Origin of the sequence: Pseudomonas sp. SC3(2021) (assembly GCF_019856535.1) — a bacterium.
In the GTDB taxonomy this organism is placed as follows: Bacteria; Pseudomonadota; Gammaproteobacteria; order Pseudomonadales; family Pseudomonadaceae; genus Aquipseudomonas; species Aquipseudomonas monsensis.
On sequence record NZ_CP082236.1, the window covers coordinates 4,794,086 to 5,716,831 of the forward strand.

783 protein-coding genes, 6 tRNA genes, 27 pseudogenes and 3 riboswitches (2 of these 819 only partly in view) are annotated in these 922,746 nt (G+C 59.6%); of the genes and pseudogenes, 392 read left to right on the plus strand and 424 right to left on the minus strand.

Annotated features, from left to right (window positions below; genetic code table 11):
• The 3 genes from K5Y35_RS21420 to K5Y35_RS21430 form a co-directional block, all read left to right on the plus strand.
• Positions 1-777, plus strand: partial view of an acetyl-CoA C-acyltransferase gene (locus K5Y35_RS21420; protein ID WP_123468894.1) — the 3' portion only. The gene continues 417 nt to the left of window position 1, outside the view; 777 of the gene's 1,194 nt are visible here — the last part of the coding sequence; the start codon falls outside the window, past its left edge; it ends in the stop codon at positions 775-777.
• Between the two features lie 141 nt (positions 778-918).
• Positions 919-2,046, plus strand: coding sequence for an acyl-CoA dehydrogenase (locus K5Y35_RS21425; RefSeq protein WP_222832861.1), 1,128 nt, complete (start codon positions 919-921; stop codon positions 2,044-2,046).
• Positions 2,047-2,108: 62 nt separating this feature from the next.
• Positions 2,109-2,882 carry an enoyl-CoA hydratase gene (locus K5Y35_RS21430; RefSeq protein WP_123468890.1) on the plus strand — a complete coding sequence of 258 codons (774 nt, stop codon included), beginning with the start codon at positions 2,109-2,111 and terminating at the stop codon, positions 2,880-2,882.
• A gap of 117 nt (positions 2,883-2,999) precedes the next feature.
• Here K5Y35_RS21430 and K5Y35_RS21435 read toward each other — a convergent pair whose 3' ends face one another.
• The 11 genes from K5Y35_RS21435 to argH all read right to left on the minus strand — a co-directional run bounded on the left by K5Y35_RS21435 (position 3,000) and on the right by argH (position 14,949).
• Positions 3,000-4,151: an acyl-CoA dehydrogenase family protein gene (locus K5Y35_RS21435; protein WP_123468888.1), complete on the minus strand. Its 1,152-nt coding sequence runs from the start codon at positions 4,149-4,151 to the stop codon at positions 3,000-3,002.
• A gap of 3 nt (positions 4,152-4,154) precedes the next feature.
• Positions 4,155-5,261: an enoyl-CoA hydratase/isomerase family protein gene (locus K5Y35_RS21440; RefSeq protein WP_222832862.1), complete on the minus strand. Its 1,107-nt coding sequence runs from the start codon at positions 5,259-5,261 to the stop codon at positions 4,155-4,157.
• 260 nt (positions 5,262-5,521) lie between these two features.
• A complete protein-coding gene (locus K5Y35_RS21445; protein WP_222832863.1) occupies positions 5,522-6,211 on the minus strand; it encodes an HPP family protein in 690 nt (229 codons plus the stop codon).
• 156 nt (positions 6,212-6,367) lie between these two features.
• A complete protein-coding gene (locus tag K5Y35_RS21450) occupies positions 6,368-7,546 on the minus strand; it encodes an MFS transporter (RefSeq protein ID WP_222832864.1) in 1,179 nt (392 codons plus the stop codon).
• A gap of 81 nt (positions 7,547-7,627) precedes the next feature.
• Positions 7,628-8,977, minus strand: coding sequence for an MmgE/PrpD family protein (locus tag K5Y35_RS21455; protein ID WP_222832865.1), 1,350 nt, complete (start codon positions 8,975-8,977; stop codon positions 7,628-7,630).
• Positions 8,974-9,876 carry a polysaccharide deacetylase family protein gene (locus K5Y35_RS21460; RefSeq protein WP_222832866.1) on the minus strand — a complete coding sequence of 301 codons (903 nt, stop codon included), beginning with the start codon at positions 9,874-9,876 and terminating at the stop codon, positions 8,974-8,976. The genes K5Y35_RS21455 and K5Y35_RS21460 overlap by 4 nt, the downstream gene beginning before the upstream one ends.
• A complete protein-coding gene (locus K5Y35_RS21465) occupies positions 9,869-10,717 on the minus strand; it encodes a polysaccharide deacetylase family protein (protein WP_123468876.1) in 849 nt (282 codons plus the stop codon). Before K5Y35_RS21465 ends, K5Y35_RS21460 begins: the two co-directional genes overlap by 8 nt.
• Positions 10,718-10,854: 137 nt before the next feature.
• Entirely contained in the window at positions 10,855-11,679 is an 825-nt protein-coding gene (locus K5Y35_RS21470; protein ID WP_123468874.1) for an ABC transporter substrate-binding protein, read from the minus strand.
• A gap of 38 nt (positions 11,680-11,717) precedes the next feature.
• Positions 11,718-12,482, minus strand: coding sequence for an amino acid ABC transporter ATP-binding protein (locus K5Y35_RS21475; RefSeq protein ID WP_123468872.1), 765 nt, complete (start codon positions 12,480-12,482; stop codon positions 11,718-11,720).
• Positions 12,483-12,492: 10 nt separating this feature from the next.
• Positions 12,493-13,371, minus strand: coding sequence for an amino acid ABC transporter permease (locus tag K5Y35_RS21480; protein WP_123468870.1), 879 nt, complete (start codon positions 13,369-13,371; stop codon positions 12,493-12,495).
• Between the two features lie 150 nt (positions 13,372-13,521).
• Complete coding sequence (gene argH, locus K5Y35_RS21485) at positions 13,522-14,949, minus strand: argininosuccinate lyase (protein ID WP_222832867.1); 1,428 nt, start codon at positions 14,947-14,949, stop codon at positions 13,522-13,524.
• Between the two features lie 298 nt (positions 14,950-15,247).
• Between argH and K5Y35_RS21490 the strand changes: the two genes are divergently transcribed.
• Positions 15,248-16,213, plus strand: coding sequence for a LysR family transcriptional regulator (locus K5Y35_RS21490; protein WP_123468866.1), 966 nt, complete (start codon positions 15,248-15,250; stop codon positions 16,211-16,213).
• Here K5Y35_RS21490 and K5Y35_RS21495 read toward each other — a convergent pair.
• The 10 genes from K5Y35_RS21495 to arnB form a co-directional block, all read right to left on the minus strand.
• Positions 16,197-16,724, minus strand: coding sequence for a GNAT family N-acetyltransferase (locus K5Y35_RS21495; protein WP_222832868.1), 528 nt, complete (start codon positions 16,722-16,724; stop codon positions 16,197-16,199). The two genes, K5Y35_RS21490 and K5Y35_RS21495, sit on opposite strands and share 17 nt — an antisense overlap.
• 89 nt (positions 16,725-16,813) lie before the next feature.
• On the minus strand, positions 16,814-18,412 hold the full coding sequence (locus K5Y35_RS21500) for an ArnT family glycosyltransferase (protein ID WP_222832869.1): 1,599 nt from the start codon (positions 18,410-18,412) through the stop codon (positions 16,814-16,816).
• Positions 18,409-19,788, minus strand: a complete 1,380-nt coding sequence (locus K5Y35_RS21505) for a UDP-glucose dehydrogenase family protein (RefSeq protein WP_123468860.1) — start codon at positions 19,786-19,788, stop codon at positions 18,409-18,411. Before K5Y35_RS21505 ends, K5Y35_RS21500 begins: the two co-directional genes overlap by 4 nt.
• On the minus strand, positions 19,785-20,198 hold the full coding sequence (arnF, locus tag K5Y35_RS21510; RefSeq protein WP_222832870.1) for a 4-amino-4-deoxy-L-arabinose-phosphoundecaprenol flippase subunit ArnF: 414 nt from the start codon (positions 20,196-20,198) through the stop codon (positions 19,785-19,787). Before arnF ends, K5Y35_RS21505 begins: the two co-directional genes overlap by 4 nt.
• Positions 20,195-20,539, minus strand: coding sequence for a 4-amino-4-deoxy-L-arabinose-phosphoundecaprenol flippase subunit ArnE (gene arnE, locus K5Y35_RS21515; protein WP_186745412.1), 345 nt, complete (start codon positions 20,537-20,539; stop codon positions 20,195-20,197). The genes arnF and arnE overlap by 4 nt, the downstream gene beginning before the upstream one ends.
• Positions 20,536-22,185 carry a lipid IV(A) 4-amino-4-deoxy-L-arabinosyltransferase gene (gene arnT, locus K5Y35_RS21520; RefSeq protein ID WP_222832871.1) on the minus strand — a complete coding sequence of 550 codons (1,650 nt, stop codon included), beginning with the start codon at positions 22,183-22,185 and terminating at the stop codon, positions 20,536-20,538. Before arnT (K5Y35_RS21520) ends, arnE begins: the two co-directional genes overlap by 4 nt.
• Positions 22,182-23,066: a 4-deoxy-4-formamido-L-arabinose-phosphoundecaprenol deformylase gene (gene arnD, locus K5Y35_RS21525; protein WP_123468852.1), complete on the minus strand. Its 885-nt coding sequence runs from the start codon at positions 23,064-23,066 to the stop codon at positions 22,182-22,184. The genes arnT (K5Y35_RS21520) and arnD overlap by 4 nt, the downstream gene beginning before the upstream one ends.
• The gene (arnA, locus tag K5Y35_RS21530) at positions 23,066-25,057 is read right to left on the minus strand and encodes a bifunctional UDP-4-amino-4-deoxy-L-arabinose formyltransferase/UDP-glucuronic acid oxidase ArnA (RefSeq protein ID WP_222832872.1); all 1,992 of its coding nucleotides are present in this window, start codon (positions 25,055-25,057) and stop codon (positions 23,066-23,068) included. Before arnA ends, arnD begins: the two co-directional genes overlap by 1 nt.
• Complete coding sequence (gene arnC, locus K5Y35_RS21535; RefSeq protein ID WP_222832873.1) at positions 25,054-26,079, minus strand: undecaprenyl-phosphate 4-deoxy-4-formamido-L-arabinose transferase; 1,026 nt, start codon at positions 26,077-26,079, stop codon at positions 25,054-25,056. Before arnC ends, arnA begins: the two co-directional genes overlap by 4 nt.
• Positions 26,076-27,224, minus strand: coding sequence for a UDP-4-amino-4-deoxy-L-arabinose aminotransferase (gene arnB / locus K5Y35_RS21540; protein WP_222832874.1), 1,149 nt, complete (start codon positions 27,222-27,224; stop codon positions 26,076-26,078). The genes arnC and arnB overlap by 4 nt, the downstream gene beginning before the upstream one ends.
• A gap of 435 nt (positions 27,225-27,659) precedes the next feature.
• Between arnB and xerC the strand changes: the two genes are divergently transcribed.
• Positions 27,660-28,550: a tyrosine recombinase XerC gene (xerC, locus tag K5Y35_RS21545; RefSeq protein ID WP_222834486.1), complete on the plus strand. Its 891-nt coding sequence runs from the start codon at positions 27,660-27,662 to the stop codon at positions 28,548-28,550.
• Here the strand turns inward: xerC and K5Y35_RS21550 are convergent.
• The 3 genes and pseudogenes from K5Y35_RS21550 to K5Y35_RS21560 all read right to left on the minus strand — a co-directional run.
• A pseudogene (locus K5Y35_RS21550) lies at positions 28,551-29,144 on the minus strand (TOBE domain-containing protein); the annotation flags it as partial.
• Between the two features lie 56 nt (positions 29,145-29,200).
• Positions 29,201-30,922 (minus strand): lipid IV(A) 4-amino-4-deoxy-L-arabinosyltransferase, encoded by a 1,722-nt coding sequence (gene arnT / locus K5Y35_RS21555; RefSeq protein WP_222832875.1) that lies wholly within the window; start codon positions 30,920-30,922, stop codon positions 29,201-29,203.
• A gap of 300 nt (positions 30,923-31,222) precedes the next feature.
• Positions 31,223-31,765 carry a histidine phosphatase family protein gene (locus K5Y35_RS21560; protein ID WP_315985702.1) on the minus strand — a complete coding sequence of 181 codons (543 nt, stop codon included), beginning with the start codon at positions 31,763-31,765 and terminating at the stop codon, positions 31,223-31,225.
• 526 nt (positions 31,766-32,291) lie between these two features.
• Here K5Y35_RS21560 and K5Y35_RS28315 point away from each other — a divergent pair.
• Positions 32,292-32,474 (plus strand): annotated as a pseudogene (locus K5Y35_RS28315) (two-component sensor histidine kinase); the annotation flags it as partial.
• Here the strand turns inward: K5Y35_RS28315 and K5Y35_RS21565 are convergent.
• The 5 genes from K5Y35_RS21565 to K5Y35_RS21585 all read right to left on the minus strand — a co-directional run bounded on the left by K5Y35_RS21565 (position 32,435) and on the right by K5Y35_RS21585 (position 38,739).
• Positions 32,435-32,986 carry a membrane integrity-associated transporter subunit PqiC gene (locus tag K5Y35_RS21565; RefSeq protein WP_222832877.1) on the minus strand — a complete coding sequence of 184 codons (552 nt, stop codon included), beginning with the start codon at positions 32,984-32,986 and terminating at the stop codon, positions 32,435-32,437. The pseudogene K5Y35_RS28315 and the gene K5Y35_RS21565 sit on opposite strands and share 40 nt — an antisense overlap.
• 16 nt (positions 32,987-33,002) lie before the next feature.
• The gene (locus K5Y35_RS21570; RefSeq protein WP_222832879.1) at positions 33,003-34,658 is read right to left on the minus strand and encodes an intermembrane transport protein PqiB; all 1,656 of its coding nucleotides are present in this window, start codon (positions 34,656-34,658) and stop codon (positions 33,003-33,005) included.
• Between the two features lie 178 nt (positions 34,659-34,836).
• Entirely contained in the window at positions 34,837-36,138 is a 1,302-nt protein-coding gene (locus K5Y35_RS21575) for an NAD(P)/FAD-dependent oxidoreductase (protein ID WP_222832880.1), read from the minus strand.
• Complete coding sequence (locus K5Y35_RS21580) at positions 36,135-37,223, minus strand: polyamine ABC transporter substrate-binding protein (protein ID WP_128615389.1); 1,089 nt, start codon at positions 37,221-37,223, stop codon at positions 36,135-36,137. The genes K5Y35_RS21575 and K5Y35_RS21580 overlap by 4 nt, the downstream gene beginning before the upstream one ends.
• 157 nt (positions 37,224-37,380) lie before the next feature.
• Positions 37,381-38,739, minus strand: coding sequence for a glutamine synthetase family protein (locus K5Y35_RS21585; protein WP_123468828.1), 1,359 nt, complete (start codon positions 38,737-38,739; stop codon positions 37,381-37,383).
• 162 nt (positions 38,740-38,901) lie between these two features.
• On the opposite strand from K5Y35_RS21585, the gene K5Y35_RS21590 reads away from it, so the two are divergent.
• The 7 genes from K5Y35_RS21590 (at position 38,902) to K5Y35_RS21620 (ending at position 45,431) form a co-directional block, all read left to right on the plus strand.
• Positions 38,902-39,807, plus strand: a complete 906-nt coding sequence (locus tag K5Y35_RS21590) for a helix-turn-helix domain-containing protein (RefSeq protein ID WP_222832881.1) — start codon at positions 38,902-38,904, stop codon at positions 39,805-39,807.
• Between the two features lie 389 nt (positions 39,808-40,196).
• Positions 40,197-41,228 (plus strand): phosphate ABC transporter substrate-binding protein PstS, encoded by a 1,032-nt coding sequence (gene pstS, locus K5Y35_RS21595; RefSeq protein ID WP_123468824.1) that lies wholly within the window; start codon positions 40,197-40,199, stop codon positions 41,226-41,228.
• A 74-nt stretch (positions 41,229-41,302) separates the two neighbouring features.
• Positions 41,303-42,268: a phosphate ABC transporter permease subunit PstC gene (pstC, locus tag K5Y35_RS21600; protein WP_123468822.1), complete on the plus strand. Its 966-nt coding sequence runs from the start codon at positions 41,303-41,305 to the stop codon at positions 42,266-42,268.
• Entirely contained in the window at positions 42,268-43,161 is an 894-nt protein-coding gene (pstA, locus tag K5Y35_RS21605; RefSeq protein WP_123468820.1) for a phosphate ABC transporter permease PstA, read from the plus strand. The genes pstC and pstA overlap by 1 nt, the downstream gene beginning before the upstream one ends.
• A gap of 75 nt (positions 43,162-43,236) precedes the next feature.
• Positions 43,237-43,998, plus strand: coding sequence for a phosphate ABC transporter ATP-binding protein PstB (pstB, locus tag K5Y35_RS21610; protein ID WP_217890363.1), 762 nt, complete (start codon positions 43,237-43,239; stop codon positions 43,996-43,998).
• A gap of 102 nt (positions 43,999-44,100) precedes the next feature.
• Positions 44,101-44,799: a hypothetical protein gene (locus tag K5Y35_RS21615; protein ID WP_222832883.1), complete on the plus strand. Its 699-nt coding sequence runs from the start codon at positions 44,101-44,103 to the stop codon at positions 44,797-44,799.
• Between the two features lie 71 nt (positions 44,800-44,870).
• Complete coding sequence (locus K5Y35_RS21620; protein WP_186745457.1) at positions 44,871-45,431, plus strand: hypothetical protein; 561 nt, start codon at positions 44,871-44,873, stop codon at positions 45,429-45,431.
• Between the two features lie 82 nt (positions 45,432-45,513).
• Here the strand turns inward: K5Y35_RS21620 and K5Y35_RS21625 are convergent, their stop codons facing one another.
• Entirely contained in the window at positions 45,514-46,758 is a 1,245-nt protein-coding gene (locus tag K5Y35_RS21625; protein ID WP_123468813.1) for a saccharopine dehydrogenase family protein, read from the minus strand.
• A gap of 29 nt (positions 46,759-46,787) precedes the next feature.
• Positions 46,788-47,885, minus strand: a complete 1,098-nt coding sequence (locus tag K5Y35_RS21630; protein ID WP_123468812.1) for a carboxynorspermidine decarboxylase — start codon at positions 47,883-47,885, stop codon at positions 46,788-46,790.
• Positions 47,886-48,114: 229 nt separating this feature from the next.
• Between K5Y35_RS21630 and K5Y35_RS21635 the strand changes: the two genes are divergently transcribed.
• On the plus strand, positions 48,115-49,032 hold the full coding sequence (locus tag K5Y35_RS21635; RefSeq protein ID WP_222832884.1) for a LysR family transcriptional regulator: 918 nt from the start codon (positions 48,115-48,117) through the stop codon (positions 49,030-49,032).
• Positions 49,033-49,101: 69 nt separating this feature from the next.
• On the opposite strand, the gene K5Y35_RS21640 is transcribed toward K5Y35_RS21635, so the two are convergent.
• The 3 genes from K5Y35_RS21640 to K5Y35_RS21650 are packed head-to-tail and all read right to left on the minus strand — an operon-like array spanning position 49,102 to position 53,089.
• The gene (locus tag K5Y35_RS21640) at positions 49,102-51,357 is read right to left on the minus strand and encodes a xanthine dehydrogenase family protein molybdopterin-binding subunit (RefSeq protein ID WP_222832885.1); all 2,256 of its coding nucleotides are present in this window, start codon (positions 51,355-51,357) and stop codon (positions 49,102-49,104) included.
• Positions 51,354-51,764: a (2Fe-2S)-binding protein gene (locus K5Y35_RS21645; RefSeq protein WP_189655811.1), complete on the minus strand. Its 411-nt coding sequence runs from the start codon at positions 51,762-51,764 to the stop codon at positions 51,354-51,356. The genes K5Y35_RS21640 and K5Y35_RS21645 overlap by 4 nt, the downstream gene beginning before the upstream one ends.
• Before the next feature lie 50 nt (positions 51,765-51,814).
• A complete protein-coding gene (locus K5Y35_RS21650) occupies positions 51,815-53,089 on the minus strand; it encodes a c-type cytochrome (protein ID WP_222832886.1) in 1,275 nt (424 codons plus the stop codon).
• Positions 53,090-53,375: 286 nt separating this feature from the next.
• Here K5Y35_RS21650 and K5Y35_RS21655 point away from each other — a divergent pair, with 286 nt between their 5' ends.
• From K5Y35_RS21655 to K5Y35_RS21675, 5 genes are all read left to right on the plus strand, one after another.
• Complete coding sequence (locus K5Y35_RS21655) at positions 53,376-54,020, plus strand: DsbA family oxidoreductase (RefSeq protein WP_123468802.1); 645 nt, start codon at positions 53,376-53,378, stop codon at positions 54,018-54,020.
• Between the two features lie 39 nt (positions 54,021-54,059).
• Positions 54,060-55,172 (plus strand): alkene reductase, encoded by a 1,113-nt coding sequence (locus K5Y35_RS21660; RefSeq protein ID WP_222832887.1) that lies wholly within the window; start codon positions 54,060-54,062, stop codon positions 55,170-55,172.
• A gap of 50 nt (positions 55,173-55,222) precedes the next feature.
• Positions 55,223-56,365 carry an FAD binding domain-containing protein gene (locus K5Y35_RS21665; RefSeq protein ID WP_222832888.1) on the plus strand — a complete coding sequence of 381 codons (1,143 nt, stop codon included), beginning with the start codon at positions 55,223-55,225 and terminating at the stop codon, positions 56,363-56,365.
• Positions 56,366-56,471: 106 nt separating this feature from the next.
• Complete coding sequence (locus K5Y35_RS21670; RefSeq protein ID WP_123468797.1) at positions 56,472-57,371, plus strand: LysR family transcriptional regulator; 900 nt, start codon at positions 56,472-56,474, stop codon at positions 57,369-57,371.
• 117 nt (positions 57,372-57,488) lie between these two features.
• Positions 57,489-58,616, plus strand: coding sequence for a GGDEF domain-containing protein (locus K5Y35_RS21675; protein ID WP_222832889.1), 1,128 nt, complete (start codon positions 57,489-57,491; stop codon positions 58,614-58,616).
• Between the two features lie 94 nt (positions 58,617-58,710).
• On the opposite strand, the gene K5Y35_RS21680 is transcribed toward K5Y35_RS21675, so the two are convergent.
• The 4 genes and pseudogenes from K5Y35_RS21680 to K5Y35_RS21695 form a co-directional block, all read right to left on the minus strand.
• The gene (locus K5Y35_RS21680) at positions 58,711-59,778 is read right to left on the minus strand and encodes an ArsO family NAD(P)H-dependent flavin-containing monooxygenase (RefSeq protein ID WP_222832890.1); all 1,068 of its coding nucleotides are present in this window, start codon (positions 59,776-59,778) and stop codon (positions 58,711-58,713) included.
• A 210-nt stretch (positions 59,779-59,988) separates the two neighbouring features.
• On the minus strand, positions 59,989-60,444 hold the full coding sequence (locus K5Y35_RS21685; RefSeq protein ID WP_222832891.1) for a YeeE/YedE family protein: 456 nt from the start codon (positions 60,442-60,444) through the stop codon (positions 59,989-59,991).
• A 2-nt stretch (positions 60,445-60,446) separates the two neighbouring features.
• Positions 60,447-60,881, minus strand: a complete 435-nt coding sequence (locus K5Y35_RS21690; RefSeq protein WP_222832892.1) for a YeeE/YedE family protein — start codon at positions 60,879-60,881, stop codon at positions 60,447-60,449.
• 79 nt (positions 60,882-60,960) lie between these two features.
• Positions 60,961-61,279: pseudogene (locus K5Y35_RS21695) on the minus strand (aldehyde dehydrogenase family protein); the annotation flags it as partial.
• A 5-nt stretch (positions 61,280-61,284) separates the two neighbouring features.
• On the opposite strand from K5Y35_RS21695, the gene K5Y35_RS21700 reads away from it, so the two are divergent.
• Positions 61,285-61,575 (plus strand): hypothetical protein, encoded by a 291-nt coding sequence (locus K5Y35_RS21700; protein WP_222832893.1) that lies wholly within the window; start codon positions 61,285-61,287, stop codon positions 61,573-61,575.
• A gap of 125 nt (positions 61,576-61,700) precedes the next feature.
• Here K5Y35_RS21700 and K5Y35_RS21705 read toward each other — a convergent pair whose 3' ends face one another.
• Entirely contained in the window at positions 61,701-61,913 is a 213-nt protein-coding gene (locus tag K5Y35_RS21705) for a solute carrier family 23 protein (RefSeq protein ID WP_222832895.1), read from the minus strand.
• Between the two features lie 48 nt (positions 61,914-61,961).
• Here K5Y35_RS21705 and K5Y35_RS21710 point away from each other — a divergent pair.
• Positions 61,962-62,267, plus strand: a pseudogene (locus K5Y35_RS21710) (LysR substrate-binding domain-containing protein); the annotation flags it as partial.
• Here K5Y35_RS21710 and K5Y35_RS21715 read toward each other — a convergent pair.
• Complete coding sequence (locus K5Y35_RS21715; RefSeq protein WP_128614720.1) at positions 62,266-62,670, minus strand: acyl-CoA thioesterase; 405 nt, start codon at positions 62,668-62,670, stop codon at positions 62,266-62,268. The pseudogene K5Y35_RS21710 and the gene K5Y35_RS21715 sit on opposite strands and share 2 nt — an antisense overlap.
• Before the next feature lie 123 nt (positions 62,671-62,793).
• Complete coding sequence (locus K5Y35_RS21720) at positions 62,794-64,359, minus strand: carbohydrate porin (protein ID WP_186745351.1); 1,566 nt, start codon at positions 64,357-64,359, stop codon at positions 62,794-62,796.
• Between the two features lie 167 nt (positions 64,360-64,526).
• On the opposite strand from K5Y35_RS21720, the gene K5Y35_RS21725 reads away from it, so the two are divergent.
• The 10 genes from K5Y35_RS21725 (at position 64,527) to K5Y35_RS21770 (ending at position 73,846) form a co-directional block, all read left to right on the plus strand.
• Positions 64,527-65,801, plus strand: a complete 1,275-nt coding sequence (locus K5Y35_RS21725; RefSeq protein ID WP_222832896.1) for an ABC transporter substrate-binding protein — start codon at positions 64,527-64,529, stop codon at positions 65,799-65,801.
• Positions 65,802-65,822: 21 nt separating this feature from the next.
• Positions 65,823-66,785, plus strand: coding sequence for a carbohydrate ABC transporter permease (locus K5Y35_RS21730; protein ID WP_222832897.1), 963 nt, complete (start codon positions 65,823-65,825; stop codon positions 66,783-66,785).
• Positions 66,782-67,624 carry a carbohydrate ABC transporter permease gene (locus K5Y35_RS21735; RefSeq protein ID WP_222832898.1) on the plus strand — a complete coding sequence of 281 codons (843 nt, stop codon included), beginning with the start codon at positions 66,782-66,784 and terminating at the stop codon, positions 67,622-67,624. The genes K5Y35_RS21730 and K5Y35_RS21735 overlap by 4 nt, the downstream gene beginning before the upstream one ends.
• Positions 67,625-67,651: 27 nt before the next feature.
• Positions 67,652-68,797 carry an ABC transporter ATP-binding protein gene (locus K5Y35_RS21740; protein ID WP_222832899.1) on the plus strand — a complete coding sequence of 382 codons (1,146 nt, stop codon included), beginning with the start codon at positions 67,652-67,654 and terminating at the stop codon, positions 68,795-68,797.
• Positions 68,794-70,296 (plus strand): glycoside hydrolase family 32 protein, encoded by a 1,503-nt coding sequence (locus K5Y35_RS21745; RefSeq protein WP_222832900.1) that lies wholly within the window; start codon positions 68,794-68,796, stop codon positions 70,294-70,296. Before K5Y35_RS21740 ends, K5Y35_RS21745 begins: the two co-directional genes overlap by 4 nt.
• 75 nt (positions 70,297-70,371) lie before the next feature.
• Positions 70,372-71,364 carry a LacI family DNA-binding transcriptional regulator gene (locus K5Y35_RS21750; protein WP_222832901.1) on the plus strand — a complete coding sequence of 331 codons (993 nt, stop codon included), beginning with the start codon at positions 70,372-70,374 and terminating at the stop codon, positions 71,362-71,364.
• A gap of 272 nt (positions 71,365-71,636) precedes the next feature.
• Complete coding sequence (gene folE / locus K5Y35_RS21755) at positions 71,637-72,194, plus strand: GTP cyclohydrolase I FolE (protein ID WP_123468712.1); 558 nt, start codon at positions 71,637-71,639, stop codon at positions 72,192-72,194.
• 82 nt (positions 72,195-72,276) lie between these two features.
• Positions 72,277-72,819 carry a DUF3833 domain-containing protein gene (locus K5Y35_RS21760; protein ID WP_222832902.1) on the plus strand — a complete coding sequence of 181 codons (543 nt, stop codon included), beginning with the start codon at positions 72,277-72,279 and terminating at the stop codon, positions 72,817-72,819.
• The gene (locus K5Y35_RS21765) at positions 72,816-73,526 is read left to right on the plus strand and encodes an SDR family NAD(P)-dependent oxidoreductase (protein WP_222832903.1); all 711 of its coding nucleotides are present in this window, start codon (positions 72,816-72,818) and stop codon (positions 73,524-73,526) included. The genes K5Y35_RS21760 and K5Y35_RS21765 overlap by 4 nt, the downstream gene beginning before the upstream one ends.
• A 14-nt stretch (positions 73,527-73,540) precedes the next feature.
• Positions 73,541-73,846: a DUF6482 family protein gene (locus K5Y35_RS21770; RefSeq protein ID WP_064587549.1), complete on the plus strand. Its 306-nt coding sequence runs from the start codon at positions 73,541-73,543 to the stop codon at positions 73,844-73,846.
• A 210-nt stretch (positions 73,847-74,056) separates the two neighbouring features.
• Here the strand turns inward: K5Y35_RS21770 and K5Y35_RS21775 are convergent, their stop codons facing one another.
• From K5Y35_RS21775 to K5Y35_RS21790, 4 genes are read right to left on the minus strand one after another with little or no spacing between them, the layout of a single operon-like run.
• Positions 74,057-75,667 carry an AAA family ATPase gene (locus K5Y35_RS21775; protein ID WP_222832904.1) on the minus strand — a complete coding sequence of 537 codons (1,611 nt, stop codon included), beginning with the start codon at positions 75,665-75,667 and terminating at the stop codon, positions 74,057-74,059.
• A gap of 27 nt (positions 75,668-75,694) precedes the next feature.
• Positions 75,695-76,216 (minus strand): 4Fe-4S single cluster domain-containing protein, encoded by a 522-nt coding sequence (locus K5Y35_RS21780; RefSeq protein ID WP_222832905.1) that lies wholly within the window; start codon positions 76,214-76,216, stop codon positions 75,695-75,697.
• Positions 76,217-76,849, minus strand: coding sequence for a DUF2997 domain-containing protein (locus K5Y35_RS21785; protein ID WP_123468702.1), 633 nt, complete (start codon positions 76,847-76,849; stop codon positions 76,217-76,219).
• A gap of 2 nt (positions 76,850-76,851) precedes the next feature.
• On the minus strand, positions 76,852-77,844 hold the full coding sequence (locus K5Y35_RS21790; protein WP_222832906.1) for a hypothetical protein: 993 nt from the start codon (positions 77,842-77,844) through the stop codon (positions 76,852-76,854).
• Between the two features lie 474 nt (positions 77,845-78,318).
• Between K5Y35_RS21790 and K5Y35_RS21795 the strand changes: the two genes are divergently transcribed.
• From K5Y35_RS21795 to K5Y35_RS21825, 7 genes are all read left to right on the plus strand, one after another.
• Positions 78,319-79,065 carry a DJ-1/PfpI family protein gene (locus tag K5Y35_RS21795; protein WP_222832907.1) on the plus strand — a complete coding sequence of 249 codons (747 nt, stop codon included), beginning with the start codon at positions 78,319-78,321 and terminating at the stop codon, positions 79,063-79,065.
• A 102-nt stretch (positions 79,066-79,167) separates the two neighbouring features.
• Entirely contained in the window at positions 79,168-81,345 is a 2,178-nt protein-coding gene (locus K5Y35_RS21800) for a multicopper oxidase family protein (protein ID WP_222832908.1), read from the plus strand.
• A gap of 16 nt (positions 81,346-81,361) precedes the next feature.
• Positions 81,362-81,787 carry a hypothetical protein gene (locus K5Y35_RS21805; RefSeq protein WP_123468693.1) on the plus strand — a complete coding sequence of 142 codons (426 nt, stop codon included), beginning with the start codon at positions 81,362-81,364 and terminating at the stop codon, positions 81,785-81,787.
• 102 nt (positions 81,788-81,889) lie between these two features.
• Positions 81,890-83,413, plus strand: coding sequence for a tyrosinase family protein (locus K5Y35_RS21810; protein ID WP_222832909.1), 1,524 nt, complete (start codon positions 81,890-81,892; stop codon positions 83,411-83,413).
• Positions 83,414-83,507: 94 nt separating this feature from the next.
• Positions 83,508-84,965 carry a tyrosinase family protein gene (locus K5Y35_RS21815; protein WP_222832910.1) on the plus strand — a complete coding sequence of 486 codons (1,458 nt, stop codon included), beginning with the start codon at positions 83,508-83,510 and terminating at the stop codon, positions 84,963-84,965.
• Positions 84,966-84,975: 10 nt separating this feature from the next.
• Positions 84,976-85,746: a DUF2182 domain-containing protein gene (locus K5Y35_RS21820; protein ID WP_222832911.1), complete on the plus strand. Its 771-nt coding sequence runs from the start codon at positions 84,976-84,978 to the stop codon at positions 85,744-85,746.
• Between the two features lie 4 nt (positions 85,747-85,750).
• Positions 85,751-87,724 (plus strand): hypothetical protein, encoded by a 1,974-nt coding sequence (locus tag K5Y35_RS21825; RefSeq protein ID WP_261991210.1) that lies wholly within the window; start codon positions 85,751-85,753, stop codon positions 87,722-87,724.
• Between the two features lie 61 nt (positions 87,725-87,785).
• On the opposite strand, the gene K5Y35_RS21830 is transcribed toward K5Y35_RS21825, so the two are convergent.
• The gene (locus K5Y35_RS21830) at positions 87,786-88,805 is read right to left on the minus strand and encodes an NAD-dependent epimerase/dehydratase family protein (protein WP_222832914.1); all 1,020 of its coding nucleotides are present in this window, start codon (positions 88,803-88,805) and stop codon (positions 87,786-87,788) included.
• A 93-nt stretch (positions 88,806-88,898) separates the two neighbouring features.
• Between K5Y35_RS21830 and K5Y35_RS21835 the strand changes: the two genes are divergently transcribed.
• The 3 genes from K5Y35_RS21835 to K5Y35_RS21845 all read left to right on the plus strand — a co-directional run bounded on the left by K5Y35_RS21835 (position 88,899) and on the right by K5Y35_RS21845 (position 93,848).
• Positions 88,899-89,786, plus strand: a complete 888-nt coding sequence (locus tag K5Y35_RS21835) for a LysR family transcriptional regulator (RefSeq protein ID WP_123468679.1) — start codon at positions 88,899-88,901, stop codon at positions 89,784-89,786.
• 262 nt (positions 89,787-90,048) lie between these two features.
• A complete protein-coding gene (locus K5Y35_RS21840) occupies positions 90,049-92,454 on the plus strand; it encodes a glucose/quinate/shikimate family membrane-bound PQQ-dependent dehydrogenase (RefSeq protein ID WP_222832916.1) in 2,406 nt (801 codons plus the stop codon).
• Positions 92,455-92,558: 104 nt separating this feature from the next.
• Positions 92,559-93,848 (plus strand): carbohydrate porin, encoded by a 1,290-nt coding sequence (locus K5Y35_RS21845; RefSeq protein WP_222832917.1) that lies wholly within the window; start codon positions 92,559-92,561, stop codon positions 93,846-93,848.
• A 75-nt stretch (positions 93,849-93,923) separates the two neighbouring features.
• Here K5Y35_RS21845 and K5Y35_RS21850 read toward each other — a convergent pair whose 3' ends face one another.
• From K5Y35_RS21850 to K5Y35_RS21865, 4 genes are all read right to left on the minus strand, one after another.
• A complete protein-coding gene (locus K5Y35_RS21850; RefSeq protein WP_222832919.1) occupies positions 93,924-95,444 on the minus strand; it encodes a sensor domain-containing diguanylate cyclase in 1,521 nt (506 codons plus the stop codon).
• A 174-nt stretch (positions 95,445-95,618) separates the two neighbouring features.
• Positions 95,619-97,478: an ABC transporter ATP-binding protein gene (locus K5Y35_RS21855; RefSeq protein WP_123468671.1), complete on the minus strand. Its 1,860-nt coding sequence runs from the start codon at positions 97,476-97,478 to the stop codon at positions 95,619-95,621.
• A 169-nt stretch (positions 97,479-97,647) separates the two neighbouring features.
• A complete protein-coding gene (locus K5Y35_RS21860; protein ID WP_222832920.1) occupies positions 97,648-97,896 on the minus strand; it encodes a hypothetical protein in 249 nt (82 codons plus the stop codon).
• Between the two features lie 95 nt (positions 97,897-97,991).
• Positions 97,992-98,579: a TetR/AcrR family transcriptional regulator gene (locus tag K5Y35_RS21865; RefSeq protein ID WP_185015825.1), complete on the minus strand. Its 588-nt coding sequence runs from the start codon at positions 98,577-98,579 to the stop codon at positions 97,992-97,994.
• 148 nt (positions 98,580-98,727) lie between these two features.
• Here K5Y35_RS21865 and K5Y35_RS21870 point away from each other — a divergent pair.
• The 5 genes and pseudogenes from K5Y35_RS21870 to K5Y35_RS21885 all read left to right on the plus strand — a co-directional run.
• A pseudogene (locus tag K5Y35_RS21870) lies at positions 98,728-98,853 on the plus strand (alkene reductase); the annotation flags it as partial.
• 175 nt (positions 98,854-99,028) lie between these two features.
• Positions 99,029-99,817, plus strand: coding sequence for an SDR family NAD(P)-dependent oxidoreductase (locus K5Y35_RS21875; protein WP_222832921.1), 789 nt, complete (start codon positions 99,029-99,031; stop codon positions 99,815-99,817).
• Between the two features lie 40 nt (positions 99,818-99,857).
• Positions 99,858-99,956, plus strand: a pseudogene (locus tag K5Y35_RS27960) (alpha/beta hydrolase); the annotation flags it as partial.
• Between the two features lie 59 nt (positions 99,957-100,015).
• Complete coding sequence (locus K5Y35_RS21880; RefSeq protein WP_222832922.1) at positions 100,016-101,014, plus strand: NADP-dependent oxidoreductase; 999 nt, start codon at positions 100,016-100,018, stop codon at positions 101,012-101,014.
• 388 nt (positions 101,015-101,402) lie between these two features.
• On the plus strand, positions 101,403-101,939 hold the full coding sequence (locus tag K5Y35_RS21885) for a DinB family protein (protein WP_222832923.1): 537 nt from the start codon (positions 101,403-101,405) through the stop codon (positions 101,937-101,939).
• A 317-nt stretch (positions 101,940-102,256) separates the two neighbouring features.
• Here the strand turns inward: K5Y35_RS21885 and K5Y35_RS21890 are convergent, their stop codons facing one another.
• Together K5Y35_RS21890 and K5Y35_RS21895 are read right to left on the minus strand one after the other, a co-directional pair.
• Positions 102,257-104,503 (minus strand): hypothetical protein, encoded by a 2,247-nt coding sequence (locus tag K5Y35_RS21890; RefSeq protein WP_222832924.1) that lies wholly within the window; start codon positions 104,501-104,503, stop codon positions 102,257-102,259.
• Between the two features lie 351 nt (positions 104,504-104,854).
• Positions 104,855-105,157, minus strand: coding sequence for a hypothetical protein (locus K5Y35_RS21895; RefSeq protein WP_222832925.1), 303 nt, complete (start codon positions 105,155-105,157; stop codon positions 104,855-104,857).
• 249 nt (positions 105,158-105,406) lie between these two features.
• On the opposite strand from K5Y35_RS21895, the gene K5Y35_RS21900 reads away from it, so the two are divergent.
• Both K5Y35_RS21900 and K5Y35_RS21905 read left to right on the plus strand, forming a co-directional pair.
• Entirely contained in the window at positions 105,407-106,045 is a 639-nt protein-coding gene (locus tag K5Y35_RS21900; protein WP_222832926.1) for a hypothetical protein, read from the plus strand.
• A gap of 622 nt (positions 106,046-106,667) precedes the next feature.
• Positions 106,668-107,654 carry a HEPN domain-containing protein gene (locus K5Y35_RS21905; RefSeq protein ID WP_222832927.1) on the plus strand — a complete coding sequence of 329 codons (987 nt, stop codon included), beginning with the start codon at positions 106,668-106,670 and terminating at the stop codon, positions 107,652-107,654.
• 139 nt (positions 107,655-107,793) lie between these two features.
• On the opposite strand, the pseudogene K5Y35_RS28320 reads toward K5Y35_RS21905, so the two are convergent.
• The 3 genes and pseudogenes from K5Y35_RS28320 to K5Y35_RS21915 all read right to left on the minus strand — a co-directional run.
• A pseudogene (locus K5Y35_RS28320) lies at positions 107,794-107,916 on the minus strand (hypothetical protein); the annotation flags it as partial.
• A gap of 52 nt (positions 107,917-107,968) precedes the next feature.
• Entirely contained in the window at positions 107,969-108,712 is a 744-nt protein-coding gene (locus tag K5Y35_RS21910; RefSeq protein ID WP_222832928.1) for an SDR family NAD(P)-dependent oxidoreductase, read from the minus strand.
• 11 nt (positions 108,713-108,723) lie between these two features.
• Positions 108,724-109,134, minus strand: a complete 411-nt coding sequence (locus K5Y35_RS21915; protein ID WP_186745302.1) for a DoxX family protein — start codon at positions 109,132-109,134, stop codon at positions 108,724-108,726.
• A 95-nt stretch (positions 109,135-109,229) separates the two neighbouring features.
• On the opposite strand from K5Y35_RS21915, the gene K5Y35_RS21920 reads away from it, so the two are divergent.
• A complete protein-coding gene (locus K5Y35_RS21920) occupies positions 109,230-109,610 on the plus strand; it encodes a winged helix-turn-helix transcriptional regulator (RefSeq protein WP_128614456.1) in 381 nt (126 codons plus the stop codon).
• A 237-nt stretch (positions 109,611-109,847) separates the two neighbouring features.
• Here K5Y35_RS21920 and K5Y35_RS21925 read toward each other — a convergent pair whose 3' ends face one another.
• From K5Y35_RS21925 to K5Y35_RS21950, 6 genes are all read right to left on the minus strand, one after another.
• The gene (locus K5Y35_RS21925) at positions 109,848-110,708 is read right to left on the minus strand and encodes a hypothetical protein (protein ID WP_222832929.1); all 861 of its coding nucleotides are present in this window, start codon (positions 110,706-110,708) and stop codon (positions 109,848-109,850) included.
• 185 nt (positions 110,709-110,893) lie between these two features.
• A complete protein-coding gene (locus K5Y35_RS21930; protein ID WP_222832930.1) occupies positions 110,894-112,240 on the minus strand; it encodes a glutamine synthetase family protein in 1,347 nt (448 codons plus the stop codon).
• Between the two features lie 21 nt (positions 112,241-112,261).
• Positions 112,262-112,819: a helix-turn-helix domain-containing protein gene (locus K5Y35_RS21935; protein ID WP_123468651.1), complete on the minus strand. Its 558-nt coding sequence runs from the start codon at positions 112,817-112,819 to the stop codon at positions 112,262-112,264.
• Positions 112,820-112,834: 15 nt separating this feature from the next.
• Positions 112,835-114,124, minus strand: a complete 1,290-nt coding sequence (locus K5Y35_RS21940; protein ID WP_222832931.1) for an NAD(P)/FAD-dependent oxidoreductase — start codon at positions 114,122-114,124, stop codon at positions 112,835-112,837.
• Between the two features lie 228 nt (positions 114,125-114,352).
• Positions 114,353-115,681 (minus strand): ATP-binding protein, encoded by a 1,329-nt coding sequence (locus K5Y35_RS21945; protein WP_222832932.1) that lies wholly within the window; start codon positions 115,679-115,681, stop codon positions 114,353-114,355.
• Complete coding sequence (locus K5Y35_RS21950) at positions 115,678-116,385, minus strand: response regulator (protein WP_123469184.1); 708 nt, start codon at positions 116,383-116,385, stop codon at positions 115,678-115,680. Before K5Y35_RS21950 ends, K5Y35_RS21945 begins: the two co-directional genes overlap by 4 nt.
• Before the next feature lie 167 nt (positions 116,386-116,552).
• Here K5Y35_RS21950 and K5Y35_RS21955 point away from each other — a divergent pair, with 167 nt between their 5' ends.
• The 3 genes from K5Y35_RS21955 to proP all read left to right on the plus strand — a co-directional run bounded on the left by K5Y35_RS21955 (position 116,553) and on the right by proP (position 119,278).
• Entirely contained in the window at positions 116,553-116,876 is a 324-nt protein-coding gene (locus tag K5Y35_RS21955) for a hypothetical protein (protein ID WP_123468646.1), read from the plus strand.
• A gap of 34 nt (positions 116,877-116,910) precedes the next feature.
• A complete protein-coding gene (locus K5Y35_RS21960) occupies positions 116,911-117,582 on the plus strand; it encodes a DUF3313 domain-containing protein (protein WP_123468645.1) in 672 nt (223 codons plus the stop codon).
• A gap of 190 nt (positions 117,583-117,772) precedes the next feature.
• Positions 117,773-119,278, plus strand: a complete 1,506-nt coding sequence (gene proP / locus K5Y35_RS21965) for a glycine betaine/L-proline transporter ProP (protein ID WP_123468643.1) — start codon at positions 117,773-117,775, stop codon at positions 119,276-119,278.
• 144 nt (positions 119,279-119,422) lie between these two features.
• Here proP and K5Y35_RS21970 read toward each other — a convergent pair whose 3' ends face one another.
• Positions 119,423-120,028, minus strand: coding sequence for a TetR/AcrR family transcriptional regulator (locus tag K5Y35_RS21970; protein WP_222832933.1), 606 nt, complete (start codon positions 120,026-120,028; stop codon positions 119,423-119,425).
• A 158-nt stretch (positions 120,029-120,186) separates the two neighbouring features.
• Between K5Y35_RS21970 and K5Y35_RS21975 the strand changes: the two genes are divergently transcribed.
• From K5Y35_RS21975 to K5Y35_RS21985, 3 genes are all read left to right on the plus strand, one after another.
• A complete protein-coding gene (locus tag K5Y35_RS21975; RefSeq protein WP_222832934.1) occupies positions 120,187-121,569 on the plus strand; it encodes an aspartate aminotransferase family protein in 1,383 nt (460 codons plus the stop codon).
• 244 nt (positions 121,570-121,813) lie between these two features.
• Positions 121,814-123,517: an amidase gene (locus K5Y35_RS21980; RefSeq protein ID WP_186745280.1), complete on the plus strand. Its 1,704-nt coding sequence runs from the start codon at positions 121,814-121,816 to the stop codon at positions 123,515-123,517.
• Positions 123,518-124,058: 541 nt separating this feature from the next.
• The gene (locus K5Y35_RS21985; protein ID WP_222832935.1) at positions 124,059-125,354 is read left to right on the plus strand and encodes an OprD family porin; all 1,296 of its coding nucleotides are present in this window, start codon (positions 124,059-124,061) and stop codon (positions 125,352-125,354) included.
• 197 nt (positions 125,355-125,551) lie between these two features.
• Here the strand turns inward: K5Y35_RS21985 and K5Y35_RS21990 are convergent.
• The 7 genes from K5Y35_RS21990 to fdnG all read right to left on the minus strand — a co-directional run bounded on the left by K5Y35_RS21990 (position 125,552) and on the right by fdnG (position 134,623).
• Positions 125,552-125,647 (minus strand) — tRNA-Sec (locus tag K5Y35_RS21990).
• Positions 125,648-125,653: 6 nt separating this feature from the next.
• A complete protein-coding gene (gene selB / locus K5Y35_RS21995) occupies positions 125,654-127,570 on the minus strand; it encodes a selenocysteine-specific translation elongation factor (protein ID WP_222834487.1) in 1,917 nt (638 codons plus the stop codon).
• Positions 127,567-128,970, minus strand: coding sequence for an L-seryl-tRNA(Sec) selenium transferase (gene selA, locus K5Y35_RS22000; RefSeq protein ID WP_185015834.1), 1,404 nt, complete (start codon positions 128,968-128,970; stop codon positions 127,567-127,569). The genes selB and selA overlap by 4 nt, the downstream gene beginning before the upstream one ends.
• Before the next feature lie 45 nt (positions 128,971-129,015).
• The gene (gene fdhE / locus K5Y35_RS22005; RefSeq protein ID WP_222832936.1) at positions 129,016-129,942 is read right to left on the minus strand and encodes a formate dehydrogenase accessory protein FdhE; all 927 of its coding nucleotides are present in this window, start codon (positions 129,940-129,942) and stop codon (positions 129,016-129,018) included.
• 3 nt (positions 129,943-129,945) lie between these two features.
• Complete coding sequence (locus K5Y35_RS22010) at positions 129,946-130,611, minus strand: formate dehydrogenase subunit gamma (protein WP_222832937.1); 666 nt, start codon at positions 130,609-130,611, stop codon at positions 129,946-129,948.
• Complete coding sequence (fdxH, locus tag K5Y35_RS22015) at positions 130,608-131,543, minus strand: formate dehydrogenase subunit beta (protein WP_222832938.1); 936 nt, start codon at positions 131,541-131,543, stop codon at positions 130,608-130,610. Before fdxH ends, K5Y35_RS22010 begins: the two co-directional genes overlap by 4 nt.
• Positions 131,544-131,557: 14 nt before the next feature.
• Entirely contained in the window at positions 131,558-134,623 is a 3,066-nt protein-coding gene (gene fdnG, locus K5Y35_RS22020; RefSeq protein ID WP_222832939.1) for a formate dehydrogenase-N subunit alpha, read from the minus strand.
• 357 nt (positions 134,624-134,980) lie between these two features.
• Here fdnG and K5Y35_RS22025 point away from each other — a divergent pair, with 357 nt between their 5' ends.
• From K5Y35_RS22025 to K5Y35_RS22040, 4 genes are all read left to right on the plus strand, one after another.
• Positions 134,981-136,135 carry a MalY/PatB family protein gene (locus tag K5Y35_RS22025; RefSeq protein WP_222832940.1) on the plus strand — a complete coding sequence of 385 codons (1,155 nt, stop codon included), beginning with the start codon at positions 134,981-134,983 and terminating at the stop codon, positions 136,133-136,135.
• 113 nt (positions 136,136-136,248) lie between these two features.
• Positions 136,249-137,106 carry a glucose 1-dehydrogenase gene (locus K5Y35_RS22030; protein WP_222832941.1) on the plus strand — a complete coding sequence of 286 codons (858 nt, stop codon included), beginning with the start codon at positions 136,249-136,251 and terminating at the stop codon, positions 137,104-137,106.
• Between the two features lie 97 nt (positions 137,107-137,203).
• Positions 137,204-138,547, plus strand: coding sequence for a cation:proton antiporter (locus tag K5Y35_RS22035; RefSeq protein WP_222832942.1), 1,344 nt, complete (start codon positions 137,204-137,206; stop codon positions 138,545-138,547).
• Positions 138,548-138,738: 191 nt separating this feature from the next.
• Positions 138,739-139,035, plus strand: coding sequence for a hypothetical protein (locus K5Y35_RS22040; RefSeq protein ID WP_123468620.1), 297 nt, complete (start codon positions 138,739-138,741; stop codon positions 139,033-139,035).
• Positions 139,036-139,092: 57 nt separating this feature from the next.
• On the opposite strand, the gene K5Y35_RS22045 is transcribed toward K5Y35_RS22040, so the two are convergent.
• From K5Y35_RS22045 to K5Y35_RS22060, 4 genes are all read right to left on the minus strand, one after another.
• Entirely contained in the window at positions 139,093-139,629 is a 537-nt protein-coding gene (locus K5Y35_RS22045; RefSeq protein WP_064118033.1) for a hypothetical protein, read from the minus strand.
• Between the two features lie 77 nt (positions 139,630-139,706).
• Positions 139,707-141,626 (minus strand): PAS domain-containing sensor histidine kinase, encoded by a 1,920-nt coding sequence (locus K5Y35_RS22050; protein ID WP_222832943.1) that lies wholly within the window; start codon positions 141,624-141,626, stop codon positions 139,707-139,709.
• A gap of 5 nt (positions 141,627-141,631) precedes the next feature.
• On the minus strand, positions 141,632-143,950 hold the full coding sequence (locus tag K5Y35_RS22055; RefSeq protein ID WP_186745262.1) for an ATP-dependent DNA helicase: 2,319 nt from the start codon (positions 143,948-143,950) through the stop codon (positions 141,632-141,634).
• Positions 143,947-145,599, minus strand: a complete 1,653-nt coding sequence (locus K5Y35_RS22060; RefSeq protein ID WP_222832944.1) for a VRR-NUC domain-containing protein — start codon at positions 145,597-145,599, stop codon at positions 143,947-143,949. The genes K5Y35_RS22055 and K5Y35_RS22060 overlap by 4 nt, the downstream gene beginning before the upstream one ends.
• A 194-nt stretch (positions 145,600-145,793) precedes the next feature.
• Between K5Y35_RS22060 and K5Y35_RS22065 the strand changes: the two genes are divergently transcribed.
• Positions 145,794-146,018, plus strand: a complete 225-nt coding sequence (locus K5Y35_RS22065; RefSeq protein ID WP_222832945.1) for a YgdI/YgdR family lipoprotein — start codon at positions 145,794-145,796, stop codon at positions 146,016-146,018.
• Between the two features lie 83 nt (positions 146,019-146,101).
• On the opposite strand, the gene K5Y35_RS22070 is transcribed toward K5Y35_RS22065, so the two are convergent.
• From K5Y35_RS22070 to K5Y35_RS22135, 14 genes are all read right to left on the minus strand, one after another.
• Positions 146,102-146,479: a hypothetical protein gene (locus tag K5Y35_RS22070; RefSeq protein WP_222832946.1), complete on the minus strand. Its 378-nt coding sequence runs from the start codon at positions 146,477-146,479 to the stop codon at positions 146,102-146,104.
• A 182-nt stretch (positions 146,480-146,661) separates the two neighbouring features.
• Positions 146,662-148,515 carry a polyurethanase gene (locus K5Y35_RS22075; protein WP_222832947.1) on the minus strand — a complete coding sequence of 618 codons (1,854 nt, stop codon included), beginning with the start codon at positions 148,513-148,515 and terminating at the stop codon, positions 146,662-146,664.
• 200 nt (positions 148,516-148,715) lie between these two features.
• Complete coding sequence (locus K5Y35_RS22080) at positions 148,716-150,404, minus strand: polyurethanase (RefSeq protein WP_222832948.1); 1,689 nt, start codon at positions 150,402-150,404, stop codon at positions 148,716-148,718.
• Positions 150,405-150,460: 56 nt separating this feature from the next.
• Entirely contained in the window at positions 150,461-153,547 is a 3,087-nt protein-coding gene (locus K5Y35_RS22085) for an autotransporter serine protease (protein WP_222832949.1), read from the minus strand.
• A 224-nt stretch (positions 153,548-153,771) separates the two neighbouring features.
• Positions 153,772-156,723, minus strand: coding sequence for an autotransporter serine protease (locus tag K5Y35_RS22090; protein ID WP_222832950.1), 2,952 nt, complete (start codon positions 156,721-156,723; stop codon positions 153,772-153,774).
• Positions 156,724-156,942: 219 nt separating this feature from the next.
• Positions 156,943-158,313: a TolC family outer membrane protein gene (locus K5Y35_RS22095; protein WP_222832951.1), complete on the minus strand. Its 1,371-nt coding sequence runs from the start codon at positions 158,311-158,313 to the stop codon at positions 156,943-156,945.
• A gap of 2 nt (positions 158,314-158,315) precedes the next feature.
• Positions 158,316-159,665, minus strand: coding sequence for an HlyD family type I secretion periplasmic adaptor subunit (locus tag K5Y35_RS22100; RefSeq protein WP_186745231.1), 1,350 nt, complete (start codon positions 159,663-159,665; stop codon positions 158,316-158,318).
• On the minus strand, positions 159,662-161,437 hold the full coding sequence (locus K5Y35_RS22105; protein ID WP_123468597.1) for a type I secretion system permease/ATPase: 1,776 nt from the start codon (positions 161,435-161,437) through the stop codon (positions 159,662-159,664). The genes K5Y35_RS22100 and K5Y35_RS22105 overlap by 4 nt, the downstream gene beginning before the upstream one ends.
• Before the next feature lie 211 nt (positions 161,438-161,648).
• Positions 161,649-162,071, minus strand: a complete 423-nt coding sequence (locus K5Y35_RS22110) for an AprI/Inh family metalloprotease inhibitor (protein WP_158277043.1) — start codon at positions 162,069-162,071, stop codon at positions 161,649-161,651.
• 92 nt (positions 162,072-162,163) lie between these two features.
• Positions 162,164-163,627, minus strand: a complete 1,464-nt coding sequence (locus K5Y35_RS22115; protein ID WP_222832952.1) for a serralysin family metalloprotease — start codon at positions 163,625-163,627, stop codon at positions 162,164-162,166.
• A gap of 465 nt (positions 163,628-164,092) precedes the next feature.
• Positions 164,093-165,178 carry a polyamine ABC transporter substrate-binding protein gene (locus K5Y35_RS22120; protein WP_186745220.1) on the minus strand — a complete coding sequence of 362 codons (1,086 nt, stop codon included), beginning with the start codon at positions 165,176-165,178 and terminating at the stop codon, positions 164,093-164,095.
• A 55-nt stretch (positions 165,179-165,233) separates the two neighbouring features.
• Positions 165,234-165,578, minus strand: coding sequence for a cupin domain-containing protein (locus K5Y35_RS22125; RefSeq protein ID WP_123468586.1), 345 nt, complete (start codon positions 165,576-165,578; stop codon positions 165,234-165,236).
• Positions 165,579-165,607: 29 nt separating this feature from the next.
• The gene (locus K5Y35_RS22130; protein ID WP_222832953.1) at positions 165,608-167,014 is read right to left on the minus strand and encodes an NAD(P)/FAD-dependent oxidoreductase; all 1,407 of its coding nucleotides are present in this window, start codon (positions 167,012-167,014) and stop codon (positions 165,608-165,610) included.
• Between the two features lie 52 nt (positions 167,015-167,066).
• Positions 167,067-167,882: an AraC family transcriptional regulator gene (locus K5Y35_RS22135; protein ID WP_222832954.1), complete on the minus strand. Its 816-nt coding sequence runs from the start codon at positions 167,880-167,882 to the stop codon at positions 167,067-167,069.
• Positions 167,883-168,145: 263 nt separating this feature from the next.
• Here K5Y35_RS22135 and K5Y35_RS22140 point away from each other — a divergent pair, with 263 nt between their 5' ends.
• On the plus strand, positions 168,146-168,418 hold the full coding sequence (locus K5Y35_RS22140) for a DUF1652 domain-containing protein (RefSeq protein ID WP_123468581.1): 273 nt from the start codon (positions 168,146-168,148) through the stop codon (positions 168,416-168,418).
• A 50-nt stretch (positions 168,419-168,468) separates the two neighbouring features.
• Here the strand turns inward: K5Y35_RS22140 and K5Y35_RS22145 are convergent, their stop codons facing one another.
• On the minus strand, positions 168,469-170,943 hold the full coding sequence (locus K5Y35_RS22145; protein ID WP_222832955.1) for a UvrD-helicase domain-containing protein: 2,475 nt from the start codon (positions 170,941-170,943) through the stop codon (positions 168,469-168,471).
• Between the two features lie 262 nt (positions 170,944-171,205).
• Between K5Y35_RS22145 and K5Y35_RS22150 the strand changes: the two genes are divergently transcribed.
• Positions 171,206-171,901, plus strand: coding sequence for a pirin family protein (locus K5Y35_RS22150; RefSeq protein WP_128616375.1), 696 nt, complete (start codon positions 171,206-171,208; stop codon positions 171,899-171,901).
• A 218-nt stretch (positions 171,902-172,119) separates the two neighbouring features.
• On the opposite strand, the gene pgm is transcribed toward K5Y35_RS22150, so the two are convergent.
• From pgm to K5Y35_RS22170, 4 genes are all read right to left on the minus strand, one after another.
• Positions 172,120-173,766: a phosphoglucomutase (alpha-D-glucose-1,6-bisphosphate-dependent) gene (gene pgm / locus K5Y35_RS22155; protein ID WP_222832956.1), complete on the minus strand. Its 1,647-nt coding sequence runs from the start codon at positions 173,764-173,766 to the stop codon at positions 172,120-172,122.
• A 105-nt stretch (positions 173,767-173,871) separates the two neighbouring features.
• Positions 173,872-175,269, minus strand: coding sequence for a PLP-dependent aminotransferase family protein (locus K5Y35_RS22160; RefSeq protein ID WP_222832957.1), 1,398 nt, complete (start codon positions 175,267-175,269; stop codon positions 173,872-173,874).
• A 49-nt stretch (positions 175,270-175,318) separates the two neighbouring features.
• A complete protein-coding gene (locus K5Y35_RS22165; RefSeq protein ID WP_222832958.1) occupies positions 175,319-176,785 on the minus strand; it encodes a hypothetical protein in 1,467 nt (488 codons plus the stop codon).
• Positions 176,786-177,335: 550 nt separating this feature from the next.
• Positions 177,336-178,358, minus strand: a complete 1,023-nt coding sequence (locus K5Y35_RS22170) for a zinc-dependent alcohol dehydrogenase family protein (protein WP_007914918.1) — start codon at positions 178,356-178,358, stop codon at positions 177,336-177,338.
• 270 nt (positions 178,359-178,628) lie between these two features.
• Here K5Y35_RS22170 and K5Y35_RS22175 point away from each other — a divergent pair, with 270 nt between their 5' ends.
• Together K5Y35_RS22175 and K5Y35_RS22180 are read left to right on the plus strand one after the other, a co-directional pair.
• Positions 178,629-179,543, plus strand: coding sequence for a LysR family transcriptional regulator (locus K5Y35_RS22175; protein WP_123468563.1), 915 nt, complete (start codon positions 178,629-178,631; stop codon positions 179,541-179,543).
• A 407-nt stretch (positions 179,544-179,950) separates the two neighbouring features.
• Complete coding sequence (locus K5Y35_RS22180; RefSeq protein ID WP_186746032.1) at positions 179,951-180,184, plus strand: hypothetical protein; 234 nt, start codon at positions 179,951-179,953, stop codon at positions 180,182-180,184.
• A 158-nt stretch (positions 180,185-180,342) separates the two neighbouring features.
• On the opposite strand, the gene K5Y35_RS22185 is transcribed toward K5Y35_RS22180, so the two are convergent.
• Both K5Y35_RS22185 and K5Y35_RS22190 read right to left on the minus strand, forming a co-directional pair.
• On the minus strand, positions 180,343-181,251 hold the full coding sequence (locus K5Y35_RS22185; RefSeq protein WP_128614515.1) for a universal stress protein: 909 nt from the start codon (positions 181,249-181,251) through the stop codon (positions 180,343-180,345).
• A 77-nt stretch (positions 181,252-181,328) separates the two neighbouring features.
• Positions 181,329-181,562, minus strand: a complete 234-nt coding sequence (locus tag K5Y35_RS22190; RefSeq protein WP_123468558.1) for an Lpp/OprI family alanine-zipper lipoprotein — start codon at positions 181,560-181,562, stop codon at positions 181,329-181,331.
• Between the two features lie 315 nt (positions 181,563-181,877).
• Here K5Y35_RS22190 and K5Y35_RS22195 point away from each other — a divergent pair, with 315 nt between their 5' ends.
• The 4 genes from K5Y35_RS22195 (at position 181,878) to K5Y35_RS22210 (ending at position 184,419) form a co-directional block, all read left to right on the plus strand.
• Positions 181,878-182,030 (plus strand): BON domain-containing protein, encoded by a 153-nt coding sequence (locus tag K5Y35_RS22195; RefSeq protein WP_261991853.1) that lies wholly within the window; start codon positions 181,878-181,880, stop codon positions 182,028-182,030.
• Positions 182,031-182,045: 15 nt separating this feature from the next.
• Positions 182,046-182,471, plus strand: coding sequence for a potassium channel family protein (locus K5Y35_RS22200; RefSeq protein ID WP_123468554.1), 426 nt, complete (start codon positions 182,046-182,048; stop codon positions 182,469-182,471).
• Positions 182,472-182,667: 196 nt separating this feature from the next.
• Positions 182,668-183,411, plus strand: coding sequence for a fumarate/nitrate reduction transcriptional regulator Fnr (gene fnr / locus K5Y35_RS22205; protein WP_222832959.1), 744 nt, complete (start codon positions 182,668-182,670; stop codon positions 183,409-183,411).
• A gap of 24 nt (positions 183,412-183,435) precedes the next feature.
• Complete coding sequence (locus tag K5Y35_RS22210) at positions 183,436-184,419, plus strand: zinc-dependent alcohol dehydrogenase family protein (protein WP_222832960.1); 984 nt, start codon at positions 183,436-183,438, stop codon at positions 184,417-184,419.
• On the opposite strand, the gene K5Y35_RS22215 is transcribed toward K5Y35_RS22210, so the two are convergent.
• The 4 genes from K5Y35_RS22215 to K5Y35_RS22230 form a co-directional block, all read right to left on the minus strand.
• On the minus strand, positions 184,409-185,320 hold the full coding sequence (locus K5Y35_RS22215; protein ID WP_123468548.1) for a universal stress protein: 912 nt from the start codon (positions 185,318-185,320) through the stop codon (positions 184,409-184,411). The genes K5Y35_RS22210 and K5Y35_RS22215 overlap by 11 nt on opposite strands.
• 298 nt (positions 185,321-185,618) lie before the next feature.
• A complete protein-coding gene (locus K5Y35_RS22220; RefSeq protein ID WP_222832961.1) occupies positions 185,619-186,542 on the minus strand; it encodes a universal stress protein in 924 nt (307 codons plus the stop codon).
• Positions 186,543-186,677: 135 nt separating this feature from the next.
• A complete protein-coding gene (locus K5Y35_RS22225; RefSeq protein WP_222832962.1) occupies positions 186,678-187,919 on the minus strand; it encodes an MgtC/SapB family protein in 1,242 nt (413 codons plus the stop codon).
• A 56-nt stretch (positions 187,920-187,975) separates the two neighbouring features.
• Positions 187,976-188,191, minus strand: coding sequence for a hypothetical protein (locus K5Y35_RS22230; protein ID WP_128614522.1), 216 nt, complete (start codon positions 188,189-188,191; stop codon positions 187,976-187,978).
• Between the two features lie 263 nt (positions 188,192-188,454).
• Between K5Y35_RS22230 and K5Y35_RS22235 the strand changes: the two genes are divergently transcribed.
• From K5Y35_RS22235 to K5Y35_RS22250, 4 genes are all read left to right on the plus strand, one after another.
• A complete protein-coding gene (locus K5Y35_RS22235; RefSeq protein ID WP_222832963.1) occupies positions 188,455-190,194 on the plus strand; it encodes a dipeptidase in 1,740 nt (579 codons plus the stop codon).
• 261 nt (positions 190,195-190,455) lie between these two features.
• A complete protein-coding gene (gene mexE / locus K5Y35_RS22240) occupies positions 190,456-191,709 on the plus strand; it encodes a multidrug efflux RND transporter periplasmic adaptor subunit MexE (RefSeq protein ID WP_128616485.1) in 1,254 nt (417 codons plus the stop codon).
• A 15-nt stretch (positions 191,710-191,724) separates the two neighbouring features.
• On the plus strand, positions 191,725-194,904 hold the full coding sequence (locus tag K5Y35_RS22245) for an efflux RND transporter permease subunit (protein ID WP_222832964.1): 3,180 nt from the start codon (positions 191,725-191,727) through the stop codon (positions 194,902-194,904).
• On the plus strand, positions 194,901-196,322 hold the full coding sequence (locus K5Y35_RS22250; RefSeq protein ID WP_222832965.1) for an efflux transporter outer membrane subunit: 1,422 nt from the start codon (positions 194,901-194,903) through the stop codon (positions 196,320-196,322). The genes K5Y35_RS22245 and K5Y35_RS22250 overlap by 4 nt, the downstream gene beginning before the upstream one ends.
• Before the next feature lie 140 nt (positions 196,323-196,462).
• On the opposite strand, the gene K5Y35_RS22255 is transcribed toward K5Y35_RS22250, so the two are convergent.
• From K5Y35_RS22255 to K5Y35_RS22265, 3 genes are read right to left on the minus strand one after another with little or no spacing between them, the layout of a single operon-like run.
• Positions 196,463-197,404 carry a biotin/lipoyl-binding protein gene (locus K5Y35_RS22255; RefSeq protein ID WP_371921382.1) on the minus strand — a complete coding sequence of 314 codons (942 nt, stop codon included), beginning with the start codon at positions 197,402-197,404 and terminating at the stop codon, positions 196,463-196,465.
• A 28-nt stretch (positions 197,405-197,432) separates the two neighbouring features.
• Positions 197,433-197,633, minus strand: a complete 201-nt coding sequence (locus K5Y35_RS22260) for a DUF1656 domain-containing protein (protein ID WP_123468531.1) — start codon at positions 197,631-197,633, stop codon at positions 197,433-197,435.
• Entirely contained in the window at positions 197,623-199,755 is a 2,133-nt protein-coding gene (locus tag K5Y35_RS22265; RefSeq protein ID WP_123468529.1) for an FUSC family protein, read from the minus strand. Before K5Y35_RS22265 ends, K5Y35_RS22260 begins: the two co-directional genes overlap by 11 nt.
• Before the next feature lie 170 nt (positions 199,756-199,925).
• Here K5Y35_RS22265 and K5Y35_RS22270 point away from each other — a divergent pair, with 170 nt between their 5' ends.
• The 3 genes from K5Y35_RS22270 (at position 199,926) to K5Y35_RS22280 (ending at position 204,308) form a co-directional block, all read left to right on the plus strand.
• Positions 199,926-200,981: a tetratricopeptide repeat protein gene (locus K5Y35_RS22270; protein ID WP_123468527.1), complete on the plus strand. Its 1,056-nt coding sequence runs from the start codon at positions 199,926-199,928 to the stop codon at positions 200,979-200,981.
• A 157-nt stretch (positions 200,982-201,138) separates the two neighbouring features.
• Positions 201,139-202,641 (plus strand): ATPase domain-containing protein, encoded by a 1,503-nt coding sequence (locus K5Y35_RS22275; RefSeq protein ID WP_222832966.1) that lies wholly within the window; start codon positions 201,139-201,141, stop codon positions 202,639-202,641.
• Positions 202,638-204,308, plus strand: a complete 1,671-nt coding sequence (locus tag K5Y35_RS22280) for a response regulator (protein WP_222832967.1) — start codon at positions 202,638-202,640, stop codon at positions 204,306-204,308. Before K5Y35_RS22275 ends, K5Y35_RS22280 begins: the two co-directional genes overlap by 4 nt.
• 29 nt (positions 204,309-204,337) lie before the next feature.
• Here K5Y35_RS22280 and K5Y35_RS22285 read toward each other — a convergent pair whose 3' ends face one another.
• The 5 genes from K5Y35_RS22285 to K5Y35_RS22305 are packed head-to-tail and all read right to left on the minus strand — an operon-like array spanning position 204,338 to position 210,891.
• Entirely contained in the window at positions 204,338-204,715 is a 378-nt protein-coding gene (locus K5Y35_RS22285; protein ID WP_103304982.1) for a response regulator, read from the minus strand.
• Between the two features lie 44 nt (positions 204,716-204,759).
• Positions 204,760-205,974: a hybrid sensor histidine kinase/response regulator gene (locus tag K5Y35_RS22290; protein WP_222832968.1), complete on the minus strand. Its 1,215-nt coding sequence runs from the start codon at positions 205,972-205,974 to the stop codon at positions 204,760-204,762.
• Entirely contained in the window at positions 205,968-206,561 is a 594-nt protein-coding gene (locus K5Y35_RS22295; protein WP_222832969.1) for a chemotaxis protein CheB, read from the minus strand. Before K5Y35_RS22295 ends, K5Y35_RS22290 begins: the two co-directional genes overlap by 7 nt.
• Positions 206,558-207,391: a CheR family methyltransferase gene (locus tag K5Y35_RS22300; protein ID WP_123468515.1), complete on the minus strand. Its 834-nt coding sequence runs from the start codon at positions 207,389-207,391 to the stop codon at positions 206,558-206,560. Before K5Y35_RS22300 ends, K5Y35_RS22295 begins: the two co-directional genes overlap by 4 nt.
• A complete protein-coding gene (locus tag K5Y35_RS22305; protein ID WP_222832970.1) occupies positions 207,391-210,891 on the minus strand; it encodes a response regulator in 3,501 nt (1,166 codons plus the stop codon). The genes K5Y35_RS22300 and K5Y35_RS22305 overlap by 1 nt, the downstream gene beginning before the upstream one ends.
• A gap of 264 nt (positions 210,892-211,155) precedes the next feature.
• Here K5Y35_RS22305 and K5Y35_RS22310 point away from each other — a divergent pair, with 264 nt between their 5' ends.
• Entirely contained in the window at positions 211,156-211,518 is a 363-nt protein-coding gene (locus K5Y35_RS22310) for a response regulator (protein WP_222832971.1), read from the plus strand.
• Between the two features lie 77 nt (positions 211,519-211,595).
• On the opposite strand, the gene K5Y35_RS22315 is transcribed toward K5Y35_RS22310, so the two are convergent.
• Positions 211,596-213,929, minus strand: coding sequence for a hypothetical protein (locus tag K5Y35_RS22315; RefSeq protein ID WP_222832972.1), 2,334 nt, complete (start codon positions 213,927-213,929; stop codon positions 211,596-211,598).
• 249 nt (positions 213,930-214,178) lie between these two features.
• On the opposite strand from K5Y35_RS22315, the gene K5Y35_RS22320 reads away from it, so the two are divergent.
• The 11 genes from K5Y35_RS22320 to K5Y35_RS22370 all read left to right on the plus strand — a co-directional run bounded on the left by K5Y35_RS22320 (position 214,179) and on the right by K5Y35_RS22370 (position 227,230).
• Entirely contained in the window at positions 214,179-215,471 is a 1,293-nt protein-coding gene (locus K5Y35_RS22320; RefSeq protein WP_222832973.1) for a glycosyltransferase, read from the plus strand.
• Between the two features lie 170 nt (positions 215,472-215,641).
• Positions 215,642-216,493: a phospholipase gene (locus tag K5Y35_RS22325; protein WP_336346922.1), complete on the plus strand. Its 852-nt coding sequence runs from the start codon at positions 215,642-215,644 to the stop codon at positions 216,491-216,493.
• A gap of 88 nt (positions 216,494-216,581) precedes the next feature.
• On the plus strand, positions 216,582-217,487 hold the full coding sequence (locus tag K5Y35_RS22330) for an AraC family transcriptional regulator (RefSeq protein ID WP_222832974.1): 906 nt from the start codon (positions 216,582-216,584) through the stop codon (positions 217,485-217,487).
• A 242-nt stretch (positions 217,488-217,729) separates the two neighbouring features.
• Positions 217,730-219,040 carry an ABC transporter substrate-binding protein gene (locus K5Y35_RS22335; protein WP_222832975.1) on the plus strand — a complete coding sequence of 437 codons (1,311 nt, stop codon included), beginning with the start codon at positions 217,730-217,732 and terminating at the stop codon, positions 219,038-219,040.
• Between the two features lie 173 nt (positions 219,041-219,213).
• A complete protein-coding gene (locus K5Y35_RS22340; protein ID WP_123468499.1) occupies positions 219,214-220,140 on the plus strand; it encodes a carbohydrate ABC transporter permease in 927 nt (308 codons plus the stop codon).
• An 8-nt stretch (positions 220,141-220,148) separates the two neighbouring features.
• On the plus strand, positions 220,149-220,979 hold the full coding sequence (locus K5Y35_RS22345; protein ID WP_034154211.1) for a carbohydrate ABC transporter permease: 831 nt from the start codon (positions 220,149-220,151) through the stop codon (positions 220,977-220,979).
• A 166-nt stretch (positions 220,980-221,145) separates the two neighbouring features.
• Positions 221,146-222,249 carry an ABC transporter ATP-binding protein gene (locus K5Y35_RS22350; RefSeq protein WP_123468495.1) on the plus strand — a complete coding sequence of 368 codons (1,104 nt, stop codon included), beginning with the start codon at positions 221,146-221,148 and terminating at the stop codon, positions 222,247-222,249.
• A gap of 16 nt (positions 222,250-222,265) precedes the next feature.
• Positions 222,266-223,738: a mannitol dehydrogenase family protein gene (locus tag K5Y35_RS22355; protein ID WP_222832976.1), complete on the plus strand. Its 1,473-nt coding sequence runs from the start codon at positions 222,266-222,268 to the stop codon at positions 223,736-223,738.
• A 375-nt stretch (positions 223,739-224,113) separates the two neighbouring features.
• Positions 224,114-225,610 (plus strand): xylulokinase, encoded by a 1,497-nt coding sequence (gene xylB, locus K5Y35_RS22360; RefSeq protein ID WP_222832977.1) that lies wholly within the window; start codon positions 224,114-224,116, stop codon positions 225,608-225,610.
• A gap of 12 nt (positions 225,611-225,622) precedes the next feature.
• On the plus strand, positions 225,623-226,561 hold the full coding sequence (locus K5Y35_RS22365) for a carbohydrate kinase family protein (protein ID WP_222832978.1): 939 nt from the start codon (positions 225,623-225,625) through the stop codon (positions 226,559-226,561).
• Positions 226,562-226,609: 48 nt separating this feature from the next.
• Positions 226,610-227,230: a hypothetical protein gene (locus tag K5Y35_RS22370; RefSeq protein WP_222832979.1), complete on the plus strand. Its 621-nt coding sequence runs from the start codon at positions 226,610-226,612 to the stop codon at positions 227,228-227,230.
• Between the two features lie 142 nt (positions 227,231-227,372).
• Here the strand turns inward: K5Y35_RS22370 and K5Y35_RS22375 are convergent, their stop codons facing one another.
• Entirely contained in the window at positions 227,373-228,674 is a 1,302-nt protein-coding gene (locus K5Y35_RS22375) for an OprD family porin (RefSeq protein WP_222832980.1), read from the minus strand.
• Positions 228,675-229,048: 374 nt separating this feature from the next.
• Between K5Y35_RS22375 and K5Y35_RS22380 the strand changes: the two genes are divergently transcribed.
• From K5Y35_RS22380 to K5Y35_RS27975, 9 genes are all read left to right on the plus strand, one after another.
• Positions 229,049-231,103 carry a type VI secretion system tip protein VgrG gene (locus K5Y35_RS22380; protein WP_222832981.1) on the plus strand — a complete coding sequence of 685 codons (2,055 nt, stop codon included), beginning with the start codon at positions 229,049-229,051 and terminating at the stop codon, positions 231,101-231,103.
• The gene (locus K5Y35_RS22385; protein WP_222832982.1) at positions 231,094-231,957 is read left to right on the plus strand and encodes a DUF4123 domain-containing protein; all 864 of its coding nucleotides are present in this window, start codon (positions 231,094-231,096) and stop codon (positions 231,955-231,957) included. Before K5Y35_RS22380 ends, K5Y35_RS22385 begins: the two co-directional genes overlap by 10 nt.
• A 33-nt stretch (positions 231,958-231,990) precedes the next feature.
• A complete protein-coding gene (locus K5Y35_RS22390) occupies positions 231,991-235,257 on the plus strand; it encodes a hypothetical protein (RefSeq protein WP_222832983.1) in 3,267 nt (1,088 codons plus the stop codon).
• 12 nt (positions 235,258-235,269) lie between these two features.
• Positions 235,270-236,244, plus strand: coding sequence for a tetratricopeptide repeat protein (locus K5Y35_RS22395; protein ID WP_123468477.1), 975 nt, complete (start codon positions 235,270-235,272; stop codon positions 236,242-236,244).
• Positions 236,245-236,249: 5 nt separating this feature from the next.
• Positions 236,250-236,549 (plus strand): hypothetical protein, encoded by a 300-nt coding sequence (locus K5Y35_RS22400; protein ID WP_222832984.1) that lies wholly within the window; start codon positions 236,250-236,252, stop codon positions 236,547-236,549.
• Positions 236,534-237,151: a hypothetical protein gene (locus tag K5Y35_RS22405; RefSeq protein WP_222832985.1), complete on the plus strand. Its 618-nt coding sequence runs from the start codon at positions 236,534-236,536 to the stop codon at positions 237,149-237,151. The genes K5Y35_RS22400 and K5Y35_RS22405 overlap by 16 nt, the downstream gene beginning before the upstream one ends.
• Entirely contained in the window at positions 237,142-238,098 is a 957-nt protein-coding gene (locus tag K5Y35_RS22410) for a hypothetical protein (RefSeq protein WP_222832986.1), read from the plus strand. Before K5Y35_RS22405 ends, K5Y35_RS22410 begins: the two co-directional genes overlap by 10 nt.
• A gap of 104 nt (positions 238,099-238,202) precedes the next feature.
• On the plus strand, positions 238,203-239,141 hold the full coding sequence (locus tag K5Y35_RS27970) for a hypothetical protein (protein ID WP_261991211.1): 939 nt from the start codon (positions 238,203-238,205) through the stop codon (positions 239,139-239,141).
• Positions 239,142-239,598: 457 nt separating this feature from the next.
• Positions 239,599-239,787 carry a hypothetical protein gene (locus K5Y35_RS27975; protein WP_261991212.1) on the plus strand — a complete coding sequence of 63 codons (189 nt, stop codon included), beginning with the start codon at positions 239,599-239,601 and terminating at the stop codon, positions 239,785-239,787.
• A gap of 49 nt (positions 239,788-239,836) precedes the next feature.
• Here the strand turns inward: K5Y35_RS27975 and K5Y35_RS22425 are convergent, their stop codons facing one another.
• Entirely contained in the window at positions 239,837-240,136 is a 300-nt protein-coding gene (locus K5Y35_RS22425; protein ID WP_222832987.1) for a hypothetical protein, read from the minus strand.
• 485 nt (positions 240,137-240,621) lie between these two features.
• Here K5Y35_RS22425 and K5Y35_RS22430 point away from each other — a divergent pair, with 485 nt between their 5' ends.
• Positions 240,622-240,891 (plus strand): DUF2790 domain-containing protein, encoded by a 270-nt coding sequence (locus K5Y35_RS22430; RefSeq protein ID WP_222832988.1) that lies wholly within the window; start codon positions 240,622-240,624, stop codon positions 240,889-240,891.
• 88 nt (positions 240,892-240,979) lie between these two features.
• Positions 240,980-241,378, plus strand: a complete 399-nt coding sequence (locus K5Y35_RS22435) for a hypothetical protein (RefSeq protein ID WP_123468471.1) — start codon at positions 240,980-240,982, stop codon at positions 241,376-241,378.
• On the opposite strand, the gene K5Y35_RS22440 is transcribed toward K5Y35_RS22435, so the two are convergent.
• On the minus strand, positions 241,375-241,644 hold the full coding sequence (locus K5Y35_RS22440; protein WP_123468469.1) for a DUF1652 domain-containing protein: 270 nt from the start codon (positions 241,642-241,644) through the stop codon (positions 241,375-241,377). The genes K5Y35_RS22435 and K5Y35_RS22440 overlap by 4 nt on opposite strands.
• A 368-nt stretch (positions 241,645-242,012) precedes the next feature.
• On the opposite strand from K5Y35_RS22440, the gene eco reads away from it, so the two are divergent.
• Together eco and K5Y35_RS22450 are read left to right on the plus strand one after the other, a co-directional pair.
• The gene (eco, locus tag K5Y35_RS22445) at positions 242,013-242,498 is read left to right on the plus strand and encodes a serine protease inhibitor ecotin (RefSeq protein ID WP_222832989.1); all 486 of its coding nucleotides are present in this window, start codon (positions 242,013-242,015) and stop codon (positions 242,496-242,498) included.
• 21 nt (positions 242,499-242,519) lie between these two features.
• Entirely contained in the window at positions 242,520-242,825 is a 306-nt protein-coding gene (locus K5Y35_RS22450) for an NIPSNAP family protein (protein ID WP_222832990.1), read from the plus strand.
• Positions 242,826-242,855: 30 nt separating this feature from the next.
• Here K5Y35_RS22450 and ilvA read toward each other — a convergent pair.
• Positions 242,856-243,836: pseudogene (ilvA, locus tag K5Y35_RS22455) on the minus strand (threonine ammonia-lyase, biosynthetic); the annotation flags it as partial.
• A 295-nt stretch (positions 243,837-244,131) separates the two neighbouring features.
• Here ilvA and K5Y35_RS22460 point away from each other — a divergent pair.
• Both K5Y35_RS22460 and K5Y35_RS22465 read left to right on the plus strand, forming a co-directional pair.
• Positions 244,132-244,467, plus strand: a complete 336-nt coding sequence (locus K5Y35_RS22460; protein WP_123469180.1) for a DUF2834 domain-containing protein — start codon at positions 244,132-244,134, stop codon at positions 244,465-244,467.
• 202 nt (positions 244,468-244,669) lie between these two features.
• Positions 244,670-245,107, plus strand: coding sequence for a hypothetical protein (locus K5Y35_RS22465; RefSeq protein ID WP_222832991.1), 438 nt, complete (start codon positions 244,670-244,672; stop codon positions 245,105-245,107).
• A 186-nt stretch (positions 245,108-245,293) separates the two neighbouring features.
• On the opposite strand, the gene K5Y35_RS22470 is transcribed toward K5Y35_RS22465, so the two are convergent.
• Positions 245,294-246,067 carry a class I SAM-dependent methyltransferase gene (locus K5Y35_RS22470; protein ID WP_123468458.1) on the minus strand — a complete coding sequence of 258 codons (774 nt, stop codon included), beginning with the start codon at positions 246,065-246,067 and terminating at the stop codon, positions 245,294-245,296.
• Between the two features lie 159 nt (positions 246,068-246,226).
• On the opposite strand from K5Y35_RS22470, the gene K5Y35_RS22475 reads away from it, so the two are divergent.
• The 3 genes from K5Y35_RS22475 to K5Y35_RS22485 all read left to right on the plus strand — a co-directional run bounded on the left by K5Y35_RS22475 (position 246,227) and on the right by K5Y35_RS22485 (position 248,067).
• Positions 246,227-246,760, plus strand: coding sequence for a tetratricopeptide repeat protein (locus K5Y35_RS22475; protein WP_123468456.1), 534 nt, complete (start codon positions 246,227-246,229; stop codon positions 246,758-246,760).
• Positions 246,761-246,823: 63 nt separating this feature from the next.
• On the plus strand, positions 246,824-247,306 hold the full coding sequence (locus tag K5Y35_RS22480; protein ID WP_409202023.1) for a sigma-70 family RNA polymerase sigma factor: 483 nt from the start codon (positions 246,824-246,826) through the stop codon (positions 247,304-247,306).
• The gene (locus K5Y35_RS22485; RefSeq protein WP_128615259.1) at positions 247,306-248,067 is read left to right on the plus strand and encodes an anti-sigma factor family protein; all 762 of its coding nucleotides are present in this window, start codon (positions 247,306-247,308) and stop codon (positions 248,065-248,067) included. Before K5Y35_RS22480 ends, K5Y35_RS22485 begins: the two co-directional genes overlap by 1 nt.
• A 93-nt stretch (positions 248,068-248,160) precedes the next feature.
• Here K5Y35_RS22485 and K5Y35_RS22490 read toward each other — a convergent pair whose 3' ends face one another.
• Positions 248,161-249,462 carry an ATP-binding protein gene (locus tag K5Y35_RS22490; RefSeq protein WP_123468450.1) on the minus strand — a complete coding sequence of 434 codons (1,302 nt, stop codon included), beginning with the start codon at positions 249,460-249,462 and terminating at the stop codon, positions 248,161-248,163.
• 4 nt (positions 249,463-249,466) lie between these two features.
• A complete protein-coding gene (locus K5Y35_RS22495) occupies positions 249,467-250,168 on the minus strand; it encodes a response regulator transcription factor (RefSeq protein ID WP_007912171.1) in 702 nt (233 codons plus the stop codon).
• 294 nt (positions 250,169-250,462) lie between these two features.
• Here K5Y35_RS22495 and K5Y35_RS22500 point away from each other — a divergent pair, with 294 nt between their 5' ends.
• From K5Y35_RS22500 to K5Y35_RS22520, 5 genes and pseudogenes are all read left to right on the plus strand, one after another.
• Positions 250,463-251,620 (plus strand): efflux RND transporter periplasmic adaptor subunit, encoded by a 1,158-nt coding sequence (locus K5Y35_RS22500; RefSeq protein WP_222832992.1) that lies wholly within the window; start codon positions 250,463-250,465, stop codon positions 251,618-251,620.
• Between the two features lie 15 nt (positions 251,621-251,635).
• Entirely contained in the window at positions 251,636-254,734 is a 3,099-nt protein-coding gene (locus K5Y35_RS22505; protein WP_222832993.1) for an efflux RND transporter permease subunit, read from the plus strand.
• A gap of 181 nt (positions 254,735-254,915) precedes the next feature.
• A complete protein-coding gene (locus tag K5Y35_RS22510; RefSeq protein WP_222832994.1) occupies positions 254,916-255,557 on the plus strand; it encodes a DUF1345 domain-containing protein in 642 nt (213 codons plus the stop codon).
• Between the two features lie 168 nt (positions 255,558-255,725).
• Positions 255,726-256,232: a hypothetical protein gene (locus K5Y35_RS22515; RefSeq protein ID WP_123468441.1), complete on the plus strand. Its 507-nt coding sequence runs from the start codon at positions 255,726-255,728 to the stop codon at positions 256,230-256,232.
• Between the two features lie 191 nt (positions 256,233-256,423).
• A pseudogene (locus K5Y35_RS22520) lies at positions 256,424-257,252 on the plus strand (IS3 family transposase); the annotation flags it as partial.
• Positions 257,253-257,263: 11 nt separating this feature from the next.
• Here the strand turns inward: K5Y35_RS22520 and K5Y35_RS22525 are convergent.
• From K5Y35_RS22525 to K5Y35_RS22535, 3 genes are all read right to left on the minus strand, one after another.
• The gene (locus tag K5Y35_RS22525) at positions 257,264-259,705 is read right to left on the minus strand and encodes an autotransporter outer membrane beta-barrel domain-containing protein (RefSeq protein ID WP_222832995.1); all 2,442 of its coding nucleotides are present in this window, start codon (positions 259,703-259,705) and stop codon (positions 257,264-257,266) included.
• A gap of 249 nt (positions 259,706-259,954) precedes the next feature.
• Positions 259,955-262,039, minus strand: a complete 2,085-nt coding sequence (locus K5Y35_RS22530; RefSeq protein ID WP_222832996.1) for a hypothetical protein — start codon at positions 262,037-262,039, stop codon at positions 259,955-259,957.
• Positions 262,040-262,143: 104 nt separating this feature from the next.
• Entirely contained in the window at positions 262,144-263,034 is an 891-nt protein-coding gene (locus tag K5Y35_RS22535) for a hypothetical protein (RefSeq protein WP_222832997.1), read from the minus strand.
• 234 nt (positions 263,035-263,268) lie between these two features.
• On the opposite strand from K5Y35_RS22535, the gene K5Y35_RS22540 reads away from it, so the two are divergent.
• The 5 genes from K5Y35_RS22540 to K5Y35_RS22560 all read left to right on the plus strand — a co-directional run bounded on the left by K5Y35_RS22540 (position 263,269) and on the right by K5Y35_RS22560 (position 268,639).
• The gene (locus K5Y35_RS22540; RefSeq protein ID WP_315985703.1) at positions 263,269-264,297 is read left to right on the plus strand and encodes a LacI family DNA-binding transcriptional regulator; all 1,029 of its coding nucleotides are present in this window, start codon (positions 263,269-263,271) and stop codon (positions 264,295-264,297) included.
• Between the two features lie 175 nt (positions 264,298-264,472).
• A complete protein-coding gene (locus tag K5Y35_RS22545; protein WP_222832998.1) occupies positions 264,473-265,255 on the plus strand; it encodes a sugar phosphate isomerase/epimerase family protein in 783 nt (260 codons plus the stop codon).
• Entirely contained in the window at positions 265,248-266,291 is a 1,044-nt protein-coding gene (locus tag K5Y35_RS22550) for a sugar kinase (RefSeq protein ID WP_222832999.1), read from the plus strand. The genes K5Y35_RS22545 and K5Y35_RS22550 overlap by 8 nt, the downstream gene beginning before the upstream one ends.
• 58 nt (positions 266,292-266,349) lie before the next feature.
• Positions 266,350-267,648 (plus strand): MFS transporter, encoded by a 1,299-nt coding sequence (locus tag K5Y35_RS22555; protein ID WP_123468427.1) that lies wholly within the window; start codon positions 266,350-266,352, stop codon positions 267,646-267,648.
• Between the two features lie 13 nt (positions 267,649-267,661).
• The gene (locus tag K5Y35_RS22560; RefSeq protein ID WP_222833000.1) at positions 267,662-268,639 is read left to right on the plus strand and encodes a 2-hydroxyacid dehydrogenase; all 978 of its coding nucleotides are present in this window, start codon (positions 267,662-267,664) and stop codon (positions 268,637-268,639) included.
• 117 nt (positions 268,640-268,756) lie between these two features.
• On the opposite strand, the gene K5Y35_RS22565 is transcribed toward K5Y35_RS22560, so the two are convergent.
• From K5Y35_RS22565 to K5Y35_RS22580, 4 genes are all read right to left on the minus strand, one after another.
• Positions 268,757-269,944 (minus strand): pyridoxal phosphate-dependent aminotransferase, encoded by a 1,188-nt coding sequence (locus K5Y35_RS22565; RefSeq protein ID WP_123468424.1) that lies wholly within the window; start codon positions 269,942-269,944, stop codon positions 268,757-268,759.
• Between the two features lie 41 nt (positions 269,945-269,985).
• Complete coding sequence (locus tag K5Y35_RS22570) at positions 269,986-271,611, minus strand: methyl-accepting chemotaxis protein (RefSeq protein WP_222833001.1); 1,626 nt, start codon at positions 271,609-271,611, stop codon at positions 269,986-269,988.
• 345 nt (positions 271,612-271,956) lie between these two features.
• Positions 271,957-273,108: a glycerate kinase gene (locus K5Y35_RS22575; RefSeq protein WP_222833002.1), complete on the minus strand. Its 1,152-nt coding sequence runs from the start codon at positions 273,106-273,108 to the stop codon at positions 271,957-271,959.
• A gap of 245 nt (positions 273,109-273,353) precedes the next feature.
• Positions 273,354-274,475, minus strand: a complete 1,122-nt coding sequence (locus K5Y35_RS22580) for a sugar diacid recognition domain-containing protein (protein WP_186745942.1) — start codon at positions 274,473-274,475, stop codon at positions 273,354-273,356.
• Between the two features lie 172 nt (positions 274,476-274,647).
• Here K5Y35_RS22580 and K5Y35_RS22585 point away from each other — a divergent pair, with 172 nt between their 5' ends.
• Positions 274,648-275,958, plus strand: coding sequence for an MFS transporter (locus K5Y35_RS22585; protein ID WP_222833003.1), 1,311 nt, complete (start codon positions 274,648-274,650; stop codon positions 275,956-275,958).
• A gap of 45 nt (positions 275,959-276,003) precedes the next feature.
• Here K5Y35_RS22585 and K5Y35_RS22590 read toward each other — a convergent pair whose 3' ends face one another.
• Positions 276,004-276,360: a hypothetical protein gene (locus K5Y35_RS22590; RefSeq protein ID WP_123468414.1), complete on the minus strand. Its 357-nt coding sequence runs from the start codon at positions 276,358-276,360 to the stop codon at positions 276,004-276,006.
• Between the two features lie 98 nt (positions 276,361-276,458).
• On the opposite strand from K5Y35_RS22590, the gene K5Y35_RS22595 reads away from it, so the two are divergent.
• From K5Y35_RS22595 to rarD, 3 genes are all read left to right on the plus strand, one after another.
• Positions 276,459-277,358: a LysR family transcriptional regulator gene (locus K5Y35_RS22595; protein WP_222833004.1), complete on the plus strand. Its 900-nt coding sequence runs from the start codon at positions 276,459-276,461 to the stop codon at positions 277,356-277,358.
• A 69-nt stretch (positions 277,359-277,427) separates the two neighbouring features.
• Entirely contained in the window at positions 277,428-278,441 is a 1,014-nt protein-coding gene (locus tag K5Y35_RS22600) for an aldo/keto reductase (protein WP_222833005.1), read from the plus strand.
• 285 nt (positions 278,442-278,726) lie between these two features.
• Positions 278,727-279,608, plus strand: coding sequence for an EamA family transporter RarD (gene rarD / locus K5Y35_RS22605; RefSeq protein WP_123468408.1), 882 nt, complete (start codon positions 278,727-278,729; stop codon positions 279,606-279,608).
• Between the two features lie 127 nt (positions 279,609-279,735).
• Here the strand turns inward: rarD and hppD are convergent, their stop codons facing one another.
• Together hppD and K5Y35_RS22615 are read right to left on the minus strand one after the other, a co-directional pair.
• Complete coding sequence (hppD, locus tag K5Y35_RS22610) at positions 279,736-280,812, minus strand: 4-hydroxyphenylpyruvate dioxygenase (protein ID WP_123468406.1); 1,077 nt, start codon at positions 280,810-280,812, stop codon at positions 279,736-279,738.
• 245 nt (positions 280,813-281,057) lie between these two features.
• Positions 281,058-282,005: a DMT family transporter gene (locus tag K5Y35_RS22615; RefSeq protein WP_222833006.1), complete on the minus strand. Its 948-nt coding sequence runs from the start codon at positions 282,003-282,005 to the stop codon at positions 281,058-281,060.
• A 76-nt stretch (positions 282,006-282,081) separates the two neighbouring features.
• Here K5Y35_RS22615 and K5Y35_RS22620 point away from each other — a divergent pair, with 76 nt between their 5' ends.
• The 3 genes from K5Y35_RS22620 (at position 282,082) to K5Y35_RS22630 (ending at position 285,206) form a co-directional block, all read left to right on the plus strand.
• A complete protein-coding gene (locus K5Y35_RS22620) occupies positions 282,082-282,954 on the plus strand; it encodes a LysR family transcriptional regulator (RefSeq protein ID WP_222833007.1) in 873 nt (290 codons plus the stop codon).
• A gap of 115 nt (positions 282,955-283,069) precedes the next feature.
• Positions 283,070-284,605 (plus strand): EAL domain-containing protein, encoded by a 1,536-nt coding sequence (locus K5Y35_RS22625; RefSeq protein ID WP_222833008.1) that lies wholly within the window; start codon positions 283,070-283,072, stop codon positions 284,603-284,605.
• Positions 284,606-284,840: 235 nt separating this feature from the next.
• Complete coding sequence (locus K5Y35_RS22630; RefSeq protein ID WP_123468398.1) at positions 284,841-285,206, plus strand: histone-like nucleoid-structuring protein, MvaT/MvaU family; 366 nt, start codon at positions 284,841-284,843, stop codon at positions 285,204-285,206.
• Positions 285,207-285,425: 219 nt separating this feature from the next.
• Here K5Y35_RS22630 and K5Y35_RS22635 read toward each other — a convergent pair whose 3' ends face one another.
• Entirely contained in the window at positions 285,426-285,944 is a 519-nt protein-coding gene (locus K5Y35_RS22635) for a DUF4946 domain-containing protein (RefSeq protein WP_222833009.1), read from the minus strand.
• 138 nt (positions 285,945-286,082) lie between these two features.
• On the opposite strand from K5Y35_RS22635, the gene gloA reads away from it, so the two are divergent.
• On the plus strand, positions 286,083-286,604 hold the full coding sequence (gene gloA / locus K5Y35_RS22640; RefSeq protein ID WP_007963339.1) for a lactoylglutathione lyase: 522 nt from the start codon (positions 286,083-286,085) through the stop codon (positions 286,602-286,604).
• A 383-nt stretch (positions 286,605-286,987) separates the two neighbouring features.
• Here the strand turns inward: gloA and ahpF are convergent, their stop codons facing one another.
• The 3 genes from ahpF to K5Y35_RS22655 all read right to left on the minus strand — a co-directional run bounded on the left by ahpF (position 286,988) and on the right by K5Y35_RS22655 (position 290,322).
• Positions 286,988-288,550: an alkyl hydroperoxide reductase subunit F gene (gene ahpF, locus K5Y35_RS22645; protein WP_123468394.1), complete on the minus strand. Its 1,563-nt coding sequence runs from the start codon at positions 288,548-288,550 to the stop codon at positions 286,988-286,990.
• Positions 288,551-288,682: 132 nt separating this feature from the next.
• A complete protein-coding gene (gene ahpC / locus K5Y35_RS22650; protein WP_034154256.1) occupies positions 288,683-289,246 on the minus strand; it encodes an alkyl hydroperoxide reductase subunit C in 564 nt (187 codons plus the stop codon).
• Between the two features lie 137 nt (positions 289,247-289,383).
• Positions 289,384-290,322, minus strand: coding sequence for a site-specific integrase (locus K5Y35_RS22655; protein ID WP_222833010.1), 939 nt, complete (start codon positions 290,320-290,322; stop codon positions 289,384-289,386).
• Positions 290,323-290,499: 177 nt separating this feature from the next.
• On the opposite strand from K5Y35_RS22655, the gene K5Y35_RS22660 reads away from it, so the two are divergent.
• Positions 290,500-291,516, plus strand: a complete 1,017-nt coding sequence (locus K5Y35_RS22660; protein ID WP_123468390.1) for a DNA-binding protein — start codon at positions 290,500-290,502, stop codon at positions 291,514-291,516.
• On the opposite strand, the gene gorA is transcribed toward K5Y35_RS22660, so the two are convergent.
• Both gorA and galU read right to left on the minus strand, forming a co-directional pair.
• Complete coding sequence (gene gorA, locus K5Y35_RS22665) at positions 291,513-292,871, minus strand: glutathione-disulfide reductase (protein WP_222833011.1); 1,359 nt, start codon at positions 292,869-292,871, stop codon at positions 291,513-291,515. The genes K5Y35_RS22660 and gorA overlap by 4 nt on opposite strands.
• 131 nt (positions 292,872-293,002) lie before the next feature.
• Positions 293,003-293,842 carry a UTP--glucose-1-phosphate uridylyltransferase GalU gene (galU, locus tag K5Y35_RS22670; RefSeq protein WP_007912230.1) on the minus strand — a complete coding sequence of 280 codons (840 nt, stop codon included), beginning with the start codon at positions 293,840-293,842 and terminating at the stop codon, positions 293,003-293,005.
• A gap of 258 nt (positions 293,843-294,100) precedes the next feature.
• Here galU and K5Y35_RS22675 point away from each other — a divergent pair, with 258 nt between their 5' ends.
• The gene (locus tag K5Y35_RS22675; protein ID WP_123468383.1) at positions 294,101-294,289 is read left to right on the plus strand and encodes a hypothetical protein; all 189 of its coding nucleotides are present in this window, start codon (positions 294,101-294,103) and stop codon (positions 294,287-294,289) included.
• A 144-nt stretch (positions 294,290-294,433) separates the two neighbouring features.
• The gene (locus tag K5Y35_RS22680; RefSeq protein WP_177490493.1) at positions 294,434-294,715 is read left to right on the plus strand and encodes a hypothetical protein; all 282 of its coding nucleotides are present in this window, start codon (positions 294,434-294,436) and stop codon (positions 294,713-294,715) included.
• A gap of 3 nt (positions 294,716-294,718) precedes the next feature.
• On the opposite strand, the gene K5Y35_RS22685 is transcribed toward K5Y35_RS22680, so the two are convergent.
• Entirely contained in the window at positions 294,719-294,949 is a 231-nt protein-coding gene (locus K5Y35_RS22685) for a hypothetical protein (protein WP_095187256.1), read from the minus strand.
• A 71-nt stretch (positions 294,950-295,020) separates the two neighbouring features.
• Complete coding sequence (locus K5Y35_RS22690) at positions 295,021-295,377, minus strand: hypothetical protein (RefSeq protein ID WP_222833012.1); 357 nt, start codon at positions 295,375-295,377, stop codon at positions 295,021-295,023.
• Between the two features lie 210 nt (positions 295,378-295,587).
• Here K5Y35_RS22690 and K5Y35_RS22695 point away from each other — a divergent pair, with 210 nt between their 5' ends.
• The 5 genes from K5Y35_RS22695 to ada all read left to right on the plus strand — a co-directional run bounded on the left by K5Y35_RS22695 (position 295,588) and on the right by ada (position 298,723).
• On the plus strand, positions 295,588-295,890 hold the full coding sequence (locus K5Y35_RS22695; RefSeq protein ID WP_057400164.1) for a DUF1883 domain-containing protein: 303 nt from the start codon (positions 295,588-295,590) through the stop codon (positions 295,888-295,890).
• 28 nt (positions 295,891-295,918) lie between these two features.
• On the plus strand, positions 295,919-296,095 hold the full coding sequence (locus K5Y35_RS22700; protein WP_177490491.1) for a hypothetical protein: 177 nt from the start codon (positions 295,919-295,921) through the stop codon (positions 296,093-296,095).
• A 93-nt stretch (positions 296,096-296,188) separates the two neighbouring features.
• Positions 296,189-296,899: a 2OG-Fe(II) oxygenase gene (locus tag K5Y35_RS22705; RefSeq protein WP_222833013.1), complete on the plus strand. Its 711-nt coding sequence runs from the start codon at positions 296,189-296,191 to the stop codon at positions 296,897-296,899.
• 5 nt (positions 296,900-296,904) lie between these two features.
• The gene (gene alkB / locus K5Y35_RS22710) at positions 296,905-297,570 is read left to right on the plus strand and encodes a DNA oxidative demethylase AlkB (protein WP_222833014.1); all 666 of its coding nucleotides are present in this window, start codon (positions 296,905-296,907) and stop codon (positions 297,568-297,570) included.
• Between the two features lie 85 nt (positions 297,571-297,655).
• Positions 297,656-298,723, plus strand: coding sequence for a bifunctional DNA-binding transcriptional regulator/O6-methylguanine-DNA methyltransferase Ada (gene ada / locus K5Y35_RS22715; protein WP_222833015.1), 1,068 nt, complete (start codon positions 297,656-297,658; stop codon positions 298,721-298,723).
• Here ada and K5Y35_RS22720 read toward each other — a convergent pair.
• Both K5Y35_RS22720 and K5Y35_RS22725 read right to left on the minus strand, forming a co-directional pair.
• Positions 298,720-299,174 (minus strand): annotated as a pseudogene (locus K5Y35_RS22720) (GyrI-like domain-containing protein). The gene ada and the pseudogene K5Y35_RS22720 overlap by 4 nt on opposite strands.
• Before the next feature lie 64 nt (positions 299,175-299,238).
• The gene (locus tag K5Y35_RS22725) at positions 299,239-300,222 is read right to left on the minus strand and encodes an MDR family oxidoreductase (protein WP_222833016.1); all 984 of its coding nucleotides are present in this window, start codon (positions 300,220-300,222) and stop codon (positions 299,239-299,241) included.
• 188 nt (positions 300,223-300,410) lie between these two features.
• On the opposite strand from K5Y35_RS22725, the gene K5Y35_RS22730 reads away from it, so the two are divergent.
• From K5Y35_RS22730 to K5Y35_RS22770, 9 genes are all read left to right on the plus strand, one after another.
• Positions 300,411-302,849, plus strand: coding sequence for an autotransporter (locus K5Y35_RS22730; protein WP_222833017.1), 2,439 nt, complete (start codon positions 300,411-300,413; stop codon positions 302,847-302,849).
• Positions 302,850-302,957: 108 nt separating this feature from the next.
• The gene (locus tag K5Y35_RS22735) at positions 302,958-304,022 is read left to right on the plus strand and encodes an NAD(P)H-dependent flavin oxidoreductase (RefSeq protein WP_123468365.1); all 1,065 of its coding nucleotides are present in this window, start codon (positions 302,958-302,960) and stop codon (positions 304,020-304,022) included.
• A gap of 169 nt (positions 304,023-304,191) precedes the next feature.
• Entirely contained in the window at positions 304,192-304,959 is a 768-nt protein-coding gene (gene modA, locus K5Y35_RS22740) for a molybdate ABC transporter substrate-binding protein (protein ID WP_222833018.1), read from the plus strand.
• Entirely contained in the window at positions 304,960-305,640 is a 681-nt protein-coding gene (gene modB, locus K5Y35_RS22745; protein ID WP_186745899.1) for a molybdate ABC transporter permease subunit, read from the plus strand.
• Between the two features lie 3 nt (positions 305,641-305,643).
• Complete coding sequence (modC, locus tag K5Y35_RS22750) at positions 305,644-306,723, plus strand: molybdenum ABC transporter ATP-binding protein (protein ID WP_128615966.1); 1,080 nt, start codon at positions 305,644-305,646, stop codon at positions 306,721-306,723.
• A 71-nt stretch (positions 306,724-306,794) separates the two neighbouring features.
• Positions 306,795-307,832, plus strand: coding sequence for a DNA topoisomerase IB (locus tag K5Y35_RS22755; protein WP_222833019.1), 1,038 nt, complete (start codon positions 306,795-306,797; stop codon positions 307,830-307,832).
• A gap of 103 nt (positions 307,833-307,935) precedes the next feature.
• Positions 307,936-308,166 (plus strand): hypothetical protein, encoded by a 231-nt coding sequence (locus K5Y35_RS22760; RefSeq protein WP_123468355.1) that lies wholly within the window; start codon positions 307,936-307,938, stop codon positions 308,164-308,166.
• A 121-nt stretch (positions 308,167-308,287) separates the two neighbouring features.
• Positions 308,288-308,518 (plus strand): hypothetical protein, encoded by a 231-nt coding sequence (locus K5Y35_RS22765; protein WP_008082703.1) that lies wholly within the window; start codon positions 308,288-308,290, stop codon positions 308,516-308,518.
• 250 nt (positions 308,519-308,768) lie between these two features.
• Positions 308,769-309,053: a hypothetical protein gene (locus tag K5Y35_RS22770; protein ID WP_128615308.1), complete on the plus strand. Its 285-nt coding sequence runs from the start codon at positions 308,769-308,771 to the stop codon at positions 309,051-309,053.
• A 588-nt stretch (positions 309,054-309,641) separates the two neighbouring features.
• On the opposite strand, the gene K5Y35_RS22775 is transcribed toward K5Y35_RS22770, so the two are convergent.
• The 9 genes and pseudogenes from K5Y35_RS22775 to K5Y35_RS22815 all read right to left on the minus strand — a co-directional run.
• The gene (locus K5Y35_RS22775) at positions 309,642-309,890 is read right to left on the minus strand and encodes a hypothetical protein (protein WP_222833020.1); all 249 of its coding nucleotides are present in this window, start codon (positions 309,888-309,890) and stop codon (positions 309,642-309,644) included.
• Positions 309,887-310,132 (minus strand): hypothetical protein, encoded by a 246-nt coding sequence (locus K5Y35_RS22780; RefSeq protein WP_222833021.1) that lies wholly within the window; start codon positions 310,130-310,132, stop codon positions 309,887-309,889. Before K5Y35_RS22780 ends, K5Y35_RS22775 begins: the two co-directional genes overlap by 4 nt.
• Positions 310,133-311,794: 1,662 nt before the next feature.
• Positions 311,795-312,058 carry a PAAR domain-containing protein gene (locus K5Y35_RS22785; protein ID WP_222833022.1) on the minus strand — a complete coding sequence of 88 codons (264 nt, stop codon included), beginning with the start codon at positions 312,056-312,058 and terminating at the stop codon, positions 311,795-311,797.
• 79 nt (positions 312,059-312,137) lie between these two features.
• Positions 312,138-312,506: a hypothetical protein gene (locus K5Y35_RS22790; protein WP_222833023.1), complete on the minus strand. Its 369-nt coding sequence runs from the start codon at positions 312,504-312,506 to the stop codon at positions 312,138-312,140.
• The gene (locus K5Y35_RS22795) at positions 312,507-317,255 is read right to left on the minus strand and encodes an RHS repeat-associated core domain-containing protein (protein WP_261991213.1); all 4,749 of its coding nucleotides are present in this window, start codon (positions 317,253-317,255) and stop codon (positions 312,507-312,509) included.
• On the minus strand, positions 317,252-320,158 hold the full coding sequence (locus K5Y35_RS22800; protein WP_222833024.1) for a type VI secretion system tip protein VgrG: 2,907 nt from the start codon (positions 320,156-320,158) through the stop codon (positions 317,252-317,254). Before K5Y35_RS22800 ends, K5Y35_RS22795 begins: the two co-directional genes overlap by 4 nt.
• Positions 320,159-320,284: 126 nt before the next feature.
• Complete coding sequence (locus tag K5Y35_RS22805; protein WP_007949952.1) at positions 320,285-320,800, minus strand: Hcp family type VI secretion system effector; 516 nt, start codon at positions 320,798-320,800, stop codon at positions 320,285-320,287.
• A 425-nt stretch (positions 320,801-321,225) separates the two neighbouring features.
• Positions 321,226-321,828, minus strand: coding sequence for a terminase small subunit (locus tag K5Y35_RS22810; protein WP_222833025.1), 603 nt, complete (start codon positions 321,826-321,828; stop codon positions 321,226-321,228).
• Positions 321,829-322,157: 329 nt separating this feature from the next.
• Positions 322,158-322,361: pseudogene (locus tag K5Y35_RS22815) on the minus strand (phage holin family protein); the annotation flags it as partial.
• A gap of 14 nt (positions 322,362-322,375) precedes the next feature.
• Here K5Y35_RS22815 and K5Y35_RS22820 point away from each other — a divergent pair.
• Positions 322,376-322,855: pseudogene (locus K5Y35_RS22820) on the plus strand (tyrosine-type recombinase/integrase); the annotation flags it as partial.
• Positions 322,856-322,947: 92 nt separating this feature from the next.
• Here K5Y35_RS22820 and K5Y35_RS22825 read toward each other — a convergent pair.
• The 8 genes from K5Y35_RS22825 to K5Y35_RS22860 all read right to left on the minus strand — a co-directional run bounded on the left by K5Y35_RS22825 (position 322,948) and on the right by K5Y35_RS22860 (position 327,874).
• A tRNA-Leu gene (locus tag K5Y35_RS22825) sits at positions 322,948-323,034 on the minus strand.
• A gap of 195 nt (positions 323,035-323,229) precedes the next feature.
• Positions 323,230-323,303 (minus strand) — tRNA-Cys (locus tag K5Y35_RS22830).
• A gap of 45 nt (positions 323,304-323,348) precedes the next feature.
• Positions 323,349-323,424, minus strand: a tRNA-Gly gene (locus tag K5Y35_RS22835).
• A 60-nt stretch (positions 323,425-323,484) separates the two neighbouring features.
• The gene (gene pgsA, locus K5Y35_RS22840) at positions 323,485-324,045 is read right to left on the minus strand and encodes a CDP-diacylglycerol--glycerol-3-phosphate 3-phosphatidyltransferase (RefSeq protein WP_123468275.1); all 561 of its coding nucleotides are present in this window, start codon (positions 324,043-324,045) and stop codon (positions 323,485-323,487) included.
• A 32-nt stretch (positions 324,046-324,077) separates the two neighbouring features.
• Complete coding sequence (gene uvrC, locus K5Y35_RS22845; protein WP_160058208.1) at positions 324,078-325,901, minus strand: excinuclease ABC subunit UvrC; 1,824 nt, start codon at positions 325,899-325,901, stop codon at positions 324,078-324,080.
• 2 nt (positions 325,902-325,903) lie between these two features.
• Positions 325,904-326,545, minus strand: coding sequence for a UvrY/SirA/GacA family response regulator transcription factor (gene uvrY / locus K5Y35_RS22850; RefSeq protein ID WP_024012761.1), 642 nt, complete (start codon positions 326,543-326,545; stop codon positions 325,904-325,906).
• A gap of 127 nt (positions 326,546-326,672) precedes the next feature.
• A complete protein-coding gene (locus tag K5Y35_RS22855) occupies positions 326,673-327,116 on the minus strand; it encodes a GNAT family N-acetyltransferase (protein WP_128613942.1) in 444 nt (147 codons plus the stop codon).
• Positions 327,113-327,874, minus strand: coding sequence for a carbon-nitrogen hydrolase family protein (locus K5Y35_RS22860; RefSeq protein ID WP_222833027.1), 762 nt, complete (start codon positions 327,872-327,874; stop codon positions 327,113-327,115). The genes K5Y35_RS22855 and K5Y35_RS22860 overlap by 4 nt, the downstream gene beginning before the upstream one ends.
• 619 nt (positions 327,875-328,493) lie before the next feature.
• On the opposite strand from K5Y35_RS22860, the gene K5Y35_RS22865 reads away from it, so the two are divergent.
• A complete protein-coding gene (locus tag K5Y35_RS22865; RefSeq protein WP_222833028.1) occupies positions 328,494-329,570 on the plus strand; it encodes a 3-deoxy-7-phosphoheptulonate synthase in 1,077 nt (358 codons plus the stop codon).
• Between the two features lie 55 nt (positions 329,571-329,625).
• Here K5Y35_RS22865 and K5Y35_RS22870 read toward each other — a convergent pair whose 3' ends face one another.
• Positions 329,626-330,705, minus strand: coding sequence for a hypothetical protein (locus K5Y35_RS22870; protein ID WP_222833029.1), 1,080 nt, complete (start codon positions 330,703-330,705; stop codon positions 329,626-329,628).
• A gap of 336 nt (positions 330,706-331,041) precedes the next feature.
• Here K5Y35_RS22870 and K5Y35_RS22875 point away from each other — a divergent pair, with 336 nt between their 5' ends.
• The 10 genes from K5Y35_RS22875 to K5Y35_RS22920 all read left to right on the plus strand — a co-directional run bounded on the left by K5Y35_RS22875 (position 331,042) and on the right by K5Y35_RS22920 (position 343,982).
• Positions 331,042-331,911 carry a lipase family alpha/beta hydrolase gene (locus K5Y35_RS22875; protein ID WP_186745873.1) on the plus strand — a complete coding sequence of 290 codons (870 nt, stop codon included), beginning with the start codon at positions 331,042-331,044 and terminating at the stop codon, positions 331,909-331,911.
• A 97-nt stretch (positions 331,912-332,008) separates the two neighbouring features.
• On the plus strand, positions 332,009-332,290 hold the full coding sequence (locus K5Y35_RS22880) for a peptidylprolyl isomerase (protein ID WP_222833030.1): 282 nt from the start codon (positions 332,009-332,011) through the stop codon (positions 332,288-332,290).
• A 133-nt stretch (positions 332,291-332,423) separates the two neighbouring features.
• Positions 332,424-334,292, plus strand: a complete 1,869-nt coding sequence (locus K5Y35_RS22885) for an extracellular solute-binding protein (RefSeq protein ID WP_222833031.1) — start codon at positions 332,424-332,426, stop codon at positions 334,290-334,292.
• A complete protein-coding gene (locus K5Y35_RS22890; protein ID WP_222833032.1) occupies positions 334,292-335,356 on the plus strand; it encodes a microcin C ABC transporter permease YejB in 1,065 nt (354 codons plus the stop codon). The genes K5Y35_RS22885 and K5Y35_RS22890 overlap by 1 nt, the downstream gene beginning before the upstream one ends.
• Positions 335,356-336,378, plus strand: coding sequence for an ABC transporter permease (locus K5Y35_RS22895; protein WP_123468257.1), 1,023 nt, complete (start codon positions 335,356-335,358; stop codon positions 336,376-336,378). The genes K5Y35_RS22890 and K5Y35_RS22895 overlap by 1 nt, the downstream gene beginning before the upstream one ends.
• A 9-nt stretch (positions 336,379-336,387) precedes the next feature.
• Complete coding sequence (locus K5Y35_RS22900; RefSeq protein WP_222833033.1) at positions 336,388-337,962, plus strand: ABC transporter ATP-binding protein; 1,575 nt, start codon at positions 336,388-336,390, stop codon at positions 337,960-337,962.
• A gap of 102 nt (positions 337,963-338,064) precedes the next feature.
• Positions 338,065-339,480 carry a sigma-54 interaction domain-containing protein gene (locus tag K5Y35_RS22905; protein WP_222833034.1) on the plus strand — a complete coding sequence of 472 codons (1,416 nt, stop codon included), beginning with the start codon at positions 338,065-338,067 and terminating at the stop codon, positions 339,478-339,480.
• A gap of 277 nt (positions 339,481-339,757) precedes the next feature.
• Positions 339,758-341,149, plus strand: coding sequence for a GntP family permease (locus K5Y35_RS22910; RefSeq protein ID WP_222833035.1), 1,392 nt, complete (start codon positions 339,758-339,760; stop codon positions 341,147-341,149).
• A gap of 7 nt (positions 341,150-341,156) precedes the next feature.
• The gene (hbdH, locus tag K5Y35_RS22915) at positions 341,157-341,930 is read left to right on the plus strand and encodes a 3-hydroxybutyrate dehydrogenase (protein WP_222833036.1); all 774 of its coding nucleotides are present in this window, start codon (positions 341,157-341,159) and stop codon (positions 341,928-341,930) included.
• Positions 341,931-342,026: 96 nt separating this feature from the next.
• A complete protein-coding gene (locus K5Y35_RS22920; RefSeq protein ID WP_222833037.1) occupies positions 342,027-343,982 on the plus strand; it encodes an acetoacetate--CoA ligase in 1,956 nt (651 codons plus the stop codon).
• A gap of 18 nt (positions 343,983-344,000) precedes the next feature.
• On the opposite strand, the gene K5Y35_RS22925 is transcribed toward K5Y35_RS22920, so the two are convergent.
• Positions 344,001-345,107 (minus strand): PilT/PilU family type 4a pilus ATPase, encoded by a 1,107-nt coding sequence (locus K5Y35_RS22925; protein ID WP_128614074.1) that lies wholly within the window; start codon positions 345,105-345,107, stop codon positions 344,001-344,003.
• Between the two features lie 131 nt (positions 345,108-345,238).
• On the opposite strand from K5Y35_RS22925, the gene K5Y35_RS22930 reads away from it, so the two are divergent.
• Together K5Y35_RS22930 and K5Y35_RS22935 are read left to right on the plus strand one after the other, a co-directional pair.
• Positions 345,239-347,776: a PAS domain-containing sensor histidine kinase gene (locus K5Y35_RS22930; RefSeq protein WP_222833038.1), complete on the plus strand. Its 2,538-nt coding sequence runs from the start codon at positions 345,239-345,241 to the stop codon at positions 347,774-347,776.
• Between the two features lie 51 nt (positions 347,777-347,827).
• Positions 347,828-348,103, plus strand: coding sequence for a peptidylprolyl isomerase (locus K5Y35_RS22935; protein ID WP_007912322.1), 276 nt, complete (start codon positions 347,828-347,830; stop codon positions 348,101-348,103).
• A 114-nt stretch (positions 348,104-348,217) separates the two neighbouring features.
• On the opposite strand, the gene K5Y35_RS22940 is transcribed toward K5Y35_RS22935, so the two are convergent.
• From K5Y35_RS22940 to K5Y35_RS22975, 8 genes are all read right to left on the minus strand, one after another.
• A complete protein-coding gene (locus tag K5Y35_RS22940) occupies positions 348,218-349,150 on the minus strand; it encodes a sugar kinase (RefSeq protein ID WP_222833039.1) in 933 nt (310 codons plus the stop codon).
• A gap of 138 nt (positions 349,151-349,288) precedes the next feature.
• Positions 349,289-350,503, minus strand: a complete 1,215-nt coding sequence (locus tag K5Y35_RS22945; RefSeq protein WP_222833040.1) for an amino acid deaminase — start codon at positions 350,501-350,503, stop codon at positions 349,289-349,291.
• Positions 350,504-350,542: 39 nt separating this feature from the next.
• On the minus strand, positions 350,543-351,307 hold the full coding sequence (locus K5Y35_RS22950; protein ID WP_123468235.1) for an IclR family transcriptional regulator: 765 nt from the start codon (positions 351,305-351,307) through the stop codon (positions 350,543-350,545).
• A 144-nt stretch (positions 351,308-351,451) separates the two neighbouring features.
• The gene (locus K5Y35_RS22955; RefSeq protein ID WP_007912330.1) at positions 351,452-351,841 is read right to left on the minus strand and encodes a RidA family protein; all 390 of its coding nucleotides are present in this window, start codon (positions 351,839-351,841) and stop codon (positions 351,452-351,454) included.
• A 30-nt stretch (positions 351,842-351,871) separates the two neighbouring features.
• Positions 351,872-352,663, minus strand: a complete 792-nt coding sequence (locus K5Y35_RS22960) for an amino acid ABC transporter ATP-binding protein (protein ID WP_123468231.1) — start codon at positions 352,661-352,663, stop codon at positions 351,872-351,874.
• Positions 352,660-353,322: an amino acid ABC transporter permease gene (locus tag K5Y35_RS22965; RefSeq protein ID WP_123468229.1), complete on the minus strand. Its 663-nt coding sequence runs from the start codon at positions 353,320-353,322 to the stop codon at positions 352,660-352,662. Before K5Y35_RS22965 ends, K5Y35_RS22960 begins: the two co-directional genes overlap by 4 nt.
• 9 nt (positions 353,323-353,331) lie before the next feature.
• Positions 353,332-353,994: an amino acid ABC transporter permease gene (locus K5Y35_RS22970; RefSeq protein WP_003225455.1), complete on the minus strand. Its 663-nt coding sequence runs from the start codon at positions 353,992-353,994 to the stop codon at positions 353,332-353,334.
• Between the two features lie 50 nt (positions 353,995-354,044).
• Positions 354,045-354,893, minus strand: coding sequence for a transporter substrate-binding domain-containing protein (locus K5Y35_RS22975; RefSeq protein WP_123468226.1), 849 nt, complete (start codon positions 354,891-354,893; stop codon positions 354,045-354,047).
• Positions 354,894-355,229: 336 nt separating this feature from the next.
• On the opposite strand from K5Y35_RS22975, the gene K5Y35_RS22980 reads away from it, so the two are divergent.
• The gene (locus K5Y35_RS22980) at positions 355,230-355,661 is read left to right on the plus strand and encodes a thioredoxin family protein (protein WP_123468224.1); all 432 of its coding nucleotides are present in this window, start codon (positions 355,230-355,232) and stop codon (positions 355,659-355,661) included.
• Positions 355,662-355,857: 196 nt separating this feature from the next.
• Here K5Y35_RS22980 and K5Y35_RS22985 read toward each other — a convergent pair whose 3' ends face one another.
• The 6 genes from K5Y35_RS22985 to cobW all read right to left on the minus strand — a co-directional run bounded on the left by K5Y35_RS22985 (position 355,858) and on the right by cobW (position 366,434).
• Entirely contained in the window at positions 355,858-357,417 is a 1,560-nt protein-coding gene (locus tag K5Y35_RS22985) for a TerC family protein (protein ID WP_222833041.1), read from the minus strand.
• A 397-nt stretch (positions 357,418-357,814) separates the two neighbouring features.
• On the minus strand, positions 357,815-359,461 hold the full coding sequence (locus K5Y35_RS22990; RefSeq protein WP_222833042.1) for a phospholipase D-like domain-containing protein: 1,647 nt from the start codon (positions 359,459-359,461) through the stop codon (positions 357,815-357,817).
• A gap of 176 nt (positions 359,462-359,637) precedes the next feature.
• Positions 359,638-360,312 (minus strand): VWA domain-containing protein, encoded by a 675-nt coding sequence (locus K5Y35_RS22995; RefSeq protein ID WP_222834490.1) that lies wholly within the window; start codon positions 360,310-360,312, stop codon positions 359,638-359,640.
• Positions 360,297-361,295 carry an ATP-binding protein gene (locus tag K5Y35_RS23000; protein WP_222833043.1) on the minus strand — a complete coding sequence of 333 codons (999 nt, stop codon included), beginning with the start codon at positions 361,293-361,295 and terminating at the stop codon, positions 360,297-360,299. Before K5Y35_RS23000 ends, K5Y35_RS22995 begins: the two co-directional genes overlap by 16 nt.
• Before the next feature lie 213 nt (positions 361,296-361,508).
• Positions 361,509-365,357, minus strand: coding sequence for a cobaltochelatase subunit CobN (gene cobN / locus K5Y35_RS23005; RefSeq protein WP_222833044.1), 3,849 nt, complete (start codon positions 365,355-365,357; stop codon positions 361,509-361,511).
• A gap of 3 nt (positions 365,358-365,360) precedes the next feature.
• The gene (gene cobW / locus K5Y35_RS23010) at positions 365,361-366,434 is read right to left on the minus strand and encodes a cobalamin biosynthesis protein CobW (RefSeq protein ID WP_034154301.1); all 1,074 of its coding nucleotides are present in this window, start codon (positions 366,432-366,434) and stop codon (positions 365,361-365,363) included.
• 99 nt (positions 366,435-366,533) lie between these two features.
• A riboswitch (cobalamin riboswitch) is annotated at positions 366,534-366,744 on the minus strand.
• A gap of 742 nt (positions 366,745-367,486) precedes the next feature.
• A riboswitch (cobalamin riboswitch) is annotated at positions 367,487-367,709 on the plus strand.
• A 119-nt stretch (positions 367,710-367,828) separates the two neighbouring features.
• Between cobW and K5Y35_RS23015 the strand changes: the two genes are divergently transcribed.
• The 4 genes from K5Y35_RS23015 to cobM all read left to right on the plus strand — a co-directional run bounded on the left by K5Y35_RS23015 (position 367,829) and on the right by cobM (position 369,975).
• Complete coding sequence (locus K5Y35_RS23015) at positions 367,829-368,026, plus strand: CbtB domain-containing protein (RefSeq protein ID WP_123468212.1); 198 nt, start codon at positions 367,829-367,831, stop codon at positions 368,024-368,026.
• An 11-nt stretch (positions 368,027-368,037) separates the two neighbouring features.
• On the plus strand, positions 368,038-368,739 hold the full coding sequence (locus tag K5Y35_RS23020) for a CbtA family protein (RefSeq protein WP_222833045.1): 702 nt from the start codon (positions 368,038-368,040) through the stop codon (positions 368,737-368,739).
• On the plus strand, positions 368,736-369,149 hold the full coding sequence (locus K5Y35_RS23025; RefSeq protein ID WP_123468208.1) for a cobalamin biosynthesis protein: 414 nt from the start codon (positions 368,736-368,738) through the stop codon (positions 369,147-369,149). The genes K5Y35_RS23020 and K5Y35_RS23025 overlap by 4 nt, the downstream gene beginning before the upstream one ends.
• A 79-nt stretch (positions 369,150-369,228) precedes the next feature.
• The gene (cobM, locus tag K5Y35_RS23030; RefSeq protein WP_128614877.1) at positions 369,229-369,975 is read left to right on the plus strand and encodes a precorrin-4 C(11)-methyltransferase; all 747 of its coding nucleotides are present in this window, start codon (positions 369,229-369,231) and stop codon (positions 369,973-369,975) included.
• A gap of 200 nt (positions 369,976-370,175) precedes the next feature.
• On the opposite strand, the gene nfuA is transcribed toward cobM, so the two are convergent.
• From nfuA to K5Y35_RS23045, 3 genes are all read right to left on the minus strand, one after another.
• On the minus strand, positions 370,176-370,760 hold the full coding sequence (gene nfuA / locus K5Y35_RS23035; protein ID WP_003225494.1) for a Fe-S biogenesis protein NfuA: 585 nt from the start codon (positions 370,758-370,760) through the stop codon (positions 370,176-370,178).
• Positions 370,761-370,817: 57 nt separating this feature from the next.
• Positions 370,818-371,840, minus strand: coding sequence for an acyltransferase family protein (locus K5Y35_RS23040; protein ID WP_186745805.1), 1,023 nt, complete (start codon positions 371,838-371,840; stop codon positions 370,818-370,820).
• 184 nt (positions 371,841-372,024) lie between these two features.
• Positions 372,025-374,307 (minus strand): fatty acid cis/trans isomerase, encoded by a 2,283-nt coding sequence (locus tag K5Y35_RS23045; protein ID WP_123468202.1) that lies wholly within the window; start codon positions 374,305-374,307, stop codon positions 372,025-372,027.
• Positions 374,308-374,462: 155 nt separating this feature from the next.
• Here K5Y35_RS23045 and metH point away from each other — a divergent pair, with 155 nt between their 5' ends.
• On the plus strand, positions 374,463-378,173 hold the full coding sequence (metH, locus tag K5Y35_RS23050) for a methionine synthase (protein ID WP_222833046.1): 3,711 nt from the start codon (positions 374,463-374,465) through the stop codon (positions 378,171-378,173).
• Positions 378,174-378,227: 54 nt separating this feature from the next.
• Here metH and K5Y35_RS23055 read toward each other — a convergent pair whose 3' ends face one another.
• Positions 378,228-385,481, minus strand: coding sequence for an NEL-type E3 ubiquitin ligase domain-containing protein (locus tag K5Y35_RS23055; protein WP_222833047.1), 7,254 nt, complete (start codon positions 385,479-385,481; stop codon positions 378,228-378,230).
• Positions 385,482-385,641: 160 nt separating this feature from the next.
• Between K5Y35_RS23055 and K5Y35_RS23060 the strand changes: the two genes are divergently transcribed.
• Positions 385,642-385,860, plus strand: a complete 219-nt coding sequence (locus K5Y35_RS23060) for a DUF2970 domain-containing protein (RefSeq protein WP_123468196.1) — start codon at positions 385,642-385,644, stop codon at positions 385,858-385,860.
• A 6-nt stretch (positions 385,861-385,866) separates the two neighbouring features.
• On the opposite strand, the gene K5Y35_RS23065 is transcribed toward K5Y35_RS23060, so the two are convergent.
• Entirely contained in the window at positions 385,867-386,940 is a 1,074-nt protein-coding gene (locus K5Y35_RS23065; protein ID WP_222833048.1) for an ABC transporter substrate-binding protein, read from the minus strand.
• A gap of 523 nt (positions 386,941-387,463) precedes the next feature.
• Between K5Y35_RS23065 and K5Y35_RS23070 the strand changes: the two genes are divergently transcribed.
• Entirely contained in the window at positions 387,464-389,122 is a 1,659-nt protein-coding gene (locus K5Y35_RS23070) for a nitrite/sulfite reductase (RefSeq protein ID WP_123468194.1), read from the plus strand.
• Entirely contained in the window at positions 389,106-389,600 is a 495-nt protein-coding gene (locus tag K5Y35_RS23075) for a DUF934 domain-containing protein (RefSeq protein ID WP_123468192.1), read from the plus strand. Before K5Y35_RS23070 ends, K5Y35_RS23075 begins: the two co-directional genes overlap by 17 nt.
• Before the next feature lie 70 nt (positions 389,601-389,670).
• Here the strand turns inward: K5Y35_RS23075 and sohB are convergent, their stop codons facing one another.
• Entirely contained in the window at positions 389,671-390,702 is a 1,032-nt protein-coding gene (gene sohB, locus K5Y35_RS23080; protein WP_123468188.1) for a protease SohB, read from the minus strand.
• Positions 390,703-390,908: 206 nt separating this feature from the next.
• Between sohB and K5Y35_RS23085 the strand changes: the two genes are divergently transcribed.
• The 6 genes from K5Y35_RS23085 to K5Y35_RS23110 all read left to right on the plus strand — a co-directional run bounded on the left by K5Y35_RS23085 (position 390,909) and on the right by K5Y35_RS23110 (position 397,266).
• The gene (locus tag K5Y35_RS23085) at positions 390,909-391,619 is read left to right on the plus strand and encodes a histidine phosphatase family protein (RefSeq protein WP_222833049.1); all 711 of its coding nucleotides are present in this window, start codon (positions 390,909-390,911) and stop codon (positions 391,617-391,619) included.
• Between the two features lie 65 nt (positions 391,620-391,684).
• The gene (locus tag K5Y35_RS23090; protein WP_123468184.1) at positions 391,685-392,002 is read left to right on the plus strand and encodes an SCP2 sterol-binding domain-containing protein; all 318 of its coding nucleotides are present in this window, start codon (positions 391,685-391,687) and stop codon (positions 392,000-392,002) included.
• 213 nt (positions 392,003-392,215) lie between these two features.
• On the plus strand, positions 392,216-393,934 hold the full coding sequence (locus K5Y35_RS23095) for a hydrogenase maturation protein (protein ID WP_186745814.1): 1,719 nt from the start codon (positions 392,216-392,218) through the stop codon (positions 393,932-393,934).
• 136 nt (positions 393,935-394,070) lie between these two features.
• Positions 394,071-394,934: a LysR family transcriptional regulator gene (locus K5Y35_RS23100; RefSeq protein ID WP_123469167.1), complete on the plus strand. Its 864-nt coding sequence runs from the start codon at positions 394,071-394,073 to the stop codon at positions 394,932-394,934.
• 113 nt (positions 394,935-395,047) lie between these two features.
• Entirely contained in the window at positions 395,048-396,193 is a 1,146-nt protein-coding gene (locus tag K5Y35_RS23105) for a sterol desaturase/SRPBCC family protein (RefSeq protein ID WP_222833050.1), read from the plus strand.
• On the plus strand, positions 396,190-397,266 hold the full coding sequence (locus K5Y35_RS23110; protein WP_128613597.1) for an SMP-30/gluconolactonase/LRE family protein: 1,077 nt from the start codon (positions 396,190-396,192) through the stop codon (positions 397,264-397,266). Before K5Y35_RS23105 ends, K5Y35_RS23110 begins: the two co-directional genes overlap by 4 nt.
• A 118-nt stretch (positions 397,267-397,384) precedes the next feature.
• Here K5Y35_RS23110 and K5Y35_RS23115 read toward each other — a convergent pair whose 3' ends face one another.
• Together K5Y35_RS23115 and K5Y35_RS23120 are read right to left on the minus strand one after the other, a co-directional pair.
• On the minus strand, positions 397,385-397,549 hold the full coding sequence (locus K5Y35_RS23115) for a hypothetical protein (protein ID WP_177490381.1): 165 nt from the start codon (positions 397,547-397,549) through the stop codon (positions 397,385-397,387).
• A 109-nt stretch (positions 397,550-397,658) separates the two neighbouring features.
• The gene (locus tag K5Y35_RS23120; RefSeq protein WP_123468176.1) at positions 397,659-397,901 is read right to left on the minus strand and encodes a YdcH family protein; all 243 of its coding nucleotides are present in this window, start codon (positions 397,899-397,901) and stop codon (positions 397,659-397,661) included.
• A 205-nt stretch (positions 397,902-398,106) separates the two neighbouring features.
• Here K5Y35_RS23120 and K5Y35_RS23125 point away from each other — a divergent pair, with 205 nt between their 5' ends.
• Positions 398,107-398,628 carry a DUF4142 domain-containing protein gene (locus K5Y35_RS23125; RefSeq protein ID WP_222833051.1) on the plus strand — a complete coding sequence of 174 codons (522 nt, stop codon included), beginning with the start codon at positions 398,107-398,109 and terminating at the stop codon, positions 398,626-398,628.
• Positions 398,629-398,683: 55 nt separating this feature from the next.
• Here the strand turns inward: K5Y35_RS23125 and K5Y35_RS23130 are convergent, their stop codons facing one another.
• The 11 genes from K5Y35_RS23130 to lexA form a co-directional block, all read right to left on the minus strand.
• Positions 398,684-398,953 carry a hypothetical protein gene (locus K5Y35_RS23130; RefSeq protein WP_123469165.1) on the minus strand — a complete coding sequence of 90 codons (270 nt, stop codon included), beginning with the start codon at positions 398,951-398,953 and terminating at the stop codon, positions 398,684-398,686.
• A 127-nt stretch (positions 398,954-399,080) separates the two neighbouring features.
• Positions 399,081-401,711: an excinuclease ABC subunit UvrA gene (locus tag K5Y35_RS23135; RefSeq protein ID WP_222833052.1), complete on the minus strand. Its 2,631-nt coding sequence runs from the start codon at positions 401,709-401,711 to the stop codon at positions 399,081-399,083.
• Positions 401,712-401,937: 226 nt separating this feature from the next.
• The gene (locus K5Y35_RS23140) at positions 401,938-404,049 is read right to left on the minus strand and encodes a PAS domain-containing sensor histidine kinase (protein WP_222833053.1); all 2,112 of its coding nucleotides are present in this window, start codon (positions 404,047-404,049) and stop codon (positions 401,938-401,940) included.
• A 134-nt stretch (positions 404,050-404,183) separates the two neighbouring features.
• Positions 404,184-404,873 carry a GntR family transcriptional regulator gene (locus K5Y35_RS23145; RefSeq protein WP_123468168.1) on the minus strand — a complete coding sequence of 230 codons (690 nt, stop codon included), beginning with the start codon at positions 404,871-404,873 and terminating at the stop codon, positions 404,184-404,186.
• Between the two features lie 388 nt (positions 404,874-405,261).
• Complete coding sequence (locus K5Y35_RS23150) at positions 405,262-405,921, minus strand: DUF799 domain-containing protein (RefSeq protein WP_128613592.1); 660 nt, start codon at positions 405,919-405,921, stop codon at positions 405,262-405,264.
• A complete protein-coding gene (locus K5Y35_RS23155; protein WP_123468164.1) occupies positions 405,918-406,286 on the minus strand; it encodes a DUF4810 domain-containing protein in 369 nt (122 codons plus the stop codon). The genes K5Y35_RS23150 and K5Y35_RS23155 overlap by 4 nt, the downstream gene beginning before the upstream one ends.
• Before the next feature lie 28 nt (positions 406,287-406,314).
• The gene (locus K5Y35_RS23160; protein WP_177490383.1) at positions 406,315-407,001 is read right to left on the minus strand and encodes a CsgG/HfaB family protein; all 687 of its coding nucleotides are present in this window, start codon (positions 406,999-407,001) and stop codon (positions 406,315-406,317) included.
• A 139-nt stretch (positions 407,002-407,140) separates the two neighbouring features.
• A complete protein-coding gene (locus tag K5Y35_RS23165) occupies positions 407,141-410,239 on the minus strand; it encodes an error-prone DNA polymerase (RefSeq protein WP_222833054.1) in 3,099 nt (1,032 codons plus the stop codon).
• On the minus strand, positions 410,215-411,630 hold the full coding sequence (locus K5Y35_RS23170; protein ID WP_222833055.1) for a Y-family DNA polymerase: 1,416 nt from the start codon (positions 411,628-411,630) through the stop codon (positions 410,215-410,217). The genes K5Y35_RS23165 and K5Y35_RS23170 overlap by 25 nt, the downstream gene beginning before the upstream one ends.
• A 7-nt stretch (positions 411,631-411,637) precedes the next feature.
• A complete protein-coding gene (gene imuA, locus K5Y35_RS23175; protein ID WP_123468156.1) occupies positions 411,638-412,255 on the minus strand; it encodes a translesion DNA synthesis-associated protein ImuA in 618 nt (205 codons plus the stop codon).
• Positions 412,255-412,872 carry a transcriptional repressor LexA gene (gene lexA, locus K5Y35_RS23180; protein ID WP_123468154.1) on the minus strand — a complete coding sequence of 206 codons (618 nt, stop codon included), beginning with the start codon at positions 412,870-412,872 and terminating at the stop codon, positions 412,255-412,257. The genes imuA and lexA overlap by 1 nt, the downstream gene beginning before the upstream one ends.
• Before the next feature lie 246 nt (positions 412,873-413,118).
• On the opposite strand from lexA, the gene K5Y35_RS23185 reads away from it, so the two are divergent.
• Complete coding sequence (locus K5Y35_RS23185; protein WP_222833056.1) at positions 413,119-414,777, plus strand: phosphoethanolamine transferase; 1,659 nt, start codon at positions 413,119-413,121, stop codon at positions 414,775-414,777.
• Positions 414,778-414,900: 123 nt separating this feature from the next.
• Here K5Y35_RS23185 and K5Y35_RS23190 read toward each other — a convergent pair whose 3' ends face one another.
• From K5Y35_RS23190 to K5Y35_RS23200, 3 genes are all read right to left on the minus strand, one after another.
• Complete coding sequence (locus K5Y35_RS23190) at positions 414,901-415,869, minus strand: Gfo/Idh/MocA family protein (RefSeq protein WP_222833057.1); 969 nt, start codon at positions 415,867-415,869, stop codon at positions 414,901-414,903.
• Between the two features lie 25 nt (positions 415,870-415,894).
• Positions 415,895-416,782 carry a Dyp-type peroxidase gene (locus K5Y35_RS23195; RefSeq protein WP_222833058.1) on the minus strand — a complete coding sequence of 296 codons (888 nt, stop codon included), beginning with the start codon at positions 416,780-416,782 and terminating at the stop codon, positions 415,895-415,897.
• A gap of 905 nt (positions 416,783-417,687) precedes the next feature.
• Entirely contained in the window at positions 417,688-418,785 is a 1,098-nt protein-coding gene (locus tag K5Y35_RS23200) for an AraC family transcriptional regulator (RefSeq protein ID WP_222833059.1), read from the minus strand.
• A gap of 211 nt (positions 418,786-418,996) precedes the next feature.
• On the opposite strand from K5Y35_RS23200, the gene K5Y35_RS23205 reads away from it, so the two are divergent.
• The gene (locus tag K5Y35_RS23205) at positions 418,997-419,944 is read left to right on the plus strand and encodes a transporter (RefSeq protein ID WP_222833060.1); all 948 of its coding nucleotides are present in this window, start codon (positions 418,997-418,999) and stop codon (positions 419,942-419,944) included.
• A gap of 128 nt (positions 419,945-420,072) precedes the next feature.
• On the opposite strand, the gene K5Y35_RS23210 is transcribed toward K5Y35_RS23205, so the two are convergent.
• The 10 genes from K5Y35_RS23210 to gspG (K5Y35_RS23255) all read right to left on the minus strand — a co-directional run bounded on the left by K5Y35_RS23210 (position 420,073) and on the right by gspG (K5Y35_RS23255) (position 444,524).
• Entirely contained in the window at positions 420,073-432,576 is a 12,504-nt protein-coding gene (locus K5Y35_RS23210) for a filamentous haemagglutinin family protein (protein WP_222833061.1), read from the minus strand.
• A 209-nt stretch (positions 432,577-432,785) separates the two neighbouring features.
• Positions 432,786-433,886, minus strand: coding sequence for a substrate-binding domain-containing protein (locus K5Y35_RS23215; RefSeq protein WP_123468120.1), 1,101 nt, complete (start codon positions 433,884-433,886; stop codon positions 432,786-432,788).
• 93 nt (positions 433,887-433,979) lie between these two features.
• On the minus strand, positions 433,980-435,089 hold the full coding sequence (locus K5Y35_RS23220; RefSeq protein WP_123468118.1) for a substrate-binding domain-containing protein: 1,110 nt from the start codon (positions 435,087-435,089) through the stop codon (positions 433,980-433,982).
• 498 nt (positions 435,090-435,587) lie between these two features.
• Positions 435,588-436,799: a type II secretion system inner membrane protein GspF gene (gene gspF, locus K5Y35_RS23225; protein ID WP_123468116.1), complete on the minus strand. Its 1,212-nt coding sequence runs from the start codon at positions 436,797-436,799 to the stop codon at positions 435,588-435,590.
• Positions 436,799-438,205, minus strand: a complete 1,407-nt coding sequence (gspE, locus tag K5Y35_RS23230) for a type II secretion system ATPase GspE (protein ID WP_123468114.1) — start codon at positions 438,203-438,205, stop codon at positions 436,799-436,801. Before gspE ends, gspF begins: the two co-directional genes overlap by 1 nt.
• A 798-nt stretch (positions 438,206-439,003) precedes the next feature.
• Positions 439,004-441,391 carry a type II secretion system secretin GspD gene (gene gspD, locus K5Y35_RS23235; protein WP_222833062.1) on the minus strand — a complete coding sequence of 796 codons (2,388 nt, stop codon included), beginning with the start codon at positions 441,389-441,391 and terminating at the stop codon, positions 439,004-439,006.
• Complete coding sequence (gene gspM / locus K5Y35_RS23240; RefSeq protein WP_123468110.1) at positions 441,388-441,936, minus strand: type II secretion system protein GspM; 549 nt, start codon at positions 441,934-441,936, stop codon at positions 441,388-441,390. The genes gspD and gspM overlap by 4 nt, the downstream gene beginning before the upstream one ends.
• Complete coding sequence (gene gspL / locus K5Y35_RS23245; protein WP_222833063.1) at positions 441,929-443,101, minus strand: type II secretion system protein GspL; 1,173 nt, start codon at positions 443,099-443,101, stop codon at positions 441,929-441,931. The genes gspM and gspL overlap by 8 nt, the downstream gene beginning before the upstream one ends.
• Positions 443,098-444,057: a type II secretion system minor pseudopilin GspK gene (gene gspK / locus K5Y35_RS23250; protein ID WP_222833064.1), complete on the minus strand. Its 960-nt coding sequence runs from the start codon at positions 444,055-444,057 to the stop codon at positions 443,098-443,100. Before gspK ends, gspL begins: the two co-directional genes overlap by 4 nt.
• A gap of 8 nt (positions 444,058-444,065) precedes the next feature.
• Positions 444,066-444,524: a type II secretion system major pseudopilin GspG gene (gene gspG, locus K5Y35_RS23255; RefSeq protein ID WP_038368790.1), complete on the minus strand. Its 459-nt coding sequence runs from the start codon at positions 444,522-444,524 to the stop codon at positions 444,066-444,068.
• A gap of 147 nt (positions 444,525-444,671) precedes the next feature.
• Here gspG (K5Y35_RS23255) and gspI point away from each other — a divergent pair, with 147 nt between their 5' ends.
• Complete coding sequence (gene gspI / locus K5Y35_RS23260) at positions 444,672-445,058, plus strand: type II secretion system minor pseudopilin GspI (protein ID WP_186748732.1); 387 nt, start codon at positions 444,672-444,674, stop codon at positions 445,056-445,058.
• An 851-nt stretch (positions 445,059-445,909) separates the two neighbouring features.
• On the opposite strand, the gene K5Y35_RS23265 is transcribed toward gspI, so the two are convergent.
• From K5Y35_RS23265 to K5Y35_RS23275, 3 genes are read right to left on the minus strand one after another with little or no spacing between them, the layout of a single operon-like run.
• Positions 445,910-447,124 (minus strand): MFS transporter, encoded by a 1,215-nt coding sequence (locus K5Y35_RS23265; RefSeq protein WP_222833065.1) that lies wholly within the window; start codon positions 447,122-447,124, stop codon positions 445,910-445,912.
• Between the two features lie 19 nt (positions 447,125-447,143).
• Entirely contained in the window at positions 447,144-448,103 is a 960-nt protein-coding gene (locus K5Y35_RS23270; protein WP_261991214.1) for a diiron oxygenase, read from the minus strand.
• Positions 448,096-449,193 (minus strand): SagB/ThcOx family dehydrogenase, encoded by a 1,098-nt coding sequence (locus K5Y35_RS23275; protein ID WP_222833067.1) that lies wholly within the window; start codon positions 449,191-449,193, stop codon positions 448,096-448,098. Before K5Y35_RS23275 ends, K5Y35_RS23270 begins: the two co-directional genes overlap by 8 nt.
• A 758-nt stretch (positions 449,194-449,951) precedes the next feature.
• Here K5Y35_RS23275 and K5Y35_RS23280 point away from each other — a divergent pair.
• Together K5Y35_RS23280 and K5Y35_RS23285 are read left to right on the plus strand one after the other, a co-directional pair.
• A complete protein-coding gene (locus tag K5Y35_RS23280; RefSeq protein ID WP_128615181.1) occupies positions 449,952-451,061 on the plus strand; it encodes a hypothetical protein in 1,110 nt (369 codons plus the stop codon).
• Positions 451,062-451,064: 3 nt separating this feature from the next.
• Complete coding sequence (locus K5Y35_RS23285; RefSeq protein WP_123468093.1) at positions 451,065-451,634, plus strand: LemA family protein; 570 nt, start codon at positions 451,065-451,067, stop codon at positions 451,632-451,634.
• Between the two features lie 271 nt (positions 451,635-451,905).
• Here K5Y35_RS23285 and K5Y35_RS23290 read toward each other — a convergent pair whose 3' ends face one another.
• The 5 genes from K5Y35_RS23290 to K5Y35_RS23310 all read right to left on the minus strand — a co-directional run bounded on the left by K5Y35_RS23290 (position 451,906) and on the right by K5Y35_RS23310 (position 455,521).
• Entirely contained in the window at positions 451,906-452,265 is a 360-nt protein-coding gene (locus K5Y35_RS23290) for a DUF6124 family protein (protein ID WP_222833068.1), read from the minus strand.
• A gap of 442 nt (positions 452,266-452,707) precedes the next feature.
• The gene (locus K5Y35_RS23295) at positions 452,708-453,097 is read right to left on the minus strand and encodes a hypothetical protein (RefSeq protein WP_222833069.1); all 390 of its coding nucleotides are present in this window, start codon (positions 453,095-453,097) and stop codon (positions 452,708-452,710) included.
• A gap of 52 nt (positions 453,098-453,149) precedes the next feature.
• Positions 453,150-453,530, minus strand: a complete 381-nt coding sequence (locus K5Y35_RS23300; RefSeq protein ID WP_128615179.1) for a hypothetical protein — start codon at positions 453,528-453,530, stop codon at positions 453,150-453,152.
• Positions 453,530-454,855, minus strand: coding sequence for a hypothetical protein (locus K5Y35_RS23305; protein ID WP_222833070.1), 1,326 nt, complete (start codon positions 454,853-454,855; stop codon positions 453,530-453,532). The genes K5Y35_RS23300 and K5Y35_RS23305 overlap by 1 nt, the downstream gene beginning before the upstream one ends.
• 306 nt (positions 454,856-455,161) lie before the next feature.
• On the minus strand, positions 455,162-455,521 hold the full coding sequence (locus K5Y35_RS23310) for a DUF6124 family protein (RefSeq protein ID WP_222833071.1): 360 nt from the start codon (positions 455,519-455,521) through the stop codon (positions 455,162-455,164).
• A gap of 675 nt (positions 455,522-456,196) precedes the next feature.
• Here K5Y35_RS23310 and K5Y35_RS23315 point away from each other — a divergent pair.
• Genes K5Y35_RS23315 through K5Y35_RS23325 form a run of 3 tightly spaced genes read left to right on the plus strand, consistent with a single transcriptional unit; the run spans position 456,197 to position 457,689 of the window.
• On the plus strand, positions 456,197-456,694 hold the full coding sequence (locus K5Y35_RS23315) for a PAAR domain-containing protein (RefSeq protein ID WP_128613628.1): 498 nt from the start codon (positions 456,197-456,199) through the stop codon (positions 456,692-456,694).
• Between the two features lie 3 nt (positions 456,695-456,697).
• Positions 456,698-457,303, plus strand: a complete 606-nt coding sequence (locus K5Y35_RS23320) for a hypothetical protein (RefSeq protein WP_218278114.1) — start codon at positions 456,698-456,700, stop codon at positions 457,301-457,303.
• The gene (locus K5Y35_RS23325; protein WP_102359173.1) at positions 457,300-457,689 is read left to right on the plus strand and encodes a hypothetical protein; all 390 of its coding nucleotides are present in this window, start codon (positions 457,300-457,302) and stop codon (positions 457,687-457,689) included. Before K5Y35_RS23320 ends, K5Y35_RS23325 begins: the two co-directional genes overlap by 4 nt.
• Before the next feature lie 129 nt (positions 457,690-457,818).
• Here the strand turns inward: K5Y35_RS23325 and K5Y35_RS23330 are convergent, their stop codons facing one another.
• From K5Y35_RS23330 to K5Y35_RS23345, 4 genes are all read right to left on the minus strand, one after another.
• On the minus strand, positions 457,819-458,178 hold the full coding sequence (locus tag K5Y35_RS23330) for a DUF6124 family protein (protein ID WP_222833072.1): 360 nt from the start codon (positions 458,176-458,178) through the stop codon (positions 457,819-457,821).
• Between the two features lie 610 nt (positions 458,179-458,788).
• The gene (locus K5Y35_RS23335) at positions 458,789-459,649 is read right to left on the minus strand and encodes a restriction endonuclease (protein WP_222833073.1); all 861 of its coding nucleotides are present in this window, start codon (positions 459,647-459,649) and stop codon (positions 458,789-458,791) included.
• Positions 459,650-459,735: 86 nt separating this feature from the next.
• Positions 459,736-462,348 carry an AAA family ATPase gene (locus tag K5Y35_RS23340; protein WP_222833074.1) on the minus strand — a complete coding sequence of 871 codons (2,613 nt, stop codon included), beginning with the start codon at positions 462,346-462,348 and terminating at the stop codon, positions 459,736-459,738.
• A gap of 274 nt (positions 462,349-462,622) precedes the next feature.
• Positions 462,623-463,054, minus strand: coding sequence for a type II secretion system protein N (locus tag K5Y35_RS23345; protein WP_222833075.1), 432 nt, complete (start codon positions 463,052-463,054; stop codon positions 462,623-462,625).
• 120 nt (positions 463,055-463,174) lie between these two features.
• Here K5Y35_RS23345 and gspH point away from each other — a divergent pair, with 120 nt between their 5' ends.
• Positions 463,175-463,627: a type II secretion system minor pseudopilin GspH gene (gspH, locus tag K5Y35_RS23350; protein ID WP_186748785.1), complete on the plus strand. Its 453-nt coding sequence runs from the start codon at positions 463,175-463,177 to the stop codon at positions 463,625-463,627.
• Positions 463,624-464,232 (plus strand): prepilin-type N-terminal cleavage/methylation domain-containing protein, encoded by a 609-nt coding sequence (locus K5Y35_RS23355; protein WP_128614890.1) that lies wholly within the window; start codon positions 463,624-463,626, stop codon positions 464,230-464,232. Before gspH ends, K5Y35_RS23355 begins: the two co-directional genes overlap by 4 nt.
• A gap of 900 nt (positions 464,233-465,132) precedes the next feature.
• On the opposite strand, the gene K5Y35_RS23360 is transcribed toward K5Y35_RS23355, so the two are convergent.
• From K5Y35_RS23360 to K5Y35_RS23370, 3 genes are read right to left on the minus strand one after another with little or no spacing between them, the layout of a single operon-like run.
• Positions 465,133-466,071, minus strand: a complete 939-nt coding sequence (locus K5Y35_RS23360; protein WP_222833076.1) for a FecR family protein — start codon at positions 466,069-466,071, stop codon at positions 465,133-465,135.
• A gap of 31 nt (positions 466,072-466,102) precedes the next feature.
• Entirely contained in the window at positions 466,103-466,654 is a 552-nt protein-coding gene (locus K5Y35_RS23365) for an RNA polymerase sigma factor (protein WP_222833077.1), read from the minus strand.
• Positions 466,651-467,316 carry a secretin and TonB N-terminal domain-containing protein gene (locus K5Y35_RS23370; protein ID WP_186748482.1) on the minus strand — a complete coding sequence of 222 codons (666 nt, stop codon included), beginning with the start codon at positions 467,314-467,316 and terminating at the stop codon, positions 466,651-466,653. Before K5Y35_RS23370 ends, K5Y35_RS23365 begins: the two co-directional genes overlap by 4 nt.
• A 207-nt stretch (positions 467,317-467,523) precedes the next feature.
• Here K5Y35_RS23370 and K5Y35_RS23375 point away from each other — a divergent pair, with 207 nt between their 5' ends.
• Positions 467,524-467,868, plus strand: coding sequence for a hypothetical protein (locus K5Y35_RS23375; RefSeq protein ID WP_123468045.1), 345 nt, complete (start codon positions 467,524-467,526; stop codon positions 467,866-467,868).
• Between the two features lie 242 nt (positions 467,869-468,110).
• On the opposite strand, the gene K5Y35_RS23380 is transcribed toward K5Y35_RS23375, so the two are convergent.
• Positions 468,111-468,551, minus strand: a complete 441-nt coding sequence (locus K5Y35_RS23380; protein ID WP_222833078.1) for a carboxymuconolactone decarboxylase family protein — start codon at positions 468,549-468,551, stop codon at positions 468,111-468,113.
• Positions 468,552-468,878: 327 nt separating this feature from the next.
• On the opposite strand from K5Y35_RS23380, the gene K5Y35_RS23385 reads away from it, so the two are divergent.
• The 4 genes from K5Y35_RS23385 to K5Y35_RS23400 all read left to right on the plus strand — a co-directional run bounded on the left by K5Y35_RS23385 (position 468,879) and on the right by K5Y35_RS23400 (position 472,294).
• Entirely contained in the window at positions 468,879-470,312 is a 1,434-nt protein-coding gene (locus K5Y35_RS23385; protein WP_222833079.1) for a PLP-dependent aminotransferase family protein, read from the plus strand.
• Between the two features lie 123 nt (positions 470,313-470,435).
• Positions 470,436-470,729 (plus strand): putative quinol monooxygenase, encoded by a 294-nt coding sequence (locus K5Y35_RS23390; protein WP_123468040.1) that lies wholly within the window; start codon positions 470,436-470,438, stop codon positions 470,727-470,729.
• A 230-nt stretch (positions 470,730-470,959) separates the two neighbouring features.
• Positions 470,960-471,364, plus strand: coding sequence for a cupin domain-containing protein (locus K5Y35_RS23395; protein ID WP_222833080.1), 405 nt, complete (start codon positions 470,960-470,962; stop codon positions 471,362-471,364).
• Between the two features lie 216 nt (positions 471,365-471,580).
• On the plus strand, positions 471,581-472,294 hold the full coding sequence (locus K5Y35_RS23400) for an ATPase (RefSeq protein WP_222833081.1): 714 nt from the start codon (positions 471,581-471,583) through the stop codon (positions 472,292-472,294).
• A 165-nt stretch (positions 472,295-472,459) separates the two neighbouring features.
• Here K5Y35_RS23400 and K5Y35_RS23405 read toward each other — a convergent pair whose 3' ends face one another.
• Positions 472,460-477,355, minus strand: coding sequence for an NAD-glutamate dehydrogenase (locus K5Y35_RS23405; protein WP_222833082.1), 4,896 nt, complete (start codon positions 477,353-477,355; stop codon positions 472,460-472,462).
• Positions 477,356-477,859: 504 nt separating this feature from the next.
• Here K5Y35_RS23405 and K5Y35_RS23410 point away from each other — a divergent pair.
• From K5Y35_RS23410 to K5Y35_RS23455, 10 genes are all read left to right on the plus strand, one after another.
• Complete coding sequence (locus K5Y35_RS23410; protein ID WP_186748466.1) at positions 477,860-478,213, plus strand: hypothetical protein; 354 nt, start codon at positions 477,860-477,862, stop codon at positions 478,211-478,213.
• A gap of 271 nt (positions 478,214-478,484) precedes the next feature.
• On the plus strand, positions 478,485-479,444 hold the full coding sequence (locus K5Y35_RS23415; protein WP_007913915.1) for an AAA family ATPase: 960 nt from the start codon (positions 478,485-478,487) through the stop codon (positions 479,442-479,444).
• Between the two features lie 5 nt (positions 479,445-479,449).
• Entirely contained in the window at positions 479,450-480,394 is a 945-nt protein-coding gene (locus tag K5Y35_RS23420; RefSeq protein WP_222833083.1) for a DUF58 domain-containing protein, read from the plus strand.
• Positions 480,391-480,888, plus strand: coding sequence for a DUF4381 domain-containing protein (locus K5Y35_RS23425; RefSeq protein WP_222833084.1), 498 nt, complete (start codon positions 480,391-480,393; stop codon positions 480,886-480,888). The genes K5Y35_RS23420 and K5Y35_RS23425 overlap by 4 nt, the downstream gene beginning before the upstream one ends.
• A complete protein-coding gene (locus tag K5Y35_RS23430) occupies positions 480,881-481,960 on the plus strand; it encodes a vWA domain-containing protein (protein ID WP_222833085.1) in 1,080 nt (359 codons plus the stop codon). Before K5Y35_RS23425 ends, K5Y35_RS23430 begins: the two co-directional genes overlap by 8 nt.
• Positions 481,957-483,693: a vWA domain-containing protein gene (locus K5Y35_RS23435; protein ID WP_222833086.1), complete on the plus strand. Its 1,737-nt coding sequence runs from the start codon at positions 481,957-481,959 to the stop codon at positions 483,691-483,693. The genes K5Y35_RS23430 and K5Y35_RS23435 overlap by 4 nt, the downstream gene beginning before the upstream one ends.
• Entirely contained in the window at positions 483,690-485,327 is a 1,638-nt protein-coding gene (locus K5Y35_RS23440) for a BatD family protein (RefSeq protein ID WP_222833087.1), read from the plus strand. The genes K5Y35_RS23435 and K5Y35_RS23440 overlap by 4 nt, the downstream gene beginning before the upstream one ends.
• Before the next feature lie 182 nt (positions 485,328-485,509).
• Positions 485,510-486,754: an exonuclease SbcCD subunit D C-terminal domain-containing protein gene (locus K5Y35_RS23445; RefSeq protein WP_222833088.1), complete on the plus strand. Its 1,245-nt coding sequence runs from the start codon at positions 485,510-485,512 to the stop codon at positions 486,752-486,754.
• On the plus strand, positions 486,751-490,392 hold the full coding sequence (locus K5Y35_RS23450) for an AAA family ATPase (RefSeq protein WP_222833089.1): 3,642 nt from the start codon (positions 486,751-486,753) through the stop codon (positions 490,390-490,392). Before K5Y35_RS23445 ends, K5Y35_RS23450 begins: the two co-directional genes overlap by 4 nt.
• Positions 490,389-490,973 (plus strand): glutathione S-transferase, encoded by a 585-nt coding sequence (locus K5Y35_RS23455; RefSeq protein ID WP_222833090.1) that lies wholly within the window; start codon positions 490,389-490,391, stop codon positions 490,971-490,973. Before K5Y35_RS23450 ends, K5Y35_RS23455 begins: the two co-directional genes overlap by 4 nt.
• 173 nt (positions 490,974-491,146) lie before the next feature.
• On the opposite strand, the gene K5Y35_RS23460 is transcribed toward K5Y35_RS23455, so the two are convergent.
• The 8 genes from K5Y35_RS23460 to K5Y35_RS23495 form a co-directional block, all read right to left on the minus strand.
• A complete protein-coding gene (locus K5Y35_RS23460; RefSeq protein WP_123468014.1) occupies positions 491,147-491,404 on the minus strand; it encodes a hypothetical protein in 258 nt (85 codons plus the stop codon).
• The gene (locus tag K5Y35_RS23465) at positions 491,401-491,613 is read right to left on the minus strand and encodes a hypothetical protein (RefSeq protein ID WP_222833091.1); all 213 of its coding nucleotides are present in this window, start codon (positions 491,611-491,613) and stop codon (positions 491,401-491,403) included. Before K5Y35_RS23465 ends, K5Y35_RS23460 begins: the two co-directional genes overlap by 4 nt.
• Before the next feature lie 262 nt (positions 491,614-491,875).
• Positions 491,876-492,055, minus strand: coding sequence for a hypothetical protein (locus K5Y35_RS23470; RefSeq protein ID WP_041062495.1), 180 nt, complete (start codon positions 492,053-492,055; stop codon positions 491,876-491,878).
• A gap of 156 nt (positions 492,056-492,211) precedes the next feature.
• Positions 492,212-493,387: a lactonase family protein gene (locus K5Y35_RS23475; RefSeq protein WP_222833092.1), complete on the minus strand. Its 1,176-nt coding sequence runs from the start codon at positions 493,385-493,387 to the stop codon at positions 492,212-492,214.
• Positions 493,387-493,686 (minus strand): DUF5629 family protein, encoded by a 300-nt coding sequence (locus tag K5Y35_RS23480; protein ID WP_123469157.1) that lies wholly within the window; start codon positions 493,684-493,686, stop codon positions 493,387-493,389. Before K5Y35_RS23480 ends, K5Y35_RS23475 begins: the two co-directional genes overlap by 1 nt.
• Positions 493,687-493,852: 166 nt before the next feature.
• Entirely contained in the window at positions 493,853-495,433 is a 1,581-nt protein-coding gene (locus K5Y35_RS23485) for an aldehyde dehydrogenase (NADP(+)) (protein ID WP_222833093.1), read from the minus strand.
• A gap of 9 nt (positions 495,434-495,442) precedes the next feature.
• The gene (gene araD1 / locus K5Y35_RS23490) at positions 495,443-496,435 is read right to left on the minus strand and encodes an AraD1 family protein (RefSeq protein ID WP_128613763.1); all 993 of its coding nucleotides are present in this window, start codon (positions 496,433-496,435) and stop codon (positions 495,443-495,445) included.
• A gap of 154 nt (positions 496,436-496,589) precedes the next feature.
• Positions 496,590-497,912 carry an MFS transporter gene (locus tag K5Y35_RS23495; protein ID WP_128613765.1) on the minus strand — a complete coding sequence of 441 codons (1,323 nt, stop codon included), beginning with the start codon at positions 497,910-497,912 and terminating at the stop codon, positions 496,590-496,592.
• Positions 497,913-498,105: 193 nt separating this feature from the next.
• On the opposite strand from K5Y35_RS23495, the gene K5Y35_RS23500 reads away from it, so the two are divergent.
• Complete coding sequence (locus K5Y35_RS23500) at positions 498,106-499,842, plus strand: IlvD/Edd family dehydratase (RefSeq protein ID WP_222833094.1); 1,737 nt, start codon at positions 498,106-498,108, stop codon at positions 499,840-499,842.
• A gap of 185 nt (positions 499,843-500,027) precedes the next feature.
• Complete coding sequence (locus tag K5Y35_RS23505) at positions 500,028-500,747, plus strand: FadR/GntR family transcriptional regulator (protein ID WP_123467997.1); 720 nt, start codon at positions 500,028-500,030, stop codon at positions 500,745-500,747.
• A gap of 350 nt (positions 500,748-501,097) precedes the next feature.
• On the opposite strand, the gene K5Y35_RS23510 is transcribed toward K5Y35_RS23505, so the two are convergent.
• The gene (locus K5Y35_RS23510; RefSeq protein ID WP_123467995.1) at positions 501,098-503,482 is read right to left on the minus strand and encodes an efflux RND transporter permease subunit; all 2,385 of its coding nucleotides are present in this window, start codon (positions 503,480-503,482) and stop codon (positions 501,098-501,100) included.
• Positions 503,479-504,522 (minus strand): WD40/YVTN/BNR-like repeat-containing protein, encoded by a 1,044-nt coding sequence (locus K5Y35_RS23515; RefSeq protein WP_222833095.1) that lies wholly within the window; start codon positions 504,520-504,522, stop codon positions 503,479-503,481. The genes K5Y35_RS23510 and K5Y35_RS23515 overlap by 4 nt, the downstream gene beginning before the upstream one ends.
• A 449-nt stretch (positions 504,523-504,971) precedes the next feature.
• Between K5Y35_RS23515 and K5Y35_RS23520 the strand changes: the two genes are divergently transcribed.
• The 7 genes from K5Y35_RS23520 (at position 504,972) to K5Y35_RS23550 (ending at position 510,300) form a co-directional block, all read left to right on the plus strand.
• Entirely contained in the window at positions 504,972-505,562 is a 591-nt protein-coding gene (locus K5Y35_RS23520) for an amino acid synthesis family protein (protein ID WP_128613767.1), read from the plus strand.
• A gap of 31 nt (positions 505,563-505,593) precedes the next feature.
• Positions 505,594-506,427, plus strand: a complete 834-nt coding sequence (locus K5Y35_RS23525) for an alpha/beta fold hydrolase (protein WP_123467987.1) — start codon at positions 505,594-505,596, stop codon at positions 506,425-506,427.
• Positions 506,424-507,905: an aldehyde dehydrogenase gene (locus K5Y35_RS23530; protein WP_222833096.1), complete on the plus strand. Its 1,482-nt coding sequence runs from the start codon at positions 506,424-506,426 to the stop codon at positions 507,903-507,905. The genes K5Y35_RS23525 and K5Y35_RS23530 overlap by 4 nt, the downstream gene beginning before the upstream one ends.
• Positions 507,906-507,917: 12 nt before the next feature.
• Positions 507,918-508,403, plus strand: coding sequence for a flavin reductase family protein (locus K5Y35_RS23535; protein ID WP_222833097.1), 486 nt, complete (start codon positions 507,918-507,920; stop codon positions 508,401-508,403).
• 131 nt (positions 508,404-508,534) lie between these two features.
• Positions 508,535-508,924: a carboxymuconolactone decarboxylase family protein gene (locus K5Y35_RS23540; protein WP_222833098.1), complete on the plus strand. Its 390-nt coding sequence runs from the start codon at positions 508,535-508,537 to the stop codon at positions 508,922-508,924.
• Between the two features lie 58 nt (positions 508,925-508,982).
• A complete protein-coding gene (locus tag K5Y35_RS23545) occupies positions 508,983-509,735 on the plus strand; it encodes a GntR family transcriptional regulator (RefSeq protein ID WP_116256671.1) in 753 nt (250 codons plus the stop codon).
• Between the two features lies 1 nt (position 509,736).
• Positions 509,737-510,300, plus strand: a complete 564-nt coding sequence (locus tag K5Y35_RS23550) for an NUDIX hydrolase (protein ID WP_123467979.1) — start codon at positions 509,737-509,739, stop codon at positions 510,298-510,300.
• Between the two features lie 80 nt (positions 510,301-510,380).
• Here the strand turns inward: K5Y35_RS23550 and K5Y35_RS23555 are convergent, their stop codons facing one another.
• Positions 510,381-510,677: a DUF1330 domain-containing protein gene (locus K5Y35_RS23555; protein WP_222833099.1), complete on the minus strand. Its 297-nt coding sequence runs from the start codon at positions 510,675-510,677 to the stop codon at positions 510,381-510,383.
• A gap of 68 nt (positions 510,678-510,745) precedes the next feature.
• On the opposite strand from K5Y35_RS23555, the gene ribBA reads away from it, so the two are divergent.
• The 5 genes from ribBA to K5Y35_RS23580 all read left to right on the plus strand — a co-directional run bounded on the left by ribBA (position 510,746) and on the right by K5Y35_RS23580 (position 516,186).
• Positions 510,746-511,855, plus strand: coding sequence for a bifunctional 3,4-dihydroxy-2-butanone-4-phosphate synthase/GTP cyclohydrolase II (gene ribBA / locus K5Y35_RS23560; protein ID WP_123467975.1), 1,110 nt, complete (start codon positions 510,746-510,748; stop codon positions 511,853-511,855).
• A 376-nt stretch (positions 511,856-512,231) separates the two neighbouring features.
• Entirely contained in the window at positions 512,232-513,257 is a 1,026-nt protein-coding gene (locus K5Y35_RS23565) for an ABC transporter substrate-binding protein (protein WP_123467973.1), read from the plus strand.
• Positions 513,254-514,198: an ABC transporter permease gene (locus K5Y35_RS23570; RefSeq protein WP_177490400.1), complete on the plus strand. Its 945-nt coding sequence runs from the start codon at positions 513,254-513,256 to the stop codon at positions 514,196-514,198. The genes K5Y35_RS23565 and K5Y35_RS23570 overlap by 4 nt, the downstream gene beginning before the upstream one ends.
• A 6-nt stretch (positions 514,199-514,204) precedes the next feature.
• Positions 514,205-515,014 carry an ABC transporter permease gene (locus tag K5Y35_RS23575; RefSeq protein ID WP_025111627.1) on the plus strand — a complete coding sequence of 270 codons (810 nt, stop codon included), beginning with the start codon at positions 514,205-514,207 and terminating at the stop codon, positions 515,012-515,014.
• A gap of 17 nt (positions 515,015-515,031) precedes the next feature.
• Positions 515,032-516,186, plus strand: a complete 1,155-nt coding sequence (locus K5Y35_RS23580) for an ABC transporter ATP-binding protein (protein ID WP_222833100.1) — start codon at positions 515,032-515,034, stop codon at positions 516,184-516,186.
• A gap of 202 nt (positions 516,187-516,388) precedes the next feature.
• On the opposite strand, the gene map is transcribed toward K5Y35_RS23580, so the two are convergent.
• Both map and K5Y35_RS23590 read right to left on the minus strand, forming a co-directional pair.
• Positions 516,389-517,180, minus strand: a complete 792-nt coding sequence (map, locus tag K5Y35_RS23585; protein ID WP_222833101.1) for a type I methionyl aminopeptidase — start codon at positions 517,178-517,180, stop codon at positions 516,389-516,391.
• A complete protein-coding gene (locus K5Y35_RS23590; RefSeq protein WP_007918027.1) occupies positions 517,177-517,404 on the minus strand; it encodes a ParD-like family protein in 228 nt (75 codons plus the stop codon). The genes map and K5Y35_RS23590 overlap by 4 nt, the downstream gene beginning before the upstream one ends.
• A gap of 309 nt (positions 517,405-517,713) precedes the next feature.
• Between K5Y35_RS23590 and K5Y35_RS23595 the strand changes: the two genes are divergently transcribed.
• The 4 genes and pseudogenes from K5Y35_RS23595 to K5Y35_RS23610 form a co-directional block, all read left to right on the plus strand.
• Positions 517,714-518,649: a Ppx/GppA family phosphatase gene (locus tag K5Y35_RS23595; RefSeq protein WP_186748652.1), complete on the plus strand. Its 936-nt coding sequence runs from the start codon at positions 517,714-517,716 to the stop codon at positions 518,647-518,649.
• 41 nt (positions 518,650-518,690) lie between these two features.
• A riboswitch (cobalamin riboswitch) is annotated at positions 518,691-518,884 on the plus strand.
• Positions 518,885-519,027: 143 nt separating this feature from the next.
• Positions 519,028-520,041, plus strand: coding sequence for an ABC transporter substrate-binding protein (locus tag K5Y35_RS23600; RefSeq protein WP_222833102.1), 1,014 nt, complete (start codon positions 519,028-519,030; stop codon positions 520,039-520,041).
• A gap of 8 nt (positions 520,042-520,049) precedes the next feature.
• Positions 520,050-521,054, plus strand: a complete 1,005-nt coding sequence (locus K5Y35_RS23605) for a FecCD family ABC transporter permease (RefSeq protein ID WP_222834491.1) — start codon at positions 520,050-520,052, stop codon at positions 521,052-521,054.
• Positions 521,055-521,146: 92 nt separating this feature from the next.
• Positions 521,147-521,815 (plus strand): annotated as a pseudogene (locus tag K5Y35_RS23610) (ABC transporter ATP-binding protein); the annotation flags it as partial.
• A 45-nt stretch (positions 521,816-521,860) separates the two neighbouring features.
• Here K5Y35_RS23610 and metE read toward each other — a convergent pair.
• Positions 521,861-524,149 (minus strand): 5-methyltetrahydropteroyltriglutamate--homocysteine S-methyltransferase, encoded by a 2,289-nt coding sequence (metE, locus tag K5Y35_RS23615; protein ID WP_222833104.1) that lies wholly within the window; start codon positions 524,147-524,149, stop codon positions 521,861-521,863.
• 244 nt (positions 524,150-524,393) lie between these two features.
• Between metE and K5Y35_RS23620 the strand changes: the two genes are divergently transcribed.
• Together K5Y35_RS23620 and K5Y35_RS23625 are read left to right on the plus strand one after the other, a co-directional pair.
• Positions 524,394-525,770: a pyridoxal-phosphate dependent enzyme gene (locus tag K5Y35_RS23620; protein WP_222833105.1), complete on the plus strand. Its 1,377-nt coding sequence runs from the start codon at positions 524,394-524,396 to the stop codon at positions 525,768-525,770.
• The gene (locus K5Y35_RS23625; protein WP_128614939.1) at positions 525,767-526,939 is read left to right on the plus strand and encodes a cystathionine gamma-synthase; all 1,173 of its coding nucleotides are present in this window, start codon (positions 525,767-525,769) and stop codon (positions 526,937-526,939) included. Before K5Y35_RS23620 ends, K5Y35_RS23625 begins: the two co-directional genes overlap by 4 nt.
• A gap of 538 nt (positions 526,940-527,477) precedes the next feature.
• On the opposite strand, the gene K5Y35_RS23630 is transcribed toward K5Y35_RS23625, so the two are convergent.
• The 6 genes from K5Y35_RS23630 to K5Y35_RS23655 all read right to left on the minus strand — a co-directional run bounded on the left by K5Y35_RS23630 (position 527,478) and on the right by K5Y35_RS23655 (position 532,300).
• Entirely contained in the window at positions 527,478-527,642 is a 165-nt protein-coding gene (locus K5Y35_RS23630) for a rubredoxin (protein ID WP_222833106.1), read from the minus strand.
• 17 nt (positions 527,643-527,659) lie between these two features.
• Complete coding sequence (locus tag K5Y35_RS23635) at positions 527,660-527,998, minus strand: hypothetical protein (protein ID WP_123469155.1); 339 nt, start codon at positions 527,996-527,998, stop codon at positions 527,660-527,662.
• A gap of 14 nt (positions 527,999-528,012) precedes the next feature.
• A complete protein-coding gene (locus K5Y35_RS23640) occupies positions 528,013-528,726 on the minus strand; it encodes a ferritin-like domain-containing protein (protein ID WP_259741337.1) in 714 nt (237 codons plus the stop codon).
• A 27-nt stretch (positions 528,727-528,753) separates the two neighbouring features.
• A complete protein-coding gene (locus K5Y35_RS23645) occupies positions 528,754-529,476 on the minus strand; it encodes a hypothetical protein (RefSeq protein ID WP_123467947.1) in 723 nt (240 codons plus the stop codon).
• Positions 529,477-529,516: 40 nt separating this feature from the next.
• Positions 529,517-530,854 (minus strand): saccharopine dehydrogenase C-terminal domain-containing protein, encoded by a 1,338-nt coding sequence (locus K5Y35_RS23650; RefSeq protein WP_222833107.1) that lies wholly within the window; start codon positions 530,852-530,854, stop codon positions 529,517-529,519.
• 447 nt (positions 530,855-531,301) lie between these two features.
• On the minus strand, positions 531,302-532,300 hold the full coding sequence (locus K5Y35_RS23655; RefSeq protein WP_222833108.1) for a bile acid:sodium symporter family protein: 999 nt from the start codon (positions 532,298-532,300) through the stop codon (positions 531,302-531,304).
• Between the two features lie 84 nt (positions 532,301-532,384).
• Between K5Y35_RS23655 and K5Y35_RS23660 the strand changes: the two genes are divergently transcribed.
• Entirely contained in the window at positions 532,385-533,173 is a 789-nt protein-coding gene (locus K5Y35_RS23660; RefSeq protein WP_123467941.1) for an AraC family transcriptional regulator, read from the plus strand.
• Here K5Y35_RS23660 and K5Y35_RS23665 read toward each other — a convergent pair.
• A pseudogene (locus K5Y35_RS23665) lies at positions 533,174-533,599 on the minus strand (Dyp-type peroxidase); the annotation flags it as partial.
• A gap of 120 nt (positions 533,600-533,719) precedes the next feature.
• On the opposite strand from K5Y35_RS23665, the gene K5Y35_RS23670 reads away from it, so the two are divergent.
• The gene (locus tag K5Y35_RS23670; protein WP_222833109.1) at positions 533,720-534,694 is read left to right on the plus strand and encodes a TerC family protein; all 975 of its coding nucleotides are present in this window, start codon (positions 533,720-533,722) and stop codon (positions 534,692-534,694) included.
• Positions 534,695-534,820: 126 nt separating this feature from the next.
• Here K5Y35_RS23670 and K5Y35_RS23675 read toward each other — a convergent pair whose 3' ends face one another.
• Positions 534,821-535,921, minus strand: coding sequence for a polyamine ABC transporter substrate-binding protein (locus K5Y35_RS23675; protein WP_222833110.1), 1,101 nt, complete (start codon positions 535,919-535,921; stop codon positions 534,821-534,823).
• A gap of 247 nt (positions 535,922-536,168) precedes the next feature.
• A complete protein-coding gene (locus K5Y35_RS23680; RefSeq protein WP_222833111.1) occupies positions 536,169-537,575 on the minus strand; it encodes a purine-cytosine permease family protein in 1,407 nt (468 codons plus the stop codon).
• A gap of 324 nt (positions 537,576-537,899) precedes the next feature.
• On the opposite strand from K5Y35_RS23680, the gene K5Y35_RS23685 reads away from it, so the two are divergent.
• Positions 537,900-538,385, plus strand: coding sequence for a flavin reductase family protein (locus K5Y35_RS23685; protein ID WP_222833112.1), 486 nt, complete (start codon positions 537,900-537,902; stop codon positions 538,383-538,385).
• Positions 538,386-538,532: 147 nt separating this feature from the next.
• Entirely contained in the window at positions 538,533-539,576 is a 1,044-nt protein-coding gene (locus K5Y35_RS23690) for an LLM class flavin-dependent oxidoreductase (protein WP_186748748.1), read from the plus strand.
• Between the two features lie 672 nt (positions 539,577-540,248).
• Here K5Y35_RS23690 and K5Y35_RS23695 read toward each other — a convergent pair.
• The 6 genes from K5Y35_RS23695 to K5Y35_RS23725 all read right to left on the minus strand — a co-directional run bounded on the left by K5Y35_RS23695 (position 540,249) and on the right by K5Y35_RS23725 (position 555,060).
• Complete coding sequence (locus K5Y35_RS23695) at positions 540,249-540,662, minus strand: hypothetical protein (RefSeq protein WP_180988163.1); 414 nt, start codon at positions 540,660-540,662, stop codon at positions 540,249-540,251.
• Positions 540,663-540,948: 286 nt separating this feature from the next.
• The gene (locus K5Y35_RS23700) at positions 540,949-541,476 is read right to left on the minus strand and encodes a hypothetical protein (protein ID WP_222833113.1); all 528 of its coding nucleotides are present in this window, start codon (positions 541,474-541,476) and stop codon (positions 540,949-540,951) included.
• Between the two features lie 522 nt (positions 541,477-541,998).
• Complete coding sequence (locus tag K5Y35_RS23705) at positions 541,999-542,271, minus strand: hypothetical protein (RefSeq protein ID WP_222833114.1); 273 nt, start codon at positions 542,269-542,271, stop codon at positions 541,999-542,001.
• 145 nt (positions 542,272-542,416) lie between these two features.
• Complete coding sequence (locus K5Y35_RS23710; RefSeq protein ID WP_222833115.1) at positions 542,417-542,626, minus strand: hypothetical protein; 210 nt, start codon at positions 542,624-542,626, stop codon at positions 542,417-542,419.
• A gap of 429 nt (positions 542,627-543,055) precedes the next feature.
• The gene (locus tag K5Y35_RS23715) at positions 543,056-543,310 is read right to left on the minus strand and encodes a MafI family immunity protein (RefSeq protein ID WP_222833116.1); all 255 of its coding nucleotides are present in this window, start codon (positions 543,308-543,310) and stop codon (positions 543,056-543,058) included.
• 5 nt (positions 543,311-543,315) lie between these two features.
• Positions 543,316-555,060, minus strand: coding sequence for a filamentous hemagglutinin N-terminal domain-containing protein (locus K5Y35_RS23725; protein ID WP_261991215.1), 11,745 nt, complete (start codon positions 555,058-555,060; stop codon positions 543,316-543,318).
• 327 nt (positions 555,061-555,387) lie between these two features.
• Between K5Y35_RS23725 and K5Y35_RS28325 the strand changes: the two are divergent.
• A pseudogene (locus K5Y35_RS28325) lies at positions 555,388-555,513 on the plus strand (IS4 family transposase); the annotation flags it as partial.
• A gap of 45 nt (positions 555,514-555,558) precedes the next feature.
• Here the strand turns inward: K5Y35_RS28325 and K5Y35_RS23730 are convergent.
• From K5Y35_RS23730 to K5Y35_RS23760, 7 genes and pseudogenes are all read right to left on the minus strand, one after another.
• Entirely contained in the window at positions 555,559-555,837 is a 279-nt protein-coding gene (locus tag K5Y35_RS23730; protein ID WP_222833117.1) for a hypothetical protein, read from the minus strand.
• A gap of 3 nt (positions 555,838-555,840) precedes the next feature.
• Complete coding sequence (locus tag K5Y35_RS23735; protein ID WP_222833118.1) at positions 555,841-556,296, minus strand: hypothetical protein; 456 nt, start codon at positions 556,294-556,296, stop codon at positions 555,841-555,843.
• Positions 556,297-556,459: 163 nt separating this feature from the next.
• Positions 556,460-559,086: pseudogene (locus K5Y35_RS23740) on the minus strand (DUF637 domain-containing protein); the annotation flags it as partial.
• Position 559,087: 1 nt separating this feature from the next.
• Positions 559,088-559,639, minus strand: coding sequence for a hypothetical protein (locus K5Y35_RS23745; protein ID WP_222833119.1), 552 nt, complete (start codon positions 559,637-559,639; stop codon positions 559,088-559,090).
• Between the two features lie 79 nt (positions 559,640-559,718).
• The gene (locus K5Y35_RS23750; RefSeq protein ID WP_222833120.1) at positions 559,719-560,174 is read right to left on the minus strand and encodes an Imm42 family immunity protein; all 456 of its coding nucleotides are present in this window, start codon (positions 560,172-560,174) and stop codon (positions 559,719-559,721) included.
• Positions 560,171-572,809: a hemagglutinin repeat-containing protein gene (locus K5Y35_RS23755; RefSeq protein WP_222833121.1), complete on the minus strand. Its 12,639-nt coding sequence runs from the start codon at positions 572,807-572,809 to the stop codon at positions 560,171-560,173. Before K5Y35_RS23755 ends, K5Y35_RS23750 begins: the two co-directional genes overlap by 4 nt.
• Before the next feature lie 24 nt (positions 572,810-572,833).
• The gene (locus K5Y35_RS23760) at positions 572,834-574,540 is read right to left on the minus strand and encodes a ShlB/FhaC/HecB family hemolysin secretion/activation protein (RefSeq protein ID WP_222833122.1); all 1,707 of its coding nucleotides are present in this window, start codon (positions 574,538-574,540) and stop codon (positions 572,834-572,836) included.
• A gap of 523 nt (positions 574,541-575,063) precedes the next feature.
• Between K5Y35_RS23760 and K5Y35_RS23765 the strand changes: the two genes are divergently transcribed.
• From K5Y35_RS23765 to argE, 6 genes and pseudogenes are all read left to right on the plus strand, one after another.
• Positions 575,064-575,882: an alpha/beta fold hydrolase gene (locus tag K5Y35_RS23765; RefSeq protein ID WP_123467908.1), complete on the plus strand. Its 819-nt coding sequence runs from the start codon at positions 575,064-575,066 to the stop codon at positions 575,880-575,882.
• A 168-nt stretch (positions 575,883-576,050) separates the two neighbouring features.
• A pseudogene (locus K5Y35_RS23770) lies at positions 576,051-576,365 on the plus strand (TolC family protein); the annotation flags it as partial.
• 186 nt (positions 576,366-576,551) lie between these two features.
• Positions 576,552-577,871 carry a flavin-containing monooxygenase gene (locus K5Y35_RS23775; RefSeq protein ID WP_123467904.1) on the plus strand — a complete coding sequence of 440 codons (1,320 nt, stop codon included), beginning with the start codon at positions 576,552-576,554 and terminating at the stop codon, positions 577,869-577,871.
• Between the two features lie 55 nt (positions 577,872-577,926).
• Positions 577,927-578,343: a RidA family protein gene (locus tag K5Y35_RS23780; RefSeq protein WP_123467902.1), complete on the plus strand. Its 417-nt coding sequence runs from the start codon at positions 577,927-577,929 to the stop codon at positions 578,341-578,343.
• Positions 578,344-578,497: 154 nt separating this feature from the next.
• The gene (locus K5Y35_RS23785) at positions 578,498-579,175 is read left to right on the plus strand and encodes a DUF1028 domain-containing protein (RefSeq protein ID WP_222833124.1); all 678 of its coding nucleotides are present in this window, start codon (positions 578,498-578,500) and stop codon (positions 579,173-579,175) included.
• Positions 579,172-580,320: an acetylornithine deacetylase gene (gene argE, locus K5Y35_RS23790; RefSeq protein ID WP_222833125.1), complete on the plus strand. Its 1,149-nt coding sequence runs from the start codon at positions 579,172-579,174 to the stop codon at positions 580,318-580,320. The genes K5Y35_RS23785 and argE overlap by 4 nt, the downstream gene beginning before the upstream one ends.
• An 18-nt stretch (positions 580,321-580,338) precedes the next feature.
• Here the strand turns inward: argE and K5Y35_RS23795 are convergent, their stop codons facing one another.
• The gene (locus tag K5Y35_RS23795) at positions 580,339-581,250 is read right to left on the minus strand and encodes a LysR family transcriptional regulator (RefSeq protein WP_222833126.1); all 912 of its coding nucleotides are present in this window, start codon (positions 581,248-581,250) and stop codon (positions 580,339-580,341) included.
• 351 nt (positions 581,251-581,601) lie between these two features.
• On the opposite strand from K5Y35_RS23795, the gene K5Y35_RS23800 reads away from it, so the two are divergent.
• Both K5Y35_RS23800 and K5Y35_RS23805 read left to right on the plus strand, forming a co-directional pair.
• The gene (locus tag K5Y35_RS23800) at positions 581,602-583,017 is read left to right on the plus strand and encodes a purine-cytosine permease family protein (protein ID WP_123467893.1); all 1,416 of its coding nucleotides are present in this window, start codon (positions 581,602-581,604) and stop codon (positions 583,015-583,017) included.
• A gap of 101 nt (positions 583,018-583,118) precedes the next feature.
• Positions 583,119-583,742 (plus strand): glutathione S-transferase family protein, encoded by a 624-nt coding sequence (locus tag K5Y35_RS23805; RefSeq protein ID WP_222833127.1) that lies wholly within the window; start codon positions 583,119-583,121, stop codon positions 583,740-583,742.
• A gap of 21 nt (positions 583,743-583,763) precedes the next feature.
• On the opposite strand, the gene ptrR is transcribed toward K5Y35_RS23805, so the two are convergent.
• On the minus strand, positions 583,764-584,642 hold the full coding sequence (gene ptrR / locus K5Y35_RS23810) for a putrescine utilization regulator PtrR (protein ID WP_222834493.1): 879 nt from the start codon (positions 584,640-584,642) through the stop codon (positions 583,764-583,766).
• A 103-nt stretch (positions 584,643-584,745) separates the two neighbouring features.
• Between ptrR and K5Y35_RS23815 the strand changes: the two genes are divergently transcribed.
• The 3 genes from K5Y35_RS23815 (at position 584,746) to K5Y35_RS23825 (ending at position 587,830) form a co-directional block, all read left to right on the plus strand.
• Complete coding sequence (locus K5Y35_RS23815) at positions 584,746-586,137, plus strand: aldehyde dehydrogenase family protein (RefSeq protein WP_186747193.1); 1,392 nt, start codon at positions 584,746-584,748, stop codon at positions 586,135-586,137.
• Positions 586,138-586,547: 410 nt separating this feature from the next.
• Complete coding sequence (locus K5Y35_RS23820) at positions 586,548-587,144, plus strand: paraquat-inducible protein A (RefSeq protein ID WP_123467881.1); 597 nt, start codon at positions 586,548-586,550, stop codon at positions 587,142-587,144.
• Entirely contained in the window at positions 587,141-587,830 is a 690-nt protein-coding gene (locus tag K5Y35_RS23825; protein WP_222833128.1) for a paraquat-inducible protein A, read from the plus strand. The genes K5Y35_RS23820 and K5Y35_RS23825 overlap by 4 nt, the downstream gene beginning before the upstream one ends.
• Here the strand turns inward: K5Y35_RS23825 and K5Y35_RS23830 are convergent.
• Positions 587,763-590,789, minus strand: coding sequence for an FAD-binding and (Fe-S)-binding domain-containing protein (locus K5Y35_RS23830; RefSeq protein WP_222833129.1), 3,027 nt, complete (start codon positions 590,787-590,789; stop codon positions 587,763-587,765). The two genes, K5Y35_RS23825 and K5Y35_RS23830, sit on opposite strands and share 68 nt — an antisense overlap.
• Positions 590,790-590,947: 158 nt before the next feature.
• Here K5Y35_RS23830 and K5Y35_RS23835 point away from each other — a divergent pair, with 158 nt between their 5' ends.
• Complete coding sequence (locus K5Y35_RS23835) at positions 590,948-591,832, plus strand: LysR substrate-binding domain-containing protein (protein WP_123467875.1); 885 nt, start codon at positions 590,948-590,950, stop codon at positions 591,830-591,832.
• Positions 591,833-591,973: 141 nt separating this feature from the next.
• Here K5Y35_RS23835 and K5Y35_RS23840 read toward each other — a convergent pair whose 3' ends face one another.
• The 6 genes from K5Y35_RS23840 to K5Y35_RS23865 all read right to left on the minus strand — a co-directional run bounded on the left by K5Y35_RS23840 (position 591,974) and on the right by K5Y35_RS23865 (position 599,752).
• The gene (locus tag K5Y35_RS23840) at positions 591,974-592,579 is read right to left on the minus strand and encodes a DUF6338 family protein (protein ID WP_222833130.1); all 606 of its coding nucleotides are present in this window, start codon (positions 592,577-592,579) and stop codon (positions 591,974-591,976) included.
• Between the two features lie 113 nt (positions 592,580-592,692).
• Positions 592,693-594,312, minus strand: a complete 1,620-nt coding sequence (locus K5Y35_RS23845; protein WP_222833131.1) for a GMC family oxidoreductase — start codon at positions 594,310-594,312, stop codon at positions 592,693-592,695.
• A gap of 154 nt (positions 594,313-594,466) precedes the next feature.
• Complete coding sequence (locus K5Y35_RS23850; RefSeq protein ID WP_222833132.1) at positions 594,467-595,684, minus strand: mandelate racemase/muconate lactonizing enzyme family protein; 1,218 nt, start codon at positions 595,682-595,684, stop codon at positions 594,467-594,469.
• A gap of 1 nt (position 595,685) precedes the next feature.
• Entirely contained in the window at positions 595,686-597,005 is a 1,320-nt protein-coding gene (locus K5Y35_RS23855) for an MFS transporter (RefSeq protein ID WP_222833133.1), read from the minus strand.
• 156 nt (positions 597,006-597,161) lie between these two features.
• Positions 597,162-598,586 (minus strand): aldehyde dehydrogenase, encoded by a 1,425-nt coding sequence (aldA, locus tag K5Y35_RS23860; protein WP_222834494.1) that lies wholly within the window; start codon positions 598,584-598,586, stop codon positions 597,162-597,164.
• Positions 598,587-598,819: 233 nt separating this feature from the next.
• Positions 598,820-599,752, minus strand: coding sequence for a LysR substrate-binding domain-containing protein (locus K5Y35_RS23865; RefSeq protein WP_123467863.1), 933 nt, complete (start codon positions 599,750-599,752; stop codon positions 598,820-598,822).
• A 186-nt stretch (positions 599,753-599,938) separates the two neighbouring features.
• On the opposite strand from K5Y35_RS23865, the gene K5Y35_RS23870 reads away from it, so the two are divergent.
• Both K5Y35_RS23870 and K5Y35_RS23875 read left to right on the plus strand, forming a co-directional pair.
• Positions 599,939-601,117, plus strand: a complete 1,179-nt coding sequence (locus K5Y35_RS23870) for a hypothetical protein (RefSeq protein WP_222833134.1) — start codon at positions 599,939-599,941, stop codon at positions 601,115-601,117.
• A 213-nt stretch (positions 601,118-601,330) separates the two neighbouring features.
• Positions 601,331-602,206, plus strand: coding sequence for a LysR substrate-binding domain-containing protein (locus tag K5Y35_RS23875; RefSeq protein WP_222833135.1), 876 nt, complete (start codon positions 601,331-601,333; stop codon positions 602,204-602,206).
• 124 nt (positions 602,207-602,330) lie between these two features.
• Here the strand turns inward: K5Y35_RS23875 and K5Y35_RS23880 are convergent, their stop codons facing one another.
• From K5Y35_RS23880 to K5Y35_RS23900, 5 genes are all read right to left on the minus strand, one after another.
• Entirely contained in the window at positions 602,331-603,695 is a 1,365-nt protein-coding gene (locus tag K5Y35_RS23880; RefSeq protein ID WP_222833136.1) for an MFS transporter, read from the minus strand.
• Between the two features lie 161 nt (positions 603,696-603,856).
• A complete protein-coding gene (locus K5Y35_RS23885; protein WP_222833137.1) occupies positions 603,857-605,290 on the minus strand; it encodes an NAD-dependent succinate-semialdehyde dehydrogenase in 1,434 nt (477 codons plus the stop codon).
• A complete protein-coding gene (locus K5Y35_RS23890) occupies positions 605,287-606,321 on the minus strand; it encodes an aldo/keto reductase (protein WP_128615807.1) in 1,035 nt (344 codons plus the stop codon). The genes K5Y35_RS23885 and K5Y35_RS23890 overlap by 4 nt, the downstream gene beginning before the upstream one ends.
• A 10-nt stretch (positions 606,322-606,331) precedes the next feature.
• The gene (gene fae / locus K5Y35_RS23895) at positions 606,332-606,844 is read right to left on the minus strand and encodes a formaldehyde-activating enzyme (RefSeq protein WP_008043405.1); all 513 of its coding nucleotides are present in this window, start codon (positions 606,842-606,844) and stop codon (positions 606,332-606,334) included.
• A gap of 304 nt (positions 606,845-607,148) precedes the next feature.
• The gene (locus tag K5Y35_RS23900; protein ID WP_128615806.1) at positions 607,149-607,484 is read right to left on the minus strand and encodes a hypothetical protein; all 336 of its coding nucleotides are present in this window, start codon (positions 607,482-607,484) and stop codon (positions 607,149-607,151) included.
• 184 nt (positions 607,485-607,668) lie between these two features.
• On the opposite strand from K5Y35_RS23900, the gene K5Y35_RS23905 reads away from it, so the two are divergent.
• Positions 607,669-607,908, plus strand: a complete 240-nt coding sequence (locus K5Y35_RS23905) for a hypothetical protein (RefSeq protein ID WP_123467847.1) — start codon at positions 607,669-607,671, stop codon at positions 607,906-607,908.
• Positions 607,909-607,972: 64 nt separating this feature from the next.
• On the opposite strand, the gene K5Y35_RS23910 is transcribed toward K5Y35_RS23905, so the two are convergent.
• On the minus strand, positions 607,973-608,170 hold the full coding sequence (locus tag K5Y35_RS23910) for a DUF2188 domain-containing protein (protein ID WP_222833138.1): 198 nt from the start codon (positions 608,168-608,170) through the stop codon (positions 607,973-607,975).
• Between the two features lie 224 nt (positions 608,171-608,394).
• Here K5Y35_RS23910 and K5Y35_RS23915 point away from each other — a divergent pair, with 224 nt between their 5' ends.
• Complete coding sequence (locus tag K5Y35_RS23915) at positions 608,395-608,757, plus strand: NUDIX hydrolase (RefSeq protein ID WP_222833139.1); 363 nt, start codon at positions 608,395-608,397, stop codon at positions 608,755-608,757.
• A gap of 4 nt (positions 608,758-608,761) precedes the next feature.
• Here the strand turns inward: K5Y35_RS23915 and K5Y35_RS23920 are convergent, their stop codons facing one another.
• Both K5Y35_RS23920 and K5Y35_RS23925 read right to left on the minus strand, forming a co-directional pair.
• Positions 608,762-609,004, minus strand: coding sequence for a DUF1652 domain-containing protein (locus K5Y35_RS23920; RefSeq protein WP_123467841.1), 243 nt, complete (start codon positions 609,002-609,004; stop codon positions 608,762-608,764).
• A 185-nt stretch (positions 609,005-609,189) separates the two neighbouring features.
• Positions 609,190-610,137 carry an ABC transporter substrate-binding protein gene (locus K5Y35_RS23925; RefSeq protein ID WP_222833140.1) on the minus strand — a complete coding sequence of 316 codons (948 nt, stop codon included), beginning with the start codon at positions 610,135-610,137 and terminating at the stop codon, positions 609,190-609,192.
• Between the two features lie 295 nt (positions 610,138-610,432).
• Here K5Y35_RS23925 and K5Y35_RS23930 point away from each other — a divergent pair, with 295 nt between their 5' ends.
• The 4 genes from K5Y35_RS23930 to K5Y35_RS23945 all read left to right on the plus strand — a co-directional run bounded on the left by K5Y35_RS23930 (position 610,433) and on the right by K5Y35_RS23945 (position 613,596).
• A complete protein-coding gene (locus tag K5Y35_RS23930; RefSeq protein ID WP_222833141.1) occupies positions 610,433-611,416 on the plus strand; it encodes an aliphatic sulfonate ABC transporter substrate-binding protein in 984 nt (327 codons plus the stop codon).
• Positions 611,417-611,476: 60 nt separating this feature from the next.
• The gene (locus tag K5Y35_RS23935) at positions 611,477-612,319 is read left to right on the plus strand and encodes an ABC transporter permease (protein WP_222833142.1); all 843 of its coding nucleotides are present in this window, start codon (positions 611,477-611,479) and stop codon (positions 612,317-612,319) included.
• Positions 612,320-612,366: 47 nt separating this feature from the next.
• On the plus strand, positions 612,367-613,047 hold the full coding sequence (locus K5Y35_RS23940) for an SOS response-associated peptidase family protein (RefSeq protein ID WP_222833143.1): 681 nt from the start codon (positions 612,367-612,369) through the stop codon (positions 613,045-613,047).
• Positions 613,048-613,323: 276 nt separating this feature from the next.
• Positions 613,324-613,596, plus strand: coding sequence for a hypothetical protein (locus tag K5Y35_RS23945; protein ID WP_123467831.1), 273 nt, complete (start codon positions 613,324-613,326; stop codon positions 613,594-613,596).
• Positions 613,597-613,651: 55 nt separating this feature from the next.
• On the opposite strand, the gene K5Y35_RS23950 is transcribed toward K5Y35_RS23945, so the two are convergent.
• From K5Y35_RS23950 to K5Y35_RS23960, 3 genes are all read right to left on the minus strand, one after another.
• The gene (locus K5Y35_RS23950; protein ID WP_222833144.1) at positions 613,652-613,798 is read right to left on the minus strand and encodes a hypothetical protein; all 147 of its coding nucleotides are present in this window, start codon (positions 613,796-613,798) and stop codon (positions 613,652-613,654) included.
• A gap of 63 nt (positions 613,799-613,861) precedes the next feature.
• Positions 613,862-614,173, minus strand: coding sequence for an AzlD domain-containing protein (locus K5Y35_RS23955; protein ID WP_177490661.1), 312 nt, complete (start codon positions 614,171-614,173; stop codon positions 613,862-613,864).
• Positions 614,173-614,871, minus strand: a complete 699-nt coding sequence (locus tag K5Y35_RS23960) for an AzlC family ABC transporter permease (RefSeq protein ID WP_128615799.1) — start codon at positions 614,869-614,871, stop codon at positions 614,173-614,175. Before K5Y35_RS23960 ends, K5Y35_RS23955 begins: the two co-directional genes overlap by 1 nt.
• A gap of 141 nt (positions 614,872-615,012) precedes the next feature.
• On the opposite strand from K5Y35_RS23960, the gene K5Y35_RS23965 reads away from it, so the two are divergent.
• Positions 615,013-615,399 carry a DUF2784 domain-containing protein gene (locus K5Y35_RS23965; RefSeq protein WP_123467825.1) on the plus strand — a complete coding sequence of 129 codons (387 nt, stop codon included), beginning with the start codon at positions 615,013-615,015 and terminating at the stop codon, positions 615,397-615,399.
• On the opposite strand, the gene K5Y35_RS23970 is transcribed toward K5Y35_RS23965, so the two are convergent.
• Positions 615,396-615,923 (minus strand): DUF3087 domain-containing protein, encoded by a 528-nt coding sequence (locus tag K5Y35_RS23970; protein WP_123467823.1) that lies wholly within the window; start codon positions 615,921-615,923, stop codon positions 615,396-615,398. The two genes, K5Y35_RS23965 and K5Y35_RS23970, sit on opposite strands and share 4 nt — an antisense overlap.
• Before the next feature lie 222 nt (positions 615,924-616,145).
• On the opposite strand from K5Y35_RS23970, the gene ppnN reads away from it, so the two are divergent.
• Both ppnN and K5Y35_RS23980 read left to right on the plus strand, forming a co-directional pair.
• On the plus strand, positions 616,146-617,519 hold the full coding sequence (ppnN, locus tag K5Y35_RS23975; RefSeq protein WP_123467821.1) for a nucleotide 5'-monophosphate nucleosidase PpnN: 1,374 nt from the start codon (positions 616,146-616,148) through the stop codon (positions 617,517-617,519).
• 240 nt (positions 617,520-617,759) lie between these two features.
• Entirely contained in the window at positions 617,760-618,494 is a 735-nt protein-coding gene (locus K5Y35_RS23980; protein ID WP_222833145.1) for a substrate-binding periplasmic protein, read from the plus strand.
• Between the two features lie 131 nt (positions 618,495-618,625).
• Here K5Y35_RS23980 and K5Y35_RS23985 read toward each other — a convergent pair whose 3' ends face one another.
• Entirely contained in the window at positions 618,626-620,020 is a 1,395-nt protein-coding gene (locus K5Y35_RS23985) for an FAD/NAD(P)-binding protein (protein ID WP_222833146.1), read from the minus strand.
• Positions 620,021-620,584: a helix-turn-helix domain-containing protein gene (locus K5Y35_RS23990; RefSeq protein ID WP_222833147.1), complete on the minus strand. Its 564-nt coding sequence runs from the start codon at positions 620,582-620,584 to the stop codon at positions 620,021-620,023.
• 85 nt (positions 620,585-620,669) lie between these two features.
• Between K5Y35_RS23990 and K5Y35_RS23995 the strand changes: the two genes are divergently transcribed.
• The 7 genes from K5Y35_RS23995 to K5Y35_RS24025 all read left to right on the plus strand — a co-directional run bounded on the left by K5Y35_RS23995 (position 620,670) and on the right by K5Y35_RS24025 (position 627,909).
• A complete protein-coding gene (locus K5Y35_RS23995) occupies positions 620,670-621,605 on the plus strand; it encodes a DMT family transporter (RefSeq protein WP_123467813.1) in 936 nt (311 codons plus the stop codon).
• Between the two features lie 246 nt (positions 621,606-621,851).
• Positions 621,852-624,770, plus strand: a complete 2,919-nt coding sequence (locus K5Y35_RS24000) for a monovalent cation/H+ antiporter subunit A (protein WP_222833148.1) — start codon at positions 621,852-621,854, stop codon at positions 624,768-624,770.
• The gene (locus tag K5Y35_RS24005) at positions 624,770-625,114 is read left to right on the plus strand and encodes a Na+/H+ antiporter subunit C (RefSeq protein ID WP_008085854.1); all 345 of its coding nucleotides are present in this window, start codon (positions 624,770-624,772) and stop codon (positions 625,112-625,114) included. The genes K5Y35_RS24000 and K5Y35_RS24005 overlap by 1 nt, the downstream gene beginning before the upstream one ends.
• Positions 625,111-626,790, plus strand: coding sequence for a monovalent cation/H+ antiporter subunit D (locus K5Y35_RS24010; RefSeq protein ID WP_128615796.1), 1,680 nt, complete (start codon positions 625,111-625,113; stop codon positions 626,788-626,790). Before K5Y35_RS24005 ends, K5Y35_RS24010 begins: the two co-directional genes overlap by 4 nt.
• Positions 626,787-627,275, plus strand: a complete 489-nt coding sequence (locus tag K5Y35_RS24015; RefSeq protein WP_123467807.1) for a Na+/H+ antiporter subunit E — start codon at positions 626,787-626,789, stop codon at positions 627,273-627,275. The genes K5Y35_RS24010 and K5Y35_RS24015 overlap by 4 nt, the downstream gene beginning before the upstream one ends.
• Entirely contained in the window at positions 627,272-627,550 is a 279-nt protein-coding gene (locus tag K5Y35_RS24020) for a K+/H+ antiporter subunit F (protein ID WP_123467805.1), read from the plus strand. The genes K5Y35_RS24015 and K5Y35_RS24020 overlap by 4 nt, the downstream gene beginning before the upstream one ends.
• Positions 627,547-627,909, plus strand: a complete 363-nt coding sequence (locus K5Y35_RS24025) for a Na+/H+ antiporter subunit G (RefSeq protein ID WP_222833149.1) — start codon at positions 627,547-627,549, stop codon at positions 627,907-627,909. The genes K5Y35_RS24020 and K5Y35_RS24025 overlap by 4 nt, the downstream gene beginning before the upstream one ends.
• Positions 627,910-628,025: 116 nt before the next feature.
• On the opposite strand, the gene K5Y35_RS24030 is transcribed toward K5Y35_RS24025, so the two are convergent.
• The gene (locus tag K5Y35_RS24030) at positions 628,026-628,466 is read right to left on the minus strand and encodes a DUF3995 domain-containing protein (protein ID WP_123467801.1); all 441 of its coding nucleotides are present in this window, start codon (positions 628,464-628,466) and stop codon (positions 628,026-628,028) included.
• A gap of 94 nt (positions 628,467-628,560) precedes the next feature.
• Here K5Y35_RS24030 and K5Y35_RS24035 point away from each other — a divergent pair, with 94 nt between their 5' ends.
• Positions 628,561-628,950 carry a DUF2946 domain-containing protein gene (locus K5Y35_RS24035; RefSeq protein WP_123467799.1) on the plus strand — a complete coding sequence of 130 codons (390 nt, stop codon included), beginning with the start codon at positions 628,561-628,563 and terminating at the stop codon, positions 628,948-628,950.
• A 92-nt stretch (positions 628,951-629,042) separates the two neighbouring features.
• The gene (locus tag K5Y35_RS24040; protein WP_222833150.1) at positions 629,043-631,175 is read left to right on the plus strand and encodes a TonB-dependent receptor; all 2,133 of its coding nucleotides are present in this window, start codon (positions 629,043-629,045) and stop codon (positions 631,173-631,175) included.
• A 96-nt stretch (positions 631,176-631,271) separates the two neighbouring features.
• On the opposite strand, the gene K5Y35_RS24045 is transcribed toward K5Y35_RS24040, so the two are convergent.
• From K5Y35_RS24045 to K5Y35_RS24055, 3 genes are all read right to left on the minus strand, one after another.
• Positions 631,272-632,288: an ABC transporter substrate-binding protein gene (locus K5Y35_RS24045; RefSeq protein WP_123467795.1), complete on the minus strand. Its 1,017-nt coding sequence runs from the start codon at positions 632,286-632,288 to the stop codon at positions 631,272-631,274.
• 129 nt (positions 632,289-632,417) lie between these two features.
• Positions 632,418-632,615, minus strand: a complete 198-nt coding sequence (locus K5Y35_RS24050) for a hypothetical protein (protein WP_123469150.1) — start codon at positions 632,613-632,615, stop codon at positions 632,418-632,420.
• Positions 632,616-632,620: 5 nt separating this feature from the next.
• The gene (locus K5Y35_RS24055; protein ID WP_163005233.1) at positions 632,621-633,070 is read right to left on the minus strand and encodes a hypothetical protein; all 450 of its coding nucleotides are present in this window, start codon (positions 633,068-633,070) and stop codon (positions 632,621-632,623) included.
• Between the two features lie 421 nt (positions 633,071-633,491).
• Between K5Y35_RS24055 and K5Y35_RS24060 the strand changes: the two genes are divergently transcribed.
• Positions 633,492-633,743, plus strand: coding sequence for a hypothetical protein (locus tag K5Y35_RS24060; RefSeq protein WP_123467793.1), 252 nt, complete (start codon positions 633,492-633,494; stop codon positions 633,741-633,743).
• A 48-nt stretch (positions 633,744-633,791) separates the two neighbouring features.
• Positions 633,792-634,028 carry a DUF2789 family protein gene (locus K5Y35_RS24065; protein WP_123467791.1) on the plus strand — a complete coding sequence of 79 codons (237 nt, stop codon included), beginning with the start codon at positions 633,792-633,794 and terminating at the stop codon, positions 634,026-634,028.
• A gap of 6 nt (positions 634,029-634,034) precedes the next feature.
• Here K5Y35_RS24065 and K5Y35_RS24070 read toward each other — a convergent pair whose 3' ends face one another.
• The 3 genes from K5Y35_RS24070 to K5Y35_RS24080 form a co-directional block, all read right to left on the minus strand.
• Entirely contained in the window at positions 634,035-634,238 is a 204-nt protein-coding gene (locus tag K5Y35_RS24070; protein ID WP_123467789.1) for a hypothetical protein, read from the minus strand.
• A gap of 109 nt (positions 634,239-634,347) precedes the next feature.
• The gene (locus tag K5Y35_RS24075) at positions 634,348-635,952 is read right to left on the minus strand and encodes a methyl-accepting chemotaxis protein (RefSeq protein ID WP_222833151.1); all 1,605 of its coding nucleotides are present in this window, start codon (positions 635,950-635,952) and stop codon (positions 634,348-634,350) included.
• 223 nt (positions 635,953-636,175) lie between these two features.
• Complete coding sequence (locus K5Y35_RS24080; protein WP_003225981.1) at positions 636,176-636,580, minus strand: TraR/DksA family transcriptional regulator; 405 nt, start codon at positions 636,578-636,580, stop codon at positions 636,176-636,178.
• A 444-nt stretch (positions 636,581-637,024) separates the two neighbouring features.
• On the opposite strand from K5Y35_RS24080, the gene K5Y35_RS24085 reads away from it, so the two are divergent.
• From K5Y35_RS24085 to K5Y35_RS24100, 4 genes are all read left to right on the plus strand, one after another.
• A complete protein-coding gene (locus K5Y35_RS24085; RefSeq protein WP_123467785.1) occupies positions 637,025-637,933 on the plus strand; it encodes a MurR/RpiR family transcriptional regulator in 909 nt (302 codons plus the stop codon).
• A 62-nt stretch (positions 637,934-637,995) separates the two neighbouring features.
• Positions 637,996-638,601 (plus strand): glutathione S-transferase, encoded by a 606-nt coding sequence (locus K5Y35_RS24090; RefSeq protein WP_123467783.1) that lies wholly within the window; start codon positions 637,996-637,998, stop codon positions 638,599-638,601.
• 2 nt (positions 638,602-638,603) lie between these two features.
• The gene (locus tag K5Y35_RS24095; protein WP_222833152.1) at positions 638,604-639,722 is read left to right on the plus strand and encodes a DNA alkylation repair protein; all 1,119 of its coding nucleotides are present in this window, start codon (positions 638,604-638,606) and stop codon (positions 639,720-639,722) included.
• A 335-nt stretch (positions 639,723-640,057) separates the two neighbouring features.
• Positions 640,058-640,921, plus strand: a complete 864-nt coding sequence (locus K5Y35_RS24100) for a hypothetical protein (protein WP_222833153.1) — start codon at positions 640,058-640,060, stop codon at positions 640,919-640,921.
• 212 nt (positions 640,922-641,133) lie between these two features.
• Here K5Y35_RS24100 and K5Y35_RS24105 read toward each other — a convergent pair whose 3' ends face one another.
• The 5 genes and pseudogenes from K5Y35_RS24105 to K5Y35_RS24125 all read right to left on the minus strand — a co-directional run bounded on the left by K5Y35_RS24105 (position 641,134) and on the right by K5Y35_RS24125 (position 645,178).
• Entirely contained in the window at positions 641,134-641,940 is an 807-nt protein-coding gene (locus K5Y35_RS24105) for a hypothetical protein (RefSeq protein WP_222833154.1), read from the minus strand.
• Positions 641,937-642,326 carry a hypothetical protein gene (locus K5Y35_RS24110; protein WP_222833155.1) on the minus strand — a complete coding sequence of 130 codons (390 nt, stop codon included), beginning with the start codon at positions 642,324-642,326 and terminating at the stop codon, positions 641,937-641,939. The genes K5Y35_RS24105 and K5Y35_RS24110 overlap by 4 nt, the downstream gene beginning before the upstream one ends.
• Before the next feature lie 478 nt (positions 642,327-642,804).
• Positions 642,805-644,103: a hypothetical protein gene (locus tag K5Y35_RS24115; protein ID WP_261991216.1), complete on the minus strand. Its 1,299-nt coding sequence runs from the start codon at positions 644,101-644,103 to the stop codon at positions 642,805-642,807.
• A 340-nt stretch (positions 644,104-644,443) separates the two neighbouring features.
• Positions 644,444-644,677: pseudogene (locus K5Y35_RS24120) on the minus strand (DUF2235 domain-containing protein); the annotation flags it as partial.
• A gap of 138 nt (positions 644,678-644,815) precedes the next feature.
• Positions 644,816-645,178, minus strand: coding sequence for a DUF6124 family protein (locus tag K5Y35_RS24125; RefSeq protein WP_222833157.1), 363 nt, complete (start codon positions 645,176-645,178; stop codon positions 644,816-644,818).
• Positions 645,179-645,684: 506 nt separating this feature from the next.
• On the opposite strand from K5Y35_RS24125, the gene K5Y35_RS24130 reads away from it, so the two are divergent.
• On the plus strand, positions 645,685-646,224 hold the full coding sequence (locus K5Y35_RS24130; RefSeq protein ID WP_222833158.1) for a thioesterase family protein: 540 nt from the start codon (positions 645,685-645,687) through the stop codon (positions 646,222-646,224).
• Between the two features lie 237 nt (positions 646,225-646,461).
• Here K5Y35_RS24130 and K5Y35_RS24135 read toward each other — a convergent pair whose 3' ends face one another.
• The 3 genes from K5Y35_RS24135 to K5Y35_RS24145 form a co-directional block, all read right to left on the minus strand.
• The gene (locus K5Y35_RS24135; RefSeq protein WP_123467769.1) at positions 646,462-646,941 is read right to left on the minus strand and encodes a GNAT family N-acetyltransferase; all 480 of its coding nucleotides are present in this window, start codon (positions 646,939-646,941) and stop codon (positions 646,462-646,464) included.
• A gap of 13 nt (positions 646,942-646,954) precedes the next feature.
• A complete protein-coding gene (locus tag K5Y35_RS24140) occupies positions 646,955-647,167 on the minus strand; it encodes a DUF4287 domain-containing protein (RefSeq protein ID WP_123467767.1) in 213 nt (70 codons plus the stop codon).
• Positions 647,168-647,397: 230 nt separating this feature from the next.
• On the minus strand, positions 647,398-647,946 hold the full coding sequence (locus tag K5Y35_RS24145; RefSeq protein WP_186747732.1) for a cytochrome b: 549 nt from the start codon (positions 647,944-647,946) through the stop codon (positions 647,398-647,400).
• A 209-nt stretch (positions 647,947-648,155) separates the two neighbouring features.
• On the opposite strand from K5Y35_RS24145, the gene K5Y35_RS24150 reads away from it, so the two are divergent.
• From K5Y35_RS24150 to K5Y35_RS24185, 8 genes are all read left to right on the plus strand, one after another.
• Positions 648,156-648,833 carry a thermostable hemolysin gene (locus tag K5Y35_RS24150; protein ID WP_222833159.1) on the plus strand — a complete coding sequence of 226 codons (678 nt, stop codon included), beginning with the start codon at positions 648,156-648,158 and terminating at the stop codon, positions 648,831-648,833.
• Entirely contained in the window at positions 648,823-650,304 is a 1,482-nt protein-coding gene (locus K5Y35_RS24155) for an AMP-binding protein (protein ID WP_222833160.1), read from the plus strand. The genes K5Y35_RS24150 and K5Y35_RS24155 overlap by 11 nt, the downstream gene beginning before the upstream one ends.
• Positions 650,301-650,975, plus strand: a complete 675-nt coding sequence (locus tag K5Y35_RS24160; protein ID WP_123467759.1) for a TenA family transcriptional regulator — start codon at positions 650,301-650,303, stop codon at positions 650,973-650,975. Before K5Y35_RS24155 ends, K5Y35_RS24160 begins: the two co-directional genes overlap by 4 nt.
• Positions 650,962-651,771, plus strand: a complete 810-nt coding sequence (locus K5Y35_RS24165) for an SDR family oxidoreductase (protein WP_222833161.1) — start codon at positions 650,962-650,964, stop codon at positions 651,769-651,771. The genes K5Y35_RS24160 and K5Y35_RS24165 overlap by 14 nt, the downstream gene beginning before the upstream one ends.
• Positions 651,768-652,412 (plus strand): tetratricopeptide repeat protein, encoded by a 645-nt coding sequence (locus tag K5Y35_RS24170; RefSeq protein WP_123467755.1) that lies wholly within the window; start codon positions 651,768-651,770, stop codon positions 652,410-652,412. The genes K5Y35_RS24165 and K5Y35_RS24170 overlap by 4 nt, the downstream gene beginning before the upstream one ends.
• Before the next feature lie 11 nt (positions 652,413-652,423).
• Positions 652,424-653,086 carry a response regulator gene (locus K5Y35_RS24175; protein WP_123467753.1) on the plus strand — a complete coding sequence of 221 codons (663 nt, stop codon included), beginning with the start codon at positions 652,424-652,426 and terminating at the stop codon, positions 653,084-653,086.
• Positions 653,083-654,501: an ATP-binding protein gene (locus K5Y35_RS24180; RefSeq protein WP_222833162.1), complete on the plus strand. Its 1,419-nt coding sequence runs from the start codon at positions 653,083-653,085 to the stop codon at positions 654,499-654,501. The genes K5Y35_RS24175 and K5Y35_RS24180 overlap by 4 nt, the downstream gene beginning before the upstream one ends.
• Positions 654,502-654,649: 148 nt before the next feature.
• A complete protein-coding gene (locus tag K5Y35_RS24185; protein ID WP_123467749.1) occupies positions 654,650-655,213 on the plus strand; it encodes a GNAT family N-acetyltransferase in 564 nt (187 codons plus the stop codon).
• Positions 655,214-655,260: 47 nt separating this feature from the next.
• On the opposite strand, the gene K5Y35_RS24190 is transcribed toward K5Y35_RS24185, so the two are convergent.
• The gene (locus K5Y35_RS24190) at positions 655,261-656,334 is read right to left on the minus strand and encodes an NAD(P)-dependent alcohol dehydrogenase (protein WP_222833163.1); all 1,074 of its coding nucleotides are present in this window, start codon (positions 656,332-656,334) and stop codon (positions 655,261-655,263) included.
• Between the two features lie 255 nt (positions 656,335-656,589).
• On the opposite strand from K5Y35_RS24190, the gene K5Y35_RS24195 reads away from it, so the two are divergent.
• A complete protein-coding gene (locus tag K5Y35_RS24195) occupies positions 656,590-657,522 on the plus strand; it encodes a universal stress protein (RefSeq protein ID WP_222833164.1) in 933 nt (310 codons plus the stop codon).
• Between the two features lie 97 nt (positions 657,523-657,619).
• Here the strand turns inward: K5Y35_RS24195 and K5Y35_RS24200 are convergent, their stop codons facing one another.
• Positions 657,620-658,513 carry a LysR family transcriptional regulator gene (locus K5Y35_RS24200; RefSeq protein ID WP_128615598.1) on the minus strand — a complete coding sequence of 298 codons (894 nt, stop codon included), beginning with the start codon at positions 658,511-658,513 and terminating at the stop codon, positions 657,620-657,622.
• Between the two features lie 133 nt (positions 658,514-658,646).
• Here K5Y35_RS24200 and K5Y35_RS24205 point away from each other — a divergent pair, with 133 nt between their 5' ends.
• A complete protein-coding gene (locus K5Y35_RS24205; RefSeq protein WP_261991217.1) occupies positions 658,647-660,338 on the plus strand; it encodes a GMC family oxidoreductase in 1,692 nt (563 codons plus the stop codon).
• 11 nt (positions 660,339-660,349) lie between these two features.
• A complete protein-coding gene (locus tag K5Y35_RS24210; protein WP_123467741.1) occupies positions 660,350-661,972 on the plus strand; it encodes an MFS transporter in 1,623 nt (540 codons plus the stop codon).
• 54 nt (positions 661,973-662,026) lie between these two features.
• On the opposite strand, the gene K5Y35_RS24215 is transcribed toward K5Y35_RS24210, so the two are convergent.
• Both K5Y35_RS24215 and K5Y35_RS24220 read right to left on the minus strand, forming a co-directional pair.
• A complete protein-coding gene (locus K5Y35_RS24215) occupies positions 662,027-662,395 on the minus strand; it encodes a DUF427 domain-containing protein (RefSeq protein ID WP_123467739.1) in 369 nt (122 codons plus the stop codon).
• A 320-nt stretch (positions 662,396-662,715) separates the two neighbouring features.
• On the minus strand, positions 662,716-664,122 hold the full coding sequence (locus K5Y35_RS24220; protein WP_222833165.1) for a serralysin family metalloprotease: 1,407 nt from the start codon (positions 664,120-664,122) through the stop codon (positions 662,716-662,718).
• Between the two features lie 279 nt (positions 664,123-664,401).
• On the opposite strand from K5Y35_RS24220, the gene K5Y35_RS24225 reads away from it, so the two are divergent.
• From K5Y35_RS24225 to K5Y35_RS24235, 3 genes are all read left to right on the plus strand, one after another.
• Positions 664,402-666,330, plus strand: coding sequence for a DNA topoisomerase III (locus K5Y35_RS24225; RefSeq protein ID WP_222833166.1), 1,929 nt, complete (start codon positions 664,402-664,404; stop codon positions 666,328-666,330).
• A gap of 202 nt (positions 666,331-666,532) precedes the next feature.
• A complete protein-coding gene (locus K5Y35_RS24230; RefSeq protein WP_222833167.1) occupies positions 666,533-667,036 on the plus strand; it encodes a GNAT family N-acetyltransferase in 504 nt (167 codons plus the stop codon).
• A 512-nt stretch (positions 667,037-667,548) separates the two neighbouring features.
• The gene (locus K5Y35_RS24235) at positions 667,549-667,878 is read left to right on the plus strand and encodes a hypothetical protein (RefSeq protein WP_123467733.1); all 330 of its coding nucleotides are present in this window, start codon (positions 667,549-667,551) and stop codon (positions 667,876-667,878) included.
• 539 nt (positions 667,879-668,417) lie between these two features.
• On the opposite strand, the gene cynR is transcribed toward K5Y35_RS24235, so the two are convergent.
• A complete protein-coding gene (gene cynR, locus K5Y35_RS24240; protein ID WP_222833168.1) occupies positions 668,418-669,305 on the minus strand; it encodes a transcriptional regulator CynR in 888 nt (295 codons plus the stop codon).
• A gap of 122 nt (positions 669,306-669,427) precedes the next feature.
• On the opposite strand from cynR, the gene cynS reads away from it, so the two are divergent.
• The 3 genes from cynS (at position 669,428) to K5Y35_RS24255 (ending at position 670,884) form a co-directional block, all read left to right on the plus strand.
• Positions 669,428-669,895, plus strand: coding sequence for a cyanase (gene cynS / locus K5Y35_RS24245; protein WP_222833169.1), 468 nt, complete (start codon positions 669,428-669,430; stop codon positions 669,893-669,895).
• 80 nt (positions 669,896-669,975) lie between these two features.
• On the plus strand, positions 669,976-670,212 hold the full coding sequence (locus K5Y35_RS24250; RefSeq protein ID WP_123467727.1) for a DUF2790 domain-containing protein: 237 nt from the start codon (positions 669,976-669,978) through the stop codon (positions 670,210-670,212).
• A 12-nt stretch (positions 670,213-670,224) separates the two neighbouring features.
• A complete protein-coding gene (locus tag K5Y35_RS24255; RefSeq protein WP_123467725.1) occupies positions 670,225-670,884 on the plus strand; it encodes a carbonic anhydrase in 660 nt (219 codons plus the stop codon).
• Positions 670,885-670,928: 44 nt separating this feature from the next.
• On the opposite strand, the gene K5Y35_RS24260 is transcribed toward K5Y35_RS24255, so the two are convergent.
• Complete coding sequence (locus K5Y35_RS24260) at positions 670,929-672,431, minus strand: aldehyde dehydrogenase family protein (protein ID WP_222833170.1); 1,503 nt, start codon at positions 672,429-672,431, stop codon at positions 670,929-670,931.
• Positions 672,432-672,645: 214 nt separating this feature from the next.
• Positions 672,646-673,554: a glutaminase B gene (glsB, locus tag K5Y35_RS24265; protein WP_123467721.1), complete on the minus strand. Its 909-nt coding sequence runs from the start codon at positions 673,552-673,554 to the stop codon at positions 672,646-672,648.
• Between the two features lie 138 nt (positions 673,555-673,692).
• On the opposite strand from glsB, the gene K5Y35_RS24270 reads away from it, so the two are divergent.
• A complete protein-coding gene (locus K5Y35_RS24270) occupies positions 673,693-674,181 on the plus strand; it encodes a GFA family protein (RefSeq protein WP_222833171.1) in 489 nt (162 codons plus the stop codon).
• 185 nt (positions 674,182-674,366) lie between these two features.
• Here K5Y35_RS24270 and K5Y35_RS24275 read toward each other — a convergent pair whose 3' ends face one another.
• From K5Y35_RS24275 to K5Y35_RS24285, 3 genes are all read right to left on the minus strand, one after another.
• Positions 674,367-675,653: an ATP-binding protein gene (locus tag K5Y35_RS24275; protein WP_222833172.1), complete on the minus strand. Its 1,287-nt coding sequence runs from the start codon at positions 675,651-675,653 to the stop codon at positions 674,367-674,369.
• On the minus strand, positions 675,654-676,361 hold the full coding sequence (locus tag K5Y35_RS24280; RefSeq protein WP_128615313.1) for a response regulator: 708 nt from the start codon (positions 676,359-676,361) through the stop codon (positions 675,654-675,656). It abuts the gene before it with no gap.
• A gap of 227 nt (positions 676,362-676,588) precedes the next feature.
• Positions 676,589-677,197, minus strand: a complete 609-nt coding sequence (locus K5Y35_RS24285; RefSeq protein ID WP_025111469.1) for a tRNA-(ms[2]io[6]A)-hydroxylase — start codon at positions 677,195-677,197, stop codon at positions 676,589-676,591.
• A gap of 159 nt (positions 677,198-677,356) precedes the next feature.
• On the opposite strand from K5Y35_RS24285, the gene K5Y35_RS24290 reads away from it, so the two are divergent.
• Complete coding sequence (locus tag K5Y35_RS24290) at positions 677,357-678,220, plus strand: universal stress protein (RefSeq protein ID WP_222833173.1); 864 nt, start codon at positions 677,357-677,359, stop codon at positions 678,218-678,220.
• A gap of 104 nt (positions 678,221-678,324) precedes the next feature.
• On the opposite strand, the gene K5Y35_RS24295 is transcribed toward K5Y35_RS24290, so the two are convergent.
• Positions 678,325-678,795, minus strand: a complete 471-nt coding sequence (locus K5Y35_RS24295; RefSeq protein WP_108590615.1) for a DUF1289 domain-containing protein — start codon at positions 678,793-678,795, stop codon at positions 678,325-678,327.
• Positions 678,796-679,262: 467 nt separating this feature from the next.
• Between K5Y35_RS24295 and acnB the strand changes: the two genes are divergently transcribed.
• Positions 679,263-681,872, plus strand: a complete 2,610-nt coding sequence (gene acnB, locus K5Y35_RS24300; RefSeq protein WP_123467711.1) for a bifunctional aconitate hydratase 2/2-methylisocitrate dehydratase — start codon at positions 679,263-679,265, stop codon at positions 681,870-681,872.
• Positions 681,873-681,947: 75 nt separating this feature from the next.
• Here the strand turns inward: acnB and K5Y35_RS24305 are convergent, their stop codons facing one another.
• Positions 681,948-683,603 (minus strand): SulP family inorganic anion transporter, encoded by a 1,656-nt coding sequence (locus tag K5Y35_RS24305; protein WP_222833174.1) that lies wholly within the window; start codon positions 683,601-683,603, stop codon positions 681,948-681,950.
• Positions 683,604-683,747: 144 nt separating this feature from the next.
• On the minus strand, positions 683,748-685,028 hold the full coding sequence (locus K5Y35_RS24310) for an HAAAP family serine/threonine permease (RefSeq protein WP_128614397.1): 1,281 nt from the start codon (positions 685,026-685,028) through the stop codon (positions 683,748-683,750).
• 417 nt (positions 685,029-685,445) lie between these two features.
• Between K5Y35_RS24310 and K5Y35_RS24315 the strand changes: the two genes are divergently transcribed.
• The 3 genes from K5Y35_RS24315 to K5Y35_RS24325 all read left to right on the plus strand — a co-directional run bounded on the left by K5Y35_RS24315 (position 685,446) and on the right by K5Y35_RS24325 (position 687,818).
• Positions 685,446-685,829, plus strand: coding sequence for a tautomerase family protein (locus tag K5Y35_RS24315; protein WP_222833175.1), 384 nt, complete (start codon positions 685,446-685,448; stop codon positions 685,827-685,829).
• A 426-nt stretch (positions 685,830-686,255) separates the two neighbouring features.
• Positions 686,256-686,681, plus strand: coding sequence for a hypothetical protein (locus K5Y35_RS24320; RefSeq protein WP_123467703.1), 426 nt, complete (start codon positions 686,256-686,258; stop codon positions 686,679-686,681).
• A 168-nt stretch (positions 686,682-686,849) separates the two neighbouring features.
• Entirely contained in the window at positions 686,850-687,818 is a 969-nt protein-coding gene (locus K5Y35_RS24325) for a 2-hydroxyacid dehydrogenase (protein ID WP_128614400.1), read from the plus strand.
• Here the strand turns inward: K5Y35_RS24325 and tssA are convergent.
• The 5 genes from tssA to K5Y35_RS24350 are packed head-to-tail and all read right to left on the minus strand — an operon-like array spanning position 687,815 to position 695,298.
• Positions 687,815-688,897 (minus strand): type VI secretion system protein TssA, encoded by a 1,083-nt coding sequence (gene tssA / locus K5Y35_RS24330; RefSeq protein WP_222833176.1) that lies wholly within the window; start codon positions 688,895-688,897, stop codon positions 687,815-687,817. The two genes, K5Y35_RS24325 and tssA, sit on opposite strands and share 4 nt — an antisense overlap.
• Positions 688,894-692,715, minus strand: coding sequence for a type VI secretion system protein (locus tag K5Y35_RS24335; RefSeq protein WP_222833177.1), 3,822 nt, complete (start codon positions 692,713-692,715; stop codon positions 688,894-688,896). Before K5Y35_RS24335 ends, tssA begins: the two co-directional genes overlap by 4 nt.
• The gene (locus K5Y35_RS24340) at positions 692,712-693,476 is read right to left on the minus strand and encodes a DotU/TssL family secretion system protein (protein WP_123467691.1); all 765 of its coding nucleotides are present in this window, start codon (positions 693,474-693,476) and stop codon (positions 692,712-692,714) included. The genes K5Y35_RS24335 and K5Y35_RS24340 overlap by 4 nt, the downstream gene beginning before the upstream one ends.
• Before the next feature lie 18 nt (positions 693,477-693,494).
• Entirely contained in the window at positions 693,495-694,826 is a 1,332-nt protein-coding gene (tssK, locus tag K5Y35_RS24345) for a type VI secretion system baseplate subunit TssK (RefSeq protein WP_222833178.1), read from the minus strand.
• Positions 694,827-694,872: 46 nt separating this feature from the next.
• Complete coding sequence (locus tag K5Y35_RS24350) at positions 694,873-695,298, minus strand: type VI secretion protein (RefSeq protein WP_128614472.1); 426 nt, start codon at positions 695,296-695,298, stop codon at positions 694,873-694,875.
• Positions 695,299-695,548: 250 nt separating this feature from the next.
• Here K5Y35_RS24350 and tssB point away from each other — a divergent pair, with 250 nt between their 5' ends.
• The 10 genes from tssB (at position 695,549) to K5Y35_RS24400 (ending at position 707,883) form a co-directional block, all read left to right on the plus strand.
• Complete coding sequence (gene tssB, locus K5Y35_RS24355) at positions 695,549-696,091, plus strand: type VI secretion system contractile sheath small subunit (protein WP_123467685.1); 543 nt, start codon at positions 695,549-695,551, stop codon at positions 696,089-696,091.
• A gap of 29 nt (positions 696,092-696,120) precedes the next feature.
• On the plus strand, positions 696,121-697,605 hold the full coding sequence (gene tssC / locus K5Y35_RS24360) for a type VI secretion system contractile sheath large subunit (RefSeq protein ID WP_123467683.1): 1,485 nt from the start codon (positions 696,121-696,123) through the stop codon (positions 697,603-697,605).
• Between the two features lie 74 nt (positions 697,606-697,679).
• Positions 697,680-698,177 (plus strand): Hcp family type VI secretion system effector, encoded by a 498-nt coding sequence (locus K5Y35_RS24365; RefSeq protein WP_123467681.1) that lies wholly within the window; start codon positions 697,680-697,682, stop codon positions 698,175-698,177.
• 15 nt (positions 698,178-698,192) lie between these two features.
• Positions 698,193-698,636, plus strand: coding sequence for a type VI secretion system baseplate subunit TssE (gene tssE, locus K5Y35_RS24370; protein ID WP_123467679.1), 444 nt, complete (start codon positions 698,193-698,195; stop codon positions 698,634-698,636).
• Complete coding sequence (tssF, locus tag K5Y35_RS24375) at positions 698,620-700,413, plus strand: type VI secretion system baseplate subunit TssF (RefSeq protein ID WP_222833179.1); 1,794 nt, start codon at positions 698,620-698,622, stop codon at positions 700,411-700,413. The genes tssE and tssF overlap by 17 nt, the downstream gene beginning before the upstream one ends.
• The gene (tssG, locus tag K5Y35_RS24380) at positions 700,377-701,402 is read left to right on the plus strand and encodes a type VI secretion system baseplate subunit TssG (protein ID WP_222833180.1); all 1,026 of its coding nucleotides are present in this window, start codon (positions 700,377-700,379) and stop codon (positions 701,400-701,402) included. Before tssF ends, tssG begins: the two co-directional genes overlap by 37 nt.
• A gap of 2 nt (positions 701,403-701,404) precedes the next feature.
• Positions 701,405-703,948: a type VI secretion system ATPase TssH gene (tssH, locus tag K5Y35_RS24385; RefSeq protein WP_123467673.1), complete on the plus strand. Its 2,544-nt coding sequence runs from the start codon at positions 701,405-701,407 to the stop codon at positions 703,946-703,948.
• Positions 703,949-704,014: 66 nt separating this feature from the next.
• A complete protein-coding gene (locus K5Y35_RS24390) occupies positions 704,015-705,295 on the plus strand; it encodes an endonuclease/exonuclease/phosphatase family protein (RefSeq protein ID WP_186747647.1) in 1,281 nt (426 codons plus the stop codon).
• A gap of 23 nt (positions 705,296-705,318) precedes the next feature.
• Positions 705,319-707,328 (plus strand): type VI secretion system tip protein VgrG, encoded by a 2,010-nt coding sequence (tssI, locus tag K5Y35_RS24395; RefSeq protein ID WP_222833181.1) that lies wholly within the window; start codon positions 705,319-705,321, stop codon positions 707,326-707,328.
• 12 nt (positions 707,329-707,340) lie between these two features.
• Positions 707,341-707,883, plus strand: a complete 543-nt coding sequence (locus tag K5Y35_RS24400; RefSeq protein WP_222833182.1) for a toxin-antitoxin system YwqK family antitoxin — start codon at positions 707,341-707,343, stop codon at positions 707,881-707,883.
• Between the two features lie 466 nt (positions 707,884-708,349).
• Here the strand turns inward: K5Y35_RS24400 and K5Y35_RS24405 are convergent, their stop codons facing one another.
• Entirely contained in the window at positions 708,350-708,745 is a 396-nt protein-coding gene (locus K5Y35_RS24405; RefSeq protein WP_008083980.1) for a DUF4280 domain-containing protein, read from the minus strand.
• 190 nt (positions 708,746-708,935) lie between these two features.
• On the opposite strand from K5Y35_RS24405, the gene K5Y35_RS24410 reads away from it, so the two are divergent.
• Positions 708,936-710,003, plus strand: coding sequence for a phosphotransferase family protein (locus K5Y35_RS24410; RefSeq protein ID WP_222833183.1), 1,068 nt, complete (start codon positions 708,936-708,938; stop codon positions 710,001-710,003).
• 22 nt (positions 710,004-710,025) lie between these two features.
• Complete coding sequence (locus K5Y35_RS24415) at positions 710,026-710,793, plus strand: SDR family oxidoreductase (protein WP_085687598.1); 768 nt, start codon at positions 710,026-710,028, stop codon at positions 710,791-710,793.
• Between the two features lie 126 nt (positions 710,794-710,919).
• Here K5Y35_RS24415 and K5Y35_RS24420 read toward each other — a convergent pair whose 3' ends face one another.
• The 4 genes from K5Y35_RS24420 to K5Y35_RS24435 form a co-directional block, all read right to left on the minus strand.
• Positions 710,920-711,516, minus strand: coding sequence for a trimeric intracellular cation channel family protein (locus K5Y35_RS24420; protein ID WP_261991218.1), 597 nt, complete (start codon positions 711,514-711,516; stop codon positions 710,920-710,922).
• Positions 711,517-711,557: 41 nt separating this feature from the next.
• A complete protein-coding gene (locus K5Y35_RS24425) occupies positions 711,558-711,779 on the minus strand; it encodes a hypothetical protein (protein WP_148050922.1) in 222 nt (73 codons plus the stop codon).
• Positions 711,780-713,379: 1,600 nt separating this feature from the next.
• A complete protein-coding gene (locus K5Y35_RS24430) occupies positions 713,380-713,637 on the minus strand; it encodes a DUF1652 domain-containing protein (protein WP_123467658.1) in 258 nt (85 codons plus the stop codon).
• 134 nt (positions 713,638-713,771) lie between these two features.
• On the minus strand, positions 713,772-715,268 hold the full coding sequence (locus tag K5Y35_RS24435; protein ID WP_123467656.1) for a helix-turn-helix transcriptional regulator: 1,497 nt from the start codon (positions 715,266-715,268) through the stop codon (positions 713,772-713,774).
• Between the two features lie 195 nt (positions 715,269-715,463).
• Here K5Y35_RS24435 and K5Y35_RS24440 point away from each other — a divergent pair, with 195 nt between their 5' ends.
• Positions 715,464-715,655: a hypothetical protein gene (locus tag K5Y35_RS24440; protein ID WP_128615405.1), complete on the plus strand. Its 192-nt coding sequence runs from the start codon at positions 715,464-715,466 to the stop codon at positions 715,653-715,655.
• Between the two features lie 50 nt (positions 715,656-715,705).
• On the opposite strand, the gene K5Y35_RS24445 is transcribed toward K5Y35_RS24440, so the two are convergent.
• Positions 715,706-716,152, minus strand: coding sequence for an NUDIX hydrolase (locus K5Y35_RS24445; RefSeq protein ID WP_222833184.1), 447 nt, complete (start codon positions 716,150-716,152; stop codon positions 715,706-715,708).
• 438 nt (positions 716,153-716,590) lie between these two features.
• Between K5Y35_RS24445 and K5Y35_RS24450 the strand changes: the two genes are divergently transcribed.
• Positions 716,591-717,019, plus strand: coding sequence for a nuclear transport factor 2 family protein (locus tag K5Y35_RS24450; RefSeq protein ID WP_222833185.1), 429 nt, complete (start codon positions 716,591-716,593; stop codon positions 717,017-717,019).
• A 121-nt stretch (positions 717,020-717,140) separates the two neighbouring features.
• Here K5Y35_RS24450 and mqo read toward each other — a convergent pair whose 3' ends face one another.
• The 3 genes and pseudogenes from mqo to K5Y35_RS28335 form a co-directional block, all read right to left on the minus strand.
• Positions 717,141-718,790 (minus strand): malate dehydrogenase (quinone), encoded by a 1,650-nt coding sequence (gene mqo, locus K5Y35_RS24455; protein ID WP_128615404.1) that lies wholly within the window; start codon positions 718,788-718,790, stop codon positions 717,141-717,143.
• A 497-nt stretch (positions 718,791-719,287) separates the two neighbouring features.
• On the minus strand, positions 719,288-720,151 hold the full coding sequence (locus tag K5Y35_RS28330) for a methyl-accepting chemotaxis protein (protein ID WP_410055934.1): 864 nt from the start codon (positions 720,149-720,151) through the stop codon (positions 719,288-719,290).
• Positions 720,152-720,193: 42 nt separating this feature from the next.
• Positions 720,194-720,925: pseudogene (locus tag K5Y35_RS28335) on the minus strand (MCP four helix bundle domain-containing protein); the annotation flags it as partial.
• Positions 720,926-721,136: 211 nt separating this feature from the next.
• On the opposite strand from K5Y35_RS28335, the gene sodC reads away from it, so the two are divergent.
• The 3 genes from sodC (at position 721,137) to K5Y35_RS24475 (ending at position 722,608) form a co-directional block, all read left to right on the plus strand.
• Entirely contained in the window at positions 721,137-721,658 is a 522-nt protein-coding gene (gene sodC, locus K5Y35_RS24465) for a superoxide dismutase family protein (protein WP_222833187.1), read from the plus strand.
• Positions 721,659-721,811: 153 nt separating this feature from the next.
• Entirely contained in the window at positions 721,812-722,126 is a 315-nt protein-coding gene (locus tag K5Y35_RS24470) for a DUF2388 domain-containing protein (protein ID WP_025111286.1), read from the plus strand.
• A gap of 80 nt (positions 722,127-722,206) precedes the next feature.
• Positions 722,207-722,608 carry a hypothetical protein gene (locus K5Y35_RS24475; protein ID WP_185015820.1) on the plus strand — a complete coding sequence of 134 codons (402 nt, stop codon included), beginning with the start codon at positions 722,207-722,209 and terminating at the stop codon, positions 722,606-722,608.
• On the opposite strand, the gene ligD is transcribed toward K5Y35_RS24475, so the two are convergent.
• The 4 genes from ligD to K5Y35_RS24495 all read right to left on the minus strand — a co-directional run bounded on the left by ligD (position 722,609) and on the right by K5Y35_RS24495 (position 728,553).
• Positions 722,609-725,260, minus strand: coding sequence for a DNA ligase D (ligD, locus tag K5Y35_RS24480; protein ID WP_222833188.1), 2,652 nt, complete (start codon positions 725,258-725,260; stop codon positions 722,609-722,611).
• A 17-nt stretch (positions 725,261-725,277) separates the two neighbouring features.
• On the minus strand, positions 725,278-726,231 hold the full coding sequence (locus K5Y35_RS24485) for a methyltransferase (protein WP_222833189.1): 954 nt from the start codon (positions 726,229-726,231) through the stop codon (positions 725,278-725,280).
• An 11-nt stretch (positions 726,232-726,242) separates the two neighbouring features.
• Entirely contained in the window at positions 726,243-727,619 is a 1,377-nt protein-coding gene (locus K5Y35_RS24490) for an iron-containing redox enzyme family protein (RefSeq protein WP_222833190.1), read from the minus strand.
• Positions 727,620-727,803: 184 nt separating this feature from the next.
• Positions 727,804-728,553, minus strand: coding sequence for a tellurite resistance TerB family protein (locus K5Y35_RS24495; RefSeq protein ID WP_222834495.1), 750 nt, complete (start codon positions 728,551-728,553; stop codon positions 727,804-727,806).
• Between the two features lie 259 nt (positions 728,554-728,812).
• Here K5Y35_RS24495 and pcsA point away from each other — a divergent pair, with 259 nt between their 5' ends.
• Positions 728,813-729,535, plus strand: a complete 723-nt coding sequence (pcsA, locus tag K5Y35_RS24500; RefSeq protein ID WP_123467635.1) for a phosphatidylcholine synthase — start codon at positions 728,813-728,815, stop codon at positions 729,533-729,535.
• Between the two features lie 65 nt (positions 729,536-729,600).
• On the opposite strand, the gene K5Y35_RS24505 is transcribed toward pcsA, so the two are convergent.
• From K5Y35_RS24505 to K5Y35_RS24525, 5 genes are all read right to left on the minus strand, one after another.
• Positions 729,601-730,413, minus strand: a complete 813-nt coding sequence (locus tag K5Y35_RS24505) for a class I SAM-dependent methyltransferase (RefSeq protein WP_123467633.1) — start codon at positions 730,411-730,413, stop codon at positions 729,601-729,603.
• A gap of 33 nt (positions 730,414-730,446) precedes the next feature.
• Complete coding sequence (locus K5Y35_RS24510; RefSeq protein ID WP_123467631.1) at positions 730,447-730,719, minus strand: DUF4242 domain-containing protein; 273 nt, start codon at positions 730,717-730,719, stop codon at positions 730,447-730,449.
• Between the two features lie 166 nt (positions 730,720-730,885).
• Positions 730,886-732,097, minus strand: a complete 1,212-nt coding sequence (locus K5Y35_RS24515; RefSeq protein WP_222833191.1) for a cytochrome c biogenesis protein DipZ — start codon at positions 732,095-732,097, stop codon at positions 730,886-730,888.
• Between the two features lie 39 nt (positions 732,098-732,136).
• Positions 732,137-732,391: a hypothetical protein gene (locus tag K5Y35_RS24520; RefSeq protein ID WP_222833192.1), complete on the minus strand. Its 255-nt coding sequence runs from the start codon at positions 732,389-732,391 to the stop codon at positions 732,137-732,139.
• Between the two features lie 27 nt (positions 732,392-732,418).
• Positions 732,419-732,682, minus strand: coding sequence for a DUF2790 domain-containing protein (locus K5Y35_RS24525; RefSeq protein WP_123467625.1), 264 nt, complete (start codon positions 732,680-732,682; stop codon positions 732,419-732,421).
• 296 nt (positions 732,683-732,978) lie between these two features.
• Here K5Y35_RS24525 and K5Y35_RS24530 point away from each other — a divergent pair, with 296 nt between their 5' ends.
• Together K5Y35_RS24530 and K5Y35_RS24535 are read left to right on the plus strand one after the other, a co-directional pair.
• Positions 732,979-733,719, plus strand: coding sequence for a response regulator (locus K5Y35_RS24530; RefSeq protein WP_123467623.1), 741 nt, complete (start codon positions 732,979-732,981; stop codon positions 733,717-733,719).
• Positions 733,716-735,017: a sensor histidine kinase gene (locus K5Y35_RS24535; protein WP_222833193.1), complete on the plus strand. Its 1,302-nt coding sequence runs from the start codon at positions 733,716-733,718 to the stop codon at positions 735,015-735,017. Before K5Y35_RS24530 ends, K5Y35_RS24535 begins: the two co-directional genes overlap by 4 nt.
• 34 nt (positions 735,018-735,051) lie before the next feature.
• On the opposite strand, the gene K5Y35_RS24540 is transcribed toward K5Y35_RS24535, so the two are convergent.
• Positions 735,052-735,822 (minus strand): DUF2063 domain-containing protein, encoded by a 771-nt coding sequence (locus K5Y35_RS24540; protein WP_222833194.1) that lies wholly within the window; start codon positions 735,820-735,822, stop codon positions 735,052-735,054.
• On the minus strand, positions 735,815-736,654 hold the full coding sequence (locus tag K5Y35_RS24545) for a DUF692 domain-containing protein (RefSeq protein WP_222833195.1): 840 nt from the start codon (positions 736,652-736,654) through the stop codon (positions 735,815-735,817). The genes K5Y35_RS24540 and K5Y35_RS24545 overlap by 8 nt, the downstream gene beginning before the upstream one ends.
• 301 nt (positions 736,655-736,955) lie before the next feature.
• Between K5Y35_RS24545 and K5Y35_RS24550 the strand changes: the two genes are divergently transcribed.
• The 3 genes from K5Y35_RS24550 (at position 736,956) to K5Y35_RS24560 (ending at position 740,122) form a co-directional block, all read left to right on the plus strand.
• Positions 736,956-737,834: a hypothetical protein gene (locus K5Y35_RS24550; RefSeq protein WP_222833196.1), complete on the plus strand. Its 879-nt coding sequence runs from the start codon at positions 736,956-736,958 to the stop codon at positions 737,832-737,834.
• Between the two features lie 185 nt (positions 737,835-738,019).
• Entirely contained in the window at positions 738,020-739,066 is a 1,047-nt protein-coding gene (locus tag K5Y35_RS24555; RefSeq protein ID WP_123467613.1) for a class I SAM-dependent methyltransferase, read from the plus strand.
• Positions 739,067-739,279: 213 nt separating this feature from the next.
• Positions 739,280-740,122 carry an NAD-dependent protein deacetylase gene (locus K5Y35_RS24560; protein ID WP_222833197.1) on the plus strand — a complete coding sequence of 281 codons (843 nt, stop codon included), beginning with the start codon at positions 739,280-739,282 and terminating at the stop codon, positions 740,120-740,122.
• 19 nt (positions 740,123-740,141) lie between these two features.
• Here K5Y35_RS24560 and K5Y35_RS24565 read toward each other — a convergent pair whose 3' ends face one another.
• On the minus strand, positions 740,142-741,017 hold the full coding sequence (locus tag K5Y35_RS24565; protein ID WP_123467609.1) for a LysR family transcriptional regulator: 876 nt from the start codon (positions 741,015-741,017) through the stop codon (positions 740,142-740,144).
• Positions 741,018-741,191: 174 nt separating this feature from the next.
• Between K5Y35_RS24565 and K5Y35_RS24570 the strand changes: the two genes are divergently transcribed.
• Genes K5Y35_RS24570 through K5Y35_RS24580 form a run of 3 tightly spaced genes read left to right on the plus strand, consistent with a single transcriptional unit; the run spans position 741,192 to position 743,775 of the window.
• On the plus strand, positions 741,192-741,890 hold the full coding sequence (locus K5Y35_RS24570; protein WP_103306907.1) for a CoA transferase subunit A: 699 nt from the start codon (positions 741,192-741,194) through the stop codon (positions 741,888-741,890).
• A gap of 26 nt (positions 741,891-741,916) precedes the next feature.
• The gene (locus tag K5Y35_RS24575) at positions 741,917-742,582 is read left to right on the plus strand and encodes a CoA transferase subunit B (RefSeq protein WP_025111273.1); all 666 of its coding nucleotides are present in this window, start codon (positions 741,917-741,919) and stop codon (positions 742,580-742,582) included.
• Between the two features lie 11 nt (positions 742,583-742,593).
• Complete coding sequence (locus tag K5Y35_RS24580) at positions 742,594-743,775, plus strand: acetyl-CoA C-acetyltransferase (protein ID WP_222833198.1); 1,182 nt, start codon at positions 742,594-742,596, stop codon at positions 743,773-743,775.
• 249 nt (positions 743,776-744,024) lie between these two features.
• Here K5Y35_RS24580 and K5Y35_RS24585 read toward each other — a convergent pair whose 3' ends face one another.
• Together K5Y35_RS24585 and K5Y35_RS24590 are read right to left on the minus strand one after the other, a co-directional pair.
• Entirely contained in the window at positions 744,025-745,281 is a 1,257-nt protein-coding gene (locus tag K5Y35_RS24585; protein ID WP_410055935.1) for an Nramp family divalent metal transporter, read from the minus strand.
• 142 nt (positions 745,282-745,423) lie between these two features.
• Complete coding sequence (locus K5Y35_RS24590; RefSeq protein WP_222833199.1) at positions 745,424-745,960, minus strand: chalcone isomerase family protein; 537 nt, start codon at positions 745,958-745,960, stop codon at positions 745,424-745,426.
• Positions 745,961-746,107: 147 nt separating this feature from the next.
• Between K5Y35_RS24590 and K5Y35_RS24595 the strand changes: the two genes are divergently transcribed.
• Both K5Y35_RS24595 and K5Y35_RS24600 read left to right on the plus strand, forming a co-directional pair.
• On the plus strand, positions 746,108-746,890 hold the full coding sequence (locus tag K5Y35_RS24595; protein WP_222833200.1) for a hypothetical protein: 783 nt from the start codon (positions 746,108-746,110) through the stop codon (positions 746,888-746,890).
• Positions 746,891-746,999: 109 nt separating this feature from the next.
• Positions 747,000-747,563, plus strand: coding sequence for a hypothetical protein (locus tag K5Y35_RS24600; RefSeq protein WP_186747375.1), 564 nt, complete (start codon positions 747,000-747,002; stop codon positions 747,561-747,563).
• Here K5Y35_RS24600 and K5Y35_RS24605 read toward each other — a convergent pair.
• The 3 genes from K5Y35_RS24605 to K5Y35_RS24615 all read right to left on the minus strand — a co-directional run bounded on the left by K5Y35_RS24605 (position 747,553) and on the right by K5Y35_RS24615 (position 750,529).
• Positions 747,553-748,269, minus strand: coding sequence for an alpha/beta hydrolase (locus tag K5Y35_RS24605; RefSeq protein WP_222833201.1), 717 nt, complete (start codon positions 748,267-748,269; stop codon positions 747,553-747,555). The genes K5Y35_RS24600 and K5Y35_RS24605 overlap by 11 nt on opposite strands.
• Positions 748,270-748,438: 169 nt before the next feature.
• Positions 748,439-749,551 carry a succinylglutamate desuccinylase/aspartoacylase family protein gene (locus K5Y35_RS24610; RefSeq protein WP_222833202.1) on the minus strand — a complete coding sequence of 371 codons (1,113 nt, stop codon included), beginning with the start codon at positions 749,549-749,551 and terminating at the stop codon, positions 748,439-748,441.
• Positions 749,552-749,749: 198 nt separating this feature from the next.
• A complete protein-coding gene (locus tag K5Y35_RS24615; protein WP_123467594.1) occupies positions 749,750-750,529 on the minus strand; it encodes an ABC transporter substrate-binding protein in 780 nt (259 codons plus the stop codon).
• A gap of 63 nt (positions 750,530-750,592) precedes the next feature.
• Here K5Y35_RS24615 and K5Y35_RS24620 point away from each other — a divergent pair, with 63 nt between their 5' ends.
• A complete protein-coding gene (locus K5Y35_RS24620) occupies positions 750,593-750,796 on the plus strand; it encodes a hypothetical protein (protein ID WP_222833203.1) in 204 nt (67 codons plus the stop codon).
• Positions 750,797-750,902: 106 nt separating this feature from the next.
• Here K5Y35_RS24620 and K5Y35_RS24625 read toward each other — a convergent pair whose 3' ends face one another.
• Entirely contained in the window at positions 750,903-751,331 is a 429-nt protein-coding gene (locus K5Y35_RS24625; RefSeq protein ID WP_123467592.1) for a rhodanese-like domain-containing protein, read from the minus strand.
• A gap of 101 nt (positions 751,332-751,432) precedes the next feature.
• Between K5Y35_RS24625 and ftrA the strand changes: the two genes are divergently transcribed.
• The gene (gene ftrA / locus K5Y35_RS24630; RefSeq protein ID WP_222833204.1) at positions 751,433-752,407 is read left to right on the plus strand and encodes a transcriptional regulator FtrA; all 975 of its coding nucleotides are present in this window, start codon (positions 751,433-751,435) and stop codon (positions 752,405-752,407) included.
• 112 nt (positions 752,408-752,519) lie between these two features.
• On the opposite strand, the gene cobF is transcribed toward ftrA, so the two are convergent.
• A complete protein-coding gene (gene cobF / locus K5Y35_RS24635; protein WP_222833205.1) occupies positions 752,520-753,275 on the minus strand; it encodes a precorrin-6A synthase (deacetylating) in 756 nt (251 codons plus the stop codon).
• Positions 753,275-754,027: a histidine phosphatase family protein gene (locus tag K5Y35_RS24640; RefSeq protein ID WP_315985704.1), complete on the minus strand. Its 753-nt coding sequence runs from the start codon at positions 754,025-754,027 to the stop codon at positions 753,275-753,277. Before K5Y35_RS24640 ends, cobF begins: the two co-directional genes overlap by 1 nt.
• 148 nt (positions 754,028-754,175) lie before the next feature.
• Between K5Y35_RS24640 and K5Y35_RS24645 the strand changes: the two genes are divergently transcribed.
• From K5Y35_RS24645 to K5Y35_RS24680, 8 genes are all read left to right on the plus strand, one after another.
• Positions 754,176-755,030, plus strand: a complete 855-nt coding sequence (locus K5Y35_RS24645) for a MurR/RpiR family transcriptional regulator (protein WP_123467584.1) — start codon at positions 754,176-754,178, stop codon at positions 755,028-755,030.
• Positions 755,031-755,032: 2 nt separating this feature from the next.
• Positions 755,033-755,677 carry an isochorismatase family cysteine hydrolase gene (locus K5Y35_RS24650; RefSeq protein ID WP_123467582.1) on the plus strand — a complete coding sequence of 215 codons (645 nt, stop codon included), beginning with the start codon at positions 755,033-755,035 and terminating at the stop codon, positions 755,675-755,677.
• Positions 755,674-757,005 (plus strand): glutamine synthetase family protein, encoded by a 1,332-nt coding sequence (locus tag K5Y35_RS24655; RefSeq protein ID WP_222833206.1) that lies wholly within the window; start codon positions 755,674-755,676, stop codon positions 757,003-757,005. Before K5Y35_RS24650 ends, K5Y35_RS24655 begins: the two co-directional genes overlap by 4 nt.
• A complete protein-coding gene (locus K5Y35_RS24660) occupies positions 756,989-757,741 on the plus strand; it encodes an N-formylglutamate amidohydrolase (RefSeq protein ID WP_222833207.1) in 753 nt (250 codons plus the stop codon). Before K5Y35_RS24655 ends, K5Y35_RS24660 begins: the two co-directional genes overlap by 17 nt.
• Before the next feature lie 88 nt (positions 757,742-757,829).
• On the plus strand, positions 757,830-759,179 hold the full coding sequence (locus K5Y35_RS24665) for an APC family permease (RefSeq protein WP_222833208.1): 1,350 nt from the start codon (positions 757,830-757,832) through the stop codon (positions 759,177-759,179).
• 118 nt (positions 759,180-759,297) lie between these two features.
• Entirely contained in the window at positions 759,298-760,314 is a 1,017-nt protein-coding gene (locus K5Y35_RS24670; protein ID WP_123467574.1) for an arginine N-succinyltransferase, read from the plus strand.
• Positions 760,315-760,375: 61 nt separating this feature from the next.
• Complete coding sequence (gene astA, locus K5Y35_RS24675; protein ID WP_222833209.1) at positions 760,376-761,410, plus strand: arginine N-succinyltransferase; 1,035 nt, start codon at positions 760,376-760,378, stop codon at positions 761,408-761,410.
• 355 nt (positions 761,411-761,765) lie between these two features.
• Positions 761,766-762,635 (plus strand): oxaloacetate decarboxylase, encoded by an 870-nt coding sequence (locus K5Y35_RS24680; protein ID WP_123467570.1) that lies wholly within the window; start codon positions 761,766-761,768, stop codon positions 762,633-762,635.
• 133 nt (positions 762,636-762,768) lie between these two features.
• Here K5Y35_RS24680 and K5Y35_RS24685 read toward each other — a convergent pair whose 3' ends face one another.
• The 3 genes from K5Y35_RS24685 to K5Y35_RS24695 all read right to left on the minus strand — a co-directional run bounded on the left by K5Y35_RS24685 (position 762,769) and on the right by K5Y35_RS24695 (position 766,482).
• Positions 762,769-763,071: a hypothetical protein gene (locus K5Y35_RS24685; RefSeq protein WP_123467568.1), complete on the minus strand. Its 303-nt coding sequence runs from the start codon at positions 763,069-763,071 to the stop codon at positions 762,769-762,771.
• Positions 763,072-764,013: 942 nt separating this feature from the next.
• Positions 764,014-765,252, minus strand: coding sequence for a M20/M25/M40 family metallo-hydrolase (locus K5Y35_RS24690; RefSeq protein WP_222833210.1), 1,239 nt, complete (start codon positions 765,250-765,252; stop codon positions 764,014-764,016).
• 156 nt (positions 765,253-765,408) lie between these two features.
• Complete coding sequence (locus K5Y35_RS24695) at positions 765,409-766,482, minus strand: diguanylate cyclase (RefSeq protein WP_123467564.1); 1,074 nt, start codon at positions 766,480-766,482, stop codon at positions 765,409-765,411.
• Between the two features lie 189 nt (positions 766,483-766,671).
• Here K5Y35_RS24695 and K5Y35_RS24700 point away from each other — a divergent pair, with 189 nt between their 5' ends.
• The 14 genes from K5Y35_RS24700 (at position 766,672) to K5Y35_RS24765 (ending at position 785,665) form a co-directional block, all read left to right on the plus strand.
• Positions 766,672-768,126, plus strand: a complete 1,455-nt coding sequence (locus tag K5Y35_RS24700; protein ID WP_222833211.1) for a flavin-containing monooxygenase — start codon at positions 766,672-766,674, stop codon at positions 768,124-768,126.
• 21 nt (positions 768,127-768,147) lie between these two features.
• A complete protein-coding gene (locus K5Y35_RS24705; RefSeq protein ID WP_222833212.1) occupies positions 768,148-769,074 on the plus strand; it encodes an alpha/beta fold hydrolase in 927 nt (308 codons plus the stop codon).
• 189 nt (positions 769,075-769,263) lie between these two features.
• Positions 769,264-770,763 carry a glycolate oxidase subunit GlcD gene (glcD, locus tag K5Y35_RS24710; protein WP_123467558.1) on the plus strand — a complete coding sequence of 500 codons (1,500 nt, stop codon included), beginning with the start codon at positions 769,264-769,266 and terminating at the stop codon, positions 770,761-770,763.
• The gene (gene glcE, locus K5Y35_RS24715) at positions 770,763-771,812 is read left to right on the plus strand and encodes a glycolate oxidase subunit GlcE (RefSeq protein ID WP_222833213.1); all 1,050 of its coding nucleotides are present in this window, start codon (positions 770,763-770,765) and stop codon (positions 771,810-771,812) included. The genes glcD and glcE overlap by 1 nt, the downstream gene beginning before the upstream one ends.
• A 2-nt stretch (positions 771,813-771,814) precedes the next feature.
• The gene (glcF, locus tag K5Y35_RS24720; RefSeq protein WP_222833214.1) at positions 771,815-773,035 is read left to right on the plus strand and encodes a glycolate oxidase subunit GlcF; all 1,221 of its coding nucleotides are present in this window, start codon (positions 771,815-771,817) and stop codon (positions 773,033-773,035) included.
• 88 nt (positions 773,036-773,123) lie between these two features.
• Complete coding sequence (locus K5Y35_RS24725) at positions 773,124-774,512, plus strand: VOC family protein (protein WP_222833215.1); 1,389 nt, start codon at positions 773,124-773,126, stop codon at positions 774,510-774,512.
• A gap of 363 nt (positions 774,513-774,875) precedes the next feature.
• Positions 774,876-775,391: an Hcp family type VI secretion system effector gene (locus K5Y35_RS24730; RefSeq protein ID WP_007949952.1), complete on the plus strand. Its 516-nt coding sequence runs from the start codon at positions 774,876-774,878 to the stop codon at positions 775,389-775,391.
• A 131-nt stretch (positions 775,392-775,522) separates the two neighbouring features.
• Positions 775,523-777,565: a type VI secretion system tip protein TssI/VgrG gene (tssI, locus tag K5Y35_RS24735; protein WP_222833216.1), complete on the plus strand. Its 2,043-nt coding sequence runs from the start codon at positions 775,523-775,525 to the stop codon at positions 777,563-777,565.
• Entirely contained in the window at positions 777,555-778,295 is a 741-nt protein-coding gene (locus tag K5Y35_RS24740) for a DUF4123 domain-containing protein (RefSeq protein ID WP_222833217.1), read from the plus strand. Before tssI (K5Y35_RS24735) ends, K5Y35_RS24740 begins: the two co-directional genes overlap by 11 nt.
• On the plus strand, positions 778,292-783,322 hold the full coding sequence (locus tag K5Y35_RS24745; RefSeq protein ID WP_222833218.1) for an RHS repeat-associated core domain-containing protein: 5,031 nt from the start codon (positions 778,292-778,294) through the stop codon (positions 783,320-783,322). The genes K5Y35_RS24740 and K5Y35_RS24745 overlap by 4 nt, the downstream gene beginning before the upstream one ends.
• Positions 783,319-783,789 carry a hypothetical protein gene (locus K5Y35_RS24750; protein WP_222833219.1) on the plus strand — a complete coding sequence of 157 codons (471 nt, stop codon included), beginning with the start codon at positions 783,319-783,321 and terminating at the stop codon, positions 783,787-783,789. The genes K5Y35_RS24745 and K5Y35_RS24750 overlap by 4 nt, the downstream gene beginning before the upstream one ends.
• 104 nt (positions 783,790-783,893) lie before the next feature.
• Positions 783,894-784,322 carry an SMI1/KNR4 family protein gene (locus tag K5Y35_RS24755; protein ID WP_222833220.1) on the plus strand — a complete coding sequence of 143 codons (429 nt, stop codon included), beginning with the start codon at positions 783,894-783,896 and terminating at the stop codon, positions 784,320-784,322.
• 315 nt (positions 784,323-784,637) lie between these two features.
• Positions 784,638-785,057: a hypothetical protein gene (locus K5Y35_RS24760; RefSeq protein WP_222833221.1), complete on the plus strand. Its 420-nt coding sequence runs from the start codon at positions 784,638-784,640 to the stop codon at positions 785,055-785,057.
• A gap of 110 nt (positions 785,058-785,167) precedes the next feature.
• On the plus strand, positions 785,168-785,665 hold the full coding sequence (locus K5Y35_RS24765) for a hypothetical protein (RefSeq protein ID WP_222833222.1): 498 nt from the start codon (positions 785,168-785,170) through the stop codon (positions 785,663-785,665).
• Positions 785,666-785,703: 38 nt separating this feature from the next.
• On the opposite strand, the gene K5Y35_RS24770 is transcribed toward K5Y35_RS24765, so the two are convergent.
• Complete coding sequence (locus tag K5Y35_RS24770; protein ID WP_186747319.1) at positions 785,704-786,516, minus strand: VanW family protein; 813 nt, start codon at positions 786,514-786,516, stop codon at positions 785,704-785,706.
• A gap of 224 nt (positions 786,517-786,740) precedes the next feature.
• Here K5Y35_RS24770 and K5Y35_RS24775 point away from each other — a divergent pair, with 224 nt between their 5' ends.
• Positions 786,741-787,538, plus strand: coding sequence for a glycosyltransferase family 2 protein (locus K5Y35_RS24775; protein ID WP_222834496.1), 798 nt, complete (start codon positions 786,741-786,743; stop codon positions 787,536-787,538).
• Between the two features lie 359 nt (positions 787,539-787,897).
• On the opposite strand, the gene K5Y35_RS24780 is transcribed toward K5Y35_RS24775, so the two are convergent.
• The 8 genes and pseudogenes from K5Y35_RS24780 to K5Y35_RS24810 form a co-directional block, all read right to left on the minus strand.
• Complete coding sequence (locus tag K5Y35_RS24780; protein ID WP_123467530.1) at positions 787,898-788,482, minus strand: hypothetical protein; 585 nt, start codon at positions 788,480-788,482, stop codon at positions 787,898-787,900.
• A gap of 85 nt (positions 788,483-788,567) precedes the next feature.
• A complete protein-coding gene (locus K5Y35_RS24785) occupies positions 788,568-788,750 on the minus strand; it encodes a hypothetical protein (RefSeq protein ID WP_123467528.1) in 183 nt (60 codons plus the stop codon).
• 11 nt (positions 788,751-788,761) lie between these two features.
• Positions 788,762-789,004, minus strand: a complete 243-nt coding sequence (locus K5Y35_RS24790) for a hypothetical protein (RefSeq protein ID WP_128614898.1) — start codon at positions 789,002-789,004, stop codon at positions 788,762-788,764.
• A 75-nt stretch (positions 789,005-789,079) separates the two neighbouring features.
• A complete protein-coding gene (locus tag K5Y35_RS24795; protein ID WP_222833223.1) occupies positions 789,080-790,150 on the minus strand; it encodes a lipocalin-like domain-containing protein in 1,071 nt (356 codons plus the stop codon).
• Complete coding sequence (locus K5Y35_RS28340) at positions 790,140-790,574, minus strand: FtsX-like permease family protein (protein WP_410055936.1); 435 nt, start codon at positions 790,572-790,574, stop codon at positions 790,140-790,142. The genes K5Y35_RS24795 and K5Y35_RS28340 overlap by 11 nt, the downstream gene beginning before the upstream one ends.
• A gap of 243 nt (positions 790,575-790,817) precedes the next feature.
• Positions 790,818-792,446 (minus strand): annotated as a pseudogene (locus K5Y35_RS24800) (ABC transporter permease); the annotation flags it as partial.
• Positions 792,447-792,607: 161 nt separating this feature from the next.
• Complete coding sequence (locus K5Y35_RS24805; protein WP_186747305.1) at positions 792,608-793,261, minus strand: ABC transporter ATP-binding protein; 654 nt, start codon at positions 793,259-793,261, stop codon at positions 792,608-792,610.
• Positions 793,262-793,565: 304 nt separating this feature from the next.
• On the minus strand, positions 793,566-795,263 hold the full coding sequence (locus tag K5Y35_RS24810) for a sulfatase-like hydrolase/transferase (RefSeq protein WP_222833225.1): 1,698 nt from the start codon (positions 795,261-795,263) through the stop codon (positions 793,566-793,568).
• 389 nt (positions 795,264-795,652) lie between these two features.
• Between K5Y35_RS24810 and K5Y35_RS24815 the strand changes: the two genes are divergently transcribed.
• From K5Y35_RS24815 to K5Y35_RS24895, 17 genes are all read left to right on the plus strand, one after another.
• Positions 795,653-797,005, plus strand: coding sequence for a UDP-glucose dehydrogenase family protein (locus tag K5Y35_RS24815; protein ID WP_222833226.1), 1,353 nt, complete (start codon positions 795,653-795,655; stop codon positions 797,003-797,005).
• Entirely contained in the window at positions 797,002-798,039 is a 1,038-nt protein-coding gene (locus K5Y35_RS24820; protein WP_123467514.1) for an NAD-dependent epimerase, read from the plus strand. Before K5Y35_RS24815 ends, K5Y35_RS24820 begins: the two co-directional genes overlap by 4 nt.
• An 18-nt stretch (positions 798,040-798,057) precedes the next feature.
• Positions 798,058-798,804 carry a sugar transferase gene (locus K5Y35_RS24825; RefSeq protein ID WP_123467512.1) on the plus strand — a complete coding sequence of 249 codons (747 nt, stop codon included), beginning with the start codon at positions 798,058-798,060 and terminating at the stop codon, positions 798,802-798,804.
• Positions 798,804-799,451 carry a CpsD/CapB family tyrosine-protein kinase gene (locus tag K5Y35_RS24830; RefSeq protein ID WP_186747301.1) on the plus strand — a complete coding sequence of 216 codons (648 nt, stop codon included), beginning with the start codon at positions 798,804-798,806 and terminating at the stop codon, positions 799,449-799,451. Before K5Y35_RS24825 ends, K5Y35_RS24830 begins: the two co-directional genes overlap by 1 nt.
• Positions 799,452-799,472: 21 nt before the next feature.
• Complete coding sequence (locus K5Y35_RS24835; protein WP_123467508.1) at positions 799,473-800,498, plus strand: polysaccharide biosynthesis/export family protein; 1,026 nt, start codon at positions 799,473-799,475, stop codon at positions 800,496-800,498.
• Positions 800,499-800,515: 17 nt separating this feature from the next.
• A complete protein-coding gene (locus K5Y35_RS24840; protein WP_123467506.1) occupies positions 800,516-802,108 on the plus strand; it encodes a GumC family protein in 1,593 nt (530 codons plus the stop codon).
• A complete protein-coding gene (locus K5Y35_RS24845; RefSeq protein ID WP_123467504.1) occupies positions 802,105-803,196 on the plus strand; it encodes a glycosyltransferase family 4 protein in 1,092 nt (363 codons plus the stop codon). Before K5Y35_RS24840 ends, K5Y35_RS24845 begins: the two co-directional genes overlap by 4 nt.
• Positions 803,193-804,560, plus strand: a complete 1,368-nt coding sequence (locus tag K5Y35_RS24850; RefSeq protein ID WP_222833227.1) for an O-antigen ligase family protein — start codon at positions 803,193-803,195, stop codon at positions 804,558-804,560. Before K5Y35_RS24845 ends, K5Y35_RS24850 begins: the two co-directional genes overlap by 4 nt.
• The gene (locus tag K5Y35_RS24855; RefSeq protein WP_123467500.1) at positions 804,557-805,525 is read left to right on the plus strand and encodes a glycosyltransferase; all 969 of its coding nucleotides are present in this window, start codon (positions 804,557-804,559) and stop codon (positions 805,523-805,525) included. The genes K5Y35_RS24850 and K5Y35_RS24855 overlap by 4 nt, the downstream gene beginning before the upstream one ends.
• A complete protein-coding gene (locus tag K5Y35_RS24860; protein ID WP_123467498.1) occupies positions 805,518-806,654 on the plus strand; it encodes a glycosyltransferase in 1,137 nt (378 codons plus the stop codon). Before K5Y35_RS24855 ends, K5Y35_RS24860 begins: the two co-directional genes overlap by 8 nt.
• 13 nt (positions 806,655-806,667) lie before the next feature.
• Positions 806,668-807,669 carry a polysaccharide deacetylase family protein gene (locus K5Y35_RS24865; RefSeq protein ID WP_123467496.1) on the plus strand — a complete coding sequence of 334 codons (1,002 nt, stop codon included), beginning with the start codon at positions 806,668-806,670 and terminating at the stop codon, positions 807,667-807,669.
• The gene (locus tag K5Y35_RS24870; RefSeq protein WP_123467494.1) at positions 807,666-808,973 is read left to right on the plus strand and encodes a lipopolysaccharide biosynthesis protein; all 1,308 of its coding nucleotides are present in this window, start codon (positions 807,666-807,668) and stop codon (positions 808,971-808,973) included. The genes K5Y35_RS24865 and K5Y35_RS24870 overlap by 4 nt, the downstream gene beginning before the upstream one ends.
• Positions 808,970-810,892, plus strand: a complete 1,923-nt coding sequence (locus K5Y35_RS24875) for a hypothetical protein (protein WP_222833228.1) — start codon at positions 808,970-808,972, stop codon at positions 810,890-810,892. Before K5Y35_RS24870 ends, K5Y35_RS24875 begins: the two co-directional genes overlap by 4 nt.
• 68 nt (positions 810,893-810,960) lie before the next feature.
• Entirely contained in the window at positions 810,961-811,650 is a 690-nt protein-coding gene (locus K5Y35_RS24880; RefSeq protein WP_123469143.1) for an N-acetyltransferase, read from the plus strand.
• Between the two features lie 4 nt (positions 811,651-811,654).
• A complete protein-coding gene (locus K5Y35_RS24885; RefSeq protein ID WP_123467490.1) occupies positions 811,655-812,839 on the plus strand; it encodes a GNAT family N-acetyltransferase in 1,185 nt (394 codons plus the stop codon).
• Positions 812,811-813,602: a ChbG/HpnK family deacetylase gene (locus K5Y35_RS24890; RefSeq protein ID WP_222833229.1), complete on the plus strand. Its 792-nt coding sequence runs from the start codon at positions 812,811-812,813 to the stop codon at positions 813,600-813,602. Before K5Y35_RS24885 ends, K5Y35_RS24890 begins: the two co-directional genes overlap by 29 nt.
• Positions 813,603-813,716: 114 nt before the next feature.
• Positions 813,717-814,409, plus strand: a complete 693-nt coding sequence (locus tag K5Y35_RS24895; protein ID WP_123467486.1) for a GNAT family N-acetyltransferase — start codon at positions 813,717-813,719, stop codon at positions 814,407-814,409.
• A gap of 152 nt (positions 814,410-814,561) precedes the next feature.
• On the opposite strand, the gene K5Y35_RS24900 is transcribed toward K5Y35_RS24895, so the two are convergent.
• Complete coding sequence (locus K5Y35_RS24900) at positions 814,562-815,359, minus strand: class I SAM-dependent methyltransferase (protein ID WP_186747284.1); 798 nt, start codon at positions 815,357-815,359, stop codon at positions 814,562-814,564.
• Between the two features lie 199 nt (positions 815,360-815,558).
• On the opposite strand from K5Y35_RS24900, the gene K5Y35_RS24905 reads away from it, so the two are divergent.
• Positions 815,559-815,906: a hypothetical protein gene (locus tag K5Y35_RS24905; protein WP_123467482.1), complete on the plus strand. Its 348-nt coding sequence runs from the start codon at positions 815,559-815,561 to the stop codon at positions 815,904-815,906.
• A gap of 159 nt (positions 815,907-816,065) precedes the next feature.
• Here K5Y35_RS24905 and K5Y35_RS24910 read toward each other — a convergent pair whose 3' ends face one another.
• The 5 genes from K5Y35_RS24910 to K5Y35_RS24930 form a co-directional block, all read right to left on the minus strand.
• The gene (locus K5Y35_RS24910) at positions 816,066-817,496 is read right to left on the minus strand and encodes a sigma-54-dependent transcriptional regulator (RefSeq protein WP_123467480.1); all 1,431 of its coding nucleotides are present in this window, start codon (positions 817,494-817,496) and stop codon (positions 816,066-816,068) included.
• A complete protein-coding gene (locus K5Y35_RS24915; RefSeq protein ID WP_222833230.1) occupies positions 817,465-818,955 on the minus strand; it encodes a sensor histidine kinase in 1,491 nt (496 codons plus the stop codon). The genes K5Y35_RS24910 and K5Y35_RS24915 overlap by 32 nt, the downstream gene beginning before the upstream one ends.
• 94 nt (positions 818,956-819,049) lie before the next feature.
• Positions 819,050-820,153, minus strand: coding sequence for an SCO family protein (locus K5Y35_RS24920; RefSeq protein ID WP_222833231.1), 1,104 nt, complete (start codon positions 820,151-820,153; stop codon positions 819,050-819,052).
• Complete coding sequence (locus K5Y35_RS24925) at positions 820,150-822,957, minus strand: multicopper oxidase domain-containing protein (RefSeq protein WP_222833232.1); 2,808 nt, start codon at positions 822,955-822,957, stop codon at positions 820,150-820,152. The genes K5Y35_RS24920 and K5Y35_RS24925 overlap by 4 nt, the downstream gene beginning before the upstream one ends.
• Before the next feature lie 217 nt (positions 822,958-823,174).
• Positions 823,175-824,623 (minus strand): ATP-binding protein, encoded by a 1,449-nt coding sequence (locus tag K5Y35_RS24930; RefSeq protein ID WP_222833233.1) that lies wholly within the window; start codon positions 824,621-824,623, stop codon positions 823,175-823,177.
• Between the two features lie 121 nt (positions 824,624-824,744).
• Here K5Y35_RS24930 and K5Y35_RS24935 point away from each other — a divergent pair, with 121 nt between their 5' ends.
• From K5Y35_RS24935 to K5Y35_RS24970, 8 genes are all read left to right on the plus strand, one after another.
• Positions 824,745-825,347 (plus strand): hypothetical protein, encoded by a 603-nt coding sequence (locus K5Y35_RS24935; RefSeq protein WP_222833234.1) that lies wholly within the window; start codon positions 824,745-824,747, stop codon positions 825,345-825,347.
• 206 nt (positions 825,348-825,553) lie between these two features.
• On the plus strand, positions 825,554-826,900 hold the full coding sequence (locus tag K5Y35_RS24940; protein WP_222833235.1) for a hypothetical protein: 1,347 nt from the start codon (positions 825,554-825,556) through the stop codon (positions 826,898-826,900).
• Positions 826,901-826,935: 35 nt separating this feature from the next.
• On the plus strand, positions 826,936-829,164 hold the full coding sequence (locus tag K5Y35_RS24945) for an Ig-like domain-containing protein (RefSeq protein ID WP_222833236.1): 2,229 nt from the start codon (positions 826,936-826,938) through the stop codon (positions 829,162-829,164).
• 72 nt (positions 829,165-829,236) lie between these two features.
• Entirely contained in the window at positions 829,237-829,701 is a 465-nt protein-coding gene (locus tag K5Y35_RS24950; RefSeq protein WP_222833237.1) for a curlin, read from the plus strand.
• Positions 829,702-829,729: 28 nt separating this feature from the next.
• Positions 829,730-831,181: a curlin gene (locus K5Y35_RS24955; protein WP_222833238.1), complete on the plus strand. Its 1,452-nt coding sequence runs from the start codon at positions 829,730-829,732 to the stop codon at positions 831,179-831,181.
• A gap of 310 nt (positions 831,182-831,491) precedes the next feature.
• Complete coding sequence (locus K5Y35_RS24960) at positions 831,492-831,698, plus strand: antitoxin (RefSeq protein ID WP_159815041.1); 207 nt, start codon at positions 831,492-831,494, stop codon at positions 831,696-831,698.
• Positions 831,679-831,972, plus strand: a complete 294-nt coding sequence (locus tag K5Y35_RS24965; RefSeq protein ID WP_222833239.1) for a type II toxin-antitoxin system RelE/ParE family toxin — start codon at positions 831,679-831,681, stop codon at positions 831,970-831,972. The genes K5Y35_RS24960 and K5Y35_RS24965 overlap by 20 nt, the downstream gene beginning before the upstream one ends.
• A 144-nt stretch (positions 831,973-832,116) precedes the next feature.
• Complete coding sequence (locus K5Y35_RS24970) at positions 832,117-832,545, plus strand: hypothetical protein (protein ID WP_222833240.1); 429 nt, start codon at positions 832,117-832,119, stop codon at positions 832,543-832,545.
• 49 nt (positions 832,546-832,594) lie between these two features.
• On the opposite strand, the gene K5Y35_RS24975 is transcribed toward K5Y35_RS24970, so the two are convergent.
• The 22 genes from K5Y35_RS24975 to K5Y35_RS25080 all read right to left on the minus strand — a co-directional run bounded on the left by K5Y35_RS24975 (position 832,595) and on the right by K5Y35_RS25080 (position 856,988).
• Complete coding sequence (locus K5Y35_RS24975; RefSeq protein ID WP_222833241.1) at positions 832,595-832,843, minus strand: antitoxin; 249 nt, start codon at positions 832,841-832,843, stop codon at positions 832,595-832,597.
• Positions 832,844-832,994: 151 nt separating this feature from the next.
• Positions 832,995-833,366, minus strand: a complete 372-nt coding sequence (locus K5Y35_RS24980) for a DUF6124 family protein (protein WP_186747846.1) — start codon at positions 833,364-833,366, stop codon at positions 832,995-832,997.
• A gap of 1,286 nt (positions 833,367-834,652) precedes the next feature.
• Positions 834,653-835,513 carry a CsgG/HfaB family protein gene (locus tag K5Y35_RS24985; RefSeq protein ID WP_222833242.1) on the minus strand — a complete coding sequence of 287 codons (861 nt, stop codon included), beginning with the start codon at positions 835,511-835,513 and terminating at the stop codon, positions 834,653-834,655.
• A gap of 29 nt (positions 835,514-835,542) precedes the next feature.
• Positions 835,543-835,974 (minus strand): curli assembly protein CsgF, encoded by a 432-nt coding sequence (locus K5Y35_RS24990; RefSeq protein ID WP_128615748.1) that lies wholly within the window; start codon positions 835,972-835,974, stop codon positions 835,543-835,545.
• Positions 835,971-836,363, minus strand: coding sequence for a curli production assembly/transport protein CsgE (gene csgE / locus K5Y35_RS24995; RefSeq protein ID WP_093439237.1), 393 nt, complete (start codon positions 836,361-836,363; stop codon positions 835,971-835,973). The genes K5Y35_RS24990 and csgE overlap by 4 nt, the downstream gene beginning before the upstream one ends.
• Positions 836,360-836,899, minus strand: a complete 540-nt coding sequence (locus K5Y35_RS25000) for a type II secretion system GspH family protein (RefSeq protein ID WP_222833243.1) — start codon at positions 836,897-836,899, stop codon at positions 836,360-836,362. Before K5Y35_RS25000 ends, csgE begins: the two co-directional genes overlap by 4 nt.
• Positions 836,874-837,248, minus strand: a complete 375-nt coding sequence (locus K5Y35_RS25005; protein ID WP_064588154.1) for a type II secretion system protein — start codon at positions 837,246-837,248, stop codon at positions 836,874-836,876. The genes K5Y35_RS25000 and K5Y35_RS25005 overlap by 26 nt, the downstream gene beginning before the upstream one ends.
• 5 nt (positions 837,249-837,253) lie before the next feature.
• Positions 837,254-837,727 (minus strand): type II secretion system protein, encoded by a 474-nt coding sequence (locus K5Y35_RS25010; protein ID WP_123463232.1) that lies wholly within the window; start codon positions 837,725-837,727, stop codon positions 837,254-837,256.
• Positions 837,728-837,729: 2 nt separating this feature from the next.
• Complete coding sequence (locus K5Y35_RS25015) at positions 837,730-839,577, minus strand: secretin N-terminal domain-containing protein (RefSeq protein WP_222833244.1); 1,848 nt, start codon at positions 839,575-839,577, stop codon at positions 837,730-837,732.
• Positions 839,574-840,086, minus strand: a complete 513-nt coding sequence (locus tag K5Y35_RS25020) for a hypothetical protein (RefSeq protein ID WP_222833245.1) — start codon at positions 840,084-840,086, stop codon at positions 839,574-839,576. Before K5Y35_RS25020 ends, K5Y35_RS25015 begins: the two co-directional genes overlap by 4 nt.
• Positions 840,086-840,634 carry a GspMb/PilO family protein gene (locus K5Y35_RS25025; protein ID WP_222833246.1) on the minus strand — a complete coding sequence of 183 codons (549 nt, stop codon included), beginning with the start codon at positions 840,632-840,634 and terminating at the stop codon, positions 840,086-840,088. Before K5Y35_RS25025 ends, K5Y35_RS25020 begins: the two co-directional genes overlap by 1 nt.
• Positions 840,621-841,166, minus strand: coding sequence for a PilN domain-containing protein (locus K5Y35_RS25030; protein ID WP_123463240.1), 546 nt, complete (start codon positions 841,164-841,166; stop codon positions 840,621-840,623). Before K5Y35_RS25030 ends, K5Y35_RS25025 begins: the two co-directional genes overlap by 14 nt.
• A 1-nt stretch (position 841,167) precedes the next feature.
• Complete coding sequence (locus tag K5Y35_RS25035; protein WP_123463242.1) at positions 841,168-841,971, minus strand: hypothetical protein; 804 nt, start codon at positions 841,969-841,971, stop codon at positions 841,168-841,170.
• Positions 841,952-843,658, minus strand: coding sequence for a GspE/PulE family protein (locus K5Y35_RS25040; protein ID WP_123463244.1), 1,707 nt, complete (start codon positions 843,656-843,658; stop codon positions 841,952-841,954). The genes K5Y35_RS25035 and K5Y35_RS25040 overlap by 20 nt, the downstream gene beginning before the upstream one ends.
• A gap of 81 nt (positions 843,659-843,739) precedes the next feature.
• Positions 843,740-844,270, minus strand: coding sequence for a response regulator (locus K5Y35_RS25045; protein WP_128616012.1), 531 nt, complete (start codon positions 844,268-844,270; stop codon positions 843,740-843,742).
• A gap of 219 nt (positions 844,271-844,489) precedes the next feature.
• The gene (locus K5Y35_RS25050) at positions 844,490-845,251 is read right to left on the minus strand and encodes a SurA N-terminal domain-containing protein (protein WP_128616011.1); all 762 of its coding nucleotides are present in this window, start codon (positions 845,249-845,251) and stop codon (positions 844,490-844,492) included.
• Between the two features lie 15 nt (positions 845,252-845,266).
• Complete coding sequence (locus K5Y35_RS25055) at positions 845,267-846,817, minus strand: ABC transporter substrate-binding protein (protein WP_222833247.1); 1,551 nt, start codon at positions 846,815-846,817, stop codon at positions 845,267-845,269.
• Positions 846,818-846,826: 9 nt separating this feature from the next.
• Entirely contained in the window at positions 846,827-847,447 is a 621-nt protein-coding gene (locus tag K5Y35_RS25060; protein WP_123463253.1) for an SCO family protein, read from the minus strand.
• The gene (locus K5Y35_RS25065; RefSeq protein WP_222833248.1) at positions 847,444-848,094 is read right to left on the minus strand and encodes an SCO family protein; all 651 of its coding nucleotides are present in this window, start codon (positions 848,092-848,094) and stop codon (positions 847,444-847,446) included. Before K5Y35_RS25065 ends, K5Y35_RS25060 begins: the two co-directional genes overlap by 4 nt.
• Before the next feature lie 14 nt (positions 848,095-848,108).
• On the minus strand, positions 848,109-850,031 hold the full coding sequence (locus K5Y35_RS25070; protein ID WP_222833249.1) for a YncE family protein: 1,923 nt from the start codon (positions 850,029-850,031) through the stop codon (positions 848,109-848,111).
• Between the two features lie 313 nt (positions 850,032-850,344).
• Positions 850,345-856,179 carry a manganese-oxidizing multicopper oxidase MnxG gene (gene mnxG, locus K5Y35_RS25075; RefSeq protein ID WP_222833250.1) on the minus strand — a complete coding sequence of 1,945 codons (5,835 nt, stop codon included), beginning with the start codon at positions 856,177-856,179 and terminating at the stop codon, positions 850,345-850,347.
• 200 nt (positions 856,180-856,379) lie between these two features.
• Positions 856,380-856,988 (minus strand): lytic transglycosylase domain-containing protein, encoded by a 609-nt coding sequence (locus tag K5Y35_RS25080; RefSeq protein WP_222833251.1) that lies wholly within the window; start codon positions 856,986-856,988, stop codon positions 856,380-856,382.
• A gap of 206 nt (positions 856,989-857,194) precedes the next feature.
• On the opposite strand from K5Y35_RS25080, the gene gspG (K5Y35_RS25085) reads away from it, so the two are divergent.
• The 3 genes from gspG (K5Y35_RS25085) to K5Y35_RS25095 all read left to right on the plus strand — a co-directional run bounded on the left by gspG (K5Y35_RS25085) (position 857,195) and on the right by K5Y35_RS25095 (position 859,392).
• Positions 857,195-857,623, plus strand: coding sequence for a type II secretion system major pseudopilin GspG (gene gspG, locus K5Y35_RS25085; protein WP_123463262.1), 429 nt, complete (start codon positions 857,195-857,197; stop codon positions 857,621-857,623).
• Between the two features lie 14 nt (positions 857,624-857,637).
• Positions 857,638-858,825: a type II secretion system F family protein gene (locus tag K5Y35_RS25090; RefSeq protein ID WP_083368624.1), complete on the plus strand. Its 1,188-nt coding sequence runs from the start codon at positions 857,638-857,640 to the stop codon at positions 858,823-858,825.
• 75 nt (positions 858,826-858,900) lie between these two features.
• A complete protein-coding gene (locus K5Y35_RS25095; protein ID WP_261991219.1) occupies positions 858,901-859,392 on the plus strand; it encodes a hypothetical protein in 492 nt (163 codons plus the stop codon).
• 146 nt (positions 859,393-859,538) lie between these two features.
• Here the strand turns inward: K5Y35_RS25095 and K5Y35_RS25100 are convergent, their stop codons facing one another.
• Positions 859,539-860,438: a LysR family transcriptional regulator gene (locus K5Y35_RS25100; protein WP_222833252.1), complete on the minus strand. Its 900-nt coding sequence runs from the start codon at positions 860,436-860,438 to the stop codon at positions 859,539-859,541.
• A 161-nt stretch (positions 860,439-860,599) separates the two neighbouring features.
• On the opposite strand from K5Y35_RS25100, the gene K5Y35_RS25105 reads away from it, so the two are divergent.
• Together K5Y35_RS25105 and K5Y35_RS25110 are read left to right on the plus strand one after the other, a co-directional pair.
• Positions 860,600-861,619 carry an alpha/beta hydrolase gene (locus K5Y35_RS25105; protein ID WP_222833253.1) on the plus strand — a complete coding sequence of 340 codons (1,020 nt, stop codon included), beginning with the start codon at positions 860,600-860,602 and terminating at the stop codon, positions 861,617-861,619.
• 191 nt (positions 861,620-861,810) lie between these two features.
• Positions 861,811-863,238 (plus strand): mechanosensitive ion channel family protein, encoded by a 1,428-nt coding sequence (locus K5Y35_RS25110; RefSeq protein WP_222833254.1) that lies wholly within the window; start codon positions 861,811-861,813, stop codon positions 863,236-863,238.
• Positions 863,239-863,423: 185 nt separating this feature from the next.
• On the opposite strand, the gene ycaC is transcribed toward K5Y35_RS25110, so the two are convergent.
• The 5 genes from ycaC to K5Y35_RS25135 all read right to left on the minus strand — a co-directional run bounded on the left by ycaC (position 863,424) and on the right by K5Y35_RS25135 (position 868,201).
• Positions 863,424-864,047 carry an isochorismate family cysteine hydrolase YcaC gene (gene ycaC / locus K5Y35_RS25115; protein WP_123463276.1) on the minus strand — a complete coding sequence of 208 codons (624 nt, stop codon included), beginning with the start codon at positions 864,045-864,047 and terminating at the stop codon, positions 863,424-863,426.
• A gap of 71 nt (positions 864,048-864,118) precedes the next feature.
• Entirely contained in the window at positions 864,119-865,957 is a 1,839-nt protein-coding gene (locus K5Y35_RS25120) for an amidohydrolase (RefSeq protein WP_222833255.1), read from the minus strand.
• A 44-nt stretch (positions 865,958-866,001) separates the two neighbouring features.
• Positions 866,002-866,628, minus strand: coding sequence for an antibiotic biosynthesis monooxygenase (locus tag K5Y35_RS25125; RefSeq protein WP_123463280.1), 627 nt, complete (start codon positions 866,626-866,628; stop codon positions 866,002-866,004).
• Entirely contained in the window at positions 866,621-867,037 is a 417-nt protein-coding gene (locus K5Y35_RS25130) for a DoxX family protein (protein WP_123463282.1), read from the minus strand. Before K5Y35_RS25130 ends, K5Y35_RS25125 begins: the two co-directional genes overlap by 8 nt.
• Positions 867,038-867,277: 240 nt before the next feature.
• Complete coding sequence (locus tag K5Y35_RS25135) at positions 867,278-868,201, minus strand: LysR family transcriptional regulator (RefSeq protein WP_222833256.1); 924 nt, start codon at positions 868,199-868,201, stop codon at positions 867,278-867,280.
• Positions 868,202-868,409: 208 nt separating this feature from the next.
• Here K5Y35_RS25135 and K5Y35_RS25140 point away from each other — a divergent pair, with 208 nt between their 5' ends.
• Complete coding sequence (locus K5Y35_RS25140) at positions 868,410-868,841, plus strand: helix-turn-helix domain-containing protein (protein ID WP_123463286.1); 432 nt, start codon at positions 868,410-868,412, stop codon at positions 868,839-868,841.
• A gap of 121 nt (positions 868,842-868,962) precedes the next feature.
• The gene (locus tag K5Y35_RS25145) at positions 868,963-871,803 is read left to right on the plus strand and encodes an ATP-binding protein (protein ID WP_222833257.1); all 2,841 of its coding nucleotides are present in this window, start codon (positions 868,963-868,965) and stop codon (positions 871,801-871,803) included.
• Here K5Y35_RS25145 and K5Y35_RS25150 read toward each other — a convergent pair.
• Both K5Y35_RS25150 and K5Y35_RS25155 read right to left on the minus strand, forming a co-directional pair.
• A complete protein-coding gene (locus tag K5Y35_RS25150) occupies positions 871,768-873,237 on the minus strand; it encodes an ATP-binding protein (RefSeq protein ID WP_222833258.1) in 1,470 nt (489 codons plus the stop codon). The two genes, K5Y35_RS25145 and K5Y35_RS25150, sit on opposite strands and share 36 nt — an antisense overlap.
• Before the next feature lie 90 nt (positions 873,238-873,327).
• Complete coding sequence (locus tag K5Y35_RS25155; protein WP_123463291.1) at positions 873,328-874,278, minus strand: GlxA family transcriptional regulator; 951 nt, start codon at positions 874,276-874,278, stop codon at positions 873,328-873,330.
• 224 nt (positions 874,279-874,502) lie between these two features.
• Here K5Y35_RS25155 and K5Y35_RS25160 point away from each other — a divergent pair, with 224 nt between their 5' ends.
• Positions 874,503-875,225 (plus strand): pirin family protein, encoded by a 723-nt coding sequence (locus tag K5Y35_RS25160; protein WP_123463293.1) that lies wholly within the window; start codon positions 874,503-874,505, stop codon positions 875,223-875,225.
• Between the two features lie 48 nt (positions 875,226-875,273).
• On the opposite strand, the gene K5Y35_RS25165 is transcribed toward K5Y35_RS25160, so the two are convergent.
• Together K5Y35_RS25165 and K5Y35_RS25170 are read right to left on the minus strand one after the other, a co-directional pair.
• Positions 875,274-875,843: a hypothetical protein gene (locus K5Y35_RS25165; protein WP_225931069.1), complete on the minus strand. Its 570-nt coding sequence runs from the start codon at positions 875,841-875,843 to the stop codon at positions 875,274-875,276.
• A gap of 183 nt (positions 875,844-876,026) precedes the next feature.
• Positions 876,027-876,902, minus strand: a complete 876-nt coding sequence (locus K5Y35_RS25170) for a LysR family transcriptional regulator (protein WP_222833259.1) — start codon at positions 876,900-876,902, stop codon at positions 876,027-876,029.
• A 112-nt stretch (positions 876,903-877,014) separates the two neighbouring features.
• On the opposite strand from K5Y35_RS25170, the gene K5Y35_RS25175 reads away from it, so the two are divergent.
• The 4 genes from K5Y35_RS25175 to K5Y35_RS25190 all read left to right on the plus strand — a co-directional run bounded on the left by K5Y35_RS25175 (position 877,015) and on the right by K5Y35_RS25190 (position 880,894).
• The gene (locus K5Y35_RS25175) at positions 877,015-878,217 is read left to right on the plus strand and encodes a YbfB/YjiJ family MFS transporter (RefSeq protein WP_222833260.1); all 1,203 of its coding nucleotides are present in this window, start codon (positions 877,015-877,017) and stop codon (positions 878,215-878,217) included.
• Between the two features lie 60 nt (positions 878,218-878,277).
• Positions 878,278-879,276, plus strand: coding sequence for an NAD(P)H-quinone oxidoreductase (locus K5Y35_RS25180; protein WP_222833261.1), 999 nt, complete (start codon positions 878,278-878,280; stop codon positions 879,274-879,276).
• Between the two features lie 113 nt (positions 879,277-879,389).
• The gene (locus tag K5Y35_RS25185; RefSeq protein WP_222833262.1) at positions 879,390-880,334 is read left to right on the plus strand and encodes an alpha/beta hydrolase; all 945 of its coding nucleotides are present in this window, start codon (positions 879,390-879,392) and stop codon (positions 880,332-880,334) included.
• A gap of 146 nt (positions 880,335-880,480) precedes the next feature.
• Positions 880,481-880,894 carry a VOC family protein gene (locus K5Y35_RS25190; RefSeq protein WP_186747794.1) on the plus strand — a complete coding sequence of 138 codons (414 nt, stop codon included), beginning with the start codon at positions 880,481-880,483 and terminating at the stop codon, positions 880,892-880,894.
• Between the two features lie 57 nt (positions 880,895-880,951).
• Here K5Y35_RS25190 and K5Y35_RS25195 read toward each other — a convergent pair whose 3' ends face one another.
• Both K5Y35_RS25195 and K5Y35_RS25200 read right to left on the minus strand, forming a co-directional pair.
• The gene (locus K5Y35_RS25195; protein WP_123463306.1) at positions 880,952-881,281 is read right to left on the minus strand and encodes a hypothetical protein; all 330 of its coding nucleotides are present in this window, start codon (positions 881,279-881,281) and stop codon (positions 880,952-880,954) included.
• 148 nt (positions 881,282-881,429) lie between these two features.
• Entirely contained in the window at positions 881,430-884,576 is a 3,147-nt protein-coding gene (locus tag K5Y35_RS25200) for a DEAD/DEAH box helicase (RefSeq protein ID WP_222833263.1), read from the minus strand.
• A 288-nt stretch (positions 884,577-884,864) separates the two neighbouring features.
• On the opposite strand from K5Y35_RS25200, the gene K5Y35_RS25205 reads away from it, so the two are divergent.
• From K5Y35_RS25205 to K5Y35_RS25215, 3 genes are all read left to right on the plus strand, one after another.
• The gene (locus K5Y35_RS25205; protein ID WP_222833264.1) at positions 884,865-885,137 is read left to right on the plus strand and encodes a hypothetical protein; all 273 of its coding nucleotides are present in this window, start codon (positions 884,865-884,867) and stop codon (positions 885,135-885,137) included.
• Between the two features lie 283 nt (positions 885,138-885,420).
• Positions 885,421-885,690: a hypothetical protein gene (locus tag K5Y35_RS25210; RefSeq protein ID WP_128613883.1), complete on the plus strand. Its 270-nt coding sequence runs from the start codon at positions 885,421-885,423 to the stop codon at positions 885,688-885,690.
• 850 nt (positions 885,691-886,540) lie between these two features.
• Positions 886,541-886,798, plus strand: a complete 258-nt coding sequence (locus K5Y35_RS25215) for a hypothetical protein (RefSeq protein WP_222833265.1) — start codon at positions 886,541-886,543, stop codon at positions 886,796-886,798.
• Between the two features lie 536 nt (positions 886,799-887,334).
• Here K5Y35_RS25215 and K5Y35_RS25220 read toward each other — a convergent pair.
• Positions 887,335-887,631 (minus strand): hypothetical protein, encoded by a 297-nt coding sequence (locus K5Y35_RS25220; protein ID WP_222833266.1) that lies wholly within the window; start codon positions 887,629-887,631, stop codon positions 887,335-887,337.
• A gap of 837 nt (positions 887,632-888,468) precedes the next feature.
• Between K5Y35_RS25220 and K5Y35_RS27980 the strand changes: the two genes are divergently transcribed.
• Entirely contained in the window at positions 888,469-888,738 is a 270-nt protein-coding gene (locus K5Y35_RS27980; protein WP_259741293.1) for a hypothetical protein, read from the plus strand.
• On the opposite strand, the gene K5Y35_RS25230 is transcribed toward K5Y35_RS27980, so the two are convergent.
• Positions 888,728-888,988, minus strand: a complete 261-nt coding sequence (locus K5Y35_RS25230) for a hypothetical protein (RefSeq protein ID WP_261991220.1) — start codon at positions 888,986-888,988, stop codon at positions 888,728-888,730. The genes K5Y35_RS27980 and K5Y35_RS25230 overlap by 11 nt on opposite strands.
• 57 nt (positions 888,989-889,045) lie before the next feature.
• Between K5Y35_RS25230 and K5Y35_RS25235 the strand changes: the two genes are divergently transcribed.
• Complete coding sequence (locus tag K5Y35_RS25235; RefSeq protein ID WP_123463317.1) at positions 889,046-889,447, plus strand: hypothetical protein; 402 nt, start codon at positions 889,046-889,048, stop codon at positions 889,445-889,447.
• Between the two features lie 73 nt (positions 889,448-889,520).
• Here K5Y35_RS25235 and K5Y35_RS25240 read toward each other — a convergent pair.
• The 5 genes and pseudogenes from K5Y35_RS25240 to K5Y35_RS25255 all read right to left on the minus strand — a co-directional run bounded on the left by K5Y35_RS25240 (position 889,521) and on the right by K5Y35_RS25255 (position 891,290).
• A pseudogene (locus K5Y35_RS25240) lies at positions 889,521-889,879 on the minus strand (hypothetical protein).
• Positions 889,876-889,995: pseudogene (locus K5Y35_RS27985) on the minus strand (MFS transporter); the annotation flags it as partial. The pseudogenes K5Y35_RS25240 and K5Y35_RS27985, both read right to left, overlap by 4 nt.
• Positions 889,988-890,430 (minus strand): annotated as a pseudogene (locus K5Y35_RS25245) (transposase); the annotation flags it as partial. The pseudogenes K5Y35_RS25245 and K5Y35_RS27985, both read right to left, overlap by 8 nt.
• On the minus strand, positions 890,430-890,798 hold the full coding sequence (locus K5Y35_RS25250) for a hypothetical protein (protein WP_261991221.1): 369 nt from the start codon (positions 890,796-890,798) through the stop codon (positions 890,430-890,432). The gene K5Y35_RS25250 and the pseudogene K5Y35_RS25245, both read right to left, overlap by 1 nt.
• A 180-nt stretch (positions 890,799-890,978) precedes the next feature.
• Positions 890,979-891,290, minus strand: a complete 312-nt coding sequence (locus K5Y35_RS25255) for a hypothetical protein (protein WP_222833267.1) — start codon at positions 891,288-891,290, stop codon at positions 890,979-890,981.
• A 142-nt stretch (positions 891,291-891,432) separates the two neighbouring features.
• Between K5Y35_RS25255 and K5Y35_RS25260 the strand changes: the two genes are divergently transcribed.
• Both K5Y35_RS25260 and K5Y35_RS25265 read left to right on the plus strand, forming a co-directional pair.
• Positions 891,433-891,735 (plus strand): hypothetical protein, encoded by a 303-nt coding sequence (locus K5Y35_RS25260; RefSeq protein ID WP_222833268.1) that lies wholly within the window; start codon positions 891,433-891,435, stop codon positions 891,733-891,735.
• Between the two features lie 103 nt (positions 891,736-891,838).
• On the plus strand, positions 891,839-892,117 hold the full coding sequence (locus K5Y35_RS25265) for a hypothetical protein (RefSeq protein ID WP_222833269.1): 279 nt from the start codon (positions 891,839-891,841) through the stop codon (positions 892,115-892,117).
• Between the two features lie 109 nt (positions 892,118-892,226).
• Here K5Y35_RS25265 and K5Y35_RS27990 read toward each other — a convergent pair.
• A pseudogene (locus K5Y35_RS27990) lies at positions 892,227-892,436 on the minus strand (phage tail protein); the annotation flags it as partial.
• Between K5Y35_RS27990 and K5Y35_RS25270 the strand changes: the two are divergent.
• Positions 892,437-893,150: pseudogene (locus tag K5Y35_RS25270) on the plus strand (tyrosine-type recombinase/integrase); the annotation flags it as partial.
• A 69-nt stretch (positions 893,151-893,219) separates the two neighbouring features.
• Here the strand turns inward: K5Y35_RS25270 and K5Y35_RS25275 are convergent.
• The 9 genes from K5Y35_RS25275 to thrS form a co-directional block, all read right to left on the minus strand.
• Positions 893,220-893,296, minus strand: a tRNA-Pro gene (locus tag K5Y35_RS25275).
• A gap of 88 nt (positions 893,297-893,384) precedes the next feature.
• Positions 893,385-893,741 carry a MerR family transcriptional regulator gene (locus K5Y35_RS25280; protein ID WP_003179985.1) on the minus strand — a complete coding sequence of 119 codons (357 nt, stop codon included), beginning with the start codon at positions 893,739-893,741 and terminating at the stop codon, positions 893,385-893,387.
• Complete coding sequence (gene ihfA, locus K5Y35_RS25285) at positions 893,722-894,024, minus strand: integration host factor subunit alpha (RefSeq protein WP_002553164.1); 303 nt, start codon at positions 894,022-894,024, stop codon at positions 893,722-893,724. Before ihfA ends, K5Y35_RS25280 begins: the two co-directional genes overlap by 20 nt.
• 3 nt (positions 894,025-894,027) lie before the next feature.
• The gene (gene pheT / locus K5Y35_RS25290; RefSeq protein WP_123463344.1) at positions 894,028-896,406 is read right to left on the minus strand and encodes a phenylalanine--tRNA ligase subunit beta; all 2,379 of its coding nucleotides are present in this window, start codon (positions 896,404-896,406) and stop codon (positions 894,028-894,030) included.
• Between the two features lie 26 nt (positions 896,407-896,432).
• Positions 896,433-897,449: a phenylalanine--tRNA ligase subunit alpha gene (pheS, locus tag K5Y35_RS25295; protein ID WP_003226365.1), complete on the minus strand. Its 1,017-nt coding sequence runs from the start codon at positions 897,447-897,449 to the stop codon at positions 896,433-896,435.
• A 109-nt stretch (positions 897,450-897,558) separates the two neighbouring features.
• Positions 897,559-897,915 (minus strand): 50S ribosomal protein L20, encoded by a 357-nt coding sequence (gene rplT, locus K5Y35_RS25300; RefSeq protein WP_002553161.1) that lies wholly within the window; start codon positions 897,913-897,915, stop codon positions 897,559-897,561.
• Between the two features lie 28 nt (positions 897,916-897,943).
• On the minus strand, positions 897,944-898,138 hold the full coding sequence (rpmI, locus tag K5Y35_RS25305; protein ID WP_002553160.1) for a 50S ribosomal protein L35: 195 nt from the start codon (positions 898,136-898,138) through the stop codon (positions 897,944-897,946).
• A 60-nt stretch (positions 898,139-898,198) separates the two neighbouring features.
• Positions 898,199-898,750, minus strand: coding sequence for a translation initiation factor IF-3 (gene infC / locus K5Y35_RS25310; RefSeq protein WP_123463346.1), 552 nt, complete (start codon positions 898,748-898,750; stop codon positions 898,199-898,201).
• Entirely contained in the window at positions 898,750-900,672 is a 1,923-nt protein-coding gene (thrS, locus tag K5Y35_RS25315) for a threonine--tRNA ligase (RefSeq protein WP_123463348.1), read from the minus strand. Before thrS ends, infC begins: the two co-directional genes overlap by 1 nt.
• Before the next feature lie 371 nt (positions 900,673-901,043).
• On the opposite strand from thrS, the gene K5Y35_RS25320 reads away from it, so the two are divergent.
• Together K5Y35_RS25320 and K5Y35_RS25325 are read left to right on the plus strand one after the other, a co-directional pair.
• Complete coding sequence (locus tag K5Y35_RS25320; protein ID WP_222833270.1) at positions 901,044-901,346, plus strand: hypothetical protein; 303 nt, start codon at positions 901,044-901,046, stop codon at positions 901,344-901,346.
• A gap of 290 nt (positions 901,347-901,636) precedes the next feature.
• Positions 901,637-901,849, plus strand: a complete 213-nt coding sequence (locus K5Y35_RS25325) for a cold-shock protein (protein ID WP_003179963.1) — start codon at positions 901,637-901,639, stop codon at positions 901,847-901,849.
• Positions 901,850-901,921: 72 nt separating this feature from the next.
• Here K5Y35_RS25325 and K5Y35_RS25330 read toward each other — a convergent pair whose 3' ends face one another.
• Positions 901,922-902,239 carry an I78 family peptidase inhibitor gene (locus K5Y35_RS25330; protein WP_123463352.1) on the minus strand — a complete coding sequence of 106 codons (318 nt, stop codon included), beginning with the start codon at positions 902,237-902,239 and terminating at the stop codon, positions 901,922-901,924.
• 166 nt (positions 902,240-902,405) lie between these two features.
• On the minus strand, positions 902,406-902,711 hold the full coding sequence (locus K5Y35_RS25335; RefSeq protein ID WP_128614032.1) for a hypothetical protein: 306 nt from the start codon (positions 902,709-902,711) through the stop codon (positions 902,406-902,408).
• 131 nt (positions 902,712-902,842) lie between these two features.
• Here K5Y35_RS25335 and K5Y35_RS25340 point away from each other — a divergent pair, with 131 nt between their 5' ends.
• Positions 902,843-903,055, plus strand: a complete 213-nt coding sequence (locus K5Y35_RS25340) for a hypothetical protein (RefSeq protein WP_123463356.1) — start codon at positions 902,843-902,845, stop codon at positions 903,053-903,055.
• Between the two features lie 33 nt (positions 903,056-903,088).
• Here K5Y35_RS25340 and K5Y35_RS25345 read toward each other — a convergent pair whose 3' ends face one another.
• The 8 genes from K5Y35_RS25345 to K5Y35_RS25380 all read right to left on the minus strand — a co-directional run bounded on the left by K5Y35_RS25345 (position 903,089) and on the right by K5Y35_RS25380 (position 910,700).
• Complete coding sequence (locus K5Y35_RS25345) at positions 903,089-904,117, minus strand: nucleoside hydrolase (RefSeq protein WP_123463358.1); 1,029 nt, start codon at positions 904,115-904,117, stop codon at positions 903,089-903,091.
• 31 nt (positions 904,118-904,148) lie between these two features.
• Complete coding sequence (rbsD, locus tag K5Y35_RS25350; RefSeq protein WP_123463360.1) at positions 904,149-904,553, minus strand: D-ribose pyranase; 405 nt, start codon at positions 904,551-904,553, stop codon at positions 904,149-904,151.
• The gene (gene rbsK / locus K5Y35_RS25355; RefSeq protein WP_123463362.1) at positions 904,550-905,467 is read right to left on the minus strand and encodes a ribokinase; all 918 of its coding nucleotides are present in this window, start codon (positions 905,465-905,467) and stop codon (positions 904,550-904,552) included. The genes rbsD and rbsK overlap by 4 nt, the downstream gene beginning before the upstream one ends.
• Positions 905,468-905,492: 25 nt before the next feature.
• Positions 905,493-906,512, minus strand: a complete 1,020-nt coding sequence (locus K5Y35_RS25360; RefSeq protein ID WP_222833271.1) for a LacI family DNA-binding transcriptional regulator — start codon at positions 906,510-906,512, stop codon at positions 905,493-905,495.
• Between the two features lie 3 nt (positions 906,513-906,515).
• A complete protein-coding gene (locus K5Y35_RS25365) occupies positions 906,516-907,493 on the minus strand; it encodes an ABC transporter permease (protein WP_123463366.1) in 978 nt (325 codons plus the stop codon).
• Positions 907,490-909,043 carry a sugar ABC transporter ATP-binding protein gene (locus K5Y35_RS25370; RefSeq protein WP_123463368.1) on the minus strand — a complete coding sequence of 518 codons (1,554 nt, stop codon included), beginning with the start codon at positions 909,041-909,043 and terminating at the stop codon, positions 907,490-907,492. The genes K5Y35_RS25365 and K5Y35_RS25370 overlap by 4 nt, the downstream gene beginning before the upstream one ends.
• Positions 909,044-909,099: 56 nt before the next feature.
• On the minus strand, positions 909,100-910,056 hold the full coding sequence (locus K5Y35_RS25375; RefSeq protein WP_123463370.1) for a sugar ABC transporter substrate-binding protein: 957 nt from the start codon (positions 910,054-910,056) through the stop codon (positions 909,100-909,102).
• 197 nt (positions 910,057-910,253) lie between these two features.
• A complete protein-coding gene (locus K5Y35_RS25380; RefSeq protein ID WP_222833272.1) occupies positions 910,254-910,700 on the minus strand; it encodes a hypothetical protein in 447 nt (148 codons plus the stop codon).
• Positions 910,701-911,048: 348 nt separating this feature from the next.
• On the opposite strand from K5Y35_RS25380, the gene K5Y35_RS25385 reads away from it, so the two are divergent.
• From K5Y35_RS25385 to K5Y35_RS25395, 3 genes are all read left to right on the plus strand, one after another.
• Positions 911,049-912,137, plus strand: a complete 1,089-nt coding sequence (locus tag K5Y35_RS25385) for an asparaginase (protein WP_123463374.1) — start codon at positions 911,049-911,051, stop codon at positions 912,135-912,137.
• 199 nt (positions 912,138-912,336) lie between these two features.
• Positions 912,337-912,606: a DUF1654 domain-containing protein gene (locus tag K5Y35_RS25390; protein ID WP_123463376.1), complete on the plus strand. Its 270-nt coding sequence runs from the start codon at positions 912,337-912,339 to the stop codon at positions 912,604-912,606.
• A gap of 4 nt (positions 912,607-912,610) precedes the next feature.
• A complete protein-coding gene (locus K5Y35_RS25395) occupies positions 912,611-913,300 on the plus strand; it encodes an endonuclease (protein ID WP_186747752.1) in 690 nt (229 codons plus the stop codon).
• Between the two features lie 59 nt (positions 913,301-913,359).
• Here the strand turns inward: K5Y35_RS25395 and K5Y35_RS25400 are convergent, their stop codons facing one another.
• Positions 913,360-913,728 carry an SPOR domain-containing protein gene (locus K5Y35_RS25400; RefSeq protein WP_123463380.1) on the minus strand — a complete coding sequence of 123 codons (369 nt, stop codon included), beginning with the start codon at positions 913,726-913,728 and terminating at the stop codon, positions 913,360-913,362.
• A gap of 250 nt (positions 913,729-913,978) precedes the next feature.
• Here K5Y35_RS25400 and csrA point away from each other — a divergent pair, with 250 nt between their 5' ends.
• Entirely contained in the window at positions 913,979-914,173 is a 195-nt protein-coding gene (gene csrA / locus K5Y35_RS25405; protein WP_003179932.1) for a carbon storage regulator CsrA, read from the plus strand.
• 234 nt (positions 914,174-914,407) lie between these two features.
• Here the strand turns inward: csrA and K5Y35_RS25410 are convergent, their stop codons facing one another.
• Positions 914,408-914,863, minus strand: a complete 456-nt coding sequence (locus K5Y35_RS25410) for a DUF2214 family protein (protein WP_222833273.1) — start codon at positions 914,861-914,863, stop codon at positions 914,408-914,410.
• A 535-nt stretch (positions 914,864-915,398) separates the two neighbouring features.
• On the opposite strand from K5Y35_RS25410, the gene K5Y35_RS25415 reads away from it, so the two are divergent.
• Positions 915,399-915,551 (plus strand): hypothetical protein, encoded by a 153-nt coding sequence (locus K5Y35_RS25415; protein ID WP_185015775.1) that lies wholly within the window; start codon positions 915,399-915,401, stop codon positions 915,549-915,551.
• A gap of 13 nt (positions 915,552-915,564) precedes the next feature.
• Here K5Y35_RS25415 and K5Y35_RS25420 read toward each other — a convergent pair.
• Positions 915,565-916,011 (minus strand): annotated as a pseudogene (locus tag K5Y35_RS25420) (lysis protein).
• A pseudogene (locus K5Y35_RS25425) lies at positions 916,008-916,536 on the minus strand (glycoside hydrolase family 19 protein). Before K5Y35_RS25425 ends, K5Y35_RS25420 begins: the two co-directional pseudogenes overlap by 4 nt.
• Positions 916,537-916,610: 74 nt before the next feature.
• On the opposite strand from K5Y35_RS25425, the gene K5Y35_RS25430 reads away from it, so the two are divergent.
• On the plus strand, positions 916,611-917,759 hold the full coding sequence (locus K5Y35_RS25430) for an acyltransferase family protein (protein WP_222833274.1): 1,149 nt from the start codon (positions 916,611-916,613) through the stop codon (positions 917,757-917,759).
• A gap of 246 nt (positions 917,760-918,005) precedes the next feature.
• Here the strand turns inward: K5Y35_RS25430 and K5Y35_RS25435 are convergent, their stop codons facing one another.
• Complete coding sequence (locus tag K5Y35_RS25435) at positions 918,006-918,218, minus strand: hypothetical protein (protein ID WP_123463387.1); 213 nt, start codon at positions 918,216-918,218, stop codon at positions 918,006-918,008.
• Between the two features lie 641 nt (positions 918,219-918,859).
• Between K5Y35_RS25435 and K5Y35_RS25440 the strand changes: the two genes are divergently transcribed.
• Positions 918,860-919,198 (plus strand): tyrosine-type recombinase/integrase, encoded by a 339-nt coding sequence (locus K5Y35_RS25440; RefSeq protein ID WP_261991222.1) that lies wholly within the window; start codon positions 918,860-918,862, stop codon positions 919,196-919,198.
• 100 nt (positions 919,199-919,298) lie between these two features.
• On the opposite strand, the gene K5Y35_RS25445 is transcribed toward K5Y35_RS25440, so the two are convergent.
• Positions 919,299-919,375: transfer RNA gene (locus K5Y35_RS25445), tRNA-Val, on the minus strand.
• A 184-nt stretch (positions 919,376-919,559) separates the two neighbouring features.
• On the opposite strand from K5Y35_RS25445, the gene K5Y35_RS25450 reads away from it, so the two are divergent.
• Positions 919,560-920,843, plus strand: a complete 1,284-nt coding sequence (locus K5Y35_RS25450) for an NAD(P)/FAD-dependent oxidoreductase (protein WP_123463391.1) — start codon at positions 919,560-919,562, stop codon at positions 920,841-920,843.
• 148 nt (positions 920,844-920,991) lie between these two features.
• Here the strand turns inward: K5Y35_RS25450 and K5Y35_RS25455 are convergent, their stop codons facing one another.
• Together K5Y35_RS25455 and K5Y35_RS25460 are read right to left on the minus strand one after the other, a co-directional pair.
• Positions 920,992-921,963 (minus strand): XdhC family protein, encoded by a 972-nt coding sequence (locus tag K5Y35_RS25455; protein ID WP_222833275.1) that lies wholly within the window; start codon positions 921,961-921,963, stop codon positions 920,992-920,994.
• Position 921,964: 1 nt separating this feature from the next.
• Positions 921,965-922,746, minus strand: partial view of a c-type cytochrome gene (locus K5Y35_RS25460; RefSeq protein WP_222833276.1) — the 3' portion only. 454 nt of this gene lie beyond the right edge of the window; the window shows 782 of its 1,236 coding nt (coding positions 455-1,236); its start codon lies off the right edge, out of view — the gene reads right to left on this strand; the stop codon is at positions 921,965-921,967.

Here is a 922,746-nt window from a genome sequence, read left to right on the forward strand (position 1 = left end):
CATGGCCGGGTGCTGGATTCGATGTTCCTCGACGGCCTCGAAGACGCCTACGACAAGGGCCGTCTGATGGGCACCTTCGCCGAAGATTGCGCCGAAACCAACGACTTCAGCCGTGAAGCGCAGGACGCCTTTGCCATTGCCTCGACTACTCGCGCCCAGCAGGCGATCAAGGACGGCAGCTTCAAGGCCGAGATCGTGCCGCTGACGGTGACTGTCGGTAAAGAGCAGGTGCTGATCAGCAACGACGAGCAGCCGCCGAAAGCCAAACTGGACAAGGTTGCCTCGCTGAAACCGGCGTTCCGCGAAGGCGGCACGGTGACGGCAGCGAACTCCAGCTCGATCTCTGACGGCGCGGCGGCTCTGGTGCTGATGCGCCAGTCGCAAGCGCAGAAGCTTGGCCTCAAGCCGCTGGCGGTAATTCACGGTCATGCGGCGTTTGCCGACACCCCGGGCCTGTTCCCGGTGGCGCCGATCGGTGCGATCAAGAAGCTGGTGAAGAAGACCGGCTGGGCGCTGGATCAGGTCGATCTGTTTGAAATCAACGAAGCGTTCGCCGTGGTGGCGATGGCGGCGATGACCCATCTGGAAATCCCCCACGACAAACTCAACGTGCATGGCGGCGCCTGCGCGCTGGGCCACCCGATTGGCGCCTCGGGCGCGCGGATTCTGGTGACCTTGCTCTCGGCCCTGCGCCAGAAAGGCCTGAAACGCGGGATTGCGGCGATCTGCATCGGTGGTGGTGAAGCCACGGCCATGGCGCTGGAATGCGTCTATTGAAGTTGACACTCGTCCCTGTGGGAGCGGGCTTGCCCGCGATGGGGCCGTGTCAGTGAACGTATCGGCCACATGACACTCCGTCATCGCGGGCAAGCCCGCTCCCACAGGGTTCTGTGTTGCAACCCTGATTAAGGATTCACCATGATTCCCAACGAAGACCAAACCCAGATCCGCGACATGGCCCGGCAGTTTGCCGAGGAACGCCTGAAACCGTTCGCCGCCGAGTGGGATCGCGAGCACCGTTTCCCCAAGGAAGCCATCGGCGAAATGGCCGGACTGGGCTTTTTCGGCATGCTCGTGCCGGAGCAGTGGGGCGGCTGTGACACCGGTTACCTGGCTTACGCCATGGCCCTGGAAGAAATCGCTGCCGGCGACGGCGCCTGCTCGACCATCATGAGCGTGCACAACTCGGTGGGTTGCGTGCCGATCCTCAAGTTCGGCAACGATGACCAGCGTGAACGTTTCCTCAAACCTCTGGCCAGCGGCGCCATGCTCGGCGCTTTCGCCTTGACCGAGCCGCAGGCCGGCTCCGACGCCAGCAGCCTGAAAACCCGCGCACGGCTGGAGGGCGATCACTATGTGCTCAACGGCTGCAAACAGTTCATCACCTCCGGGCAGAACGCCGGGATCGTGATCGTGTTTGCGGTGACCGACCCGAGCGCCGGCAAACGCGGAATCAGCGCGTTTATCGTGCCTACCGATTCGCCGGGCTATAAAGTCGCCCGGGTCGAAGACAAGCTCGGCCAACACGCGTCCGACACCTGCCAGATTCTTTTCGAAGACGTGAAGGTGCCGGTGACCAACCGTTTGGGCGAGGAGGGAGAGGGCTACAAGATTGCCCTGGCCAACCTTGAAGGCGGGCGCGTTGGCATCGCTTCGCAAGCGGTGGGCATGGCCCGTGCCGCGTTCGAAGCGGCGCACGATTACGCCCGTGAACGCGACACCTTTGGCAAGCCGATCATCGAACACCAGGCCGTTGCCTTCCGCTTGGCCGACATGGCCACGCAGATCGCCGTCGCCCGGCAAATGGTGCATTACGCCGCCGCCCTGCGTGACAGCGGCCAGCCAGCACTGGTCGAAGCCTCGATGGCGAAACTGTTCGCCTCGGAAATGGCCGAGAAGGTCTGCTCAATGGCGTTGCAGACGCTGGGCGGTTACGGTTACCTCAACGACTTCCCGCTGGAGCGCATTTACCGCGACGTGCGCGTCTGCCAGATCTACGAAGGCACCAGCGACATTCAGCGCATGGTCATCTCTCGAAACCTTTAAATCTACCCTCTGCAGGAGCTGCCGCGGGCAGTTCCTGCAGTGCAAGCATTCAGGAGTTTTATATGAGCTACGAAACGATTCTGCTGGAAGTCCACGACCGTGTCGGCCTGATCACCCTGAACCGCCCCCAGGCGCTGAATGCCCTGAATGCGCAACTGGTCAGTGAAGTGAATCACGCCCTCGATGGCCTGGAAGCGGATGCGAACATCGGCTGCATCGTTATCACCGGTTCGAAAAAAGCCTTCGCCGCCGGTGCCGATATCAAGGAAATGGCCGAGCTGACTTACCCGCAGATCTACATGGATGATCTGTTCAGCGACAGCGATCGCGTCGCCAACCGTCGCAAGCCGATCATTGCGGCAGTCAACGGCTTCGCCCTCGGTGGCGGCTGCGAATTGGCGCTGATGTGCGACTTCATCCTGGCCGGTGACAACGCCAGATTCGGTCAGCCGGAAATCAACCTCGGCGTGCTTCCGGGCATGGGCGGCACCCAGCGCCTGACCCGTGCCGTGGGCAAGGCCAAGGCCATGGAAATGTGCTTGAGCGGGCGCATGATCGACGCGGTGGAAGCCGAGCGTTGCGGCATCGTCGCACGGATCGTGCCGAGTGATGAGTTGCTCGACGAAGCGCTGAAGGTCGCCGCGGTGATTGCCGGCAAGTCGCTGCCGATTGCGATGATGGTCAAGGAAAGCGTCAACCGTGCCTTTGAGGTCAACCTCACCGAAGGCGTGCGCTTCGAGCGCCGAGTGTTCCATGCGGCGTTTGCCACGCAGGATCAGAAGGAAGGGATGGCGGCGTTTGTGGCCAAGCGGGCGCCGGAGTTTCAGGGCAAATAATGCAACCTTTGAGCTGACCTCATCGCGAGCAGGCTCACTCCTACAGTGGAATTGCGGTTGACACAGGTTCTGTGTACATCCGAAGACCCTGTAGGAGTGAGCCTGCTCGTGATGCTTTTAGAGCTGGTAGTTCTTCAGCTCCCGCGCAATCACCATCCGCTGAATCTCGCTTGAGCCTTCATAAATCTGGGTAATCCGTGCATCGCGGTAGTACTTCTCCACCGGATAGTCCTCCAGATACCCATACCCGCCATGAATCTGAATCGCCGAGGAGCAGACCTTCTCGGCCATCTCCGACGCGAACAGCTTGGCCTGCGATGCCTCCGACAAGCACGGCTTGCCCGCCGTACGCAGTCGCGCCGCATGCAAAATCATCAAGCGCGCGGCGTTGATTTGCATCTGCATGTCGGCCAGCAGGTTGGCAATGCTCTGGTGTTCGTTGATCGGTTTGCCGAACTGGATGCGATCGCGGGAATACACCAGCGCCGCTTCGAACGCGGCGCGAGCAATGCCGAGCGCCTGAGCCGCGATGCCAATGCGGCCGCCCTCAAGGTTGGACAAGGCAATCGCCAGGCCCTTGCCGCGCTCGCCGAGCAGATTGGCCTCGGGAATGCTGCAGCTGTTGAGCGTCACCGCACAGGTGTCGGAGGCACGGATGCCCATTTTGTGTTCGGTGCGATCAACAATGAAACCGGGGGTATCGGTGGGTACGAGGAACGCCGAAATGCCTTTCTTGCCCAAGTCCGGATCGGTCACCGCAAACACGATCGCCAGTTTCGCCCGTTTGCCGTTGCTGACAAATTGCTTGGCGCCGTTGATCACCCACTGGCCGTCGCGCAGTTCGGCGCGGGTGCGCAGGTTGTGCGCTTCAGAGCCGGCCTGTGGTTCGGTCAGGCAGAAACAGCCAATCACCTGACCGCTGGCGAGGTCGGCCAGCCAGGTGTTTTTCTGCGCTTCGCTGCCGTAATTCATGACCGGCCCACAACCTACCGAGTTGTGGATGCTCATGAAGGCGCCGGTCGCGCCGTCGCCTGCGGAAATCTCTTCCACCGCCAAGGCGTAGGCCACGTAGTCGACGTAAGTGCCGCCCCATTCCTCAGGTACGACCATGCCGAGCAAACCCAGCTCACCCATCTTCGCCACCAGCGCGTCATCAATCCAGCCAGCCTTTTCCCAGGCCTGCGCGTGAGGCGCGATCTCGCCACGGGCAAAGTCCCGGGCCATGTCGCGGATCATTACTTGTTCTTCAGTCAGTTCGAGATCGTGCATGGCTCAGCTCCCGCTCTCAGCAAACCCGTGGAAGAAACTCGCGACATGCGCAGCGTCCAGCGCAGCAAGGGTCGGCGGGTTCCAGCGTGGTGTCTTGTCTTTGTCGATCAGCAGGGCGCGCACGCCTTCGATCAGGTCGCCGCGCTCGAACCACTGGCGATCCAGATGCAGTTCGAGGTCGAAGCAGTGTTCCAGGCTCAAGTGCCGGCCACGACGGAGCATCTCCAGCGTCACGGCCATGGCCAGCGGCGAACGGGTTTCCAGGAGGTCAGCGGTGGCGGTTGCCCATTCGTGGCTGTCGGCAACCGTGACTGCACGCAGTTGCTCGACCATGCTCGGCACATCGGGCAAGGCGAAGAAGTGGTCGATGACCGGACGCAGTTTTTGCAGCGGTGCATCGGCCAGGGTCTGCACGCCGTTTTTTGCGAGCAGGCTTTGCAGGTCCTTGAGCGGCGTGTCATGCCATTCCAGGTGATCGAGCTGTTCATCGAGGCTCGCCAGTTTACGGCTGTCGACATACCAGTCGGCCAGCCCGCAATACAGCGCATCGGCCGCGCGGATCTGCACGCCGCTGACACCCAGATAAATTCCCAGCTCACCGGGGATGCGCGGCAGGAAGTAACTGCCGCCGACATCCGGGAAATAACCGATCGCCACTTCCGGCATCGCCAGACGGCTCTTCTCGGTGACCACGCGCAGATCCGCGCCTTGCACCAGGCCCATGCCGCCGCCGAGGACGAAACCGTCCATCAAGGCCAGCACCGGTTTGCGGTAGTGATGAATCGTCAGGTCGAGGGCGTATTCCTCGACGAAGAACTCTTCGTGCAGCGTATCGCCGCTTTTGAAACTGTCGTAAAGGGAACGAATGTCACCGCCAGCGCAGAAGGCTTTTTCACCGGCGCCGCGTAGCACCACGGCGCGGACATCGCTGTCGGTTGCCCAGGTGTCGAGCTGCCGTTGCAGTTGGCGAACCATGTCGAGGGTGATGGCGTTGAGGCCGGCGGGGCGGTTGAGGGTCAGGTGACCGATGTGGTTGCGAACCTCGGCCAGCACTTCGTTTTGCGTGGCATCCATGGACGGTGTCCGCGGGGATGAAGCCTGAGCAGTCATCACTAACTCCCTGCTTTTATTGTCTTTATTCGAGAAGCTCGCGCGCGAGCGTTAGCGGATCGTAACAGTGCAAATTTGCCGTGTACAACGGGGATATGTGCAGGGGGAGTTTGCGTTTTTGCAGCAGGCGCAAGATTGTCTTTGTGGCGGGAGCTTGCTCGCGGCGGGCTGCGAAGCGGCCCCATTATTCAACACCATGGGGCTGCCTCTGCTGAGCAGCCGAGCTGGAGCAAGCTCCCTCACCACAAGGATTCAGGTCGTTATCGAGTGAAGACTTCGCCGATGCTACGACGCTTGGCGTGCAGTTCGCTGGCATGAATCAGTTGTTCGAGATCTTCAGGTGTAACGTCGATAAACGCTTCCATATCCGCCAATGCCAGTTTCAAGTCAGCGGCGGTGATGGCCTGGCTATCGACCGGCGTCAGTGCCGGTGCTGGTTCGGCCGGGCGTTTCGGGTAGCGGATGCGCGTCAGGTTGTTGTAGGTCAGAGCGCTGAGCAGCATGCACGCGGCGGCGAGCATCACCGGTTCCATGGCCTTCCAGTCCATTGCGATGGTGGCTGGATCGGCCAGCACCAGCGTCAGCGCGAGCGCACCAGCCGGTGGGTGCAGGCAACGCAGCCAGCACATCAGGATCAACGCCATGCCCGCCGCCAGGCAAGCGCTGCCGAGGGTTCGGCCGAGGACGTGGGCCACCAGCAGCGCGACAACGCTGGCGCACAAGTAGCCGCCGATGATCGACCATGGCTGTGCGAGGGCGCCGGAAGACACGGCAAATAGCAACACGGCTGAAGCGCCCAGCGGCCCGATCAGGTGATACGCGACCTCGATGCCGAACACCTGACTGCACGCCCACACACTGAACAAGGTGCCCAGCGCCATGCCGATGGCGGCGCGGCTCCATTCGGTGGGACGGGTGTTGATGGCAGCGGGCAACCAGCGAGCGAGCATTTAAATCGGGTCCTTGCAGCAAATTCGAGGCAAAAAAAAGGACTGTCCGGCAATCCGGAAAGTCCTCGAAGCGTTCCAACTATTGGGGGAGGAACGCGCACAGTGTGCCGTGCAAACTCGATGCTGACAAATTCATATAAATGCTGCTTCAGTGCATTATTTTTGAGTTAAAGCGACGCGTCTCCCGCTCATGAAGCACAGCAGTCCACCCATTGCGGTCAACGCGCTCAGCGCATAGAACATCGTTGGCGCCGGAGTGTGCATCAGCAGGAATCCGCAGATCACCGGACTCAACGCGCCGCCCAGAGCCGCCAGATTCTGTGCGCCGTAGTAGCTGCCACGCAATTCTTCCGGAGCCAGGGTGTCGACGAACAGGAACTCCGACGGGTAAATGATCATTTCACCCAGAGTGAAGATGAACATCGCGATGCACCAGGTGAGCAGGCTGTTGGCCAGACTGAAACCGATCAACCCAAGAATGAACAGGCTGGTGCCAGCAGCAATCCAGTAGCGCAACTTTTCGCGACTGAGGAAGCGACCGATCTGGTATTGCAGCAGGATCACCGTGATGGCATTGCAGGCGAGCAGGGCGGCCATGGTCTGCAGGGCGCTTTTCGAGTCTTCGACCACCAGCAGGTATTGCGACAGGTACAGGGTGAAGCGCCCGTGCACCACGGTGCTGAGCAGGCAACCGCAGGTGAACATGATCAGCGTGCGGTCGTTTTTCAGGGTGAGCAGGGTTTTCAGAAAGCTTTGCGGTTGGCCGATGGCGGTAACCGGGCCGGAATCCCTGGGAATCCCGCTCATCAGAAACACACTGGCGAAGGCAATCGCGGCGGCGATCAGGAACGGCGCAACAGGGTAGACCCCGGCAATCACCACGCCGAGCATCGGCCCGGTGGCGTAACCGATGTTGGTCAGCGTATAGCGCAGGGAGAACGCCTTGGCCCGTTGGCTCATAGGCAGGTTTTCACTGAGGATTGCCTTGGAGCCGATCAGGAACAACGCCGAGGCGGTTTCGGTGATGATCAGGGTAACGGTGGTCAGATAAAGGTTTTGGGCGAACGTCAGCAGGACAAAGCCCACGGCGCTGGAAAGCATGGCGAGAATCAGCAACCGGCGCTTTTCCAGGCGGTCGATGATGTAGCCGCCATACAGTGCGAGCAGGGTCGCGATGAACACCGCGATACCCAGGAGCAGACCGACGTCCTGCTGGTTTAGCCCGAGCTTGTTGCTCAGGAACAGTGTGAGCAGCGGACTGGTGATGGCGCGGCTGACCACGATGGTCAGCGAGACGATCATCAGGCGACGGATAACGAGCGAGTAGGTGGCCACGGTGGGGCGAATGTCCTTATTTCAGTTGTTTTTGTGATCGGCTGGGCACCGAGTCGGCTGCATCGCGAGGCGACACACTCATCACATCAGCCACCGATCCAGATCGCCCACAGATTCGAGGCTCTCCAGTCGCCGCACAGCGTCCAGCAACCCGTCAGCCTGCCCGCGCGGTAACACCCGCAACGCCAGGCTGAAAAACTTCTCCTCCAGTGCCGCATCACTCAGCGGATTGCCCGGTGCGCCCAGCGGCACCTCGACACACAGGCTGGCCATGCGTCCATCGACGGTGCGAAGTGTCAACCACGGCTCGCCATCCTCGGACAGCTGCGGATCAACTTCAAGGTGAATGCGCGTCAGCCACCAGGCGATATGTGGGGCATGGCGTGGCCCTTCGTCGTAAGCCTCCAGCCGACAGTGGCCATGCACCAGCCGCGACGCAAGTGCATACGGCAGGCTCATTTGCGCGGCAGCCAGACTGCCGACATCGCGCCCGCCACACATGTCTTGCAGGAACGGGCACAAACGCACCTGTACATCCTCGACCTGATCAGCGCCGACCTGCAGTTGCGCCAGCAACAACCCAAGCGCGTCGATGGCCGAATGCGTTCCGCGACAGGCCGCGTAGGGTTTGATCGAACAACGCGCGAGCTTCCACACCGCGCCCAGATCGGCGTCCAGCGCGTCAGGGCGCGCGTTGTCACCTGCGAAGGTCTTGAGAAAACCACCCCAGACTTCATCGAACAGTAGCGTGGGGCCGCTGATCCCCTCGCGGGCAAACCGCGCCGCCAGCAATCCGCCTTCGGCGGCGCGACCGCTGTGCAGTTTTTTACTCTGTGAGCCGTCGTGGATGAACGCCCACAGACCGCCACTGAAGCTGCCGGCGATGCCCAGCGCGGCCACTGTCTGCTGCACATCCAGGCGCAGAATCCGCGAGCACGCCGCCGCAGCGCCGAACACTCCGCAGGTGGCGGTCGAATGCCAGCCTGCGCCGTTATGCGCCGAATAGCTGCCACAGGCTTCCAGTACACGCCGGCCGATTTCATAGCCGATCACCACTGCCGTGATCAACTCGCGACCACTGATGGTCCTGTCGCTCAACGAAAGCGCAGCCATGATTGCCGGCAACACCACCGCACCGGAGTGATCGCAACCACCAGTGTCGTCCAGCTCCAGCGCATGGGCGGCGATACCATTGAGCAGCGCTGCCTGACCCGCGCCGACCCGAAACGAAGTGCCCCAGACGGGCACCGGACCGGACTCGCTTGCCAGCACGCGCCGCGACTGAAACGCCACGGCGCTGTCCGCCCCGGCCAGCGCTGCGCCAAAGGTGTCGAGGATGTGCCGCTTGGCTTGCTCGACGAGTGCCGGTGGCACATCGTCGAAGTGTGTCGCGACGCAAAACTGCGCCAGACGCTGCATGCGCTGGGTCATACGAGGTAGTCCCGATAGTGCCGCTCATAGACCGATGCCGGATGATCGGCGCTCACCTGTTGCGCCGATTGCGCCCACCACTGCGCGACCTCGGCGCCGCTGGCGATCCACACGTCGTCATGCTTTTGAATGCCTTGCAGCAATTCGCGCAGCACGCCGATCCGTCCTGGCGTGGCAATGATTTCCGGGTGCAGGCGCAGCACATAGCACAGACCGAACCGGTGGAACCCGGCGAAGTCCATCTGCAGGTTGTCCAGCGTGTGGCTGTAGGAGGCGATACGCGATTGTGCCGGCGGCACCGCCGGGCTCAGGTTGAAGGCGAAGTACGGCTCGTCTTCCAGTTCGTAATGCAGCGGTAGTTCGATGACATCGGGGGCCGTTGGATGAGCAAACGGCAAGTCGTCGCCACGCCACGATGAGCACCAGCGTATGCCATGACCCTTGAGCGCTTCGATAAACCCTGGCGCGCCGTTGCCGGCGGGAATGCGGAAGCCGCTCGGCCGTTCGCCGGTCAATGCGTGGAGCGCGGCACAACCCTTGGCGACCTCGGCACTTTGCGTCGCAAGGTCGAGAAGGTCGTAGTCCAGATGGCGATAGCCGGCGCAGGCAATCTCATGGCCGCCAGCCTTGATCGCCGCAATGTGCTGCGGGTTTTCCTCGGCGACGATACCAGGGACGAACCAACTGCTGGTCACCCCGAGTTCCTCGAACAACCGGAGCAGACGATCGACGCCGCGTTGCGTGCCATAGCGCCACACCGACAGGGTCTTGTCGCGTCCGGCCACTTCCGGGGCCTGAGTCAAAATGCCGTGGATGTCGTTGTAATCGACGGTCAGGACCACGGCGCAGCGCTTGCCTTCGGGCCAGACCTGGTTGGGCAAAACAGCGAAGTCAGCCATGGTGATGCTCCTTCAGCCACCAGCGGGCGACGTCGCGGCAAGTGGCGAACCACACGTCATCGCGTTGGCGCATGTGTTCGAAAAGTTGCTCCAGCAACAGGATGCGTCCCGGTTTACCGGTGATTTTCGGGTGAAACAGGGTGGTCAGGCACAGGCCTTCATCCATGGCGCCGTCGTACTCACGCTTCCAGTTATCGAGGGTCAGTGCGTAGCTGGCGGTGCGATCCAGCCCCGACGGGAAATTCGGCGCGCGGGTGTAGGCGAGAGAGGCGTAATCGTCCATCTCCCAACGACCGGGGATTTCCACCAGCGGTGTGCTGTGACCGGGGACGTTGACCAGATACGGACGATCATCGCCGCGCATGCTGCTGGAATAGATGACGCCGGCGTCAGCGAGCATCGCCGGGGTTTGTGCGCGCCAGTCGCCGGATGGTGTGCGAAAGCCTTCGGCGCGGATGTGCAGGTGTTGCCAGAACACGTCCCTTGATTTCGCCATCACGGCTTGCTGTTGTTCCAGCGTCAGGGCGTAGAAGGATTCGTGTTTGTAACCGTGGTAGGCCACTTCATGGCCACGTTCGACGATGGCCTGGCACTGCGTTGGCCAGTTCTCCACGACCCAGGCCGGGACGAAGAACGTGGTCGGAATATTAAAGGCGTCGAGCAGATCGAGGAGCCGGGGCAGGGCGCGGTAAGGGCCATAACCACCGAAACCGAAGTATTCGGGCTTGTGCCAGATCGAGCCGTTGAGCATCGCATCGCCGGTCGGGCCGTCGAGGTCGAAGGCCAGGGCGAGGCAGGCTTTGTGCTGCTCGGGCCAGGCCGGTTGAGGCAAGGAGGACATCACAGCGCTCCGTTATTCATGGGTGAACGCCAAATCCTGCAGGAGCTACCGCAGGCTGCGATCTTGAACGTGTTTTCAAGATCAAGATCAAAAGATCGCAGTCCGCGGCAGCTCCTGCAGGGAGCTGCGGCGAAGTGTTACTGACCGGCGTTGATCGTCACTTCCTTGATCGCGCCCAGCTCCAGGTCCCACTTCTTCAGAATTGCGTTGTAGCTGCCGTCATCGACCATGCTCTGCAACGCGACTTTTACCGCTGCGCTCAGCTCGGGTTTTTTCTTGCTCACGCCAAGGCCAGTGAACTGCACCGAGATCGGCTGGCCGACGGTCTTGTACATGTCCTTTTCCTGGGTCTTGAGGTACGACAGCGTTTCGCTGCCCTGCATCGCCGCATCGATCCGGCTCTGGCGCAGTTGCGCACGGGCGTCGGCCGAGCCTTCGGTGCCGATCACGTTGATCGCCGGTTTGCCGGCCGCCTCACAGTTGGCCTTGCTCCACGCGGCGATTTCCGCCGGGAATGTGGTGCGACGGCTGGTGCCGACTTTCTTGCCGCACAGGTCGATGATCTCGTTGGTCGCGGTGTTCTTCTGCAAGGTGTAGAACTGCGGGCCGCTGGTGAAGTAGTCGACGAAGGTCACACTGGCCTGGCGCTCGGCGGTGTCGGTCATGCCCGACAACACCATGTCGACGCGGTCGGTGGTCAGTGCATTGATCATTTGCTCGAAGCCGGTTTCCTGCCATTTGATCTTCACCCCCAGACGTTCGGCCAGCGCGTTGCCCAGGTCATAGTCCAGGCCTGTGAGGGTGTTGGTGGCCGGGTCCTTGAAGTCCATCGGCGGATAGTTCGGCATGATTGCCACGACGATCTCGCCTTTTTCCTTGATGCCGGCCGGCAGATCGGCGGCCACGGCAAAACCGCAAGACATGACAGAAGCGAGTGCAGCGGGGATTACGAAATTCTTCATGGTCGTTCTCTTATGAGTGTTGTGGCACCAATCGGTGCTTAGGTTCGAACGGCAGAAATGAAGCTTTGGGTGCGCGGGTTTTGCGGACTTATTAGTATTTCTTCGGGGCTTCCAGCCTCCACGATCTGCCCGCCGTCCATGAACACCATGCGATTGGAAACTTCGCGGGCGAAGCCCAGTTCATGGGTGACGACGATCATGGTCATGCCGGTCTGCGCCAGATCGCGCATGACCGACAGCACCTCACCGACCAGTTCCGGGTCGAGTGCCGAAGTGGGTTCATCGAACAGCATCAGTTTCGGGCGCATGGCCAGGGCCCTGGCGATGGCGACTCGTTGCTGCTGACCACCCGAAAGTTCGATCGGGTAGCTGTTGCGTTTGTCGGCCAGGCCGACGCGGGCCAGCAGTTCCAAGGCTTCTTCGTGGGCTTCCTTGGGCGAGCGCTTGAGCACCTGGCACGGGCCTTCGATGATGTTTTGCAGCACAGTCATGTGCGGAAACAGGTTGAAGCGCTGGAACACCATGCCGGTCGCCAGGCGCTGGCGGGCAATCTGCGACTCATTGAGTTCGTGCAGTTTGTTGCCTGCGACCCGATAGCCGACCAGTTCGCCGTCGACCCACAAGCCGCCCTTGTCGATCTTTTCCAACTGGTTGACGCAGCGCAGCAGGGTGCTCTTGCCCGAGCCGGACGGGCCGATGATGCACAGCACTTCGCCTTGCTCGACTTCGATGTTGATGTCCTTGAGCGCGTGGTACTGGTCGTAATACTTGTTCAGGCTGACGGCCTTGACGATGCTTCTCATGTTCGATTCCTCAAGAACGCTTGCCGGCGCCGCGAGCAAAGCGACGCTCCAGGCGGCTTTGACCAAAGGACAGCACGGTGACAGTGGCCAGGTACCAGATACCGGCAACGATCAGCAGCTCCATCACTCGGGCGTTGGCGTAGTAAATGTTCTGGGCGTTGTAGAGCAGTTCCGAGTACTGGATCACGCTCGCCAGTGAGGTCATCTTGACCATGCCGATGAATTCGTTGCCGACCGGCGGAATAATGATGCGCATGGCCTGCGGCAGGATGATCCGGCGCAGCGCCTGCAGACGCGGCATGCCGATCGACTTGGCTGCTTCGTACTGCCCGGTGTCCACTGACAGCAGGCCGGCGCGCACCACTTCAGCGGTGTAGGCGCCCTGGTTGATGCTCAAACCGAGCAGCGCTGCCACGAACGGGGTCATCAGGCTCACGGTGTCGAGTTCGAACAGCCCGGGAATGCCGATGGTGGGGAAAATCAGCGCCAGGTTGAACCACAGCAGCAGTTGCAGAATCAGCGGCGTACCGCGAAACAGCCAGGTGTAGGTCAGCGCCACGTAGCGCAGGATCGGGTTGGCCGACATGCGCATGATCGCCGTGATCACCCCGAACACGATGCCCAGCGCCATCGCCAGGACGGCCATGATGATGGTGTTGAACAGGCCCCACATGATCGCCTGGGAGGTCAGGAACTGGCCGATGTACGACCATTCGATCTTGCCTTCGGCGAAGGCGCGCACCAGGCCGATGATCGCGATGACGATCAGCGTGGCGAAAAAAATCCGCCCGTAGTAGCGCCGTGGCACATGCTGGTACTGGGTGATATCGAACTGGTTTTCCGCCAGTTTGCGCTCCGCCTGGAGTCGTTCTGCCTGAGTCTGGCTCATGGTGTTTCTCCGAACTGTACTTTCAAATCCAACACGATCACTGTGGGAGCGAGCTTGCTCGCGAATAGGCCGTGTCAGGCGACATCGAGGTTGAATGACACACCGCATTCGCGAGCAAGCTCGCTCCCACAAGGTTATGTGCCATGGCCGTTAGAGGCGGAAGCCCTGGTAGTTTTCCGTCCACTGCTGTTGCGCGGCGAGGGCGGTTTTCAAGCGGCCGATCTGCTCGCGCACCTGTTGCGGCGCGGTACCGCCCCAACCGCTACGGGCAGCGATGGCGGCCTCCAGCGTCAGGCTGTCGCGTACATCAGCGGTCAGGCGCGGATCGATCTCGGTCAGCAGCGCCGGCGAGGCTTCCCATAATTCGATGCCATGTTTCTCGCAGGCCTGCACCAGCGCGCCGGTGATTTCGTGCGCTTCCTTGAAAGGCACGCCGCGCATCGCCAACCAGTCGGCGACTTCGGTGGCGAGTGTGAAACCGAGAGGTGCCTGACGCCGCAGTTCTGCCACGTTGACGGTCATGGTCGCGACCATCCCGGCCATCGCCGGGAGCACCAGCAACAAGGTGTCGACACTGTCGAGCACGCCGTTCTTGTCTTCGCTCAGATCGCGGTTGTACGACAGTGGCAGGGATTTGAGCGTCGAGAGCAAACCGGTGAGATTGCCGATCAAGCGCCCGGCCTTGCCCCGCGCCAGTTCGGCGATGTCCGGGTTTTTCTTCTGCGGCATGATCGAACTGCCGGTGGCGTAGGCATCGTCCAGATCAACCCAGCGGAACTGGCGCGACGACCACAGGCAAAACTCTTCGGCCAGACGTGAAATGTTGATCCCCAGCATGCTGGCGATGAACAGGAATTCGGCCACGTGATCGCGGCTGGCGACGGCGTCGATGGAGTTCTCGCAGACGCCGGCATAGCCCATTTCCTTTGCCGATTGCTGCGGCTGGCGAGCAATGGCAGAACCGGCCATGGCGGCAGCACCGAGTGGCGACAACGAGGTGCGGGCGTCCCAGTCCACCAACCGTTGCACATCACGCAGCATCGACTGCGCGTGAGCCAGCAAATGGTGGGCGAAGACGATCGGCTGCGCCTGCTGCAAGTGCGTAAAACCGGGACAGATGCTTTCGACATGCTGTTCGGCCTGGTCGACCAGCGCCTGTTGCAGAGTGAGGACTTCCACGGCCAGGGTGCGCACATGGTCACGCAGGAACAGACGCAGATCGTTGGCGGTCTGGTCGTTGCGCGAACGCCCGGCGCGCAGCTTGCCGCCCAAGGCGCCGAGGCGCTCGGTCAGCAGGCGTTCGATGAAGGTGTGAACGTCTTCGTCGTCCAGCGTCGGGGCGATGCTGCCAGCGCGGAAGTCTGCACCGATGGCGTCCAGCGCGGCGAGCATGGTCCGGGTTTCCTGCTCGGTGAGCAGACCGGCACGCTGCAGTTCACCGGCATGCGCCTTGGAACCGGCCAAGTCGTACGGGGTGAGACGGAAATAGCGCTCAGGGCAACGGGACAACGCCGCCAGGGCAGCGGACGGGCCGCTTTTGAATCGGGCGCCCCAGAGACGGTCGGTGGTTTGAGACATTGGTTGTTTTCCTCGTCGGTAACGCGAACTGAAATCGGTGTGCATGACCTGCAAATTCCGGCTGAACAATCAGCGGACGGATTCAGGCCAAAGCAGTTTTCAAGAGGGCAGTTGCAATGTCGCGAGAGCTGATCGAAGTGTCAGCTTTTAATGTTTGGCGATCAGTCAGTTGGCACTGATGTTCGGGATTTTCTGGCAGTTGCCAAGCCGTGTTTTCTGTGATCATTATTATTAGTCGGCGATGTTTTTGTTGTTGGACACAGATTGTTGAACATTGCGCCAGAGGTAAATCAGCATTATGGAAACCCCACTTTCCAATTCCGGAAACCCGCCGGTCAAAACGGCTCACCGAGCACCGCTGGCCCTCAGCGGACTGGACTTCAAACTGCTCAAGGTGTTCAAGGCCGTGGTCGAAGCTGGAGGCTTCAGCGCCGCGCAGAACGAGCTGAATGTGGGCCTGGCGGCCATCAGCAAGCAGATCTCCGATCTGGAAATCCGTATCGGCATGCGTTTGTGTACCCGTGGGCGCGAGGGGTTTCACCTCACCGAAGAAGGGCGCCTGGTGTATCAGGCGTCAATTGATCTATTTGCCTCTGTCGACAACTTCCGTGACCGGCTTAGTTCTGCACAAAACGAACTTATTGGTGATCTGGGTGTGGGCGTTATCGACAATACGATCAGCGATCCTGGTTCGCCGTTAGTTGCAGCGCTGAAGAAAATCAATGAAGAGTCGCCAAAAGTAAGATTTCAACTTCAGGCGTCGCAGCTGGATGAGATTGAAAGAGGTGTCGTAGAAGGTCGATTAGTTGCTGGAATTGTTCCGGTTTATCAACGCCGTGAAGAGTTTGATTATTACTCGCTGTATGAGGAGCGCTCGCAAGTTTACTGTGCGCTCGGTCATCCGCTGTTCGATATGCCCGAGACGCAAATGAGCGGCAATGTGCTGCAGGATTACGAGTGCATCAACCACCGCTATGCGATCCACCGCGATAAGCTCAACTATGCGCGCTATGACAGTTTTTCCGCCTCTGCCACTCAGGTCGAGGCCGTGGCATTGCTGATCAAGACCGGCCGTTTCGTGGGTTTTCTGCCCGAGCATTACGCTGCAACACTGGTCGCGGCCGGGGAGTTTCGTGCGGTGCTGCCGCAGCGGATTCACATCGTTACGCCGTTCAATCTGATCCTGCGTCACAACACGGTGCGCAGTCCGTTGGTCAAGGCGTTTGCCCAAGCGTTGGGGGTCGATCTCAAGGCTGCGGTTTGAGTTCAAGATGCATGGCGCAACGCCGTTCAATCGGCAATCCGTGGGCTGCTTCGCTGTTTAACGCATCGAGTAGATGCGCCGGTGTTTCTTGCGGGGTTAACAGGCTAAAGCCGATTTTTTGATAAAACGGTGCGTTCCACGGCAGATCGGAAAATGTTGTCAGGGTGACGGCGCGAAGTTGCTGCTCAGCGGCGTACTCAATGGCCATCAACAGCAACTTGCGACCCATTCCCTGACCCTGAAAATGTTGGCTGACGGACAGTTCCTCAACGTGCAGTTGGTTGTCGACTTCCACCGCCCGCAGAAAACCGCCAAGTTGCTGATCAGTGTGTTCGGCCACCCACACCAAAACGCTGCGGATTGCCTGTAAGCGCTGTTCGGCATCGGGCACGGGGGCATCGGCCAGCCAGGCGAGGGTAGGGTCTACGCGAAACAATTCGGCGGCCGAACGTTCGATGGCGGGGAGGGCGGCGGCATCACGCTGCTGCGCCCGACGTACAACAAAATGCATGGTCACTAAATCCCTTCAGGTGCTGCCACTGGCTGCGATCTTTTGCTGTTGATGCTTAAACAGCAAAAGATCGCAGCCTTCGGCAACGCCTACAAGGGCTTGAGGTACAACAGGACGTAGTCGTTTTTGTCGAAGCTGCCAGTCAGTACCGGTTTTAATTCACCGATTGGCGTGCCTTGCAGGGCCTGGAAATCGCTGCGATCCATCATCAGCCACGCCGGGCCGTGTACCGCCTCGAGTTGCTGGATGCTGTCGCTGAACTGCGGTTGCAGGTCCTGCTCGAGGTTGACCATGAACTTGATCGCCTTCGCATCCTTGCCCATGCCGTGCAGCACCACCGGCGCGGGATTGCGCTGAATCTGCGCGAAGGCGTCCCGGCTGAAGGTTTGCGTGTCGTACAGACGCCGCTCGGCCGGTTCAAATACCGCGACATAAACCGTCCACAATGCCAGGACCGCCGTCAGTGCCAGGACTTCCGGGCGCCAACGCGGCATCAACAGCCGTGACAGCGCCACCAGTTGCAGTGCACCGAGGCCGATCAAAACAAAGGTGACGTCTTGCAATTGCTCGGGAAAGCGCCGGCGCGCCACGAACAACAGCACCATCAGGACACCCGGCGTCAGCAGCCACAGGCCAAGCATCAACCCGCGCAACCCGCGAAACACCCAGCCATGTGCCACTTGGAACGGATACGCCGCGATGATCGCCGCCATCGGCAACATCGGCAGCAGATACCGCGCTTTCTTCGCTTGCGGGATCGACAAGCCGACCATCACGATCAACCCGGCCGCCGCGCAATACTGCACCAGACGCAACGCGGGGCCGCGCTGCTGCGGTTTGCCCAGCCATGACGCCGCCAATGCCAATAACGCCAACGGGTAGGCCAGCGCATAGTTGCCGAAGGAACTGGTGAAGTAATACAGCGATCCGCTGACCCCTTCGCTACCGTCCATGCGCCCCATGAACTGCATGCGGATCACGTCCTGCATGAATCCCGGACCGCCGCTGACCCGGGCCAGCCACAACAGCAGACCGACGCACGCCACCAGCAACACCGCTGCCAGCACACCAAACACCAGCAGACGCGACCACTGTCGATTGAGCAGGTAATAACTGCAGAGCATGCCGGTCGGCACCACCAAGCCGATGGGACCGCGAATGCCGAAACCGAGCAACAGCAAAGCGAAAATCAGCGGCCAACGGCGCCCACCCGCGAAATGGTCGTGGGCATAACCGAGGTAAAACAGCGCAAATGCCACCGCCGCCAGCAGCAGATCCTGCGACACCGCGCGCACTTCGGTCACGAAGCCACTGGTCAACATCAGCAACGCGATACTGATCAACGCCCAGCGCCGCGAGTACGGCGCCAGCAAGCGATACATCAACGTGACGATCACGGCGCCGGCCATCGCGCTCGGTGCCCACGCGGTCAAGGCATTCACCGTCCCGAACGGTAGCGACAGCAGCCAGACAAACAGCGTCGACACCGCCGAATAATCCGCGTACGGCTGGCCATACGTCGTGGGAAAGACCGTCGGCCCGTGGCGCAGCATTTCCTGTGCGAACAACACAAACCGCGAATCGAAACCGATAGGGGCCTGCCCGTAGACCCCGGCCATGCACAATAAAAACGCCAACAGCCCTGCGAGCAGGGACTGTCGGCGAATCTCGGGCGACAACGTGATCAAGCGACGTACGCAGTGGCGGACCACTGCTGCAGCGGGATCGGCAGTTTGCGCGAATCGCCTCGGCCGATCGGGAAGTACTTGAAGCCATTGCGAGCCAGGCGGTCGGTATCGTACAGGTTGCGGCCGTCGAAGATCACCGGGGCTTTCAGGCGTTGCTCGATCAGGTCGAAATCCGGCGCCTTGAACTGTTGCCATTCGGTGCAGATGATTAGCGCATCGGAACCCGCCAGCACTGATTCCGGGGTGCCCATCAGCATCAGTTTTTCTTCGTTCGGGTACAGGTGCTGGGTTTCCTGCATCGCTTCCGGGTCAAACGCGCGAACACTGGCGCCGGCGGCAAACAGTGAGTCGAGCAGCACGCGGCTCGGTGCGTCGCGCATGTCGTCGGTGTTCGGTTTGAACGCCAAGCCCCACAGGGCGAAGGTCTTGCCGCGCAGGTCGCCTTTGTAGAACGCATTGATGCGGTCGAACAGCTTGTGCTTCTGCCGCTCGTTGATCGCCTCGACCGCTTGTAGCAGGTCGCTGGAGCAGTGCGCCTGTTCGGCGCTGTGGATCAGCGCGCGCATGTCTTTGGGGAAGCACGAACCGCCGTAGCCGCAGCCCGGGTAGATGAAGTGATAACCGATGCGGCTATCGGCACCGATGCCCTGGCGTACCGACTCGATGTCGGCGCCCAGGTGTTCGGCCAGTTCGGCGATCTGGTTGATGAAGCTGATCTTGGTTGCCAGCATGCAGTTGGCGGCGTACTTGGTCAGCTCGGCGCTGCGCAGGTCCATGAACATGATGCGGTCGTGGTTGCGGTTGAACGGCGAGTACAGGTCGCGCATCACATCGCGCACCTCGTCACCTTCACAGCCGATGACGATGCGGTCGGGACGACGGCAGTCGGACACCGCCGAGCCTTCCTTGAGGAATTCCGGGTTGGAGACGATATCGAACTGCAGTTCACGGCCGGCGGCGTCCAGCGCGGCCTCGATGTGCGCACGCAGGGTGTCGCCAGTGCCGACCGGTACGGTGGATTTTTCCACCAGAATCAGCGGCTGCTCACGGTGGCGTACCACGGCGTTACCCACCGACAGCACGTATTTCAGATCGGCCGAGCCATCTTCGCTGGACGGTGTGCCCACGGCGATGAACGCAACGCGACCGTGTTGCACGGCGAGTTTTTCATCGGCGGTGAACGTCAGACGACCGGAGTCCAGACCTTCACGCACCAGGCTCGACAGACCCGGTTCGAAAATGCTGACGTGGCCTTGGCGCAGCAGTTCGACTTTCTTCTCGTCGATATCCATGCACACAACGTCATGGCCGACTTCGGCCAACACGGTGGCCTGCACCAGACCCACATAACCGCTACCAAATACTGTGATTTTCATGGAGCACTCCTGAGTTCGGGCGCACGAGACGGACGAGAGTTGATAGTGATGACCCCGAGCATGACCAGTGCCACGCCCAGCGATTTAGTGAAACTGAACGATTCGTTGAACAGCGGCAGACTGGCCGCCAGCAGGTACACCAGCGCGTAGCTGATGCTTAACAGCGAATAGGCCCGCCCCAACGGCAGGTCGCGCAGCGTCGCGAGCCAGCAGAGCATCGACAGGGCGTAGGCGAAAATCGCCGCGATCACCACGGCTAATGCGCTCAGATCTACACTGCCGGCGCTCAGCGCCGTCAGCCATTGTTCCGGTTGCGGCAGGCGCGTCATGCTCCAGCGCATGCCCAACTGGGCACTGCTGACCAAGCCCACACTGGCCAGGGCAAAGCCGATACCGCGTGCCTTGTTCATGACTGTTGCCCCAGCAGCACCACGCCGCCGATCACCAGCGCCACGCCCAGCCAATGCCGGCGGTCGATGGGCTCGCGAAAGACGAAGCGGGCGATCAGGGTGATCAGGACAAAGTTGAGGCTGAGCATCGGGTAAGCGATGCCCACTTCGAGGCGCTGCAACACCAGCAGCCAGACCAGCAGCCCGCTACCGAGGGCCAACAGCGCCAGCCACAACCATGGCGAACGCAGTTTGTCGGCCCAGGACGACTCGACGCCACGCCAGCTTTCCACGGCGAATTTCTGCGCCACTTGCCCCAGGCACGTCAGTAGGCACGCCGTCAGTAACAGTAGCCAGCTCATGACGCGACCTTGGGCAGAACCATAATCACCAGATTGCCCGATTCGTAACGGGTACCGTCCTTGGGCAGCAGGTCGAGCTCTTCCAGCTCGCTCTGACCCTTGACGCGCATCAGTACGCCGACCGATCCGGTACGGCGGGCTTCGCGGACCCATTGTTGAACGGTTTCTTTGGTGAGCCGGCGTTCAGCGCCTTCAGGATAGGAAAGTCCGTACTTGAGTTCGCCAACCGTGTTGTACAGCGCGACCTGCGGCGTTTTCAGACGCCAGGCCAAGGCTGCTGCGGCGCCCAGGTCGTTGCTCAGCAAATGCGTGGTGCCGGACAGTTCAGTGACGTGATGCCGGATGAACTGATCCGGGGTTTTGTTGGCCACCACCGACTTGGGCAACGCCGCCGGCAGCACCCCCGCCAGCAACAGGCTGCCCAGTGCCGGTGCCGCCCAGCATTGCAGCGGCAGGAACGCTTGCGCCAGGTTGGCGATGATCCAGCCGATCAGGGCGATGAACACCAGCACCATGCTGTGCAGTTCGTGGTCGTACACCGGTTTTGTCAATTGCAGGTAAACCAGTGCGATCAGCAGGACCACGCCCAGCAGCAGATTCAGCAGGCCATTGATCCCCAGTGCCCGGCCTTGCTCCAGCCGCAAGCGATCAGCCAGCGCATTGCCCAGCAGCAGCGCCATCGGCAACAGGCACGGCAGGATGTAGGTCGGCAGCTTGCCGTTGCTCAGGCTGAAAAAGCCCAGTGGCAGCAACAGCCACAACAGCAGGAAGACCATCTTCGACTGGGTCCGGGTTTGCCAGGCTTGCCGGAAAGCGCTTGGCAACAGGCCGACCCACGGCAGACTGAAGGGCACCAGCAGCGGCAAGTAGAACCACCACGGCGCATCGTGCTGCGCATCGTCGCCGGCAAAGCGGCGAATGTGTTCGTGCCAAAAGAAGAACCGCCAGTAATCCGGTTCCTGCGCATGCACCGCCAGTGCCCACGGCAAGCTGACGACGATCGCGATGGCGATGGCCACCGGACCGAACACCAGCAGTTCGCGCCAGCGTTTCTGCCAGAGCATCCACGGCAACGCGATCAGCACCGGTAACAACCAGGCGAGAAAACCCTTGGTCATGAACCCCATGCCGCAGGCCAGTCCCAGCACTGCCCAGGCCCCCAGACGTTGGCCGGTGCTTTTGCTGTCGAGCGCAAACCACAGCGCCACCAGACTCAGGTTGACCCAGAAGGTGAACTGCGGATCGAGGTTGGCGTACCCGGCCTGACCGGCAACGACGGTGAAGCTCATGTAGAGCAGGGCGCAGACGAAACTCTTGCGCGGATCGTTCCACAGCCGGCGCGCGATCAGGTAGGCCAGCAGCACGCTCAAGGCAGTGCTCAGGGCCGACACGAAACGCACGCCGAACAGATTCTGCCCGAACAATTCCTGGCCGATGGCGATCATCCAGTAACCGGCAATCGGTTTCTCGAAATAACGCAGCCCCATGAAATGCGGCGAGACCCAGTTGCCGCTCAGCAGGATGTTCTGGCTGATCTGTGCGTAACGGGTTTCGTCGGGGATCCACAGGCCATGTGTGCTCAACGGCAACAGATAGGCCAGCAGACAGAGCCCGATCAACAGCGGCAGTGCCCAGCGTCTGGTCATGCGCCTTGCACTCCCAGCCAGCCTTCACGGCCTTCGAGCGCACCGCGTTGCACGCGACCCACGGGCAAGGAGTTGAAATACTCGGGCAACAGGTTGCCCAAGGGTTGGAAGTCAATACTGCGCTGGCGAGCATTGACCAGCAATTGACGAAAGTCCTGAGCCATCAGAATCCCTTCGACTTCGGCATGAATGGTATAGACGTTGAGTGCCTGCGGCCGGAACCGGTCGAGGATGAAGGCGTTGAAGTCCTTCGCCGCCACGTGCGGGCCGACCACTTCATCGAAGGTCGGCAAGTCCACCGGAACCTGCGGCGTGCCCGGTGTGCCGTCCGCCAGCAGCGGACGGAACAGGCTTTGCCCGCGGCAGTCGCTGTTGTAGCGAAAGCCGAAGGCCTGCTTGGCCTCGATCACCCGTTCGTCCGCACGCCAGCCGGCGGAGGCCGAACACTCGATCTTCGCACCGAGGATATCGCTCAACGTATCGACGCCCTGACGAATCTGCTCGATCAGTTGCGCCTGGCTCCAGCGCCCGGCATTGGCTTGCCAGCCGTGGTGATCCCAGGCGTGCAGGCCGACCTCATGACCGGCGTCCCGGGCCTGACGCATCAGGTGCCCGAGATCCCGGCCAATCGGTTTGCCCGGCCAGGCAGTGCCGGCCAGCAGAATGTCCCAGCCGTACAGGCCGGCGGCGTTGGAACGCAGCATTTTCCAGAGGAACTGCGGGCGGATCAGGCGCCACAGATGCCGGCCCATGTTGTCCGGGCCGACACTGAAGAAAAACGTCGCCTTGACCTGAGCCTCGTCGAGCATTTCCAACAGTCGCGGCACACCTTCACGGGTGCCGCGGTAGGTGTCGACATCTATACGAAGTCCTGCCTGCATTACTTCTTGTCCGCGATTTCGAGCATGGCTTCACGCAGGAAGAAGTCCAGGGTGTTGCCGATGGTTTCGCTCATCTCCACGGTCGGTTCCCAGTTCAGCAGGCGCTTGGCGTTGGCGATGCTTGGCTTGCGGTGTTCCACGTCCTGGTAGCCGGCACCGTAGAACGCCTTGCTTTCCACGTCGCGGAAACCGGCGAACGGAGGGAAGTTGTGGCGCAGCGGGTGCGCTTCGAACTGACGCAGCAGCTCTTCGCCCAACTGACGGATGCTGGCTTCGTTGTCCGGGTTGCCGATGTTGATGATCTGGCCGTTGCAGGCATCGTTTTCGTTATCGACGATGCGGGCCAGAGCTTCGATGCCGTCAGCGATGTCGGTGAAGCAGCGCTTCTGCTCGCCACCGTCGAACAGACGGATCGGCGTGCCTTCCACCAGGTTGAGGATCAGTTGGGTGATGGCGCGGGAGCTGCCGATACGGGCCGAATCCAGGCGGTCCAGACGCGGGCCCATCCAGTTGAACGGCCGGAACAGGGTGAAGTTCAGGCCTTTGGCGCCGTAAGCCCAGATCACGCGGTCCAGCAGTTGCTTGGATACGGAGTAGATCCAGCGCTGCTTGTTGATCGGGCCAACGATCAGGTTCGAGGTGTCTTCGTTGAAGTTCTTGTCCTGGCACATGCCATAGACTTCGGAGGTCGACGGGAAGATCACGCGCTTGTTGTACTTGACGCAGTAGCGAACCAGCTTCAGGTTCTCTTCGAAGTCCAGTTCGAATACGCGCAGCGGGTTGCGGGTGTATTCGATCGGAGTGGCGATGGCCACCAGCGGCAGAACCACGTCGCACTTCTTGATGTGGTATTCGATCCACTCGGAGTGAATGCTGATGTCGCCTTCGACGAAGTGGAAGTTCGGGTGGCTGCGCAGACGCTCGATGGCGTCGGAGCCGATGTCCAGACCGTAGACATCGTAACGGTCGTCACGCAGCAGGCGCTCGGACAGGTGGTTACCGATGAAACCGTTGACGCCGAGGATCAGTACGCGGGTACGACGTGGCGCACGACCGGACTCGGCACCGCGCAACAGCGAGCCGTCAACCAGACCCAGTTCGTTGGCCAGTTGCGGGCCACTCAGGTACAGACCGTTGTCGTTGCGCTGACCGGCAGTGATTGCCAGCGAGTCTTCACCGCAGGCAATGCGCAGGGGATCGACGCTGATCACACGGCCAGGGGCCTGACCTTCGTTGCCCTTGACGACTTCGGCACTCCAGACGATCAGCTTGTGCTCGCCCACGGCGCAGAAGGCGCCCGGGTAAGGACGGGTCACGGCACGCACCAGGTTGAACAGTTCTTCAGCCGGTTTGGCCCAGATCAGCTTGCCATCCGCCGGAGTGCGACGGCCGAACACGGTGGCTTTGGACTCGTCCTGCGGAGTTTCGGTGATCCTGCCTTGCAACATGTTCGGCAGGGTGTCGCGCAGCAGATTGCTGGCGGCAGTGCGCAGTTTGGCGTGCAGGGTCAGACCGGTGTCGCTGCGCTCGATGGCCACGCGTTGCTGGGCCACAATGGCGCCGGCATCAGCGCGTTTGACCATGCGGTGCAGGGTAACGCCGGTTTCGGTTTCACCGTTGACCAGCACCCAGTTCGCCGGTGCGCGACCGCGGTAGCGTGGCAGCAGCGAGCCGTGCAGGTTGAACGCGCCTTTTTTGGCGGTGGTCAGCAGTGCTTCGCTCAGCAGGTTGCGATAGTAGAAGGAGAAAATGTAATCCGGGTTCAGCTTGGCAATACGTTCGATCCACAGTGGGTGGTTGGCGTCTTCCGGGGCGTGCACCGGGATGCCTTTGTTGGCGCACAGTTGCGCCACCGACGCGTAGAACGCGTTTTCTTTCGGGTCATCGGCGTGAGTGAACACTGCTGCAATGTCATAGCCGCTGTCGAGCAGGGCTTCAATGCCGGCACAGCCAATATCGTGGTAGGCGAAGACAACAGTTTTTGCACTCATGAGAGAACCTGATCGGAAGAAGTAGGAGAAGAAGAGAGACCATCAACGGTGACCGCAGGGGCCGGAACGGCCGGCTGACTGCGCAGCACCTTTTCAATGAAGAAGCGTGGGCGGGCGCGCACGTCGCTGTACATGCGACCCAGGTATTCACCCAGCAGGCCCATGCCGATGAACTGGCCACCGGTAAACACGAACAGTACGGCGAACAGGACGAACATGCCGTCACCCGCCCAGTCGGCGCCGAACGCCAGGCGCAGCACGATCAGCGCAATGGCGAACAACACGCCCAACCCGGCCATCGCGAAGCCGACGATGCTCAGCAGACGCAGCGGTGTGGTGGTCATGCATGTCACCAGATCGAACATCAGGTTGATCAGGCGCATCGGGCTGTATTTCGAATCGCCGTGTTCACGCTCGGCGTGGGCGACAACGATTTCGGTGGTGTGGCGGGCGAAGCTGTTGGCGAGGATCGGGATGAACGTGCTGCGTTCACGGCAGGCGAGCATCGCGTCGATGATCGTGCGACGATAGGCGCGCAGCATGCAGCCGTAGTCGCTCATGGCGACGCCGGTGGAGCGTTGCACGGCGAGGTTGATCAGCTTCGACGGGTAGCGGCGCAGCGCCGAGTCCTGGCGATCGCCACGCACGGTGCCGACCACGTCGTAGCCTTTTTCCGCCTCGGCGACCAGGCGCGGGATTTCTTCCGGCGGGTTCTGCAGGTCAGCGTCGATCGTGATCACGACATCGCCCTTGCACTGCTCGAAGCCGGCCATGATCGCCGCGTGCTGGCCATAATTGCGGTTGAGAATGACCGCCACGAACGGGCTGTCTACGCGGCTCGCCGCTTCTTCAAGCATCTGGGCGGAGTCGTCGCGACTGCCGTCGTCCACCAGGACGATTTCAAATTCATGATGCAGCATCCGGCACGCCGCTTCGGTGCGGCGCAGCAGTTCCGGCAGGCTGTCCTGTTCGTTGTAGACCGGGATAACGATCGACACACATCGGATTGGATAGGGTTTCACGGGCGTTTGTCCAAAAGGGTGGCGATGGCACCGACGACACGATCAAGGTCTTGATCGGTCATGTCGGGGAACAACGGAATCGAGCAGAGTCGCGCCGAGTTCCATTCGGTGTTGGGCAGATACAGGTCGGGGTCACGCTGGCGATACCAGGTGTGCAGGTGGGTGGCAATGAAGTGGATACCGGTGCCGATGCCCTGATCCTGCAAGCCTTTCATGAAGGTTTCGCGGTCCATGCCGCAGCGCTCGCTGTCGATGCGCAGGATGAACAGGTGCCAGGCGTGTTGCTGGGCATAGCCGGGCAGAGCCAGCGGCTGTACCGGCAGGCCTTCGAATCTTTGCAGATAGGCGCTGGCCAGTTCGGTACGGCGGGCGTTGATTTCGTCCAGACGTTGCAATTGCACCAAGGCAATCGCGGCATTGATGTCGGCCAGGTTGTACTTGAAGCCCGGCTCCATCACTTGTGCCTGCGGCTTGCGGCCACCGGTCAGGCGGTCATAGGCATCAACGCCCAGGCCGTGGAATTTGAGCATACGCACGCGGCTGGCCAGGGCTTCGTCGTCGGTGACGAACATTGCGCCTTCGGCGCAGGTCATGTTCTTGATCGCGTGGAAGGAGAAAATCGCCGTGCCTTGCGAACCGACGTGACGCCCCTTGTAGCGGGTGCCGGCGGCATGCGCAGCGTCTTCGATGACCGTGATGCCGTGCTTGTCGGCCAGGGCATACAGCGGATCCAGATCGAACGCGGCGCCGGCGTAATGCACCGGGATGATTGCCTTGGTCCGCGGGGTGATGGCCGCTTCGATGCGCGCAGTGTCGGTCATCAGCGTGTCGCGGTCGACATCGACGAACACCGGTTTGGCGCCGAGCAGGGAAATCATGTTGGCGGTCGAGACCCAGGTCTGCGACGGGGTGATGACTTCGTCGCCCGGACCAATGCCCAGGGCCAGCAGGGCAATGTGCATCCCGCCAGTTGCCGAAGACAGGGCCACCGCATGGCGGCAACCGACATACTGCGCAAATTGCTCTTCGAGTGCCTGGTTTTTCGGCCCTGTCGTGATCCAGCCCGAGCGCAACACCTGCTCTACAGCGGCTATTTCCTCATCGCCGATACTCGGGCGAGAGAAGGGGAGAAACGCCTGACTCATGGGCACCTCATTGATAACAAATAAAGGATGGATTCACAGATACATCGTGATCCAGCCTCGGCGTAGACACAGAAAACTGTTCCTGCATCAATGACTTGGCAAAAAAGCATGACGTCGGGGATAGATTGACTTTTCACCATTTGCCCGGCAGGTTGGGCAAGGCCGCCACTGAACCGATGGGAATTAAGGTTATGCCGGTTTTTGTGAAAGGAATATGAAAAACCGGTTGGCGAATTGTTTATCTGTCACTTATACAGCCGCTGTTCAGGCTTCTGCCGTCCATCGCAGTTTTTGTCCGGCAGTGCGGGCAAGTGCCTTCTTTACTTCAAGTACATTGCATTTGTTAGTTGTTGTTGTGTCGTACACTTTTTACTCAAGGTTTAACGTTTGATTGATTTAGTTGCTGCAACCCCGGTCGCTTCGAAACCCAACCCGATGAGCCTGTACCTCGCGCGTTTGGCGCCTTCCAGCCAACTCACCATGCGCTACGTACTACAAGACGCGGCTGATCGCCTGGGTTTTGAAGACATGAATGTCGAAGAGATTCCCTGGCACGCCCTGCAGCCCGAAGATGTTGTAGCGCTGGTGGCGGCATTGCGCGCAGACAACTACGCGCCGAACACTTCTTCGCTGTATGTCAATGCCGTGCGCGGGGTCATGAATGAGGCCTGGCGTATGAGTCTGATTAGTCAGGAACATCTTTTAAAGATGCGCTCGGTCAAGGGCATCGCCGGTACGCGACTGTCCCAGGGGCGTAATCTCAAGCGCACGCTGATTCACGAATTGATGGAAGTCTGTGCCGCCGACCCGCGCCCGCAAGGCCTGCGCGACGCTGCAATCATTGCGTTGCTGTACGGCACCGGCATGCGCAAATCGGAATCGGTGGATCTGGATCTGAATCAGGTCGACTTCGCTGAACGCAGCCTGACGGTCACCGGCAAGGGCAACAAACAACTGATCAAGTACGCCCCGGCGTGGGCGTTCGCCAAACTCGATGCGTGGCTCGAATTGCGCCGTTCACACCTCAAGGAGGGCGAGAGCGACGATGGCTTCCTGTTCAACCGCATTCGCCGTGGCAGCCACATCACCCGCGAGCGCATTACCAAGCACGCGATCTATTACATCGCCCGGCAGCGGGGCACCCAGGTCGGGGTGAAGATCATGCCCCACGATTTCCGTCGTTCATTCATCACCCGGGTGATCGAGGAACACGACCTGTCGATCGCACAGAAACTGGCGCATCACAGCAACATCCAGACCACCGCCAACTACGATGTGCGCGATGACAACGAGCGGCGGCGGGCGGTGGATCGCTTCGATCTCTGATCAGCCCAGGCCAAACACATGCGCCGCACCGAGCACTGACAGGTACACCGAACTGCCGGCGGACGGGGCGTGCATGCCGGTGCTGCGCACCAGGATCGAGCGGGCTGATGCTTGCGTGGTAGAGGCGCTCAGCTCGACCGTCAAGGTACAGGTGTTGCCGGCAAAGTCGCGCTCAGTGACCGTCGCATGACATCCCTGACGGTCACTCGCCACTTCGGCGATCTGCAATTGTTCGGGGCGAAGCATGATGTGCGCGGCGCCGGTAAAGCCGTTGCTGTTGACCGGCACCTGACCCAGATCGCAGTGCGCCCAACCGGCCTCGATCCGTGCGGGCAAGACCACGGCTTCACCGAGGAAGTGCGCAGTCTGTTCATCGTCCGGATAACGGTAAAGGTCCATCGGATGCCCGGATTGCACCAGCCGCCCGGCGCGCATGACCGCCAATTGATCGGCGAATGACAACGCTTCGCTCTGGTCGTGGGTCACCAGAATGGTGGTGACTCCGGCGTCTTCGAGCAGGCGCGCGACCATTTTGCGCATGGCACTGCGCAACCCGGTGTCGAGTGCGGAGAACGGTTCGTCGAGCAGCAACAGCAGGGCAGTCGCCGCCAGCAGGAGCAGCAACGGTCCCCGTTCAGACTTGGTCTGGATCATGGCTGGCTCTGGTTGAAAATAAGGATTTCCAGTTGGCCACGACGATAATGCTTGCCGTCGATGGGCAGCAGTTCGAGTTGCTGAGCGTCCGAAGTGCTGTTGACCCGCATCACCACGCCGACCGAGCCTTTTTTACGGGCGTCGGCCATCCACTGCGCAACACCGTCCAGACTGACCTTGCGCGAGGCCATGGCCGGATCATCGAGGCCGTACTTGAGCTCGCCAACGGTGTTGAACAGATCCACCTGCGGGCGTCCCAGGCGCCACGACAAGGCCGACGCAGCACCCAGATCGTTACTCAGCAACGAGGTGGTTGCGCTCAGTTCCTGCTGGTGTTCGGCAATGAACTGATCCGGCATCTTGCTGTTGACGACGGTCGCCGGCATGGCGGCCGGCAACAGCGCGACGAGCAGGCCGATGCCCAGCGCCGGCATGGCCCACAGCGCCAGTGGCCGCAAGGTTTGCAGCGAGCCGGCAATCAGCCAGCCGAGCAGCACGATGTAAGCCAGCGACAGGCTGAACATTTCGGTGTGTTCGTATACTTCGCGGGTTGCTTGCAAATAGATCAGCGCAATCAGTGCAGCAACAGCTAGCACCACGTTGACCGCGCCGTTGATACGCAAGACGCGAGCGTCCTGGCGATCGAGCCAGCCCATCAGTGTGTGACCCATCAACAACGCCAATGGCAGCAGACACGGCATGATGTAGGTCGGCAGTTTGCCGCTGCTGGCGCTGAAAAATGCCAGCGGCAGCACGAACCACAAGGCCAGGAAGCCGATTTTCGGATCGCGCTTTTCGCGCCAGGTGCGCAGCAGTGTCGACGGCAACAGCAGTGCCCACGGCAAGGTGGAGGCAAACAGCAGCGGCAGGTAGAACCACCATGGGCGTGCATGCTGGGCGTCTTCACCGGCGGCAAAACGGCGGATGTGTTCGTGCCAGAAGAAGAAACGCCAGAAATCCGGTTCACGGGCATGCACGGCCAGAGCCCAGGGGACGCTGACCAGAGCGGCCACCACAACAGCGACCAGGCCATAACGCACCAACTCGCCGAAACGCCGTTGCCAGATCATGTAGGGCAGGGCGATCAGCACCGGCAGCATCAGGGCGAGGAAGCCTTTGGTCATCAAGCCCATGCCACAAGCCAATCCCAACAATACCCAGCCGCCAAGGCGCGCGCGCGGAGTGTTGCTGTCGATGGCAAACCAGATCGCCACCAGACTGAGGTTGACCCACAAGGTGAACTGCGGATCGAGGTTGGCATAGCCGGCTTGCCCTGCGATCAGGCCAAAGCTCATATAAAGGAGGGCGCAGGCGGCGCTGAGACGCGGGTTGTTCCACAGGCGTCGGGCCAGCAGATAGGCCAGCCACACGCTCACGCCAGTGCTGAGCGCCGAGGCGATGCGCACGCCGAACAGGTTTTCACCGAAGATGGCTTGGCCGATGGCGATCATCCAGTAGCCGGCAATCGGTTTTTCAAAGTAGCGAATGCCCATGAAGTGCGGCGCCACCCAGTTGCCGCTCTGCAGCATTTCCTGGCTGATCTGGCCATAACGGGTTTCATCGGGAATCCACAAGCCGTGGGTCATCAATGGCAGCAGATAAAACACCACGAAGGCCAGCACCAGCCCGGGGATCGCAAAACGCTCGATCAGGGTGCTCTGGTGGAGGCGCGGCAAATTCAACGCTGCATGGTGCAGCGGCTTGTTAATAGACGTCATGACTGGACCTTGGTGCAGTACAAAGTGTGCGTTTCAGTGACGGCCTGGCGATGTCCGTTGCAGGTGCGGCACTGGGTTGAATGAATGCAGAGGCGAGCACGTCCGGTGGGCGTGTCCTGTATTCAGAGAACGGGTCTGCTTCCAGCTTTAAGTTCTCCTCGCGAAGACAAGCTCGAAAATGAAATATTTCGAGTTTTTTAAACTAACAAAAATTTCTTATTACAAATGAGCGAGTGCCAAAGCTCCAAATAGAGCCTTGCTTACGAAATACCGGAAAGTTACACAAAAAATGTCCGCTTATTATTTGTTCAATTGTGGCCAGCCGTCCGGGTTCATGATGCCAATGACGTTGAGTTGACCCTTGGGATCAATTCGCACCAGCACTGCGCTGCCATATTCCGCAGCGACGGCACGGGGATAGCCGGTCTGTTTTTCAAAGTCGCTGATGCAACCGCTGTGGGTCACCAGGATCATGTTCTGCCCGGGCGTCTTGTGCGCCACGACGTCATTGCGCAAGGTCGGACCGCACACTTCCAGCCATTCCTGGGCCACGGCGTCGTGGTCGAACATGTAATGGGCGGTCTGCAGGGTGCGCGTCAGCGGGCTGCTGAAGACCTGGGTGTTCTGCAGCCCCAGTTGCGTGAAGGCCCGGCCGATGCCGGTTGCAGCAGTGCTGCCGACCTGGGTGATACCGTCTGCCGGCCCTTGGCACGTATTGGTCGAGCGGTCGCAACGTTCGGTATGGCGCACCAGCGCGACCACCTCGCCGGCCTGCCAGGTTTTCACCCATTCCTGAGTGGCCGAGGCGCTGGCATAACGCAGGTTGGCGGGCGAGCGTTGCATCCAGGCGAAGCCGCAAATCAGTGCACTCAGCAGCAAGCCGACAGCGATCACCGCCCAGGTGCGCGGGCGAGTCAGATCCCATCGTTTGGATGCTGATTGTATTTGTACTAATTCAACCACGACGTTGCCTCTTGTCATTCCCGAGTTCCATTCAGTTCACACGTAAAGTGCAACGTAAGCCCCAAGAGGAAGTTACTCTACGGCGATTTACTTGAATGGCTGCTGAACACTACGTCCACAGTCGTGGCGGAGCAGTGAAGAACATGTGAAAAATTTGCGAGGTCCACGGTGTTTTAACTAAAACGGCTATTTGATAAATAAACTCAAATACTCGTTTTGTTTATCGGCGCTACTTAACAACAGCGACAGTGGAGGCGAAGCTGCGCCCTTTGAGCAACGGCATCGTGCGCAAGCTTGCGGGGTGATCTGATAGCGGTACTGGAGTCATTGAAGCGGATGGACCTCAAGCAAAGCCACGCCATCCGGATTGTGATCGTGTTCGCCTTGATGAGCGCTCTGGTTGCCGGTGGGCCGGTTGAGAGCCACCCTGAATCGGGAAAAGCTCTTCACCTGTGACGTAAGCCGTGAATTGCGCACGCCGTTGATGGTGCTGGCCAGCTCCTGCGAGCCTAATGGCTACCGCTTCACGGTCACGCTATCGCCGGCGATTCAAGAGACTGGCGGGCAGGTGCGGGAGTTGCCCGCCGCCTGACTGATCAAGGCCGCCAGGCGTCTGACATTGTTCTGCTGCGCGATCACCAGATCGTCAATCCCCGGACCTGACGGCGTTTGCAACGTGGAGCGACACGTCAGCAGGCTGTTGTCCGCCGCACCGCTGGGGCGCAGGCGCCATTTGACGTCGATCAGCCCGTACTGGCCAGGGATTGAATCGAACCGCTGCACGTCGATGCGCACCGAGACATTGCCGTGACTGCCGGTATTGCTCAGTTGATCGCTCAGCGCGCTGCGCAACTCATCCGCCAGACTCGCGCCCCACCATTGGGTTTCCAGAATCGCCAGGCCGCTGTTGCCCTGGCGGATGACGATTTGCGGCCGGTCGACCTGCGGCGGCACCGTGATTCCCTCGATAGGGATCTGCGCGCCGGCCCGGGTGTTGGGCAATTGCACCGGGGTCAGGGTGTGAAAACTGATGGGGTCGCTGCGACACGCGCCGAGTAACAGGCACGCGGCGAGCACGGTGATCTTCAACGGTGCAGCCATGGTCTGACTCCTGTGCTCAATTGCGCGGTGGCCCTTTCAGATCCAGCGGCGCGGCGTTGTCGGGGCGGCCACGGATCAACGATTCCGGATGCCGGCCGAGATAGTCCGACAGCTCCCGCAGCGAGCGCGACATGCGCCCGAGTTCATCGAGGGTTTCGGTGAGTTTTTCACGCTGTGGCGAATCTTCGGCGAGGGTCGAACTGGCGGACTGCAAGGTTTTGCTCACGTCGGCCAGGGTGTTCTGCACGCCTGGCAGGGTTTTTGCGTTGAACTGCGTCAGGCTTTTGCGCAGCTCGACCAGATTGCTGTCGAGGTTACCGGCAATGCGTTCAACCGGCAGTTTGTTGAGCTTGTCGACCATCGCTTCGAGCTTTTCCTGCAGTTGTTCGAGACTTCCGGGAACGGTCGGCAAAACGACCGGGCGAGCGCTCGGATCGAACGCGACTTTCTCCGCTTTCGGGAAGAAGTCCAGCGCGATGTACAACTGGCCGGTCAGCAGGTTGCCACTGCGGGCCTGGGCGCGCAGGCCATTATCGACGAAGGTGCCCAGCAGACGGATGCCGGCGGCTTCGTCGTTGGGGTCATGCTTGAATTCGCTGAGCATCTTTTTATAGGCCTGACCGAGACGCTGCGGATAAATGACGATGCCGACGTTGAGGGGGAACGTGCGTTTTTTCGCATCGAAATCCAGGTTGATGCCCACGACCCGGCCGATTTCCATACCGAGGAACTCAACCGGCGCATCGACCTTGAGTCCGCGCAACGACTGGTCGAAACGCAACACCATGTATTGCGCCTTGCCGTTCGGCGGGGCGAGGGCGGTCTGCTGGTCGGCGAACAGTTCGAAATCCCTGTGGTCGGAGGCGGCTACATCGTTGGGGCTGTAATCCGGGGCACGGAAGGCAATACCGCCCACCAGCAGGGTCGACAGCGATTCGGTCTTCACGGCGAAGCCGTTGGCACCGACATTGATGTCGATGCCACTGGCATTCCAGAAACGCGTGTTTTCGGTGACGAACGCGTCGTTCGGCGAGTGAATGAACACCTCGATATCGACCCCTTTGCCTTCGGGGTTGAGGGCGTAGGTGACCACTTGGCCGACCGGAATCTTGCGGTAGTAAACGGGAGAGCCAATGTCCAGCGAACCGAGGTCCGGTGCATGCAGCATGAAGCGCTTGCCGGGTTCGCCATAGGTGATCGGCGGCGGATTCTCCAGACCTTTGAAGTGCTTTGAATGGCTATTGGACTGGCCGATGTCAGCACCGATGTAGTCACCGGAAAGCAGGGTGTCGATGCCTGAAACACCGCCGGCGCCAATGCGTGGGCGCACCACCCAGAACTGTGAATCTTCGCGAGTGAAAGTTTGCGCCTGTTTGGCCAGTTTGATGGTGGCGTCGACGCTTTTCTGGTCGCCACTCAACTCGACGCCCGTCACCTGACCGATGACCACGTTGCGGTATTTGACCTCGGTCTTGTTGGCCGTCAGGCCGCTGCCGGTCTTGAAGTTGACGATGATCGTCGGGCCTTCCTGCATCAGGTTGTGCACCACCAACGAAATGCCCACCAACACTGCTACGATCGGGACGATCCACACCAGCGAGATGCTGAAGCGTCGGGTTTTGATCGGGGCCTGGCCCGGTGCTCGCGGCTCATCGACGGCTGACGACTTCATCCAGGTCCTCCTTGGTTTATTGGGCACACTGAGCGTCAGGAACGCAAAAGCACTTCATCAATATAGAAGTGCTTGGCGATAGAGCAAATGTGTATAGCTCGCGAGCTAAGGAACAGCGTGAGGGGGCCGTGATTTGTGGCGAGGGAGCAAGCACCCTCGCCACCAGGACGATATTGCGTCAGCCGAGGATTTCCCGCAGGCGATACCAGAACATACCCAGTGCCAGCAGCGGCGAACGCAGGGCCGGGCCGCCGGGGAACGTCATATGTGGCACGCCGCTGAACACATCCATGCCCTGGCTGTGCCCGGCATGAATGGCTTCGCCGAGCAGCTTCGCGCACCAGTGCGTCACGTTCAGGCCATGCCCGGAATAACCTTGGGCATAGAACACGTTCGGATGCTGTTTGAGTCGGCCGACCTGCGGGAAGCGGTTGGCGGTGATGCCGATCTTGCCGCCCCACTGGTAGTCGATGCGCACGTCCGCCAGTTGCGGGAAGACCTTGAGCATTTTCGGTCGCATATACGCGGCGATGTCCGCCGGATCGCGTCCGGAATAATGACAGGCGCCGCCGAACAGCAAGCGCCGATCAGCCGAGAGCCGATAGTAATCAAGACCGACTTTCTGGTCGCACAGCGCGAGGTTATGCGGAATCAGTTGCCGCGCACGTGCTTCGGACAGCGGTTCGGTGGCGATGATGTAGCTGCCTGCGGGCAGCACTTTACCGCTGAGTTGCTGTTCGAGGTCGTCCAGGTGCGCATTGCAACCGAGCACCAGACTGCCGGCGCGCACGCTGCCGCCCGTGCAGCGCACTTGCACGGTCTCGCCGTGGATGATTTCCAGCACCGGGCTCTGCTCGAAGATGCGTACGCCGAGTGAAGCCGCCAGGCGGGCCTCGCCCTGGACCAGATCCAGCGGATGCAAGTGACCCGAGCCCATGTCGACCAGACCACCGGCATACCCATCGGCATTGACCACCTGCTGACGGATTTGCTCGGGGCCGACCAGGCGGGTTTCATGGGCATAGCCAAGTTCGGCCAGATCGACTTGCTCTTGCTGGAAGGCTGCGAACTGCGCGGGCGTGTTGGCCAGCTCGCAGAAGCCCCAACGCAGGTCGCATTCGATAACGTTATCGGCGATGCGCTGGCGCACCAACTCCACCGAGTCGATCCCGGCACGGTGCAAATAGCGCACGCCCTCCTGACCGACATATTTTGCGAAGCCGTCCACTGCATGGCCGATGCCACGGATCAACTGGCCGCCATTGCGCCCGCTGGCCCCCCAACCGATCCGCCGGGCTTCGATCAACACCACCGACAGCCCGCGCTGAGCCAGTTCAATGGCGGTGTTGACCCCGGTGAAGCCGCCGCCGATCACGCAGACATCGGCACTCACATCGCCGTCCAGCCTGAGGTAAGGCGTGCTCGCCCGAGCCGATGCAGCGTAATAGGAGCGCGCGTGTTCTTCGGTGTACTGATTCATTTGTTCGACTTCACTTTGCTCCAGGAGCGGGTCATCAAACGCATGATGGCCTGGGGCGGGGTAGAGGAGATATAGAGCTTGTCGAGCACCGCTTGCGACGGATAAACCTCAGGGTTATTGACCAGCTCCTGATCCATGTACTGCTTGGCGGCCGGGTTCGGGTTGGCGTAACCGACCGAGGCGCTGACCTTGGCGATCACTTGTGGATCGAGCAGGTAATTAATGAAGGCGTGGGCCTCTTTGGCATTGCTCGCGTCGGAGGGAATGGCCAGCAAGTCGAACCAGAGGTTGGCACCTTCTTTCGGGATCGCGTAGGCGATATTCACGCCGTTCCTGGCTTCCTTGGCGCGGTTGGCGGCCTGGAACACGTCGCCGGAATAACCGAACGCCACACAGATATCGCCGTTGGCCAGGTCGGACACGTATTTGGAGGAGTGGAAATAGGTGATGTACGGGCGAATGCTCAGCAGTTTGGCTTCGGCCTTTTTATAGTCTTCCGGGTTTTCGCTGCGCGGGTCCAGGCCCATGTAGTTAAGGATCGCCGGGAACACTTCATCGGCGGAATCCATCATCGACACGCCACACTGGGTCAGTTTTTTCAGGTTTTCCGGCTCGAACAGCACGGCCCAGGAATCAATGTGGTCGATGCCCAGCACCTCCTTGACCTTGTCGACGTTGTAGCCGATGCCATTGGTGCCCCACAGGTACGGCACCGAGTGCGCGTTACCCGGATCGTTTTTTTCCAGCAGTGCCAGCAGTTTCGGGTCGAGGTTCTTCCAGTTCGGCAACTGCGAGCGATCCAGTTTGAGGAAGGCGCCGGCCTTCACCTGACGCGCGAGGAAGTGATTGGACGGCACCACCACGTCGTAGCCGGTACGGCCGGCGAGGAGCTTGCCTTCGAGGGTTTCGTTGGAGTCGAAAACGTCGTAGATCACCTTGATGCCGGTCTTGGCCTGGAAGTCGGCGAGGGTGGTTTCACCGATGTAATCGGTCCAGTTGTAGACGCTGACCTGGGGCTGCGCCAGTGCGGCGGCGCTGCACAACAACGCCAGTGCAGCGGGGACCATGGATTTCAACAGACGCATATCGACACCTCTTTGAATTATTGGATTTTTCAGGCGTTTCACTCTTCCTGTGGGAGCGGGTGTGTCCGCGATGAGAACGGCAGCCTCGACCTCATTTTTGAATGTGCCGCCGCCATCGCGGGCAGCCAGCTCCCACAAGGATTTGTGCAGATCTGGTTTAAACGCTCAGCATCAGGAACTCACGCTCCCACGAGCTGATCACGCGCTTGAAGTTTTCATGCTCGGCGCGCTTCACCGCGACGTAGCCGCGCACGAATTTGTCGCCCAGGTATTGCGCAACGGTTTCGCACTCTTCCATTTGCGTCAGCGCGTCTTCGATGGTGATTGGCAGGCGCAGGTTGCGGCGTTCGTAAGCGCGCCCTTGTACCGCAGCGCTCGGCTCGATGCCTTCGACCATGCCGATGTAACCGCAGAGCAGGCTCGCGGCAATCGCCAGATACGGGTTGGCATCAGCGCCCGGCAAGCGGTTTTCCACGCGCATCGCTTCAGGGCTGGAGGTCGGCACACGCAGGCCGACGGTACGGTTTTCTTCACCCCATTCAACGTTGACCGGCGCCGAGGTGTCCGGCAGGAAGCGCCGGAACGAATTGACGTTTGGCGCGAACATCGGCAGCACTTTCGGGATGTACTTCTGCAGACCACCGATGTAGTGCAGGAACAGCTCGCTCATCTGCCCGTCGGCGTTGGCGAACACCGGTTTGCCGGTGGCGATGTCCACCACGCTCTGGTGAATGTGCATGGCGCTGCCCGGCTCGTCGCCGATCGGTTTGGCCATGAATGTGGCGGCGACGTTGTGCTTGAGCGCGGCCTCACGCATGGTGCGTTTGAACACGGTGATCTGGTCGGCCAGGTCCAGGGCGTCGCCATGACGGAAGTTGATTTCCATCTGCGCCGGGCCGTCTTCGTGGATCAGCGTGTCGAGGTCCAGGCCTTGCAGTTCGCACCAGTCGTAGACGTCTTCGAACAACGGGTCGAATTCGTTGGCGGCGTCGATCGAGAACGACTGCCGGCCACTTTCCGCACGGCCCGAGCGCCCCAGCGGCGCCTTGAGTGGCAAGTCCGGGTCTTCGCAACGCTGGGTCAGGTAGAACTCCATTTCCGGGGCAACAATCGGCTTCCAGCCTTTGTCGGTGTAGAGCTGCAGAACTTTCTTCAAGACGTTGCGCGGCGACAGTTCGATCGGGTTGCCGAACTTGTCGAAGGTGTCATGGATGACGATTGCGGTCGGCTCGATCGCCCATGGAATCACGTAGACCGCGTCGGCGACGGGCTTGCAGACCATGTCGATATCGGCCGGGTCGAGCAGGTCGTAGTAGATGTCGTCGTCGACAAAATCCCCGGTTACCGTTTGCAGCAGCACACTTTCCGGCAGGCGCATGCCTCGCTCATGCAGGAACTTGTTGGTCGGTGCGATCTTGCCGCGGGCAATGCCGGTCAGGTCGCTGACCACACATTCGACTTCGGTAATCTTGTGATCTTTCAGCCACGTGAACAGCTGATCGAAAGGGGCATTCATAAAGACCTCGTTATTGGTTTTATAGACGCCGGGGAGGGCGGGTTTCATCTTCCGCCCCTTCCCCTGTGGCGCGTTGACGACTATCTTGGGCGAGCCTTGCAGTTCCATCTATCCACTTTAAGCAGCACCAAAGCGCACCAAAAGAGTGCGCAAGGTCACCTCATGACAACGTGTAATCCGCTCCAGGTTCAAGCGTTCAACACCGCCGATGTAGCCGAACAAATCCGTGCCACACCGGGCTGGGTTCAGCATTACCAACAGATGTCGCCAGGCCATTTCGCCGGGCAGATCCGCTATCTGGATCTGCAAGGGGTGGAGGTCTACGAAGAACAGATGAACACCCGCGTCGAGCAGAACTTCAGTGCGCCGTCGGGGGCCCTGGCGTTCTGTTTCGATCGCAGCGACAACGCGCTGTATCTGCTCAATGAAGAGAGCCGCAACATCTGGATCACCCCGGAGAACTACCAGGAAATCGCGGTGGTGTTCGGCCCGGAATTCGTCCGCCAGCACGGCCTGGACGTGACGAAACTCGAAGGTTTGTTCATGGCGCCGCTCAACTATGGGCAGAACGCTTTGTTCAGTCGCTGGTTAAGCTCGATTCTCACGAAGTTGACGCAAGTTATTGATTTGCCTAGCAAAGAGTCGCTGACTCAGCAGTTGCTCGAGGATTGCCTGTTTATTCTCGACAACGCTCAGGTGTGCCTGGATCGCGGAGGATTGCAGCGGCGTACCGAAGAGCGAACCATCATGAAACGCGTTGGCGACTGGGCCGCCGATTCACCGGAAGAGACGGTGAATCTACTGGAGCTGGCAAACGTTGCGGGCGTTTCACTGCGCCAGTTGCAGCAAGCATTCAAGGCTTACACCGGGATGACGCCGAGCCATTGGCTGCGCCTGCGCCGGCTGAACAGTGCGCGCCGCGAACTGCTCAAGCGCCGGCCAACGGAAACCACGGTGGCCGAGGTGGCGATGCAGTGGTCGTTCTGGCATTTGGGGCGGTTTTCCAGCAGCTATCGCGCTCTGTTCAACGAACTTCCCAGCGAAACCCTCAAGCGTGCCCAGCGATAAACAGCCTGTTCATTTCGCCGGAAGTTGGGGTGGGAACAGGGTGTGCAGGACCTCGCCGTGCGCTGGGTCCCATACCCGTGGGGTGATACTTCAGAAATCACTTTAAGTGCTGTTAAATTCCTTTTATATCAATGAGTTATCTGATTTTTATGATGTGAATTAAAGCTTTTGAGCCGCAGCGGCGGGGAACCCAGCGTTCTGCTGGCCGATGCAATGGTGTGTCGGCTTCAAGCATTGAGGCTGTCGAGATCGAGCCTCGGTAAACGCCCACTGTCCGCCAGCAGACCAGCGCTGCGAGCAAAGCCCACTCGAGATCCTGCCATCCAACATTCATAAAAGTTTAACGAAATTGCTGCAGTCTTACGGGGCCCCTATAAGGAGTTTCCTTGATGAAACGTTTGATCAAGTCTGCTGCGTTCGTTGTGACTGCATCTCTGTTGGCTACCTCGATGTCCTTCGCGGCGGAAAACGTCCGTCTGACAGGCTCCGGAGCCAGTTTTCCGGCTCCGATCTACCTCACCTGGTTCAAGGATTTCAGCAAGAAGTCCGAAGGTGTCACTGTGGATTACCAATCCAAGGGCAGTGGCGCCGGCGTACAGGACTTCTTGAACAAGACCGTGGATTTCGCCGCCAGCGACTCGGCTATGAAAGATGAAGACATTGCCAAGGTGGCCGAAGGCGTGCAGTTGCTGCCGATGACCGCGGGTGAAATCGTGCTGGCGTATAACCTGCCGGGCAATCCCAAGGGGCTGAAACTGCCACGCGACGTCTACTCCAATATCTTTTTGGGCAAGATCACGCGCTGGAACGATCCGCAGATCGTTGCAGCCAACCCGGGCCTGAAACTGGCCGATACGCCGATCACGGTTGTGGTGCGCGCTGATTCCAGCGGTACGACTGCGGTGTTCACCAAACACTTGGCGGCGATCAATCCCGAGTTCAAGCAGGCGCTGGGTGAGGGCAACACGGTCAACTGGCCGGCCAGCGACAAATTCATCAAATCGCCGAAGAATGACGGTGTGACCGCGACCGTGCGCCAGACCCCGGGGGCCATTGGCTACATCGAATACGGCTTCGCCAAACTCGCCAAGGTTGATTTTGCGCAGTTGCAGAACAAGGCCGGTCAGTACGTCGTACCGAACGCGGAAAGCGGTGCCGAGGCACTGGCTGCGGTGAAAATGCCCGAAAGCCTGGTGGCCTGGCTGCCTGATCCTGACGGCGCCAAATCCTACCCGATCACGTCCTACACCTGGATGATCTTCCGCAAGGACAACGGCAATCCGGCCAAGGCCAAAGCCATGCGCGAGATGGTCGAGTACAGCTTGACCGAAGGGCAGAAGATCGCCGACTCGATGGGGTATATCCCTTTGCCGCAATCGGTCGTCGATCAGGTTCGTAAAGCGTCTGCCAACATCCAGTAAGCGCTCGTGAGGTCTCTCTCGGCGTGGGCTTTGCGCCTGGCCGGGAGAGTTTTCCCCCATTGCGGAATCAGCCAATGAACCCACCTTTTGTCGTACCGGTCAATCCGGCTTCCGCGTGCCAACCACCGTCCGCCAAGGACTTTCTGGTCGACCGCATCTTCCGTGCGCTTGCGCAAATAGGCGTGGTGCTGATTCTGGCGTTGGTCTTTGCGCTTATCTTTGAAGTAGGGCGCAAGGCCATTCCCGGCATGGAGAAGCACGGTCTGGATGTGTTGTTGGGGTCCGTCTGGGATGTCAATCAAGGCAAGTACGGCATTCTGCCGGCGATTTGGGGCACGCTCTACAGTGCTTTCATCGCGCTGCTGATCGCCGGTTTTTTCGGCGTCAGCATGGCGATTTTTCTGACCCAGGATTTCCTTCCCGCGCAACTCGCCGCGGTGTTTCGCACCATCGTTGAATTACTCGCTGCCATCCCGAGTGTGGTGTATGGCCTGTGGGGGATCTACGTGGTAATTCCGGCGATTCGGCCGCTGGCGGAGTCGCTGAACAGCGAACTCAGCTGGATACCCTTTTTTGGCACATCGTTGAGCGGGCCCGGGCTGCTGCCGGCGGCGCTGGTGCTGGCGATCATGATTCTGCCGACCATTGCTGCCGTCTCGCAGGACGCCCTCACCGGCGTCCCGATGAAAACCAAGCAGGCCGCCTATGGCATGGGAACCACCCACTGGGAAGCGATTCTCAAGGTCATGGTGCCCTCGGCCGCCACCGGTATCTTCGGTTCCCTGGTGTTGGGGCTGGGCCGCGCGCTCGGTGAAACCATGGCGCTGGCCATGCTGGTGGGCAACGCGAACAACATCTCGCTTTCGCTCTTTGCCCCGGCCAATACCCTGGCCGCCTTGCTGGCATTGAACTTCCCCGAGGCAGGGCCGAACGAGATCGAAGTATTGATGTACGCCGCTCTGGTCCTGATGTTTATCACGCTGCTGGTGAACATCATTGGTTCCATGATCATGGTCTATGCCCAACGGGGTACTAAATAATGACGGACATCACGCCCTCAGCCACTGCATTTCCAAGTCTGCAGCGCAAGTTCGAAGGTCGCGCGCTGCGCAGCCTGGTGTTGACCACACTGGTCTGGGCTGGCGCTCTGTTAGCCAGCGTGCCGTTGATTTCCGTGCTCTACATGCTGATCACACGTGGAGGCGCACGCCTGAACCTGGAAGTGTTCACCGAGTTGCCGCCAACTGGTTTCGAAACCGGTGGTGGCTTCGGCAACGCGATGGCGGGCACGTTCCTTATGGTCGGTATCGCCGCGGCGATCGCAGTGCCGGTCGGTATCATGGCGGCCATCTTTCTGGCTGAACTGGGCCCTGACAGCAAGCTGGCAAACGCCGCACGCTTTGCCGCCAAGATGCTCACGGGGCTGCCCTCCATTCTGGCCGGGGTGTTCGCCTACGCCCTGGTCGTGATGACCACCGGCACCTACTCGGCACCTGCCGGGGGCGTGGCACTGGCGGTGCTGATGTTGCCCATCGTCGTGCTGACGGCTGAAGAGTCGATGCGCATGGTGCCCAAAATCATGAAGGATGCCGCCTACGGCATGGGCTGCACCCGCTCGCAGGTCATCTGGAAAATCGTCTTGCCCACCGGCATGCCGGCGATCCTCACCGGGGTCATGCTGGCCGTGGCCCGTGCGGCGGGCGAAACCGCGCCCTTGTTGTTCACGGCGCTGTTCAGCAACTACTGGATCTACCACGACGGCAGCCTGGCGGTCATGAATCCGACGGCCTCGCTCGCCGTGCTGATTTACAACTTCTCCGGCATGCCCTTCGACAACCAGCTCGAACTGGCATGGGCGGCCTCGCTGGTGCTGGTGATGATCGTGCTGGTCGTCAATATCGTCAGCCGTATTTTCGGCAAGCCCAAGTACTGAGAACGGAGCATCTGAATCTTGAACGCATCAAATCTGCAAATCGCGGCTCCGTTTGTCACTCAGGCGCCAGTGGTCATGGACTGTAAGCTGGACAAGATTTTCTACGGTAACTTCCTGGCCGTGCGTGACAGCCATGTCCCGATCGAAAAAAACAAGATCACCGGTTTCATCGGGCCGTCGGGTTGCGGCAAAAGTACGGTGCTGCGCAGCCTCAATCGGATGAACGATCTGGTCAAAGGTTTTCGCTTTGAAGGGCACGTGCATTTCCTCGGGCAAGACGTTTATGGAAAGGGCGTCGATCCAGTGGTCGTGCGTCGTTATATCGGCATGGTGTTTCAACAGCCGAACCCGTTCTCGATGAGCATTTTCGACAACGTTGCATTCGGCCTGCGCCTCAATCGCTACAAGGGCGACCTGGGCGACCGCGTGAAACACGCCTTGCAGGGCGCCGCGCTGTGGGATGAGGTCAAGGACAAGCTCAAGGTCAGCGGCCTGTCGCTGTCCGGCGGCCAGCAGCAACGGCTGTGCATCGCCCGCGCCATCGCCACCGAACCGGAAGTGTTGTTGCTCGACGAACCGTGCTCGGCGCTTGACCCGATCGCGACCCGACGGGTCGAGGAATTGATGATCGAGTTGAAGAAGGACTACACCATCGCCCTGGTGACCCACAACATGCAGCAGGCCATCCGCGTCGCCGACACCACCGCCTTTTTCTCGGTGGATATTTCCCAGGGGACGCGCACCGGCTATCTGGTCGAGATGGGCCCGACCACGCAAATTTTCGATAGCCCGCGGGAGAAAATGACCGAGGACTACATCAGCGGCAAGTTCAGCTAGACCAACGATCTCCCTGCACAGACCGCATCCGCCGGCAGGCAGAGTGTCCGCGCGGTGGTTCGGTCGTTTGACCTTTTTGTTCAGCGTTTCTCAGGATTGCCAATGTCTGCAACGCCTCGTCTTGATTTGCCAGCGATTGAACGGGTACTGCGAGAGGTGCAGGGCCGTTTTGCCGAGCTCAGCAGGCACTTTACCGAGTCGCGCGATCCCTTCACCGACGAAGTGCTACACAATGTGCTTGAAGGCTATGCGCTGATTGACGACTATGTGGCTCGCGGTGTCGACCTGTTCGACCTTCAGCAACTGAACCTGATGCTGGAGATCAATGCCACCGTCCTTTGTGGCCGGGACCCGGTACGCCGACTGGAGTACGCCCAACATCTGGCGGCTACCGAAGCGCACTTCTTCAACAATGTTGAGGGCGGCATCAAGGACTTGTTCAATTGGTACTGCGCCTATCGCAGTGAATCCGTCTGGAAGCGTGCGGCCGGTGTCTATGTGCGCATCCTCAGCAAGCCGCAGTTGTTTATCGAGGGCAATAACCGTAGTGGTTCGCTCATCGTCAGCTATTTGCTCATGCGGGCGGGGTTACCCCCGTTCGTGCTGACGCTGGAAAACGCCGAGGGTTACTTCAATCCGTCCTCGGTCATCCGCAACTCCGCCAAGCATGGGATCAAGGCGTTGTATGAATTGCCGAAAATCAAGAAAAAGTATGCAGCCTTCCTCGAAGGTCAGGCGCCTGAGTCGATGAACTTTCTACTCAAGAACAAGGCCTTGCCCGTCTTTCAGGGTGGGCAGTGATGAACGGTCAGCCACTCTCCGCCAGATACCGGGCTTCCGCCAGCCGGGTCTGGCAGGCCATCGCCGGCGCGATGCCGATGCACCTGTTCAGCCGCCCGCGCATCCGGGTTTCGTTCGATATCGACGACACGCTGGCCTGCCAGCTCCATCACTGCGCAGTCGAGCACAGCTGGTTGCCGGCCTGTGTGCACCGTTGGCTGGGCGAACCGCTGCGAACCGGCACGCGCTCATTGACCCGCGAGTTGCGCCGCCAGGGCTGCAGTATCTGGGTTTATACGTCGTCCGGGCGGACACCGGCCTATATCAGGCGTTGGCTGTTGCTGTATGGCATCCGCGTCGACGGGGTCGTCAACAGTGTGCTGCATAACCAGGCGTTGACGACCAAGGGGCTGTCAAACGGCCCGTCGAAATTCCCCCCGGCCTTCGATATCGACTTGCACGTCGATGACTCCGAGGGCGTGCGCACGGAAGGCCATGCTCACGGTTTTCGCGTGGTTGTCGTGCACCCGGAGGATGAGCACTGGGCACAGCGAGTGCTGGAGGCCGTCGCTGATGTGCAGGCACTGCTCACCCGGCAACAACAGGTCAGGCGCAAGAGCCCCGTGCGGCAATGTTCAGAGGCCGTGTCCTGATTTTTCAGTGCCTGCAAAAACGCCGCTCAATGAGCGGCGTTTTTTGTAGCGGACCTTAAAGCGTCGCTGGACGTTGCGAGCCTCAGGCTACGCCATTCCAGGGACGATCTCCGTGCTCATCCTTGATGCGGGTCGGCAGGCCCATGACATCCAGCGCGTTGAGGAACGGTTCAGCCGGCAGTTCCTCGACGTTGACCATGCGCTGCACATCCCACTCGCCGCGAGCGACCAGCAGGGCGGCGGCAACCGGCGGTACGCCAGCGGTGTAGGAAATGCCCTGGCTGTCGGTTTCGGCAAAGGCTTCCTCGTGGTCGGCCACGTTGTAGATGAACACTTCGCGCGACTGACCATCCTTGGTGCCTTTGACCAGATCACCGATGCAGGTCTTGCCGGTGTAGCCGGGCGCCAGCGAACTCGGGTCAGGCAGCACGGCCTTGACCACTTTCAGCGGCACGACTTCCAGGCCTTCGGCGGTCTTGACCGGTTGTTCGGACAGCAGGCCGAGGTTCTTGAGGACCGTGAACACGTTGATGTAGTGCTCGCCGAAGCTCATCCAGAAACGCACGTTGGGCACGTTCAGATTCTTCGACAGCGAGTGCACTTCGTCGTGACCGGTCAGGTACAGGTTCTGCGACCCTACGACCGGCAGGTCGTCGGTACGTTTGACTTCGAACATGGTGTTGCTGGTCCACTGGCTGTTCTGCCAGCTCCACACCTGCCCGGTGAATTCACGGAAATTGATTTCCGGATCGAAATTGGTGGCGAAATATTTGCCATGGGAACCGGCATTGACGTCGAGAATGTCGATCGAATCAATGCGGTCGAAATACTGTTGTTGCGCCAGTGCTGCATAGGCATTGACCACACCCGGGTCAAAGCCCACACCGAGAATGGCGGTGATGTTCTTCTCTTGGCACTCTGCGAGGTGGTTCCACTCATAGTTGCCATACCAAGGCGGGGTTTCGCAGATTTTGCCCGGCTCTTCATGAATGGCAGTGTCGAGATAAGCGACGCCGGTATCGATGCAGGCACGCAGCACCGACATGTTGAGGAACGCGGAGCCGACGTTGATGACGATCTGGGATCCGGTTTCGCGGATCAGCGCCTTGGTCGCCTCGACATCCAGGGCATTGAGCGAGAAAGCTTTGATGTCGGCGGGTTGTTTGAGGCTACCCTTGGCCTTGACGCTGTCGATGATGGCCTGGCATTTGGAGATGTTGCGCGACGCGATAGCGATACGACCGAGTTCATCGTTATGCTGCGCGCACTTGTGGGCCACCACCTTAGCGACACCTCCTGCACCAATGATAAGAACGTTCTTTTTCAATTGCTTTTTCTCTCCTTTATCTGTCCGTTTCAAGAAAGGCTGGACAGGTAGTCTTCGTAACCGAATTGGCGAACCACTTCGACGGTACCATCGAGTTGTTTCACAACGATGGATGGCATTTTCAGGCCGTTGAACCAGTTCTTTTTGACCATGGTGTAGCCGGCGGTATCAATAAATGACAGTCGATCGCCAATGGCCAGCGGACGGTCAAATTGGTACTCGCCGAAGATGTCTCCGGCCAGGCACGATTTGCCGCACACCATGTAGGTATGTTCACCCTCGCTCGGTGCCAGCTTGGCGTTGAGGCGATAGATCAACAGGTCGAGCAAGTGGGCTTCAATGGAGCTGTCCACCACCGCCAGGTGCTTGCCGTTGTAGAGGGTGTCGAGCACGGTGACTTCGAGCGAGGCACTGTTAGTGATCGCCGCTTCGCCAGGTTCGAGGTAGACCTGCACGCCGTACTTTTGCGAGAACGCCTTGAGACGTGCGCAGAACGCGTCCAGCGCATAGCCTTCACCGGTGAAGTGAATGCCGCCGCCCAGGCTGACCCAGCTGACTTTGTGCAGCAGCTCACCGAAGCGCTCTTCGATGGTGCAGAGCATTTGGTCGAACAGGCCAAAGTCGCCGTTCTCGCAGTTGTTGTGAAACATGAAACCGGAGATCTGGTCGATGACGCCTTCGATCTTCTGCGGGTCCCACTCGCCCAGACGGCTGAACGGACGCGCCGGGTCGGCCAGCAGATAATCGGAGCTGCTGACTTGAGGGTTGACCCGCAGGCCGCGGACTTTGCCTTCGGAGCGCTCGGCGAAGCGTTGCAGCTGGCTGATGGAATTGAAGATGATCTTGTCGCAGTTGGCGAGCATCTCCTCGATCTCATCGTCGGCCCATGCCACGCTGTAAGCATGGGTTTCGCCTTCAAACTTCTGGCGGCCGAGCTTGAGTTCGTACAGCGACGACGACGTGGTGCCGTCCATGTATTGCTGCATCAGGTCGAACACCGACCAGGTTGCGAAGCACTTGAGCGCGAGCAGGGCTTTGGCCCCGGACTGTTCGCGCACGTACGCAATCTTCTGCATGTTGGTCAGCAGTTTCTGTTTGTCGATGAGGTAGTACGGCGTTTTGATCATTTCGAGGCCTCCGGCAAGGCCAGCCAAAAAAGGATGCGCATTGTGCCCGGACTGACCACATATCGAAAGAGCAGAGCGCATGGTGCACTGATTTAATCCGCCCGATTTTGCTCGGCACGCGCCGGGAAGTGCAATGCCACGGGTCGCTTTGGTCGTCTGGTCGTGGTATCTCGTCGGGCGAGCATGGGCGCAATGTTCAACATGAATCACGGGTGAAGCAGGGAGTGTCATGGACAAGTTGCTCGCATTGAAGATGTTCGTCCAGGCGGTGGACTCAAAGGGCTTTTCGTCTGCCGCTCGACAACTGGGGCTGGCGACATCGTCGGTGACGCGGATGATCGATGCACTTGAGGCGGAACTGGGTGCGGTCCTGCTGAATCGGTCCACGCGGCAAATCTCGTTATCCGATGCCGGCGCCGCCTACTACTTGAAAGCGCGGGAGGTGCTCAACGCTGTCGCCGATGCGGATGCGTCGGTCACTGATCGCGGGGAGCTGCCGGCAGGGCATCTGCGTATTTCCGTGCCCGTCGCGCTGGGCCGCCGTCTGATTGCGCCTCATATCGCTTCGCTGTTGAAGCGTTACCCGCAACTCGTGCTGGACATGACGCTCTCTGATGACATCGTTGAATTGCTGGGGGAGCGCGTCGATCTGGCGATCCGGTTGGGATCGGCAGCCGCCATGGACGGTGTTGTCAGTCGTCCCGTCGGTCATTTTCGACGCCGGGTGGTGGCCAGCGCCGAGTACCTGAATACGCGGGGTTTTCCGAAGCATCCCATGGACCTCGTGCAGCACGAGTGCCTGCGCTTCAGTTATGGCCCAAAGCAACAGGTCTGGACGTTCTTGAAGGACGGTGAGGCGATGCGGGTGCTGATTGACGGTCACTTCAAAAGCAACAATGCCGAGGTGTTGCGCGAGGTGGCGCTGGCAGGCGGCGGGGTGGCATTGTTACCTGACTGGCTGGTCGACGACGATATCGGTCGCGGTGATCTGACGTCGTTGTTCGAGTCATTTGTGATCAATCCGAACGATGCCAGTTCAGCGATTTCCGCCCTGTACCTTCCCAATCACCGAGGTTCCAAACGCGTTAATGCATTTATTGATTTCGTCAGCGAGTTGCTCGGGCCTGAAGGCCTGGTCGTGCGCTGATCGTCTCGTGGTCGCCGGGCGGTGCAAGTGATCCTTCACCGCCCGTTTTCCATTCGGATGGCCCATCGGTCATGATCCCAGTGCATCCTGCCAGCCACGCCGCGCCAGTGGCAGGTCCAGCAAGCGTTTGCCGGTTGCATCACTGATGGCGTTGCCCAGTGCTGCGGCCATGGGACCCTGGACGATTTCCGCCGCCCCGAGAAAGGGTTGCCCCGGCTGATCAAGCATGTGCACCTCGACCTGTTGCGGCAAATCCGGAAAGCGCATGATCGGGTAGCCGCTCCAGTCGAAGCTGTGCAGGCCGCTGGCGTCATAGAGGATTCGTTCATAGAGCGTCCAGCTGGCGGATTGCACGATGCCGCCCTGGATCTGGTTGAGCAGTCCGTCCGGGCTGACAATTTGCCCCACGTCGACGGCGGCGACTACGCGATCAATCGTCACCTGTCCAGTCTGGCGCTGTATGTGCAACTGCACAGCGATCGCGCAATAGCCCATGATGTTTTTGTAACGGGCAAAGGCGAAGCCGATGCCGCTGCCCGGTCCCGTGGCTTTTTGCGGCCAGCGGAACTCAGCGGCCACACGCTCCACCACCGCCCGCGCGCGCGAATCGCTCAAGTGGTTCAGGCGAAACTGCACCGGGTCCACACTGGCCCGCGCCGCCAGTTCGTCGACAGTACTTTCGATCGCGAACACGTTGATATGGGCACCGAGCGAACGCATGGCCGAGGTCCTGAATGGCATGCTCAGCACAAAGTTCAGATCAACCTTGAGGTTGGGGATCTCATACAACGGAACGGCATTACGGTCGCCGTCCCCCTCGGGCTGGGCGATCGGCACGGAAGGTGCCGGCGTGAAGGGCTTGGCCAACAGCCACGCCGGCAGCAGGCGCCCGGCATTGACGATACGTTCGTTGTGCGGGGTACTCCAGAGTTCGTATTTCCAGTCACGCAGCTGCTTGCCCTCATCCAGTTCCGCCTGCACCTCGACCAGCATGGCGGAGCTGTAGGGTTCCCAGAGGTTTTCCTGCTCGCGCATCCATTGCAGCCGAATCGGTTTGCCCGGCAGCGCCATGGCGATCAGTGCCGCGTCGGCGGCGGCGTCATCGGCGCCATTGTGGCCATAGCAACCGGAACCTTCGGCGTGGATACAGCGGACTTGTGTCACCGGCAGTCCCAGCATTTCGGCGATACCCGCACGCAACGGGTAGACACCTTGAGAGTGGGTCCACACGGTCAGTGTGCCGTCCCTGAACCAGGCCACTGCGCAGGATGGCCCGATGGAACCGTGCATCAGGTATTGCTTGGTGACCCGCGCTTTGTAGGCGTGCGGCCCCGGTTGCGCGAGGCTGCCCTTGGCACTCACCGGGTAGCGACGGGCAGGCAATTGGGTGAGCAGTTGATGAATGTGCGCCGAGTCGGGCAGGGGATTACCCTCAGTCCAGCGGGCGGCGGCATAGCCTTCGCGCATCGCTTTGATCGCCAGCCACTCATCGCTGGCGACCACGGCGAGGTAGCTGCCGTTGCGGATCAGTTTCACCACGCCGGGAAGCTTCGTGAGGGCAGCTTCGTCAATGTCCAGCAACTGACTGCCGCGCCGGGGCGCTCGTATCACCCGCGCGTGCAACATGTCGGGCAGGCGCATGTCCTGCACATAGGCCGCGCCGCCGCTGACCTTGGCTGGAATGTCCAGGCGCGGCAACGACTGGCCGATCAGAGTGAAGCGGTCGGCGGGCTTGAGCGGGGAACTGGCTGAAGCGAAACGATGCAGTTGTACCCCGGCCACTGCCTGCGCGTAAGTCATGCTGCGACCTTGCGCACCGTGGATCACCGCATCCCGCGTGGTCAGGCTGTCGACGCTGATCTGCCATTGCCGTGCTGCGGATTCGAGTAACAACTGCCGAACCTGAGCCGCGGCGTTGAACAGTGCAGTGCCACTGTCGACGATCGTATGGCTGCCGGCGGTGTAGCCTTCGTTGGGCGTCAACGCGGTGTCGGCCGTGAGAAAACGGATGAGTGTCGGCGGCACTTCCAGGCGTTCGGCGGCGATCTGCAGGAGCGCCGTTTTAACACCGGTGCCCAGCTCCACTTTGCCGGTGTAGACGGTGATGCCATTTTTTTCGTCGATGCGGATCCAGGCGTCCAGATAGGGCGTGGCGCGCAGGCTGCCGGGCAGATCCGGCGCCAGGATTGCCGTGCCCAAAGTGTCCACTTCGGTGTCAGCGAAGGCGCGGGGAATGCCCGGAAGTATCGCGAACCCCATCATCAGTGTGCCGTTTATCACAAAGGCGCGGCGGCTCAGATTGACGTTTTGTGCGCGCTGTTTCATACCTTGCCTCCCTGCGCGACGACCGCCTTGATCGCGGCGAAGATCCGCACATGCGTGCCGCAGCGGCACAAGTTGGGCGCCATGTGGCGGCGGATCGTGTCATCGTCTGGATGAGGGTTGCTTTCCAATAGCGCCTGCGCCCGAACGATCATTCCGGCGATGCAATAACCACACTGGGCGGCTTGTTCATTGATAAAGGCTTTCTGCAGTGGCCCCGGCTGGTCGATGCTGCCCAGGCTCTCGACGGTGCGTACCGATTTGCCCGCCAGCGCACCGCAAGGCGTCAGGCAGGAAAACACCGGTTTGTCGTTGACCAGCACGGTGCAGGCGCCGCACTGACCCAGACCACAGCCGTATTTCGCACCGTTGAGCCCTACCTGGTTGCGCAAGGCATAGAGGAGGGGCATGTCGTCTGCGATATCCAGTTGGTGCGTCTTGCCGTTGATGTCGAGTGTGATCACGGTTGCTGCTCCTGAGCCCGAATGCTTTTGAGGGTCTTGTCGAGATCCGTCCAGGGGCGGTTGGCACAACTTTCGTTGCGCAAGTACTCGGCAAGTGCAGCCACATGGCTGTCGTCCAGGCTATGGGCGAAGGCAGGCATGTAGTGGCTGGAAGCGGCGCTGGACATCGGGATGCCCTGCAGGATGGTCTGAATCAAATTGCGTGGTGAATCAGCCAGCACCGCCGAGGTGGTCGCCAGTGCCGGCCGCGATTCGATGACGCGCATCGGCGCGGCGCGGCCGTGGCAACCGGCGCAGGCGCCGTCGAACAACGCTGCGCCCGCAAGCGCCTTGGCGTTCGGTTTGACAGCAGAAGTGCAGGGCGCTGACGGGGCATCCGCTGAGGTCTTCTTCAGATCAAGAATGTACTGCGCGATGGCATGGGCATCTTCCGCCGGCAAACGGGCGATGCTCAGGCTGACCGGCAACATCGGACCCGCTGCGGCGCCGTGCCCCTCAGCGACTTCCCCCGTGAGATAGGCGACCAGCTGTGCTTCATTCCAGGGGGGCTGCGCCTCGCTCATGCCGCGCAAGGCCGGGGCTGTCCAGCCGTCGACGACACCGCCGTTGAACAATTCGCTGCCTTTCTCCCCGCCAATCAGATTCAGGGGCGAATGGCAGGATGAACAATGCCCCGGCCCCTCGACCAGATAGCGTCCGCGGTTCCATTGTTCCGAACGGTCGGGAACCGGCACCAGCGGTTGGCCATGCAGGAACAGCAAGTTCCAGAAAGACACCAGCGGCCGGAAGTTCATGGGGAACACCATGTGATTGTCCGGTGCGGTGTATTTGATCGGGTCCACGCTCATCAGGTAGGCATAGGCGTCGGCGATATCGGCATCGCTCATTTTCCGGTAGTGCACGTAGGGGAAGGCCGGATAGAGAAAGTGGCCGTCACGCGCGATGCCTTCGCGCATGGCCCGCTCGAAGGCGTCCAGTGACCATTGGCCGATACCGGATTGCGGGTCCGGGGTAATGTTGGTGGTGAAGAGGGTTCCGAAGGGCGTGACCAGCGGCAAACCGCCAGCCATGTAGGCGCCACCAGGCCGTGTGTGACAGACCGCACAGTCGCCCGCTTCGACGACTCGGCGGCCTCTGTCGAGCGTCTCGCGATCGGCCTTCAGGATTTGGCTGACAGGGGCAATTTCCGGCCTCCACATCATCCACAACGCAAATCCCGCCCCCGCAACGGCGATTGCCAGAACGGCCCCGATGATCGTCTTGCGCTTCATCGCCTTACCTCTCGAGCTGAATAAACGACAGTGGTTTCAATCCGCGACGTGCCCTTGGTGTACGGCGGTTTTCATCGACTGAGCTTAGAGAGGACGGTTGTGACGGAGTACCCCAGCCAGGCGCAACGCTACATTGCGCCAGACGCAACGGGCGCAATGTCAGCATCAGGCGTGATCGGCTCAGCGTTGCGTTTGGCGAAAAACAACGTTGTGCAACAGGTGGATTCTCGGGCGGCGCCCGGACACCTACCTTGGGGGGGTGCAACATTCAACCACGGAGCCCCTCATGAGCATGCACTCATCCACGATTCAGGTGACTTACGACTTCATCTGCCCATGGTGCTGGATCGGTGAGGAAAATCTCGAACGCGCACTGGCCGCCACGGGCTTTTCAACCAGCCACTCCATCCGTTTCCTGCCTTATCAGTTGAACCCGGACATGCCTGTTCAAGGCATGGATCGCAAAGCCTATCGCTCTGGCAAGTTCGGCAGCTGGGCACGTAGCCAGGCGCTGGACGCCCAGGTCACCCACGCCGGAAAGGCTGTCGGCCTTGAGTTCGATTATGAACGCGTCGAAAAAACGCCCAACACTCTCGCCGCGCATCGCTTGGTATGGCGCGAGCAACAGGCGGGCAGGGACGCGTCCCCGCTGGTCAGGGCCATTTTCAAGGCGTATTTCGGCGCAGGGCGGGATATCGGCGACCTTACGGTACTGGCTGACATCTGTGCCGAAACCGGGCAGGACCGAGGCGCCATTGTCGATTTCCTCAAGGCCGATGAGGGCACGGCGCAAGTCTTGGCACTCGAAGCCCGATCCAAGGCGTCCGGTCTGCGCTCGGTGCCGACTGTGCAGATCGCCGATGACGTCATCAACGGCGCCCAACCCATCGAAATAATGATCCAGATACTGGAACGCAACCAGGCCGCCTGAGGCGTCTGTTCAGCCCCTCCCCATATAGGAAAAATCATCATGACTCAGCACTTGTTCAGCCCGATCAAGCTCGGCCAACTCAGCTTGAAGCACCGCGTCGCCATGGCACCACTGACTCGCTCGCGGGCGGGCCAACCGGGCAACGTCCCCACATCAATGAACGTCGAGTATTACCGTCAGCGTGCCAGTGCCGCCTTGATCATTACCGAGGCGACCCAGATTTCGCAGCAGGGCCAGGGTTACGCCTGGACGCCCGGCATCCATAGCGACGAGCAGATTGAAGGCTGGAAGGCTGTCAGCGAGGCCGTACACGCAGAAGGCGGGCGCATTTTCCTGCAACTGTGGCATGTGGGCCGAGTGTCGCACCCGGTGTTCCAGCCCAACGGCGGCTTGCCGGTGGCGCCGACCGCGCAGCCGGTGCCCGGCAAGACTTTCATCTTGAACGAACAGGGCGAGGGCGTCTGGGGCGATGTGCCTGTCCCGCAAGCGCTGGACATTCCAGGCATCGAAGCAATCATCGCCGACTTCCGCGCCGCCGCCCGTAACGCGATGCTCGCCGGTATGGATGGCGTGGAAATTCACGCGGGCAATGGCTACCTGCTCGACCAGTTCATTAACAGTGCCAGCAATCAGCGCAGTGACCGCTACGGTGGAAGCATCGAAAACCGTGCACGCTTGCTGCTTGAAGTCGTCGATGCCGTGACTGCACAAATCGGTGCCGAGCGGGTTGCCGTTCGCCTGACACCGATGGGACGTTTCATGGGAATGGGCGATGACACCCCGGAGCAAACCTTCGGCTACATCGCATCCCGGCTCAATCACTGGGATCTGGCTTACCTGCACCTGGTTGAACCGATGATGGTCGGCACCGTGCTCGATGAAAGTAACGATCCACGCTGGGATGCGATCATCAAGCAACTGCGTGCGCAGTTTCACGGCGTTCTGATGTTGGCCGGAGGCTACAGCGGCGAAACGGCCGAGCAGGCCATTGCGCAGGGCCGTGCGGACATCATCGCGTTTGGTCGTCCGTTTATTGCCAACCCTGACTTGCCCACGCGCTTGCGCGGTCGCAAGCCACTCAACGTTGCCGACGGCAACAGCTTTTTTGGCGGCGACGCCAAGGGCTACATCGACTATCCGGTGTTGGCATGAGCCATCGCTCAACGGAGTCTGGGGAATCACCCGGCAACGAGGAGAAAGCTATGAAGAGTTCAGGCGTTTCGAAGGCCTTGGTCATTGGTGGTTCTCTGGGAGGGCTGTTCGCCGCCACGGCATTGCGCGCGATCGGTTGGCAGGTCGATATTTACGAGCGATCTCCCGCCGCGCTGGATAGCCGCGGCGGAGGCATCGTTCTGCAAGCGGATGTCTTGCACCATTTTCGTTATGCGGGCATTCATCCTGCCGGGGCGCTCGGGGTCCGCTCCCATGATCGGCTTTATCTGGATCGGACAGGCAGCGTCGTGCATAAAGAGCCGATGCCGCAAACCCAGACGTCCTGGAACGCCCTGTACAGCTCATTATTGTCTGCATTTCCTGCCGAGCACTATCACCGTGGCAAGACGTTGGTCGATCTGACGCAGAATGAGCACCGCGTCACGGCGATGTTTGCCGATGGCAGCGCTGCCGAGGGCGACTTGCTGATTGGCGCTGATGGCGCGGGGTCGAGCGTGCGCAGCGTGGTGCTGCCCGGCGCGGCGCCTGCCTACTCGGGGTATGTGGTGTGGCGTGGGCTGGTCGATGAACAGCAGCTGCCAGACTTCGCCAAGACACAGCTTTATGAGGACTTTGTTTTTCAGCAAGACCCTGAATCGCTGATGCTCGAATACATGGTGCCGGGTGTGAGTGGTTCCGTTAAGCCTGGCGAGCGTCGGTTCAACTGGCTGTGGTATTTGAAAGCGGCACCAGGGCCGGAACTGGATGCCGTGCTCACTGACAACAACGGCCGTCGGCGCAGCCACTCGATTCCACCCGGGACCTTGGCCGCTGGACAGGAGGCTTACATCCGGGAAATGGCTGAGCGGCTGGTGAACCCGGCTTTCCGCGAGCTGATTCGCCAGACCCGGGACATTTTTGTGCAAGCGATCCTTGATTTCCAAGTCCCGCAAATGGTGTTCGGTCGCGTGCTGTTGACGGGCGACGCCGCGTTTGTGCCGCGTCCTCATACCGCCGGCAGCACGGCCAAGGCTGCCCGCAATGCACTGTCCCTGGCGCAAACCATCGACGACTCCGGCGACCTCGATCATGCCCTGTTGGCCTGGCAGCAACAGCAACTTGCAGAAGGCCGGCGCATGGGGGATTGGGGCGTGAGCATGGGCAATCGGATCATGGGAATTGCCCAGGCCTGACAGCGCGGGCTGTGGGCGGTGATCCAACAGAGCACAGCCATGCAAGACTCGCGCTGCCGGGTCGTGCACAGTCGCTGTGTTTACCTTTCGATTCCGGAATCAGGACATGGATAAGTTGCTGGCGCTGAAGATGTTTGTCGAAACGGTGCGCTGTGGCGGTTACTCATCTGCAGCGCGCAAGCTCGGCATCTCGACTTCATCGGTGACGCGACAAGTTGCGGGGCTGGAGAGTGAGCTGGGCGCCAGCCTGCTCAACCGCACGACACGCAACACCAGCGTCACGGTGGCGGGGCAGCACTATTTCGATAAAGCTGTGGCGATTCTCGCGGCCATCGACGCCGCCGATGCCACCGTTGCCGACCGTGGCAGCGAAGCTCAAGGACGTTTACGGGTCAGCGTGCCGGTGGAGTTTGGCCGGCGAATCATCGCTCCGCACCTGGGGCGCTTGCTTGAGCGTCATCCGGGCCTGGAAATCAGTCTGTCGCTGAGCGACGAGGTCAGTGACCTGCTGAGCGAGCAAATCGATGTGTCAGTGCGCCTCGGTTCATCGGTCGTCAGCGATGACATCGTCAGCAAGCGGCTGGGTGGTTTCCAGCGCTGGATTGTGGCCAGTCCCGACTATCTGAGGCGAACCGGCCTGCCGCGACATCCACGTGATTTGCTTGAGCATCAGTGCCTGCGTTTCGATTACCGCAAGGGCGACAACAACTGGACATTCAAGGGCGCAGGGGATGTCACCCACGTGGATGTGCAAGGACGGCTGCAAAGCAACAATGCCGATATTCTGCGCGAGGCGGCCTTGGCCGGTGGCGGGATGACGCTATTGGCCGATTGGCTGGTGCACGAGGATGTCAGTGCAGGCCGGTTGACGCGGGTGCTGGAGCACTATGAGATCAACCCCGGTAGCGCAAGCACCTGCATCAACGCGCTGTATTTGCCCAACCACCGGGGTTCGAGTCGCATCAATGTGTTCATCGCGTTTCTTCAGGAAATACTCGCTGCCTGAGCACGGCCTGCGCCAGCCGTTGGTAAAGATTGTGCGTATTGTTAATTCTCTGTTGTTTGCGTTGCTGGCGAGGTGCCACAATTTAGCCTGTCGATTCATCATGTTCAGGCGGATTAAATGGATGATCTTGAGCTAGGAAGTGATCAGGGCTCACACATAGCCGAACAGGTTCGAACAGATCGCTTGCAGCAGTTATTTCGACAATCAGGTGCTGCCGTTTTCGGCAGTTATATGGCAGCCGTCATGCTTTGTTGGCTGTGTTGGGATCGGTTCGATCACACGGTGGTTGTTGGATGGATAGCGTTATTGACGGTGTCGACGTTACTGCGTATCTGGATGTTCATTGGCTATTTTCGTAGCCCCGTCACTGAACGCACGCCCAAGCGTTGGGAGCGAAAATACTGGAGCACACTTGTGTTGTCCGCCGGTATATGGGGCGCCGGGGCACTCGCGGTCATACCGGCCCATGACCTGTTGGCCCAGGCGATGGTCATGCTTTTTACAGTCGGGATGTCTGTCAGCGCGGTATCGTGTTATTCGGCCTATCGGAACATGACGATGTTATCCATCGGCCTGGTTCTATTGCCTTGTTCAACGTGGCTGTTGTTTCAACCCTCAACCTTGCAAAAAGGCATGGCGCTCGCCGTGTTCGTGTTTGCCTCATTTGTGGCCAGCGCTACGCGCAGAATGTCTGACGCCCTTGAAACCGCGTTTCGTCTGACCCGTGAAATGGAGCGGGAAAACAGGCTTTCCATCAGAGCCGCTCGAACCGATGAACTGACTGGCCTGAAGAATCGCCGCGCTTTTTTCGATGACGCCCACCAGCTCTACAGTGAATGCAAAAGCAACGGTTCGGTACTTTGCGCCGTGATGCTCGATATGGATCACTTCAAGCACATCAACGATTCTTACGGTCACCAGGTAGGGGATCAGGTTCTGCGTCAGGTGGGTGCGGTCATCAGTGCGTCGATCCGTAAAAACGATGTACATGGCAGGCTAGGGGGCGAGGAGTTCGCTATTTTGCTTCCCGATACCAGCATTGAAGTGGCGACGAGTATCGCGCAGGAGCTGATGCAGGCTATCGCCGGACTGAAGGCAGAGCCTGCTGACCGCATAACGGCCAGCCTTGGCGTGGCGTCATCGGATTTCACCGACGATAGTCTCTACAGTTTGATGAACAATGCCGACAGAGCGCTATACAAAGCCAAGTCATATGGTCGTAATCAAGTGGCTGTTGCTCAATAGTGCTTTTCGCTCAGTTGGGCATCACGGCAGCTGCTGCTGATGACTTCGGCTGGAAGGTCGTCGCCATTGTTTCGCAGTCCTGGAGCTCGCCGACTCACTGCGTCTTTAAAAACCGCTCAATCTCCTCAACGGTGCTGCGCGCTGTGCGGGTGACGCCAATCAGTGTCGCTGAAGCGGCGCCGGTCCAGTCTCCATAACCGACCAACCACAAGCGCGGCTCCTTGATCGAATGCGTGCCTTCAACGGCGACACGTCCGTCGGCGGTGCACACACCCAGTGATTGCAGATAGCCGAGGGCAGGGCGGAAGCCGGTGCACCAGATGACAACATCGACCGGCGTCTGCAAGCCATCGGCCCATGTCACGCCGGTTTCGGTGAAGCGCAGGAATGGCCGAACCGCGTGCAGTACGCCGCGTTCCCGGGCCTCGAGGACCGGCGGCACCATCACGATGTCACCCAAGCCACCGACCGGTTGCTCCACGACTTTGCCGGCGAGCTGGGCTTTCCAGCGTTCGGTGGCGCGTTCGAACAGTACCCGGCCATCTACGTCATCGGCGAGAAATTGCGGCGGTTGCGGAGTGACCCAAGTGACGTCGGCCACCTTTGAGACTTCCGCGAGGATCTGTGCACCGGAGTTGCCACCGCCCACCACCAGGACTTTTTTCCCGGCAAACGGCTTGGCGTCGACGTAGTGGGCCGAATGCAACTGTTGGCCATTAAAGGTTTCGCTGTCGGGGTAATGCGGCAGGTAGGGATGGCGCCAGGTGCCGGTCGCGCTGACCACTGCGCGGGCTAGCCAGCTGCGGTCTTGGGCCTTTACATGAAGGCGATTACCCCGGCGCTCGATGGCATTCACCCAATAGGGACGTTCGATCGGGAATTGGTAGCGTTGCTCGTACTGACGCAGATAATCCAGCACGTTGTCGCGGCTGGGGTAGCCGTCTGTGACCGGTGGCATCATCCAGCCGGCGATGGAACTCCACGTCGCGGGTGAAAACAGTCGTAGAGAATTCCAGCCATGTCGCCAGGCACCACCCGGTGCGTCTTCAGCGTCGATGATTACGAAGGAGCGCCCGGTTCGGCGCAGGAAGTAAGCCACCGCGAGTGCGGACTGGCCACCGCCAATAATCGCAACATCCACGTCAGTGCAGTTGGCAGGCATCGGGAATCCTCAGGTCAGCGAGCGTCAGGCTACGTTAACCCATCCAAACCGAGTGTTTTCTGACGTTCCTCAAGCAGCTGCGATTTAAACCACTGCCCGAACAACGCCCCCACTAGCGCCGTGATAACCATGGCCAACACACTGTTGCGCAACCTGATTGGTGTCACCGGCGCCAGGTTCGTTCGCTGACGCACGTTGAAGGGACAGGAATCAGGTCGGTTTATTCACGGAGGAGGGGGCTGACGGAGCACGTTGTTTTTTTCGCTCCAGCCATTCAAACAGCCCCATGCCAACCAGCATGGCGATGACAAAAACGGCGCCTTTGCCGATGCCTGAACCTAGCAGGACCAAGGCCGGGCCCGGACAGACGCCTGCAAGGCCCCAGCCGATCCCGAACAGGAGGCTGCCAACGACCAGTCGCCGGTCGATGTGTCGAGCGGTGGGCAGGTTCATGGGCAGGCCGAGCAGTGACCGGGTTCGGGTTCTGGCGAATTTGAAGCCTACCGCCGCCACCGCAATGGCACCGGCCATGACGAAGGCCAGCGATGGATCCCAGTGCCCGGCCAAATCGAGGAAGCCGATGACTTTGGCGGGATTGGTCATGCCGGAAATCAGCAGACCGATACCGAAAATCAGCCCGGCAAGCCACGCGTAGAAGAGCGCCATGGTCAAAGACCTCCCAGAAGGTGCTTAACGACAAAAACGGTAACGAAACCCGCCCCCATGAACACCAGTGTCGCTATCACAGAGCGCGTCGATAAGCGCGACAGTCCACACACTCCGTGGCCGCTGGTGCAGCCAGCGCCATAACGGGTGCCGATGCCGACCAGCAGGCCCGCGACAATCAATAACGGATATCCGGCATCAATCTGTATTGCGGGTAAAGAGGCGAACAGGCGAAAAGCCAATGGCGCCATTAGCAGGCCCAAAATGAAAGCCGCGCGCCACGCGACATCCCCGGTTATCGGGCGCAGCAGACCGCCGACAATGCCGCTAATGCCTGCGATGCGCCCGTTGAACAGTATCAACAGCACAGCCCCCGTGCCGATCAGCAAGCCTCCGATCAAAGCGCTAAACGGCGTGAAGTGGTTCATGTCGATCATGACGTTCTCCTTACTGGGGCGTGTGTAGTGAAGCTTGATCGCGATGCAACCTTGATCATCTGATGGACGTCGCATTGACCGCAAGAGCGGTCAGCTGCATTGCTCGGGCGAAACCGATGGCATCGCCCATTCCCAGAGAAAGCTCCTGCGCAAGTGGCTCTTTTCGCTCAAGGATCAGGTCGTAAATCTTTCCAAGGAAACCCGCACGCGCTCGCAGACCAACAAGGAAACGCCGCACGCGCTGCCGCGACTGCCCGATCAACGTCTTCAGCCGATCCACTGGCGACCTCTGCAACTACGCTTTCAGTCGCCGGATTGACCACGGGCAAACTGGCAGGCGTTGCCGGCGAAGACCAGCCACCATTGATATAAAACTGTTGAGACGGATGACCCGGAATGGTTTTTGACTAGTGCTTCCAAAGGACACAATCTCGTTGCTCTTTATAAAGCGATTCCTCCTGAATACGCTGATGCAATACGCCAGATATCAGAACGTATTTCACCTGGTTTTGAGTTGGAGCGCCGCCTTGATGATTGCTCAAAGCTTTTTGTTGGGACTCGCTACACCTATGAACATGGTTCCATTCAAGGCTTAGATACGGACGTGTTTGAACTGGCTCCGCACCTGGAGCGGATCATCGCGGAAATGACGCAGACATCAAACGGCGGCAGTGTTGCTACTAGCAACACCTGATCACTTGGTGAAAAGCATCGAGCAGAGCCCAACGAGGAAAATCCTTCATGTCGCATAATGTATATTATGTTAAATGATATATTGCGCTAGGCACCCTCACGCTAAACATGTCTCCACTTCGACAATCAACCCAGCACCTTGTAGATCTGAGTAACCACCTGCCTCGTAGCATCTTCAAGCGCAATCAAACCGATGTTCTGGGTGAAGACGTTGTAGGGAAAGCTGTTGAGCAAGCCGCCGAGCATGGTCGAGAAACCGTGAGCGCGAAACGCGTTATCGAGAGTCCGTTGCGTGGTCGGTTTGCCGATCGTCTGGCAGTTGTCGGTGGTCCCGGCCATGATCACTAATGTCACACTGACCGTGGCCAAACCCGGCAACAGATTGGCGGGTTACCCAAGGAACTTGCGTTCCAGCAACTGGGCAAATTGATCATGCTGCATGTCTGCCAACCCGGCCATCCATTGGCGCAACTCGATACCGTCACGTTCGGCGACCAGCGCGCCCATCGCCGCCTGGCCTTCAGCGCCCACGCGAGTAAATTGCCGAGCAGCGAATACCTGCGCTCGACCCAGTTGTGGCAACCGGAAAGCTATCTGGCGTTATTCGAAATGGTTCGTGCCGTGCTCGACTGGACCACCCTGCCCCGGCAACTGATCAAGCGTGAATTGGCCAAGGGTGAACTGGTGGAGCTTATGAAAGAAGTGCTCTTAACTGAGCTGGAATGGGTATAACTTCCTTGCTTTCTGGTGAGACGCATACGTGGGTGATATTCGCCGTAAAAGCCAATAAGTCCTTACCTAAAAATCCCTCAACCAAAAAGGTAAAAGAGTGCGCCCCCAGCTTGGCCACACCAACTTTTATAATCATTTCATCATCCCACGTTACCGGGCTCAGCAACTCTATCGACATCGCGCGCACCGGCGGCAGAATATTAAAACCCATTAAAGTTCTAAGCCCTGGAGCGCCCAGCCACCGGTCAAGCGCTACATAAATAGCTTCTACAGCAAAATATGAGAACCGCGGAGTGTAAACCACTCCTGCCGGGTCACAATCTCCGAACAAAATGGTTCGACTTACAAAAACTGCATCCGGCATTAAATCATCCCTGTCGTTATTGGTTAGCCACGCCGCCGGCGTCTTGCCTATTAACGCACTTGCATGTAGCACTGCTGGCTTGGTGCAGTGCGACCAAGCCGCACTGCACTTGTCTCTCGGCCTTTAAAACCAGGTCTCCATCTGAATGCCGTACTGCCAGACACCTCCCGCATGGAAGTCGGTCATGCCAAAGGCATCTGTGGTGCTGAATCTGTCAAGATCCGAAGACCAGTTCATGAAGCTTGCGAACACTCGCAGTTCAGGACGCGTAAGAAGATCTGCAACGTCAAGTTTGAATGTCGGGGCGACCGTGAATTTCCAGAAGTTACCGTCGACCGCATTACGTTGCAGATAGCCCTTGGGGTCGAGGTTCATGGTTTGCCAGCTCAGTTCGTAGGCCATCTCGAAGTTACTGTTGATTTTGTTAGCCAGTCGCACGTTCAGAGTCAGCCAGCGGTAGTCGTCACCCTTGACGTATCGGTCCTTGCTTTGCTCGGCCAGCAAGCTGGGCCCGATACGCCAGTCAGGCGCAAGCGGGGTCTCCCCGTAAAGTGCCAGACGCAGCGCGCGGGCCTCGTCGATCAACTCCCCGTCTGAGCCAACGTTCTTGACCTCTGCACCCAGGCCTTGCCCATAGAGCAGCGCCGTTTTGAAGAAGCCTTCTCTGCCGAAAAAAGTTTTCTGGTGATTGGCCAGCATGCTGTGCAAGCCGGAATCCGCAGGCGTCAAACCGGCTTTATTGGTGCGGGTCGAGAAATCGTTTTTCTTCGCACCGATGGCGTTGTACATCCATTGCCACTGGCCATCCGCGAAAAACTGGTTGGAGGTCAGAATGTAGCTTTCCACATCGGCATTGATACCGCCTTGACTGAAATCCCCGTAGCTACGCCCAATCAGGGAGTAATTCGAGCGCCAGTTCTTGTTCATCTGCACATCGTAAATGCCACCGCCGGTGCCAGCCAGGTAGACGACGTCCGAGTCCAGCCAGTGGATATCGAAGTTGTCTCTGTCGAAGCGTTTGCCTGCCCACAGCGTGGCGTTCTCGAACACTGAATTGCCTTTGAACGCGGCGACATGGTCGAGCGTGGCGAATACCTGGCGTACGTTGAGTTTGCTTTCGTCGGCCGTCCAGTCGTTGGAGCTTTCCACCCCGTCGGCGATGGAAACCGTGAACTTGGAGCGGGTGCCGTTTTGCGCATGGATCTCTTTCGACAGGTCGATACGCATGTAGGTGTCGTCTTCGTTGCCGAGTCGCCCCACTGCACCGCCCACCGAGCCGGCCGGCGTTGTATAAGGGCCGCCACGGCCACCACCGAGTCCCTCGTCGACCAACAATCCGGAGCGCGCATAGCCGTTGAAGCTGAACCCATCAGTGAGGTGTCCGGTACTGCCCTCTTTCTCCGGGCTTTGCTGACGGGCTTCGAGTTTTGCCAGTCGGGTATCCAGGTCAGGCGCCGAAATGGCTGTTGCGTTAGACGCGGCGGGCTGCAAGGGAGGGGACGCAAGTTTGATCTGCTGCAATTCGCGGGCAAGTATTTGGGTCTGCTGTTCGGCCGTAGCTGCGCGCTTTTCGGCTGCGCTGGCACGGGCTTCAAGTGCGGCCATGCGCTGTTCCAGTGTCGCTGCCTGAGAGGTCGCCGCGGATGTGCCGAGCACACCTGCCAGGAGCCAGCCTGTTGCTTTCTGCATGTGAAATCCCTGTTTGTTTTTATTGTTGGTTGACGCTATTGACGTTTTTTTGCCGGAGCAGCGCGTTGTCGCAATCGACGAAAAAAAGGGTGCCTCATCGCAAATACGCTGCTACATTTGGTGATGTTAACGTTAACTTTTCTAAAAACAAAAATAAAGGATGCTCGATGAAACACCTGAAATCGCTCCTGCCCGCCACATTGATCACCCTGTTTGCCGCACTTCCATCCGTCTCGAGCGCAGCCGATCTGACGATCTCGTGCGGTGCTGTGGGTGCGGAGTTGCAGCTGTGCAAGGAGGCCGTCGAGAGATGGTCGAAACAGACTGGCAACAACGTCGAGGTGGTCTCCACGCCTAACTCGGCGACCGAGAGGTTGTCGTTCTATCAACAGATTCTCAGTGCGCAGTCCGCCGACATCGACATCATTCAAATCGACATGGTCTGGCCGGGGATGCTGGCCAAACACCTGATGGATCTGCGTGAAGTGCTTCCAGCCAACGCGACCCAAGGCTACTTCCAGGCACAGGTCGATAACGCCACCGTAAACGGACGTTTGGTGACGATGCCCTGGTTCACCGACTCGGGCCTGCTGTATTACCGCAAAGACTTGCTTGAGAAATACAACCGGCAGGTCCCCCAGACCTGGGAAGAAATGACTGCTACCGCGAGGGATGTTCAACAGGCCGAGCGCACCGCCGGGAACGCCAATGTCTGGGGTTACATCTTTCAGGGCCGCGCCTACGAGGGGCTGACGTGTAATGCGCTGGAGTGGATCAGCAGCCAGCCGCAAGGCGGGCTGATCAATCAACGCGGCGACATCGTGGTCAACAGTCAGGCTTCAAGAGCAGCTTTGACGTTGGCGAAAAGCTGGGTCGGCGACATCTCCCCGCGTGGCGTGCTCAATTACACCGAGGAAGAAGGCCGTGGCGTTTTCCAGTCGGGCAATGCGCTGTTCATGCGTAACTGGCCCTATGTCTGGGCCCTGGTGCAAAGCCAGGACAGTGCCGTAAAAGACAAAGTCGGGGTCGCTCCCCTGCCCCGCGCCGGCGAGACCGGCGACCATGCCTCCACCCTCGGTGGCTGGGGCCTGGCGATATCGCGCTACAGCGCCCATCCCGAACTTGCCGCCGAGCTGGTGAGCTACCTGACCAGCGCCCAGGAGCAAAAACGTCGAGCCCTGGCAGGCGCCTATAACCCGGTGATCGAGTCGCTGTATCAAGATCCCGAGTTACTCGCGGCCATGCCTTATTACGCTCAGTTGCACAGCATTCTCAACGATGGGGTCATGCGCCCCGCATCAATCACCGCCGATCGCTATCCGCGGGTCTCCAATGCGTTCTTTGATCGCGTGCATGGCGTGCTCGCGGGCGAGTTGCCCGTCGATCAGGCGCTGGCCGAACTGGAAAGCGAACTCACGCGCATCAAACGCCAGAACTGGTAAGCCACAAGGAAGGAAATCACCATGTCTGTCTCTACTGCCCATGCCCCCTTCGACGAGCTGCTGCTCACGAGGGAAACGCCCGTACAACGCCGTCGGGTACGCGCCGCCTGGCTGTTCCTGACACCGATGCTGTTGTGTCTGGCCCTGGTCGCTGCCTGGCCGCTGCTGCGCACATTCTGGTTCAGCCTGACCGACGCCAGCCTGGCGGACAGCGGTGGCGCAACCTTCATCGGCTTGAGCAATTATCTGGTCCGCAACGGTTCCGCCTGGTCGGGCATCCTCGTCGATCCACAATGGTGGAATGCGGTGCGCAACACGTTGTATTTCACTGTGGTGTCAGTGGGCCTGGAAGTCGTACTGGGGCTGTTGGTGGCGTTGCTGTTGAACATCAAGTTCACCGGCCGTTCTCTGGTGCGTGCGCTGATTCTGATTCCGTGGGCGATTCCGACCATTGTCTCGGCTAAGATCTGGGCATGGATGCTGAACGACCAGTTCGGCATCATCAATCACTTGATGCTGAGCCTCGGCCTGATTGACGCGCCCCTGGCCTGGACGGCAGATGCAGACCTGTCGATGTGGGCGGTGATCATCGTCGACGTCTGGAAGACCGTGCCTTTTGTCACGCTGCTGATGCTGGCGGCCTTGCAGATGTTGCCAAGCAATTGCTACGAAGCGGCCCGGGTCGATGGCATCCACCCGCTGAAAGTGTTCTGGCGTGTCACCCTTCCCCTGTTGATGCCTGCACTGCTGGTGGCAGCGATCTTTCGCATTCTCGACTCGCTGCGGGTATTCGACGTGATCTATGTGCTGACCTCGAACTCGTCGAGCACCATGAGCATGTCGGTGTATGCCCGTCAGCACCTGGTGGAGTTCCAGGACGTCGGTTACGGCAGCGCGGCTTCGACCCTGTTGTTTCTGGTGGTGGCGGTCATCGCCATGCTTTATCTCTACCTCGGCCGCCGTCAACTGGAGGTCCGTTCATGAGCCCGCGCCTGCTGAAAAAAGCGTTGTTGCGCCTCGGCTTCTGGTGCCTGATCGGGGTGTTGCTGCTGTATGCGGTTTTCCCCTTCTACTACGCCATCCTCACGTCGCTGAAGCCGTCCAGCGCCTTGTTCGAGGTCAGCTACTGGATCGCAAACCCGGACTTCTCCAATTACGCGGCGATCCTCCATCAAGCCTCATTCCTGCGGGCGATCGGTAATTCGCTGGTGGTTGCGCTGTGCGTGGTGACACTGGCGCTGTTCCTCAGCCTGACCGCCGCCTATGCCTTGGGCCGGGTGAAATTCCGCGGGCGTGGCACGGTGTTGATGATGGTGCTTGGCGTGTCGATGTTTCCCCAGATTGCGGTGCTGTCGGGGCTGTTCGAAGTGATCCGTGCCTTGGGGCTGTACAACACGTCCTGGGCGTTGATCCTGAGCTACACGATTTTCACCCTGCCCTTCACCGTCTGGGTGCTGACCACATTCATGGGGCAATTGCCCCATGAATTGGAGGAAGCGGCAATCATGGATGGCGCCTCGCCCTGGGTCACGCTGACCCGAGTGCTGTTGCCGTTGCTATGGCCCGCGCTGGTGACCACTGGTTTATTGGCCTTCATCGCCGCGTGGAACGAGTTCCTGTTTGCCCTGACCTTCACCCTCACTGACACCCAACGCACGGTGCCGGTCGCCATCGCCTTGATTTCCGGCGGCAGCCCCCATGAGTTGCCTTGGGGCTTGTTGATGGCGGCGTCGGTGCTGGTCACCGTCCCACTGGTGATTCTGGTGCTGATCTTCCAGCGCCGAATCGTATCCGGACTTACTGCCGGCGCGTTAAAGGGTTGATGCCCAACAAAGACAAGGAACAGCATCGTGATCAAATTAAAACTGGACAACGTGAACAAACAATTGGGCGGCGTGCGGATTCTTCGCGACATCAACCTGGAGATCGCGGCGGGTGAATTCGTGGTGTTCGTCGGCCCTTCGGGCTGCGGAAAGTCGACCCTGCTGCGGCTGATCGCCGGACTGGATTCGATCTGCGCCGGCGACCTGCTGATCGACGGGCGACGGGTCAACGACCTGGAGCCGCGCGAGCGTGGCGTCGGCATGGTGTTTCAGTCTTATGCGCTATACCCGCACATGAGCGTCTACGACAACATCAGTTTTGGTCTCAAGCTTGCGAAGACGGAAAAGAGCAGCCTGCGCGAGCGGGTGCTGAAAACTGCGCAAATCCTGCAATTGGACAAGCTGCTGCAACGCAAGCCAAAAGAGCTGTCCGGTGGGCAGCGTCAGCGTGTGGCCATGGGCAGAGCCATGGCGCGAGAACCGGACATTTTGTTGTTCGATGAGCCGCTTTCCAACCTGGACGCGTCCTTGCGGGTGCAGATGCGCAACGAAATCGCCCGGCTGCATGCCCGACTGCGCTCGACCATGATCTACGTTACCCACGATCAGGTAGAAGCGATGACCCTGGCCGACAAAATTGTCGTGCTCAATGGCGGCCATGTAGAACAGGTCGGCGCACCGCGCGAACTCTATGAGCGCCCGGCCAGCCGCTTTGTCGCCGGTTTTCTCGGCTCGCCCAGAATGAATTTTCTGCCGGTGCGCCTGCAGACGCCAGGTGAAACCAGCCTGGTCGATACCCTTGTATGGGGAATCATGCCCCTGCCCTTCGACAGCTCGAACCTGGCGACGGGCACGCAGCTGAGCCTGGGGATTCGTCCGGAGCATGTGTCGCTGAAGGCGGCGGATAAAGCCGCTGGCGTCATCGTTACTGCGGTCGAATACCTGGGCAGCGAAACCTATGTGCACCTCGAGACAGGTCAAGACGATCCACTCATCTGTCGTTGCGAAGTCAGCGCCGGATGGCAAGCCGGCGATCGGGTTGAGCTGCAACTGGACATCGACAATCTGCACCTGTTCGACGTCGACGGCGCGGCCTTGAAGCGCTACCCGCAAGCCATTGAAACCCTTCCGGATGGCGTCTGTCTGCGCTCGGCACGAGCAAGCGCCCTATGACTGAGTATTTGAATTCTATGAACGACCCAATGTCTTGCGCCCTTGACCTTGCGCAGCATGCGCTGAGTGATGGTCTGACTCGCGTCATCCAGGATTATCGTCCCGGTTATCATCTTGCCCCGCCGGCAGGCTGGATGAACGACCCTAACGGCGTCGTGTACTTTCGTGGCGAATATCACGTTTTCTATCAGCATCACCCCTTCGATGCGCAGTGGGGACGGATCTATTGGGGCCACGCCAAGAGTGCCGATCTGGTTCATTGGCAGCACCTGCCCATTGCGCTGGCTCCCGGCGATGACGTCGACCGTGACGGTTGTTTTTCCGGTAGCGCCGTGGTGTGTGGCGATACCTTGGCCCTGATCTACACCGGGCACACTTGGCTGGGTGATGTGGGAGACGAGCGTTTCATCCGTCAAGTGCAGTGCCTGGCAACCAGTACCGATGGCATCCACTTCGTCAAACATGGCGCCGTGATCGACCGCGCGCCGCAAGACACCATCATGCACTTCCGTGACCCCAAGGTCTGGCAGGAGGATGACTGTTGGTACCTGATTGCCGGCGCGCGTCTGGGCGACAGGCCGCTGCTGCCGTTGTACCGTTCCACGGATCTGCACACCTGGGAATTCCTCGACTATGTGTCCGCCGGCAGCGAGGGCGATGGCTATATGTGGGAGTGCCCGGACCTGTTTCGCCTGAATGGACGCGACGTGCTGCTGTACTCGCCCCAAGGCATGCAAGCCGACGGTTACGACCGGCTCAACAAATACCAGACGGGTTACCGAGTGGGCCAACTCGATAGCGCATGGCATTTCACCGGTGGGCCTTTTATCGAGCTGGATAACGGCCACGATTTCTATGCAGCGCAAACGCTACTGGCCGCCGATGGTCGGCGCCTGGTGTGGGCGTGGCTCGACATGTGGGAAAGCCCGATGCCGAGCCAGGCCCATCACTGGTGCGGCATGCTCGGCTTGCCGCGTGAACTGGAACTGCGCGGCGATCGCCTTTGCGTGTATCCGGCACGGGAGCTCAGCGCTCTGCGCCTGGCGCCATTGCCGGATACGCCCGGCTGGGAAGATACGGGATCGCGGTGGGTGCCGGAAGTGCGCGGCGATATGCTCGAAATCCATGTGCAACTGGATCTGCTCGACTGCACCGACGGCCACTTGGGGATCGCCTTGCGTTGCAGCGACGATGGCCGTGAAGAAACCCTGCTCTACTACGATGCAGCACTGCAGCGCCTGGTGCTCGACCGCAGTCGCTCGGGTGCGCAAGTCACAGGCCAGCGCAGCGTATGGATAGACCCGACACAACAGCGACTCGAACTGCGCGTGTTCCTCGATCGTTCGTCCGTCGAGGTGTTCGACGAAAACGGGCACTTCAGCCTCAGCAGTCGCGTCTATCCGCAGCCCGACAGCCTGGGCGTGAAGCTTCTGGCAAGCGGGACCGGCGGACGTGTGTCGATTTGCAGGGCATGGCCTCTTGGTTCTGGATGGCTATGAACGGCGTCATTCGGGTCGCGAGAAGCGCGGGCCCTGTGTCATGATCCGGCGTCAACCTGACCGATTTTGCCTCACATGACTTCAGTGAAAGACGTTGCACAGCTGGCCGGCGTGTCCTTGATGACGGTTTCTCGTGCGCTCAACAGTCCGGAAAAACTGAGCGCCGAAACCCTTCAGCGGGTGCGTCGGGCCATTGATGAATTGCAGTTCGTACCGAGCCTGTCAGCGCGCAAGATGCGCGGCGATAACCTGCAGTCGCGGACCATCGGTGTGTTCGCGCTGGACACGGCAACCACGCCGTTCGCGGTCGAGTTGCTGCTGTCCATTGAGCAGACCGCGCAGCAGGCAGGCTGGAATGTCTTTATCCTCAACCTGCTCAGCAACCCGCCCACCGACCAGAACATCGACCTGATGCTGTCGCACCGTCCGGACGGCTTGATCTTCAGCGCCATGGGATTTCGCCAGGTTTGCATTCCCGAACGATTGAAGAGCAAACCGTTGGTCCTCGCCAATTGCCTGGCCGATGACCGCCGTCTCGTCAGCTATGTACCCGACGATGAAGCGGGCCAATACCGGGCCGTACACCATGCGTTGAACCTCGGCTACAAGCGCCCGTTGTGTATCAATCTGCCTAAACAGAGTCTGGCCTGGGGGCTGCGCCAAAAAGGCCTGCAACGTGCCTGTCAGGCATTCGGACTGGCGCCGGAGGCACTCCTGCAATACGACCTTTCCGACCATGATGCCTATAGCGAAACGGCCGCTATCCTCGACCGGCACATCAACGATGGTCGCCCCCAATTCGATATCCTGATCTGTGGCAACGACCGCATTGCCTTTTGTGCCTATCAGCTGCTATTGGGCCGAGGCCTGAAAATTCCCGAAGATGTCGCGGTGCTTGGCTATGACAACATGGTCGGTATTGCAGAGCTGTTCATCCCCCCGCTGACCACGGTGCAACTACCGTACTACGAGATCGGGCGCAAGGCTGTCCGGCACCTGATCGAGACCCTCGACTTATCGGGCGCCCAGCCGGTTGATTGTCCATTGGTGGTCAGAACATCGCTATGAGCCTGGAAGGGCCCGCGCAGGGCCCTTTTCGGACTTCAAGCAAAATGGTCCGGCCATTGAGCCAATCCTTCACCGTCTGATCGAAACCTGTCCCGACAACCTCACACACTGCGATGTGAGGTTTTCGCATCTGCACAAAAAAGATTGCCGATTCATTGTCAGGTGATTTTTTTCAGCCTATCTTGAATAAAACCTATACAGAACGCTTTGTCGCGTACAACTCTTTCGCTATGGATCGGCCTTAACGTACAGCACCGCCGCGAGAACCTTGAATGAACCCACTACTAGCCAGCCATTACCGTGAAATCCTCGTCGGCGTCGGTGAAAACCCCGAACGCGAGGGATTATTGGACACGCCCAAGCGTGCCGCCAAAGCGATGCAGTATCTGTGCAATGGCTACACGATGAGCCTGGAAGACGTCACCAACGGCGCGCTGTTCGAATCGCAGAGCGATGAAATGGTGATCGTCAGCGACATCGAGCTTTATTCCTTGTGCGAGCACCACATGCTGCCCTTTATTGGCAAGGCGCACGTGGCCTATATCCCCACCGGCAGAGTCCTCGGGCTGTCGAAGGTCGCGCGCGTGGTGGACATGTTCGCGCGTCGCCTGCAGATCCAGGAAAACCTCACCCGGCAGATTGCTGAAGCCATCCAGCAGATCACCGACGCTGCCGGTGTGGCAGTGGTCATTGAAGCCCGGCACATGTGCATGATGATGCGCGGCGTGGAGAAGCAGAATTCGGTCATGACTTCCTCCGTGATGCTCGGCGCGTTCCGTGACAGTTCAACGACGCGCCAGGAATTCCTGCAACTGATCGGACGGCGATAAACCTATACAGGTCAAAGGTACTGTACAAGCCGATCGTTCGACACTTCACCCTCTTCGCTCGAGTACTTCAGGGAGTAAGGCAATGACCCGATTTCTGCTGTTACTGACATTGGTCCTCAGCGTCGCGAGCTGCGGCAGTGTGGATGTCACCCGCTATGCGGATCAGCAACCGGCGTTGGATCTGGAGCAGTTTTTCAGTCAGCCCGTCAAAGCCTGGGGGATGTTTCAGAAGCGCAGCGGTGAGGTGGCCAAGCGGTTCGAGGTCAACATCGTCAGCCGTCGTGAGGGCAACAACCTGATTCTCGACGAGCATTTCCTGTACAGCGACGGCACCCGCCAACGCCGTGTCTGGACCCTCACACCCGAGGGCCAAGGGCGCTGGAGCGGGCGCGCGGATGACGTGGTGGGCGTCGCCAAGGGCCAGGTCGCTGGCAATACCTTGCACTGGCGCTATCGCCTGAGCCTGCCGGTCGACGACTCGACGTACGAAATGAGCATGGACGACTGGATGTACCTGATGGACGAGGACACGCTGATCAACCGCACCGCCATGTCCAAGTTCGGGGTAGAGGTCGGCCAGGTGACGTTGTTCTTCCGTCGCCAGGGTGCCGGAGCAAGCCAATGAACCGCGCACTGACCATGGCCTCGCTCGGCGACGGTTACCGTGCGCTGGTGATCGGCGCCAGTGGAGCCCTCGGCACAGCTTTTTGCGAACAACTTGAACAGGATCCGCGCTGTGCCGGGGTTCGTGCGCTGGGGCGCCGGACCGTTCCCGCACTGGACCTGGAACGCCCCGAAACGATTGCCGGCGCTGCCACAGAGCTGGCAGCCGAAGCACCGTATCAGTTGATCATCCACGCGGCCGGCCTGCTCCATCGCGACGCGATCAAGCCGGAAAAAAGCTTCAGCGCGATCGAGCCGGAGGCGCTGCAAGCCGTGTTTCAAGTGAACACGCTGGGACCGGCATTGGTGCTGCGCCACTTTCTGCCGTTGCTCGATCCTCAGGGAGCGATGGCGATGCTTTCGGCCAAGGTCGGGAGCATTGGCGACAACCGTCTGGGCGGCTGGTACGCCTATCGTGCATCCAAGGCTGCACTGAACATGCTGATCAAGAGCGCAGCCATCGAACTGGCGCGCACTCGCCCGCAGAGCCGCTTGCTCAGCCTGCATCCGGGCACTGTCGTATCGGCGCTGTCGCAACCTTTTCGCGGGGCGTCCAGCGCCCGGCCGGCAGACGTCGCCGCTGACCAGCTACTGACCTTGATTGACCAGTTGACGCCGGCCGATAGCGGCCATTTCTTTGCCTACGATGGAGAACGCCTACCCTGGTAGGCAAGGAGTGAAGCATGAACCTGCAAACCCTCACCGAACGTGCGGCCAACAGCGAAATCCGCGAGCTGGAACTGCTGTCACTCGAAGGTGGTTTTTACCTGGCACGGATCCGCCTTGATCACGGCCAGTTCACCCTGCTTGATGATGCAGCCAAGCCGATGCACCTGCGTTCGATCACTCACCTGCGGGACCTGCTGCAAACCGTGCCGGCCTTTCCGTGCGTGCTGGTGCAGCAATGCGTACATGACGAAATGTGTGGCCGGGATACGGGACCTGTCGAAGAGCTGCGTATTCCGTTTTCGCTCACCACGCCGTTATGAGGTGGACAATCACGCGTCATCCAGATGATGCGTGTGAGCCAGCAACGAATCGGGTATCCCGTCACGGATCAAACCACCCTCGCCTATCCAGGCCTGGGTGGATTGATATGCGCGTTGCAGCAGTTGATCGGGTTGGGCCCACCCGGCTCTGTCGAGCCGCATGGGCTTATCGCTTGGCTTTCAGCGGTCAGGGCGTCCGATCACCGAAGATTAAAAATCAATTTGCCTGCCGCCGATTTGAGTTTCCGTATCATTCTGGCCGGCAACCACAGCTGAAGCGCTAATTGCATTTTGATTAGCCCAATCACGAAGTTTTGTGAACTCGTCTTTACGCATTTTGCTCATGGGTACTAAACGCGAAATAGTCGTTTCAAAATCAGCCATCGTCAGGTCGCTTACATCATCAGAGCCATTCATCCGTCGTGAAAACGCTTCAATCAGCGAGTCCCCGACCCAGGCTTCAATTTCAGCACCAGAAAGCACAATGTCTTCACCGAAATTCGACTCGCCCCCTAGAGCCGCCAATCTATCCAGATCAAATTTTTCCGGGTCACGCTTCAATTTCTTCAGATGTATTTCAAGAATCTTCTTTCTTTCTAATGTCGACGGAAAGTCAACGAAGAATATTTCGTCGAATCGCCCCTTCCTCAACAACTCCGGAGGTAAGTTATTGATGTTGTTAGCGGTAGCAAACACAAAAACAGGCTCTGTTTTTTCTTGCATCCAGGTCAAAAGTGTGCCGAATACGCGTGTAGCCGTGCCACCGTCAGAAGCGCCACTGGAAGAGCCGGAAAGTCCTTTTTCAATCTCATCGATCCACAGGATGCACGGCGAAATCGCTTCGGCTGTACGTAGTGCGGAACGAATGTTGGACTCTGAAGAGCCAACCACCCCCTGAAAGATTTTCCCCATGTCCAAACGCAATAACGGCATGTTCCATGACGACGATACGCATTTCGCCGTCAGAGACTTACCGCAACCAGGAACTCCAGTTAAGAGCAACCCTTTAGGGGTTCCGACACCGAACTCCCGAGCCATCTGGCCAAAACACTGGCTACGCAAATGGAGCCACTTCTTAAGCGTTGCCAGTCCGCCAACATCCTCAAGGCTGACCTTTGAGTCGATGTATTCCAGGATCCCTGTCTTGCGTATAATCTGTTTCTTTTCGGAAAGCAGATCCTTTACGGTATTTTCATTAAGACTCAGGCTGGATACCAGTGAACGCGACAAGCTATTGTCAATTTCCAGCCCCGTGAGTCCTAAAGCGGCATCAATAAGTTTATCGTTGGTTTCGCTGGAAATATCAATCTTGACGCTGCTGTTGTCCTGCCAAGAATTAACAAAGTTACTGATCTGAGTCTTGACTTCATCCCTTGATGGCAAAGGAAAATCAATCAGCGTGATTTCCTTTTGAAGGTCATTGGCAATTTCAAAGCTGGGTGCCACGACAATGCAATTGCTGCGATATCCGCGCGAGCGGATATTTATGGCTAAATCTCGAAGTCGACGACGGTAGACAGGATTTGAGTTTGAAGCCAGGTAGTTATGAGCATCACAAAAAACAAAAATGTTTTTGCTGCCCTCCTCCTTCGCTTTTTCTTCGCAAAAGTCCAAGGCCATTTTCAAGTCAAAGGTTTTATCGCCAGCCACGACACCATTTATCTGGATTCCTGACGTCGAGTTCCAAACGAACAAACGATGGCTAAGGGCCTTGGCGATTTCAGAAATTTCATTGAGTGCACGTTCTTCCTCGAACGTTTCAATGACCAAAATCGCATAGCGCGCCTTGAGGTAATCTGTAATCTGTTTTGTACGGTTCATGCCTGTTATCCCTGCGCTTGGCCTGATTTATACGTGCATCGGAAGACCGGTTTTTGTCACACCAGAACTTGAAACAACAAACTCGACGACTCTTCTGGTACGGAAAAAATCAATATCGACTCTATCGCTGGTTTTGATAATTTGTTTGTGCTGATAGGGATGGATCGCGTTATGCCGATACCGACCAGCCAGCGTCAGATCTACGGCCTTGACAACTCGAATCATGGCCTCATTCTGGAATATCTCTTTTGGCGTATAGCCTGTATAGAGTATCCAGTTTTTCTCGCCATTAACGGCATGTATCAACTGCGCCAACGCTGGCGCCTGGTCGAGCGGCTCCCCACCGGAGAGGGTAACCCCGGCGATATCCAGTGCATTTATCTTCTGTGCCAATTCATCAACAGTCATCAGCGTGCTAGCTTCGCGAGCATGTGTGGCCTGGTTGAAGCACCCCTTGCAATTAAGCGCACAGCCCTGCACCCACAACGTCAAGCGTAATCCAGGGCCGTTAACGCTGCTCAACTCCATGTGGTGTACATTGATTTTCATTTAGAGATTTACACTGAGTATTTGAAGGGTTTGCTCTTCATGGACTACGGTATATTCCGGCTTCCACTCAGTCACAAGCTGCGCAGTAGGGCTGGAAAGCAGAGATTCAAGTTCTTCAGTCAGTTTTGTACAAATGTCGCCTTTCACGCCATGCACTTCCTCGGTAATTTCATCGCCGGTAAAAGTGACATGAATGCTGTATTCGTAGTTAGAGCCAAATTCAATTTCGAACCCTTGAAGCGATTCTTTCACTCTTGCCGGAACGCCTGATGCGTCTATGCGCTTGATGGTTTCATCGATCGCTACGCTGACGTAGGCTTTTTGAAAGCTTGATGCCAGATCAGCCATTATCGTTTCATCGCTGGCTGAAACATTTTCCCGTTCGATGAGCAGTTTGTATGAGCCATCCTCAATCTGACAAACAAACAGATTGAATTCATCAGCGGTCTGGCCGCAAATAGCTCTGAATTGCTGCGAGCCCATATAGCCTATTTTGCTCAAGACTTTTTTACTGAAGTCACTGGAAAACATGGCAACCAGCGCCGTCGTTGGGCTGAGGCCCATTTTGCCGAAAGCTTTGACAATGGCTTCTTCATTGACATAAGAAAATTCAAACTTTGTACAATGCGACATTGTTAAAGCTCCAGCCTGCGACCGGGAGCAACTTCTTCGGCGGCCCGGATAGCAATTAATACATCCGGAGCAACCTCAATGTTACGCATAGGTGCCACGGATGCAAGTGCAGCCTCAGGCGCAACATTTTTTTGAAACGATGCTGGAACTGTAGAGTTGACAACCACGCGACGTCTTTGCGCTGCCTGTGGTGCACCATTAGCACCAAGGAGACTTGCATCAATCGCTTCCAACAGTTTTCTTATCACCAGGATGGGGTTTGACGTAAGCTTTTCATATAGTCCAACGCGCAACAAAGCATCGGTTCCATCATTGAACTGCAATTTAACAAAATAATTATGGCTTTGATCGCCCATGATGCCAATGCCCGAAATCTGATTCAGATCCCGAGACAGCTTTATCCAAGCATCGCCATCAAACGACGCTACAATTAATTTTGTCGCTGTTGCAGCAAAAGCACTACTACCCGCCTTAACTTCTTCAGCATCAAAATTCTGGTAGCTGACCAGGATTTTTTCTCCTGCAGGAAACCCAAGAGCGGTTGCCAGATATTCATTTGTCGAATAATCTACATCAGCGTGAAATTTCAAGCTTTTTGAATAAGCATAAAAGCTGAAAATCGCCACCAATCCATACACCAGTGTATTAAAAGCATGATCCGGAACAACAATCACAAACAATACGATAATAGCAATCGTGACTGCATATGAGTAATTCAAGGCTTTCTGCGTATGAAGCTTTTTATTTCTATAGAGTAGAAATGTTTTGCCGGGAATATATTTTTTTGAAATTGTAATCAGTAAGGCACCTCCCCCAAAAAAAATCAGGGAAAGAAGTCCTCCTATAGCCACGCGCACGTCTCCATTTTGTACCCCATCACGAAGCATCCACGCACCACCAATGATAAAAAAAGGTAAGGACACCATGATAAAAAGGCTCACTATTATGCCTTTAGTGTCCAGCATTATTTTCCACATCGGGATAGTTTTTATCATTCACAAACCTTCCATAGTTGGGGCAAAGCGTGTAGTGAGAGGATGACGGCAGAACTGCTCATTGGTCTATGCTACATGACGATTTTTGATTTATCACGCGCTAGGCGTTTGCAGTGTGCGACGACGGATGAATGTGCTGTAAGCCTTATCCGCCCTCTCCAGTGGCTGCACAAAAAATACGAAGTAGAAGTCATTTCCAGGCCAACATTTTGCTTTGATAGGTGTGACTGTTTCAGGCTTCTTACAAGTCATGGTGCGAAAACCACCAGGCCCAATACCATTGGGCGGTTGCGCATAAAATCTTCTTGCACGCATGACAACCCCGACTATGCTGGCAAAACCCTCTCTACTGGCCATTGGCCTTGGGTGGACAACCTCCGGTTTCGCTGTCCGGGCATCGCATTGCTGATTGGCGCAACGCTATACACCTGACGACGCCAGTGCGTTCGCCGCGGTGTTCCCAAGGAGGGAGTCATGCCTGCACCAGGACACTACCTGATCGCAATTGCCATCTACGATGGTGTGGACTTGCTCGACATCAGCGCCCCTTACGAACTGTTCAACTGGATGAAGCTGGTTGAACCGCAGACGAACACCAGCGCCCCTCGCCGCTCCGTCCGGCTGATTTCCCTTGATGGGCCATCCATCACCACGCGTGATGGCATGACCATCGGTGGCGATCTACCGGTGTTCGATCAACATTCCGATGACATCGACTTGCTGTGGATTCCCGGCGGTGAACCCTCCGACTTGCAACGTCTGATGAAAGATCCCCGGCGTATGACCTGGCTGTTTCAGCAAGGCGGAGCTGCGCAATACTGCGCCTCGGTCTGCGAAGGTGCCTTGCTCGCGGCCGCAGCAGGTTTGCTGGACGGTTATAACGCCACCACGCATTGGGCCTTTATCGCCTGCCTGAAACTGTTCACTCGGGTCAATGTGGTAGACGGTTATCCCCGTTACATCGTCGACAGACAACGTATCACCGGCGGTGGCATTTCATCGGGGCTCGACGAAGCCTTGGCAATCATCGCCTTGATTGCCGGTGAGCTGGTCGCCCAAAAGGTGCAGTTGAACATCCAGTACAACCCCCGTCCTCCCTTCACCAGCGGTGACCCTTCCGTCGCCAAACCACCGGTCTACACCCCGGGCGCCGGGTGCACCTGCGATTCGGCTCTCGCTGAAACCATCGCCCTTGTGCTCAAGCGCACCGGTGCTTCCTAGGAGGCGCACAGCCACCGGCGTTCACTGCCCGGTCGAACTATCTCAACGGACACCCGGCTGTCATGGCTGTGGGACATTTGCGCAATGCGCAGGGAGCAGGAAATGAATTCGCGTTACAGGATCTTCGCAGGGCTGATCGTGTGTGCAACCACCTCCACGGCGCTCGCCGAACTCACGGCTCAACCGTTCCTTTCACCGCCCAGGCTCCTTGAAAAAAGCCAGACAGGCACGCTGAAGGCCATTGAACTGGCCCAACCATCAACAGGGTGCGATCCGGCAGGTGACATCACGCGTGACGGGCAAACGGTCGAACTCAACCTGCAAGTGCAGAAACGCGAAAACTACATCTACAACCCGGGGAGTCCCGACGGTGCCAAAGACAAGGTCATGTTGCGCTCATACGGCGGCTGTCTGACGGGGCCGCTCATTGATGTGCAACCGGGCAACACCCTGCGGGTGCATCTGGACAATCAACTGGAGAAAAACGATCCCAGTTGTCCGGGGGGGCTTGATCCGGCGAATGGCGATCCCGGCTGTTTCAACACGATCAATCTGCACTACCACGGAATGCACGTCTCACCGTCCGGCAACAGCGATAACGTGCTGCTGAACATCGCGCCGCAAACAAAGTTTGAGTACGAGGTCAATATTCCCACCGATCACCCTTCAGGTACGTTCTGGTATCACGCACACCGACATGGTTCCACGGCGCTTCAGGTCGCCAGCGGCGCAGCGGGCGCGCTGATCGTGCGCGGCAATCGCGCCTATACCGGTGACAAGCCGGGAGACATCGACACCATCCTCAAGGACGCGGCGGGCAAGCCCCTCACCGAGCAAGTCTTTCTGTTCCAGCAAATTCCTTATGCGTGTTTCGACGACAAGGGCAACATCATCACGCAGAAGGACGGCACCTGGTCGTGCCCCGGCGATAAAACCGGTGTGGTGGAGAACTTCGACGCGCAACTCTCCTCCCCCACAGTCTGGGACAACAGCGGCCGGTTCACCAGTATCAACGGTGCGGTCCAGCCGACTTTGCGCGGCATAGCCGCAGGAGAAATTCAACGCTGGCGCTTCATTCACGGCGGCATCCATGACACCGTGAATTTGCAAATCGTGCCCATGAACACCAGTGGTGCCAAAGCCAGTCTTGCGCTGCAGGGCATACTCGGCGGCACGCCAAAGGAACAAGCAGCGCTGATCGCCGACCTGTGCCCGGTGACAGTGCCTGACTCCAGCAAACCGGTCGAACTTGTTCCGCAATTCGAGATCGCCGCCGACGGCCTGACGCGCACTGCCATCCGCCCGATCGGGGTGAACAAGAAAAGTGTCAGTGGTGGCATCGGCAGTAACTTTCTGCAACCAGGCTATCGCAGTGATGTGTTGCTGATGTTCCCCCGTGATGGCACCTATTGCGTGCTGAACCAGGCGGCAACGCCGGCAGAGCGTGCGAATGCCGGACCCAATGGCGGCCCCGGCGGACAAGGTCCGAATGAAACCCAATTGCTGGCAACGGTCATCGTCTCCGGCGGTAAAGTGGTGACCGACGATCCGCAAAGCTATATCCAACAGGCGCTCTATGACGCCAACAAAGGCTCATCGTTGCCGGTGGCAGCCCTCGAAGGACTGCGTAGCGGCAACCTGAAGCCGTGGCGCGCAATGCCCGACCTCAAGGATGCAACCGTCAACGACGACATCCAGAAAGCTGACTTTTTCATCGGATATCCACCATTTCCGCCGGCAGCTCCGGCCACGGCGCCGAAAAAACCGGGGGATCCTTGGTCTGGCGCCTTCGGCTTTTTCATCAACTACAAATCCTATGACCCGGACCGTATCGACTTCACCCGTCAGGTCAACACCACCGATGACTGGGTGCTGACGTCGCAGGGCGAACCTCACATCTTTCACATCCACGTCAACCCGTTTCAGGTGATGGACGTGCTCTACGCCAAACCCGGCGAAAAGCCCAAAAGCATCTTCGGCCCCAATGGCGAATGCCTGGTTCCGGCCGACGAGCTGGGATTGCAAAACCAGTACTGCGGCATGTGGCACGAGTTCAAAGACACGATCTTTGTCCAGAACGACTATCAGGTATTGGTGCGCACGCACTACGACCGCTACATCGGTGAATTCGTCATTCACTGCCACATCCTCGATCACGAAGACGGCGGGATGATGACCAATATCCAGATCGTGCCAGACCTCAATGCCGTCGGCGGCGGCATTGGCATGGCAGGGATGAAGCACACGTCGCATCAACATTCGGACGTCAAGAAACAGTGATGAGGAGATGTCAGTCATGAGCAATCCCTTTGCAGGAAAATGGACGTATAGAAGTTTCCTCAATAACCCCGCATTAACTGGAGGCGCGCCGGACAAACTCGCGGCACTGTTATTCGCCGAAGGCGTGTGGACCGTGGAGGACACTGCCGACGGGACATTTGCAGGTGAACTCGGTTTCGGCTCGAACGCGGTCATGGACTTGAAGGGCGTCATCACGCGCGCCCATGACGGACTACCCGACCACGTACACATCGTGGGCAGCGGGCGGCCCGGGACCTCCACTCAAGACTACTTCTACGACTATGACGGGGTGCTGACGGAGCACTGGCCAAACGGCGTGAATCAGGTGCCGGCCATCACTGGATCAGTCATCCGTGTGAAGCCTCACGACGGCGCGTCTGCCGGACTGGTCGCTTCGTTCATCGCCGTCAAGGCCAGTTAGCTATCGCTTGCAGGACGCTCGCGGGTCGTCTGGGTAGTTCCGCCGGCGAGCCACACTCGATCCACTGAAACTTCGATTGTTACCGACGACAAGGAGTCAGACATGACCGCAACCCCCGTCACCAACCCCACCTGGTATGCGCAGATTCGCGACATGTTCACGGCCGTGGACCGCGCGCACATGGCCAGACAAGGTCTCGACCTGGCCAGCTACGACGCGGTGATGAACCACGCCGGCGACATCTATCAACAAGTCGCAGCAGGCAACATGCCGCCGGGTAATCCCTGGCCTGCCGACTGGGTGGGTACCTTCCTCAACTGGATGAACAATGGCTACCCCAAAGGCGTGCCCGTGACCCAAGCGAGCCAGGCCGACTTCGCAGCGCGCTCATTGTTCAGCACCGCGGCCCCGGCCGGCAGGATGCGCAAGGACATCACCACCTTGTCGAGCAACGAACTCGACCAGCTCAAAAAAGCTTTTTCCGCCATTAAGGCCCTCGATCCCGCTGACCCGAACAGCTATTTCGTCCAGGCGGGCTATCACTGGTTTCCGGCGCCCAATACCTATTGCATGCACCACGTACCGGGCTACAACCCCTGGCACCGGGCCTATCTGGTCAGCTTCGAAAATGCCCTGAGATCGGTGCCTGGTTGCGAGAACGTGACCCTGCCTTATTGGGATATCACCACGCCCTTCCCCGACGTGCTTAAAAGCCCGCCCTTCGACCAATACGTGCTACCGAAAACCATTGGCGCGGATTTCCCCGAAGGGTACGTCACCACACGTTTTGACTACGACACGATTGCCCAGAACCTGATTGATAACGGCGTGACCGATGACGTCAACCGGGCAATGAGCAAAACCGACTGGGAAGACTTTCATGGCTACTGGTCCGGTGCCAGTCACAACACCATCATTGCCGCCCACGACAGTGGCCATGACTCCATTGGTCCGACGATGCAACAACAGGAAGTTGCGGCGTTCGACCCGGTGTTCTGGTTTTTCCACTGCAATTGGGACCGACTGTTCTGGGAATGGCAGAAGAAAATGCTGGCCACCGACCTGCAAGGGCTGTTGACCACTATCAACGAGGCTACCGACCCGATCAGTTTTCAGATATTCAGCGATCCAGCGCTCGAGGTTCTGAATCCATTCACCCACAGCGCACTGGAACTTAACACACTGGCAATCATCGACTCGGCAGGTCAGCTTGATATTGATTACGAACCGCCGGCCGAAGCCTCGAACGTCGATTTTCTGCCCAAGACCCAGCGTACGCTCGCCGCGAACAAACAATTCACGGTCGAGACCGATCGAGTCAACGTACGCGTCAGCGGCATCAATCGTCTGAAAATCCCCGGCAGCTTCCGGGTGCACCTGCAAAAGGACGGAAGGACGATCGCCTCCAGAGCGCTGTTCCAGCCGGTTGAGGTGCAAAGCTGTGCCAATTGCGTGAGCAACGCGATGGCGCAGTTCGATTTCGAACTGCCAATGGCGGATATAGCGGGCGGCAAACTGAGTGTCTGGGTAGAACCGGTCGACAAGACCTTCGTAGGGGATCGCTTCCCGCAGAAGCTGATGGGCAACCCGGTCATCGATGTCCATCTATTGCTGCAGACAGAGTAGCGCTGTGGCTGCTTGAAAAGTGCCGGATCTGACGTGATGAAGACCGGCACTGAAGTTGGGGGAGACATCACCTAACCGCAACGGAGCACCTATCATGACCGCTTTTCGCCAGGATGTTGCAACACTGGGTTCAGGATGGAACAAGACATTGCTGAACTACGCCAAGGCAATGCAGGCGCTGGACGCGCAACCGATACAGGACCGCACGAGCTGGAAATTCCTCGGCGCCATGCATGGATTCCATCCTCAGTTGTGGCTCAACGAAAATCTGATCAAGGCGAATACCCCGATTCCAGCAGACTTGACCAACAAGACGTACGGCAATCAGTGTCAGCACGGCAGTTGGTATTTCCTCTCCTGGCACCGGGCGTACCTGTTTTCGTTCGAAGCAATCGTCGCCGCGAAAGTGAAAGAGTTGACGGGGGACGACTGGACCCTTCCCTACTGGAACTACCTCAACAGCAGCGATCCGAAAGCCCTGTATCTGCCTGAGGCCTTTGTAGAAAAAACCTTACCCGACGGCAGCCCGAACCCGCTGTGCAAATACCCTCGGCGCCCCGGAATCAAGGCGATCAAGCCCGGGGGCGGGTTCAGCCTTGAAGCGATGGAAGAGAATGATTTTATCGTCGGTAACGGAAACCTGGGATTCGGTGGCGGAATCACTGGCGATTTCGTCCAGTTCGCGGACATCACCGGAGAACTGGAGAGCAACCCGCACAACACGGTTCACGGTCTCGTCGGTGGTTACATGGGCAATGCCTATCTGGCAGGTCTTGACCCTATATTCTGGCTGCACCATTGCAACATTGATCGCCTCTGGGAAGCCTGGATGAACACGCCGGGCAAGACCATGGTCCACGACCCACTCTGGCTCAATGGTCCGGCCAACCGCAGCTTTATCATGCCGGTCCCCGGCGACAACGCACCTGGCGTAACGTTTACTAGCAAAGACACGTTGAAGGGCGGCAAATTTTATCGGCCCTATGATGATTTGAGCATCGGTACGGGTGTAAAGCCGGGAGTGAATGCAGTGGCACGGGTCAATATGGGTTCGCCCAGCAAGCAAACGGTACAGCCCATCGGCGCCAATGCCGCTGCCGTCACGATCGGCAGTGCGCCGGTAGACAGTCATATCGACCTCGAACCCACGGCGGCCTCCAGTAGCATCGCGACCATGGGCGCGACATCGCCGGGTAAGGCGGTGGCCCGACTCTACCTGGCCCTGGAATCCGTGCGTGGCTCCGCACCGTCACCGCTGCTGGATGTGTACGTCAATCTGCCTGACGGCGCCAACCCGGCGCTCGACCCTGACCGGTACGCCGGCAGCCTGACGCTTTTCGGTCTCAACGTTGCTTCGGAAAAAGACGGCGAACACAACGGGTTGGGTTATACGATTGATATTACTGACCTGGCTCAACGGCTCACGGCCGCCGGGGACTTCGATCCGAATCATCTGCGCGTGACGCTTGTACCTGTCGAGCAGATTTCCGATGAAGCACCGATAACGGTTGAGCGCATCAGCGTTCTCAAGCGCAGTGGCGTCGTGACTTGAGGGCAGACTCATGCGGCCAGGTCTGGTTCTACGCAGTTTTACTTACGCACCGTGGCCAATTCTGCTGGCCACGGCAGGCGTGGGCCTGGCCCTTTCCCTCTACAACGATGTGAGCAGTGAAGGTCCCGCATTTTGCGTAGCGGTGAACGGGCTGTCGATCGTCACTCGCTGGCCGGCGGCGTTACAGGCGGAGCTCGCACTGAACCCGCTGCACCGCATCCTCGCCGGCTGGTTCCTGATGCTTTTGGCCATGATGCCGCCCCTGTTGGCAATGCCGCTCATGCACGTCTGGCACTCCAGCCTGGCACGTCGGCGAATGCGTGCATCCGCGCTGTTTCTGTTCGGCTATTGTGCGTTGTGGATGGCCGCCGGCCCTGTTCTATGGGTCTTGGCGTTGTTGCTCCAGTTCACGCTGGGCCAAAACGTGTTCATCGTGACATTGCTGATCGCGCTGGTCTGGAGCGCAAGCCCGTGGCATCGCGCAGCACTCAATCGAGGGCATCAACCACAGCGGATCGGCTTGTTTGGCTGGCCAGCCGACAAGGACTGCCTGACCTTCGGCATGCGCCATGGCCTGTTTTGTATTGTTTCGTGCTGGGCGTGGATGCTGGTGCCGCTGGTGAGCGGAACCTGGCATATCCCGGTGATGCTATTGGCAGGTCTCATCGTGCTGGCCGAACGGCTCACGCCTCCTCGTCCTCCAGGCTGGCACTGGCTTGTGTCACCCATGCACTTTTATACGTTCGTCACCAAACATCTTTCGGAGCGTCCCCATGGTTAGGCGAGTGTGTCTGGCAATCGGCGTAAGCACCGTGACACCTGTTGCTAAAGAGGTCCTGGATTTCGCCTATCTGGATGGCGCCGTTTTAGCCGCGCGCTCCATGGGGGAATGGGCACTGCGCTCTGGTTTCGGCGTCGACAACGTCAAAGTCGTCGACGACGGCTGGGTCAATAACAAGCCAAACCCGGTCACACGGGTGCGCGTACAACAAGCCGTCGACGAACTGTTTCCAGCGGGGGCCGACGTCGTTGAGCAATTGATCCTGTCATTTTGCGGACACGGGCTGACGGGGTCGAATTTTGGCGAGATCTTCTGGCTGTTCAGCGACTCGCTGCAGATGAAGTACCGCATTGTGGTCGACAGGTTTTACGAGGAAATGTTTCTGCTCGGCGTCAAACGCATAACGCTGATCACCGACGCGTGCCGCGAAGCCCCCCAAAACCTGGAGCTAATGCGCCTCGATGGTTCGCGCGGGATCCTTGTGCAAGGCACCCGGGCCGACGAAACAAATTTCGATAGCCTCGCTTGCTGCCATGACGGCCAACTGGGCTACATGGTTCGAGACCCTGCTGGCGCCGCACCGGGCAAATGCATCTTCTCGGGTGTCATCGCGGATATTCTCTGGGGACTGGAGCCCACTGCCATTGAAAATGGGCTCATAACCACGAATGCGTTGGGTAAATTCGCTCGCTCGCGCACGGCCGAACGCGCTCGCGAGTACCACCTCAAGCTCGACCCTCACTGCCAGGTCGATCCCGACGCCGTGGTGCTTTACGACACTGCGACCCCACTCAAGCCCCCTGACGACATGCAACCGTGGCCATCCGGAAACACGGTAGCGGTGCTGGGCGCTGAAAAAAACGACGAGGCTCTGGATTCTGCAGGGTTCACTGCCGAGGAAACAACAACCCAGCGTTCAGTTCAGCAGCGCACCTTGCGCTATCGCCTTATCAACAAACTCCCATGGTTCAGGCGATCTAAATCAAAAGATCCAGACAGACGCGAAGTGGTCGCCGGAATCACACATCTGCGAGAGGACATGGATGAACTGCACAACATCGACATGGATATGCCTCGCCATAGGCAAATGATAAAGGAGTTGTCCGAACAGCTCAGAGCAGAGTCGATGACCTGGGTGGTTCAACGTCGATTCCTGGAGATCGACCGTGCCGGTGACGCAAATCTCATTGTCTGGGGTGAGCAGGCGACACTGCTGTCCAACCGCGCGACTCACTCCCTCAGATCCGAGCCCCCCGTCAACGAGTTTTACGTTGAACCCCGCACTAAAGGGGCGCCTGTTCTGGTGCACATGGGCAAGGAGCAAGTTACGCCTGTCGTACCTTACGCAGGTCTGTATACCGCCGTCGTCCCCAGCCCCAACGGAGATGTTTTCCAGGTGTACGGAGCGCACAGTTCGCCGCAAAGGTATCTGGCGGGCATGCGGACCCTTCGTGAATTCTCTGACGGGCACTTGCGAGCTGATAGCGTTGATCGACTGGCTGCAGACCTGCGGCATGAAAAGCATGCCGACCCGATGTTGGGCGTCATCTGCGCCTACCTTTACCGGGCGCTCGCCGACTACGACAACATCCGGCGCATGGCCTATTTTTATGCGACCCGTGATCAGGCTGTGCCCTTCGACATCGCGCTGCTCGGAGGTATGGAGGTAACACGCAACACGCATGGCGCCCTGCAACTGCATGTGCCAGCAGTGAAGGCCCGGGAATCGCGACCAAACGCGCCAGCACTCCCCGGCTATGCCACCCAAGCAACCCCTGCCATCTTCGCCAGCGTCGGCGGACGATGCCCATGGCTCGGACTTGGCTGGGACTATGTCGTTGAGCCTCGATTGGAGTCGGCTCTGCTTGTCGAAGGTCTTGGCGAGCATGCGTCACTGATTCGGCGCAGCGGTTCGACCGTGTTGCCTGCGGCCTCAGCAAGGCAACTTGCAGAGGCCTGGGGTCTGCCGCCAGGTTAATTCGTTTTTTCTGCGTTGGCCGAGGTGTTCTCAGGGAGGAAAAGATGCTTGCAGAGTCGTTCTACGAACGCATTCTCGCTGCGGGCCGACGGCGAGAGAGCGCATCATAAGACTGATCAACACACCCCAACCCCACCAGCGTCGCCTCTACAGCTTCATCCAGCGGCGTATGCGGCTCGCGACCCAAGGTCGATTGCAACTGCGCGCCGTTCAGCCTTACCGGTTGTTGCCACAGGTAACGCATCTCCTGCATTTCGCGAAACGTTTCGACAAAGGGCGACAACACGTTGATCAACCACCAGGGAAACGCTTTGATCCTTGGCGTTTTACCGCCATGTCTTGCCACAACGCGGCGTATGGCTTCGGCCATTTGCCTGCCATCCGCATCCCAATGACCGTCCATATGAAACGCGGCGAACGGTGCAAGCGTTTCTCTGCGCTCCAGCAGTTGCGTCATGGTGTTGGCGACATCCGGCAAATAGGCCCATTGATTGCCGATGCCCTTGGCACTGGGTACCAGTACACGGGTGACTGCCCGCCCCGGTTTGACCAGCCCTTGGGAAAACCAGTTGTTGCCCGGCACCGGCCCGAAGAAGTTGCCGGCACGCACGATAATTACCCGGCATCCCTGAGTGCTGGCTTCGCGCAGATGTCGTTCAAGCTCGACCCGCAGCGCACCTTTGCGGGTCATGGGGTGTTGTGGTGAGTCTTCGTGCAGCAACGGGAATGCGTCTGGCCCGTAGTTATAAACAGTGCCCGGCAGGACGATGGTCGCCCCTTGTGCAATAGCGGCCGCAATGGTGTTGTCGATCATGGGCAAGACCCGCTTGTCCCAGTCACGATAACCGGGTGGATTGACCGCATGGACAATGACCGAGCAGCCCTGTGCCGCCGCCATGACCTGTTGGCGATTCATCGCATCCCCGTCAAACCAGATAAAGCCTTCAGCCCCTTCGTGAGGTGGACGACCACCGCGTCGCAGCGCACACACCTGCCAGCCGGATTCGCGCAGCTTGCGCGCCACTTCACCGCCGATACCTCCCGTTGCACCCAGTACCAAAACGCGTCGACTCAAGATCATGTTGATCGTCCTCTCGATGGAATGAGAAGAGTCTGAATGCGCCGTCGACTCAATGAAATTGCTTAAAACCGGCTACCAGCTATACATTTATGCATGGACAACAACATCAGCTGGGAACTGTACCGCTCGTACCTGAGCGTGCTGCAGGAAGGATCATTGTCGGGTGCCGCTCGAGCACTGGGGGTTGCGCAACCTACGGTCGGGCGCCATATCGACACGCTCGAGCAGCAACTGGGCGTGAGTTTGTTCACTCGCTCCCAACAAGGGTTGCTGGCGACCGAAGCCGCGCAGGCCCTCAAGCCCTTCGCGCAATCCATGCAGGCCAATGCTGCCGCACTGCTGCGCGCAGCCGAGGCGCAAGGAAGCGGCGTCAGAGGCACGGTGCGCATCAGTGCCAGCGAAGTCGTGGGCGCCGAAGTGCTGCCTCCGGTTATTGCCGGCTTACAAGGACAGTACCCGGAACTGAACGTTGAGCTGGTCCTGACCAATCGCGTTCAGGACCTGTTGCACCGCGAGGCTGATATCGCCGTGCGCATGGTTGCGCCCGAGCAAGGTTCGCTGATTGCCCGGCGCATCGGCGATATCGAACTGGGCCTGCATGCTCACCGCCGCTACCTCGATGCGCGAGGCACACCGCAGACACTGGAACAGCTCACTGAACACGCGCTGATCGGCTTTGACCAGGAGACGCCCTTTCTGCGCAGCGCCAGGCACTGGTTGCCGCAATGGCGTCGTGAACACTTCACCTTGCGTACCGACAGCGATCTGGCGCAACTGGCAATGATTCGTGCCGGCGTGGGCATCGGCGTGTGCCAGGTGCGAGTGGCGCAACGTGACCCTGCGCTGGTGCGCGTACTCGCACACCCCTTCAAACCCAGACTCACCAGTTGGCTGACCATGCATGAAGATTTACGCAACAGTCCGCGCTGCAAAGTGACCTTCGAGGCGCTGCTGTCAGGGCTCGAGCAATACGTGGGCTAAGCTGTTTTTATCGCCGTGCGTCGGCTGAGCACTGTCGGTGGTTGAGTGCGGCATAACGGCAACACTGTCATAACCCGCATTTTTCCTGACAGAAAAACCACTTTTTCAGTCATTCACAACCGCTCTTCAACCCTCTGAGAACGGCCGTTTCGGCTCAGGCGCGTTATTCGATAACCGACAACGCTTTATTACTGAATTTATGATTTAACTAGGTAGTTACCTAACTATATAATCCCCTTCTCATTTCAACGGGACATTCAACGTGAAGCAGAGTCAAGGCCTCTCTGGCCTTTCTAAATTCATTCTGGTCGGGCTGGGCGTGATCATCGCCCTGCTCGGCTTGGCGCTCGCTGCTGGCGGCGTGAAGTTGGTCAGCCTGGGAGGGTCGTGGTACTTCCTGATGGGCGGTCTGGTGATGGCGGTTTCCGGATGGCTGATCGCACGCTTCAAACCGGCGGGTGCGTGGTTGTTCGCAGCGTTCCTGCTCGGGACCGCGATCTGGGCCGTGAGCGATGCCGGGCTGGTGTTCTGGCCGGTGTTCTCGCGCCTGTTCATGTTCAGTGCGGTGGGTCTGGCGGTCGCGCTGGTTTATCCAATGCTCAAGCGTGCCAGCGGTGGCGTTCCTGGGCGCGGTGCTTATGCGCTGGCCGCTGTACTCGCGGTCGGCCTGGCCGTTGCGGCCGCTAACATGTTTGTCGCGCACCCAACGGTTGCAGCCACCGGCACGGGCCCGGGGCTCACGCCAGTGGAGCCAGACAAGGCGCAGAAAGACTGGGCGCACTACGGCAACACCGAAGGTGGCAGCCGTTTCGCCGCGCTGGATCAGATCAACCGCACCAACGTCGACAAACTGAAAGTCGCGTGGACCTACCACACCGGTGACATCGCCGAGAGCGATGGCAACGGCGCCGAAGATCAGCTCACCCCGCTGCAGATCGGCAACAAGGTGTTCATCTGCACTCCGCACAACAACCTGATCGCGCTGGATGCCGACACCGGCAAGGAACTGTGGAAAAACGCGATCAACGCCAAGTCGAAAGTCTGGCAGCGTTGCCGTGGCATGGCCTATTTCGATGCCACCAAGGCCATCGCTCAGCCGGGCAATTCGAGCATCGTCGAAGCCAAACCTGCGCCGGCCGCCAACTGCCAGCGTCGCCTGCTGACCAACACCATCGACGCACGTCTGATCGCGGTCGATGCCGACACCGGCGAGTTCTGCCAGGGTTTCGGCAACAACGGCCAGGTTGATCTGAAGGCCGGTCTGGGTGATGTGCCGGACAGCTACTATCAGCTCTCCTCCGCGCCATTGATGGCCGGCACCACAGTCGTGGTCGGTGGGCGCGTGGCCGACAACGTGCAAACCGACATGCCGGGCGGCGTGATCCGTGGTTTTGACGTGATCACCGGTGCCATGCGTTGGGCCTTCGACCCGGGCAACCCACAGGATAAAAAGGCACCGGCCGACGGCAGCACCTATGTGCGCAGCACGCCGAACAGCTGGGCGCCGATGTCCTACGACCCGGCGACCAACACCGTGTTCCTGCCGATGGGCAGTTCGTCCACCGACATCTACGGTGTCGAGCGTAGCAAACTCGATCACACCTACGGCGCCTCGATCCTCGCGCTGGACGCCAGCACTGGCGATGAGCGCTGGGTGTTCCAGACCGTGCACAACGACCTCTGGGACTTCGATCTGCCGATGCAGCCGAGCCTGATCGACTTCGACAAGGACGGCAAAACCGTGCCGGCGCTGGTCATCGGCACCAAGGCCGGGCAGATTTATGTCCTGGATCGTGCCACCGGCAAGCCGCTGACCGATGTCAAGGAAGTCCCGGTCAAAGCCGCGAACATCCCGAACGAACCGTACTCGCCAACCCAGCCGAAATCGGTGGGCATGCCGCAAATCGGCGCGCAGCACCTGACCGAATCCGACATGTGGGGTGCCACGCCGTACGATCAGCTGTTGTGCCGGATCGACTTCAAGTCGATGCGTTATGACGGCCTGTACACCGCGCCGGGTACTGACAAATCCCTGAGCTTCCCGGGTTCGCTGGGTGGCATGAACTGGGGCAGCATCTCCACTGACCCGGTGCACGGTTTCATCTTCGTCAACGACATGCGCCTGGGTCTGTGGATTCAGATGATCCCGTCGCAGAACAAGGCGCAGGCCTCGTCCGGTGGCGAAGCGCTGAACACCGGCATGGGCGCCGTACCGCTCAAGGGCACGCCGTATGCGGTGAACAAGAACCGCTTCCTGTCGGTGGCCGGCATCCCTTGCCAGGCTCCGCCGTTCGGTACGCTGACGGCGATCGACATGAAGACGCAGAAAGTCGCCTGGCAGGTTCCGGTCGGCACCGTTGAAGACACCGGTCCCCTGGGCATCCGTATGCACCTGCCGATCAAGATCGGTCTGCCAACCCTCGGCGGCACCCTGTCGACCCAAGGTGGCTTGATCTTCATCGCCGGCACCCAGGACTTCTACCTGCGCGCCTTCAACAGCGGCAATGGTGAAGAAATCTGGAAAGCGCGTCTGCCCGTCGGCAGTCAGGGCGGCCCGATGACCTACGTTTCGCCGAAGACCGGCAAGCAGTACATCGTCGTCACCGCCGGCGGTGCACGCCAGTCGACCGATCGCGGCGACTACGTGATGGCCTACGCCTTGCCGTAAGCCGAAGTGCCCGTGTTGACCACGGGCACTTTCTTTTGCGCGCGGCACCTGAGGGTGCCGCGCCGCTTTGCGCTATCGCCCTCGTTTTGAGCAGGAAGATCTCCATGTTTCGTTTTTCTCATACCGGCTGGCTCAACGGCGTGCTGTTGGGCCTGACCTGCAGCGCCACCCTGCCCGCCTTTGCCGACACCGATGCCAACCTCCTCAGCCGCAATACCCTGACCGGCGACTGGGGTGGCCTGCGCCACCAGATGGACGAAGACGGCATCAAATTCACCGGTGACTACACCGGTGAAATGGCTTACAACGCCGACGGCGGCCTGCATCGCTCGGGCCGTTACTCGCAGAACATCAAGCTCGGCGCACAGTTCGACCTGAGCAAGCTGTATAGCGTGGAGAACGCCGGCAAGGTCCAATTGACCATCAACGACCGGCGCGGCAACAGCGCCTCGGAAGACCTGGTCGGCAACCGTCTGCCGATTCAGGAAAACTACGGCGGCCTCTACACCCGCCTGACCGAGCTCAGCTACGAGCGCAGCCTGTTCACCCCGGCGCTCAACGTGAAGCTGGGTTACATGGCCATGGGCAACGACCTTGGTGGCCTCGACAGCGGCATTCTCTGCAACTTCATGAACGCCGGCTTCTGCGGCCATCCGTTGAACATGTCCGGTGGCAGCGGCTGGACCAACTACCCCAATGCCCATCTGGGCGTGCGGGTGAAGTACGACCTGTCGTCGGCGTGGCAGTTGCGCGTCGCCGCGTTCAATGTCGATCCGCAAAGCAACGGCAATTCCAGTCGTGCCTGGCACCTGGGACCGAAACACACCACGGGCACTGTGGTGCCGATCGAACTGGTCTACAAGCGCGCGGGGCAGTTGCCCGGCGAATACAAGCTTGGCTACTACTACGACAGCTCCAACGTGAAACGCATCGGCAGCGATAAAGAGGTGTCAGGCCGCGGCGGTCATTACCTGCTGATCGACCAGGCCGTGTGGCGTTCGGCATCGTCCGAGGGCCGCAGTCTGCACGCCTTCGGTCAATACTCGGCCGCCAGCGAAGCGGCTTCGCCGTTCAGCAAGTGGTACGGCACTGGCGTGGTGCTATACAAACCGTTCGAAGGGCGCCCGCGTGACACCCTCGCGCTCGGTTATGGCCGGGCCGTGCCGAACCCGCGCAGTCGTGACGTGCAGCAAGAGGCGGCGCTGGCCAACGGCGCGGCATTCCCGAACCTGGACAGCGCCGAACAGTTGCTCGAACTCGGTTACGGTTACCAGGCCACCCCGTGGCTGACCTTGCGCCCCAATGTGCAATACATCATCGAGCCGGGCGCGTTTTCCGGGCAGGACATCGACAATGCACTGGTGTTTGGCTTGCAGGTAAAAGCGGCGCTCTAAGGCATTCGCAGCATAAAAAAAACCGGCGCAAAGCCGGTTTTTTTATGCTCGACGATAAACCGAGGTCTGACGACGTTACTCGGATGCGCTCTCACTGCTACCCCGCACGAAACGGTTACGACCCTGCGCCTTCGCGCTGTACAACGCCTGATCTGCCATCTCGATCAACCCCTGCACATTGTCCAGTCGAGAACCGCTAGCGGTCGCCATGCCGATGCTCACACTGAGCCGGCCGAACGGACTGGTGTCGTGCGCAATATGCTCTTGCTGCAAACGGTCGAGGATCAGTTGCGCCACCACGGCGGCACCGTCACTGTCGGTGTCAGGCATGATGATGCCCATCTCTTCGCCGCCATAGCGCGCCACCAGATCCGACGGCCTCCTGACACACGCTTCGAGAATGCGGCCCACCCTCTGCAGGCAGGCGTCGCCAGCCACATGCCCGAAGGCATCGTTAAAGCGCTTGAAGTAGTCGATATCAATCATCAGTAAGGCCAGCGTCGTGCCGTCACGCTGTGCTCGTCGGGCTTCCATCGCCAGGCTCTCATCAAACCAGCGCCGGTTGGCCAGACCGGTCAGGGCGTCTTTCATCGCCAGCAACTCAAGTTGCCGGTTTGACGACAGCAACTGCTGCTGAGCCCCGCGCAATTGATCCTCGGCCGCCGTGCGCCGGCGGATATCGAGGATCAGAAACCAGCCGATCAGCCCCGTCAGGCCGAGCAATCCGGTGACCACCACCGCCGACAGCAACGCCTCCATTCGCCACGCAGCAAGGGCTTCGCGCTTGCCGAGGGCGACGGTCGTGATCAGCGGCAGCCGGTCGCTCTTGCGAAAAGCGTAGAGCCTTTCCACGCCGTCCAGGCTGGAGGTGAACGACGCAGTGCCGACGGAACGATCAACCAGGTACTTGGCGTAGATGGGCGATTTGGAAAAGTTGCGGCCCATGTCCTGTTCGCGGAAAGGATAGCGAACCAGCAACGTGCCATCGGTATAGGACAAACCGATCGCGCCCTCCTGCCCCACATCGATTTTTCCAAACAGTCGCAGGAAGTTTTCCACCCCAAGGGTCACCGCTACCACACCGGCGAACTCGCCATCGGGACCATTGAAGCGACGGCTGACGGTGATCACCCATTCCTGATTGGAGCGGCTCTGGATCGGCGGACCGATAAAGGTCTCGCGGGACGGATCGTCACGGTGATGGATGAAATAGACCCGATCACTGCTATTGGCGCCGGCTGGAATCTGCCGGCTGGAGGACATCAGCCAGCGGCCCTGAGTGTCGTAGATCGTGATGCCACTGAGCTGTGGCATCAACGATTCCTGGCGCTCGACCAATGCGGCCAGTCGCTGAATCTGCGCAGGGCCGCTGCCTTCGGTCTCCAGACGCTCGACCAGCCCGAGCAAAAGCAGCGAACTCTGGCGGACAATGCCCTCGGAGTAAGTCGCCAGCGCCTGGGTCAGGTTCAAGCCATGGACATTCACCTCCTCCAGTGCCCGCTCACGGGAGGCCAATACCTTCCACACCGTCAATGACGCGAGAGAGCAGCCAATGACCAACAGCAAAAGCACCACCAGGTGGGAATCACGCTTCACGTTACTACCTTAAGGAAAGTCCGGTTTTCCATTCCAGCAACATTGGGTCAGGGCAATAGCGGCAGCCATCCATCCTTCTTCTGGCCAAGAATACAAGCAGCGCTGAAACGATGCAGTAACTGAAAGGTACATTTTGCAAAGTAATCAGCTGACTTCACCCGCCGCGCTCCGCATTCACGCCGGGTCCACCGCCTCGATCACGCCCTTGTCCTCGCCCAGGAAGCCACCGCTTTGATGCGCCCACAGCCGCGCATATACGCCGTTTTTCTCGAGCAGTTCGCTGTGCGTGCCCTGTTCGATGATGCGCCCGTCGTCCATGACGATCAGCCGATCCATCGCTGCAATCGTCGACAGTCGGTGGGCAATCGCGATCACGGTCTTGCCTTGCATCATCTCATCGAGGCTTTCCTGAATCGCCACTTCGACTTCCGAGTCCAGCGCGCTGGTGGCTTCGTCAAGCAACAGGATCGGCGCGTTTTTCAGCATGACCCGGGCAATCGCAACGCGTTGCCGCTGACCACCGGAGAGCTTGATACCCCGCTCGCCCACTAGGGTGTCGTAACCGGTATGCCCCTGACGATCGCTCAACTGGCTGATGAACTCATCGGCCTGCGCATTGGCCGCAGCGCGGCGCACTTGTGCGTCGGTCGCATCCGGTCGGCCGTAGGCAATGTTGTCGCGAATGGAGCGGTGCAGCAGCGAAGTGTCCTGGGTCACCATGCCGATGGCACTGCGCAGACTGTCCTGAGTCACGTGCGCGATGTTCTGGCCGTCGATGCGAATTTCCCCGCTGTCGACATCGTAGAAACGCAGCAGCAGGTTGATCAGCGTGGATTTGCCGGCGCCGGAGCGGCCGACCAGACCGATTTTTTCCCCGGGCCGGATGCTCAGGCTGAGGCCGTCGAACACCTGACGCTCGCCGTTGTAGTTGAACCGCACCTTATCGAACGTGACCGCGCCGCCAGTGGTCACCAGCACACCGGCATCCGGTGCGTCCTGGACTTTGGCGCCTTGGGTCAGCGTCGCCATGCCATCCTGAACAGTGCCGATGCTTTCGAACAACGAAGTCATTTGCCACATGATCCAGTTCGACATGCCATTGATGCGCAACGCCATCGCGGTGATTGCCGCCACGGCACCTGCGCCGACGTCACCCTGGTGCCACAGCCACAACGCGTAACCGCCGGCGGACATGATCAACGCCACCACCAGAGCCTGGTTGACGATCTCGAACAGACTCACCAGACGCATCTGGCGAAAGCCGGTCAGCTTGAAATCTTCCATCGCCGCCCGGGCGAAGTGCGCCTCACGGTTGGAGTGCGAGAACAGTTTCACCGTGGTGATGTTGGTGTAGGCGTCGGAGATCCGCCCGGTCATCATCGACCGCGCATTGGCTTGCTCCTGCCCCACTTTGCCCAGACGCGGCACGAAGTACCACATGGCCAGCCCGAAAAACACGACCCACGCCAGGAACGGCAGCATCAGTTTCAGTGCAAAGCCGCCGGCCAGCGCGATGATCGCAATGAAATACACACCGATGCCGGGCAGGATCTCGATCAGGGTAAACAGCACATCACGCACCGCCAGCGCGGTCTGCATCACCTTGGTGGTAACCCGGCCGGAAAACTCATCGGAAAAAAACGAAAGGCTCTGTCGCAGCATCAGCCGATGGAAGTCCCAGCGCAGGCGCAACGGCAGGTTAATCGCCAGAATCTGGTGCTGCACCATTGTGCGCAACGCCACCAGCCCGACACTGAACACCATGACGATGCCCATGCCCCACAACACTCGACTCTCCTGCGCAGCGGCTTCACCGCCGGCCTGCCAGGTCGACAACAGATCTACGACCTGTCCGAGGAAGGAAAACAGCCACGCTTCATAAATCGACACGGCCGCACTGAGCAATGCCAGCGCCAGGACATAACCGCGCGCGCCGCGCGTGCAGGCCCAGAGAAAGCGGGCCAGTCCGTTGGGGGGTGGTGGGACCTCGTCAGGAGGAAAAGGGTCGAGTCTTCGTTCGAACACACGAAGCATGGTGGTCTCCAAAACTTTCAAGTTAAGGGGATTCTGCCATCGAATGGTTGCCGGGAGGTCTTTGTGAAAAAGTGTGAGTTTGCGAAGGGCCGGTGTCGGCGCACAGATCAATAGTCGTAGGCCACGGCCTGAGCAAGCCAGGGCGCAATGCCCTGGCAGATCGCAATGGTCACTTTTTCTTTTTCGCGGTCTTTTCGGCCTTCTTCGGTTCCTTGGCCTTATCGGGTTTGCTATCGGCTTTTTTGGCAGATTTTTTCGGTTCGACGTCTTTTTTCTTGTCTTTCTTTTCGGATGATTTTGAAAGCGCCGCAGCCGCCGCAGATTTCTTCGCCGGTGAGGCCTTTTTGTCTTTCAAGTCCTTGCCGGCTTTCGAAGCTTGACCTTTGCTTTTCTTTTCGTCTTTAGCCACGTTGACCACCTCTCGGAGTGTGCCGGTATTGGCACTGTGCCTGCGCGATTGACCACAAGCTGATCATTAGGCGAGCACGCCGCTGAAGCGGTTCAAATTATTTTCTACACCGCCGTCTCGTCATCCACGGGCAATGAAGCCAGCATCTCGGCGCGGCACACCTGAAGAATCTCATCCGCCAGCGCGGAATCATCCGGACAGGCGCGCGACAGGATAATCGCACCGGCAGCACGCGAAAGCAGGTCGATCATTTTCCGCCGCCCCTCACCCGGCGCGGCATCCGGGCCTGTCGGGTATTTGTCACCGAGGGTTTGCAGGGTGCGTTCGATGCCTTCGGCAAACGTCGCTTTCACAGCGTCCGGTTGCCGCGCCGCGTCGCCACACAACGCGGCCATGGTGCAGCCGCTGCTGCGTCCATCCCGATGTGCGCGGGTCACATAAACATCAATGAAGCCCGCGACATCGAGCGCTTCCGCGCCGGCCAGCGATTTGGCCAGACCGCAGGCCGAGGCTTCGGCCATCAGATCGGCCTTCGATCCGAAATGTTTGTAGAAGCCTCCGTGGGTGAAACCGGCCGCCGCCATGAGATCGGCCACACCGACACCGTCAAAACCGCGCTCGCGGAACAGTTCTGAAGCCGTTTCAACGATGTGCTCTCGATTGGCTTGCGCCTGGGCCTTGGTCACTCTCACGTGCAATACCTCGTGTCCGCTGGGAAATCCTGCGCCGATGATACATAGATGCTGGTCATAATCAAAACCGTTGACAGTTTAGATTTCGATCATCATCCTAATTGCACGCACCACCGATCTTCATTAACGGACACGGAAGAAACACCAGATGACCGAGCCGAAACTGTTCACCCCTTACACCCTCGGCGCGCTCACGCTGTCGAACTGCGTCGTGCTTGCGCCGCTGACACGCAACCGCGCCGGCCACGGCTTTGTACCCAGCGAGTTCGCGGCCCTGCGCCAGCGCTTCAAAAACACCTACATCGCCAACAACGGCTCCGACCTCGACCTGGCGACAGCGCGGCGGGGTACATCGACTACCCGACGCAGGCTGAATCGAGCACTGCCGCACGCTGAGCAATCCCTGATCGCGTTTTCTGTTTTTCCCATCCTGAAAGAGAGATGAACCCATGAACACTCGCCCTACTGTTTTGATCACTGGCGCCTCCACCGGCATTGGTGCCGTCTACGCCGATCGCTTCGCGCAACGCGGCCACGATCTGGTCCTGGTCGCCCGTGATCAGGCGCGCCTGGAGGCCCTTGCCACCCGGTTGCGCCGCGAGCACGACGTCGCCGTCGATGTGATTGCGGCTGACCTGACCCAAGCCAGCGATCTGACCACGATTGAGTCCCGTCTGCGTGATGACGCCCGGATCGGCATCCTCGTCAATAACGCCGGCGCCGCGCTGTCCGGTCAGTTCATTGACCAAAGCACCGACAAGGTTGCGCAATTGGTCGCCCTCAACACCACTGCGCTGGTGCGACTGGCCAGCGCCATCGCTCCACGCCTGGTCAAAGCCGGCGACGGCGCGATTATCAACATCGGTTCGGTGGTGGGTCTGGCGCCGGAGTTCGGTATGACGGTCTACGGTGCGACCAAGGCCTTTGTGCTGTTCCTTTCCCAAGGCCTGAGCCTGGAACTCTCGCCACAGGGCGTCTACGTGCAGGCCGTGCTGCCGGCCGCCACCCGCACGGAAATCTGGGATCGCTCCGGCGTCGACATCAACACCTTGACCGAAATCATGGAAGTGGGCGACCTGGTGGATGCCGCGCTGACCGGTTTCGATCGTCGCGAACCGGTGACCATTCCGCCCCTGCACGAAGCAGAACGCTGGGATGACCTGCAGACCGCACGGCAGGCCCTGCTGGGGCAGATCCGCCAGTCTGCAGTTGCCCAGCGCTACCAGACGCCAGAGTGATCCCCCGGTAGCGAACACCCGTACCGGATTCGATGCAGCCAACGCACAACTGGTGATTTATGAGGATGCCGGCCACGGCGGGATTTTCCAGCAGCACCTTGATTTTGTGACCAAGGCGTCGGCGTTCCTCGATGCCTGACAACGCGGCGCCGCGACCCCGCAACTACGCTCCCTGCAACCGACAAGAGCCACACCGCAATGAAAGCATTTCTGATTGATCGCTATGGCCAGAACGGCGGGCGCATTGGCGAAGCACCGGCCCCTGTGGTGGGCGCCCACGACGTCCTGATCGAGGTGCATGCCAGCAGCATCAACGTGCTGGATTCGAAGATCCGCAAAGGCGAATTCAAGCTGATCCTGCCCTACTCGTTTCCGTTGATACTGGGCAACGATCTGGCCGGCATTATCGTTGACGTGGGTTCAGCGGTGACCCGCTTCAAACCGGGAGACGAAGTTTATGCTCGCCCACCAGAAACACGGATCGGCACGTTCGCCGAATTAGTCGCCGTGAACGAAGAAGCGATTGCACTGAAACCTGCCAATACTCACATGGCACAAGCCGCGTCCATCCCTTTGGTGGCACTGACCGCCTGGCAAGTGCTGGTTGAAACCGCCCGACTGAAAAATGGCCAGAAAGTGCTCATCCATGCCGGATCCGGCGGCGTCGGCACCGTGGCCATCCAGCTCGCCAAACACCTCGGGGCCTTTGTCGCCACCACCACCAGCACCGCGAATGTCGCATGGGTAAAAGCGCTGGGGGCCGATCAGGTGATCGACTACACACAGCAGAACTTCGAAAGCGTCCTGCACGACTTCGACGTGGTATTGAACAGCCTTGGTGCCGATGTATTGGAGAAATCCCTCAAGGTGCTCAAACCCGGAGGCCAGCTAATTTCCATCTCCGGGCCACCCACTGCGCAGTTCGCCCGGGAGCAAGGGTTGTCCTGGCCTTTGCAACAAGTCATGCGCCTGCTGAGTTTCAGTATCCGGCGCAAGGCGCGCCAGCGCGACGTCAGTTACGCATTCGTCTTCATGCGGGCCAATGGCGCGCAATTGCAGCACATCACCGCGCTCATTGAGGCCGGCATCATCAAACCGGTGATTGACCGCACCTTCCCCTTCGAATCGACAGCTGAGGCGTTGCAATACGTCGAGCAGGGCCGCGCCCAGGGCAAGGTGGTGGTGACGATGAAATGACCAGACCGTGTGTTGATGAGTCAAGCGCAGAGGCCGCGCAACGATTGCCACTTCAGCCTTCGTCATCCGAAGCTACTTTGCCAGCGTTGAGTAAAAAGGATGAGCAGCTACCGGAGACGGTAGCGGTTGAAGCACCGGTGATTCTCTGGCGCAGTCTGATGCTTGAACAATAGGTTCTGACCGTTCCCGAGTCGCTGTGAGACCTACACGTCGCGGCATCAAGCAGCATGAGGAAATCTGCCGTGCCTTCGCATGAGTGGTCTGCGGGGCTGGATTCGCTCTGACGCATCATTGACTATAGCCATCGCTGGCGCTGCCGTACCGACCGTTTAGAAGGGCTCGGTTTCACCCTGTACCTGGGCGCGTAAACGAACCAAGGGCGAAAACAATGAATCGTACCGACCATGTCTGCCTGATGGCGACTTATAACGAATGGATGAACGCAAATATTTATGAAGCGGCCAAGCGCTTGTCAGATGAAGAGCTTTCACTGAATAGAAACGCATACTTTGGTTCTATTATCGGGACGCTGAACCACTTGGTGGCGGGAGACGTTATCTGGCTGCAGCGATTCGCCGGGCACCCAGCGAACTACTCGGCTCTGAAGCCGGTTCAGCAACTTCCTGCCCCGAAAAGTCTCAACCAGCTGACGTTCTCAAACATCCGCGATTTGTCGGCTCATCGGATATGGCTCGATAGAGTAATTGTGGAGTGGTCTCGCTCCATTACAGAGGCACATTTAGATGGCACCCTGAGTTACACAAGCATGGCAGGGACGCCCGCAGACAAAAGTTTCTTTGGTTTGCTCATGCATTTCTTCAACCACCAGACTCATCATCGCGGGCAAGTCTCTACCTTGCTTTCACAAGCGGGTGTCGACATCGGCAATACAGATCTGGTTCTCCTCATTCCATCCAAACCCTGAATACAGTAGAGAGTCCAGGTGCTGGATCGGGTTTCGTCGCATTGGATCGGAACTGCCAAGCAGTGCGGCCATGCAGGATGGTGTCGAGTGCCGAGTGACGGCAATCGGCCAAAAGCGGCCCTTCGCGGCCGGTTACCGTTTCGCTCCACACTCCAATATCACTCATTTAGAGAGGAAGCTTCCGCGCTGAGTCAACTGTGCCCCGCGGAAGGCGGAGATCGTCCCATTGCGGCCCTTCTAGCGCTCTACAAATCAAGGCTAATTCATTGGAGAGCGTGATTTTAGCCGGGTAGGACACTTTCCGAGTTTATAGACAATTATTCTTGTTCGGCACCATCCAGCAAAGCAGCTACGTCTAACATGAGTGTTCTAAGGGCTGCTTGGTCAACGCGCTCTAATACCTGGTCTAGTTTTGAAAAATTCATCTCGCGTCCGCGATGCCGCCCCGCCTCTCGCCTTAAATCTTGCGCCGCTGACTGACGTAGTTCTAATGAAGGACCACCTACCTTTGCCAGGGCTATTTTTAGCTTGTGCACAAAACTACCTACATCAACTTCTGGCTCACTCAAAGTTAAGCCAGCCAGACCTTGCACTCCACGCGTTAGAATTCCCCACCCAGTTTGGTGTTTCCCTCCCTTCATCGTCCACTGAAAAAGGAGGTCTTTTGCAGAATTGTAGTAATCTTCACAATCCCATTTTTTGCTATCTACGGCAGCATCAAAAAGCAACTCGGTTACAGAAAACATTGCAACAAAACGAACTGAGTCAGCGTCATCAGGAAGGAAAGAAATAGTTGAAAGTAACCAAATTGCATGTTTTTGAAGGGATTCTTTTTCATTATCATCACAGGCTGGGGCGCTGGAGACGGCTAAAAACATTTCCGACATTCCGACGGCCCATTGCAGGAGATCAGACGTGAATCCTAGCCTTTTATTAACCGCAGCGAGCAACAAATCTTTTTGCGGCGAGTAAATTTGATCCGCCCAAACCTCTATATTTCCGATAATCCTGATCGCATTTTTATCATTGATTGGCGCATTTAAGATTTCATTAACCAAAGGGAGTAATTTAGATCTAAGCGAACTCATGCTGGCGCTTGAATAGTAAGGCGCTAGGTTGCTACTGTGGATAGACGTGAGTGACGTACTTGGAACTTCGAAAAATACCAGCGCGGCGCTTTTTATCGCAGACCTTAGCTCGCTAACGGGGTAACTTATGTCGTCCTTTGCGCCAACAATCAGCTCAAAAGTTATTAATGATAGCTGATCAAAAGCGACCAGAGTAGCTGGCCTATAATCGGATTTCACCATGCCGGCGTATGAAACAAAAGCGATTTTATTTGTCAGGGATATTATTTCAGTTGAGTTTGAAAGCCTCAACATCGATCGTGCGGCTTTCCCCATAAGGCGCAACCCCTCCATAATTACGTCTGGCATATTGTGTGGAAGGACAGACTCGACAGCAGCCTCAAGGTACCCCGATGCCAAGCCTGCATGCTTCTTTGAGGTATTCCTTCCAGGGTACTTGATAACTGCATAAACTGAAATTAAAGAAGCTATTCCTTTAAGCGTATGCTCTGCCAATTGCTCATCCCCTCTCGAGAGAGCAACACGCATCATCTGCCGAAAACTTTCTAACGTAGAATTTATCAGTCCATCGGTTGATCCGGAAGTTTCGAAAAGCAAATCACTCCCAACAAAAGTCCCGCTTTTAACTGTACAGTACGCTGTATTTATCTGAATTACTCCGCGAATCGCGCTTTCTGCAACCTCATGATCGCCAACTTCAGAATAGCGTTGAGCGTAAGACATTGAGTATTGAATAGCCTGTCGTGCATGGTGATCCCAATTAAAATTTACTCGAAAATATTCAGCCTTTACGGCGTCAAACTGCACTTGACTCTCATCTAAAACCAGTTCGCGGCTCTTCTGAATATCTTGAATTATGGGGCCTAGCCTTACAAACCCTTGCTCCCACGCACGAAATTCATTGTGAACTTGCTTGGCCATTATCGAAAGCTGAGCTGTTGGACTGATCAGCAGCAGCGCACGTCGATAAGCTATAACAAAAAGGCTGAGCATTAACACTATCGCCCAAATAGCTACCACTATTGCAAAAGCGGCTCGACTAGCCGTGGGGGTTAGGGACATAGCGCCAACTGTGAGTGCGCTAATAAACGAAATTAAGAAGGCTGCAAGAAGTTTCCAATCTGAGCTAAGGCGCTTGAATAGACCGTGGGGCATGCGTTCCACATTAACCTGCATTGCAAACAAAATTAATGAAAAAGCAATGGCAGTGGCACCTAGCAAAGCACTACTTGTGCCTCCCAATAATGTTTTCAGCGATACAAAATTGTCCGGAACGGTAAAAAACCAATTAAATGTATTTTGTATAACTGGTATTGCTAGCATGCTTGCGCAAAAAGCTATAACTGCTATCAAGGTAAGTGCTTTGACGCCGTGTTGCTTTCGCCATCTAACTAAGGTGGCTTGGAAATGAAGCAGTCTAAGTGACGCTCGAGCATAAGTCAGTTTCCATCGACCAATTTTTTTCGACTTCGCCATGGTGTCTCTACGTCCTGTTCAAATTGATTAGTCTCGGCACCGATTTATCGATTCCTTTTTCCAGCAATCGTCCACAATTTCATAAGGAGACGATGGCCCCTTTTTCGAAGAGATGAATGGCCGTCCACCTGATCGATATCTGCCGCTCAAAAGCACCGCAAACTTAGGTTAAATCTGAAGCCAATACGCAGTACAGGAATTAGGCTTACATTGACAAAGATAACTCACCAAACGAAGCATTCGCTGAGGATACCGATGAGTCGATCTCTGCCCGTCCCGACAGACAGCAATCGGCCACAATAGCTGCCGCTTAGTCTACTATTCACGAAAATAAGGTCGAGTCCGGTGAGCTTACTTATGAATAAACGTATAGCTGAAGATGTAGCCACCCCATTTTGTTTGTACGGGCATTCGAACATTGCGACTCGTCCTGCCGGCGTGCGGTAGCAGTCTCCTCAAAGGCGCCATACAAGCCCTCGATACTCGTCGCATTAGGGCCTCGATCGTCTCTAGGCCCAGAACGAACCCGGCGGCGCGATCACTAACGCGCCAAAGATCGTCGGCATTGGCCGCCTGGCTGATGCGCGCCAGCAGCTTGAGTGTTTGGATCTTGAACGTCGGCGACCAGTCCAGGGCCGTTAATGTGTCATTCATGCTCACCTCCAGTTGCAGCCGTTGGGGTTCGCTGCGGTTAAACCAGAAAACAGCGTAGCGGTAGAGCAGTCCTGGCGCCAGTGGTTTCCAGGTGGGCAAAAAAAGGCCCCACACCTGGACCAGGTATGGGGGCTGTTGAATATAAATGGCGTTATTCGCAGTCCAGTCAGGTATGAACAAAAAATAAGGAGGGTTCAGAACAACTATGGCAGAATCCGCGATGTCATTTTGTAATCATGGAGTTTAGGGATGAACCGTTTTGCGCAATTTTTCGGAGTTCTGGCGACAATCGTAAGCTTTGCTGCCTCTGCCACCTCGTCCTTTCAAGTTGTTAACTATTCGGTTGTCAGTGATAAGTCTAAGCGCGATATCAAGCGAGCGGTCGAGGTTGTTCTAGACGAACGTGTGGATCAACCCACACTTGAAGCATTGGCAAATCAAATCAAAAATTCGAACCCAATGAGCTTTCAACGAACCTTCATCAGCTGGCGGATCAAAGGTGAGGATGGTGGTGGATACTGGGCCAAGACAGATTTTGACCCCACATTAAACGTTCGTTTTTTGGGAGCCACAGTCGCTGAATACAATAAACTCATGACCAGCAGCACACCATCCGAAGGAGAGGTATTTGGTAGTTGGCTGAGTAATTGGGGAACCGATTACAAAATGGTGGGTTACCGAAAAGACGGGAAAATATTTGTCCAATCCACGTTTAAAGATGGCTCGTCGGGAACCAAGGAATTTGTTTCGAAGAAGATTTCCGGACGATCTGTTCTAGTCGATGTTGAAGGAAGCGATTTCGGTGAGTTCTACCTCGTAAACGCACAGGGCGATCTTGAGTTCTGGGGTGAAAACGGAAGTTTCTATACAGCTAAAAAAAGTGATTGAAGCGCTGACGCGTTTTGTAGAACCGATGCAGGCGCAGCAGGCCAGCAGTGTGCAATCGTAAGATTAGTGATATGTAGAGAAAGGAGCCCGTTTTGCAAGATGCTGAAAAGATTTATAGGGCAACAGCCACGACTAGTCGGAAATACCCAAAACGGCTTACAGACTATATTGACACGTTAGTTAAGCGTGGCAGGCTTCTGGAGGCCAAGCACTTCTTTTTAGACCTGTGCAAATTAGGCCCGAACCATGAAAGAACAATACGACTAGGTTATACGATAGCAATCGCCACCTTTGACAATGATTGGGTTTATAAATACGACAAACTTTTAACGGACTCTGCAAAAGACAGCAACGAAGTGCACTGGTATCGTTTACGATATTATCAATCACAGAACAATATCGCAGCTTGCGAGAGTACATGTTGCGAGCTTCTTCAGAAGCAATTGAATGCCGACCAACTATCAACAATCATTGAAGTCTGCATTGGACGAAATAGTTATATAATAGCTGAGCCGCTAGCAAAATACTTATCAATGAACCACATAGCACTAACACCCCAATACAATAACTGGCTCAAGCAAGTAGTCATAACAAGACTTACACACTCTCTTCAGAGGTGCAAATGACCAGCTTTTTGATTGTGAAAATTCTGGACGATAGAAGCATTACTCTTCCTTCCACCTTTAACTATGGCAGTGTTGAGCTTCGATCTTATTCAGCTGACACTCAACTAGAAGTCAGTGCATTTGAAAAGTCCGCATCTGAAAACGGGTTGGATTTCAACAAACATAAAATATGTGCAAGGATTGCTACAATCATTGACTGTGAGACTCATAACGAAGCCATACATGCTGCTGACACCAAATTCCTTGAAGTTCTTGATTTCAAGTCTACTGAATTTTCGATATCCGCGATAAAGACTTCTCGAATCGGACTGATAAAAGACTTATCATCGGGCGAAATCACACCTATTATAAGAACCGGCTTTCAGCAGTCTCTTTCTTTTGTAATGCGTCATGAAAGCATACAAAATGTTGACACCACAGTTTATTTGCTCTCACTCAAAAACGAGCTATGCGACCGATACAGACGGTCTCTCCACTGGGCAAGAAATAGCAAAAACGAGACAAATCCTCAGCTGAAAATAATCTTTTTGTGGTTCGCCCTAGAGGCATTATTAAAAGCGGACGAAAACGATAACTGTGTAGAGAGCTACATCAGATTATTTCTAGGTTTTCCAAACGGACAACAGCAATGGATAGTAACACTCGAAACTAAAGCAAAACTAGAAAAACATACCAGATACAATCACTGGAAAAAACAACTTATTGAAGTGGTCAAAGAGATTCGAGATTTTCGGAACGACTCTGTCCATTCAGGATTCCGAAGTGTAGACTTTACAAAAGAAAAACTCGAATTGTTTAGCACGATTATGATTTATGCCGTAGGTAGGTGCCAAGCTGGCGTAATGCAAGGATTACTCAATAATTTAGAAACGCTACTCGAATTTAAAGAATACGCAGTACCGCTGTTTGAGAACAACAAAAACCTCATCAACGACATTCACAATAATGTCATTTACTCTCTAGATCACCCCATGATTTACTAAAAAAATCGCCCTTCAGTTAAATTGCGCTCTGATATGACAGGCCGTTTTTGGCCGAAAACAGTCTGTCGTGACCGGCAGAGATCGGCCCAGAGTGTGTAAAAACACTTTCGTATCTGGGATGCCTAAACCCAGCGCTCTCGGGCGAGGCGGTTTCGGCTGGAATGACGCCATCAAAACCCAGCTTTGCCAGGTTGAGTTCATCGACGAAAACGTCAACCACGCGCAGCGGATCGGTGCCGCTTGAACAACTACCACAAGACACGCCAAGGCATGTCTTGTGATTTCCGTTGGGTCGTGGGGTTTGGACAGGACCGTTAGCGGGCGCTGTCGATGATTTGGCCTCCGTCCGGCGTGAGACTGTATCCCGTCAAGAACTGCGCATCCTTGCTAGCGAGAAACAACACCACCGGCGCAATATCCTCTTCCGGTGATCCATAACGGCCAAGTACGTTAGTGGGTGCAGGCACATCGACCGCTGCTTCCCAAGTGTCAGCGACCGGCATGACATTGTTGACAGTGATCTTGTCAGCGCCCCACTCCCTGGCCGCCGAGCGAGTCAAGGCACGTACCGCCTCCTTTGCCATGTTGTAAGGCGCGTAGCCCTGCATGCCAACGACACCAGCCAGAGAAGCGAAATTGATAACCCTGCCCTCACCACTGGCTTTGAGATGGGGATAGCACGCCTGCATCGTTCGCAGATAAGCAATGGGGCCCATTTCGAAATTGCGCTGCAACTGCTCGGCTGACAGCTCGACCACCGATGAAAACACCACCGAGGGATCGAAAGCATTATTCACCAGTATGTCGATCCGCCCATAGGCAGTCATCACCTTGTCGACAGCGGCAGTAATTTGATCAGGGTCAGCGATATCGCAAACGATTCCGAGGGCGGCGCCGCCAGCGGCCTGGATATCGGCAACCACCTGATCGACATTTTCAGCCGTGCGCGAAACGACCGCGACTTTCGCACCCTGCATCGCGAAAAGTCTGGCGGTAGCTCGGCCGATACCACGACCGGCGCCGACGATAATCGCAACTTTTCCACTGAGTCGAGTCATGGCGATCTCCATTATTTGAGAGTCGTCTGGACGACCGCTGACGGCGGTGCGTACGGCGACGGATATTCGCGAACAGCGTTTTGTGTCACGAAGGAGGTGGCCAGGAGAATGAGTCCCAAGGCTGCCGGGATAGAACCTTTGGGCTTGTGAACACCCAGGTGCGCTGAAGCTGAAAGCAGCAGGTGATAAAACATGCCGGCATAAGCGAGATCACTGAGTGCTGCATTGAAGCGCCACAAAATCGCGGCGGGCCCCAGTATCTTGACCACGATCATCAAAGGCACAAGGTGGGAGGCTGAATAGCCCAACTCCGCTTGTGCGCTTCGCACATAGTCTCCTTTGGCGATGTACATCAAGGCCGAGGCCAGATAGAGCAGCGAAAGCAGGACCGTGCTAATCCAGTAAATATAATGTTCGATCATGAGGTTTTCCCAAGCAGGTATTGTTACGTCGACTTAGGGCAAATATCTCGTCTAACATGAAAACCCACAAGTAGGATGAAAAACCGGTACTTAGTATGGAAAACCAGACTAATGATGAAGAACAGATCAATATGCACGAGGAAATGCGGCGTGCATTTTCGCTACTTTCAGGCAAGTGGAAGCTAGAAATAATGTGGCTGCTAAACCAGCGGATTTATCGTTTTGGGGAACTGCGAAAGGCGATTAACGGCGTCACGCAACACATGCTGACAGCACAACTTCGGGAGCTTGAGAACGATGGCCTGATCTCGCGAACAGTCTTCGCAGAAGTGCCCCCGCGTGTTGAATATGAAATGACAGCAAAAGCACGTGCACTCGGGCCAACAATGGAGGCGCTCGCTAAATGGTGGAGCGAGTACGGCAAAAGCGTGCCGGTGAAGCCTGCCTCACGCGGCCGCAAAGTAAAAAAAACCTAGGCGGGTCAGAGACGTATTTGAGTCGAACTTTGCTCAGCCTGAAAGGCTGCAATGGGTCCAGGCTGAGCATCTCTTCGGGACGCTCAAGCAATGGATGGGGTGGGCGCCGACGCATGGGCGGTGACGAATTTATCGTTCTACTGCCGGACCAGTTGCGTGACGAGGACGCTGTACCGGTGGCCGAACGCTTGATGGCCAGCATTACCGGCCCCAACTGCCTCGTTCGATGGCGGAGCTCTACAAATTTCCGTTGTTTGAGTTGCATCGCCCTCGGCATGTCAATTCGTGCGCAGGGTTTACCGTCGGAGCAAAGGCAGGATATTGGTTGCGATAGGTATATTTTCTGTTTCCATACATTCTCGACAGAATATTAAAACCTTCGCTACCGGTATCCACTCTTACGGAATTTCTCAGTAAATGCCTGATCGTCGCGTCATAGGCACTCGCGTGCCACTCGGCAAGCCAGGCGGCGCGATGAGTGGCGCTGCAGCCAAGATCGTCGAATAACAACTGCGCCATTTCACCCGCCGGTTGTGTTTGTTCCACACCATGTCGCGCTTCAATCAAAGAAGGCAGGCTCCAATACCTCACTGCTGTCACCTGGTCGCTGCCCGCGACATCCCATGAGTAATAGAACGTTGAGAGTTGCGACTTCAGTCTGACGATGTAGTACTGGCCATCTTGCGCCGCAACCGTTGTAGCCAGGGGCTGGATGCTCAGAATGTCGATCGGTTGCATGAGTTCTTCCCGGGCCTCTCGCTCGATGACTTGTTGATCCGTCTCCCGGACATAACCCAAGGCCGTTATTCGCAGATCTCTTGCTCCGCCGACGCAGATAGGAACAGGCAGTATATAAGCGCCGGCGTTGTACTGACGCCCGACAGGAACATAGATCCCGCATCCGTTGTTGGCTTCTATCACCCCGTATACCCGGGGTGAGTTGCCCCCTTCGTAGGCCGCATCGAAGACAATTTCGCCGTTGACGTCATGGGCCTTGAACAGGCCCCATTTATTTCGGGAAAAGACGTTGGTGGGAACAGCGACCAGTGGGCACAGTCGTTGTTTCAATGCGCTGACATTGCAGAAATTCATGAGCATTTCCCGTCCTCCCTGACATGGCCGGTACAAACAGGGTAGTCAGCTTTTTCTCTATTTCAACTCCAGGTCAAGGGGCGAACAGGCTGCACTGCCATGTAAAGTCTGCTCCCGAAATCCAGTCAGGCTGTGGGAATGTGCGGTCTTGAAGCTATGACCGCAGACTCCCCCTGCATCGGCGCCACAACTTACAGATACCAGCGATACTCCCGCGCACTGATCTCTTGCATAAATGCCAGATGATCCTGCCGTTTGTTCTCGCAATACACATCGACAAACTCAGCGCCCAGCCCTCCGCGCAACTGCGCCTGAGACTGCATCGCCCTCACCGCTTCAAACATTTCTGTTGGAAAGCCGATCCCGCTGTTGCGATCTTCATTCAACGGTGCAATCGGCTCCTTGCCCGACTCCAGCCCATGCTCCAGTCCCACCAGAATCGCCGCCAACACCAGATACGGATTGGCATCTGCTCCCGCCAGTCGATACTCGATGCGCAGGTTCTTCTCGTCCGACTCGGGAATGCGCAAGCACGCATCACGGTCCTCGAACCCCCAGCTCGCTTTGGTCGCCGTGTTCACCGTACCGCCCAGACGCCGCATCGCATTCTGGTTCGGCGCGAAGATCGGCATGCTGTGCGGCAACAGTTCCAGGCATCCGGCCACCGCATGGCGTAGCGGTTGTTGTTGATTGGCCGCCAACAGATTGTTGCCCTCGGCGTCGTACAGGCTGACATGCACATGCATGCCACTGCCCGGATGCTGCAAGTACGGCTTGGCCATGAAACTGGCGCGGTAGCCGTGTTTGAGCGCGACGCCACGGGTGCTGCGGCAGAACAACGCGGCCCAGTCGGCGGCACGCAAGCCATCGTCGAGGTGGCCGAAGTTGATTTCGAACTGACCAGGGCCGAGTTCCGCGGTGATGACCGTGGCGTCGATACCTTGGGCACGCGTCGCTTCGACCATTTCATCGAGCACCGGGGCGAAGCGTGACAGGCGTTCGATGTGCATGTTCGGCTGGTCATCGGCGTCGTCGGTCAGGTCGTCGCGGGGGAATTGCGGCAGGCCGTTGCGCAAGGTCTTGTCGAACAGGTAGAACTCCAGTTCGAACGCCACCACCGGATGAATGCCTTTACGCGCCAGGCGATTGAGCACTTGCGCGAGGACTTCGCGGGGTTCGAATTCGATTGGCTTTTCGGTGCCGTCTGAGGTGATCAGCATCTGCCCCAGCGGCTGCGCTTCCCAGGTCACCGGTTTCAGTGTGCCCGGCACCAGGCGGCGCACGGCGTCCGGGTCGCCGTCGTTGAAGCAGTAGTCGCCAATCTTGAACAGGCCGCCCTGGACGCCGAGCAAAACGCAATTTTGTGGCAGTTTGAGGGCACTGCCCGCGGCAACCTTTTCGAGCATGTCCACGGGGTAACGCTTGCCGTAAAAATGCCCGGGAATGTCCAGCGAGATCAAGTCGACATAACGGACCTCGGGGTAGCGTTGGCGAAACGCCCGAACTTCGGCGAGCAGGTCAGCGCAGACAGCGTCCATCGTGTTCATCCTTTGTGGTTATCAGGTGTAGACCCAGAGCACGCGGGTCAGGTGCTCGGTGAGGTTGCCGTAACGGCAACGGGTGTGACTGTCGAATTGAAAGCTGTCGCCGGCCTTGAGCGTGACCGGGTCTTGATCGTCGCCCAGCCACAACGTCAGTTCGCCTTCGAGGACGTAACCGCCCTGCTCCGAGCTGTCGGTCAGATGGCGGTCGCCGCTGCTGGCGCCGGCCTCAAGGTGACTTTCGAGCATGGAGAATGATGCGCGGATCTGCGGCGACACCAGAATGTCGGTGATGCCGTTGGCGAAATACAACGTACGACGCTCGTCCGGCCGGGTGACCCACGGCAGTTCCTTGGGTTTGGGCAGACTGTAGAAATAGGTGGTCGGCACGCCGAAGGTTTCGCTGATCGCCGTCAGGTCCGCCACCGTCGGCCGTGACAGGCCGCGCTCGACTTGCGAAAGGAAACCCACGGAGCGGCCGATCTTGTCGGCCAGCTCCTTGAGGGTCCATTTCTTGTGCTTGCGCAGGTCGTGAATCAGGATCGCCAGCGCCGCGATTTCTTCTTGCTTGTCCATCACAGGGATTCCAGGTCAGAGGCTGTCGCGCAGTCGGTACCAGGCCTTGCCGATCGCTTCGAGCGGCGCCGCGAGGTATTTGCCGCCGGGAAAGCTGCCATTACTCAAGCCTTGATACAACGCCAATTCATCCGCGTTGCCGAGGATCGCGTCGGACACTGCACGTGCGGCAGCCAGTGTCGGCAGCACGCCGTGGCCTGAATAGCCTTGCAGCCAGTAACGATTGCGCTCGCCGCCGACATCCGGTGTGCGGTTGATCGTCAAGTCGATATGGCCGCCCCAGGCGAACTCGATATCGACACCCGTGAGTTGCGGGAACACCCGTTGCAGGAACGGCCGGGTGGCTGCCGCGATGTCTTTGGGCATGCCGCCGAGATAGGTGCAGCCGCCACCGAACAGCAAACGGTTATCCGGGGTGCGGCGGAAGTAGTCGAGGACGAACTGGTTGTCGGTCACGCAGACATTGCCTGGCAACAGCGCCGTCGCTTGCTCCGGCGTGAGCGGTGCGGTGGCGACTTGATAGGTGCCCACCGGCAGGATGCAGCTCGACAGTTGTGGATCGAGTTGATCAAGGTAGGCGTTACACGCGAGGACCAGCACATCGGCGCGAACCGATCCGTGCTCGGTGTTGACCCGCCAGCCTGTGCCCTCCTCCTGATAACTCAAGGCTTTGCTTTGCTCGTAGAGGCGGCCACCGGCGCGCTCGATCGCCATCGCCAGACCCGACGCGAGTTTCAGAGGATTGAGGTGCGCGCCTTCAGGGTCGTACAGCCCCGCCTGATAACGCTCACTGGCCACCCATTCCGGCAACTGTTCACGCGGGATGAACTGCAGCGCATCGTGGCCCCACTTTTGGCTGGCCTCCTCCTGCCATTCAGTGAGCAGACTGACCCGACGCGGCATCACCGACGTCCACAAATGCCCGGGTCGATAATCGCAGTCGAAACCATGCCGCCCAGGCAACTCGCGTAATTCCCGAGCCGCCCAGCGCATGCCGTCCCACAGCCGTCTGGCCCGCTCACGCCCCAGCGCGGCTTCCAGCGGCGGCATGTCGCACGACCAGCCAAGAATCGCCTGTCCGCCGTTACGCCCCGAGGCCGCCCACGCGACGCGACTGGCTTCCAGCAGTGTCACGCGCTTACCGGCCAGCGCCAGACGCAATGCGGTGTGCAGGCCGCTGAAACCAGCGCCGACGATCACGATGTCGGTGTCTTGATCGCCCTGCAGCATCGGCCGATCGCGCAGGAGATCGGCGCAACTGTGGGCGTAATAGCTGTCGACGTGCTGGCTGGATTGCAGAAACATGCGCGGCCTCATGAAATTTATTTCTTATAATTTCATGAAAATCTACAGAATAAATTTCACGCCAGCAACTCAAAAAGTGCAGCGGCAGATCCGAGATCGAGCCATTTTCAGGTTGCTAAGTTGCGAGAGCGGACCAAGGCGTGCGGATGGCCGAGGTGTTTTCAGGGACGCTTCTTATCGGGACAGGAGACCTGTTAACCGCCCGCAACGCGCAAATGCTTCAAGGCATTACAAAGGCAGTTCGACCCGCGCGATCAAACCGCCGCCGCTGCGGTTGCGCAACGTCAACGTCCCCCCCTGCTCCCACACGATCGCCCGCGCAGCGGACAGCCCCAGCCCGACGCCGCCGGTGTTACGGTTGCGCGAGGTTTCGAGGCGAAAAAACGGATCGAAGACCTTTTCCAACGACTCTTCAGCAATGCCAGGCCCCGTGTCACTGACTTCGATACTGACCAGGCGCTCGTTCGCGCGAAGTTCGATGCGCGGCTGTTGCGCATATTTTTCGGCGTTTTCCAGAAGATTGACAATCACTCGCTTGATACCCAGCGGCCGCCCCTCATAAACCAGATGCGCGGGCCCCTCAAAGTCAACGCTGATGTGTTGATCGCGGTAGTCATCGACGATCGTTTGCAAGAGCTCCGACAGATCGAATGCAGTGGCCTCCTCGCGGTGCGTGTCTTCACGGAAGAACGCCAGCGCCGCGTTGATCATCGACTGCATTTCTTCGATATCGCGGATCAGCTTGCCCTGGTGATCGAGGTCTTCCATGAATTCGCTGCGCAGGCGCATACGGGTCAGCGGTGCGCGCAAGTCATGGGAAATCGACGCCAGCATGTGCGTGCGTTCGCTGATGTAGTGCTGAATCTGCGCCTGCATGGTGTTGAAGGCGATGATCACCTGGCGGATTTCGTTCGGGCCTTCGATCTTGATCGGCGGCGCGCGCAGATCACCGCCGAAGCGGCGCGCGGCGCTGGCGAAACGCTGCAGCGGTTGGGCCAGTTGGCGGGTGGCAAGCCAGGCCACGAATACCGTGGCAATCAGGCCCAGGGCGATGATGATCGCGATGCGTGTGCCGATGTCCAGTCCCCAGGAGCGCTCGCGTGAAGCGAACAGCAACCAACTGGCATCCGGCAGTTGAATCAGCGCCGCGTAGCGGGCCTGCGGACTGCTGCTCGGCCAGTCCGCGGGATTGAACACCTGAATGTGTCGATCATCGCCCAACAACTGATGCAGCACCGACGCCTTGTTCGCGATGAGTGGCGTACCACCTGCAGGCAATCCGAGTTCGGCGCGTTGCGCACTCCACGTCACTTCCTGGGTCGGGCCACTTGCCGCTTGGGCCAGTTGCCGGCGTAACGGTGCCGGTGCGGCTTCGATCACTTTGACGGTGGCGGCAATCTGCTCCAGCAACCCGGTGCGTTCAATGGGCGGTCGCGCCCAGGTCCCCGCCACCTCGACGAACAGGAAATTCAGCGCCAGCGAAGCGAGCATGGCCGCGACAATGGTCAGGGCAATCCGCCGACTCAGCGGGTCGCGCTGCAGCCACCGGCGGATCATGAGCGGGTGACCTTGGCGGTGAACATATAACCGCCGTTGCGCACCGTGCGGATCAGGTCCGGGCGTTTGCTGTCCGGCTCGATCTTGCGCCGCAAACGGCTGACCTGCACGTCGATGCTGCGATCGAACGCGTCATGGCCCTGGCCACGGGACAGGTCGATCAATTGCTCTCGGGTGAGGATGCGCTGCGGGTGATCGAGAAACACCACCAGCAGATCGAACTCGCCACCGGATAGCGGAATCATCACGTTTTCCGGCGAGCGCAGCTCGCGGCAAGTGATGTCCAGATGCCAACCGGCGAAGGCGATAACCGGGCGTGAAGGTTCCAGCGCCGTCCGCTGTTCTCCGGCCCGACGCTGCAAGGCGCGTACGCGGGCCAGCAGTTCTTGCGGGGCAAAGGGCTTGGTCAGGTAATCGTCGGCGCCGAGTTCCAGCCCGACAATGCGGTCGCTCAACTCGGCCATCGCCGTGAGCATGATGATTGGAATGCCCATCTGCGCGCGTATTTTCTGGCACAGACTCAAACCACCTTCGCCGGGCAGCATCAGGTCGAGAATGATCGTGTCCGGCCGCTGCTGCGCAATCGCCGCCCACATCGCGACGCCGTCGGCGGCGACATCGACTTCGTAGGCGTGCTGGACGAAGAACTTCTTCAGCAAGGCGAGAATTTCCACGTCATCGTCGACGATCAGCAGTCTGCTCACGTTCACAGGATCCTCAGGCCAGAAAAAGAACGCATCTAAAACTATTCCGGCGCCCGGGTCATTTATTTCAATCGGGCAACATTCCTTCGCCCCCGGACATCAAGCGGACATCCTGCGGCAAAACCCCTCGGGCACCCTGCAGGCCATCGAAAACAGGGGGGCATTTCATGAAGGCTTTGCACAGCAGGTATACCGCCGAGGGACACGACGCCCGCTATCCGTTGATCCTCAGCCAGCGCACCACCGCACCCGAACCCGATCAGCCGCTGCTGTTTCAGGAGTTCTGCCTGGGCCTGGCGAATGATCAGAGCCGGATTGTCCTGCGCCGCTATTTCGAGCAGTTCGGCCCCACCAGCGCCCAATGGGTCGAGTACGTCCACTCGATTCCGGCCGCCGATCTCATCCACTGGATCATGACCCACGGAACGCTGCACATCGAGTGTTCGGACAACACCGCGCCACTCGCCTCCTCGACCACCGCCCACGATTGAACCTGCGGGCAATAGACGTATAACAAGGAACTCCATGATCAGAAGCCATTGCTTGATGACGCTGCTGTGTACCGCGTCCCTGAGCCTGTCGGCCTGCAGCAGCAAAACCGTCGAGCCTGAAAAATACAGCGGCTTTCTCCACGATTACAGCGTACTGCGCGAGCACCAGTCGCCATCGGGCCTGCCGGTTCTGGGTTGGGTCAGTCCGGCCCTGGCCCGTGGCCGTTATACGCAGGCCTATCTGGCGCCGAGTCAGTTCTACCCGAGCGCCGAGCCGACTGAACGCATCCCGCTGAGCACGCTCGCCGGCGTAACCGATTACTACGACGCGGCCCTGCGGCTCGAACTGGGCAAGGTACTGAAACTGGTCCCGCACCCCGGCCCGGACACGCTGACGGTCAGACCGGCGATCACCCGTGTGGCCGCCAGCACCCAGGGTTTGCGGTTTTATGAGTGGCTGCCGGTCACCTTGATCGCCGCCGGTGTGAGCAGCGCCACCGGCATCCGCGATCAGGACAGCGAAATCGCCACCGAAGTGTCGTTCGAGGACGGTTCTACCGGCGAAGTGGTCGCCGAAGTCGTACGCAAGGGCACTGGCGTGGCGCTGGAAAACGACCGGCAAGTGCTGACCGCCGATGACGTCAAAGGCGTGCTCGACGGTTGGGCCAATGACCTGGGTAAATCGTACGCGGCGATTCGCAAATAGTGGCGACGGGACTTATCCCGTTCGGCTGCGCCCTCATCACGCTCTGCACTCACAGGGCAGTTAATTCGGTGACACCCGGAAAAAATTCAGCGAGCGCTGAATTTTTTCGTGTCTTCTTGTATCAGAGCCAATAAGTCCATGCCATCAAACAGATAGCACCGATACAGCTCAGGTACAGGGAATACGCCACATGACATCCAGCAAACCCGCGGTCAGTCCGATCAGACTGAAAGACATCACCATTGTCGACGACGCCAAGATGCGCAAGGCCATCACCGCCGCCGCGCTCGGCAATGCGATGGAATGGTTCGACTTTGGCGTCTATGGCTTTGTCGCCTACGTGCTCGGCAAAGTGTTCTTTCCGGGCGCCGACCCGGGCATTCAAATGATCGCCGCATTGGCGACCTTCTCCGTGCCGTTTCTCATTCGGCCACTGGGTGGCCTGTTTTTCGGCGCCCTGGGCGACAAATACGGACGCCAGAAAGTCCTCGCGGCCACCATCGTGATCATGTCGCTCAGCACCTTTGCCATCGGCCTGATCCCGTCCTATGCCTCGATCGGCATCTGGGCGCCGATCCTGCTGTTACTGGCGAAAATGGCTCAGGGTTTCTCGGTCGGTGGCGAATACACCGGCGCCTCAATCTTCGTCGCCGAATATGCACCGGACCGCAAACGCGGGTTTCTCGGCAGTTGGCTGGACTTTGGCTCGATTGCCGGTTTCGTCCTCGGCGCCGGCGTGGTGGTACTGATTTCCACCACGCTCGGCGAAGCGAAGTTCGAGGAATGGGGCTGGCGTCTGCCGTTCTTCCTCGCGTTGCCGCTGGGCATGATCGGCCTCTATCTGCGTCACGCCCTGGAAGAAACCCCGGCCTTCCAGCAGCACGTCGAAAAGCTTGAGCAAGGTGACCGCGAAGGCCTCGCCGGCGGCCCGAAAGTCTCGTTCAAGGAAGTGGCGACCAAGCACTGGCGCAGCCTGATGACCTGCATCGGCGTAGTGGCAGTGACCAACGTCACCTACTACATGCTGTTGACGTACATGCCGAGCTACCTGTCGCACAACCTGCACTACAGCGAAAACCGTGGCGTGCTGATCATCATCGCGATCATGGTCGGCATGCTGTTCGTGCAGCCGGCGATTGGCTTCATCAGCGACAAGATCGGCCGCAAGCCTTTCATCGTCGTCGGCAGCATCGGTCTGTTCATCCTGGCAATTCCGGCGTTCATGCTGATCAATAGCGGCAAGATCGGCCTGATCTTCGCCGGCCTGCTGATGCTGGCCGTGTTGCTGAACTTCTTCATCGGCGTCATGGCCTCGACCCTGCCGGCGATGTTCCCCACGCATATTCGCTATAGCGCCCTGGCCAGTGCATTCAACGTCTCGGTGCTGATCGCCGGTCTGACCCCGACCGCTGTCGCCTGGCTGGTAGAAAGCACCAATAACCTGTACATGCCAGCGTATTACCTGATGGTCATTGCCGTGATCGGCCTGATCACTGGCGTCACCATGAAGGAAACCGCCAACCAGCCGTTGCGTGGCGCTGCGCCGGCGGCTTCCGATCTTGAGGAAGCCAAAGAGCTGCTGCAGGAGCATCACGATAATATCGAGCAGAAAATTGAAGATATCGACGCGCAAATTGCGGAGCTGGAGGACAAGCGCAAGTTGCTGGTGCAGCAGCATCCGCGTATCAACGAATGAGTTGAATTAATTCCCCTTGTGGCGAGGGAGCTTGTCGAATTGTCGTATCGTCCCGCTGGGGGGCGGAGCGGCGTTTCTTTCAAAAGCATGGGTTCGCTGCGCAGTGCAGCGGACGTAAGCGCCCTCGCCACAGGGTTGAGCTATTCAGTTCACTAACATACCGTGACACATCAAACTCAAAACGCTGCGCATATGCCGCGCATGCGCCTCTCTGTCCGGCGTCGCCTCGGTCGCCAGGCGAATAAACGCGACATTCGCATACTGGTTAAACAGCGTCGCCGCGACATTTATGTCGATGGATTCGCGGATTTTACCGACGCGCTGAAAATGCATCAGCAATGCCTTGGTCTCTTCGATCACCGCGGCGTTCCATGGGTCCAGCGCGCGGGCCAGTTCGCCGGTGTACAGGAACGGCGCCAGTTCTCGCCATAGCGAAGCCGGCATCGCTTGCAGCTGGTAGTGAGTCATCAGGCCCTCGAACTCGCACAGCGCCTCCAGTGGATCACTGTCGTCATCCAGATTGGCCCGCGCCTCGCGCATGGCCTGCTCGTCCGGTTGCTTGAGCAGCGCCAGCAGAATCTCCTGCTTACCGCCGAAATAGTTGACCACGGTCGGCGCGGACACGCCGGCCTGCACGGCGATCTGGTCGAGGGTGGTGGCGGCGAAACCATTGCTTTTGAACAGTTCCAGCGCCGCCGTTGCGATGACTTCCCTGCGCTGTTCCTTTTGCCGCTCTCTGAGTCCGCTCATGTTGCCTCTGTTGATCCTTGCCAATGGCCCTCAGCCTACGGATATCTTTTTTCACCGACAAATATTTTCTTTACAAAAATATTTTTAAGTGACAAAACTTTACCCGTGCACCGCTGGAATGAACGCACCCACTCGTCCCGTTTATCTGGAGATCCGCCATGTCCGCCGAATTCGATCCTGCCCGCAGCACCCGCGATTACCAGGCCGCCGACGCCGCTCACCACATTCACGCGTTCGTCGATCAGAAAGCCCTCAACGAAGAAGGTCCGCGGGTGATGGTCAGCGGTGATCGCCTGGCGTTGTGGGACAACGACGGCAAGCGTTATCTGGACGGCATGTCCGGCCTGTGGTGCACCAACCTCGGTTACGGACGCAAGGATCTGGCCGCCGCCGCGACCGCGCAGCTGGAGCAACTGCCCTACTACAACATGTTCTTCCACACGACCCACCCGAAGGTGATCGAGCTGTCCGAGCTGTTGTTCAGCCTATTGCCGAAACACTACAGCCACGCGATCTACACCAACTCCGGCTCCGAGGCCAACGAAGTGCTGATCCGCACCGTGCGCAAGTTCTGGCAGGTGCTGGGCAAGCCCGAGAAGAAAGTCATGATCGGCCGCTGGAACGGCTATCACGGCTCGACCCTGGCCGCGACGGCGCTGGGCGGCATGAAGTTCATGCACGAAATGGGCGGCACCATCCCCGATGTTGCGCACATTGATGAGCCTTACTGGTTCGCCCATGAAGGCGACCTCAGCCCGGAGGAGTTCGGCCTGCAAGCGGCGCGGCAACTGGAAGACAAGATTCTCGAGCTGGGCGCCGACAAGGTTGCCGCGTTCGTCGCCGAACCGTTCCAGGGCGCGGGGGGCATGATCATTCCGCCGGCCACTTATTGGCCGGAAATTCAGCGCATCTGCCGTAAATACGATGTTTTGTTGTGTGCTGACGAAGTGATTGGTGGTTTTGGTCGCACGGGCGAATGGTTCGCCCATCAGACATTCGGTTTTGAACCCGACACGCTGTCGATCGCCAAAGGCCTGACCTCGGGTTACATCCCCATGGGCGGTTTGATTCTGTCGCGGCGCATGGCCGAGGCGCTGGTGGAAAAAGGTGGCGTGTTCGCTCACGGCCTGACCTATTCCGGGCACCCAGTGGCGGCCGCCGTGGCGATTGCCAACCTCAAGGCATTGCGTGATGAAGGCGTGGTCGCGCAGGTCAAATCCGACACCGGGCCGTATCTGCAGAACTGCCTGCGCGAGGTGTTCGGCAATCACCCGTTGGTGGGTGAGATTCAGGGCGTGGGCCTGGTCGCGGCGTTGCAATTCGCTGAAGACAAGGCCAGTCGCAAGCGCTTTGCCAATGAAAACGACATCGCCTGGCGCTGCCGCACGATTGGCTTTGAAGAGGGGTTGATCATTCGTTCGACACTGGGACGGATGATCATGGCCCCAGCGTTGATCGCCACGCGCACGGAGCTGGATGAGCTGATCGACAAGACGCGGATTGCGCTGGATCGTACGGCGCGTGAGTACGGCGTGCTGTGATCGGCTGAGGGCATATCTGTCTTCTGTGGGCGCAACAAACTCCTGTGGCAAGCCAGCTCCCGCAGGGAATGATGAGCGCCTGAAAGGATTAAATCGGTGGGAGCACCATCCCGCCGATTACTCCGCGCGCCGCTTGGTGTTAAATAGGCGCCAGTCTTAACCTTGTCGCTTATAGCTGTGCCACGAGAGCCGATATGAACACCCATTCCAGGAAAAGAACCCCAATTCAAACGGCGGTGACCGCATGATCGAAGTCACCGAAGTTTCCATTGCCCAACTGCGCGCCGCGCTGGAATCCGGTCAGACCACTTCGGTGGAGCTGGTACAAGCCTATCTGGCGCGCATTGATGCCTACGACGGCGCCGACACCCCGACAGCGCTGAATGCCGTGGTGGTGCGCAACCCGGAAGCGCTCAACGAAGCGCGAGCGTCCGATGCCCGTCGCGCCAAAGGTGAAATCCTTGGCCCACTCGACGGCATTCCCTACACCGCCAAAGACAGTTACCTGGTCAAGGGCCTGACCGCTGCGTCCGGCAGCCCGGCCTTCGCCGACCTGATCGCCTACCGCGATGCGTTCACCATCGAACGCCTGCGTGCCGCCGGGGCGATCTGCCTGGGCAAGACCAATATGCCGCCGATGGCCAATGGCGGCATGCAGCGCGGTGTCTACGGTCGCGCCGAAAGTCCTTACAACGCCAATTACCTGACCGCGCCATTTGCTTCAGGCTCGTCGAACGGTGCCGGCACTGCCACTGCCGCGAGTTTCGCCGCGTTCGGTCTGGCAGAAGAAACCTGGTCGAGCGGGCGCGGCCCGGCTTCGAACAACGGTTTGTGCGCCTACACCCCGTCACGCGGGGTGATCTCGGTGCGCGGCAACTGGCCGTTGACGCCGACTATGGACGTCGTCGTACCTTACGCGCGCACCATGGCCGACCTGCTCGAAGTCCTCGACATCGTTGTCGCTGAAGACCCGGACACCCGTGGCGACCTCTGGCGTCTGCAACCGTGGGTGCCGATCCCGAGCGTCAACGAAGTGCGCCCCGCCGCTTACGCCGAGCTCGCCGTCGATGCCAAGGCGCTGGCGGGCAAGCGTTTCGCCGTGCCGCGCATGTTCATCAATGCCGATCCTGAAGCCGGCACCAGCGAAGCCCCGGGCATCGGTGGCCCGACCGGCCAGCGCATCAACACCCGCGCCTCGGTGATCGACTTGTGGAAGCAGGCACGTCAGGCCCTCGAAGCCGCAGGTGCCGAAGTCATCGAAACCGACTTCCCACTGGTCTCCAACTGCGAAGGCGACCGTCCCGGCGCACCGACGGTGTTCACCCGCGGGCTGGTCTCGAAAGAATTCCTCCACCATGAGCTGTGGGACCTGACCGCGTGGGCGTTCGACGATTTCCTGCAAGCCAACGGTGACCCGAAACTCAATCGACTGGTCGACGTCGACGGGCCGAAGATCTTCCCGCACGATCCGGGCACCCTGCCCAACCGTGAAGGCGATCTGGCCGCCGGCATGGATGAATACGTGCGCATGGCCGAACGCGGCATCACGCCGTGGAACGAGATCTCCACCGTGCCTGATGGCCTGCGAGGTCTGGAACAAACCCGGCGGATCGACCTGGAAGACTGGATGGACACACTCGGCCTCGACGCCGTGCTGTTCCCGACCGTCGCCGACGTTGGGCCGGCAGACGCGGACGTCAACCCGGAATCGGCGGACATCGCCTGGAGCAACGGCATCTGGGTGGCCAACGGCAACCTCGCGATCCGCCACCTCGGCGTACCGACCGTCACCGTGCCGATGGGCGTGATGGCCGACATCGGCATGCCGGTGGGGCTGACCTTCGCTGGCCGGGCGTATGACGATTCGAACCTGCTGCGATTCGCGGCGGCCTATGAATCGACCGGCAGCAAACGCCAGATCCCGCCGCGCACGCCGCCACTGTCTTAAATGCTGAGAGTGCGGTGTGTCTGTCAGCAGAAATGTTGCCTGACACACCGCCATCGCTGGCAAGCCAGCTCCCACAGAATTCTGCTGCAGTCACAAAACCCGTGTTGAACGCAAAACCTGTAGGAGTGTGTGTGGTCATCATCGGTGAGCGCACCCTGAACCCCTGTGGGAGCTGGCTTGCCAGCTCCCACAGGTTTCTGCTGCAGTCACAAAACCCGTGTTGAACGCAAAACCTGTAGGAGTGTGTGTGGTCATCATCGGTGAGCACACCCTGAATCCCTGTGGGAGCTGGCAAGCCAGCTCCCACAGGTTTCTGCTCCAGTCACAAAACCCGTGTTGAACGCAAAACCTGTAGGAGTGTGTGTGGTCATCACGGTGAGCGCACCCTGAATCCCTGTGGGAGCTGGCTTGCCAGCGATGGCGTCAGCGCCTTCACCACCTCATGACCTGACAGCCACAGCAATTCAGCACACCCGCTCAATCGCCCTTCCTGCATTCACGCGATCATCCCGGTCACCTTAATTGCCGCTGGCCACTGACCATGATCGACTGCGTCCCCTCGCGCCTCACCCTGCTCGCGCTGCTCTGCGGTCTCACTACAACCGCCCACGCCAGCGGTTTTTTCGACGATGCCAAAACCGAAGTGCTCAGCCGCAATTTCTTCCTGAGCAACGATTACCGCTCGCCCTCGCCGTCCGGTAAAAACTACAAACAGGAGTGGGCTCAAGGGTTTATCGGCACCTTCTCATCCGGTTTCACCCCCGGCACAGTCGGTTTCGGCATCGACGCCCACGCCTTCGCCGGGCTGAAACTGGATGGCGGCAAGGGCCATTCCGGCACAGGGTTGCTGCCGGTCGACAGCGATGGCCGCAGTGAAAACGACTACTCCAGCGCGGGCGGTGCGCTCAAGTTGAAAGCGTCGCGCAGCACCCTCGCCTTCGGTGAAATGACCGTGGAAACACCGGTTTTCGACACCTCCGACAAACGCCTGCAACCGGAATACGCCACCGGTTTCCTGCTCAACAGCGCCGAGTTCGACCACGTCAATCTGGTGGCCGGGCATTTCACCGCGTTCAAGAATCAGGACAGCTCATCGGGCAAGGGCGATTTCTACGGCTATGGCGCCAATACCGAGGCCGGCGGGATCAGTTTTCTCGGCGCCGATCTGTTCAGCGACAGCCCGATAGGCGGCGCGTTGTATGCCTCGGACCTGAGCGACACCTGGCATCAGTACTACGGCAACCTGCACCTCAAGCAGTCCGGCGTGTTGCTCGACGCCAACCTTTATCACACCCGCGACAGCGGCCGGGCACTGGCCGGCGCCATCGACAACACCGCGTTCAGCCTTTCCGGCAAATACACCTTCGGCCCGCACGCGGTGATGCTCGGCTGGCAAAAGATCAATGGCAACACACCGTTCGACTTCGTCGGCGGCGACTCGATCTACCTCGCCAACTCGATCAAATACGCCGATTTCAACGGCGCCAACGAACGCTCATGGCAGGCGCGCTATGACCTCGACCTGGGCGCCTTCGGCATCCCCGGCCTGAAGTTCATGACCCGCTACGTCAGCGGTAGCCACATCGACGGCACTCACGCGCCGAAGGGCGGCGCCTACAACCCATTCGATCCTGACAGCGGCAGTTACCAGCCGCAGCAGGGTGACGGCGGCAAACACTGGGAGCGGGATATTGATTTGAAGTACATCGTTCAGTCGGGCGCGGCGAAGGATCTGTCGGTGCAGGTCTCACATGTATCGCACCGGGCCAATGAGGCGCAGGCTGGCGATGACATTGACCGGATCTATGTGGTGATCCAGTACCCACTTGGTTTCTAACCCACCGCCCATCCCGATTTGAAACGCTATCCGCTGTCGGAGTGAGCCTGCTCGCGATAGCGTCTTTCAGCAACATTCATGCTCACTGATACACCGTTATCGCGAGCAGCCTCACTCCCCAGGTTTGGGTTTCAGCCAAATATCCGTGTACGCAACACACCTTTCACGGCCAGCCATGTAGGTGCTGTTGATTGAAATGGCGGAAGGCAGCCGGAGTCGAACCTGCCCGGGAACGGATGCCGTCCCCAACCGGGTTTGAAGCCCGGCCGCGCCACCGGGCGCGATTGCCTTCCTTGAACTCATTGGGCGTCGGCGTCGGCCAGCGCGTTGTCGGGGCGGATCTGGCGGGATTCGCCGAGGCGTCGGGTCAGGCCGACGCGGTCGAAATATTCGAGGTACTGAATACAGCGTTTGCGTCCCAAGCCTAGCGCATCGCGGAAGGTTGTCACCTGGATCTGCGGATTTTCCCTGGCCAGTTTGAGCAACACTTCCGCCATTTGGCGCAGTTGCACGTCGCTCAAAAACAGGTCGCGCACTATTTGATGCATCAAACCCAAACGCGCCAGTTTACGCAGCAACAAGCGCACGACCGCGTCGTCCTGCCCCAGCACTGTCGCCACGTCACGCACCCACGGCGGATCGAAACCGGCCAGTTCGAACAATGGCTGCAACCCTAGCCAGAGGCTTTCGTCCTCGGCATTCAGGCGCACCTGATGATCCGGCAGGTGCAGCCACGGACCGCTCGCCTGGATCGATCCGGCCGTCAGCAATTCATCGAGCAAGCTCGCGAATGTCGAACGTTCGAGTGCCAGCCCGCTGAAGCGACGCAAGCGATCGCGATCCGGGCCCATCTGGTCAGGTTCCCGTTCATGGAACTGCGCGAGGTGCTCCAGCAGCGTGAACTTCAGTTGCGCCCAACGCTGCACATTGAACAGCACCGGGCCTTGGCGGGTGTCGATCAGGCGCACGTTGTCGGCTAACGACCAGGTTGAGCGCGGGCGATTGAATTGACGCTCCAGTCGTTGCGGGTCGAGGCCCCCAGCGCTGTGATTGAGCAGCACCGGCAAGGCTCGTTCAAGGCTATCGCTGGCAGCCAGGGCTTGCAGTTGCGCCAGACGTTCGGGGCTGCGCCGTTGTCGTGCCGGTGCAAACGGGTCGAGGACCTGACCGCCACCCAAGGTCCGTTGCGCGCTCTGGTCACGCAGGATCAGCCGATCGCCCTTCAACGCCTGCACCGGCACATTGATCAGCAATTGCGCGAACATGCGTTCGCCGGGACTCAAGCGGGGCCCTTCGAGCAAGGCCACCCGGGCGATGACATCCTGCGTGCCGAGGTGCACATGCACAGGGTGAAAGTGTTCGAAGGTGCGTTCGCCGGGCAATAGGTGAAAGTCGATGTCGACCCGTTGTGTCGGGGCGTGCAACCACTCGCTCAGCAGCCACTGGCCGCGATGGATCTGCGCCAGTTCAAGGCGTTCAGCGCTCAGATTCAACGCCACCCGTTGCCCGGCGAAGGCCTGTTCGGCGGCTTGGTTCTGCGCGTGCAAGCCGCGCACCCGCACGGTTTTCCCGGATGGCCCGAGGGTCAGTTTGTCGCCGACCGTAACTGCGCCCGACAACGCCGTGCCGGTCACCACAATCCCCGCGCCCGCCACGCTGAACGCGCGGTCGATGGCCAGGCGAAATCCCCCTTCACGACTACGCTCATGTACCTCGCTTTGCGTCTGCACCAGCAGCTCGCGCAGTGCTTCAATGCCCTGCCCGCTCAAGCTCGACACAGTCATTATCGGCGCCTCGGCAAACGGCCCCGGCGCGAGTAGATCCAGCACTTGACGTTGTACTTCTTCCACCCTGCCCGCCTCGGCTCGATCGCACTTGGTGATCGCCACCACGGCCCGTGAAATGCCGAGCAATTCAACAATCGCCGAGTGTTCGCGGGTTTGCGGCATCACACCGTCATCCGCCGCCACCACCAGCAACACCAGATCAATGCCTTGCGCACCGGCGAGCATGTTATGGGTGAATTTTTCGTGGCCAGGGACGTCGATAAACCCGGTCAGCCCCGTGCCGGGTTCAAGTTCGGCGTAGAGATAACCCAGGTCGATGGTCATGCCGCGCTCGCGTTCCTGCGGGCGGCGGTCGCCGGTTTGCCCGGTCAAGGCTTGCAGCAGCGACGTCTTGCCGTGGTCGATGTGCCCCGCCGTGCCGACGATCACGAATCGACCTGCAAGTGCGGCAATTGCGCGAGCCACGCCGGTTCATCGTCGAGCTGACGCAAATCCAGCCACAGCGCATCATCGTCAATGCGTCCAAGCACCGGGATCGGCAAGGCGCGCAGCGCCGCTTCCAGAGTCAGCAGGCAACGCCCGCGCAAGCGCTTGGACACTTGCGGGCGCAGGCACAACGCCGCGCTCGGCAAGCGCGCCACCGGTTGGCTGCCGCTGCCGATCATGCCCAAGGCGTGGACTGCGCTGACATTCCAGGTCTCGCCCAATACGTCAGCCAGCGCCGGCTGCAGCCGTGATGCCTGGGCGAAGATGTCGGCTTGCGGGCGCGTCAACAGGCGCAGGCTCGGCAGACGTTCAGCGAGGCGGTCCGGGTCGCGGTACAACCCCAGCACCGCCTCCAGCGCGGCCAAGGTCAGTTTGTCCACCCGCAACGCGCGTTTCAGCGGGTTCTTCTTGATCTTCGCGATCAGTTCTTTGCGGCCGACAATCAACCCGGCCTGCGGCCCTCCCAGTAATTTGTCGCCACTGAAGGTGACGATATCTGCACCGTCGAGCAACGCCTGACGCACCGTCGGTTCCGCCGGCAAGCCCCAGCGCGTCAAGTCCAACAAACTGCCGCTACCGAGATCTTCCAGCAACGGCAGGCCATGTCGGTGGGCCAGCTCGGCCAGTTCCGCTGTCGGCACGCGGGCGGTAAAACCTTCGATGCTGTAATTGCTGGCATGCACGCGCATGATCAAGCCGCTGCGCGGGCTGATCGCCGCCTCATAGTCGCGGGCATGGGTGCGATTGGTCGTGCCGACTTCGTGCAGACGCACGCCGGCGCGGGCCATGATGTCGGGGATGCGGAACGCGCCGCCGATTTCGATCAGCTCGCCACGGGAAATGATGCCTTCCTTGCGTGCGCCGAGACTGTTCAGGGTCAAGAGCACGGCGGCGGCATTGTTGTTGACCACGGTAACGGCTTCGGCGCCGGTCAGTTCGCGGATCAGGCCTTCGATCAAATCATCGCGATCACCGCGCTTGCCGCTGGCCAGATCGAACTCCAGGTTGAGCGGATAACGCGCGGCCATGTGCACGGCCTCAATGGCTTCGTCCGGGAGCAAGGCGCGGCCGAGGTTGGTGTGCAACACCGTGCCGGTCAGGTTGAACACCCGCCGCACGTTGCTGCGCTGTTGCCGGGCCAGGCGTTCACCGACGCGGCCGGCGAGCACTTCGGGGCTGATTTCGACGGCGGACAATTGCCCGCTCAAGACAGCGGAACGCAACTCATCGAGCAACTGGCGTAAACCCGCCAGCAGCGACTCACGTCCATGACGCTCGGCCAACGGCAGGCAGGCCGGGTGACGCAACAACCCATCAATGGAAGGTAACCGCAGGGACATCAGCCACTCCTGGAGACAGATCTCTGGGCCAGAGTGTAGACCCTGCGTTCACTCATCTCCCGGAGCCAGCAAGAGATTCGGTGCCAGCCGCTGATAACCGTCCTGAGCCAGACGCATATCCAGCAGCAAACTGCCGAGATCTGCCGACAACGCCTCGGCATCGGCATCGTTCTCCAGATAAACCAGTTTCAGGTAGCTATTGCAGCCCGGACAGACCTCCGCCCTTAACGGCGCCTGATTGGCCGCATGCCGATCATCCTCAAAGCTCAAATAGTCGAGCCCTTTGCTCGACTCGCAATACACGCACTTGACCCGCACCACATGCCATTCGCAGGCACACAGCGAACACACCAGATAACGCAGACCGTTGTGTTTGCCACGATGGCGGATCACCCCGGCCATCGCCGGTGACCCGCAGGCCGGGCATTGGCTGAGGCTGTCGCCGGGTTTCAGTTGCAGGTCGTGCACGCTGAGCAGCCAGTGGCTCCACGCCACTTGCAGTGCGGCGCCGAGAAACGGCACCAGTTGCGCCGGCACCAGCGAATACTGGCCACTGACCAGAGCCACGGCCCACGCACGCAACTGACCGGGACTGGCGGCGCGCAGCGTGTCCAGCGCATCCACAACCGCAGGTTGATGCGCCGGCTCATAACGCTGCAGCAACGCGTCAAGCCAAGCCTGCCAGCCCTCTTCGCGCACCAACGTGTCGGCGGCGAACGGCGGTAAACCATGTTGCTGACAGGCAGCAATCCTTTGCTGATCGATCCGCGCCGTCTGCGGTGGGTCGTCGAACACCTGTTGCTGAACACGGCACAACCCGGCAATCAACCGCAGGTACTCAGCCAGTGGATGCCCCTCGGCCAGTTTTTCCAGTCGATCGGCGCGGAGCGCAAACAGGTCAGGCGGCGGCAGATGCAGAAACGGCGGCGAACTGGCCGCCGCCTCGATGTCCCCGGGTTCAAGAATGGTTGCCAAAGGTCAGCCCTTTTTGGTGATCGGTCGTTCCGGCACGTCCGGACGGCGTTCGTCGCGGGTGATTTCGCGATACCAGAGTTCATGGTGTTTCTTCGCCCAGGCGCGACTGACCCAGCCGTGCAGCATCGCGTCCACCGAGCCCTTGATCCACAGCCCGGCGTAAATGTGAATGATGATGCTCAGGATCAGCACAAACCCGGCCAGTGCATGCAGGAGCATCGCCCAGCGGATCACGGTGATGCCGAAATACGCACTGAACCAGGCCCGCCAGATCACCAGCCCGGTGAACAGCAACGCGAACATGCACAGGAGTAAAGTCCAGAACAGCAGCTTCTGCCCGGCGTTGTACTTGCCCACCGGCGGCACGCTTTCTTCGTCGTTGACCATCACCCGATTGATCCGCCGCAGCCACCGCCGGTCATTGGCGATGAAGAAATTGCTGCGCCAGAAGCTGAACACCAGGCCAAGGAACAACACGCACATGGCGATGCCCATGTACGGATGCAGAATCCGTGTCCATGGCCCGCCGCCGAACAGATTGGTCAGCCAGAACATCGACGGATGAAACAACGCCAGCCCCGACAGCCCGGCCATGAAAAACAGAATCGCCACCAGCCAGTGATTGGTGCGCTGGTTGGCGGTGTAACGCAGGATCGTCTTGTTGCTCATGGCCGGTCCTCCCCACGTGGATCGAAGGTGTGCACCGCCGGATCGACGGTATGCACCGAGGTGTCGGGTGGCGTTGGATGGTCATCCTCCTCGACCCGGTTCGGCCCGATGCGCACATAGTGGAAGAGCCCGGCCAGCACCGCCGCGCCCATTGCCAGCAGGCCCAGGGGCTTGCTGATGCCTTTCCACAGGCCCACCAACGGACTGATGGCCGGCGCATCCGGCAACCCGGCGTAGATCTTCGGTGTGTCGGCATGGTGCAGCACATACATCACATGGGTGCCGCCGACGCCTTCCGGGTCGTACAGGCCGGCATTGTCGAAGCCACGGCTTTTCAGGTCGACGATGCGTTCGGCTGCGTGCTCCTTCATGTCGTCCTTGCTGCCGAAGACAATCGCGCCGGTCGGGCAGGTTTTCACGCAGGCCGGTTCCAGCCCCACCGCCACCCGGTCCGAACACAACGTGCATTTGTAGGCCTTGTGATCCTTCTGCGAAATCCGCGGAATGTTGAACGGGCAACCGGTGATGCAATAGCCGCAGCCGATGCAGTGGTCCTGATCGAAATCGACGATGCCGTTGGCGTGTTTGATAATCGCCCCCGGACTTGGGCAGGCCGCCAGGCAACCGGGCTCGGCACAGTGCATGCAGCCGTCCTTGCGGATCAACCATTCGAGGTTGCCGGCGTCGGTTTCGTGCTCGGTGAAGCGCATCAACGTCCAGGTTTCTGCGCTCAGATCCTGCGGGTTGTCGTAGGTGCCGTGGTTGTGGCCGACCTCGTCGCGCAGCTCGTTCCATTCCGAGCAGGCGACCTGACAGGCCTTGCAGCCGATGCATTTGGTAGTGTCGATCAGCTTGGCCACCGCCTCCTGATTCCTCACCGAGGGTGGCACCGTAGTGGTTGCCGAGCGGGCAATGATGTCTTGGCTGGCCATTTAAAGATTCTCCATCAGAGCTTCTCCACGTTGACCAGGAATGACTTGGATTCCGGGGTCTGAGTGTTGCCATCGCCGAGGAACGGCACCAGGGTGTTGGTCAGGTAGCCGTGACGCGTCAGGCCGGTGAACCCCCAGTGCAGCGGGATGCCGATCTGATGCACGACCTGGCCGTTGACCTGCAACGGCCGGATCCTTTTGGTCACCACCGCCACCGCTTCGATGAACCCGCGTTTACAGCTGACGCGCACGCGATCACCGGCGGCAATGCCCTTCTCTTTCGCCAGCACTTCGCCGATCTCGACGAACTGCTCGGGCTGGGCAATCGCATTCAATTTGCAATGCTTGCTCCAGAAGTGGAAATGCTCGGTGAGCCGGTAACTGGTGCCGGCGTACGGGAAGTCCTTGGCTTCACCGAGGCTTTCCCAGACCGAATCGAAGATCCGCGCCGCCGGGTTACTGGTGGCCTTTTTGTTTTGCGGGTGCAGCGGGTTGATGCCGATCGGCGTTTCGAACGGCTCGTAGTGCTCGGGGAATGGCCCCTCGTTCATCTTGTCGACGGCGAAGAACCGCGCCACGCCTTCGGGGTTCATGATGAACGGGTTCATCCCGGCTTCCGGCGGCACATCGGCCTTGTAGTCCGGCACATCGGTACCGCCCCAGGCCTTGCCGTTCCACCACACCAGACGCTTTTTCGGGTCCCACGGTTTGCCGGCGACATCCGCCGAAGCACGGTTGTAGAGAATCCGCCGGTTGGCCGGCCAGGCCCATGCCCAACCCAGATGCTGATGCATGCCATAGGGATCGGCGTTGTCGCGCCGGGCCATCTGATTACCGGCCTCCGTCCAGCTGCCGGCGAAAATCCAGCAGCCGGATGCGGTACTGCCGTCATCCTTGAGCAAGCCGAAACCCGCCAGTTGCGTGCCGGCCTTGACCGCGACGCCGGTGGCATCGGTGAAGTCGGCGACGGCGCTGCCGTTGATCTCCTTGGCCAGTTCTTCCGGCGAAGGCTCGTCGGGGATCTTGTACGGCCACGACAGCTTCAGCAGTGGATCGGGGAACTTGCCGCCCTCGGCCTGATAGCGCTTGCGCAGGCGCAGGAACAGCTCGCTCATGATGCGAATGTCGGTCTGCGCTTCGCCTGGGCCATCGGCACCCTTCCAGTGCCATTGCAGCCAGCGGCTGCTGTTGACCAGCGAACCGTCCTCTTCGGCAAAACAGGTGGTGGGCAGGCGAATGACTTCGGTCTGGATCTCGGCGCTTTTCACGTCGTTGTACGGCCCGACGTTGTGCCAGAACTCCGAGGTTTCGGTGGCCAGCGGGTCCATCACCACCAGCCATTTCAGTTTGGCCAGTGCGCCCATCACCCGATTCTTGTCCGGCAGCGCAGCGATCGGGTTGAAACCCTGGCAGAAGTAGCCGTTGACCTTGCCCTGGCTCATCAGGTCGAACATCTTCAGGACGTCGTAGTTGGGGATGTCCAGTTTCGGCAGATGGTCGTAGCACCAATTGTTCTCGACGGTGGCATTGGCGCCGTACCACGCCTTCATCAGGCTGACGTGGAATTTGCTGTAGTTCTGCCAGTACGACAATTGCCCCGGACGCAGCGGCACTTGCGTGCGTTTGTGGATGAAGGCGTTGTAATCCTGCTCGGTGTCGGTGCCCAGCGTCAGGTAGCCCGGCAGCGCATTGGAAAGCAAGCCAAGGTCAGTCAGGCCCTGAATGTTCGAGTGCCCGCGCAACGCGTTGACTCCGCCGCCCGGCATGCCGACGTTGCCCAGCAACAGCTGGACCATCGCCGCACTGCGAATGATCTGCGCGCCGATCGAGTGTTGCGTCCAGCCGAGCGCATAGAGAATGGTCATGGTCTTGCCGGGCGTGGCGCACGTGGCAATCTCATCCCAGATTTTCTGCATGGCATCGACCGGCATCCCGCAGATCTGGCTGGCAAGGTCGATGTTGTAGCGGCTGTAATGCTGTTTCATCAGTTGATAGACACAGCGCGGGTCCTGCAGGGTCGGGTCGACTTTGACAAAGCCGTCCTCGCCCAGCTCGTAGCCCCAGCCGGATTTGTCGGTATAGCTGCGCTTGGCCACGTCGTAGCCGCTGAAGATGCCATCTTCAAAGCCATAGCCGGCCCTGACGATGAACGACATGTCGGTGTAGTTGCGCACGTATTCGTGCTGGATCTTGTCCGTGGTCAGCAGGTAATTGATCAGGCCGCCCATGAAGGCGATGTCGGTGCCGGTACGGATCGGCGCGTAATAGTCGGCCACGGACGCGGTCCGGGTAAAACGCGGATCGACCACGATCAGCCGCGCGGCGTTATGCGCCTTGGCCTCGGTCACCCATTTGAAGCCGCACGGATGCGCTTCTGCTGCGTTGCCACCCATCACCAGGATCAGATTCGCGTTGGCGATATCGGTCCAGGTGTTGGTCATGGCTCCACGGCCGTACGTCGGGGCAAGACTTGCCACCGTCGGGCCGTGTCAGACACGCGCCTGGTTATCGAACCCCAGCATGCCGAGACTGCGAATCACCTTCTGGGTGATGTAGCCGGCTTCGTTGGACGCCGCCGATGCCGCGAGAAACCCGGTGCTCAGCCAGCGATTCACTGTTTGCCCGTTGGCATTTTTCTCGATGAAGTTGGCGTCGCGGTCGGCTTTCATCAGGTCGACGATGCGGTCGAGCGCTTCGTCCCAACTGATTCGCGTCCATTCGCTGCTGCCCGGCTTGCGTGTTTGCGGGTAGAGCAAACGGCCGGGGCTGTGAATGAAGTCGAGAAGACCTGCGCCTTTCGGGCAGAGGGTACCGCGGTTTACCGGGTGGTCGGCGTCGCCCTCGATGTGAATGATGTTTTGCGCGACGTTCTTCGCGGCATCGCCCTGGCTGTACATGATCAAGCCGCAACCGACCGAGCAATACGGGCAGGTGTTGCGGGTTTCATGGGTGTGGGCAAGCTTGAAGTGGCGCACCTGCTCGGCGAAGGCTGGCGTCGGGGCCATGCCCAACGCGCCCAGGCTAGAGCCTGCAAGGCCGATACCGGCGACCTTGAAGAACTGACGACGGCTGAGATCCATCGTGCACTCCTGATCAGGTGGAACCCGGTACTGATGCCGGGCTTTTTCTGGACAAACACGGTTACGGCAAACGTGTGCCGACTTTTTCACTGTAGACAATGACCATACGGTCTGTGTGAAAACCGACCGTCGGCCGTTTGTCGGGTCTTTAACTGAAGACCACCAAACCCTGTGGGAGTGAGCTTACTCGCGAAAGCGGTGTGTCATTCGACATCGATGCTGACTGACACGACGCCTTCGCGAGCAAGCTCGCTCCCACAGGTATTGTGTGACCCTTATAAGCAGCAAACTCGCCCCCACAGGGGATGGAGGCTTAGAATGGCCGGCAGGACCATTCCCGCCTTCACGAGACCGCGCATGACTTTCGATTTTGATCAGGTATTCGACCGCCACAACACCGGCAGCACCAAGTGGAGCCGCTACCCGGCCGACGTGTTGCCGATGTGGGTCGCTGATATGGATTTCGCCGCACCGCCGGTGGTGATCGAGGCACTGCAGCAGCGTCTCCTGCACCCGCTGTTGGGTTACAGCGTGGCGCAGGACAACCTGCGCGAGGCCATCGTTGCCGACCTCTGGAACAAGTTCGCGTGGCAGGTCAAACCTCAGGAGCTGATCTTTCTGCCGGGCGTTGAGTCCGGTTTCAACATGGCCTTGAAAGCGCTGGTGCAGCCGCAACAGAACGTCGTGGTGCAAGTGCCCAACTACCCGCCGCTGCGCCATGCGCCGGGCCACTGGGGATTGAACAAGGTCGAGCTAAAATTCGTCGCACAGGCTGACGGCACTTACTTGACGCCCTTGGAGGGCTTGCGTGAATCACTGATCGGTGGCGGCGCGCTGCTGCTGAGCAACCCGCACAACCCGATCGGCAAGGTGTTCGGCCGTGAAGAACTGCAAGCGGTGGCGGATATCTGTGTTGCCCGGGACGCGTGGATCATCTCCGACGAAATCCACGCCGAGCTGTGCTTCGACGGTCGCGTGCACATCCCGACCGCTTCCCTGAGTCCGGAAATCGCCCGCCGCACCATCACCCTGATGTCGGCGAGCAAGGCCTACAACATCGCCGGTCTCAAGACCTCGTTCATGATCATCCAGGACGCCGCCCTGCGCGAACGCGTCAACCACGCCCGCTGCGGCATGGTCGACAGTGTCAACCCGCTGGGCATGGAAGCCACCCGCGTCGCCTACAGCGAAGCCGGGCCGTGGCTGGCCGAGTTGAAAACCTATCTGCAGGCCAACCGTGACTGGCTGGTGGACGCCGTGCGCCGCCGGTTGCCCGGCGTGACCCTCAACGTGCCGCAGGGCACGTATCTGGCGTGGCTCGATTGCTCGGCGCTGGACCTGGCCAATCCTCAGCAGTTCTTTCTGGAACAGGCCAAAGTCGGCTTGAGCGCCGGTCTGGACTTCGGCGACCAGCACCAACAGTTCGTGCGCCTGAACTTCGGCTGCCCGCGTTCAATGCTCGAAGACGGTATTGCCCGGATGGAGCGAGCCCTGGCTGACCGCAATACCTGAAAACACTTTGATTGATGTGGGAGCTGGCTTGCCAGCTCCCCAAATCTGATCGAACTCACGGCAAACCGCCCGGGTCAACCTCTCATACCTGCCATGAGACCCGGAGATTTGCGATGACCGACTATCCAACCCCCCCCTTCCCCAAACAGGCCCAGGCGGTGCCCGGCGAGCAAGGCAAAATGCAGCCTTATCCCGACTGCGGCGAACAAAGCTATGTCGGTTCCGGCCGGCTGGCCGGCAAGATTGCGCTGATCACCGGCGCCGACAGCGGTATAGGTCGCGCCGTGGCGATTGCCTTTGCCCGTGAAGGCGCAGACGTCGTCGTGGCTTATCTCGATGAGCATGACGACGCCAAAGAGACCGCACGCTGGGTCGAGCAGGCCGGTCGCCAGTGTCTGTTGTTGCCCGGTGACCTCGCGCAAAAGGCCCACTGCCAGGCGCTGGTCGACCAGACCATCGAACGCTTTGGCCGCATCGACGTGCTGGTCAACAACGCCGCGTTCCAGATGACCCACGAAACCTTTGAAGAAATCCCCGACGAAGAATGGGTGATGACCTTTGACGTCAACATCACCGCGATTTTCCGCTTGTGTCAGGCGGCGATCAAACACATGCGCCCCGGCGCGTCGATCATCAACACCAGTTCGATCAACTCCGACTTGCCCAAGCCGACCCTGCTCGCCTACGCCACCACTAAAGGCGCGATCGCCAACTTCACCGGTGGCCTGGCCCAGATGCTCGGGCCGAAAGAGATCCGCGTGAACTGCGTGGCACCGGGGCCGATCTGGACCCCGCTGATCGTCTCGACCATGCCGGATGAAGAAGTCCAGAATTTCGGCAGCGAAACCCCGCTCGGGCGCCCCGGGCAACCAGTGGAAGTGGCGCCGATCTATGTGCTGCTGGCGTCGGACGAAGCCAGCTACATCACCGGCCAGCGCTACGGCGTGACGGGTGGCAAACCGATGCTCTGATTCCGCGCTATCCACACAGCAACACGACCCGCAGGCGTTGCCGAAGGCTGCGCCTGCTCACAACGGCAGTCACACCCAATATCCAAGGCGGCATCTTATGAGCTTTACCGTGTGGGTCGCCGTGCTGGGCGCTGTGCTGTTGACCCTGGCGCTGACCTCGTCGTACCTGCGCTGGATGCCGGTGACCACATCGGCGGTCTGCCTGCTGCTGGGGATCGGCATCGGTCCCAGCGGCCTTGATCTGTTGAAACTGTCGCTGGACGACGCCTCGTTATGGATGGAGCACCTGACGGAAGTCGCGGTGCTGTTTTCGCTGTTCGTCTGCGGCCTCAAGTTGCGCTTGCCGCTGCGCGACAAACGCTGGCGGATAGCCTTCGGCCTCGCGGGCCCGGTGATGGTGCTGACCATCGCCGGGGTATGCCTGCTGTTGCATTGGGGCTTGCAGCTACCGTGGGGGCCGTCGCTGCTGATCGGTGCGATTCTGGCGCCAACCGACCCAGTGCTCGCCGCCCTGGTGCAGGTCAATGATGCGCGGGACGTCGACAGTGTGCGGTTTGGCCTGTCCGGTGAGGCCGGGCTCAATGACGGGATCGCCTTCCCTTTTGTGATTCTCGGGCTGTTGCTGATTCACGCTGACGGCACGGCTGGCGACTGGCAGGGTTGGGTCTTGCGCAATCTGCTGTGGGCCGTGCCCGCCGGCCTGTTGACCGGTTACTGGATGGGCCGCGGCATCGGCCGTGTGACCCTGTTGCTGCGCATCCACAATGACGACAGCACCCTGAGCCCCAACGACTACCTGGCGTTGTCGCTGATTGCCCTGGCTTACGTCGTTGCCGAAGCCATCGGCGGCTACGGCTTTCTGTCGGTCTTTGCGGCCGGCCTGGGCTTGCGTCAGGTTGAAGTGAAATCCACCGGCGCCAGCCAGCCGCCGGCCGAACACCTGGTGCAACCGGTGGTCGGCCACCAGAACGTCGAGCCGCAACACGCGATGCACGGCGATACCGAACGGCTGGAAAGCAGTCAGGTCGCAGCCGGCATCATGATGGGCGATATGCTGTCGTTCGGCAGTCTGGTGGAACGGGCCATGGAAGTGTTTCTGGTCACCCTGCTGGGCGTGGTGCTGATCGCGCACTGGGATTGGCGCGCGTTGCTGGTCGGCGGTGTGTTGTTCTGCCTGATCCGTCCGGTCTGCGTAGCACTGATGCCGTGGGGTGGCCTGTTGCTGGGGCGGCAACGGCTGTTGATTGGCTGGTTCGGCATCCGCGGTATCGGCAGCCTGTTCTACCTGTTTTATGCGTTGAATCATGGCCTGACCGACGCTGTCGCCACGCTGTGTACCGACCTGACGCTGTCTGTGGTGGCCCTGAGCATTTTGCTGCACGGGGTCAGCACCCAGCCGATTCTTGCCCGCTACGAACGACGCCAGAAAGCTCTTTTATAGGAGCAGCCTGCGGTAGCTCCTCCCGCGGAATGACAAGGTTAAAAATCCTGTGAAAAAAAATGGATCGCTGCGCGACGCTTGGCGGTCACAACGTTAACCCCTCGCCGAGCCCCTCGGCGGGGCCTGGCAGGTTCGGTTCCCCTGCGGCGAAACGCCTATGAAAAGGAATCCCGAAAAATAAGGTTACGGTCATGAAAGAATGCTCGACTCCTGCGCAAATCAAGGCTTGCAGAGCGCTGGCTCTGGAACGCAATCGCCAATTGTTCGAAGAGGCGCAGGCGCTGAACCTCGCGGCTCACGAACTGCTGGAAAGCCGAGAGATGGATATGGAACAGTTTGAACACTATCGCGCGTTACGGCGTAAAGCCGACCTGAAGTTTGCCGATGCGATCGAGCATTTGTGCGTGCTCAACGAAGACTTCCCGCCGATCCCGATGTCGCCGCACAACTCGCAGGGATTGCGTCGCCAGCTTGAAATTGCCGAGTGACCCCTCGCCCCAAAAAGCAGCCCGGCAATCAGTGCCGGACTGCTTTTTGCCTGCTGATCAACCGCCCGGATTGGTCACCTGAATAAACACCGCATAACTGCCCAGCAATACCCAGAACGTGGCAAAGATCCACGGGGTGCGCACCGAGAACAGCAGCGACTTGCGGTACCCCTTGTGGCTCGACTCCATTTCGCTGAACAGCGGCGACTCGTCATATGCCAGTCCCATCAAGGGCTCGCTGTGCAACAGATGGCTCTGTTTGAAGTGCCAGTGATCAATGATGTCGTACGCGGCGCGAATGCCCGGCCAGGCATTGAGCGAACTGAGCAGCCCGAGCAGCGCCAGAAACGGCGGCACCACCAGGGTGAACAACTTGCCCCATTCCGGGTTGAGGTTGGCCATGCACGAGGCAAAGGCAATCACCAGAAACGACTGCGCCGCCAGGTAGGCGTCGGTGCGATTGGCGAGGATGCTGGTTTCGTACTGGATCTCCCGGCGATAGAAATCCAGCCGCTCCTTGGGCGAACCGAACATCTTGGCATTATGTTCGGTCAGGGTTTCTTCAGCGGTCGGCTGGGTCAATATGCGAGGCAAGAGACGCACGCTCCGGGGTAGGGAAAACGCTTAGAAGCGCGCGTTTGCAGACAAGTTCAGCCGGATTGCCCGCCGGGTCATTTCATTGCCTGGGCAATCACTTCCACCAGATTCAACTGGGTAAACGGCTTGGGCAGACGCGGCAGTTGCGCGGCGAAGCCTTCGAGCCGTTCGGCGTAACCGGTGGCGAGGATGATCGGCAGGTCGGGTTTGAGCAGGCGCACGGCGTGGGCCAGTTGTGCGCCGCTCATGGTCGGCATGGCCATGTCGGTGATCATCAGGTCGATGACTTCGCCCTCATCGAACAGCGCCAGCGCCCTGGCGGCGGACGTGGCATTGATCACCCGGTGCCCCAGGTCCTCGAGTAACAGGCTGGTGCTGGTCAAAACCAGCGAATCGTCGTCCACCACCAGTACGCTGAGCCGTGGTACTGCAATCGGTTCGACCGGCAGCCGCGAGGGTTTGGCCGTCACGCCCTCGCCGATCACCGGCAACCAGAGTTCGGCCGCCGTGCCGTGGCCTTTTTCGCTCTTGAGGACAAAGCGCCCACCGAGTTGCTCGATGAAGCCGTGCACCATCGACAGGCCCAGGCCGGTGCCCTTGCCCAGGCCCTTGGTGGTGAAAAACGGATCCCTGGCCTGGGCCAGGGTTTCTGTGTCCATGCCCTCGCCGCTGTCGATCAGGCTCAGGCACACATAATGCCCCGGTGTCAGCGCCGAATAACTCTGTTCAAGCACAACTTCCGGCTGCGCACTGATCACCACTGTGCCACCGTCGGGCATGGCGTCGCGGGCGTTGGTCGCCAGGTTGAGCACGGCCAGTTCCAGCTGGTTGCTGTCTGCCAGCACCGGCGAAAGGTCCGGCGCAAAGCGTGTCTCGATGTGAATTCCTGGCCCCAGCGAACTGCGTAACAGCCCGGTGATGCCTTGCACCAGTTGCGGAATATCGACCGGTTCGGTCTTGAGTTCCTGCCGGCGTGCGAACGCCAGCATGCGCTGGGTCAGCGACACACCGCGCAAGGCGCCCTGGGTGGCGTTCTCCAGCAAGCGGCTGATTTTCGGTTCGTCACCGATGCGTTTCTGCAGAATTTCCAGATTGCCCAGGATCACCGTCAGCAGGTTGTTGAAGTCATGGGCGATGCCGCCGCTGAGCTGACCGATGGCCTGCATCTTCTGCGCCTGGAACAACGCCTCGCGGGTCTTTTCCAGGGCCAGTTGCGCCTCATGGGCTTGCGTCACGTCACGCGTGATCTTGGCAAACCCCAGCAGCGTCCCGGTTTCCCCGCGAATCGCATCGACTACCACGTGCGCGAGAAAACGCGTGCCATCCTTGCGTACGCGCCAGCTCCTGTTCTCGAAGCGGCCTTCGCGGGTGGCGATTTCCAGGGCCCGCGCCGGCTCGCCGAGTTCACGGTCTTCGGGGGTGTAGAAAACCGAAAAATGCTCACCGATGATTTCTTCCGGCGTATAGCCCTTGATGCGTTGTGCACCCTGATTCCAGTTACTGACGCGGCCTTCCGGGCTGAGCATATAAATCGCGTAGTCGGTAACGCCTTGCACCAGCAGGCGGAACTGCTGCTCACTTCGCTTGAGGGTTTCCTCGGCCATTTTGCGATCGGTCAGGTCGCGGGTGATCTTGGCGAAACCGAGCAAGCGGCCATCCGGCGCGATGATCGGGTCGATCACCACGTGGCACCAGAAATTCGTGCCGTCCTTGCGCACCCGCCAGCCTTCGCCTTCATGCCGTCCTTCGCGGACCGCCGTATCCAGCGCCCGCTGCGGCAATCCGGCAGCGCGATCGTCCGGGGTGTAGAACCTTGAAAAGTGCTCGCCGAGAATTTCCGCCTCTTCATAGCCCTTGAAGCGTTTCGCGCCGGAGTTCCAGCTGGTGATGATGCCGTCGGGGTCGATCATGTAGATCGCGTAATCGACCACCGCATCGATCAGGAGCCGAAATCGCATCTCCTCCATCGCCCCGGTCTTGCTGTTATCGCTCATTCCACTCACCGCACACTGATATGAGCAGGAGTATGCGTGAATCCGTCGATTTGGGAAGCGGCGGGCTCGTTATCGATCGCCCACCAGCGCGGCAGCAGTTGCTGAATGCGATGCTCGGCAAAGCGATCGTCGATCAGCATCACCACGCCGCGATCCTCGCGGGTACGGATCACGCGACCGGCGGCCTGCACCACTTTCTGTACCCCGGGAAACAGGTAGGTGTAGTCGTAGCCGGCGCCGAAAATCGCCGCCATGCGCTGCTTCATCTGTTCATTGACCGGGTTGAGCTGCGCCAGCCCAAGGGTGGCGATGAACGCACCGATCAGGCGGGCGCCAGGCAAGTCGATGCCTTCCCCGAAGGCGCCGCCCAGCACCGCAAACCCGACGCCCTGGCTGTCGGCGGTGAACTGATCGAGGAACGCCTGACGCTGACCTTCGGCCATGCCCCGTGATTGCTGCCACAAGGTGATGTGGGGGTGCCGTTCGGCCAGCAACTGCGCGACCTGTTGCAAGTAGTCAAAGCTGCTGAAGAACGCCAGATAGTTGCCCGGCCGTTCGCTGAACTGGCGAGCGATCAGCTCGACGATGGGCGCCAGCGAAGCCTGGCGATGGTTGAAGCGCGTCGAGATGCGGCTGACGATGTGCACCTGCAACTGCTCGGCGCTGAACGGCGACTCTACGTCGATGCACACGGTATCGGCGGGTGTCCCGAGCAGGTCGGCGTAATAGCGGCGCGGGCTGAGGGTGGCGGAAAACAATACGCTGCTGCGCGCCGCTTTCAGGCGCGGGCCGATGAACGCGGCCGGCACCACATTGCGCAGGCACAGTTGCGACAGCGGTCGCTTGCGATCGAGGTCGCGCTTGCTGATGTCGAACAGATAATGCTCGTCGTACAGCTCCGCGACCCGGCCAAATTGCAGCAGGTCGAAGTAGACATTCTGCAAACCGCTGTCGAGCCCTTGCGGGTGATCGTTGAGGTAATCGCCGATGGCCGCGCAGCACAGCGAGATCGCTTGCAGCAGTTTTTCCGGCGCCTTGTCGTAGGCCTGATACGGCGCCAGTTGCGGCGCATGCAACGCGTTCCACTCGCGGTTGACCCGTTGCAGGACGTTTTTCAGCGCCTGCGGGGCGGTTTTGCGCACGCTGCCGAAGGTGCCCTGATCCAGACTGGCGCTGTACATCTGCCGGCCGCGCTCCACCAGGTTGTGCGCCTCGTCTGCCAGGACGGCGACTTTCCACTGATTGAGCTGGGCCAGCCCGAACAGCAAAGCACTGAAGTCGAAATAATAGTTGTAGTCGGCTACCACCACGTCGGCCCAGCGGGCCATTTCCTGGCTCAGGTAATACGGGCAGACCGAGTGTTGCGCGGCGACGTCGCGCATGGCCGCCTGATCAAGCAGGTTGATGCGACTGGCCGCTTCGCGGGCGGCGGGCAAACGATCGTAGAAGCCTTGCGCCAGGGGACAGGACTCACCGTGACAGGCCTTGTCCGGGTGTTCGCAGGCCTTGTCCCGGGCGACCATTTCCAGGACCCGCAAGGGCAATGTCGGCGTCTGATCGAACAACACCTGACTGGCGTCCAGCGCCAGTTTGCGCCCGGGGGTCTTGGCGGTCAGGAAGAACACCTTGTCCAGTTGCTGCGGCGCCAGCGCCTTGAGCATCGGGAACAGGGTGCCGAGGGTCTTGCCGATCCCGGTCGGCGCCTGGGCCATCAGACAACGACCGGTGCTGACGGCCTTGAACACCGATTCGGCCAGGTGCCGCTGGCCGGGGCGAAAACCGGCATGGGGAAAGCTAAGGTGCTGCGCCGCTCGATTACGCGCATCACGGTGCGCCATTTCCTGTTCGGCCCAATGCAGAAACAAGCGGCATTGGTGCTCGAAGAAGTCCTGCAGGGTCTTGGCGTCGAAGGCTTCGACCAGGCAGGTTTCCTTCTCGCTGACGATGTCGAAATACACCAGCGCCAGGTTGATCTGCTGCACATCGAGCTTGCGGCACATCAACCAGCCGTAAACCTTGGCCTGCGCCCAGTGCAATTGCCGATGATTGGCCGGTTGCTTGCTCAGGTCGCCACGGTAGGTTTTGACCTCTTCGAGGCAGTTTTGCGCCGGGTCGTAGCCATCCGCCCTGCCCTTGACCTTCAGTTGCAGGTACTCGCCTTCCAGCGCGACTTCACTTTGATACTGCTCGCTACGCCGCGAAGCCACGGTGCGATGCCCGGCAATGCCTTCCAGCGCGGTGGGGGACGGTGTGAAACGCAGGTCGAGGTCGCCGCATTTCGCGGTGAACTCGCACAGTGCGCGCACGGCAATGCTGTAGCTCAAGCGCTCTGCTCCGCCCATTGCACGTAACACACGGCAACCGGCATCTGGTGTTGATGGCAGAACTCCAGCCAGCGCAGCTGGTTATCCTGCAAGCGGTCGCCGGGGCCTTTGACTTCGATCATCCGGTAAGTTTTGTGCTGCGGCCAGAACTGGATCAGGTCGGGCATGCCAGCACGATTGGCCTTGATGTCGAGCAGCAGCCGGTTGAACCAGTGTTTCAGGTGTTCGGCCGGCAGACAGGCCAGTGCCTGCTCCAGCAAGGCTTCATTCAAGGCGCCCCAAAACACGAATGGCGACTGGATGCCCCACTTGGCGACAAATCGTTCGCGAATGGTCTGCGCATAGCGACCATCGTCGAGTTCAGCCAGACAGGCCTGGAACAGTTCGGCGCGGCGTTGCTGAAAGTCTTCATTCAGCAGATCCACAGGCCCGCGCTGGAACGGGTGAAAGAATGCGCCCGGCAGCGGCGCAAAAATCGCCGGCCAGCACAACAGGCCGAACAGCGAATTGATCAGACTGTTTTCCACGTAATGCACCGGGCCATCGTCGTCGTGCAGATGGGCCTGCACGTAGTACTCGACCGACAACCCCGGATCGCTACGCAGCAGCTGCAGATCCAGGCGCTCCACCGGTCTGGCCGCCACCCGTTTCAATGGCGGACCACCGAGTTTGCGCCGCAGCCGTGGCACGATGCGTTGCAGGCCTTGTTGTTCGGCAGCACTCTCCACGGCCTGCTCCGCCACAGTGGCGAGTTCCAGGGCCAAGGCGTATTCACCGCAGCGCTCCAGCACCCGAATCATGCGCAATCGCGCGCCCGGGTAGGCACAGTCGCGGTAGATGTTCAGGGCCAGGGCAAACTCGGTGGTGCGCTCGCAATACTGGGCGATCTGGAACAGCACCTTGCCACGCCGCCGTTGCAGCCACGGGTTATCGAAATGCATGGCGCTGACCTGCTCGACAATGATCGCCAACGGTTCTCCGGCCTCGAAGCGCAGCTGGCAGGTGTGCAGAAACAGGCAGGCGTCAACGTCCTCGCGGCTGCGCAGACCACGGGAATCGGCGCAGAACTCGACTTTTTCGTAGGTGAAGATCCCGAGGTCGGCGAGGACGAACTCCGACCAGTCCTGGTACAGGTTGCCGAAGAACATCAGGCGCAAGCGGTCGCACAGGTCCATGATGGTCAGGCTGAACAGACGCTCGGCGAGCAACGGTGCCCAGTCGCACAGGCGGCGGGTTTCCGGGAACAGCCCGGCGAGTGCGGGCAGCCAGTCGTCCTTGCGGCCCTTGGGTTGCTCGATGAACGCGGCGAACGCTTGCAGGATTTCGGCCTTGAGCAACACCTCGAACACCTCGGCCAGCGCCAAGGGGGCGTGTTCATCCAGCCAGCCATGCTCCAGCAACGGTTGCGCAGCCTCGGCGATGTCACCGATCTCGGCATAAGCGAGTTTGCCGGCACGAAAATGCACGCCCTTGCGCATCACCATGCGCACCAGCAAACCTTGCGACGGTTTGGGCAATGCCTTGAAGTCGCGAATGAAGGCGTGCTCGGTTGCGCTCATCACATCGGCATAGCGCAGCTCAAGCCAGTCAAGCACTTGCCGGAAGTTGTTGAGGTAATAGAACGGATCGTCGAGGGGATTGGCAGTCACGGAAATTCAGGGCCATGGCGAGCGAGTACTGGTTATGCGTACAGATACCAGCTCTGCCCCGTCCGGTGCAAACGGAAAAGGATCAGTGGCATTTTTTGACCGGCGCATCGAACTTTTTCCCGCGTGATGGCACCAACCGCGTTAGAAGACCGACATTGCTCGGTATCACATGGAACGAGGATCTAGAAGTGGGTATGAAAATCAAGACGCTGGGCATTCCTCTGGCAGTTGCGGCTTTGCTGACTTTGGGCGGTTGCTCGACCCAGACCGTGGTCACCCTGCAGAACGGCACTCAGTATTTGACCAAGGACATGCCGAAGACCAAAACCAAGGACGGTTTCTATGAATTCGAGGATATTTCCGGGGCCAAGGTGAAAGTGCGCGCCGATGAAGTCGCCACTGTTCGCGAAGAAGACTGACACCCTGCTGCCGTTCGTTCCCACGCTGTGCGTGGGAACGATCAAGATCGCCGCCTCGGCAGCTCCTGCACAGGCGTCTCGGGTTATTCGAACGCGGGCATGCCCGGGATGCTGTTGTCGCAACTGAAGTAGCTGCCGCCACGTCGTACCAATTCGCCTTGCAGGCGCTGGCAACGCTCCAGGTCCTGCTGGGCCATGCGGTCAATGCTCGGATTGCCGGTGGTTTGCGGCGGTGGTTTGCCGTCACCCAGGCGAATGGTCACGAAGGGCTGTTCGGGCTGGATCTGAAAACGGCTTTTCTCCTCGACCGGCTCGACCGCTTTGGTCTTGGCCGGGCTCGGCAGTTGCTCGCTGCTGATGCCGTAACGGCTCAGAATCGAGGTTTGAGGCAGATCGGCCCAGACATTGGCGGAACACAGCGCCAGTCCGACGAAACCGATAGACCCCTTGAAACTTCTCACGTGTGAATCTCCTGTACTCAATGGCGGCTAGCTATAGAACGTGTGTGCACGTGCTGGCTTTAGGCCGCTTTTCCTGTTTGCACAGGGTTTGAGTCAGAGAATGGCCATCGAGTCACTTCCAGCACCCGATTGTGGCGAGGGAGACAGCGCCCTCGCCACAGGTTGTGGGTTGCCAATCAATATCAGGCGATCACGATACCGTCGGCACTCAAGCTATTGAGCGCAACCCCGACCAGCGTCACCGAATCATTGCCAAACGTCAGCACCGTGTCCTGCCCCACTGTCGCGGCATGGGCACGCAAGTCGTCGGTCGGCAACACCCCCTGCACGCCCAGGAACACCAGTTTGTCGTTGGACGTAAACCCGACCACCCGGTCCTGGCCGAACGCCCCGTTGAACAGGAACGTGTCCGCCCCGCCACCCGACTCCATCAGGTCGTTGCCGGCGCCACCGACGAAGACGTCATTACCGGCGCCACCCACCAGATGATCGTTGCCATCGAGCCCGAACAGCCAGTCACCGCCAGCATGCGCCTTGAGCGTGTCCGCACCGCTGGTACCTTTGACGCTCGACTCATACCCGGTGAGGTTGTTGCCGACCTTCAAGCCGCTGCTGGTGACGCTGTGGGTCACGTCGTCCTTGAACAGCCCCCAGAGGAAGCCCGGCTCCTTGGTGACGATGCTGCCGATATCGCGGGTGATGCTGATCCCGCCTTTGGCATCGCGGATGTACAGGTTGCCGGCGCCGTCGTTGGCAAAGTCGAAGGTGTTCACCGATTTCTGCAAGTCGAGGGTGTTGTTGCCGGCGCCGCCGAGGATGACGTTGTAGCCGCCACTGTCGCGGAAGGTGTCGTTGCCGGCGCGGCCCTCCAGATAGTCGTTGCCACTGCCGCCCTGGATCAGGTCGTTGGCGTCGCTGCCGATGATAAAGGTGCTGCCCTTGTGGGTTTCGGCATTGCGATTGAGGTCCTGCACCCAGGTATTGGCGCGCGCCGGGTCCGACAGGTTGGCGACGATGATCGTCGAGTCCTTGCTGGTCAGGTCGTAGAACTTCGACTCGATGATCCGGTTCATGCCGTCGCCGTAAGCAGTCGGCAGGTGTGAGATCCAGGTCGGGATGTTGAGGATCGAGAACGGCAGCAGATTCCACGCGGTCGAGGCGTAGTGATCGTTGAAGCTGACGATGTTGTCGGTGGCCGATTCCTTCGGCGCGTCGTGCACGCCGATCGAGGCGCCGGTGAAATTCGAGCCGTCGAGGGCGCGGAATACCGGATCGTTTTCGTAACCGACGTTGAGCACCTTGTCGGTGCTGCTCTGGGTCGGCGAGGCGTAGGCGATGTAGTTGGAATCGGCGAAAAACCCGCCCCATTTGCCGCCGCTCAGGTCGGCCATGCTGTTGACTGCCAGCCCGCCGAGGCTGTGGCCGCTGACCAGCACGTCCTTGCCGGTCAGGCCGTTGGCCTTGGCGAACGCCACGACATCACTGAGCAGGTTGCCGAAGGCTTCACCGACGTAGTTCCTGGCGTAGTCCTTGGGACCGAACGCCGCCAGCAGGTCGTTGATCACATCGCCGATGGAGTCGAGGATCAGGTTTTCCCGCGGGCCGCTGGTCCCGCGAAAGGCGATGCCGATTTCGGTCAGATGGCCCTGGGCGTCGTACTTGCCGAGGATTTCAACCTGCGCGGTAGCGTAACCGGCCTTCTCGCCGAAGAAGGTGCCGCGTGCGTCGGTCTTGCCTTCATACCCCAGTTGCGACGCGGTGATCGGCGTCCAGCCGGCCTTCTTCACGGCGTCGAGGGCGAGTTTTTCCGAATCGGGGTTCCACGGAATGCCGGGGATAACCCCCTGGGAATCCGTGCCGCCCAGCAACGCCGTGACCAGCGTGGCCGGCAGGCCAAGGCCGAAGCCGTTGTGCTGATAACCCGTGGCAAAGCCGTTATCGAGGTTGTGGTAGGAATACAGCGTGATCGCCATGGCGTCGCTGAACAGCGCCTTGGAATCGGCTGTGCCGAAGTTTTTGTAGTCAAACACACCCATTGCTATTGCCTCTCTTTTGTTGGAATTGTCAGAGATAGCTCACAGCCAGGGCGCCCCTTGGGGGACGCCCCGGAGCATTTCGGAAACTACGTTTAGCGTTTAACTGCAGGAGTGAGGCTGCTGGCGATAGCGATGTGTCTGATTAATAAGTGCAAACTGACACACCGCTATCGCGAGCAGGCTCGCCCCTGCAGGGAGTACTAGGCAAAAACGAATGCCGAGTCCGACAGGTTAGCCACTCCCACCCCGATCAGGGTCACGGCATAGTCGCCAATCTTCAGCACGGTGTCGGCCCCGGACTGCGAGGCGTGCTGCTTGTAGTCGTAGCCCTGCCCCGCGCCTTCGACGCCCATGAACACCAATTTGTCGCTGCCCTGGTAGCCATTGATGGCATCGAAGCCGAACGCGCCGCTGAACAGGAAGGTGTTGTTGCCACCCACCGCCGTCATCACGTCGTTTCCGGCGCCGCCGACGAAGGTCACGTGGCCCTTGTCGCTGACCAGTTTATCGTCGCCACCGAGGCCGAACAGCCAGTCACCGTCGGCGGTCGCGTGCAACGCATTGCCGTACGCATCGCCGTTGAGCGAATGGGTGTACTGGGTCAGTTGGTTGCCATTGCTCAAGCCCTTGGCCGTGACGCCCCAGGTGATGTCCTTGCTGCCCCACCACGACCCCGCCTCCTTGCTCACCAGCGCACCGATGTCGCGAGTCATGCTGATGCCACCGTAGGCGTCGCGCACGTACAGCGTGCCGTCTCCGTCGTTGGCGAAGCTGAAGTTCTGCAACGGTTTCTGCAATTCGAAGGTGTTGTGGCCCTGGCCACCGAGCAGGATGTTGAAGCCACCGTCGTCACGGAACCGGTCATCGCCGGCACGGCCTTCAAGGAAGTCGTTGCCCGCCCCGCCCTTGAGCCAGTCGTTGCTGTCGGTGCCGATGATGAAGGTGCTGCCGGTGTGCGGCTCGCCGCTGCGCCCGAGGTCCTCGACCCAGGTTTTGCCCCGGGATGCTTGCTCCAGGTTGGAGACGAGGATCGTCGAGTCTTTATCGGTGAGGTTGTAGAACTTCGAGTCGATCACCCGATTCAAGCCATCGGCATACCCCAGCGAACTGTGCGCCGACCAGCTCAGCGGATTGATGATGCTGAACGGCACCAGGTTCTGTGCGGTGGACGCATAGTGGTCGTTGAAGTTGACGATGTTATCGGTGGTCGAATCATGCGGCTTGTCGTGCTTGCCCATCGAGGCGCTGCTGAACGTGGTGCCATCAAGCACGCGGAACACCGGGTCGTTCTCATAGCCGATGTTCAATACATTGTTGCCGGTGCTGCTCTGGGTCGGCGAGGCAAATGCGATGTAGTTGGCGTCCTTGAAGAACCCGCCCCAATTGTTCGCACTCAACTCGGCCACGCTGTTGACCCCGAGCCCGCCGAGGCTGTGGCCGCTGATCAAGACGTCCTTGGCAGCGATGCCATTGGCGATGGCAAACGCAGCGACGGCCTTGAGCAGGTTGTCGAAGGCGTTTTTCGCGTAGTTGCTCGCATAATCCGCAGGCCCGAACGCCGCCAACAGGTTGTTTTTCATGTCGCCGAAGGTGTCGCTGTAGTCGAGCCCGCCGGTACCACGGAAGGCCACACCGATACCGATCAGTTTGCCGGAGGCGTCGTATTTGCCGAGCACTTCGGCTTCGGCGCTGGTAAAGCCGTCCTTCTCGCCGAAGAACGTGCCTTTGTCGCCAACCTTGCCCTGATAGCCCAGCGCCGTCGCGGTCACCGGGGCCCAGGCCGTCGCGGGCAACGGTTTGCCGGTCGGTGTGTAGGCGTACAACGTCAGCGCGATGGCGTCGCTGTACAACGCTTTGCCATCGGCATTCTTGTAATCGAACAGTCCCATGCTGTGCCCTCTCTTCCTTCAAGACCGGCAGTTCTCGCAAGAACTGCCGGCATGCCTTAGAACTGCCAGTCGAGGGTCAGACCCACGCCGTGGTTCTTCTCGTTGTTACCGATCAGCCCGTTGTAATCCAGGTTCACCCGCACATCGCGATTAAGCGCCAGACCGGCGCGTACGCCCACCACCGCCGCATCACGATCCATCGACACGCTCTGCACGGTGAACGCGCTGTTGCCATTGGCGAAGGCCAGGTGGCTGTCCGCATCGACGCTGCTCAGGTTGTGCTGCCAGCCAAGGCTCGCCCCCAGTTCCAGCTGATGCTGGTCCGACACGGCAAACGTGCGCTTGGCACGCACACCCAGGGTCGAGAGCACCACGTCGCGGTTGTCTTCGCCGCCTTTGAGCGCCGCCGCGTCACCCTTTTCGGTGAAGCTTTCGGTGTTCAGGTGCACGTACGACAGATTGGCGAACGGCTCCAGGTTCATCGGTTGCAGGCCCAGGTCGTAAGCCGCTTCAGTGAACACCTGAGTCGTGGCGGCGTCGTGCTTGGTTTTCTGTCTGCCGCTGACACCACCGAACTGCAGCTCACGCTTCACGTCCACGCGATGCCAGCTGTAGGCCGCACCGGCGGTCAGGCGCAGTGCGTCGATCTGATGCCCCAGGTACGCACCCAAGTGGTAGCTGTCGACCGACGCCGACGAATGCGTGCCACTGCCCATGTTCAACGAGCTGTCGCTGTAACCGGTAACGAAACCCAAGCGAGTATCTTCAGCAATCAAGCCGTCGACACCGGCCAGCAAGCCACTGATCGAGCTGTTGGAGTCGGCATTGTCATGCCCGCCATCGCTCTTGCCCCACGAACCCAGGACCTTGACCCAGGCGTTGCTGCGGTCATCGGTCGGTGCACCAGCGTTGAACAGGTCACGTTCTCGCAGACGCTCGCCCACTGCCTCACGCAGGTAACGGCTGTCGTTGATCAGCAGCGTGCCGATAGCCGGGTGGATTTCGCCGGACAGTTGCTGGAAGGCCTGTTGCGCCGAGGCCGCGTTCGGCGACAACAGCAGGGTTTCGAACAGCGCATTGCCCGCGCCCAGCCGTTCGGCAGCAGCACCGACCGCACGCTGGTTCGGCGTCAGGCCGACGCTGGCGAAGGAGGCTTCGTTGCGCCCGACCGCCAGCTGGATACCGCCCGCCGAGTAATCGAGGATGCCACCGAGGAACGCGTAATCCGGCAATACCTGACCGAAGCGGCCTTCGATCCCGCCCGCTGCTTGCAGGATGTTGTAGCGGGTGCCGAGCAGGCTTTGCACTTCGCTGGTGGTCAGCAAGGTCGGGCTATTTTCCAGGGACATGCTCACCGTCGCGCCTTCAATCACCGCTTTGCCGGTGGCGATGATCTGGTCGCTGCTGGTCGGCGACAGTTCAACGGCATAGGTCGAGCCCGGGGCGAAGGTCACGTCGCCGGCCACGTTCAAGGTGCCGATAGAGTTGCCCGGTGCCACGGTACCGCCGCTTTTCACCGACAGCGCGCCAATATGGCCGTTACCGCCGAGGACGCCGCCGTCATTCACGGTCACTGCCGATTGCAGCGAACCGTTGATCGCCAGTCGTCCCTGATTGACCAGGGTCGGGCCGCTGTAGGTGTTGTTGCCGGTCAACACCAGAGTGCCGAGGCCCTGCTTGGTCAAACCGCCATGACCGGAAATATCGTTGCGCCAGGTGTCGAGGCCGCAGGTGATGTCGGTGCAGACACGCTCGGTGGGCTTGCCCTTGTCGATGATCGCGCCGATACCCGGCAAATCAGCGACGAACTGACCGGAGCCGTAAGCCCCCTGAATGCGGAACTCTTCGGGGATGTCCTGCTCGGTGACGAACATCGCCGGGCCGTCGATGCCCTTGCGCAGGTTGATCATGCCCCAGCCGTACAGGGCGTCGATGCCCGGTGCGCCGAGGTCGGTGGCGGTGGTGCGCAGCACCGTGGCGACCTGGTTGCCGGACATGTACGGGAAGCGCTCCATCAGCACCGCCATCGAGCCGGCCACGTGTGGCGCGGCCATCGAGGTGCCATTGTAATTTTTGTAACCGGTGGTCAGGTTGTCGGCGTTAGTGCCTTCGATGATCGCGCTGTAGATTTTCGTGCCCGGCGCCGAGACGCAGAAACTCGCGGTGTAGCCGCAACGCGAAGAGAACGTGCTCATGATGTACGGGTTGGCGCTGGCCAGGTCCGGGTTCTTCTGCAACGCAGCGACGGTGATCCAGTTGGGCGCGATGTCCGGGACGAAATAGCCGAGGCCGGCGATGGCGTCCGGGTTGTTGAGGTTGTAGTCGTTACCGGCGGCAAAGATCGTCACGATACCGCTGCGGGCCGCCGCAATTGCACCGTCGTAGGCGCCACCGGGTTTGGTGCCGAGCAGTGTGCGGATTTCGTTGAACTGCAATTGCGCGTCGTTGACGGTGAAGTGCGGGTACGCCGGATCGCGGCCACCGAGGTCGAAACGGTCGGTGATGCCGATGCCCCAGCTGTTGTTGATGATCCGTGCGCCGCTGGCGATCAGCGCATCCCAACCGGCCTTGTACACCGCGCCGTCGTTACCGCGGACGATACCGTCTTCCGGGCCGGGATCGCCGTTGTCGGCGCTGATGATCTGTGCGCCGAACGCTACGCCGTGCATCGGCCCGCCGTCACGACTGCCAGCGGCGATACCGCCGACGTGGGTGCCGTGGGCACCGAGCTTGCCGTCGGAACCGACCGAGGGCGAGCCGTCGTACAGGAACGCATCACCCGCCTTCACCGGAATGTACGGGTCGTTGTATTCGCGGATCCCGCGCGTGACCAGGGTGATCACCTTGTTGCTGCCGGAGAACTCCGGATGCGCGGCGTACACCGGCTGGTCGAAAATGCCCAGCTTCACGCCTTTGCCGGTATAGCCGGCGGCATAGGCGTAATCGGCACCGATCGCACCCAGGCCCCAGTCGGCCTGGAACTCGGCGCTGCGCCAACTCGAGGGATCACCCTTGCGACCGTTTTCCACGTAGGGCGCCGCGTGCGCGGTGCCCCAACTGGTCAGTGCGCACAACACGGCGCACGTGAGGGTTTTCAGGGCAAAGCGGCCACCCGTTTGCGCGGGGGTATTGTTGTTATTCATCCAGCGACCTTCCTTAGTGATGTTGCGAAAAATCCGTTTATCTCGAATGCATGCACTGCCTTGTGGCGAGGGGATTTAAGCGGCCCCCTGCAACCTTTCAGGCAAACCGAGTCGTATGGGTCTGCGACTGCTGCGCAGCCGAACGGGGATAAATCCCCTCGCCACAGGTCTGTGTTTGCGCAGCCTGCGGCAGCTCTCGCAGGGATTGGCGTCCCTCCCCTCGGTCAGAACTGCCAGTTCAAACTCAAGCCAACGCCATGACTCTTCTCGCGGCTGGCCAGTTGTCCGGTGTAATCGAGGTTCACCCGCACGTCCTTGCTCAACGCCAGGCTGGCCTGCACGCCCACCAATGCGGCATCGCGCAGCAGTGCCGAGCTCTCCACCGAATACGGCGTGCCGCCGCTGGCAAAACGCAGGTGCTGCCCGGAGTCGATAGCGCTCAGGCTGTGCTGCCAGCCGAGGTGGCCGCTGACGTCCAGCGATTGCTGCGCCGACAGGTTGAAGGTCTTCAGCACGCGCACACCTAGGGTGCTCAGTACCGCATCACGCTGGTCGCCGGTGCTTTTCAGTGCCGCCGCATTGCCCTTTTCCCTGAAGCCTTCGGTGTCCAGGTGCACATACGCGAGGTTGGCGAACGGCTCCAGTGCCAACGGTTGCAGGTGCAGTCGATACGCCGCTTCACCGAACACTTGCGTGGTGCTCGCATCGACCTTGGCCTTCTGTTTGCCGCTGACGTTGCCGTACTGCAAGTCGCGCTTCACATCCGCACGGTGCCAGCTGTACGCCGCTCCGGTGCTCAAGCGCCAGGCGCCGGTTTCATGGCCGGCGTACGCGCCGAGGTGATAGCTGTCGACCTTGGCCGATGAATGCGTGCCCGAGCCCATGCTCAATGAGCTGTCGCTGTAGCCGGTGACCAGACCGATGCGGGTCTGCTCGTCGAGGGCGCCGTCGATACCGGCCAGCAGGCCGCCAATCGAGGTGCTGTAACCCGCCGTGTCATGGCTCGAATCGGTGGTGCCCCAGGCGCCGAGGGCCTTGATCCAGCCGTTGCTGTGCGCCGCCGAGGCATCGTGCAGACGTTCACCCAACGCGTCGCGCAACTGACGGCTGTCATTGATCAGCATCGAGCCGAGCGCCGGATAGATCTCGCCGCTCAACTGCTGGAAGGCGTGTTGCGCGGCCGGCGCGTCGGCCGCCAGCAACAGGCTTTCGTACACCGAATTGCCAGCGCCGAGACCTTCCACCGCCGCCGCCACCGCACGTTGGTTCGGGGTCTGGCCGACGCTGGCGAACGCGGTTGCATTTCGTTCTATGTCGAGCTGAATGCCGTTGCCGGAATAGTCGAGGCTGCCACCGATAAACAGGTAATTCGGCAGCACCGCACCGAACCGGCCCTGTATGCCGCCCGCCGCTTGCAGGATGTCGTACTGGCGCCCGAGCAGGCTTTGCGTCTCGGCGCTGCTGAGCAGTGTCGGGCTGTTTTCCAGCGACAGGCTGACCGTGGCGCCGCTAACGGTTGCCGTGCCGCCGGCAACGATCCGATCGCTGCTGGTCGGCGAGAGTTCTACCGCGTAAGTCGAACCCGGCGCGAAGGTCACGTCACCGGCCACGTTCAAGGTGCCGATGGAATTGCCCGGCGCCACGCGGCTGCCGCTGTTGGCGGTCAACGCGCCGATGCGCCCGGAACCGCCGAGCGTAGCGTTGTCGTTCACGGTCACGGCAGACGTCAGCGCACCGTTCACCGTCAACAAGCCGCCATTGACCGTGGTCGGGCCGCGATACGTATTGTTGCCGGTGAGAATCAGCTGCCCGGCGCCGGACTTGATCAGGCTGCCCTGATAAATCCGCTGCGTCGCCGCTGCGTCGCGGGCGCTGCCGATGGCATAGTCGGTCTGATCCTGCTGACTGGCACCGCCCGGGACGCCGTTCTGCCAGCCCTTGTCCTGCAGGGTTTGCTGCCAGGCATTGTGTTCGGCGAGGTCTTCGCTCTGACGCTGGATCAGTGCCTTGTCGGAGATGTCATTGCTCCAGATATCGCGCTGCCCCGCCCCCAGACTGGCATCGAACGCGCCGAGCAACTGGCCCGGCCCGCGCATGGCCCGGTTCAGGTTGGCCACGCCCCAGCCGACCTGAGCGGTCGGTGCGTCGGTAGCCGAGCCATCGAGCTGCGTGGCGGTGGTCAGCAGTACTTCGAGCGCCTGCTGATTGTTCATGTACGGGTAACGTTCCATCACCAGCGCCAGGGCGCCGGTGGCGTGCGGCGCCGCCATTGAGGTGCCGGACTTGATCGCGTAACCGCCACCGGGGATGGTGCTGTCGATCTTCGCCCCCGGCGTGGTGATGCACCAGTACTTGGCGAGGCCGCATTGGTTGTACTTCTGCTGATTGCCCTGGTCGAGCCCGGAGACGGCCAGCCAGTGACCTTCAAGGTCCGGCTGAAAGTACGGCAGCGCGGAACGCACGCTGGCATTCGGGTAACCGCTGTTGCCGGCACTGAACACGTTGATCACACCACGGCGCGACACGTCGCCTGCGGCGTCGAGCCAGGTGCCTTGGTTGTAGTGTTGGGCGTAGGCGGCGTGCAGATCGGCCAGGGTGCGATAGCTGACATCCGGCGGCTGACTGCCCCAGCTGTTGTTGATCGCGCGCACGCCGGCATCGGCCAGGGCGTCATACACCGCTTTGAAATAACGCGGGTCGGGGTTGGGGCCGAACAGGAAGCTGTCGTTCTTGTTGGTGTTGCCGACGTAGAGCTGCGCGTTATACGCCACCCCGTGCATGCCGCTGCCGTCGCGGGACGCCCCCATGGTGCCAACCACGTGGGTGCCGTGGGAGTCGTTGTTGGAGTTGAGGGTGCCGTCGACGTTGAACAGCGAGCCGTCAACATAGCTGCCGCTGGCCAGTACCGGGTGATAGCGGTCGCTGGCGAACTCGGGATGGGCGGCATCGAAACCGGAATCGAGCGCGCCGATTTTCACCCCTTTGCCGGTGATGCCGGCGGCATAGGCTTGGTCGGCCTGCATGCGTTGCAGGCCCCAGTCGCGCAGAAACTCGGTGCTGCGCCAACTGGCGGGATCGCCGGGTTTGCCGGTTTCCAGGTACTGCGCCTGGGCCTGCGCAACAGAAACTGCAAGCAACAGGGTGCCGACCGATGCCGGCTTGAAGCGTACGTCCATGTTCACCACTCACTTTTATTGTTTTATGCAGGTTTTTCTGCGGTGCTGCCTGTTCCCCTCACCCCAGCCCACTCCCCGAGGGAGAGGGAGCAGACCGGGCTGTCTTGCGTCATTCACCGACCTGAAGAACCGGATCGAATGTGGATTCAGCGCCGCTCGATCAGGTCGGTGTACCTCTGAAATATCCCCCAATCGGTCCCCTCTCCCTCTGGGAGAGGGTTAGGGTGAGGGCTGTTGAGCTACCACAAAAGCTTCATCCACCCGCGCCAGATCCTGTTCGTTCAAGGTCCCGGCGTAGTAATGCAATTTGGTCCAGGCCATCAAATAGTCGTACCGCGCCTGCGCCAGATCGCGGCGGGTGGTGAACAGTTGCTGTTCGGCATTCAAGGCGTCGAGGTTGGTCCGTTCGCCGCCGAGAATGCTCTGTTTGGTCGACACCACTAGCGCTTCCGCCGAGGTCAGCGCTTTCTGGTAAGCACGCAATTTGCTCACACCGGACAGGCACGCACTGAACTGACGCCGCAGCTCGATCAGTGTCTCGCGCGTCTTGCCATCCAGTTCGTACTCCGCCTGTTCCATGGTGCGGCTGGCCTGGCGCGTCGATGCCGACACCCCGCCACCGGCATACAACGGCACGCTGACTTCAAAACCGATGGTGTTGGTCTCGTACCGCTGGTTGTAGGTATTGCCGCTTTCCGACTCGTTCTGGCGCATCGACGCGTAGGCGCTGACTTTCGGCAAGTGCCCGGCGCGGTTGCGCTCCACTTCGTAGCGTGCCACTTCCACCGCCTGGCGTTGCGACGCCAGGTTGGGGTTATTGCTGATCGCCATTTCGTGCCAGGTGTCGTAGTTGGCCGGCATCAGCGCGAAGGTTTGGAAGTTCTGATTCAGCGGCACCAGATCACCGATATCCACCGCCGGCACACCGACCAGAGCGCCCAGTTCACGCAGCGCGGCATCCTGCTCGTTGCGCGCCTCGATCTCTTCGGCGGTCGCCAGTTCGTAACGCGACTCGGCTTCGAGAATGTCGGTGCGGGTGCCCTCGCCCTGTTTGAACATGTGCTCGTTTTGCTGGAACTGCTGCTCGTAGGCCTTCTTCTTCGCCTGGGCGATATCAATCTGATCCTGGGCAAACAAGGCCTTGGTGTAGTTGTCCAGCACCCGCACCAGCAGTTCCTGACTCTTGCCACGGAAGTTCTCGTCGGCGAACAGCGACTGCGCCACGCCTTTGCGATACGCGGCATAAGCCTCGTAGTCGAGCAACGGTTGTTGCAGGGTCAGGGCCGAGCCGTAACTGCTGTAGTTGCGGTCATCGGTACGATTGCGCGCACGTTCGTCGAGCGAGGTCGCCTTCGACGAGTTACGGCCCTTGTTGTAGGTGTAACCGATTTTCGGCAACAGCCCGGCGCGGCCAATGGCGCGGTTCTCCAGGCCGGCATCACGCTCCTTGATCGCGCCGAGGAACACCGGGTCGTTGCGCAACGCTTGTTCGTAAATCTCGAACGGCCCCATCGCCGCCACTGCCGTGTGACTCGCCAGCAGCATCATTGCCGCCGCGAGCATGGAAAGCTTATTCATACAGCCGAACATCCTTATTCCTCGGTCAACGCGGAGCCTGCCCGGTCGAGCAGCGGTTTGAACAGATAGTTGAGGAGTGAACGTTCACCGGTACGCACGAACATCTCTGCCGGCATGCCGGGCTTGATCACCAGACCGTTGAGTTTTTCCATGGCCTGATCGCTGACACTGCTGCGCAACACGTAGTACGGCACGCCGGTTTTCTCGTCGATCATCTGGTCGGCAGAAATCAGGCTGACTTCACCCGGTACCCGCGGGGTTTTGCTCTGGTTGAACGCGGTGAACAGGATGTCCACCGGCAAATGCGTGCCGACCTTGTCGATCAGGTTGATCGGCAAGTGCCCTTCCACTTCCAGGCTGGTGCCTTGGGGTACGATCTCCAGCAGGGTTTCGCCCTGCCGGACCACGGCGCCTTCGGTGTGCACGCCGAGGTTGACCGCCACGCCATCGGCGGTGGCGACAATCTCGCTGTGTTGCAGGTCGAAACCGGCGGAGGTCAGTTGCTCGGACAGCGTGACGCTTTTCAACTGGGCATCGGCCAGTTGCGTGCGTACTTCCTTCTGATATTCCTCGCCGTGCTGTTGCAGTTTCAGCCGCGATTCGAGGATGCCCTGCTCCACACGGCCGCTTTCCCCGGTGTTCTCTGCCAGTTGCTGCTGCACTTGCGACAATTGACGCTGATATTCCATCAAACGGTTGCGCGGGATGTAGCCGTTGTCTGCCAGCGGCTGCAGGTTGCTCAGTTGTTGCTGCAGCGAATCGGCCTGAGCATTGAGATCAGTGCGTGCACGGCGCATGCCGGCCAGTTGCGCGGTGGCGCCTTCGATGCTGGCGCGCAATCCGGCCTGCTCGCGGTAGAACGCTTCGCGGCGGCTGCTGAACAGTTGACGCTGGCCTTCGAGCACCAGGGCCAGACGCGGATCCGGATCACTGCTCAGTTCGGCCGGAAAGGTCACCTGCTTGAGGTTGTCACGCTCAGCCTGCCAACGCGCCAGGCTGGCCCAGGCCATGCGGTATTGCGCTTGCAGCGATTGCACGTCAGCCGCAACCTGGGTCTGGTCGAGACGAAACAGCGGTTGCCCCTGTTTCACGATCTCGCCTTCGCGCACCAGAATGCGGCTGACCACACCGCTGCTCATTGACTGCACGGCTTTGCGTTTGCCTGTCACCACCACGGTACCCTGCACCGGAATCCCCTGATCCAGCGGCGCCAATGCCGCCCAGGTGAAGAAGCTGCCGGCGCCGACGATGGCCAGAATCCAGCCCATGCGGGCGAAGAACTTCGCGTCGCGCTCCGGGCGCTCAGTGATGTAGGCGTGTTCCATGTTCGCTTCGTTTTCAGTGTTCATGCTGGCGCTGCTCATACACCCGAATTCCTTGTCGAGGGCTGGTACTGCCGGCTCATGCTGAGCCCGCCCGGTGCTTGTGCAGCTTTCTCACGTTGTTGCTCCTGCTGGCCGGACAGCGCCTTGAGCACTTCCTGACTCTGACCGAAGGCCTGCAAACGACCCTCGTTGAGTACCAGCAACTTGTCGGCCTGGGCCAGCACCGAAGAACGGTGCGTCACCAGCACCACCGTGGTGCCCTGGGCCTTGAGCTGGGCGATGGCGCTGGCCAGGGCGGCTTCGCCGACGGTGTCGAGGTTGGAGTTCGGCTCGTCCAGCACCACCAGGCTCGGCGTGCCGTACATCGCGCGGGCCAGGGCCACGCGCTGCTTCTGGCCGCCGGACAGACCGCTGCCGTCCTCGCCCAGTTGTGTGTCGTAGCCCTGCGGCAGACGCAGGATCATCTCGTGGACGCCGGCCTGTTGTGCGGCCGCCACCACTTTCTGCGGGTCGGCCTCGCTGAACCGCGCAATGTTCTCGGCGATGCTGCCGCTGAACAGTTCGATGTCCTGCGGCAGGTAGCCGATGTACGGGCCGAGCTGGTCGCGGTTCCAGCGGTGGATGTCGGCGCCGTCCAGGCGCACGATACCGCCGAGGGTCGGCCACACGCCGACGAGGACTCGGGCCAGCGTCGACTTGCCGGAGCCGGAAGCCCCAAGCACACCCAGCACTTCACCGGCACCCAGATGAAAATTGACCATGTGCAAGGTCGCTGCACGTTGCCCCGGTGGGCCCGCGCTGACTTGCTCGAAGGTGATCTGCCCTTTCGGCGCCGGCAACGCCATCGCTTCGTCGCTCGGTGGAAACGCTTGCAGCAAGGCATCGAGGCGGCGATACGCCAGCTTCGCCCCGCTCCACTGTTTCCACACGGCGATCAACTGGTCGATCGGGCTCAGAACGCGGCCCATCAGAATGGAACCGGCGATCATCATCCCGGCGGTCATGTCGCCCTTGATCACCAGCAACGCACCCAGCCCCAGCACCAGCGATTGCAGGCACAGGCGCAGGGTTTTACTCATCGAGCTGATCACTGCCCCGGTGTCACTGGCCTGATTCTGCAGGCCGAGGAAACGCGAGTGCACCTGGAACCAGCGCTTGCGCAGCGAACCAAGCATGCCCATTGCCTGAATGGTTTCGGCGTTATGCAAATGACTGGTCGCCAGTTGACTGGATTTCTGCGAAAAACCGGCGGCATCGCCCAACGGCTTTTTGGTCATGTATTCGTTGAGGCACGCCAGCGCGATCAGCAGCAGCGCGCCCGCCGTGGCGAGGACGCCGAGCCAGACGTTGAACAGGTAAATCACGAACAGATAGACCGGGAACCACGGCGCGTCGAAAAACGCAAACAGCGCCGGCCCGGTGACGAACTGGCGGATGTGGGTCAGGTCGCCCAGCGACTGCCCGGCATTGCCCTCGCCCTTGAACAGGTTGCGCTCGAACGCGGCCTGATAGACCCGCAGGTTGAAACGGCGCTCCAGTTGGCTACCGATGCGGATGACGATGAAGCTGCGGATTACCTCGAGCAGGCCGATGAAGGCAAAAAAACCAACGACCATCAGCGACAGCATCGCCAGGGTGGTTTCGTTCTGCGATGACAGTACCCGGTCATACACCTGAAGCATATAAATGGAGGGCACCAGCATCAGCACGTTTATCAGTGCGGTAAAGCAACCGACGCTGATCAGAATGCTTTTATAGTCACCCAATGCCTTGATGAGGGGAGCGGTGGCTGGGGCCTTCGCCATCTTCATTGATTATTCCTGAGAGATATCTCTCGCCAGTCTTTGACGAGACTTCAAATTAATTAACCGCACACAGTCGGCGCTTTCTTTGCCGGTGGCCGCTTACACTTTCATAACAACTAGCGCTATTTAATGCGGCGCAGTTGCCATGAACATCGCGGCTTATAACCTTTCATTGACGCTTTATATTAAAACCCTTTCATGCGCTGCCTGATCAAGACTATTGCGCCGAGCGCTCAAGTGTAATCACCAAGCCTGATTTCAAAGTCGTCAGATAAAGCCCATCACGTTGTCGGCTGAAAAACTGGATTCTTGAGCCTTCCTTACCGGTGACCGACAGGCCATCGGGCTCGGGAAACCAGCCGATGGGTGTTTGCTCAAGCCATGCGCCCAGGCAGTCGGCACCTTTGCCCAGGGTCTGATTGGCCTCCAGCTCGATGACGCACGTGTTCGAGGGTTTGTCCTGCAGGGTCTGCGCCTGCGGCGCATCTTCGCGCGCCGTCAGCGTCGCCTGCCATTGCCCGGCAAATACCGAGGGATCTTCGAGTCTGAGGCTGCTTGCCATACTTGTTTCTCCAGAAATCATGATGAACGCCGCGGAAAGCCACGCCACTGCCTTGTAGGTAAAAGCTTTACTGATCATGGGAATATTCGCTCCGGCGCGTAGCCTTGCCTACAGATCCAACCGATGCAAGTAAAGAAAGCGGCGCATGACGCGCCGCTTTCCCTGTTACATCACGCCACGATGTCGCTGGTCGCTGCCTGGCCCACGGTGCTCACCTGGAAGTCGGCCACGCCGTGCCCGGAGAAGTCCACCGACAGCAGGCTGTTGCCGCCCGACGAGGTCAACACGGCATCGCCTGCCGCACCGGTGAAGGCGCTGACGAAGTGCAGGCCGGCACCTTTGGTGATGCCGGTCAGGTCGATTTTGTCCAGACCGCTGACGAAGTCGAGGATCTGATCAATCGCACCCGGCTTGGAGTCGGAGCTGGCCGCGAACACGAAGGTGTCCGAACCCGCGCCGCCCCACAGCTTGTCGGCACCGCCAGCCCCGTAGAGGATGTCGTTGCCGGCACCGCCCTTGAGCTCGTTGGCCACGCTGTTGCCGATCAGCAGGTCGTTGCCCGAACCGCCGATGGCGTTCTCGATGATCGCGCCCTTGGCGATGGACACGTTACCCACCATGCCGCCAACGTCGGAGAAAGAGGCATCATTGAGGTTGATCTTCTGGTTCTGGGTGAACCCGGAGAAGTCCAGGGTGTCCTTGCCGCCCGCGTCCCATACCGAGAACACGAGTTTGTCGCTCGACGACGAAGCACTGAGGAAGTCGCGACCGGTGTTGGAGTTGAAACCGTAGGTGGTGTCACCGGTACGGGTGGTGGTGTTGGCACCGTAGAGCTTCTGAATCGCCGCGATGTCGTCCATCAACGGGCCGGACGCGTAGGCTTCTACCCCGCCCTTGCTGAAGTTCTGATTGGTGTTGCTTTCACTCCAGTAACTCATAAGGCTGTAACCGCGGGTGTCTTGCCCGTAGGAAGCATCCTTGTAAGTCGGGTTGCCTTCGCCGGCGTTGTAGTCGCCAGGGTGAGACAGGCCCAGGGCGTGGCCGATTTCGTGCGTCAGGGTCTGACGCCCGTAATTGTTCAGGCCCGGTGTCTTGTTAACGTCGTAGCCACTGCCGGTCAGGTACCAGGACTGACCGTCATAGCCTGGCTCGGTGCCTGGCAGGAAGGCAAACGCTGCTGCACCGTCCAGGCCGCCGCTGTAGTTACCGAAGGTCATGTGACCGTCGCCACCACGGGCAGCTTCGGTGAATGTCACGTTGGCAACATCCGCCCAGGATTGCATGGCGAGCACGGCCTGGGCTTTCTGCAGGGCGCTGAACTGACTGAAACCGGTGACGCCCAGACCGCTGAAGTTGGCGGTTTTGGCCGTCAGAAAGGTGTAGGTCAGTTCGATCTTGCCGCTGTTGTTGAGGTCGTGCCAGGAAGCACCGTCCCGCAACAGTTGGGTAGCGGCTTGATCCACCGAGAAGGAGGGTTTGCCATTGACCGTGAGATTACCGCCACGGTCGTACTGATGGCTGAAGCTATTGATCTGGTTCCAGGCGGAGCTGGTGGCAGCCAGAGACTGCACGGCGCCGACAGGCACAAATGTGTCTGCGGTGGTATCAATAGCGTTAGCTTTTACTTTCGACATAAACACACTTCCTTGTTTAGCAATGGAACAGTTTTTGTCCGATAGCGACAATCTCTGGCGAGATCGTCCTATCACTCGCCCAATGAAGGCGTAAGAAACCTGACACAATTTGAAATCTGTCGTAAAGCATTTTTTTGAGATCAAATTAAGCTGTTTCGAAAAACTGCCGTAAACAAAGCGTGCGAGGTCGAAAGAATGTTTTAAGCGATGTGCTTTCGCCTAATTGTCAGACGATTTTCTATTTAAATATTAAATATCGGTAAGTTGTTTTTTGTTAGCCGCGTCTCACTTTTCTGCACTTTATTAGTGCGTGCCAGCGCATTGATATCAATCGTTCAAATACTGGAAATCCCTGTGGAAGCGGGCTTGCTCGCGAAGGCATCGGATCAGTCAACATTGCCGTCGAATGACACACCGCTTTCGCGAGCAAGCCCGCCCCCACAGGGATTTGTAGACGCAAGAATATCAGCTGCCGGTGCGGATCTTGTTCCAGACACGGGTGCGGATTCGGTCGATGTTGAGCGGCATCGCTTCGAGTGCGAACAGCTTGCCCATCATCTCCGGGCTCGGATAGACCTTGGTGTCATTTTTGATCGCCGGGTCGATCAGGCTGTCGGCCTGTTCGTTGCCGTTGGCGTAATGCACGTAATTGCTGATGCCGGCCATGACGTCCGGGCGCAGCAGGTAGTTCATGAACGCGTAGCCGGCCTTCTCGTCCGGCGCGTCGGCAGGCATGGCAACCATGTCGAACCAGATTGCCGCGCCTTCCTTGGGAATCGCGTAGCCGATCTCGATGCCGTTTTTCGCTTCCCTGGCGCGGTTTTCCGCTTGCAGGATGTCGCCGGAGAAACCCACCGCGACACAAATGTCGCCGTTGGCCAGGTCGCTGGTGTACTTCGAGGAATGGAAGTAACTGACATACGGTCGCACTTTCATCAGCAGCGCTTCCGCCTTTTTGTAGTCTTCCGGGTTCTTGCTGTGTGGCGGCAACCCGAGGTAATTGAGCGCCGCCGGCAGTAGTTCCGGGCCGTTGTCGAGGATGGCTACCCCGCATTTCTGCAGTTTTTCCATGTATTCGGGTTTGAAAATCAGATCCCAGGAATCCACCGGCGCGTTGTCGCCCAGTACCGCTTTGACCTTGGCGATGTTGTAACCGATGCCGGTGCTGCCCCACAGATACGGGAAGCCGTGCTCATTGTTCGGGTCGTTGGTCTGCAACGCTTTGAGCAGCACCGGATTGAGGTTCTTCCAGTTCGGCAACTGGCTCTTGTCGAGCTTTTTCAGCGCCCCGCCCTGAATCTGCCGCGCCATGAAGTGGTTGGAGGGAAACACCACGTCGTAACCGGATTTACCGGTCATCAGTTTGCCGTCGAGGGTTTCGTTGCTGTCGTAGACGTCGTAGGTGACGCCGACACCGGTTTCCTTCTCGAAATGCTTGGTGGTGTCCGGCGCGATGTAGTCGGACCAGTTGTACACCTTGACCGTTTCGGCCGCGTGACTGATGGAGGCGGCCAGCAACAGCGGCGCCAGTGCGAGGGTTTTCTGGATCATGGGTCGATTCCTGTAGGGGCTTTTTTTGTTGGCAGGCAATCAAAGGATCAAACAATCAGAAAATCAGGACATAGGTCTTGCGCACGGTCTCCTGGATATCCCAGACACCGAGCGTGTTGGCCGGCAACATCAGTGCGTCGCCACCTTGTATGTGCAGGGTTTCGCCGCCGCCGTCCGGGGTGAACGTGCAACGGCCGGAAATGAAATGGCAAAACTCCTGAGCGGTGATCTGCCGGCGCCAGCGCCCGGGGGTGCACGCCCAGACGCCGGTTTCGACGCCATCGTCGCGCTCGACACTGGTGGTCGACGCAATGGCGACCGGCTCGCCCAGCGGCACGGCCACCGGGTTGGATTCGTCCAGCTGCAATGTGGCGGTGTTCTTGAACTGCGTAATGCTCATGGTCTGACCTGCTGTTGATAGAACGGCGTTTAGTGCATGAAACCTTCCATGAAGCCAGCCACCCGACTGGCGAGTTTGCGCCGCCAGGGCGCGGTCGCCGGGTTGGCCAGGGTCTGGTCCTCATGGACAAAGCTTTTGATGATGGCGTTGTAACCGAGCCAGCGGCACGGCTCCGGTTCCCAGGCGCGCAGGGCGTGAATGCCGCCGTCCGGCAACACCCAGGGTTGCTGCGTCAATTCGGTGTCGCGCTCAAGAATCAGGTCCGCCAGCGTACGGCCGCCGAGGTTGCTGGCGCCGACGCCCTCGCCGCCGTAACCGCCCGACAGCGCGATCCCGTTGGCGCGATCGCAGAGCATGTGCGGCTTGAAATGCCGGGACATGCCGAGATTGCCGCCCCAGGCGTGAGTGATCTGCACGTTTTTCAACTGCGGGAACAGTTCACCGAACAGATAGCGGCGCAGTTCGACTTCATCGCGGGTCAGATCGAAGTTGTGGCGCAACTTGCCGGCGAACTGATAGCCGCCGCGGGCGCCGAAGATCAGGCGATTGTCGGCACTGCGCTGGCCGTAGGTGACCTGACGGCTGAATTCACTGAAGGCCTGGCCGCGATTGAGCCCGATCTCGTCCCAGGTGGCCGCAGACAATGGTTCGGTGGCGACGATCAGGCTTTGCACCGGTAACTGGTAGCGCCCCAAGGGTGGCAAGGTCACCGAATACCCCTCCACCGCCGGCACAATCCAGCGACTGCGCACACTGGCCTTGGCCGTGCGCAAGCTGCCCGACTGCCAATGGGTGACCGGACTGTTTTCGTAGATCTTCACGCCCATGCCCTGAACCGTCCGCGCCAGGCCACGCACCAGCTTCGCCGGGTGGATGGTCGCTACGTGCGGCGCAAAGATGCCGCCGTACGGTTTGGCCACGCGAATCTGTTGTGCCAGTTGTTCAGGGCTGAGCCAGCGGTAGTCGTCGTCTGTCAGGCCCTGGCTGTGCAGCTTGGCCAGGTAGTCGCGCAGAGTGGCTTCCTGCTCGGGATAGCGTGCCGCGCAATACAACACGCCGCCCTTGCGATAATCGCAGTGAATACCTTCGCGTTCGAGGACGATCTCCACTTCATCGGGGATGCAGTGCAGCAGATCGAACGAGGCGCGACGCTGTTGCGGCGACAAACCGGCAAGCAAGCGATCCTCGCCCAGCATATTGCCCATCAGCCAGCCGCCATTGCGCCCGGACGCGCCGAAACCGGCGGTTTGTGCCTCGATAATGGCGATGTCCAGGCCGGGAGCGAGTTTCTTCAGGTAGTACGCCGTCCATAACCCGGTGTACCCGGCGCCAATGATCGCCACGTCGACATCCAGATCCTGCTCCAGCGCTGGCCGCGCCATGAGCGGCTCGTCGAGTTGATCCATCCACAAACTGATAGTGCGCCACGCCGGCATGCAAGACTCCGCCACTGAAAACCTTCGATGGCGTCGATCCTAGTGCGTGGGCTCAGGAGAAGTCTTGCGCGCGTGTCCGCAAAGAAATTTGTTTGGCGTACGCCTTCGGCGACTGGCCGGTGTGCTGGCGAAAACAGCTGTAGAACGCCGACAACGAGTTGAAGCCGGCGGCGAACGCCAGTTCATCAATACGCAACGGGGGCGCGGCAGTGTCCAGCGAGCGCAGCAGATGCTGCAGGCGCGCCTGATTGACGTAGCGATAGAAGCTCTGCCCCAGCACCTGATTCAACAGGTAGGAGATCTGATTGCGACTGTAGCCACACTCCTTCGCCACCCGTTGCAGGTCCAGTTCGGGATCGAGATAGGGTTGCTGGCGCTCGAAGTACTGCTGCAGATCGTCAGCCATAAAACTCAGCTGGCGCGGCGACAGGCCGAGGCGACTGACCGCTGGACGCTTGCTCGGTGCCTTGCTGCTTTGATTCTGCGTGCGCACCAGCGAGGCGTATTCGTTGACGCGCCAGATCAAGCCGTCTTTGACCGTGAGCGCCTCACTGGAACGGAACGACACCAGCCCTTCACCACCGCGCAATGTCACTTCGTACTGGATGAAGGCGGTATTGCCGTCGACACGGATGCGATCGCAATGCTCGAGCAATTCGTCGGATTCTCGCGGCATGCTGACGCGCACGTACTCGCGCAATTCGTCGAGGCCGAGCACGCGGTTCTGGAAGAAATCGTTGTACTGAATGTCCGGGTGATACAACGCCATGACGCTGTCCAGATCGCGATGCTTCCAGCTCAAGTGATAGCGCATGACCGTGGCGGCCGTGGCCTGGGTCTGTTCCGGGCCGTCATTATCGGCGTGCATAAGGGGCTCGGCGAAAAAGAACCGAGCTTGCCCAAGTTCGGCATCTGCATCAATGCCTAATCGCTAGTGGCCTTTTGGCGATGATTGTGTAGGCCGTGACTTACATCAAAAAATGCGAAGCAATCGCAAAATGAACTGAAAAATCTCACAGGAATTTCACATCCGGATGCTACTTTTAATGTCAGTCACCGGTTGAGCCAATGAAGGCTCTTCCCTCCTAACATGGGCAAAAGGAAGCGCTCGATGAAGAAGGCGGGCAACACATGAATAAAGGGTCAAGCAAAGTTACGTTCCCCAATGCCTGCCAACTGATGCGCTGGCATTTTCATCCCATGGGTTTCGAAGCCACGATGGATGCGCCGGGCAGCATGATTGCCCGCCTGTTTGATCGCGCCAGCGGTGAAACCATGATCGCCATCGCCGGCATCCCTTGCGCCACCGTGATGAATGCGGCCGATGTCGAGCGCATCATTGAGGCGGTGGAAGATGAGCTGGAATCCTTCGTACCTCCAGAATCCATTAAAAATTACGCCTAAGCTTTTGATAGAAAACAAAAAAGCCCGCACTGATGCGGGCTTTTTCATGGTCAGGCACTTTGTTTGTCGGGGCGATGGTCGACAAAGAACGGTTTGCCCTTGGCGACGCGGTCGGATGCTCGGGGCATGTTCACCGCCTGCGCGTCCTGCGGTTCGACGTACCAGTAGCAATGGCTGACCGCGCGGGTGATACCGACGTAAGCCAGGCGCAGGATCTCGTCCTTTTGCGCCGTGTCGTAGGGTTCACTGTCGCCGCTTTTGCCCAATCCGGCCATGCGATACACCTGATTCTTGTAAGGCGAACTGGTCAGGTGCTGGCAATCGCCGAGCAAAAACACCGCATCGGCCTGCAAGCCTTTGGCACTGTGATACGTCAGCTGCTTCAGGCGCCGGGCTTCGTAGGGCAAGCTCGAATCCACATTAACTACAGACTGAATATGCTCTTCAATCAATAACTTATCGCTGCTTTTTCGATAAAGCATCAAGATCGAATGACCCTGGCGATAGTGTTCGGCAAGCCGTTGCCCCAATCCCTGATCATCACGTTCCAGTACATTGACCGGTTGCACCGGCTTGGGCTCGCCACTGGCCCTGGCTTTCTTGCCGGGAATCGCCGGCGCTGCGCGGACGATGTGTTCAGCCGCATCAATGATGTGTTGGTGACTGCGGTAGTTGTCGCTCAGCATCACCCGCGTGGTACTCGGTGACGGGAATTCCTTGTTGAATTCCATGAAGTAACTCGGCGAACTGCCACGCCAGCCGTAAATCGACTGCCAGTCATCCCCGACACACAGCAACGATGAGCGTTGCGCGCCTCGCCCGACATGCATGGCCGGGCCCCGGCTGCGGATCTCCGTGAGACTGGCGCGAATCCAGGAGACGATTTGCGGCGACACGTCCTGGAATTCATCGATCATCAGGTGCGCCATCGGCCGGAGCAATTCGTCACCGAGCAGTTTCAGATTTTCCGGCGAGTGTTCACTGAACAGCGCAAACATTCGGTTGTAGGTCATCACCGGCGGTTTCTGATCGAGCAAGTGATCTTCGAAAGCGCGCCAGAACAGACTCAGCGCCTCGAAGAAGAACCGGTCCAGGTCATCCTTGGCGAAACTCATGCGGCCCACCGCGTCGGGCACGTCCAGACCCAGGTTTTCGATGAAACCGGCGGCGGCGACAAAACAGTCGAGCAACGGCGCCGATGCCAACTCGCCCTTGACCTTGTAATCGAAGCCCGGACCGGCCGTCGCGTCGCCTGCCAACGTGGCCAGAACGCGCTTTGATGATTCGTAACTGTCCAGCCAGATCAATGGCTTACGACAGAAAGCTTGAAACAGGGTGCGTTTTACCGCCCATTCCGCACGTACCGTCAGCTTGGCATTGGGCCGGCAGACTTGCGGATTTTCCCTTGGATCGAAGCCGAGCACGACCCAGGCGTCCAGACTCGGAATGTAGCCATGGCAGTGGAATGTCGAGCCGTTGATGTCGAACGTCTGGCGATTGGGCTCAATGCCCTTGATCGGCCAGGCACCCGCACGAAACCACAGATCCTCGACGACATCGCACAGCTCTTCATCGCGTCGGGACGCAAGCTCGGTCACCGCCATGCGCTTTTGCACATCCGGGTGATCGCGCTCCAGCTCCTTGAGCTGCAAGCCCGCCCGGGACAGCGGCTGGATCAGTTGCCGAAAACGCTCGTCTTCGTTGAACAAGCGGTGATAGCAGGCATTGAGTTGCTGGCGCTGGGCGTCGTTGATCCGCAGGTCGAACGGATTGCTGTCCACCTCGTCTTCAGCGCCCTGAACCCGGTGACTGAGGTTCTCGAACGCCTGCAAGCGCTCGAAACCCGGCAAGCTGCGCACCATCGGCAGAATGCGCGAATGGAAGGTGCGCACCAGCTCCCGCGCCTGCTTCAGGTTCAGCGGCTGGCCCCAAAGGGCGAACAGTTCGAGCAGTTTGTTGATGAAATCCTTGCGCGATTCACGGGTGAAGGTCACCACGGTCATTGAGTCGAGCTCAAAGCCCAGATAATGCGTGAGCAACAGAATGCGCAGCACCAGCGTGGTGGATTTGCCGGCGCCGGCGCCCGCGACAACGGATGTCGACGGTGTATCGCTGAAAATCATCTTCCACTGTGCGGCGCTCGGTTGCGCGGACTCGGGCAGTAACCGCGCAACATCAGCCTTCATACGCTTCTTCAGCTCGGCGGTGAGCGGCAGGCGCCAGTCATCGAATAAATGGTTGTCGACATTCGGCGGACGATGTTCAGTGCTGCGACTGTCACGGATCAGCAGCACCTGGCGCCCTTCTTCCAACCCTTCGAGCTTGCCCTCTTTGAAGCCGTATTCGACACCGGCGGTATGACCGCTGCGGAAACCATCAGCCTGGCCGTGCAACCACGACGCTCGGTGTTGCGCGCGCAAGCGGGTCAAGCCATGACCAAAGAAACGCGCGGCCAGACGCTTGAACCAGGGCATCTCGGCCAAAGGACGAAGTTCAGGGGGAAGATCGGGGGTGTGTTGCGCCACGCTGACGGACTCCGGGGTGAGGCTGTTACGGCTATGGTGTCTGTATTCGCCGCCGAGTTCTAGCGAAATGCTTGCAGGTCATCGGCTTAGCGGATGAACTGAAGGTACGATGCGACGATTTTTCAGCCATTCCCATCGACTTATTCGATACTCATGCCGCACTTTTTACGCTTTTTATCGATGCTTTCCTGATAGATGATCGCCGTCATATACCACTGGGTGCAGTCTGCACGCCCGTGGCGAACCTTCAAAGGAGACGATCATGCTTGAACTCAGACCCTTCAGCTCGCTGGGCGGCGCCCATCACGGCTGGCTGGATGCCCATCATCACTTCTCGTTCGCCGAATACTATGACCCTCAGCGCATGAGCTGGGGCAACTTGCGCGTATGGAACGACGACGTGATTGCCGCGGGTACCGGTTTCCCGCAACACCCGCATCGCGACATGGAAATCATTACCTATGTGCGTGAAGGCGCGATCACCCACCAGGACAACCTCGGCAACAAGGGCCGTACCGAAGCGGGCGACGTGCAAGTCATGAGCGCCGGCACCGGCATCGCGCACAGCGAGTACAACCTGGAAGCGAAAGACACCAAGATCTTTCAGATCTGGATTCTGCCGACCGAAACCGGTGCACCACCGTCGTGGGGCGCGAAACCGTTCCCCAAAGGTCAACGCGAAGGCTTTGTGACCCTGGCCAGCGGCAAGGCTGGCGACGACCAGAGCTTGCGGATCCGCGCCGATGCGCGCCTGGTGGCCGCCAACATCAAGGCCGGGGAAACGGCGGAATATCGCCTCGATGAAGGGCGCCGGGCCTATCTGGTGCCGGCGACCGGCGTGATTGAGGTCAACGGTTTGCGCGCTCAGGCGCGGGACGGCGTGGCCGTGGCGCATGAACGGGTGCTGACCGTGACCGCGATTGAAGACAGTGAAATCGTGCTGGTGGATCTGGCGTAAATGGCAGGCAAAAAAAAGGGGCGACCATGACGGTCGCCCCTTTTTTCTATCTACCGCCAACACGGCTCTTATGGCGAGAGATTATCCCCACCGGGTCGCGAAACGGCCCTGCTTTTCCATTGAAGGGGACTGCTGCGCAGTCCGACGGGGATAAATCCCCTCGCCACAGATAGCCCCCTCCAAAAGCAGATAAGTCCTCACAACGCATACGCGTGGTGTTATTTGGCGGAAATGGCGCCATCCACCAAGGTCTGCGCTTCAGCCACCAGTTGCTTGAGGTGGTCGTCGCTGATGAAGCTTTCGGCGTAGATTTTGTAGATGTCTTCGGTGCCCGAAGGACGCGCCGCGAACCAGCCGTTTTCAGTCATTACCTTCAGACCGCCAATGGCCTGGTCGTTGCCCGGTGCATGACTGAGGATGCTCTGGATCTTTTCGCCGGCCAGTTCGGTCGAGGTCACTTGCGCTGGCGACAGCTTGCTCAGCAGCGCTTTCTGCTCCGGATTGGCCTTGGCATCGACACGTACCGCGAACGGCTCGCCCAGCTCATCGGTCAACGCGCGATAGGCCTGGCTCGGGTCGCGACCGGTTCGGGCGGTCATTTCAGCGGCCAGCAGCGCTGGAATCAGACCGTCCTTGTCGGTACTCCACACGCCACCGTCCTTGCGCAGGAACGACGCACCGGCGCTCTCCTCCCCGCCAAACCCCAGAGAACCGTCGAACAGACCGTCGGCAAACCATTTGAACCCGACCGGCACTTCGTACAAACGACGACCCAGACGCTTGGCCACGCGATCAATCAAACCGCTGCTGACCACAGTTTTACCCACGGCGGCATCCGCGCGCCACTGCGGACGGTTCTGGAATAGATAGTCGATGGACACCGCCAGATAGTTGTTCGGAGCGAGCAAGCCACCGGACGGCGTAACGATGCCGTGACGATCGTGATCCGGATCGCAGGCGAAGGCGACGTCGAAACGCTCCTTGAGGCCGATCAAGCCCTGCATGGCATGGCTGGACGACGGGTCCATACGAATCTGGCCGTCCCAGTCGACGGTCATGAAACGGAACGTCGCATCGACTTCCTTGTTGACCACCTCGAGATCCAGACGGTAATGCTCGGCGATGGCCGACCAGTAGCGCACTCCGGCGCCGCCCAGCGGATCAACGCCCAGACGTAGCTTGGCGTCACGCATGGCATCGAAGTCGATCACGTTGATCAGGTCGGCCACGTAGGTGTTCACGTAGTCGTGACGGTGAGTTGTGGCAGCCTTGAGCGCTTGCTCGTAGCTGATGCGCTTCACACCAACGAGTTTGTTGGCCAGCAACTCGTTGGCCTTGGCCTCGATCCACTTGGTGATATGGGTATCGGCCGGGCCACCATTGGTCGGGTTGTATTTGTAACCGCCGCTTTGTGGCGGGTTGTGCGAAGGCGTAATGACCACACCGTCAGCCAGACCCGACGTGCGCCCGCGGTTGTAGCAGAGAATGGCGTGGGAAATGGCAGGCGTCGGCGTGTACTCATCGCCCTCGGCGATCATGACCGTCACGCCGTTGGCTGCCAGGACTTCCAGCGCGCTCGCGCCGGCCGGGGTCGACAGTGCGTGCGTGTCGATACCAACAAACAGCGGGCCAGTGATCCCTTGCGCTTCACGGTACAGGCAGATTGCCTGGCTGATGGCCAGAACGTGCCATTCGTTGAAACTCAAATCAAAGGAGCTGCCCCGGTGTCCGGATGTTCCGAACGCCACACGCTGCGTGGAAATCGAAGCGTCCGGTTGGCCGGTGTAATAAGCCGTTACCAGTCGCGGGATGTCGACCAACAATTCTGCCGGTGCCGGTTTGCCCGCAAAAGGACTGAGAGTCATGCAAAACCTCTGAAATAGAGTGGTTCAGGAATACAGCGCAGTTTACTGGCAGTTTGACCGCAGTGCGATCAGATGTATCCGGAACGCTCCCGATGTTTTTTAACGTTATTCGCCGGGCGCCAGTCGCAAGGCGTCGCTCAAAAGTCCGACGACACTGGTCAGGTCGGGGTCGCCATGGCTCAGCGGACTCAGACGCAGATGGTGCGCATGCAAGCCCCGCAGGCTGAACAGCTCGCCCGGGGCGATGATGATCTGCTGCTTGAGCAGCCGTTGAAACACATCCCCCATGTCGACCGGCCTTAGCGAGCGGACCCACACCGTCGCCCCGCCTTGCGGCTCGACGATCTGCAACACATCGCTGCGCTCGCGCAATAACTGGATCAAGTGGGTTCGACGTTCCTTGAGCAGTCGCCGCAGTACGGTCAAATGCTGATCCAGTCGCCCTCCACTCAAGAGCCGGGCAATCGCCTTCTGGCGGATCGGCGACAGGCGGAACGCACGCAACAGGAAATGGCGCTGTAGCTCGCTACGCCAGTGTCGTGACAGGACAAACCCGTATGGCGCCTCCGCGCCGATGAACTTCTCGAACGAGGAAAACACCAGCAGGCGATCGGGATCCAGATAATCACGCAAGCGAGGGGTGTCGCCGTTGTCATCGAGTTCGCTATAGCAGTCGTTTTCCAGAACCCAGCTGCCGTGTTCGCCCAGCAAGCGGGCAATGGCCTGTCGATGAACGTCCGGCATCAGGCTGCCCCGGGGCATGCTCAACACCGACGACAAAATCACCAGGCGCACCGGTTCGCTGTTGAGCAACGACTCCAGTTGTTGCAGGTCAATCACGCCTTCGGCCAGCATCGGCAGCTCGATAACGTGAACTTCAGCAGCTTCCAGCAGGCGCAGGATCACCCAGTCGCACGGCGACTCAATCACCACGGTAGTTCGTCGCAACCCGAGCACCGCGATCAGAATTTCCAGCACACCGCGTAAATCAGCGCCGATATAGACGTCATCCGCCTGCCAGCAATGCACCGTTGACGAGGTGTAGCGTGCGGCCAGGACGGTACGCAGCTCCAGTTCGCCACAGGGTTGAACCTGCCATTGCGGCTGGCGCGGATACTGTCGCAACAGCTCCCGCTCCAGCATCAGCAGTGGGCTGTCCAGTGGCTGCAACGATGCCGGATCGTCGGCACTCAACACGCACATCCCCGGACGCCGGGCGTTGACGTAGACGGTCTCGAGCAAATCGCTGCCGCTGCCCGGTGACTCAGGTGTGATCGACGCCTGTGCGTAATACCCGGACTTGGCGATCGAATAGACTCGACCCTCCTTCTCCAGCAGCGAATAGGCGTACTGAACGGTGGAGATCGAAACATTCAGGCGGTCCGCCAGTTGCCGCAAGGAAGGCAAGCGCAACGTCGCACTCCTGCCCGCTTCGCTGATCAGCAATGTCAGGTAGCGATACACCGCCTGATAAACGAAGTGATCTTTTCCCGTCGTTTTCACGACCCCGTATCCGAGGGCAACGATTGATAACCTGACAAATGGCTCACGTTCAGCCTTCCGCTTTCCGATCGACAATTGTCACAGCGTCGTTCACGCCCGCACCCTCTTCGCGGCTTGCCGCCTCACTGGGCGCTGGCAGACTGATCGCCCCCATGGCGTAGAGCCGGATGATCAGCCTGACCGGCAAGCCGCTGACATCGGTCATCCACTTCAGCACCTGCTCCGGCGCATGCAGGCCCTGCATGGCCCGATGCAAATCCGGCAACGCCACCAGCATGCCGGGATGGCAATGGCGCAAGAACCGCTCGAGTCCGGCCCCGCTATCAATGAAAGGCGCAAACATCAGGCACGTCAGTTGGATCTGATTCAGATCGAAATTCGTCGACAGCCACGCTTGCGCCTGCATGCGCAGGTGTTCGGACTCCTGCAAACTGTCGAACATCGAGAGCCATTGCTCGCAGACCGGTTCGGGGACCTGCTTGCGACGCATCTCCATCAGCCTGTTCTGCAGGTGCTCGCTGATTCCGGCTTCATAGGTTCGCGCCTCAATGAATTGCGCCTGCAGACCGCGCAAATGAGCCGCCACCACTGGCTCGGCGTATTCGTCGTCCCCGTGATACAGCGCCAGGTCATCAGCCTGGTAGCCCAGAAACTCACTGAGCAACGGCCAACGCTCTTCGAGCTTGCTGACGAACATGTCGTTGATATTGACGAAACTGGTGCGTCGACAGGCTTCGAACTGACCTTCAGGACACCAGGCCGTTCGCTCCTCTTCGGTGTAGAACTCCCGGTAATAATCGCCGCCCAACCCGTCGAGCAACGGAAACAGCGTCTCGAATCCGGCGGTATTCACCAAAGGCCCGGCGATCGCGGCCTTTTGCACCGCACGACTCAATCCGTCGAGGAAGTATTGCTGTCGGCGTGGCGATTCCCCACCGATCATCGCGTCGACGCCGTTGTTCCAGCGGGCGATCTGGCCGTAGTACTCGGCGGTGGCCAGGTAGGCGTCATCCCACATTTCGAGTTCTTCACTGAAACTTCGACGATGGCCGATCAGCAGCAGGTTGAGACGGTGGGCTTCACGTCCACCGTCGCTGACCGATGCCTGATGATCGAACGGCAGGACCTCGCGGTGATCCACCATCAACAGTTCAACCCTGGGATCGTCGTAGAGGAACAGCGCGCCGTAGCTGCGGTGCATGTTTTGCAGGGCCGTGGGGCCGAAGCCATTCCAGCGCAAAGTCGCGACCCGCAACTGGAAGGTCGCGGGCGCTCGGCCGGCGATACTCAACTGCGCCGCCCGCAGAAGCGCCAGTGTGTAGCAGCAATCACGGGAACCGGACTGGTTCACCAGCACCTTGAAATGACCGATGTTATCCATGCCGCCGGCGGCCACCACCAGGCGCTGAATCAGCAGTTGCAATGCTGTGCGCTCTGCGCGGGAGAAAAAGCTCAGCAAACGTTGCAATACTTGCTGGTAGACATAATTCATTGCCTGATCATGGATCGTGCTCATCGGTATTTACCCGGTATCAAAAAGATTCCTGTCGCAACGACTGAAACATCAGTCTCGCGACAATTCATCAATAAGTAATAGACGTTCAGATGCTAACACTTACAAATTCGTAGTTATTTGAAACACTTGAACAGCGAAATGCCCAAGGCAAATTTTTGACACTCATTAACTACCTGTATTTAAAGAGTTTTTATCAGAGTCAAACATTCCTAGGAAACTTCCCACAAGGTCCCACGGAAAATGAGTACAAGAAAATACGAAGCAGTTTCCGAATAGGCCTACAGCACTTAAACAGAAATCGGCGCAAGCACAATCACTTGCTGATTGATGTTGCACAGGACAAATTGAATGCACAGACATGACTCATTCCTTGAGATGAAAGTAATCATTCAATTATCAGGGCTTATATCGGGATTAGAAGATACAGATGGCGGACAAAAACCGGTTCAGATGCCGATCCATCCCCGATACGCTACCGGGGATATCTGTTCTTTTCAGGGGGAAGTACACGCAGAAGAGTCCGTGGGGCCACGGACTCTGAGGGTTGGCTTTACGCCGGTTCGACTTGCAGTGCGACGCGCTCGCGGCATGGGCATTCGTCCATGTAGCGGTGTGCTTCTACGAACTCATTGAACGGGAATACACGGGTCTTGAGCGGCAACAACACGCGATCAGCGGTCAATTGGTTGATGTCACGCAAGGCACGCTGCAAGGCGACGTGATCCTGGGTGATACCCAATTCCGGCTTGCCGGTGAAATTGCCGATGCAGTGCACGAAGAACTGGATGTTCTTCTGGAACGCCGCACACGCCGGAAACGGTGTCTGGTTACCACCCTGCAGGCCGTACAACACCAGGCTGCCACGCGGTGCCAGCACATCGCCAAGCAGCGACATCTGTGGCCCGCCCAGGCCATCGAAAACCACATCGACGCCACGGTTGTCAGTGATTTTGTTGATGCGCATCAACAGATCTTCTTCCTCGGTCACGATCACCTTCTCCGCACCAAGGGACAGCAGATACTCGCGCTCTTCCGCCTCTTTGGTGGCGGCAATGACCCGCACCCCCATCGCCTTGCCCAACTGGACAAAGGACGGTCCCGCACAATGGCTGGCGTCAGTCACCAAGGCAAACTGCCCGGGTTTGACCCGTGCCAGATCGGCGTAGGCAAAATAAGCGATCAACAGCGGCGTGTAATGCACACTGGCTTCGATCGGGCTGAGCACATCGGGATAACGGGTCAGCGCGGTGCGCGGCAGCACGATCGACTCGCCGTAGACCGGATAATCGTTCGGGCTTTCGGCCGGGAAGCTGGCTACCTTGTCGCCGACGGACAGGTCTTCGACATCGGCGCCGACGGCCGTCACCACGCCGGCCATTTCATGGCCAAGGCCTGAGGGCAGGCGTGCCTGGGACGAGGCCAGATTCTGACGCCAGAGTGTGTCGTACCAGCTGATGCCGATCGCCTCGACACGCACCTGCACTTCGCCAGGACCTGGCTGAGCGGCCGCATGCTCTTCGCATTTGAGCACCTCGGCCGGACCAAACTTGTGAAAACGGATCGTGCGGGACATCGCAAACCTCGTCAAATTAACCTCTAATGCCACGAACTCTATCTGGGCTTTCGACCCAAGACTATCAGTGGCTATTAATAGTCGACATGCCTGTCATTGATTCCGCAGTATGGACGGCATCGGCGAAATCCATGAAAAAACTGCTGCCATCGCCTGAGTAAAGCTGAATTTTCCGGTGCAGAGTACCAGCCTTTCCCCGTAAGATTCATGCCGGCCATTGTTCTCATATGGCTGCCCTCGTCAAGCTTGATGACTCTGCCAGGACTCCAGATGAATCGTAATGACCTGCGTCGTGTCGACCTGAACCTGTTGATCGTATTCGAAACATTGATGCACGAACGCAGTGTGACCCGTGCTGCCGAGAAATTGTTCCTCGGCCAGCCGGCGATCAGTGCGGCGCTTTCGCGCCTGCGCAGCCTGTTCGATGATCCATTGTTCGTGCGCACCGGCCGAAGCATGGAACCGTCCGCCCGTGCGGTGGAAATCTTCGCCCTGCTCTCGCCCGCCCTCGACTCGATTTCGACTGCCGTCAGCCGCGCGGCGGAATTCGACCCGGCCACCAGTACCTCGGTGTTTCGCATCGGTTTGTCCGACGATGTCGAGTTCGCCCTGCTGCCGATGCTGCTCAAGCGCCTGCGCGCCGAAGCACCCGGCATCGTGCTGGTGGTGCGTCGGGTCAACTACATCCTGATGCCCGGCCTGCTGGCCTCCGGCGAAATCTCCATCGGCGTCAGCTACACCACCGACCTGCCGGCCAACGCCAAGCGCAAGGTCCTGCGTCGCAGCCAGCCGAAGCTGTTGCGTGCCGACACCGTACCGGGCCCGTTAAGCCTCGACGACTACTGCGCGCGGCCCCATGCGCTGGTGTCGTTCGCCGGTGACCTCAGTGGCTTTATTGATGAAGAACTGGAGAAGCTCGGTCGCAAACGCCATGTGGTACTGGCTGTGCCGCAGTTCAACGGGCTAAGTACGTTGCTGGCGGGAACCGACATCGTCGCCACCGTACCGGACTACACCGCTGAAGCGCTGACGGCGGCGGGTGGCGTGCGAGCGGAAGATCCGCCGTTGCCGACGCGCACGTTCGAGCTGCACATGGCGTGGCGCGGGTCGCAGGATAATGATCCGGGTGAGCGTTGGCTGCGGTCGCGGATTCAGATGTTCTTTGGCGATCCGGATAGTCTTTGATGCAAGGCCCTGTACCTCGGAAACGCTTCCAGCGGGCCACTGAGTTATCCATGAGTCTTACACCCGCTCCCTCGAAGTGAGCGGGACGCGGTGAACCGTCGGCCAACCGGAAGACGGCCGCTAATTTCTACAACTGTTGTTCTCCTCTGAACTGGCATACATCAAACACATTCGTCTGAACGGTCACGGATTGCTACGCCGAATTGATCTGGGTCAATCCGCAGAGCCGCAAATCAGATCGAAATAGCCTTGTGCATTGCACCCTGTGTCGAGCCTTTTTTATCTCATGTGAGGAGCATCCCGACATGCCCGACTCATCGGTAAATCAGTGGGACGCATGCAGACCGGCGACGCGATCCATCCGCCAACCATCATTCGTGTTTTTTGCTTTGTGAAGGCTAACGACCATGGTCACCAATGACTCAATCAAATCGAGTGTCACTGGCACGAACGCAATCAGCCACAGTTGCGCACTGTTTGAAGAAGCCGATCGACTCAACGATCAGGCCTATGCCGTACTTGAGGAACCGTTTTCCACGCAGACCATGCACAAGTTCTCAGAAGCCAGAAAACGTGCCGACGAAGTGTACCGTCAGGCCTGGCAGGAATGGCAGTACTCCCACGGAGGGACCGGTCACTGAGCCGTTCCGGGACCGAGTTCGACTCGATCGCGATGATTTGATCCGCATCGGCGCGAATCGGTACGTCTTGCCCGTCAATCCGCACGGACGGCGCGCCAGTGATCACTCTTTTGGGGCTCGGGCCAGTTGATTTTTATCAACGGCGGATGCCAGCACGGTCACACCGGCTTGACCATCATCAAGCTGCAAGGCGCTCGGTTGACCAGGCTTTCCGCCGTGCCGCCAATAAAGCCGTCGAGCCCGTGATGGTAAGACGTGCCCAGCACCACCAGGTCGAATGCATTTTGCCGGGCGAATAACTCGATCACCCGATACGGGACACCGGTCAGCAGATGTCGGTGACTTTCATCAAGACCATAACGCTCGGCCAGCGCTTCGAAGGCTTCTTCCTGAGTGTCGTTGATCGCCTCGCGCAAACTGTGATCCAGACTCAGGTTCGGCACACTCATTGCGGCATCGCCCACCACCGACCAGTTACTCACGTTCAATAGGTGCAGCGAGGCACCGCAGGCTCTGGCCAATCTCGAGGCCAGACCGAGAATCCGGTCGTTCAGGCCTTGAGTCAGGTCCTCGAGGTGGGACAGGTCCACCGCCGCCAGGATCTTCAACGGTTTCGGGTTTACGGCGTCGGTCACCAGGTGCAAACAGGCGGGGCAATCTCGCAGCAACAACCAGTCCAGTGGTTGATGAAACGCCCGATCAAGCGCCGGGACATGGTGGGCATCCTTGATCACCAGATCGGCGTGGAAGTCATTGACGTACTCAAGCACATGCGCCGGTGTCGACTTTGCCCAAACCACTTCGGTCGTCACTTGCACGCCGCTGCCACGCTCAAACCGGGCTTGCTGCTCCAGCCACTGCCGATGCACCTGCAAGTAACCCTCACGCGCCTGCGCCATGGCTTTGTGGTCGAACAAACCGGCCACCGCCAGAGCCTGGACGTAATCGAACGCAACAATGTGCAACAACGCTCCGCTGGCCTGGGCCAATGCCTGGGCTCGATCAAACGCCGGGGTGCGGGTCATCTCGGTGGGGGCAATCAACAGAATCCGCTTCAGTTTGAACATCACGTACCTCTGCTGGCAGTGCTGTGCCGGCCTGGTTGCCAGCCCGACGTCCGTGTCCGGTTTGATGCAATCGCCAACTATTTACGCGCTGCCTTTTCAGCCATCCGCTTGGCGCGCTCATTGGCGTCATCGGCTGTACGCTGTGCCTGTTCAGCCTTCAATATCGCTTCATCGGCCCGCAAACGTGCCGTTGCCGCATTGTCTTCGGCAGACTCAAGTCGTGCATCGATTTCCTGAGCATGGCGGTTACTGCATCCGGTGGTTGTAGCCAACAGGATACTCAGCACGATGATGGACAAGCGCATGTTCATGGTTTCCCCTTGATTGATTGCGACATTGCTAAGTCGATGGTCTGAGTATCTGGCGATGTCCGCTACCGACTCTGATTTTTGTCAACTAATGACGGCATCGGTGGATGGCCGTGCAAACGGGCGTTGTTGATCTATCTCAATGAAGCTCCGCCGCTCAGGCGTAGAAAAAGACTGACCGGCATTCGCCGAACATGAACAACCTTTCAGAAGAGAGAACGCCGTCATGAGCGATTTGAATCTGCGCAAAAGCATTTTGGAAGAGCTCGGATTCAGCCAGACATCAACGCCGCCGACATCGGAGTCAGTGTGGAGAACGTGGTCACGCTCGAAGGCCGGGGCCACCTGTGGCGTGAGCGCCAGAACGCTGAACCAGCGGCTTGGTCAGTGCGAGGCGTGACGAGAGTCGAAGATCATTTGTGCTGGCGTGAATTCAATTCTCCGACCACCCCGGCTTCGATTACCACTTGATGCTGGAGAGTCACGATGCTGGTCGTCACTTTGATCAACACCCTGGTGGTAATCGCTGCCGTGTTGATTCATTACGAGTGTTTGTTACGCCTGAACGACTGGCTGCCGAAACTGAAAAACTGGAGCCGTTTTCGCATCGTTGCCGGGGTGTTTGGCGGGCTGCTGGCCCATGCCATCGAGGTCTGGTGCTTCGCCGTGGTTTACTTTCTGATGTCGCGCTCCGGTGAATGGGGGCGCCTGACGGGCAGTTTCGACGGTTCTTACATGGATTGCGTGTATTTCTCCTTCACTACCTACACCACCATTGGTTTCGGTGACATCTCCCCGGTCGGCAATCTCAAGTATCTCACTGGCCTGGAGGCCTTGACGGGACTGGTGCTGATCACCTGGACCGCGTCATTCCTGTTCCTCGAAATGCAAAAATACTGGAAGAGCAAATAGCCGTTCAATACGCACAAGACCTGATCTACATCAAACCTTGCGACCAGTCCTCAAGCTCAATAGAGACGAAGTTGCCAACGCCCCCCCTGAAACCGGGTGGCCCCGTTCGTCCGTAATCACGGTGGAAGGCCAAATGAAAAGCACGTGCGAAGCAAAGAGACCTATGCTTACCACACCCCCTCGTGGCGTCTTCCTCATGCACGAAACATCTCCCCCGTCGGCGTTATGTCTCAAGGCAGCGTGCTCCAACTGCAGCGTACTTGAGTTGTGTCTGCCGATTGGCCTGGACGGGGCGGAGGTCGAGCGGCTCGACACCCTGATTGTCCAACGTTTAAAGGTCAGGAAAGGCGCCGCCCTGTACCGTGCCGGGGACCCGTTGCGCTCTCTGTACGCCGTGCGCGTAGGCTCCTTCAAGACCAGCGTGTTGTCCGTCGATGGCCGCGAGCAAGTGACCGGTTTTCACATCCCTGGCGAAATGCTCGGTCTGGACGCCATCAGTGCCGATGAGCATGCATGCACTGCATACGCCCTGGAAGACAGCGAAGTCTGCCCGATCCACTTCGCGCAGCTGGAAAAACTGGCGCAGAGCCTCCCTTCCCTGCAACACAACCTCAATAAACTGCTGAGCCGGGAAATCGTCCGCGACCACAGCATGTTGATGCTGATGGGTAACATGAACTCCGATGAGCGCCTGGCGGCATTCCTGCTCAACCTCTCGCAACGCCTGAGCTCTCGTGGCTATTCCTCCAAAGACTTCGTGCTGAAAATGCGCCGCGAAGAAATCGGCTCCTACCTTGGGCTGCGTCTGGAGACGATCTGTCGTGGCATCGCCCACTTGCGCGACCAGGGGCTGGTGGAGATCGCCGGGCGCAACGTAAAAATCCAAAACCTGGACGGCCTCAAGCAGATGGTGTCCGGCTGTAATCGCCAGACTCACTGACCCCGTCTGCAACGGAGGTTGATCATGCGCGCCATGGTGCTGCACGCCCCCGGCCAACCCTTGCAATGCGAAGAGCGCCCTGTCCCGATACCCGCCTCAGATCAGATCCTGCTCAAAGTGCTGGCCTGCGGCGTCTGTCGCACCGACCTGCACTTGCTCGACGGTGAGTTACCGCAAGCCGTATTCCCACGGGTGCCGGGCCACGAAATAGTCGGTGAGGTCACAGCGGTGGGCCAGGATGTCAGGCCTGACTGGATCGGCCGACGGGTCGGTGTGCCCTGGCTGGGCTGGACATGCGGCGAGTGCGGGTTCTGTCGTTCGGGTCGGGAGAACCTGTGCGATCAGGCGCGGTTCACCGGTTGTCAGCTGGACGGCGGCTACGCGGAATATACGGTTGCCGATCCGCGCTTCTGCTTTGCCCTTCCCGAGACGCTTTCAGACCAGCAAGCTGCGCCCCTGCTGTGTGCCGGACTGATCGGCTTTCGTGCGCTGCAAATGGCTCGTGGCGCGAAGCATCTGGGACTTTACGGGTTCGGCGCTGCAGCACACCTGGCGATTCAGGTGGCGCTCGGACGCGGCCAGAAGGTCTACGCGTTTACCCGTCCCGAGGACGACATCGGACAAGCCTATGCCCGCTCCCTGGGCGCAGAATGGGCCGGACCTTCCGATCAGCCGCCACCACACCTGCTCGATGCCAGCCTGATCTTTGCGCCGGTGGGCGCACTGGTGCCGGCGGCGCTGGCGGTGACGGACAAGGGCGGCTGCGTGGTGTGTGCCGGGATTCACATGAGCGACATCCCGACGTTCCCGTATCGTTTGTTATGGGGTGAGCGCAGTGTCCGCTCGGTGGCCAACCTGACCCGCGAAGACGGTATTGCGTTTTTCCAGGAGCTTCAACACACGCCCGTGCACTGTGACGTCACCCGGTTTGCTTTGGAGGACGCCAACCAGGCCTTGGCATTTTTACGAGCGGGGCAATTCAACGGGGCGATTGTGCTCACACCGTGACCACGTGCCTGACTGCCAGAATGCTCCCTGGCACCGAATACAAGGCGCGTTCGGTGGTGCTGCCGATCAAGCGATCGACGCCCACCCGATGCACCGTCCCCATGACCACCACGTCGGCCAGATACTCTTCGACAAACTCACTGATCACCTGCACCGGATGGCCCATGACGAAGTGCCGGCGCTCTGGCGGCACGCCATACCGCTCTGCCAGCGTGACGAAGGCAAGATGCAGGGATTCGCGTAACTCGCTGGCAAAATCGCCACTCCAGCCGCCAGTGACCATCGGCGCATCGCCATTGAACGCCGCTGACAAGTCGTAGGCATATAACAGGTGCAGCGGGACGTCGCATTGCAATGCCAGCGCATTCGCGGTCTGGATGATCGTGTCGTTCAAACCGCTGATTTGTGTCGCTGGATCAAACGGATCCACCGCGGCTACCACGCGATGCGGCAATGCGTACCGGATGTGATTGACCAAGTGCAAAGGAACCGGGCACTCACGCAGCAAATGACAATCGAGCGGCGTGATGAAGACGCGTTTGAGCGCCGGTTCCAGCGTCACATCCTTGATCACCAGTTCGGACTTCAGTGCCTTGACGGCTTTCAGGATTTCCAGCAGCGGATGGCTGGTGAAGATCACGTCCACCGTCACATTCAGTCCATGGGCGTTGAGTTGCTCGAGCTCCTCGGCTACCCAGCGACGATAGCGGTGCTGATAGCGCTGTGCATCCACCCCATCGATTTTGTCCTCCCATAAGTGCGTAAACGGTACCGGCTCGACGAAGGCCCGCACATCCAGCGCCGCTCCGTTCGCCTTGGCCAGCGCGATAGCACGCAGCATCGCCGGAGATTGATGCAGCGTCTGGTCAGCGACCAGCAACAGACGTTGATATTGACCCATTACACACCTCGGCTCGGCACCGGCGCTTTGGGCCGGTAGGTTCAAGACTGCGCCTGCCTCCCTGCCTGACGTTGATTTACATCAAACCGATGCCAATGAAGAACACCACGGAAAAGGACGACCGCCAATTGATGCGCCCTCTCACAGAAAAGGATCTGTCAGCGCGAATACAACTTCATCAACCGCCTGCCCCGCGAACCAGGCACATGCGCGTGCTCGCCCTGCCCGACCAGTTGATGGCCACTGACAATAAACAGCGCACGGCATTCATCGCCGTAATACTTGGGGCGATCTCTTTTCAGGACTGTAGGGTTTGCTGCGGCTTGATGGCCAACACACTGCACGGTGCTCGATGCAGCAACTGTTCGGCGGTGGTGCCGAGCAATTTGCTCAAACCGTGGTGCTGCACCGTTCCCATGACAATCACGTCAACCTGATGCTCGAGGGCGAACCCGCAGATACTCGGCACCGGCGCACCCTCGATGAAATGCCGGCACGCGTCCGGTACGCCGTGACGTTCGGCCAAGGCCGCAAACGCTTCATGCTGCGCACTGCCCAGCGTCTCATAGATCCCGGTAGCCAACGGCAAGGCGCCGAACCCGATGTCCGTGGCGTAAACCGCCGCCCAGTCATACACATGCAACAGTTCAAGGCTGGCATCACATTGCTCAGCCAGCCGGGTGGCTGCATCAATGATCTGATCATTGAACAGGCAATCCTGTTCTTCGCTACGCAAGACATCGACGATGGCCAGTACATTGCGCGGGCGTGGATGGGTGTCACTGGTCACCAGGTGCACCGGCACGGGGCAATCGCGCAACAATTGCCAATCCAGCGGTGTGTAGAACACCCGCTCCAGCGCGGATTCGTGCCGGGCATCCTTGATGATCAATATCACCGGCATCTCGTTGATGAACTGCAGGATCTCGGCAAAGGGATCCTGAACCCAGACCACTTCGGTGGTGACCGTGATGTGATGCCTTGCCAGCAACGACGCCTGTTCTATGAGCCACTGCCGATGAGTGCGCAGATAACCATCGCGGGCCAGGCGGATTTGCTCAGGAGCAAACAGCCCGGCCACTGCCAGCGCCTGCACATAATCGAAGGCCACGATGTGCAGCGGCACTTGCATGGCCAGCGCCAGCGCGGCGGCACGCTCGAACGCCGGCGTGCGTTCCATGGCGGGCGGAGCAATCAACAGTAAACGCTGAGTTTGCGACATGGGATACCTCGGCACGTGGCCAGCCAGAAGGAAACAGACCTTCAGCGTGAACGCTACGGCCGCTGGCAAATTGATCTTTGTCAGCAACTGCACGGATCGGTGGGCATCACCCGAGCAAAAGACCACTTCGATCAATTAGAGCAACAAGGTGCCTGCCCACATCGCCAGCGTCAGCAATAGCTGGCCGGGGATCACATAAGCGGCAAAGCGTTTGCCGCCGCTGACCCAGGCCACTACGCATTTGCTCACCGAGTTACTGCTGACGGCGATCAGCGCAGGCGCAGCGATCGCGTCGTAAGGCAACAGCCCGGCCTTGGCCAGGCTGGCAACCGAGGCCGTGGCGGAATGCGCGTCGGCGAAGCCGGTCAATGTCGCCGTGAGCATCACGCCCACCTGGCCAAAGTGGCTGAGCATCGCCGACGACACCAGCGTGATGCCGGTCATGGTCAGTGTCACGACCAAGGCGAGTTTGAGATTGAAAGCCCCTGCGGACTTGATCGGCTCGCTGCTCGCCCCCCTCCCTGGGTCGGGAAACATCAGGCAGACGCCGTATAACGCCGTGGCGACCAAGCCGAAACACAACGGCGCCCACATGCTGCGCAGTAGAGCGGGATCAACGGTGGCGAGGATCAGCCCGGCCTGAATCACCGTGGCAAGATTAGAGAAGATTGCGGCCGCGCCGAGGGTCCTGATGTTGGCCGACTCAAGGCTTGCCCGTTGGCCCATGGTGGCAATCGTCACCGTACTGGAGGCGAATCCGGAGGCAATTGCGCTGACCACATAACCATAGCGAGTGCCCAAGGTGCGCACGGCGACATGGCCGATCGCTCCCACCAGCATCAGCAAAACCGTCAGGGTACAAATCGTGCGCAGATTGATCGCCGCGTAAGGGCCGATGTAACGGTCTGGTGCCAATGGCAGCACTACCAGCGCCGCGATCAGCAAAACCAGGCCGTCGCGCATCTCGACTTCGCTCAACTGGCTGTTGGCAAAGTGATGCAGCTTGTCGCGATAGGCCAGCAACCCCGCGATGACCACACCAATAGCAATTGCCAGCGCGGGTGCGGTGCCACACAACGCGCCGAGCACCAACACCGTAAGCAAGGCTATTTCGCTGGTCACCCCCGGGTCGTCGCTCAGGCTGCGCCAATAGGCGACGGTGATCAGCAAGGTCACGCAGGTCGCCATGATCCCCAGCAGCAGAGCCGCGCCGACCTGCAGCGAGACATATCCCAGCAACGCGGTAATGGCGAACGTGCGCAATCCGGCGCTGTCACGTGTAGCGCCGGTGCCTTTGTGCCGCTCACGCTCAAGACCGATGAGCAGGCCGATCCCCAGCGCTGCCGCTGCACCAGAGAGATCGAAGAGTTCATTCATGGTCTGTAGCACCCGGCAGAGGTTTTAAGCGCAGCCCTGCGGTCACCTCAGCGCGATCATTCAACGCACTCGCCCAAGCGCTGAGTGACAACCGGCTCTGCGGGCAACGTCTGACCGAAGGCGTTGGGCCAGACGTGGGGCGCGTCGATGCGTGCCTGGAGCAGGCCTGCGAAGTCTTGCGCCGCGTCCAGATGCTTGAAGTTTACGTCCCAGTCATCCAGATGCACGACCCAGCCATGGGGTGCTTGTCTTTCTGTGATCTTGATGTTCATGGAAACCTCGATCAAACGGCAGGTCGACCGCATTCTCGGCACTGGGCAGAGCTTGCGCCGGGACTGCAGACCGGAAGTTGATAATGGTCAACAATCCGTGGAAGCGTTGGGCTTTTTCATTTGTGCGTCCCTTTTGCATTTCTGTGCGACAGATCCCGTTTCAGGGCTCCCGCAAGGCTCTGGCACGGTGTTAGTTTGTAAGTGTATGTGTCTCAGCGTTGAGACACTCTCCCTTTACTGCCCTGCAAAGGAATGCCCTTCGTATGAATTTCCCTTTCAAACAACTGGCTGCCACCACCTTGATGCTGGCCGGGCTTGCGGCTTTCACTGCACCGGCCCAGGCCAACATTACTCCGCAGCAAAGTGCTGAAATCCTCAAGGCCTACAGCGCCGAAACGACTACAGATTTCCGCCAGTTCCTGAACAGCCTGGCCAAGAGCGATCTGGCCAGGACTGCCGCCATTGGCCCGGCCATTGGCGCCTTTCTGGATAACAAAACGCTGACGGCTGAGCAGCAGAACGAAATCTATCGCCTGCTCGGCCTCTATGCCCGCGTGAAATACAGCGCAGCCGCCACCGAGACGCTGCGTGAGCTGGTGGAGATCCCGACCTATCGCAAGGACGGCGTTGCCCAGCACGACAACCCGGAATTCATCAAGATCGGCGAGAAGATCAAGAGCCTGGCAGAGTCCTTCCATCTGAATTTCCGCAACATCGACAACCGCGTGTATGAGATCTCGCTCAACGGCGCTGGCGATGAAGTCGTCGGCATTCACGCGCACGCCGACGTGGTGCCGGTAACGCCGGAAAACTGGGTGCTCAAGGATGGCACCCGCCTCGATCCGTTCAAGATCACGCTGATCGGCGACCGCATGTATGGTCGCGGCACCGAGGATGACAAGAACGGTATCGTGGTCACGCTCTACGCGATGAAAGTCATCAAGGACGAGAAACTGCCGCTGGCCCGCAACTTCAAGTTGCTGGTGGACACCACCGAAGAAACCACCGGCGACGCGATCCCGTACTATTTCGAGCGCAACCCGACGCCCAACTACAACCTGGCGCTGGATGGCGGATACCCGGTGGTGATTGCCGAGAAAGGCTACGGCACGGTGATGGCCGAATTTGCCAAGCGCAAAGGTGAAGGCAAAGGTGCGGAAATCATCTCGATGACCGGCGGTCTGGCGACTAACCAGATCCCTTCCGCGTCCGTCGCCACGATTATCAGCGATAAACCGGCCGCACTGGCCGCCAGCCTGCAAAAGGCCGGTACCGAGTTCGCCAAACGCAACGGCGGCAATTTCCAGGTGAGCGCCAAGGTTGACGGCAACAATGTCTTGCTGACGGTGACCGGGGTGTCGGCCCACTCCTCCGAGCCGGAATCCGGGGTCAATCCGGTGGCGCGGATGCTGGTCTTCATCAACAGCCTTGATGGCAAAGTCGCGCTCAAGCACAACCACATCACCGATGCCGCGCGGTACGCCGCCGACAACTGGGGCCTGGATTACCTCGGCAACACACTGGGCGTCGGTTTCTCCGATTCCTTCATGGGGCCGCTGACCACTTCGCTGACTTACGTCGCAATGGACGACAACGCCTTCAAACTCGCGGTCAACCTGCGCGTTCCGAAGGGCAAATCGCCGGAGAAGCTCAAGGCTGAAATCGCCGACAAACTGGCAGCGTGGAGCAAGAAGAATCACGTTGCCGTCGCCTTCGACTATTCGATTGCCGAACCGATGTATCGCAACCCTGAGGGCGAATGGGTCAAGGCGCTGCTGGCGGTCTCGACGGAAAACCTCGGTATGAAACACGAGTTCGGTACGTCCGCTGGGGCGACGTCAGTGCATGAGTTGCCAAATGGCGTGCAATTCGGTCTGGCGCGCCCGGAGGTCAAGTACACCGGCCACACCGACGGTGAATTCAAGACCGTCGATCAATTCCAGCTCGATCTGCAGATCGTCACGGAAATGATGGGCCGGATCGGCCAGTTACCGAAGCTTTAACAGCATTTGTGGCGAGGAAGCTGGCTCCCTCGCCACAGTTTTTTAATCGTCGGGTAATCCTCGCCGCTCATCGTTGCGCAGCAGGCAACACAGAATGATCATCAAACCGATTGATAGCCACCTAACGAAAGGTGCATGCTAGAGGGCTCGCTCGAGCCTTATATCATTCCGAATGATAGTTACCTTTGCTTCATTCGATTCGTGCCATCACACCTCGCCGAGCATCATCCGCCCATCTTCAATACATTGGCGGATGCATCCATGGAACAGTCACTCAAACATTTGCGCTTCCCGTTGGCCCTGTTGGCCGTGCTGGTGATGAGCGCTTGCGGCAAGACTCCGGAGACTGCCGCCACCATGCCCGCAGCGAAAGTCAGCGTGGCCAAGGTGCTGGAACAACCGGTCAACGAGTGGGACGAATTCACCGGGCGCCTCGAGGCGCCGGAAACCGTTGAAATCCGTCCACGGGTCTCCGGCCAGATCGACGACGTCGCCTTCACCGAAGGTGCGCTGGTCAAGAAAGGCGATTTGCTGTTCCAGATCGACCCACGTCCGTTCCAGGCCGAGGTCCGCCGCCTCGAAGCCCTGGTCGCCCAGGCCCGCGCCAACGCCACCCGCAGTGAAAACGAAGCCGGCCGCGGTGAACGCCTGCGTGCCAGCAACGCCATCTCTGCCGAACTGGCCGACTCGCGCACCAGCGCTGCGCAAGAGGCCCGCGCCGCCGTCGGCGCCCTGCAAGCGCAACTGGACCTGGCCAAACTGAACCTGAGCTTTACCCGCGTAACTGCGCCAATCAGCGGCCGCGTCAGCCGTGCCGAGATCACCGCCGGCAACCTGGTGACCGCCGACACCACAGCGCTGACCAGCGTCGTGTCCACCGACAAGGTCTACGCCTACTTCGACGCCGACGAGCGCGTGTTCCTCAAATACACCCAGCTCGCCCGTAACGGTCAACGCGGCGCTACCACCCCGGTGTACATGGGCTTGTCCAATGAAGACGGCAACCCGCACCTCGGCCAGATGAACTTCGTCGACAACCAGGTCAACCCGAAAACCGGCACCATCCGTGGTCGTGCGGTGTTCGACAACAGCGACGGCACCTACACCCCGGGCCTGTACGCACGCTTGAAACTGGTCGGCAGCGGCACCTACAACGCCATGCTGATCAATGACGAAGCGGTCGGTACTGACCTGGGCAAGAAGTTCGTGCTGGTGATGGATGCGGACAACAAGACCGCCTACCGCGCTGTTGAACTGGGTCCGAAGATCGAAGGCCTGCGCATCGTCCGTACTGGCCTGAACAAGGACGACACGATCATCGTCAAGGGTCTGCAGCGAGTACGTCCGGGTTCTCCGGTCACCCCTGAAGTAATCCCGATGGCCAGCGAGCAAACCATTGCCGCCCTGGCTCAACAACGTCAAGCGCTGGAAGCCAGCAACCTGCCCAAAGTCGCCCCTGCCAAAGGCGCGTCCGGTTCGGTTGTGAAGCTGGCTGCTACGACCCCACGCGGTTAAGGGACGACAACTCCGATGAATTTTTCCCAATTCTTCATTTCACGGCCGATCTTCGCAGCGGTGCTGTCGCTGCTGATCCTGATCGCCGGTGCGATCTCGCTGTTCCAGCTACCGATCAGCGAATACCCGGAAGTCGTGCCGCCAACCGTGGTGGTACGTGCCAACTTCCCGGGCGCCAACCCTAAAGTCATCGGTGAAACCGTGGCCGCTCCGCTGGAGCAGGCCATCACCGGCGTCGAGAACATGCTGTACATGTCCTCGCAGTCGACCGCCGACGGCAAGATCACCCTGACCATCACCTTCGCCCTGGGCACTGATCTGGACAACGCGCAGGTTCAGGTACAAAACCGGGTGACCCGGACCGAGCCGAAGCTTCCCGAGGAAGTGACGCGCATCGGTATCACCGTCGACAAGGCATCGCCCGACCTGACCATGGTTGTGCACTTGACCTCCCCGGACAAGCGCTACGACATGCTTTACCTGTCCAACTACGCGATCCTCAACATCAAGGATGAGCTCGCTCGCCTGGGTGGTGTCGGTGACGTGCAACTGTTCGGCATGGGCGACTACTCGCTGCGCGTCTGGCTCGATCCGAACAAGACTGCTTCGCGCAATCTGACTGCGACCGATGTGGTCACGGCGATCCGTGAACAGAACCGCCAGGTCGCGGCCGGTCAATTGGGTGCGCCCCCTGCCCCGAGTGCCCAAAGCTTCCAGCTGTCGGTCAACACTCAGGGCCGTCTGGTCTCCGAGGAAGAGTTCGAGAACATCATCATTCGCGCAGGCGACAATGGTGAAATCACCCGCCTCAAGGACATCGCTCGCGTTGAACTGGGCTCCAGCCAATACGCCCTGCGTTCGTTGCTGAACAACCAGCCGGCGGTCGCAATCCCGATCTTCCAGCGCCCTGGCTCCAACGCCATCGACATCTCGAACGAAGTTCGCGGCAAGATGGAAGAGCTGAAGAAAGGCTTCCCGCAAGGCATGGACTACAGCATCGTCTATGACCCGACGATCTTCGTGCGCGGCTCGATCGAGGCGGTGGTTCACACCCTCTTCGAAGCACTGATCCTCGTGGTACTGGTGGTGATCCTGTTCCTGCAGACCTGGCGCGCCTCGATCATTCCATTGGTGGCGGTGCCGGTATCGTTGATCGGTACGTTTGCGGTCATGCACCTGTTCGGTTTCTCGCTCAACGCGCTGTCACTGTTCGGCCTGGTACTGGCGATCGGTATCGTGGTGGACGACGCCATCGTGGTGGTGGAAAACGTCGAGCGGAACATCGAACTCGGACTGACACCCGTCGAGGCCACCAAACGCGCCATGCGTGAAGTGACCGGCCCGATCATCGCGACGGCGCTGGTGCTGTGTGCGGTGTTTGTGCCGGCAGCATTCATCTCCGGTCTCACCGGGCAGTTCTATAAGCAGTTCGCACTGACCATTGCCATCTCGACCGTGATCTCGGCGTTCAACTCGCTGACCCTGTCGCCGGCATTGGCCGCTGTGTTGCTGAAAAGCCATGACGCACCGAAAGACCGCTTCTCCAAGGTGCTCGACAAGATCTTCGGTGGCTGGCTGTTCCGTCCGTTCAACCGTTTCTTCGACCGTGCCAGCCATGGCTACGTCGGCACCGTGCGCCGGGTTATCCGTGGCAGCGGCATCGCTCTGCTGCTGTACGCTGGCCTGATGGTGCTGACCTTCTTCGGTTTCTCCAGCACGCCGACCGGTTTCGTACCCGGCCAGGACAAGCAATACCTGGTGGCCTTCGCGCAACTGCCGGACGCCGCGAGCCTGGATCGCACCGAAGACGTGATCAAGCGCATGTCCGACCTGGCCCTGAAACAACCAGGCGTGGAAAGTGCCGTAGCGTTCCCCGGCCTGTCGATCAACGGCTTCACCAACAGCCCGAATGCCGGCATCGTGTTCGTGACCCTGAAACCGTTCGACGAACGTAAAGACCCGAGCATGTCCGCCGGTGCCATCGCCGGCGCCCTGAACGGTCAATATGCGAACATTCAAGAAGCGTACATGGCGATCTTCCCGCCACCGCCGGTACAAGGTCTGGGCACCATTGGTGGTTTCCGCCTGCAAATCGAAGACCGGGGCAACCTGGGCTACGACGAGCTGTACAAAGAAACCATGAACATCATCACCAAGAGCCACAGCGTGCCGGAACTGGCCGGCTTGTTCACCAGTTACACCGTGAACGTGCCGCAGGTCGATGCCGCCATCGACCGCGAGAAAGCCAAGACCCACGGCGTGGCCGTCAGCGACATCTTCGACACCCTGCAGATCTACCTGGGTTCGCTGTATGCCAACGACTTCAACCGCTTCGGGCGCACTTATCAGGTCAACGTTCAGGCCGAGCAACAGTTCCGCCTCGAATCCGACCAGATCGGCCAGCTGAAAGTGCGTAACAACAAGGGCGAAATGATCCCGCTGGCGACCTTCATCAAGGTCAGCGACACCTCGGGCCCGGATCGCGTGATGCACTACAACGGCTTCATCACCGCTGAAATCAACGGTGCGGCAGCCCCCGGCTACAGCTCTGGCCAGGCCGAAAAAGCCATCGAGAAACTGCTCAAGGATGAACTTCCGAACGGCATGACCTACGAGTGGACCGACCTGACCTACCAGCAGATTCTGTCCGGCAACACCGCGCTGTTCGTGTTCCCGCTCTGCGTACTGCTGGCGTTCCTGGTGCTCGCCGCACAATACGAAAGCTGGAGCCTGCCACTGGCGGTGATCCTGATCGTACCGATGACCCTGCTGTCGGCCATCACCGGCGTGATCATCTCCGGCGGCGACAACAACATCTTCACTCAGATCGGCTTGATCGTACTGGTGGGACTTGCCTGTAAGAACGCGATTCTGATCGTCGAGTTCGCCAAGGATAAACAGCTGGAAGGTCTCGACCCGCTGGCTGCGGTTCTGGAAGCCTGCCGTCTGCGTCTGCGGCCGATCCTGATGACCTCCTTCGCGTTCATCATGGGTGTGGTGCCACTGGTGTTCTCCAGCGGTGCCGGTGCCGAGATGCGTCATGCCATGGGTGTGGCGGTGTTCTCCGGGATGCTCGGGGTGACCTTCTTCGGTCTGTTGCTGACGCCAGTGTTCTACGTACTGATCCGTAACTTCGTCGAACGCGGCGAAGCCCGCAAAGCGGCCAAGGCCATGAAACTGGAGGCGCAACAATGAGTCTGAAAGTCTTCCTGCCGAGTCTGCTGGTGCTGGCCCTCAGTGCCTGCGCCGTCGGCCCCGACTACAAGACCCCAGCCACGGAGGCGGCCAACATCACGGCCGTCACCGATGGCGCCGCCGGGCAAAAGAACTTCGACCGTTCTAAATTCGAAGGCATCTGGTGGCAGCAATTCGACGATCCGACCCTCAACCAGTTGGTGACTCAATCGCTGCAAGGCAACCGTCAACTGCGCGTGGCGTTCGCTCGCTGGAAAGCCGCTCGGGCGATTCGCGACGACGTCAGCAACGATGCGATGCCGACCATCACCAGCCGCGCCAGCAGTGATCTGGCCAAGGGGCAAATCCCCGGCCAGACCACTAAACGGGTCAACAGTGAACGCTACGACCTGGGCCTGGACATGGCCTGGGAACTGGACCTGTTCGGACGCATCCAGCGCAACCTGGAGGCCAGCGACGCTGACCAGCAAGCGGCTGAAGCCGATCTGTATCAGCTGCAAGTCACCATGATTGCCGAACTGGTGGACGCTTACGGTCAACTGCGCGGTGCGCAACTGCGCGAAAAGATCGCCGTGGCCAACCTGGAAAACCAGCAAGAGTCGCGCAAGATCACTATCAGCCTGCGTGACGCCGGTGTGGGCGATCAACTCGACGTCGAACGTGCCGATGCGCGTCTGGCCTCGGTCGAAGCCAGCGTGCCGCAATTGCAGGCCGAACAGGTTCGACAGAAGAACCGTATCGCCACCCTGCTGGGTGAGCGCCCGGACAAACTGACCGTCGACCTGAACCCGAAAGAGCTGCCTGCCATTGCCAAGGCGCTGCCGATCGGTGACCCGGGTGAGCTGCTGCAACGGCGTCCGGACATCCTCAGTGCCGAACGCAAACTGGCGTCGACGACTGCCCGGATTGGCGTGGCAAAAGCGGACCTGTTCCCACGGGTGAGCCTCAGCGGTTTCCTCGGCTGGACGGCCGGGCGCGGTTCGCAAATCGGCTCCTCGGCGGCCAACGCCTGGGCGCTCGGCCCGAGCATCACCTGGGCGGCGTTCGACCTTGGCAGCGTGCGTGCCCGTTTGCGCGGCGCCGATGCCGATGCCGAAGGCGCGCTGGCGACCTACGAGCAACAAGTGTTGCTGGCCCTGGAAGAGTCGGAAAACGCTTTCAGCGATTACGGCAAACGTCAGCAACGCCTGATTTCGCTGATCCGCCAGAGTGAATCGAGCCGCAAGGCAGCCGATCTGGCCGAGATTCGTTACCGCGAAGGCACCACGGACTTCCTCGTCCTGCTCGATGCACAGCGTGAGCGTCTGAACGCCGAAGACAGCCAGGCCCAGGCCGAAGTCGATCTGTATCGCGGCATCGTCGCGATCTACAAGGCCCTCGGTGGCGGCTGGCAACCGGAGACGGTAGCCAGCAAGTAAACGATTGTTAAAGAGCTCCTTTGGTTGGCCGCAACCAACCAATTTTTTGCCCCGCGTATCATTCGGTCGCGGGGCTTTTTTGTGCCTGTCTTTCAGTCAGTGAAACTTTGTGGGAGCAAGCCTGCTCGTTCCCACAAGGGTCAGTGGTTTTCTTGAGGCTTTGGGTTTTCCAGGACGGTAACGGTGGCCGTAGTGCCCGCGCGAAGCCGGTTCTTGCCGGCATAGTCGCCGTCAATGTCGATCCGTACCGGTACTCGTTGCGCCAGTTTCACCCAAGTGTAGCTCGGGTTGATGTTGGCCAGCAGCCGACTGCCCGGGGCGTTCTCCCGGTCGGCAATGGCGAAGGCGATGCTTTGCACCGTGCCACCGAAGGTTTCTCCGCTCATCAACTGAATGCGCACCCGGTCACCTTCGCCGATACGCGGCAGCTTGGTTTCTTCGAAGTAACCGCTGACATAGAAGCTATCGCTGTCAACCAGGGCCAACAGCGCTCCGCCGGCCACCGCGTAGTCGCCTTGTCGGGTCAGCAGATTGGTGACATAGCCGCTGACCGGAGACTCGACGCGAGTGCGCTGCAAGTCCAGCTCCGCCTGGGTCTGTGCAGCAATCGCCAACTGCACATTGGCTTGCGCCAGCCCGAGGTTGGCCTGGTTACGCAACAGGTCGGCCTGCGCCACCGCCACATCAGTGCTGGATTTCTCCCACTCCTCACCAGAGATCGCAAACCCCTGTTTCAGCATACGCCGCCGACGTTCTTCGCTCTGGCGCTGCTTGAGCAGCGCTTCACTGGCGACGATCGTGGCCTGGGATTGCCCCAGCGTTGCCTTCGCCACTTCAACGGAGCGCCGCGCATGCTCGACTGCCAGGCGGTAACGCGCGGGGTCGATTTCCATCAGCAACTGGCCTTTGTCGACATGCTGATTGTCCTGCACCGCCAGACTGACGATGCGCCCCGATACATCCGCCGACAAGGTCACCACATCCGCCCTCACCCGGGCGTCCCGGGTCCACGGCGCACGGGTGTAATGCTCCCAGGCAAACCAGCCGAGCACAATCGCCAGCATGACGACCGCCAAGGTCATCAATCGCGTCACTAACACTTTCAAAGCATCAGGCTCCCATCAACAGAATCAGCGTGGCACAGACGCAGGCATACAAAGCGCCTTCGAACAGCGCCTCATGCCAGACCAGTCGCAAAACCCCCAGCCGTCGCAGGCCCCAGTCCAGCACCATGAAGACCGGAATGGCCAGCAACAGGGCCTGGGCAATGGGCGGCAGGTAAACGCCGCCAATTTCGAAATCAATGGGCAAGGGCCGGCTCTCCTTCCGGGACGGTGCGCTGCAGCTGATCGCCGTGGCGCTTGAGGAATGACACAACAATCAACAGGGCCACGCGCATGCGAAACACCGACCACAGGTGTTCATGACTGGCAATGTGCAGATCATCCAGCTCATCGCCCAGCGCATGCAATTCGGTGAGCGGCGCTTGCCGGACATCCGGGCGACCGGCAACAAAGCGCCCGGTATGGCGCAACGCCGAGGACAGGCGCTGATTGAACGCATCGGACAGCAACCCATTGTTCTGCGCTTGCTGGCGCAGTTGATGCATCGCCACTCCCAGCGCAATGCACGCCAGGCTGATTTCATACCGTTGCTGCATGTCACGGTCGTTCACGGCCGGCAACAGGCCCAGCATGCTGGTCAAACGGTCGACCATGCGACTTTCGAAAGCAAACTGCTCCGCATCCGTGGGGGGCACTTTCGTCAACTGGTACACCTGCTCACGCGCTTCGTTGTACAAACGGCGAAGACGCCAGGCCGGACGGAACGGAAAAATCCACGCGTAGACGAGCAGCGCAAGCATGGCCGCGCTGACATAGGCGCCCGCGAATTCGAACCATTGAATCGCCGTATTCTGCCCGGTGCCGACATTCTGCGGGCCAAGCATCAGAAAACTCGACAGCCCCAGCCCCATGCCGATCCCCGCCGTCGCCGGGCTCGAGAGGCCGACCGCGATTACATACAGCAGCGGTGCCAGCAACAACGCCAACAGTTCGAAATCACTGATCGCCGGTACCAGCATGAATTGATAGAGCGCGGAAACCAGCAGCGCCAGGCCCAGGCCACGGGCATAGCTTTGCGCCGCCATCAGCGGGCGTGGAAACGTGGCCATCAGCGAACACAGGATGCCCACCAGAATCATTCCGCCCCGCGCACCATCCCAGGCGGTTTCGATCCAGATCAGCCCGGCGACCAGCAACGCGGTAAAGGCGCGGACAGCGTTCATCGTCGCCAGGGTGAAATCCAGATGCAGCGGGCTGGCCTGACCGCGATGAAGGCAACTGGCCTCGCGCCCGTCCTGAATCGCATCGCTCAACTCAAGTATCTGCTCCAGTTGCTGCAACAGCCGCGCCTGTTCCCAGCGCAAGGCCCATGCCAGGGAACGCAGGGTCGCGCTCATGTCTTCGGTGAGTTGTTCGGCCTCGTAGGCCAGCGCTTCGAACTGTTGCTGTAGCGTCACGAAGGCATGCCGCCGTTCAGCGGGCAGCGATCGGCCCTGCTCCGCCAACTGATCGAACAGCGCCAGTTCTTCACCACGCAGGCGCTGGACCTCAAGCGGCAACTCACCCTCCCAGCGCTCGGTCAGCAGTTCTCGCTGATGGCGCAACGCGGTCAACCGGGATGTCAGCAACATCAGCTGATTGCCCAACAGCAGCACCAGATTGTTGGCACTGCGCAACCGTGGCGCGTCGAAATACAGGTGCCGACGCAAGCCCTCGAGGGCGCTGATTTCACCAAGCAACTGCATTTGTCGGCGCTGGAATTCGGCGTCGCTTTCTTCGGTACGCAACACGGCAGCGGCGTGGCTGGCAGCGAGCTTGATGACCTGATCGACTTTGGCAAAATACCCCTTGGCCACCGCCTCCGGCCGCGCGGTCAACAAACTCACCACGCACACACACGCCACAGCCAGCAGGGTTTCGGTGACACGTGTGACGGCCAGCAAGAAGGTGCCGTCCTGATCCGGAATCGCCAGCAATGCCACCACCACAGCGGTGTAGCCACTGAGTACAAACGCCTGAGAGCTGGTGTAACGCAACAGCGTACCGCCCGCCGTGCACAGCGCCAGCCATAGTGCCAGTGTGGCAATGAACGGCAATGGCGCCTGCGGAAAAATCGCCATGATCAGCACCGCCACCGCAGCGCCCAGCGTTGTCCCGATCACTTGGCCAAAGCTGCGCGCCAGCGCCATTCCGGCCAGGGGCTGACTGACGATCACTACCGCCATGATCGACCACTTCGGTTGGTCCAGATCAAACAGAAACGCCAGATAAAGCGTCAGCAGGCCGGCGGCGATGGTGCGCAACGCGAACAGCAGAACTGCCTGGCTGGGGTGAATGACCGCTTTGAAGTAAGTGAACAGCGCTTGCATGGGCACACTCGTAAAATAACTCCTGCTAGCGTAGACACTGCCATGAAAGCGTGACGGTTCACAGAGTCGACGCAACCTGTAGGGCGATTCGCAGGTATGGGTTTGACTCATGACGCTCGCTGACCGAAGCTTGCCGTTCTGCCAAAAAACGCCAGTTCACGGAAACCTGCATGTCTTCATCGCGCCGCTATCTGTTAATCAGCCTTGCCCTTGTGCTTGTTGTCGTCGTGGCGTGGCTGTCTTTGCGCAGCACGGCCCCGGTCGTTCCGGAAGCCATCCGGCGTGGCTACAGCGAAGCGCTGAGCGCTGCCCGCACCGGTCAGCCGGGGGCTGCACGCCAGCTGTATCAGCAATTGGGTCGACCGGATCTGTCGATCAAACGCCGCGTCTGGCTGCACGCCGAATTGCCTAACTATCCGAGCCCGCAGGCCTTGAAACTGGCTGACGCCGACTTGCAAAACGAAGCCCCGGAGGTGCGGCTGGCGGCGATCCACAGCGTGGTCGGTCTGGTGCCTGGCGGGCAGCGCAGCCTGTTGCTGGGGCCGATGCTCGACGATCAAGACCAGACCGTTCGCTTTGCCGCCATCAATGCCCTGCTCGGCCTGACGCCGGATGAACTGGGGTTGTATTTCGCGCCGTTGCAGCAGGCGATTGACGGTTGGGAGCAGGCGCTCAAGGCGCAACCGGAAAGCGCCGCCACCTACGCTCAACTGGCGCGCCTCTACCTGCATAACGCTGAACTCAAAGAAGCCCAGGTCGCGCTGGACAATACTCTGCGTCTGGAGCCCGGCAACCTGCAGGCTCTGGTCATGCAGATCGACGTGCTCGACCGCCAGGGTCAGAGCGACGCCGCCCGGCAACTGCTCGCGCAGCAACTGAAAGCCCAGCCCGACTCCGCGTATCTGCAACATGCCCTCGGGCTGTGGCTGTTGCACCACGGCCAACGCGAATATGCCCTGCTCGGCCTGTCCAAAGCGGTCGAGCTCGAACCCGACAACAAGGATTATCGCTATGACCTCGCTACCACGCTGCACAGCGCGGAGGAGCTGGAAGCGGCGCAGAAGCAGTTGCAGGAAATCGTCCAGCGGCACCCGGCCGATCGCAAAGCGCGAGTGCTGCTGATCAGTTACTGGAAAGAAAGCGGGCAACTGCAGAATGTGCAGATTCTGCAGGCGCAGCTGGAACAGTTGAATCCGGATGATCCGGCGTTGCAACAAGGGCTCTGAACACGATCGACAGATCGCGGCCTGCGGGGATTTCAGCACACATCCTCAAGGCTCTCGAAATAAAAATCGGAACTGCCATCCCTGACGAGGGTCAAGTATTTCAGGCGACCGCTTTCAAGAAAGCGCCTCGCCTCCCCTAGTCATGAGAGGGCATTTTTTGTCTACATCTAACGCGTTGATCAGTGCAAAAGCCGCTACCGGCATCGAGGGTCTGGATGACATCCTGGCCGGTGGCCTGTCTCGCGGACATGTGTTTTTGCTCGAAGGTGAACCCGGAACCGGCAAAACCACCGTCGCTTTGCATTTTCTCCTGGCCGGCGCCAGCGCTGGCGAACGCTGTTTGTACATCACGCTGTCGGAAACCGAGCGTGAGCTGCGCCAGGGTGCGCTGTCCCACGGCTGGGAGCTCAATGAGAACATCGAAATCTTCGAGCTGACGCCGCCGGAAAGCCTGCTCAATGCCGAGCATCAACAGAGTCTGCTGTACTCCTCCGACCTGGAACTGGGCGAAGCGACCAAGCAGATTTTCGAAGTGGTCGAGCGTTTCAAACCGACTCGCGTGGTGCTCGACAGTCTGTCGGAAATACGCCTGCTGGCGCAAAGCTCCTTGCGCTACCGCCGACAGATTCTGGCGATCAAGCACTACTTCGTGCGCTACGACGCCACCGTTCTGCTGCTCGACGACCTGACCACCGAATCCCTCGACAAAACCGTGCACAGCGTGGCCCACGGTGTGATTCGCCTTGAAGAACTGACACCCAACTACGGCGCCGAACGTCGACGCATCCGGGTGATCAAGTATCGCGGGCAAAAATACCGTGGGGGCTTCCATGACTTCACCATCATGGGCGACGGCGTGCATGTCTTCCCGCGCCTGGTGGCCGCTGAACATCGAAGTGATTACCCGCGCCTGCAATTGACCAGCAGCATCAAGGAGATGGATTCCTTGCTCGGTGGTGGTGTCGAAGCCGGCTCCAGCACCTTGATCCTCGGCCCGGCCGGTACCGGTAAATCGCTGATCTCGATGATCTTCGCCGCAGCGGCCGTGGGCCGGGGCGAGAAAGCAGCCCTGTTCATTTTTGATGAAGAGCTGGGCCTGCTGTTCGAGCGCATGCGCAATATCGGCATCGACCTCAAGGCGCTGCAGGCCACCGGTAATCTGCTGATCGAGCAAGTCGATGCCGCCGAGCTGTCGCCGGGCGAGTTTTCGCACCGGGTGCGGCGTTGCGTCGATGAGCGCGACATCAAAACCGTGGTGATCGACAGTATCAACGGCTATCAGGCCGCCATGCCCGAAGAGAACGCGCTGGTGCTGCACATGCACGAGTTGTTGCTGTACCTGAACCGCAAGGGTGCAGCGACCTTCATGACTGTTGCCCAGCATGGCCTGGTGGGCGACATGCAGGCCCCGGTCGACATCACTTACCTGGCCGACACGGTGATCCTGCTGCGCTACTTCGAAGCCATCGGCAAAGTCCGCCGGGCGATTTCCATCATCAAGAAACGTACCGGCAGCCATGAGTCGACCATTCGCGAATACCGGATTTCCTCTCAGGGCATGACCATCGGCGAACCGCTTGATGCCTTCCAGGGCGTGCTGCGCGGAGTGCCCACCTATCTTGGCGCGAGCAACCCGCTGCTGCAGGAAGAAATATTGTGACGGTGTCGGTACCGCTGGCCGAACGCGCGCTAATCCTGGCGCCCATGGGTCGCGACAGCCAGGTTGCCCTGATGATCCTCAACGAAGCGGGCTTCGGCGGCCATATCACACCGGATCTGGGCGCGTTATGCGAGCAACTGGAGCCCGGCGCCGGGCTGCTGTTGATCGCCGCCGAAGCGTTGCGTGGTCCGGATCTTGAGGCGTTATTTGATTACCTTGAACAGCAACCGGCATGGTCGGACATGCCGATCGTGCTGCTGACCCATCATGGCGGCCAGGAACAGGGCCCGTCTTCGCGCCTGAGTGATCAACTGGGTAACGTCACGTTCCTTGAACGGCCGTTTCATCCGGCGACGCTGGTCAGTATGGTCTCGGCCGCCCTGCGCGGACGCCGACGACAGTACGAGGCACGTGACCGACTGATCGACCTGAGTGAAAGTGAACGGCGCCTGCAATCGACGCTGGAGACTCTCGAACAACAAGTCGAGGAACGCACCGCGCAACTGCGGCACAACGAAGAAGCCTTGCGGCAGTCGCAGAAAATGGAAGCGGTCGGCCAGCTCACCGGCGGTATCGCCCACGACTTCAACAATATGCTCACCGGGATCATCGGCAGTCTCGAACTGCTGCGTCGGCGTCTGGCCCGTGGGCGTACGGATGACCTCGACAGCCTGATCGACCTGGGCGTCACCTCGGCCAACCGCGCGGCGGGCCTGACCCACCGTCTGTTGGCATTTTCCCGCCGGCAATCGCTCGACTCCAAAGCCGTGCAAATGAACGCACTGGTGGAGTCGATGGGCGAACTGCTGCAACGCAGCCTCAACGAAAGCATCCAGCTGGACATGCGTCTGAATGACCGGCTGTGGGTAGCCGAGGCGGATCCGAATCAACTGGAAAGCGCTCTGCTCAACCTTGTGCTCAATGCCCGCGACGCGATGCCCGAGGGCGGCAAACTGGTGGTCGAGACCAGCAATCAGGTCCTGGACCGCGAACTCACCGAGGCCTACGACAACCTGGAGCCCGGTGATTATGTGATGCTCAGCGTTACCGACAATGGCAGCGGCATGCCACAGAGTGTGATCAGTCGGGCGTTCGACCCGTTTTTCACCACCAAGCCCATCGGTCAGGGCACCGGCCTGGGTCTGTCGATGATCTACGGTTTCAGCAAGCAATCGCGTGGTCACGTCTCGATCGACAGCGAAATTGATCAGGGCACCACCGTCAAACTCTATCTGCCGCGCTTTCGCGGTGAAGAACTCTCGCGCTCCGAAGACATCGCTCATCAGGCGCCCGAGGCACTGCATGGTGAAACCGTGCTGATCGTCGAAGACGACCCGGCCGTGCGCTTGCTGGTCAGCGCGGTGCTCAGTGAACTGGGTTATGCCTTCGTCGAGGCCGGCGATGCCGATGGCGCGGTACCGATCCTCAACTCAACCCAGCGCATCGACCTGCTGATCAGTGATGTCGGCCTGCCGGGCATGAATGGCCGGCAACTGGCAGAGGTCGGACGGCAGTACCGTCCGGGCCTCAAGGTCTTGTTCATTACCGGGTATGCCGAGCATGCGGCCGTGCGCGGCGGGTTCCTCGACTCCGGGATGCAGATGATCACCAAGCCTTTCACCTTCGATCTGCTCACCGCCAAGGTGCGCGAGATGATCAATACCTGAACAGCGCCTGTAGAGGGGCGCTGATGAGGTCAGGCGAGCAGTTCCTGGATCTTTTCCTGTAATACGTCCAGATCGAAGGGCTTTTCCAGAATCGGCGCCTTGCGCGTGATCGGGCTGCCGGTCTCGCGGATTTCCTGCGGGTAACCGCTGATAAAGATCACTTTGAGATCGGGTCGCAGCTTCACGGCGGGTTCGGCGATCTGCACGCCGGAAATGCCGCCAGGCAGGCGAAAATCGGTGATCAACATGTCCAGATGCGGTTTGCTCGCAAGAATTTCGAACGCCTGCTCGCCGTTTTCGGCCTGCAATACGCGATACCCCTGCCCCGACAAGTAATCCGTCAGGATCATCAAGATAACCGGTTCGTCCTCGACGACGAGTACTACATCTTGTGCATCTACGCTCATGGGAAGCCTTTGTTCGGTCAATAGCTGCTGATACGACCGTGCGGTCACTCAGAGGTTGCGTCGGATTTGCCGTTTTCCTGGATTGGCAGACAAACGCGAAACAGGGCGCCTTCGTTGATTTCACTCTCGACGACGATGGAACCGCCATGGGCGGCGACGATCTGCTCGGAAATGAACAGACCCAGCCCGAGCCCGGCCACTACCGTCTTGGCGGAGACCCGTTCGAACTGTTGGAAAATACGTTTCTGATTCTCGGCACTGATGCCGATGCCGCGATCCTGAACCTCGACCCGCGCCTCATCGCCTTCACGGTAAACGCGCACCTGGATCGGGCTTCGGCCGCCGTAACGCAGGGCATTGGTCAGCAGGTTGGACACCACCTGCTCGATACGGAACTCGTCCCAGTGACCTTCCACCGGCGCCGGCGCGGTGAAAATCACTTCGGTTTCCGCCGCCTCCATTTGTTGGGCAAAGTTCTGCAGCAGGTTGGCCACCAACTGCGACAGATCGAAATGGTTCGGCCGGATCGACAGTTTGCCGGTACGGATGCGCGAGACATCGAGCATGTCTTCGATCAGGCGAATCAGGCTTTTGATCTGGCGCTCGTCGCGGTCGACCATCGCGTGCATCTTGTCGAGGGTGAACGCGGCGGCGTTGTCCCGCGCCAGATGCATCTTGCGCAACTGGGTTTCCAGGATCAGGCCGTTGAGTGGCGTGCGTACTTCGTGGGCGACGATGGACATGAAGTCGTCGCGCATGCGCACCGCCTGCTCCAGTTCCAGCTGAGTGCTCTGCAGTTGTTGCAGCAGCGCCTCCTGCTCACGGCGCGCCTGCTCCAAGGCTTCGACCTGTTGCTTCATGGCCTTGCTCTGGCGGTAGAGGTCGACGAAGACGTTGACCTTGCTCTTTACCGCGTGGATATCCAGCGGTTTGTGCAAGAAGTCCACCGCCCCGCTCTCGTAGCCCTTGAACGCGTAGTTCAGTTCACGGCCGGCGGCGCTGACGAAGATGATCGGAATGTTTTTGGTTTTCTCGGTGCCGCGCATCAACTCGGCGAGTTCAAAGCCGTTCATGCCCGGCATTTGCACGTCGAGGATGGCCATGGCGAATTCGTGCTGCAACAACAGCGACAGTGCCTCGTCCGCTGACAGCGCCTTGTACACGCTGCGGTCTTCGCGCTTGATCAGCGCTTCGAGCGCCAGAAGGTTTTCCGGCAGATCATCGACGATCAGCAGTTTGGCTTGGATATTACTCAGCATGCGATTCGTTCCAGCTCGACAAGCAGACGGCCGATGCCGTGAATGGGTAGGACATGGTCCGGCTGCTGCAGTTTCAGCGCAGCCCGGGGCATGGTGGCGACTTGCGCCTCTTCGGGATCCTGGACAATGGTCAGACCGCCACGGTGTTTGACTTGCGCCAGGCCGCGCGCGCCATCGTGATTGGCGCCGGTCAGCAGAACGGCGGCCAGCGCGGGACCGTAGACGTCGGCGGCCGATTCGAACAGGTAGTCAATCGACGGCCGCGAATGATGCACGCGATCTTCAAGGCTCAACGACAGGCTGCGATCTTCCTCCACCGACAGGTGATAGCCCGGCGTCGCGAAATAAACGGTGCCGGCGGCAATGTCCTGTTTGTCGACGGCCTCGTGCACCGGCATCTCCAACCGCCGGGAGAAAACTTCGGCCAACAGGCTGCGACGTTCTTCCGGCAAGTGCAGGACGACAATGATCGGCAGCGCGTAGCCCCGGCGCAGCGGCCCGAGCAGCGACAGCAACGCTTCGACGCCACCGGCGGAAGCCCCGACCACAATCGCCTCGACGCGAGGCAAATCCACGGTCTCGTTCATGATTTGCGGTAGATCCGTTCTTGCTTCACCAGTGGCTCGAACTGATTGGCATAGCTGGAAAAATCCAGCGTCTCCTTGCTGCCCAGCACCAGGAAACCGCGATGGCAAAGCGATTCATGGAACAGCCCGAAAGCGCGGTCCTGCAGTTTCTTGTTGAAATAGATCAGCACGTTACGGCAGGAAATCAATTGGGTTTCCGAGAACACGCTGTCGGTCGCCAGACTGTGGTCGGCAAACGTCACGTTTTCGCACAGGCTCTTGTCGAAAATCGCATAGCCATAAGCAGCCGTGTAGTAGTCGGAAAACGAGCTCTGGCCGCCGGCCTGCTGATAGTTGGCGGTGTACGCCCGGACGTTCTCCATCGAGAAAATCCCCTGCTTGGCCTTTTCCAGCGAGCGCGGATTGATGTCGGTGGCATAAATGATCGTGCGATCAAGCAAGCCTTCCTCGCGCAGCAGGATCGCCATCGAATAGACCTCCTCGCCCGTGCTGCACCCGGCGATCCAGATCTTGATCGACGGATAGGTGCGCAGCAACGGCACCACTTCCTTGCGAATGGCGAGGAAGTGCGACGGATCGCGGAACATCTCGCTGACCGGAATCGTCAGCAACTGCAACAACTGCATGAACGCGGTCGGATCGTGCAGGACCTTTTCCTGCAACGCCGAAATGGTTGCGCATTCGAACTGGGTCAACGCGTGTTGTACCCGGCGCTTGATCGAGGCGCCGGAGTAATCGCGAAAATCGTAGCTGTACTTGAGGTAGATAGCCTCGATCAGCAAGCGCAATTCAATTTCGCTGTTTCGTTCAACGGAGCTACTGCGTTCCACTAAATGCGTTCCATTTTCGGTAACCACACGCGAATCAGCGAGAACAGGCGATCCAGGTCGATGGGCTTGGCCAGGTAATCATTGGCGCCCGCCTGCAGGCAGCGCTCCTGATCATCCTTCATGGCCTTGGCCGTTACCGCGATGATCGGCAGTTTGCGCCAGCGCGGATCCTTGCGGATTTCCGTGGTGGCTTCAAAACCATCCATTTCCGGCATCATCACGTCCATCAGCACCAGGTCGATGTCCTCGACTTCATTGAGTTTTTCAATCGCCTCACGGCCGTTACGACCGATCACCACGACTGCGCCCTTGTGTTCCAGCGCACTGGTCAGGGCGAAAATGTTGCGCACATCGTCGTCCACCAGCAGAACCTTGCGACCTTCGAAGACCTTGTCGCGGCTGCGCGCAGTCTTGAGCATCTTCTGCCTTTCATGGGACAACTGCGATTCGACTTTGTGCAGAAAGAGTGTGACCTCATCCAGCAAACGCTCAGGCGAGCGTGCGCCCTTGATGATGATCGAGCGCGAATACTTGCGCAGATCGGCTTCTTCATCGCGCGTCAGGTTGCGCCCGGTGTAGACAATCACCGGCGGGAACGAGCAGATATCTTCGGTGGACATACGCTTGAGCAACTCGTTGCCGAGCATGTCCGGCAGCTTCAGGTCGATGACCATGCAGTCGTAGATCGTTGTGCGCAACAGCTCGAGAGCGTCCTGGGCCAGGCCCACGGCGGTGATTTCGATGTCTTCATCGCCGATCAGGCGCGCAATGCTTTCGCGCTGCAGGTCGTCATCCTCGACCAGCAGCACGCGTTTGACCTTCTGCGTCAGCTTGGCTTCGAGACGGGCAAATACGTCCTTGAGTTCTTCGCGAGTGGTCGGTTTGACCGCATAACCGATGGCGCCCATGTGCATCGCCGCTTCGACGCGGTCCTCGACCGAGATCACGTGCACCGGAATATGCCGGGTGCCGGGATGCTCTTTCAGGCGCTGCAACACGGTCAGGCCGGAATGGTCGGGCAGACGCATGTCGAGCAGGATTGCGTCCGGGACGAACTCGCTCGCCAGGTTATAACCCTCGTCCGCACCGTGGGCGACCAGGCACTGATAACCCAGCTCATGGGCCAGGTCGTAGAGGATATGGGCGAAATTCGGCTCGTCCTCCACCACCAGAATGCAGCGGGTGGTGAACGGCGCCTTGTCGCGATCATCGGCAAACCGTGGAATGTGCACCGGAGCCATCGGCGATGCCGCAGGTACGACCGGCGCGCTGACCACCGGGGTCGGCAACGGCGGCGGTGTATAGGCCATCGGTGTGCTCGGGATTCTGGCTGACTCGCTGTACTGCTGCGGCAGCACCAGGGTGAACACACTGCCCTGCCCCGGGGCACTGCTGACACTGATTGAGCCGCCCAGCAGCGTGGCCAGATCCCGCGAGATCGAAAGCCCCAGGCCAGTGCCGCCGTATTTGCGGTTGGTCGTGCCATCGGCCTGCCGGAACGCTTCGAAAATGCTTTCCTGCTGATCGGCGGCAATGCCGATACCCGAATCGCGCACGATGAATGCGACACGATTATCGGGCTGGCCAGTGATGGTCAGGCTGACCGCGCCCGCTTCGGTGAACTTCACGGCGTTGGACAGCAGATTTTTGATCACTTGCTCCAGACGCTGGCGATCAGTGAACAGGGTCACCGGCGCGTCCGGTTGCAAGTCAACGCTGAAGGTCAGGCGCTTGTCCGCCGCCAGCGGTTCGAACACGTTGCGCAGGCTGTCTGCCAGACGCGCGACACTGGTGTTTTCCGGAATCACCTCCAGTTTCCCCGCCTCGACCTTGGAAATGTCGAGAATGTCGTTGATCAGGTTCAGCAGATCGTTACCGGCCGAGTAAATCGATTCGGCAAATTTCACCTGCTCGGCAGTGAGGTTGTCCTGCGGGTTTTCCGCCAGCAGCTTGGCCAGAATCAGCGAACTGTTCAGCGGTGTGCGCAGTTCGTGGGACATGTTGGCGAGGAACTCGGACTTGTACTTGCTCGAGCGCTGCAGTTCTTCGGCGCGCTCTTCGAGCTGCACCTGGGCCTGATTGAGTTCGGTGTTCTTCAGATCCATCGCGTCGCGCTGTTCGGCCAGGGTTTGCGCCTGCTCGGCCAGCTGTTCGTTGGTCTGCTCCAGCTCGATCTGCTGGGTTTCCAGATGCGCCTGGGATTCCTTGAGAATCCGCGACTGTTCTTCCAGCTCTTCGTTGGCGGTTTTCAGTTCTTCCTGCTGCACCTGCAACTCTTCGTTGAGCTGCTGGGTTTCGGCGAGGACTTCCTGCAAGCGCTGGCGATAGCGTGCCGCTTCGATGGACGTGCCAATGTTGCCGGCGATCAGTTCCAGCAGTTCGATATCGCGATCGTTCAACGGGCGCAAGAAACCCAGTTCGATCACGCCGTTGACCCGGTCATCATCGCTGGTCGGCACGACCAGCACGCTGTGCGGCAGGCCTTCACCCAGACCGGAGCTGACCTTGAAGTAATCGGACGGCACCGAATCAAGGCGAATCAACCGCGCATGGCGGGCCACCTGACCAACGATGCCTTCGTCATTGTTGATCGACTGGTCCTTCTCCTCTTGCTCGCGGGAGAAACCGTAAGTCGCCACGCGCTTGAGACCGCCGTGTTCTTCACGCACATACAGCGCGGCCACGGCCGTACCGAGGTATTGCGCGCAGAATTGCAGAATATTGCGGCCCAACAGATTGAGCGTGAGTTGGCCCAGCACTTGCTCGGCGAGTTCAGTCTGACCGTTACGCAGCCAGGCCTGTTGCTCCAAACGTGCGGCACTGGCTTGCTGGGCGGCCAGGTTGGCGCTGTAGTTGGTCGACAGATTGACCAGATCGCGGCGGCCGATGTAGGCCAGCAAGCCACTGATACCGGCGATAAACAACAGGTACAGGCTGATGCTCCAGATCGTGGTCCGGCGCACGTCCTCATTGCGCGTGGTGCGCAGCGTCTGTTCGGTGTCAATCACGTCTTCGAATTGCTTGCGAATCTCGTCCGTCAGCCGCTTGCCCCGCCCCGCCTTGACCGCGCCGCGGTAATCGCCGCTGGAACGCTGCAGATCGATCATCGTTTGCGCGTAGTTGGCCCACTCGACCTGCAACGCCTGCAGACGGCGCAGACGATCGGTTTGCACCGGATTATCGGCGGTCAGCTCAAGCAAGGTGTTGAGCGCCACATTGATTCGTGGCTTGGCGGTCTCGTACGGGTCGAGGAAATGCTCGTCGCCGCTGAGCAGGAATCCGCGCATGCCGGTTTCCAGATCCACGGTAAGTTTCACCGCTTCGTTGGCGTTATTGATCACCCGATCGGTGTGCTCGACCCACTGGATGACCGACAGCAGATAAGTGATCAGCGAGACGAAGAACACGGCACTGACCAGGCCGACGCCCAAGGGCAGGCTGATGTTGCGACTCAGGAGTTTACGAAACCGTTGTTCATCAACCGAAGACGGAGAGGACATGGGGCAGCCTTGTCGAACTGTTGAAAACCAGAGAGTTTGCCCCAAAACGGCACAGTGGTTCCATGTTTCTCACCGTTTTAGCAGTGATTTCCCGCTTTTGCCCGCGCTGACCCGGCGGTCAACGGTTATCCTTGCCGTCAGGTGTCTCGCGATTCTTTTTTGTATCCGTGCGGGAACTTGTGGCCATGCGCCACTTACTCATGCAAGAGCCCGGCACTTTTGATCGACCGGCGCCCCTGAATTTTACCTTTGAGAGCCCTGATTATGTCCGACACCCCGCCCATCATCCTTGTTGTAGAAGATGACAACATCGTGCGCATGTTGATCGTTGATGTGCTGGAGGAGCTGGGATTCAGAGTACTTGAGGCCGATGGCAGCGAGCAGGCCCTCGAGACGCTCAAGGATCCGGCCCTGCGCATTGATCTGATGATGACGGATGTCGGCCTGCCGGTGATGGATGGCCGCGAACTGGCGACTCACGCCCGTCTCCTGCGCCCTGACCTGCCTATTCTGTTTGCCAGCGGCTACGCCGAAAGCATCGACGTGCCCGCCGACATGCACGTGATTGGCAAGCCCTTTTCGATTGACCAGTTGCGGGACAAGGTCACCAGCATTCTGGAAAACTGAAACCCCGCCGGCCATTGCAGTCATGCACAGCGTCCCGGAACAACCAGAGGGAACCCGCCCTCCGGTTATTTCAGCCTTTATTGATTCGCTCGATCGCGCTTCGCTTTTTGCCGCTCTCTGAACGCAGTGATGTCATCGCTGGTGACTTTGCCTGCTTCAGGTCGAGCTGGTGCGGAATCAGGCTGCACCGCCGGCACAATGGCCTCCTCAGCGCTGACCGCTTCGTTGCCAAAGTCGAGATCGGAGAACAGGTCATCTGCCCCCAGCGGCTGGCGGAGCTTGTTACCGACCTCGCGCCCGCCCCCCTTCAACGGATTGATATCACTTGCCGCGATGGCACGATTGATCGCTTTCGGGTTGGGTATGAACCTTCCGCGTGAGTCGTAGGCTCCCAGAATCAAGGCGGGAGGCAGATCGACGCCATAATTGATCTCCAGCGGTGGCAGGGTCTTCAAGCCGGAATCGGGACGAAAGGCCAATTCGGTATTGGCATACAGATGAAAACCTTCCAGCTGCCGTGCATCAATGAAATAGGTATGGCCGCCCTTTTGCCCGCCATAAACGAAGGCGCCAGCCCCATCCTTCTTATAAAAGGCGGAGGTGGAGATACCTGCGCCATCGGGACTGAGCGCGTCATGTGCACCACCGTAACCGCCCTTTAAACCGTTGATTTCATCGAGGTGCCTGATCGGCGCGCGCTGAGTGAAACCCTTCTCGAAAATGATCGCCGGGTCGCGCATGTCTCCCCGGAACACGAAGCCCTGATAGACATAGCCTTTTTCCGGGCCGGAAAGACGCACAAGTTGGGTATTCGTCGCTAGTGTCTGTGCCACGTTCGGCCCGCCGGCCAGCTCCTGCAAATACCCGGCAACCAGCAAACCTTTGCCTGCCTCGGGTATTTGCTTGCCGGTGGTGCTCGCCAGTTGCTGACGAAGCCGGGTTGCCGATCGGCGCAACACTGAAGGTCGATTACTGTTCTTGAGCGCCTGAAGCACCCGCCGGCTGATGTCTTTTTTGGCCAGGGCTGACAGGGCTTTGCCAAGTATTTTCTCAGCGATGGGGCCGGCCAGTTCAGCCAGCACGCCAATGGCTGCGTTGATTCTCAAACGCTCGGCTTCGGACGGATCATCCGATATCCCGGCACGCACCAGATCCGTTGCAGAGGCCCCAAGCCCCAACAGAAAGGGAATCAGCATACGAATCGGCGCGGAAGCCAGCGCGCCTGTTCCGCCGTACGGCAAAGAGGCCGCAAACGCGATGCACTGCAGAAGATACCCTGCGGCTTCCAGGGCGATATCGGTGAGACGCTCAGCCTGAGTTGAAATCAGCGTGTCGATGTCTGCCAGCGCCCTGTCGACCTGACGATCAAACAACGCCTGGCCGATATCCGGGCGGGATTGAAAGACCAGTTCCCGATAATTGGGTCGGGTGACAAAAACAGGAAACTCCAGGCCTCGATATTTGAAATCACGTACATGGGGCTTTTGCTGATCGCGCAAGGGAATCCGTTTCAACAGGTGTTTCTGAAAGTCGCTGTTGTTTTCTACAAACGCTCCGCGGGCGTCGTGGCCGGCGGGAAATTCGTAGGCAGCACTGTCTTCGCCAAGGAAGAACACCACACCGCGCCCAAGATTGCTGTGGCCAATAAATACGGCATTGTCGACCTTCAGATCAGGATCGCTGTGCAGATTGATGACGCGTGGCGCAATCAAGCCTTTGAGGTAATGGAAAGCAATAAGTTGATCGTCAGCAGAGCGCTTGTCGCTTTTGATGAACTCCACGACCAACTTGTTCAACTCGGCTTTTTTCAGCAGGCGAGCGAAGGCCGCCACTGCAGGGTTACTCAGGTTATCGCTGACGTAGTGTTTGAAGTCAGTCTGGTAGTCCGCGTCTGTGAAACTGTCAACCAGCGCTTGCGGATACTCGGCGGGCCATTGAACCTCGACCCCGTAAAAGGGTTTCAACTGACGCAAGTGATAGTCCGTGCAGATTTCTGCCAGGGTAAACGTCTTCTCTTTCCAGACAACCGGTTTTTTCTCCCCTTTGAGCGAATCACTGCGTTGGGGCGCGTCAAGATCGTAATATTTAACCGCTAACTCGGAGTCAAACTGAATTGTTTCGCGCAGCTTCTCGTCTTGCACAATCTTCAGCACTGTTTCATCAATGCAATCCCGAATAAAGCTGGCCGGATCAAAACCCACGGGATCCGTGATGATCGCGCAGCCTTTCCAGACACTTTCCGCCAATTCCCTGGTATTTACACCGTCAAAAACATCATCTTGAGGCGCCGTCAGGCGGGCTGTTCGGGGATTCAGGGATAGTGCAACTTCTTCCAGTTCCGCCAATGGGTCCAGCAGCCACGACAACGAATCTTCGAAATCCTCATGAATTCCTGGCAAATACTTACTCATCATTAATCTCATGCGCACAGTATTAAAATGCAGGATGCATTTTTTTCACTACTGTCGGCAAACACAAAACTAACAACCGTTCTTCGCTTTCATAAAGACAATAGTTATTAGCATTCTTTACTTCAGCCACAACCCATCAACTATGGACTTTTATTAATCCGCTTGGCGAATCGCTGCATCCAGCCTTCGCGCCTGTGGTTTAATTGCGCCCGTTTATATGCCCCCTACTGCTGCGAAGGAACATGTTTCATGACTCACCCCACTGCCACCAAAGTCCTGGTCATCGGTTACGTCTGGCCGGAACCGCGCTCTTCGGCGGCCAGCGGGCACGTCATGCAGATCCTCGAAACGTTCTTGCAACAAGGCTGGGAAGTCACCTTCAGCAGTCCGGCAACCCCCGGCGAGCACATGGCGGATCTGGCAGCGCTGGGCATTCGCGAAGTGCCGATCGAGCTCAACAACAGCAGCTTCGATACCTTCATCAGCGAACTGGCGCCGGATATCGTGTTGTTCGACCAGTTCATGATGGAGGAACAGTTCGGCTGGCGTGTTGAACAACATTGCCCGAACGCCCTGCGCGTGCTGGAGACGTCCGATCTGCAAAGCCTGCGTCATGCTCGCCATCAGCGTCTCAAGGATCGTCTGAAAAACAACAGTGATCAGGATGACTTCAGCGACCTGTTTACACCGGCACTGCACGAAGAGTTCCTGTCCATGGCCGACAGCGATCTGGCCAAACGCGAAATCGCCGCGCTGTACCGCTGCGACCTGAACCTGATGATCTCCGCCGTGGAAATCGCCTTGCTGGTCGAGCAATTCGGCTTGCCACGGCATTTGCTGCATGAGTGCCCGCTGATGGTTGATTCGCCGAGCGCCCCGCCGCGGACATTTGCCGATCGCGCGCACTTTCTGAGCATTGGCAACTTCCGGCACGCACCCAACTGGGACGCAGTGCTCTGGATGAAATCCACAGTCTGGCCGCTGATTCGTCAGCAATTGCCGGATGCGCAGTTACACATTTACGGTGCTTACACGCCGCCCAAAGCCACAGCCCTGCATAACGCCGCGCAGGGTTTTCATGTGCTGAACCGGGCCGAAGATGCGTTGCAGGTGATGGCAGCGGCGCGGGTGTGCCTGGCCCCTCTGCGTTTTGGCGCGGGTATCAAAGGCAAATTGCTCGACGCCATGATGTGCGGTACGCCCAGCGTGACCACGCCGATTGGCGCTGAAGGCATGCACGGCGATGCGCCCTGGCCCGGTGCGATCACACACAGTGCCCGCGAGTTCGCCACCCGGGCTGTTGCGCTGTATACCGACGAGTCGCTTTGGCAGGCAGCCCAACAGACAGGCACCACCTTGCTCGGTGAGCGCTACCAACGCGCCATCCATGGTCCGGCGCTGATTGAAAAACTGCGTTATTGCCAACAGAACCTGCAAACTCTGCGAGCACAGAACTTCATCGGCAGTATGCTGCGGCATCACTCGCACAAAAGCACACAATATATGTCGCAATGGATTGAAGCGAAGAACAAAAATAAATAAAGCGCAAAAAACATACTTGGCATCAAACACAATATAGCCAAGCTGCAAACTTTACTTTAGAACTTCCTGCCTGCGCCATGCACAACTTCAGCATTGGCGCAAAATCACTAAAACATGCAGGAAGCAAACAATTGAACAATCAAGTATTCAACTTTTCGCCGAATAACTGGATGGCGGCGACACCGCAGATCGACTCTTTATCGCTGCTGGAACTAACACTCCCCGGCACTCACAATGCCGGGAGTGACTGGCAGGCCTCGTACCCTTTTTTCGGACCACCCCGCCACTGGCTGGCGTGTCAGCACGATTCTTTTTATGCCCAGTTGCATAACGGTGCGCGTGCGCTTGATATCCGCTTGAGTTGGGATCCCAAGGGTGTGGGGCTTGGGAAGTTCCGAGCCCAACACAACGGTTTTCTCAATTCAAGAACATTGGGCGACCTGCTGACCGACACCAGAAATTTCCTCGATCGCAACCCGGACGAGTTCATTCTCATCGACTTTCACCAACTGGAAGGCGAAGGGTTCAACTTAGTCTACTTTCACGACATGGTCATTCACCTACTGGGCGATCGCATTATTCCTGCGCATAACCAACACCTCAGTCTGGGGCAACTTAAACGCATCAGTACGCAGCAACGGGTACTGGTCGCAGCGCCGCTGCCCAGAGAAGTGAATCGAAGCGTGTTTCTCGAACAGGTCATGCACAAGTGGAGCGGCAATGGCATCACCCATAGCGATGAGTTGCAGCACTACATCAGCGAAGTGATGAAAAGCCCGCCCGGGACTTGGAGACCGTGGTCGCTGTCCGCCACCAGTTACAGTGCTCTGGGTGGGCCGGTGGACATTCACCGTGAACTCGACCGCTGGTTTGATCCGCAAACCAGCGATTGGGCCATTAATTGCAACATCATCAATGTCGACTTCATCGAGGAAAGCCGGATTGTCGCGTACTGCCGGGCAGTGAACCTGAAAAAGGCCTTGGGCAGGCCCGCGTCCTATATGAGTCTGATGGCGGGGTAAGGCAACCGGACCAGCGCGTCTCAACGCTGGCAACCCACACGCCAAACGAGGCATGATCAAGGGGCGATAACAAAAAAAGTGCCTTGTCATGACCCGAACCGCCCGCGTGACCGACCCCTCCTACGAGTTGATGGATGACCACAACGGGTTGTCCATCATCTACCGTCAGCATGGTTTTCCTTGCCCGTTAGTGCGCTGGCACTTTCACAAGGAGTATGAACTTCACTTGATCGTCGCCAGTTCCGGCAAGGTGTTCATCGGCGACTACATCGGCAACTTTTTTCCTGAAACGCTGTTTCTCACCGGCCCCAACCTGCCGCACAACTGGATCAGCCAGGTGGAGGAAGGCGAAGTGGTCGAGAAACGCGACATGCTGGTCAACTTCACCGATGAGCTGTTCGACAGCGGACACCACGTGTTCGCCGAGCTCAAGACACTGGCTCCGCTACTGGAGCGCGCGCAGTACGGCATCGAATTTCGCAACAAACGCACAATTCGCCAGGCCATGACGTTGATGCAACGGATCGCCGACTCTAGGGGCATCACCCGTCTTGGGCACTTCTTCATCCTGATGGAATTGCTGGCGGCCAGTGACGACTATCAACTGCTGTCCGGCGCCACCACTCCGCAACTGGCCGACGAACACAATATCGACCGCACCAACCGCGCGGTGGATTACATCTTCGCCCACTACGCCCGGGAACTGCCGCTGGAAGAAGTGGCCGAGCACCTGGGCATGAAACCCACTTACTTCAGCCGCGTGTTCAAACAAGCCACCGGCCGCAACTTCATCGAGTTCGTCAATCGCCTGCGCATCAGCAAGTCCTGCGAATTACTGGCCGACGGCGACAAACCGGTGACCGAAGTGTGTTTCGAGTCGGGGTTCAACAACATCTCCAACTTCAACCGGCGTTTTCAGCAGCTCAAGGGCATGACGCCCTCGCATTATCGGCGCCTCGCGGTGCAGCGTCTGACTGAACAAAACCACGGCTGACAACACAATTCTCCCGCAGGTCTTGATCTGTTCAGAGTCGAAGACCTGTACTGACTGGATAACCCTTCCCTGGGTTCTCGCTCGCAATCGCGAGTGCAAAAAAGTATCGGTTCAAGTGCTACGGATGATTTGTCAGCCCGACGAATGAACGCTGTAATCAGTGCACATTCTTCCTGCATTCGGAAGACACAAAAACAATAACTGTCCTTCTGCCGTCTCCGGGCGCAGAAAAGGAGTGCACGATGCAACCCACTGCAAAAGCTCTGCTTGCCCTCACCTGCATGACCCTAAGCAGCGTCAGCCTTGGCGCCCAGACCCTGACCATCGCCACCGTCAACAACAGCGACATGATTCGCATGCAGAAGCTCTCGAAAAACTTCGAGACCGAGCATCCGGACATCAAGCTCAATTGGGTGGTGCTGGAAGAAAACGTCCTGCGCCAACGCCTGACCACCGACATCGCTACCCAGGGCGGACAGTTCGATGTATTGACCATCGGCATGTACGAAGCTGCACTGTGGGGCGCCAAAGGCTGGCTGGAACCGATGAAAGATCTGCCGGCCAGTTATGCCCTCGACGATGTGTTCCCGTCGGTGCGTGAAGGCCTCTCGGTCAAAGGCTCGCTGTACGCCCTGCCGTTCTACGCCGAAAGCTCGATCACCTATTACCGTACCGACCTGTTCAAGGAGGCCGGCCTGACCATGCCCGAGCGTCCGACCTGGGAACAGATCGCCGGCTTCGCCGAAAAACTCACCCGCAAGGATAAAGAGCAGTACGGCATCTGCCTGCGCGGCAAGGCCGGCTGGGGCGAGAACATGGCGTTGATCACCACGGTGGCCAACGCCTATGGCGCGCGCTGGTTCGATGAGAAATGGCAACCCGAATTCAACGGTCCGGAATGGAAAAACGCGCTGAACTTCTACGTGGACACCATGAAGAAATCCGGCCCGCCGGGCGCTTCCAGCAACGGTTTCAACGAAAACCTGGCGCTGTTCAACAGCGGTAAATGCGCGATCTGGGTCGACGCCAGCGTCGCCGGCTCGTTCGTCACCGACAAGACCCAGAGCAAGGTCGCCGACCACGTCGGCTTCACCTTTGCCCCCCATCAAGTCACCGACAAAGGTTCGGCGTGGCTGTACTCGTGGGCGCTGGCGATTCCGACCAGCTCCAAGGCCAAGGACGCCGCGAAAGCGTTCAGCGCCTGGGCCACATCCAAAGAGTACGGTGAGCTGGTGGCCAAGACCGACGGCATCGCCAACGTACCGCCGGGCACCCGGGCCTCGACGTACAGCGACGCCTACATGAGCGCGGCGCCGTTCGCCAAGGTCACGCTGGAATCGCTGAAAGCGGCGGATCCGAGCAAACCGACGCTGAAACCGGTGCCTTACATCGGCATTCAACTGGTGACCATTCCTGAATTCCAGGGCGTGGGCACTCAAGTCGGCAAGCTGTTCTCGGCGGCGCTGATCGGCCAGACCACGGTGGACCAGGCCCTGGCCGCCGCACAGCAAACCACCGAACGTGAGATGAAGCGCGCCGGTTATCCCAAGTAACCGTCACTTAACCTGTGGGAGCTGGCTTGCCAGCGATGGGGCCGGCACCTTCAACATTGATGTCGACTGCTCAATCGCCATCGCGGGCAAGCCCGCTCCCACAGGGTTCGCGTCGATGTCAGGAAGGTTGTCTTTCCTGAACATGTATCTGCACCCAAACGGTTGTGATCACCATGAATACTTCAACTGCCAAAGCCCACCTCGACCTGTCGCAACCCCAGCGTAAAAACCGTGTGGCCAATCCCGGCTGGTTTCTGGTCAGCCCGTCGGTGGCCCTATTGCTGCTGTGGATGATCGTGCCGCTGGGCATGACCCTTTACTTCTCGGTGATTCGCTACAACCTGCTCGATCCGGGGGTGAACGAATTCATCGGGCTGGAAAACTTCAGCTACTTCCTCACCGACTCGGGCTTCCTGCCCGGCGCCACCAACACCCTGTTGCTGGTCGGCAGCGTGCTGCTGATCAGCGTGGTGTTCGGTGTATTGATCAGTGCCCTGCTGGAGGCCAGCGAATTTCTCGGCCGCGGCATCGTGCGGGTCATGCTGATCTCACCGTTCTTCATCATGCCCACCGTAGGCGCGCTGATCTGGAAGAACCTGATTTTCCATCCGGTCTCGGGAATCCTCGCGTACGTCTGGCGGCTGTTCGGCGCCGAGCCGGTGGACTGGCTGGCGCACTATCCGCTGCTGTCGATCATCATCATTGTCTCGTGGCAATGGCTGCCCTTCGCGATCCTGATCCTGATGACCGCCATGCAGTCCCTCGACCAGGAACAGAAGGAAGCCGCACGCCTCGACGGCGCCGGCCCTGTCGCGATCTTCTGGCACCTGACTCTGCCGCACCTGGCGCGGCCGATTGCCGTGGTGGTGATGATCGAAACGATCTTCCTGCTGTCGGTGTTCGCCGAGATTTTCACCACCACCAACGGCGGCCCCGGCTACGCCTCGACCAACCTCGCCTACCTGATCTACAACCAGGCGCTGGTGCAGTTCGACGTCGGCATGGCGTCGGCGGGCGGTTTGATTGCCGTGGTCATCGCCAACATCGCCGCGATCATTCTGGTGCGGATGATCGGCAAAAACCTGACTGACAAAGCCTGAGGCCCGCCATGACTCTTCAACAATCCCGCCGGCTGCAAAGCCTGCTGCTCGGCACCCTGGCCTGGGCCATCGCGATCGTGATCTTCTTCCCGATCTTCTGGATGGTGATGACCAGTTTCAAGACCGAAATCGACGCGTTCGCCACGCCACCGCAGTTCATCTTCACGCCGACGCTGGAAAACTACCTGCACATCAATGAGCGCAGCGATTACTTCAGTTTCGCCTGGAACTCGGTGGTGATCTCCTTCAGCGCCACGGCCCTGTGCCTGCTGATCGCGGTGCCGGCGGCGTACTCGATGGCGTTCTACGAAACCCAGCGCACCAAAGGCACGCTGCTGTGGATGCTCTCAACGAAAATGCTGCCGCCGGTGGGCGTGCTGATGCCGATCTATCTGCTGGCCAAGAGTTTCGGCCTGCTCGACACGCGTATCGCGCTGATCGTGATCTACACCCTGATCAACCTGCCGATCGTGGTCTGGATGGTTTACACCTACTTCAAAGACATCCCCAAGGACATCCTCGAAGCCGCGCGCCTTGACGGCGCCACGCTGTGGCAGGAGATGGTCCGCGTGCTGCTGCCGATCGCCAAGGGCGGCCTCGCCTCGACCGTGCTGCTGTCACTGATCCTGTGCTGGAACGAGGCCTTCTGGTCGCTGAACCTGACCTCGTCGAAAGCCGCGCCACTGACCGCGCTGATCGCCTCGTACTCAAGTCCTGAAGGCTTGTTCTGGGCCAAGTTGTCGGCGGTGTCGACTCTGGCGTGTGCGCCGATCCTGATCTTCGGCTGGATCAGCCAGAAACAACTGGTGCGCGGCCTGTCGTTCGGCGCCGTGAAATGAATCTCACCAACTCAACACAATCCCCTGTAGGCATTCGCCAGCTCGCGATAGTGGAGTGTCATTCAGCGGCGCTGTCGGCTGACATGGCCCTATCGCGAGCAGGCGAAGGCCTACAAAAAAGCCTGCAAGGCTCATACGAATAACAACATTGCGGAGGCCCACCATCATGGCCAACCTGAAAATCAAGAATCTGCAAAAAGGCTTCGAAGGTTTCTCCATCATCAAGGGCATCGACCTGGAAGTGAACGACAAGGAATTCGTGGTCTTCGTCGGCCCGTCCGGTTGCGGTAAATCCACCTTGCTGCGGCTGATCGCCGGCCTTGAAGAGGTCAGCGGCGGCACCATCGAACTCGATGGCCGCGACATCACCGAAGTCAGCCCGGCCAAGCGCGACCTGGCGATGGTGTTCCAGACCTACGCGCTCTACCCGCACATGACCGTGAAGAAAAACATGTCGTTCGCCCTCGATCTGGCCGGTGTGCCGAAGGCCGAAGTCGAGAAGAAAGTCGGCGAGGCAGCGCGGATTCTCGAACTCGGGCCGATGCTGGAACGCAAGCCGAAACAGCTCTCGGGCGGCCAGCGGCAACGTGTCGCGATTGGCCGCGCCATCGTGCGCAATCCGAAAATCTTCCTGTTCGACGAACCGCTGTCCAACCTCGACGCCGCCCTGCGGGTGCAGATGCGTCTGGAGCTGCTGCGCCTCCACAAGGACCTGCAGGCGACCATGATCTACGTGACCCACGACCAGGTCGAAGCGATGACCATGGCCGACAAAGTCGTGGTGCTCAATGGCGGCAGGATCGAACAGGTCGGCTCGCCGCTGGATCTCTATCACAACCCGGCCAACCTGTTCGTCGCCGGTTTTCTCGGCACGCCGAAAATGGGCTTCCTCAAGGGCAAGATCGCCCGCGTCGACAGCCAGACCTGCGAGGTCTCACTGGATGCCGGTACGCGCATCACCTTGCCATTCAACGCCGCCAGCCTGAGCGTCGGCAGCGCGGTGACCCTGGGCATTCGCCCGGAACATCTGGAGCCCGCACAACCGGGCGACTGCACCTTGCAAGTCACCGCCGACGTCAGCGAACGCCTGGGCAGCGACACCTTCTGCCACGTCACCACACAGGCCGGCGAAGCGCTGACCATGCGGGTACGCGGGGATCTGGCCAGCCGCTACGGCGAACAACTGAGCCTGCACCTGGACCCGGCCCACTGCCATTTATTCGATGCCGAAGGCGTGGCGTTGACCCGTCCGCTGCGCGCTGCAGCCTGATTTCGAGACTTGCCCGATGAAACTGAATAAACACAACCTGCACCGCCTCGCGGCCGAAGTGAAGCTGCCCGCCTACCGCCTCAGCGACACTCGCCAGGGCATCGCGCACATTGGCGTCGGCGGCTTCCACCGCGCGCATCAGGCGTATTACACCGATGCACTGATGAACACTGGCGAAGCGCTGGACTGGGCCATTTGCGGAGTCGGCCTGCGCGCCGACGACCGCCGCGCCCGCGACGATCTCAAGGAGCAGGACTACCTGTTCACCCTGTTCGAACTCGGCGACAGCGACGATACCGAAGTGCGAGTGATCGGCGCGATCCGCGACATGCTGCTGGCCGAAGACGGAGCCCAGGCGCTGATCGACAAACTCGCCGACCCGCAGATTCGCATCGTCTCGCTGACCATCACCGAGGGCGGCTACTGCATCGACGACAGCAACGGCGAATTCATGGCGCACCTGCCGCAGATTCAGCACGATCTGGCGCACCCGAGCGCACCGACCACCGTGTTCGGCTTCCTCTGCGCAGCGCTGGAAAAACGCCGTGGCGCAGGCACGCCGGCGTTCACGATCATGTCCTGCGATAACCTGCCGCACAACGGCGCGGTGACCCGTAAGGCGCTACTGGCTTTCGCCAGCCTGCGTGACACAGGGCTGCGTGACTGGATCGAACAGAACGTCAGTTTCCCCAACGCCATGGTCGACCGCATCACGCCGATGACCAGCACCGCGCACCGCCTGCAACTGGCCGACAGACACGGGGTGGATGATGCCTGGCCGGTGGTCTGCGAGCCGTTTGTGCAGTGGGTGCTGGAGGATAAATTCGTCAACGGTCGCCCGGCGTGGGAAAAGGTCGGTGTGCAGTTCACCGACGATGTTTCGCCTTACGAAGAGATGAAAATCAAGTTGCTCAACGGCAGCCACTTGGCGCTGACGTATCTGGGCTTTTTGAAGGGTTATCGGTTTGTGCACGAGACCATGAACGACCCGCTGTTCGTGCGTTACATGCGCGCCTATATGGACCTGGACGTGACCCCGCAACTGGCGCCGGTGCCGGGCATTGACCTGACGGATTACAAGCACACGCTGGTGGCGCGGTTCTCCAATCAGGCGATTGCCGATCAGTTGGAACGAGTCTGCTCGGACGGCTCGTCGAAGTTTCCCAAGTTCACCATTCCGACAATCAACCGGTTGATTGCCGATGGGCAGGAGACTAAGCGTGCGGCGTTGGTGGTGGCGGCGTGGGCGTTGTATTTGAAGGGTGTGGATGAGAATGGTGATACCTATTCGATCCCGGATCCGCGCGCGGCGTTCTGTCAGGCGTTGGTGGCGGACGATGCTTTAATGACTCAGCGGTTGTTGGCGGTTGAGGAAATTTTCGGTACGGCGATACCGCGTTCGGCGGAGTTTGTCGCGGCGTTTGAGTGGTGCTGCAACAGTTTGCGCGAGGACGGTGTGACGCGGACGCTGGAACGGATACTCGCCTGAAAAGCCCCTCACCCTAGCCCTCTCCCGGAGGGAGAGGGAACTGACCGAGTGGTTTGTGCAAGTTACATCGACCTGAACGTCCGGAGTCGAACTCAGGTTCTGAACAGCACCTGATTGAGAGGTCGGCCGTCGAACTCAGGTTTTGAACAGCCACTGATTGACAGAACCGGAGTCGAACTCAGGTTCTGAGCAGCACCTGATTGAGAGGTCGGCAGTCGAACTCAGGTTTTGAGCAGCCACTGATTTACAGAACCGGAGTCGAACTCAGGTTTTGAACGGCCCCCGATCGGCTCCCTTCCCCCTCGCCCCCTTGGGGGAGAGGGTTGGGGTGAGGGGGTAAGCTCTTGATCTTCACCACACCCGAGTGGTTCACACATGACAACACAACAACTGTTCCTGGGCATCGACTGCGGCACCCAAGGCACCAAAGCCATCATTCTCGACGCCATCAGCGGTCAAGTCCTCGGCCAGGGCGCCGCCGCCCACACGATGATCAGCGGCGCCAACGGCCGCCGCGAGCAAGACACCCAGCAATGGCTGGAAGCCTTCACCCTCGCCACCCGCCAGGCCTTGTTGGCAGCAAATGTCGACGGCCAGTCGATCCTCGGCATCGGCGTCTCCGGCCAGCAACACGGCCTGGTCTTGCTCGACGATCAGGGCCAGGTACTGCGCCCGGCCAAGCTTTGGTGCGATACCGAAACCAGCGCCGAAAACGACCGCTTGCTCAAGCACCTGGGCGGCGAAAAGGGATCGCTGGAACGCCTCGGCGTGGTCATCGCGCCGGGCTACACCGTGTCGAAACTGCTCTGGACCCAGGAACAGCATCCGGCGGTTTTCTCGCGCATCGCCCACATCCTGCTGCCCCATGACTACCTCAACTTCTGGCTCACCGGCCGCGCCTGCAGCGAATACGGCGATGCCTCGGGCACCGGTTACTTCAATGTGCGCAGCCGTCAGTGGGACTTGCAATTACTGCGCGACATCGACGCCAGCGGTCGCCTGCAAGCCGCCCTTCCGGAACTGATCGACGCCCACCAGCCGGTCGGCACGATCCTGCCGAGCATTGCCGAACAGCTCGGCCTCAACCCCGCCGCACGGGTATCCAGTGGCGGCGGCGACAACATGATGGGCGCCATTGGCACCGGCAACATTCAGCCCGGTGCAATCACCATGAGCCTTGGCTCGTCAGGCACGGTGTACGCCTATGCCGACGCGCCCACCGTCAGCCCGGATGCCTCGGTCGCGACGTTTTGTTCTTCCAGCGGCGGCTGGTTGCCGCTGATCTGCACCATGAACCTGACCAATGCCACCGGCGCGATTCGCCAGTTGTTCGACCTCGACCTGGAACAGTTCAACACGCAGGTGGCCCAGGCGCCGATCGGTGCCGAGGGCGTGACGCTACTGCCGTTTTTCAATGGCGAACGCGTCCCCGCCCTGCCCCACGCCAGCGGCAGCCTGCACGGGCTGACGCTGGACAACCTGACCCAGGCCAATCTGTGTCGCGCCGCCGTCGAAGGCACCACCTTCGGTCTGCGCTACGGGCTGGATTTACTGCGCCACAATGGTTTACAAAGCCGCAGCATTTGCCTGATCGGCGGAGGTTCGAAAAGCGCGGTGTGGCGGCAGATCGTCGCCGACATCATGAACACCCCGGTCATCTGCACCGAACAAAGCGAAGCCGCCGCCCTTGGCGCGGCGATACAAGCGGCGTGGTGCGAATCCTGGTCGAACGGCCACGAAGACACGCTCGCCGCCCTGTGCGAACGCTGCGTGAAGCTTGACCTGAACAGTGAAACCCTGCCGGTCGCCGCGAATGTCGCGGCGTTCCAGCAGGTCTATGAACGCTATCAACAGCATGTCGCAACCCTATAAGAGCGAACAATTATGTATCTGGTGTGTGGCGAAGCCCTGTTTGATTTCTTCAGCGAAGACGATGCCAGCGGGCAGGCGTCGAAAGTCAATTTCAAGGCGATTGCCGGCGGCTCGCCGTTCAACGTCGCCGTGGGTCTGCGCCGTCTCGGCGTGGACTCGGCGCTGTTTGCCGGGCTGTCTACGGACTACCTCGGCCGGCGCTTGCAACAGGTGTTGCAGGAGGAAGGCGTGCGCCCGGACTATCTGGTGGATTTCGCCGCGCCGACCACCCTGGCAATGGTCGCCGTGGGTGCCAACGGGTCGCCGCATTACAGCTTTCGCGGTGAAGGTTGTGCGGATCGGCAGTTGAGCCTCGCGCACCTGCCGTCGCTGGATTCGCAGGTACGTGGTTTGCACATCGGCTCGTTTTCGCTGGTGGTGCAGCCCGTCGCCGATACCCTGCTCGCTCTCGTCCAGCGCGAAAGCGGCAAACGCCTGATCACCCTCGACCCGAACGTGCGCCTCAATCCGCAGCCGGACATCGCGCTGTGGCGCGAGCGCGTGGCGACGCTGGTGCAACTGGCCGACATGATCAAAGTCAGCGACGAAGACCTGAGCCTGCTCTACCCCGAGCAGGATCCGCAGCGCGTGATCGAAAGCTGGCTCGAACATCGCTGCCAACTGGTGTTCCTCACCCGTGGCGGCGAAGGCGCGAGCGTGTTCAGTCGCGCGCACGGCTCGTGGTCGGTGCCAGCCTGCTCGGTGAAGATCGCCGATACCGTCGGCGCCGGCGACACCTTCCAGGCAGCGCTCATCACCTGGCTGACCGAGCACCGGCTGGATTCGGTTGAAGGCGTACAACAACTGAGCCGCGAACAGATCGACGCCATGCTCGGCTTTGCCGTGCAGGCGGCCGCCCTGACCTGCAGCAAGACCGGTCCGGATCTCCCCTATCGTCACCAATTGGCCTGAGCGCGTAGACTGTCGCCCTTTTTCACGCGCATGACGGGATGACGGCTTTTGAATTCAGGGCAGACGGTTGGACTTCTGGTACTCGCGACACTGTTGACCGGGTGCGGCACCTCGCCGCCCCGTTCCCCTGAAAACATCTGCGAGATCTTTCGCGAAAAGAGCGAGTGGTACGACGCCGCACAAGTCACGCAACGGCGCTGGGGCGTGCCGATCCAGGTGCCTTTCGCGATCATGTATCAGGAGTCCGGTTACCGCTACGACGCCAAGACCCCGCGCAAATACCTGCTCTGGGTGATCCCGTGGGGCCGCGTATCGACCGCCGCCGGTTATGCGCAGGCCAAGGACGAAGTGTGGTCCGACTATCAGAAAAGCACCGGGCGCAATTGGGCCGACCGCGAAGACTTCGACGACGCAATCGACTTTGTCGGCTGGTACATGGACAAGACCACCTCGATCAACGGCGTGTACAAATACGACGCCTATAACCAGTACCTCAACTACCACGAAGGCTGGGGCGGATTCCGCAACAAGACCTACGCCAGCAAAGCCTGGCTGATGCCGACGGCGCGCAAGGTGCAGAGCCGCTCAGACCTGTATGCGCAGCAATATGCCGGATGCAAGGAGGACCTGAATCGCGGCTTCTGGAGCCGGTTCTGGCATTGGTTGTAACAGCCATTTCAAAGACTCCATCACGAGCAGGCTCACGCCCACAGGGGATCTGCGCTGAACACTAATCTCGTGAACACCAAAGAAACCTGTGGGAGCGGGCTTGCCCGCGATAGCGCTCGATCAGACGCTATAGATAGAAGCCTTACAACAGCGAAAAGTTATAACTCACAATCAACCGGGTCTCATCCACATCCCGGGCGAACTGCTCGTAGTTGGTGCGGTAAGTCGCATTACGCAGGCGCAGGCTTACATCCTTGAACGTGCCGGTCTGAATCACGTACTTCAATTCGCTGTCACGTTCCCACTCTTTGCCTTCCTGATCACTGCCCGGCACCTTGACATGGTCACCGTTCACATAACGGGTGAGGAAACTCAGGCCATTGATGCCGATTGCCTTGAAGTCATAGTCATAACGCAACTGCCAGGAACGCTCCTGCGCGGCGGCGAAGTCGTTGACCTGGACGTAGTTGACCAGATACGGATTGCTGCCATCGAGGTACGGCATCGAGTTGTCGCCGTTCATGCGCTGCCAGCCGGCGCTGAAAGTGTGGCCGCTCAACGCGTAAGACAGCATGCCGCTCAACGCTCGGTTGTCGATGGACCCGGCCTTGGCATCGCCGCTGTCAGCGCTCTTCAGCAAACGCAGATCCGCCTTTAACACTCCATCGCCCAGCGGCTGATTGCCCAACAGCCCGACGAAGTGCTGGCGATAGATATCTTCCAGTTCCGCGTAGTGATACTGCGCGGTCAGGCGATCATTGATCTTGTAGTCGACGCCGTACATGTCGAAATGATCGGCGGTGGTGTTGCACGCGTAGCGCTTGTTCTTGCAATGCACGCGGATGTCTTGCGAATCGCTGGAATCGCGCGCGGTGTACTTGTCCAGACGCGCAGCCATGAAGGTCAGATCCTGCACTTCCCTGGAAGTGAGCATCGCACCGTTGAACATCGTCGGCAGCAGTCGACCGTCGTTGTACTTGAGCAACGGCAGATCGGGCAGCAGCGCGCCGTATTTCAGCACCGTGTCCGAGACCTTGACCTTGGCGGTCAGGCCCATTTTTGCGTACTGACCTTTCGAGCCGCGCGGGTTGTCACCGCTCGAGGGCAACAAGCCGCTGTTGCTGCGGTCAGGGCTGGAATCGAGTTGCAAACCGAGCATGCCCAGCGCATCGAGACCGAAGCCGACCGTGCCGTCGGTGTACCCCGATTGCAGATTGAGAATGAAACCCTGAGCCGACTCTTCACGCTTGGAGGCGCCCTGATCGTTCGAGGTGTGCCCATCACGGAAATCGCGGTTGAAGTACACCGTGCGCGATTCGATTTTCGCCGTGGCGTCTTCAAAAAATCCGCTGGCCTGAGCCTGCGCGGCAAAACCGGCGCACAGCACAACAGCTCCGAAGCCAAACGACTGGCGCGGGGTGATCAGGGGGAATGGGGGACGCATGAAAAACTCCAACAATGCAGCGTTTGCGCAGAGGCGCAATAAGCCAGAAAAATAGCTCCCGTCCCGGGTCAGGCTGAGCCGGGAGGAAGTGAACACGCAGGGGTGAGTCGCAATGATGGCAGATGGCTTTGACGTGCCACAGGCGACTTTAGTCTGAAACTGACTGGTGATTCTTCAGCGCCGGTTCGGACAGAACCGTGTTAATTGCGCACGCACGCTCGCCTGAAGCACGTGTATTCATTAGGCCAAAGGCTTTATGTAAGGGTTTTCCCTATGCCATGAACACCCCGCCCCTACGGCATTTGCGCCTTGAATGAGGCGATTTAATCCTGCACCATCTGTCCCCTGCTTATTCAACGGACGGAATTCAAGGCATGCTGGACGCCAACGCAACCCACATTACCCTCACGCTTGAAGGCGCCAACACCGACCTGCAAGTCCTCAGCTTCACCGGTCGCGAAGCCCTCAACGAACCGTTCCGTTTCGACCTCGAACTCGTCAGCGCCCGCCCCGACCTCAAACTCGAAGAACTGCTGCACAAGCCCGGCATCCTGACCTTCGGCCCTACCGGCGAAGGCAAGATCCACGGTCTGGTCTATCGCATCGAGCAAGGCGACTCCGGCAAGACCCTGACCCGCTACAGCATCAGCCTGGTGCCGCAACTGGCCTACCTGCAGCACAACCATGATCAACAGATTTTCCAGAACCTCACCGTTCCGAAGATCATCGGCCAGGTGCTGGAAGATCGCGGCATTCTCGCCGACGCCTACAGCTTCCAGCTCGGCGCCGAGTACCCGGAACGCGAGTACTGCGTGCAGTACGACGAATCCGACCTGCATTTCATCCAGCGTTTGTGTGAAGAGGAAGGCATTCACTTCCACTTCCAGCACAGCAGCAGCGGGCACAAACTGGTGTTCGGCGACGATCAGACCGTGTTCCGCAAACTCAAACCGGTGAGCTACCAGCAAGACTCCGGCATGGCTGCCGACAAACCCGTGATCAAGCGCTTCAACCTGCGCCTGGAAACCCGCACCACCCGCGTCAGCCGCCGCGATTACGACTTTGAAAAACCGAAGATCCTGCCCGAAGGCGCGGTCAAGTCCGAGTTCGCCCCGGACTTGGAGGACTACGACTACCCCGGCCGCTTCACCACCCGCGAGCGCGGCAAGTTCCTTTCCACCCGTGCACTGGAACGCCATCGCAGCGACTACAAACTCGCCGAAGGCAAAGGTGACGAACCGACCCTGACCAGCGGCCATTTCCTCACCCTCGCCGAACACCCGCGCGCCGAATGGAACGACCTGTGGCTGCTGCTGGAAGTCTTCCATGAAGGCAAACAGCCGCAGGTGCTTGGCGAAAACGTCACCAGCGACGTCACCGACAACAAAAGCGATTTCCATCAGGGCTACCGCAACAGCTTCGTCGCCACCCCGTGGGATGCGCACTACCGCCCTGCCCTTGAACACCCCAAACCAAAAGTCCTCGGCAGCCAGACCGCCGTCGTCACCGGCCCGGCAGGCGAAGAGATTCACTGCGACCAATACGGCCGCATCAAGGTGCAATTCCACTGGGACCGCGACGGCCAGGCCAACGACAAAACCACCTGCTGGATGCGCGTCGCCAGCGGCTGGGCCGGCGCAGCCTATGGCGGCATCGCCATTCCGCGTATCGGCATGGAAGTCCTCGTCACCTTCCTCGAGGGCGACCCCGATCAACCGCTGGTGACCGGCTGCCTGTACCACAAGGAAAACGTCGTCCCCTACGACCTGCCGGCAAACAAGACCCGCAGCACCTTCAAGACCCTGAGTTCACCGGGCGGCAAGGGCTACAACGAGTTCCGCATCGAAGACAAAAAAGGCGTCGAGCAGATCTACATCCACGCCCAGCGCGATTGGGACGAGAACATCGAGCACGACCAGAAGATCCGGGTGGGCAACGAACGGCATGACACCGTTGAAGCCAACACGCTGAGCGAGTTCAAGGTTGAAGAGCACCGGATTACCCATCTGGATCGAATCAGCGAAATGCGTGCGGATGATCACCTGACGGTTGCGGTGACTCAGCATGTGAAGGTGGGGACTGCGCAGTTTGTTGAGGCTGGGACGGAAATCCATTACTACGCCGGCCAGAAGGTTGTGGTCGAAGGCGCGATGGAACTAACGGCCAAGGCTGGCGGGAGTTTCGTTAAGGTCGACGCGGGTGGCGTGACCATCAGCGGCGCGGAAGTGAAGATCAATACCGGCGGCTCGCCTGGGGTTGGGACGCCTGCGGCACCATTGCTGCCGGGGCCGATGAAAGTGGCGGATGCCGATAAGGCTGGTACGGTTCTTATCCCGCTTCCCAAACGCCTGAACGAGTCGGGTATCACGCCGTTATGCGGAAAACAAAGCAACGGCGCCTGCAGCCGTAAGGATTGCACATGCATGTAAAAGCGCTGAGCGCCCTCCTCGAAGCGCCACGCCATGGGTTCGAGGAACTGCCGAGAGAAAGCTCCGACCTGACCCTGTGTTTCATCATCGATCGCGTCCGCCAGCCGGAAGCCATGAGCCGCTTCTACCGTGTCGGTGAGCCCGTAGACACCCAAGGTCTGTTTCTCAACACCGACTTCGCTGAAATCGCCGCTGAAGGCCCTCTCTGGCTGGTCGCCCCTTGGGGCAGTCGACTCGCAGCCGAAGCGGCAAAGCTCTGCGAAGAAAATTTTTCCGGCATTGCCCTCTCCACAGCAGACCCAGCCAAGGCACTGGCACATGCCCGCTGGCTCCTGCGTGCCAACGATGGCTCAGGCGGCCAAAGCCTGTTGAGTTATCACAAGCCAAGCCTGTGGGCCGCGCTGGCCTACACCGCCGGTGAAAGTTCGCATCAGCTTTTCGGTCCTTGGCAACACGTATACAGCCCGGCACCGGTCTACTTCGGGCGCAATCGCGGTCGCTGGCTCAGCTGGCGTCCCGTTTCGGAACTTGAATGGCTGGGCGACGTCTCAGCGTTCAACCTGCCGCCAACAGCGCCAAAGGTTCAGGAGCATCTGGGTTGGGTTTACTGGGCAGACGAGCAATACGCTGCCTACGGTCAACCCACCGACGAACAACTGCCCAACCTCGTGGAAAACCTCAACGTGCTGGTTGCCCACAACATTTACGAAGGTCGTCATTTACTGAAACTGGGCCAAATCACCAATGGCCCGCTGCTCGAAACGCAACCTCAGGCAATGGCCATCCTGCAATCCAGGGAAGAGTCGTTCATCAAAGTGCAGCAGTTGCAGCAACTGTTTACCAGCGCTTCTTGATGAACCCGTCCGTAAAGAATGAATGGAAGCGAAATGGAACAGAACACCAGCGCAGCACCTAACACCGAATCGGCACCTGCAACATCAATAGTTGCCGATGAAACTTGTGCAAAACCACCTCGGGATATCGGTGAACAACCCGAAGCGCCGGAAGACACGCCTGGCGATCACGACAAAGTGAAAACGCCCTGTTCCACCGTTTATGGCAGCGCCATTTACGACACTGAGAATGAATCATTCTGGCTGCTGCCGGAGCGGACGAGCTCGGCACTGAAAGAAGCTTCCAGCGATCTGGAACAAAAAGTCAGCTCAAGTAAATCACCCGAAGAACGCAAAAAAGGGCTCTACGAATCCGGTCTTCTCGAGTATTTCCTCGAACCCAAGCTGGCAAACTTTCTTGAGGGTGAAGAAAAATCCCGGATGCTGGAGATCGAAGCTCAACATCCCAACATAAGCAATCTGGACGCGGCCCTGCTTGAAGCGCAACAGAGCAGGAAAACCGCAGCACCAGAAGCAGAAGCACCTGCAACGCCTCTCACGCGCCTCGAACAGGATCAGATCAAAAGAAACGAATTGATGTCCGCCCGTGACGACGCTACTCGCGTGCACGGCATGCACAGTGAATGGAAAAAGCTCAAGCGCACCGCCATTGCCGCCGCAAAGGAAAAAGGCTACGCGTACGAAAGCGGCAACCTTTATGCGCCGAAAGCCATCGCCGCTCGTGAAGCCGTTCAAAAATATCTGAAAGCACGAGAAGCGCTGTTAGAAGACAAGGATCTCACCACGTTAACATCCGCAGAAATCGCCCCGATGCTCGCTCAGGACAAAAAGCGGATAGACGAGATTGCGATGTGCGGCACCAATAATCAGTTGATGCTGTGCACATATGTGCGTGATCAGGAAATCAAACGCAAGGAAAGGAAAGCGACTTATAACGCTTATCTTGATGCCATCACCGATGTTGCTCAGTACGGAATAGCCTTGCCTGAGTTCGCACTTATTCCCGAGGGTGGAGCGGTCGAAGGTGGCGTCGACTTGTTCAAGCAGTATCTGGCGCTTGAGAAAGAGCAAAAAGAGGTCAATGAACGCCTCAGCACCAAATACAAAAGCTGGATTGAGGCAAGTGGACGACAAGCCAAGGCGCCCACCAACCTTGTCACCAATGAGCGTGCCGCCTGGGATCGCCTGCAAGCATCAAAGGAAACTCTACGTCTCCAGGCTGAAAGCAATGTGGAAACGGCGACTGTTCGCCGTCATCTGTTGTGGGAGCCAGAACAATTTCAGGCAAGACCTGAAGAGCGCTTGATCAAGAACGGTTTCCCGCTGGCCGAGATGAGCATGGCGGACAGCCTGAAAAAACCACTGACCTATCTCAGCATGTATTCGCTGCCACGAATCAAACAGACCGTTAAAGATGACTGGAAGAAAGTTGGCGCCAAGGTCAAAGATCTGGCGAAGCGTCCGGGCAATAGCGATGGAAAAGCAACGACCGACACCGAGCTGAGCTTGTTCGGACAGTGGCTGAAAGACGAAGGCGCTTTAAGAATCAAGGATCAGGAAAGCGATTGGTTCTCCTCCGAAGGCTGGTTCGAAATCGAAAAATTCAATGCCTATCTTGAAAGCAAAAAGTACAAGGTCACTGCGCTGGAGAACGCTGGTACGCGTAAAGAATGGGGAGACCGATTGCAACAGGTGTTGTTCAAGGACAACGTCCGCAAGACCTTCCGCATTTTCGACATCACACCGCAGGCCCAGTTGGTTCGTTGCCTGATGCCCTCCACCACGGAGACCATCCATTCGTCGACGAAAGTAGAGGGGCCTGACTGGACACTGGCCGAAGGATTCCAAGCCTCGGCTAAGGCTACGTTTGCCGTTGATCTTGCCAGAGGTGAGGTCGAACTCTTTAAAGTCGACTTACCAGACCGTGCCAGCGCTAAAGATATCGTCATCACCTACCGAAATGCCGAAGACATACAGCAAAAGATGAACCTCGGACGTTTTTCGCTCTATCTAGGCGCGAAGGCTTGGGGCTACGCCGGAGCATCGTTGCTGCTTTCCTCGGAAATTGCATTGGATGTCAGCAACGCTGGCTTCCATTTAGCGCCTCCGGAACCGGTTGTGCGCAACCCCGATAAGCGCAGCTACGCGAGAACTGAAAAAAGTGGCCAAATTAAAAGAGCCCCTGAAACGCTACAGATACAGGATGGCGCAAAAGCCGCATTCAATCTGTTCGCAGGCCTGCAAACCGGGATCATGGTCACCGGAGCGCTAAACTGGGCTCCACCCTCCGAAGTAGCCTTGCTAACCAAAGCGCCTGTTGCTGGAAAAGCTGCCGGAATGAAATCCAGCGAATGGTTCAGCCTTGCGCGCTTGACTGTGGAGCTCAATGCCGCAGCCGGTCTCGGTGCGAGGGCTGAAGCCAGTATTTCCTTGCACGAGGGCCGTCTGATTCTGGTGCTCAAAGCCGCATTGATAGCCGGCCCCGGCGTAGGAGGCTCCTTCAAGTTCGAAGTGGGCTACGACGCCGTAACTGAATTGCTTAACATGTTCCGTAGAGAACTGTACAAAAACAATCAGAACCCGATTTTTATCATTGAAGATGAGACGTACGCTTACTTATCAAAGATGAATTCGCTTGCTATCTCCGGCTTCGATGTCGGGATGATTTATCTCATGGGGGTAGATGCAGTGATGAGCCTTTATGAAAGCTTGACCTCCACTGGAAAAGGAGGACTGATCGCAGACACGATTATGTTTTATGACCAACAAGCAGAAATCGAGGAATGGTGTGTCAACGCGATCCCAGGAGCCCTTGGCCCTCTGCTCATGACGTTAATTAGTCCGCCAGAAGGATTCACTATCAACGCGTCATCCCCTTCGAACCCATCAAATAAAGAAGAACGAAAATACAGCGCCGATGAGGCTCATCTAATCCAACAAAGAGCGATCGAAAGAATATTAGCGTGGATAGTAAATAACGCTCAAAAGCAAAACTGTCTGGACAAAGCGCAGAGCCAATTCGTAGAGATCTGCATGAGCATGAACAAGTTCGGCTTGAAACCGAAGAACGCAGATCAAAAATACTGTGAAAGTCGCTTGGATCTTGACAATTTCATGAATGAAGCAGTGTTGCGCCTCGTAGAAATTGATGGTGACCGAATGCGCGAACGATACTCATCCCACGTCAAGTTACTAGGTGCAAAACGAGACAGCTTCTGTCAGCGAACTCAGTATTACGGGCGTACCTATATCCCCTCCGGCAAAGCCACCTATGTTGGCGTTCCAAAAACAACCATTTAGCTCGGAACCCTCATGTTAATCAAAACAGCACTTTCGCTATTGATGTTTTTCACGCTCAACTGCTATGCAAATACAGAATTGACAAAAGAGCAGAGCTCGGCGAAAAACACAGGGATTATTCTATATAACCAATACAAAGCCACTTCTGCGATCCCTTTTTTAACAACAGCAGCAGAAGCGGGCGACTCCGAAGCACAATATTATTTAGGAGAGTCTCTTCGAAAGAAAAATCATTACATGAACAATGAGGCCAGAAAATGGTATGAAGCATCGGCAGGTCAGAACAATCTTTATGCCATGATCCAATTGGGCCGCATTGAGCACGATATGTGCGAAATATCCAACGACTGCCCTACTTCGCAGAAGCAAGCAATTGATTGGTTGAATCAGGCAAAAAATATAGCTCAAGAAAAAGCCGAAGCTGGCGACGCGGAGGCGATGCGCATAATGTATGAAATCACGCTAGATGATACTTGGCTTGAAAGATCCGCCGTTGCGGGAGATGCATTTGCACAGTACTGGATGGCGGTTTCCGTCAAGCAAGGCGATGGCTTTTTCCTGCCTTGGAAACGAAGAGAAGCAGTTGAAAAATGGTTTAAGCTTTCGGCTGAAGGCGGCTACCCCAAGTCAATGATGAATTATGCCGCCATTTTATATGAACGAGGTGATGTAGAAGGCTATCGCCATTGGGTCGAAAAGACAGCGCTAACAGGGTATGCAACTACTGTTTTCGGCTACGGCTCGGATTTGGCACATGAGCCTGACAGATTTGGATTTCCGCTAGATTTAATTAAGGGGTACGCGCTTTTATACTGGCTGTCCGAGCTGGACGGGGGTGGTGGCATGAAGGAAAATGTTGAGTACACGCTACCTAGAATCGCCGCTAAAATGACTGCTGAACAGATTGAAGCAGCAAAAAAGTTTTCTCAAGAATGGGCTGCGTCGCACCCTCCTCTCTCTTTCTTTCCTGACAAACTTAGCCGTTGATCTTCATGAAACTTCATATCGCAGGTTTTTTGCTAGTCGCTTTTACCCCCGCCGCACTGGCACTAAGTGACTCCGAACTTGCAATGAAATCTCGCGGCATAATTCTTTACAATCAATTCAAAGCCGTTTCTGCAACCCCGCTACTGAGAATAGCGGCAGAGGCTGGAGATCATGAGGCACAATATTATTTAGCTGAGTCATTACGACAAAAAAATAGCTATATGAATCCTGAAGCTAAAAAGTGGTATGAAATGGCAGCTACCCAAGGGGATCTTTATGCAATGATCCATTGCTTGGACGAGTAAAAAATGATTTGTGTAAATTATCAGAAGACTGCCCCGTCACAGAAAAGAAACCATCAGACTGGTTGAATCAAGCATCAATCACACGCTACAAAGAACTGAAAACAGCCTGGAAAGAGCTGGATACTAAAGAGGTTCGTTACAATGATGATCGCCGCCGTCTTTCTATTTTATGGAATGACTGGTTAAAAACATTTGAGGCGAAAGGCCCTTCGACCTTAGACACGGCAGCTGGTCACTTCGACATCACCACTCCAGACTCGCGAACAACTCTTGAGATAAATTTCGCTTCTGCATGCCTTGGCCCCTCTAGTTGCAGTCTTAGCGCAAAAGCGTTGAGTGAAGCGATTGATCCTGATAAACAAGGGACAGGGAAGCCTTGTCTTGGTGGAAAGCGTGAAAAAGTTATCTGGACGAGTAGTGATTTTGACGTTCACTCGGGCACACGAATTTCAAAAGAATCCGAAACGGCAGTCTATAGACGCGTATATCACGTAGATCGCGAAGGTCGGGCATTGAACAGCATATCCGGAAAACTGACTTATTCACCTCTAGAGGGTTTGAGCCTGCCCCCTATTGACATCAAGGAAATAGCATGGATCTAAAAAACCTTATCGCCCAAGCAGCATCGAAATACGGCAACACGTCGAACGTCGTATTGAAAGCCAGCGAGAGCACTGGACAACCTCCATGCGAACTATTTATCACCGATGAACATACAGAGAATTACTTAACGTTACAGATGGCAGGAGATGCAGATAGAGGAGGTATAACAGGTATAGCGGCAGGCGTAGGATCTCTCGCAAGTATTGCATTGGCATTTATGATGATCATAAAAGGCCGCTGGGATCTTGTAGGCCTCTGTATTTTCCTTGCCGCAGCCATGTTCCTTATTCCGTTTTATTTTGAAACGCGAAAACCACTGCCTTTACCTGTATTATTTAATCGTAGAACAAAAGAAGTTTATTTTGATCAAAACGGTGATTTGTATCATACGCCATGGGACAACATTCAAGCTATCGCGTGTGAATTTCAAATGACAAGCATTTATACGGGCGGTATAAATAACGCTTCTCTCGAAATACTAGTAAAACGTCTAGGTGACCCTGACAATGCTCTTATGGTTAGTTTGGGCTCCCCAATGGGCAAGACACTTGATATGCAAAAAGGGTTTTGGGAATACATTCGCAGCTACATGAATAATGGCCCATGGTTTGATGAAAATGGCAACCACGCAGAATCCGATGAATTCATAAAGAAAACGCTTTCGAGCAATATTAGACCGTCAGATTTTTTGGGATACTGGAAAAAAACGATCACAGATAAAAAAGTCAAGTCCGGACACTCTAACTACTTAACTGCATCTGACGCTTTTATGTTTATTGGACACTTAATTTTTTTCCCAACCAATGCTATACAAGACTTCACATACAATTATGTGCAGAGAAAAACACGAAACTTATGGCCAGAAATAGTTACAGAACGCTTACATCAAGACGGCCCCGCACTTAGACTTATAGACTTAGAACGCGAGCGCGGTTTTTCTGTTTGATTTATGATCACGAAACCAAAAGATAATAGCTTTACTACTTTTTACTTGAAGGCACGCACTACCGCCCATCGAGCTCAAGAAACTGACATGATTTAAGAACAGCAATGAAAAAAATCATGACAAAATATGGCGATGCTCCTACCGCAGCTCTTAGTGACGACGAGTCTACGGGAGAGCAACCACTTGAGCTTTTTATAACTGATGAACACACAGAACACTATCTTTCACTAAAAGTTGGCAATGATCGAAACCGCGGCTTGCTTAGCGGGCTTCTCGGGGGAGTTTCAGCTCTGATCGCACTCATCATTGGCGTTTGGATGGCTTTACTGGGCAAGTGGGACGGAGTGGGCTGGATGTTACTTTTCGGGATTCCGTTGCTCATTTTTCCAATTATCATAGAAACAAGACGTGCTTTACCACTTCCCATAATTTTCAACCGACGAACACAGGAAGTTTATTTCGACAACGAAGGAGAGCTCTATCACACTCCTTGGAAGGGAATAGAGGCTGTAGCTTGCGAGTTCGACATAGTTGGCTTTTATTCTGGGAGCGTCCGAAACGCCTCGCTTGAAGTGTTAATGAAGCGATTGGGAGAGCCTGAAAACGAAATCATGGTCAGCATTGGTACGCCGGCGGGAACGTCCTTAGAAATGCAGAAAGGATTTTGGGAATACATTCGCTCTTATATGAACAACGGCCCATGGTTCGACCACACTGGAGCTCATAGCGAATCGAATGACTTTGTAAAAAGCCAGTTAGATCTAAACTTAAAACAATCTGAATACTTAGGCGCATGGAGAAAAATCATTCGTGAAAAAAAAGAAGCTGGAGATGGAAGCAATTACTTAACTGGCACTGATTTTTTAATGCTACTAAACAATATAGTCTTCTATCCATCAAACAACATTCAAGACTTTGTTTATGAAAGAGCAAAGCGTCGCTCGCGCAACCGTTGGCCCACTGTCGTGACTGAACGACTGGAAGCGGATGGTCCAACGACAAGATTGATTGATTTGGAACGCGAGCGTGGTCTCACTGTTTGATTAAATGTTTGAGATCCTCAGCTTGGTAGCGGCATGTGCAGCCTCCTCATAAGCTTACTGAATCCAAGTTAAAGCAACCCTCTTGATTCTAATCCAGGAAAAATTGAAGTGTGACTCATCGGTTCGCGAGCAGTGAAGTCCTCTCCAGGCATAAAGCAGGAATGTAACCTCTTACCTTGGATTTAGTCATTTGATAGATATTGCCGCGAACACACGTCGAAAACGAACATGGCGACGAAGACGATTAGCCCTAGCTGTACTGGCATTGCTGCTTAGCTACGCCACCCCAAAAATCATTGATCTATTTCGTACGCCCAGCGCCATGCTGACGTCAGAAAATTACACAGACCGTCCAATTTTCAGCTTTTGGATAAATGATCACTGGGGCGGTAACGGAGGCGTGACCTGCTGTTGAAGCATCGCTGGCAACACCGCTAAAGTTGCGTGGATTCTGAGCATGTCTAAAGCTCAAGAGGATCAGGGGATGAAGATCGAAAGACACGAAGTGCAAATGCACTTGCCTTCACGCAACCGTGGCGATGACACGTTGCATGTCTATTTTCTGCCGAGCACTCGTATCGAGTTGCTGTGGGCATCGACGGTGCTGGATCCGCGTCATCACTCAACGGAATCCTTGCCACGCTGAAACACGGGTAGTTTCTCACGCCGTCCCGTGGCTGAGCCCTATCAATTTTTCATGAAACCGGCGCCTTCCAACTCAACATCTGCTGCTGCGCCACCTGCAGTAAATCATTGCCATCCTGCGTCAGCAGGTAAAGCGCATGAGTAATGTGTGGAATGTCCTGCACGTCAGCATGCTTGAAGCACAGGCAATGCAGGGTTTCGAGCAGGTCGGCGGAAGCGCGGATGCGCTGGACGGCGGCTTCGAGGATGTCTTTCGGGTTGGCTTGGGTGTCGATGAGGATTGGCGCACTTTCGGTGACGCTGCTGTTGAGGGGGGAATAGCGATTGGGAAGCGGATTAATTATTGGCATTTTGATTACTCGATCGGGTTCGGTAACCCGCCGCCACCGTGACCAACAGTGGGGAGGCGGACTGTATGCAAGCTTGGTCAACTGAAAACCCGATCAGCTCGCTCGAAAGCGATCCTGCACACAGCCGCCACAGCAATGCACTACGAAGACATAGATGTCCGCGGTGCGAATGATGGCACACAAGTTTCGAGTTATCAGGTGACCAAACCTGAATCGCTGATTTTGCAGCGACGCCAAACCATAACCGCCCCGCTCCCACCGCCGAAAGCAGACAAGGCAACCACCGCTGTAGGAATCCGCCCTGCGTCCCGCAGAAAACCACCTCACTCCCTGACAGCCGGCGTTCAGCCCGGTTAACCATCCCTTAACGCCGAGGTCAAAAACTCTACTGAACCGCACGCCTTCAGCCGTTTTGGCTGTTGCCCGGTGCGGCAGGTTCGGATGAATCGCGCCGAACGCTAGAACCGCCACTCGGGAGTCCTTTCATGAACATTCGTCCTTTATTGCTCACCGCCGCCCTCGCCTGCACCGCGTTTGCCGGGCTGGCCCAGGCCAATGACACCTCTGCCACTTCCAAAGCCGTGCCGTATCAGTACGGCATGCCGCTGCAGGTGGCCAAAGTGGTGTCCTTGACCGAGCCGCCAACACAAACGTGCAAGGTGATCACGGCCGATATGAAGTACATAGACAACGCCGGTAAGCCCGAGGAGATCAGCTACCGGAAATTATCCGACGCGTGCAACTTCCAGAACTGACAGAAACGTCTGATTTGCCGGTTTGCGGTAGGCGTGGGGTGTTTCGAGGGTTATGCTCGGGGCCTCCTCACTGCCGCAAGGATTGGCCATGCAGTTGTCGTTTCGCACGTTGTCGAGCATCACCTCCTCTTTGTGTTTTCTGCTGGCGCTGGTCTGGGGCTTTTTCCCGGATATCCTGCTGGCGACCTGGAGTATTGAATATTCCGAAGGCGCCGGGTTTGTCGCGCGACGCGGTGCGGTGCTGTTTGCGGCGCTGGGAGTGATGTTTTATCTGGTGCGCACGGCACCGCCGTCGTTGGGGCGCAATGCGCTGAGCAACGGGTTCATCGTTGGGTGTTTGGGTTTGGCGGTGCTGGGGTTTACTGAATGGCTCAACGGCCATGCCGGCCCCGGGATTCTGCTCGCGGTGCTGGTCGAGTTCGCGCTGGGCCTTGGTTTCGTGCAGGCCCGGCGCGTGACGGTCGAACTGGGTGAAACGGTGCGTTAGATGGCTCTGGATCGTGGACTGTAGTGATGTGGTGCAATTTGCTTGCTCAGATCCGAACGCAGCCCGGCGATCAGTTCGTTGATTTCGCGACAGCCATTGAGGTGGCTGGCATCAATGCCGCTCACCAGCAAATCGACCTGATCGGTCTGGTGATCGCCGAACACCTTGACGGTCATCGACAAGTCCGGCGACAGCGTGCACTGGCAGCGTTTCGGCAGAAAACTGCTTTCAATGATGTTGCGTAGTTCCAAGGCAGACAGAAACATGGCGAAACCCTCTCCTTACTGTGAGATGCCAATCAAGTATTCACGCTGACCGTTGCTGAACCTGCACGAGTGTGTCCCCGCTGTTTCCCTGGGTGTGGCACGCGGCGGTACTGCGAAATGCCCATTGGAGTGTAGGCGCCCAAATCCGGTGCGCCGCACTGTAAAGACGCATATAACGTGCCTTCCATCGGATCGTTTCGACCCTTTTAGAATCAAGCACTTGGCGACGTGGCCAGTATTTTGCCAATTGCAAAATGCAAGAAATGCCTCTACGGGTACCGCAATTTGCACGTCGACGCCGGTTTGCATTCATCGCCGATGACAGTGAGAATGCCCGCTATCTACCCTACACCCGCATGGAGGCTTCTATGGGTTCTTTACGCACTTACGCGACCGCCGGCCTGATCATCGCCAGCCTTTCCACCTCCGCCCAAGCAGCGAAACTCGAAGACGTCGCGCCGTACCCCAAGGCCGAGGCCGGGTTCACCCGTCAGGTCATTTACCTGCCGAAGCAGGATCAGGAAGAAAACTTCCAGGTCGAGATCCTTGCCGGCAAAACCCTGGAAGTCGACTGCAACCGTCAGCGCCTGGGCGGGGTACTGGATGAGAAGAATCTTGAAGGCTGGGGTTATCCCTTCTATCGTCTGGAAAAAGTCATCGGTCCGATGAGCACGATGATGGCCTGCCCGCCCGGCAACCAGAAGAAACGTGCGTTCGTGCCGGTCGTCGGCGATGGTTTCATGCTGCGCTACAACAGCAAACTGCCCGTGGTGGTTTACGCGCCGGCGGACGTCGAAGTGAGTTATCGCGTCTGGTCGGCGTCGGATAAAGTCGGCACAGCTCTTCGGGAATAACCGGAACAAGGAGCGTCCTGCGTGATTACCTGCCATGTCAGATATGTCATCGATCCTTACCAGTTGGCCGAGTTCGAAGCGTACGCAAAAACCTGGCTCGGCATTGTCGAGCGATTGGGCGGCACGCACCACGGCTACTTCCTGCCCTCCGAGGGCGCGAGCAATATCGCCTATTGCCTGTTCAGTTTTCCGTCGCTGGCGGATTACGAAAGCTATCGGCATATCGCATTGACCGACGCGGAAAGCACCGCGCTGGTGGCCAATCTGGTCGAGAAAAAATTCATCGTCAGTTACGAGCGCAGCTTTCTGCGCCCGTTGCTACCGTAACCCCCCTTATGCCGGGACGCTGCATGCAGCAGCGCGCTCGGCGACGTGGCGCAGGCTGTCGAAATTGATATTGGCCCCCGAGTCGATCGCAACGAAGGTCTGATCACGAGCGCCGGTGCGCGCCACGTAGCGCTTGATCCCGGCAACCGCCAACGCGCCGGAAGGTTCGGTGATCGAGCGGGTATCGTCGTAGATATTCTTGATTGCGGCACACAGGTCGTCGTTGCTGACAGTGATCACCTCGTCCACGCAGAAACGGCACAGTTCAAAACCGTATTCGCCAATCTGCGCCACGGCCACGCCATCGGCGAAGGTTCCGACGCTGGGCAGCACCACACGGTGATCGGCTTCCAGCGCAGCCTTGAGACATGCTGAGTGTTCAGATTCGACGCCGATGATGCGCACTGACGGACGCAGGTATTTGACGTATGCCGCGATCCCGGCGATCAAACCGCCGCCGCCGACCGGCACGAAGATCGCGTCCAGCTCGCCTTGATGCTGACGAAGGATTTCCATTGCCACGGTGCCTTGTCCGGCGATCACGTCCGGATCATCGAACGGCGAAACGAAGGTACGCCCGGTCTGCTCGGCCAGTTGCAACGCGTGGGCCAGGGCAAAGGGGAAACTCTCGCCGTGCAGCAGCGCTTCGGCACCGCGACTGCGCACGCCCAGCACCTTGAGTTCAGGTGTTGTCGAGGGCATGACGATGGTGGCGGCGATACCCAGCTCACGCGCCGCCAGCGCCACGCCTTGGGCGTGATTGCCCGCCGACGCGGTGATCACCCCGCGCGCCTTCTGCTCATCACTTAACTGCACCAGTTTGTTGTAGGCGCCGCGGATCTTGAAAGAGAACGTCGGTTGCAGGTCTTCACGCTTGAGCAGGATGCGGTTGCCCAGCGCTTCGGACAAAGCCGGCGCCGCCTGCAAAGGTGTGCGCACGGCAATGTCGTACACCGGTGCGGCGAGGATCTTTTTCACGTAGTGCTCTAGCAGGGCTTGCTGGTCGCTCATTATCGTCTCCTGACTCATCCGGCTCATGCAGGAGCTACCGCCGGCAGCTCCTGCATGAGCCTTGTTGAAACCCTGGAGACAGAAAGTAAAAACCCGCCTCTAGGGCGGGTTGGGTGCTGCAGCCGTGCGCTAGCCCGCCAAATAAGGAATGGCGGTAATAATGCTTGGCTGGCAGCGCAGTACGGTCGAAGTCATGGGCTGGAAATTAGCCCGGGCGCTGCTGGCAAGTCAATGGCCATTTTTGCGCAGCGGCGATAGTCTGGCGATTGAGCTCATCACTTCAAGGAACGAATACATGCTGTCTATCGCCCTGCCCCTCACGGCATTGCTCGCATTTGCCGGTTACACCGTTTCGGTGATGCTCCAGGCTGAACAATCGCTGATCGATTTCGGCATCAGCCTGATGTCACGGCCTGACACCGCTCAGGTGGTGATTGATTTGTATCTGCTGGCGACATTGGCCGGGATCTGGATGGTCAAGGATGCGCGTACTCGCGGACAGTCTGCCTGGTCAGTGCTGCCGTACTTGCTGTTGACGGCGATTTTTGTGTCGGTCGGGCCGTTGTTGTATCTGGTAGTGCGTGGGATTAGGGAGCGCAGACAATCGGTTGGGCAAGCCCGAGCAAGTTGATCTGGACTTCTCAGCGCTGATTCGATGGCCTTCGCGAGCAGGCTCGCTCTTACAAAGAGCGATGCCTTTTCTCTAGTACAGTTTCTTGTCAACCGTTTTGTACCTGTCAACTCTGACAGTTATGTACTACGTCTTGATGCAGTAGTTTGACCACTCACCGGGAATTCATTCCCACAGTGTTCATGCATCAGGAGCAATTACGATGACCAGTCAAAAATCCGAGAATAAGTTTTCTGCGGATGTGAGCGGCGGTGCGCGCCCTCTGTACAACGCGGATACCGATACCATGGACCTCGTCGAACGAGGTGACGAGTCGAGGTATTATTGGCAAGGTTTTAGTACCCAGCTCGTCAAATCAGATGTGGACCCGCAATTAAAAAGCATAAATCTGAGTGTGTTCGTCGATAAGGGCGTGGAAGCCGGAACTCATCAGATGATCGAAGATGGCAAGGTTCGAGCAGTTTATAGCCTCGTTCGTGAGGGCAACCAGGTTGAGGCTTATGTATCTGTTTCAGGCCAGATGACGCTGACAGTTGTGCCATCGACTGGCGATAAACGATTGGAAGGAACCGTTTTGTTCGAGGGCAAACGTAACGCTAAGTCAGTCAATATCACCAATGGCGTCTTCAGTTTTAACTGACTCAGTCTTCACCGCTGTAAAGAGACTCTGTAGCGGTCCCCGCTTGAGGCCAGGAGACGACAATTGTCTCCTGGCGTGTCAGGGGCCAATCAAGGGCTTCGATTATTTGCAGTCTTGATTAAAGTGTTAATCCTGCGGATGCCCCCACCTTCCCGAGCAATTGCCAGTGCAGGAGATCGGGCGCACTTATTTTTGTTTTACCGCCACGAACGCCGCGGTTTCGTAGGGCACCGTCACCACATCCTTGTTGCGCAGTTGCGGTTCCGAAGCGATCAACGCGCGGACCTGCTCATCGACTTTTGCCCGCTGGGCATCCGGCAGCGCAGCAATGAAACTGGTCGAGCGCACGCGATTGACAATCACGTCTTCCGGCGATCCGGTATGACCATGATGAAACTGCTGCAGTTGCAGCGCCCCGAACACCGGATGTGGAAACGCCTTGCGCCAGGCGCCGGTGTAATAGCGTGGTGTATCGCCTTCGAGGGCGTTGACGATCGCATCAAGCTTGGGCACCCAACTGACTTGCGTGTCGCGCAAATTCCAGATCAGCCCTAACTTGCCGCCAGGTTTGAGAACCCGGGCGATTTCCGTCAGCGCCTCGGCACTGGCGAACCAGTGAAACGCCTGCGCGCAGACCACCACATCGACGCAAGCGTCTGGCAACGGCAAATCGGTCGCTGTGCCACTCACCGCCAATACCTGTGGCCAGGCTTCCGAGAGTTTTTCCAGCATCTGCGCCACCGGTTCTACCGCAATCACTTGCGCGCCCGTCGCCACCAACCGACCGGTAAACTTGCCGGTGCCAGCGCCCAGGTCGATCACCGTTTGGTACCGGTCCAGGCCCAGCGTCTCGCTCAACCATTGACTGACTTGCGGCGGATAATCCGGCCGTCCTTTGACATAGGTCTCGGCAGCGGTTTTATAGCCGGCAGCGGCTGAGTGATGGACCTGATCGTTCATGGCAATTCTCCTGACGGTCAAACTTCGGATCGACGGCAGACGCCGACGAGCATAGCGCTTGAATTTGTGCCTGCCTTGAACAGTCACTGACAAAGCAATGAATAAAAATTCACCCTGTGGTGTTCATAGTGAAACATAACCCTCTGTGGAGCCTTGCCCATGACTATCCGTTCCGTTATGTTCGCCGCCCCGTTGCTGCTGGTCGCCGCGATGTCGAGCCAGTTGACCTTCGCCAGCGGTGATGAAGCAGCGCCGGTGAAGAAACCCGAATGCCCCAAAGGCCAGGTCCTGGACAGCAAATCGCAGAAGTGCGTGCTGCAAACCAGCAGCCTGTTGCCGGACGCCGACCGCACCGATTATGCCTACCGCCTGGCCAAGGCCGGTCGCTACGAAGAAGCGCTGGCGCTGCTCGACACGCTGAAACAGCCGAACACGGCCAAGGCGCTGAACTACCGCGGTTATGCCACGCGCAAACTGGGACGCACCGACGAAGGCATCGGTTATTACCTGCAATCGGTAAAACTCGATCCGCAGTATGCGCAAGTGCGCGAATACCTCGGCGAGGCCTATGTGATCAAAGGCCGCGTCGACCTGGCGCAAGAGCAGTTGCAGCAGATCAAGTCGATTTGCGGCACCGCCTGCGAGGAATACCAGGACCTGGCTGAGGCCATCAACGATTCATCGAAAACCTGAGCATCTATAAGGACCGCCATCATCGTCAGCGATCAGGCCTTCAGAGCAGAACTCGGACAGCACCTGGCGCGCCTGTGGCGCTACGGTTTGCTGCTGTCGCGCAATCGGCATGTGGCCGAGGATCTGGTGCAGGCGACGTGCGTGCGGGCACTGGAGCGCTCGGCTCAGTACGTGGCCGGCACGCGCATGGATCGCTGGCTGCTGAGCATTCTGCATTCGATCTGGCTCAATGAAGTGCGCGCCCGTCGCGTGCGTCAAGGCGCGGGCCAGGTCGATGCCGACGGTCAACTGGCATTCGACGGTGAGTACGCCGCGCAGACCCACGTGATGGCGGCGCAAGTGATTCGTCGTGTCGACGCGTTGCCCGAAACCCAGCGCGAGACGGTGTACCTGGCCTATGTCGAAGGCCTGTCCTACCGCGAAGTCGCCGAAATTCTGCAGGTGCCGATCGGCACGGTGATGAGCCGACTGGCCACCGCCCGCCTGAAACTCGCCGAATACCCGCCCTTGCAAGCGGTGCCGAAATCCACCGAAGGAGACCGCTGATGAACACACCTTCGGATGAGCAACTGGTCGCTTACCTGGACGACGAACTCGACCGCGACCATCGCCAGCAACTCGACAACGCCATCGCCGAAGACCCATTGCTCAGTCTGCGTGTGCAGTGGCTCCAGCGCAGTAACCTGCCCTACAAAAAAGCCTATGACGAACTGGCGCAACAAGCGCCGCTGGATCGTCTGCAAGCCCGACTGGATGCCATTCCTGCGCCGGAGCGTCCGGGCTTGAGCCGGCGTTGGTTTATCGGTGGCGCCGCGGCGGCGCTGGTGGCCGGCGGCGTGCTGGCTGACCGGTTGTTTCTCGGTTGGCATGCCGCGCAATCAAACAACTGGCGCGCGTTGGTGGGCGATTACATGGCGCTGTATGTGCCGCAGACGCTCGATCATCTAGCGACGGATGACGCCACTCAAAGGGCGCAATTGCGCGAGGTCGATGCGCGTCTTGGCCTGAACCTGTCACCCGCTGCGTTAAAGCTGCCGGCGGCCGAATTCAAACGGGCGCAAATGCTTGAGTATGACGGCGTGCCCATCGCGCAGATCGTTTACCTCGACGCGAAACATGGCCCGCTGGCCCTGTGTGTGACCCGTTCGAACAGCGGCAGTCAGCCGTTGGCGCATGAGCGTCGGCATGAAATGAATGTGGTGTATTGGACCGAGCGTGAGCATGCGTGGATGTTGATCGGGCGTAATCCAGCTGACGAGTTGGAACAACGCGCCATGTTGTTACGCTCGCACGCCTTGCAGGCATAAATCTTTTGTGGGAGCGGGCTTGCCCGCGAAGGCGGCAGGTCAGTCGATAAAGATGTCGACCTTGCCGGCCGCTGCGCGGGCAATCGCGTGGCCTCAGGCGGCGGTGGGCAGCCACAGTCTGAAGCGCGCACCGCCCAGTGGCGAACCTTCAACCGTCAAGGTACCGCCCTGCGCTTCCAGCGCCCGGCGGCTGATCGCCAGGCCCAGGCCAAACCCGCCGGTAGCCCGATCACGGCTGCGATCCAGGCGATAGAACGGCTCGAAAATTCTTTCGCGCTCATCGTCGGGAATGCCGATGCCGTCGTCATCCACCCAGATCTCACACCCTTCGGCATTGACCTGCACGCCAACCTGAATGCGCTTCTCGCAATACCGCATGGCATTGCGCAGCAGGTTCTGAATGGCCCGGGCAGTCAGGCGCGGATCCAGCGCGAAACGTTCCAGTTGCCCGTGCAACAACACGTCGATGACGATTTCCGGCGACTCCAGTTCTTCGTCGACACTGCCCAGAATGCTGTCGATGAACTCGTCCAGCGACACGTCGACCTGCTCCGGCAACTGCGCCGGGTTCTGCAAGCGGCTGTAGGAGAGCAATTCGAGCACCAGCTCATCGAGCTCGCGAATGTGCGCAACCAGGCCCTGCAAGCGCTCGCGACTGGTCGCCGGCAAGTCATCCGACAGCGCCAGCGCCAGGCCAAAATCCAGACGGGTCAGCGGCGTGCGCAGTTCGTGGGACACCGCATTGAGCAAGTCGCGCTGCTGATTGAGCAGGTTTTCGATGTCGCCGGCCATGGTGTCGAACACATTGGCGAGGCTGCCGATGTTGGAGCTCGGAGCGATTTTCGTGCGCTCGCTCAGATGGCCCTTACCGAAGCGTTCGGCGGTGCCTTTGAGACGTTCCAGATCACGCCAGTGCGGGCGCAGCCACATCAACAGGCAAGCCAGCAAGGTCGCGCCAATCAAGACGTTGATGCTCCAGTACAACAGATTGACGTCCATCGGGTCGGGCGGCACGACCATTTGCACGGCGGTGGTGTCATCCAGCGGCGCGACGGCCAGCGTGCGCCAGCCCCAATCGCCAATGCGCACCACGTTTTCGCCGCGACGCAGGCGCTGCTGTTCGATGGCCGTAAACCCGGCGTCGTCGATCCGGGCCAGGACGATGTGCAACGGCTGGAAGTCCTTGTCCATCGACGCCGCCAGCGCCGACCACTGATCGTGTGGCACCGCGTGAAACTGTCGGGTGATCAGCGATTGCAGGCCGCGCGAATAGTCGAGGTTGTAGGTGACGAAGCGCTCGCGGAAGGCCATGACCACCAGATCCGGCACCAGATAGATCGCGGCGCTGTAGGAGACGATTGTCACCAGATACAGGCGAAACAGGATGCGAAACATCAGCTCAGCATTCCCATTCGGAACGGCTGAACAGGTAGCCCTTGCCCCACACAGTCTTGATCTTGCGCGCTTCGCCGGCGTGATCGTCGAACTTGCGTCGCAGTTTGGAAATCGCCACGTCGACCGAACGGTCAGTGCCGTTGAATTCGATCCCGCGCAGGCGTTGCAGGATCTGGTCGCGACTCAGCACCTCACCGGCATGCCGCGCCAGTACCACCAGCAAATTGTATTCGCCACTCGACAGCTCGACCGGCTGATCGCGCCAGGTCACGGTGCGCTCGGACAGGTCGATGCACAGATTGCCCATCAGAATGCGGTCGTTGGCAGTCAGCGGTTCGCCAAGGCTGCTGCGGCGCAGCAGGGTGCGCACCCGCGCCAGCAACACCCGGGGTTCGCATGGCTTGGTGACGTAATCGTCGGCACCCATTTCCAGGCCCAGCACTTGATCGTGACTGTCATCGCGGGCGGTGAGCATGAGGATCGGCAGCGTCGCCGAATCGGCACGCAACAGGCGGCAGACTTGCAGGCCGTCGAGGCCCGGCAGCATCAGGTCGAGAATCACCAGATCCGGCGGGTTGACCCGCGCCCGCTCGCGCACATGGTCGCCACGGCCGATCACGCTGACGGAGTAGCCGTTGCGCTCCAGGTAGCTGGAAATCAGTTCGGCGAGGGCGGTGTCGTCTTCGACCAGGAGGATGTTGGGCATGGGGTGTTCCAGAAAAGTGCTGTGGCGACCGGAAGGGCCACTTCACGGGCAATCCCGCTCCCACAGTGTTATCGGGGTGCTCACAAAATCTGTGTCCACAACCAATCCCTGTGGGAACGCGCTTGTCCGCGATGGCGATTCAACTGTCGCAATAAATTTCAAGGCGTAAAGGATATACGCCCTCACCCGTCCCTGAGCAAAACCCTTACACAATTTCACACAGCGCCTACAAAGCTTCACCGCTAACCTCGGCGTCTGCCCGTAGGATGCGGACTTCAATATTGGGGGTTGTACATGTCGAAAAATCTGCTGGCCGGGCTCGGCCTGATCGCAATGGCGCTGACGCTGAGCGCCTGTGATTCATCCTCGAACGCCGAAGAACAGGCGCCGCCAGCGACCGTGCGCATCGAAACCATTGCAGCGCATCCCCTGGCGATCAGCAGCGAACTCAGCGGGCGGATTGCCGCGCCACGGATTGCCGAAGTGCGCGCCCGGGTCCCCGGTGTGGTGCTGCAACGCACATTCCGCGAAGGCACCGACGTGAAAAAGGGCGATGTGCTGTTCCGCATCGACCCGGCCCCCTTCAAGGCTGACCTCGACAGCGCCGAAGCCGCACTGCGCAAGGCTGAGGCCAATGCATTCCAGGCGAAATTGCAGGAGCAGCGTTACGCCCAGTTGATCGACGACAAGGCCATCAGCGGTCAGGACTACGACAATGCCCGCGCCAATGCCCGGCAAACTGCCGCCGATGTTGCGGCCAACAAGGCCGCAGTGGAACGCGCGAAGCTGAACCTCGGTTATGCCACCGTCACCGCGCCGATTTCCGGGCGGGTCGGTCGGGCGCTAGTTACCGAAGGCGCGCTGGTCGGGCAGAACGAAACAACGCCCCTGGCGCTGATTCAGCAACTGAACCCGATTCATGCCGACGTTACCCAGTCGACTCGCGAGCTCAATGAACTGCGCCGTGCCTTCCGCTCCGGTCAGTTGCAGCAGGTCGGTCAGGACCAAGTCAAAGCCACATTGATTCAGGACGACGGCAGCCTGTATCCGTTGCCCGGCAAACTGTTGTTCGCCGACATCACGGTCGACCCGGGCACCGGTCAGATCATCCTGCGCAGCGAGTTCCCCAATCCGGACCTTGATCTGCTGCCCGGCAGTTTCGTCCGTGTGCGCCTGGAACAGGCAACGATCCAGCAGGGCATCACCGTGCCGCAACGTGCGGTGCAGCGTGACAGCGCCGGGATCGCGCAAGTGCTGACCGTCGACGAGCAAATGCGCGTGGCCCAGCAACCGGTGCAACTGGGTGCTGTGCAGAACGATCGCTGGATCGTCACCGGCGGCCTGAAGCCCGGTGACCGCATTGTCATCGAAGGCCTGCAGCACGCCCGCCCCGGCGAAAAAGTGCAGATCGACGACACCCCTCTTCCACTTGCCCAGACCTCTGGTCAGTAAGCAGGACGCTTTTATATGCCGCAGTTCTTTATCGACCGCCCGGTATTCGCCTGGGTGGTCGCCCTGTTCATCCTCTTGGCCGGTGCGCTGGCCATTCCGCAATTGCCGGTGGCGCAATACCCCGACGTCGCGCCGCCACAGATCGAAATCTACGCCGTGTACCCGGGCGCTTCGGCGCAGACCGTCGACGAGAGCGTGGTCAGCCTGATCGAAGAGGAACTCAACGGTGCCGATCACCTGTTGTATTTCGAATCGCAGAGCAGCCTCGGCAGCGCGACGATCAAAGCCACCTTCCAGCCGGGCACCAACCCTGAACTGGCGCAGGTCGATGTGCAGAACCGCCTCAAGGTGGTGGAGTCGCGCCTGCCGCAAGCGGTGAACCAGCAGGGCTTGCAGGTGGAAAAAGTTTCCGCCGGTTTTCTCCTGCTAATCACCCTGACCTCCAGCGACGGCAAACTCGATGACGTGGCGCTCAGTGATTACCTGGCGCGTAACGTGATGAACGAGATCAAGCGTCTGGACGGCGTCGGCAAGGCCCAGTTGTATGGCGCCGAGCGGGCGATGCGTATCTGGATCGATCCGCAGAAACTCATCGGTTTCAACCTGACCCCGGCTGACGTCAACGCCGCCATCGTCGCGCAGAACGCACAGGTCTCGGCGGGCAGCATCGGCGACTTGCCCAATCCGTCCACTCAGGAAATCACCGCCACTATCCTGGTCAAGGGCCAGCTGTCGACACCGGAAGAATTTGCCGACATCGTGCTCAAGGCCAACCCGGACGGCTCTACGGTGCGAGTCGGTGACGTCGCGCGAGTCGAGATCGGCAGTCAGGAATACCAGTTCGGTACGCGCCTCAATGGCAAGCCGTCCACGGCGGTGGGCGTGCAGCTGTCGCCGGGGGCCAACGCACTGAACACCGCGACGCTGGTGCGGGCGAAGATGGACGAGCTGTCGCGCTACTTCCCGGCCGGGGTCGAATACAAGATCCCGTACGACACCTCGCCGTTCGTCAAAGTCTCGATCACCAAAGTGGTTTACACCCTCGGCGAAGCGATGCTGCTGGTGTTTGCGGTGATGTTCCTGTTCCTGCAGAACATTCGCTACACGCTGATCCCGACGCTGGTGGTACCGGTTGCGCTGATGGGCACGTTCGCGACCATGCTGGCGCTGGGCTTCTCGATCAACGTTTTGACCATGTTCGGCATGGTGCTGGCCATCGGCATTCTCGTCGACGATGCCATCGTTGTGGTGGAGAACGTCGAACGGATCATGGCCACCGAAGGCCTGTCGCCCAAGGAAGCCACGCGCAAGGCGATGACACAGATTACCGGCGCGATCATCGGCATCACCCTGGTGCTGGTGGCCGTGTTTATTCCGATGGCGTTCATGCAGGGCTCGGTCGGGGTCATTTACCAGCAGTTCTCGCTGTCGATGGCGACCTCGATCCTGTTCTCGGCGTTCCTCGCCCTGACCCTGACACCGGCACTGTGCGCGACACTGCTCAAACCGGTTGCCAAGGGCGAGCATCACGAGAAATCCGGATTCTTCGGCTGGTTCAACCGTCGCTTCGAACGCCTGACCGATCGTTATCAGGGCTGGGTTGGTTATGCGTTGAAGCGCAGCGGGCGCTTTCTGCTGATCTATGTCGTGCTGCTGGTAGGACTGGGCCTGTGCTTTATGCGTCTACCCTCCTCGTTCCTGCCGGTGGAAGACCAGGGTTACACCATCACCGACATTCAACTGCCACCGGGTGCGAGCAAGAACCGCACGGTGCAGGTGGTCGAACAGATCGAGGCGCACAACGCCGGGGAACCGGGCGTAGGTGACAGCACGGTGATTCTCGGCTTCAGCTTCTCCGGTAGCGGGCAGAACGCCGCACTGGCGTTCACCACCCTCAAGGACTGGTCGGAGCGTGGCCACGATGATTCGGCGGCCTCGATTGCCGATCGCGCCAACATCGCGCTGAGCCAGATCAAGGACGCCGTCGCGTTCGCTGTTCTTCCGCCACCGGTGGATGGTCTGGGTACATCGAGCGGTTTCGAGTTCCGCCTGCAGGATCGCGCCGGCCTTGGCCACGCAACGTTGATGCAGGCGCGCACTGAATTGCTCGCGGCCGCCGAGAAAAGTCCGGTGCTGATGAACGTGCGCGAGAGCGCACTGGCCGAAGCGCCGCAAGTCCAGCTGGAAGTGGATCGCCGCCAGGCCAATGCGTTGGGTGTGTCGTTCGCCGACATCGGCAACGTACTGTCGACGGCGGTGGGTTCCTCCTACGTCAATGACTTCCCCAACCAGGGCAGGATGCAACGGGTTGTGGTGCAGGCTGAAGGTGACCGCCGCAGCCAGGTCGACGACTTGCTGAAAATGCACGTGCGCAACAACGACGGCAAGATGGTGCCGCTGTCGGCGTTCGTGCAGGCGAAATGGACCCAGGGGCCGGCGCAGTTGACCCGTTACAACGGCTATCCGGCGATTGCGATTTCCGGCGAACCGGCCCCGGGGCACAGCACCGGTGAAGCCATGGCGGAAATCGAACGGCTGGTGGCCCAAGGGCCGAAAGGTCTGGGGCAGGAATGGACGGGATTGTCGTTGCAGGAGCGGTTATCCGGCAGTCAGGCGCCGATCCTGTTGGGGCTGTCGTTGCTGATCGTGTTCCTGTGCCTGGCGGCGTTGTATGAGAGCTGGTCGATCCCGACCTCGGTGTTGCTGGTGGTGCCGCTGGGCGTGCTCGGTGCGGTATTGGCGGTGACGTTGCGCGGGATGCCCAACGACGTGTTCTTCAAGGTCGGGCTGATCACCATCATCGGTCTGTCGGCGAAAAACGCGATCCTGATCATTGAGTTCGCCAAGAGCCTGTATGACGAAGGTCACGACCTGATCGACGCGACATTGCAGGCCGCGCGTCTGCGCCTGCGGCCGATCGTGATGACCTCGCTGGCATTCATCCTCGGCGTGGTGCCGCTGGCCATCGCCACCGGCGCCAGCTCGGCGAGCCAGCAAGCGATCGGCACCGGAGTGATCGGCGGGATGATCACCGCGACGCTGGCGGTGATCTTTGTGCCGGTGTTCTTCGTCGTTGTCATGAAGCTCGTGCAACGCTTTACCAAGCCCCACTGATCTTAATTGTGGGAGCGAGCTTGCTCGCGAAAGCGTCGTTACATTCAACGTTGATGTTGGATGACCGGACGCCTTCGCGAGCAAGCTCGCTCCCACAGGGATCTTCATAAACTCGAGCCGGTGGTCATATCCTCCATCGCTGGGCTAAGGTGTCTGAACCACCCTGGCCCATCGAGTCCCCATGCGCTTCCTCGCCCGCACCCACCCTCGCCTGTCTGCCGCCGCCCTGTTCGGCCTCGCCACCGGTCTGCTGGCCCCCGCCGACTCCATCGTCAGCAAAATCCTCATTGGCTGGAACGCCGGCGTCTGGACTTACCTGATCCTGATGCTGTGGCTCACCGCGCGCGCCAAGGCACCGGACGTCAAACGCATCGCCGACATCGAAGACGAAAACGCCGGACTGGTACTGTTGGTGGTGTGCATCGCCGCACTGGCGAGCCTTGCCACCATCACGTTCGAACTGGCGGGCAGCAAGGATCTGGAAACCAACCGCAAGCTCCTGCATTACGCCTTCACCGCCGTGACGGTGATCGGCTCATGGCTGCTGATCGGCGTGATCTTCTGCGTGCATTACGCGCGGTTGTATTACACCTGGGACGGCAAGGAGCCCGCCCTGCGTTTCGCCGAAGGGCTGACCACGCCCAACTATTGGGACTTCCTGTACTTCTCGTTCACCATTGGCGTGGCCGTGCAGACTGCGGATGTCGGGGTGGCATCGCGGGAGATGCGCAAAATCGTGCTGGCACAATCGCTGATCGGGTTTGTGTTCAATACGGCGATACTGGGATTTTCGATCAATATTGCGGCGGGGTTGTTTGGCTGAAAAAACACGGCATGTTCTTGCCGTTCAAAGAACACAAAAAAGTACGCCTGTAAACTGTCAACACTGACAGTTTACAGGCGTACTGTATTCAGGCTTCCATACAACATCCAGAAGTAGGACGGGTCAGTCTTTGGATGTCCCCCACAATATTGTATGGAGATAAAACTCATGAGCTATGCAGCCCGTGCCTACGCGACGACCTTTCCGGCTTCAGCGCATACCTATTTGTCAGCCACTATCAACGGCGATGCTAATCCACGCTACAGGTTTGTCAAAGTCCCTCAATTCATGGAGTTTCGATCTACCTCTGCGCCTTCCTTCGGGCCGAGGCCCTACCCGGAAGGCACTCGTTACGTCCTGACCGCTGGATACACGTTGAATGGTGTGACGCGAACGATTGATTTTGTGTTCCCTTCCAAACCCCAAACGATGACATATGACCTATCCAAAGATAGCGATGATGTCAGAAGCACCTACTATTCCAATCCCGCGACGGGTGACCTGCACGTCTCTGTGAGCGGGAGCCTGACAGTGAGATATGACGACATTGAAAAAACACTGAGTGGCACCTGGTCCGGCACCTTTGACCATGGTGGAGAGAACGGCAACGAAGAATTCCCGATCACTGGGGAGTTTGTCGCTGACGCCGACCTGAGCAAAAGAAAAAACGCTTAATGATTACGGAAAAAGGAAGCTGCGAAGCTTCCTTTTTTTAATGCTGATGTCCCGTCCTGAATAAGGTTTACACCTTCTGATTTATTTTCAGGAAGACGTAATGGAAGCGGCTAAAAGGCGTAGTCAGCGTGATTACACGCTGACTTTTAAATTGTCGGTCGTGGATCAGATCGAAAGAGGCGAGCTGACTCATGGGGATAAGCCGACAGGCTTACTACAAGCGCAATCGCGCCGATGCTGCTCGGTTCATTCTGGATCAGCAAATTGCCGACTTCGTTCAGCAAAAGCGTCAGCGACAACCACGCTTGGGCATCCGAAAGTTGCGTTATTTGCTGCATTGCCAACCTCAACTTCAGCTGCAAGTGGGGCGAGGTCGGTTGTTTTCAATTCTGCGCGAAAGGCGTTTGCTGGTGGCCCGCAATCGCGCTTACCACAAGACGACTGACAGCCATCATCGCTTTCGGCGCCATCCAAACTTACTCAAAGCAGGCCCTGATCAAGTTGTTCCAAGCGGCCCTGAGCAAGTCTGGGTAGCTGACATCACCTATCTACCCACTCAGGAAGGTGTGGCTTATCTGAGCCTGGTGACGGATGCTTTTTCGCGAAAGATCGTCGGCTATCACGCTCATGAAAGCCTGCACACCGAATCAGTAGCGCAGGCACTACGCCGAGCGGTAAAGCAGCGTCGAATGGAACAACCACTGGTTCATCACTCGGACAGAGGCAGCCTGTATTGCTCGGGAATGTACCAGGACCTGCATGCGAAACACGGCATCAGGTGTTCGATGACGGACGGCTATGACTGCTACCAAAACGCCTTGGCAGGGCGGGTCAACGGGATACTGAAGACGGAGCTTTTGCTCCAACGACCACAGGACTTGATGCAGGCGAGAAAGATGGTGAGTGAGTCGGTCTCGATCCACAATTGCGAGCGTCCGAACCTGTCTTTGAAATACAAAACGCCCGATGCGATGCATCGGGCGTTGGGGTGAAACAGGTGTAAACCTATTTCAGGACTAGACATGATGCGATCAGAAATTGAAGCTCAACCCGACACTCCCTCCTAGCTCCTGGTCAGCTTTGCTGCCCCTGCTAGTCCCTATCTCACCATATACCTGCCATTTGTTATTGGCTGGCACCCAGTTCAGACCACCGGTCAGCTCAAGACTGGTGCTGGACAAATCGTTGTTGAAGTCAGTGTCATTCACGCTGACACGATTGTTGTTGACGAATTCATGACTTACCGCCGCGCGCAGCCTGGGTTGCAGTTTGCCGCCATTGTTCAGCACCACCTCGCGGCCAACTGTCATTCCGACCTTGCCGAGCAATGAGCGGGTCTCGTTGCTGTCTACCTGCAGTCCATTGTCCAACTTATAGTCTTTGCCTTTCACAGCCGCTACACCAAACTGAGCAGAGGGCTCGATGAAGTAACCTCGGTTCAAGACGATATGCTTACCCACTTCGACGGTTCCACTGATGCCGAGATTATCGAAGTCTCCCTTTGTTCGAGTGTCATCGCTCAAGGTGACTTTGACGTCATTACTAAAACGGTTGATTTTGCCAACGGTATCCACGTAGTAGCCGGTCATTTCGTCATACCACGACAGATACATCCCGCCATAGGTGCTGTCGATCGTGCCGGCGCTGCCACGGGCAAGGTTAAGGCGAGTGGTGCTGTATCCACCAAAAACTCCGATCAACCATTGGCCATCACCTATCGGTAGTGGCGTATCCACCCCCAACGAGACGCCAGTCTGATTTTGTTTATAACCATCACCGTAGGCATTCTTGACGTTGTACTGATTGGCGTGAGTCCGTATCCACAGGCCGGATGTCGCGTTCTGATTATTTGAGTCCAGTGCGGCAACCGATCGCGACCGGGGCTGAGTGCCGGCCATGCGACGGTCGCCGAGGCGGGTATTGAGAGTGGTCATTTCCGAATAGATAACCGTAGGTGCGGTACCGGCGATAGCCAATGCTGTTTGTGAACCTGTGCTCGGCGTTGACCCATCAGTTCGCAGGAAAATACCTTCGCCCTCTCGCACCAGTTTGTACGCCAAAGCACCAAGATCAACCTGACCGTTTCTCAGATCAAACTGAGCATCCCCGCCAGCGATGTTAGCCACTTGAACGGGTGCACCAGTGACAGGTTCGCGGGCGCTTGCACCGACCACCAGCTCGTGACGGCCACTGGCTGATTCCGTGACACTGAGAAAGTCGGTTTCACCGGTGGACACGTCAGCATCCAAAAAAAACCGGCCGTTGCCTGACAAGTTGGCAACGGTCAGGCGGACGAACTCGGCGGGCGTGCCGAATCTCACGTTCCCGCCCTGCATTTCGACATTTGATAACGAATTGTTGCCAACCAGGTTCCATTCAGCACCACGCCCGATGGACATAGTACTGACGCCGGTAACCGAACCGTGCAGGATCGAGTCGTTGTCCAGCGTCACGACGCCAGTCCCCGATCCCTGAATGTTACCGGTGAGTATGCTTCGGGTATCGAGAGAAACAGAGGCAACGTTGAGCAAATTGCCGTCAAGGCTGGCATTGTTTTGCAAGAAAACGGTGGCGGTTCCACCGTCAGCAACCTCTACATTGCCCGTCAACTGGCTGTTGTCGACCTGAAATCGCGCCGCTGCGCCATCGATGACTTCGAGGATATTGCCGTTGCCGCCGATCAGGTTCGAACGGTTAGCTATTTCGATCAATACCGGTTGATCGTCCGGCGTCGCAAAATCTACTTTGATCGCTGCGCCGGTGCGGCCCTGCACGGTTGACCCATCAACCTTCAATACGCTCTGTGCGGTGACATCGCTCGGGTTCAAAACGGTGTCCTCGCCGAAGATGATACCGTTCAGTTCTCCAATGACCCGGCTGTCTGCACTGATGTTGGCGTTGCCGCCATAAAGTTCGAGGCCAACCCCATCTGCGTTGGTTCCTTCAACCCGGCTGTCCACCAGATTCAACGTACTGAGGGATGTCACCGCTGCACCCGAGAAACCTCCTGTCAGCGTACTGCCAGTGACGGTCGCTGTTGAGCCAACGGGTATGTTCAAGTCGCGCGCAAGCGACATTGCTCTGCCATCGCTGGACAGCGTACTGCCGGACACCACTGCCGTGCTGTCAGTCAAGTTCAGCGCCGTGTCAAAATTGCTACCTGTCACCCTTGCCCCATCCAGAGTCACGAGGGCATCTGCGGAGGCTTCAATCTGTGAAGTGTTGGCGGAAATCGCATTTAATGTTCCACCGCCGACAACGATGTTAAGCGCATCACCACCATTGAGGTTGAGCGTGGCAGTGGCAGGGATGAACCAGGCCTCTGGCGTAGCACCGACGGATACTGTTTCGACCTCGCCAGGATTGAGATTTCGCGAAAAAGAAACCTCCGAGAACGCAACTAGCACTGCCGCGTACGAGAGCGTGCCAGTAACTTTTAAAACTGTCGGTCCCAGTCTTTTTTCAATCGTCATATTAACTTCTCATTGAGTTTAATCAGGACGGAAAAACGACGGCTCAGATAATCAAGCCCAATCAGTCACCCGTGGTTGAGGGGGGCAGAGAATACCCGCAAGCCAGAACCATTTCTGTAGGAATAATCCTCTTTGTTAGTGGGTTTAATCGTCCAGAATCGAGATGCGCCGTACGTTTTTAGTCGTCAACGAGGTTGCATTACCGGGAGAATTTTGCTCTCCCGGCAATGCAATAACACCGATTGCCGATTAAGGAGCAGGCTCAGGATCCCAGCCTGGTTCCGTCTCGCAGTACTTGAGGTCACCGTTGAGCAAGTAAACCACCATTTCTTCAACTTCCGATGTAGGCACAATCGGCGTGGAGTACCAGATTTTCACATAGCCCGCATAAAAATCGGTTGGATCAGATGGTGTAGCAGGAGGACGAGGAAGATTGCGAATAAAAGGTGTATACGGCACTTCCCAAATCATGCCAGCCTTTAGTTCTGCATCAGTGATAGCACGAGTCTTACTAAACACAGTATCGGCCGGCGCATCTACCGTATAAGCCTTGTCATGCCAGCCTTGCCAATTGAATGTGATGTCCATCCCATCGGTGAAATGATCATTGGGGTTGATCTTGAACGTCGCAACGTGATCATCCCCCGTCAAACTCAAGCAAATGATGTTCGGGTATTCGGTGGCATCGGTGGGTGGACGTTGGAATTCCGGTTTATCGAGGACGATGACTACAGTATTGACAGTTACCGTCTCTTTTTCCGACTTTTGAGTATTATTTCGAGCCGGATTTTCATATACCCACCAAGCGTCTTTAGGTCCAATACCACCCGGGCCGACAACGCTATATGGCAAATCTAGCTCAATAATTGTATTGATATTCGATACAGTCATTGGCATGGAATTAACGATAATTTCGCCTTGATTCCCGAGATACATCAGAGTGACCAGATCGCCCGCTTCGGGATCGGGAAATGTCGTCCCGACTGTGACAGGCGATACATCGATGTAAGCCTTGGCTGTTTGATTGACGTCATGAGGGCCGAGCACGTTGTCCGTAACAGGGGCCTGTCCGCGGACAATAAGTTTCTTGAACTCGGGATTAACCTCAGGGGGTGGGTTCGTCGGGTCGACGGTATAAGGCGGATGCGTCGAGAAATCTGTTTTTACAGTTATTGTTCCACTGTCGGCCGATAAACCGCTACGCATCAAGTCTGCTTTGACGACCACGTCCAGCTCAAAATTCGTACCCGTCTGGTTATCAAAGTACTGTTTGCTCAGACTCGCCCAAGGAATGGTGAACTCCAGTTCCTGGAGTGCATTGAATTGGAGATCCTGGGCAGGTTGAGTGCCGTACGTCAGGCTCACTCCATCGGTGTCGAGCGTATCTACCAACCGGCTGACTTTTACCTTCACACCTGCACGCGCATCTTGTAAATCGATCAGACCATCTTCGTTTGCCGGGACGGTAATTACGCCCAATTTAGGAAGTGGCAGAAAACGTACGTTTCTGTAATACACGCCCCATGCGCTCTGGTTGCCGGCAGCGTCAGTAATGATGAACCAGATGAACGCCCGGCCGCTCGTTACCTTGCGTAGATCTGCGGTCGGGATGGACAGCTTGCCATCGGTGGGCATTGGCCCGTTAAAAAAAGGTAACACTTCCGGAGGGTTGGTACGTTTACCTGCCATGTACAGGGTCAACGTGTCATCCGGCTGAGCGTTGGGGTAGGACGTATCAATTACTACCTGCAATCCCCCTGAGTTACCTGGCAGGTTCGCCCATGTGTCATCGAGATCGCCAGGGGCATTTGGAAACGTGGCTGGCGGAATTGTTCTGGCGCCAGGGATTTGTCCGGGATTTGTACCTGTTTGTGCAGGTTTCGCCTGCCAGGCACCGGTACGGTCGATAAAAAACTGCATTACAGCACCGGTCAGCGGGTTGAGCCCACGCTCATACAGAACGCTACGAACCCAGATCGGCGTCGGTCCGACCGGGGTTGCATTCTCACCCAGATATTCGGTAGGCACTGTGATCGGAAAATCTACAGGGCGGTTGGCCAGGTCACCGAGGCTTACCCGGGGCAGCCGCGTGAAGTCCGCCGGCAACGGATCGGCCGGTGGTTGAGTTCGCGTGACATCAAGGGCGATCCGATCCGCGTCGTTAGGGTTCAACCATACATTAGTCTTGACCATAAGTGTCAGCGGGCCGCCCACAGGAATCGCGGCTATCGGAATAATGTTCCTGGTTGGACCGCGTCCATCCGGTAACTCCGGGGTAGGCGCAGCCAAAATGCCCACTGGTGAATCTGACGCTGCTGTTTGAATACTTGTCATGTACTTTCTCCATTGCGTAGAAAATGTCTTCAACCCATGCATCTTCGACAATGGCGAACGCCGCCAACTGCAGTCGTGATATCGCTGCCACTATTACGCTCTGATCAAGTCATCCAACTTGAGTCAGCGCAATATTCGATTTTTCGCGGAATTACCCTGCCTCCCCGAATTACCCTTCCTTGCGGAATTACCCTGTCTACTTTCACCAGCCCGGTAAAAGAACGAAATATTGGGATTCCATTTCGCAACAACTGGTAATTGACGGTCGCTGAAGCGTTGTTTCGCATCGGCTCTATATGTGAGGCAAATGGTTTTATCACCAACTTTACCGCTTGTTTGTTTACAACATCAGTTACAACCTCATTGAATTCGAACTCTGGCGTTAATGGTTTTGCATGTTGTCCTGGTCCGTATAGAGAGTCCCATGCTTGCCAATAAACTCTGAGGACATCGTTGAGATTAAATAAATCATCAAAAGGAATCTCGACGCGCACCCCTTCCCAGATAAACAAGGACTCCGGATCGTCGGGATAATTTTTATCACAACCGATATACCCCCAAAAGTCTGCGTCGGGAAAATCCGCCTCTTTCAAACGTTGCGGTGGCGCAACGATTGCGTATGTCAGGCGTCGTTTATCCGACGTCGTAGGGTTGATCGAAAGGACCTTATAAAACAACTCAAACGTCGCCACATCCGGTAGTTTCTCGGGAGCCACTGAAATACGAAACTCCACAGCGTCGTCCGCGACCCCATATTCGGCCCGGGCGACAACATCGGGGTTACCGACAATGAAGATCTCGACACGGTCTTTGCGCTCGCCAGAAACAGGAAAACTCAGCCAGCGGTCAATCACGCAGACGATGCCGACTTGTTTTGCGTCCGCCGGCAATGTTCCGGCCGGATCTTGGGGGTCAACTCCGTCCACTCGCGGAAGGCTCAGGAGCACAGCGGAATTCAATGTGCTGCTGGCAGTAATTGGCACTTTGGTCGGCATGGAATTTCTCACTGGCTGGTCATTTTGGCCTGAAGAAATTAAGCGCTGCTAATCGGAAACTGCCTACTGTCAGATCTGACAGGTCAAGTAACCGCCTGTCGGAAATTCAGCTTGCCATGAATGCTTTTGACGTACTTGAAGGTTGACGAGCCAGGGTTTGATAGTGTCTTCTGAAACCGGTTTCAGCGGTATTTCATATTGAAACGCTACCCTCCAAAAATAAGGTCTACCGAATTGAACGTCCTTTCCGCCGCTCAGCGCAGCCGCGTCACCATGCTTGATGTTGCCAGACGCGCAGGCGTGTCCAAGGCCAGCGTCTCGCGCTTCATCGGCGATGATCGCGCCCTGCTCTCCGATGCCATTGCCCTGCGCATCGAGCAGGCCATCAGCGAACTCGGCTACCGCCCCAACCAAATGGCTCGCGGCCTGAAACGTGGGCGCACGCGCCTGATCGGCATGCTGGTCGCCGATATCCGTAACCCTTATTCGATTGCCGTGATGCACGGGGTGGAAACCGCTTGCCGGGCGCACGGCTATAGCCTGGTGGTGTGCAACACCGACCGCGATGACGAACAGGAACGCCAGCACCTGGCGCTGTTGCGCTCGTACAACATCGAAGGGCTGATCGTGAACACCCTTGGCCATCACCGTGACGAACTGCATGAACTGCGCCGCGAGATGCCGCTGGTGCTGGTGGATCGCAAGGTCGACGGGCTGGACAGCGACATGGTCGGGCTGAATAACCCGCAAGCCGTGGAGATGGCGATCAGGCATTTGGAGCAGCGTGGATATCGGAATCTGGTACTGGTGACTGAACCGTATGACGGCACCAGTTCGCGGATCGAGCGGGTCAGCAGTTTTCAGGCGCAGATTGCCCAGCGCTCGGCGCTGACCGGGGCGGTGCTGGAAACCGGCGATGATCTGAGCGCACAACTTCAAACCTTCTTGAATACCCCCGGCAATGGCCCGAAAGCGCTGTTTTGCGCCAATGGCGTGGCGGCGTTGGCGACCACGACGGCGTTGCGGGCGATGGGGGCGCGGTTGTTCGAGGATGTCGGGCTGATCGCCCTCGATGACCTTGATTGGTATCCATTGGTGGGCAGCGGGATTACTGCGCTGGCTCAGCCGACGGCAGAGATTGGCGCGCGGGCGTTTGAGTGTTTGCTCAAGCGCTTGCGTGGGGATGATGAGGTGGCGCGGGTGGTGGATTTTGCGCCGGTGCTGGTGGAGCGTGGGTCGACCCGTGAGGTTGCTGGTGTTTGATCTGACGCTATCGCTGGCAAGCCAGCTCCCACAGTGTTCGAGTCGTACACAAAGGCTTGGTACACCTCTAAACCTGTGGGAGCTGGCTTGCCAGCGATGAGGCCCAGAAGGACATCACAGAAATACCTGATATTTTTTTGAACAAAAATGAAACCGGTTTCAGAGGTCAATAACAATGAATAAACCCGCCGTTTCCATCAGTCTGTCCAGCTACGGTGCCGAGCTCGTGCGCCAGCGCGGGCAGGATTTTTTCATCGACGTGCTCGCCGCCGCCGGTGCCGATCGCATCGAATGGCGCGAAGAATTACTGACCCGCGAAGTGCCCGCGCAACTGAGCGCCGCCACTCAAGCGCAGGGCCTGCAAAGTATTTATTCCTCGCCCACTGAGCTGTGGCTCGCCGGCCAGTCGCGGCCCAATCCTGAGCTGATCAACGCGCTGCAAAACGCCGAAGCGTTCGGCTCGAAATGGCTGAAGGTTTCTCTCGGCTACTTCACCGATAACAATGATCTGCAAGCCCTGGCCGAACGCTTGAAGCACAGCCCGGTGCAGTTGCTGGTCGAGAACGACCAGACCTTGCACGGCGGGCGCATCGAACCGTTTCAGCGTTTCTTCGCCGCCGTCGAGCAGCACAACTTGCCGATCAAAATGACCTTCGACATCGGCAACTGGCAGTGGCAGGACCAGTCCGCCGCGAATGCTGCGCGCCTGTTGGGCCGGCACGTCGGTTACGTGCATTGCAAAGCCGTTGCCCGCCGCCCGGACGGCAAACTGGTGGCGGTGCCGCCGGCCGTCAGTGACCTGCATCTGTGGGAACAACTGTTGCGGCACATGGCCCAAGGCGTTATGCGCGCCGCCGAATATCCGTTGCAGGGCGAGGATCTGGTGCAACTGACCACCGAGCACGTCGCCGCCCTCGCCCGCCTCGGCCAATCGCGTCTGGAGCCTGCTCATGTCTGAGATCGATATTCTGTCGTTCGGCGAAACCATGGCGATGCTGGTCGCCGAGCAAACCGGTGATCTGGCGGCGGTCGAGCACTTTCACAAGCGTATCGCCGGGGCCGACAGCAATGTCGCGATCGGGCTGTCGCGCCTGGGTTTCAACGTCGCGTGGCTGAGCCGGGTCGGCAATGATTCGCTCGGGCGCTTTGTGGTCGAGACCTTGATCAAGGAGGGTCTGGACTGCAGTCACGTCGACGTCGACAAACAGCACCCGACCGGTTTCCAGTTCAAATCGCGCAATGACGATGGCAGCGACCCGCAGGTCGAGTATTTCCGGCGCGGTTCGGCGGCCAGTCATCTGTCCCCCCAGTCGATCACGGCCAGCCTGTTGAGCGCCCGCCATCTGCATGCGACTGGCATCCCGCCGGCGCTATCGGCCTCGACGCGGGAGATGTCCTTTGAACTGATGACACGCATGCGCAATGCCGGGCGCAGCGTGTCGTTCGATCCCAATCTGCGTCCGAGCCTGTGGGCCAGCGAGCGCGAGATGATCGGCGAGATCAACCGCCTCGCCGCCCTCGCCCATTGGGTGCTGCCGGGTTTGAGTGAAGGCCGTTTGCTCACCGGTTTCGAAGACCCGGCGGACATTGCTGCGTTTTATCTCGATCAAGGTGCCGAAGCGGTGGCGATCAAGCTTGGGCCGCAAGGCGCTTATTACCGCACGCATCTGGCATCGGGGTTTGTCGCCGGTGTGCCGGTGGCGCATGTCGTCGACACGGTCGGTGCCGGTGATGGTTTTGCGGTGGGGATGATCAGTGCCCTGCTTGAGCACCAGAGTTTTGCCGAGGCGGTGCAGCGTGCGAACTGGATTGGCAGTCGGGCGGTGCAGAGTCGCGGGGATATGGAGGGCCTTCCAACCCGGGCTGAACTCTTCAGCGAATTTGAGGCCGCCATCGCTGGCAAGCCAGCTCCCACAAGGGTTGGTGGTGGCAATGCAATCTTTGACATACCCGAGATCCCTGAGGGAGCTGGCTTGCCAGCGATGAGGCCCTGACAGGCAACCGATTCATTGAACCTGCTGCGACAAAAACAACAAGCTCAGGAGCAAGACCATGAAAACCGCAACCCTCGCCGCCCGCCGCTGGTGGTACATCATGCCGATTGTGTTCATCACCTACAGCCTGGCGTATCTGGATCGCGCCAACTACGGCTTCGCCGCCGCATCGGGCATGGCCGAAGACCTGATGATCACACCGGGCCTGTCATCGCTGCTCGGGGCGCTGTTCTTCCTCGGTTACTTTTTCTTCCAGGTGCCCGGTGCAATCTATGCGCAAAAACACAGCGTGAAGAAACTGATTTTCGTCAGCCTGATCCTTTGGGGCGGCCTCGCCACCCTGACCGGCGTGGTCTCCAACGCCTATTGGCTGATCGTCATCCGCTTCATGCTCGGTGTGGTCGAAGCGGCCGTGATGCCGGCGATGCTGGTGTACCTGTGCCATTGGTTTACCCGTGCCGAACGCTCACGGGCCAACACCTTCCTGATCCTCGGCAACCCGGTGACGATGCTGTGGATGTCGGTGGTTTCAGGCTATCTGGTGCAGCATTTCAGCTGGCGCTGGATGTTCATCATCGAAGGTTTGCCGGCGGTGCTGTGGGCGTTTATCTGGTGGCGTCTGGCCGATGATCGGCCGGCGCAGGCCAAGTGGCTCAACGACCAAGAAAAGCACGATCTGGAAAGTGCTCTGGCAGCCGAACAGGTCGGGATCAAAGCGGTAAAGAACTACGCCGAGGCGTTCCGCTCGCCGAAGGTGATCGTCCTTGCGCTGCAGTTTTTCTGCTGGAGCATCGGCGTTTACGGCTTTGTGCTGTGGCTGCCGTCGATCCTCAAGGCTGGCGCACAAATGGACATGATCGAGGCCGGCTGGCTGTCGGCGCTGCCGTACCTGGCGGCAGTGATCGGCATGCTCGCGGTGTCGTGGGGCTCGGACAAACTGCAAAAACGCAAACGCTTTGTCTGGCCGCCGCTGCTGATCGCGTCCATCGCTTTCTACGGCTCTTACGCCTTGGGCACCGAGCATTTCTGGTGGTCGTACACGCTGCTAGTGATTGCCGGTGCCTGCATGTACGCGCCGTACGGACCGTTTTTCGCCATCGTTCCGGAGATTCTGCCGGCCAACGTGGCGGGCGGCGCGATGGCGTTGATCAACAGCATGGGCGCCCTCGGTTCGTTCGGCGGTTCGTATCTGGTCGGCTACCTCAATAGCTCAACTGGTTCGCCCGGTGCGTCGTACCTGCTGATGAGCGGCGCGCTGATGTTATCGGTGGTGCTGACGATTTTTCTCAAGCCCGGCGCAAGCGATCGCGTCGTGGCCAAAGCCGCTGCCACGCGTCCCGTGCCGGCTCATTCCTGAAGAGATGCTTGCCATGAAAAAACACGTTGTGTTGTACAAGAAACTCTCGCCAGTGCTGATGGCGCGACTGCACGAACGGTTCGACCTGACGCTGATCGACAGCCTCGACAGCGACGGCCTGATGAAACTGCGCGACGCCCTGCCCGGCGCCCACGGTTTGCTTGGCGCCAGTCTGAAACTGGATGCGGCACTACTCGATCTGGCACCGAAGCTGGAGGCGATTGCCAGCGTCTCGGTGGGCGTCGACAACTACGACATCGACTACCTGACGCGGCGCAAGATCCTGCTCAGCAACACGCCTGATGTGCTCACCGAAACCACCGCCGACACCGGTTTCGCGCTGATCCTCGCCACCGCCCGGCGCGTGGTGGAACTGGCGAACATGGTGCGCAGCGGCCAGTGGCATCGCAATATCGGCCCGGCGCATTTCGGCACCGATGTGCATGGCAAAACCCTGGGCATCATCGGCATGGGCCGCATCGGTGAAGCGTTGGCCCAGCGTGGGCATTTCGGGTTTGGCATGTCGGTGATTTACACCAGTCAGTCGCGTAAACCGGCGGTCGAGGCGCGGTTTGATGCGCAATATCGCAGCCTTGAAGAGCTGCTCCAGCAGGCCGATTTCATTTGCCTGACCTTGCCGCTGACCGCGCAGACCGAAGGCTTGATTGGAGCTGAGGAGTTTGCGCTGATGCGTCCGCAAAGCATCTTCATCAACATTTCGCGGGGCAAAGTGGTGGATGAGGCGGCGATGATTGAAGCGCTGCGTCATCAGCGCATTCGTGCGGCGGGATTGGATGTGTTCGAGCGTGAGCCGTTGCAGCATGACTCGCCGTTGTTGCAACTGAATAATGTGGTGGCGACGCCGCACATGGGCTCGGCAACGCATGAGACACGCGAAGCGATGGCGCGCTGTGCGGTGGAGAATCTGTTGGCGGCGCTGGCTGGGGAAAAACCTGCGAATCTGGTGAATCCATCGGCTTGGCAGGGCTGAATTAATCGGTGGCTGTCATGCCGCCTTCGCGAGCAAGCTCGCTCCCACATTTGAAACGCATTCCCCTGTGGGAGCGAGCTTGCTCGCGAAGAGGCCGGTACAGGCAACACAAAACCATCAGGCACTGCGCGCCTGTAACAGCTGCGCCGCACACAGTGTAATCCGCGAGCAGGCGTCCGCCAGTTTGACCCGATCGACCACCAGCCCGATGCGAATATGCCCCGCTGCACTGGGCCCAAACGCCTCACCAGCCAGCACCGACACGCCGTAATTTTCCAGCAAGCGCTCGGCAAACGCTTGAGCGCCTAACCCGGTCTGGCGCACATCGACCATCACGAACATGCCGCCATCCGGGCGGATCGGTTGCAAACCCGGGCAGCCCTGCAGCCGCTCGCAGACCAGATCCCGGCGCAAGCGATACTCCTCGCGCATCTGCGCCACTTCCGGCAGGTCCGTTTCCAGCGCAACCTGCGCGGCTTTCTGCACGAATTCCGGCAAACCGAACAGCATGCTCAACGACAGATTCACCAAGTGTTCGGCCAACGCTTTTGGCCCGATCGACCAACCGATCCGCCAGCCGGTCATGGCGTGGGATTTCGACAGGCTGTTGATGGTCGCCGTGCGCTCCGCCATGCCCGGCAGACTCGCCGGGCTGATGTGCTCGCCTTCGTAGAGCAAATCGCTGTAGACCTCATCGCTGATCAGCCATAAGTCATGACGAATGCACAGCGCCGCCAGTTCCTGCCAGATCAGCAGTGACAGGCTCGCGCCGCAGGGGTTGTTGGGACTGTTGAGCAGCATCGCCCGGGTCTTGCCGGTGATGCGTGCAGCGACATCGGCGGGGTCAACGCGAAAGCCGTTTTCCGGACGCACCGGCACCGGCACCACGGTCGCCCCGCAGGCGCCGAACACGCCTTCGTAGGTGACGTACATCGGCTCGGCGACAATCACCTCGTCCCCCGGATCCAGCAGGCATTGCGCCACTGAATACACCGCGCATTGCGCCCCCGGCAGCACGATCACGTGGTCGGCATCGACCGCCTGACCGCAGCGTCGCTGATGCCGCCGGGCAATCAGTTTGCGCAAGGCCAAGCGGCCGCGCACTTCCGCATAATGCGTATCGCCGGCCAGCAGACTGTCGATGGCACCGTGGACGATCGGCAGCGGTGTATCGAAATCCGGATCGCCCACACTCAGCAGCAGGACATCGACGCCCTCAGCGCGCAACTCCAGCGCTCGGTCGTGAATCTGCCAGGCCGCTGCGCCCTCCCCGGCGATTCGTTGAGTCAAGGCTGAATAGCGCATGCACGTCTCCTGTTTGCGCAATCTCCAGCCTTCACCCTATCTCAAATCACAAAACGCGCCACCATGGCGTTCAAATCCACCGCCAGACGCGACAGCTCATGGGTGGCGGCGCTGGTCTGGTTGGCCCCGGCAGCCGATTGCGTAGCCAGATCGCGGATATTGACCAGATTACGGTCAACTTCGCGGGACACTTGCGCCTGTTCTTCGGAGGCGCTGGCGATCACCAGGTTGCGCTCGTTGATCTGATGAATCGACTGGGTGATCTGCTCAAGGGCGACGCCGGCGGCGCGGGCCATTTCCAGGGTGGTCTGGGTGCGCTGGTTGCTCTGCTGCATCGACGAAACCGCTTCACCGGTGCCGTTCTGGATGCCGGCGACCATTTTTTCGATTTCCTGAGTCGATTGCGCGGTGCGATGGGCCAGTGCGCGCACTTCGTCTGCCACCACCGCAAAGCCACGACCCGCCTCACCGGCACGCGCCGCTTCGATGGCTGCGTTGAGCGCCAGCAGGTTGGTCTGTTCGGCGATGGCGCGGATCACGTCGAGCACTTTGCCGATGTCCCGACCCTGCGCCGCCAGGCCTTCGATCATTTGCGCGGTGCTCTGCACGTCGTGGGTCATGGTCTGAATCGCGTCGACGGTTTTCACCACTTGATCGCGGCCTTCACGGGCGGCCTGGGTCGACTGGTTCGAGGCCTCGGAGGTTGAGACGGCGTTACGTGCAACCTCTTCCACGGCGACGGTCATCTCGTTGACGGCAGTGGCGGCCTGTTCGATTTCGTTGTTCTGCTGTTGCAGGCCACGGGAGGCTTCTTCGGTGACCGCGCTGAGCTCTTCGGCTGCGGCGCCCAGTTGGGTGGCGGAGCCGGCAATCTGTTCGATGGTCTTGCGCAGGTTGGTCTGCATCGTGGCCAGGGCCTGCAGCAGTTGCGTGGCTTCGTCCTTGCCGTCGATTTCGATGGCTTTGCTCAAATTGCCATCGGCAATGGTTTGCGCTACCAGCACCGCCCGGTTCAACGGCGTAACGATGCTGCGCGTCAGCAGCAATGCCAGCAATATCGTCGCCAACGCAGCAATCACCGCGACAATGATGATGCCGGTAATGGCGCTGTCGTAATACTCACCCGCCTGAGTGGAGGCGACTTTGGCACCCGCTGCGTTGATCGCGATCAGCTTGTTGAGCTGCTCGCCCATCTGGTCGGTGCCTTCCTTGATCTTTGTGTTAATCAGGGTACGCATTTCCTCGACCTTGCCCTGACGCGACAAGTCCATCATCTGGTTTTGTGCTTGCAGGTAATTGTCGAGCGTCGTCGCGAATGCCTGGTACAGGGCACGCTCCTCGGCTTCCGCAGGCAATGCCGCGTAGCTGGCCTGAGCACTGCGTACCTTGTCCACCAACACGCCAATCCGCGTCTGCGCCTCTTGCAGGCCGGCCGGCTCGCGGTTGACCAGAATGCGGAACGACAGAATCCGCAGGCGCAACACGTTTTCCGTCACCACGCCAAGGTAGGTGACGCTGGGCAGTTGATTGGTATCCATGTCGATGGAGGCCTGGCGAATGATCGACATGCGATTGACGGCGAACACGCCAAGGACAATCACCAGCAAGGCGATAAAGGCAAAACCGAGGAAGGCACGGGGCGCGATTTTCAGATTACGCAAAGACATGGTTGGACTCTCGGATAGAGGTAGCTGCGAGCGTCCTTGCCGTCATCACCAGTCCTTGGAGCGGGACCGGTCTGGCGTCACGGTTCAAGGGAATCTGTGTGCGCCTGATCTCTGTATCGGCCAGGCTTTAGGAAGGTTTCATGTAAAACGGAACTATTTTTCAAGGTGTTACAGCGATGAAACACCGTGAGCGTTTGAGCAAAGTCGGTGGTGAGGGAGCTTGCTCCGGCTCGGCTGTGCAGCAGTCGCAAGACCATTGAACACGGTGGATCTGAAGGATTGACACCAAGAGGGTTGGGGCTGCTTCGCAGCCCGGCGCGAGCAAGCTCCCTCGCCACAGGTTAATCAATGCTGATCAGGCTGATTCTTGGCCATCTGCCAGACACGGGCGATGTCGGCCGCACGTTCACGCAGCAATCGCGGCGCTTCGGCGCAGGCCTGCTCAAGGGGCATCGGCCCGCTGGTAACGGCGAATGCGGCATCAATGCCGTGGCCGTAGAGTTCCTGATAGCCCTCGCCAAGAGTGCCGGCAATGACGATCACCGGAACCTGCTGCTGTTTGGCAATCCGCGCCACGCCAAACGGGGTTTTGCCGCGCAGGGTCTGCGCATCGAAACGGCCTTCGCCGGTGATCACCAGATCCGCGCCTTTCACCGCTTCGGCGAGGCCCACCAGTTCGGCGACCACTTCCACGCCGGCCCGAAATTGCGCGCCCAAAAACGCCTTGGCAGCAAATCCCAGACCACCGGCTGCACCGCTGCCCGGTTCATCACGCACGTCTTTGCCCAAGGCGTGTGCACAGTGTTCGGCAAAAAGGCCCAGCGCCTGATCCAGTTGCTGCACTTGGGCGGGCGATGCACCTTTTTGCGGGCCGAAAATCGCTGAAGCACCGTGCGGACCGCAGAGTGGATTGTTGACGTCTGCGGCGATGTCGAAGCGCACGTGGGCCAGACGCGGGTCCAGGTCGCTCAGTTCCAGACGCGCCAATTGCGCCAGTGCCAGACCGCCCGGCACCAGCGACTGACCTTGCGCATCCAGCAGTTTCACCCCCAGCGCCTGCATCGCGCCGGCGCCGCCGTCGTTGGTCGCGCTGCCGCCAATCGCCAGAATCACTCGTTGCGCGCCAGCATCCAGCGCCGCACGGATCAACTCACCAGTGCCGAAGGTGCTGCTGATGCAGGCGTCACGTTGCCCCGGCGGCACCAATTGCAAACCGCTGGCCTCGGCCATCTCGATGATCGCGGTGTGATTGTGCGGCAACCAGCCCCACGCCGCGTCCACCGGCACGCCCAGCGGGCCACGCACGCGACTGCGGCGCCGTTCGCCTTCGCACGCGGCGAGAATCGAGTCGACCGTGCCTTCACCGCCATCGGCCATCGGGCATTTGACCAGCGTGGCTTGTGGCCAGACTTGCGCCAGGCCCAAAGCAATGGCCTCGGCGACGCCCTGGGCACTCAGGCTGTCCTTGAACGAATCGGGGGCGATGACGATCTTCATGCGAATTCTCCAGTTCCAATGCTCCTCATGCTGCCAGTCAGCCCGCGCATTGACGCCTGTCCGCTGCACAAGCGCTGTGGGCGTTTATTGTTCATTTTCACAAAGGCCCTAAAATCGAGGGTGAATGTTCCGGCCCTATCGCTGGCAAGCCAGCTCCCACAGGGAACTTCAGTGACCATGAATTTTGTTACCACTGCAGAGACTGTGGGAGCTGGCTTGCCAACGATGGCGGCAGCAAGAACAACTCATGCCGCAGGATCAGTCTGGGGCAGGAGTTGCACGCCGAGATACAACGCCAGCATCCCGTCCAGCCTTAACGGATCAACCCCACTCAACTCGGCAATCCGCTCCATCCGGTAACGCAAACTGTTGCGATGAATCCCCAGCGCATCCGCACACGCCTGGCTTTGCCCGTCGTGCTCGCACCAACTGCGCAACGTCGCCAACAACTGGCCGTTGCCGTCCTTGGCGATGACCTTGCGCAACGGCTTGAGCAATTCATCCAGCGCATCGTCATTGCGATGCCGCCACAGCATCACCGGCAGCCGATAACGATTGAGCGTCAGCAAACGCGAGTGCGGCAGCACCTCTCGTCCATACGCCAGAAGATCGCCGACCCGCCGATAGCAACGGCGCAACCCGACCAGCCCATCCGCCTGCCCGCCCACGGCGATGCGCAAAATATTCCAGCCCAGGCCGTCGAGCTTTTCCAGCAAGCGGTCAGATTCGACGTTGTGGCTCGCCGATCGACACCACAACAGCGACGACTTTGCCGAACTCACGCACCAGCTATCGGGATAACGTGAGGTCAGCCAGGCACTCAGGGCCTCGACGGTCTGCCCCGGGCCGTGCTCCAGACCCAATTCGAACAGATACGGCACCCGGGTCAATTGCGGTTTGAGACCGAGTTGCTGCGCCTCGTCGATCAGGCGTGGCGAATCCCCCGCCTCGCTGAGCAACAGCGCCAGCAAGTCATCGCAACGCTGACGGCGCCATTGCTGTTCGGCCTGTTGATTGCGCTGGCCAACGAGCATTTCCGCGGTCATGCGCACCAGTTCGGCGTAAGTGCGCAACTGCTCCGGCTCGCCGGTGATGCCGAGCACGCCGATCAAGCGCTGATCGAGCAACAGCGGCAAATTGATGCCCGGCTGCACGCCTTTCAAATGCACGGCGGTCTGCGCGTCAATCTCCACCACCCGACCGTTGGCCAGCACCAGTTGTGCGCCTTCGTGGCGGGTGTTGATCCGCTCCGGCTCGCCACTGCCGAGGATCAAGCCCTGGCTGTCCATGACATTGACGTTGTAGGGCAAAATGGCCATGGCACGGTCGACGATGTCCTGGGCGAGGTCGTGATCGAGTTCGAACATAAGCGCTGGAATCCTTGAAAACAGGCACGGACAGGTTGTTCACCCGCACAGGGTCTGGCGGCAAACCCTGTGCTCAGGCACAAAGACAATCCGGCCACCGGTGGCCGAGACTCTCAGGGCGATCAACGTTACCCTTTGCATCGCCAAAAATCATAATAAAGAGAGAGCCGCTATGTCGCACAGCGCCGCAGCTACCCAGACCATCGCAGACGATAAAAACGCCGTCTACAAACGCATCACCCTGCGTTTGATCCCCTTCATCTTCATCTGCTACCTGTTCAACTACCTCGACCGGGTCAACGTTGGATTTGCCAAACTGCAGATGCTCGACGCCCTGAAATTCAGTGAAACCGTCTACGGCCTCGGTGCCGGGATTTTCTTCATCGGCTACGTGCTGTGCGGCGTGCCAAGCAACCTGGCCCTGACCCGATTCGGTCCGCGGCGCTGGATTGCCTTGATGATGATTACCTGGGGCACGTTGTCGACCTGCCTGCTGTTCGTCACCACGCCGACCCAGTTTTACACCCTGCGCCTGTTCACCGGTGCGGCCGAAGCCGGGTTCTTCCCAGGCGTCGTGCTGTACCTCTCGCAGTGGTTCCCGACCTTCCGCCGGGGGCGGATCATGGCGCTGTTCATGTCGGCAATTCCAGTGTCCGGCCTGCTCGGCAGCCCGTTCTCTGGCTGGATTCTCAATCACTTCGCGGCGGGTCAGGGCGGTCTGGCCGGCTGGCAGTGGATGTTCCTGCTGCAAGGCATCCCGACGGTGATCCTCGGTGCCCTCGCCTATTTCCTGTTGAGCGACAGCTTCGCCAACGCCAAATGGCTGAGCCCGCACGAGCGTGCAGTGCTGGAGGCCGATCAGGCCGAAGACCTCGCGAACAAACCGAAAACCACCTCCGATTCGTTGATCGCGGTGTTCAAGAACCCGGCGATCTGGGCCTTCGGCCTGATCTATTTCTGCATCCAGAGTGGCGTGTACGCGATCAACTTCTGGCTGCCGTCGATCATCAAGAACCTCGGCTTCAGCGACAACCTGGTGATCGGCTGGCTGAGCGCGATTCCGTACCTGCTGGCAGCGGTGTTCATGCTGGCGGTCGGGCGATCGGCGGACTTGCGCAAAGAGCGTCGCTGGCATTTGGTGGTGCCGATGCTGATGGGCGCGATCGGTCTGGTGATCGCGGTTAATTTCGCCGCCAACCCGGCGATTGCGATTCTCGGCCTGACCATTGCGACCATGGGCGCGCTGACCGGCCTGCCGATGTTCTGGCCAGTGCCGACGGCGATGTTGAGTGCCGGTGCTGCCGCCGGTGGCCTGGCGTTGATCAACTCCATGGGACAAATGGCCGGATTTCTCAGCCCTTATCTGGTGGGTTGGGTCAAGGACACCACCGGCTCCACCGATGCGGCGTTGTACCTGCTGGCGGCGGTGATTGTTGGCGGCAGTCTGCTGGCGTTGCGCATGACCCGCACATTGCGCGCCTGATCACGTTGTAAAACGCAAAAGATCGCAGCCTGCGATCTTTTGCATTCAAGCCAACGCATCCAATTCGATCACCACGCCACCCGGCATCTGCACAAAAATCTGCCAGATCCCGTCCTCCGGCACCTGCGCCACCTGATACGGCAAACCGCTGTCGCGCACCCGTTGCAGCACGGCTTCTGCCGGCTCATCCGTGCGAAAGGCAATGTGGCTCAACGCCGTATCGTCGAACGTCGGCTGCTCGATCACGTGCACCACGGCGTGCGCATCCTGATACAGCCATCGCCCGGGAAACGGAAACGGTGGTCGGCGCCCCGGTGTAAGGCCGAGCAAGCTGGCGAAACTGTCCTGCAAGCTCTGGCCATCGGCGGTGTTGAAGGCCAGGTGATCGAATGTCCAGGTCATGCTCATCTCCTGCGGTTGTTGATTGATTGCAGTATCACGGCTTGCCAATCACGGAAAAATCCCGTTAAAACGCAAAGATCTTTAAAGGATTTTTAGCAATGAGCTCGATTCTCGATCTGGAGATTTTCGTCCGCGTGGCCGATTCCGGCAGTATTTCTGCCGCTGCACGGGCGCTGGAACTGACCCCGGCCGCCGCCAGCATTGCCCTGAAACGCCTGGAAACCCGGCTCGGTATCCGTTTGCTCGCACGCTCCACCCGCAGCATGCGCCTGACCGAGGAAGGCCGGCGTTATCTGGACAGTGTGCGCCTGGCCCTGGCGACACTGGCCGACGGCGAACAAGCGCTGAAACAACCAGGTGAAGGCCTGAGCGGCGTGTTGCAACTGGCGGCACCCTCGGACTTCGGCCGCAACGTGTTACTGCCGTGGCTGGACGATTTCAAGCGCGCACACCCGAATATCCGCCTGCAATTGCTGCTCAACGACCGCCACGCCGATCTGTTTCGCGAAACCGTGGACATCGCGCTGCGCTTCGGCGTGCCGAGCGACTCGACGCTGGTGGCGTTGCCGATTTTGCCGACGCATCGCCGCGTTGCCTGCGCCAGCCCCGATTATCTGGCCCGTCATGGCACGCCACAGCACCCGACGGAACTGGGCGATCACAGTGCCCTGCTCTACCTGCGCAACGGCCGCCCCTACAACAGTTGGCGTTTCAACCGTGACGATGAAGCCGTCGAAGTCGAAGTCCACGGCGACTACCTCAGCGACGACGGTGAAGTCGCCCGGCGCTGGGCACTGGCCGGGCATGGCATCGCCTACAAGGCCTGGCTGGATGTCGCCGAAGACGTGCGCGCCGGACGCCTGCGCACGTTATTCGACGACTGGCACGGCGAAAGCGTGCCATTCAATCTGCTCTGTCCACACCGGGTTCAGGTGTCCGAGCGGGTCAAGGTCTTGCAGGCATTTTTGCGCGAGCGATGTGCGGCATTGAGTCGATAATTCACTTTGCCCCGTCGCACGCATCTGGTATTTGATGAACGCTTTCCCACCGACAGAAAGGATTTCGGCATGAGCTATCGCACACTGGGTCACTCGGGCTTGCAGGTGTCTACCCTCACCCTCGGCACGATGATGTTCGGCGAGCAGACCAGCCACGAAGAGTCGTTGCGCATCATCGACAAGGCCTGGGATCAGGGCATCAATTTCATCGACACCGCTGACGTCTACACCCATGGCCGTTCGGAAGAGATCGTCGGCGAAGCGATTGCCGGCAACCGGCATGAGTGGGTGTTGGCGACCAAAGTCGGCTTTGGTCCGGTGGACGGCGTGCCGAACCGCAGCGGCCTGAGCCGCAAACATATCTTCAATGGTCTGGATGCCAGCCTGACACGACTGGGCACCGACTACCTCGACATCTATTACCTGCACCGCGAAGACCACAACACGCCGCTGGACGTGACGATCTCGGCCATCGGCGACCTGATCCGTCAGGGCAAGATCCGTTACTGGGGGCTGTCCAACTATCGCGGCTGGCGGATTGCCGAAGTGATTCGCGTCGCCGACCAACTGGGTGTCGACCGCCCGGTCATCAGCCAGCCGCTTTACAACATCGTCAACCGCCAGGCCGAAACCGAGCAGATCACCGCCGCGCAAACCTATGGCCTCGGTGTGGTGCCTTATAGCCCGCTGGCCCGTGGCGTGCTCAGCGGCAAGTACGCACCCGATGCAGCCCCGGATATCAACAGCCGCGCCGGGCGTCAGGACAAACGCATTCTGGAAACCGAATGGCGGGTCGAGTCGCTGCGCATTGCCCAGCAGATTCAGCAATACACCGAGGGGCGCGGGGTCGGCATCGTCGAATTCGCCATTGCCTGGGTGCTCAATAACAGCGCGGTGGCCTCAGCGATTGTCGGCCCGCGCACAGAGGCCCAGTGGGACGCCTACACCAAGGCGCAAGCGGTGAGGATCACGGCGGAAGATGAGGCGTTTATCGACTCGCTGGTGACGCCGGGGCATGCCTCGACACCAGGGTTCAATGATGTGAGCCATTTCGTGTCGGGCCGTAAACCGCATTCGGCTTGAGATCCTCGCCCTCTGTAGCCCTCTCCCTCTGGGAGAGGGAACCGATTGGCAGATATTGAGGCTACGCTTTGGCGTGGGACCTGCGTGGTGAATCCATGATCGACTCGGTCTTTCGCGTCGCGCACTATCGCAAGACATCCCGATTCAGTCCCCTCTCCCTCTGGGAGAGGGTCACGGTGAGGGGCTTCTGAGGTCGTGTGTGAAATATTGATCGCTCGGCCAATATTCAGCACGAAAACCACGTATCCTTCGCGCCCCGTTTGATCACCCACCCGCGAGGACAGTTTGTCTAAAGGTATCGCTCTATCGGTTTCAGCCTCGGTGCTGTTTGCCGTCATGTATTACTACACCTCGCTGCTCACCCCATTGAGCGGCGTAGAAATCTTTGGCTGGCGGATGCTGCTGACCGTGCCGTGCATGACCGTGTTCATGCTGGTCTCCGGCGAATGGCGACGAGTACTGGAACTGATCCGCCTGATGGTCGCGAAGCCGAAACTGATCGGCGGGCTGATTGTTTCGGCCGCCCTGCTGGGCGTGCAACTGTGGCTGTTCATGTGGGCGCCGCTCAATGGTTACAGCCTGGATGTGTCGCTGGGCTACTTCCTGCTGCCACTGGCGATGGTGCTGACCGGGCGCATTGCCTACGGCGAAAGCCTGTCGTACCTGCAGAAAATTGCGGTGTTTTTCGCCAGCCTCGGCGTGTTGAACGAGTTGTATCAGGTCGGCGGTTTTTCCTGGGCGACTCTAGTGGTCGTGGTCGGCTATCCGCTGTATTTCGTGCTACGCAAATACCTGAAAACCGACAACCTTGGCGGACTGTGGGTCGACATGACGCTGATGCTGCCCGTGGCGTGGTGGTTTGTGCAGGGTGGCGAGCAAGGTTTGGGCGTGTTCGATCAATACCCGGGGCTGATGTGGCTGATTCCGCTGCTCGGCCTGATCAGTGCGTCAGCGCTGGTGGTGTACATCATCGCCAGTCGCTTGTTGCCGTTCAGCCTGTTCGGTTTGCTCAGTTATGTCGAACCGGTGCTGTTGCTCGGTGTCGCGCTGTTGTTGGGTGAAAGCATCAAGGCCGGTGAATGGCTGACCTACATTCCGATCTGGCTCGCCGTTGTGGTGCTAGTGTTTGAAGGCTTCAAGCACCTGATGCGGCAGCGCCGTCCTTAATCGCACAACAAAACAAATGTGGGAGCCAGCCTGCTGGCGATTGCAATCTGTCAGTCAACATCAACGTTGAATCTGAAGACGCTATCGCCAGCAGTCGGGCTCCCACAGTTTTTAGCGGTGTTACGAATTACTCGGTAGCGAGCACACCGCGACGCACCTGATCCCGCTCGATCGACTCGAACAGCGCCTTGAAGTTGCCCTCACCGAAACCATCGTCGCCTTTACGCTGGATGAATTCGAAGAACACCGGGCCCATCAGGGTTTCCGAGAAGATCTGCAGCAGCAAGCGCTTGTCGCCCTGCTCAGAAGCACCATCGAGCAGAATACCGCGCGATTGCAGTTGATCGACCGGCTCGCCGTGGTTCGGCAGACGGCCTTCGAGCATTTCGTAGTAGGTGTCCGGCGGCGCGGTCATGAAGCGCATGCCGATCTTCTTCAGCGCGTCCCAGGTCTTGATCAGGTCGTCAGTGAGGAACGCGACGTGCTGGATGCCCTCGCCATTGAACTGCATCAGGAACTCTTCGATCTGCCCGGCACCCTTGGACGATTCCTCGTTGAGCGGGATACGGATCATGCCGTCCGGTGCGGTCATCGCTTTCGAAGTCAGACCGGTGTATTCGCCCTTGATGTCGAAGTAGCGGATCTCGCGGAAGTTGAACAGCTTCTCGTAGAAGTTGGCCCAGTAAGCCATGCGGCCGCGATACACGTTGTGGGTCAGGTGGTCGATGATTTTCAGGCCGGCGCCGACCGGGTTGCGGTCCACACCTTCGATGAACACGAAGTCGATGTCATAGATCGAGCTGCCCTCGCCGAAACGGTCGATCAGGTACAGCGGCGCGCCGCCAATGCCTTTGATCGCCGGCAGGTTCAGTTCCATCGGACCGGTTTCGATGTGGATCGGCTGGGCGCCGAGTTCCAGTGCGCGGCTATAGGCTTTCTGCGAATCCTTGACGCGGAACGCCATGCCGCAAACGGACGGGCCGTGTTCGGCGGCGAAGTAGGAAGCGACGCTGTGCGGTTCGTTATTGAGGATCAGGTTGATCGCGCCCTGACGGTACAGGTGCACGTTCTTGGAACGGTGGGTCGCGACTTTGGTGAAGCCCATGATCTCGAAGATCGGCTCCAGGGTGCCAGGGGTCGGCGATGCGAACTCGATGAACTCAAAGCCCATCAGGCCCATTGGGTTTTCGTATAAATCGGTCATGGTGACGCCTCATCATTCTTATCAATTAACCAGGGTTATTTGTCAGTAATGCTGAGACCGGCGGGAGGTGCACAGGAGATGCCTCGCACGCTGCGGGCGAGGAAGTCACCGTAGATCAGTTGAAACCCGAATATCTTCATTGTCGACCCAAGGCTCTTGCGGGCGAGGCTTCTGCTGCCAGAAGACGATTATTATTGTATGCGTAAACCGATTCTACACAGCGTAAATAGGGTTGTCTGCCCTCCCTATAAAATCCGCCTTTTTGCGCCCGGTGCAAGCGGTTTGTTGCAAAGGTAAATGCCCGCCAGAATCAGCACTGCGCCCACGTACATTGGCGGCGTCAGTTGCTCGCCGAGCAGCAGCGCCCCCAGTATTACCGCCGTCAGCGGGTTCAGAGCGATGAACACGCCGGAGCGAGTCGCGCCGATCTTGCGGATGCCGTCGTAATAACCGATGTAGGCCAGCGCCGAACCAAACACCCCCAGATAGATCAGGCTAAGCCACTGTGGCGTACCGAGATCGCTCAACGCCGTCCAGCTCAACTCTCCACGCACGGCAGCCAACGCCCACAACATGAACGTGCCGATCAGGATCGAATACGTCACAGTCTGCAGCGGTCCGAGGCTTTGATTGAGGCGGCGCGAGAACAGCGAATACACGCCCCAGCCCACGACACAGCCGAAAATCAGCAGATCGCCCTTCCACGCATCGGGGGTCGCCATCAGTAACGCCGGGTTACGGCTGACGATCACCACGGCGGCACCGGCAATGCAGATCGAGATACCCAACACCTTCGATCGCCCCAGCCGCTCCTTGAACAAGAGCCAGGAAGCGACGCCGATGACCGCCGGATTCAACGCAACGATCAATGACGCCCGCGACGCGTTGATGTACTGCAGGCCATAAAAGAAGCACAGGTTGTAAAAGAAAATCCCGAACAACCCCAGGAGCATCAGTTGCAACCATTGCGCAGGAGTCGGCCGTGCCAGAGGAACACGCGCCAGGCAGAGGAATCCCAGCAGTGCAGCGCTGGCCAACAGGAACCGCAGACTTGCGGCGAATATCGGGCTGAGCCCGCCCGCCAGAAAACGCCCGGCGACAAACGTGCCGCCCCAAACCATCGTGACCGCCGCCAACGTCAGGTAGACCGGTATTTCAGAAGATTGCGAATGAGTCTGCGCGAGATTGGCCATGACACTTCCAAAGCAAAACCAGGAGATGGCGTATCATTCACCTCATTCCTGATCATCGTAAAATGAGTAATCACTCATGACCCTCACACAACTGGAGATTTTCTCGCTGGTGGCCGAGCTGCGCGGTTTCACCCTCGCCGCGCATCGTCTGGGGATTTCCCAGTCTGCGGTGTCCCACGCGATCAAATCCCTGGAGCAGGAACTCGGTGTTGAGCTGCTGCGCCGGCATCAATCGCAGGTGGAACTCAGCGACATCGGCGAGCATCTGTTGCTGCGGGCACGGGCGATGCTCGGGCTGGCCAATACGCTGCGTCAGGAGGCCGCCGATGCCCGCGGCATGAAGCGCGGCACATTGCGCATCGGCTCATTCGGGCCGACGTCTTCGATCAAGTTGCTGCCGGAAATCCTCCGCCACTATCGACAGGCGCATCCGGGTATAGAGGTGCACATTGATGAAGGGCCCGACCGGCAAGTGATTCAATGGCTCGAAGAGCGGCGCATCGACCTCGGCTTTGTGGTGCTGCCGCAAGAGCGCTTCGATACCTTCGCCTTGATCGAAGATCAAATGGTCGCCCTGCTGCCTGGTGATCATCCGTTGGGCAAGCGCTCGGCGCTGAGCCTGAAAGCGCTGTGTGACGATCCGTTTGTGCTGACGGAGGCCGGTTCTTCGGAACTGGTTTCGCGGCTGTTCAACGCTGCGCGACTGCAGCCGAATATTCGTTACCGTTGCTCGCAGTTGCTCAGCACCCTCGACACGGTCAGCCGTGGTGACGCGATCACCGTCGTCGCCGAAAGCTCCTTGCCGGATACGCCTGAGCCTGGCTACGTGAAGATCGCGCTGACGCCCAGGGTTCAGCGCCAGGTGGGGCTCGCCGTACTTGACCAACGCCAGGCTTCACCGGCAGCGCTGGCGTTTATCGAACTGGCCACGCATCTACATTCTCGATGAGCGGCACAAGCGCCACCGGCCATCTATCATCCCTTCTGGCTGACGTGTTTTTCAGCGTCGCGCCCCTGCCCGGCCAGCGTTCGAGAGCCCTACTTTTTCGCGACAGGATGCGCCCATGCCGTTAACCGTCAGACCCCGCCGCAAGCGCAGCAGCCGTATTATCGTGACGCTGCTCAGCGGTTTGCTCCCCGTCGTGCTGGGCAGTGCGATTCTTTACATCCAGGCTGAACGCACCTTGCAGCAGAGCGCCCTGCAAACGGCCGAGGAAGCACTGCGCCAGTTCGAACTGATGCTCGACAACACCGCGCAAGCTGCCCGGGAATTACTGCCACTGGCCGGCAAAACCTGCGAAGAGGTCAAGCTCGCCCTGCGCGAACAGGTCACCCGCCGCCCGTTCGTACGCTCGACCAACCTGGTGTGGGACGACAATCTCTATTGCAGCTCGTTGTTCGGCGATTTCAAGGAAGCCGTCAATGCCGGTGATTACACTCAGGGCAAGCTGTGGTTGATGAACGGCAATCCGGTAACGCCCAACACCGCGTTGCTGGTGTATCGCCTCAGTGACGGACGCGGCGGCGCGCTGACGACACTGGATGGTTATCACCTGAGCAACATCCTGCGCCTGATTGGCCGGGACACACTGTTGCTCCTGCAAGTGGGCAACAACTGGCTGTCCGCCGACGGCACCGTGCATCAAGGCCGGTTGCCGACGCTCCCGGTGGCGCAAAGCAAGCTGGACTCTTCGCATTATGCGTTCAGTGTCGCTGCCGGTTTTGCCCAAGGCGAAACCTGGCGGTACATGGCCGATGAATACCCGCCATTGTTCAGTCTGTTGATGTTTTTTGGTGTGGTGTCGGCGGCGATCGGGCATGTCCTGCAAAAACGCTCGACGTCGCCGAGCCATGAAATGCTCCGCGCGCTGGAGGCTGGCGAATTCATTCCCTATTTTCAGCCCGTGGTGCATGGCGACAGCAAAAGGTGGTCAGGCGCTGAGGTGCTGATGCGCTGGAACCACCCGAAAGAGGGGCTGGTCCGTCCGGACCTGTTCATTCCGTTCGCCGAGCACTCCGGCCTGATCGTGCCAATGACCCGCGCCCTGATGCAGCAAACCGCCACCCTCCTCGGGCCTCTGTCGGCGACGTTCGTCACCCCCTTCCACCTCGGCATCAACATCACCGCCAGCCACTGTCAGGATCTTGCACTGGTGGACGATTGCCGCAAACTGCTGGCGGCATTCACGCCGGGCAGTATCAATCTGGTGCTGGAGTTGACCGAGCGCCAGCTGATCGAGCCGACCGACATCACCCGACAGTTGTTCGCGCAACTGCATGAGCTGGGCGTGATGATTGCCATCGACGATTTCGGCACCGGGCATTCCAGCCTCGGTTACCTGCGCAAGTTCAATGTCGATTTCCTGAAGATCGACCAGAGTTTCGTCGCCATGATCGGTGTTGACGCACTGTCCCGGCACATTCTGGACACCATTATCGAACTCTCGGCCAAGCTGGACTTGGGTATTGTTGCCGAAGGTGTCGAAACCCAGGCACAGGCCGATTATCTGACCGCCCATAACGTCAACTTCCTGCAAGGTTATCTGTTCGGCAAGCCGATGGCTGCGGCAGACTTCATCAGTGCATTAAGTCACCATTAACTAAATGAAATCTTGCAGAGCGCATCACCACGACGCACCAAATTGATACAAAAGACTGTGATTGTTACATGAGGAAAAAGTCAGGATTTACTCTTGGCTCATTAACTACTACAATTTTTCATGCCTGTTGCAAGACTGGCAGGTGAGCCAATTATCACCGAGTCGCTTCAAGGCTCTTGGCTTATAGCTTTGTTTGCGGTTGGTATCAGCCAAACACACTATTGGAGTAAAGATATTGTCCAGACTCGCTGAATTTCGTGCAGCTGAAAAGGCCCTTCAGGAACAGCTCAAGCAGCTGGAATCGCTGAAGAACGATGCCGGGCTCAAGAAAGAAATCGAATTCGAAGAAAAGCTCCAGGGGCTGATGAAAACCTATGGCAAAGGCCTGAAAGACATCATCGCCATCCTCGATCCGAATCCGGCAAAATCCGGTCTGCAAGTGTCTGCGGCCCCTAAAACCCGCCGCGCTCGTGTGGTCAAGGTTTATCAGAACCCGCACACTGGTGAACTGATCGAAACCAAAGGTGGCAACCACCGTGGCCTGAAAGCCTGGAAGGAACAATACGGTGCAGCTACCGTTGATTCCTGGTTGCGCGGTTAATCGCGCTTCAACAAAAAGCCCCGCATCGTGCGGGGCTTTTTTATTGACAATATCTAACAAATGAAATGAATTTCATCGAGCAAGTTGTGATTTTCGTGTAACACCCGTGAGCCAGAACGCAAAAAAATTTGCTGCGCAATGTTGCTACCGAGACTGGCGTACAAACTTTGTGCTTAATCCGTTCGGGTATCTAATCGAGCCCGCCACTAGAACAGACGCTTAAAGTTTCAAGCTGTTTCGCACCGCGACTATTTCGTCTGCGCTGTCCTTATAAACCTGCGCCTGCCCCGCGTAGGAAAGAACATAAGCCTTATCAGCATCGAGCGCCGCCACCAGCGTTTGCGACAACACATGCCGACCGTTTTCGGTGACCGTGCAAGTCGTTTCCAGCGCCGATAAAGAGCCAAGCATCGCGGCGTGCACCTTGTTGCAGACACTTTGGTAGCCGCTTTGGAAAAAGTCCTTTTGAATCGACTTGCGCATCTCCAGCAATACCCCCTGCAGATTCACCTGATGCCCCGCTTCCACCTGCGTCATGGTCAACTCCATCACCATCACCTGATTGCCATCGGCATCATTTTTCACCGCCCGCTGACGAGAAACCTGAGGGGCGCTGTCCGGTAGCGCTTCGACTTCCCAGCCTGCTGGCCAGGTGACACTCGGCTCGTCCGCCAACGCGCAAACCGCCGGCAGCGAGAACACAAAAAAAACAAACAGGGTTTTGAACAGTCGGATCATTGCCGGGCGCACTCGCAGATTGAGCGGCAAAGTCTGAGCCCCGCCCGCGCGCAGGGCAAGCCTGCCCTTTCATTTGGCGATGCCGCAAGGCATGCGTATCATTGCGCCCATCACTCGCCCATAGTTATTGGAGGGCCCATGAGCCTGCACGAACTGAACACTTTCCCCGGCGTTACCGCCACGCCAGACAGCGCAACCCGTAACTTCGTATTCAACCACACCATGCTGCGTGTGAAAGACATCACGAAGTCCCTGGATTTTTACACCCGCGTGCTGGGTTTCTCGCTGGTCGAAAAGCGTGACTTCCCGGAAGCCGAGTTCAGCCTGTACTTCCTCGCACTGGTCGACAAGGCGCAGATCCCGGCCGACGCTGCTGCGCGCACCGAGTGGATGAAGTCGATTCCGGGGATTCTGGAACTGACCCACAACCACGGCACCGAAAACGATGCTGACTTCGCCTATCACAACGGCAATACCGACCCGCGCGGTTTTGGCCACATCTGCATCTCGGTGCCGGACATCGTAGCCGCGTGCGCGCGCTTCGAAGAACTGGGCTGCGACTTCCAGAAGCGCCTGACCGATGGCCGCATGAAGAGCCTGGCGTTCATCAAGGACCCGGACGGCTACTGGGTTGAGATCATTCAGCCTGCGCCGCTGTAAAAGCTGAAAAGCCCCTCACCCTAACCCTCTCCCGGAGGGAGAGGGAACTGATTGGGGGATATTGGAGAGTTACGCCGACTTGAAAGATTGGCGCTGAATCCATAATCGACTGGATCTTTCAGGTCGATGGACAATCTCAGATACCTCGGTCGGCTCCCTCTCCTGGAGGGAGAGGGAACTGATTGGGGGATATTGGAGAGTTACGCCGACTTGAAAGACTGGCGTGAATCCATAATCGACTGGATCGTTCAGGTCGACGGACAACGCCAGACACCTCGGTCAGCTCCCTCTCCTTCGGGAGAGGGCTGGGGTGAGGGGCAAGATTTCAAGCCCAATAAAAAACCCGTGATCTCTCACGGGTTTTTTCATTTATGGCCTGGCAGTTACGCCGGAGCCGAAGTGCGGATCAAGTGATCGAAAGCACTCAACGAAGCCTTCGCGCCCTCGCCCACCGCAATCACGATCTGCTTGTACGGCACAGTCGTTACGTCGCCGGCAGCGAAGATGCCCGGGATCGACGTCTCACCACGGTTGTCGACAATAATCTCGCCACGTGGCGACAGCTCGATGGTGCCTTTGAGCCAGTCAGTATTGGGCAACAGACCGATCTGGACAAAGATCCCTTCCAGCTCGACGGTACGCAGTTCATCGCTGTTGCGATCCTTGTAACGCAGACCGTTGACCTTCTCGCCATTACCGGTGACTTCAGTGGTTTGTGCGCTGGTGATCACGGTGACGTTCGGCAGACTGTGCAGCTTGCGTTGCAGCACAGCGTCGGCCCGCAGTTTTACATCAAACTCCAGCAAGGTGACGTGGGCCACGATACCGGCCAGGTCGATCGCCGCTTCGACGCCGGAGTTACCGCCACCAATCACCGCAACACGCTTGCCTTTGAACAGCGGGCCATCGCAGTGCGGGCAGTACGCCACGCCTTTGTTGCGGTATTCCTGCTCACCCGGCACGTTCATTTCGCGCCAGCGTGCACCGGTCGCCAGAATCACACTCTTGGCTTTGAGGGTCGCGCCACTGGCGAAGTGAACTTCATGCAGCTCGCCGTTCTTGCCGGGAATCAGCTTGTCGGCGCGTTGCAGGTTCATGATGTCGACGTCGTATTGCTTGACGTGTTCTTCCAGCGCAGTCGCCAGTTTCGGGCCTTCGGTTTCCTGTACGGAAATGAAGTTCTCGATGGCCATCGTGTCCAGCACCTGGCCGCCAAAGCGCTCGGCCGCGACACCGGTGCGGATGCCTTTGCGCGCAGCGTAGATCGCCGCCGAAGCACCGGCCGGGCCACCGCCGACCACCAGCACGTCAAAGGCTTCCTTGGCGCTGATTTTCTCGGCCTGACGCTCGATGGCGCCGGTGTCGAGCTTGGCGAGGATCTCTTCCAGGCCCATGCGGCCCTGACCGAAGTTCTCACCATTGAGGTAGATGCTCGGCACCGCCATGATCTTGCGATCATTGACTTCGTCCTGGAACAGCGCGCCGTCGATGGCGACGTGGCGAATGTTCGGGTTGAGCACGGCCATCAGGTTCAGTGCCTGGACCACGTCCGGGCAGTTCTGGCAGGACAGCGAGAAATACGTCTCGAAGCTGAACTCGCCTTTGAGCGAGCGGATCTGCTCGATCACTTCAACGCTGGCTTTCGATGGGTGACCACCGACTTGCAGCAGGGCCAGCACCAGGGAAGTAAATTCGTGGCCCATCGGGATACCGGCGAACCGCAGACTGATGTCGGCGCCCGGACGGTTGATCGAGAACGATGGCTTGCGGGCATCATCACCGTTGTCGATCAGGGTAATCTGGCTCGACAGACTGACAACGTCTTTGAGCAGGTCATGCATTTCCCGGGATTTCGCACCGTCGTCGAGGGAAGCAACGATCTCGATCGGCTGGGTGACCCGTTCCAGGTACGATTTCAACTGGGCTTTAAGATTGGCGTCCAACATACGGGCGATCTCCTGTGTCTTTATTCGAGGCGAAAAAAAGCCCGAGCGAATCTCGCCCGGGCTTTTTTATTGGGCGGTGCAGCTTACTGAAGTAGGTGCGGAGTTCCGCCCTGTGTTGCGTGTCTCACAGACTTAGATCTTGCCGACCAGGTCCAGGGACGGAGCCAGAGTGGCCTCGCCTTCTTTCCACTTGGCTGGGCAAACTTCGCCTGGGTGAGCAGCAACGTATTGAGCAGCCTTGATCTTGCGCAGCAGCTCGGAAGCGTCACGGCCAACGCCGCCATCGTTCAGTTCAACGATTTTGATCTGGCCTTCAGGGTTGATCACGAAGGTGCCACGGTCAGCCAGGCCAGCTTCTTCGATCAGCACGTCGAAGTTGCGGGAGATGGCGTGAGTCGGGTCGCCGATCATGGTGTATTCGATTTTGCCGATGGCTGGCGAAGTGTTGTGCCAGGCAGCGTGGGCAAAGTGGGTGTCGGTGGAAACGCTGTAGATCTCTACGCCCAGTTTCTGGAAGGCAGCGTAGTTGTCAGCCAGGTCTTCCAGCTCGGTAGGGCAAACGAAGGTGAAGTCGGCTGGGTAGAAGAATACGACCGACCACTTGCCTTTCAGGTCAGCGTCCGAGACTTGAACGAAGTCGCCGTTTTTGAACGCGGTAGCTTTGAACGGTTTTACTTGGCTGTTGATGATAGGCATTGATGACTCTCCGTCAGGGTTGTGAAGTTGATGGGGTGAATCCTACCCACTCACTCGACGGATGGCTCATTGGCAAACCTGATGCTGCTGATTTGTTTTCGCTATTAGCTGACTGTATTAATAGAAGAAAACGATATCTACGACGAAGCCGGCTTTTCCGTAATCCGAGCCATCCCCTGGAATGGGCTTGCTTCAACATAGCGCATCGCGGACTTCATATCCTTCCAGCCGACGTAACTCATCAACGACTTCAAGTCCCAGCCGCTTTGATGGGCCCACGTGGCAAAGCCTCGACGCAGCGAATGGCTGGTGTAGTTTTCTGCCGCAATACCGGCACGCTCCAGCGCCTGACGCAGCAGCGGAATGATGCTGTTGGCGTGCAAGCCCTCCTCGCTCAGGTTGCCCCAGCGATCAATGCTGCGGAAAACCGGGCCACGTACCAGAGCGGCTTCGGTCAGCCAGTCGATATAGGCCTGAACCGGACACAGTTTCAGCAGTGCCGGCGCTTGATACGTCTGTCCAAGGTTTTCCCGATCACCCTTGCTGCGCGGCAGATACAAGGTGATGCCAGTGCCGGCGTTGGCCTGCACATGCTCGATCTGCAAGCGGCATAGCTCATCACTGCGAAAGCCGCGCCAGAAGCCGAGCAGAATCAGCGCCCGATCGCGGTAGGCCTTGAGCAGCGCTGGACGATCCTGTTGCTGCTTCGCCGTCAGCGCCTCTTGCTCCAGCCAGGCGACGACGCGTTCCAGATCGCGCAATTGCAAGGGTTCGGCTTGCTTTTCCTGCGCCGGATGCAATGCCCGAATACCCTTGAACACCTTGCGCACCACCGGCGCTTTGGTCGGATCGGCAAACCCCTGACTGTTGTGCCACTGCGCCAGCGCCGACAGACGCAGCTTGAGCGTGTTGATCGACAGCACGCCTGCATGTTCGACGAGATAACGCGCCACGCTGTCTGCCGTGGCCGGCAGGAAACCTCCCCACGTCACTTCGAAATGCTCGATGGCCGCGCGATAGCTGCGTCGGGTGTTGTCGCGGGTAGCGGCTTGCAGATAGCGATCCATATCGCTCATGGGCAGTTTTCTCGCAGGCGTACTGATTCAAGGATCAAAAAGCGGATTTAATCACCTGACAGTGGGTAATACCAGTATATCCCGCGTCTTTGATATCAAAGGTTTAACTTTATTTTTTGAATGGTACACTGCGTACTTTAGTGGCATGTACCACAGTACGTAACCGTAGGAGTTCTCATGGCCCGTGGCGGCATTACCAAAGCGCTGGTTCAGATTGCGCGCACCGCGATACTGGCCCGCGGCGAACACCCGAGCATTGATGCAGTACGCATCGAAATGGGTAACACCGGCTCGAAAACCACGATCCATCGCTACTTGAAGGAACTGGATGACGGCGCCCAGCCAATCGAAGCCTCGGCCGAACCGATTGATGACGAGCTGACTGCACTGGTCTCGCGCCTCGCTCAACGCCTGAAAGAACAGGCGCAAGAGCCGATCGAGCAGGCACGCGAGCAGTTCGAAGCGCAACGCGAAGCCCTGGAGTCGGAACTGAAGCAAACCCGCCAGGCCCTGGAAAAGCTCGAGCACGAGCACGACATTCAAGGCGCCGCGCTGGAGCGTGAGTCCGAAGCACTGAGCAACACCCGCTCCATGTTGCAAACCGAACAAACCCGTAATGCCGGTCTGAATCAGGCACTGGCCGATTTCGAATTGCGCCTGCAGGACAAGGACGAGCAGATCCGCTCACTGGAAGAAAAGCACCTGCACGCCCGTGACGCACTGGAGCACTACCGCAACGCCACCAAAGAGCAGCGCGAGCAGGAACAAAGTCGCCACGAAGCGCAAGTGCAGCAGATTCAGGCCGAACTACGTCAGGCACAGCAAAGTGCGCTGGTCCGCCAGGATGAAATCACTCAACTGCATCGCGACAACGAACGCCTGCTCACGGAAAATCGTGGCACTCAACGCGAATTGAATTTGTTGCAGGATCAGCTCAAGCAGAGCAATCAGCGCCAGGATCAATTGCTTGAGCAAGCGACCCGCGTCGACAGCGAGCGCACCCTCCTCCAGGAACGTTTGCGCGTAGCGACGCTGGAAAGCCAGACACTCAAACAGAGCGTCGAGGAGCAGGCACTGCTCAACCAGTCACTGGAAAAGGAATTGAGTAAAGTGCAGGCAAGCCTGGAAGAAAGCCAACGTCTGGCAGCCACCGTTGCGGCAGCGCCAGACCCGGCCAAACCGAAAAACGCTTAAGCGCCGACCGGCGTACGCATTGTGACGAACTCTTCGGCGGCCGTCGGGTGAACCCCGATCGTGTCGTCGAAGTCGCGCTTGGTGGCACCAGCCTTCAATGCAATCGCCAGCCCCTGCACGATCTCTCCGGCGTCAGGGCCGACCATATGGCAACCGAGGACTTTATCGGTTTTGCCGTCGACCACCAGCTTCATCAGCGTCCTCTCCTGACACTCGGTCAGCGTCAGCTTCATCGGACGGAAACGGCTTTCGTAAATGACCACGTCGTGACCCGCCTCGCGCGCCTCTTCTTCGGTCAAGCCGACTGTGCCGATGTTCGGCAGGCTGAACACGGCCGTCGGGATCATCTTGTAATCGACCGGACGGTATTGCTCAGGCTTGAACAGACGTCGCGCCACCGCCATGCCCTCAGCCAATGCCACCGGGGTCAACTGTACACGACCGATCACATCGCCCAGCGCCAGGATTGACGGCTCGCTGGTCTGGTATTGCTCGTCGACCTCAATGAAGCCTTTGTCGTTGAGCTGCACATCGGTGTTTTCCAGGCCCAGGTTATCCAGCATCGGACGCCGGCCAGTGGCGTAGAACACGCAGTCCGCCTCCAGCACTCGACCATCCTTGAGGGTAGCTTTCAAGCTGCCATCGGCCTGCTTGTCAATGCGCGCGATGTCGGCATTGAACTGCAGATCCATGCCGCGCTTGGTCAGCTCTTCCTGCAGATGCTTGCGCACCGAACCGTCGAAACCGCGCAGGAACAGATCACCGCGATACAGCAAGGTGGTGTTCGCCCCAAGTCCGTGGAAGATCCCGGCAAACTCGACCGCGATGTAACCGCCACCGACCACCAGCACGCGTTTCGGAAGCTCCTTGAGGAAGAATGCCTGGTTGGAGCTGATGGCGTGCTCATGCCCCGGAATCTGTGGAATCTGCGGCCAGCCGCCGGTGGCGATCAAAATGTTTTTCGCGGTGAAGCGCTCACCGTTGACCTCGACCTCATGCGGGCCGACGATCTTCGCGTGCGCTTCATGCAGGGTCACGCCACTGTTCACCAGCAGATTGCGGTAAATGCCGTTGAGGCGGTTGATCTCGCGATCCTTGTTGGCAATCAGCGTCGCCCAATCGAAATTCGCTTCGCCCAGGCTCCAGCCGAACCCGGACGACTGCTCGAAGTCTTCGGCGAAATGCGCGCCGTACACCAAGAGTTTTTTCGGCACGCAGCCGACGTTGACGCAGGTGCCGCCCAGATAACGGCTCTCGGCCACCGCCACTTTTGCACCGAAACCGGCAGCAAAACGGGCAGCCCGCACACCGCCGGAACCGGCACCAATCACATAAAGGTCAAAATCGTAGGCCATTTCTATCTCCTCGGCAGGCGATCAGCATACCCGCAGCCACCCGTTGGGCAAGTCCTGGCAAGTAAATGGGGGCGGAAAATGAAAAAAGCCACTCGAAGGTGGCTTTTTTCTTACAAACGAAGCAGGCGTACTCAGTAAGCCTTGCCAGTCTTGTAGAAGTTCTCGAAGCAGAAGTTGGTCGCCTCGATGTAGCCTTCAGCGCCACCGCAGTCGAAACGCTTGCCTTTGAACTTATAGGCCATCACGCAACCGTTCTGGGCCTGCTTCATCAGGGCGTCGGTGATCTGGATTTCGCCACCCTTGCCTGGCTCGGTCTGCTCGATCAGGTCAAAGATGTCCGGCGTCAGGATGTAACGACCGATGATTGCCAGGTTCGACGGTGCGTCTTCCGGCTTTGGCTTCTCGACCATGCTGTGAACGCGGTAGATGTCGTCGCGGATCATCTCGCCGGCGATCACGCCGTACTTGCTGGTTTCCTGCGGATCGACTTCCTGAATGGCGATGATCGAGCAGCGGAACTGCTTGTACAGCTTGACCATCTGGGTCAGCACGCCGTCGCCTTCGAGGTTGACGCACAGGTCGTCCGCCAGCACCACAGCGAACGGTTCGTCACCGATCAGCGGGCGACCGGTCAGGATCGCGTGGCCCAGACCTTTCATTTCGGTCTGACGGGTGTAGGAGAACGAGCACTCATCCAGCAGTTTGCGGATGCCGACCAGGTATTTCTCTTTGTCGGTGCCTTTGATCTGGTTTTCCAACTCGTAGCTGATGTCGAAGTGGTCTTCCAGAGCGCGTTTGCCACGACCCGTAACAATGGAGATTTCCGTCAGGCCAGCGTCCAGAGCTTCTTCAACGCCGTACTGGATCAGTGGCTTGTTTACCACCGGCAGCATTTCTTTAGGCATGGCTTTAGTCGCTGGCAGGAAGCGAGTACCGTAACCGGCTGCTGGGAACAAGCATTTCTTGATCATATAAGTCCTTGAAAGGGCTGTGTGTACGAGTTTCGGCGCAGTCTAATCAGGCGGCGTGCACCTTACAATGCCCCGCACTGGCTAACCGATGCCAACATAGAGAAATATTCTCGCCGATAGTTCCATCGGCAACTTCGGACCGCGAAATCAGCGTAGCTCAAAGTCACCGATAAACCGCTTCACCATACGCTCATCGTCACCCAATGCGAGCATTTGCCGGTATCATGGCGGCTTTGAACCAGCGAACGAGACAGATAGATGGCCGCAGCAAAAATCATCAATGGGTATACGGTCGACAAGGGCAAAGATGGCCAATGGCACATCACTGCCGCCAATGGCGAAGATGTGTCCGGGCCGTTACCTACTGAAGCCATGGCGATCGAAGTCGCGTCGGTACTCGATTACACGCCGCCCGCGCCGAAGCGACGCGGCAAGAACGAGGACTGAGCCCTCGCAGCGAATGCCGAGCCCTGCCATTACGCAGGGCTTTTTTCTGTTCGAACGCAAACAAGTGGCCAATCGCTATAACCTTTTCACACCGGCGCTGTCAGAGCGTCTAGTCCTCCCTCGCTGAAGATCACACTCATGAATATGAACAAATGGCTGCCCCTCGTTGCGGTATTGGCATTAAGCGGCTGCGCCACCTCTGAAACCACATACCTGAACAATGGCGAACAGGGCCTGAGCATCGATTGCTCCGGCGAAGCCAACTCCTGGGCCACCTGCTACGAAAAGGCTGACGCGTCCTGCGCCGGGACCGGTTACCGCATCGTCGGTACCGACGGCACGCCAGCGTCGAAGGAAAGCGACAAGACGCTCGGCGTCGATGTCGGCAACTACAAGAACCGCAGCGTGGTGGTGGTCTGCAAATAAACCCTACATGTGTATTTCAGCGAACTTGATCCCGAGTCCGCGCACGACTTCGATCAGGTCGTCGAGTCGGCTGAACGACTCGACCTCATCGTTCTCGTCCACCAGAAAGTAACTGCGCCCGGCGCTCTTCTTGAAAAACACGATCCACTCCCCCGGATTCGCCGGGTTCTGAATCACATGGGTGGCAGAGATAAGGCCCTCTACGTGGCGCTCCCGTACTTGCTCTCGCTTCATCGCGACTCCAGAAATGAAAATGCCGTCACAGCATGACTGTGACGGCATCGATGCTGATGACAGACAGTCTATCAGCCGGAAATGCACGCATTGGCAGCGTTGCGCACATCCCGAGGGCGAATGGGAACGTTGGACATACGCTCATGCAGCTTGATACTGCTGCCGCCGGAGCGGTCTTCGATATCAAACACAGCGGCCGGACCCGAGGACAATTTGCCCGGAACGATCACCCGAACCCCGTCCTTGTGCGGTTGCGTTTGCAGCGCGCCGCGGCTGTCAGCCAGCTTGTCGGACAGGCACTGCGCATATTCCTGGGGTTTCTTGCCAGAGATCACGCTCATGGTCGGCAGTGTTTCGTTTATTTCAGAAACGCTCGCACAACCACTCACCAACAGAACCAATGGCAGACACACCACACCCCACTTCATATAAAACCTCCATTAAAGACCGTCCGACAGCACAAATGCCGTTTTTATCCGAGGCCTTCTGCATTTAACCCGCATCCAATCGCGAATATCTGTTCAAAATTGTCAAAGCGACGCCCGACGGCCGGATAATAACCCGTGCGGGCTGATAAACTGCGCTCATCGACAAGCTATCGTTTTGATTTAGTAGAAAAAGCCCTTCTGGAGGCGCCCATGAAATTTATTCACCAGCGCGAGCACCTCAACGAAGACGACATCGTCGTCATCCAATGCTCGCAAATGTGCAACATCCGTCTGATGAACGACGCCAACTTCCGCAGCTTCAAGAACGGCGGCCGCCACACCTATCACGGTGGCGCTTTCGACACATTCCCGGCCCGTATCACCGCGCCGAGCACCGGTTTCTGGAACATCACCATCGACACCGTCAACCGCCGGGCGATCAGCGTGACTCGCAAACCGACGCTGACCCATTCGATCAAAATCATTCGCCGCTCCAGCTCCAAACTCAGCTGAGACGCTCCGCCCATTCAGAAAGGTAGGCATGACCGTGGCTCAAACGACCAAATACGTCATCAAGTACAAACTCAACGGCGAACGCCGCTTCGAGTTCGCACAACTGCAGAACGGCACAGCGGAAGAGGCCAAGGCAGCCCTGGACGCTATCCACGGCCAGAGCGACGATGTGATCACTGACATCGCCGTGAGCAAAGCGCTGTAATACGGCGCCGGGAATTCGACCGCAAGCGGCGGAGTGCTCTGCCGCCCGCACCTGACCAGACTGACGGCTTCGACCTTGGGTCAAGGAGTCAGTATGTCGATGTCACCCACCCGTTTAGCCGAACTCGACTGGGCCGGTCTTGAACAGCAACTGGACCGCGACGGATGCGCCATCATCCGCTCACTGCTGTCGGCCGCAAGCTGTGAGCACCTGAGCGCGCTCTATCCGCAGACCGGGCCGTTCCGCTCCCAGGTCATCATGGCTCGCCATGGTTTCGGTCGCGGCGAATACAAGTACTTCCGTTATCCGCTGCCCGCGCCCATACAACGCCTGCGCACGGCGCTGTATCCGTGCCTGGTGCCGTTGGCGAATCGCTGGTACGCGCGAATGAACCTGCCGGAACGTTTTCCGCCAGGCCACGACGAATTTCTTCAGCACTGCCATGCCGCCGGCCAGTTGCGCCCTACTCCGCTCTTATTGCAGTACGGTGCGCAGGACTACAACTGTCTGCACCAGGATGTGTACGGTGAGTGGGTGTTTCCGTTGCAAGTGGCGATTCTGCTGTCAGAACCCGGCGAGGATTTTACCGGTGGCGAATTCGTCCTCACCGAACAACGCCCGCGCATGCAGTCGCGTCCGCTGGTGCTGGATCTGAAAAAAGGCGATGCCGTAATCTTTGCCGTCAATCAACGCCCGGTCAAAGGCGTGCGCGGCGATTACCGGGTGACCCTGCGCCATGGCGTGAGTCGCCTGCACAGTGGAAAAAGGCATACCCTAGGCATCATCTTTCACGACGCCACGTGACGACCATGTCATCCCGTACATTCGATCTGTTCGCAGACCACGAACCCGAACAACAGCCACGAGCCGAGCAGATCGGCGAACAATCATGGGTGTTGCGCGGTTTCGCCTTGCCGGTGGTCGACCACCTGCTGCCGGCGCTGGACGCCATTCTCGTCGCCGCTCCCTTGCGTCACATGGTCACGCCGGGCGGCTTCAGCATGTCAGTCGGCACCAGCAGTTGCGGTGCGTGGGGCTGGATCACCGATCGCAGCGGCTATCGTTACTCGCCCGTCGACCCGCTCAGCGGTTTACCCTGGCCGCCGATGCCGAAATCGTTCGCCATGCTGGCGCACTCGGCCGCCGAACGCGGCGGATTCTCTGGCTTCAACGCCGATTCCTGCCTGATCAACCGCTATATCCCCGGTGCCAAGATGTCGTTACATCAGGATAAAGACGAAAAGGACTACGCCGCACCGATCGTTTCCCTGTCCCTCGGGTTGCCGGCGATGTTTCTGTTCGGCGGTTTTTCCCGCAGCGACAAAACTCAGCGCATTCCTCTGCTGCACGGTGACATGGTGGTCTGGGGTGGCGTCGACCGCTTGCGGTATCACGGCGTATTGCCGATCAGGCACGGTCAGCATCCGCGCCTTGGCGAACAGCGGATCAACCTGACATTCCGGGTCGCCCGATAAGCAGAAAATTCGACCGCAAGGCCCGGAGTGTCGTGCGCGCCGAGGCTGGTTAACCTGAGTCAAACAGGTCAACGGATTACTCATCATGAAAACGCTTTCGAACCCGCTCAACATCCAGGACGATCCACGCTGGGCCGCTGTGGTCGCTCGCGATCCACGAGCGGACGGGCAGTTTGTCTATGCGGTAAAAACCACCGGCATCTACTGCCGTCCCAGCAGCCTGGCACGGTTGCCGAAACCGCAGAACGTCGAGTTCTTCGACAATGCGCAACAGGCTGAAGCGGCAGGCTACCGGCCGAGCAAACGGGCCAGCAAGGATCACAGCGATGTCGCGGCGCAACACGCGGTGACCGTGGCGAAAGCCTGTCGACAGATCGAAACGGCAGAAAACCCGCCGCGGCTCAATGAGCTCGCGCAGACGGCAGGCTTGAGCCCGTTTCATTTTCATCGGGTGTTCAAGGCTGCCACCGGCCTGACGCCCAAAGGTTACGCCGCCGCCCACCGTTCGCGCAGGGTCCGCGAACGGCTGGCAGACGGCGACTCCGTGACGGACGCGCTCTATGACGCCGGTTTCAACTCCAACAGCCGCTTCTACGAAGCCGCCGATCATCTGTTAGGCATGAAACCCGGCGACTACCGTGCAGCCGGCCAGAACAACGACATTCGTTTCGCGGTGGGCCAATGCTCGCTCGGCGCGATCCTGGTCGCGCAAAGCGAACGTGGGGTTTGCGCGATTCTGCTGGGCGACGACCCGCATCAACTGGTGTGCGATCTGCAGGATCAATTCAAGAAAGCCAACCTGATCGGCGCCGACCGTGGATTTGAACAACTGATCGCCAAGGTCGTGGGCTTTATCGAAGCGCCGGCCATTGGCCTAGATTTGCCGCTGGACGTGCGCGGGACGGCGTTTCAAGAGCGCGTCTGGCAAGCGTTGCGCGAGATTCCGCCCGGCAGCACGGCCAGCTACGCCGACATTGCCCAGCGCATCGGCGCGCCGACATCCATGCGCGCCGTGGCCCAGGCCTGCGGGGCCAACCGTCTGGCGGTAGCGATCCCCTGCCACCGCGTGGTGCGCAGCGATGGCAATCTGTCAGGTTATCGCTGGGGCGTGGAGCGCAAGCGCCAGTTGCTGGAGCGTGAGACGCAGTCTTAGCGAACGCCGATATGGATCGACACGGATTCGGGGCCGGTATAGGCCTCGAAGTCCGTGGCGTAGCGACGCTGGATCTGCGGATTGTCACTAAAGAACGTCCACACTTTGCCCCAGGTAGAGATCACCGCGTCGGGCATTTGACCGTGCGCCTCGAAGACCAGATATTCGCCCGCTTCGATCTCGACCGATTCGTACCCGCCCGCAGGCTTGTCGACAGCCACGCCCGCGGTCACGTCGAACGCCCCGGAGGCGTCCGATTCGTAGGCCGAATATACGCCATACACGGGCGATCCGGCTGGTCGGGAATGCTTTCAGCCAGTGCGCTGGCGAAAAACTGCCGCCACATCGGGCCGATCTTCGCCGACTCGGTGCTGTGCTCTGCTGCATTGTCCGTGCGTACACGCAAGCCCGAAACCGTGAAGGCGTCGATCTGCTGCCGTTTCAAGTCCATCGAAAACCTCACTCCCTGATTGGTTGAAGCACGGTCCGCAAGCGCCGCGATGGCGTTAACTCTGTCAGCGATTGACGTCAACGACAACCCTGCCGCGCAACTGTCCGGCGAGCAATGTCGGCGCCGCATCGACCGCTTCGCTCAGGCTGATTTCATGGCTGATCAGCGACAGCAACGCGAAGTCCAGATCCTTCGCCAAACGATCCCAGGCTTCCAGGCGGCGCGCCTTGGGCTGAGTCACGCTATTGATGCCGGCCAGCGTCACGCCGCGCAGGATGAAAGGCGCTACCGACGCCGGAAAATCCATACCTTGCGCCAAGCCGCAGGCAGCGACCGTTCCTTCGGCACGGGTGCTGGCGCAGGCGTTGGCCAGGGTGTGGCTGCCAACCGAATCAATGACGCCCGCCCAACGCTCCTTGGCCAGCGGTTTGCCGGGCTCGGACAAGGTTGCGCGCTCAATGATCTCGCTAGCGCCCAGCTGTTTCAGGTACTCATGCTCGGAGACCCGACCGGTGGATGCCACCACCCGGTAGCCGAGTTTGCTGAGCAGAGCGATGGCAAAACTGCCCACACCGCCATTGGCGCCCGTCACCAGAATCTCGCCCTGATCGGGCGTGACGCCATTGCGCTCCAGCGCGAGGATGCACAGCATCGCCGTGTAGCCAGCGGTGCCAATGGCCATCGCCTGTGCCGGGGTAAAAGCCTTGGGCAACGGAATCAGCCAGTCACCCTGCAACCGGGCTTTTTGCGCAAGACCGCCCCAATGACTTTCACCGACGCCCCAGCCGTTGAGCAACACTGCATCGCCGACCTTGTAATCGGCGTGAGCACTGGCCTCAACCGTACCGGCCAGATCGATCCCCGGCACCATCGGAAATTTGCGCACCACCGGACTGCTGCCGGTAATCGCCAGGCCATCCTTGAAGTTGAGTGTGCTGTAGGCGACACGTACGGTGACATCGCCTTCGGGTAACTGGTCCTCGTTGATCGCTTGCACGCTGGCGCGATAACCGCGGTCGTCTTTGTCGATCAGAATGGCGTTGAACATGGCGACCTCTCGCGAACAGGGTTAAGGATTGCGTGCCTTGAAATACCACATCGCAATACATTGCCACACTCGACTTTCTGCTTGTCCGCAAATCGACCGGGTATTTGCATCGCGGGCGACTATGCTTTTTCGACGGTTGTGCTTTCGCGATGATTCCTTTGGAAATCGCCCTGTCGATGGAGCTGACAATGCCTTATCCGCGCTCGTTTCTTGTGATGCTGATGCTGTGGCTGCTGACCTTCGGCAATGCTTTGGCAGCCCCCGCGACAACAACCGCTGACGCAGCGCCGGACGCGCCGACATGGCCGCAAGTCATCACCAGCGGCAAGGCGAAACTGACCGTGTACCAGCCGCAACTCGACAGCTGGGATGGCTATACCCTCAATGCCCGCGCGGCGGTCGAAGCCACAGGTGGCGACGGCAAGTCCACCTACGGCATCGTCCAGTTCAGCGCGCATACACTGGTCGACAAAGCGACCCGCTGGGTGGCGCTCGATCAGTACAAGCTGATCAAGGCCGACTTCCCGGCCGATGCCAGCCAGGCCGACATCTGGGTCGCGGCATTGCAAAAGGACGCCGAAAACCGCAAGAAGACCATTTCGCTGGATCAGCTCGAAGCCGCCGTAGGCGTGCTGTCGGCCGAGCAGAAAGCCGACAGCGCACCTCTGGAAAATACGCCGCCAGCCATCGTCACGTCCGACGTCCCCGCCCTGCTTGTCTATATTGATGGCGAGGCCGCCTATCGAGCGGTGGACGGCATTGCGCTGCAACGGGTGATCAACACTCGGCCGCTGCTGCTGAAAGATGCCCAGGGCAAACATTACCTGCATGTGTTCGATGGCTGGATGGTTGCCGACCAGTTGAGCGGCGAGTACACGCGCCTGGCCGCGCCACCTGCCGATCTGGAAAAAGCCCGACTGGCGGCGATCAAGAGCCAGCAGGTCGATCTGTTGACGGGACAAAGTGATCCCAAAGACAAGGTGCCGAGTCTGGCCAAACCGCCGCAGCCGAAGATCTTCATCGCCACCACGCCCACCGAACTGCTGGTGACCGACGGCGCGCCACAATGGCTACCCATCCAAGGCACAAGCCTGCTTTATGTGAGCAACACCACCGGGCATATCTTCAAGGAAATCGGTGACCAGAACAGTTACGTGCTGATCTCCGGGCGCTGGTTTCGCGCCAGCGACATGAAGGGGCCGTGGACATTTACCCCGGCCGACAAATTGCCCGCCGACTTCGCCAGCATCCCCGACGACAGCCCGAAAGAGAACGTCAAGGCCTCCGTCGCCGGCACGCCACAGGCCAAGGAAGCGGCGATTGCCGCGACCATTCCCCAGACCTCGGCGATCAAGAAAAACGCGGTGCACATGACAGCGCCGCAGTTCGATGGCGAGCCGCAACTCAAAGCCATCAACAGCACACCGCTACAGTATGTGGTCAACAGTGCGACACCGATCATTCGCGTCGACAACGACAGCTGGTTTGCGGTGGAGAACGGAATCTGGTTCACCTCGACGTCCTTGAACGGGCCGTGGACCGTGGCCAGCTCGGTACCGGCGGTGATCTATTCGATCCCGCCGAGTTCGCCCATGCACTACCTCACCTACGTCAAGGTCTATGAGTCCAGCGGCGATACCGTGGTGGTCGGTTACACGCCGGGGTATCAGGGATCGAATCTGGACCCGGCGACCGGCGTCGTGGTTTATGGCACCGGTTATCCGTACACGCCGTGGGTCGGCAGTGTCTGGTACGGACCGCCGGTGACTTACGGTTTCGGCGTCGCCATTCGCTACACACCCTGGACCGGCTGGACGTTCGGCTTCGGTTTCGGCTGGAGCTGGGGCGGCAGCACCGTGGCAATGGGCTGGGGCTGGGGCGCCTATCCATGGTGGGGCAATTACGGCTGGGGTTACGCCTGGGGCCCGCACCTGTATCCAGCGCCGCTGGCCTGGGGTGGCGCCGCCTACGGTTATCGTGGCGGCGCGGTAGCCTGGGGGCCCGGAGGCTGGGCCGGAACCACAGGCAACATTTACCGTCAGTGGGGCGATCGAGCGACAGTCAGCCGCTACGGTGCGGGCTACAACGCCTGGACCGGCAATCGCTGGGCGGGTCAGGTAGGTGCTTCGTATAACTCACGCACCGGCGTCGCAGCGGCGGGGCAACGGGGCGCCGTGCATAACGTGTATAACGGCAACTATGCAGCCGGACGCAGCGGCGTGGCGACCGGGCCGAACGGCGGCGCCATTGCCGGCGAACGGGTCACTGTCGGCAATGCGCGCAACGGCACGCAAGTCACCGCCAACCGTGGTGCGGTGTACAACCCCAACTCCGGCAACACCACTCAATATGGCGCGGTTCGCGGACGCAACAGTGGTGTGGCCCATGTCGGCGACAACGTTTATGCGGGGCATGACGGTAACGTCTACAAGAAAACCGATAATGGCTGGCAGTCGATGGTGGGCGGCGGTACACGGCCGGCGCCGGTAAACAACAATGCACAACTGCAGAACCTCAATCGCGAATCCGCTGCGCGCAATGTCGGCAACCAGCGCACCAACAACTTTCATAACTCCTCGCAAAACATGAATCGTTCGTTTGGCGGCGGCGGATTACACCGACGCTGAAAAACTGCACGGCATATTCAGTATTTCGAACTGGCTGTGTAGACGGCTTTGCTGTTAAAAAACGACCCTGCCGTCCCTGCCCGTTTTGTCGTTCGGAGAACCGCTGTCATGAGCCAATGGCCAGATAACCGCCTGCTTGACCTTCTCGGTATTGAAGTACCGATCATTCAGGGACCGATGGCCGGTGCCACGAATTCGTCCATGGTGATCGCCGTGTGTAATGCCGGGGGGCTGGGTTCGATGCCGGCGGCGATGCTCAGCATCGAGCAGTTGCGTGACGAGCTGAAAACCATTCGTGCAAACACTGACAAACCTTTCAACGTGAACTTCTTCTGCCATCAGCCACCGGCGCCGGATGAACAACGCGCCCGCGACTGGAAGAACCTGCTGGAACCTTACTACCGCGAACTGGGCGTGGATTTCGACGCACCGACGCCGGTGTCCAATCGCGCGCCCTTCGATGCCGCAGCCTGCGAAGTACTGGAGGAGTTTCGACCGTCGGTGGTGAGCTTCCACTTTGGCCTGCCGGAAAAATCCCTGCTGGATCGGGTCAAGGCCACCGGAGCGAAAATTCTCTCCTCGGCCACCACCGTTGAGGAAGCCGTGTGGCTGGAGCAGAACGGTTGCGATGCGATCATTGCCATGGGTTACGAAGCTGGCGGCCATCGCGGGATGTTTCTGAGTGAGGACTTGAGCAGTCAGGTTGGCACATTTGCCCTGGTACCGCAGGTGGTCGATGCAGTGAACATTCCAGTGATCGCCGCGGGTGCCATTGCCGACGCTCGTGGTGTCGCGGCAGCGCTCATGCTCGGCGCGTCGGCGGCGCAGGTGGGTACTGCGTACCTGTTCACCCCGGAAGCGAAAGTCAGCGCTGCTCATCACCAGGCGCTGCGCACGGCCAAGGAAAGCGAAACCGCGATCACCAATATTTTCACCGGCCGTCCGGCCCGGGGCATTCTGAACCGTGCCATGCGCGAGCTGGGCCCGATGTCGCCGATGGCTCCCGCATTTCCGCTGGCGGGGGGTGCGTTGATGCCGTTGCGAGCGAAACATGAGGCTGAGTTCGCCAACCTCTGGGCGGGTCAGGCCTTTACGTTGGGCAGAGACGTCAGCAGTGCCGAATTGACGCGACAGTTGGCCGACGGTGCTTTGGCAAAACTGCAACGGCGTTGAGTCCGGACCGCGTGAGGAATCGAAGCCCTCACACTGGTTTCAAGCAACACTTTCCGTTTGCCGGCGTTTCGCTATATATTTCGCTATATAGCGTTCTCACCCCTCGCATCGGCGCAGTCCACTTCCAACAATAGCTGCCCTGCGCCCACGCCGACCACGGAGCTGTTACATGACCATTTGTGCCTCCCGTTTTGCCCCTTCCTGCCTGGTTTCCCTGCTCGCGGTGTTCGCCATTGGCACTGTCCAGGCTGATGAAGTGCAAGTGGCTGTAGCTGCCAACTTCACCGCGCCGATCCAGGCGCTTGCCGCCGATTTCGAAAAAGACACCGGGCACAAACTGGTCGCCGCTTACGGCGCCACTGGCCAGTTCTATACCCAGATCAAAAACGGCGCGCCGTTCGAAGTGTTCCTCTCGGCGGACGACACCACTGCGGAAAAACTCGAAAAAGAAGGCGATAGTGTCAAGGGCTCGCGATTCACCTACGCCATCGGCACCCTGGCGCTGTGGTCGGCCAAAGAAGGCTACGTCGATGCCAAAGGCGATGTGCTGAAGAAAAACGAGTATCAGCATCTGTCCATCGCCAACCCGAAAGCCGCACCTTACGGGCTCGCCGCCACGCAGGTGCTGGAGAAGCTGAAACTGACCGAAGCCACCAAAGCCAAGATCGTTGAAGGCCAGAACATCACCCAGGCGTATCAATTCGTCTCCACCGGCAACGCCGAAGTGGGCTTCGTTGCTCTCTCGCAGATCTACAAGGACGGTAAAGTCAGCAGCGGCTCGGCCTGGATCGTTCCGGCCAGCCTGCACGACCCGATCAAACAGGACGCGGTCATCCTCAATAAAGGCAAGGACAGCGCCGCCGCCAAAGCCTTGGTTGAATACCTCAAGGGCCCAAAAGCCGCTGCGGTGATCAAGTCTTACGGTTATCAACTCTAAATGGCACTGACGAGTGCCGATTTTGCGGCGATCTGGCTGACCCTGAAACTGGCGTCCCTGACCACCGTGATTCTATTGCTGGTCGGCACACCAATCGCCCTGTGGCTGTCGCGTACCCGTTCGTGGTTGCGCGGCCCGATCGGGGCGATTGTCGCCCTGCCCCTCGTGCTGCCGCCGACCGTCATCGGTTTCTATCTGTTGCTGATGATGGGGCCGCACGGTTTTCTCGGCCAATTCACCCAATGGCTGGGGCTCGGCACGCTGACCTTCAGTTTTACCGGGCTGGTGATCGGCTCGGTGATCTACTCCATGCCGTTTGTGGTGCAACCGCTACAGAACGCCTTTTCGGCGATCGGCACCCGTCCTCTGGAAGTGGCCGCGACTTTGCGCGCCAATCCTTGGGACACTTTTTTCAGCGTGATGCTGCCCCTGGCGCGCCCGGGTTTTATCACGGCAGCGATCCTCGGATTCGCCCATACCGTCGGTGAATTCGGTGTGGTGCTGATGATTGGCGGCAACATTCCCGACAAGACCCGCGTGGTGTCCGTGCAGATTTACGACCACGTCGAAGCCATGGAATACGCCCAGGCTCACTGGTTGGCCGGGGCGATGCTGGTGTTTTCCTTTCTGGTGTTGCTGGCGCTGTACACCAGCCGCAAAACCCGTGCGGGCTGGAGCTGACCGATGATTGATGCACGTTTGAAAATCGGCTATTCCGGCTTCAGCCTGGACGTTGACCTGCACTTGCCGGGCCGTGGCGTCACCGCGTTGTACGGTCATTCCGGCTCCGGCAAAACCACCTGCCTGCGCTGCATTGCCGGGCTGGAACGTGCCGAACAGGCATTTATCCGCATCAACGGTGAAGTCTGGCAGGACAGCGACCATGGCACTTTCGTCCCGCCACACAAACGCGCAGTCGGCTACGTGTTTCAAGAGGCCAGCCTGTTCGCGCACCTGTCGGTGCTGGGCAATCTGCAATTCGGCCTCAAGCGCATCGCCAAGGCCCAGCGTCGGGTCGATCTCGCGCAGGCCACTGAACTCCTGGGTATCGGTCATCTGCTCGAGCGCCATCCGCAGCACCTCTCTGGTGGCGAACGTCAACGAGTGGGCATTGCCCGAGCCCTGCTGACCAGCCCGAAGTTGTTGTTGATGGACGAGCCCCTGGCCGCTCTCGACAGCCAGCGCAAACGCGAAATTCTGCCTTACCTGCAGCGTCTGCATGACGAGCTGGACATTCCACTGCTGTACGTCAGCCACGCGCAAGACGAAGTGGCGCGACTGGCCGATCACCTCGTGCTGCTCAGCGACGGCAAGGCCCTGGCCAGCGGCCCGATCGGCGAAACCCTCGCCCGTCTGGATTTGCCGATGGCAATGGGCGACGACGCCGGAGTGATCATCGAGGGTCAGGTCAGTGCCTACGACGCCGATTATCAGTTGCTGAGCCTGCAGTTGCCGGCCACCCATTTGCACATTCGCGTCACCCACGCGCCGATGGCATTGGGTCAGGCCTTACGGTGCAAGGTACACGCGCGCGACATCAGTCTCACCCTGCAGAACACCGAGTTCAGCAGCATCCTCAATCGTCTGCCGGTCACCGTGGTCAGTGAACTGGCAGCGGACAACGCTGCCCATGTCCTGATTCGTCTCGATGCCGGCGGCACGCCCTTGGTGGCGCGTATCACGCGCTTCTCGCGGGATCAACTCGGCGTGCATCCGGGCCAGCATCTCTGGGCACAGATCAAGGCGGTCGCAGTGCTGGCGTAAATCATTCGGCACGACGGCTACAGCGTGCGGTCAATCGTTTACAGACCACGACGCCCCCCAAGGAAGCCGCCATGCCCGACACCGTGCTGACCGACGCACTGCCCCCAGACCTGCACTATGTCGATGACACCCAGCCCGGTATCACGCGCAAGAAACTGCGCGGCAAGTTCAGCTACTTCGAACCCTCGGGCCAGCGCATCACTGACCCGGACGAAATCAAACGCATCAACGCCCTCGCGGTGCCGCCGGCCTATATCGACGTGTGGATCTGCGTCGACCCGCGTGGCCACCTGCAAGCCACTGGGCGCGATGCCCGTGGCCGCAAACAATACCGCTATCACGCGCGCTGGCGCGAAGTGCGCGATGCCGACAAGTATTCACGCCTGCGCGAATTTGGCCTGGCGCTGCCGAAATTGCGTAAACAGCTGGAAGTGCTGCTGGCCGCGCCCGGTTTCAGTCGCGACAAAGTCATGGCCACGGTGATCACCCTGCTCGATGCCACGCTGATTCGTGTCGGCAACACGCAGTATGCGCGGGATAACCGTTCCTACGGCCTGACGACCTTGCGCAGCCGACATGTCGAGGTCAACGGCAGTGCGATCCTGTTCCAGTTTCGCGGCAAGAGCGGGATCGAACATCAAATCACCGTCAAGGATCGCCGTCTGGCGCGAATCATCAAGCGCTGCCTGGAAATCCCCGGGCAGAACCTGTTTCAGTATCTGGATGAAAACGGTGACCGCCACACGGTCAGCTCTTCCGACGTCAATGCGTATCTGCAAACCCTGACCGGCGCCGACTTTACCGCCAAGGACTACCGCACCTGGGCCGGCAGCGCCCTGGCATTGGCGGTGTTGCGTGAGCTGACTCACGAATCGGAGACCGAAGCCAAACGCCACGTCGTCGAGATGGTCAAGGGCGTCGCCAAACAGCTGGGCAATACGCCAGCGGTGTGCCGCAAGTGCTATATCCATCCCGCGGTGGTGGAAAAATTCATGCTCGGCGCACTGGCGCAACTCCCCCGTCCGCGAGTGCGCAAAGGGCTGCGCGCCGAAGAAGTGGCGCTGGCAATGTTTCTCGAGCAGATGAGCGAAATGACCGACGCGCCTTGATCCCCGCCCGGCAGTGCCAGCCGACGAGTTGATCTGCCTATTTTTTGCACGATCGCCGCAGCCTTCTATAGTTGATCTGACACGAATCAGCTGCGGTGACGCCATGGAAGACATTTTCGTCGTGAAGCGCTGCAACAAGATCATCATTCACGGTCGACGCGCCGGAGAAAGCCAGCATGATCCCGCCGAAGCCATTGGCTGGTTTCGTATCTGCGACACGCGCACGGGTGGCTTCATCGGCGATGGCTATGACAGGGAGCAAGACGCCAGGGTCGAATGCGAGCGCCTTAACGCAGCGAGTTCTCCACTACCGGTCCGCCAGTCTTCCGGCTGATGCCGATCACCGGCGGGTCTATACTGAAACCAGCTGAAGGAGCAGCACCCCAACGGCAGAAGGCTCGCGACTTGCGGGCTTTTTGCTGCCGCTCAGCGGTTTCATTGAACGGAGGTGTTCCATGTCCGAAAAAGAGTCCATCACCACCCTCCTCACCCTGCTCGACGCCCGGCAGGCCCGCCTCGCGGCCGCTTGCAAGGAGATCGCCGACTGGGTCGATCATCAAGGCGGACACCCCACCGCCCTGCGTATCCGCGATCGGCTGAACGACATCGAAAAGGATGCGCCGCTGATTCGCAATACACTGTCGGCCCTGAAGCCGGTTGATCGGCCGCTGCCACGGTTCAGATAACGACAAATCAGGTCATCGCGAGGGATGGTCATTATTGCCGGGCGGCCTTCTGCCCGGCAGTTGCTTGTGTGAGCCGAAAAGTTTCTTTTCACGAAGCCATCACATCGACCCGCTTACAGTGAAATCACTCCTTTAGAGATCACTTTCAACGCCCGCCCGCATGCGGGTGTTTTTTTGTCTGCGATTTGTCTCGCCGAACGCGCATGGCTGCCAGTTGTCAAACCATTACACGTCACTCAGGAGACGGTTCATGGTCATTCATTTCAGCGTCGACGGTCATCTGGCCTGCGGTCACAAAGGTCAGCAACTCTCAGCGAGCAAAGAACTCAATCGCGTGAAGTGCCGTAGCTGCCGCAATACCGATGCGTTCAAGCAGGCAAGAAAAGACCAACGCAATGCAGCACGACGCACTGCCCGACAGGCAAAGAACACTCATGGCGCGGTTGATTGGCGCACACAATGGATTGAGCGGCTGACCGCAATGGCCGGACTTCAGCGCCTGCCGCGAGGTTTCAGTGGGCAGGCATTTGTTTAAAGCTACAAAAAAGCCCAGCTGAATAGCTGGGCTTTCGCTGCAAAAAACTGGCGGCTGTCAGGCCAGTGAACGTACGCAACGCCAATAGGCACAATGAAAATTGCGAATGATCAGAAGTATCCATTAGCGGTAATCCATGGGCATCCGATCAAAATACCGCCCCGGAAACAAACAAGGGCTTGCATCAGCTTTCGCCCGCAAACCCTTGATTAGAGATGGTGCCCGAAGCCGGAATCGAACCGGCACGCCCTTACGAGCGGGGGATTTTAAATCCATAATTTTTTACTTATAAATCATAAGTTTAGTATCCGTATTTTTCCGCATCGCGCAAATTTTTTCTCCGATTTCAGATAGTAAAACCAGTGTCTCAAAATAAATTGCGGAAAGAAATCGGCTGCAGGATCTCACGTCTAAAACAAGACGAACGACCGTGCGTAGAAAGGTTGTACGCATCACTGGGCGCCAATTGACTGTATCGCCAATCAGTTTACCTACGGCAAGATGATTCTTTAACAGAACGAACATGGCTCAACCAAGATGGCGCGTAAGCGGCGGGTATCCTTTAAATAGAATTGAAGCTGTCACCGGTTACAACTCGACACTGAATCCTCTGATCACCACGCCTTCGGCAAAACGCACCACGGTGGTCAAACTGGCCCAGGTGCGCAGCGGCTCACGTCGCGAGCGCACCGGCACCCAGCGTGCGCCGCTGCCGCCCAGACGGATCGACAGGCCCCAGTCGGGGCCACCGTCGATCCTGGCCACCAGGCATTCGCGCACCGCGTGTTGTTCGACCTGGGCGCGCAACACCTCTTCGTGAATGCCGTCGCCGATCATGCCTGCAACACCTCTCGTTGCGCCTGAACGGCGTCCTTAAGCAACACATGCAAGCCTTCGATGGTGCCGTAATTCTCGGCCCGCACGGTTTCAATGCCGAGCACAAAACCGTCGGAGCGATCCGCCACACGCTGCAGTTCCACGAGGGTCAGGCAGGTCTCCATGCGCGCCAAAAAATTCGCGGTTTGCATGTAGACGGGTGCCGGCAGGTTCAGCGCGTTCAACGCCTCGAACTGGCTCATTCCCATTCCAACCACTGGCGTTCGCTGGCGGCGCAGGTGTCAGTTCGAACTGCCGGCCCCTGATCAGAAGCCAGCCGCCAGGCTCATTGCGGCCGTCGATCAATTGCCCTTGCAGCATGCGCCCGCCAGGCAGAATTACCCGCAGCAGGTTGGCGATCTTAGGGCCTTGCAGATACTGCTGCAGTTCAATGCGGGCGCGTCCCGCGCCGGCATCGCTCAAGCGCACCGGACATTCGAGCGTCGTCAGCTCGATCGGTGCCTGCGCCAGGTAGCGGGCGATCATCACAACGGTGGCCACGCCCTCATAAACGTACGACATGTGGAGCGTTCCTGTTCGTGTCAGTGGCGGTGTAGGCGCCGGCAAGAATGTCAGGAAATGGTAGACCAACCTGGGGGGGACTGGTTGCCGTGGCCGCAACAAAGGCCCCCACGCCTGGTCCAGGTGTGGGGGCCGAGTGAACATAAGCTGGAATTCAATGAACCGGTCATGGATGGCCGCTATCGGCCAGAAGAGGACGTTTAGAGCAAGGAGAATAAATCCGTCGCATTTCTTCCAGGCTTTGCAATTTGCGGACGCGCTTTTACACACTCTGGGCTGGTAAGTTTAGAGTCGGAAAATCAACTAGTCCCTTTTTCTAAAGTAGGTGCCAATGGTTACTTCTATCGTTCTTCAGGACGTTGACGTTGGATGGATCGCTACTGACGCCATCGGGCAGGTTGCGCTCTTCACTACGGCTGGTCCGGGGCCGATTCCTTGCTCCGCACTTCCCTCCGTCGAGAACTCCGAAGAGGCGGTCCTTTCATTGCCGGAGGTGTCCGATGTAGATCTGGTTACTTCGATGTCTGGCGCAAACGCTTTCGCTGCCTTTGCCAAGCGTGGGTTCTTTGCATATGACTGGTCGGACGTCCATCGCACTACGCGCCTAGCCTTGAATGGATATGAGCTGCAATACCGTCCACTGAATCCATTGACACTTTTCGACTTACCGGCCCCTTTACGGGCATTGGCTGAGGTTACCCGGCTATCTGGCGTAACGTTCGGAGTACCTATCGTAGTGATAGGTAATCAGATTTCTTAGCCGTCATTCAGCGGTTGGGGAGCGTTTTGGCCGTTTGCTCCCTTTCACTACCGGCAGCTAATGGCCCAGAGTGTGTAAAAACGCTTCGCCAAAATTGGAGTGTGCGCGTTTACGTCGAATCTGAAATTTATCGGCACGTCAGCAGGTGCGGATTTTACGTAGAAGCGCGATTCTCAGTCCGGGCTTGAGTACCTGTCGCGCTGAAAAACGTTTTTACACAGCCTGGGCCGTTTCCTGCCATTCCAGAACGACTGCTTGCCGTTAGCGGTCGGTTGCGAACGTCAGCTTCTGGCCAATAGCTGTCCCTGAGGAACCCCTGCAAATGACCGAAGCTGTATAAAATTTTTTTGAGCGCGACAGGTACTCAAAACCGAACTAAATTCTCGCTTCTACGCGAAATCCACATCTTCTGACGTACCGTTAAATATCAGATTTAACGTAGATGCCCATACTTCAGTTTTGGCAAAGCGTTTTTACACACTCTGGGTCGTAAGCAGCCTTGATTGAAGTATCGGCTAAATGCGGCCGATCAGAGACTTCGAAATCAGTGCGATTCAAAATGGATAGTTCACACCCACAAGACTCAGCCGACAACCGCCCCTATAGGACCACTAGCAATCAATGCGGCCCCACAAACGATTTTCATGCCGTGCAAGGCGATTGGCGTGCCATCGACTGTATAGGTGCTGCTGCCCTCGGCGATTGGAAAAATCCCTTTACACAGAGGGCAACTCACCTTGTGACCCACCCCAGCTATAGGTTTGCCGTTGAGGTCGGTTTGGGAGAATGCTTCAAGAACTTTGCCACCGTGAGTTGTGGAGTCGCCCAGTCGGATAACGTCTTTCATAGAGCAACTCTCCTAAACCGGTGTCTTAGTAATCAATTGCATTCAATGACCACGATAACTTTAGTATTTCTGCGAGCCATTAGGAACCAATGTACTTGTAATAAACCCCCAGCCCCCCATTAACTCCGGAAATCTCGAGGTGAAGGATCGCTTCACCGGGTGCACCATCAGCAAAAAGAACACATTCTAACCCGAGCGTTTTTTCATTAGTTTCATATACATCAATGTAAGGCCGGCCTTGCTTGCTTGAATCAAAAGCCTTTTCTTCAGGCGCGATGGATATCTTGGTGCCTTTAGCGAAATAATCATCAATACACTCATAAATCTCATCAGCAACCGCGCTGGATATTCCAAAATCTTGCTCAAGTGTAGACGTGTCACGTCGATCGATGGCCTCTACGAGCAATTGGGTCTTGGCATAAGCTTCGTGATTGGTGGGTGTACTCATTTATCGACTCCGTCTCTTGGAAGGTGTTGCGGTGCTGGTACCCGCGTTGGCTTTAATACCGGTGAAGTAGCCACGAGCCTGGAGTGTCGCGCACTTCGCTGCCTTCGGACTCAGTCCCGCAGCACGTAGCGACTTGAAGGCTACGACAGTCTCACTTCCTAGCAGGCCGGCAGTTGATGCCTTATCTTGGGCTCGATTAGCATTATAGTGCGGAGTTCCTCGTGTGGTTCCGTCTGGGTTTCTTCCTTGAAGGCTTATCGCTGGCGCATCATTGTATTTATAACCTGAAATTCCATTCATCGACGCATCCTGATAGATGTGGTGGGAGTCTTGGAGCCCCCCTATTTTTCGAAGGTCGCCATGGCGACCTGTCACTACACCTTCAGCTTCAAGTACTTTATTACATTCACATGGGCATGTTGCACTCAAACCAAGGCTATCGACCCAGCCTGTCGGATTTGGTGCATATGCATAAAGATTTAGCCCTCCCATGTAACCGATCGGGTCTTTGCTAATGAAACGGCCAACACTTGGGTCATAGTACCGGTGTCGATTGTAGTGCAGCCCTGTCTCATGATCGTGATACTGCCCCTGGAACCGTATCGGGTTCATCACGCCATGCTGCCGCGCCCATTCCGAGCGCAGTTCCGTCACCTGTCCCCACGCCTTGTACTGCGCGGTCCAGGCCAAGTTGCCTTGGGAATCGGTCAGCTCTTGCGGCGTGCCGAGGTGATCACACTGGTACCAGGCCAACGCATCAAACGGTAATGCCGTCGCCTTGTGATTCCACACCGGATCTTCATCAAGGCTGTATTCACCCCTGTAATCCGGCAAACCGATCAGCTCGATCGGCGCATGCCGTACAGCCTGCGCTACAGGCACAAAAGTGCCCGGTTCGAAGACGTAGTGCACTGTGCGCCCCGGTTCGCCATCGCTCTGCGCCGGGCTGCTTTCCCACGCAAGGTTGTCGCCATCCCAGCCGTACAAAGTGAAGCCGCAGCCGAGTTCGCGTTGTTTGCGCGCGTGTTCATTTCTGTTCCAGAGGGAACCGGCTTCCGGGCGCTGTTTGCAGTGGGCGCGGGAGTTTTTGTGCAGGCGGCGTCCCAGTGCGTCGTAAGCGAAATCCACGCTCAGGCGCGGGTCTTCGAAATGCACCAGTCGATCAAAAAGGTCCCAACGCAGATCACCGCGTTGGCCGTTGTGCCAGCGCTGGATCTGATTACCGCGTTCGTCGTAGTCGTAGTGAGTGCCGGCGTATTCGCGCAACAGATTGTCGACCAGTTTGCTGCGCGGTGGGGTCAGGTCCAGTGGGCGGCGAACTTCTGTCGCCTTGTCGTCGAGCAGGTTGCCGGCCGGGTCGAAGGCGAAGGTTTCCATGCCTTGACGTGTGGTGGCGCTGAGCAGACGACCGACCGGATCGTAGCGATAGGCGAGCGGCCCGCGACGGCTGTCGTTGATGTCGGTCAGTTGGCCGGCGGCGTCGTAGCTGTACTCGCGTTTGAGCAGCGTGGATTTGTCGTCGCTGCGTCCCAGCAACTGTTCCTGCAAACGGCCGGCCGGGTCCCAGCTCTGGGTTTGCAGCAGGTGGTTGCCTTGATGGCGGGCGACTTCGCGGTGCAGGTCGTCGCGTTCGTAGCCGATCAGTTCGTGTTCATCGAGGCGCAGGCCGAGCAGGTGGCCGCTGCCGTACGTCAGCCAACTGACACGGTGGCCGTCGGGGCGCACGGTGGCGACTCGTTGGTTGAGCACGTCGTACTCGTGCTGCCAGATCGCGACGGTGGGCTTTTCCAGGCCGAGGTAGTGCTGGTGTTCGCGCAGCAGATTGCCGGCCAGGTCGTGGAACCATTGCAAGCGGCTGTCGGCGTTGTCGGCCAGCACCAGGTTACCGTTGCCATCGTAGGCAAAGGTTTCGCTTTGCGACTGGTCGCCCAAGGTGGCGCGACGTTCAGTCAAACGTCCCATCGGGTCGAAACTCAGCGAGATGACGCGTTGGCCATTGATCGATTGCGCGAGGCGTCCAGTGAGTGGGTCGTACTGATAGCGCGTGCTGCGTCCGTCGAAACCGCGTTCTTCCAGCAGGCGTCCGACCGGGTCGTAGTGGAAGTGCGCACGTTGTTCGTTTTCGTTTTCCAGGGCCGTTAGCCGTCCGAGACGGTCCCAGCGGTAGCGCAGGGTTTGCTCGGCGGCATCGACACGTTCGGCGATCAAACCGGCCGCGCTGTAGCTCCAGGTGGTGCAGCGATCGAGAGCGTCGACATGCGCCAGCAGCCGACCTTCGGCGTCGCGCTCAAAACGCTCTTCGGTCTTGTCCGGGTGCTTGATCAGCACCAGTTGGCCGGCCTTGTATTCGTATTCGGTGGCGTTGCCGGCAGCGTCGGTGAAGCAGGTCATCTGACCAAGTTCGTTGTACTCCCAGGCGCTGGTTTTGCCCGAGCAGTCGACGTACTCGACCATCTGCCCGGCGTCGTTATAGTCCAGGGTCTTTTCGTTGCCGTTGGCGTCCTTGATCGCGGTGGGCTGGCCGGATTTGTTGTAGGCGTATTCGGTTTTGTTGCCCAGCGGATCCAGCGCTTCAACCAGATTGCCTTGGTCGTCATAGGCGCGTTGCCACTGACCACCCTCGGCGTCGCTGATCTTGATCAGCAGGTCCTGATCGTCGTAGGCGTAGTGCATCACCGTGTGATCGGCGCGGATGTGTTCGAGCAGGTTGCTGCGTTCATCGTAGCTGTAGCGATCGGTGCTGCCGTCGGCGTTGACGCGGCGCACGATGTTCTTGGCCTCGTCGCGGAAGAACCATTCCGAACGCTCATCGGCGTAGCGAATGCGATAGGTGTAGCCAAGGATGTCGTAGTAGTGCCAGGTCTCATTGCCGAGCGCATCTGTGACGTAAGTCAGACGAATGTTTTCGTCCCACTCCAGACGCGTGTCGAAGCTGCCGTCGTCCGCCCATTCGCGCACGGCTTTGGCCTTGGCGCTTGAACCGTCCCACTGCAGGTTCATGCCGCGCCCGGTGCGGTCGGTGTAGCGGGTGATCAGGTGATGCTGGAACTGATACGACCAGACTGCGCCGTTCTCGTCCTGCGCCTGAACCAGGTCGCCATAGGCGTCGTATTGGTACGCACAAAGTTGTCGCAACGGCTCGCCGTCAACGATCTGCCAGAGGCCGATAAACCGGCCGTGATCGTCAATCATCGTACCGAGGTGCAGATGGACTTTAGTGAAGTCGTTTTCTTGATAGGTGATCAGGTCGGAGAGCAGCGAGTGTTCGCCGTGACGATGCTCGTAATGCAGCATGACTCCGGCGCCGTTGCGCAGCGAAATGTTGCTCAGCACAAAACGCTGGCCACGGCGGACGTAGGTCTCCTTGCGCTCGAAACCACGGCACAACAACAGTTGATCTTCGCTGTTGCGGACCAGAGTGATGTTTTCGATCGCGTCGTAGTGGAACAAGCCGACTTTGGGCAGTGGGTAGCTGTGATCGCGGCCGTCAGCGCCGTAGAACGTCAGCCCATCGTCCACGTAGTCAAAACGCGTGGTGAACTCGCTGATCCAGCGGGCGCCGAGTTCGCTCTGATCGTAGGCATCGAGGCGGGAGTTGTACGTGCGCGTCCATTCGATCAGAAAGGGGCCAGGCAGGCTGAAATCGGTATGGCTGAGTCTTTCAGAACCCAAAGAAAAACTGATGCTGTGGCACGTGCCAGTGCAGGGTCCATCTTTCTTCGGATCTGGCTCACGAATCGCCGGAGCCTGTTGGCCGTGGGCGGCCAACTGCCCCTCCGACGCCGTACGCTTGGCCTGACCGGTCTTGTCCGGGTGGACCGCGGCGTTCTGCCCATGGGCATTGCGCTTGCGCCACAATGTCACGGCACTGGAGAGGATCAGTAGCAACCAGCCGATGGAGTTCTGAACGGACTCGTCGTCCAGCTTGCTCAATTGTGTGCGTAGTTCCGGGCCCATCGCCCGCAGTTTTGCGGTTTCCGTGGCAACCCGCTTCTTCACCTCATCGGGTAGCAGGTGATCGGCCGCACTGTTGGCCAAGCCTTTGCCTGCGGCCTTATAAGCGCTGCACGCGGCGCCGAAGATGTTGCCGAACGATGCAAGGGGATCATTCTTGAATTGATCGACCGCTGCACTCGCTTGTGCGCTGGCCGCATTGAGATCGCCCTTGGCATCAAGCTTGCCATTAGCCACACTCTCAAGGCCTTTGGCAATCTCGTTGATAACGTCTTCGCCTAGCTTGCCAGCGTCCGCCAAAATACCGGGCAACTTGCCTTTGGCCTGTTCAACAAAATCATCCAGTGTGCCGATAATCGAGGCGTTCAGGTGACCAACCAGCACCTCGATCACGGAAGTGCTGAGCAACAACTTGCTGCTGGCCCTCATCTCCTGACGCACCAGAAACAGTGTCGGGCGCAGTGTCATGCGCGCCGCTGCCATTGCCGGTGGTAAAGGCAATACGCCGATCAGGTTGATGCCAAGGCTGGCCCACGCGAGCAAGTCGCGCTGCTTGGCGTTCGACAGGGTGACGATGTCACCCAGCGCATCGACCAGCGCCATGATGTTGCCCACCACGGGTAAGGCGCCGGCGACGTTCTTGATCCGATCAAGAGTGACCACACCGCCACTGGCGGATTGAAGCCAGGCGTCGAAGGTTGCCGCACCGCTGGCAACATCCTGAATGTCGATGGCGTTCAGTGGAACGATGGCAACTTGAGGTTCACGTTTTACAACAGCATTTTCAGTGGTCATGACAGCATCTCACCCGCCAGCAGGCCCGGGGTTTTCAAGGAAGGTTTTGGAAGCTCCGGCGCCGGCAGACTCGGCAATTTGCCTGCCTTGCTCGCCGCCCCGAGGATCCCCGACGCACTCGGCATGGCGGCACTCGCCAGTTTCGGCAACCCGGCCACCCCGCCCTGCACCACACCTTTCACCTGCTGCGCCGTTTGCATCGCACCTTGCGCCGTCTGCATCGCACTCATCCCTGTTTGCGCCATGTCCTTGCCCTTCTCCAACATGTCCCAACTCTTGCTAGGCAAGACCTGCGCGACCATGGCTTGCACCTGACTCGGCACATCCTCGGCCCCCGGCGGATTCAATGGCCACTCCGGCTTGCCGATGTAACTGCCATCGCTCCAGGTGTCCGCCGGATCCTTGCCGAACAGCACTCGCGCCGGCCCCGGCGCGGCGCCGGCGACGCTGGCGAAACCTTTGGCGTCGAGCTTGCCCTTGATGCTTTTGCCCAAGGCGTCGATGACTTCGTAATCGCCTTCCTTGATGCCCTGACGCCCGGCGTACTGGTTGAACAGTTCCAGCGCGCCTTTGCCCGGTTTCGGCGGTTCCGGGAACACCCCGGCCAGACTTTTCGCCCCGGTGTAGGCGAAGTTCGCCGCGTGCGCGGTGTACGGGCCGCTGGTGGCGTGGGTGATGCCGCCGGCGTTGTAGGTCGTGGCGCTGCCGCCGCCCTGGATCACCAGTTCGGTTTTGGCGGTGATGGTGATGCGGTCGGCGTTGGCGGTGATGTTGAGTTTGGCCAGCAGGTTGATGCTGTCCTTCAGCGCTCGTACGTCGATGTCGCCGGACGCTGCGACCAGACGCCACCCCATGCTCTGCACAAACAGGCGCATGCCACGACTGGCACTGGCCAGCAGGCGTTTGCCGATCGACAGGCTGGTGTGCCCAGTGCTGCTCAGCGCCAGGTGTTCGCCGGTGGCGATGTGGCTGGAACGAGGCGTGGTCAGGGCGATCCCGGCCGGGCTGGCGAGGACCAGATGCGGCTCGGTGAATTCCGGGAACTCATTGGCGGTCATGTTCGCCGGACCACTGCCGAGCACGCCTTGATGCTGGGCGTGCAACGCTTTGGCGACGTCGTCCTGATCACCGGCCTCTTGGGCTTGAAGCTCTTTGGCCTGAACCGCGAAACCATCCTGCTGATCGCTGGCAGTGGCGAGGCGTTCGGCGGTTTCCGGCAGATCCTTGTGGTGCTTGGATTCGTTCGGGCGCGGCTCTGTGGTGATCAGCAGACCGGCGCCGGCACGCACCGCACCGTGGCGGTCTGTTCTTAACTCAAAACCCTCTCCTCGCGGCTGCCCACCTGAAGGGCGCGGATGGGTCAGGTAGCCAAGGTTGATCGCACTCGCACCATGATCACTGCGCAGCGCGATGCTGATCTCGCTGGTGGTGTCGTCGATGCGCAGTTCGTTGGCGCGGCTGCCCTTGTATTCCTTGCTCTTGACCGTGGCCAGGGTTTTGAAATCCGGCAGCTTGTACGGCGGCAGATTGGCGCCGTGGTACAGGCAACCGGTGATCAGCGGCTGATCGGGATCGCCTTCGAGGAAGGTGATCAACACCTCCATGCCGACCCGTGGAATATTGATCGAACCAAAGGTTTCCGCTGCCCAGCTCGATGCAACGCGCATCCAGCAACTGGTCATGTCGTCGTGCTTGCCTTCGCGGTCCCAGAAGAACTGCACCTTCACCCGGCCATACTGGTCGCAGTAGATCTCTTCGCCTTCAGGGCCGCAGACCACGGCACTCTGGGTGCCGAGGACTTTCGGTTTCGGGTGATCGAGCGGCGGACGGTACGGCACGTCCCACGGAATCGCGCTAAAGCGGTTGCGGTAGCCCTGGTGGAAATCGTCTTTGTTGTCGGTGGTGTCGCTGGTGACCGACTCTTCCAGCACCTGCGGTTGTTTACCTTCGTGCAGAATTTCGGTGAGCAGCCACAAGTCATTCCACGTCGGGTTGGCGTGGTCGGTCAGGGCCAGAAAATGCCCAGTGACGAGGATCGGCTGATCGCTGTTGCCCTCGGCCAGACGATAGTCGCTGCGATGGCGTTCCAGCGCGCGGTTGGCCAAGTGTTTGCCACGCTCGCGGTCAACGAAACGGCCGGGGTAATCGTAGTCTTCGAGGTCCGGTTGGGCGCTGCTTTTGGCATCACTTTCCAGCTCGATCTTCGGTTTGACGAAGTCGTAATCACGCCGCGTGGTGCGACTGGTGCGGGTGGCCAGACGCAGGCCGAAGCGCTTGACCACCGGTTTGTCGGCGACCAGTCCGGAGTCCTGCTGATAGGCCACGGGCGCCAGTTTCGGGAACACCGTCTGGTCATCGCCGAAGGTCAGTTTGTGGCCGCTGGCGGTGTGCTGGAAGTGGTAGTGAATCCCCTCTTCTTCACACAGACGCTGGATGAAATCCAGGTCCGATTCGTCGTACTGCACGCAGTAGATGCGCTCGGGGTAAATCGCGCTGAGCTGGAAGTGGTAATCGCTGGCGAGGATGCCGTGTTCTTCCAGGACTTTGCTGATGATCTGCTGCACGGTCATCTGCTGGAAGATGCGCTGGTTGACCCGATGCGCAAGGTACGCCAGTTGCGGGCGCAGGGAAATCTTGTAGCGGGTCAGGCGCTTGCCCGCCTCGCCCTGGGCGATGCTGTAGACCAGCCCGTGGATGCCGGTGCCGCTCGGCGACAGCTGCAGAAACGCCAGTTTGTGCAGCACGCTTTCGAGGTTGATCGAGGCCTTTTCACTGACCAGTTCCAGCTCGAATTCGAACGGCGTGTTGAGGGCCTCACGACCGGTGAACGACAGCACCTGGAAGTCGCTGTCGATGCCATCGACGGTCAGATTGAAATGAGGCTGGTTGGCCGGTGAGAACATTCCCTTGTCCCTCGCGCAGTGCTGCGACGCGCAACAGCCCTCAAGGGGCTATTGGCAAAAATTCTTTAGAAGTGAGTGCGCCCCGACCAGCGATGCCGGCCGGGGCGGTACAACCATCAGCCGTAATTAAACGACTGGAGCACGCCAGTCATCGGAACCCGAAGTACCGGATACTTCGTGGGTCCAGGTGATTTTGCGGTAGGTGAACTGCACTTCTTCCAGGTGGGTGAAGTGCGCGTTGCCTGGATCCTGGCAGTTGTGCATTTTGTTGTTGATGGCGACGATGATCGCGTCTTCCAGTTTGGTGGTGTAGTAGTGCTCTTGGGTGCCTTGCGCCGAAGTGCGGTACCACTGGATAACGATTTCGCTCATGCGCTCGCCGGAGGTCAGAGCGGCTTGCAGCAGAGGCGAAGCCTTGTCGTAGACCTTGGTGATCACAACTGGCTTGTGAACGCGCTGACCGGTTGGCTGACCGGATTGTGGGTCACGCGGGATGATCACGTCGTGGGTGAAAGCCTGAACCATAACCTGGTCTTCGTGGCCTTCCTGGTAGGTGTTGCCAACGGAGTCGGCGGTGAAAGCGCCGGCAGTGATCAGGCCTTGTTTTTCGCCGGTAACCGACATGTACGCTGGTGTTGCCATGGGGTGTGCTCCTTGCTCAAAAAGACATACCCAACAGGCACGATTGCCTGAAAGGATGGCTATGCGCCATCAAAATACGTGCCAGCTTTTATGCAACCCATACGGATCAAGGCTCAGAGCTGGTCAACTGGTCCTTTCTTGTCGCTAAACCGATGAAAAAAAAGAAAAGTGCGCAACTTCTTGCGCAGTGGTGTGCAAGAAGTTGCGCACCTGGCTGCAGGCCACGATCTGCTTGGGCTGCAGCGATTTATCGAGCCAAATATGCGGAACCCGTGCGCAAGAAGTTGCGCACTTTCAAAAAAGCTCCCCAACTCATCAACGGCTGAAATTTTGATGGTGCCAGGTCATGACTGCATTTCAAGTTGGCCAAACATCAGAAGCACTCCTTTCCACAAACCATAACTAAACCTAAGCTAGGGATACCCTCAGCACTCGCTCAATAAGACGCCAAAATCGTCGCAGGACACTTGAGCCGCCTCGTTGAGCCGTTGACGTAGCGCAGCAGTCAGCTGTCGTTCCACTTCCCACGAGTCCGATAGCGCGGCGAGTTGTGGCGCCAACTGCGGCGAGAGGCTCATCAACGAGTGATTGAGCGAACGTGCTGTTTCAAAAGCAGCTTTCTGCACAAAGCTGATTTCCACCAGTTCGCCTTGTGCCTTACGGAACTCCATCTCCGCCATCCGCGCCAGGTAATGCTCGCGATGCACTCTTGCTTTCTGAAAGTCAGGAGTCTGTCCTTGAGCAGGATCAGCGGGTGGCGGCGCAGCCATGTTAGTCGACTCGGATTTGGCTGCGACGTGCCTGTATACATCACGCTGAAGCCGATCCTGTTGGTGGCGAGCAGCGACGGCAGCCTTGCTCGGGTCGGCGGTTTCGCGGATCAATGCTTCGGTGACCAGCACGTCGACTTGCTTGCCATTGGGCGACAGCACCAGTCGACCGTTCTCCTTGAGCCAGGAGATATAACTCGGTGACCGGCCGATGTGCGCGGCGCAGGCGCTCTTGGACAGGTACGTGACTGCGGTCATAAGCCCTCCTTTTCAGCGGCTTTTCAATGAATCCTTTCAAGATTTCAGTGGATTGAAATTTCAGTAAGCTGGCGGGTCTCCCACTAACGCGATCCCGCGGGTTTCCGACCCCGTGCCCTTTGAAAGCCCCCAGGGTCCCCGGCGGTTTTCTGCCCGGTCCGGCTGTCGAGCCGGCATCCGAGTGCCATGCCCTGCCGCCATTACCTTGGAAAGACGGACATCCCTGCAAAGGTTTCAGCTAGAAAGATTCCGCGAGTTCGATAACCCGTGTAGGGGGCGGGCCTCGGGGAGGACCCGTAAAAATCGGCGCCCTACCCGGTCTGCCCGGCTCATGCCTTCGGCTCGGCTTCGCTCAGGTCCAGCCGCTTGGCGACCCAGCGTTCGTACAAGCCGATGGCGACATCCGCGCCGGCCATCGCGGTCAGGCAACCCAGAGCGCCCGCTGTCCAAATCGACAGGCCCGCGCCGAACAGCAACATCATCGCTGACACGCCGCACACGATACAGGCACCGGAGCGAAGTGCGAGGCGGCGCCTCCGTCCTTGAGCATGACGATCAGCCCTTGAGAGACGCTTTAGACCTGTTCTATCTAACAGATCAGAGAGTTGCAGACACATTGAAGATGGATGAGCGAGACATAAAAGAAGGAAAGCTCTCCGTCCAGCAAGGCAAAACTGGGGCTAAACGAAGGATCGAAATCATTGGTGAGCTCAAAGTCGTAATCGATCGAATCATGGCGCGAAAGGCTGGACAGAAAATCAGATCAACACGCCTGGTAGTAATCGACTCTGGGCAGCCGATGACGACCAGCATGCTCAGAAAAAGGTTCGATGACGCCAGGGAAGCAGCCGGGATTCCAAAAGCAGAATTTCAGATGCGCGACCTACGGGCAAAAGCGGCCACGGATAAAGAGGAGTCAACAGGGAGCATCAGAGAAGCTCGGGACCAACTTGGACACACCACCGTAGGGATGACAGAACAGTACATCCGTATGCGAAAGGGTATGAAGGTCACCCCTACGAGGTGACTAACGGTCACGAATTGCGGAAAAGATTTTTGATTGCGGAAAAAAGAACTAAGGGCTTGCATGAGGTATGTCATGCAAGCCCTTGATATTCATGGTGCCCGAAGCCGGAATCGAACCGGCACGCCCTTACGAGCGGGGGATTTTAAGTCCCATGCGTCTACCAGTTTCGCCATTCGGGCGGTAGCGCGGTGTTGCTCTCTCCTACTTCGCAGTGGCAATCCTGACAGAGTGCACATGCAAGCAGCAGAGCGGGAAATATATACATCACTTCCCGGTGAAGCAAGTTCGCAATGGCCGTTTTCAAGACTAAATCTTGCTGCGCACTGCAAATAAAAAAGCTCCGTAAATCATGGATCTACGGAGCTTGTTTATAGTGGAGGCCGAGGTCGGAATCGAACCGGCGTAGGTGGATTTGCAATCCACTGCATAACCATTTTGCTACTCGGCCTCAAAGCATTTGCTGTCAGTAGCACAACAACAAACACGTACAAATTGGAGCGGGAAACGAGACTCGAACTCGCGACCCCGACCTTGGCAAGGTCGTGCTCTACCAACTGAGCTATTCCCGCTTGGTGATGCGCATTCTATAGAATTAAGAAGCTCCGTCAACCCCTTGATTCAAAAAACTTTTATTTCTTTTCGACGTCGGTCTTCAGATGCGGCCAGGCGGCGCGAAGGTATTGAACCATCGACCACAACGTCAGGCCCGCCGATACCATCAGCAAGGCGTAACCCAGAACAACCCAGAAGCTGAAGTCCTTTGGGTTGGCCAGCAGGATGACCAGCGCAAGCATCTGTGCTGCGGTTTTCCATTTACCGAGATTGGAGACTGCAACGTGGGCACGAGCGCCGAGTTCCGCCATCCATTCGCGCAATGCCGAAACGACGATTTCGCGACCGATGATGACGGCAGCCGGCAGTGTAAGCCAGAAGTTACCGTGTTCTTGCACTAACAACACCAGCGCCACGGCAACCATGAGCTTGTCGGCCACCGGATCCAGGAACGCGCCAAACGGCGTGCTTTGTTCCAGTCGACGAGCCAGGTAACCATCCAGCCAATCCGTTGCAGCGGCAAAGGCGAACACCGAAGCGGAGGCCATATAGCTCCACTGGTAAGGCAAATAGAACAGCAATATGAAGATCGGGATGAGCAGGACGCGTAGAACGGTAATCAGATTAGGGATATTCATCGGCACAACTGGCTACGAGGTGAGGGGGCATTCTACTCGCTATGCAGGTTTGCATAAATCGACTCTGCGAGCTTTTTACTGATCCCCGGGGCTTTGGCGATCTCTTCGATGCTTGCACGAGACAGCTCCTGCAATCCACCAAAATGTTTCAACAAGTCGCGACGACGGGTTGGCCCGACGCCCGCAACGCCTTCCAGCGTTGACGTTCGGCGGGTTTTGCCACGACGTGCACGGTGGCCGGTAATCGCGAAACGGTGAGCTTCGTCGCGAATCTGCTGGATCAGATGCAGCGCCGGCGAGTCGCCACGCAACGTGAACTCGTGCGCCGCATCATTCAGATACAACGTTTCGAAACCAGCCTTGCGCGTGGCGCCCTTGGCGACCCCGAGAAGGATGAGATCCGGCACTGCCAGTTCGTTGAGCACATCGCGGGCCATCGACAGCTGCCCCTTGCCACCGTCCACCAACAGGATGTCCGGCAACTTACCCTCGCCTTCCTTCAGCTTGCTGAACCGGCGCGTCAGTGCCTGGTGCATGGCGGCGTAGTCGTCCCCCGCCGTGACACCTTCGATGTTGTAGCGGCGGTAATCCGACTTGATCGCGCCTTCCGGGCCGAAGACTACGCAAGAAGCGACCGTCGCCTCACCGCTGGAATGGCTGATGTCATAGCATTCCAGCCGCTGCGGCGGCTCATCCAGATTCAACACTTCAGCCAGGGCTTCGAAGCGCGCAGCAGTGTGCTGACGATTCGCCAGTCGCGCACCCAGCGCCTGCTCGGCATTGGTGACGGCCAGTTGCTGCCAACGCGCTCGCGTACCGCGAACCCGATGACTGATGGCCAACTCCCGGCCACGCAACTCATGAATGGCTTCGATCAATGTCGGAAAGTCTTCGTGCACGACGTTGACGATCAGTTCGCTGGGCAAGTCGCGTTCGGGACTGCTGATGAAATACTGCCCCAGGAACGCCGCCATGACTTCGGAAACGTCTTCTTCGATCCCGACCTGAGGGAAGAAATTCTTGCTGCCCAATACACGCCCGCCACGAACACTGATCAGGTGCACACAGGCGCCACCCGGGTTGACGAATGCGGCGATGACGTCGATATCCCCGGTGCCCCCCTCCATGCTTTGTTGATCCTGAACCCGACGCAACAGCGCGATCTGATCACGCAACTCGGCAGCGCGCTCGAACTCGAGATTGATCGCCGCCTCTTCCATCGCCGTGGACAGTTCATTGGTCAAGGCATGACTGCGCCCCTCAAGGAACATCACCGAGTGACGCACATCTTCGGCGTAGATCTCAGGCTCGACCAGTCCGACGCAAGGCGCCTTGCAGCGTTTGATCTGATACTGCAGGCACGGCCGGGTACGGTTCTTGTAGTAGCTGTCTTCGCATTGACGGACGAAAAAAGTCTTTTGCAACAAGCTGAGACTTTCACGGATGGCACCGGCACTCGGATACGGACCGAAATACTTGCCCTTGGCCTTTTTCGCGCCTCGGTGGATGCTCAGCCGCGGGAACTGTCCATCGGACAAAAACACATAGGGGTAAGACTTATCGTCGCGCAGCAGGATGTTGTACGGCGGCCGCCATTCCTTGATCAGCGTCTGCTCAAGCAGCAACGCCTCGGTTTCGTTGGCCGTGATGGTCGTTTCGACTTGAGCGATGCGCCCGACCAGCGCCGCAGTTTTCGGTGCCAGGCCGGTCTTGCGAAAGTAGCTGGCCAGGCGCTTCTTGAGGTTTTTCGCCTTGCCGACATAGAGCAGGCGCGCGTCGCTGTCGAACATGCGATACACGCCCGGACGCCCACTGACCGTCGACAGAAAGGCGCCGGAATCGAAAGTTTCAGTCATGGTCAGGCGCTGGCATCGACCATGCCGTGACGCACCGCCAACAATGTCAGTTCGACGTCGCTGCTGATCGAGAGCTTCTCGAAGATGCGGTAGCGGTAAGTGTTCACGGTTTTCGGCGACAAACACAATTTGTCGGAAATGATCTGCACCTTCTGACAGCCAACGATCATCAACGCGATCTGGATTTCGCGTTCGGACAGGGCGTCAAACGGCGAATCATTGGTGGGCTGGAAGGATTTGATCGCCAACTGTTGAGCGATCTGCGGGCTGATATAGCGCTGACCGGCAAAGACCAGACGAATCGCCTGGACCATTTCCGGCAACCCGGCGCCCTTGGTGAGATAACCGGCAGCACCTGCCTGCAGCAGCCGCGTCGGAAAAGGATCCTCTTCACACACGGTGACGGCCACCACTTTGATGTCGGGGTGACTGCGCAAGAGTTTGCGCGTGGCTTCCAGGCCACCGATGCCAGGCATCTTGACGTCCATCAGGACCACGTCAGGTTTCAACTCACGGGCCTTGATCAGGGATTCTTCACCTGATTCGGCCTGACCCACCACCTGCAAGCCATCGATATCGGCCAGCATGCGTGTAATGCCTGTACGAACGAGATCATGGTCGTCGACCACTAGCACCCTAATCAAGCAGACACCTCGCGATATGGTCTTATTGGGATGCGGGACACCTTAGCAAAAAGTGCCGGGCAGACCTAGCGGAAAGCCGTATTTAAAAAGTTTCATTTCATCTTTCAGGGCTTGCCAGCCAAGGGTTTCAGCGCACAGGTGTACTGATATCAAGCTGCATCCGCAAGAAACACTCGTCTTCACCCTGGACCCGTAGTCCTTTTCTTTCATACAAATATTTTGCCGGGTTGTTTTCGAACACCGTGAGGCGCATCGCCGGTCGTCTTTCCTTGCGGGCCATCCCGATAACCTGATCAATCGCCCAGGATCCCGCGCCCTGCCCCTGAAACGTTTCTGCAATTTGCAGTTCACGGATATACAGCGCTCGCGCATCACGACTCAGGCTGAAAAATCCCACCACCACATCAGCGCGCACGATCAGCCAGCTTTCGCGTCCCGACCAGGCCACATCGAACGCTTCGTCCAGCCACAACAAATCATGTTGAATGTAGTACCGCAGCATATTCTGACAGGTGAGATTGCGCGAAAACGCCAGATCATCAGGCGTGGCAATCCGTAACCGGTAGGTCATTGTGCCTCCGTCACAGCAATGACTTGCCCCTGCCAGGTCCCGCCCTCTTGCCGGGCAACGACCAACACGTCACCAGCACCCGGCGCAGCGACGATCAGCGAACCGTCGGCGGACCAGATCGCGCTACGCCCGGCTGACACCCATCCGCCAGTAGAACCACCGTGGTTAGCCATTAACACGACCATCGAATGTTGACGAGCGTATCCCTGCAGCAGAGCGGTATCGGGGGCATAGCCTTTTTCGCTGATCAACACGCCAGCCGCGTAAATATCGGCTCCCTGCTCAGCGGCGGCAGCGGCATGACTGGCGTAGCTGAAGTCGGCGCAGACCGCCAGTGCTAGGGTCTTACCGGCAACATCTAGGGTCGGCCCGCCTTGCCCCTCGGCATAGATCACCTCCTCTCCTGAATGCAAATGCTGTTTGGTGTACACACCCAGCGAACCGTCAGCCCCCAGTATCAAAGCACCTATCAACACGACGGGCTTCTCTGGCAATCGAACCGGCATGCCCACGACCGTCGTGACACTCAACTCACGAGCCAGATCGCGCAAGGGTTGCAATACCGGGTCTTGCGGATGGATGGCCAACGATGCGGCCACCGCACCTTCGTACCCGGTCAGGGACAATTCCGGAAACACCAGCAACTCGACACCCTGTGCCGCCGCGACCGTCATGAAGCGCTTGTGGCGGGCAATATTGGCGGCAAGATCGCCAGCAATCGAGATGCCCTGGGCAGCGGCGATAATCAGCGTCGACATGAATCTTCCTTGCTGGTTCAGATGAGTCATGGAGTGTGTCACAACTTTTGAGGCGCTCGATCAATAGGCATTGAACGGCCTACGCAATAGCATTTTCTGATTGCTCCGGCCCATTGGCCTCTAGTAAGCTCGGCGCAACCATCGGAGACAACCCATGTTCAACGCCCTCTCTCAGCTATGTACCGCCAGCGCCTTGCGCTCGGTTTCGGCTGCGCGGGCGACTGACATTTGCGCTCCGGTCAGCTTTTATTTTGGGTATTGGTTTAGCCACTGGCGCGCCTGATACCCACACGGCGCCCATAAAAACGGGTCGCCACCAGAGAATTCTCAACCCCCGGTCGGCCTCCCGACCGGGGGTTTTGTTTTTTCAGGCCCGAACCTTTTTCAGCGACACACCAGACACTTTGAGGAATTACCTAATGAACTACGCCACTTATTACCGTTACGACAGCTTTAGCGCCTGGCGATTTACCAGCTTCCGCTCGGGACAGCCTGCCGCCTCCGATCGGTCACCTACAGGTGGCAAGCACACACACGTAGCCAATACGACCAATTGTCGAACACCCCAGTAGGGCCGAGTGCGCGGGAAGAACCCGCCGCCTGCCCAGGAAGACCGAATATGAACTCGTCCGTTTCTGCTCTGCCACTGTCCACACTCGATTCCGCCAACGAAGCGCTGACACTGCGTCTGCCCAGCTCGTTGCAACTCAAACAGCAACTGCCTTTAAGCACCGTCCTGAGCCAGCAAGTCGCCGCTCAACGTCAGGCAGTTCGCGCGATCCTCAACGGCGAAGACCAGCGACTGCTGATCATCGTTGGCCCCTGCTCCATCCACGACCCACAGTCCGCCCTCGAATACGCCAGCAAACTCGCACGACTGGCTGACGACGTTCGTGACGACATGCTGCTGGTGATGCGTGCCTACGTCGAAAAACCACGCACCACGGTCGGCTGGAAAGGGCTGGCCTATGACCCGCACCTGGATGGCAGCGATGACATGGCCGCAGGGCTGACGCTTTCCCGCGAACTGATGCTGGAAATGATCAGGCTGGGATTGCCGGTGGCGACCGAACTGCTGCAACCCATGGCTGCCGGTTACTTCGATGACCTGCTCAGTTGGGTGGCCATTGGCGCCCGCACCACCGAATCGCAGATCCACCGCGAAATGGCCAGTGGTCTCGGTATGCCAGTGGGCTTCAAGAATGGCACCGATGGCGGCGCGGCCATCGCCGTCGATGCCATGCGCTCGGCAGCCCACCCACACCGGCATTTCGGTGTTGACAGCCAGGGCCATCCGGCGATTATTCAGACCCCGGGCAACCCTGATACCCATCTGGTGCTGCGTGGCGGCCACAAGGGCCCGAACCATGATCGCGAGAGCGTGGCCAAAATCCATGCCGATCTGGATCGACTGAAAATCCCGAGCCGAATCATGGTCGATTGCAGTCACGCCAACAGCGGCAAGGACCCATTGCGTCAACCCGCTGTTTTCAATGATGTACTCGAGCAACGCCTGCAGGGTGATCGTTCACTGATCGGCATGATGCTGGAGTCCCATCTGTTCGAAGGCTGCCAACCCCTGAGCACCTCACTACGCTATGGCGTATCGATCACTGACGGATGCCTCGGTTTCAACGCCACCGAACGCTTGCTACTGAATGCCGCGCAGCGTCTGGGCGCGCATTCCGCAGACTGACCAGAAGGCCTGCCCTCCGGCATCATTGAGAACCGGAGGGCTGACGCCGCTGCCCTCAAGCTTCTATCCGCACCTGTGTCACTGCAGATTCCTGACTGACCTCGTCCAGACGTTCCACGGTATAGGCAACCCGCACGGTTCCTCCGTGATGTTCGCGCCAGAAGCGATGGGGCACGATAAAGATCAGCGGCTTCCCTGCGGTTTCCAGAGTAATTTCCCGGTCATCCCGGTGATTGAAAAAGTCACCGTCACACTTCAGGTAGACCAACTCGCCTTCTTGCGTCTGTGGGTTGCCGATCACAACGGTCACCCCATCTATCGAGTTTTCCGTACTGAGCACGCCATCCTCGGCTTCCAGCACATCGGGAGCGTGCAGTTCGCCACGATGGAACGGAGTAATGCGAAGCGTGGTCGGCTCCGATTCGCGCACTGCCCCACCGACCTGCTCCACGCGGTAACTTACCGTCACCTCACCTCCAAGCTGCGCGGCGATGTGCTCGGGAGCGACCCAGAACGACAAGGGTTGCGCAACGGCGAAGGTTTCGATCTTCAAAGCATCGTTGAACGCCGCCGGCGACGTGTCGCCACACCATGTCAACGAGACCCGATCGCCTGAAGACATTCGGGCGTAAGGCTGAAACATGACGAGCACACCATCCCTCACCCGGGCCGGATCGAGCGTACCGCCGATGACACCTTCGACATGCGGCGCCAGCAGCTGCGGCTGTGCATCCCCCACTGACAGCTGCAACCGTGCAGACATTGCGGGTTCGGGCAGGTTCGCGCTGACCAGTGTCCAGTAAACCTCAAGCGAACCACCGTCCAGTGCAGCAATGTGCATACCCTTGATAACAAAGATCACGTCTTTGCCAACCTGGGATTCGCTGACGAAGCGAACCATTTCATGCTGATAGGCAAAGCCTTCGATATCCAGGCCGTCCCAGCTCAACAGCAATTGATCGCCACACGCCATGTTTGCATAGGGAGCGACCCTGACGATGACCTTGTTCAGGGAAGGATCCAGCGCTGCGCCTTCGAGGGCATCGAGCGTCGCCGCCGGCAACGGCACCTCGGACTGGCACATGCTGACGGGATGGCGCATCCGATAGCAAAACTCGATTTCGTGGGTGTTCATTCGTGGCTCCATTCCTTGGATAAGACGCCAGCTACATCAATGGCGTCGACGACAAATATTGAACGCCATTGTGGTGGTCTTAGCTGTCAGCAAAATGCGCCACAACCCTCGGGCAAAAGCCACGGACCAAGTAGGCCGGCAGGCAATAAATCCGCTTGATCCGTCAGAGGACGTCCACAACTTCCGATTCGGGCCTCACAAAAAACAGAAAACACCTACGTCATCTAGTCCAGATTCATCCGCGAACCTGGGTTTCTTCGTACTTCTCCAACCGTATGAGTGTTTTAGAGTGACCCACAGATTTTCCCGATGAACTTCTGTGATAAAGGTAAGAACATGCGACGGAATGCTACAACTCGCTATCCCATACTGTTGATACACGGCCTGTTCGGATTTGAACGCATTGGCCATTTCGAGCTCTTCCACGAGGTCAAGGAAGCACTTAAGACAACAGGCAACCGCGTGTTCATTCCGCATCTGTCGGCCACGCACAACAACGAGGTGCGGGGCGAACAACTCCTCAGGCAAATCGATCGTGTCCTCGCAGGCACCGGCGCTGCAAAAGTCAATCTCATCGGTCACAGCCAGGGCGCACTCACTGCCCGGTACGCTGCTGCGCACATGCCACACGTCGTCGGCTCGGTCACGTCGGTCAGCGGGCCGAACCACGGCTCGGAGCTGGCTGACTTCCTGCGCAAGGCGCTGGTACCGGATCAACTGCCGGATTCCGTGGCCCTGAATGTGGTCACACTGTTTTCCGAGTTTTTGACCCTTATGAGCGGCAGCACAACGCTGCCACAAAGCGCGCTCGCCGCGCTCAACGCCCTGACCACGGAGGGTGTCAGTCGCTTCAATGACAAATACCCGCAGGGCCTGCCACACACCTGGGGCGGGCATGGCGCGGAGTTGGTTGACGGTGTTCGCTATTATTCCTGGAGCGGCACCTTGCCCACGACCAAAGCCGCCATGCTCGACCCGGTACACGCCCTCTGCCGTGGATTGTCGGAATATTTCATTACCGAGGCCGGACAAAACGACGGATTCGTCGGCCGCTACAGCTCGCACCTGGGCACCGTGATCCGCTCCGACTATCCGCTGGATCATTTGAGCAGTCTGCGCCGGCCTGTTATCGGCGCATCCGCGCTGCCGGACCCGATCCTGCTGTACATCGAGCATGCCCTGCGCTTGCAAGCCGCAAATCTGTAAAAGCCAACAGCGATCACCGAACGGAACTTTGCCGAGAATTCGCCCACTGAATCCGGTAGGCTCCACACTTTACTGAATTAGATTGGAGAGTTTCCCCATGGCTAAAGCCACTGCCCGCCACATCCTGGTTGCCACCGAAGAAAAGTGCAACGAACTCAAGACCCAGATCGAAGCTGGCGCTGATTTCGCTGAAGTTGCCAAAAACAACTCCACCTGCCCTTCCAGCCGTCAGGGCGGCGACCTGGGTTCCTTCGGTCCTGGCCAGATGGTCAAGGAATTCGACACCGTGGTCTTCAGCGCACCGATCAACGTCGTGCAAGGCCCGGTCAAGACCCAGTTCGGCTTCCACCTGCTCGAAGTCACCAGCCGTCAGGACTGATCCGTCGCCTGATTGCTCTGCAACGGCCCGCCTTTTGGTGGGCCGTTGTGTTTCAGTTACATATACGGCTGGCGACTGACGCGCCTCTCGCGTACAAATTGCGCTTATCGTTTTCCCGGTTCCAAGGCTGACAATGCGACTGGTTTTTCCCACATTGATGCTCACCGCCCTCGCCCTATTGTCGGGCGCCGCCGGTGTGGACGCTGCACCGCAACACGCGTTGACCGTTTATGGCGAGCCGGCCAAATATCCTGCCGGTTTCAGTCACTTCGACTACACCAACCCGCAGGCGCCCAAGGGCGGCACGATGCGCCGCTCGGCGATCGAGATCGGTCACTTCGACCATGTATTGCCGTATATCGACAAAGGCATCGGCGTCACGCAAATCGACGGACTGCTGTACTCGCCGCTGGCTCAGCGCTCGATGGATGAACCCTATACCGTTTACGGGCTGGTGGCAGAAAAGATGGAGCGCTCGGAGGACGGACTCGCGCTGCGCTTTTTCATTAATCCCAAGGCTCGCTTCGCCGACGGCAAGCCGATCACCGCCGAAGACGTGCGCTACACCTATGAACTGCTGATGACCCAGGGCAGCCTGCGTTATCGCACGCAGTTCGCCGATGTCAAAGGCGTCGAAGTGGAAGCACCGCTGATCGTGCGCTTCGATTTCAAGAACAACGAAAACCGCACGCTGCCTCTGGATATCGCGACCCTGCCGGTGTTTCCCGAACACTGGTGGAAGAGCCGCGACTTTGCCGGCGGTGGCGGTTACGAACCGCCACTGGGCAGTGGCCCCTATCGCGTCGGCAAGGTCGACTCGGGGCGTAGCATTACCTTCGAACGCAATGCCGACTGGTGGGGCAAGGACCTGCCGGTCAGTCGCGGCCTCTATAACTTCGACCATTTCAGCATCGAGTACTTTGGCGACACCGACGTCGCCCGTCAGGTGCTGCGCGGCGGCGCGTATGACTACAACCGCGAGTTTTCCGCCACCGGTTATTCGATCGGCTACGACAGCCCCGCCCTGAGCGACGGGCGCCTGCAAAAGGCTCATCTGGCCACCGAAGCGCCGCAATCGGCCCAAGGGTTTGTGTTCAATCTGCAAAAACCGATGTTCAAGGATCGCCGTGTGCGCCAGGCACTGGCGATGCTGTGGGACTTCGAGTGGAGCAACCGGCAGATGATGCGCAACCTGTACATCCGCCAGCAAAGTTACTTTTCCAATACCGATCTGGCCGCTCGCGAGTTACCGGACGCCGCGGAGTTGAAGATTCTCGAACCGCTGCGCGGACAGATTCCCGACGAAGTCTTCACCACGGTCTTCGAGGCACCGAAGACCGACGGCAGTGGCCTGATCCGCGATAAACAACTGCAAGCCCTGGAACTGCTCGAGCAGGCCGGCTGGAAACCGGACGGCGATCAACTGGTGAATGCCGACGGCGAACCGCTCAGCTTCACGTTCCTGGTCAGCCAGAACGGCATGGACCGCCTGCTGCTGCCTTACAAACGCACACTGAAACAGATCGGCATCAACCTGGATATTCGCCGCATCGACTCTTCGCAATACGTCAATCGCCTGATGAGCCGGGACTACGACATGATCGTCACCGGCTATCCGGTGACCACCTCGCCGGGTGGCGAACTGCTCAACTACTTCGCCTCGGCGTCGGCCAACGACCCGGGGGCCAACAACTACATGGTGCTGAAAAACCCGGCGGTCGACACCTTGATCAACGGACTGATCCGCGCCTCCACGCAATCGGACATGCTGCACTATGCCCACGCCCTGGATCGGGTGCTGCAATGGAATTACTACTGGATTCCCAATTACTACCCGCCGGGCACTTCGACCGTGTGGTGGAACCGCTTTGGCATCCCTACGATTCAAGCCAGTAATGATGAAGCGATCGAGAGCTGGTGGGAAATCAGCCGCACGCCGCTGACCAACCAACAGATGACCGCCGAAAAAATCGGCCGTGGCAGACCCGGAGGGCCGCACTGATGTGGGGTTACATACTGCGGCGTCTGCTGCTGATCATTCCGACGCTGGTGATCATTCTGCTGGTCAATTTCGTCATCATCCAGGCCGCGCCCGGCGGTCCGGTGGAACAGGCGATCGCCCATCTGCAAGGCATCGGTGGTGGCGGCAACGTCGGCGGCGGTTCGGGCGAAACCATGAGCGGCACCTCGCGCGCGAGCCGGGGCCTGGACCCGCAATTGATCAAAGACATCGAAAAACAGTACGGCTTCGACAAGCCAGCCCATGAACGCCTGTGGCTGATGCTCAAGAATTACGCCCGACTGGATTTCGGCAAGAGCTTCTTTCGCGGTGCCACGGTGACGGACCTGATCCTGGAAAAAATGCCGGTCACCATTTCTCTCGGATTATGGGCGACGCTGATTACCTACCTGGTCTCGATCCCGCTGGGCATCCGCAAAGCCGTGCATCACGGCAGCCATTTCGATATCTGGAGCAGCACCGCGATCATCGTCGGCTACGCAATGCCGGCGTTCCTGTTTGCGATGTTCCTGATCGTGGTGTTTGCCGGCGGCACTTCGCTGAACTGGTTCCCGGTACGCGGCCTAGTCTCGGACAACTTCGAATCACTGTCGACCCTGGGCAAGATCGCCGATTACTTCTGGCACCTGGTGCTGCCGGTCACGGCGCTGGTGATCGGCGGTTTCGCCACCCTGACGATTCTGACGAAAAACTCGTTTCTCAATGAAATCACCCGCCAGTACGTGGTGACCGCACGGGCCAAGGGCTTGAGCGAACGTCGGGTGCTTTACGGCCACGTGTTCCGCAATGCGATGTTGCTGGTGGTGTCGGGCATTCCTCAGGCCTTTATCAGCGTGTTTTTCGCCGGCTCGTTGCTGATTGAAGTGATTTTCTCCCTCGATGGCCTCGGTCGCATGAGCTACGAAGCGGCCGTTTCGCGGGACTATCCAGTGGTGTTCGGCTCGCTGTTCATCTTCACCCTGTTCGGCCTGCTGATAAAACTGATCGGCGACTTGTGCTACACCCTTGTCGATCCGCGCATCGACTTCGCCGCGAGGAACGCCTGATGCTCAAGCTCTCGCCGTTGGGCCGTCGCCGTTTCGAGCGATTCAAGAAAAACCGCCGGGGCTGGTGGTCGTTATGGCTGTTCATCGGCCTGTTCCTGCTGACCCTCGGCGGTGAGCTGATCGCCAACGACAAGCCGCTGGTGGTCAGTTATCAGGGCCAGTGGTACTTCCCGGTATTCAAACGCCACACCGAACAGGAGTTCGGCGGGCAACTGCCGTTTCAGGCCGACTACCGCAGCGACTATGTGCAGAACCTGATTCGCAAGGACGGTGGCTGGTTGCTGTTCCCGCCGATTCCGTTCAGCGACGACACGCCGAACTATGACCTCAATAAACCGGCGCCGAGCCCGCCGACATCGGTCAACTGGCTGGGCACCGACGATCAGGCGCGGGATGTCCTCGCGCGGGTGATTTTCGGCGCCCGGGTGTCGATTCTCTTCGCGTTGATGCTGACCTTTGTCAGCGCCCTGATCGGCATCGCTGCCGGTGCCTTGCAAGGTTATTACGGCGGCTGGGTCGACCTGCTCGGGCAGCGCTTGCTTGAAGTCTGGTCGGGGTTACCGGTGCTATACCTGCTGATCATCCTCTCCGGGTTTGTCGAACCGAACTTCTGGTGGCTGCTGGGGATCATGGCGCTGTTTTCGTGGCTGGCACTGGTGGACGTGGTTCGTGCGGAGTTCCTGCGCGGGCGCAACCTGGAATACGTCAAGGCTGCGCGGGCGCTGGGCCTGACCGATCGCAAGGTGATCGTCCGGCACATCCTGCCCAACGCCATGAACGCGACGTTGAGTTACTTGCCGTTCATTCTGACCGGGGCGATTTCCACCCTCACCGCACTGGACTTTCTCGGCTTCGGCATGCCCGCCGGCAGCGCCTCGCTGGGCGAACTGATCGGTCAGGGCAAACAGAACCTGCAGGCACCGTGGCTCGGGCTGACAGCGTTCTTCACCCTGGCGCTGATCCTTTCTTTATTGGTGTTCATCGGCGAAGCGTTACGCGACGCGTTCGACCCTCGATCCTGAAGCGTGGCCATGACTGACAATCTGATTGAAATCCGTAACCTCAATGTCGCTTTCCATGGCCAGCGCGTGGTGCGCGACCTGTGCCTGGACATTCGCCCCGGTGAGTGTCTGGCGCTGGTTGGCGAGTCGGGTTCGGGCAAGTCGGTGACGGCCCACTCGATTCTGCAATTATTGGCAGACAGCGAAGCGCAAACCACTGGCAGCATTCGCTATCGCGGTCAGGAGCTGGTCAGTGCGGACCCCAAGGTCTTGCGTGAGCTGCGCGGCAACCGCATCGCGATGATCTTTCAGGAGCCGATGACCTCGCTCAACCCACTGCACACCATCGAAAAGCAGATCGGCGAAACCTTGCTGCTGCACCGCGGCCTCGGTGGAAAAGCGGCGCAACAGCGCATCCTCGAACTGCTCGAACTGGTCGGCATCCAGAAACCCAAAGAGCGGCTCAAGGCCTACCCGCACCAATTGTCCGGAGGACAACGACAGCGGGTCATGATCGCCATGGCCCTGGCTTGCGAACCGGAATTGCTGATTGCCGATGAGCCGACCACTGCCCTCGATGTCACCGTACAGCGCAAGATTCTGCTGCTGCTCAAGTCCCTGCAACAACGCCTCGGCATGTCGCTGCTGCTGATCAGTCACGATCTCAATCTGGTGCGCAGCATTGCCCAGCGTGTCTGTGTGATGAAGGCCGGAGAAATCGTCGAACAGGCGCCCTGTGAAACGCTGTTCAGCGAACCGAAGCATCCTTACAGCTGCGTGCTGCTCAACGCCGAACCCGAAGGTGAAGCCCTGCCCCGGGATGAGCGCGAGAATGTGCTGGAGGTCGATGATCTGCGGGTTGAGTTTGTCGTCGGTGGCGGTCTGTTTCAGCGCAAGCGATACCTGCGCGCCGTGGATGGCATCAGCCTGAATATCCAGCGCGGCAAGACCCTGGGTATCGTTGGCGAATCCGGTTCGGGCAAGTCGACGCTGGGACAGGCGATCCTGCGTCTGCTCGATTCCGAAGGCAGCATCCGCTTTCAGGGCGAAGCGCTCGACGGCCTCAATCAGAAACAGCTGCGTCCCTGGCGTCGGCAGATGCAGGTGGTGTTTCAGGATCCGTTCGGCAGCCTCAGTCCGCGCATGTCGGTGGCGCAGATCATCAGCGAAGGCCTGGAAGTACACTGCGAATCGAACGCCGAGGAGTGCGATGAGCAAGTGATTCGCGTGCTCAAGGAGGTCGGCCTCGACCCCGCCAGTCGTCATCGTTACCCCCACGAGTTTTCCGGCGGCCAGCGTCAACGCATTGCAATCGCACGGGCACTGGTGCTCAAACCGGCGCTGATTCTGCTTGATGAGCCGACTTCGGCGCTGGATCGCACGGTGCAGAAACAAGTGGTTGCCCTGCTGCGTCAGCTTCAGGAAAAGCACGGCCTGACCTACCTGTTCATCAGCCACGACCTGGCGGTGGTGCGGGCACTGGCCCACGACATGATCGTGATCAAGGACGGCAAGGTGGTCGAGCGCGGCGCCAGTCACGATGTGTTCGATTCGCCACAGCATCCTTACACCAAGGAGCTGTTGGCGGCGGCGCATCCGGGGTAGGCATAATCGGCGCTCGTCTTCAAACCGGGTCGCGGCCTTCGCGAGCAAGCCTGCTCGCGAAAAGACCAGCACACACCACCCAGAATCTGGATCAAACCACCCATGAACACCACCGAAAGCCTCAAGGACTACCAACGGGTTCGCACCCTGGCAATCCGCTCGCTGTTCGAGATCATCGAGCAGTCGAGCGAAGGCACGGTGATTGTCGATCGCGACGCCAACATTGTCTGGATGAACGAGCGCTACGCGCGCCGCTTCGGGCTCGAGTCGGCCGCAGGTGCAATTGGCAAACCCTGCGAAAGCGTGATTCCCGGCAGTCTGTTGCGTGAGGTGGTGCGTACCGGGCGGCCGATTCTGCTAGACATGCAAGACACCCCGAAAGAGCCGCTGGTGGTGATGCGCCTGCCGATCCAAGACGATGTCGGCACGGTAATCGGCGCGATCGGTTTTGCCCTGTTCGATGAACTGCGCACGCTGTCGCCGATGCTCAAACGCTACTTGAGCATGCAGGAGGAGCTGGCTTCGACCCGCTCGCTGCTGCGCGCGCGGCAGACCAAATACAACTTCGCACATTTCATCGGCACCAGCGCCGCCAGCCTCGAAGTCAAACGCCGCGCCCGCCGCAGTGCCAGCACCGAGTCGCCGGTGTTGCTGCTGGGCGAAACCGGCACCGGCAAGGAATTGCTGGCGCAGGCGATTCACAGTGCTTCGCCGCGAGCGCACAAAGCCTTTGTCAGCATCAACAGCGCGGCGATTCCCGAAACATTGCTGGAGGCCGAGTTCTTCGGCACGGCTCCGGGCGCCTTCACTGGCGCTGACCGCAAGGGCCGCACCGGCAAGTTGCAGATCGCCCAGGGCGGCACGTTGTTTCTCGACGAGATCGGCGACATGCCATTGCCGCTGCAAAGCAAATTGCTGCGGGTGCTGCAGGAAAAGGAATTCGAGCCGGTGGGCTCCAACGAGGTCATCCAGAGTGACGTGCGGGTGATCGCCGCGACCTCGACCGACCTGCAAACGGCGATCAAGCGCGGTGAATTCCGCGCTGACTTGTACTACCGGCTCAATGTGCTGCCGATCATCGTGCCGCCGTTGCGCGAACGCCTCGACGATCTGCCGGCACTCAGCGAAGCGATCCTCGAAGAGCTGCGCAGTCAGCATGAACTGAGTCGCACGGCGCTGGATCTGCTGAGCCAGCATGCGTGGCCGGGGAACATCCGAGAGTTGCGGAATGTGCTGGAGCGGGCGGCACTGCTCAGTGATGACCTGATCCTCAGCGAAGCAGACATTCGCGGCTCCATAGGCACATTTACCCCGGTTGAACGCCCCGCGGCGCCCGCGCTGGAGCCCTTGGCCGACGAGACATTCGCCCAGGCGCGCCAGCGGTTTGACCGGCAACTGATCGAGTCCGCCCTGGCGCAGTGTTCGGGTAACGTGCCAGAGGCGGCAGCTCGTCTGGGGCTGGGGCGGTCGACGCTGTACAAGAAAATGCTGGCATTGGGCATCGCCCAGTCTCAATAAAGAGACTTTAATCTCCATTAATAGAGATGAGCAGAAGCTTCGCGAGCAGGCTCACTCCCACAGTGGAATACCTTGCAAATGTAGGCGCGGACTTGCTCGCGAAGGCGTCATCACTTCCAGCATGAATCTCAAAAAAGAGACAAACCTGCGATTTTTTGCAAATTAAAATCCATAAAACCCTTAAATTTCAACGACTTGTGCATGTGGCACAAATCTCGCTAACACCTCTCCCACACCGGTTTCACCCACAAAAATAACAATTCTGGAGAGACACACCATGAGTGTGATCATTGCCTTGGCCGCCCTCGCGCTGCTGATGCTAGCCGCCTACCGTGGCTACAGCGTTATCCTGTTTGCTCCGATCGCCGCCCTCGGCGCTGTCCTGCTCACCGACCCGTCTGCCGTCGCCCCTGCATTCACCGGGGTGTTCATGGAGAAAATGGTCGGGTTCATCAAACTCTACTTCCCGGTCTTCCTGCTCGGTGCCGTGTTCGGCAAGCTGATCGAACTGTCGGGCTTTTCGCGCTCGATTGTCGCCGCGGCGATTCGTCTGCTGGGCACCCGCCAGGCCATGCTGGTGATCGTGCTGGTCTGCGCCCTGCTCACCTACGGCGGTGTGTCGCTGTTCGTGGTGGTGTTTGCGGTGTATCCGTTTGCCGCCGAGATGTTCCGCCAGAGCAACATTCCCAAACGGCTGATTCCGGCGACCATCGCCCTCGGTGCGTTTTCGTTCACCATGGACGCCCTGCCCGGCACCCCGCAGATCCAGAACATCATCCCCAGCACCTTCTTCAACACCACCGCGTGGGCGGCGCCGTGGCTGGGCGTGATTGGCACGATTTTCGTGTTCTGCGCCGGCATGCTGTTCCTCCAGCGTCAGCGCAACAAGGCCCAGCGCGCCGGCGAAGGCTATGGCACCGAGCTGCGCAATGAGCCAGAAACTGCCGAAGACCTCAAACTGCCGAACCCGTGGATCGCGCTGTCGCCGCTGCTGGCGGTGGGCATCATGAACCTGTTGTTCACTCAGTGGATTCCCCAGTGGTACGGCAAGACCCACAGCCTCGCGCTGCCGGGCATGGCCACGCCAGTGACCACCGAAATCGCCAAACTGACGGCGATCTGGGCGGTACAGGCGGCGTTGCTGGTCGGCATCCTCATGGTGCTGGCGTTCGGCTTCAAAGCCATTCGCAGCAAACTGGCCGAGGGCAGTAAAAGCGCGGTCAGCGGTGCGCTGCTGGCAGCGATGAACACCGCTTCCGAATACGGTTTTGGCGCGGTGATCGCCTCGCTGCCGGGGTTTCTGGTGCTGGCCGACTGGCTCAAGCAAATCCCCAATCCGCTGGTCAACGAGGCGATCACCGTCACGCTGCTGGCGGGCATCACCGGTTCGGCGTCGGGTGGGATGAGCATTGCCCTGGCGGCGATGTCCGAGCAATTCATCGCCGCGGCCCATGCGGCGAATATTCCGCTGGAAGTGCTGCACCGCGTGGCCGCCATGGCCAGTGGCGGCATGGACACGCTGCCGCACAACGGTGCCGTCATCACCCTGCTGGCGGTGACCAGCCTGACTCACCGCGAAGCCTATAAAGACATTTTCTGTATTACGCTGATCAAGACCCTGGCGGTTTTCGTAGTGATCGGTACTTTCTACGCCACTGGCATTGTGTGAGGTATTCATGACGACTCTTTCCGGCAAGACCGCACTGGTAACCGGTTCCACCAGCGGCATTGGCCTGGGCATCGCGCTGAGCCTGGCCAAAGCCGGCGCCAATCTGATTCTCAACGGTTTCGGTGATGCATCGACGGTGATCGCCGAAGTCGGCCAGTTTGGCACCAAGGTCGGCCATCACCCCGCTGACGTCAGTGACCCGGCACAGATTGCCGACATGATCGCCTATGCCGAACGCGAATTCGGTGGCGTCGACATTCTGGTCAATAACGCCGGAATCCAGCATGTGGCGGCGGTCGAGGAGTTTCCGGTGGAACGCTGGGATTCGATCATTGCGATCAACCTGTCTTCGGTGTTCCACAGCACCCGCCTGAGCCTGCCGGGCATGCGTGCCAAAGGATGGGGGCGGATCATCAATATTGCCTCCGTGCACGGTCAGGTCGGTTCGACCGGCAAGGCGGCTTACGTCGCCGCCAAGCACGGGGTGATCGGCCTGACCAAAGTGGTCGGCCTGGAAACCGCGACCAGCAACGTCACCTGTAACGCGATCTGCCCGGGCTGGGTGTTGACGCCGCTGGTGCAGAAGCAGATCGACGACCGTGCGGCCAAAGGTGTCGATCCGCAGCAGGCGCAGCATGATTTGCTGGCCGAGAAGCAACCGTCGCTGGAGTTCGTCACGCCGCAGCATCTGGGCGAGCTGGTGTTGTTTTTGTGCAGTGAGGCCGGTAGCCAGGTGCGCGGGGCGGCGTGGAATATTGATGGTGGGTGGTTGGCGCAATAACCTCCACAGAACGATGTGGCCAGGGCGCTTGCTTCCTGGCCACAGGTTACCCACGGTCACAACTGCGTGTATGAACCCGATAAAAAGAGGCAAACAATGTCCGACATCCTCTGGCAAGCCGATGCCAAGCGTATCGCCGAGTCCCGCATGGATAGATTCCGGCGGGCACTGAATCAGCGTCATCACCTGCACCTCGACGACTACCTTGCCCTGCACCAGTGGAGCATCGAGCAGCGTGCCGACTTCTGGCAGGCCATCGTCGACTTCTTCGATATTCGTTTCCACACCCAGCCTGATGCGGTTTTACGTGAAGGCCGGCAAATGCCCAGCGCCGAATGGTTTCCCGGTGCCACCCTGAACTTCGCCGAACACCTGCTGCGCCGCCGCGACGATGCCGTCGCCGTGGTGGCCGTGGCAGAGCACGGCCAGCGCGAACAACTGACCTGGGCGCAACTGGCCGAGCATGTCAGTGGTTTTCAGGCCAGCCTGCAGGCGGCCGGCGTCGGCCTCGGTGATCGGGTTGCGGCGTGCATGCCCAATACCTGGCAAACCCTCGTGGCGATGCTGGCGACCACCAGCCTCGGTGCGATCTGGTCATGTTCTTCGCCAGACTTCGGCACCCACGGGGTGATCGACCGGTTCGGCCAGATCGAACCGAAGGTGCTGATCACCTGCGGCGGTTATCGTTACGCCGGCAAGACGATCGAGCAGACCGGCAAGCTCAATGAGATTCTCCTGCAACTGCCCTCGCTCAAGCAGTTGATCATCGTGCCCTACGCGCACCCGCACGCACGCATCGAGGATTACCGGACCCGCGCCGAGGTCAGCCTGTGGGATGACTTTTACGAGCCCGGTGGCGAACCGGATTTTATTCCGGTGCCTTTCAACCATCCGCTCTACGTGCTGTATTCCAGTGGCACCACCGGTGTCCCGAAATGCATCGTGCACAGCACCGGCGGCGTACTGTTGCAGCACGTCAAGGAACACGGCCTGCATTGCGATCTCGGGCCCGGCGACCGGTTGTTCTACTACACCACGTGCGGCTGGATGATGTGGAACTGGCTGGTGTCGGCGCTGGCCGTCGGCAGCGCGGTGGTGCTGTATGACGGATCGCCGTTCCACCCCGCCCCCGAGCGCTTGCTGGATTTGATCGACGACGAGCGCATCAGCGTGTTCGGCACCAGCCCGAAATACCTCGCTACCCTGGAGAGCAGCGGCGTCAAACCGCGCGCCAGTCATGATCTGGGCAGCCTGAAAACCCTGCTCTGCACCGGTTCGGCGCTGTCGCCGCACAGCTACGACTTCGTGTATCGAGACTTCAAGGCCGACGTGTGCCTGGCCTCGATGTCCGGCGGTACGGACATCGTCTCGTGCTTCGTCAACGGCAATCCGTTGTCAGCCGTGCGCCGCGGCGAAATCATGGGCAAGAGCCTGGGCATGGCGGTCGAAGTCTGGAATGACGCCGGCCAGCCCGTGATTGGCGAGAAAGGTGAGCTGGTCTGTACCCGGCATTTCCCGGCAATGCCGATTGGTCTGTGGAATGACCCGGACGGAACAAAATTGCGAAAATCCTATTTCAGCCTGTTTCCCGGCGTTTGGGCCCAGGGCGATTACGCCGAAGAGCTGCCGCACGGCGCGATGATGATCCATGGCCGCTCGGACGCTGTACTCAACCCCGGCGGTGTGCGCATTGGCACGGCGGAGATTTATCGCCAGGTGGAGAAAGTCCCGCAAGTGCTCGACAGCGTCGCCGTCGGTCAGCAATGGCAGGATGACGTACGGGTGGTGCTGTTTGTGCGCTTGCACGACGCGGTTGAACTGGATGAAGCCCTGCAAGCGCAGATCCGCCAGGTGATCCGCGCCAACACCACGCCTCGGCATGTGCCGGCGAAAATCCTCAGCGTGACCGACATTCCGCGCACCATCAGCGGCAAAGTGGTGGAGCTGGCTGTGCGCAATGTGATCCACGGCGAGACGGTCAAGAACACCGACGCCCTGGCCAATCCCGAAGCGCTGGAGCAGTTTCGCAATCGCGCTGAACTCGAGACTTGAACCCAGAGGCTGAACCGTTCAGTCCATCAGGCCCCACTCCCCCGTCGTGGGTGGGGCCGGTGTGACATCGCCCTGCAACTTCAAGCGCAGGCGCAGATTGTTCACCGAATCGGCATGTTTGAGTGCCTCCTCCTCACTGATCGCACCCTCCACCACCAGGCCGTGCAACGCCCCGTCGAACGTCTGCATGCCCAGTTCGGTGGACTTTTCCATGATGCCTTTGAGCTCACCCAATTCATTACGCCGGATCAGGTCCCCGATGGTCGGCGTGCCCAGCATCACTTCCACGGCTGCCCGCCGCTGCCCCTCGAGCGTGCGCACCAGGCGCTGGGAAACAAAGGCTTTAAGGTTGTTGCCCAGTGCATGCAGCAACTGTGGCCGACGCTCCTCGGCAAACAGGTTGATGATCCGGTCGAGCGCCTGATTGGCGTTGTTGGCGTGCAGCGTCGATAAAACCAGATGACCGGTTTCGGCGAACGCCAGCGCGTGCTCCATGGTCTCGCGGTCGCGGATTTCGCCGATCAGCACCACATCGGGTGCCTGGCGCAGAGTGTTTTTCAAAGCCGCGTGAAAGCTGCGGGTGTCGACACCGACTTCACGCTGGTTGATGATCGACAGCCGATGCCGGTGGATGTACTCGATTGGGTCTTCAATCGTGATGATGTGGCCACTGCTATGGCGATTGCGATGATCGATCAGCGCCGCCAGCGAAGTCGATTTGCCCGAATCGGTGGCGCCGACAAACAGAATCAGGCCTTGTTTGAGCATCACGGTTTCCAGCAGCACGCGGGGCAACTTGAGGTCTTCAAAGCGCGGAATGTCCAGTTTGACGTTGCGGATCACGATCGACACGTCATTGCGTTGCTTGAACAGATTGACCCGAAAGCGGCCGATGCCGGTGCGCGAGATGGCCAGGTTCATTTCCAGATCCCGGTCGAACTCCCGGCGCTGTTCGGCGTCCATCAGGGAATTGGCGATGACCGCGACTTCACCCGGCTTGAACGGCTGCTCGGCCAACGGCGTCAATACGCCTTGAAAGCGCGCGCTGGGTGGCGCTCCGGTCGACAGGAACAGGTCCGAGCCATGCTGGCTGGCCAAGCGTGTTAACAGTGCATCGATTTCCATGGTCAAATTCACCGACGAAGCATTCAATATTCAGACATGGCCCGCTGTCGTGACGCAGCGGTGCATTGAGCGTCTACCCTCTCGAAGGATAGTAGACGCCGCCTTACCGAATGACGCCCAGGACTAACGCAATGAACGCTGTACCCGGCAACGACGATGCGCAGGCGCTGATCACCCGCACTGACTGGAGCAACAGTGCACTGGGCGACGCTGGTCAATGGCCGCAGAGCCTGCGCACCGCGGTGGACATCGTGCTGCACTCGCCAATGCCGATGTTGCTGCTGTGGGGGCCGCAGCTCACCCAGATCTATAACAACGGCTTCGCCATGCTGGCCGGCAGCAAGCATCCGCACGCTTTCGGACAACCGGCGCACCTGATATGGCCAGAACTTCGCGACTTTACCGACCCGATTTACCGCGCCGTCCTGCAAGGTCAGGTGCGGACCTACAGCGAACGACGCTTTACCCTGCAACGTGACGGCAAGGATTCCGACTTCTGGCTGGATTTGACCTACAGCCCGATTCGCGACGAAACCGCGCAAGTGGCGGGGATCCTGGTCACGGCCATCGAAACCAATGAGCGCCGACGCATCGCGCTGGAACTGCAACAGCGCTCCGAAGACAGCCTCAAGGCGCAACAGCAAACCGAAGAGCGCCTGCAACTGGCCCTGGCAGCCACCGATGCCGTCGGCACCTGGGATTGGGATATCGGCGAAGACCGCTTCATCGCCGACGCTCATTTCGCGCAGTTGCACGGGGTCGATCCGGCGCAGGCGAGCCAGTTGCCGATCAGCGACTATTTGCAGGGTGTGCACCCGGAAGACCGCGCCCTGATCGCGCGCAGCATCAAGCACTGCATCACCCACGGCACCGAGTACGCCGAGGAATATCGTCTGCTGCAAGGCGATGGCGACATACGCTGGGTGTTTGCCCGTGGCCGCTGCTACAAGGATCACCATGGCCGGCCGGTGCGCTTTCTCGGCGCGGCGCTGGACCTGACCGAGCGCAAACACACCGAACAGGCGCTGCGCCAGAGCCAGACCGAACTGCAGCTGATCATCAACGCCATGCCGATCCTCATCAGCTACGTCGACCATGAGGAGCGTTTCCGCCTCAACAACGCCGCCTATCTCGACTGGTACGGCCTGACTCCACAGGAGCTCTACGGGCGCACCATCCGCGAAGTGATCGGCGAAGAAGCCTATTTTCTGCGCGCGCCGTATATCGCCGAAGCGCTGGCGGGCAGGCCTTGTTCATTCAGCCTGTACACCCCTCACCGCGATGGCAGCATCCGTCACGCGTTGATGAATTACCTGCCGCGACACGGGGCCGACGGTGCGGTCAACGGTTTCTACATCTTTGTGATCGACGAAACCGAACGCAAGAAAACCGAAGAAGCGCTGCGCAACCTCAACGAAACCCTCGAAGAGCGCGTCAGCGCCCGTACCGAACAACTGGCCCAGGCCAACCAGCGCCTGCAGAACGAGATGTTCGAGCGCGAGCGGGCCGAAGATGCCTTGCGCCATGCGCAGAAGATGGAAGCGGTCGGCCAGCTCACCGGCGGCATCGCCCACGACTTCAACAACATGCTCACTGGCATCATCGGCAGCCTCGATCTGATGCAGCGCTATATTGCCGACGGCCGCGCCAACGAGATCGGCCGGTTTACCGAAGCGGCCGTGTCCTCGGCCAATCGGGCGGCGGCGCTGACCCATCGTCTGCTGGCGTTTTCGCGGCGCCAGTCGCTGGACCGCAAACAACTGAACGTCAACGAACTGATCCATTCGCTGGAAGACCTGATCCGCCGCACCAAAGGTGATCAGATCGAGCTCAAACTGCAGCTGGCCGACGACCTGTGGCCGGTGAGCACCGATGTGAGCCAGTTGGAAAATGCCCTGCTCAATCTGGTGATCAATGCGCGTGATGCCATGCCCGAGGGCGGCGAACTGCTGATCGAAACAGTCAACGTCTACCTCGACGGCAGCGACATCACCACGCTGGAACCGGTGAAGGCCGGCGATTACCTGATGCTGGCGGTCAGCGATAACGGGACCGGCATGACGCCCTCCGTGCGGTCCAAGGCGTTCGACCCGTTTTTTACCACCAAACCCATCGGTCAAGGCACCGGGTTGGGCCTGTCGATGATTTATGGCTTCGCCCAGCAGTCGGGCGGCCATGTCAGTCTCGACAGCCTGCCCGGACAGGGCACCTGTGTGCGGCTGTATTTGCCGCGTCTGTATGCACTGGAGCCGGAACACCCGCCAGCCAACCCGGTCGAGCCGCCCGCCCACCTGCCGAGCGGAGAAGCCGTGGTCGTCGTCGAAGACGATCCCGCCGTGCGCATGCTGGTGCTCGATCTGCTCAAGGAACTGGGTTATCGCGCATTCGAAGCCGAGGACGCGAAATCCGCGCTGCCCCTGCTGGAATCGGACCTGCGGGTGGACCTGCTGGTGACGGATGTCGGCCTGCCCGGCATGAACGGCCGTCAGTTGGCGGAAGTCGCCCGCCAGCATCGTCCGGGCCTGAAAGTGTTGTTCATGACCGGTTACGCGCAGAAAGCCGCCGAACGCCAGGGTTTTCTCGAGGACGGCATGGACATGGTCGCCAAACCGTTTGCCATTGAGCTGCTGGCGAGCAAGATCCGCACGATGATCAGTCAAACCCGGTGACTTGAGGCATAATCCGCGCCCCGCCGTCACCCCGTTATCAGGTATCGCACGATGAAAGCCCAAGCCCGCCACATTCTGGTGAAAACCGCCGAAGAGGCCGAACAGCTCAAACAACGCATCGCCAAGGGCGAAGCGTTCGATGTGCTGGCCAAGAAATTTTCGACCTGCCCGTCCGGCAAGCGCGGTGGCGATCTGGGAGAAGTCCGTCCGGGACAGATGGTTGGCGCGATTGACGCGGTGATCTTCAAAAAGCCGTTGCGTACCGTGCACGGGCCGATCAAGAGCAAGTTCGGCTATCACTTGGTGCAGGTGTTCTACCGCGATTGACGGGTTGGCTTCAGGGCCCTTTCGCGAGCGGGCTCGCTCCCACATTGAGAATGCAATCCCCTGTGGGAGCGAGCCTGCTCGCGAACCGATTGCGCCGCAAGCGGCCATTCAAATCTATTTCGGGATCAGTGCTCCTGGCACCTGAATCACCCGACTTGCCAGCAGATGCCCGGCCTCGGCAGCCTCCGCCGGACTCCCGCCCTGCAATCGACTGGCCAGATACGCCGCACTGAACGAATCCCCGGCCGCCGTGGTGTCGACGACTTTCTCGACGGTCTGCGCCGGCACCTCGAACGCTTCGCCATCACAGCGAATCAGGCACGCGTCGGCACCGCGCTTGAGCACCACTTCCGGCGTTTCGAACTGCGCGTAAGCCGCGAACACTGCATCGCAGTCGGCAAATCCGAACAGCGCCTGCTCGTCATCCACTGTCAGCAACGCCAGATCAACATAGGGCAACACGCTGCGATACGCCGAACGCGCCTCTTCGACTGAGGCCCACAAACGCGGCCGGTAGTTGTTGTCGAACACGATGCGTGCATCCCGCTGGCGGGCCTCGATCAGCGTCTGGATCAGCTTTTCCCGGCCCAGCGCACCAAGCACAGCGAGGGTGATACCGCTGAAATACAACACGTCGTAATCGGCCAGCGCCGCCAGAATCGGCTCGGCCGCCGGGGTGGTGAAACAGTCGCGGACGGCCGCTTCGTTGCGCCAGTAAAGAAAGCGGCGTTCGCCGTTGGCGTCGGTCTGGATGCAGTAGAGGCCCGGCAGACGCCCGGGCAGACGTTGCACCAGGTCGAGGCCAATGCCTTCGCTGCTCCAGATTTCACACATCGCGTCGCTGAAGCTGTCATCGCCCAGCGCGGTGACGTAATCGACTTGCGCTTTATCGCCAAGGGCGCGGGACAGGTAAACCGCCGTGTTAAGCGTGTCGCCGCCGAAGCTTTGCTGCAGGCTGCCGTCGGCGCGCTGTTGCAGTTCGATCATGCATTCGCCGATCAGAGCGATGCGCGGGAGGTTCGGGCCCAGAGGGCTGAGGGTGGTCATCGGGTGTGTCTCTGCTGATTCGGTGGTGTTTGATCCGGCCTCATCGCTGGCAAGCCAGCGCCCACATGATCTTCACAGTCCATGAGATCCCTGCGGGAGCTGGCTTGCCTGCGATTGGCCGCAACTCGGTCTCAAGCCCTAGAAGCAAGTCTCCATGCTCTCAACCACCGCCAACTGCTCATCCACCAGCAACCCCACCCGCCACTTGTCGAACGTCAGGCACGGGTGCGAGGTACCAAAGGAAATAATGTCCCCCACCCGCAGCTCAACCCCCGGCGCCACACTCATGAACGCGTGTTGGTCCATTACTGCCGTGACCTTGCACGCGCCCACGTCGTCGCCCACCGCCGGCACAATGCCGGCCTTGTAACGCAGCAACGGCACCGGCAAACCGGCATCGAACGCCACGTCGCGCTTGCCCAGGGCAATCACTGCGAACCCCGGCTCCGGCAACGACTGCACATGCGCCCAGACCTCCAGCGCCGGACGCAAACCCTCGTGCAAGTCACTGCGACGGTCGAGCACGCAGCACTGCGCCTCTTTGTAGATGCCGTGGTCATGGGCCACGTAACTGCCCGGACGCAGCACGCTGAGAAAGCGTCCGCTTGCGTTCTGCGCTTCGAACGATTCGGCGATCAGGTCGTACCAGGCCGAACCCGATGCGGTGATGACCGGCTTGGGAATGGCGAATGCGCCGCTGTCCTGCAGTTGCACCGCCAGGCGCACCAGCGACGCGGCGAATTGGCGAATGCCGCTGACCGCGTGGTCGCCGTGAATCACGCCTTCGTAACCTTCGATGCCGGTCAGGGCCAGCGCCGGTTGGGCGTTAATCGCCTTGGCCAGCGCGATAACTTGCGCCTCACTGCGGCAACCGCAACGACCGCCGACCACGCCGTACTCGATCATCACGTTCAGCTTCACCCCGCGCGAGGCGAAGTAGGCGCCGAGATCGGCGACGTTGTCCGGGTGATCGACCATGCAGTAGAAATCGAACGTCGGATCGGCCAGCAGATCGGCGATCAGCGCCATGTTCGGCGTACCGACCAACTGGTTGGCCATCAACACCCGACGTACGCCGTGGGCATAAGCCGCGCGGGTCTGGGTCGCACTGGCCAGGGTGATGCCCCAGGCACCCGCGTCAAGCTGACGTTTGAACAGCGCTGGAGTCATGCTGGTCTTGCCGTGGGGCGCCAGCTGCGCCCCGCTGTCGCTGACGAATGTCTGCATCCAGCGAATGTTGTGCTCCAGCGCCCCGCGGTGCAGCACCAGGGCCGGCAGGCTGACGTCACGCACCAGATACGCGCCGATCGCGGCATCGCCCTTTTCCACAGCAGAATTGATGGCAGTCGTCATGGTCGAACTCCTCACTGTCGCGGCCGCAGGCAGCCGCGCTTATTCGTTGATTCGTCGGGCGAGGCTGTTGGCGCTCTCGATCAACACCCGGCGATAGTCGTTGTAATTGTTCTTCGCATCGGCCCGAGGGGCGACGATGCACAGGGTGCAAATGGCCACGCCGTTGGCGTCTTTGACCGGGGCGGCGAAGCAATGGGTAAAGGTGTCGGCGACGCTGTCGAACGAGAAGAAGCCATCGAGGCCGGCCTGACGGATTTCCGCCAGAAAACGTTCCAGCGGCAGACGCTCGCCGTCGGGCAGGATGAAATCGTCTTCGTCGATCAGGTCGATGATCTGTTGGTCGCTCAAATGGGCGAGCAGCAGGCGCCCGGACGCGGTCCACGGGATCGGCGCGTTTTCACCGATATCGGAAGAAATGCGGAAATGCCGCTCGCCCTCCTTCATCAGCGCCACCGTGTATTTGCGCCCGTTAAGCAAGCACATCTGCGCGGTTTCCCGGGTCTGGCTGACGATCTCCTGCAAGGCGTGATCGGCCTCGCGGCTGAGGTCGAAATGACGCAGATGCGCCTGCCCGAGAAAATACAACTGCCGGCCGAGATAAACGTGACCGTCCTTGCCCACCGGCTCCAGAATCCGTCGCTCCAGCAGTGACGCCACCAGTTCGTAGACCGTGGATTTCGGGCTGCCGATGCCGTTGGCGATGTCGTTCGGACGCAGCGGCTGGCCGATTTCCTTGAGGAAATCGAGGATATCGAACGCCCGGTCCAGACCACGGGCCCGGCGTTTGATGGTGTCTTCGGTCATGTCTTCAATTCCCAATGAAAGTGCCGGGAGTTTACCGAGAGTGCGCTGTCGACGGTTAGATCGCTTTCGCGAGCAGGCTCGCTCCTACACGACAACGCATTCCAACTGTAGGAGTGAGCCTGCTCGCGATAGGGTCACCTCGGTTCAGGCCTTCTTCTTGTAAGCGATACAGTCGATCTCGACCTTGCAATCGACCATCATGCTCGCCTGCACACAGGCTCGCGCCGGGGCGTGCTCAGGTTTGAAGTACTCGCCGAAGACCTTGTTGAAACTGCTGAAATCCCGTGGATCGTCCAGCCACACGCCGGCACGCACCACGTCTTCGAGGCCATAACCGGCCTCTTCGAGAATCGCGATCAGGTTCTTCATGGTCTGGTGGGTCTGCTCGACGATGCCACCAACGATGATCTCGCCATCCACCGCCGGCACCTGGCCGGACACATGCAGCCAGCCATCCGCCTCAACAGCGCGAGCGAAGGGACGTGGCTGACCGCCGGCGGCGGTGCTGCCGGTGCCGTAACGCGTAATGCTCATGGGTATTTCTCCTGATTACAAAACAACAGATTAAAACCGCGTGCTTTTGAGAAACTCAGCCAGACGCGGCGATTGCGGGCGTTCGAACAGTTCCTTGGGAGGCCCCTGCTCTTCGATCCGCCCCTGATTCATGAACACGATCTTGTCCGAGACCTCGAAGGCGAAACGCATTTCGTGGGTCACCAGCAACATGGTCATGCCGTCTTCGGCCAGGCCCTTGATCACGTTCAGCACTTCGCCGACCAACTCCGGGTCCAGCGCCGAGGTGACTTCGTCGAACAGCATCAGGCTCGGGTTCATCGCGATCGCCCGGGCAATCGCCACGCGCTGTTGCTGACCGCCGGACAACTGCCCGGGAAAGTGATTGCGCCGCTCCAGCAGGCCGACGCGTTCCAGCCATTTTTCGGCGAGCACCACGGCTTCGTCCTTGTGCATTTTCTTCACCTTGAGCAGACCCAGGGTGACGTTCTGCAACGCCGTCAAATGCGGGAACAGGTTGAATTGCTGGAACGCCATGCCAGTCATTGCGCGATGGCGGGCGATGACTTTCTCGGCATGCCGCACGCGTTTGCCGTTGACCTCGTCGTAGCCAATGGATTCGCCGTCAAGCAGGATCTGCCCGCCCTGGAACTCTTCGAGCATGTTCACGCAACGCAACAGTGTGGTCTTGCCCGACCCGCTGGAACCGATCAACGTCACGACGTTGCCGCGCTGCATGCTCAGATCGACACCCTTGAGCACTTCCACCGCACCGTATTGTTTGTGCAGGCCGCGAATGTCCAGCAACGCCTGATTCTGTGAGGAAACTTGAGCTTGAGTCATGGCAGGGCCACCCGCTTTTCAATGTACCGGCCGAGTAATTCGATGCCGTAGTTGATGACGAAGAACAGAAAACCGGCGAACAGGTAGAACTCCAGGGTCATGAAGTTCCGGGCGATGATCTGTTGAGTACTGAGCAACAATTCGGCCACGCCGATCACCGAGAGCAAGGTCGAGGCCTTGACGATTTCGGTGGACGAGTTGACCCAGGTCGGCAGGATCTGCCGCAGCGCCTGAGGCAACAGCACGTAGCCGAGGGATTGGTAGAACGTCAGGCCGATCGCCTTGCTCGCTTCCATCTGCCCACGGGGCAACGCTTGCAACGCGCCACGAACGATCTCGGCCACGTGCGAGCCGCAGAACAGCGTCAGGCCCAGGGCGCCGGCCTGAAACGCGCTGATCTGCCAGCCCAGTGCCGGCGCCATGTAGAAGCACGCCAGCACCAGCACAAACACCGGCGTGCCGCGAATCAGGTCGACGTAAAAACGAAACGGCGCGCGCATCCAGAATTTGCCGTAGGTCAGCACCAGACCGGCAACCACACCGACCATCGTGCCGAGCAGAATCGCCAGTGCCGACACCTGCACACTGGTCAAGAAGCCTTGCCACAACGGCTCGCGCGCTACCCACAACTCATGCAACCAACTCGGGGATTCGTACATCGCGGCCTCCTATCGGCGAATCGCCAGACGCTGCTCGAGGTAACGCAGCAGCATGGCAATGAGGTAACAGGCCGCGACATACAACGCCGTGGTCACCAGCCAGGTTTCGATCACCCGGTAGCTTTCGACATTGATCTTGCGCGCGTAATAGGTCAGTTCCGGCACTGCAATCGCAGCGGCCAGCGAGGTGTCCTTGAACAGCGAGATGAAGTTGTTCGACAGCGCCGGCAAGACGTTGCGCAGCATCACCGGCACCGTCACGTAAGCCTTGACCTGCCATTCACCGAGACCGATGGCCAGCCCCGCTTCGCGCTGCCCTTTGGGAATGCTCAGCAAACCGCCACGGAACACTTCGGTCAGGTACGCCCCGGCATACAGCGACAGGGTGATGATGAACGACGGGATCTTGTCCAGACGGATGCCCAGGCTCGGCAGTGCAAAGTAGATCAACAGAATCAACACCAGAATCGGCGTGTTACGCACCACCGTGACGTACACCGAGGCCAGTACCCGCAAGGCGCGATGCTTCGACAGCAAGGCAAACGCCATCAGCAGGCCGATCACGCAGCCGATGGCGATCGACACCAGCGCCAGTTCAAGGCCCAGACCGAGCCCCGCCAGCAAGGTGTCGAAATCGCGCCACACGGCGGCAAAGTTCAACTGATAGTTCATGGTCAGCAGTACCTTGAGCGGGGCGATGCAGGCGCCCCGCTCTCACGGGATCATTTGAATTCGACGGGAAAACCGATGGCCGGCGACGGTAGATCGACACCGAACCATTGTTTGAACGACGCCGCGTAAGTCGGGAATTCGACACCGGTCATGGCTTCATGCAACGCCGTGTTGACGAAGTTCAGCCAGTCCTGATCGCCGCGCTTCACTGCGCATGCGTAAGTCTGCGGGCTCCAGGCGTAGGTCGGGCTGCGGTAGCGACCCGGGTTCTGCACCATCAGGTATTTGACCGAAGACTGGTCGGTGGCGGCCGCATCGGCGCGACCGGAGTTCACCGCCTGATACATCAGGTCAACGCTGTCGTACTGATCGACCTTGGCTTTGGGCAGCGCCTGATGCACCAGTTCTTCGGCATAGACGTTTTGCAACACGGCCACGGTGACGCTGTCGCCGGCGGCCTGCAGGTCTTCGATTTCCTTGTACTTGCTGTTGGCCGGCAGCAGCAGGCCGACACCCTCACGGTAGTACGGCAGGGTGAACGCCACCTGTTGAGCGCGGCTGGCGGTCACGGTGATGAACTGGCAGCTCATGTCGACCTTGTCGGTCAGCAGATTGGGAATCCGCGCATCCGACGACTGCACCACGAATTCGACCTTGCCCGGATCATTGAACAGCCCCTTGGCCACAATCCGGGCGATGTCGATATCAAAGCCCTGCAACTTGCCGTCTGCACCTTGAAAGTGCCACGGCGCATTCGTGCTGCCAGTACCGACAATCAGTTTTCCACGGGCCAGCACACTGTCGAGCTTGCTGTCGGCTGCCTGGGCCATACCCATGACAGCGGACGAAGCCGCGAGAACAAAAACACACGCTTTGAACAAGGAAGGTCGGCGATGCATGGCAAGCACTCCAGAGGTTGTTTATTCCGCTATACCGGAACTCGGTTTGTTACTACGGAATAGACAGCAGAAAGTGTGCCACAGGATCGGCGGGGAATCTGTAATGGTTTGAAAGATCTGCAAAATCAATGGGATGCAGATAAGGCCCGGTGCAGTGTTACGCGCGGGGTCATGAGGACACGCTACCGTTGGCCACACATAGAGGGTATTCGGGCCACATTTCGGGGCGGCCTGCACAAAAAAACACAATGTGCACCTGTCAGCTCTGACAGTAGCCGGACGGGTCAGTCTGGCTTACGGTCGACAGAACACGCAGCACCCGACAAGGAGACCGTCATGAGTGTGAACATCCCTTTCGCCGAACTACCGCCCACTTACCGCAAAGCCCTGAAAACCTGGCGCCCGGTGATTCTGTATTTCGCCAATGAACACTGCCCCGCCTGCGAGTGGGCCGGGCCGGTGTTTCGTGAGGTAGCCGAACCGTATCGGCTCCGGGCAAACATTTACATGCTCAACACCAGTCAATCGCCGCGCCATCCACTGGTTACCGGCACGCCTACAGTGCTGTTCTACAAGGACGGCAAACTGCTGAAGCGGCTCAAAGGCATCGGCACCGAAGAAACGCTGGCACAGGACTTCGCCCAGCACATCGGCAAGATCAAGGCTCCTGCCCCTGCGCGCAAACGCCCGCATGACCTGGCCTGGTTGCGCCAGACGCTGCGCACACTGCGCACGATCACGCGTGCACCACGGTGGAACTTTTCCTGAAGGTGCCGTGAAGCGTTAACGATGGAAGGCTGGAGCGCTGGGTATTTCATCCCGCAGCGTTGTTGCGGCGGACGAATCGCTTTCGCGGGCGAGCCCGCTCGCACAGGGGCGGTGTGATGCAGCGGATTTCACTCACACCGTCATCGGTGCAGGAGCTGCCACGGGCTGCGGCAGCTCCTGCGCTTACAACGATGGTTCAGATCGGGTGACGCGTCAGCAACACCCGCGTCACCCGCCGCTCTTCAACCGCTTCCACGGTCATTTGCCAGGCTTCGTATTCCAGTCGATCACCAATGATCGGCAACCGATCCAGCAGGCTCATCACCAACCCCGCCAGTGTCTGGTAATCCTCGGTAGGCGCAGCGCAGAAACCAGTGAGCTGGCGCACGCGCGCCAGATTCAACGCACCGCTGACCACAAACCCGCCCCGCTCTTCGATCACGTCCGGTCCCTCGACTTCGCTGGCATCAGGCAACTCGCCGGCAATCGACTCAAGGATGTCGGTCATGGTCAGCACACCGACAAAGTCGCCGAACTCGTTGACCACAAAGGCGATGTGGGTCGAAGCCGCACGCATTTGTTCCAGCGCATTGAGGATCGAATAACTGTCGAGCAGGTTGATGGACTTGCGCACCAGATGTTCCAGGTTCGGCTCGTTGCCGGCCAGGTACTCCTTGAGCAGTTCCTTCTTGTGCACGAAGCCCAGCGGTTCATCCACCGCACCGTTGCGAATCAACGGCAGGCGCGAATAGGACGAATGCATCAACTTTGTACGAATCGCCTCAGCGTCATCGGCAAGGTCGATGGTGTCGACGTCGGCACGCACGGTCATCAAGCCACGGATCGGCCGCTCGGCCAGTTGCAGGACGCCGCTGATCATCACCCGTTCGCGACGGTCGAACAGCTCCGCGCTTGGCACATCACCGTTATCCAGCAGGTCGGAAATCTCTTCGCCGACCTCCTCGACCGCCAGCTTGCGCCCGCCGAGCAAGCGCATCACCGCATGTGCCGTGCGCTCACGCATGGGGCGCAGGCCCTGCATCGAACGCTTGCGCCGGGCGCGGGCAACCTGGTTGAACACCTCGATCAAGATCGAGAAACCAATAGCGGCGTACAAGTAACCTTTCGGGATGTGGAAACCCAGACCCTCAGCGGTCAGGGCAAAGCCGATCATCATCAGGAAGCCCAGACACAGCATGATCACCGTCGGGTGGGCGTTGACGAAGCGTGTCAGCGGCTTGCTCGCGACAATCATCAGGCCGATCGAAATGATCACCGCAATCATCATCACGGCCAGTTCATCGACCATGCCCATGGCGGTAATCACCGCATCCAGCGAGAACACAGCATCCAGCACCACGATCTGCGCGACGATAGGCCAGAACAACGCATACGCCGTGTTGGTCGAGCGCTCACCGACATGGCCTTCCAGCCGTTCATGCAACTCCATCGTCGCCTTGAACAACAGGAACACGCCGCCGAACAACATGATCAGGTCACGGCCAGAGAAGCTCTTGCCGAACACTTCGAACAAAGGCTGCGTCAGGGTCACCAACCAGGAAATACTCGCCAGCAGGCCCAGACGCATGATCAGCGCCAGGGACAAACCGATGATCCGCGCGCGGTCACGCTGATGCGGCGGCAACTTGTCCGCAAGAATTGCGATGAACACCAGGTTGTCGATACCCAGTACCAGTTCCAGCACGATCAGAGTCAACAAGCCTAACCAGGCCGTGGGATCCGCTAACCATTCCATAAAATGTCTCGATCTCTCTTCAGTGAATTCAGGCTGCCGGACACGGCAAAGCGCAACGCGAAGGCTCTGCAGCCGCGTTGTCAACAATAGTCGGGAGTCGGAAAACCGGATGCTGCGAGTGCGTCAAGACCGCGCCACGGCGCGAGGAGAAGGTACGACTGGGAGGCTCCGAGAGGGTGTTCATGCAAATCCTGAATGAAAAATGGCCTTGGAGCGTACAGTCTCTGGCGACAATTCCTACAGCGCAAAATCATTTCAAAATCTGTATCAGCCGGTGAGATGCATTGTTCTCGCGGCCCTCATCGCCAACAGGCTGGCTCCTGCAAGGAATCGTGCGAATAACACGGACCACTGTCGGAGACAGCCTGCTGGCGATGAGGGTCTAACGAACAACGCATCAGCGTCCGGCAAAACGCAACCGCGACAACTGCCGCAAATCCCCCTCCACGTAATAATCGTTGGTCCAACGGTCATCCACCGCCAACGGACTCACCTGCTTCAGCTCCAGTTTTTTCGCGAAATAACGAAACCGGTAATGCTCGTAGAACCGCAGCAGTTCCAGGCCGTAGCGGTCGGCCAGGTCGGTGTCGCCACGAATGATCAGAAAGTTCTCGTCATTGCCGTTACTCGCCGAAGTGCTGAGGTTATGGCTACCGCTGATGATGGTCGGTGCATCCGTCGTGAAATCGGTGACCACCGCTTTGGTGTGCACCAGCAGGTTGCCTTTCTGGCCTTTCATGTTTTCCTTCAGCCAGCCTTCCAGCCCGGTGTTGAGCAAAGCTGTGGCGGCGAATTCGGCGGTACGGTCGGCATGAAATCCGGTGATGCTGCTGGCGGTGTTTTGCAAGCCGTAACGGAGGATGTCGTCATGAGGCTTGCCGAGCAGTGCATTGAGAATCGCTTCCGGCAAGGTAAACGCCGTAACGAACAGCACATCCTTTTTGGCCGCCCCGATGATCTCGACGAACTCACGCAGATCGGCACCGCCGCTGCGTGGCGAGAACCCGGCGAACAGCGGCTGCGCAGGGTCCATCGGGTTGTGTTCAGTGATCCAGGTGCGTGTTGCGCCGACATTGGCGGGGTTCGCCCAGACCTCTTCGAAAGTTTGCAGATACCGCGTGGCAATCGTCACGTCGTCAAGCGTGTGCACCACGTTGGCCTGGCGATACACGCCATTGGCGGTGAAGTTAGTGCTGCCACACAGCACGGCTTGCGGTTGACGCTGCCCGGCATCATCGACACGACTGAGGACAATGAACTTGTCATGAAAGATATCGTGAGTGACCCGGCCGCGCTTGCTCGACGCCGGCAACTGCGCGAGGCTGGTTTCGTTCAGGGTCGTATCGGGGTCGTCCGCGCGGGCGTGATACAGCACGCGCACTTGAACGCCTCGGGCGAACGCCGCATTCACCGCTTCGACTATCGCCTGCAACTGATACTCGTAGATCGCGATATCCAGCGCCCACCGGGCGTCCACCGCGCGCTCGATGTACCCGAGCAATCGCTCCAGCAGGCCGTTCTCCAGCCACAGACGCGCCGCGTCGGGCCACGCTTCGATCGGCAGGTTCCTATTGGCGCTGATCTGCGCATCCAGATCGGGAAACTTGCGCTGAAAGGCCTGACTGGCGGCTACGGCGCGGTTGAAGATCACGCTCTGGCTGGCCGGGTGGCCGTCATCGCTGGTGATGCTCAACTCCAGCGCTTCGCCCAGTTGTGGCGCGTCCGCCGTACCGTAAGCCAGATGCACCCGATAATGCATCGTCGTGCCCGGATTGACCGCGTAATCGGCCCAGCGGAATTTCTGCAGCGGCGCTTTATCGCTGGGCGTGGCGTGATATTGCGCGAAGGTGTGAGCCTTGCCGGGAAACGTCAGGCTGTTGAACAGGAATAGCCAGGGCTTGTCGCCCTGCTGCTTTTCGATGGCGAAGCCGAGCAGGCCTTTGCGCCGTGGCTCGGCCAGGTCCATGGCGAGCAGAACGCCGTTGGTGCCGGCGTAGGCTTTGACGCGAAAATCGTCCTGAGGATTGGCGACCAATACCCGCATGATTCACTCCTTGTGATTGGGGCTGAGGTGCAGCATAGAGCAGCGATGCGGGGTTTGTGAGGCAGATTTGAGACCGAGGCGATGCCTTCGCGGGCAAGCCCGCTCCCAGAGCTTTCTCACTGTTCGACACAAATTCAGTGTGAGCGGGCTTGCTCGCGAAGAGCCCCACCCAGGCATCACACATCGTCGATATGCCGATAATCCAGTTCCAGCGCCGCTGCCAACTGCCTGGACCGGCCCAAGCGAATCGGCCCACGTTCAATGTCGATCAACAACCCCGGACACTCCAGCGACGGTATCGGCGGCAAGGGTTTCAAGCGCCCGTCCGTCACCACCAGCAATCGCTGCTGCTCGGCAGCAAAACGCTTTTTGCGCTGCACCAGCCACTGCTGCGCCTGCATCAGTGCGGCCAGCAACGGTGTCCCGCCGCCCGCGCCCAGCGCCTCCAGCCAGGATCGCAGACCACTCGATGCCTTCAGGCCCTGCACCTGCCAGGTCGGCGCGCTGCCACTGGCGGTCAGCAACGCCAGACGCGCGCGCTGTCGATAGGCATCATCGAACAGTTGCGCGAGCAAGCCCTTGGCATCGCTCAAGGCCTGATGCCGACGCGTCGAGGCCGAAGCATCGACGATCACCAGCCACAGTTCATGGGCGCAGCGAGTGCGCAACTGGAACTGCAGATCTTCCCGTGTCTGCGGCCGGCCGTTGAGCAGCGTGCCCGGCCAGTTCACCAAGCCGCTGCGTGCGGCGTGGCGCTTGCCCTGGCGTCCGTGGTCGAGTTGTCCGGCGCGGGGTCTGGCATTCGCCCCCGCGTCGGATCGGGGACGAATGCCGGTTACTTTTTTGGCCAGCTCGGCACTTCGCGGCGGGCGCCAGTGGCCAGTGCCGGAGCCGGCATGTCACCCCACTGGCCCTGCCCTTCGCTGAGGTCGGCGGCAGAATGCGCCGGCGGTTGCGCGGGTTGCTGAGGGCTGGACGATGAGGGCTCACGACGCCGATGGCGCAGGGCAAATTCAGCGACGGCGTCGATGTCTTGCACGGCGATTGCCGTCGCGCCACGCCAGGCCGCATGGGCGCGGGCCGCACGCAGCCAGACCAGATCGGCGCGCAGACCGTCGACACCGGCAGCGAAACAACGCTCGGTGATGTGCGCCAGCGCAGCGTCGTCCAGCGGAATCTCGCTCAAGCGGCTTCGAGCGTTTTCGCAGCGTTCACGCAGCTGTTGTTGTTCGGCTTCCCACTGCGCGCAGAACCCGTGGGGATCGCTGTCGAAATCCAGACGCCGACGAATGATCTGCCCGCGCTCGGTCGGTGCCGTGTGGCCGCTGAGGGCAACGTTCAAACCAAAGCGGTCAAGCAATTGTGGACGCAGTTCGCCCTCTTCGGGGTTCATGGTGCCGATCAGTACGAATTTCGCCGAGTGCCGATGGGAAATGCCATCGCGCTCGATCAGGTTGGTGCCGCTGGCCGCGACGTCGAGCAGCAGGTCGACCAGGTGATCCGGCAGCAGGTTGACCTCATCGACGTAGAGCACGCCGCCATCCGCCTTGGCCAGCACACCGGGCGAAAACTGCGCACGGCCCTCGCTCAGGGCCGCGTCGAGGTCGAGGGTGCCGACCAGACGTTCTTCGGTAGCGCCCAGCGGCAAGGTGACGAACTGGCCGCTGGCAAGCAGATCCGCCAAGCCGCGCGCCAAGGTGGATTTGGCCATGCCGCGCGGGCCCTCGATCAGCACCCCGCCGATTTTCGGGTCGATGGCGGTCAGGCACAGGGCGAGTTTCAGGTCATCAGCGCCGACCACGGCGGAGAGCGGGAAATGCGGGGTGTCGGTCATTTGGGGTTTCTCTGTCGTGGTCTTTGGTGTTGTGGTGTGTCAGTGGGGAGGCCCTCACCCTGGCCCTCTCCCAGGGGGAGAGGGAACTGACCCAGGTGTTCTTTCGAATTCCGTCGACCTGATACGTCGGGCCGAACTCAGACTTCGACAGCAACGCAAATCGGCTCCCTCTCCCCCCGGGAGAGGACTGGGCTGAGGGTAGCTTTTGGCCGGTTACATATCTTCCTCAATATCCAGCAGCAGATTCTCCAGCGCTTCTTTATAAGCCCCAGGCTCCTGCCACATCCCGCGCTGCTGCGCTTCCAGCATCCGTTCGGTCATGTCGCGCAACGCATGCGGGTTATGCTCGCGAACAAAATCCCGGGTGGCCGGGTCCAGCAGGTAGGCATCGGCCAGCAATGCGTACTGGTGATCATCAATCAATTGCGTGGTGGCGTCGAACGCGAACAAGTTATCGACCGTCGCCGCCAGTTCAAACGCGCCTTTATAGCCGTGGCGCTTGACCCCGTCGATCCACTTCGGATTCGCCGCGCGCGAGCGGATCACCCGGTTCAGCTCTTCTTTCAGGGTACGAATCTTTGGCAAGTCCGGCTGACTGTGATCACCGTGGTAACTGACCGCCGCTTCGCCACGCAAGGTTTCCACCGCCGCGAGCATGCCACCCTGGAACTGGTAATAATCGTTGGAATCGAGCAGGTCGTGCTCGCGATTGTCTTGATTCTGCAACACCGCCTGCACCTGACTCAGGCGCTGGACGAATTGCTCGCGGGCGGCGGTGCCTTCGTCGGCACCGCCATAGGCGTAGGCGCCCCAATTCAAGTAGACCTCGGCGAGATCCTCGCGGGTTTGCCACAGACGGCCATCAATCGCGCCTTGCACACCGGCCCCGTAGGCACCGGGTTTGGCGCCGAAAATCCGCCAGCCGGCCTGACGCCGCGCCGTGTCTTCGTCGAGGCCCGATTGCAGCAAGGCTTCGCGTTCGGCACGCACCCTGGCAGCCAGCGGATTGAGATCGTCCGGTTCGTCCAGCGCCGCCACGGCTTGCACGGCGGCGTCGAACAGGCGGATCAGGTTGGCAAAGGCATCGCGGAAGAAACCTGATACCCGCAGCGTCACATCGACTCGCGGACGATCGAGCAGGCTCAGCGGCAGAATCTCGAAATCATCCACCCGTTGACTGCCGGTGGCCCACACCGGACGCACGCCCATCAGGGCCATGGCCTGAGCAATGTCATCGCCGCCGGTGCGCATGGTCGCGGTGCCCCACACCGACAGGCCGAGCTGACGCAGGTGATCACCGTGATCCTGCAGGTGCCGCTCGAGAATCAATGTGGCCGACTGGAAACCGATGCGCCACGCGGTGGTGGTCGGCAGGTTGCGCACGTCCACCGAATAGAAGTTGCGTCCGGTGGGCAACACGTCGAGACGGCCACGGCTGGGCGCGCCGCTGGGGCCAGCGGGGACGAAGCGACCGCTGAGGGCGTCGAGCAGACCGCGCATTTCTGCCGGGCCGCAGGCGTCCAGGCGTGGGGCGACGACTTCGCGCAGATGGTCGATGATTGCACTGACCTCCGCCCAACGCGGTCCTTGCAGGCGTGAGCCTGCTTGCGATAGCAGTGTGTCAGTGGACTCAATGTTGGCTGACACACCGCCATCGCGAGCAGGCTCACTCCTACAAGGGATTTGTAGTGTTTGGGAGATCAGGTCCGAAGCAAACAGTTCGAGGCGTTCGCGGGTGTCGCCGGCAGTGCGCCAGACTTCGTCGCTTTGCGATTGCAGCGCCTCGGGACGCGGGCCTGTCCATGGATCGGCCAGCGCACAATCGAGTGGATCGAATCCGAGTTCGAACGCTTTGGCGAGTGCTCGCAACAGGCTTGATTGCGCGCCTTTGCCGTCGCCTCGTGGAATCCGTAGCAGCGCGAGCAACGTATCAATGCGCAAACGCCCGGTCGGCGATTCGCCAAAAATGTGCAGACCGTCGCGGATCTGCGATTCCTTCAGATCACACAGATACGTATCGAGGCGCGGCAACCAGATCGCTGCGTCGGCATCGCTGTCCAGCGCGGCATCGAGTTGCAGTTCGCGGTCGATCTGCGTATCGCGCACCAGTTGCAGAATGTCGCGCTGTAACTCGCGGGCGCGGCGCGGATCGAGCAGTTGCGCTTCGTAATACTCGTCGGCCAGCAGCTCCAGATTACGCAGCGGGCCGTAGGTTTCGGCGCGGGTCAGCGGCGGCATCAGGTGGTCGATGATCACCGCTTGCGTGCGCCGTTTGGCCTGGGCGCCCTCGCCCGGATCGTTGACGATAAACGGATAGATGTTCGGCAGCGGCCCGAGCAGTGCGTCCGGCCAGCAGTTTTCCGAGAGGCCGACGCCCTTGCCTGGCAGCCATTCGAGGTTACCGTGCTTGCCGACGTGGATCACCGCGTGGGCGCCGTAGGTCTTGCGCAACCAGAAATAGAACGCCAGATAGCCGTGGGGCGGCACCAGATCCGGGTCGTGATACACCGCGCTCGGATCAACCTGATAGCCACGCGCCGGTTGAATGCCGACAAAAGTCAGACCGAAGCGCAGACCGGCGATCATCATGCGTGCGTCGCGGCACATCGGATCGTTTTGCGGCGCGCCCCAGCGCTCGGCCACGGCCGTGCGATTGGCCTCGGGCAGTGCGTTGAACTGGGCCAGGTAATCATCCATCGCCAGACTTTGCTGGCACGGGCGCAGATCAATCGTCTCGAGATCGTTGCTGACGCCACCGAGCAATTGCTGAATCAACTCGGTGCCGCTGCCCGGCAGCTCTGCCGCGACCGGATATCCCTCAGCCTGCAACGCACGCAGGATGTTCAGCGCCGCCGCCGGCGTGTCGAGACCGACACCGTTGCCGATGCGGCCGTCACGGGTCGGGTAATTGGCGAGAACCAGTGCGATGCGCTTACCGGCATTCGGCACCCGCGCGAGGTCGATCCAGCGCCGCGCCAGCTCAGCGACGAAATCCATGCGTTCGGGCTGCGCACGGTAACAGACCACATCGGACTGGCTGCGCTCGCTGCGCCAGGCCAGATCCTTGAAGCTGATCGGCCGACTGATGATGCGTCCGTCGAGTTCCGGCAAGGCAATGTGCATCGCCAGATCGCGCGGGCCCAGCCCCTGCTCGCTGTCGCGCCAGCCGGGCTCGTTGTCCTGGGCGCAGATGGCCTGAATCACCGCAATGTTGCGGCGAAACGGTCGCAGGTGCGGGGCTTCCGGGCTGGACTGGGCGAAACCGGTGGTATTGAGAATGACCCCTGCCTCGACTTCATCCAGCCAATCCTCGACCACGCTCAGGCAGCCCGGCTCTTTCAGACTGGCGACGGCGATCGGCAGCGGATTGAGCCCCGCCGCCTGCAAGCGCTGACAGAACACGTCGATGAACGCGGTGTTGGCCGCCTGCAAATGCGAGCGATAAAACAACACCGCCGCCACCGGGCATTCCGCCAGCCAGTCGGCTTGCCAGTCAGCCAGTGCGGCGCTGGTTTTGTCCGGGTGATAAATCGCCGTACGCGGCAAGGCTTGCGGCTCGCCCCACGGGTAATCACGGGCGAGCCAGCGGTTGGCCAGGCAATGAAAGAAATCCAGCGCATTGCCCAGGCCACCCTGACGCAGGAACTGCCAGAGGCGGTCGCGATCTTCGGCGGGCACGGTGCTCAGGTCACTGAGCTCCGGGTCGGGGCGATCATCGCCCGGTACCAGAATCACCTGCACGCCGCGCTCCGACAGCTCGACCAGCCGCTCGACGCCGTAGCGCCAATAAGCGATGCCCCCGTGCAGCGAGATCAAAATCACCTTGGCGTGGCGTAACACCTCGTCGACATACAGATCGACCGACGCGTGATTCTGCACCTGCATCGGGTTGGCCAGACGCAGGCTCGGGTAATCCTCGGGCAACTGCTGCGCGGCTTCGGCGAGCAGCGCCAGGCTGGAATCGCCGCTGCACAGGATCACCAGCTCGGCGGGGGTTTGGCCAAGGTCGGCGATGTTGTCATCCGACACGAAACCGCCGGGCTGGGTCCTGAGCAGGTGCATGGTTTAAACGCTGAGCGCGGCGCGCAGTTGCGCTTCGAGTTGTGCGGCGTCGAGTTCCTGACCGATCAGCACCAGACGGGTGACGCGCGCTTCATCGGCGCCCCACTGACGGTCGAAATGCTTGTCGAAACGCGTGCCCACGCCTTGAATCAGCAGGCGCATTGGCTTGTTCGGAATGGCGGCGAAACCTTTGACACGCAGGATGCCGTGCTTGACCACCAGTTGCGTCAGGGCGTCGAGCAGCAGGCTTTCGTCGGCTTGCGGCAGTTCGATGGAGATCGAATCGAAGGCGTCGTGATCATGGTCATCATGGTCGTCATCGCCTTCACCATGGTGGTGATCATGATGGCTGTGGCGGCTGTCGATGTGTTCTTCGGAACCGGCGCCGAGGCCGATCAGCACGTCCAGCGGCAGACGACCGTTGCTCGCTTCGATGATTTTCACCGCCGGCGGCAGTTCTTCGGCGACTTCAGCGCGTACACGCGCCAGATCTTCAGGGCTGGTCTGGTCGGCTTTGTTCAGAATGACGAGGTCAGCGCTGGCCAGTTGATCGGCGAACAGTTCGTGCAGCGGCGATTCATGATCGAGGTTCGGATCGAGTTTGCGCTGAGCATCGACCTGATCCGGGAACGCAGCGAAAGTGCCGGCGGCCACGGCCGGGCTGTCGACCACGGTGATCACCGCATCAACAGTGCAGGCGCTGCGGATTTCCGGCCACTGGAAAGCCTGCACCAGCGGTTTTGGCAGGGCCAGCCCGGAAGTTTCGATGAGGATATGGTCGAGATCGCCGCGACGGGCTACCAGTTCGCGCATCACCGGGAAGAACTCTTCCTGAACGGTGCAGCACAGGCAGCCATTGGCCAGTTCGTAGACCCGGCCGGTGGCTTCTTCTTCGGTGCAACCGATGGTGCATTGCTTGAGGATTTCGCCGTCGATGCCCAACTCGCCAAACTCGTTGACGATCACCGCGATACGACGGCCCTGGGCGTTGTCGAGCATGTGCCGCAGCAGCGTGGTTTTGCCCGAACCGAGGAAGCCGGTAACGATGGTGACGGGGAGTTTGGCCAGTGTTTTCATCGGTATGCCCTTTGGCAAAGCGGCGGGCATACGGGACGAGAACCGGCAACGCGCATGCGCGCCGGAAGCGTTCGCCACCGGATCACCCCGCCCGGTTGTAGTGAGAATCTGTGACGAGGCAGGTCTCCTGGCTGACGGCGTTCAGGCTTGGCCTGGCATTCGCTGCGCCTTCCCGCTGGCTCTTTGATCGAGCTGGCAGTGGCGTGGCAGCGAACTTCACCGTTCACAGTTGCGGGGGCAGCCGCGGCTTTGACCGCGTTCCCTTCTTAGCTTCGGCATGTGCCGAAGAACCTCGAAAGCGCAAGGCTACGCATGGTGTGGGGATGGGTCAATGTTTGGATTGGGGGCGTATTCGTTTCTGCGGGTGTTGCTGCTGGCGGTTCCGCCCTTACGGCGGGTCACTTTTTCCAGACGCCGAAAAAGTAACCAAAAAGGCTTTACCCTGACGTTCGGCCCTCGCCTAGGCTCGGGTCCCTTCGCTCCGGGATTGATCCGGGGGGCATCGCCTCCGGTTTGCTTCGCTGCACCTCCTCTCGATGTGTTTGGCTGCGCCAAACGGTCGCTACGCTCCCACCCCCGGCTAAATCCCTCCACTCAGCCTGCCGACGGGCGCTGAGATCAAAAGCGGTACTCGAGCTAACGCTCATTGTGTTGAGTGGTGAGAAGCAAGGGCTGTGTGCTGTGTGCTGCCTTTGCTTTTCTGTGGGAGCTGGCTTGCCAGCGGTGGCGGCCTGAAAGCCGACCAGGCTCTTGCAGACCGCTCGCGATCCACCTGTAGGAGTGAGCCTGCTCGCGATGACGACCAGCCAGACGACCAACGTCTACCCGTTGACCTCAATCCCTGTGGGAGCTGGCTTGCCAGCGATGGCGGCCTGACAGCCGACCAAGCTCTTGCAGACTGACGCCGGGGCAGCCTTTTTGGTTTTTTTCCGCTGGGCCGGCATTCCAGCGTCTGGAAAAAGTGACCCGCCGTAAGGGCGGAACCCCAATCAACAACACCCGAAGCAACGGATATGCCCATTCAATTGACTAAATTCCCCCCCACATGCTCTCCTACACAACTTGTTACGGGTGCCCTTCACAGGGTGAAACGGGAAACCGGTGAATCATGTGCTTTACTCAAAGCCATGTCAGTCCGGTGCTGCCCCCGCAACGGTAAGCGAGCGAAGCGTCAGATCCACTGTGTCCCTGCGGCATGGGAAGGTGACGCTTGCAGGTCGGCCTGACGCCAACCCCTCGTGAGCCCGGAGACCGGCCCGCAACACACAGCGCGCATTTGCGTCGCTGAACCTGACAACCCGCGGTGGGCGGGCGCTGTTCGAACCTCTGCGTGCCTGACTCGCAGGGGTTTTCATGCGCTCTATTCACCCGCTGACACTCCAGAGGGAAGCGCTATGTCGATCATCAGCAGCACCGCCAGCAACACAGACAAAATTGCCAGCACCGCCACACTGAGCCAACGCCTGATCGCGGCGTTCTTCGCCTCGATCCTCGGTGCCGGCCTCGTCTACTTCGCCGGTTTTTCGCACATCGAAGCGGTGCACAACGCCGCTCACGATACCCGCCACAGCGCCGCGTTCCCGTGCCACTGAGACCTGCCGACATGATCAAGCGTATTGCGCAAACCGCAGGTTTTACCGGGCTGCTGGCCGCCCTGCTCCTGACGCTGCTGCAGAGCTTCTGGGTTTCGCCACTGATTCTGCAGGCTGAAACCTTTGAAAAAGCCGAACCGGTTGTTGCGGTCCACGAACACGCTGCCGGCACCGCGGCGCACACCCACGACGCCGAAGCCTGGGAGCCGGAGGACGGCTGGCAGCGTGTGGCTTCGACCACCGGTGGCAATCTGGTGGTAGCGGTCGGTTTCGCGCTGATGCTCGCCGGTCTGTACACCCTGCGTGCACCGACCAAAACCTCGCAAGGCCTGCTCTGGGGCCTGGCTGGTTACGCCACCTTCGTCCTCGCCCCGACGCTGGGCCTGCCGCCTGAACTGCCCGGCACCGCTGCCGCCGATCTGGCCTCGCGGCAGCTGTGGTGGATCGGTACCGCCGCGTCCACGGCCGTCGGCCTCGCGCTGATCGCCTTCAGCCGTCCATGGGTGATGAAGATCCTCGGGGTAGCGATCCTTGCGGTGCCACATGTGATTGGCGCGCCACAACCGGAAGTGCATTCCATGCTCGCCCCTGAAGCACTTGAAGCCCAGTTCAAAATCGCTTCGCAGTTGACCAACGTGGCGTTCTGGCTGGCCCTGGGCCTGATCAGCGCGTGGTTGTTCCGCCGCAAAAACGATGGTCACTACCACGTATGATGAATGACCGCGCAGCGTCGACCTTTGTGGTCGGCCTGGGCTGCCAGCGTGGCTGCCCGGCCAGCACGCTGCGCGCGTTACTCGATCAGGCCTTGCAGGCCCATCGCATTGAACTTGAGGCAGTCAAGGCCCTGGCCAGTATCGACCTCAAGCGTGATGAACCGGGTTTGCAGGAACTTGCCGCACAACTGGCTCTGCCGTTGCTGTACTTCAGCAGCGCAGAACTGGCCGGTTATCAGCAACGGCTCAGTCACCACTCGCAGATCGCCTACGAGCGAACCGGTTGTTACGGCGTGGCGGAAAGTGCCGCCCTGGCCCTGGCCGAACAACTGATTCAGGCCCCGGCAAAGCTGCTGATTTCCCGTCAAAAATACGCCCAGGCGACGTTGGCCTTGGCCGGCGCTGCGTAAACCCCCGATAATCCCTGCCCTCGATCATGAGCAATCTTCATCTGAAGGGTTGCTGCGGCTGTTTTCAAAGGATTCCACGATGACCGTCTACTTCATCGGCGCCGGCCCCGGCGACCCGGAATTGATCACCGTCAAAGGCCAGCGGCTGATCCGTCGCTGCCCGGTGATCATCTATGCAGGCTCGCTGGTCCCGGCGGCGGTGCTGGAGGGGCATCAGGCCGAGACCGTGGTCAACAGCGCCGAATTGCATCTGGAGCAGATCATTGAATTGATCAAGGTCGCCCATGCCAACGGTCAGGATGTGGCGCGCGTACATTCGGGCGATCCGAGCCTGTACGGCGCGATCGGCGAGCAAATTCGCCATCTGCGTGAGCTGAACATTCCGTTCGAGATAATCCCCGGCGTGACGGCAACAGCGGCGTGTGCGGCGTTGTTAGGCGCCGAACTGACCCTGCCGGATGTGTCGCAGAGCGTGATTCTGACCCGTTATGCCGACAAAACCGCGATGCCGGCGGGCGAAGAACTCGCCAGTCTGGCGCAGCATGGCGCGACCATGGCGATTCATCTGGGGGTCAATCATCTGGAGAAAATCCTCGTGGAGCTGCTGCCGCACTACGGCGCGGATTGCCCGATTGCGGTGATTCACCGGGCGACGTGGCCGGATCAGGACTGGGTGGTGGGGACGCTGGCGGATATTGCCGGGAAGGTTGCAGCCAAAGGGTTTCGGCGTACGGCGCTGATTCTGGTTGGACGGGTGTTGGGCAGTGAGGTGTTTAGCGAGTCATCGTTGTATCGCGCGGGGCATGCGCACCTGTACAGGCCCTGAATCATATGGGATTGGGTACAACCTGTGGCGAGGGGATTTATCCCCGATGAACTGCGCAGCAGTTCCTTTTCTGGGACTGCTTCGCAACCCATCGGGGATAAATCCCCTCACCACACAGTAAACAGGCACTCATTAATCAAGTGCATAAAAAAACGGCGCTCACGGGGCGCCGTTTTTCATGTCCGCAGTGAACACCTTACTTAGTAGTAGGCGTTTTCTTTCTGCGTGTGGTCGGTCACGTCGCGAACACCTTTCAGCTCGGGAATGCGCTCAAGCAAGGTGCGCTCGATGCCTTCCTTGAGGGTGACGTCCGCCTGGCCGCAGCCCTGGCAACCGCCGCCAAACTGCAGCACGGCAATGCCATCCTCAACCACATCGATCAGGCTGACCTGACCGCCGTGGCTGGCCAGCCCCGGGTTGATTTCGGTCTGCAGGTAGTAGTTGATCCGCTCGTTGACCGGACTGTCGGCGTTGACCATCGGCACTTTGGCGTTTGGCGCCTTGATGGTCAACTGGCCGCCCATACGGTCGGTGGCGTAGTCGACAACGGCGTCGTCGAGAAACGCTTCGCTGAACGAATCAATGTAAGCGGTGAAGCTTTTCAGCCCCAGCGCGGTGTCTTCGGGTTTTTCTTCGCCCGGCTTGCAGTAGGCAATGCAGGTTTCGGCGTACTGGGTGCCAGGCTGGGTGATGAAGACGCGGATGCCGATGCCCGGGGTGTTCTGCTTGGACAGCAGATCAGCCAGGTAATCGTGGGCGGCGTCGGTAATGGTAATAGCGGTCATGGAAACTCCTCGCAGGCTTGGGCGCAGTTTACGCCAATCGTTGCGCCGGACAAAGTCCTAGTATTTTTGTCGGGAAAGATTCTCGACCGGCTCGTCGTCCACTCGCGCCTTGAGCCAGCGATAACTGCGCTTTTCCACCCATTCGTAGCTCAGCCACGAACCGACGCCGATGGCCAGCACACAGACGCCAAACATCAAATACGGGTTGATGCCGTAGCGCTGCGCGAGGAAACCACCGGCCGACAGCACCAGCACATGCATCAGGTACACCGAATAGGAGCAGTCGCCGAGCAGCTTGAGCACTCGGCTGCGCTCGACATAACGCTCCAGCGCCATGCACGACAGCACCAGCACCGCGCTCGGCACGCCCCAGTTCAATAGCCTTGGCGCCGGCGCGAGGTGATAAATGGCCAGCAACGCCGCGCCGATTCCCAGCAACGGCAGCCACAGGCCGGCACCGATCCAGCCACGGCGGTAGAGCATGCCGATGGCGATCCCCAGCAAAAACTCATAGACGATATCCGAGCGATAGAACGCGCTGATCCAGCCAAACCCGGTCCACGCCTGACTGACCGCGAACAGCAACGCCGCGACCACCAGCAGCCGCACTTCCAGGCGAAACAGCAGAGCCCAGGCGAACAGCACGTAGAAGAGCATTTCGTAATTGAGCGTCCAGCCGACATTGAGCGTTGGATAAATGCCGTAGCCACCGGGATTTTCGGTCGGAATGAAGAGCAGCGACAGGAGCAGATGGTTCCAGTCCAGCGACTGATCCGGCAACAGCGGCTGAGCGAACACCACCAGCAACGCCATCAGCAACGTGTACAGCCAATACGCCGGGACGATGCGAAACAGCCGGTACAGCAGAAACCGCGTCGGCGGCAGCGACTTGCCCTCAGTGGAGAGGAAAATCACCAGGCCGCTGATGACGAAGAAGATATCGACCCCCACCGCGCCTTTGTCGATGAACAACTGCCCCAGCGGCCCACGTGCCTTGAAGTCGAAGAAAATCTGCATGAAGTGGTGGCAAACCACCGTCCAGGCGGCAAGTGCACGCAGGGCTTGCACTGAAATCAACATTGACCGCTCCTGACCAGATCGCTCGAAACCACCGCCGATACCTTGTAGGAGTGAGCCTGCTCGCGATGGCGTCAGCCCGATCAACATGTGATGCGCCTGACACACCGCGATCGCGAGCAGGCTCACTCCTACAATAGTTTCGCGGTGTCGCCAGGTATTGGGACAGCAGGTCCCACTCAAACGATCAAAGATTCTCGTAGCGGTTCATGTCCAGTACGCCCTCTTCCACCGGCTCGGTTTCGTGCATGTACTGACTCAGGTCGTGAAAATAGAACCAGAATTGCGGATGACTGCGACGAATCCCCCAGCGTTCGACGATTTTCTCGAAGCGGTCGGCGTCCTTGGCATGCTCCATGGCGTCAACAAACGCGGGTACCTGATCGGCCGGAATATTGAACATGAAGTTCGGATAACTGCTGAGTACCCCAGGATAAATGGTCAAGGTGTCGAGCCCCGGCTGATAGCGCAGCGACTCGCCCAACAGGAACGCCACGTTGCTGTGCGCGCGATTGCGCAGCAGGCTGTAGACCTCGCGCTTGCCGCTGGCGGTCTCGATGCGCAACATCGTTGCTTCCGGCAGTTGTTCGATCACCTTCAAGCCGGCAGCCGGGCGCGATGTAAGGCGACTGAGGGCCTGTTCGGCATTCTGCAGCGCCGGGTCGATATTCGGCCGCGAGCAATACGCGCCGTCGCACCGGTTGATCGGATCAGGCCGCGCATTGAGATCGCCGTAACGCGCCAGCAACTGCATGGCGAAGTCATATTTGGGGTCTTTCCCTGCGAGTTTCAGCCCGGTCGGCTTGTCGTCGTCGATCGCCTCATAATCGAGCCACATCTTGAACTGGCCGCTGCTCTGGTACCAATCGTTGAGGTAGTCCTCACGGGAATCGGCCGGCATCAGGCGCAGGAAATTCTGCTCGGCGCCGTTGCGGATCAGGTCGAAATACAGGCGGGTCTGCGCCTGATGGGAGACATTGCCGAACACATCGAAGTTGACCGCCAACTGGTAATAGGTGCGCTCCAGCAGCGGATAATCGAACAGCCACATAGTCTGTGGCACTTCGCCGATCAGGCCTTTGGTCACCGAGGCGCTGTCGAAGTGGCGGAAGATGCTCAACAGCGCATTGTCGTTGCCGGCCCACAGGGTCGACCAGCTCGGCGGCGGTTGGTCGGCGTAGCTGTCGCGGCGCAGGGCCTCGTACTCGTTACGCTTGTCGCGGTAGTTGCGCCACAGGCTGAGGACACTGCCGACGTCATCGTTCTGCCCCGGCATCGCCAGCAACGGTGTGGCATGGCCGCGATAGTTCGGGTCGGTGATATACAGGTCGTGCTCCGGCGCCTGGAACAGCGCCCAGAAGTTGTCGCGGATCACGTCGGTCGCGATCTGCCCCCGGCACACCGGCCCGCGAATGAAGGTGCGAACGAAGTACTCGGCGTTATCGAGCATGAACTGATAACGCGCCTGTGCCGGGATCGCCTCGAACGTGGCAAACGGGTTGGCCCGGCTCTGCGGTCCATACCCCGGCAAAGCGTTGACCTGCCAGTTGCCGCTGTAGAACAGGCTTTTGACCCGCGCCATCTTCGCCGCGCTCAGCGGATAGGTGATGTGGGTCTTGTGCACGATCACCCCTTGCACGGGCCACAAGCGGTAGTACACCTGAGTACCCGGATCATCGTTCGGACGGCGGGTGGCAATCAGGTCGATCGGCTGGCCGGTCGGTGTGCGCGAACGCACCCACTGGAAGTAATGCCCTGGCTCGCCGTCCTTGAAATACAGGTGCGCGAGAAACCAGTGCTCGTACAGCCAGCGTCCGACCAGACTCTGACGGGCACCGGGGGTGTTGAGCAGGTTTTCCCACTGCACGATCTGCAGTGCCTCTTTGGCGCTGGGCGCCAGGCCTTGCTCGTCAATTGGCGCACCGGACGCCAGCCAGCGTTGCAGCGTCTGGTATTGCTGATCGGTCAGACCGGTCACCGCCAGTGGCATGCCTTCTTTCGGATGAGCGCCGGCATAGCCTTCGAACTCGGCGGGCATTGCGCACATGTTTTCCCGTTGCAGGCCGAGGACGATGTCTTCAGGGAGTTTGGCATTCGGGGTCAACGGGGTTTTGTGCCCCAGCTCCAGCATGCGCGCCATCAGCGCCGCCTGACTGCCTTGGGCATCGAGCACCGAATAGAAGTCTTTCTGCTGCCAGGCACGCTTGCCAAAAGCGTCGTAGAACAGTCGGGTGGTCGGCGCGGCCTGAGTCCGCTCGCCGTCATACACCGGCATCTTGCTCGCGCCACGGGCGGCGCCTTCACCACTGCCCAGGTTCAGCTGACAGGCGGAGTCGTAGCACGCATGGCAGGCCACGCACTTTTCGGTGAAGATCGGCTGAATATCACGGGTATAGGAAATAGTGGGATCTTGCGCAGCAGCGCCCCAGCTTAAAAACAGCAAAAATATGCTGATGACGCGGTACGACATGCCCTTGATCCCGATCCTGAAAAAAACGCCGCGATTCTACAGGATGACGCCCGCACCAACATGAGCGATATTCATGCAAAACCGTCACATGCTCCAAAACCGCACAGGTTTGTTATGATCCCGGCCCTTCGTCATGGTCTTTTCGAGTAGTCCCAATGTCCGATCGCAGCGTTCGCCTTCAAGCTCTCAAGCAAGCTCTCAAAGAGCGCATCCTGATTCTCGATGGCGGTATGGGCACGATGATCCAGAGCTACAAGCTCGAAGAACAGGATTATCGCGGCAAACGCTTCGCAGACTGGCCGAGTGACGTCAAGGGCAACAACGACCTGTTGGTGATCACCCGTCCGGATGTGATCGGCGGCATCGAGAAAGCCTATCTGGATGCCGGCGCCGACATCCTCGAAACCAACACCTTCAACGCCACACGGATTTCCATGGCCGACTACGGCATGGAAGAACTGGCGTACGAACTAAACGTAGAAGGCGCACGCCTGGCGCGCAAGGTGGCTGACGCCAAGACCGCCGAGAACCCGGCCAAGCCACGCTTCGTCGCCGGGGTACTCGGCCCGACCAGCCGTACCTGTTCGCTGTCGCCTGACGTCAACAACCCCGGCTACCGCAACGTCACCTTCGATGAACTGGTGGAGAACTACACCGAGGCCACCAAAGGCCTGATCGAGGGCGGCGTCGACCTGATCCTGATCGAAACCATTTTCGACACCCTCAACGCCAAAGCGGCGATCTTCGCCGTGCAAGGGGTGTTCGAAGAGCTGCACATCGAACTGCCGATCATGATTTCCGGAACCATCACCGACGCTTCCGGCCGCACCCTGTCGGGCCAGACCACCGAAGCGTTCTGGAACTCCGTGGCCCACGCCAAACCGATTTCCGTGGGCCTCAACTGCGCCCTCGGCGCCAGTGAACTGCGCCCCTACCTGGAAGAGCTGTCGAACAAGGCCAGCACCCACGTTTCGGCGCACCCGAACGCGGGTCTGCCGAACGAATTCGGCGAGTACGACGAACTGCCGTCGCAAACCGCCAAGGTCATCGAAGAATTCGCCCAGAGCGGTTTCCTCAACATCGTCGGCGGTTGCTGCGGCACCACCCCGGGCCATATCGAAGCGATCGCCAAAGCCGTGGCCGGTTACGCACCGCGACAGATTCCAGACATTCCCAAGGCCTGCCGCCTGTCCGGTCTGGAGCCGTTCACCATTGATCGCAGCTCGTTGTTCGTCAACGTCGGCGAGCGCACCAACATCACCGGTTCCGCCAAGTTCGCCCGTCTGATCCGTGAAGACAACTACACCGAAGCCCTGGAGGTCGCCCTGCAGCAGGTCGAGGCCGGTGCGCAGGTGATCGACATCAACATGGACGAAGGCATGCTCGATTCGAAGAAGGCTATGGTGACCTTCCTCAATCTGATCGCCGGTGAACCAGATATCTCTCGCGTGCCGATCATGATCGACTCGTCGAAATGGGAAGTGATCGAAGCCGGCCTCAAATGCATTCAAGGCAAGGGCATCGTCAACTCGATCAGCATGAAAGAAGGCGTCGAGCAGTTCATCCATCACGCCAAGCTGTGCAAGCGCTACGGTGCCGCCGTGGTGGTGATGGCGTTCGACGAAGCCGGCCAGGCCGACACCGAAGCGCGCAAGAAAGAGATCTGCAAACGCTCCTACGACATTCTGGTCAACGAAGTCGGCTTCCCGCCGGAAGACATCATCTTCGACCCGAACATCTTCGCCGTGGCCACCGGTATCGAGGAACACAACAACTACGCCGTGGACTTCATCAACGCCTGCGCCTACATCCGCGATGAGCTGCCGTATGCCCTGAGCTCCGGCGGCGTGTCCAACGTGTCGTTCTCGTTCCGTGGCAACAACCCGGTGCGCGAGGCGATCCACTCGGTGTTCCTGCTCTACGCGATCCGCGCCGGCCTGACCATGGGCATCGTCAACGCCGGTCAGCTGGAGATCTACGACCAGATCCCGCAGGAGCTGCGCGACGCCGTTGAAGACGTGATCCTCAACCGCACGCCGGAAGGCACCGACGCCCTCCTCGCCATCGCCGACAAATACAAGGGCGACGGCAGCGTCAAGGAAGCCGAGACCGAAGAGTGGCGCAGCTGGGACGTCAACAAGCGTCTGGAGCATGCGCTGGTCAAGGGCATCACCACCCACATCGTCGAAGACACCGAAGAATCGCGCCAGTCGTTCGCCCGTCCGATCGAAGTGATCGAAGGCCCGCTGATGTCCGGCATGAACATCGTCGGCGACCTGTTCGGCGCTGGCAAAATGTTCCTGCCGCAAGTGGTGAAATCCGCCCGCGTGATGAAGCAGGCGGTGGCCCACCTGATCCCGTTCATCGAACTGGAAAAAGGCGACAAGCCCGAAGCCAAGGGCAAGATCCTCATGGCTACGGTGAAGGGAGACGTGCACGACATCGGCAAGAACATCGTCGGCGTGGTGCTGGGCTGTAACGGCTATGACATCGTCGACCTTGGCGTGATGGTGCCGGCCGAGAAGATTCTGCAGGTGGCCAAGGAAGAAAAGTGCGACATCATCGGCCTCTCCGGCCTGATCACACCGTCGCTGGACGAAATGGTTCATGTCGCCCGGGAAATGCAGCGCCAGGATTTCCACCTGCCGCTGATGATCGGTGGCGCGACCACCTCCAAGGCGCACACCGCGGTGAAAATCGAGCCGAAGTACAGCAACGATGCCGTGGTCTACGTGACCGACGCCTCCCGTGCGGTAGGTGTGGCAACGCAATTGCTGTCCAAGGAGTTGAAGGCCGGTTTCGTCGAAAAGACGCGCCTGGAATACGTCGATGTGCGTGAGCGCACCTCCAACCGCAGCGCCCGTACCGAGCGCCTGAGCTACGCCGCTGCCATTGCCAAGAAACCGCAGTTCGACTGGGCGAATTACCAGCCGGTCAAACCGGCCTTCACCGGCAGCAAGGTGCTGGACAATATCGACCTCAAGGTCCTCGCCGAGTACATCGACTGGACGCCGTTCTTCATTTCCTGGGACCTGGCCGGCAAGTTCCCGCGCATCCTCGAAGACGAAGTGGTCGGTGAAGCCGCCACCGCGCTGTACAAGGACGCCCAGGAAATGCTCGCCAAGCTGATCGACGAAAAGTTGATCAGCGCCCGCGCGGTGTTCGGCTTCTGGCCGGCCAATCAGGTGCATGACGACGACATCGAGCTGTACGGCGATGACGGCAAGCCGTTGGCCAGACTGCATCATCTGCGTCAGCAGATCATCAAGACCGACGGCAAGCCGAACTTCTCGCTGGCCGACTTTGTGGCCCCGAAAGACAGTGACGTCACCGACTACGTTGGTGGTTTCATCACCACGGCCGGCATCGGCGCCGAAGAAGTGGCCAAGGCTTATCAGGACGCCGGCGACGATTACAACTCGATCATGGTCAAGGCCCTCGCCGACCGTCTGGCCGAGGCATGTGCCGAGTGGCTGCACCAGCAGGTGCGTAAAGAGCACTGGGGTTATGCCAAGGACGAGACCCTCGACAACGAGGCGCTGATCAAAGAGCAATACAGCGGCATCCGCCCCGCTCCGGGTTATCCGGCGTGCCCGGACCACACGGAGAAGGCCGCGCTGTTTGCCCTGCTCGACCCTGAGGCGGCCGAAATGCGCGCCGGTCGCAGCGGGGTGTTCCTCACCGAACACTACGCGATGTTCCCGGCGGCAGCGGTCAGCGGCTGGTACTTCGCCCATCCGCAGGCGCAATACTTTGCGGTGGGCAAGGTCGACAAGGACCAGGTGCAGAGCTACACCTCGCGCAAAGGACAGGAACTGAGCGTAACCGAACGCTGGCTCGCACCGAACCTGGGCTACGACAACTGAGACTTGCCAGGGCATGGGCGCCTGTTGCCGCCCATGCCCTGCCGGTCACTCAGTTCACGGGCGCCATGAAGGGCCCGGCTGCGGTGAAGCCGGTCGCGCCTGCTGCGGTGGCCCGTCAACGGTTGCCAGCCTCGTGATTTCCCCACGCGACAACTCGATCAGTTTCTCGTTGCGCGCAGTGGTCAGTTCGATCTCCAGCCGATTCATCGCCGTCTGGTACTGCTCCGTGGACAGTGCATCGCCTTGCCAGTCCGGATACGTGTCCTCGACCTCAATCTGTCGTCGCGTGGCATTTTGCTCAAGGGTGGCGAAGGTTTCAGGGTTGCGTTCTACCAGGTAGCGGACCCAGTAATCGCGCAAGACCAGATTCCGCAGAAACTCGTCGGACGCTTCGGTCTCCAGTACGGTGCGACGTGCATCGAGCAGTGCCTGTCCATGAATCGGTGTGCCATACAGCATCTGTTGCGGTTGTCCGGGCAATTCCAGCCCATCCGGCCAGCCGGCGGTCATGCCGATCCGGTATTGCAGGCGAATTTCCGCTCGATCTTCACCGAGAGCGGCGCGCTCGGCCAGGCGATCGACCTGCTCCAGCCGAAACATTTGCCGCGACAGGTCCAGCAAGGCCCGGCCGCGCCGATCCGAAGACCACCGGGGCACATCGCGCAGGGCGTTGTATTTGAACACCCGGGTTTCCATCTCGCTGAAAGACAGGCTACGGCCGTCGGCACACGTCGCATGGGTCTGCGCATCGACAAACAGCTTCTCGCGCAACTCGCTGTTTTCCGCGGCGGCCCGGATCACCTCCCACACGCGAAAACTCAGATGGGCACGCGACAGTATGAAATCGCTGGTGTCGCGCAGCGTCCAGAGCAGATGAAAGAACGGTCCGTAGCCGTCTGCCTCGGCCAGTTGCCGCCACAGTGCCGCATGCTCGTCACGCAAGGTGCCAGTCGTATTGGCCAACCAGGGTTCAAGGGCATCCGGCGCGACATAAGTGGCCGGGTTGTCGATGGACTCCAGTTCCTCCACATTGGCCTGTGGGTCGACCTGCTCAAGGTCTTCTTCGCTGTCGGAATCCCATTCCAAATCCGAGTCAGACTCTGACGAGCTGTCCGGATGACGGTTAGCCGCGGCGATGCGCAGATCCAGTTCATTGCGGGAAATCCCCATGACATCGCCATCGCCGTGGGCAATGCTGTAATCGCGCAGGCGCTCCAGACTGTCGCGCGACAACTGACTGTTTTCTTCCAGGCGGGTGCCGCGCGCCAGCATCTCATGACCACCGTCGAACAGACCGGCCGGAATCATTTGCAGGTGATTGCCCCGCACATCCAAAGTGTGCAGATTCTCTGACTCAAGGGCGCCGACGGGCCAGGCATGAAGGCCGTTGTACGCCAGGTTCAGGGTTTCGAGGCGACCGAACGCACTGACATCGAAAGTATCCAGCTGATTGTTGCTCACATTCAGCGAGCGCAACCGCTCCCCTCGCAACGCTTCATACAACGTTCGCGGGTCCGTGAAACGGTTGCTATTGAGCTCCAGCCGTTCGAGCCGCGACATGCCTCGCACGGCATCCGGTATCGCCTCCAGGTCATTACCATCGAGCACCAGTGTGTCGACTGCGGGAAATGCCCTCAAAAACCCGTTCGAGCCTTGCTCAGTGATCCGTACACCGGTGAGCAAAAGGCGTGTCACCGCGGGAAACTGCACGGGCAAAGCCGGTAAGTCGCCTGTTTGCGCCTTCATGAGATCCAGCACTTGCCCATTCTCTTGGGTTGGCGCGATCAGCCCGTCCAGCCAGCAGCGGTAAATCTGTTTCGCCGCCAGGCTGCGACTTTGCGCCGACACAAACCTTCTCGACGTTTGGAACTCGCGGATATAGAGCCAGCCGTTCAACTGGACAGCCAGTGTTTCACCCGTCTGCTTCCAGTCATTGAGCCGGCCTTCGATCTGCAGATCACTGAGGCCGGCATTGCGCAGGTGCGCAATGTGCTGCAGCGCCCGTTGCGGACTCAACAGTGGATCGAGCGCCTGCAAACGCGCAGCGAACCCGACGGTATCTGCAGGCGCGGACGTGTGCCGGGGCAGCGGCAACAGGCCTTGCCTCACGCTCCAGCCGGTTTCCGACGGCGGAAACACCTCGGGCACCGATTCCTGCGCAAAGCGTTGCAACGTACCTGCAGGCAAACCTTGCGCCGTTTCAATCCGATGCAGCGCCGCCGTCAGGTCAGACGCGCTATCCGCCGTGAACGGATTACCCGTCAGATTGACTTTGATCAGCGTGTCCGGGTCCGCAAGCACCTGCTCCGGCAGACGTGCAAGCGCATTGTCACGCAGGTCGATCCAGGTCAACCCGGCCATGTTTTCTGCGTCCCTTGGCCATGCCTTGAGCCGAGTGGCCCGCAGATTCACGGTCTTGAGCCGGGTCAAGGCACCCAGGTCGAGCTGGCCCAATGGGTTATGGCTGAGGTCGAGGTCTTCGATGTTCGTCAGAGCGTTCAACTGCTGCTGTACCACCGGCGTCACAGAGAGGCTGTTGCCGGCCAGATTCAACCGGGTCAATTGCGGCAAGTCTGCGGAGGAGATCGGCACCTCGGTCAGTTCGGTGTCAGCGATTTCGAGACTTTGCGCTTCACTGAATGCCTGAACGAAACCGCGAATATGCTCGGCAGGTACATCCAGTTCACGCAAGCGCACTGTCTTCACATGGTCAAACGCTCCGGCGGGCAACACGGGCAGCGTTTTGAACCGGGGACTACCGTGCAGGCTCAGATACGCGTCCGCCGGCGGCAGCTCGAACAGTGCCTGCTTGACGGGCACACCGTACCGCTGGCTCACGCCATTGCGCCAGGTACTCTGCAGCGCTTTGAGCAAACTGGAATTCGGCACTTCGTTCCAAAGCGGCAGCAGTCTGGCCGTGCGCAATCCCGAGGACTGGATGGGCTCATGAAACGGCCGGAATATCCCGGCGTACTCGACACTCAGCGCCTGAATGGCCTCAAGGTCGAGGTTGAGCAGTCGCTCAGGGAGCGGATCGAGGTAGCCGCGTATGCCCATCAGAAATTCCAGTTCGCCCTGGACGTAACTGCGCACCATCTGCTCCACATCCATCAAGTGGCCCAGTGCCGCCTCGTGGCTTTTGACGTACTCGCAGGCACGCGTGAAGTCCTCGTAAGCGACCTTTCGCCAATTCAGCGACAACCCCGCCCATTGCTTCTCATGCCCGGTGTAAAACGCCTCAGGGATCGAGCTGATCGCCGTGTTGCTCAGATCAAATCGTTCCAGTGCGGGCAGATCCAGTGTTTCGACCGGCCACTGCGTCATGTGAGGTGCGTGGAGGGTCAGGGTTTTCAGATTCACCAACGATGCCAGACAGCGCTCCGGGAACACCGTGTCTGTGCCGTAAATCTTTATTTCCAGCGCCTCAAGGGCCGTGAGTGGTGCCAGTCGCGGGGCAAAATCGGCAGGAAGGCTCATGTGGGACGCGTAACTCAGGCTTTTGAGCGTGGTCATCCTGCTGACTGAACGTGGCAGGTTGGTCAATTCCTGAATACGTATTCGTATGAACCTGAACAGCTCGCTACGCGAGCCTATCCTGAGCTTTTCCAGGCCCTGGAATCGTGCGAGAAAGCCATCGGCATTGGCATCGGTCAGGCCGCTTCCGCTTACCGACAATTCACGGACGTGGCTGAAATCCGCCGTGAGTGTCGGCAACAGGTCTTCGCTGTCGATCTCCAGGCGCGCAGCACGCGGCTCTTGCGCGGCCAACGGTGCCGCACGCCAGCTTGTTTCAAATGCTTGTGCGGTATTCCTGCGGCGTTGTTGCGCGGTTTCCGGCATCGGTCGACCAAAGGGATCGCGCGGCACCACCTCCGGCGTCCCGATCCACGCTTCAAGCGTGGCCTTCTGCGCGGCCCATTCTTGCTCACGGCGCAACAACTCGCTGTAGATTTGCCCTTCGGACAGACCTGCCTGCGATTGCTGTCGTATAAATTCGTTGGCCTGCGAGTCGCTCAGCCCCGGATAGACATCGCGCACCTTCGCTGTGAGTGGCGGGTTGAATGCCTGGCCGCGACCACTGGCGTAATACCCGACCAGGGTCTCATTGACCCGCACGGGGGGCTTGAACAACTTCGCCTGTGGCTCCAGGGCCTGCAGGACATCTGCACGATTGCGCCCGGCCTGCTCGATGATACGGCTTTGCAAGTCAGCACCTTGACCGACATGGGGGATGCCCAGGCTACGGCGAGCGTCATCGGGCAGCGCGTGCAGGATCGACGCATAGAAATTGTCACCCTCCCTGGACAGGCTGTTGAGCGCCTCGCCCCGCTCATCGAACGCCTGAAACTGCGGGCCGTTTTTGATCAGGAATTTCCTGTGCAGGGCTGGCACGTCACCGATACTGTCGAGCAATGCACCGGTCGTACTGCCATCGCGAACTTCCAGGCGCACGTTGTCGGGCCAGCCCGGCATCCGCTGCAACATCTGCAAGGCCAGGCGTCGACTGTCGGCCGATGCCTGATTGTCGCTGCGCAGCCCCGCATAGGCCCGGGTCTGCCGCCCCTGTCGTGCATACCAGCGCGCCTCCTCCAGCATGCGCAACGGCACACGACGGGTCTGCGCGAGCCGCTCGAGATCATCCGCCGCGGCATGATGGAGCACTTCCTGAGCGGCAGACTCGCTGAGACCGGGACAGGTTCGCTGCAGCAGTGTGACCTGCCGGTCCCGGGATGGCGTGCCGGCATAAAGACTGTCGAAAATCGCCGACTGGCGGCCGCTGGCGTATTCCGCCAGCAATTCACCGAGCGCTGGCGCCCGGGCGTCGGGCGCCAGCGGGCCGCGTCCGCGCAACAGCTGACCCAGCTCAGCCTGATCGAGGCTGGCCACAATCCGGCGGTTCAGTTCTCCACCCAGGACCTGCGAACGCGTCAAGCGAATGGCCGGCCTGGCGTCGACACCGGGCACCCGCCAGCGCTCACCGTATTTGACCGACGCGCCGCTCAACTGCGGTCCTTCGAACACCTCCAGCACCCGTCCCAACGGCCAGGTGGGCAGGTCAGTCATCAATGGCAAGGCGTAGAGATATTTCTCGTTGATCGGCCTGGTTCCGCGCAGTTGCTCGATGACCTCGTCGACGCCCGCATCAGCCCTGAACAGACGCAGAGCGTCGGTCAACGCCGGCGGCGGCACCGCGTGATCGACGTGCATCTTGCGCAACGCGTTGTCACTGACGCCGCTGACGTCGGCAATCCTGATCAGCTCGGCATCGGAGAACCCGTCGGTTTCGTGCCCCAGGCGCCGTAACAGCGTCAGACGGTCCCATTCCAGGGGGCGCTCCAGCGTATGCCGCCAGGCGCCGCGGCCATTGCTGCCAAGAATCGGCTGATAGGCCGTGGTATCGCTCGGGTGGCGGATTCGCCATTTGCCCAGTGACTCATCGAGAAACTGTTCATAAACGCGGTCGCCCTGACGAATGAAGGTCTGCGTACCGACCTCATACTGCCCCGCTTCGTTCGGCATAGCGTTGGCGTCCAGCACGACACTGGACTCATAAGCGCTGAGGTCCGGCTTCCAGAGGCGGGTTTCGCCATTGGGCAAGGTTACCGGATGCAATTGCTCGATCACCGGTTCAGGCCTGGCTGCCGAGAACCTGCGCACACCGACACCCACCCCGGCCATCACCGCAATCTGCGCCAGGTTTTCAGCTACATCGAGCAAATGATCCTTGGCCGCCCTGCGGTCGCCCTCGCCCCACTCCACTGCGCCCTCAAGGGTTTCGTACAGCAACTGACCGGCCATCACCACCATCATGACCTCCCCCAGCACCGGCACGAACATCGACACCATGTTCAGACCGAGCATGCCGATTTGCAGCAGATGCGCCAGTTTGGCATCGCGCGCCCTGACATCGACATCAGCGCTGGGCACGGCGTGGCTGCGAGCATCGGCCAGCACCTTGGCGCAACTCTCGGTGTAGAGGTATTCCCAGAGGCTCTGGTTTTCCTCCCAAAGGCCTCTGCGCCGCTGTGTCCAGATCGACGGCGCAATGTAAGGGTCAGGTTCCGGTTCCAGTTTCGCCGCCGGCGGCGGCGGTAGCTCCCTGATCCGGGTGAATGCTGCGCCGGCGCCCAGATCGAGAATCGTGCGCCAGGGTGAACGCCAGTAATCGCTCGGAGAGTCGGCGGCCTTACGGGTGAACTGACTGAAATAATACCCACGCGCCTCGTAAGGCAGGAACTGACTGAGGAACCGCTGGTAATCAGTCGGTTCGGCGCTCGTGGCGTTGCCAGCGTGCCGCGCTGTGAGCAAGCGCTTGAACTCCGCCGTGGCCTGATCGCCGCGATAGCATTTGAAGGGATGCTCCGGGTCATGGGGGATATAAAAAACCCACTCATTGCTGTAGCGGTACTTTTCACAGATCGAAAACACCACACATCCGGTCAGCCTTTTGTCCATGACCGCCAGATCGCGGAACCAGACCGGTTTATGGCCGACCGACGGATTCAGCTCATCGTTGATGACCGACACAATCATGGCGTAGTGCGCCGGCTCGATATCCTCTTTCAAGAGGGCCAGCTCGGCAGCCGCGCGCATCGCGGCTTTCTGACTGGCGATGAACTGCTGACGGAACGCCGTTGCCGCCACCGCATCCGTCGGATGGAAGAAGCCGCGCAAGTACGTCTGGTATTGCTTGCCGATGTCGAGGTGACGGCACAGGCTCAGAAACTGGCTGACCGACACGTTGACGGTCACCGCATGGAAGGTGTCCGGCGAAGTGCCCACCACAACGAAACCGGAGGTTTCATGGTAGGCCCCGGGTCGGCATTCGTCGGCCTCGAAGTTGTGCAGGGCGGCGTCCAGCATCGAGAGTTTCAGAACCTCGAACGACGACAGCTCAATGGCCAAAATACCTACCTGCAGTGGACGCCGCAGGCACAACAGGGTGTTGTCGACATCCACCTGCACTTGATACTGCTCGCGCAGCGCCTTGAGCAGCAGCGGCCGGGCGAAGGCCTCGATGTCCTGAAACGAGGACAGGGTTTTATCCAGCCGGTTTTGCGCGATGAGACTGGCCGTTGAGCTGTCGTCCAGCGCCTTACGCCGGGCGGGCGAAGCGTTCCGATACCACGATGGCAGGACGGTGTGGCTGCCCTTCAGCGCCCGACGGCGTTGCGTCGAGGCGTCGGTCAGCCAGCGGGGTATCGATTTTTCAAGAAAGTCGGCGTGCAGGCTACGGGTGGCGAGCGGTTTCACCGGAACGGACGGCGCAGGCCCGCTCAAGCCTGGAGGCGAAGAATTACTGATCATGTTCACTCCTTTTAATGGAGTGAAAAGAAGACCATCTCAGTGGCGAGCACTTGCGGTACATAGGTATCGCTTGCACAGAAATTGGTAACCGACTGTGTAAACTGCCGGACCGCGTCAGGTTGTCTATGCTCTACAGGTCAATGTGCGCGACGAGGGATATATGGACGATCCAATCGACAACAAACCACCGACCTTCTGGCAGATGCTGCACAGCGTCATGGCTGCGGCGTTCGGGGTGCAGAGCGGGAAAAACCGGGCCAGGGATTTCACCCATGGCAAACCCAGTCATTTCGTGATCCTGGGCATTCTGTTCACGGCCGTGTTCGCGCTGACCTTGTTCGCCATCGTCAAACTGGTGCTGCACTTCGCCGGTCTCTGAGCGGCTTCAGTGCATCAGGGTTTGCAGAGTGAACGGGTAGCGATAGGAAGACGGTCGGCCCTTGGCCGAGAGTTTGCGGAAGCTCACGCCATAGTTCGGCGTGTTGCCCATCGCCAGCATTTGCCGGGCGTGGTGCTTGTCGATCAGCTGCAACAGAGGGATTTGCCGGTCACGCCCACCGTACTGATTCAGATCGACGCCCTGCTGATAATCATGCAACTCGACCAGTGCCCACCCGCCCAGCGTGAAATGCCCACCGACCAGCGCGCTCAGGCGCCCGTCGATCACGGCCTGCAAGGCTGCGGGTGATGTGTTGACGGCGCTGAACAGCGCGTCTTTGCCCGGCGTCTTCCCGGTTTCGGCAAACGCGCGCATCGCACCGAAGGCCATTTCATCGTTTGCCGACCACACCAGCGACACCTTCGGATAACGACTGAACAATTGCCGGGCCTGTTCGTAGGCCCGCTGCTGCATCCAGCCGCTGTAGACCATCTGCCGCAAGCGCACTTGCGGGTGTTCGGCCAGTGCGCGCTGCATGCCGTGTTCGCGCAGTTGCGCCGACGGCGTGATTTTCAGACCGGAGAACGCCAGCAGCTCGATCTCTTCATTGGCCGCGACCGGCGGATGCAGGCGAATCAACTCCTTCATCATCAGGTAACCGCCCTCCTCGTCGTTCGGCACCAGGCTACCGATTCGATCGGGTCGCTCCCCCACCAGCGCTTGCTGGTTGGGCGTCAGCGCGGCGTTAACCATGAACAGCTTCACCCCGCTGTTTTCCGCCAGACGCAGAATCTGCGGGGCAACGTATTGCTCGTTGACGAACATCAGGTAGTCGGGGCGATTCGGCCCTTGCAGCGCCAGCCGGGCCTGGGCGATGGTCAATTCGGGTTGACGCTGGGCATAGAGAATCTGCAGCTCGATGCCCAGATCCCGGGCGGCCGCCTGCATGAATTGCGAATAGCTGAGCCAGAAGGCTTCCTGTGTCGAGCCCGGATTAAGTAACAGCACCGATTCCGCTCTGGCAGCGGTCGCGAACAGCGCCCCTAACAGCAGCAGGCTGAGGTGGAAAATTTTCAACATGAACATCCGGGCCCAGGGAAAAATGGCCGCGCATTATAGCCACCGATCAACCGGCTATTGGCACGTAATCCCGCCTTTTGTCCGACAATCGTCGAAAACGGGCCCGGATGGGTCGTTTATTGATGACTGACCCAGAATACCGCCGTTCCCACCACCAGAATGATCAGGAACAGAATGGCCCACGCATCAACGCTGCTGTCGCTTTTCCTTGCCTTGGTCGGATTGCTCATTGCATCGCCTCTTGTCGGTTTTATCGGTGATTGCAGAAAGACTCGACCACAGTTAAGACGAGGATTGCCCGCACGACAAATGTGGGTTAGTTGACACCCGTTCTCGTTAGGCGATTTGGTTCTTTACATATACTCAAACATCACTTTTGCGCATAACTGCAAACGGGTATATTGCCCCGGCTCCGTTAGGGAGTGCGCGGCCGTGCGCGCGTAATTGCCGAGGCACCATCGGACTCCAGCAAGCGAAAACGCAGCGTTTTCCGAGTAGCCCAAAGCCTGAGAACAGGACTTATATGTACGTATACGACGAGTACGATCAGCGGATCATCGAGGACCGCGTCAAGCAGTTCCGTGATCAGACCCGACGCTATCTGGCAGGTGAGCTGAGCGAAGAAGAATTCCGCCCCCTGCGCCTGCAAAATGGCCTGTACATCCAGCGTTTTGCACCGATGTTGCGGGTGGCGGTGCCTTACGGCCAACTGACCTCGCGTCAGGTGCGCATGATGGCCAAAATTGCCCGTGACTACGACAAGGGCTACGCCCACATCAGTACGCGGCAGAACGTGCAGTTCAACTGGCCGGCGGTGGAAGACATCCCGGACATCCTTGCCGAACTGGCCACCGTGCAGATGCACGCGATCCAGACCAGCGGCAACTGCCTGCGCAACGTCACCACCGACCAGTTCGCCGGTGTCGCTGCCGATGAGCTGATCGACCCGCGCCCGTGGTGCGAGATCGTCCGCCAGTGGACCACGTTCCACCCGGAATTCGCCTACCTGCCGCGCAAATTCAAGATCGCCGTCAACGGTTCGACCGCTGACCGTGCCGCCATCGAAGTTCACGACATCGGCCTCGAGCCGGTGCACAACGCCGCCGGCGAACTCGGCTTCCGCGTGCTGGTCGGTGGCGGCCTCGGCCGTACCCCGGTGGTTGGTGCGTTCATCAACGAGTTCCTGCCGTGGCAGGACCTGTTGAGTTACCTCGACGCCATCCTGCGGGTCTACAACCGCTACGGTCGTCGCGACAACAAATACAAGGCGCGGATCAAGATCCTCGTCAAGGCGCTGACCCCTGAAGTCTTCGCGCAGAAAGTCGATGCGGAAATGCAACACCTGCGCGGCGGCCAGACCACCCTGACCGAAGCCGAACTGCATCGCGTCGCCAAGCACTTCGTCGACCCGGACTACAAGGCGCTGGACAACCAGACCGCGCAACTGGCCGAGCTGGACAAAGAGCACCCGGGTTTTGCCCGCTGGCGCGCCCGCAACACCCTGGCACACAAGAAGCCGGGTTATGTTGCCGTGACTCTGTCGCTGAAGCCGACCGGTGTTGCTCCGGGCGACATCACCGACAAACAGCTCGATGCCGTCGCCGATCTGGCCGAGCGCTACAGCTTCGGTCAACTGCGCACCTCCCACGAGCAGAACATCATTCTCGCCGACGTCGAGCAAAGCCAGTTGTTCACCCTGTGGGGCGAACTGCGTGAAAGCGGTTTTGCCACGCCGAACATCGGCTTGCTGACCGATATCATCTGCTGCCCGGGCGGTGACTTCTGCTCGCTGGCCAACGCCAAGTCGATCCCGATTGCCGAATCGATCCAGCGCCGTTTCGACGACCTGGACTACCTGTTCGACATCGGTGAGCTGGACCTGAACATCTCCGGCTGCATGAACGCCTGCGGTCACCACCACGTCGGCCACATCGGCATTCTTGGCGTGGACAAGAAAGGTGAGGAGTTCTACCAGGTCTCCCTCGGCGGCAGCGCCAGCCGTGATGCGAGCCTGGGCAAGATCCTCGGCCCGTCTTTCGCCCAGGAAGCCATGCCAGACGTGATCTCGAAGCTGATCGACGTGTACGTCGAACAACGTACCGAAGACGAGCGCTTCATCGACACCTATCAGCGTATTGGCATCGACCTCTTCAAGGAACGCGTCTATGCAGCGAATCATTAAGAACAACGAGGTCGTCGACGAAACCTGGCACCTGTTGCCCAAGGATTTCAACATCGACGAAATCAGCAACTGCGACGATCTGATCGTGCCTCTGCAGCTGTGGCGCGAACACAGCCGCATGCTCAAGGCCCGCGACGGTGGTCTGGGTGTGTGGCTGGACGCCGACGAAGAAGCCGAGGAAATCGGTGACGACGTGGCTGAGTTTCAGGTGATTGCCCTGAACTTCCCGGCGTTCACTGACGGGCGCAACTACTCCAACGCCCGTCTGCTGCGTGACCGTTACGGTTTCAAAGGCGAACTGCGGGCGATTGGTGACGTGCTGCGCGATCAGCTGTTCTACATGCGCCGCTGTGGTTTCGACGCCTTTGCCGTGCGTGCGGACAAAGACCCGTACGAAGCGTTGGAAGGTCTCAAGGACTTCTCGGTAACCTATCAGGCCGCCACCGACGAACCGCTGCCGCTGTTCCGTCGTCGCTGAACCTGCCAGGTTTGAAGCGGACAAAAAAAACGCCGGTCATTTGACCGGCGTTTTTTTATGCCTGAAGGCCTTACCAGAAACGCTGCTGCGTCAGGCGACTCCACCAGTTCAGCAGTACGCGATCGACCGAACCGCTGGCGGCCATGCCGATACGCTCCTGCAGGCTTTTGCGCTCGGCGTAGTGCAAGTGGTAGACCTCGGCTTTTTTCGCCCGGTCGGCGAGGTATTCATCACTGGTCTTGAGTTCATCCACCAGTTGTTTGTCCAGCGCCGCGACACCAAGCCAGACTTCACCGGTGGCCACATCGTCAATCGCCAGTTGCGGGCGGTAGCGCGCGACGAAGTTCTTGAACAGTTGATGGGTGATGTCGAGGTCTTCCTGAAACTTTTCGCGGCCCTTCTCGGTGTTTTCGCCAAACACGGTGAGGGTACGCTTGTACTCGCCGGCGGTAAGGACCTCGAAGTCGATGTCGTGCTTCTTCAGCAAACGGTTGACGTTGGGCAGCTGTGCAACCACGCCGATCGAGCCAAGAATCGCAAACGGCGCGCTGATGATCTTCTCGCCGATGCACGCCATCATGTAGCCGCCGCTGGCCGCGACCTTGTCGATGCAAACGGTCAACGGCACGCCGGCTTCACGGATACGCGCCAGTTGCGAGGACGCCAGACCGTAGCTGTGGACCATGCCGCCACCGCTTTCCAGACGCAGGACAACTTCATCTTTTGGCGTGGCCAGGGTCAACAATGCGGTGATTTCATGGCGCAGGCTTTCGGTGGCCGAGGCCTTGATGTCGCCGTCGAAATCCAGGACGAATACGCGAGGTTTGGCCTCGGGTTGGTTCTTCTGCTTTTTCGCGCTTTTCTCGGATTTGGCCTCGCCCTTGCGCAGAGCCTTGAGCTGATCCTTATCGAGCAAAGTCTGCTCAAGGCGCTCGCGCAGGCCCTTGTAGAAATCATTGAGCTTGCTGACCTGCAACTGCCCCGCCGACTTGCGCCGGCCCTTGCTGCGCAACGCGGCAAAACTGGCGAGAACCACCAGAATGGCGATCACCAGAGTGACGGTCTTGGCCAGGAAACTGGCGTATTCGGTGAAAAACTCCACAGAGACTCCTTAAAACAATGCGTGGATGCAAAAACACACGCGGGATGGCTCCAGCATACCCATGCGTCGGCCCGGCGACCAGCCGGGAAACCTTTGGCAACAGGCCTGTAACGGGCATTTCAAACAAGCGTATGTTTTTTCATTGACAGCTACCCGTCATCCTCATAACCTCGCCACAACCTTCAACGTACCGGGATGACGCGGACGTGGGCAGCATCTACTTGATTCGACATGGCCAGGCCTCCTTTGGTGCAGACGACTATGACGTCCTGTCGCCCATCGGTGTGCGCCAGGCAGAAATCCTCGGTCAGCACCTCGCTGAACTGGGGGTCCGCTTCGATCGCTGCCTGGCGGGTGACCTGCGCCGCCAGCAACACACCGCCACCAGCGCGCTGGAACAGTTCGCTGCCAACGGCCTGCCGGTGCCGACGCTGGAAACCGATTCGGCGTTCAATGAATTCGACGCCGACGCGGTCATCCGCGCCCTGCTCCCGGCGATGCTGCCGGACGAACCGGAAGCCCTCGACATCCTGCGCAACGCCGCACAAAACCGTGGCGAGTTCCAGCGCATCTTCGCCCTGATCATCGAGCGTTGGCTGGCCGGCACCTACGACACGCCGGGGCTGGAAAGCTGGCTGGGGTTCGTCGAGCGGGTCAAGGCCGGGCTGCAGCGGATCCTCGAACAGGCGGAGTCGCATCAGAAAATCGCCGTGTTCACCTCCGGCGGCACCATCACCGCCCTGCTCCACCTGATTACGCAAATGCCTGCCCGACAGGCCTTTGAATTGAACTGGCAAATCGTCAACACCTCGCTCAACCAGCTGAAGTTCCGCGGTCGCGAGGTGGCCTTGGCTTCCTTTAACAGTCATGCACACCTGCAACTGTTGAAGACACCGGAACTCATCACTTTCCGCTGAGTCCGGTTAACGTGTGAACCTTGCTGTAATCAACCAGCGCTTATTATCCAAGAAAGGATCGAACCATGACCTCCGTAGCTGATGCCGTAAAAGCAATGCAAGCCAAGTTCAACCCAGCCGCTGCTGCCGGTCTGGATCTGGTCTTCGGTTTCAACATCACCGACGAAGACAAGCAGTACTCGCTGATCGTCAAAGACGGTACCTGCAATATCCAGGAAGGCGAGAACCCTGACGCCAACTGCACGCTGGTGCTCGACAGCGAAACCCTGAAAGGCATCGTCAGCGGTGAAACCGACGGCATGCAGGCTTTCATGGGCGGCAAGCTGCGCGTTGAAGGCGACATGATGCTGTCGATGAAACTGTCCGAGCTGTTCCCTTCGTAACAGCGCCGCGCAGTACTCCGAAGAACCCGCCCCTGTGGCGGGTTTTTTGCGTTTGGCCGTCCGGCGTTTCGTCGCCGCAGAAATATTGGCTCACCGAACATTGACCTCGGTCACTGGCGGGCCAGCCGCCACTGATTACTCTCCCGGCTCCATCGAAGGCCAAGGACGGCTCACCGGGAGCCCGCGGCTGATCCCACTCAAGGAAGACCATTCATGCGATCACTCAAGATCATTCTGCTGTCGTCAGCGTTCAACGGCCTGACCCAACGCGCCTGGCTGGAGCTGCGCCAGGCCGGGCATTCGCCCAGCGTCGTGGTATTCACCGACGAAGCGTCGGTCTGCGAACAGATCGAATACAGCGGCGCCGACCTGGTGATCTGCCCGTTCCTCAAGGACCGCGTGCCCCAGGCACTGTGGAGCAACCGCGCGCGGCCGGTGGTGATTATCCATCCGGGCATCGTTGGCGATCGTGGCGCCAGTGCGCTGGACTGGGCGATCACTCAGGAGTTGTCGAGCTGGGGCGTGACCGCCCTGCAAGCCGTGGAGGAAATGGACGCCGGCCCGGTCTGGGCCACGTGTGAATTCAACCTGCCATCCGGGCTGCGCAAGTCCGAGCTGTACAACGGCCGGGTCAGCGATGCGGCAATGTGTTGCATCCGTGAAGTGGTGGAGAAGTTCGTCAACGGTTTTATCCCGGTCGAACTGGATTACGCCGACCCCAAGGTGCGCGGGCGTTTGCAGCCGAACATGAAACAGGTCGATCGTAGCTTCACCTGGCACGATTGCGCACGGTTCATCAAACGCTGCATCGACGCAGCGGATGGCCAGCCCGGCGTACTGGCGAGCCTGGCCGGTGGGCAGTATTACGTTTACGACGCACACCTCGATTCGCGCTCGGGCATGCCCGGCGAGATTCTGGCGGTGCACGACGATGCCGTGCTGGTGGCCGCAGGCGATCAGAGCGTATGGATCGGATCGCTGCGACGCAAGCCGCAACCGGGCGAGGAAACCTTCAAGCAACCGGCCCGGCACGTGCTGATCGAGCAACTGGCCGAGGTGGCGGTGCTGGACTGGACGATTGCCAGCCAGCCGTTCAGCGATGAAGCGTATCAGCCGCTGCGTTATCGCGAGTCCGGGGTGGTCGGTGAGCTGACGTTCGAGTTCTACAACGGCGCCATGAGCACCGAACAATGCCGGCGCATGGTCGAGGCGCTGCGCTGGGCCAAGTCCCGCGACACGCAAGTGCTGCTGATCCGCGGCGGTCGCGGCAGCTTTTCCAATGGTGTGCACCTGAATGTGATTCAGGCGGCGCAGGATCCCGGCGCTGAAGCCTGGGCGAATATTCAGGCCATCGACGATGTCTGCGCCGAGCTGTTGAGTGCGCGGCAACTGGTCGTCAGCGGCGTGACCGGCAATGCCGGGGCCGGCGGCGTGATGCTCGCGCTGGCGGCGGATATCGTGTTTGCGCGGGCCGACATCGTGCTCAATCCGCACTACAAGAGCATGGGCCTTTACGGCTCGGAATACTGGACATACAGCCTGCCGCGCGCGGTGGGCCCGGCCATCGCCGAGCAGTTGACCCAAGCCTGTCTGCCGGTGAGCGCCAGCCAGGCATTGCAACTGGGCATGGTCCAGGAAATCGGCCCGCGCTGCCCGGATGAGTTTTCGTTGTGGCTGCTGCAACGGGCCAATGCCGTGCTGAGCGACCCGGCCTACGCCGCCGTACGCGAGCGCAAGTTGCGGGTCGACCAGGTGCTGATCGACCAATGCCGCGAAACCGAGTTGCAGGAAATGCAGGAAGACATGCTCTACAACCGCAATCAGTTCGCCGAGAAGTGCCGGCATTTCGTCTACAAGCGCAAGGCCTGCGGCACGCCGGCACGGCTGGTGGCGGATTGGGCACGGGTGCAGGAGGTCGAGTGGGCGGGTTGATTCTGCGGTAACTGGTTTTGCCCTCACCCCGACCCTCTCCTTTTGGGAGAGGATCAGGGTGAGGGGCCACTCCAAACGATGACGCGGTCCCGAGGCTGCACTTACAATGCCCGCCACCTCAACCACCGGCCCGCCCATGGACATCGACCTCGCCCGCACCTTTCTGGAAATCGTCCGCCACGGCAGCCTGGCGGCGGCAGCGCAAAAGCTGTTCGTCACGCAAACGGCGATCACCGCCCGGGTGCAGAAACTCGAAAGCCAGTTGGGCAGTACGCTGTTCGTGCGTAACCGTGCCGGCGCGAAACTGACGCCCAACGGCGAGGCGTTCGTGGTCTACGCCAATCAACTGGTGCAGACCTGGGAGGCTGCGCGCCGCGACCTGCCGCTGCCCGAGGGCTATCACAACGTGCTGCACATCGGTGGCGAAGTCAGCCTGTGCAATCCACTGATGCTCAGTTGGGCCGCCGAACTGCGCGAAAAAATCCCCGGCCATGCCCTGCGCATGGAAATCCGCGACGGCGAAAACCTGCTCCGTCAGCTCGAACTTGGCGTGCTCGACGCCGCGCTGGTCTATCAGCCGGAGTACTGGCCGGGCTTGCAGGTCGAGCAAGTGCTGGAAGAGAAACTGATTCTGGTCCGCGCTCCCGACCGGCCCGACCCTTACGTCTACATCGACTGGGGCCCGGACTTCCGCTGCCAGCACGACGCCGCCCTGCCGGAAAAAGCCAAGGCCGCACTGAGCTTCAACCTTGGCCCGCTGGCCTTGCAATACATCCTCGAAAACGGTGGCAGCGGCTATTTCCGCACCCGGGTCGTGCGCAGTTATCTGGAAAGCGGCGCCCTGGAACCGGTCACCAAAGCCCCTGAATTCAGCTACCCGACCTATCTGGTGTATTCGCGTGATCGCGACTCCGCCACCCTGCAACACGCCTTCGATCTGCTGCGCGAAGTGATCCATGCCGATGACGACTGGTCGCAGCGCTGGAACCCGTTGAGCTGAATCGGCCGCTTTACCCCGGAGCATGGCGCAAGTGGCCTCAAGCGCCGGCCTGCACAAACCGCCGGATCGACTACGCTGCCGGGTAGAACAACAATACCCGCAGGTGACCGCAGTTGAGGCAGACCACCGAGGCATTTCGCAGCCGTTATCGGGCCGCCATTCATCCGTTCTACAACCCGTGGCTGCACGGCGCCTTCGTGCTGCTGTTCGGCGTGCTGGCCATCGGCGCCTTCTGGCACCCGGTGCAGCAGGTCAGCTGGCGGGAATGGCTGACGGTGCCGCTGACCCTGCTGTTCTTCAACTTCGGCGTGTACATGGTCCATCGCCATCTCGGCCATCACAAAAAGACCTTCGCCAGGCTGTTTTACGCTCGCCATGCCGGCGACCATCACAGCTTCTTCACCCCCGGCCACATGACCTACGACAGCGCTCGCGACTGGCGGGTGATTCTGTTTCCGGCGTGGCTGATCGTCCTGCATACCCTGGTTATCAGCCTGCCGCTGTGGTGGCTGTTTGCACAGGTCAACAGCAATGTCGCCGGGCTGTTCGGTGGCTGCATGGTGCTGGGTTACCTGACCTACGAAGTGTTTCACGCCTGCGAACATCTGCCGCCGGACAATCCGCTGACACACCTGCCATGGATCCGCCAGATGCGCCGTCTGCATGAACTGCACCATCGCCGCGAACGCATGCAGGAGCGCAATTTCAACATCGTCTTTCCCTTGATGGATTACCTGTTCGGCACCCTCTATTGGGAACCGGAATCCGCCCCCTTGAGCCATTCGAGACCGTCCATGACCCGCATGCAGCACCACATCGAAATCGTCGGCGAGCCAGTCACCGTGCTCGCCTACGCCGCCAGCGCCAGTCGCTGGCCGGAATGGCATCCGTCGTCGCTGAGGATCGACGGCCCACAAGGCCCGCTGCATGCCGGCGCGCACTTCGAAGAGGACATTCACGCCGGGGGACGCGCCGGTCATCTGCACTGGGAAGTCAGCGAATACCTGCCCGGCCGACGCTGGTGCGCCCGGGCTCAGGGCGATCATGGCTTGTCGCTGCTGCTGACGTACGAATGCACGGCCGAACAGGGCGGCACACGTTTTGTGCGCACGCTGGATTATCGCTTCGCCGGGTTGGGCATGCGCATTGCCAACCGGTTGCTGCTCAGACGCCGCATCGAGCGTGAATCGGCGGCGTCGATGCTGGCGCTGCGCGACCGGGCAGCGCAGTACATCAGCGCGACGAGGGCCAGCGCATGAGGCTGCGGCATGGGGTGTTGTTGATCATCATCGTCGTCATCGCGTTCTTGCTGCTGATGCCGACCAAGGTTGAACCGGTGGCGTGGCAACCGTCGCCGGCACCGTCGTTGACCGAAGGTGTCTTCGCCGACAACCAGCGCCTCAAAGCCGCGGTGCCGGTCGGGCCGAGCGACATCGAGGGACCGGAAGCCTTGCTGCTGGAAGAGGATGTCCTGATCACCGGGCTGCATGACGGTCGACTGATCAGTACCAGCCTCGATGGCCAGGCACGCAAGGTCCTCGCCGACACTGGTGGCCGACCGTTGGGGCTGGCGCGGCATCCGAACGGCTTGCTGGTGATTGCCGACGCCATCAAGGGATTGCTCTCACTCGATGCCCAAGGCCGCCTGATTCCCTTGTCCACCGCCGCCAACGGCGTCGCCTTCGGTTTCACCGATGATGTAGCGATCGACAAATCCGGGCACTACGCCTATTTCAGCGATGCCTCCAGCCGTTGGGGTTACGGTCATGATGGCGAGGCGATCATCGAGCATGGTGGTGACGGACGTCTGCTGCGCTATGACTTCCAGACCGGCAAGACTTCGGTGCTGCTCGACAAACTGGAATTCGCCAACGGTGTCACCCTCGGCCCGGATGAGGCGTATGTGCTGGTCAATGAAACCGGCGCGTACCGCATCAGTCGCTATTGGCTCAGCGGGCCCAAGGCCGGCACGCATGATGTGTTTATCGACAACCTGCCGGGCCTGCCGGACAACCTTGCGTTCAATGGCAGCAACCGTTTCTGGGTGGCGCTTTATGCGCCGCGCAATGCTCTGCTCGATGGCACCGCCGGGTATCCGTTCCTGCGCAAGATGATCGTGCGGGCGCTGACGGTGTTACCGAAACCGGTGGAAAAGCGCGGCTTTGTGCTGGGCCTGGATCTGGACGGCAAGGTGATTGCCAATTTGCAGGACGCGAGCAGTGACAATTACTCGCCAATCACCACGGCACGCGAGTATGGCCAGTGGTTGTATCTGGGCTCGTTGAAGGCGACGCATATGGCGCGATTGCCGTTGGAGGCAGCCTTGAAGTAAATCCGTTCAATCCTCTGTTGAACGAGCCGGCGCCTTCGCCAGCCGGCTCGCTCACACAGGCGATGTGGGTCGTTCACGGATTCATGGTGCGAGCCAGCCTGCTGGCGATGACGGTCTGTCAATTGGACGACTTGTCGAACTTATCGGGATCTTCGTCTGTGGGCAGGTCTTCGTCCGGCTCATCGGGGTTGGCCGTGGTGTGCGCCGGGCTGTTCGGTTCGGGGTGCGTCGGCACCGGGTCGAATGCGCCCTGCTCTTCACTGGGGAATTTGGGATCGTTCATAAGGCACCTCGCAAAGCGTCGATGAATGGAGACGCTGTACATTCGAGGTGCCGGTCGTGGCGGTCGTTCCTTTCCATTCACCACCGGCGGTCGGTGGCGCCACTGGCAGTCAGGATCGAGCCTGTAACTGCTCGACAATCCTGTCCTTGACCTGCAAGCGTTTCTCCTTGAGCTTTTTCAGCGTGTCATCACTGGGCGCATCCGAGGTGGCAGTCTCGGCCTTGACTACCTCGGCATCCGCCTCGGAATACTTGTTGATCAGTGCATCCAGATGTGGGTCCTCGGTGCGTCGTTGCTGGATCTCTTCCTTCGTAAGCTTCAAGTCCTGATACAGGTCATGGGTCACCGGCATGGAACACCTCCGTGAGTTGATCGGCAGCCAACGCGACCGATTGCGCTGGCTCGTTATCAGAATGGCCTTGGTTACCCGGTTCTGTCGACCACCTGTCAGACCAGCGGTGTCCGTTCGTCGCCCTGTCGCAAATGCGATAAAACCTTTATTCGCGGCTTTCCCTCCATTGAGTAACACCAACAAAAACCTGCGTGGAGATACATCAATGGACGGATTCAACCTGCGGCACCTCGTTCTGGCTGTCACTTTGAGCGCTGGCATGGGTAGCGCCTTCGCCGCCACCGACAATGACTTTGTCGACAACGCCGCAGCGGGCGGCATTGCTGAAATCGAAACCAGTCGCCTGGCCCTGGAAAAAAGCCAGTCGGCCGACATCAAGGCATTCGCCAACATGATGATCACCGATCATGGCAAGGCCAACGATGAACTGGCGAGCATCGCCAAAGCCCACGACATCGAAGTGCCGGACACCACCACCCTGGTCAAGCAAGCCAAGGAAAAAATCCTCGATATGCGTGATGAGTCCTTCGATGCGGCCTACGCCAACAATCAGGTCAAGGCCCACGAAGAGACCATTGAGCTGTTCAAGAAACAAGCCAATACCGTGACCGACGACAAGGTCAAAGGAGCACCGGAACTGAAGGCCTTTGCGCAGAAAATGCTCCCGGCGCTGGAAAAACACCTGGCGGCGGCGAAAGAGCTGCAAGCCAAGCATCCGAGCAAATAACCGCGCACAAAAAAGGCCGCATTCAGAGAATGCGGCCTTGTCGTATCTACCGTGACTAGCCCCCGTCCGTATCAATATCGGCATCGGTTTCTTCACCCGGTTTCGCACGATCAGGTTGCGGTTTGAAGCCCGGACTGAATTCGTTGTCGTTATCGGTGTGTTTATGCTTCTGATCCACCGCCGGATCGGCGCTCTGTGCCTGATCGTTCTCGCCCTGCTGTTGCGTCGGCGCCGGTTGCCCCGGCAGTTGCGGGTCGATTGCCGGGTCGTTGCGGTTGATCGGCTCTGCCGATTGATTCTGCTGCTGCGTTGATTGCTCGTTCATGGCCACCTCGCTCATCAAACCCGTCCGACTGAAACGCGTCGGGTCTTGAAGATTCGAAGCCTGAGGCCGGGCAATCGTTCAAAACATCGCAGCAAAAATCGGCGCCTGCAGGCACCGATCCCGGCCATCAGCGCAAGGCGCGAGCGAGGAACGGCGCCGTCCGGCTCTTCTTGCTCGCCGCGACTTTCTGCGGTGTACCCGCCACCACGATTTTGCCGCCCTGGTCCCCCGCGCCCGGGCCGATGTCGATCACCCAGTCGCTCTGCGCGACCACGCGCATTTCGTGCTCGACCACGATCACCGTATGCCCCGCCGTCACCAGCGTATCGAGTTGTTCCAGCAAGCGATCGACGTCGCGCGGGTGCAGGCCGGTGGTCGGTTCATCCAGCACGTACAGGGTGGCGCCGCGTTGATTGCGCTGTAACTCGGTGGCCAGTTTGATCCGCTGCGCCTCACCGCCGGACAGTTCCGTGGCCGGTTGCCCGAGACGCAGATAACCGAGGCCGATATCGCGCAGCACTTCCAGCGAACGACGAATTCCCGGTTGCCCGGCAAACACCGTCACCGCTTCATCGACGGTCAATTGCAAGACCTGGGCGATGCTCAGGCCCTCCCAGAGAATCGCCAGCGTCTGCGGGTTGTAGCGCGCGCCATGACAGGTCGGGCATGGCGCATACACGCTGGGCATGAACAACAATTCGACACTGACAAATCCCTCGCCCTCGCACGTGGCGCAACGCCCCTTGGCGACGTTGAAGGAAAACTGTCCGGCGTCATAACCGGCCGCCCGAGCCTCGGTTGTTGCGGCGAACAACTTGCGCACGTTGTCGAACAGCCCGGTGTAGGTCGCCAGGTTCGAGCGCGGCGTGCGCCCGATCGGTTTTTGATCGACCTGCACCAGACGCTTGATCGACTCCAGCCCTGAAGTGACCTGGCCGCTGCTGGCCTGCGGCGCATCGTCTTCGAGGCTGAGCTCTTCCGGTTCGCTGTCCGCTGGCGGACGCCCCAACTGCGCGCCGACCAGTTCCAGCAGCGCCTGACTGACCAGACTCGACTTGCCCGAGCCCGATACACCGGTCACCGAGGTGAAACAGCCCAACGGAAACTCGGCGCTGAGGTGGTTGAGGTTATTGCGTGAGATGCCATCGAGTTTCAGCCACCCGCCGGGCTTGCGCGCAACCCGGGGCTGGCGTGGCGCGTCAGCGAACAGGTAGGCGCGAGTCTGCGACTGTTCGATCTCGGCCAGCCCCGCTGGCGGGCCACTGTAAAGGATCTGACCACCCTTCTCGCCCGCCGCCGGGCCGACGTCGATCAGCCAGTCGGCGCGGCGCATGGTTTCCACATCATGCTCGACCACAAACAGCGTGTTGCCGTCGGCCTTGAGGCGCTGCAGGGCCTCGAACAGCGCTTCGCCATCGGCCGGGTGCAGCCCGGCGGACGGCTCGTCGAGCACGTAGATCACGCCGAACAACTGCGAGCCCAATTGCGTCGCCAGGCGCAACCGCTGCAACTCTCCCGAGGACAACGTCGGCGTGCTGCGCTCCAGGGCCAGATAGCCAAGCCCCAGATCGGTCAGGGTGCTGACCCGCTCCAGCAGATCCTCGGCAATCCGCTGTGCCGCCAGGCGCTTTTCCAGCGACAGGTTCGGCGTGTGCCGCACATCGGGCGCGCTGGCGTGAGCGCTGGCGCCGTGGGCCGCCCGCTGCTGACGGGCCTCGCGGGTTTGCGCATGGCTCAGGGTGTCGCCGGTTTCGTCGGCGTGTTCGAGATAACTGGCCTCGGCCACCGGTCGCAACACTTCAGCCACTTGCAACAGCGGCATCTGCGACAATTCGCCGATGTCATACCCGGCGAACGTCACCGACAAGGCTTCGCGCTTCAGGCGTTTACCGTCACACAGCGGGCAAGGGCTGCCGAGCATGAACTGTGCAACACGCTTCTTCATCAGCGCACTTTGCGAATGGGTGAAGGTGTGCAGGATGTAACGTCGCGCACCGGTGAACGTGCCCTGGTAGCTCGGCTCCATCTTGCGCTTGAGGGCGACGCGGGTTTCTTCCGGCGTCAGCCCGGCGTACACCGGCACAGTCGGGGTTTCTTCGGTGAAGAGAATCCAGTCGCGCTGTTTTTTCGGCAGTTTCTTCCAGGGAATGTCGACGTCGATGCCCAGGGTCACGAGGATGTCGCGCAGGTTCTGCCCTTGCCAGGCCAGCGGCCAGGACGCCACCGCGCGTTGGCGGATGGTCAGGTTCGGATCAGGCACCATCAGTGCTTCGGTGACCTCATACACCCGGCCCAGGCCATGACATTGCGGGCACGCGCCCTGCGGAGTGTTCGGCGAAAAATCTTCGGCATACAGCATCGGCTGCGCCGGCGGATAACTGCCGGCGCGGGAATACAGCATGCGGATCAGGCTCGACAAGGTGGTGACACTGCCCACCGATGAACGCGTGCTCGGTGTGCCTCGCTGCTGTTGCAGGGCCACGGCGGGCGGCAGGCCTTCGATGGAATCGACATCCGGCACGCCGACCTGGTCGATCAGCCGCCGTGCATAGGGCGCGACCGATTCGAAGTAACGGCGCTGGGCTTCGGCATACAGCGTGGAAAACGCCAGCGACGACTTGCCCGAACCGGATACGCCGGTGAACACCACCAGCGCATCGCGGGGGATATCGACGTCAACGTTCTTCAGGTTGTGCTCACGGGCGCCACGCACCCGGACCGTACCGGCGGGCGCTTTGGAATTTCGCTTGGAAGTCATCGGCAAGCCTTATCACGAATGTCTGTTGAGAACCCGGTGGTGAGGGGATTTATCCCCGTTGGAGTGCGAAGCACTCCGCTGCATTGCACCGGGTATGACGCGAGCTCTTGTTGACGACTGCTGCGTAGCCGAACGGGGATAAATCCCCTCGCCACAGATTCCCACGCCACCGCTTTATCCATGCAGCACAGGGCAATCCCCCTCCAAGTGCCTCGCTTGCACCCGATCAGGCACCGAGCACCGCGCGAATCATTTGCAGCATGGCCTCGGGGCTATAGGGTTTGCCCAGCAAATGGGTATCGGGGCTGAGTTGGTGGTTGCGCGAGATGATGTCGCGGGTGTGCCCGGAGGTGAACAGCACCGCCACCGGTGGCGTCTGCACCTTGGCCCAGGCGAACAGGTCGGAGCTTTTGATCAGCCCCGGCATGACCACGTCGGTGAAGATCAAATCGACCTCGACACCTTCGAGCAGCATCTGCATGGCCGCATCGCCATGGCCGGCGGTGAGAACGCGATAACCCTCTTCGCGCAGCAATTCAACCGCCGAGGCGCGTACCGCCTCGTTGTCCTCGACCACCAGAATCGTCTCGTGGCCACCGCCCTGCTGCGCGTCAAGGCTCGGCATTTCAGCGCGGACCGGCCGCAAGCTGCGCGGGAAGTACAACTGCACTCGCGTGCCTTCACCGACGCGGCTGTCGATTTCGACATGGCCGCCGCTTTGTTTAACGAACCCGAAGACCATACTCAAGCCCAGACCGGTGCCCTGACCGTCGGCCTTGGTGGTGAAAAACGGTTCGAAGACTTGTTCGAGGATCTGCGCCGGGATGCCCGCACCGGTATCGCTGACCGCCACCCGCACGTACTCCCCGGGCAGGATGCCTTTACCGGCACAAAACTCGCGCTCCAGACGGGTGTTGGAGGCGCTCAGCACGATGGTGCCCTCGCCTTTCATTGCATCCCGGGCATTGATGGCCAGATTGAGAATGGCGTTTTCCAGTTGGTTGCGGTCAACGTTGATGTGCCACGGCGCTTGCGGCAGCTGCACGTCGATCTGAATGGTTTCGCCCAGCGCCCGTTGCAGCAACTCCCCCACGCCGTCGAAGATCTGTTGCGGGTTGCACACCGCAGGCGACAACGGCTGACGCCGGGCAAACGCCAGCAGTTGCGAAGACAGTTTGGCGCCACGCTCGACCGCCGCCAACGAGGCGCTGACCCGGCGCTGGACATTGGCATTGTGCGGTTCATGCCGGGCCAGCAAATGCAGATTGCCAGCGATCACTTGCAGCAAGTTATTGAAGTCATGGGCAACGCCGCCGGTGAGCCCGCCAATCGCTTCAAGCTTCTGCGACTGGCGCAATTGCTCTTCGGCCGCCAGTCGCGCCTCGACTTCATCGGCCACGCGTTGTTCGAGGTTGCGGGTGAACTTGAGCAGGGATTCTTCAGCGGTCTTGCGCTCATGAATGTCGATCAACACGCCGGGGAATCGCCGTGCTTTACCGTGTTCATCGAACTCGCACGCGCCACTGGCCAGAACCCACAGATAACTGCCATCGCTGCGGCGCACGCGGTACTCCGCGTTGAACGGCGCGCCGGTCCGCACCGAATGGGTGACGCGCTCGTGCACCCAGGCGATGTCATCGGAATGGATGCGGGACTGGGCGATGTCCTGGGCCAGATTGCTCAGGTCCTGATCCGGCGGATAAGAGAACGTGCGGGCGAAACGCTCATCCGCCGACAACGTATTGTTTTTCACGTCCCAGACAAACGACCCCAACAGCGCGCCGGCATTCAGCGCCAGTCGCACGCGCTCGTTATCGGCGCGGTAGGCGTCTTCGGCGGCCTGGCGCAAGCGCTCGGAATGCATGAATTCGGTGGTTTCCACCACCATCGCCATGACCCCGGCCGGTTGCCCGTCATCGTTGGCCACAGGGCTGTAATACAGATCCATCCAGACGTCTTCCGGCACCCCGTCGCGCAGCAGCACCAGTTCCTTGTTGCGGTAAGACAGGGTGCCACCGGCCAGACAGGTATCGACCACGTGCCGATTGAAGTCGGCCACTTCCGGCCAGCCCAGCTCCACCGGCGAGCCGAGCAGATACGGATGGCGGCCACCGGCAAATTTCGAGTAGGCGTCGTTATAGATCATGTAGCCGGCGTGGCCCCAGAGCATGACCATTGGCAGAGGCGACGCCAGCATCAATTGCACCGTGTTGCACAGACTGGCAGGCCAAGTGTCCAGCGGACCCAGCTCGGTAGGGCTCCAGTCGAACGCGCAAATGCGTTCGGCCATTTCGCCTTTCCAGCCGTCACAACCGTGACTATCGGATAAAAACTGCATCGACTGACTCGGTGTCCTGTGGTGGTTGTCCGGTAAATCACGACGACCAAACGACGCGACGCTCGTCTGTTTCGAGCATCTTGCGGCGTATTGGTTTCATAAGAGGTATAGCCGATTTCCCCAGTGCCCGGAACTCATACGCCGATCAAGTGTTTGAGCGGATGGTAGCCAGTTTTCATCTTCGCAGCGACGTCGAGAATGGCCTGTTCGATGCCGTTCAGGTGCAGGCAAGTCAATTCGATCGCCGCGCTTTGATCCCCGGCTTCGATGTACTCGAGCAGGCGCAGGTGCTCGTCATCGCGGCAGGCCTCGTGACTGTCATCATCCAGCGCGGCGACGTACAGCGAAGCGCGGGAGATGAGTTTCTGGAACCAGTCGAGCAGCACCGGGTTGTTCAGGCTGCGCGCCAGTTTGATGTGGAACTCGCCGAGCAGATGAATCAGCCGCTCGTGGTCGCCGGCGGCGTGGGCTTGATCTTCCAGCAGCAGATGCGCGCGCAAGTCCTGCATCGCGGCGGGGTCCTTGCGCCGGCACAGTTCGGTGACGATACCGATCTCGATCAGGCGCCGGGTTTCGAACAGCGAGCGGATCTCTTCGTTGCTGGGCAGCGACACCGAAGCCCCCTTGTTCGGTTCGGTGGTAACCAGTCCGTCAGCCTCCAGTTGCTTGAGCGCGGCGCGCACCGACGTGCGGCTGACATTGAATAACTCGGCCAGTGAGGCCTCGCCCAGTTTCATGCCAGGGCGCAACGAACGCTTGCAGATCGCCTCGTAAACCCCTTGGTAGACGCGGTCGACCGTGGTTTCCGGTTTCTTGTCGGTCATACGAACACTCCTTTGGCATCGGGCACCCCTCTCCTGGCGATCGCTGGCCAAGAAATAAGAGGGAGGGTGCACACGCCTATTGTCTTTATTTGCGTCTGTGAGCGTCGCGCAGAATATCGCCTTCGGCGGCAAGATGCAGGGTCTTGATTGCACGTTGAGTACGGATCGTTGATCGGGGCTGCGTCGATTTGCCAGTCTGCTCGTTGCAAGCAGGAACGCAAGCGCCAGGGGGGATGAGCGGATCGGGACTGCCGCACGATGAACGACAGAGGAGCACATTCCCCTTGCAGGAGCGGGCTTGCTCGCGAAAGCGCTGTGTCAGTCAGGGCAAATGCCTCTGACAGACCGCCTTCGCGAGCAAGCCCGCGCCCACAAAAGTTTCAGGTGGTCAGTCAGTGCCGTACTTCGGCGAACGCGGCCCATACAGCAGACCTGCCGGGTGGCCGGCCGACAACAGACGATTACTCGCCACACCGGCAATCGGGTAACCGGCATCGGTGGAGCTGTTGATAACCTGCTTCACTGCGGCCGTGATCAGCATGCCGATCAAACCACCGGCGTTGCCGTTGTTACCCTCTTCACTCGACGCCCGGGCCGTGCCGGTCCACAGCGTGGTACCGGACTTCAGGTCGACCAGTTTCGCCGTCGCGGTCACGGCGGTTTCACTGCTGATCACCCGGTAACGTGTGCCGTATTCGGTCACGTTGATGTACAGCGCCGCGTCCGCACCGAAGATTTCCTTCAGCTTGTTCGGCGGTGCCTGATGGATATCATCCGGCGTGGTCAGGCCGTTCTGGCGGAAGGTTTCGTCCACCAGCGCGATCGGCAGCACGTAGTAACCGGCCTCGGCCAGCGGAAACGTCACTTGCGACAACAGGCTGTACGACGCTTTCACGTCGGGCGAGGTGTTCAGCGGCGGCAGCACCAGAATGGTCTTGGGACGTGCCTGTTTGTACGCCGAATAGTCGACGGTTTTCGGCGCGACACAGCCACCGAGTACGGTCAGGGCCAGGCCGGCGGCCAGCAGCTTCAGAGCACGTTTGATCATTGGGCGTCTCCGGTCTTGGCGTTTTTAAGCAGAAAATCCATGTAGGTGCCCGACTCCGGGAACAAGGCTTTCTCGGTGCGCAACTGCTGCACCATCTGATCGTCCTTGCCCATGCTCAGGTACAACAGGCCCAGATGCGCGTGGTAACCCGGCGGTACGGCTTTGCCACTGGCGCGGATCTTTTGCAGATCGGCTTCCAGCGCTTCGGCCTGCGCTTCTTTTGGTGTTTCGCTTTTGAAGTATTCGTAAACCTGCGGCTGGTAGCCTTCCCACTGGTACAGGGTTTGCGGACTGCTGCAACCGGCCAGCAAGGCGCTGGCGGCCAGCGTCAGGACCAGACGCGGCCGAGACAGAAAAACATTCATTGTTGATGCTCCTTGCAATGGGTTTCGATCAGTTGGCCGGTTTCCAGGCACCAGCGTTCATGCCATCGACCAGACGATTGATCGCCTCGCGCATGGCCAGATCAAGGACTTTGCCGTTGAGGGTGGAGTCGTACGCAGCAGTGCCGCCGAAACCGATGATTTCACGGTTGGACAAGGCGTATTCGCCGGCGCCCTGAGTCGAATACACCACTTCGGAGGTGCTGATGTTGACGATGTTCAGGTTGACCTTGGCGTAAGCGACCTGGGTCTTGCCACGGCCGAGAATGCCGAACAACTGGTGATCGCCCGTCTCTTTACGACCGAACTCGGTGACATCACCGGTGACCACGTAATCGGCCCCCTTCAGACGCTGGGCCTGGCCCTTGATCGCCGCTTCCTGCTGGATCTCGCCCATGTTGTCGCGATCCAGCACGCTGAAGCGGTTGGTCTGCTGCAAGTGCGTGATCAGGATGGTCTTGGCCTGGCCGCCGAGACGGTCGACGCCATCGGAGAAGATGCCGCGCATGTAGCTCGAGCGGTTGTCGAACTTGCCCACGGCCATCGGTACACGAACGCCGGTCCAGACCTGAGTGGCGCTTTCGACCTTGGCCACCGGCAGTGCACGGGAGCTTTCGGTAGCACAACCGGCAAGGGTGCCGGCCAGGGTGCCCAGCACGGCAATCGCAACGCCTGAGACCAACATCCGGGAGATCATTCTCACTGAGTATTCCTTCTTGAAAAACGGTGTGTCCCGGCACGGCAACGCGCTGGGCAGCGGAAAAGGGGCGGCATTATGACAAAGTGCCATCATTGAAGACAGGTTTTTTTGACGCCAATGAATTGGCCACCCGGGATCAGTGGAAATCGCGGCTCTGCACGCGGATGCCGTTGAGCAGCGGGCTGAGGTCGCTCAGGCGGCCGGCGATCAGGTGGCGCACTTCGCCTTCGCGCTCCCAGCGGCCATCGACCCTGAGCAATTGCGAGCCCACCAGCACCTGGCGCTGGCGCTCGGCGAGGTCGCGCCAGACCACCACGTTGACGTTGCCGAACTCGTCTTCCAGGGTGACGAAGGTCACGCCGCTGGCGGTACCCGGTCGTTGACGACCGGTGACCAGGCCCGCAACGCTGACCGGGCGACCATGCTCGATGTCCAGCAACTCCCGTGAACTGCGGCAACGCCGGGCCTTGAGTTCGCCACGTAACAGCGCCAGTGGATGCGGGCCCAACGTGGTGCCGACCGTGGCGTAATCGGCATGAAGGTCCTCGCCCACACTCGGCTTGGGCAACACCACATCGGACTCCTCCTGACTGGGCAAACCGGCAAACAAGCCGAGCTGTTTCTGCACTCCGGCCACTTCCCAGCGGGCGCGATGACGATGCCCCGCCAATCCGCGCAATGCCCCGGCATCGGCCAGCAACGCCTGCGCCCGGCTGTCGAGCGCGGCACGCTCGCCCAGGTCGGCGACATCGGCAAACGCCCCGCGCGTGCGCGCCACCTCGATGCGTCGGGCATCGTCCTCGCGAAAGCCCTTGATCATGCGCAGGCCCATGCGGATCGCCGGCTGGGCTGCCGTGGTCGATTCCAGGCTGCAATCCCAGTCACTGGCGCGCACGTCCACCGGGCGGATCTGCAACTGATGGCGACGCGCATCCTGAAGGATCTGGTCCGGGCTATAGAAACCCATCGGCCAACTGTTGATCAGGGCACAGGCGAACGCCGCCGGTTCATGGCACTTGAGCCAGCAACTGGCGTAGGTCAGCAGGGCGAAACTGGCGGCGTGGGATTCGGGAAAGCCGTAGCTGCCAAAACCCTTGATCTGCTCGAAAATCTGCGCGGCGAATTCCGGCGTGTAACCGTTTTTCTGCATGCCGGCGGCGAGACGTTCCTTGTGCGGTTCCAGTCCGCCGTGGCGTTTCCACGCTGCCATCGAGCGGCGCAACTGGTCGGCCTCGCCGGGGCTGTAATCGGCGGCCACGATGGCGATCTGCATGACCTGTTCCTGAAACAGTGGCACGCCGAGGGTGCGCTCCAGCACCACTTTGAGCTCCGGTGATGGATAGGTTTCCGCTTCTTCCTTGTTCCGCCGACGCAGGTAGGGATGGACCATCCCACCCTGAATCGGTCCCGGACGGACGATCGCCACCTCGATCACCAGATCGTAGAACCTGGCCGGTTTCAGCCGCGGCAGCATCGACATCTGCGCCCGGGACTCGATCTGGAACACGCCGATGGTGTCGGCACGGCTGATCATGTCGTAAGTCGGTTTGTCTTCGGCCGGGATCGTCGCCAGGCTCAGGTCCAGGTGGCGATGACGACGCAGCAGGTCGAAACAGCGACGGATCGCACTGAGCATGCCAAGGGCGAGGATATCGACCTTGAGCAACCCGACGGCATCGAGGTCGTCCTTGTCCCACTGAATGATTGTGCGCTCGGCCATTGCCGCATTCTCCACCGGCACCAGCGTGTCCAGCGGCTGCTCGGAAATCACGAAGCCGCCGGGGTGCTGCGACAGGTGCCGGGGGAAGCCGATCAGTTGCCCGGTCAGGCTCAGCACCCGACGCAGCACCGGGCTGTCCGGATCAAAGCCACCTTCGAGCAAACGCGCCACTGGCGGCGTTTCATCGCTCCAGTGACCGCAGCAATCGGCCAGCGCGTTGATCTGATCCGGCGGCAGGCCGAGGGCCTTGGCCACATCGCGCACCGCTCCCGCCGCGTGATAGGTACTGACCACCGCCGTCAACGCCGCACGACGGCGGCCATACCGACGGAACACGTATTGCAGCACTTCTTCACGGCGCTCGTGCTCGAAATCGACGTCGATGTCCGGCGGCTCGTTGCGCTCCTTCGACATGAAGCGTTCGAACAGCAGCGTGGTGCGGTCCGGGTCGATTTCGGTGATGCCCAAGGCAAAACACACCGCCGAGTTGGCTGCCGAACCCCGGCCCTGACAGAGGATCTTTTGCTTGCGGGCGAAACGCACCACGTCGTGCACGGTGAGGAAGTAGCTTTCGTAGCCGAGTTCGGCGATCAGTTTCAGCTCGTCATTGATCTGCTTCAGCACTTTGGCTTGCGGCCCTTGCGGCCAGCGCCAGGCGATGCCTTCTTCGGTCAGTTGCCGAAGCCAGGAACTGGCGCTGTGCCCCTCCGGCACCAGCTCTTTCGGGTACTGATAGCGCAATTCGCCCAGATCGAACGTGCAGCGCCGGGCCAGTTGCACTGAGGCGTCCAGCAATGCCTGCGGATACAGCTCACGCAGCACATCGAGGCTGCGCAGATGGCGCTCGCCGTTGGGATGCAGGCGCAACCCGGCCTCGGCCACGGGGACGTGATGGCGAATCGCGGTCATGGTGTCCTGCAAGGCCCGCCGGCCACGGGCGTGCATGTGCACGTCGCCGCTGGCCACGGCGGCAATCTGCAGTTGATCGGCCAGACTCAGCAGTGCCGCCAGCCGACGCGGGTCGTCCTGCCCGCGATGCAACTGCACCGCCAGAAACAGACGCTCGCCAAAGGTCTGTTTCAACCAGCGCCCCTCGTCCAGGTCATCCACGGTGTCCGGCACCCACACCGTGAGCAACCCCGGCAACGGCTCGCTGAAATCCTCGCGCAGCACCTGGTACTGGCCCTTCTGCGTACGCCGCCGCGCCTGGGTGATCAAGCCGCACAGGGCCTGATAACCCGCAAGGTTCTCCACCAGCAGCACCAGTTTCGGGCCGTTGTCGATGCGGATTTCGCTGCCGATGATCAGCGGCAGTTCGACCGACTTCGCTGCCTGCCAGGCGCGGACGATCCCGGCCAGGGTGCACTCGTCGGTGATCGCCAGCGCCTGATAACCGTGTTTTTTTGCCCGCTGAAACAGCTCAAGCGCACTGGAGGCACCGCGTTGGAAACTGAAGTTCGACAGGCAGTGCAACTCGGCATAGCCGTGGCTCATGCAAACCAGCCCTGCAGCCACAACGGGCCGCCCTCACCTACCGCCCGGTAGGCCCAGCCCTGCTGACCGGCGCGGTTCTGGATCAAGTAGTAATCGCGGCGCACGTCGTCGCCGTCCCACCAGCCGGATTCGATGCGCTCCGGCCCCATGAGAATCCGCGCCGAACCTTCGGGCACGCTTTGCGGCTCGCCGAGCAACCAGCCCGGACGATGAACCTTCGGCAAGCCGGTGCAACGTTGTTTGTCGACAGCATTCTGCCAGGCACATTCGGGCCGGTGATCGGCCTGAAAGCGCAGCCCCTGCACCGCGTCATCGCCCAGCCGTGCGCGCAGGCGTTCGCGCAATTGCTCCCAGGGCAAGGTCTGCTGCGGGCGATCGTCGAACAGCTCCTGAAACTGCGGCACGAAACTCGGCAGATCCTCGGCGCGCAAGCGGAAACCGCGTACCGGCGCCTCGACCTGCACGTGTTCCAGCCGGCCTCGGGCCAGCTCGAAGAGCATCGCCGGATCGCGCTCGGCACTGAGCAGACCGACCTTGATCACGGTGTCCGGCAGCCCGGCGTGTTCCAGGTGCAGGTCGAAGCGCTGCACGCCGCTGTCACGTCCGCAGAGGAACGCCGAGAGGTCGCCAGTCAGACGACGCAACGGGAACAGCAGGGCCTGATGGGACTGCACGTCGAAATTCAGCTCGATGCGCACATCGAAACGATCCGGCGGCAGGTAGAACGCCAGCGCCAGCGGACGCGCGCCGAACAGGGTGTCGAGGTGTTTGAGCATCGACGCTTCGAAGCGCCGGGCCAGGGCCTGACGTGGCAGGCTCTGCACCTGACTGAGCGTGCGCAAGCCCATGCGCGACAACGCCGTGGCCACGCCCGGCTCCAGGCCCACGCGGTCAATGGGTAACTGGCCGAGGTGATGCTGCAAGGCCTCGCCGTCCGGCACCACCAAACCGTCGTAGGCATTGGCCAGCACCCGCGCCGCCACCGGGTTGGGCGCGGCCACGATGCGGTGGCGAAAACCCAGGTCGCTCAGTTCCTTGCGCAGCCGCGCCTCGAATTGCGTCCAGGTGCCAAACAAGCCCAGGCTCGATTCGATCTCGAACACCACCGTGCGCGGGTAATGCACGCTGACCTGCGCGCTGAAGCGGTAGGCCCACGCGGCAAGAAACTGCTGCCAGTGCTCGACCTCGGCGACATCGTAATCCGCCGAGGCAAAACCCTTGCTCAGGGCTTGGGCGGCGGTCATCGACTGGCCGGGACGCAAACCGAGTTTACGTGCCGCCGGATTGACCGCCTGCAGCACCCGGCGCTGGGCCGGGCCGCTGAGCAACACCAACGGTTCATCGGGCTCGGGACGCTGACGCAGCACCGCATCGAGGGCCAATTGCGGAAACAGAATACAGACCCAGCGCATGGCGACCTCAATGCCCCACGGCAAAGGCAATCGGCGCCGAACGCGCCAGCCCGCCGCGGCATTTGAGCACGCGCAACTGGGCCGGTCTGGCGTCGATGGCAATGCGCAACGCCGCCGGCGACGGGTTGACCGCTTCGCTCAACGGGCGCCAGGCAAAGGCCAGGGTCTGGCCGGTTTCCGCCGCCACCTGCAAACGCCGCAATGCGCGGTCATCGGCCTTGTGCGGCCAGCATAGCACCGCGCCGCAACTGCCTGAACGCAGGCATTGTTCCGCCGCCCACAAGGCATCGCGCTCGCTGGCCTGGATCACCGACAACTGGCGCAGATCCACCCCCGCGCTTTCCCACGCCTGCGGGTACGGCACGAACGGTGGTGCCACCAGCACGATGCGCTCGCCCGCCGCCGAAAGCCGCGCCAGTGTTGGCCAGACCAGTTGCAACTCGCCAACCCCCGGGCCGGCCAGGAGGATTTCGCTCAGCGCCGCTTCCGGCCAGCCGCCACTGGGCAAGGCCGCGTCCAGCGCGGCATGCCCGGTGGGTTGCGGGCTGGCAGCCGGGGGCGCAGGCCGGCCCTTCCAGACCTGGCCGCCATTGAACAGCGTATCCAGCGCAACGACGGCGCCCATCAGCCTTGCCTCACCAGACCGCAGAACACCCCTTCGATGGCCAGGTCCTGATCGTCGCGCACGACAATCGGCTGATACGCCGGGTTGCGCGGCAGCAACCGCACCACCGCGCCGACCCGTTCGAAGCGTTTGATCGTGACTTCACCGTCGAGCCGCGCCACCACAATCTGGCCGTTGAGCGCCTCGGGATTGCGCCGCACGCCAACCAGATCACCATCGAGGATGCCGTCCTCGATCATCGAGTCGCCCTGCACCCGCAGCATGTAGTCGGGAGTGCGGGAGAACAGCGCCGGGTCGAGCAGCAAACGGCTGTGGACCTCGGCATCGGCACCGATCGGCGCACCGGCAGCGACCCGGCCGAGCACGGGAATCTCGAGCAGTTCCGGGCGCGCCGGTTGCCCGAGCAGGCGAATGCCCCGGGCCTGATGCGGATTGACCTCGATAAACCCGGCGTCGGTGAGCGCCAGCACATGCTTGCGCGCCACGCTGCGCGAGGCAAAACCAAAAGCCTCGCTGATTTCAGCGAGGCTTGGGGACTGACCGTGTTCGGCGATGCGTTCGCGGATAAAGGTCAGGATGGCGGTACGGCGAGGCGTCAGTGTCTTCATGGAGTACATTTGTACTCCTGTAGGATTTTACTGACAAGCACCGCCAGTCGGCCTGCGGCAGTTCCTGTGTGTCGTGGGGAGCAACCCGCCAGTGCCCGGCCAGCAAATCCTTCTGAAAAAAACCTGCTCCCAGCCTTTGATTGGGGTGAACCCATTCGGTAGTTGTTACAGGATGTTTACAATTTTTTTACTAATGTTCTTCTAGAGTTACACGCGCAATTGCGTGGCGGTCTTTTTTGCAGAGGAATGTTTGACATGGCTTTGGGCAACGGACTGCGTTTACCGTCCATCACTCCTACCCGACTGGTGCTGTTGTTTGCCCTGGCGCTGGTGGCGCTGTATAACCTGGCGACCTGGAAGGCGCTGGGCACGTTGATTACCCTGCAAGGCGCGCACAAACTGGCGTTTTTCGCCTCCTTCGGGCTGTTTTTGTGGGCGGCCATCACCCTGCTGCTGACCCTGGTGTCGTTTCGCTGGACGCTGAAACCGGCGCTGACCGTGGTCGCCCTGCTCTCGGCCTGTGCGGCGTATTTCATGAACGAATACGGGATCACCATCGACACGGTGATGATCCAGAACGTGTTCGAAACCAACCCCGACGAAGCCACCGCGCTGTTCAACGGCAAGCTGCTGACTTACGTGCTGTTGCTCGGCGTGCTGCCGGCCGTGCTGATCTGGCGCTGGCCGGTGAGCTATCGGCCGTTCTTTCGCGGCCTGCTCAACAAGGTGCTGGTGATCATCGCCTGCGTGCTGGTGATCGCGGCTTCCGTAGGCACGTTTTATTCGACCTACGCACCGATCTTTCGCCAGGAAGACAAGCTCACCCACTTCATCAACCCGACCAACTACATCTACGCCATCAGCAAATACACCCAACAACGCCTGGGCATCAAAAAGCACTTCGTGGTGCAGGCCATCGGCGAAGACGCGGTGATGAGCGCCAAGGTTGCGGCCCGCGAGAAGAAATCACTGATGGTGTTTGTGGTCGGGGAAACGGCGCGTGCCGACCATTTCTCGCTCAACGGTTATGCGCGTGAGACCAACCCCGAACTGAGCAAACTGGACATCCTCAACTTCACCCAGGTGCATTCCTGCGGCACCTCGACGGCAGTGTCGGTGCCGTGCATGTTCTCGAAGTTCCCCCGTGAGGAGTACAGCGACAAGAAAGGCAAAACCTACGAAGGCCTGCTCGATATCCTGCAGCGGGCCGGCGTGCAGGTGCTGTGGCTGGACAACAACAGCGACTGCAAGGGCACCTGCCTGCGCGTCCCCCATCGCGATATTTCGAAGCATCAGCCGGGACCGTTCTGCGATGGCAATAATTGCCTCGACGAAGCGCTGCTGGCGGATCTGCAAAGCTACATCGACAGCCTCAAGGGCCACGCGATCATCGTTCTGCATGCCGACGGCAGCCACGGCCCCGAGTACTACGAGCGCTATCCGAAGGAAATGGAACGCTTCACACCGATCTGCCACACCAACCAGCTGGGCAGTTGCAGCCGCGATGAACTGGTGAACGTGTACGACAACACCATCCTCTACACCGACCATTTCCTCGCCAAGGTCATCGAGTTGCTCAAGCGCAATCAGGACACGCTGGAGACCTCGATGCTGTACGTTTCCGACCACGGTGAATCGCTGGGTGAAAACGGCCTGTACCTGCACGCCGCGCCATATGCACTGGCGCCCGAAGCGCAGACCCATGTGCCGATGGTGATGTGGTTTGGCAAGGGTACGCTCGCCAGCGAAGGGATTGATCGCGGCTGCCTGCAAGGCAAGACCGGGCAGGCGGATCTGAGCCATGACAACCTGTTCCATTCGGTGCTGGGGTTGTTTGACGTGAAGACCTCGCTGTATCAGCCAGGGCTGGATGTTTTCCATGGCTGCAGGCCGGCGATGACGGCTGCGCAGTAACCCGAACAGCACAAATCTCCTTGTAAGAGTGAGCCTGCTCGCGATAGCGGCATATCAGATACGAACCCGGTGTCTGACACTCCCCTATCGCGAGCAGGCTCACTCCTACAGGGGAATTGCGTACTACTGGCGTTTGAGGATCTGGTCCATGACCCAATCGGTCTTGAGCGCTTGTTCGGCGACTGCCGGATGGGGCGAATCTCCGCGAATATGCGCATTCATCCCCAGCACGTGATGCCACTGGATGTGTTCGTGGTGGGGGATTTCCAGACTGATGGTTTCATCGGCCTGCAGCTGCACCGGATGCTCATCAAACACGGAAAACGCGATCCGTCCCTGACTGCCGATGATCTCGACCCGATCCTCGCGCCGATCCGCAACAAAGCTCCAGCAGCCCATGCCGAGTGCCCCGCAGGCGAACCGCCAACTGGCGCTGACGGCATCTTCGGCGGGATACAAACCGGCCTGTCGTGCGGTGAAACCGGCGACTTCGACAATGTCGCCGAGCAGGTACTGGAACAGGTCAAAACCATGGCTGGCCAGGTCGGCAAAGTAACCGCCACCGGCCACGCTCGGGTCAGTGCGCCAGTTGGCGCGGCCGTCCAGATCGGCCGGCGACGGCGCCTTGGTCAGCGTCCAGCTCAAATGCCGCACCTCGCCGATGCGCCCCTGTTCCAGCCATTGCCGCACCTGCTGGAAACGCGGCAACGAACGGCGGTAATAGGACACGAACAGATGCCGCCCCGCATCGGCAAAGACCTGCTGCATCTCGCGGCTTTGCGCGGCGTTGAGCGCCATGGGTTTTTCCACGCAGCAATGCTTGCCGGCGGCGGCGACTTTGAGGCTGTAGGCGTAGTGGCTGTCGGGAGGCGTGGCGATGTACACCGCGTCCACCTCGGGATCGTTGATCAGCGCATCGACGTCGGTGTAGACCCGGGCGATGGCATGACGCGCGGCGTAATCGGCCACCGCCTCAAGGCGTCGGCCCATCACCGCCACCAGTGCCGAACCGGGCGCCTTGTAGAAGGCCGGCCCGCTCTTGCGCTCGGCAACGCTGCCACAGCCGATCATGCCCCAGCGCACCTGGTTCATCGCCCCACTCCGTTTGGTTGAAACCTTAGCCGATGCGCAAGGCGCGCAGATCGAGGTGACCGTCCTTGAGCGGTGGGCACCAGTAATAGCCGCCAGTGATCGGCCGGCTGATGCGGTACAGACCGTCGGTAATGCCGTCTTCCAGCCCGCTCATGCGCCGCAGTTGAGCTTCGAAAGCGTCCAGCGAGAAACCGAACGCGAGGAACATCAGCCCGGCGCGATCGCCTTCGATCCACGGCATCGAACGGCGCACCATAAACGCCTCCGGCGCAAAGCTTTCCTGCGCAGTGCGTTTGACGTGGGCGGAGACCGGCGCGTCGTCGATCTCTTCGTTGTCGCTGAGGCGACGGCCCATGATGTTGTCCTTGTCTTCGGCGGACAACTGATGGAAACCCTTGAGGTCGTGCTGCCACTGCTGGATCGCGGCGAAGCTGCCGCCGACCAGGCCTTCGGCGCCCTCGCCCAGCAACGCGGCAGCGATGGCGGCTTCGTCATGCGGGTTTTCGGTGCCATCTTCGTAACCGGTCAGGTCGTGGCCGTCCTTGTGGCGGAAGGCTTCCTGCCTCTCGACCAGGCGCAGGGCCGGGGCCAGTGCGGCTTCGAGGGCATTGCTGCGGTTGAGCAGTTCGCCACGGTCGACACCGTGCAGCCAGACCCACAGCGCGTGCTGGGTCGACGGATTGTCGACGCCGACGCCGCTCATGGCCGGGAAGCTGCGCAGGCCGTCGATCTGCACATTCAGGGCCTGGGCCAGGGATTCACCGAAACCGACCACCGCCGACTTGCCGTCCACCAAATGCATCAGGTTGTCGATCGCCTGCGGCAGGGCTGCTACCGATTCAAGGGCAAAAAACAGATGACGTGCTTGTGGCGGAACTGGGGTGGCGAGAATGCCCGGCTGGTAGTAACTCATGTGAACTCCTTGGGAAAGTGCGCGGAAGTTTACCTGTAGCCGGAGGCTTTGTGTGGGTTTGGAGAACGCTAAAAGCCCCTCACCCTAGCCCTCTCCCGGAGGGAGAGGGAACTGAATGGGGGATGCTGTAGAGATACGCCGACTTGAAAGTACTGTACCGAATCCATAATCGACAAAAATCTTTCAGGTCGATGTATGACGCAAAACACCTCGATCAGCCCCCTCTCCCGGAGGGAGAGGGAACTGAATGGGGGATGCTGTGGAGATACGCCGACTTGAAAGTGCTGTACCGAATCCTTAATCGACAAAAATCTTTCAGGTCGATGGATGACGCAAAACACCTCGATCAGCTCCCTCTCCCGGAGGGAGAGGGAACTGAATGGGGGATGCTGTAGAGATACGCCGACTTGAAAGTGCTGTACCGAATCCTTAATCGACAAAAATCTTTCAGGTCGATGGATGACGCAAGACACCTCGATCAGCCCGCTCTCCCTCTGGGAGAGGGAACTGAATGGGGGATGCTGTAGAGATACGTCGACTTGAAAGTGCTGTACCGAATCCATAATCGACAAAAATCTTTCAGGTCGATGCATGACGCAAGACACCTCGATCAGCCCCCTCTCCCGGAGGGAGAGGGAACTGAATGGGGGATGCTGTGGAGATACGCCGACTTGAAAGTGCTGTACCGAATCCATAATCGACAAAAATCTTTCAGGTCGATGCATGACGCAAGACACCTCGATCAGCCCCCTCTCTCGGAGGGAGAGGGAATTGAATGGGGGATGCTGTAGAGATACGCCGACTTGAAAGTGCTGTACCGAATCCTTAATCGACAAAAATCTTTCAGGTCGATGGATGACGTCGATCGGCCCTCACGCTCTCAAGTCCATAATCGACACAATCTTTCAGGTCGATGGATGACGCAAAACACCTCGGTCGGCCCCCTCTCCCTCTGGGAGAGGGCTGGGGTGAGGGTTTGCGTCATGCCGCCAGGCGCTCGGGCTCATCCCAGTCCAGCGCTTGAACGCCCGGCGAAAACTGCGCACATCGCTATAGCCCACTTCTTCGGTGATTCGTTCGATCGGCATGTCCGGATTGGCCAGCAGGCTCAGGGTCCGCGCCTGCCGCACTTGTTCCAGCAGTGCTTCAAAGGTCAACGCATGCTCGGTCAGACGCCGGCGCAAGGTACGGCTGCTCATGTTCAAATCACCGGCAATCTTTTCAATGTGACTGCCACGGCTCAAGTCACGGGCGATCGCCCGCTCCACCGCCTGAATCAGATCCAGCTTCTGATGCACCTGCGCCGCTTCCAGTTCAAGCAACGCGACGGCCTGGCGCAACGCCAGCGAGTGATGATTGGGCAAGTGCACATCGAGCCATTGCGCGTCGATCAGCATCCGGTTGTGCAGGCAGCCGAAGCGCACCTGCGGCCCCAGCAACCGATGGTATTCGCTCAGGTAATCCGGCGCGGCATGCACGAACTCCACGGCAATCGCCTTGAACTCAGCCCCCACCAGTGCGCGGCCATACACCAGCAAACTGGCGAAAAACTCTTCGACTGCAAACACCTGCACGTCGGCGAATGGCAAGCGGCATTCGGCGTCCAGATGCACCTGCTCACCGACCACATCGACACTGGACACCACAATCCCGCCCGAGGTGTGCTGATGACGAATGCCCAGCGCAAAGGCATCGCGCAAAGTCTTGCACAGTGACAGCACATGCCCGAGCAAGCCCAGCGTTCCCAGCACATTCTGCGCGCCGACCCACAGACCGAGGCCCTGATTGGGCAGCACTTTGAGCCCGCGCTGAATCATCGCCACGGCCTGGCGATAGGAAATCCGCTGCGCCGGATCCTGCAGATCCTCGAGCGTCAAGCCCAGGCCACGGCACAGGTTTTCCGGGTCGAGGCCCTTGTTGTGCACGACCTCGGCGAGGGTTTGCAGGAGAAACGGCGACACCAACGCCAGTTCAAAGGTCGGGTCTTGGACTTTTACGTTCATGGAGGCTGACATTCCGGATCACGCTTGATTGTTATTTTTGTAACCGGTCATGTCGAAGGAAGTTAGCACAGGGTCAACGGACTGTCCGCAGATGCCCCCCTCGTTGTCCGCCAATACCCTGCCCGAATGTACGCCAAACGCTTATTTCTAACGTACCGGCGCCCCGTGCGACCGGTGTCAGGTCCCAATCACAATAATAATGAGGACAGTTATGAGCCCGAACCGTGCACCCTCCTGCTTGCCGCTCGCCTTTTTCATGGCGGGTTGCACCCTGACGTTGCCCGCCCTTGCCACCGAAGCCGGGGTCGACAATATCGGCACTGGCACCGACGGTTTCTTCATGCTGCCGCTGGAGGTCGACAGCCTTCCTGAGAACATGGTCGCGTTCAACCTCTACTACAACCATTACAAATCGACCAAGCTCAACATCAGCTCGCTGGGCGGCAAGGTGCCGAAGGTTGAAATCGAATCCACTGCGGTGATTCCGCGCCTCGACTACCTGAGCCCGGTACGAATATTCGGCGGACGCCTGGCCGGCTACATCGCCCAGCCGTGGCTGAAGCAAGAGGTCGCGGTGTTCGGTTTGAGCGACACCCGCGAAGGCATGGGCGATACCACCTTCGCGCCGATCATTCTGTGGGACATGGGCAAAAACCTGACCCTTGGCGCCGCCGTGGAAGTCACCATACCCACCGGCGAATACAGCGTCGATCGACTGGCCAATACCAGCAACAATTTCTCCACCTACAAGCCGCTCTTCTCGTTCACCTGGCTGCCGACCGACAACACCGAAATCTCGATGAAGACCACCTACAGCTTCAACGAGAAGAACAAGGACACCGACTACAAGTCCGGGCAGATCTTCCACTTCGACTATTCGGCCAGCTACAAGATCACCGACGACCTGATGCTCGGGGTCAACGGCTATTTCCTCAAGCAGACCACCGATGACAAACAGTACGGCCACACCGTGCAGTTTGCCGGACAGGACGTGGATGACGGCGTACGTGGCAAAGTGTTCGCCATCGGCCCGGCGCTGCACTTCACCTTTCTCAAGTACGCCAGCGCGGAGATTCGCTGGGCCAAGGAATTTGATGTGGAGAACCGGCCGGAGGGGGAAATGCTCTGGGCAAAAGTCAGCATCCCCTACGCGTTCTGATCCACCCCGTATCCCCTTGTAGGAGCGAGCAGGCTCGCTCCTACAAGGGTTTGTGACCCGTTCAAAAGTTTTTAGCAGATAAAAAAGGGCGACCCAAAGGCCGCCCAAACGTACTACACGAGAGTCTTTTACAACGTCAGTTGCCCACGTTCCTCCTCGGTCAACTGCTGTTTCGCCTGATCATCCAGCGCTCCGGCGCCCAGCACCTGCACCGGGCTGTTCGGGTTGTAGCCTGGGGCCGGGGTGCGGCTGGCGCCATCGCGGGTTGGGGCGAGTTGTTCGTTGCCGAAACTCAGCACCTGCACGGTAAACACCGAGGCCTGATTCTGCCGCGAGGCCGCTTGCTGCTGACGCGCCACGTCTTCCGCCGCTTGCGTGGCCGAAGATGCCGCCGAACTGGCCGAGGTGATCGCGCCAGTGTTGACCGCCGATACCACCGGCACCCCGGTCGATTTACCCTGCACCGAAATGTTGGCAGCGTTGACCACCGTCAGGGCGGCGATGTTGACGTTGCCCGACACACGAATCCCCGCCTCGCCGGCATCGATGGTGCCCAGCGGCGCGATCAGGTCGATGTCCCCCGGGGCCACTTCGGCAATCGGGTTGAGCGTGGCGATACCGGCGCCGGTGCTCGGCACCGATGGCGACAGGGTCACGTTGCCCCAGGTGTCGTACACGCGTTTCGGCGGGGTGTAGACCACGGTGGTTTTCGAACCCCGACCGGCGTTGATGTCGCCTTCGGCGGACCAGCCGAGGATCGAGCCACCAAACGTGGTCATGATCCGGCTCTGTCCCAGCAGAATGCTGCCCTGGGAGTAGAGCTGAATATTGCCCGAGCCCTGGGTAATGATCCCCGCCGTCGAGGGCGGCGCCGCGCCCTCGATGCCGAACACCTGACCACCGCCTGGCGTGAGCATCTGGATATCGCCACCGAACAAAGTCTTGACCCCGGCACCGCCATAAAGCGTGATGTCGCCGTCGTAGCGGATCGGGTTGCCGGCCACATCGGTGGTCGGGAACAGCGAAGCAATGGCGTTGCGACCACGCAGGTAACTGCCTTTGCGCGGGCCATCGACATCGTTGTATTCCAGGCCACCAGCACGCAGTTCGGCGAAGTACACCTGACGGGCGAAGATCGCCTGCTCCGCACGTGGCAACGCAGCGAAGAAGGCTTGCGCCTGTTCGGTGTTGCCGCTGAATCCATAGCCGAGGGTCAGCCAGCTTTGCAATTCGTCGAGGTAAGTCTTGACCACTTTGCCTGGCTGCCCGTTGAGCGATGCGTTCGGGTCGGCAAGGTTCTGCGGGTTCAGATAGCGGGCAATGAACCGCGAATAATCCGGCCCCTGCGCGCCCACACCGGCCTGCAATACCACGCTGGCACCCGGTTGTTTATCGCCTGCCACCAACGAGCCGAGGCTGGTGATGCTGGCGCGGTTTTCCATAAGGATATTGCGCCCGGCGTTGATATCCAGCGTTCCCGGCCCGGCGATATCAAAGTTGCTGTAGAGAATGTCGCGACCTGCTGACACTCGCGATACGTCTCGCGGATCATTGTGGACAAACAGGTTGCCGGTGGAAGAAATGCCATCCTTGCCGTTGCTTATTTCTGAACTCGGTACTGCCGTAGGCTGCCCCAGGGTGGTGCCGGAGGCGACGATGTCACGACCGGCGATCATCCACACAGGACCGGCCGCTTCGTACCAGGTGCGTTTGGAAGTGGAAAAGCTCAACGTTTCACCACTGCGAACGCCCACCAGGTCCCCCGTCAGTGCGTAGATTCGCGCCGGCCCCTGTACGTCGTTCAAACCCGAATAGCTATCGGGACCAAAGGCAAACAGCGGATATCGCACGTTACTCTCTGGTGCCACGCCATCGTCGCTGTAGTTGGTGCGCACCGGCTTGCTTGTGTTTCTGTTGGTGGTAAAGGTGTTGAACGCCGGGTTGAACGGCGTGGTAATGGCCATCGGGCTCGCCCCCGACTGGTTGATCGCATAGCCACCGGCGTAGATAGAGTCACCTGCCAGCAGTTCAAGCTGTCCCGACTTCGACGGAGCCAGGAGCAGTGAGTAACCTTGCAGCGGGTAGTTGTCTACGCCAGTGAACGTCGCGGATGGTCCTGCATAGATGGATCCCTGGCCCGCCACCGCACGAAGTATCGATGGATAGACAAACCGGCCATCGGTAGGAGAGGTATTGCGGCCCGTGATCAGACCGTTGGATGAGTTGACCTCGGATATCTGTGTGCCCGGCGTCAGGTTCCCGCCAGCCGAGAACAGATCGATTGCGGTGTGGTCGGTCCACAATGAGAAGCCGCTCAGAGTACCGCCCTGCTGAACGCTACCGTTGGCGGCCATGATCGGGCTGGCGTTCATCAGACTCACTCGCCCAGGATCCGCTGCACCACCCAATACCAGATCCCCACGGCTGCTCAGGCTCATGCCCGAGTCTCCCGGAATCAGCACCACGCCTCCGGAAGCGCTACCGGTGGTCGAGGTAAATGGATCAAGTGCCCGGGTTTCCCGAAGATCATTGACCACGGTGCTGGCGCCGTACCTCAGGTTGATGCCACCCAGTGCTCCACCCGTCATTTGTGCCGCACCGCGCAGGTTGATCAGCGCACCTTGCAGATCATGGACCGGTTTGCCGATACCGGTTTCTCCTGCCCGCGCTTGCAGCGACGGGTTGAACGTACCGCCGATTCGAATATCCATGTCACCCCCCCCGGTCATCTGCACGCTGCCATCGCTGGCGACTCGACCGGTGCTGCCGACTGCGACGATCAGACCTTGGCTTCGAGGATTGTTCACGGCATCCCCCAACGGCTTGAGCATGCCGGCATCACCACCGGCCCGCAGGCTGATATTACCGCCGCCCAAAGTGCCGAAACCGGTGAACCCGACCAGGTACGGTTCGGTATTGGTGTTCGTATCTGGCATCAATTGGGTGGCATAGCTGCCGAAGTTGATCCACCAGGCCGTGGGCATATCCGGGTTGTCCGTGCCTTGGCGCCACAGCCAGTTGCCCACCGCGACACTTGCGATCTGCTCCCGGGTTCCACCTGAAGTCGATCGAGTTTTCTGCCCTACCGAATCGCCCGAAACAGACCCGCCCGCGTTGATCGTCAGATTGCCGCCCATCTGCGGATACCAGGCCTGGTAAAGACTGTCGGTGCCGCCGTTGACCCATTTTTCATAATCGGCACCGGCGCTGCCCAATACCGAATTACTGTTCGAGAGATACCCGCGTTTCTGGTTGTACAACGGATCGACGTTCGCTGCTTGAGTGCCGGCGGTATAAACGCCAAACGGTGAATCCATGCTCAAGTTGCCGGCAGCCATCAGATCAAGATCGCCAGTACCGGTGCGCAGCACACTGAACATCTGGCTGTGGGCCTTGGCGGTTGTGCCGGGATTATTGCCGATGCAGAACTCCGGATAGATTTCACAAAGGACCTGATACTCCTCGGGAACGGGTTCGTAGTCAGGTCCTTGACCACTGCCCGGCGCCCATACCCAGCGTGCCATCGGCACACAGAGCCCTTCTATCTGCGCACAGATCTCCAATTGGTCATCGGGCACAGGGTAATACCCCGGAAGGTCATACGGATTGCCCGGTGCCCACACGAGTATCCCGGTTGCCTGGGTAAGCGTGACACCGTAATGAGTGTCCGCCAGCCGCAGATTGCCATCGGTGGTGACAGGCTTCACGGCACGGCTGTCCGCCGCCTCAAGATCGGCACCCGCCACCGCGCGCATCGACCATGACGCACTGCCCGAAGGCAACATACTGGCCAACGCCCAGTTCTTGCCTTGCTGCGTGCCGTTGAACGGACGCAGTTCGATCAGCGAAGTGCCGTCGGCAAGCTTTACATCAGTCATCGAAGGAATCAGCGAACCGCGCAGCAAGGCCAGCGAGCTGCTCAGTTTCACACCGGAAACCGTTAAAAGATCGAGGTCGAAAACCCCTGGCAACGGCACGCCCTTGGGCCAGGTCATGGCCTTTAGGCTCGTGGCCTTGTTCAGACGGATACCGGAACCCAGGCGAGTGTTCGCCGGCAACGTCACACTTTCGCTGAGCAACGTTCCCGCCGCGTACAACAGATGACCACCGGCATCATGGATAGCTCCCGCCAGCACTGTGCCGGCGCTGAACGTATAAGCCTCGCCCAAAACCGCCTGTGTCGGCAGCAACGTGCCGCTGGCCAGTCGCGCACCCTGAATCGTCACGTCGTAATTGAGCGTCGCGCCCACCGGAAACTGCGTGCCCTCGGCCAGCGTAACCCCGCTGCCCGGCACGATCAGATCGCCGCCGAACGGTTGCACACCGGCGATCAGTTTCCAGCCGGCGTCATCCTTGGTTTCCGGTGGTGGCGCGAAACCGTCGTTGATGCTGCCGTAAATGTCGAGGTTGCCACCGGCACGAATCACCAGGCTGCCGGCCTCCCCTGACCCGTACACCAACGGATTCAGTCGCGTGTGCGGATTGAGACTGGCATAACGATAGCCGGACAAATCCAGATCACCCTCCACCACCAGATCTCCGTCGGCAGTCTTGCTGGCAATTTCCACGCCTGGGCGCAGATGGAACGCGTCTGCGTAAGTGGTGTTGTTCAGCCCGGCGAGTTTGCGTTGCAGCAGATCGTTATTACCCAGCGCGGCGTTGATAAAGTCTTTGCTGTCACCGTGAATGCGTTCGAGCATGACCTTGTCAATCACCTGATACGGCCGACCACTGACCGCCTGATCGACACCATCACGGGCATCGGTATAACGGCGCGTGCCATTGAGCCCGATAGAACGCGCGCCCTGAATGGTCAGCACACCACTGGCGTCGATGGCAATGTCATTGCTGCCCAGACGTGGCGCGTTCAGCTCCAGCGTGCCGCGCAGCATTCCATCGTGTTGCCCCGCAAGGAAACCGGGCACGGCATCGGTGCCGTGGCGCAGGTCGATGCGCGCTCCGCTGCCTAGCGTGAGTAAACCATCGCCGGAACCGAGTTCGACCGTGGCACGGTTCGGCGCATCGATGATCTTGCCGTAGCTGTCGACCCGCAGCACACGGCCATGGGCATCGAGCACACTGTTGCCCGCAAGAGTCAGACCGTTTTTCGCCGACAGACGAATGCTGCCGACACGTTCGCCGCTGGCGTCGATCAGACCGGCAACCGTCAGGCTGCCATTGTCCACCGACACATTGATCTCACCAGCCTTGAGACCGTCGCCGATCACAAGATTGCCTTGTTTGAGTTGCAGGCTGCGGCTGCCGTAAACCTGTCCGGCACTCAAGCGCTGATTGAGTGCAGCGAACTGCTCGGTGGCGTCACCGCCCAGACGCTGCGCGCGAATGTCCACGCCACTGGCCTTGTACGGCACCAGCGTGCCACCGGCGTCGTAATAACCACTGCTGCCGCCGACAATCTGGCCTTGCAGATCGACCATCCCGGCCGCATCGGCCAGAGCGACGACGCTAAGGTTACCGGCCTGATTGTTCTTCGCCGACAGATCGATCCGCGAGCCCGCGGCCTGACGGATATTGCCATTTGCGCTGTACAGCGAAACATCGCCACCCCAGCTGTACTTGCTGACATCGTTGAACGGCAAGGTACGTCCGGCCATATCCAGTACGGCTCCACTGCCCAGGGTCAGATCGCCTTCGGACTTCACCGTCAGCTTGCCGCTGGCCAATGCGATACGGCTGTCGAGCACGATATCGCGGGCTTCAAGGTTCAACTCCGCACCCAGGGCATTGGCCACGCCGGCAGCCCCGGCGCCGCTCAAGGTCAGGCTATTGCCGGCCTTGAGCAGGCTGACTGATGCCGCCTCGCCAGTGAGCAACGGCGTACGCAGATTCAGATTGCCGCCGCTGTAGCTGTAACCCTTGACCGGATCGTAAGCGCCTTGCTCCTGATACACCGCTAGGCTGCCCTTGTGATTGGCGGTGATGCGCTCGCTGGCGCTCAGGTTGACGTTGGCGAACCCCAGCGCCAGACGATTGTTCTGATCCAGCCCGCTGGCCTGAGGCATCGGGCCATAACCCAGCTCGATCCGCTGGGCCTGAATGTCCAGCGTGCCACTGCCGGTGCCCGCACCACCCGTGATGACTGCGCCAGGACTCTGGGTCGCACCGTTCCAGATCAGGTTGGCGGTACGGATACTCGCCACGTCGCCGGCGTTGCCCAGACCGTAAATCGCCGGAGTGACCAGCACCAGGTTCTGCAATTTGCTCTGGCCGGTCTGTGGGTCGATCGTGTCGAGGCTGACGCTGCCGTAGAAATTGAAGGCGTCGCGAGTGGTCAGGCTCAGGGTTTCCAGGGCCGGCGCGCCAAACTGCGTATCACCGCGCAGCAAACGGTCGAGTACGTTCTGGTTGAGCGTGAGGCCGGCAGGCACGCGGCTGCCTGCCGCCGCCAGCGCCTCGGCGCTGCCGGCATTGACCGAGCCGACCGACAGTGCCAGATGACGGGTGCCGAAACGCACCGCTTCACCGAGTTCGAACTGGTTATCCGTGACGGCAGTGATACTGCCGTTCGAATACAGCAGGGCCGGATTGCTGCACACACTCGTTGCGCAAGTGCCGATCCGGATACTGCCCGCTCCGGTGATGCCACTGGCCAGCTCCGGCGCGAGGACCTGGGTCCAACCGTTGGAAACGAGCAACACGCTGGAGGCTCTCGGCTCATAAATGAAACCGGCCATTGAGTCGTAGGCCACGTTGCCACGCCCCAGCGTATTGATCCCGCCCCCCGCTTCGACCGTGATGCCGCCAAGCGTTGACGTGGTGCGCAGCAAGACTTCCGGTGCAGACAGAATCGCCCCTTCACGCAAGACAATGTTTGCGCTGGTGCCCAGGAAACCGATGATGTTGGCGGCTGTGTTGTACAGGACATTCGGCATCGCACCGATAGTCAGACGCCCGGCATTGAGGCTATTAAGCGTGTCGGCGTATAACGACACGCCATTGAAGCCAGGGGTCGGTGCATGGCCCGCGCCCAGGATCTCGAAGCTGCTACCGGCGTTGCCGCCGCGCACCACCGCCGTGCCGGCCATGCCACCCTCGGCAGCGTCGAACAACGCACGCCCGTTGAACTGCAAATCGATGCCTTGCTTGCCGCCGGACGCCAGGCGCAGATCCAGTGTCTTGCCGTCCATCGGTGCCATCGCGCGTGGCACACCACGCCGGGCGGCATCGCTCTGGATGAAGGAAGTGAATCCGGTTTCGTTGTACTGCGAGTAACGACGCAACACGTCGGCAGACGTGAGGATCACCTGACTGGCCAGGCTGGCACGCACGTCAGTATTGGCAATCGACATCTGCCCGCTGCTGGTCCATGAACCGTTACGCAATGGCAGCGCCCCGGTTGTCACGCCGGGTGTCGCCTGACCGTTCACTTCAACCCGGAACGCACCGGGCATCAAGGCAAACGTTGACGGCAACAATGTGTAAGTGCCCGCTGCCAACCCCGGAACGCCGGCACCAATGGTGATCTGCTGCCCGATACGCGGATCGACCGCACCGGCCTCGGCCAGCATCGGCGCATAGCTGCTCTGGTTGCCGGGCACGATGGCATAGACCGGGTTGCTCGCCAGCCCCGGCAGGCTGAAGGTGCCGTCAGGCGCGTTGCGCACCAGCGGGTTGAAACGCGCATCGGTGGAGCCGCCACGACCGGACACGAAACCGGCGCCGCGCAGATCCCCGCCGCCGGACAGGTCGATGACCGCGTCGCTCTGCACATCGGCAAATTGCGTGCCGATCGACACGCCTGATGTTTCGCCGGTGATGCCGTCGAGCACCACGGATTTGCCGTTGTAGCGATAGTCGATACCGTCCGTGGTGCCGCCGTACGGCATGACCAGACCGGCACCGCTGACCGAAGTCAGACTGCCCGGCAGCAGATGAACCTCGCGAGTCGTGCTGAGCAAATCGTCACCCAATACGATCTTGCCCAGCGGTGCACGCAAGACACCGCCCTGCTCGATGTACGCGGCGGAAAAAGTCAGCTTTCCGAATGCCGAGTACGGCACTGCAGCCGGTGCAGCCCCGTGACCGCTGATCCGCAAGGTGTGTTGAGAAACCGGAACCTCGCCCTGATAACCGACGCGCACCTCAGCCTGAACACCGGTGGCGGGATAGATCTGCGCCGCACCGAGATTCAAGTCGCCCGGTGTCCACAGCCTGGTTTTCTCCGCGCCATCATTCGGCGCGAGGAAACGCAGATCGCCGCTGCTGTCGAGGTTCACCAGACCGAAAGCCCGACGGCTGTATGCAACGGCCGGAGCCTGCCGTTGCAGGATCGAACCCTGAGTTCCGAAGGACAGGCCATTGCCCACGTCCAACAGGTTCGCAGAGGCATTCAACGTCGCGTCGGACAACCGGGTCGTCGGGCCGGGAAGCAATCGTGGGCGCATCATGCTGAAGCCGGCAAAGTAGGTGCCCACTCCTGACAGACGCAGGTACGGCGCACTCAAATCAACCCGCGCCGTGCCTTTGGAGTTCTCGGCAAGCGACAGCGCTCCGGCGAACAGGCTGAGGCTCTGATTCATGCGCAGATTGACGTCACCGTCGAACGACAAAAGACCGTTGCTCAGCAGGCTGAGATTGTCGAAACCGCCCGTCATCAAGCCATCGGCACTCAAACGGGCTTGACCGTAACGCAAGCCATCGGCGCCTTCGCCGGGTCTCAGATTCGCGGGCAGCAGCCCGTTCCCTGCCGCTTGGCCGATGATCATTTCCCTCGGAGCCCGCACCGCGTTGCTCGCCGAATCGGAATACAGCGGCGTCTCCAGCGCCAGTTCCAGACGACCACCGGCCGCCCCGACGCCACCCGCCGCCGCACGCAAGTTGCCTTCGACGAACAGGCCGGTGTAGGAGCTCAAACCGATTCGCCCGCCATCCGTTGCGACGCGGGTCGGGCCCTGGCCGGCGATATCCAGAACGGCCTCGGTACCCGACGCATCCAGCCGCGCGCCCGGACGCACAATCACGTAGGCATCGGCGGCCGTGGCGGTTGCCAGTTTCGAGTCGATCTCGCCGCCGATGATGATGCTGCCGCCCTTGCCGACCTGCCCGTAAGTGCGGCCCAAGGTGTCGGTCGCTGTATTGGCGCGCGCGGCGACATCCAGCACCGCCTGTTCGCCGATCCAGATCGAGCGGTCATGTGCGTTCGGATCCCCCACTTGAATCGAAGTGGCCGGCTGGATCGAGCCGAACTGTTGTTGACGAATATCGATCGTGCCACCCCAGGCATCCAGTTCACCGTCAACGGTGATCTGCCCGGCGCCACGCAATTTGATGCTCTGCCCCGGATCGACGCTGATGCGCGAGCCTCGGCCCAGGGTCAAGGTGCTGTTGGCGGCGTCAATCAGCTCGACCAGCGTCGCGCCGCCTTGCAGTGTCAGGCTGGCGCCGGCGCGCTGGGTCAGTACGCCCTTGGTCGGGTTTTCCTGGAACAGCGTCGGGGTCCACAGCTCCAGCGCCGTTCGCGGATCGACGCCGCTGACCTCGTTGGGGGCCGCATCGCCAAAACGGTAGACCGGCATGTTCACGTCAATTGCGGTGCCTTCGGCCACTTCAAGTCCGCTCAGGCCGATCAGGTTGTAGGCGGAGAACCCCTTGCCGAACAGGTCGGCGGACAGTTGCAAGGTGTTGTCCGCCAGGGCTTTATCCGTTTGCCCGACCAGTATTTTGTTGGCCTGCACCGTCAGGGTGCCGCCGCCCGTGACGCCGTACCCACGCAGTTCGCCATCGAGGTCCAGACGGGTTTTGCCTGGTGCGGAAATGGCGCTCGATTCCAGCGTCAGATCCCCGCCCTTGCCACCCCGGGTCTTGCCATTGGCGAGCACGGCGCCACCGGAAGAAACGTCGAGCAGGCTGCCGGCAGCGACGTCGATATCGCCGCTGTTGCGGATCGATATCAGACCACCGTTCAGATACGCCAGGCTGGCGTTATCGTCCGGATTGGTGCGCAGGTTGCTCCAGAGGCCGCGGGTGTCGAGCCGTACGCCCTCGGCGATGCGGGTTTGCGTCGCCTTGTCGGCTTTCGCCGCCAGACGAGTGTCAGTGTTTGCACCGCCAGTGAACTGATTGAGTACGTTGCCCAGACGCAGGCTGCCCCCGCGAGCGGTCAGGTCGGCGCCGACCTGCACATCCGGGGCGTACAGGGTGATGTCGCCACCGCTGTCGAGCGTAAGCCCACCGTCAACGGCGATCTGATCCTTGGCCGAAACCTTGAGCGCACCGAGACGGAATCCGTTGAGCTGATCGTTATCGAGATACAGCTTGCCCTTGCGGGCATCGGACACCGCACCGGTCAGATCAAAATCGTTGCCGGCGACCGGGCGCGAGCCACCGATCTGTATCTGATCGAGCAACGGATTGAGGGTGTAGAGCAGCCCACTCGACGCCGCGACAAAAGTCGGATCGTAACTGCCGACGATCAGTTGCGCACGCCGGGCCAGCGCGGTCTGACTCTGCTGATAGCCGTCGAGCACCGGTTTCGAAGCCTGATTCTGCCGTTCACCCTGATACACATCGCCGATCATCTGCCCGTCGAGCACGGCGTTCGCTGTGGAAATCACCAGTTGCCCGGCATCGCGGCCCACGGTGTAACCCGATTCGAAACGTGAACGCGGGGCGATCAGCGGGTTGTAGAAATAGCTGGTCTGGCCCCAGCGTTCGCTGCTGTCTTCATAACCTTTGTACAGCCCGGTGTAGAGCAGATCCCCCGGGGCGCGGGAGACTTCATACAAGCGTCCATCGGCGCCGCGCAGCCAGCTCTGGCGAATCTGCCCGCTCTGCACATCCAGGGTGCCGCCGGACAGGTTGATCAGCGAGCCTTTTTCCGTCACCACGTCGTTGCCGGCGAAACTCACCGTGCCACCCTGGGCCATCCATTCGCCGACGCTGTGGCCCTGAGTGCCGAGATAACCCCCGACTTCCAACAGGCCACCGGCGGTGTACCAGCGATCCGTGGCGTAGCCGTTGGTGCCGGCCGGCACGTATACCAGCTCGCGCACATCGACCCAGATGTCATTGCTGTTGAGCGCGCCTTTCTCGCGGTTGACCGACGCATCGCGCTGCTCGTTGCCCTGCACGTTGATCTTGATGCTGTTGTTTTCCATCGCCACTTTGACGCCGATGGCACCCGAGACATCGATCATCGCGCCGTCACGCACCAGACTGCGACGCTGTGCGCTGACCGCGACCTGGCCGCCGGTGGCCAGGGTGATCGAGCCGCTCTGGAACTCGACACTGCCACCGCTCTGAATCTCGATGCGCGACTGATCGCCACGGATCCGATTGTTGGCCGTGACGCCCGCCAGCGCGGCCTGATGCTGGCTGTCGAGGGCGGTCATGTCGCTGCTGTCGAGCATGATTGCCGTGGCGCTGCTCTGCCCCAGGGTCACGCTGCCCGTGGCGTCGTTGATCGGATTGGATAGGTGAATCGTGCCTCGTGTTGCAACTGAAGTGCTGGCGAGCAATACGCCGTTTTGCACGACCTCGTGGCCGGTAAGGGTGATGTCGCCGGTCGACGACTGGATCAGTCCGTTGTTAGTGACTTTGCCCGCAACGGCACCGGCCTTGAAGCCCGGAATGACTTCGCTGCCAAAGGTGGTGGACAGCGCATTGCCTTCGGTGCCCGAGCCCTTGCGGATGTAGAATCGGTCACCGGCTGCCAGCACGGTCTGGCCCTTGGCGGTGTTGATGTTGCCGTCGTTCTGCACTTCGTTGCCCAGCAGCAACGCGTAGCCGCCGGCATCGATAGAAGCCGCCGGTTTGTGGGTTTCAATCGAGGCACCGCGCTCCACCAACACTTTGCCAGCGGCATCGGTGAAGGTCGGCTGAGTGCCGGTGCTGTCGAAATACAGACCTCGATCGCGGAACTGTATGTCGGTGATATTCGCCGCTGCCGCAACCAGGTTGCGCACGTTGACCTGGCTACTGCCGCTGAACACGATGCCGTTGCGGTTGATCAGCATCACCGTGCCGTTGCCCTTGATCTGGCCTTGAATCTGGCTGGCCCGGGCGTTTGGATCGTTGACCCGGTTGAGCACTGCCCAGTTCGACTGCTGGGCGAAATCAACCGTGGTGTTGCGACCGACGTTGAAGGTTTCCCAGTTGAGGATCGCCTTGTCAGCGGTCTGTTCGATCTTCACCGTGGTCTTGCCGTCGGCCTGGGTCTGTTGCGGGCCCTTGGCGTTCTGCCAACCCTGGGCCAGGCTGTTATCGACTTTCAAACCGCCCTCGCCCAGACCGTCCGGCACAAACTGCACCGTGCCCAACGCCGCAGTGCGCCCGGCGGCCTGCGCCGCTTGTTGCGCGGCAATCGCGGCAACGGTGTTGTTCAAGGTCTGGATAGAGCGCTGCAATTGCTGATTGGCTTTTTGCTGTTGGGCCAGTGGCGGCGTCATCCCCGGTAATCCGCCCACGCTCGGCCGTGCCGCTGCCGCTTGCTGCGCGGCGCCCTTGGCGGCAAACCAGCTCGAACTGAACGCCGTCTGCGCCTGCGCGCTGCCCGCCACCAGACACAACGCCACGGCGTGCGCCAACGGCTTGAGCAGCCACAGCGCCGGCTCCACGGCATCACGCGGAAAGGACTGAACGTGGGTACGACGACGGGACGGGCGAGCGAGCATCACTACGAGATCCTTTTTTGATTGCCACACATGGCCGCAGGCGAACAAAAACCTGCTGTTACGACATAGGCAGTTGGCGAGGGGCGCGACCGAACGGATGTCACACAAACTTCATGTTGGGGGAGTATTCGCGGCACCGACCGCTGTGTGACTTGAATAAAAAATGGCAGCCCGCTGCAGGGCTGCCATCCGCTTGACGTCAGCCTCGTTCAAAGAGGTCGGCCAATACCGTTGCACACTGATGGATTGTTGATGTCGAGATTGTTGCCACTGGTGTTGGTGATGAAGTTGGCTGTCACGGCGTTCTTCCAGCGCGTAGGAATAGGCAACAGACCATGGGCAACGGTTGCGACCGCATTTCCCGGAACGCTGTAATGCTTCGCCAGGAAGGCACGCACATCATTTGCCACAGCGGCATCCCTGTAACACTGACCGAACAGCAAGTTGCTGTATCCGGATATGGCATAGCCACTGGCCGGGTTCGCTACAACAGGTACCCACTGCGCCGGATTGGCAGGTGTCGCTGGCAGCGCTGCCGATGACACTGCGAGCGAGACATTCGCCAGCGTCGGCAATACTCCGTTGATTCGGGCAACGACGGCATTGTTCGTAACGGCAATCCCGTCGGGGCCTGAATAACCAATGGAGCCGTCAACCGCATTCACGGCAGGCACGACATCAAGCGTGTTGCGTACAGCTACCCAGTTCGAGGGTATGGACGAACCCACCGGCAGGCGCGCGCTGGTAAAGGTCGCGTTGGTCGCAAATTGGGTCGGGCATATCGAGTTCAGGTGGCGGGTCAGGAGCTCCGAAGTACCGCTGGAAACGTCGCGATAGACGACTCGGATCGGCGTCGGGTCGGAACTGCCCAGCAAAGCGCCCCATGTGGTTTTGGATCCCGATAACGCATCGCACAACTGGGCGCTGGTCAAGTTGAGCGCTGTCTGGCCGGATTTCTTGTACGCAATGACGACCGAGGTGGAAACAGAAGGCAACTGGATCAACGGGCCGTATGCTGCGCCGTAATTACTTGTGTACGCGTTGAGCTCCGCAGAACTGAGGATTGATTCGCTGGCGGCGAAATGCACAGTGCCGGTGGTACTGAAACCGGCCGGATTATTGGTCAGGAACGCGGTCTTGCCAATGCCGCTGCCGGTGCCGAGGTAACTGAAATTCGCCGGCAAAATGCTGTTTGCAGCCCCGGTATACAGAGCTGCGGGTAACGTTGAACCACCACCGGTCACCGCCATCGCCTGCCCAGAAACCAGCGCCGCCGACACCAGTGCGGCCACTCCAATAAGTTTGAACATGTTCAATCTCCTTATCGAATGCCCCCAACGGGAGCCAAAAAAAATGGCAGCCCCGGAGGGCTGCCACCGTTACAGCTGACTAAACCAACCTGCTTACAAAGGACGACCGATAGCGTTGCAGACGCTGGCGTTGTTGATGTCCAGGTTGTTGCCCGAGGTGTTGGTGATGAAGTTGGCGGTTACAGCGGTTTTCCAGGCGTTAGGCACGGCGACAAACTTGTGGGCCTGAGTCGCAGTGTTGTTGCCCGGGTTGCTGTAGTGAGTGGTCAGGAAGGCTTTGACATCAGCGGCCACGGCTGCGTCCTTGTAGCACTGACCGAAGATGAAGTTGGTGTAAGCAGCCAGTTTGTAACCCGAAGTCGGGTTAGCGACCACTGGCGACCACTTGGATGGATCGGCAGCATCGACAGCAGACGATGGAGGGGTCACCGACGACAGCGCCAGCGTCACGTTGAGCGAAGTAGGCTGAACACCGTTCACGCGGGCAACAACAGCGTTGCTGGTAGCGTCAACACCGTCCGGACCGACATAACCGATGGAGCCGTCAACCGCATTCACGGTAGTGGCAACATCGGAAGTGTTGGCTACACCGACCCAGTTCGAAGGCAAGGCGATGCCACCGATACGAGCGGCGGTGAAGGTGGTGTTGGTCGCGAACTGAGTCGGGCAAATCGTGCTCAGGTGGCGGGTGAGGATTTCCGAAGTGCCGCTGGAAACGTTGCGGTAAACCACGCGGATAGCGGTGGTGTCAGCAGTGCCCAGCAGCGCTCCCCAAGTGGTTTTCTGGCCGGAGAACACTTCGCACAGCTGAGCGCTGGTCAGGTTCAGAGCAGTCTGACCGGCTTTTTTGTAAGGGATGGCAACCGAAGTGGCAACCGAAGGCAGCTGAATCAGCGGACCGAACGAAGCATTGTAGGTGTCTTTGTAGGTCTTGAGTTCCGAAGCGCTGAGGATCGAGTCGCTACCGGCGAAGTGCACAGTGCCAGTGGTGCTGAAACCAGCCGGGTTGTTGGTCAGGAAAGCAGTCTTGCCACCGCCGCTACCGATGGCAGCGTAGGAGAAGTTGGCTGGCAGGATGCTGTCGGCAGAGCCTTTGTACAGAGCGGCAGGCAGCGTTGCACCACCACCGGTAACGGCCATGGCTTGAGCGGAAGCCAGAGCGGCGACGGTCAGGGAAGCTGCGATCAGAGTGCGCTTGAACATGAAGAATCTCCTTTTCAACTAGGTTTGGGAACACAGGTTTTCGGGTGACTTGCATGACACTGGGAGGACTCACCGGGGCCCTCGCTAGCGTTGGCCTTGGTTAAGTCGCACTGAGAAATTCGCAGTTTCCGGTGACAGATAAAGGAAAAAACCTCGGGAGCTGCGAGCTGTTTCTGAAGGGATTTTCTCGGGTGTTTGTCGGATGCTGCGCAGCCTCTGGATCGCGGGTTTGACTGAATCGGGCTGGAGGCGTTGGCGGGTGGTTGCAGATGACAGAACGGAGAACCCGAGGATCGGGAAAACATCGCTCGGGTGATGGAGAATCTTTTGCAAAAACGTTGAACTATTTATTGGCCTGGCGGGCCTCATCGCTGGCAAGCCAGCTCCCACAGGTTTTTGTGTTTTGCTGCAAATCGCATTAACAACACTGTTCCCTGTGGGAGCTGGCTTGCCAGCGATGAGGCCAGTGCAACCACCACCAAGGCATCAGACACACCCCTACTGCACCAACTGGTTGATCTCAATAATCGGCAACAACACCGCCATCACAATCACCAGCACCACCCCGCCCATCACCACAATCATCAGCGGCTCAAGCAATGCGGTCATGCCCATCGCCCGCCGCTCGATATCCCGTGACAGCGTCTGCGCCGCACGCTCAAGCATCGGTGGCAACGACCCGGTCTTCTCGCCGCTGGCGATCAGGTGAATCAGCACCGGTGGAAACACGTTCTCCACCCGCAACGCCGCCGCCAGGTTCACCCCCTCGCGCACCTTGGCCGTGGCCTCGCTGACACTCAGACTCAAGCGGTCGTTGGACAAGGTCTGCCGCGCCGCTTCCAGTGCGCGCAACAACGGCACCCCGGCGCCGCCGAGAATCGCCAGGGTCGAAGCAAAACGTGCGGTGTTCAGGCCCAGAATGAAACGCCCGATCAGCGGCAGTTTCAGCACCCGATGATGCCACCTCAAACGCGCCGCCGGATTGCGCAGATACAAGCGCCAGCTCCAGAAGCTTGCGGCCATGATCCCTGCACACAGCCAGCCCCAACTGCGGATGAAATCACTCGCGTTGAGCATCGCCAGGGTCAGCCCCGGCAAATCCTGCCGCGCCTGGGAAAACGCGCTGACCACCTGCGGCACCACGTAGCTGAGCAAGAAAATCACGATGCCGATCGACACCAGCCCGACCACACCCGGATAAATGAATGCGGTGAGAATCTTGCCGCGCAGGTTGTTGCGCTCCTCGATGTAATCCGCGAGCCGCTCCATGACCTGCGCCAGATCTCCGGATTCCTCTCCCGCCGCAATCAGCGCACGGTAAATCTCCGGAAAATCCCGTGGCCGCGCAGCCAGTGACTCGGCCAGGCGCATGCCGCTGCGCACGTCGGCACGCACCGCGCTAAGGGTATGGGCGATGTGTTTTTTTTCGGCCTGCTCCACCGTGGCGCTGAGCGCTGCCTCCAGTGGCAGGCTGGCACCCAACAGACTCGCCAATTGCCGCGTGGCCCAGGCCAGATCATTGTCGGAGAGCCTGGCACTGAACAATCCACCGCCGCCCTGCTGGGCGACATTGCTTTCCTTGTGCACCGACAGTGCGGTCAATCCGCGCCCGCGTAAAACACTGAACGCGGCGCCCTGGCTGTCCGCTTCCAGATGCCCGGACTCGATCTTGCCAGTGGCGTCGGCGGCTTCAAAACGATAGCGATTCATCAGGCGTCCCGAGTCACACGGAGGATTTCTTCAGGGGCGGTGGCGCCGCTGCGAATCCAGCGTTCACCGTCCTCACGCAGGCTGAACATGCCGGCCTTTGACGCCGCCGCACGCAAGGCTTGCTCCCCTGCCCCTTGGTGAATCAGGGTGCGGATGTCGTCGTCGATGCAGAACAATTCGTGAATGCCGGTACGACCGCTGTAGCCGGTGTGATTACACGCCGGGCAACCGACCGGGCGCCACGTCCCCGGTGCCGCCGGGTCTTCTTGTTTGCATTCTTTGCACAGTCGTCGCACCAGCCGCTGGGCCAAGACCCCGAGCATCGACGAGGCCAGCAGAAACGGTTCGACGCCCATGTCGATCAAGCGGTTGACCGCCGACACCGCGTCGTTGGTGTGCAGGGTCGCCAGCACCAGGTGACCGGTCAGCGAGGCTTGCACCGCGATTTGCGCGGTTTCCAAGTCGCGGATCTCACCAATCATGATGATGTCCGGGTCTTGCCGCAAAATCGCCCGCAGTGCCAGGGCGAAGGTCATGTCGATCTTGGCGTTGACCTGAATCTGGCTGATCCCCGGCAGGTCGTATTCCACCGGGTCCTCCACGGTGAGGATGTTGCTGGTGCTGGCATCCAGTCGCGCCAGCGCGGCGTAGAGGCTGGTGGTCTTGCCGCTACCGGTGGGGCCGGTGACCAGCACGATGCCGTGGGGCTGGCGGATCAAGTGGTCGAGTTTGGCCAGCACTTGCGCGTCCATGCCCAGGGTTTCCAGATGCAGACGCCCGGCCTGTTTGTCCAGCAGGCGCATCACCACCCTTTCGCCATGCCCGGTGGGCACCGTTGAAACACGAATGTCGATTGGCCGCCCGGCCACGCGCAACGCGATGCGACCGTCCTGCGGCAGGCGTTTTTCAGCGATGTCGAGCTGGGCCATGATCTTGATCCGCGACACCAGCGCACCGTGCAGCGCCTTGCGCGGCGAAACCACATCACGCAAGGTGCCGTCGACCCGGTAGCGCACCACCGAATGGGTTTCGAACGGTTCAATGTGGATGTCACTGGCCTCATCGCGCGCAGCCTGGGTGAGCAGCGCGTTGATCATGCGAATCACCGGCGCGCCGTCCTGAGTGTCGAGCAGGTCGGTGATTTCCGGCATGTCCTGCATCAGGCGGTCGAGATCGACTTCGTTTTCCGCCGCACCGACCACCGCCGCCGCGCTGCCAGTATCGGCATAAGCGCTGGCGAGCAAGCCATCGAGTTCGTCATCGCGCACGCGCTGTATCGTGGTCGCGCCAAACTGCCGCCGCGCCTCACTGATCGACCAGCCGGGCGTCGACGGGCACACCGTCAACACCCCATCACACAACAAAATCCGCTGCGCCTTGGCCCAGGCGTAAGGCAACGCACTCATCTCCTGAACTCCTCCAGTTCCACTGTGGCGAGGGGATTTATCCCCGCTGGGTTGCGCAGCAACCCCAAAACCTGCAATCGGTTTTTTCCAGACATATCGCGCCCGCAATGTTTACGACTGCTGCGCAGCCGAACGGGGATAAATCCCCTCGCCACAGGGGTGGGTTGCAGATTGCGGGCTGGTTTCAAAAGCGTGTGCTCCCATGAATCGGCACAGCTTTGGTCCATGTGCAAGGCAACGCACTCATCTCCTGAACTCCTCCAAATCCCCTCGCCACAGGGGTGAGATGCAGATTGCGGGCAGGTTTCAAAAGCGTGTGCTCCCGTCAATCGGCACGGCTTTGGTCCATGTGCAAGGCAGCACACTCATCTCTTGAACTACTCCAATTCCCCTCACCACAGGGGTGAGTTGCAGATTGCGAGCTGGTTTCAAAAGCGTGTGCTCCCATGAATCGGCACCGCTTGGGTCCATGTGCAAGGCAGTGCACTCATCTCCTGAACTCCCCCAATTCCACTGTGGCGAGGGGATTTATCCCCGCTGGGTTGCGCAGCAACCCCAAAACCTGCAATCGGTTTTTTTCCAGACATATCGCGCCCGCAATGTTTACGACTGCTGCGCAGCCGAACGGGGATAAATCCCCTCGCCACAGGGGTGAGATGCAGATTGCGGGCAGGTTTCAAAAGCGTGTGCTCCCGTCAATCGGCACAGCTTTGGTCCATGTGCAAGGCAGCGCACTCATCTCTTGAACTACTCCAATTCCCCTCACCACAGGGGTGAGTTGCAGATTGCGGGCTGGGTTCAAAAGCGTCTGCTCCCGTCAATCGGTACGGCTTTGATGGTTGCGCGAGGGCCTGAGGTGGGCGCCACTGCCGGCACGCCTTGCGCGGCTGTCGGCAATTGCGGCGCCTGCATGTCCGGCATCGCCCAGCTGCGCTCCGGTTGCAGGCCACCCTGGGCGCGGCGCATGAAATCGTAGCGGTTGAGGGTGATGCTGCGCCCCGCTTCGCTGTCGCGGATGATGTACGGGCGCAGGAACACCATCAGGTTGGTCTTGGTGATCGCCCGGCGCTCGTTGCGAAACAGCGCACCAATCCCCGGCAGACTGCCCAGCCACGGCACCGCGTCGTTGCTCTGGCTGTAGCCGTCCTGCAGCAAGCCGCCAAGCACCATGATCTGGCCGTCATCCAGCAAGATGCTGGTGTCGATCGCCCGTTTGTTGGTGACAATCCCCGCCGATTTGGCGCTGGCCGAAGCGCGTTCGTCGATGCTGCTGACTTCCTGATAAATGTCGAGCTTGACCGTACCGCCCTCGGAAATCTGCGGCCGCACATTGAGCTTCAAACCAACCTCTTCACGGGTCACGGTCTGGAACGGGTTGTTGCTGGTGCCACCACCGCCAGTGACGTAACTGCCGCTGACAAACGGAATGGTCTGGCCAACGAAAATGCTCGCCGCTTCGTTGTCCAGGGTCAGCAGGTTCGGCGTCGACAGCACGTTGGTGCCGCCCTTGCTCTTCAGCGCTCGGGCCAGCACTTTCAGGTCGAGGATCTTGCCGATGCCGGGGATGTCGACGGTGCCGTTGACGTAGCCCAGGTTCAAACCCTGCGGCAGTACGTCGATGCTGGTCTTGCCGCTGACGTTGATGCCCGAGCCACCCAGATTGGCCCCGCCGATCACGCCGTTACCACCGAGGTTGCCGGTCTGCCATTGCACACCGAACTCACTGGCATCGTCTTCGCCGACCTCGACGATCAGGCTTTCGATCACCACTTGTGCGCGACGCTGATCGAGCAAGTCGATGACTTCGCGCAGGTTGCGGTACAGCGGTTCCGGCGCGGAAATCAGCAAGGTGTTGGTGGTGGCGTCCGCCTGAATGGTCACGCCGCCAGCGCTGAAGGCAACGTTCTGTTCACTGCTTTGCGCGCCGCCACTGCTGGCGCTGCCACTGCTGCCCTGGGCGTAACTGCCGCCGGTGCTGCCCGTGCTGCCGTTGCTGCTGGTCGATGGGGTGCCGCTGGTTTGCGCACCGCTCTGGCCATTCTGGCCGCCATTGCTGCCGGTGCCACCCATCGCGCTGAGCACCGACCGCGCACTGTCGCTGGTGCCGCTGTCGCTTTCGCCGGTGAGCAAGCCGCGCAAGGCCTGCGCCAGTTTCGCGGCCTGGGCGTTGCGCAGATAAACCACGTGCAGGTTGCTCGGATTGCTCTGCGCATTGTCGAGTTTGTAGATCAGGTTGCGCGCCAGCTCGGTACGCTCGGGGCTGCCGGCGCGAATGATGATGGTGTTGGAACGCGGGTCGCCGATCACCGCGATTTTCTGCGTCGGATCGTTGCCCGGCGCATCCAGCAAATCAGCGACCATCGGCGCGATGTCAGCGGCGATGCCGTTCTGGATCTGCACCACATCGGTGTTGATCGCACTCGGCGAGTCGATGCTGGCAATCAACTGCGCGACGCGGGTGAGGTTCTCGGCGTAATCGGTGACGACGATGGTGTTGTTGCCCGGATAGGCGTTGATCGGGTTGTTCGGCGACACAATCGGGCGCAGCACCGGAATCAGGTTCACCGCGTTCTCGTATTGCAGGCGGAACGTGCGGGTGAGCATGCCGTTGCCGGCGGGTTTGTCGGCGCTGTAGATCGGCCCGCCGAGCAGCTTCGCATCGGCCTCCGGCACCACCTGCGCCACACCGCCGACATCGACCACGCTGAAGCCCTGCATGCGCAACGCCGCCAGCAGCATGTCGTAGGCCTGGCGCGCCGGCACCTGACCTTCCGAAACCAGCGTCAGGTTGCCCTTGACCCGTGGGTCGACGAGAAACTGCTGACCGGTCGAACGCGACAATGCCCGTACCACCGCTTGAATATCGGCGTCGACAAAGTTCAGCGTCACCGGTTGATCGCCCAGCGGATTGCTCGGCAACGTGGTACCCGATGGCGCCGCACCGCTGCGCGCACTCTTGGTGATGTTGTGCAATTGCTTCGGCGCAGGTCGCGCCTGCGCCTGTGCGCGCTCGCGGTCCAGCACCGCGTCGCCGCTGCGCTGGGTGTTGGCCAGTGGCCGACCGAGTTCGCTGTCGACCAGCAACGGCGGCTGGTTTTGTGGCGTGGTGGTGTTGCTGCACGCGCTCAATGCCATCAGCAGCATCGGCAAAGCCAAGCGTGCCGGTTTGGATCCTGACCCCTTCATGAAGCTTCCTTAGCGCCAAGCGCCTGATCCATGCGAACGGTGCCTGACAAAGTGCCGGCGGTAACATCGGTCGAAGCGTTGTCTGCACGTTGCAAACGGGCCTCGACCACCTGCAAAGAAAGTTGTGACGGCGTGCTCAGCAACCAGTCGAGCACCGCATCGGCCGGGGCGGCATCGAAGATCAACTGCCACGCACCGGCATCCGCCGCCTGTAATTGGTAATGCCCGGCCAGCCCGCTGGCCTGCAGCGTCTGCTCCAGCGCCTGGGCCACGCCTTGCCCGGCCGGGCGCACGCTGACTTCGCGCAGCAACACCTCCAGCGCTTCGGTCTGCGCGCGCAGTTTTGGCGTCTCGGCTTGCCAATAGGTGATTTTCTTCAGCGGTGGCTGAATCAACGCCACCCAGATCAACAGGCCGACCAGCGCCAGAGCCATGCCGCCGACCATGCGTTTCTCCCGCAGCGCCAACGGTTGCCAGCGCGCCTGCACCTGACTGTTGAAGCGCTGCCAGCGGGCGCGGTACTCCGCGAGCGAGGCCTTATTCATCTTCTGCTCCGCTGTCGTCGGTGCTACTTGAAGGGGATTCTCCTGCCGGGCGCAGCGTCCAGCCGTCATCCTCGGCGGTGACGCTGATGCCGGCCTGAGCGAGTGTGCTTTGCCAGTCTTTGTCGGTGCCGGAGCGCCGCGCATCGCTGAGCAGACGCAATTGCAACGCGCCCTCGGCGAACGTCAGTTGCTCGACACTGCCAGCCATGAACGGCATGCCGCTGCCGGCCTGCAGCACCAGCCGATTGAAGGTTTGCGCCGGATCGTCCGCCGCGCCCTTCTGCCGCGCCGCCAATTGCTGACGGGCCTGTTGCAACGGATTGAGGATCACCGGCAACTCGGGGAAGGCCTGTTTCACCCGCTGATTCATGTGCGCCTTCAACTGCTGGCCCTGACTGGCTTCGCGGGCGGCATACAGGTTCAAACCGACCACCCACACCGCCACGGCCAATGCCAACAAAGCCAATGCCCGGCCCCAGCCGCGATGCTCGGTGTTCTGTTGTTGCACGGCGCCGTGCAAGCCCCAGCCCGGTAAAGGCCCGGTCCAGCGCTGGGCCTCGGCCATTGGCAGTTCAGCGTTGGGCGGTGCACCGTCGCCAATCCAGTGCAAGGCACTGCCGGACGCCAGCAACCCGTCGCCCGGGTCTTCATCGAACAACGGCTGCACCCGCGCTGTTTGCACGCTGTCGCGCAGCAACAGATGACCGTCCAGGCGACAGGCCACCGTGCCCGGCAACACCGGCAAACTGTAAGCCGCCGGGTACACGCCGCGCAGGTTAAGGCCGCTGTGCTTGAGCAGTTGCCCGAGGCGCAGCAAGCGTTCGCAGGGCGCCCAGGCGATCTGCACCTGCCCGGCTTCATCACGGGGACTGTGAGCGATGTGCATCGCGTTGCCGTCACCGAGCATCAACGCCTGCGCGGCGCATTGCACCGCGGCCGCCGTCTTGTTCGCAGGCAGCGGCGGCACGTCGATGCTCGCCAGCAGACTGTCCGCGGGGTGCAGAAAACACACCAGCGGCGGCTGTTTCGGCGACTGGCTCAACTGGTTCAGGCTGAGGCATTCCTCACGACTGACCTGCCCCTGACGATCCAGCCACGCGCAGTGCAGCGGACTGTCCAGCTCGAGTTCGGCCAACGGCGCCAGAGCAATCCGTAGCTGACTCATACGCCCACCCGCGACCAGATCACCTGCGGCAGGCGATCCTGCGAGCGATGCAATAACGCTTCGAGGCTGACCCGGCGCTGATCACGCCGCGCCTCGCCGCGCAGGCGAAACCAGTCACTGGTGATGCCGACCTTGACGCTGCTGATCTCCAGTTGCGGCATGCGCAAACGGTTGACGAAATCACCGCGATTGATGAACCAGCGCCCGGCGTCACGTTCATTGATCAACGCCTGCGCCCGCTCCAGCGACAACCCCGGCACATTCGCGGCCAGCACCGGCGCGGTGGCGGTGTTGCCGTTGACCCAAGTCGTCGCTGGAATCACCGTCAGGTACGGCGCGAGTTTGCTGATCAGCGCGTCATTGATGCCATCGACACTGCGCAGATCCTCGATGCTGCGCAGCATCGGCAGCTTTGGATTTTCGGGTTTTCGCGAAGCGTTGGGCGACGTTAACCGGCCACTGTCGAAGCCGGTTTGGGTGGTCGCGGCGATCTGCGGATTCAACAGTCGCGGGTAAGAGGCAATCACCCGCTGACTGATGCGCTGGCTCAACCCGGCGCTGACACCAATCAACTCGCACAGGCGCGCGAACGCCTCGACCTGTGCCTCATCCACGCGCTCATTGGCCACCAGATTGCGCAGGTTGAACTTGCCCTGCTCGTCTTCCAGCCGGCCTTCAAAACCTGATGCGCTGAGGCGCTGTGCCCACGGCTGATCGAGGCGGGTCAGCGGATCGCGCTGGCGCGCCTCCCACAACCACTGACGGCTGATCTCCAGACCGCCCTGCACCCCCCAGCGGCCCTGCACCCGCTGCTGATCCGCTTCCAGCGCACGGGTCGAAACGCTTTGGCGGGTCAGCATGCCCGCCGCAATCACCGCCACCACGGCCGCGATCAGCAACGCGCTGATAATCGCCATCCCTTGCTGCTTCGCCCGGTTCGGCGAACGGCTGTCCATGGCCGGCCTTACAGCTGCCACGAACCGATGTCGGCGTTCACGCCGTCGCCGTCAGGCTGACCGTCGGCGCCGAGGGAAAAGATGTCGATCTCGCCATTGGCGCCGGGGTTGAGGTACTGATAAGGCCGCCCCCACGGATCGTTCGGCAGGCGTTCCAGGTACGAGCGCCAATTGCTGTTCTTCGCATCCGCCGGCCGCTCCACCAACACCTTCAGCCCCTGGTTCATGCTCGGGTAAGTGCCGTGGTCGAGGCGATACAGCTTGAGGGCCTGCATCAACCCGCCAATGTCCTGCTTCGCCGCCGTGGCCCGTGCCTGATCCGGACGATCGAGCACCTTGGGCACCACCATCGCCGCGAGAATCCCCAGAATCACCACCACCACCATGATCTCGATCAGGGTAAAACCCTGCTGACCACGCGGCGTGCGCATCGGTTGCTGAAGCGATTTGAAAGGTGCGATATCCATCTCGACATTCCCTGGCTTGATTCGATTCGACGCGCAGTGTTGCAAGAAGATATGTCAGGGATGTTGAAAATCCTCGGGAGTTTTCGTCGTCAAGCCGTCAAGCACGCGGGTTAGCGTCGAGGGCTGTGTTTTGGCTTTGGGCCCTGTATGCGTGCGCGTTCGCGAGAAGCGGGTTTCACCCTGATTGAAGTGCTGGTGGCGCTGGCGATTATTGCCGTGGCGATGTCGGCGGCTGTGCGCGTGGCGGGATTGATGACGCAGAGCAGCGGGGTTTTAAGGGATCGGTCGGTGGCGCTGATTGCGGCGCAGAGTCGGATGGCGGAGTTGCGGTTGGAGGGGCGATTGCCGGTGGGAATGAAGGCTGTTGATTGCGATCAGGGACGGTTGTTGTTGCGGTGTGAGCAATTGATCAGCGCAGCCGAAAATGGGCGGTTGCTCAAAATTGGCATCCAGGTATTCGACCGCAACCAGGATGCGCCGCCGTTGGCCAGGCTGGAGACATTGTTGTCCCGAACGGAAAGCCCCTCACCCTAGCCCTCTCCCAGAGGGAGAGGGAACCGATTCGGGGATATTCGAGAGCTACACCGACTTGAAAGCCATTCATTGAATCCACAATTGCCAAGCTCACAAAGCCAAATCGAAGGTTCTTCCCTGAAGCCATAATCACCAGGGTCTTTCACCAAAACGATAATCGCCAAGTTCCTTCAGCGAACCATAATCGCCAAGATCTTCCAGGTCGATGCACCCGGCAAGACAACTCAGTCGGCCCCCTCTCCCTCCGGGAGAGGGCTGGGGTGAGGGCCGCTTCTACTCGCGAAGTCCCAGAATCCCCAACCCCATAACCACCAAGATCTTCCAGGTCGATACACCCCGCAAGACACCTCAGTCGGCCCCCTCTCCCTCCGGGAGAGGGTTGGGGTGAGGGTAGCTTCTACTCGCGAAGTCCCAGAATCCCCAACCCCATAATCGCCAAGATCCTTCACCGAACCATAATCACCAAGATCTTCCAGGTCGATGCACCCCGCAAGACAACTCAGTCGGCCCCCTCTCCCTCCGGGAGAGGGTTGGGGTGAGGGCCGCTTCCATTCGCGAAGTCCCAGAATCACCAAACCCATAATCACCAAGATCTTCCAGGTCGACGCACCCCGCAAGACAACTCGGTCTGCCCCCTCTCCCTCCGGGAGAGGGCTGGGGTGAGGGTAGCTTTTGCCCTTCATCCCAGAAGAATCAATCCAGACACCGAGACCGGCCAGCAGCCATCATTGCCATGACAATGCCGACCCTGATTTTCCAAACGCAATACCGTAACCGGCAACAAACTTACTCGAAGGACCTGGCAAGAAGGCTCACCCTCCACCCGCAACCCAGCCCCGCCAACCTAACGCTCACTTGGCCGGGACGCTCTCAAGTGCCGACCCCTCAGCCACTCCCCATTTGTTGAAGCCATAGCCGAGTACCGTTGCGATCAAGATGAAGGCGGCCAGGCTCTCCTGCGGAGGAAAGGGTGCGACGGCGAGCAGCACGCTGACGACCCCAGCCGTGACAAACATCAGGGTGCCGCCCGCCGCCGACGAGGCCCCCGCCTTCTCGCTGAACATCTCCATGGCCCTGGACGCGGCGGCGGGTCTGACCAGCGTGGTGCCTACGGTGCAGATGATCATCGGTATCGCCACCGTAGCGATGGAGAGCTGAAACTGAATCAACCCGACCATAATCAGACCGGACAGCCCCGAGATCGCCAATCCCAACTTGATTTGCGTGTCGATCGTCAGTGTTTTGGATAACCGCGTGGCCAATAACCCGCCCACCACATAGGCGCCTCCATAGGCCAGAAGCACCCATGAATAAGTCAACGAGGACACCCGCAGCGTTTCGAGGAAGATGATTGGAGAAATCGCAATGAAGCCAAAATGGCAAGAAAACGCCATTGCCGATGTCATCCACGAATACACGAAAGGTTTAAAGCTGAAGATATCCGCATAACGCTTCAATATTTCCAGCTTTTGCGATCGCGACGTCAGCGACTGATCCTGCAATTTGGGGAAAAACCACAACGTTTGCCCCAGCAAGATCACCGCCAGGCCAGCAAACACGTAGAAACTCCCTTGCCAATTCAGGGCGTACTGCAAATAGGTCCCAAACAACGGCGAGAACGAAATACACAGTCCGCTTAACGACAGCATGTAAATACGAATCCGCTGTCGATCTTCAGCCGTGAAAACATCCTGAACAATCGCTTGAGCCAACACAAAGCATCCGCACCCTACCCCCTGCACCACTCGCGCCAAGGCAAACTGCACTTGAGTACTGGAGAGCAGGCAACCCGTAATCCCCAGCAGCGACACCACCAACCCAAGCTTGAGCATTACAGGTCGGCCATATTTGTCGGACAGCGGCCCTACCACGATTTGAGAGAGGGAGAACCCGACCGCAAAGGTCGCCACAAAGAATGTGACCTCATTGACTTGCATCCCGAACGCATCCGCCAACGCCGGATAAGACGGAAGCAATACATCGAGCGGGAACACGCCGAGTACAACCATGACCGACAGCAAGAACAGTGCAGAGGCCTTCGAAGGCGATTTGAGCTTAACGTTCACCGTATTCTCCCTTTGGCTGTCATTCGATAAGCCCTGCCTCGGCAAAGCGCTTCACGTTCATGGGGTCTTTGAAAAAACCACTGCGTTTCATCGCCGTTATCGTTGCGGTGCACCCGGCTCGGGCCCTGGCACGATGAGGCGCATGGCCTTGTTGCCTTTCATGGATAAGCCACGCACTGGCGGCATCAACGCCCACACACTTCAAGTTCTCGAACAACCAGTTTTCATGCAGCCTGAAAAACTCGTAAATGGCTTGAACGATAAAACCCGACATGAAGGTTTTCTGAGCGTCGGAAGCGCCCTGCCAGACAATCGTAAAAAGGTGCGAAAAATAAAGTGAGTGCTTGAGCTCGTCCTCAAGGTGGTCACGCAGCATCCGGTAGACGGGGGCATAAACGGTTGCCTTGGAGATCTTCAGAAATTCCTTGGTAATCACCGTTTCAGAAACAAATCCAACAACGAACCAGGCCAACTCGGTATGGGCAGGCTCAACCGTGTTCACCAGCGCCCGGATGTTCCGGACGCGCTCTGAGGCAACTTCCCGATTGGCAATTCCATAAATAGCGCTGACTTGATTGGCGACCTCCGCCGACATCACCGCATGGTAGGCCTCGTCGGCATATAACTTGAGGCCTGTGAGTTTCAACGCCGGAGACAAACCCAAGCCAATCCGATCATGCGCAATGGTTATGATCGCGCGATTGACAATGCGCGTCTCCAGTTCAGTCGTGTAGTCGAGGAACATCACCAGATACCTGGCCAATATCGCCTGCCTCACAGCGTCGCCATGGCAATGAACCGCCTCGTCGGCGAGCCAGGGAGTTGCCGCCGGCACAAACCAGTCCTTGCCCTGTTCGCCCTCCTGCGCCCAGCCGGACAGGTCATAGGCGTTAGGCCGCGTCCGCACGGTGGCGGCGTCGTTCCAGTCTGAAAAGACTTGCAGCGCATCGGTGTCGATCGAACTCATTTCATCAATCATCTTCCCGCGCTCCCTCGCTGGCATGCAGCGCCTCCAAAGCCGCCGGCATGTCCCGGCCGGTGCTGACACCGGCCCCGACAAACAACAAGGGCGCTGACGAGTGGAGATCGCCCAACAACGGCTCCAGACACGATTCATCAATAGCGGCAGAGACCCAAGTCCCAAGGCCCAGCGCAGTTGAAACAAGCTGCACGGTCTGGGAGATATGGCCGGCATCCAGCAACGCGACGCGGTAGGCTCTCGAGTGCGGATACTTCCACCAAAGCCGGTCAAACTGGCACGTCAGGAAAATACCGAACGGAATATCTTGCGCAAAGAATTGCCCGTTGAGTGCCTGACCCAAACTGAAATCGAGATCGTTACTTATGGCTTCCAACTGGTGCTCGACAGGGTTGTAGTAATAAAACCCGGGCGGGATCTGCGCGACATTCTTGATATAAACGTATCCTTCAATCGCATTAAGTCCGCCGCCTGAAGGGCTAGTTCTGCGATGCCGTAGTTCATCGGGACACAGCAGACTAGTTTCAAGAGCGCGAAAAGGAAGATACGCCAGCGAATAATAAAGTATTGATGCTACCTGTTGCTTGGTGACCGCCACAGGAAGGAACTCCCTGACGCTGCGTCGTTTTAACAACGTGCTATGCAAGTCATGATGCTGAGTAGTTTCCGGTCGTGTTAAAGCAATACGTCGCCTTTCATCCCTATCCTGAACTTCATGCCTTAACTTCGGCACCGGAACAGTGAAGGCTTCTTCACACGCCGATTGATAGGCCATTGCCCATTCATGGACGCTTTCGGGTCGCGCCGCATAGTCGATCTTGCTGGTGCCAACGTGAAAGATGCGGGATAGATCATCCCAACCCCATTCCATCGCGGGAAATTCAGTCTCTGACAGTACATCGGCTGCCAGCAATTCCTGGTCGATTGCGTCTTGTGAATCCGGCTCTTCGTCTGGATTCTGACTCAGATGCAGCAACCGAAAAAGATACTGCGGAGCGATGCAATATTGCTTGTGTGCTTGATAGTCCCATAGCACCAACTGCTTATTCTTGATCAGAAAAAAAATATTATCACTGATATAGGAAGGCACTGCTCTCGTCCTTGAGACTGGCAAAAATAAAAAGCCCGGAAGAACTTCTTCCGGGCCTGAACATCACTTGACGGTGGTTTTAACCGGACCTGCCGCTTGAGTCCAGTTAGCCAAGGTTTTCGATTCGAGATTAATAACGGTCATGACACTCTCCTTATCTTCAATGAAGCCGAACCATTCGGCGAAGTGAGATTTAAACAAACAAAAACAGCTGTCAAGAATGAAAATCAAAAAAACTTTTTGCGCTTAACTTGGTGCGTAACTGTTATACAACCGCACCGAGATAGTGCTACGAAAGTCTCCGAATCCGGCCAGCTCGATCATTGTCTGACAATTTAAGTGCGCCATTGCAGCGCACACTTTCAAAACATATGAATCGCCCTGAATTTCATAAACGCCGCTTTGCCTGAACTGACACCAACCAAATGACAGAATGGCGTGCGGCTGGATTGCGCCTTTATCAATCGGTCGCCGAGGTAACTGTCATGACAACGCCCGACGCACGGACAGGGGCCACAGACTACTGCCTGCCGAATGCTCGACCATTTCCAGAGACACGTATCCGCCACAAGCGGTCAGCGCATGACAATGGTATCGTCCACTCCTTTTCAATGTTTCTGACAGATTATGAATAGAGCCAAATCCTCAATCCGGACCATTGCTCCCGCACCAGGCACCCCTGAATCCGATGTGAGGCCAGGACGCCATCGCTATGCTTTTGTGAGTCTTCGACCTTGCTCTCGTTGAAGGATGTCTACATGCCCAACGCATCGCAGAACGCGCGACTCACTGAGTTGCTGACGGTGAGCGAAGCCAGTATTGACAGGGCTGAATCCAACGCCGACCTCCTGAACGTGATCCATGAGTTTGCCTTGTACAACGGCCCGCTCGAATTCGATCGCACACGTGCATGGTGGTTTTTCGGCACCGGCCTGTTATTGCTTGCGAGCGCTTTGGCCCTTTATTGGATTGGAAACATCCATAGCGTCGCTCTGTTCTTTTACCGGTTGGAAATTGATCCCGACTCGTTCGGCATGGGTACTGGTTTTTTTGGCATCGTGATTGCCGTTTGGAGTCTGGCATGGATGAAATCCAAATCTGATCGGTTGCCGTCGCTCAGTAAAAGAATTGCTCGACTGTCATCCTACTTCCACAACGGACTGACTTTCCTGAGAGAAGACTCGGCCGCAACCCTCAAAGAGCTGGACACGGAATTTGGTGATTACCGTCGCGGCGACTACAGCCGCAAGTTGGTCGAGTCGATACAGGGTGAGTTTACCGGCACGTTGCGCAACCTCCCTTTCACGTACCGCCAGCTGCACTATGTCAACCGACGCGAGGTGCATACCACGGTTACCGACGAAAAGGGCAATACCAAAACCGAGACTCGAGTGGTTTATGACCACTACGATCGCTACAGTTTGGTCATCGACTTTCCATGGGTCACCGGAATATCGGTCAGATCTGATCACCAGTCCCAGAACGACTATTCGCATCCCATGGACACGGCTTCTCCGGATTTCAATAAAGCGTTCCGTTTGACCGGTCGCAGCGAGATGCTCTGCGCGAAATTCATCAAGCCTTCGACGGTGCTCCACTTGCTGAAGCTGTTCGACATCCTCCATCGTCCAAACCTGGAGTTCTCCGACAGTGGAGAGCTCTGCCTCAGTTTTGAGAGCAACGACCTGTTCGCGTTCGGTGCCCAGTATTCGCTGGCTTCGCCCAACAATTTTTACGAAGAAATTTCTGCCGGTATCGAACTGCCACGTCTGATGTCTGCGCTCCAATGGAGCCATGCACTCAGTGAGCTGCACGATGACAACTTTACCTTTACCGCCACTCCCCCAAAACAACGCCAAGAGAAGTAAGCCATGGACATTGCACTCATCCTCTCCGCTGTTATCGCTGTCGTCATAATCGTAGCGGGCTTCAGCATTTATAACGGCATTATCGGGGGACACAACCGAGTACAACGTGCATGGTCGGACGTCCTCGTTTACGAACGCCAGAAGACCAAAGTTCTCGACCAGCTGCAAAAAGTGCTCGCAGATTTCATGGTCTACGAGGCCAGCCTCCTGGAGAAGATCACCGGCCTGCGCAGCGCGGTCAACGCCCTGCCTGCGGGCGCCAATGGCAATGCCCTAACGACCGTTGAAACCGCCACCCGGGAGCTGATGGGTGGCTTACGCATCGCTTTCGAGGCCTACCCTGACCTGAAAGCATCAGAAGCGGCGAACAACATGATGCGTGAAATTTCCGAACAACAAGAGAACGTCGGCGCAGCCATCACCATCTACAACCGCAACGTCGAACTGTTCAACAACGCCATCGAGATGTTCCCCGGCTCGGTCATCAATGGCCTGTTCAACAAAAAAACTCGCGTTACGCCATTCACCGATACCGAAGCTTCGCAGAGTTTCTCTTACACCCCGAATATATAATCCGCGTGATGCATCGAACCCATCACCCGCAAGGGTGATGGTCGATCACCTTCCTCCTTGAACAGATCCGCCGCTGATTTTTCCAGGCGCAATGCCGAAAGCAGCAACAAACCACATGAAAACGACGCAGAAAAGCAATCGCCCCGCTCCCACAGATTTCAACGCCAAACAAAACATCTGCAATCAGCACAAAACCCTGTGGGAGCGAGCTTGCTCGCGAAGACGCCCGAACGGACACCCGATCAATCACCAGGTGATCCCGACACCTACATCACCCAGGCAACTGCAAATTATCCAACGCCCGATTCACCGCCAACTCCCCGAGCATGACCAACTGCGCAATCCCCAACAACGCCCGACGCTGCGACGCCGGCAACAGGCTAGCGACGTTCTGCGCAATGGTTTGAGCCGAAGCAAGCGTTTCACTGGCATCAATCAGCAATTCTTCATTTTTGTTGTCGGCAGTCACGGCATACATCCCACGGTTTTTACGTGGAGGCGGCGTGGATCCGGGTGGACAGAGGTAATGGTCGAGCGCGCGGTCGGCGGCTTCGTGGAGTTTTCTGGAATCGATGGATTCGTAGGGGGAAACCGAGGCGGTTTCGGGCGGGTTGGGTGTTGGTTTGATCATGGTGAAGCTCCTTGATGACTGGAGCCGCCACCGTTCGCGGTCAAACAAACAGGGTGGCAGCTGTACGCGGGTTGACCGACCGGACATCAAGGAATCCGGCACACCCGAAGGTGTCCCACGCACAGCCACCGCGACATGATTTCAGACAATGCCTGAACACGTGCAGAACGCTGGCGCGCCTTGATATTGGGCGGACGGTCAAATCCGATCGCTGATTCGTCAGCGATCGCACCACAATAGAATCCGCCCCAAAAGCGCACAAGCCGGCGGATTCTGGCGTAGCTGTAGGCAAAGGCGCAAGGATGTGTAGCCTGCGAGAGTGTCTGGAGATGTTTTTAAACGTTCGCGTTTATCGAGACCTCATTCCGTCACGTACCCGCAACAGATCCGTCCCCTTATTCCAACAGACGTAAGAAAATGGCCGAGATTGCTAGCCTGGTGCTCACTCGAACAGTCCTAAATATTCCGCCCAACCATACAAAGCCAGAATTCCCAGCAGGGAAAATGCATTCAATCGATATGGAATTTCGACCCACCGCCGCAAATCCAGCGGAAGGCTCCGGACATCCTCGAGGGAGCTCGGATTATCCAGCAACAGGCGCGAAGGACGTTTACGCAGCAAAGCAGTGATCAGATTGAGCCTGTACCTGCGCGCCCAAAAACCGGAACGTCCCTTCTGCGGGCAGTTGTGGAGCAGATAGCAATTTTCAAGGTGCAATTCAATTTCGGAAAGCTTGAAATACCCGACATAGATCATCACCAGAACGTTGGAGATGATCAGCACCAGTAACGCAATGCCAGTCGCGGCGAACAGAAGTTTGATTTCAGTCATGGGGAGTCTTCGTAAACGACCTCACCGAAGGACTGATTTTCTTTTTGCCCCATTACAAAAAACCTCTGTATTTCCCATACAGCCAAAGCAGTGAAGTCCCGCCGCACACGAAATAGCCGACATGAAATGGACTCGTCGCCCAGAACCTGAGTCCTCTGGGAAGGCGTTGAACGGCGTCGATCAGCAGGGGTTCCTGCCGTTGGATACTCTTGGATGTAATCAACCGGCTGACAGCGGTCATCCGCTGAGTTCTCGAGTAAAAACTTCCCCCTGATGAACCACAGTCCATGGATAAGTACAGCCACTCATCAAAGTGTTTTTCCAGAGCATCGAGTTTTGTATAAACGGCGTAGAAAATCATTGCGCAGTTGATCACGCCTAATAGGATCAGCGCCCCACATGCCCAGGCAAATACTATTTCGGTGACTTCCATTATTCGGAATACTCATGAATTTCTTGACCCAAAAACTCACCTAGCTCCGACATCTGAGTTCCTGTCTCCACGGACGCTGCCGCACCAACCACAAGCACACACACAAGTTTTCCCATTCCTTTCAATTTCGCGCATACCGCCAAACCTACTTTCCCTCCGATATATCCACCTGCAAGAGCTCCAGCGGTACCGCCGACCATTTTCCCTCCCTCTACAAACCTCACTTGCCTGCATTCCGCCTCGCGGTCGGACACGCAGACCTCGTAGATTTTTGAGCTGGATGCGCCCAGTTGCAAACCTATGCCGAGATAACCACCTCCCTTCATGAACTTCGCTGCTCTGGCAACGCCCGCAATGTTAGTTGCATATCCGGGCAGTTGTGCCGGTGCGCCTGCTTTGCCCCATCGGTGAACAATTCGGCGGCTGGACAATCCCAGTGCACGTTTGAGTTTTGGATGATCTGGCAAACCCGTGCCTTTGCGTACCAGCGGCCCAAGGCTGGCATCCAGTTTCGCCATCAGACGTTTGCGTTTGGCAAAGAACTCTGGGGAATGTAGATGACGATGTTGGGTGTATTGCTGCTGATGCAGTTGCTCCAACTCTTTGAGAGTATTTTTCAATCCTTCCAGATGCTGCCCGATCATGAATGACGCAACGCCCAATGTGCCTGCCGACACCTCCAGAAACGGCTCAATGACCTCATGATGCTCAACCATGAACGAAGCTTCTTCATCCGAAAGGTCTTTCAATGCCTCGTTCACCTTCTCCGCAGCGGCCATCATCTGCGCTTCTTCGCGCCGGCACATATAGTTGCGAGAGTCACTGAACAAGACCATTTGCCCAGGTTTGACCTGCTCACCGAGATGTCGATTGAGTGAGCGGAATTCGCGACGCAGTGAGTCGCCGGGCCTGATTTCGTACAACTCCCGTTCAAGCGCTTCGAGCGTCATGGGTTTCTGAACGATGTGGAAACCCGATTCGGCGGGTTGCGGCAAGGTATAGGCGTGCTCCTCCACCAAGTGTTGTGCAGGAGGTGGCTCGGGTTTGGGGTTGAAGGCATTCCAGGAGGCGCCGCCGTTGTCTGTAGCCATGCGTGGCTTCACCAGTGCCCAATCACCGTTACGCACAGCATCGATGAGTTTTCGCTCATTCGCGCCTTGCATGTAGTTGTTACGATGCAGGCCCATGGCGTTTAACAAGTCGTCGAATCCGGGCAACTCGTCTGGACGATTCAATGCCTGTCGGAAATGTTCCATGGCTTCGTAGGCATCGAGGATCTGCTCTCGCTGGCCATGTAACTCGCTTAGCGGGATGAGTCTGATCACATCCGTGCCCCGTTCTGAAAACACAGGACTTTGGCGAACGGACTCAGGTTTGAATGCAGGACGGATCGGTGTTCGTTGTAGGGAAAATCCGGCTTTCTGACTTGCAGACGCCGCGCTCAAAACATCAATGTTTTATGGCCGGACTGGGTGGAGCAGAAAATAGATCCGTCCGTAATGTTTGCTCCCACAGGTTTCAGCGTCGTACACACCATCTGCAATCAGCATAAAACCCTGTGGGAGCGAGCTTGCTCGCGAAGGCGCCAGAATGACCACCCGATCAATCACCAGGTGATCCCGCCCCTCGCTTCACCCCGGCATCTGCAAATTAACCAACGCCCTATTCACGGCCAGCTCACCAAGCATGATCAACTGCGCAATCCCCAACAACGTCCGCCGCTGCGCCACGGGCAACAGACTCGCAGCGTCATGAGCAATGGCCTTCGCCGAAGCCAGTGTTTCACTGGCATCAATCAGCAGTTCTTCGTTTTTGTTGTCCGCAGTCACGGCATACATCCCGCGAGTTTTACGTGGGAGCGGCGTGGAACCGGGCGGACAGAGGTAATGGTCGAGAGCGCGGTCGGCGGCTTCGTGGAGTTTTTTGGAATCGAGGGATTCGTAGGGGGAAACCGAGTCGGTTTCGGGTGGGTTGGGTGTTGGTTTGATCATGGTGAAGCTCCTTGATTGTTGGAGCCGCCACATTTCGCTGCGAAACGAAGAGAGGTGGCAGCTGTACGCAGGTTCGCAGACCGGGAATCAAGGAACCCGGCATACCCGAAGGTATCCCGCGCACAGCCGCCATAAAGCACCGTTGCCAAAAGTGGCAACGTTTCGGAGCGCTGTGCGCCTTGATTGATCCGGGCTGCGAAACCCGATCGCTGATTTGTCAGCGACCGCACCACAATAGAACCCGCCCCAAAGGCGCACAAGCCGGCGGATTCTGGCGTAGCTGTAGGCAAAGGCGCAAGGATATGTAGCCTGAGAGAGTGTCTGGAGATGTTTTTTTAAACGTTTGCATTTATCGCGCCTCATCGCGTCCTGCCGTCTAAAATCGATCCCGTCACCTGTTGCCAAGGATTCCCCCTGCTCGCCCCGCCTCGCGGCCACATCTAACAGTCAACCAATAATTTGTAAGTAAATATTGAGCGCGCCGCCTGCCTCGGGCATGCTGCGCGCAGCACATTTACATGGACAGTAAAACTTTATGCGCCCCTCCAAGGACATGCCCTTTTCTTCGCGCGTACACGCTGGACACCCCTGCATTATTTTGGCGGCCGATACCCCTCGCCCCATATCGACTCCATTCCGGTCAAGGAAAACTGAAGCTTTGAAAAGGAACATTTCATGAGTGGCAAACCTGCTGCGCGGGTGACAGACCCAACCAATTGCCCGCTCCCGGGGCATGGCACAAACCCTATTGTCAGCGGCTCGCCCAATGTAAATTTCGACGGCCTTGCCGCCGCTCGAATGACCGACAAATCCGCCTGCGGTAGCCCAATTACGGGCGCCGTCAGCGCTACGGTTTTCATCAATGGGCTGAATGCTGCGACTAAAGACAGTACCGGTGGCCACGGCAACGTGGTTATCGGCGGATCCGGAACGGTCATTATTGGCGACACCGTCGTATCAGCGCCCTTCAGCGGTCTGCTGCCGATGCCAGTGCACTTTACTGACAAGTTCAGATTGGTTGACCAAGAGTCGGGCAAACCGCTAGCCCATTTTGAATACGCCATTCAACGCGCTGACGGCAGCATGGAACATGGCGTAAGTGATCCGATGGGCTACACGCACGTAGTGAGTTCGCACCTGCCTGAAACCATCAAGCTGTTTCTTGAGGATTAAGGCATGGCTGAAGTGGTTAGCAAGAGTGGCAGGAAAATGTCTCCCGTCGCCACGAGAGAAGTGACAGCCGTCAAAGACACCTCCCCTAAAACTGTAGCGCTGGACGCTAAAAAACAGATAAGACGGGCGGAGAATGAGGAGTATTTGAAGGATCCGAACGTGAAGGCATATTTGGCTGCCATTGCCAAAGCCGAAGGCGGTGACTACCACGCGAAATATGGATATGGCTGGGCAAAGGGTTTTCAAACCGGGAAATGGACGTTCACAGATGAGTCCACCCATCCTGGCGCCGGTTTCGGCGGATCAACTACGGCATCGGGCTTGTATCAAATAACCATTGCCACTTGGCGCGAGTATGGCGGCAAGATGGGGCTGACCGACTTTACGCCTCATACCCAAGACCTTATAGCGGTCGACATTCTGCGCACCCTCGGTGTGATCGACAAGATCAAGGCAGGTGACATCCCGGGCGCGATGCCGAAAGCCGCAACACGGTGGGCGGCACTTCCCGAGGGGCCCGGCAAGAAAAATCACTATCCACCGCAACCTTACGCCGAATATCCGGATTTTTTGTCGTACTACAAATCGGCTGGAGGAACCGTCAAATGAAGGCTTTGCACCTCATATTTGTCGCACTTTATTGCACAGGTATCAGCACAGCGTTTGCCGATGGCTCGCAGGCGCCAAACGACAAGCGCGGGCCAGCAGGCATCGTCGTCGGTGAGCGTTTGGTGGCGGCCAAGTCCAAGCTAATCAAACAAGGCTGGAAGCCAACGCCGATGCATACCACCGACGGTTATGAATACAGCGGCGTGGAGCGTGAGTTGGCTGCACGCAAGTTCATCGAACTGGATACCTGTTCTTTCGATAGCTCGCGCTGCATCTTGTACTACTCAAAGAAAGGCACCTGCCTGCGCGTCGATACCATCGGTGAACAGTTCAAGGACATGACGGTTACGCGATGGACCGATGAATGTCCTGAAATGCCTCAATAACCCGCCCCCACAGGTTTCAGCCTCGCACACACTATCTGTGACCAGCCTAAAACCCTGTGGGAGCGAGCTTGCTCGCGAAGGCGCCAGAATAACCACCCGATCAATCACCAGGTGATCCCGCCCCTCGCGTCACCCCGGCATCTGCAAATTATCCAACGCCCGATTCACCGCCAGCTCACCAAGCATGATCAACTGCGCAATCCCCAACAACGTCCGCCGCTGTGCCACGGGCAACAGGCTCGCAGCGTCATGAGCAATGGCCTTCGCCGAAGCCAGTGTTTCACTGGCATCAATCAGCAGTTCTTCGTTTTTGTTGTCCGCAGTCACGGCATACATCCCGCGAGTTTTACGTGGGAGCGGCGTGGAACCGGGCGGACAGAGGTAATGGTCGAGAGCGCGGTCGGCGGCTTCGTGGAGTTTTTTGGAATCGAGGGATTCGTAGGGGGAAACCGATTCGGTTTCGGGTGGGTTGGGTGTTGGTTTGATCATGGTGAAGCTCCATTTTTATACCTGGTGGAACCACCAACACCTGTCGCTAAACAAGTAAGGGTGGCAGCTGTGCGCGGGTTAGCGAACCGAGAGGTATAAGACCCGGCAGACCCGAAGGTCTCCCACGCACAGCCACCATATCGTCGTCGCAAACGTCTGCGACAAACTGGAGCGTCGTTGTACTTATACCTGGTCGGGTCGCTAAACCCGGTCGCTGGGTTGCCAGCGACACGTAGACGATAAAGACCAGGTACAAAGCGCACAAGCCGGCGGATTCTGGCGTAGCTGTAGGCAAAGGCGCAAGGGTGTGTAGCCTGAGAGAGTGTCTGGAGATGTCTTTTTAAACGCCCGCGTTTATCGAGACCTCAAAGCGGCACCTCCATGAGGTTGGGAGGTCGGCCAGATGATCCTCAGATTTATTTTTTGGAAATAAATCTGTTCCCCTTTTTCCATTTTCTGAAAACACCCCCTTTTTTCTTTTTATACATCGCACTGATAATCCACCAGCAACTCAACTTTAATCTTTTGGGCTTCGTGCTGCATGGGTGCAATCATTAATACGTTCGATTTCAACCAAATTTTACCCCATCACTCACACGACAGTACTCAATCAGCTATCTGTACCCATCAAGCCATCTTCATCACCACCAACCAATATTGATCTACCCATCAAGATGTAGAGTTCCCTCATGCGTTTCTGATGAATTCGATTGTTCTCCACCGCCTCCAAATCGTTTTCATCTTCTACATCTGGATCAAAATCACCACTTATTATCATGGCATGCTCAGCTTTTAGCAGCATTTCGTCAAACATATTCAGGTTCAAATTGAGCCAATTACTAAACTCCGAATAGCTCTCAACAACCTCTTCCCCAACTTGAACCTTAAATAAAGACCTTACGCACATCGGATATCTATTCTCTTTAGCTCTCTCAATAGCCGCAAAAATCATCCCAATGAATAGTTGCCCACTAAATCGGAGAGAATAATCGAAAGCATCGTCCCTCAGGCCATACTTTATGCGCACGGGTTTAGAGTGCGAAAAATAGCGCTTTACAAGTAAGTCCGCGCGCACCTGATACGCCTGAAGCATTTCACTCTGAATTATATTCTTAGTACGCTCTCTCAACTCATCAAAAGTAACAAGCTGAATATTTGTTTTGAGCGCAGCCTCAATTGCACCAATTTGAAAACCTTTAGCAGAAACTAAAAAACCCTTATCAGCACCAACCTCATCGACCACCGCGCGCAAAGCCAGGACCTTTTCCTTAGGAACATTGCTTTTCCAATATTTAGCTTCTACAACCCACTTAATATCAACACCTAAAAACTTCGTAACTACTAAAACATCTATATCATGCTGAGTTCTGACACCATCAAGTGACACATTTGTCTTGGCCATTGCGCCCAAGCTACGAAAGTGCTCGGCAATTAACTCCTGAAACTCATACCATTGTTTTGTTTTTTGCAAATTTCACCCCGCATACTTAAGCGAGCAAATCAATATAAAAAACAAAGGGGACTTGTTTGTTTTTTAAAATAAATAAATCCCCCTTTTCAACCCCTCATTTTGGCTGTTTCTCTCGACCGCTTATCTAGAGCACTCCTCCATACCGCTAGCCTCTCAATATCCGCGCCCAATTCGTCAAGATCTGGTATTGGAAGCCTTCCTACGGGAGTTGCTGCGTCATGCTCGAACTTGGAGCTTTTGGACATGCCGCTTTCTACCTCCCGATAATCATCGTCGGTGACGACAACCGATTTCAGACGCTGTGTCGATACTCCCTCGCCGAATCTTTGGACTGCCCCGTTCAGGAGCACCTCTTCAACACATCGCTCCCAAGCTAGGCGCAAACGACCGTAGCAAGCAGAAGTCAAGCGACGAAGTTCATCTTCATCTCCGCTCTTCTGCGCGTTGCGAACCTCCACCAACTCCTGTCGAAGCCTTGCAAGCCGATCTTTGGTACCGACGACGTCGAATGGCAGATCATGCGAGTGCACACCATATCCTTCCGCTGTGCGACGGATGTAGTTCTTGGTCAATTGGGCCCCTACTTCCTCGACTTTTTGCTCCAAAATACAAAGAAAGTAGATGTCGTGAGTGAAGATAATCACCTGTCGGTTTAGCGCCTCCAAAGCCAAGCGCTCTGCAACTTCCCAACGACGGCGGTGATCTAGCGATGACACTGGATCATCCAAGACTATTCCACCACGCCCCTTGCCGAGCTTGATCTCGGCAAGAAAGGATGCGATTGCAATAGCTCGTTGCTCCCCTTCACTGAGAATGGCTGCAGGCGTACCTCCGCCGGGCAATTGCAAAACAAGCTTGAATTGAGTCCTACCCCCTGGAGACTCTGGCTTCATCACAATCTGAAGCTGATGCACCTTAAGGCGTTTAAGTTCGTCGTTGAGAGCGTCCGCCAATTCCTTACTTGCGGTAGTCCGCGAAAGTTCGGTGGATTTTCTGGAAATGGCTCGAGTATCAAAACCTTCAATGCACAATTGGAGCTTACGACCTGCCTCATGCTTGGCAATCGCCTCCAAAACAGCGTTCTTGATCTCGCCCAGACGTATCCGTGCATCAAACTCTCGCTTCTCCGCGATCATCTGAGCCCGAATCTTTTCGTCAGCCGTTGCATCCAGCGCTTTGCACTGATTCAGTAAGCCTTCAACTACAGCGACTAAACCTGGGCATGGGTCAGTCGATAGTGCCAATACTTCTTCCCACTTAAGCTCCCCCGCAGCGGCTTGAAGAATCGAAGCCCGCCGGCTGTTCAGGCATGTTTGCATCGACGAACAGCCAGCAGCGAGCTCGGGATCAAGCTCGGTTAACTCTTCCACAAGTCCATCACGAAACATTACGTCCAGTGTCGCCTTTTGAACTGCCCTGTAGGCTGTGGCTGCAGTATCACGAGCCTCCTTCGCAGCCTTTTCCGCAGCTTGTTTAATGAACGTATCAAAGCGAATTAGGTGCGCAACACCCTCTATACCAAGCTGGTTCTGGCAGAGAGGACATGCAGAATCTTGAGGTATCTCCGGAAACTCATGGCCCGGGTGACTCACTTGTGCGAAAACTCTGGCAGCGTCAAACAGCGCCTTCCATTCTTCACCTCCAGTGCCAGTAAGTTGGCCTGGGGTTTGTTTGAACTCTTGCGCTGCCAACTCTGCCGCAGCTTTTGCAGTTTTCGAGATTTCAATAAGCTGTCTAAGCTGGCCCACCGCTCTTTCGTCAACCAATGCAATCGCCGCCACCAAGCGATCCGTTAAGCCGGAGAAACGCGTTACCTTTTGGCGCAACGCTTGTGCTTTTTGCTTCGGATCTGCTTCGGCGAGGGTTTGAGTCAAAAGCGATAATCGATCTAGCTCAACTTGAGTAAGCGCGGCAAGAGTCTCTATTTGCTGAGGGAGGGTAGTGCTCGGGATGCCGAGTAATGCGGCAGCGACCTGCGTTTGATCTTTCGTAAGGGCGGCATACGATGCGTCAGTCGGAGCATTCGCTGCCTTCTCCTGAGTGGCACGCGCCTTAAGCTTATTACATACGCCGGCCATCCCTTCCAAGATATCCAGCCCGTATGGCGCATAAGCAAAGTCACCATGGTTATCAATGTAAGCACGAGCGCAATGAGTATCGAAGATGGCAATGTCCGAAAGCGGTTCGGGAGCAACGGCTCCGTATTGCCAGGAAAGATCGGTTGTCACACCGTCGATTACGGTTTCAAAAATTGCTTGGGCGACGCCAGCAGTCTTTGGGTCCAGGTTGGCGTTTGGAAGAATTGGCTCGCGCCGATCCCTAGCGCGGCATGCATGTTTGAATACCCTTGAGTAACCCGATTTTCCCGCGCCGTTCTCACCGTAAATTACGGTCAAACCAGTCAAGGAGATGGGAACACTTCCCCCGTTGGCTAGAGCATTTACGTTCACAATTTGCTTGATCGCAGCCACCTGCACTAACCGTGCTGGATCGTTCGGCTGAGCTATAAATGCGTCTTCAAGCTTCTTGGGATTTCGGCCCTCAGGATCCGGGATTCCAGATTCGGCCTTGGCCAACGCATAAAGGTCGTCAAGATCGGCAGCATTGAGAATACGATCTTGGTAAAGGCGAGCAATAGCATCTTGCTGCCACGCAGGCAGTCCATTAGACCACGCGTGGATTTCCTGAATGATCGTCACCCACCTACTCCTTGGCGTAGTACAACCACACCGATGAATAAAAAGCGGAAACTTGCCTTCAGTATGTCTAGCAGACAAAAGCAAATCAGGAGCTAGTCAGCAAAATAAATTTAGTGTCCCCCCGCATTTGTGGAGGTAGAAACGAAGCGGCCACTTGGTCTGCCCCCCACTAACATTCTTTACTCAGCCATTCTCTTCATGTGCCGTTTGAACCGAAAATGCAGAAGGTACTCTCCAACTGAAATATCAAAATCGCTTCCTTAAAACTCACCAATCACGGCCTAACCAACCTAGGCAACACCACCCCCTCCGGCAACCTCTCCACCCCCAACCGCACCCTCTCCCCACCCTGCTCAATCACCACCCCATCCCCCTCCACCGCCACCAGCTTCACCCCAGGCCCAACCTTCTCCCCCTGCAAAAAACTCCTCGGCGGCCCATCGTTCAAACTCAATATAGCCACCGCCCCCCGACTCCCCGCCATCACCCCGCTCACCTTGATGTCCACTGGCGCTGTTTGATTGGAAAACCACTGCAACGCCGGGTTGTCGCTGCGCGCAGCGATCAATTGTGGGGCGGCGGTCGGGGTGTGGGATTCGGCGGTGGTCAGCAGCAGTGACGACCAGGTCGCCACGCCGACCAGTGCGGCCAGCAGGGCCAGGGCCTGGATGATTTGTGGTGGGGAAAAGCGTGTGGCGAATGTCATGGGCTGAATCTCCTTTTAGTCCCACCTGACAGACTACGCGGCAATTCTCACGGTTTTATTTCACACGCCTTACATGTTGGCCGTGCAGGATGAACGTCGACGCAAAGGAGCGCGCAACCGATGAACGTGGGCAAGCAACAGGGCTTTACCCTGATCGAGCTGATGGTGGTGCTGGTGATCATCGGCATCGCCAGTGCGGCGATCAGCTTGAGTATCAAGCCCGATCCGCTGCAATTGCTGCGCAAGGACGCCGAGCGTGTGGCGCAACTGCTGCAGGTGGCGCAGGCCGAGGCGCGGGCGGATGGCCGGCCGATTGTGTGGGTCAGCGATGCCAAGGGTTTTCGCTTCAGCCGGCGCAGTGACAGCGGCAAGGGTTTCGAGCATTTCAATGACGATGCGCAACTGCGCCCGCGGCCGTGGCAGAGCCCGAAGGTGCAGGTGCGGGTCGAGCCGAAACAGAAAGTCGTGCTCAACGCTGAGTGGATCAATCCGCCGCTGCAACTGACGTTGTCCGATGGCGCCAATCAGTTGAGTGTCCTGCGCGATGGCGCTGGCCGGATTCGTGTGCAATGAAGGGCCAACAGGGTTTTACGCTGATCGAGGTGATGGTCGCGATTCTGCTGATGGCGGTGGTGAGTTTGATTGCCTGGCGTGGGCTGGACAGTGTGACGCGGGCGGACAGTCATTTGCAGGCCAGTGGTGAACAGAGTGACGCCCTGCTGCGGACGTTGAATCAGTTGCAGCGGGATGTGGACATGCGTGCGGGGATTGAATTGAGTGAGCCGAAGAAAGTCGGCGCGGACGATGAGCCGGTGACGGCGCCGCCCGCGATGACTGTGCGTAGCAGTGATAGCAAGGGGTTTCGGCTGGATATCATTCGCACGGCGGCTGACCAGCCTGGGGCTTTGCAGCGGGTGCGGTGGTGGCTTAAGGGCGACACGTTGTACCGTGCGGTGGCGGCGGCGCGGAGTCGGTATCCGCTGCCGGCGCCGACCGATGGCGTGGCGGTGTTGAGCGAGGTCAGCGATGCGCAGGTGCGGGTTTGGGAACCGGACAAGGGGTGGCGGCAGTTGAGTGGCAATCGGCGGGAGAATCCGTTGGGGCTGGAGATTCGGCTGACCCGGCAGACGGCGCAGGGGGTTGAGAGGTATCGGCAGGTGATTGGGCCGTTGGAGTGAGACTGGCTGTGATGTGGGCAGGTCCTGGGTTGGGATTGGGTTAGGTTAGTTGGGGATTGGTTGGCTGGTAGGTTGTCATCGCTGGCAAGCCAGCTCCCACAGGGATTGGGGGTAGGCAGTTGGAGGTTGGTTGGCGGTGAGGTTGTCATCGCGAGCAGGCTCAATCTTACAGGTGGATTGGGTTAGGTCAGTTTGGGATTGGTTGGCTGTCAGGACGTCTTCGCGAGCAAGCTCGCTCCCACAGTGGGATTGGGTGGCGTCAGTTTGGGATTGGTTGGCTGTCAGGACGTCTTCGCGAGCAAGCTCGCTCCCACAGTGGGGTTGGGTGGCGTCAGTTGGGGATTGGTTGGCTGGCAGGCCGTCATCGCTGGCAAGCCAGCTCCCACAGGGGTTGGGTGGCGTCAGTTGGGGATTGGTTGGCTGGCAGGCCGTCATCGCTGGCAAGCCAGCTCCCACAGGGGTTGGGTGGAGTCAGTTGGGGATTGGTCGGCTGGCAGGCCGCCTTCGCGAGCAAGCTCGCTCCCACCGTTTTAATGTGCGCACAACCCAAGCGGCAAAGCCGCCCCACTCAACAGGATGAGCGCAAGCTCGGCTGCAGCTTTTGATCTTGATCCATGGGCGACTTCGGAAGGCTGAGTGGAGGGATTCATCCGGGGGTGGGAGCGCAGCGACCGTTTGGCGCAGCCAAATGCATCGAGAGGAGGTGCAGCGAAGCAAACCGGAGGCGATGCGCCCGGATGGATCCCGGAGCGAAGGAACCCCGAGCCCCAGCGAGCGGGCCGCACGTAGGAGCAAGCCTTTTTGGTTACTTTTTCGGCGTCTGGAAAAAGTGACCCGCCGTAAGGGCGGAACCCTAAGCGGCCGTTACCGCAGCAACGGATATGTACACGTTCAAACCCACTAACTCAAAACAACGACGCCACCCGGCAGCTCAGTGCATTTGACGCCATAAGCATCACGAATCAACAGCGCAACCCCGGCAAGTTGATCAAGGCTGAACCGCGCCTGCACCCGACGCTGCCCCAGCTCCCGGTTAAGCAGCAACAACATCCCAGGCCGATAGCGGTTGATCTCATCAATCATCTGACTCAGCGTCGCACCATTGAACACCAACACCTGCTGACGCCAGTTCATCACCGCCGCCGTGTCGACACTCTGCACACTGCCAACCTGCCGCGCATCGTAGGTCACTTGCTGCCCCGGTTCGAGGCGCAGGCTGCGGCCTTCTACGTCGACTTCAACCGCGCCATCAAGGCAGGTCACGCAAACTTGCTGATCAGTGTTACGCAAGTTGAAACGCGCCTGACTCGCCCGCAACCACCCTCCTCCAGCCTGCATCGCCAGCGGCAACCGCGCGGTCTGCACTTCAACCTCACCACTGACCAGCTCAAAACCCTGCACACCCTCACACACTGCACGTTGATTGATCCGCGTCTGAGTGTTCAGCTCCAGGCTCACACCCTGCGCCGGTTCGAAACGACGCTGCTGACCGACTTCGGTTATGTAGTCAGCGCCCAGCCCGTCAAACCCGCCAGGAATCGTCCCGCGTACCAGCAAAAACGCCGCCGACGCAGCAATCGCGCCACCGAGAAACGCCCGGCGACCGAAGCGCCGTGGCGCCTGCATTTGCTCCACGGCCGGTTGCAGTTGCTGCCACAACCGTTTGGCGTCTTCGAATGCGCGCGCATGCTCGGCACTCTGTGCGCACCAGTCGCGCAAGGCGCGGGCATCGGCCACGGTGGCGCGGCCGGAGGTCAGCAGGACCAGCCAGTCGCGGGCTTCGCTGTGCAGATTGTCGGCCGCCGATGGCTCGGCAGGTGTCAGTCGAAAGATGTTCAAACGCGCAGATTCTCAACGAATTGATCGGGCACTATTCAGAAGACGGTTTTCCGGCCCCGCGACCGAACCGCTGAAACACTTTTCTTTCCAGTTTCGCTGCACAAAAGCCCAACGCGGCTTTGATTTCCTTCTCGACCATGCGCGTGGAAATGCCAAAACGCTGGGAAATCTCCACGTGCGGCGCCTCTTCCAGCCGCGCAGCGATGAAAATTCTGCGACGGCGTGCGGGCAGCTCGTAGAGGGCACTGAGCAGGGACTGGATTTCCTTTTGCCCGCCCACCACCCGCGCCGGATCGAGGGCTTCGTCGCCGATTTGCAGCAGTTCCTCGACTTCCTCGCCGGTGAGCAGGCGCGCATCAGCCTGGCGGCGGTCCGCAGCGATGTTCAGGGCCATGCGATAGAGGTAGGCGTTGGGCCGCAGGACGTTCGGCGGCGTCTCCATGCGGTCGACCCGCAAGTAGGTTTCGTGCAGCACGTCGTTGGCCAGGTCTTCCGAACCGAGACGCCTGCGCAGGCGCACCCGAAAGTCCTCGTAGGACGTCAGGAACAGTTGGACCATCGAACCTTGTCCGGTGTCTTTCATCCCCCGGAAACTCCTTCCCATGTGGTGCATTCCATGCGTTTCCCTGACGACTCCGGTAACAACAGCAACGTGACCGGCTGACGCAAGGCGCTGGGCGTCGGCCGGTCGATCCTGAGATTGCGAAAGCTCTCTACCAGCGCATTGTCGCGCCGTACATCGCCGGTCGAGGTGACCAACCGGTTGTGCTGCACCACGCCGTCACGCCCGACCCACACCTGCAACACCGCGCGATAACTGCCCGGGCGGGTCAGCGGCGAACGGCACAGGTTGCGCTCAATGGCCGCTTGCACGGCCGTGGCGTAACTGCGGTTGACGGCAACGCTTTCGGGCGTCTGTTTTTGTGGCGGCGCCGGCACGTCTTCGACCTGCGCCACTTGCAACGTAAACGCATCGTCCCGGGCATAACGCGCCATCAAACCACTGCCGCCGAGCAATCGACGCAAGGCATCGGCGGCGGTGTACTCACCGTCCACCGCCAGCGAGCGACGACCGCGACTCAACTGACTGTCGACCAGCACCGCTACGCCGGTGGCGTGGCTGTACTGGTCCAGCGCGTGTGCCAGATCCTGTGCCGGAATGTGCAGCGTCATGCGCAAGTCCGCCGGCACCGCGTCGGCCATGGCGTGGCCCGCCGCACAGCCAAGCAGCCACCCCAGACACATCCGGCGCACAAGTCTCGTTGAACGCTGAAAACCGTCCCTGGAACTGCCTCGCTGCACGGCTGACGAATCCTTGGAAATCGTCATCCTGAGGGCTGTTTATGAATCTGGTGTGACGGACGGTGCAAAAAAACCATCACGGGATTTGCGCAAGGCTTGCACTAGACTCAAGCCATAGCGCGGCCCCTCCGGGCCGGCCAGGAGGCGAGCATGAACACACTGTGGCGATTCAGCCTTGGCGGGCTGTTGTTGACGGCGCTGTCGAGCGCTTTTGCCGAAGAACCCTTGGGCTGTGTCGAGGTGACGGTCGGCGGGTACAAGGCGCCGAACTACGATTGCCTGAGCCAGCAGATGGGCAACAACCCGCAAGGCGCAGCGGCGGCGGAGAAAAATCAGCAAGCGCTGAATGTGCCCGTCAACAAGCGGCCACCGAATCAGGTGGGCCTCGCGACCCCGGCCGCGACCAGTACGCGAATGGGCAATACCTTCGGCACCTCGGTAAAACCGCAACGCCCACCAGCCAATGCCGGCACCTCTCCACTCATCAATAAATGACACATCCACCTGGGGGCAAGGAACTCACACACCTGTAAGGAGCGAACTCACACACCTGCAGGGAGGCTCACCAACCTGCAGGGAGGCTCCCAACCTGTGGCGAGGGGATTTATCCCCGTTCGGCTGCGCAGCAGTCGTAAACCCGCTGCGCAGGGTGTGCCTGATGTACCGAGTTGTAAGGTTCCGGGGCTGCTTCGCAACCCAACGGGGATAAATCCCCTCGCCACAGGTGAATGTGTACGTCAGTCACTGGCGGTTTGGCGGAAGCTGACGGCCAGGCGATTCCAGCTGTTGATCGTGGTCACCGCGATCGTCAGGTCCACCAGTTCCGCTTCGCTCATCTGCGCCTTGGCCTGCTGGTACACCTCATCGGGCACATGACTTTCAGCCAACAACGTCACCGCCTCGGTCCAGGCCAGCGCCGCACGCTCACGCGGGTTGAAGAAGCCGCTGTCACGCCACACCGCGATCGCATACAAACGCCGATCACTCTCCCCCGCGCGCCGCGCATCCACCGAGTGCATGTCGGTACAGAACGCGCAGCCATTGAGCTGCGAGGCGCGGATCCTGATCAGTTGCAGCAACGGCTGTTCGATGCTCAGGTGGCTGGTCAGCGCCTCCATCGCGATCATCGCTTTCATCGCCTTGGGCGACGCATTGTAGTAATCCAGGCGCGGGCTCATGGGCAGGTCTCGGCAGAAGGAATAATGACTTCACCGTAAACGCCGACACCCCCTCGTTACAGCCCCAATTGCACGGAAAACCGCTACACCACTGACAGGAAAAATACGATTTCTTGCGGGCACTGCAAAACACTGTGGGAGCGGGCTTGCCCGCGATGACGTCGGCACATCCAAAGAATTTTTCGCCTGATACACCGCTATCGCGAGCAGGCTCACTCCAACAGGGGATTGAGGCCAATTTCGGGTTTTTGTGGTGCGCAACTATTGCCGACCACGCAACAGCGGTAATCTGGCGGGCACACCAATAGCCCCCGGAGCCTCGTCGGTATGGAACTTCACGTGGTGATCAACGGCCGCAAGGATCTCGCCGGCCAGTTGTACCAACAGCTGCGCGGGGCCATCGAATCCGGGCGTCTCGCGGCGGGTACGCAGTTGCCGCCCAGCCGCCTGTTGGCCGAACAACTGGGCATCTCGCGCAAGACCATTTCCGACACCTACGCCCAGTTGACCTACGAAAACTTCCTCACCGGGGTGATCGGCAAAGGCACCTACGTCAATGCGCGCCCGGCGCAGATTCAGCGCAAGCAAAGCCACACTGAACTGGCCAGCGCCGAGGTGATCGAGCGCTGGCGCACGCTGCCGATGTTCCTGCAGCACCCGACGCTGCAAGGCTCGCTGCGCTACGACTTCATCGGCGGCGCCACCAGCAAGGGCCAGTTTCCCCATGACGACTGGCGCCGCTGCGTCGCGCACGCCATGCGCCAGATGGCCGTCTCCAAGGGTTTCTACAGCGTGCCCGAAGGCCTTCCGGCGCTGCGCCACGCGATTGCCGGGCACATCGCGTTCTCACGCGGGATCAACTGCCAGGACGAAGACATCGTGGTGTGCAACGGTGCACAACAGGCGCTGGACCTGATCTCCCGCGTGCTGATCAGCCCCGGCAGCCGGGTGGCAATGGAAGACCCGGGCTACCCGCCAGCGCGTCTGCTGTTCGGCACCCACGGCGCGCAAGTGGTCGGTGTGCCGGTGGATGCCGAAGGCATTGTGGCCGAGCAGATTCCCGAGGGCACGCGGCTGATTTACGTCACCCCGTCACACCAGTTCCCGCTGGGTATGTCGATGAGCCAGGCGCGCCGTGAAGCCTTGCTGGCCCGGGCCTATGAGCTGGGGGCGATCATCATCGAGGACGACTATGACAGCGAATTCCGCTACGAAGGTCGCCCCACTGACTCACTGCACGACCTCGATCAGCGCGGCATCGTCGCCTACGTCGGCACGTTCTCCAAAACCCTGCTGCCAGAGCTGCGCCTGGGCTACGCGATCCTGCCGCCGGCGATCCTCGAAGCGGTGATTCGCGCCAAAAAACTCACCGACCAGCATGCCCCAACCCTGCCGCAATGGGCGCTGGCCAAGTTCATCGCCGAGGGTTGTCTGCTCAAGCACATCCGCCGCTGCCACGCGATTTACGCCCAGCGCCGCGAACGGATTCTGGCGCGCATGGCGACCGATCTGTCGCCCTGGCTCGACGCGGTGCCAGCCACTGCGGGCTTTCATATGGCGGTGCTCTGCAAGGTGCCGATCGATCTGCCGCTGGTGATCGAACTGGCGAAAAGGGTCGAGGTCGGCCTGTACTCCATCGACATTTTCTATGACCAGCAACCGGCGAAAAACGGCTTGTACTTCGGTTTCGGCGCCATTGAAACGCTGGACATTGATATCGCTCTGGATCGCCTGCGCGACATCCTGCAACAAGTTGCGTGAATGATTGGACTGGGTGATTAACCGCCGATTGGTTATTGGTGATCCGGGGGTGCAGGCCTATTCTGCATCAGCGTTATCCCTCAATGAGCAGGACTCGTCCGGCCTGATTAAGGAGTGTGAGCAATGTCCAACGAAGTGATCAACACCGTTCAGGTGCAGGCCGCTGCCGGCCGCTCGGAGGAGCTAGGCAGGCAACTGCAGAGGATCGTCGACACCTTGCGCGAGACACCCGGCTGCGATTCCTACCTGGTCGACCGCTGCCCCGAGGACAGCCACCGCTGGACGGTCAGCGCCCATTGGCAGTCGGAGGCGGCGATGCAGGCGCATTTCAACCGGCCCGAGGCGCAGGGGTTTATTGACCTGATTGATAGCCGGCTGGCCAATAGCGTCGATTTCAACTCGTTTCCTATCGTTTGACCTTATTGACGCCATCGCTGGCAAGCCAGCTCCCACAGTTTTTTGTGTCGTACATTAATTTTCGAACAACGCTGAATCCTGTGGGAGCTGGCTTGCCAGCGATGGCTTATTTGCAAGCGCTGAAAACCCACAGATTGGTCACCCGATCTTCCCGAATATTGGCCGTTTGAATGCTCCGCCCTGCGGACTACTGTGATCAGCACCACCCCGATCATCACAGGTAACCCGCCATGAAAGCCCTGCCCCTCTTCGCTGCCGCCCTCGCCCTGAGCCTTTGCACCACGGCCGTCTTCGCTCACGATCCGTCAGAAAAAGTCACCGTGCTGCAAGACCAGATGCTGAAAAACGCTCCCGGCAAAAAAGCCATGATGATCGAAGTGGACTACAAACCCGGCCAGTCCTCTATCGCCCACAGGCACGACGGCACGGCGATGGCTTACGTGCTGGAAGGTGAGGTGATTTCCCAGGTCAAGGGTGAATCACCAATCACTTACAAGAAGGGCCAGTTCTGGTACGAACCCGCCGGCTCCGAGCATCTGGTGTCGAAAAATGCCAGCCAGAGCAAACCGGCGAAGTTGCTGGTGTTCATGGTGCTGGCCCCGGATGAGCAAGTGCTGATCCCGCTGAAAAACTGATGACTGTTTAACCAGCCATAAATAATCAGGCGCAAATCGCGGATTTGCGCCTTTTTATTTCCCGGCGTCATTAACCGCTGCGAGTTACAGCAAATGAAACTATTCAACGGCGGTTCGCTCAGCAAATTGTCAGGTTGGCGGGTTTAGTCTGAGTTAACGGTCGTGATTAACGACTTTTAAACTGTCCGACTGATGTTGTTTCACGGGAGAAACACCATGAAACTTGCCTTTGCCAGTACCTTGGCGATATCGGTTCTAGCCTTGTCCGCCTGTTCAGTACCCACCGCGCCGAAAGCCGTCTCGTCCCTCGACACCCTCTTCACCCAACCAGTCGGCCGCAGCAGCGCGGCGCAGGTGAAAAGCGGCCCCGGCGTGTCGCTCGGCGTGGTCTACAGCCCAGGCACCCAGACCAACCGCGAATACCTGCGCGACTATCAAGCCAACGCCGGCACCGGTTTCGGCCAGAGTTTGCTGGTGCAACCGATCCATGACGCCTATGTTGCCAGCTCCAAGCCGGACATGTCGGTGGATTGGGTCAAGGCATCGCTGCAACGCCAGTTCGGCTCGGTGACGGTGTATCCGGACATGCACAGCCTGCGCGCAGCCAGACCGGATGTGGTGGCGATTGTCGACACCCACAGCCAGTTGATCACTTCGCGCAGTTCCGACATCAAGGCAGACGTGAGCGCGGACTTCTATGATGCGCAGTTGAATTACATCGGTACGGCGAAAGGCTCCGAGGCGAGAGAATTGACGCCCGTGTGGGCGGACTTCAAACGTTCGGAGGAGATTGTTGCGGATATTAATCAGCAGCAGGATGTGCAAGTTCGGGCGCTGCAGAAGTTTGACCAGTCGCTCAACAATTTAGTCGCTAGACCTGCGGACAAAGTGTCGATGCTTGATAGCAAACAGTCATCTAAGTTGTATTGATGACAAGGGCCCCTTCGCGAGCAAGCTCGCTCCCACAGGGGGAATGCATTTCAAATGTGAGAGCGAGCTTGCTCGCGAAGGGGCCAGACTAGACAACACAAAATCCTCAGGCATAAAAAAGCCCCTGCATCTCACAATGCAGGGGCTTTTTCATTCAACCACTACTTACGCCAGTTCAAGCTCGGCATTCGCAGCAGCCGGGGCCACCACGGCTTGCCCGCTCAAGGCGAGGTCCAGCAGTTCACGGTTGGCCACCGCATACATGGCGTAGTCCGTGCCGCTCGCTGCACGGATTTCCACCAGCATGGCACGCCAGCGCGAGATCATGCTTTCGTGCTGCTCCATCCACAGCGCCAGGCGTGCTTCCACGTCCTGAGTGCCGTCGCCCTGTTGCAGGACGGAGATGGTGATCGCACGTTGCTGCCAGTCGACATCGTCACGGAACGCTTCACGGGCCAGGGCCTGCCAGTTGTTTTCAACCGGCAGTGCACTGATCTGTTGCAGGTACCAGGTGATGTCCAGCGCACTGCCCACGGCGAAGTACGCCTTGGCCACTTCGGCCGGGTTCTGGCCAGTCACGTCGGACGCTTCGATGATCGGCAGCAGGGTGTACAGGTGCGAGGTGCCCGCGACCATACGCGCCAGCAACTCCGGCACACCGGCTTCGACGTAAGCCTGATAACGCGCCTGCCAGTTTTCGCGGATTTCGCCGCTCAGCAGTTCGTCGAGCTTCAGACCCAACTCTTTCAGGTGCGGACCGAAGTGCGCGACGTCACGGGCAGCGTTCTGCTCGTTGCGACGGGCACGCAGGAACCAGCGGGTAGCGCGGCGGCCCAGACGCATCAGCTCGTCCATCAGCTCCAGCTGCACGTCAGCGGAAACCTGATAGTCCAGCGCCTCGATCTGACGGAACCAGTGCGGGAGGTGGAAGATGTCACGCACGATCACGTAAGCACCGGCCACGTTCGCCGGGCTCATGCCGGTCGACTCTTTGAGTCGTTGAACGAAGGTGATGCCCATGTGGTTGACCAGGTCGTTGGCGATCTGGGTGCTGACGATCTCGCGCTTCAGACGGTGACGACGCATGGCCTCGGAGAACTTGCTGACCAGGGTCGGCGGGAACGCCGTTTCCATGTCGCGGGTCAGGTAATCGTCATCCGGCACCAGCGAGTTCAGCAGCTGTTCCTTGAGGTCGATCTTGCTGTACGAGATCAGCACCGACAGCTCAGGACGGGTCAGGCCATGGCCTGCCGCAACGCGCTCGTTGATCTGCTCTTCGGTCGGCAGGAACTCGATGGCACGGTCCAGCTTGCCACGGCCTTCCAGATCGCTCATCAGACGCTTGTACTCGGCAATGCGCTCGTAGGCACGACGCGCCGCCAGGGACAGGGCCTGGGTCTGCTTGTAGTTGTTGCCCAACACCAGACCACCGACTTCGTCGGTCATGCTCGCCAGCAACTGGTTACGTTGCTTGTCGGTCATGTCGCCAGCCTGAACCACTTCGTTCAGCAGGATCTTGATGTTCACTTCGTGGTCGGAGCAGTCCACGCCACCGGCGTTGTCGATGAAGTCGGTGTTGGAACCGCCGCCATTGAGGCCGAACTCCACACGACCCAGTTGGGTCATGCCGAGGTTACCGCCCTCGCCCACTACTTTGCAGCGCAGTTCGTTGCCGTTCACGCGCAGAGCATCGTTGGCCTTGTCGCCGACATCGGCGTGGCTTTCGGTGCTGGCTTTCACGTAAGTACCGATACCGCCGTTCCACAGCAGATCCACCGGCGCCTTGAGCAAGGCGTTCAGCAGTTCGGTCGGGGTCAGCTTGTCCGCCTTGATGTCGAAGCGTTCCTGCATCTGCGGGGAGATCGCGATGCTCTTCGCGCTGCGCGAGAAGATACCGCCACCTTCGGACATGATGCTGGTGTCGTAGTCGGTCCAGGCCGAACGCGGCAGGTCGAACATGCGCTGACGCTCGGCGAAGCTGGTCGCCGGGTTCGGGTTCGGGTCGATGAAGATGTGCATGTGGTTGAAAGCCGCGACCAGTTGCAGCTTGTCGGACATCAACAGGCCGTTACCGAACACGTCACCGGCCATGTCACCCACGCCGACCACAGTGATGCTGTCTTCCTGAACATTGATGCCGCGCTCGCGGAAGTGACGTTGTACGCCAACCCACGCGCCCTTGGCGGTGATGCCCATTTTCTTGTGGTCGTAACCGGCCGAACCACCGGAGGCAAACGCGTCGCCCAGCCAGAAGCCGTAGTCGATGGCGATGCCGTTGGCGATGTCGGAGAAGGTTGCAGTGCCCTTGTCCGCGGCTACTACCAGGTACGGGTCATCGTCGTCATGCCGCACGACGTTGGCCGGCGGTACCAGCACGCCGTCTTTCAGGTTGTCGGTGATGTCCAGCAGACCCGAAATGAAGATGCGGTAGCAGGCAATGCCCTCGGCCGCGATCTCGTCACGGCTGCCGCCCAGTGGCAGGCGACGCGGCAGGAAGCCGCCCTTCGCACCCACCGGCACGATGACCGAGTTCTTCACTTGCTGGGCTTTTACCAGGCCGAGGACTTCGGTACGGAAGTCTTCTTCACGGTCGGACCAGCGCAGACCACCGCGAGCAACGTTGCCGAAGCGCAGGTGCACACCTTCGACGCGTGGCGAGTAAACGAAGATTTCGAACTTCGGTACCGGCTTCGGCAGTTCAGGGATCGCGTGCGGGTTGAACTTGAAGCTGAAGTACGACTTGTTCTGGCCGTTGGCGTCAGTCTGGTAGAAGTTGGTGCGCAGGGTGGCTTTGATCAGGTCGAGGTAACGACGCAGGATGCGGTCTTCGTTGAGCACCTGGACGTCGTCCAGTGCGGTCAGAATCGCCTGTTCCAGACGCTGCTGCTTGTCTTCCAGATCTTCATCGCTGAGTTTGCGCGCCAGATAGAAGCGGGTCTTGAACAACCGGGTCAGCTCGCGAGCGATGTCGGTGTGGTTGTTCAGGGTGCTGGCGATGTAACCCAGGTCGAAGCCCAGGCGAATCTGCTTCAGGTAACGCGCGTAGGCGCGCAGCAGCGCCACGTCACGCCACGGCAGGCCGGCGGTCAGCACCAGACGGTTGAACGCATCGTTCTCGGCATCGCCACGGACGATGTGCACGAACGCGTCCTGCAGGGTGTCATTAAGTTGCTGGATGTCGAGGTCCAGGCCTTCGGCAGCGGTGAACGCGAAGTCGTGAATCCAGAACTCGCGGCCGTTGGTGTGACGCAGGCGGTACGGGAATTCACCCAGCACGCGCAGGCCGAGGTTTTCCAGAATCGGCAGCACGTCGGACAACGCCAGCGGCGTGTCGGCGTGATACAGCTTGCAATGCAGCTCGCGCTGGCCGGACACCTGGCCCAGCGGCTGATAGAAGCTCATCACCAGCGGACTTTTTTCGTTGAGGCTCAGCAGGTGCTGCATGTCGACCACGGCCGAATGCGCAGCGAAACGCTCGCGGTAGCCGGCCGGGAAGCCTTTCGGAAAGTCGGCCAGCACGTTGGTGCCGTGGGCTTCGCCGAAGCTTTCGACGGTCAGGGCAGCGTAGTCGTCCTGCCAGCTGCGGCAGGCTTGTACGACTTCTTTTTCCAGCAGCACCGGGTCGATGTCGATGCGGTTCTTCGGATCGACACGCAGGATCAGCTGCACGCGGGCCAGCACGGACTCGGAGAAGAACGTCCAGAATTCGCAGTCGGAGGCTTTCAGGCGCTCCATCAGCACTTGCTGGATCTTCTGGCGCACTTCGGTGGAATAGATGTCGCGCGGCACGTAGGCCAGGCAGTAGCAGAAACGACCGTACGGGTCTTTGCGCAGGAACACGCGGATCTTGTTGCGTTCCTGGATCTGCACGATCGACATGACGGTGGTGAACAGTTCGTCGACCGGAGTCTGGAACAGGTCGTCACGCGGCAGCACTTCGAGGACCTGCGCCAGTTCCTTGCCCAGGTGAGCCTTGGACTGGAAGCCGGAACGGCGTTCGATTTCTTCGACCTTGCGGCGGATGAACGGGATGACCCGCACGCTCTCGCCATACACCGACGAGGTGTACAGGCCCATGAAACGGTGTTCCTTAATGACGTTGCCGTCCGCGTCGATTTCACGGATCGACACGTAATCAGGGTACGCCGGACGGTGCACGCGGCTCGGGTGCGCGGCCTTGGCGAACGACAGCAGGGTCGGTTCGCGCAGGTATTTCACTGCGTAGTCTTCGATGCGCAGGTCTTCGTAGGTCAGGCCGGTGCGCAGCAGTTTGGTCAGGCCGAGGAAGGAATTCTGGTCGTATTCGATGTGGCCGCCATCGGCCTGATCGGTAACCACGAATTCTTCGTAGCCGAGGAAGGTGAAGTGGTTGCCCACCAGCCATTCCAGGAAGCTCTTGATTTCGTTCTTTTCGTCGGCATCGACGGCGAAGGCGCTGTGATCGAGCTTGGTGAGGATTTCCTGCACCTTGGCCTTCATCGGCTCGAAATCGGCGACCGCGACGCGGACTTCACCGAGCACCTGTTCCAGCTCTTTGCTCAGCGCACTCAGTTCGGCCGCGTTGGCGCAGCGGTCGATTTCCAGGTACATCAGCGACTCGTGCAGCACGCCTTCACCGGTGCTGCCTTTTGGCAGGATTTCCAGCAACTCGCCCTTGCTGCCACGGCGTACGCTGAGCACGGTGGTTTGCAGGGTGTGGATGCTGTAGCCGCGGCGGTTCAGTTCGGTGCGGACCGAGTCGACCAGGAATGGCAGGTCGTGGTGCAGCACTTCGACCGCGGTGTGGGTCGACTGCCAGCCGTGGCGTTCGTAATCGGGGTTGTAGACGCGCACTTGCGGTTGCGCGTGATCGAAGCGCTCAAGCAGGCGCCACGCGGAAAGAGTACAGCCAGCGAGGTCGGAGAGGCGACGTTGAGTCAGCTCGTCCAGGGAAATGATGCCGAAGAATTGTTCAGCGAACAGCGCCACTTGTGGCAGTGCCTGTTCACTGATGTGCTGCGCCAGTGCCGCTTGCAGTTGGTGCTGGAAGTCGGCTTTGCTGGCTGCGGTGAAGAACGCCATCTGTGGTACTCCGCTTAAGCTTGTTATTGATGGAAAGCGTCGCGTGCAACACCCCTTTCGGGGCCTGTGTCGCCCTGTTCCTGATTCTCGGGCAGAGGAAACAGGGTGACAGGTGGGTGAAGCTGGACGAGACACTCAGGTCACATTCACCTTCCATTGAATGGGCATCTGCAAAAACGACTGTCCGCACTGCTGACAATGCCTTTACAGGTGCTCATCCGTTGCGCAGCTTAATGGGTGCGACAATGTGTCTGCTTGCGGTGCTGCGACATATTCGGTCATTGGCACGTAAACCGAGGGTTTGGCACCGGTAAACACTAGCAGTCGTGGCGGAAAACGGCGGCCTGAATGCCCGCCTTTACGGTACAGGCGTGCCAGAAGTGACCATTGACCTGTGCCGTGCTCGCGACACATCCTCTGACACTCTCACATGCAGAAATTCCCGAGGGCTGGCAGAATCGCGCCCTATTGCGACCGACACGCCCCTCAAGGCAGGAATTGACCATGCAAATGAACACCGCCCTACTGATCGTCAACCCGTGCGATGACGAAGAAGACAACATGGCCATGATTGGCTGCCACACCGACAAGGGCGAGATGTTTGTGATGAGCCGCTATCCGGACGAGGATGAGCTGGAGATCACCCTGGATGGCGAGCCGTCGACGCTGGACGGGGTGAAAGTCACCCTGAGCAAGACGCTGCTGAAGATCGAGATCGCGGCGGCGGATGCCGATGCTTTGAACGGGGATGATGTGCTGGAAATCACCTTCAACCCGGATATGGTTGATCTGGATGAGGTTGTCGAGACTTTGAAGAATATCCTTGATGGGACGGGTACCTTCATCAGCGAGATTTGATGGCGTCTGAACTGGCCTCTTCGCGAGCAAGCTCGCTCCCACATTTGATAGGTGCACGCCGCTCAAATGTGGGAGCGAGCTTGCTCGCGAAGGGGCCCTGAAGAACACTGCACCTCTCTGCGCTACAAAAATCCAACAATTGCCCAAGTCATTTCCCGCACTTTGCGCAAAATGCCGTTAGTCGCCACCCCCCTCGATGGATTAAAGTAACGCCCCCAGCCCCGGCGTTATTCGAACGCCTGTGGCCACCCCTTTCCAGGAACAGTCACCGATGGAACATCGTGAAGCGCTGCTGGCGCTGCGAACCTTTCTTTCAACGCAGATTCTCGGCCAGGAAAAACTCATCGAGCGCTTGCTCATCGCCCTGCTCGCCGACGGTCACATGCTGGTCGAGGGCGCGCCGGGTCTGGCCAAGACCAAAGCGATCAAAGAACTCGCCGAGGGCATCGAAGCCCAGTTCCATCGCATTCAGTTCACCCCGGACCTTTTGCCCGCCGACATCACCGGCACCGAGATCTATCGCCCGGAAACCGGCAGCTTCGTGTTCCAGCAGGGGCCGATCTTCCACAACCTGGTGCTGGCGGACGAAATCAACCGCGCCCCGGCCAAGGTGCAATCGGCTCTGCTCGAAGCCATGGCCGAACGTCAGGTCAGTGTCGGGCGCAGCACCTATGAGCTGTCGCCGCTGTTTCTGGTGATGGCCACGCAGAACCCGATCGAGCAGGAAGGCACCTATCCGCTGCCGGAAGCGCAGCTCGACCGCTTCCTCATGCACGTGAAAATCGGTTTCCCGGATGCTGCCGTCGAACGCCGCATCCTGCAGCAGGCCCGTGGCGAAGCGCTGAACGGCGAAACCAAACCGGAACGCCGCGTCAGCCAGCAGGCGATTTTCGCTGCGCGCAAGGAAATCCTCGGTCTGTACATGGCCGACGCCGTGGAGGAATACCTGGTGCAACTGGTCATGGCCACGCGCAACCCGGCCAAGTTCGATCCGGAAATGGCCGAGTGGATCGCCTACGGTGCGAGCCCGCGTGGCTCGATCGCCCTCGACCGTTGCGCACGTGCCCACGCCTGGCTGGCCGGTCGCGACTTCGTCAGCCCCGAAGACATTCAGGCGGTGCTGTTCGACGTGTTGCGTCATCGCATCATTCTGTCGTTTGAAGCCGAAGCCGCCGGCATTGATCAGGATCGGGTGGTGCAGCGGATTCTCGACGTCGTAGCCGTCGCTTGACCCCCATGAACGCCCCCCTGCCATCCGAACCGGGCATCCGCGTCAGCCTCGCCGAGCTGATCGAGATGCGCCATCGTGTGCGCGAGGTGCAGCTGTTTTCCACGCCGAGTCAGCGCAGCCCGCTGATCGGCCTGCACCACTCGAAATTCCGTGGTCGCGGCGTCGACTTCGATCAGGTGCGGGTCTACCAGGCTGGCGACGACGTGCGCACCATCGACTGGCGCGTGACGGCGCGCACGCAGGAGCCGCACACCAAGCTGTTCCATGAAGAACGCGAACGGCCGATTTTCATCATGGTCGAGCAAAGCACGCGGCTGTTTTTCGGTTCCGGGCTGATGTTCAAGTCGGTGCTCGCGGCGCAAGCGGCGGCGCTGATCGGCTGGGCCGCGCTGGGCCACAACGACCGGGTTGGCGGGCTGGTGTTCGGCGACAACGAGCACTACGAAATCAAACCGCGCCGCAGCAAGCAGAGCCTGCTGCAATTGCTCAACCGCCTCGTGAAGGTCAATCAGTCGCTGCATTCGGAGCGTGAGGCGGATCGTGATGCACTCGGCGTGGCCCTGCGGCGGGCACGGGAAGTGTTGCGTCCGGGCAGTCTGGTGATCGTGATCTGCGACGAGCGCGCGTTGTCCGACAGTGCCGAACAGCAACTGAGCCTGCTGTCGCGCCATTGCGACCTGCTGATGCTGCCGCTGTCCGATCCGCTGGATCACGCCCTGCCCGCTGCCGGCCTGTTACGCTTCGCCGAGCGCGGTGCCCAGCTGGAACTCGACACCCTCAATTTCGACCTGCGCCAGACCTACCGCGCCCAGGCCGAAGCGCGCATTGCCCGCTGGGAATTGCTCGCGCAGAAACTGCGGGTGCTGCTGATGCCGCTGAGCACGCAAAGTGAAATGGTCGAGCAGATGCGCGAGTTCCTTAATCCGCAGCGGCCGGGGACCGGGCGATGAACGGCCTCGAACAACTGCAACCGCTGATTTCGCCGCCACCGATTGCCTTCTGGCCGCCGGCGCCGGGCTGGTGGCTGCTGCTGTTGCTGCTGCCATTGCTCGGCTACGGCGCGTGGCGTTTGCGCCGCTTCATCCCGCTCAAGAAGCGCCCGATCGTGCGCGCCGAACAGCCGCTGGACCCGGTGCGCCTCGCCGCCCTCGCCGAACTCGCCCAAATGCCCAAGCCCTATGACGGCGCGCCGGCCGGGGCCTGGCTGCAACAGCTCAACGGCCTGCTCAAGCGCTTGTGCCGCAACCATTACCCTTATAGCCAGAGCCACACACTCAACGGCCGCAAATGGCTGGCGTTCCTCGATAACCGTTGCCCGGCGGCCGGCCTGACGCGCTGGATGGTCCTGGTCGAAGGCGCCTACAAACCGGAATGCAAACTCGACGACAAAGCCATCGCCGGCCTGACCCAGGCCGTCGACACCTGGATTCGCAAGCATGTTTGAGTTCGCCTGGCCGTGGATCTTTGCCCTGTTGCCGCTGCCGTGGCTGATGCGTCTTGTGCTGCCGGTGGCCGACAGTGGCGAGCCGGCGTTGAAAGTCAGCTTTCTCTCGGACCTTGAAGGCCTCGCCCGCCGTCGCGCCCGGGCCAATCTGCCGGCGTGGCGTCAGCAGGCGCCATTCATGTTGCTGTGGTTATTGCTGTTGACCGCAGCGGCGCGCCCGCAATGGCTCGGCGAGCCGCTGCCGATTGCCGCCAGTGGCCGTGATCTGCTGGTGGCGGTGGACGTGTCCGGTTCGATGGACTTCCCCGACATGCAGTGGCAGGACGAAGACGTCAGTCGCTTGTCGCTGGTGCAGCACCTGCTCGGCGACTTTCTGGAAAGCCGCGATGGCGACCGCGTTGGCTTGATCCTGTTCGGCAGTAAGGCCTATTTGCAGGCGCCACTGACCTTCGACCGTCACACCGTGCGGGTCTGGCTCGACGAAGCGCGGATCGGCATCGCCGGCAAGAACACCGCCATCGGCGACGCCATCGGTCTGGCCCTGAAACGCCTGCGCCTGCGTCCGGCACAAAGCCGTGTACTGATTCTGGTCACTGACGGCGCCAACAATGGTGGCGAGATTGATCCGCTGACGGCGGCGAAACTGGCGGCCAGCGAAGGCGTGAAGATTTACCCGATCGGCATTGGCGCTAATCCTGAAGACAGCGGTTCGACCGGTTTGCTTGGGGTCAACCCGAGCCTGGACCTCGACGAGCCGGCGCTCAAAGCCATTGCCGAGGCCACCGGCGGCCAGTATTTCCGCGCCCATGACGGCAAGGAACTGCAAGCGATCAAGGACACCCTCGATCAGCTCGAGCCGGTGACCCAGCAACCGACCGAGGCGCGCCCGGCGCAAGCCCTGTATCAGTGGCCGCTGGCCCTCGCCCTGTGGCTGAGCCTGTTGCTGGTCGCTCGCGAGTTGTGGCCGGACAATCCGCTGCAACGCCTGTTCACCAAGGAGCTGTATCTGCAAAGTCCGTTGCCTGACTGGCGCGAGCGCCTCAAGCGTCTGCGTCTGCGGAGGCGCCGATGATCGCGCTCTGGCCGCACTGGTTCCGTCCGTGGTGGTTGCTGCTGTTGCCACTGCTCGGCTGGCTGCTCTGGCAACTCTGGCATCGGCAGAAACGTGCCGGGCGCTGGCAGATGATTCTGCCGCCGGCGTTTCATGCCACCCTGCTCAGCGGCGGTAACGGCCGCGACAGCAAGTTGCCGTGGGTCGCCCTCGGTTCGGCGTGGTTGCTGACGACACTGGCGTTGCTCGGGCCGAGTTGGGAGCGGGTCGAACAGACCAGCCAGAAACCCGCCGACCCGCTGGTGGTGATCCTCGAACTGACCCCGGAGATGCTCGCCACCGACTCACCACCGACTCGCCTGGAACAGGCGCGGCGCAAGCTGTTCGACCTGTTGCAGGCGCGCAGCGATGCGCAGACTGCCATCGTCGTCTACGCCGGCAGCGCACACACGCTGGTGCCGCTGTCGGATGACCTGGCGACCAGTCGCAATCTGCTCGACGCGCTCAAGCCGTCGTTGATGCCGGAAAGCGGCCATCGCGCCGATCTGGCGGTTGGCAAAGCGCTGGCCCTGCTGAAACAGGGCGCGCTTGGTCAGGGGCGGATTCTGTTGATCGGCTCGTCGCTGGATGAAGAAGAACGCCAAGGCATTCGCCGGGCACTGAGCGGTCAATCGCCACAATTGCTGATGCTCGGCATCGGCACCGCCGAAGGTGCGCCGATCGCCCAGGAGGACGGCAGTTTCCTCAAGGACGAACAAGGCGCGATCCGCGTCCCGCAACTCGACAGCCCGGGGCTTGCAGCCTTCCTCAACAGCGTTGGCGGCGAATACCACGCCGCGCGTCTGGACGAAAGCGACCTGGGCAGCCTCGGCCTGCTCAACGGCCCGCGCAGCTTGCGTGACGATGGCCAGACCGTGCGTCTCGACACGTGGGCCGATCAGGGTTACTGGCTGCTGTTGCCGCTGTTGTTGCTCGCCGCTTGCGCCGGGCGCCGTGGGTGGTTGTTCTGCCTGCCGCTGCTGTTTTGCTTGCCGCAGCCCAGCTACGCTTTTGAATTCGAAGACTTGTGGCTGCGCCCCGACCAACAAGGCCTGCACTTGCTCAAACAGAAGCGCCCGGCCGAAGCCGCGCAACATTTCGCAGATCACCAGTGGCAAGGGGTAGCGTTGTACGAGGCCGGCGACTACAGTGGCGCCGCCCAGCGCTTCGCCGAAGGCAGCGATGCCCGCGCCCACTACAATCGTGGCAACGCCCTGGCAAAAAGCGGTGAGCTGGAAGCAGCCATCGACGCCTATGAACAGGCGCTGGAACTGCAACCGGATCTGCGTCCGGCGCAGACCAACAAGGCGCTGGTGGAAAACCTGCTGAAGCAGAAACGCACCCCGCCGCCACCCGAGCCGGAAAAATCCCCGGCGCAGCAGAATCTGCCCGGCGACGAACCACCGCCGGCGACCGCACCGCCCCCGGCGGTGAACAGCGAGACCCAGAGCGAGGCGCATCCCGCCGAGTCGGCCAGCGAACCGCCCGCAACCGCACCGCCGCAGCCAGGCCCCAACGAAGTGCCAGGCAGCGATGAGGAAGAACAAACGGACACCGTGCCGACGCTGCGCCCGAGCGAGAACAACCTCGAAGGCGAGCAACGTCAGGCCCTGGAACAATGGCTGGGCAAGATCCCGGACGATCCGGGGGAATTGCTGCGACGCAAATTCTGGTACGAACAGCAACAACATCAGGATCAGGAAAACACTCGATGACCCGCTTCACCGCTCTCTTGCTGCCCCTGCTGATCTGCACGGCCACCGCCCAGGCGGCCGAGCTGACGGCCAGCGTGGATCGCAGTCGCCTGAACTCCGGCGAGACGGTCGAGCTCACCCTCGAAACCAACGATGTCACCCAGTTCGGCAAACCTGACCTGACGCCGCTGGAAGCGCTGTTCGAAGTGCGTGGCACGCGCCAGGTCAACCAGTTGAACACCCTCAATGGCGACAACCGCGCGACCACCCGCTGGATCATCACCCTGCTGCCGAAAGAGAACGGCAGCGTGGTGATTCCGCCGCTGCAACTGGGTGACGTGCAGAGCCAGCCGATCACCGTGCAAGTGGTCGAGAGCGACACCCGCGAAGAGAAAAACAACCTCGACCCGGTGTTCATCGAGGCCAGCCTCGATCAGTCCAGCGTCTATGTGCAGGCCCAGGCGATCCTGACCCTGCGCATCTACCATTCGGTGTCGCTGTACGACGACAGCAGCCTGACCCCGCTGCAAATCGCCGATGCGCGAATCGAGCAGCTCGGCGACACCCGCACCTATGAGAAAGACATCAACGGCGTGCGCCATGGCGTGATCGAAATGCGCTATGCGATCTACCCGCAGCACAGCGGCTTGCTGACCATCGCGCCGCAGATTTTCAGCGCCACGCTGGTCGACACGCAGCCCGCGCAGGACACGACCGCACAAGGCCCGAAACCGGGCAAGCTGATGCGCGTCAGCTCTTCGCAAATCCCGCTGACGGTCAAACCCAAACCCCTGACCTACCCGGTCGACGCACCATGGTTACCGGCGCGCAGCCTGAGCCTGAGCGAGAGCTGGAACCCGGAGCCGGAACACACGCAAGTCGGCGATTCCCTGACCCGCAGCCTGACGCTGCGGGTCGAGGGGCTGGCCAGTTCGCAACTGCCGACCCTGCCCGGCACCGACGTCAACGGCCTGCGCCGCTACCCCGATCAACCGGTATTGAGCAACCAGAGCACTGACCGGGGCCTGGTCGGCAGCCGCGAAGAACGCGAAGCCTTGGTGCCGAGCCGCAGCGGTTCGATCGAATTGCCGACCGTGGACGTGGTGTGGTGGAACACCTTCGAAGACCATCTGGAACACAGCAGCCTGCCCGCGCGCACCCTGCAAGTGGCGAACAATCCGAGCCTGCAGGTCGATACGCCGACCGGCAACCTGCAACCGGGCGTCGTCGATAACGATGTGTTGTGGTGGTGGAAACTCAGCACGCTGATTCTGGCCTGCACCACCCTGCTCGGCTTCGGCCTGTGGTGGCGCGCACGCTGGCAACCGGCGGTGCATCGTGCCGCGCAAACCGGGCCGAGTCCGCGCACCTTGATGGACGACATCAAACGGGCGTGCCAGGCCAATGATCCGCAAGCGACGCGGCAGGCGCTGGATGCGTGGGCGCGGCAGCAACCGGAGACGCTTGCCGATATGGCGGCGCGCTTTGTGCCGCTGTCGGATGCACTCGACGGTCTCAACGGCGCGCTGTACAGCGAAACCGGCCAGCACTGGCAAGGTGAGGATCTGTGGCGGGCGATTCGCACGATTCCAGCGGCGGAGCGGGTGCAAGACCCGGTGGCTGACAGCGGCTTGCCGCCGCTCTATCCGAAATAAACCGTCCCCGGAATGCAGGGAATTCCGTGGTGAGGGCGCTTGCTCCCTCGCCACAACCTCCACGGCCCAGCACCGCTGTCGCCACATCAGCCCTCCTGCCGCAATAATCTGTAAACTCTCCCCTCTTTCGCCGCCGTCATTTTCCAGCGGCCATTACCTCTTTTACTGTTGCGGAGTCCACCTTGCGTCTGTTCCACACTTCCGACTGGCACCTTGGGCAAAACCTGCACGGCCAGGAGCGCGATTTCGAACATGCGTGCTTCCTTGAATGGCTGCTGCGTCAATTGCAACTGGCGCAGCCGGATGTGCTGCTGATCGCCGGTGACATCTTCGACACGGTCAATCCACCGGTCAAAGCCCAGGAACGCCTCTACGATTTCATCGTCAGCGCCCACGAACAGCAGCCGTTGCTGACCATCGTGATGATTGCCGGCAACCACGATTCCGGCTCACGGATCGAACTGCCCGCGCCGTTGATGCGCCGTTTGCGCACGCATGCGCTGGGTCGGGTGTTGTGGCTGGATGACGGGCAACTGGATGCCGATCGTTTGTTGCTGCCATTGCCGGATAAAACCGGAGAAGTCGCCGCGTGGTGCCTGGCGCTGCCGTTCCTGCGTCCGGCGGAGGTGACTGGCGCGCATCTGGGCGACAACTATTTGCGTGGCATCGGCCAGGTGCACGAATGGCTGATCGAGGCGGCCAACGCCAAACGCCAGCCCGGTCAGGCGCTGGTCGCCATCAGCCATGCGCACATGGCCGGCGGTTCGGTGTCGGAAGACTCCGAGCGCAGCCTGATCATCGGCAATGCCGAAGCCCTGCCCGCCAGCCTGTTCGGGCCGAGCATCAGTTATGTCGCCCTCGGCCATTTGCACAAGCCGCAGAAGGTCAACGGTGAAGAACGCATTCGCTACAGCGGCTCGCCGATCCCGTTGTCGTTTTCGGAGATTGGCTATCAACACCAGATCCTCGACATCATCCTCGACGGCGAAACCCTGGTCAGCGTCGAGCCGAAACTGATTCCGCGCTCGGTCAACCTGCAACGCATTGGCCCGGCACCGCTGGCCGAGATTCTCCTGCAACTGGCGGACCTGCCGAACATCGACCTGCTCGCCGAAACCCAGCGCCAACCGTGGCTGGAAGTGCGTGTGCGCCTCGACGAGCCGCAGCCGGACTTGCGCCATCAAGTCGAAACCGCGTTGCAAGGCAAAGCCGTGCGGCTGGTACGCATCGCCGCTGAATACGCCGGTAACCGTGGCGCGAACGGCGAGGAGGATGGCACCGCGCTGATCGAACTCGACCAACTCACCCCGCAGGAACTGTTCAGTCGCGCCTGGCTCGACAACTACGGCAACGAGGTCGATGAGCAGACGCTGAAGGACTTCGCCGAACTGCTGCAAGACGTACAACTGGAGGGCGAGCAGCCATGAAGATTCTCGCCATTCGCTTGAAAAACCTTGCCTCGCTGGCCGGGCCGTTCGAGATTGATTTCACCGCTGAGCCATTGGCCAGCGCCGGTTTGTTCGCGATCACCGGCCCGACCGGCGCGGGTAAAAGTACCCTGCTCGACGCCCTGTGCCTGGCGCTGTTCGGTGCCGTGCCGCGCCTGAACAACACCGGCCGTGACGCCAAAGTCCCGGATGCCGACGGCGAAATCGCCACCGGCGACCCGCGCACCTTGCTGCGACGTGGCACCGGTGAAGGTTATGCAGAAGTGGATTTCGTCGGTGTCGATGGCCGTCGTTACCGTGCGCGCTGGGAAGCCAACCGTGCCCGCGAGAAGGCCGGCGGCAAGTTGCAGGCCAGCCGGCAGAGCCTGCGCGACATCGACCAGGATCAACTGCTCGCCAGCCAGAAAGGCGAATACAAGACTCAACTGGAAGCTGCCCTCGGCCTGAACTTCGAACAGTTCACCCGCGCCGTGCTGCTGGCGCAGAGCGAGTTCAGCGCGTTCCTCAAGGCTGACGACAACGATCGCAGCGAGCTGCTGGAAAAACTCACCGACACCGCGCTGTACACCCGCCTCGGCCGCCGCGCCTTCGACAAGACCAAAGAGGCCCGCGAAGCGCACAAGCTATTGCAGGATCAGGCCACCGGCGTGACCCCGTTGGCGCCCGAAGCCCGGGCTGAACTGGATCAGCGTTTCAACGCCGCGCAACAGCAATTGAAACGGCAACAGGCGCAGCTCAAGCAACTTGAGCAGCAGCACAGCTGGCTCAAGGACTTGCGGGTGCTGCAAGACGCGCAGCAAGCTGCATCCGAGCAACTGCACAGTGCCCAACAACATTCGGAAAGTCTGGCTGGCGAGCGGGTGAAACTGACGCGCCTGGAGCAGCTCGGTCCACAACGACACCAGTTCGCGCGCAAAACCGAACTCGATGCCCTACTGACGCCACTGGCCGCGCAAATCGCCGCGCACACCCGGCAACACGCCGAACTGACTGAGCGCCAGACGCAGCTGGAGCACAACCTCGAAGCGGCGAAAATCGCCCTGAGCGAAGCACAACAACGACAAAGCGAAAACGCGCCGCTGTTGCGTCAGGCCTTTGAAGAGCAAAGCACCCTCACCCGTCTGGCCAAGGAAGTCGCCCAAAGCGCCGAAGCCAGGCTCAATGCGCAGCAGGCCTGCACTGAGGGACACAACGCCATTCAAGGCTTGCTGGAAAAACAGAGCCAGGTTGCCGAACGCCTGCAACGCATCGCCGCCGAGCTTGAGCAAAGCGCTCATCTGGCGCCGCTGAGCGACGCCTGGAATGCCTACCGCGATCGCCTGCAACAGCTGATGTTGATCGGCAATCGTTTGAACAAAGGTCAGACGGAACTGGCGAGCCTCGAAGAAAACGCCACGCGCAGCGCCGCAGAGCTGACCACACAGAAACAGCAACTTGAAGTGCTGTTCAAAGAGGCCGGCGCCGAACCCGATGCCGTCGCCGAACAGATCGGCATTCTCGGCACGCTGCTGCAGGACAACCGCAAGCAACTGCGTGCGATTGAAGACCTGTCGCGGTTGTGGGTCAGCCAGCAGGAGCTGGACAAGCGCAGCGCCGAGCTGCAACAACGCCAGCTCAGCGCCCAGCAGGAACGCGAACGCCTGACCCAGGACGGGGTAAAAACCAAAGCCGAGCTGACGGTCGCCGAACAAACCCTGAACGTCACCCGCGAACTGCTCGAACGCCAGCGTCTGGCGCGCAGTGCCAGTGTCGAAGAGTTACGTGCACAGTTGCAGGACGACCAGCCGTGCCCGGTCTGTGGCAGCAACGAGCACCCCTATCATCAGCCCGAAGCCTTGCTGCAAAGCCTCGGCCGCCATGATGAAAGCGAACAGGCCAACGCTCAGCACGTGGTCGATCAGCTCAAGGAAAAACTCATCGAGCTGCGCGCCGAAGTCGGTGGCGTGATCGCTCAGCAAAAGGAACTGCTGCAACAGCAGGAACAACTGGCCGCGCAGCAACAGGCGCTTGCGCCGAGCCTCGACGCGCATCCGCTGACTGCTCAGTTACTGAATCAGGACACCGACAAACGCGATGCCTGGCTGACCCGGCAAAACGAGCAGTTGAACCAGAGCATCAGCCAGGACGAACAGCGCCAGAGCGCCCTGCTCACCCTGCAACAGGACGCGGCGCGTCTGACTCAGCAATTGCGCCAGGCCGAAACCGCGCACCAGCAAGCGGCGCAGCACCTGAGCAATCAGCAGCGCGAGTTGAGCAGCGATCGTCAGCGTCTCGACGAAGAACTCGCGGCGTTCGGCAACTTGCTTGCAGCGGACACGCTTGAGGCCTTGCGCCTCGAGCCGGCGGCGACGTTCATGCAGCTGGACCGGCAGATTGCCGAGCGTCTGGCGCAGGTCGAGCAGCAAAAGGAAGAACTGGCCGAACAGCAGCAACGTCAACAGACGCTGGAGAAGGAACAGGACCGCCAACTGAGCCGCGTCCAGCAGCAGCAAAACGCCGAGCAGCAGTTCAGCACATTGGCCGCGCAGCAACAGGCCTGTCAGACCCAACTCGCGCAACTGCTCGGCGAACACAGCAGCGCCGAGCACTGGCAGCAGCAACTGGAACAGGCCGTGGAGCAGGCGCGCAACGCCGAGACCAGCACGACTCAGGAACTCCAGGATGTGCGCACGCAACGCGTGCAGACCGGCGCCGAACTCAAGGCTCAGCAAGAACGCTTGCAAGCACTGCAAAGCGAAGACAGCGAGCTGACGCAAAAGATTGCCGACTGGCGCGCCCGACATCCAGAACTCGATGACGGTGGCCTCGAAGATCTGCTGCGGGTCGATGACGGTCAAGTCGCCGAACTGCGCCAGCGCTTGCAGCACACTGAAAAAGCCATCGAGCAGGCCAGGGTCTTGCTGCAAGAGCGCGACCAGCGCCTGCTCGATCATCAGGCGCAACACAACGGCGACCTCGATGCCGAGCAACTGGCCAGCGCCCTCGCCGACCTGCAAAACCAGTTCAACATCAGTGAACAGCAATGCGCCGAACTGCGCGCCGAACAGGCAGAAGATCAGCGCCGGCAAAACGCCAATCAAGCGCTGGCGCAGCAGATCGCCGAGGCCTACGCCGAATATCAGCGTTGGGCACGGCTCAGCGCGCTGATCGGGTCCGCCACCGGTGACACATTCCGCAAAATCGCCCAGGCCTACAACCTCGACCTGCTGGTGCATCACGCCAACGTGCAGTTGCGCCAACTGGTCAAACGCTATCGCCTCAAGCGCGGCGGCAGCATGCTCGGCCTGCTGGTGATGGACACGGAAATGGGCGATGAACTGCGCTCGGTGCATTCGTTGTCCGGCGGCGAAACGTTCCTGGTGTCGCTGGCCCTCGCATTGGGGCTGGCGTCGATGGCGTCGAGCACACTGAAAATCGAATCGCTGTTTATCGACGAAGGCTTTGGTAGCCTCGATCCGGAGTCGCTGCAACTGGCGATGGATGCGCTCGACGGGTTGCAGGCCCAGGGCCGCAAGGTGGCGGTGATTTCCCACGTACAGGAAATGCACGAGCGGATTCCGGTGCAGATTCAGGTGCAGCGTCAGGGCAATGGTTTGAGCACCCTGGAGGTGAAATGAATACGCTGTATTCATTCCGCCGCTGCCCCTATGCGATGCGTGCGCGGATGGCCCTGCGTTATTGCGGGGTGCCGGTGGAGATCGTCGAAGTCAGCCTCAAGGCCAAGCCCGCCGAGATGCTGGCGATCTCGCCCAAGGGCACGGTGCCGGTGCTGGATGCCGGTGGGCAGGTGATTGACGAGAGTCTGGAGATCATGCGCTGGGCCTTGGCGCAGCATGATCCGCAGGGCTGGCTACTGGGCGGTGATCCACGGATTGCCGAGTTGATCGAGGCCAATGATCAGGTGTTCAAGGTGCATCTGAATCGCTACAAGTACGCCGAACGCTATCCCGAGCAGCCGATGGAAGTTTATCGGGCTGAGGGCGCGTTGTTTTTGCAGCGTCTGGATGAACTGCTGACCGATCGTGAGTACTTGCTGGCCGATCATGCCAGCCTGGCGGATATCGCCCTGCTGCCCTTCGTTCGGCAGTTTGCACATGTTGATCGTGAGTGGTTTGCGCAGACGCCTTACGTGCGTTTGCAGGCATGGTTGCAGCGCTTCCTCGAATCCGACCTCTTCACCTCGATCATGAAGAAGTAACCCCGAATTCCTGCTACCGAACACCTTGTGGCGAGGGGATTCATCCCCGATGGGCGGCGAAGCTGCCCTGAAATCAGAAACCTCGGTGTATCAGAACAATCCAGTTTGCCGGGTCTGGGGCCGCTTCGCGGCCCATCGGGGATGAATCCCCTCGCCACAGTGGTTCGCGTTGTCTAGGCGAGTGCGTTGCACATGCCGAGTGCCATGCAATCCACTTCAAAGGGGCCGAGAAAATCGGCAGAGACTTTCATCGGTGGATTGCCGGCCATCAGCCCCAGGGTATTTGCCCGTTCGATGTTGTGCGCGATGGTGTGATTGGCCTCTATGGCCCGTGCCAGTGCGCCGACCGAACCCTGACCGAAGCCGAGTAACGCAGCGCCGTTGGTCATCAGTGCCAGACCGGCGATGACCCAAAGTCTGTAGCCTTTCATGCTCCGCCTACCCCTGCGAGTTCCTCCCGATCGACCAGCACGCTGTCTGCGCGGTGTTCGAACTGAATGCCGGGGTGTGCGACCTGGATCGGCGCGTCGAAGTTGTGTTGAGTCTGCGCAGCGACGCTGACGAACAACACCAGGACCAGGTAAAGACCAATGGCCATATAGGCGCCGCGCCTGGCTGAGGTGATGATTGCACTGGCCATGATGTTTCTCCGTGGGCATGTTTCAGTGCCGTCAGGATCAATCAAAAAAACCGTGCTAACCACTCAGGGTTTGCCATAGTAAACATCAACCTGGTTGATTATTTAGCCGGTCTATCTCCGCGATGGAGAAAACCTGTCGAGCGGAGATTTTTCGATCACGCAAACGTGCAGGCGCTGCCGAAGGCTGCGATCTTTTGACATTCAAGATGCAAAGATCGCAGCCTTCGGCAGCGCCTGCTGGGCGTTGTTCGAAGCGGGCATTTCAGTGTTGGGCTTTGTGATCCAGGGCGGCGTAGAAGTTGGCGCTCTGTTGCAGGTATTTCTGGGTGTAGCTCTGGGTGTGGGATTTTTTGCTGGCGATTTCAACGTTGGCGCTGGCTGGCAGGGCCACGGTGGCAGAGATGGCGGAAGCGGCGATGACGGAGAAGAGATTGAAGTTCATGGCGGTAACCCTCGTATTCGTTTGGCTGGCTTGCCCGGTTGGGCCGTGAAGCAAACTTAACGCTCGAGGGTTGATCGCTTGAAATGCTTTGTAGCATTACCGGATATCAGCGCGATTAATACAAAGAGACAGGCCCCGTAATCCGGGGCCTGTGGCTTATTGTCGCAGCAAAAACTTCAGGTCACTCGGGGCGTCCATCGGCAGTTTTTGCACGGTTTTGCCGAGCATGCCGGTCTTGGCATCACGCTCGACAACAACAATGTCGTTGCTCTTCTGGTTGGCGATCAGCAGAAACTTGCCGCTCGGATCGAGGCTGAACTCCCGTGGATGATCGCCCTCCACCGAACGTTTTTGCAGCTCTTTGAGCTGGCCGTTCGCCGGATCAATGCTGAACACCAGCAGCTGATTGGCCGTGCCACGGTTGCTGACGTAAAGAAACTTGCCATCGGCCGATGCATGCAGCGCGGCAGCGGCTTTGTCAGAGGTTGGCTGCCCAGCGGCCAGATCGACCAGTTGCGTCTGGGTCAGTACACCGTCGTTGTAATCGAACACCGCGACTTGCGCGCTCATTTCCATGGTCAGCCAGGCATGTTTGCCATCAGCGCTGAACAGCAAATGACGTGGGCCGCTGCCGGCAGGCAACGCCACAGAAGCGGTTTTCGCCGGGGTCAGCGGCAGCTCCGGATTGGCCTTCGGGTCGAATTGATAAATGAAGACTTTGTCCGCGCCCAGATCATTGGAGAACACGTAGCGGCCGTCCGGCGAAGAAACCGTCGAGTGCACGTGGTTCGAGGCCTGGCGCTCAGGATTGACCCGGCTCGCCGGGTGCGCACTCATCTGCACCACTGGTTTGAGTTTGCCATCCGCACCGACCGGCAATACCGCCAGCGTTCCACCCGGATCTTCCACCACCGAATAGTTGCTGACGAACAGATGGCCGGCATCGCCGCTGAGGCTGGAATGAGTCGGCTCGTTGCCCAGGCTCTGCACTTGATTGATCAGGCTCAAGGCGTGGGTCTTGGGGTCGATCGAATAGCTGCTGACACGGCCAACCGGGTCTTTCTGGCCCGGGCCGTTTTCGTTGACCACGAACAGACGTTTCTGGTCTTTGGACAGGGTCAGCCACGACGGGTTTTCGCTCTTCACCACTTGCAGCGGCTTGGCGTCGATCTGGCCGGTGGTGCTGTCGAATTTCATGCGATAGATGCCCTGGCTGCTACCGGCGGTGTAGGAGCCGACCAGCAACTGGAAGGTCTCGGCGCTGGCCGTGGACAGGCCCATCGCGCCAACGCTGCCGGCCATCAACAACGGCCATAATTTACGCATGTTCATTAATTGTCATCCTCGTCATCACTGCTGCTGACTACATCGCCAAGGCAGACCAGGCGGTGTTCGCCCGTGGTTTTGGTGTCGCTGGCATAGCCAACGATCAACCAGCTCTGCAGGTCTTCGTCAAACGTCGCCGCTGCAACCTGCGCCGGCGTGAACTCCCAATGCTTGGCCGCGCGGCCGTCGATGCATTCGATGTGCAGGTTGTCGTCTTCGTCGAGGGCGAATTCGAAGGCATGCAGGCCGTCGATTTCCACCATACCGCAGTGTTCGAGGGCGTTGAGAAGGGTTTGGGCAGTCATGGCAATCAAGTCTTTCAGGGGGAAATCCGGCAATGATAGCTCATTGTTGGCGCAGAACCCTGTGGGAGCTGGCTTGCCAGCGATAGCAATGTGTCAGACACATCAATGTTGAAGGTGCCGTCCTCATCGCTGGCAAGCCAGCTCCCACAGGGATATCCGCTTTCAGTTACAACGCATCGCGCGAAGGCTTGCCATCCACCAAGCGCTGAATGCGCAGCGGGTTAGCGTTTTTCAGTGGCTCCGGCAGCAAGCTGTCGGGGTAGTTCTGGAAACACACCGGGCGCAGGAAGCGGTCGATCGCCAGCGTGCCGACTGAGGTGCCGCGGGCATCGGACGTCGCCGGGTATGGGCCGCCATGCACCATCGCATCGCACACCTCGACACCGGTCGGATAACCATTGAGCAGGATCCGCCCGACCTTTTGCTCGAGCAACGGCGTCAGTTCCGGGAAGCGTTCGAAATCCGCCTGCTCGCCGATAATCGTCGCCGTCAGTTGCCCGTGCAAGCCGTTCAACGCGGCACTGAGTTGCGCTTTGTCCGCGACCTCGACGATCACCGTGGTCGGGCCGAACACTTCTTCCTGCAGCACTTCGTCGCCGTCGATCAACAGGCTGACATCAGCCTTGAACAACTGCGGTTGCGCCTGATTGCCCTGCTGCGGATTACCCGCCAGATGCTCGATGCCGGGATGCGCGGCCAGCTTCTGCAAGCCTTTGCCGTAGCTGCCGAGGGTGCCGGCGTTGAGCATGGTTTGCGCCGGTTGATCGCCGATCAAGGCGCCGACCTGCTGCACGAAAGCCGTGAACTGCGGCGAACGAATACCAATGACCAGACCGGGATTGGTACAGAACTGACCGCAGCCCTGCACCACCGAAGCGGTCAGGTCACGGGCAACGGTTTCCGAGCGTTCGGCCAGTGCCTGCGGCAGGACGATCACCGGGTTGATGCTCGACATCTCGGCGAACACCGGAATCGGTTGCGCACGCGCAGCGGCCATGTCGCACAGCGCACGTCCGCCCTTGAGCGAACCGGTGAAACCTACCGCCTGAATCGCCGGGTGCTTGACCAGCCACTCACCCACGCCGCCACCGTAGATCATGTTGAATACGCCGGCCGGCATCGCGGTTTTCTCCGCGGCACGGATCAACGCATCGGCCACCCGCTCAGCCGTGGCCATGTGGCCGCTGTGGGCCTTGAATACCACCGGGCAACCGGCGGCCAGTGCCGCCGCGGTGTCGCCGCCGGCGGTGGAAAACGCCAGTGGGAAGTTGCTTGCGCCAAACACCGCTACCGGGCCGAGACCAATACGGTATTGGCGCAGATCCGGACGCGGCAATGGCTGGCGATCCGGCAACGGCAGGTCAATGCGCGCACCGTAAAAATCACCCCGGCGCAGGACTTTGGCGAACAGACGCATCTGCCCGCTGGTGCGTCCGCGCTCGCCTTGAATGCGTCCGGCGGGCAATGCGGTTTCCCGGCAGACCAGCGCGACGAAATCATCACCGAGCGCATCCAGTTCATCGGCGATCGCGTCGAGAAACTGTGCACGCCGTTCAGCACTAAGGCTGCGGTACGCCGGGTACACCGCCGCAGCGGCCTGGGCGGCGGCAGCGACTTCCTGCTCGGTGGCCTGGATGAATGCGTAGGGCAGGTTTTCACCGGTCGTGGCGTCAACGCTGTGCAGTTTGATGTCGCCAGCCGCGCTGCGCTGACCGCCGATGTAGTTGTGACCGAGAATCTGCGTCATGGGATCTCCTTAAAGGGTGCCGATGCTGTTCGGTTGAAATGCCGCTGCAACCGGTGCGATACCGTTGACCAGCGGAGCGCCGAAGTCGGCCTGGCTGATTTCAAATACATCGCCCGGCCGGCTGCGAATGCCATCGGCGAACGACAGGGTCGCAGTGCCGAAGAAATGAATGTGCACGTCGCCCGGACGCAGGAACTGGCTGTATTTGAAGTGGTGGTACTCGAGGTTGGCGAGGCTGTGGCACATATTGGCCTCGCCACTGAGAAATTCGCTCTGCCACAGCACTTCGCCGTCGCGCAGGATGCGACTGGTGCCTGCCAGATGTTGAGGCAATTCACCCGTGCGAAGTTCCGGACCGTAGCTGCAACTGCGCAATTTCGAATGCGCGAGGTACAGGTAATTCTTGCGTTCCATGACGTGGTCGGAGAATTCGTTGCCGACTGCGAAACCCACGCGATAAGGCTTGCCATCGTGGCCGATGACGTAGAGGCCAGCCATCTCCGGTTCTTCGCCGGCGTCCTCGGCAAATGGCGGCAGCGGGAATGGCTGGCCCGGACGCACGACGATGCTGCCATCGCCTTTATAGAACCATTCCGGTTGCACGCCGGCCTGCCCTGTTTGCGGTTTACCGCCCTCCACGCCCCATTTGAAGATGCGCATGGTGTCGGTCATCGCCGCTTCGTCGCCAGCCTGCTGGTGCATCTTGTCCCGCGCCGAGGCGCTGCCCAGGTGCGTCAGGCCGGTGCCGCTGACCAGCAGGTGCGCCGGGTCCGGGTGATCGAGCGGAGGCAGGATGCGCAGGTCCTTGAGTAACTGCGCATAGTCATGGCTGCCACCGAGGCCGAGCGTGTGCACATGCTGCTCAAGGGTCGCGCCGGCTTCGATCGCGGCCAGCGCCAGATCGCGCACGCTGCGGGCGTCCCGCACTTCGCGGACCAGACCGTTGTCGACCACGCCGACGCGGCGTTCGCCGTTGGTTAATTCGAATTGAACCAGATGCATGATTTTCTCCTATTCCCTCTAAAAAACACCGCAGATCCCCTGTGGGAGCGAGCTTGCTCGCGAAAGCGGTGTCTCAGTCACTCACAATGTTGAATGTGATGGCCTCTTCGCGAGCAAGCTCGCTCCCACAAGGGATTTGCGTCGCTTCCAGCATTCAGGTTCGGGTGGCACCGCGTGCACTGGCGGCAAATTGGTCGGCTGGCAGCACATGCTTGCGTTCAAGCACGCGATAAACCACACCGGTCAACATCAAGCCGAACACCATCACCCCGCTGAGGAAATACAACCCCGAACCCAGGTTGCCGGTGTACTCCTTCAACGCCCCGATCACGAACGGCCCGATATAGCCGCCGAGGTTGCCGACCGAATTAATCAACGCGATCCCTGCCGCCGCACTGGCGCCCGCGAAGAACCGCCCCGGCAAGGTCCAGAACACCGCCGTGCAGGAAAACAGCGCAAATGCCACCAGGCACAGCGCCGCCAGTTGCGCCAATGGCACCGACAGCCAGGCACTGAGGAACAGGCCGATCGCACCCAACACATAGAGCACCGCCAAGTGGCCGTAGCGATCGTTCATCCGATCAGAACTGCGCGGCACGATCAGCAGGCCGACGATGCCGAAGATGTACGGCACCGACGAGACGAAACCGGTCACCAGGTCGCTGCCGCCAAACTGTTTGATCAGCGTCGGCAACCACAGACCGAGGCCATAAATGCTCAGGGTTACTGGCAGATAAAACAGCGCCAGCAGCAACACGCGTTTGTCTTTCAAGGCATGCAGCGGGTTGCCGTGACGGGTCTGGCCGTATGCCTGCAAATCCTTTTTCAGCTCGCCGGTCAGCCAGTCTTTCTCGCTTTGATCCATCCATTGCACCTGCTGCGGGCCGTCCGGCAGCCAGCGCAGCACCGGCCAAGTCAGCAGGATCGCCGGCGTACCGATGACGATGAACAACCACTGCCAGCCGTGCAGACCGAGGATGCCGTCCATGCCCAGCAAGCCGCCGGACACCGGGCCGGTGATCATCATCGCGATCGGTTGGGAGAGGATGAACAGGCCGAGGATCTTGCCGCGATGGCGCACCGGGAACCATTGGGTGATGTAGTAGAGAACGCCGGGAAAGAAGCCCGCCTCCGCCGCGCCGAGCAGAAAACGCATGACGTAGAAACTGTGCGGGCCCTGAACGAAGGCCATGCCGATGGTGATCGCACCCCAGGTGATCATGATCCGCGCAAACCAGCGCCGTGCGCCAAAGCGTTCAAGCATCAGGTTGCTGGGGATTTCCAGCAGGAAGTAACCAATGAAAAACAGCCCGGCACCCAGGCCATAGGCCGCATCGCCAATGCCGATATCGGCGCCCATGTGCAGCTTGGCGAAGCCGACGGCGGAGCGATCCACGTAGGCAATCAGGTACAGCAGGATCAGGAAGGGAATCAGTTTCAGCGTGATGCGGCGAATAAGCCGCAATTCCTGGCTCATGGGGTCGGTCTCCGATTGTTGTTTTTATAGAACCTCAGGGGACGCCTCTCACTGAAAACCGCCAGGGCCATCCCTCTGTCGAAAACGACTATATAGTATTACTAATTACCCAACAACACTTCCAAATGGCCGATTTTGCGCTTATGTTAAGCCGAAGCTGGAACACTATAGTCATACAATAAGAGAATCGATCATGTCTGATAAGAAACCCACCCTGCGCTCGGCCCAATGGTTTGGCACTGCCGACAAGAACGGCTTCATGTACCGCAGCTGGATGAAGAATCAGGGCATCGCCGACCACCAGTTCCACGGCAAGCCGATCATCGGCATCTGCAACACCTGGTCGGAACTGACCCCGTGCAACGCGCATTTCCGCCAGATCGCGGAGCACGTCAAACGCGGGGTGATCGAGGCCGGCGGGTTCCCGGTGGAATTCCCGGTGTTCTCCAATGGCGAATCGAACCTGCGCCCCACCGCCATGCTCACTCGTAACCTGGCGAGCATGGACGTTGAAGAAGCAATTCGCGGTAACCCGATTGACGGGGTGGTGTTGCTGACCGGTTGCGACAAAACCACCCCGGCGCTGCTGATGGGCGCGGCCAGCTGCGACGTGCCGGCCATCGTCGTCACTGGCGGGCCGATGCTCAACGGCAAGCACAAGGGCAAGGACATCGGTTCCGGCACGGTGGTCTGGCAACTGAGCGAACAGGTCAAGGCCGGCACCATCACCATCGACGATTTCCTTGCGGCCGAGGGCGGCATGTCACGCTCGGCGGGCACCTGCAACACCATGGGCACGGCATCGACCATGGCTTGCATGGCCGAAGCACTCGGCACGTCCTTGCCGCACAACGCGGCGATTCCGGCGGTGGATGCGCGGCGTTATGTGTTGGCGCACATGTCCGGCATGCGCGCGGTGGAGATGGTTCGTGAGGATTTGAAACTGTCGAAGATCCTCACCAAGGAGGCCTTCGAAAACGCCATTCGGGTCAACGCGGCGATCGGCGGCTCGACCAACGCGGTGATCCACTTGAAAGCCATCGCCGGCCGCATCGGCGTCGAACTGGATCTGGACGACTGGACGCGTATCGGGCGCGGTACGCCGACTATCGTCGACCTGCAACCGTCCGGGCGTTTCCTGATGGAGGAGTTTTATTACGCCGGTGGTTTGCCGGCGGTGCTGCGCCGTCTCGGTGAGGCCAATCTGATTCCCAATCCGAACGCGCTGACCGTCAATGGCAAGACACTGGGCGAAAACACCAAGGACGCGCCGATTTACGGTGAAGACGAAGTGATCCGTCTCCTCGACAACCCGATCCGCGCCGACGGCGGCATCTGCGTGTTGCGCGGCAACCTGGCGCCACTCGGTGCCGTGCTCAAGCCGTCCGCCGCCACCCCGGAACTGATGCAGCATCGCGGCCGCGCCGTGGTGTTCGAGAACTTCGACATGTATAAGGCGCGGATCAACGATCCAGAGCTGGACGTGGATGCCAACTCGATTCTGGTGATGAAGAACTGCGGGCCGAAGGGTTATCCGGGCATGGCCGAAGTCGGCAACATGGGCTTGCCGGCCAAGCTGCTGGCGCAGGGCGTGACCGACATGGTGCGCATTTCCGATGCACGCATGAGTGGCACGGCGTACGGCACGGTGGTTTTGCACGTGGCCCCGGAAGCGGCGGCCGGCGGGCCTCTGGCGGCGGTGCAGGAAGGCGACTGGATCGAACTCGATTGCGCCACCGGGCGTTTGCATCTGGACATTCCGGATGCCGAACTGGCGGCGCGGATGGCCGATCGGCAGCCACCGCAGCAACTGCTGGTGGGCGGCTACCGTCAGCTGTACATCGACCATGTGCTGCAGGCGGATCAGGGCTGCGACTTTGATTTCCTGGTCGGTTGCCGAGGTGCGGAAGTGCCACGCCATTCTCACTGATCACACAAATCCCTGTGGGAGCGAGCTTGCTCGCGAAGACGGCGGTACATTCAACTGTAATGTTGTTTGATCCATCGCTTTCGCGAGCAAGCTCGCTCCCACAGTTGTTCTTTACCCGCCTCAAGATTGTGCCGTGCCTGCTATGATGCGCGGCATCTCCATCGCTCAGGATCGCGCCGCTCCCCATGGATTACCGCAAACCTTCCGACCGTAAAAGCATGCACTCGCGCATTGTCCAGGAACTGGGCATGCAGATCGTCTCCGGACGCTTTTTGCCCGACGACAAACTGCCCGCCGAAGCCTTGCTCTGCGAGGAATACGCGGTCAGCCGGCCGGTGTTGCGCGAAGCCACACGGGTGCTGGTGGCCAAGGGGCTGGTGTATTCCAAACCACGGGTCGGAACCGTCGTCAAAGCGCGCCGCGAATGGCACATGCTCGACCCGGACGTGCTGCACTGGCTGATGCAGAGTAGCCCGCAGAACGAATTCTTCAATGTGCTGACCAGCGTGCGCAGCATCATCGAACCGGCCGCTGCCGCCCTCGCCGCCCAGCATGCGACCGAGGCCGACATTGCGGCGATTGGTGAGGCTTACCAGCGCATGGAAGCGGCGCCGACACCGGAAGCCTTGCTGCAACCGGACCTGGATTTCCACAGCCGGATTGCCGATGCGACGCACAATGATCTGTTGGCGAACCTGTGCAACATGTTGTCGGTGGCGATTGCCGAGGCGTTGAAGCACTCGAATCAGCGGCCGAATCTGCATGAATTGGCGTTGCCTCGGCACAAGGCGATTTTGACGGCGATTGAGAATCGTGATGCCCTTGGTGCTCGGCATGCGACGTTGGTGCAACTGGATGATGCCCGCAGCGCATTGAGTGCTGTGCTTGGCGCTGAACTTACCTAAGACTTGAGATCTTCTGCCCTCACCCTAGCCCTCTCCCAGAGGTAGAGGGGACCGATTGGGGGATATTCAAGAACTACGCCGACTTGAACGATCTGCTGTGAATCCATAATCGACTCGGCATCTCAAGTCGAACGATTTGCTGTGAATCCATAATCGACTCGGCATCTCAAGTCGAACGATTTGCTGTGAATCCATAATCGACTCGGTGTTTCAGGTCGATGTATCAAGTCGCACACCTCGGTCAGTCCCCTCTCCCTCCGGGAGAGGGCTAGGGTGAGGGGCTGTTGATCTTGAGCCACAAAAAAAGCCGCAACCCTAAGGTTGCGGCTTTGTCGTTTGAGCCCTTCAGATCAATGCGCAAACAGCGAATTGCCCTTCTGCCCCGCCAGTTTCTCCGGCTTGATCAGGAACTTCGCCAGGGCCGGCAGCAGCCACAGCGCGCCGAACATGTTCCAGAGCAGCATGAAGGTCAGCATCAGCCCCATGTCGGCCTGGAACTTGATCGCCGAGAAGATCCAGGTGCACACGCCGATGGCCAGGCACAAACCGGTGAACAGCACGGCTTTACCGGTGGATTTCAGGGTCTGGTAATAGGCTTCCTGCAACGGCAACCCCGCGCGCAGGAAACTTTCCAGGCGGCTGTAGATGTAGATGCCGTAGTCCACGCCAATCCCCACACCCAGCGCCACCACCGGCAAGGTCGCGACCTTCACGCCAATGCCCATGAACGCCATCAGTGCGTTGCCGAGTACCGAGGTCAGCACCAGCGGCAGGACGATGCACAGGGTCGCCGCCCACGAACGGAAGGTGATCATGCACATTACCGCCACGCAGATGTACACCAGGATCAGGATGGTCAGCTCGGCCTGCTTGATGACTTCGTTGGTGGCCGCTTCGATCCCGGCGTTACCGGCCGCGAGAATGAATTCCAGACCGTCCTTGTTGTTGGCCTTGGCGAATTCCTGCACCGCATGCACCGCGCGATCCAGGGTTTCAGCCTTGTGATCGTTGAGGAACACCAGCACTGGCGCCAACGAGCAACTGTTGTTATACAGGCCATCGGCGCGGGCAATCGAGTTGTTCAGCACGTCCGGGTTGCGTGACAGGGTTTCCCATTTCAGGTTGCCCTCGTTCATGCCCTTGATCATCTGCTTGGACACCGTCACCAGCGAGATCGCCGACTGCACGCCCTCGGTGTTCTGCATCTTCCACATCAGCTCATCAATCGGCGCCATGGCCTCAAAGCGCGAGCAACCTTCAGCCTTGGTCTTGACCATCACCACCAGCACGTCGGAACTGGTCGAGTAGTTATTGATGATGAAGTTGTTGTCCTTGTTGTAGCGCGAGTCCGGCCGCAGTTCCGGCGCGCCTTGGTCGAGGTCGCCGATTTTCAGGTTCTGGCTGTACCAGAGGCCGCCGCCGAAGGCGATCAGTGCCAGCACCACCGAGATGCGTGCGACTTTCGGGTTGGCGAAGTTCGACAGCAGGCGCCAGAACGGATGTTCGCGGTTCGCATCTTTCTTGCTCTTGGCGATGGCGCGTTTGCTGATGCCGACATAGGAAATGGCGACCGGCAGCAGGATCAGGTTGGTGAACACGATCACCGCCACGCCGATTGACGCGCCGATGGCCAGTTCGCGAATCACGCCGATGTCGATGATCAGCAGCGTGATGAAGCCCACCGCGTCAGCGAGAATCGCGATCATCCCCGGCAGGAACAGTTGCCGGAAGGTGCGCCGCGCCGCGGTCAGGGCGTTGTCGGCTTCACTCGATTGCAGGGCGATACCGTTGATCTTCTGCACGCCGTGGGAAATGCCGATGGCGAAAATCAGGAACGGCACCAGCATCGAATACGGGTCGAGTCCGAAGCCGAAGAAGTGCATCAAGCCAAGCTGCCAGACCACCGCGACCAGCGTCGTACTCAACACCGCAATGGTGCTGCGCAGGCAGTTGGTGAACCACAGCAGCAGGATCAGGGTGATGACGAAGGCGATGCCGAAGAACAGCACCACCATCACCAGACCGTCGATCAGGTCGCCGACCTTCTTGGCGAAACCGACGATGTGGATCTTGACGTTGGGGTTCTGCGCTTCGAACTTGTTGCGGATCTTGTCTTCGAGCTCATGGGAGAACTTGCGATAGTCCAGGGCCAGCAACTTGCCCTGGTCTTCCGGGTCCGGGTAGGACTCCAGCAGCGGGATATCGACGATGCTCGACTTGAAGTCGTTGGCCACCAGGCGCCCGACTTGCCCGGACTTGAGCACGTTGTTGCGCAGCAGGTCGAGGCTGTCCTGAGAGCCGTTGTAGCTCTGCGGGATCACTTCGCCACCGGCAAAACCTTCTTCGGTCACTTCGGTCCAGCGTACGCTCGGGCTCCACAGCGACTTGAGGCCAGAGCGGTCGACGCCGGAGATGTAGAACACCTCGTCGTTGATCTGCCGCAGGGTCTCCATGTACTCCTTGGAGAAGATGTCGCCGTCCTTGGCCTCCACCGAAATGCGCACGGTGTTGCCCAGGTTCGCCAGATCGTTGCGGTGCTCCATCATCTTCTCGATGAACGGATGCTTGAGCGGAATCATTTTTTCGAAACTGGTGGACGGCCGGATCAGCGTGGCCTGCCAGAACAGGAAAATACTCACCACCAGACAGATCAGAATCACCGCCGGGCGGTTGTTGAAAATCAGGCGTTCGAGAAACGTCGCCTTGTCCTGCTGAGGAGTGATCAAGGAAGTCATAGCCCCGCCTTCTTATTATTGATCTCGGCACCGTTCGGCAGCGTGGTGTGGACACCGCCCTGCCCGGTCAGAATCAGGTTGCCGTCACCGGCAGCGGCGACCGATGACAGCGAAATACGATCCGGGCGGTTGAACACGCTGAAGGTTTCGCCGTTGTCGCTGCTGCTGATCACCGAACCGCCGTTACCGACGATCACGATCGAGCCGTCTTCGAGCAGGGTCGCGCCGGACAGGCCGAATTCCAGCGCACCGCGTGCGGCTTTCAGCTCGACCTGCTCCCAGGTGCTGCCGAAGTCGGTGGAGCGATAGAGGTTGCCGCGCAAGCCATAAGCCAGCAGGGTCTGCGGTTGCGCCGTGCCGATCACGCCGAACAGCGAACCTTCGTACGGGCCTTCGAGTTTTTCCCAGGTCTGGCCCCAGTCGGCGGAGCGAAACATGCTGCCCGACTCGCCGACGATGAACAGCCCGGCATCCTTCACCGCCGCAATGGCGTTGAGGTGGAACTGGTCTTCGTTGTCGAGGCGGTCACTGACGTCTTCCCAGTGCTTGCCGCCGTCGGTGGTTTCCAGCAGCGCGCCGTAAGCGCCCACGGCCATGCCGCTGTTGACGTCCTTGAACCAGACGTCGAGCAGCGGCGATTCACGTTTGAGGTCTTCGAATTGCTTGCTCCAGGTCAGACCGCCGTCTTCGCTGGCAAGGATCTGCGCGTCATGGCCGACGGCCCAGCCGTGTTTGTCATCGACAAAGTACACCGCCGTCAGCAGTTGCCGGGTCGGCACCTTGGCCTGGGTCCAGGTCTTGCCCTGGTCGTCGGAATAGAGAATGTGCCCGCGATCACCCACCGCCACCAACCGGGTGCCGGCGTGGACGACGTCGAGCATCAGGCTTTTCGCGGCTTTGGCTGATGCGGTGGCGTAAACCACGTCGGCCGGCGCTTCGGCAGCACTCACAGGTGCCGACAAGGTGGCAAAGCCCAGCAGCGAGAGTGCTGTGGCCAGCAACGCGGTGTTGCGTAACGCCGGCGGGCGGCAACGACTCATAAACCTTCCCCTATTTATTATTGTTAGGCCATTTGGCCTTCAAGGGCGCCGCAAGTGTGCTCCGCTGACGGCTAGTCAGAAGCATAGTCCTGAAACCCGCAATCCAGAGCCACTTCGGAAGCTGGCTCATCCTATCGGGCTTTCGAAACGTCTGACAATCGGCGCCACGTTATCTTTTGTTAACCGAAAGCGGCCCTCTGTAACGAATGAATTTCCCTGTGGGAGCGAGCTTGCTCGCGAAAGCGGTGGATCAGCCAATAAAGAGGGTGACCGTTACGCCGCCTTCGCGAGCAAGCTCGCTCCCACAGGGGTTGGTGGTGGTTGTGGGATTTGAATACATGACCATTCGCCGGGGTGATGCGGCAAAAGTCATCGAGGGGACTTGCACGATCGGTATTATGGTATACCATCAGACGCACAGACACTCTTAATCCCCCACGGAGCAGCTCATGAGTTTCGAAATTCGCAAGATCGTCAGCTATGTCGAAGAAACCTTTATCGAAGGCGGCAAGGCGGCTGACAAGCCAGTGACCATGGTCGGCCTGGCGGTGGTGATGAAGAACCCTTGGGTGGGCAACGGTTTCGTTGAAGACCTCAAGCCGCAGATCCGCGCCAACTGCTCCGACCTCGGCGCACTGATGGTCGAGCGTCTGGTCGGCATCATTGGCGGTGCGGAAAAAATCGAGGCCTACGGCAAAGCGGCTGTGGTCGGTGCCGACGGCGAGATCGAACACGCCTCCGCGGTGATCCACACCCTGCGCTTCGGCAACCACTACCGCGAAGCGGTCAAGGCCAAGAGCTACCTGAGCTTCACCAACAAGCGCGGCGGTCCGGGCACCTCGATTCAGATCCCGATGATGCACAAGGACGACGAAGGCCAGCGTTCGCACTACATCACCCTGGAAATGCAGATCGAAGACGCGCCGCGTGCCGACGAAATCGTCGTGGTGCTCGGTTGCGCCGACGGTGGTCGCCTGCACCCGCGCATCGGCAACCGCTACATCGACCTGGAAGAACTGGCTGCCGAAAAAGCCCAGTAATCACAATAAAAAGGCATTGCAGGAGCGCTCCATGATTCGGCTCACCGCTGAACTCACCCCGGCGGGCACCAGTTACCTGGCGACCGGCCAAGGCCAGCCCGTGGTTTTGATCCACGGCGTGGGCCTGAACAAAGAAATGTGGGGCGGCCAGATTGTCGGCCTGTCCAGCCAATACCGGGTGATCGCCTACGACATGCTCGGCCATGGCGCCAGCCCGCGTCCGGCCAGCGGCACCGCGCTGCTGGGTTACGCCGATCAGTTGCTGGAGCTGCTCGATCACTTGAATCTGCCCCAGGCAGCGGTGATCGGTTTCTCCATGGGCGGTCTGGTGGCGCGGGCCTTTGCCCTGCATTACCCGGAGCGCCTGCAAAGTCTGGTGGTGTTGAACAGCGTGTTCAACCGCAGCGAAGAACAGCGTGCCGGCGTGATCGCGCGCACCGCGCAAGCGGCCGAACATGGTCCCGACGCCAACGCCGAAGCGGCGCTGTCGCGTTGGTTCAGCCGCGAATATCAAGCCGCCAACCCGGCGCAGATCGCAGCGATCCGCCAGACCCTGGCCGGCAATGATCCGCAAGGCTACCTGACCACCTACGAACTGTTCGCCACCCAAGACATGTACCGCGCCGACGACCTGGGCAGCATTCAGGCGCCGACGCTGATCGCCACTGGCGAGCTCGACCCGGGTTCGACCCCGGAAATGGCCGAGCAACTGGCCCGACGCATCCCCGGTGCGAAGGTTGCGGTGCTGGCCGAGCAACGGCATATGATGCCGGTAGAGTCGCCGCGCCTGGTCAACCAGACGCTGCTGGAATTTCTCGAATACGCACACGCCCGACAAAACCATATAAAGGGGATCGTTGCATGACACTCGCACGCTTCCAGATGTGCATCGGCGGAGAATGGGTCGACGCCCTCTCCGGCAAGACTTTCGAAAGCCTTAACCCTGCTTGCGCGCAAGCCTGGGCCGAACTGCCCGACGCAGATGAAGCGGACGTCGAACGCGCCGTGCAAGCAGCGCAGACGGCCTTCGACAGCCCGGCCTGGCGCGGCCTCACCGCCACCGCACGCGGCAAACTGCTACGGCGTCTCGGTGATTTGATCGCCGAGAACAAGGAACAACTGGCGCTGCTGGAAAGCCGCGACAACGGCAAGCTGATCCGCGAAACCCGTGGCCAGGTCGGCTACCTGCCGGAGTTCTTCCACTACACCGCCGGTCTGGCCGACAAGCTCGAAGGCGGCACCCTGCCGCTGGATAAGCCGGATCTGTTCGCCTACACCGTGCACGAAGCCATGGGCGTAGTCGCGGCGATCATTCCGTGGAACAGCCCGCTGTACCTGACCGCGATCAAACTGGCTCCGGCCCTCGCCGCCGGCAACACCATCGTGATCAAGCCGTCCGAACATGCTTCGGCGACCATCCTCGAGCTGGCACGCCTGGCCCTCGAAGCCGGAATTCCGCCGGGCGTGGTCAACGTCGTCACCGGTTACGGCCCGAGCACCGGCGCCGCCCTCACCCGCCATCCGCTGATCCGCAAAATCGCCTTCACCGGCGGCGCGGCGACAGCGCGGCATGTGGTGCGCAGCAGCGCCGAAAACTTTGCCAAGCTGTCGCTGGAACTGGGCGGCAAGTCGCCGAACATCATCTTCGCCGACGCCGATCTGGACAGCGCGATCAACGGCGCGATTGCCGGGATCTACGCGGCGTCCGGGCAGAGTTGTGTGTCCGGTTCGCGCCTGTTGGTGCAGGACGAAATCTACGACGAATTCGTCAACCGACTGGTCGAACGCGCCCAGCGCATTCGCATCGGCAACCCGCAAGAGGACAACAGTGAGATGGGCCCGATGGCCACCGCGCAGCAACTGGCGGTGGTCGAAGGTCTGGTCGCTGATGCCATCGCTGAAGGCGCACGTTTGCGCACCGGCGGCAAGCGCCCGACCGATCTCGGTGAAGGCTGGTTCTACGAGCCGACGCTGTTCGAGTGCGACCGCAACTCAATGAAGATCATGCAGGAAGAAGTCTTCGGCCCGGTGGCTTCGGTGATTCGCTTCAAAGATGAGGCCGAAGCACTGGCGATCGCCAACGACTCGCAGTTTGGCCTTGCCGCCGGCATATGGACCCGCGACCTGGGCCGCGCCCATCGCCTGGCTCGCGACGTGCGCTCGGGGATCATCTGGGTCAACACCTACCGCGCGGTGTCGGCGATGGCGCCGATCGGCGGCTTCAAGAACAGTGGCTATGGACGCGAAAGCGGCATCGACTCGGTGCTGGCCTACACCGAACTGAAAACGGTGTGGATCAACCTCTCTCAGGCGCCGATGCCTGATCCGTTTGTGATGCGCTAGGAGTACCGCGACATGATCGAACCCGGCATTTACAAAGACGTGATGAGCTCGTTCCCGTCCGGGGTCACGGTGGTCACCACCCTTGACCCGGACGGCGGCATCGTCGGCATCACCGCCAGCGCCTTCAGTGCGCTGTCGATTGATCCGGCACTGGTGCTGTTCTGCCCCAACTACGCCTCCGACACCTACCCGGTGCTGCGCGACAGCAAGAAATTCGCGATCCACTTGCTGTCCGCCGACCAGACCGCCGAGGCCTACGCCTTCGCCGGAAAAGGCAAGGACAAGGCCAAGAACATCGAGTGGCACCTGAGCGATCTCGGTAACCCGATTCTCGCCAAGGCCACGGCGATCATCGAGTGCGAATTGTGGCGCGAGTACGACGGTGGTGATCACGCGATCATCGTTGGCGCGGTGAAACACCTGATCCTGCCCGAACAACCGGTAACGCCAATGATTTATCACAAGGGCAAGCTCGGTCCGTTGCCGACCCTGGCCTGAGACAACAATGCAAAACCCTGTGGGAGCTGGCTTGCCAGCGATGAGGGCTTAACATTCAACATTGATGTTGGCTGATAGTCCGCCATCGCTGGCAAGCCAGCTCCCACAGGGACTGAGGCGAGGCAAAGAATATGAATAACGAAAAGTACGAACAAGGCCTGAAAATCCGCACTGAGGTGCTCGGCGAAGCTTATGTACAGCGTTCAATAGACAACGCCGACGACTTCACCCGTCCGTTGCAGGAAATGGTCACTGAATACTGCTGGGGCCATGTCTGGGGGCGCGAGGGCTTGTCGCTCAAGGAGCGCAGCATGATCAACCTGGCGATGATCTCGGCGCTGAACCGTCCGCATGAACTCAAGCTGCATGTGCGCGGCGCCTTGCGTAACGGCCTGAGTCGTGAGCAAATACGCGAAATTCTGCTTCAGGTCGGTATTTATTGCGGCGTCCCGGCAGCCGTGGACAGTTTCCGGCTCGCCCGTGAAGCCTTCGCCGAAGCCGACGCCGAGGCCTCCAGTTAACCCCTCGGCTGTTTAGATGCCCGTCTGGCATGGACAGCCAACTTAAAGAGCGGACCCCATGAAACGCCAGCCACTCGACGACAGCTTCAAGGTCAATCGCAACCCCGTTACCCTGCGCGAAATCGTGCTGGATAAACTGCGTAGCGCGATCATGAATTTCCAGCTCATGCCAGGGGATCGTCTGGTGGAGCGCGATCTGTGCGACCGCCTCGGTGTCAGCCGCACGTCGGTGCGTGAAGCCTTGCGTCACCTTGAATCCGAAGGCCTGGTTGAATTCGCCGATGCCAAGGGCCCACGGGTGGCGATCATCACTCTGGCCGATGCGGTCGACATCTATGAGCTGCGCTGTGTGCTTGAAGGCCTGATCGTCCAGCTGTTCACCCTGCGCGCCAAGGCCAAGGACATCAAGGCCCTGGAAAAAGCTCTCGACGACAACCGCAAGGCGCTCAAGGACGGCGAACTGCAACAGGTGATCGACTCGGTGCAGGGCTTCTACGACGTACTGCTCGAAGGCTCGGGCAACCATGTTGCAGCCACGCAGCTGCGCCAGTTGCAGGCGCGCATCAGCTACCTGCGCGCGACGTCGGTGTCCCAGGAAAACCGGCGCGGCGCGAGTAACCACGAAATGGAAAAAATGGTCGAGGCGATCAAGAGCGGCGATCCGCTGGCGGCGCACCAGGCTTGTGTCGATCACGTACGTGCCGCCGCAGCCGTGGCCCTCGACTACCTCAAGCGCAAACAGGAAGAAACCGGCGCCACGCCGAACATCACCCTGCCGATCGCGCTGAAAGAACCGCGTATAGGTCACTGATATGTTCAGCCCGAGCTTTTGCCCGAAATGCGGTGGCCCTGACCTCGGTCAGCAGGTGCCGCCGGGCGATACGCACGAGCGCCTGATGTGCCGCGCCTGCGGCTACATCCACTACGTCAATCCGAAGATCATCGCCGGCTGCATCATCGAGCAGGACGGCAAATACCTCTTGTGCCAACGGGCGATCCCGCCGCGCCCGGGCACCTGGACGCTGCCCGCAGGTTTCATGGAAAGCGGCGAAACCACCGAACAGGCGGCGCTGCGCGAAGTCTGGGAAGAAAGCGGCGTGCGTGCGGAAATCATCTCGCCGTACTCGATTTTCAGCGTGCCGACGATCAGCGAGGTGTACATCATCTTCCGCGCCATCGCGCTGGAGATCACCGGGCAGTACGGGCCGGAAACCCTTGACTACAAATTCTTCGCCCCCGAAGACATCCCGTGGGAGCAGATCTACTACCCGGCGATCCGGCAGATCCTCGAGCGTTATATCGAGGAGCGTCAGGCCGGGGTGTATGGGATTTACATGGGCAATGATGACAGTGGGAAGATCCACTTTATCCGCTGAATCCCCCTGACATTGCCTGCCTGATCGTTCCCACCCTCCGCGTGGGAACGAGAGCGTAGGAACGATCACTGCTGTGAGCTTCAGGGTGGGGTGATGCCTTCGACGATGATGATTTCCGCCCTCGCCCATTCCTCGCGATAACGTTTCGCCTCCTGATATGCCGCCGAGTGGTAGCACGCCAGCGCCTGCTCGTAGCTCTCGAACTCGATCACCACGCTACGCTGAGGGGTAGGCCTGCCCTCCAGCGCTTCGCTGCGCCCGCCCCGGGCTAAAAACTTTGCACCGAACTCGGCGAACGCCTGCGGCGCACGCTGGGTGTATTGGCTGTAGTGCTCGGCATCGGCGACATCCACGTGGGCAATCCAGTACGCCTTCATAGTGACCTCTTTGTTGATTTTGTATTATGGTATACCAATATATTTCCAACGAACCCTGAGAGTCCAGCATGGCCTTCAACAGCATCGAAGAAATCATCGAAGAGTATCGTCTCGGCAAAATGGTCTTGCTGGTCGATGACGAAGATCGGGAAAACGAAGGCGACCTGCTGCTGGCCGCCGACTGCTGCACACCCGAGGCGATCAGCTTCATGGCCCGCGAAGCGCGTGGGCTGATCTGCCTGACGCTGACCGACGAGCATTGCCAACGCCTGGGCCTGGAGCAAATGGTGCCTGCCAACGGCAGCGTGTTCAGCACTGCGTTCACCGTGTCGATTGAAGCGGCGGTTGGCGTCACCACCGGCATCTCCGCCGCTGATCGCGCGCGTACGGTCGCGGCCGCCGTGGCCAAAGACGCCCGTGCCGAAGACCTGGTGCAACCCGGCCACATCTTCCCGCTGCGCGCCAAGGAAGGTGGCGTGCTGACCCGCGCCGGCCACACCGAAGCCGGTTGTGACCTGGCGCGCCTCGCCGGTTTCACCCCGGCCTCGGTGATCGTCGAAGTGATGAACGACGACGGCACCATGGCCCGCCGCCCGGACCTGGAAGTATTCGCGCGCAAGCACGGGATCAAGATCGGCACCATCGCCGACCTGATCCACTACCGCCTGAGCACCGAGCACACCATCGAACGCATTGGGGAACGTGAGTTGCCTACCGTGCATGGCACCTTCCGCCTGATCACCTTTGAGGATCGCATTGAGGGTGGCGTGCACATGGCGATGGTCATGGGCGATCTGCGCCGTGAAGAGCCGACGCTGGTGCGCGTGCATGTGATCGACCCACTGCGCGATCTGGTCGGCGCCGAATACAGCGGCCCGAGCAACTGGACGCTGTGGGCGGCACTGCAACGGGTCGCGGCTGAAGGTCATGGGGTTGTGGTGGTGCTGGCCAATCACGAATCGTCGCAGGCGTTGCTCGAGCGCGTGCCGCAACTGACTCAGCCGCCGCGGCAGTTCAGTCGTTCGCAATCGCGGATCTATTCGGAGGTGGGCACCGGGGCGCAGATTCTGCAGAACCTTGGGGTTGGCAAGCTGCGGCATCTTGGGCCGCCGCTGAAGTATGCGGGGTTGACGGGGTATGACCTGGAAGTGGTCGAGAGTATTCCGTTTATCGAGTGAAGCTGCCCTCACCCCAGCCCTCTCCCCGAGGGAGAGGGAGCCGACCGAGTTGTTGGCCCGTTATCCATCGACCTGAAATATCGAGTCGAACTCAGGTTTTGAACAACACAAAGATCGGCCCCCTTTCCCCCTCTCCCATTGGGAGAGGGCTGGGGTGAGGGGCTGGATCTGCAGTGCACCCTTCATCTCATGCCGAGCACATCCAAAAACCCATAATCAACAGATAACCGGTAAGGCAAAGTGCTTGCACAAAGCTTGGAATACCATAATATGATATTCCATATACCGGACGACCTGAAAAACCGCCCGTCTACTGCTCCCGACAGGCGGGCAACAACGCAAGCCCGCTCAAAAACACAACAATGAGGGCGTAAAAATGGTGTTGAACAAAGCTGCAACCGCAATCCTTTTTGCGGGACTGCTGAGCGTGACCGGCCAGGCCGCGATGGCCGCCGAGAGTGTGAACTTTGTCAGCTGGGGCGGTAGCACCCAGGATGCGCAGAAACAGGCGTGGGCCGATCCGTTCAGCAAGGCCAGCGGCATCACCGTGGTGCAGGACGGTCCGACCGACTACGGCAAACTCAAGGCCATGGTCGAAAGCGGCAACGTGCAGTGGGATGTGGTCGATGTCGAAGCCGACTTCGCCCTGCGCGCAGCGGCTGAAGGCCTGCTCGAACCCCTCGATTTCAAAGTCATCCAGCGCGACAAGATCGACCCGCGTTTCGTCAGCGATTACGGCGTCGGCTCGTTCTTCTTCTCCTTCGTCCTCGGCTACAACGAGGGCAAACTCGGCGCCAACAAGCCGCAGGACTGGAGCGCCCTGTTCGACACCAAGACCTACCCCGGCAAACGCGCCCTGTACAAATGGCCAAGCCCCGGCGTGCTCGAACTGGCGCTGCTGGCCGACGGGGTGCCGGCTGACAAGCTCTACCCGCTGGATTTGGATCGCGCCTTCAAGAAACTCGACACCATCAAGAAAGACATCGTCTGGTGGGGTGGCGGCGCGCAGTCGCAGCAACTGCTGGCCTCCGGTGAAGCGAGCATGGGCCAGTTCTGGAACGGTCGGATCCACGCCCTGCAGGAAGACGGCGCGCCAGTCGGCGTGAGCTGGAAGCAGAACCTGGTCATGGCCGACATTCTGGTGATTCCAAAAGGTTCGAAAAACAAGGACGCGGCGATGAAGTTCCTGGCCACCGCCAGCAGTGCCAAAGGCCAAGCCGACTTCTCCAACCTGACCGCCTACGCCCCGGTCAACGTCGACAGCGTGGCGCGCCTGGACTCGGTGCTGGCCCCGAACCTGCCGACTGCCTACGCTAAGGATCAGATCACTCTTGATTTCGCGTACTGGGCCAAGAACGGTCAAGCCATCGCGACACGGTGGAACGAATGGCTGGTCAAATGAAAATGGCGGCCACTGCGTCCCGTCCCTCCACTGCCACCGGGAGCGCCGCGAGCGCTGCCGGTCCGGCCACAGGCAAGGCGAGTGCAATGGCGCAAGCCCCGTCCCTCAAACAACGCTGGCGCGGCGCCGGCAACCTCGTACCGGCACTGCTGTTCCTCGGCCTGTTCTTTCTCGCGCCGTTGATTGGCCTGCTGTTGCGCGGCGTGCTCGAACCGACCCCGGGCCTTGGCAACTATGAACAACTGTTCGCCAACTCGGCGTACGCCCGGGTGCTGCTCAACACCTTCTCGGTGGCCGGACTGGTGACGATTTTCAGCCTGTTGCTCGGCTTTCCGCTGGCCTGGGCGATCACTTTGGTGCCACGCGGTTGGGGGCGCTGGATCCTCAACATCGTGCTGCTGTCGATGTGGACCAGCCTGCTCGCCCGCACCTATTCGTGGCTGGTGCTGCTGCAAGCCTCGGGGGTGATCAATAAGGCGCTCATGGCCATGGGCATCATCGATCAGCCGCTGGAAATGGTGCACAACCTGACCGGCGTGGTGATCGGCATGAGCTACATCATGATCCCGTTCATCGTCCTGCCGTTGCAGGCAACCATGCAGGCCATCGACCCGATGATCCTGCAGGCCGGCTCGATCTGCGGCGCCAGCCCGTGGACCAACTTCTTCCGGGTGTTCCTGCCGCTGTGCCGGCCGGGCCTGGCGTCTGGCGGGTTGATGGTGTTCGTGATGTCGCTCGGTTACTACGTCACCCCGGCGCTGCTCGGCGGGGCGCAGAACATGATGCTGCCGGAGTTCATCATTCAGCAGGTGCAATCGTTCCTCAACTGGGGCCTGGCCAGTGCCGGCGCCGCATTGCTGATCGCGATCACCCTGGTGCTGTTCTACTTCTACCTGAAGCTTCAGCCGGAGTCTCCGGTTGGCGCCAGTAACGCGAGGTAAGCCGAGATGCTACTGACTCCCAATGCCATGAGCCGGCGGATGCGTTTCGGCTTGTATGCAACCACCGGACTGATCGGTCTGTTCCTGCTGTTGCCGATCGTGTTCATTGTCCTGTTGTCGTTTGGTTCCTCGCAGTGGCTGGTGTTCCCGCCGCCGGGCTGGACGCTGAAATGGTACGGCCAGTTCTTCTCCAACGCCGACTGGATGAACGCCGCGGCGGCCAGCCTCAAGGTGGCCGTGCTGACCACGATCTGCGCAGTGGCCCTCGGTTTGCCGACCGCGTTTGCGCTGGTACGCGGGCGTTTTCCTGGCCGGGAAATGCTCTACGGCCTGTTCACCCTGCCGATGATCGTGCCGCTGGTGATCATCGCCGTGGCGGTATACGCGCTGTTTCTCAAGCTCGGTTACACAGGGACGATGTTCGCTTTCGTCGTCAGCCATGTGATCGTCGCGCTGCCATTTACCATCATCTCGATCATCAACTCGCTGAAGCTGTTTGATCAGTCGATTGAAGACGCGGCGGTGATCTGCGGTGCCTCGCGCCTGCAAGCAGTGTTCAAGGTGACGTTCCCGGCGATCCGTCCGGGAATGGTCGCCGGCGCCCTCTTCGCCTTCCTCGTTTCGTGGGACGAAGTGGTGCTCAGCGTGATGATGGCCAGCCCCACCCTGCAAACCCTTCCCGTGAAAATGTGGACCACTTTGCGCCAGGACCTGACCCCGGTGATCGCCGTCGCTTCGACGCTGCTGATCGGCCTGTCGGTGTTGGTCATGGTGATCGCCGCCGCCCTGCGCCGGCGCAACGAAATCAGCGCCTGAGCGCCCAGGAGTACGACATGAGTGCCGTGATCAAAGACGCATCCCTGCAGAACGACAAACCCCTGGTCAGCCTGCGTAACCTGAACAAGCACTACGGTGACTTTGCCGCCGTGGACAACATCTCGCTGGACATCAAGGACGGCGAGTTCCTGACCTTTCTCGGCTCCAGCGGCTCGGGCAAAAGCACCACGCTGTCGATGCTCGCCGGCTTCGAAACACCGAGCAGCGGCGAGATCCTGGTCAACGGTCAGTCGCTGGTCAACGTGCCGCCGCACAAGCGCGACATCGGCATGGTGTTCCAGCGCTATTCGCTGTTCCCGCATCTGTCGGTGCGCGACAACATCGCCTTCCCGCTGGCGATCCGCAAACTCGCCGCCGCCGAACGTGACAAGCGTGTTGACGCGATGCTCAAACTGGTGCAACTGGAACAGTTCGCCCATCGCCGCCCTTCGCAACTGTCTGGCGGCCAGCAGCAACGGGTCGCCATCGCCCGGGCGCTGGTTTACGAGCCACGCATCCTGTTGATGGACGAACCGCTCGGTGCACTGGACAAAAAGCTGCGTGAGGATTTGCAGGATGAACTGCGTCAGCTGCATCGGCGCCTGGGCATCACCATCGTCTACGTGACCCACGACCAGGAAGAAGCCATGCGTTTGTCGCAACGCATCGCGATTTTCAGTCACGGCAAGATTGTCGGGCTGGGCAGCGGTTATGACCTGTATCAGAACCCGCCGAATGCGTTTGTCGCGTCGTTTCTCGGTAATTCGAACTTCCTCAAGCTCAAGGCGCAAGGCAATGCAGCGGCGAGTTTTGAGGGGCAATCGTTGTCGATTCGACTGACAACCGGGTTGCACACGGATCAGGATGTGTTGCTAATGGTGCGGCCGGAGAAAGCCTTGGCACTGAGCGTGCAGCAGGCGAGCGATGAGCCGCTGCCGGCGGGCTGGAACGAAGTGTCAGCGAAGGTCGTGGAAGTGCTATTCCTCGGGGAGAGCCAGACCTGCAGCGTGGTCACTTCGGGCGGGACGTCGATGACGGTGAAAGCGTTATCGGCGGCAGGCATGCCGCTCAAGGCTGGCGACCCGGTGCGGGTGCGCTGGGCCACCGCTGATGCCTGCGTCTACACCGAATGGACCGAAAGTGACCTGAACAAAGCGGCCGGCGCCCACTGATAGCGTGTTGTCTGTGGGATTTACCCCCTCACCCCAGCCCTCTCCCCCAAGGGGGCGAGGGGGAAAGGGAGCCGATCTCCGTGCTGTTCAAGACCTGAGTTCGACGCGGTATTTTCAGGTCGGCGTAACTCGTCCAAACAACCCGGTCAGTCCCCTCTCCCTCGGGGAGAGGGCCAGGGTGAGGGAAACAGACGACGCGGTATCAGACGATGGCGCGGTAGCCTTCAATCTCATCCGGCCACGCCGTAAGGATTTCAAACCCCGTCTCCGTCACCGCCACCATGTGCTCCCACTGCGCCGACAACGAGCCATCCTTGGTCAGTACGGTCCAGCCATCTGGCATGTTCTTCACATGGCGCTTGCCGGCATTGAGCATCGGTTCAACAGTGAAAATCATCCCTGCCTTGAGCTTCATGCCCTGATTGGGAAAACCGTAATGCAGAATCTGCGGCTCATCGTGATAGACCTTGCCGATCCCGTGCCCGCAGTACTCGCGCACCACGCTGAAGCCTTCCCTCTCCGCCAGACTCTGAATCGCATGGCCGATATCGCCCAATGTGGCGCCCGGCTTGACCACCCGAATACCCGCGCACATGGCCTCATAGGTGGTGTTGATCAGGTGCTGCGCCTCAGGCGTCGCCTCGCCGACCACGTACATGCGGCTGGTATCACCGAACCAGCCGTCCTTGATCACCGCGATGTCGAGGTTGACGATGTCGCCATCCTGCAACGGCGTACCCGAGGGAATGCCGTGGCACACCACGTCGTTGACCGAAGCACAGACGGTTTTCGGGAAACCGTGATAACCGACGTTGGCCGGAACCGCTTTCTGCACATTGACGATGTAGTCGTTGCACAGCCGATCCAGTTCGTCGGTGGTCACACCGGCCTTTACATGCGGCACCAGCATCGCCAGTACTTCAGCGGCGAGTTGGCCGGCGGCGCGTGATTGCGCGATCTCGGCGGGCGTATTGATCTTGATCTGGTTTCTCATGCGCTGACGGCTTCCTGAGTCAGTTGTTGCAGATCCAGCCCGCCGTTCTGTTCGGCGCGAATCAGCAAGCGGCAAATGGCGCTGTGGTCGAGGTTGGGGTGCAGCTCGGCGAGCATGCCGATGCGCATCCAGTGCTCGGCCTGCGCGTTGATCGAGCGGCTGAGTGCATTGCTGGAGATGCGCAGGTTCTCGTGCATGTCCTCAGAAATCTTTACGATGCCCATATATGAATCCGATACGATGTGTATATGTATCGTATATTAGCCAAGCCTTTCACCAAATTGCAAACGCACACAATCTGCAGGACGTAGCGCGGCAAATCGCAGGCAAAAAAAAGCTGCCAAAAGAGGCAGCAAAAACTTTAAGAACACGCGATGTATTGGGCTCAGCATAGACGCCGGATAATGACAGTGTCATGACAGACACACATTCATTGAACCGCCCCGCTGCCGTCATCAGGATGTCATCAACTTCACGGCAGAATCCTCGCAAACCGTCTTGAGCCTTGAGACGGACGTTTCGCAAGGACTCCCATGAAAGAAGACGCCTCGCTGTTTGCCGCCATCGACCTGGGTTCGAATGCATTTCGCATGATGATCGGCCAGTCGGTCCGCAGCCGCAAAGGCTTCATGATTCAGGAGGTGAAAACCTTGCGCGAACCGGTGCGCCTGGCCGAGGGGTTTGACGGTGGCGCGCTGGACACCCTGGCGCTGGATCGCGGCTGGCAGGCGTTGGCGCGGTTCGGCAAAAAGCTGCGGGGGTTCGAAGCGGGTCGGGTGCGTGCGGTGGCCACCAGCGCCGTGCGCGAAGCCGACAATGCACAACTGTTTCTCGCCAGCGCCGAGCGGCATCTGGGCTTTGACATCGACGTCATTTCCGGACATGAAGAGGCTCGGCTGGTGTATGCCGGCGTGGCGCATGCACTGCCGACTGCCGACGACATGCGTCTGGTGGTCGATATTGGTGGCGGTTCCACCGAACTGATCCTCGGCCAAGGCTCGCAACCGTTGCTGACTGAAAGCATTGCCATCGGCAGCGGCACGCTGGGCGCGCGCTATTTTCCCGATGGGCGCATTACCCCCGGTGCCCTGCAAGAAGCCGAGCGCGTCGCCATCCTGCAATTTGAAAAAGTCGCCCGCCGCTATCGCGCGCAAGGCTGGCAGCAAACCATTGGCTCCTCCGGCACCGCGCGCATGCTCGCCAAGGTGCTCAAGGCCAATCGCCTGAACGACTTCGGCCACGACGGCATTACCTACGGTGGGCTGTTGCGCCTGTCGTTACTGCTGCTGAAAGTGAAGAACGTCCAGCAACTGAAACTCGCCGGCCTGCAAGCGCACCGCCAGAGCATTCTGCCCGGTGGCCTGGTGTTGATGCTGGCGGCGTTCAAGGTGTTCGGCATTTCGCAAATGGTGCCGTCCGAACCCGGCCTGCGCCTGGGCGTACTGCACGGTTTGATGAGCAAGCATTAATCCCCCTCCGGCAGATTCGTCTCCCCTAAAGCGGCTTGATCGACTACCATGCCGCCGCCGGTTTCCATACGGAATTAATAGGGAATCCGAGGTGCGTCAGCGCATCGTTCGGAACTGCCCCCGCAACTGTAGGTGCTGAGCCTGCTCCACGACTGCCACTGGGTGAACCCGGGAAGGCCGGAGCACGGGCGATGACGCATCAGTCAGGAGACCTGCCGGCACAGTGACTACTAACCGGCGGGGTGTCCGGGAAGGACATCGTGCCGTGCGCGTCTTCGTTTGATGAGCAGCCTTGCGCTGTTGCCATGACTGCGTTCGCTGGTGTGTTTCCAGACCGTACTCTCCCCGCCTTGCGTACGGTTCCCTTGGAGACTGCCCATGCTGCTGCCCCGCGTTGCCATCCTGCTCACCGGCCTGAGTCTTTGCGCGCTCGCCCATGCAGCGCCGACGACCTATCCACTGACCGTCGAGAACTGCGGCAGCACCCTGACCTTCCAGCATGCTCCCACGCGCACCGTCACCATCGGCCAGGCTGGCACCGAAATGCTTTACGCCCTGGGCCTGGGCGACAAGGTGGTCGGCACCTCGCTGTGGTTCAACGACGTGCTGGTCACGTACAAGGCGCAGAACGACAAGATCGAACGCCTGGCGGATAACGAGCCGAGTTTCGAAGCGGTGATCGGCAAGCGCCCGGAACTGGTCGCCGTGGAGCTGGAATGGATGGTCGGCCCACAAGGTGCAGTGGGCACACGCGAGCAGTTTCATGAGCTGAAAATTCCGACGTACCTGCTGCCCTCCGATTGCGAAGCCAAGGACAACCTCGTCGGCGCCGACGGTACCCGGCTGGCGCCGTTTCGCATCGACACGATTTACAAGAGCGTGAGCCAACTGGCGCAAATCTTCGATGTGCAGGACCGCGGCCAGCAGCTCAATGAACACCTCAAGGCCAGCCTCGCCCGATCAGTCGCCACGGTTCAGGGCAAACAATTGAAAGACGCAAGTGCCGTGGTCTGGTTCTCCAGTGCGCAGATGGACATCGAGCCCTTCGTGGCCGGACACAAAGGCATTCCCGATTTCATGCTGAGTACCCTCGGCGTACGCAACGTAGTGCAATCCGATGAAGAGTGGCCGACGGTCGGCTGGGAAACCATCGCCAAGGCCAACCCGACCTTCATCGTCATCGCACGCATGGATCGCCGGCGCTTCCCCGCTGACGACTATCAGAAGAAACTCGCCTTCCTGCGCAGCGACCCGGTGACCCGCAACATGGACGCGGTGAAAAACAACCGCATCATCATTCTCGACGCCCTGGCCATGCAGGCCAGCCTGCGCACGTTCGATGGCATCGAGCAACTGGCCACGGCCCTCAACGGCTATGACCTGTCGCAATGAATAAAAGCCTGATCCGCGCACTACTGGCCCTGACGACACTGTTGATCGCCGTGCTCGCGGGGGTCGCCATCGGAGAGACGTCGATTGCTCCGGACGTGGTGCTAAAAGTGCTGGCCAACAAGCTGTGGACCGCCGGGCATGCGCTCGACCCGATCGACGAAGGCATTGTCTGGAACTACCGCCTGACCCGCGCCCTGGTCGCCGCCGCGTGCGGTGCCGGTCTGGCGACGTGCGGGGTGATTTTGCAGTCGCTGCTGCGCAATCCGCTGGCCGATCCCTATTTGCTCGGCATCTCCGCCGGGGCCTCGACCGGCGCGGTGATGGTGGCGCTGCTCGGCATTGGCGCCGGGGCGATTTCGCTGTCCGCCGGAGCTTTTGCCGGCGCGGTAACGGCGTTCGTGCTGGTCATTCTGCTGGCCCGTGTCAGCGGTTCGGCCAACGGCACCGGGCAGATCATTCTCGCGGGGATCGCCGGCTCGCAGCTGTTCAATGCGCTCACCGCGTTTCTGATTACCCGTTCGGCGAGTTCCGAGCAGGCGCGCGGCATCATGTTCTGGCTGCTCGGTAATCTCGGCGGCGTGCGCTGGCCGGCGGTGTGGCTGGCGGTGCCGGTGGCCCTGTTCGGCTTGCTGGTGTGCCTGTGGCATCGGCGCGCGCTGGATGCATTTACCTTTGGCGCGGATTCGGCGGCGTCCCTCGGCATACCGGTGCGGCGGGTGCAGATTGTGCTGATCGGTTGCGCGGCGCTGGTAACGGCGGTGATGGTGTCGATTGTCGGTTCGATCGGTTTTGTCGGCCTGGTGATTCCCCATGCGGCGCGTCTGTTGCTCGGCACCGGGCATGCCCGTCTGCTGCCGGCCAGCGCATTGGGGGGCGCGGTGTTTCTGATTGCCGCCGACGTGCTGTCGCGCACCCTGATCAAGGGTCAGGTGATTCCGGTCGGCGTGATTACCGCGCTGGTCGGCGCGCCGGTGTTTGCGCTCATCCTGGTTGGCCGGAGATCGGCTCGATGAACCCGGTGTTGAGTTGTTCCCGGCTGACGTTCAAGGTGCGCGGTGCCGAGTTGCTTAACGGTGTCTGCCTGGAGGTCCAGCGCAGCGAGACCCTCGGCATCGTCGGGCCCAATGGCTCGGGCAAATCAACTCTGTTGAAACTGCTTGCCGGATTGCGCGAGCCGAGCGCTGGCGAGGTTCTGCTCGAAGGCCAGCCCCTCGGAAAAATGCCCCGGCGCAGCATTGCGCAAAAACTGGCGGTGGTCGAACAACAGGCCGACACCGACGACGGCATCCGCGTATTCGACGCCGTTGCACTGGGGCGCACACCGTGGCTGTCAGCGCTGCAGCCGTGGTCGCAGGTGGACGACGCCATCGTTGAACAGGCGTTGATCGACGTCGATGCGCTGCACCTGCGCACGCGTGTCTGGCGTCACTTGTCAGGCGGTGAACGCCAGCGCGTGCACATTGCCCGAGCGCTGGCCCAGCGCCCGCAAATCCTGCTGCTGGACGAACCGGCCAACCACCTCGACATCCAGCATCAATTGACCATCCTCAACGTGGTGCAGGCGTTGCCGGTGACCACACTGATTGCATTGCATGACCTCAATCAGGCGTTGAAATGCGATCGGCTGGCGGTGCTGGAGCGCGGCCGGCTGGTGGCTCTGGGCAAGCCGCTGGAAGTGCTGACGCCGCAGCGGCTACAGGAAACGTTCGGGGTCAAGGCGCACTACCTGACAGACCCGTTCGATGGTGCGCAGATCCTGCGATTTCATTCATAAAACACAGCCCGCTCCACAACGGCTGTGTTTCATGCGGCCCAAGCTTTACGCCAGCTCTTTGCGCAACTGCCGCGCCGCCGCGACCATGTGCACCAGCGCCGCTTCGGTCTCCGGCCAGCCGCGGGTTTTCAGGCCGCAGTCCGGGTTGACCCACAGGCGCTCGGCCGGGATGCGACGGGCCGCCTTGCGCAGCAGACCGGCCATTTCCGCGACCTGCGGAATCCGTGGCGAGTGGATATCGTAGACGCCCGGGCCGATGTCGTTCGGGTAGGCGAAGGCTTCGAAGGCGTCGAGCAGTTCCATGTCCGAACGTGACGTCTCGATGGTGATCACATCCGCATCCATCGCCGCGATGGACTCGATCACATCGTTGAACTCGCTGTAGCACATGTGCGTGTGAATCTGGGTTTCGTCGTGCACCCCGCCAGCGCACAGGCGGAACACCTCGCTCGCCCAGTCCAGATACTGCTGCCACTGTGCCTGACGCAACGGCAAGCCTTCGCGGAATGCCGCTTCGTCGATCTGCACGATCCTGATCCCGGCCGCTTGCAGATCGACCACTTCGTCACGGATCGCCAGCGCCAGTTGCCGGGCCTGCACTTCGCGGCTGATATCTTCACGAGGGAACGACCACATCAACATGGTCACAGGCCCGGTCAGCATGCCCTTCATCACTTTGTCGGTCAGACCCTGCGCATAGCGGATCCATTCGACAGTCATGGCGTGCGGACGGCTGAGGTCGCCGAAGATCACCGCCGGCTTCACGCAACGCGAGCCGTAACTCTGCACCCAGCCAAAACGGGTGAACACGTAGCCATCCAGTTGCTCGGCAAAGTACTCGACCATGTCGTTGCGCTCGGCTTCACCGTGTACCAGCACGTCGAGGCCCAGCCGTTCCTGGATGTCCACCGCATGGCGGATTTCGCTGTGCATGGCTTCGGTGTATTCGGCCGCGCTCAGCTTGCCTTGCTTGAACGACTGCCGCGCCAGACGGATCGACGCAGTCTGCGGAAACGAACCGATGGTGGTGGTCGGGAACAGCGGCAGGTCCAGCCGGGCACGTTGCTTGGCGATACGCTGGGCGAACGGCGACTGACGCTGGCTGTCCTTGGCGGTGATCGCCGCCACCCGGGCCTGCACGGCCGGTTTGTGAATACGCGGAGACGCGGCGCGACTGGTCTGCACCGACCGGCTTTGCGTCAATGCGCGCAGCACTTTTGGCGCTTCCGGCGCCTTGACTGCATGCGCCAGTACCGCGACTTCTTCGCACTTTTGCACTGCGAATGCCAGCCAGCTCTTCAGCTCGGCATCAAGACTGTCTTCGCGGCTCAGATCCACCGGGCTGTGCAGCAGCGAGCAGGACGGCGCGACCCATAGACGTTCACCCAGGCGCTCATGGGCGTGTTGCAGGGTCGCCAGGGCGTTTTCCAGATCGCAGCGCCAGACATTGCGGCCATTGACCATCCCCAGCGACAGCACTTTGTAGGCCGGCAGGCGATCGAGAATGGTCGGGTACTGTTCCGGCGCGCGCACCAGGTCAATGTGCAGTCCATCGACCGGCAGGTTGGCGGCCAGACCGAGGTTTTCTTCCAGCCCACCGAAATAGGTAGCAACCAGCTTTTTCAGGGGATCGCGCTGAATCTGGTTGTAGGCACGCTCGAACGCGCTCTTCCACGCTTGCGGCAAGTCGAGCACCAGAATCGGTTCGTCGATCTGCACCCATTCGACGCCGAGCGCGGCGAGCCGTGCGAAGATCTGTCCGTACAGCGGCAGCAGGCGATCGAGCAGTTCAAGCTTGTCGAACTCACTACCCTTGGCCTTGCCCAGCCACAGGTACGTCAACGGGCCGATCACCACAGGCTTGACGTTGTGCCCCAGCGCGCGGGCTTCTTCGACTTCTTCGAACAACTGCTCCCAGCCCAGCTGGAATTGCTGATCGACACTGAATTCCGGGACCAGGTAGTGGTAATTGGTGTCGAACCATTTGGTCATTTCCTCGGCGTGAGCCCCGCCGCAGCACGTGTCGCTGACGCCACGGGCCATGCCGAACAGGGTTTGCAACGTTGCCTTGCCGTCGTGCGGGCGGAAACGCTCGGGGATCACACCGAACATCAACGAGTGAGTCAGGACCTGGTCGTACCAGGCGAAATCGCCGACCGGCAGCAGCTCGATGCCGGCGTTCTTCTGAATCTCCCAATGCGCCTTGCGCAGCTCACGACCAACGTCGCGCAGGCCCGTCTCGTCCAGCTCTCCTTTCCAGAACGCCTCTTGTGCTTTCTTCAGTTCACGGTCGCGGCCGATGCGCGGAAATCCAAGGGAATGGGCCAGTGCCATAACAAACAACTCCAGAATCGTGTCAATGGCGGCTATTGTCGAGGGCAAGCCTTGGTGAGACAAACTCATTCTAATCGTGATCATCACAAGTTTTACTCATGCAGCTGCGGCAGCGCTTACAGGGAAATGTCGTGCGGATCGCGGATTTTTTGGGTTGCGAGCGTGGGCATCCGGGCCTATGTTGCTTGCGAGATGAGCTGTTTGCCTGCGCATGAAGCGCGATGACTCACCGAAGGAATACGAGATGTCAAAAGACTCCCGCCCTGCCGTGCTGGGGCTGATCGGCAATACCCCTCTGGTGCGCGTGACCCGCTTTGATACCGGGCCGTGCACGCTGTTTCTCAAACTCGAATCGCAGAACCCCGGTGGCTCGATCAAGGACCGTATCGGTCTGGCAATGATTGATGCGGCTGAACGTGATGGCCGCCTGCAACCGGGTGGCACCATCGTCGAAGCCACCGCCGGCAACACTGGCCTGGGCCTGGCGCTGGTCGGCCGCGCCAAGGGTTATCGGGTGGTGCTGGTGGTACCCGACAAGATGTCCACCGAGAAAGTCCTGCACTTGAAGGCCATGGGCGCCGAGGTGCACATCACCCGCTCCGATGTCGGCAAGGGCCATCCCGAGTATTACCAGGACGTGGCGGCACGTTTGGCGAAAGACATCCCCGGCGCGTTCTTCGCCGACCAGTTCAACAACCCGGCCAACCCGCTGGCCCACGAATGCAGTACCGCACCGGAGATCTGGGCGCAAACCGAACATGATCTGGACGCCATCGTGGTCGGCGTCGGCTCGGCCGGCACGCTCACCGGGCTGAGCCGCTTTTTCAAGCGTGTGCAGCCGGATCTGGAAATGATCCTCGCCGACCCGGTGGGTTCGGTGATGGCTCAATACAGCCGCGATGGCACCCTGCCGAAGCCCGGTTCCTGGGCGGTGGAAGGCATCGGTGAAGACTTCATCCCGTCGATCACCGACCTCTCCAGCGTGCGCCACGCCTATTCAATCAGCGATGAAGAAAGCTTCGATCACGCCCGCCAGTTGCTCAAGGCCGAAGGCATTCTCGGAGGTTCCTCGACCGGCACCCTCTTCGCGGCCGCATTGCGTTATTGCCGCGAACAGACTGAGCCCAAACGCGTGGTCAGTTTCGTCTGCGACACCGGCACGCGCTACCTGTCGAAGGTCTACAACGACCAGTGGATGACCGATCAGGGCCTGTTGCAGCGCAAGGGTTATGGCGACCTGCGCGATCTGATCGCGCGGCGTTTCGAGGACGGCCGCGTGATCAGCGTCGGCCCCGGCGACACGCTGCTGACCGCGTTCCAGCGCATGCGTCTGGCGGACGTCTCGCAACTGCCGGTGCTGGTGGAGGGCAAGCAACTGGTCGGCGTCATCGACGAATCGGACATTTTGCTCGGCGTGCACGAAGACGCTGCACGCTTCAGCCAGTCGGTCTCCAGCGTGATGACCGACAAACTGCAAACCCTCGCTCCCGGCGCCACCCTGGCCGAGCTGGAAGCGGTGCTCAGCCGTGGCCTCGTCGCGATCATCGCCGACGCCTCAGGCTTCCACGGCCTGATCACCCGCACCGACATGCTCAACCAATTACGGAGATCCCTCGCATGAGTCAGCACGACGACAAATCCCAAGGCTTCGCGACCCGGGTGATTCACGCCGGGCAGGCGCCGGACCCGACCACCGGCGCGCTGATGCCGCCGATCTACGCCAACTCCACGTACCTGCAAGACAGCCCCGGTGTGCACAAGGGGTTTGACTACGGGCGCTCGCACAACCCGACACGCTTTGCCCTTGAGCGCTGTGTCGCGGATCTGGAGGGTGGCACCCGGGCGTTTGCCTTCGCGTCCGGGCTGGCAACGATTTCCACGGTGCTGGAATTGCTGGAGGCCGGTTCGCACATCATTTCCGGCAATGACTTGTATGGCGGTACCTTCCGTCTGTTCGACAAGGTGCGCCAGCGCAGCGCCGGGCATCGTTTCAGCTATGTCGATCTGGCCGATCTGTCGGCGTTCGAAGCCGCACTGCAGGACGACACGCGCATGGTCATGGTCGAGACCCCGACCAATCCGCTGCTGAGCCTGTCGGACCTGGCCGCCATTGCCCGTATCTGCCGCGCACGCGGGATCATCTGCGTGGCCGACAACACCTTTGCCAGCCCGTATATCCAGCGGCCGCTGGAGCTGGGATTCGACATCGTGCTGCACTCGACCACCAAGTACCTCAATGGTCACTCGGACGTGATCGGGGGCATTGCGGTGGTTGGGCAGAATGCCGAACTTGCGGAAAAACTCGGATTTCTGCAGAACGCCGTGGGCGCGATTGCCGGGCCATTCGACGCGTTCCTGACCCTGCGCGGGGTGAAGACCCTGGCGTTGCGCATGGAACGCCATTGCAGCAATGCCTTGGCGTTGGCGCAGTGGCTGGAACAGCAGCCGCAGGTCAAACGTGTCTACTACCCGGGGCTGGCTTCGCACCCGCAGCATGAACTGGCCAAGCGACAGATGCGCGGTTTCGGCGGGATGATTTCCGTGGATCTGAACAGCGATCTGGCCGGTGCGCGGCGCTTCCTCGAGAACGTAAAGATCTTCGCCCTGGCCGAGAGCCTGGGCGGCGTCGAGAGCCTGATCGAGCATCCGGCGATCATGACCCACGCAACCATTCCACCTGAAACCCGGGCCAGACTCGGCATCGGCGATGGACTGGTGCGTTTGTCGGTGGGCGTCGAAGACCTTGAAGACCTGCGCGCCGACCTGGCGTACGCCCTGACGAAAATCTAGTCCTGCCACAACGACAAAGCCCGCGCGATGCGGGCTTTGGTGTTCGAGTAGGTGGCCAGTGCTGGTCTCTGGCTTACAAGGTTTATCGGGCCTCTCACAGTACAAAAGCAACCATGGAAAAAGAGCGGTGCTTTGCTGCCTCACACGGCGTAAGGGCTGGATCTCAGCGCGGAGATCTTTCTAACCGTGTACCCTTCGGAACGCGCCCCACGTCCCCTTGCTATCCGATTGCGCATCAGTCTGCGTCTTCACCTACACCTTTGAGCCTAGCAAAGGCCAGACGCGCCTTCCGGGTGTTTTTAGACTGATTTCAACCTTGCCGAAGCTGCACAGAAAGCGAAACGCCTAACGCCCGTCGAGCGCCCCGCCGCGCCGGCTCTGGATGGCGATCCCTACCAAACCCGGTCGATCCTGCGCAGCCTTGTTGCGCGAGCCCGTTGCCACAGGCTGTCGAGGCCTTTACCAAAACTGCGCCGGACTCATAACCCTCCAACTGCGCCTGAAAAGACTCCCGCGACCTTCGGCGCGCCTTACCGTGTCACTCAAAATCCGTCTTTGGCATCTGGCAGTCCGGGCACAGCCAATCGTCATGAACGTCTTGCCAGGCAGTGCCGGGGGCAATCCCGTTTTGCGGATCACCGATCGCCGGATCATATTCATAACCGCATACCGTGCAGGTTTTGGTCTGCTCTTGAGTCAACATCAACAATCTCCTTTTGCTTAAAGTGCCACGGTTGAAATCAATCCGGCGGCGCCGAGGATGAAGCCGATCAATGCGCCACGCTCCGGCAACTCGCGAAGCATGGCGTAGATCACAATGGGTTCCAGCACCAGCAGCAGGGTCAACGAGGCGACGGTCACCACCCAGATATTCCCGGTCCCCTGATAACCCAGCCAATACGCCATTACCAGGCTGATACCGGCGATGCAGATCAAGAACATCGGCTTGATAAACATGCCGGGGGTCTCCATGACCCTGCCCGGCAGTTTCGAGGCATAGACCTCACTGTAAATGGTCAGAATCTCGCCAAAGACCATCAGCAAAAGAGCCACGACTATGTAATGTTCTTTTTTCACAAAGACCTCTTTTGCAAGATTGAAAGAATTTCGTCAATGACGACGCTGCCCACTTCGTCACTGTCCAGCTGAAAATGCGGGCCGTCGTGATCGAACAGAAACGTGTTCTTGTATTCCCCTCCTTCAAAGCCACCGATCCGGCGCAACACGCTTTGCGCCTGATCGAGTTTATCGGCGTGAAAGGTCTTCAGAATTTTCACGGCATTGCCAAAGTGAATGGCTTCATCGGCAATCAGGTTCTTGATCCACACATTGAAACCAGGATGGCCAAAGTCCTGATAGAACGTGTCTTTCTTGTAGGTTTTCACCGAAACGTACTCGTCATAGGCGAACAACAGCAGAAGATTGAACTCGCAGGAGAGAATGTCTTCCAGGCCTGAAAAATCGCCAACGCGGTCCTTCAGGTCATTGATGAGGTCACTTTCGGTCGCGCCAAAAACCAGGCGGTTCAGCTCAAAGAATCCGTCGGCATGGTTACGCTCGTCGGCGTACCAGAAATCCAGGTACTGAACAAAATAAGGGGAGAACTCTTTGCGCCTGGCGTACAGAAAATTATAAAGATTGACCGAATCGTACTCAGACACGAGGTCGGCCATAAAGAACGCTTTAAAGGAAGGATCAATGCCTGGATTGGTCCATCCACTGGCCGCGATATCCTCAAAAATCGCCCTGGAACTCCAATTACGCTTTTTTAAGAAAGCCGCTTCCATGCCATTTTCCTCCCTGTCTCACGGTATTCATTCACTGAATTTTTTTATGATTGCCGGAATAATCATGTCCTTGATTTCCTGTTTGGAAATCGGAAAGTCCGGTGCGTTGTGATCCAGCACAAATGTTCCTGTGTAACTGGGCTTCTCGAAGTCCACACGGAAAATGTCCTCCAGTATCCCCGGCACCTCCTGCAGTCTATGCGGGAACAACTCTCTGGCTTTTTTCACGAAGGCAAAGAAGTGCGTCACTTCATCCTTCTTGGTTTTGCGTATCCACGCCGATAGTTGTTGCGAATTGAAGCGGTCGTAACTTTCTATGCTGCGGTGGTAAACGTGGGTGGTGATGATTTCGTCATAGGCCAGAGTTACCAGAAGCTTTAACGGATCGGCGGCGATGGCATCGACAATGCTGAAATCCGGTTTCCTCAATTCGACACTGAGTGACACTTCATCAAAAGGAATAGCGGAATACGACGCGTAAATCAGCGCGAAACCATAGGCGTGATCAATTTCATCTTTCAGCCAGGGGTTGAGCACGTCTTCCATGCAGTTGAAGACTTCCGGGTAATTGCCCTCGAGGTACCAGTACAACCGCCGCGCGTCATATTCGGTGATCACCGAATCGAAAAATATCTCCTTCCATTCCTGACGATCCGACGCCGTCAGATCCACGGCAGGAAAACTGAATCCGGACAAGACCGCAGAAGCATCGGGTGTGGTGCGCGTGATCGCGCCGATTGCCATCGACATACATTCTTCCTTGATAGATTGAACGAGAACCAGAAAACAGTCAGATCAGAAAGCTGCCAAACGACAGCGTGTTATCGCCAGCAACGGGTCGCCAGTCGATCTGCTGAAAAACCATCGGCTGCCAGTATTTCTCAACGATGCCGTAGATGAATTCCCAGTCCAGGCTTTCACTCTCCAGAATCCCGGCATGAGGATTGGCCTGTGCCCACGCCATACCGGCGACAATGCTGGACACCACCTGCAAACTGGTGGCGCTGTTGTACTTGGCCATTTTCCGTGCCTTGCCAATGGACAGGTTCGAGCCCATCCACACAGACGGATATTGGTCACTGATGAGAAACACACCCAGTTCGTCGATGCCGGAAACAATACCGTCCTTCAAGACTTCCTTGGTCAATACCCGGTCTTCATTGCCCTCGTTCAGCAGGGCCATGGAAGCCACGGCCTGATCACAAGGGTGATAGGCGTAATAAACCGTGGGGCGATAGCTGGGGTTGCGGCTGTCGCCGAGGGTCAAGTATTCGGCGATCGACAGCGATTCGTTGTGAGTCAACAAGTAACCGGCGAAGTCGAGGTAATTGGGTGACCAGCTTTTGACTTTGACTTCGCGCCCTTGCTCTCGCATGGCAATCGCATAGTCATTGCGAATCGCGCCCTGAGGGAGCCGGGTCTCATGGCTGCCCCAGCCCATTTCCGCCGGTTGCAGGCATTCGGTGATCAGGCCGTCCACCGACCAGGTGCACATGAAGTGCTGTTCGGAGCGTTCCTTGCCGGCGACTTGCGTATCGCGTTCGGAAATCTGGATCACCCTGACACCCAGGCGCTCGGCCAGTCTGGCCCAGTCTTGAGGGTGCGAGATTTCAAAGGCGACGCCATTGACCGCAGCCATTTGCGTCAATGCCTTTTTCAGCAGCACCGAGATAAAGCCGGGATTGGCACCATGGGCGACAACGGCCGTTGCGCGGTCAACCGCTCGCTGTTTGGCAAAGCGCTTGAGTCCTTCGCGCAGGGAAAAGTTGCTCGCCAGATTCGAATCGACATCAGCGCTATATTCCCAGGGCTCAATGCAAGTATCCAGATAGAGCGAGTCGTGGCGCTGAGCAAGGTCGATCAATGCTTCACTGGAAACCGAAACAGCCAGATTCAGCAAAAACACCTGTTCGCCGAGATAAGGACTTATCACGCTTACAAAGTTATGCGGCGTAATCAACTTCTTAATCAATAACGCCGAATACTCTTGCGCAATGGCTTGCCTTGAGACATCCACTTCTTTGTCAAAGATAACAATGTCGCCCTGATATCGCTCAACCAACAGAGGCAACAAGGCCTGAGCGATACTTCCAAATCCGACTATCACGATTCGATTTATTGTTTTCATACGTAGAATCCTTTACGTAAGTTTGTATCCAATGCAGGCGCAACCCTTCGCAAGTGCGAAACGCTATCCATCGTAAATAGGTATTGGCAGAGCGCAGTCAATCTTCGCGGTGTTCGCGAATGACCACTAAGAGAATAGAAAGTTGGGGGCGATAATATCCATATAAATCCCATGCGGCTGAGCTTCCTGCCCAGACTTGTTATATTTGCGAAGATTGGATCCTAAACAGCCACCCGAGTCGTGGCAACCCCTTCCCCCAATTATTTTTTCATAATATTTCAGAAACAAAATGTCTCATGTACCCACAGATGAGTGATAACTCATTGATTAATTTTGAGTTATTTGGAGATATTCTGCAGAGCAACCTGCTCGCGAGGGGACGCTATTTCATAGCAATCCCCTGCTGCAACGCTTTGACACAATGCCTTAGACCAGCGGCGTGGCGAACTAGGGGTCCACCTGCGCCATCAACTCCGGCACCGATTCCGGCCGTTTCGCATAGCGCTGCGCCAGCACCGCACAGACCATCAGCTGAATCTGATGGAACAGCATCAGCGGCAGAATCAGCACGCCGATGGTGCTCCCGGCAAACAGCACCTGAGCCATTGGCACGCCGGTCGCCAGACTCTTTTTCGAACCGCAGAACAGTATGGTGATGCGATCTTCCTGGCTGAAGCCGAACACTCTGCCCAGCAGGGTCGAGGCCAGCAGCACCAACGCCAGCAGGATGCAGCAGACCACCACCAGTCCCAACAGATCGACCAGCGGAATCTGATGCCAGATGCCTTCGTTGACCGCTTCGCTGAATGCACCGTAGACCACCAGCAGAATCGAACCCTGATCGACGAATTTCAGCCAGTTCTTGTTGCGGCCGACCCACGCGCCGATCCAGCGCCGGGCGATCTGCCCGGCGATGAATGGCAACAGCAGTTGCACGCTGATTTTCAGGATCGCATCGAGGGTCGAACCGCCGTCGCCGTGGACGTCAAGCAACAGCGTCACCAGCAACGGCGTGAGGAAAATCCCGAACAGGCTGGATGCCGCCGCACTGCAAATCGCCGCCGGAATGTTGCCCCGCGCCAGCGAGGTGAAAGCGATCGCCGACTGCACTGTGGCGGGCAACGCGCACAGGTAGAGCATGCCCATGTACAGCTTGTCGCCAATCAACGGCGACAACAGCGGCTTCAACGCCAGACCGAGAATCGGGAACAACCCAAACGTCAGGCCGAATACCAACAGATGCAGGCGCCAATGCCCGGCACCGGCGATGATCGATTCGCGCGAGAGTTTGGCGCCGTGCAGAAAAAACAGCAGGGCGATGGCGATGTTGGTCAGCCAGCCGAAGCCGACCGCGACCTGGCCGCTGGCGGGCAGGAAACTGGCGAGCAGAACTACGCCGATCAATGTCAGGGTGAAGTTGTCGGGCAGGAATCTTGGGCGAGTCATGGTCTGTCTATCCGGGGGTTGCCAGGGCGTGTCGACGACTCTAACGTGACAGCCAATTACCGACTAACGCCGAAGGGCCACAAGATGCCGCCTAAAGGACATGAAAAAAGCGTCCGGCGCAGCATTCCCGGGCTGCCCAGCCTGCCGCGCCCACTCTACGGGCGCACCGAATCGCTGCCCAATCGTGCACTGACCCGGCGCCACAGCCACCCGTGGGTGCAGTTGTCGTACGCGATTCAGGGGGTGCTGGAAATACAGACCAGCGCCGGCCGCTTCGTCGCCCCGCCCGAGCGCGCCGTATGGATTCCGGCGGGTGTGCCGCATCGGGTGTTCAGCTCGCCGCACACGGAAATGCGCAGCCTCTACATCGATTGCAGCGTCGCCGGATGGGCGCTTGAGCGCTGCCATGTGCTGGGCGTCAGCGATCTGCTCAGGGAATTGATTCGTGCGTTCAGCGAAGTCCCGGTGGAATACGAGCAGAGTGGCCCGCATGGACGTCTGGCCCAAGTGATCCTCGATCAACTGGCCGAGGCGCCGCAGATCGACCTGATGCTGCCGTTGCCGCAAGACGCCCGCTTGAAGCAGATCTACCAGAGCCTGGAGCAACACCCGGAACAGCAGACCACACTGAGTCATTGGAGCGAGAAGTTCGGTGTCACCGAGAAGACCCTCACCCGGCTGTTCCTGCGCGACACCGGCCTGACCTTTCGCGCCTGGCGCCAGCGCCTGCGGTTGCTCGGCGCACTGACACCACTGGAAAAAGGCGAGCGCGTCACCGACGTCGCGCTGGCCTGTGGTTACGACTCGACGTCAGCGTTTATCGCCGCATTTCGCCAACAGTTCGGCGAAACACCGGGGGAATTCTTCCGCTGATCAACGCTCGGCCAGTTCCTCCAGCAAGTCAGCAGACGGTACGAAATACAAACTGCCAGTCACGGCCGTGCTGAAATCCAGCAACTTGTCGTAGTTGCCCGGTGGCTTGCCGACAAACATGTTCTCCAGCATCTGCTCGATCGGCTCGGGCGAACGTGCGTAACCGATGAAAAACGTGCCGAACTCCCCTGCCCCAGGCCGGCCGAACGGCATGTTGTCGCGCAGGATTTTCACTTCCTCGCCGTCTGCCGTGGTGAGGGTGGTCAGCGCACTGTGGGAGTTGCTCGGTTTGACCGAGTCGTCCAGTTCGATGTCCGAGAGCGTCTTGCGTCCGATCACCCGTTCCTGCGCCTCGACGCTCAGCGCATTCCAGGCCGTCATGTTGTGCAGATACTTCTGCACCAGTACGTAACTGCCGCCGCTGAAGCCCCGATACTTCGTTATTAACGAACTGTTGCGCAGAAATAAACGATTTTTCTTTGGCACAAACCCGTCGTTAGCATGGCCACGTCTGACCCCAATCCAAGAATAGACAGGGAGCGCGACATGCCAGCCACAAACATCAATATCGGCGAACCATGGATGTGGGGCGCCTTCATCGTCTTCGTGCTTGCCATGCTGGCATTGGACCTGTTTGTCTTCGGTGGGCGCAAGGCGCATCGGGTGTCGGTTCGCGAAGCCTTGTCCTGGGTCATCGCCTGGTGCCTGCTGGCACTGAGTTTCGCGGCGCTGCTCTGGTGGTACCTGCACGGCGCGTTCGGCGCTGACATCGCCCGACAGAAAACCCTCGAATTCCTCACCGGTTATCTGATCGAGCAATCGCTGTCGATCGACAACATGTTCGTCTTCGTGATGATCTTCAGCTACTTCGCCGTGCCACCCGAGCTGCAGCGGCGGGTGCTGTTGTACGGCGTGCTTGGCGCCATTGTGATGCGGGCGGCAATGATTTTTGCCGGGGTGTGGCTGGTGTCGCAGTTCGAATGGCTGCTGTATGCCTTCGGCGTGTTCCTGATCATTACCGGGATCAAGATGCTGGTGTTTGCCGACCATCAACCTGATCTGGAAAAAAATCCGTTGCTGCGCTGGGTGCGCGGGCATATGCGCATCACCAGCGGCTTTCATGGCGAACGGTTTTTCGTCCTGCAGAACGGCGTGCGCTGGGCTACTCCGATGTTCCTGGTGCTGGTGCTGATCGAGGCCAGTGACCTGATGTTCGCGGTTGACAGCATCCCGGCAATCTTCGCCGTGACGACTGACCCGTTCATTGTCTTCACTTCAAATATTTTCGCGATCATGGGCCTGCGCGCTTTGTACTTCCTGCTGGCAGACATGGCCGACCGCTTCCATCTGCTCAAGTACGGACTGGCGATGGTGCTGGTGTTCATCGGCGGCAAGATGGTCTTGATGCCGTGGCTGCACATGCCGGTAGAGTGGTCGCTGGCGGTGGTGGGCGGGGTGATTCTGGGGTCGGTGCTGCTGAGTCTGGTGATGACCAGAGAAACCGAACGCAGCACGGAATGACACGCCATAAAAACCTGTGGGAGCGAGCTTGCTCGCGAAAGCGGTGTGTCATTCAACAATGATGCTGGATGATCCGACGCCTTCGCGAGCAAGCTCGCTCCCACAGGGATTTCGTTCAGTCCATATCTATTTGTCAGACTTGATACTGGTCCACACACGGGTACGCACGCGCTCGATTTTCTGCGGCAACGGTTGCACGACGTAGAGGTTTTTCAGCGCTTCAGGGGTGGGTGTCAGGTTCGGGTTGCCGGTGATTTCCGTGTTGATCAGCGGCATCGAATCCTTGTTCGCATTCGGGTAACCGAGGAAGTCGCTGATCGGTGCAATTACTTTCGGATCGAGCAGGTTATTGAGGAATTCATGGGCCTCGGCGACGTTCTTCGCGCTCTTCGGAATGGCGAAAGTGTCGAACCAGATCGGCGCACCTTCTTTCGGCAAGCGCCAGTCGACCACCACACCGTTACCGGCTTCTTTGGCGCGGTTGCCGAACTGGTAGAAGCTGCCGGAATAACCGATGGCCACGCAGATGTCGCCGTTGGCAATGTCGGTCATGTACTTGGCCGAGTTGAAATAGGTCACGTAGGGGCGAACCTTGAGCATCAGCTCCTTGGCTTTTTCATAGTCGGCCGGGTTCTGGCTGTTCGGGTCGAGGCCCAGGTAATGCAGGGCCAGCGGCAGGATTTCTGTCGGCGAATCAAGCATCGCCACGCCGCAGGATTTGAGTTTTTCCATGTTCTCCGGTTTGAACACCAGATCCCAACTGTCCACCGGCGCATTGTCGCCCAGTGCCGCTTTGACCTTGGCCGGGTTGAAGCCGATCAGCACGGTGCCGACCATGTAAGGCACGCCGTACTGGTTGCCCGGATCGTTCTTGCCCAGCAGTTTCAACAGTTCCGGATCCTGGTGGCTCCAGTTCGGCAGTTTCGATTTATCCAGTTTCTGAAACACGCCAGCCTTGATCTGCGTTTCAAGGAACTGGTTCGACGGCACCACCAGGTCATAACCGGAGTTGCCGGTGAGCAGTTTGGCTTCCAGCGATTCGTTGGTGTCGAAGGTGTCCCAGGTCACTTTGATACCGGTTTTCGCGGCGAAATCCTTGGGCACCGACGGCAGGATGTAATCCGCCCAGTTGTACACCCGCAGTTCGCGCTGCTCAGCCTGCACGGCACTGGCCAACAGTGTCAGCCCACACACGGTAGCGCCCAGAATACGTTTCATCGTGACCATGGTTGTTCCCCAAAAGGCAGCGTGAGTTCGATGGTTTTTATGTTCTGTACACGGCAGCGGCTGTAAAGGCAGCCAAGGAATTAAGGTTCAGCGTCTGGTTGTGGCTTTGATTCTTGCTGACAGCGTAGCCGGAGCACAGTGGGGGATGGGCCAAAAGGGGATCGTTGTGGCCAATTTGAATGACCACCGGGATGCGGAAACAACAATGCCCGGCAAATGACCGGGCATTGCGTTGAAGCAGATCAGGTCAGTCGGTGTAACCCAACCTCGCCGCCCTGCTCTGCTGAGTCTGGCCGCGTGTTGCCAGGCAGTAATACAGCGGAACGGTGACCACCAGGCCAACCAGCCAGGACAAGTCCGCGCCCTCGACAAGATTGGCGTACGGCCCGACGTACAGCGAGGTGTTGGCGAACGGTAACTGCACGAGGATGCCGATAAAGTACGCAATGATCGCGTGCAGATTGAAGTGCCCGTAAACCCCGCCATCGGCGCGGAAGATCGAGGCGATGTCGTAGCAGCCGCGCTTGATCAGGTAGAAGTCGATCAGGTTGATCGACGCCCACGGCACCAGCACCAGCAGCAACGCCAGAATCAGCCCGATGAACTGGGAGATGAAATCCGCCGAGGCACCGAGCGCGACCACACAGCAGCCCGCCAGCACCACGCTCGACAGCACCACACGCACCTTGATGCTCGGCGTCCACTGGCTGGCGAAGGTCTGGATCGAGGTGATGATCGACAGCACCGCGCCATACAGATTAAGGGCGTTGTGGCTGATGATATTGAGCAGGAACAGCACCATCAGCATTGGCCCCAGCCACCCGGTGGACTGCTTGACCGCCGTCATCGCCTCGGTGCCTTCGGGCGTCGCCAGCACGGCTACCGCACCAAAGGTGAACGACAGAATCGTACCCAGCGTCGCCCCGAGGTACGTTGCCCAGAACGGTTTGGCGATACCGATATCCGCTGGCAGATAACGCGAATAGTCGGACACGTACGGCGAGAAACTGATCTGCCAGATGATCCCCAGCGACACCGTCGCCAGCCAGCCCGACAGGTTGAAACTGCCGCGAGTCAGGAAGTCTGCCGGCAAGTCGTGGGCAAAGATGTAGATGAAACCGACGAGCAGCGCACTGCCCATCACCCAAGTGCCGATGCGGTTCAGCGTGTGAATGAAGTTGTAGCCGATCACGCCGATCGCCGTAGCCGCCAGTGCACCGATGAGAATGCTCAACGGCGCCGGCACCGACGGCGCGATGCCGACGATGGATTTGCCGGCGAGCACGATGTTGGAAATGAAGAAACCGATGTAGATCAGCGCGGCGAAGAACACGATCAGCAGCGCACCGTAACGACCGAACTGGCCGCGACTCTGGACCATTTGCGGAATGCCCATGCGCGGGCCTTGTGCCGACGCCAGCGCAATCACCACGCCGCCGATCAGGTGCCCCAGCGCAATCGCCAGCAGCCCCCAGAACAAGTCGAGATGAAACACCTGAACCACCATGGCGCCGGTGACGATGGGCAGTGGCGCAATGTTGGTGCTGAACCAAAGGGTGAAAAGGTCGCGGGCCTTCCCGTGGCGTTCCGCGAGTGGGACGTAGTCGACCGTATGATTCTCGATCAACGGATCTTGCCGGGACATCTGGGACATATGCATGAACTCGAGTTTGTCTGTTCTTATCGTTGTATGAAGCCAAACCGGGGGGACTCTCTGGCCACCTCTCAGATGCAGACCATATTATGGTATTCCAAACAATTCACAAGACTGATCCGTAGTTTGCGACGCTATCTGATGCGTCATCCTCCCTGATATCACGGCTTTGCGACCAGGCGAAAGCCCAGTAAATGCTGAGTTTCCGACGAACGCGGCACATTTATCGGTTCAGCTTAAAAGCCCTTGCAAAGATTAAATACTGGTATACCATCAGACCAACAAACACATAAAAACAGCGTCACAACACCCGAGGATCGTCCAATGATCGATGCCGCCATCTACAAACAAGTCATGGGCTCGTTCCCGTCCGGCGTAACCGTTATCACCACCCTGGACGATGACGGTCAGATCGTCGGCCTGACTGCCAGTGCGTTCAGCTCGCTGTCGATGGACCCGGCGCTGGTGCTGTTCTGCCCCAACTACAGTTCTGATTCCTATCCGGTGCTGATCAAAAATAAACGCTTTGCCATCCACGTCCTGTCCGGCGGCCAGCAAAGCGAAGCCTACGCCTTCGCCCGCAAAGGCAAAGACAAAGCGCAAGGCATCGAATGGACACTGAGCGCACTGGGTAACCCGATCCTCGCCAACGCGACGGCTATCATCGAATGTGAGCTGTGGCGCGAATACGAAGGCGGCGACCACGCGATCATGGTCGGCGCGGTGAAGAATCTGATAGTGCCCGAGCAGCACACCGGGCCGCTGGTGTATTGCCACGGCAAGATGGGTGCCCTGCCCGTCCTGGCCTGATAAAAGAACAACGCATAACAACTGTGGGAGCGAGCTTGCTCGCGAAGGCGTCTTGTCAATCGCCATAGATGCCGGCTGTTACATCGCCTTCGCGAGCAAGCTCGCTCCCACATGTAGCCTCAACAACAAAAAATCCGAGGAAGCGTCATGAAATTTTCCCTGTTCATCCACATGGAACGCTGGGACGAAAGCGTCAGCCACCGCCAACTGTTCGAAGACCTCACCGAACTGACCCTGATGGCCGAGGCAGGTGGTTTCAGCACCGTGTGGATCGGCGAACACCACGCGATGGAATACACCATCTCGCCAAGCCCGATGCCATTGCTCGCTTACCTCGCGGCCAAAACCACCACCATCCACCTCGGCGCCGGCACCATCATCGCGCCGTTCTGGCACCCGCTGCGCGTTGCCGGTGAATGCGCGTTGCTCGACGTGATCAGCAACGGCCGCATGGAAGTCGGCCTGGCCCGTGGCGCCTACCAAGTTGAATTCGATCGCATGGCCGGCGGCATGCCCGCCTCCGCCGGTGGCCAGGCCCTGCGCGAGATGGTCCCGGTGGTCCGCGCCCTGTGGCAAGGCGACTACGCCCACGATGGTGACATCTGGAAATTCCCCACCTCCACCAGCGTGCCGAAACCGATCCAGAAGCCGAATCCACCGATGTGGATCGCCGCCCGCGACCCGGATTCGCACAACTTCGCCGTGGCCAACGGCTGCAACGTGATGGTCACGCCGCTGATGAAAGGTGACGAAGAAGTCGTCGACCTGAAGAACAAATTCCAAACCGCGCTGGATAACAATCCAGACGTGCCGCGTCCGCAACTGATGGTGCTGCGCCACACCCACGTGCACACCGCCGATAATCCTGATGGCTGGAAAGTCGGCGCGAAAGCGATCTCACGGTTCTATCGCACCTTCGATGCGTGGTTCGGCAACAAGCAAACGCCGGTCAATGGCTTTCTGGCGCCGAGCCCGGAAGAGAAGTTTGCCGGGCGTCCTGAGTTTGAGCTGGAGAGTTTGCACAAGACGGCGATGATTGGTACGCCGGAGGAGATCATTCCGCGGATCAAGTATTACCAGGAACTGGGGGTGGATGAGTTCAGCTTCTGGTGTGACAACAGCTTGCCGCATGAGGAGAAGAAGAAGTCGCTGGAGTTGTTTATCAAGCATGTGGTGCCGGCGTTTCGCTGAGAACCGCGTAATTGAGCGGCAATAAAAAGGGGCGAATTCATCGATTTGAATTCGCCCCTTTTTTGCGTTTGTTAGCGAGTGAACGTTACCCCTGAACGGCGGCTTTCCGACTCCGGCGCGATTGCTTCAGATTGAAACGCAGCTTGCGCCGCGGATCAGGGCTCAAATCTATTTCTTCTTTCGTCTTTTGATCTCCTCCATTTTTGCGAAGATCCATAGACCGCTTCCGGTAAAGAAGCCATAGATGAGTGAAAACCTCAACGCAACAAACAGAGCGTCACTTTGGAAGTACCAAACCCCATCTTTGCCAAAGATATAAAGCGCGCCTATCAAATTCCCTAGCAATCCGAAGAGGTAAAAAAACACCACCACCCTCAGCACCACAGCTAGATATAAACGAAACGTGGCCTTCATGGGATTATTTACTGTTCCCGCAATTGGTAATGATATCGTTTAAATGATAAAACCGGGACAGACCACGTTCTCGGCGTGCTTTCCAAACGTGGTCTGTCCCCATTTTACTCCAGCTGCATGCACTGGAGGACTCCAAGGCGCTGGATAATAGACGCCCGACCATTACGCCTTCCAACTTTCAAACTAATTAGTTTATGCAAGAGGAGGGATCGCGTTGACGACCTTCATTCCCTCCTGAATCAATGATGACCTTTGTTCTCAATAATTATCCAACTCGGTTTTGTAGCGCAAGGATTCAGCCTTCGCAGACTCCAGCCAGTCGGAAAAATTGGCGTAGCTGGCATTATCCCAAGGGCTTATCTTCGGTTTGGAATAATCGTAAATCCGGACACAAGGGTTGCCGCCTACCGATTCAAAACAGGCAAGGACAACCCATCCGTCATTGTAGTGTCCTGACTCATCCTGAATGATTGCGAACGGAACCAACCCACTCCCCGGAAATTTCAACAGCATTGAGCCGTAGTAGAACAGCGAAGTCGCCATATCCTTCGAAAGGAATCGCCAAGGTTCTATGTTCAATTCACGTTCATCAGCCGAGATCGTCAAGTATTCGTCGGGAAACTCAAATGAGTCCGGCAATATCGAAGCAGCGTAAAAAAAACCCTTGGTCACTTAGGTGCTCCTGAAATACGCGGTGGTTCATCTGATCCATGTGGATTATTGGTGGCAAAACCGCCTGACTGTTTGTTTATGCGCCCGGTTATCGCCTCTCCCCAAGTACTGAAGCTTTGCCATCCCCGCGCCTCCTGGATGGCAGGTGTCAATGGATCATCATAACCACGGACATTGGCTTTGACGTTGATCCCCGCTTCTCTCGCTGCCGGGGAAAACGGGGACAGACCACGTTTTCGAAGTGCTTTCTAAACGTGGTCTGTCCCCATTTATCCCTGTTTCATCTTTATCCACAAGAGGTAAAACTTTTCAACAAATCCATTTTATCAACGTCCAGGCATGACACTTCAATTGATAATAATTCACCTCTTGAGGAAACCCCAAAACTCACTGAGCCATTTCTTACTAACTGAACAATTTCCTGCTGCACATCAAAGACGATACAAGCTCTATCGGCATCCACAAAAAGATCAAATCCAACACTGAAATCATCTAAAAATCTATTTGAATAACTTTCACGACTCGCCCACCCAACCACACAAAAAAGCGGAACCCCGACGTCAAACGCGCAACTTTTCACCTGACATTCGTAATGCCGCAATGCCACAGAAGGAATAGTTACAACAGTTACACTTATAATCTTCCCAGTGGAGGCACTTAAACCGACTTCCAAAAGAGAATCCTTACCATTGCCCGCACGCCAATAGAGGGGCGACGCATCGCGGCCCGACCCAAACCGAACTGTCAAAGGCACGTATTCATCGACTTCGACAACATTGCCTTCACACTCACCAATATCATTAATTTTCAGCATGATTATTTATAAAGTGCATGTTTAACTACCGGAAGCGGCTCTCCGGGAGAAAACGGGGACAGACCACGTTTTCGAATTGCTTCTAAACGTGGTCTGTCCCCATTTATCCTCAATCTTTCCTGCAAGCTGACCCATTCGAGGATCGTTGAGCTGGCCAAATACTCGATCAGCAATTGAGAAGTTTTTTGCGGAACCAGCAATTTCGCCTGCGCCTTTTGCACCGACTAATTATCGACTATGGGCAATATTCAACCATATAACCACTCTCTAGTTCTTGTTGTATTGATTTGGCCAGTTGCTTCCCCTCGGCTATATGCCGAAGCTCTGCCTCAGCCGTGGTAAAACCAGAATCGGGCGGATAGTCGCTGTTGAACGTCGCCTGATACTCACCGTCCCACTTATTGATTTTCGCCCTCAGCTCTGGAGACAGGGGCAAATCTTCAATATCAACGTGCCCCATTCTATCCGGATCTGGACAGAATAGCGGCCCGGCTAAATACTCACTCGTTAGTCTTAACCTAATCATGGCAATGGCTTCCAAGAACTGACCGGATTAGCTCGAACAACGAAGCCGTTTGAGCCTACCCCAACTGCAATGTTTTGCTCAACACCATTGTACGTAATGCGGTAAACATTAGCCGAACCATTGGTCCCGACAACTTGCCCACGTTCAAGAGCATTCATTACCACATCACGCGAGATGTCTTTATTGACAATAATCGACTTCGTGTCGCTTGTAGATGTGCTGCAATCCGGCAGCATCAGTGCCCTTTTCCAACCAGACGGTTCGGCCATCTGGCAATCTACGGATATCAACCACATTTCCTGGCGTGATCTTAGTACCTGCCGGCAAGCCCGAGATCAATTCGTCCCTCGTCAGAGTGGAACCTGACACTCCTTTTGCACCGACGGCAAAATAAAAGCCATGCTAATTAATTTATTAAACTATCCACTCCACCTCAAAATCAGCTAGCTGAGCCTGAAGCCCTGCCTCATTCTCGAACCAGTAGTCAAACCCTTCAACATCACTTTTCTTCAAGTAAAGATAATACCCGCCAGTGTCGCCATCACGGTCGTCCGCAACAACAATTTCCCAGCCAGAATATTCGCCAGTGACAACAATACCCTTCCGAGCGATAGACATATCCATATCCTAGTCCGCATAGGGAACATGATTGTTAGAAATATATTTTCCAGTCACAGGGTCTTTAACTCCGAAATGTACATGCGGAACTCCCGGAGCGTGTGCTCCTGATATAGATCCTGAGTCGATACGGAACTCCTTGGTGCCATCAGCGCTGTGAAACACCCCGGAGCCGGGCTTACCGATTTCCCTGTACTCGGGACCGAGATATTTTTGCCCTGCCGATAGAGCCTCATCGGTTGTGAGCGTCATAGAGCTCGTGAAATTTTTCTTACCAGATAGAGTTTCATTGATAACTTGATCTACACGCTGCCCAGCACCTGCTTCCAGTTGAATCTGTTTTTCAGCATTAACAAAGGTTTTCCAGTTTTCAGTAGGACCAACTAGTGGAGTGCGTGGAGTAGCTGTTGCTTTTGCACCAACTAATTTTTATTTTTATTTCTTCAATCCTAACAAATGCTTAAATGGACCCTCACCCAAATCAAGTCCAATATCTAGAATTAGTCGAACAGCCTCATTATATTCTTCGTCCGTGATAGAAATATCATATTCGCAAATATGATCGCACAAAATCTCAAAAGCCAGGCTCTCTTCGTTATAGGCAACATAATCCAAGGCTCCTTGGAGAAGGTCGGAATCTAACCGACCTTCAAACCTTCGTGCAAACTTAATGATACGATCTGCGAACATAAACTCTACTTAATAGGCTTGTAGGGTGGAATAGGAGCATCATCAGGGAAGGCAGTAATAACCTTTCCTGTAGCCGGTTGGTATACAACTCGCACTCGCACACCATCACGAGTTTCATAGGCCACCCATTTAGCAGCATCTCCCTTGGCTGTATAAGCCCCACCGGTTCCAGTTTGCGCGTACCACTTAGTGCTCGGAGATGTCGTGATATCGCCAATCGCGTCAACAATTTTATCTCCTGACCAACTTTTAGGAAAGACTGTCTTTCCTTCCTGTCCTGGCCACATATGCCCACCGCTACCTGGCTTATCACCGTACAAAATATGTTGCTTTGCTTCTGGAGAAAGAATGTCAACGTAGTCCTTTCCAAGACCTTTTGCACCACCATTCAATCCACCGTCAAGTACCAACCCTAGTCCGACACCCGTAGCCGTTGCCACCGCTGCATTCGCCCTGACAACGTCAATTCCGTTGCCTTGCATGGTGTGCAAGACATCCAGATACCCCTTGAGCCGAACCTCCTCCGGCCAATTCATGACCGAGTCGAAAGCTGCCTCCAGATCGGTAGCAGCGCAGCTAGGGCAATTGACGGCCCCCATCACCCACAACGCTGATTTCGAACTGGAACTGACAAGTCCCTCCATGACGGCCGCGAAGCCTTCAGCGCTACCGACTCCCTTGGCATTGAGGATTTCTGCTTGATACTTCGGATCGTGCCGGTACTTGTATGGATCGACCAAAGCAATGTGGTCGAGCAGAGCTTTGACTGAATCTCGGTCTTTGAGCAGCTCCTTCAAGCCCAGCCTTTCGTCGTTGTAGTCAGCTAGAGTGACGCGGAACAGCCCGGTATTCTGCGACTGGGAAACCTCCGTACGAAGGAAATTCGCCGCTGCATTGGTCTTACCGTCGCTTTCACTGAAGGTAGCATTCCAGCCCTTGTCCACCATTGCGGCGGCCGTACGCAGCAACTCAGTCCGGGCTTGATCTTCGCTAATTCCCCTTTCTGCAGCGTACCGATTAACCCGTTCATCATCAGAAGCAAATTTGATCTCATCCGGATGCAATTGCCGGTTGAATGAGGTTGCGTTCTTGGCAATGTCGATACCTGTTTGCAGGTCCCCACCTACCAATCCCGCAGCCGTCAAGCCCACCAACTGAGATGCCGTGAGCTGAAACTTCGGATTGTTTTTGACAATGGCGGCCAAGCCCTTGCTCAACGCTTCGTTGGCGCCTGCCGCCGCTGCACCCGTGGCGAACCCCTTGCCTGCCGCCTCACTCAGAAGTCCGCCGACGAGGGCATGCAGAATTGTTTTCTGGAGACTGCCATCAGGCCATTTTTGTTTCTTCGAATAATCGCCAACTGCGTTGAAGGCCACGGCCTGCAAAACGGCTTGCGCCTGAGCAGTCATTGACGAACCAAGATTGTCTGAGAAACTCCCACCATTTACCGCTGTACTGACACCCGCCTGGAACAATCCTTGCGCGCCAGAATAAGCACTGAATTTACCGATATCTTCAAGGCTGCTCAGATCAAAACCGTGAGTAGCCTTGTTGACGTTTTCGCCGGTCACGCCAAACGCATCATCCAGATAACCGCTGGTAAACCCGGCAGTAGCAGCTCCGACGGCATAGTTTTTCAAGTTGTCTTTGGATGTGATGTCTTTAAGTACAGCACCAACATTCCCACGGTTGTTGATCGTACTCACAGCGGCAGAACCGGCCATCGAAGTGAGAACGCTGGAAACCATCACGTTGCCCCAACCGGCTGCTGCGGTCCCCACTGCGGTACCTGCCTGCACCATAGCGGTGCTGCCAGCCGCCGCCATTGCCGACCCGCTTCCGAGGCCAGCACCCGCAACACTACCCACAGCAGCGCTTGCAGCGCCTGCCGTGAGCACCGTTACAACAATGATGATTGCAAGCATCGCGCCTTGGCCCAGGCTCGAACTGCTGTACTTGAAGGACTCGTGAGTTTCCTTGATCAAGTTCCAGTCGACATCGCCACGCTTCTCGGCCTCTTTAAGCCAAGCCAGCTGAGGATCGGCCTTGACCATCGCATCGATACTTTCGCTGACTGTTTTTTTGTTGATGTCTTTGACGTCGATATGCAGACCATCAACGGCTTTGATCACCAGATTCCCTTGTGCGACCAGTTCGCTCTGGCGCAGGGTTTCGTTGGTGTGCCCCTTACCCTTCATGGAGTTCCACGCCATGCTGGTGCTGCTTTTTTGATGGCTTTCCTGATCGAGGTCCTTAACCCCCTCAAAGGTGATTGAAGCACCGCTTTGAAGAACCAGATCTTTACCGCTGTTCAGCTTCGCAACCTGATAACGCTGATCACCACCACTGGCCAATACCAGATCGCCGCCGGTGTTGATCTCGCTGCCGACATGAGTAACTTTGGTAACTTCGTCGCGTCGAGTTTGTTTTTTCCCGAAACTGCCTTTCTTCTTTTTGTCGTACAACGAATAGTCGCTGTCTTGGGCCGCGAGCACGTCGAGATTATTTCCAGCGACTAAATAGGCTTCATCGCCTGCGGTGATCCGACTTGAAATCAATGCAAGGTCGTTACCCGCTCGCATCGCTACATCACCGCCTGCTGTGATACTGCTGGCTATCTGCTTGACATGATCCTCTTGGGTAGTGAGCTTCTTGTTTTTGGAGTATGAGTGACTCTCATCGGCAGCGGAGGTAACCGTTAAATCACCTTCAGCGAGAATCACGGCATTTCGCTTGGCATCGATTCCGCTCGCGATGGCGCTGAAGTCACGCCCCGCACTGATGGCTACATCGCGCCCGGCGTTTAAGCTGGAACCGAATTGGGTAATGGAACTTTGATTTCGACCCCCGGACTCAACGTCCACCTGCTGTGTAGAAACAAGACTTACGTCGCGACCTGCCTCGATCTTGGTATCCCGACCGCTAGAGATGACGCTGCCACTGCTGTTTACATCCCGTCCTGCACTGATGGTCAGATCATTGGCCGCTTCGATACGTGCAGCATTGTCCAGATACTCGTGATATCGGGTTTGACCGTTTTTACTAAAGTCAGCACTGGTCACCGTACGCTCGTTGATGATGTCACCTGTAAGCGCCACCATACTGACGTCACGTCCGGAGATAATTCCTCCAGATTTATTGACGATATTGTCGCCGGCCAACAAATCCAGACGATTTCCAGCCTCAATCACTCCACTGTTGACCAGATCCTTACCTGCCGTCGCCGACAGATTATTCGTCGCCTTCAACGTGCCGACGTTATCCAGGTTTTCACCGGCGATCAGCGTCACATCCTTACCGGCAATCAGCGCACCGGTCGGGCCGAGGCGGCCATTGGCTTGCGCCAGATACACCACCGGCACCAGCACTTTTTCGCCATTCACTTCATGCTCTTCGAGCCAGACGATGTCGTGCGTCAGCGCCGCGACTTGCTGCGAGGTGAGGCCGACGCCGACCGACAGGTTTAGCGCGTCCTTGCTGGCGATGGCGTTGTTCATCAGGTACTTGAACATGCCCTCGTTGGAGGTCTGGCCGTCGAGGAAAGCCTGGCCGGTGCGCGCGGTGACGGCTTGCTGGATCAGGCGTTGTTCATAGAGACCGTCACCGAGGCGTTTGGCGCTCAGATCGGGGTTGTAGCCGAGTTTGTCGAGCAGGTAGTCGGAACTCATGAACGACTTGAGGTTGGTGAGTGCCGGGTTGGTTTCGATCAGGTATTTGTGTGGGTTGGACGGTACCTTGGTGTCGGGCAAGCCAGTGACGCGGGTGACCGGACGAGTGCCAGTCAACTCCTTCGTATCGTCGCCCGGGTTGGTCATGCCTGGACCGGCAGGGTTGACCGGGACGCTGGCGTCAATAGCACTGGCGGCAGCCTTAGACACGCTCGGCTTAGGTTTGAACGTATCGACGATGCGCGTGCTGTCGGACACGGCAGCCGGCGCATCGACGAACAGATTGCGCGGCCCGCCGCTGGTGGCAGCGACCGTGTGATCCTGGGTTTTGACCTTTTCACTGCCAACCGTCCACGTCGGTGCCGGCCCGATGTTTGCGGGTGACACGGTGTCGCTCGTGCCCTCATTGCTCAAACGAAACAAACCGTTCTCGCCCGTCGGCAGAGCGAATCCCGGCAGGCTCAGCGGATTGACTTGCTGTTGTGCGAGATCGGGCGGCAGCTGGCTGTTGATGCGCACAACGACGGTGCCGCTGTTTCCGACCGAGGTATCGGCAACTTTATTGGTGCCACCGGTTGAGCTGTAGTCCTGATGGATAACACTGTTTTCAACTTCGCGGGTGGCGGTGATCGAGACTTTGCCGCCTGCCTGAATCACTGCATTACGCGAGTTATTGGCATCAGCAGCACCGGTACTGTTCACCGGGGTTTCAACCGCAAGACGGCTTTCGTAAGGCGCCAGTTCGCTCGGTAATGCCAGCAGATTATTCGGGTCATACATCGATGGCGTTGACGTTTCAAAGCCCGCGCTGTATCCAGACATGGCCCGGCCATATTTACGACTACCGACGTTTTCGCCTGTCTCGGCGTCAACGATGACGATGCCATTGCCCACGGTTTTGGCGATCGCTTTACGGATCAGGCCTTCCGGCGCGATGACGTAGTACACAAACGGGAAATCGGGGTTGTTGCGCTGGTTGTATGGCATGATCACGTTGGCCATGAATTGCGCCGTGGAGCCAGTGCCCATCTCGAAGTTGTACTGACGCGTGACTTCGACGGTGCCGCTCTTGGCACCGATATTCTTCAAGCTGTCGGCGGTGATGCTGATGTTGCCGCCCGCCGCTAGCGTACTTTTGCTGTTGAGGAAGGTGCCGCCGGTGAACGTAAAATCCTTGCCGACGTTGAACACCGCCGAAGCGCTGGTATCGGTGTCGAAGAATTGATAAGTCTCGCGGCTGGCGAGGAAGTTATTAAAGGTGCCGCCAACGCAGTCACCACACGTCGCCGCGATGAACCCGGAAATGAGCTTGCGCTCAACCGACGCCGTCGGCCCTTCCGTACGGTTTTCAAACACATCGGCACTCAGCGTAAAACCGCGCCCGCTCTCCATCGAGCCGGAAATGTTGTACACCCCCGCTGCCCGTGCCGCGCCGGCGTACCCGCCGATCACCACATCGCCCAGACCGTAAAAATCACCGTGCTGGTTGGTCAGCGTGCTGACGCCGAGGGTCATGTTATTGCCGCTGAAAATCAGCCCGCGATCATTGAGCAAAGAAGGCGTATTGATGATGAGGTTCTGCGCCGCGCCCAAGGTGCCGGTGTTGGCAACGCCGCCCGCGTTGATCGTCAGGTCGTCGCTGGAGGTCATGCGCCCGGCGTTGCTGAGCTGGCCGCCGATATTGAGAGTCGACGCGGCACCCACCGCGAAACTGCCGCCCGCCGCGACGTTCATCTGCGCGGCGGAAAGGTAAGCGCCGCGCTGACTGGTCAAGCGGCCGCTGCCAGCATAGGTTCCGCCGATTTGCATATCGAGGATGCCGTCACTGGCGATCAAGCCATCGTTGCTCCAGTTGCCGCCACGGATCTGCAGGGAATCGGAAGCCAGCAATTTGCCGCTGGCGGTCTGGCTGAATTGGCCGACATTGACGTTCAGGCGACCCGCCTGAATGACGTTTGAGTTGCTCCAGCTGTCGGCGTTGAGTTCCAGCAGCCCGCCGGTGACGATGCTGCCGCCGGCGCCGATGACGTTGGCGGTGGAGATGTCGAACTTGCCGCGCCCGACGTGGTTGAGTTGCCCGCCGGCATTGAGCAGACCGCCGACGGCCAGGGTCATGTCGATGTTGGCGGTTTCCAGCACGCCGTTGCGGTTGTCGAGCAAACCGCCGATCTGGAACAGGGTTTTACCGGTGTTGCCCAGCGAACGCAGACGGCCGTTCTGGTTGTCGACGCTGGCAGCTTTTACGCTCAGTTGGCTATCGCTTTCGATGACACCCGTGCCGTTGCGTAACGCACCACTGAGACCGAAGTCGATGTGGTTGGCAGCGATCTGCCCGCCAGCGTTTTCCAGATTTGTGCCGGTGACGGCCAACAGTCCTCTCGAATACAGCACACCACTGCTGTTATCCAGCGCTGCCGTGGTAATGCTGCTGTCGGCCGACTGCGCGGAAATCCGCCCGCCGTTGTTGTTCAGGCCTGCCAATGCATTAAGCGTCAGGCTCTGCGCCTGAATGATGCCGCCCTGACGGTTATTGTTCAGGTCGAAGCCATTGCGCAGTACGCCAACGGTGCGTGCTTCCAGTGCGCCTTTGATACTGGACAGCGTGCCGCCACGGTTATCGATGTTGGCCGCTTTGACAAAGACATTGCCGCTTTGCGCGATGACCTTGCCGCTCTGGTTGTCGAAGTCACCGCTGACTTCGAGGGTCAACGCGCCTTCGCTCTGGATCGAACCGTTACCATTGCGCAGGCTGACCGCGTTCAATTGCACGCCGGCCTTCTGGCTGTAGATCAGACCGTCGGCGCTGTTGTTGACGGCGCCCGTTGCGGTGATCTGCAATTGGTCATTCGCCGCGACGGTGCCCTTGTTGCTGTTGTCCAGAGAATCGGTGTGCGCTTCCAGTGTTTTCTGGCTGGCGATCTGGCCTTTTTGATTGCGCAGATCGGTGACGCCCGTGATCAACATCGCGCCGCTACTCGCCAGTTTGCCGGCGTTGTTGTTCAGCTCTCCGCTCAGGTTGAGGGTGATCGCAGCGTTGCTGGCGATCTGGCCGCCGTTATTGTCCAGACCTGTGGCCGTAGCGGTGAACGCCTGTTCGGCATTGATTGAGCCGCCGGCATTGGTGAACGCTGTGCTGACGACATCCAGTGCCGCGCCGCTGTAAATCAGGCCTTGGCTGTTTTTGAGCGCACCGCCCAGCGTCAGGGTTTGCCATGCGCCACTGCTCAGATTGCCTTTGTTGCTGTTGTCGAGACTGTCCGCCTTGAGGTGAAGATTGCCTTGGGCGACTACAGCCCCCGCGTCGCTGTTAAGCAGCGCATTGTTGAGATCGACCGAGACATCGGCGAACTTGCTGGAGAGCGTGCCGCTGTTGCGGTTGTCCAGGCTGTCGGCGTTGACGGTGAGTCCTTGCCAACCGGAGATCAGGCCTTTCTGGTTGACCAGCTCGGTGCCACGCAACAGCAGTTTTTCACCGCTGATGATTTTGCCGGCGCTGTTGTTCACGGCTCGGGCAATCAACTCGAAACCGAGCTTGCTGGAAATCTCACCACTCTGGTTGTTCACGTCACGCAGGCGCTTGAGCGTCAATGGCCCTTGCGCCGTGAGCACGCCGCGCTGGTTGTCGAGATCGCCATTGGCCAGATCGAGAGTGACGGCTTTATCACCCACGAGGCGTCCGCCGTTCTGGGTCAGGGATGTCAGCTTCAGATCAATGTCACCGCTGGCGGAAACTTCGCCGCCGTCGCTGGAGTCCAGTCCGGTGGCGGCCAGCGTCAGGTTGCCGTGGCTGTTGATCAAACCACTGTCGCGGTTGTTCAAATCGGCGCTGGTGATCTCGAGAGATTGCGCCGCGCTGATCAGGCCTTTGGTGTCATTGCGCAGCAGACCGTCAACGGTCAGGCCGAGGTCGCCACGGCTGACCAGGTTGCCGCCGCTGTTGTTCAGGCTGGCAGCGCGCGCGTCGATGGCGGCTGCGCCGATCATGCCTTTGACGTTGTCCAGTGCGGCCGCGATGCGCAGGGTCAGGCCCTGATTGCTCAGGAGTTTGCCGTTGCTGTTGGCGAGGCTTTGCGCGCTCAGGGTGAACGCTTCGGCGCTGGAAATTGTGCCGCCCTGGTTGTTGACGCCGTTGAGTTGCTTGAGCAGCAGTGTGCCCGGCGCGTTGATCAAACCACCGATGTTGTTCAACTGGCCGTGGTTCAGGTCCAGGCTTAGTTGCGTGTTGCTGAACAGCTTGCCGCCCTGTTGATCAAGCCCGCTGACCGAAGCCGTCAGCGCGTTCTGACTGCCGATGCTGCCATCGCCACTGTTAGTGACCTGGCCGGCAGTGAGGTTCAGGGTGTCGGCGCCGCTCAGTCGACCGTTGCTGTTATCAAAGGCGTCGGTGGTGACCGTGACGGCACCTTTACCGCTGAGCGTGCCCTTTTGACGGTTGTCGAGGCTGGCGCTGTTCAGTACCAGCGCGCCGTCGGTGACGATCTGGCCGCCCTGATTGTCGATGCTGGCGTCGCTGTCCAGCATCAAGTCCGCTGCACTGGACAGACTGCCTTTTACGTTGGTCAGTTTCGCGTTGTTGACCGTCAGCGTGCCTTCGCTGCTGACCTTGCCCGAAGTGTTATCAAAGGCGCCGGTGAGGTTCAACAGCATGCCTTGCTGACTGAGCAATTCGCCGTCGCTGTTAATCAGCGAGCGCCCCTGCAGATTGAACTGCGAGCCCGCGTTGATCAGGCCTTTGGTGCGGTTGAGCACTTCATCGACGGTCAGCGTCAGGGCGGTGCCGGTGAAGATTTTGCCGCCGTCGCTGTTATCGAGTTTTTTGCCCGTAATCTGCAAATCGCCGTTGCTGCTGACCTCACCGCCACGGTTGTCCAGGTCAGCGACGGTCAGGGTCATGTCTTTGCTTGAGCCCAGCAGACCGTTCTGCCGATTATCGAACTGATCGGCTTCCAGTTTGAGGACGCCGGTGGCGATCAACTGACCTTTCTGGTTGTTGACGGTTTTTGCCTGCACGCTGGCATCGACCTTGCCGGCGATATTACCTCCACGGTTGTCCAGTTCGTCAGCAGTAACGGTCAGTTGGCCGTCAGCGATGACCGTGCCGAGTTGGTTATCCAGGGTCTTTTCGGTGGTGAGCAACAACTCGGCGCGACTGCTGATCAGACCTTCGTGGTTGTCCAGACTGCCGCTGTGGCTGTCCAGCGAGGCGGCGGAGATGACGCCTTTGAGGTTGTTCAATGCCGCCGCAATGCGCAACGTCAGGCCCTGCTGACTGAGCAGTTTGCCGTTGCTGTTGTCGAGATCATGCGCGGCGAGCAAGAAGGCTTGCTGACTGGAAATTTCCCCGCCCTGGTTGCTCACGCCGTTGAGGTTTTTCAGCAGCAGCGTGCCGGGGGCATTGATCAAACCGTTCTGGTTGTTCAGCTGGCCATTGTTCAGATCGAGGGTCAGATCAGTCTTGCTGAACAGCTCACCGCCCTGTTGATCCAGCCCAGTGAGCGAAACATCCAGCGCCTGCTGGCTGGCGATGCGGCCGGTGGCGTTGTTGACCTGCCCTGACTTGAGCGTCAGCGCCGCTCCGCTGGAAAGTTTGCCACCCTGGCTGTTGTCAAATCCGCCGGTCTCGACCCGGCTGTTGCCTTGGCCGTAGATCACACCTTTGCGGCTGTTATCAAGACTGCCGCTGTTGACGGTCAGCAGGCTGTCGCTGCTGATAGAACCGGCCTGATTAAGCAAAGCGCCAGTGCTGGAAAGTTTCAGGTTGCCGGCACTGCCGAGGCTGCCGTTGCTGTTGTCGATGCGCGCAGCATTGACGGTCAGCGTGCCGTCGCTGCTGATCGCGCCGAGCGAATTGATCAGCGCGTCATCAAGGGTAATCACCAGACCGTTGAGGCTGCTGAGATTGCCGCCGCTGTTGTCCAGCGTGGTGCCGGTAACGGTTACCGCGCCCTTGGTGGCGGCGATCAAGCCTTTGCTCTGGTTGATCAGCTTGGTGACGCTCAGCCCAATGTTACTGCCGGAGAGGATTTTGCCGCCGTCGCCGTTATCCAGACGCAGGCCTTTGACGTTCATCAGCAGGTTGCTGGAGATTTCGCCACTGCGATTGTCGACGTCGTCGACCGAGAGTGTCAGCGCTTTAGTCGTACCGACCAGCCCGCCGTTGCGGTTGTCGAGGGTCTTGCCGGTCAGGCTCAAATTGCCTTGGGCAACCAGCGCACCACCCTGTTGTTGCAGCAGGCCGATGGTTGCCAGCAGGTCGCTCTGACTGGAAATCCGTCCGGCCGCGTTTTGAATTTCGGCAGCGGTCAGGTTGACGGGGCCGACCGCACTGACCAGACCACCGCTGTTATCCAGCCGGGTGCCGACATAAGTCAGGCCAGCCTTGCCGCTAATCACGCCTTTTTCGCGGTTATCCAGTTGCACAACATTCAAGGTCAACTGCTGGTCGGCCTGAATCACCCCGCCCCGGTTGTCGGCGACATCACTGCGCACGGCCAGCGTGCTTTTACCGATGACTTTACCGTCGCTGTTGAGCAAGGTGCCGGCCTGCAGATCGACGGCGCCTTTGGCAGAGATATCACCCTTGTTGCGGTTGTCGAGCGTGCCACTGATGTGTGCAGTCAGGCTGCCATCGCTGACCAGCGCCCCGGCTTCACGGTTGTCCAGACTGGCAGCTTTCAGATTCAGCGAACGCCCCGAACCGAGCGCGCCGTCGCGGTTGTCCAGCGCACCGCCGAGATCGATATTCAGGCCCAGGTCACCGAGAATCTGCCCGCTGCGGTTATCGAGCATGCCGCCAGTGATGGCGATGTTCTGACCGCTGAGCGTACCTTTCCGGTTATTCAGAGAAACGGCGTTGACCGTCAGGTTGCGGCTCGCGGTGAGACTTTTGCTGGTGTTGTCGAGTTCCTGCGCGGTCAGGCTCAGATCACCGTTGGCATTGCGGCTGCCGTCGGCGTTGACGCCCGCCTCGATGGCGCCAGCGTTGGTCAGTTGACCGCCAGCGCTGAGGTTGATGCTGTCGCGGGCCGCGAGGGTCTGACGGTTGGACAGGTTGCCTTGGGTCTGTACATTGAGCGCGGTGCCGGCGTAAACCGGGCCGCGTGCGTCGAGGCTGGCAGCCTTGACGTTGACCATACCAGTGGCCGAGGTGTCAGCCAGACTCAACTGGCCGTTGGCATTGAGCTGAATATCACCGCCGCTGGCAATCAGCTTGCCGTCGAGCTTCACCCCGACCCCGGCCTCAGTGCCGACCAGTTTGATCGCCCCGGCATACATGCCGCCGAGTGCTGAGGAGTCGATGGCCAGTTGCGGCTTACCGCTGCCATCATTGGCACGGGCGGTGGCATTGAGAGTTTGTGCATTGACGTCGTTGCGCCCGGCGACAATCGTCAGGTTCTGTGCCTGAATCTCGGCGTTGATTTTCGCGCTGCGGGTGATGATTTCGAAGCGGTCGACATTGGTCGCGTTAAGGCCCGTGCCCTCGATGGCCACCGTGCCCTGATCAACCTGAAAACGATCCAGGCGACCGTTATCGAGCACCGGTTTACCGGTGGTCAAAGTCACGCGCGGCGAATTGATAAAACCGCAACCGTTGCAGGTAATGCCATAAGGGTTGGCGACAATCACCCGCGCCGACTGCCCCGCCACTTCGGTGTAACCGCGCAACTGGCTCGGGTTGCCGCTGATGACTTCGTTGAGAATTGCCTGCGCCGAACCGCTGTTTTTCAGGTTCGGGTTGTCGATGATATGCCCGCCCAACTGGGTGAGATTATTCTGCGTCGAGCCGTTGTTGAGGATCAGTCCTTGCGCGCCGACGTTGTAATCGTGGAACTGGTTGTGCGACAGACCACTGGCGTTGGGCGTGGCGATGTTGATGATCGGCACGCCATTGCCGGCGCGATCAAGCGACGTATTCGGGTTGGCCACGACGATGCCGTCGGCCTGTGCCCACATGGGTTGCCAGAACATGACGTTCGCCAGCAGGAACGCGAGTCCGCGTTTAGGCATGCCCAGGAAACGTTCGTGGTTTTTTTCGGCAGCAGAAGGCTGACTGGCCAGAAGAGCCAGTTGAAGGACGTCCATATCAGAATCTCGGGGCGGGCAACGGTCGGGGGAGGAAATCCACGCAAAAACCGACCGGCAAGGCAGACGATGTCAGCGGATGCGATCGTTAAGGAAATTAGCGAATGTCACGTCGACGGCAGGCGGGCTAGGCGCGACGAAGAAGTGATATCAATATAGTGGCACTATTGTAGAGAGGCATAATTCTGGCGTCAAACAATGGATGAGGCTTGTTTTTCGCGATGCCTGATCCGAATGGGCTGCCTGCCGAACGTTGCGTTCGGCTCAATAAATTCTGGAAAAATGGGGGCAGGCCACATTTTTAAACGTGGTCTGTCACCATTTTTTTCCTTGTGGCGACTGGGCCTCGAGTATTGGCGTAGATGCACAGAGTTTGGAGGCAACGGAGACCGGGAAACATTGGAGAAAGCTCTGCGTGATGAGGTGCATCATCAGGCGCAGAGCCTGGAGTAGATTTGTGGGGATCCCTCAGGGACAAACCACCTATTCGCTTTGTCTTTAGAAGAGAAAAAAAACAAGCACATATAAAAACATCGCTACTCCCGCCAACACCGCGCGGTGCATTGGATTATCTTCGGGAGCCATGCCTCCCGGTCCAATAGTGACCCAACCATCGCGTAAGTAATTGTAGACCGCTTGACCAAACCATATCTGCCCCAAGACCATCGCAAAGAAACGCTCCCGGTCCCCATTGAACCGTAAAAAGCCAGCAACCAATGCAACCACCAATAATGTCAGGCCAATTGCGTGTTTGTAGCGTTTTAGTTCACTCAACATTCACTAGTCCTTAAAAAAGCCGAGCGTCTTGTCTGCAAGACTGTCCCACGCACCGGTCATACCAATAGTATTCGATGCCTTGCTGGCTACCTCTTTCGATAAACCACTGGCGACAGCAAATTTTTCGAAACCGGCACTCAACCCGGCACTAGTCAACGACTTATTAAAATCCTCTGGCCCCTTTAAATAGCCTGATAACAATCCTACCAGAGTCGATCCGTTAGACAGCAGCGTGGCCGTCAAACCTGCCGCCGGGACTGACGCAGCGCCCATGAACCAGCCGGCATTGCTCAATGCGTCGATATTGGCGGCGCGTATCCACTGAAGGGTTGCTGCTTCTCCAAAGTCGAGGTTCGCCCCCGCCGTAAGGCAATCGGTACTTGCACAGGAATAATAGCGCGGGGTGTAGGCGTTGCCGTCTATTACAATAGGTACTCTATATCCGCCTTTTTCATCCATTGGGTAACCTGTCAATGGATCTCTTTTACCCGGTCCGTTAGGCGTCTTCGTCCAAGTTCTGCAAATACATGCCATTGCCCAAATCAACCCAATTGCCACCGGTATCGTAGATCCCCGAACTTGGCACAACGATGTCTGTTCCACCAGTGATATTCGTACCATTGACGGAAGACAGTCGCAGTTGTGCTTCAATCTGCTCAACCGTGTATTTGCCACCACTACGCGCGGCCAATTGTGCGGCAAGGTCCTTGTCTTCCTTGTGTAATTGACGGTTGAACTGCGTAGCAAACTTTGTGACCCAGGCGGCATTCGCCAATGTGTTTGCAGTGACATTCTCTTGAACCGAGCCGGCCAGAACTCCAATGATTTGAGAACTCATCGTCAGGAGATTCGGATCGCCTTTAACCAGATTATCCAGGTAACCAATCAATGCTTCGTTTGCACCGGCGGCAAGCGCACCCGTGCAAAATCACCTCCGGTCGCCTCGGCAAGGAGCCCTCCTACCATTGCGTGAATGACAACCTTTGTCGCAGATCCGTCATCGATGACATCTTTGGTGAGATCACCTACAAGATTGAAACTGACTGCCGCCAATGTATTGAACAACGCAGTTTTCAGTACATCGCTGACATTTGCATCGCCACCCAGAGCCTTGGTTATCAGTGCAGACGTACCGCCCTGCAATACTTGACTTCCAGCGAATTGCCCCACACCCGTCCAAGTGGTCAATGGCGGCGATATCACTTTGTTGGTAACTGGATCGACTTTTATGCCTGTCAGGTCATTCAAATAGGCAGGGGTCAACCCTGCGGTGAGACCGGAAATAACGTATCCCTGCAGAGCGTCGGAGGAAGTAACGTCAGCAAATACCGCTCCAAGATTGCCACCATTATTGATAAAGCTGACCGACGCATTTGTTGCCGCACCGGAAGCAACGGCAGCAATACCAGCTGCCCAAGCCGTTCCAACTGTTCCGCTCAAGGCACCGAGAACCGCCGGTCCAACCACTGCGGCCATGACGATCGCGATGATCATTTGCGAAGCCGGACCGAGACCTGAATTGTCGTATTTGAACGACTCGTGAATTTCTTTGACCAGCCGCCAGTCGACGTCACCCCGTGCTTCAGCATCTTTCAACCAGGCCAGTTGCGGATCAGCCTTGACCATTGTGTCGATGGTTTGACTAACGGATTGCTGGTTGACGTCCTTGATATCGATCTTCAGTCCTTCAACTGCTTTGATCGTGATTATCCCGCCTGCCGTCATATGGGTCTGACGCAGCGTTTCATCGGTATTACCCTTACCTTTCGATGACACCCATGCCGCGTTATTGTTGGTTTTCTCGTGGCTTTCCTGATGCAGGTCTTTCACACCTTCAAATGTAATGGAGCCACCGCTGTCCAGAATGATGTTCTTGCCACTTTCAAGTTCCGCCACTTGATACAGCTGGTCGCCCTTGCTTTTCAGGGTCAGGTCACCTCCAGCCGAGATTTCGCTGCCAATATGAGTATTCTTGGTCACTTCGTCACGTTTGGTTTGAAGCTTGCCGAAACTACCCTTTTTCTTCTTGTCATAGAGCGAATAGTCAGAGTCTTGCAATGCAAGTATTTCGAGTTTGTCGCCTGCTGCCAAATAGGCTTCGTCACCTGCGGTAACCCGACTGGAGATCACACTGAGGTCATTGCCTGCGTCCAGCTTGACGTCGCCACCTGCCGAAATCCCGGACATGACCTGGCTGACATGATCCCCCTGACGGGTGACCTTTTTGTTTTTGGACAGTGAGTGTTCTTCATCCGCAGCCGACGTGATGACGATATCGCCGACTGCCTTCATCGTCACATCACGTTTGGCATCGATTTGACTGGCAATGACATTGATATCGCGTTTGGCATCAGCTTTGAAATCGCCTCCAGCATCAATTTCAGCGCCCAATTGGGTCACATCGCTGCTGTTGTGCTTCGCGTCCTGGTAAACACTATTGGATACTTGCACCGAGGATATATTCAAGTCACGAGCGGCATTCAGCACCATGTCGCGACCACTTTGCATGACACCACCAAGAATGTTGATGTCCTGAGCAGCTTTAACAGTAAGGTTATTCGAGGCTTCGATTCTTGCAGCGTTATCGGCATAGTCATGCATCTGAATGCCAAATCGGGTGGCATTGGCAGAAGTCGTTATCGTCCGGGTGTTAAGCACGTCCCCTTTGAGGGTGGTCAGGCTGACATCGCGACCTGTAATAATCCCTCCAGACTTGTTGACGATGTCATTGGTCGCCAATAGATCCAGACGATTACCTGCCTCAATCAACCCGCTGTTGACCAGATCCTTACCCGCCGTCGCCAACAGATTATTCGTCGCCTTCAACGTACCGACGTTATCGAGGTTTTCACCCGCGATCAGCGTCACATCATTACCGGCAATCAACGCCCCGGTCGGGCCGAGACGGCCATTGGCCTGGGCCAGATATACCACCGGCACCAGCACTTTTTCGCCATTCACTTCGTGCTCTTCGAGCCAGACGATGTCGTGGGTCAGTGCCGCGACTTGCTGCGACGTGAGGCCGACGCCGACCGACAGATTGAGCGCGTCCTTGCTGGCGATGGCGTTGTTCATCAGGTACTTGAACATGCCCTCGTTGGAGGTCTGGCCATCAAGGAAAGCCTGGCCGGTGCGGGCGGTGACGGCTTGCTGGATCAGGCGTTGTTCGTAGAGATCGGGGTTGTAGCCGAGTTTGTCGAGCAGGTAGTCGGAACTCATGAACGACTTGAGGTCGGTGAGTACCGGATTTTTAGTTTTTGGACGTCACAGCAATTCGTTGATCCGGCCGGCTAACATCGTAAACATGCTGCTCGCAACCCTGCCCGACAAACTGAAACTCCACCAGGTAGACCTTGCTTCGTTCCGGCGTAAAAGTACTGTTCAGCGGCCCGCAGCTATAAGTGTTGCCGGTACCCATTCCATGGGAACGCCCCGACACCTCGAAGGGTTCGTCGGCATTGGCTTGCGTTTCCAGCTGAGGGAAATGCTTGAAGGTGGCGCTGTTGGCCGCTTCGTTGAGTTTGGCGATCCAGGCGAACACCTTGCCTCGCCCGGAATCCACCACAGTACCCAGCACTTCCATTCGCCGATCGGGATCTGAAGCACGGCGGACGGAGAACTCGACAGGGTATGTGTAGCCTGTGGCTTTCATGATGACTTTGGCGTGTTGTTCATCCGTGGTGACTTTTTTTTGCTGAAGTTGGATGCCATCCTTTAAAAGACTGGGGGAAGAGTCTCTGACGTTCGAATGGCAGCCTGCAATCAGGAAAATAAAAAGCAGCAAAAGTCCGGCTTTAATCAATTTTTATTACCCTTTCAATGAGTAGCGGCCAGATTTTTCGAGTTCAAAAAACCTGCCCAGCTACAACAATATTAAATATCTACAATTCTTCAATACCTTCAATTACGCTACCCACTGCCCCACGAGGCAGCAACGCCTCATGGACAAGGTTGCCAAAGTCCTTACTCCAGACCAATCTGTCCGCATGCTCTGTTTTTTGAAAATAAATAAACAGACCCGCGTCCCCTAGGAAGGTGCAAGTCAGATCTTGAACGCCTTCTAAAATGGCGGATTCCCCTTTGAAGAAATAACGATGCGCGGAAGCAAATAATTCTTTTGCAGAAATCGCCGAATCGCCCTCCTCCATATTTTCAAATTCCATTTTTGCGTAGAAGTTCACGGCCGTTTTAAGCTCGACAACATCCACGACATCAAGGAGCCTTTCCCCACCAACAAACAACGAAAACAAGCCGTTTACCCAGAAACAACTTGAATCAGTCCATTCCCTCACCACATCAAACTGAATTGAGAATATAAACGGATCACCGTAAATCATTTCAACCTTACTCCTAGCGCCTTTTGCACCGCCGCCGGTATATAACTGGCCGACAATGGGTTGCCGGCGTCACCCGTACTACCATTCCAGTGAAACACACCATTCGTCCCTTCAAATCGGTGGACGTTGCCGTTTTCGTCCTTAGCATAGGTCACAACTTTGTTTGGAAACGTCTGCGGGCTGGGAATAGACTGCCCAAAGAGCTCTATTGAGTTTTTCGGTTCAATGCCCGCAGTAGGCCTGTTCCCTATCTGACCTGGAGTATGCTTGGGGTTCGATTGATAGGTAAGTCCATTTGAGGCAACTGTTGGCTCAAGAGTCGGAATCGGACTCCCTCTGTTTTTCCCTACCACTGATGCAACGGAGGTCTTGCTTCTGGATGCTAAACCACCGGCGCCCAACGCCTCGGCAGTGTCCTTAGCCACCAAGGCGACCTTTTCCCACGTTGGCAAGGACTTGTACAACAACGCCATGTCATTCTGGTTTTCCTTGGTGACAAACTGACGTATCCGTTTTACATCTTCCGCCGACAGGTCAAAAAGCCACGCAAGACTACTGATGCCATCCGCAATGGCAATGCCACCTTCCATTTCAGCCTGGTAATAGATCGCACAAGGCGCAGAACAATCTGAAGCCAACATCTCGGCACGTTGTTTCGCACTGAGTGCTTTATATTTCTCCCAAACTGGCTCGGTAGATTCTCCTTTTTTATTCGCCTGAGCGAGTTCCTTGATCAGATTTTCTGCATCTTTGGAGCTCAACTGGTTATTTTCCACTGCGTTCTTACCGGACAACGCAGCAGCAACGGCATCCAGTGCGCCGGTTCCAACAGAAGCACCACCAATTCCTGCAGCCAACGTTGCCAAACTGGAAATAGTTTGTTTCTGCTCCGAAGTCAGTTGCTCGTTACTGACCCCACCGTACACCGCCTCCTTGATGATCCGAGCGATTTCTTCTGCCGCGACCGCTCCCACCGCTCCCGCAAGGGCCGAGTTCCCACTGGCTTTAGCAACCAGTGCACCCAATACCGCATGAGCCATGAGGTTCGCTGTCGGATCTCCCTCGGTAGCGTCTCTGATTTCTTGGGCGACATAGGGAGCGGCTGCGCCACTCAAGGCTCCAACAATATTTCCACCGAGCACCCCTTGAACAATAGAGGCAATGGCTTGAGACGCTTTCTGGAAGCTGCTGCCCATGCCGTAGTCACGCTGAACTTGCTGGCTGATCTGTTCGCCCGAAGGATTGACGATTCCTTGGTCTTTCAACTTCTGGATAGCAACCTGTGCCGCCTCACTGTTCGGATCTTGAGCCTCCTTGATCTTCGCAGCAGCAATCGCATCTCCCACACCCTTCACCAACTCGATCGAACTCTTCACCAATTCGATTCGCTCTTTCATCGCATCCTGATCAGGCTTGTCGAGTCTTTCGTTGGCATTCGCCGTGTCGCGATTGAGGCCGTCCAGATCCCGGGCGCCTTCAGGGTTGCGAACAATTATCGTACCGTCGCTCACTGCGCTGCGAGTGTGACTTTTGTCAGACTCATTGAGAGAGATGCCGAACAAACCACCGACTGAGGCGTACGCCCCCGCACCACCAAGACCGCCCGAAACACTGCCGCCTGCCGACTGGGCGTCGATTTCACTTATGTTTTTGATGTCATGAGTGATCAGTCGATCCGTTGTCAGCACGTTCTTGTCCGGCGTGGCATCACTGGCAATCACACCACCCTCTAGAGTTGTGGTTTTGCCGACCTCAACGTTGTAGCCACCCGCACCCGCAAATAACCCGGTCTGATCGTTAACGGCTTTGTACTCACTGTTCATGTTGCCTGCAGCGAAGTTGGCCGAAGCGGTAACAGTTGTGCCGTAGCAGAAGGGTGGAATGCAAATGCTGGCACCAAAACCGCCGCTGCCTTGTTTGCTTTTCTGGTCTTCCGTGTCCTGACGAGAAATGATGTTTAGGTTACCGTCGATCAGCGCTTTGATGCTATCGGCATGAACTTGAGCACCTGCCAGAGTCGTATCGCCACCGCTATGAATTACCAACGAACCGCTGTCGATCGTGCTGTTGATCTGGGTAACGGAACTGCCATTACCCATACCCTTTGCGACTTGAGCGCCTAGATCAAGGGTAAAGCCATTTTGCTGGCCAATATTGAAACTTGCGCCGATTGCAGTTTTGTTATTGCTATTGTGATTGGACCAGCTTGCGGTGTTCTGAGCGCTTTCCACGATGATGTTGTTGTTGGCAAGTAACGAAGTAGAAGTCGCTTTGAGGCTGCTGCCAACGATATGAATATCACCCTCATTTTGCGCTGCGCTGCCATTGGCAACGATGGAGAGGGTTCCACCCGCATTGAGTGTGCTTTGTTTCGCCGTTTGACTGGTATAGTCGCTGGTGCTTTTATTATGGGTGTTAGCGAGTTCGGTGCCAATTTTGATCAGAGACCCGTTGCTGGCCGTGCCACCTTGCTTGTCGGCGAATCCGGTTTTTTGATCATTTGCATCCGACGCCATACCGCCGAGGTTGTAGGCGGCCAAAGCCGCCTGCGCCAGTTTCACGGCCTTGAGTCGAGGATCATCCGCGCTTTCGGCAGCCTCCACCGCAGAGCGAATGGTATTGACAGTGTCAATAATTGCACCACCAATAACGCGTCCTACAGCAAGGCTATTGGATTTATCAACGGTGCTTTGCTGCGAGGTTTCCATACCTGCCGTGATGGTGACGTTCGAACCTCGAAGACTCATGTCCTTGGTACTGACAAGATCACTGGCAATAACACTGAGGTCGCCGCCCGCTACCAGACTGACGTTCCCTTTGCTGGATCCTATCGTGCTTCCAGTCAAGGTCGTTTGTGACATCGTGCCATTGTGTTTTTGGCCGCTGATTGACAGATGTTGGTTGCCGGTGATGTCATCGATACCCAGATTGTTAGCAGTCAAGACGCCCGTCAGGTCGTGATTCTTTTCCTTGTGCATTTCGGTTCGAGAAAACGTGTTCTCTGCAGCACCAATAGTCAGATCGCGACCGGCATGAACAGCCAAATCGTTAGTACTGACAAGCGCCGAGCCGATAATAGCGGCGTCCCGCTTAGCGCTGACGGCAATCGTATCGCCCGAGATCAAACTACCCACTGCCATTGTCTGGGTTTCAGTTAGTTGATCGTCAACTTTGCTCGACTTCAAACCGCCCCAACTACTTTTGCTTTGGCTGCGTTCGTGGCGACCGCTACTCGAATCGGTAACTGCCACGATATTCACGTCGTTGCCTGCCCCAAGTCCCACACTGCCGTTCTCAGAAATGACATTGCTGCCTTTAATCAACAAATCGTTACCCGCGGTCAGCACGCTTTTGCCACCCGAGGTGACCGAACTGGCAACGTTGGTAACCGAACTGGTCTCATCAAGTTGAAATTTCTTCTTGGAGGACGTCTTCTTGGTCTTACTGTAAAAGCTGTAATCGCTGTCTTCCGCCGACTCAAGTGCCAAGTTTGCGCCCGCCGTCAGATAGGCCTCCTCACCAGCGCTTACCCGGCTGGCGAGGAGACTCAAGTCTTTACCAGCGTTCAGCGAAACAGTGCCACCGGCCGTCAGCGTCGTGGACACTTGGCTTACATGATCCTCCTGACTCGTGACTTTCTTGGTCTTGGTATACGAGTGCTCTTCATCTGCTGCTGACGCTAGAGTCAGATCACCCACGGCACTTATGCTTACATTGCGCTTGGCGTCGATCTGGCTAGCAATCGCTGTAATGTCACGGCCTGCGTTGACCGTCAGGTTTTGGCCAGCATCGAGAACCGAGCCATATTGAGTAATGGTCTGATCCGTATGTAGTCCACGCTGCCCACCCGTAACTTTTTCAGCCGAGACAAGATTGACGTCGCGACCGGCATTTATCAGGGTGTCCGTGCCACTCTTCAATATCCCCCCCGTGTTATTGAAGTCCCGCCCGGCACCGATGGTCAGACCGTTGGCTGCCTCGATACGCGCAGCGCTATCGACAAAGTCGCTGCGCTCACTGCGGTAGCCGCTGTCGCTTTCGTGGGTGGTGACGGTGCGTTCGTTGATGATGTCCCCACGAGTGGCCGTCAACGACACTTCTTTACCGGCAATAACGCCGCCGGATTTGTTGATCAGGTTGTTGCCGGCCAGCAGGTCGAGACGATTGCCCGCTTCGATCAGGCCACTGTTGACCAGATCGTTGGTGGCGGTGGCCGACAGGTTGTTGTTGGCCTTCAAGGTACCGGCGTTGTTCAGGTCCTTGCCGGCGATCAGGGTCACGTCGCTGCCCTGGATCAAGGCGCCGTTCGGGGCCAGGCGGTTGTTGGCGTTGGCCAGGTACAGCACTGGCACCAGCACTTGCTCGCCGTTGACTTCGGCGGTTTCCATCCAGACGATGTCGTGGGTCAGCGCCGCGACTTGTTCGGAGGTCAGGCTGACGCCCACCGCCAGATTGAGCTCGTTTTTGCTGGCGAGTGCGTTGTCCATCAGGTACTTGAACAGGCCGTCGTTGGACGTTTGCCCGTCGATGAACCGCTGACCGGTACGAGCGACCACGGCTTGCTGGATCAGGGTCTGCTCGTAGAAGCCGTCACCCAGGCGCTTGGCGCTTTGATCAGGGTCGTAACCGAGGTTGGACAGCAGGTAGTCCGAGCTCATGAACTGCTTGAGGTCGGTCAGTACCGGGTTGGTTTCGACCAGGTATTTCTGCGGACTGGAATGGCCGGTACTGGCCGGAACACCCTGCACCCGGTTGATGGTGAACGCAGTGGAGCGCCCCGGCAGGGTCGCGCCGCTGGCGTCAGTTGCCGGCGTGCTGACGTCGATCGCACTGGCACCGCCAACCTGTTGCTGGGTCTGGTGATCGACGGTGCTCAGGTTGACGTTGCTGGCTGAGGCCGAGGCATTGTTCGTCAGAAGAATGTTGCGCGTCTGCACGCCTGGCAACGTTTGATCGCGCTGGCTCGTGTTGACGCTGGCGCCGCCCATGGTCCAGCTCTGCGGGCCGGTCGCGACCGGGGCGGTGCTTTCCTGACCGCTCAGGCGGAACAGGCCATTCTGCCCGGTCGGCAGCGCGAAGCCTGGCAACACCACTGGGTTGACCTGCTGCTGGGCGAGGTTCGGCGGCAGTTGCTGATTGACAGTGACGCGCGTGGAGAACTGGCTGCCACCCGCTCCGGTGCCGGTGCGCGGACCGCTACCGATATAGGTGTAGCCCGGACGGACGACACTGTTATCAATGTTGTTCTGGGCGGTGATGTTGACCGCGCCTGCGGCTTGAATGACGGCGGAATAGCTCTGGTCGCTGCCGGCGATTTTACGGGTGCTGCCCAGCCCCGGCAGTTCCCGTTCGGTCATGCCGATGAAGTTGGCGATACCGCCCTGCAGACCACCCAGATTATTGGCGTCGTAGCCGCTGCTTTCATACCAGTACTGGTTGGTGAAGGCACTTGCTGCGCTGTACCAGCCACCCGCGTTACGGGTGCGCTCGGACATGTAGATGCGGGTGGTTTCGGTCTCACCGGTTTCCACGCCACTGTTGGTCAGGTTCGCCACGTTGGCCGTGAAGTTGCCCGCCGTGGCGATGGTGCTGCTCTGGTTGAGCAGGTCACCGCCATTGATGGTCAGGTTGCTACCTGCGGTGATGCTGGACGCAGCGCTGGCCGCAGTGACCTCGAGTTTTTCGCGCTGCACGATCTCCCAGGCGTGGTTCTGCTTGCCGCTGCAGTCACCGGCGTTGACCCCTTCGATACAGGTGACTTCACCGATGCGCGCGGTGTAGATGCCGGCGTTGTTGACCGTGAGCACGTCGCGGATGTTCTGGATCGAACTCGCCGCCAGCGTCATGCTGCCGTCGCTTTGCAGCGATGCAGAGCGGTTGACGATGGAGTTCGCCAGCCCGCCCTGGCCGTCGCGGTCAATCATCAGATTGCCGAGGCTGTAGACGTTACCGTAGTAGTTATTGAAATCGGCAACCCGCAGCGACATGTTCCTGCCGCTGAAAATCAGGCCGCTGGCGTTGACCAGAGTACCGGTGGTCAGAGTCAGGTCAGTGCCGGTGGCCGTGGTGCCGTAGTTGCGCACGCCGCCGGCATTGATGGTCATGCCCGCGCCGGAAGTCAGGCGACCGGCATTATCCAGTTGGCCACTGACATTGAGCGTGGTCTGGCCACCCCCGGCGATGCTGGAGGTGGCTTCCGTAAGGCTGACTTGTGCAGCGTTCAGGGTCAGGTCGCCCTGACTGGTGAGGCGCCCCGGGCCCCAATAAGCGGCACTCAGGCCGACGTTCATGCTGCCGTCACTGGCCAGTAGGCCTTCGTTGAACCAGTTGACGCCGTTGCCGGTGAAGCTGTTGGAGGCGAGCAATTGGCCGCTGGCGGTCTGGGTCAGGTTGTTGACGTTGACGGTCAGGCGCCCGGCCTGAATCGAACTGCTGTTGGTCCAGGTGTCGGTGCTGATGGTCAGGCCACCGCGGGTCACGAGGGTGCCGCCGGCGTTGATGACGTTGTTGGTGGAGATATCAAACGTGCCGGTGCCGACGTGCAACAGGCTGCCAGCGGTATTGAGGAAGCTGCCGGCGCCGAGCGTCAGGTCGGTGTTGGCGGTTTCCAGCGTGCCGTTGCGGTTGTCGAACAGGCCGCCAATCTGGAAGTTGGTTTTGCCGCTGGTGCCAAGGGCACGCAATTGGCCGGCCTGGTTGTCGAGGCTGGCGGCCTTGATCGCCAGGGTGCTGTCGCTCTCGATGATGCCCAGGCGGTTGTTCAGCGCACCGGTCAGGTTGAGGTCGATCTGCTGGCCGGCGATCTGGCCGTCGTTGTCACCGCTGTTGTCGAAGTTGTTGCCGGTGACGTTGATTTTGCCTTTGGCGTAGAGCCCGCCATTGCGGTTATCGAAGTTGCCGGTCACGACGATGGCGTCGCCGCCCTGAGCGGAAATACGGCCGCCATAGTTGTCGAGGCCCATCGCCGCATTGAGGTTCAAGCGCTGGCCCTGGATCACCCCGCCCTGACGATTGTTGTTCAGGTCATAGCCGTTTTTCAGCACACCGGTCAGGCGCGCGGTGAACGCCGCTTGCAGGCTGGCGAGGACACCGCCACGGCTATCGAGCTGGCCGGCATTGATGGACAGATCACCGGTGGTGGCGAGGATTCGGCCGCTCTGGTTGTCGATATCGCCAGTGCTGACAACGGTGACGGCGCCTTGCGCCTGTACGGTGCCCTTGGCGTTGGCGAGGCTGGCGGCCTGGACTTGCAGGTCGCCGTTCTGGCTGTAGATCAAGCCATCGGCGCTGTTCTGGATGGCGCCCGCTGTGGTGATGGTCAACAGGCCGCTGGCGGCGACGGTGCCACGGTTGCGGTTGTCCAGACCACCGCTCAACAGGGTCATCAGGCCCTGGCTGGCCAGTTGGCCGCCCTGGTTGTTGATCTGCGTGGCGCGTTGCAGCAACAGCGTGCCGCCACTGGCGAGTTTGCCGTTGGTGTTGGTCAGGGCACCGAGCAGGTCGAGGGTCACGGCGCCATTGCCGACCAGACTGCCACCGGTGTTATCCAGGGTGGTGCCGGTGAAGCTCAGGTCCTGTGTGGCGTTGACGGTACCGCCGGCGTTGCCCAGCGTCATGGCTTGCAGCGCCAGGGTCGCATCGGTGGCGATCAGACCACCCGCCGCATTGTTCAGCAAACCGCTGACAGTCAGGGTTTGCGCACCGGTGCTGGAGACCACGCCGTTGTTGCTGTTATCCAGATTGGCTGCGGTGACGCTGAGGTTTTTCTGGGTGACCAGTGCCCCGGCGCCGCTGTTGAGCAAATCCCCGCTCAACGTCACGCTGAGGTTGCCATCACTGGCAGAGAGCGTGCCCTTGTTGCGGTTATCGAGGCTGGCAGCGTTGACCGTCAGGCCTTGCACCCCCGAGATCACCCCGTTCTGGTTGACCAATGCACCGGTGTTGAGATTCAGCCGATTGTTGCTGACCAGCTTGCCGTTGCTGTTATCGAGGCTGCGGGCAACAAGGTCGATACTTTGGCTGCTGGCGATCTTGCCGCTGCGGTTGGTCAAGTCACGCAGGTGCTGAATGCTCAGTTGGCCTTCGGTGGTGATCAAGCCACCGTCGTTGTTCAGGTCTGCGGTGGCTGCAGCGAAATCAATGGCGATTGCACTGCCCAGCAGCGAGCCGTTCTGGTTGTTCAGACCGTTGCTGTTGATAGTCAGGCCCGTGGTGGCATTGATCAGCCCCAGGTTCTGGTTGGTGAGCAGGCCGTCGAGGTTCAGGTCCAGATTCGCGCGGCTAGTCAGTGTGCCGCCGCTGTTGTCGAGGCTGGCGGCTTTGATGTCCAGCGTGGCGGCGGCAATCAGGCCTTTGAGGTTGGTCAGCGCCTGGTCGATGCGCAGCGTCACGGCCTGATTGCTGAGCAATTTGCCGTTGCTGTTATCGAGGCTGCGCGCCGTCACAGTAAACGCCTGGGTGCTGGAGATCTCACCGCCGTCGTTGTTGACGTCCTGAAGGTTCTTGAGCATCAGCAACGGCGCGCCGATCAGGCCGTTCTGGTTGTTCAGTTGACCGTGATTGAGGTCCAGATCCAGCGACGTATTGCTGAACAGCTGACCGCCCTGCTGATCCAGACCGGTAACGTTCGCGGTCAGGGCGGCATTACTGGCGATGCGGCCGCCGTCCTGGTTGGTCAGTTGGGTCGCCTTCAGGTCCAGCGTATCGCCACTGTTCAACTTGCCGTTGTGGCTGTTGTCGAGCGTACCGGTCTGCACCACCATCGCGCCTTTGGCGCTGAGGCTGCCGCCGTTGCTGTTGTCGAGGCTGCCACTGGTGAGGTTGAGGCTGGCGTCGGTGACGATCTGACCACCGCGGTTGAGCACCACGCCGGTGGTGGTCAGTGTCAACGGCCCGGCAACGGACAGGCTGCCGAGGGTGTTGGTCAGACTCGCCGCCGTCACGCCAAGGCTGCCCTCGGCGCTGACCAGGCCCTGGCTGTTATTCAGATCGCCGCTCAGGTCGAGCTTCAGATTGCTCTGGCTCAGGAGCGCACCCGCAGTGCTGTCGAGGCTGCGTCCGGTCAGGGTCAGGTCGGTCTTGCCCGACAGCAGGCCCTTGGCGCGGTTGAGTACTTCGTCGACGGTCAGGGTCAACGCACCTTGCGCAATCAGCTTGCCGCCGTCGCTGTTGTCCAGACGACTGCCGAGCAGCGTCACGTCAGCCTGGCTGGACAGCTCGCCGCCACGGTTGTCGACCGCATCGACCGTCAGTTGCAGCGCGTCATTCGCGCCGACGAGACCGCCGTTACGGTTATCGAGGCTGTTGCCGGTGAGCTTCAGTCCGGCGGTTGCCACCAGTTCACCGTGCTGGTTATTGAGCGTCGCGACGTTGGCGATAACGTCGGCTTTACCGGCAATGTGCCCTTCGCTGTTGTCGACGCTGTCGGCTTTCAGGTTCAGTTGATCGTCAGCGATCAGCGTACCGCCCTGGTTGACCAGTTGACCGTCCACCGTCACCCCGAGGGTGCCACGGCTGGTGATCAGGCCGCCGCTGTTGTCCAGTCGAGCGCTTTTGACATCCACGCTCTGCGCGGAAATCAGGCCTTTGACGCTGGCCAGCAGTTGCTCGATGCGCAGGGTCAGGCCCTGATTGCTGATCAACTTGCCGTTGTTGCTGTTATCGAGGTTTTGCGCGGTCAGGGTGAACGCCTGGGCGCTGGAGATTTCACCGCCCTGGTTATCGACATCCTTGAGGTTTTTCAGCACCAGCAGCGGTGCATTGATGAGGCCGTTGCGGTTGTTCAACTGGCCGTGATTGAGGTCGAGGCTCAGGGAGGTTTTGCTGAACAGTTGACCGCCCTGCTGATCGAAGCCGGTGACTGTTGCGGTCAGCGCTTTTTCGCTGGCGATCCGGCTACCGGTGCCGTTGCTCACCTCAGTTGCGTTGAGGTCCAGGGTGTCGCCGCTGATCAAACTGCCGCCGGAGGCGTTGTTGAAGACGCCAGTGGTCAGCGCGGTCGCTTTCTTGCCGCTGATCAAGCCGCCCTGGCTGTTATCCAGACTTTGTGAAGCGAGGCTCAGCCCGTTGTCGGTGGCGATCGAACCCGCCTGGTTGTTCAGGCTGCCTGTGATGGTCAGCGCCAGGGCGCCGGCGCTCGACAGGTGACTGCGGGTGTTATCGAGACTGCCGGCGTGTACGGTCAACGTTCCTTCGCTGCTGATCAGGCCTTCGATATTGCTCAAGGCATTATCGAGACGTATGTCCAGATTGCCCTGTCGGGTCACGAAGCTGCCGCCGCTGTTGTCCAGGCTTTGCCCGACCAGCGTCGAGTTGCCCACACTGAACAGTTGTCCGAGGGTCTGATTGATGACCCGGGCCACAGTCAAGCCAAGGGTAGTTCCGGCCAGGACCTTGCCGCTGTCACTGTTGTTCAGGCTTTGACCGATGACGCTCACATCGACGGTGCTGGAGATTTCACCGCCGCGGTTGTCGATGTCATCGACCGTCAATTTCAGCGCGTTTGTGGTAGATACCAGACCGCCGTTACGGTTATCCAGCGACTGGCCGGTGAGCAACAAGGCGCCTGGAGCGACCAGCTTGCCGCCCTGGTTGATGAACTGCGCCACGTTGGCGGTGAGATCGGATTGGCTGGAAATGCGTCCGGCGCTGTTGTCAATGCGCGTCACGCCGATAATCATCGGCCCGGTCGCGCTGAGCAAACCGCCACGGTTATCCAGTTGCGTGCCGGTATAGTTGACGGCGGCCTGGCTATCGAGCAGACCTTTGTCGCGGTTGTCGAGTGTGCCAACGCTGAGTTGCAGGTCTTTGGTCGCGCGAACTTTACCGCCGCGGTTGTCCACGGAATCGCTGCGCAAGGTCAGGCGATCCTTGCCGACCACGCTGCCGCCACGGTTGTCGAGACTGCCACTCTGGACATCGACCAGCCCTTTGGCGCTCAGGTCGCCGCTCTGGTTGTCGAACAGGCCAGTGATGCGCGCAGTCAGACTGCCGTCGCTGACGAGGCTGCCTTCATGGCTGTTGTCGAGGCTGGCGGCGGTGATGCTGACGCTCGCACCGGAGCCCAACACGCCGTTGCGGTTGTTCAGCGCGCCGATCAAACCGATGTTCAGCGCCACATCGCCAGTGACCTGGCCGTCGCTGTTGTCCAGCGTGATCGCGTTGATACGGGTGGTGCCGGCGCTGGAGATCTCGCCGTCGTGGTTATTCAGATCGCCGAGATCGGCGCCGAGGTTGCCGCTGCTGCTGATCACGCCCTGCGTGTTGAGCACCTTGCTGGCGTTCAACTGCACCGTCGAGTTGCCGAGAACGTTGCCCTTGTTCTGGTTGTCCAGGGTGGTGGCCGTGAGGCGCGTGGTCTGCTGGGCGCTCAAGCTGCCGCCCTGGTTGTTCAGGGTTTGCCCGACGTTCGCCGTCAGGTTGCGACTGGCGATGATGCTTTTGCCGTTGTTGTTGAGGTTCTGCGCACTCAGGTTCACGTCGCCGGCGCTGTTGCGGCTGTTGTCGGCGTTGACCCCGGCTTCAATGACGCCGTTGTTGCTCAGGTTGCCGCCGGCGCTGAGGCTGATGCTGTCGCGCGCGGCGAGACTTTGCTGGTTGCTCAGATCACCCTGGGTTTGCACGTTCAGAGCGGTGCCGGCGTAGACCGGACCTTGGGCATCAAGGCTGTTGGCCTTGACGTTCACGGCAGTGGCCGCCGAGGTCTGCGCCAGGGTCAATTGACCGTTGGCATCAATCTGGATATCGCCACCACTGGCGGCCAGATTGCCCGCCAGTTTCACCCCGACCCCGGCCTCGGTGCCCACCAGTTTGATTGTCCCGGCGTACATCCCGCCCAGCGCCGAGGAGTCGATGGCCAGCTGCGGTTTGCTGCTGCCATCATCGGCGCGGGCCGTGGCATTGAGGGTTTGCGCGTTGACGTCGTTGCGCCCGGCGACGATGGTCAGGTTCTGCGCTTGAATCTCGGCGTTGATCTTCGCACTGCGGGTGATGATTTCGAAGCGGTCGACGTTGTTGGCATTGAGGCCGGCGCCTTCGATGGCAACGCTGCCCTGATCGACCTGAAAACGATCCAGACGACCGTTGTCGAGCACCGGCTTACCGGTGGACAAGGTCACCCGTGGGGCGTTGATGAAACCGCAACCATTACAGGTAATGCCATACGGGTTGGCGACGATAACGCGTGCCGACTGCCCCGCCACTTCGGTGTAGCCGCGCAACTGGCTTGGATTGCCGCTGACGACTTCGTTGAGAATCGTCGATGCCGAACCGCTGTTTTTCAGGTTCGGGTTGCCGATGATGTGCCCGCCCAACTGAGTGTTCGACGTTTGCGTCGCACCGTTGTTGAGGATGACGCCCTGAGCACCGACGTTGTAATCGTTGAACTGGTTGTGCGACAGACCGCTGCCGTTGGGCGTGGCGATATTGATGATCGGCACACCGTTACCGGCACGGTCCAGCGAGGTGTTCGGGTTGGCCACGACGATGCCGTCGGCCTGCGCCCACATCGGTTGCCAGAACATGACGTTGGCCAGCAGAAACGCCAGTCCGCGCTTGGGCATACCGAGGAACAAATCACGGTTTTTCAAGGCGGCGGAGGGCTGGGCTGCAAAAAAGGCGAACTGGCGAACGTCCATGTCGATGATCCCGAAAGGCTGTAATTAGATGAAGAAATCCAGGCGGAAATAGATCGGTGCTTCGCGCTCGGTGAGCACATCCGGTCGTTCCAGGGAATGGGCGAATGTCACGCTGGCGGCGACGTGCTGGCCGCGGGCGAACAGTTCCAGCGAGTTGCTCGACATGCGCCCGTGCTGATCACCGTTGTAGCGACCGTTCTGGATCACGCCCTGGTCATAGCCGATGCTGGTGCCGTATTCGCTGAACACCGGTTGCAGCCATTGGGCCGTGACCGGACGCGCCCAGCGCAGATCGTTGCGCCAGTAACCGCCGCTGTCGCCGGACAACGACTGATCCTTGTAACCGCGAATCGACGACGAGCCCCCAAGACTGGTGCGCTGCGGGCTGAACAGCACATCTTCGCTGCGCTGGCCGGTCATCAGGCTGCTGAAGCTGAGCGACTCGCCCCACAGCTTGAACGGCTGCAGATAGCTCACGGTCGCGGTGTATTTGCGGTAGCGCGCATCCGGTTCGCCCGGACCCGGATCGTGACTGCCCTGGGCGTCGAACGCACCGATGCCTTCCTGCATGCCCGCATCGAAGTTGACAAAAGCATTGCCGATGCGACGGCCATGGTTGATGCCGAACTGCGCTTCACTGATGCGATTGCTGCTGAGCTTGAGCTTGCTGTCTTCGATGAAGTTGTTGGTGCGCAGGTACGACAGGCCGGTGCTGAGCGAGGTCTTGCTGACGGCATCGCGATAAATCACCCGCTCGGCGCGTACCTGGTGGTTTTCGCTGTCGCCGGTCTGTTTGAAGTTGTAACCGTTGGCGGCGATCTGCGAGCGGTAGTCGCTCTGGCTGTAGGTGTAGGTGAAGTTCCACCAGCCCCACGGCAGGTTGTAGTTGAGCATGGCGTTGCTGGAAGTGTGCTGGTGATCGGTCATCGCATCGTGACCGCCACGCAGGCTCAACTGATCGGCCAGGCCCAGCGGGCTGTCCCAATCGAACGTCGTGCCCCACTGCTGCTCGCCGGTGCTGCGCTGGCCATCGTTGCTGCGCGACAGGCCGGCACGCCAGGGTTTTTGCGGGGTATTGGTCACCAGCACCGTGCTGCCACCCACATTCTCGCCCGGTGACAGCTCCATCTTGGCCTGATTGGACGGCAGGCGATTGAGCTGATCGACCATCTGCTCGATTTCGCGCAGATTGACCAGCTCACCGGTCTTGCCAGGAAATGCCATCGCCAGTTCGCGGTCCGACAGCTTGCTGTTCTCGGCGCCCTTGAGGCCTTCGAGTTTGCCTTCGACCACCAGCACTTTCAGGTGGCCGGCGGACAGGTCCTGCTGTGGCAGGTAGGCGCGACTGGTGACCAGCCCCTTCTCGATGTAGTAGTCGGTGATGACTTTCAGCAACGCGTTGAGTTGCGGCACACCGAGACATTCACCGATGTAGGGTTTGAGCAGGCTGTCCCTGTCGCGCTCGGAGAGGCTGTCGGCGCCCTTGAGTTCGATGTCCTTGATCAGAAAGCAACGGCTATCCGTGGGCGCCGTCGGTGGCGCAGGTTTGACGTCTTTACCCGGCAGGTCCTTGAGTTCTTCCAGTCGCCGTTGCTGCTCTTCGAGCAAACGGTTCTGGCGATCGCGAATCAGATCGGTTTCCCCGGGGGTGGGGGCGGCAAACGCAATTTGAAACGGAGACAGGCACAGCAAAACTGCGCACAGCCGCGCCGCGAGGGCGGGTGAGGACATGTTCGATCCCTCGAGACGAAAGTGATATCAAAATAGTGGCGCGATAGTAGATGGCCATCATTTTGACGTCAAACTTAAGTTTCTACCGTCTGTCGGGGATTCGTGCGGGTTTTCCTCAGTGTTCTAAAGCAAGCCGGGTGGCCACCTCATCGGGCGCCAATAAGCGACCCTCTGCAGACCTGAGTTCCCGTTTGCGAATCGGCTGTCGATGTTATGCATCGACCATCACCGAACCCGGCTCACCCGGCGCGTACATGAACCCCGCCCCATTGCGACAACGCGACGATCACGGTTTGCAGGGCCCGGCCAGCGGACAGGCATTGCCCTGCAGGCTTTTGCGTTTCACGCCTTCATACTCCCTCGAATAATCGCTCGAAGTTGCACCATAGAACCTGGCGATCAATCAGACGTCATTGCAACCCAGCACCTGCATACAAGTCGCCCGCCTGCTTTGCGCAGATAGTGAAGGCTGCCATTCCGGCATCTGCACGCCCATCAGCGAACCCTGACGCAAGGAGTTTTCATGAGCACGTTCTTCACTCACGACGGCATCGAAATCTATTACAAGGACTGGGGCAGCGGTAAGCCCGTGTTGTTCAGCCACGGCTGGCCGCTGGATGCGGACATGTGGGAATACCAGATGGAATACCTGAGCAGCCGCGGTTACCGCACCATTGCCTTCGACCGTCGCGGCTTCGGCCGTTCCGAACAGCCTTGGCACGGTTACGACTACGACACCTTCGCCGATGACATCGCGCAGCTGATCAAGCACCTGGACCTGCGCGAAGTCACCCTGGTGGGCTTCTCCATGGGCGGCGGCGACGTCAGCCGCTACATCGCCCGGCACGGCAGCGAGCGAGTGGCTGGCCTGGTGCTGCTGGGCGCGGTGACGCCGTTGTTCGGCCAGAAAGCCGACTTCCCGCAAGGCGTCGACAAGTCGGTGTTCGATGGCATCAAGGCTGGCCTGCTGAAAGATCGCGCACAGTTCATTGCTGATTTTGCCGCACCGTTCTATGGCACCAACCAAGGCCAGAAGGTCTCCGATGGCGTGCTCACGCAAACCCTGAACATCGCGCTGATGGCCTCGCTCAAAGGCACAGTGGATTGCGTCACCGCGTTCTCGGAAACCGACTTCCGCCCGGACATGAGCAAAATTGACGTGCCGACCCTGGTGATCCACGGCGACGGCGACCAGATCGTCCCGTTCGAAACCACCGGCAAACAGGCGGCGGCACAGATCAAGGGCGCTGAACTGAAGGTCTACGCCGGTGCGCCGCACGGGTTTGCAGTGACGCATGCGCAGGCGTTGAATGAGGATCTGCTGGCGTTCCTCAACCGCTGAGCGGCCTTGCGTGAGGATTTGATTCAGCCGGTGCCGAACTCAATTCCCTGACCGCCAAGTGCCGTTCACGAAAAAGGCGCCCCTTTCCTGAGGTGGGCGCCTTTTTTACCGGTTGCCGATTCAAACCACGCCAACGAAGTCACTCGCTGTCAGCGCAACATGCCCAACCAGATCATCTCGGGGACCACTCGCGAGTTTCGCGCCGTACAAAGTGGTGAAGCGCGCATTCATGCGCTGGAAAAAGCCGTCAGTTCCAGCGAGCGCTCGCTGTTGTCGTCCAGAAAAGGCTTTCTGGCAGGCAGCAGCACCCATATCGACATCCTCAACGCCCAGGAACAGATCTTCAACGCGCGCCGCGACCTGTTCGAAGCCAAACTCCGCTACCTGCTGGCGAGGCTGCGGCTGGCGGCCGACGTCGGCGCACTGGGCGACGACGACATCGAAAGCGCCAATGCCTATCTGGGGCCCCGGCTGTCGTTCTGAGCCTGGCCGGGCAGCCGTGCAGCCCTTGATATACGCGGACTCCGGGCCTCTGCATCAGAATTTTATCTTCACATCCCAGCTTAATAATATTTTACCGATCCCCCCCTCCTCCCTAGTCTGACCGCAAGCAAAACGGACAAGCCAACAGCGCCCGAATCCCACTGCCTTGCTAGGAAGGATGTAGAGATGACCACTGAAATAATAAAAACAGACACGCTGATCGTGGGTGCCGGCCAGGCGGGCGTAGCCATGAGCGAGCACCTGAGCAAACTCGGTGTGCCGCACCTGGTGCTGGAGCGCAATCGCATTGCCGAACGCTGGCGCACCGGGCGTTGGGATTCGCTGGTGGCCAACGGTCCGGCGTGGCACGACCGCTTCCCGGGGCTGGAATTCGATGACGTCGATCCCGACGGTTTCGCCCCCAAAGAGCGCGTAGCCGATTACTTTGAAGCCTACGCGAAGAAATTCAACGCGCCGATCCGCACCGGTGTGGAGGTAAAAAGCGTGGTGCGCAATGTCGGTCGTCCGGGCTTCACCGTCCAGACCTCTGAAGGCGTCATCGAAGCCAGCCGTGTTGTCGCCGCAACCGGCCCGTTTCAGACGCCAGTGATCCCGGCGATTGCGCCCAAAGACGCGCGTCTGCTGCAGATTCACTCCGCGGATTACCGCAATCCAGAGCAATTGCCGGCAGGCGCCGTGCTGGTGGTCGGCGCCGGTTCGTCGGGCGTGCAGATCGCCGATGAACTGCAACGCTCCGGCAAGCAGGTGTACCTCTCGGTCGGCGCCCACGACCGCCCGCCTCGCGCCTACCGCAACCGTGATTTCTGCTGGTGGCTGGGCGTGCTCGGCGAGTGGGATCAGGCGGCAATGAAACCGGGGCGCGAGCACGTGACCATCGCGGTCAGTGGTGCTCATGGCGGGCGCACCATCGACTTCCGTGGCCTGGCCCATCGCGGCATGACGCTGGTCGGCGTCACCGAGTCGTTCAACAACGGCGTGGTGAGTTTCAAGCAGGACCTGATCGACAACCTCAAGCGCGGCGACGAAAACTATCTGGCGCTGCTCGACGCGGCCGACGCCTACATCGAGCGCAATGGCCTGGACCTGCCGGAAGAACCCGAGGCGCGGGAAACCTTTGCGGACCCCGAGTGCGTGAAACACCCACTGGCCGATCTGGACCTGGTCAAGGCCGGGGTCACGTCGATCATCTGGGCCACCGGGTTCGCCGTGGATTATTCGTGGCTGCAAGTCGCGGCGTTCGATGACAAAGGCAAGCCCGTGCATCAGCGCGGTGTGTCCAGCGAGCCGGGGGTGTATTTCCTCGGTCTGCCGTGGCAGTCACGGCGCGGTTCCTCGTTCATCTGGGGCGTGTGGCACGACGCCAAACACGTCGCCGATCACATCGCCACCCAGCGCAAGTACCTGGACTATCGCGATGCCGAGCAGCGTGAAGCCGCCCTGCATTCGAACGCACACAGCAAAGCCGCCGACACCGTCGACGCCTGATTCCCCTTTTCCACCGGCGCCGGTGCGCCGGGCCTTTATTCGTCAGGAGCCTTACATGAGCCAGCCCACTCACACCCGCATTCGCATGTTCAACACCAAAGACACCTACCCCAACCAGACGCTCGACAACGACCTGTGTCAGGCCGTGCGTGCCGGCAACACCGTGTATGTGCGCGGTCAGGTCGGTACTGATTTCGATGGCAACCTGGTCGGCCTGGGTGATCCCCGTGCGCAGGCCGAACAAGCCATGCGCAACGTTAAGCAACTGCTGGAAGAAGCCGGCAGCGACATGAGCCATATCGTCAAGACCACCACCTACCTGATCGACCCGCGTTATCGCGAGCCGGTGTATCAGGAGGTCGGCAAGTGGCTCAAAGGTGTGTTCCCGATTTCCACCGGGCTGGTGGTGTCGGCGCTGGGTCAACCGCAGTGGTTGATGGAGATTGATGTGGTTGCAGTGATTCCTGAGTAAGACATCACACCGAGTCGCGGCTATCGCTGGCAAGCCAGCTCCCACAGGGTTTGGGGTTGTTTGAAAGCTTCCTGATCGACCCGATACCTGTGGGCGCTGGCAAGCCCGCGATGAGGCCTTCAAGGACAACATCTTCCTGGAAAGGAGCAAGCAAATGACCTTCTCTATTGCCGCCCGCTGCCCCGAAACCGGCCAGTTCGGCGTCGCCATCAGTTCCTCCAGCATCGCCGTCGGCGCGCGCTGCCCGTGGCTGTTGCCCGGTGTGGGCGCGGTGTCGAGCCAGAACATCACCCTGCCCTCCCTCGGTCCGGAGGTGCTCGCGCTGATGGAGCAAGGCCTGGCTCCCGACGCGGCACTGGACCAGGTGCTCACGCGCAACGGCTACAGCCAGTACCGCCAGATCACCGCCATCAACCACCTCGGCCAGACCGCGCATTTCAGCGGTTCGCAGACCCTTGGTGTACATAACGCAGTGGTCGGCGAGCAATGCGTGGCCGCCGGCAACATGCTCGCCGGGCGCTCGGTGATCGAAGCGATGGTCAGCGCCTTCGAAGACAGCGAAGGCCAACTGGCCGACCGCTTGCTCAGAGCCCTGCACGCCGCCCTGGCCCTCGGTGGCGAAGCCGGTCCCGTGCACTCCGCCGCCGTGGTGGTGGTCGGCGAACAGACCTGGCCGATCGTCAACCTGCGCGTCGACTGGGCCGATGAAAACCCGATCGGTCAGTTGCAAACGCTGTGGGACGCCTACCGCCCGCAGTTGCAGGACTACATCGACCGCGCCCTCGATCCGGCCAAGGCACCGGGCTACGGCGTTGCCGGTGACGACCGATGAACAGCGTCGAGTTGCTGAAAGTGCTGGTGGGGTTCGACACCACCAGCCGTGAATCCAACTTGCAACTGATCGAGTTCGTGCGCGATTACCTCGCCCGATTCGATGTGCCCTGCGCGCTGATTTACAACGACGAACGCAGCAAGGCCAATCTGTTCGCCACGATCGGCCCGGTGGATCAACCGGGCATCGTGCTGTCCGGGCATACCGATGTGGTGCCGGTCGATGGCCAGCCATGGACACTGCCACCGTTCGAACTCACTGAGCGCGACGGCAAGCTGTTCGGGCGCGGCACCGCCGACATGAAGGGCTACATTGCCTGCGTACTGGCCCTGGTGCCGGCGCTGGTGAACGCGTCATTGCGCAGGCCGGTGCACATCGCCCTGTCCTACGATGAAGAAGTCGGCTGCCTCGGCGTGCGTTCGCTGCTCAAGGTGCTGCAACAGCGCCCGATCAAACCGCTGCTGTGCATCATCGGCGAACCCACCGAACTGAAACCGGTGCTCGGCCACAAGGGCAAACTGGCGATGCGTTGCGAGGTGCACGGCCATCCGTGCCATTCGGCCTATGCGCCGCTCGGGGTCAACGCCATCGAATACGCCGCCGAGCTGATCGGCGAACTGGGTCGCCTCGGCCAGCAACTGAAAGCGCCGGCGCATCACGACCCGCGTTTCGACCCGCCCTACAGCACCGTGCAAACCGGGGTGATCAGCGGCGGCAAGGCCCTGAACATCGTGCCCGCCGATTGCCGCTTCGATTTCGAGATCCGCGCCCTGCCCTCACAGGATCCGGCCTTGGTCGCCGCGGCACTGAAAACCTACGCCGAACGCGAAGTGCTGCCGCGCATGCGGGCGGTCAGCGCGCAGAGTGATATCCGCTTCAGCGAGTTGTCGGCATATCCGGGCCTGGCCACCGCTGCGCAGAGCCAGGCAGCCGAGTTGATTGCGTCATTCTGCGGCTCTGCGGCGTTCGGCACCGTGGCGTTCGGCACCGAAGGGGGCTTGTTCGATGCGGCGGGGATACCCACGGTGGTCTGCGGCCCCGGCAGCATGGATCAGGGCCATAAACCGGACGAGTTCGTCAGCCTCGATCAGTTGCAGGCTTGCGATGACATGCTGCAACGGATGCTTGCCTCGATCAGCGTCTGAAAACCGGCTCGGCGGCCCTCACGGGTACAGCCGGGCCAGCTCTTCGCGGCAATGATCGACAAACAGCTGCACCGGTTTGGTCAGTTGCACCCGCCGCAGCCACGCGGCCGACAGCCCCGAGCCGGTCACGGTTTCCGCCAGCGGCACACACACCACTTGCTGGCCGTCATAGGTGTAGTCGCTGAACGGCTTGGTCACCAGAATCGAGAAGCCGAATCCATTGCCGACCATACCGCGCACCATCTCGATCGACGGTGAGCTGAAGACGATATTCGGCGTCAGTCCGCGTTCTTCGAAAATGCTCACGAAGTAGGTTCGGCTCGGCACCACGTCGAGCAAAATCATCGGTTCCAGCACCAGATCGTGCAGCGAGACTTTCGCCTGTTGCGCAAAGCGATGGCTGGCCGGCAACAAGGCGTAAGGCTGTTGCGGCGGCATCAGCGGCGTGGTGTCGATGGTGCTGTCGAGATCGTGTTCGAACATCATCGCCACGTCGATACTGCCGGCGGTCAATGCCTGCACCAGTTCCTGCTGCTCGCCATCGCGTATGCGGATTTCCACTCCCGGCCAGCGAGCCTTGAAACCGGCGATCAGGCGCGGCAGGTAGAGCGGTGCGACGGTTTCAAAACAGCCGATATCAATCTGCCCCGCCACCACATCGTTATCGGCCAGGGCGTTCTGCTCGAACTCATGGGCCACCCGCAACAGCTCCAGCGCCTTGCGATAGAACCGTGAGCCGCTGGGCGTCAGGGAAACACCCTGAGCGTGATGGCGGATGAACAGCTGCACACCGAAACTTTCTTCCAGGTGTTTGATCGCGGTCGAGACCGACGGTTGCGCGATGTAGAGCTTGCGCGAAGCTTCGGCAACGCTGCCGCAATCGGCGGTGGTGACGAAGTATTTGAGCTGGCGCAGGTTGTAGGCAGCCATGAGCACCTCCGGTGAAATAAGTCTGGCAGTACTTTTGTGGCGAGGGCTTCATCCCCCTTTGAAGGCGCAGCAGTCCCCTGCTTTTTTAGATCAAAAGAGGGGCCGCTTCGCAGCCCGACGGGGATAAATCCCCTCGCCACGGGCCCCGGCAAATCCTGATATGAAAACAGGGTTGACCATACCGGAGCCCCCCACCAGCCGAAGCATATTTTTTTTAAGGTCTGTAGCAACAAACTTACTAATTTATCTATTCCGGGGCTTTGCACATGATCGCTTCAACAAGAATTGCGCCGCCCGTGCCGGCGCTTACCGAAGTACGTCCACGTACTCATCCTTGCCTTGGAGTCCGTCATGGCTACCGTTGCATCCACCTCCGCTCCGCTGATTGAAAAACACACGATAGGATACGTGCCCCCGGAAGATCGCCACGGAAAGGTCAGGGATTTGTTCACGCTCTGGTTCGGCGGCAATATCGCGCCGTTACCCATCGTCACCGGGGCGCTGGGCGTGCAGTTGTTTCACTTGAATCTGGTCTGGGGCATCGTTGCCATCCTCGTCGGCCATCTGGTCGGCGGCGTGCTGATGGCGCTGCACTCGGCGCAGGGCCCGCAAATGGGCATTCCACAGATGATCCAGAGTCGCGCGCAGTTCGGCTCGCTCGGCGCCTTGCTGGTGGTGTTGATCGCCGGCGTGATGTACATCGGTTTCTTCGCCTCCAACATCGTGCTGGCCGGCAAGTCATTACACGGTGTGGTCGACAGCGTGCCGGTGCCGGTCGGCATCGTCATCGGCGCGTTCGGTTCGGGGATCATCGGCATCATCGGCTACCGCTTCATTCACGTGCTCAACCGCATCGGCACCTGGGTGCTGGGGATCGGCATCGTCGTCGGTTTCGGCTACATCTTCACCCATATCCAGACCGATGACTTCCTGACCCGTGGCAGCTTCAACCTCTCCGGCTGGCTGGCCACCGTTTCGCTGGCGGCGCTGTGGCAGATCGCGTTTGCGCCGTACGTGTCCGACTATTCGCGGTACTTGCCGGCCGACGTTAAAGTCTCGTCGACGTTCTGGACGACCTATCTGGGTTCGGCGCTGGGCTCGAGCCTGGCGTTCATCTTCGGTGCCGTTGCCGTACTGGCCACACCGGTAGGCATGGACACCATGGATGCGGTCAAACTCGCCACCGGCTCGATTGGCCCGCTGATGCTGGTGCTGTTCCTGCTCAGCGTGATCAGCCATAACGCGCTCAACCTGTATGGCGCGGTGCTGTCGCTGATTACCCTGGTGCAAACCTTCGCCTACCGCTGGATCCCGACCGCCAAGAGCCGGGCAGTGATTTCGATCATCGTGTTGCTGGCCTGCTGCTTCGCCGCCGTCGGCGCGTCGAAGGACTTTATCGGGCACTTCGTCGACATGGTCCTGGTGTTGCTGGTGGTGTTGGTGCCGTGGACGGCGATCAACCTGATCGACTTCTACGCCATCCACAAAGGCCAGTACGACATCCAGTCGATCTTCCAGGTCGATGGCGGCATCTACGGCCGCTACAACCCGCAGGCATTGCTGGCATACGCGATCGGCATCGCCGTGCAGATCCCGTTCATGAACACGCCGCTGTACGTCGGCCCGGTGTCGGCGCATATCAACGGCGCAGACCTGTCATGGCTGGTGGGCTTGCTGGTGACGTCGCCGCTGTATTTCTGGCTGGCCAATCGCGACACGTCTTACCGTCGGCGGATGATGGGCGGCAAACTGGCGAGCAGTCTGTGAGATTGTCCCGATAGCCTAAAAAAAGGCCCGCCTCGTGCGGGCCTTCTGCATGGCGCTGTGGTATTTCTTTGAGTCCGACGATGACGGAACAAGGACCACCAATGCTGCGAATACTCGGCAAAGCCTCATCAATCAACGTGCGCAAAGTGCTGTGGACCTGTGCTGAACTGCAACTGCCGTTCGATCGTGAAGACTGGGGTTCGGGATTCCAGGCGACCCACGCACCCGAGTTTCTTGCGCTGAATCCATGCGCCATGGTGCCGGTGATTCAGGACGGTGATTTCACGTTGTGGGAATCGAACACGATCATTCGTTATCTGGTGGCCAATTACCCCGGCGCAGACCTCTACCCCACCGAGCCACGCGCCCGCGCGCGCGTCGATCAGTGGATCGACTGGCAGGCCTCGGAGCTGAACCGCTCATGGTCGTACGCCTTCACTTCCCTGGTGCGCCGCTCGCCGGATTATCAGGACCGCGCCGCACTGGCCCGCGGAATCGAACAGTGGTCGAAGAACATGGACATCCTCAACCGGCAACTGGAGAAAACCGGCGCGTATGTCAGCGGCGAGCGTTTTTCGCTGGCGGATATTCCCATCGGGCTGTCGGTGAATCGCTGGTTTGAAACGCCACTCGGACACCCGGACTATCCTGCCGTCAGGACGTATTACGAACGTCTGAGCCAACGCGAAGGCTTCCGTCTCTACGGCAGAAACGGCACGCCGTGACACCATGACACAAAGTGTCAGTTACCCTTCTGCGCGCACCACCCCACGCTCTTCCAGCAAGCGCACAAACATGCTCAAGCTACGTGACACCGTGCCCCGGCGCCACACCAGCCACGTCGTCAGGTAACGAAAATCCGCCGCCAGCGGCCAGACACTGACCGTGGCGCTGCCGGGCATGCTCTGCAACATTTTGCGTGGCATCAGCGCCAGCCCGGCACCGGCGCTGACGCAGGCGAGCATGCCGTGGTAGGACTCCATCTCGAAAATCTTGCCTGGCACGGCAGCGTCGGTGCTGAACCATTTTTCGAAGTGGTGCCGATAAGAGCAGTTGGAACGGAAGGCATAGATATTCTCGCCGTTCACATCTGCCGCACGCTGCACCGGTGCGTGATTGAGCGGTGCAATGACGACCATTTCTTCCTCGAACGCTGGCACGCCTTCCAGCGCCGGGTGCAGCACCGGGCCATCGACGAACGCGGCCGCCAGGCGCCCGGAGAGCACGCCGTCAATCATCGTCCCGGACGGGCCGGTCGACAGGTCCAGATCAACCTTGGGGTGCAATTGGTTGTACGCCGCCAGCAACTCGGGAATGCGCACCGCTGCCGTACTTTCCAGTGAACCCAGCGGAAACGCGCCCTGCGGTTCCTCGCCCGCCACCGTCGCTCGGGCCTCTTGCACGAGGTCGAGAATCCGCCGCGCGTACTCAAGAAAACTCCACCCGGCCGGCGACAAACGCAAACGGCTCTTCTCGCGAATAAACAGATCGACGCCCAGATCCTGCTCCAGCTGTTTGATTCGTGTGGTCAGGTTCGACGGCACGCGATGGATCTGCGCCGCGGCGGCGCTGATGCTGCCGTGCTCGGCAACGGCCTTGAAGATTTCCAGCTGCACCAGATCCACAGTCATTCTCCAATCGTGAAAGAAACGATCTTTATTATTCAGTTTCCAGAAAACAAACGCCAGCCTACTCTGGGCCCATCCACTGAACTCGCAGGAGCCAGCCATGAGCCAGATTTCCAGCCAGACCCACGCCATCTCGATCAACCCCGCCACAGGCGAGCAGATCGGTCACTACGCCTTTGAATCAGCCGAGGCCCTCGACGCTGCGCTGACCCGCGCCGCGTTCGGTTTCTCGAAGTGGAAACGCAAGCCGCTGCAAGACCGCTCCCGCGCCCTGAGCGCATTGGCCGGCGCCCTGCGTGACAGCGCCGAAGCCATGGCCACCATGATCACCCTGGAAATGGGCAAGCCCATTGCCCAGGCCCGTGGCGAAATCGAAAAATGCGCCAGGCTCTGCGAGTGGTACGCCGAACACGGCCCGGCCATGCTCGACGCCGAGCCGACCCAGGTGGAAGGCGGCAAGGCGCGCATCGAGTACCGTCCGCTCGGCCCAATCCTCGCGGTGATGCCGTGGAACTTCCCGATCTGGCAAGTGCTGCGCGGCGCAGTACCCGCGCTGATCGCCGGCAACACCTACGTGCTCAAGCATGCGCCGAACGTGATGGGCAGCGCTTACCTGCTGCGCGATGCTTTCAACAACGCCGGCTTCGCTGAGGGCGTATTCGAAGTGCTCAACGTCACCCCGGAAGGCGTTTCGACCGCCATCGCCGACCCGCGCATCGCCGCCGTGACCCTGACCGGCAGCGTCCGCGCCGGCATGGCCATCGGTGCTCAGGCCGGTGCTGCGCTGAAAAAATGCGTGCTGGAGCTGGGCGGTTCCGACCCGTTCATCGTGCTCAATGACGCCGATCTCGACGAAGCCGTTCAAGCTGCCGTCATCGGTCGTTACCAGAACTCCGGTCAGGTGTGCGCTGCGGCCAAGCGCCTGATCATCGAAGAAGGTGTGGTCGAGGAATTCACCCGCAAATTCGTCGAAGCGACGCGCAAGCTGAAGGTCGGCGATCCGTTGTCCGCCGACACCTACATCGGCCCGATGGCACGTTTCGACCTGCGTGACGAACTTGATCAGCAAGTGCGCGACACCCTCGAAGAAGGCGCCACCCTCCTGCTCGGCGGCAGCAAGGCCGAAGGTCCGGGCAACTACTACGAGCCGACCGTGCTGGCTGATGTCACCGACCGCATGACCTCGTTCAAACAGGAACTGTTCGGCCCGGTGGCGTCGATCATCACCGCCCGCGATTGCGCGCATGCGGTGGCCCTGGCCAACGACAGCGAGTTCGGCCTGACCGCGACGATCTACACCGCTAACGTGCAACTGGCCCAGCAACTGACCAGCGAGCTGGAGACCGGCGGCGTGTTCATCAACGGCTACTCCGCCAGCGACCCGCGCGTGACCTTCGGCGGTGTGAAAAAAAGCGGTTTCGGCCGCGAACTGTCGCACTTCGGCGTACGCGAATTCTGCAACGCGCAAACCGTGTGGCTGGATCGCAAATAACCGCTGATCCCAGGCGTTACCCATCTCCCTGCAGGCCTGCGCCTGCATGGGTTTTGCGGGAGCGACCGCAGCCACAAGCGTTGGCTGTCATGTCGCGACCTGCTGCGCTTCCGTGACAGTCCGCCCCTTGCTCAACAACCCCAGCACCACCGCCGCCGAGACCAGAGTAATCAACGTGAGGATGTGCAACAGCATCCGGCCGGCTGATTGAAGTGCTGGCTGACTGGTGCCCCTATTACCCGGGGCTGCACCTGTACTACCCAAGCCGCCGGCACGTACCGGCGCCGCTCAAGGCCTTCATCGACTTCGTCCGCGACACCCCGCTCCTGCAGGGGCATGGGGCAAGCGTTCGATGACCGGGGGATCAGCGTCTATAGTCAACGGGTTCCTGCCCTGAAGGCCCGTTGTCCATGGTCAACACCGAACAGCTGATCATCTGCGAGCACTGCGACTGCGTGTACGAGAAAGTCGCCCTCGCCAAACACCAGAAAACCCTGTGCGTACGCTGCGGTGGCGTGTTGCAGCGCTATAACGGTCTGACCGTCGAACAGCGTCTGGCGCTGTCGTTCACCGCGTCGATGCTGTGGCTGTTCGCCAATTTCTATCCGGTGATGAGCATCAGCATGAAGGGCCTGAAAAACAGCGCAACGTTGTGGGACTCGGTCCTGGCGTTGAGTCAGGGGCCGATCACGTTCATGGCGATGGTGGCGGCGATTTCGATCATCATTGCCCCGGCGTTTCAACTGGTGCTGTTGATCTGGGTGTTGAGTTTCGCCCTGTCCTCCCGGCGCGCGCCGGGGTTCAAGGTGTGCATGCGCTGGCTGGAAACGCTGCGCCCGTGGAGCATGCTTGAAGTGTGTCTGCTGGGGGCAATGGTCGCAGTATTCAAACTGGCCGGGCTACTCGATGTGCTGCCCGGCATCGGTCTGTTCGCGCTGGCCGTGCTGAGCCTGATGATGATCCGCATCGCCGGCCGCGACATTCGTGATCTATGGGACATCCTGTGAAGCGACCACCGACCGCCAGCGAACTCAACCTGTGTCTGTGCCACAGCTGCGGCCTGGCCTGCGACATGACCGACGAGCCGCACGAATGCCCGCGCTGCGAGGCCCCCCTGCATCGACGCAAGAGCAACTCGCTGAACCGCACCTGGGCGTACATGTTCGCCGCGCTGGCGTTTTACGTACCGGCCAACCTGCTGCCGGTGATGAACACAGTGATGCTCGGCAACGGCGCCGACAGCACGATCATGAGTGGCGTGCTGGAGTTCTGGGAGGGGGGCGCGTGGGACATCGCCCTGATCATCTTTATCGCCAGTATCGCAGTGCCGGGGATCAAGTTCGTCGCCCTGACGCTGCTGCTGATCACCGTGCAACGCAACAGTGGCTGGGCGCGCCGTGAGCGCTCGAAGCTGTTCCGTTTCGTCGAGCTGATCGGCTATTGGTCGATGCTCGACGTGCTGGTGGTCGCCCTGGTCGCGGCGCTGGTGAAGTTTCAGGCGCTGGGTGATATCGAGCCACGACCGGGCATCCTGTTTTTCGGCCTGGTCGTGGTGTTCACCATGCTCTCGGCAATGAGCTTCGATCCACGGCTGATCTGGGACAACACCCCGGACGACGAGCCGCTCAGCGACGCAGCACCTCCAGCAATACCTGCAACGGATGGCGCAGCGCCTGATCCGACTGGCGCTTGACCTGGCTGCGGCATGAGTAACCGGTGGCCAGCGCTTCGCCCTTTTGCGCCGGCTCAGCGATCTGCCGTGCCCACGACTGTTCATAAATCATTGCCGACGTTTGCCGGTTGCGCGCCTCATGTCCGTACGTCCCGGACATGCCGCAGCAACCGGTGGCCTGGGTCGCCAGGCTCAAACCCACGCGCTCGAAAACCTGCTCCCACTGCCGGGTCGCCGCCGGCGCATTGGTCTTTTCCGTGCAATGGGCCAGCAAACGGAAGGCACCGGCGTTGGCCTGAGGCGTTTGCTGCGGCATGACCTTGAGCAGCCACTCCTGCACCAGCGCCACTTCGGGACAGTGCTCCATGCCCGGCACCTTGAGGTATTCCTGGCGATAGACCAGGGTCATCGCCGGATCCAGGCCCAGCAGCGGCACACCGATATCCGCCAGTTCACGCAATTGACGAGCATTGCGCAGCGCGGCCCGATTGAACGCCGAGAGGAACCCCTGCACATGCAGCGGCTTGCCATTGGCGCTGAACGGCGCCAGGTAAACCTGATAGCCTAGGCGTGATATCAGCTCGACCAGATCCGCCAGCAACGGTGCCTCGAAGTAACGGGTGAAGGCATCCTGCACCAACACCACGCTGCGTTCGCGTTGTGCCGGCGTCAGCGCCGACAACGTCGCCGCCGTCGCCGGCTGCACCTGCCAGCGACGCATTGCCGCATGGAAATCGAAGCGGCTGAGCAACGGCACATCGACCATTCCCCCCAGGCGTTCGAGCAGGCCGCGAACCAGCGCGGCGCCCATCACACCGTTGTACAGCGCCGGAATCCGCGCCATGTAAGGGATGCTGTATTCCAGCGAGGCGATCAGATAGTCCCGTGCCGGGCGCAGATAACGGCTGTGGTACAGCTCCAGAAACCGCGAACGAAACTCCGGCACATTGACCTTCACCGGGCACTGGCCCGCGCAGGACTTACACGCCAGGCAACCGGCCATGGCGTCGTACACCTCATGGGAAAAATCGGCATCCTGGCTGCGGCTGTTGCGCCAGCGTGTCCACAGGCTGCTGAAAAATGCCGGACGACGGATCGTATCGCAAAGCACATCCACCCCCGCCTCACCCTGCAAACGCAGCCATTCGCGGATCAGCGATGCACGCCCCTTGGGCGACTGCGCACGTTCACGAGTGGCCTTCCACGACGGGCACATGGCGTCGTCGGGGTCGAAGTTGTAGCAGGCGCCGTTGCCGTTGCAGTGCATCGCCGCGCCGTAGTCTTGCCAGACTTTTTCGTCGATCTGCCGATCGAGCTCGCCACGCAACGTGACTTCATCGATTTTCAACAACGCCGCGTTGGTGTTGGCCGGGGTAGCGATCTTGCCCGGGTTGAACTGGTTGAACGGGTCGAATGCCGCCTTCAGCGCCTGCAGGGCCGGATACAGTTCACCGAAGAACGCCGGTGCGTACTCCGAACGCAGGCCCTTGCCGTGCTCGCCCCAGAGCAAGCCGCCATAACGCTGGGTCAGCGCGGCGACGCCATCGGACACCGGGCGCACCCGCGCCGCTTGCTGCGGATCCTTCATGTCGAGGATCGGCCGCACGTGCAGCACGCCGGCATCGACATGGCCGAACATGCCGTACTGCAAACCGTGACTGTCGAGCAGCTCGCGCAGCTCGGCGATGTACTCGGCCAGGTGCTGCGGCGGCACGGCGGTGTCTTCGACAAAGGGTTGCGGGCGTGCCTCACCGGCCACGTTGCCCAGCAGGCCGACCGCACGTTTGCGCATGCCGTAAACCTTGTTCACCGCGGCATGACCGACGGCCAGCGTGTGCCCCAGACGCTCGACGGTGCGGTCGCTGCCCAAGTGCGCGACAAACGCCTCGACTCGGCCCTGCAACTCATCGGCATCATCGCCGCAAAACTCGACGAGGTTGATCCCCAGCGTCGGCCGCACGGCACTTTCCGGGAAGTATTCGGCGACGCCGTGCCAGACGATGTCCTGCATTGCCAGCAGCAACACTTTCGAGTCGACGGTTTCGATCGACAGCGGCTTGAGCGCCATCAGTGCCCGTGCATCGCGCAGGGCATCCATGAAACCGGCGTAGCGAATGTTCACCAGCATGGTGTGTTTGGGGATCGGCAACACATTGAGCCTGGCCTCGACCACGAACCCCAGCGAGCCTTCAGCGCCGCACAGCACACTGTTAAGGTTGAAGCGGTTGTCCGCCTCACGCAGGTGCGCCAGGTCGTAACCGGTGAGGCAGCGATTGAGATCGGGGAAGCGTTCCTTGATCAGCGCGCCCTGTTCATCAATGATCTGCCGCGCGCAGCGATAGACTTCACCGACGCGATCTTCGCGAGCGCACTGGGCGAGCAACTCGCGCTCGTCAAGCGGCTGACCGTGCAAATGCTCGCCACCGCGCAGGATCATGTCGAGCTCGAGCACGTGGTCGCGGGTTTTGCCGTAAGTGCAACTGCCCTGGCCGCTGGCGTCGGTGTTAATCATGCCGCCGACGGTGGCGCGGTTGGAGGTCGACAGTTCCGGAGCGAAAAACAGCCCGGCGGACTTCAGTGCCGCGTTGAGCTGATCCTTGACCACCCCGGCCTGTACGCGCACCCAGCGCTCTTCAACGTTGATTTCCAGAATGCGGTTCATATGCCGCGACAGGTCGACGACGATGCCGTCAGTCAGTGACTGACCGTTGGTGCCGGTGCCGCCGCCACGCGGGCTGATCACCACTTTCCGGTAAGCCGGTTCGGCGATCAGTCGCGCGACCCGCGCCACATCCTCGGCGTCCATCGGAAACACCGCTGCTTGCGGCAGGCGCTGATAGATCGAGTTATCAGTGGCGAGCACCACGCGGCTGGCGTAATCGGCGCTGATTTCACCGCGAAAGCCGCTGGCTTTCAGGGCGTTGAGGAACTGCTGGTAATCGGCGGTCAATGCAGTGGCGGGCGACAGCTGGGCAATCATCGGTCAGGAATCTCGGTCAAAATCGGTCCGTGTGGCGGTGAACAGTTGTGCGCAATGAATGATTGCGTCACGCTCCCGCCATCTCATAGTGCTTATGTTCATTGCTTGGCGCCATCGGGACAAACGTAAAATCGACCCACAATCCATGACTAAAACGAATGAATCCGCGAACACTCACGCCTTCCATGTCGTTGTTGCTGGCCTTCGAGGCCGCCGCACGGCATGAAAGCTACACCCGCGCCGCCCATGAACTGTCGCTGACGCAAAGCGCGGTCAGCCGTCAGGTGCAGATTCTCGAGAAGATGCTCGGCATGCGCCTGTTCAGCCGCGAAGGCCGGCAAGTGGTGCTGACCGATGTCGGCCGCATGTATCAGCGCGAGCTGGCCGAAGCGCTCGGGCAGATCCGCAGTGCGACGCTTCAAGCCATGGCGTTTGGTTCCGGCATTCACAGCTTGCGTCTGGCGACGCTGCCCACCTTCGGTTCGAAATGGCTGCTGCCACGGCTCAAGGACTTCTACACCGCACACCCCGGGATGACCGTGCACTTGCATTCGCGCATCGAAGCGATCGACTTCGACACCAGCGAGATCGACGCGGCGATCTGCGTCGGTGGCGGTGAATGGCCGGGGCTGAGCGCCCTGCCCTTGCACACCGAAGAACTGGTAGTGATCGCCAGCGCGCAATTAACGGCAGCCGAACGTCAGGACGCCGAACAACAGATTGCCGGACAACTGCTGCTCAACGTCAGCAGCAATGCCCAGGCCTGGGCGGAATGGTTCACTCATCACGGCTTGCCGCACCGCAGCATGCGTATCGGACCGAGCTTTGAAATGACCTCGCACCTGATTCAGGCCGTGCGAGCGAATATCGGCGTAGGGCTGGTGCCGCGGATTCTGGTTGACGATGAATTGCTTAACGGCGAGCTGCTGCAACTGGGGGAACCGATCACCAGTCGGCGCAGCTATTACCTGGTGTATCCGCCGCGTAATGAGGCGTTGCCGTCGTTGAAGGCGTTTCGGGACTGGCTGGTGCGATCGCTATGAATTATCGCCTCACCCGAGTGAGCATTCACCGTTTTGGCGGAGGTGGAGCACTAGGACCACGAGCAGTTTGTGGCGAGTTTCTGTCGTTCGAACCAAGGTAGCGGGCCACTTCTGGCGGCATGGGTCTCGGTGCTTCGGCGGTCATGACTGGCCCTCTTTTATGGTGGTGAATTCAACCCACTGAACTTTCGACGAATCTATCACCAACAGATCTGCTTCAAAAGGCCGGGCAATGCCATCGTCGCCCAACCATTTCGGACTCTGCATCACAAACTGTCCATTCGCAGGTTCGGAAGGCCATTCACAAGGCCAGCCGAACAGGCGCCGTTCGTCGTTCAAATGCAGCGTAATGAGCCGATCATGTCGCGCAAAGGTGCTGTACCACTGACTGGGATACGAGGTTTTTCTGGTTACATTTCGAAATCGTAACCAAACATGCAGCTTGTCATTTGACGCAAGATTGCAGGATAGAAACCCGAGCATCACTGAAACAACAAATGCCCAGATTGCCTGCGCTTTGCCATCCCATATTCCTACAGAAACCCCCTTCGTCCCCACCCATAAACAGATTGCCTCGCCCCCCAACACCAGCCCATGAATCACAAACGTAAAAATCAACGCCTGCACAATCTGCCCAAACGTGTCAGGTCGCTTGAATGCGGTGAGCGTGTAAAAAATCCAGGTCGAAACAAACCCGGGGATGAGGTACTGCAACAACGGAATAACTTCTTTGACCAGATCGTCCATGATCCGTGGCTCCTTGAAAGACTTGCCGGCCCGATAAGTGACCGGCAATCAAAGCCTAGTGCACGCTGAAAAAGTCCCTCGCCGCGATCTGTCACAGCGCATTACGCCAGCCGCTAAACCTGCGCATCCTGCAGAATCAGATCCGCGCCCTTCTCCGCGACCATCAGCACCGCCGCATGGGTATTGCCCGACGTCACATTCGGGAAAATCGACGCATCGACCACCCGCAACCCTGCGAAACCATGCACTTTCAGGCGCTTGTCGACCACCGACGTCTGCTCGTCCGCGCCCATCGCACAGGACCCGCACAGGTGATAGATCGAGCCACAGTTGTCGCGAAAGTACTGCAACATCTGCTCATCGGTTTCCACTGCTGGCCCCGGCAAGACTTCATCGACGGTGATGCTCCTGAGCGCCGGGGCGTTCATGATCTTGCGCATCAGGCGACTGCCCTGGATTACCTCATCAATGTCCTTTTGTGTGCTCAGGTAGTTCGGGTCGATCAACGCCGCATCCCGTGGATTTTTCGAGGCGATTTCGACGTGCCCGCGACTGGTAGGCCGGCACGGATTGAAGCACAACAGGAAGCCTGAATACGGCTCCGGCTTGAGACTGGTCTTGTTGTTTTTCGGGATCTGGTACGACAGCGGGTTGAAGTACAACTGCAGGTTGGGATGCGCCTGCTGCTGGTCGCCACGGAAAAATCCGCCGGCCTGATTGACGCTCATCGCCAGCGCGCCCTTGCGGGTGAGCAGGTATTTGAGGCCGAGCTTTAGCTGGCCGAACAACGAACTCAGTTCATCGTTCAACGTCGGGATATTGGCCTTGTAGTAGTAGCTGACGCACAGGTGATCCTGCAGGTTGCGTCCCACCGCCGGCAGGTGCTTGACCAGCGGAATCTGGTGCCTGGCGAGCAGCTCGCGATCGGCCACGCCGGACAACTGCAGGATCTTCGGCGTATCGACCGCACCCGCACAGAGGATCACTTCCTTGCGCGCAGTAAACGTGCGCACCACCCCGTGCTGGGTAATCGAGATACCGCTGGCACGCTGCTGTGCTGCGTCAAACAGCACACGATCCACCAGTGCGTAATGCTCGACAGTCAGGTTCGCCCGGCTCAGTGCCGGATGCAGATGAGCGAAGCTGCTGGAACAGCGCTGGCCGTTTTTGGTGTTGACGTCGTATAGACCTGCACCCTCGAATTTCGCCCCGTTGAAATCGTCGCTGCGCGGATAGCCGAGCTGCGAGCAGCCTTCAAGAAACACATCGCAGATCGGGTGGGTCTGGCCCTTCATCGGGGTGATGCTGATCGGACCGCTGCCGCCGTGGTATTCGCTATCGCCCAGCGGGTGATTTTCCAGTTTGCGAAAGTACGGCAGCACGTCCTTGAAGCCCCAGCCGTCGTTGCCGCTGGCCGCCCAATCGTCGAAATCGTGGGCCTGGCCACGCACGTAGATCATCGCGTTGATTGAGCCGGAACCACCCTGCACCTTGCCGCGCGGGGCGTAGATTTCGCGATTGCCCAGTTGCTTCTGCGGCTGGCTGTAGTACATCCAGTTGAAGGTCGGGTTGTAATACATTTTGGCGAAGCCGACCGGGATCCTGAACCACAGCGAGCTGTCTTTGCCGCCCGCTTCCAGCAGCAGCACCGTGTATTGCCCGGAGGCCGAGAGCCGATTGGCCAACACGCAGCCAGCGGCGCCTGCGCCAGCGATGATGTAGTCGTATGTCATGCACGGTTACCGCGTAAGTCGTTGTACAAAAATCGGAATAGACACTGCGATCGCCAGTAGGCGCGAGCCTGCTCGCGATGGCGTCGTATCAGTCACCACTTTCAGAGGATGACCCACCGCTATCGCGAGCAGGCCCACTCCTAAAGGGACGGTGTCAGCCACGCGCAGGCGATGTGTCTTTCACGTCAACTGGCACAGGTGCCATTTGCAGGTGCAGGCGCTCGCCGGTGTACGGCGAGTGCTTGCGCACCACCTCCATGTTCAGCTCGACGCCCAGGCCCGGCTCGGTGGACGGAATGATGTAGCCGTCCTCCCACTGCAACGGCTTGGTCAGTACCTCGGCGTGGAAGCCGCCCCAAGTCTCGATGCTTTCCTGAATCAGGAAGTTCGGGGTGCAGGTCGCCAACTGGAAACTCGCCGCCGCGCCAATCGGCCCGTTGTACAGATGCGGGGCGATCTGCGCGTAGTAGGCTTCGGCCATGCTGGCGATTTTCTTGGCTTCGAGCAGGCCGCCGCAGCGCGCCACGTTCATCTGCAGAATCGACGCACCGCCGGCCTGCAACAGCTTGAAGAATTCGTACTTGGTGGTCAGGCGCTCACCGGTCGCAATCGGGATGCTGGTCTTCGCCGCGACTTGCGCCATGGCTTCTTCCTGGCCTGGCGGCACCGGTTCTTCGAACCACAGCGGGTCGTACTTCTCCAGGCGCTTGGCCAGACGAATCGCCGACGACGGCACCATCTGCCCGTGAGTCCCGAACAGCAGGTCGCACTTATTGCCCACTGCTTCGCGGATCTTGCGGCAGAAGGTTTCGCAGCGCTCCAGCACTTCCAGCGAAATCTGATGCCCGGAGTACGCGGTGTACGGGCCGGCCGGATCGAACTTCAGCGCGGTGAAGCCTTTGTTCATGTTTTCGACGGCGCACTCGGCCGCCAGGTCCGGGTCGTCGTAGTCGTATTCGCCACGGCTGTTGACCGGGTACAGGTAGGTGTAGGAGCGCAGACGCTCGTTGACCTTGCCGCCGAGCAATTCGTAAACCGGTTTGTTCGCCGCTTTGCCGATGATGTCCCAGCAGGCCATTTCCAGACCACTGACCACCCCCATCATGGTCAAGTCGGGACGCTGGGTGAAACCGCTGGAATAGGCCTGACGGAAGAAGCGTTCGATATGGTGCGGATCCTGGTTGAGCAGATAGCGTTCGAACACGTCTTCGATGATCGGCAGCATGGCTTTCGGGCCGAAGGTTGCGGCGTAGATCTCGCCCACGCCTTCGATGCCGCAGTCGGTCTTGAGCTTGACGAACAGCCAGTACATGCCACCAACGTGCGGTGGCGGTACAGCGACGATATGGGTTTCAAGGGCGATGATTTTCATGTCAGGCACCTGCTTTATTTGAAGTTTTGCGATTGATTCGGGCGCGCAGGGCCACGGCAGCCAGGGTGCCGATCAGACCGATGGCGGCGATGTAGCCGAAGTACAGCTGGTAGCCGAGGGCGCCGGGGAAGTGCTCGGTGAGGTAGCCGTTGATCAACGGAATGAAGGCATCCGGCATGTAGCCGACCACCGAGACAATGCCGATGGCCAGGCCGGTGATGCGCAGCGGAATGTTGCAGCTGTCGAGGATCGCCCAGTACAGACCGCGAATCGCGTAGGTCATCAGGCCGATGAAAATCACCGTGGCGATCAGCAGCCCCATGCTGTTGAGTGCCGGAAAAACGATCAGGCCGACGATCGCCAGACTCGCCAGCAACAGCGCGACGATCAGCACCGAGATGTTCGAGAACTTGTCCCCCAGCCAGCCGCCACCGATGCCGCCGATGGGCCGCATCCACAGCTTGATGGTGGTGATGGTGCCAGCCATGACAGCGGTCAGGCCGCTGCCTTGCAGGTAGTCCGAGAAACTGTAGGTGGCCCAGAAGATGTGATAGCCGCAGAACACAATTGCAGTGACCAGCCACAGCTCGGGAATCTTCACCAGCGTCGCCAGATCCGTGAGCAGATTGAACTTGCCCTTCTCCACCGGCGGCGTGTCCGCCATCGACTTCGGATCCTTGATCAGCACCAGCACACAGCCGATGGCGATACAGGTGAAGGCGTAGAGATAGACCACGTGCCTGAAGCCTTCGGCAGTCGACTCACCGCGGGTTTCGGTGGCAAAGGCGAACAGCGCCAGCGCAACCGTCGCCAGCAGCGCCTCGACCAGACCGCGACCACCATCAAGGATGCCGAAGAAGCGCCCTTGCTCGGTATGGTGCGCAATCATCTTCACCCGTTTGAGCACCGAGGCCCAGAAGGTCAAACCGGTGGTCAGGCCCCAGCAACCGAAGATGATCATCAGCCCGTTCAGCGAAGGCGCCGTCGAATACCAAAGGCCCAACACCCCGGTCGCCACCAGCGAGAAGAAAATCAGAAAGCGCGGTGCAATGCGATCCGCCAGCCAGCCGCTGGGCAAATAACTGAGGAGAAAAATCGTGCCGAGCATCGAGTACAGATAGCCCAGTTCACTGTGGCTGATCTGGAACACTTCGAGCATCGTGGTCTGGTAGACCTGACGCAGGTACAGAATCGGGTAGATCGCGCCGGCGGCCAGCACCAGCAACATCAATTGGAAATAGCGACTGCCCTTGTCGCTCTGGCTTTTCACAGCCGAGTTGGAACCCTGAACAGCGGCAGCAGAGGATGCATGCTTGGACATTGAAGTGACCTCGGGCAACCCGTGCTCCGGGCGCCCCTGATAATTGTTTTTATTAGATAAAATCAGCTGCGAGTTTCAAGCTACAAGCGGCAAGCCAAAGCCCGTCACCGTTTGCCCTTACTGGCAGCTTGAAGCTCGCAGCTAGCAGCTGCTTTTCTAGTACTTCATGACCACGAGTCGGGTCTGGGTGAATTCGAGCATCCCGTGCTTGCCGTCATCGCCGCCCAGGCCCGAGCGTTTCCAGCCGGCGTGATAGCCCTGATACGGGTCAGCCGGGGTGCGGTTGACGTACAACTCGCCCGCCTCGATGGCGTTGGCGACTTTCTGCGCGGTGCGGTAGTTCTCGGTGTAGAGCACCGACGCCAGGCCGAACTGGTGGTCGTTGGCCAGGGCCAGCGCTTCGTCGATGTCGCGATATTTGAGCACTGGCAGCACCGGGCCAAAGATTTCTTCCTGAACGATTTCCATGTCCTGGCGGCACCCGCTGAGCAGGGTCGGCGGATAGAAATGCCCGGGACCTTGCGGCAGCACGCCGCCGCTTTCGAGCACGGCGCCGGCGGCGATGGCGCGCTCAACCATGGCGTGGATGTTCTGCTGCGAACTGGCGTTGACCAGCGGCCCCATCAGGCTGGCATCCGTGGCGCGGTCGCCGAACTTGACCTCGGCGATTTTGGCCTTGAGCAGCGCGAGGAATCGGTCATGGACACTTTCCTGCACGTAGACCCGCTCCACCGCCGTGCACAACTGCCCGCAGTGGGTGGTCTTGGAGGCGATGATCGCGCTGGCGGCGGCTTCGAGGTCAGCATCGGCTTCGATGATGGCCGGGGTCTTTCCGCCCAATTCCAGCGACGGCTTGGCGATGTTGGCCTTGCAGTAGTCGAGGACAATGCGCCCGGCGTTGACGCTGCCGGTCAAGGTGATCAGGCCAACAGCTTTATGCGTGCACACCGTGGCAGCGGTGGCGTGATCCATGGTCAGGATATTGATCACACCGGCCGGCATGCCCGACTGCTGCACGGCTCGGGCGATTTCGAATGCCGAGGTCGGGGTGTTGTTGCTCGGGCGCACCACCACCGTGTTGCCGGCAATCAGCGCCGGGGCAATCTTGCGTAGCAAGGTGTAGACCGGGTAGTTGAACGGAATCAGGCACGCGACGACGCCGATCGGCTCGCGGTGCAGAAACAGGTTTTCGTCGGGGCTGTCACTGGGAATGATCTCGCCTTCGATGCGCCGGGCCCACTCGGCGTGGTAACGGGTGATTTGCGCGGCATAGCGCGCTTCGTTGCTCGCGTCGCTGAGACTTTTACCGGATTCAGCGGCCAGGGCGGCGCCGATGGATTCGGCACGCGCCTCAAGCGCGGCGGCGAAGGCGCGCAAGTGTTCGGCGCGCTCGATACTGGTCAGTTTGCCCCAGACTTTTTGTGCGGTCGCCGCAGCATCGACGGCTGCCGTGGCTTCTTCGGTGGTTGCCGCCGACACATGGCCGAGCAACGCTTCGGTGGCTGGGTTGTAGACCGCGATCAACGCCGCGCTGGCAGGTTCGACAAACTGGCCGTTAACAAAATTTCGCTCGATTCGCATGTGCATCGCCCATCGTTTGTTTTTATCAGTGCCACCAGTCTTGTCATCGGTGGCGGGTTGAACAAACGATTTAAAGGGCGGGCAAACATTCGAAAAATGCAGGTTACCCTCGCATCAGCACAAATCCCCTGCAGGAGTGAGCCTGCTCGCGATCGCGGTCTGCCTGTGATGTATATGTGACTGACACACCGCTATCGCGAGCAGGCTCACGCCTACAAAAGGCCTGTGGTGTGTCAGGAAGCCGCAGTCGACGGCTCTAATTGGCGCTGCGCCAGCCAGATTTCCGCTTGCAGCCATTGCGCAAACACCTGCAACTGAGGCATCTCGGTCTGCTCCGGCCGGGTCACCAACCAGTAGGACTGATGCCCTTCCACGTGCACATTCAGCACCTGGGTCAACTGCCCGCTGGCCAGTTCCGCCGCGACCATGTGCCAGTCGGCAATGGTGATGCCCAGCCCGTCGGTGGCAGCCTGAATCGCCAGGTCCAGCAGGTCGAACTCGTAGCCGCCCTGGGTATCGACGCCACTGATGCGCGCCGCGTCCAGCCAATGCTTCCAGGTCAGGTAACGCTGATCTTCCTTGGCCAGCACATGCAGCAGCGTCAGGCGATTGAGGTCGATGCCCTGCTCGCCGCCCTCGCGGGCATACAGCGACGGTGCGCACACCGCGATGTGCCGCTCCTGAATCAGCAGCGAACTGTCGAGACCGTCCCACTCACCGTCGCCAAAACGGATCGCGCAATCGAGGGTGCTGGTTTCCGCCAGGCTGTCCTGCAAACGCGTGGTGATGCTCAGTTCCAGCTCCGGGTGCTGCTCGCGCAAGCGTCCCAGGCGCGGCATCAGCCAGCGACTGGTGAAGGTCGGAGGTGCGTTGATGTGCAGCCGGTTGGAATGGGTTTTCTGCTGAATGCTGCGCACCGTCAGTTCGATCTTGTCGAACGACTGGTGCAACGCCCGCAGCAGGACCTTGCCGGCGGCCGTCAGCTCCAGATGATGGTGACGGCGTTCCAGCAGGCTTTCGCCGAGCTGTTCCTCCAGTTGCCGCACCTGACGGCTGACCGCACTCTGGGTGACGTTAAGCAACTCGGCGGCGCGGGTGAAGCTGCCGGTGCTGCCGGCCACTTCGAACGCCTTTAGCGCGTTCAGACCGGGCATTTTGCGTTTCATATCAAGGCACTCGAAAACCACTGACAAGGCGCAAAGCATCCCACGACTGTGCCGGACTGTCCTACAGGATTTTCTGAGTAACATGCATTCGATGCAGGTTTGCGTATCGTTTTTATCGTTTGTTCAACCTCCGGCGGAGGGCAAAACTGCGCGACATCTCTAATAAAAACAATCGAGAGCCGCTCCATGCCCTTCCCTGTCTCTTTGCGCCTGCGCACCACCTCCATCGTTCTGTTCTGCAGCGTTGCCGCTCCGGCGATGGCGGTACAAGTCACCGACAACCTTGATCTTGGCGGCGCCGTTCGCGCGCGCTGGGACGTGGACCCGGATCGCGACATTCAGAAGTTCGGCCTAGACACCGTATTCCTCAGCGCCAAATACAATTCCGACAGCTGGATCGGTGAGGCGCAGTACCGCTTCTACGGTCGCTCCTACCCTTACCAGTACACGAAAAACTACGGTGATATTCAGTTCGCCAAGTTCGCCTGGGCTGGCTACAAGTTCAACCCGGACCAACAAGTGCAGGTCGGCCTGAACACCGTGCCGTTCGGCTTGCAGCCGTACTTCGGCAGCACCTTCTACGAAACCCTGGGCAACGTCATCGGCCTGGAAGACGTGCAACAGATCGGCGCCAAATACATCCAGCAAAGCGGTGACTGGAACATCCAGGGCGGTTACTACCTGCGCCCGGCGTGGCAAGGCAAAGGCACCAGCAAGGGCGTCACTTATTCCAGCGTGGTGTCCGGGGCCGACAGCTACGTCGCCGACGGCAGCGACAACCAGGAACGCAACACGGTGGTGCTGCGCGTGGCAAAAGCAATGGATCTGGGCCCATGGAAATCAGAAGTGGGGATTTCCGGCCTGACCTCGACCCTGGAAAACAAGGACACCGACAACGATGGCCGGCGCAACGCCGTGGCCATTCACTATCTGGGCAAGAACGGCCCGTGGGGCGTGCAGTTGCAGGCGGCGCGCCAGCAGATGTCGCCGCGCAATCCCGGCAGCGATGAAGTGGTGACCCTCGGCGGCTACGACGGCACCTACAACGTCGCCAGTCGCGGCAATCTGTACGTCGCCGATCTGAGCTATGACGTGGGTGGTAAATACCTGTTCGATCAGGTCAGCGGGATCAAGCTCTACGCCAACTACAGCGCCTTCGACAAATCTGCCAGCGGCTTCAAGACCTCTGAGCGGATGATCCTCGGCAGCTCGTTTTCAGTGAGCAAATTGTGGGTGGCGACCGAGTGGTTGTTCGGCCGAAACGATCCGTACATCGGTGGCAGCAGTTACACCCAAAGCCTGGGCGCGGGGGGGCTGGATCAGTGGGAAAACCAGTTGTATGTGAACGTCGGTTACTACTTCTGATCCTGATGTTTTGGTGTTCATGACATAGCTGTCGCGAGCAGGCTCACGCCTACAGTGGTCCGTGCACGGATCCAGATGCAGGCGTGAGCCTGCTCGCGATGGCCTCTGTGTAAACAATACTTGCATCCGCCCTCCACCAATAGTCAGATACGCCCAAAGGAAAAACCTGCAAAACAACAATAAACCGGGCCACCGGATCGGAGTTCCACCTCCATGCGTCAACTGCCCTCGCTCAACACTCTGCGCGTGTTCGAAGAAGTCGCGCGGCATCGCAGCTTCAGTCAGGCCGCGCTGAGCCTGAACGTCACCCAAGGCGCCGTCAGCCGCCAAATCAAACAGCTTGAAGACTATCTCGGCGTCGCGCTGTTCGTGCGCACGCCTCAAGGGCTGTCGCTGACCGAAGCTGGCAGCAATCTCTCCCCGCATCTGGCCGAAGCCTTCGACCACATCGAACGTTCTCTGCAAGCGGTGCGCGTGCCGAATCTGCGCCAACGCTTGAAAGTGCTCGCGCCGCCGACCTGGGCCACCCGCTGGCTGTCGCCGCACCTGCGCGCGTTCTGTCAGCGCTACCCGGACATAAACCTCAGCGTGACCAACCAGATCGGCCACGACAGCCTCACGGAAGTCGATTGCCACATCCGCTTCGGCCTCGCGGCAGCGCCTCACTGCGTCAGTCAGTTGCTGGTGATGGAACGGCACATCGCAGTGGCGAGCCCGGAGCTGTTCAACGGCGATCAGCCGCCGGATCTGCGGGAATATCCATTGCTACACATCCTCCACGACGGCAAACGCTTGAAGGTCTGGGAAAACTGGCTGGCAGCCATGGGCCGCGATGACATTGATGCCGCACAGGGACTGGAATTCAGCACTCTGGACCAAGTGATTCACACCGCACTGGCCGGCGGTGGACTGGCGGTGATCGACCGCCAGATGATCGAAAAGGAACTGGCCAATGGCAGCCTGGTGCCGATCACCCCGATTGAAGTGATCGGCCCTTATGGTTATTGGCTGGATGTGGCGAATGACAAGCAAGGCTTGTCGAAAGTGAAGCTGTTCACCGATTGGTTGAGTCTGGTCAGTAACCCCTGACCCACCAAAGATCCAATGTGGGAGCGGGCCTGCTCGCGAAGGCAGTGGGTCAGTCGACATTGCGTTCGACTGACCTGACGCTTTCGCGAGCAAGCCCGCTCCCGCAGCTTTTTGTGGCAAACCGTCAGATCGGAGTGGCCACTTTGGCCACTGCGATGGCACTCCCCTCCACCGGACTCTGCGCCTTGCACGCCTGACTCAGCGTCAGCGACTTGGTCTCCGGTGCCCACGCCCATGACAGCCACGCGCCAAGCGCCAGGATCGCCGCAAGAATGCCCATGGTCGGGCTCAGGCCGATCCCCGCCACGCTCACCGGTAGCAGAAAGGTGCTGACCGCCGAGCCCAGGCGACTGACCGCCGTCGCCAGGCCAATGCCACTGGCGCGTACTTCGGTCGGGAAGCTTTCTGCCGGGAACACCCCGACCAGATTGCTCACCGCCGACAGCACCAGGGTGAACACGCCGAACACCAGCACCATCAGCCATGCCGCACTGCCCGGCAGCACCGCCAGCAGAAACAGCGCCACCGCGAGGATGATGAACGAATTGATCAGGAAGCCGCGCCGGCTGAATTTGATCGTGCACCAGATGCCGATCAGCGCGCCGAGGATCAGCAGCATGTTCAACATCAGCTCAGTACCGAAGCCTTCGGCCAGGCCCATCTTCTGCAGGATCGACGGCAGAAAGGTGTAGATCGCGAAGTACGGCATCACGATGCAGACGAAGAACAGGCAGTTGAACGCCGTGCGTTTGCGGTACTCACGGCTGAACAGCACCGCGTAGCCGGAACGGGTTTGCGTGGTGCGCGTTTCGTCCAGTTCGACATTGTCGCCCAGATGCTTTTTGACAATCGCCCGCGCCTCGGCAATGCGCCCCTGATTGACCAGCCAGCGCGGCGATTCCGGCGTGCCGATGCGCGCAATCAGAATCAGTGCCGCCGGGATCGCTGACGACGCGAGCATCCAGCGCCAGGCGTCATCGCCAAGGCTGAGCATCGCCGTGCCAACGAACGTGGCGGCGACATAACCGAAGGTCCAGATCACGCTGAACGAGCCAAGCAACACACCGCGATGTTTCTTCGGCGAGAACTCGGCGAGCATGGCGTGGCCGACGCTGAAATCACCGCCCAGACCAATGCCGATCAACACCCGACAAAGGAACAGACTCATGGCGGATTCGACGTAGAACTGCATCACCGAAGCGAGGGTAATGAGCACGAAGCTGACGAGAAAAATCTTCTGCCGGCCGACCTTGTCCGAAATCCAGCCGAAAAACAGACTGCCGAGAAACAGCCCGATCAACGCCGACGCGCCGATCAGGCCCTGCCAGAACGCATCCAGCTGCATCTGCGGGCTGAGCAAGGTGAACGCGATGCCGATCAGGCCAAGGATGTAGCCGTCGGTGAAGTGCGCGCCGAAGGTCAGCCCGGCGATCTTGATATGAAACCGGCCAATGGGCAGGTCGTCGATTTTTACCGATTGAGCGGACATGTTCGTCTCCAATTGTTGTTATTGACGGAGAAACGGATTGCGCTTGCTTTATCTGTAGGAGTAAGACTGCTCGCGATGTTGGCGGGTCAGTCAACATACGCTCAGCTGACCCACCGCTATCGTCGGAACAGGCTCACTCCTACAGAGGTTTTGCGTTGGGGTCAGAGGCCACCCATCAACAGGTATTTGATCTCCAGATAGTCATCCAGACCGTACTTCGAACCCTCGCGTCCAAGGCCCGATTCCTTGATGCCGCCGAATGGCGCGACTTCCGTGGAAATGATCCCTTCGTTGATTCCGACCATCCCGGCCTCCAGGCCTTCGGCCATGCGCCAGACCCGGCCGATATCGCGGCTGTAGAAGTACGCCGACAAACCGAATGGCGTGTCGTTGGCCCGCGCCAGCACCTCGGCCTCATCCTTGAAGCGGAAGCACGCGGCCACCGGGCCGAAGGTTTCGTCCTGGGCGATCAGCATGTCGCCGCTGACCTCAGTGAGGATGGTCGGTTCATAGAAGGTGCCGCCGAGTGCATGACGACGACCGCCGCACAGCAGTGTGGCGCCCTTCTCCAGCGCATCGCTGACATGGCTTTCGACCTTGGCCAGCGCGGCGGTGTTGATCAGCGGGCCTTGCTCGGTTTCACCATCCAGCGCACTGCCGACGCGCATCGCCGCAACCGCTTCGGCAAGCTTGCCGGTGAAGGCTTCGTAGACGCTGTCCTGAATGAAGAAGCGATTCACGCACACACAAGTCTGCCCGGTGTTGCGGAATTTCGAGGCCATCGCGCCTTTGACCGCGGCGTCCAGATCGGCATCGTCGAAGACAATGAACGGCGCGTTGCCACCCAGCTCCAGCGAGACTTTTTTCAGGGTGTCGGCAGCCTGACGCATCAGTAGTTTGCCGGTGCGTGTCGAGCCAGTGAACGACAGTTTGCGCACGATGCTCGAGGCTTGCAGCGCACCGCCAATCGCCACCGCATCGCCGGACACGATGTTGAACACGCCCGCCGGAATCCCCGCTTGTTCGGCCAGCACCGCGAGGGCAAACGCCGACAGCGGCGTCTCTTCCGACGGTTTGAGAATCATCGTGCAACCCGCCGCCAACGCCGGGCCGACCTTGCGGGTGACCATCGCCAGCGGGAAATTCCACGGGGTGATCGCGGCGACCACACCGATGGCTTCCTTGACCACGATGATCCGCGCATCCGCCTTGTGGCTCGGGATCACGTCGCCGTAGGCACGCTTGGCTTCCTCGCCGAACCACTCGAGAAAACTCGCCGCGTAGACCACTTCGCCCATCGCCTCGACCAGCGGCTTGCCTTGTTCGCGACTGAGCAGCGTGGCCAGGTCCTTCTGGTGGGCGAGCATCAGATCGCTCCAGCGTTTGAGCCGTTGACTGCGTTCCTTGGCAGTAAGTCCGCGCCACATCGGCAATGCACGGTTGGCGGCTTCGATGGCCAGACCGGTCTCCTCGGCGCCAGCTTTCTGCACGTCGGCAATCAGCTCGCCGTTGGCCGGGTTGCGCACCGCATAGGTCTCCCCGCCCTGCCCCCACTGGCCAGCGATGAAGTTGCCGTGACGAATCAACGCGCTCATGCCACCGCCCCCTGCAAAGTGAAACGCTCAAGGCCCGGACGCGCCGTGCGCAGGATGCGTTTACCGGCGGTGTAATCGTTGATCACGTCGCACGGGGTGTAATTGCGCTCCAGTTCGTGCAGCTCATCGGCATCCAGTCTGGTCTCCAGCGCAGCCAAAGCACTGTCGAATTGCGCCGTGGTGTCGGCACCGACCAGCATGCAATCGACCCCCGGATGACTGGCCACCCATGCCTGGGCAATCTGCGCATTCGACACGCCACGGGCGCGTGCCACGCGCTGTACCGAATGGGCGATTTCGAACGAGGCTTCATCGCTGTACATCTGCTGAGTGAAGAAGTCGGTCTGGTTGCGGGTCGATTGCACGTCGCCGGTCAGCAGGCCACGGGCCAACGGGCTGAACACCGAGACACCGATGCCCTGGTCGCGACAGAACGGAATCATCTCGCGCTCTTCTTCGCGGTAGGCGCAGTTCAGCTGCAACTGCATGTTGATCGGCTTGACCCAGCCGTTGCGTTCGCAGGCCATGAGGATCTTCGCCAGTTGCCCGGTGAGCATGGTCGACACGCCGATGTAACGCGCCTTGCCAGAACGCACGATGTCGTTCAGTGCGCCCATGGTCTCTTCGACCGGGGTGTTGACATCGAAGTAATGCAGCATGAACACGTCGACGTAATCCATGTCCAGACGCTTCAGCGAGGCGTCGATGCTGTCCATGATGTGTTTGCGCGAATGGCCGCTGGCGTTGATCCCGCTGCGGGTGCCGTAGCCGACCTTGGTGGTGATTACCAGGTCCTCGCGGCGGGCCAGGCGCTTGACGATGCGCCCGACCACTTCTTCGCCGACCCCGGCGGAATAGAAATCTGCCAGGTCGATGAAGTTGACGCCGTTGTCCAGCGCATGGGCAACGATCGGTTCGCTCTGTTTTTCATTGAAGATCCATGGTTTCCAGTCCGGCGTGCCCATGTTCATGGTGCCCAGGCACAGGCGGGAAACTTGCAGGCCGGAGTTGCCCAAACGAATGTATTGCATGGCGCGGACCTCAGGCTTTTGGCGTGTAGAAAGGATTGCTGATGTGGTTGACCACATCGGCCAGTTGCGCGGTTTCCGGCTTGCCGGTCAGGGCGGCGCGGATCGCGGTGCGGCAGGCGTTGTAGTTGTTCAAATAGACCGCATCGAGGTCGTCGCAGGCCGGATTGACCCAGTTGGCGGTAACGATCGCCCACTCGTCTTCGGCTTCCGGCGGCAAGGTGCCGTCGAGCAGCGCTTCGAGCACGGCTTTGGCAATCCCGGCCTGCGACGCGCCCCAGGTGGCGTTGCCGTGCAAGTCGCTGCTGATTGCAGCCTTGTTCACATACAGGGTCATCGGCTTGACCGGGATGTTCGGCTGGGCGATCACCATGAACGGGCAATGGCCCTGGCTCGGCGACGCGAGGCTGTTGGCAAACGCCTGCCCGGCCGGGCCATTGCGCGGGCCGATCAGGATATTGATGTGCGCGGCGTTCACGCCCGGGCCTTCGAAACCTTCACCGATGTACAGGTCGAGTTCTTTCATCAGTCATTACTCTTTTGCGCTACGAGGGATGGTCGATCGCTCACACGGGCCGAATGGCCGGTGCGCTCAATAACAGGCGTGGGGAGGTGCGGCGGGAGAAAAGGGGCATGGCTGCAAACGCTCTCTGGTTGTTATTGATGAGCTGTGTTTGCGATTTTTTAACACCGGGGCTGGCGGTGCCTGTAACCATTAAAAATCATGGGGCCATGAGTTTTGGTCATAGCCCTGGATGCGCATTCCGACAGGCGAAAAAAAAGCAGAAACCGTTGATACGGTTTCTGCTTTTTTTGCACCCGAAATGCCCTTAAAGGCAATCGCGCACCGATTTGCGCAACGATCCGGACTTGGCCCACGGCGGCCCCTGATACAACGAAACCCGGCTGCCGTCCTTGTACTTGACGATATCGAGAATCTCGTCGGCCGTGATCACGCTGGGCGCGGTGATGCGATAACCATTGGATATCGAAGTCTGCGCGGTCTTGGCGACATCCTGTTGCCACAACGGTAATACGCACGCGGCATAGTCCTTGGGGGGCTTGGCACTGGTCTTGCTGATATTCGGCTCTCCCGGCACCAGCGATGCCGGCAACGAACAACCCGCCAACATGGCCAACGCCAACCCCCCGATCCATATCCGCATGGTGTATCCCTGTTCTGAAAAAAGTGAATGTAACGTGTAACCGGGTACACATCCATCGTGGCACTGCGCCCGCTATGGCGTTTGGACAATTTTTTACGTCCATCAGTCCAATGGCAGACGGGCCTTGCCCCACAGACAAGAAATGCGACTACTCTGTTTTACCGAGAATGTTCTGGAGGTGATCATGCGGCTCAATGAATACGAACACGAACTTCAGCGCGACCTGCAAAGCGTTGCATCGGATCTGCGCTGGTCAGCAGTTGACCTCAAGCGCATCGCTGAACTGTTGCGCAAATCCGGCAACGAGGCGGACGCGCAAACGGTACTGAGATCCTGCGAGGTCCTGCAAAGCGATGAGGAGCGGTTGCAACTGTATGCCAAGGAAGTGAAGGCCCGCGCCATCAGCCGAACCAAAGTGCACTGACACCGCTCGTCTGCCCCCGCAAACAAAAGCCCCGGCAAACCGGGGCTCTTTCATTACACAGGCTTCAACTGGCCGTGTGACTCTGCACACGCATCGCGCGTTTTTTGTAGCCGGGCAGTCCAGCGGCATACGCCAGCGCTTCCTCTTTGCTGCCAAATGACGCCAGCCGATCGCCTTGCGTGCACACCCGCCACGGACCGTTGTTCACGCTGAGCACGTCGTAACCGTTCATGTGCATCCTGTTCAACATTGGAGTGCTCATGGGGTACCTCCCTTTTCGCTAACAGTGGATCCAGCTTCACCGGCTCACCTTACACCCTGATCCGTACGAGAGGCCGACCGGGCGTCGCGACATTTGCCTGTCAAGGTACAGGCACTTTTCGCGCAAAACGTGTCTCCAACGTCCGACGGAACCTTTAAAACCGGGCCCGGCTCAAATATTGCAGTTTGGTTTCATTTTTATGTCAGCCCCAAAACAGGTAACAGATGAAAGTACGCGCGACCGTCATTTGTGAACAGGACCGCCATGTGCTCCTGGTACGCAAGCCCCGCTGCCGCTGGACATTGCCCGGGGGTAAAGTCGAGCCAGGGGAAACCCGGGCAGAAGCTGCCACGCGCGAATTGCAGGAAGAAACCGGACTGGATGCTGACGACATGTTGTATGTCATGGAACTGCACAGCGGCAGCACCCAGCATCACGTCTACGAAGCGTCAGTGACGAATATCGAACGGTTGCGCCCGCAAAACGAAATCATCGATTGCATCTGGCATCCGCTGGACGCCGTGCAGCACCTCAGCACCAGTGACGCGACGCTGCGCATCGTGCAGGCATTTCAACGGCGTTTATGAAGGTTTAACCGGCGAACGCCCGGCGCCCGGCGCTCATTTCCGTGCGCAACTCGCCGATGAAGTTGGACAGGTCGCGGATCGTCACGAGATGTTCCGGGGACACACCATTGAGTAGCAGTTCGACACGGCCGCTGTCCGGTTCATACACCTTGATCTGCAGCAGGCCCTGCGCAGTGGGCACGCAATCGCACTTCAACGCAGGAAAGCCGGATTCGACAATCCGGCAAATATCGGCGATGGCCAGCATGGGAGGACGCCTCGCAGGCGATGAGTCAGTCGACCCGTTCAGCATAGATGAGCCCCGTGTGTCGCGCCCGATACAAAATGCCAACCGGGTCACATCTTCCAGTCACATCCTCAGTGGGCGTCAAGATCCCGGATCCAGCCCCAAATGCCCGGCCGTGCGAGCCGGGTTTGGTCGTGCTGCTCGTTTCAATGCGTCAGCGCCTGCTGAAAGGACGTGTCGATGATCCCGGCAGTGGCCAGCGGTGCCGGCAGCGCCTTGACCTTGAACAGAAAGTCCGCGGTGCTTTGCAGATCGGCGGCTGCCTGCTGATCGACCGGACCGACGCTCATGTGCGCCTGACGCAACCAGTGCCGTGAAACCGCCTGATCGAGATTGGCTTTCTTCGCCCACAGATCGGCGTACTCATCGGTGTGGCTGTCGACCCAGGCCCGCGCCTGCTTCAAACGCCCGAGAAAATCGGCGATCGCTTCGCGCTTGCTGTCGATTGAAGGGGCAGACGCGGCGATGGCACTCAAGCCCGGCATCAGGTTTTTCGCGGTCAGAATCGGCCGCGCACCGGAAAATACAATCTGTTGCGAAATGTACGGTTCCCACACCGGGAAGGCGTCGATGCTGCCCTGTGGCAAAGCGGCAGCGGCATCAATGGGCATCAGTTTGACGAAATCGACGTAGTTTTCCGGCAAGCCGTCCTGCTCCAGCGCACGCAGAGTCAATTGCTGGCTCCAGGCGCCAGGCCAATAGGCGACCTTCTTGCCTTTTAGATCAGCGATGGTGTGTACCGGTGAATCCTTTGGCACGAGCAGCGCGATGGTGTCGGGGTTCTGCCGCGAAACGCCGATCAGCTTCACCGGCGCCTGTTTCGCGGCCAGGAACAGAAAGCCCGAATCCCCCAGAAACCCGAGATCCAGCGACCCGGTCTGCAAGGCCTCGGCGAGCGGCGCGGCGGCCTGGAAATGTTTCCAGTCAACGCTGTAAGGCGCACCTTTCAACACGCCGGACGCTTCTATCGAGGCGCGGATGTTGTAGTAATTCTGGTCGCCGACATGCAGGACCAGAGGTTCGGCAGCGTAAGACAGTGGTGAGACGAACAGCGCAGCAGTCAGCGCGGTGCGTAGGAAACGGGAAAGCTTCATGACGAGTCCTGCAAAGGGGATTTGCATAGACCATAACGCTCTTAATAAAAGCTTTTGAAATTCGATTAGTGCATAAGCTCATCACCGTTGATCTGGACTGTTGGCCGCGCAACAGTGCCGCGCCACACTGTTCTTCAGGCAACACTTCCAACCTTGCAAAGCGCCGAAAAACCCTTGTAATCCGGGCAGTCCGCACACATGGCACAGAGCCTGCAATATTCCATTGATGCAGGAAGCATTCGATAAAAATATCTTTTTGGACATAAGCAACTTGTGCCTTTGCCGGAGCGCTCCCATGAAATCGTTGTTGCCATTTCCCCGCCTTAAAACGTTGCTCGCCGCCGGCGCCCTGGTTCTGGGCCTGCAACCGCTGGCTCACGCCGAAACCGCGCCGGCGCAAGTCCATCTCGACTACGCCTACTACTCGCCCGTCAGCCTGGTGCTGAAACACTTCGGCTTCCTCGAAAAAGCCCTGCCGGACACCCAAGTCAGTTGGGTGCTGAGCCAGGGCAGCAACCGTTCGCTGGAATACCTCAATAGCGGTGGCGTCGATTTCGCGTCCAGCGCCAGCCTCGCCGCCGTGCTGAGTCGCGCCAACGGCAGCCCGATCAAATCGGTGTACGTTTACAGCCGTGCGGAATGGACCGCGCTGGTGGTGCGCAAAGACTCGCCTTACCAATCCATCGCCGACCTCAAAGGCAAGAAAATTGCCGCGACCAAAGGCACCGACCCGTACCTGTTTACCCTGCGCAGCCTGCAACAGGCCGGGCTGAACAAGGACAATGTGGAACTGGTACATCTGCAACATCCGGACGGTCGGACCGCCCTGGAAAAAGGCGACGTCGATGCCTGGGCCGGCCTCGATCCGCACATGGCCGCCAGTCAGGTGCAGGCCGGTTCACGCCTGCTGTACCGCAACCCGGCGTTCAACAGCTATGGCGTGGTCAGTGTCACTGAGGCATACGCCAAGGACCATCCGCAGACCATCGCCACGGTGATCAAGGCTTACGAGCAGGCGCGCGACTGGGCACTGAAAAATCCTGACGAGTTCGCCGCCCTCCTCGCCAAAGAGTCCGGGCTGTCGCTGGATGTGGCCAGACTGCAGCTGTCGCGCACCGACCTGAGCAGCCCGCAACTGACCGCCAACGATGTGCTCGCCTCCAAGTCCGCCGCACCGATTCTGGTGTCCGAAGAACTGGTGCGACGTGGCGTCAACGTCGATCAGGTCATCGACCAGTTACTCGACAGTGGTGTGCAGCAAGCCGTCGCCCGCCAGTAATCGACCAGACTCACGGCCAATCCGCGCGCGTCGCGGATTGGCCGTGTGCGGAGCCAAACCATGTCCCGTTACAGCAAAGCGTTGTCCGCGCCACTCACCGTGGCGCGCAAACGCACGTCTGCCATCCATCCTGCATGGCAACGCCGACTCAAAGGCCTGACCTTGCCGCTGTTGATCATCGTCGCCCTGGAAATCATCGTGCGTAGCGGCTGGTTGCCGTCCCACCAGATGCCAGCGCCGAGCGAGATCGCCCTGACCCTCACCGACCTCGCCGAGGGCGCCTTGTGGAAACACATCGCTGCGAGCCTGATTCGCGTGCTGCTGGGTTTCGCCATCGGCGCCAGCCTGGCGCTGGTGTTTGCCGCGTGGGTCGGTTTGAGCCGCGAGGCCGAGGCGTATCTGGAACCGACCTTCGCCGCGCTCCGCGCCATTCCAAGCCTGGCCTGGGTGCCGTTGTTGCTGCTGTGGCTGGGCATCGACGAGACGTCGAAAATTGTCTTGATCGCCATCGGCGCGTTCTTTCCGGTATACGCCAATGGCGTCGCGGCCATCCGCAACATTGATCGCAAATGGGTCGAGGTCGGGCGCATCTATGGTTTCAGCCGCTGGCAACTGGTGCGACGGATTCTGCTGCCCGCCGCCCTGCCCGGGCTGTTCACCGGGTTGCGCAGCGGCATGAGTCTGGCGTGGATGTTTCTGGTCGCCGCCGAATTGATTGCGGCGACCAAAGGCCTGGGTTATCTGCTCAGTGACGGGCGCGAAACCTCGCGCCCGGACATCGTGCTGGCGGCCATCATCGTCCTGGCGTCGCTCGGTAAACTCAGTGATGGTGTACTCGCCGTCATCGAACGACGCTGGCTGATCTGGCGCGACACGTTCACCGGTCAGGACGCCAGGGATTGAGTCCGCAACAGCGACTAAGCTGACAGCTCCAGCCGGAGATTCAGCCGATGTGCGGACGACTCTCGCAGTACCGCGGTATCCACGATTTCGTGGCGGTGTTGAGCATTCCCGATGCGCTGCTCAATCATGTTGGCGACGCACCACTGAATCGCTACAACGCCGCGCCGACCACGTCGCTGGCCGTGCTGCATCAGCATGAACAACGGTTATATGCCGACAATCTGCGCTGGGGCTGGCGCCCGCACTGGGCCAGGGATCGCGCCGCGCCGATCAATGCGCGGGTGGAGAAAGTCGCGCACGGCCCTTTCTTCCGGGCGATCTGGCGCCATCGGCTGATCGTACCGGTGGACAACTGGTTTGAATGGGTCGACGCAGCGGACAACACCCGACAACCATGGCTGATCCGTCGGGCAGACCGCTCAGCGGTATTCTGCGCGGCCATCGGTCAGTTTCCGACAGCGGATCGCGAGCCGCGAGACGACGATGGTTTCGTGATCATCACCGCCGACAGCAAGGGCGGTATGCTCGATATTCACGACCGCCGCCCGGTGGTATTCAGCGCAGCACTGGCAAACGAATGGCTCGACCCTGCCACACCTGGCGAACGCGCCGAACAGATGCTGCTGTTCGAAGGCGAAGGCAGCGAAGTGTTCGAATGGCACAAGGTCGACAAGGCCGTCGGCAACGCGCGCAACCAGGGCGCCAGCCTCATCACCGCAATCCCGTAAACATCCCCCGCCTCCACCCGTTATCTATGACGCTGCCGAAGGCTGCGCCTTCGGGTGACGCAGGATCGTTACAGAGGGTGTTTCATCGCTGAAACAGAGCGAAAAACAGACGTTTGAGCGAACTAACCGCCTGTCTGACATTTCACTCGTCATACATACATTTAGAGGCACTACGGATAGCATGCGCGCCGCATTTCCGATTGGCATACCAGTTGACTAAATAGTCAACAAATCAGGAATTCCCTACAACTTTTACAAACCTTGCAGAGAAATAAGTTGCGCGACGATTTTGCAATCAAACAGGTCAGCGGCCTGGAGTGTATTTATCTGTCGATGACAGAACGCTTTGAACTCGACTGTTTTATCGGCCACTACATCAAGACCCGAAACCTGCGTGCCGTGCCCGACATCGAACGCCTCCTGCGCACCACCCTCGAAAGGTATCCCGGCCATCCGCCGGTGATGGTCAACGAGCTCAATGCGTGGATCGACCGAACCTTGGGCTATCGGGCTTCACACCCCGATTTCACGCAGGTGGACGATCTCTGAAACAACAAAAAAGCCCCGCTTGTATGCTTGTGCGGGGCTTTTTCGTGGCAAACGATCAGAACTTGCGGTCGGGGTCCGACAGCTCTCTGCCATCGTCGTGTTTCCAGGTTTGTTCCTTGTGTTTTTCCCGCTCGATTTCTTCTTGCGTGGGCTCGTCGGTATCTTCTTCATCCGCATCCGGATGCTTTTGCTCAGTCGCCATGCGCACCTCCTGTCACAAGTAAAGGGTCATCCTGAAAGCGTAGAACAGTTTTCATCCGGCAACTTACAGCCACCAACGCAACAGAAAAAAGAACGCCATGCTCAATAGCATGCTCAGTAAAGTATTGCGGGTGTAGATGACCAAGGCGATCGCCACCAGCGAACTAAGCAAATACGGATTGTCCCACTGCAGATTCAACTGTTTTTCCGGCATGAACACGATCGGCCCGCAGATCGCCGTGAGCATCCCCGGCACCGCAAAACCGAGAAACTGCCGGGCATTGCTGCTCAAGCGCAAGGGCAACCGCGGCTCAAGAAACACATAGCGATTGAGAAACACCAGAATCCCCATGCCGACAATTACTGCCCAAACCATCATGTGCGCCCCCGATACAGTTTGTTGCAGATAAACCCCGCGGTCATGCCTGCCAACCCCGACAACACCAGCGCCGAGCCCCATTGCCAGTAGCTGAACAACACCGAGCAGAACAACGAGACCGCCACACAGACCACTGTCGGGACATTGCGCACCACCGGGGTGATCAAGGCGATGAAGGTCGCAGCAATCGAGAAGTCCAGGCCCAGATGTTCAAGGCCCGGAATGCTGCTGCCCAGAACGATACCGGCCAGCGTGAACAGGTTCCACGCAAGGTAAAACGTCAGGCCGACACCGAGTGCATACCAGCGATTGAACTGCTGCCGGTCATGCTGACTGGTCAGGGCAAAGAGTTCGTCGGTGAGCAAGAAGCCCAGGCCGATGCGCCAGCGCCCCGGCAGCGGCGCAATCACCGAACGCATGCTCATGCCGTACAACAAATGTTGCGACGTGAGCAGCAGCGTGGTCAGCAGAATCGAGAACATCCCGGCACCGCCCTTGAGCATGCCGATCGCCACCAATTGCGCGGCACCGGCGAACACGATGCTCGACAGGCCCTGCCCTTGCAGCGGCGTGAGATTGGCTTCGATCGCCATGGAGCCGGCCAGCAGCCCCCACGGTGCGGTCGCCAACGATAACGGCATGATCGCCGCCGCGCCGCGAAGAAAGGCACTGCGCGGCATGAGTGAGTCAGACATAACGCTCTTCATCCGGAAAACAGCCGCTGACTCTGCCAGCGAAGCGGTGTTAGTGGCTTGAACAATCTTGCGCACTTACCGCCGATTTTCACCCTGAGCGGCGTAACATACGGCCATTCGCAAACGCGTCAGGGAGACGACATGCTGTATCGAATCGCAGCCGACGGGCTGGTGCTGTTTCATTTGTCCTTCATTCTGTTCGTGCTGTTCGGCGGGCTGCTGGTGCTCAAGTGGCCACGCTTGATGTGGCTGCACCTGCCGGCCGCGGCCTGGGGCGTGGCGGTCGAAGTGTTGCACCTGACCTGTCCGCTGACCTACTGGGAAAACCTGATGCGCCACGCCGCCGGGCAAACCGAATACGCCGGCGGCTTCATCGAGCATTACATCTGGCCGATCATTTACCCGGCCGGGCTGACGCCGCAGATCCAGCTGGCACTCGGCAGCGTGGTGCTGGTGGTCAATCTGTTGGTTTACGGACGCGCGATCCGTCAGTGGAAACTGCGCCGCACCAGCCGGATACCGTTTTAGCGGGAGGCGGGTTTCAACGCTTCGAGCCAGGCCGGATCCAGGCGCTTCTGGTCAAGATCCAGACCCAGCGCCTGCATCCGTTCCTTGTGTGCTTCGACTTCCCGCTGCAACTGCGCATGATCGCTGGAGTTACCGTCCAGTTCGTGCATCTGGGTCAACCCCAGATGATAGAAACGCAGCACCTTCATCGCCGCCGGATCATTCTGCGCCACCGCCGCCGTCACTTGGTGCATCACGTTGGTCACGCTCATCAGACTGCGCTTGAGCCGCCAGCTATAGACCGCCGGCGCCATCCACGCCTGATGCCAGAACTGCCCGCGCAACAACGCCGCCGTCAGCAGAAACGCGACGAACACCCCGCCGACATTGAAGCGCAGGTTATCCCCGCCAGCTTCGCCGAACAGCGCCACCGCCGCCGTGGAAAACCCCATCGCCAGCACCAGGAACAGCGCGGCGATGATGATCGTGCTGCGGCGGGTCTGCTGGCGAAACGTTGCTGCATCCATCGGCTGAATCTCGAACATCAGGCATGACTTCCTTGAGCGATAAAAAGGGCAACGGAAAAAACTCGCTGCGCATTATCGCCTCTGCGCGCGATTTAGCTATGCTGGGGGCCCTTTTCATCTTTTCAGCGTCCAACGGGGACATGGCGGTACCGCGCAGATCGTGCCATCTTCATTCATGGATACACACTATTCGGATGCCATCCGCCTGGTTCGGGATGACATCGTTTTAAGGATCATTGCATGACCCAACGACACGTAATCAATGCCTCGGTCAGCCCGAAAGGCAGCCTGGAAACCCTTTCTCAACGTGAAGTTCAACAACTGAGCGAAGCCGGATCCGGCAGCACCTACACCCTCTTCCGCCAGTGCGCCCTGGCCATTCTCAACACCGGCGCCCATGTCGATAACGCCAAGACCATCCTTGAAGCCTACAAAGACTTCGAAATCCGCATTCACCAGCAGGATCGTGGCGTGCGCCTCGAATTGCTGAACGCTCCGGCCGATGCTTTCGTCGACGGCGAAATGATCGCCAGCACCCGCGAGATGCTGTTCAGCGCTCTGCGTGACATCGTCTACACCGAGAACGAACTCGACAGCCAACGCATCGACCTCAGCACCTCGCAAGGCATCAGCGACTACGTTTTCCACCTGCTGCGCAATGCGCGCACCCTGCGCCCAGGCGTGGAGCCGAAAATCGTCGTCTGCTGGGGCGGGCACTCAATCAACACCGAAGAATACAAGTACACCAAGAAAGTCGGCCACGAACTGGGCCTGCGCAGCCTCGACATCTGCACCGGTTGCGGCCCCGGCGTGATGAAAGGCCCAATGAAAGGCGCGACCATCGCCCACGCCAAACAACGCATCCACGGCGGGCGCTACCTCGGTCTGACCGAGCCGGGCATCATCGCCGCCGAAGCGCCGAACCCGATCGTCAACGAACTGGTGATCCTGCCGGACATCGAGAAACGTCTGGAAGCGTTCGTCCGTGTCGGCCACGGCATCATCATCTTCCCGGGCGGCGCCGGGACCGCCGAAGAGTTCCTCTATCTGCTGGGCATCCTGATGCACCCGGACAACGCCGGTTTGCCATTCCCGGTGATCCTGACCGGGCCGAAACATGCCGCACCGTATCTGGAGCAACTCGACGCCTTCGTCATCGCGACCCTGGGCGAAGCCGCGAAACAGCACTACGAAATCATCATCGACGACCCGACTGAAGTGGCGCGGCAGATGACTCAAGGCCTGAAAGCCGTGAAGCAGTTCCGCCGCGAGCGCAACGACGCGTTCCACTTCAACTGGCTGCTGAAAATCGACGAAGGCTTCCAGCGCCCGTTCGATCCGACCCACGAAAACATGGCCAACCTGAAACTGCACCGCGACCAGCCACCGCACGAACTGGCAGCCAACCTGCGCCGGGCGTTCTCCGGCATCGTCGCCGGCAACGTCAAGGACAAGGGCATTCGCCTGATCGAAGAACACGGGCCGTACCAGATCCGCGGTGACGCGGCGATCATGCAACCGCTCGATCTGCTGCTCAAAGCCTTCGTCGCCCAGCACCGGATGAAACTGCCGGGCGGTGCGGCGTACGTGCCGTGCTATCGCGTGGTGGCGTAACCCTCACCGCTGATGCGACTCCCTGTGGGAGCCCGCCTGCTGGCGATAGGGTCATCAGATTCAACATCATTGTTGACTGATAATCCGCTATCGCCAGCAGGCGGGCTCCCACAGTTGTTTCAGGGTGAACCCGACGCTGCCAATCCGCCTTTATTTCTGACACAAAAGCCCCGTACTTTCCTCACGACAGCCAGCCTCGGCCCGTACTAAGCTTCGCGATCAATTTTTCAGGGACGAGTCATGAAACGGATTGCCGCATATTTGCTTTCAATGTTGGCTCAGACGGCCAATGCGGCGGATCTGCAATTGCTCACCGACTACCACCCGCCTCTGCATTTTCAACAAGGCGAGCAGTTAGTCGGCTTTGGCGTAGATATCGTGCGTGCACTGGCTAAAACAACCGGTGATCAGATCCATCTCCAACAAGTCCCGCTGCTCCGCGCGCTGCGTATGGCTAGCGACACCCCGGACACCGGCGTCTTCACCGTATTGCGCACCGACGAACGCGACAATCGCTACCAGTGGGTCGGGCCGCTGATCGAAGTGGAGACTGCGCTCTATGCGCAGGACACTCGCCAACCGCGTGTACGCAGCCTGCACGAGGCCGACCGGGCGGGCCGCATCACCGTGCCGCGCAAGTGGCTGGTCTACAGCTATTTGCAGAAGCAGGACCTGAGCAATCTTTATGGCGTGGAAACCCCGGAGCAAATGATGCGGCTGTTCAGTCTGGGGCGGACTGACTTCGTGGTGACTGACACGCTGTCCTTTGCGTCCCTTGCCCGCGAACAGGGCATGGAGCCCGGGCGCTTGCAGTACCAGATCCCGTTGATGAAACAGGACACTTACATCGCCTTCTCGCTGCAAACCGACCCGCGTCAGGTTGCGCGTTGGCAGCGGGCGCTGGACAGCTTGCGCGCCGATGGCCGCCTTGAGCAGATTCGCCAGCGCTGGCTGGTGGGGGCATTGCCGAGATGATCATCGGTTGAGCGGGGCCCATCGCTGGCAAGCCAGGCGCCCACAGATTGCGCAGTGCCAGCAAAATTGTCGCCATACCTCGGCCCCTGTGGCAGCTGGCTTGCCAGCGATGGGGCCGTAAGCGAACAAGCTCAAATCACCAGACGCGCCGCCAACGCCTTGGCCTGCGACGCCACATCCGTCACCGCCGTGCTCTCCCACCACATCCCGCGCAACGGCGGCCCCATGGCGAACAGACGACGCGCCTTGCCCCCCTCTGCGTCCAGCACCGCACCATCTGTTGCCGCCGCAATCCCCAACGCCAACGGCCCCGGCTGCACCAGCCCACGTGCCAGCAGTTGCTGCGGCAGCGGTCGCGCCACCCGCCGCCAGTCATACTCGATGCCACTGGAGTTGATCAGCGCCGTCCCCTGCACCGCACAGGTTTCAGTTTCGCCACGACGCCGGATACGAATACTCACCCCGGCGTTCGCAGTCGGCTCAAGCCCCTTGAACGATGCGGCTTGAATCCGTAAACGCCCTTCACCACGCAACCGCTCAACCAACTCGGCACTCAGCGGCGGCGAACGATGGTGATGACTTTCCCACCACGGCCGCACATGCCGTACGAATTGTCGACGTTGCACGTCAGTCGCCTGACTCCACAAACGTGCGATGTGAGCGCGAACCGTGTCCAGTGGTGCCTGCCAGTCAACGCCTTGGGCGATGGCATCCCGACAATGCCGACGCAGTTCGCGCAACAGCTGTCGCGGCGTACGAATGCTGTAATCCGCAGCCAGGAAATCCATCCACGCTGGCGGTTGCCGCCGCACATGGGGCAGTAGCCCGTGACGGGAGAACACTTCGATCGGCCCACGATGCCCGGCCTGTTCCAGCGACACCACGGCATCGACCATGGTCAGGCCAGAGCCGATGATCAGCACGGTCGAGTGTGGATCGAGCAAGCGCATGGCGTTCACGTCCCACGGATCGAGCGCGGCGGCATTGAGGCCGCTGGAGTGCTTTTGCGGCGTGCGCGCAGCCGGGAACATGCCGGTCGCCAGCACCGCAAAGGCGCCGCTCACCTGTCGACCGTCGTGCAACGTCAGTTGCACCGAGTCGGCGTCCGCCTGCAAATCGACGACCTCCGCGCACAGGTGCACGACGCTCGAGCCATGTTGCGCACCGATACTCCGGGCCTCGGCCAGACGCTGTTGCACATATACGCCAAACAACCCGCGCGGCGGAAACAGCTCGCTGACCGGCACGGCCTGCGCGGCAGACTCCGGCCAGCCACCGCCGGCAATATGTGCGCTGAGCCACTGGGTCAGGTCATCGGGATTGTCCGGGTCAACGCTCATTCGCGCCGCGTTACCGTTGAGCGTATGGCCCGGTTCGACCGCGCTGTACGCTTCACCCCGGCCAAGCTCGGCACGCGGCTCGACGATCAGGATGCTGCGCGGCCCAGGCAAGCGCAGCAGTTGCACCGCCAGCATCGTGCCACTGAGGCCGCCGCCGATGATCAGGATATCCGCGCTCTGCGTCATTCAAATCACCACATTGCGTACAAACCACGCCGCTACGTCGCCGTCATTGCGATAGCTGTGCGGCTGGTTGCTGGCAAACATGAAAAACTCACCCTTGTTGATCTGCTGCCGTTGCTCACCGAGCATCAGTGTCAGGCAGCCTTCGAACACATAAATCTGCTCGCTCCAGCCATCGGCGTCCGGTTGCGAGGGGTAGACCTCGCCGGGTTGCAAGCACCATTCCCATTGCTCGACTTCACGGGTCGCGGTGGCTTTGGACAGCAGCACGGCCTTGCTTCCCGGCATCACGCCGGCCCAGGCCACTTCATTGATGCGGCTCGGATCGCGGGCGTCGGGCGCCTGAATCAAGTCACTGAAGGCGACGTCGAGGGCTTCAGCCACCCGGTCGAGAGTGGTCAGACTGACATTCTTCTCGCCGGCCTCGATCGCCACCAGCATCCGCCGACTGACGCCGGACTTTTCCGCCAACGCCGTCTGACTCATGTCCGCCGCGTGACGCAGACGCCGAACGTTCTGGCTGACGTGTTGAAGAACGGACGTTCTTTGGCTGGAATTTTTGTGCACTATATTGCTCACTCGGTGAGGTTGGGCAGTATACTGCGCAACGTTAGGCGCATTGTGCGTCCTCTTTTTTACAGTGCGCAAGGTCATGACGACAGTGAACGGTTCTTCCCCCCCTCTTCGCTTCTCCCGCTTCAGCAAGGCCGAGTGCGTGCTGGTGCTGATCACCATGGTCTGGGGCGGCACTTTCCTGCTGGTGCAACACGCCATGACCGTCAGCGGTCCGATGTTTTTCGTCGGCCTGCGCTTTGCGGCGGCCGCGTGCATTGTCGCCGCGTTTTCCTGGCGGCATCTGCGTGCATTGACCCTGTTCGAACTCCGGGCCGGCGCCTTCATCGGCGTGGCGATCATGCTCGGTTATGGTTTGCAGACGGTCGGCTTGCAAACAATCCCGAGCAGTCAGTCGGCGTTCATCACCGCGTTGTACGTGCCGTTCGTGCCGCTGTTGCAATGGCTGGTCCTCGGGCGGCGGCCGGGGCTGATGCCGAGCATCGGCATCATGCTGGCGTTTACCGGGTTGATGCTGCTGTCGGGACCCTCCGGGGCCTCGTTGAATTTCAGTTCCGGTGAAATCGTCACGCTGATCAGCGCCATCGCCATTGCGGCCGAAATCATTCTGATCAGCACCTATGCCGGTCAGGTTGATGTGCGTCGCGTGACCGTGGTGCAACTGGCGACGACGTCGGTGCTGTCGTTCCTGATGGTGGTGCCGACCGGCGAGATGCTTCCGGATTTCTCCTGGACCCTACTGGTCACCGCGCTGGGGCTGGGCGCCGCCAGTGCAGCGATTCAGGTGGCGATGAACTGGGCGCAGAAGAGTGTCTCGCCGACCCGAGCAACGTTGATCTATGCCGGTGAACCGGTGTGGGCCGGTATCGTCGGGCGGATTGCCGGGGAGCGGTTGCCGGCAATTGCGCTGGTGGGCGCGGGGTTGATTGTCGCGGCAGTGATTGTCAGTGAGTTGAAGACCAAGGGTAAGGCCGCAGAAACCGATGTTGAGCTGCAGCGAGAAACGCAGGGCTGATCGGCAATACCTTCAGCGCCTGCGCCAACGCTTTCGCGAGCAAGCTCGCTCCCACACTGGAATGTATTTCAAATGTGGGAGCGAGCTTGCTCGCGAAAGGGCCATCTGCCACACCTTCCCTTGGCTTGAAATAACGCCAAACACAAATTTTGAGTCTACTTTGTAGGATTCTGAGACATCCTGGCGTTTGGTGATCAGGGAGCTGGCACGTATGATGCTTCACAAACTTCCGCAGATTAGAAGCCTATGTCCCTGATAGTTCTACTGCTTCTGCCATTCATTGGCAGCTGTCTGGCAGCGGTGCTGCCACACAACGCGCGTAATACCGAATCCCTCCTGGCAGGCCTGGTCGCTTTGATCGGCACTGTCCAGGTCGCGATGTTGTACCCGCAAATTGCCCACGGCGGGGTGATCCGCGAAGAGTTCATGTGGCTGCCGAGCCTGGGCCTGAACTTCGTGCTGCGCATGGACGGCTTCGCCTGGCTGTTCTCGATACTGGTCCTGGGCATCGGCACCCTCGTCTCTTTATATGCCCGTTACTACATGTCACCGGATGACCCGGTGCCGCGTTTCTTCGCGTTTTTTCTGGCGTTCATGGGCGCCATGCTCGGCCTGGTGATTTCCGGCAACCTGATCCAGATCGTGTTTTTCTGGGAGTTGACCAGCCTTTTCTCGTTCCTGCTGATCGGTTACTGGCACCACCGCGCCGACGCCCGTCGCGGCGCCTACATGGCGCTGATGGTCACCGGGGCCGGCGGATTGTGCCTGCTGGCGGGGGTCATGATCCTCGGCCATGTCGTCGGCAGCTATGACCTGGACAAGGTCCTGGCCGCCGGCGATCAGATTCGCGCACATGCCCTCTACCCCATTCTGCTACCCCTCATCCTCATCGGCGCCCTCAGCAAAAGCGCGCAGTTTCCTTTCCACTTCTGGCTCCCGCACGCCATGGCGGCGCCCACGCCGGTTTCGGCTTACCTGCACTCGGCGACCATGGTCAAGGCCGGGGTCTTTCTCCTCGCCCGTCTGTGGCCGTCGCTGTCCGGCAGTGAGGAATGGTTCTACATCGTCAGCGGCGCCGGTGCGTGCACGCTGTTGCTCGGCGCGTATTGCGCGATGTTCCAGAACGACCTCAAAGGCCTGCTGGCCTACTCGACCATCAGCCACCTCGGCCTGATCACCCTGCTGCTGGGCCTCAATAGCCCGCTGGCAGCGGTCGCGGCGGTGTTCCACATCCTCAACCACGCCACGTTCAAGGCCTCGCTGTTCATGGCCGCCGGCATCATCGACCACGAAAGCGGCACCCGCGATATCCGCAAACTCAGTGGCCTGATCAAACTGATTCCGTTCACCGCGACACTGGCGATGGTCGCCAGTGCCTCGATGGCCGGCGTGCCGTTGCTCAACGGCTTCCTGTCGAAAGAAATGTTCTTCGCCGAAACCGTGTTCATCAACGCCACAGCGTGGGTCGAGGCGGCGCTGCCGATTGTCGCGACCATCGCCGGTACGTTCAGCGTCGCCTACTCGCTGCGCTTTACGGTTGATGTGTTTTTCGGTCCGACCGCCACCGACCTGCCGCACACCCCGCACGAACCGCCGCGCTGGATGCGCGCGCCAGTAGAGTTGCTGGTCTTTACCTGCCTCGTCGTCGGCATCTTTCCGGCGCAAGTGGTCGGCCCGCTGCTCGCAGCGGCCGCCCTGCCAGTGGTTGGCGGCACGCTGCCGGAATACAGCCTGGCGATCTGGCACGGTCTGAATGCGCCGATGATCATGAGCCTGATCGCCATGTCCTGCGGCATCGTCGTCTACCTGTTGCTGCGCAACCAGCTCAAGCGCGGTCGCTTCAAATACCCGCCACTGATCGGTCGCTTCAACGGCAAGCGCCTGTTCGAACGCAGTCTGGTGGTGATGATGCGCATGGCCCGGCGCGTCGAACGCCGACTTGGCACCCGCCGCCTGCAAATGCAACTGTTCCTGATGGTATTGGCCGCGGTGCTCGCCGGCCTGATTCCGATGCTGCACAGCAGCCTGAGCTGGGGCGACCGGCCGAAGATTCCCGGCTCGATCGTCTTCGTGACCCTGTGGTTGCTGGCCATCGCCTGCGCCCTCGGTGCCGCGTGGCAGGCCAAGTATCACCGTCTCGCCGCGCTGACCATGGTCAGCGTCTGCGGGTTGATGACCTGCGTGACCTTCGTCTGGTTCTCGGCACCGGATCTGGCGCTGACACAACTGGCGGTCGAGGTCGTCACCACCGTATTGATCCTGCTGGGGCTGCGCTGGCTGCCACGCCGGATCGAAGAAGTCTCGCCACTGCCGAGCAGCCTGCGCAAAGCGCGCATTCGCCGCCTGCGCGACTTGCTGCTGTCGATTGCCGTGGGTGGCGGCATGGCGTTGCTCTCCTACGCCATGCTGACGCGCCAGACGCCGAACGACATCTCCTCGTTCTACCTCAGTCGCGCCATGCCCGAGGGCGGCGGTAGCAACGTGGTCAACGTGATGCTGGTGGACTTCCGTGGCTTCGACACCCTGGGCGAAATCACCGTGCTGGTCGCCGTGGCGCTGACCGTGTTCGCCCTGCTACGCCGCTTCCGCCCACCGAAAGAAAGCCTGCAGTTGCCGGCCCAGCAACGCCTGCTGGCGCCGGACGTGGTCACCGATCTGGTCAACCCGCGTTCGGCCAGCGACACCGCGCTCGGCTTCATGATGGTGCCGGCGGTGCTGGTGCGCCTGTTGCTGCCGATTGCGCTGGTGGTGTCGTGCTACCTGTTCATGCGCGGGCACAACCAGCCGGGCGGCGGATTTGTCGCCGGCCTGGTGATGTCGGTGGCGTTCATCCTGCAATACATGGTCGCCGGTACGCAGTGGGTCGAAGCGCAAATGAGCCTGCGCCCGTTGCGCTGGATGGGCACCGGCTTGTTGTTCGCCACCGCCACCGGGCTCGGTGCGATGGCGGTCGGTTATCCGTTCCTGACCACCCACACCTGGCATTTCACCTTGCCGTTGCTGGGCGAAATCCATATCGCCAGTGCGCTGTTCTTTGATATCGGCGTGTATGCCGTGGTTGTCGGTTCGACGCTGTTGATCCTTACCGCCCTCGCCCACCAATCGGTACGCGGTCACAAGACTGCATCGCTGCCCAAGTCCGTCGCCAGCAAAGGAGCCGTCTGATGGAAGAAGTCATCGCAATCGCCATCGGCGTACTCGCCGCGTCTGGCGTCTGGCTGATCCTGCGGCCACGGACATTCCAGGTGGTGATGGGCCTGTGCCTGCTGTCGTACGCGGTCAACCTGTTCATCTTCAGCATGGGCAGCCTGTTCATCGGCAAGGAGCCGGTGATCAAGGACGGCGTCACCCAGGACTTGCTGCACTACACCGACCCGTTACCGCAAGCACTGGTCCTCACCGCGATCGTCATCAGCTTCGCCATGACCGCGCTGTTCCTCGTCGTGCTGTTGGCCTCGCGCGGCCTGACCGGTACCGACCACGTCGACGGCCGGGAGCCTAAAGAATGATGGCGATGACTCACCTGATCGCCGCGCCGATCCTGCTGCCGCTGCTGACCGCCGCCATCATGCTGATGCTTGGCGAGAAACACCGACCGCTGAAGGCGAAAATCAACCTGTTCTCCAGCCTCGTCGGGCTGTTCATTTCGGTGATGCTGCTGCAATGGACACAGACCACCGGCGTGCCCGGCTCCATCGGCGTGTACCTGCCGGGCAACTGGCAGGCACCGTTCGGCATTGTGCTGGTGGTCGATCGCCTGTCGGCACTGATGCTGGTGCTGACCGGGATCATCGGCGTCAGCGCGCTGCTGTTTGCCATGGCCCGTTGGGACGGCGCCGGTTCGAGTTTCCACGCGCTGTTCCAGATTCAATTGATGGGTCTGTACGGCGCATTCCTGACGGCGGATCTGTTCAACCTGTTCGTGTTCTTCGAAGTGTTGCTCGCCGCGTCTTATGGCCTGTTGCTACACGGCTCGGGCCGGGCACGGGTGTCGTCGGGGCTGCATTACATCTCGATCAACCTGCTCGCCTCGTCGTTGTTCCTGATTGGCGCGGCGCTGATCTACGGCGTCACCGGCACATTGAACATGGCCGATCTGGCGCTGAAAATTCCGCTGGTATCGGAAGCCGACCGCGGCTTGCTGCACGCTGGCGCGGGGATTCTCGCGGTGGCGTTTTTGGCCAAGGCGGGCATGTGGCCGTTGAACTTCTGGCTGGTGCCGGCCTACTCCTCGGCCAGTGCGCCGGTGGCGGCCATGTTCGCGATCATGACCAAGGTCGGCGTCTACACCCTGCTACGCCTGTGGACACTGCTTTTTTCCGGCCAGGCCGGGGCCTCGGCCTTCTTCGGCGGCGACTGGCTGATCTACGGCGGCATGGCGACCATGGCCTGCGCGGGGCTGGCGATTCTTGCCGCGCAACGCCTGGAGCGCATGGCCAGCCTGAGCATTCTGGTGTCGGCGGGGATTCTGCTGTCGGCGGTGGGTTTCGCCCAGCCGAACCTGATCGGCGCCGCGCTGTTCTATCTGGTCAGCTCGACCCTGGCGCTGAGCGCGTTGTTCCTGCTCGCCGAGTTGATCGAGCGCTCGCGTTCGGCCAACGAAATTCCGCTGGAAGACGAAAGCGAACTGCTGCCACGTCCGCAAGAGTCCTTGCAGCCACCCAAGGGCATCAACCTCGATGACGAGCAGAAAGCCGTGGTCGGTCAGGTCATCCCGTGGACCATGGCGTTTCTCGGCCTGAGCTTCATTGCCTGCGCGCTGCTGATCATCGGTATGCCACCGTTGTCCGGTTTCATTGGCAAACTCAACCTGATCGGCGCCTTGCTCAATCCGCTGGGGCTGGGCACGGGCGCACCGATTTCCAATGCGGCGTGGGCGTTGCTGGCGTTGTTGATCCTGTCCGGGCTGGCCTCGTTGATGGCGTTCTCGCGCCTTGGCATCCAGCGCTTCTGGACACCCGAGGAGCGCCCGTCGCCGCTGCTGCGCAAACTCGAATGCGCACCGATTTTCCTGCTGCTGGGGTTGAGCATCGCCCTGACCTTCAAGGCCGAACCGCTGCTGCGTTACACCCAGGCCACCGCCGACGCGCTGAACAATCCGCAGCAATACGTGATGGCCGTGCTCGGCACCCGCGCCGTGCCAAGCCCGGAAGCCAAAGCCGCGATGCTGGAGGTGCAGCCATGAAGCGCATTTTCCCGGCACCGTTGCTGTCACTGGCCCTGTGGGTGTTATGGCTGACGCTGAACCTGTCGGTCAGCCCGGGCAATCTGTTGCTCGGCGCAATACTGGGGTTCGCCGCGCCATTGATGATGCGCAAGTTGCGCCCGAAACCAGTACGCGTTCGCCGTCCGGGGACAATTCTGCGCCTGTTCCTGCTGGTCGGGCGTGACGTGATCATGTCCAACCTGATCGTTGCTTGGGGTGTACTCAACGCCGGTCGCCGCCCGCCCCGCTCACGTTTTATCAAGGTGCCGCTGGACTTGCGCGATGCCCATGGCCTGGCGGCGCTGGCAATGATCTGCACCGTGGTGCCCGGCACCGTGTGGTCAGAACTGGCGCTGGATCGCAGCATTCTGTTGCTGCACGTGTGGGATCTGGATGATGAAGCGCAGTTCATCGAGCACTTCAAGCGCACTTACGAGCGGCCGCTGATGGAGATTTTCGAATGAGCCCGTTACTGTCGAACGCGATTCTGCTGACGTTGTTCCTGTTCTCGCTGGCCATGGTTTTGACCTTGGTGCGCCTGTTCAAGGGGCCGTCGGCGCAGGATCGAGTACTGGCGCTGGACTACCTGTACATCATCGCCATGCTGATGATGCTGACCCTCGGCATTCGTTATTCCAGTGACACTTACTTCGAAGCAGCGCTGCTGATTGCGCTGTTCGGCTTCGTCGGCTCGTTTGCCCTGGCGAAATTCCTGCTACGTGGCGAGGTGATCGAATGAATGCCGATTTGTCTTTATGGGTCGAGATCCCCGTGGCGATCCTGCTGGTACTCAGCGGCGTGTTCGCGCTGATCGGTGCGACCGGATTATTGCGCATGAAGGATTACTTTCAGCGCATGCACCCGCCAGCCCTGGCCTCGACGCTGGGAGCGTGGTGCGTGGCATTGGCGTCGATCATTTGTTTTTCGGCATTGAAATCGGGGCCGGTGCTGCACGCCTGGCTGATTCCGGTTCTGTTGGCGATCACCGTACCGGTCACCACGTTGCTGCTGGCGCGGGCGGCGTTGTTCCGCAAGCGCATGGCCGGGGATGATGTGCCGGCCGAGGTCAGTAGCCGGCGCACCGAAAGCGGCAACTGAAGCTTTGTATTGTCTGCAATGACGCTATCGCGAGCAGGCTCACCGCTACACTTGGAATGCGTTCCTCTGTAGGAGTGAGCCTGCTCGCGATAGCGCTCTCCAGATCACCTCAAACCTCAAACCCAGGCCACCGCCAACAACCCCGCCCCTAGCGCCAGACACAACGGCGAATACACCCACGTATCCAGTCGCGCAAACCGTGAATCCTTCACCTCTTTGAAGAAGCCCACCAGATTCGAATCGCCAATTGCCCGGGCAAACATCAACAGCGCAATTGCACTGATTACCCATTGCAGCCAGCCGTCATGCACCGCCGGCATTCCCCAGCCGACGCGCATGCAGACGAGGCCGGCAATCGCCAATAACGCTGCCGCCACCAGCAGCGTGATCCAGCCTGAAGGCTCGAAGGCCGGTCGTACTGTCGCCACCAGCCCCTGCACGGGAATCTGCGGGACCGCGGCTACCGCCGCCCACTGCCCGCCCAACGCCCAATACACATGCACCAGGCTGATGAGAGCAAAAATCGTCACCAGCCACTGAGCCAATACGAAGGTCATGCTTGAGAATCCTTTCAAAAGACTTGAACAAATCATCCTAGTCGGCATTTTTTCAAGTGCACGACCGATCAGCGGTACGGTAAAGTGCCGCCCCATGAAATTCTCCCGTTCCGATCGCTCACTGCTGGCCTGGATGCTCTATTGCTGCGTCCTGTTCAATGTGTTCGCCTGCAGCATCGGTCACGGGCAAATGGTCGGCATGCAACTCAACGGCATCGGCGGCCAGTTCTGTACGGTCGACCCGGCCACTCAAGCGCCGCTCACGTCAAATCCCGTCGAAGAAAAACTGCCGACCCTGAGCAAGGCGTTCGGTTGCCCGCTGTGCTCTGTCGGCGGGGGCATGGGCCCGGCGTTCAACTCCAGCCTGACCCTTGCGGTGCTGCCCGAACAACACAGTCCGCCGTTGGCGCCTGTCGTCAGCGCCGACCTCCCTGCCCGCTTCACCTGGCCCTCGGCCAACCCTCGCGCCCCACCGCTCGCCTGAGTGTCTTCGCCCTATTGATTTGTCAGCCCACTGCGCCAACGCGCGGCGTTTGCCTGTGCGCTGACACCTAGCCAAGCATTCAGGATTCAATGATGAAACAACTCACTTTGCTGGCGAGCCTGTGCGGCTGCCTGTCCGTTAACGCCTGGGCGCAATCCGCTGTGGATCTGGCGCCGATCACCATCAATGGCGAGTCCGGCGCCGAACCGGGCTTGAGCCTCGACCAATCCAGTGGCATGGCCTCGCGCCTCGGTCTGAGCCTGCGCGACACACCCGCGTCGGTGGCCATTGCCAACCGCAACGACATCGAACGCCACGGCGCACAAAATTTCCAGGACGCCGCCAACACCCTGCCCGGGGTCAATGCCAGCGCACCGCCGGGTTTCGGCGGCTTCGTCTCCTATCGCGGCTTCACCAGCAGCCAGATTACCCAGATGTTCAACGGCATCAACGTATCCGGCGGCCTCGCCCGGCCGGTGGATGCGTGGATTTACGATCGGGTGGAATTGCTCGGTGGTCCGTCATCGCTGGTCAATGGCGCAGGCTCCGTCGGCGGTTCGTTGAACTACGTGACCAAACTGGCCAGCCGCGATGAACAGGCGGTTGAAGGTCGGGTCAGCTACGGCACCTACGACACCACCGAAACCGCATTCGGCCTCAACCACGCCCTGACCGCGCCGAATGCCGATGTGCAGCACTACGCGCGTCTGGATGTCAGTCACAACACCAGCAACGGCTACATCGACCGCCAGGAACGCGATGCCTGGAGCGTGGCGTTCTCGCTGCTCAGTGATCTCACGCCGGACCTGTCGCACACCCTCGCCCTCGAATATCAGGACGAGCACGAAGACAGCCCGTACTGGGGCACGCCGGTGCTCAACCCCAAGGCCGGTGAGTTGAAAATCGACAGACACAACCGCTTCAACAATTACAACGTCGAAGACGGGCGCTACGAACAACGGACGATCTGGCTGCGCTCGATCATTGACTACCGGATCAACGACAGCACCACCCTGCGCAACACGCTGTATCACCTCGACAGCCAGCGCGACTACCGCAACCTCGAAACCTATCAGTACAACGCCGACAACACGGCGGTGAATCGCTCCACCGCGTATCAGGTGCGCCATCAGGGCGAGCAGAACGGCAACCAGTTCGAACTGCGTCACGACAATACGTTCTTCGGTCTCGATACAACGTGGTCCGGGGGTTTCGAATACAAGGTCAACCAGACCACCAACTCACCGCTCAACGTCAAAGGCGCGAGTACGGTGGACCCGAACAACTACCGGCCGGGGCATTTCTACGACATTCCCGGCACCAACCCGAAGTTGATCAGCGACAAGACCAATGAAGTCACGACCAAGGCACTGTTCGTGGAAAACCGTCTGGCGCTGACCGACAAACTGTCGCTGCTCACAGGCCTGCGTTACGACGATATCGACCTCGACGTCACCAACCATCGCACAGTGACCGCCGCCAACCCCAAGCACCTCAAGCGCAGTTGGGAGCCGGTGACTGGTCGCGTCGGCCTGACCTGGCAATTCATCCCGTCGGCCAACGTCTACGTGCAATACAGCACCGCCGCCGAGCAACCGAACGGTACTCAGGACTTTGATGTTTCGACGGGTAAACAATGGGAGATTGGCAGCAAGTTCGACTACCTGAACGGGCGAGGCTCGGCGACCGTCGCCGCCTACACCATCGAGCGCAAGGACTTCGCCGTTACCGATCCACTGGACCCGACCAGCAGCATTCCAGTCGGCCAGCAGACCTCGAAAGGCATCGAGATTGCGAGTTCGTTGCGTATCACCGACAAGCTGTTGGCCGAAGGCAACTTCGCCTGGGTCGATGCGCAGTACGACGACTTCACTGAAAAGAATGCCGCCGGTGTCGTGGTGTCGCGCAAGGGCAATACACCGACCAACGTGCCGGATCGCGTCGGCAATGTGTGGCTGACCTATGACTTTTCGCCGCAATGGCAAGGTGGGGTCGATGCGCGTTATGTAGCATCGGTGTATGCCGACACCGCCAACACCATGACCGTGCCGTCGTACACGCTGTTCGGCAGTTTCCTCAGCTACAAGGTTGATTCACACACCACCGTCACCGGGCGGGTGCGCAACCTGACCAACGAGGTGTACGCCGAGTTTGCGCATGTGTCGCCGGCTTACTATCTGGGCACGCCGCGCACCTTTGAATTGGCGGTGCAGACTCGATTCTAAAAGCTTGAAAGCATCGCGAGCAGGTTCACTCCTACAGGGAAACGCATCCCAAATGCAGGAGTGAGCCTGCTCGCGATGGCGTCAGCCGCAACCCCTCTATTTCAGATCAGCCGCCACCTTATCCGCCACATCCTTCGGCAACCATGCCTGCCACACATCCGGATGCGCTTTCATGAAGGCTTCAGCCGCTTGGCGTGGCGCGGTGTGTTTTTCACTCATGTCTGCCAGCGCCTTGTTCAGCGACTCGATCGGAAAATCGACCTTGCTGAAGAATTCGGCAATCTGCGGGTACTGCTTTTGAAACGGCGTAGACACGCCAATCGACAGCTTCGAGGCCAGCGACCGGGTCGGTTTCGGATTCGGATTGTCGGCGTCGGTCAGGGTCTTCCATGCCTCGGCATCAAACGGCGGCTCTTCCAGTTGCACCAGTTTGAATTTGCCCAGCAGCGGTGTCGGCGACCAGTAGTAGAACAACACCGGTTTGCCGCGACGAATCGAAGAACTGATCTCGGCGTCCAGTGCCGCTCCCGAGCCACTGCGGAAATTGGTGAAGTCATCCTGCAGGCCGTATGCCGTCAGCTTCTGCTTGTTGACCACTTCCGAGGTCCAGCCAATGGGGCTGTTGAGGAACCGGCCCTTGTTCGGGCTCTCCGGGTCCTTGAACACATCCTTGTACTTTTTCAGGTCACTGACGCTGCGCAGGTCCGGCGCCAGCGGCTTGATGCCTTTGGCCGGGTCACCCTTGATCACGTATTCCGGCACCCACCAGCCTTCGGTCGCGCCCTTGACCGTATCACCGAGGCTGACCACCTTGCCCTCGGCTTCCGCCTTGACCCACACCGGACTACGCCCGGCCCACTCCTCACCAATGACCTGAATGTCATTGTTGGCCAGCGCGGTTTCCAGGGTGATGGTGGTGCCGGGCAACGTGTCCGTCGGCAATCCGTAGCCCTTCTCGACGATGATCCGCAGGACATCAGTGATCAGGCTGCCGCTTTCCCAATTCAGGTCGGCAAAATGAATCGGCGCCTGCGCGGCCATCAGCGGTGGTGCCGACGCCAGCAAAGCGAATGCGGCCGCGCTGGCGGCCAACAACCGTCGAAATCCGTTCATGCTTTTTGCACCTCGTGCTGTTCACAGCAATAGCAGGATGGCCTGATGGAAGACCGCAAGCCTCTGAATACTCAGTCAACTGACTGTAGCCGAGGTTCCTGCTTTTTCCGGGGCGTATCCCGGACGAGGTCAGGTTTCAGACTTTTCCTGCAAGCTTTGCAGCTCGCGTCTGACCATGCTGGCGTATTCCGCCGGGCGCAACGTGTAGATCTGCGATGCCACCCACCCCAGCCACGCGCCCTGCAATCGGGCTTTCGCATCGAACAGACGCCGAGCCTCTTCACGCGCATTATCGAGGTGGTGCACATGAAAATCAGCGCGACTCACAGCATTCACTCGCTGGCCTTGAAGGTCACCAGTTCGCCCTTGCGCCATTTGGCGGCCTTGGCGGTGACGGCTTTCAGGGTTTTGGTCAGGCCTTCCTGCAGTTGCTCATTGGCGGCGAACACGGTCACCACACTGTGGCCTTCCTTGAACAGGATCGCGTGACCATCGGCGGTGTCGACAAAGGCGTAATCGCCCAGGCCGTAGACCGTCAGTTTGATTTCACGAAAACGGATATCCATCTTGCCGCCTTCGCGGCTGGGCAGGACCGACGCGCTGAAATGATCGCCAACCTTGAGCTTGAGCCCCGGTTTGTCATCGACCACCAAGGCACTTTCGGTGTCGATTTCGGCTACGTAAATGCCTTCGGCGTTTTGCTCGGTGATGTAAACAAAACGCGACTGGAACAGCTTGACCAGCTTTGCACGCAAATCACCGAGCACGAACAAAGCATGCATATCGAGGTTACTGACTGCCAAAGAAACATCCCCACATCTGAAAAAACCGTGCACGGAAAACGCGCGCGGCAAAAAACGGCCATGCCGACAGAACTGCCAAGTGACTCAAATAAAAGTCCGAGCGAGCGGAGCGCTCATTTATCGCGAGGTGCGTAAGACTACTGGAATGTCACTCGCGAAACTTGCTCCGATGTCGCCAAAGTTCGAAGGAAGATTCCTTACTGACGCTCAGAGAAAGCTGACTACGAACTTTAGGGAAAATTCTCACGAAAAAAAGCATTTTTCCGACATATCGCCCGTGAAAAATTGCTTTAGATAAGCCCTGTCGTCAACAGGTACTGGCGATTCTAGAGCAGCAACGCTCATTACGACTACCCGCAACGGCCAGTAAATGCCGGCCGACCGATGAAAAGGACTTCATATGTGCACCCTGACTCACTTTGCCACTCCCGTAGAGGCCAGGCACAAATCGACGCTGATCTTCCATGTCAGTGAAACGCCCGACCCGACCCCACGCTTTCAAGTCGTGCCGGCGGGCATTGCCTTCTTTCACATCAAGGAAAAATCCACCGGTCGCGTCAGAGGTTTCCGCGAAGACCATAACGAAGCCTGTGCCTTGGCTCGTTCACTTGAAGCGCAAATCGAACTCCTGGCCGGCGACTGCCTCAGATAAAGGGAGTGATCGACTGCGCCATGTCGGCGCAAAACCAAGGAGTAAACGATGGAACTGCCAGCATACGACCTGAAAACCCTGTTCGACCAGTTGGGCCTGCCCTCGGAAGGCAGCGCTATCGACGACTTCATCGAAGCGCATCCACTGCCCGCCGATGTCAAATTGATCGAGGCCGACTTCTGGTCGCCGCAACAGGCGCAATTGCTCAAGGAATGGTTACGCGCCGACGGCGAAGAAGCCGTCATGGTCGATGAATTGAACGTGCGCCTGCACCCCGGCAAGTAAGCCTGATCAGTGCAGACTGTCAGCGGGCTCGGCCTGCAATTGCGCGAGCCACGCAGCCTTGCACTCTTCGGCCTCGTCGCGGCTGGCAAATGCGGTGCCGCGTTGCTCCCCGTTGAGCAGCACCACCCAGCAAACGCTTTGCCCCCTTGCGCGCAAACCGGCGGGTACACCACTGCCGATCATCACGGCGACATCAACCCGGCATTGCATGCCGACCTCCTGAATTAATTAGCTACCTAACTAAGCCGGCAGACTAATGCTTTCATTCGGAAGGAAAAAGCAACGCCGCTGCACAGAACCCTTGCCTCAACGGTAACAATCAGCGCGGGGTCTCCGGTTTGTAGCCCAGCCGCAATCCACCCCAGTGACGTCCCTTGATCATGATCGGCACCGACAAATCGTGCATCAATTCGCCGGTGTCGCGGGTGTAGGTTTGCAACAGCACCGGTTGTTGATGACTGCCACAGCGAATCCCGGTGCGGTCGGCAAACTTGCGTTTGGTGCGATTGTTGACCGCATCAACCTGCACATCCCCGGTCAACGGCTGGCTGAACACCTGGTTATGCGTCGGCACATAACCCTGCTGCGTGCAGGCGATGGCGAACACCAGACCTTCATGGCGCGGCAACAAGGGCTCTTGAATCGCCGGCAGCACCTGATCGGTGTAACGGTCGAAACGGGTCTGGTACTTGGCCGGTTGAGTATTGGGAATCGCCTGATACTGGCGATCGAACAGATCCTCCAGACTGATCCGCCCCTGTTCGACATCCGCCTCGAAACGCGCCGCGATCTGACTCGCCCCCTCACGCGCCAGGTCATAGATACGCTGGTGATAGTCATCCAGGCCAACCTCAGCCAGACGTTCGCTGATGGTTTCGGCCTGCCCTTCCATCTGCACCGCCGCTTCGGCGAGACGACGGGTCTGTTGATCGCTGATCGCCAGATCGCTGCGCATCTGCTCGATGGCCTTAAACAGGCTGTCGAGTTGCTCGCGATTGGTTTCCGCGCCCCGGGCGATTTCACCGACCTGAGTTTCCACGCCGGCCGCCAGGCGTGCGATGTTTTCCAGATGCTGCCCGGTGTTTTCAACCTGTTCGACGCCGGTGTGCAGGTCGCTGGACAACTCGCGGATCTGTTCCACGACCTGTGCAGTCCGTTGCTGAATGTCGGCAACCATCTCGCCGACTTCCCCCGTCGCCGACGCCGTTCTGGCCGCCAACCCGCGCACCTCATCCGCCACTACGGCAAAACCGCGGCCATGCTCGCCGGCCCGAGCCGCTTCAATCGCCGCGTTCAACGCCAACAGGTTGGTCTGACTGGCAATCGACTGAATCACCAGCGTCACCCGCTGAATATCGTCGCTGCGCAGGCTCAACGCCTCGATCAGTTCGCGGCTGGCATTGGCGCGCTGGCTGAGTTGATGCATGCGCGAGATGGAATCGACCAGCTCGGCACGTCCCGCAGCACTGCTTTGATGGGCCTCACTGGCGGCTTCCAGGGCTTGGCGACTGAGCTGCGAAGTGGCGTGCTCGGTCGCAATCATCACCTCGGCATTGCTGACGATCCGCGCCGCCGCGTCGAGTTGCGATTCGAGTTTGTTCGCCAGTTCCTTGACCGAAAACGCCACCCCCGCAGCCGACAACGCGTTGTGGCTGGTGGTGTAGGAAAGATCGCGGGTCAGTTCGGAAATGGCACTGCCGGTGTCGGCAGGCGGTGCATCGAGGACGGTTCGCGAGCGCAGGCGCGGCAGCCAGACAATCAGCACCGCCAGTGGCATGCCAATGTACAACGACCCTTCACCCAGGGTCATGCCGGCCAACAACAGCATCAGGGCGATGCTTTGCAGGGTCGGTGCGATCCAGCGGTTTTTCGGCAAAAGCACTGGTGCAGGCAAAGCCCCAACCAGAGATCCATCTCTCGTCATATCAACACCCCACGCTTGTTCTCATTGTTGTGACTGCATTAAACGCCACTACAACGCCATTATCTATGGTCCGTTAGTCGCGGGGTCTGCAGCAGGTCAATGGAACGGCTTGGAAATAGTGCAGACGAGCAAAAGCAAAGATCGCAGCCACGCCCCCCCTTTTGGAGCTGCCGAAGGCTGCGATCTTTTGCAGGCGCCCCCCTTTCAGGGGGCCGCCATGGAATCAGGCCTGACGCTGGTGCTTGTCGATCTGCTCGTGACGCTCTTGAGCTTCGATGCAGTACTTGGTGGTCGGGCTGATCAGCAGGCGTTTCAGGCCAATGGCCTCGCCGCTGTCGTCGCACCAGCCAAAACTGTCTTCCTTGATGCGCTCAAGGGCTTGTTCCAGTTGCGGCAGCATGCGCTGGTCGCGATCAATCGCGTTCACCAGCCAAGTGCGCTCTTCTTCAACCGAAGCTGCATCCGCCGGGTCGGCCGGGGTGTCCAGGCTTTCGATGGCGATACGGTTTTGCTCAATGCGCTCGTGGGTTTCGACTTTCATGTTCTGCAACAGCTCAGTGAAGAAAGCGTGTTGCTCTGCATTCATGTAGTCATCTGCCGGCATGGCCAGCAACTTGTCCTTTGTCATTGATATCTCTATAAAAAAACGTGCATTAAGGCGAATTAGGGAGCGTTCCGGCGAACCGTGTCCGGTCGACGAAAAGGCATCGTTTATTGCAAACGCCACCCGGCACTCAATTTACGAAGGGGCGGCAGTCTAAGGCCCGATTGAGGCCTCAGCAACTGTAAATACTGGGAATTTGTCCGACAACACCCGTTAACAGCTCTGACACAGGCGTCGTGGCGGTCATCGGAGTGCGTTTATAGCAAGAAATTCAGTCGAGCGGCTGTATATAGAAGACAAACGGCTAAACCAGCGGCAACCGGTCGCATTTTTTTTCAGCCATGCCGCCCGCGCAGTGCATCGTTTCAGCTGCGCAGACGCCGAAAAACTCCCCAGCCAACTGCTCGCACCCCGCCTATTATCAGGCACACCGCCATCGTGTGATTTGATCAGCCCTAAGGACACCTTATGCCCCGCCCCGATCTGCCGGCCACCGACGAGCCCACTCTCGCCAGCCCCCCGATCAATGCCGAGCGTCTGCTGCAACTGATCACCGACGAATACGACACCCTGCCGCGCCAGCTAAAACGCATCGCCAGCTACATGAGCCAGCAAAGCGACCGGATCATGGTCGATCGCATCAGCGACATCGCCCGCGAATGCGAAGTCCACCCCTCCGCCATCGTCCGCTTCTCGCAGCGCTTCGGCTTCAGCGGTTTCAGCGAAATGCAGGCACTGTTCCGCACCGCCTACACCCACAAAGCCTCGCCGGCACAGAACTACCAGCAACGCATCCGCAGCCTGATCGCCAACCCGTCGCAGCAAACCAGCGACGGCGACCTCGCCCGCGAATGCATCGACGCCACCCGCTCCGGCATCGAACGCCTGGGCCGTGAACTTGACGACGTCGCCTTCGAAAAAGCCGTCGACCTGATCGTCAACGCCGACAACATCTATGTGGTCGGCGTGCGCCGCTCCTTCGCCGTCGCCGACTACCTCGTTTACAACTTGCAACACACTCACAAGCGAATTCAGTTGGTGTCGGGGCTGGGTGGCAGTTATCGCGAGCAGATGCGCAGCGTCCGCGAAAATGATCTGGTCATCGCCATCAGCTTCACCCCCTACGCCAAGGAGACCCAACATTGCCTGCGCTACGCCCGCCAGCAAAAGGCCAACACCCTGATCCTCACCGACAGCCACCTCTCGCCCCTGGCCAGGCACGCCAACAGCCTGTTGCTGGTGAATGAAGGCAGCGCATTGGCGTTTCGTTCGCTGAGCGCGACGCTGTGTTTGTGTCAGGCGTTGTTTGTGGCGGTGGCCTATCGGCTGGAATTGAATGTCGACGAGATTCACGAACAACCCGGCTTCGACGACTGACATTTGCCTCAGCCTCGGCTAGGTTATGCCTTCCCACTCGGTTCGACTTGAAGGAACGCGTCATGAAACTGATCGGCATGCTGGACTCCCCATACGTACGCCGCGTGGCGATCTCCGCCAAACGCCTAGGGATCGACCTCGAACACGAGTCAGTCTCGGTGTTCCGCCACTTCGAGCAATTCCAGCAGATCAACCCGGTGGTCAAAGCCCCCACGCTGATCCTCGACGACGGCGTCGTCCTCATGGACTCGACCCTAATCCTCGATTACCTCGAAGCCAGTTCCGGCAAAAGCCTGCTGCCCGCCGACCTCAAACAGCGCGCCCACGCCCTGCGCCTGATCGGCCTGAGTCTCGCCGCCTGCGAAAAAGCCGTGCAGCTCTACTACGAACGCAACCTGCGCCCGGCCGACATTCAATACCAGCCGTGGGTCGAACGCGTCGAAGGCCAACTCGCCGCCGCGTTCACCGCCCTCGAGCAAGAACTGGAAAAAACCGGCCTGCCCACCGACGGCACCCTCACCCAGGCCGGCATCAGCCTCGCCGTCGCCTGGAGCTTCACCGGCCTCGTCGTCCCCGACCAGATCGACACCCGCCGCTACCCGCACATCGCTCAATACACCGCCTACGCCGAAACCCTCGAAGCGTTCGTCAGCACCCCGATGACCTGACCATGAGCACCACCGACACCGCCGCCCCGGCGTTAAAGGAAATCTTCAACGCCGAGCGCTTGCAGCACATCGCCAGCGAAATGAGCGCCGTGTACCCGGCGTTCAAGGCCAAGGCGTTTCTCAAACATGCCCAGGACGGACTCGCTGAATTATCAGTGATGCAACGCATGGCCCGCGTCAGCGAAAGCCTGCACGCCGTGTTGCCGCTGGATTACGAAGATTCCCTCGAAGTGCTTTTCGAACTTGCGCCAAGGCTGAACAGCGGATTCGTCAGCATGTGCCTGCCGCACTACGTCGCGAGCTACGGCGGCCACGCCTTCGACACCTCCATGGACGCCCTGAAATACTTCACCACCTTCGGCTCCTCCGAATTCGCCATCCGCCACTTTCTACGCAGCGACCTGGAACGCTCGCTGGAGCTGATGCACGACTGGACCCGTGACGAAAACCACCACGTTCGACGCCTCGCCAGCGAAGGCAGTCGCCCTCGCCTGCCTTGGTCGTTCCGGTTGGAAGCGGTTCAGGCCGATCCGCAGTTGGCCGCCGGGATACTGGATCGGTTGAAGGCGGATGAGAGTTTGTACGTGCGCAAGTCCGTGGCGAATCATCTGAATGACGTGACCAAAGAGCACCCGGAGTGGGTGTTGGACACGATTGAAGGTTGGACGCTGGAGAACAAGCACACGGCGTGGATTGCGAAGCATGCGTTGCGGAGCTTGATTAAGCAGGGGGATGTGCGGGCGCTGACGGTGATTGGCGCGGGGGCGAAGGCTGAGGTTGAGTTGTTGGATGTGCGGGTTGAGCCGGCGGTGGTCAGGTTGGGGGAAGCGATTACGTTGTCGTTTGTGGTGAAGTCGACGGTGGCGCATGAGCAGCGGTTGGTGATTGATTATGCGATTGACTATGTGAAGGCGAATGGCGGGGTTTCGAGGAAGGTTTTTAAGTTGAAGACGGTGGAGTTGGCTGGGTTTGGGGAGATGGTTGTGGGGAGGCGGCAGGTGATTAAGGATTTTACGACGCGGAAGCATTTTGTTGGGCGGCATGGGGTAAGGGTTATGGTTAATGGGGAGGTGTTGGCTAGCACGGTATTCGAAATAGTCGCCGGATTACGTCACGTATAGGATCCGTTGATCTGGCAGTAACACTGATTGATATGGAATTACGGATAGGGCAACTTTCGGCCAGAAGCGGCCGTTCTGAACTGACCAGTTCCGGCCAAAAGCTGCCGGTGGACAGATTGGTGGCAAATTGATAGCGTCTCATTACGGCGTTGAGTGTGTACCGCAGTTGAACTCGCCTTCATCTAAGCCGCTTTCTCTTTCAGCTTTGTCGGACCCGCGACGTCGGCCTACCACTCGCACCGCACGTATCGCGTAAGAACGCGCACAAATCATTTTCTGCGCTCACTGAGGCGGGCTAAAGTCCTTCCTCTTAACCAAACGTTAGGCATATGTAAATGGCATCTTGGCTATCAATCATTGACGTCGTTAATGAATTCGGTTTAAAGGCGCAGGGCGCTGACTTCGAAGCCGTGCGAGACGAATTAAAGAAAATTATGTCTTCTATCCACCCGGACAAAAACGGCGGTAATTTCAGTTCAGAAGAGGATAAGAGCAGGTTTCTTCGTGCCCAAGAGGCGCTTCGCTTCCTTGAACTCAGCGTCCAAGCAAGTTCAGCGATGATTCCAGTATCGCAGCTACCGGCCGTGATAAGTGCTTTGTCGCAGGCGCTCGCCATTCCCTCGTCGTCCAACGCAAACGCGCTTCAGTCGAACTATATGCCTGATGCAAAAGCACGTATTTCAAGGCGCTACACGCTCCCGAAGATAGGTTCAGGCGTATTCGCAGCGGCCACTGGATTTCTAGTCGCGTTCTCAGACAAATTTGATAAGCACCCTCTACTTGGGCCATTGCTGAACGAACGCATGTCACAGATTTTTCTTCTTACGCTAATGATGTATAGCGGTTTTTTCTTTCTTCTCTCGTGGTACAAGGAAAAGCAGTCGGAAGCAAATGCCGAGTATTTAATGTCAGAGTCAGCATTGGGCCAACTGTTTGAGATAATCTCACACGAATTAACGGCGAATAGCGAAATACGTCGGGTCAGTTCTCGGCAAATACTTGAGGCAGTTGCGAGCGTTTCAGGATACAGACGCAATTCGGGTTTGTTTACGCTGGTAATTTTCGGCTCTCGTGTTGACCTTCAAACAATTGAAAACGCAGCTGCTATTCAAACTCAGCGTCTCATCGAGCGAAAGGTCCTCACCCGCGTTGACGTCGCATCAATCGATGCTTGGTATGACGTCCATCACTCTTCATAGTCGCCAGTGTCATAACTTAATGTAAACCAGCCTGCGCAAAGACACGCGCAGGCTGGTTAACTTGAATGTTAACGCTTCCGCTTAGCACTTTGCGAATGACCCCAATGGGTCCATTTCTGCCCTTTACGACAGGCAAAAAACGGCCAGAAGCGGACATACGCGAAAGGCCAATAAAGCTACGAGCCTGAACTGATAAACAAACGACTCTCTAACTAAACAAGCAGGCCATTCCACTCATTTGTCAGTGAGAAACGTAGCCAGACCTTATCGTTGGCTTTTACAAAAAATCCGGCCCACGAATTCTCCTTATCAAACTCGACTTTTATATTTTCTCTTGCACTAATAAGCAGGCCAGAGAAATCACCATTTACCCCATATAATATTTCGACTTTTTCATTCACCCTCACCAAGTAGGCAAGTTGCTTGAATTCAACATCATATAAATATGGGCCGCCGTAACTTTTGTTTACTCTTGGATTGATTGAAGAATTTAATCTTGGATTTATCGCTGAGTTTAGCTTTGGATTGATGGCGGAGTTCAGCTTGAAATTTAATGCTGAATTTAGTTTTGGATTGATGGCGGAATTTAAATTTGGATTTATAGCCGAGTTCAGCTTCGGATTGATTGAGGAGTTAAGCCTAGGGTTGATTGCGAAATTTAAATCTGGATTGATTGAGGGGTTCAGTTTAGGGTTGAACGCGCTATTCGTGCGGGGATTGTTGCTCGCAAAAAAAGCATTTACTTTAACGGGCTGGGATATTGAGGCAACATCTAGAAGCAATAGAAACTCGCCTCCCGAATCGGTGCCAATGGTAAAAAAAAACCTGCCCCCGTCAGTGTCAAACTTCGCGCTATAGACATCATCATCGAGGATGTCGATATCAAAACTTCCGCTTGACACAAAAGTTATCATGTCGGCGTTTTCAGCATCCGATATAAAGGCAGATAACTTGCCTATAGCATCTTTACTCAGTGTTGCCAATTTTTGGCTAAAATCCGGACTAACCAACACTTTCATTTGAGCACCTTCTTTAATTCATCCATCGCCTGCTCTAGTTGGCCTACTTCGCCAGAGCGGATCAGTTCTTTGTAGCGATCTGCTGCCTCCGGCAAACACTTACTTCGAACGTAGGCAACACAGTAGTCTGTATCGAGAAAACGTGAAATTTCGCGCTCATGCAAATAGATTGCTCTATTGTAAAGATACGTACACAGCCCAAAAAACAGGAGGCAATAAAAGCTGCTCGCCTTGTAAAACAGCGCCCAGACGATTATGGAATTCTGGGTGATTTCAGCGACGAAAACACCTGATAGCACTCCAGCTAATAGAGGAAGCACGAATGCGAATACAGTTTTCCAACCCGGCGACTCAAGAACAAGATCCTTTAAGTCTTTCAATTTCATTCAGGCTCCGTAAAAGCCGTTGCTTAAAAATATGCTGACTGGGTTGCGTCAAAGGTTTCCTGCTGGTTTAGGGCGCTTCAGGCGCTGCTCGCCCAACGAACAACATTCGTAATGCCCCAGGAACGCTACGTGATCGGTAACCATCTGTCTACTTTAGCCGTTGCCCTATAGGTCCAACAAGTCTGTTACATGACTCAAAAGCCGCAAGATAAGCTACCCTTTGATTAATCAAGGGTGTCCGCTATGTAACGTGCATGTTTGATGACCGTCAGCCTTCAGACGACTACATCAAATCACGGCATGGCTATTTCTGGCCGAAAATAGTTACCTGCGTCGCCTTATTGCCCGAAAGCAGGTTATGGCTAAAGGACAACCGCTTCTGGCCGGTACCTCCCTTCATACAAAAGGCAGCTTCAGGTCAACTCCTGACTGTTATAATCGGCAGAGAGCGGCCAAACGTGGTCGAATGCCCGTGAAACTAATTTTTTTGGCGTAGCATCGCAAAAAACTCTCCCTCTCTACCTTCTGAGCATAGCGCCTCAATGAAAGGTCTCTCTTGAAAGGTGTTCGATATTTTTTCAGCGACTATATTTGCTAGAACTCTAAGTCTTCTGAGCTTAGCAGGAGCCTCAATTCGCCGCTTCAACAATTCACTTTGCTTGATTGCTTCGACGAAATAGCTGGCAGCGTGATCATCGAATAACTTGAACATATCAGGGATATAGATTGCAGCGGAATCTGCAAAAAAATCAGTTCTCTGCCAACGTGCACTAGATCCCATTCGCCCAACATATGTCTTCGTTAACCCTGCAACATACTCTGCGAGCAGATCCTCCGGAACCAAGCTAGCGTAAGGAACTAGATTTTTCACGGCCTCATTTTCGCGAGGAAAATCGTCAAACGCCATTGTAAGAGCTTGAACCAAAGGAGTTATTTGATATCTCCTTGCAACAACAGATAAATAACTTTGGCTTTTTACAAGACCTATGAATGCAAAAGCAGCCTGAGTAACATCTATCTGTGCTTTTTGTATTTCCTGATCCACTCTACGAGCCACTTGTATTCGTATATCTTTGGGTAGAACTCTCCACAGGATTGGAGCTACGAACTCAATATTAGACCTAAGAACGCTTGTGGATTGAGGATGAATATAAGAAGTGAATAGCCTATTCGCTAATTCATTCTTATATACCTCAGGAAGATCGCCTAGCGCACTTTCAATCGCAACGATATTTCGATCAAAATTTGACTCGGACAGGTTCGCCACGTAGTCATTAACATCAATTATTTGCGCTGGATATTCTGCATTCAACACGTATTTTATGCAGTCATCCATCATTGACAAAACTTTTATTATAGAAGGATCGCTACTTTTCGGATGCCCTGAAAAAATATGCCTTGTTTCCTTAGCATGACGAAGGACCTTGCTCGCCTCCCACCCAACAACACCAATTTTATAGGCACCGTCAATCAACTGATCATCATTGACATAGTTCTGGAAATCTTCATATGTCTCAATTTTTCTACCAGCGTCTATAGACTGATTAAATAATTTCACACTTCGAAACATTATTTTGTTTCGCAAGTCGTCTACTACAGCATTCCAAAATGATCCAATTGAGCTTCTATACCCTCCTACCTGAAGAACTTTGATCGCCTCAATAATATAAGGATCATCTCTCAGCTCCTCTCTGACGGACATAAGGCAACGCTGGATTATGGGGGTAATTTCAGACTGGCCTTCAGGTATGACTACCAAGATGTCGTTTCCAGCCATAACCACCCTCTCCATTATCGCGTAAAATTTATGTTATTGACTTGTCCCAAATCTAGCTCAAGCTTTGGATAAATCCTAGCCCACATACTCGTCTTTACTTATTTTTTGATGTTTCGAGCGAATACCCAATTCTTGGTGACAAAAGCAACTCGACCGTGATGCTCTGGAAGAAAGCGACCGGAAGCAAGTGGTAGCTTTTTGCTGAGAGTAGATGCTCAGAACTGACCGCTTTTGGCCGAAAGCGGACCTTCGTTGAAACCAGTATTGACGCGGTAGCTGTCAAAGATGATCACTAAAAACAACACCAGTGAAAGACGGGCAGGAGAAGCGTCTCATGCCCCGGTGCAATCGGATGCTGCGCCCCACACAGCAATCCCGCCGCCGTGTTATTCGCATTATTCCCAGTGCCATCAAAGAACACCCCAATCCTCAACGCGATCCCGATTTTCTCAGGTTCGCGCGCAGGTTCTTTTCCGTGCTTCTCATACTCCGCCCAACGCTGGACGTGGATGTCGACGGGTTTGGCTTCTTCGTAGTGGTGGTTTTTCGGGGGGTTGGGGACGTAGCCGCTCAATCCTTGATTCCTTGTTCTGATCCTTGAGAACGGGCCGAAGGGTGACAGCGGAGACTTTGTGGCGCAAGGCGTGTCCTTGTGCCAGCGCGGGTGCGGCTTCTGGTGTGACGAGGGTTTCCCCTCGTCGTGTTGGGGGCGTTATCGGGGGACTTCGACGTTATCCAGCGCCTGGTTGACAGCGATTTCGCCGAGCATCACGACTTGGGCGATGCCCAGTGCGGTTTTGCGGTGGGCGGTGTCGAGGACGGCGGCGAAGTTGTTGAGCATTTCGCTGGCGGAGCCGAGGGTTTCGCTGGCGTTGGCCAGGAGGGATTCGGTGTCGTACTTCGGGTTGGCGAGGTACATGCGTTCCGGCTCCTGAGCGTTGGCCATGATGTGGCTGGCCGGGAGCAGGTAGTGGTCGAGGGCGCGTTCGGCGGCTTCGTGGAGTTTTTTGGAATCAAGGGATTCGTAGGGGGATGCGGGGTCGGTTTCTGGCGGGTTGGGGGTTGGTTTGATCATGGTGAAACTCCTGGTTGTTCATTAGGAGCTACCACCATCACTTGCAGATGATGGGTGGCAGCTATGCGCGGGTCTGCAAGACCGGGAAACCAGGCACCCGGCAGACCCGAAGGTCTCCCGCACAAAGCTGCCATTGAGCGGACACGAACGAGTGTCCTTTGGCTGGCTGTGCGACTGGTTTTTCCGGCGGGCTTGCAGACCCGATCACTGATGAGCAGTGACAGGAATCAAGGTACGGAGGACGTGCCAGGCGCACAAGCCGGCGGATTCTGGCGCACTCGTAGGCAATGGCGCAAGGCGCTGTAGGGCATGGATGATAACGACAGGCTTATTTAAACATTTCGATTGTTTTCTGTTTATCCGCCGATTGAACTGGCTACCAATCCAACACCACCTCCGCAATGATCGGAATGTACTGTTCAGGCCAAAAAAGTCATTTACGCACCTACCTCACCGACGTCCGGGTCGCTAGAGTGCAGCGCCCCTCTCAAATGGCTGACGTACTTATGAATTTGTGGTTTCGACTGCTCTGCATGCTTTTTCACCGACCGTGGCGCAACCCGGTCAATGCGCTGGAATCCACCATTATCCGCATGCGTGTGTGGCCGCTGGATCTCGATTTCAATCGGCATGTCACCAATGGCCGCTATTTCACAATGGCAGACGTCGGACGCATGGATTTTGTGTTGCGCAGTGGCGCGTTTCGGGTGGCGCTGCGCACCAAGGCGCTCCCGATCGTTGGCGACACCTGGGGTAAATTTCGGCGCGAACTCAAGCTGTTTGAAGCGTTTGAAATCCACAGCCGGATGCTCGGCTGGGATGATAAATGGAGCTTCATGGAACATCGCTTCGTGAGTAAAGGCCGGGTGATCGGCGTGGTGGTCATGCGTGGGCTGTTTCGTTCGGCGAAAGGAACGATTGCGCCGGGTGAGTTCGTCAGGGAGTTGGGGTTGCCTGAGCGGTCGCCCGAGATGCCGGAGTGGCTGACGTCGTGGTCTGCGAATTGCGATGTGATGAGTTGTCAGCTTAGGGGTGAGGAGGCTTGAGTAATGTGGTTTCTGGATGATCGCATTTATGGATAGGGTGCGGTGGTGGTTGGTCGTGTGCCATCGCTAGCAGGCTAGCTCTCACAGGTTTTTTGGCTGGCTTGGGATTGGGGGTGGCTGCGCTGGCGTCTTCGCGAGCAAGCTCGCTCCCACAGCTTTCGCACAAGTCTTGGGAGCATGTCCGGCCGGGCGAACGCCATTGCGAGCAAGCCAGTTTCCCTCAGGTTTTGGGGATGGCTATGGTCGGTGGCGTGTCATGTTGATGAGGGCAGAACGTCCACCATTTGGCGCCGGGCGTTCTTCGATGGAGAACGGCACGAAGCCAAGTTTCGGGTAGAGCAACAGGCCTGCAGTGTTTTCGTTGAAGCACGACAGTTGCACTTCTTTGGCCTGGTACTTTTCGAAACCCACTGCGGTCATGGTTTCGACGATGTACCGCGCCACACCTTGACCACGGGCGTATGGCGCGACGATGACGTTGCCGATGCAGCAGATGCCATCGTGCTCAGCGCGGTAGAAATTGGCGAAACCGACGAACTCGCCGTTGGCCAGAAAAGCCGTGGAGTCGAAGCGCTGGCTGATCGCGCTGTGCATTTGCTCTTCCGTCAGCGGGAAGTTGGCTTTCGGGAACATGAAGAACAGCTCTTGTTCGCCTTGGGGAAAGCTGCAGAGGGTGTTGACGTCGTCGGCCGTCACTGGCCGGTGGGAGAAATTCATCGCTGCCCTGCCCTCACTTTTTAGCCGCAAGATGATGCGCAACCAAGGCGTTGGCATGACCGTGGCCCATGCCGTGTTCATCCTTGAGCCACGCCACCAGTTCCATGTGTTTCTTGTCGGTGATCCCAGCGAGCAGGTTTAGCCAATGATCAATGGGCTGGCCGTATTTTTTCTCGATGGAGGGGAAGTACGACGCCGGGCCTTTTACCTTGTTGTCTTCGCTCATGCTGCAAGCTCCCTGTGGTCACGACGGAGGGTCGGCGGACGCTCCTTGTCGGCAGGTCATAGAGTGGACGCGAAGTGCGGTTCCGGCAACTGCCCCGTTCTGCCAGACATCACAAAAAACTGTGGGAGCGAGCTTGCTCGCGAAGGGGCCGTGTCAGCCGACATCATCAGAGGCTGACACACCGCTTTCGCGAGCAAGCTCGCTCCCACAGGGGTTGTAGTGGATCAGGGTTATTCGGTGCGGCCCGGCAGCATCCGCACGAGGGTGTTATCCCGCACCCAATAATGGTGGAACAACCCCGCCGCGGCGTGCAGGCCGATCAGCCAGTAGCCGGTGCTGCCCAGCAGTTCATGCCAGTACTTCAGTTGTTTGGCGAAGTCCGGGTCGATGGCCACGGGTGCCGGGACGTGGAAGCCGAAGTACGGGAAAGGTTTGTCGGCGGCGGCGAGCATCAGCCAGGCGAGGATCGGCGTGGCGATCATCAGCACGTACAGCGCCAGGTGCATCAGATGCGAAATGCCGGTCTGCCATGCCGGTGGCTTGGGCGTGATCGGCGGACGCGGCGTGAGACGGCCGAGCAGACGCAACCACACCAGCGCGAAGATGCCCGTGCCGAACAGGCCATGAAAGCCCATCAGCAAGCCGCGCGCTTCGCTGCCCTTGGGCATGTAGCCCTTGATTTCGACGCATGCGTAGACGCCGACAAACAGCGCCAGCATCAGCCAGTGCAGGGTGATTGAGAGTTTTCCGTAACGGGTTACGGCGATGTCGCGGGACATAAGCTGCGCCTCTTGATTGTCATGAGTGACGGCCAATTCGTTCGACCGCCTCGCTCCGGTTGTTGGGCGAACCGACGGCGTTACCCTGCCCGCCCAGTCTTAAGAGAGTCTGAAGAAAGACCCTCAGGTTAACCTTTTTTTACCTTCAGACTTCGTTAAGAAATGGCTTGGATACTTCGCTCAAATCTATTGAGGGAGGCGTTCTGCCCATGCCCGAATTTGACTGGAACATCCCCCTGCCCCTGCGCTTCGGTCAAGCCGAAACACCGCAGATGACACTGACCGGCGCGCTGCCCGAGGACACTCTGCGAGCGACGTTTGAAAGCTTTATCCAACAACGCTTTCGCAAGGCCCACGGTGCCGATATCCGCCACTTCATGCCCGAGCTGTTCGGCATGCACAACGGCGACGGCGAGTTGTGCGCGGTGGCCGGAGTGCGTCGTGCACATCTGGAGCCGCTGTTTCTCGAGCGCTATCTGGATGAGCCGATCGAGCCGTTGATCAGCGCGACGGCAGATCGTCCGGTCGAGCGCAGCGCCATTGTCGAAGTCGGCAACCTCGCCGCCAGCGACACCGGTAGTGCACGGCTGAGCATCATCGCCATCACCTACCTGCTGGCGATGGGCGGCCTGGAATGGGTGACGTTTACCGGCAACATCGGGCTGGTCAACAGTTTCCATCGCCTGGGTTTGAAGCCAGTGACATTGTGCGCCGCTGATCCGGAACGATTGGGTGACGAGCGTCAACTCTGGGGCAGTTATTACGAAAGCAAGCCCTGGGTGCATGTCGGCAACATCCGCGCCGGCTTCATCCATCTGCGCAATATCGGCCTATTTACCCGCCTGGGTTTGCCGGGCTCGATTGAGGGAGCCTGCCATGTCGCTTGAATTGCAACGCTTCCAGGAAACCCTGCGCGACCATGCCCGGCGCAATGACCACGCGACCGCCCTGTGGGGCGACACGCTGAAACTCGATTACGCCACGCTGTACGCCGAGGTGCTGTATCGCCAGGAGCGTTTGCGCGATGAGCAGGCGCAGGTGATTGCGCTGGCGTTGGACAATGGCGTCGACGCGATGCTGTGGGATCTGGCCGTGCTGTTTGAAGGCCTGACCTGTGTGACCTTGCCGCCGTTTTTCAGCCCGGCACAGCGCGCCCATTGTCTGGAACAGAGCCAGGCCGAACGGGTGATCGCCGAGCCGGAGCTGGGCGCCGAACTGCTCGCAGCGGGCTATGAACAACGTGGCGAGTTCTGGTGCCGCACGTTCAGTGGCCCCAGTCGCATGCCGACCGGCACCGCGAAACTCACCTTCACGTCCGGCACCACCGGCACGCCGAAAGGTGTGTGCCTGAGCGCCGACAGCCTGCTGCGGGTTGCACGGGAGCTGCATCAGGCCAGCGAAGTGACCGGCCCGCAGCATCATCTGGCGCTGTTGCCGTTGGCGATTCTGCTGGAGAACCTCGGCTGTTATGCCGCGCTGTATGCCGGTGCGACGCTCAGTGTGCCGAGCCAGAAAACCCTCGGCATTCAGGGCGCCAGTGGCGTCGACATTCCGCGCTTGCTCGGTTATCTGGCCAGCCGTGCACCGGAGAGTCTGATCCTGGTGCCGCAGTTGCTGTTGTTACTGGTCAGCGCCGCCGAACAGAAAGCCTTCGACCCGCAAACCCTGCGCTTTGCCGCTGTCGGCGGTGCGCGAGTGTCGGAGGATCTGCTGCACCGCGCGCAACGGGTCGGGCTGCCGGTTTACGAAGGCTATGGCTTGTCCGAATGCGCCTCGGTGGTGTGCCTCAATCGCCCCGGCGCACGGCGTCCGGGCAGCGTCGGCCGGCCGCTGCCGCACGTTGAAGTGCGCCTGGCCGAGGACGGCGAGGTGCTGATCAAGGGCTCGACCCTGCTCGGCTACCTGGGCGACACCCCGTACGCCGAGGAGTGGTGGCCCAGTGGTGATCTGGGCGAGTTCGACCCGGAAGGGTTTCTGTACCTCAAGGGCCGCAAGAAGCACCAGTTCGTCACCAGCTTCGGGCGCAACGTCAACCCGGAATGGGTCGAGTCGGAACTGACCCAGCGCCGCCACATCGCCCAGGCCTTCGTCTACGGCGAAGCGATGCCGCACAACCACGCCCTGCTCTGGCCGCACCGCGCCGACTGCAGCGACGCGGAACTGGCCGCTGCTGTCGCCGAAGCCAACGAAGCCTTGCCCGATTACGCCCAGGTGCATCAGTGGACGCGCCTGCCGCAACCCTTTACCGCTGCCAATGGCTTGCTCACCGCCAATGGCCGCCCGCGCCGCGAAGCCATCGTCGCGCAGTATCACAGCCAATTGACCGAATCCGCTGTTTCCGAGGAGTCCGCATCATGAGTTTTTTCGACACCCTGCAAGAAGCCACGCAACAGGAACGCCACGAACTGTTCAACCTGCCGATCATCGTCGATGCCCTGCAAGGCAAGGTCAGCCTCGACAGTTATCGGGCCTTCCTCGCGCAGGCGTATTACCACGTGCGCCACACCGTGCCGTTGATGATGGCTTGCGGTGCGCGCCTGCCAACGCGCCTGGAATGGCTGCGCAAAGCGGTGGCCGAATACATCGAAGACGAATACGGCCATGAACACTGGGTGCTCAATGATATTGCCGCGTGTGGCGGCGACCGCGATGCGGTGCGCGACGGCCAGCCGTCGTTGCCAATCGAACTGATGGTGAGTTTTCTCTACGACCTGATCGCCCGCGGCAATCCGGTGGGCCTGTTCGGCATGGTCAATGTGCTCGAAGGCACCAGCATTGCCTTGGCGACCCACGCGGCGGGCAGCATTCGCGAGCGTCTGGCGCTGCCGGACAGCGCATTCAGCTATCTGAGCTCGCACGGTTCGCTGGACATCGAGCACATGCAGACCTATCGCCGTTTGATGAATCAGCTGGAAGATCCGCAGGATCAGGCGGCGGTGATTCACGCCTCGAAAGTCGTCTATCGCTTGTACACCGACATGTTCCGTGGCCTGCCGCGTGACGCGGAGGCTCAACATGCAGCTGCGTGATGCACGTGTGGTCTTGACCGGCGCCAGCGGTGGCATCGGCCTCGCGATTGCCGAGGCCCTGTGCGCCGCCGGTGCCAGGGTGCTGGCCGTGGCGCGACATCAGGAGGCGCTGGCGCCGTTGCTGGCGCGCTATCCCGACACGCTGTGCTGGGTCGCCGCCGACCTGACCTTCCTCAGCGACCGGCGCAAAGTGCTGGCCGCCGCCGAAGCCATCGGCGGCATCAACCTGCTGATCAACGCGGCCGGGGTCAATCACTTCGCCATGCTCGAACAGCTTGATGACAGCGAGATCAACGCGATGCTCGCGGTGAATATCAGCGCGCCGATCTGCCTGACCAAGTTGCTGCTGCCGATGCTCAAAGAGGCCAACAGCGCCATGGTAGTCAATGTCGGCTCCACCTACGGCTCGATCGGCTACGCCGGTTATGCCAGTTACTGCGCGACCAAGTTCGCCCTGCGCGGTTTCTCCGAAGCGCTGCGCCGGGAGCTGGCCGACACTCGGGTCAACGTGCTGTATGTCGCGCCCCGCGCCACCCGCACGTCGATGAATAGCGCGGCGGCGCAGGCCTTGAACGATGCGCTCAAGTCCAACGTCGATGACCCGCAAACCGTGGCTTCGGCGGTGGTCCACGCGATTGCCGGCGACCGCCGCGACCTGTATCTGGGCTGGCCGGAACGCTTCTTCGTGCGCCTCAACAACTTGCTGCCGCATCTGGTGGATCGCGGCTTGCGCAAGCAATTGCCGCTGATCCGCCGCCTCAGTGAAAAACCTGACAACGAGTCCCTCAAACCATGAAAAAACTTAGCGCATGCCTGTTGTTCGCCGCCCTCAGCCAAAGCGTCTGGGCGCTGGAACCGGCCGATCAGCAACGCCTCAACGGTATCCAGCAGAGTTGGGCGCATATCCAGTACGAAGTGGCAGAGAAACAGCGCGCTGCTGCGTTCGAGCAACTGTCGTCCGACGCCAGCGCCTTCGCCACCCAGCGTCCGTCGGTGGCCGAAGCGTGGATCTGGAAAGGCATCGTCACCAGCAGTTGGGCCGGTGCCCAGGGCGGGCTCGGCGCCCTGGGCAAGGCCAAGGACGCCAAGGCCGATCTGGAAAAAGCCCTGAGCCTCGACCCCAAGGCCCTGCAAGGCTCGGCCTACACCAGCCTCGCCGCTCTGTATGATCGCGTTCCGGGCTGGCCGATCGGTTTCGGCGACAGCGACAAGGCCGAGCAACTGCTCAAACAGGCCCTGCAACTGAACCCCGATGGCATCGACAGTCTGTACTTCTGGGGCGATCACCTCTACCGTCAGAAGCGCTACGCTGAAGCCAAGGCAGCTCTGCTCAAAGCCCAGCAAGCCGCGCCACGTGCGGGCCGTGAAAGCGCCGACGCCGGGCGTCGCAAAGAGATCGCCGCCCTGCTGGTGGACGTGAACAAGAAACTCGACTGACAGGAGTCCGTGTGCGTTTATTACTGATCGAGGATGACGTGGCGCTGGGTGAAGGCATTCATCAGGCGCTGGGGCGCGAGGGCTACACCGTCGACTGGCTCAAGGACGGCAGCAGTGCCTTGCATGCGCTGCTCAGCGAAACCTTCGATGTCGCCGTGCTGGATCTCGGTCTGCCGCGCATGGACGGCCTCGAAGTCCTGCGCCGTCTGCGTGACAGCGGTTCGAACCTGCCGGTGCTGATTCTCACGGCCCGCGATGCCACCGAAGACCGCATCGCCGGGCTCGACGCCGGGGCCGACGATTATCTGATCAAGCCGTTCGACCTCGCCGAACTCAAGGCGCGCCTGCGCGCCTTGTTGCGCCGCAGTGCCGGGCGCGCCCAGGCGCTGATCGAACACGCCGGCATCAGCCTCAACCCCGGCACCCAGCAGGTCAGTTATCAGGGCCAGCCCGTGGCCCTGACACCCAAGGAATATCAGCTGCTGCACGAACTGCTGTCACCGCCGGGCCGGGTGATGACCCGCGATCAACTGATCCAGCTGCTGTATGGCTGGAACGAAGAAGCGGAAAGCAACACCCTCGAAGTGCACATCCATCACCTGCGCAAGAAATTCTCCACCGACCTGATCCGCACCATCCGTGGTGTGGGTTATCTGGTGGAGGAGCGCCGATGACCTCGATCCGTCGCCGCACGCTGACCCTGATCATTGGCCTGTTGCTGGCCGGGCTGGCAGTGCTCAGCACCTTCAACCTGCACGACAGCAACCACGAAATCGCCGAGGTCTACGACGCGCAACTGGCGCAGAACGCACGCCTGTTGCAGGGGGTGATGCGCATGCCGTTGGCCGGTAACGATCACTCGCAGTTGTATCAGGCGTTCAATCAGGCCTTGAGTGAAGCGGCACCGCGAGTCGACGGTCACCCTTACGAAGGCAAGATCGCCTTTCAGGTGTGGAACCCCAAAGGTGAGGTGCTGGTGCACACCGCCAGCGCGCCCTCCTTCACTGTACCGCCGACCCAGCCCGGTTTCAGCGATGTGGTGGATTTGAAAAATCGCCAGTGGCGCGCGTTCCTGCTTGAAGACAAACAGAACGGCCTGCGCATCTGGGTCGGTGAGCGAAATGACGTGCGCACCGATCTGGTCGACCGCATCGTCCGCCACACCCTGTGGCCCAACGTGATTGGCAGCCTGATCCTCGCCGGCATGGTCTGGCTGGCCATCGGCTGGGGCCTCAAGCCACTGGCGAACATGGCCGCCACCCTGCGCGCCCGGCACAGTGGTTCACTGGAGCCGCTGCAACTGACCCCGCTGCCCAGCGAACTGGAACCGATGCAAGCGGCGCTCAACCGCATGCTCGCGCAGATTCAGGAGGTGCTCGGCCGCGAACGCCGCTTCATCGCCGACGCCGCCCACGAAATGCGCACGCCGCTGGCGGTGCTGCGGGTGCATGCGCAAAACCTCCTGGAGGCCGGCACCGAACAGGAACGCCGCGACTCTCTGGAGTTCCTGATGGCCGGCGTCGACCGCACCAGCCGTCTGGTCAACCAGTTGCTGACCATGGCGCGCCTGGAGCCCAGACCCGACCCACCGCCCCTGCAACGCATCGACCTCAGCGAAACCGTGCGCAACAGCCTCGTGCAACTGACACCGTGGCTGTTGAGTAAACAGCTGGAGCTGGCTTTCGACGACAGCGCGCAACCGTTCAACGTCATGGCCAGTGCAGCCGCGATCGACATTGCCCTGAACAACCTGATCACCAATGCCGCCAACTTCTCTCCGGAACACGGGGTAATCACTGTAAAGCTGAGTCAGGCCGAAGGTTTCTACCATCTGAGCGTCGAGGATCAGGGACCGGGCATTGATGAAGCGGACCGGGCGCGGTTGTTCGAACGCTTCTACAGCCGAGGCAATGCGCAAGGGGCAGGTCTGGGGCTGACCATCGTCAACACCATCGCTACACGCCTGGGCGGACGAATCACCTTGGCCAACCGGGCCGAGGGTGGCCTGCGCGCGACGTTGTCGATCCCCGAGAGGTCATCGCCCCTCGCTTCGCCACTCAGCACTGGTGAGCCGCCGGGCCAAGCATGATAGCGGCGCGAGGAGCGCCATCATCGCCTCAGATCAGTGGCCGCGTGCCGATCTGATCCAGATCAGATCGCGGCGTTGCCATCGGCGTAGAACAGACCTCAGCGCACTCCCCCGCGCGTTGCTCGTTAAGCCGATGGAGGCTCACCTCATGCTCACTGTCAAAGACCACAACGACCGCGCAGCGGCGGCTTATGCCGCGCACAACGGTGAATACTGGATCGAATCGCTCAAGGATGGCCGACACGTCTTGATCCGCGCGTTGGCCGCCAAGGATCGCGAGCGCGAGTACGCGTTCATCAAGCGCTTGTCGCCCGAATCCCGGCACATGCGCTTTCTCGCGCAAATCAGCGAACCGGGCACGGCGCTGCTCGATCAGTTGATGGACATCGACTACAAGCAACGCGCGGCCTTCATCGCGCTGGTGCACGAAAACGGCGAGTTGATCGAAATCGGTATCAGCCGCTACGCCGCCACGGGCGAAGAGGATTGTGAATGCGCGGTGACGGTCGCCGATGAATGGACCCAACTGGGCCTGGCCACGCTGCTGATGGAACACCTGATCAAGGCCGCCCGCCGCAACGGTTTCAAGCGTATGTACTCGGTGGACTCGGCCAGCAACACGGCCATGCGCGACCTGGCCAAATCCCTGGGCTTCGAAACCCACGGCGACCCTGATGACACCCGTCAGGTCATTCATCGCCTGAGCCTGTAGCGAACCCTGCGCCCCGCCGTCTTCAACGCTGCGGGGCGCAACACCGGTCAGGGTGTAATCGCCACTTTCATCACGCCATCGCGCTGATGACCGAACAACTCATACGCGGCCTCGATATCGTCGAGTTTGAAATGGTGGGTCACCAGGGGCGACAGATCGACGCCGCCGCTTTGCACCACCGCCATCAATCGCCGCATGCGTTCCTTGCCGCCGGGGCACAGGGTACTGACGATGCTGTAGTCGCCCAGTCCCGCCGCAAAAGCATCATAGGGAATGCGCAAATCCGAAGCATAGACCCCCAGGCTCGACAACCGACCGCCCGGACGTAACACCCGCAGCGCTGATTCGAATGTGCCCTGGGTGCCCAAGGCTTCGATGGACACATCGACGCCGCGCCCGTCGGTCAACGCCATGATCTGCTTGACCACGTCGCCGTCCTTGAAATTGACCACATGGGTCGCGCCCAACTGACGAGCGACAGTCATGCGCTCGGCCACCGTATCGACGCCGATAATGACGCTCGCGCCCTTGAGCCGCGCCCCGGCCACCGCGCAGAGCCCGATCGGACCCAGTGCGAAAACCGCCACCGTGTCGCCGATACTGACCTCGCCACGCTCGGCACCGGAAAACCCGGTGGACATGATGTCCGGGCACATCAGCACTTGCTCGTCGCTCAATCCGTCGGGGATCGGGCACAGGTTGGCCAATGCATCAGGGACTAACACGTACTCGGCCTGGCAGCCGTCGATGATGTTGCCGAATTTCCAGCCGCCGGTGGCGCGAAAGCCGTGACGGGTGTCCGGGCCGTCCTGGGAGCCGCAGCCGCACAGGCAGGCGTAGCTTTGGCCACTGGGGGTGATGGCGCCGGCGATCACTCGCTGGCCTTCGGTAAACCCGCGAACCTGTGAGCCGAGCTTTTCGATCACCCCCACCGGCTCGTGACCGATGGTCAAGCCTTTGACCACCGGATACTCGCCGCGCAGGATGTGTACGTCGGTGCCGCAGATCGTGGTGGTGGTGATCCGCACCAGTGCGTCCAGCGGACCGACGTCGGGGATCGGCTTGTCATCCAGTACGATGCGATTCTTTTCGACGAATATCGCCGCTTTCATCATGGCCATGAGCGAGGCTCCTGCGCAGGTCGGTTCAGTGAGTTCAGCACCTTTCACAGGCTGCGCCGTACTCACCGGTGCAAGGTTGATAACAATCAACAATTGCGCAATTGCGCCGGTCGCTGCCATCCGTCGGGCGCGCGCGTGGCGCTGTCGCATCATTGACAAAGATCAAGCTGCGCCCGGCCACCCGGAGCAGCATGACCCTACGCCTCTGTCGCCGTTGCGCCCACGCATCCCGGCCGTCCCCACAGGAGATTCGTCATGTCCGAGCAAGCACGTTTCATGCTGGTGGCTTCACCTCTGATGAAAAACAGCCCCGCATTCGACCGGGCGGGCGCGCTGGCCAAGGCCTCGGGCGCGGCGCTGCATATCGTCGCGTTCGATTACCTGGAAGGCCTGGCAACCGCCGGACTGGTCAATGAACAGGCGCTCGAACAGATGCGCCTGGGCTATGTCGAACGCCATCGTCAATGGCTGGAAGACCAGGCCCGGCCAATGCGCCACCTCGGCGTCACGGTGACGACGGAAGTGGTGTGGGTCGACAATCCGTTGCGCGAGATCCAGATTCACCTCAAGGAACAACCCATGGCCCTGCTGATCAAGGATCTGCAGCACGCCTCGTTCATGTCGCGGCTGATGTTCACGCCGCTGGATATCCATTTGCTGCGTGAGTGCCGGGTGCCGCTGCACTTTGTCAGCCATGTGCAGCATGCCAGGCCGCGGCGGATCGTGGCGGCGGTCGATCCGTTTCATCGTGACGATCAGTACGCCGATTTCAACGACCGCATCCTGCGCGAGGCCGTCAAACTGGCCAGCCTCTGCGACGCCGAGCTGGATGTGGTCTATGCCTATGACTTGTCCTCGATCAGCGCCGACGAGTTCGGCTTTGGCAATCCCTCGCCGTTTTTCAAGGTGGGCAACGCGAAAGCGCTGTTCGATGCACAAGGCGATGCATTCCGTGAGCTGGCCGAGCGCAACGGCATCCCGCCGGAACGCCAGCACATGGTCATGGGCAACCCGGCCAAGGTGCTGTGCAGCTATGCCGATGCCTATGACATCGACGTGATCGTCATGGGCCGCATCGGCCATCGTGGCCTGGGCCGGTTGATTGGCAGCACGGTGGAGCAGTTGCTGTACAAAATGCCGTGCAGTGTCTGGGTGGTGTCGCCGCAACTGATAGAGCAAACCAGTTAAGCCCTGCCCACATTCAGGCAGGCGCTGCGGCACGCTGCGATCTTTTGATCCTGCTTGAAAGATCGGGATCAACAGACCGCAGCGCCTACAGGGAATGTCATCCGGACTGACCGCGCAGCAAACCCTGCTCCGCCTCGCACAGGCCCACCACATAATCCCAGACCACCCGCAACCGCACCGATTTGTGCAACTCGCGCCGCGTGCTGATCCAGTAACTGCGCTCGATGCCCTCGTCCGGCAGCAGCGGCACCAGGCCGGGATCGGCTGCTGCCATGTAGCACGGCAGCACGGCGATCCCCAGTCCCGAACGCGCCGCTTCCTGCTGGGCGATGACACTGGTGCTGTGAAACACCACGCGCGGACTGCGGCAGAAGCTGTTGAGGAACATCAGTTCCTGGCTGAACAGCAAATCATCGACGTAACCGATCCACGCCTGTTTCCCCAGGTCTTCACGGCTGTGCAGCGGCGGCGCGTTGTCGAGATAGGCCTGGCTGGCATACAGCGCCAAACGGTAGTCGGTGAGCTTGCGCGTCACCAGCATGTCCGCTGCCGGGCGCTCCAGATGAATACTGATCTCCGCCTCGCGGTTGAGGATGCTGACGAAGCGCGGCACGGCGACCAGCTCCACTTCCAGCCCCGGATAGCGCTCGAACAGGCCGATCATGCGACTGGCGAGAAACTTTACCCCGAGGCCCTCGGTGACGCCGACGCGGATCTTGCCCAGTGGCGCGGTGGATTGGGTGATTTCTTCCTGGGCCAGCAGCGCGACGTTTTCCATGGCTTCGGCGTGCTTGAGCAGCGCCTCCCCCGCCGGGGTCATCTCATAGCCTTGGGCGTGCTGCACGAACAGCGCGGTGCCGAGGCTTTTTTCAATAGCCTCGATGTGCCGGGCGACGGTGGCGTGGGTGGTGTTCAAGCGCCTGGCGGCGGTGAGCAGGCGACCGCTGCGTTGCAGTTCAAGAAAAAACCGCAGGTCGTTCCAGTCGAACATGGCAGGTCCTTGTCAGCGATGGTCAGGTGAGGCTGTTTGAAAACGCACAGCGGCTGCGCAAAAACTAACATTCTTTTGACGAAAGCTAACAACTAGAGTGTCCGACAATAAAAACAAAAAGCGAGGTCAGGGAATGCAGACTTCCCTTGAGGAATACGATTACATCGTGGTCGGCGCCGGCCCTGCCGGGTGCCTGCTGGCCAATCGACTGTCGGCGTATAAACAGCAGCGCGTGTTACTGCTCGAAGCCGGCGGACGCGACAACTATGCGTGGATTCACATCCCGGTCGGCTACCTGTTCTGCATCGGTAACCCGCGCACCGACTGGTGCTTCAAGACCGAAGCGGAACCCGGCCTGCAGGGCCGCAGCTTGAGCTACCCGCGCGGCAAAGTGCTGGGCGGCTGTTCCTCCATCAACGGCATGATCTACATGCGCGGCCAGGCCAACGACTATGACGGCTGGGCGGCCGAGGGCAATCCGGGCTGGGCCTGGAACGATGTGCTGCCGCTGTTCAAACAAAGCGAAAACCACTTTGCCGGCGCCGCCGAATTTCACGGTGCCAAGGGCGAATGGCGCGTGGAGCAACAGCGCCTGTCGTGGCCGATTCTCGATGCGTTTCGCAGCGCCGCCGAGCAGAGCGGCATCGCCAGCATCGACGACTTCAATCAGGGCGACAACGAGGGTTGCGGCTACTTTCAGGTCAACCAGAAGGCCGGGGTGCGCTGGAACGCGGCGAAGGCCTTCCTCAAACCGGTTCGCGACCGGGCCAATCTGACGGTGCTGACGGGGGTGGAGGTGGATCGGGTGCTGCTGGAGGACGGTCGCGCCTCAACCGTCAGTGCGCGGCATGCAGGTCAGGTCAAACAGTTCAAGGCCCGCAAGGAGATCGTGTTGTGCGCCGGCTCGGTGGGTTCGCCGAGCATTCTGCAACGCTCCGGTATTGGCCCGCGTCCGTTGCTGGAGCGCCTCGGGATCGGGGTGATTCATGAGCTGTCGGGCGTCGGCGGCAATCTGCAGGATCACCTGCAACTGCGCCTGATCTACAAACTGCAGAACGCCCGCACCCTGAACCAGATCGCCGGCAGCGTGTGGGGCAAGATGGGCATGGGCCTGCGCTATCTGTATGACCGCAGCGGGCCGCTGTCGATGGCGCCGAGTCAGCTCGGGGCGTTTGCCCGATCAGGGCCGGAGCAGACCTCGGCCAACCTCGAATACCACGTGCAACCCTTGTCGCTGGAGCGCTTTGGTGAGCCGTTGCACAGTTTTCCGGCGTTCACTGCGTCGGTGTGTGATTTGCGGCCGCAGAGCCGTGGGCGCATCGAGATTCGTTCGGCGGACCCATCGCAGGCGCCGCTGATCCAGCCCAACTACCTCAGCCATCCCGAGGACCTGCGCGTGGCGGCGGATGCGATTCGTCTGACCCGACGCATCGTCAGCGCGCCGGCCCTGCAAGGGTTCAAACCGGTCGAGTACCTGCCGGGCGCCAGCCTGCAAAGTGAAGAAGAATTGCAGCAAGCGGCGGCGAAGATCGGCACGACGATTTTCCACCCGGTCGGCACCTGCCGCATGGGCCAGGACGCGGACTCGGTCGTCGACGCGCAACTGCGGGTACACGGCGTGCCGGGCCTGCGTGTTGCCGACGCGTCGATCATGCCGCGCATCACCTCGGGCAACACCTGTTCGCCGACGCTGATGATTGCTGAAAAAGCGGCGCAACTGATCCTGAAACCTACAGTACACATAACCCCTGTGGGAGCAGATTCAAGGCATCGCGCATCACCCGGACACGCAACACCAGTGGAACAACAAAAACAATCACTGTGAGGGATACCGATATGTCAGAACACGCTCAGACGCTGGACGCCGCGAGCGGCGCCAGCACCAGCAATGCCACGCAGAAAGTCATCTTCGCCTCGTCCCTGGGGACCGTGTTCGAATGGTATGACTTCTTCCTCTATGGCGCCCTCGCGGCGGTGATCAGCAAGCAGTTCTTCGCCGGGGTCAACGACACCACGGCGTTCATCTTCGCGCTGATGGCCTTCGCGGCCGGGTTTATCGTGCGGCCTTTCGGCGCGCTGGTGTTCGGGCGGCTGGGGGACATGATCGGGCGCAAGTACACCTTCCTTGCGACCATCATCCTGATGGGCGTCGCGACCTTCTGCGTCGGCCTGCTGCCGACCTACGCCAGCATCGGCATCGCCGCACCGATCATTCTGGTGGTGCTGCGCATGCTGCAGGGCCTCGCGCTCGGCGGTGAGTATGGCGGCGCAGCCACCTACGTGGCCGAGCACGCACCGATTGGCAAACGCGGTTTCCACACCAGCTGGATTCAGTCCACCGCGACCCTTGGCCTGCTGCTGTCGCTGCTGGTGGTGCTCGGTTGCCGCTACTTCACCGGCGATCAGTTTGAAGTCTGGGGCTGGCGCATTCCGTTCCTGCTGTCGATTGTGCTGCTGGGCATTTCCACCTGGATCCGCCTGAGCCTGCACGAATCGCCGGCGTATCTGAAAATGAAAGAGGAAGGCAAAACGTCGAAGGCACCGATCCGCGAATCCTTCGGCAAATGGGAAAACCTCAAAGTCGTGCTGATCGCCCTGTTCAGCATCAACGCCGGGCAAGCGGTGACCTTCTACGCGGCGCAGTTCTACGTGCTGTTTTTTCTCACCCAGTTCCTGAAAATGGACCCGGCGGTGGCCAACAGCCTGCTGATCATCAGTGTGGTGATCGGTGCACCGTTCTTTATCATTTTTGGCTGGCTGTCGGACAAGGTCGGGCGCAAACCGGTGCTGATGCTCGGCCTGCTGCTGGCCACGGTGCTGTACTTCCCGATCTTCAAATCCCTGGCCCACTACGCCAACCCGGCGATCGACCAGGCCAGCCGTCAGGCACCGATTACCGTGCTGGCGGACCCGGCGACCTGCACCTTCCAGTTCGATCCGGTGGGCAAGGCGAAATTCGACAGCCCGTGCGACAAGGTCAAAACCTTCCTGGTCAAACAGGGCCTGCCCTACTCCAGCGCCGCCGCTCCGGCCGGCAGTGGCGTGCAGGTGAGCATCGGCGACATGAAGATCGACGGCTACGACGAAGCCGCACTGCGCGGCGCGGTGACACTCGCTGGTTACCCGCAACAGGCGGATCTGCAGCAGATCAACAAACCGATGATCGTGGCGCTGATCGTCGCGCTGATCATCATCTCGGCCATGTGCTACGGGCCGCTGGCGGCGCTGATGGTCGAACTGTTCCCGACGCGCATCCGCTATACCTCGATGTCCCTGCCCTACCACATCGGCAATGGCTGGTTTGGCGGGTTCCTGCCGACCGTGTCGTTTGCGCTGGTGGTGTACACCGGGGACATTTTCTATGGGCTGTGGTACCCGGTGCTGATTACCGGGGTGAGTTTGGTGGTGGGCATGTTCTGTTTGCGTGAGACGAAGAATATAGATCTCGACAAGAACTGAAACTCACCCAGACAACTCAATCGGCGAGGGCTTTTACCCTCGCCGTTTTTTTGCTCAGGCATCAGCCTTGATCACTTCGAACTTCACCTGATCCGGATAAAACGCCACGTAGTTTTTGATCTGCTCGACCGAGATTTTCGGTTTCTCATAAGTCCACACCGCATTCGCCCCTTCATGCCCCGGCACTTGCAGACTGAAGTAATTGGCATCGCCCTTGTAAGGGCAATAACTGGTGTGATCGGTGCGGGCGAAATACTGTTCGTCGATGTCTTCGCGGGGGACGTAATAAACCGGCGGGTAGTTGGCTTCGTTGAGGATCAGCACGCGGGAGGACGCAGCGACCTGGATGCCGTGGAATTTCACCACCAGGCACCCGACAAGTTGTTCGAGGTTTATGACGGGACTGAGGCCGGAACTTTTCATGGGGTTCCCCTGAATACGGCGAAGAGACCGGTTCAGGTATAGCCCATCGGTTCTGGTTGGGGTGGTTTTACAGCCGAACGGCCCATCAACTTCAAAAGCTCCCTCACCCTGGCCCTCCCGAAACGTCGGACCGCCCTGAGGGAGAGGGGACTGACCGAGTTGTCTGACGAAATCCATCGACCTGAAAAATCGAGTCGATTATGGATTCAAAACCAATCGTTCACGTCGGTGAATTTCGCCAATATCCCCCAATCAGTCCCCTCTCCCTCGGGGCGGTCCGACGTTTCGGGAGGGTTAGGGTAAGGGCCGATCTTCAGGCATCACGCCAGAATATCAGTCGCCACCGCCTGCCCCACCACGCCGACGGCAAAGTCCACCGAGCCCTGCCCCGTCAGATCAACCATCAGACTGGTCTGATTGGTCTGCGCGAAGTAGGTCAGGATCGCGTCGCCGGCATGTCCGGTGAAGCCGCTGACGAAGTTCAGCGAGGCTGCGCCCGTGGCGAAACCGGCGATCCCCGACAAGTCGATCTTGTCCAGACCGCTAGTGAAATCCATGATCCAGTCCGGCGCGGTCATGGTCGAATCGCTGGCCGCGCCAAACACAAAGGTGTCTGCGCCTGCACCGCCCCACAAGGTATCGCCACCGCCACCACCGTAGAGGATGTCATTACCGGCACCACCGAACAGATCATTGGCCGCCGCATTGCCGATCAGCAAATCATTGCCTGAACCACCCAAAGCATTTTCCACGGTCACGCCGTAAGCGATGGACACGTTACCCACCAAACCGCCGACGTCGGAGAACGAACCCTCATTGAGGTTGATTTTCTGGTTCTGGCTGAAGCCTGAGAAATCCAGCGTGTCGTTGCCGCCGCCATCCCACACCGAAAACACCACTTTCGACGATGCCGAAGTGGCGCTGTAGAAATCGCGCTCGGCGTTGGAGTTGAAACCGTACGTAGTGTCTTCGGCACGGGTCGCGTAGTTGGCGCCATAGAGTTTTTGCACAGCAACGATATCGTCCAGCAACGGCGCCGAGGCGTACGCGCCGCTGCCGTCCTTGCTGAAGTTCTGGTCGGTGTTGGCTTCGCTCCAGTAGCTCATCAGGCTATAGCCACGGGTATCTTCAGCGTATTTGGCATCGTTGTAGGTCGGGTTGCCGTTGCCGGCGTTGTAGGCGCCCGGGTGGGACAGACCGAGGGTGTGGCCGATCTCGTGGGTCAGGGTCTGGCGCCCGTAGTTGTTGGTGTCCGGGGTCTTGTTGACCTGATATTGATTGTTGATCAGGTACCACGACTGGCCGTCATAGCTGCCACCGCTTGGCAGGTAGGCAAACGCCGCGCCACCGGTGCTGACGTCGTAGTTGCCGAACGTCATGTGCCCGTCGCCGCCCTTGCCCTCGGTGAACGTGACCCTGGCGACATCGGCCCAGGATTGCATGGCCAGCACGGCCTGCGCCTTCTGCTGGGCGCTGAATTCGCTGAAGTTGCCCAGTTGCGGATTGTAGTTCGCCGGTTTTTCCGTGAGGAAGCTGTAGCTCAGGTCGATTTTGCCGTCAGCGTTCTTGTCGCTCCACGACAGGCCTTTGCGCAGAATTTCGTCAGCGGCCTGGTCGGCGGTGAACGACGGTTTGCCGTTGACCAGACCGACGCCACGGTCGTACAGGTGGCTGAACGTATTGACGTCGTCGTAGGCGCTGCTGGTGCTGGAGGTGGCTTGAGCCATGATGGACTTCCTTGTTTCTGAGTAGTCAGTGTCCGACAGACCACGGCGATCCCGTGTCGGGATCGTCCTGTCACGTGCTTGTCATAAAAACGCACTGAACCTGACATGCCGGGCAACACGAGGCTAATCAATTTCTCGATAGCCGGGGTAACGTCCCCGGATTACCCGTCACGTGCTGCAATCGTTTTTATCTGTATATCCATACAGATAAACGTTGCCCCTGAGGCGAAGTCCGGCCATTCTGTGCACCTGTTCCGACCTTGATCGACGATGGTGGTTATGCGGCTGTACCTCTGTGAAAAACCTTCCCAGGCCAAAGACATTGCGGCCGTGCTCGGTGCCCGGCGCCGGGGCGACGGGTGCTGGCTGGGAACGGATGTCACGGTGACCTGGTGCATTGGCCACTTGCTCGAAACCGCGCCGCCGGATGCCTACGATGCCCGCTACAAGCGCTGGGTGCTGGCGGATCTGCCGATCATTCCGGACAAATGGAAAATGACCGTCAAACCGCGCACCGCCAGCCAGTACAAGGCAGTCAAGCGCCTGCTTGGCGAGGCCAGCGAACTGATCATTGCCACCGACGCCGACCGCGAGGGCGAGATGATTGCCCGGGAACTGGTCGAGCACTGTCGGTATCGCGGGCCGATTCGGCGCTTGTGGCTGTCGGCGCTGGACGAGGCATCCATCCGCAAGGCGCTGGCCGCACTGAAGCCGGGGGCAGAGACGTTCAGCCTCTATCACTCGGCGCTGGGTCGCTCGCGGGCGGACTGGCTGATCGGGATGAACATGAGCCGGCTGTTCACGCTGCTGGGTCGTCAATCCGGTTATCAAGGTGTGCTGCCGGTGGGCCGGGTGCAGACGCCGACCCTACGCCTGGTGGTCGATCGCGACCGCAGCATTGCCGATTTCGTCCCGGTGCCGTACTGGGCCGTCGATGTGCAACTGCTGCACAACGGCACAGCATTCACCGCGCAATGGCGGGCGCCGGGCGACGCCTGTGACGATCAGGATCGCTGCCTGAATCAGGCGCTGGCTCAAACAGCGGCAGCCGCTATGAGTAGTGCTGCCAGCGCCCGGGTGGTGAAGCTGCGCACGGAGCGCATGCGCGAAGTGGCGCCCCTGCCCTTCGACCTCGGCACCCTGCAAGAAGTCTGCTCGAAGAAACTCGGCCTCGGCGCACAGGAAACCCTCGACATCGCCCAGGCCCTCTACGAAACCTACAAGGTCGTCACCTACCCGCGCAGCGACTGCGGCTATCTACCCCTGAGCCAGCACAGCGAGGCGCCGCAGATTCTGGCGGCATTGCGTCAGGCCGACCCGAGCCTTGAGGTGCTCAACGGTTTTCTGCAGCCCCAGCGCAAATCCCGGGCATGGAACGACGCCAAGGTCAGCGCGCACCATGGCATCATCCCCACGGCTGCAGCGAAGAACCTCGAACGCCTGAGCGGCAAGCACCGCGCGGTCTACACACTGATTCGCGCGCGCTATCTGGCGCAGTTTCTGCCCAATCATGAATACGATCGCACCCAGGCCGATTTCGATTGCGCCGGCGAAGCGTTGCGCGCAGTCGGCAAGCAGATCATCGAACCGGGCTGGAAACGTGCCTTGCCCGAAGCACTCGCACCGGCCAAGGGTCGTGAAGCGCCCGCACCGCAGACCTTGCCGGCATTGCACGAGGGCATCGACTGCGCGGTGGCTGACGTCAGGCTCAAGGACCTGTGGACGCAACCGCCCAAGCCCTACACCGAAGGCGATCTGATCAAGGCGATGAAGAACGTCGCCAGACTGGTGGAGGATCCGCTGCTCAAACAGAAACTCAAGGACACTACCGGCATCGGCACCGAAGCGACCCGGGCGTCGATCATTCAGGGCTTGCTGGATCGCGGCTATCTGGTGAAGAACGGCAAGGCACTGGCCGCGACACCGGCGGCGTTCAGCCTGATCGATGCCGTGCCCCGCGCCATCGCCGACCCCGGCACTACCGCGATCTGGGAACAGGCGCTGGACATGGTGCAGAGCGGCGAAATGAGTCTGGAAGAGTTCGTCACCAAACAAGCGGCATGGATGAGCAAACAGGTCACCCGCTGTTCCGGCCTGAGCCTGACCATCAGCGGCCCGCCGCCGTCAGGCAAGGCTGCCGCGCCGTGGAAGAAAAAGCGCAAGTCGACACGCAGTAAAACCACGGGTACCAAGCGCAAAACTCAATGACCACAGCCTCTGTGCCGAGGGGATTTATCCCTGTCAGGTCGCGAAGCGGCTCCTCTTTTGTTACAACCATCAGGGGGACTGCTGCGCACTCCAACGGGGATAAATCCCCTCGCCACAAGGTATGTGCATTCGCAATACCTGGGCTTACTACAAAGTGTTGGGGCCACAATACTGGCTCATCACTGCCGGGAGTTCAGCCACTATGCCCACCATCGCACTGCACCCCGCCCACCGCGACGAGTGGGACACCCTGGAAAACCTGATGCAGTTCTACATGCACGACTTCAGCGAATGGCTGCCGCTGAAACTGGCCAGGCACGGTTTGTTCAGCATTCACCCGAAAGACGACTACTGGCGCAATCCCGCCACCCAGCCCTTTCTGATCCGCGTCGACGGCGAACTCGCTGGTTTCGTGACGGTGGACAACGACACCCACATCGCCGGTGCCGAATTCAACATCGGCTACTTCTTCATCGCCCGGCGCTTTCGTGGCCAAGGCGTCGCGCAATTTGTCGTCTCTGCCCTATTGAGCCGTATGCCCGGTCAGTGGCAAATTTTCCATATCGACGCCAACCTGCCGGCACAGCGCTTCTGGGCCCGACTCATCCCCGAGTTGAGTGGCGGCGAATTCACCTGCCAACCGCGCGAAGTGGACGGTTACCCGTGCACCTTCTACGGGCTGTACGCGCCTTTTTCCGTTGCCTGAACGGATCCTTTCTCATTCCAAAACAGCTTTGTCCGACAATATGTAGTGAGAAAAAATAATCACTACAAAACCGTTGACGGCATCGTTTTGCTTTTGCATGATGAAGACGTTCCCCGATCGGGAGCACTGGTAACACGCTTGAGCAAACTCGTCTGACCGCCGAGTTGTTTTTTCCGGATACACGCTGCCCACAAGGCAGATTGAAGAAGCTGACCTGGCCTGAACGTCCAGTACAAGGACGAGAAGCGCTGGCGAAAATTCTCAAGACGCTTGTGGTCGACACTGTAAAGGTCGTCAAGGAGCCTCCCGGTTTTCGCTGCTTCTCCTCGTTGTGACGCTATTGCGTAGCAGTTATTCAACACGACTACATGCAACAGATGCACGACCCCGTACTTGTCACGGGCGAGCGCTGACGTCCTGGTTTCGGTGCCAGGGATCAACTAACCGATGGGCTACCTGTATTAGCGAATCAACTTTGAAAGATCACCAAACTGGTCAAGGGGCAAAACATCATGAATCTGAACAATCAACCGACTATTGAAGAACTGGCTCGTATGTTCGCTGCGCAAAAAGACAGCCACGACAGCCATATTCTGTGGATCAGCAAGACGGGCCAGGTGCATATCGACTGCCTGTCGCCCCATGCTGGTGAAGAAGAGTTCGACCAGAACAACCAGAACCTGCTGGCCCGCCTGAAGATGTACCGCCGTGGCCACGGTTATGTCGGCAAGAAAGCTGCGGCCGACAAGGACTTCATCGGTAATGTTCTGCAAACGCTGAAACAGGCGTGGGACTCGATGCAGAACAACAACGAAGTTCGGGTGATTGACCGGTTCTGCTGAGTTAGTAATTAGATAATTGAAAGGCCTGCTTCCTTAAAGGAAGCAGGCCTTTTTTTGTTCGCTTGCGTTGATATGGCGTGACTGGAATTGTAGCCCCTCACCCCAGCCCTCTCCCGAGGGAGAGGGAGCCGATTTGTGCTGCGCTGAAAATTTTAGTTCGGCTCAAAACTTTCAGGTCGGCGTAAATCGCACAAACACCTCAGTCAGCTCCCTCTCCCTAGGGAGAGGGAGCCGATTTATGGTGCTTTCAGAACCTGAGTTCGACTCAGGTTTCTCAGGTCGGCGTAGACCGCACAAACACCTCAGTCAGTCCCCTCTCCCGAGGGAGAGGGAGCCGATTTATGGTGCTTTCAGAACCTGAGTTCGACTCAGGTTTCTCAGGTCGGCGTAGATCGCACAAACACCTCAGTCAGTCCCCTCTCCCGAGGGAGAGGGAGCCGATTTATGGTGCTTTCAGAACCTGAGTTCGACTCAGGTTTCTCAGGTCGGCGTAGACCGCACAAACACCTCGGTCAGTCCCCTCTCCCTCCGGGAGAGGGTTAGGGTGAGGGGCTTCCCATGCCCAACACCAATTCCACAAACGCCACCGACGCCGCACTGTGATAATTATTGCGCCGCCGCAACAACGCCGCCCCACGCTGCGGCGCCTCGCTCTCTACGCGCAAGCGGCGCAACGCCCGATCTTCCGTCGCGATCGCCTGCGGCAACATCGTCGCCATCGGCGAATGACGCACCACCTCCAGCAACGTACTCACCGAATTCACCTCAATCCGCACCTGCGGCGTAATTGCGTGCTGACGGAAATACTCATCCACCGATAACCGGGTGATGAAGTCTGACGCCAGTAACGCGAAATCCAGTTGGGCGATGTCCTCCGGGGTCAGCACAAAAGTGCTTTCGTACAGCGGATGCTCGCGCCCGACCATGATCCCCAGGGTTTCGGCAAACGCCGGAATGCACTCGATATCCGGGTGGCGCACCGGGGTGAAGGCAATGGCGATGTCCAGCGAGTCATCCGCCAGGCCCGCCTCGATGTCGTCCATCGACAACTCAAAGATCTGCAGGTGAATCCCCGGATACCGCACCGCATAGTCACGCACCAAGGGCCCGACCAGATACGCCATGAACGTCGGCGTCATCGCCAGGCGCAAAGTGCCACGGGACAGGTCCTTCACGTCATGCAACGCACGCTTGCCCGCCTCCAGCTCCACCAGCACCCGCCGTGCAGATTCCAGATACGCCATGCCGGCATCCGTCGGTTTCACCGTGCGTGAGGTGCGATCGAACAATTCCACCCCGAGGCTTTCCTCCAATTGGCGAATCTGTTGCGACAGGGTTGGCTGCGACACGTGCAGCGCCTCCGCCGCGCGAGTGAAGCCGCCGTGATCGGCAACAGCCAGCAGATAACGCAAATGACGCAGCAGCATGGGGGCACACCATCTATAGGCAGGACTTATGCAAAGCATTGTATATCGGTCTTGGACGCTATGGGTCAATCGGCAGAAGATGAATCCCACACAGCAAGCCAACCCCTGAAAGGAGTGACACCATGCAACAGTCCCATGCCTACAACGACACCAACCTGGCCCTGACCACCCGCATTCTGGACATCAAGGCACGCAAGAACCTGTCGTGGCAGGATCTCGCCGACGGCACCGGCCTGAGCCTGGCCTTCGTCACCGCCGCTCTGCTCGGTCAGCATCCGCTGCCGGAAAACGCCGCCCAAGTGGTCGGCGACAAACTCGAACTGGACGCTGATGCCGTCGCCGCCCTGCAAATCATCCCGCTGCGTGGCAGCCTCAGTGGCGTGCCGACCGACCCGACCATCTACCGCTTCCACGAAATGATCCAGATCTACGGCACCACGCTCAAAGCCCTGGTTCACGAACAGTTCGGCGACGGCATCATCAGCGCGATCAACTTCAAACTCGACATCAAGAAAGTCGAAGACCCGGAAGGCGGCTCCCGCGCCGTGGTCACCCTCGACGGCAAGTTCCTGCCCCTGCGTCCGTTCTGATCCAGCCCGGCCCGCACCCTGCGTGCGGGCCGACTCCCCCGAATGACTCACTGTCACCACCTGCGTCTGGAGGTTGCCCCATGCAAAAAATTCTGTTGACCCTGGCCCTGATCGGCGGCCTGTCCGCCCAGGCATTTGCCGCTGACGAGGTTGTCGCCTACCGCTACGGCATGCCACTGGACATCGCCCAGGTGCTGAGCATTACCCCGGTTGCCGACGTTTGTGGTGTGGTGCCGGTAGAGATGACGTATCTGGACAGCAACGGCGGCAAACACATTCTTCAATACAGCGAATTCGGCAGCGGTTGCTCGAACTAAGAGGACAACACCATGAAAAACCTGATTGATGGTTTCCTGAAATTCCAGAACGAAGCGTTCCCGCAACGTACCGAACTGTTCAAACACCTGGCGACCACGCAACAGCCGGGCACATTGTTCATCACTTGTTCCGACAGTCGTGTCGTGCCGGAACTGCTGACCCAACAAGAACCTGGCGAGCTGTTCGTGATCCGCAATGCCGGCAATATCGTACCGTCCTACAGCCCGCATCCGGGCGGGGTGTCGGCGACGGTGGAGTATGCGGTGGCGGTGCTGGGTGTGACGGACATTGTGATCTGCGGACATTCGGACTGCGGTGCAATGACCGCGATTGCCCAGTGCAAATGCATGGATCACCTGCCCGCTGTGAGCGGCTGGCTGCAGCATGCCGAGTCGGCCAAAGTGGTCAACGAAGCACGGCCCCATGCCAACGACGCGGCGAAGTTGAGCTCGATGGTGCGCGAGAACGTGATCGCGCAACTGGCGAATATCCAGACCCACCCGAGCGTGCGCCTGGCCCAGGAGAAAGGCCTGTTGAATCTGCATGGCTGGGTGTACGACATCGAGACAGGCTCCATTGATGCGCTGTCCTCGGATCGTCGCACCTTCGTGCCGCTGGCCGAGCAACCAGCGACTTGCGCGGTGCACGCTCAAGCCACCCACGCTGCCTGAAAAAACACCCCTGTGGCGAGGGAAATCCCTCGCCACAAGTGTTTTTAGCGCTTCACATCGAGGTCGGTCTGGCTCATGCGGCTACGCACGGTGAACACACCATCGCCAGACAAAATCGCACTGCGGGCAAACAACCGTCCGCTCTCCCAGTTCGAAAGGCCCAGCTCCGGCTTGTTCAACGCGTACTGCCCATCCACCCAACGGGTAATGCCGTTGCCTACGAAAGGCGCGTTGACCGCGTTGTAAAACCGCTCTTGAGCCAGCGCATCCTCACTGATCAGCGACACGGTGAACTGCGGACTGTAGCGGTTGAACAGATCAATCGCCTGATCCAGATCGTCGACGATCATCAAGCTGACTTCCGGGGTTTCTTCCCACTCCCACTCGCGGCCCAACTCGGCTTCCGCCAGCGGTTCGGCCAGTGCTTCGGTCTGCAAACCTTCGGCGCGATAGACCTCGACCGTCGCGTTCTGCCATTCGCCTGGCAAGCAAGCTTCGCTGCCTTCGACGATGTGCAATTTGCAGCCCTGCCCGCGCGCGGTGCCCGCCTGCTTCAGTGCATCGAGGAACAGCGGCACCAGTTCAGCGGCACGTTCACGTTGAATCAGGCACACGTTCAGGGTGTTACACACTTTGCGATCCAGCGAGTTGCGCACCACCGCCGCAAAACGCCCGGCGTCAGCTTCACGGTCGGCCACCAGCCACGCGCCACCGGTGCCGTGCAGGCTGACAGCGGTGCCGGCCTGCTGGGCGATGCTGCCCAACTGACTGACCGCACGCCCCGAGCCACGCGCTACCGCGAGCGACAAGCGGCGGTCGGCAAACATCGCCCAGCCGGCCGCGTGATTCACGCTCTCGACCAGTGACACCGCGCCCACCGGCAACCCGGCCTCGGCCAATGCCGGATTCAGGGCATGGCTGACGATGGCTTGCGCGGTGCCCAAGGCATCGCTGCCAATGCGCAACACTGCGGTGTTGCCGGTGCGCAAGACACCGGCCGCGTCGGCGAACACGTTCGGGCGACCTTCGAAGACAAAGGCCACAATGCCCAACGGCGACACCACTTGTTCGACTTTCCAGCCCTCATGCTCGACGCTGCTGATGACTTTGCCCCGGGTAGGTGCGGCATCGCGCCAGGCACGCAGGCCAGCGATCATGTCGCGACGCATGCGCTCATCGGCCAGCAAGCGTGTGGTGGAACGTCCGCGCGCCTTGGCCCGTTCGATGTCGGCACGGTTGGCGGATTCGATCTGCGCCCAGCATTGCGGGGTTTCCAGACGCTGCGCGAACAGGTCGAAAAACTGACTGATCGCTTCGTCGGACACCGCCGACAGCGCGGTAAACGCTGCAGCCGCACGTTCGATCGCCACCGCGGCGGCTTGTTGGTCAGCCACGGGAATCAGTAACAGCTCGCCACTCACCTGCTCCACCAGCAGGTGATCGCCGGGTCGAAAGCGCTCCGCCAGTTCAGGGCTGACCACGGTGACGCGGTTACCAGCGAAAGGAATCGGGGTGCCAGCGACCAGACGTTCGAGCGCGAGAGACATGAAGCGGATTCACCATGCAGAGAGCGGCCGGAAAATGTAGCGGATTATTCGATGAAATACATCTCTTCACACACTAAAGAAACTTGAGGGAGCCGGCTTGTCGGGGCGCCGCATCGCCGCGATGGCGGTGGTTCAGGCGACATTGATTCTGGATCTCCCGGCCTCATCGCTGACAAGCAGCTCCCAAAGGTTTTGTGGTGTTTGTGTGATCGGATCAGAACACCGACCAGCCAATTCTTGAGCTGAGCATCTCCAGTGCCGCCATCCCTGCCAGTGAGTTGCCGGCCGTATTCAACTCCGGTGACCACACGCACACCGTGAACTGCCCCGGCACCACCGCGACGATCCCGCCGCCCACCCCGCTCTTGCCCGGCAAACCGACGCGATAGGCGAAGTTGCCGGCTTCGTCGTACAAACCGCTGGTGGCCATGATCGAGTTGACCTGCTGGGTCTGGCGCCGACTGAGGATCTGTTCGCCGCTGTGCTTGCAGAACCCGTCGTTGGCCAGGAAGCAGAACGCCCGGGCCAGATCAATGCAGCTCATGCGCAGCGCGCAATGGCTGAAGTAGCTGCGCAGCACCGCTTCGACGTCGTTGTGGAAGTTGCCGAACGATTGCATCAAATACGCCATCGCCGCGTTGCGCGCACGGTGCTGGTATTCGGAATCGGCGACTTTGCCGTCGATCATGATTTGCGGATTGCCCGACAGACGCCGGACAAAATCGCGCATCGACAGGGTCGGCGCAGCGAAGCGCGACTGATTGATGTCGCAGATCACCAGCGCGCCGGCGTTGATGAACGGATTGCGCGGGCGACCACGTTCGAACTCCAGTTGCACCAGGGAATTGAACGGCTGGCCGGACGGTTCGTGACCCAGCCGCTCCCAGATCGCCTCGCCGGAATGCTCGATCGCCTGCACCAGGCTGAACACCTTGGAAATACTCTGCACCGAGAACGGCGTCTCGGCGTCGCCGGCGTAATACATCTCGCCGTCGTTGCCATACACGGCAATGCCCAGTTGATTGGCCGGCACGGTGCCGAGGGCAGGAATATAGTCAGCCACCTTGCCCTGCCCGATCAGGGGCCGGACAGCGTCAAGGATCTCGTTCAACAGCGCTTGCATGCCGGGTTCCGAAGTCTCGCCCCATGGGATTGCGGGGACACTGGGGCTAGACGCTGCGCCCGCCCGTCGAATCACACCGACCGCCATCGCACTGAATGTTCTAGGCTCAACCGCACATTCAAAAACGGGAGAGCAACCATGCAACTCGAAGGCTCCTGCCATTGTGGCGAGGTCACGTTCAGTCTCACCAGCGCCCATCCCTACCCTTATCAACGCTGCTACTGCTCGATCTGTCGCAAGACTCAGGGCGGTGGCGGTTATGCGATCAACCTTGGCGGCGACGCGACCAGCCTCAAGGTGCGCGGGCGCAAACACGTCAGCATTTACCACGCGAAGATGAAAGACGAAGGCGACCAGCGCGCCCATCGCAGCAGCGCCGAACGACATTTCTGTTCACTGTGCGGCAGCGGCTTGTGGCTGTTCAGCCCGGAATGGCCGGAACTGATCCACCCGTTTGCCTCGGCCATCGACACGCCGTTGCCGGTGCCCCCGGAACATACGCATCTGATGCTCGGCTCGAAAGCACCGTGGGTGGAAATCGACGTTACAGCGAAAGACAAACAGTTCGACGTCTACCCCGAAGAATCCATCGCCCAATGGCATGAACGCCTCGGTTTGAACCGCTGACCGCGTAACTCCAGACTCCCCCCTGCAGGAGTGAGCCTGCTCGCGATGGCGGTGGGTCAGTAGCAAAAATGCCGATTGGACTGACCCCTTCGCGAGCAAGCTCGCTCCCACAATGATCTCCGGCGTTCACAAATCCAATGTGGGAGCGAGCTTGCTCGCGAAGGGGGCGGCACAGGGCAACGCATTCAATCCAGATGCGCCCAGGTCATGCGAAACGACGCCCCGCCCCAGGCGGAATCCCCGACCTCAACCTGCCCGCCATGGGACTGCGAGACCCGCCGCACCAACGCCAGCCCCAGACCGAAACCGCCGGTACGGCGATCCCGGCTCGCGTCCAGCCGCGAGAACGGTTCAAAGATCTTCTCCCGGCCGTCCACCGGCACGCCCGGCCCGTCGTCGTTGACCCGCACTTCGTAGTAGTCGCCATGGCGCACCAGCGACACCTCCACCCGCTGCTCGGCATAACGAATCGCGTTGCGCAGCAGATTGATCACCGCCCGCGCCATGAAGCGAGGTTCGATACGCACCGTGTCGAGCCGGCAATCGCCAATCAGCAATTGCACGCCCGCCGCTTCCGCCTCCAGCGCCACACTGCCGACCACACTATCGAGCCAGTTGGCCGCCTGGATGTTCTCGCGCTTGATCACCGTTGCGCCGCGCTCAAGGCTGGCGTAGGTCAGCAGCTCGGACACCATCTCCTCCAGTTCACCAAGGTCGGCGTACATGTCGGCAATCAGCTCGCGGTTCTGGCTGGCGTCCGGCTGTTGCTTAAGCTGGTCGAGTTCAAACGACAGCCGCGCAATCGGCGTGCGCAGCTCATGGGAAACGGCGTTGGTCAGTTCGCGCTGATTGGCGATCAGCCCTTCGATGCGCGCGGCCATCAGGTTGAAGTGTTCGGCCAGATCACGGATGTTCGAACGCTTCGACAACTGGATACGCACCGACAGATCGTTATCGCCGAAACGCTCGGCGGCCAGGCGCAGTTTTTCCAGATCGCGCCAGTGCGGGCGCACCCAGAAAAACAGGACGATGCCGATCAACACGGCAATCATCAGGTAGGCACTGGCGATGTAGAACGGCATCAGGCTCGGCTCGGCCGGCAAGCGGATGCTGAGCAACTGCGGCCCCTCGTCAATCGCAGAAATGTACTGGTTGTACTTGTCGCGGATCACCAGCAGCCCTTTGGCCAGCTCGGCTTTTTCCTCGTTGCTCAGGGCCAGTTCAGAGGCGTCGACCAGCGTCAGCCCCAAACCGTAATGCGGTCGGATCGTTTCCAGCTGTTGTTCCCGAGCCAGTCTGTCGAGGTCGCGCAGCTGCTGGCCCAAAGTCCAGGCCTGGCCGCGCACGGCCTCACGGTTGTAGTCCTGCATCTGATAATCGAGCAAGGCATCAAAAGTGCGCTCGACCGTTTGCAGGGCCAGCACCAGACCTATCGTCATCACCAGAAACAGCCCGAGAAATAACCGCAGCATCTACAGCTCCCACGCAAACGGATTGAACAGATAGCCCTTGCCCCACACGGTCTTGATACACACCGGCTCGCGGGGGTTGTCCTTGAGTTTGTTGCGCAACTTGCTGATGTACACGTCGACGCTGCGGTTCAGGCCATCGAAGGCGATGCCGCGCATACGGTTGAGAATGTCATCGCGCGAAAGGATCTTGCCCGCCGCACTGGCCAGCAACCACAGCAGCTCGAACTCCATCGTGGTCATTTCGATGACCTCGGCGGCCAGACGCACTTCGCGGCAACTGCGGTCGATGCTCAACTGGCCGAACTCCATGAAGCTGACCACGTTGCTGTCCGGCACTTGTCGCCGTTGCAATGCGCGCAGGCGGGCCAGCAACACCGGTGGCTTGATCGGTTTGATCACGTAATCGTCGGCGCCGGATTCGAGACCGAGAATATGGTCGAGGTCATCCTCCTTGGCCGTCAGGATGACGATCGGCGTGTCCGACACGCTGCGGATCTCGCGGCACACGTGCAGACCGCTCTGCCCCGGCAGCATCAGGTCGAGCACCACCACCTTCGGTTTGAATTCGAGAAAGGCCGCCACCGCCAGATCGCCGCGATGCACCGCGCGCACCTCGTAACCGTGTTGTTCGAGGAAGTGTGCGATCAGCGTGGCCAGACGCTCATCGTCTTCCACCAGCAGGACTTTGCCAAAACCCAGGTTATCCATAACGCCCGTCTGCCACCCTTGTGTGAAGTGGGCGACATTATGGCGGCAATCGCGGGCAGGACGTTTGTTTCAGGCAGCAAAAACCGGCCAGGGGGGCCGGTTTTCGGTGATGTTTCATACTCTTAAGAGTTTTTTACAATCAAGAGCAAGGATCGCAGCCTTCGGCAGCTCCTGACGTTGACATGCGATGCCCTGTCAGCGCTGCCGCAGGCTGCGATCTTTTGACCTTAGGCCGCGGCCGGTACGCCACTGTGGAAACGGAATTCTTCATCGGGCGACTCGATCAGTTCCTGCTCGGCAGCGCGAACCTTCTCGATCACCTGGGCGATGTCCTTCGCGTCGCCATACTGGTAAGCCAGTTTCAGGTAACCCTGAAAGTGCCGCGCCTCGCTTTTCAGCAAGCCAAAGTAGAACTTGCCGAGTTCTTCGTCCAAATGTGGTACCAGTGCTTCGAACCGCTCGCAACTGCGCGCTTCGATAAAGGCCCCGACCACCAGTGTGTCGACCAGTTTCACCGGTTCGTGGCTGCGCACCACTTTGCGCAGGCCCGAAGCGTAACGCCCGGCATGCAGCTGACGCAGTTCGATCTTGCGGCGTTTCATGATGCGCATGACTTGTTCGTGGTGCACCAGTTCTTCCCGGGCCAGGCGCGACATCATGTTGATCAGGTCGACGTGGGAATGGTACTTGGCAATCAGGCTCAGCGCGGTGCTGGCAGCCTTGAACTCGCAGTTCTTGTGGTCGATCAGCAGGGTTTCCTGATCGGCCAGTGCGGCCTGAACCCAGGCGTCGGGCGTGCGGCAGCCAAGGAATTCGTGGATTTCGGGAAGGATCATGGGGCTCACGGTAAAAGGTGTTCGAGCGAAGGCCGCCGATTATACCGGCCTGTCCGCAGACCACCAGTGGCGGGTGTTGATATGCATCAAGTCACGGACGCTCGGGCAGCAACTATAGTTGTGCAACGCCGTGCCTTTTCTTTGCTGGAGACTCCGCTCATGCAAGCCATTCGCAGCATTCTGGTGGTCATCGAACCCGAACATTCGGAAAGCCTGGCGCTCAAGCGCGCCAAGTTGATCGCTGGCGTGACCCAGGCTCATCTGCACCTGCTGGTGTGCGACAAGAAGCACGACCACGCCGGCATGCTCAGCGTGCTCAAGGCTGCGCTGTTGGCGGACGGCTACAGCGTCACCACCGAACAGGCATGGAACGAGAGCCTGCACGAAACCATCATCGACGTGCAGCAGGCCGAAGGCTGCGGTCTGGTGATCAAGCAGCATTTCCCCGACAGCTCGCTGAAAAAAGCCCTGCTGACCCCGGCGGACTGGAAACTGTTGCGTCACTGCCCGACCCCGGTGTTGCTGGTGAAAACTTCCACCTCCTGGAAAGACCGGGTGATCCTCGCGGCAGTCGATGTCGGCAATGCCGATGGCGAGCACCGGCATCTGCACACCACCATCATTGATCACGGCTACGACATTGCCAGCCTGGCCAAGGGGTATTTGCATGTGATCAGCGCCCACCCATCGCCGATGCTGTCGGCGGCCGATACGACCATGCAGTTGAGTGAAACCATCGAGGCGCGCTATCGCGAGCAATGCCGGGCGTTTCAGGCGGAGTTCGATGTCGATGATGCGCATCTGCACATCGAAGAAGGTCCGGCGGACGTGTTGATCCCGTTCATGGCGCACAAGCTGAAGGCGGCGGTGACGGTCATCGGCACCGTGGCGCGCACAGGGTTGTCAGGGGCGCTGATCGGCAATACCGCCGAAGTGGTGCTGGATGCCCTGGAAAGCGATGTGCTGGTGCTCAAGCCGCAGGAGGTTGAGGATCATCTGGTGGAGCTGACGGTGAAGCAGTAAGGATTGCGGTGTCTGAACCGGCCCCTTCGCGAGCAAGCTCGCTCCCACATTGAATTGATGTCGTTCACAAAACCATTGTGGGAGCGAGCTTGCTCGCGAAGCTTTCAAGCGCCGAAGGCGTCTTTCAAAAAGCCGGGCGCGATGTAGCGCTGGTAGTGCGCTTCCGACAGCAGGAAGAATTCCCGATCAATGGCATCGCGCAGTTCCGGCAGGTTCCAGTCGCGGAACTCCGGCAGCAACACCATCCCGTAGGCCTCCAGATTAATGATCACTCGTGCCCCTCGGGCAATCAGCTGATACGCCCAGCAGTACTCCGACTGATGCGGCACGAAGCGGATCTTGCGCTGTTCCAGCTGCTGGCGCAGGCGCGCCGGATCAAAGATCTCGACCTTGCTCGCCATCACTTGTGACAGCAACTGCTCCAGACGCAACCACACCGCGCGCTTTTCCTCCTCGCCGTAACCATTCCAGTTGATCACTTCGTGGTGGAAACGCTTGCAGCCACGGCACACCAGATCACCGTAAACAGTGGAGCAGAGGCCGACGCAGGGGGTCTTGATGGTCTGATTGGGCATAAATTGGCAAAACACTGAAACGCGGGACAGGCCGGCATGGTAGCCCTTTGTCGGGCATTGATCACCCCTCAAACGTCAGGGGCAAGGCCTCGATCGCCGTTTGCCCCGGGCACGCACAACGCCACCAAAGTCCAATAGAGCCCGACTTACCTTTAAATTTTTTTTGCCGTAGAATCAGCCAGCCTTTTAAGGCGCCAATGTCCGTTAGAAGCTGTTTTCAAAGCGTCACGAGCACAGTCGTTCCTTCAGAGCGGTGTTGGCGAAGGGTTTTTCCAGCGGGGAAAAGCCTGTCGCCAACCCTCATCAGCTCCCCGTTCTGCAGGCGTAAAACTTTGAAAGCAGCTTCTGTAAGGAATTGCCGGTAATTCTGACCGAGCGACCCACAACGTCGTGAGGTGCATGAGTACGGCCATTTCGGGATGAGCGTCCCGGACACCCATTTGGGACCACTGATGAGGGTAATAACTGTGCTTGAAGCCTACCGCAAACATATCGAAGAGCGTGCAGCCCTGGGTATCGTTCCCCAGCCGCTTAACGCCGAACAAACTGCAGGCCTGGTCGAGCTGCTGAAGAATCCTCCGGCTGGCGAAGAAGCTTTCCTCGTTGACCTGATCACCAATCGCGTACCACCAGGAGTGGACGAAGCCGCTTACGTCAAAGCCGGTTTCCTGTCGGCCCTGGCCAAAGGCGAAGTCACCTCCCCTCTGCTGGACAAGAAGCGCGCTGTAGAACTGCTCGGCACCATGCAGGGCGGCTACAACATCGTGACCCTGGTTGAACTGCTGGACGACGCCGAACTGGCGCCAGTGGCTGCCGAAGAACTCAAGCACACCCTGCTGATGTTCGATGCCTTCCACGACGTGGCTGAAAAAGCCAAGAACGGCAACGTTCACGCCAAAGCCGTGCTGCAATCCTGGGCTGACGGCGAGTGGTTCAAGAAGCGCCCTGTGCTGGAAGACAAAATCAGCCTGCGCGTATTCAAAGTAACCGGCGAAACCAACACCGACGACCTGTCCCCGGCGCCAGACGCCTGGTCGCGTCCGGACATCCCGCTGCACGCCCTGGCCATGCTGAAAATGGCCCGTGACGGCATCGTTCCGGACGAGCAAGGCAAGACCGGCCCGATGAAGCAGATCGAAGAAATGCGCGGTCAAGGCTTCCCGATCGCCTACGTCGGTGACGTGGTCGGTACCGGTTCTTCGCGTAAATCGGCAACCAACTCGGTGCTGTGGTTCTTCGGCGACGACATCCCTTACGTGCCGAACAAGCGCGCTGGCGGTTTCTGCTTCGGCAGCAAAATCGCTCCGATCTTCTACAACACCATGGAAGATGCCGGCGCACTGCCAATCGAGTTCGACGTATCGAACATGAACATGGGCGACGTGATCGACCTGTACCCGCACGCTGGCAAAGTCTGCAAGCACGGTACCGACGAAGTCATCACCACCTTCGAAATGAAGACCCCTGTGCTGCTGGACGAAGTCCGTGCCGGCGGTCGTATCCCGCTGATCATCGGCCGTGGCCTGACCGAGAAGGCTCGCGCCGAACTGGGTCTGCCAGCATTCGACCTGTTCAAGAAGCCGGAAGCACCGGCTGAAAGCACCAAGGGCTTCACCCTGGCGCAGAAAATGGTCGGCAAGGCGTGCGGTCTGGCAGAAGGCCAAGGCGTTCGTCCTGGCACCTACTGCGAACCGAAGATGACCACCGTAGGTTCTCAGGACACCACCGGTCCAATGACCCGTGACGAACTGAAAGACCTGGCGTGCCTGGGCTTCTCCGCTGACCTGGTAATGCAGTCGTTCTGCCACACCGCGGCGTATCCAAAGCCGATCGACGTGACCACTCACCACACCCTGCCTGACTTCATCATGACCCGCGGCGGCGTTTCCCTGCGTCCGGGCGACGGCATCATCCACTCGTGGCTGAACCGCATGCTGCTGCCGGACACCGTAGGTACCGGTGGTGACTCGCACACCCGTTTCCCGATGGGCATCTCGTTCCCGGCCGGTTCCGGTCTGGTCGCGTTCGCCGCTGCCACCGGCGTCATGCCGCTGGACATGCCGGAATCGATCCTGGTGCGCTTCAAAGGCAAAATGAAACCTGGCATCACCCTGCGTGACCTGGTTCATGCGATTCCTTACTTCGCCATCCAGAACGGTCTGCTGACCGTCGAGAAGAAAGGCAAGAAAAACGCCTTCTCCGGCCGCATCCTGGAAATCGAAGGCCTGGAAGGTCTGACCCTGGAACAGGCGTTCGAACTGTCCGACGCCTCGGCCGAGCGTTCGGCTGCCGGTTGCACCATCAAGCTGTCGAAAGAGTCGATCACCGAGTACCTGAACTCCAACATCACCCTGCTGCGCTGGATGATCGGCGAAGGCTACGGCGATGCGCGTACCCTGGAACGTCGCGCGCAAGCGATGGAAGCCTGGGTTGCCAACCCGGAACTGATGGAAGCCGATGCCGACGCCGAATACGCCGAAGTCATCGAAATCGACCTGGCCGACATCAGCGAGCCTGTACTGTGCGCGCCGAACGACCCGGACGACGCCCGTCTGCTGTCCAGCGTTGCTGGCGAGAAGATCGACGAAGTGTTCATCGGTTCGTGCATGACCAACATCGGTCACTTCCGCGCTGCCGGTAAGCTGCTGGATCAGGTCAAGGGTCAGCTGCCAACCCGTCTGTGGCTGTCGCCGCCGACCAAGATGGACGCTCACCAACTGACCGAAGAAGGCTACTACGGCATCTACGGCAAGGCCGGCGCACGCATGGAAATGCCAGGCTGCTCGCTGTGCATGGGTAACCAGGCACGCGTTGAGCCGAACAGCACCGTGGTCTCGACTTCGACCCGTAACTTCCCGAACCGTCTGGGCGACGGCGCGAACGTCTACCTGGCTTCGGCTGAGCTGGCGTCCGTAGCCTCGATCCTGGGTCGCCTGCCGACCGTCGAGGAGTACATGGAATATGCTGGCAAGATCGACAGCATGGCGGCCGATGTTTACCGCTACCTGTCCTTCGACCAGATCGCCGAGTTCCGTGAAGCTGCTGCGAACGCCAAGATCCCGGTCGTTCAAGCCTAACGTTACAAAGCAATGAAAAACGCCGCCCATCGTGAGATGAGCGGCGTTTTTTTATACGTTGAAAATAGCGAAGGCCTATAAGGGGCCAGTGTTGAGCTTGAGGGCCTGCTGCACCGCGCCATCAACGCTCAGTCCGCTGAGGACCACCCCGTTGGCCGTCACCTCCGGCAACGCTTCCAGCGCAGCCAGCGCCTCATGCTTGAGCCGCGCCAGAATCAACCGCTTGCCTTCCTGATGCACGCGCAGGAAGAACTCCTGCATCGCCTCGATACTGGTACCGTCCAGGTCCGGGCTTTCCTCCAGACTGATGATCACCGTATGCAGCGGCGCGTCCGAATGACGTATCAAGTGCAGCGCCGCACCGAGAATTCGCTCCACATTGGCGAAAAACAGCGCCTCGCTGGGTCGCAAGATCAACACGCCCGGCTCAACCATCGCCGTTGGATGGCGCTGCAAATCGACAAAATCGTGCCCGCCGTCGATCCGCCCGAGCACCTGAATATCCGCCGCTGACATCTGCTTGAGCATCAGCAACACGCTGATCGCCACCGACACCAGCAAGCCGTCGAGAATACCCAGCACCAGCACCGCCGCCACCGCGCACAACACCAGCACCCGGTCCCGACGCCAGATGAAATAGCGGCCCAGCGGCTGCAGACTCAAGCCGCGGCCAAGGGCGTGCATGACGATCGCCGCCAGAATCGGCTCCGGCGTCAGGGCGATCCATGGCAGCACCGTCAGTACGATCACCAGCACCACCAGCGCCGCTACCCCGCCCGACCAGCGTGACGTTGCCCCCGCGGCCTCGTTCGCCGAAGTCGCCGAATAGCCCGCCCCTGCCGGCATGCCGTGGAACAATCCGGACAGCAGATTCGAGGCGCCGAGTGCCAGCAGATCGCGGTTGGAGGTGACGCGGTCGCCATGCTTGAGCGCAAACGAGCTGATCGAACCGTAGGACTCGGCATACAGAATCATCACCATCGCGAACGCCACTTCACCCAACCGGAGCCAGTCAGCGAACGGCAACACCGGCAGATTCGGCACCTCCAGACTCAGGTCAATCAACCCGATCATCTTCACGCCATACGCCGGCAGGTTCAGCCACTGCCCGACGGCGATGCCGATGCCGACCACCAGCAAGCCACCGGGCACTCGGGGGAATCGCGAAAACAGCCCCAACAACACCAGCGCGACGCCAGCGACAGCGGCCGCCGGCCAGTTCCATTGCGGCAGTTGTTCGAGCAATTGCGGGGCGAAGCGCACCAGATTCGCGTCGGTCAAATGCACGCCGACGACGCTGGCGACCTGCTTGATAATGATGGTCAGCGCCAGACCGAAGGCAAATCCGCGCAACACCGGTTTGGCGATAAACGCGGTAACGCTACCAAAACGAAAGATCCCCGCCAGCAGAAACAACCCACCCGTGACCAGCACCAGGCCGATCGCCAGGCTAGCGCGCAGTTGCGGATCGCCATTGGCCAGCGATGCCGTGGCCGCCGCCAGCACGGCAGCTGACGATGACGTCGCCGAGACGATGGCGAAACGGCTGGTGCCGAACAGCCCATAGCAGAGCAAACCCGCAAACAAGGCAATTACCCCGGCCTGGGGCGCCAATGCGGCGATGGTCGAATAGGCGACGGCTTCGGGCAGCAACAGGCCGGCAATCGACAGTCCGGCGAGAATGTCCTGCCAGCGATTGGGTGGTTCTACAGCTTGGGGCGCGCTCGACAATCCACTGTCTCCAGACGAAAAAAAGCCGCTGCGCATCACGGATGCGCAGCGGCCTACTGTAGCTGAAAAGCAATAGATCGCCGCCCTCGGCAGCACCTGCGGGTGCACATAAAACCCCGCAGGCGGCGATCTCTTGATCTCGCCTTAAGCGCTCAGCGAATAAACCAGCGCCGAAATCGCCACCAGCCCCACTGCGGTGACAAATACGTTCGACGCCTGACCACGATAACGGGCCATCGCCGGCACCTTGCGAATCGCATACATCGGCATCAGGAACAGGATGGCTGCGATCACCGGACCACCGATGGTCTCGATCATGCCGAGGATGCTCGGGTTCAGCGTTGCGACGATCCAGCAGATGACCAGCATGAACGCCGCGACAATGCGATCCAGCGCCTTGGCACCCGGACGCTTGCCGCTTTTGACGATCAGGCCTTTCAAGCCTTCACTGGCACCGATGTAGTGACCGAGGAACGACTTGGAAATCGCCACAAACGCAATCAGCGGCGCGGCAAACGCGATGGTCGGGTTGCTGAAGTGGTTGGCCAGGTACGACAGGATCGACAGGTTCTGCGCCTTGGCTTCGGCCAGTTGTTCCGGCGACAGGGTCAGCACGCAACTGAACACGAAGAACAGCACCATCGCCACCATCAACAGGTGCGCACGGGACAGGATCTGCGAGCTGCGTTCTTCGGCGTGAACCCCGTAACGACGCTTCTGATCCACCGCGAAGGCCGAGATGATCGGCGAGTGGTTGAACGAGAACACCATCACCGGAATCGCCAGCCACAGGGTGTGCAGCAGCGCCGACGGTGCGGGCACCTGCGAAGCGGTGGTCAGGATGCCGCCGTTCCAGTGCGGAATCAGATACACCGCCAGAAACAGCAGCGCAACGATAAACGGATACACCATCAGGCTCATCGCCTTGACGATCGCCTGCTCACCGCAACGCACCACGGCCAGCAGGCCGAGGATCAGCACGAACGACAGCAACGCGCGCGGTGGTGGCGTGATGTGCAGTTGGTGTTCAAGGAAACTCGCGACCGTGTTGGTCAGGCCAACGCTGTAAATCAGCAGGATCGGGAAGATGGCGAAGAAATACAGCAAGGTGATCAGCGCCCCGGCCTTGATGCCGAAATGCTCCTCGACCACGTCAGTGATGTCGGCGCCTTCGCGACCGGAGAGCACGAAGCGGGTCAGGCCACGGTGTGCGTAGAACGTCATCGGGAAAGCCAGCAGCGCAAGGATCACCAGCGGCCAGAAGCCACCCAGCCCTGCGTTGATCGGCAAAAACAGGGTACCGGCGCCGATGGCCGTCCCAAACAGTCCCAACATCCAGGTGGTGTCCTGGCGATTCCAGCTCGAAAGTTCAGCGGGTGCTGCTGCATCAAAGCGTTGATCGACGCTTTTGGCCTGATCATTCATCCGGTCGGATCTCCGCATTCCGGTCACTTGCCACTCGGTCAGGACGCATCGGAAAAAACCGACAGACATGCCCCGGCCGAAACAGGGGCGCGATTCTCCGCGATAAATGAGCAGAAGCAAAGACTTAGCTGAGGAATGGTTGTGCGGTGCAGATCAACGGGTTGTCGCTTTTGGGAATAAAGCTGTCGCTGATAGACACCTGAAATGTCGTTTTTGATACATCTTTTCGAGTTCAAGCACGCGTTTCACGGCGAACCTGAATCATTCAGAGCGAATCTGCGCGCAGCACAGACCGCTGACCTCTTCAGCGAACACAGGGACCTTTGAGAAATTGCCTCGTGTTCAAGCACCCAAGCCTTTCAATTTGGGGCACATGATCTAGCGTGAGATGAGTCCCCTGCCCTGCGGAGCCCTCCCATGCCTTTGGTTCGCGTTGACATCAAACAAAACCCCGACCCCCACTTCTCCAGACGCATCGGTGAACAGGTCTACGCCGCCATGCGCAGCACCATCAATGTGCCGGAGCACGACAACTTCCAGATCCTTGCCGAGCACGATGGCGAGCACTTCATCTTCGACCCGCAGTACCTGGGCATCCAGCGCACAGACCAATTGGTAATCATCCAGATAACGCTCAACGAAGGCCGCACCCTGGAGCAGAAAAAAGCGCTCTACCAGACCATCGCCCAAAGCCTCAACACCCAACTGGGCATCCGTCTCGAAGACGTGTTCATCAATCTGGTGGAAGTGAAAAAAGAGAACTGGTCGTTCGGCAATGGCATCGCGCAATACGCCAGTTGACCGCCCTTCCCCTCCCGCCACGCGGCGTTCGCAGGGCTGCTCACCAGTGTCGATGGGACGTTCTGAGCCGGGGCTGCGCCGTTGCACCAAAGTGCGGCGGCGTCAATGCCCTCTTTTATTGGCGCTCGTTTTCCTACAACTTTGTTTAAGTATTTATTGTGACTGGCAATAACCCGCACCTGTATCGCGCGAAAAGAATATTACCCACCGTATAAATCATCAAAGAACTCAGATATTTCCTACAACTAAAAACACCTTATAAAACCATAACAAAACGTGACTAAAAGTTTATTTGTTACAAGCAACTTCCCCGCCATTGAACAGACTTTCAATCCGGGCCTATATTTTCCCGCGACGAATATGGCAATGAATACCGGCCCGATGAAACCCCGGGCGACCATCAAACAATAAAACGGGATGCCCACCATGCAAAAACTTAAAACACTGCTGATGTCGACCGCGCTGGTCGCTTCGGTCTGCTGCACCGCTGTTCATGCACAAGCCGTCACTCCAGCGGCAAACCATGCGGCTGCCACTCCGGACAACGCGATGATGCTCACCGTGTTTCTGAAACACGATCAGTCGCGACCGTTAAGCGAAATCAAGGCTCAGCTCGCTCGCCAGGGGTTCTATGAAACCTTCCCCCCGGCCGGCGTCGAAGTGGTGAGCTGGAACATCATGATGGGCATCGGCCAGGTGGTCACCGTGCGCTTCCCGGCTTCGCGTCTGGCGGAAGTCAACCTCGCCCTGGAGAACACCGCGTGGGGCAGTTACCGGACCGAGTTCTATCCCACTTATGATTTCAAACCGATTGCCCTCGCCGAACAAACCAGGGCCCGGGCAGCCCAGTGATCATGCCGGCACACTGGATGGCCGGTATTGCGGTGCGCTTGCTTCTTGCGCGAAGGCGTCCAGAATCAATCACAGCGCGAATGACAAAGATTGCCAGGCCGCTCCGCAATCAGCACTCTGCTACGACTTTCGCGAACCAACCCCGCCGACGATCTCAGGAGCCGCGCAATGCCCGCCACCGTTCTGGTACTGGTTGAAACCATCAATGACTATCTGCCGATTCTCGAACATCAGGGCTTTCATCTGATTCTCGCGCCGACGCCGGCCGAACGCGCGCAGGCCATCGCCAGCCAGGGTAGCCGCATCGACGCCGTATTGACCCGGGGGCCACTGGGCCTGACCGCCGAAGAAATCGCCGCCCTGCCCGCGCTGAAGATCATCACGGTGATCGGCGCCGGTTACGAGCAGGTCGATCTGCAAGCCGCCAGTGACCGCGGGATTACCGTTACCAATGGCGCCGGGGTCAACGCCTCGTCGGTGGCCGACCACGCCATGGCCATGCTGCTGGCGCTGGTGCGGGATATTCCGCGCTGCGATGCGGCGGTGCGCCGGGGCGAGTGGCCGAAGATCATGCGCCCGTCGCTGGCGGGCAAACGCCTGGGGGTTCTCGGCCTCGGCGCGGTGGGCATGGCGATTGCCAAACGCGCCCACCTGGGCTTCGACATGGCAATCAGTTACCACAGCCGCCAGGTGCGCACTGACGTGCCCTACGCCTTTTGCTCGACCCCGACCGATCTGGCAAGAGCCTCGGATTTTCTCGTCGTCGCCACTCCCGGCGGCATCGGTACGCAATCGCTGGTCACGCGCGCGGTGCTCGATGCCCTCGGGCCGAAAGGCTTTATCGTCAATATCGCCCGCGCCAGTGTGATTGCCACGGCAGATCTGATCGCCGCCCTCGAGCAACGGCGCATTGCCGGCGCTGCACTGGACGTGTTCGATCATGAGCCACAAGTGCCCGACGCGCTGAAAACCCTCAGCAACGTGTTGCTCACGCCACATGTCGCCGGGTTGTCACCGGAAGCCACCCAAGGCACGGTGGAACTGGTGGGGAAAAACCTCGTGGCGTTTTTCTCCGGGCAACCGGTGCTGACCCCCATTGCCCTGCCGCCGCGAATCTCCAACCAGCGCGTGCACTAAAGCACGCCAAGCAAGGTCCACAGGCGTCGCGATTCGGCATCGGCGGAGATCAATTCACCGAGCAGTTCGCTCAGCGGCTTGTTGCCCCACTCGACCCCGCGCCGGATCAGATACGGCACCGGGCTGTGGGGTTCGGTGCGGGCCAGGTATTCGGCAATCAGCAGCAATTGCCGGTAAGCCTCCTCACGGCTGGCCGGTTCGCGGAATACCTGCGCAACCGGCGCCTGCGCTTCAGGCTGCGCGACAGCGGGCGGTGCTTCGGCGAGCGGCGGTGGCGGCGCCGGTTGTTGTGGGTGCATGGCGATAAACTCCTGAACCAGCGTCAGCAGCGCTTGAATAGTTTCCTGCAACGGCCGCAACCCTGGGCCCTGTTCGCCCAGATAGGCATCGCTCCAGGTGTCGAGCCGTTGCAGATGTTGCAGGCTCAGCAGCAGATTGCCCTGGGTGCGCAGCCAAAAGGCCAACGGCGTGGCGCGGATCTGTTCGTTGAGTTTCTTCTGTTCGTTGCGCGCGGTTTCCGCCGAGGTCTTGGCATTTTTACTGTCGTTGACCTGTACCTGCTGCAGCTGCAAGCGCCGCCATACCTCAAGGGTGCAGCTCTCGAAATCACTGTTACGGGTGCCGAACAATGGCACCCGCGTCAGCAGGATTTCACTGTAACGCCGCACCAGCCATTCCAGCGGGATGACCCGCCAGGACTGATCGCCGTCCTCGGCCTGCGGGTGCAGATGCTCGGGAAAGCGTTCGCACAACCCGGCGATCAACGCCAGGCTGCCGGGCAGTCCATCCAGCGCTTGCAGGTGCAGCCACGCCTCGCCCAGCCAGGCGCTGAGCATCAGGTCCTTGCTGCGTTCCAGCAATAACGTTGTCGTGAGTTTCTCCACTTCCGGCCAGTTCGCCCGCTTCAGCGTCGACTGCCAGACCCCGGTCGGCAAGCTCGCATCATCTTCGCGACGCAGATCACGCAACTGATCAAACTCGCGTTCATAACGCAAATCGACGCCACACGGCGCTTCGGCGCTGATCGGTGCGAGCAACTGATCAATCAAGTCCGGCAATTGGGTTAATGGCAGGCTCACAGGCCCTCCTTCTGCGTTTCAATGGCGGCCGTGGTGCCGGTGAACTGGAACGGTGAACGCGGTGCGCGGGTCGGCAGCGGCGCAATCGCCAGCGGCAGTTTCGAGCCCTGACTCATCAGCGACAGCCGCACGTACATCCGCGTGAATTCGCTGGTGACGCTATCTGTCGAGGCCGTCACCGGCAGGCGCAAGGTCAGTGGAAAATCGGTGTAATCCATGCTCGGCTGACGCTGCACAGAGAAGTGCGCACGCATCATGCGCAGCAACGACCACGGCCCGCCGTATTCCCAACCGGCTTCCAGATCACGCACCACCAGGTTCGGTTGCAGCGGATCGTTGACTGGACGTTCCTTGCCATTGCGCGCCCAACGCAGGGTCAGGCGAACAGGCTGGCCGACCATCCAGCGCAGGTTCGGTTGCTCGGCGGCGGGATAGTTGATCTGCTGACTGCCAGCGAGCAGACCCCAGGCAATCACCTGATCGGCGCCCTTTTCGTCCTCGCGATCGGTACGCCAGCGCACATCAAGTTCAACGCCGAGAATGCCACTCTTGTCGCGCACGAACAGCGGCGTCAGCCACGTGCTGGCCTGCTTCAAGCGGTTGAGGAAGTCTTCTGCCGCCTGGCGTTCGGGAGTCTGGCTCAGCACCAGCCCGGCCTGGGCCACCGGCAGGCGTTTGTCGATGATCTCGAGAAAATGCTGGACCCGCGCCGGGTCGGCATCCTGCGCCTGCACGCCGTTGGCGAAGGGGAAGCGATCGGCCAGGTACTGATTGAAGTAATTGGCCAGTTCATTCCACGCCGCCGCAGCCTGCTGTTGCTGCAGGTACTGGCAACGCTGCATGGCCGACTGCTGCAATTCCACCGCACGCATCGCCAGGGTCCCGCGGCCAGCAGCAAGGTTGGCGGTCTGCAGGACCTGCACGCAGGAGGCGGTGTCCATCTCGATGAAATCGCGGCTGACCAGTTGCTCGATCTGCGCCGGTGAACTCGCCGGGTTCGCCTCCTTGTACTTGAGCAATTCGTCATTGAGTGCGCTGAACTGGGTGACCCGCTCGTAATCCAGCGCCGACAGATTGCCCTGTTGGGCCATCAACCACTGCAATGCCGACGTGCGCCGTTCGGTGATGCCGAGCATGGTGTTGAACTGCTGCTTGAGGCTCAGCTTCAAGTCCTGCACATCGTTGGCGCCATAGAGTTGCAGGCCGAGGTTTTTCGAGCCGTCCCACTGGCTGATTTCGGTGCGTCCGGCGAACAGCGGTTGCGCGGTGATTTCATCCAGACCGCCAACGATTTGCGCCAGTGCCCGACGATTAAGGGCGCCTTGCAGCCGCGCAGCAAGATCGTTGCGATGCACTTCGACAAAGGCCTTTTGCAACGCCATCGCCTGCTCGGCCTGTACATTGAACACCGCATAAGGATGCATTTGATCGTCGTGATCCTTGAGGCTCAGCCACATCGCCTGCGCGGCAGCACTTTCGGCGGTTTGCAGCAAGGCTTCGCGATAAGCCGGCGGAATGCGCGGCAGTTCTTCGGCGATGTAACTCTTGTAACTGGAGAAGTAATTCAACGAGGTGTTGAGGTCATCGCCATCCACGGTCTGGCCTCGCAGATTGGCGCTGTCCTGACTGGCGCGCAGAGCGACCGAAACGAAGTCACGTTTGAACAGCGCCTGCACCGCGTTGTCGAGTTTGACCACATGTTCCTGCAACGCCAGTTGCCCACTGCCCTGCTGGATCAGCAAGTTGCCGCGTGAGCCGACCTGGGCGATCCACTGATCGCGGAAACTTTGCTGCAACTTGCTCGCCTGGGCCTCCAGTTGCTGCTCGACGGCAGGGCCAAGCAAGATGCTTTTGTGCACCTTGTCGAGAAACTCTCGATAACCCGGCACCAGTTCCTGGCCTTTGCCGCGGCTCCAGGTGGAATTGGTCAGGGCGATCGCCGCTTGCAGGTCGTCGATCAGTGCCCGCAGGTCTTCCAGTTCGGTCAGGCTGTTGCCGCTGCCGGCCTCCAGTTGCTCCAGGTGCAGCTTGAGATATCCGGCCTTGCTGACGAAGTTGTCGGCGAGGAAGTACTGATCGAGCCAACGCTCCATCAGCCCGGTAAAGTGGCTGGTGATCAAGGGCCGCTCGACGCTTAGATCCAGCGCTTGCAAATCGCCGCCATCCCCCGCTGCCAGCAGGCGGTTGTAGTACGCCGCATGGGGCAAGGTCGCCGCGTTGAGATTGAGCGACAGCGCGCTGTTGCTCAGTTTCACCAGGTCATCCAGCGGCGCCCGTTGATTGTTCTGGACCTCCCCGAACAATTGGTTTTGCAACTCGAGGCGCAGCGCGCGGTCGACCAGATCGCTCGCCTTCTGATAGTTCTGCCACTGCGCCGGGTCTTCGCTTTCGAGGCTGCTGCGTCGGTCGGTGGCGCGGATCGCCTTGATCCTGTCCAGTTCGTCGACCAGCCACTCGTGCAGAGGCACGAGCATGTGGCGTTGCGTTGACTTGAACACCTCTTGTTCGAGCTGAGTGTCGAGGGAGGAAAACCACGAGGTCGGAAACGCCAGCGACACATAGTGCCAGTGCGGCGCACGCTCCAGCACCCGCCAGAAACTCTGCACGTTGCGCCGGGTCGGCTCGAGCCGATGTGCGTCATCGGTGACCGCCACGTAGCTCTTCTGCGCCCCCTGCATCAGCCGCGCCAGCTCGTGGGCATCCTTGACCGACTGGTGCCAGACCCACAGCATCGCCACCGCCCAGATCACCCCGACCACCAGCGCCACCCCGGCGGTCAGCCGTTGCCAGCGCTGACGCAGGCGCAACAGGCGCGGCACCCCTTGCGCCAGGCCCCGTTCGCCGACCAGACGCTGACGCCACAACTGGCGCACGAACACACTTTGCTGCAAACCGCTGTCATCGGCGGAAAAACCGTCCCTGGCGTCCTCGCTCGCCTGACTCGCACTGAAGTACACCCCGCGAAAGCACGGCGCCTCACCCTGCGCATTACCCTGAAAAACCGGCTCCAGCACACTCTGCAAACCACGGCGCAGGGTTTCCAGACGCTCGGGCAACGCATACAGATCGGCGCTCAGATGCCCGGACAAGGTGCCGATTTCGATCACTGCTTCAGCCACGGCACGATGAATACGATCCAGCGCCTGATCGCTCCACTGCCCTTGCCACACGGCATCGCGCGCGTAGGGCGACGACCAGCCCAAGGTGCGTTCACGAGCCTCATCGGGCAAGGCATCAATCAGCTCCTGAAACCCCGGCAACTCTTCAAGTCCCGTAACGATCACGTACACCGGCACGCTCAAGCCAAAGCGTTGCAGCAGATCGATGAAGCGGCGGCGTGCGGCCAGACCGAGGCTCGCTGCCTGCTCCAGATTGCTCAGGTGGCTGACCGGCACGGTCCAGATCACGCCGTCCAGTGGACGTTTACTGCGCAGGCGCAGGATCAACCCGAGCAGCCGCCACCAGCCACCGCGTTGCAGATGCATGCCGTCGTCCGGCAAGAACAGCGCCTGCGGCACCACCAGCACCGCGCCCTCGGGGTCCGACCACCAACGACCGAACCACGCCGGTTTGTCGGTGGGTTGCAAATGCCATTCAGTGACCAGCTGCGTACCTTGAGTGTCATCGCCGAGCATCAGCAGCCACGGCATCTCATACCGGTCGCGACTGCCCTGCTCCTGTTCCATATGGCGTACGGCCGCATAAAAACTGCGGATCGCCGCACCACTCTGGGTGCGCAGCCACCACACCGCCACAGCGATGATCACCAGCAGCAACAGCAACCCGACGACCCACGCGACAATCGTCAGGGTGCTCATGAGTCTTGCTCCGGCGTGGCCACGGAATCGGTCATTTGCAGCACCGGCTCCAGCTCGGAGCGAATGTCACGCCAGAGCAACTGGCCGAACCCGGTCAACAGCAACACCATTGCCAGAATGCCCAGCGCCAGACGAAAGCCGTCCGGCAGCGCCGTACGGACCGGCAACTGCAACGGCGCGGCCAGCGACGGCTGCACCAGTCGCTGACTGACATCGTCGTAAGTGGCGTCGTCCTGCCAGGCAAAGTTGAACAGCGCCAGCCGCCATTTCGCCAGCTGCGCCTGGCTGTGTTCGCCGCGCAGACGCCCGTGAAAGCCCAGGATCAGGCATTGCAAATACACGTTGGCCAGGTCGCGGGTGGTCGGTTGTTGTTCATCGAGCAGGGTTTGAATGGCCGCCGGCACTTGCTCGCCAGCCTGGCGACTGGAATACAGCCGCGACTCCAGTGGTTTGTCCTGCCACGCCGCTTGTCCCGGCCACGGGCTGAACAGCAGGGTTTCATCGACCAGTGCGACGAACGCGTACACCAGCGCCTTGACCTGCTCGGTCGCCGAGTCGCCGACCCGCGAATACGCCGTGCGCCACAGTCGCTGCGAAGCCTGGGTCGACAGCTCGACCACGGTCTCCACCAGCGCCGCTTCGTCCTCGCTGTCCTTGGGCAATTGTGCCCAATCCTGTTGCCATTGCTGCCACGTCTGGCGGAACGCGCTGCTCAACGGTGCGTCCTGCAACCCCAGGCTTGCGGCACTTCCCTGCGACATACGGCGTTCCTTGTGTGATCAGGCACTTTCACTGTTCTGGGCGACAAACAGCACCACCTGCCAAGGGCTGCTGGTCAGCTTCGCGGCAGGCGCGGCGATGGTCAGCGGCAGTTGGGCGTCGAACCAGGCGCCTTCGGCCGTGACCACAAACAGGCGCGTGTCATCGCCAACGCTGTAGGCCACTTGTTCGCTGCGACTCATCGCCTGATGGGGCAAACCGCTCATGCGCTGACGGCTGAGCATGGCGATATGCGGCGCCGAAGCGATGATCGCGCCACGCAGCCAGTCGCCGGCAGCCTGCTCGCTGGCGCCGTTGGGCATGCGCAGGCCGATGACCAGACGCTGGCTCGGCTGCTCGTCGGGCAACTGGATCGAAAAGTGCTGTTCACTGCGTTCGAATGGCAGGCTGCGATAACCGGCACGGATCAGTTCCAGGGTGGTTTCCAGCCACTGCAACACGGCGTCGTAACCGCGTTGCAACTCAAGAAAATCCAGCGGCGCAAACGCCGGCACGCCGGCCAGCGGATCAAGCGCCGACCACGCGCCAGCCAGACCGAGCAAGTGCACGTAGAGACTTTGCGGGTGGGCGATGCGGCTGTTGAGTGCACCTTCGACTTCCGGCAGACGCGCCCACAGTGCGGCCAACTGGCGACGGATTTCCAGGGCATCGTCCTGATTGCCGGCCTGTTGCGCCTGACGCAAGCGGCCACCAAGAAACAGGCACTTCTCCCGCGCCCGCGCGCAGAGTCCGGCGATGCGGCGGCCCAGTGGCGACTCCGGCAACAGCAGCGGCGTGGGTGCGGTGTAGGTCAGCGGCAGAAAACCACCACCCTCCTTGCGGATCTTCAACAGCGGCAGGCAGATCGAATCCGCCTTGTTCAGTTGCGTGCAAAGCCGTGGGTTGGGTCGCCAGACCGTGATCGACTCAGGGAATTCGCCGCTGGTGAGGTCCGGCAAGGCCTCGCCGACCACCGACTGCAAACGGCCCTTGAGCGGCAGCAATTGCCCGGCGCGCCACATCGGGCTGATCGCCAGATACACGGTGACGGTGGCATCGTCGGTGGCGTCGATCGCGGTGCTGACGTCCAGCTCCAGGGTCGGGCCGATCCCGGCCTGCAAGTCCACCGGCAAACCGTCGGGCAGAGTGCCTTGCAGCGACACCACCCGCACCACGCCTGCGCTCAGCGCCGACGGGTCGAATTCCATATGGCTGACGCCCCAGAACCACGGGTTGCACGCCTGCGCCAGATGCGCCCCGAGCGCTTCGGCCCGCAGCCCTTGCAACTGAAAATGCTGCGGCAGCAATTGCATGCCTTCGTGCCAGCAAACCGCGTCAGGTAGCAGACTCATACGACTCCCTTCGACTACGCCGCGATCCGGCGGCAGCGGTGGTGTTTCAGTGCTCGGTGGGATTGACCAGCGTCATCTCGCGACTGTCGAATTTCAGCCACGCTTCGCTCTGGTCATCGAGGCGCAATCGGTGCGCTCCGGGTGTGTTATAGCTGGCGAAGACCAAAAGTCCAGCGGCCTTCTTGCCCCCCAGCGGGAAGGGTTGGCGGTCGATGAATTGTCCCGGCACCAGCTCCAGTCCCCACACACTCATCAACTGACGATAGTCGCGCTGGTACTGCTCGCGTCCGGCAAACCACTGACTGGCGCTGATGCCCGAGAGTTGCTTGAGCAGATCCGGATCGGCGACCGCAATGAAATCCACAGCAATCGGCGTGTCGTCATTGGCCTTCGGTGCGACGTCGAGGGTCAGGCTGTCGAGGTCCACCTTCGGCCCGAAGAAGGAACAGCCGGCCATGAGCGCAAACACCATCGCTACAAAAAAACGTCCGTACAAAATGAATTTTCCTTTTCCCGACCCTGTCCAAAAATGTTTTTGCTTGCATTTTTATAGACCTGTTCTAGCGTCTTGGGTAGTTCGGCTGCTACCGCCGAATGAGGAAGGTTTGTCAAAGGAACGACAGGTCATCTGCTCCCCTTTCTAACCTACGGTCCAGTAAGGGAAAGCGATGAACGGGCCTCCCGATGCATTGCGCCCGCCCAACGCATCGGAGTCCGCCGTCATGGCAGAAAGTACTCAGCACAAGCTCGACCGGGTGCGCCCGCCCCGGGTGCAAATCACCTACGACGTCGAAATCGGCAACGCCATCGAGAAAAAGGAATTGCCCCTGGTAGTCGGGATCCTCGCCGACCTCTCGGGCAAACCGCTTGAGCCATTGGCAAAACTGAATGAACGGCGGTTTACCGAAATCGACCGCGACAACTTCAACGAAGTGCTCGCCTCGATCGGCCCGCGCGCCACGCTGCAAGTCAACAACACCCTGAGCGGCGACGACAGCAAGCTCAACATCGAACTCAACTTCAAGCACATCGACGACTTCGATCCGGTCAAGGTGGTCGAGCAAGTCACGCCGCTGCGGCGCCTGTTCGAGGCTCGCCAGCGTCTGCGCGATCTGCTGACCAAACTCGACGGCAACGATGATCTGGACAAGCTGTTGCGCGACGTGATCGCCAACACCGAAGGCCTGCAAGAGATCAAGTCGGCCCGCCCGGACACCGCTACCCCGGCAGCTGATGCCGAGGCGCCGGCCGAACCGCAAGCCTGATCATCCACTTAACCGAGGGAGCATCCGTCATGCCCGCCGCCGCCCAGAATCAAGCCAGCGACAATGCTGCAGCCGAGACTTTATCCCTGCTCGACCGGATCATCGCCGAAGGCCGCATGGCCCACGATGACAGTCAGCAGGATTACGCCCGCGACATGCTCGCGGAATTCGCCACCCAGGTGCTCGACGAAGGCATGGCCATCGACAAGGACACCGTGGCGATGATCAACGACCGCATCAGCCAGATCGACGAACTGATCAGCGCTCAGCTCAACGAGGTGCTACACCACCCCGATCTGCAAAAACTCGAAGCCTCGTGGCGCGGTTTGCACATGTTGGTGCAGAACACCGAAACCAGCACCCGCCTCAAGTTGCGCCTGCTGAACGTCACGCAGAAAGAGCTGCAGAACGATCTGGAAAAAGCCGTCGAATTCGACCAGAGCGCGCTGTTCAAGAAGATCTACGAAGAGGAATACGGCACCTTCGGCGGGCATCCGTTCAGCCTGCTGGTGGGTGACTACACCTTTGGTCGTCACCCGCAGGACATCGGCCTGCTGGAGAAACTGTCGAACGTCGCCGCCGCCGCGCACGCACCGTTCATTGCCGCCGCCAGTCCTCGGCTGTTTGACATGAACAGCTTCACCGAACTGGCGGTGCCGCGCGATCTGTCGAAAGTTTTCGAGAGTCAGGAACTGATCAAGTGGCGCTCGTTCCGCGAGAGCGAAGACTCGCGTTATGTGTCGCTGGTGCTGCCGCACTTCCTCCTGCGCCTGCCCTATGGCCCGGACACTTCACCGGTGGAAGGCATCAATTACGTCGAAGACGTCAACGGCACCGACCACAGCAAATACCTGTGGGGCAATGCCGCGTGGGCACTGTCGCAACGCATCACCGAAGCGTTTGCCAAGTATGGCTGGTGCGCGGCGATTCGCGGCGCTGAAGGCGGTGGTGCGGTGGAAGGCCTGCCGGCGCACACCTTCCGGACCAGCTCCGGCGACCTGTCGCTGAAATGCCCGACCGAAGTGGCCATTACCGACCGCCGCGAGAAGGAACTCAACGACCTCGGTTTCATCGCCCTGTGCCACAAGAAAAACAGCGACATCGCGGTGTTCTTCGGTGGCCAGACCACCAATAAATCCAAGGTCTACAACACCAACGAGGCCAATGCCAACGCGCGGATCTCGGCGATGTTGCCGTACGTGCTCGCAGCCTCGCGTTTCGCCCATTACCTGAAGGTGATCATGCGCGACAAGGTCGGCAGTTTCATGACCCGCGACAACGTGCAGACCTACCTCAATAACTGGATCGCCGACTACGTGCTGATCAACGACAACGCGCCGCAGGAAATCAAGGCGCAGTACCCGTTGCGCGAAGCGCGGGTGGATGTCACCGAGGTGGCCGGCAAGCCGGGGGCCTACCGCGCGACGGTGTTCCTGCGGCCGCACTTTCAGCTGGAGGAACTGACGGCGTCGATTCGCCTGGTGGCGACCTTGCCGCCACCGGTTGCTGCCTGACCTGCTGCCCCCGCCGCCCGTGCGGCGGGGGCCTGCCCTATATCTAGCGTGATACCTTTCAGGAGTTTCAAGCGATGGATGCAATCATTCTCGACCTCGGTGGCGACATCAAAGGCGACAGCCTGCTCGAGGGTTACAAGGACAAGATCGAAGTCATGTCCTACAGCCACAACGTGGCCATGCAGGTCACCAATGACGTCAGCAACTCGGAGCGCACGTCGGGCCGGCCACACATTGGTGAATTCACCCTGACCAAATTCGTCGACAGCTCAACGCCGTCGCTCAACGAATACTGCTGCGCGGGCAAACCGATTCCCGAAGCGAAGATCACCATCGGCCGCAATGCCGCCGAGGGCAGCGGGCAGTTGATGCCATTCATCATCTACACCCTGACCAATGTCGTGCTGTCCAACGTCAGTGTCAGCGGCGGTACCGGCGGCAAACCGGTGGAAACCCTGTCGCTGAACTTCACCAAAATCAAATGGGAACTCACCGCGCAGAAAGACGACGGCACCAAGGAAGGCACCGCCGGTACGGTCTGGGATCTGGCGGCCAACAAGGCCAGCAAGTAACCGGTCGCCCTGGCCATGGCTGGCACCGGGATCCGCGCGCCGCTGTTCGAACGCCTCGCGTCCAGCGAGGCCGAGGGCGCACGGGAGTTTGATCGGCAGGCGTTGCTCGACTCGGTGCATGCCGAGCTCGGGCGCCTGTTCAACACCCGTCGCGGCTCACGCCCACTGACCCGGCCACCCAGCGTGATCGACTACGGCATCGCCGACTGGAGCGCCTTGCAACAACAGCGCAGCGATGACCGCCGGCAACTGGCGCGGGACATCCGCGAAGCCATCACCCATTTCGAACCGCGCCTGAAACTCGGCGAGGTGCAGGTCAATCCGGTGCCCGAACACCCGCAACAATTGAGCATTCGCCTGCTCGGCGAGTTGCGCAGTGGCCAGCAACACTGGCCGGTGGCGTTTGTCATCGAGCCCGGCGGCCAGGGCCTGGAGGTGCGCCATGAGCGACTCGATTGACGCGCAACTGCTCGATTACTACCAACGCGAACTGACCTGGCTGCGACACGCCGGCAGCCAGTTTGCCGAACGCTATCCGAAAGTCGCGCGGCGCCTGGAGTTGTCACCCGGTGAATGCCCCGACCCGCATGTCGAACGTTTGCTGGAAGGCTTTGCCCTGCTCGCCGCCCGTCTGCAACGACGCCTGGATGACGATTACGCCGAATTCAGCGACGCGCTGCTCGAACAGCTTTATCCCTTGGCCATGCGCCCGCTGCCCTCCTGCGCCATCGTCCAGTTCGAGCCGGACCCGAGCAAAGGCAACCTCGACGAGGGCTATCCCCTGCCCCGCGACACGCCATTATTCGTCACCACCGACAAGGGCCAGAGCATTCACTTTCGCAGCACGGCTGCCGTGCACTTGTGGCCTGTCGAAGTGACTGAAGCCTTGATCCTCGGCAGTGACGAAGCCCAGGCGCTGACGGGTGTTGCACAGTCGCGCTCGGCCTTGCGCCTGAGCCTGCGTTGCCTGGGCGAAAGCCAATGGGCGGGGCTCGGCATCGAACAGTTGCGCATTCACCTGGCTGCGTCGCCGGTGATCAATGCCTGCCTCTATGACTTGCTCGGTGCCCATGCGATGCAGGTTCTGGCCGGCTCACCGGGCAGCGTTCCGACGCCGTTGAAAGGTCTGCCGCAGATTGTCGGATTTGCCGACGACGAAGCGCTGTTACCCGACGAAGACGGTGTGCATCCGGGCATGCGCCTGCTGGCCGAATACTTTGCCTTTGCGGACAAATTCCACTTCTTCGACCTGCCCTTGCGCGGCGTGACCAGCGACAGCCAGACGCTGTATCTGTACATCGTCTTCGACCGCGCTCCAGGCAGTCGCCTGCATTTGCAGGCCAGTGATATCGCCCTCGGTTGCGCGCCGGTGATCAACCTGTTTCCGCGGACCTCCGAGCCACTGCGTCCCGATGGGACCCACAGCGAATACCGCCTGATTGCCGACAGCCACCGCGAGAACAGCGTCGAGATCCACAGCATTCGTGGCATGCGCGCCAGCTCCAGCGCGGGGGTGCAACGCTTGCCGGCCTACTACGGCAGTCAGCACAGCGGTGGCGATCAGCAGCGTTACTGGCATGCACGACGGGTCAGCGGCATGACACCGAACCGCCTCGGCAGCGACCTGTTGGTCAGCGTGGTCGACACCCGTTTCGAGCCGCAGACGGACTTGCCCGATTACAGCCTCACCGCCGAACTGCTCTGCACCAATCGCCACCTGGCGCAAAGCCTGCCGGCCGGCACACCGTTGGGATTCGAGCGCCCAGGACCGGTGGCCTGGGCGCGTCTGCGCAACCCGCCCAGTCCACAAAGTCTGCCACGGCTGGACGGTGATTCACGCTGGCGGCTGGTGTCGCAACTGACCCTCAATCACCTGTCACTGGTCGAAGGCCCACAGGCGCTCGATGCGCTGAAAGAAATTCTGCAGTTGCACAACCTGCGCGATGAAGCCAGTGCCCTGCGCCAGATCGAAGGCCTGTTGAGCCTGCATGCCGAGCGGATCATCGGTCACGTCGGGGCTGACGCCTGGCGCGGTTGGCGCAATGGTCTGGAGGTGCAAGTGCAGCTCGATCCGCAGCACTTTGTCGGCAGTAGCGCGGTGTTGTTTTGCGCCGTGCTGGCGCAGTTCTTTTCGCTGTACGCCACGGCCAATCGCTTTGTGCGCACGGTATTGATACAGGACGACAAGGAGGTCAAGGCATGGCAACCCCAAGCCGGCATGCCCCTGTCGCTCTGACCCTGAGCCAGCGTCTGCGCCGCGATCCGCAGGCGTTCGAGTTGTTGCAGGCGCTGTTGCTGCTGGAGCGCGAACAGCCGCAGGCCGAATCCCTCGGCAGCGGCACTTCGCCCCAGGCCGAAGCGGTGAAACTGCGTGGGCCGTTGACGCCGATGTTCGCCGCCAGCCAGATCGAAAGCCTGCGCGAAGCGCCGGGCGAGCCGCTGACCCTCGACACGCCGGTGTTCGGCCTCGGCGGTCCCGACGGCCCCCTGCCCTACGCCTATCAGGAATGGCTGCAACAACGCGCCCGGGCCAAGGATCATGCGCCGGCCGAGTTCCTCGATCTGTTCCAGCATCGCCTGCTCAGCCTGCTGTACAAGGTGATGCGCAAACACCGGATAGCCTTGGGTTTCGTCACGCCGGGAGCGTCGCCGGTGCAGGCGCAATTGCGCGCACTGACCGGGTTGTTACCCAAGTCGTTGCAGGAGCGCGAGGCCGTGCCGGATTGCGCGGTGCTGGCCTGCACCGCGTTGTTCGCCGATGGCCGCCGTTCGCTGGCCGGGTTCGCGGCGATTGTCCGCGAACAGTTTGCCGTGCCGGTCGCGCTGAGTGCCTACGAAGGTGCCTGGCGCGAAATTCCAGTGGCCAGCCGCAGCCTGATGCAGGCCGGCGGCCGCAACCTGCAATTGGGCCGTACAGCGGTGGCCGGCACGCGGGTCTGGGATGAGCACGCCGGCATTCGCCTGACACTGGGGCCATTGCCGTCGGCGCAGGCCGCACGGTTCCTCCCCGATGGCGAAGTGCATCCGGCGCTGGCCAGCCTTGCCGCGTTGTATTTCGGCCCGGATCTGGACGTGAAACTGGTGTTGCTGGTGCGCGGTGCCGGGCCGCTGAAACTCGGCCGGCAGGTGCCGACGCTGCTGAGCTGGAACGGCGGCCTGCAACGCCAGGCCAGCCTTGCCGTGCAACGCATCGAAACCCGTCTGCGTCAGCTGGAGATCACCTGAAAATGGAACTGGCCAGTCTGATCGGACGCCTCAACCCGGACAACCGCCGCGCCCTCGAACGCGCCGCGCAACGCTGTTTGCAGCGCGGCCATCACTTTGTCGAGATCGAACACCTGTTGCTGGAATTGCTCGACATTGAGGGTGGCGACTTTGCTTTTCTGCTGCCGCGTTTCGGGCTGGAACGGGATGCGTTGAGTGCGGAAATCAACAAGGCACTCGACCTGTTCAAGGCCGGCAGCACGCGCACGCCAGCGCTGTCATCGCACACCTTGGGCCTGCTCGAAGATGCGGTGGTGCAGGCCAGTGTGCTGGGGCTCGACAGCATTCGTTCCGGGTTGTTGTTGCTGGCACTGATTGACCGTGATGAGCGCCGCAGTCTGCTGCTCAACAGCGCCTCGTCGTTACTGCGAATTCCCAAAGAAGCGCTGCGGGCGAACTTGCTGGAGTGGACCGAAAACTCCCGTGAGCATGTCGGCCCGCGTTCCGCGGCTTCCTCTGGAAATCCTGCGCCACGACAGGATTCGGTGCTGGATCAATACACCCAGGATCTGACCGCCGATGCCCATGCCGGGCGCATCGACCCGATCGTGGGTCGCGATGGCGAAATCCGTCAATGCATCGACATCCTGCTACGCCGCCGGCAGAACAACCCGATTCTGGTCGGCGCACCGGGCGTGGGCAAAACCGCCGTGGTCGAAGGCCTGGCCTTGCGCATCGCCGCCGGTGACGTGCCGCCGTCGTTGCAGGAGGTCAGCCTGCGTGTGCTCGACCTAGGCCTGTTGCAGGCCGGCGCCGGGGTCAAAGGCGAGTTCGAACAACGGCTCAAAGGCGTGATCGACGCGGTCCGCAGTGCCGACAAACCGATCATCCTGTTCATCGACGAAGCCCACACCCTGATCGGTGCCGGCGGTGCCGAGGGTGGCAGCGATGCGGCCAACCTGCTGAAGCCGGCGCTGGCCCGTGGCGAGTTGCGCACGCTCGCGGCCACAACGTGGATGGAGTACAAAAAATACTTCGAGAAAGACCCGGCCCTCGCCCGTCGTTTTCAACTGGTGCAGGTGGAAGAGCCGGACGAAATCACCGCCGTGGAAATGCTCCGTGGCGTTGCCGCCAAACTTGAACAGCACCACGGCGTGCAAGTGCTCGATGCGGCGATCCACGAAGCGGTGAAACTTTCGCACCGCTACATCTCCGGTCGCCAGTTACCGGACAAGGCCATCAGCGTGCTCGACACCGCGTGTGCCCGAGTCGCCCTCGGCCAGCACGATGTGCCGCCGCCGCTGGAAAGCCTGCGTCATCGGCAAAACAGCCTCAAGGACGAAGTCGAACGCCTGCGCCGCGAGCAAGCCACAGGCCTCGATCACCGCGAACGCATCACCCTGCTGGAAAGCGAATCGCAGGGCAACGTGCAGGCGATCCGCGAACTGGAAACCCGCTGGAGCGAAGAACGCGTGGCCGTGCGCGAACTGCTCGACACCCGCCGCGAATTGCTCGACTTGAGCGAACGCGCCGACAGCGACAAACCCGATGAAGCCACCGACAGCCGCATCGACCACCTGGCCGCCGAACTGCTGCGCCTCGAGGCGGGACTGGACGCGATTCGCCAGGACGATCCGCTGGTGCCCGAACAGGTCGACGCAAAAACCGTCGCTGCGGTGATCGCCGGCTGGACCGGCATCCCCGTTGGCAAAATGCTCGCCGACGAAGCCCACGCCGTACGCACCCTCGGCACCCGCATGGGCCAACGGGTGATGGGCCAGAGCACCGCGCTCAACACCATTGCCCAGCGCTTGCAGGCGTATCGCGCCGGTCTGACCGATCCACAGAAACCGGTCGGCGTGTTCCTGCTGGTCGGCCCCACCGGGGTCGGTAAAACCGAGACGGCTTACGCCTTGGCCGATGCGCTGTACGGCGGCGAACGCAACCTGATCAGCATCAACCTTTCCGAATATCAGGAAGCCCACACCGTCAGCCAACTCAAAGGCGCGCCACCCGGTTATGTCGGTTATGGCAGCGGCGGAGTGCTGACCGAAGCGGTGCGACGCAAACCGTATTCGGTGGTGCTGCTGGACGAAATCGAGAAGGCCCATCCGGATGTGCTCGAAGCGTTCTACAACGTTTTCGACAAGGGCTTGATGGAGGATGGCACCGGCTTGGTGGTGGACTTCAAAAACACTGTGATGCTCGCCACCAGCAACGTCGGCGCGGAGCTTTTGCTGGATACACCCGCCGCGCAACTCGGCTCGGATGCCTTCAACGAGGCACTGCACAAAGTCCTCTTGCAAGCCTTCCGCCCGGCGTTTCTGGCGCGCATGACCGTGGTCGCCTATCGACCGCTGGATGAAGCGACGCTGGAGGGGATTGTGTTGGCGAAACTGGAAAAACTGCGGGGCCGTTACAAGGCGGCAACGGGCAAACAGTTCGAGTTTGATTCGGGAATCGTTAAAGCCGTACTCGCCAAGTGCAGCGCGGCGGGTGCGCGGGATGTCGAGAACGTGTTGATGACGCAGGTGACAGGGAAACTGGCGGAGTGGGTTTTAGAGTGAACGACACAGGAAAAGCTGCGTCGCGCCCTTTCTCGTAAGTGTTCGACTTCTTTGCAGGTATTCGCGATGCCCTACAAAATTCTTATATGGAATACGCAGCACTTCCATAACCAGAGCAAAAAAGAATCAGAGGCATACCAGGCAAAGGCCGCTTACCTGAGCAAAGTATTGCTGCTCAAGCGGCCCGATATTCTTGCACTCTTTGAAACGGGCACGACCGGGGCGCCCAATGTCAGCGCAGAGAAGTTGCTGGAATCGCGCGGATACCGGTTGGTGCATGCGCTGGACAACGAGGGCGGCGCGCGAATCGACACGACTTTAGGTTCGATGGTGTTCGTGCGCAATGAACTGGCAGGAGCCTTCGAGATGCTCTCCGACTACATACTGGGCGCTTCCGAGCGGCGCGCACCGATCGTCATACGACATAAATACAATGGCGACGCCCTGGCCTTCTATCATGCCAACTCATCTTATAAGGCGGCCGAAATCACGGCCGAAACCATCAACTTCATCGTTGCCAACAAGCGTGAAAAATTTCGCGAACTGATTTTCTTCGGCGGCGACCTGAATGCCGAGCCTCACGAGAATCACAAGGAAATCAGGCCTCCCGAGCACAGACCGCTGAAGCCCGTCCCACCCGCTACAGCCGGCACCCATATTCAGATCACCAACAAGACGCTCAAGGAGGCCAGACTGGATTGGCGCAACAATGTCGAGTATGTGTTCGACGACGAACAAGGCATTGATGTGCCTGTGCGTTCCCAGGAAAGCTGGAATACAAGCTATCGGTGGGATGAGGGAATCTGCGAGGACGAGTATGTTGCCACCCCTCGGGTTCTCGACTACGCCTACGTCACCGATACCTATCGCTGGAATTGCGAATGCGACGGCCGAGCGCAGTGCATCCCGAACGGTACCGGCGGTTATAAAGCCATCAGACGTATCAGTTATGGCGACGTAATTCGCAGCGACCACTTCCCAGTATTTTACTTCGGCAAACGACATGATGAAGAAGCGACCTTTCTCGTGCATATCGCAGAAGATCCCTATCTGAGTGCCGCATTGAAAAACCGGCTCGGCGCCGGTGAGCAGCGGATAACCCTGCGTTTTGGCTCCTTCAAGTCTTCACCGGTAGAGATGGAAGCTCCGCTTGACGCTACGTATTGGGCCTGGACGAGCGCAAAGACTTTGCGGGTGACATCAACGAGCAATCTGACAGGGCATTTTCGCTTCAAGAAACAGATTGGCGTGACATGGCCGGCCATCATCGAATTTCCCGCCGTGTCCGGAGCAATCGGCAGCAGCGCAAAGCTCACGCTGTATGTAACGGGTATCGACTATGAATAGTTTTTCCCCCCTCGAGATTGCTCATGACTCGCTCGACTGACAGCAACACCACCCTCTCCCTCACCGCCCCCTCGCTGTCGGCGCTTTACCCTGAATCACTGTCCGGTGAAGAGGCGCTCAACTCACTCGGATCGCAAACCCTCAACGGCGTGAATGACGGCGCCTCTCTGACGCTGACCAGTGCCATTGCCACCCACGTCACCACCACCCTGCACAATGACGCGCAACTGCGCCCGTTCGATGCGCTGGTTGCCGAAATCCGCCAACTGCCCGCCGATGCCACGGCCGAGCGCTACCAGTTGCTGTTAAGGCCGTGGCTGTGGTGGCTGACCCTGGCGAGCAATAACCGGGTGTTCCAGAACCTCGCCACTTCGGACATTGTCACGACGATTTTCAAGGCCCACGGCTTTACCGATTTCAAGCTGTCGCTGAGCGGCAGTTACACACCGCGCGAATACTGCGTGCAGTACGGCGAAACCGATTTCGCATTTGTTTCGCGGTTGCTGGAAGAAGACGGCATTTTCTGGTTTTTCACCCACGACAGCGGCAAACACACGCTGGTGCTCGGTGACAGCAACGACGCCTTCGTAGCGATCCCCAACGGGCCGAAGGTCAAGTATCTGGGTCAGGGAATGGGTGAGCGTGAGTTACACGGGATTCGCGCCGGGCAGGTGTGCCTGCAAGCGGTGGCCGGGGTGTATCGGGCCACGGATTACGAATTCACCACACCGACCACATCGCTGTATGGCCAGGCGGAAGCGGTGGCCGGGCCGCGTTCGATCTACGAGCATCCGGGCGGTTACAACGCCAAGGCCCGGGGCGATGCGCTGACCAAGCAACGGGTTGAGGGTTTGCGCAGCGAAGAGAAACGTTTTGTCGGTGAAAGCGACTGTCGCTGGCTGGTGCCGGGGCACTGGTTCACCCTCGACGGGCATGAAGACGCGAGCCTGAATATCGACTGGGTGGTGACGCGGGTCACCCATGACGTCAGCCACGAACGCTATCGCAACCGTTTTGAAGCGATCCCCAAAGCCACGCCGTTCCGCGCGCAACGCACCACGCCGAAACCGCGCATGCATCCGCAGACCGCCATTGTCGTGGGCAAGTCTGGCGAAGAAATCTGGACCGACGAGTACGGCCGGATCAAGTTGCAGTTCCCGTGGGATCGCGACGGCAAGAACGATGAAACCAGTTCCTGCTGGGTGCGCGTGGTGTTGCCGTGGAGCGGCAAAGGCTTCGGCATGCAGTTCATTCCGCGCATCGGTCAGGAAGTCATCGTGACCTTTATCGACGGCGATCCCGACCGGCCGCTGGTCACCGGTTGCGTGTACAACGGCGACAACGCCCTGCCCTACGCCTTGCCGGCCAATCAGACCCAGTCGGGGATCAAGACGCAGTCATCCAAGGGTGGCGGTGGTTTCAACGAGCTGCGTTTTGAGGACAAGAAGGATGCCGAAGAGGTGTTTTTGCAGGCGCAGAAAGACCTGAAGATCAATGTCCTCAACGACACCACCGCCACCGTCGGCCACGACGAAACCCTCACCGTACAGAATGCACGCACCCGCACGGTCAAGGACGGCGACGAGACCGTGACCCTGGAGAAAGGCAAACGCAGCGTCACGATTCAAACCGGCAGCGACACCCTGGACGTCAAGGACAGCCGCACGGTGAAAGTCGGTGCCGATCAGAATCACAGCACCGGCGGCAACTACACCGACAAAGTCACCGGCGATTACAGCCTGACCGTCGACGGCAACCTGACGATCAAGGTCAGCGGCACCCTGACCCTGCAAAGTGGCGGCAGCTTCACCATCAAAAGTGGCGCCGATCTGGCCACGTCGGCCAGTACCTCGATCACCCACAAGGCCGGAACTGCCTTGACCAATCAGGCCGGTACATCGCTGGACAACAAGGCCGGCACCACACTGACCAACGATGCCGGGATAAGCCTGACCAACAAGGGCGCGGCCTCGCAGACTGTCGATGGTGGCGGCATGCTGACCATCAAGGGCGGGCTGGTGCAAGTCAACTGACAGGGAGCACTCATGGCGATCACACCGCTGGATCTGCAGCAGGATGACAAGCAGCTCAAGGGGCGTCTGCAGGACGGCCAGCTCGACGGGCCGCTGCAGATCAAGGATGACGGGCGCAAGCAGGCAGACCTCAACTACAGCGCCGGGGTGCTGCAAGGGACCTCCCTGCTCTATCACCCCAATGGCAAGGTCTCGGCGCAGATGCCATTTGTGCGCGACAAGGTGCAAGGCGTCGCGAGTTTCTATTCCGCAGAGGGCTGGTTGCAACGCAAGGCGACCTACCGCCGTGGGTTGCTGCATGGCGAGGCGTTCAATTACTTTCCTGACGGACAAGTGGCTGAGGCGGAGTTCTATCGCGATGGTGTGCGTGAGGGGCGTTATCAGCGCTTTCATCCCAATGGCAAACCGGCGGCCGAGGCGCGGTATGTGAACGGGCAGTTGCTGGAGCCGGAGCAAGGCTTTGCCGAGGATGGCCGGCCGCTGGGAGCGGATGGCAAGCCGATTTCGCGGGTGCGGTGGTGGTATCGGCAATGGGCGGATCCGCAGCAGACCTGAGAACCTCGAAGAGCCCCTCACCCTAACCCTCTCCCCGAGGGAGAGGGAACTGATCGGGGGAGATTGGCGAGTTATGCCGGCGTGAAAGGTATGCAGTGAATCCATTATCGACTCGGTCGTTCAGGTCGATGTATTGCGATAGACATCTTGGTCGGCTCACTCTCCCCGACGGAGAGGGAACTGATCGGGGGAGATTGGCGAGTTATGCCGGCGTGAAAGGTATGCAGTGAATCCATCATCGGCTCGGTCGTTCAGGTCGATGTATTGCGATAGACATCTTGGTCGGCTCACTCTCCCTCCCCTCGACCGAGAGGGAATTGATCGGGGGAGATTGGCGAGTTATGCCGGCGTGAAAGGTATGCAGTGAATCCATCATCGGCTCGGTCGTTCAGGTCGATGTATCGCGACAGACACCTTGGTCGGCCCCCTCTCCCTCTGGGAGAGGGCTGGGGTGAGGGTTAGCGGTTCAGGGGATGAGCATCTGCATCTGCCCCGGCATGGCGATTTTGATCACCCCCGCCCAGTTGCACATCAAGGTGCTGTTGGCATCAATCGCCGGCATGCCGCCCAATAACAACGTCGGCGCGCCACCGGGGATCCACGGTGTGGCCGTCGCCGGAATGCACGGCATCGGCGTCAACACCCCAAGCGCCGCAGCGGTTGCCGCCGCCACCATCGGATTGGCCATGCTCATGCACACTCCGAACGGCAGGATATTGACCAGCGGGATGTGATCCATGATGTTCGCCGCCGGCATACCGCCGGTCAGCGTGCGGTTCACTGGCAGCACATTGAGCATCGACGGCGCGGCGCCGAAGCTGCATTGCAATGTGGCGGTGGCACAGACTTGCGGACAGCCCATTTCCCGACTCCTTCGTGGACACGACATACCCGCTAAACCTTAGTCTGCTGCGGCTCCTCGCGCACATTCCCAAAGGTGATTATCCGGCAACACGCTAACCTATAAGACCGACCCGCGCTTGTGACCGCCCGAGCGCGCCATTAGATTAGCCAATGATGTCTGGCCTCCAAAATAAGCAGAAGGGATAAGCATGGCGCTTACTGACCAGTCCACCCGTATCCGCTCTGGCGAAGAACTCGATGCCAGCCTGATTGATCCGTACCTCAAGGCGCATATTCCGGGCCTGAGCGGCTTACCTGCGATCAGCCAGTTTCCCGGCGGCGCGTCGAACCTGACCTACCTGCTGGAATACCCGGAGCAGGAGTTCGTCCTGCGCCGTCCGCCGTTCGGCCACAAGGCCAAATCCGCCCACGACATGGGCCGCGAATTTCGTATCCTCAATCAATTGCGCGACGGTTTTCCGTACTGCCCGAAAGCCTACGTGCACTGCACCGACGAAGCGGTGATCGGCGCCGAGTTCTACGTGATGGAACGGGTCAAGGGCATCATCCTGCGCTCGGAACTGCCGCCGGAGCTGGGCCTCGATGCGGCGAAAACCGAAGTACTGTGCAAAAGCTTCATTGACCGCTTCGTCGAACTGCACCGCGTCGACTACAACGCTTGCGGCCTCGGCGATCTGGGCAAGCCGGAAGGCTACGTTGCCCGTCAGATCAAGGGCTGGAGCGAACGCTACGAAAAAGCCCTGACCCCGGACGCACCGCACTGGGAAGCCGTCAAAGCCTGGCTCAACGACAAGATGCCGGCCGATCACCCGACCTCGAGCATCGTCCACAACGACTACCGCTTTGACAACGTCATCCTCGACCCGGACAACCCGATGCAGATCATCGGCGTGCTCGACTGGGAACTGACCACCCTCGGCGATCCGCTGATGGACCTGGGCAACACCCTCGCCTACTGGATCGAAGCCGGCGATCCGGCACCGGTGCAACTGATGCGTCGTCAGCCGAGCCACGCGCCAGGCATGCTCACCCGCCGCGAGTTCGTCGACTACTACGCCGAACGCTCGGGCATCCAGATCGACAATTTCGACTTCTACTACACCTACGGTCTGTTCCGCCTGGCCGGCATCGTGCAGCAGATCTACTACCGCTTCTACCATGGCCAGACCCAGGACAAACGCTTCGCGCAGTTCATTCACATGAACAAACTGCTGGAGCAGATGAGCCTGCAGGTCATTGCGAAATCGAGCCTCTGACGGCCCACACCAAGGAACCCCTATGTCCAAGACTCAGTTGTTCGACCTCGACGGCAAGATCGCTTTTGTTTCCGGCGCCAGCCGTGGCATCGGTGAAGCCATCGCCAAACTGCTGGCCCAGCAAGGCGCCCACGTGATCGTTTCGAGCCGCAAGCTCGAAGGCTGCCAGCACGTCGCCGATGCGATCATCGCCGCCGGCGGCAAAGCCACCGCCGTGGCCTGCCATATCGGTGAAATGGAACAGATCAGCCAGGTGTTCGCCGGGATCAAGGAACAGTTCGGCCGCCTGGATATTCTGGTGAACAACGCTGCGACAAACCCGCAATTCTGCAACGTGCTCGACACCGATCTGGGTGCGTTCCAGAAGACCGTCGATGTAAACATCCGCGGCTATTTCTTCATGTCGGTCGAAGCCGGCAAGCTGATGCGCGAGAACGGTGGTGGCAGCATCATCAACGTCGCGTCGATCAACGGCATTTCGCCGGGGATCTTCCAGGGCATCTACTCGGTGACCAAGGCTGCTGTGATCAACATGACCAAGGTCTTCGCCAAGGAATGCGCGCAATTCGGCATCCGCTGCAACGCCCTGCTGCCGGGCCTGACCGACACCAAATTCGCCTCGGCGCTGGTGAAGAACGATGCAATCCTCAAGCAGGCGCTGACGCAAATTCCGCTCAAGCGTGTGGCTGATCCGAGTGAAATGGCCGGTGCGGTGCTGTACTTGGCGAGTGATGCGTCGAGCTATACCACGGGTGTTTCGCTGAACGTGGACGGTGGGTTTCTGTCCTGATTTAAACGGCAAATGATTAACCCTGTGGGAGCGAGCTTGCTCGCGAAGGCGTAGTGTCAATCGACAATGATTGGGTTGACACACCGCATTCGCGAGCAAGCTCGCTCCCACAGGTCGTTGCTTGAATCAGGCATCGAGGACTTTCGGTAACTGCCAGCCGAAATGCACCGAGAGCAACCGCAGCGTCAGACACGCCGCTCCCGCCAGCAACGCCGCCGCTACCGGCGAAACGCCCAGCCTGCGGCCCATGATCAACACCGCCGCACCGACAAACGCCGAGCTTGCATACAAATCCGCCTGCAACACCACGGGTATCCGGGCCAGCACAATGTCGCGAATCACCCCGCCACCGACGCCGGTGATCGTGCCCATCAGCATCGCCACAAACGGCGTGATCCCGAAATTCAACGCCTTCTGCGCCCCGGCCACGGCAAACAGCGCCAGCCCCGCCGCGTCCAGTACGATCAGGGTTGAACCGGACCAGCCCAACACCTGCTCATGACAGACAAACGCCAGCCCGCCCATGAAAAACGCCAGCGCCGGATAACGCCAGTCGGCCACGGCGTTCGGCGGCGTGGCACCGATCAGCACGTCACGGGTCACCCCGCCGCCAAGCGCGACAATAAACGCAATCACCATCACCCCGAGCAAATCGAGCTGACTGTGCATTGCCGCAATCGCACCCTCGACAGCAAACACCGCCGTACCGGCCAGGTCGGCCACCAGCACAATCCGCTCAACCCGAGACTTGCGCCCCGCCGGCGCTATTGAGTGACGCAACGGGTCGTGGTGATGTGACGAGTGATCTGCCCGTCGACATACATGTCGCCGGCTACTTGAGTGTTCTCAAGCACCTGACAGGTGCGTACCGGCGGCGGAGGCGGCGCGGCCGGTGGAGGTGGCGGCGGACTGGCACAACCGGCCAGCAACGCTACGGAAAAAACCAGCGACAGCGGCGAACACACGCGTTTCCCAAGATTGTTCATAGGACGACCCGCGATAAAGGGAGACCCACTCCCGCGCACAACCGAACACGGAAGACCTGACCACTCATTCTTTATAGCCGAGCCCCCTGTAACCGCCAGTAAACCCGCCGCCGAAGACATGCCTGGCTGTCGATTTTGCTTTTCGGCACAGCCGAAGCCTGGTCGGCTGTCAGGCCGCCATCGCTGGCAAGCCAGCTCCCACAGTTGGTTTGAGTGCATTCAGTTAGAGGATGGTCGGCTGTCAGGCCGCCTTCGCTGGCAAGCCAGCTCCCACAGTTGGTTTGAGTGCATTCAGTTAGAGGATGATCGGCTGTCAGGCCGCCTTCGCTGGCAAGCCAGCTCCCACAGTTGGTTTGAGTGCATTCAGTTAGAGAATGGTCGGCTGTCAGGCCGCCTTCGCTGGCAAGCCAGCTCCCACAGTTGGTTTGAGTGCATTCAGTTAGAGAATGGTCGGCTGTCAGGCCGCCATCGCTGGCAAGCCAGCTCCCACAGTTGGTTTGAGTGCATTCAGTTAGAGGATGGTCGGCTGTCAGGCCGCCATCGCTGGCAAGGCAGCTCCCACAGTTGGTTTGAGTGCATTCAGTTAGAGGATGGTCGGCTGTCAGGCCGCCTTCGCTGGCAAGCCAGCTCCCACAGTTGGTTTGAGTGCATTCAGTTAGAGGATGGTCGGCTGTCAGGCCGCCTTCGCTGGCAAGCCAGCTCCCACAGTTGGTTTGAGTGCATTCAGTTAGAGAATGGTCGGCTGTCAGGCCGCCATCGCCAGCAGGCTGGCTCCTACAGTTGGATTGGGTGCATTCAGTTAGAGAATGGTCGGCTGTCAGGCCGCCTTCGCTGGCAAGCCAGCTCCCACAGTTGGTTTGAGTGCATTCAGTTAGAGGATAGTCGGCTGTCAGGCCGCCTTCGCTGGCAAGCCAGCTCCCACAGTTGGTTTGAGTGCATTCAGTTAGAGGATGGTCGGCTGTCAGGCCGCCATCGCTGGCAAGCCAGCTCCCACAGTTGGTTTGAGTGCATTCAGTTAGAGGATGGTCGGCTGTCAGGCCGCCATCGCTGGCAAGCCAGCGCCCACAGTTGGATTGGGTGCATTCAGTTAGAGAATGGTCGGCTGTCAGGCCGCCTTCGCTGGCAAGCCAGCTCCCACAGTTGGATTGGGTGCATTCAGTTAGAGAATGGTCGGCTGTCAGGCCGCCGCTGTCTCCCACAATAACCGAGCCAACCAATAGGCCGAGTGTCAGCTCGCCTGCTTTTGATCTTGATCTTCAGGCCCCTTCGGCAGGCTGAGTGGAGGGATTCATCCGGGGGGCAGGCGCGGAGCGCCGTGCGGCGAAGCCGCATACATCGAGAGGAGGTGCAGCGAAGCAAACCGGAGGCGATGCCCCCGGATGAAACCCGCAACGAAGGAACCCCGAGCCCCAGCGAGCGGGCCGAACGCTGGGGCAAGCCTTTTTTGCTTACTTTTTTGAGGCGTTTGTCAAAAAAGTGAGTCGCCGTAAGGGCGAAACCGCCAGCCGCCACCCCCCAAAAAACGGATATACACCCAAACCCCAAGAACATGGTCGGCCCAAAGGCCGCCAAGTCTCATACCCCAAACCCAACCCCAACCCTAAGCCAAATCAGGATCCCGAGAAGAGCGCAAAGAAAAACTCTCAAGCTCATACCGCAACTCGTCAATCAACCCCTGCACCGCCTCAGGCGTACGCAGAGAATCCAGCTTCAACCCACTGATCACCAGATCGACCTGCCCCGACCCCGGGTGATAAAGCTTCACCGTCAAGGAATGGTCACCATCCACCAGACATTCGCACGCCAGCGGTGAAAAGCTGTGTTCCAGCCGCGCGCGCAACTGCGCAATATTCATCATGGGGCTGTTCCTATAGTTACTTCGAAGGGACGCGATCCCGAACCCGAATGGCTCGTATCGCACCCCACCAGACTAAGAACAGCCCCCTTGAGCCAACACCTCCATTTGCACTGATTCAACTAGTGCATTTGCACCTACCGCTGATTCTTGCTGCTCCACTCACCGGAAAACAACCCACGCTCCCGCGCCCAGACAATCGCCTCGCTGCGGCTATGCACATCGAGTTTGGAATACACCGTCGCCACATGATTGCGCACCGTGTTCGGCGCCAGTTTCAGCCGCGCTGCAATCTCCTTGTCAGCCAGCCCTTCACAGATCAACCCCAGCACATCGCGTTCACGCGCCGTCAGATCGGTGAACGAAACACTCGGCAGCTGTGGCGAGTTGATCTTCTTCACATTGGCCAGCTTCTCGATCAGCGTGCGGCTGAACCAGGAGGCATCTTTCATCACCTCTTCAATCGCCGCGACCAGTTCAAGCTCGGTGCGTTTGCGCTCGGTGATGTCCATCAGCACCAGCAAATAACAGCGCGTGTCCTGGATGTTGACGGTATCGGCGGACACCGCGCACTCAAGCAGCTCCACATCCTTCTTGCGGACCCGTACATCGACCCGATCAATCCGGCCGTTCTGCTCCAGCGCCGTCAACAACCGCGACCGGGTGCTGCTGTCGTCGATGAAACCCAGCTGCGTCACGGTTTTGCCCAGCACCTCTGCGCTGTCATACGCCAGCGTGTCGAGGAACGCCTGGTTGACATCAATCACCTGTTGCTCGTCGGCGCTGCAAATCAGAATCGGCACCGGGCTCAGCCGAAATGCCTTGGCGAAGCGCTCCTCGCTCTGGCGCAGCGCCACTTCGGCCTTGCGTCGCAACTCCATGTCGACGAAGGAAAACAGCATGCAATCCTCATCGTTGAGCGTCAGCGGCTGCCCGGCCACGATCACTTGCTTGTTGCTGCCATCAGGCAAGCGCAGTTCGGCTTGCATCTGCGGGATGGTCGCGACATCACGCAAGCGCTGGATCGCCAGGTCTCGGTGTTCGGCCTGCTCGAAAATGTCGATTTCGTAGGAGGAAGTGCCAATCACCTGATCGCGGGTGTAGCCGGTCATCTCCAGAAACCCCGGATTGACCTTGATGTAGCGCAAGTCGCTGAGACGGCAGATCACCGCCGGTGCCGGGTTGGCGTTGAAGGTCCTTTCGAAACGCTGCTCGGCGTTGGCCCAGTCGGTGACGTCGCTCATGATCAGCACCAGCGACTCGGGCTGACCTTCGCGGTTGGTGAGCACCATGCTGCGCACGTTGTGCACCCAGACGCGCTCCGGGTCATCGACGGCGGACACTTCGATCAGCACATCACTGAACACCTCGCAGCGAGCGACGCGGCTGATCGGATAGTTCTCCGGTGGCAGGGTGTGGTTATTGCGATAGCGCAGGCTGAAGCGCTTGGCGTATTCGCCGGCACTCGTGCCCAGCTCACCAATCCGGCTGACCCCGTGCATGGCCAGCGCCGCTTCGTTGGCCCAGAGAATGCTCTGATCCAGCTCCAGCAGAATCACCCCGTCCGACAAACCGGCGATGATCTGTTGCAACTGGCGACGATTGGTTTCGGTGGTCAAGACTTCCTGGCTCATTGGATCTCCACAGGTAATACGCGTGTGAAGATTACGACCGCAGCCGCCCGCGATCGTGCCACCCTCTTCACCCCCACCCGACTCCTACAGGAGATCGCAGCGCATTCGCGACTTCAGGGTTTGTCATCTAGAGTTACTACCTCATCGGATAGAGCCCCTGCCCGCAACACCGGGCTCTTTTTCAAGGAGAGACTGATGACGTCGCGTCGCAACATCGAACAGACCTACCGCACCTGGTCCAGCCCGATCCTGCTGGAGCTGAAAAAGCGTGAGCACCAAATGGCGCCAATCGAGCGCCAGGCCCTTGAAAATGTATTGGTGGAAAGAAGGTTGCTGGACGTTGGCAACCCGGACGGTATTGAACGTCGCCGAAACAGCGGTGACTGACAGATCGCTATCGCGAGCAAGTTCGCGATAGCGTCACCCCTCAACTGGGCTCAGCGGAGCAAGCCGGCGTTCTTCAGCAGTTCGTGCAAGCCTTTCGGCACCAACGGCGCGTGCTCGCTGAAGCTTGAGCTGTCATGCCAGCGCGCGGTGAAGGGCGCGCCGTCGCTTTCATGGCCATCGATCTGTGCGTGGTGGTATACGCCCGGATCGATAAACGTCGCGTCGTATACCTGGACAATTTCGTGCCCCGGTTTGCCGTTGTAGACGAACAGGCTTTCGAGTGTGCCGAGCAGGCGCATATCCGTCATGGACAGCCGCAACTCCTCCTGCACTTCGCGCACGATGGTTTCGGCGCTCGTCGCGCCGAATTCGATACCGCCACCGACAGGCCGAAAGCAGGTTTGCTCGCTCACCGGGTCGCGAAATTCGTTAACCAGAATTTTGCCGTTGTGATGAAAAACACAAAGTGCGAGTGCGCGGATGCGGTGTTCGGCCATGGCTGAAGTCCATTTACAGGTGTGGGGCGCGGCATTTAAACATGCTTTGCGCGACACTCCTGTGGCCGTCATTTGAAAAGGGTCGCCTCAGACCGGCGAAATCGTCGCGAGCAGGCCGATCAGAATGGTCAGTGTCAGGAATCCACCCAGAAAAATCGCCATCTTGTTCATGTTGCTCTCCTCAATGCTGAGCTTGCGGTGCACTGGGCGCTTCGGGATGAAGAACTGCCGCGAGTGACCGAACTGCCGGGGCATTTTGAGCGTATGACTGCGCCGGTTACAGAGGCAGATCCAGTGAAAAAATACGGATCAGATGCTCATCTGATCTGCTTGGGCCATGGGCGGATATTCAGATTGCGGCACGAGGGTTCAATTTCGGCGTGGTTGATCTAGAGTCATTGCCGTCGCAAGAACAAAAAGAAAAACTCTGGAGTGAAGATGACCGACCTGAACCTGCAACCCAATGTCGCCGTATCGCTGGGCAAATGGCACGAAATGATCCGCACCGGCAACCTCAGCGCCCTGCCCGGTTTGCTCGATCCGCAAGCCGTGTTCCGCTCGCCGATGGCCCACACGCCCTACCCCGGCGCGCCGGTGGTGTCGATGATCCTCAACACCGTCTTCGAGGTGTTTGAGGATTTCCACTATCACCGGGAACTGGCGACTGCCGATGGCTTGAATGTGATTCTGGAGTTCAGTGCGAAAGTCGGGACGAAAGAACTGAAAGGCATCGACATGATTCGCTTTGACGAAAGCGGCAAGATTGTCGAGTTTGAAGTGATGGTGCGGCCCCTGAGCGGATTACAGGCCTTGGGCGAAGAGATGGGACGGCGCCTGGGTGCCTATCTGGCCAAGGCCAAATCCTGAGCACCTTAAAGAGCGGGTGGGAGCAGCCTCGTTTCACTCGACAGCACCTGCAAAACGCTTAGCCACAAAAAAGCCCACTGACCGTCGCCGGTTCAGTGGGCTTTGTGTGTCAGGCGTCTGGTTACAGCGCCATATCACGTGCAGCGTTTTCCTTCGGAGCCTTGGCCTTGTCAGCCGCAGCATCGACTGCCGGAGCAGCGACCTGACCGATCACCGGAGGCGTCGGCAGTTCGAGGATCTTGGCAGTGTAAGCCCACTCTGCAGCCACTTTGGCTGGATCGCTGTTCAGCTGAGTACCGTAGCTTGGAACGATCTGGTGCAGCTTGGTTTGCCACTCAGGGGTCGCGACTTTGTCCTTGAAGACTTTCTGCAGCACGCTCAGCATGATCGGTGCAGCGGTCGACGCGCCTGGCGATGCGCCCAGCAGACCAGCGATGGTGCCGTCTTGTGCAGCAACGATTTCGGTGCCCAGTTTCAGCACGCCGCCCGCGGCTTCATCACGCTTGATGATTTGCACGCGCTGGCCGGCTTGCCACAGGCGCCAGTCTTCGGCTTTGGCGTTCGGGAAGTATTCCTTCAGCGCGTTCAGACGGTCTTCATCCGACAGCATCAGTTGGCCAGCAAGGTACTCGACCAGCGGGTATTCCTTGATGCCGACCTTGGTCATAGGCCAGATGTTGTGGGTGGTGGTGCTGGTCAGCAGGTCCAGGTACGAGCCTTCTTTGAGGAACTTGGTGCTGAAGGTCGCGAATGGGCCAAACAGGATGACGCGCTTGCCGTCCAGGACACGGGTGTCCAGGTGCGGAACGGACATCGGTGGTGCGCCAACCGACGCTTTACCGTAGGCCTTGGCCAGGTGCTGTTCAGCGATGGCCGGGTTATCGGTCACCAGGAACGAACCACCAACCGGGAAGCCCGCGTATTCCTTGGCTTCAGGAATGCCCGACTTCTGCAGCAGGTGCAGCGCGCCGCCGCCAGCGCCGATGAACACGAACTTGGCGTCGGTTTCGGTTTTGCTGCCGTCTTTCAGGTTTTTGTAGCTGACGCGCCAGGTGCCATCGGCATTCTTGGTGATGTCCTGGACTTCGCTCGACAGTTTCAGGTCGAAGTTAGGCTTGGTCTGCAGGTAAGCGGCGAACTGGCGGGTGATTTCGCCGAAGTTCATGTCGGTACCCAGCGGGCTCCAGGTGGCCGCGATTTTCTGGTTCGGGTCACGCCCTTCCATCATCAGCGGAACCCACTTCTTGATCACAGCCGGGTCTTCGGAGTACTGCATACCGGCGAACAGCGGGCTCGCCTGCAGGGCTTCGTAGCGCTTTTTCAGGAACTTGATGTTGTCATCACCCCACACGAAGCTCATGTGCGGCGTGGTGTTGATGAACGAGCGAGGGTTCTTCAGAACGCCTTGCTGAACCTGCCAGGCCCAGAACTGACGGGAGACCTGGAACGCTTCGTTGATCTCGACAGCTTTCGGGATCGTGACGTTGCCTTTGTCGTCTTCCGGGGTGTAGTTCAGCTCGGCGAGCGCCGAGTGACCGGTACCGGCGTTGTTCCAGCCGTTGGAGCTTTCCAGGGCGACGCCGTCGAGGCGCTCGACCATTTCCATCGACCAGCTCGGCTCCAGCTCATTGATCCACACACCCAGGGTGGTGCTCATGATGCCGCCGCCAATCAGCAGTACATCGACTTTCTTCGGGTCTTGAGCATTGGCGGAAGACATCCCCATCGCCAAAGCCAGCCCCAGCAGGGCTGTGTTCACTTTTTTAAACATCTGTTGCACCTATGATAAAACGCCTTCCGCCCGCCGCTGTTATCAGTATGCGATCCGCTTTGATGACGCTCAGGCTCGCGTCGCAGATTCCGGCACACTTCAATTTTGACGGGTGGGCACACAAGGCCGACATGCTGCATCGACCTCAGTTAATGTCCCTTCTGAACTGACTTCTTATCATTATTGGCTCAGCTACTTGAGCGACAGGGATTCCGTCAGCCCGCCCGAAGGCAAGCAAACTGAATAAGGTCAAACCAAGTTGGCGCGAAGAATATCACGTCAGGGCAAACCCGCGCGTCTGTTCCCGACTTGATGGTCTTTTTCCGCTGTGGGAATTATCGGCCGGCAAACGCTGAACATGAACCCGACGCGGGCTCTGGCTGAAGCCTTCAAACGATCCACGGGGTCGATATTCACACGACAAAACCCCGTGGGAGCGGGCTTGACCGCTAAGGGGCCCATTCCGGCAGCGCAGGCTGACTTGACTCACGGCAGCCTTACAGACGAAACCGATCCACCGACTGCGCCAACTGTCCCGCCAGGCTCGACAATTCATCGGTGGTATTCGCCGTCTGCCCGATCACCCGGCTATTGCCCTCGGACATCCCCGCAATCATCTCCACCTGATGAGCGATTTCATTGCTCGCCTGGCTCTGTTCGCCAATGGTGCGGGTGATGTCGTTGACCAGTTGTGTCGTGCTCAGCGTGGCCTGCAGAATTTCCCGAATCGCCCGTTCGACGTCCGCCGTCACTGCCATGCCCTTGTCGACCTGCGCCACACCGGCCTCCATGCTGCTGACCGCCTCGCGGGTGCTGTGCTGGATGCGCGCGACCATCGCGGCAATTTCCTGGGTCGAGGCGCTGGTTCGCGCCGCCAGACTGCGCACTTCATCCGCCACAACCGCGAAGCCCCGGCCCTGTTCGCCGGCCCGGGCTGCCTCGATCGCGGCATTGAGCGCCAGCAGGTTGGTCTGATCGGCAATGCCTTTGATCACCTGAATAATGTTGAAGATGCCTTCGGATTCCTGATCCAGCGTACGAATCACCTGCGCCGACTGTTGCGCCGAGCGCGCAATGTCGTCCATGTCGCTGACCACTTGATGGATGACCTGCCCGCCATTCTTTGCCAGTGATTCAGCCTGATTGGCCATGCTCAGGGCGCGTTCGGCATGGCGGGTGATTTCCTCGATACTTGCGGTCATCTGGCTGGCAGCCGCGGCCATGGTGCCGGCGGCGACGCTTTGTTGCTGGCTGCTGTCGGCGACCTGATGGCAACCGTGGCTCAGTTGTTCGCTCATACCGCTGACGCCGTGGGCGTTGCGTCGCACCACGTCGATCATGTTGCGCAAATCGCGCTGCATGGTCGCCAGTGTGCGGATCAGCGCACTGGCTTCATCCTTGCCGGTCGGTTCGATGATCGGCTCGCCGAGGTTGCCATGGGCGATGCTTTCGGCAATGTGACTGGCGGACTTCAGCGGGCCCATGATGCTCAGGATGACCCAGCGCCCTTGCGCCAACAGCAGTAACAGGCTGGCGATCAGCACCACGCCGAGGGCGATGTTGGCATTGCGGATCGCCGCTTCAGTCGCCGCACTGGTCTGCTGCGTGTTGGATTCAATCAATTCACTCAACGCAGCCATCTGCTCTTCCAACTGGCCGAAGGCGGTGTTGAAGGTGCCCAGTTCCTGCTGCGCGGCGTCCGGGTTGTCCAACGCCAGCCCGACGATGCGCTCACCAGCATTGATGTAGGTATCGAGACTCGGCTTGATCTGTTCCAGCGCCGTGCGCAGCGTCGGGTTGATCGGCAACTTGAGGTTGTCATCGAGCACTTCCCGGAAGTGCCCGGCATGCTCATTGATCGAGTCACGCACCTCGGTCGCTGTACTGGTGCTCTTGCCCAACCCGACCAACATCGCCGAGTAGACATCGGCGCGCAGGGCGTCGTGCATCATGTCGGCTTCCATGTGGTTGCGCAGTGCGCTCATGCTCACCACATTGTCGCTGACCGCCGAGGCCATTCGCACGTTGCCGACATAACTGACCAGACTCACGATCAACGCCGTCAGCAGGCTGGTAACAATCAGCAACACTAAACGCAGTTTGATCGACACCGTAATGTTCTCCCCCTTCGCCACGCCCGCAAGCGCCTGTCAGATCTTCAGTTAAGCCTATTTACGCGGGTCTGCCGTGCCAGAACGTGACAGCAGGTGTCTGCGCGCGGGGGAAGCGCGGTAAAACTTTCGGATTGCGCGGCAAGTCTCACTTTGCACACCTTCATCGCGGGTTAATACCGCCGGGCTTTTGAGTCCGGCGTTCAAAACACTCAGGCAGAAAAAGGAAACGCTTATGAAACGCGCACTGTGGTTGGGATTGCTAGGCACCTTCGCCATTGGTACGGCTCAGGCAGCCACCGAAAAAGTCGCCATCAATCTGGTCAGTGCCAATGGCGCGCCGCAGGCCATCGGCTCGATTACGGTCAGTGAGACGCCGTATGGCCTGTTGTTCACCCCGGACCTGAAATCCCTGCCGGCCGGCGTACATGGTTTCCATGTCCATGAAAACGGCAGTTGCGAAGCCGGCATGAAAGATGGCGTGAAAGGCGCCGCACTGGCCGCCGGTGGGCACTTCGACCCGCAGAAAACCGGCAAACACCTCGGCCCTTATGCCGATGGCCATCTGGGTGACCTGCCGGCGGTTTACGTGACCGCCGACGGCATGGCCAGCTATCCGGTGCTGGCACCGCGCCTGAAGACAATCTCCCAGATCAAGGGCCACGCACTGATGATCCACGCCGGCGGCGACAATCACTCCGACCAGCCGAAACCTTTGGGCGGTGGCGGCGATCGCATGGCCTGCGGGGTGATCTGAGCGCGCGTGAACCCGGGCAACCCTTAACGGTGTTGCCCGAGTCTTTTTTGCATTCACACAGACTTTAGCGCCCTACGGAACTCCGCCCCACCGCGCCCCTCTCACACTATGCAGTACTTCCTTTTTGCTTCGCGCTTGTGGAGGAACACCGTCATGCGCAAGTTAGTGCTCGTTTCTTCTTTACTCTTATGCCTGCCGGTCGGTTCGGCGCTGGCCCGCGTCGATGCGGGTGATGTTGCCACCTCGGCGGGTGTCTCCGCGTCGCTGTACTCGACCTTCAAGGATCACAAGATGGTGATCCCGGCCCGTGACGACTTGTCTGCATTTGTCGCCAGCGGCGGGGCCATCCGTGGGGTTTATCTTGAGTCGGTCTTGCAACAGGTGCGTCACGACAACCCCGGTCTCAACGCCAGCGATGAAGACCTCGCCAATGCGATTCTGGTGCATTACGAAGGTCTGAATCAGTAGCCGTCAGGGATGACGCGGCCGATGGATGGCCGCTGACGGCGCATAGGCAAAACTGTCCGACGGCCTCTATGATGGAGGCCATGACGACTTCTGTACCCCTGCGCTCACCCTGCCCGCCCGGCGCCTGCAATTGCGGGCGCGATCCGTTGCTGGAAACGCCCGGCGCAGATGTGCGCATCCTGCGCCTGACCCGCGAGGAAGAAAAACGCCTGCTGGCGCGTCTGGAGAGGCTCAAGGATCTTGCCGATCTGCGGCACCTGCAACAGCGTATGTTCGAGCAACTGGGGATTCGCGTCGATGTCGCGCCCGGTTTCAACGAAGTGCGCACCATGCGCGGCATCGCCATTCAAATTGATGAGTTGCCGGGACTCTGTCGCAAGACACGTGCGGCGATCCCCGCAGCGATTCGTCGCGGCCTGGAAAATCATCCGCAAATCGCCTTCGAACTGCTCAACGCCCACGACTTGCTGCGTGATACCTGATCACGGGTGCATGCCGACCCGTTTGCGCATCTGTACGGTGATGCTCTGACGGGTTTTCTTCATGTCTGCCCAGGGTTCGTCGCCGACCTCAGCCAGGCGCTCGTGAATATTGTGGATGTTCCACTGGTTGCCGCCCTTGATCTCGGCGACCTCGTCACGAAACAACGGCACCGACACCGGCAAGCCCTCACGGGTACGCGCCGCGTAGGCGCAAATGGTGGTGGCCCCCAGACCGTTGCGCAGGTAGTCGATGAAGATCCGTCCGACGCGGTTTTTCGGCCCCGACACCGCCGAAAAACGATCCGGCAACAGCTTGGCGATGTGGCTGACGATCGCGTGGCTGAAGTCCTTGACCTCGTCCCAGCCGAGCTTACGGGTCAGCGGTACGACCAAATGGATACCCTTGCCGCCACTGGTTTTCAAAAAGGCCTTGAGGCCCAGCTCATCGAGCACTGTTAGCGTCAGCGCAGTAGCTTCGACCATGCTATTCCACGGCAGCGCCGGGTCTGGGTCGAGGTCGAGGACGAAACGATCGGGCTTGTCCAGATCGACTGTGGTGGCATTCCAGGTGTGCAGTTCGACCGTGCTCATCTGCACCGCGCCGATCAACGCTTCAGCATTGTTGATCAACATCACGGGCTGACCGGTGACGTCCTTGTCCAGCGTTGTGATGCCAGGAATCGCCAGCCGCTCGGCGTTTTTCTGGAAGAACAGTTCGCCGGCGATACCATCCGGAGCACGCACCAATGCCACCGGGCGATCCTTGAGTTGCGGCAGAATCCATTCGGCGACGCTGGCGTAGTACTCGGCCAGTTGCATCTTGGTGGTGCCGCTGACGGCGTCGATCACCCGGTCCGGGTGAGTGATGCGCACCTTGCCATTGGCCAGGTCCCGTTGTGACGGCACGGTTTGCGCCTTGCTCGCAGCGGATTTTGTTGCCGGTTTTTTTGCGCCTGCTTTGCTGGTGGAAGGCTTGCTGGCGGAAGGCTTGCCGGCGGAAGCCTTGCTGTCGGAGGCCTTGCTTCTGGATGTCTTCACGGGCTTCGCTCGCTCTTCGGTGATGTCCTTGGCCGGCTTGTCATCGCGCAAGCCATGGAACACTGCGTGGCGCACCGAACCGTCCTGGGTCATTTCGGCGAACGCGACTTCGGCGAGCAATTTCGGTTTCAACCAATGCACGCCCTTGGCTTCGAAACCGCTCGGTGGATTGACCACGGCGGCTTTCTTCACCTGCAAGGGTTTGAGCTGGCCCAGGAGGGTTTTCAACGTGGTCTCGTTGAAACCGGTGCCGACCTTGCCGGCATAGCGCAGTTCACCCCTGTCGCGGTCATGCAGGCCCAGCAACAAGGCGCCGAAAGCACTGCGCGAGCCTTTCGGATCGGTGTAGCCGACGATCACGAATTCCTGCCGGTGTTTGCATTTGAGTTTGATCCAGTCGCCGCTGCGGCGGGACACATAAGGCGAGCCGAGGCGCTTGCCGATCACGCCCTCCATCTGCATCTGGCAGGCGCTGTTGAGCAGCGCCTCCGGGGTTTCATCGAACGCCTCGGAGAACCGCAGCAACGGTTGTTCATGGGCACCGAGCACTGTGGACAGGGCCGCGCGGCGCTCCTCGACCGGCACTTCGCGCAGGTCGACGCCGTTGAGATACGGCAGATCGAACAGGTAATAAAGAATGTTGCCGCTGCGTCCGCTCTCGAAAGCGTTTTGTAGCGCCTGGAAATCCGGCACGCCGTGTTCATCGGCAACGACCATTTCGCCATCGAGCCACGCCGATTCGAGACCCAGCGCGGCCAGCGCCGCAGCCTGTTGCGGCAGTTTGTGCGTCCAGTCATGGCCATTGCGTGTGAACAGTTGCACCTGGTCCCCGTCGATCCGCGCCATGATCCGGTAACCGTCGAACTTGATCTCGTAACTCCACTGGCCCTGCGGCGCACTGTCGACCAGCGTCGCCAGTTGCGGTTTTAGCGAGGCAGGCATTTTCGCCTTGTGCGCCCCGCCGAGCGTGCCGCTGGTCGGCTTGCGTGATGGGGTCTTAGTCTTTTTCGCCGTTTTGCTGGTTTCGGCCGCCAGTTTGGGTTTGCCGACAATTGTCCGCTCACTCAATACGCTGTCCGGCTCGGCGACCAGTACGTCGTAATCCTCCTGCGGGCGGGCGGCACTGTCCTGATGCTTGATCAGAAACCAGTTCTCTTTCTTGCCCGGCATGTGCGTGCGCACCAGATTCCAGATCCCGGCAAGTTTCTCGCCTTGCAGTTCGAACTTGAGCTTGCCTTTGGCGTAGGCTTTTTGCGGGTCTTCCAGCGGGATCCACACGCCACGATCCCAGACAATCACATCCCCGGCGCCGTAGTGCCCCTCGGGAATGCTGCCCTCGAAGGTGGCGTAATCAAGCGGGTGATCCTCGACATGCACCGCCAGGCGCTTGACCTTGGGGTCGAGTGACGGGCCCTTGGGCACCGCCCAGCTTTTCAGCGCACCGTCGAGTTCCAGGCGAAAGTCATAATGCAGGTGCGAGGCGTCGTGCTTCTGGATGCAGAACTGCAAGGCGTGGTTGCCGGCGGTTTTGCGTCCCGGGCGCTTGACGGCGGCAGGCTCCGAGGTCGCCGAGAAATCGCGCATGCGGTTGTAGTCTTCGAGGTTCCTGGTCATCGCACACCTGCCTTGTTTCAGCCAATTCGGGTCACGGTCAGCGCCACCACGGCAATCCGGTCAACCCGCTGATAGCCGGGGTTGAGCAACTCCTCGCCGAAGACATCGGGATCGAGTTCGCGGTAGGTCCAGCCAAAGCGCTTTTGATCCAGGCGCGGCAGCACCGTGTCGAGAAACGGATCGTGGCCATCGACCATTGCCACGCCGGTGTAGAGCAGCAGCGACCCTCCGGGTGTCAGGCGATTCAGTGATTGCTCGACGATGCGCAGCGACAGCCCGGCGCCCAGGGTACCGCCGCCATGTCGATAGGCGCGCGCCGCCGGATCGGCCATATACGGTGGATTGGCGACGATCAGGTCGAACTCGCCCTCGACCCCCTGCAACAGATCGCTGGCGCAGGCTTCGACGTTGGCCACCTCGGCCAGCGCCGCGTTGATCGTGGTCAGGCGCAGCGCGGCGGGATTGATGTCCAGCGCCAGCACTTGCGCTTCACGCCGCGCCCGGCCGATGAGGATCGCGCCGACCCCGGCGCCGCAGCCGATATCGACGGCGCGTTTGATCGGGGCAAAATTCTGCTGCAGGTGAGCGTGAATCAGTTGCGCAAACCGATAGGTGTCGGGGCCGAAAAACACCGCGTCGGCGGCGTCGGTGGGGAACGCCGAATGCACAAACAGCAAGTCATCCAGACTCGACCAGCGCACCCGGCTCTTGAAGCAACCGTCGTAAGTGTCGATGACCTGAGCGTCCTGCAGTTGCTGCAGTTCATCGGCGGACAACAGCCCAGCTTCAAATGGCCGCGACCAGCCGAACACATCGCGCAGGGAATCGACCGCCTGGCCTTCGTTGCGCTGGTTGACCCGTTGGTGGGTCAGCGGGGTGGGCGTGATAAAACGATAACCGTCGGCTTGCAAGCGGCGGCCCAGTTGCAACAGTGCAAGATCATCGGCGCACAGTGAATCTTCCTGAATCATTGGGTCGCTCCTTAAGGCAGGCGGGATTTGAGTTCGATAAAGCGGCGAGTCGCGAGCAATCCGGCCGGATGCGCATGCCGCGCCGGCGCCAGCCACGGGATGAGCAGCGCCATTTGCGCGTGATCGTCCTGGCCTTGCAGCGCTGCGTTCAATTGCTGCAGGTCGGGATCCTGCTCGGGAATGACCGCGGGTGCCGAAGTCTGGCCATGGCGCCGAGCGGGTTTCACCGCTTTCGGGGATGTCCAGCTGCCGGCAATCCAGTCGTGCAACAGTTGTTTTTCATAGGCGTTGAACACGCCGAACATCGCGGCGCCATCGCCGCAGATCAGTTGCCAGAAGCGACTGGCTTGCGGGTCTTGATTGCGCTTGATCCAGCCTTTGTCCTGCATGGCCTGGAGGAAACCGGGCAACTGCTCCGGCGTCGCCAGCCACTGATTGACGGTCTGGCCTTCAAAACGGCAATAGTCCGAATGCAGGTGCTGGCCGAACGGCCGCTTGCGCTCGAGCATCGCCAGCAACTCGCGCTCAAGATCGAAGCCTTCAATGATCGCGCGACTGCCCTGGCCCAGATCGTTGAGGCGATAGCCCAAAGAAACCCGTCGCAGAAACTCGCTGCGATCGGCTTCCAGCGGCAGCAGGTCGAGCACAGCCTGCACGGCTTTTTGCGCATGCCCGGTGCTGGCGTTATCAATGGTCACGTGCAGGGTGAAATAGTACGGATTGATGCCCAGTTCGCTGAGTTCGTAACTGCTGATCAGCAGGTGCAGCGGCAATTGTTCGTAGCCGAGATTGTAGCCAATCACCTCCGGCAGACAGTCCATGCCACCAAGCCCCAGCGCCAGTTGCAGCGCGCCTTGCAGGTAGTATTCATCGGCGATGGCGGCGCTTTCCTGCAGGTCGTGATCGGCCAACAGTTTGCGGTAAATCACCACATGATTCTGCGCCGGATTGCCCTCGCCAAGTTCTTCCAGATAGGTGCTCAACAGCCCTGCGAAACGCGGATCGTGCCACTGCGGCAAAAGGCCGGACAGCCAGGCACCATCGACCAGTTTGGTCGGTGCGACGGCTTGCAGAAAGTACAGCGCCTGAGCCTTGTTGCTGAAGTACTGCCGCGGGCCGCCTGCCTGGCGTTGTTGCAGGTAGTCGGCGTATCGCCGGGCGACCTCGGTACAGTGCGCGGTCATCCACTCATGCCAGCGCTCAGGATCACGTGGCAAGGTCTCAGCGATATCTGCGGCCTGTTGCAACTGCTCCTGCAAAAAAGCGTGAGCACGTTCCCGGGGATTTTCATCGCGCAGCAGCGCTTCATACAGCTGCCGCAAATTGCCGGCAGGATGGAGCGCTTGCGATTGTGCCGGCGCAGATGGCAGGCGAGTCAGGACAGTCATGGCTAAATTCTCGGTCGATTGGCAGGACGCTGATTCACACGCCTCTACAGCAGCAGAGAGGTGACGCCTGCGAAAAATTCAATCGACGTGAAAATTGCCCGGACGGACGGAGCCCCCGCCCCCCTGCTCTCCCCTGTGCAGGAGCTGCCGAAGGTTCGGACCGCGATCGGACGATCCTTGGCTTTCAGGCCGTGCCCTTGACCTGTTCCTCCAGATGCACCTGCAACTGCGGATCGATCTGCAAGGCCGCCGCCAGTTCATCCAGATAATTACGCTCGGCCGCTTGCTGGTCATCCACCAGCATTACGCTGGCCAGGTACATTTCGGCGGCAACCGCTGGATCACCTTGTGCCGATTGGGCAACTTCCGCCGGATCCAGCGGTTTGGCGAACTCGGCGTCGAGCCATTGCTGCAACTGCGGGTCCTCGGCGTGTTTGCCGATTTCGCAGCTGATCCGGTCTCTTTCCGCTTGATCAATGCGTCCGTCAGCCTTGGCCGCCGCGATCAAGGCGCGCAGCACTGCATGGCTGTGTTCTTCAATGTCGGGGCCAGCCAGCAAGTTAGCTGTTTGCGGGGTTTGCTGCGGTGCCGCGCTGGCCTGGCTGCGTTGCCAGGCCTGATACGCCTGGAACGCCATCATCCCCAGCGACGCCAACGCAGCGTAATTGGTAGCGCCGGAACGGCTTTGCGTACCACCACCCCCGAGCATGCCCCCGAGCCCACCGCCACCGCCAAGCAGCCCGCCGAGCAAACCACCCAATCCACCCAATCCGCCCAGCCCGCCGGGCGCCGCCGAACCGCCGCCACTGGCCGAACCGCCACCCAACAGACCACCCAGCAATCCACCCAGACCGCCACCGGCCGAAGCGTTTTCCTGTTGTCCCGCCGAGGCCTGGCCTCGCAGCAGTTGTTCGAGCAAATCGCTGGTGTTCATGACGTCATCCTCCGGCGTTGGTATTGGCCGCGTCTGGCAACGATAGACCGGTGCGGCCATTGCGCCAGCACCGTTTGGCCGACGCGCCATCCGCTGAATCATTTCGTCCCACGCATTTTTTGGCGGCCAGCTAAGATTCATGGCAGGTGAACCTTATCCCGGCCAGACCGGTCGATAGCTGCAACCCCGACCCGGTTTGCCGGCGCCCTTCTGAACGAGGGTGATAACCGGCTTGCTTCACTTTCTGGAGAACGCCCCCGTGATATCGACTCTACACATCGCCAGGCTCAAAGCATGGGGCGCCCATGGTTTTACCGCGACCGGCGTGGTCACCGCCTTCCTCGCCACCCTCGCTCTGCTGGAAAACCAGCCGACCCACTGCCTGATGTGGCTGGGCGTGGCGCTGATCGTCGACGGCCTCGACGGTGCGCTGGCACGCAAGGTCAACGTGCAATCGGTACTGCCGAGTTTCGACGGCTCGATCCTCGACCTGGTGATCGACTACCTGACGTACGTTTTCATCCCGGCCCTGTTCATCTATCGCTACATTCCGTTGCCGGACTACACCTTGCTGCTGACCGTGTCGCTGATTCTGGTGTCGTCACTGTTCTGTTTCTGCAACGTCAACATGAAGAGCAAGGACAACTATTTCGTCGGTTTCCCCGCAGCGTGGAACGTGGTGGCGCTGTGTCTGTACATCATCGGCCCGGGGCCGTGGATCACGTTCCTCACCGTGATCGGCCTGGCGCTGTTGACGGTGACACGAATGAAGTTCCTGCACCCGTTCCGCGTGCGCCGGTTCATGCCGATCAACATTGCGGTGACGGCGATCTGGCTGCTGTGCAGCCTGTCGCTGGTGCTCAACCATCCGCTGATCAACCCGCTGGTGATGGGGTTGTGGTTGCTGATGTCGGCGTACTTCCTGGGCATCTGCATCTGGCGCACGGCGCTGGAGTGGTTTGATCGGGCCCAGTTGAAATAGGCCATCCGCCGCAACACATCTCCTCTGCAGGCTCGCGCCTGCAGAGGACGTTCGCTTTTGCGTGATCAGCGTTTGGTGATCACCACCTCCAGATACTCGCTCGGCACCACCAGCGATGCCTCCCCCGCTCGATTCGAGCGGTTGAGCAAATCCGCCAGATCACTCTCCAGTGCCTGACCGCTCTCTGGCGGCAGCGCCGCGAAGGCCTTGTGCACCGGCCCGTACCAATGACGAAAGATGTCGATGAAATGCAGCGCCGAGCGATAACGGAAATTGAAGGTGCGCCGGGTCACTTGCACGACAAAATCGTGATCGTTGAAATGCGTGTGCAGCCAGGCTTCGGTGCCCCAGTTTGCCGGCGGCTGGGCTACCGGCGGCGGAGGCAGATGGCGGCTGAGGGTCTTGAACATCTGGCCGACAAAACCTTCTGGCGTCCAGTTGGCCAGACCGATCCGTCCGCCCCGACGACAGACCCGCGCCAGTTCGGCGGCGGCCTGGGCCTGATCGGGTGCGAACATCACGCCGAAGGTCGACAGCACTGCGGCAAAACTGTCGTCGGCAAACGGCAAGGCTTCGGCATCGGCCACCTGAAAGGTCACGTCCAGATGTTCGGCCCGGGCGCGATCCTGGCCGCGTTCGAGCAAGGCCGCGACATAGTCGGTCGAGGTCACCAGACAGCCGCGCCGCGCCGCCGCCAGTGTGGCGTTGCCGTTACCGGCGGCAACGTCCAGCACCTCCTCGTCGCAACGCAGGTCGCAGGCCTCGGCGAGATTTTCGCCGACGATTTGCAAGGTGGTACCGATCACGGCGTAATCGCCGCTGGCCCAAGCGACTTTCTGGCGTTCTTTCAAGGCTGTCAGATCAATCGGGGTACTCATGGCGTCGAGCTCCACGGCAGGTTGAAGCCGACATCATTCGGCGGTCGTCGGATCGATGACCGTCATCACCCGCGCCACGCTGTTGGCCGGGAAACCACCCAGCCGGGCATGCTCGCGCACTTGCGCTTCATCGGGAGCGATGTACACGCAATAGACTTTGTCGGCGGTGACGTAGCTCTGCAGCCACTGCACTTGCGGCCCGAGTTCACGTAACGCCTGGCAGGATGTTTGCGACACGGCCTTGAGTTCTTCTTCCGACAGCTTTCCGGCTCCTGGAATCTCGCGTTCAATCACGAATTTCGGCATGGCAACCTCGCGTTCTTGTTATGTGGCAGGACCGGCAGTAGCCCTGCTCAATCACTATCGCGCCGAGTCCCGCCGGCGTCCCTGCCGGTCGTCCGGCGAAGCGGAATTAACCGGGCTTTGCCGATGAGTGGCGTGAATCTGTTAAGCCGTTGTAACAGCTCCTGCCTCAGGCGGCGGGGGCTTTGGCCTCTTCCAGCAACTGGCGGATCATCTGCTCCTGCGCCTCATAGCGGCCTTCGCCGAAATGGCTGTAACGCACCTGCCCCTTGGCATCGATCAGGTAGTGCGCCGGCCAGTACTGATTATCGAAGTGACGCCAGATCGCGTAGTCATTGTCGATTGCCACCGGGTAGGTGATGCCGAGCTTGCGCACCTGTGCCTTGACGTTGTCGATGATGCGCTCATAGCCGTATTCCGGGGTGTGCACACCGATCACCACCAGGCCGTCCTTCTGGTACTTCTGCGCCCAGTCTTTGACATAAGGCAAGGTGTGCTGGCAGTTGATGCAGTCATAGGTCCAGAAATCCACCAGCACCACTTTGCCGCGCAGGGATTCGGCGCTCGGCTCCGGGGAGTTGAGCCATTGCACGGCGCCGGACAACGACGGCATCGCGCCCTTGCTGTCGTTCTGCATCGAGTCGGCGCGGACTTTGCTGACCAGGTAATCGACCACTTTCGGCACGTTTTCCAGCACGCTGTTTTCGACGCTGGCGACACCTTCGGAAGACGTCCCGGCCAGTAACGTCTTGTCTGCCCCGGTGGCAATCACCGCCGCCGCAGCCAACACGGCAACACCTGCCCCGCGACGAAACCAGCCCGTGAACGGGATCGACGGTTTCAGCCGGTTGACCAGCCCGCGCCCGGCGAAAATCAAAGTGCCCAGCGCCAACGCACTGCCTGCGCCATACGCCAGCAACAACAGGCTGGTGTGAGCGTTGGCGCCTTGCAGCATCGCCCCGGTGAGGATCACGCCAAGGATCGGGCCGGCACACGGCGCCCACAGCAGTCCGGTGGCAACACCGAGCAGGATCGAGCCCGTCGACCCGGCCGTCTTGCGGTTGTCGGCATCAAGGCGATTGCCGAGCAGGACCAACGGCCGGGTCAGCCAGTCGCCGATGCGTGCCGAGATCAGCGCCAGGGCGAACGCGATCATCACGAGCAACGCCACCTGCCGCCCGGTGTTACTGGCCTGAATCACCCATTCGCTGCTGACCACAGCCAGGCTGGAGATCAGCGCAAAAGTCAGGGCCATGCCACCGAGGGTCAGCAGGATCGACGAGCGCCGGCGGTTGGCGCCGGCGAACAGGAACGGCACCACCGGCAAAATACAAGGGCTGAGGACGGTCAGCAGACCGCCGAGGAATGCAATGAGATACATGATGATCACCCTGTGTAAATGTGCGCCCTTGTGGAGGGCTCAGGCGCTCTGGCTTTGCAGCCACTGGCCCTGCGGTGTGCGGCTTGCGCCGTTCTCGGCAAACATCTGGCCCTGCGGCGTGCGGCTGGCACCGTCGGCTGCGAGCGAGCTATCAATGCTCTGTCTGGCCATCGGCGTCAGCTGCAAGCAACTGCCGCCGTGGCAGCTATTCTGTTCAACCGACGCATCGGCATGGGCAGCGAAGCCGCTGAGGGAAAAGGCGATGGCGGTGAAAAAACGCGAGACGTTGTGCATGGTGATTCTCCAGAGAATTGGAATGACTCAGTTGTCGTTGTTGCAGCCGTCGGCGAACTTGCGGTAATCCAGCACCTGCGTGGCGCCGGTCGAGTCGAGATACGTCATGCGCGCATCGACGATGCCGCAGGTCACCGAGTCGTCCTGGGTCATTGAGATCACCTGGCGGATGTCCAGAGGCGTGCCGTAGGTGTAGGTTCGCGGGGTAACATCGGCTTCGGCACGGGCTGCAAAGGTGCAGATGTTGAGGGCGGCAAACAGGCCGGCGGCCATCGCGGTTTTACTGATCATGGGAGTTTCCTCAAGGCGTCAATGGGTTTGAGCCGAGGCCATCTGTGTGTGCCTCGATGGAGCCTATTTGAGGCTCGCGAGGTATCGCGGATGTGTCGGAAAACCGCGCGGATAAATCGTTACGTATCTCTGCCGGTCGGGGATACACAACGATACAAAACCCGGGGAGGCGGCCGTTTTTGCCTCGCCGTGTATCCGTGCTCACGCTGGATACACTGCAATACAAAGGCCTGCAGGCGGGTCGTCGATGACGCTATAAACTGCACGGCATTCCCCTTTGCTGGAGGTTTGAACCGATGGACCATGTCGATCACATTCTCATCGTCGACGACGACCGCGAGATCCGCGAACTGGTGGGCAACTACCTGAAAAAAAACGGTCTGCGCACCACCGTGGTCGCCGATGGCCGGCAGATGCGCAGCTTTCTCGAAACGAACACGGTCGACCTGATCGTGCTCGACATCATGATGCCCGGCGACGATGGCCTGCAGTTGTGCCGCGAACTGCGGGTGGGCAAACACAAGGCCACGCCGGTGCTGATGCTGACCGCGCGCAATGATGAAACCGACCGCATCATCGGCCTGGAAATGGGCGCGGACGATTACCTGACCAAACCCTTCGCCGCCCGTGAGCTGCTCGCGCGGATCAACGCCGTGCTGCGGCGCACACGGATGCTGCCGCCCAACCTGGTGGTGACCGAGGCCGGCCGCCTGCTGGCCTTCGGGCGCTGGCAACTGGACACGTCGGCGCGGCACCTGCTGGACAAGGACGGCACCATGGTCGCCCTCAGCGGCGCTGAATACCGCTTGCTGCGGGTATTTCTCGATCACCCGCAACGGGTACTCAGCCGAGATCAACTGCTCAACCTGACCCAGGGCCGTGACGCCGACCTGTTCGACCGTTCCATCGACTTGCTGGTCAGCCGTTTGCGTCAGCGGCTGCTGGATGACGCGCGCGAACCGGCGTACATCAAGACCGTGCGCAGCGAAGGTTATGTATTCTCGCTGCCGGTCGAAATCCTCGGGGCGCCGGCATGAGCCTCAACCTGCATTGGCCGCGCACGCTGACTTCGCGAGTGTGGCTGATTTTTCTGATCGGCATGATCCTGGCCCAGGCGTTGTCATTCGGCGCGCAGTATTACGAGCGCTACCAGATGGCCAGGAACACCATGCTCGGCAATCTGCAGACCGACGTGTCAACCTCGATTGCGATCCTCGACCGCTTGCCCGCCGAGGAACGCCCGGCGTGGCTGTCGCGTCTGGCCCGGACCAATTACGCCTATCTGCTCAATGCAGGTGAAGCGGGCGTGCCGATCAAGGCCGGCGACGTGCCGATTGCCGTCACCTCGATCACCGACGCCATCGGCGAACACTATCCATTGACCTTCACCGACATTCCCGGGCCGAAAAAACACTTTCAGGGGCATCTGCGTCTGAGCGATGGCAGCTCGGTAACCATAGATGTGCGGCCGTCGATGGTGCCGCTGTCGCCGTGGCTGCCGGCGGTGTTGCTCGGCCAACTGGCGCTGATGATCGCCTGCACCTGGCTGGCAGTGCGGATTGCAATCAGCCCCCTCACCCGCCTCGCCAACGCCGTGGAAACCCTCGACCCCAATGCCCATCCGATCAACCTCGACGAGCAAGGCCCTACCGAAGTGGTCTACGCGGCCCGCGCCTTCAACACGATGCAAGCCCGTATCGCCGCCTACCTGAGAGAGCGCATGCAATTGCTTGCCGCCATTTCCCACGACCTGCAAACGCCGATCACCCGGATGAAGCTGCGCGCCGAGTTCATGGACGACTCGGCGGAAAAGGACAAGCTGTGGAACGACCTTGGCGAGATGGAACACCTGGTGCGCGAAGGCGTGGCGTATGCGCGCAGCATCCATGGCTCAACTGAAGAAAGCCGCCGCACCAACATGGATTCGTTTCTCGAAAGCCTGGTGTTCGACTATCAGGACATGGGCAAGGACGTGCAACTGATCGGTAAGAGTGAAGTGGTCATCGACACCCGCCCACATGCGTTGCGCCGGGTATTGGTGAACCTGACCGACAACGCCCTGAAGTTCGCCGGCGCGGCTGAGGTATGGGTCGAAGCGAACAACGGCAGCCTGAGGCTGACCGTCATGGATCGCGGCCCGGGCATTGCCGAGGCCGAACTGCAGCAGGTAATGGAACCGTTCTACCGCGTGGAAAACTCGCGCAACCGAGAAACCGGCGGCACCGGGCTGGGGCTGGCGATCGCGCAACAACTGGCGATGGCACTGGGTGGCTCGCTGAGCCTGAGCAACCGCGAGGGCGGCGGGCTGTGCGCGGAACTGAAGCTGCCGCTCTGACCTGTGGGAGCGGGCAAGCCCGCTCCCACAAGGCTTACGGAGTCTCTGGAATCACGATGCCGGCCCCAACTACGCGGTCTTCGTGCAACTGCTGCAACAATGCCAAACCACTGTCCATGAATGACGCATTGCCCAACTCGCCGGCCTCTTGCGCCAGACCGTGCAACTGCTCGCGCCCGGTCAACACAGGGTACTCACCGATCCGCTGCAACAACCGCCAGGCCAAGGGGCTCAACTCAGCAAACCTGACGCTGAAATCCGCAGTGCGGCGTACCAGCAACAGGGTCGGTTGGGCCGGGGCTACGGCGGGTTGAAGGTCCGGCGACAGCCGTTGCACCGGCCACACATACGCCAACGGCCAGGCCAGCGCCGATACCCGTAGTGGACGTTCCAGCAGCAAGCCTTGGTCTGTTGGTGGTAACGGCTCGGCGTCTGATTGCTGCAGTACCATCTCTACCCATTCGTAGTGCGCCAGCTCCAGCAGAAAGGGTGGCCACTCACCTTCACTCGTGACCTCGGGCTCGGCCGCGAGAAACCCGACAAACGCCTCGGCGATCTCAGCAAACTTCGGCGTTTGCGCGCGGCACTCGCGCAGAAAGCCGCGCACCAGTGCCCGCCAGCGGGTTTCGCCAATGATCCGGATCAGCACCGGAAACGTCGGGCTCAGCAGCGCCGAGACGTTGTTGAACACCAGATTCCGGTACACCGTGACCCGCGCCGGGTTCATGTTGGCCGGCAACGGCTGATGGTCGGGGTCACGTAAGTACGCGGTGAGCGCCTGCTGTTGCTGCATCAGGTTATCCATGACGAATCTCCCGATCCTGCAAGTGGCGAATAGTCTGCAACTCGGCCACCAGTTCGGAAAACACCGGGAAATTGAAATCCCGCTCAAGCAACGTTGGCTGGACACCGAACCGAGCATAGGCGTCGGCCAGCAACGCCCAGACCACCGGTTTCACCGAGGCACCATGGGTGTCGATTTTCAACGTGTCCGACTCATCGAAATGCCCGGCCACGTGCATGCCGACCACCCTGCCCGGCTCGACCCCGGCGAGAAACCGGTGTGGGTCGAAGCCGTGGTTGATCGAATTGACGTAGACGTTATTCACGTCCAGCAGCAGGTCGCAATCGGCCTCGCGCAGCACCGCGTTGGTGAACGTCACCTCGTCCATGTCCTGACGTGGCGCGGCATAGTAGGAGACATTTTCCACCGCCAGACGCCGCCCCAGAATGTCCTGAGACTGGCGGATCCGCGCGGCGACGTGATGCACCGCCTCTTCGGTGAATGGCAACGGCAGCAGATCGTAGAGATGACCGTCGTCGCTGCAGTAGCTCAGGTGTTCGCTGTACAACGGCACGTGGTGGTGGTCAAGAAACGCCCGGACTTCTTCGAGAAAACCGACGTCGAGCGGCGCCGATCCGCCAAGCGACAACGATAAGCCGTGGCAAGCCAATGGATAACGCTCGGCCAGTTCGTGCAACGCCGCGCCGTGGACACCGCCAACGCCGATCCAGTTTTCCGGGGCGACTTCGAGAAAGTCGAAAACACCGCTATGGGCAGCTTGCAGGTCTTTCAGCAAGCCTCGTCGCAGGCCGAGTCCGACTCGGGCAAGTGCAGATGGATGAACAATATGCATGGGGCTGTCCCTCTGTTGGCGCATCAGCGTGATGGCGATCAAAAGGTCAACCTAAACAGTGTATGTATCGCGGTTGTTTCGACGACGAAGTCGAATGCACAGGTTATGTATATGTGATCGCGCTGTATTCATTGAGATACAGATCATCGGTTTATCGAAGGCAATCCCGCGTCAAAATTAACAAAACAGAATAAAAATTTATTTTTTATACCTGTCAACTTTGACAGTTATGCGTAGCAGGCACCGCCACTACACTGGCGCCTCATTCTTTCGTAACTCCCTCGAGAAAGGAATCCAGAGCATGAATAGCAAAATGTCCATCACGCAAGGAACAGTAGCCGCCACGGGCACGCTTACCGCCAAAAGCGCCGAAGAGGCGGATTTCCAGGCCAATAGCGGACTTTCAATTGAAAAACTGCCAACCCATTGGGAAATAAGCGCCACTCATATCAGCGGCAACAGCTATCGCTACATGACTTTTGTTATCCCTCTGAACCTCGGAGGCAATGGCGTCCCCATGAATTATTCGCTTGTTTCTGGCAGCGATAAAAATCTGGCGCACGCTCATTACTTTTCCCGAGACATCTTAGTGGTATCGACCGAAGGATTATTGTCCATTCAATACTTCGAATCCGAGCAGCGAATGGTCGGTACGTTTAACTTCAAGGGCAATTTTGGAGGCAAGGAATATATCCTGAGCGAGGGCAAGTTCGATCTGCAGGACATTACCCGCACTTCGACGGCAGAACAGCTTCAGCAACACGAGTTTTCCGCTGAACTTGAAGGAGGTATTTATCATGAGTTCAAGTCCGACGAGGTTGAAATCTCTTTTCAGGAAAACACGCAAACATTTGCAGTGGTCGCCAATCAGAGAGTCTGGGAATTAGACCCGCCAAAACCGCACCGCGTAACGCTGTTCATTGCAGCAGGGCTAAAGAAAGGTAAGTACACGTTTGAAACAGGTGATCCAAACATTCGAGCGGCCTATCTGGACTTGCTGGGGAGCGCCTACCTGGCGGTCGAAGGGACACTGGAGCTTAAGGAAGATCCATCCGTGGAGCGAATCGAAGCCACGCTGGAGTTCACCGGAAAAACGCTCTCGCTTCCTGAAAGAGTGGCCAAGCTATCCAATGGCGTGTTGAGCCAGACGCCTGCATCCAAGAAGCGTACAAAAGCCTGAAAAACGATCGCTTCATGGCATTGGAGGGCTAGACTTGTTGCATAGCCCGCAAGAGTAAAATCTGGGCGATGAATCCAGCAGTGGTTCATCGCTCAAACCCAAGACGACCACTGCCCGATGGCGCACGCCTCGACCCTCGATCCTTGACGCCGCCGGACTGTGATCCTGTTTCAGGAGCACACGTGATGGACGAGGCCCGACTCAACGAATTCATGGGAAAACTGATCAACGACATGGGCGGCGCGGCGATGCTGGCTAATGTCATCGTCGGCGAAGAACTCGGGTTGTACCGGGCGATGGCCGACAGTCAGCCGATCAGCCCCGAAGCACTCGCTGCGAAAACCACCTGTAACCCGCGTCTGGTCCGCGAATGGCTCAGCGCCCATGCCGCTTCAGGCTACATGGAGCATCACGACGGGCAGTTCCGCCTGCCGGAAGAGCATGCCCTGGCGTTGGCCCTGGAAGACTCACCGGTGTACGTCGCCGGCGGTCTGGGCGTGGTGGCGTCGTTTTTCCATGACAAGGATAAACTGGTGAAAGCCATGCGCGGCAACGGCGCCTTGCCCTGGGGCGATCACCATCCGTGCATGTTCACCGGCACCGAACGGTTCTTTCGTCCCGGTTACAAGGGGCATTTGATCGCCGAATGGCTGCCGGCACTGGACGGTGTGGTGGCCAGGCTTGAGGCAGGCGCCAAGGTCGCCGACGTCGGCTGCGGCCACGGCGCCTCGACAGTGATCATGGCTCAGGCGTTTCCCAACTCGCGCTTCGTCGGTTTCGACAACCACACGCCCTCGATCACCGTGGCTACCCAGCGCGCCGAAGAGGGCGGTGTCAGCAGCCGGGCGAAGTTCTTCCAGGGCACGGCAAAAAATTACCCCGGCGACGACTATGACCTGATCTGCTATTTCGACTGTCTGCATGACATGGGCGACCCGGTCGGCGCCGCACGCCATGCCTATGACTCGCTGAAGGACGACGGCACGGTGCTGCTGGTCGAACCGTTCGCCAACGATACGCTGGATGACAACATCAACCCGGTCGGCCGACTGTTCTACGCGGCGTCGACCTTTATCTGCACACCGAATTCCCTGTCGCAAGAGGTCGGCCTCGGGCTCGGCGCACAAGCCGGGGAAATGCGCCTGCGCAAAGTGTTTGCCGAAGCCGGCTTCAAGCAGTTCCGGCGGGCCACGCAGACACCGTTCAATCTGATTCTGGAGGCGCGCAAATAGCCCGGAGACAAGCTATTGACCGTGTGGGAGAAATCTGTGGTGTGGGCGCTTGCTTGCGCTCGGCGGCGAAGCCGTCGGCGGTTTTGGGGCCACTGCGCGCCCCAGCGGGAGCAAGCCCCCGCGCCATGGAAAACCGCTCCCCCCAGCCAGACTCCCTCGCTATGGAAGGTCAGTGCTAACCTGCAAGGCATTCATCTGCCCGGAGTGCTGACCATGCTCGACAGCCCGATCCGCGACCACCTCGACACCTTGCAACAGGCGATGGCCGACGGCGACTTTCTGGTGCTGACCGGCGCCGGCATCAGCACGCCGTCGGGGATTCCGGATTACCGCGACAGCGACGGCGTGCGCCGGGGGCGCCAGCCGATGATGTATCAGGAATTCCTCGCCGCCCCGGAATCACGCCGGCGCTATTGGGCGCGGGCCATGCTCGGCTGGCCACGGGTGCGGCAGGCGCGGCCGAATGCAGCGCACGAGGCGCTGGCCCGATTGCAGACGCATAGGCGGATCGGCGGATTGATCACGCAGAACGTCGACACCCTGCACGATCAGGCCGGCAGTCAGGACGTGATCGAACTGCACGGCAGCCTGCACCGGGTGCTGTGCCTGGATTGTGGCCAGCGCAGTGAGCGCGATGCCATTCAGCGCTTGATGGAGATGCACAACCCGTATCTGGCCGGCGTCGATGCCGTGCAGGCGCCGGACGGCGATACCCTGCTCGACCCCGAATTCGAAGCCCGGTTTCAGGTGCCGCACTGTCCACATTGCGCGGGCGAGCGGATGAAGCCGGATGTGGTGTTTTTTGGCGAGAACGTCGCGCAGCAAACCGCCGCGCGGGCGCTGACGGCGGCGGAATGCGCGGCCGGGATGTTGGTGGTGGGCTCGTCGTTGATGGCCTATTCGGCCTTTCGCCTGTGTCGGGTGATTGCCGATCGGGGCAAGCCGCTGATTGCGATCAACCTGGGCAAGACTCGCGCAGATGACCTGCTGTCATTGAAAATCCAAGCCTCATGCGAACAACTCCTGCCCCTGCTGACACAACGCCTGCTCACCTGACACACAAAATCCCGCGGCTTCAGTGCTCAGCCTTGAGGATATCGAACAGCGCCTGTGCCGCCGCCGACAGTTCATTTCCGGGTTCGGTCAACACGCCGATCGCCCGCTCCACCGAGTCATCCAGGGTCAGGCAACGGGCGCCCAGTTCCTGCATCTGCTCGGCACACAATGCCGGTACGGCACTGACACCAAGGCCACTGGCGACCATGCGCCCGACCGTCGCCAACTGATGGCTTTCGAACTCCACCGGCAATTTCAGGCCGCGCGCCTGCAAGTGTTCTTCGAGCATCACTCGTACTGTCGATGGCCGCTGCAAGGTGATGAACGGCTGCTGCAGCAAGGTTTGCCAGTCGATAGCGGTGCGCGCCGCCAATGGCGAATCCTGCGCCACCACGGCCACGAAGCGATCCCTGTACAACGGCGTGAAGGTCATCGAGGTGCTTTGCATCGGCTCGAACGCCACGCCCAGCTCCACTTGCCGATCGCGGACCATCTCCAGCACCTGCTCGTTGATCACGTCGTTGACCGTCACGTTGACGTTCGGATAGCGCGCACGAAACGTCTTGAGGATCGGCGGCAGCAGGTTGCCGGCGAACGACGGCATCGCCGCCAGCGTCACCCGTCCGCGTTGCAAGCTGAAGCGCTGACGCATTTCGTCTTCGGCGTTGTCCCAGTCGGCAATCAGCCGCCGGGCCAGCGGCAACAGGGATTCACCTTCCGCCGTCAGCGCCACGTTGCGCGTATTGCGGCTGAACAGGCGCCCGCCGAGGCCCTCCTCCAGCGCCTTGATGGTCAGGCTCAACGCCGATTGCGACAGGTGCAGGCGCTCGCAGGCCACCGCAAAACTCAGGCTCTGGGCCACGGCGAGAAAGGCACGGATCTGCTTGATGGTCATGTCGCTTCGCTCCAGTTGTAAGCTCCAGGCGTCAAGCTGCAAGCTATAACGCGACGAATTATTGAGTTTTATCTATCAATCAACCTTAAAAATCAACTTAACAAATATATCCGTCAGCGAGACACTCCAGTCATTCGGCTAGCCAGCCGCCCGCAAATAATAAAAGAGGTGCATATGGCAGGTTTCGACAAGCGCGTGAGTTCCTACGAGGAAGCCCTCGCCGGGCTGGAAGATGGCATGACCGTCATCGCCGGCGGCTTCGGTCTGTGCGGCATTCCGGAAAACCTGATCGCCGAGATCAAGCGCAAAGGCACCCGCGACCTGACTGTGGTTTCCAACAACTGCGGCGTCGACGGGTTCGGCCTCGGCGTGCTGTTGACCGATCGCCAGATCAGCAAAGTCATCGCCTCCTACGTCGGCGAAAACAAGCTGTTCGAAGAGCAACTGCTCAAGGGCGAGATCGAAGTCATCCTGACCCCGCAAGGCACCCTCGCCGAGAAAATGCGCGCCGGCGGCGCCGGCATTCCGGCCTTCTTCACCGCCACCGGCGTCGGCACCCCAGTGGCCGAAGGCAAGGAAGTGCGTGAATTCAAAGGTCGCAAGTACCTGATGGAAGAGTCCATCACCGGCGACTTCGCCATCGTCAAAGGCTGGAAAGCCGACCATTTCGGCAACGTCATCTACCGCCACACCGCGCAGAACTTCAACCCGCTGGCGGCCACCGCCGGCAAGATCACCGTGGTTGAAGTCGAAGAAATCGTTGAACCCGGCGAGCTGGATCCGTCGCAGATCCACACCCCCGGCATCTACGTCGACCGGGTCATTTGCGGCACGTTCGAAAAACGCATCGAACAGCGCACCATCCGCAAATAACTGCAGCCCAGACGGAGAACAACAACATGGCACTTTCCCGCGAACAAATGGCTCAGCGCGTCGCCCGCGAAATGCAGGACGGCTATTACGTGAACCTTGGCATCGGCATTCCGACCCTGGTCGCCAACTACATTCCCGAAGGCATGGAAGTCATGCTGCAATCGGAAAACGGTCTGCTCGGCATGGGGCCTTTTCCAACCGAAGAAACCATTGATGCCGACATGATCAACGCCGGCAAACAGACCGTGACCGCACGTATCGGGGCGTCGATTTTCAACTCCGCCGAATCCTTCGCGATGATCCGCGGCGGGCATGTCGACCTGACCGTGCTGGGGGCGTTCGAAGTCGACGTCGAAGGCAACATCGCCTCGTGGATGATTCCCGGCAAGCTGGTCAAGGGCATGGGCGGCGCCATGGATCTGGTGGCCGGGGCCGACAACATCATCGTGATCATGACCCACGCGTCCAAGGACGGTGAATCCAAACTGCTGTCCAAATGCAGCCTGCCGCTGACCGGTGCCGGTTGCATCAAGCGCGTGCTGACCGACCTGGCTTATCTGGAAATCGAAAATGGCGCTTTTGTCCTCAAGGAACGCGCACCTGGCGTCAGCGTCGAGGAAATCGTCGCCAAAACCGCTGGTAAACTGATCGTCCCGGATCACGTACCGGAAATGCAGTTCGCTGCCCAGTGAGGAATTCGAAAATGCAAGACGTCGTAATTGTTGCCGCCACGCGCACCGCGATCGGCACTTTCCAGGGCTCCCTGGCCAGCGTGTCCGCGGTGGATCTGGGCGCGGCGGTGATCCGCCAGTTGCTCGAACAAACCGGTCTGGACGGTGCCCAGGTCGATGAAGTGATCATGGGCCAGGTGCTGACTGCCGGCGCCGGCCAGAACCCGGCGCGTCAGGCCGCGATCAAGGCCGGCCTGCCCCACGCCGTACCGGCCATGACCCTGAACAAGGTCTGTGGTTCGGGCCTGAAGGCCCTGCACCTGGGCGCGCAAGCGATCCGTTGCGGTGACGCCGAAGTGATCATCGCCGGCGGTCAGGAGAACATGAGCCTGTCCAACTACGTACTGCCGGGCGCACGCACCGGTCTGCGCATGGGCCATGCGCAAATGGTCGACACCATGATCAGCGATGGTCTGTGGGATGCGTTCAACGATTACCACATGGGCATCACCGCGGAAAACCTGGTCGATAAATACCAGATCAGCCGCGAGCAACAGGACGCTTTCGCCGCAGCCTCGCAGCAAAAAGCCGCTGCCGCCATCGAGGCCGGCCGCTTTGTCGATGAAATCACCCCGATCCTGATTCCGCAGCGCAAAGGCGATCCTGTCGCGTTCAAGGTTGACGAACAACCACGCGGCGACACCACCGCCGAATCGCTGGCGAAACTGCGCCCGGCCTTCAAAAAGGACGGCAGCGTGACGGCCGGCAACGCCTCGTCGCTGAACGACGGCGCCGCTGCGGTGATCCTGATGAGCGCCGAGAAAGCCAAGGCCCTGGGCCTGCCGGTGCTGGCGAAAATTGCCGCCTATGCCAACGCAGGCGTTGATCCGGCGATCATGGGCATCGGCCCGGTCTCGGCCACCCGCCGCTGCCTCGACAAGGCGGGCTGGAACATCGGCCAGCTCGACCTGATCGAAGCCAACGAAGCCTTCGCTGCGCAATCGCTGGCGGTGGCCAAGGATCTGCAATGGGATCTGGACAAGGTCAACGTCAACGGCGGCGCCATCGCCCTCGGTCACCCGATCGGTGCCTCGGGCTGCCGGGTGCTGGTAACCCTGCTGCACGAGATGATCAAGCGTGATGCGAAAAAGGGTCTGGCGACCTTGTGCATCGGCGGTGGTCAGGGCGTGGCGCTGGCGCTGGAACGCGCTTAAACATCGAGTTCAACGGCGGGCGGTGGATCCACGACATCCGCTGCTCGCTGGCAACAAAAACCCGGTGCGACTGGCGTTGCACCGGGTCTTTTTTTGCCTGGATTTTATGTAGGTCTTGATGGCCCCATCGCTGGCAAGCCAGCTCCCACGGTGATTGAGGGTGGATTCAAATTCTTTGCTCACCCCCAAACCCTGTGGGAGCTGGCTTGCCAGCGATGGGGCCATTTCAGTCACCACAAAAACATCTGTTCACACCGCCATCTGCAGAATCAACCACGCGTTCGCCCCACTGATCACCGCAAACAAGCCCCACGCCAGTATCCGGGTCGGCAGGCGATTCACAAACGGCCCCATCAGCTGTCGGTCGTTGGTCATGCGAATCAGCGGATACAGCGCAAACGGCAGTTGCAGGCTCAATACCACCTGACTCAACACCAGCAACTTGCCCACCGCGTTGTCCCCCATCAGCCACACGCCGATGAACGCCGGAATCAGCGCCAGCCCGCGGGTGATCAAACGGCGCTGCCAGCACGGAATTCGCAGGTTCAGGTAGCCTTCCATGATCACCTGCCCGGCGATGGTGCCGGTGAAGGTCGAACTCTGCCCCGAAGCGAGCAGTGCGACACCGAACAGCACGCTGGCCAACGCCCCGCCCACCAGTGGATCGAGCAAGTGATAGGCGTCCTGAATATCCACCACATCGGTATGTCCGGACTGGTGAAATGCCGCTGCCGCGAGAATCAGGATCGCCGCGTTGACCAGCAGCGCCAGCGCCAGCGAGCCGATGGTGTCGATGCGTGCCAGCTTCACCGCGTCCTGCTTGCTCGCCAGGTCTTGGCCGATCATGCGTGTCTGTACGATCGAGGTGTGCAGGTAGAGGTTATGCGGCATCACCGTCGCGCCGAGAATGCCGATGGCCAGGTACAACGGTGCGGCATCGCTGATCGCCGCCAGTGACGGTTTGAAGCCTTGAAAGACGTCCGGCCAGTAAGGTTTGATCAGCACCAGTTCGACGAAAAAACACACGCCGATGGTGGCCACCAGCACCAGCATGATCGCTTCCAGGCGGCGAAAGCCCCGGTTTTGCAGGGCCAGCACCAGCAGCGTGTCGAACGCGGTCAGGGCAATGCCGAAGGTCAGCGAACAGCCCAGCAGCAAGTGAAACGCCAAGGCGCAGCCAAGCACTTCGGCAAGATCGGTGGCGATGATCGAGATCTCCGCCAGCACCCATTGCAAGCGCGCGGTCGGCGTGCTGTAGCGCTCACGAGAAAGTTGCGCCAGATCGCGGCCGGTGGCGATGCCGAGCCGCGAACACAGGCATTGCACGACCATGCCCGCCAGGCTCGCCAGCAACACCACAAACAACAGGCTATAGCCAAAGCGCGAACCGGCCTCGATGGCGGTTGCCCAGTTGCCCGGGTCCATGTAGCCGATCGACACCAGCAAACCGGGACCGGCGAAACGCAGCACGCGTTTGAAGAACGCGGCATTGGGATCCACCGCCACACTGCCGGCCACTTCCGGCGGGCAAAACGGCGCGGTGGCGATTTTGGGCAAACTGAATTTCACGCACACATCCAGAAACAAGTCGGAAAGACGCAGCTTAGACGTTTCAGCCGAAGCCTTGAAGGGCTGCGATCTTTTGCTCTTAACGACTCACACCGAGTAACTGTTGACGCAACTCGGGGCTGCGGGTCCGCGGATCCAGCCAGATATCGAAAAACGCCCGGGCAAACTGCGGATCATCAATCTCATGCTGCAACTGTTGCCCGACAAAAAACCGTGCGCCCTGTCCCGGCAGGTACACCCCGGTAATTCGTGTGCCGGCCTGCACATCGACGAACGACTGCTGCATCTGAATCTGCCAGCCGGCCAGTTGCGCGGGACTGACGCTGCTGCCTGCCAGACGTTTGATTTCATCGACGCTGGCCTTGACCAGGTCATCGCGGGAGATGGTGCGGCGATAGATCAGCTCCAGCGCGAAGGGCTGGCCGTCCGCCAGCGGCCGTGCGGCGCTCCACAAACGCGCGTTGTACACGTCGAAGCCCCACACGCTGAAATCGCCGGTGCCGATGATCTGCGCGCCGGGCACTGCGTCCTGCCAGTTGGCCCAGGTGGGCGTCAGCAATAACGCCCATAAACCGATGCCACAAAATCCACGCAGCACCTTGGGTGTTCTGTTCATTGCAATATCGACTCCGGCAAGCCCTGATAGACAGAGCATAGCCGGGGATCGTGCCTCGTACCCTGTATACATATTTTGCGTACATATTCAGCAATCAATTGTCGACAATGCTAACGTAACGCCACTCACCCGGACGGAGACACCTGCGTGCTGATCCTCAAACTGCTGCTGATTCCCGGTTTTCTGCTGCTGATTTCTCTCGCAGGCAAACGCTGGGGGCCGAGCGTGGCCGGGTGGCTGTCGGGGTTGCCGGTGGTGGTCGGGCCGATCCTGTTTTTCCTCGCGATCGAACAAGGCCCGGCGTTTGCCGCGCAGTCAGCGGTGGCCGCGTTGTCGGCGATGTTTGCGATGATTGCGTTCTGCATCACCTACGCTCAGGTCGCGCAACGGGCGAACTGGCCTTCGGCGCTGATGACTTCATTGGCGGTGTGGACCGTGATCGCGTGGGGGTTATCGCTGATTCCGGCGTCGCTGCCGTTCTCCGTGGCCGCCGCGGCGGTCGCATTGCTGTCCTCGCCCTACCTGTTTCCCAAGGTGCAACCGGTACTCAATGGCCCGGCGCCGAAGTCGGACAAATTGATCTGGCGGATGATCGCCGGTGCGGCGTTGACCTTGCTGGTGACGATGCTCGCCAGCACGGTCGGCGAACGCTGGAGCGGCCTGCTCGCGGTGTTCCCGGTGCTCGGCAGCGTGATGGCCGTGTTTTCCCAGCAGACCCGCGGGCCGGCATTCACCGCCGCATTGTTGCGGGCGACGGCAACCGGCATGTATTCGTTTTCGGCGTTTTGCCTGGTGTCGGCGCTGACCTTGCCGAGCCTGGGCCTGAGTGGGTTTGCCGTGGGTGTCGCGGTGGCGGTAGCGATGCTCGGCGTGACCCGCAAGCTACTGGCTAAACCGGCCCCGCCCAGACAAGCGCACACTCAAGCCTGAATCCGTCCCCTGTGGCGAGGGCGCGGGTGTTCAGACGGGCCGGGCTGGAGTGATAAGGCGCTGCGTGGGATGATCGCCCGCCTAGCGCGACCATCCACCGGAGATTCGAATGTCATTGCTCAGCAAGAAAGCCGTCGTCCTGTTGCTGGCGGCCGTCGCCGGCCTCGGCGCCATCAACGCTCAGGCAGCCAAGGCCAAGGAAAAAGCCGCCACCGAGAAAGTCTCGATGCTCGGCGGCAAGTTCACCTTCGTGTTGCCCAAGGGCTTCGTCGCCGATCCGCTGCCGGCCAGTCCGAGCGGGGCCGTCGGCACGATGTACACCAACGAAGCCACAAAAACCGTGGTCATCACCGCGGAAAACCGCATTCCCGAAGGCGTTAACGTCAAGGACAACGACGGTGAGTTCCTCGACGCCAGCGTGTCACGGTTCATTGAAGACCAAAGCAAGGCGCTGCCGGACTTCAACAAGCTCAGTGAAAAGAGCCTGACCCGCAAAGGCACCGGCCTTGGTGTGCGGCAGGTCGACAGCACGGCCACGCAGGGCGGCGGGCAGACGCTCAACACCACGTTGCTGGCCGGCTCCGGCACCAAAATGGCCCTGGTGCAGGTGATCTCCCGTGCCAGTGACAAGAAAGGTCACGACGCCCTGGTCACCACCCTCCTCAAGGATTGAGCTGCTGCAACCAGCCATTCAGATCCCGCAGTTCGGCCGCACTGATGCTGTGGCCGACGCCGGGATAGGCGTGAAATTGCGGTGTGTAGTCGAGCTTCTGCAGCAGCGCATTGGCCTCGGTGCCATCGCGATACGGCACACGATCATCGGCGGTGCCGTGGCCAATGAAGATGTTCAGGGCCAGAGGGGGTTGCCCGGCCTTCAGTTCGCCCTTCAACACCGGCAATAAACGACCGCTCAACGCCGCAATACCACCGACCGCCAGCGGCGACCGCAACCCCACTTCGTAAGTCATCATCGCGCCCTGGCTGAAGCCGATCAGGTACACCTTGTCCGGGCTGGCGTGATATTTCTTCGCGGCCTGGGCGATAAAGTCGCGCAGTTTCCGGCCGCTGACCTTCAGATCATCGGTCTCGCCGTTGTAGGCCCCTTCGCCCTTCTTGCGAAACCACTGGTAGCGACCTTCACCCAGCGCCATCGGCGCCTGCACCGACAGGTAGTTGTATTGCGCCGGCAACTGGAACTTCATGCCGATCAGGTCGGCTTCGTTACTGCCGTAACCGTGCAGGAAAATCACCAGCGGCCGCGACTCGGCGTCAGGGTGAACCTGTTCGAGGTACTTGAGCGGCAGATCGGATTGCAGCGTGACTTGAGCCTGGACGGCGGAAGACGCCAGCAGGGTCAACAGGGCAAATACTTTCAACATAAAGCCTTCCTCACAACGTGTCGGTTCGGGGGGAGCCTGACACCCTGCGGTCAGTATTCAGATTTGGCGATGTTGCTGATGGCCCCTTCGCGAACAAGCCCGCTCCCACAGAGAAACGCATTTCAAGGTGGCAGCGCGCCTGCTCGCGAATGTATTCGCCGCAGATCTGTCAGTCGTTAGACAGCTTGCCCGTCCGGAACGGCACCCGACCCGCGACTTTCGCCTGCCAGATCCCCGGTTGGGTGTAACGCCCACGGTCGATGGCAAACAACACGCCGCTGGTACCGGCGCACACGGTGGTCACGCGATCCTGTAGCGGATCGACCACTTCAAACAGTGCATCGCCCTGCTCGACCCACTCGCCCGCATTGCGCAGAAAACTCACCACACCATGGTGTGGCGCGAACAGGTATTCAGTGCCCTCGAACGGCAGGCCCTCGCAGCACGCGTCCGGCGCGGTCGGCCATTCGCCGCTGATAAAGCCCTGCTCGGCGAGAAAACCGAGAATCGCTTCGCAATTGGCCTGGGCCTGATCGACCCGGGTGTCGCCCATGCTGCCCAGCTCCAGGGTGGTGGCGAGGTTGGCCAGTGGAATCGCGGCCTGGGGAAATGCCCGCGCCAGGCGCAACCACGGCGTCGAGCAGGACTCATCGAACGAACTGCCGCCGGAATCTTCACACAACAGCGCCACGCCAGCCTTCAGCCGTGCCGCCAGCGATTGCCACTGCGGCCAGTGCTGCGGCAGCGCGTAAAGGTGGATCGCGGCATCGAAATCGCAATGCAGATCAAGGGTGATGTCGGCATCGCAGGCGTGGCGCAGCAACAAGCGATGCAGGGCTTCCAGTTGCGAAGTCGGAGCCGGCAGCTCATCGAACAGCTGAAGCATGGTCTGGCGGATCAAGGCAATGTTGGCCTCGGCATCGCGGCCCAGACGCTCGCCGATCCGCGCCGCCACCGGTGCGCTGAGTTCGACGAAGGCGCGGTTGAAGTTCTTGCCGCTGCCCAGTTCGAAACGGCCCATGTGCGCACCTTGCAGATGCTGGTCCAGCCCGATCGGGTTGGCCACCGGCACCAGTTCGATCACGCCCTGCAAACGGCCTTGCTGTTCGAGCGCGTTCAGACGCTGCTTGAGTTCCCACGCGGTGCGCATACCCGGCAGTTCATCGGCGTGCAGGCTGGCCTGGATGTAGGCCTTGCGCGGGCCTGCGCCGTAACGGAACACACTGAGAGAGCGTTCGCTGCCCAGGTGGCTCCAGGGTAGAACATGGTCGATGCGTTGCATGGGATATCTCCTGAAAACCGGATCACACAGATCCCCTGTAGGAGTGAGCCTGCTCGCGATAGCGGTGGATCAGACAACCGTGATGTTGAATGCTAAACCGCTATCGCGAACAGGCTCACTCCTACAAGGCTCTCGCCACCATTAGAGCGTAAAAAAAGTGGCCGGCGCAGTGCGCGGGCCACTTTTTTCTACGGCGTATTAATGGCCGTACACGTCAAAGTCAAAGTACTTGTCCTGCACTTGCTTGTACTTGCCATTGGCGCGGATTTCGGTGATGGCCTTGTTGAACTGCTCGGCCAGGGCGGTATCGCCCTTGCGCACGGCAATGCCGGCGCCACCGCCGAAGTACTTGGCGTCTTCGTAGGTCGGGCCGACGAATTCGAAGCCTTTGCCGGCGTCGGTTTTCAGGAAGCCGTCACTCAGGTTGACCGAGTCGGCCAGCATCGCGTCGATACGGCCGGAGACCATGTCGAGGTTGGCTTCCTGTTGCGAGCCGTAACGCACCAGCTCGATGCCGGCCGGAACCAGCACTTCGGTGGCGTAGCGGTCGTGGGTACTGGCACGCAGTACGCCGACTTTCTTGCCCTTGAGCTCGGTCAGCGGGTCCTTGACACCGGAACCTTCCTTCATCACGAAGCGCGCCGGGGTGTGGTAGTACTTGATGGTGAAATCAACGTTTTTCTTGCGGTCGTCGGTGATGGTCATCGAGGACAGGATCGCGTCGATTTTCTTCACTTTCAGCGCCGGGATCAGGCCATCGAACTCTTGCTCGACCCAGGTGCATTTGACTTTCATCTGCTCACACAGCGCATCACCGATGTCCACGTCGAAACCGGTGAGTTTGCCGTCAGGGGTTTTCATCGAGAATGGCGGGTAACCGGCTTCGATACCGATGCGGATCGGCTTGGCGTCTTCGGCCACGGCGGTCAGGGACAACATCGACAGTGCCAGGGCACCGAACATCACTAGCTTCTTCATTTATAACTCCTGTGTGCGGAGGCTTTTATTGGCAGCTTCGATTCAGCGTTCGGTCATGGCCAATTGGCGGTAAAAACCGAAGTGGCCGGCAGTCTATGGCGCCGCGCACAGGGCAAATTGTTTTTAAGCGACAAATACTTACAGGAATTCGGCAAGGCGATTGACCGGGGTCAACCGCTGCGCCGTCGTGGTGCAAAGGCTGTAGGACAAGCCCTCGATCGGCTCACAAATCAACTGCAGGAGCCGCCGAAGGCTGCGATCTTTTAACGCTGGTTCGGGCGGCAGAACACTTTCGGCTGCATGCCCACGCAGAGCGTGGGAACGCTTGGCCCGTTCAACAGATCGCCGTCTTCGGCAACAGCTGCACGTGCTTTCAGCAGGCGCAGTTGACGGGACTCCCGGCGGCGTGCGGCAGGCTCAGTTCGAACCCTTCGTCCAGCCAGCCGGTGACACCGCCGAGCATTTCCTTGACCGGGTAACCCAGCGCCGCCAGTTTCACCGCTGCCTTGTTGGCGCCGTTGCAGTGCGGGCCGGCGCAATACACCACGAACAAGGTGGTTTTCGCGTAGCCCTGCAACCCTTGTTCCGTCAGCAGACGTGTCGGAATGTTGATCGCACCCGGCACATGGCCGCGCTCGAACGCCAGCGGCCCACGTACATCAACCAGCACGAAGTCGATTTCCCCGGCTTCCTGGCTGCTGTACACGTCGGAGCAATCGGTTTCGAAAGTCAGACGGTTGCTGAAATGCATCAGGGCAATGGCCGAGGGGGCGGCAGGAATGTCGCGAACCAGGCTGGTCATAGGTGTTGCTCCTTTATCTGAACGGGTGTGAACAGACTTTATCGAGCCAGCGCTCGGCGCTACAGTGGCGCACAAGACACCCACCGGGAATTTTCCGCCAAATGCACACCTCACCAGGACTGGTCGCGATTCTGGCCTACGATGGCCTCTGTACCTTCGAGTTCGGCATCGCCGTGGAGATCTTCGGCCTGGCCCGACCGGAGTTCGATTTCCCGTGGTACACGCATGCGATTGCCGCGGTCGATCAAGGACCGATGCGCGCCATGGGCGGGATTCAGGTGTTGGCAGATGGTGGCCTGGAACTGCTGGCCGACGCGCGTACCATCATCATTCCCGGTTGGCGCGACCGTAACGCCGCCGTGCCGCCGGCGTTGATCGACGCGTTGCGTCAGGCTCACGCGCGGGGCGCCCGATTACTGTCGATCTGCTCCGGGGTGTTTGTGCTGGCGGCCAGCGGCCTGCTCGACGGTCACGGCGCCACGACTCACTGGCGCTACACCACGGAACTGGCTCAGCGGTTTCCGGCCATTGCAGTCGATCCGGACGTGCTGTACGTCGACGCCGGCCAGTTGATTACCTCGGCTGGCAGCGCTGCGGGCATCGACGCCTGCCTGCACCTGGTGGCGCGGGACTTCGGCACTCAGGTCGCCAACACGGTGGCGCGGCGTCTGGTGATGTCGCCGCAACGCACCGGCGGTCAGGCGCAGTTCATTCCGACCCCCGTCAGCGCGACGCCGCGCAACGATTTGTCACGGGTGATGCAGTGGGCCCGCGAGCGCTTGCACCAACCGCTGGAGGTGCGCGATCTGGCCAATGAGGCGGCGATGAGCGAGCGGACCTTTTTGCGGCGGTTCACCGAGGCCTGTGGTCAGTCGCCCAAGGCGTGGTTGCAGCATGAACGGCTGGCACGGGCGCGAGAGTTGCTGGAGAGCACACCGCAGCACACCGAACAGATTGCCCAGCGCTGCGGGTATCGCTCGGTGGAAAGTTTTCGCGTGGCGTTTCGCAGCGTGGTGGGGGTGCCGCCGTCGGTGTATCGGGAGCGGTTCGGGCGTGGGGACAACGCAAATTCCTGAGGTGATCCCAGGGGCTCCTTTGCAGGCAAACCCGCTCCCACAGGCTTTAGCGGTGATTGATTCCCGTGGGATCGGGCTTGCTCGCCAAAAGGCCGGCAGTGGCGCCAATGGACTATGGCCGGCGCAGCAAATAGGTATCCATTATCCACCCATGCTCAGCCCGCGCCGCCTTGCGCACCCGCTCAATCTCATCCGCCACGTCTCCCAACTTGCCACTGATCAGAATCTCGTCCGGCGTGCCCAGGTACGCGCCCCAGTAAATCGACGTCGCGGGATCCGCCACCCGCCGATAGGCCTCTTCGCCATCGAGCATCACCACCAGACTCTCGGCCTCACTCACCTGCCCCGCCGCCAACCGCCGACCGGTGGTGATCTCCACGGAGCAACCGATCGAGTTCAACGGCACTTTGTGCTGCGCCGCCAGTGCCTGCACGCTGGTGATGCCGGGGATCACTTCGAACTCGAACGCACAGCGGCCCGAGGCCAGAATGGCTTGCAGGATGCGGATCGTGCTGTCGTACAACGCCGGATCGCCCCACACCAGGAAACCGCCACACTGGCCGTCGGACAATTCATCATTGATCAGCCGTTCGAAGGTCTGCTGCTTCAGCCGATTCAACTCATCGACACTGGCGATATAGTCGACCTCGCCGCGCTCGCGCTCCGGGCTGTGGGCTTCGGCAAAGCGATAGCCACGATCGGTGATGTAGCGCGCACAGATCTCCCGGCGCAGGTCGATCAGTTTGTCCTTGCTCTGGCCCTTGTCCATGAGGAAGAACACATCGACGCGGTTCAACGCCTTCACCGCCTGCATCGTGATGTAGTCCGGATGACCGGCGCCGATGCCAATCACCAGTAGTCGTTTCATCAGAGCACTCCCTCAGGGTCTATGCCGGGCAAGCGTAGCCGCCATCGACCGTTGAACTGCAATTCGATCGACGCCAGCGGCTCGACATCAATTGCGTTGAACGCCGCGCCCTGCACAACCTGCATCAATGCCGCACGGACCACGAACGGATGGGTGACGGCGACCACATGGCCCGGCGCCGACTGTACTTGCATCAGCCATGCCGCCACCCGGGCGCCGAGTTGCGTAACGGACTCCCCCCCAGGCGGCACAACCTGTGGATCGCTGAGCCACGCGTGCAACGCTTCGCCCTCCTCGCGCTGCACATCCTTGATCGACTGGCCATGCCAATGGCCCCAATCGCAGTCACGCAACGCGTCCTCCACGTCGGCATCGGCACCAAACCACGCGGCCGTCTGGCGCGTGCGCAACTCGGGGCCGCAAAGCAAGCGGCGCGGCCGGGGGTAGCGGGCGGCCAGCGCGTCCGGCGCCAGCGCGATATTTTCAACGGGCTCGTTCGTAGGAAAACGCGCCAGTTTTTGTGCGACGGTTCGCGCATGGCAAATCAAAGTCAAACGGGTGGTCTGCACGGTGCATCGCTCGCTCAGGAGGCATGAAAAACAACGGCGCAACGCCGACGGGTCGGCAATTGTGCCGTAAACCGCGGGCTGCGGGACAACACAAAACGCGCCGGAGCGTGCTCGCAATGTTACAAAAGCGGCAATCTCTGACACCACCATGGGCAACGGACTACAAAGCCGGTCGACTTTCATGTAGGCCTTGTTACACGGGCATTTCGCACCCTTTTGGAGCCTGTTCAACATGGCGAAAAATTCACTAGACATGTAGCGTCAGTTACATAAATACTGTTTTAACGGATTGTGAAGCGAATTCGACACCCCCCATCCAGCAGGAGCCCGGATGCCCCCTCTCAGAGACCTGATCACTGACCCTGGCCTTGAACTGACGCCATCAGAGCGCAAAGTCGTGCGCGCCTTGCTCGATCAGTATCCGCGCAACGGCCTGGGGCCAATGGCACGCCTGGCCGAACACGCCGGTGTCAGCGATCCGACTATCGTGCGTCTGGTCAAAAAACTCGGTTTTGGTGGTTACGCCGAATTCCAGGACGCGTTGCTCAGCGACATGGACCATCGCCTGCGCTCGCCGCGCACTCTGTTGCAGCCACGTGCGCAACAGCACAAGGACGATGCCTGGAGCCATTACCTGGGCGACAGCCATCGCCTGCTGGTCGAAACCCAATCGCTGACCCAGCCCGAAGACGTGCGCATCCTCAGCGACTGGCTGCTGGATACACGTCATCAGGTGTACTGCTTTGGCGGGCGTTTCAGCAGCCTGATGGCCACCTACCTGCTCAATCACCTGCGCTTGCTGCGCCCCGGCTGTTTTGCCCTGGAAGACAACGCGCAATTGCCCGACCGACTGTTCGACCTGCAGCGTCAGGACGTGGTGCTGGTGTTCGACTATCGCCGCTATCAGACCCAGGCCCTGCGTGTCGCCAGCGCGGCGAAACACAATAACGCGCGGGTGGTGCTGTTCACCGATATCTACGCCTCGCCCCTGCGCGAACTGGCCGACCTGATCATCAGCGCCCCGGTGGAGTCGGCCTCGCCGTTCGACACCATGGTTCCGGCACTGGCGCAGGTCGAGGCGCTGATTGCCTGCCTGACCCTGCGCAGCCCGGATCTGGCCGATCGCCTGGAAGGCATCGACGCCCTGCGCAACGACTTCAACACCCACCTGCTGGAGGATAAATAAGGATGTTCAGCCTTCCCCACCGCTCGCCGCGGGATCTGCCGTTTGTCACCGATCACAGCGCATTGCTGCTGGTGGACATGCAGCGTGCCTGGCTCGAACCGCAGTACGACCCGCACCTGAACGGACCGGATGCCGAATACTTCCTGACCCGCACCCACATGCAGGTGGTGCCCAACCAGCGCCGGTTGCTCAGCGCCTTTCGCGAAGCGCGGCAGAACGTGCTGCACACCATCATCGAGAGCCTGACCGCCGACGGCCGCGACCGCTCGCTGGACCACAAGCTGTCGGACATGCACCTGCCCAAGGGCAGTGAGCAGGCGCGGATCATCGACGACCTGACCCCGGTGGAAAACGAGATCGTCTTGCCGAAAACCTCGTCCGGGGTGTTCAACTCGACCAACATCGACTACGTGCTGCGCAACCTCGAAACCCGTCACTTGATCATCGCCGGCATTGTCACCGACCAGTGCGTCGACATGGCCGTGCGCGACGCCGCCGACCGTGGCTATCTGGTGACCCTGGTCGAAGACGCCTGCGCCACCTACACCCCGGCGCGGCATGACGCCTGCCTGAATGCGATCAAGGGCTACTGCTGGATCACCGACACGCAAACCGTGCTCGGCCGGTTGCAGGAGATGCGCCCATGAGTGCACGCCTGACGCCGCTGGCGATGACCACCATCGTCACCACCGACCTGATCGGCATTACCCGTGGCCGCTCGTTTCCCACCGATGAGCTGGAGCATTATCAAGCCGCCGGCTGCGGCTGGGTGCCGGCCAACAGTGCGCTGACGCCGCAGGATGTCATCGCCTCGACCAACCCGTGGGGCGCCTATGGCGATCTGCGGCTGATTCCGGACCTGAGCAGCCGCGTCACTGTCGGCAACGGCCCGGACGCCGATGCGCCAGCGCTGGACTTTATCCACGGTGATATCCGCGAAACCGATGGCCGCCCGTGGGGCGCCTGCCCGCGCACGTTGCTGCGTGACGAAATCGAACGATATCGCGACGTACTGGGCCTGCAGGTCAACGCCGCGTTCGAACACGAATTCAACCTGCACGCCGGGTTTGCCGAACACCTGGCGTTTTCCCTCGAAGCCCAGCGTCAGGGCGCCGAATTCGGCGGCTGGCTGCTCAGCGCCTTGCGCGCCGGTGGCGTCGAGCCAGAAATGTTCCTGCCCGAATACGGCAAGCATCAATACGAAATCACCTGCCGCCCGACCCTTGGCGTGGCGGCGGCAGACCGTGCGGTGAACGTGCGCGAAATCACCCGTGAGATCGCCCGGCAAATGGGCCTGGATCTGAGTTTCGCACCGAAAACTGCCGCCGATGCCGTGTGCAACGGCGTGCACCTGCACGTCGGCCTGCTCGATCTGGCGGGTCAGCCGCAGCTCTACGACGCGGGCACCAGCAACGGTTTGTCGAGCCTTGGCCAGCATTGGGCGGCGGGGATTCTGCATTATCTGCCGGCGCTGTGTGCGTTCACCGCTCCGACGCCGGTGTCCTACGAGCGCCTGCAGCCGCATCACTGGAGTGCGTCTTATGCTTGTCTAGGCCAGCAAAATCGTGAAGCGGCGCTGCGCATCTGCCCGACCGTGACACTCGGCGGCAAACCCGTGGCCAACCAGTTCAACCTGGAATTCCGCGCCATGGACGCCACCGCCTCGCCGCACCTGGCGATGGCCGCGCTGCTGATCGCCGGACGGCTGGGCATCGAACAGCGCCTGGCGCTGAACGCCATCACCGATGAAATTCCCGATTCACTCAACGACGAGCAACGCAAGGCCCGGGGCATCGTTGCCCTGCCCGCCTCGCTGGCCCAGGCGCTGGATTGCCTGCGTGACAGTGCAGCCTTCAATGAATGGCTGCCCAAGCCCTTGCTCGACACCTACCACGCCCTTAAAACCGAGGAACTGGCGCTGACGGAACAGCTCTCGCCCGCTGACCTGTGTGAGCACTATGCACGCCTGTACTGAATCCACCGAGTCGGGGTTGTACACCCGCCCGGTCTACAACCTGAGCCGCGAAGATTCATCGCATCCGTTGATCCTGGTGTGCGAGCACGCCAGCCGCTACATCCCCGAGGCCCTGAACAATCTGGGCCTGGACGATGCCGCCGCCCGCGAGCACATCGCCTGGGACATCGGCGCACTGCAACTGGCAGAAGCACTGTCGGAAACACTCGGGGCGACACTGTTGAGCGCCAACTATTCACGGTTGCTGATTGATCTGAATCGTCCACGCCATGCGCCGGACAGCATTCCGGCGCAAAGCGAGATTTACCAGGTGCCGGGCAACCGCGAGCTGGACGAAGCCAGCCGCGAATACCGCCGCCAGACGCTGTTCAAACCGTTTCACGCGCGCTTGCAGACGTTGATCGACGCCCGCATCGCCAAAGGCCAGCCGGTACGGGTGGTGGGGATTCACAGTTTTACCCCGGTGTATTACGGCCAGCCACGACCGCTGGAAATCGGCGTGTTGTTCGGGCAGGCGAAAGCCTATGCGCAACGTGTGCTCGACGGCCTCGACGAACTTGCGCTGAAGGTCGCCGGCAATCAGCCGTATAAGATCGACCCGCTGGGCGACATGACTGTGCCGGTGCATGGCGATGCCCGAGGCCTGGATTCGGTGCTGATCGAGGTGCGCAACGATCTGCTGCGCAGCCCGCAAGCCGTGGCCTTGTGGGCCGAGCGCCTGGCGCCACTGCTGTAACGAATGTTGTAGAAACTGCAGATGCTGTAAATGACGGACCGACATAACAACTAAAAACGCTCGATAAGCTGACAAGGAGTTGCGCTTCATGGAAATAGAAGAGTTCGGCTACAAACAGGAGTTGAAACGTAGCCTGACACTGACCGACCTGGTGGTGTACGGGATGATCTTCATGATCCCCATCGCCCCGTTCGGCGTGTATGGCTACGTCAATGCCGAGGCGCCCGGGATGGTGCCGCTGGCCTACATCATCGGCATGGTGGCAATGCTGTTCACCGCGTTGAGCTACGGCAGCATGGCCAAGGCTTTTCCGATCGCCGGCTCGGTATATTCCTACGCGCAGCGCGGTCTCAATCAACACGTCGGGTTCATTGCCGGCTGGCTGATGCTGCTCGATTACCTGCTGATTCCGCCACTGCTCTACGTCTATGCAGCAATGGCGCTCAATCACCTGTACCCGGACATTCCGAAAGTCGGCTTCATTCTGGCGTTCCTGGTCAGCGCCACCTTCGTCAACCTGCGCGGCATCACCTTCACCGCACGGATGAACATCATCTTCCTGCTGGCGCAACTGGTGGTGCTGGGGATTTTCTTGTTCTACGCCTGGAACGCCCTGCACCACGGCGGCGGCAACGGCGAGCTGACCCTGGCGCCGCTGTATCACCCGGAAACGTTCAACTTCGCCCTGCTGATGCAAGCGGTGTCGATTGCGGTGCTGTCGTTCCTCGGCTTCGATGCGATTTCCACCCTCGCGGAAGAAATCAAGGGCGATCCGGGCAAAAGCGTCGGCAAAGCGGCGCTGATCACATTGCTGGTGATGGGGGTGATTTTCGTCGCACAGACCTGGATCGCCACCGATCTGGCAGCAGGCATGGGCTTCAAGTCCGCCGACACCGCGTTCTATGAAATCGCCGAAATCGCCGCTGGCAGCTGGCTGGCGACCCTGACCGGGGTGGCGACCGCGCTGGCCTGGGGCGTCGCGGTGGCAATCACCTCGCAAGCCGCGGTCTCGCGCCTGCTGTTCGGCATGGCCCGCGACGGCAAGTTGCCGAAAGTGCTGGCCAAGGTGCACCCGACACACAACACGCCGTACCTGAGCATTTATCTGGTGGCGGTGCTGTCGCTGGTGATCTGCTACCTGTTCATCAACTCGGTCGACACCCTGACCTCGCTGGTCAACTTCGGCGCGCTAAGTGGCTTCATGCTGCTGCACCTGACGGTGATCAACTACTACTGGCGTCGGCAAAAGTCCAGTCAGGTCGTACGTCACCTGATCTGTCCGGTGATCGGCTTCATCATCGTCGCGGCCATCATGTACAACATGGGCGTCGATGCGCAGAAACTCGGCCTGATCTGGATCGCTCTGGGCCTGGTGTACCTGTTCTTCCTCAACAAGCTCGGCGCCAGTACCGCGCTGCCTGACCCGAGCAACGGCTGACAAGAAAAAGAGCGGCGTCTGACAACAGATCAGGCGACCGCCGATTTAACGCGTGGACACCGACAGTGATAGTCAGGTTCGGCGAATTCGCCGGACCTTTTGATACAGGAGTACATCCATGCTGGTCTTACGCCCAGTGGAACCCGGCGACCTGCCGCAGTTGCAACAATTGGCGCGCGATAGCTTGGTCGGCGTCACGTCGCTGCCGGACGACAGTGAACGCCTGCGCGATAAAATCGCCGCGTCCTGCGCCTCGTTTGCCAGCGAGGCCACGGCACCGGGGCCGGAAAACTACTTCTTCGTGCTCGAAGACCTCGACAGTCAACGCCTGCTCGGCTGCTCGGAGATCCTCGCCACCGCCGGTTTCAAGGAACCCTTCTACAGTCTGCGCAACCGCCACTTCACCAGTGCCTCGCGGGAGTTGAACATCGAGCACGGTGTACCGGCGCTGTCGCTGTGCCACGACCTCAACGATCACACCCTGTTGCGCGGTTTTCATATCGACGCGGAACTGGTGCGCACGCCGTTTTCCGAGTTGCTGTCGCGAGCACGCTTGCTGTTCATCGCCGCCCACGCGCCGCGCTTCGCCGAAGCGGTGATCACCGAAATCGTCGGCTACAGCGACGAAAACGGCCACTCGCCGTTCTGGGATGCGCTGGGCAAACACTTTTTCGACCTGCCCTACGTCGAAGCCGAGCGCCTGTGCGGATTGCAGAGCCGCACGTTCCTCGCCGAACTGATGCCGCAATACCCGATCTACGTGCCGATGCTGCCGCCCGCCGCACAGCAATGCATTGGCCGCATTCACCCGGACGGCCAGGAAGCGTTCGACATTCTTGAGCGCGAAGGTTTTGAAACCAACAGCTACATCGACCTGTTCGATGCCGGCCCGACCCTGTATGCACGCACGGCGAACATCCAGTCGATCGCCCGCAGCCAGACGCTTGAAGTGCAGCAACAGGCGCACATTGATGCGCGCGGCGGTTACCTGCTGAGCAACGACTCGCTGCACGGCTACCGGGCGATTGTCGCCGAACTGGATTACCGCCCCGATCAACCGCTGGCCCTCACCCCGGCAATGTGTGCGGCGCTGAATGTGACCGACGGCAGCCTGATCCGCCTGATTGCCCTGTGAACCGCGCCCGGTCTCGCACCCAACGACAGTGCCCGAGCAGGCGCGCAGAAGGAGTTACAGCATGATTGTCCGCCCGGTTAAAGTCAGCGACTTGCCAGCCTTGATGACACTGGTGCAACAGGCCGGCCCGGGGTTTACCACCCTGCCGGCCAACGAAGAGCGTCTGGCCCACCGGGTACGCTGGGCGCAACGGGCGTTTGCCGAACAGGTGGAACGTGCCGACGCCGACTACCTGTTCGTGCTCGAAGACGACGACCTGCGCGTGGTCGGTGTCAGCGCCTTGACCGGGGCCGTGGGCCTGCGCGAACCCTGGTACAACTATCGGGTCGGGCTGACAGTCAGTTCGGCCCCGGACCTGGGCATTCAGCGGCAGATTCCGACGCTGTTCCTCAACAACGAACTGACCGGCCAGTCGGAGCTGTGCTCCTTGTTTCTGGGGTATGACCACCGTCAGGGCAGCAATGGCCGCCTGCTGTCGTTGGGGCGCTTGTTGTTCGTTGCCGAATTCCCGCACCTGTTCGGCGAAAAAATGATTGCCGAACTGCGCGGCAGCGCCGATGAACAGGGCTGTTCGCCGTTCTGGGACAGTCTGGGCCGGCACTTCTTCCAGATGGACTTCAGCCATGCCGACCACTTGTCGGGGCTGGGCAACAAGTCGTTCATTGCCGAACTGATGCCACGTCAGCCGTTGTACACCTGCCTGCTCACCGAACAGGCGCAAGCGGCCATCGGTCAGGCGCACCCCAACACCGAACCGGCACTGAAAATCCTCCAGGCCGAGGGGTTCGCCCATAAGGGCTATATCGACATTTTCGACGGTGGCCCGGTGATCGAAGCGCCAGTGCGCAGCATTCGCACCGTGCGCGACAGCCTGGAGCTGACCCTGAGCCTCGGCACCCCGGACGAGCAGGCGCCGCTGTGGCTGATCCACAACCGTCGCCTGGAAAACTGCCGCATCACCGTCGCGCGGGCCCGTCGGGTCGGCAGCAGCCTGGTGATCGACCGCCTCACAGCCAAACGCCTGCAACTGCAACCGGGCAACTCAGTGCGCGCAGTGATGCTGCCCAATCAACAGCAGCAGGCGGTCGCGGCCTGAATCGTCATCTGCCAGGAGATTCCCTGTGGCGAGGGAATTGATCCCGGTTCGACTGCGCAGCATTCGCAGAATCGGTAAATGCGACGGAGCTGAAGAAGGCAGGTGATTGGCTCAGGGGCCGCTTCGCAGCCCATCGGGGATAAATCCCCTCGCCACCAATCAATCAGGTATCCATAGGTAAATCCCCTCCTATAGCGTTGATCGCTGATGAATCCTTTCAGCGCAGAATCCCCCCTCCCCGGTCACCCTCGCAAATTCGTCATGATCCTTGACCCATTCGCGTGATAGCCTTTTCATCCTTCGGCGTTGACACATTTGCTCAAGCCTTCCATTCCTTTGTATTGGTGGAACTCGTATGACCCGGCTTTCCCATCAAGATTTGCGCCGTAGTTTCCGTCAACTGCTGGCTTCCGACACCTGCTACCACACGGCTTCGGTGTTCGACCCGATGTCCGCCCGCATCGCCGCTGACCTGGGTTTTGAAGTGGGGATTCTTGGCGGTTCCGTGGCCTCGTTGCAGGTGCTGGGCGCTCCGGACTTTGCCCTGATCACCCTCAGCGAGTTCGCCGAACAGGCCACCCGCATCGGCCGCGTCGCCCAATTGCCGGTGATCGCCGACGCCGACCACGGCTACGGCAACGCCCTCAACGTGATGCGCACCATCGTCGAACTGGAACGCGCCGGCGTCGCCGCCCTGACCATCGAAGACACCCTGCTGCCCGCACAATTCGGGCGCAAATCCACCGACCTGATCACGGTCGCCGAAGGCGTCGGCAAAATCCGTGCGGCGCTGGAAGCCCGGGTCGATTCGGAAATGGCGATCATCGCCCGCACCAATGCCGGCATTCTGCCCAACCAGGAAATCATCAGCCGCACCAAGCAGTATCAGGCGGCGGGCGCCGACGGGATTTGCATGGTCGGGGTTCAGGATTTCGATCAGCTCGAGCAGATTGCCGAGCATTTGACCGTGCCGCTGATGCTGGTCACCTATGGCAACCCGGCGCTGCGCGACGACAAACGTCTGGCCGAGCTCGGTGTGCGCGTGACCATTGATGGGCATGGCGCTTACTTTGCGGCGATCAAGGCGACCTACGACAGCCTGCGCGAACAGCGGCAGATCTTCACCCAGGCATCAGACCTGAGCGCGACCGAGCTGACGCACACCTATACCCAGCCTGAGGAATACATTCTCTGGGCCAAGGAATACATGAGCGTCAAGGAGTGATGCACACGCTTTACCGGCCCTTTCGCGAGCAGGCTCGCTCACACATTTGATCGGTGTCGAACACGAATATTGTGTTCACCCAAGATCCACTGTGGGAGCGAGCCTGCTCGCGAAGGCGTCGGCCGCTACACCGCTAAACCGGCGTCTTGTAAGCCTCCTCCCGCTGCACCGCCCGCGCCTGAATAACATCCAGAATCGCACAGCCCTCGCGCATCAACAGATGCACCGCGCTGGTCACCCGCGTCAGATCACAATCGGAAATGCCCTTGAGATTAAGACTGGCAAAGGTGTCGGCCAGATCGCGCACGACCACAAACCGGTGCATCGCACAGGCGGCCATGTCGCTGAGTTCTGAGTGGGTGTTGAGGAAGAGCACCGGGGATTCGGCGTCGTAGGTGTCGATGGGGAGGAAGCGGGGCATTACTTGGTCGGTCATAGAGTTCACTCCAAAAGGGTCAGGTTCTGTATTCGACCGGCCAAGATCGTTGCAGAGTTTTCTGCGAGCCGAGACTATAAGAGCCGCGTTTAACGGCCGCAATGAGCGCTTCTGTCGGACTTTTCGGTATTTTTTGTGCGCCGTTCGCGACTTCCATTTTTCCCACAAAAGCCCCTCACCCTAGCCCTCTCCCAGAGGGAGAGGGGACTGATTGGGGGATGCTTGGGAGCTACGCCGACTTGTGACACCGCGCTGAATCCGATTTTGAATTCAAATGGATCTTTCAGGTCGCCGTATTCATCACAAACAACACGGTCAGTCCCCTCTCCCTCCAGGAAAGAGAACTATTGGGGGATGCTCGGGAGCTACGCCGACTTGTGACACTGCGCTGAATCCGATTTTGAATTCAAATGGATCTTTCAGGTCGCCGTATTCATCACAAACAACGCGGTCAGTCCCCTCTCCCTACAGGAAAGAGAACTATTGGAGGATGCTCGGGAGCTACGCCGACTTGTGACACTGCGCTGAATCCGATTTTGAGTTCAAATGGATCTTTCAGGTCGCCGTGTTAATCACAAACAACACGGTCAGTCCCCTCTCCCTCCAGGAAAGAGAACTATTGGGGGATGCTCGGGAGCTACGCCGACTTGTGACACTGCGCTGAATCCGATTTTGAATTCAAATGGATCTTTCAGGTCGCCGTGTTAATCACAAACAACACGGTCAGTCCTCTCCCGGAGGAGAGGGAACTGATTGGGGGTTGCTCTGGATCTACGCCGACGTGAGAGACCGCATTGAATGCAAATTTGCATTCAACTTGATCTGCCGGTTGCCACATGGATCACAAACAACGCGGTCAGTCCCCTCTCCCTCTGGGAGAGGGTTAGGGTGAGGGCAAATGCACCTGACACCCCACCCGCATCAGTCACACCACAAACCCACTCACCGCGGCTTGGCCAACTCCATAATCATCCGCGACAACAGATAAATCCGCGGCGCCACGCTCGCCACTTCGGCGTACTCCTCCGGCGTGTGAATATTACCGCCGACAATCCCGAAACCATCCAGTGTCGGCGTCCCCATCCCGGCCGACAGGCTGGCATCCGCCGCGCCACCGCTGCCCTCCTCGGTCAGTTTGCGGCCGATCTCGCCGTAAATCCTCTGGGCCATCGCCATCAGGCGATCCGACTCGGGCGTCTGCGGCATTGGCGGCAAACCGCGCTGGAGTGAAGTCTTCACTTCGGTGTCAGCAATCAACTTGTCCTGCGACACCCGGGCCAGATCCTTCTCGATCCGGTCGAACTCTTCCGGGACCGCCGCGCGCACGTCAGCCTTGGCCGTGGCCTGATCCGGGATCACGTTGGTGCGGTCACCGGCCTTGAGCACGGTGAAGTTGATGGTGGTTTTCTTCGCCTCATCGCCGAGTTTGCCCAGTTGCAGAATCTGGTGCGCGGCTTCCATCGCCGCGTTACGCCCCAGTTCCGGGGCGACGCCGGCGTGCGCGGCTTTGCCCTTGACCTCGACCAGCGCCGTCGCGCTGCCCTTGCGCCATACCACCAGGCCATCCGCCGGCCGCCCCGGTTCGAGATTGAGGGTCACGTCGTGTGCTTTGGCAGTTTTTTTGATCAGGTCGGTGGCGACGTCCGAGCCGGTTTCTTCGCTGGCATCGAGCAGGAAGGTGATTTGCGCGTAATCCTTGAAGTCGAGGTTCTTCAGCACTTTCAGCGCATAGATCCCGGCGACAATGCCGCCCTTGTCGTCCATCACCCCCGGCCCGTAGGCGCGACCGTCCTTGATGTGGAACGGCCGTTCGGCGGCGGAGCCTTCCTTGAACACCGTGTCCATGTGCGCCATCAGCAGGATCTTTGCCTTGCCGGTGCCCTTCAGGGTAGCGAGCACGTGACTGGATTTTTCCGGGGTGTTCGGCACCCGTTCGATCGTGGCGCCAAGCTTCTTCAGCTCATCGACGGCAATGTCGCTGACTTGCTTGAGCCCCGGCTCGTAGCCGGAGCCGGAGTCGATATTGACCAGACGTTCCAACAGTTTCAGGGCTTCGGGCTGGTATTGCTCGGCGTCGGCGAGCACCTGTTTGTGCGGTTCGGCGGACGCCACGGCGGCCGAGAGCGTGAGAGACAGGCCGAGGCTGGCGGCCAGCAGAGAGCGGGAAAATGAGCACGTCATGAATCAATCCTTGTTTCGCGTCGGGGGTGGATTGAAACCGTACCCGACATTGACGCAAGGCTCTACACCCAATACGACGCTGACTTGGCCGACCGCACCCGAAACCTGTGGCCGCTAGCTGGCCTGCCAGCGTCTACAGGATCAGTCGCAAGCGGCTCAGACCGAGTCGAGCTGCGGTTGCTTCGGCAGGCTCTCGCAATTGCAGATCACCCGATTGCGGCCACTGGCCTTGGCTTCATACAAGGCCTGATCGGCATCATTGAGCCACCGCGTCGCGTCGGCATGCGCGGGATCGTACGCCGCCAGGCCGATACTCAAACTGACCTTCAACGCCGGGTTCTGCTCATAGCCAAGAACGGCAAAGCGCTCGCGCAGCGCCTCCATGGCTTGCGCCGCGTTGAACAGCGGCAGCTCCGGAAGAATCACGCAGAACTCGTCCCCGCCGTAGCGCCCGGCGACATCGGTGGCGCGCAGGTTCTGCTTGAGCATCTTGCTCAACTGGCGCAGCACGATGTCACCGGCGACATGCCCGTAGGTGTCATTGATCGCCTTGAAATGGTCGATGTCGATCAGCGCGATCGCCGCGCCCTGTTTCTGCCGTTTGCAACGCTGAAAAGCGATCTCCAGTTGATCCTTCCAGGCGCCGTGATTGAGCAGTCCGGTGAGGCTGTCAGTACGACTCAGCGCGAGCAACTCACGTTTATGCAGGCCGAGGGTGTAGGCCTGGCGAAAACAGATCCAGCCCAGTGCCAACGGGTACAGCAGCAATAACGGGAAACACGCGTACATCTGCGCGGGTGAGGTTTGCGGAATGAATGCCGGCGCGAAAACCACCAGGCCGACGGCGACCCCGAGCAACTGCGCCGCGGAGCCCGCCAATAGAAAGCGTGATCCTCCGATAGCGACGTTGTTCATCGCCATCATCGAAATGGTCGTTGCCGTGGGCAGCGGATTGAAATGCATGGCAGCGACCCAGAAGCCGCCAAGAAAGGCGTCGATCAACAGGTTGCGGTGTTCGGCGTGGAAAGGCACCTCGGCGCGGCGCGCCCATTGAAAGGCCAGATGCGGCCAGATCAGGCCATTGAACAGCATCAACGCCCAGACCCACAGCGGCGGATCGAGGGCTTGCATCGCCACGGACACGCAGAGAAGCCCAAGCAACAGCCCGAGGATTCGCGACGTGTAAAGCCTCCTGGCCAATGAAAGTCCCTTTCCTCCCGTTTTTCCCATAAGGGCCTCGACCACTCGACGGAACCTGCACACCGTAGGACGGATGTGTTGGGAGTCTATCAGGGCAACGTTAAATAGCCATCACCGGCCAGCGGGCTGAATAGAGCGACATTACCGCTGCGCACAGTGCAAATATTTGGCTATACATGAAAGGAGGAAAACGAAAAAACAACTATAAGAAGGAGCCCCATGCACACCTACCACGTGTTGATCATCGGCAGCGGTTTCGGCGGCCAGTGCGCGGCGGTCAACCTGCTCAAGGCCGGGATCGACGATTTTCGCCTGCTGGAGCGCCGGGACTTCTTCGGCGGCACCTGGTGTCAGAACACCTACCCCGGCGCCGCGGTGGACGTGCCATCGCCGCTGTATTCGCTGTCGTTCGCCTCTTACCGCTGGTCGCAGATGTTCGCCGAACAGGCCGAGCTGCACCGCTACACCGAGCACGTGATCGACCGGTTCGGCCTGCGCGAGCGGGTGGAGCTGCAAGCCAATGTCGAGCGTGTCGAATGGGACGACGAGCAAAAACGCTGGGCCGTTCATACCGGCGCCAAAGGCACGTTCCATGCGCAATTCCTCATCAACGCGACCGGCCCGCTGAGCCAACCGGTGATCCCACAGATCCCCGGCCAGGAGCGCTTTCAGGGCAAGACCTTTCACACCAATAATTGGGATCATGACTACGACTATCGCGGTAAACGCGTGGCCATCGTCGGCAGCGGCGCCAGCGCGGTGCAGGTGATTCCGGCGATTGCCCCCGACGTCGCGCAACTGCACGTGTTCCAGCGCACGCCGCATTGGGTGCTGCCTCGCGCCGATCGTCTGTTCGGGCCGCTGCAACGCTGGCTGCTGGGTGTGAAACCGGCCTACAAGCTGTTGCGCTGGTTGATCTACTGGCAGTTCGAAACGCGGGTGATCGCGTTCAAATATTCGAGACCGGCCATCCGCATGGTCCAGCGTCAGGCCTTGCGTCTGCTGGAACGCCAGGTGCGCGACCCGGCGCTGCGGAAAAAGCTCACACCGGACTTCACCATCGGCTGCAAACGCGTGCTGCTGTCCAACACCTATTACCCGGCGTTGACCCGGCCCAACGTGACGCTGCACACCCGTGAACAAGGCATCACTTCGCTCGACGAGCGCGGCATCAACACGCAGGACGGCCAGCACATCGAGGTCGATCTGATCATCTGGTCGACCGGTTACGACGCCACCGACGGGGTGATTTCCTACCCGGTCAGCGGAAAAAACGCCGTGCAACTCAGAGATGTCTGGGCCCAATACCCACGCGCCTACCTCGGCACCAGCCTGCCCGACTTTCCCAATCTGTTTATCGTCACCGGGCCGAACACCGGCATCGGCCACACCTCGGCGCTGTTCATCATCGAGTCGCAGATGAACTACATCCTCGACTGCATCCGCACCGTGCAAGCCAAAGGCCTGCGCAGCATCGAAGTGCGCCCGGAGGCGGAACGTACCTACACTGAGATGATCCACCGGGAAATGGAACGCACGGTGTGGAAGTCTGGTGGCTGCCACAGTTGGTATCAAAGCAAGAGCGGTCATGTGATCGCAATGTTTCCCGGCTTCAGTTTCAGCTATCACCGCTTGACCCGGGCGCTGAAACCGGCCGACCACATTCTGTCCTGAACACGTAAAAGGAAGACGTCGATGCTTTTGCTGTTTGTCGCCCTAGCGGTTTTCGTGGCCTGGAGCTGGTTGAGTTATCCGGCGGTCGGTCATTGGCTGTATGACCTGAACATGGCCGTCGAGGCCAAACTGTACAAGCTGCACAAGATCGAAGTGCCGATCGCCGAGATGACCGTTTCGACCTGGCAAGGCGGGCCCTATGAAGCGGCCAGCACGATCCTAATGCTGCACGGCTATAGCGCCGACAAGAATCTGTGGCTGCGCTTCTCCCGGCACTTCGTGCGCCAGTATCGGGTGATCATTCCGGATCTGGCCGGCCACGGTGAAACCGGCTTCAAGGCTGGCGGCGGCTACGACATCGCGGTGCAAGCCAAGCGCATGATCCAACTGCTCGATGTCTGCGGCGTGGAGAAAGTCCATGTAATCGGCAACTCGATGGGCGGTTACATCGCGGCGTGGCTGGCGGCAACTTACCCGGACCGGATCGCCTCGCTGGCGTTGATCGACCCGGCCGGCGTCACGGCCCCGGAGGCCAGCGACATGGAGCGCCACCTGGCCCGAGGGCACAACCCGTTCCTGATCAATTCCCGGGAGGACTTCCAGCGTTTTTACGCGATGACCATGGCGTCGCCGCCGTGGGTGCCGAAGCTGGTGCTGGATGCCATTGCTCAGCGCTACGAACAGCAACGCGATGAACTGGAGGAGATCTTCCGCGATTTCCGCGCCAGTGAACCGATGGAGCCGAAACTGGCTGACATCAAATGTCCGTCTCTGCTGCTCTGGGGGCGCAAGGACCGGCTGATCGACGTCAGCAGTGTGCCGGTGTGGAGCAAGGGCATCGCCAATCTGCGCGTGGAGGTGTGGGATCACGTCGGGCATATGCCGATGGTCGAACAACCGGGGAACACCGCGCGGTTGTATCGGGAATTCCTCGGCAACCAACGATGATCAGCAGGCCCCATCCGCCCTCTGTAGTGAAGGAACGTGCTCCCGCCGGGCTGCGCAGCAGGCCCACAGCTGACGGCGGGTTAAACCCGACAGTCTGTGTTGGCTGGATCAGGCCCGTTTTGCGCCCCAGCGCGAGCAAACGACTTCGCCACAGGGGTGCCCCTCTCTTACAAAGGTTGCGGGACTGAGATGAACATTCTGTATGACGAGCGCCTCGACGGGCCCTTGCCCGAGGTGAACAAGGCCAGGGTTCTCGAAGCCTTGCAACGCGCCGTGCCCGATCTCGACATTCTCTGGCGCGACGACGAACTCAAGCCCTACGAATGCGATGGCCTCTCGGCTTACCGCACCACGCCGATGCTGGTCGCCCTGCCCCGACGTCTCGATCAGGTGCAGAGCCTGCTCAAACTCTGTCATCAGCACCAGGTCCCGGTGGTCGCTCGCGGCGCCGGCACCGGATTGTCCGGCGGCGCCCTGCCGCTGGAAAAAGGCCTGTTGCTGGTGATGGCACGCTTCAACAACATCCTGCACATCGACCCCGCCGCACGTACCGCACGGGTTCAGCCCGGTGTGCGCAATCTGGCGATCTCCCAGGCAGCGGCGCCGTTCGGCCTGTATTACGCGCCGGACCCGTCTTCGCAAATCGCCTGTTCCATCGGTGGCAACGTCGCTGAAAACGCCGGCGGCGTGCATTGCCTGAAATACGGTCTGACCGTGCACAACCTGCTGAAAATCGAAGTGCTGACCATCGAAGGCGAGCGCCTGACACTGGGCAGCGACGCCCTCGATTCAGCGGGTTTCGATTTGCTGGCGCTGTTCACCGGCTCTGAAGGTTTACTGGGCATCATCACCGAAGTCACGGTCAAATTGCTGCCAAAGCCTCAGGTTGCCAAGGTGCTGCTGGCCAGTTTCGACTCGGTGGAAAAGGCCGGCCGTGCGGTGGCCGACATCATCGCGGCGGGGATCATTCCTGGCGGTCTGGAGATGATGGACAACCTGGCGATTCGTGCCGCCGAGGACTTCATCCACGCCGGTTATCCGGTCGATGCCGAAGCCATTCTGTTGTGCGAACTCGACGGCGTCGAAGCCGATGTCCACGACGATTGTCAGCGGGTGCGCGACGTCATGACCGAGGCCGGCGCCATCGAAGTGCGCCAGGCCCGTGACGAGGCCGAGCGCGTGCGCTTCTGGGCCGGGCGCAAGAACGCCTTCCCCGCCATCGGTCGCCTGTCACCGGACTATTACTGCATGGACGGCACCATTCCGCGCCGCGAATTGCCCGGCGTTCTGCAAGGGATCGCGCGCCTCGGCGAAGAATATGGCTTGCGCGTGGCCAACGTGTTCCATGCCGGCGACGGCAACATGCATCCGCTGATTCTGTTCGATGCCAACCAGCCGGGGGAACTGCACCGCGCCGAAGCCCTAGGCGGGAAAATTCTCGAACTGTGCGTGCAGGTCGGCGGCAGCATCACGGGTGAACACGGCGTCGGCCGCGAAAAAATCAATCAGATGTGCGCACAGTTCAACAGCGACGAACTGAGCCTGTTCCACGCCGTAAAAGCCGCGTTCGATCCACAGGGCCTGCTCAATCCCGGCAAGAACATTCCGACCCTGCATCGCTGTGCCGAATTCGGAGCGATGCATATTCACGCCGGGCAACTGCCCTTCCCCGAGCTGGAGCGCTTCTGATGGCTGACTTCGATGCCGCCAATGCGTTGCTCGAACAGGTCAACGAGGCCCGGGCCAACGCCACGCCGCTGAAAATTCAGGGTGCTAACAGCAAAGCCTTTCTCGGGCGCGAAGTGGCCGGTGAAGTGCTCGACACCCGCGCCCATCGCGGCATCGTGCGTTATGAGCCGACCGAACTGGTGGTCAGCGTGCGCGCCGGTACGCCGTTGTCGGAACTGCTCGCGGCACTGGAAGCGGCCGGGCAGATGTTGCCCTGCGAACCTCCGGCGTTCGGCGAAGGCGCGACGGTCGGCGGCATGATCGCCACCGGGTTGTCCGGGCCGCGACGCCCCTGGTCCGGCTCGGTGCGGGATTTTGTCCTCGGCACCCGGGTGATCACCGGCCTCGGCCAGCACCTGCGCTTTGGCGGCGAAGTGATGAAAAACGTCGCCGGTTATGACCTGTCACGCCTGATGGCCGGCAGTTTCGGTTGCCTTGGCGTGCTCACCGAAGTCTCGCTGAAAGTCCTGCCCAAACCGCGCCAGTGCTTGAGCATCCGCCTCGATATCGACTGCGCGCGGGCGCTGGCCAATCTGGCCGAATGGGGCCAGCAACCGCTGCCGATCAGCGCCGCCTGCCACGATGGCGAGAGTCTTTATCTGCGTCTTGAAGGCGGTGAAGGTTCGGTGACGGCGGCGCATCAACGCCTCGGTGGCGAGCCACTGGATTCGGTGTTCTGGTGCGATCTGAATGAACAACGCCTGGCGTTTTTCAACGAAGGCCTGCCGCTGTGGCGCGTGTCCTTGCCGAACAATCTCGGCCCGCTGGAGCTGCCCGGCGAACAACTGATCGACTGGGCCGGGGCGCAACGCTGGCTGAAATCCGACGTCGAGCACATTCATGTCCTCGCCCAGGCACTCGGCGGCCACGCGACGTGCTTCAGCCACGGCGCCAGCGAGTCGCCTTTCCAGCCATTGGCCCCGACACTGCTGCGCTATCACCGGCAACTCAAGGCGCAACTCGACCCGCAAGGGCTGTTCAACCCTGGCCGGATGTACGCGGAGTTCTAGCCATGCAAACCACCCTCAGCGAACAGTCCCGACAGCTGCCCCGCGCCGCCGAGGCGGAAAAAATCCTCCGCACCTGCGTGCATTGTGGCTTTTGCAACGCCACTTGCCCGACGTATCAATTGCTTGGCGATGAACTCGACGGCCCGCGCGGGCGCATCTACCTGATCAAACAGGTACTCGAAGGCGCACCGGCCACCGCACAGACGCAACTGCATCTGGACCGCTGCCTGTCGTGCCGCAATTGCGAAACCACCTGCCCGTCCGGTGTCGACTACCACAACCTGCTCGACATCGGTCGCGCGGTGGTCGATCAGGCGGTGCCGCGCCCTGCTGCACAGCGGCTGCTGCGCGAGGGCCTGCGCGCACTGGCACCGAATCCGCGACTGTTCAAAGGCCTGCTACAGGTTGGCAGCACTTTTCGGCCGCTGCTGCCGCGGATCTTTGAAAGCAAGCTGCCGCAGCATCCGCCAACGTCCGGGGTGCGCCCCGCCCCACGGCATGCACGCCGGGTGTTGTTGCTCGAGGGTTGCGTGCAGCCGGGGCTGTCGCCAAACACCAATGACGCCACCGCGCGGGTGCTCGACCGGCTCGGCATCAGCGTCACCCCTGTGGTCGAGGCAGGCTGTTGCGGCGCCCTCGACTATCACCTCGACGCCCAGGCCAAAGGCCTCGACCGCGCCCGGCAGAACATCGACGCCTGGTGGCCGCACCTGCAACACGGCGTCGAAGCCATCGTGCAGACCGCCAGCGGTTGCGGCGCCTTCATCAAGGATTACGGGCATTTGCTGGAAAACGATCCGGCGTACGCGGACAAGGCGCGACTGATCAGCGAACGCACCCTGGATCTGGTGCAGATCCTTGCCGGTGAACCGCTGGAACAGGCCTGTGCCGCCAGCGAACGACGGATCGCCGTGCATTGTCCGTGCACCTTGCAGCACGCGCTGAAACTCGGCGGCGCGGTGGAAGCACTGCTGACGCGCCTCGGGTTCAACCTCACTGCCGTGCCGGACGGTCATTTGTGCTGCGGTTCGGCAGGCACCTATTCGCTGACGCAACCGACAATCGCCCGACAACTGCGCGACAACCGGCTCAACGCATTGGAAAGCGGCCGCCCGCAGTTGATCGTCACCTCCAACATCGGTTGCCAGAGCCATCTGGCCAGCGCCGGTCGTACACCGGTAATACACTGGATCGAACTGGTGGATCAGTCGTTGGCAGAATGAAGTTCGTAGGATTCTTCGTTTGCCCGCGTGCGAGAAGGCTGCGATCTTTTCCCTCATCCATTCCGTGACCGTGGCAGGAATTTTTTTCATGACCGTGCAGCCGTTCATCAGCCCCGACCTGATCCGCCAACGCTTCTCCAAAGCGATGTCCGACATGTACCGCAAAGAAGTGCCGCTGTACGGCGCGCTGATGGAACTGGTGGAGCAGACCAATCGCGATGTGCTTGCACGTCAGCCGGACATCGCCCGGCAGCTCAACAGTAGCGGTGAAATCGAACGGCTGGACATGGAGCGCCATGGCGCCATTCGCGTTGGCACCGCCAGCGAACTGGCCACCCTCGCCCGCCTGTTTGCGGTGATGGGCATGCAACCGGTGGGTTATTACGACCTGACGCCAGCGGGGGTGCCCGTGCATTCCACGGCGTTTCGTGCGGTGCATGAAGAGGCGCTGCAGGTCAGTCCGTTTCGGGTATTTACCTCGTTATTGCGCCTGGAGTTGATTGAGGATCCTGCGTTGCGCGCCTTCGCCGAATCGGTGCTGGCCAAGCGTTCGATCTTCACGGCGGCGGCCTTGCAGTTGATCGAGCTTGCGGAAACCGCCGGTGGCTTGAACGCAACGCAGGCCGAGGAATTTGTCCTGCAGGCTTTGGAGACTTTTCGCTGGCACCACAGTGCCACCGTCAGCGCCGCGCAGTACCAGACGCTGAGCGCCCAGCACCGCTTGATCGCCGACGTGGTGGCGTTCAAAGGTCCGCACATCAATCACCTGACGCCGCGCACCCTGGACATCGACATCGTCCAGGCACAAATGCCGGCGCATGGCATCACGCCCAAAGCGGTGATCGAAGGTCCGCCACGGCGGCAGTGCCCGATCCTGCTGCGCCAGACCAGTTTCAAGGCGCTGGATGAGCCGATCGCCTTCACCGACCAGCCTGAAACCCGTGGCAGCCACAGCGCGCGCTTCGGCGAAATCGAACAGCGTGGCGCGGCGCTGACACCCAAGGGGCGCGCACTGTACGACCGCTTGTTGAATGCCGCCCGCGATGAACTGGGTGACTTCCCCAACGAAGGCAATGCCGCACGCTACAACGCGCTGATGACCCGGCACTTTGCCGAATTTCCTGACAGCGTCGCGGGCATGCGTGAACAGGGGCTGGCGTACTTTCGTTATTTCCCGACGGCAAAAGGCCTGGCGGCGAGCGGGCTGGGCGAGGTTTCACTGGAGGATTTGCTGCGCGAGGACTATGTGAAAGCGGAGCCGCTGGTGTACGAAGATTTCTTGCCGGTGAGCGCGGCGGGGATTTTTCAGTCGAACCTCGGTGATGCCGCGCAGGCACACTACCGCGAACACTCCAATCGCCAGGCTTTCGAGCAGGCGCTAGGGCGTTCGACCCTTGATGAGTTGGGGTTGTATGCCGAGACGCAGCAGCGTTCGCTCGAGGATTGCGAGAAAGCGCTGGCTGTGAAGCTGATCTGAGTACCCGGAAAAATCTTGTGGTGAGAGGGTTTATCCCTTCGCGCCAGAGCGATTCAGCGTAATCCTAACTGCGCAAGAAGTTGCGCACTGACGGGGGATTTTTCGCGGCCGATCTCGCTACAGCCCTTGATCTACAAGGGCTGTGGACGAGTGCGCAAGAAGTTGCGCAGTACTGCGCAACTTCTTGCGCACTTTTGCGCCCCCCCGCTCGTAGAACGCCTCCAAAATCGCCGACCAAAGCGTTTTCACCCCGAGCCTCCGGGGGTCTCGCAAAACCTGGCACGCTCCTTGATAACACTCAGGCACCCACCGGGCGATTTCGCCTCCCGGGCACCTTAAATTATTCCGCAAGGAGAGCACCCCATGGCAACACCAGCGTACATGTCGGTTACCGGCGAAAAACAAGGCCTGATCACTGCCGGCGCTTTCACCGCCGACTCCGTTGGCAACACCTACCAGGAAGGCCACGAAGACCAGGTTATGGTTCAGGCTTTCACCCACGACGTGATCATCCCGCGTGACCCACAATCCGGTCAGCCAACCGGTCAGCGCGTTCACAAGCCAGTTGTGATCACCAAGGTCTACGACAAGGCTTCGCCTCTGCTGCAAGCCGCTCTGACCTCCGGCGAGCGCATGAGCGAAATCGTTATCCAGTGGTACCGCACTTCTGCTCAAGGTACTCAAGAGCACTACTACACCACCAAACTGGAAGACGCGATCATCGTCGCCATCAACAACAAAATGCACAACTGCCAGGATCCAGGCAACGCGCACTTCACCCACCTGGAAGAAGTGCAGTTCACCTACCGCAAAATCACCTGGACCCACGAAGTATCCGGTACTTCGGGTTCCGATGACTGGCGTGCTCCAGTCGTTTAATTACGGCTGATCGTTACAAGCATCGACCAGCCCTGCTGGTCGATGTTGTTTACGCCCCTCCAGAATTTCGCGTACGTTGAGCCGCTTTGCGGTCGTCGACGAGCGCCGCTGTACAGCACGAGGAACAAGGGATGTTCGCGCCGGCCAATGAAACCCACTTTGCCCTGACCATCGAAGGGCTCTCTGCCGATTTTCAGGTATTTACCCTGACCGGCCGGGAAGCCATCAGCCAGCCTTTTGTGTTCGAGGTGGAGCTGGTCAGTGAGCAGCCGTCGCTGGACCTCGAAACCCTGCTGCACAAACCGGCCTTCCTGCAACTGTCGCCCGATGGCAGCGGCATTCACGGCCAGATCTATCGCGCCGCCCAGGGCGATTCCGGCAAACGCCTGACCCGTTATTCGGTGACCCTGCGCCCGCAACTGTCGTACCTGGCGCATCGCGTCAACCAGCGCATCTTCCAGAACCTCAGCGTGCCGAAAATCATCGGCATGGTCCTCGAAGAGCACGGCATTCAAAGCAACGCCTACGAATTCAAGACCGGTTCAATCTATCCCGAGCGCATCTACTGCGTGCAATACGATGAATCGGACCTGCATTTCATCCAGCGCCTGTGCGAGGAAGAAGGTATTCACTACCACTTCCAGCACAGCGCCACGGCGCACAAGCTCGTCTTCGGCGATGACCAGACGGTGTTCCCGAAACTCAAGCCTGTGGCCTACCAGCAAGACTCCGGCATGGTCGCCAGCAACCCGGTGATCAAGCGTTTCGACCTGCGCCTGGAAACCCGCACCAGCCGCACCACCCGCCGCGACTACGACTTCGAAAAACCACGCATCACCCTCGAAAGCGAAAACCGCGGCGACGCCCTGCCCGACCTCGAAGACTACGACTATCCCGGTCGTTTCATCGACCGCGAGCGCGGCAAGCACTTGGCCAAACGCGCCCTCGAACGTCACCGCAGCGACTTTCAGCTCGCCGAAGGCAAGAGCGATCAGCCACTGCTGGTCAGCGGCCATTTCCTCGCCCTGACCGAGCACCCGAAGGCCAAGTGGAACGACCTGTGGCTGCTCACCGAAGTCCTGCATGAAGGTAAGCAACCGCAAGTGCTCGAAGAGTCGGTGACCAGCGACACCACCGCACTCAAAGACGATTTCCACCAGGGCTACCGCAACCGCTTCCAGGCGACCCCGTGGGACGTGCCCAACCGCCCACCGCTGCGCCACCCGAAACCGCGCATCCTCGGCAGCCAGAGCGCCGTGGTCACCGGCCCGAAAGGCGAAGAGATCCATTGCGACCAGTACGGCCGCGTCAAAGTCCAGTTCCACTGGGACCGCGAAGGCCAGGCCGACGACAAGACCAGTTGCTGGCTGCGCGTCTCCAGCGCCTGGGCCGGCGCCCAGTACGGCGGCATCGCCATCCCGCGCATCGGCATGGAAGTGCTGGTCACCTTCCTTGAAGGCGACCCCGATCAACCGCTGATCAGCGGCTGCCTGTACCACAAGGAAAACACCGTCCCGTACGCGCTGCCGGCGAACAAGACCCGCAGCACCTTCAAGACCCTCAGCTCGATGGGCGGAGGCGGCTACAACGAACTGCGCATCGAAGACAAAAAAGGTCAGGAGCAGATCTACCTGCACGCCCAGCGCGACTGGGACGAGAACATCGAGCACGACCAGAAAATCCGCGTCGGCAACGAACGCCACGACACCGTCGAAAAGAACAGCTACAGCGAGTTCAAGGCCGAAGAACACCACACGGTTTATGCCGATCGTAAAGTCGAAGCCCGCGCCAACGACCACCTCACCGTAGGCGTGAATCAGCACATCAAGATCGGCACCGGCCAGTTCATCGACGCGGGCCAGGAAATCCACCTCAGCAGCGGCATGAAAGTGGTGATGGAAGCCGGCAGCGAACTGACCCTGATCGGCGGCGGCAGCTTCATCAAGATCGACGCCGGCGGCGTGACCATGAGCGGCCCGGTGATCAACATGAACTCCGGCGGCAGCCCCGGCAGCGGCACCGGCGCCGCCCCGCTGATGCCCGGCATCCTCAAACAAGCCGACGCCGACAAGGCCGGCCAAGTCCTGACCCCGGCCCAGATCAACACCCTCAAACGCAACGCGCCGTTCTGCGAAGAATGCGAAAAATGCAAGGCAGGTGCCTGTGCCATCTGATCGAATTACGCCCAAGGACTGGCTGGCACAACAGCCGTTGCGTAGTGGCGAGCGCCTGTATTTGGTCATCAGTGCGGCGAGCGATGCCGAGCCGCTCAAGCCCTTCTATCAGCAAGATGCCGCACCACAACTGCAGCCTATTTGGAGTGGAACGCCTTACGCCGATTGGCTTCCCGTAATGCCGTATCTCGCCGAGATCAGCCCCAATGCCAGTTTTTTGCAATGGATTACTGAAACCGATGCACTGGATTGGGGTTGGCTAGCGGTATCCACCAGCGCGCCGGAAACGGTGCTGGAGCATTTGCGCAGCCTGACCCAGGTAAAAATGCCAGACGCTACTGAAGTGTTTTTCAGGTTCTGGGATGGTCGACATTTTCATCCGATCATCGAAGGGTTAGGTGCTACGGCAGGTGAATTACTGCCGGTTTTCCAACGCTACCTGATTAACGGACAGACGCTCGAAGTCGGCAGAAGAGCAGTACCTCCCGCAAAAGAGTGGCCCTGGTGGGATATTCCCCAAACGCTATTGGATGCTCTCGCGAAGAAGGACCACACCACCGTCGTCGAGAACCTGATGCAGTGGCTATCAGAAGATTGCCCAGAATTGTACTTCGAATTCCCCGAAGCCAACTTGCGCAGAAAGGTTGAGCGCTTCGTGCGCCAGAACCCAAACACAGAAGATATGGCAGAGCGTCTCGCCGCAGAGCTGACAAAGGAAGTCACGTCATGAATACCCCGATTGGTACCCTGGTCCTGCGTGTGCTGGACGCCAAAGCGCCTGACGTGAACCTGATCCTCAAAGACTTCAAAAACTGCCTGAGTGATTACAAGGAATGGGCGGACGGTTTCTGGACTGGCTGGGCGCTGGACGTCGACCAGACCTTCAAGGTCGGCAACGAAGTCAGCATCACTGAACGGAAAACCGAAACAGGTGCGGTAAAGACCTATGCCACTTGCCCGTTGGTAGGTGACTTCACGCTGATTCATATGTTCGAGTCGGCGCGCTTCGTGCCGATTGGCAATACGCCGGTAAAACTTGAGCCAGTCACCAAAGGTACCTTTTACGACGACGTTACCGGCCCGGTCATCGAAACCATGATCGGCCCGAGCGGTATCAAAGTGATCGAGGGGGCCAAGAAGGGCCAGACCTATCGCATTACGTTTTTCCCCAACGTATCCCAGAATGACGTCAAAGCGCTCTATAACTCCTATCAAGGCGTTATCAGCAAGCTTGATGGCTGGTTGCAGAGCGAATGGTCAAGCAAGTTTCAGCCGCAATGGGCCAGTTACTCTGCAGCCGATCGCGCCGGACGTTCGGTGATTTTGCTCAAACGCGCCCTGGAGGGGTTTGAAAAGGCTCTGTTGCAGCTGTGGGATGACATCAAAAGCTTGTTCGAGCTACTCGCCAATCCGAGGAAAAATTACGAAAAGCTGAAAAAGTACCTGTCGGACGTCGAGATCGACAAACTCTATGCAGCCTCCAAGGAGTCGATTGCTTCAGGGCTGTTGATCCTCAGCGACGAGCCGCTGATGTTCATCTACGTCTCCGCCATTGTTGCTTGGGTCGGCATGCTACCGCCGCAGGTTGTTGTCGACGTGATGACTGCCATCGCCTCGGAATTCCTGATCAACGTACTGGTGGGCATCTGCCTGACAGGTGGCGCCGGACTGGCCGTGAGAGCGGGCACCAAAGTCCTCTCCACCGTCAAATCCGGAGAAGCCATCAAGTATCTTGAAGACCTCGCGTCTACCTTGATGACACTCAGCAACAAACATGCCCTGCCCGCCCATGCGGAAGTGTCGAAACCAATCATCGCCAGCGCCAAGAATGTGCCGATGAAGCCTGCCAAAACCGCAGCGCTGAAAATCGATGAAGCTACCACTGAAGCGCCAAAAGCTGGCTCGCGCAAGGCTGAACCCAAGAGCCAACTAGAGGGACTGTCTCCCACAAAACAACTGCCTAAAACTGCAGATACTCCGAAACAGGAAGTCAAAGACGCCTCTTCGTTCCCAAGGGACAAGAAAAAGAACCAGTCCACTCTGCAACCCAAAGAAAAAGTCGACGACGTTCCTGATCAGTCCAAGACACCCGATGACAAAAGCGCCACTTGCGCGAAGAAGACCTGCACCAACGGCTGCCCGGTCTCGATGGTTACCGGTGAAGAGCTGCTAACCATTACCGACGGTGAACTCGGTGGCCTGCTGCCATTCAGTTGGACTCGACTCTACCGAACCAGCGCGGCTGAAATCGACTGCGGTCTAGGCTATGGCTGGAGCCACGCCCTCGCTCAACGGGTGGCCATCAATGGCGACGAGGTCGTGTGGACCGATCACGAAAACCGGGTCACCACATTTCCCCTGCCCAGCGTACAACGCCCGGCAATCACCAATAGCCTTTCGGAAGCCGCTATCTTCATTGGCGAAGATCCCTCCGAACTCATACTGACTCAGGCCGGCGAAAAGCCGCTGTTCTATCACTTCCGTTTCAACAGTAAAGGCGCGACGCTGATCGCCATCAGCGACAACTACGCTAATCGCCTGCAGATCACCCGTGACATCCATGGTCGAATCAAGCGCGTGGATAACGGTGCTGGTCGTGCGCTGCTTGTCCGTTACGATCGCAAGCACATTGTCGCCATCGACTATCAGCAATTCATTCCGGCGGACAATCTCGAAGACGCCTGGAACACCGTTCAGACGCTGACCACCTATGAATACGATGGTCACCATCGGTTGATCAAAGCCACAAACGCTCTGGGAGAGTCCGAGCGTTATGCCTACAACGAGCAAAACGTCATTCTTGAGCGGCAACTCGCCGGGGGCGCAAGCTTTTACTGGGAGTGGGAAAAGGAAGGCAAGTCTGCACGTTGCATCCATCACTGGGCCAGTTTCTCTCAGATGGATGCGCACTATGCGTGGGATGACAAAGGCAGCGTCACCGTTACCAACGCCGATGGCAGCGAAGAGGTTTATACCCACGATGACAAGGCTCGACTCGTCGCCAAAGTTGATCCGGACGGTGCAGAACATCTAAAGGCCTATGACGACAAAGGCCGACTGATCGCCGAAAAAGACCCGATGGGGGCGGTCACGGAATATCAGTACAACGAAGCTGGTCGATTGGTCGCGGTGATCCCACCGGAAGACGCACCGACCACCTACGAGTACTACAACGGGTTTGTCCGTGTCGTAAATCGTGGTAACGCCAAATGGATCTACTGGCGTAACGACCAGGGTGACATCACTGAACAAGTCGACCCGGATGGCAACTCTACGCATTACGCCTATGATCGCCAAGGACGCCTGCTGGAGATCCGCCATCCCGACGGCAGCCGCCACCAACTGGGGTGGAACAACCTCGGCCAATTGCTGGAGGAGCGCCTGCCGGACGGCGGTCAGCGCAAGTACCGCTACGATGCGCTCGGTCGCCAGATCACACGTCAGGCTGAAACGGGTGCAATCACCCACTACCAGTGGGATGCGGCTAACCGTCTGGCACAGATCACCCTGCCCGGCGGCGCTACCCGTGCGTTCACCTACAACCCATACGGCCGCGTCACTGCAGAACGCGACGAACTGGGCCGCGTAACCCGTTACGAGTATGCCGATAACCTGCATCTAGTCAGCCGTCGCATCAACCCGAACGGCAGCCAACTGCGCTATCGCTACGATAATTCGCGTCTACTGCTCACCGACATCGAAAACGAACGCGGCGAACACTATCAGCTGGATTACTACTCGAACGGGCTGATCCAACAGGAAACCGGTTTCGACGGACGCCGTACCGCCTACGAGTACGACCTCAACGGCAAACTGCTGAAGAAAACCGAATACGGTGACGACGGCAGTGAGCTGGTGACCGAGTATCAGCGCGATGCCTCTGGTCGCCTGCTGGTCAAAACCCTGCCCGATGGCGAAGAAATCCATTACAGCTACGATGCGTTGGGTCGCCTGGTAAACGTCGACGACGGCCACTGGCCCCTCGCCTATGAGTACGACGTACAAGATCGCCTGATCACTGAGCACCAAGGCTGGGGCACCACGCGTTACGAGTACGATAGCGTCGGCCAACTAAGCCAATGCCGACTCCCTGATGGCAGTACACTCGATTACCGCCACCTCTCCGGCGGTCGGCTGAGCAGCATCGACCTCAACGGCTCACGTCTGACTACGCACCAGTTCAACGCGGGCCGCGAACAGCAGCGTCAACAAGGCGTACTGCTTAGCCAATACCAGTACGACGAACAGGGAAGGCTTCAAGCGCACACCGTAGGTCAGCAGGACCGCAATCTGTTCCATCGCCGCTACGCCTACGATGCAAACGGCAACCTGGCCGGCATCGATGACAGTCGCAAAGGAAACCGCAGCTATCACTACGACCCACTGGATCGTCTGGTCAGCGTTCGCGGCGCCACCCCCGAAACCTTCGCTCATGACCCAGCCGGCAACTTGCTCGGTCAAAACGATCTGCCAACTGCGAACCTCGCCAACGTCAAAGGTAATCGCCTGCTTATGCAAGGCGACCGGCATTACGACTACGACGCCTACGGCAATCTGGCCCGGGAACGCCGTGGTACCGGACAGCAACTGGTCACCGAATACCGCTACGACTGCCAGCATCGCTTGATTGGCGTCACCTTGCCCGGTGGCAGCACCGCAAGCTACAAGTACGACGCCTTTGGCCGTCGCATAGAGAAGACCGTCGATGGCCAGACCACCGAGTTTCTCTGGCAAGGTGAACGCCTGATCGCCGAAAGCGCTGAGAATCGCTATCGCACCTACATCTACGAGCCAGGCAGCTTCCGCCCATTGGCGATGCTCGATGGCGAAGGCCCGCTGAAGGCGACGCCGTTCTATTACCAACTCGACCACCTCGGTACACCTCAGGAACTTACCGACTACAGCGGCGAAATCATGTGGTCGGCGAAATACCGTGCCTATGGCAACCTGGCAGCCTTGGACGTCGCCGAAATCGACAACCCTCTGCGCTTCCAGGGTCAGTATTTCGATGCGGAGACGGGGCTACATTACAATAGGCACCGCTACTACAATCCAAGCACCGGGCGGTTTTTGACGCCGGATCCGATCAAGCTTGCGGGTGGGTTGAACAACTATCAGTATGTGCCTAACCCTACGGGGTGGGTGGATCCTCTGGGGTTAGACAACTGCCCTGGAGCAGATTGCAAAGCCCCAAGCAATACCGCAAATGCAACAAAACCTGATCGAATTCCGATGACTCAATCTGACTATGATGAAGTTATCAATTTAGAACGAGGCAATCGCCCTGGGAGTGCACGCGAGTATTTACCAGAGCAATATGTAAACCTTCACGAAGAAGCTTTTAGGCAGCAGGGTGGTTCATTTGTTGTTATTGATCAGTGGATTGAGCGATCTTCCTATCCGACATTTCCTCCTAGAAAATTTGTAGGCTTACCCTCTGAAATGGATAGTGTGGTAGCGAAATTCAAAGCGAGTGGTGGAGACTGGGAAGTTCTAAACCGAGAACTAAATCTCGGCTCGAACGATCTATCATCAGCTAAAATTTATTTAGTAAAAATAAAACCTGACGATTCACGATTCAAATACGAAATACCAAATGGAAATGAAGCAGGCGCTTATCCTAAAGAATGGGTTCCTGGAGGTGAGACGAAGAGCGGCACAAAAGAGGCAGCTCTTATTGGCTCTGAAAAAATCGACCACGGCGCCGACATGAATAAGCTTCTAAGCCAATTTGACGACTGGGAACAACTTCAATGACAACCAACTTTGAAATAGCTTTGAAAAAGAATGAACTCCCTGACTACTTCAGAGGTAATGGCCAATATTTCACAAGAGACCCCGACTGGGGAACCCAGTTGCATATCATCAATTGGCAAGGACTATGCGGCTATTTAAAATCGCTAGAAAGCTCGATCGAAATATTGAGGAGTGCATTTAGCGTATACTTAAACTCGGTTGAGTTTACAAAAAATGACGCCAGCGACCTGCTTGAAAACATTGGCTGCTATTATTACCTAAGAAATAAATATCCTTTCTTGTCAAAAGATGGATTTGATCTTGTACGCGATGCTGCTGATAGTGAGAAACAGAAAATTTCACATATCATGACCTTTCTGAGAAAAACAATCGAAGCCAACAATGACGTTCAAGACCTTGAACTCTATAATCGCCGCATGAGAAAACTCATTGATGACGGCGGCCCAACCAATATAGAGAGCCTCTAATTCTTTCGACGGAACCCACTGTAAAAAGGTGACCAAGAAAGGGGACAGATTTATTTTCTACACGCTAAGAATAAATCTATCCCCTTTCGCTGTGGAATCCTGATATGAAATTTGACTGGAGTTCTTTTGGGATTGAGCAGGGATCCTCAGTGGATACCAATACGATTTCTCAAGTGGAAAAACTACTTAGCGTAAGTTTTCCAAAGTCATATCTGGACTTGGTCACATATTCCGATGGAGCCTCTCCAGAGATACTTTCATTTCCATATGGAAACGAAGTGACTTGCATAAGCGAATTCTTTTCTTTCTCGCCTGATGTGGCGCCGTATACCATCTCATGGTACTCAGGTGCGGGAAAACCTCTAGGGCTTCTCAAACAAATGATCCCTATAGCAAGGGATGCGGGTGGTTATCTGATTTGCCTAAACTTCAACACACCGTCGGTTGCTGTTGAAATATTTGATCCAAACTCAAGTAAAACCGACTTAATTGCTAACAATTTTGATGATTTTGTTAATTTGTGGACTGAGTAAAACAACGCGCAAAATAGTCAACCTAGGATCGTGTCACCTATCGGAGGTGGTTGATCCTCAATGGAGGATTTCATCAGTCCTCTACTGATCATGATTACAAAGCGTGATGGTTAGACAAAAGGGGACAGATTCTGAGGGATCCCCACAAATCTACTCCAACACCTGCGCCTGTTGATGTACCTCGGCTTGCAAGGCGCGCTCAGGTCTCACCAAGACACAAAAAGAAGACAGATTTATTTTCTACAAACTGAAAATAAATCCACTCCCTTCTCTCCGGAGCGTCATTGAAAATCTTGATGACTGGAAAAAAGCTCAATGAAAACCACCTTTGAAACGGCTTTAGAACTTCATGAAATATCTGACTTTTTTAAAGGCAATGGAAAATATTTTGCCCGCGGCTCCGACTGGGGAGATCATCTCTTCATTAGCAACTGGCAGGAAATGTGCGGAATTTTAAAGCATCAAAAAGCAGCACAAAACCTGCTGACAACTTTATTTGAAAAATATGCAGAATACTTAAAAGAAGATTATTCAGATGCAGAAGGCTTGCTTTCAAACACAAGCGCTTACTACACACTTAAAAACAAAATTGCTTTTCTGTCGAACAAAAATTACGACTTAATTGAGAGCCTTGACGAAAAAAGCAAAAACAACATAGGGAAATTATTCCGTCTCCTTAGACAGTATTACGACATAAAAAACGAACTCTTGTCAAAATACAAATTTAATGATTAGATCAAGCGATTAAAACTCAAAGTCTGTCTAATTGACCTCGAACACCTTTGAGCAAGATATTTGATGCGACTACCTCACACCACCGTACGTTCGATACTTGACCAGTCCTCATGAATAAACATCAGATCACTCTAGCCAATGGATGGACAGCAACCTTTGATAACAACGGTGAATTCCGTATGGGAGCCGAAGGCTGGAGCTTGCTCCTGCAAGGGCCTGACGGCAGAAATATCAATTACTTCGCGGACCAGATCATTTTGGTCAACGATGACGACGGCATCCAGGCAAACTCGTGCATTCGTCTATCCAGCGATGGTGTTTACGGTTATTTGAGCACAGCCGTTGATAGCTGCTGGGTGATCGATTTTTCGCGGGGCATGATCGCCCCACACCGAGTGAGCATCCGTCACTACCATGACATCTACGACGAAAGCGTGGCAGCTTACGAACAACCGGCCTTCAAACGTGCGAGGCAATATATCAGTGTGGTTGGAAGGTACATCTATCTGACCTTCCCGCTGACCAAAGATGAAGACTTCCCCAATATTTGGGAAGAGTATCTGTCGATACGCAAACGCCAACTGGATGAGCTCTATTTCAGGAACTGATCAATGGGCGCCACCGTCAGCGAAGCTGTTTGTGCGCCCTACCCGATCAACTCGTCCATCACGTCGTACTTAACCACCACCCGATTCCGATACAACCTCACCCTCTCCACCAATTCCCCCACCTGTCCCTTCTCCCGCACCTCCCGCCAAATCTCATTCTCCCGGTACACCCGCGCACCCTCCCGCACAAACCGATGCCCTTCCTGAAACACGTGATACCGATACTCCCGTACCTGATCGCACAGCAACTCGCCCTCCAGCTGCGTGTCCCCCACCTTCAACTTCAGCTGAAAGCTCCGATCCGTCGGGTTGTGCAGCACCAGATCAACGTAGTTGTAGAAAATCGCCGCCCCGGACCCGAATGGCAGCACCCGCCCCTCATCCGGAAACGGATCGAAGCTGTGGTTGGAGCGTTCAACCACTACCAGCGGTGAGTGGATCGCCATCCAGTGAATCAGGTTGCTCAGTTGGCAAATGCCACCGCCCACCCCGCGTCGAGCTTCGCCGAAGGACAGTTCCATGCCTTCCACATACCCGCGTTCGCGTGTCGGGCGGCCGACGAGGCGGCAGAAGGAGAAGTGTTCGCCGGGGGCGATGATGACGCCGTCGATGGCGGCGACAGCCAGTTTGAGGTTGATGACTTTGTTGTGTTGCAGGACAAGGTCGGAGTCGCCGAGTTTGCGGATGAGTTTCGAGGTGTGTTTGAGGTAGCGAAATGGCAGGCGCTCGGCCTGCGCGCGAAGGCTTGCGTAGCGTTTGCCGGAGCAGCGCCAGGCGATCTGGCGGAACAGTCTTTTTTGCCACACGCGCAGCCAGTACAGGGCCGGGTGGTAGAGGGAAAGTGGTTTCATCCGTGATACGTCGGCGCTTGCCGTTGCTTCCTTGAGCCGTTGGGCGCGCATTTTAGCGTGTAACGATCTCCGGCACCCGTGGCATTTCCAGGCAAATCGAACGCTTTCAGACACTCGCCGCGCTCAGGAAATCTGCAAATTAAGGTTCGACTAAGGTTGCGTCGCTACCATCGCGTCTCATGAAACCCCTGTCGCCCCATGAACCGCGGATGAGTCCTTCTGATATGAGAGCGTTCGATTTACCAGCCCGGCCACAAGCGAATTTCAGTCTTGTCTTGGTAAATTACAAAACCCCTGACATCACCAGGATGTGTCTTGAGTTATTGCACCCACATGCCAAGGAGCTGCGTATTCCGGTGTGGGTCGTGGACAATGATTCGGCCGATGCCAGTCTTGATTACTTGCGCTCGATTGACTGGATCAATCTGATCGAACGTCCTTCGCCGGGTAAAGAACCCGGCCACATTGCGCACGGTAAAGCGCTGGATCTGGCGCTGGAAAAAGTCGACACCGATTATCTGTTTCTGCTGCACACCGACACCTTTGTCTACGACAAAGAAGTGTTTGCCATGATGATGCGTGAGTGCACAAAAACACCGGACATGGCCGCAGTCGGTTGTGTCGAGCAACTCAATCGCGGAATTGTTCGTGACACCTGGCGTTTAACTTCGCGCTTCTGCAAGCACTATGTTCGTAAAGCGAAAGTGCGTATGGGCCTGCGTTCGAAACAGCCAAGACCTTACAAAGAAACGCATCTGAAAAGTTTCTGCACGTTGTGGAATGTCCGCTTGATGAAGTCTCAAGGCCTGCACTTTTGTATGGATGATCGAGTGCCCGGTTATACCCTGCAGGACCGGATGGTCGACTTGGGTTACGGCATCAAATTCCTCTCGCCGCGCAAGATTTTCAGCTATCTGGATCACATTCAGGCAGGAACCGTTGCAGCGGCGGGTACCTACGGGGAAAACCACCGGCGCACGAAGATGTATCAGGCCACCCTCAAGCGTCTTCAGAGGGCATAAACCAGAAGACGATGCAAGTGAAGGTTAATTTAAGTCCAATAAAAAAGGGCGACTGCAAAGTCGCCCTTTTTGCTTGCAGAAATTGTATACATCCGCTCCGAAGAGGTGTTCGCCCAGTGTAATGGCCTGGCAATCCATGCACCGGTAAAGAGCCCTGACACTGGGCGAACGGGTTGGATTTTAATAGAAGTTGGCGCTTATGTCCTCATACTTCAATGTAAAAATTATGTACGAACAAGTTAACAGATATTTATCGACGATTTCTTGCTTGAAACTTTCAGGATCGCTAAACCCTATTAATAGTATGACTACTCTAATACAAAAACTGTACAAGAGCAGTCATGTCGTAGAGTTAATACTCAACTTTCGTGTTGACTGGTCACTTTTAATATATCGGTGTAAGTGACGATGACGCTCTGCCCTTCTTTCAAATCTTTCAGCTTGGCTTGAATTTCAGGCTTTTTCACGTCGAGGATTTTCGATTGACCTTGCGGGTTTTGCAGGGTCACCTGATTTTTCTTCAAATCAATTTTGGTGATTTTCAGTTGTACCTGAACCTGACGGAACGCTTCACCGCCCGGATTATCGCTGCCCGGGGCGTTACGCAGCTCGCCGGTATGCTCGACGGTGCCAGGCAGACCTTTATCCACATCGGTGTCGAGGTACGCGGCGACGGAGCGCTGGACTTCAACCTTGACCAGATCGCCGACCTTGAGATTGGCGAGGTTTTTCGCCTTGTCGCTGAGCTGGACATGCACTTGACGACCTTCGGCGCCCTCGAGCACGACCTGGTGCTTGGCAGCGTCAACGGAGATCACTTTGGTCGTGACCTGATCCGCTTCGAGGGTGGCAGACAACGGAATATCGGCGGCCAATGCGCCGAAGCTGGTGGCGGACAGTACGGTGGCGAGGGTGATGGCCTTGGCCAGTGTATGAAGCTTCATAGACGATCCTTTCCCTGTGATGAATGGCAGCACCCGGCGTCGAACCGCGTTCGGCGCCGAATGTGCCCCTGAGCATAGACGCTGTTCAGGGCTTGGCCGTCGTCTGTTGCTTTGCCGTGTCCTGCGCGGTGGACTCGCCGCTCGGTGTGCCTTTGCCGCTGTTCTGGCGCTGTTTGGGATCGGTTGGCCGCAACGCGTCGTTATCGCGCTCGGTTTCTCCTGGTGGCCGGGGCTCGTCGGGGTGTTCGCTGGAGTTGACGGGGTTCATGGCGATTGTCCTCAGGCTTCGGGGTCGTCGAGTTCGCGAGTGACGTTGACCGCGGGGGAATCCTTGTGCAGGTCATCGGCCTTGGCGCGCAGGATCTGCCATTGCTCCAGATCGATCGCGCCTTGGCCCAGCAGGTCGTCGGCGATGCGTTGCAGATCGAAGTAGTGAGCGTCGGGAGATTGCTGCCAGTAGGTCGAGTCGTCGAAAAGGCGCTGCCAAATGCTGAGGTCCGGGGGTTGCAAGTCGTCGCTCATGGCCAATCCTCCACAGGTATTACGGTGTAGAGGCGGCGAAATGAAACGGAGTTCAATCCAATGCAGGCGCGCCGGTCAGTACCCGGTCATTTCCAGATAGCCGCGCCCGCCATGGCTGCCGCTGACCCGCACCGGCCCTTCCCAATAGGGAATGCGCAGGTTCATCCAGGCGTTGGGGTTCAACGCCGACAGGCTGATGTCCAGTTGCTTGTCGGGAACGCGAATGGTCCAGCGCACCGGCATCGAACGTCCAGCGACTTTGGCGGTGTCTTGCGGAACGAGTTCGATTTGTTCACTGCGCAAGGTTTGCGCCTGGCCGTCGGCGGTGATCCAGGTGCCGGTGAGGTATGGCGCGCCGTCCTTCTGGCGCATGCGGTAAAGCATGACGTGTTCACCGCTGTCGAGGTGCAGGGAGAACCAGTCCCAGCCGGTCTGATTGGCGGTCAGCGGCTGACTGCTCCATTCGCGATCGAGCCAGGCCGGGCCGCTGACGGTGTGGATCTGGCCGTCGATTTGCAAGGTGCCACTGGCCTGGAAAAACGGCTGGCTGTAGTAATACGAGGCCTGGCCCTGCTCGGATTTCTGGCTGAAGCCATTATCGCCCTGCAACACCAGCGGCCGACTGGACGTGAGGTGCAGTTGATAGGCGAATGATTGATCGCGTGCACTGAGTTGCATATCGCTCAGGGGATCCTGCGCCTGACTGGCAAACCGCCAGTCATCGATCCACGCCTCGAACGGCGCCACGTTCACCCCGGCCTGCCCCACGCCGCCCCGGGCGTAACGCTCGGCAGCATGGTGCGCGGTGGGCGAGGTCACCGCCGCATGGCCGAGCCAGACCGTCTGATTGCCCCAGCCCGGTTGCTGCGACACGGGCTTCAAAGCGCTGCGAAACAGCGTCCACTGCACACCGAAATCGTTGCCCTGCGGGTCCTTGAGATTGGCGGTGACGTACCACCACTCGATACGAAAACCGTCATGGGCACCGTGATCGGCCGGGAAGCTGAACACCCGCCCGGGTACTACGGGGGTGAACTGCGCCGCCTGGTCGCCGAGCCCGGCAAAGCCCTTTTGTTCAGGCGCCGACTGATCACAGCCGGCCAGCAGCAATGCCAGGCACAACGACGCCACCCGGTTAATCCTCATGGGCAAACGTCCTCAGCAGGTCCGCCGGTTGCGTGCGGTACAACGAATACAGCGGCCAGGCTGAGGCGAGCAAGGTCGCCAGCAGCGCCAACCCCATCAGTTGCAGGAGTTGCAGCGGAAAGATCCGCAACGGCAAGCGCCAGCCGAACGCCTGCACATTGATCACCGCATCCAGGCACCATGCCAGCGCGATTCCCAGCGGCAGCGCCAGTACCAGCGTCAGCACCGCCAGCAGCCAGGTCTGGCCGAGGTTGAGCAGCATCAACTGCCGGCGCGTCACACCCAGCGCCCACAGCGGCGCCAGTTGTCCGAGGCGGCTCTGGCTCTGGGTCAGCAAGCTGATGAACAGCGCCACACCCGCCACCGCCAGCGTCAGGCTGTTGAGCGCCGCCGTAGCCGCGAACGTGCGCTCGAATACTTGCACCGACCACCCCTTGAGCCGCGCCTGATCGACGATGCGACTGTCATCAATCTGGAAGCGCGTTTGCAGCGCCGACAAAAATGACGGGATGTCGGGCGGCGCGATGCGCAGGTTGAAACGGTTCGGCGTCAGTGTCGGCCACAGCCGCAACAGATGGTTGCTGTTGACCAGCAGGTGCCCCCTGGGATTGCCATAGTCGGCGTAGATCCCGACGATGCGCGGTGACCAGGTTCCGCCCGGGAACGGCAGGCTCAGATGCTCACCCGCACGCACCCTCAGGCGCCGCGCCAGTTGCTCGCTGAGCATCACCGCGTCGTCGTTCGCCAGGTGCGCCCACGGATCCCCGGCAATCGCGTCGAGCAGCGGCCAGTGCTGCCGGTAATACGGATGATCAATCGTCCCGAACACATCCGCCGGCCAGCCTTGCAGGGTCACCGCCACTTGCCAGTTGGGCAGTACGGCGCTGACGTTCGGCTGCTGTTTGAGCCAGCTATACAGCTCGCGGGACTGCGCCGGATTGACCGGGTTGATATAAAGCTCGGCGCTCAGGCGTTGTTCGAGCCAGTCGTTGAAAGTCTGGCGAAAACCGGCGGTCATGCTGCCAGCGCCGATGTTCGCTGCGAGCGCCAGCAGCAGCGCCATCAGCGCCAGACTCAGCGCTGGCAGTTGCTGGCGACAGTCGGCCAGAAACCACTGACCGAGCACCGAGCGACTGCGCCCGAGCAGTTGATTGAGCACCGAGCTCAGCACCACCGGCAGCGCCAGCGCGGCGCCAAGCAGCAGCCCGGCCATCAACGCAAAACCACTGCCGAGGCTGTCGCCCCAGACCAGCGCCAGCAACGCCATCGCGCCCAATAGCGCCGCCAGCCAACCCTGGCGCCGCAACCAGCGCGCATGCTGCTGATGCCAGGCCTGCGGTTCCGCCACCGCCAACAGCGGCAAGCGAGCCGCGCGCAGCAGACTGTTGGCACCGGCCAACAATGCGCCGAACAGGCTCAGGCCGATACCGCTGAACCACCACCACGGACTCAGGCGCAGCTGCCCCGCCACTTCCGCACCGTAGAGACCGCGCAGGCTGGCGGCGACGTCCGGAAGCAACACACTCGCCAGCCAGTATCCGCTGATGACCCCGAACACCCCGCCGACCAGGGCCAGCACACCCAGTTCGACGATCAGGCTACCAATCAGCATCCGCGCACTCACCCCGCAGGCGCGCAGGGTACGCAGCAGTCCACGCCGTTGTTCCAGCGCGAGGCCAATGGCCGCGTGAACGATGAACAGCCCGACCACGAACGAGAGAAACCCCAAGGCATCGAGATTCAAATGAAAACTCTCGGTCAGGCGCGCCAGATTGTTTTCCTCGGCACTGCTTTTAAGCTGCAACTGACCGTTGAACGCCGCCGGCAGCTCGGCGTGAAAATCCTTCGGCAATAACAGCCGCGACAGTTGCCCGGGTTGTTCGAGCAGGGTTTGCGCGACGCCGATGTCCACCAGCAACACACCCGGGGCCATGTCCTGTTGCGCGTGCAACGGCGGCAGGGTCTGGCCGTTGACGGTCTGCGGCGTGGCGCCCTCGCTGAGGTTCAAGGCCTGCAGCGTCTCCGGTGAAATCCACGTACTACCCGGCGGCGAGAAGAACGCTACGATACGCTCGATCGGCATCGCCTGCCCGGCCACGGCGGAATCCGCCGGCAGTGACACCGGTTCGATGCCGATCAGTTGCAGACGCTGGTTATCGTGATCCTTGAGCACCAGTCGCCCCTGCAACAGCGGCGAAACCGGCCAGCCGTCGCGGCGCAGATCGACAAACCATTGCTGCGTGAAGGTCGCACCGTTCGGTGTCGCGAGACTGGCCTGGGGTTCGCCACCGATCATCTGGCTGGCCCGGGCGTAACTGTCGCGGGCCTGACTGTTCAGCGCCTCGACCCCGGTCAGCAGACTGGTCGCGAGCCACAACCCGGTCAGCACACTGAAAAACTGCACGGGATGCCGCCGCCAATGGCTGAGCAGCGCGCGCAGGGTTTGCCAGAAAACGTTCACGTCAGCCGGCCATTGGACAACACCACCCGCTGCGCCAGGCGTGCGGCAACACGCGGACTGTGGGTGACCATCAGCAGCGTGGTCGGCGTGTCGTCGAGCAGCTCCAGCAACAGGCGCAGCACTTCATCGCTGGTGGCTTCGTCGAGGCTGCCGGTGGGCTCGTCGGCCAACAGCAATTTCGGCCGCGACGCCAGTGCCCGGGCCAGCGCGACCCGCTGCTGCTGGCCGCCCGACAACTGTTCGGGATAGCGCTTGAGCAACTCGCCCAGCCCCAGGCGCTGCACCAGATGCGCCTGCCAGTGCGGATCATGGCGGCCGGCCAGGCGCGCCTGAAACGCCAGATTGTCCTCTACCCGCAGGCTGCCGATCAGGTTGAACTGCTGGAACACCAGACCGATCTCGGTGCGGCGCCAGTCGGCCAGTTGCGCTTCGTTCAGGGTTTCCAGCCGATGCGCGCCACTGCGGATGCTGCCGCGATCAACCTTGTCGAGGCCGGCGATCAGGTGCAGCAAGGTGCTTTTGCCACTGCCGGACTCGCCCATCAGCGCCAGACTGCTGCCGGGCTCCAGGGTCAGGTCGATGCCTTGCAGCACCGGGAGCGGGCCTTGTGGGGTGAGGTAACTTTTGAAGACGCCTTGAACCTGAAGCATGCCGCCATCCGCCGGGTCAGTGTGGGGCAAGGATAGCGGAAAGCGGCCTCAGCAGATCAGGGATGTTTGCTATGCGCTCATCGCTGGCAAGCCAGCTCCCACAGGGATGGAGGTTGCTCACACATACTGGATTCACCATCAAACACTGTGGGAGGACTCTTCAGATCAGTAGTGTTCGAACTGGCCTCATCGCCGGCAAGCCAGCTCCCACAGGGCTTGAGGTTGCTCACAAATACTGAGTACAGCAAAAAACACTGTGGGAGCTGGCTTGCCAGCGATGAGGCCAGTGAATCCGACACAAATCTCACTGCCCGGTTGCCACACGGGTCGCCGCCTCCCCCGGTGTGACAATGGTATTCAGATCAATATGCTTCCACTCAGGCTTGGCCCCCAGCCGCGCATTGAAGCGGTAGTTGAAGGTGAAATCGTCCGCCGTCGGCACCGTCAACGGCTTGCCATACACCGCCTCGATCCCCGTCAGGTCGTACCCCATCAACTGCAGCAGGGTCGGGAAAATGTTGTAGTGGCTGGAGCGGTCCTTGTTCACCGTCAGTGATTGCGCCCAGTCGGGCCCCTGCAACTGATCACCCTGAATCACCACTAACGGCACCAGCCCCTCCTCCTCCACCGGGTCGCCGCCACAGTGCGTATTGAGCCCGGGGTTACCGCGTTCATGCAGGTCCTGGCCGTGATCGGAGGTGTAGATCAGCAGCGCATTATTCAAGTTGGCCTGGGCAAACACCCGCGCGAAGAACTCGCCAACGTTCCAGAGAACCGTGTTCTTGTAGGCATTGCGATACAGCGCCCAATCGTCCGGCTGGCCGTTGAAACCGTCGCGCTTGCCGGTGTCGGCCACTTCGGTGAACTGCCCGCGCGGCAGCGTCGGGCGATACGCCATGAACGCGTCGGGGTACTTGTCGTGCACCGGGAAATGCGCGCCGACCTTGTTGATCACCACCAACTCCGGCTGGTCATCGTTGAGCAACTCGATCAGCTTCGCGGCGGCGGCCATGTCGCGGTCACGCACGCTGGTCTGGTCAAACTGGACGAATTGGTCGATGTCCTTTTTCTCGCTGTCGGTCATCAGGTTCTGCAAGTTGCCGCTGGTGCGCTGGGCGTCGATGTACACCGTGCGCAGCCCGGCTTTTTTCGCGTACTGCCAGATCGACGGCAGGGTGCTGTTGATCCGCGTGTAATCGTCGCGAGTGCCGCCGTAGCGCAGAGTGACGTTGGTGTCGGCGCTGCAGTTGGCAATGGACGCGGCATAGCCGTAATTGAAGATGTCGACACCCGGATGCGCCTGCTTGAGGTTGCTGTGCACCCCGAACGGCGCGTTGATGTCCAGGTAATTGCCAGAGATGCTTTCGTCGATGATCAGCACGATGTCGTGATTGACCGCCGTTGCGTTGCGCGCCAGCGTCACCGGTTCACGCGGGCCGACGGTGTTGTGCAGCGCTTCGTAGGCGAACAGGTTCAGATAGGCCAGCGGCGTGTACATGATCGGCAAGCCCCGCGCGCCCTCGCCCGCCCGCAGGAACAACACCGTACTCAACAGCAACACGCCACACACCGGCGCCGCCACGCGCAGCGCATTGGGCACCCTCAGCGCATGACGCGGCTTGAGCCCGATGCCGAACAACAACAGCAGGCCACTGAGCGCGCCATGAATGATCGCATCGCGGTACTGGTAGGCGGCTTCCTGGATGAAGCCGCCGGAGTACACCAGGGAGACAAAGCTGCTGTAGCTCAGGTAATCCGCAGTGACCCGGGTATAGACATCAAAAAACACCGCCGAGACAAACAGTGTTATTGCGAATAAGTGGCGAATGAGCGCCTGACGAATATAAGCCGTTAGATATAACGCTAAAGTCAGCGCCAAAAACATCGCGCCAAAAAGAAGCACAGCAAAACCGACACCGATAGCATTTAACCGATCAATGTAATATTCGGAATAAAGCAGCAGATAAATAATTAAAAGCAATTCTTTGGCATATCTGGACATGGCGATACCGGACGTGCAATACGGCAGAGAGTCAAAGGCTTGTCGGTCAAAATCTGACACTAGCACCCGGCCATCAAAGCGCAAGAATTGACTGTTTTTTTTAGAAAGCGTCAAAAAAACGATGACTCAAATCTGACACACACTAAACGCTACAAGCCTTTAAATTAGCGACTTACAACCGTCCATCGCTTATTTTGAATCTGAACAAATCTGCAAGAAATCAACAAATTCAATCGCAGCAATGACTTGATGGCCAATCGCCAAAAAACGCTCAAGTGTTATACACGTGCAACATGTCATTTTGCTGACACGCTTTCCAAACCCTGCGCTATACCCCTTTTACAGTCTTCTTCCGAACTTCTTCTTTTCGCTCTATCGAGGGTGCGCAGATGGACGTGAGCGTATTTGGCACGGGCTATGTTGGACTTATTCAAGCCGCCGCACTTGCAGATGTCGGTCATCGGGTTTTATGCGTAGATATTGACCCAAACAAGATTAAACAACTGCAACAAGCCGTGCCGCCCATCAGCGAACCGGGACTGTCGGGCACACTTGAAGAAAACATCAAGACCGGCCGTCTGCTGTTCAGCACCCAGGCCAGCGATGCGGTCGAGCATGCCGAGCTGATTTTCATCGCCGTCGGCACGCCGGCCGATGAAGACGGTTCCGCCGACCTCAGCCACGTGCTCAACGTCGCCCGGCAGATCGCTTCGCACATGGAGGCCGATCGCACCCTGATCATCAAGTCCACGGTGCCGGTCGGTACGGCCGATCAGGTGCTGGCCACCGCCAACAGCGAACTGCTGCGTCGCGGCAAAAGCAATCTGGCCGTGCGCGTTGTCTCCAACCCCGAATTTCTCAAGGAAGGCAGCGCCCTTGCCGACTGCATGCGCCCCGACCGGATCATCGTCGGTACTCGCGATGACGTGGCTCGCGAGCAGATGAGCGAGCTGTACGCGCCGTTCTGCCGCAATCACGAAAAACTCATGTTCATGGACAACCGCAGCGCCGAACTGACCAAGTACGCCGCCAACGCCATGCTCGCCACGCGCATCAGTTTCATGAACGAACTGGCCAACCTCACCGAACTGCTGGGCGCCGACATCGAAGCCGTGCGCAAAGGCATCGGCTCGGATCCACGCATCGGTTACCACTTCATCTATCCGGGCTGCGGCTTCGGTGGCTCATGCTTTCCCAAGGACCTGCGTGCCCTGCTGCACACCGCCGAACACAACGGCATGCCGATGAAACTGCTGCGCAGCGTCACCGACGTCAACGACAGCCAGCGCCACATCCTCTTCAGCAAACTCAAGGCGCAGTTTCCGCAAGGCCTGGCCGGCAAGTCCATCGCGATCTGGGGCCTGGCGTTCAAACCGAACACCGACGACATGCGCGAAGCGCCCAGTCGTTACCTGATGGACGCGCTGTGGGCCGAAGGCGCCAGTGTGCAAGCCTATGATCCGGAAGCCATGTCCGAATGCCGGCGCCTTTACGGCTATCGCAACGACCTGCACCTGTGCGCCACCCGCGACGACACTCTGGAAGACGCCGATGCCTTGGTGATCTGCACCGAATGGAAAAACTTTCGCGTGGTGGACTTCGACCTGCTCGCGGAAAAACTGCGTTCGAAAGTCATCATCGACGGCCGCAACCTCTACAACCCGGAACACGTGGCCGCCGCCGGCCTGCATTACAGCGGCATCGGCCTGCGTCACATCGCACCGCAAGGGCTACGCCCATGAAAATCCTGGTCACCGGCGCAGCCGGCTTCATTGGCGCCCATTGCGTGTTGCGGCTGATGCGCGACGGGCATGCGGTGGTCGGCCTGGATAACTTCAACGGCTATTACGATCCGCAACTCAAACACGATCGCGTGCGATGGGTACGCGATCAGGTCGGGCATTTCCCGCTCGCGCGGATTGACCTGGCCGACGCCGCCGCGATTGAAGCGCTGTTTGTCCGCGAGCAACCGCAAGTGGTGATCCACCTCGCGGCGCAGGCCGGGGTGCGCTACTCGCTGGAAAACCCGAAGGCCTATCTGGACAGCAACCTCAGCGGCTTTTTGAACATTCTCGAAGGCTGCCGGCATCATCCGGTCAAGCACTTGATCTATGCCTCGTCGAGTTCGGTGTACGGCGCCAACCAGCACACCCCGTATTCGGTGCACGACGGCGTCAATCACCCACTGTCGCTGTACGCCGCGACCAAAAAAGCCAACGAGCTGATGGCCCACAGTTACAGCCACCTGTTCGGTATTCCCAGCACCGGCCTGCGCTTTTTCACCGTGTACGGCCCCTGGGGTCGGCCCGACATGTCGCCGATCCAGTTCGCCCGCGCGATCACCGAAGGCACGCCGCTGAAACTGTTCAACTACGGCGAGCACCAACGGGATTTCACCTACATCGACGACATCATCGAAAGCATCGCGCGCCTCACCGACCATCCGCCGCACAACCACCCCGAGTGGGATCGCGAACATCCCGACGCGGGCAGCAGCATGGCGCCGTGGCGCCTGTTCAACATCGGTGGCCACCACCCGGTGGAGCTGAAAACCTACCTGGCGTTGATGGAAAAACACCTCGGTCAGAAAGCCATTGTCGAGCTCTTGCCCCTGCAACCGGGCGATGTGCTCAACACCTGTGCCGAGACCGACGATCTGGCCCAGGCCACCGGGTTCCAGCCCCGGATCGAGCTGGATGAGGGGCTGGGGCGTTTCATCGCCTGGTTCCGCGACTACTACCCCACTGCCTGTCGCCCACGCGCCGCTCGCGGCTGAACATCAGCGGAGGACCCCATGACTGGACATGAGCAAGGTGTACCGATCCAACAAATGCGCCGCGACAAGCGCATTGACCCCGAGCACCGGATGCGCCTCGATGCGGCGATTCATCGCCAGGGACGCGGCTGGTTCACGGGCCGCGAAGGCGGTCGTCCATGGCAACTGTCGCGCACCAATCGGGTGATGGCCTGCTTCGGCGCCCTGGCGATTCTGCTATTGATTTCGCCGCTGTTGGTCGGCCTGGCGCTGATCATCAAGTTCACCAGCCCGGGGCCGGTGATGTTCGTGCAGAAACGCACCGGCTACCGCGGCCGCAAGTTCGGCATGTACAAATTCCGCACCATGGTCGCCAACGCCGAAGAACTGAAAGAGTCGCTGCGTCACCTCAACAAGCACGGGGTCGACGCGATTGATTTCAAGATCGACAAGGACCCACGCATCACCCGGATTGGCGGTTTCCTGCGGCGCACCAGCCTCGACGAACTGCCCAACCTGATCAACGTGGTGACCGGTGACATGCGCCTGGTCGGCCCCCGTCCGACCTCGTTCAACGCCTACCGCTACAAGGACAACCACCTTGCCCGTCTGGCGATCTACCCCGGCATGACCGGCCTGTGGCAGATCTCCGGACGCAGCAACATCGACTTCGACCAGCGCGTTGAGTTGGACCTCAGCTATATCGCCGAGCAGAGCCTTTTGCTTGATTTGAAGATTCTGTTGAAAACCCCCTTCAAAGTATTCAGCGGCCACGGAGCAAGCTAATGGACGGTTCAACCAACAAAAGCCTGAGCATCGCCAACCCCAGCGAATCGAACCTGACCTCGACCGTGCTGGATCTGGATCTGCGGATCCTGTTCCTGACCGCCGCCAACCCCGGTGCCGGCACCACCACCAGCGCCCTCGCGTTGGCCAGCCAACTGGCGCAAATGAGCAGCGGCCAGGTGCTGCTGGTAGACGCCAGCCAGTCGGCAAGCAACCTGACCCGGCAATTGAACCTGAGCAAGGAGCGCGGCCTGCGTGACTTGCTGTTCAACCCGGACAACCCGCCGCTGTTGCAGGACTGCGTGGTGCAGGTGTCGAGCCTGCCGTTTCACGTACTGCCCAACGGCCGGCCGATCCGCACCCTGGAACACCTCACCGCCGAGCGCCTGAGCCCATTGCTCGACCAGTTGGGCAGCCAGTATCGCTTTGTGGTGATCGACGGCGACGCGGTGTATTCCGCCGCCGACACGCTGGTGATCAGCACGCAGGTCGATGGTGTGGTGTTTGTCGTTCGCGCCGAAGACACCCGCTGGGAAGTCGCCCAGGCCGCCGTGCAACGCCTGACTCAGGCCGGGGCAAAAGTGGTCGGCAGCGTGTTCAACCGACGCAAGTACTACATGCCCAAATGGCTTTACAAAAACCTGTAAGCAAACGCGAAGGATGACGCCATGAACGCCAAGATACTTGTTCTGCTGATGCTGCCGCTTGCAGGCTGCTCAAGCACCTCCGAAACCCAGAACATGCCGGTGAATATCCTCACCGCGACGCCGGCCAACGCCCAGGCCACCGACATGCCGAAGGTCGAGCAGACCCTGCGCCCGCAGGATGTGCTGGACGTGATCTTCCACATCAGCACCAGCGGCTCGGATGCCTACCGCGTGCAGTCGGGTGATCAGATCGGCCTGAACTTCACCGCGGCCAGCCAGCTCAACGGCAACCAACTGGTGCTGCCCGACGGCACCATCAACCTGCCGGGAGCCAACACCTCGGTGAAAATCGCCGGGCTGACGAGCGATGAGGCCCGTGAAGAAATTCAGCGTGCCTATCAGCGCAAACAGTTGTTTCAGCCCAACCGCAATCAATTGACCGTGCAGATCATCAGTCCGTTGACCAACGAGCAGAACCTGAAAAACGCGCTGAACCACCCGGCCACCGGCATGAGCCGTGAGATCACCGTCGGCACCGACGGCTACGCAAGCTTCCCGGAAATCGGCGCCGTGCCGCTGCAAGGCATGACCGTCAATCAACTGGAAACCTTCCTCAACCAGAAGTACGCGCAATTGCCCGGACGGATGAGCGTCGATGTGCTGCTCAAATCCACCGCCGGCAATGAAATCTACGTGCTCGGCGAAGTCGGCCAGCCGGGGTCCTACCCGATCCGCCGTCCGGTGTCGGTGCTTGAGGCGCTGACCCTGGCCCGGGGCACCAACGTCAAGGCCCGTCTGGATTCGGTGGTGATCATGCGCCGCAACGGCAACCAGGTGCAGGCCGTGCACTACGACGTGGAAAAAGCCCTGTCGGGCGACGCGTCGCAGATCGCCTACCTGCAACCGGACGACATGCTGTTCGTACCGAAAACCAAACTGGCGAGTGCCGGCGAACTCGCCCGGCAACTGGCCGACGTGGTGCTGTTCCAGGGCGTCGGGTTCAGCTTCGGCTACCGCGTCGACAACAAAGACAGCAACAACAACTGACTCTCAGGTGAACGATCATGAATCCAAAGGAAAACTACCTGCATGAGTTCTTCAGGATCTTCTTCGCCAACAAGCAACTGGTGAAACGGGTCTTCCTGATCTTTGCAGTCATCGCGTTGTTACTGCCGCTGGTGCTCAAACAGAGCTTCGATATCACCGCCCAGGTGATCGTGCAGTCGAAAAAACTCTCCCAGGGTGACGCCACCACGTCACTCACAGTGGATAACGCCACCTTCATTCCACCGTCACTGGCGGACATGGAAACCGAGAGCAACATTCTGCGGTCACCGGCGCTGATTCGTCAGACCATCAGCGAACTGCGCGACAAGGGCGAATACACGCCACCGGTCGGCATGTTCGCCAGACTGGTCGTGCAACCGTTCAAACGCTATGTCACCTCGCCGCTGCGCCAGTACCTGATCAATCCGCTGCGCAACATGCTCGGCCTGGAAACCGACCCGGTGCGTGACACCGCGCTCGACGCGTTGACCCAGCAAGCCATCGACAGCCTGAAAATCGAGACCCTGCCCGGCTCCAATGTAATCTCGATCGTCTACAGCTTCCCGGATCCGCATCAGGGCACGACGTTTGTCAGCGCCCTGCTGCAGAACTATCTGGTCAGCCGTCAGGCACTGCAGTCGATCGACTTGCCGCAGTCTTTCTACGAGTCGAAGAAGCATCTCTATCAAGTGCGCCTCGATGGTCTGGAAGGTAACCGCCAGGCCTTGCTGGAAAGCGTCGGCTCGTCGGATCCGAAGGAAGAAATCACCTTCCGCCTGAACGCGATCAACACCGAGGAGCAAGCGTTGAACCTGTATCAGGATCGTCTGTTGCAGAGCCAGCGCTGGCTCGAATACCTGAAAACCGCGCTGGCCGCCGCGAGCAATAACAAGCTCAACGACTACACGTTTCCCTACACCTTCACCACTACGGTGGACAACGTGGCGTTCGAGGATCGCGAGATCAAGCAAATGGGTGAGCAACTGACCACCCAGGTCAGCCGCTACATGAACGATCTGGCAGTGTTCCAGCCCGGCAGCGAACCCATGCTGTTGACCCGCGAGCAAATCGCCCGCACCCGTCAGCAATTTCTCAAAGTGGTGAGCAACCGCATTCAGGAACGCACCAACGACCTGGCTGTGGTGCAACAGGTGATCAATCAGAAAACCGCACGCATTGCCGAGTTCAAGAACCGCATCCACACCTTGCAGCAGACCCAAAGCAAGTTGCGGCAGATGGACACGGAAATCGACGCGCTGCACACGGCGTTCTCGACCTACGCGCAACGCTTCGCCGAAAGCAGTACCGCCGGCTCGCTCAACGATGACCTGTCGAACGCCAAGGTGCTCAGCCCGCCGTTCGAACCGACGGAGCCGGCATTTCCGAAACCGTTCCTGATCATTCCATTCGGCCTGCTCACCGGTTTGCTGCTGGCGATTGCCCTGGTCTACGTGCGTGAGTTCTTCGATCATCGCTTCAAACATCCGGCGCAAATCAGCCACGAGCTGGGCCTGCCAGTGTTGCTGGTGATCAACGACGAGAACGCACTGCCGAGCAATCCGCACAAGAACTGGACGGTGCCAAGCTTCGTGCACTGGGTGCGCAATTGAACACCGCGTCCGCCCCGAACCCCGCGCTGCCGATCATTCATTTGCTCAGCAGCGGCGGTTTCTATGGCGCCGAGCGGATGTTGCTGGATCATTGCCTGGCGACGCCGGGACAGCATCAGGTGCTGTTTCTCGACGCGCCAGCGGAACTGATCGCGCGCTTCCGTGAGGCCGGGGTGGACTGTCGCGGGTGTGCCGGCCTGGGCGAATTGCTCAAGCACTTGCGGCAGCGGCGCAGTGAACAGCCGCTAATCAACACGCACAATTTCAAGGGCCTGCTATTCGGCTGGGTCGGGGCGACGCTGTTGCGCCTGCCGCTGGTGATTACCCAGCACGGCTTCACCCCGCGCAGTCGCAAGCAGAAGTTCTACACCTGGCTGAGCCTGCAACTGTGCCGCACCGCGTCGGTGGATCGGGTGGTCTGCGTGGCGGAAAGCATCGCCGCGCTGCACCGTCAGGCCAGTGTCCGGGCGGAGAAGTTGCAGGTAATTCCCAACGGTTTGCCCGCTGCCGCGGCGCTGGTTCCGGACGGCGACCGGCAGCGTTGGCTGAGCGGTTACGTCGGACGTTTGAGCAGTGAAAAAGGCCCGGATCTGTTTCTCGATGTGCTGATCCCGCTCTGTCACCAGCATCCGCAACTGGATGCGGTGATGCTCGGCGATGGCCCGGAACGCGAGGCGTTGCAGGCACGGATCGACAACGCCGGTCTGCAGCAACGGATACGTCTGCCGGGGTATCAGACCCACATGCAACCATGGTGGCGACAGCTCGATGCGCTGGTGATCAGCTCGCGCACCGAGGGCACGCCGATGATTTTGCTGGAGGCGATGCAAGCTGGCGTGCCGGTGGTGGCGTTCGCGGTGGGCGGGATTCCCGATGTGCTCGAGCATCGGCATAACGGCCTGCTCGCCTCCCCCGTCGACACCGCCGCCCTCGCCCGTCAGCTCGACACCCTGCTGAGCGAGCCGAAACTGGCGCGCCAGTTGCGCGACAACGCAAAACGCACGCAACAGGATCGCTACGACCTCAAGGCCCTGGCCGAACGCTGGTCGCAACTGTACATCCGCACGGCACGGGAGGCACGCGCATGATTTTCCCGCTCTCGATCGTCACTCTGCTTGGCCTGGTGTGCATCGGTTTGCTCGCCAGCCCTTATCCGTTTCTGGCACCCGCCGCCGTCATTGGTCTGGTGGGTTTTTCGGTGTTGTACCGCAAGCCGACCTGGGGCCTGCTGGGGATTGCCGCGCTGGTGCCGTTCGAAGGGTTCTTCAAGGACAGCGCGTTCTCCGGGAGCAAACTGCTCGGCGCCTCGCTGGCGGTGATCCTGATGCTGCAACTGGCCCTGCATCAGATTCCCGGCGAGCGCCTGCGCAGCAACCTGTGGCGTTTTTTGCTGTGGTTTCTGGTCCTGTATTTCCTCAGCCTGCTCAATACCGATGACCTGGGCATGTCGCTGGGGCACCTGCGCGAGTTGAGCGTCGGGCTGATCCTGTTTGTCATCACCTTGCTGATTGGTCGCGAACTGAACCTCGACCTGTTTGCCAGACTGGTAACCCTGAGCGTCAGCGCCACCTGCGCCATGGCGATGTTCTCGGCCAAATTTCAGGACCAGGGTCGTGCGGCCGGGCTGCTCGAAGACCCCAACGCCTTCGCCCTGCTGATCGCCTTCGCCATTCCGTTGGCGCTGCTGTTGGTGATTCGCGGCCCCAACCTGCTGCACCGGTTGTTCTGGGGCGCCTGCTGCCTGTTGCTGCTCGGCGGCATGACCAAGACCGAGTCGCGCTCCGGGTTGGTGGTGGTGGCGCTGAGTCTGTTGATCGGCTGCTGGCACTACCGCGCCCAACTGACCCGGATCCGCCCACGGCACCTGGGTTTCGCCATGCTCGGCGCAGCCATCGTGATTCCGCTGGCGATCTACGCGATGCCCGCCGGATACGTCGCACGCATTCAGTCGCTGAGTATTCTCAGCGCCGGCTCCAAAGCACAGGATGAATCCCTCGGCCGTCGCGCCTCGTACATCGTGGTCGGCAGCCAGATGATCCGCGAGAACCCGCTGCTCGGCTCCGGCCCCGGCACTTTCCCGCTGCACTATGCAACCACCGGTTACGCCAAGGCGTTTTCCGCCAACCGCAAGATCGGCGACCTCTATCGCCGTGCCCACAACACCTACCTGGAAATCTTCAGTGAACTGGGGATTCCCGCCGGGCTGCTGTTCGTCGGCATGCTTGGCCTGGGCCTGTACAACCTGATCCGTGCACGCGCCACGTGGCTGCTGCGCCGTGACGGGCAACAGGCGGACCTGATGACCCACCTGGGCGTGAGCTTTCTGTCGCTGACCCTGTTCCTGATCTTCCTCAGCGCGCCGAACCATAAATACGTGTGGATCATGCTCGCGCTGACCAGCGTGCTGCGCCTGAAAGCCGAACAAGCCCCCCTGACCGAGGCCCGCACATGAGCCGGATCAGCATCATTATCCCGATGTACAACGAGGCCCGGCACATCGGCCGCACGCTGCTGGCTGCACAAAAAGCCGCGCATGCAGCCAATGTGGAGTGTGAGTTGGTTGTGGTCGACAACGGCTCGAGCGACGACGGTCCGCACATCGCCCGCCAGTTCGGCGCGCAGGTGCTGGTGCTGCCGGGCCTGCTGATCGGCGCCCTGCGCAATCGCGGCGCGCTGCTGGCGAGCGGCGAGTGGCTCGCGTTCATCGACGCCGATGTCGAGATGCCCGAAGACTGGCTCAAGCCATTGTTCGAGCTGCAAGCCGAGGGACAGGCCGACGTGTTCGGTCTCGACCTGCACACCCCCGCCGCCGCGCCGTGGTACGCCACCGCCTGGCAACGGCGCACACTGCGCCCGTCGACTCAGGCGTCGCACCCGGTGGAGTGGCTGCCCAGTTCCAACCTGCTGATGCGCCGCAGCTGTTTCGACAAGGTCGGCGGGTTCAACGAACACCTGCGCACCGGCGAAGACAAGGAGTTCACCCTGCGCCTGCACAAACAAGGTGCGCGGCTGCTGTCGGTGAACAGCAGCGTGGCCCTGCACTGGGGCTACGAGATGAACTGGCGTGAATGGATGGGCAAGGAAATGTGGCGTCAGGGCAGCCATCTGCAACTGCTGCGCACCCATGGTTTCAGCCTGCGCCTGCTGCGTTTTCCGCTGCTGTCGCTGGCGGTGTGGATTCTGGATTTCCTCGCGATCTCGGCTCTGCTCGACGGTTTTCCGCATCACGCGGCGGTCATGGTGCTGTTGACCCTGTTGCCCGGACTGGTCCTGAGCATTCGTCAGAGTGCACGCCATCACGACCTCGGACTGACCCTGCAACTGTGGGGCCTGCACTGGCTGCGCCTGCACCTCGCCGGGGCGGCGTTTATTCTTAACCTGTGTCATTGGAACGCCAGGAGGCCTGCCCGTGGCTGAATTCATTTTCTGGCTGTGCCTGTTGCTGCCGGTGTATGCCTACGTGGGTTACCCGTTGCTGCTGACACTTCTGTCGCCGCTGTTTCCGGCATGGCGTCACGCCCCGGCACCGCCGCTGAACGTAAGCATCGTGATCGCCGCACACAACGAGGCGCGGCATATCGAGCACAAGCTGCGCACGTTGCTGGCGCAGGATTATCAACCGGCCAGCTTGCAGATCATTCTCGCCAGCGACGGCTCCAGCGACGACACCGTGGCCTGCGCGCGCAAGGTGGTTGATGCGCGCATCAGCGTGCTCGACCTGCCGCGTCAGGGCAAAGCGGCAACGCTGAACGCCGGAGTGGCCCTGACCACCGGCGACATTCTGGTGTTCACCGATGCCGACAACCAATGGTCGCGGGAAACCCTCGGCCACTTGCTCGCGCCGTTGAGCGATCCCGCTGTCGGTGCCTGCGCCGGGCACATGGTGATCCCGGTGACCGGCGGCGGCCTCAGCGTCGGCGACAGCCTGTATCGGCACTACGAGGGCTGGTTGCGCCGGATGGAGAACCGCACCGGCTGCATGGTCTCCGCCGACGGTGCTCTGCTCGCCCTGCGCCGCGAGCTGTTCCAGAACGTACCGGCGGAGGTCAACGACGATTTTTTCATCAGTACCTGCGCACCGGTCGCTTTCAAACGCATTGTGTACGTCCCCGAGGCGCAAGTGATCGACCACGGCGTCGACGAAGCGGACAAACAGTTCCGCCGTCGTCAACGCGTGACTGTCGGTGGCTTGCAAAGCCTGGCCCAGCGCAGTGAGCTGCTCAACCCCCTCAAACATGGCCTGTATTCGGTCGCACTGATCAGCCACAAACTGATCCGCCGCCTGGCGCCGATCCTCCTGCTGCCGTTGCTGCTGAGCAACTTCTGGCTGTGGGACGACCACGGTTTCTATCGCCTGGCCCTGATCGCCCAGCTGTTCGGCTATGGCGTGGCGATCGCCGGTTTACTCGACTCGCAACACCGCTTGCCGAAACCGTTTCGTCTGGCCGCGTTTCTGCTGGTCACGCTCGCCGGGATGAGCCTCGGCCTGTGGCAGTTCCTGCGCGGCCAGCGGTATGCCCAGTGGAATCCTGAACAGAACCGTTAAGAGGACCGAAGCCATGGCGATCAAACAACTGATAAAACGCACCAGTGGCTGGCTCTATCTCAACTCTTCCGTGGGCCGCAACCAGTTGCACGGTGCCGGGGTGATTCTGATGCTGCACCGGGTGCTGGCCAACGACCGCGCCGCCAACCTGCCGCACCGCAATGAACTGTGCGTCGGGCCCAAGGCCTTCGAGCACTTGCTGGTGTGGCTGCGTCGCCACTTCGACTGCGTGCCGCTGATGGAAATCCTCCAGCCCAACTCGCTGCGCACCGAGCGCCCGCGGGTGGCGCTGACGTTCGATGACGGCTGGCGCGACAACGCGGTCAACGCCTGGCCGCTGCTGCAGAAATATCAGATACCGGCGAGTATTTTCCTCTCCACCGATTTCATCGGCAGCCGTCAGCGCTTCTGGTGGGAGGCCCTCGGCGAAACCCTGTGGGGCAGCCACGGCGAGAAGCCGCGAATGCATTTGATCGAATGCCTGCAAGCGTGCGGTCATCCGCTGCCGGTGCTGCTCGACGACATCGACGTCGACCGGCGCAGTCTGGCGCTGTTGCATTACCTGCAAGGGCTCAAGGGCCTGGAGCCGCGTGAACTGGAACGCCTGACCGATGAATGTCCGCAAGAGTCGCAGCCGCAAGCGCTGGACTGGCATCAGGTGCGGGCGCTGGAGGCGTCCGGGCTGGTGCGTTTCGGCCCGCACGGTGCCAGTCACGCGATCCTCACCGGTCTGGATGATGTACGCCTGAGCGAGGAAATCAGCCGCAGCCGCGATGCCCTGAACAATGGCTGCAACCGGCCGTTGCCGGTGTATTGCTACCCCAACGGTGACAACGACCAACGCGTGCGCGAACAGCTTGCCCGCCACGATTATCCGTTCGCCCTGGGCACCGCCACCGGCATCTATCGCGGCGAAGGCGATCCGCTGAACCTCCCGCGTTTCGGCGTCAGTCAGCGCACTGCACGCAATCCGGAACTGCTGTCGTGGCGAATCTTTCGCGGGGCACGGCCATGAGTCGAGGCCACTACCTCAAGCATCTGGCGCTGAGCATGGGCACCAAACTGGCGATGATCGCCCTGCGTTTGCTGCGCAACGTGCTGCTGGCGCGGATCCTCGGGCCAAGTGAGCGCGGGCTGTTTGCCCTGCTCAGCACCTTGCCGGACCTGATCAGTGCGGCCACCAGTGGCGGGCTGAATTCGGCGGTTGGCTATCAGGCCGCCAAGCAACGGCCGATGGGCCTGCTGCTCAGTCAGGTGTTGGTGTTCGGCTGTTTGCTGGCCGGGTTGTTGACCTTGCTGGTGGTGGCGCTGGTACGTGAATTCGGCAGTGAACTGGATGTCACCGTGCAACTCGGTCTGCTCGCCTGGCTGTTGCTGCTGGCGGTGCCGCTGACGGTATTGAAAAGCGGTCTGCTGACCTTGCACAACGCCTCGGGTGGGGTGGTGGCGTTCAACGCCTTGCGCCTGGTCGAGTCGCTGGCGCCGCTGCTGCTGTTTCTCGCCCTGTTCTGGATGTGGAAAAGTGCCGCCCTCGAAGCGGCGCTGATCAGTTGGCTGGCCGGCATCAGCCTGGTCGTGCTCGCCGGCTGGGTCTGGCTCAAACGTGCGCAACCGTTGCAGCTGCAATGGGATCGCGCCAGCCAGAACGAACTGCTGCGCTACAGCGCCCGCAGCCATCCGGACCTGCTGTTCCAGCAAGTGATCCTGCGCTCGGATTATCTGTTTATCGGTGCTTTGCTCGGCAGTACCGCGCTGGGCCATTACGCAATGGCGAGCGCCGCCGCCGAACTGCTGCTGATCGTTCCGGAGGCGGTGACCACGCCCTTGATGAAACGCCTGCTGCAACAGGACGAAGGCATGGACAAGGTCACGCCACTGGCCCTGCGCCTGACCGCCACGGTGATGCTCGGCGCTTGCCTGAGCATGGCGGTGATTGGCCAATGGCTGATCGTCACGTTGTTCGGGGTCGCTTACCAACCGGCGTACCCGGCGTTGCTCGCGTTGCTGCCGGGGCTGCTGGGCCTGTGCTACGCAAGCATTCTGCGCCTCGATCTGCTGGGCAAAAACCGTCCCGGCACGGTGTCGTTGTTGATGGGTCTGGGCGCCCTGCTCAATCTGGCGCTGAACCTGGTGCTGATTCCGGCCTACGGCATCGTCGGCGCGGCGGCGGCTTCGTCGATTGCCTATCTGGCCGTGACCGTGGCGATGCTGGTGTTGTACTGCCGCTTGAGCGGCGTGCCGTTCTGGCAAACCCTGATCATTCTGCCCCGCGACGTCACACCGATGTGGCTGATGCTGCAACGGCGGAAAACCGCATGAAAGGCCTGGCCCTGCTGCTCGGTCTCGGCCTGTCGCTGGACGCCTTTGCCGCGTCCATGCGTTGGGGCGAGATCCGTGACGGCAGTCTGTATCTGCAAGCGGATCGCCCGGATACGGTGACGGTGCGCTGGACGCCGGCGTGGCAGGCCGAGGCCAATGAAGAGCATTTGTATCTGCTCGATGGTCAGGGCAGGTTGCAGGACGACCGGTTCATTCAGGCCCGTGAAACCCGTGGCAGCCAGAGTTGGCCGCTGTTGCCCGGCGCGGCCAGTTATCGACTGGAGATTCCCGGCTACAGTTTCCGCCATTATCGCGTTGAGCATGACGAGCGCACCGTCGCGTTGTTCGCCCCGGCCAAGGTGCATTTCAGTGCCGAAACGCAAAACGGCGACGAATTGTATTTCAAGGTCGCCGCCGGCGAACACGCCGTGCTGGCCGGCAAGTTTCATGGCGGCGTCAGCGCGTTGCAGGCGCAACGGGTCGGCGATGATCAAGCGCTGACACTCGCGCTGAAACCCTATCGCGCCTACTGGCAATTCGATCAGGTCGCACTGCCGGTCAGCGAGCGCGAGCAAGTCTGGCGCCTGCGCCTGCAAGGCAGCGGCAAGGTGGCGTTCTGGCTCGACGGCACGGCCAATCTGTTTGCGCAGAACCCGCAGCAACTCAAATCCTTGCGCGAAGACGCCGGCCAGATCCATCTGGTCGTGCATGACAAAGTCCTGGGGCGCACGCCGGATCTGGGCATCGCTCTGCCCTATGTGATGCCGCCAGCGGCCAGTCATGCCGCGCTCGATGCGCTGAAACCGACAGCGGCGAGTTACTACAGCTTTGTTGATGTGACGGCGAAGAATCCGCACTTCGAAGATGCGTTCCGTCAGGTGTATCAGGAGCGTTTCGGCATCAAGCAGGACATCACGCTGCTCGCTGGCAGCCAACGGCAAGCCGATCTGCGCGCCGATGTGCAAAGCAACGGCGGCCTCGCGGCATGGCTCGCCGGCACCCGTGCGCTGGGCGGTCAAGGCACGCACTACATCGGCTTTGCCGACGAGCCGAACCTCAACTACTCCAGCTATGCGCAATATCAAGCGATCTTCACCAGCATGGCCCGGCAGGTGCGCAGCGATCCGGCCAATGCCAGGGCCGGTGTGCGCATTGCCATGCCGGCCAGTTCGCGGCTGGTCAACGGGCCGTTCGCCGAGAACGCGGCAGACAAGCGCGGCATCGACTGGGCGCGACGTCTGCTCAGTGAATCAGGTGATCAGGTCGATGCACTGGCGTGGCACGAATGGATGATCCGCGACCTGCTCGCCACTCGCGTCTACCGCGACAGCGTGCGGCGCGCCGCCGAACTGGTTGGCCTCGACAGCAAGGGTCAGCCGCGTAAAGCCTTGCTGCTCGACCAGACCAATCTGTCCAGCGGTTCCAGCCTCAGCCCCTACGATCAGGAAACCCACTACACCTCGCTGTGGTGGGCGTCGGTGGTGATCAACGCTTCGCAGGATGGCTTGCTGAGCATGCTCAACTGGTTCCAGGCCGCCGATGAGCCGCAATACCCCAAAGGCATGCTGCGCGTCTCGGACGATGAACGCCGCTTCGAGCTGAAACCGGTGGGGCTGGCCCAGCAGTTCATTGCGCAGCACTGGCTGCATCAGGTGCTGTGGCTGGAGAACGATGGATTTGAGGTGGATGTACTGGCGATGGCCGGCGACGAGCAGCGTGGTCTGCTCGGTGTGAATAAAGGCACACGCCTGCAGCGCATTGATCTGAGCGGGGCGAAATGCCCGTTGAACAATGGCGCCTTGCGCTACTTCGGCGCCGACAATCGCAGTCGCGACGCGCCGTTTGCCTGCCAGGACGGACGCGTGCGTTTCGAGCTTCCGGGGCAGACCCTCTTCTCCCTTAGCTGGAGCGCGTCATGAACCGTCCGTTGATGTTCAGCTGCGCAGGCCTGTGGCCGCGCGATGCCTCGTCATCCGGAGTGAACACCATGAACATGCTCAACAAACTGACTGAACACCTGCGGCAGAAAGGACTTACTGCCACCGTCAAGAAAGCGTGGAAACACTACATTTTTTCCCATCAGGAACTGCTGTGGATGGAACGCGATCTGGTCAGCCCGGTGCCGCCGCACAGCCTCAAACCCTACCCGCCACTGCGGGTGGTGAAGATCACGGCGGACAACGCCAGTGCCTTTGCGCGCTATTTCGGCGACCGCGTCGGCACCATGGCCGAGCTGGCCAACGAAGGTCACACCGGGCATATGCACCTCGACGATCAGGGCGACGCGGTAGCGTTTATCTGGGGCAGCGCGCGGGACTATTTCGACCGGCACTATTACGGCTGCATGTTCCCGGTGAAACCCGGCGAATTCTTCGAGTTCGGCGGTGAACTGACCCGCGCCTATTGGGGCACCGAGCTGTCGGTAGATCTGCAACTCGAGTTGTGGAAAGCCATGGCCGCACAAGGTTGCGACAAGGTTGTCGACGTCTGCGAATTCCACAACATCCCGGCGCTCAAGCTGCACTTGCGTATGGGCTACACCGAGCAAAACCGCATCATGAATGTGTACACCCTGTTCGGTCGCTGGCACTTCTACCGCGAAACCCGCTACAGCGGCTCGCGTCTGGATGCGCTGCGCAAACCGTCCCGTCCACCCGTAACAGCCACGGCGGCCTGAGCCTATGGTGACGCGATTCGAATGGCGCACTTCGCTGTGCGCCGCCGACTTCCCGGCAATAGCGTATGAAGCGCTGTGCCTGCGGGTGACGGATCACACGCCGTTCAACCACCTCGGCTGGTTGTGCGCGGCCGAGCAGGCCCTTGGCGAGGGTGAGCGTTTGCACATCCTGCTGGGGTGGGAAGCGGACGAATTGCGTCTGTGCCTGCCATTGGTGGCGAGTCGCGAGCGTTTCGCCGGCGTGCCGTTCCGGGTCGTGCATCACTTGGGGTATCCACTGGCCGATCGCTTGGCGCTGTTGTCTTTGCTCGGCTGTGAGGACATGCGCAAAGCGTTGCTATTGATTCGCCAACGGGTGCCGCACGCGTTGCTGCAACTCAATGAATTGTCCGAACCTGCGGGTGAGGAAAGCGCGCTGACCGAATGGATGGCGCGCAGCTCGACCGCTGAACGGCGCCTGAGTTGTCGGGTGCCGGTGCATCTGATCAGCGCGGCCGATCATCAGGAAGTGTCTGGCGACCCGCGCTACAAACTGCGTCGGGCACGCAAGCGGATTGCCGCGTGCGGTGCCGAGGTGCGGCGCATCGTGCCCGATGCGATGAGCATGGGCCCACTGCTGCAGGTCATCAGCGACGTCGAAGCGGTGAGCTGGAAAGGTGACGAAGGCGTGGGGATTTTCGCCAGCGAACGCAGCCGCCAACTGATCGAGCGCGCCTTCACCGCCCTCGCCGGCCAGGGCCTGGTGCGGGTGGTGACACTGGAGTTGAACGGCCGCTGCATCAGCTACCGGCTCGGCCTGCTCGAACAGGGTCGGCTCTACGATTACAACCTCGCCTTCCTGCCGCAATACGCCGACCTGGGCAGCGGCCGGGTGTTGCTGGAGGAATGGATTCGCTGGGGGCTGGACGACAACTGGCGCTGGATCGACGCCTCGCGGGTCAGCCTGGAAAACTCCAGCCATCAACTGCACGAACGCATGACCGGGCAACTGGAGCATTGGCGCTGGAGTTTCTACTCATGGCGCCCGAGTGGTCTGGTGCTCGGCCTCGGCCTGCGCCTGTGGCATCGACTCAAACCGACGCTGCAACAGTGGCGCGCCAAACGCGCAGATAAACCTGCACCTGTCGTCAAACCTGTCGCAATCACCACGGAGGGCGAACATGCCTCGCCAAGTCATAGTCAACGCTGACGATTTCGGCCTCAGCCCGAACGAAAACGCGGTGATCTTCGCCGCGTTTCAGGCCGGGGTCATCAGCAGCGCCACCGCCATGGCCAACATGCCTGCATTCGAAGCGGCCTGCACGATGGCCCGGCATGCTTCGCTGCAAGGTCGGGTCGGGTTGCATTTCAACCTGACGTACGGCCGGCCGCTGAGTGCGGCGATCCTGCGCAGTCGCACCTTCTGCGATGGCCACGGGGTGTTCGACCTCAGCTTGCCGCGTCACAGCCTGTGGCTTGGGCGTGAGGATCGCGACGCGGTGCGCGAAGAGCTGCAGGCGCAGTGGCAGCGCTGTGTCGAGCACGGCATGCGTCCCAGCCATATCGATTCACATCAGCACGTGCACAACATCTGGCCGATCGGCGAGATCGTCGCACGGTTTGCCGCGCATCAAGGTGTACCGATTCGGCTGGCGCGCAACCTGGGGCAAAACCTCAATCTGCCCAAGCGTGTATTCAAGGGATTGCTCAATTGGCGTTTGCAGAGTCTGGCCGGTGTCACCGCCGATTACGTGTGCACGCCGATCGACCTGCGCAACGACAAAGCGCCGACCGACGGCGTGCTGGAAATCGTCGCGCATCCGACGCAACTCGGCGCCGACTTTGGCGATGCCTATCTCCACCCCGACGAGTCTTTGAGCCGTGTTCTAGAGCAGCGGCTGATGGGCGTTCCGCGGGTTTCCTATACCGATCTGAACAAGGATTTTCTACGCGGGGCGACGGCACTCGATTGAGCTACACAAGTTGAAATACTTTCCAAAGTGGCCCTTTGAAATTAACTGGCCAGCGTGATCTATACCCACAACAGCACCATCCACCACACCCGGGCTACGGCCACGGAGGGCATCATGAGCGTGATCGAAAAACTACAAGAACGCATCCGACAAAAGGGCCTCGGCCGCACGTTCGGCACGTTGTGGAAACGCTACGTGTTCTTCCATTGGGAACTGTTGTGGATGGAGCGTGATCTGGTCAGCCCAGTACCGCCACACAAGCTGCGGCCTTACGACGGACTGCGCAGAGTCGACATAACGCCGGAAAACGCCATCGCCTTCGCCAAACATTTTGGGGACCGCGTGGGCACCATGGCGGAGCTCGCCGCCGAGGGTCACACCGGGCACATGTACCTCGATGCTGACGGCCACGCAGTCGCTTTTATTTGGGGCAGCATTCGCGACTATCACGACCGTCACTATTACGGCTGCACCTTCCCGGTGAAGCCGGGTGAATTCTTCGAGTTTGGCGGTGAAATGACCCGCGCCTATTTCGGCAGCAGCCTGTCGGTGGACGTGCAAGTGGCGCTGTGGCAAGCCATGGCGGCGCAGGGTTGCGACAAGGTGGTGGACGTGTGCGAGACGCACAATATTCCGGCGCTGAAGCTGCATATCCGCATGGGATACCACGAGCAGGGGCGGGTCACGCACGTTTACGGCCTGTTCGGCCGCTGGAGGTTTTTCCGTGAAACGCGGTATGAGGGATCACGGCTGGAACCGCTGCGCAAACCGGGACGGCCGGTGGTGAGCTCGGCGGCGCAGGCTTGATTCAATCTGAGGATTTGTGGCGTCTTTAGGCCGCCATCGCTGGCAAGCCAGCTCCCACAGGGTTTTGAGTTGTACCGGTTATTTATGTACGACACAAAATCCTGTGGGAGCTGGCTTGCCAGCGATGAGGCCAGTGGCAACGACGATGAATTTCAAATCCTGGTGGCGACCAAGGTAAAACACATCGGCATCTGCGCCTCTTGATTCAAATACCGGTCATACACCTCTTCCCGGTTCGAATGCGCGTACTCCCTGAAGTGCGCAATATTCAGCCCTGCCGCAATGGCAGCGCTGAAGATGGCGCCAAGGTTATGCACAAACCAATACGACTTCGCCGCCGGCTGCTCAACCTTGCCGACATAGACAATCGGCTCTTCCTGCACAAACGGTTCGGCGCGAAAGTACGAGCTGGCGAGGCGGTACGGATCCTCAGCGTCGGGATCAACCATTTCCAGGAACGGATGGGTTTCATAGATCACCAGTTTGCCACCCGGCTTCAGCGTTGAAGCGACATGGCGGAAAAACTCGCCGATGTCCGGCATCCAGTTGAGGACGCCGATGGTGATCAGCGCCACGTCGAAACGATTGTGCAGGGACGCTGGCAGATGATGGATATCGCTTTCGATGAACTCGGCATTGTGCGGTGAACGCTTGTTCAGCTCACGCGCCTGTTCGAGAAACGCAGCCGATTGATCGACACCGACCACGCTTCTGGCACCAAGCGCAAACAGGGAGAGACTCTCGCGGCCATTGTTGCAGCCCAGTTGAATCACATCCTTGGCGTCGACCTCCAGTAACCCGCTCAGGGTCTCATCGAGGCAGGAGAAATCCGCCTGCGCGACGTCGCTCAGCAACGCCTGCCAGTCAGGCGAATCCTGATGGTGACGGGCGGAATCGTTCCACGCCTGTCGATTGCTCTCGATGGCGGTTTTATTATTGGGCACTTCCATGGCGCACTCCGGACGAGGCTCGTGATTGAGCGGATCCGAGTCTAGATCAGCTCTTCAATTCCGGTTGTTGCAAACTTGTAAGCCAATTCCTGTAGGCGCTGCCGAACGCGGCCCGAGCCTGCGGCAGCTCCTACATTTGTTTCGTGTGAGGCAGCTATAGTTAATAGCCTTGGGGAAAACCGCACTCGCAGGTGCCGCCATGCTAATGCTCGAACGGCTGTTGTTGACCGGCTGTCTGCTCGCTGCCACTCAGGCGCAAGCGCTGGACAGCAATTTCAATTATTACGGGCCGAACCAGCCCTTCGCCCACCCTGCCCCGTATTCACTGCAGGCCACGCCGCCAAGGCCTTACGAGGATACGGCGCCGCAGGATTTTGTGGTGATTCCGGGTGACCATGAATTCTACGATTCGCAATTGCCGACCGTGGCGGATGCGACGGTGCGGGTGTTTATCCGCACGTACGATGCCGAGCGCGGGATTTATGTGAATGACGAGGTGCTGGATCCGGGTTGTTTGCTGGAGTGTTTGAGCCGACAGCAGCATTGATCCGGGTTGCCCAAACATTCTGCACACGCCAGATAACCCTGTGGGAGCGAGCTTGCTCGCGAAAGCGGTGGATCAGTCACTTTTATGCTGACTGACACACTGCATTCGCGAGCAAGCTCGCTCCCACAAGGTTTTGTGCTGGCTCGGACATCTGCATTTTTACCACTGCCGTTTATCCGGCCGGGCGAGGCCGAGTTTTTCGATGCGGTAGCGCAGCATGTCGCGGCTCAGGCCCAGCAGGCGCGCGGATTTGGTGACATTCCAGTCGGTCTTGTCGAGCATCTTGCGCACCATGTCGCGCTCGACTTCCGGCAAGTTCATCGACTCGGTATTGCTCGCCGGACGGGATTCGTAGTGCGTCGGCACTTCGTGCAGGTGCAGCGGCGGTTCGTCGACCAGGCTCATGCACACGTTCAACTGATGCGCGGCGATGGTGTCGCTCGGCGCCAGCAGCACAGTTTGCTCAAGCATGTTGCGCAACTCACGCACGTTGCCCGGCCAGGTGTAACTGAGCAGCAGTTCTTCGGCCTGATCGCTGAAATGCAGGTTCGGCTTGCCGTAGCGTTTGCCGTGGCTGGCGAGGAAGTGCCGGGCCAGCATCAAAATGTCTTCACCTCGGGCATACAGGCGCGGCACCTTGATCGAAATGATCCGCAAGCGGAAAAACAGATCACGACGGAATTTGCCCTGCTGGACCATTTGCTCAAGGTTGCAGTTGGTGGCGCTGATCACCCGCAGATTGACCTTGCGCTCCTTCACCGAACCAACCCGGCGAATCGTCCGGTCCTCCAGCAACTTCAACAGCTTGGCCTGCAACAGCAGATCCATTTCCCCGACTTCATCGAGAAACAGCGTGCCGCCGTCCGCCGCTTCCACCAGCCCGACACGCCGATCCTTGGCGTCGGTGAACGCGCCTTTCTCGTGACCGAACAGTTCCGACTCGACCAGATTCGACGGGATCGACGCACAGTTGAACTCAATGAACGGGCCTTTGCTGCGCGGGCCGTCGAAGTGCAGCGCGCGGGCCACCAATTCTTTGCCGGTACCGGTCTCGCCTTCGACTAAAACCGGCGGCAGATCGGTGTTGGCCATGCGCCGCTCGGCATCGAGCAACTGGCCGATGGTGTTTTTCAGAAACTGCATCGGCGCCGAGTCGCCGATCAGTGCCTGCACCCCGGATTTCTGCGCCTCGCGGTCCTGATAGAACGACAGCGTGCGCTCCATCCGCTCGGTGGCCAGGGCCTTGTCGAGCAGCAGTTTGAGTTCCGGCAACGCCACTGGTTTGGTGACGTAATGAAAGGCGCCCTCCTTCATCGCCACCACGGCATCTTCGACGTTGCCGTAGCCGGTCATCATGATCACTTTGAGATCCGGCGCGCTGATGCGCAGCTTCTGGATCAGGTCGTGACCACTCATGCCCGGCAGCGAGTTGTCGGTCAGCACAATGTCGGGCATGAAGGTTTCCAGTTGCCCCAGCGCGTCTTCGGCCGAATGGCAGACCGTCACCTCGAAGTCCTTGCGCTCCAGGTAGGTCTGAATATTCTCGGCCAGCAGTTCGTCATCCTCGACCAGCAGAATGCTGTGTTCCATATTCCCCTCCCGATGCCACTTTGAAGTTGAGACTGACGCGGGTTCCCTCCTGCTCGCGGCTGGTCAGCACGACCGAACCTTCGAAACGCTCCATGATGCGTTTGACCAACGCCAGGCCAACCCCGAGGCCGCCCTGTTTGGTGGTGAAAAACGGTTTGAACACCAACAACTGCTGCTGCGCGCTCATGCCCTTGCCGGTGTCGCTCACGGTCAGGCGCACGCTGTCAGGCTGCGGCGATTCGAATTCGACGCTGAGCACACCGCCCTTGGGCATGGCTTCGAGGGCGTTGGCAAACAGGCTATTGAGGATTTGCGTGAGCAACACCTTCTGGCTGACCACCAGCGCGCAATTCTGCGGTGTGAAGCGCACTTCGACGTTGCAGCGTTTGATCAATGCTTCGAAGGCGCCAACGGTGTCTTCGACCGCCATCACCAGGTCCACCGCTTCACCGTCGTCATTCATCGGCCGCAGCGACACCAGCAATTCGCGGACCCAGCGCGACATGCGATCGACCTGGCTGATGATGTCGCCGATATTGCGTTGCGCGCCGGGGCTGGCGATTTCCTGAGCCAGTTCGGCGCTGGAACGAATGGTCGCCAGCGGATTGCGCAGGCTGTGCGCCACCGCCGAGGACATTTCGCCGAGAGCGACAAAGGTTTCATTACTGATCAACTGTTGCTGTTGGCTCTGCAGCAGTTTCGCCGCGCGGCGGACGATCCAGAACAACGCCAGAAAGATCACCGCACCGCCGAAACACGTGGCGGCCCAGATCGAGGCAAATCCACGGTCGATGCGGTCGACCAGATCCGCCGGCTCCTTGTAGACCTCGACCATGGCAACGACTTTGCTTTTGTCGGCGTTGAACATCGGGATGTAGTTCTCGATGAACAGGTATTTCGGTTCGCGCAACATTTGCTGCTCGGGTTTCTCATCGTCGATCTTGTGGTAGCTGGAAGACACCGGCACTTTCATCTCGAATGATTCGTCGAGCTCATCGTCATCCTTGATGTGCACACCGATAAGCTCAGCGTTGGTCGACCAGATCACCGTGCGATCCAGCGCATAAACGGTTGCGAGCAAAATGTCCGGCAAGTGTTCGACGTGATCGAGAAACTCGGTGCGTGCCGAAGCCTGTAACGCCGGATCAACATCGGGATAGTGGTTGTCCTGGCGCGGGTCGAGCATTTCGCCCATCGTCCGGTTCGGAGTGATTTTCGCGTGACGCATTTCCGCCGCGCCAATGGCCTCAACGAATTGCGCGGTCAGCAGCGCATCGCGCTCGACACTTTCGGTGACCACGAAGCGTGTGGAGATATAACCCAGCCCCAACGCCACCGCGGCGATGATGAAAAAACTCGCGAGCGAGAACCAGCGCAGCAGATTGAACTGCTCGCGCCAGCCCTTGCATGCGACCGATGGGTTCGGTGCAGAGGTTTTTTGTGCTTCCAGTCGCTGCATGGGAGTGGCCCTGGAGTTTTATATCGCGCTGCTTACAGCCATCAGTGTAGGTGGCTCTGACCGCGACACACGGTTCAATGATGCTATTTCGCCGCTACCGCATCTGACTCACCGTCGCGGCTGGATCGCCCGGTTTTACTGGCGTCAAAGCACCGTCGGTCATGGCCGCAGTGGACGGTTGCTGACGCTCTGTTTCAGCGCTGAGAAAGTCGATGATCGACTGCGCGGATTGCTCATCGAGGCGCAGATTGGGCATCGGGATTCGCTCGAATTGTTCGTAGAGTTGCAGGGCAATCGGGTCTTTTTCCGCGAGCAAGCGATCCGGTTCGCGAATCCAGCGATTCAGCCACTTCGGATCACGGTGGCGGGTTACGCCGATCAGATCGGGGCCGATGCTGCGCATGCCAATGCCCTGGCCATCCTGCGGGCCGAGGCTGTGACACGAGGCGCAACGGGTGCGGAACAGTTCTTCGCCATTGCTCGGCGGGCGAATGTCCGGAGCGTTGGCGTAGCTTTCCTCGATGCTCGGCTGTTTCCAGTTCTGCAGGGTGTTGGCCAGTTGATCGGCGAGGATCCACGGGTTTTCGAACGGCGAGGCCTTCATCCAGCGCCCGGTGGTCTGGTTGCCGACGATCAGGCTGAGGTTGTGGTCCTTGCTGCGGCCATTGTCGACGCCTTCGATAAACAGCCCGAGCTTCTTGCGCAGGTCGGTGACCTCTTCGAATTCGCCCGTCAAAAACCTCCAGCCGGGGCCGACCTTGAAGCGCTGCGCATAGGCCTTGAGCACTTCGGGCGTGTCGCTGATCGGGTCGATGCTGATCGAGTAAAAGAAAATGTCTTGCCCGACCCGATCCCCCAGCAGTTTCTGCACCTGGCGCAAGCGCGCGGTTTCCAGTGGGCAGGAATCGCTGCACGAAGTGAAGATGAAGTTGATCACCACCACTTTGTCTTTGATCAGGTCATCGAAGAAATGCACCTGCTGACCGTCCTGATCGGTCAGCAAGGTGTTGGGGAAATAGTCGCCACCCCACGGGGTGGCGGATTCACTGGCCGCTGACGGCTCGCTGACACTGGCCTGATGTGCCAGCAGCACGCGGCTGCCGAGCACACAGGCGACCAGCATCAGCACCAGGTGCATGCCCAGCGCCCGTGAGCGCGGGGTATGCACAGGTTGGCTATCAACGTGGCGGCGGTTCATGGCTTGACCACCACTTGTGGGCCCATACCGTCGCCGCTGCGGAAAGTTGGCAGCGCGGCGGAGTTGACGTAGCGCACACCGTCCCAGCTTGGCAGTGGGGTTGGCATCAACTGCAGTTGCCCGGGTTTCTCCAGGTCCCAACGCAGCAGCATCGAGTTGTCCTCATGCTGAGTGTTGTGACAGTGCTCCATGTAGGTCCCGGCAAACTCGCGGAAGTTGATCGCCATCTCGACGCTGTCCAGGCCATCGGCTTCGGAACCGATCCGATAGACGTCTTTGCGTGCCCATTTTTCCCACTCTGGCGGTGCCTTGCCGCCGCGACTGAGGATGATCCCCTCTTCGAAGTGCACGTGTACCGGATGGCTCCAGCCCTTGCCGCCGGCCTTGATGTTCCACACTTCGAGGGTGCCGAACCCGGTGACACCGGCATCGGTCGGGCCGCTGGACAGCTGAGTCGAAGCATTCAAGCGACGCGGGTCCATGTGGAAGCCGAAGCCGCCATCAGTCTTGACCGTCCACGGCGCCTCATCGGTGCCGTCGGAGCGGCCGAAGGTGAAAGTGCGGTGGCGGGCCTTGGCCAGCACGACTTTATCGGCGGCGTTGTCGCGATGGAGTTTCAGCGGGATCATCACCAGCCCTTCAGCCTTGCCCGGTTTGGCCGGCTCGTACGCCGCTGGGTTCATCGCCAGATCCTGACCGGTGTAGGCCTTGACGTTGAGCTGCAAGACCTTGCCCACCGCCGGATCTCCCCGGTCCCACTGCGGGCCATTGCTGGTCTGCTTGATCACTGGCAGGTATTTCTCCGAAAGTACGTCAGCCAGCGGAATCATTTCTTTCGGGCCTTTGCCGTCGTCCTGCGCCTGCAGGTTGAGGAAGAACAGCTTGTCACCGGGCTTGATACCGTTTTTCGAGAAATTGACGATGATGTCGAAGCGCTCGGCGATGCCCTGCGTCGGCAGGATCGCGTTGTGGTTCTGTTTATCGCCATCGGCGTCGAGGTCCATCGAACCGTCGAACGGCACGCTGTGTTCCATGATGTTGCCGTCGTTGGCGATCATGTGGAACGGCACGCGGCTGTACGTCACACCCGAGTTTTTCGGCCCCTGAAACTCGCCGCCACTGCCTTTGATTTCCCGCACCAAGGCCAGTTTGAAGTAGCGCGACACCGAGCCGTTGAGAATGCGGAAGCGATAACTGCGCGCACGCACGTCAAGGGTCGGTTTCCACTGCCAGTTGACCAGCACCTGATCGCCGATGAAGCCATCGGTGTTGAAGGGGTTGAACCACAATTGGCCTTGTTGATCCCAGGCCTTGTCGGCGAGCACCAGATTGACGTCATAGTCGCGGTTGCCCCACGGCAAAGCGCTGCCGCTGGGCAGACGCAGGTTGACGCCGTCGTTCACCGACTCGTTACCGCGATCCAACGCGCTGTAGTAGTTCATCATCGCCGCGTTGCCCTTGTAGACATTCTGCGCGGTGAAATCGAGCATGTGGTCGTGGAACCAGTGGGTGCTCATGGTTTCGCGCCAGTCGCCACGGATCTTGATGGTGCCGTTGTCACAGGTTTTCTTCGCCGGTGCGAGATCGTTGACCCACAGGGTTTCGCCGGGGGCGCAGGGGAACGCTGCGCGCGGGTCTTCAGCCTTGGTGTTGATGCTGTCGTAACCGGCGAGCTGGATCGGCCAGCGATAGTCGTAAAACTGCCCCGGGAAGAAGAACGCGTTGGCATAGCCGTCGCTTTCCGCTGGCGCGTGGCCGTTGTGCTCGTGGGTGCTGATGGTGTGCAGGCCAAAACCACGGTTGGCCGACGGATCGATCGGCAAGCCGTTGTAGTGGCGCATCATCACCGGTTGGCCGTAGCGCACCATCAACAGCTTCGGCGGCAACGTGCCGTCGAAGGTCCACACCGAGTTGTGGTTTTGCGCCGGCATCGCCGGGTGGAAACGCGGGTCGACGCCCTTCGAGGTGCCGTCGGTCAGCGGTACACCGGCGACGTTGTGGTACAGACCGCCGGGGCCGAATTCGCCCACCGCGTAATGGTGCATTTGCACGCTGTCACGCAGGCCACCGTTGAGGCGCGCGCCGGTCTGTACGGTTTTGTAAGCGACTTGCGGGTAGAACTCGTTCCAGCGCTGGTGCGCCCAGCCTTTTCCGGGTGGCCGACCTTCGGCGGACGAGCCGATGTGGCGGTTGAGGAACACTTCGATCTGCGCCTGCCACGGGTTACGGTCGACGACATTGGCGAACTGGCTGGGGAATGGCGTCAGCCCCGGTTGACGCAGGAACGCGTCGAGGGCGCTGCCGGGTGGCGCGCTGCGGGCGACGTTGTTCGGGTCCTGAGCCGGTGCCGGGCCGATCGCGGCCGGCGGAAATGGCAACGGCGCGGCCGGGGTGGTCGGGTCGAGCTTTTCCGGGCCAAACTCTTCGAACAGGGTCAACTGCTGGGTGAACGGTTGCGCGCCATAGAGCGGGCTCGGCTTGCCGTTGGTGGGGTAGTTGAAACTGGTCTGCACGGTGGGCGGCAGCACGTTTTCCGTGCGGGTCGAGTTCCGCGTGCCTTTGACCCCGTCGGGCAAATCGAAGGAATCTTCGTTGGCCTCGGGCATGGTCAGGATGGCGTTGAGCGCCGCCGGTTCGTCTGCTGGCTCGTCGTAGTACGCCGACGGGTCGGAGGTTTCTGGCTGTCGTTCGTCATCAATGGGGCTGGCGCGAACGCCGACCATGGTGCCGAGGGTCAACATCAGAAAGACGCTCAGCGGCGTCAGCAGAAAGGTGTTGCTTGGGTCACGCGTTGCTCTGTCCATCACCAGCCGCCTCATCAAGGAAGGGGTGATGGTGTTTTGCAACTAGTGCGCCAAGAAATTATTTCCAGTTGTAACAGGGGCTTGGAAGGCCTGTGGGTTTCCCCACTCCCCGGTGACCGGGGCTTGACACCCATTGGTGGGGGAAGTTCATAAATTTTTACGGCGATGCACAACTGATTCAGGAGCTGCCGCAGCGCCTACAGGGAGAATCGGTGTTTCAGGGGACCAGTTGAAAGGCCAGGCGAACGGTGGTGCCCGCGCCTTCGCGGCTGTCGAGGGTCACGCCGCCGCCGAAGCGTTCCATGATGCGTTTGACCAGCACCAGGCCGACGCCCAAGCCACCTGATTTGGTGGTGAAAAACGGCCGGAACGCCATGGTCCGTTGTTCTTCGTTCATGCCTTTGCCGGTGTCGCTGAGCACCACACACACGCCGCGGTCGTCGCTCGGTTCCAGGCTGACGGTCAGCGTGCCGCCCTTGTCCATCGCCTCCAGTGCATTGGCCAGCAGGCTGTTGAGGATCTGCGTCAGTTGCACCGGTTGGCTGAGCACCATCGGCGTCTGCTGCGGATGAAACACCACTGTCACCCCGGCCCTGGCGATCTGCTGTTCGAAGGCGACGAGGCTTTCGTGCAGCGCGGCCACAAGGTTAACCGGCTCCGGGTCATCGTTGAGCGGACGCAACGACTGCAGCAGTTCGCGCACCCATTTCGACATGCGGTCGACCTGGCCGATGATGTCCTTGATGTTCTTCTCGGCCGGGCCGGCATCGAACTCCAGCGCCAGTTCGGCGCTGGAACGGATGGTCGCCAGCGGGTTGCGCAGGCTATGCGCGACAGCTGAGGACATCTCGCCCAGCGCAACAAAGGTTTCATTGGCGATCAGTTGTTTTTGCTGGGCGGCGAGCAGGATCGCTGCACGCCGGACGATCCAGTACAGGCCCAGATAAATCAGCCCGCCGCCGAGCGCAGTCGCCAGCCAGATCAGGGTCAAACCGCGCTCCATGCGCGCGATCAGGTCTTTGGGTTCCTTGTAGATCTCGACCATCGCCGTGACATTCTTGCCCTCGGCGTCGAACAGCGGAATGTAATTTTCGATAAAGATGTAATCCGGCGGGACGACGAATTTCTGCTCTTCCCGGGCCTTGTCGACGTCGTGGTAGCTGGCGGATACCGGAATCTTTTCGTTGAAGGAACGATCGAGGTCTTCGTCGGCATGAATGCTGGTGCCGATAAGCGCGGGATTGGTCGACCAGATCACTTGGCGGTCCGGCGCGTAAATGTTGGCGAGAATCACGTCCGGCAAGTGTTCGATATGATCGAGAAATTCGCCCCGTGCCCCTGCCCGAGCCTGTGGGTCGACATCGGGAAAATCCTTGTCCTGACGCGGGTCGAGCAGTTCGCCCATGGTGCGGATGTTGGGAATCGACACGTGGCGCACTTCGGCAGACGCGATGGCCTGAATGAACTGTGCGGTGAGCAAGGCATCGCGCTGCACGCTTTCATCGATCACGAAACGCGTCGAAACCGCGCCAAGCGCGATGGCCACGGTGCCGATCACCGCCATGCTGATCAGCGAAAACCAGCGCAGCAGGTTGAACGGCTGCTTGTGCGAGCCCAACCGTAGATGGCCCTCCTCAACCGGAAGCGATTTCGACTGCATGTTCATGGCGGCGACTTCTCGATACGTCCTATAGGGTTATAGCCCACGGGTGGGGGTTTGCCCGGATGCGGGGATATCGCCCCGATACACGCCTCCCCAACCACTACAAATCCCTGTGGGAGCGAGCTTGCTCGCGAAGGCGGCAGGTCAGTCGACATTTTCGTCACAGGAAGTCCGTATTCGCGAGCAAGCTCGCTCCCACAGTGGCCTGTTTCACTCACCTGTTTTGTGTTTACCGAAGAAACTTGTGGGAGCGAGCTTGCTCGCGAAGGCGGCAGGTCAATCGACATTTTCGTCACAGGAAGTCCGCTTTCGCGAGCAAGCTCGCTCCCACAGTGGCCTGTTTCACTCACCTGTTTTGTTTTCACCGAAGAAACTTGTGGGAGCGAGCTTGCTCGCGAAGGCGGCAGGTCAGTCGACATTTTCGTCACAGGAAGTCCGCATTCGCGAGCAAGCTCGCTCCCACAGTGGCCTGTTTCACTCACCTGTTTTGTTTTCACCGAAGAAACTTGCTCGCGAAGGCGGCAGGTCAATCGACATTTTCGTCACAGGAAGTCCGCATTCGCGAGCAAGCTCGCTCCCACAGTGGCCTGTTTCACTCACCTGTTTTGTTTTCACCGAAGAAACTTGTGGGAGCGAGCTTGCTCGCGAAGGCGGCAGGTCAGTGACATTTTCGTCACAGGAAGTCCGCATTCGCGAGCAGGTTCGCTCCCACAGGTTCTTCATCTGACAGACGTTCAATGTCATCCCCACCGTCCCCGATTCTGGGGAATGACGCCCTTTCCCCAGCTATCCCATCCAGCGCTTTCCAACCGCAAAAGCCCTCTACCCCGGCACTCTCCCGCCCATCCACCACACCTTGGCATGGAAGGTGTACAGGCCCTGTGCAACTGACCCATCCCCAAGGGGCAGGTACTTTGATAGAGGGATTAACTCATGCACCCTTTACTGTCCAAAACCGCGACTGTCCTGGTCGTGAGCGCGTTGGCCCAGGGCATTGCCCAGGCCGCTTTGTTCGCTGTTGATCCGGGGCCTTACGCACCGGCCAATGGCGGTTTCGCCAGTTGGTATCAGGACACCCACGGCCGCACCCTGGACCTGTGCCTGTCCAAAGCGCTCAGTTCGCGAGTGCCCAGCACACCGGGCGCGCCTTCGTATATGTGCTCGCTGTTGCCGACCCCTGGTGTGTTCGATGACGCCCAGCCGATCGTCTTCCCGACCAACTTTCCCGACGAAGCGTTCTGGTTCACCGGCGAAACCAGCCTCGTCGATGCTGCACGCGGCATTGATCTGGGCTACGTCAGCGCCATCGAAGCCGCATTCGCCGCTGAAGAACCGGTGGAAGGCGATCAGGTCAGCTTCGCGCGGATCCGTATTCGCGTCGATGTGCCCACCGCCGGCACCTATGTCATCACCCACCCGTATGGCGTCGAGGTGTTCAACATCGATACCCCCGGGCGCCGCGCAATCAACATGACCCGCGACATCGGCATCGGCACGCCGAAAACCTATGACGGCGCGCTCAAGGGGGACATTGGCCCGTTCCTGCGCAGCGTCAACGGCCCGTACACCGAGACCAACCCGGTGACTGGCGCCGCCGAGCAATTTGTCGGCGACCCTAACCTCTCCGAAGCGGTGACCGGCAGCCCGTTCAACACCAACTACGTGCGGATCGAAGGCCCTAACGGTCTGGATCTGCGTTCGACCACTTTCGCCGTTTCCGGCAAGTTGTCGACTGTGGTGCGGCCAACGCCAATGATCACTGAGCGCAGCACCTACTCGCGCAAAGCCGGCGACAGCGCACCGGTGGCCCAGCAGGACTTGTTTGTGAAGGCCCCGCCCGCGCCGGGCACTGTGGCCGTCACCAGCAGCACGCCGGTGCTGAACATGACCGAAGCCAACGCCACCGGTGCCTGGTACGCGCAATCGTCAGCCAACCCGACCTTACCGACCACCCTGCAAGTGACTGCCGACAACCACCTGGCTATCGCCAGCAGCACGCCGACCACCCTGCCCATGACCCTGACCGACCTGGTGGTGATCCAGAGCGCGCAATACAGCCTGAGCTCCGGACAACTCACCGTGGTGGCCTCGACCAGTGACGAAACCTCGCCCCCCGTACTCACCGCCACCTCCGGCAGCGGCGCCGCCATCGGTGCCCTGAGCGGCGACGGCGCGGTGAAAACCCTGGCCACCGGGATCTCGCCGATACCGCCAGCCAAAGTGCGCGTGACGTCGTCCAACGGCGGCAGCGACACCGAAGAAGTGGTCATCGTGCAATGAACGCTCACATGCCCAGATCCGTATCAGGAGGCATCATGAACAAGTGGCCACGCTTTGCGCTCAACGCGCTCGGGCTCGCTCTCTCGCTGACCGGCAGTGCCTATGCGCAACTCGCCGCCGTCGACCCCGGCCCCTACACCTTCGCCACCGGGAAATTCCCGATGTGGTATCAGGACGAAAATCAGCTGTCGATGGAACTGTGCCAGTCGCGTGCTGCCAGTTCACGCGTTGCAGCGACCACTCCGCCGGCCTACATGTGCATTCTCTTGGCCGAGCCGGGTGTCTACGACGACGCCCAGCCGATGATCTTCCCGGACAACTGGCCGCCGGAAGCCTTCTGGTTCCTGGCCGAAACCACGATCCCCGACAACGCTGCCGGTTATGGTGTGGACGCTTATGTCGCCGGGATCGAAGCGGCATTCGCCTCGGAAAATCCGGCGGACGGTGATCAGCAAAGCTTTGCGCGGATTCGCATCCGGGTGAACGTGCCCCTTGCCGGCACCTATACCATCACTCACCCCTACGGCGTGGAAACGGTCAACGTCACCGCGCCCGGTCGGCGCGCGATCAACATCACCCGTGACATCGGCATCGGCGCACCGGGCAATTTCACCGGTGCCGTCGGTGGAGCAATCGGGCCGTTCCTGCGCAGCGTCAACGGCCCCTACACCGAAGTGAACCCGGACACCGGCGCCACGGAAACTTTCGTCGGCGACCCGAACCTCACCGAAGCAGTAACCGGCAGCCCGTTCAACACCAACTTCCTGCGCATCACCGGGCCAGCCGGGACGATCCAGTCGAACGTGTTCAGCCTGTCCGGCAAAGTGCTCGACAACCGCCAGCAGACGCAGGTGGAAATCGACCGCGCCACCTATCGCCGCACCTCGGCCGGCGTGCGTGCCGAGGTGTTCGCCAAGGCTGACAGCAGCTCGACCCTGTGCTTCCGCGAAACCGTGGCGCTACTCCCCGGCCCACCGCCAACGCCGTGCCAGACCAGTCTGTTGGGTGACAACAACGGCCTGTTCTTCGGTCATCGCCTGGGTACCGGTGCAGTCCCTCCGGTAGTCGTCGTGACCGCCACCAACCCCGCCGGCACCACCCGGCCGACAGCCGTATCGGCCAAGCTCACCGATGTGGTGAAAGTGCAGACCGCTCGTTACAACTGGGCCAACAAAACCTTGCTGATCGAAGCGACATCGACCGATGAAGTGGCGATCCCCGACATGGTCGCCCAAGGTTATGGACGCCTGTCGAAGTCCGGCACCCTGCAACGCATCACCGTCGCCGACCTGACTCAGCCACCAGCCACCGTGACGGTGAAATCCGCCGCCGGCGGCAGTGACACTGAGGCGGTCGTCGTGGTTGGCACCGCGCCAGACACTGGTGAAAACCAGGCGCCGATCACTAATGCCGACAGCGGCAGCACAAGCTTCGGCGTGCCGATCACCCTCAGCTTGTTGACCAACGACAGCGATCCTGATGGTGACAATCCGCTGGGTATCACCGCGTTGACTCAACCGGCCGCCGGCCAAGGCACCGTCGCGCTGAACGGCACCACATCGGTGGTCTACACGCCGCCAGCGGTAGTCAACGCGCCACTGACCACCACCTTCACCTACAAAGCGCAGGACGCCAAAGGCCTGGCCTCGGCCAATCCAGCCACCGTAACCATCACCGTCGCACCGAACCAGGCACCGACCGCCGTCGCCGACAGCGTCGCCACACTGGGCGTAGCGATCCCGATCAACGTGCTGGCCAACGACACCGATCCGGAAGGTAACGTGCCACTGGCCGTCAACAGCCTGACCCAACCGGCCGCCGGGCGCGGCACGGTCAGCAGCAACGGCACGGTGATCACCTACACCCCGCCGGCCACCGTCACCACGGCGTTCACCACAACCTTCACCTACATCGCCCGGGACAGCTTCGGCGCCCTGTCGACGCCGGCCACGGTCACGGTGCAAGTGTCGCCACGGCCAGCAGCGGAAACCTTCACCGTCACCGCGTCCACGGTGCAGGCACGCTCCGGCGGTCGCTTCAACTGGGACTTCACCGGCACCTCGTCGGTGACCACCGGCAACACCATCACCGTGCAGGTCACCACCCCGACCGGACTGGTCACTCTCGGCACCACCACCGTACCGGTGACCGGACGCTGGCGGCTGACGCTGAACAACACGCTGGTGGTGCCATCAGCCAACCCGACCGCGACGATCCGCTCGTCCCAGGGCACCGTGCGCACGGTCTCGGTGACCACGCTGTAAGCCAGATCCCCAGCCACTCTCGGGTGGCTGGGGTCGATTTCGAACCGGTTAACGCCTGACAGGATGTGAGCCATGAACACGCCGACCGCCGCCCTGCTTTGCCTGCTTGTGCTGTGCAGCAGTGCGGGCGTGCGTGCCGACGACCTGATGGAAAACGATGACTTGGCCCCGACCAGCAGCGACCTCGGCGAACTGCCCCCACCGGTGGGTCAGCAAGCCCTGATCGACCAGCTCGGCCAGGCCAACGTCGCCCTGCTGCAACAAAACGGTCAGTCGCTGCTCGGGCAGATCGTGCAATCGGGCAGCAATCAGGAAGCGTACATCCTGCAACAGGGCAGCGACCTCATGGCCTTGATCACCCAGAACGGTTCCGGCAACGCCGCATCGATCACCCAAAACGGCAGCCACAACCGCGCGCAGATTTCGCAAAACGGCAACAACAACGACGCCAGCATCGAGCAGGCCGGCGCGGGACTGCAAAGCGCCGTGACCCAGTCGGGCAACGGCATGAGCGTTTCGGTCAAACAATACCGCTAAGCACTGCAAATCATCGGAGAGTTCAATCATGTTCAAACTGACGCCCCTCACCGCCGCCCTCCTGGTCATGATCAGTGCCCAGGCCATGGCCGACGACAGCCTGTCCAACCAAAGCCAGGTCGGTACCGCCAACATTGCGGATGTGAAACAGACCCAGGCACCGTTCAGCACCGCCACCCAGACCCAACTGGGCCAGGGCAACGACGCCGCCGCCGTGCAAGACCACGCCAGCAGCGTGATCACCCAGGACGCCGTCGGCGACTACAACGCCGGCTACGCCGAACAACTTTACGAAGACAACGCCACCATCACCCAACAACAGGTCGGCGCCTTCAACACCGCCCACGCCAGCCAGTCGCTGGGCTTCGGCTCACCGAACAGCGCGCTGCAACAGCAGCAAGGCACTGGCAACTTCTCGTTCGTCTATCAGGACTCGCAAAACGGCAGCGAAGGCAAAACCTTCCAGTACGGCGACAGCAACGAAGCCAACATCGAACAACTCTATGAAGGCAGCGGCAACAGTTCGGTGATCACCCAATACGGCACCGCCAACTACGGCACCGCCGAACAGGTCACCCACAACGGCGGCCAGATCGGCATCAACCAGGCCGGAGAAAGCAACTACGCCTACGGCGACCAACGCAACGGCACCGGCGGCACCATCACCATCAACCAGTTCGGCAACCTCAACGGCACCGAAATCTGGCAAGACGCGCAACTGGCCAGCCAAGCCACCATCAACCAATACGGCGACAGCAACGAAACCGTGGTCGACCAAAGCTTCGGCGAAAACAACACCGCCGCCGTCACCCAGGTTGGCAACACCAACGCGATCTACGCCGACCAGTTCGAATCGGTCAATTCGACGCTGGCGCTGTACCAGGTTGGCAACGGCAACGTGCACTACACCTACCAGAGCGGCGACGGCCACACGCTCAGCGCCACCTCCGTGGGCAACGACAACAAGGTCTACGCCAGCAACTGGAAAGGCCCACAATCGGGTGGGCAGTTCGGCAGCAACCAGCGTGCGACCGTCACCCAGGCGGGCAATGGCAACGTGGCCAGCTTCACTCAGGATGGCGTCGGGCATGTGATGACCACCAGTCAGACCGGGACTGGCAACAAGACCACGGTCAATCAGGCGGAGTCGTATAACGAGCTGTACTTTGATCAGAATGGCAGTGACAACATTTTGATCTCGGATCAACGCGGGACGACCAACCTGATTCAGGGGTCGTCGAACGGCACTGGCAACAGTGCTGAGTTTGATCAATCCGGGACGGGGAACCAGGCGTATACCGCGCAACTGTATGGCAGCGACAACATGATCACTGTTAAGCAGGCGGATACGATGAACGTGGCGTATGTGACCCAGGGCGGCACGGGGAACATTGCCAATGTCGATCAGAGTGGGGTTACGCAGACGGCGAACATTCAGCAGTTTGGGTCGGCTAACCAGGCGACGGTGTTGCAGCAGTAGGGGTTGGGTGTTGATGAGCCGCGATTCTCTGGTGAGGGGGGTCGCGGTTTTTTTGTGTCCGTAGGACCGATCAACGACACGCGTTGTTTAAAGCCCAGACGCGCCACGTCCTACAGAAAAATGAATGATTTATGGAAAAACTGCACGTTTTCCTACCACGTCTGGCGGTTGGCCGTCGGAAGCGCAGGGACTAGGATTTTTCGGGACAACCTGAACCCTACGGAGCTCGACCGACGTGCAACTCATCCAGACAACCACGACAACATTCCCCTTACCGAATAGACTTCCAGGCATAGATCCCGGAGGTGCCATGATCGACCCAAAGATGATTGACCCGCTGTGCCCAGTCGTCTCGGATCTTGATCCTGAAGAACAGGCAGCGAGCTATGACCGCTGGTTCAGGGCGGAAGTACAAGCGTCTCTCGATGATCCGCGCCCGAATCTTTCACATGAACAAGTAATGGCCGAGATACATGCCTTGATCAAGGCAAAAGACAATGGTTTCGAGGCCGATTGAGTGGAGGCCCGAAGCGCGGGCGAAACTGGTAACAGTGCTCGAATACATAGTCGAAAGGAATGTTGTAGCAGCCAAGGAGATCTTGAAGGCAGTTGGAAAAGCCATAGCTTATCTTCCTGATCATCCCTATCTCTATCGATCAGGCCGGATCACCGGCACTCGGGAGATCGTTGTCAATTCCAGCTATCTGATCATCTACCGAGTGACGGATCGGATCGAGATCGTTAACGTTCTGCATGCGCGTCAGGAGTATCCGCGACGCGATTCTTTCTAAGCCATTCATCAACAAAAAAACCGCGCTGCCTTCAGGAGCGCGGTTTTTATTGGGAACAGATAATGTTGTGCAGCTCCTTTTCAAAAGGAAACGGGGAATGATTGTGTGATCTATTCTCGTCAAACCAAATATTAAGGAGCAAAGATGAGAGCGCCTCTACTCACCCTACTCTGTCTATTGCTCCTATTTTCACTGAGCAGCAACGCTAACGCCGGAACTGATACGGATGATTATATCTGCACGATAGAGCGGGTTTCGCAGGCTACAGGCGACTTCGGATCGACTTATGAACTACTCAACAAAGTCTTCGTAGGTCGGCAGTTCACTGTCGATCGGACTTCAGGAGTGACCATCGGCACCCTAAAGAACTCATTGAACTCAAAACCAATGATTATCGATCCCGGAAGCTCAGAAAACTCCTTCAAGGTTGTATCCGCAATTACAGCCTCTCAAAATTTTCCTGGGACACTCGTCACTGCCCTGAATGTAATGGGGTTTGTGGATGGTGAGAAAAAGCCATTCAATTACATGATCAATGACGAGGTTTACTTTGGAACCTGTGTTTCTTTCTAAGACCTGCAGTCATTTTCTGTAAAAGAGTTCCAGCGTGTAGCGAGGGAGGTTAATGGTCCAGTTCTATGTGATCAAAGTGGGAGCGCCGGATCTTCTTCACGAACGCCCCACGAGCCTCATGGTTCATTCGCCGTTCCGCCGTCAATGCCTTCATCTCTGACATTACCTGCTGATTCGGAATGCTGGGGCGCGGATCATCAAGCGACTTCTGGACTTTGGCACGGAGCCGACGATCGTAGCTGGCAGCCTGCTCTTCGCTTTCAAACTCCGGGACGGTTGTGGAAAACAGCGGATCCATGGTGCCTCCGGATTGGATTGAAAACGCCCTAGCTTTGATCGTTCCCACGCTCTGCATGGGAATGCCTCTCGGGACGCTCCGCGTTCCAAATTGCGAATTTGACGCAGAGCGTCAGGGGCTGCATTCCCACGCAGAGCGTGGGAACGATCAATCAGCCATCCTTCAACTCGACGTGATCCAGCGCTTGATTCACCGCCAGTTCGCCCAGCATGACGACTTGTGCGATACCTAGTGCAGTCTTGCGGTGCGAGGTTTCCAGCGAGGCGGCGAAGTTGATGAGCATTTCGCTGGCCGAGCCGAGGGTTTCGCTGGCGTTGGCCAGCAGGGATTCGGTGTTGTACCTGGGGTTGGCGAGGTACATGGGTTCCGGCTCGTTAGCGCTGGACATGATGTGGGCAGTGGGGTTGAGGTAGAAATCCAGGGCGCGGTCGGCGGCTTCGTGGAGTTTTTTGCTGTCGACTGAGGCGTAGGGGGATGTGCTGTCGGCGTCTGATTCTGGGGGGTTGGGTGTTGGTTTTTTCATGATTATTTACCCTGTATGACGGTTATAGCTGGTCTCCCATTCGGTTTCCAAGCGAATAGGTGGCAGCTGTACGCAGGTTGGAAACCCGGGACAGAGGCAACCCGGCAGACACAAGGTCTCCCACGCACAGCCGCCATAACAGAGTGCACACAGTGAAGGTGCGCAAGGATACGTTATGAATGGCGCTTGTGCGCTCTGTAGTTACTCGGGTTTCCACGCCCGGTCACTGAATTGGCAGCGACGAACACAGGCTAGAGACCGGACGTCCGACGGACAACCTGAAAACCTTGTGGGAAGGTTCTGCTGATTCAGACACTTCTTTAAACACACTTCAGATCGCAGCCCTCACCCTAGCCCTCTCCCGGAGGGAGAGGGAACTGACCGAGTGGTTTGGTAGAAGTACGCCGACGTGCAGTACCGAGCCGAACTTGGATTTTGAAGCTTTGAAGCAAGAGCCCCTCACCCTAGCCCTCCCGAAACGTCGGACCGCCCGTAGGGAGAGGGGACTGACCGTGGTGTTTGGGAGATATACGCCGACGTGCAATACCGAGCCGAACTTGGATTTTGAAGCGTTGAAGCAAGAGCCCCTCACCCTAGCCCTCCCGAAACGTCGGACCGCCCGTAGGGAGAGGGGACTGACCGAGTGGTTTGGGAGAGGTACGCCGACGTGCGATACCCCGTTGAACTCAGATTTTGAAAGGCCCAAAAATCGGCTCCCTCTCCCTCGGGAGAGGGCTGGGGTGAGGGGAGAATCCAACACCGAACCAAAGCCGACCACTCGCTCTTCACCACTCAATAGGCCGAGTGTCAGCTCGCCTGCTCTTGATCTTGATCCACGGGCGACGTCGGAAGGCTGAGTGGAGGGATCAATGCCGGAGCGAAGGAACCCCGAGCCCCAGCGAGCGGGCCGCACGTAGGAGCAAGCGTTTTTTTGCTTACTTTTTTGAGGCGTTTCGGTACGTGTCAAAAAAGTGAGTCGCCGTAAGGGCGAAACCCTAAGTGGCCGTTACCGCGGGAATGGATATGTACTCAATCAGAAAGAACCCTACCGCCTGACAGAAAGCCTTCGCGAGCAAGCTCGCTCCCACAATTGGGACTGGGTACATCTGCCAGAGATTGGTCGGCTGTAAGGCCGCCATCGCTGGCAAGCCAGCTCCCACAAGGATTTGAGTACATCCGCAATAGCAACTGTGCCTGAGAGATAGCTATCGCGAGCAGGCTCACTCCTACAGGTTTAAACCGGTCTCGACCGAGAGAGCCTGGTCGGCCGCTCAACAGCAAAAAATTCACTCGGCATCCGGATCAATCTTGTTCTGGCTCAAATACCGATTCAAAACATCATCCTGCCCAGGCACAGAAGCGTCCCCCGCCACCTGCCACAACCGCCGCTCAATCCCCTGCGCCACCATATGCCCCACCGCCGCCTCGATCGCCGACAACACACACAACTGCGCCGGTTCGTTAGTCGTATACCCGACCTCAGCCTCAAGCAACTTCTTGAACTCGATAAACTTGAAAATCCCCGCACTGCGCGCCACCGAATAAATCGTCTTGCTGGTCATCACATTCGCCAACACCTGCCCGCTACGCACATCCACCGCGCGCAAATTCACGGTCACCTGATCCACCCGATATTCACGCTGCAAATCGATCCCCAGATACCGCGCCCCTTCCCCACCGCTACGCACATTGGTGTCATAGGCAATGATCCCGCCCTCGAGCATCATGTTCGCCGCCTGCAACGGTGGCAACTCACCCTGAATATTCACCGGCGTATTCGGCTTCTTCTGCGATGCGCGAATGATCTTGCGCTCGGTCAACAGGTTCTGCAGCCCTTCCCGCTCCAGTACCACAAACCAGCCACTGGCCTGCATCGCGTCCATCAACATCGACGCTGCGCCTTGGGTCACGCTGGTGGAAAACGAACTCGCCGGCGTCGGTTTGTACTGCCCGGTCTGATCACGGAAGCCGTACACCACTGCCATCAGCCGCCCCTTGGGGCGCGGCATCTTCAGCAAGTCGTAATAAGTCGAGGCCCTTGGAGTCAGGGTCGGGGTTTCGGTGTCCTGCTCGGCCGGCATCGGCTCACGCAGACTGCACCCTTGTAATGTCGCCAACATCAGCCCTAGCGCGATGATCTTTTTCATGTCCGTCTCTCCCCGGAACCGTCAGCCCGTCATGGGTTGAGGCCGTTCACCTGAATTTCCGAAACCTCACCGGTCGCTCGATCGGTCACTTCAATGCTCAGTGCCCCGGAGTCGTCGATGACGTTGACGATAAAAGAGTCAGTGGACAGGCTCCCCGTGTTGCCAGTGGAGATGTTGTCCAGCAACTGCCCTAGCAGCCGCGATTGCAATTGACTGGTGAAGCGCTCCAGCGCCGAGGTGCCGGCCACACTCGAACGACTCTTGAGGTCCGGGTCGTCGTAATCGTTTTGCGCCTGGGCGTTGTTGAGCAGCCAGGTGCCGTTCAGCGGGTTGCCGCCGAACGATGGATTGACCGGCGTGTAGACCAGTTCGGTGGCCTGGACAGCCGCGGCGCTGGCGAGCCCGATCAACAACCCCGAGGTCCAGAATCCGCTGCGCCGTGAGAACGTTGTGCTGTTCATAGTTCGTCCTTCTCAAGGTCGGTGGTGTCCTGCAACAGAGCCTCCAGCTTGCGCTGGACTACCTGGCGTCGAACCCAGTCGGCGGCCGCGTAGGCCTCGTCCTTCAGTTCCACGGTGTTCGGCGGCAGGAAGCGCCGATACACCAGGCGTTGCTGATATTCCACGGTCACCAGGCTGCCCCAGCGCGCGTCGGGGCGCTCGCGCACCACCAGGTTGAAATCCATCGGGCTGGTGTCACGCAGGCGTTCACTGAACGAGTAGTAAAAGTCGTGGCCGATGTGCGAGATCGTGTCGTCGACGATGAAGCCCATCATTTCGTCTTCTTCGCCGGCGTGGGCGCAGCACGCCACAGCGGTGAGGATCAGCGCGCACCACCATTGGCGAGTCATGGCTGCAACGCCTGCGGCAGGTTCGACTGGCCTTTGGCCGGGCCATTGGTGCCCTCAAGGAAGGCTTTTTCGGCAACAAACTGCCAGTCCGAATAACGCTGCATGCCTTCGAAGTCCGACCACTGCGTCGGGAAATCCGCCTGCTTCAACGGCACCTCGGTCGACGGGCTGTTGAGGCCGGTGATGCGTCCGTCGAAGCCACGTTGCAGCGCCCATTCACCCTGACCGATCGGGTCCGGATAGAGCTGACGCAGGTGATGCCTGGCCTCAGGAAAACGCTGATCGTCGAGCAGGTCAGCAAGCTCTTTCGGGTACTGCGCCAGCCCCGGCGAACTGCGGTAGTAGCTGCGCAGCGCCTGAGCGTATTGGGTGCCGACCCAGAGCAATTGCTTCTCGCGATCGCGGCGCGAAGCGGTCGACCACAATTCTCCGGCACTGGCCAGGCCCATGCCCATCACGACAATCAGGAACAGCACGCCCAGGTAAGTGAAGCCACCCTGCTGCGCGCGGTTACCACTCGGCATACTGGCTGCCATCACGCGCCCTCCCGGTAGCACCGCTTTTGATGTCGGCCACGCCGCCGGCAACGCCGTCCGGTGGCGCGATCAGCACCCACTGGTCTTTGCGTTCGGTGATCGGATCGAGGGGCGCGCTGCGCAGGTAACGTTGTTCGATCAGTTGCTCGATGGAATCCGGGTAGCGGCCGGTGTCGCCGTAGAAGTGATCCAGCGCCTCACGCATCGCCGACAGGCTTTGGCGCAGCGTGGTTTCCTTCGACGCTTCGAGGCTGTTGAAGTAGCGCGGCAGCGCGATGGTCATCAGCGTGGCGATGATCGCCATCACCACCATCAACTCCAGCAAGGTAAAACCTTTTTCCCGGCGCATGAGGTTCACCACTCGCGGTAAGCGACACCGTTGAGGCCCTTGCCCCGGGCGTGGGAGTAGACGTCGAACACGTCTTCGCCATCGCGCGGGTTCTGAGCCGAACTGTTGTAGGCACGTATGCCCCAACCCCCTTCGTCATCACGTTTGGCCGGCACCAGCGGATCGCGCGGGATGCGGCGTAAAAAGTAGAACTTGGCGCCTTTGGCGCTGCGCACATCGCGCACGCCCTCGACCAGCACTTTCAGGTTCGGCGGGTAGCCGCTGCTGTTCAGCGACTTCTCGATGTAGCCGGCATCGAAGGCGCGTTTGTAGGCGTCGATGCCATCGCGAATCTGGTACAGCGCATTGCGCAATTCCTGCTCCTTGCCACGCCGCACCAGGGTCTCGGTCAGGGGCGCGGCCATGCTCGCCAACAGGCCGATCAGGGCCAGCGTCACCACGACTTCGATCAAGGTAAAACCGCGCTGGGAGGCGTTCATGATCAAGGCTTCTCGACAGTGACGCGGGTGGTGGCCACGGCCGATTCACCGACGGCACGCGGCTGCGCGGCAGGCGAAGGCATCACGTAGCTCTGTGAACGATCCGGTGCCTGGATGTGCATGCTGGTTTCGGTGCCGGTGGAGAACTCCATGTCCGACGGGCTCTGGTACGGCAGGTTGCGCACGATCCGTGGGGTGATCGACAGCACCAGTTCCGATTTGCCGATGGTGTCTTTGTTGCTGCCGAACAAGCGGCCCAGCCCGGGAATATCGCCGAGGCCGGGAATCTTGTTGCCGGTCGCGCCGTGGTCGTTGCGCACCAGCCCGGCAAGGATCTGCGTTTCGCCGTCGTGCAGACGCAGCGAGGTTTGCGCATTGCGGGTGTCGACCTGCACCGGGATCGTGCCCTGGCGGGTCGGCTCCAGCGGCGTGGCGTTACTCACTTCCAGGGCAATCTTGATCGCCACTTCGTTGTTCAGGTGCACGGTGGGGGTCACTTCGAGCTTCAGACCGACATCCAGATAGGTCACGCTTTCGGTGATCACCGGCCCCTGTGTCGACGGCACCGAGGTCGCGCTGATGATCGGCACGCGCTGGCCGATGTGGATGCGCGCCTGCTCGCGGTTGCTGACGCGAATCACCGGGCTGGCGAGGGTGTTGATATCGTTGTCCTGCGCGTTGATCTTGGCCTGCGGCGATGGGCCGATGGAGATGCGGTCGGAGTTGATGCCCTTGAGTTGCCCGAGCAGCGTGACCGGCGAACCATCGCTGTTGACCACGCCGAAGGTGTTCGGCCATTGCAGGCCGAGGTCGAGAATGCGCTGAGTGGCGACTTCCATGACCTCGACTTCGAGCACCACTTCGGGATTGGACTGGTCTTGCGATTGCAGGAGCTTTTCCGCCATGCGGATCGCGTCTTCGGTGTCGCGCATGGTCAGGGTGTTGAGGCGTTCGTCGACGAACACGTCGCGGGTCTTGAGCATGGTTTTCACCATGTTCAGCGCGGTGTTGGCGTCGATGCTGGTCAGGTAGAAGGTGCGCATCACCAGTTCCTGGTAATCCTTCACTTTCTGCGGCGAATCCGGGTAGATCAGCAAGGTGTTTTCGTTCACCACTTTCTGGTGCAACTGGTTCTGTTGCAGCAGCAAGGTCACGGCGTCTTCGATGCGCACGTCACGCACGAAAATCGTCGCTTTCATGTCCGGGCGCAGGTCTTTGTCGAAGATAAAATTCAGCCCGGCGACCTGTGACAGCACTTCGAAAATGGTCTTCAGGTTGGCGTCGCGAAATTCCAGGGTAACCGGCCGATCGAGCTTGGTGCGCAGTTGCGGGTAGGCAATCACGTTGCGGCTCTGCACCAGGCGAATGTTGCCTTGCAGCTCCAGCGCGCCTGCGTTGGCCGGGTCGAGTTCGAGGATCTGTTTGACCTGACGATCAGCGCCGTAGATGTCGCCGCGACGCAGGTCGCCACGGGCCAGCTCGAGTTTCTCGTCCATGGTGCGCAAGTATTCCAGCTGCTTGAGGGCATCCTGAGCGCGGCGGTTGTTCGGTTCGATGGTCAGCACGCGCATGTAAGCGGTGCGCGCCGAAGCAAAGTCGCGGCGCGAGCGGTCGGTGTCGCCGGCCGTCAGCAATGCCGTGATCGCTTTGGCGCGGCCGCTGTTAAGCAGCAGGTGCAATTCGGTGTCGCGAGGGTTCTCGCGCAGACCTTCCTCGATCCGGGCCAGCCCCGCCTCGTACTGGCCCTGATCAATCAGGTCGGCGGCTTCCTTGTTGGCCACCTGCGCAGAGCTGCACGCGGCCAGCCCGGCACACAGGCCCAGGCTCATCAGCAAACGGGAACGGTTCATTGCGTACTCCCCACAGACAAGGTCTGCGACAAATGCAAAGGCAGGTAAACCAGGCTCAATTCCAGATCGGAAATGCCGGTGATCTTCCAGGTGTCGTCGATCACATCCCCGTTGCGCACGACGTAGATCTTTTCGCCGTTCTGCAAAAACACTTGCAGGTCGCTGCGGTCATGCAGCCTGCCGACGAACTGAAACGGCACCGGTGGCAGGCTCGGGGCTTGCACCACTGTGGCCGGGTTGATCGCTTGTTCGGTGACCGTGGCCAGGAGTGGCGCGGCCTTCCAGGACTTGGCGGCAAACAGGTCGCCGGCCGGGCTCAGGTCCTTGATCGGCGCATCCTTGGCCTTGGCTGTGCTCGCCGGCAGCGCGCCACGGGTTTTCCCCGGCGTGGCGACGGCCACTTCGTTGGAACCGGCGTCTTCGCTCGGCGAGAAATATTCCGGCAACCATGCCAGCGCCGCCGCCACGCCGAAGAACACCAGCCACCCTGTCACGCGCTTGGTATTCATCACGACCTCGACAGGTAAAGGGTCATACGGATCCGGCCGTTGAGGTCGGTGTCGCCAATCTTCTTGCGTTGCAACTCAAGGTCCTCCACCACCACCGCCGGCAACTGGCCGAGCAAGGCATGGAGGAAACGGCGCAGTTGCGGGTAGCTGCCGCGCACTGGCAACAGGATCTGATAGCGCGCCAGATGGGTTTTCGGGTCGACGCCGAGGGCGTATTCACCGCGCGCCAGGGTGATGTGTTCCTGGGCTGCGAGGGCGTAGATGCGGTCGATGGCGACGGTGGCTTGCGGCTGTGCCGGCAGTTTGTTGCGGAAGTCGTCGAGCTGCCGTTGCGGCACCACCGGCGGCGCGATGCTGCCGTCTTCAACCTTGGCCAGGTACTCGCTGGCTTCCTGAGTCTGCTGGCTCAAGTGCTGCAACGATTGCCAGCCCGGCAGCAAGCCGCCGAGTGCCCAGGCCACGGCAACCAGCAGCAGCACCAGCCCGGCCAGACCCGGAACGCCGAGGCCTTGCAGGTATTCGTGGACGATCAGTTTAGGGATTCGCATCGCCTATCTCCCAGGTCGCCGACAGGTTGAATTGCACCGGTTGCTCCGGCGATTTGACGACGATTTCGTGGCTCAGCAGCGAGACGTCGGACAGCTCGTCGCTGGCTTCCAGACGTTTGTGGAAGTCGAGCATCGCTTGCAGATCACGCGCTTCGGCGCTGATCCGCACCTGGCCTTTGCGCGCATCCGGGGTCAAGGTCAGCAGCGCGACGTCATCGCGCGGCATCGCTTCGAGCATGGCGAACAGGCGTTCCCACGGCCGGCGCAGTTGCTGCGAGACCTTGCGCATTTCGGCGAGGTTCTGCGCTTGCTCGCGGGTTTCCGCCGGGCTCAGGGTGGACTTCGCACCACTGTCACCGGTGAGCTGGCGCTGGGTGGTTTGCAGGTGGCCTTGTTGCTGTTCGGTGTGCGTGTCGAGGTGCTGTTGCACGCCGAAACACAGCAGCGCCAGCAGCACGCCGCCGCCGAGCAGGCTCCAACCCAACGGGCCGGAACGCGGCCGTGGCTGAAAATCGAGATTGAGCGCGCGCATGTCAGGCCACCGCCCGGGACATGACGTACAAGCCGTCACGCACAGTCATCGAGTCGTCTTCGAGGGTGCGCAGTTGCACACCCGCCACGTCCGGATGCGCATCGAGGCGCGCCGGAGCATGCAGATAAACGTTGAAGGCGCGTTCGCTGGTCGAGGCTTGCAGCTGCCGTTCGCGACCGATCAGGGCATTCAACGCGGCATCGCTGTCGCTGCCGCCCACCGAACGCACGCCAGCCCAGCGCCCTTCCCTCGCCAGCAACAACACGCTGCGTTGCGGCTCGGCGACGACAAACAGGAAGTCGCCGGCATCGAGGCTTTTGTCAAAGCGGTTGAACGCCGTCATCAGGTACGGCTGCACCGAGCGCAGGCGCAAACCGCGAGCGCTGACCAGCGTGCGCAGGCGTTCAAGCAAGTCTTGCGGCAAGGCGCTGGCGATGCGGTCGTAACCGGCCGGCTCGGCGGACAACACCAGACTCCAGGCTTGCGTCGGCGCGCCAAACAGGTCTTCGAAACACAGTTGAGCGAAGCCACGCAGTTCTTCCGGGCTGCTGATCTGCGCGCTCCATGGCACCAGGCAGAAGCGGCTGAAGTGCCCGGAGATGACCACGCTCAATTCGGCACCGGCACGGGCATGTTCACCGAGCAGGCAATCGAGGGTATCCAGCGCCACCGCGTAGCTCTGGAAGCCTTCGTCGATGTAACCGACGCTGCCCAGCCACAGGGTGTCGCTGCCACGCCGCTGACCGAGGCCAACACCGCTGGCGCCGAGCACGGCGATAAAACGCTCACGCGATAAAAGTGACACGATTGATCTCCTCCAGCGTGGTGCGACCTTGTTCCACCAGCTCCAGCGCCGATTCGCGCAGCAGGCGCAAACCACGAGCGCAGGCCAGGGCTTTGATCTGGGTGATTGGTTGGCGCTCGACGATCATCTGGCGCAGCTCGTCATCGAGGTGCAGCAGTTCGGCAATCGCCGTGCGCCCGCGATAGCCGCTGCCCCGGCAGTGGCCGCAGCCCTTGCCGTGGACGAAGTGGTAGTGATCGACTTTCTGTGGATCGAGGCCCGAGGCGCGCAGTTCTTCATCGCTCGGATTGACCGGCGCGCTGCAACTGGCGCAGACCAGACGGATCAGGCGCTGGGCAAGAATCGCGTTGAGCGCCGAGACCAGGCTGTAGGGGTCGATTTCCATTTGCGTGAAGCGGCCGATCACGTCGAAGACGTTGTTGGCGTGGATGGTGGTGAACACCAGGTGACCGGTGAGCGCCGATTGCACGGCGATCTGCGCGGTGTCCGGGTCACGGATTTCGCCGACCATGATCTTGTCCGGGTCGTGGCGCAGGATCGAGCGCAGGCCGCGGGCGAAGGTCAGGCCTTTTTTCTCATTGACCGGGATCTGCAGCACCCCCGGCAGTTGATATTCGACCGGGTCTTCGATGGTGATGATCTTGTCCACGCCGTGGTTGATCTCGGTGATCATCGCGTACAGCGTGGTGGTCTTGCCGCTGCCGGTCGGGCCGGTGACCAGCACCATGCCGTAGGGTTCGGCGGCGAGGCGGCGCAACTGGCGCAGGGTTTCGTCTTCAAAGCCCAGCGCCTGCAATTGCACGCCGCAGACCTTGTCGGCCAGATCCTGTTTGTCGAGCACCCGCAGCACTGCGTCTTCACCGAAGATGCTCGGCATGATCGACACGCGAAAGTCGATCTGGCGGCCGCTGATGCCAATTTTGAAGCGCCCGTCCTGCGGTACGCGTTTCTCGCCGATGTCCAGTTCGGCCATGACCTTGACTCGCGAAATCACCTGCTCGGCGAACTCGTTGCCCTGGACTTTGCTGATGTTGTTGAGCACGCCGTCGATGCGGTACTTGATCACCAGACCGTGGCCGGTGGTGCCGAGGTGGATGTCGCTGGCGTGCATTTTCAGCGCGTCGTAGAGGGTCGAGTTGACCAGTTTCACCACGCTGCTGGCGTCTTCGCTGATGCTGGTCAGCGACAGGCTTTGCAGGGTGTCGATTTCGTTATGCGTGTCGCCCTGAGCGTTCAGCGATTCGACGGCGTGGAAGCTTTCTTCGTGACGGGCCAGATAGGCCTTGAGGTCATCGGCGTGCACCAGATGCAGCGGCGCGCCGTGCAGGCAATCGTCGATCCAGGCCAGGCGCGCCGGGTCGAAGGGGTCGGCGAATACACCGATGACTTCGTCATTGTGGCGCAGCAGGATGAATTCACGTTTCAGGCATTGTGCGAGGGTGACCCGGTCGAATACCGGCGTCGCTTGAAACAGGCTGTCGGTGTCGAGCACCGGGTAATGCAGGGTGGCGCCGAGGGTGTGAATGAACGGCATCGGCGCCAGTTCACAGAGCACGCCGAGGGCTTCAAGCACGCGTTCGCCAGAAGTGGCGGCCCGCGCCCGGGCCTGGGCCAACTGCTCACTGGAAAAGCGCTCGGGGGCGCTTGCGGCCGGCAGCGGTTCGACGACAACGGACAGACGTTCCATGGCTTGCTCTCCAACCGGGGCTCAGAGCCCTGTCGGCGCGGCAAACCTTGGCGGCAAGTGCCGGAACGTCTGATCGCGCCATTACTCCCCGGTGAGCATTTGATCTTCGTCGGGTGCCATGGCGCGCGACTGTCGTCGCCGATCCGCCAACACCCAACTGCCATCGTACAACTGCAACGGGAAGCTCTCGGTCCTGCTCTGGCGTCGTTCGACAAAGCCCTCGGAGGGGCTCGCACCGGGTTTCGCTTCGCGCTTGATGCCCAGAAGGTCGCAGACCGCCCGCGCCAGTTCCGCCAAGGGAAACGGTTTGAACAGGATGTGGCTGACCCCCAGTTGCCGCGCCCGCTCACAGACTTCGGCGGTCGGGTGACCCGTTATCAGCACAAAATGGCACGTCCTGTTCTGGCGGACCGCGTCGAGCACCTCAAAGCCTTCCATATCGGGCAAGCGGTAATCGAACACCAGCACGTCGGGAGCAAAGGTTTCGGCCAAACCGATAGCCGTCGCTCCGTCATGTGCAATCGCGACTTCCAGCCCTTGCGCCGACAGATAATCCTGAAGGTTTTGTGCAAGCAGCTGTTCGTCTTCGACAACCAGTACTTTGTTAACCAAGGTCGACTCCTTGAAACAGCAGGTCCGATGACCCCGCCCTGAGAGTGCGCCTTACCAGGGGTAACGCACACTTCATGCCAGGCTGAGTTCCGGTAATTTTATCTCTTCATGTCCTTGAATTTAATGACAATGCCCGCTCGTCCCGGTACCCCGTTCCCCAGAAACGGGGAAGCACCTGAATGGGCAACGAAGCCATTCCCCACTATTGGGGGGGAACCTTCAGTCGTCGTCAATTCGTTCGATCCTGTTCTGCACCCGTAATTGCGCGAGCACCTGACGACGAGCCTGGGTCTGTTGCTGTCGGGCGAGCTCTGCCCTGACTGTATCCAGCCCCTGTAAATCTGGGACATCGGCGGCCTCCAAGTGGTTCTGCAAATAAATCACATGCCAGCCGAACGGTGAACGCAGCGGTTGGCTGGCAAACGTCGCGGCCTCGGCAATCGGCGCGCGCATTTGCATCAAGCGTAGACGCGCTGCGGCGACTGTGGCTGCATCCGCTTGCGCGGGCACGCGGATCAGCAGGTGGCGGGGTTGCAAGGTATTGGCGCGGATCAGTTCGGCGAACATCTGCTGCGCCGCCAGTTCGCGGCGGGTGTACTCGGTGAAGGACGCCTCATCGAAACCGGCATCCTGCAAGCGCCGGACAAATTTATCCGCGCCGCCGATGGCGATGCGGGTTTGCTCAATCTGCTGACGCACCGCTTGCTCGTCGATCTGCCGCCCGCGTTTCTGCGATTCCTGCCACAGCAATTCTTTGTCGATCAGCATTTGCAACGCCGCCTGACGCAGTTCCTTGTAGGCCTTGGGACTGCGAATGCTCGTCACTGCACGGCCCTGATCTTCCAGGTATTCAGCGAAGAAGCGCTCGAAGCGAAACCCGGATATTTCCTCGCCATTGACCCGCGCCACGGCCGGCTCGTTATTCGCCCACGCCAGCGGTAGCCAGCAAGTCAGCAACAAGATCAGCGTTGAGAGTTTCATGATCGGGGCCTCCGTTCAGGGGCTGGCAACAATCGGTTTATAGGGCGCGACCAGATAGAAACGCTGATCGGGCAAATCCACAGTGACCACATGCGCGCCGCTCAAGCCCAGGCGTCGACCGGGACCGAAGCTCAGGCGCGGGGTCAGGCCGGTGTCGAAGTCGTGCAGGCCTTCCAGCGCCGCCACCAGTTTTTCCCGGCTGGCGTCGCGGCCGGCCTGTTTCATGCCTTCGCTGAGCAGCAACATCGAGGTGTAAGCGCCGACTTGCAGCACCGCGTGCTGGGCGCCGAGGCCCTGGCCTTCACGCAGTAACGTCAGGGCCATGCGCCCGGCCTGGGTCCAGTCGCTGGGCACGAACGGATAGGCGAGGAACACCCGTCGGGTGAAGCCGTCGGGAACTTGCAGCAGATCGCCGGCCACCTGGCTGGAGGCGGCAAACAGATAAGGCACTTGCCCGGCGCTTTGCAGCCTCGTGGCCAGACGACTGAAACCGCCGCCATTGCCCAGATAGAACACCGAGCGCGAACCCAGCGGTAGCGCATCTGCAGCGTGGTCGTAGGCTTGCAGATGGACTTTTTGCCAGCCGTGATCCTGCAAATACTGGCCAAGGTTTTGCGCGGCCAGCGTTTGTGCAGGGTCATCGGGATAAGCAATCAGCGTCGGCCCTTGCAGCACACGCAGGCTTGCCGTGGCGTAATCGGCCAGCGCGATCAACTGTTCAGGCAATCCCGGCAAGGGTTCGAAAATCTGCGGACTGGCCTGCAGGGTGCCGAGGATCGACATCGGCCCGATCAGCGGCACGCCGGCCTGTTCCAGGCGCAGCCCCAAGTCACTGTCGAGGGCCGGCGCCAGCGGCGCGATCAACGCGAACACTTGTTCTTGCTCGATCAACTGCTGCAAGGCTTGCTCGGCACTGGCGCGGTCCGGGCCGGGATCGATCACCGTCAGGCGCAGTTGCCGCCCATGTATGCCGCCGGCTTGATTGATCTGCGCCACACTGCCGTTGAGCACCGCCGCCACCGTCGCGCCCTCCTCGGCCAGCGGCCCTTGGCTGGGCAGCAAGGTGCCCAGATGCAAGGTCTCGACATCGAGGCCGGGATCGCGCTCATCGGCGAGGCGTTTGAGATAGGCGGTGAGGTTGCGCTGATCCTTCATCGACAGCAGAAAGCGCGGCATGCTCGGGTCGAGACGATTGTGGCCGGGGTCGCGGCCCTGCTCGATAGCCGTGGCAAGACTGCTCTCGCTGTAGGCCGGATAACTGCGGCCGTTGACCTGTTGCTGGCCATACGTGCTGGTCAGTCGCGCCCAGTTCAACTCGGGGGGACGCACGCCGCCTTCAGGCCGACCGAGGCCATCGGCGCCGTGGCAATTGGCGCACGGCAGGCTGGTCGCCGGCAGCAGCACGTCCGCCGCGCCAACCCGTGCCATGATCGCTTCGCCACTGGCCGACAGGCCTTGCCGATAAAGACGCTTGCCCGCCGCCTCTTCCGGTGTCAACGGCGCAGCGCTCGCGCCAAGGCTGAGGCCAGCGAGCAGGATGAGGGCGAGGACGCGGCTCAGGTTCATGGCGCGGACTCAGCGGCCAGCCACGGGCATTGTCAGCAACTGCAAGCGCTGGGCAATGGCGGCGGCCGGGGCGTCGGGACGGATTTTGCTCCAGCGTTTATTGGCGACATCGCCGACGATCAGCTGCGTGGAGTGTTGCTCGGGCGTCGGCACGATCTGGCCGATGCGGCTCAATACCAGGTCCATCTGCGCTTTGTCGCCGGTAAGAAAAAGCCAATGAGGGTCATCGGAACCCTGCTTCAAGGTGTAAGCCTTGAGCACCGCCGGCGTGTCGCGCAGCGGGTCACTGGTAAGGGAAATGAAGGTGATGTCCGAGGCCTTGTCGCCCAGCAGCTCGCGGACTTCCTTGAGCTTTTGGGTGATCAGCGGACATGCGTCATTGCAACTGGTGAAGATCACGTTAAGCAGGACGATGCGGTTTTGCAGCGCATCGCTATAGAAGCGCAGGGTCTCGCCGTTCTGATCCTGCAACGGCGTGTCGGTGAACCAGGTTTTCGCGTCGTGGGTGCCTGTCGCCGGCGCGGCGGCAACCGCCGCTGGTGCCTCAGGGGCATGGCCTTCGTGGGCAAACGCCACGGTGCTGAAGATCCAGAAGCACACGGTCAGGGAGATCCAGTCGAGCAGTCTCATGGCTGTTGCTCCATGGCGATGGCGGTGTGTTTGGCGTGGGTGCGCAAGCCGCTGAGTTTTTCCACTTCCTTGGCCAGTAGCGCCGGATCGGTGAAGCCGTAGTAGCGCATCCAGTGGCGGCTGTTGCCGTCGCCGACGAGGATCAGCGGTTGATGACTCTTCAGGTCGCCGCTGAAACTGCCGAGGCCCTTGAGGGTTTCATTGATCGACTGCGGCGAGCCGGTCAGCCAGCTCCAGCCCGGCCCGCGCTGGAAGGTGCGCGCATAATCCTGCAGGCGTTTCGGGTCGTCGCGCTGCGGGTCGATGCTGATCGACACCAGTTGCACTTCTTCGCCGACCCGCGCACCGAGTTGTTTCTGCACCTTGCCCATGATCGACGAGACCACCGGGCACACCGTGGTGCAACTGGTGTAGATGAAGCTCATGACGACGATTTTGCCCTGCACCAGGTCTTGTTCAAGGCGCACGGTTTTGCCGTTCTGGTCGAGCAGCGGCACGTTGGCGAACTTCACCTGAGCGTGTTCCTGAGTATTGCCGGCCGGGACCTTGTGCCCGGCGTGTTCGTCCGCAGAATGGGCTTGGACTTGTTGGAGGCCGAGGCTCAACAGACACAGGGTCAGCAGGCCACTGGATGCAAATCGGTTCATGTCGAAACTCCTCTTCAACGGGCCAGGCCGGGAGCTACCCGAACACTGGCAAAGGTCTTGTCATCGAAACCGGCGCCCAGCGACTCCGCACGCACATGCAGGTACCAGGCGCCGCTGCGGTCGAGGGTGATTGGCGCTTCGTACACGCCGTCGGCGACTTCCAGCGCCGTCACTTCACGCGGGTGCGAGGTGGGTGCGAGGTAGTAGCGCAGTTGCACGTCTTTCACACCGCTGCGCTGGGTCTTGTCTTTGCCCTGAACGATGCGGAAACGCACGACGTAGGGGTCGTTGAGCGCCACGGCAGTCTTGTCGAGGAGGAACTCGACTTTCGGCTGGCCGAGGTGTTTTTTTGCTTTGCCATCGGCGTCGATCTGCGCGGTGAAACAGTGAATGATGTTCGGCTGGTTGAGCAGGAATGCCACATCGAAGCGCCCTGCCGCCGGCAACTTCACCCGCGCGCTGTAGAGCCCCGGCGAGACTTCGCGCAGGCTGCGGTCGATGACCATGGCGGCGCGGGCGATCTGGCCACGGTTGGGGTAACCGGACATCGGCGCGTTCATGCCTTCGGCGTAAAAGTAGGTGGTGTTGTCGACCGGGTTGACCACGAACACCGCGTTGTCGTCGCGTGACACCGCCAGGCTCGAGGCCAGCGGTAAATCCCCGGCCATACGCGGCGCTTGCGGGCCGGCTTCGAAACCCTGGCTGATTGGCTGGCGGCCTTCGCCTAAAGAAGACAGGTTGATCATGGTGACTTTCGGTGAAGCGAGCCCGCGGATGTAGGCGTAGGCCTGGGTGAACACCACTTGGTAGGGCTCGGCGGAAACGTCCAGATCATGGATGGCGCTGTTGGTCGCGGCGTCGATGACCGTGGCGCGGTTTTCCACGGTGTTGAGCACCACGCCGAAGCGGCCGTCAGCGCTGAAGCCCATGGGGCCGAGGCCTTGTTGCAGTTTTATCACCCGGCGGATGGCGTGGGTGCTGGCGTCGATCACGGTCACGGTGCCGTCCTTGCCGTCGGCGACGTAAACCGCGCCGGACAGCGCTGAATAGGCGACTGACAGCGGATGCGAGCCGGTTTTGATCTGCTGGACGATGTTCAGGCTGGCGATGTCGACCACGCTGACGGTGCCGTCGTCGCGGTTACTGACGAAGGCGAAACGGCTGTCCTTGCTGAAGCTGATTTCGTGGTGGCCGCGCCCGGTCTGCAAGTGTTTGAGGGGTTTGAGGCTTTGGCTGTCGATCACCGTGACGCCGGAGCCTTCGGCTTTGCTGGCGTTGTTGCCGACCCACAGCAGGCGTTCATCCGGTTGCAGCGCCACGCGTACCGGTTGGCTGCCAGCGGCGATTGAGTCGAGGACTTTGAATTGCTCGCTGTCGATGACGGCCACTTCGCCGGCCATCGGCATCGAGACGAATACGCGTTTGTTGTCTTTGGGGCTGACCCAGTCCATCGGCGGTTGCTTGAGTTCGATCCGCGCCAGGGTGCTGGTGATGCCGCCGACCGACACCGACGGATCGACCACAGCGATGCTGGCGTCGCGGTTCATCACCAGCAGGAAATAGCTGTTGAGGTCGAGCAACGGCCGCGCGCCGATGTTGGACTTGAGGAACACCCCGACCCGGGCTTTGCAGCTCTGGTCGCGGCCCTGGGCTTGATCGGCGGCGAGGGTTTGTGGATCGACCCAGGCGCCCGGCGCTACCCCGGACAACGGCTGGCCGGAAGCGCTGTCGGTGACGCGGAACTGCACATCGGCGAATTCGCCTTCGCGCAGCTTGCCGTCGGCGGCCAGTGGCTTGAGGTTGAAATCCACCGCCACGCCGTCACGGTTCAGCGTCTGACCCGCCCCGGTTTGCGCCAGCGCGATCTCACTCAGCGTCAGCAATGCCCCGGCCATGGCCAGCGTGCAAATACCGATGATGTTGATGATCCTGTTCATCCAGCACTCCCCTACACATTCAGTCCAAACGACGCGGTCCCTGTGGGAGCGAGCTTGCTCGCGAAGGCGTCTTCCGCTGCACCCTTGAATTCGGGTTGCTCGCGAAGGCGTCTTCCGCTGCGCCCTTGAAACCGGGTTGCTCCCATTCGCGAGCAAGCTCGCTCCCACAAGGGATTTGCATCCGTCCCACTCCCTCACTGCCACCACTGCCCACTGTGGGAGCGAGCTTGCTCGCGAAGGCGTCTTCCGCTGCACCCTTGAAACCGGGTTGCTCCCACAAGGGATTTGCATCCACCGGGACATTGCCGCTCTGCTACTGCCCCTGCGGCGCCGGTTCCGGTTCGTTGGTCACCCGCAGCAAGCCCCATAACCCGGAGGTGTTGCCGTAAGCGGCGTAGTCGCGGAACAGGTAATCCCCCGGTATCGCATTGCTGCCACCAGCGCTCGGAATCATGAAGCTGAAGTGCGCGGCCGGCAGGATGCTCTCGTGGGCGCCGATGTACATCGACATCGGGTTGTAGCCGAAGCGCACCGAGCCCACGCCCGGCGAGCCCAGCGGATACCCCCCGGTGTCGCTCTTCTCGGCCTGGAACGGGTTCACCGACCAGACATGCCCGTCGAGCTGGAACGTGGTGCCGCGACTGCCACCGCTTGGCATCAGAATGTGCGTACGGAATGGCTGTCCGGGTTTGGCATACAGCACCGGCGTCTGCGGATCGCCACCGATCAGCGCATTGCTGTAAGCCATGTGCGCATTGCTCATGTCGCCGTAACCCGCGCCATCGGCATGCCCGAACGGTGCATCCGGAGCGAGGCCGAAGCGATACCACAGCGGCTCGGTCTTGTAGTTGATCGCCATGCTCGAGTTGTCCTGCGGATCGGTCGGCACGCCGAAGCCCTCAGCGGCAATCCCTTCCACCGGCCGGCCATTGGCCCAACGGGTGTTCAACGCCTTGTGCCAGACCATCGCAAAATCGCGGTAGCTGGTTTGCCCAGGCGCCGTGACCGTGGCGTTGACCTTGCGCGCATCGTCGACCCAGGTCGCGCCGATCGGCAGGATGCTCATTGCTCCACCAAGGCCTTTTTGCGGCTGCTTGATCACGTCCGCCGGGATGAAATTCAAGCCGCCGAACTCCACCGCTGTGGCGTTGATGTTGTCGACGCTGCGGCCCAGTTGCGTCACCGGTTTGCCCTCACGCTCCAGATGCCCGGCGTAGTACTGATAGGTCCGGGTCGGGTACGCGCCGCTGTTGCCGACACGCGGTGGCACGGTCTGGATCGGATTGGCGCCGACGTTGGCGCCGTCGGATTTGGTGATGTCGTAGGCCAGCAACTGCGCGTGCAGACCGACGTGGCTGGACGGCCGCATCAGGTTGTTGCTGAAGGTGGTCGAGCCCAGGCCGCTGTTGCGATCACGCTTGACCATGCCTTGCATCACTGCGGTTTGAGTCAGATCCGGCATCACGCTCGGCAGACGGTTTTCCAGGGTGATGTTGATGCAATCCCCCGCCGCTGCGCGCAGCACCAGCGGTTCGACCGGGATGCCGGGTTTGAGCTTGCCGCTCACCGGATCCAGATCGGATTTGCGCACATACAGAATCGCGGTCGGATCATGCAGCGGCCCGCTCTGTCCGCCGATGGTGATGGTTTCGCCATCCTCCGGATCGGTCACGGTGACTTGTGGAATGCTCACCGTGCGCGAGTTCAGCACCAGGGTGCCGCCCGCGGGATTGAGCGGCCCGCCGACATGCTGGCCGAGCCCTTCGGGATCGCCGATGGTCAGGCCCAGCGTATTGCCGAGGATGTCATTGGCCAGCGCCGCGACCACCTCATAGTTGCGCTGCACCGTTGGCCGGGTGCCAATACCGTTAGGGTTGGCGCCATAGCGCGGGCAACTGCCCTCGAACGCGACGGTGTTACGCATGCCTGCCGGATTCGGGTTGTTGGGGATGGCGAACAAGTCGCTGCGTTTGGCGGTGTAGTTGCGCATCACGCCCCAGATACCGCTCCAGTAGCCTTCGATCGAAGCGTCCATCGAGTACAGATAGTCGCCCGTGGTCGCCGCCGAACTGGACAGCATCGACACCGGCGCAATGAAGCCCATCTGCTCGGAGATGCCGATCATCTGCGACGCACGCCAGCCAGAGTTGGAGCTGTTGCCGAACCCGGAACCGCTCTGCAGCCATTTCACCCCGTGCAAGGTGACGTTGTGCTCTTCCTCATGGCCACCGGCATGCACCCGCAGCCGCACGTTGTCGCCGGTGTAAGTACGCAGCATTGGCGTGAACGGATCGCCCGGCTCGGCGCCGCCCTTGTTGATGTGCGGCGGAAACAGCGTGGTGCCACCGGTGGGGCCGGTCGCCGAGGTGAGCAGATTCGGCGCCAGGTTCATCGCCGGAATCGCCCGGTCGGTACGGCTTTGCATGGCGAACGCCAGATCACCGCCAAGGCCGTCGGCCTGCATGCCGCGCTTGCCGTCCGGGCCGACCTTGTTCGGGTCGTACACGCGCAGGGCCAGCGGTTCGTTGCGATAGTTGACGACGAACATGCCCGGGTCATCCACCGAAATCGCCTGCGGGCATGGCCGGCTCGGGCAGCCCGGGACCTGACCGCCCTGCACCTCCAGCACTCCTTCAAGCAAGTTGCTGGCGTTGTTGCGCACTGGCGGATTGATCGCGTAGCGGAAGCTGTCGGCGGTGGCCGGGAACGCCTGCGCATTCGGCACGCCGTTGGGACCGGCGCCCACATAGACGCCGGCCTCATAGGCGTGCTGGAAGTCGCTGTATTCGAGGAAGAACTCGCGGAAGCTGTCGTTCTTGCCATCGCCATCGAGGTCGCCGGTGTTGATCACCGCTTGCCACGACGTCGGCCCGCCGTCTTGGCGCGCGCCGCTATAGAGAGGCTCGCCGGTTTCGGCGTGGAACCAGGTGGAACCGGCCGGCTCTGCAAGAACGGTGGCGTACAGACCAATCTGCTGGTGCGTCGATGGGCCTAAGTGGTCGTGGGTGAAGATCGTGCCGAGGCCGCGATCGACGCCTTTGGCGTTGACCACCGGATCGACGAACCAGCGCTGCATCGCCGTGCGCGCACCCAGCCAGTCAGCGCGGCCGTACTGGCCGAAGAACGGATGGTTCCTGGCTTTCGGGCAGGCCTGAGTGCCGTCACGCGGATCAGTACCGGCGCACTGGTTGAACTCGCGGATCGCGTGAATGCGCTCCTGCACTGCGCCGGGCGAGAGCACGCCGTCCTCGTAATTCCAGCCGTTGGAAGAGCCGTCCGCCGAGGTCAGATCCCACTTCGGCAGGTGAATGTGCTGGCCGATCACGTCGGTCGGCGTGCGCACCTGATAATCGTCCATCTCGTAAGTGGCCGGCACCAGGTTGGTTTGCTGGTATTGCACGCAATCGAAGGTGTTCATGCGCATCACCAGCGGCTCTGGCGGACGCTGCTTGGTGATGACCGGCCAGGCGTCTTCCCACAGCGCCAGAATGCGCGCCTGCGGAAAGTGATAACCGACTTTGTTGTACACCGCATCAAACTGGATGTTGGCGGCTTTGTAGATCCGTGGGCGGTCGGCGGTGAAGGTCGAGGCGCCGACAAAGGACATGCCGTCGATGCGCTCACCACTGGCGAACTCGCCGCTGCCGGCATTGCTGGTCAGGCGTTTTTGCCGATCATCCATGCACGGTTCGTAGTACGGCGCGCCGGCCATCGGCAAGGCACCGTTGGTGCGGAACGCCTTGGCCACCACTTGATTGCCGGGCAGCAGGGCGTAGCTTGGGTGATCTTTTTTCGCGTGGAAGGCCATCGCCGCCTGTTCGACTTCGGTGCCTTCTTCGGGCAGGTAAATCGGTTTGGCGCGGGTGACTTCCTTGGAGAAGTCCAGCGAAGTGGTCACGGTGTGTGCCTCGCCACCGGCCGCGACGCCATCCAGTGCGTGCCGCTGCAAACCGCCATCCCAACCACCGGACTGCGCTGGGTCGAGGTTGGCCCACAGCGCCTTGCCGCTGGCCTTGAGCGATTGCGCGGTGGCGGCGTCGAGCATGTCCAGCGGCGGGGTTGGCGGACGTTGGCCGACCGAGCTTTCCATGCCGCCGATCCAGAACGGGTAGCCAGGGTTTTTCAGGCTGCCGTCGGCATTGCGGTTGGCTTCGCTGCGATCGACCAGCGCCAGTGAGCCGATGGCCTGACCACCCGCGTTGCCGCCATGGTGTTCACCCTCATCATCGCCCTCTTCTTCGTCATCCTCGTCATCATGGCCGGCGACCAGGGTTTCACCGATTTTCGGCACCACCACGACTTTGCCAGGCATCGGTGCCATGGCTTTGCCGGGTAGCGGCACAATGGCCGGAATCGGCGTACCGGCGACGATTTCACCATCGGGCAAAGCCCGTGCGCCGGCCGCCGGTTTGCCGCTGCGCAAGGCAAACGGTTCGCTGTGGTAGCCGTCGGCGCCCTGCTGCGAAACATCAAGTCGAGTGCCCTCTTCGAACACATCGTGCACCCGCCACATGGCCCACATGCCTTGGGCGAAGTGCGGATAGAAATGGCAGTGATAGATTGCGTCGCCGGCCACGCGGTTGCGGTTGCCCGAACCACCGTTGGCGATTTCATAGGTGTAGCCGGCGCCCGGACCGATGCCTTGGGCGTCGACGTAATCGGAGTTGTCGTCGTTAGGGTTGAACAGCCACTGATGGCCGTGCAGGTGGAAGATGTGCTGCTCGTGGCCATTGTGGGTGTTGCGGAATTTGACGAAGTCACCGATGTAGCTGTGGTTGACGTTCGACGGCTCCGACGGATACAGGGCCATGGTCGCTTTCACACCGATCTGATCGGCGCGCGGTGTCTGGCCCGGGGCGATGTTCTCCAGCCCGGTGTTGGCCGGCACGTCCACCAGCATCGCCACATCGCCAACCGTGTGCGAGCTGAGGAAGAATTCTTCATAGGCGCACGACAGGCAGTCGTGCATCGGCCCCACGCCCAAGCGGTTGGCGACCACTTCGGCACCCATGCCGCCGGAGCCGTAGTTGATCATGAACGAGTCGCGGGTCGGCTCAAGCACATGGGCCATCACCGGATCGGCCCAATATGCAGGGAACGCTTGAGTCGCGGCGGTTTCGTCCTGGAACTGCGAGGCAAAATCGCGGAACGGTTCCAAGCGGTTGGGGATCGCCGGGTTGCGTTTGCCCATCGTTTCCAGCGGATAGGTGCTGGACGGGAAACTGCCATCGGCGTTGCTGCCCATGACAATCGCATCGCTTTCGCTGGAAATGATTTCATTGCCGTCGACCATGCCGATGATCGGCGTGCCGGCCTTGCCTTCGCGTAACCAAGGTTCGCGCTGCGGGTAGCGCGCCTGGTAATCGACAATGGGTTGGCCGGTGGGTGCGCGGCCAGTCGTGGCCAGGCGCATTTCTTCTTCGGTGAGGGTATTGCGATAAGTGCGACCGCCCTTGGGCAGCACGACGACCTGGCCGAACAGACCGTTGGCAACGTTGCCGGCCGCGCCCTCGCCGCCAAACGTCGCGCCACGGCTGCTGACGGCAAACGCGCCTTCACGTTCGGCGAACAAGGTGTAACTGCGGCTCGCGCCCGGTGGCACCAGGCTGTTGGCGTTACGCCCGGTGAACGAAGAAATGTCATCGATGCTGTTCACTGCTTGCAGGCCGTTGACCTGGAAACCGACGTGACGATCGGCGACCTGCTCGTCGACTTTGAAGTCTTCGGCGCCGTTAGCGTTTTCGACGTCCTCTGCTTCGCCCTCGTTTTCAAAGTGCTTGTTCGGGTTGGCCTGATAGTCGAGCAGGTTCTGCAGATTGATCGTCAGGCAATCGCCGGCGGCCACGCGCAACACCAACGGCCGCGGACGCTTGTCCGGGCGTAGCGAAACTTTGCCCGGCACCGCAGCGCCACCGTAAGCCAGTGACTGCTCATGTTCATCGACCACATCGCGGCGCAGGGCGAACATCATGCCGTTGATGTTCTGCGCACCGAGGCGGTTGAACATCAGCGGTTGATCGAAGGCGACGACGTTGGCCACCAGATTGCGCTCGCAACGCACGGCTGCGCCGGCCAGTTCGACGCTGAGCATCGAGGCCAGGATCAGCAGCCAGTTGAACAGAGACGGAGTGTGATGAATGCCAGCCATGATCAGTAACCTCGTAGTGGGTGCTCTCGCGAACACTTCTCGACAAATGCCCTGGAGCAATCCGCGTGCCACAAAAAATCTCATTACCGTTCAATCAGTTACCGCGACCACTTGAAAGTCCGGGGGATATTCCCCACCGCTTTCCCCCACTTTTCGGGTCTATCCGGTTTGCCCCGAAAATGGGGAAAACCGGGTTGGGCTCACAACGGCGCATCCATGGCCAGGCCCTGCAAACGCCGGTACTGGCGCAATACGTTCGGCACATAACGCTGAGTTTCGGCAAACGGCGGAATCACCCGGCCACGGCTGAGCACCGCGTCCGGCCCGGCGTTGTAAGCCGCCACGGCAAGGGCGATGTCGTTGTCGAACAGGGTCATCAGACGCTTGAGGTATCTGGCCCCGCCCTGGATGTTGGCCTTGGGGTCGTAGACGTCAGTGACGCCGAGTTCGCGCGCGGTGTCGGGCATCAACTGCATCAGCCCGCCGGCGCCTTTGGGTGAGGTGGCACCGGGGTTGTAGCGAGACTCGGCGTTGATCACCGCGTGCAACAGCGCTTCGGGTAATTGATTGACCTTGGCCGCCGCCGACACCAGTTCCGCGTAAGGCTGGTTGGCGATCATTTGCGGCTGCTGATCAAGGCTGGCCACTGCGGCATCAGCCTCGCGGATCACCCGTTCGTAGGTGCGTCCGGGCCGGTGAACGTTGGACAGCACGTAGCTGCCCTTGGCGTCCACCGAGATGAACACATCGGCTTGCGCGGCGCCGCTGAGCAGCACACAGCCGAGCAATCCGCTGGCAAGAAATTTCATGTCGGGCCTCCCCGGATCGACCCCGATAAATTGGGGGAAATGCCCCAATGGCCGATCACGTTTGAGCCATACGCAAGCACTGTGCCGACTCTTTAAATGCCCGGTTTACAAGGGTTTCAGCCAATCAGGTGGTTTTCAGTGGGGGCTGAGCATGGCAATTGCATAAGCCGTTCAGGCGACACGGCTGCCACTCACGGGAGGTCATCATGAAGCTGCAATATCGTCCGCGTGGCCAACGCGGTTTTACCCTGCTCGAATTGCTCGTGGTGCTGGTGGTGCTCGGCCTGTTGGCCGGGATCGTCGCGCCGAAATACTTCGCCCAACTCGGTCGCTCGGAAGTGAAAGTGGCCAAGGCGCAGATCGAAGGGCTGAGCAAAGCGCTGGATATCTATCGACTGGAGGTCGGTCACTACCCGTCCACCGAACAGGGCTTGCAGGCCTTGGTCACCGCACCGAGTGACGAGGCGAAATGGACCGGCCCGTATTTGCAGAAAAAACTGCCGCAGGACCCGTGGGGACGTAATTACACCTACCGCTATCCCGGCGAAAACAGCGAGTACGACCTGCTCTCGATGGGCAAGGACGGCCAGCCCGGCGGCGAAGGTGAAAACGCCGAAGTGACCAATTGGCAGTGAACGGAGCGCGGCCCATGCGATTTCATCTGAAAGCGGTTGGCAAGGCGGGTGTGGTGTCGTTGAGCGTCGAAGCGCCGGGTGACAGCGAGGCGCGGCGGATCGCCGAGGACCAGGGTTTGCGTGTGCTCAGCTCGCACGCCGACAAGCATTGGCGCTCGCTGAAACTGCGTCAGCGCGAGACCTTCAACCTGGTGCTGTTCAGCCAGGAGCTGACCACCCTGCTCAATGCTGGCCTACCGCTGATCGATGCGCTGGAAAGCCTCGCCGAAAAAGAAACCGCCCCCGCCGCCCGCAAAACCTTGAGTGAGCTGGTGCGCCTGCTGTACGAGGGCAAGTCCTTCTCGCAGGCGTTGGGCCAGTTGTCGGCGGTGTTCCCGCCGCTGTACGTGGCGCTGGTACAGTCCAGCGAGAAAACCGGCGCGGTCGGCGATGCGCTGGGTCGTTACGTCAGTTACCGCCAGCGCATGGACGAGGTGCGCCAGAAGATCATCAGCGCCTCGATCTACCCGATGCTGTTGCTGATAGTCGGCGGTGGCGTGGTGCTGTTCTTGATGGGTTATGTGGTGCCGCGTTTCAGTCTGGTGTTTGAGGGGCTGGGGAATAACCTGCCGTGGCTGTCGCAGGTGCTGATGAGCAGCGGCATGTTTTTGCATGCGCATCAGGCCGAGTTCTTCGGTGGGCTGGCAGCGCTGGTCATCGCCCTTGCCGTGCTGCAAAAACAACCGGCGTTTCGCCGCGGGCTGGACCGGCTGGTGGAGAAACTGCCGGCCGTGCATCAACGGATTTTCATGTATGAACTGGCGCGCTTTTATCGTTCGCTGGGGATTCTGCTGCAGGGCGGGATTCCGCTGGTGACCGCTATGAGCATGGTGCGCGGCTTGCTCACCGTGGCGTCGCGGGTGCGCCTGGATCAGGCCTGCGAACGGGTGCGCGAGGGGCAATCGCTGTCCACCGCGCTGGAACTCAATCACCTGGTGACACCGGTGTCCCTGCGCCTGCTGCGCGCCGGCGAACAGTCCGGCAACCTCGGGCAGATGATGGAGCGCAGCGCCGATTTCTACGACGAGGAAATCAGCCGCTGGCTGGAGTGGTTCGTGAAGTTGTTCGAACCGCTGCTGATGACCTTCATCGGCCTGCTGATCGGGGTCATCGTGATCCTGATGTACATCCCGATTTTCGAACTGGCTTCGAGTATTCACTGACTCCGGGAACGGGTCGGATCTCTGTACCCACGCTCTACCACGTTCCCAAACAAGACCACAAAGACGGAGAACGATATGCACATTAAAAAGCTCGTGCTCGCAATGGCCATCGGCGCAGTTCTGTCAGCGTCTACGGTGCTGATTCCGGAGGGTTTGTCGGGAGTTTCCACGGCTCATGCCAAGGATGGGGGTAGCGGTGGTGGTGGAGGTAGTGGCGGTGGCGGAAGTGGTGGCGGTGGAGGTGGTGGTCATGGCGGCAACGGCGGCGGTAGCGGTGGTGGAAGCGGCGGTGGCAACGGTGGCGGTGGCAGTCACGGCGGTGGCAACAGCGGCAGCGGTGGCGGCGGCAACAGTGGCCATAGCGGCAGCGACCACGGCTCAGGACACTCGGGCAGCAGCGCCTCTTCGGGCCGCAGCGGCACGCACGCCGAAGCTGGAGATGACCATGGCGTCCACCGCGCTGGTGAAGTCGGTGATGATCGTGGCGTGCATGCTGCGGGCGAAGTCGGCGATGATCGTGGCGTACATGTCGGCGGCGAGCCGGGCGATGACAAGCGCGCCAACTGATTTTTAGAAACACCTCAAAACCTGTGGGAGCTGGCTTGCCAGCGATGAGGCCCGGTCAGGCAAAGCTGTATTGCCTGATACACCGCCATCGCTGGCAAGCCAGCTCCCACAGGATTTTGCAGTGTTTGAAAAATCCACTGCAGGGCTCAGAGGGCGACGTGGCTCTCGTTCAACCGTTCACGCAAAAACTCGACCAACGCCTGCACCGGCCGCGAAGCCTGACGATGCTGCGGATACACCGCCGATAACGTCAGCGGCTCCGGGCGCAAGTCATCCAGCACCGGCACCAACCGGCCATCCTTCAGCGCCGCACCCACGATGAACGTCGGCAGATAGGTAATGCCCAACCCCTGCACCGCCGCATCACGCAGCAACTCGCCGTTGTTCACGCGCATACGCCCGGTGACATTCACCAGCAACGGTTTGCCCTGCCCTGCGTTGAAGCGCCACTGCACCGAACGACCGTGGCCATAAGGCAGGCAGTCGTGGCTGTGCAGCTCTTCCGGCTTGAGCGGCGTGCCGCGTTCTGCAAGGTAGGCCGGGCTGGCGCAATACACGCGCTCGATGGAGGCGATGCGGCGGGCGATCAGCGTCGAGTCTTCCAGCACACCGATGCGCAGCGCCAGGTCATAGCCTTCACCGAGCAGGTCCACTGGCCGATCGCTCAGATCCACCTCCACCGTGACCTCGCGATAGCGTTGCAGAAACATCGGCAGCAGGCACCCCAAATGCGCCACGGCAAACGACAGCGGCGCACTCAGGCGAATCGTTCCGCGCGGCTCGGCGGTCTGCCCGGCAATGCCCTGCTCCACTTGTTCAACTTCGCTCAACAGCCGTAGCGCCGATTCGTAATAGCTCTGGCCCAGCGGCGTCACGTCCAGGCGCCGGGTCGAGCGGTTCAACAGTCGCACCCCGAGGCGCTCTTCCAGTTGCATCAAGCGGCGGCTGACGAACTGCTTGGACAGCCCCAACTGATCGGCTGCTGCGGTGAAGCTGCCGGAGTCCATGACCTGGCAAAAAATACGCATGTCTTCGAACGGGTTCATTGTCACTTCCTGGTGGACAGTTAAACGCTTTATAGCCGCTTTTTCACTTTTCGACAGCTCATTAATCTGTGCCCACGGTGTTGCTGAGGCCTGAACCCCAGCGCCACAGCAGCCCGCAACCCAGGCAAACAACTCAAAACATAGTCAAAAGGATTTCCAGCATGAACATCGTCAAGAAAACCCTGACCGCTTCCCTCCTCGCCCTGTCCATCGGCAACGCATTCGCCGCCGAAAGCAGCGGTGTTGAACACAACACCCAAGCGTTCCTCAACGCCCTCGCCGCCGGCGGTGGCAAACCGCTGGAGCAACTGAGCCCGAAAGACGCCCGTGCGGTGCTGACCGGTGCCCAGGCTTCGGTGAAGGTGGACCTCTCCGGGGTTGAGGTCAGCGACAAGGCGATCAAGGTCGATGGCCAGACCATCAACCTGAAAGTGGTACGCCCGGCCAAGGTCAAAGGCGAGTTGCCGGTGTTCATGTTCTTCCACGGTGGCGGCTGGGTACTGGGCGATTTCCCGACCCACCAGCGCCTGATCCGTGATCTGGTGGTGGGTTCCGGTGCCGTGGCGGTGTATGTCGATTACACGCCGTCGCCGGAAGCGCAGTACCCGACTGCGATCAACCAGGCTTACGCCGCGACGAAATGGGTCGCCGAGCATGGCAAAGACATCGGTGTCGACGGCAAGCGCCTGGCAGTGGCCGGCAACAGCGTCGGCGGCAACATGGCGGCAGTCGTGGCCTTGATGGCCAAGGAACAGAAAACCCCGGCGTTGCGCTTCCAGTTGCTGATGTGGCCGGTGACCAACGCACAGTTCGACGACGGCTCGTACCAGCAGTTCGCCGAAGGCCACTTCCTCACCAAAGGCATGATGCAGTGGTTCTGGGACAACTACACCACCAACCCGGCCGAGCGTGCGCAGATCCACGCCTCGCCGCTGAACGCCAGCGCCGAACAACTCAAAGGCCTGCCCGCCGCGCTGGTGCAGACCGCCGAGTTCGACGTGTTGCGCGATGAAGGCGAAGGCTATGCACGGCACCTGGATGCGGCCGGTGTACCGGTGACCTCGGTGCGCTACAACGGGATGATTCATGACTTTGGCTTGCTCAACCCGCTGAGTCAGATTCCGGAAGTGAAGGCGGCCGTGCGGCAGGCGGCGGCTGAGCTGAAGACTCATTTGAACTGAACCCGATCTCTCGCCACACCCAAAACTGTGGCGAGGGGATTTATCCCCGATGGACTGCGCAGCAGTCCCCTGCTTCTTCTGGATAAGAGCGGGGTCGCTTCGCAACCCATCGGGGATAAATCCCCTCGCCACAAAAACCTCTTCAACACCCAAAAAATCTTCACTGAATTCGTGCAGCTCCGGAGATTGCCATGTCCTTCCTCCTCACTCACCTGCTGTCTCTGAGTGCCCTCCTGCTGGTGCTCGACGCGCTGCTCTGGCACTTCTCGCCCTTCACTCATCGCGCCCCGAGAGTCGGTGTGCGGCTGGTGCTGTTTCTGGCGTTCACGGCGCTGGTGATCAACGCCGGCGTCAGTCCGTTGCAGGCACCGCTGTTGGCCGATGATCGCGTGGCGCAACTGGGCGCGACGGCGCTGGGGATTGTCTGGTGGCTGTACGCTGCGCGGGTGCTGACCGAAGTGATCGGTCTGGTGTTGATGCGGCGCATCGGCCACAGCGGTCGGCTGTTGCAGGACGTGATCGGCGCACTGGTGTTCCTGGCGGCGATCGTCGCGGCCGCCGGTTATGTGCTGGAGTTGCCAGTCAAAGGTTTGCTGGCGACCTCCGGGGTGGTGGCGATCGTCGTCGGTCTGGCGCTGCAAAGCACTTTGAGCGACGTGTTCTCGGGGATCGTGCTCAACACCACCAAACCCTATCAGGTGGACGATTTCGTGGTGATCGACGGCGTCGAGGGCAAGGTGCTCGACATCGACTGGCGCGCCACGCACCTGCTGACCAGCACCGGCACCCTGGCCGTGGTGCCGAACTCGGTGGCGGCCAAGGCAAAGATCGTCAATCTCAGTCGCCCGACCAACCTGCACGGTGTCTCGATCAGCATCAAGGTGCCGAACCATATTCGCCCCCGGCGCGTGCTCGACGCCCTCGACCGCACCCTGCAAGGCAGCAGCAGCCTGCTGTTGAATCCACCGCCCAAAGCCGTGTTGAAAGAAGCCGGTGAAGAGATGTCGGAATACGTCGCCAGCGGTTTCATCAGTGAGTTGGGCAAGAAAAGCGAGGTACGCAATCAACTGTTCGACCTCGCCCACCGTCATCTCGAAGCCGCAGGTATTTCCCGGCATCCCGATGGCGTGATCGAGCCCTCGACCCGCGCCAGGGCACTGCTCGATGAAGTGAAAGTCTTCCGCTCGTTGAGCCATGAGGAACGCGATCGCCTCGCCGAGTCGATGGTCGCGCAACAGTACGCAGCCGGTCAGGTGGTGCTGGGGCTGGATGAAGTGCCCGACAGTCTGTTTGTCATCGCCACCGGCGTGGTCAGTGCGACCGTGCCCGATGGCACTGGCCAGACCGAAGCCGGGCGCATGGGGCCGAGCGAGGTCATGGGCGAACAGAGCATCCTCGCCGATACGCCTTCGCAAGCCACGTTCACGGCGTTGACGTCGAGCATCATTTACCGGCTCGACAAGAACCTCACCCGTCAGTGCATGGAACAGCGCACAGAGGTGGGTCGGGCGTTGAATAAATTGCAGGCGGTGCGGCAGCAGAACAGTCGCCTCGCGTTGATGGCCAAACCGGTAGCGGTGAGGAAAGGTGGGTTTTTGGGATGGTTGCAGAAGCGCTGATGCGGGGATTTTAAGATCAAAAGTCTCCCCCCTCCCCCCAACCCTCTCCCCCAAGGGGACGTGGGGGAAAGGGAGCCGATCGCCGGGCATTTCAAGACCGGAGTTCGGCTCGGCATTGCAGGTCGGCGTAGCTCGAACACGGCCCTCACCCTGGCCCTCTCCCTTTGGGAGAGGGCCAGGGGCTTTTACTTGGCAGTGAACTTGGTGTAGCTGTTGATCAGGTTGCGGTAGTTCGGCAGGCGTTCCGACAGCAGATGCGCCAGGCCTTCCATGTCATTGCGCCAGTCGCCCTGCAGCTCGCACGCCACCGAGAACCAGTTCAGCAGGTGGGCACCGGCGGCCGACATCCGCGCCCAGGCCGCTTGTTGTACGGTGGTGTTGAAGGTGCCGGACGAGTCGGTGACCACGAACACTTCATAACCTTCAGCGATGGCCGACAGGGTCGGGAACGCTACGCAGACGTCAGTCACTACACCGGCGATGATCAGTTGCTTGCGGCCGGTGGCCTTGATCGCCTTGACGAAATCTTCGTTGTCCCAGGCATTGATCTGGCCAGGACGCTGAATGAACGGCGCGTCCGGGAACTGCTCGCGCAATTCCGGTACGAGCGGGCCGTTCGGACCGGCATCGAAACTGGTGGTGAGGATGGTCGGCAGCTTGAAGAACTTGGCGATATCGCCCAGCGCCAAGACGTTGTTCTTGAATTCGTTCGGCGAGAAATCCTGCACCAGCGAGATCAGACCGGTCTGGTGATCGACCAACAGCACAACCGCATCATCTTTGTTCAGACGTGTGTAAGGAACGCTCATGGGAAAACTCCTGGGTGGGTGGATATTGCGTAAAGCGCCGTACCGCGTGGCCGGCGCTTTTGTTGTCGGGATCAGAAGGCGAAACAGGAACAGCCGAAGGCGCCCCAGAAACCGGCAAAGTCGCTGACCGGCGCGTTCGACAGCCGCGCCTTTTCATGGCTGTGCGAGTGCACCGCACAGGCGCCAACGCACTGATGCACTTGCGCCTGCAGCGGCGAATTCGGCCGCCAGTGGCCCGGGACTTTCACCACTGGCGACCAGTCCGGCAGAACCGGAATCGAGCGTGGGCCGAGGTCTTCGAAGTCACCGGCGGCATAGACGATCTTGCCGCCGACCACGGTCAGTACCGACTCGATCCACTTGATCGCTTCTTCTTCTACGTGGAAGAAATCCGCGCTCAGTGCCGCGAGATCCGCCAGTTGCCCGACCTTGATCTGGCCCTTCTTGCCTTGCTCGGACGAGAACCAGGCGCTGCCGTGGGTGAACAGTTCCAGCGCGGTGGTGCGTGGCAAACCTTCCTCGTACAGCGCCAGACCACCGACGGTACGACCGCTGACCATCCAGTACAGCGAGGTCCACGGGTTGTAGCTGGACACCCGCGTGGCATCGGTGCCAGCGCCCACCGGCACGCCTTCGGCGAGCATGCGCTTGATCGGCGGCGTGGCCTCGGCTGCCTGTTTACCGTAACGATCGACGAAGTATTCGCCCTGGAACGCCATGCGATCCTGAATCGCAATGCCGCCGCCCAGCGCCCTCACCCGCTCGATGTTTTGCGGGGTGATGGTTTCGGCGTGGTCGAAGAACCACGGCAGACCGTTGAACGGAATGTCGCGATTGACCTTCTCGAACACGTCGAGCATGCGGCTGATCGATTCGTTGTAAGTGGCGTGCAGACGGAACGGCCAGCGCTGTTCGACCAGGTGGCGCACCACCGGCTCCAGTTCCTGTTCCATGGTCTGCGGTAAATCCGGGCGCGGTTCGAGGAAGTCCTCGAAGTCCGCCGCCGAGAACACCAGCATTTCACCGGCACCGTTGTGACGCAGGTAATCGTCGCCCTGATGCAGGGTGACGCTGCCGGTCCAGTTCTGGAAATCGCTCAGTTCTTCTTTGGGTTTCTGGGTAAACAGGTTGTAGGCGATGCGTACGGTCAACTGGTCCTCCTTGGCCAGTTGCTCGATCACATGATAGTCGTCCGGATAGTTCTGGAAACCACCGCCGGCATCAATCGCGCTGGTCAGACCAAGGCGATTGAGTTCGCGCATGAACTGACGGGTCGAGTTGACCTGATACTCCAGCGGCAGCTTCGGCCCCTTGGCCAGCGTCGAGTACAGGATCATCGCGTTCGGCCGTGCGACCAGCATGCCGGTCGGGTTGCCGTTGGCATCCCGGACGATCTCGCCACCCGGCGGGTTCGGCGTGTCACGGGTGTAACCGGCCACCCGCAGTGCGGCACGGTTAAGCAGCGCGCGGTCGTACAGGTGCAGCACGAACACCGGGGTGTCCGGCGCCGCCTGATTGAGTTCTTCGAGGGTCGGCATGCGTTTTTCGGCGAACTGGAATTCGTTCCAGCCACCGACCACACGCACCCATTGCGGGGTCGGCGTGCGGTCGGCCTGTTCCTTGAGCATGCGCAGTGCATCGGCCAGCGACGGCACGCCTTCCCAGCGCAGTTCGAGGTTGTAGTTCAGACCGCCACGGATCAGGTGCAGGTGCGAGTCATTGAGGCCGGGAATGACGCAGCGGCCGTGCATGTCGATCACTTGCGTGGCCGAACCGCGCAGGGCCATGGCCTGGGCGTCGTTGCCGACGACAACAAAACGGCCGTCCTTGATCGCCACGGCGCTGGCCAGTGGTTTGGTACGGTCTACGGTATGAAATTGGCCATTGAACAGAATCAGATCGGCGTTCATCGCAGTTCCTCAGACAAAGTGAAAGGGAGCGAAACCTCGGCGTTTCAGCGCGCCTGAGGTTTTTGAGAATCAAGGTGCTCATGGGCCTGACTCGCTTCGAGCCAAGGCGCAAACAATCGCGTGACGCGAGGCATGAATACGTACACCACCGACAGCACGATGGTCAGGGTGATCAGGAACGTGGCGACCACGTAGTTGGAAAGAATGGGATGCAGCGCCAGCAACGGCCCCCAGATCAGCGGCACCAGCAAGGTGTGCGGCAGAATCACCAGCAGCGTGATCACTGCCTGCTTCCAGCGCGGCGGTGGCGAGGCGGCGTCGGCCAGTGGCGCGAACCAGAACTCGTTGATCGGCGCGACTTCGGTCTGGTCGCCATCGGCGAGCATCGGCGCGGCTTCGGCGACCAGTGCCTGACGCTGCGGCGACTCCAGCCACCCTTGCATCGCTTCGGTGGATCTGAAACGCAGCACGCAGGTGTAGAAGTCGAGACGGCCGCGCTTGCCACGCACCACGTCCACGCCCAGATGGCCTTCACGCTGCCCCGCCACGCGCACGATATTGCGCAGCCAGGCTTCATAGGCCGACTCGAAACCGGCCTTGACCTGATGCTTGATAATCAAGGTGACCGTTTCGTCTGCCCCCGGTGCTTTTTGACTAAGAACTTCAGGCATAACGCAGTACTCCGGGCAAGCGAACATTGAGCGCCAGCCGTCCCGGCCCGGCGATAAACACAGTGGCAAACAGGATCAACAGCAACCAGCCGAACTGCCCCTCGGCCACACTCCATTGCGGGTGCACGAGCAACAGCGCCACCAGTAGCACAAACAGAATAGGCAAGCAGGCCAAACGCGCCAGCACCCCGGCGACGATCAGTAGCGGACAGAGCACTTCGGCGAAGATCGCCAGCATCAGGGTGAGGTGGGCGCCGAGGTGGAACGGGTCTTCGATCAGTTGCAGTTGTGCCGTGAAGTCCAGCAGCTTGGGCAAACCGTGCACCCACAGCAGAAACAACCCGCCACTGACCCGCAGAAACAGCAAACCGACGTCCTGCGCCCGTTCATCGCGTTGTGAAACGTTCATGACCCGACCCTTGAAATGTCATTGGCTGGAATCATGCCAATGATGGTCGGGGGGAAATTGGATAGGTGTGCTCTCTTCTGCGATCAACCTGGTTGCCGAGAACGCCGAAGAACTCTGTGGGCGCTGGCTTGCCAGCGATAGCGGAGTGTCATTCAACAGAAATATCGACTGACCTGACGCCTTCGCGGGGCAGGCTCACTCCCACAGAGGGCTGTGTGGCAGTGAGATCTGCGCGGGGATTTAAATCGCTGGAATATTCAACGGCGCGGCCATGAACTGGCTGATCCGCGAGCGCAACCAACGCTCTGCCGGATCGTTGTCATGCACCCCGCTCCAGGCCATCGACAATTGCGCGGCATCAATCGGGAACGGTGGGTCTTCAGCGCGCAAGGCACAGCCCTCAACCAACGCGCACGCCGCGTAATCCGGCACGGTGGCGATCATTTCGGTGCCGGCGAGCAACGCCCGCAAGCCGCTGAATTGCGGCACGCCAAGGACCACACGGCGGGTGCGGCCGAGCTTGGCCAGATCCATATCGATATTGCCGCTCAGGTCGCCGGAAAACGACACCATCGCATGCGGCCGCTCGCAGTATTCGTCCAGCGTCAGTGGCCCGGGCCGGTTATCGCCACGCAGCACCTTGCAGGGAATGTCGCGCAGCTTTTTGCGTTTGGCGTTGGCCGGCAGATCGGTGGTGTAACTGACGCCAACGGAAATTTCCCCGGAGGCCAATAACGCCGGCATCAACAGGTAATTGGCACGGCGCACCACCACGACGATACCCGGTGCATCTTCCTGCAACTGGCGCAGCAAGGGCGGAAACAGACCGAACTCGGCGTCGTCCGACAGGCCGATGCGAAACACGTCGCAACTGCTCGCCGGGTCGAACTCCTTGGCCCGGCTGACCGCGCCGGAGATCACGTCCATCGCCGGTTGCAACTCCTTGAGAATCGCCAGTGCGCGGGCGGTCGGCTCCATCGCGCGGCCGTTGCGCAACAGCAACGGATCATCGAACAGATCGCGCAAGCGGCCCAGCGCCGCGCTCACGGCGGGCTGGCCCATGAACAGTTTTTCGGCGACGCGGGTCAGGTTCTTTTCGAACATCAACGCTTCGAAAATCACCAATAGGTTCATGTCGACGCGGCGCAGATCATTACGGTTCATGGGCGCTTTCCTTCTATGGCCAATCAGACGCAAGTGCAGCGCACTTTACGCGATCAACGGTGGTTTGAGCCCGAAGTTGTTCAGCAAATTAACAACGATTAACTCGTCAGCCCCAAGGCTCGGCCCAACAATGAATGCCTCTGCGCAGCGTTGTTTTTTGACTTGAGGGAACGCCGTCGTGCCTTCCCCACCGACACGGACACTGGCCATGGCTCACTCGCAACCCACCGTCGCCCTCGCCCCTGCCAGTCAATCGCGCAAAAGCGGGATTGGCGGACTCAGCCCGCAACGTGAACGACACGTCAAACAACTGATTCTCGAACGTCTGGGCGAAAGCCTGGAAGTCGCCGAACTGGCCCGTGCCTGTGCGCTGTCGCGCAGCCACTTCTCCCGCGCCTTCAAATGCAGCACGGGGTTTTCGCCACAAGACTGGATCCGTAGCCAGCGCCTGGCCCGGGCCAAGTTGCTGATCCAGCACACCGACCTGAGCCTGACGCAAATCAGCCTGGAATGCGGCTTCTGTGACCAGGCACACTTCTGTCACATGTTCACCCGCAGCGAAGGGATCAATCCGTTTGCCTGGCGCTGTCAGGTGATGCGGGACGTGCAAAACAGCCGAACAAAACCCGGTCGATTTTGAGCGTTGCAACACCCACCGTTGCGCGATCGCTCAAACCTGAGGATTATGCCCGGACACCCCGGAATAGAAGCCTGTGCGCTGCTGTCCCGACCGTCCGCCGCAACCCCGCAGGAGTCAGCTGTTGAATCGTTCCCCGAATCAGGCCTTCGGTTTCGGCCCCTATCGGATTTATCCAGAACAACGGCTGGTGCTCGAGGGCGACCAGCCATTGCGGCTGGGGCGGCGGGCGATGGATATTCTGCTGATCCTGCTGGCCCAGGCCGGCGAGGTGGTCAGCAAGCAACAATTGATGGCCGGCGTCTGGCCGGACAACGTCGTCGAAGAGATCAATCTGCGCGTGCACATGGCGGCCTTGCGCAAGGCACTCGGTGACGGCCAGAACGGGCAGCGCTATATCGTCACCGTGGCGCACCGCGGCTACAGTTTTGTCGCGCCGATCCTGCTCGAACCCATTAAGCAACGCCCTGCCGGCGACGCCGTCGGCCGCCACAACTTGCCGCTACGGCGCACACGCATGATCGGCCGCCAGACGCTGGTCGACAGCCTGATGAAGCAATTGCCGCGCCAGCGTTGCATCACCCTTGTCGGCCCCGGCGGGATCGGCAAGACCACTGTGGCCCTGCGGGTGGCCGAGCAGTTGATCGGGCGCTATCGCGACGGTATCCGCTTGCTCGATCTGGCGCCGTTGAGCGACCCGCGCATGATCTATTCGCACCTCGCCGCCCTGCTCGACATCCTGCTGCACGACAGCGAACCGCTGACCAGCCTGATCAACGGCTTGCGCGAACGGCAGATGTTGCTGGTGATCGATAACTGCGAACACTTGATCGACGCCGTGGCCCAGCTCAGCGAAAGCCTTTTGCGCGGCGCACCGCAGGTGCACATCCTGGCCACCAGCCGCGAGAGCCTGCGGGCCGAGGGCGAATATGTGCAGCGCCTGGAGACCCTCGATTGTCCGCCGCTGTCGGCCGTGACGGACCATGCGCAAGCGCTGGCTTTTGCCGCGCTGCAATTGTTCGCCGAGCGCGCCATGGCTGCCCATGAACACTTTGAACTCAATGATGCCAACCTGGCGCAGGCCATCGAAATCTGCCAGCGGCTTGATGGCATTCCACTGGCGCTGGAGCTGGCCGCCGCGCAAATCGACGGCACGGACCTGAGGGGTTTGCTGAGTCAGCTACAGGGGCGGTTACCGCCTCTGCTGCCGGGTCATCCGGAACGCCATGTAACGCTCCGTGCCACCCTGGACTGGAGTTTCAATCTGCTCAGCCAGTGCGAGCAGACCTGCCTGCGCCGGTTGAGCGTATTTCGCGGCGGCTTCACCCTGGAATCCGCTGCGGCGGTGATTGGCGGTCAACACATTTTGCCCGGTGAGGTATTTGGCTCGATTACGCAACTGGTGGCCAAATCACTGCTCAATGTCGAAGTCGGCGATGAAGAGGTGTTCTACCGCTTGCTCGATACGACCCGGCGCTATGCCCTGGAAAAACTCGATCACGTCGCCGAACTCGACGAAACCCGCCAGCGTCACGCCGAGCGGTGTCTGGTGTTGATGCAGCAGGCGCAGAGCGCGTGGGAACACACCCCGACGCTGGTGTGGATCGAACGCTATGCCCGGGGTCTGGAAGATTTGCGCGCGGCGCTGGACTGGAGCCTGAACGGAGCCGGCCCGGCGCTTCTGGCAATTGAACTGGCGGCGATCTCCGCACCGATATGGCAGGAATTGTCGTTGCTCAAGGAGTACGGCGGCTACGTGCGTCAGGCCCTGGCGTTGCTGGAACAGGCCGACAAGCCCTGCCCGCGCCTGCAGATCGCCCTGAAACTGGCACTCGGCAGCGCCTGCTATCACACCTGGGGCGGCACCCCGGAAACCATCGAGGCCTTTGCCAGCGCCCACGCACTGGCGCAGCAACACGGCGATGTCGCCGGACAACTGCGCGCCGTATCCGGGCACATGGCAGTCAACCTCAGTTGCGGGCAGTACCGGGCGGCTCTGGCGCAAAGCGAACAGTTTGACCGTCTGGGCCCGCACGGTGACCCTCTGTTGTCGCTGAGTGCGCACCGATTGCGTGTGCTGGCGTTGCATTACGCCGGCGATCAGCCGCAAGCACGCATCCATGCCGAACAGGTGATCCAGAGCATGACGCAAAGCGGTCACCTCAATCGATTTACCCACGGTTTTGGTGTGCAATACGATCAAAGCGTCGCCTCGCTGACAGTGCTCGCGCGGGTCCTGTGGATGCAGGGCTTCCCCGTGCAGGCCTGGCACACGGCGCGGCAGGCCCTGAACATCGCCGTACAAATCGATCACGGCACTTCGATTTGCTACACCCTGGCGCTGGCCAGTTGCCTGATCGCCCATTACAACGGCGACCGGCAGAACGCGCAGGCGCTGTTGCAGATGTTGCTTGAACAGTCACAGAAACATTCGGTGCTGTTGTTTCATACCTGGGCACGGCACTACGCGCAGGTGATCGAACCGGACAGCGCGACGCCACTGCCGGCGGATGACAGCGGCTTGATCAAGGAAATCATGGTGACGCTGGACGGCCGGTTCGTCGACGACGCGCTGCTGGAACGGGCCCGCAGCGGTGATGCCGGATGGAGCACGGCGGAGATCTTGCGGGTACGGGCGCAGCGGTTACTTGACGAGCAGTGCTGTCCGGTCGATCACCCTGGCGAGCCTGCTCGCGCAGGCGTACAGGCAAACACCGACAATACCGCCGAAGCAGAAAAAATCCTGCACCAGGCCCTGTCCGTCGCCCGGGCCCAAGGCGCCCTGGCCTGGGAATTACGTAGCGCCACCTCGCTGGCGCAGTTATGGCAGCGCCAGAACCGCTGCCACGACGCGCTGGATCTGCTGAATCCGGTCTACCAACGCTTCACGGAAGGCTATGCGACGCCGGACTTGCGCAAGGTCCGCCTGCTACTCAACGAGTTGCGCGGCCAGTTGTGCGCTTGATTCTTTGCGCATACGCCTGATGTACCGCGTGTGTCGCCGCTCGACGTCGAGCCTTTCACCACTGCCTTCAAGCTGCTCACGGGCGTATCGCCGCATGGTGTTGAGCATTCGATAACGCAGCGCACCGTTGCTCCGCTCCACCATCAGCAGCGACTTGCGGACCAACCCTTCGATAACGGTGATCAGCATGGAGCTGCTCAACGCCGGGCGCATGATTACCGCCAGCGCGGCCTCCAGGGTGAATGCGATCTTGAACACCGATAACTGCTGCAGCGCCCGTTGCTCCTGCTCGCTCAAGCGTTGGTAGCTCCAGTCGAGCGCGGCCGCCATCGACTGGTGGCGCGCCACCGCCGTGCGTCTGCCGAGGCTGAGCAGTTGCAGCCCGTTATCGACTTGCGCCTGCAAGCCCACCAGCGCCAGCGCGTCGATCTGCGCCGCGGCCAACTCGATGGCCAACGGCAAGCCGTCGAGCTGGAGACAGATCTCGCGCACGGTTTTCAAATCCTGCTCACGCAACCGGAAATCATGCTGGCGAACCCGCGCCCGACTGACGAGTAATTGCACCGCCGAGTACCCCATGAACTGGTCCGCCGTTTCGCCTGCCGCACGCTTGGGAATGGCCAGCGGCGGGATGTGCTGGACGGTTTCCAGAACGACTTGCAACGGTTCGCGACTGGTCACGAGAATCGACAGTTGCGGCGCGGCGTTCTGCAGGTTTTCCACCAGCCCGGCACAGGCTTCGCGCACGTGGTCGCAGTTATCCAGCACCAGCAGCGCATGGCGACGACAGAGCGTGGAAAAGTCGCAATCGAGGGTCTGCAACAGATAGGCAAGCAGCGCCGTATCAGTGTCGACCAAGGCCAGGTCAACCTGCCACACGCCATCGCGATAATGTTGCAGCAGCAGTTCCGCGACACGCAGCGCTACGGTGGATTTGCCGATCCCCGGTGCGCCGGTCACCGTCAGCAGCCGACACAGGGGCAGCTGTCGTACCAGACCGCCGACCAGCGAATCACGCCCGGTGACCGGGGTCAGCCGTGCGGGAAGATTGTGCTGGGGCGCTTGCAGGGTTTCGAAGACCACTTGCGTGACACTGTCGTAAAGCACGGGGGCAATAAAGCTGTAACCGCATTGCGGCACGTTGACGATGTAGCGCTGGCCGTTCTCACCATCACCCAGCGCCCGTCTCAGGGCAGCGATGTGCACGCGCAGATTGATCTCTTCGACGACCGAAGTCGGCCAGACCATGGCAATCAACTGTTCTTTTTTGACCACGCGCCCGGCGCGCTCGAGCAGCACCTGCAAAATGTCCATGGCGCGCCCGCCCATGCGCAACTGCCGATCACCTTCAAGGATCAGACGTTGCCGCAAATGAAACGCATACGGGCCGAAACGCAGCACCGACGCCGAGTTCGAATCGTTGTGATTGTCCATGCCAGTTATCTTGGCAGCGTCACGTGACGGCACAAGCACGATACGGGGCGCAACACGGACATCGGGGTGCCCCAGACGGACAGAACGGCTCTAGCTGAACTGTTCGCGGTACTGCGCCGGGGTCAGCCCGAGCCTTTCGGCGAACAGAAACCGCATGTGCCGCACACTGCCAAAACCGCTTTTGTAAGCCACGGTTTTCAGTGGCAGTTCACTGGTTTCCAGCAAGTTGCGCGCGCAATCAATGCGCGCACTTTGCAGAAACTCCATCGGTGTCATGTTGACGTCGCGGGCAAACAACCGGGCGAAATGCCTCGCGCTCATGTTGGCCAGCCCGGCCATGCGCTCGACCGTGAAGGCTTCATCAATGTGTTCAAGTACGTAATTCTGCACGCGGGTGATCGGCGTTTCATGCGGAGCGACCGCCGCCATCAATGGACTGAACTGGGCCTGGCCGCCCTGACGTTTCATCACCACCAGCAAGACTTTGGCCACGTCCTGGGCGAGCTTCTTGCCATGATCCCGGGCGACCACGGCCAGGGCCAGGTCAATCCCCGCCGTAACGCCGCCCGAGGTAATCAGATTGCGGTCTTCGACGTAGATCTGATCGGTCGTCACGTCAGCCTTGGGGAAACCTTTGACCAGACGCTCGACGTAGTTCCAGTGAGTGGTCACGCGATAGCCGTCAAGCAATCCGGCATGTCCCAGCACAAAGGCGCCGGTACAGATGGAGCCGTAGCGTTCGGCGCGCTGCACCGCTCCCGGTAGCCAGGCAAACAAAGCCGGAAACCTCTGGTTGTAAGCGCCCGGGCCGCCGGGTACCAGCAGCAAGTCATAGTGTTGGGCGGCATCCGCGATAGTTCGGTCAGCGTGCACCAGCACGCCATTGGACGCGCGTAACGGCCCGTGCTCGGTCCCAAGGGTGGTCAACTGGTAGTGGGATTGTGGTTGCAGATAACGGTTGGCCACTGAAAACACTTCCAGCGGCCCGGCCATGTCGAGCAGAAGAAAGTCGGGGAACAGCACCATTGCCACGGTTTTCATGGGGATGACATCACAAGAATCGAAGAGAAATAAATGCCTGGGTCAGGCTGTGCATTATGGCCAAATACATGACAACCGTTGGAAAAGAATATGGCGCCTACGTCACAAAAACTGTCAACTTGAAAAGGACAGTCTTACAATTTTCAGCTACTTATTGATCAAAAGAATAACCATTAACCTTCTTCTCACTCGGACGAATTCACGTCCTGACAGGAGATTTCATCATGCTGACCCTTCGCAAAGCCTCCGATCGTGGCCTCGCCAATCATGGCTGGTTGAAGTCGTTCCACACCTTTTCCTTCGCCAGCTACCGCAACCCGCGTGAACAGGGGTTCTCTGACCTGCTGGTGATCAATGATGACCGCGTCGCTGCCGGCAAAGGTTTTGGCCAGCACCCGCATCGCGACATGGAAATTTTTTCCTACGTGCTTGAGGGTGCGCTGGAACACAAAGATACCTTGGGCACCGGTTCCGTGATCCGCCCCGGCGATGTGCAACTGATGAGCGCGGGTAACGGCGTTGCCCACAGCGAGTACAACCATTCAGCCACCAAGCCTGTGCACTTCCTGCAGATCTGGATCGTGCCGGACGTGGCTGGCGCCAAACCGCGCTATCAGCAGGAGCACTTCGCTGCACAGAAAAAACGCGGTCGCCTGCAATTGATCATTTCGCCGGACGGCAGTGATGGCTCGTTGAAAGTGCGTCAGGATGCACGAGTCTTCGCCGGGCTGTTCGATGGCAAGGAAAGCGCCACTCTGCAATTGCCGGCCAATCGCTACGCTTACGTACATGTGGCGCGCGGCAGCGTTGAGCTCAACGGCCTGCAGTTGCAGGAAGGTGACGGCGTGCGGATTCGCGAAGAGCAGGCGTTGACCTTGAGCAACGGCGTGGATGCCGAAGTGCTGGTGTTTGACTTACGGCCGCAGGAGCTGCCGCAAATGCCATGAGGCGGTGCTTTGATGCCCATAAAAACGGCCTCCCGATGGAGGCCGTTTTTATGGCGGCGTCAGTGAGGGAAATGCCGAGGGTGTCGGTACGCTGATGTCCCTGCCCGCTTGAACGGCGGCCAGCGTTGTTTGCATCGCGACATACATATTGGCCTGATTCGCGTAATAGCCGCCGACGACGATGGCGACGATCCCGAGTAACTGGACCGCGGTGGCCGCCCAGACATTGGCCTTGACGGTCGATCCCTGCCTGGCAGCGTCCTCAACCCTCTTGGCAATTTCTCGCATCTCCTGCGAAATCATGTCGTAACGCTTGTCTCGCTCGGTTTGTGTTTTTTCTCGCTCGGTTTGCGTGTGGTCTCGCTCAGCCTGTACCTGATCACGCGTGTTGTCTCGCTCGGCTTGTACCTGATCACGCCTCTTGTCCCGTTCGGCCTGAACCGCCAGAAACTCTCGAAAGTCTGCCCGTATCCCCTCGACCCGAGCATCCATCCTTGTTTCGATGGTCTCGATCCTGGCGTTGAACTCGTCACGGCTTACGGCATTCATGGCTTGAGCGTTCTGACCTTTGCTGGATGGATCACTGACTGGATATTGACTGAATTCCCTGGCTTTCAATTCGACACCTTTTTGGGGTTACCGAGACCTTCCCTGGCCCATTGCCTCAGTGCGAGCCCGACGTCTCTCACCGAACTGCGGAAACAATAGAACTCCTTCCCACAGCCTACAAGCCGGCACATTCTGACTCGAGCGTAGGCCGTTTCGTCAGGTGATGTAGCCGGGGCAATACCGCCACTGCAGCTACTCATTCTCCAACGCAAACACATCGACAATCTGCTCGATCACCGCCCGCACCCGCGCGGTGTGGCGCAAGTCCGCATGGGTCACCAGCCAGACTTCATACGGCAGTGGTCGCGTACGCTCCGGCCATAATCTGACAAGACCGTCGCGCTCGCCCATGTAGACGGGCATTTCGCCTACCCCCAGGCCGGCGGCAATTGATCGGCGCACCAGCAGGCTGGAACTCAGGCTGGCAACGATGCGCCCGCGATGCAGCGGCTCGGAGACCAGCGTCATGTCCTTGTTGCCTTGCAGATACGGGTGGTAAACCACCAGATCATGTCCCTCGAACGCCGAGCCCTGCCGAGGAACCCCGTTGGCGTCGATATACGCCTGTGAAGCGAACAGGCCCACCGGCCATCGAGCGATTCGTCGGGCAATCAGGTCGGGGTTGTCAGGCCGCGTGTTGCGCACTGCGATATCGGCTTCGCGCTTGGCCAGGCTGAGAATCTGCGTCGAGGCATCCAGTTGCACGCGCACATCCGGATGCCGTTCGTGCAATCGGGCAATGGCCGGAATGAGGAAGTCGATGGCCAGCGAATCCGTGGTGCTGACGCGCACGTTGCCGGTCAGACGATCGTCCAGGCCCTGGATCCGGCGCTCCAGTTCAAGCGCCGAATGCTCCATTTTTTCCACACTTTTGAGTGCCGCCTCACCGACTGCCGTCAAGGCATAACCGTCCGGGGTGCGCAGGAACAATGTCGCGCTCAGGGACTTCTCCAGGGCGGTGATGCGCCGCCCCACTGTTGCCTGATCCACGCCCAGGACGCGTGCGGCGCCGCGCAACGTCGATTCGCGGCAAACAGCCAGAAACACCCGTGCGTCATCCCAATTCATAGCTGTCTCCTTGCGATGCATATTTGCATCGTTGCGCCGCCAAATCGCTGCGTTAACGCAGCAACGATAGCCGATATGCTGAGCGCCATACACCTTCCTCGGAATCGCTATCATGCGTACATCATCACCCACCGGTTTCTGGCTGCCGATCTTCGCCGGACTCTGTGCCAGCCTCGTCGGCATTGGCCTGGCACGCTTTGCTTACACACCACTGATACCCGAGCTGATTCAGGCCCGCTGGTTTTCCGCCAACGACGTGGTGTATCTCGGCGCAGCCAATCTGGTCGGCTACCTGGTGGGCGCCCTGCTCGGCCGGCCGCTGGCGCGGCATGTGGGCAACACATCCGCGCTGCGGTTTATGATGCTGGCCGTGACTGCGGCGTTTTTTGCCTGTGCGTTTCCGCTGTCCGTGAGCTGGTTCTTTGGCTGGCGGCTGCTGTCGGGCATTGCCGGGGGCGCGATCATGGTGTTGGTCGCCGCCACGGTGTTGCCGCATGTGCCGGCGTCACGCAAGGGACTGGCCAGCGGTGCGATCTTTCTCGGTATCGGGCTGGGCATTGCCGGCTCCGGCACCCTTGTACCGCCGTTGTTGAGCCTGGGTTTGCAGGACACCTGGCTGGGGCTGGGTGCGTTGGCGCTGATGCTGACGGCGCTGAGCTGGTTCGGCTGGCCTGACGATCCTGTGCACGCGGCTGCTTCACACGCCGTTGTCGAGCCTGAGTCGACACCTCCCGCCGTTTACGTCTTGTTCGCGCAATATGCATTCATGGCCGCAGGCCTGGTTCCGGCGATGGTCTTTCTGGTTGATTACGTGGCGCGTGGGCTCGGCGCCGGAGCGCATGTCGGTGCGCTGGTGTGGGTGATGTATGGCCTGGGCGCGATTGTCGGGCCGGTGAGTTACGGCTTTCTCGCCGACCGGTTTGGCGCGCGCGCGAGTATTCGAGCGGTGCTGGTGGTGCAAGCGATTGCCCTTGGATTGCTGGCGGTTACCCAGTCCTTCCTGGGGTTGGCGTTGTTGGCGGTGATCATCGGCTCATTCCCGCCAGGCATCGTGCCACTGGCGCTGGCGCGGGTGCATGAACTGGTGCCGGAACATCACCGCCAGCAGGTCGCCTGGAGTCGCGCCACGGTCTCGTTTGCCACCTTTCAGGCGCTGGCCGGTTTTGCCTATTCGGCGCTGTTCAATGCCACCGGTGGTCATCACGCATTGCTGTTCCTGATCGCTGGCGGCGCGATTGTCGTCGCGATATTGCTGGAGTTCGCGACCCATATCGGGCGCCGCACACACCCGCTGGCACACGCCTGCTGCGACTGACGGGAATCTTTGCGGCCCTGGCGCCTCCCATCTACACACCCTTTGCGAAGAGGTCTCACCATGTCTTCACCCAATGAAATGACGCGCATCGAAATCACCGAACCCGGTGGTCCCGACGTGCTGCAACCCAAATGTGTACCGTTGCCGGTGGCCGCCGAGGGCGAGGTGCTGATCCGCGTGCATGCCGCCGGCATCAATCGTCCGGACGCCCTGCAGCGTGCCGGCAAATATCCGATGCGACCGAGCATGAACCCGATCCCCGGCCTGGAAGTGGCCGGTGAAGTGGTCGCACTCGGAGCCGGCGTGACCGCGTTCGCCGTGGGCGACCGAGTCTGCGCGCTGACCAATGGTGGCGGTTACGCCGAATACTGCACGGTTGCGGCCGGCCAGACGCTGCCCATCCCCGACGGACTCGACTGGGTCCAGGCCGCCGCGATCCCGGAAACCTTCTTTACTGTGTGGGCCAACCTGTTTGGCCTCGGCGGCGCCAGCCGTGGGCAACGCGCGCTGATTCACGGGGGCACCAGCGGCATCGGCACCACCGCATTGATGCTGTGCCGCGAATTCGGCATCGAAGCCTTCGCCACCGCCGGCAGCCCTGACAAATGCGCAGCGATCCGCGAGCTCGGCGGCCAGCCGATCAACTACCGCGAAGAGTATTTCGCCACGGTCATTGCCGAGAAAACCGCAGGTCAGGGGGTGAATGTCATTCTGGATATCATGGGCGGCTCGTACCTCAACGATAATGTCAGCGCGCTGGCGATGGACGGCCACTTGGTGATGCTCGGTTTCCTCGGCGGCGCCCGGGCCAATGACGTCGATCTACTGGCGATCCTCGGCAAACGCGCGGTGGTGACCGGCTCGCTGTTGCGCCCGCGGACCACGGCGGAAAAAGCCGCGATTGCCGCGCAACTGCGCGAACACGTATGGCCGGCGTTGTCTGCCGGGCGCTGCCTGCCGATCATCGACAAGGTCTATTGGCTGAGCGAAGCGGCTCAGGCCCATGCACACATGGAAGCCGGCGACCATATCGGCAAAATCGTCCTGCGGGTGACCTGAGCCGTCGCAGCATTTTGTAATCGTTGCCCGTGGACAGTGGTCGAAAAATATCCCGCACGGGCCGAGGCATCTGGTAAAAAGCGTTCTTTGTCTGCACCCGGGTGAAACGTTTAATGTGGCTCTCGTTCATGACTCGTCTGCGTCGCCGCCGTTTGGCGTTCGCCTGCATGGCCGCGTTGGTTATCGGCGTGCCGACGAGTTGTGCCGTACTGGAACATACCGAGCGCAAACTGCTGTTTCGCATAGAACCGGGCACCGCTGGCTGGTATCACGGGTTACCCGATAGCGTGCAGGAGCTGGACCTGCAACCCAAGCGCTTCAAGGCCGGGCAGAACATCCATGCCTGGTGGTGGCCGGCGGAAAAAGCCAATGCGCCGGCCATTCTCTATTTGCACGGCGTACGCTGGAACCTGACGGGCCAGCTGTTTCGCATCGAGCAATTGCGCGCAGCAGGCTATTCGGTGCTGGCCATCGACTACCGTGGCTTCGGCCAGAGCAAGGGCGACCTCCCATCGGAAACCAGCGTTTACGAAGATGCACGCGTGGCGTGGGAACGCTTCAAACTGTTGCAACCGGATCCGGAGAAACGCCTGATCTACGGCCACTCCCTGGGTGGCGCCGTGGCCATCGACCTGGCGGCCGAACTTGGCCAGGACGCCGCGCGTCATCAAATGCCCCTGCCAGTGCGCGGACTGGTGATCGAATCCACCTTCACCTCGCTGGCAGATGTCGCAGCCGCCGTGGCCAACACCTCGTTGCCCGTGCGCTGGCTGCTGTCGCAGAAGTTCGACTCCATCGACAAGATCGCCGACATTCATATGCCGCTGCTGGTGGTGCATGGCCTGGCCGACGCGTTCGTGCCGTCGCGCTTCAGTGAGCAACTCTTCAACGCCGCGCAACAACCGAAACGGCTGTTGCTGGTACCGGGAGCCACGCATAACAACAGCATGGCGTTGGGTGGGCAAAATTATCGCAAGGCCATCAATGCGCTGATGCAGTCCCGGCCTTTACCGCGTGTGGCAGGCCCGGCGCTGGTGAAAGGCTCCCGCGACTCCTGACCTGCCATCAGTCGCTTGAATCAAAAAAATTGCAGCATCGGCTGGCAATTCAGCGCTCCAGGGCTTTGCTGGATGGAGTCACTACATGGTGCTAGCTTCGGCACACCCGGCCGCGCTTCGCCCTACTGCCTATTCGGGAGCCCATCATGAGAATCAACCCGTACCTGATCTTCAACGGCGACTGCCGCGCCGCCTTCACGTTCTACGAACAAGCCTTGCAAGGAAAACTCGAGGCAATGATGACCTTCGGCGAAACCCCTGCCGCCGAGCATGTCCCCAAAGAACACCACCACCTGATCATCCATACGTGCCTGAAGGTTGGCGACCAGATGATCATGGCCTCCGACACCACACCCGATCGCCCGACCCAGGGCATGAGTGGTTGCTCAATCTCGCTGAACGTCGACAGCATTGCCGAGGCCGAACGCGTGTTCAACGCACTGGCCAGCGATGGTCGCGTCGACATGCCGCTGGAAGCCACCTTCTGGGCTGTGCGCTTTGGCATGTTGGTCGATCGCTTTGGTGTGCCGTGGATGGTCAATTGCGAAAGCGAAAAATAACGCCCACGGTCCGTCAGGCATAAAAAAGCCCAACCGGTTCAGGTTGGGCTTTCGGGTTTAGCGCTGCGCCAATTCATGCCGCACGCATTGTTCGTAATAGGTCTGTTTGACCGCCGCAGGCTTGAGCTTCGAAGTGCTGTTGTACGTCTGCTCGGTAATCCCCATCGCGGTCATGCGCATCCACGGTTGCTGGAATTTGCGCACCTGCAGTTGCTTGCGCGCGCCATACAACGAAATACCTGACAACTTGGACTGCTGCGCTCCTGCGGCAATTTCAGAACCCCAGGTGCAGGCGAAACGGTGACTCTTGCTTAATTCCTTCGCCTGGACTCCCGAGGCGAGGACAGCCAGGGAAAGCGTTGCAACGGTTATGACAATCGTCCGCATATAGCCAACCTAACCTTTTGAAAAAAGGCGAGTTTGACGAGAGCTGAGCAACTCGGGGGCCAGCAAATTGCCGCCTCGCTGACGACTGTCGCTCCGCAGCCCAAGGATCCCTGGAAGAGATCCTCGAAACGGCGCGTCTGCATAAGCCTCAGGACAGCTGCGCTTCCCGCGTCTGTACGCTGGCCTTAGCACTGGCCAGCAGCTGACGGGCGACGTCAAAATAGGGGCGTTCGCCCCAAAGTGCCTGATCCCCCACGATGTACAGGTGTTTTTTGGCCCGCGTCACAGCGACGTTCAGCAAGTTCGGACTTGAAGCAGCCCAGTCAATCGCCCCCAAACGACGGGAATCGCAGCCCAGCACAAAGAACACGATATCGGCTTCCTTGCCCTGGAACGTGTGCACCGTGCCAATACAGGTACTGACCCACGAAACGAGATTGGTCGGGACCTGCACATCCGCCGGCAATGCCGCCCTCCATACCTGCTTATCCTGCAGCAGACTGACCAGGCCGGCCTTGACCTCGCGGAACGGGGTGATAATGAACACCGGCGGCAGTTCGGAAGCGCCTTCACTGGTAACGGACAAGTAGAGTCTGATCAACTCACCCAGCAACCGTTGCCCCTGAGCCTGGATGTACTTGGTGCCGTCCTGCGATTCGCCGCTTACATTCCACCAGGCACTGACCCCCAGTATCGGGTGGGCGGTAATGGTCGAGTCCTTGGCATGTTGCATACGCTTGGCGTAGGCAATGCGGTTGGAGATCTCGAACATGGGATTGTCACACCGGCGATGCATGACCAGTGGAATGCCAATGTACTTCTCGGGATCCAGCGGGTGCGTGACGCCCTGCCCGTAGCCCCGATCAGCAAAGGTTTGTACCGAATGACTGTCAATGGCGTAGCGTGAGCGCGAGTCGCCGAGCCAGAATGTCCCCAATTGCTCCAGCAGCCGGGTGGACTGCGTCACAACCGGTTCAATCTGCAACGGGTCGCCGACCACCACCACGTGCCTGGCCCGCATGATTGCTCCCACGGCGGCTTGTGGCGGAGCCTGACCGGCTTCATCAATGATCAACCACCCGAGGTCTTCCGCACCCAGTCCGGCAAACTGTGCGCGAATCGAGGCGAACGTGCTCGACACCACGGGTGTCAGCATGAAGAACCATTGCCACAGGGCACGGCGAGCAGGCGTCAAAGGCTGGCGCTCGAGCATCGCGGTCAGCGCGAAAATCAGGCTAGGGCTCGCCACTTCCAGAAAAAATGCTTCGTGCAACGTCATCGCCGCAACAAACAAATCGCTGCGGGCTTCGTTGAACCGGCTGCCCTGCCAGAACGCATGAGTCTGGTTGGCCTTGCTGTCCAGCGGTGTGCCGTCCCACAGATGAACGTCACACTCCGCGATCAATCGGGGCAGGTCCAGCAACTCACGCTCGAACTCCCGTACTGAATCAAGTTTCGTGCAGGCGTCCAACCATTGTTTATAGAGCCCTTTGCGAAACCACTGTGCCAGCCAGCGAAAGAACGACGGCCCCAGCTTTCGCTCGATCGCCTGCTGCTGACTTTTCAGGCGTTCGATCTGACGCGCAACCCCTTCAATCAGTACAGTCAGATTCTGCGGGCACAGGTCCGGTGCCGACGGCCACGTCGCCTTGATGGCAGGAAACGCCTTTTGCAACCGCTCATACAATTCGGCAAGCACCAGCAAACGATCACGCTGCTTATCGTGTACCTCGCGCGCCTTGAGGTAGCTTGCCTTGGCACTTTTGAAATCCGCTCGGCCTTTACCGGAACGATAGCGCCAATAGGTCATCGCACCGACGTCATCCCAACTGGCAAAGTCAACCTTATCCTTATTCAGAAACTGCTCGCCAGGCTTGTCCGCTGGCGTGGCGGCACGGTTGACAAAAATATCGCGGAATCGTCGACGATTGCTTTTCTTGCCCAGTGCCGCCGACACCAAACCCCAGACAGGTTCGGGCGTGACCCACGGTTTACTGTTTCGAGTACCCGCATAGCGGGTCGCCACTTCCTTGAAGTAACCCCAGTCGGCAAGCTTGGCACCATCGACGCCTTTGAGTTGCGGCAACTCCAGGGACAGGTTCTCCACCGCACCATTGTTCGTGGACGCGACCACCATTTCAAAACCGGTCAACGCTTCAGACAAGAGCGGAATCGAGAAACTCTTATTGCCGAACACCGCAGTCACGCACGTTTTACTGACACCATCTTCAGCCTTCTCCAATCGAGCCAAGGCATCCGCCCGCTCGACCACCAGATGTGCGATCAGGTCCCGTAGCAATGTCGTCTTGCCGGTGCCCGGTGGTCCATTGACTGCCAGTACTGCGCCCGTGGCCATTTCGCGCATGCTGTTCAGCGCAAACTGCTGCATCAACGATTGGATGTGCCTGCTTTGCGCTGGCCAGCGGCCGGTGATGCCTTTTTTCGGGTGCAGTGTCGCTTGAATCGTCTGCTGGCCAATCGCGGTATCCAGATCAGTTTTCTGCTGGTCGACCATCGACAGATAAGCCTGCAAGGCCCGTGGCGGCTGATCACTGTTCAGCAAATGTTTTGCCTGAGCAAGATCATGCACATAGAAGCTGTTGAGGATCGCCAAATCATCGACTGACGCCACTTCCGGCGTACTGTCAGCGTCTGCCTCCGATGTTGAGGTTTCGGTTGGCGTATCGCCAGGCTTGGGTAGCGGCCAGATATCCAGATAGGCCAGCTCCGCCTCTGGCGAGGCGAAGTCAGCCCATTCAACCACGCGCTGGACAACTTCCGTCACCCATTGCGCTCCCGGCAGCTCTCCTTTATGACGCGACCAGTCATCGGCAAGCGTACGTTTGAGCGTTCGCACGCTGTCGTCAAAACTCATTGCACACAGGGCACCGATATCCTGCTTGCACAACCGGCCAAGAGCCCAAGGCAGCGCAGAAACACTGAGGCCTTCGAAGTCAGGTTTACCGTTTGGATCAAGCGTCAGCCTGGCGTAACACGTCAGACCGACCGGCGCCATTTCGCCGTCCCGTACACGATTTATTTCACTGGTCAGAGGGCCGTCGACGTATTCCTCTATCAGCCGCGTGGCGTGGGATACATCGAACGGCAGCAGGTAGAGAACGCGGCGACGATCAAGGTACTGCTCCCACACGCCGTCTGTCAGGGACCGTTCACTGACCCGTTCGACGCTGCGTGAAGCCCTGGATTTTTCGAGGACCTTGTCCAAGTCATAGGCATTGAAAAACTCAACGCTGTGCCAAAAATCAAGCACGCGTTCGTGGTCGGCCATCGTCATGATGAATAAAAAATCCCTTACAAATTCCAACCTGAAGACACAGCGACCGCAGTTACCACACGAGGATAAAAGCAGGTCAGCCCGATAAGATGGCGAACAAGGTATCAGTAACCGTCCAGCACGCAAGTGCGGCGCCGCCGCTTTTCACACTCAGCGTTGCAGCATGAAGACTGTGTGTTCGAACCATGCCCCCCCACACCGCTCTTTAATGCCACTCGTCAGCCACGCTGCACCTTCACCAGAGATCCCCCATCAAACCAGTACATTCCTCGTGCTGGGAGCATCATCATGAACAAGACAATCGTAGCGCTCGGCTTGGCAGGTCTGCTTTCTACTTGCCCGCTACTGGCCTTCTCCGCAGACAAAAGTGCTGGATCAGCCGCCCCGCCTTCCGGTATTCCCGGTATCAACCAAGGTGGCTCTGAATCCAATACGGACAAGGCGGACAAGAAGGGAGAGGAGTCATCTGGCTCCAACTCAGGGGCGGAGAACCATGAAACAGAGAAAGATGCAGCGACTTCGAGTGATTCCCAGGACACCAAGAAAGCGCCTAAACCCTAACGTTGCTGGATCTCGCAGCTTGACGTGATCTGCAGCCTTCTCAGGCAAAAAATAGCCCGGCCAAATGCGGGGATTTTTTGTTCGCCTCGAACTTGATCCTTCTTGGCGTCGATCTACACTCTCTCGCACCGGCAGTAGCTCGTAACGGTGTTTTCCTGGGCCTCGTCTCACAGATATAAGGCTCGTGGAAAACTTTAGGAATGGATTCCGGAAACCATCGAATAAACGGGGCGTACTCCGAAAAGCCAAATGAGTAGGAATTTTAAATAGGGAGATTTAATTCATGACAGCTCAAGAACATCTTGTAGGTGGATGGACCCCTTATCACAAACTGACACCAAAGGATCAGGAGGTCTTCAAAGCAGCTTTGGAGGGCTTCGTAGGTGTTAGCTACACGCCTGAAGAAGTTTCTACTCAGGTCGTAAATGGCACCAACTACCGTTACCAGACAAAAGCTACGCTCCCAGGCTCACAAGACAGCTGGCAGTCGATCGTAGAGATTTACGCGCCTATTAACGGTAAGCCTCACATCACTCACATCCAAAAAATCTAACACTGTAATAAACTTCGGGTCCTTACATTCATGGGGCCCGAAGTCTGATTTGCTCCCTCACGCCAACCCTCCTTTGCGTTAACGAATATCGTGTTGACTTCTCGACTCGATCCCCGTGATTCCCCTGCTCCGTGGTGGCGGGCGTCGATGGTTCACGCTGCGCGCAGCGTGCCGGGCCGAAGCCTCCGCCCTTCTCCGCAAACACCGTGGTTGCGACTACTGCAAAGACGACATGGGGCGGTACGAACTGCCTTGCCGCCTCCTTCACCCTGATATGTCGAGGCAGTTCAGAAAGCGCTGCGGCAGGAACAGCAGCAGGTGGCTGCATCAATCATTTCTGATCGGAAGATCTGCCAATCTCCTCACGCGTAGGCATTGTCCAGTCAGAGACTCTTTTTTCGTAGATTGATGGTTCTGGCTTTGGCGTTTCGTAACAGAAAGCTAAAAAATAGATAGCCAGTGACAACGTCGCAACGCCTGCACGCCCAAGGGGATCCGCGTCTTTGGAGAGACGTCCGCCAGGTGCAACGTGGATCGTCGACCCCCGAATGTATGCAAACACTGCCTGACCGAAAAACACCTGCAAAATAAGCACTGTCCAAAAACTCTTCCAGTCTCCTGCGAATCGAGCAAATGCGTTTATAAGCGAGGCCGTCGACATCAACAGCAGTAACAAAAGCTGATAGCGCCTCAAAAACTTCATAGTTCCGTTTTGCGAATTCAAAACGCTTTCTCCAATCAATGAACTTTTAATTTGGCGTAGACAGGTATCGGCCAGAGTAAGCCGTTCCTAAATCGCGCTACTCCCTCCCCATTCAAATTCAGCCGCTATCGCGGCAAGGACGAAGTCATGTCTGAAGAAAGTAATTTCCATGAAGACACCTGGTCAGCCAATGACGAGATGTTCAACTGCGACAGCCTGAACGAACTGCTTAACGAGAACGACAATTTGGCCGTTGGCGACATCATCGAAATGCTCGGTGAGCGCGCGTATGACGACGTTGGTGAAGTCGCTGAGGACTGGCCAGATGTATCAGCCGAAGCCAGGCAGGAACTGGATGCGATCTTGGGGGCATGGGTCAGCAAGCATTGCGCCGCCACGTTCTAGCTAGTGCGCAACGTAGTCGAATACACGATCACGGACGAGGATCTTGCGGAGCAGGCCGCGCCATGATCACCAAGTGCTTACTCGGCTGCACCCTCTTCTTCTGGCTTCCATTGGTACTGACCATAAAGGCGGTGATCGGATGAGTGACTATTCAAAACTTAAGCAACTGGCCGAGGCTGCCGACCGCCAAATGCCAAGCCCTTGGTCTGTGCACCGCGACGGGATGGGGTCGGAGTTCCCGCCGCATCTCGATTAAAACTTCGGAGTTGACGACGATCGAGGCTGGGCGGTTGCTTGGCATGGAGTGGACCGCAACAGGGGAATATGGCTTGAGGAGGTAGCCGAATTCATGGCTGCCGCGAACCACACCGCTGTCCGAGCCCTTATCGTCGAGAACGAAGCATTGCGCAAGAAGTGAGACAACCTGCGCGAGACCGCGACGGCCTACTCGAAGCAAGAGCGCACCTAATATGACCGTCCTCGCCTGGCTCGCCTAAGTATTCATCTACACGGGGTCGAGATTATGGGTATAGAGGTCAGTCAGCACTCAGTCTCCGTTGTTTTCCTGGAAATACACCTCTCAGAACTACCGAAAGAGCCGCGGCTATGAAGGAAGCAGCAATGTTCGAAGATGAGTGAATCACACTGAGAAAATCACCGAAGGTCGCCGTCTCCGGATCAGCTTTCAGGAGAAACAATACGATGAAGCCGAGATAGCAGCTTAGAGCACACACCAAAAAAGCCTTCATTTCAGAGAGCGCAAAAGCTATGGAGCGTTGAGTTAACAGAACACCACTGTGAGCGGCGCTTCTTAGCGATTCGTAGAAATTCACAATCTGGTTCCTTCCATTGGTTGCTGGCTGACCAATAGTAAATCAACGCAAACCAAACCCCAATTTTCCTACATGCCTGCCGGTGAGCGGCGGGCGAGGAATTCTGCATGCCAAAAGTTATGCGATGGGTCGCAGACCAAAGTGCGGAACACGACTTTCGAATCGGGCCTGCCACATATGAGCAGGCAAAAAAGGCTGCAGGGTTCCGGCTTGATCGGCGGCGCAACTACTGGATTCCCGAGGTCGCGAGGCCGAGGAAGAAGGCGTAGTGACGCCTGGGTGTAGCGGTTGCAGTTGCGGATGTGAAGGTGGATGCGGTTGCGGTTGCGGCCCATCGTCCGTATGGAGTGAGTGCGGCTACACCGGAAAGCGCCGCTTCTACTTCGGCTATCCCGCTAAGTCGTCAGAACAGCGTAAAGAACTTCGCAATCTATACCCACCTTCTGCCGCCACGCGCGGCATGGAGCAATACCTCATGGCAAATCGAAGCGCGGCCCAGGTCGGGCCAATCCTCCCGCGCTTCATTCGCGCCGGCGAGGCATACGGCTACCAGAGTCGGCATCAACTATTGACGGTGGAGGATATGGCCTATCCATTATTCACCCTTACGCTTGAAATAGTGGCCCATAGCCGGTATTTGTGTGCGCCTCGAAAAGTAAGGACGCCCAACTAATGCGAATTCAACAAATCTCCCTCGTCGCCGCCGCTCTCGCCGCAGTCACCCTTTCTGGCTGCGTAACCGCTCCAACATGGACTAACAGAGGGCCGTCGACGATTGTCACAGCCAAAGGGATGATCTCTTGCTACGAAGACGCAAACATAATCGACGGAGAGCGGATGCAAGGCACCATCTGCGCCACTCCTGAATCCGGCTTCTTCGGCGGCGGCGAACCAGAGATCTACTTTGGGCCATGGAATCGGAAATTCATGAAGGAACCAGCAAGCACAACAACGGCAGGTGTGACACGAGACTATCAAGGGAAGAAGGTGTTTCTGCAGTGTGACCCGGTTCTTGCGCCTGGCACTAAGACTGAAACCGGGCGGGCGTGCAAAGTCACCGTCAACGGCCAGCTCCTAGTCACCGCCAATGTTGAATTCAAAAAATAGAACGTTCTGTGCCGCACTCACATGCGGCACACCTGCCTTCCCCGCCATCGAGCAGCACATCAATCAGCTTCTGCTCACCCAGGCGCATTGCACCCAAGCATTGAAGGTCGTCGCACTTGGTGCCGAGCCCGAACACCGTAACTTCGCCTTTCGGCCCCATGAGGGTCAGCGCGCCTACAATGCATTCCGGATGCACACCGGCATAGAAATCATCATGGCCTGCCCATAGTCCCCTTTGGGCTTGAAACAATGGCTTGTTGCCGGTATTAAGTCCGCGCAAATAACGGTGCAGAACTAAAGGTACGAAATGGAAAACCTGACAAAATTGCGAGTCGCGCTGACAATCGGAGCGCTTGTCGGGCTTCTGCCAATCACCCTCCTCTTCGCAGCTGGCATCGTGGCTCTGTTCATTCCACTCTTTTTCGTCATCCCAGAGCCCCCTCTAGTCCTACTGGGAGGTTTAGGCGCATTTATCATCTCGCTGCTTGGGATATGGTCAGCCTGGAAAATTTATGCCCTTGCGATGGCAGCCTCACCAAACGTGCGCAACCCTCGATCACTTGCATTGGCTGCTGTGGTAGCCATGATCTGGGGCATGTTTCTCGCCTACTACCTGCGCGGGCTTCCCGAACTCACATGCATATTCCTAATGCCTGGAATAGTCTCAACAGCCATGCTCGCCGTTACGCTGAAAAGGCAAAGAGCCTGACGCAGGTGGCACACCGGCTAACGTCTTTCATTTGACGCGACACAATTTGCACTCTCGCGAAACGTGTCGCGACTTACTTGGATCGTCGCTCGATCCCACCCGGCGCCTTGTCACAGCGCAGGCAGTGCTCACAATTCAGCGTCCGGCAGAGCCAGGCCTTCACCCGCTGCCACCAGATGACCATGAAGATGTGGCGCATGCCGGCAAGTGCCAATGAGACGTGCAGCGTGATCCCGGCGATGGTCGTCGGGCCCATCATGAAGATGTTCTGCTCCCGGCTCATCACGACGAACCCACTGATGGCGACCGCCGAATAGATCAGCTTGCAGATGACACCGTCCCGCACTCGACCGTTCAGAACACACCAGGTCGCCCACACGCCCACAAGGCAATCAAGCCGCAGGCGATGGAGTTGATCAGCTCAAGACTCATGGTGGATTGCCTCCCCCAAACCGCTGGCGAATGAGCGCCCAGAGGTCAGCGGCTTTGATGGCTCGGTTAATGGCTGCGAGCAGCGATCCGCCGAATGTGCCAAACAGGGACCCGACTGCGCAACCGAAGCCGCTCAACGTCGGGACTTCGGCGCCTGAGGCGGTGGGCGTAGTAACACGAACGAGTGACATCAAAGACTGCGCAAAGCCAATCGACCGGCTCTTGGGTACTTAACTGATCAGTCAGCGCGTGCGCTCGTGCTCTTCAGACATCAAGAGCGCGGTAGCCTTTTTTAAAATGGATTTCTCCCGCTCAAATCGAGCGATTCGAGCTTCCAATTCCTGGATTTTCTATTGCTCTGGCGTCAGCTCTTTACTCTGCGGAGTAACGCCGGTGCGCTCCTGCTGAAGCTGATTAACCCAGCGGCGCAACGCGGACTCAACCACACCAGGCGAGCGGCTGGCTTCGATATGGCTATGGCCTTGATTGAGCACGAGGCCTGCGGCCTCGCGTTTGAATTCAGCGGAAAAAGAACGACGTTGTTTGGTCATCAGACACCTCTATCTGGCGAGCATTCTCGCCTAAATGGGTGTCCGGTTTCATTAACCACTACATTGTGATCTCGCACGGTGAAGGTGAAGAAGTAGAACGAAATTTTTTCGTCCTCAATATCCCTCAGCTCGTACCGGATTCTATCCAGACCGTCGTCGATGCGAGTCACGATGAGGTCCATGAATTGGGTTAATCCGCCACCGAAGCCGCTTAGGTTTAGTGCGCTGACATCATGAAAAACAGCCGACACACTTTCGGTTTCTGGGTCTTCTGAAGAAGACATAGTCAGCGTGAGGTTGTATTTGAAATCCACCATTTCGAGCCGCATCGAAGCTACGCAATTGTGCTCGAAAAAGAGCTCGTTCAAGCGAGACAGCTCCATTTACGAACCCGATGACAAATCAAGTGCTGCACTCAGCGCAGCAAGCGCTCCTAGGATCAGCTTCATGCAGGTCACTCCTGTGGGAAAGGTTGCAAGATATCATTGGAGTTGCAGAAACCAAAAAGCCCAGCGGGTGGCTGGGCTGTTCCTCAAAAACCTACGTTTTTAAAAATCAACGAAGTCATCGAGAGGGCCTTTGGTCAGGCCATTCTTTGCGTCAGATTTAGCCTTTCTCGCATCCGCTGCTTGTTTCCGCGCCTTTTCGAGATCTGCCAGACGATCATCAATTGTCGGATCGAAATAAGATTGCATATCCGGATCTGCGTGGTATGGATCATTCTGCATGTCATCCCAAAGCTGTTCCAGATCTTGGGAACTATGAACGCCCAGCTTCGCATTTTTCTTGATCCAAGCTTCGCGGTGCTCTTCCATTTCTTGTTCAGCCTGCTCCACCATCAAATCACTGCCGTAACCCATTGGAACTTCCTTACTGAAGGTGGATGTAGCACCAATATACGACTTGGATCCAACTCTCGTCTAGCTGTACGAATCCTCAGTAACGTCCCGCCTCCCACCGATAGTAGCCTCTTGCCTTTATCCGAAATTGACAAGGAAGATCATGCCCATCCCAAACGCGGAAAAAGGCGCTGTAATGCGTGAAGCAATGTGTCCGCCAGGATCAAGCTTCGATAAGGTTACCGTCCTACGAAGAGCAGTGAAAACCGCTCTAGATGGCACCAATGTCGACGACGCCAGCGTTTGCGATAATTTTGTGCCATTGGAGAACCCTCTCAAAAAGGGCTCCCCAAAGTTCGACGAGACAAGGCAAGCGCAACTTAATGACCTCATTGAACAAATCGAACAATCAAACGACGACTTTCTAGAGCAAATCGGCGAGTTGCACGCCATGATCGTTTTCTGATTCCGAATAGGACGGTGCTTCAAAGGATTCCCCGGTCCTTTGCCTGCAAGCCCAAGGACTGGGATTGCGCCAATCTCGGCGCGGATAACGCAAGGAAAGTGAAATGAGCAACCCTGAAGAGCCAATGACAAAAGATACGCTGGACGGCTCGTATAACTACGGAATGCTATCTGTGCTGCAAGTTCTAACCGGCTTCATATATGAAAAATCGCCCCCTCATGAACGACAATATTTAAAGGCTCAGCTAGAGCGCGCGAAGGCCAATCCGATTTCCAAATGGAACCGGAAAGAGGAAATCGATTTTTTCGAGACTCCTTTTGAGTCCGCAGAGTCGGTCATGAAAGGGATAGATGAGCAACTTGCCGCTCACGCGAAAAGCTAATTGCCTCTTTCACTTTGTACATAGCTGCAAGCTTTGAAAGCAGTTCATTCTGGGCTGCTTTCTTCTCCGATGGTTGGTTCATAGCCAAACTCCGAGCGGTTCATCCGCGTCATGTGATTGAAGATGTGTCTTTGTGTCTGAGGATCAGGCGGGTTCGATCGAGCCACGGCCCACCGAAAACAATGACTTCAGAAGGCCGCCCTTACAGGTAGTGCAGCAGGAACGGCCCGGGGCCGAACGTGGCAGCATCCTCACCCGGCAGCGCCGGATCTGTTCCGAGGAAGATCCCGGCGTGGTTCGGGTAAACCGTGCGCCCCACGAGGAGCGCAGGCCATGGCTTGATTCGGTGCCAATGCTGGCCAAGCTTGATTTGAAGAAGAAGGTGCGCGAGCCCTACCCCATGACATGGGAAGAGCAGTCGATCCTTTTCGGAGAGTTGCCGGCTCACCTGCAAACGATGGCCCTGTTCAAGGTGAACACGGGGTGTCGCGAGCAAGAGGTCTGCAAATTGAGGTGGGATTGGGAGATATTGGTGCCAGAGCTTGGCACCAGCGTGTTCCTGATTCCGTCAGACTTCGGCGGCCGGAACGAGCGGTCAGGCGTAAAGAACGGTGACGAGCGACTGGTCGTGCTGAACACCGTGGCGAAGTCGATCGTCGATAAGCAGCGGGGCCTCAGCAAGGACTGGGTTTTCCCTTACAACGGTACCGCGCTGCATCGCATGAACGACTCAGCTTGGAAAAAGGCACGGGTGAGAGCGGCGAAACTCTGGCAGGAGGAAAATCTTCGCCCCGCTCACCCTGGGTATGCATCCATCAGGGTGCACGATTTGAAGCACACGTTCGGCCGGCGCCTTCGGGCAGCAGGTGTCACACAGGAAGACCGAAAGGCTTTGCTGGGACACAAGAACGGCAGCATCACCAGTCACTACTCAGGCGCAGAGCTTGGTCATCTGATTGAGGCTGCGAATATGGTATCAGCAACAGACTCACGTGGGCCGGTACTGACGATCTTGAAAAGGAAAACTGGATGAAGTCCCGAAAAACTCCCCACCAATGAAAAAGCCCAACTGGCTAGAGTTGGGCTAAGTCATTGAATAATATGGTCGGGACGGAGTGATTCGAACACTCGACCCCTAGCACCCCATGCTAGTGCGCTACCGGACTGCGCTACGCCCCGACTGGTTTTGCAATCGTTCCTCTTCTCGAAGAACGCTCAAGAATATATCGCAAGCGTTTGAAAACTGGAAGTATTCAAACGCTGCTTTTTATTTCTTGAGGACCACCAACACGTCTTCCAACTCAGCAATCATCTGCCGAATCATCTGCTTGTATTGGGTGGTGTCGTCTTTGGCTTCATCACCGGACAAACGCAAGCGTGCGCCGCCAATGGTGAATCCCTGATCGTAAAGGAGCGCGCGGATCTGCCGGATCATCAGCACGTCCTGGCGCTGATAATACCGGCGGTTTCCGCGGCGTTTGACGGGGTTGAGTTGAGGAAACTCCTGCTCCCAATAGCGCAGCACGTGTGGCTTTACGGCACACAGCTCGCTGACTTCACCAATGGTGAAGTAGCGTTTGCCCGGGATGACGGGTAGTTCGTCGTTATGACTTGGTTCCAGCATAAGCCTCAACTCGGGCCTTCAACTTCTGCCCTGGACGAAAGGTGACCACACGGCGAGCCGTGATCGGGATTTCTTCCCCCGTTTTCGGGTTGCGGCCAGGCCGCTGGCGTTTGTCCCGAAGGTCGAAATTGCCGAAACCGGACAATTTGACCTGCTCGTTGTCTTCAAGAGCGTGCCTGATCTCCTCGAAAAACAGTTCGACCAATTCCTTGGCTTCCCGCTTGTTCAGGCCCAGCTCTTCATACAGACGTTCCGCCATCTCAGCTTTCGTCAAAGCCCCCATACGTCACTTCCTTAACGTGGCGTTCAACCTTTGTTCGAGCGAGGTGAGGATATTTTGCGTCGTCGAATTCACCTCATCGTCATTAAGAGTGCGCGATGGATGCTGCCAGGTCAAGCCAACTGCAAGGCTTTTTCTATCAGGATCAATGCCTTTACCCTGATACACGTCAAACAGCCTGAGATCTGTGAGCCATTCGCCTGCATTTTCACGGATTACGTCCAGTACGGCCGCGGATGCGACGTCTTTGTGCGCAATCAGTGCAAGGTCACGCCGCACTTCAGGAAAGCGCGACAACTCGTGGAATTTCGGCATTTTACCGAGCGCCACTTCAGCCAGAACCAGCTCGAAAACGAAGACCGGACGATCCAGGCCCAAGGCTTTCGACAATTCAGGGTGAATCGCGCCGATGAAGCCCACTTCACGCCCTTCGCGCTCGATACGCGCGGTTTGACCCGGGTGCAGTGCCGGGTGTTTGCCCGGTGCGAACGTGAACGAATCCAGCGCTCCGGCAAAGCCCAGCACCGCTTCCACGTCGGCTTTGACGTCGAAGAAATCGACAGTATCGCGGCCTTGCGCCCAGCCTTCCGGCAGACGGCTGCCGCAGACCACACCGGACAGCATTGGCTCTTGCTTCAGGCCTTCCAGTTGACCGACAAAACGCAGACCGCTTTCGAACAGACGTACACGATCCTGCTGACGGTTCAGGTTGTGCTGCAACGCTTTGACCAGGCCCGGCCACAGCGAAGAACGCATCGCCGCCATGTCGTTGGAGATCGGATTGGCCAGCAACAGCGGCTCGACGCCCGGATTGAACAGTTCGAACTGTTTCGGATCGATGAAGCTGTATGTGATCGCTTCCTGATAACCACGCGCAACCAGCAGACGGCGCAGTTCTGGCAGATCGCTACGCGCTTCAGCCTTGGCTTGTGGCGCCAGGCGTGCTTGCGGGTAACGAACCGGCAGACGGTTATAGCCATACAGACGGGCCAGTTCTTCGATCAGATCGACTTCCAGGCTGATATCGAAGCGATGGCTCGGCACTTCTACGCGCCACTGGCCTTCACCATCGGCTGCAATGCCAAGACCCAGGCCGCCGAGCAGACGCTCGACCTGAGCCGAGTCCATCTCCATGCCAAGCATCTGAGTGATGCGCTGGGCACGCAGAGTGATCGGAGCGATTGACGGCAGGTGCTGTTCGCTGACGGTCTCAATGATCGGACCGGCTTCGCCGCCAGTGATCTCCAGCAGCAGGCCGGTAGCGCGCTCCATGGCTTCACGGGCCAGTTGCCAGTCCACGCCACGCTCGTAGCGGTGCGAAGCATCGGTATGCAGGCCGTAGGAACGGGCCTTGCCTGCCACCGCGATCTGGTCGAAGAACGCCGATTCAAGGAATACGTCGCGAGTGGTCGCGGAGACACCGCTGTGCTCACCACCCATCACGCCGGCAATCGCCAACGCGCGAGTGTGGTCGGCAATTACCAGCGTATCGCTGCGCAGGCTGACTTCCTGACCGTCGAGCAGCACCAGCTTCTCACCCTCTTCCGCCATGCGCACGCGGATGCCGCCATTGATTTCGGCGAGATCGAAAGCGTGCAGGGGCTGACCCAACTCCAGCATCACGTAGTTGGTGATGTCGACAGCCGCGTCGATGCTGCGCACGTCGGCGCGGCGCAGGCGTTCAACCATCCACAGCGGCGTCGGCCTGGACAGATCGACGTTACGGATAACGCGCCCCAGGTAACGCGGGCATGCGGCTGGGGCCAATACTTCTACCGAACGCACTTCATCGTGCACGGCCGCAACGGCGGCCACGACCGGACGGGTAACCGGAGTCGCGTACAGCGCGCCGACTTCACGGGCCAGACCGGCCAGGGACAGACAGTCGCCACGGTTAGGGGTCAGGTCGACCTCGATGCTGGCATCTTCCAGATCCAGATACACACGGAAGTCTTCGCCCACCGGTGCATCGGCCGGCAGCTCCATCAGACCGTCGTTGCCTTCACCGACTTGCAGCTCGGCTTGCGAGCAGAGCATGCCGTTGGACTCAACGCCGCGCAGCTTGGCTTTTTTGATCTTGAAGTCGCCCGGCAGCTCGGCGCCAATCATGGCGAACGGAATCTTCAGGCCCGGGCGCACGTTTGGCGCTCCGCACACGACCTGGAAGGTTTCCGCGCCATTGCTGACCTGGCACACCCGCAACTTGTCGGCATCAGGGTGCTGCTCGGTGCTCAGCACCTCGCCCACTACCACGCCGCTGAATACACCGGCGGCCGGAGTCACGCTATCGACCTCAAGACCGGCCATCGACAGACGGGCAACCAGCTCGTCGCGATTTACCTGCGGGCTAACCCAGCCACGCAGCCATTGTTCACTGAATTTCATCCTGCTCTCCTAAGAATTCGTTACGACTAGCGAAATTGCGCGAGGAACCGCAAGTCGTTGTCGAAGAACAGACGCAAGTCGTTCACGCCGTAACGGAGCATGGCCAGACGCTCGACGCCCATGCCAAAGGCAAAGCCGGAGAACTCTTCCGGGTCAATGCCGGACATACGCAACACGTTCGGGTGAACCATGCCGCAACCCATCACTTCCAGCCAGCCGGTCTGCTTGCAGACGCGGCAGCCTTTGCCGCTGCACATCACGCATTCCATATCGACTTCAGCGGATGGTTCGGTGAACGGGAAGTACGAAGGACGGAAACGTACGGCCAGTTCTTTCTCGAAGAACACCCGCAGGAATTCTTCGATGGTGCCTTTGAGATCGGCAAAATTGATGTCGCGATCGACCAGCAGGCCTTCGACCTGGTGGAACATCGGCGAGTGGGTGATATCGGAGTCGCTACGGTACACACGGCCCGGGCAGACGATGCGGATCGGCGGTTGCTTGGACTCCATGGTGCGGACCTGTACCGGCGAGGTATGGGTGCGCAGCAACATGTTTGCATTGAAATAGAAGGTGTCATGCATCGACCGGGCCGGGTGATGGCCTGGGATGTTGAGCGCTTCGAAGTTGTGGTAGTCGTCTTCGACCTCAGGGCCTTCGGCAATGCCGTAGCCGATGCGGGTGAAGAACTGTTCGACACGCTCCAGAGTCCGGGTCACCGGATGCAGGCCACCGGAGGTCTGGCCACGGCCCGGCAAGGTCACGTCAATGGATTCGGCAGACAGTTTGGCCGCCAGTTCGGCTTCCTCAAACAGAGCCATGCGCGCATTGAGAACGCCTGTGACACGTTCCTTGGCAACGTTGATCAGCGCGCCGACTTGCGGACGCTCTTCTGCCGGCAAATTCCCCAGGGTCTTCATCACCTGAGTCAATTCGCCCTTTTTGCCAAGGTATTGAACCCGGATTTGCTCCAGGGCATTGATATCTTCAGCGCTTTGCACAGCCTCTAGTGCTTGAGAGACCAGCGCATCCAGGTTTTCCATGTACAGACTCCAGATACAAAATAGGGGAAGAGCTTGAAGGCTCTTCCCCTATTTATGACGTTTAACACCTGGCCTCACAGAGATGAGGCCGGGTGACTGTCGGGGGTACTTAAGCCAAGGTGGCTTTAGCTTTCTCGACAATCGCAGCAAACGCCGCTTTTTCGTTCACTGCCAGATCAGCCAGAACCTTACGGTCGATCTCGATGGACGCTTTTTTCAGGCCAGCGATGAAACGGCTGTAGGACAGACCGTTAACACGAGCACCAGCGTTGATACGAGCGATCCACAGAGCGCGGAACTGACGTTTTTTCTGACGACGGTCACGGTAGGCGTATTGGCCTGCCTTGATTACCGCTTGCTTGGCAACACGGAATACGCGGGAGCGTGCGCCGTAGTAGCCTTTAGCAAGTTTCAGAATTTTTTTGTGACGTTTACGGGCAATGACGCCACGCTTTACACGAGCCATGAGTTACTTCCTCTATTCTTGACTAAAATTAACGAAGGCGCAGCATGCGCTCGACTTTTGCCACGTCAGACGGATGCAGCAAGCTGCTACCGCGCAGTTGACGCTTACGCTTGGTCGACATTTTAGTCAGGATGTGGCTCTTGAAAGCGTGCTTGTGCTTGATACCGTTAGCAGTTTTCAGAAACCGCTTAGCAGCACCACTTTTGGTTTTCATTTTTGGCATGTTCGGATACTCCGCATTCAGTTGATAAACATAATCAGAAGGCCTGCCGTGCCCTGTTGATTACTTCTTCTTTTTCGGGGCGATGACCATGATCAGCTGGCGTCCTTCCATCTTAGGATGCTGTTCGACCGAACCGTACTCGAGCAGGTCAGCTTCAACCCGCTTGAGGAGTTCCATCCCCAGCTCCTGGTGGGCCATCTCACGGCCGCGGAATCGCAAGGATACCTTGGCCCTGTCCCCATCACTCAGGAAACGTACCAGGTTGCGCAGTTTTACCTGGTAATCCCCTTCCTCCGTCCCTGGACGAAACTTGATTTCTTTTACCTGAATCTGCTTCTGGTTCTTCTTCGCCGCTGCAATCTGCTTCTTCTTTTCGAAGATCGACTTGCCGTAGTCCATCACCCGGCAAACCGGTGGGACTGCGTCTGCGGAGATTTCTACCAGATCAAGCTTTGCTTCTTCAGCAATACGAAGCGCTTCATCAATAGAGACGATGCCAACCTGCTCGCCGTCAGCGCCAATTAACCGAACCTCGCGTGCCGAGATATTCTCATTGATCGGCGCTTTCGGTGCAGCTCGTTTATCTTGTCTCGGTTCACGCTTAATAATAATTACTCCGAATCTGGGCGACCACGCCGGGAAACCGCTTGCGCGAGAAACTCAGCGAACTGGGCGACGGGCATCGAGCCCAGGTCAGCACCTTCACGAGTACGCACAGCGACAGTCTGCATCTCGACTTCCTTATCTCCGATAACCAAAAGATAGGGAACCTTGAGCAAAGTATGCTCGCGGATTTTAAAGCCGATCTTTTCATTTCTCAAGTCGGACTTGGCACGAAATCCGCTTTCGTTGAGAGTTTTTTCGACTTCAGCGACAAAATCTGCCTGTTTATCAGTGATATTCATGATCACTGCCTGGGTTGGCGCCAGCCACGCAGGGAATGCACCTTCGTAATGCTCGATCAGAATCCCGACGAAACGCTCGAAGGATCCGAGGATCGCACGGTGCAACATGACCGGGTGCTTGCGGCTGTTGTCTTCGGAGACGTATTCGGCACCGAGACGGACAGGCAGGTTGAAATCGAGCTGCAAGGTACCACACTGCCACACGCGACCGAGGCAATCTTTCAGCGAGAACTCGATCTTCGGACCGTAGAACGCACCTTCACCCGGCTGCAGATCGTACGGCAGGCCAGCGGAATCAAGGGCTGCGGCCAGTGCGGCTTCGGCGCGATCCCACAGCTCGTCGGAACCTACACGTTTTTCCGGACGAGTGGACAGCTTCATCTCGACGTCGGTAAAGCCGAAGTCGCGATAAACATCCATGGTCAGCTTGATGAAGGCAGCGGATTCGGCCTGCATCTGCTCTTCGGTGCAGAAAATGTGGGCGTCATCCTGAGTGAACGCGCGCACGCGCATGATGCCGTGCAGCGCGCCCGACGGCTCGTTGCGGTGGCAGGCACCGAATTCGGCCAGGCGCATCGGCAGCTCACGGTAGCTCTTCAGGCCCTGATTGAACACCTGCACGTGGCAAGGGCAGTTCATCGGCTTGATAGCGTAGTCGCGGCTTTCCGACTCGGTGGTGAACATGTTGTCGGCGTAGTTGGCCCAGTGCCCGGATTTCTCCCACAGGCTGCGATCGACCACTTGCGGGGTCTTGATCTCGAGGTAGCCGTTGTCACGCTGCACCTTGCGCATGTATTGCTCGAGCACCTGGTACAAGGTCCAGCCATTCGGGTGCCAGAACACCATGCCCGGCGCTTCTTCCTGGGTGTGGAACAGGCCCAGGCGCTTGCCGATCTTGCGGTGATCGCGCTTTTCCGCTTCTTCGATGCGCTGGATGTATGCCGCCAGCTGCTTCTTGTCAGCCCAAGCGGTACCGTAAACGCGCTGCAGCTGCTCGTTTTTGGCATCACCGCGCCAGTAGGCACCGGACAACTTGGTCAGCTTGAAGGATTTCAGGAAGCGGGTGTTCGGCACGTGCGGACCGCGGCACATGTCGACGTATTCTTCGTGGTAGTACAGGCCCATGGCCTGCTCGTTCGGCATGTCCTCGACCAGGCGCAGCTTGTAGTCTTCGCCGCGGGCCTTGAACACTTCGATCACTTCGGCGCGCGGAGTGACCTTTTTGATGACGTCGTAATCCTTGTCGATCAGCTGATGCATGCGCTGTTCGATGGCGGCCATGTCGTCCGGGGTGAAAGGACGTTCGAAAGCGATGTCGTAATAGAAGCCTTCGTCGATGACCGGACCGATGACCATCTTCGCAGTCGGGTACAGCTGCTTGACCGCATGGCCAACCAGGTGAGCGCAAGAGTGGCGAATGATCTCCAGCCCCTCTTCATCCTTAGGTGTGATGATTTGCAGGGTCGCGTCGCTGCTGATGATGTCGCTGGCGTCGACCAGTTGGCCATTGACCTTGCCGGCCAGTGTGGCCTTGGCCAGACCCGCACCGATGGATGCGGCGACCTCGGCTACGGAAACCGGGTGATCGAATGAACGTTGACTGCCGTCGGGAAGAGTAATAGTTGGCATGGCGCCTCCTCTCCTAGTGGTGACCCCTACCAAAGGTCACGTGGGTTGGGATGAGCCAGTACAAGATCCGATCCAGGCCATTCAATGACGAACGCCTGCCTTACAGCGGCAGGAGCCTTGCGGCCAACCGGAAAACCGAACCAGAGTGACTGGGATTCAAATCGAAATATTCGCACGTTGACCGCTGCCGGGACTGAAGGTCATCCGAAGCCTGAGAACGCTTGAGCCCGGCATGCTAGCACAGATGAGCGGTCACTTATGCCTCTGTTTGATCAGAAGGCAAATCGTCTGTTTTTATGCCAGAGTGCTGAACTTGATTGGCCTTTCAGCCCTCAGATAACAAGACATTGACCCACAAGGAGCATCCTCGCATGCGTCTGAATACCCTGTTCGCCGTAGTCGCCCCTATCGTCATGCTGCTGCCACTGAGCGCCCACGCCGACTGGCCGAAGGGCGAGCGCGAGAAGTACATGGCACAGTGCACCCAGGCGGCGACTCCGCAAATTGGTGCCGCTGCGGCCAAATCGCACTGCGCTTGCGGTGCTGATGCCATCAAGTCCTATCCTTCAGCCGACATTCAGTCCCTGATGGACAACAAAGCCCCCCCTGAACTGCAGCAGAAAGCGCTCGGACAAATCGCCAAATGCAAGGCGAATACACCGGCGAAAAAGTGATTGAAAAAGCCTTCTGACTCGGCTCAGCGCCCCTGAAACAGGCTGAATTTGGGTCTTTTCAGACGATTTATGCAGGTTTTACAGGTTTTTTTATTGTCTTTACTTTCTGCTCAAAGCCTTTTAAACCGGGGCTTTCAGCGAAAACAGACAGCAAAGAAAACACGACTGATTGGCAAACAGCACGTCCGGGGGGCTACCAAAGCGAACATTTCGACTATGATACTCCGGTGTGCCCAGTTGGCCTGAGCAGCACAGTACTACTGAAAATATATGTTTCTTGGAGATACACCATGTCTAATCGCCAAACCGGCACCGTTAAATGGTTCAACGATGAAAAAGGCTTCGGCTTCATCACTCCTCAAGGTGGCGGTGACGACCTGTTCGTACACTTCAAAGCTATCGAATCCGACGGTTTCAAAAGCCTGAAAGAAGGCCAGACCGTCTCTTTCGTGGCTGAGAAAGGCCAAAAGGGTATGCAAGCTGCACAAGTTCGCCCAGAGTAATTTCCCGGCGCACTAAAAAAACCCCGTCCATGTGACGGGGTTTTTTATGCCTGCAACAAAAGTCGTCAGCGATCAGCCGCAGTTGACGCGGGTGACTACCAGATTGGCGTCGGTGTTCAGGTTCAGGCGATCGGAGCGGTACTCCAGAGTGATCATGTCGGTTGGTTTGAGGAAGCGGGCATTTTGCGCCCCGGCCTTGGCGCGAGCCTGATCCAGCAGCGCTGGCGACGCTTTCTTGCCAATGGCGAACTCCGCTGCCGTTGCTTCACAGCGACTATGACCGGACTCGGTGGCCACTGGATCCTTTGCCGACTCGCTGGAACTCGTACTGCAACCGGCCAACAGGGCGGTGGCCATCAGTGCACCCAGTGTCGCGAACTTCAAAGGCATGAAGCCTCCTTGTTTTCAAAAAGTTGAGCTGAGATCGTGCGACCGCCATTACGGCGTTTGGTTTCACCACAGTGAGCATCACCGCCCCACGACCGGAAAAACGCCGAGTGTGCCTGAGCCTCGCCCCGCTCCTCATCAATCAATCGTGACTGAATATTAACGACGCTCAATACACGTCAATGTAGTCGTACGGTGGATTCGGCCAGTTGTCCTTCAACGCGTTGAAAATCTGCATCACCCACACCTCGTCGCTGGCGGCGACATTTCCGACGTAGCCTGAGCCCTTGGCCCAGGTTTCCAGGCGAAACAGCAAGCCGTCGATATCCTGGCCGCCGGTCACGCCCGAAGAAATGTAGGCGATACCGCCCTTGGTCACACGCAGTTGAGTGTGTTCGTCATCACTGGCCGAGGCGAGCAACTGGCGCACAGCCTCCAGCGTGAGGCCGTCGGGGGAATTCAAATCGATCTGCACAGCGCGATCCTTGGAAAGCCTTAAAAGACCAAGTGTCGCATAGCGCCCCGGTCATGCCTAAGTCGCAGTGTCAAACGCCCGACAAAATGGTTAACTCGACACATCGTTCTCCCGACTTCCCGAGCCTTATCATGACGACCGTAAGCATCGACGCCGACATCAAAGCCAAATGGGCCGACGGGCACAGCTCTTATAGCCCCGACACTACAGAAGAGCTGGCATTGATAGGAATCGATCTATTGGTCAAGGAACTTGGAACCGAGGCAGCCCAGCAATTCATCAAGCAGATTTTCGAGCGCTACCCGACCGAACAGATCGAGCATGAGCACGCAGAGAGGAAGTAGCACCCGCAGGCTGGCACCTGCGGGTCGGATTTTTTACTTCAGGCGCTTGAGCCGCTCGGTGAGCAGATCGAAGAAACCCTGGGCATCGCCGTTTTCGACCCAGAAGGCATTTTTCGGCGCCTTGAGTCCGTCATACCAATCGACAATGGTCTGACCGAATGTCGGCCCTTCACGGCTATCGACCACCACATTCACTGAACGACCGGTAAACAGTTCCGGCTTGAGCAAGTAAGCCACGACGGTGGCGTCATGCACCGGGCCACCCGGAATACCGTAGTGCTCCATGTCCCCTTTGATGTACTCGTTGAGGATGTCGCCAACGATTTTGCTCGCATTGTTGTTCAGCGCCGCAATCTGCTTCAGGCGGGCGTCGCTGGTGAGGATCTTGTGGGTCACGTCCAGCGGCAGGTAGGTCAGCTTGACGCCGCTTTTGAGCACCACTTCAGCCGCTTGCGGGTCGGCAAACAGGTTGAATTCGGCCACCGGGGTGATGTTGCCGCCGTTGAAGTGTGCCCCACCCATGATCACCACTTCCTTGATGCCCTGAACGATCTCGGGCTCCTGGATCAGCGCCAGCGCCAGGTTGGTCTGCGGACCGAGCATGGCAATCGTGATGCTGTGCGGCTTGGCCTTTTTCAAGGTGTCGATCAGATAATTGACCGCATTGCCTTCTGCCAGGCCTTTTTTCGGTTCGTGCACGGTGACACCCGACAGGCCTTCCTTGCCGTGAATGTTTTCGGCGTAGATCGGCGTACGCATCAGCGGTTTTGGTGCGCCGGCATAAACCGGGACATCCTCGCGCCCCGCCCACTCGCGAGCCAGACGCGCGTTGCGCGAGGTCTTGTCGAGGCGGACATTGCCGGCCACGGTGGTCAACGCGCGAATGTTCAGCTCGTCCGGCGAGGCCAGTGCGAACAGCAAGGCGACCACGTCGTCAGCGCCCGGATCAGTATCAATGATCAGGTCGATTTTTTCCGCCGCCTGGGCGCCGGTCGCAGTAATGACGGACAAAAGCAGCAGACTCCGAAGCAATTGATGCAGTGTGTGAGCATAGCGTTGCATGGCGCATTCCTTGTGCATTTGAAATTGAAAGTTAGAACGTAACACCGGCCACCAGCACGATGTTGCAGTACGGCTGACATTCGCCTGTACGAACAATCGCCCGAGCCTGTCGGCTAAGAACCTTGAATTGTTCGTGACTGAGCAGATCGCGACGACCCAGCGCCCCCTCTTCATTCAACACATCCAGCGTTGTCAGCGCTGTCGGCTGCTTGTCGAAGATCTCTTTGGCCAGCACATGGCTTTCCACCTGCATCTCGCTGAGCACGATTTTCAGGGTGCTGACGAAATCCGGAACGCCGTGGGTCAGCGCCAGGTCAATCAGCTCGACGCCCGGCGGCACCGGCAGTCCAGCGTCACCGATCACGACCATGTCGCCATGACCCAAAGAGGCAATCAGTCGCGATAACGCGACGTTAAGCAAAGGAGTCTTTTTCATGCGGGTTTGAATGCCTGTACGTCGGACATGCTGGGAATGGAGGGTTGTGCGCCGGCGCGGGTGACCGACAGGGCAGCGGCGATCTGACCGTAACGGATCGCCTCGGCTTCGGACTTGCCGTCGGCCAGGGCAGCGGCAAAACCACCGACAAAGGTGTCGCCTGCCGCTGTGGTATCGACGGCTTTCACCTTCGGTGCCGGGAAGTGTTCGAACCCCTTGCCGTTGGCAAACAGCGAACCTTCGGCGCCGAGGGTAATGATGACTTTACCCGCGCCCATTGCGATCAGGTGGCTGGCAGCCTTTTCTGCCGACTCCCGCGACTCGACCGGCAGACCGCTCAGGGCCGCGGCTTCGCTCTCGTTGGGTATCAGGTAGTCGATGGCCGCGAACCAGTCGGCCGGCAAAGGACGACTGGCCGGCGCAGGGTTGAGGATCACGGTCTTGCCCAGCGTGCGGGCGCGCTTGAGCGCATGTCCCACGGTGGCATCCGGAATCTCGAGCTGACAGATAATCACGTCAGCATTCTGCAGAACGGCATCGAAACGATCGATCACCGCTGGCGTCATGGCGCCGTTGGCGCCGGCGACGATGACAATCGCGTTCTGACTGTGGTCATCGACCACAATCAACGCCACGCCACTGGAGCCCTCGACCACGCTCACTGCCTGACAATCAATCTGCTCGGCCAGCAAGGCTTCACGCAATTGCACGCCATAGTCGTCATTGCCCACACAGCCGATCATCGCCACCTGCGCCCCCAACCGCGCAGCGGCCACGGCCTGATTGGCCCCCTTGCCACCGGATACGGTGGCAAACGAATGGCCAATCAGCGTTTCACCGCCTCGGGGCAGCCGTGGTGCACGGGTGACCAGATCCATGTTCAGGCTGCCTATTACCACTACATTTGCTGGCATACATCACTACTCGTCAATTCGGTTTTCAGCGGTATTCAGTGAACACGCCAGACAGCGGCGCAGTTGATTCGCGCAGGACAATACTCGGTGTCACGATCCGTTGATCGGTGACCATCTGCGGCGTGGCAATCCTTCGCAGCAAGACCTCGGCGGCCATTTCACCCAGTTGCAGGATCGACTGGCCAACCGTGGTCAATGCCGGATACACATAGCGACTCATCTGGATATCGTCGAAACCGATCACTGACAGTTCACCCGGCACCCGCACGTTGCGCTCGGCGGCCGCGCGCAAGACACCGATGCCGATCATGTCGTTACCGGCAAAAATAGCGCTCGGCGGATCGTTCTCAAGCAGGATGGCCGCCGCGTTATAACCACCGGTGCTGGTGAAATCACTCTCCAGCATGCGCGCAGGGCGCACTTCGATGCCCGCCTCTTTCAGCGCTCGGCAATATCCCGCCTGGCGCATCTGCGCCACACTGGTGCTCGCCGGACCTCCGATCGTAGCGATATCGCGATGCCCCAACTCGAGCAAATGGCGGGTTGCAAGATAGGCACCGTATTCATGGTCGATACGCACCAGATCCGCATCCACGCCGTCGAGGTCGCGGTCGACGATCACCATCGGCGTCTTCACGCCGGCCAGCCCCTGCGCGAGACCACTGTCACCGCCCGCCGAGGCAACGATCAAACCATCAATGCGTTTTTCCAGCAGCACGCGCAAATAACTGCGCTGTTTCTCCGGGTTGTCATCGGAGTTGCACAGGATCACGCAATAGCCGTTACGCTCACAATAATCCTCGATGCCCCGCGCCAGCTCCGCAAAGTAGGGGTTGAGACTGTTCGGCACCAGCAGCCCGATTGTGGCGGTGGTCTTGGCCTTCAGCGAGCGCGCCACGGCACTCGGCACGTAGTCGAGGCTCTTGATCGCCGCTTCGACCTTGAGCCGCACCTCCTGACTGACTGGCCGGGTGTTGTTCACCACATGCGACACGGTGGTGTAGGAAATCCCCGCGAGCGCCGCCACATCCTTGATCGTTGCCATGATTCAGCCCCGGCGAGTTGCACGTTGACTGCGATAAGTATCGAGCACCACCGCGATAACGATCACCGCACCGGTGATGATGCGTTTGGTCGGTTCGGTGGCACCAATCTGCGCCAGACCGGCCGCCAGCACGGAAATGATCAATACACCAAAGAACGTGCTGATCACTGAGCCACGCCCGCCCATCAGACTGGTGCCGCCGATGACCACGGCTGCGATCACCTGCAGCTCAAGACCCGAACCGGCATTGGGATCTGCGGCTTCCAGACGGGAAATCTGGAAAAGCGCAGCGATACCGGCGAGCAGGCCCATCAGGCTGAACACCAGAATCTTGTAAGGCTTTGGATTGATCCCGGCCAGACGCACAGCTTCTTCATTGGTACCGATGCCGATCAGGTAGCGGCCGAACACTGTGCGCGTCAAAACCGCCTGCGCGATGAAAATCACCAGCAAGGCAATGATGAACGAAGGCGAAATACCGAACGCAATCGGGTTCGACAGCCAGGCAAAGGCGTCGCCGATGTAGGCGGTGCGCGACCCCGTCATCTGATACGCCAGGCCCCGGGCCATTTCGAGCACGCCAAGGGAGACGATGAACGAGGGAATCCGCCAGGCCACGGTGATCGAGCCGGTGATGGTGCCGGCCAGTGCCGCCACCGCCATGCCGAGCAACGCCGCCGGCAACACGCTCCAGCCCCAGCCGAGAATAGCCACACTGACGGTCGATGCCGCCAATGCCAGCACCGAGCCGACCGACAGGTCGATACCGCCGATGATCAGCACGAACGTCATGCCGACCGCCAGCACCATCAGATCGGGAATCTGGTTGGCCAGGGTACTGAAGGTGTTGTAGGAGAGGAAATGGCTGCTCAGCACCGAGAACAGCGCAATCATCGCCAGCAAGGCACCGGCCAGGCCCAGATAAGTGCCCAGACCGTAAAAATTGCCACTACGTTTGCCGGCAGGAGATGCAGTTTTCATGGAAGATCCCTAGGCGCCGCTTCGTTGAGCAACGCATCACGTTTTTGGTAGCCGGCGAACGCGGCGGCAAGCAAATCATCCTGAGTCCAGCTGTCGCGCTCGAATGTGTCGATCAGACGGCCCGCCGACAGCACGCCGATCCGGTCGCAGATCAGCATCAATTCACGAAGGTCGCTGGACACCACCACCAGCGCTTTGCCCTGACGAGTCAACTCGCCGAGCAAGGCATAGATGTCGAACTTGGCACCGACGTCGATGCCTCGGGTCGGCTCATCGAACAGCAACACCGAACAGTCTCTCTCCAGCCAGCGCCCGATCACGACTTTCTGCTGGTTGCCGCCAGACAGCTCTGACACCAGTTGCGCCGGACTCGAACTGCGGATGCGCATGGCATCAATCTGCCGCTGCGCCAGCGAGATTTCGTCGCCGTTGTTGACGAAACCGCCGCTGGAAATCTCCGGCATGTTGCCCAATGCGATGTTGGCGCTGATCGACTGACTGAGCAGCAAACCTTCGCCCTTGCGGTCTTCGGTGATCAACGCTATGCCATGACGCACAGCATCGACAGGCGAACGCACACTCACCGCCCTGGCTGGCGAGCCAAGTGCAATGGTGCCGCTGTCGGCGACGTCGGCACCGAAAATCAACCGCAGCAGCTCGGTGCGCCCTGCCCCGATCAGCCCGGAAATGCCGAAAATCTCGCCGGCACGCACTTCAAACGAAACGTCGCGCACCTTGTCCGAACGAGTCAGACCCTTGACCGTCAATGCCGGCGCGCCGATGTTGCGCTGCCCCATGTCGATGTGCTCACCCAACTCACGACCGACCATCAATGTGACCAGTTGCTCGCTGTTGTAATTGGCCATCGGCTCGACGCAGACCAGGTTGCCGTCACGCAGCACGGCAATCCGTTGCGCGACCCGCGCCAGCTCTTCGAGGCGGTGGGAAATGTAGATGATCGAGACGCCACGCGCCTGCAACCGGGTGATCTGTTCAAAGAGCATTTCGACTTCGCGCGCGGTCAGCATCGCGGTCGGCTCGTCGAGGATCAATACATGGCAATCGCCAATCAGGTTGCGGGCGATTTCGACCATCTGCTGATGGCCGATGCCCAACTCGCCCACCAGCGTGTCCGGATCAATCGCGTCCAGACCGACCTGCGCCATGGCCTCGATCGCTGCCTTGCGCAATTGCTTGCGGCTGATCCAGCCACCGTTGCTCGGCAGATTATCGAGGAACAGGTTCTCGGCCACCGACAGGGTCGGCAACAGATTGAGTTCTTGCATGACCATGCGCACGCCAAGGTCTTCGGCCTGGGTCCGACTGCCCGGACGATACTCCTTGCCGTGGAACTGCATCTGGCCGGTGGTCGGCGTGACCAGTCCGCCAATGATCTTCGACAGGGTACTTTTCCCGGCACCGTTCTCGCCGGTCAGCGCCAGTACTTCACCGCGCATCAGCGTCAAGTCGATGCCGGTCAGCACCGGTTGCGCATAGGTCTTACCGATACCGCTGACCGAGAGGACAGCGTTCGGGGCGGAAACTGACATAAAAACTCTCCATGCGCTCGCCCGGACGGACGAGCGCCGTTGTGTCGCCGGAAGACTTACTTGGTGACCAGTTCGACCGGCGTTTCAATCACGCCGTTGGCACCGCTGTCGACCTTCTCGCCCTTGATGATTTTCAGCGCAGTCTCGATGCCAAAGACAGCTTGCTTGGCGGCGAACTGATCGGCTGTCGCGAGGACTCGACCGTCCTTCAACATTGGCTTGATCGCATTGATGTTGTCGTAACCCACGACCTGCACCTGACCGGCCTTGCCCGCAGCTCGTACAGCGGAAACCGCACCGACGGCCATGCTGTCGTTGCCGGCCAGCAGCGCTTTGACTTCCGGGTATTCACTGAGGATCGAAGCCGCGACCTTGTTACCCTTGTCGATTTCCCAATCACCGGATTGCAGGGAAACGATCTTGATCTGTGCTGCGTCCATCGCATCCTTGAAGCCAGCAGTCCGCTGCTGGGCGTTGGTGGTCGTGGACACACCTTCGATGATGCCGACTTCGTCGCCCGCCTTCAGTTGCTTGGCCAGGTATTCGCCGACCAGACGTGCACCTTTACGGTTGTCCGGACCTACGAAGGGCACGCTGATGTTTTTGCTTTTGACGATCGCCGGATCGAGCTGATTGTCGATGTTGATCACGGTGATGCCGGCATCGACGGCTTTTTTGATCACCGGAACCATGGCCTTGGAATCGGAAGGCGCAATCACCAGTGCATTGACCTTCGCCAGAATCATTTGCTCGACGATGCGCGTCTGGCCGGCAGTATCGGTTTCGTCCTTGATACCGTTGGAAATCAGGTCGAAATCGGCGGAATGTTCTTTCTGATAAGCCTTGGCGCCATCTTCCATGGTCAGGAAGAATTCGTTGGCCAGGGACTTCATGACCAGTGCGACTTTAGGTTTTTCCGGGGATTCGGCGAACGCCGAGGAGACAGGTAGTGCGGCGGCTGTGGCAGCCAGCATAGCGACAGCAAGAAGACGTCCAGCGAATGGCAGCTTCATGGGTTCACTCCGATCTTATGATTATTGTGAGCAACGCTTGCGCTGGCGTAAGCTACGTCGCTTCCCTCAGAGGTATTGCCCGCCGGGAAAGCTGCGCAAACGTTTGCGTAGACCGAACTATGCGAACCCTGCCGACATTTGTCAACAATCACACATCAGCATTTGTTGCAGGGCAAATCGCGTGATTCGCCCGCATCTCAGGCAGTAGTACTGATCAGACCGCCGCCGCCGGAATCCTTGGCCAGCTCCTTGATCAGGTTGCCCGAAACTTCCGAAAGAGCGCCGTTGGTATCGGCTATCTGCCCCTGAATCGCCATGACGGCGGTCTGCTTGGCTTCCGGAGTGGGATAACTGGCGGCTTGCGCTGCCGCCAATTGCTGTTGCTGTTCCTGCAACTGCTTTTGCAGCTCCTGCAGGCGCTTGAGCAGCATTTTCACGGCGATACTTTGATTGCTGCCGCTTTCGGCCTTGCTGTCTTCCTGTGCGGCGCCACCGGTTCTGACCTGGGTGGTGTCGCCCTCTTTGTCGCCCAGCGACTGGACGGAGGCTTCGGCAGTCGCGTCGCTCAGAGCATTGATCGTGGCTGCGGATTTGCCGCCGATGGTGACAGCGCTGGCATTTGGAAAACCAACCGAAAGTGACATGCGAACTCCTCAAAAAATAAAGATTCCTTGAAGACGCATCGGCGCGGAGCGCCGTTTCTTTAGCAAAGCCATCGAATCTGCGTCTTGCCCACTGCAGAACAAGCGCGATCCTTTCGGCCAGCCGAACGCGCAAGCCGCCGATGTTCGGAAACCCGGATGCAGCGTTGAGCACCACGGCACAGCAACGTATAAATTCCTGATTTAAATCATAAGGTTAAACATTTCTCTCAAGCAAAGTACGGATGGTACAAATCCTGCTCCCTCCCCTGTACCCGGGTATCCAGATCGGCCCGGGCGCATCTAGATGAACCTGCATCAAGCACCGTCTCACTACTAGAGAGAAAAATAATGAAATCTGCTTTCAACACTTTGGTTCCGGGCGCATTGGCCCTCCTCCTGCTCCTGCCCACCGCCCTTCAGGCAAAAGAAGTCGAAACCCAGGCCAAGCTTGCCAATGTCGTGGTACTTGCGACCGGCGGCACCATCGCCGGGGCTGGCGCCAGCGCAGCCAACAGCGCCACTTATCAGGCAGCCAAGGTTGGCGTCGAGCAACTGATTGCCGGCATTCCCGAGCTGAGCAAACTGGCCAATGTGCGCGGCGAGCAAGTCATGCAGATTGCTTCGGAAAGCATCACCAACGAAAACCTGTTGCAACTGGGTCGTCGCGTCTCCGAACTGGCTGACAGCAAAGACGTCGACGGCATCGTTATCACCCACGGCACCGACACCCTGGAAGAAACCGCCTACTTCCTGAACCTGGTCGAAAAAACCGACAAGCCGATCATTGTGGTCGGCTCGATGCGTCCGGGCACCGCCATGTCGGCGGACGGCATGCTTAACCTGTATAACGCCGTGGCCGTGGCCAGCAGCAAGGAAGCGCGCGGCAAAGGCGTACTGGTGACCATGAACGATGAAATCCAGTCCGGTCGTGACGTCAGCAAAATGATCAACATCAAGACCGAGGCGTTCAAAAGTGCCTGGGGCCCACTGGGCATGGTGGTCGAAGGCAAATCCTACTGGTTCCGCCTGCCTGCCAAGCGTCACACCATGGATTCGGAATTCGACATCAAAAACATCAAGAGCCTGCCTGACGTAGAAATCGCCTACTCCTACGGCAACGTGTCCGATACCGCCTACAAAGCCCTCGCCCAGTCCGGCGCCAAGGCCATCATCCATGCCGGCACCGGCAACGGCTCGGTGTCCTCTCGCGTCGTGCCAACCCTGCAAGCCCTGCGCAAGGACGGCGTGCAGATCATTCGTTCGTCCCATGTCAATGCCGGCGGTTTCGTCCTGCGTAACGCTGAACAGCCTGACGACAAGTACGACTGGGTGGTTGCGCATGACTTGAACCCACAGAAAGCGCGCATCCTGGCAATGGTCGCCCTGACCAAAACCAACGACAGCAAAGAGCTGCAACGGATGTTCTGGGAATATTGATTGACCTTCGCCCGATCCGTTCGCGATCGGGCACTTTGCTCACCCTTCACCGACCGGGTGGAGGGGGGCATGCGCGGCAGCCCTCCTGCATTTTCCACACAAATATTTCGGCACACCTCACACCAAAATCGGAAAACGGCTGTCAGAGGATTTTCTTGAATTTTAAGCAGTTGCGAAATTGCCTACAGTTAAATACTGTATGCACGTACAGCTTAATAAGGATAACCTCGTGGCCACCTCTCCTGATGCTCCTGACGCCTACGAACGCATGGGTATGCGCGTTCAGAAAATCATCAATTCTCCGACTGCACAAAAAGCCAAAGCCGCACTGATCTTCCGCCTGCCGGATGAGCCAACGGATGAGTGGGAGCGCCTACTCGAGGAAATCGACGAGAACGATAACGTCACCCTTGCCTATCGCGATGATGGCGGCGTGCAGATTTTTTGGGTTGTACCGAAGGAAGATTGATTCAATGAGTGTCCGCTGTTTTGCTTTGCTGTTGTTGTTCATCACCATGGGCGCGCAGGCTGGCGCCCCTCGCACATTCACCGAAGCCAAGAAGGTCGCCTGGAAGCTCTATGCGCCGCAATCCACCGAGTTTTATTGCGGGTGTAAATACACCGGCAACAAAGTCGATCTGAAGGCTTGCGGCTACGTACCGCGCAAAAACGCCAAGCGCGCTTCACGTATCGAGTGGGAACACATTGTCCCGGCCTGGGAGTTCGGCCATCAACGCCAATGCTGGCAGGAAGGCGGACGCAAGAACTGTACGCGTTACGACCCAGGCTATCAGAAGGCTGAAGCGGACCTGCACAACCTGGTGCCGAGCATCGGCGAGGTCAATGGCGATCGCAGCAATTTCAGCTACGGCTGGCTGCCAGTGCAGTCCGGCCAGTACGGCTCCTGCCTGACCCAGGTCGACTTCAAGGCGAAGAAGGTCATGCCCCGCCCTTCGATTCGCGGCATGATCGCCCGGACCTACTTCTACATGAGCAAGCAGTACGGCTTGCGCCTGTCGAAACAGGACCGGCAATTGTATGAAGCATGGGACAAGACATATCCGGTGCAAGACTGGGAGCGTCAACGCAACCAGAGCGTGGCCTGCGTAATGGGACGCGGCAACGAATTCGTCGGCCCGGTGAATCTGAAAGCCTGTGGCTGACGGGATGCGCAAATTAAAAAGGCCGTGAGCACAACGCTCACGGCCTTTTTTATTTACGCCTACGGCGCGATCGGGTGCTCGATCACCACCGATTCAATGTTCTGTTTTTTCGCCTTCACCAATGCCGCGTCCACTTGCACCTTACGAGCTTCAGCATCGGCCTGGGAGTTGAACGGACCGATCAGAATTCGCGTTTTACCACTGCTGTCCTTGATCACCGTCGGAACGAATGCGTGCTCGATCAACCAGCCACTCAGATCACTGACAGCCTGAGGCGTTTCGCCGCGCACCTCCAGATCCCACTGCGGTGCAGAAGCCGCCGCAGGTGCCGCCGCCACTGCCGCTTTCGGCTTCTGTACGTCTACACTCTTGCCTTCACCACATCCTGCCAATGCCAGTGCCGCGATGACCCAGACCAATTTGCGCACAACACTTTCCTCGGAATTCTCAAAGCGGCGATCTTATCATTCAAAAATACTTCGCGAGCCCCGCAAAATGGGCACAAAACAACGAGATTGATGATTGCAGCCTCTGTATAGTTACGCCCTGGGAATTAATGCCGCATCTGCGCGTCAGAAAGAGGCACCCAAACCGTGAGACTTCGCACTAATCTATACGTACCACCGACCTCTGCACTGTCTGAATCAGGTGCCCTACAAAGCAATCAAGGAGAAGACCATGCTGATACTCACCCGCAAAGTCGGTGAAAGCATAAATATTGGTGATGACATTACGATCACCATCCTCGGTGTTAGCGGCCAACAGGTTCGCATTGGCATCAACGCCCCGAAAAACGTTGCCGTACACCGCGAAGAGATTTATCAGCGCATTCAGGCAGGCCTGACCGCCCCGGACAAGCCACAAACGCCCTGAGCCGCATCGCAAACCCTAGCCAGTTCGTTTACCCGCGCGTAATGACTGGCTAAAGATTCACGCGCCGTATTGCCACCCGCTTCCCACTCCGCTGGGCACGGCGCCTGAAACACAGCACAGCTTCGCCCCGCATCGCCTCGATCTCCCCCCTTCTTTCTTCCCGGTCGATACTACCTGCCATTACCAGAACTGACTGTCGGACGTTTCCGATAGAGAGCAGGGAATTGCGCCGTCCTAAGCAAATGTCACACCGCGAGCCATGCCAGTGGCCGCAATCACCATCAGCAGCATCAGCAGTGCTTCGACGTGACTGATTCGCGCAAACAACTTCGCCCGGCCGATATCGAGCTCTGCGCCTCGCCCCAAGGCAATACGCCATTTGATCAGGGTGATCATTGGTGCGAGCTCTATCAGCAGAATCAGCACAAGCAGCGTCATCTTCAAATGAAACAGCGGCTGATGAAGATAATAGTCCGCGCCCTTTTCGAACCCGCCGAATGCACGCATCCCGCCCGTGATCAGCAAAACCAGCGCTGAAATCCCCCAGAGGCTGTCAGCCAGCAAAACCCGCTTGACCTCCCCCGCGCCCGAGCCCAGGCGCATGAACGCCGTGCCGCGCGCCAGCACCGCCCAGAAGCCCAGAGCAAACGCCAATAGATGAACAGCGGCAAGCAACCAGTGAACCAGCATCGAAACGCTCCCGTGACAAGAGTCGGAAATCGGCCAGTCAGTAGTAGTCGAAAAAGCAGGGACCTGCTTGTCGAAGATCGCTACGGGTTGAATAGAGAGGAACAGGAGGAGCGGACGCCAAATCGCAGGCAAAAAAAATCCCAAGCAGCTGATGGAAGCTTGGGATTTAAAAATGCATAAACCGTGGTGGTGAACGCGGGGCGAATATTACTGAATTCCAAGAGGGGCAACAACGTTTTTTTGATAACCGGTTGGTTAAATAAAATCGTAACCCCTTCAATATCCACACAATTTTCAAGGATGACGGCGACCGACGGTGAGCTCGTGACAAGACACTTCAGTAGATCCCGCCTATATAGTAGAGGAAACCTACGACTGGCTCGGCTGCCCTACGCTGCTCGAGACCTGCCGGCATCAACTCGCACTGTACGAAAATGAGTTCGAGGAACTGAACCCCAACCGCGCCAGGAGCGTGAGCGGATATCCAAACTGGTCGAAATACATGCGGAAGCATGTCCATCAGTGTGATGAAGCAATGCGCACTCTCCGCGAGAAGGCGGCGAAAACAGCGCGCATCCGCCGCGAACTCTCCCTTCTTGAAATATCCGAGAGAGAGGCGAAACGGGATACCGAGCGTCTGCGCGGGATCCTTGACGGCCTGACCCCGCAAGCGAAGACGATCTATTGATGGTTCTTCAACGTCATTCGAGATGCACGGGCGCCAGATTCCTAACGTAGGCTTGGCACGCTCGCAGCGCAATCAATCACCCTGTCACCGGTGTCGGTGATAACGATAATCCGTTGAGCATGTGCCGGGGCAAGTCTGACTCGTACGGCTGCATGTTCCACGCCGCCGGCGCTGACAGCCGCAGATCAGAAGTGGCAAGGCGATCGCGCAGATAATCCTGGTCACGTTGTGCATCCGTCATTTTCCGGAATTGGTTTTGCTCACTGACCGCCAGCCACTTGCCCTGCTCGGCCTGTTGCGCGGTTGCCGCAGCTTGGGTCAGTTGATTTAGCGTTTCGGCTTGCAGTCGGACCTGCTCGGCCAACTGATGAGCGTAGCGCCACTCCCGAAACTGCCAAGCACTGCCGAAGCCGGCGAGCATCAGCGCCAGCATGCCGATCAACCGCCACGGAACAGTCACGCCAGCACCGCCCGGTATTTTTCCCAAAGCGCCAACCGATCAACCAAGCCGTTCAGACCGTCTTTGATCCGTCGAGTCATAGTGTTGAACTGGTCTCGATCGGCTAAATCGTTCAACCCATGCTGTTTCCAGAACCACGCCGCCGATATCGCGGCATGCTGCCGCAGTTCGAGCAACTCAGGATGGCTGATCAGGTCGAGGCCCAGCACCTCGTCGCATTTGCCGTAGTTCGCCCGGCCGGTGATTTGAATCAGGCCACCCTCCCCCCCAATACTCCCGAGCGGCCCGTATTGCCTAGGTCTGTGCGCTCCTCATACCTGAGCTGAGCGGCGGTCGGCCTCAGATTTCACGGACGTAGCGCAACTGGCCGGACTCATGCCCGACTTGCACGATGAACACGGCGAGACGCTTCGGGCTGACGATCCGGTAATGCTGCATGGCAGAGTTCAATGCGGAAACAAAAACGCCCGCTTGGCTGCGGGGGTTTGGAACGATCTGCAGCAACTGCTGCTCGGTGATGGGCATTTTGCCCTACAAAAAAATCTTGTACTCATTGAACTGCTGGTAGAATCCCGTTCAAAATTTCGCTGGTGGGCACGATGCTATTGTCACAAAAAAAATCTGGGAATATACCGGCACTAACTGGGCTGAGGTTCTTCGCAGCTCTAATGGTTTTCTTCTCGCACTTTCCAATTCAAACTGAAAATCAAAAGCTTTTTCTCCTGCAAACATCTGGATTTAATGGCGTAACTTTTTTCTTTGTACTTTCAGGCTTTATAATCGCCTACAATTACCTTGACAGGTTCGAATTAAATCCACTGCAGTCCACGCCACGCTTTTTGCTTTCAAGATTTGCTAGAATATACCCTCTTTACATCGCATTAATAATATTTTCCTGGATGAATTCGGGGGGCTACACACCAATACTCCCATATATTTTGGCTACGCAAGCATGGAGCGGAGATTTGTTTGTTGCGACGGGCCTTAACAGCCCCTCATGGAGCATTAGCGTTGAGATTTTTCTTTATATTATCTTTCCGATTCTAATCCCAGTTTTTCGAACACTGGGTATTTTGACATCACAAAACAAGCTTATAGCGCTAGCACTTATAATAATCAGCTCTCAAATTGCAATCGCAATCTACTTCTCTATGCCTGAGCGCGCCAGCCTGTTAGCTACTGATCCGGCATCGTCACATCGCTGGCTTTATCGAGGGCCTGCATACAGATCTTTAGATTTTGCGCTAGGGATATTAGCGGCAATTTATTACAAGCGCTTTTTCAAACATAAAACTTCAAGCACCGGCATATGGAGCTTCGTAACCTACTCTTGCATTGTCTACATATTCACTCTCGCGACATCTTCCACTATTGCTGGCAGTTCATTTAAATGGGATGCAGCATACGCACTCCCATATACCTTGCTAATATTGAGCATTGTTATTTCCAGCAAGACGCAAATAGCAAAACTTCTTTCCGGCAAGAAAATTGTTATGCTTGGCGAGGCCTCTTTCGCGTTTTATCTGATCCACGTACTTCTTGGATCAATGTATATTCGTCAGCCTACCGAATCAATGTTCTTCCTAATAGCGCACCAAGCGTTATTTTTAGGTTTTGTGATAAGTGTTTCTGTAGGATTGCACATATGCATTGAAAAGCCTTGCCAAAAAATAATACTGGAACTATTTCGAAAAAAAGAAGTTCCGTCGAAGATCTCAATCGAAAACCAATCAGCGGCAATTAAGTAAAGGGGGGTCAGGCCAAAGATCATCGGTGACTGCAAGGTCTACACGATTGATCGCAATCATGTACATCTACCAAGCTACCAGGCGCCCTCATTCCTCATCGAGAGCCATTTCGAAATCTACAGCGTATTGAAGTGGCGCCAGTGCCAACTTGGCCTGACTAAGGTAAAGATCGCGAAGGCTAGCGTTCGCAATCTTTACCTCTCCCGGGGATGGCTGGAATAGGGTTGGCGGATGCAGTTCGCCACCTTAGCTGATCCATCCGTAACTAGGCTGTGGCTCGATACCTGAGACATCAATCATATTCTCGACAATCGCCAGGTGAAGCCGGACCTCAATGGGTTTTTCCTGACCGATCCTGCTTGGCTGCCCCTCAATCCACGCTGAGCCTTCTGCATCGAAGGTTTCGGGTTCAATGATCTCTATGACTTTTCCAACGTCAATTCGAGCGTATGTTTTCATGCTAATGAGTACTCCTCGACAATCCAAACCACCACCTTTACCGCCAAGAATATTTGTAGCTATTCCCGACCGCAGATCCACCAGCCCAGGGTTCTGAGCGCCATTCCCTACAGTGCCGCCAGGGCCTACTGAATAGACCCCGTCAAAGATAGAAGGACCTCCATTGCCACTGATAGACGATGCGCCATACCACGCGGATCCACCTTGGGCACCTTGAGCGTTTACGTCATCTCCAACCCCGACAGATCCGGCACTAACACCTACAAAGTTGGGAGTAGTGGCCGCAGCCGACCCAACGCTACCTGGTGTAACACCCGGAGCTGATTGGCTCGGCCCGAATGAGGTAGTGCCGTCCGGTCTCGGCTGACGACGGCGCGCGACTGGCAATGCTCACCGGCGCGGCCGCGCCGAAGCTCAGCGGTTGCCTCGATCGATTCGAGGAGGAATCCCGGCTGGGCTTGCTGAGTCTTCAGCGGCGGGAGGACATCGTGATGTGGCCGAAGTCGGCCGTTGACCTCGAGCAGAACACCATCAAGGTGTCGCCGGGAAGACGCAGAATTACGGGAAGCCCGTGCATTTGGAGATTGCCATGGGCCGGCGTTGCGCGAGGTCGTTGCCGAGCGCCTGCGATCGCCGGTTGTATGCCCGTACTTGATCCACTACTCGCCGAAGGCCCGCAGCGTTCGCAACTGGATGCCAAACTGCACTGGAACGCCGTGACACCCGATTACCCGACGAAGTCATTCGCCCAGGCACGGGATGACTCCGAGGCATATAAGGACATGCCAGCCGGCGAGCGCCCCACCTTTCACGAGATCCGTGCACTGGGTGCGTGGCTGTACGAGCAGCAGGGTTTCCCGCAGGAATACATCCAAGGGCTGATGGGTCACGCGGACGTCAAGATGACTGAACACTACCAGGCGGGTCATAGCGATGACGCCCTGCTGTGCATGCGGGTGAACGCAGACCTGAAGGTGTGATCGGCGGGGGTTTTGCAAAAGTTTTGCAAATCGCAGACAACAAAAAAGGGCCCACCTTTCGGTGAGCCCTTCTAGACCGCCCAGCAGAGCGGATTTTGTTTGGTAGGCGCGATTGGACTCGAACCAACGACCCCCACCATGTCAAGGTGGTGCTCTAACCAACTGAGCTACGTGCCTGCTGTGAGGCGGCATTCTACGGAATTCCGGAGGGGTGTCAACACCTTTTTTTCACCTAACCCTATGAATATGCAAAATATTTAATTTCAGGCCGGTGAAGAAGATTATTCCGGTGGCTGGCGGAGGTTTTTCAACTCGGGTAGGATCGGCACACTCGTAAAATATATTAAACAGAGGCTGCAGGATGGCGAACACCCCTTACCCAGAGTCTTATTACGCTGCGTCGGCCAATGCCGTACCGCCCCGCCCGTCTCTGCAAGCTGATGTGGAGACGGACGTCTGTGTGATCGGCGCCGGGTACACCGGACTGTCTTCAGCCCTGTTCCTGCTGGAAAACGGTTTTCGCGTGACCGTGCTGGAAGCCGCCAAGGTCGGCTTCGGTGCGTCGGGTCGTAATGGCGGGCAGATCGTCAACAGCTATAGCCGCGACATCGACGTGATCGAACGCAGCGTCGGCCCCAAACAAGCACAACTGCTCGGGCAGATGGCCTTCGAAGGCGGCCGGATCATTCGCGAACGGGTCGCCAGGTACAACATCCAATGCGACTTGAAGGACGGCGGCGTGTTTGCGGCCCTCTCCGCCAAGCAAATGGGCCACCTGGAATCGCAGAAGCGCCTGTGGGAGCGCTTCGGCCATACCCAACTTGAGCTACTCGATGAACGTCGCATTCGCGAAGTGGTGGCGTGCGATCAGTACGTCGGCGGTATGCTCGACATGAGCGGTGGGCACATCCATCCGCTGAACCTGGCGCTGGGTGAGGCCGCAGCAGTGGAGTCCCTCGGCGGGACCATTTACGAACAATCCCCCGCCGTACGCATCGAGCGCGGTGCCAACCCGGTGGTGCACACGCCACAGGGCAAGGTCAGGGCCAAGTTCATCATCGTTGCCGGCAACGCCTACCTCGGTAATCTGGTACCGGAACTGGCAGCCAAGTCCATGCCCTGCGGCACACAGGTGATCACCACCGAACCGCTGGGCGAAGAACTGGCGAAATCCCTGCTGCCCCAGGATTACTGCGTCGAAGACTGCAATTACCTGCTCGACTATTACCGCCTGACCGGTGACAAGCGCCTGATCTTCGGCGGTGGCGTGGTGTATGGCGCACGGGACCCCGCAAACATCGAAGCGATCATTCGCCCGAAAATGCTCAAGGCGTTTCCTCAGCTCAAAGACGTGAAGATCGACTACGCCTGGACGGGCAACTTCCTGCTGACCCTGTCGCGTTTGCCACAGGTCGGGCGCCTTGGCGACAACATCTATTACTCGCAGGGCTGCAGCGGCCACGGAGTGACCTACACACACCTGGCCGGCAAGGTGCTGGCCGAAGCATTGCGCGGGCAAGCTGAACGGTTCGATGCGTTTGCGGACTTGCCGCACTATCCGTTCCCGGGCGGGCAGTTGCTGCGTACGCCGTTTGCGGCATTGGGCGCCTGGTATTACGGCTTGCGCGACAAACTGGGTTTCTGATCAGTTTTCCTGACTGGCAAAAAACTGTGGCGAGGGAGCTTGCTCCCGCCGGATCACGAAGCGGTCCCACTTTTATCCAAAAAGAAGGACTGCTGCGCGGGCCAGCGGGAGCAAGCTCCCTCGCCACAATTCGATGGACAAGCCCGTATCAGAGTTGGTCTCGGGCAATCCCGCTACGAATTCGCAAAATATCCGCCAGCACCGCCAAGGCAATCTCCGCCGGGGTCTTGCTGCCCAGGTTCAAGCCGATCGGCGCATGAATCCGCGCCAATTCAACCTCCCCCAATCCGCCAATCCTGCGCAGGCGCTCGAAGCGCTTCTGCGAGGTCTGCTGCGAGCCCATTACGCCGATGTAAAACGCCTCGGTACGCACCGCCTCCATCATCGCCAGATCGTCGATACGCGGATCGTGAGTCAACGCTACCACCGCGGTATCGCGATGACAGCCGCCGTCGGCAATGAACACCGACGGCAACTGCCGACGAATCTCCACGCCGTCCAGTATCACGCCGTCGAGCACTTCATCACGCGGATCACAGAGAATCACTTCGAAACCGAGACCGACTGCAAACTCGGCGCATGCCTGCGCAACACTGGAATAGCCGGCGAGCAACAAGCGCTGCGCGGCGCCGACTCGAATGCGCACCCGATCAATCTCACGTTCGATGCGCGCCCCCTGCTCGCAATCTGCAAACAACGCCCGCGCACCGCTGACCAGATCGACCTCACGAATCAAGCGGCGCTGACCGAGCAGCGCCGATTCGAGCTCTCGCAGATGCGCCTGCACCTCGCAGTCGGCGTCAAATTTCTCTACCAGTACGTCGAGAATGCCGCCACAGGGCAGGCTGACCCGCGAGCGCGGATCATCGCCTTCGCCGTAGCGCACCACGTTGATCGCATCGAGAAACGCACCTTCCGCCACGCGCTCGAGAAAGTCTTCCTCGACGCAGCCACCGGACAGCGAGCCGATCCACTGCCCGTCGTCGTTCACTGCCAGCAACGACCCCGGAGCACGCGGTGCCGAACCATAGGTGGTCAACACGGTGCACAGCCAGATGCGCTGCCCCGCCACCGACCACGCCAGCGCCCGGCGTACCACTTGTAGATCGAGATGCTGCATGTCAGTGCGCCTTGTGTTCGACGGCCGGGACTTGCGCTTGCAGCTTCTGCACGTCGCTGACCGCCAGTTCAGCCGATTGACCGCCCCAGCCTTGACGCAGGTAGTTCAGCAGATCGGTCAGTTGCGCAGCACTGAGCTTGTCGGCAAACCCAGGCATGGGCTGCATATGCTCGAACCCGGCAAATTTCTGCTCGCCGATGCCGTCTTCGATCACCCGCACCAGGTTGCGCGGATCTTCCAGGCGCAGCGTGGTATTGCCGCGCATGGCCACGGCGATGTGCGGCTTGCCCTCACCCCCGGCAGCGTGACAACCGGCGCAGACGTTCAAATATTCCTGACGGCCGCGCTGCGCGCTCGGGCCGAGCTTGTCCACGGGCACTTCAACGAGCGCTGCGGCTGCAGGCGGCTTGTCGCCGAGCAGGAACGTCGCCATCGCTTTCAGATCCTGATCGCTCAGGCCCTGGGTGCTGTTGTGGAACACCGGGAACATCTCGTTGAACATCGTGCCCTGGGCGCTCATGCCGTGCTTGAGGAACGTGCTCAGGTCTTGCTGATTCCAGCCGCGCGCCGCCAGATCGGTGGCCAGCAGGCCAGGCGCCAGATAACCGTTGAGGACGCCGCCAGTCAGACGCTTGTCCATCTGCATCGCACCCGGCAAGCCGCGCGGGGTATGGCACTCGCCGCAGTGACCAAGCACCTCGACCATGTACTGGCCGCGCTTCCAGTCCTCGCTCTTGCCTTCGGCCGGCTCCAGCTTCAAGGCCTTGCCGTACAACATGTTCC

Coding starts and splice junctions, on each gene's coding strand:
- K5Y35_RS21425 (WP_222832861.1), top strand. CDS start 919: ATGATTCCCAACGAAGACCAAACCCAGATCCGCGACATGGCCCGGCAG.
- K5Y35_RS21430 (WP_123468890.1), top strand. CDS start 2,109: ATGAGCTACGAAACGATTCTGCTGGAAGTCCACGACCGTGTCGGCCTG.
- K5Y35_RS21435 (WP_123468888.1), bottom strand. CDS start 4,151: ATGCACGATCTCGAACTGACTGAAGAACAAGTAATGATCCGCGACATG.
- K5Y35_RS21440 (WP_222832862.1), bottom strand. CDS start 5,261: ATGACTGCTCAGGCTTCATCCCCGCGGACACCGTCCATGGATGCCACG.
- K5Y35_RS21445 (WP_222832863.1), bottom strand. CDS start 6,211: ATGCTCGCTCGCTGGTTGCCCGCTGCCATCAACACCCGTCCCACCGAA.
- K5Y35_RS21455 (WP_222832865.1), bottom strand. CDS start 8,977: ATGACCCAGCGCATGCAGCGTCTGGCGCAGTTTTGCGTCGCGACACAC.
- K5Y35_RS21460 (WP_222832866.1), bottom strand. CDS start 9,876: ATGGCTGACTTCGCTGTTTTGCCCAACCAGGTCTGGCCCGAAGGCAAG.
- K5Y35_RS21465 (WP_123468876.1), bottom strand. CDS start 10,717: ATGTCCTCCTTGCCTCAACCGGCCTGGCCCGAGCAGCACAAAGCCTGC.
- K5Y35_RS21470 (WP_123468874.1), bottom strand. CDS start 11,679: ATGAAGAATTTCGTAATCCCCGCTGCACTCGCTTCTGTCATGTCTTGC.
- K5Y35_RS21475 (WP_123468872.1), bottom strand. CDS start 12,482: ATGAGAAGCATCGTCAAGGCCGTCAGCCTGAACAAGTATTACGACCAG.
- K5Y35_RS21480 (WP_123468870.1), bottom strand. CDS start 13,371: ATGAGCCAGACTCAGGCAGAACGACTCCAGGCGGAGCGCAAACTGGCG.
- argH (WP_222832867.1), bottom strand. CDS start 14,949: ATGTCTCAAACCACCGACCGTCTCTGGGGCGCCCGATTCAAAAGCGGC.
- K5Y35_RS21490 (WP_123468866.1), top strand. CDS start 15,248: ATGGAAACCCCACTTTCCAATTCCGGAAACCCGCCGGTCAAAACGGCT.
- K5Y35_RS21495 (WP_222832868.1), bottom strand. CDS start 16,724: ATGCATTTTGTTGTACGTCGGGCGCAGCAGCGTGATGCCGCCGCCCTC.
- K5Y35_RS21505 (WP_123468860.1), bottom strand. CDS start 19,788: ATGAAAATCACAGTATTTGGTAGCGGTTATGTGGGTCTGGTGCAGGCC.
- arnF (WP_222832870.1), bottom strand. CDS start 20,198: ATGAACAAGGCACGCGGTATCGGCTTTGCCCTGGCCAGTGTGGGCTTG.
- arnE (WP_186745412.1), bottom strand. CDS start 20,539: ATGAGCTGGCTACTGTTACTGACGGCGTGCCTACTGACGTGCCTGGGG.
- arnT (WP_222832871.1), bottom strand. CDS start 22,185: ATGACCAGACGCTGGGCACTGCCGCTGTTGATCGGGCTCTGTCTGCTG.
- arnD (WP_123468852.1), bottom strand. CDS start 23,066: ATGCAGGCAGGACTTCGTATAGATGTCGACACCTACCGCGGCACCCGT.
- arnA (WP_222832872.1), bottom strand. CDS start 25,057: ATGAGTGCAAAAACTGTTGTCTTCGCCTACCACGATATTGGCTGTGCC.
- arnB (WP_222832874.1), bottom strand. CDS start 27,224: ATGAGTCAGGCGTTTCTCCCCTTCTCTCGCCCGAGTATCGGCGATGAG.
- xerC (WP_222834486.1), top strand. CDS start 27,660: ATGAGCCTGTACCTCGCGCGTTTGGCGCCTTCCAGCCAACTCACCATG.
- arnT (WP_222832875.1), bottom strand. CDS start 30,922: ATGACGTCTATTAACAAGCCGCTGCACCATGCAGCGTTGAATTTGCCG.
- K5Y35_RS21560 (WP_315985702.1), bottom strand. CDS start 31,765: ATGCAACGCTCGCCCGCCAACCTGCGTTATGCCAGCGCCTCGGCCACT.
- K5Y35_RS21565 (WP_222832877.1), bottom strand. CDS start 32,986: ATGGCTGCACCGTTGAAGATCACCGTGCTCGCCGCGTGCCTGTTACTC.
- K5Y35_RS21570 (WP_222832879.1), bottom strand. CDS start 34,658: ATGAAGTCGTCAGCCGTCGATGAGCCGCGAGCACCGGGCCAGGCCCCG.
- K5Y35_RS21575 (WP_222832880.1), bottom strand. CDS start 36,138: ATGAATCAGTACACCGAAGAACACGCGCGCTCCTATTACGCTGCATCG.
- K5Y35_RS21580 (WP_128615389.1), bottom strand. CDS start 37,223: ATGCGTCTGTTGAAATCCATGGTCCCCGCTGCACTGGCGTTGTTGTGC.
- K5Y35_RS21585 (WP_123468828.1), bottom strand. CDS start 38,739: ATGAATGCCCCTTTCGATCAGCTGTTCACGTGGCTGAAAGATCACAAG.
- K5Y35_RS21590 (WP_222832881.1), top strand. CDS start 38,902: ATGACAACGTGTAATCCGCTCCAGGTTCAAGCGTTCAACACCGCCGAT.
- pstS (WP_123468824.1), top strand. CDS start 40,197: ATGAAACGTTTGATCAAGTCTGCTGCGTTCGTTGTGACTGCATCTCTG.
- pstC (WP_123468822.1), top strand. CDS start 41,303: ATGAACCCACCTTTTGTCGTACCGGTCAATCCGGCTTCCGCGTGCCAA.
- pstA (WP_123468820.1), top strand. CDS start 42,268: ATGACGGACATCACGCCCTCAGCCACTGCATTTCCAAGTCTGCAGCGC.
- pstB (WP_217890363.1), top strand. CDS start 43,237: ATGGACTGTAAGCTGGACAAGATTTTCTACGGTAACTTCCTGGCCGTG.
- K5Y35_RS21615 (WP_222832883.1), top strand. CDS start 44,101: ATGTCTGCAACGCCTCGTCTTGATTTGCCAGCGATTGAACGGGTACTG.
- K5Y35_RS21620 (WP_186745457.1), top strand. CDS start 44,871: ATGCCGATGCACCTGTTCAGCCGCCCGCGCATCCGGGTTTCGTTCGAT.
- K5Y35_RS21630 (WP_123468812.1), bottom strand. CDS start 47,885: ATGATCAAAACGCCGTACTACCTCATCGACAAACAGAAACTGCTGACC.
- K5Y35_RS21635 (WP_222832884.1), top strand. CDS start 48,115: ATGGACAAGTTGCTCGCATTGAAGATGTTCGTCCAGGCGGTGGACTCA.
- K5Y35_RS21640 (WP_222832885.1), bottom strand. CDS start 51,357: ATGAAACAGCGCGCACAAAACGTCAATCTGAGCCGCCGCGCCTTTGTG.
- K5Y35_RS21645 (WP_189655811.1), bottom strand. CDS start 51,764: ATGCCCCTCCTCTATGCCTTGCGCAACCAGGTAGGGCTCAACGGTGCG.
- K5Y35_RS21650 (WP_222832886.1), bottom strand. CDS start 53,089: ATGAAGCGCAAGACGATCATCGGGGCCGTTCTGGCAATCGCCGTTGCG.
- K5Y35_RS21655 (WP_123468802.1), top strand. CDS start 53,376: ATGAGCATGCACTCATCCACGATTCAGGTGACTTACGACTTCATCTGC.
- K5Y35_RS21660 (WP_222832887.1), top strand. CDS start 54,060: ATGACTCAGCACTTGTTCAGCCCGATCAAGCTCGGCCAACTCAGCTTG.
- K5Y35_RS21665 (WP_222832888.1), top strand. CDS start 55,223: ATGAAGAGTTCAGGCGTTTCGAAGGCCTTGGTCATTGGTGGTTCTCTG.
- K5Y35_RS21670 (WP_123468797.1), top strand. CDS start 56,472: ATGGATAAGTTGCTGGCGCTGAAGATGTTTGTCGAAACGGTGCGCTGT.
- K5Y35_RS21675 (WP_222832889.1), top strand. CDS start 57,489: ATGGATGATCTTGAGCTAGGAAGTGATCAGGGCTCACACATAGCCGAA.
- K5Y35_RS21680 (WP_222832890.1), bottom strand. CDS start 59,778: ATGCCTGCCAACTGCACTGACGTGGATGTTGCGATTATTGGCGGTGGC.
- K5Y35_RS21685 (WP_222832891.1), bottom strand. CDS start 60,444: ATGGCGCTCTTCTACGCGTGGCTTGCCGGGCTGATTTTCGGTATCGGT.
- K5Y35_RS21690 (WP_222832892.1), bottom strand. CDS start 60,881: ATGATCGACATGAACCACTTCACGCCGTTTAGCGCTTTGATCGGAGGC.
- K5Y35_RS21705 (WP_222832895.1), bottom strand. CDS start 61,913: ATGGCCGGGACCACCGACAACTGCCAGACGATCGGCAAACCGACCACG.
- K5Y35_RS21715 (WP_128614720.1), bottom strand. CDS start 62,670: ATGCCGGATGCAGTTTTTGTAAGTCGAACCATTTTGTTCGGAGATTGT.
- K5Y35_RS21720 (WP_186745351.1), bottom strand. CDS start 64,359: ATGCAGAAAGCAACAGGCTGGCTCCTGGCAGGTGTGCTCGGCACATCC.
- K5Y35_RS21725 (WP_222832896.1), top strand. CDS start 64,527: ATGAAACACCTGAAATCGCTCCTGCCCGCCACATTGATCACCCTGTTT.
- K5Y35_RS21730 (WP_222832897.1), top strand. CDS start 65,823: ATGTCTGTCTCTACTGCCCATGCCCCCTTCGACGAGCTGCTGCTCACG.
- K5Y35_RS21735 (WP_222832898.1), top strand. CDS start 66,782: ATGAGCCCGCGCCTGCTGAAAAAAGCGTTGTTGCGCCTCGGCTTCTGG.
- K5Y35_RS21745 (WP_222832900.1), top strand. CDS start 68,794: ATGACTGAGTATTTGAATTCTATGAACGACCCAATGTCTTGCGCCCTT.
- K5Y35_RS21750 (WP_222832901.1), top strand. CDS start 70,372: ATGACTTCAGTGAAAGACGTTGCACAGCTGGCCGGCGTGTCCTTGATG.
- folE (WP_123468712.1), top strand. CDS start 71,637: ATGAACCCACTACTAGCCAGCCATTACCGTGAAATCCTCGTCGGCGTC.
- K5Y35_RS21760 (WP_222832902.1), top strand. CDS start 72,277: ATGACCCGATTTCTGCTGTTACTGACATTGGTCCTCAGCGTCGCGAGC.
- K5Y35_RS21765 (WP_222832903.1), top strand. CDS start 72,816: ATGAACCGCGCACTGACCATGGCCTCGCTCGGCGACGGTTACCGTGCG.
- K5Y35_RS21770 (WP_064587549.1), top strand. CDS start 73,541: ATGAACCTGCAAACCCTCACCGAACGTGCGGCCAACAGCGAAATCCGC.
- K5Y35_RS21775 (WP_222832904.1), bottom strand. CDS start 75,667: ATGAACCGTACAAAACAGATTACAGATTACCTCAAGGCGCGCTATGCG.
- K5Y35_RS21780 (WP_222832905.1), bottom strand. CDS start 76,216: ATGAAAATCAATGTACACCACATGGAGTTGAGCAGCGTTAACGGCCCT.
- K5Y35_RS21785 (WP_123468702.1), bottom strand. CDS start 76,849: ATGTCGCATTGTACAAAGTTTGAATTTTCTTATGTCAATGAAGAAGCC.
- K5Y35_RS21790 (WP_222832906.1), bottom strand. CDS start 77,844: ATGATAAAAACTATCCCGATGTGGAAAATAATGCTGGACACTAAAGGC.
- K5Y35_RS21795 (WP_222832907.1), top strand. CDS start 78,319: ATGCCTGCACCAGGACACTACCTGATCGCAATTGCCATCTACGATGGT.
- K5Y35_RS21800 (WP_222832908.1), top strand. CDS start 79,168: ATGAATTCGCGTTACAGGATCTTCGCAGGGCTGATCGTGTGTGCAACC.
- K5Y35_RS21805 (WP_123468693.1), top strand. CDS start 81,362: ATGAGCAATCCCTTTGCAGGAAAATGGACGTATAGAAGTTTCCTCAAT.
- K5Y35_RS21810 (WP_222832909.1), top strand. CDS start 81,890: ATGACCGCAACCCCCGTCACCAACCCCACCTGGTATGCGCAGATTCGC.
- K5Y35_RS21815 (WP_222832910.1), top strand. CDS start 83,508: ATGACCGCTTTTCGCCAGGATGTTGCAACACTGGGTTCAGGATGGAAC.
- K5Y35_RS21820 (WP_222832911.1), top strand. CDS start 84,976: ATGCGGCCAGGTCTGGTTCTACGCAGTTTTACTTACGCACCGTGGCCA.
- K5Y35_RS21830 (WP_222832914.1), bottom strand. CDS start 88,805: ATGATCTTGAGTCGACGCGTTTTGGTACTGGGTGCAACGGGAGGTATC.
- K5Y35_RS21835 (WP_123468679.1), top strand. CDS start 88,899: ATGGACAACAACATCAGCTGGGAACTGTACCGCTCGTACCTGAGCGTG.
- K5Y35_RS21845 (WP_222832917.1), top strand. CDS start 92,559: ATGTTTCGTTTTTCTCATACCGGCTGGCTCAACGGCGTGCTGTTGGGC.
- K5Y35_RS21855 (WP_123468671.1), bottom strand. CDS start 97,478: ATGCTTCGTGTGTTCGAACGAAGACTCGACCCTTTTCCTCCTGACGAG.
- K5Y35_RS21875 (WP_222832921.1), top strand. CDS start 99,029: ATGAACACTCGCCCTACTGTTTTGATCACTGGCGCCTCCACCGGCATT.
- K5Y35_RS21880 (WP_222832922.1), top strand. CDS start 100,016: ATGAAAGCATTTCTGATTGATCGCTATGGCCAGAACGGCGGGCGCATT.
- K5Y35_RS21885 (WP_222832923.1), top strand. CDS start 101,403: ATGAATCGTACCGACCATGTCTGCCTGATGGCGACTTATAACGAATGG.
- K5Y35_RS21890 (WP_222832924.1), bottom strand. CDS start 104,503: ATGGCGAAGTCGAAAAAAATTGGTCGATGGAAACTGACTTATGCTCGA.
- K5Y35_RS21895 (WP_222832925.1), bottom strand. CDS start 105,157: ATGAATGACACATTAACGGCCCTGGACTGGTCGCCGACGTTCAAGATC.
- K5Y35_RS21900 (WP_222832926.1), top strand. CDS start 105,407: ATGAACCGTTTTGCGCAATTTTTCGGAGTTCTGGCGACAATCGTAAGC.
- K5Y35_RS21905 (WP_222832927.1), top strand. CDS start 106,668: ATGACCAGCTTTTTGATTGTGAAAATTCTGGACGATAGAAGCATTACT.
- K5Y35_RS21910 (WP_222832928.1), bottom strand. CDS start 108,712: ATGACTCGACTCAGTGGAAAAGTTGCGATTATCGTCGGCGCCGGTCGT.
- K5Y35_RS21915 (WP_186745302.1), bottom strand. CDS start 109,134: ATGATCGAACATTATATTTACTGGATTAGCACGGTCCTGCTTTCGCTG.
- K5Y35_RS21920 (WP_128614456.1), top strand. CDS start 109,230: ATGGAAAACCAGACTAATGATGAAGAACAGATCAATATGCACGAGGAA.
- K5Y35_RS21925 (WP_222832929.1), bottom strand. CDS start 110,708: ATGCTCATGAATTTCTGCAATGTCAGCGCATTGAAACAACGACTGTGC.
- K5Y35_RS21930 (WP_222832930.1), bottom strand. CDS start 112,240: ATGGACGCTGTCTGCGCTGACCTGCTCGCCGAAGTTCGGGCGTTTCGC.
- K5Y35_RS21935 (WP_123468651.1), bottom strand. CDS start 112,819: ATGGACAAGCAAGAAGAAATCGCGGCGCTGGCGATCCTGATTCACGAC.
- K5Y35_RS21940 (WP_222832931.1), bottom strand. CDS start 114,124: ATGTTTCTGCAATCCAGCCAGCACGTCGACAGCTATTACGCCCACAGT.
- K5Y35_RS21945 (WP_222832932.1), bottom strand. CDS start 115,681: ATGATCCGCCGGTGGCTGCAGCGCGACCCGCTGAGTCGGCGGATTGCC.
- K5Y35_RS21955 (WP_123468646.1), top strand. CDS start 116,553: ATGAAGGCTTTGCACAGCAGGTATACCGCCGAGGGACACGACGCCCGC.
- K5Y35_RS21960 (WP_123468645.1), top strand. CDS start 116,911: ATGATCAGAAGCCATTGCTTGATGACGCTGCTGTGTACCGCGTCCCTG.
- proP (WP_123468643.1), top strand. CDS start 117,773: ATGACATCCAGCAAACCCGCGGTCAGTCCGATCAGACTGAAAGACATC.
- K5Y35_RS21970 (WP_222832933.1), bottom strand. CDS start 120,028: ATGAGCGGACTCAGAGAGCGGCAAAAGGAACAGCGCAGGGAAGTCATC.
- K5Y35_RS21975 (WP_222832934.1), top strand. CDS start 120,187: ATGTCCGCCGAATTCGATCCTGCCCGCAGCACCCGCGATTACCAGGCC.
- K5Y35_RS21980 (WP_186745280.1), top strand. CDS start 121,814: ATGATCGAAGTCACCGAAGTTTCCATTGCCCAACTGCGCGCCGCGCTG.
- K5Y35_RS21985 (WP_222832935.1), top strand. CDS start 124,059: ATGATCGACTGCGTCCCCTCGCGCCTCACCCTGCTCGCGCTGCTCTGC.
- K5Y35_RS22010 (WP_222832937.1), bottom strand. CDS start 130,611: ATGAGCAACAAGACGATCCTGCGTTACACCGCCAACCAGCGCACCAAT.
- fdxH (WP_222832938.1), bottom strand. CDS start 131,543: ATGGCCAGCCAAGACATCATTGCCCGCTCGGCAACCACTACGGTGCCA.
- K5Y35_RS22025 (WP_222832940.1), top strand. CDS start 134,981: ATGACTTTCGATTTTGATCAGGTATTCGACCGCCACAACACCGGCAGC.
- K5Y35_RS22030 (WP_222832941.1), top strand. CDS start 136,249: ATGACCGACTATCCAACCCCCCCCTTCCCCAAACAGGCCCAGGCGGTG.
- K5Y35_RS22035 (WP_222832942.1), top strand. CDS start 137,204: ATGAGCTTTACCGTGTGGGTCGCCGTGCTGGGCGCTGTGCTGTTGACC.
- K5Y35_RS22040 (WP_123468620.1), top strand. CDS start 138,739: ATGAAAGAATGCTCGACTCCTGCGCAAATCAAGGCTTGCAGAGCGCTG.
- K5Y35_RS22050 (WP_222832943.1), bottom strand. CDS start 141,626: ATGAGCGATAACAGCAAGACCGGGGCGATGGAGGAGATGCGATTTCGG.
- K5Y35_RS22065 (WP_222832945.1), top strand. CDS start 145,794: ATGAAAATCAAGACGCTGGGCATTCCTCTGGCAGTTGCGGCTTTGCTG.
- K5Y35_RS22075 (WP_222832947.1), bottom strand. CDS start 148,515: ATGGGTGTGTTTGACTACAAAAACTTCGGCACAGCCGATTCCAAGGCG.
- K5Y35_RS22080 (WP_222832948.1), bottom strand. CDS start 150,404: ATGGGACTGTTCGATTACAAGAATGCCGATGGCAAAGCGTTGTACAGC.
- K5Y35_RS22085 (WP_222832949.1), bottom strand. CDS start 153,547: ATGAATAACAACAATACCCCCGCGCAAACGGGTGGCCGCTTTGCCCTG.
- K5Y35_RS22090 (WP_222832950.1), bottom strand. CDS start 156,723: ATGGACGTACGCTTCAAGCCGGCATCGGTCGGCACCCTGTTGCTTGCA.
- K5Y35_RS22095 (WP_222832951.1), bottom strand. CDS start 158,313: ATGTTCGGCTGTATGAATAAGCTTTCCATGCTCGCGGCGGCAATGATG.
- K5Y35_RS22100 (WP_186745231.1), bottom strand. CDS start 159,665: ATGAGCAGCGCCAGCATGAACACTGAAAACGAAGCGAACATGGAACAC.
- K5Y35_RS22105 (WP_123468597.1), bottom strand. CDS start 161,437: ATGAAGATGGCGAAGGCCCCAGCCACCGCTCCCCTCATCAAGGCATTG.
- K5Y35_RS22110 (WP_158277043.1), bottom strand. CDS start 162,071: ATGATCAGTAAAGCTTTTACCTACAAGGCAGTGGCGTGGCTTTCCGCG.
- K5Y35_RS22115 (WP_222832952.1), bottom strand. CDS start 163,627: ATGTCGAAAGTAAAAGCTAACGCTATTGATACCACCGCAGACACATTT.
- K5Y35_RS22120 (WP_186745220.1), bottom strand. CDS start 165,178: ATGATCCAGAAAACCCTCGCACTGGCGCCGCTGTTGCTGGCCGCCTCC.
- K5Y35_RS22125 (WP_123468586.1), bottom strand. CDS start 165,578: ATGAGCATTACGCAGTTCAAGAACACCGCCACATTGCAGCTGGACGAA.
- K5Y35_RS22130 (WP_222832953.1), bottom strand. CDS start 167,014: ATGCCGGCGTGGCGCACTATCAGTTTGTGGATGGATCAACTCGACGAG.
- K5Y35_RS22135 (WP_222832954.1), bottom strand. CDS start 167,882: ATGCACGCCGATAATGACGGCCCGGAACAGACCCAGGCCACGGCCGCC.
- K5Y35_RS22140 (WP_123468581.1), top strand. CDS start 168,146: ATGAATAAAGGGTCAAGCAAAGTTACGTTCCCCAATGCCTGCCAACTG.
- K5Y35_RS22150 (WP_128616375.1), top strand. CDS start 171,206: ATGCTTGAACTCAGACCCTTCAGCTCGCTGGGCGGCGCCCATCACGGC.
- pgm (WP_222832956.1), bottom strand. CDS start 173,766: ATGACTCTCAGTCCTTTTGCGGGCAAACCGGCACCGGCAGAATTGTTG.
- K5Y35_RS22165 (WP_222832958.1), bottom strand. CDS start 176,785: ATGAGCACGATCCATGATCAGGCAATGAATTATGTCTACCAGCAAGTA.
- K5Y35_RS22170 (WP_007914918.1), bottom strand. CDS start 178,358: ATGTCCCGCACGATCCGTTTTCACAAGTTTGGTCCGGCCGAGGTGCTC.
- K5Y35_RS22175 (WP_123468563.1), top strand. CDS start 178,629: ATGAATCGTAATGACCTGCGTCGTGTCGACCTGAACCTGTTGATCGTA.
- K5Y35_RS22180 (WP_186746032.1), top strand. CDS start 179,951: ATGGTCACCAATGACTCAATCAAATCGAGTGTCACTGGCACGAACGCA.
- K5Y35_RS22185 (WP_128614515.1), bottom strand. CDS start 181,251: ATGTTCAAACTGAAGCGGATTCTGTTGATTGCCCCCACCGAGATGACC.
- K5Y35_RS22190 (WP_123468558.1), bottom strand. CDS start 181,562: ATGAACATGCGCTTGTCCATCATCGTGCTGAGTATCCTGTTGGCTACA.
- K5Y35_RS22200 (WP_123468554.1), top strand. CDS start 182,046: ATGCTGGTCGTCACTTTGATCAACACCCTGGTGGTAATCGCTGCCGTG.
- fnr (WP_222832959.1), top strand. CDS start 182,668: ATGCACGAAACATCTCCCCCGTCGGCGTTATGTCTCAAGGCAGCGTGC.
- K5Y35_RS22210 (WP_222832960.1), top strand. CDS start 183,436: ATGCGCGCCATGGTGCTGCACGCCCCCGGCCAACCCTTGCAATGCGAA.
- K5Y35_RS22215 (WP_123468548.1), bottom strand. CDS start 185,320: ATGGGTCAATATCAACGTCTGTTGCTGGTCGCTGACCAGACGCTGCAT.
- K5Y35_RS22220 (WP_222832961.1), bottom strand. CDS start 186,542: ATGTCGCAAACTCAGCGTTTACTGTTGATTGCTCCGCCCGCCATGGAA.
- K5Y35_RS22225 (WP_222832962.1), bottom strand. CDS start 187,919: ATGAATGAACTCTTCGATCTCTCTGGTGCAGCGGCAGCGCTGGGGATC.
- K5Y35_RS22230 (WP_128614522.1), bottom strand. CDS start 188,191: ATGAACATCAAGATCACAGAAAGACAAGCACCCCATGGCTGGGTCGTG.
- K5Y35_RS22235 (WP_222832963.1), top strand. CDS start 188,455: ATGAATTTCCCTTTCAAACAACTGGCTGCCACCACCTTGATGCTGGCC.
- mexE (WP_128616485.1), top strand. CDS start 190,456: ATGGAACAGTCACTCAAACATTTGCGCTTCCCGTTGGCCCTGTTGGCC.
- K5Y35_RS22245 (WP_222832964.1), top strand. CDS start 191,725: ATGAATTTTTCCCAATTCTTCATTTCACGGCCGATCTTCGCAGCGGTG.
- K5Y35_RS22250 (WP_222832965.1), top strand. CDS start 194,901: ATGAGTCTGAAAGTCTTCCTGCCGAGTCTGCTGGTGCTGGCCCTCAGT.
- K5Y35_RS22255 (WP_371921382.1), bottom strand. CDS start 197,404: ATGACCTTGGCGGTCGTCATGCTGGCGATTGTGCTCGGCTGGTTTGCC.
- K5Y35_RS22265 (WP_123468529.1), bottom strand. CDS start 199,755: ATGCAAGCGCTGTTCACTTACTTCAAAGCGGTCATTCACCCCAGCCAG.
- K5Y35_RS22270 (WP_123468527.1), top strand. CDS start 199,926: ATGTCTTCATCGCGCCGCTATCTGTTAATCAGCCTTGCCCTTGTGCTT.
- K5Y35_RS22285 (WP_103304982.1), bottom strand. CDS start 204,715: ATGAGCGTAGATGCACAAGATGTAGTACTCGTCGTCGAGGACGAACCG.
- K5Y35_RS22290 (WP_222832968.1), bottom strand. CDS start 205,974: ATGCTGAGTAATATCCAAGCCAAACTGCTGATCGTCGATGATCTGCCG.
- K5Y35_RS22295 (WP_222832969.1), bottom strand. CDS start 206,561: ATGAACGAGACCGTGGATTTGCCTCGCGTCGAGGCGATTGTGGTCGGG.
- K5Y35_RS22305 (WP_222832970.1), bottom strand. CDS start 210,891: ATGTCCTCTCCGTCTTCGGTTGATGAACAACGGTTTCGTAAACTCCTG.
- K5Y35_RS22310 (WP_222832971.1), top strand. CDS start 211,156: ATGTCCGACACCCCGCCCATCATCCTTGTTGTAGAAGATGACAACATC.
- K5Y35_RS22315 (WP_222832972.1), bottom strand. CDS start 213,929: ATGAGTAAGTATTTGCCAGGAATTCATGAGGATTTCGAAGATTCGTTG.
- K5Y35_RS22320 (WP_222832973.1), top strand. CDS start 214,179: ATGACTCACCCCACTGCCACCAAAGTCCTGGTCATCGGTTACGTCTGG.
- K5Y35_RS22325 (WP_336346922.1), top strand. CDS start 215,642: ATGGCGGCGACACCGCAGATCGACTCTTTATCGCTGCTGGAACTAACA.
- K5Y35_RS22330 (WP_222832974.1), top strand. CDS start 216,582: ATGACCCGAACCGCCCGCGTGACCGACCCCTCCTACGAGTTGATGGAT.
- K5Y35_RS22335 (WP_222832975.1), top strand. CDS start 217,730: ATGCAACCCACTGCAAAAGCTCTGCTTGCCCTCACCTGCATGACCCTA.
- K5Y35_RS22340 (WP_123468499.1), top strand. CDS start 219,214: ATGAATACTTCAACTGCCAAAGCCCACCTCGACCTGTCGCAACCCCAG.
- K5Y35_RS22345 (WP_034154211.1), top strand. CDS start 220,149: ATGACTCTTCAACAATCCCGCCGGCTGCAAAGCCTGCTGCTCGGCACC.
- K5Y35_RS22350 (WP_123468495.1), top strand. CDS start 221,146: ATGGCCAACCTGAAAATCAAGAATCTGCAAAAAGGCTTCGAAGGTTTC.
- K5Y35_RS22355 (WP_222832976.1), top strand. CDS start 222,266: ATGAAACTGAATAAACACAACCTGCACCGCCTCGCGGCCGAAGTGAAG.
- xylB (WP_222832977.1), top strand. CDS start 224,114: ATGACAACACAACAACTGTTCCTGGGCATCGACTGCGGCACCCAAGGC.
- K5Y35_RS22365 (WP_222832978.1), top strand. CDS start 225,623: ATGTATCTGGTGTGTGGCGAAGCCCTGTTTGATTTCTTCAGCGAAGAC.
- K5Y35_RS22375 (WP_222832980.1), bottom strand. CDS start 228,674: ATGCGTCCCCCATTCCCCCTGATCACCCCGCGCCAGTCGTTTGGCTTC.
- K5Y35_RS22380 (WP_222832981.1), top strand. CDS start 229,049: ATGCTGGACGCCAACGCAACCCACATTACCCTCACGCTTGAAGGCGCC.
- K5Y35_RS22385 (WP_222832982.1), top strand. CDS start 231,094: ATGCATGTAAAAGCGCTGAGCGCCCTCCTCGAAGCGCCACGCCATGGG.
- K5Y35_RS22390 (WP_222832983.1), top strand. CDS start 231,991: ATGGAACAGAACACCAGCGCAGCACCTAACACCGAATCGGCACCTGCA.
- K5Y35_RS22395 (WP_123468477.1), top strand. CDS start 235,270: ATGTTAATCAAAACAGCACTTTCGCTATTGATGTTTTTCACGCTCAAC.
- K5Y35_RS22400 (WP_222832984.1), top strand. CDS start 236,250: ATGAAACTTCATATCGCAGGTTTTTTGCTAGTCGCTTTTACCCCCGCC.
- K5Y35_RS22410 (WP_222832986.1), top strand. CDS start 237,142: ATGGATCTAAAAAACCTTATCGCCCAAGCAGCATCGAAATACGGCAAC.
- K5Y35_RS27970 (WP_261991211.1), top strand. CDS start 238,203: ATGAAAAAAATCATGACAAAATATGGCGATGCTCCTACCGCAGCTCTT.
- K5Y35_RS27975 (WP_261991212.1), top strand. CDS start 239,599: ATGTCTAAAGCTCAAGAGGATCAGGGGATGAAGATCGAAAGACACGAA.
- K5Y35_RS22425 (WP_222832987.1), bottom strand. CDS start 240,136: ATGCCAATAATTAATCCGCTTCCCAATCGCTATTCCCCCCTCAACAGC.
- K5Y35_RS22430 (WP_222832988.1), top strand. CDS start 240,622: ATGAACATTCGTCCTTTATTGCTCACCGCCGCCCTCGCCTGCACCGCG.
- K5Y35_RS22435 (WP_123468471.1), top strand. CDS start 240,980: ATGCAGTTGTCGTTTCGCACGTTGTCGAGCATCACCTCCTCTTTGTGT.
- K5Y35_RS22440 (WP_123468469.1), bottom strand. CDS start 241,644: ATGTTTCTGTCTGCCTTGGAACTACGCAACATCATTGAAAGCAGTTTT.
- eco (WP_222832989.1), top strand. CDS start 242,013: ATGGGTTCTTTACGCACTTACGCGACCGCCGGCCTGATCATCGCCAGC.
- K5Y35_RS22460 (WP_123469180.1), top strand. CDS start 244,132: ATGCTGTCTATCGCCCTGCCCCTCACGGCATTGCTCGCATTTGCCGGT.
- K5Y35_RS22465 (WP_222832991.1), top strand. CDS start 244,670: ATGACCAGTCAAAAATCCGAGAATAAGTTTTCTGCGGATGTGAGCGGC.
- K5Y35_RS22470 (WP_123468458.1), bottom strand. CDS start 246,067: ATGAACGATCAGGTCCATCACTCAGCCGCTGCCGGCTATAAAACCGCT.
- K5Y35_RS22475 (WP_123468456.1), top strand. CDS start 246,227: ATGACTATCCGTTCCGTTATGTTCGCCGCCCCGTTGCTGCTGGTCGCC.
- K5Y35_RS22485 (WP_128615259.1), top strand. CDS start 247,306: ATGAACACACCTTCGGATGAGCAACTGGTCGCTTACCTGGACGACGAA.
- K5Y35_RS22490 (WP_123468450.1), bottom strand. CDS start 249,462: ATGTTTCGCATCCTGTTTCGCCTGTATCTGGTGACAATCGTCTCCTAC.
- K5Y35_RS22495 (WP_007912171.1), bottom strand. CDS start 250,168: ATGCCCAACATCCTCCTGGTCGAAGACGACACCGCCCTCGCCGAACTG.
- K5Y35_RS22500 (WP_222832992.1), top strand. CDS start 250,463: ATGTCGAAAAATCTGCTGGCCGGGCTCGGCCTGATCGCAATGGCGCTG.
- K5Y35_RS22505 (WP_222832993.1), top strand. CDS start 251,636: ATGCCGCAGTTCTTTATCGACCGCCCGGTATTCGCCTGGGTGGTCGCC.
- K5Y35_RS22510 (WP_222832994.1), top strand. CDS start 254,916: ATGCGCTTCCTCGCCCGCACCCACCCTCGCCTGTCTGCCGCCGCCCTG.
- K5Y35_RS22515 (WP_123468441.1), top strand. CDS start 255,726: ATGAGCTATGCAGCCCGTGCCTACGCGACGACCTTTCCGGCTTCAGCG.
- K5Y35_RS22525 (WP_222832995.1), bottom strand. CDS start 259,705: ATGACGATTGAAAAAAGACTGGGACCGACAGTTTTAAAAGTTACTGGC.
- K5Y35_RS22530 (WP_222832996.1), bottom strand. CDS start 262,039: ATGACAAGTATTCAAACAGCAGCGTCAGATTCACCAGTGGGCATTTTG.
- K5Y35_RS22535 (WP_222832997.1), bottom strand. CDS start 263,034: ATGCCGACCAAAGTGCCAATTACTGCCAGCAGCACATTGAATTCCGCT.
- K5Y35_RS22545 (WP_222832998.1), top strand. CDS start 264,473: ATGAATAAACCCGCCGTTTCCATCAGTCTGTCCAGCTACGGTGCCGAG.
- K5Y35_RS22550 (WP_222832999.1), top strand. CDS start 265,248: ATGTCTGAGATCGATATTCTGTCGTTCGGCGAAACCATGGCGATGCTG.
- K5Y35_RS22555 (WP_123468427.1), top strand. CDS start 266,350: ATGAAAACCGCAACCCTCGCCGCCCGCCGCTGGTGGTACATCATGCCG.
- K5Y35_RS22560 (WP_222833000.1), top strand. CDS start 267,662: ATGAAAAAACACGTTGTGTTGTACAAGAAACTCTCGCCAGTGCTGATG.
- K5Y35_RS22565 (WP_123468424.1), bottom strand. CDS start 269,944: ATGCGCTATTCAGCCTTGACTCAACGAATCGCCGGGGAGGGCGCAGCG.
- K5Y35_RS22570 (WP_222833001.1), bottom strand. CDS start 271,611: ATGTCTTTGCGTAATCTGAAAATCGCGCCCCGTGCCTTCCTCGGTTTT.
- K5Y35_RS22575 (WP_222833002.1), bottom strand. CDS start 273,108: ATGAAGATCGTCATCGCCCCCGATTCGTTCAAGGACAGCCTGAGTGCC.
- K5Y35_RS22580 (WP_186745942.1), bottom strand. CDS start 274,475: ATGTTCGAACTCGATCACGACCTCGCCCAGGACATCGTCGACCGTGCC.
- K5Y35_RS22585 (WP_222833003.1), top strand. CDS start 274,648: ATGTCGCACAGCGCCGCAGCTACCCAGACCATCGCAGACGATAAAAAC.
- K5Y35_RS22590 (WP_123468414.1), bottom strand. CDS start 276,360: ATGACCTGGACATTCGATCACCTGGCCTTCAACACCGCCGATGGCCAG.
- K5Y35_RS22595 (WP_222833004.1), top strand. CDS start 276,459: ATGAGCTCGATTCTCGATCTGGAGATTTTCGTCCGCGTGGCCGATTCC.
- K5Y35_RS22600 (WP_222833005.1), top strand. CDS start 277,428: ATGAGCTATCGCACACTGGGTCACTCGGGCTTGCAGGTGTCTACCCTC.
- hppD (WP_123468406.1), bottom strand. CDS start 280,812: ATGACCGATTTATACGAAAACCCAATGGGCCTGATGGGCTTTGAGTTC.
- K5Y35_RS22615 (WP_222833006.1), bottom strand. CDS start 282,005: ATGGCCAATCTCGCGCAGACTCATTCGCAATCTTCTGAAATACCGGTC.
- K5Y35_RS22620 (WP_222833007.1), top strand. CDS start 282,082: ATGACCCTCACACAACTGGAGATTTTCTCGCTGGTGGCCGAGCTGCGC.
- K5Y35_RS22625 (WP_222833008.1), top strand. CDS start 283,070: ATGCCGTTAACCGTCAGACCCCGCCGCAAGCGCAGCAGCCGTATTATC.
- K5Y35_RS22635 (WP_222833009.1), bottom strand. CDS start 285,944: ATGATCCGACTGTTCAAAACCCTGTTTGTTTTTTTTGTGTTCTCGCTG.
- gloA (WP_007963339.1), top strand. CDS start 286,083: ATGAGCCTGCACGAACTGAACACTTTCCCCGGCGTTACCGCCACGCCA.
- ahpF (WP_123468394.1), bottom strand. CDS start 288,550: ATGTTGGACGCCAATCTTAAAGCCCAGTTGAAATCGTACCTGGAACGG.
- ahpC (WP_034154256.1), bottom strand. CDS start 289,246: ATGCCTATCATCAACAGCCAAGTAAAACCGTTCAAAGCTACCGCGTTC.
- K5Y35_RS22655 (WP_222833010.1), bottom strand. CDS start 290,322: ATGAGCGATATGGATCGCTATCTGCAAGCCGCTACCCGCGACAACACC.
- K5Y35_RS22660 (WP_123468390.1), top strand. CDS start 290,500: ATGGCCCGTGGCGGCATTACCAAAGCGCTGGTTCAGATTGCGCGCACC.
- gorA (WP_222833011.1), bottom strand. CDS start 292,871: ATGGCCTACGATTTTGACCTTTATGTGATTGGTGCCGGTTCCGGCGGT.
- galU (WP_007912230.1), bottom strand. CDS start 293,842: ATGATCAAGAAATGCTTGTTCCCAGCAGCCGGTTACGGTACTCGCTTC.
- K5Y35_RS22675 (WP_123468383.1), top strand. CDS start 294,101: ATGGCCGCAGCAAAAATCATCAATGGGTATACGGTCGACAAGGGCAAA.
- K5Y35_RS22680 (WP_177490493.1), top strand. CDS start 294,434: ATGAACAAATGGCTGCCCCTCGTTGCGGTATTGGCATTAAGCGGCTGC.
- K5Y35_RS22685 (WP_095187256.1), bottom strand. CDS start 294,949: ATGAAGCGAGAGCAAGTACGGGAGCGCCACGTAGAGGGCCTTATCTCT.
- K5Y35_RS22690 (WP_222833012.1), bottom strand. CDS start 295,377: ATGAAGTGGGGTGTGGTGTGTCTGCCATTGGTTCTGTTGGTGAGTGGT.
- K5Y35_RS22695 (WP_057400164.1), top strand. CDS start 295,588: ATGAAATTTATTCACCAGCGCGAGCACCTCAACGAAGACGACATCGTC.
- K5Y35_RS22700 (WP_177490491.1), top strand. CDS start 295,919: ATGACCGTGGCTCAAACGACCAAATACGTCATCAAGTACAAACTCAAC.
- K5Y35_RS22705 (WP_222833013.1), top strand. CDS start 296,189: ATGTCGATGTCACCCACCCGTTTAGCCGAACTCGACTGGGCCGGTCTT.
- alkB (WP_222833014.1), top strand. CDS start 296,905: ATGTCATCCCGTACATTCGATCTGTTCGCAGACCACGAACCCGAACAA.
- ada (WP_222833015.1), top strand. CDS start 297,656: ATGAAAACGCTTTCGAACCCGCTCAACATCCAGGACGATCCACGCTGG.
- K5Y35_RS22725 (WP_222833016.1), bottom strand. CDS start 300,222: ATGTTCAACGCCATTCTGATCGACAAAGACGACCGCGGTTATCGCGCC.
- K5Y35_RS22730 (WP_222833017.1), top strand. CDS start 300,411: ATGCCTTATCCGCGCTCGTTTCTTGTGATGCTGATGCTGTGGCTGCTG.
- K5Y35_RS22735 (WP_123468365.1), top strand. CDS start 302,958: ATGAGCCAATGGCCAGATAACCGCCTGCTTGACCTTCTCGGTATTGAA.
- modA (WP_222833018.1), top strand. CDS start 304,192: ATGACCATTTGTGCCTCCCGTTTTGCCCCTTCCTGCCTGGTTTCCCTG.
- modB (WP_186745899.1), top strand. CDS start 304,960: ATGGCACTGACGAGTGCCGATTTTGCGGCGATCTGGCTGACCCTGAAA.
- modC (WP_128615966.1), top strand. CDS start 305,644: ATGATTGATGCACGTTTGAAAATCGGCTATTCCGGCTTCAGCCTGGAC.
- K5Y35_RS22755 (WP_222833019.1), top strand. CDS start 306,795: ATGCCCGACACCGTGCTGACCGACGCACTGCCCCCAGACCTGCACTAT.
- K5Y35_RS22760 (WP_123468355.1), top strand. CDS start 307,936: ATGGAAGACATTTTCGTCGTGAAGCGCTGCAACAAGATCATCATTCAC.
- K5Y35_RS22765 (WP_008082703.1), top strand. CDS start 308,288: ATGTCCGAAAAAGAGTCCATCACCACCCTCCTCACCCTGCTCGACGCC.
- K5Y35_RS22770 (WP_128615308.1), top strand. CDS start 308,769: ATGGTCATTCATTTCAGCGTCGACGGTCATCTGGCCTGCGGTCACAAA.
- K5Y35_RS22775 (WP_222833020.1), bottom strand. CDS start 309,890: ATGATCGGCGACGGCATTCACGAAGAGGTGTTGCGCGCCCAGGTCGAA.
- K5Y35_RS22780 (WP_222833021.1), bottom strand. CDS start 310,132: ATGAGCCAGTTCGAGGCGTTGAACGCGCTGAACCTGCCGGCACCCGTC.
- K5Y35_RS22785 (WP_222833022.1), bottom strand. CDS start 312,058: ATGAAAGACGTTATCCGACTGGGCGACTCCACAACTCACGGTGGCAAA.
- K5Y35_RS22790 (WP_222833023.1), bottom strand. CDS start 312,506: ATGAGTACACCCACCAATCACGAAGCTTATGCCAAGACCCAATTGCTC.
- K5Y35_RS22795 (WP_261991213.1), bottom strand. CDS start 317,255: ATGACCACTGAAAATGCTGTTGTAAAACGTGAACCTCAAGTTGCCATC.
- K5Y35_RS22800 (WP_222833024.1), bottom strand. CDS start 320,158: ATGTTCTCACCGGCCAACCAGCCTCATTTCAATCTGACCGTCGATGGC.
- K5Y35_RS22805 (WP_007949952.1), bottom strand. CDS start 320,800: ATGGCAACACCAGCGTACATGTCGGTTACCGGCGAAAAACAAGGCCTG.
- K5Y35_RS22810 (WP_222833025.1), bottom strand. CDS start 321,828: ATGACCGCAGTCACGTACCTGTCCAAGAGCGCCTGCGCCGCGCACATC.
- pgsA (WP_123468275.1), bottom strand. CDS start 324,045: ATGAATATCCCTAATCTGATTACCGTTCTACGCGTCCTGCTCATCCCG.
- uvrC (WP_160058208.1), bottom strand. CDS start 325,901: ATGACTGAAACTTTCGATTCCGGCGCCTTTCTGTCGACGGTCAGTGGG.
- K5Y35_RS22855 (WP_128613942.1), bottom strand. CDS start 327,116: ATGACCTACCGGTTACGGATTGCCACGCCTGATGATCTGGCGTTTTCG.
- K5Y35_RS22860 (WP_222833027.1), bottom strand. CDS start 327,874: ATGTCGACGCTGATTATCGCCGCTGCCCAGGGCATCTCGATTGCTGGC.
- K5Y35_RS22865 (WP_222833028.1), top strand. CDS start 328,494: ATGAACTCGTCCGTTTCTGCTCTGCCACTGTCCACACTCGATTCCGCC.
- K5Y35_RS22870 (WP_222833029.1), bottom strand. CDS start 330,705: ATGAACACCCACGAAATCGAGTTTTGCTATCGGATGCGCCATCCCGTC.
- K5Y35_RS22875 (WP_186745873.1), top strand. CDS start 331,042: ATGCGACGGAATGCTACAACTCGCTATCCCATACTGTTGATACACGGC.
- K5Y35_RS22880 (WP_222833030.1), top strand. CDS start 332,009: ATGGCTAAAGCCACTGCCCGCCACATCCTGGTTGCCACCGAAGAAAAG.
- K5Y35_RS22885 (WP_222833031.1), top strand. CDS start 332,424: ATGCGACTGGTTTTTCCCACATTGATGCTCACCGCCCTCGCCCTATTG.
- K5Y35_RS22890 (WP_222833032.1), top strand. CDS start 334,292: ATGTGGGGTTACATACTGCGGCGTCTGCTGCTGATCATTCCGACGCTG.
- K5Y35_RS22895 (WP_123468257.1), top strand. CDS start 335,356: ATGCTCAAGCTCTCGCCGTTGGGCCGTCGCCGTTTCGAGCGATTCAAG.
- K5Y35_RS22900 (WP_222833033.1), top strand. CDS start 336,388: ATGACTGACAATCTGATTGAAATCCGTAACCTCAATGTCGCTTTCCAT.
- K5Y35_RS22905 (WP_222833034.1), top strand. CDS start 338,065: ATGAACACCACCGAAAGCCTCAAGGACTACCAACGGGTTCGCACCCTG.
- K5Y35_RS22910 (WP_222833035.1), top strand. CDS start 339,758: ATGAGTGTGATCATTGCCTTGGCCGCCCTCGCGCTGCTGATGCTAGCC.
- hbdH (WP_222833036.1), top strand. CDS start 341,157: ATGACGACTCTTTCCGGCAAGACCGCACTGGTAACCGGTTCCACCAGC.
- K5Y35_RS22920 (WP_222833037.1), top strand. CDS start 342,027: ATGTCCGACATCCTCTGGCAAGCCGATGCCAAGCGTATCGCCGAGTCC.
- K5Y35_RS22925 (WP_128614074.1), bottom strand. CDS start 345,107: ATGGAAATCGATGCACTGTTAACACGCTTGGCCAGCCAGCATGGCTCG.
- K5Y35_RS22930 (WP_222833038.1), top strand. CDS start 345,239: ATGAACGCTGTACCCGGCAACGACGATGCGCAGGCGCTGATCACCCGC.
- K5Y35_RS22935 (WP_007912322.1), top strand. CDS start 347,828: ATGAAAGCCCAAGCCCGCCACATTCTGGTGAAAACCGCCGAAGAGGCC.
- K5Y35_RS22940 (WP_222833039.1), bottom strand. CDS start 349,150: ATGACCACCCTCAGCCCTCTGGGCCCGAACCTCCCGCGCATCGCTCTG.
- K5Y35_RS22945 (WP_222833040.1), bottom strand. CDS start 350,503: ATGACGACTGCCATCAATTCTGCTGTGGAAAAGGGCGATGCCGCGATC.
- K5Y35_RS22950 (WP_123468235.1), bottom strand. CDS start 351,307: ATGACCGAAGACACCATCAAACGCCGGGCCCGTGGTCTGGACCGGGCG.
- K5Y35_RS22955 (WP_007912330.1), bottom strand. CDS start 351,841: ATGAGCATTACGCGTTACGGCACCGGCAGCACCGCCGCCGGCGGTCAG.
- K5Y35_RS22960 (WP_123468231.1), bottom strand. CDS start 352,663: ATGACTCAAGCTCAAGTTTCCTCACAGAATCAGGCGTTGCTGGACATT.
- K5Y35_RS22965 (WP_123468229.1), bottom strand. CDS start 353,322: ATGTACGAATCCCCGAGTTGGTTGCATGAGTTGTGGGTAGCGCGCGAG.
- K5Y35_RS22970 (WP_003225455.1), bottom strand. CDS start 353,994: ATGAACTATCAGTTGAACTTTGCCGCCGTGTGGCGCGATTTCGACACC.
- K5Y35_RS22975 (WP_123468226.1), bottom strand. CDS start 354,893: ATGCATCGCCGACCTTCCTTGTTCAAAGCGTGTGTTTTTGTTCTCGCG.
- K5Y35_RS22980 (WP_123468224.1), top strand. CDS start 355,230: ATGAGTGTGAACATCCCTTTCGCCGAACTACCGCCCACTTACCGCAAA.
- K5Y35_RS22985 (WP_222833041.1), bottom strand. CDS start 357,417: ATGGAATGGTTAGCGGATCCCACGGCCTGGTTAGGCTTGTTGACTCTG.
- K5Y35_RS22990 (WP_222833042.1), bottom strand. CDS start 359,461: ATGCGGGTATTGGTCGCCAATCCTCAGGACGATTTTCGCGTCAAAGCC.
- K5Y35_RS23000 (WP_222833043.1), bottom strand. CDS start 361,295: ATGACCGACACCCCGCATTTCCCGCTCTCCGCCGTGGTCGGCGCTGAT.
- cobN (WP_222833044.1), bottom strand. CDS start 365,357: ATGCACCTGCTCAGGACCCAGCCCGGCGGTTTCGTGTCGGATGACAAC.
- cobW (WP_034154301.1), bottom strand. CDS start 366,434: ATGAAAACACTGGCCAAACTCCCCGTCACCATCGTTACCGGCTTCCTC.
- K5Y35_RS23015 (WP_123468212.1), top strand. CDS start 367,829: ATGTCGATCATCAGCAGCACCGCCAGCAACACAGACAAAATTGCCAGC.
- K5Y35_RS23020 (WP_222833045.1), top strand. CDS start 368,038: ATGATCAAGCGTATTGCGCAAACCGCAGGTTTTACCGGGCTGCTGGCC.
- K5Y35_RS23025 (WP_123468208.1), top strand. CDS start 368,736: ATGATGAATGACCGCGCAGCGTCGACCTTTGTGGTCGGCCTGGGCTGC.
- cobM (WP_128614877.1), top strand. CDS start 369,229: ATGACCGTCTACTTCATCGGCGCCGGCCCCGGCGACCCGGAATTGATC.
- nfuA (WP_003225494.1), bottom strand. CDS start 370,760: ATGACCGCTATTACCATTACCGACGCCGCCCACGATTACCTGGCTGAT.
- K5Y35_RS23040 (WP_186745805.1), bottom strand. CDS start 371,840: ATGTTGATTTCAGTGCAAGCCCTGCGTGCACTTGCCGCCTGGACGGTG.
- K5Y35_RS23045 (WP_123468202.1), bottom strand. CDS start 374,307: ATGTCGTACCGCGTCATCAGCATATTTTTGCTGTTTTTAAGCTGGGGC.
- metH (WP_222833046.1), top strand. CDS start 374,463: ATGTCCGATCGCAGCGTTCGCCTTCAAGCTCTCAAGCAAGCTCTCAAA.
- K5Y35_RS23055 (WP_222833047.1), bottom strand. CDS start 385,481: ATGATCAGTAATTCTTCGCCTCCAGGCTTGAGCGGGCCTGCGCCGTCC.
- K5Y35_RS23060 (WP_123468196.1), top strand. CDS start 385,642: ATGGACGATCCAATCGACAACAAACCACCGACCTTCTGGCAGATGCTG.
- K5Y35_RS23065 (WP_222833048.1), bottom strand. CDS start 386,940: ATGTTGAAAATTTTCCACCTCAGCCTGCTGCTGTTAGGGGCGCTGTTC.
- K5Y35_RS23070 (WP_123468194.1), top strand. CDS start 387,464: ATGTACGTATACGACGAGTACGATCAGCGGATCATCGAGGACCGCGTC.
- K5Y35_RS23075 (WP_123468192.1), top strand. CDS start 389,106: ATGCAGCGAATCATTAAGAACAACGAGGTCGTCGACGAAACCTGGCAC.
- K5Y35_RS23090 (WP_123468184.1), top strand. CDS start 391,685: ATGACCTCCGTAGCTGATGCCGTAAAAGCAATGCAAGCCAAGTTCAAC.
- K5Y35_RS23095 (WP_186745814.1), top strand. CDS start 392,216: ATGCGATCACTCAAGATCATTCTGCTGTCGTCAGCGTTCAACGGCCTG.
- K5Y35_RS23100 (WP_123469167.1), top strand. CDS start 394,071: ATGGACATCGACCTCGCCCGCACCTTTCTGGAAATCGTCCGCCACGGC.
- K5Y35_RS23110 (WP_128613597.1), top strand. CDS start 396,190: ATGAGGCTGCGGCATGGGGTGTTGTTGATCATCATCGTCGTCATCGCG.
- K5Y35_RS23115 (WP_177490381.1), bottom strand. CDS start 397,549: ATGAACGATCCCAAATTCCCCAGTGAAGAGCAGGGCGCATTCGACCCG.
- K5Y35_RS23120 (WP_123468176.1), bottom strand. CDS start 397,901: ATGCCGGTGACCCATGACCTGTATCAGGACTTGAAGCTTACGAAGGAA.
- K5Y35_RS23125 (WP_222833051.1), top strand. CDS start 398,107: ATGGACGGATTCAACCTGCGGCACCTCGTTCTGGCTGTCACTTTGAGC.
- K5Y35_RS23130 (WP_123469165.1), bottom strand. CDS start 398,953: ATGAACGAGCAATCAACGCAGCAGCAGAATCAATCGGCAGAGCCGATC.
- K5Y35_RS23135 (WP_222833052.1), bottom strand. CDS start 401,711: ATGACTTCCAAGCGAAATTCCAAAGCGCCCGCCGGTACGGTCCGGGTG.
- K5Y35_RS23140 (WP_222833053.1), bottom strand. CDS start 404,049: ATGCAGTTTTTATCCGATAGTCACGGTTGTGACGGCTGGAAAGGCGAA.
- K5Y35_RS23145 (WP_123468168.1), bottom strand. CDS start 404,873: ATGACCGACAAGAAACCGGAAACCACGGTCGACCGCGTCTACCAAGGG.
- K5Y35_RS23150 (WP_128613592.1), bottom strand. CDS start 405,921: ATGATCAAACGTGCTCTGAAGCTGCTGGCCGCCGGCCTGGCCCTGACC.
- K5Y35_RS23155 (WP_123468164.1), bottom strand. CDS start 406,286: ATGAATGTTTTTCTGTCTCGGCCGCGTCTGGTCCTGACGCTGGCCGCC.
- K5Y35_RS23160 (WP_177490383.1), bottom strand. CDS start 407,001: ATGATCTCCCGGATGTTGGTCTCAGGCGTTGCGATTGCCGTGCTGGGC.
- K5Y35_RS23170 (WP_222833055.1), bottom strand. CDS start 411,630: ATGCGCTGGGTCTGTATTCTGTTTCCGCAATTGGCCCTCGATGCGGTG.
- imuA (WP_123468156.1), bottom strand. CDS start 412,255: ATGGGCGCCGTCGTTGCGCTGGATACGCTGTTCAATGGCGGCCAGGTC.
- lexA (WP_123468154.1), bottom strand. CDS start 412,872: ATGTACTCCATGAAGACACTGACGCCTCGCCGTACCGCCATCCTGACC.
- K5Y35_RS23185 (WP_222833056.1), top strand. CDS start 413,119: ATGGCTTTGGGCAACGGACTGCGTTTACCGTCCATCACTCCTACCCGA.
- K5Y35_RS23190 (WP_222833057.1), bottom strand. CDS start 415,869: ATGAACCAGGTGCGCTGGGGCATGATCGGCTGTGGCAGCGTTGCCGAG.
- K5Y35_RS23195 (WP_222833058.1), bottom strand. CDS start 416,782: ATGAGTTACTACCAGCCGGGCATTCTCGCCACCCCAGTTCCGCCACAA.
- K5Y35_RS23200 (WP_222833059.1), bottom strand. CDS start 418,785: ATGAACGTAAAAGTCCAAGACCCGACCTTTGAACTGGCGTTGGTGTCG.
- K5Y35_RS23205 (WP_222833060.1), top strand. CDS start 418,997: ATGAGCCCGAACCGTGCACCCTCCTGCTTGCCGCTCGCCTTTTTCATG.
- K5Y35_RS23210 (WP_222833061.1), bottom strand. CDS start 432,576: ATGCTCGCTCGCCCGTCCCGTCGTCGTACCCACGTTCAGTCCTTTCCG.
- K5Y35_RS23215 (WP_123468120.1), bottom strand. CDS start 433,886: ATGTTCAAACTTATTGGAGTGGCCGCACTGGTGTCGGCGGCGCTGGTT.
- K5Y35_RS23220 (WP_123468118.1), bottom strand. CDS start 435,089: ATGTTCAAGCGCACTCTGATCGCAGCTTCCCTGACCGTCGCCGCTCTG.
- gspF (WP_123468116.1), bottom strand. CDS start 436,799: ATGAATCGCTATCGTTTTGAAGCCGCCGACGCCACTGGCAAGATCGAG.
- gspE (WP_123468114.1), bottom strand. CDS start 438,205: ATGAGTGCGTTGCCTTACGCCTGGGCCAAGGCGCAGCGGATTTTGTTG.
- gspD (WP_222833062.1), bottom strand. CDS start 441,391: ATGAAGGGGTCAGGATCCAAACCGGCACGCTTGGCTTTGCCGATGCTG.
- gspM (WP_123468110.1), bottom strand. CDS start 441,936: ATGAATAAGGCCTCGCTCGCGGAGTACCGCGCCCGCTGGCAGCGCTTC.
- gspL (WP_222833063.1), bottom strand. CDS start 443,101: ATGAGTCAGCTACGGATTGCTCTGGCGCCGTTGGCCGAACTCGAGCTG.
- gspK (WP_222833064.1), bottom strand. CDS start 444,057: ATGGACAGCCGTTCGCCGAACCGGGCGAAGCAGCAAGGGATGGCGATT.
- gspG (WP_038368790.1), bottom strand. CDS start 444,524: ATGGATATCGCACCTTTCAAATCGCTTCAGCAACCGATGCGCACGCCG.
- gspI (WP_186748732.1), top strand. CDS start 444,672: ATGCGTGCGCGTTCGCGAGAAGCGGGTTTCACCCTGATTGAAGTGCTG.
- K5Y35_RS23270 (WP_261991214.1), bottom strand. CDS start 448,103: ATGATTGATGAAATGAGTTCGATCGACACCGATGCGCTGCAAGTCTTT.
- K5Y35_RS23280 (WP_128615181.1), top strand. CDS start 449,952: ATGCCCAACGCATCGCAGAACGCGCGACTCACTGAGTTGCTGACGGTG.
- K5Y35_RS23285 (WP_123468093.1), top strand. CDS start 451,065: ATGGACATTGCACTCATCCTCTCCGCTGTTATCGCTGTCGTCATAATC.
- K5Y35_RS23290 (WP_222833068.1), bottom strand. CDS start 452,265: ATGATCAAACCAACACCCAACCCGCCCGAAACCGCCTCGGTTTCCCCC.
- K5Y35_RS23295 (WP_222833069.1), bottom strand. CDS start 453,097: ATGACTGAAATCAAACTTCTGTTCGCCGCGACTGGCATTGCGTTACTG.
- K5Y35_RS23300 (WP_128615179.1), bottom strand. CDS start 453,530: ATGGAAGTCACCGAAATAGTATTTGCCTGGGCATGTGGGGCGCTGATC.
- K5Y35_RS23310 (WP_222833071.1), bottom strand. CDS start 455,521: ATGATCAAACCAACACCCAACCCACCCGAAACCGACTCGGTTTCCCCC.
- K5Y35_RS23315 (WP_128613628.1), top strand. CDS start 456,197: ATGAGTGGCAAACCTGCTGCGCGGGTGACAGACCCAACCAATTGCCCG.
- K5Y35_RS23320 (WP_218278114.1), top strand. CDS start 456,698: ATGGCTGAAGTGGTTAGCAAGAGTGGCAGGAAAATGTCTCCCGTCGCC.
- K5Y35_RS23325 (WP_102359173.1), top strand. CDS start 457,300: ATGAAGGCTTTGCACCTCATATTTGTCGCACTTTATTGCACAGGTATC.
- K5Y35_RS23330 (WP_222833072.1), bottom strand. CDS start 458,178: ATGATCAAACCAACACCCAACCCACCCGAAACCGAATCGGTTTCCCCC.
- K5Y35_RS23345 (WP_222833075.1), bottom strand. CDS start 463,054: ATGACATTCGCCACACGCTTTTCCCCACCACAAATCATCCAGGCCCTG.
- gspH (WP_186748785.1), top strand. CDS start 463,175: ATGAACGTGGGCAAGCAACAGGGCTTTACCCTGATCGAGCTGATGGTG.
- K5Y35_RS23355 (WP_128614890.1), top strand. CDS start 463,624: ATGAAGGGCCAACAGGGTTTTACGCTGATCGAGGTGATGGTCGCGATT.
- K5Y35_RS23365 (WP_222833077.1), bottom strand. CDS start 466,654: ATGAAAGACACCGGACAAGGTTCGATGGTCCAACTGTTCCTGACGTCC.
- K5Y35_RS23370 (WP_186748482.1), bottom strand. CDS start 467,316: ATGTGTCTGGGGTGGCTGCTTGGCTGTGCGGCGGGCCACGCCATGGCC.
- K5Y35_RS23375 (WP_123468045.1), top strand. CDS start 467,524: ATGAACACACTGTGGCGATTCAGCCTTGGCGGGCTGTTGTTGACGGCG.
- K5Y35_RS23380 (WP_222833078.1), bottom strand. CDS start 468,551: ATGAGCCCGCGCCTGGATTACTACAATGCGTCGCCCAAGGCGATGAAA.
- K5Y35_RS23385 (WP_222833079.1), top strand. CDS start 468,879: ATGGAACTTCACGTGGTGATCAACGGCCGCAAGGATCTCGCCGGCCAG.
- K5Y35_RS23390 (WP_123468040.1), top strand. CDS start 470,436: ATGTCCAACGAAGTGATCAACACCGTTCAGGTGCAGGCCGCTGCCGGC.
- K5Y35_RS23395 (WP_222833080.1), top strand. CDS start 470,960: ATGAAAGCCCTGCCCCTCTTCGCTGCCGCCCTCGCCCTGAGCCTTTGC.
- K5Y35_RS23400 (WP_222833081.1), top strand. CDS start 471,581: ATGAAACTTGCCTTTGCCAGTACCTTGGCGATATCGGTTCTAGCCTTG.
- K5Y35_RS23405 (WP_222833082.1), bottom strand. CDS start 477,355: ATGGCGTTCTTCACCGCAGCCAGCAAAGCCGACTTCCAGCACCAACTG.
- K5Y35_RS23410 (WP_186748466.1), top strand. CDS start 477,860: ATGCAAATGAACACCGCCCTACTGATCGTCAACCCGTGCGATGACGAA.
- K5Y35_RS23415 (WP_007913915.1), top strand. CDS start 478,485: ATGGAACATCGTGAAGCGCTGCTGGCGCTGCGAACCTTTCTTTCAACG.
- K5Y35_RS23420 (WP_222833083.1), top strand. CDS start 479,450: ATGAACGCCCCCCTGCCATCCGAACCGGGCATCCGCGTCAGCCTCGCC.
- K5Y35_RS23425 (WP_222833084.1), top strand. CDS start 480,391: ATGAACGGCCTCGAACAACTGCAACCGCTGATTTCGCCGCCACCGATT.
- K5Y35_RS23430 (WP_222833085.1), top strand. CDS start 480,881: ATGTTTGAGTTCGCCTGGCCGTGGATCTTTGCCCTGTTGCCGCTGCCG.
- K5Y35_RS23435 (WP_222833086.1), top strand. CDS start 481,957: ATGATCGCGCTCTGGCCGCACTGGTTCCGTCCGTGGTGGTTGCTGCTG.
- K5Y35_RS23440 (WP_222833087.1), top strand. CDS start 483,690: ATGACCCGCTTCACCGCTCTCTTGCTGCCCCTGCTGATCTGCACGGCC.
- K5Y35_RS23450 (WP_222833089.1), top strand. CDS start 486,751: ATGAAGATTCTCGCCATTCGCTTGAAAAACCTTGCCTCGCTGGCCGGG.
- K5Y35_RS23455 (WP_222833090.1), top strand. CDS start 490,389: ATGAATACGCTGTATTCATTCCGCCGCTGCCCCTATGCGATGCGTGCG.
- K5Y35_RS23460 (WP_123468014.1), bottom strand. CDS start 491,404: ATGAAAGGCTACAGACTTTGGGTCATCGCCGGTCTGGCACTGATGACC.
- K5Y35_RS23465 (WP_222833091.1), bottom strand. CDS start 491,613: ATGGCCAGTGCAATCATCACCTCAGCCAGGCGCGGCGCCTATATGGCC.
- K5Y35_RS23470 (WP_041062495.1), bottom strand. CDS start 492,055: ATGAACTTCAATCTCTTCTCCGTCATCGCCGCTTCCGCCATCTCTGCC.
- K5Y35_RS23475 (WP_222833092.1), bottom strand. CDS start 493,387: ATGAACATGCGTAAATTATGGCCGTTGTTGATGGCCGGCAGCGTTGGC.
- K5Y35_RS23480 (WP_123469157.1), bottom strand. CDS start 493,686: ATGACTGCCCAAACCCTTCTCAACGCCCTCGAACACTGCGGTATGGTG.
- K5Y35_RS23485 (WP_222833093.1), bottom strand. CDS start 495,433: ATGACGCAGATTCTCGGTCACAACTACATCGGCGGTCAGCGCAGCGCG.
- araD1 (WP_128613763.1), bottom strand. CDS start 496,435: ATGCATCTGGTTCAATTCGAATTAACCAACGGCGAACGCCGCGTCGGC.
- K5Y35_RS23495 (WP_128613765.1), bottom strand. CDS start 497,912: ATGAGCCAGGAATTGCGGCTTATTCGCCGCATCACGCTGAAACTGATT.
- K5Y35_RS23500 (WP_222833094.1), top strand. CDS start 498,106: ATGTCTGATAAGAAACCCACCCTGCGCTCGGCCCAATGGTTTGGCACT.
- K5Y35_RS23505 (WP_123467997.1), top strand. CDS start 500,028: ATGGATTACCGCAAACCTTCCGACCGTAAAAGCATGCACTCGCGCATT.
- K5Y35_RS23510 (WP_123467995.1), bottom strand. CDS start 503,482: ATGACTTCCTTGATCACTCCTCAGCAGGACAAGGCGACGTTTCTCGAA.
- K5Y35_RS23515 (WP_222833095.1), bottom strand. CDS start 504,522: ATGAGTCGTTGCCGCCCGCCGGCGTTACGCAACACCGCGTTGCTGGCC.
- K5Y35_RS23520 (WP_128613767.1), top strand. CDS start 504,972: ATGAGTTTCGAAATTCGCAAGATCGTCAGCTATGTCGAAGAAACCTTT.
- K5Y35_RS23525 (WP_123467987.1), top strand. CDS start 505,594: ATGATTCGGCTCACCGCTGAACTCACCCCGGCGGGCACCAGTTACCTG.
- K5Y35_RS23530 (WP_222833096.1), top strand. CDS start 506,424: ATGACACTCGCACGCTTCCAGATGTGCATCGGCGGAGAATGGGTCGAC.
- K5Y35_RS23535 (WP_222833097.1), top strand. CDS start 507,918: ATGATCGAACCCGGCATTTACAAAGACGTGATGAGCTCGTTCCCGTCC.
- K5Y35_RS23540 (WP_222833098.1), top strand. CDS start 508,535: ATGAATAACGAAAAGTACGAACAAGGCCTGAAAATCCGCACTGAGGTG.
- K5Y35_RS23545 (WP_116256671.1), top strand. CDS start 508,983: ATGAAACGCCAGCCACTCGACGACAGCTTCAAGGTCAATCGCAACCCC.
- K5Y35_RS23550 (WP_123467979.1), top strand. CDS start 509,737: ATGTTCAGCCCGAGCTTTTGCCCGAAATGCGGTGGCCCTGACCTCGGT.
- K5Y35_RS23555 (WP_222833099.1), bottom strand. CDS start 510,677: ATGAAGGCGTACTGGATTGCCCACGTGGATGTCGCCGATGCCGAGCAC.
- ribBA (WP_123467975.1), top strand. CDS start 510,746: ATGGCCTTCAACAGCATCGAAGAAATCATCGAAGAGTATCGTCTCGGC.
- K5Y35_RS23565 (WP_123467973.1), top strand. CDS start 512,232: ATGGTGTTGAACAAAGCTGCAACCGCAATCCTTTTTGCGGGACTGCTG.
- K5Y35_RS23570 (WP_177490400.1), top strand. CDS start 513,254: ATGAAAATGGCGGCCACTGCGTCCCGTCCCTCCACTGCCACCGGGAGC.
- K5Y35_RS23575 (WP_025111627.1), top strand. CDS start 514,205: ATGCTACTGACTCCCAATGCCATGAGCCGGCGGATGCGTTTCGGCTTG.
- K5Y35_RS23580 (WP_222833100.1), top strand. CDS start 515,032: ATGAGTGCCGTGATCAAAGACGCATCCCTGCAGAACGACAAACCCCTG.
- map (WP_222833101.1), bottom strand. CDS start 517,180: ATGAGAAACCAGATCAAGATCAATACGCCCGCCGAGATCGCGCAATCA.
- K5Y35_RS23590 (WP_007918027.1), bottom strand. CDS start 517,404: ATGGGCATCGTAAAGATTTCTGAGGACATGCACGAGAACCTGCGCATC.
- K5Y35_RS23595 (WP_186748652.1), top strand. CDS start 517,714: ATGAAAGAAGACGCCTCGCTGTTTGCCGCCATCGACCTGGGTTCGAAT.
- K5Y35_RS23600 (WP_222833102.1), top strand. CDS start 519,028: ATGCTGCTGCCCCGCGTTGCCATCCTGCTCACCGGCCTGAGTCTTTGC.
- metE (WP_222833104.1), bottom strand. CDS start 524,149: ATGGCACTGGCCCATTCCCTTGGATTTCCGCGCATCGGCCGCGACCGT.
- K5Y35_RS23620 (WP_222833105.1), top strand. CDS start 524,394: ATGTCAAAAGACTCCCGCCCTGCCGTGCTGGGGCTGATCGGCAATACC.
- K5Y35_RS23625 (WP_128614939.1), top strand. CDS start 525,767: ATGAGTCAGCACGACGACAAATCCCAAGGCTTCGCGACCCGGGTGATT.
- K5Y35_RS23630 (WP_222833106.1), bottom strand. CDS start 527,642: ATGTTGACTCAAGAGCAGACCAAAACCTGCACGGTATGCGGTTATGAA.
- K5Y35_RS23640 (WP_259741337.1), bottom strand. CDS start 528,726: ATGGAAGCGGCTTTCTTAAAAAAGCGTAATTGGAGTTCCAGGGCGATT.
- K5Y35_RS23645 (WP_123467947.1), bottom strand. CDS start 529,476: ATGTCGATGGCAATCGGCGCGATCACGCGCACCACACCCGATGCTTCT.
- K5Y35_RS23650 (WP_222833107.1), bottom strand. CDS start 530,854: ATGAAAACAATAAATCGAATCGTGATAGTCGGATTTGGAAGTATCGCT.
- K5Y35_RS23655 (WP_222833108.1), bottom strand. CDS start 532,300: ATGACTCGCCCAAGATTCCTGCCCGACAACTTCACCCTGACATTGATC.
- K5Y35_RS23660 (WP_123467941.1), top strand. CDS start 532,385: ATGCCGCCTAAAGGACATGAAAAAAGCGTCCGGCGCAGCATTCCCGGG.
- K5Y35_RS23670 (WP_222833109.1), top strand. CDS start 533,720: ATGCCAGCCACAAACATCAATATCGGCGAACCATGGATGTGGGGCGCC.
- K5Y35_RS23675 (WP_222833110.1), bottom strand. CDS start 535,921: ATGGTCACGATGAAACGTATTCTGGGCGCTACCGTGTGTGGGCTGACA.
- K5Y35_RS23680 (WP_222833111.1), bottom strand. CDS start 537,575: ATGTCCCAGATGTCCCGGCAAGATCCGTTGATCGAGAATCATACGGTC.
- K5Y35_RS23685 (WP_222833112.1), top strand. CDS start 537,900: ATGATCGATGCCGCCATCTACAAACAAGTCATGGGCTCGTTCCCGTCC.
- K5Y35_RS23690 (WP_186748748.1), top strand. CDS start 538,533: ATGAAATTTTCCCTGTTCATCCACATGGAACGCTGGGACGAAAGCGTC.
- K5Y35_RS23700 (WP_222833113.1), bottom strand. CDS start 541,476: ATGCTGAAAATTAATGATATTGGTGAGTGTGAAGGCAATGTTGTCGAA.
- K5Y35_RS23705 (WP_222833114.1), bottom strand. CDS start 542,271: ATGGCCGAACCGTCTGGTTGGAAAAGGGCACTGATGCTGCCGGATTGC.
- K5Y35_RS23710 (WP_222833115.1), bottom strand. CDS start 542,626: ATGGATATGTCTATCGCTCGGAAGGGTATTGTTGTCACTGGCGAATAT.
- K5Y35_RS23715 (WP_222833116.1), bottom strand. CDS start 543,310: ATGTTCGCAGATCGTATCATTAAGTTTGCACGAAGGTTTGAAGGTCGG.
- K5Y35_RS23725 (WP_261991215.1), bottom strand. CDS start 555,060: ATGGACGTCCTTCAACTGGCTCTTCTGGCCAGTCAGCCTTCTGCTGCC.
- K5Y35_RS23730 (WP_222833117.1), bottom strand. CDS start 555,837: ATGTTGAGTGAACTAAAACGCTACAAACACGCAATTGGCCTGACATTA.
- K5Y35_RS23735 (WP_222833118.1), bottom strand. CDS start 556,296: ATGGATGAAAAAGGCGGATATAGAGTACCTATTGTAATAGACGGCAAC.
- K5Y35_RS23750 (WP_222833120.1), bottom strand. CDS start 560,174: ATGATTTACGGTGATCCGTTTATATTCTCAATTCAGTTTGATGTGGTG.
- K5Y35_RS23755 (WP_222833121.1), bottom strand. CDS start 572,809: ATGGACGTTCGCCAGTTCGCCTTTTTTGCAGCCCAGCCCTCCGCCGCC.
- K5Y35_RS23760 (WP_222833122.1), bottom strand. CDS start 574,540: ATGTCCTCACCCGCCCTCGCGGCGCGGCTGTGCGCAGTTTTGCTGTGC.
- K5Y35_RS23765 (WP_123467908.1), top strand. CDS start 575,064: ATGAGCACGTTCTTCACTCACGACGGCATCGAAATCTATTACAAGGAC.
- K5Y35_RS23775 (WP_123467904.1), top strand. CDS start 576,552: ATGACCACTGAAATAATAAAAACAGACACGCTGATCGTGGGTGCCGGC.
- K5Y35_RS23780 (WP_123467902.1), top strand. CDS start 577,927: ATGAGCCAGCCCACTCACACCCGCATTCGCATGTTCAACACCAAAGAC.
- K5Y35_RS23785 (WP_222833124.1), top strand. CDS start 578,498: ATGACCTTCTCTATTGCCGCCCGCTGCCCCGAAACCGGCCAGTTCGGC.
- argE (WP_222833125.1), top strand. CDS start 579,172: ATGAACAGCGTCGAGTTGCTGAAAGTGCTGGTGGGGTTCGACACCACC.
- K5Y35_RS23795 (WP_222833126.1), bottom strand. CDS start 581,250: ATGGCTGCCTACAACCTGCGCCAGCTCAAATACTTCGTCACCACCGCC.
- K5Y35_RS23800 (WP_123467893.1), top strand. CDS start 581,602: ATGGCTACCGTTGCATCCACCTCCGCTCCGCTGATTGAAAAACACACG.
- K5Y35_RS23805 (WP_222833127.1), top strand. CDS start 583,119: ATGCTGCGAATACTCGGCAAAGCCTCATCAATCAACGTGCGCAAAGTG.
- K5Y35_RS23815 (WP_186747193.1), top strand. CDS start 584,746: ATGAGCCAGATTTCCAGCCAGACCCACGCCATCTCGATCAACCCCGCC.
- K5Y35_RS23820 (WP_123467881.1), top strand. CDS start 586,548: ATGGTCAACACCGAACAGCTGATCATCTGCGAGCACTGCGACTGCGTG.
- K5Y35_RS23830 (WP_222833129.1), bottom strand. CDS start 590,789: ATGATTGCCCAGCTGTCGCCCGCCACTGCATTGACCGCCGATTACCAG.
- K5Y35_RS23835 (WP_123467875.1), top strand. CDS start 590,948: ATGAATCCGCGAACACTCACGCCTTCCATGTCGTTGTTGCTGGCCTTC.
- K5Y35_RS23840 (WP_222833130.1), bottom strand. CDS start 592,579: ATGGACGATCTGGTCAAAGAAGTTATTCCGTTGTTGCAGTACCTCATC.
- K5Y35_RS23845 (WP_222833131.1), bottom strand. CDS start 594,312: ATGACATACGACTACATCATCGCTGGCGCAGGCGCCGCTGGCTGCGTG.
- K5Y35_RS23850 (WP_222833132.1), bottom strand. CDS start 595,684: ATGAAAATCATCGCCCTTGAAACCCATATCGTCGCTGTACCGCCACCG.
- K5Y35_RS23855 (WP_222833133.1), bottom strand. CDS start 597,005: ATGTCCAAGCATGCATCCTCTGCTGCCGCTGTTCAGGGTTCCAACTCG.
- aldA (WP_222834494.1), bottom strand. CDS start 598,586: ATGCGAATCGAGCGAAATTTTGTTAACGGCCAGTTTGTCGAACCTGCC.
- K5Y35_RS23865 (WP_123467863.1), bottom strand. CDS start 599,752: ATGAAACGCAAAATGCCCGGTCTGAACGCGCTAAAGGCGTTCGAAGTG.
- K5Y35_RS23870 (WP_222833134.1), top strand. CDS start 599,939: ATGCCCTTCCCTGTCTCTTTGCGCCTGCGCACCACCTCCATCGTTCTG.
- K5Y35_RS23875 (WP_222833135.1), top strand. CDS start 601,331: ATGCGTCAACTGCCCTCGCTCAACACTCTGCGCGTGTTCGAAGAAGTC.
- K5Y35_RS23880 (WP_222833136.1), bottom strand. CDS start 603,695: ATGTCCGCTCAATCGGTAAAAATCGACGACCTGCCCATTGGCCGGTTT.
- K5Y35_RS23885 (WP_222833137.1), bottom strand. CDS start 605,290: ATGAGCGCGTTGATTCGTCACGGCAACTTCATCGCTGGCCAGTGGGGG.
- K5Y35_RS23890 (WP_128615807.1), bottom strand. CDS start 606,321: ATGCAATACATTCGTTTGGGCAACTCCGGCCTGCAAGTTTCCCGCCTG.
- fae (WP_008043405.1), bottom strand. CDS start 606,844: ATGAAAGAACTCGACCTGTACATCGGTGAAGGTTTCGAAGGCCCGGGC.
- K5Y35_RS23900 (WP_128615806.1), bottom strand. CDS start 607,484: ATGCGGATATGGATCGGGGGGTTGGCGTTGGCCATGTTGGCGGGTTGT.
- K5Y35_RS23905 (WP_123467847.1), top strand. CDS start 607,669: ATGCGGCTCAATGAATACGAACACGAACTTCAGCGCGACCTGCAAAGC.
- K5Y35_RS23910 (WP_222833138.1), bottom strand. CDS start 608,170: ATGAGCACTCCAATGTTGAACAGGATGCACATGAACGGTTACGACGTG.
- K5Y35_RS23915 (WP_222833139.1), top strand. CDS start 608,395: ATGAAAGTACGCGCGACCGTCATTTGTGAACAGGACCGCCATGTGCTC.
- K5Y35_RS23920 (WP_123467841.1), bottom strand. CDS start 609,004: ATGCTGGCCATCGCCGATATTTGCCGGATTGTCGAATCCGGCTTTCCT.
- K5Y35_RS23925 (WP_222833140.1), bottom strand. CDS start 610,137: ATGAAGCTTTCCCGTTTCCTACGCACCGCGCTGACTGCTGCGCTGTTC.
- K5Y35_RS23930 (WP_222833141.1), top strand. CDS start 610,433: ATGAAATCGTTGTTGCCATTTCCCCGCCTTAAAACGTTGCTCGCCGCC.
- K5Y35_RS23935 (WP_222833142.1), top strand. CDS start 611,477: ATGTCCCGTTACAGCAAAGCGTTGTCCGCGCCACTCACCGTGGCGCGC.
- K5Y35_RS23940 (WP_222833143.1), top strand. CDS start 612,367: ATGTGCGGACGACTCTCGCAGTACCGCGGTATCCACGATTTCGTGGCG.
- K5Y35_RS23950 (WP_222833144.1), bottom strand. CDS start 613,798: ATGGCGACTGAGCAAAAGCATCCGGATGCGGATGAAGAAGATACCGAC.
- K5Y35_RS23955 (WP_177490661.1), bottom strand. CDS start 614,173: ATGGTTTGGGCAGTAATTGTCGGCATGGGGATTCTGGTGTTTCTCAAT.
- K5Y35_RS23960 (WP_128615799.1), bottom strand. CDS start 614,871: ATGTCTGACTCACTCATGCCGCGCAGTGCCTTTCTTCGCGGCGCGGCG.
- K5Y35_RS23965 (WP_123467825.1), top strand. CDS start 615,013: ATGCTGTATCGAATCGCAGCCGACGGGCTGGTGCTGTTTCATTTGTCC.
- K5Y35_RS23970 (WP_123467823.1), bottom strand. CDS start 615,923: ATGTTCGAGATTCAGCCGATGGATGCAGCAACGTTTCGCCAGCAGACC.
- ppnN (WP_123467821.1), top strand. CDS start 616,146: ATGACCCAACGACACGTAATCAATGCCTCGGTCAGCCCGAAAGGCAGC.
- K5Y35_RS23980 (WP_222833145.1), top strand. CDS start 617,760: ATGAAACGGATTGCCGCATATTTGCTTTCAATGTTGGCTCAGACGGCC.
- K5Y35_RS23985 (WP_222833146.1), bottom strand. CDS start 620,020: ATGACGCAGAGCGCGGATATCCTGATCATCGGCGGCGGCCTCAGTGGC.
- K5Y35_RS23995 (WP_123467813.1), top strand. CDS start 620,670: ATGACGACAGTGAACGGTTCTTCCCCCCCTCTTCGCTTCTCCCGCTTC.
- K5Y35_RS24000 (WP_222833148.1), top strand. CDS start 621,852: ATGTCCCTGATAGTTCTACTGCTTCTGCCATTCATTGGCAGCTGTCTG.
- K5Y35_RS24005 (WP_008085854.1), top strand. CDS start 624,770: ATGGAAGAAGTCATCGCAATCGCCATCGGCGTACTCGCCGCGTCTGGC.
- K5Y35_RS24010 (WP_128615796.1), top strand. CDS start 625,111: ATGATGGCGATGACTCACCTGATCGCCGCGCCGATCCTGCTGCCGCTG.
- K5Y35_RS24015 (WP_123467807.1), top strand. CDS start 626,787: ATGAAGCGCATTTTCCCGGCACCGTTGCTGTCACTGGCCCTGTGGGTG.
- K5Y35_RS24020 (WP_123467805.1), top strand. CDS start 627,272: ATGAGCCCGTTACTGTCGAACGCGATTCTGCTGACGTTGTTCCTGTTC.
- K5Y35_RS24025 (WP_222833149.1), top strand. CDS start 627,547: ATGAATGCCGATTTGTCTTTATGGGTCGAGATCCCCGTGGCGATCCTG.
- K5Y35_RS24030 (WP_123467801.1), bottom strand. CDS start 628,466: ATGACCTTCGTATTGGCTCAGTGGCTGGTGACGATTTTTGCTCTCATC.
- K5Y35_RS24035 (WP_123467799.1), top strand. CDS start 628,561: ATGAAATTCTCCCGTTCCGATCGCTCACTGCTGGCCTGGATGCTCTAT.
- K5Y35_RS24040 (WP_222833150.1), top strand. CDS start 629,043: ATGAAACAACTCACTTTGCTGGCGAGCCTGTGCGGCTGCCTGTCCGTT.
- K5Y35_RS24045 (WP_123467795.1), bottom strand. CDS start 632,288: ATGAACGGATTTCGACGGTTGTTGGCCGCCAGCGCGGCCGCATTCGCT.
- K5Y35_RS24055 (WP_163005233.1), bottom strand. CDS start 633,070: ATGCATGCTTTGTTCGTGCTCGGTGATTTGCGTGCAAAGCTGGTCAAG.
- K5Y35_RS24060 (WP_123467793.1), top strand. CDS start 633,492: ATGTGCACCCTGACTCACTTTGCCACTCCCGTAGAGGCCAGGCACAAA.
- K5Y35_RS24065 (WP_123467791.1), top strand. CDS start 633,792: ATGGAACTGCCAGCATACGACCTGAAAACCCTGTTCGACCAGTTGGGC.
- K5Y35_RS24070 (WP_123467789.1), bottom strand. CDS start 634,238: ATGCAATGCCGGGTTGATGTCGCCGTGATGATCGGCAGTGGTGTACCC.
- K5Y35_RS24075 (WP_222833151.1), bottom strand. CDS start 635,952: ATGACGAGAGATGGATCTCTGGTTGGGGCTTTGCCTGCACCAGTGCTT.
- K5Y35_RS24080 (WP_003225981.1), bottom strand. CDS start 636,580: ATGACAAAGGACAAGTTGCTGGCCATGCCGGCAGATGACTACATGAAT.
- K5Y35_RS24085 (WP_123467785.1), top strand. CDS start 637,025: ATGCCCCGCCCCGATCTGCCGGCCACCGACGAGCCCACTCTCGCCAGC.
- K5Y35_RS24090 (WP_123467783.1), top strand. CDS start 637,996: ATGAAACTGATCGGCATGCTGGACTCCCCATACGTACGCCGCGTGGCG.
- K5Y35_RS24095 (WP_222833152.1), top strand. CDS start 638,604: ATGAGCACCACCGACACCGCCGCCCCGGCGTTAAAGGAAATCTTCAAC.
- K5Y35_RS24100 (WP_222833153.1), top strand. CDS start 640,058: ATGGCATCTTGGCTATCAATCATTGACGTCGTTAATGAATTCGGTTTA.
- K5Y35_RS24105 (WP_222833154.1), bottom strand. CDS start 641,940: ATGAAAGTGTTGGTTAGTCCGGATTTTAGCCAAAAATTGGCAACACTG.
- K5Y35_RS24110 (WP_222833155.1), bottom strand. CDS start 642,326: ATGAAATTGAAAGACTTAAAGGATCTTGTTCTTGAGTCGCCGGGTTGG.
- K5Y35_RS24115 (WP_261991216.1), bottom strand. CDS start 644,103: ATGGCTGGAAACGACATCTTGGTAGTCATACCTGAAGGCCAGTCTGAA.
- K5Y35_RS24125 (WP_222833157.1), bottom strand. CDS start 645,178: ATGATCAAACCAACCCCCAACCCGCCAGAAACCGACCCCGCATCCCCC.
- K5Y35_RS24130 (WP_222833158.1), top strand. CDS start 645,685: ATGAATTTGTGGTTTCGACTGCTCTGCATGCTTTTTCACCGACCGTGG.
- K5Y35_RS24135 (WP_123467769.1), bottom strand. CDS start 646,941: ATGAATTTCTCCCACCGGCCAGTGACGGCCGACGACGTCAACACCCTC.
- K5Y35_RS24140 (WP_123467767.1), bottom strand. CDS start 647,167: ATGAGCGAAGACAACAAGGTAAAAGGCCCGGCGTCGTACTTCCCCTCC.
- K5Y35_RS24145 (WP_186747732.1), bottom strand. CDS start 647,946: ATGTCCCGCGACATCGCCGTAACCCGTTACGGAAAACTCTCAATCACC.
- K5Y35_RS24150 (WP_222833159.1), top strand. CDS start 648,156: ATGCCCGAATTTGACTGGAACATCCCCCTGCCCCTGCGCTTCGGTCAA.
- K5Y35_RS24155 (WP_222833160.1), top strand. CDS start 648,823: ATGTCGCTTGAATTGCAACGCTTCCAGGAAACCCTGCGCGACCATGCC.
- K5Y35_RS24160 (WP_123467759.1), top strand. CDS start 650,301: ATGAGTTTTTTCGACACCCTGCAAGAAGCCACGCAACAGGAACGCCAC.
- K5Y35_RS24165 (WP_222833161.1), top strand. CDS start 650,962: ATGCAGCTGCGTGATGCACGTGTGGTCTTGACCGGCGCCAGCGGTGGC.
- K5Y35_RS24170 (WP_123467755.1), top strand. CDS start 651,768: ATGAAAAAACTTAGCGCATGCCTGTTGTTCGCCGCCCTCAGCCAAAGC.
- K5Y35_RS24180 (WP_222833162.1), top strand. CDS start 653,083: ATGACCTCGATCCGTCGCCGCACGCTGACCCTGATCATTGGCCTGTTG.
- K5Y35_RS24185 (WP_123467749.1), top strand. CDS start 654,650: ATGCTCACTGTCAAAGACCACAACGACCGCGCAGCGGCGGCTTATGCC.
- K5Y35_RS24190 (WP_222833163.1), bottom strand. CDS start 656,334: ATGGCCATGATGAAAGCGGCGATATTCGTCGAAAAGAATCGCATCGTA.
- K5Y35_RS24195 (WP_222833164.1), top strand. CDS start 656,590: ATGTCCGAGCAAGCACGTTTCATGCTGGTGGCTTCACCTCTGATGAAA.
- K5Y35_RS24200 (WP_128615598.1), bottom strand. CDS start 658,513: ATGTTCGACTGGAACGACCTGCGGTTTTTTCTTGAACTGCAACGCAGC.
- K5Y35_RS24205 (WP_261991217.1), top strand. CDS start 658,647: ATGCAGACTTCCCTTGAGGAATACGATTACATCGTGGTCGGCGCCGGC.
- K5Y35_RS24210 (WP_123467741.1), top strand. CDS start 660,350: ATGTCAGAACACGCTCAGACGCTGGACGCCGCGAGCGGCGCCAGCACC.
- K5Y35_RS24215 (WP_123467739.1), bottom strand. CDS start 662,395: ATGAAAAGTTCCGGCCTCAGTCCCGTCATAAACCTCGAACAACTTGTC.
- K5Y35_RS24220 (WP_222833165.1), bottom strand. CDS start 664,122: ATGGCTCAAGCCACCTCCAGCACCAGCAGCGCCTACGACGACGTCAAT.
- K5Y35_RS24225 (WP_222833166.1), top strand. CDS start 664,402: ATGCGGCTGTACCTCTGTGAAAAACCTTCCCAGGCCAAAGACATTGCG.
- K5Y35_RS24230 (WP_222833167.1), top strand. CDS start 666,533: ATGCCCACCATCGCACTGCACCCCGCCCACCGCGACGAGTGGGACACC.
- K5Y35_RS24235 (WP_123467733.1), top strand. CDS start 667,549: ATGAATCTGAACAATCAACCGACTATTGAAGAACTGGCTCGTATGTTC.
- cynR (WP_222833168.1), bottom strand. CDS start 669,305: ATGCTGCTGCGTCATTTGCGTTATCTGCTGGCTGTTGCCGATCACGGC.
- cynS (WP_222833169.1), top strand. CDS start 669,428: ATGCAACAGTCCCATGCCTACAACGACACCAACCTGGCCCTGACCACC.
- K5Y35_RS24250 (WP_123467727.1), top strand. CDS start 669,976: ATGCAAAAAATTCTGTTGACCCTGGCCCTGATCGGCGGCCTGTCCGCC.
- K5Y35_RS24255 (WP_123467725.1), top strand. CDS start 670,225: ATGAAAAACCTGATTGATGGTTTCCTGAAATTCCAGAACGAAGCGTTC.
- K5Y35_RS24260 (WP_222833170.1), bottom strand. CDS start 672,431: ATGTCTCTCGCGCTCGAACGTCTGGTCGCTGGCACCCCGATTCCTTTC.
- glsB (WP_123467721.1), bottom strand. CDS start 673,554: ATGCAAGCGCTGTTGAACGAGATCCTTGACGCTGTCCGGCCCCTGATC.
- K5Y35_RS24270 (WP_222833171.1), top strand. CDS start 673,693: ATGCAACTCGAAGGCTCCTGCCATTGTGGCGAGGTCACGTTCAGTCTC.
- K5Y35_RS24275 (WP_222833172.1), bottom strand. CDS start 675,653: ATGCTGCGGTTATTTCTCGGGCTGTTTCTGGTGATGACGATAGGTCTG.
- K5Y35_RS24280 (WP_128615313.1), bottom strand. CDS start 676,361: ATGGATAACCTGGGTTTTGGCAAAGTCCTGCTGGTGGAAGACGATGAG.
- K5Y35_RS24285 (WP_025111469.1), bottom strand. CDS start 677,197: ATGATCCTTCCCGAAATCCACGAATTCCTTGGCTGCCGCACGCCCGAC.
- K5Y35_RS24290 (WP_222833173.1), top strand. CDS start 677,357: ATGCAAGCCATTCGCAGCATTCTGGTGGTCATCGAACCCGAACATTCG.
- K5Y35_RS24295 (WP_108590615.1), bottom strand. CDS start 678,795: ATGCCCAATCAGACCATCAAGACCCCCTGCGTCGGCCTCTGCTCCACT.
- K5Y35_RS24310 (WP_128614397.1), bottom strand. CDS start 685,028: ATGAATGATCAGGCCAAAAGCGTCGATCAACGCTTTGATGCAGCAGCA.
- K5Y35_RS24315 (WP_222833175.1), top strand. CDS start 685,446: ATGCCTTTGGTTCGCGTTGACATCAAACAAAACCCCGACCCCCACTTC.
- K5Y35_RS24320 (WP_123467703.1), top strand. CDS start 686,256: ATGCAAAAACTTAAAACACTGCTGATGTCGACCGCGCTGGTCGCTTCG.
- K5Y35_RS24325 (WP_128614400.1), top strand. CDS start 686,850: ATGCCCGCCACCGTTCTGGTACTGGTTGAAACCATCAATGACTATCTG.
- K5Y35_RS24335 (WP_222833177.1), bottom strand. CDS start 692,715: ATGAGCACCCTGACGATTGTCGCGTGGGTCGTCGGGTTGCTGTTGCTG.
- K5Y35_RS24340 (WP_123467691.1), bottom strand. CDS start 693,476: ATGTCGCAGGGAAGTGCCGCAAGCCTGGGGTTGCAGGACGCACCGTTG.
- tssK (WP_222833178.1), bottom strand. CDS start 694,826: ATGAGTCTGCTACCTGACGCGGTTTGCTGGCACGAAGGCATGCAATTG.
- K5Y35_RS24350 (WP_128614472.1), bottom strand. CDS start 695,298: ATGGTGTTTGCGCTCATGGCCGGCTGTTCCTTCTTCGGGCCGAAGGTG.
- tssB (WP_123467685.1), top strand. CDS start 695,549: ATGGCAGAAAGTACTCAGCACAAGCTCGACCGGGTGCGCCCGCCCCGG.
- tssC (WP_123467683.1), top strand. CDS start 696,121: ATGCCCGCCGCCGCCCAGAATCAAGCCAGCGACAATGCTGCAGCCGAG.
- K5Y35_RS24365 (WP_123467681.1), top strand. CDS start 697,680: ATGGATGCAATCATTCTCGACCTCGGTGGCGACATCAAAGGCGACAGC.
- tssE (WP_123467679.1), top strand. CDS start 698,193: ATGGCTGGCACCGGGATCCGCGCGCCGCTGTTCGAACGCCTCGCGTCC.
- tssF (WP_222833179.1), top strand. CDS start 698,620: ATGAGCGACTCGATTGACGCGCAACTGCTCGATTACTACCAACGCGAA.
- tssG (WP_222833180.1), top strand. CDS start 700,377: ATGGCAACCCCAAGCCGGCATGCCCCTGTCGCTCTGACCCTGAGCCAG.
- tssH (WP_123467673.1), top strand. CDS start 701,405: ATGGAACTGGCCAGTCTGATCGGACGCCTCAACCCGGACAACCGCCGC.
- K5Y35_RS24390 (WP_186747647.1), top strand. CDS start 704,015: ATGCCCTACAAAATTCTTATATGGAATACGCAGCACTTCCATAACCAG.
- tssI (WP_222833181.1), top strand. CDS start 705,319: ATGACTCGCTCGACTGACAGCAACACCACCCTCTCCCTCACCGCCCCC.
- K5Y35_RS24400 (WP_222833182.1), top strand. CDS start 707,341: ATGGCGATCACACCGCTGGATCTGCAGCAGGATGACAAGCAGCTCAAG.
- K5Y35_RS24405 (WP_008083980.1), bottom strand. CDS start 708,745: ATGGGCTGTCCGCAAGTCTGTGCCACCGCCACATTGCAATGCAGCTTC.
- K5Y35_RS24410 (WP_222833183.1), top strand. CDS start 708,936: ATGGCGCTTACTGACCAGTCCACCCGTATCCGCTCTGGCGAAGAACTC.
- K5Y35_RS24415 (WP_085687598.1), top strand. CDS start 710,026: ATGTCCAAGACTCAGTTGTTCGACCTCGACGGCAAGATCGCTTTTGTT.
- K5Y35_RS24425 (WP_148050922.1), bottom strand. CDS start 711,779: ATGAACAATCTTGGGAAACGCGTGTGTTCGCCGCTGTCGCTGGTTTTT.
- K5Y35_RS24430 (WP_123467658.1), bottom strand. CDS start 713,637: ATGATGAATATTGCGCAGTTGCGCGCGCGGCTGGAACACAGCTTTTCA.
- K5Y35_RS24435 (WP_123467656.1), bottom strand. CDS start 715,268: ATGAGCCAGGAAGTCTTGACCACCGAAACCAATCGTCGCCAGTTGCAA.
- K5Y35_RS24440 (WP_128615405.1), top strand. CDS start 715,464: ATGACGTCGCGTCGCAACATCGAACAGACCTACCGCACCTGGTCCAGC.
- K5Y35_RS24445 (WP_222833184.1), bottom strand. CDS start 716,152: ATGGCCGAACACCGCATCCGCGCACTCGCACTTTGTGTTTTTCATCAC.
- K5Y35_RS24450 (WP_222833185.1), top strand. CDS start 716,591: ATGACCGACCTGAACCTGCAACCCAATGTCGCCGTATCGCTGGGCAAA.
- mqo (WP_128615404.1), bottom strand. CDS start 718,790: ATGTTTAAAAAAGTGAACACAGCCCTGCTGGGGCTGGCTTTGGCGATG.
- K5Y35_RS28330 (WP_410055934.1), bottom strand. CDS start 720,151: ATGCAGCGCGATTTGCGCAACATGATCGACGTGGTGCGACGCAACGCC.
- sodC (WP_222833187.1), top strand. CDS start 721,137: ATGAAACGCGCACTGTGGTTGGGATTGCTAGGCACCTTCGCCATTGGT.
- K5Y35_RS24470 (WP_025111286.1), top strand. CDS start 721,812: ATGCGCAAGTTAGTGCTCGTTTCTTCTTTACTCTTATGCCTGCCGGTC.
- K5Y35_RS24475 (WP_185015820.1), top strand. CDS start 722,207: ATGACGACTTCTGTACCCCTGCGCTCACCCTGCCCGCCCGGCGCCTGC.
- ligD (WP_222833188.1), bottom strand. CDS start 725,260: ATGACCAGGAACCTCGAAGACTACAACCGCATGCGCGATTTCTCGGCG.
- K5Y35_RS24485 (WP_222833189.1), bottom strand. CDS start 726,231: ATGATTCAGGAAGATTCACTGTGCGCCGATGATCTTGCACTGTTGCAA.
- K5Y35_RS24490 (WP_222833190.1), bottom strand. CDS start 727,619: ATGACTGTCCTGACTCGCCTGCCATCTGCGCCGGCACAATCGCAAGCG.
- K5Y35_RS24495 (WP_222834495.1), bottom strand. CDS start 728,553: ATGAACACCAGCGATTTGCTCGAACAACTGCTGCGAGGCCAGGCCTCG.
- K5Y35_RS24505 (WP_123467633.1), bottom strand. CDS start 730,413: ATGAGTACCCCGATTGATCTGACAGCCTTGAAAGAACGCCAGAAAGTC.
- K5Y35_RS24510 (WP_123467631.1), bottom strand. CDS start 730,719: ATGCCGAAATTCGTGATTGAACGCGAGATTCCAGGAGCCGGAAAGCTG.
- K5Y35_RS24515 (WP_222833191.1), bottom strand. CDS start 732,097: ATGTATCTCATTGCATTCCTCGGCGGTCTGCTGACCGTCCTCAGCCCT.
- K5Y35_RS24520 (WP_222833192.1), bottom strand. CDS start 732,391: ATGCACAACGTCTCGCGTTTTTTCACCGCCATCGCCTTTTCCCTCAGC.
- K5Y35_RS24525 (WP_123467625.1), bottom strand. CDS start 732,682: ATGATCAGTAAAACCGCGATGGCCGCCGGCCTGTTTGCCGCCCTCAAC.
- K5Y35_RS24530 (WP_123467623.1), top strand. CDS start 732,979: ATGGACCATGTCGATCACATTCTCATCGTCGACGACGACCGCGAGATC.
- K5Y35_RS24535 (WP_222833193.1), top strand. CDS start 733,716: ATGAGCCTCAACCTGCATTGGCCGCGCACGCTGACTTCGCGAGTGTGG.
- K5Y35_RS24540 (WP_222833194.1), bottom strand. CDS start 735,822: ATGGATAACCTGATGCAGCAACAGCAGGCGCTCACCGCGTACTTACGT.
- K5Y35_RS24545 (WP_222833195.1), bottom strand. CDS start 736,654: ATGCATATTGTTCATCCATCTGCACTTGCCCGAGTCGGACTCGGCCTG.
- K5Y35_RS24550 (WP_222833196.1), top strand. CDS start 736,956: ATGAATAGCAAAATGTCCATCACGCAAGGAACAGTAGCCGCCACGGGC.
- K5Y35_RS24555 (WP_123467613.1), top strand. CDS start 738,020: ATGGACGAGGCCCGACTCAACGAATTCATGGGAAAACTGATCAACGAC.
- K5Y35_RS24560 (WP_222833197.1), top strand. CDS start 739,280: ATGCTCGACAGCCCGATCCGCGACCACCTCGACACCTTGCAACAGGCG.
- K5Y35_RS24565 (WP_123467609.1), bottom strand. CDS start 741,017: ATGACCATCAAGCAGATCCGTGCCTTTCTCGCCGTGGCCCAGAGCCTG.
- K5Y35_RS24570 (WP_103306907.1), top strand. CDS start 741,192: ATGGCAGGTTTCGACAAGCGCGTGAGTTCCTACGAGGAAGCCCTCGCC.
- K5Y35_RS24575 (WP_025111273.1), top strand. CDS start 741,917: ATGGCACTTTCCCGCGAACAAATGGCTCAGCGCGTCGCCCGCGAAATG.
- K5Y35_RS24580 (WP_222833198.1), top strand. CDS start 742,594: ATGCAAGACGTCGTAATTGTTGCCGCCACGCGCACCGCGATCGGCACT.
- K5Y35_RS24590 (WP_222833199.1), bottom strand. CDS start 745,960: ATGAACAGAACACCCAAGGTGCTGCGTGGATTTTGTGGCATCGGTTTA.
- K5Y35_RS24600 (WP_186747375.1), top strand. CDS start 747,000: ATGTCATTGCTCAGCAAGAAAGCCGTCGTCCTGTTGCTGGCGGCCGTC.
- K5Y35_RS24605 (WP_222833201.1), bottom strand. CDS start 748,269: ATGTTGAAAGTATTTGCCCTGTTGACCCTGCTGGCGTCTTCCGCCGTC.
- K5Y35_RS24610 (WP_222833202.1), bottom strand. CDS start 749,551: ATGCAACGCATCGACCATGTTCTACCCTGGAGCCACCTGGGCAGCGAA.
- K5Y35_RS24615 (WP_123467594.1), bottom strand. CDS start 750,529: ATGAAGAAGCTAGTGATGTTCGGTGCCCTGGCACTGTCGATGTTGTCC.
- K5Y35_RS24625 (WP_123467592.1), bottom strand. CDS start 751,331: ATGACCAGCCTGGTTCGCGACATTCCTGCCGCCCCCTCGGCCATTGCC.
- ftrA (WP_222833204.1), top strand. CDS start 751,433: ATGCACACCTCACCAGGACTGGTCGCGATTCTGGCCTACGATGGCCTC.
- cobF (WP_222833205.1), bottom strand. CDS start 753,275: ATGAAACGACTACTGGTGATTGGCATCGGCGCCGGTCATCCGGACTAC.
- K5Y35_RS24640 (WP_315985704.1), bottom strand. CDS start 754,027: ATGAAAGTCGACCGGCTTTGTAGTCCGTTGCCCATGGTGGTGTCAGAG.
- K5Y35_RS24645 (WP_123467584.1), top strand. CDS start 754,176: ATGCCCCCTCTCAGAGACCTGATCACTGACCCTGGCCTTGAACTGACG.
- K5Y35_RS24650 (WP_123467582.1), top strand. CDS start 755,033: ATGTTCAGCCTTCCCCACCGCTCGCCGCGGGATCTGCCGTTTGTCACC.
- K5Y35_RS24655 (WP_222833206.1), top strand. CDS start 755,674: ATGAGTGCACGCCTGACGCCGCTGGCGATGACCACCATCGTCACCACC.
- K5Y35_RS24660 (WP_222833207.1), top strand. CDS start 756,989: ATGCACGCCTGTACTGAATCCACCGAGTCGGGGTTGTACACCCGCCCG.
- K5Y35_RS24665 (WP_222833208.1), top strand. CDS start 757,830: ATGGAAATAGAAGAGTTCGGCTACAAACAGGAGTTGAAACGTAGCCTG.
- K5Y35_RS24670 (WP_123467574.1), top strand. CDS start 759,298: ATGCTGGTCTTACGCCCAGTGGAACCCGGCGACCTGCCGCAGTTGCAA.
- astA (WP_222833209.1), top strand. CDS start 760,376: ATGATTGTCCGCCCGGTTAAAGTCAGCGACTTGCCAGCCTTGATGACA.
- K5Y35_RS24680 (WP_123467570.1), top strand. CDS start 761,766: ATGACCCGGCTTTCCCATCAAGATTTGCGCCGTAGTTTCCGTCAACTG.
- K5Y35_RS24685 (WP_123467568.1), bottom strand. CDS start 763,071: ATGACCGACCAAGTAATGCCCCGCTTCCTCCCCATCGACACCTACGAC.
- K5Y35_RS24690 (WP_222833210.1), bottom strand. CDS start 765,252: ATGACGTGCTCATTTTCCCGCTCTCTGCTGGCCGCCAGCCTCGGCCTG.
- K5Y35_RS24695 (WP_123467564.1), bottom strand. CDS start 766,482: ATGGGAAAAACGGGAGGAAAGGGACTTTCATTGGCCAGGAGGCTTTAC.
- K5Y35_RS24700 (WP_222833211.1), top strand. CDS start 766,672: ATGCACACCTACCACGTGTTGATCATCGGCAGCGGTTTCGGCGGCCAG.
- K5Y35_RS24705 (WP_222833212.1), top strand. CDS start 768,148: ATGCTTTTGCTGTTTGTCGCCCTAGCGGTTTTCGTGGCCTGGAGCTGG.
- glcD (WP_123467558.1), top strand. CDS start 769,264: ATGAACATTCTGTATGACGAGCGCCTCGACGGGCCCTTGCCCGAGGTG.
- glcE (WP_222833213.1), top strand. CDS start 770,763: ATGGCTGACTTCGATGCCGCCAATGCGTTGCTCGAACAGGTCAACGAG.
- glcF (WP_222833214.1), top strand. CDS start 771,815: ATGCAAACCACCCTCAGCGAACAGTCCCGACAGCTGCCCCGCGCCGCC.
- K5Y35_RS24725 (WP_222833215.1), top strand. CDS start 773,124: ATGACCGTGCAGCCGTTCATCAGCCCCGACCTGATCCGCCAACGCTTC.
- K5Y35_RS24730 (WP_007949952.1), top strand. CDS start 774,876: ATGGCAACACCAGCGTACATGTCGGTTACCGGCGAAAAACAAGGCCTG.
- tssI (WP_222833216.1), top strand. CDS start 775,523: ATGTTCGCGCCGGCCAATGAAACCCACTTTGCCCTGACCATCGAAGGG.
- K5Y35_RS24745 (WP_222833218.1), top strand. CDS start 778,292: ATGAATACCCCGATTGGTACCCTGGTCCTGCGTGTGCTGGACGCCAAA.
- K5Y35_RS24750 (WP_222833219.1), top strand. CDS start 783,319: ATGACAACCAACTTTGAAATAGCTTTGAAAAAGAATGAACTCCCTGAC.
- K5Y35_RS24755 (WP_222833220.1), top strand. CDS start 783,894: ATGAAATTTGACTGGAGTTCTTTTGGGATTGAGCAGGGATCCTCAGTG.
- K5Y35_RS24760 (WP_222833221.1), top strand. CDS start 784,638: ATGAAAACCACCTTTGAAACGGCTTTAGAACTTCATGAAATATCTGAC.
- K5Y35_RS24765 (WP_222833222.1), top strand. CDS start 785,168: ATGAATAAACATCAGATCACTCTAGCCAATGGATGGACAGCAACCTTT.
- K5Y35_RS24770 (WP_186747319.1), bottom strand. CDS start 786,516: ATGAAACCACTTTCCCTCTACCACCCGGCCCTGTACTGGCTGCGCGTG.
- K5Y35_RS24775 (WP_222834496.1), top strand. CDS start 786,741: ATGAGAGCGTTCGATTTACCAGCCCGGCCACAAGCGAATTTCAGTCTT.
- K5Y35_RS24780 (WP_123467530.1), bottom strand. CDS start 788,482: ATGAAGCTTCATACACTGGCCAAGGCCATCACCCTCGCCACCGTACTG.
- K5Y35_RS24785 (WP_123467528.1), bottom strand. CDS start 788,750: ATGAACCCCGTCAACTCCAGCGAACACCCCGACGAGCCCCGGCCACCA.
- K5Y35_RS24790 (WP_128614898.1), bottom strand. CDS start 789,004: ATGAGCGACGACTTGCAACCCCCGGACCTCAGCATTTGGCAGCGCCTT.
- K5Y35_RS24795 (WP_222833223.1), bottom strand. CDS start 790,150: ATGAGGATTAACCGGGTGGCGTCGTTGTGCCTGGCATTGCTGCTGGCC.
- K5Y35_RS24805 (WP_186747305.1), bottom strand. CDS start 793,261: ATGCTTCAGGTTCAAGGCGTCTTCAAAAGTTACCTCACCCCACAAGGC.
- K5Y35_RS24810 (WP_222833225.1), bottom strand. CDS start 795,263: ATGTCCAGATATGCCAAAGAATTGCTTTTAATTATTTATCTGCTGCTT.
- K5Y35_RS24815 (WP_222833226.1), top strand. CDS start 795,653: ATGGACGTGAGCGTATTTGGCACGGGCTATGTTGGACTTATTCAAGCC.
- K5Y35_RS24820 (WP_123467514.1), top strand. CDS start 797,002: ATGAAAATCCTGGTCACCGGCGCAGCCGGCTTCATTGGCGCCCATTGC.
- K5Y35_RS24825 (WP_123467512.1), top strand. CDS start 798,058: ATGACTGGACATGAGCAAGGTGTACCGATCCAACAAATGCGCCGCGAC.
- K5Y35_RS24830 (WP_186747301.1), top strand. CDS start 798,804: ATGGACGGTTCAACCAACAAAAGCCTGAGCATCGCCAACCCCAGCGAA.
- K5Y35_RS24835 (WP_123467508.1), top strand. CDS start 799,473: ATGAACGCCAAGATACTTGTTCTGCTGATGCTGCCGCTTGCAGGCTGC.
- K5Y35_RS24840 (WP_123467506.1), top strand. CDS start 800,516: ATGAATCCAAAGGAAAACTACCTGCATGAGTTCTTCAGGATCTTCTTC.
- K5Y35_RS24850 (WP_222833227.1), top strand. CDS start 803,193: ATGATTTTCCCGCTCTCGATCGTCACTCTGCTTGGCCTGGTGTGCATC.
- K5Y35_RS24855 (WP_123467500.1), top strand. CDS start 804,557: ATGAGCCGGATCAGCATCATTATCCCGATGTACAACGAGGCCCGGCAC.
- K5Y35_RS24865 (WP_123467496.1), top strand. CDS start 806,668: ATGGCGATCAAACAACTGATAAAACGCACCAGTGGCTGGCTCTATCTC.
- K5Y35_RS24870 (WP_123467494.1), top strand. CDS start 807,666: ATGAGTCGAGGCCACTACCTCAAGCATCTGGCGCTGAGCATGGGCACC.
- K5Y35_RS24875 (WP_222833228.1), top strand. CDS start 808,970: ATGAAAGGCCTGGCCCTGCTGCTCGGTCTCGGCCTGTCGCTGGACGCC.
- K5Y35_RS24880 (WP_123469143.1), top strand. CDS start 810,961: ATGAACATGCTCAACAAACTGACTGAACACCTGCGGCAGAAAGGACTT.
- K5Y35_RS24885 (WP_123467490.1), top strand. CDS start 811,655: ATGGTGACGCGATTCGAATGGCGCACTTCGCTGTGCGCCGCCGACTTC.
- K5Y35_RS24890 (WP_222833229.1), top strand. CDS start 812,811: ATGCCTCGCCAAGTCATAGTCAACGCTGACGATTTCGGCCTCAGCCCG.
- K5Y35_RS24895 (WP_123467486.1), top strand. CDS start 813,717: ATGAGCGTGATCGAAAAACTACAAGAACGCATCCGACAAAAGGGCCTC.
- K5Y35_RS24900 (WP_186747284.1), bottom strand. CDS start 815,359: ATGGAAGTGCCCAATAATAAAACCGCCATCGAGAGCAATCGACAGGCG.
- K5Y35_RS24905 (WP_123467482.1), top strand. CDS start 815,559: ATGCTAATGCTCGAACGGCTGTTGTTGACCGGCTGTCTGCTCGCTGCC.
- K5Y35_RS24910 (WP_123467480.1), bottom strand. CDS start 817,496: ATGGAACACAGCATTCTGCTGGTCGAGGATGACGAACTGCTGGCCGAG.
- K5Y35_RS24915 (WP_222833230.1), bottom strand. CDS start 818,955: ATGCAGCGACTGGAAGCACAAAAAACCTCTGCACCGAACCCATCGGTC.
- K5Y35_RS24920 (WP_222833231.1), bottom strand. CDS start 820,153: ATGAACCGCCGCCACGTTGATAGCCAACCTGTGCATACCCCGCGCTCA.
- K5Y35_RS24925 (WP_222833232.1), bottom strand. CDS start 822,957: ATGGACAGAGCAACGCGTGACCCAAGCAACACCTTTCTGCTGACGCCG.
- K5Y35_RS24930 (WP_222833233.1), bottom strand. CDS start 824,623: ATGAACATGCAGTCGAAATCGCTTCCGGTTGAGGAGGGCCATCTACGG.
- K5Y35_RS24940 (WP_222833235.1), top strand. CDS start 825,554: ATGCACCCTTTACTGTCCAAAACCGCGACTGTCCTGGTCGTGAGCGCG.
- K5Y35_RS24945 (WP_222833236.1), top strand. CDS start 826,936: ATGAACAAGTGGCCACGCTTTGCGCTCAACGCGCTCGGGCTCGCTCTC.
- K5Y35_RS24950 (WP_222833237.1), top strand. CDS start 829,237: ATGAACACGCCGACCGCCGCCCTGCTTTGCCTGCTTGTGCTGTGCAGC.
- K5Y35_RS24955 (WP_222833238.1), top strand. CDS start 829,730: ATGTTCAAACTGACGCCCCTCACCGCCGCCCTCCTGGTCATGATCAGT.
- K5Y35_RS24960 (WP_159815041.1), top strand. CDS start 831,492: ATGATCGACCCAAAGATGATTGACCCGCTGTGCCCAGTCGTCTCGGAT.
- K5Y35_RS24965 (WP_222833239.1), top strand. CDS start 831,679: ATGGTTTCGAGGCCGATTGAGTGGAGGCCCGAAGCGCGGGCGAAACTG.
- K5Y35_RS24970 (WP_222833240.1), top strand. CDS start 832,117: ATGAGAGCGCCTCTACTCACCCTACTCTGTCTATTGCTCCTATTTTCA.
- K5Y35_RS24975 (WP_222833241.1), bottom strand. CDS start 832,843: ATGGATCCGCTGTTTTCCACAACCGTCCCGGAGTTTGAAAGCGAAGAG.
- K5Y35_RS24980 (WP_186747846.1), bottom strand. CDS start 833,366: ATGAAAAAACCAACACCCAACCCCCCAGAATCAGACGCCGACAGCACA.
- K5Y35_RS24985 (WP_222833242.1), bottom strand. CDS start 835,513: ATGAAAAAGATCATCGCGCTAGGGCTGATGTTGGCGACATTACAAGGG.
- K5Y35_RS24990 (WP_128615748.1), bottom strand. CDS start 835,974: ATGAACAGCACAACGTTCTCACGGCGCAGCGGATTCTGGACCTCGGGG.
- csgE (WP_093439237.1), bottom strand. CDS start 836,363: ATGACTCGCCAATGGTGGTGCGCGCTGATCCTCACCGCTGTGGCGTGC.
- K5Y35_RS25000 (WP_222833243.1), bottom strand. CDS start 836,899: ATGGCAGCCAGTATGCCGAGTGGTAACCGCGCGCAGCAGGGTGGCTTC.
- K5Y35_RS25005 (WP_064588154.1), bottom strand. CDS start 837,248: ATGCGCCGGGAAAAAGGTTTTACCTTGCTGGAGTTGATGGTGGTGATG.
- K5Y35_RS25010 (WP_123463232.1), bottom strand. CDS start 837,727: ATGAACGCCTCCCAGCGCGGTTTTACCTTGATCGAAGTCGTGGTGACG.
- K5Y35_RS25015 (WP_222833244.1), bottom strand. CDS start 839,577: ATGAACCGTTCCCGTTTGCTGATGAGCCTGGGCCTGTGTGCCGGGCTG.
- K5Y35_RS25020 (WP_222833245.1), bottom strand. CDS start 840,086: ATGAATACCAAGCGCGTGACAGGGTGGCTGGTGTTCTTCGGCGTGGCG.
- K5Y35_RS25025 (WP_222833246.1), bottom strand. CDS start 840,634: ATGCGAATCCCTAAACTGATCGTCCACGAATACCTGCAAGGCCTCGGC.
- K5Y35_RS25030 (WP_123463240.1), bottom strand. CDS start 841,166: ATGCGCGCGCTCAATCTCGATTTTCAGCCACGGCCGCGTTCCGGCCCG.
- K5Y35_RS25040 (WP_123463244.1), bottom strand. CDS start 843,658: ATGGAACGTCTGTCCGTTGTCGTCGAACCGCTGCCGGCCGCAAGCGCC.
- K5Y35_RS25050 (WP_128616011.1), bottom strand. CDS start 845,251: ATGAAACTCTCAACGCTGATCTTGTTGCTGACTTGCTGGCTACCGCTG.
- K5Y35_RS25055 (WP_222833247.1), bottom strand. CDS start 846,817: ATGAACCTGAGCCGCGTCCTCGCCCTCATCCTGCTCGCTGGCCTCAGC.
- K5Y35_RS25060 (WP_123463253.1), bottom strand. CDS start 847,447: ATGAGACTGCTCGACTGGATCTCCCTGACCGTGTGCTTCTGGATCTTC.
- K5Y35_RS25065 (WP_222833248.1), bottom strand. CDS start 848,094: ATGAACCGATTTGCATCCAGTGGCCTGCTGACCCTGTGTCTGTTGAGC.
- K5Y35_RS25070 (WP_222833249.1), bottom strand. CDS start 850,031: ATGAACAGGATCATCAACATCATCGGTATTTGCACGCTGGCCATGGCC.
- mnxG (WP_222833250.1), bottom strand. CDS start 856,179: ATGGCTGGCATTCATCACACTCCGTCTCTGTTCAACTGGCTGCTGATC.
- K5Y35_RS25080 (WP_222833251.1), bottom strand. CDS start 856,988: ATGAAATTTCTTGCCAGCGGATTGCTCGGCTGTGTGCTGCTCAGCGGC.
- gspG (WP_123463262.1), top strand. CDS start 857,195: ATGAAGCTGCAATATCGTCCGCGTGGCCAACGCGGTTTTACCCTGCTC.
- K5Y35_RS25090 (WP_083368624.1), top strand. CDS start 857,638: ATGCGATTTCATCTGAAAGCGGTTGGCAAGGCGGGTGTGGTGTCGTTG.
- K5Y35_RS25095 (WP_261991219.1), top strand. CDS start 858,901: ATGCACATTAAAAAGCTCGTGCTCGCAATGGCCATCGGCGCAGTTCTG.
- K5Y35_RS25100 (WP_222833252.1), bottom strand. CDS start 860,438: ATGAACCCGTTCGAAGACATGCGTATTTTTTGCCAGGTCATGGACTCC.
- K5Y35_RS25105 (WP_222833253.1), top strand. CDS start 860,600: ATGAACATCGTCAAGAAAACCCTGACCGCTTCCCTCCTCGCCCTGTCC.
- K5Y35_RS25110 (WP_222833254.1), top strand. CDS start 861,811: ATGTCCTTCCTCCTCACTCACCTGCTGTCTCTGAGTGCCCTCCTGCTG.
- ycaC (WP_123463276.1), bottom strand. CDS start 864,047: ATGAGCGTTCCTTACACACGTCTGAACAAAGATGATGCGGTTGTGCTG.
- K5Y35_RS25120 (WP_222833255.1), bottom strand. CDS start 865,957: ATGAACGCCGATCTGATTCTGTTCAATGGCCAATTTCATACCGTAGAC.
- K5Y35_RS25125 (WP_123463280.1), bottom strand. CDS start 866,628: ATGCCTGAAGTTCTTAGTCAAAAAGCACCGGGGGCAGACGAAACGGTC.
- K5Y35_RS25130 (WP_123463282.1), bottom strand. CDS start 867,037: ATGAACGTTTCACAACGCGATGAACGGGCGCAGGACGTCGGTTTGCTG.
- K5Y35_RS25135 (WP_222833256.1), bottom strand. CDS start 868,201: ATGAACCGTAATGATCTGCGCCGCGTCGACATGAACCTATTGGTGATT.
- K5Y35_RS25140 (WP_123463286.1), top strand. CDS start 868,410: ATGGCTCACTCGCAACCCACCGTCGCCCTCGCCCCTGCCAGTCAATCG.
- K5Y35_RS25150 (WP_222833258.1), bottom strand. CDS start 873,237: ATGGACAATCACAACGATTCGAACTCGGCGTCGGTGCTGCGTTTCGGC.
- K5Y35_RS25155 (WP_123463291.1), bottom strand. CDS start 874,278: ATGAAAACCGTGGCAATGGTGCTGTTCCCCGACTTTCTTCTGCTCGAC.
- K5Y35_RS25160 (WP_123463293.1), top strand. CDS start 874,503: ATGCTGACCCTTCGCAAAGCCTCCGATCGTGGCCTCGCCAATCATGGC.
- K5Y35_RS25170 (WP_222833259.1), bottom strand. CDS start 876,902: ATGAATTGGGATGACGCACGGGTGTTTCTGGCTGTTTGCCGCGAATCG.
- K5Y35_RS25175 (WP_222833260.1), top strand. CDS start 877,015: ATGCGTACATCATCACCCACCGGTTTCTGGCTGCCGATCTTCGCCGGA.
- K5Y35_RS25180 (WP_222833261.1), top strand. CDS start 878,278: ATGTCTTCACCCAATGAAATGACGCGCATCGAAATCACCGAACCCGGT.
- K5Y35_RS25185 (WP_222833262.1), top strand. CDS start 879,390: ATGTGGCTCTCGTTCATGACTCGTCTGCGTCGCCGCCGTTTGGCGTTC.
- K5Y35_RS25190 (WP_186747794.1), top strand. CDS start 880,481: ATGAGAATCAACCCGTACCTGATCTTCAACGGCGACTGCCGCGCCGCC.
- K5Y35_RS25195 (WP_123463306.1), bottom strand. CDS start 881,281: ATGCGGACGATTGTCATAACCGTTGCAACGCTTTCCCTGGCTGTCCTC.
- K5Y35_RS25200 (WP_222833263.1), bottom strand. CDS start 884,576: ATGACGATGGCCGACCACGAACGCGTGCTTGATTTTTGGCACAGCGTT.
- K5Y35_RS25205 (WP_222833264.1), top strand. CDS start 884,865: ATGAACAAGACAATCGTAGCGCTCGGCTTGGCAGGTCTGCTTTCTACT.
- K5Y35_RS25210 (WP_128613883.1), top strand. CDS start 885,421: ATGACAGCTCAAGAACATCTTGTAGGTGGATGGACCCCTTATCACAAA.
- K5Y35_RS25215 (WP_222833265.1), top strand. CDS start 886,541: ATGTCTGAAGAAAGTAATTTCCATGAAGACACCTGGTCAGCCAATGAC.
- K5Y35_RS27980 (WP_259741293.1), top strand. CDS start 888,469: ATGCAAGGCACCATCTGCGCCACTCCTGAATCCGGCTTCTTCGGCGGC.
- K5Y35_RS25235 (WP_123463317.1), top strand. CDS start 889,046: ATGGAAAACCTGACAAAATTGCGAGTCGCGCTGACAATCGGAGCGCTT.
- K5Y35_RS25255 (WP_222833267.1), bottom strand. CDS start 891,290: ATGGGTTACGGCAGTGATTTGATGGTGGAGCAGGCTGAACAAGAAATG.
- K5Y35_RS25260 (WP_222833268.1), top strand. CDS start 891,433: ATGCCCATCCCAAACGCGGAAAAAGGCGCTGTAATGCGTGAAGCAATG.
- K5Y35_RS25265 (WP_222833269.1), top strand. CDS start 891,839: ATGAGCAACCCTGAAGAGCCAATGACAAAAGATACGCTGGACGGCTCG.
- K5Y35_RS25280 (WP_003179985.1), bottom strand. CDS start 893,741: ATGCTGGAACCAAGTCATAACGACGAACTACCCGTCATCCCGGGCAAA.
- ihfA (WP_002553164.1), bottom strand. CDS start 894,024: ATGGGGGCTTTGACGAAAGCTGAGATGGCGGAACGTCTGTATGAAGAG.
- pheT (WP_123463344.1), bottom strand. CDS start 896,406: ATGAAATTCAGTGAACAATGGCTGCGTGGCTGGGTTAGCCCGCAGGTA.
- pheS (WP_003226365.1), bottom strand. CDS start 897,449: ATGGAAAACCTGGATGCGCTGGTCTCTCAAGCACTAGAGGCTGTGCAA.
- rplT (WP_002553161.1), bottom strand. CDS start 897,915: ATGGCTCGTGTAAAGCGTGGCGTCATTGCCCGTAAACGTCACAAAAAA.
- rpmI (WP_002553160.1), bottom strand. CDS start 898,138: ATGCCAAAAATGAAAACCAAAAGTGGTGCTGCTAAGCGGTTTCTGAAA.
- thrS (WP_123463348.1), bottom strand. CDS start 900,672: ATGCCAACTATTACTCTTCCCGACGGCAGTCAACGTTCATTCGATCAC.
- K5Y35_RS25320 (WP_222833270.1), top strand. CDS start 901,044: ATGCGTCTGAATACCCTGTTCGCCGTAGTCGCCCCTATCGTCATGCTG.
- K5Y35_RS25325 (WP_003179963.1), top strand. CDS start 901,637: ATGTCTAATCGCCAAACCGGCACCGTTAAATGGTTCAACGATGAAAAA.
- K5Y35_RS25330 (WP_123463352.1), bottom strand. CDS start 902,239: ATGCCTTTGAAGTTCGCGACACTGGGTGCACTGATGGCCACCGCCCTG.
- K5Y35_RS25340 (WP_123463356.1), top strand. CDS start 902,843: ATGACGACCGTAAGCATCGACGCCGACATCAAAGCCAAATGGGCCGAC.
- K5Y35_RS25345 (WP_123463358.1), bottom strand. CDS start 904,117: ATGCAACGCTATGCTCACACACTGCATCAATTGCTTCGGAGTCTGCTG.
- rbsD (WP_123463360.1), bottom strand. CDS start 904,553: ATGAAAAAGACTCCTTTGCTTAACGTCGCGTTATCGCGACTGATTGCC.
- rbsK (WP_123463362.1), bottom strand. CDS start 905,467: ATGCCAGCAAATGTAGTGGTAATAGGCAGCCTGAACATGGATCTGGTC.
- K5Y35_RS25360 (WP_222833271.1), bottom strand. CDS start 906,512: ATGGCAACGATCAAGGATGTGGCGGCGCTCGCGGGGATTTCCTACACC.
- K5Y35_RS25365 (WP_123463366.1), bottom strand. CDS start 907,493: ATGAAAACTGCATCTCCTGCCGGCAAACGTAGTGGCAATTTTTACGGT.
- K5Y35_RS25370 (WP_123463368.1), bottom strand. CDS start 909,043: ATGTCAGTTTCCGCCCCGAACGCTGTCCTCTCGGTCAGCGGTATCGGT.
- K5Y35_RS25375 (WP_123463370.1), bottom strand. CDS start 910,056: ATGAAGCTGCCATTCGCTGGACGTCTTCTTGCTGTCGCTATGCTGGCT.
- K5Y35_RS25380 (WP_222833272.1), bottom strand. CDS start 910,700: ATGTCACTTTCGGTTGGTTTTCCAAATGCCAGCGCTGTCACCATCGGC.
- K5Y35_RS25385 (WP_123463374.1), top strand. CDS start 911,049: ATGAAATCTGCTTTCAACACTTTGGTTCCGGGCGCATTGGCCCTCCTC.
- K5Y35_RS25390 (WP_123463376.1), top strand. CDS start 912,337: ATGCACGTACAGCTTAATAAGGATAACCTCGTGGCCACCTCTCCTGAT.
- K5Y35_RS25395 (WP_186747752.1), top strand. CDS start 912,611: ATGAGTGTCCGCTGTTTTGCTTTGCTGTTGTTGTTCATCACCATGGGC.
- csrA (WP_003179932.1), top strand. CDS start 913,979: ATGCTGATACTCACCCGCAAAGTCGGTGAAAGCATAAATATTGGTGAT.
- K5Y35_RS25410 (WP_222833273.1), bottom strand. CDS start 914,863: ATGCTGGTTCACTGGTTGCTTGCCGCTGTTCATCTATTGGCGTTTGCT.
- K5Y35_RS25415 (WP_185015775.1), top strand. CDS start 915,399: ATGCGCACTCTCCGCGAGAAGGCGGCGAAAACAGCGCGCATCCGCCGC.
- K5Y35_RS25430 (WP_222833274.1), top strand. CDS start 916,611: ATGCTATTGTCACAAAAAAAATCTGGGAATATACCGGCACTAACTGGG.
- K5Y35_RS25435 (WP_123463387.1), bottom strand. CDS start 918,218: ATGAAAACATACGCTCGAATTGACGTTGGAAAAGTCATAGAGATCATT.
- K5Y35_RS25440 (WP_261991222.1), top strand. CDS start 918,860: ATGCCCGTACTTGATCCACTACTCGCCGAAGGCCCGCAGCGTTCGCAA.
- K5Y35_RS25450 (WP_123463391.1), top strand. CDS start 919,560: ATGGCGAACACCCCTTACCCAGAGTCTTATTACGCTGCGTCGGCCAAT.
- K5Y35_RS25455 (WP_222833275.1), bottom strand. CDS start 921,963: ATGCAGCATCTCGATCTACAAGTGGTACGCCGGGCGCTGGCGTGGTCG.